Annotated in this window: 828 protein-coding genes, 18 tRNA genes, 6 rRNA genes, 1 other RNA gene, 22 pseudogenes and 2 riboswitches (1 of these 877 only partly in view); of the genes and pseudogenes, 371 read left to right on the top strand and 504 right to left on the bottom strand. The window is 60.5% G+C overall.

Features of this window, described 5'->3' with window-relative positions; genetic code table 11:
* Positions 1-180 carry the end of a TIGR04211 family SH3 domain-containing protein gene (locus ACYCFC_RS04920; protein ID WP_459653282.1) on the top strand. It extends 498 nt beyond the left edge of the window, so the window shows 180 of its 678 coding nt (coding positions 499-678); its start codon lies off the left edge, out of view; it ends in the stop codon at positions 178-180.
* A gap of 10 nt (positions 181-190) precedes the next feature.
* On the opposite strand, the gene ACYCFC_RS04915 is transcribed toward ACYCFC_RS04920, so the two are convergent.
* The 4 genes from ACYCFC_RS04915 to ACYCFC_RS04900 all read right to left on the bottom strand — a co-directional run bounded on the left by ACYCFC_RS04915 (position 191) and on the right by ACYCFC_RS04900 (position 6,060).
* The gene (locus tag ACYCFC_RS04915; protein WP_181086410.1) at positions 191-397 is read right to left on the bottom strand and encodes a DUF3079 domain-containing protein; all 207 of its coding nucleotides are present in this window, start codon (positions 395-397) and stop codon (positions 191-193) included.
* Between the two features lie 108 nt (positions 398-505).
* Complete coding sequence (locus ACYCFC_RS04910; protein WP_459653281.1) at positions 506-2,869, bottom strand: DNA polymerase II; 2,364 nt, start codon at positions 2,867-2,869, stop codon at positions 506-508.
* A gap of 64 nt (positions 2,870-2,933) precedes the next feature.
* Entirely contained in the window at positions 2,934-3,839 is a 906-nt protein-coding gene (locus tag ACYCFC_RS04905; RefSeq protein ID WP_459653280.1) for a chemotaxis protein CheW, read from the bottom strand.
* A gap of 106 nt (positions 3,840-3,945) precedes the next feature.
* On the bottom strand, positions 3,946-6,060 hold the full coding sequence (locus ACYCFC_RS04900; protein WP_459653279.1) for a 4Fe-4S binding protein: 2,115 nt from the start codon (positions 6,058-6,060) through the stop codon (positions 3,946-3,948).
* A 152-nt stretch (positions 6,061-6,212) separates the two neighbouring features.
* Between ACYCFC_RS04900 and ACYCFC_RS04895 the strand changes: the two genes are divergently transcribed.
* Positions 6,213-6,509 (top strand): GNAT family N-acetyltransferase, encoded by a 297-nt coding sequence (locus ACYCFC_RS04895; RefSeq protein WP_459653278.1) that lies wholly within the window; start codon positions 6,213-6,215, stop codon positions 6,507-6,509.
* Positions 6,510-6,559: 50 nt separating this feature from the next.
* Positions 6,560-6,913 (top strand): YkgJ family cysteine cluster protein, encoded by a 354-nt coding sequence (locus ACYCFC_RS04890; protein WP_181086415.1) that lies wholly within the window; start codon positions 6,560-6,562, stop codon positions 6,911-6,913.
* A gap of 77 nt (positions 6,914-6,990) precedes the next feature.
* On the opposite strand, the gene ACYCFC_RS04885 is transcribed toward ACYCFC_RS04890, so the two are convergent.
* Positions 6,991-8,265 (bottom strand): D-amino acid dehydrogenase, encoded by a 1,275-nt coding sequence (locus tag ACYCFC_RS04885; protein WP_459653277.1) that lies wholly within the window; start codon positions 8,263-8,265, stop codon positions 6,991-6,993.
* Between the two features lie 154 nt (positions 8,266-8,419).
* Positions 8,420-8,517, bottom strand: a riboswitch (glycine riboswitch).
* Between the two features lie 187 nt (positions 8,518-8,704).
* Positions 8,705-10,105 (bottom strand): DegQ family serine endoprotease, encoded by a 1,401-nt coding sequence (locus ACYCFC_RS04880; protein WP_459653276.1) that lies wholly within the window; start codon positions 10,103-10,105, stop codon positions 8,705-8,707.
* Positions 10,106-10,435: 330 nt separating this feature from the next.
* Here ACYCFC_RS04880 and ACYCFC_RS04875 point away from each other — a divergent pair, with 330 nt between their 5' ends.
* A complete protein-coding gene (locus ACYCFC_RS04875) occupies positions 10,436-10,612 on the top strand; it encodes a hypothetical protein (protein ID WP_459653275.1) in 177 nt (58 codons plus the stop codon).
* A 146-nt stretch (positions 10,613-10,758) separates the two neighbouring features.
* On the opposite strand, the gene ACYCFC_RS04870 is transcribed toward ACYCFC_RS04875, so the two are convergent.
* A tRNA-Ser gene (locus tag ACYCFC_RS04870) sits at positions 10,759-10,848 on the bottom strand.
* Between the two features lie 128 nt (positions 10,849-10,976).
* Here ACYCFC_RS04870 and ACYCFC_RS04865 point away from each other — a divergent pair.
* A complete protein-coding gene (locus ACYCFC_RS04865; RefSeq protein ID WP_181086419.1) occupies positions 10,977-11,642 on the top strand; it encodes a Bax inhibitor-1/YccA family protein in 666 nt (221 codons plus the stop codon).
* A 605-nt stretch (positions 11,643-12,247) separates the two neighbouring features.
* Here ACYCFC_RS04865 and ACYCFC_RS04860 read toward each other — a convergent pair.
* The 4 genes from ACYCFC_RS04860 to ACYCFC_RS04845 form a co-directional block, all read right to left on the bottom strand.
* Positions 12,248-12,913: a response regulator transcription factor gene (locus tag ACYCFC_RS04860; RefSeq protein ID WP_181086420.1), complete on the bottom strand. Its 666-nt coding sequence runs from the start codon at positions 12,911-12,913 to the stop codon at positions 12,248-12,250.
* Between the two features lie 352 nt (positions 12,914-13,265).
* Positions 13,266-14,216 carry a transporter gene (locus tag ACYCFC_RS04855; protein WP_181086421.1) on the bottom strand — a complete coding sequence of 317 codons (951 nt, stop codon included), beginning with the start codon at positions 14,214-14,216 and terminating at the stop codon, positions 13,266-13,268.
* A gap of 74 nt (positions 14,217-14,290) precedes the next feature.
* Positions 14,291-15,340: an alpha/beta fold hydrolase gene (locus tag ACYCFC_RS04850; RefSeq protein WP_181086422.1), complete on the bottom strand. Its 1,050-nt coding sequence runs from the start codon at positions 15,338-15,340 to the stop codon at positions 14,291-14,293.
* Positions 15,341-15,418: 78 nt separating this feature from the next.
* Positions 15,419-17,074, bottom strand: a complete 1,656-nt coding sequence (locus ACYCFC_RS04845; protein WP_181086423.1) for a flavin-containing monooxygenase — start codon at positions 17,072-17,074, stop codon at positions 15,419-15,421.
* A gap of 400 nt (positions 17,075-17,474) precedes the next feature.
* Between ACYCFC_RS04845 and ACYCFC_RS04840 the strand changes: the two genes are divergently transcribed.
* Positions 17,475-18,650: an IS4 family transposase gene (locus ACYCFC_RS04840; protein WP_459653274.1), complete on the top strand. Its 1,176-nt coding sequence runs from the start codon at positions 17,475-17,477 to the stop codon at positions 18,648-18,650.
* 83 nt (positions 18,651-18,733) lie between these two features.
* Positions 18,734-18,882, top strand: a pseudogene (locus tag ACYCFC_RS04835) (IS5/IS1182 family transposase); the annotation flags it as partial.
* A 132-nt stretch (positions 18,883-19,014) separates the two neighbouring features.
* Here the strand turns inward: ACYCFC_RS04835 and ACYCFC_RS04830 are convergent.
* Positions 19,015-19,932 carry a helix-turn-helix domain-containing protein gene (locus tag ACYCFC_RS04830; protein ID WP_459653273.1) on the bottom strand — a complete coding sequence of 306 codons (918 nt, stop codon included), beginning with the start codon at positions 19,930-19,932 and terminating at the stop codon, positions 19,015-19,017.
* A gap of 509 nt (positions 19,933-20,441) precedes the next feature.
* Positions 20,442-21,422 carry an IS5 family transposase gene (locus tag ACYCFC_RS04825; protein ID WP_459653272.1) on the bottom strand — a complete coding sequence of 327 codons (981 nt, stop codon included), beginning with the start codon at positions 21,420-21,422 and terminating at the stop codon, positions 20,442-20,444.
* Positions 21,423-21,803: 381 nt separating this feature from the next.
* On the opposite strand from ACYCFC_RS04825, the gene ACYCFC_RS04820 reads away from it, so the two are divergent.
* Positions 21,804-22,118 carry an EthD family reductase gene (locus ACYCFC_RS04820; protein WP_181086843.1) on the top strand — a complete coding sequence of 105 codons (315 nt, stop codon included), beginning with the start codon at positions 21,804-21,806 and terminating at the stop codon, positions 22,116-22,118.
* Between the two features lie 137 nt (positions 22,119-22,255).
* Here ACYCFC_RS04820 and ACYCFC_RS04815 read toward each other — a convergent pair.
* Positions 22,256-23,006 (bottom strand): IS5 family transposase gene (locus ACYCFC_RS04815; protein WP_459653271.1). Its coding sequence is split into 2 segments (ribosomal slippage): positions 22,256-22,954 and positions 22,956-23,006, totalling 750 coding nucleotides; the frame shifts between segments, so codons are not numbered across the junction.
* A 376-nt stretch (positions 23,007-23,382) separates the two neighbouring features.
* On the opposite strand from ACYCFC_RS04815, the gene tusD reads away from it, so the two are divergent.
* The 6 genes from tusD to ACYCFC_RS04785 all read left to right on the top strand — a co-directional run bounded on the left by tusD (position 23,383) and on the right by ACYCFC_RS04785 (position 26,829).
* Positions 23,383-23,775 (top strand): sulfurtransferase complex subunit TusD, encoded by a 393-nt coding sequence (tusD, locus tag ACYCFC_RS04810; RefSeq protein ID WP_459653270.1) that lies wholly within the window; start codon positions 23,383-23,385, stop codon positions 23,773-23,775.
* Complete coding sequence (tusC, locus tag ACYCFC_RS04805) at positions 23,775-24,134, top strand: sulfurtransferase complex subunit TusC (protein ID WP_459653269.1); 360 nt, start codon at positions 23,775-23,777, stop codon at positions 24,132-24,134. The genes tusD and tusC overlap by 1 nt, the downstream gene beginning before the upstream one ends.
* Positions 24,134-24,436 carry a sulfurtransferase complex subunit TusB gene (tusB, locus tag ACYCFC_RS04800; protein WP_459653268.1) on the top strand — a complete coding sequence of 101 codons (303 nt, stop codon included), beginning with the start codon at positions 24,134-24,136 and terminating at the stop codon, positions 24,434-24,436. The genes tusC and tusB overlap by 1 nt, the downstream gene beginning before the upstream one ends.
* Entirely contained in the window at positions 24,433-24,768 is a 336-nt protein-coding gene (locus ACYCFC_RS04795) for a TusE/DsrC/DsvC family sulfur relay protein (RefSeq protein WP_459653267.1), read from the top strand. Before tusB ends, ACYCFC_RS04795 begins: the two co-directional genes overlap by 4 nt.
* On the top strand, positions 24,765-25,745 hold the full coding sequence (locus tag ACYCFC_RS04790; protein WP_459653266.1) for a glycosyl transferase family protein: 981 nt from the start codon (positions 24,765-24,767) through the stop codon (positions 25,743-25,745). The genes ACYCFC_RS04795 and ACYCFC_RS04790 overlap by 4 nt, the downstream gene beginning before the upstream one ends.
* Before the next feature lie 85 nt (positions 25,746-25,830).
* Positions 25,831-26,829 (top strand): glutathione S-transferase family protein, encoded by a 999-nt coding sequence (locus tag ACYCFC_RS04785; RefSeq protein WP_459653265.1) that lies wholly within the window; start codon positions 25,831-25,833, stop codon positions 26,827-26,829.
* A 166-nt stretch (positions 26,830-26,995) separates the two neighbouring features.
* On the opposite strand, the gene cysG is transcribed toward ACYCFC_RS04785, so the two are convergent.
* The 6 genes from cysG to ACYCFC_RS04755 all read right to left on the bottom strand — a co-directional run bounded on the left by cysG (position 26,996) and on the right by ACYCFC_RS04755 (position 34,708).
* Complete coding sequence (gene cysG / locus ACYCFC_RS04780) at positions 26,996-28,390, bottom strand: siroheme synthase CysG (protein ID WP_459653264.1); 1,395 nt, start codon at positions 28,388-28,390, stop codon at positions 26,996-26,998.
* Positions 28,391-28,537: 147 nt separating this feature from the next.
* Positions 28,538-29,818, bottom strand: coding sequence for a serine--tRNA ligase (gene serS, locus ACYCFC_RS04775; protein ID WP_459653263.1), 1,281 nt, complete (start codon positions 29,816-29,818; stop codon positions 28,538-28,540).
* Positions 29,819-29,890: 72 nt separating this feature from the next.
* Positions 29,891-30,265, bottom strand: coding sequence for a fluoride efflux transporter CrcB (crcB, locus tag ACYCFC_RS04770; RefSeq protein ID WP_181086833.1), 375 nt, complete (start codon positions 30,263-30,265; stop codon positions 29,891-29,893).
* Positions 30,262-31,587 carry a replication-associated recombination protein A gene (locus ACYCFC_RS04765; protein WP_459653262.1) on the bottom strand — a complete coding sequence of 442 codons (1,326 nt, stop codon included), beginning with the start codon at positions 31,585-31,587 and terminating at the stop codon, positions 30,262-30,264. Before ACYCFC_RS04765 ends, crcB begins: the two co-directional genes overlap by 4 nt.
* A 75-nt stretch (positions 31,588-31,662) precedes the next feature.
* Entirely contained in the window at positions 31,663-32,289 is a 627-nt protein-coding gene (gene lolA / locus ACYCFC_RS04760; protein ID WP_181086831.1) for an outer membrane lipoprotein chaperone LolA, read from the bottom strand.
* 16 nt (positions 32,290-32,305) lie between these two features.
* Complete coding sequence (locus ACYCFC_RS04755) at positions 32,306-34,708, bottom strand: DNA translocase FtsK (protein ID WP_181086830.1); 2,403 nt, start codon at positions 34,706-34,708, stop codon at positions 32,306-32,308.
* Positions 34,709-34,967: 259 nt separating this feature from the next.
* Here ACYCFC_RS04755 and trxB point away from each other — a divergent pair, with 259 nt between their 5' ends.
* The 4 genes from trxB (at position 34,968) to infA (ending at position 37,835) form a co-directional block, all read left to right on the top strand.
* The gene (gene trxB / locus ACYCFC_RS04750; RefSeq protein ID WP_459653261.1) at positions 34,968-35,915 is read left to right on the top strand and encodes a thioredoxin-disulfide reductase; all 948 of its coding nucleotides are present in this window, start codon (positions 34,968-34,970) and stop codon (positions 35,913-35,915) included.
* 112 nt (positions 35,916-36,027) lie between these two features.
* The gene (gene aat / locus ACYCFC_RS04745; RefSeq protein WP_459653260.1) at positions 36,028-36,708 is read left to right on the top strand and encodes a leucyl/phenylalanyl-tRNA--protein transferase; all 681 of its coding nucleotides are present in this window, start codon (positions 36,028-36,030) and stop codon (positions 36,706-36,708) included.
* A gap of 52 nt (positions 36,709-36,760) precedes the next feature.
* Positions 36,761-37,468 carry an arginyltransferase gene (locus tag ACYCFC_RS04740; protein WP_459653259.1) on the top strand — a complete coding sequence of 236 codons (708 nt, stop codon included), beginning with the start codon at positions 36,761-36,763 and terminating at the stop codon, positions 37,466-37,468.
* A gap of 148 nt (positions 37,469-37,616) precedes the next feature.
* Complete coding sequence (infA, locus tag ACYCFC_RS04735; RefSeq protein WP_002553999.1) at positions 37,617-37,835, top strand: translation initiation factor IF-1; 219 nt, start codon at positions 37,617-37,619, stop codon at positions 37,833-37,835.
* 163 nt (positions 37,836-37,998) lie between these two features.
* Here the strand turns inward: infA and clpA are convergent, their stop codons facing one another.
* Both clpA and clpS read right to left on the bottom strand, forming a co-directional pair.
* Positions 37,999-40,266: an ATP-dependent Clp protease ATP-binding subunit ClpA gene (gene clpA, locus ACYCFC_RS04730; RefSeq protein WP_459653258.1), complete on the bottom strand. Its 2,268-nt coding sequence runs from the start codon at positions 40,264-40,266 to the stop codon at positions 37,999-38,001.
* Between the two features lie 29 nt (positions 40,267-40,295).
* Positions 40,296-40,658 (bottom strand): ATP-dependent Clp protease adapter ClpS, encoded by a 363-nt coding sequence (clpS, locus tag ACYCFC_RS04725; RefSeq protein WP_181086825.1) that lies wholly within the window; start codon positions 40,656-40,658, stop codon positions 40,296-40,298.
* 217 nt (positions 40,659-40,875) lie between these two features.
* Here clpS and cspD point away from each other — a divergent pair, with 217 nt between their 5' ends.
* A complete protein-coding gene (gene cspD / locus ACYCFC_RS04720; RefSeq protein ID WP_181086824.1) occupies positions 40,876-41,133 on the top strand; it encodes a cold shock domain-containing protein CspD in 258 nt (85 codons plus the stop codon).
* A 55-nt stretch (positions 41,134-41,188) separates the two neighbouring features.
* On the opposite strand, the gene icd is transcribed toward cspD, so the two are convergent.
* Positions 41,189-42,445, bottom strand: a complete 1,257-nt coding sequence (gene icd / locus ACYCFC_RS04715) for an NADP-dependent isocitrate dehydrogenase (protein ID WP_181086823.1) — start codon at positions 42,443-42,445, stop codon at positions 41,189-41,191.
* 353 nt (positions 42,446-42,798) lie between these two features.
* Here icd and ACYCFC_RS04710 point away from each other — a divergent pair, with 353 nt between their 5' ends.
* The 10 genes from ACYCFC_RS04710 to ACYCFC_RS04665 all read left to right on the top strand — a co-directional run bounded on the left by ACYCFC_RS04710 (position 42,799) and on the right by ACYCFC_RS04665 (position 54,066).
* The gene (locus tag ACYCFC_RS04710) at positions 42,799-45,024 is read left to right on the top strand and encodes an NADP-dependent isocitrate dehydrogenase (RefSeq protein WP_459653257.1); all 2,226 of its coding nucleotides are present in this window, start codon (positions 42,799-42,801) and stop codon (positions 45,022-45,024) included.
* A 121-nt stretch (positions 45,025-45,145) separates the two neighbouring features.
* Positions 45,146-45,595, top strand: a complete 450-nt coding sequence (locus tag ACYCFC_RS04705; RefSeq protein ID WP_459653256.1) for an NUDIX hydrolase — start codon at positions 45,146-45,148, stop codon at positions 45,593-45,595.
* Positions 45,596-45,654: 59 nt separating this feature from the next.
* Positions 45,655-46,785, top strand: a complete 1,131-nt coding sequence (gene mnmA, locus ACYCFC_RS04700) for a tRNA 2-thiouridine(34) synthase MnmA (RefSeq protein ID WP_459653255.1) — start codon at positions 45,655-45,657, stop codon at positions 46,783-46,785.
* Complete coding sequence (gene hflD, locus ACYCFC_RS04695) at positions 46,782-47,405, top strand: high frequency lysogenization protein HflD (protein WP_459653254.1); 624 nt, start codon at positions 46,782-46,784, stop codon at positions 47,403-47,405. The genes mnmA and hflD overlap by 4 nt, the downstream gene beginning before the upstream one ends.
* Before the next feature lie 98 nt (positions 47,406-47,503).
* On the top strand, positions 47,504-48,874 hold the full coding sequence (gene purB / locus ACYCFC_RS04690) for an adenylosuccinate lyase (RefSeq protein WP_459653253.1): 1,371 nt from the start codon (positions 47,504-47,506) through the stop codon (positions 48,872-48,874).
* Between the two features lie 76 nt (positions 48,875-48,950).
* Positions 48,951-50,117 (top strand): ribosomal protein uL16 3-hydroxylase, encoded by a 1,167-nt coding sequence (locus ACYCFC_RS04685; protein WP_459653252.1) that lies wholly within the window; start codon positions 48,951-48,953, stop codon positions 50,115-50,117.
* Positions 50,110-50,535, top strand: coding sequence for a GNAT family N-acetyltransferase (locus ACYCFC_RS04680; protein WP_181086816.1), 426 nt, complete (start codon positions 50,110-50,112; stop codon positions 50,533-50,535). Before ACYCFC_RS04685 ends, ACYCFC_RS04680 begins: the two co-directional genes overlap by 8 nt.
* Before the next feature lie 35 nt (positions 50,536-50,570).
* A complete protein-coding gene (locus ACYCFC_RS04675) occupies positions 50,571-51,164 on the top strand; it encodes a DUF7931 domain-containing protein (protein WP_459653251.1) in 594 nt (197 codons plus the stop codon).
* Entirely contained in the window at positions 51,161-51,967 is an 807-nt protein-coding gene (locus ACYCFC_RS04670; RefSeq protein ID WP_459653250.1) for a secretin N-terminal domain-containing protein, read from the top strand. Before ACYCFC_RS04675 ends, ACYCFC_RS04670 begins: the two co-directional genes overlap by 4 nt.
* A gap of 503 nt (positions 51,968-52,470) precedes the next feature.
* The gene (locus ACYCFC_RS04665) at positions 52,471-54,066 is read left to right on the top strand and encodes an isocitrate lyase (RefSeq protein WP_459653249.1); all 1,596 of its coding nucleotides are present in this window, start codon (positions 52,471-52,473) and stop codon (positions 54,064-54,066) included.
* Between the two features lie 102 nt (positions 54,067-54,168).
* Here ACYCFC_RS04665 and ACYCFC_RS04660 read toward each other — a convergent pair whose 3' ends face one another.
* Positions 54,169-55,218 carry an AI-2E family transporter gene (locus ACYCFC_RS04660; RefSeq protein WP_459653951.1) on the bottom strand — a complete coding sequence of 350 codons (1,050 nt, stop codon included), beginning with the start codon at positions 55,216-55,218 and terminating at the stop codon, positions 54,169-54,171.
* Between the two features lie 142 nt (positions 55,219-55,360).
* Positions 55,361-56,677, bottom strand: a complete 1,317-nt coding sequence (locus ACYCFC_RS04655; RefSeq protein ID WP_459653248.1) for a Na+/H+ antiporter family protein — start codon at positions 56,675-56,677, stop codon at positions 55,361-55,363.
* A 215-nt stretch (positions 56,678-56,892) separates the two neighbouring features.
* Between ACYCFC_RS04655 and queD the strand changes: the two genes are divergently transcribed.
* A complete protein-coding gene (queD, locus tag ACYCFC_RS04650; RefSeq protein ID WP_181086811.1) occupies positions 56,893-57,249 on the top strand; it encodes a 6-carboxytetrahydropterin synthase QueD in 357 nt (118 codons plus the stop codon).
* A 244-nt stretch (positions 57,250-57,493) separates the two neighbouring features.
* On the opposite strand, the gene rrf (ACYCFC_RS04645) is transcribed toward queD, so the two are convergent.
* The 5 genes from rrf (ACYCFC_RS04645) to ACYCFC_RS04625 all read right to left on the bottom strand — a co-directional run bounded on the left by rrf (ACYCFC_RS04645) (position 57,494) and on the right by ACYCFC_RS04625 (position 62,701).
* Positions 57,494-57,609, bottom strand: a 5S ribosomal RNA gene (gene rrf, locus ACYCFC_RS04645).
* 168 nt (positions 57,610-57,777) lie between these two features.
* A 23S ribosomal RNA gene (locus tag ACYCFC_RS04640) occupies positions 57,778-60,668 on the bottom strand.
* Between the two features lie 248 nt (positions 60,669-60,916).
* A tRNA-Ala gene (locus ACYCFC_RS04635) sits at positions 60,917-60,992 on the bottom strand.
* A gap of 31 nt (positions 60,993-61,023) precedes the next feature.
* Positions 61,024-61,100: transfer RNA gene (locus ACYCFC_RS04630), tRNA-Ile, on the bottom strand.
* 64 nt (positions 61,101-61,164) lie between these two features.
* Positions 61,165-62,701, bottom strand: a 16S ribosomal RNA gene (locus ACYCFC_RS04625).
* The 16S, 23S and 5S rRNA genes sit together here with 2 tRNA genes alongside, the layout of an rRNA operon.
* 164 nt (positions 62,702-62,865) lie before the next feature.
* On the opposite strand from ACYCFC_RS04625, the gene ACYCFC_RS04620 reads away from it, so the two are divergent.
* The 6 genes from ACYCFC_RS04620 (at position 62,866) to ACYCFC_RS04595 (ending at position 68,213) form a co-directional block, all read left to right on the top strand.
* On the top strand, positions 62,866-63,147 hold the full coding sequence (locus ACYCFC_RS04620; protein WP_459653247.1) for a hypothetical protein: 282 nt from the start codon (positions 62,866-62,868) through the stop codon (positions 63,145-63,147).
* Positions 63,148-63,422: 275 nt separating this feature from the next.
* Positions 63,423-64,754 (top strand): TRZ/ATZ family hydrolase, encoded by a 1,332-nt coding sequence (locus tag ACYCFC_RS04615; RefSeq protein WP_459653950.1) that lies wholly within the window; start codon positions 63,423-63,425, stop codon positions 64,752-64,754.
* Positions 64,755-64,896: 142 nt separating this feature from the next.
* Positions 64,897-65,595, top strand: a complete 699-nt coding sequence (gene ubiG, locus ACYCFC_RS04610) for a bifunctional 2-polyprenyl-6-hydroxyphenol methylase/3-demethylubiquinol 3-O-methyltransferase UbiG (RefSeq protein ID WP_181084362.1) — start codon at positions 64,897-64,899, stop codon at positions 65,593-65,595.
* The gene (mupP, locus tag ACYCFC_RS04605) at positions 65,595-66,266 is read left to right on the top strand and encodes an N-acetylmuramic acid 6-phosphate phosphatase MupP (RefSeq protein ID WP_181084365.1); all 672 of its coding nucleotides are present in this window, start codon (positions 65,595-65,597) and stop codon (positions 66,264-66,266) included. Before ubiG ends, mupP begins: the two co-directional genes overlap by 1 nt.
* 68 nt (positions 66,267-66,334) lie before the next feature.
* The gene (locus tag ACYCFC_RS04600) at positions 66,335-67,075 is read left to right on the top strand and encodes a YciK family oxidoreductase (RefSeq protein WP_181084367.1); all 741 of its coding nucleotides are present in this window, start codon (positions 66,335-66,337) and stop codon (positions 67,073-67,075) included.
* Between the two features lie 208 nt (positions 67,076-67,283).
* Positions 67,284-68,213 carry a GGDEF domain-containing protein gene (locus ACYCFC_RS04595; protein ID WP_181084369.1) on the top strand — a complete coding sequence of 310 codons (930 nt, stop codon included), beginning with the start codon at positions 67,284-67,286 and terminating at the stop codon, positions 68,211-68,213.
* Positions 68,214-68,282: 69 nt separating this feature from the next.
* Here the strand turns inward: ACYCFC_RS04595 and rluB are convergent, their stop codons facing one another.
* The 11 genes from rluB to ACYCFC_RS04540 form a co-directional block, all read right to left on the bottom strand.
* Positions 68,283-69,350 (bottom strand): 23S rRNA pseudouridine(2605) synthase RluB, encoded by a 1,068-nt coding sequence (gene rluB / locus ACYCFC_RS04590; protein WP_181084371.1) that lies wholly within the window; start codon positions 69,348-69,350, stop codon positions 68,283-68,285.
* A gap of 99 nt (positions 69,351-69,449) precedes the next feature.
* Positions 69,450-70,094, bottom strand: a complete 645-nt coding sequence (locus tag ACYCFC_RS04585; protein WP_459653246.1) for a bifunctional 4-hydroxy-2-oxoglutarate aldolase/2-dehydro-3-deoxy-phosphogluconate aldolase — start codon at positions 70,092-70,094, stop codon at positions 69,450-69,452.
* Between the two features lie 19 nt (positions 70,095-70,113).
* Positions 70,114-70,827: a 6-phosphogluconolactonase gene (pgl, locus tag ACYCFC_RS04580; protein ID WP_459653245.1), complete on the bottom strand. Its 714-nt coding sequence runs from the start codon at positions 70,825-70,827 to the stop codon at positions 70,114-70,116.
* Positions 70,814-72,283, bottom strand: coding sequence for a glucose-6-phosphate dehydrogenase (zwf, locus tag ACYCFC_RS04575; protein ID WP_459653244.1), 1,470 nt, complete (start codon positions 72,281-72,283; stop codon positions 70,814-70,816). Before zwf ends, pgl begins: the two co-directional genes overlap by 14 nt.
* Positions 72,284-72,334: 51 nt before the next feature.
* Positions 72,335-73,306, bottom strand: a complete 972-nt coding sequence (locus ACYCFC_RS04570; RefSeq protein WP_459653243.1) for a glucokinase — start codon at positions 73,304-73,306, stop codon at positions 72,335-72,337.
* The gene (gene edd / locus ACYCFC_RS04565; protein WP_459653242.1) at positions 73,303-75,132 is read right to left on the bottom strand and encodes a phosphogluconate dehydratase; all 1,830 of its coding nucleotides are present in this window, start codon (positions 75,130-75,132) and stop codon (positions 73,303-73,305) included. Before edd ends, ACYCFC_RS04570 begins: the two co-directional genes overlap by 4 nt.
* 4 nt (positions 75,133-75,136) lie before the next feature.
* Positions 75,137-75,877: an SMC-Scp complex subunit ScpB gene (gene scpB, locus ACYCFC_RS04560; protein WP_181084384.1), complete on the bottom strand. Its 741-nt coding sequence runs from the start codon at positions 75,875-75,877 to the stop codon at positions 75,137-75,139.
* Between the two features lie 25 nt (positions 75,878-75,902).
* Positions 75,903-76,721: a segregation and condensation protein A gene (locus tag ACYCFC_RS04555; RefSeq protein ID WP_258189309.1), complete on the bottom strand. Its 819-nt coding sequence runs from the start codon at positions 76,719-76,721 to the stop codon at positions 75,903-75,905.
* Positions 76,722-76,767: 46 nt separating this feature from the next.
* Positions 76,768-77,973, bottom strand: coding sequence for a tryptophan--tRNA ligase (locus ACYCFC_RS04550; protein WP_181084576.1), 1,206 nt, complete (start codon positions 77,971-77,973; stop codon positions 76,768-76,770).
* Positions 77,974-78,029: 56 nt separating this feature from the next.
* Positions 78,030-78,653, bottom strand: coding sequence for an L-threonylcarbamoyladenylate synthase (locus ACYCFC_RS04545; RefSeq protein WP_181084386.1), 624 nt, complete (start codon positions 78,651-78,653; stop codon positions 78,030-78,032).
* A gap of 13 nt (positions 78,654-78,666) precedes the next feature.
* A complete protein-coding gene (locus ACYCFC_RS04540) occupies positions 78,667-79,533 on the bottom strand; it encodes a PHP domain-containing protein (RefSeq protein WP_459653241.1) in 867 nt (288 codons plus the stop codon).
* A gap of 374 nt (positions 79,534-79,907) precedes the next feature.
* Between ACYCFC_RS04540 and ACYCFC_RS04535 the strand changes: the two genes are divergently transcribed.
* The 5 genes from ACYCFC_RS04535 (at position 79,908) to ACYCFC_RS04515 (ending at position 83,548) form a co-directional block, all read left to right on the top strand.
* Positions 79,908-80,207 carry a YciI family protein gene (locus ACYCFC_RS04535; protein ID WP_181084390.1) on the top strand — a complete coding sequence of 100 codons (300 nt, stop codon included), beginning with the start codon at positions 79,908-79,910 and terminating at the stop codon, positions 80,205-80,207.
* A gap of 79 nt (positions 80,208-80,286) precedes the next feature.
* Positions 80,287-80,673, top strand: coding sequence for a hypothetical protein (locus tag ACYCFC_RS04530; RefSeq protein WP_181084392.1), 387 nt, complete (start codon positions 80,287-80,289; stop codon positions 80,671-80,673).
* 20 nt (positions 80,674-80,693) lie between these two features.
* Positions 80,694-81,371 carry a response regulator transcription factor gene (locus ACYCFC_RS04525; RefSeq protein WP_181084394.1) on the top strand — a complete coding sequence of 226 codons (678 nt, stop codon included), beginning with the start codon at positions 80,694-80,696 and terminating at the stop codon, positions 81,369-81,371.
* A 131-nt stretch (positions 81,372-81,502) separates the two neighbouring features.
* The gene (locus ACYCFC_RS04520) at positions 81,503-81,913 is read left to right on the top strand and encodes a Spy/CpxP family protein refolding chaperone (protein ID WP_181084578.1); all 411 of its coding nucleotides are present in this window, start codon (positions 81,503-81,505) and stop codon (positions 81,911-81,913) included.
* 279 nt (positions 81,914-82,192) lie between these two features.
* Complete coding sequence (locus tag ACYCFC_RS04515) at positions 82,193-83,548, top strand: ATP-binding protein (RefSeq protein ID WP_181084395.1); 1,356 nt, start codon at positions 82,193-82,195, stop codon at positions 83,546-83,548.
* A gap of 54 nt (positions 83,549-83,602) precedes the next feature.
* On the opposite strand, the gene ACYCFC_RS04510 is transcribed toward ACYCFC_RS04515, so the two are convergent.
* Both ACYCFC_RS04510 and ACYCFC_RS04505 read right to left on the bottom strand, forming a co-directional pair.
* The gene (locus ACYCFC_RS04510; RefSeq protein ID WP_181084397.1) at positions 83,603-84,175 is read right to left on the bottom strand and encodes a nitroreductase family protein; all 573 of its coding nucleotides are present in this window, start codon (positions 84,173-84,175) and stop codon (positions 83,603-83,605) included.
* Between the two features lie 151 nt (positions 84,176-84,326).
* Complete coding sequence (locus ACYCFC_RS04505) at positions 84,327-84,698, bottom strand: YkgJ family cysteine cluster protein (RefSeq protein WP_181084398.1); 372 nt, start codon at positions 84,696-84,698, stop codon at positions 84,327-84,329.
* Between the two features lie 191 nt (positions 84,699-84,889).
* Between ACYCFC_RS04505 and ACYCFC_RS04500 the strand changes: the two genes are divergently transcribed.
* On the top strand, positions 84,890-86,341 hold the full coding sequence (locus ACYCFC_RS04500) for a TrkH family potassium uptake protein (protein WP_181084399.1): 1,452 nt from the start codon (positions 84,890-84,892) through the stop codon (positions 86,339-86,341).
* A gap of 7 nt (positions 86,342-86,348) precedes the next feature.
* Here ACYCFC_RS04500 and ACYCFC_RS04495 read toward each other — a convergent pair whose 3' ends face one another.
* Positions 86,349-86,789 carry a nucleoside deaminase gene (locus ACYCFC_RS04495; protein ID WP_181084401.1) on the bottom strand — a complete coding sequence of 147 codons (441 nt, stop codon included), beginning with the start codon at positions 86,787-86,789 and terminating at the stop codon, positions 86,349-86,351.
* 169 nt (positions 86,790-86,958) lie between these two features.
* On the opposite strand from ACYCFC_RS04495, the gene ACYCFC_RS04490 reads away from it, so the two are divergent.
* The 5 genes from ACYCFC_RS04490 (at position 86,959) to ACYCFC_RS04470 (ending at position 90,969) form a co-directional block, all read left to right on the top strand.
* Positions 86,959-88,347, top strand: coding sequence for an adenylate/guanylate cyclase domain-containing protein (locus tag ACYCFC_RS04490; protein WP_459653240.1), 1,389 nt, complete (start codon positions 86,959-86,961; stop codon positions 88,345-88,347).
* A 71-nt stretch (positions 88,348-88,418) separates the two neighbouring features.
* Positions 88,419-89,183: a helix-turn-helix domain-containing protein gene (locus ACYCFC_RS04485; RefSeq protein ID WP_459653239.1), complete on the top strand. Its 765-nt coding sequence runs from the start codon at positions 88,419-88,421 to the stop codon at positions 89,181-89,183.
* A gap of 127 nt (positions 89,184-89,310) precedes the next feature.
* Positions 89,311-90,189: a DMT family transporter gene (locus ACYCFC_RS04480; protein ID WP_459653238.1), complete on the top strand. Its 879-nt coding sequence runs from the start codon at positions 89,311-89,313 to the stop codon at positions 90,187-90,189.
* Between the two features lie 122 nt (positions 90,190-90,311).
* The gene (locus ACYCFC_RS04475) at positions 90,312-90,533 is read left to right on the top strand and encodes an AbrB/MazE/SpoVT family DNA-binding domain-containing protein (RefSeq protein WP_459653237.1); all 222 of its coding nucleotides are present in this window, start codon (positions 90,312-90,314) and stop codon (positions 90,531-90,533) included.
* Positions 90,534-90,543: 10 nt separating this feature from the next.
* The gene (locus tag ACYCFC_RS04470; protein WP_459653236.1) at positions 90,544-90,969 is read left to right on the top strand and encodes a type II toxin-antitoxin system death-on-curing family toxin; all 426 of its coding nucleotides are present in this window, start codon (positions 90,544-90,546) and stop codon (positions 90,967-90,969) included.
* Between the two features lie 219 nt (positions 90,970-91,188).
* Here the strand turns inward: ACYCFC_RS04470 and ACYCFC_RS04465 are convergent, their stop codons facing one another.
* From ACYCFC_RS04465 to ACYCFC_RS04450, 4 genes are all read right to left on the bottom strand, one after another.
* Positions 91,189-93,561: a TonB-dependent siderophore receptor gene (locus tag ACYCFC_RS04465; protein ID WP_459653235.1), complete on the bottom strand. Its 2,373-nt coding sequence runs from the start codon at positions 93,559-93,561 to the stop codon at positions 91,189-91,191.
* A 213-nt stretch (positions 93,562-93,774) separates the two neighbouring features.
* Complete coding sequence (locus ACYCFC_RS04460) at positions 93,775-94,761, bottom strand: FecR domain-containing protein (protein ID WP_459653234.1); 987 nt, start codon at positions 94,759-94,761, stop codon at positions 93,775-93,777.
* Positions 94,745-95,275 (bottom strand): sigma-70 family RNA polymerase sigma factor, encoded by a 531-nt coding sequence (locus tag ACYCFC_RS04455; RefSeq protein WP_459653233.1) that lies wholly within the window; start codon positions 95,273-95,275, stop codon positions 94,745-94,747. Before ACYCFC_RS04455 ends, ACYCFC_RS04460 begins: the two co-directional genes overlap by 17 nt.
* Before the next feature lie 153 nt (positions 95,276-95,428).
* Positions 95,429-95,710 carry an Rdx family protein gene (locus ACYCFC_RS04450; protein WP_459653232.1) on the bottom strand — a complete coding sequence of 94 codons (282 nt, stop codon included), beginning with the start codon at positions 95,708-95,710 and terminating at the stop codon, positions 95,429-95,431.
* 71 nt (positions 95,711-95,781) lie between these two features.
* On the opposite strand from ACYCFC_RS04450, the gene ACYCFC_RS04445 reads away from it, so the two are divergent.
* Positions 95,782-97,962, top strand: coding sequence for a patatin-like phospholipase family protein (locus ACYCFC_RS04445; RefSeq protein ID WP_459653231.1), 2,181 nt, complete (start codon positions 95,782-95,784; stop codon positions 97,960-97,962).
* Position 97,963: 1 nt separating this feature from the next.
* Here ACYCFC_RS04445 and ACYCFC_RS04440 read toward each other — a convergent pair whose 3' ends face one another.
* Positions 97,964-98,395 carry a MarR family transcriptional regulator gene (locus tag ACYCFC_RS04440; protein ID WP_181084416.1) on the bottom strand — a complete coding sequence of 144 codons (432 nt, stop codon included), beginning with the start codon at positions 98,393-98,395 and terminating at the stop codon, positions 97,964-97,966.
* Positions 98,396-98,531: 136 nt separating this feature from the next.
* Positions 98,532-100,655, bottom strand: a complete 2,124-nt coding sequence (gene recQ / locus ACYCFC_RS04435) for a DNA helicase RecQ (RefSeq protein ID WP_459653230.1) — start codon at positions 100,653-100,655, stop codon at positions 98,532-98,534.
* A 172-nt stretch (positions 100,656-100,827) separates the two neighbouring features.
* Between recQ and ACYCFC_RS04430 the strand changes: the two genes are divergently transcribed.
* A complete protein-coding gene (locus tag ACYCFC_RS04430; RefSeq protein ID WP_459653229.1) occupies positions 100,828-101,415 on the top strand; it encodes a UPF0149 family protein in 588 nt (195 codons plus the stop codon).
* 15 nt (positions 101,416-101,430) lie between these two features.
* Entirely contained in the window at positions 101,431-101,832 is a 402-nt protein-coding gene (locus ACYCFC_RS04425) for a YbaN family protein (protein ID WP_459653228.1), read from the top strand.
* On the opposite strand, the gene ACYCFC_RS04420 is transcribed toward ACYCFC_RS04425, so the two are convergent.
* The 4 genes from ACYCFC_RS04420 to cysK all read right to left on the bottom strand — a co-directional run bounded on the left by ACYCFC_RS04420 (position 101,829) and on the right by cysK (position 105,627).
* The gene (locus ACYCFC_RS04420; RefSeq protein WP_459653227.1) at positions 101,829-102,425 is read right to left on the bottom strand and encodes a tRNA-uridine aminocarboxypropyltransferase; all 597 of its coding nucleotides are present in this window, start codon (positions 102,423-102,425) and stop codon (positions 101,829-101,831) included. The genes ACYCFC_RS04425 and ACYCFC_RS04420 overlap by 4 nt on opposite strands.
* A gap of 180 nt (positions 102,426-102,605) precedes the next feature.
* Positions 102,606-102,728, bottom strand: coding sequence for a PA1414 family protein (locus ACYCFC_RS04415; RefSeq protein WP_258189310.1), 123 nt, complete (start codon positions 102,726-102,728; stop codon positions 102,606-102,608).
* 175 nt (positions 102,729-102,903) lie between these two features.
* On the bottom strand, positions 102,904-104,628 hold the full coding sequence (gene aceK, locus ACYCFC_RS04410; protein ID WP_459653226.1) for a bifunctional isocitrate dehydrogenase kinase/phosphatase: 1,725 nt from the start codon (positions 104,626-104,628) through the stop codon (positions 102,904-102,906).
* A gap of 24 nt (positions 104,629-104,652) precedes the next feature.
* A complete protein-coding gene (gene cysK, locus ACYCFC_RS04405; protein WP_459653225.1) occupies positions 104,653-105,627 on the bottom strand; it encodes a cysteine synthase A in 975 nt (324 codons plus the stop codon).
* A 125-nt stretch (positions 105,628-105,752) separates the two neighbouring features.
* Here cysK and ACYCFC_RS04400 point away from each other — a divergent pair, with 125 nt between their 5' ends.
* From ACYCFC_RS04400 to ACYCFC_RS04365, 8 genes are all read left to right on the top strand, one after another.
* Positions 105,753-106,829 (top strand): DUF748 domain-containing protein, encoded by a 1,077-nt coding sequence (locus ACYCFC_RS04400; protein WP_459653224.1) that lies wholly within the window; start codon positions 105,753-105,755, stop codon positions 106,827-106,829.
* Positions 106,830-106,968: 139 nt separating this feature from the next.
* Complete coding sequence (locus ACYCFC_RS04395; RefSeq protein ID WP_014852556.1) at positions 106,969-107,814, top strand: AAA family ATPase; 846 nt, start codon at positions 106,969-106,971, stop codon at positions 107,812-107,814.
* 55 nt (positions 107,815-107,869) lie between these two features.
* Entirely contained in the window at positions 107,870-108,274 is a 405-nt protein-coding gene (locus ACYCFC_RS04390; protein ID WP_014852555.1) for a GFA family protein, read from the top strand.
* Positions 108,275-108,297: 23 nt separating this feature from the next.
* Complete coding sequence (locus ACYCFC_RS04385) at positions 108,298-109,476, top strand: vWA domain-containing protein (RefSeq protein ID WP_122077738.1); 1,179 nt, start codon at positions 108,298-108,300, stop codon at positions 109,474-109,476.
* A gap of 89 nt (positions 109,477-109,565) precedes the next feature.
* Positions 109,566-110,111, top strand: a complete 546-nt coding sequence (locus tag ACYCFC_RS04380) for a hypothetical protein (protein WP_459653223.1) — start codon at positions 109,566-109,568, stop codon at positions 110,109-110,111.
* 345 nt (positions 110,112-110,456) lie between these two features.
* Positions 110,457-111,641: a PepSY-associated TM helix domain-containing protein gene (locus ACYCFC_RS04375; RefSeq protein WP_181084433.1), complete on the top strand. Its 1,185-nt coding sequence runs from the start codon at positions 110,457-110,459 to the stop codon at positions 111,639-111,641.
* Positions 111,638-112,171 carry a thiamine pyrophosphate-binding protein gene (locus ACYCFC_RS04370; protein ID WP_181084435.1) on the top strand — a complete coding sequence of 178 codons (534 nt, stop codon included), beginning with the start codon at positions 111,638-111,640 and terminating at the stop codon, positions 112,169-112,171. The genes ACYCFC_RS04375 and ACYCFC_RS04370 overlap by 4 nt, the downstream gene beginning before the upstream one ends.
* A complete protein-coding gene (locus tag ACYCFC_RS04365; RefSeq protein WP_181084580.1) occupies positions 112,171-112,491 on the top strand; it encodes a hypothetical protein in 321 nt (106 codons plus the stop codon). Before ACYCFC_RS04370 ends, ACYCFC_RS04365 begins: the two co-directional genes overlap by 1 nt.
* Positions 112,492-112,507: 16 nt before the next feature.
* Here ACYCFC_RS04365 and ACYCFC_RS04360 read toward each other — a convergent pair whose 3' ends face one another.
* The 9 genes from ACYCFC_RS04360 to ACYCFC_RS04320 all read right to left on the bottom strand — a co-directional run bounded on the left by ACYCFC_RS04360 (position 112,508) and on the right by ACYCFC_RS04320 (position 125,554).
* Entirely contained in the window at positions 112,508-113,881 is a 1,374-nt protein-coding gene (locus ACYCFC_RS04360; RefSeq protein WP_181084437.1) for an efflux transporter outer membrane subunit, read from the bottom strand.
* An 11-nt stretch (positions 113,882-113,892) separates the two neighbouring features.
* Positions 113,893-115,839, bottom strand: coding sequence for a MacB family efflux pump subunit (locus ACYCFC_RS04355; RefSeq protein ID WP_459653222.1), 1,947 nt, complete (start codon positions 115,837-115,839; stop codon positions 113,893-113,895).
* Positions 115,833-116,999, bottom strand: coding sequence for an efflux RND transporter periplasmic adaptor subunit (locus ACYCFC_RS04350; RefSeq protein WP_459653221.1), 1,167 nt, complete (start codon positions 116,997-116,999; stop codon positions 115,833-115,835). Before ACYCFC_RS04350 ends, ACYCFC_RS04355 begins: the two co-directional genes overlap by 7 nt.
* A gap of 148 nt (positions 117,000-117,147) precedes the next feature.
* Positions 117,148-119,544, bottom strand: a complete 2,397-nt coding sequence (locus ACYCFC_RS04345; protein ID WP_459653220.1) for a TonB-dependent siderophore receptor — start codon at positions 119,542-119,544, stop codon at positions 117,148-117,150.
* Positions 119,545-119,877: 333 nt separating this feature from the next.
* The gene (locus ACYCFC_RS04340) at positions 119,878-120,804 is read right to left on the bottom strand and encodes a FecR domain-containing protein (protein ID WP_459653219.1); all 927 of its coding nucleotides are present in this window, start codon (positions 120,802-120,804) and stop codon (positions 119,878-119,880) included.
* A complete protein-coding gene (locus tag ACYCFC_RS04335; protein WP_181084447.1) occupies positions 120,801-121,304 on the bottom strand; it encodes a sigma-70 family RNA polymerase sigma factor in 504 nt (167 codons plus the stop codon). The genes ACYCFC_RS04340 and ACYCFC_RS04335 overlap by 4 nt, the downstream gene beginning before the upstream one ends.
* Positions 121,305-121,492: 188 nt before the next feature.
* Positions 121,493-123,961, bottom strand: coding sequence for a TonB-dependent siderophore receptor (locus ACYCFC_RS04330; RefSeq protein ID WP_459653218.1), 2,469 nt, complete (start codon positions 123,959-123,961; stop codon positions 121,493-121,495).
* 148 nt (positions 123,962-124,109) lie between these two features.
* Complete coding sequence (locus ACYCFC_RS04325; RefSeq protein ID WP_459653217.1) at positions 124,110-125,066, bottom strand: FecR domain-containing protein; 957 nt, start codon at positions 125,064-125,066, stop codon at positions 124,110-124,112.
* Positions 125,063-125,554 (bottom strand): sigma-70 family RNA polymerase sigma factor, encoded by a 492-nt coding sequence (locus ACYCFC_RS04320; RefSeq protein WP_459653949.1) that lies wholly within the window; start codon positions 125,552-125,554, stop codon positions 125,063-125,065. The genes ACYCFC_RS04325 and ACYCFC_RS04320 overlap by 4 nt, the downstream gene beginning before the upstream one ends.
* 355 nt (positions 125,555-125,909) lie before the next feature.
* Here ACYCFC_RS04320 and ACYCFC_RS04315 point away from each other — a divergent pair, with 355 nt between their 5' ends.
* Complete coding sequence (locus tag ACYCFC_RS04315; RefSeq protein ID WP_459653216.1) at positions 125,910-126,725, top strand: hypothetical protein; 816 nt, start codon at positions 125,910-125,912, stop codon at positions 126,723-126,725.
* A gap of 24 nt (positions 126,726-126,749) precedes the next feature.
* Here the strand turns inward: ACYCFC_RS04315 and ACYCFC_RS04310 are convergent, their stop codons facing one another.
* From ACYCFC_RS04310 to ACYCFC_RS04300, 3 genes are read right to left on the bottom strand one after another with little or no spacing between them, the layout of a single operon-like run.
* A complete protein-coding gene (locus ACYCFC_RS04310; protein WP_459653215.1) occupies positions 126,750-127,262 on the bottom strand; it encodes a DUF2937 family protein in 513 nt (170 codons plus the stop codon).
* Positions 127,256-128,038: a class II glutamine amidotransferase gene (locus ACYCFC_RS04305; protein ID WP_181084456.1), complete on the bottom strand. Its 783-nt coding sequence runs from the start codon at positions 128,036-128,038 to the stop codon at positions 127,256-127,258. The genes ACYCFC_RS04310 and ACYCFC_RS04305 overlap by 7 nt, the downstream gene beginning before the upstream one ends.
* Positions 128,039-128,061: 23 nt before the next feature.
* Positions 128,062-128,535 carry an MFS transporter gene (locus ACYCFC_RS04300; protein WP_181084458.1) on the bottom strand — a complete coding sequence of 158 codons (474 nt, stop codon included), beginning with the start codon at positions 128,533-128,535 and terminating at the stop codon, positions 128,062-128,064.
* Positions 128,536-128,742: 207 nt separating this feature from the next.
* Here ACYCFC_RS04300 and ACYCFC_RS04295 point away from each other — a divergent pair, with 207 nt between their 5' ends.
* Complete coding sequence (locus ACYCFC_RS04295; protein WP_459653214.1) at positions 128,743-129,183, top strand: universal stress protein; 441 nt, start codon at positions 128,743-128,745, stop codon at positions 129,181-129,183.
* A 137-nt stretch (positions 129,184-129,320) separates the two neighbouring features.
* Here the strand turns inward: ACYCFC_RS04295 and ACYCFC_RS04290 are convergent, their stop codons facing one another.
* Both ACYCFC_RS04290 and ACYCFC_RS04285 read right to left on the bottom strand, forming a co-directional pair.
* Entirely contained in the window at positions 129,321-130,013 is a 693-nt protein-coding gene (locus ACYCFC_RS04290) for a DUF6901 family protein (RefSeq protein ID WP_181084462.1), read from the bottom strand.
* Positions 130,014-130,140: 127 nt separating this feature from the next.
* Positions 130,141-132,054 carry an ATP-binding cassette domain-containing protein gene (locus tag ACYCFC_RS04285; RefSeq protein WP_459653213.1) on the bottom strand — a complete coding sequence of 638 codons (1,914 nt, stop codon included), beginning with the start codon at positions 132,052-132,054 and terminating at the stop codon, positions 130,141-130,143.
* A 243-nt stretch (positions 132,055-132,297) separates the two neighbouring features.
* Between ACYCFC_RS04285 and ACYCFC_RS04280 the strand changes: the two genes are divergently transcribed.
* Positions 132,298-134,226, top strand: a complete 1,929-nt coding sequence (locus ACYCFC_RS04280; RefSeq protein WP_181084466.1) for a transglycosylase SLT domain-containing protein — start codon at positions 132,298-132,300, stop codon at positions 134,224-134,226.
* Between the two features lie 208 nt (positions 134,227-134,434).
* Here the strand turns inward: ACYCFC_RS04280 and ACYCFC_RS04275 are convergent, their stop codons facing one another.
* The 3 genes from ACYCFC_RS04275 to yegS all read right to left on the bottom strand — a co-directional run bounded on the left by ACYCFC_RS04275 (position 134,435) and on the right by yegS (position 137,267).
* The gene (locus ACYCFC_RS04275) at positions 134,435-135,238 is read right to left on the bottom strand and encodes an MOSC domain-containing protein (RefSeq protein ID WP_459653212.1); all 804 of its coding nucleotides are present in this window, start codon (positions 135,236-135,238) and stop codon (positions 134,435-134,437) included.
* A 22-nt stretch (positions 135,239-135,260) separates the two neighbouring features.
* The gene (locus tag ACYCFC_RS04270; protein ID WP_181084470.1) at positions 135,261-136,193 is read right to left on the bottom strand and encodes a chemotaxis protein CheV; all 933 of its coding nucleotides are present in this window, start codon (positions 136,191-136,193) and stop codon (positions 135,261-135,263) included.
* Positions 136,194-136,337: 144 nt separating this feature from the next.
* The gene (yegS, locus tag ACYCFC_RS04265) at positions 136,338-137,267 is read right to left on the bottom strand and encodes a lipid kinase YegS (RefSeq protein WP_181084472.1); all 930 of its coding nucleotides are present in this window, start codon (positions 137,265-137,267) and stop codon (positions 136,338-136,340) included.
* 366 nt (positions 137,268-137,633) lie between these two features.
* Here yegS and ACYCFC_RS04260 point away from each other — a divergent pair, with 366 nt between their 5' ends.
* From ACYCFC_RS04260 to ACYCFC_RS04220, 9 genes are all read left to right on the top strand, one after another.
* A complete protein-coding gene (locus ACYCFC_RS04260) occupies positions 137,634-139,058 on the top strand; it encodes an undecaprenyl-phosphate glucose phosphotransferase (protein WP_181084474.1) in 1,425 nt (474 codons plus the stop codon).
* 96 nt (positions 139,059-139,154) lie between these two features.
* Positions 139,155-139,592, top strand: coding sequence for a low molecular weight protein-tyrosine-phosphatase (locus ACYCFC_RS04255; RefSeq protein WP_459653211.1), 438 nt, complete (start codon positions 139,155-139,157; stop codon positions 139,590-139,592).
* A 15-nt stretch (positions 139,593-139,607) separates the two neighbouring features.
* Positions 139,608-141,818, top strand: a complete 2,211-nt coding sequence (locus ACYCFC_RS04250) for a polysaccharide biosynthesis tyrosine autokinase (RefSeq protein WP_459653210.1) — start codon at positions 139,608-139,610, stop codon at positions 141,816-141,818.
* Between the two features lie 102 nt (positions 141,819-141,920).
* On the top strand, positions 141,921-142,958 hold the full coding sequence (locus tag ACYCFC_RS04245) for a glycoside hydrolase family 5 protein (RefSeq protein WP_181084480.1): 1,038 nt from the start codon (positions 141,921-141,923) through the stop codon (positions 142,956-142,958).
* Between the two features lie 300 nt (positions 142,959-143,258).
* A complete protein-coding gene (locus ACYCFC_RS04240; protein ID WP_181084482.1) occupies positions 143,259-144,515 on the top strand; it encodes a hypothetical protein in 1,257 nt (418 codons plus the stop codon).
* A complete protein-coding gene (locus ACYCFC_RS04235) occupies positions 144,475-145,359 on the top strand; it encodes a glycosyltransferase family 2 protein (RefSeq protein ID WP_181084484.1) in 885 nt (294 codons plus the stop codon). The genes ACYCFC_RS04240 and ACYCFC_RS04235 overlap by 41 nt, the downstream gene beginning before the upstream one ends.
* Entirely contained in the window at positions 145,349-146,110 is a 762-nt protein-coding gene (locus ACYCFC_RS04230) for a WecB/TagA/CpsF family glycosyltransferase (RefSeq protein ID WP_181084486.1), read from the top strand. The genes ACYCFC_RS04235 and ACYCFC_RS04230 overlap by 11 nt, the downstream gene beginning before the upstream one ends.
* A 59-nt stretch (positions 146,111-146,169) precedes the next feature.
* Complete coding sequence (locus ACYCFC_RS04225; protein WP_181084488.1) at positions 146,170-147,081, top strand: GDP-mannose 4,6-dehydratase; 912 nt, start codon at positions 146,170-146,172, stop codon at positions 147,079-147,081.
* Positions 147,082-147,421: 340 nt separating this feature from the next.
* The gene (locus ACYCFC_RS04220; RefSeq protein ID WP_459653209.1) at positions 147,422-148,510 is read left to right on the top strand and encodes a polysaccharide biosynthesis/export family protein; all 1,089 of its coding nucleotides are present in this window, start codon (positions 147,422-147,424) and stop codon (positions 148,508-148,510) included.
* A gap of 72 nt (positions 148,511-148,582) precedes the next feature.
* Here ACYCFC_RS04220 and ACYCFC_RS04215 read toward each other — a convergent pair whose 3' ends face one another.
* Positions 148,583-148,834 carry a YkgJ family cysteine cluster protein gene (locus tag ACYCFC_RS04215; RefSeq protein WP_181084584.1) on the bottom strand — a complete coding sequence of 84 codons (252 nt, stop codon included), beginning with the start codon at positions 148,832-148,834 and terminating at the stop codon, positions 148,583-148,585.
* 254 nt (positions 148,835-149,088) lie between these two features.
* On the opposite strand from ACYCFC_RS04215, the gene ppnP reads away from it, so the two are divergent.
* Entirely contained in the window at positions 149,089-149,370 is a 282-nt protein-coding gene (gene ppnP / locus ACYCFC_RS04210) for a pyrimidine/purine nucleoside phosphorylase (protein WP_459653208.1), read from the top strand.
* Positions 149,371-149,396: 26 nt separating this feature from the next.
* Here ppnP and ACYCFC_RS04205 read toward each other — a convergent pair whose 3' ends face one another.
* The 6 genes from ACYCFC_RS04205 to ACYCFC_RS04180 are packed head-to-tail and all read right to left on the bottom strand — an operon-like array spanning position 149,397 to position 154,808.
* Positions 149,397-151,334, bottom strand: a complete 1,938-nt coding sequence (locus ACYCFC_RS04205) for a response regulator (protein WP_459653207.1) — start codon at positions 151,332-151,334, stop codon at positions 149,397-149,399.
* Positions 151,324-152,193, bottom strand: a complete 870-nt coding sequence (locus ACYCFC_RS04200; RefSeq protein ID WP_459653206.1) for a sensor histidine kinase — start codon at positions 152,191-152,193, stop codon at positions 151,324-151,326. Before ACYCFC_RS04200 ends, ACYCFC_RS04205 begins: the two co-directional genes overlap by 11 nt.
* Positions 152,190-153,197: an ATP-binding protein gene (locus tag ACYCFC_RS04195; protein ID WP_181084498.1), complete on the bottom strand. Its 1,008-nt coding sequence runs from the start codon at positions 153,195-153,197 to the stop codon at positions 152,190-152,192. Before ACYCFC_RS04195 ends, ACYCFC_RS04200 begins: the two co-directional genes overlap by 4 nt.
* Positions 153,194-153,598, bottom strand: a complete 405-nt coding sequence (locus ACYCFC_RS04190; RefSeq protein ID WP_181084500.1) for an anti-sigma regulatory factor — start codon at positions 153,596-153,598, stop codon at positions 153,194-153,196. Before ACYCFC_RS04190 ends, ACYCFC_RS04195 begins: the two co-directional genes overlap by 4 nt.
* Positions 153,595-153,957 carry an STAS domain-containing protein gene (locus ACYCFC_RS04185; RefSeq protein ID WP_181084502.1) on the bottom strand — a complete coding sequence of 121 codons (363 nt, stop codon included), beginning with the start codon at positions 153,955-153,957 and terminating at the stop codon, positions 153,595-153,597. The genes ACYCFC_RS04190 and ACYCFC_RS04185 overlap by 4 nt, the downstream gene beginning before the upstream one ends.
* Positions 153,957-154,808: an STAS domain-containing protein gene (locus ACYCFC_RS04180; RefSeq protein ID WP_459653205.1), complete on the bottom strand. Its 852-nt coding sequence runs from the start codon at positions 154,806-154,808 to the stop codon at positions 153,957-153,959. The genes ACYCFC_RS04185 and ACYCFC_RS04180 overlap by 1 nt, the downstream gene beginning before the upstream one ends.
* Before the next feature lie 538 nt (positions 154,809-155,346).
* Here ACYCFC_RS04180 and rimO point away from each other — a divergent pair.
* From rimO to tsaA, 8 genes are all read left to right on the top strand, one after another.
* On the top strand, positions 155,347-156,672 hold the full coding sequence (rimO, locus tag ACYCFC_RS04175; RefSeq protein WP_459653204.1) for a 30S ribosomal protein S12 methylthiotransferase RimO: 1,326 nt from the start codon (positions 155,347-155,349) through the stop codon (positions 156,670-156,672).
* Between the two features lie 128 nt (positions 156,673-156,800).
* A complete protein-coding gene (locus tag ACYCFC_RS04170) occupies positions 156,801-157,202 on the top strand; it encodes a GFA family protein (protein WP_459653203.1) in 402 nt (133 codons plus the stop codon).
* Between the two features lie 29 nt (positions 157,203-157,231).
* The gene (locus ACYCFC_RS04165) at positions 157,232-157,471 is read left to right on the top strand and encodes a helix-hairpin-helix domain-containing protein (RefSeq protein ID WP_459653202.1); all 240 of its coding nucleotides are present in this window, start codon (positions 157,232-157,234) and stop codon (positions 157,469-157,471) included.
* A gap of 69 nt (positions 157,472-157,540) precedes the next feature.
* Positions 157,541-158,338: an AadA family aminoglycoside 3''-O-nucleotidyltransferase gene (locus tag ACYCFC_RS04160; protein ID WP_459653201.1), complete on the top strand. Its 798-nt coding sequence runs from the start codon at positions 157,541-157,543 to the stop codon at positions 158,336-158,338.
* A 316-nt stretch (positions 158,339-158,654) separates the two neighbouring features.
* Entirely contained in the window at positions 158,655-159,062 is a 408-nt protein-coding gene (locus ACYCFC_RS04155; protein ID WP_181084513.1) for a GNAT family N-acetyltransferase, read from the top strand.
* Positions 159,063-159,125: 63 nt separating this feature from the next.
* A complete protein-coding gene (locus tag ACYCFC_RS04150) occupies positions 159,126-159,458 on the top strand; it encodes a hypothetical protein (protein WP_459653200.1) in 333 nt (110 codons plus the stop codon).
* Between the two features lie 195 nt (positions 159,459-159,653).
* The gene (trpB, locus tag ACYCFC_RS04145; RefSeq protein ID WP_459653199.1) at positions 159,654-160,862 is read left to right on the top strand and encodes a tryptophan synthase subunit beta; all 1,209 of its coding nucleotides are present in this window, start codon (positions 159,654-159,656) and stop codon (positions 160,860-160,862) included.
* A complete protein-coding gene (tsaA, locus tag ACYCFC_RS04140; RefSeq protein WP_459653198.1) occupies positions 160,862-161,554 on the top strand; it encodes a tRNA (N6-threonylcarbamoyladenosine(37)-N6)-methyltransferase TrmO in 693 nt (230 codons plus the stop codon). Before trpB ends, tsaA begins: the two co-directional genes overlap by 1 nt.
* A 97-nt stretch (positions 161,555-161,651) precedes the next feature.
* Here the strand turns inward: tsaA and ACYCFC_RS04135 are convergent, their stop codons facing one another.
* From ACYCFC_RS04135 to ACYCFC_RS04100, 8 genes are all read right to left on the bottom strand, one after another.
* Complete coding sequence (locus ACYCFC_RS04135) at positions 161,652-164,189, bottom strand: penicillin acylase family protein (RefSeq protein ID WP_459653197.1); 2,538 nt, start codon at positions 164,187-164,189, stop codon at positions 161,652-161,654.
* A 71-nt stretch (positions 164,190-164,260) separates the two neighbouring features.
* The gene (locus tag ACYCFC_RS04130; protein WP_459653196.1) at positions 164,261-164,716 is read right to left on the bottom strand and encodes a DUF2489 domain-containing protein; all 456 of its coding nucleotides are present in this window, start codon (positions 164,714-164,716) and stop codon (positions 164,261-164,263) included.
* Positions 164,717-164,723: 7 nt separating this feature from the next.
* Positions 164,724-164,912, bottom strand: a complete 189-nt coding sequence (locus ACYCFC_RS04125; protein ID WP_181084525.1) for an SEC-C metal-binding domain-containing protein — start codon at positions 164,910-164,912, stop codon at positions 164,724-164,726.
* Between the two features lie 7 nt (positions 164,913-164,919).
* Positions 164,920-165,417, bottom strand: coding sequence for an LEA/WHy family protein (locus ACYCFC_RS04120; protein WP_459653195.1), 498 nt, complete (start codon positions 165,415-165,417; stop codon positions 164,920-164,922).
* 103 nt (positions 165,418-165,520) lie between these two features.
* The gene (locus ACYCFC_RS04115; protein WP_459653194.1) at positions 165,521-166,258 is read right to left on the bottom strand and encodes an S-methyl-5'-thioinosine phosphorylase; all 738 of its coding nucleotides are present in this window, start codon (positions 166,256-166,258) and stop codon (positions 165,521-165,523) included.
* Positions 166,259-166,271: 13 nt separating this feature from the next.
* The gene (nagZ, locus tag ACYCFC_RS04110) at positions 166,272-167,270 is read right to left on the bottom strand and encodes a beta-N-acetylhexosaminidase (protein ID WP_459653193.1); all 999 of its coding nucleotides are present in this window, start codon (positions 167,268-167,270) and stop codon (positions 166,272-166,274) included.
* A gap of 16 nt (positions 167,271-167,286) precedes the next feature.
* The gene (locus ACYCFC_RS04105) at positions 167,287-167,811 is read right to left on the bottom strand and encodes a L,D-transpeptidase family protein (protein ID WP_459653192.1); all 525 of its coding nucleotides are present in this window, start codon (positions 167,809-167,811) and stop codon (positions 167,287-167,289) included.
* A gap of 67 nt (positions 167,812-167,878) precedes the next feature.
* Positions 167,879-168,586, bottom strand: a complete 708-nt coding sequence (locus ACYCFC_RS04100; RefSeq protein ID WP_181084534.1) for a TetR/AcrR family transcriptional regulator — start codon at positions 168,584-168,586, stop codon at positions 167,879-167,881.
* A gap of 190 nt (positions 168,587-168,776) precedes the next feature.
* Here ACYCFC_RS04100 and lexA point away from each other — a divergent pair, with 190 nt between their 5' ends.
* Together lexA and sulA are read left to right on the top strand one after the other, a co-directional pair.
* Positions 168,777-169,385, top strand: coding sequence for a transcriptional repressor LexA (lexA, locus tag ACYCFC_RS04095; protein ID WP_181084537.1), 609 nt, complete (start codon positions 168,777-168,779; stop codon positions 169,383-169,385).
* A gap of 10 nt (positions 169,386-169,395) precedes the next feature.
* On the top strand, positions 169,396-169,872 hold the full coding sequence (sulA, locus tag ACYCFC_RS04090; protein WP_459653191.1) for an SOS-induced cell division inhibitor SulA: 477 nt from the start codon (positions 169,396-169,398) through the stop codon (positions 169,870-169,872).
* A 73-nt stretch (positions 169,873-169,945) separates the two neighbouring features.
* Here sulA and ACYCFC_RS04085 read toward each other — a convergent pair whose 3' ends face one another.
* Positions 169,946-170,179 carry a hypothetical protein gene (locus ACYCFC_RS04085; protein ID WP_181084540.1) on the bottom strand — a complete coding sequence of 78 codons (234 nt, stop codon included), beginning with the start codon at positions 170,177-170,179 and terminating at the stop codon, positions 169,946-169,948.
* Positions 170,180-170,547: 368 nt separating this feature from the next.
* On the opposite strand from ACYCFC_RS04085, the gene ACYCFC_RS04080 reads away from it, so the two are divergent.
* Positions 170,548-171,387, top strand: coding sequence for a DMT family transporter (locus ACYCFC_RS04080; RefSeq protein ID WP_459653190.1), 840 nt, complete (start codon positions 170,548-170,550; stop codon positions 171,385-171,387).
* A gap of 8 nt (positions 171,388-171,395) precedes the next feature.
* Here the strand turns inward: ACYCFC_RS04080 and ACYCFC_RS04075 are convergent, their stop codons facing one another.
* The 5 genes from ACYCFC_RS04075 to fadB form a co-directional block, all read right to left on the bottom strand.
* Positions 171,396-171,914, bottom strand: a complete 519-nt coding sequence (locus ACYCFC_RS04075; protein WP_181084544.1) for a DUF6586 family protein — start codon at positions 171,912-171,914, stop codon at positions 171,396-171,398.
* 88 nt (positions 171,915-172,002) lie between these two features.
* Positions 172,003-174,612 carry a type I DNA topoisomerase gene (topA, locus tag ACYCFC_RS04070; RefSeq protein WP_459653189.1) on the bottom strand — a complete coding sequence of 870 codons (2,610 nt, stop codon included), beginning with the start codon at positions 174,610-174,612 and terminating at the stop codon, positions 172,003-172,005.
* Between the two features lie 278 nt (positions 174,613-174,890).
* Positions 174,891-175,124 carry a DUF1653 domain-containing protein gene (locus ACYCFC_RS04065; RefSeq protein WP_181084548.1) on the bottom strand — a complete coding sequence of 78 codons (234 nt, stop codon included), beginning with the start codon at positions 175,122-175,124 and terminating at the stop codon, positions 174,891-174,893.
* 225 nt (positions 175,125-175,349) lie between these two features.
* Positions 175,350-176,525 carry an acetyl-CoA C-acyltransferase FadA gene (gene fadA / locus ACYCFC_RS04060; RefSeq protein WP_459653188.1) on the bottom strand — a complete coding sequence of 392 codons (1,176 nt, stop codon included), beginning with the start codon at positions 176,523-176,525 and terminating at the stop codon, positions 175,350-175,352.
* An 18-nt stretch (positions 176,526-176,543) separates the two neighbouring features.
* Entirely contained in the window at positions 176,544-178,691 is a 2,148-nt protein-coding gene (gene fadB, locus ACYCFC_RS04055; RefSeq protein ID WP_459653187.1) for a fatty acid oxidation complex subunit alpha FadB, read from the bottom strand.
* Between the two features lie 405 nt (positions 178,692-179,096).
* On the opposite strand from fadB, the gene ACYCFC_RS04050 reads away from it, so the two are divergent.
* Complete coding sequence (locus tag ACYCFC_RS04050) at positions 179,097-181,130, top strand: S9 family peptidase (RefSeq protein ID WP_459653186.1); 2,034 nt, start codon at positions 179,097-179,099, stop codon at positions 181,128-181,130.
* An 82-nt stretch (positions 181,131-181,212) separates the two neighbouring features.
* Positions 181,213-181,569 carry a YgaP family membrane protein gene (locus ACYCFC_RS04045; RefSeq protein ID WP_459653185.1) on the top strand — a complete coding sequence of 119 codons (357 nt, stop codon included), beginning with the start codon at positions 181,213-181,215 and terminating at the stop codon, positions 181,567-181,569.
* Positions 181,570-181,627: 58 nt separating this feature from the next.
* On the opposite strand, the gene ACYCFC_RS04040 is transcribed toward ACYCFC_RS04045, so the two are convergent.
* From ACYCFC_RS04040 to ACYCFC_RS04030, 3 genes are all read right to left on the bottom strand, one after another.
* Positions 181,628-181,915, bottom strand: a complete 288-nt coding sequence (locus ACYCFC_RS04040; RefSeq protein WP_181084558.1) for a topoisomerase II — start codon at positions 181,913-181,915, stop codon at positions 181,628-181,630.
* A 56-nt stretch (positions 181,916-181,971) separates the two neighbouring features.
* On the bottom strand, positions 181,972-183,192 hold the full coding sequence (locus ACYCFC_RS04035) for an aspartate aminotransferase family protein (RefSeq protein WP_459653184.1): 1,221 nt from the start codon (positions 183,190-183,192) through the stop codon (positions 181,972-181,974).
* Between the two features lie 140 nt (positions 183,193-183,332).
* Positions 183,333-184,022: a crotonase/enoyl-CoA hydratase family protein gene (locus tag ACYCFC_RS04030; RefSeq protein WP_459653183.1), complete on the bottom strand. Its 690-nt coding sequence runs from the start codon at positions 184,020-184,022 to the stop codon at positions 183,333-183,335.
* Positions 184,023-184,242: 220 nt separating this feature from the next.
* Between ACYCFC_RS04030 and ACYCFC_RS04025 the strand changes: the two genes are divergently transcribed.
* Both ACYCFC_RS04025 and ACYCFC_RS04020 read left to right on the top strand, forming a co-directional pair.
* Positions 184,243-184,332 (top strand) — tRNA-Ser (locus ACYCFC_RS04025).
* Between the two features lie 235 nt (positions 184,333-184,567).
* A pseudogene (locus ACYCFC_RS04020) lies at positions 184,568-185,833 on the top strand (restriction endonuclease); the annotation flags it as partial.
* An 8-nt stretch (positions 185,834-185,841) separates the two neighbouring features.
* On the opposite strand, the gene ACYCFC_RS04015 reads toward ACYCFC_RS04020, so the two are convergent.
* Positions 185,842-187,004, bottom strand: a protein-coding gene (locus ACYCFC_RS04015) for an IS3 family transposase (protein ID WP_459652135.1) whose coding sequence is annotated in 2 segments (ribosomal slippage) — positions 185,842-186,749 and positions 186,749-187,004 — 1,164 coding nt in all. Because the reading frame shifts where the segments join, the coding sequence is not laid out codon by codon here.
* 64 nt (positions 187,005-187,068) lie between these two features.
* On the opposite strand from ACYCFC_RS04015, the pseudogene ACYCFC_RS04010 reads away from it, so the two are divergent.
* Positions 187,069-191,013 (top strand): annotated as a pseudogene (locus ACYCFC_RS04010) (type ISP restriction/modification enzyme); the annotation flags it as partial.
* Positions 191,014-191,066: 53 nt separating this feature from the next.
* Here the strand turns inward: ACYCFC_RS04010 and ACYCFC_RS04005 are convergent.
* Complete coding sequence (locus tag ACYCFC_RS04005; RefSeq protein WP_459653182.1) at positions 191,067-191,357, bottom strand: ribbon-helix-helix domain-containing protein; 291 nt, start codon at positions 191,355-191,357, stop codon at positions 191,067-191,069.
* Positions 191,358-191,683: 326 nt separating this feature from the next.
* Positions 191,684-192,772 (bottom strand): AraC-like transcriptional regulator QhpR, encoded by a 1,089-nt coding sequence (gene qhpR / locus ACYCFC_RS04000; protein WP_181084568.1) that lies wholly within the window; start codon positions 192,770-192,772, stop codon positions 191,684-191,686.
* Between the two features lie 329 nt (positions 192,773-193,101).
* Here qhpR (ACYCFC_RS04000) and exaC point away from each other — a divergent pair, with 329 nt between their 5' ends.
* The 6 genes from exaC (at position 193,102) to ACYCFC_RS03970 (ending at position 200,495) form a co-directional block, all read left to right on the top strand.
* The gene (gene exaC / locus ACYCFC_RS03995) at positions 193,102-194,622 is read left to right on the top strand and encodes an acetaldehyde dehydrogenase ExaC (RefSeq protein WP_459653181.1); all 1,521 of its coding nucleotides are present in this window, start codon (positions 193,102-193,104) and stop codon (positions 194,620-194,622) included.
* A gap of 192 nt (positions 194,623-194,814) precedes the next feature.
* Positions 194,815-196,098, top strand: coding sequence for an ethanolamine utilization protein EutH (eutH, locus tag ACYCFC_RS03990; protein WP_459653180.1), 1,284 nt, complete (start codon positions 194,815-194,817; stop codon positions 196,096-196,098).
* Between the two features lie 112 nt (positions 196,099-196,210).
* Entirely contained in the window at positions 196,211-197,605 is a 1,395-nt protein-coding gene (locus tag ACYCFC_RS03985) for an ethanolamine ammonia-lyase subunit EutB (RefSeq protein WP_459653179.1), read from the top strand.
* Between the two features lie 25 nt (positions 197,606-197,630).
* Entirely contained in the window at positions 197,631-198,440 is an 810-nt protein-coding gene (gene eutC / locus ACYCFC_RS03980) for an ethanolamine ammonia-lyase subunit EutC (protein WP_181083073.1), read from the top strand.
* Positions 198,441-198,882: 442 nt separating this feature from the next.
* Entirely contained in the window at positions 198,883-199,236 is a 354-nt protein-coding gene (locus ACYCFC_RS03975; protein ID WP_181083074.1) for a rhodanese-like domain-containing protein, read from the top strand.
* A gap of 146 nt (positions 199,237-199,382) precedes the next feature.
* Complete coding sequence (locus ACYCFC_RS03970; RefSeq protein ID WP_181083075.1) at positions 199,383-200,495, top strand: mechanosensitive ion channel family protein; 1,113 nt, start codon at positions 199,383-199,385, stop codon at positions 200,493-200,495.
* 48 nt (positions 200,496-200,543) lie between these two features.
* Here ACYCFC_RS03970 and acs read toward each other — a convergent pair whose 3' ends face one another.
* On the bottom strand, positions 200,544-202,499 hold the full coding sequence (gene acs, locus ACYCFC_RS03965; protein WP_459653178.1) for an acetate--CoA ligase: 1,956 nt from the start codon (positions 202,497-202,499) through the stop codon (positions 200,544-200,546).
* Between the two features lie 240 nt (positions 202,500-202,739).
* Between acs and ACYCFC_RS03960 the strand changes: the two genes are divergently transcribed.
* Complete coding sequence (locus ACYCFC_RS03960; RefSeq protein ID WP_459653177.1) at positions 202,740-203,939, top strand: CaiB/BaiF CoA transferase family protein; 1,200 nt, start codon at positions 202,740-202,742, stop codon at positions 203,937-203,939.
* Between the two features lie 13 nt (positions 203,940-203,952).
* On the opposite strand, the gene ACYCFC_RS03955 is transcribed toward ACYCFC_RS03960, so the two are convergent.
* The 5 genes from ACYCFC_RS03955 to ACYCFC_RS03935 form a co-directional block, all read right to left on the bottom strand.
* Positions 203,953-204,777: an HpcH/HpaI aldolase/citrate lyase family protein gene (locus tag ACYCFC_RS03955; RefSeq protein WP_459653176.1), complete on the bottom strand. Its 825-nt coding sequence runs from the start codon at positions 204,775-204,777 to the stop codon at positions 203,953-203,955.
* A 35-nt stretch (positions 204,778-204,812) separates the two neighbouring features.
* Positions 204,813-206,018 carry a CaiB/BaiF CoA transferase family protein gene (locus ACYCFC_RS03950; protein ID WP_459653175.1) on the bottom strand — a complete coding sequence of 402 codons (1,206 nt, stop codon included), beginning with the start codon at positions 206,016-206,018 and terminating at the stop codon, positions 204,813-204,815.
* A gap of 114 nt (positions 206,019-206,132) precedes the next feature.
* On the bottom strand, positions 206,133-207,485 hold the full coding sequence (locus ACYCFC_RS03945; protein ID WP_459653174.1) for an MmgE/PrpD family protein: 1,353 nt from the start codon (positions 207,483-207,485) through the stop codon (positions 206,133-206,135).
* A gap of 130 nt (positions 207,486-207,615) precedes the next feature.
* Positions 207,616-208,779 (bottom strand): acyl-CoA dehydrogenase family protein, encoded by a 1,164-nt coding sequence (locus ACYCFC_RS03940; RefSeq protein ID WP_459653173.1) that lies wholly within the window; start codon positions 208,777-208,779, stop codon positions 207,616-207,618.
* A gap of 57 nt (positions 208,780-208,836) precedes the next feature.
* Positions 208,837-209,664 carry an HTD2 family dehydratase gene (locus tag ACYCFC_RS03935; RefSeq protein ID WP_459653172.1) on the bottom strand — a complete coding sequence of 276 codons (828 nt, stop codon included), beginning with the start codon at positions 209,662-209,664 and terminating at the stop codon, positions 208,837-208,839.
* Positions 209,665-209,787: 123 nt separating this feature from the next.
* Here ACYCFC_RS03935 and ACYCFC_RS03930 point away from each other — a divergent pair, with 123 nt between their 5' ends.
* Both ACYCFC_RS03930 and ACYCFC_RS03925 read left to right on the top strand, forming a co-directional pair.
* The gene (locus ACYCFC_RS03930; RefSeq protein WP_459653171.1) at positions 209,788-210,678 is read left to right on the top strand and encodes a LysR family transcriptional regulator; all 891 of its coding nucleotides are present in this window, start codon (positions 209,788-209,790) and stop codon (positions 210,676-210,678) included.
* 206 nt (positions 210,679-210,884) lie between these two features.
* Positions 210,885-212,204: an MFS transporter gene (locus ACYCFC_RS03925; RefSeq protein ID WP_459653170.1), complete on the top strand. Its 1,320-nt coding sequence runs from the start codon at positions 210,885-210,887 to the stop codon at positions 212,202-212,204.
* 15 nt (positions 212,205-212,219) lie between these two features.
* Here ACYCFC_RS03925 and arfB read toward each other — a convergent pair whose 3' ends face one another.
* Entirely contained in the window at positions 212,220-212,633 is a 414-nt protein-coding gene (arfB, locus tag ACYCFC_RS03920; protein WP_459653169.1) for an alternative ribosome rescue aminoacyl-tRNA hydrolase ArfB, read from the bottom strand.
* A 262-nt stretch (positions 212,634-212,895) separates the two neighbouring features.
* Here arfB and ACYCFC_RS03915 point away from each other — a divergent pair, with 262 nt between their 5' ends.
* Entirely contained in the window at positions 212,896-213,936 is a 1,041-nt protein-coding gene (locus tag ACYCFC_RS03915; RefSeq protein ID WP_459653168.1) for a metal-dependent hydrolase, read from the top strand.
* A gap of 327 nt (positions 213,937-214,263) precedes the next feature.
* On the opposite strand, the gene ACYCFC_RS03910 is transcribed toward ACYCFC_RS03915, so the two are convergent.
* The 6 genes from ACYCFC_RS03910 to ACYCFC_RS03885 form a co-directional block, all read right to left on the bottom strand.
* A complete protein-coding gene (locus tag ACYCFC_RS03910; RefSeq protein WP_181083087.1) occupies positions 214,264-216,213 on the bottom strand; it encodes a HAMP domain-containing methyl-accepting chemotaxis protein in 1,950 nt (649 codons plus the stop codon).
* Positions 216,214-216,360: 147 nt separating this feature from the next.
* Positions 216,361-218,142 (bottom strand): ABC transporter ATP-binding protein, encoded by a 1,782-nt coding sequence (locus ACYCFC_RS03905; protein ID WP_181083088.1) that lies wholly within the window; start codon positions 218,140-218,142, stop codon positions 216,361-216,363.
* Positions 218,135-218,767 (bottom strand): DsbA family protein, encoded by a 633-nt coding sequence (locus ACYCFC_RS03900; protein WP_181083089.1) that lies wholly within the window; start codon positions 218,765-218,767, stop codon positions 218,135-218,137. Before ACYCFC_RS03900 ends, ACYCFC_RS03905 begins: the two co-directional genes overlap by 8 nt.
* A gap of 22 nt (positions 218,768-218,789) precedes the next feature.
* Positions 218,790-219,725, bottom strand: coding sequence for an oxygen-dependent tRNA uridine(34) hydroxylase TrhO (trhO, locus tag ACYCFC_RS03895; protein WP_181083090.1), 936 nt, complete (start codon positions 219,723-219,725; stop codon positions 218,790-218,792).
* A gap of 129 nt (positions 219,726-219,854) precedes the next feature.
* Positions 219,855-220,151, bottom strand: coding sequence for a BolA family protein (locus ACYCFC_RS03890; RefSeq protein WP_181083091.1), 297 nt, complete (start codon positions 220,149-220,151; stop codon positions 219,855-219,857).
* Positions 220,152-220,166: 15 nt separating this feature from the next.
* Positions 220,167-220,676 (bottom strand): DUF2059 domain-containing protein, encoded by a 510-nt coding sequence (locus ACYCFC_RS03885; protein WP_181083092.1) that lies wholly within the window; start codon positions 220,674-220,676, stop codon positions 220,167-220,169.
* A 138-nt stretch (positions 220,677-220,814) separates the two neighbouring features.
* Between ACYCFC_RS03885 and ACYCFC_RS03880 the strand changes: the two genes are divergently transcribed.
* Positions 220,815-222,200, top strand: a complete 1,386-nt coding sequence (locus ACYCFC_RS03880; RefSeq protein ID WP_459653167.1) for a class II fumarate hydratase — start codon at positions 220,815-220,817, stop codon at positions 222,198-222,200.
* A gap of 78 nt (positions 222,201-222,278) precedes the next feature.
* Here the strand turns inward: ACYCFC_RS03880 and pap are convergent, their stop codons facing one another.
* The gene (gene pap, locus ACYCFC_RS03875) at positions 222,279-223,772 is read right to left on the bottom strand and encodes a polyphosphate:AMP phosphotransferase (protein ID WP_459653166.1); all 1,494 of its coding nucleotides are present in this window, start codon (positions 223,770-223,772) and stop codon (positions 222,279-222,281) included.
* Between the two features lie 192 nt (positions 223,773-223,964).
* Between pap and mnmC the strand changes: the two genes are divergently transcribed.
* The 5 genes from mnmC to ACYCFC_RS03850 all read left to right on the top strand — a co-directional run bounded on the left by mnmC (position 223,965) and on the right by ACYCFC_RS03850 (position 231,245).
* On the top strand, positions 223,965-225,938 hold the full coding sequence (gene mnmC, locus ACYCFC_RS03870) for a bifunctional tRNA (5-methylaminomethyl-2-thiouridine)(34)-methyltransferase MnmD/FAD-dependent 5-carboxymethylaminomethyl-2-thiouridine(34) oxidoreductase MnmC (protein ID WP_459653165.1): 1,974 nt from the start codon (positions 223,965-223,967) through the stop codon (positions 225,936-225,938).
* Between the two features lie 235 nt (positions 225,939-226,173).
* Positions 226,174-227,946, top strand: coding sequence for an N-acetylglutaminylglutamine amidotransferase (locus ACYCFC_RS03865; RefSeq protein WP_459653164.1), 1,773 nt, complete (start codon positions 226,174-226,176; stop codon positions 227,944-227,946).
* A gap of 41 nt (positions 227,947-227,987) precedes the next feature.
* Positions 227,988-229,766, top strand: coding sequence for an N-acetylglutaminylglutamine synthetase (gene ngg / locus ACYCFC_RS03860; RefSeq protein WP_459653163.1), 1,779 nt, complete (start codon positions 227,988-227,990; stop codon positions 229,764-229,766).
* Positions 229,763-230,965: an osmoprotectant NAGGN system M42 family peptidase gene (locus ACYCFC_RS03855; RefSeq protein ID WP_459653162.1), complete on the top strand. Its 1,203-nt coding sequence runs from the start codon at positions 229,763-229,765 to the stop codon at positions 230,963-230,965. The genes ngg and ACYCFC_RS03855 overlap by 4 nt, the downstream gene beginning before the upstream one ends.
* A 49-nt stretch (positions 230,966-231,014) precedes the next feature.
* Complete coding sequence (locus tag ACYCFC_RS03850; protein WP_459653161.1) at positions 231,015-231,245, top strand: YheU family protein; 231 nt, start codon at positions 231,015-231,017, stop codon at positions 231,243-231,245.
* 23 nt (positions 231,246-231,268) lie between these two features.
* Here ACYCFC_RS03850 and ACYCFC_RS03845 read toward each other — a convergent pair whose 3' ends face one another.
* From ACYCFC_RS03845 to ACYCFC_RS03835, 3 genes are all read right to left on the bottom strand, one after another.
* A complete protein-coding gene (locus ACYCFC_RS03845; protein WP_459653160.1) occupies positions 231,269-231,691 on the bottom strand; it encodes a hypothetical protein in 423 nt (140 codons plus the stop codon).
* A 119-nt stretch (positions 231,692-231,810) separates the two neighbouring features.
* The gene (locus tag ACYCFC_RS03840; RefSeq protein ID WP_459653948.1) at positions 231,811-232,953 is read right to left on the bottom strand and encodes an MFS transporter; all 1,143 of its coding nucleotides are present in this window, start codon (positions 232,951-232,953) and stop codon (positions 231,811-231,813) included.
* Positions 232,954-233,058: 105 nt separating this feature from the next.
* A complete protein-coding gene (locus ACYCFC_RS03835; protein ID WP_459653159.1) occupies positions 233,059-233,868 on the bottom strand; it encodes an SDR family oxidoreductase in 810 nt (269 codons plus the stop codon).
* 216 nt (positions 233,869-234,084) lie between these two features.
* Between ACYCFC_RS03835 and ACYCFC_RS03830 the strand changes: the two genes are divergently transcribed.
* On the top strand, positions 234,085-235,416 hold the full coding sequence (locus ACYCFC_RS03830) for an IS4 family transposase (RefSeq protein WP_459652377.1): 1,332 nt from the start codon (positions 234,085-234,087) through the stop codon (positions 235,414-235,416).
* 51 nt (positions 235,417-235,467) lie between these two features.
* Here the strand turns inward: ACYCFC_RS03830 and ACYCFC_RS03825 are convergent, their stop codons facing one another.
* Both ACYCFC_RS03825 and ACYCFC_RS03820 read right to left on the bottom strand, forming a co-directional pair.
* A complete protein-coding gene (locus ACYCFC_RS03825; RefSeq protein WP_459653158.1) occupies positions 235,468-237,126 on the bottom strand; it encodes a cation acetate symporter in 1,659 nt (552 codons plus the stop codon).
* Positions 237,126-237,440, bottom strand: a complete 315-nt coding sequence (locus tag ACYCFC_RS03820; RefSeq protein WP_459653157.1) for a DUF485 domain-containing protein — start codon at positions 237,438-237,440, stop codon at positions 237,126-237,128. The genes ACYCFC_RS03825 and ACYCFC_RS03820 overlap by 1 nt, the downstream gene beginning before the upstream one ends.
* Positions 237,441-237,701: 261 nt before the next feature.
* On the opposite strand from ACYCFC_RS03820, the gene ACYCFC_RS03815 reads away from it, so the two are divergent.
* The 3 genes from ACYCFC_RS03815 (at position 237,702) to ACYCFC_RS03805 (ending at position 240,150) form a co-directional block, all read left to right on the top strand.
* Entirely contained in the window at positions 237,702-237,926 is a 225-nt protein-coding gene (locus ACYCFC_RS03815) for a DUF2061 domain-containing protein (RefSeq protein ID WP_181083104.1), read from the top strand.
* 195 nt (positions 237,927-238,121) lie between these two features.
* Positions 238,122-239,372 carry a serine/threonine protein kinase gene (locus ACYCFC_RS03810; RefSeq protein WP_459653947.1) on the top strand — a complete coding sequence of 417 codons (1,251 nt, stop codon included), beginning with the start codon at positions 238,122-238,124 and terminating at the stop codon, positions 239,370-239,372.
* A 7-nt stretch (positions 239,373-239,379) separates the two neighbouring features.
* Positions 239,380-240,150: an MlaA family lipoprotein gene (locus ACYCFC_RS03805; RefSeq protein ID WP_181083183.1), complete on the top strand. Its 771-nt coding sequence runs from the start codon at positions 239,380-239,382 to the stop codon at positions 240,148-240,150.
* Between the two features lie 34 nt (positions 240,151-240,184).
* On the opposite strand, the gene ACYCFC_RS03800 is transcribed toward ACYCFC_RS03805, so the two are convergent.
* On the bottom strand, positions 240,185-241,105 hold the full coding sequence (locus tag ACYCFC_RS03800) for a lipid A biosynthesis lauroyl acyltransferase (protein WP_181083106.1): 921 nt from the start codon (positions 241,103-241,105) through the stop codon (positions 240,185-240,187).
* A gap of 177 nt (positions 241,106-241,282) precedes the next feature.
* Here ACYCFC_RS03800 and minC point away from each other — a divergent pair, with 177 nt between their 5' ends.
* The 6 genes from minC (at position 241,283) to ACYCFC_RS03770 (ending at position 246,085) form a co-directional block, all read left to right on the top strand.
* Positions 241,283-242,014: a septum site-determining protein MinC gene (minC, locus tag ACYCFC_RS03795; protein WP_459653156.1), complete on the top strand. Its 732-nt coding sequence runs from the start codon at positions 241,283-241,285 to the stop codon at positions 242,012-242,014.
* 92 nt (positions 242,015-242,106) lie between these two features.
* Positions 242,107-242,922 carry a septum site-determining protein MinD gene (gene minD, locus ACYCFC_RS03790; RefSeq protein ID WP_181083108.1) on the top strand — a complete coding sequence of 272 codons (816 nt, stop codon included), beginning with the start codon at positions 242,107-242,109 and terminating at the stop codon, positions 242,920-242,922.
* The gene (gene minE / locus ACYCFC_RS03785) at positions 242,919-243,176 is read left to right on the top strand and encodes a cell division topological specificity factor MinE (protein ID WP_181083109.1); all 258 of its coding nucleotides are present in this window, start codon (positions 242,919-242,921) and stop codon (positions 243,174-243,176) included. The genes minD and minE overlap by 4 nt, the downstream gene beginning before the upstream one ends.
* A gap of 332 nt (positions 243,177-243,508) precedes the next feature.
* Positions 243,509-244,144, top strand: coding sequence for an RluA family pseudouridine synthase (locus ACYCFC_RS03780; RefSeq protein WP_459653155.1), 636 nt, complete (start codon positions 243,509-243,511; stop codon positions 244,142-244,144).
* Positions 244,144-244,716: a class I SAM-dependent methyltransferase gene (locus tag ACYCFC_RS03775; protein WP_459653154.1), complete on the top strand. Its 573-nt coding sequence runs from the start codon at positions 244,144-244,146 to the stop codon at positions 244,714-244,716. Before ACYCFC_RS03780 ends, ACYCFC_RS03775 begins: the two co-directional genes overlap by 1 nt.
* Positions 244,717-244,795: 79 nt before the next feature.
* Positions 244,796-246,085 (top strand): M18 family aminopeptidase, encoded by a 1,290-nt coding sequence (locus ACYCFC_RS03770; protein ID WP_459653153.1) that lies wholly within the window; start codon positions 244,796-244,798, stop codon positions 246,083-246,085.
* A gap of 30 nt (positions 246,086-246,115) precedes the next feature.
* On the opposite strand, the gene ACYCFC_RS03765 is transcribed toward ACYCFC_RS03770, so the two are convergent.
* The gene (locus ACYCFC_RS03765; protein WP_459653152.1) at positions 246,116-247,078 is read right to left on the bottom strand and encodes an NAD(P)H-quinone oxidoreductase; all 963 of its coding nucleotides are present in this window, start codon (positions 247,076-247,078) and stop codon (positions 246,116-246,118) included.
* A gap of 170 nt (positions 247,079-247,248) precedes the next feature.
* Between ACYCFC_RS03765 and ACYCFC_RS03760 the strand changes: the two genes are divergently transcribed.
* On the top strand, positions 247,249-249,342 hold the full coding sequence (locus ACYCFC_RS03760; protein WP_459653946.1) for a carboxy terminal-processing peptidase: 2,094 nt from the start codon (positions 247,249-247,251) through the stop codon (positions 249,340-249,342).
* Positions 249,343-249,436: 94 nt separating this feature from the next.
* A complete protein-coding gene (locus ACYCFC_RS03755) occupies positions 249,437-251,233 on the top strand; it encodes an EAL domain-containing protein (RefSeq protein ID WP_459653151.1) in 1,797 nt (598 codons plus the stop codon).
* Here ACYCFC_RS03755 and ACYCFC_RS03750 read toward each other — a convergent pair.
* The 18 genes from ACYCFC_RS03750 to ACYCFC_RS03665 form a co-directional block, all read right to left on the bottom strand.
* Positions 251,200-251,667: an SEL1-like repeat protein gene (locus ACYCFC_RS03750; RefSeq protein WP_181083184.1), complete on the bottom strand. Its 468-nt coding sequence runs from the start codon at positions 251,665-251,667 to the stop codon at positions 251,200-251,202. The genes ACYCFC_RS03755 and ACYCFC_RS03750 overlap by 34 nt on opposite strands.
* On the bottom strand, positions 251,667-252,062 hold the full coding sequence (locus tag ACYCFC_RS03745) for a hypothetical protein (protein ID WP_181083116.1): 396 nt from the start codon (positions 252,060-252,062) through the stop codon (positions 251,667-251,669). Before ACYCFC_RS03745 ends, ACYCFC_RS03750 begins: the two co-directional genes overlap by 1 nt.
* Entirely contained in the window at positions 252,044-252,367 is a 324-nt protein-coding gene (locus ACYCFC_RS03740; RefSeq protein ID WP_459653150.1) for a helix-turn-helix domain-containing protein, read from the bottom strand. Before ACYCFC_RS03740 ends, ACYCFC_RS03745 begins: the two co-directional genes overlap by 19 nt.
* 176 nt (positions 252,368-252,543) lie before the next feature.
* The gene (locus ACYCFC_RS03735; protein ID WP_181083118.1) at positions 252,544-252,981 is read right to left on the bottom strand and encodes a YkvA family protein; all 438 of its coding nucleotides are present in this window, start codon (positions 252,979-252,981) and stop codon (positions 252,544-252,546) included.
* A gap of 509 nt (positions 252,982-253,490) precedes the next feature.
* The gene (locus ACYCFC_RS03730) at positions 253,491-253,805 is read right to left on the bottom strand and encodes a ComEA family DNA-binding protein (RefSeq protein WP_181083119.1); all 315 of its coding nucleotides are present in this window, start codon (positions 253,803-253,805) and stop codon (positions 253,491-253,493) included.
* 134 nt (positions 253,806-253,939) lie between these two features.
* Complete coding sequence (gene flgL / locus ACYCFC_RS03725) at positions 253,940-255,202, bottom strand: flagellar hook-associated protein FlgL (protein WP_459653149.1); 1,263 nt, start codon at positions 255,200-255,202, stop codon at positions 253,940-253,942.
* Between the two features lie 11 nt (positions 255,203-255,213).
* Entirely contained in the window at positions 255,214-257,316 is a 2,103-nt protein-coding gene (gene flgK / locus ACYCFC_RS03720) for a flagellar hook-associated protein FlgK (protein ID WP_459653148.1), read from the bottom strand.
* A gap of 3 nt (positions 257,317-257,319) precedes the next feature.
* On the bottom strand, positions 257,320-258,501 hold the full coding sequence (gene flgJ / locus ACYCFC_RS03715) for a flagellar assembly peptidoglycan hydrolase FlgJ (protein ID WP_459653147.1): 1,182 nt from the start codon (positions 258,499-258,501) through the stop codon (positions 257,320-257,322).
* Between the two features lie 10 nt (positions 258,502-258,511).
* Entirely contained in the window at positions 258,512-259,612 is a 1,101-nt protein-coding gene (locus ACYCFC_RS03710; RefSeq protein WP_181083123.1) for a flagellar basal body P-ring protein FlgI, read from the bottom strand.
* 11 nt (positions 259,613-259,623) lie between these two features.
* Complete coding sequence (flgH, locus tag ACYCFC_RS03705) at positions 259,624-260,319, bottom strand: flagellar basal body L-ring protein FlgH (protein WP_181083124.1); 696 nt, start codon at positions 260,317-260,319, stop codon at positions 259,624-259,626.
* A 77-nt stretch (positions 260,320-260,396) separates the two neighbouring features.
* Positions 260,397-261,182: a flagellar basal-body rod protein FlgG gene (flgG, locus tag ACYCFC_RS03700; RefSeq protein WP_181083125.1), complete on the bottom strand. Its 786-nt coding sequence runs from the start codon at positions 261,180-261,182 to the stop codon at positions 260,397-260,399.
* A 45-nt stretch (positions 261,183-261,227) separates the two neighbouring features.
* Positions 261,228-261,968: a flagellar basal-body rod protein FlgF gene (gene flgF, locus ACYCFC_RS03695; protein ID WP_181083126.1), complete on the bottom strand. Its 741-nt coding sequence runs from the start codon at positions 261,966-261,968 to the stop codon at positions 261,228-261,230.
* Between the two features lie 174 nt (positions 261,969-262,142).
* Positions 262,143-263,555 carry a flagellar hook protein FlgE gene (gene flgE / locus ACYCFC_RS03690; RefSeq protein ID WP_459653146.1) on the bottom strand — a complete coding sequence of 471 codons (1,413 nt, stop codon included), beginning with the start codon at positions 263,553-263,555 and terminating at the stop codon, positions 262,143-262,145.
* Between the two features lie 56 nt (positions 263,556-263,611).
* The gene (gene flgD, locus ACYCFC_RS03685; protein ID WP_181083128.1) at positions 263,612-264,289 is read right to left on the bottom strand and encodes a flagellar hook assembly protein FlgD; all 678 of its coding nucleotides are present in this window, start codon (positions 264,287-264,289) and stop codon (positions 263,612-263,614) included.
* A gap of 18 nt (positions 264,290-264,307) precedes the next feature.
* Positions 264,308-264,751: a flagellar basal body rod protein FlgC gene (gene flgC, locus ACYCFC_RS03680; RefSeq protein ID WP_181083129.1), complete on the bottom strand. Its 444-nt coding sequence runs from the start codon at positions 264,749-264,751 to the stop codon at positions 264,308-264,310.
* Positions 264,752-264,765: 14 nt separating this feature from the next.
* Entirely contained in the window at positions 264,766-265,170 is a 405-nt protein-coding gene (gene flgB / locus ACYCFC_RS03675; RefSeq protein ID WP_181083185.1) for a flagellar basal body rod protein FlgB, read from the bottom strand.
* Positions 265,171-265,373: 203 nt separating this feature from the next.
* A complete protein-coding gene (gene cheR / locus ACYCFC_RS03670; protein WP_459653145.1) occupies positions 265,374-266,198 on the bottom strand; it encodes a protein-glutamate O-methyltransferase CheR in 825 nt (274 codons plus the stop codon).
* Between the two features lie 39 nt (positions 266,199-266,237).
* A complete protein-coding gene (locus tag ACYCFC_RS03665; protein WP_459653144.1) occupies positions 266,238-267,164 on the bottom strand; it encodes a chemotaxis protein CheV in 927 nt (308 codons plus the stop codon).
* A gap of 81 nt (positions 267,165-267,245) precedes the next feature.
* Between ACYCFC_RS03665 and flgA the strand changes: the two genes are divergently transcribed.
* The 4 genes from flgA to ACYCFC_RS03645 all read left to right on the top strand — a co-directional run bounded on the left by flgA (position 267,246) and on the right by ACYCFC_RS03645 (position 269,765).
* Entirely contained in the window at positions 267,246-267,998 is a 753-nt protein-coding gene (gene flgA / locus ACYCFC_RS03660; protein WP_258189264.1) for a flagellar basal body P-ring formation chaperone FlgA, read from the top strand.
* Between the two features lie 92 nt (positions 267,999-268,090).
* The gene (flgM, locus tag ACYCFC_RS03655) at positions 268,091-268,426 is read left to right on the top strand and encodes a flagellar biosynthesis anti-sigma factor FlgM (RefSeq protein ID WP_181083132.1); all 336 of its coding nucleotides are present in this window, start codon (positions 268,091-268,093) and stop codon (positions 268,424-268,426) included.
* A gap of 46 nt (positions 268,427-268,472) precedes the next feature.
* Entirely contained in the window at positions 268,473-268,943 is a 471-nt protein-coding gene (locus tag ACYCFC_RS03650; RefSeq protein ID WP_181083133.1) for a flagella synthesis protein FlgN, read from the top strand.
* Positions 268,944-269,015: 72 nt separating this feature from the next.
* The gene (locus tag ACYCFC_RS03645) at positions 269,016-269,765 is read left to right on the top strand and encodes a flagellar brake protein (protein WP_181083134.1); all 750 of its coding nucleotides are present in this window, start codon (positions 269,016-269,018) and stop codon (positions 269,763-269,765) included.
* A 127-nt stretch (positions 269,766-269,892) separates the two neighbouring features.
* Here ACYCFC_RS03645 and ACYCFC_RS03640 read toward each other — a convergent pair.
* Positions 269,893-269,969 (bottom strand) — tRNA-Arg (locus ACYCFC_RS03640).
* Positions 269,970-270,501: 532 nt separating this feature from the next.
* Between ACYCFC_RS03640 and ACYCFC_RS03635 the strand changes: the two genes are divergently transcribed.
* The gene (locus ACYCFC_RS03635) at positions 270,502-270,684 is read left to right on the top strand and encodes a PA3371 family protein (RefSeq protein WP_181083135.1); all 183 of its coding nucleotides are present in this window, start codon (positions 270,502-270,504) and stop codon (positions 270,682-270,684) included.
* Between the two features lie 200 nt (positions 270,685-270,884).
* Positions 270,885-271,211: an Arc family DNA-binding protein gene (locus tag ACYCFC_RS03630; protein WP_459653143.1), complete on the top strand. Its 327-nt coding sequence runs from the start codon at positions 270,885-270,887 to the stop codon at positions 271,209-271,211.
* A 67-nt stretch (positions 271,212-271,278) separates the two neighbouring features.
* Here the strand turns inward: ACYCFC_RS03630 and ACYCFC_RS03625 are convergent, their stop codons facing one another.
* The 4 genes from ACYCFC_RS03625 to mgtE all read right to left on the bottom strand — a co-directional run bounded on the left by ACYCFC_RS03625 (position 271,279) and on the right by mgtE (position 276,066).
* Positions 271,279-272,415 (bottom strand): sodium ion-translocating decarboxylase subunit beta, encoded by a 1,137-nt coding sequence (locus ACYCFC_RS03625; RefSeq protein ID WP_181083137.1) that lies wholly within the window; start codon positions 272,413-272,415, stop codon positions 271,279-271,281.
* 10 nt (positions 272,416-272,425) lie between these two features.
* Complete coding sequence (oadA, locus tag ACYCFC_RS03620; RefSeq protein ID WP_181083138.1) at positions 272,426-274,213, bottom strand: sodium-extruding oxaloacetate decarboxylase subunit alpha; 1,788 nt, start codon at positions 274,211-274,213, stop codon at positions 272,426-272,428.
* A gap of 21 nt (positions 274,214-274,234) precedes the next feature.
* Positions 274,235-274,480: an OadG family protein gene (locus ACYCFC_RS03615; RefSeq protein WP_459653142.1), complete on the bottom strand. Its 246-nt coding sequence runs from the start codon at positions 274,478-274,480 to the stop codon at positions 274,235-274,237.
* A gap of 140 nt (positions 274,481-274,620) precedes the next feature.
* On the bottom strand, positions 274,621-276,066 hold the full coding sequence (mgtE, locus tag ACYCFC_RS03610) for a magnesium transporter (RefSeq protein ID WP_181083140.1): 1,446 nt from the start codon (positions 276,064-276,066) through the stop codon (positions 274,621-274,623).
* Positions 276,067-276,390: 324 nt separating this feature from the next.
* Between mgtE and ACYCFC_RS03605 the strand changes: the two genes are divergently transcribed.
* The gene (locus ACYCFC_RS03605; protein ID WP_181083141.1) at positions 276,391-276,879 is read left to right on the top strand and encodes a DUF4124 domain-containing protein; all 489 of its coding nucleotides are present in this window, start codon (positions 276,391-276,393) and stop codon (positions 276,877-276,879) included.
* Positions 276,880-276,927: 48 nt separating this feature from the next.
* On the opposite strand, the gene ACYCFC_RS03600 is transcribed toward ACYCFC_RS03605, so the two are convergent.
* The 10 genes from ACYCFC_RS03600 to rnd all read right to left on the bottom strand — a co-directional run bounded on the left by ACYCFC_RS03600 (position 276,928) and on the right by rnd (position 285,351).
* A tRNA-Arg gene (locus ACYCFC_RS03600) sits at positions 276,928-277,004 on the bottom strand.
* A gap of 74 nt (positions 277,005-277,078) precedes the next feature.
* Positions 277,079-277,155: transfer RNA gene (locus ACYCFC_RS03595), tRNA-Arg, on the bottom strand.
* A 107-nt stretch (positions 277,156-277,262) separates the two neighbouring features.
* Positions 277,263-277,353: transfer RNA gene (locus ACYCFC_RS03590), tRNA-Ser, on the bottom strand.
* Positions 277,354-277,414: 61 nt separating this feature from the next.
* Positions 277,415-277,600 carry a carbon storage regulator CsrA gene (gene csrA / locus ACYCFC_RS03585; protein WP_003085981.1) on the bottom strand — a complete coding sequence of 62 codons (186 nt, stop codon included), beginning with the start codon at positions 277,598-277,600 and terminating at the stop codon, positions 277,415-277,417.
* 180 nt (positions 277,601-277,780) lie between these two features.
* The gene (locus ACYCFC_RS03580; RefSeq protein ID WP_181083142.1) at positions 277,781-279,016 is read right to left on the bottom strand and encodes an aspartate kinase; all 1,236 of its coding nucleotides are present in this window, start codon (positions 279,014-279,016) and stop codon (positions 277,781-277,783) included.
* A 108-nt stretch (positions 279,017-279,124) separates the two neighbouring features.
* Entirely contained in the window at positions 279,125-281,749 is a 2,625-nt protein-coding gene (gene alaS, locus ACYCFC_RS03575; protein ID WP_459653141.1) for an alanine--tRNA ligase, read from the bottom strand.
* A 427-nt stretch (positions 281,750-282,176) separates the two neighbouring features.
* Complete coding sequence (locus ACYCFC_RS03570) at positions 282,177-283,403, bottom strand: hypothetical protein (protein ID WP_459653140.1); 1,227 nt, start codon at positions 283,401-283,403, stop codon at positions 282,177-282,179.
* A gap of 52 nt (positions 283,404-283,455) precedes the next feature.
* On the bottom strand, positions 283,456-283,905 hold the full coding sequence (locus ACYCFC_RS03565; RefSeq protein WP_181083145.1) for a YcgN family cysteine cluster protein: 450 nt from the start codon (positions 283,903-283,905) through the stop codon (positions 283,456-283,458).
* Between the two features lie 31 nt (positions 283,906-283,936).
* Positions 283,937-284,230, bottom strand: a complete 294-nt coding sequence (locus ACYCFC_RS03560) for a YcgL domain-containing protein (protein ID WP_459653139.1) — start codon at positions 284,228-284,230, stop codon at positions 283,937-283,939.
* Positions 284,227-285,351 (bottom strand): ribonuclease D, encoded by a 1,125-nt coding sequence (gene rnd, locus ACYCFC_RS03555; RefSeq protein ID WP_459653138.1) that lies wholly within the window; start codon positions 285,349-285,351, stop codon positions 284,227-284,229. Before rnd ends, ACYCFC_RS03560 begins: the two co-directional genes overlap by 4 nt.
* 116 nt (positions 285,352-285,467) lie before the next feature.
* Here rnd and ACYCFC_RS03550 point away from each other — a divergent pair, with 116 nt between their 5' ends.
* On the top strand, positions 285,468-286,325 hold the full coding sequence (locus ACYCFC_RS03550) for a sulfurtransferase (RefSeq protein WP_459653137.1): 858 nt from the start codon (positions 285,468-285,470) through the stop codon (positions 286,323-286,325).
* A gap of 19 nt (positions 286,326-286,344) precedes the next feature.
* On the opposite strand, the gene ACYCFC_RS03545 is transcribed toward ACYCFC_RS03550, so the two are convergent.
* Positions 286,345-286,473, bottom strand: a complete 129-nt coding sequence (locus ACYCFC_RS03545; RefSeq protein ID WP_459653136.1) for a hypothetical protein — start codon at positions 286,471-286,473, stop codon at positions 286,345-286,347.
* Between the two features lie 240 nt (positions 286,474-286,713).
* Entirely contained in the window at positions 286,714-287,136 is a 423-nt protein-coding gene (locus ACYCFC_RS03540; RefSeq protein WP_181083149.1) for a transcriptional regulator, read from the bottom strand.
* A gap of 243 nt (positions 287,137-287,379) precedes the next feature.
* Here ACYCFC_RS03540 and ACYCFC_RS03535 point away from each other — a divergent pair, with 243 nt between their 5' ends.
* The gene (locus ACYCFC_RS03535) at positions 287,380-287,913 is read left to right on the top strand and encodes a BRO-N domain-containing protein (protein WP_459653135.1); all 534 of its coding nucleotides are present in this window, start codon (positions 287,380-287,382) and stop codon (positions 287,911-287,913) included.
* Between the two features lies 1 nt (position 287,914).
* On the opposite strand, the gene ACYCFC_RS03530 is transcribed toward ACYCFC_RS03535, so the two are convergent.
* The 7 genes and pseudogenes from ACYCFC_RS03530 to ACYCFC_RS03500 all read right to left on the bottom strand — a co-directional run.
* Entirely contained in the window at positions 287,915-288,766 is an 852-nt protein-coding gene (locus tag ACYCFC_RS03530) for a CAP domain-containing protein (RefSeq protein ID WP_459653134.1), read from the bottom strand.
* A gap of 92 nt (positions 288,767-288,858) precedes the next feature.
* Positions 288,859-289,830: pseudogene (locus tag ACYCFC_RS03525) on the bottom strand (metallophosphoesterase family protein); the annotation flags it as partial.
* A gap of 163 nt (positions 289,831-289,993) precedes the next feature.
* Positions 289,994-290,419, bottom strand: coding sequence for a hypothetical protein (locus ACYCFC_RS03520; RefSeq protein WP_459653133.1), 426 nt, complete (start codon positions 290,417-290,419; stop codon positions 289,994-289,996).
* On the bottom strand, positions 290,416-292,428 hold the full coding sequence (locus ACYCFC_RS03515; protein ID WP_459653132.1) for a hypothetical protein: 2,013 nt from the start codon (positions 292,426-292,428) through the stop codon (positions 290,416-290,418). The genes ACYCFC_RS03520 and ACYCFC_RS03515 overlap by 4 nt, the downstream gene beginning before the upstream one ends.
* Entirely contained in the window at positions 292,425-294,380 is a 1,956-nt protein-coding gene (locus ACYCFC_RS03510; protein ID WP_459653131.1) for a hypothetical protein, read from the bottom strand. Before ACYCFC_RS03510 ends, ACYCFC_RS03515 begins: the two co-directional genes overlap by 4 nt.
* On the bottom strand, positions 294,377-295,843 hold the full coding sequence (locus ACYCFC_RS03505) for a tyrosine-type recombinase/integrase (RefSeq protein WP_459653130.1): 1,467 nt from the start codon (positions 295,841-295,843) through the stop codon (positions 294,377-294,379). The genes ACYCFC_RS03510 and ACYCFC_RS03505 overlap by 4 nt, the downstream gene beginning before the upstream one ends.
* Before the next feature lie 80 nt (positions 295,844-295,923).
* Positions 295,924-296,865, bottom strand: a pseudogene (locus ACYCFC_RS03500) (alkaline phosphatase family protein); the annotation flags it as partial.
* 166 nt (positions 296,866-297,031) lie between these two features.
* Between ACYCFC_RS03500 and ACYCFC_RS03495 the strand changes: the two are divergent.
* The 8 genes from ACYCFC_RS03495 to ACYCFC_RS03460 all read left to right on the top strand — a co-directional run bounded on the left by ACYCFC_RS03495 (position 297,032) and on the right by ACYCFC_RS03460 (position 305,454).
* Positions 297,032-297,430, top strand: a complete 399-nt coding sequence (locus ACYCFC_RS03495) for a hypothetical protein (RefSeq protein ID WP_459653129.1) — start codon at positions 297,032-297,034, stop codon at positions 297,428-297,430.
* A gap of 117 nt (positions 297,431-297,547) precedes the next feature.
* A complete protein-coding gene (locus tag ACYCFC_RS03490) occupies positions 297,548-298,249 on the top strand; it encodes a response regulator transcription factor (protein WP_459653128.1) in 702 nt (233 codons plus the stop codon).
* Positions 298,250-299,581 carry a HAMP domain-containing sensor histidine kinase gene (locus ACYCFC_RS03485; RefSeq protein ID WP_459653127.1) on the top strand — a complete coding sequence of 444 codons (1,332 nt, stop codon included), beginning with the start codon at positions 298,250-298,252 and terminating at the stop codon, positions 299,579-299,581. It begins immediately after the preceding gene.
* A 143-nt stretch (positions 299,582-299,724) separates the two neighbouring features.
* Positions 299,725-301,785 (top strand): TonB-dependent receptor domain-containing protein, encoded by a 2,061-nt coding sequence (locus tag ACYCFC_RS03480; protein ID WP_459653126.1) that lies wholly within the window; start codon positions 299,725-299,727, stop codon positions 301,783-301,785.
* 119 nt (positions 301,786-301,904) lie between these two features.
* The gene (locus ACYCFC_RS03475) at positions 301,905-303,203 is read left to right on the top strand and encodes a class I SAM-dependent methyltransferase (RefSeq protein ID WP_459653125.1); all 1,299 of its coding nucleotides are present in this window, start codon (positions 301,905-301,907) and stop codon (positions 303,201-303,203) included.
* Between the two features lie 48 nt (positions 303,204-303,251).
* Positions 303,252-303,539 (top strand): iron transporter, encoded by a 288-nt coding sequence (locus ACYCFC_RS03470; RefSeq protein ID WP_181083156.1) that lies wholly within the window; start codon positions 303,252-303,254, stop codon positions 303,537-303,539.
* A gap of 20 nt (positions 303,540-303,559) precedes the next feature.
* On the top strand, positions 303,560-305,119 hold the full coding sequence (locus ACYCFC_RS03465; RefSeq protein ID WP_459653124.1) for a PepSY-associated TM helix domain-containing protein: 1,560 nt from the start codon (positions 303,560-303,562) through the stop codon (positions 305,117-305,119).
* Positions 305,116-305,454: a DUF3325 domain-containing protein gene (locus ACYCFC_RS03460; RefSeq protein ID WP_181083158.1), complete on the top strand. Its 339-nt coding sequence runs from the start codon at positions 305,116-305,118 to the stop codon at positions 305,452-305,454. The genes ACYCFC_RS03465 and ACYCFC_RS03460 overlap by 4 nt, the downstream gene beginning before the upstream one ends.
* Before the next feature lie 58 nt (positions 305,455-305,512).
* Here the strand turns inward: ACYCFC_RS03460 and ACYCFC_RS03455 are convergent, their stop codons facing one another.
* Positions 305,513-306,697 (bottom strand): sugar transporter, encoded by a 1,185-nt coding sequence (locus tag ACYCFC_RS03455; protein ID WP_459653123.1) that lies wholly within the window; start codon positions 306,695-306,697, stop codon positions 305,513-305,515.
* 204 nt (positions 306,698-306,901) lie between these two features.
* Here ACYCFC_RS03455 and ACYCFC_RS03450 point away from each other — a divergent pair, with 204 nt between their 5' ends.
* Both ACYCFC_RS03450 and ACYCFC_RS03445 read left to right on the top strand, forming a co-directional pair.
* Positions 306,902-308,902: a peptidase U32 family protein gene (locus tag ACYCFC_RS03450; RefSeq protein ID WP_459653122.1), complete on the top strand. Its 2,001-nt coding sequence runs from the start codon at positions 306,902-306,904 to the stop codon at positions 308,900-308,902.
* Between the two features lie 65 nt (positions 308,903-308,967).
* Positions 308,968-309,465 (top strand): copper chaperone PCu(A)C, encoded by a 498-nt coding sequence (locus tag ACYCFC_RS03445; protein ID WP_181083161.1) that lies wholly within the window; start codon positions 308,968-308,970, stop codon positions 309,463-309,465.
* 29 nt (positions 309,466-309,494) lie between these two features.
* Here the strand turns inward: ACYCFC_RS03445 and gorA are convergent, their stop codons facing one another.
* Together gorA and galU are read right to left on the bottom strand one after the other, a co-directional pair.
* The gene (gorA, locus tag ACYCFC_RS03440; RefSeq protein WP_181083162.1) at positions 309,495-310,853 is read right to left on the bottom strand and encodes a glutathione-disulfide reductase; all 1,359 of its coding nucleotides are present in this window, start codon (positions 310,851-310,853) and stop codon (positions 309,495-309,497) included.
* Positions 310,854-310,991: 138 nt separating this feature from the next.
* Positions 310,992-311,831, bottom strand: coding sequence for a UTP--glucose-1-phosphate uridylyltransferase GalU (gene galU, locus ACYCFC_RS03435; RefSeq protein WP_181083163.1), 840 nt, complete (start codon positions 311,829-311,831; stop codon positions 310,992-310,994).
* A gap of 590 nt (positions 311,832-312,421) precedes the next feature.
* Here galU and ACYCFC_RS03430 point away from each other — a divergent pair.
* The 3 genes from ACYCFC_RS03430 (at position 312,422) to ACYCFC_RS03420 (ending at position 316,867) form a co-directional block, all read left to right on the top strand.
* Positions 312,422-314,044 (top strand): methyl-accepting chemotaxis protein, encoded by a 1,623-nt coding sequence (locus ACYCFC_RS03430; RefSeq protein ID WP_459653121.1) that lies wholly within the window; start codon positions 312,422-312,424, stop codon positions 314,042-314,044.
* A 440-nt stretch (positions 314,045-314,484) separates the two neighbouring features.
* The gene (gene hemN, locus ACYCFC_RS03425) at positions 314,485-315,873 is read left to right on the top strand and encodes an oxygen-independent coproporphyrinogen III oxidase (protein ID WP_459653120.1); all 1,389 of its coding nucleotides are present in this window, start codon (positions 314,485-314,487) and stop codon (positions 315,871-315,873) included.
* Between the two features lie 82 nt (positions 315,874-315,955).
* Complete coding sequence (locus tag ACYCFC_RS03420; RefSeq protein WP_459653119.1) at positions 315,956-316,867, top strand: EamA family transporter; 912 nt, start codon at positions 315,956-315,958, stop codon at positions 316,865-316,867.
* A gap of 25 nt (positions 316,868-316,892) precedes the next feature.
* Here ACYCFC_RS03420 and ACYCFC_RS03415 read toward each other — a convergent pair.
* Together ACYCFC_RS03415 and ACYCFC_RS03410 are read right to left on the bottom strand one after the other, a co-directional pair.
* A tRNA-Leu gene (locus ACYCFC_RS03415) sits at positions 316,893-316,979 on the bottom strand.
* A 107-nt stretch (positions 316,980-317,086) separates the two neighbouring features.
* Positions 317,087-317,160, bottom strand: a tRNA-Cys gene (locus tag ACYCFC_RS03410).
* 481 nt (positions 317,161-317,641) lie between these two features.
* On the opposite strand from ACYCFC_RS03410, the gene ACYCFC_RS03405 reads away from it, so the two are divergent.
* The 18 genes from ACYCFC_RS03405 (at position 317,642) to ACYCFC_RS03320 (ending at position 336,710) form a co-directional block, all read left to right on the top strand.
* On the top strand, positions 317,642-318,541 hold the full coding sequence (locus ACYCFC_RS03405) for a LysR family transcriptional regulator (RefSeq protein ID WP_036997746.1): 900 nt from the start codon (positions 317,642-317,644) through the stop codon (positions 318,539-318,541).
* 473 nt (positions 318,542-319,014) lie between these two features.
* Positions 319,015-319,227 (top strand): AlpA family transcriptional regulator, encoded by a 213-nt coding sequence (locus tag ACYCFC_RS03400; protein ID WP_003289333.1) that lies wholly within the window; start codon positions 319,015-319,017, stop codon positions 319,225-319,227.
* A gap of 30 nt (positions 319,228-319,257) precedes the next feature.
* Positions 319,258-320,121, top strand: a complete 864-nt coding sequence (locus ACYCFC_RS03395) for a ParA family protein (RefSeq protein WP_003289334.1) — start codon at positions 319,258-319,260, stop codon at positions 320,119-320,121.
* On the top strand, positions 320,105-320,341 hold the full coding sequence (locus tag ACYCFC_RS03390; protein ID WP_102857160.1) for a type II toxin-antitoxin system HicA family toxin: 237 nt from the start codon (positions 320,105-320,107) through the stop codon (positions 320,339-320,341). The genes ACYCFC_RS03395 and ACYCFC_RS03390 overlap by 17 nt, the downstream gene beginning before the upstream one ends.
* Complete coding sequence (locus tag ACYCFC_RS03385; RefSeq protein WP_003289336.1) at positions 320,334-322,043, top strand: ParB family protein; 1,710 nt, start codon at positions 320,334-320,336, stop codon at positions 322,041-322,043. Before ACYCFC_RS03390 ends, ACYCFC_RS03385 begins: the two co-directional genes overlap by 8 nt.
* Positions 322,044-322,061: 18 nt before the next feature.
* A complete protein-coding gene (locus tag ACYCFC_RS03380) occupies positions 322,062-322,622 on the top strand; it encodes a DUF2857 domain-containing protein (RefSeq protein ID WP_003289339.1) in 561 nt (186 codons plus the stop codon).
* Between the two features lie 6 nt (positions 322,623-322,628).
* The gene (locus tag ACYCFC_RS03375; protein WP_080573135.1) at positions 322,629-323,816 is read left to right on the top strand and encodes an STY4528 family pathogenicity island replication protein; all 1,188 of its coding nucleotides are present in this window, start codon (positions 322,629-322,631) and stop codon (positions 323,814-323,816) included.
* A 167-nt stretch (positions 323,817-323,983) separates the two neighbouring features.
* Positions 323,984-324,763: a PFL_4669 family integrating conjugative element protein gene (locus tag ACYCFC_RS03370; protein ID WP_003289341.1), complete on the top strand. Its 780-nt coding sequence runs from the start codon at positions 323,984-323,986 to the stop codon at positions 324,761-324,763.
* Positions 324,760-325,311, top strand: a complete 552-nt coding sequence (locus ACYCFC_RS03365; RefSeq protein WP_003289342.1) for a DUF3158 family protein — start codon at positions 324,760-324,762, stop codon at positions 325,309-325,311. Before ACYCFC_RS03370 ends, ACYCFC_RS03365 begins: the two co-directional genes overlap by 4 nt.
* Positions 325,308-325,703 (top strand): single-stranded DNA-binding protein, encoded by a 396-nt coding sequence (locus ACYCFC_RS03360; protein ID WP_003289343.1) that lies wholly within the window; start codon positions 325,308-325,310, stop codon positions 325,701-325,703. The genes ACYCFC_RS03365 and ACYCFC_RS03360 overlap by 4 nt, the downstream gene beginning before the upstream one ends.
* A gap of 245 nt (positions 325,704-325,948) precedes the next feature.
* Positions 325,949-327,955 (top strand): DNA topoisomerase III, encoded by a 2,007-nt coding sequence (locus ACYCFC_RS03355; RefSeq protein ID WP_003289344.1) that lies wholly within the window; start codon positions 325,949-325,951, stop codon positions 327,953-327,955.
* Positions 327,956-328,727: 772 nt separating this feature from the next.
* Positions 328,728-328,976, top strand: coding sequence for a hypothetical protein (locus tag ACYCFC_RS03350; RefSeq protein ID WP_080573136.1), 249 nt, complete (start codon positions 328,728-328,730; stop codon positions 328,974-328,976).
* A gap of 23 nt (positions 328,977-328,999) precedes the next feature.
* Positions 329,000-329,392, top strand: a complete 393-nt coding sequence (locus tag ACYCFC_RS03345) for a hypothetical protein (protein WP_003289345.1) — start codon at positions 329,000-329,002, stop codon at positions 329,390-329,392.
* Between the two features lie 89 nt (positions 329,393-329,481).
* Positions 329,482-330,195 (top strand): DUF5983 family protein, encoded by a 714-nt coding sequence (locus ACYCFC_RS03340; protein WP_028238009.1) that lies wholly within the window; start codon positions 329,482-329,484, stop codon positions 330,193-330,195.
* A 279-nt stretch (positions 330,196-330,474) separates the two neighbouring features.
* Positions 330,475-331,272: a GTPase gene (locus tag ACYCFC_RS03335; protein ID WP_102857159.1), complete on the top strand. Its 798-nt coding sequence runs from the start codon at positions 330,475-330,477 to the stop codon at positions 331,270-331,272.
* 326 nt (positions 331,273-331,598) lie between these two features.
* Positions 331,599-332,225 (top strand): translesion DNA synthesis-associated protein ImuA, encoded by a 627-nt coding sequence (gene imuA / locus ACYCFC_RS03330; protein ID WP_003289349.1) that lies wholly within the window; start codon positions 331,599-331,601, stop codon positions 332,223-332,225.
* Between the two features lie 7 nt (positions 332,226-332,232).
* On the top strand, positions 332,233-333,639 hold the full coding sequence (locus ACYCFC_RS03325; RefSeq protein WP_003289350.1) for a Y-family DNA polymerase: 1,407 nt from the start codon (positions 332,233-332,235) through the stop codon (positions 333,637-333,639).
* Entirely contained in the window at positions 333,636-336,710 is a 3,075-nt protein-coding gene (locus tag ACYCFC_RS03320) for an error-prone DNA polymerase (protein WP_459653118.1), read from the top strand. The genes ACYCFC_RS03325 and ACYCFC_RS03320 overlap by 4 nt, the downstream gene beginning before the upstream one ends.
* 249 nt (positions 336,711-336,959) lie before the next feature.
* Here the strand turns inward: ACYCFC_RS03320 and ACYCFC_RS03315 are convergent, their stop codons facing one another.
* Together ACYCFC_RS03315 and cadR (ACYCFC_RS03310) are read right to left on the bottom strand one after the other, a co-directional pair.
* The gene (locus tag ACYCFC_RS03315; RefSeq protein WP_017246261.1) at positions 336,960-337,421 is read right to left on the bottom strand and encodes a methyltransferase family protein; all 462 of its coding nucleotides are present in this window, start codon (positions 337,419-337,421) and stop codon (positions 336,960-336,962) included.
* 265 nt (positions 337,422-337,686) lie between these two features.
* Positions 337,687-338,139, bottom strand: a complete 453-nt coding sequence (cadR, locus tag ACYCFC_RS03310) for a Cd(II)/Pb(II)-responsive transcriptional regulator (RefSeq protein WP_017246263.1) — start codon at positions 338,137-338,139, stop codon at positions 337,687-337,689.
* 235 nt (positions 338,140-338,374) lie between these two features.
* Here cadR (ACYCFC_RS03310) and ACYCFC_RS03305 point away from each other — a divergent pair, with 235 nt between their 5' ends.
* From ACYCFC_RS03305 to ACYCFC_RS03290, 4 genes are all read left to right on the top strand, one after another.
* The gene (locus ACYCFC_RS03305; RefSeq protein WP_017246264.1) at positions 338,375-340,657 is read left to right on the top strand and encodes a heavy metal translocating P-type ATPase; all 2,283 of its coding nucleotides are present in this window, start codon (positions 338,375-338,377) and stop codon (positions 340,655-340,657) included.
* A gap of 16 nt (positions 340,658-340,673) precedes the next feature.
* Complete coding sequence (locus ACYCFC_RS03300; protein WP_017246265.1) at positions 340,674-341,036, top strand: DUF3703 domain-containing protein; 363 nt, start codon at positions 340,674-340,676, stop codon at positions 341,034-341,036.
* Between the two features lie 8 nt (positions 341,037-341,044).
* Positions 341,045-341,503, top strand: coding sequence for a hypothetical protein (locus tag ACYCFC_RS03295; protein ID WP_017246266.1), 459 nt, complete (start codon positions 341,045-341,047; stop codon positions 341,501-341,503).
* Positions 341,504-341,728: 225 nt separating this feature from the next.
* Positions 341,729-342,289: a hypothetical protein gene (locus ACYCFC_RS03290; RefSeq protein ID WP_017246267.1), complete on the top strand. Its 561-nt coding sequence runs from the start codon at positions 341,729-341,731 to the stop codon at positions 342,287-342,289.
* 304 nt (positions 342,290-342,593) lie between these two features.
* On the opposite strand, the gene ACYCFC_RS03285 is transcribed toward ACYCFC_RS03290, so the two are convergent.
* From ACYCFC_RS03285 to ACYCFC_RS03275, 3 genes are all read right to left on the bottom strand, one after another.
* Positions 342,594-343,214 (bottom strand): tyrosine-type recombinase/integrase, encoded by a 621-nt coding sequence (locus tag ACYCFC_RS03285; RefSeq protein ID WP_102857158.1) that lies wholly within the window; start codon positions 343,212-343,214, stop codon positions 342,594-342,596.
* A gap of 231 nt (positions 343,215-343,445) precedes the next feature.
* Positions 343,446-347,144, bottom strand: a complete 3,699-nt coding sequence (locus ACYCFC_RS03280) for a YobI family P-loop NTPase (protein ID WP_102857157.1) — start codon at positions 347,142-347,144, stop codon at positions 343,446-343,448.
* A gap of 415 nt (positions 347,145-347,559) precedes the next feature.
* A complete protein-coding gene (locus ACYCFC_RS03275) occupies positions 347,560-348,990 on the bottom strand; it encodes an IS1182-like element ISPmo1 family transposase (RefSeq protein WP_459653117.1) in 1,431 nt (476 codons plus the stop codon).
* Between the two features lie 598 nt (positions 348,991-349,588).
* Here ACYCFC_RS03275 and ACYCFC_RS03270 point away from each other — a divergent pair.
* The 6 genes and pseudogenes from ACYCFC_RS03270 (at position 349,589) to ACYCFC_RS03245 (ending at position 354,784) form a co-directional block, all read left to right on the top strand.
* Positions 349,589-350,473, top strand: coding sequence for a DUF3577 domain-containing protein (locus ACYCFC_RS03270; RefSeq protein ID WP_459653116.1), 885 nt, complete (start codon positions 349,589-349,591; stop codon positions 350,471-350,473).
* Between the two features lie 182 nt (positions 350,474-350,655).
* Complete coding sequence (locus tag ACYCFC_RS03265; protein WP_003291505.1) at positions 350,656-351,483, top strand: DUF932 domain-containing protein; 828 nt, start codon at positions 350,656-350,658, stop codon at positions 351,481-351,483.
* 234 nt (positions 351,484-351,717) lie between these two features.
* A pseudogene (locus ACYCFC_RS03260) lies at positions 351,718-352,164 on the top strand (DDE-type integrase/transposase/recombinase); the annotation flags it as partial.
* Entirely contained in the window at positions 352,161-352,409 is a 249-nt protein-coding gene (gene merF / locus ACYCFC_RS03255; protein ID WP_003291507.1) for a mercury resistance system transport protein MerF, read from the top strand. The pseudogene ACYCFC_RS03260 and the gene merF, both read left to right, overlap by 4 nt.
* On the top strand, positions 352,409-354,079 hold the full coding sequence (merA, locus tag ACYCFC_RS03250) for a mercury(II) reductase (protein WP_003291508.1): 1,671 nt from the start codon (positions 352,409-352,411) through the stop codon (positions 354,077-354,079). Before merF ends, merA begins: the two co-directional genes overlap by 1 nt.
* 144 nt (positions 354,080-354,223) lie before the next feature.
* Positions 354,224-354,784, top strand: a complete 561-nt coding sequence (locus tag ACYCFC_RS03245; RefSeq protein ID WP_036998089.1) for an RNA polymerase sigma factor — start codon at positions 354,224-354,226, stop codon at positions 354,782-354,784.
* Between the two features lie 91 nt (positions 354,785-354,875).
* Here ACYCFC_RS03245 and ACYCFC_RS03240 read toward each other — a convergent pair whose 3' ends face one another.
* Positions 354,876-355,172, bottom strand: coding sequence for a hypothetical protein (locus ACYCFC_RS03240; RefSeq protein WP_003291510.1), 297 nt, complete (start codon positions 355,170-355,172; stop codon positions 354,876-354,878).
* A 50-nt stretch (positions 355,173-355,222) separates the two neighbouring features.
* Positions 355,223-356,116: a cation transporter gene (locus ACYCFC_RS03235; RefSeq protein ID WP_180983607.1), complete on the bottom strand. Its 894-nt coding sequence runs from the start codon at positions 356,114-356,116 to the stop codon at positions 355,223-355,225.
* 101 nt (positions 356,117-356,217) lie between these two features.
* Between ACYCFC_RS03235 and cadR (ACYCFC_RS03230) the strand changes: the two genes are divergently transcribed.
* The 6 genes from cadR (ACYCFC_RS03230) (at position 356,218) to ACYCFC_RS03205 (ending at position 360,592) form a co-directional block, all read left to right on the top strand.
* Positions 356,218-356,625, top strand: a complete 408-nt coding sequence (gene cadR, locus ACYCFC_RS03230) for a Cd(II)/Pb(II)-responsive transcriptional regulator (RefSeq protein ID WP_003291512.1) — start codon at positions 356,218-356,220, stop codon at positions 356,623-356,625.
* Between the two features lie 105 nt (positions 356,626-356,730).
* The gene (locus tag ACYCFC_RS03225; protein ID WP_003291514.1) at positions 356,731-357,078 is read left to right on the top strand and encodes a DUF3703 domain-containing protein; all 348 of its coding nucleotides are present in this window, start codon (positions 356,731-356,733) and stop codon (positions 357,076-357,078) included.
* The gene (gene lspA, locus ACYCFC_RS03220) at positions 357,075-357,587 is read left to right on the top strand and encodes a signal peptidase II (RefSeq protein WP_003291516.1); all 513 of its coding nucleotides are present in this window, start codon (positions 357,075-357,077) and stop codon (positions 357,585-357,587) included. Before ACYCFC_RS03225 ends, lspA begins: the two co-directional genes overlap by 4 nt.
* Positions 357,584-358,336: a helix-turn-helix transcriptional regulator gene (locus ACYCFC_RS03215; protein WP_169338845.1), complete on the top strand. Its 753-nt coding sequence runs from the start codon at positions 357,584-357,586 to the stop codon at positions 358,334-358,336. The genes lspA and ACYCFC_RS03215 overlap by 4 nt, the downstream gene beginning before the upstream one ends.
* Positions 358,337-358,404: 68 nt before the next feature.
* On the top strand, positions 358,405-359,316 hold the full coding sequence (locus ACYCFC_RS03210) for a sterol desaturase family protein (protein WP_003291227.1): 912 nt from the start codon (positions 358,405-358,407) through the stop codon (positions 359,314-359,316).
* A gap of 28 nt (positions 359,317-359,344) precedes the next feature.
* Positions 359,345-360,592 (top strand): cytochrome P450, encoded by a 1,248-nt coding sequence (locus ACYCFC_RS03205; RefSeq protein ID WP_100209453.1) that lies wholly within the window; start codon positions 359,345-359,347, stop codon positions 360,590-360,592.
* Positions 360,593-360,748: 156 nt separating this feature from the next.
* Here ACYCFC_RS03205 and ACYCFC_RS03200 read toward each other — a convergent pair whose 3' ends face one another.
* From ACYCFC_RS03200 to ACYCFC_RS03185, 4 genes and pseudogenes are all read right to left on the bottom strand, one after another.
* Positions 360,749-361,333 (bottom strand): protein-disulfide reductase DsbD domain-containing protein, encoded by a 585-nt coding sequence (locus ACYCFC_RS03200; protein WP_003291224.1) that lies wholly within the window; start codon positions 361,331-361,333, stop codon positions 360,749-360,751.
* 16 nt (positions 361,334-361,349) lie between these two features.
* Complete coding sequence (locus ACYCFC_RS03195; protein ID WP_036998033.1) at positions 361,350-362,540, bottom strand: protein-disulfide reductase DsbD family protein; 1,191 nt, start codon at positions 362,538-362,540, stop codon at positions 361,350-361,352.
* A gap of 391 nt (positions 362,541-362,931) precedes the next feature.
* The gene (gene lnt / locus ACYCFC_RS03190) at positions 362,932-364,395 is read right to left on the bottom strand and encodes an apolipoprotein N-acyltransferase (RefSeq protein ID WP_080573168.1); all 1,464 of its coding nucleotides are present in this window, start codon (positions 364,393-364,395) and stop codon (positions 362,932-362,934) included.
* Between the two features lie 369 nt (positions 364,396-364,764).
* Positions 364,765-364,964 (bottom strand): annotated as a pseudogene (locus ACYCFC_RS03185) (disulfide oxidoreductase); the annotation flags it as partial.
* Here ACYCFC_RS03185 and ACYCFC_RS03180 point away from each other — a divergent pair.
* A pseudogene (locus ACYCFC_RS03180) lies at positions 364,932-365,255 on the top strand (MFS transporter); the annotation flags it as partial. The pseudogenes ACYCFC_RS03185 and ACYCFC_RS03180 overlap by 33 nt on opposite strands.
* A gap of 78 nt (positions 365,256-365,333) precedes the next feature.
* Positions 365,334-365,573 (top strand): annotated as a pseudogene (locus ACYCFC_RS03175) (MerR family transcriptional regulator); the annotation flags it as partial.
* Positions 365,574-365,721: 148 nt separating this feature from the next.
* On the opposite strand, the pseudogene ACYCFC_RS03170 reads toward ACYCFC_RS03175, so the two are convergent.
* A pseudogene (locus ACYCFC_RS03170) lies at positions 365,722-366,625 on the bottom strand (IS5 family transposase).
* Positions 366,626-366,767: 142 nt separating this feature from the next.
* Between ACYCFC_RS03170 and ACYCFC_RS03165 the strand changes: the two are divergent.
* A pseudogene (locus ACYCFC_RS03165) lies at positions 366,768-366,934 on the top strand (Cd(II)/Pb(II)-responsive transcriptional regulator); the annotation flags it as partial.
* A 25-nt stretch (positions 366,935-366,959) separates the two neighbouring features.
* Here ACYCFC_RS03165 and ACYCFC_RS03160 read toward each other — a convergent pair.
* The 4 genes from ACYCFC_RS03160 to ACYCFC_RS03145 form a co-directional block, all read right to left on the bottom strand.
* A complete protein-coding gene (locus ACYCFC_RS03160; protein WP_003291217.1) occupies positions 366,960-367,277 on the bottom strand; it encodes a co-regulatory protein PtrA N-terminal domain-containing protein in 318 nt (105 codons plus the stop codon).
* Positions 367,278-367,796: 519 nt separating this feature from the next.
* Entirely contained in the window at positions 367,797-369,170 is a 1,374-nt protein-coding gene (locus ACYCFC_RS03155; RefSeq protein ID WP_003291215.1) for a heavy metal sensor histidine kinase, read from the bottom strand.
* Complete coding sequence (locus tag ACYCFC_RS03150) at positions 369,167-369,841, bottom strand: heavy metal response regulator transcription factor (RefSeq protein ID WP_003291214.1); 675 nt, start codon at positions 369,839-369,841, stop codon at positions 369,167-369,169. The genes ACYCFC_RS03155 and ACYCFC_RS03150 overlap by 4 nt, the downstream gene beginning before the upstream one ends.
* A gap of 321 nt (positions 369,842-370,162) precedes the next feature.
* Positions 370,163-371,485: an OprD family porin gene (locus ACYCFC_RS03145; RefSeq protein WP_003291213.1), complete on the bottom strand. Its 1,323-nt coding sequence runs from the start codon at positions 371,483-371,485 to the stop codon at positions 370,163-370,165.
* Between the two features lie 306 nt (positions 371,486-371,791).
* Between ACYCFC_RS03145 and ACYCFC_RS03140 the strand changes: the two genes are divergently transcribed.
* From ACYCFC_RS03140 to ACYCFC_RS03130, 3 genes are read left to right on the top strand one after another with little or no spacing between them, the layout of a single operon-like run.
* The gene (locus ACYCFC_RS03140) at positions 371,792-373,027 is read left to right on the top strand and encodes a TolC family protein (protein WP_003291211.1); all 1,236 of its coding nucleotides are present in this window, start codon (positions 371,792-371,794) and stop codon (positions 373,025-373,027) included.
* A gap of 41 nt (positions 373,028-373,068) precedes the next feature.
* Positions 373,069-374,376 (top strand): efflux RND transporter periplasmic adaptor subunit, encoded by a 1,308-nt coding sequence (locus tag ACYCFC_RS03135; RefSeq protein ID WP_003291209.1) that lies wholly within the window; start codon positions 373,069-373,071, stop codon positions 374,374-374,376.
* A 19-nt stretch (positions 374,377-374,395) separates the two neighbouring features.
* Positions 374,396-377,560, top strand: coding sequence for a CusA/CzcA family heavy metal efflux RND transporter (locus tag ACYCFC_RS03130; protein WP_003291207.1), 3,165 nt, complete (start codon positions 374,396-374,398; stop codon positions 377,558-377,560).
* A 227-nt stretch (positions 377,561-377,787) separates the two neighbouring features.
* Here ACYCFC_RS03130 and ACYCFC_RS03125 read toward each other — a convergent pair whose 3' ends face one another.
* A complete protein-coding gene (locus ACYCFC_RS03125; protein WP_080573167.1) occupies positions 377,788-378,018 on the bottom strand; it encodes a hypothetical protein in 231 nt (76 codons plus the stop codon).
* 400 nt (positions 378,019-378,418) lie between these two features.
* Between ACYCFC_RS03125 and ACYCFC_RS03120 the strand changes: the two genes are divergently transcribed.
* Positions 378,419-379,339 carry a cation diffusion facilitator family transporter gene (locus ACYCFC_RS03120; protein ID WP_102857155.1) on the top strand — a complete coding sequence of 307 codons (921 nt, stop codon included), beginning with the start codon at positions 378,419-378,421 and terminating at the stop codon, positions 379,337-379,339.
* Positions 379,340-379,554: 215 nt separating this feature from the next.
* Here ACYCFC_RS03120 and ACYCFC_RS03115 read toward each other — a convergent pair.
* The 4 genes and pseudogenes from ACYCFC_RS03115 to ACYCFC_RS03100 form a co-directional block, all read right to left on the bottom strand.
* A pseudogene (locus ACYCFC_RS03115) lies at positions 379,555-380,016 on the bottom strand (methyltransferase family protein).
* Between the two features lie 4 nt (positions 380,017-380,020).
* Positions 380,021-380,701, bottom strand: coding sequence for a DsbA family protein (locus ACYCFC_RS03110; protein WP_003291201.1), 681 nt, complete (start codon positions 380,699-380,701; stop codon positions 380,021-380,023).
* Positions 380,698-381,132 carry a disulfide bond formation protein B gene (locus ACYCFC_RS03105; RefSeq protein WP_180983606.1) on the bottom strand — a complete coding sequence of 145 codons (435 nt, stop codon included), beginning with the start codon at positions 381,130-381,132 and terminating at the stop codon, positions 380,698-380,700. The genes ACYCFC_RS03110 and ACYCFC_RS03105 overlap by 4 nt, the downstream gene beginning before the upstream one ends.
* A 111-nt stretch (positions 381,133-381,243) precedes the next feature.
* Positions 381,244-382,028: pseudogene (locus tag ACYCFC_RS03100) on the bottom strand (IS5 family transposase).
* 31 nt (positions 382,029-382,059) lie between these two features.
* Between ACYCFC_RS03100 and ACYCFC_RS03095 the strand changes: the two are divergent.
* From ACYCFC_RS03095 to ACYCFC_RS03025, 15 genes and pseudogenes are all read left to right on the top strand, one after another.
* A pseudogene (locus ACYCFC_RS03095) lies at positions 382,060-382,473 on the top strand (DsbA family protein); the annotation flags it as partial.
* A gap of 49 nt (positions 382,474-382,522) precedes the next feature.
* A complete protein-coding gene (locus ACYCFC_RS03090) occupies positions 382,523-382,984 on the top strand; it encodes a methyltransferase family protein (protein WP_003291010.1) in 462 nt (153 codons plus the stop codon).
* A 428-nt stretch (positions 382,985-383,412) separates the two neighbouring features.
* Entirely contained in the window at positions 383,413-383,934 is a 522-nt protein-coding gene (gene pilL2, locus ACYCFC_RS03085; protein WP_003291012.1) for a PFGI-1 class ICE element type IV pilus protein PilL2, read from the top strand.
* Positions 383,931-384,584 carry a hypothetical protein gene (locus ACYCFC_RS03080; RefSeq protein ID WP_003291014.1) on the top strand — a complete coding sequence of 218 codons (654 nt, stop codon included), beginning with the start codon at positions 383,931-383,933 and terminating at the stop codon, positions 384,582-384,584. The genes pilL2 and ACYCFC_RS03080 overlap by 4 nt, the downstream gene beginning before the upstream one ends.
* Positions 384,585-384,593: 9 nt before the next feature.
* A pseudogene (locus ACYCFC_RS03075) lies at positions 384,594-384,902 on the top strand (TIGR03759 family integrating conjugative element protein); the annotation flags it as partial.
* A 4-nt stretch (positions 384,903-384,906) separates the two neighbouring features.
* Positions 384,907-385,008: pseudogene (locus tag ACYCFC_RS03070) on the top strand (DUF4400 domain-containing protein); the annotation flags it as partial.
* A 131-nt stretch (positions 385,009-385,139) separates the two neighbouring features.
* Entirely contained in the window at positions 385,140-385,511 is a 372-nt protein-coding gene (locus tag ACYCFC_RS03065; RefSeq protein WP_256074306.1) for an integrative conjugative element protein, RAQPRD family, read from the top strand.
* Positions 385,508-385,741 (top strand): TIGR03758 family integrating conjugative element protein, encoded by a 234-nt coding sequence (locus tag ACYCFC_RS03060; RefSeq protein ID WP_237263105.1) that lies wholly within the window; start codon positions 385,508-385,510, stop codon positions 385,739-385,741. The genes ACYCFC_RS03065 and ACYCFC_RS03060 overlap by 4 nt, the downstream gene beginning before the upstream one ends.
* 12 nt (positions 385,742-385,753) lie before the next feature.
* Positions 385,754-386,116 carry a TIGR03745 family integrating conjugative element membrane protein gene (locus ACYCFC_RS03055; protein WP_376779346.1) on the top strand — a complete coding sequence of 121 codons (363 nt, stop codon included), beginning with the start codon at positions 385,754-385,756 and terminating at the stop codon, positions 386,114-386,116.
* Positions 386,117-386,133: 17 nt separating this feature from the next.
* Positions 386,134-386,529, top strand: coding sequence for a TIGR03750 family conjugal transfer protein (locus tag ACYCFC_RS03050; RefSeq protein WP_153375564.1), 396 nt, complete (start codon positions 386,134-386,136; stop codon positions 386,527-386,529).
* Entirely contained in the window at positions 386,526-387,197 is a 672-nt protein-coding gene (locus tag ACYCFC_RS03045; protein ID WP_181067687.1) for a PFL_4703 family integrating conjugative element protein, read from the top strand. The genes ACYCFC_RS03050 and ACYCFC_RS03045 overlap by 4 nt, the downstream gene beginning before the upstream one ends.
* Positions 387,194-388,054: a TIGR03749 family integrating conjugative element protein gene (locus tag ACYCFC_RS03040; RefSeq protein WP_301584446.1), complete on the top strand. Its 861-nt coding sequence runs from the start codon at positions 387,194-387,196 to the stop codon at positions 388,052-388,054. The genes ACYCFC_RS03045 and ACYCFC_RS03040 overlap by 4 nt, the downstream gene beginning before the upstream one ends.
* Positions 388,054-389,478 carry a TIGR03752 family integrating conjugative element protein gene (locus ACYCFC_RS03035; protein WP_301636675.1) on the top strand — a complete coding sequence of 475 codons (1,425 nt, stop codon included), beginning with the start codon at positions 388,054-388,056 and terminating at the stop codon, positions 389,476-389,478. Before ACYCFC_RS03040 ends, ACYCFC_RS03035 begins: the two co-directional genes overlap by 1 nt.
* Entirely contained in the window at positions 389,459-389,878 is a 420-nt protein-coding gene (locus ACYCFC_RS03030) for a TIGR03751 family conjugal transfer lipoprotein (RefSeq protein ID WP_181067684.1), read from the top strand. The genes ACYCFC_RS03035 and ACYCFC_RS03030 overlap by 20 nt, the downstream gene beginning before the upstream one ends.
* Positions 389,878-392,745 carry a conjugative transfer ATPase gene (locus tag ACYCFC_RS03025; RefSeq protein ID WP_301636674.1) on the top strand — a complete coding sequence of 956 codons (2,868 nt, stop codon included), beginning with the start codon at positions 389,878-389,880 and terminating at the stop codon, positions 392,743-392,745. Before ACYCFC_RS03030 ends, ACYCFC_RS03025 begins: the two co-directional genes overlap by 1 nt.
* Positions 392,746-393,113: 368 nt before the next feature.
* On the opposite strand, the gene ACYCFC_RS03020 is transcribed toward ACYCFC_RS03025, so the two are convergent.
* Genes ACYCFC_RS03020 through ACYCFC_RS02975 form a run of 10 tightly spaced genes read right to left on the bottom strand, consistent with a single transcriptional unit; the run spans position 393,114 to position 398,409 of the window.
* Positions 393,114-393,482 (bottom strand): Mor transcription activator family protein, encoded by a 369-nt coding sequence (locus tag ACYCFC_RS03020; RefSeq protein ID WP_459653115.1) that lies wholly within the window; start codon positions 393,480-393,482, stop codon positions 393,114-393,116.
* Positions 393,479-393,904, bottom strand: a complete 426-nt coding sequence (locus ACYCFC_RS03015; protein WP_459653114.1) for a gp16 family protein — start codon at positions 393,902-393,904, stop codon at positions 393,479-393,481. Before ACYCFC_RS03015 ends, ACYCFC_RS03020 begins: the two co-directional genes overlap by 4 nt.
* A complete protein-coding gene (locus ACYCFC_RS03010) occupies positions 393,901-394,458 on the bottom strand; it encodes a hypothetical protein (RefSeq protein ID WP_459653113.1) in 558 nt (185 codons plus the stop codon). Before ACYCFC_RS03010 ends, ACYCFC_RS03015 begins: the two co-directional genes overlap by 4 nt.
* A gap of 4 nt (positions 394,459-394,462) precedes the next feature.
* Positions 394,463-395,170: a DUF2786 domain-containing protein gene (locus ACYCFC_RS03005; RefSeq protein ID WP_459653112.1), complete on the bottom strand. Its 708-nt coding sequence runs from the start codon at positions 395,168-395,170 to the stop codon at positions 394,463-394,465.
* A 1-nt stretch (position 395,171) separates the two neighbouring features.
* Entirely contained in the window at positions 395,172-395,798 is a 627-nt protein-coding gene (locus ACYCFC_RS03000) for a DUF3164 family protein (protein WP_459653111.1), read from the bottom strand.
* A complete protein-coding gene (locus ACYCFC_RS02995) occupies positions 395,791-396,060 on the bottom strand; it encodes an Arc family DNA-binding protein (protein WP_459653110.1) in 270 nt (89 codons plus the stop codon). Before ACYCFC_RS02995 ends, ACYCFC_RS03000 begins: the two co-directional genes overlap by 8 nt.
* Positions 396,053-396,337: a hypothetical protein gene (locus tag ACYCFC_RS02990; protein WP_459653109.1), complete on the bottom strand. Its 285-nt coding sequence runs from the start codon at positions 396,335-396,337 to the stop codon at positions 396,053-396,055. The genes ACYCFC_RS02995 and ACYCFC_RS02990 overlap by 8 nt, the downstream gene beginning before the upstream one ends.
* Positions 396,337-396,492 carry a hypothetical protein gene (locus ACYCFC_RS02985; RefSeq protein ID WP_459653108.1) on the bottom strand — a complete coding sequence of 52 codons (156 nt, stop codon included), beginning with the start codon at positions 396,490-396,492 and terminating at the stop codon, positions 396,337-396,339. The genes ACYCFC_RS02990 and ACYCFC_RS02985 overlap by 1 nt, the downstream gene beginning before the upstream one ends.
* Positions 396,493-396,495: 3 nt before the next feature.
* Entirely contained in the window at positions 396,496-397,743 is a 1,248-nt protein-coding gene (locus tag ACYCFC_RS02980) for an ExeA family protein (protein ID WP_459653107.1), read from the bottom strand.
* 9 nt (positions 397,744-397,752) lie between these two features.
* Positions 397,753-398,409, bottom strand: coding sequence for a hypothetical protein (locus tag ACYCFC_RS02975; protein ID WP_459653106.1), 657 nt, complete (start codon positions 398,407-398,409; stop codon positions 397,753-397,755).
* Here ACYCFC_RS02975 and ACYCFC_RS02970 point away from each other — a divergent pair.
* The 12 genes from ACYCFC_RS02970 (at position 398,389) to ACYCFC_RS02915 (ending at position 407,119) form a co-directional block, all read left to right on the top strand.
* Positions 398,389-398,790 (top strand): hypothetical protein, encoded by a 402-nt coding sequence (locus ACYCFC_RS02970; protein ID WP_459653105.1) that lies wholly within the window; start codon positions 398,389-398,391, stop codon positions 398,788-398,790. The genes ACYCFC_RS02975 and ACYCFC_RS02970 overlap by 21 nt on opposite strands.
* A 71-nt stretch (positions 398,791-398,861) precedes the next feature.
* Positions 398,862-399,434, top strand: coding sequence for a hypothetical protein (locus ACYCFC_RS02965; protein WP_459653104.1), 573 nt, complete (start codon positions 398,862-398,864; stop codon positions 399,432-399,434).
* Positions 399,428-399,736 carry a hypothetical protein gene (locus tag ACYCFC_RS02960; RefSeq protein ID WP_459653103.1) on the top strand — a complete coding sequence of 103 codons (309 nt, stop codon included), beginning with the start codon at positions 399,428-399,430 and terminating at the stop codon, positions 399,734-399,736. The genes ACYCFC_RS02965 and ACYCFC_RS02960 overlap by 7 nt, the downstream gene beginning before the upstream one ends.
* Positions 399,733-400,086, top strand: a complete 354-nt coding sequence (avd, locus tag ACYCFC_RS02955) for a diversity-generating retroelement protein Avd (protein WP_459653102.1) — start codon at positions 399,733-399,735, stop codon at positions 400,084-400,086. Before ACYCFC_RS02960 ends, avd begins: the two co-directional genes overlap by 4 nt.
* 12 nt (positions 400,087-400,098) lie before the next feature.
* Positions 400,099-400,362, top strand: a complete 264-nt coding sequence (locus tag ACYCFC_RS02950) for a hypothetical protein (protein ID WP_459653101.1) — start codon at positions 400,099-400,101, stop codon at positions 400,360-400,362.
* A 15-nt stretch (positions 400,363-400,377) separates the two neighbouring features.
* The gene (locus tag ACYCFC_RS02945) at positions 400,378-401,433 is read left to right on the top strand and encodes a reverse transcriptase domain-containing protein (protein WP_459653100.1); all 1,056 of its coding nucleotides are present in this window, start codon (positions 400,378-400,380) and stop codon (positions 401,431-401,433) included.
* A gap of 312 nt (positions 401,434-401,745) precedes the next feature.
* Positions 401,746-402,246 carry a RadC family protein gene (radC, locus tag ACYCFC_RS02940; protein WP_373278838.1) on the top strand — a complete coding sequence of 167 codons (501 nt, stop codon included), beginning with the start codon at positions 401,746-401,748 and terminating at the stop codon, positions 402,244-402,246.
* Positions 402,247-402,505: 259 nt separating this feature from the next.
* The gene (locus ACYCFC_RS02935) at positions 402,506-402,907 is read left to right on the top strand and encodes a TIGR03757 family integrating conjugative element protein (protein ID WP_446686655.1); all 402 of its coding nucleotides are present in this window, start codon (positions 402,506-402,508) and stop codon (positions 402,905-402,907) included.
* On the top strand, positions 402,904-403,839 hold the full coding sequence (locus ACYCFC_RS02930) for a TIGR03756 family integrating conjugative element protein (RefSeq protein ID WP_180983605.1): 936 nt from the start codon (positions 402,904-402,906) through the stop codon (positions 403,837-403,839). The genes ACYCFC_RS02935 and ACYCFC_RS02930 overlap by 4 nt, the downstream gene beginning before the upstream one ends.
* A gap of 8 nt (positions 403,840-403,847) precedes the next feature.
* Positions 403,848-405,251, top strand: a complete 1,404-nt coding sequence (locus tag ACYCFC_RS02925; protein ID WP_373278837.1) for an integrating conjugative element protein — start codon at positions 403,848-403,850, stop codon at positions 405,249-405,251.
* Positions 405,248-405,589, top strand: coding sequence for a hypothetical protein (locus ACYCFC_RS02920; RefSeq protein WP_102857147.1), 342 nt, complete (start codon positions 405,248-405,250; stop codon positions 405,587-405,589). Before ACYCFC_RS02925 ends, ACYCFC_RS02920 begins: the two co-directional genes overlap by 4 nt.
* A 12-nt stretch (positions 405,590-405,601) precedes the next feature.
* Positions 405,602-407,119, top strand: a complete 1,518-nt coding sequence (locus ACYCFC_RS02915) for a conjugal transfer protein TraG N-terminal domain-containing protein (RefSeq protein ID WP_102857146.1) — start codon at positions 405,602-405,604, stop codon at positions 407,117-407,119.
* A gap of 28 nt (positions 407,120-407,147) precedes the next feature.
* On the opposite strand, the gene ACYCFC_RS02910 is transcribed toward ACYCFC_RS02915, so the two are convergent.
* The 3 genes from ACYCFC_RS02910 to ACYCFC_RS02900 form a co-directional block, all read right to left on the bottom strand.
* Positions 407,148-407,528 (bottom strand): DUF3742 family protein, encoded by a 381-nt coding sequence (locus ACYCFC_RS02910; RefSeq protein ID WP_102857145.1) that lies wholly within the window; start codon positions 407,526-407,528, stop codon positions 407,148-407,150.
* 113 nt (positions 407,529-407,641) lie between these two features.
* Positions 407,642-408,055, bottom strand: coding sequence for a putative toxin-antitoxin system toxin component, PIN family (locus ACYCFC_RS02905; RefSeq protein WP_102857144.1), 414 nt, complete (start codon positions 408,053-408,055; stop codon positions 407,642-407,644).
* Complete coding sequence (locus ACYCFC_RS02900) at positions 408,055-408,330, bottom strand: type II toxin-antitoxin system Phd/YefM family antitoxin (RefSeq protein WP_232244006.1); 276 nt, start codon at positions 408,328-408,330, stop codon at positions 408,055-408,057. Before ACYCFC_RS02900 ends, ACYCFC_RS02905 begins: the two co-directional genes overlap by 1 nt.
* Before the next feature lie 447 nt (positions 408,331-408,777).
* Here ACYCFC_RS02900 and mobH point away from each other — a divergent pair, with 447 nt between their 5' ends.
* Positions 408,778-410,601 carry a MobH family relaxase gene (gene mobH, locus ACYCFC_RS02895; protein WP_200587481.1) on the top strand — a complete coding sequence of 608 codons (1,824 nt, stop codon included), beginning with the start codon at positions 408,778-408,780 and terminating at the stop codon, positions 410,599-410,601.
* A gap of 189 nt (positions 410,602-410,790) precedes the next feature.
* Here mobH and ACYCFC_RS02890 read toward each other — a convergent pair whose 3' ends face one another.
* Genes ACYCFC_RS02890 through ACYCFC_RS02880 form a run of 3 tightly spaced genes read right to left on the bottom strand, consistent with a single transcriptional unit; the run spans position 410,791 to position 416,785 of the window.
* A complete protein-coding gene (locus ACYCFC_RS02890; protein WP_181067717.1) occupies positions 410,791-413,901 on the bottom strand; it encodes an efflux RND transporter permease subunit in 3,111 nt (1,036 codons plus the stop codon).
* 2 nt (positions 413,902-413,903) lie between these two features.
* Entirely contained in the window at positions 413,904-415,541 is a 1,638-nt protein-coding gene (locus ACYCFC_RS02885) for an efflux RND transporter periplasmic adaptor subunit (RefSeq protein ID WP_003280473.1), read from the bottom strand.
* Positions 415,538-416,785 carry a TolC family protein gene (locus ACYCFC_RS02880; RefSeq protein WP_313308951.1) on the bottom strand — a complete coding sequence of 416 codons (1,248 nt, stop codon included), beginning with the start codon at positions 416,783-416,785 and terminating at the stop codon, positions 415,538-415,540. Before ACYCFC_RS02880 ends, ACYCFC_RS02885 begins: the two co-directional genes overlap by 4 nt.
* Positions 416,786-417,323: 538 nt before the next feature.
* Between ACYCFC_RS02880 and ACYCFC_RS02875 the strand changes: the two genes are divergently transcribed.
* Positions 417,324-417,653, top strand: coding sequence for a DUF2790 domain-containing protein (locus ACYCFC_RS02875; protein ID WP_003280469.1), 330 nt, complete (start codon positions 417,324-417,326; stop codon positions 417,651-417,653).
* Positions 417,654-418,388: 735 nt separating this feature from the next.
* Here the strand turns inward: ACYCFC_RS02875 and ACYCFC_RS02870 are convergent.
* The 4 genes from ACYCFC_RS02870 to ACYCFC_RS02855 all read right to left on the bottom strand — a co-directional run bounded on the left by ACYCFC_RS02870 (position 418,389) and on the right by ACYCFC_RS02855 (position 422,282).
* The gene (locus tag ACYCFC_RS02870; protein ID WP_459653099.1) at positions 418,389-419,444 is read right to left on the bottom strand and encodes a copper resistance protein B; all 1,056 of its coding nucleotides are present in this window, start codon (positions 419,442-419,444) and stop codon (positions 418,389-418,391) included.
* A complete protein-coding gene (locus tag ACYCFC_RS02865) occupies positions 419,434-419,742 on the bottom strand; it encodes a hypothetical protein (RefSeq protein WP_003287672.1) in 309 nt (102 codons plus the stop codon). Before ACYCFC_RS02865 ends, ACYCFC_RS02870 begins: the two co-directional genes overlap by 11 nt.
* Before the next feature lie 12 nt (positions 419,743-419,754).
* Positions 419,755-421,572 (bottom strand): copper resistance system multicopper oxidase, encoded by a 1,818-nt coding sequence (locus ACYCFC_RS02860; protein WP_003280464.1) that lies wholly within the window; start codon positions 421,570-421,572, stop codon positions 419,755-419,757.
* A gap of 185 nt (positions 421,573-421,757) precedes the next feature.
* Entirely contained in the window at positions 421,758-422,282 is a 525-nt protein-coding gene (locus ACYCFC_RS02855) for a cupredoxin domain-containing protein (protein ID WP_003280462.1), read from the bottom strand.
* Positions 422,283-422,644: 362 nt separating this feature from the next.
* Between ACYCFC_RS02855 and ACYCFC_RS02850 the strand changes: the two genes are divergently transcribed.
* From ACYCFC_RS02850 to ACYCFC_RS02840, 3 genes are all read left to right on the top strand, one after another.
* A complete protein-coding gene (locus ACYCFC_RS02850) occupies positions 422,645-423,322 on the top strand; it encodes a heavy metal response regulator transcription factor (protein ID WP_003280460.1) in 678 nt (225 codons plus the stop codon).
* Positions 423,319-424,725, top strand: a complete 1,407-nt coding sequence (locus ACYCFC_RS02845) for a heavy metal sensor histidine kinase (RefSeq protein ID WP_459653098.1) — start codon at positions 423,319-423,321, stop codon at positions 424,723-424,725. The genes ACYCFC_RS02850 and ACYCFC_RS02845 overlap by 4 nt, the downstream gene beginning before the upstream one ends.
* Positions 424,726-424,879: 154 nt before the next feature.
* Positions 424,880-425,209, top strand: a complete 330-nt coding sequence (locus tag ACYCFC_RS02840; protein ID WP_102819551.1) for a four-helix bundle copper-binding protein — start codon at positions 424,880-424,882, stop codon at positions 425,207-425,209.
* Between the two features lie 66 nt (positions 425,210-425,275).
* Here ACYCFC_RS02840 and ACYCFC_RS02835 read toward each other — a convergent pair whose 3' ends face one another.
* Entirely contained in the window at positions 425,276-425,578 is a 303-nt protein-coding gene (locus tag ACYCFC_RS02835; RefSeq protein ID WP_080564989.1) for a hypothetical protein, read from the bottom strand.
* Positions 425,579-425,826: 248 nt separating this feature from the next.
* Between ACYCFC_RS02835 and ACYCFC_RS02830 the strand changes: the two genes are divergently transcribed.
* From ACYCFC_RS02830 to ACYCFC_RS02815, 4 genes are all read left to right on the top strand, one after another.
* The gene (locus ACYCFC_RS02830; RefSeq protein ID WP_301636663.1) at positions 425,827-428,148 is read left to right on the top strand and encodes a heavy metal translocating P-type ATPase; all 2,322 of its coding nucleotides are present in this window, start codon (positions 425,827-425,829) and stop codon (positions 428,146-428,148) included.
* Positions 428,149-428,222: 74 nt separating this feature from the next.
* On the top strand, positions 428,223-428,495 hold the full coding sequence (locus ACYCFC_RS02825) for a heavy-metal-associated domain-containing protein (RefSeq protein WP_003280450.1): 273 nt from the start codon (positions 428,223-428,225) through the stop codon (positions 428,493-428,495).
* Positions 428,496-428,520: 25 nt separating this feature from the next.
* Positions 428,521-428,979, top strand: a complete 459-nt coding sequence (locus tag ACYCFC_RS02820; protein ID WP_003280447.1) for a DUF411 domain-containing protein — start codon at positions 428,521-428,523, stop codon at positions 428,977-428,979.
* A 150-nt stretch (positions 428,980-429,129) separates the two neighbouring features.
* Positions 429,130-430,896: a protein-disulfide reductase DsbD gene (locus tag ACYCFC_RS02815; protein WP_003280442.1), complete on the top strand. Its 1,767-nt coding sequence runs from the start codon at positions 429,130-429,132 to the stop codon at positions 430,894-430,896.
* A 279-nt stretch (positions 430,897-431,175) separates the two neighbouring features.
* On the opposite strand, the pseudogene ACYCFC_RS02810 reads toward ACYCFC_RS02815, so the two are convergent.
* The 3 genes and pseudogenes from ACYCFC_RS02810 to ACYCFC_RS02800 all read right to left on the bottom strand — a co-directional run.
* Positions 431,176-432,442: pseudogene (locus tag ACYCFC_RS02810) on the bottom strand (tyrosine-type recombinase/integrase); the annotation flags it as partial.
* Positions 432,443-432,666: 224 nt separating this feature from the next.
* A tRNA-Gly gene (locus ACYCFC_RS02805) sits at positions 432,667-432,742 on the bottom strand.
* 19 nt (positions 432,743-432,761) lie between these two features.
* A tRNA-Glu gene (locus tag ACYCFC_RS02800) sits at positions 432,762-432,837 on the bottom strand.
* Between the two features lie 214 nt (positions 432,838-433,051).
* Between ACYCFC_RS02800 and ACYCFC_RS02795 the strand changes: the two genes are divergently transcribed.
* Positions 433,052-433,819: a hypothetical protein gene (locus ACYCFC_RS02795; protein ID WP_459653097.1), complete on the top strand. Its 768-nt coding sequence runs from the start codon at positions 433,052-433,054 to the stop codon at positions 433,817-433,819.
* Positions 433,820-433,840: 21 nt separating this feature from the next.
* Positions 433,841-434,524, top strand: coding sequence for a glutathione S-transferase family protein (locus ACYCFC_RS02790; protein ID WP_459653096.1), 684 nt, complete (start codon positions 433,841-433,843; stop codon positions 434,522-434,524).
* 128 nt (positions 434,525-434,652) lie between these two features.
* On the opposite strand, the gene ACYCFC_RS02785 is transcribed toward ACYCFC_RS02790, so the two are convergent.
* The 3 genes from ACYCFC_RS02785 to msrB all read right to left on the bottom strand — a co-directional run bounded on the left by ACYCFC_RS02785 (position 434,653) and on the right by msrB (position 436,547).
* Complete coding sequence (locus ACYCFC_RS02785) at positions 434,653-435,549, bottom strand: ATP-binding protein (protein WP_459653095.1); 897 nt, start codon at positions 435,547-435,549, stop codon at positions 434,653-434,655.
* An 84-nt stretch (positions 435,550-435,633) separates the two neighbouring features.
* On the bottom strand, positions 435,634-436,116 hold the full coding sequence (locus ACYCFC_RS02780) for a glutathione peroxidase (protein ID WP_459653094.1): 483 nt from the start codon (positions 436,114-436,116) through the stop codon (positions 435,634-435,636).
* Between the two features lie 32 nt (positions 436,117-436,148).
* Positions 436,149-436,547 carry a peptide-methionine (R)-S-oxide reductase MsrB gene (gene msrB, locus ACYCFC_RS02775; protein WP_459653093.1) on the bottom strand — a complete coding sequence of 133 codons (399 nt, stop codon included), beginning with the start codon at positions 436,545-436,547 and terminating at the stop codon, positions 436,149-436,151.
* A gap of 188 nt (positions 436,548-436,735) precedes the next feature.
* Here msrB and ACYCFC_RS02770 point away from each other — a divergent pair, with 188 nt between their 5' ends.
* Positions 436,736-437,947, top strand: a complete 1,212-nt coding sequence (locus ACYCFC_RS02770; RefSeq protein ID WP_181082439.1) for a pyridoxal phosphate-dependent aminotransferase — start codon at positions 436,736-436,738, stop codon at positions 437,945-437,947.
* A 128-nt stretch (positions 437,948-438,075) separates the two neighbouring features.
* Positions 438,076-438,948, top strand: a complete 873-nt coding sequence (htpX, locus tag ACYCFC_RS02765) for a protease HtpX (RefSeq protein WP_459653092.1) — start codon at positions 438,076-438,078, stop codon at positions 438,946-438,948.
* 78 nt (positions 438,949-439,026) lie between these two features.
* On the opposite strand, the gene ACYCFC_RS02760 is transcribed toward htpX, so the two are convergent.
* From ACYCFC_RS02760 to ccmA, 15 genes are all read right to left on the bottom strand, one after another.
* Entirely contained in the window at positions 439,027-439,677 is a 651-nt protein-coding gene (locus ACYCFC_RS02760) for a thiopurine S-methyltransferase (RefSeq protein WP_459653091.1), read from the bottom strand.
* A gap of 58 nt (positions 439,678-439,735) precedes the next feature.
* Positions 439,736-441,136, bottom strand: coding sequence for a sigma-54-dependent transcriptional regulator (locus ACYCFC_RS02755; protein WP_459653090.1), 1,401 nt, complete (start codon positions 441,134-441,136; stop codon positions 439,736-439,738).
* Positions 441,133-442,314 (bottom strand): sensor histidine kinase, encoded by a 1,182-nt coding sequence (locus tag ACYCFC_RS02750; protein WP_459653945.1) that lies wholly within the window; start codon positions 442,312-442,314, stop codon positions 441,133-441,135. The genes ACYCFC_RS02755 and ACYCFC_RS02750 overlap by 4 nt, the downstream gene beginning before the upstream one ends.
* Before the next feature lie 137 nt (positions 442,315-442,451).
* Entirely contained in the window at positions 442,452-443,921 is a 1,470-nt protein-coding gene (locus ACYCFC_RS02745; protein ID WP_181082297.1) for a sigma-54 dependent transcriptional regulator, read from the bottom strand.
* A gap of 402 nt (positions 443,922-444,323) precedes the next feature.
* Positions 444,324-444,620: a flagellar protein FliT gene (locus ACYCFC_RS02740; RefSeq protein WP_181082298.1), complete on the bottom strand. Its 297-nt coding sequence runs from the start codon at positions 444,618-444,620 to the stop codon at positions 444,324-444,326.
* Between the two features lie 207 nt (positions 444,621-444,827).
* Complete coding sequence (locus tag ACYCFC_RS02735; protein WP_459653089.1) at positions 444,828-445,256, bottom strand: hypothetical protein; 429 nt, start codon at positions 445,254-445,256, stop codon at positions 444,828-444,830.
* Positions 445,257-445,285: 29 nt separating this feature from the next.
* Positions 445,286-446,503, bottom strand: coding sequence for a c-type cytochrome biogenesis protein CcmI (ccmI, locus tag ACYCFC_RS02730; protein ID WP_459653088.1), 1,218 nt, complete (start codon positions 446,501-446,503; stop codon positions 445,286-445,288).
* Positions 446,500-446,973 carry a cytochrome c-type biogenesis protein gene (locus ACYCFC_RS02725; RefSeq protein WP_181082301.1) on the bottom strand — a complete coding sequence of 158 codons (474 nt, stop codon included), beginning with the start codon at positions 446,971-446,973 and terminating at the stop codon, positions 446,500-446,502. The genes ccmI and ACYCFC_RS02725 overlap by 4 nt, the downstream gene beginning before the upstream one ends.
* The gene (locus tag ACYCFC_RS02720) at positions 446,970-447,500 is read right to left on the bottom strand and encodes a DsbE family thiol:disulfide interchange protein (RefSeq protein WP_459653087.1); all 531 of its coding nucleotides are present in this window, start codon (positions 447,498-447,500) and stop codon (positions 446,970-446,972) included. The genes ACYCFC_RS02725 and ACYCFC_RS02720 overlap by 4 nt, the downstream gene beginning before the upstream one ends.
* 3 nt (positions 447,501-447,503) lie before the next feature.
* Positions 447,504-449,477 carry a heme lyase CcmF/NrfE family subunit gene (locus ACYCFC_RS02715; RefSeq protein WP_459653086.1) on the bottom strand — a complete coding sequence of 658 codons (1,974 nt, stop codon included), beginning with the start codon at positions 449,475-449,477 and terminating at the stop codon, positions 447,504-447,506.
* Entirely contained in the window at positions 449,474-449,941 is a 468-nt protein-coding gene (gene ccmE, locus ACYCFC_RS02710) for a cytochrome c maturation protein CcmE (protein ID WP_459653085.1), read from the bottom strand. The genes ACYCFC_RS02715 and ccmE overlap by 4 nt, the downstream gene beginning before the upstream one ends.
* Positions 449,938-450,114 (bottom strand): heme exporter protein CcmD, encoded by a 177-nt coding sequence (gene ccmD / locus ACYCFC_RS02705; protein ID WP_181082305.1) that lies wholly within the window; start codon positions 450,112-450,114, stop codon positions 449,938-449,940. The genes ccmE and ccmD overlap by 4 nt, the downstream gene beginning before the upstream one ends.
* The gene (locus tag ACYCFC_RS02700) at positions 450,111-450,866 is read right to left on the bottom strand and encodes a heme ABC transporter permease (protein ID WP_459653084.1); all 756 of its coding nucleotides are present in this window, start codon (positions 450,864-450,866) and stop codon (positions 450,111-450,113) included. The genes ccmD and ACYCFC_RS02700 overlap by 4 nt, the downstream gene beginning before the upstream one ends.
* 148 nt (positions 450,867-451,014) lie before the next feature.
* Positions 451,015-451,686 carry a heme exporter protein CcmB gene (gene ccmB, locus ACYCFC_RS02695; RefSeq protein WP_181082307.1) on the bottom strand — a complete coding sequence of 224 codons (672 nt, stop codon included), beginning with the start codon at positions 451,684-451,686 and terminating at the stop codon, positions 451,015-451,017.
* Positions 451,683-452,318, bottom strand: a complete 636-nt coding sequence (gene ccmA / locus ACYCFC_RS02690) for a cytochrome c biogenesis heme-transporting ATPase CcmA (RefSeq protein WP_181082308.1) — start codon at positions 452,316-452,318, stop codon at positions 451,683-451,685. The genes ccmB and ccmA overlap by 4 nt, the downstream gene beginning before the upstream one ends.
* 133 nt (positions 452,319-452,451) lie before the next feature.
* Between ccmA and fliK the strand changes: the two genes are divergently transcribed.
* Entirely contained in the window at positions 452,452-453,975 is a 1,524-nt protein-coding gene (gene fliK, locus ACYCFC_RS02685) for a flagellar hook-length control protein FliK (protein ID WP_459653083.1), read from the top strand.
* Complete coding sequence (locus ACYCFC_RS02680; RefSeq protein ID WP_459653082.1) at positions 453,972-454,289, top strand: EscU/YscU/HrcU family type III secretion system export apparatus switch protein; 318 nt, start codon at positions 453,972-453,974, stop codon at positions 454,287-454,289. Before fliK ends, ACYCFC_RS02680 begins: the two co-directional genes overlap by 4 nt.
* Positions 454,290-454,445: 156 nt before the next feature.
* Here ACYCFC_RS02680 and ACYCFC_RS02675 read toward each other — a convergent pair whose 3' ends face one another.
* From ACYCFC_RS02675 to flhA, 14 genes are all read right to left on the bottom strand, one after another.
* The gene (locus ACYCFC_RS02675; RefSeq protein ID WP_181082311.1) at positions 454,446-454,862 is read right to left on the bottom strand and encodes a DUF2802 domain-containing protein; all 417 of its coding nucleotides are present in this window, start codon (positions 454,860-454,862) and stop codon (positions 454,446-454,448) included.
* Between the two features lie 3 nt (positions 454,863-454,865).
* Positions 454,866-455,345 carry a chemotaxis protein CheW gene (locus ACYCFC_RS02670; protein ID WP_181082312.1) on the bottom strand — a complete coding sequence of 160 codons (480 nt, stop codon included), beginning with the start codon at positions 455,343-455,345 and terminating at the stop codon, positions 454,866-454,868.
* A gap of 84 nt (positions 455,346-455,429) precedes the next feature.
* Complete coding sequence (locus ACYCFC_RS02665) at positions 455,430-456,233, bottom strand: CheW domain-containing protein (RefSeq protein ID WP_181082313.1); 804 nt, start codon at positions 456,231-456,233, stop codon at positions 455,430-455,432.
* 79 nt (positions 456,234-456,312) lie between these two features.
* Entirely contained in the window at positions 456,313-457,101 is a 789-nt protein-coding gene (locus tag ACYCFC_RS02660) for a ParA family protein (protein ID WP_181082314.1), read from the bottom strand.
* Positions 457,102-457,213: 112 nt separating this feature from the next.
* Positions 457,214-458,008, bottom strand: coding sequence for a flagellar motor protein MotD (gene motD, locus ACYCFC_RS02655; RefSeq protein ID WP_459653081.1), 795 nt, complete (start codon positions 458,006-458,008; stop codon positions 457,214-457,216).
* 149 nt (positions 458,009-458,157) lie between these two features.
* Positions 458,158-458,898, bottom strand: a complete 741-nt coding sequence (locus ACYCFC_RS02650; RefSeq protein ID WP_459653080.1) for a flagellar motor protein — start codon at positions 458,896-458,898, stop codon at positions 458,158-458,160.
* A complete protein-coding gene (locus ACYCFC_RS02645; protein ID WP_459653079.1) occupies positions 458,898-459,998 on the bottom strand; it encodes a protein-glutamate methylesterase/protein-glutamine glutaminase in 1,101 nt (366 codons plus the stop codon). The genes ACYCFC_RS02650 and ACYCFC_RS02645 overlap by 1 nt, the downstream gene beginning before the upstream one ends.
* A gap of 48 nt (positions 459,999-460,046) precedes the next feature.
* On the bottom strand, positions 460,047-462,221 hold the full coding sequence (locus ACYCFC_RS02640) for a chemotaxis protein CheA (protein ID WP_459653078.1): 2,175 nt from the start codon (positions 462,219-462,221) through the stop codon (positions 460,047-460,049).
* 11 nt (positions 462,222-462,232) lie between these two features.
* The gene (locus tag ACYCFC_RS02635) at positions 462,233-463,027 is read right to left on the bottom strand and encodes a protein phosphatase CheZ (protein ID WP_459653077.1); all 795 of its coding nucleotides are present in this window, start codon (positions 463,025-463,027) and stop codon (positions 462,233-462,235) included.
* 20 nt (positions 463,028-463,047) lie between these two features.
* Complete coding sequence (locus tag ACYCFC_RS02630) at positions 463,048-463,422, bottom strand: chemotaxis response regulator CheY (RefSeq protein ID WP_171819274.1); 375 nt, start codon at positions 463,420-463,422, stop codon at positions 463,048-463,050.
* A 266-nt stretch (positions 463,423-463,688) separates the two neighbouring features.
* Complete coding sequence (fliA, locus tag ACYCFC_RS02625) at positions 463,689-464,414, bottom strand: RNA polymerase sigma factor FliA (RefSeq protein WP_181082320.1); 726 nt, start codon at positions 464,412-464,414, stop codon at positions 463,689-463,691.
* 17 nt (positions 464,415-464,431) lie between these two features.
* Complete coding sequence (gene fleN, locus ACYCFC_RS02620) at positions 464,432-465,259, bottom strand: flagellar synthesis regulator FleN (protein ID WP_181082321.1); 828 nt, start codon at positions 465,257-465,259, stop codon at positions 464,432-464,434.
* A gap of 91 nt (positions 465,260-465,350) precedes the next feature.
* Entirely contained in the window at positions 465,351-466,631 is a 1,281-nt protein-coding gene (gene flhF / locus ACYCFC_RS02615) for a flagellar biosynthesis protein FlhF (protein ID WP_459653076.1), read from the bottom strand.
* 15 nt (positions 466,632-466,646) lie between these two features.
* Positions 466,647-468,767 carry a flagellar biosynthesis protein FlhA gene (gene flhA, locus ACYCFC_RS02610; protein WP_459653075.1) on the bottom strand — a complete coding sequence of 707 codons (2,121 nt, stop codon included), beginning with the start codon at positions 468,765-468,767 and terminating at the stop codon, positions 466,647-466,649.
* 220 nt (positions 468,768-468,987) lie between these two features.
* Here flhA and sodC point away from each other — a divergent pair, with 220 nt between their 5' ends.
* Positions 468,988-469,509: a superoxide dismutase [Cu-Zn] SodC gene (sodC, locus tag ACYCFC_RS02605; RefSeq protein ID WP_459653074.1), complete on the top strand. Its 522-nt coding sequence runs from the start codon at positions 468,988-468,990 to the stop codon at positions 469,507-469,509.
* A 76-nt stretch (positions 469,510-469,585) separates the two neighbouring features.
* Here the strand turns inward: sodC and flhB are convergent, their stop codons facing one another.
* From flhB to fliE, 16 genes are all read right to left on the bottom strand, one after another.
* Positions 469,586-470,722 carry a flagellar biosynthesis protein FlhB gene (gene flhB / locus ACYCFC_RS02600; RefSeq protein ID WP_181082325.1) on the bottom strand — a complete coding sequence of 379 codons (1,137 nt, stop codon included), beginning with the start codon at positions 470,720-470,722 and terminating at the stop codon, positions 469,586-469,588.
* A gap of 91 nt (positions 470,723-470,813) precedes the next feature.
* Positions 470,814-471,593 carry a flagellar biosynthetic protein FliR gene (fliR, locus tag ACYCFC_RS02595; protein ID WP_459653073.1) on the bottom strand — a complete coding sequence of 260 codons (780 nt, stop codon included), beginning with the start codon at positions 471,591-471,593 and terminating at the stop codon, positions 470,814-470,816.
* Positions 471,593-471,862, bottom strand: a complete 270-nt coding sequence (gene fliQ, locus ACYCFC_RS02590; RefSeq protein ID WP_181082327.1) for a flagellar biosynthesis protein FliQ — start codon at positions 471,860-471,862, stop codon at positions 471,593-471,595. The genes fliR and fliQ overlap by 1 nt, the downstream gene beginning before the upstream one ends.
* A 169-nt stretch (positions 471,863-472,031) precedes the next feature.
* Positions 472,032-472,808: a flagellar type III secretion system pore protein FliP gene (gene fliP / locus ACYCFC_RS02585; protein WP_181082328.1), complete on the bottom strand. Its 777-nt coding sequence runs from the start codon at positions 472,806-472,808 to the stop codon at positions 472,032-472,034.
* Positions 472,808-473,227, bottom strand: a complete 420-nt coding sequence (gene fliO, locus ACYCFC_RS02580) for a flagellar biosynthetic protein FliO (RefSeq protein ID WP_459653072.1) — start codon at positions 473,225-473,227, stop codon at positions 472,808-472,810. The genes fliP and fliO overlap by 1 nt, the downstream gene beginning before the upstream one ends.
* A 1-nt stretch (position 473,228) precedes the next feature.
* The gene (gene fliN, locus ACYCFC_RS02575; protein WP_459653071.1) at positions 473,229-473,708 is read right to left on the bottom strand and encodes a flagellar motor switch protein FliN; all 480 of its coding nucleotides are present in this window, start codon (positions 473,706-473,708) and stop codon (positions 473,229-473,231) included.
* A gap of 39 nt (positions 473,709-473,747) precedes the next feature.
* Entirely contained in the window at positions 473,748-474,719 is a 972-nt protein-coding gene (fliM, locus tag ACYCFC_RS02570) for a flagellar motor switch protein FliM (RefSeq protein ID WP_181082331.1), read from the bottom strand.
* 11 nt (positions 474,720-474,730) lie between these two features.
* On the bottom strand, positions 474,731-475,264 hold the full coding sequence (locus tag ACYCFC_RS02565) for a flagellar basal body-associated FliL family protein (RefSeq protein WP_181082332.1): 534 nt from the start codon (positions 475,262-475,264) through the stop codon (positions 474,731-474,733).
* A 209-nt stretch (positions 475,265-475,473) separates the two neighbouring features.
* Positions 475,474-476,706 (bottom strand): flagellar hook-length control protein FliK, encoded by a 1,233-nt coding sequence (locus ACYCFC_RS02560; RefSeq protein WP_459653070.1) that lies wholly within the window; start codon positions 476,704-476,706, stop codon positions 475,474-475,476.
* A gap of 102 nt (positions 476,707-476,808) precedes the next feature.
* Positions 476,809-477,117, bottom strand: coding sequence for an Hpt domain-containing protein (locus ACYCFC_RS02555; protein ID WP_459653944.1), 309 nt, complete (start codon positions 477,115-477,117; stop codon positions 476,809-476,811).
* Between the two features lie 203 nt (positions 477,118-477,320).
* A complete protein-coding gene (gene fliJ / locus ACYCFC_RS02550) occupies positions 477,321-477,773 on the bottom strand; it encodes a flagellar export protein FliJ (RefSeq protein ID WP_459653069.1) in 453 nt (150 codons plus the stop codon).
* Between the two features lie 3 nt (positions 477,774-477,776).
* Positions 477,777-479,135, bottom strand: a complete 1,359-nt coding sequence (gene fliI, locus ACYCFC_RS02545) for a flagellar protein export ATPase FliI (protein WP_181082335.1) — start codon at positions 479,133-479,135, stop codon at positions 477,777-477,779.
* Positions 479,125-479,922, bottom strand: coding sequence for a flagellar assembly protein FliH (gene fliH / locus ACYCFC_RS02540; RefSeq protein WP_181082336.1), 798 nt, complete (start codon positions 479,920-479,922; stop codon positions 479,125-479,127). Before fliH ends, fliI begins: the two co-directional genes overlap by 11 nt.
* A 3-nt stretch (positions 479,923-479,925) precedes the next feature.
* Entirely contained in the window at positions 479,926-480,942 is a 1,017-nt protein-coding gene (gene fliG, locus ACYCFC_RS02535; protein WP_181082337.1) for a flagellar motor switch protein FliG, read from the bottom strand.
* Positions 480,935-482,716, bottom strand: coding sequence for a flagellar basal-body MS-ring/collar protein FliF (gene fliF, locus ACYCFC_RS02530; protein WP_181082338.1), 1,782 nt, complete (start codon positions 482,714-482,716; stop codon positions 480,935-480,937). The genes fliG and fliF overlap by 8 nt, the downstream gene beginning before the upstream one ends.
* A gap of 14 nt (positions 482,717-482,730) precedes the next feature.
* Entirely contained in the window at positions 482,731-483,060 is a 330-nt protein-coding gene (fliE, locus tag ACYCFC_RS02525; protein WP_181082339.1) for a flagellar hook-basal body complex protein FliE, read from the bottom strand.
* 535 nt (positions 483,061-483,595) lie between these two features.
* On the opposite strand from fliE, the gene ACYCFC_RS02520 reads away from it, so the two are divergent.
* Both ACYCFC_RS02520 and ACYCFC_RS02515 read left to right on the top strand, forming a co-directional pair.
* Positions 483,596-484,792 carry a benzoate/H(+) symporter BenE family transporter gene (locus ACYCFC_RS02520; RefSeq protein ID WP_459653068.1) on the top strand — a complete coding sequence of 399 codons (1,197 nt, stop codon included), beginning with the start codon at positions 483,596-483,598 and terminating at the stop codon, positions 484,790-484,792.
* Between the two features lie 115 nt (positions 484,793-484,907).
* On the top strand, positions 484,908-485,909 hold the full coding sequence (locus tag ACYCFC_RS02515; RefSeq protein ID WP_459653067.1) for an NADP-dependent oxidoreductase: 1,002 nt from the start codon (positions 484,908-484,910) through the stop codon (positions 485,907-485,909).
* 110 nt (positions 485,910-486,019) lie between these two features.
* Here the strand turns inward: ACYCFC_RS02515 and pyrF are convergent, their stop codons facing one another.
* Positions 486,020-486,730, bottom strand: a complete 711-nt coding sequence (gene pyrF, locus ACYCFC_RS02510) for an orotidine-5'-phosphate decarboxylase (RefSeq protein ID WP_459653066.1) — start codon at positions 486,728-486,730, stop codon at positions 486,020-486,022.
* 143 nt (positions 486,731-486,873) lie between these two features.
* Here pyrF and ACYCFC_RS02505 point away from each other — a divergent pair, with 143 nt between their 5' ends.
* On the top strand, positions 486,874-487,041 hold the full coding sequence (locus ACYCFC_RS02505) for a DUF2897 family protein (protein ID WP_181082343.1): 168 nt from the start codon (positions 486,874-486,876) through the stop codon (positions 487,039-487,041).
* Positions 487,042-487,044: 3 nt separating this feature from the next.
* On the opposite strand, the gene ACYCFC_RS02500 is transcribed toward ACYCFC_RS02505, so the two are convergent.
* From ACYCFC_RS02500 to ACYCFC_RS02475, 6 genes are all read right to left on the bottom strand, one after another.
* Positions 487,045-488,475 carry an aminotransferase-like domain-containing protein gene (locus ACYCFC_RS02500; protein ID WP_459653065.1) on the bottom strand — a complete coding sequence of 477 codons (1,431 nt, stop codon included), beginning with the start codon at positions 488,473-488,475 and terminating at the stop codon, positions 487,045-487,047.
* Between the two features lie 147 nt (positions 488,476-488,622).
* The gene (locus ACYCFC_RS02495) at positions 488,623-489,420 is read right to left on the bottom strand and encodes an OmpA family protein (RefSeq protein WP_459653064.1); all 798 of its coding nucleotides are present in this window, start codon (positions 489,418-489,420) and stop codon (positions 488,623-488,625) included.
* Positions 489,417-489,770: a DUF4398 domain-containing protein gene (locus ACYCFC_RS02490; RefSeq protein WP_459653063.1), complete on the bottom strand. Its 354-nt coding sequence runs from the start codon at positions 489,768-489,770 to the stop codon at positions 489,417-489,419. Before ACYCFC_RS02490 ends, ACYCFC_RS02495 begins: the two co-directional genes overlap by 4 nt.
* A gap of 22 nt (positions 489,771-489,792) precedes the next feature.
* Positions 489,793-490,608 carry a substrate-binding periplasmic protein gene (locus ACYCFC_RS02485; protein WP_459653062.1) on the bottom strand — a complete coding sequence of 272 codons (816 nt, stop codon included), beginning with the start codon at positions 490,606-490,608 and terminating at the stop codon, positions 489,793-489,795.
* Positions 490,609-490,737: 129 nt separating this feature from the next.
* Positions 490,738-491,667, bottom strand: coding sequence for an electron transfer flavoprotein subunit alpha/FixB family protein (locus ACYCFC_RS02480; protein WP_459653061.1), 930 nt, complete (start codon positions 491,665-491,667; stop codon positions 490,738-490,740).
* Positions 491,668-492,417, bottom strand: a complete 750-nt coding sequence (locus ACYCFC_RS02475; protein ID WP_181082349.1) for an electron transfer flavoprotein subunit beta/FixA family protein — start codon at positions 492,415-492,417, stop codon at positions 491,668-491,670.
* 330 nt (positions 492,418-492,747) lie between these two features.
* On the opposite strand from ACYCFC_RS02475, the gene ACYCFC_RS02470 reads away from it, so the two are divergent.
* Entirely contained in the window at positions 492,748-494,403 is a 1,656-nt protein-coding gene (locus ACYCFC_RS02470; protein WP_459653060.1) for an electron transfer flavoprotein-ubiquinone oxidoreductase, read from the top strand.
* A 408-nt stretch (positions 494,404-494,811) separates the two neighbouring features.
* On the opposite strand, the gene ACYCFC_RS02465 is transcribed toward ACYCFC_RS02470, so the two are convergent.
* From ACYCFC_RS02465 to ACYCFC_RS02455, 3 genes are all read right to left on the bottom strand, one after another.
* Positions 494,812-495,378 (bottom strand): DUF1285 domain-containing protein, encoded by a 567-nt coding sequence (locus ACYCFC_RS02465; RefSeq protein ID WP_459653059.1) that lies wholly within the window; start codon positions 495,376-495,378, stop codon positions 494,812-494,814.
* A 9-nt stretch (positions 495,379-495,387) separates the two neighbouring features.
* Positions 495,388-495,990 (bottom strand): DUF4823 domain-containing protein, encoded by a 603-nt coding sequence (locus ACYCFC_RS02460; protein WP_459653058.1) that lies wholly within the window; start codon positions 495,988-495,990, stop codon positions 495,388-495,390.
* Between the two features lie 339 nt (positions 495,991-496,329).
* Positions 496,330-496,950 (bottom strand): TetR/AcrR family transcriptional regulator, encoded by a 621-nt coding sequence (locus tag ACYCFC_RS02455; RefSeq protein WP_181082353.1) that lies wholly within the window; start codon positions 496,948-496,950, stop codon positions 496,330-496,332.
* 72 nt (positions 496,951-497,022) lie between these two features.
* On the opposite strand from ACYCFC_RS02455, the gene ACYCFC_RS02450 reads away from it, so the two are divergent.
* Positions 497,023-498,156: an aminotransferase class V-fold PLP-dependent enzyme gene (locus tag ACYCFC_RS02450; RefSeq protein ID WP_459653057.1), complete on the top strand. Its 1,134-nt coding sequence runs from the start codon at positions 497,023-497,025 to the stop codon at positions 498,154-498,156.
* Between the two features lie 204 nt (positions 498,157-498,360).
* On the opposite strand, the gene ACYCFC_RS02445 is transcribed toward ACYCFC_RS02450, so the two are convergent.
* From ACYCFC_RS02445 to ACYCFC_RS02380, 14 genes are all read right to left on the bottom strand, one after another.
* A complete protein-coding gene (locus ACYCFC_RS02445; RefSeq protein WP_459653056.1) occupies positions 498,361-499,770 on the bottom strand; it encodes an amino acid permease in 1,410 nt (469 codons plus the stop codon).
* Between the two features lie 177 nt (positions 499,771-499,947).
* On the bottom strand, positions 499,948-500,733 hold the full coding sequence (locus ACYCFC_RS02440; RefSeq protein WP_459653055.1) for a TatD family hydrolase: 786 nt from the start codon (positions 500,731-500,733) through the stop codon (positions 499,948-499,950).
* 248 nt (positions 500,734-500,981) lie between these two features.
* On the bottom strand, positions 500,982-501,338 hold the full coding sequence (locus ACYCFC_RS02435) for a PilZ domain-containing protein (protein ID WP_181082357.1): 357 nt from the start codon (positions 501,336-501,338) through the stop codon (positions 500,982-500,984).
* A gap of 31 nt (positions 501,339-501,369) precedes the next feature.
* Entirely contained in the window at positions 501,370-502,356 is a 987-nt protein-coding gene (locus ACYCFC_RS02430; protein ID WP_459653054.1) for a DNA polymerase III subunit delta', read from the bottom strand.
* Positions 502,349-502,981, bottom strand: coding sequence for a dTMP kinase (gene tmk, locus ACYCFC_RS02425; RefSeq protein ID WP_181082359.1), 633 nt, complete (start codon positions 502,979-502,981; stop codon positions 502,349-502,351). Before tmk ends, ACYCFC_RS02430 begins: the two co-directional genes overlap by 8 nt.
* Positions 502,978-504,045 (bottom strand): endolytic transglycosylase MltG, encoded by a 1,068-nt coding sequence (mltG, locus tag ACYCFC_RS02420; RefSeq protein ID WP_459653053.1) that lies wholly within the window; start codon positions 504,043-504,045, stop codon positions 502,978-502,980. The genes tmk and mltG overlap by 4 nt, the downstream gene beginning before the upstream one ends.
* On the bottom strand, positions 504,042-504,857 hold the full coding sequence (gene pabC / locus ACYCFC_RS02415; protein WP_459653943.1) for an aminodeoxychorismate lyase: 816 nt from the start codon (positions 504,855-504,857) through the stop codon (positions 504,042-504,044). Before pabC ends, mltG begins: the two co-directional genes overlap by 4 nt.
* 2 nt (positions 504,858-504,859) lie before the next feature.
* Entirely contained in the window at positions 504,860-506,104 is a 1,245-nt protein-coding gene (gene fabF / locus ACYCFC_RS02410; RefSeq protein ID WP_459653052.1) for a beta-ketoacyl-ACP synthase II, read from the bottom strand.
* 188 nt (positions 506,105-506,292) lie between these two features.
* Positions 506,293-506,529: an acyl carrier protein gene (gene acpP, locus ACYCFC_RS02405; protein WP_016493661.1), complete on the bottom strand. Its 237-nt coding sequence runs from the start codon at positions 506,527-506,529 to the stop codon at positions 506,293-506,295.
* A gap of 191 nt (positions 506,530-506,720) precedes the next feature.
* Positions 506,721-507,464, bottom strand: coding sequence for a 3-oxoacyl-ACP reductase FabG (fabG, locus tag ACYCFC_RS02400; RefSeq protein WP_459653051.1), 744 nt, complete (start codon positions 507,462-507,464; stop codon positions 506,721-506,723).
* Positions 507,465-507,478: 14 nt separating this feature from the next.
* Positions 507,479-508,414, bottom strand: coding sequence for an ACP S-malonyltransferase (gene fabD, locus ACYCFC_RS02395; protein WP_459653050.1), 936 nt, complete (start codon positions 508,412-508,414; stop codon positions 507,479-507,481).
* A 60-nt stretch (positions 508,415-508,474) separates the two neighbouring features.
* On the bottom strand, positions 508,475-509,545 hold the full coding sequence (plsX, locus tag ACYCFC_RS02390; protein ID WP_459653049.1) for a phosphate acyltransferase PlsX: 1,071 nt from the start codon (positions 509,543-509,545) through the stop codon (positions 508,475-508,477).
* A 3-nt stretch (positions 509,546-509,548) separates the two neighbouring features.
* The gene (gene rpmF, locus ACYCFC_RS02385; RefSeq protein WP_037021568.1) at positions 509,549-509,731 is read right to left on the bottom strand and encodes a 50S ribosomal protein L32; all 183 of its coding nucleotides are present in this window, start codon (positions 509,729-509,731) and stop codon (positions 509,549-509,551) included.
* A gap of 12 nt (positions 509,732-509,743) precedes the next feature.
* Positions 509,744-510,271, bottom strand: a complete 528-nt coding sequence (locus ACYCFC_RS02380; protein ID WP_459653048.1) for a YceD family protein — start codon at positions 510,269-510,271, stop codon at positions 509,744-509,746.
* Between the two features lie 101 nt (positions 510,272-510,372).
* Here ACYCFC_RS02380 and ACYCFC_RS02375 point away from each other — a divergent pair, with 101 nt between their 5' ends.
* Positions 510,373-510,951, top strand: coding sequence for a Maf family protein (locus ACYCFC_RS02375; protein WP_459653047.1), 579 nt, complete (start codon positions 510,373-510,375; stop codon positions 510,949-510,951).
* Positions 510,952-510,959: 8 nt separating this feature from the next.
* Here ACYCFC_RS02375 and sppA read toward each other — a convergent pair whose 3' ends face one another.
* The 3 genes from sppA to rluC are packed head-to-tail and all read right to left on the bottom strand — an operon-like array spanning position 510,960 to position 513,565.
* On the bottom strand, positions 510,960-511,943 hold the full coding sequence (gene sppA, locus ACYCFC_RS02370) for a signal peptide peptidase SppA (protein ID WP_459653046.1): 984 nt from the start codon (positions 511,941-511,943) through the stop codon (positions 510,960-510,962).
* Complete coding sequence (locus ACYCFC_RS02365) at positions 511,933-512,619, bottom strand: HAD-IA family hydrolase (protein ID WP_459653045.1); 687 nt, start codon at positions 512,617-512,619, stop codon at positions 511,933-511,935. Before ACYCFC_RS02365 ends, sppA begins: the two co-directional genes overlap by 11 nt.
* Positions 512,612-513,565 carry a 23S rRNA pseudouridine(955/2504/2580) synthase RluC gene (gene rluC, locus ACYCFC_RS02360; protein ID WP_459653044.1) on the bottom strand — a complete coding sequence of 318 codons (954 nt, stop codon included), beginning with the start codon at positions 513,563-513,565 and terminating at the stop codon, positions 512,612-512,614. The genes ACYCFC_RS02365 and rluC overlap by 8 nt, the downstream gene beginning before the upstream one ends.
* Positions 513,566-514,123: 558 nt before the next feature.
* Between rluC and rne the strand changes: the two genes are divergently transcribed.
* On the top strand, positions 514,124-517,195 hold the full coding sequence (rne, locus tag ACYCFC_RS02355) for a ribonuclease E (RefSeq protein WP_459653043.1): 3,072 nt from the start codon (positions 514,124-514,126) through the stop codon (positions 517,193-517,195).
* A gap of 208 nt (positions 517,196-517,403) precedes the next feature.
* On the top strand, positions 517,404-519,008 hold the full coding sequence (locus tag ACYCFC_RS02350) for an FMN-binding glutamate synthase family protein (protein ID WP_459653042.1): 1,605 nt from the start codon (positions 517,404-517,406) through the stop codon (positions 519,006-519,008).
* A gap of 9 nt (positions 519,009-519,017) precedes the next feature.
* Here ACYCFC_RS02350 and murB read toward each other — a convergent pair whose 3' ends face one another.
* From murB to ACYCFC_RS02310, 8 genes are all read right to left on the bottom strand, one after another.
* A complete protein-coding gene (murB, locus tag ACYCFC_RS02345) occupies positions 519,018-520,043 on the bottom strand; it encodes a UDP-N-acetylmuramate dehydrogenase (protein ID WP_459653041.1) in 1,026 nt (341 codons plus the stop codon).
* A complete protein-coding gene (locus tag ACYCFC_RS02340) occupies positions 520,040-520,504 on the bottom strand; it encodes a low molecular weight protein-tyrosine-phosphatase (RefSeq protein ID WP_459653040.1) in 465 nt (154 codons plus the stop codon). The genes murB and ACYCFC_RS02340 overlap by 4 nt, the downstream gene beginning before the upstream one ends.
* Positions 520,505-520,506: 2 nt before the next feature.
* Positions 520,507-521,271 carry a 3-deoxy-manno-octulosonate cytidylyltransferase gene (gene kdsB / locus ACYCFC_RS02335; protein WP_181082374.1) on the bottom strand — a complete coding sequence of 255 codons (765 nt, stop codon included), beginning with the start codon at positions 521,269-521,271 and terminating at the stop codon, positions 520,507-520,509.
* Positions 521,268-521,453 (bottom strand): Trm112 family protein, encoded by a 186-nt coding sequence (locus ACYCFC_RS02330; RefSeq protein ID WP_037021556.1) that lies wholly within the window; start codon positions 521,451-521,453, stop codon positions 521,268-521,270. The genes kdsB and ACYCFC_RS02330 overlap by 4 nt, the downstream gene beginning before the upstream one ends.
* Before the next feature lie 46 nt (positions 521,454-521,499).
* The gene (gene lpxK, locus ACYCFC_RS02325; RefSeq protein ID WP_459653039.1) at positions 521,500-522,504 is read right to left on the bottom strand and encodes a tetraacyldisaccharide 4'-kinase; all 1,005 of its coding nucleotides are present in this window, start codon (positions 522,502-522,504) and stop codon (positions 521,500-521,502) included.
* A complete protein-coding gene (locus ACYCFC_RS02320) occupies positions 522,504-522,932 on the bottom strand; it encodes a biopolymer transporter ExbD (protein WP_181082376.1) in 429 nt (142 codons plus the stop codon). Before ACYCFC_RS02320 ends, lpxK begins: the two co-directional genes overlap by 1 nt.
* Positions 522,929-523,561, bottom strand: a complete 633-nt coding sequence (locus tag ACYCFC_RS02315) for a MotA/TolQ/ExbB proton channel family protein (RefSeq protein ID WP_181082377.1) — start codon at positions 523,559-523,561, stop codon at positions 522,929-522,931. The genes ACYCFC_RS02320 and ACYCFC_RS02315 overlap by 4 nt, the downstream gene beginning before the upstream one ends.
* Positions 523,562-523,632: 71 nt before the next feature.
* A complete protein-coding gene (locus ACYCFC_RS02310; protein WP_459653038.1) occupies positions 523,633-525,858 on the bottom strand; it encodes a DNA internalization-related competence protein ComEC/Rec2 in 2,226 nt (741 codons plus the stop codon).
* Positions 525,859-526,040: 182 nt separating this feature from the next.
* On the opposite strand from ACYCFC_RS02310, the gene ACYCFC_RS02305 reads away from it, so the two are divergent.
* Complete coding sequence (locus ACYCFC_RS02305; RefSeq protein WP_181082379.1) at positions 526,041-526,556, top strand: DUF2062 domain-containing protein; 516 nt, start codon at positions 526,041-526,043, stop codon at positions 526,554-526,556.
* A 4-nt stretch (positions 526,557-526,560) separates the two neighbouring features.
* Here the strand turns inward: ACYCFC_RS02305 and ACYCFC_RS02300 are convergent, their stop codons facing one another.
* The 3 genes from ACYCFC_RS02300 to ACYCFC_RS02290 are packed head-to-tail and all read right to left on the bottom strand — an operon-like array spanning position 526,561 to position 529,761.
* Positions 526,561-527,808 (bottom strand): lipoprotein-releasing ABC transporter permease subunit, encoded by a 1,248-nt coding sequence (locus tag ACYCFC_RS02300; protein ID WP_459653037.1) that lies wholly within the window; start codon positions 527,806-527,808, stop codon positions 526,561-526,563.
* Positions 527,808-528,506 (bottom strand): lipoprotein-releasing ABC transporter ATP-binding protein LolD, encoded by a 699-nt coding sequence (gene lolD, locus ACYCFC_RS02295; RefSeq protein ID WP_459653036.1) that lies wholly within the window; start codon positions 528,504-528,506, stop codon positions 527,808-527,810. Before lolD ends, ACYCFC_RS02300 begins: the two co-directional genes overlap by 1 nt.
* A 7-nt stretch (positions 528,507-528,513) precedes the next feature.
* Complete coding sequence (locus tag ACYCFC_RS02290) at positions 528,514-529,761, bottom strand: lipoprotein-releasing ABC transporter permease subunit (protein WP_459653035.1); 1,248 nt, start codon at positions 529,759-529,761, stop codon at positions 528,514-528,516.
* 101 nt (positions 529,762-529,862) lie between these two features.
* Here ACYCFC_RS02290 and ACYCFC_RS02285 point away from each other — a divergent pair, with 101 nt between their 5' ends.
* From ACYCFC_RS02285 to ACYCFC_RS02275, 3 genes are read left to right on the top strand one after another with little or no spacing between them, the layout of a single operon-like run.
* Complete coding sequence (locus ACYCFC_RS02285) at positions 529,863-530,435, top strand: PilZ domain-containing protein (RefSeq protein ID WP_459653034.1); 573 nt, start codon at positions 529,863-529,865, stop codon at positions 530,433-530,435.
* A gap of 1 nt (position 530,436) precedes the next feature.
* Positions 530,437-530,742, top strand: a complete 306-nt coding sequence (locus tag ACYCFC_RS02280; RefSeq protein ID WP_459653033.1) for a phosphodiesterase — start codon at positions 530,437-530,439, stop codon at positions 530,740-530,742.
* Positions 530,739-531,461 (top strand): glycerophosphodiester phosphodiesterase family protein, encoded by a 723-nt coding sequence (locus ACYCFC_RS02275; protein ID WP_181082385.1) that lies wholly within the window; start codon positions 530,739-530,741, stop codon positions 531,459-531,461. The genes ACYCFC_RS02280 and ACYCFC_RS02275 overlap by 4 nt, the downstream gene beginning before the upstream one ends.
* A 204-nt stretch (positions 531,462-531,665) precedes the next feature.
* Here the strand turns inward: ACYCFC_RS02275 and sthA are convergent, their stop codons facing one another.
* From sthA to ACYCFC_RS02230, 9 genes are all read right to left on the bottom strand, one after another.
* Positions 531,666-533,060 (bottom strand): Si-specific NAD(P)(+) transhydrogenase, encoded by a 1,395-nt coding sequence (sthA, locus tag ACYCFC_RS02270; RefSeq protein WP_181082386.1) that lies wholly within the window; start codon positions 533,058-533,060, stop codon positions 531,666-531,668.
* A gap of 165 nt (positions 533,061-533,225) precedes the next feature.
* On the bottom strand, positions 533,226-533,450 hold the full coding sequence (gene nqrM, locus ACYCFC_RS02265; protein ID WP_181082387.1) for a (Na+)-NQR maturation NqrM: 225 nt from the start codon (positions 533,448-533,450) through the stop codon (positions 533,226-533,228).
* Positions 533,447-534,370, bottom strand: a complete 924-nt coding sequence (locus ACYCFC_RS02260) for an FAD:protein FMN transferase (RefSeq protein ID WP_258189230.1) — start codon at positions 534,368-534,370, stop codon at positions 533,447-533,449. The genes nqrM and ACYCFC_RS02260 overlap by 4 nt, the downstream gene beginning before the upstream one ends.
* A gap of 130 nt (positions 534,371-534,500) precedes the next feature.
* Positions 534,501-535,724: an NADH:ubiquinone reductase (Na(+)-transporting) subunit F gene (nqrF, locus tag ACYCFC_RS02255; protein ID WP_181082389.1), complete on the bottom strand. Its 1,224-nt coding sequence runs from the start codon at positions 535,722-535,724 to the stop codon at positions 534,501-534,503.
* Between the two features lie 15 nt (positions 535,725-535,739).
* On the bottom strand, positions 535,740-536,348 hold the full coding sequence (nqrE, locus tag ACYCFC_RS02250) for an NADH:ubiquinone reductase (Na(+)-transporting) subunit E (protein WP_181082390.1): 609 nt from the start codon (positions 536,346-536,348) through the stop codon (positions 535,740-535,742).
* Positions 536,348-537,022 (bottom strand): NADH:ubiquinone reductase (Na(+)-transporting) subunit D, encoded by a 675-nt coding sequence (locus ACYCFC_RS02245; protein ID WP_181082391.1) that lies wholly within the window; start codon positions 537,020-537,022, stop codon positions 536,348-536,350. Before ACYCFC_RS02245 ends, nqrE begins: the two co-directional genes overlap by 1 nt.
* Entirely contained in the window at positions 537,019-537,810 is a 792-nt protein-coding gene (locus ACYCFC_RS02240) for a Na(+)-translocating NADH-quinone reductase subunit C (protein WP_459653032.1), read from the bottom strand. The genes ACYCFC_RS02245 and ACYCFC_RS02240 overlap by 4 nt, the downstream gene beginning before the upstream one ends.
* Complete coding sequence (locus ACYCFC_RS02235) at positions 537,803-539,014, bottom strand: NADH:ubiquinone reductase (Na(+)-transporting) subunit B (RefSeq protein WP_181082393.1); 1,212 nt, start codon at positions 539,012-539,014, stop codon at positions 537,803-537,805. The genes ACYCFC_RS02240 and ACYCFC_RS02235 overlap by 8 nt, the downstream gene beginning before the upstream one ends.
* 3 nt (positions 539,015-539,017) lie before the next feature.
* Positions 539,018-540,355, bottom strand: coding sequence for a Na(+)-translocating NADH-quinone reductase subunit A (locus ACYCFC_RS02230; RefSeq protein WP_181082394.1), 1,338 nt, complete (start codon positions 540,353-540,355; stop codon positions 539,018-539,020).
* 307 nt (positions 540,356-540,662) lie between these two features.
* Here ACYCFC_RS02230 and ACYCFC_RS02225 point away from each other — a divergent pair, with 307 nt between their 5' ends.
* The 5 genes from ACYCFC_RS02225 to ACYCFC_RS02205 all read left to right on the top strand — a co-directional run bounded on the left by ACYCFC_RS02225 (position 540,663) and on the right by ACYCFC_RS02205 (position 544,223).
* Positions 540,663-541,004: a thioredoxin family protein gene (locus ACYCFC_RS02225; RefSeq protein WP_181082395.1), complete on the top strand. Its 342-nt coding sequence runs from the start codon at positions 540,663-540,665 to the stop codon at positions 541,002-541,004.
* A 37-nt stretch (positions 541,005-541,041) separates the two neighbouring features.
* Positions 541,042-541,413, top strand: coding sequence for an ArsC family reductase (locus ACYCFC_RS02220; protein ID WP_459653031.1), 372 nt, complete (start codon positions 541,042-541,044; stop codon positions 541,411-541,413).
* Between the two features lie 46 nt (positions 541,414-541,459).
* Positions 541,460-542,494 carry a 2,3,4,5-tetrahydropyridine-2,6-dicarboxylate N-succinyltransferase gene (dapD, locus tag ACYCFC_RS02215; protein WP_181082397.1) on the top strand — a complete coding sequence of 345 codons (1,035 nt, stop codon included), beginning with the start codon at positions 541,460-541,462 and terminating at the stop codon, positions 542,492-542,494.
* Between the two features lie 110 nt (positions 542,495-542,604).
* On the top strand, positions 542,605-543,810 hold the full coding sequence (locus ACYCFC_RS02210; protein ID WP_459653030.1) for an aminotransferase class V-fold PLP-dependent enzyme: 1,206 nt from the start codon (positions 542,605-542,607) through the stop codon (positions 543,808-543,810).
* Positions 543,807-544,223, top strand: a complete 417-nt coding sequence (locus tag ACYCFC_RS02205; protein WP_459653029.1) for a SufE family protein — start codon at positions 543,807-543,809, stop codon at positions 544,221-544,223. The genes ACYCFC_RS02210 and ACYCFC_RS02205 overlap by 4 nt, the downstream gene beginning before the upstream one ends.
* 219 nt (positions 544,224-544,442) lie before the next feature.
* On the opposite strand, the gene wrbA is transcribed toward ACYCFC_RS02205, so the two are convergent.
* The 4 genes from wrbA to ACYCFC_RS02185 all read right to left on the bottom strand — a co-directional run bounded on the left by wrbA (position 544,443) and on the right by ACYCFC_RS02185 (position 547,009).
* Positions 544,443-545,042, bottom strand: coding sequence for an NAD(P)H:quinone oxidoreductase (gene wrbA / locus ACYCFC_RS02200; RefSeq protein WP_181082400.1), 600 nt, complete (start codon positions 545,040-545,042; stop codon positions 544,443-544,445).
* A 44-nt stretch (positions 545,043-545,086) separates the two neighbouring features.
* A complete protein-coding gene (locus tag ACYCFC_RS02195) occupies positions 545,087-545,785 on the bottom strand; it encodes a pirin family protein (RefSeq protein WP_459653028.1) in 699 nt (232 codons plus the stop codon).
* A gap of 151 nt (positions 545,786-545,936) precedes the next feature.
* On the bottom strand, positions 545,937-546,647 hold the full coding sequence (locus ACYCFC_RS02190) for an LrgB family protein (protein WP_459653027.1): 711 nt from the start codon (positions 546,645-546,647) through the stop codon (positions 545,937-545,939).
* Positions 546,644-547,009 carry a CidA/LrgA family protein gene (locus tag ACYCFC_RS02185; RefSeq protein WP_181082403.1) on the bottom strand — a complete coding sequence of 122 codons (366 nt, stop codon included), beginning with the start codon at positions 547,007-547,009 and terminating at the stop codon, positions 546,644-546,646. The genes ACYCFC_RS02190 and ACYCFC_RS02185 overlap by 4 nt, the downstream gene beginning before the upstream one ends.
* Before the next feature lie 341 nt (positions 547,010-547,350).
* On the opposite strand from ACYCFC_RS02185, the gene ccoG reads away from it, so the two are divergent.
* Together ccoG and mapR are read left to right on the top strand one after the other, a co-directional pair.
* Positions 547,351-548,766 (top strand): cytochrome c oxidase accessory protein CcoG, encoded by a 1,416-nt coding sequence (gene ccoG, locus ACYCFC_RS02180; RefSeq protein WP_459653026.1) that lies wholly within the window; start codon positions 547,351-547,353, stop codon positions 548,764-548,766.
* A gap of 68 nt (positions 548,767-548,834) precedes the next feature.
* On the top strand, positions 548,835-550,244 hold the full coding sequence (gene mapR / locus ACYCFC_RS02175) for a GntR family transcriptional regulator MpaR (RefSeq protein ID WP_459653025.1): 1,410 nt from the start codon (positions 548,835-548,837) through the stop codon (positions 550,242-550,244).
* Between the two features lie 46 nt (positions 550,245-550,290).
* On the opposite strand, the gene ACYCFC_RS02170 is transcribed toward mapR, so the two are convergent.
* Both ACYCFC_RS02170 and ACYCFC_RS02165 read right to left on the bottom strand, forming a co-directional pair.
* Complete coding sequence (locus tag ACYCFC_RS02170; RefSeq protein WP_459653024.1) at positions 550,291-553,416, bottom strand: transglycosylase domain-containing protein; 3,126 nt, start codon at positions 553,414-553,416, stop codon at positions 550,291-550,293.
* Between the two features lie 166 nt (positions 553,417-553,582).
* Positions 553,583-554,362 carry a PhzF family phenazine biosynthesis protein gene (locus ACYCFC_RS02165; protein WP_459653942.1) on the bottom strand — a complete coding sequence of 260 codons (780 nt, stop codon included), beginning with the start codon at positions 554,360-554,362 and terminating at the stop codon, positions 553,583-553,585.
* Positions 554,363-554,656: 294 nt separating this feature from the next.
* On the opposite strand from ACYCFC_RS02165, the pseudogene ACYCFC_RS02160 reads away from it, so the two are divergent.
* Positions 554,657-554,893: pseudogene (locus tag ACYCFC_RS02160) on the top strand (TetR/AcrR family transcriptional regulator); the annotation flags it as partial.
* A 31-nt stretch (positions 554,894-554,924) separates the two neighbouring features.
* On the opposite strand, the gene ACYCFC_RS02155 reads toward ACYCFC_RS02160, so the two are convergent.
* Positions 554,925-558,005 carry an efflux RND transporter permease subunit gene (locus ACYCFC_RS02155; protein WP_459653023.1) on the bottom strand — a complete coding sequence of 1,027 codons (3,081 nt, stop codon included), beginning with the start codon at positions 558,003-558,005 and terminating at the stop codon, positions 554,925-554,927.
* A gap of 5 nt (positions 558,006-558,010) precedes the next feature.
* Complete coding sequence (locus ACYCFC_RS02150) at positions 558,011-559,108, bottom strand: efflux RND transporter periplasmic adaptor subunit (RefSeq protein ID WP_459653022.1); 1,098 nt, start codon at positions 559,106-559,108, stop codon at positions 558,011-558,013.
* Positions 559,109-559,413: 305 nt separating this feature from the next.
* On the opposite strand from ACYCFC_RS02150, the gene ACYCFC_RS02145 reads away from it, so the two are divergent.
* Together ACYCFC_RS02145 and ACYCFC_RS02140 are read left to right on the top strand one after the other, a co-directional pair.
* Entirely contained in the window at positions 559,414-559,653 is a 240-nt protein-coding gene (locus ACYCFC_RS02145) for a hypothetical protein (RefSeq protein ID WP_459653021.1), read from the top strand.
* The gene (locus ACYCFC_RS02140; protein ID WP_459653020.1) at positions 559,650-559,859 is read left to right on the top strand and encodes a hypothetical protein; all 210 of its coding nucleotides are present in this window, start codon (positions 559,650-559,652) and stop codon (positions 559,857-559,859) included. Before ACYCFC_RS02145 ends, ACYCFC_RS02140 begins: the two co-directional genes overlap by 4 nt.
* Here ACYCFC_RS02140 and ACYCFC_RS02135 read toward each other — a convergent pair.
* The 15 genes from ACYCFC_RS02135 to ACYCFC_RS02065 all read right to left on the bottom strand — a co-directional run bounded on the left by ACYCFC_RS02135 (position 559,804) and on the right by ACYCFC_RS02065 (position 572,787).
* Entirely contained in the window at positions 559,804-560,286 is a 483-nt protein-coding gene (locus ACYCFC_RS02135; protein WP_459653019.1) for a DUF1353 domain-containing protein, read from the bottom strand. The two genes, ACYCFC_RS02140 and ACYCFC_RS02135, sit on opposite strands and share 56 nt — an antisense overlap.
* Positions 560,279-560,443: a hypothetical protein gene (locus ACYCFC_RS02130; protein ID WP_459653018.1), complete on the bottom strand. Its 165-nt coding sequence runs from the start codon at positions 560,441-560,443 to the stop codon at positions 560,279-560,281. The genes ACYCFC_RS02135 and ACYCFC_RS02130 overlap by 8 nt, the downstream gene beginning before the upstream one ends.
* Complete coding sequence (locus tag ACYCFC_RS02125; protein WP_459653017.1) at positions 560,434-560,874, bottom strand: lysozyme; 441 nt, start codon at positions 560,872-560,874, stop codon at positions 560,434-560,436. The genes ACYCFC_RS02130 and ACYCFC_RS02125 overlap by 10 nt, the downstream gene beginning before the upstream one ends.
* 55 nt (positions 560,875-560,929) lie before the next feature.
* A complete protein-coding gene (locus tag ACYCFC_RS02120; RefSeq protein WP_459653016.1) occupies positions 560,930-561,325 on the bottom strand; it encodes a hypothetical protein in 396 nt (131 codons plus the stop codon).
* Positions 561,325-562,899, bottom strand: a complete 1,575-nt coding sequence (locus tag ACYCFC_RS02115) for a glycine-rich domain-containing protein (protein WP_459653015.1) — start codon at positions 562,897-562,899, stop codon at positions 561,325-561,327. Before ACYCFC_RS02115 ends, ACYCFC_RS02120 begins: the two co-directional genes overlap by 1 nt.
* On the bottom strand, positions 562,896-563,801 hold the full coding sequence (locus tag ACYCFC_RS02110; RefSeq protein WP_459653014.1) for a hypothetical protein: 906 nt from the start codon (positions 563,799-563,801) through the stop codon (positions 562,896-562,898). The genes ACYCFC_RS02115 and ACYCFC_RS02110 overlap by 4 nt, the downstream gene beginning before the upstream one ends.
* The gene (locus ACYCFC_RS02105) at positions 563,798-567,991 is read right to left on the bottom strand and encodes a tape measure protein (RefSeq protein ID WP_459653013.1); all 4,194 of its coding nucleotides are present in this window, start codon (positions 567,989-567,991) and stop codon (positions 563,798-563,800) included. Before ACYCFC_RS02105 ends, ACYCFC_RS02110 begins: the two co-directional genes overlap by 4 nt.
* A gap of 134 nt (positions 567,992-568,125) precedes the next feature.
* Entirely contained in the window at positions 568,126-569,082 is a 957-nt protein-coding gene (locus ACYCFC_RS02100) for a hypothetical protein (RefSeq protein ID WP_459653012.1), read from the bottom strand.
* Positions 569,083-569,168: 86 nt separating this feature from the next.
* On the bottom strand, positions 569,169-569,483 hold the full coding sequence (locus tag ACYCFC_RS02095) for a helix-turn-helix domain-containing protein (protein WP_459653011.1): 315 nt from the start codon (positions 569,481-569,483) through the stop codon (positions 569,169-569,171).
* Positions 569,480-569,824, bottom strand: a complete 345-nt coding sequence (locus ACYCFC_RS02090; RefSeq protein WP_459653010.1) for a toxin — start codon at positions 569,822-569,824, stop codon at positions 569,480-569,482. The genes ACYCFC_RS02095 and ACYCFC_RS02090 overlap by 4 nt, the downstream gene beginning before the upstream one ends.
* Positions 569,825-570,150: 326 nt before the next feature.
* The gene (locus ACYCFC_RS02085) at positions 570,151-570,513 is read right to left on the bottom strand and encodes a DUF2513 domain-containing protein (protein WP_459653009.1); all 363 of its coding nucleotides are present in this window, start codon (positions 570,511-570,513) and stop codon (positions 570,151-570,153) included.
* 51 nt (positions 570,514-570,564) lie between these two features.
* Positions 570,565-571,437, bottom strand: a complete 873-nt coding sequence (locus tag ACYCFC_RS02080) for a phage antirepressor N-terminal domain-containing protein (RefSeq protein WP_459653008.1) — start codon at positions 571,435-571,437, stop codon at positions 570,565-570,567.
* Complete coding sequence (locus tag ACYCFC_RS02075) at positions 571,434-571,643, bottom strand: hypothetical protein (RefSeq protein ID WP_459653007.1); 210 nt, start codon at positions 571,641-571,643, stop codon at positions 571,434-571,436. Before ACYCFC_RS02075 ends, ACYCFC_RS02080 begins: the two co-directional genes overlap by 4 nt.
* Positions 571,640-572,545 carry a phage antirepressor N-terminal domain-containing protein gene (locus tag ACYCFC_RS02070; RefSeq protein WP_459653006.1) on the bottom strand — a complete coding sequence of 302 codons (906 nt, stop codon included), beginning with the start codon at positions 572,543-572,545 and terminating at the stop codon, positions 571,640-571,642. Before ACYCFC_RS02070 ends, ACYCFC_RS02075 begins: the two co-directional genes overlap by 4 nt.
* A gap of 74 nt (positions 572,546-572,619) precedes the next feature.
* On the bottom strand, positions 572,620-572,787 hold the full coding sequence (locus ACYCFC_RS02065) for an Arc family DNA-binding protein (protein WP_459653005.1): 168 nt from the start codon (positions 572,785-572,787) through the stop codon (positions 572,620-572,622).
* Between the two features lie 133 nt (positions 572,788-572,920).
* Between ACYCFC_RS02065 and ACYCFC_RS02060 the strand changes: the two genes are divergently transcribed.
* Together ACYCFC_RS02060 and ACYCFC_RS02055 are read left to right on the top strand one after the other, a co-directional pair.
* Positions 572,921-573,388 carry a helix-turn-helix domain-containing protein gene (locus ACYCFC_RS02060; RefSeq protein ID WP_459653004.1) on the top strand — a complete coding sequence of 156 codons (468 nt, stop codon included), beginning with the start codon at positions 572,921-572,923 and terminating at the stop codon, positions 573,386-573,388.
* Between the two features lie 114 nt (positions 573,389-573,502).
* Positions 573,503-574,060, top strand: coding sequence for an ATP-dependent Clp protease proteolytic subunit (locus ACYCFC_RS02055; protein WP_459653003.1), 558 nt, complete (start codon positions 573,503-573,505; stop codon positions 574,058-574,060).
* 378 nt (positions 574,061-574,438) lie between these two features.
* Here the strand turns inward: ACYCFC_RS02055 and ACYCFC_RS02050 are convergent, their stop codons facing one another.
* The 5 genes from ACYCFC_RS02050 to ACYCFC_RS02030 form a co-directional block, all read right to left on the bottom strand.
* Positions 574,439-574,936 (bottom strand): hypothetical protein, encoded by a 498-nt coding sequence (locus ACYCFC_RS02050; protein ID WP_459653002.1) that lies wholly within the window; start codon positions 574,934-574,936, stop codon positions 574,439-574,441.
* A gap of 81 nt (positions 574,937-575,017) precedes the next feature.
* On the bottom strand, positions 575,018-575,944 hold the full coding sequence (locus tag ACYCFC_RS02045) for a phage tail tube protein (RefSeq protein ID WP_459653001.1): 927 nt from the start codon (positions 575,942-575,944) through the stop codon (positions 575,018-575,020).
* 75 nt (positions 575,945-576,019) lie between these two features.
* Positions 576,020-576,439, bottom strand: a complete 420-nt coding sequence (locus tag ACYCFC_RS02040) for a hypothetical protein (RefSeq protein WP_459653000.1) — start codon at positions 576,437-576,439, stop codon at positions 576,020-576,022.
* Positions 576,436-576,855: an HK97 gp10 family phage protein gene (locus tag ACYCFC_RS02035; RefSeq protein WP_459652999.1), complete on the bottom strand. Its 420-nt coding sequence runs from the start codon at positions 576,853-576,855 to the stop codon at positions 576,436-576,438. The genes ACYCFC_RS02040 and ACYCFC_RS02035 overlap by 4 nt, the downstream gene beginning before the upstream one ends.
* Before the next feature lies 1 nt (position 576,856).
* A complete protein-coding gene (locus tag ACYCFC_RS02030; protein WP_459652998.1) occupies positions 576,857-577,216 on the bottom strand; it encodes a hypothetical protein in 360 nt (119 codons plus the stop codon).
* A 19-nt stretch (positions 577,217-577,235) separates the two neighbouring features.
* Between ACYCFC_RS02030 and ACYCFC_RS02025 the strand changes: the two genes are divergently transcribed.
* Both ACYCFC_RS02025 and ACYCFC_RS02020 read left to right on the top strand, forming a co-directional pair.
* The gene (locus ACYCFC_RS02025; protein ID WP_459652997.1) at positions 577,236-578,036 is read left to right on the top strand and encodes a tyrosine-type recombinase/integrase; all 801 of its coding nucleotides are present in this window, start codon (positions 577,236-577,238) and stop codon (positions 578,034-578,036) included.
* A 76-nt stretch (positions 578,037-578,112) separates the two neighbouring features.
* Positions 578,113-578,754: a TetR/AcrR family transcriptional regulator gene (locus ACYCFC_RS02020; RefSeq protein ID WP_459652996.1), complete on the top strand. Its 642-nt coding sequence runs from the start codon at positions 578,113-578,115 to the stop codon at positions 578,752-578,754.
* 14 nt (positions 578,755-578,768) lie between these two features.
* Here ACYCFC_RS02020 and dgt read toward each other — a convergent pair whose 3' ends face one another.
* A complete protein-coding gene (gene dgt / locus ACYCFC_RS02015) occupies positions 578,769-580,265 on the bottom strand; it encodes a dGTPase (RefSeq protein WP_459652995.1) in 1,497 nt (498 codons plus the stop codon).
* A gap of 92 nt (positions 580,266-580,357) precedes the next feature.
* Positions 580,358-581,254, bottom strand: coding sequence for an EamA family transporter (locus ACYCFC_RS02010; protein ID WP_459652994.1), 897 nt, complete (start codon positions 581,252-581,254; stop codon positions 580,358-580,360).
* Between the two features lie 191 nt (positions 581,255-581,445).
* On the opposite strand from ACYCFC_RS02010, the gene ACYCFC_RS02005 reads away from it, so the two are divergent.
* Together ACYCFC_RS02005 and ACYCFC_RS02000 are read left to right on the top strand one after the other, a co-directional pair.
* Complete coding sequence (locus ACYCFC_RS02005) at positions 581,446-582,150, top strand: YebC/PmpR family DNA-binding transcriptional regulator (RefSeq protein WP_459652993.1); 705 nt, start codon at positions 581,446-581,448, stop codon at positions 582,148-582,150.
* A gap of 46 nt (positions 582,151-582,196) precedes the next feature.
* Positions 582,197-582,541: a YajD family HNH nuclease gene (locus ACYCFC_RS02000; protein ID WP_181082413.1), complete on the top strand. Its 345-nt coding sequence runs from the start codon at positions 582,197-582,199 to the stop codon at positions 582,539-582,541.
* Positions 582,542-582,576: 35 nt separating this feature from the next.
* Here ACYCFC_RS02000 and ACYCFC_RS01995 read toward each other — a convergent pair whose 3' ends face one another.
* Positions 582,577-583,008, bottom strand: coding sequence for a universal stress protein (locus ACYCFC_RS01995; RefSeq protein ID WP_459652992.1), 432 nt, complete (start codon positions 583,006-583,008; stop codon positions 582,577-582,579).
* 137 nt (positions 583,009-583,145) lie between these two features.
* Here ACYCFC_RS01995 and ACYCFC_RS01990 point away from each other — a divergent pair, with 137 nt between their 5' ends.
* Positions 583,146-583,580, top strand: coding sequence for a GNAT family N-acetyltransferase (locus tag ACYCFC_RS01990; RefSeq protein ID WP_459652991.1), 435 nt, complete (start codon positions 583,146-583,148; stop codon positions 583,578-583,580).
* A 36-nt stretch (positions 583,581-583,616) separates the two neighbouring features.
* Here the strand turns inward: ACYCFC_RS01990 and ACYCFC_RS01985 are convergent, their stop codons facing one another.
* From ACYCFC_RS01985 to ispF, 8 genes are all read right to left on the bottom strand, one after another.
* Positions 583,617-583,763 (bottom strand): hypothetical protein, encoded by a 147-nt coding sequence (locus ACYCFC_RS01985; protein ID WP_181082415.1) that lies wholly within the window; start codon positions 583,761-583,763, stop codon positions 583,617-583,619.
* A gap of 576 nt (positions 583,764-584,339) precedes the next feature.
* Positions 584,340-585,338, bottom strand: a complete 999-nt coding sequence (gene rpoS / locus ACYCFC_RS01980; protein ID WP_181082416.1) for an RNA polymerase sigma factor RpoS — start codon at positions 585,336-585,338, stop codon at positions 584,340-584,342.
* A gap of 97 nt (positions 585,339-585,435) precedes the next feature.
* Complete coding sequence (locus ACYCFC_RS01975) at positions 585,436-586,272, bottom strand: peptidoglycan DD-metalloendopeptidase family protein (RefSeq protein ID WP_459652990.1); 837 nt, start codon at positions 586,270-586,272, stop codon at positions 585,436-585,438.
* A gap of 25 nt (positions 586,273-586,297) precedes the next feature.
* Positions 586,298-587,233 carry a polyprenyl-phosphate transporter gene (locus ACYCFC_RS01970; protein ID WP_459652989.1) on the bottom strand — a complete coding sequence of 312 codons (936 nt, stop codon included), beginning with the start codon at positions 587,231-587,233 and terminating at the stop codon, positions 586,298-586,300.
* Positions 587,234-587,252: 19 nt separating this feature from the next.
* A complete protein-coding gene (locus ACYCFC_RS01965; protein WP_459653941.1) occupies positions 587,253-587,888 on the bottom strand; it encodes a protein-L-isoaspartate(D-aspartate) O-methyltransferase in 636 nt (211 codons plus the stop codon).
* A 41-nt stretch (positions 587,889-587,929) separates the two neighbouring features.
* Entirely contained in the window at positions 587,930-588,679 is a 750-nt protein-coding gene (surE, locus tag ACYCFC_RS01960) for a 5'/3'-nucleotidase SurE (protein ID WP_181082418.1), read from the bottom strand.
* Positions 588,679-589,719, bottom strand: coding sequence for a tRNA pseudouridine(13) synthase TruD (gene truD, locus ACYCFC_RS01955; RefSeq protein ID WP_459652988.1), 1,041 nt, complete (start codon positions 589,717-589,719; stop codon positions 588,679-588,681). The genes surE and truD overlap by 1 nt, the downstream gene beginning before the upstream one ends.
* The gene (ispF, locus tag ACYCFC_RS01950; protein WP_459652987.1) at positions 589,716-590,189 is read right to left on the bottom strand and encodes a 2-C-methyl-D-erythritol 2,4-cyclodiphosphate synthase; all 474 of its coding nucleotides are present in this window, start codon (positions 590,187-590,189) and stop codon (positions 589,716-589,718) included. The genes truD and ispF overlap by 4 nt, the downstream gene beginning before the upstream one ends.
* Before the next feature lie 183 nt (positions 590,190-590,372).
* On the opposite strand from ispF, the gene ACYCFC_RS01945 reads away from it, so the two are divergent.
* Together ACYCFC_RS01945 and ACYCFC_RS01940 are read left to right on the top strand one after the other, a co-directional pair.
* Positions 590,373-590,675 carry an ArsR/SmtB family transcription factor gene (locus tag ACYCFC_RS01945; protein ID WP_181082421.1) on the top strand — a complete coding sequence of 101 codons (303 nt, stop codon included), beginning with the start codon at positions 590,373-590,375 and terminating at the stop codon, positions 590,673-590,675.
* Positions 590,676-590,709: 34 nt separating this feature from the next.
* The gene (locus ACYCFC_RS01940; RefSeq protein ID WP_459652986.1) at positions 590,710-591,759 is read left to right on the top strand and encodes an alkene reductase; all 1,050 of its coding nucleotides are present in this window, start codon (positions 590,710-590,712) and stop codon (positions 591,757-591,759) included.
* Between the two features lie 420 nt (positions 591,760-592,179).
* Here the strand turns inward: ACYCFC_RS01940 and groL are convergent, their stop codons facing one another.
* From groL to ACYCFC_RS01920, 4 genes are all read right to left on the bottom strand, one after another.
* Positions 592,180-593,820, bottom strand: a complete 1,641-nt coding sequence (gene groL, locus ACYCFC_RS01935; RefSeq protein ID WP_181082423.1) for a chaperonin GroEL — start codon at positions 593,818-593,820, stop codon at positions 592,180-592,182.
* Between the two features lie 48 nt (positions 593,821-593,868).
* Complete coding sequence (locus ACYCFC_RS01930) at positions 593,869-594,162, bottom strand: co-chaperone GroES (protein WP_084304326.1); 294 nt, start codon at positions 594,160-594,162, stop codon at positions 593,869-593,871.
* A 244-nt stretch (positions 594,163-594,406) separates the two neighbouring features.
* Positions 594,407-594,871, bottom strand: coding sequence for an FxsA family protein (locus tag ACYCFC_RS01925; protein WP_459652985.1), 465 nt, complete (start codon positions 594,869-594,871; stop codon positions 594,407-594,409).
* A gap of 151 nt (positions 594,872-595,022) precedes the next feature.
* Positions 595,023-595,727 (bottom strand): DUF2470 domain-containing protein, encoded by a 705-nt coding sequence (locus ACYCFC_RS01920; RefSeq protein WP_181082425.1) that lies wholly within the window; start codon positions 595,725-595,727, stop codon positions 595,023-595,025.
* 93 nt (positions 595,728-595,820) lie between these two features.
* Between ACYCFC_RS01920 and ACYCFC_RS01915 the strand changes: the two genes are divergently transcribed.
* Positions 595,821-596,579: an SDR family oxidoreductase gene (locus tag ACYCFC_RS01915; protein ID WP_459652984.1), complete on the top strand. Its 759-nt coding sequence runs from the start codon at positions 595,821-595,823 to the stop codon at positions 596,577-596,579.
* Between the two features lie 87 nt (positions 596,580-596,666).
* Here ACYCFC_RS01915 and ACYCFC_RS01910 read toward each other — a convergent pair whose 3' ends face one another.
* Complete coding sequence (locus tag ACYCFC_RS01910; protein ID WP_459652983.1) at positions 596,667-597,671, bottom strand: DUF481 domain-containing protein; 1,005 nt, start codon at positions 597,669-597,671, stop codon at positions 596,667-596,669.
* A 379-nt stretch (positions 597,672-598,050) separates the two neighbouring features.
* On the opposite strand from ACYCFC_RS01910, the gene ACYCFC_RS01905 reads away from it, so the two are divergent.
* Together ACYCFC_RS01905 and ACYCFC_RS01900 are read left to right on the top strand one after the other, a co-directional pair.
* Complete coding sequence (locus ACYCFC_RS01905) at positions 598,051-598,410, top strand: MGMT family protein (protein WP_459652982.1); 360 nt, start codon at positions 598,051-598,053, stop codon at positions 598,408-598,410.
* Positions 598,411-598,448: 38 nt separating this feature from the next.
* Positions 598,449-600,149, top strand: a complete 1,701-nt coding sequence (locus ACYCFC_RS01900; RefSeq protein WP_459652981.1) for an AmpG family muropeptide MFS transporter — start codon at positions 598,449-598,451, stop codon at positions 600,147-600,149.
* 4 nt (positions 600,150-600,153) lie between these two features.
* Here ACYCFC_RS01900 and ACYCFC_RS01895 read toward each other — a convergent pair whose 3' ends face one another.
* Entirely contained in the window at positions 600,154-600,978 is an 825-nt protein-coding gene (locus tag ACYCFC_RS01895; RefSeq protein WP_181082430.1) for a mechanosensitive ion channel family protein, read from the bottom strand.
* A 75-nt stretch (positions 600,979-601,053) separates the two neighbouring features.
* On the bottom strand, positions 601,054-601,533 hold the full coding sequence (locus ACYCFC_RS01890; protein WP_181082431.1) for a YajQ family cyclic di-GMP-binding protein: 480 nt from the start codon (positions 601,531-601,533) through the stop codon (positions 601,054-601,056).
* A gap of 150 nt (positions 601,534-601,683) precedes the next feature.
* On the opposite strand from ACYCFC_RS01890, the gene ACYCFC_RS01885 reads away from it, so the two are divergent.
* From ACYCFC_RS01885 to ACYCFC_RS01870, 4 genes are read left to right on the top strand one after another with little or no spacing between them, the layout of a single operon-like run.
* Positions 601,684-602,652, top strand: a complete 969-nt coding sequence (locus ACYCFC_RS01885; RefSeq protein WP_181082432.1) for a GGDEF domain-containing response regulator — start codon at positions 601,684-601,686, stop codon at positions 602,650-602,652.
* Positions 602,649-603,566, top strand: coding sequence for a putative 2-dehydropantoate 2-reductase (locus tag ACYCFC_RS01880; protein ID WP_459652980.1), 918 nt, complete (start codon positions 602,649-602,651; stop codon positions 603,564-603,566). The genes ACYCFC_RS01885 and ACYCFC_RS01880 overlap by 4 nt, the downstream gene beginning before the upstream one ends.
* 42 nt (positions 603,567-603,608) lie before the next feature.
* The gene (locus ACYCFC_RS01875) at positions 603,609-605,624 is read left to right on the top strand and encodes a sensor histidine kinase (RefSeq protein ID WP_181082434.1); all 2,016 of its coding nucleotides are present in this window, start codon (positions 603,609-603,611) and stop codon (positions 605,622-605,624) included.
* A 13-nt stretch (positions 605,625-605,637) separates the two neighbouring features.
* Positions 605,638-606,216 carry a cob(I)yrinic acid a,c-diamide adenosyltransferase gene (locus ACYCFC_RS01870; protein WP_459652979.1) on the top strand — a complete coding sequence of 193 codons (579 nt, stop codon included), beginning with the start codon at positions 605,638-605,640 and terminating at the stop codon, positions 606,214-606,216.
* Between the two features lie 181 nt (positions 606,217-606,397).
* Here ACYCFC_RS01870 and ACYCFC_RS01865 read toward each other — a convergent pair whose 3' ends face one another.
* From ACYCFC_RS01865 to secA, 7 genes are all read right to left on the bottom strand, one after another.
* Positions 606,398-607,159 (bottom strand): alpha/beta hydrolase family protein, encoded by a 762-nt coding sequence (locus ACYCFC_RS01865; protein ID WP_181082436.1) that lies wholly within the window; start codon positions 607,157-607,159, stop codon positions 606,398-606,400.
* On the bottom strand, positions 607,146-608,273 hold the full coding sequence (locus ACYCFC_RS01860; protein WP_181082437.1) for a DUF3182 family protein: 1,128 nt from the start codon (positions 608,271-608,273) through the stop codon (positions 607,146-607,148). The genes ACYCFC_RS01865 and ACYCFC_RS01860 overlap by 14 nt, the downstream gene beginning before the upstream one ends.
* A 199-nt stretch (positions 608,274-608,472) precedes the next feature.
* The gene (ahpF, locus tag ACYCFC_RS01855) at positions 608,473-610,038 is read right to left on the bottom strand and encodes an alkyl hydroperoxide reductase subunit F (protein WP_459652978.1); all 1,566 of its coding nucleotides are present in this window, start codon (positions 610,036-610,038) and stop codon (positions 608,473-608,475) included.
* 167 nt (positions 610,039-610,205) lie between these two features.
* Positions 610,206-610,769 (bottom strand): alkyl hydroperoxide reductase subunit C, encoded by a 564-nt coding sequence (ahpC, locus tag ACYCFC_RS01850; protein WP_459652977.1) that lies wholly within the window; start codon positions 610,767-610,769, stop codon positions 610,206-610,208.
* 211 nt (positions 610,770-610,980) lie between these two features.
* Complete coding sequence (locus ACYCFC_RS01845) at positions 610,981-611,922, bottom strand: Nudix family hydrolase (RefSeq protein ID WP_181086778.1); 942 nt, start codon at positions 611,920-611,922, stop codon at positions 610,981-610,983.
* Between the two features lie 175 nt (positions 611,923-612,097).
* The gene (argJ, locus tag ACYCFC_RS01840; RefSeq protein WP_459652976.1) at positions 612,098-613,315 is read right to left on the bottom strand and encodes a bifunctional glutamate N-acetyltransferase/amino-acid acetyltransferase ArgJ; all 1,218 of its coding nucleotides are present in this window, start codon (positions 613,313-613,315) and stop codon (positions 612,098-612,100) included.
* Between the two features lie 111 nt (positions 613,316-613,426).
* The gene (secA, locus tag ACYCFC_RS01835; protein ID WP_459652975.1) at positions 613,427-616,165 is read right to left on the bottom strand and encodes a preprotein translocase subunit SecA; all 2,739 of its coding nucleotides are present in this window, start codon (positions 616,163-616,165) and stop codon (positions 613,427-613,429) included.
* Positions 616,166-616,395: 230 nt separating this feature from the next.
* On the opposite strand from secA, the gene ACYCFC_RS01830 reads away from it, so the two are divergent.
* The 10 genes from ACYCFC_RS01830 (at position 616,396) to ACYCFC_RS01785 (ending at position 624,674) form a co-directional block, all read left to right on the top strand.
* The gene (locus ACYCFC_RS01830; RefSeq protein WP_459652974.1) at positions 616,396-616,860 is read left to right on the top strand and encodes a DciA family protein; all 465 of its coding nucleotides are present in this window, start codon (positions 616,396-616,398) and stop codon (positions 616,858-616,860) included.
* 193 nt (positions 616,861-617,053) lie between these two features.
* On the top strand, positions 617,054-619,054 hold the full coding sequence (locus ACYCFC_RS01825; protein WP_459652973.1) for a TonB-dependent receptor plug domain-containing protein: 2,001 nt from the start codon (positions 617,054-617,056) through the stop codon (positions 619,052-619,054).
* 53 nt (positions 619,055-619,107) lie between these two features.
* Entirely contained in the window at positions 619,108-619,635 is a 528-nt protein-coding gene (locus tag ACYCFC_RS01820) for a DUF2478 domain-containing protein (RefSeq protein ID WP_459652972.1), read from the top strand.
* Positions 619,632-620,654 (top strand): ABC transporter substrate-binding protein, encoded by a 1,023-nt coding sequence (locus tag ACYCFC_RS01815; RefSeq protein WP_459652971.1) that lies wholly within the window; start codon positions 619,632-619,634, stop codon positions 620,652-620,654. The genes ACYCFC_RS01820 and ACYCFC_RS01815 overlap by 4 nt, the downstream gene beginning before the upstream one ends.
* A 124-nt stretch (positions 620,655-620,778) precedes the next feature.
* On the top strand, positions 620,779-621,759 hold the full coding sequence (locus tag ACYCFC_RS01810) for a FecCD family ABC transporter permease (RefSeq protein ID WP_459653940.1): 981 nt from the start codon (positions 620,779-620,781) through the stop codon (positions 621,757-621,759).
* On the top strand, positions 621,756-622,544 hold the full coding sequence (locus ACYCFC_RS01805; RefSeq protein ID WP_459652970.1) for an ABC transporter ATP-binding protein: 789 nt from the start codon (positions 621,756-621,758) through the stop codon (positions 622,542-622,544). Before ACYCFC_RS01810 ends, ACYCFC_RS01805 begins: the two co-directional genes overlap by 4 nt.
* Positions 622,531-623,325: a class I SAM-dependent methyltransferase gene (locus ACYCFC_RS01800; RefSeq protein WP_459652969.1), complete on the top strand. Its 795-nt coding sequence runs from the start codon at positions 622,531-622,533 to the stop codon at positions 623,323-623,325. The genes ACYCFC_RS01805 and ACYCFC_RS01800 overlap by 14 nt, the downstream gene beginning before the upstream one ends.
* Before the next feature lie 173 nt (positions 623,326-623,498).
* Complete coding sequence (locus ACYCFC_RS01795) at positions 623,499-623,963, top strand: multidrug transporter (protein WP_459652968.1); 465 nt, start codon at positions 623,499-623,501, stop codon at positions 623,961-623,963.
* Between the two features lie 79 nt (positions 623,964-624,042).
* A complete protein-coding gene (locus ACYCFC_RS01790; protein WP_459652967.1) occupies positions 624,043-624,306 on the top strand; it encodes a YebG family protein in 264 nt (87 codons plus the stop codon).
* A gap of 116 nt (positions 624,307-624,422) precedes the next feature.
* Complete coding sequence (locus tag ACYCFC_RS01785; protein ID WP_459652966.1) at positions 624,423-624,674, top strand: DUF3509 domain-containing protein; 252 nt, start codon at positions 624,423-624,425, stop codon at positions 624,672-624,674.
* Between the two features lie 10 nt (positions 624,675-624,684).
* Here the strand turns inward: ACYCFC_RS01785 and ACYCFC_RS01780 are convergent, their stop codons facing one another.
* The 4 genes from ACYCFC_RS01780 to ACYCFC_RS01765 all read right to left on the bottom strand — a co-directional run bounded on the left by ACYCFC_RS01780 (position 624,685) and on the right by ACYCFC_RS01765 (position 632,090).
* On the bottom strand, positions 624,685-627,306 hold the full coding sequence (locus ACYCFC_RS01780; protein WP_459652965.1) for a LuxR C-terminal-related transcriptional regulator: 2,622 nt from the start codon (positions 627,304-627,306) through the stop codon (positions 624,685-624,687).
* Positions 627,307-627,550: 244 nt separating this feature from the next.
* The gene (locus ACYCFC_RS01775) at positions 627,551-628,912 is read right to left on the bottom strand and encodes a DUF1329 domain-containing protein (RefSeq protein WP_459652964.1); all 1,362 of its coding nucleotides are present in this window, start codon (positions 628,910-628,912) and stop codon (positions 627,551-627,553) included.
* A 101-nt stretch (positions 628,913-629,013) separates the two neighbouring features.
* A complete protein-coding gene (locus tag ACYCFC_RS01770) occupies positions 629,014-630,981 on the bottom strand; it encodes a DUF1302 domain-containing protein (RefSeq protein ID WP_459652963.1) in 1,968 nt (655 codons plus the stop codon).
* A gap of 551 nt (positions 630,982-631,532) precedes the next feature.
* Positions 631,533-632,090 carry a hypoxanthine-guanine phosphoribosyltransferase gene (locus ACYCFC_RS01765; protein WP_181086793.1) on the bottom strand — a complete coding sequence of 186 codons (558 nt, stop codon included), beginning with the start codon at positions 632,088-632,090 and terminating at the stop codon, positions 631,533-631,535.
* Between the two features lie 173 nt (positions 632,091-632,263).
* On the opposite strand from ACYCFC_RS01765, the gene upp reads away from it, so the two are divergent.
* The 3 genes from upp (at position 632,264) to ACYCFC_RS01750 (ending at position 634,695) form a co-directional block, all read left to right on the top strand.
* Positions 632,264-632,902 (top strand): uracil phosphoribosyltransferase, encoded by a 639-nt coding sequence (upp, locus tag ACYCFC_RS01760; protein WP_181086794.1) that lies wholly within the window; start codon positions 632,264-632,266, stop codon positions 632,900-632,902.
* A gap of 2 nt (positions 632,903-632,904) precedes the next feature.
* Entirely contained in the window at positions 632,905-634,167 is a 1,263-nt protein-coding gene (locus ACYCFC_RS01755; protein WP_181086795.1) for a uracil-xanthine permease family protein, read from the top strand.
* 207 nt (positions 634,168-634,374) lie between these two features.
* Entirely contained in the window at positions 634,375-634,695 is a 321-nt protein-coding gene (locus ACYCFC_RS01750) for a YkgJ family cysteine cluster protein (RefSeq protein ID WP_459652962.1), read from the top strand.
* A 94-nt stretch (positions 634,696-634,789) separates the two neighbouring features.
* Here ACYCFC_RS01750 and ACYCFC_RS01745 read toward each other — a convergent pair whose 3' ends face one another.
* The 6 genes from ACYCFC_RS01745 to hemA all read right to left on the bottom strand — a co-directional run bounded on the left by ACYCFC_RS01745 (position 634,790) and on the right by hemA (position 640,203).
* Positions 634,790-635,308: an acyloxyacyl hydrolase gene (locus ACYCFC_RS01745; protein ID WP_459652961.1), complete on the bottom strand. Its 519-nt coding sequence runs from the start codon at positions 635,306-635,308 to the stop codon at positions 634,790-634,792.
* A gap of 88 nt (positions 635,309-635,396) precedes the next feature.
* Entirely contained in the window at positions 635,397-636,188 is a 792-nt protein-coding gene (gene murI / locus ACYCFC_RS01740) for a glutamate racemase (protein WP_181086798.1), read from the bottom strand.
* Positions 636,181-636,936: a molybdopterin-synthase adenylyltransferase MoeB gene (locus ACYCFC_RS01735; protein WP_181086799.1), complete on the bottom strand. Its 756-nt coding sequence runs from the start codon at positions 636,934-636,936 to the stop codon at positions 636,181-636,183. Before ACYCFC_RS01735 ends, murI begins: the two co-directional genes overlap by 8 nt.
* Entirely contained in the window at positions 636,923-637,777 is an 855-nt protein-coding gene (gene prmC / locus ACYCFC_RS01730) for a peptide chain release factor N(5)-glutamine methyltransferase (protein WP_459652960.1), read from the bottom strand. Before prmC ends, ACYCFC_RS01735 begins: the two co-directional genes overlap by 14 nt.
* A gap of 78 nt (positions 637,778-637,855) precedes the next feature.
* Positions 637,856-638,938, bottom strand: coding sequence for a peptide chain release factor 1 (gene prfA, locus ACYCFC_RS01725; RefSeq protein WP_459652959.1), 1,083 nt, complete (start codon positions 638,936-638,938; stop codon positions 637,856-637,858).
* Positions 638,935-640,203: a glutamyl-tRNA reductase gene (hemA, locus tag ACYCFC_RS01720; RefSeq protein WP_181086802.1), complete on the bottom strand. Its 1,269-nt coding sequence runs from the start codon at positions 640,201-640,203 to the stop codon at positions 638,935-638,937. The genes prfA and hemA overlap by 4 nt, the downstream gene beginning before the upstream one ends.
* Before the next feature lie 183 nt (positions 640,204-640,386).
* On the opposite strand from hemA, the gene ACYCFC_RS01715 reads away from it, so the two are divergent.
* From ACYCFC_RS01715 to ACYCFC_RS01670, 10 genes are all read left to right on the top strand, one after another.
* Positions 640,387-642,114, top strand: coding sequence for a tetratricopeptide repeat protein (locus tag ACYCFC_RS01715; RefSeq protein WP_459652958.1), 1,728 nt, complete (start codon positions 640,387-640,389; stop codon positions 642,112-642,114).
* Between the two features lie 3 nt (positions 642,115-642,117).
* Positions 642,118-642,738 carry a lipoprotein insertase outer membrane protein LolB gene (gene lolB, locus ACYCFC_RS01710; RefSeq protein WP_181086804.1) on the top strand — a complete coding sequence of 207 codons (621 nt, stop codon included), beginning with the start codon at positions 642,118-642,120 and terminating at the stop codon, positions 642,736-642,738.
* Positions 642,738-643,598 carry a 4-(cytidine 5'-diphospho)-2-C-methyl-D-erythritol kinase gene (gene ispE / locus ACYCFC_RS01705; RefSeq protein ID WP_459652957.1) on the top strand — a complete coding sequence of 287 codons (861 nt, stop codon included), beginning with the start codon at positions 642,738-642,740 and terminating at the stop codon, positions 643,596-643,598. Before lolB ends, ispE begins: the two co-directional genes overlap by 1 nt.
* Before the next feature lie 18 nt (positions 643,599-643,616).
* Positions 643,617-643,691: transfer RNA gene (locus ACYCFC_RS01700), tRNA-Gln, on the top strand.
* A gap of 47 nt (positions 643,692-643,738) precedes the next feature.
* Positions 643,739-643,813: transfer RNA gene (locus tag ACYCFC_RS01695), tRNA-Gln, on the top strand.
* A gap of 82 nt (positions 643,814-643,895) precedes the next feature.
* Positions 643,896-644,837 carry a ribose-phosphate diphosphokinase gene (locus tag ACYCFC_RS01690; RefSeq protein ID WP_181086806.1) on the top strand — a complete coding sequence of 314 codons (942 nt, stop codon included), beginning with the start codon at positions 643,896-643,898 and terminating at the stop codon, positions 644,835-644,837.
* A gap of 123 nt (positions 644,838-644,960) precedes the next feature.
* On the top strand, positions 644,961-645,578 hold the full coding sequence (locus ACYCFC_RS01685; RefSeq protein ID WP_181086807.1) for a 50S ribosomal protein L25/general stress protein Ctc: 618 nt from the start codon (positions 644,961-644,963) through the stop codon (positions 645,576-645,578).
* A 35-nt stretch (positions 645,579-645,613) separates the two neighbouring features.
* Complete coding sequence (pth, locus tag ACYCFC_RS01680) at positions 645,614-646,198, top strand: aminoacyl-tRNA hydrolase (protein ID WP_181086808.1); 585 nt, start codon at positions 645,614-645,616, stop codon at positions 646,196-646,198.
* A 48-nt stretch (positions 646,199-646,246) separates the two neighbouring features.
* Positions 646,247-647,347 carry a redox-regulated ATPase YchF gene (ychF, locus tag ACYCFC_RS01675; RefSeq protein ID WP_181086809.1) on the top strand — a complete coding sequence of 367 codons (1,101 nt, stop codon included), beginning with the start codon at positions 646,247-646,249 and terminating at the stop codon, positions 647,345-647,347.
* 168 nt (positions 647,348-647,515) lie between these two features.
* Positions 647,516-648,214, top strand: coding sequence for a DNA-3-methyladenine glycosylase (locus tag ACYCFC_RS01670; protein WP_459652956.1), 699 nt, complete (start codon positions 647,516-647,518; stop codon positions 648,212-648,214).
* A 97-nt stretch (positions 648,215-648,311) separates the two neighbouring features.
* Here ACYCFC_RS01670 and rrf (ACYCFC_RS01665) read toward each other — a convergent pair.
* From rrf (ACYCFC_RS01665) to ACYCFC_RS01645, 5 genes are all read right to left on the bottom strand, one after another.
* Positions 648,312-648,427 (bottom strand): 5S ribosomal RNA (rrf, locus tag ACYCFC_RS01665).
* Between the two features lie 168 nt (positions 648,428-648,595).
* Positions 648,596-651,486, bottom strand: a 23S ribosomal RNA gene (locus tag ACYCFC_RS01660).
* Positions 651,487-651,734: 248 nt separating this feature from the next.
* A tRNA-Ala gene (locus ACYCFC_RS01655) sits at positions 651,735-651,810 on the bottom strand.
* 31 nt (positions 651,811-651,841) lie between these two features.
* Positions 651,842-651,918 (bottom strand) — tRNA-Ile (locus ACYCFC_RS01650).
* A gap of 64 nt (positions 651,919-651,982) precedes the next feature.
* Positions 651,983-653,519: ribosomal RNA gene (locus ACYCFC_RS01645) — 16S ribosomal RNA — on the bottom strand.
* Positions 653,520-653,683: 164 nt separating this feature from the next.
* Here ACYCFC_RS01645 and ACYCFC_RS01640 point away from each other — a divergent pair.
* The gene (locus ACYCFC_RS01640; protein WP_459652955.1) at positions 653,684-653,965 is read left to right on the top strand and encodes a hypothetical protein; all 282 of its coding nucleotides are present in this window, start codon (positions 653,684-653,686) and stop codon (positions 653,963-653,965) included.
* A 232-nt stretch (positions 653,966-654,197) separates the two neighbouring features.
* Positions 654,198-654,761: pseudogene (locus ACYCFC_RS01635) on the top strand (acyl carrier protein phosphodiesterase); the annotation flags it as partial.
* 65 nt (positions 654,762-654,826) lie between these two features.
* Here the strand turns inward: ACYCFC_RS01635 and ACYCFC_RS01630 are convergent.
* Positions 654,827-655,279, bottom strand: coding sequence for a flavodoxin (locus ACYCFC_RS01630; RefSeq protein ID WP_459652954.1), 453 nt, complete (start codon positions 655,277-655,279; stop codon positions 654,827-654,829).
* A gap of 224 nt (positions 655,280-655,503) precedes the next feature.
* Here ACYCFC_RS01630 and ACYCFC_RS01625 point away from each other — a divergent pair, with 224 nt between their 5' ends.
* The 7 genes from ACYCFC_RS01625 to ACYCFC_RS01595 all read left to right on the top strand — a co-directional run bounded on the left by ACYCFC_RS01625 (position 655,504) and on the right by ACYCFC_RS01595 (position 659,604).
* Entirely contained in the window at positions 655,504-656,130 is a 627-nt protein-coding gene (locus tag ACYCFC_RS01625; protein WP_459652953.1) for a PilZ domain-containing protein, read from the top strand.
* An 84-nt stretch (positions 656,131-656,214) separates the two neighbouring features.
* Positions 656,215-656,925 (top strand): dihydromonapterin reductase, encoded by a 711-nt coding sequence (gene folM / locus ACYCFC_RS01620; protein ID WP_459652952.1) that lies wholly within the window; start codon positions 656,215-656,217, stop codon positions 656,923-656,925.
* 15 nt (positions 656,926-656,940) lie between these two features.
* Positions 656,941-657,315, top strand: a complete 375-nt coding sequence (folX, locus tag ACYCFC_RS01615) for a dihydroneopterin triphosphate 2'-epimerase (RefSeq protein WP_459652951.1) — start codon at positions 656,941-656,943, stop codon at positions 657,313-657,315.
* Positions 657,316-657,373: 58 nt separating this feature from the next.
* Positions 657,374-657,667: a DUF1244 domain-containing protein gene (locus ACYCFC_RS01610; RefSeq protein ID WP_459652950.1), complete on the top strand. Its 294-nt coding sequence runs from the start codon at positions 657,374-657,376 to the stop codon at positions 657,665-657,667.
* Positions 657,664-658,008, top strand: coding sequence for a HopJ type III effector protein (locus ACYCFC_RS01605; protein WP_181086169.1), 345 nt, complete (start codon positions 657,664-657,666; stop codon positions 658,006-658,008). Before ACYCFC_RS01610 ends, ACYCFC_RS01605 begins: the two co-directional genes overlap by 4 nt.
* Before the next feature lie 179 nt (positions 658,009-658,187).
* Complete coding sequence (gene cysZ / locus ACYCFC_RS01600; protein WP_181086167.1) at positions 658,188-658,940, top strand: sulfate transporter CysZ; 753 nt, start codon at positions 658,188-658,190, stop codon at positions 658,938-658,940.
* Positions 658,941-658,995: 55 nt separating this feature from the next.
* Complete coding sequence (locus ACYCFC_RS01595; protein ID WP_459652949.1) at positions 658,996-659,604, top strand: flavodoxin family protein; 609 nt, start codon at positions 658,996-658,998, stop codon at positions 659,602-659,604.
* A gap of 16 nt (positions 659,605-659,620) precedes the next feature.
* Here ACYCFC_RS01595 and ACYCFC_RS01590 read toward each other — a convergent pair whose 3' ends face one another.
* Positions 659,621-660,106 (bottom strand): glutathione peroxidase, encoded by a 486-nt coding sequence (locus ACYCFC_RS01590; protein WP_181086163.1) that lies wholly within the window; start codon positions 660,104-660,106, stop codon positions 659,621-659,623.
* A gap of 108 nt (positions 660,107-660,214) precedes the next feature.
* Entirely contained in the window at positions 660,215-660,700 is a 486-nt protein-coding gene (locus ACYCFC_RS01585; protein ID WP_181086161.1) for an FKBP-type peptidyl-prolyl cis-trans isomerase, read from the bottom strand.
* Positions 660,701-660,947: 247 nt separating this feature from the next.
* Here ACYCFC_RS01585 and ACYCFC_RS01580 point away from each other — a divergent pair, with 247 nt between their 5' ends.
* The 3 genes from ACYCFC_RS01580 to ACYCFC_RS01570 all read left to right on the top strand — a co-directional run bounded on the left by ACYCFC_RS01580 (position 660,948) and on the right by ACYCFC_RS01570 (position 665,392).
* Positions 660,948-662,135, top strand: a complete 1,188-nt coding sequence (locus ACYCFC_RS01580) for an acetate kinase (protein ID WP_459652948.1) — start codon at positions 660,948-660,950, stop codon at positions 662,133-662,135.
* 124 nt (positions 662,136-662,259) lie between these two features.
* Positions 662,260-664,356: a phosphate acetyltransferase gene (gene pta, locus ACYCFC_RS01575; RefSeq protein ID WP_459652947.1), complete on the top strand. Its 2,097-nt coding sequence runs from the start codon at positions 662,260-662,262 to the stop codon at positions 664,354-664,356.
* Between the two features lie 130 nt (positions 664,357-664,486).
* Complete coding sequence (locus ACYCFC_RS01570) at positions 664,487-665,392, top strand: acyltransferase (RefSeq protein ID WP_459652946.1); 906 nt, start codon at positions 664,487-664,489, stop codon at positions 665,390-665,392.
* Here ACYCFC_RS01570 and ACYCFC_RS01565 read toward each other — a convergent pair.
* The 4 genes from ACYCFC_RS01565 to ACYCFC_RS01550 form a co-directional block, all read right to left on the bottom strand.
* Positions 665,389-667,530: a putative bifunctional diguanylate cyclase/phosphodiesterase gene (locus tag ACYCFC_RS01565; protein WP_459652945.1), complete on the bottom strand. Its 2,142-nt coding sequence runs from the start codon at positions 667,528-667,530 to the stop codon at positions 665,389-665,391. The genes ACYCFC_RS01570 and ACYCFC_RS01565 overlap by 4 nt on opposite strands.
* Before the next feature lie 96 nt (positions 667,531-667,626).
* Positions 667,627-671,331: a CHASE domain-containing protein gene (locus ACYCFC_RS01560; protein ID WP_181086151.1), complete on the bottom strand. Its 3,705-nt coding sequence runs from the start codon at positions 671,329-671,331 to the stop codon at positions 667,627-667,629.
* A 149-nt stretch (positions 671,332-671,480) separates the two neighbouring features.
* The gene (locus ACYCFC_RS01555) at positions 671,481-672,134 is read right to left on the bottom strand and encodes an OmpA family protein (protein ID WP_181086149.1); all 654 of its coding nucleotides are present in this window, start codon (positions 672,132-672,134) and stop codon (positions 671,481-671,483) included.
* A gap of 191 nt (positions 672,135-672,325) precedes the next feature.
* Positions 672,326-672,955, bottom strand: coding sequence for a LysE family translocator (locus ACYCFC_RS01550; protein ID WP_459652944.1), 630 nt, complete (start codon positions 672,953-672,955; stop codon positions 672,326-672,328).
* 53 nt (positions 672,956-673,008) lie between these two features.
* Here ACYCFC_RS01550 and ACYCFC_RS01545 point away from each other — a divergent pair, with 53 nt between their 5' ends.
* From ACYCFC_RS01545 to ACYCFC_RS01530, 4 genes are all read left to right on the top strand, one after another.
* Positions 673,009-673,971 (top strand): 2-hydroxyacid dehydrogenase, encoded by a 963-nt coding sequence (locus ACYCFC_RS01545; protein WP_459652943.1) that lies wholly within the window; start codon positions 673,009-673,011, stop codon positions 673,969-673,971.
* 59 nt (positions 673,972-674,030) lie between these two features.
* On the top strand, positions 674,031-675,032 hold the full coding sequence (locus ACYCFC_RS01540) for a methyltransferase (protein WP_459652942.1): 1,002 nt from the start codon (positions 674,031-674,033) through the stop codon (positions 675,030-675,032).
* A gap of 28 nt (positions 675,033-675,060) precedes the next feature.
* Positions 675,061-675,193: riboswitch (yybP-ykoY riboswitch) on the top strand.
* 89 nt (positions 675,194-675,282) lie between these two features.
* The gene (locus ACYCFC_RS01535; RefSeq protein WP_181086142.1) at positions 675,283-675,870 is read left to right on the top strand and encodes a TMEM165/GDT1 family protein; all 588 of its coding nucleotides are present in this window, start codon (positions 675,283-675,285) and stop codon (positions 675,868-675,870) included.
* An 85-nt stretch (positions 675,871-675,955) separates the two neighbouring features.
* Complete coding sequence (locus ACYCFC_RS01530; RefSeq protein WP_181086140.1) at positions 675,956-676,399, top strand: ester cyclase; 444 nt, start codon at positions 675,956-675,958, stop codon at positions 676,397-676,399.
* A 28-nt stretch (positions 676,400-676,427) separates the two neighbouring features.
* Here the strand turns inward: ACYCFC_RS01530 and ACYCFC_RS01525 are convergent, their stop codons facing one another.
* Complete coding sequence (locus tag ACYCFC_RS01525) at positions 676,428-677,243, bottom strand: M48 family metallopeptidase (RefSeq protein ID WP_459652941.1); 816 nt, start codon at positions 677,241-677,243, stop codon at positions 676,428-676,430.
* A gap of 149 nt (positions 677,244-677,392) precedes the next feature.
* Here ACYCFC_RS01525 and ACYCFC_RS01520 point away from each other — a divergent pair, with 149 nt between their 5' ends.
* Positions 677,393-679,522 (top strand): methyl-accepting chemotaxis protein, encoded by a 2,130-nt coding sequence (locus ACYCFC_RS01520; RefSeq protein WP_459652940.1) that lies wholly within the window; start codon positions 677,393-677,395, stop codon positions 679,520-679,522.
* Between the two features lie 259 nt (positions 679,523-679,781).
* Here the strand turns inward: ACYCFC_RS01520 and ACYCFC_RS01515 are convergent, their stop codons facing one another.
* Positions 679,782-680,405 (bottom strand): SOS response-associated peptidase, encoded by a 624-nt coding sequence (locus tag ACYCFC_RS01515; RefSeq protein ID WP_459652939.1) that lies wholly within the window; start codon positions 680,403-680,405, stop codon positions 679,782-679,784.
* A 57-nt stretch (positions 680,406-680,462) separates the two neighbouring features.
* Positions 680,463-680,723 carry a putative signal transducing protein gene (locus ACYCFC_RS01510; protein ID WP_181086132.1) on the bottom strand — a complete coding sequence of 87 codons (261 nt, stop codon included), beginning with the start codon at positions 680,721-680,723 and terminating at the stop codon, positions 680,463-680,465.
* 212 nt (positions 680,724-680,935) lie between these two features.
* Here ACYCFC_RS01510 and ACYCFC_RS01505 point away from each other — a divergent pair, with 212 nt between their 5' ends.
* Complete coding sequence (locus tag ACYCFC_RS01505; RefSeq protein WP_459652938.1) at positions 680,936-682,099, top strand: 1-acyl-sn-glycerol-3-phosphate acyltransferase; 1,164 nt, start codon at positions 680,936-680,938, stop codon at positions 682,097-682,099.
* Positions 682,100-682,405: 306 nt separating this feature from the next.
* The gene (locus ACYCFC_RS01500; RefSeq protein WP_459652937.1) at positions 682,406-683,782 is read left to right on the top strand and encodes a DUF1329 domain-containing protein; all 1,377 of its coding nucleotides are present in this window, start codon (positions 682,406-682,408) and stop codon (positions 683,780-683,782) included.
* A gap of 87 nt (positions 683,783-683,869) precedes the next feature.
* On the opposite strand, the gene ACYCFC_RS01495 is transcribed toward ACYCFC_RS01500, so the two are convergent.
* Positions 683,870-684,454 (bottom strand): YajG family lipoprotein, encoded by a 585-nt coding sequence (locus ACYCFC_RS01495; protein WP_181086126.1) that lies wholly within the window; start codon positions 684,452-684,454, stop codon positions 683,870-683,872.
* Between ACYCFC_RS01495 and ACYCFC_RS01490 the strand changes: the two genes are divergently transcribed.
* On the top strand, positions 684,453-684,824 hold the full coding sequence (locus ACYCFC_RS01490; RefSeq protein WP_459652936.1) for a hypothetical protein: 372 nt from the start codon (positions 684,453-684,455) through the stop codon (positions 684,822-684,824). The genes ACYCFC_RS01495 and ACYCFC_RS01490 overlap by 2 nt on opposite strands.
* A 57-nt stretch (positions 684,825-684,881) precedes the next feature.
* On the opposite strand, the gene mqo is transcribed toward ACYCFC_RS01490, so the two are convergent.
* Together mqo and ACYCFC_RS01480 are read right to left on the bottom strand one after the other, a co-directional pair.
* Entirely contained in the window at positions 684,882-686,393 is a 1,512-nt protein-coding gene (mqo, locus tag ACYCFC_RS01485) for a malate dehydrogenase (quinone) (RefSeq protein ID WP_459652935.1), read from the bottom strand.
* A gap of 304 nt (positions 686,394-686,697) precedes the next feature.
* Entirely contained in the window at positions 686,698-686,985 is a 288-nt protein-coding gene (locus ACYCFC_RS01480; protein WP_459652934.1) for a PA4642 family protein, read from the bottom strand.
* A gap of 170 nt (positions 686,986-687,155) precedes the next feature.
* On the opposite strand from ACYCFC_RS01480, the gene dauA reads away from it, so the two are divergent.
* On the top strand, positions 687,156-688,880 hold the full coding sequence (gene dauA / locus ACYCFC_RS01475) for a C4-dicarboxylic acid transporter DauA (protein WP_181086118.1): 1,725 nt from the start codon (positions 687,156-687,158) through the stop codon (positions 688,878-688,880).
* A gap of 276 nt (positions 688,881-689,156) precedes the next feature.
* Positions 689,157-690,746 (top strand): methyl-accepting chemotaxis protein, encoded by a 1,590-nt coding sequence (locus tag ACYCFC_RS01470; protein WP_459652933.1) that lies wholly within the window; start codon positions 689,157-689,159, stop codon positions 690,744-690,746.
* Positions 690,747-690,823: 77 nt separating this feature from the next.
* Here ACYCFC_RS01470 and ACYCFC_RS01465 read toward each other — a convergent pair whose 3' ends face one another.
* Positions 690,824-691,732: an SDR family oxidoreductase gene (locus tag ACYCFC_RS01465; RefSeq protein WP_459652932.1), complete on the bottom strand. Its 909-nt coding sequence runs from the start codon at positions 691,730-691,732 to the stop codon at positions 690,824-690,826.
* A gap of 956 nt (positions 691,733-692,688) precedes the next feature.
* Between ACYCFC_RS01465 and ACYCFC_RS01460 the strand changes: the two genes are divergently transcribed.
* The 4 genes from ACYCFC_RS01460 (at position 692,689) to ACYCFC_RS01445 (ending at position 696,200) form a co-directional block, all read left to right on the top strand.
* Entirely contained in the window at positions 692,689-693,168 is a 480-nt protein-coding gene (locus ACYCFC_RS01460) for a DUF2726 domain-containing protein (protein ID WP_336509726.1), read from the top strand.
* Between the two features lie 71 nt (positions 693,169-693,239).
* A complete protein-coding gene (locus tag ACYCFC_RS01455) occupies positions 693,240-694,262 on the top strand; it encodes a DUF5924 family protein (protein WP_181086106.1) in 1,023 nt (340 codons plus the stop codon).
* Positions 694,263-694,328: 66 nt separating this feature from the next.
* Positions 694,329-694,856 carry an MgtC/SapB family protein gene (locus ACYCFC_RS01450; RefSeq protein WP_459652931.1) on the top strand — a complete coding sequence of 176 codons (528 nt, stop codon included), beginning with the start codon at positions 694,329-694,331 and terminating at the stop codon, positions 694,854-694,856.
* Between the two features lie 24 nt (positions 694,857-694,880).
* On the top strand, positions 694,881-696,200 hold the full coding sequence (locus tag ACYCFC_RS01445; RefSeq protein ID WP_459652930.1) for a PQQ-dependent sugar dehydrogenase: 1,320 nt from the start codon (positions 694,881-694,883) through the stop codon (positions 696,198-696,200).
* A gap of 6 nt (positions 696,201-696,206) precedes the next feature.
* On the opposite strand, the gene sfsA is transcribed toward ACYCFC_RS01445, so the two are convergent.
* Both sfsA and ACYCFC_RS01435 read right to left on the bottom strand, forming a co-directional pair.
* Positions 696,207-696,914, bottom strand: coding sequence for a DNA/RNA nuclease SfsA (gene sfsA / locus ACYCFC_RS01440; RefSeq protein ID WP_459652929.1), 708 nt, complete (start codon positions 696,912-696,914; stop codon positions 696,207-696,209).
* Positions 696,914-698,086, bottom strand: a complete 1,173-nt coding sequence (locus ACYCFC_RS01435; RefSeq protein WP_459652928.1) for a pyridoxal phosphate-dependent aminotransferase — start codon at positions 698,084-698,086, stop codon at positions 696,914-696,916. The genes sfsA and ACYCFC_RS01435 overlap by 1 nt, the downstream gene beginning before the upstream one ends.
* A gap of 192 nt (positions 698,087-698,278) precedes the next feature.
* On the opposite strand from ACYCFC_RS01435, the gene dksA reads away from it, so the two are divergent.
* The 3 genes from dksA (at position 698,279) to ACYCFC_RS01420 (ending at position 700,964) form a co-directional block, all read left to right on the top strand.
* Positions 698,279-698,722 carry an RNA polymerase-binding protein DksA gene (gene dksA, locus ACYCFC_RS01430; protein WP_181086096.1) on the top strand — a complete coding sequence of 148 codons (444 nt, stop codon included), beginning with the start codon at positions 698,279-698,281 and terminating at the stop codon, positions 698,720-698,722.
* A gap of 84 nt (positions 698,723-698,806) precedes the next feature.
* Entirely contained in the window at positions 698,807-699,709 is a 903-nt protein-coding gene (gene gluQRS / locus ACYCFC_RS01425) for a tRNA glutamyl-Q(34) synthetase GluQRS (protein WP_459652927.1), read from the top strand.
* A gap of 280 nt (positions 699,710-699,989) precedes the next feature.
* The gene (locus ACYCFC_RS01420; RefSeq protein WP_459652926.1) at positions 699,990-700,964 is read left to right on the top strand and encodes an IS110 family RNA-guided transposase; all 975 of its coding nucleotides are present in this window, start codon (positions 699,990-699,992) and stop codon (positions 700,962-700,964) included.
* Positions 700,965-701,089: 125 nt separating this feature from the next.
* Here the strand turns inward: ACYCFC_RS01420 and pdxR are convergent, their stop codons facing one another.
* Entirely contained in the window at positions 701,090-702,574 is a 1,485-nt protein-coding gene (gene pdxR / locus ACYCFC_RS01415; RefSeq protein ID WP_459652925.1) for a MocR-like pyridoxine biosynthesis transcription factor PdxR, read from the bottom strand.
* A gap of 111 nt (positions 702,575-702,685) precedes the next feature.
* Between pdxR and ACYCFC_RS01410 the strand changes: the two genes are divergently transcribed.
* Positions 702,686-703,945 carry a benzoate/H(+) symporter BenE family transporter gene (locus tag ACYCFC_RS01410; RefSeq protein ID WP_459652924.1) on the top strand — a complete coding sequence of 420 codons (1,260 nt, stop codon included), beginning with the start codon at positions 702,686-702,688 and terminating at the stop codon, positions 703,943-703,945.
* 61 nt (positions 703,946-704,006) lie between these two features.
* Complete coding sequence (locus tag ACYCFC_RS01405; protein WP_459652923.1) at positions 704,007-705,251, top strand: acetylornithine/succinylornithine family transaminase; 1,245 nt, start codon at positions 704,007-704,009, stop codon at positions 705,249-705,251.
* A 41-nt stretch (positions 705,252-705,292) separates the two neighbouring features.
* On the opposite strand, the gene ACYCFC_RS01400 is transcribed toward ACYCFC_RS01405, so the two are convergent.
* From ACYCFC_RS01400 to ACYCFC_RS01315, 18 genes are all read right to left on the bottom strand, one after another.
* Positions 705,293-706,993, bottom strand: a complete 1,701-nt coding sequence (locus ACYCFC_RS01400; protein ID WP_459652922.1) for a GspE/PulE family protein — start codon at positions 706,991-706,993, stop codon at positions 705,293-705,295.
* Positions 706,993-707,688, bottom strand: a complete 696-nt coding sequence (locus ACYCFC_RS01395; protein ID WP_459652921.1) for a type II secretion system protein — start codon at positions 707,686-707,688, stop codon at positions 706,993-706,995. The genes ACYCFC_RS01400 and ACYCFC_RS01395 overlap by 1 nt, the downstream gene beginning before the upstream one ends.
* A 12-nt stretch (positions 707,689-707,700) precedes the next feature.
* On the bottom strand, positions 707,701-708,873 hold the full coding sequence (locus ACYCFC_RS01390) for a prepilin-type N-terminal cleavage/methylation domain-containing protein (protein WP_459652920.1): 1,173 nt from the start codon (positions 708,871-708,873) through the stop codon (positions 707,701-707,703).
* Positions 708,870-710,012 carry a type II secretion system protein gene (locus ACYCFC_RS01385; RefSeq protein WP_459652919.1) on the bottom strand — a complete coding sequence of 381 codons (1,143 nt, stop codon included), beginning with the start codon at positions 710,010-710,012 and terminating at the stop codon, positions 708,870-708,872. The genes ACYCFC_RS01390 and ACYCFC_RS01385 overlap by 4 nt, the downstream gene beginning before the upstream one ends.
* Positions 710,009-712,066, bottom strand: coding sequence for a prepilin-type N-terminal cleavage/methylation domain-containing protein (locus ACYCFC_RS01380; protein ID WP_459652918.1), 2,058 nt, complete (start codon positions 712,064-712,066; stop codon positions 710,009-710,011). The genes ACYCFC_RS01385 and ACYCFC_RS01380 overlap by 4 nt, the downstream gene beginning before the upstream one ends.
* A gap of 12 nt (positions 712,067-712,078) precedes the next feature.
* Positions 712,079-713,335 (bottom strand): type II secretion system F family protein, encoded by a 1,257-nt coding sequence (locus ACYCFC_RS01375; protein ID WP_459652917.1) that lies wholly within the window; start codon positions 713,333-713,335, stop codon positions 712,079-712,081.
* Positions 713,332-714,786 carry an AAA family ATPase gene (locus ACYCFC_RS01370; RefSeq protein WP_459652916.1) on the bottom strand — a complete coding sequence of 485 codons (1,455 nt, stop codon included), beginning with the start codon at positions 714,784-714,786 and terminating at the stop codon, positions 713,332-713,334. The genes ACYCFC_RS01375 and ACYCFC_RS01370 overlap by 4 nt, the downstream gene beginning before the upstream one ends.
* A complete protein-coding gene (locus ACYCFC_RS01365; protein ID WP_459652915.1) occupies positions 714,783-715,631 on the bottom strand; it encodes a tetratricopeptide repeat protein in 849 nt (282 codons plus the stop codon). The genes ACYCFC_RS01370 and ACYCFC_RS01365 overlap by 4 nt, the downstream gene beginning before the upstream one ends.
* Positions 715,632-715,642: 11 nt before the next feature.
* Positions 715,643-717,349, bottom strand: coding sequence for a hypothetical protein (locus tag ACYCFC_RS01360; protein ID WP_459652914.1), 1,707 nt, complete (start codon positions 717,347-717,349; stop codon positions 715,643-715,645).
* Between the two features lie 55 nt (positions 717,350-717,404).
* Complete coding sequence (locus ACYCFC_RS01355) at positions 717,405-718,184, bottom strand: type II secretion system protein (RefSeq protein WP_181086066.1); 780 nt, start codon at positions 718,182-718,184, stop codon at positions 717,405-717,407.
* A complete protein-coding gene (locus ACYCFC_RS01350) occupies positions 718,181-718,849 on the bottom strand; it encodes a hypothetical protein (protein ID WP_459652913.1) in 669 nt (222 codons plus the stop codon). Before ACYCFC_RS01350 ends, ACYCFC_RS01355 begins: the two co-directional genes overlap by 4 nt.
* Positions 718,846-719,367 (bottom strand): general secretion pathway protein GspB, encoded by a 522-nt coding sequence (locus tag ACYCFC_RS01345; protein ID WP_459652912.1) that lies wholly within the window; start codon positions 719,365-719,367, stop codon positions 718,846-718,848. The genes ACYCFC_RS01350 and ACYCFC_RS01345 overlap by 4 nt, the downstream gene beginning before the upstream one ends.
* Positions 719,364-720,623 (bottom strand): hypothetical protein, encoded by a 1,260-nt coding sequence (locus ACYCFC_RS01340; RefSeq protein WP_459652911.1) that lies wholly within the window; start codon positions 720,621-720,623, stop codon positions 719,364-719,366. The genes ACYCFC_RS01345 and ACYCFC_RS01340 overlap by 4 nt, the downstream gene beginning before the upstream one ends.
* Positions 720,620-721,114, bottom strand: coding sequence for a hypothetical protein (locus ACYCFC_RS01335; RefSeq protein ID WP_459652910.1), 495 nt, complete (start codon positions 721,112-721,114; stop codon positions 720,620-720,622). Before ACYCFC_RS01335 ends, ACYCFC_RS01340 begins: the two co-directional genes overlap by 4 nt.
* Positions 721,114-721,920: a prepilin-type N-terminal cleavage/methylation domain-containing protein gene (locus ACYCFC_RS01330; RefSeq protein WP_459652909.1), complete on the bottom strand. Its 807-nt coding sequence runs from the start codon at positions 721,918-721,920 to the stop codon at positions 721,114-721,116. The genes ACYCFC_RS01335 and ACYCFC_RS01330 overlap by 1 nt, the downstream gene beginning before the upstream one ends.
* Before the next feature lie 38 nt (positions 721,921-721,958).
* Positions 721,959-722,750 carry a type II secretion system protein gene (locus ACYCFC_RS01325; protein ID WP_181086052.1) on the bottom strand — a complete coding sequence of 264 codons (792 nt, stop codon included), beginning with the start codon at positions 722,748-722,750 and terminating at the stop codon, positions 721,959-721,961.
* A gap of 306 nt (positions 722,751-723,056) precedes the next feature.
* Positions 723,057-723,800 (bottom strand): response regulator transcription factor, encoded by a 744-nt coding sequence (locus tag ACYCFC_RS01320; RefSeq protein WP_459652908.1) that lies wholly within the window; start codon positions 723,798-723,800, stop codon positions 723,057-723,059.
* Positions 723,800-725,722 (bottom strand): sensor histidine kinase, encoded by a 1,923-nt coding sequence (locus ACYCFC_RS01315; RefSeq protein WP_459652907.1) that lies wholly within the window; start codon positions 725,720-725,722, stop codon positions 723,800-723,802. Before ACYCFC_RS01315 ends, ACYCFC_RS01320 begins: the two co-directional genes overlap by 1 nt.
* Before the next feature lie 215 nt (positions 725,723-725,937).
* On the opposite strand from ACYCFC_RS01315, the gene ACYCFC_RS01310 reads away from it, so the two are divergent.
* From ACYCFC_RS01310 to ACYCFC_RS01250, 13 genes are all read left to right on the top strand, one after another.
* A complete protein-coding gene (locus tag ACYCFC_RS01310; protein ID WP_003095129.1) occupies positions 725,938-726,114 on the top strand; it encodes a hypothetical protein in 177 nt (58 codons plus the stop codon).
* Positions 726,098-729,052, top strand: a complete 2,955-nt coding sequence (locus ACYCFC_RS01305; RefSeq protein WP_459652906.1) for a sensor histidine kinase — start codon at positions 726,098-726,100, stop codon at positions 729,050-729,052. The genes ACYCFC_RS01310 and ACYCFC_RS01305 overlap by 17 nt, the downstream gene beginning before the upstream one ends.
* 313 nt (positions 729,053-729,365) lie before the next feature.
* On the top strand, positions 729,366-730,790 hold the full coding sequence (locus ACYCFC_RS01300; RefSeq protein WP_181086044.1) for a sigma-54-dependent transcriptional regulator: 1,425 nt from the start codon (positions 729,366-729,368) through the stop codon (positions 730,788-730,790).
* A gap of 798 nt (positions 730,791-731,588) precedes the next feature.
* Positions 731,589-732,992 carry a polynucleotide adenylyltransferase PcnB gene (locus tag ACYCFC_RS01295; RefSeq protein WP_459652905.1) on the top strand — a complete coding sequence of 468 codons (1,404 nt, stop codon included), beginning with the start codon at positions 731,589-731,591 and terminating at the stop codon, positions 732,990-732,992.
* A complete protein-coding gene (gene folK / locus ACYCFC_RS01290) occupies positions 732,992-733,501 on the top strand; it encodes a 2-amino-4-hydroxy-6-hydroxymethyldihydropteridine diphosphokinase (RefSeq protein WP_181086281.1) in 510 nt (169 codons plus the stop codon). Before ACYCFC_RS01295 ends, folK begins: the two co-directional genes overlap by 1 nt.
* 268 nt (positions 733,502-733,769) lie before the next feature.
* The gene (panB, locus tag ACYCFC_RS01285; protein ID WP_459652904.1) at positions 733,770-734,570 is read left to right on the top strand and encodes a 3-methyl-2-oxobutanoate hydroxymethyltransferase; all 801 of its coding nucleotides are present in this window, start codon (positions 733,770-733,772) and stop codon (positions 734,568-734,570) included.
* Positions 734,567-735,430, top strand: coding sequence for a pantoate--beta-alanine ligase (panC, locus tag ACYCFC_RS01280; protein ID WP_459652903.1), 864 nt, complete (start codon positions 734,567-734,569; stop codon positions 735,428-735,430). Before panB ends, panC begins: the two co-directional genes overlap by 4 nt.
* Before the next feature lie 102 nt (positions 735,431-735,532).
* Positions 735,533-735,913 carry an aspartate 1-decarboxylase gene (panD, locus tag ACYCFC_RS01275; RefSeq protein WP_025240609.1) on the top strand — a complete coding sequence of 127 codons (381 nt, stop codon included), beginning with the start codon at positions 735,533-735,535 and terminating at the stop codon, positions 735,911-735,913.
* A 351-nt stretch (positions 735,914-736,264) separates the two neighbouring features.
* A complete protein-coding gene (gene pgi / locus ACYCFC_RS01270; RefSeq protein ID WP_459652902.1) occupies positions 736,265-737,929 on the top strand; it encodes a glucose-6-phosphate isomerase in 1,665 nt (554 codons plus the stop codon).
* A gap of 111 nt (positions 737,930-738,040) precedes the next feature.
* Positions 738,041-738,916: an oxygenase MpaB family protein gene (locus tag ACYCFC_RS01265; RefSeq protein WP_459652901.1), complete on the top strand. Its 876-nt coding sequence runs from the start codon at positions 738,041-738,043 to the stop codon at positions 738,914-738,916.
* Positions 738,917-739,000: 84 nt separating this feature from the next.
* Positions 739,001-741,904, top strand: coding sequence for a DUF748 domain-containing protein (locus ACYCFC_RS01260; RefSeq protein ID WP_459652900.1), 2,904 nt, complete (start codon positions 739,001-739,003; stop codon positions 741,902-741,904).
* A gap of 1 nt (position 741,905) precedes the next feature.
* Positions 741,906-742,202, top strand: a complete 297-nt coding sequence (locus tag ACYCFC_RS01255) for a DUF2845 domain-containing protein (protein WP_181086228.1) — start codon at positions 741,906-741,908, stop codon at positions 742,200-742,202.
* Between the two features lie 17 nt (positions 742,203-742,219).
* Positions 742,220-742,525: a DUF2845 domain-containing protein gene (locus ACYCFC_RS01250; RefSeq protein WP_459652899.1), complete on the top strand. Its 306-nt coding sequence runs from the start codon at positions 742,220-742,222 to the stop codon at positions 742,523-742,525.
* Positions 742,526-742,605: 80 nt separating this feature from the next.
* Here ACYCFC_RS01250 and ACYCFC_RS01245 read toward each other — a convergent pair whose 3' ends face one another.
* The 16 genes from ACYCFC_RS01245 to rlmE all read right to left on the bottom strand — a co-directional run bounded on the left by ACYCFC_RS01245 (position 742,606) and on the right by rlmE (position 758,376).
* Complete coding sequence (locus ACYCFC_RS01245) at positions 742,606-742,980, bottom strand: BON domain-containing protein (protein ID WP_181086231.1); 375 nt, start codon at positions 742,978-742,980, stop codon at positions 742,606-742,608.
* A gap of 297 nt (positions 742,981-743,277) precedes the next feature.
* Positions 743,278-745,383: a polyribonucleotide nucleotidyltransferase gene (gene pnp / locus ACYCFC_RS01240; protein WP_181086233.1), complete on the bottom strand. Its 2,106-nt coding sequence runs from the start codon at positions 745,381-745,383 to the stop codon at positions 743,278-743,280.
* Between the two features lie 170 nt (positions 745,384-745,553).
* Positions 745,554-745,823: a 30S ribosomal protein S15 gene (rpsO, locus tag ACYCFC_RS01235; protein ID WP_003280896.1), complete on the bottom strand. Its 270-nt coding sequence runs from the start codon at positions 745,821-745,823 to the stop codon at positions 745,554-745,556.
* A gap of 117 nt (positions 745,824-745,940) precedes the next feature.
* A complete protein-coding gene (gene truB / locus ACYCFC_RS01230; RefSeq protein WP_459652898.1) occupies positions 745,941-746,858 on the bottom strand; it encodes a tRNA pseudouridine(55) synthase TruB in 918 nt (305 codons plus the stop codon).
* Between the two features lie 3 nt (positions 746,859-746,861).
* Positions 746,862-747,245 carry a 30S ribosome-binding factor RbfA gene (rbfA, locus tag ACYCFC_RS01225; protein ID WP_459652897.1) on the bottom strand — a complete coding sequence of 128 codons (384 nt, stop codon included), beginning with the start codon at positions 747,243-747,245 and terminating at the stop codon, positions 746,862-746,864.
* A 125-nt stretch (positions 747,246-747,370) separates the two neighbouring features.
* Entirely contained in the window at positions 747,371-749,857 is a 2,487-nt protein-coding gene (gene infB / locus ACYCFC_RS01220) for a translation initiation factor IF-2 (protein WP_459652896.1), read from the bottom strand.
* Positions 749,858-749,885: 28 nt separating this feature from the next.
* Positions 749,886-751,367, bottom strand: a complete 1,482-nt coding sequence (nusA, locus tag ACYCFC_RS01215; protein ID WP_181086239.1) for a transcription termination factor NusA — start codon at positions 751,365-751,367, stop codon at positions 749,886-749,888.
* A gap of 48 nt (positions 751,368-751,415) precedes the next feature.
* A complete protein-coding gene (rimP, locus tag ACYCFC_RS01210; RefSeq protein WP_181086240.1) occupies positions 751,416-751,874 on the bottom strand; it encodes a ribosome maturation factor RimP in 459 nt (152 codons plus the stop codon).
* A 127-nt stretch (positions 751,875-752,001) separates the two neighbouring features.
* A tRNA-Met gene (locus ACYCFC_RS01205) sits at positions 752,002-752,078 on the bottom strand.
* 90 nt (positions 752,079-752,168) lie between these two features.
* Positions 752,169-752,254, bottom strand: a tRNA-Leu gene (locus tag ACYCFC_RS01200).
* Between the two features lie 11 nt (positions 752,255-752,265).
* Complete coding sequence (gene secG, locus ACYCFC_RS01195) at positions 752,266-752,649, bottom strand: preprotein translocase subunit SecG (protein ID WP_459652895.1); 384 nt, start codon at positions 752,647-752,649, stop codon at positions 752,266-752,268.
* A gap of 4 nt (positions 752,650-752,653) precedes the next feature.
* Positions 752,654-753,409 carry a triose-phosphate isomerase gene (gene tpiA, locus ACYCFC_RS01190; protein WP_459652894.1) on the bottom strand — a complete coding sequence of 252 codons (756 nt, stop codon included), beginning with the start codon at positions 753,407-753,409 and terminating at the stop codon, positions 752,654-752,656.
* Between the two features lie 66 nt (positions 753,410-753,475).
* Entirely contained in the window at positions 753,476-754,813 is a 1,338-nt protein-coding gene (gene glmM, locus ACYCFC_RS01185) for a phosphoglucosamine mutase (RefSeq protein WP_181086243.1), read from the bottom strand.
* Between the two features lie 9 nt (positions 754,814-754,822).
* A complete protein-coding gene (gene folP / locus ACYCFC_RS01180) occupies positions 754,823-755,674 on the bottom strand; it encodes a dihydropteroate synthase (RefSeq protein WP_459652893.1) in 852 nt (283 codons plus the stop codon).
* Between the two features lie 15 nt (positions 755,675-755,689).
* A complete protein-coding gene (ftsH, locus tag ACYCFC_RS01175) occupies positions 755,690-757,600 on the bottom strand; it encodes an ATP-dependent zinc metalloprotease FtsH (protein WP_181086245.1) in 1,911 nt (636 codons plus the stop codon).
* Positions 757,601-757,737: 137 nt separating this feature from the next.
* Complete coding sequence (rlmE, locus tag ACYCFC_RS01170) at positions 757,738-758,376, bottom strand: 23S rRNA (uridine(2552)-2'-O)-methyltransferase RlmE (RefSeq protein WP_181086246.1); 639 nt, start codon at positions 758,374-758,376, stop codon at positions 757,738-757,740.
* An 82-nt stretch (positions 758,377-758,458) separates the two neighbouring features.
* On the opposite strand from rlmE, the gene ACYCFC_RS01165 reads away from it, so the two are divergent.
* Positions 758,459-758,770: a YhbY family RNA-binding protein gene (locus tag ACYCFC_RS01165; protein ID WP_459652892.1), complete on the top strand. Its 312-nt coding sequence runs from the start codon at positions 758,459-758,461 to the stop codon at positions 758,768-758,770.
* A gap of 17 nt (positions 758,771-758,787) precedes the next feature.
* Here ACYCFC_RS01165 and ACYCFC_RS01160 read toward each other — a convergent pair whose 3' ends face one another.
* From ACYCFC_RS01160 to grpE, 8 genes are all read right to left on the bottom strand, one after another.
* Positions 758,788-759,207, bottom strand: coding sequence for a DUF4149 domain-containing protein (locus ACYCFC_RS01160; protein ID WP_459652891.1), 420 nt, complete (start codon positions 759,205-759,207; stop codon positions 758,788-758,790).
* A gap of 10 nt (positions 759,208-759,217) precedes the next feature.
* Positions 759,218-759,694: a transcription elongation factor GreA gene (gene greA / locus ACYCFC_RS01155; protein WP_459652890.1), complete on the bottom strand. Its 477-nt coding sequence runs from the start codon at positions 759,692-759,694 to the stop codon at positions 759,218-759,220.
* Positions 759,691-762,912, bottom strand: coding sequence for a carbamoyl-phosphate synthase large subunit (gene carB, locus ACYCFC_RS01150; RefSeq protein WP_459652889.1), 3,222 nt, complete (start codon positions 762,910-762,912; stop codon positions 759,691-759,693). The genes greA and carB overlap by 4 nt, the downstream gene beginning before the upstream one ends.
* Positions 762,913-762,943: 31 nt before the next feature.
* Positions 762,944-764,092 carry a glutamine-hydrolyzing carbamoyl-phosphate synthase small subunit gene (gene carA, locus ACYCFC_RS01145; RefSeq protein WP_459652888.1) on the bottom strand — a complete coding sequence of 383 codons (1,149 nt, stop codon included), beginning with the start codon at positions 764,090-764,092 and terminating at the stop codon, positions 762,944-762,946.
* Between the two features lie 191 nt (positions 764,093-764,283).
* Positions 764,284-765,090, bottom strand: coding sequence for a 4-hydroxy-tetrahydrodipicolinate reductase (dapB, locus tag ACYCFC_RS01140; protein ID WP_459652887.1), 807 nt, complete (start codon positions 765,088-765,090; stop codon positions 764,284-764,286).
* Positions 765,091-765,178: 88 nt separating this feature from the next.
* Entirely contained in the window at positions 765,179-766,306 is a 1,128-nt protein-coding gene (gene dnaJ / locus ACYCFC_RS01135) for a molecular chaperone DnaJ (RefSeq protein WP_181086253.1), read from the bottom strand.
* Between the two features lie 170 nt (positions 766,307-766,476).
* On the bottom strand, positions 766,477-768,390 hold the full coding sequence (gene dnaK, locus ACYCFC_RS01130) for a molecular chaperone DnaK (protein ID WP_181086254.1): 1,914 nt from the start codon (positions 768,388-768,390) through the stop codon (positions 766,477-766,479).
* Between the two features lie 100 nt (positions 768,391-768,490).
* Positions 768,491-769,060 carry a nucleotide exchange factor GrpE gene (grpE, locus tag ACYCFC_RS01125; protein ID WP_459652886.1) on the bottom strand — a complete coding sequence of 190 codons (570 nt, stop codon included), beginning with the start codon at positions 769,058-769,060 and terminating at the stop codon, positions 768,491-768,493.
* A gap of 405 nt (positions 769,061-769,465) precedes the next feature.
* Between grpE and recN the strand changes: the two genes are divergently transcribed.
* Positions 769,466-771,139 (top strand): DNA repair protein RecN, encoded by a 1,674-nt coding sequence (recN, locus tag ACYCFC_RS01120; protein ID WP_459652885.1) that lies wholly within the window; start codon positions 769,466-769,468, stop codon positions 771,137-771,139.
* 54 nt (positions 771,140-771,193) lie between these two features.
* Here recN and fur read toward each other — a convergent pair whose 3' ends face one another.
* Entirely contained in the window at positions 771,194-771,601 is a 408-nt protein-coding gene (fur, locus tag ACYCFC_RS01115) for a ferric iron uptake transcriptional regulator (protein ID WP_181086257.1), read from the bottom strand.
* A 93-nt stretch (positions 771,602-771,694) separates the two neighbouring features.
* Between fur and ACYCFC_RS01110 the strand changes: the two genes are divergently transcribed.
* Positions 771,695-772,204: an outer membrane protein assembly factor BamE gene (locus ACYCFC_RS01110; protein ID WP_459652884.1), complete on the top strand. Its 510-nt coding sequence runs from the start codon at positions 771,695-771,697 to the stop codon at positions 772,202-772,204.
* A gap of 62 nt (positions 772,205-772,266) precedes the next feature.
* Here ACYCFC_RS01110 and ACYCFC_RS01105 read toward each other — a convergent pair whose 3' ends face one another.
* Together ACYCFC_RS01105 and ACYCFC_RS01100 are read right to left on the bottom strand one after the other, a co-directional pair.
* Positions 772,267-772,587 (bottom strand): RnfH family protein, encoded by a 321-nt coding sequence (locus ACYCFC_RS01105; RefSeq protein ID WP_181086259.1) that lies wholly within the window; start codon positions 772,585-772,587, stop codon positions 772,267-772,269.
* Positions 772,580-773,014 carry a type II toxin-antitoxin system RatA family toxin gene (locus ACYCFC_RS01100; protein WP_181086260.1) on the bottom strand — a complete coding sequence of 145 codons (435 nt, stop codon included), beginning with the start codon at positions 773,012-773,014 and terminating at the stop codon, positions 772,580-772,582. The genes ACYCFC_RS01105 and ACYCFC_RS01100 overlap by 8 nt, the downstream gene beginning before the upstream one ends.
* 231 nt (positions 773,015-773,245) lie before the next feature.
* On the opposite strand from ACYCFC_RS01100, the gene smpB reads away from it, so the two are divergent.
* The gene (gene smpB / locus ACYCFC_RS01095) at positions 773,246-773,728 is read left to right on the top strand and encodes an SsrA-binding protein SmpB (protein WP_181086261.1); all 483 of its coding nucleotides are present in this window, start codon (positions 773,246-773,248) and stop codon (positions 773,726-773,728) included.
* Positions 773,729-773,753: 25 nt separating this feature from the next.
* Here the strand turns inward: smpB and ACYCFC_RS01090 are convergent, their stop codons facing one another.
* Positions 773,754-774,560, bottom strand: coding sequence for a GntR family transcriptional regulator (locus ACYCFC_RS01090; RefSeq protein WP_181086262.1), 807 nt, complete (start codon positions 774,558-774,560; stop codon positions 773,754-773,756).
* Positions 774,561-774,837: 277 nt separating this feature from the next.
* Here ACYCFC_RS01090 and ACYCFC_RS01085 point away from each other — a divergent pair, with 277 nt between their 5' ends.
* The 9 genes from ACYCFC_RS01085 (at position 774,838) to ACYCFC_RS01045 (ending at position 787,351) form a co-directional block, all read left to right on the top strand.
* On the top strand, positions 774,838-776,532 hold the full coding sequence (locus ACYCFC_RS01085) for an L-lactate permease (RefSeq protein ID WP_181086263.1): 1,695 nt from the start codon (positions 774,838-774,840) through the stop codon (positions 776,530-776,532).
* A 90-nt stretch (positions 776,533-776,622) separates the two neighbouring features.
* Positions 776,623-777,444: a (Fe-S)-binding protein gene (locus tag ACYCFC_RS01080; RefSeq protein ID WP_459652883.1), complete on the top strand. Its 822-nt coding sequence runs from the start codon at positions 776,623-776,625 to the stop codon at positions 777,442-777,444.
* Positions 777,441-778,883, top strand: coding sequence for a LutB/LldF family L-lactate oxidation iron-sulfur protein (locus ACYCFC_RS01075; RefSeq protein WP_459652882.1), 1,443 nt, complete (start codon positions 777,441-777,443; stop codon positions 778,881-778,883). The genes ACYCFC_RS01080 and ACYCFC_RS01075 overlap by 4 nt, the downstream gene beginning before the upstream one ends.
* Complete coding sequence (locus ACYCFC_RS01070) at positions 778,880-779,551, top strand: LutC/YkgG family protein (RefSeq protein ID WP_459652881.1); 672 nt, start codon at positions 778,880-778,882, stop codon at positions 779,549-779,551. Before ACYCFC_RS01075 ends, ACYCFC_RS01070 begins: the two co-directional genes overlap by 4 nt.
* Complete coding sequence (locus tag ACYCFC_RS01065; RefSeq protein WP_459652880.1) at positions 779,548-782,397, top strand: FAD-binding and (Fe-S)-binding domain-containing protein; 2,850 nt, start codon at positions 779,548-779,550, stop codon at positions 782,395-782,397. The genes ACYCFC_RS01070 and ACYCFC_RS01065 overlap by 4 nt, the downstream gene beginning before the upstream one ends.
* A 163-nt stretch (positions 782,398-782,560) precedes the next feature.
* A complete protein-coding gene (locus tag ACYCFC_RS01060) occupies positions 782,561-782,869 on the top strand; it encodes a hypothetical protein (protein ID WP_181086279.1) in 309 nt (102 codons plus the stop codon).
* Between the two features lie 138 nt (positions 782,870-783,007).
* Positions 783,008-783,386, top strand: a transfer-messenger RNA (tmRNA) gene (gene ssrA / locus ACYCFC_RS01055).
* Between the two features lie 98 nt (positions 783,387-783,484).
* Complete coding sequence (locus ACYCFC_RS01050; RefSeq protein ID WP_256050238.1) at positions 783,485-785,926, top strand: site-specific integrase; 2,442 nt, start codon at positions 783,485-783,487, stop codon at positions 785,924-785,926.
* A 165-nt stretch (positions 785,927-786,091) separates the two neighbouring features.
* Positions 786,092-787,351 (top strand): site-specific integrase, encoded by a 1,260-nt coding sequence (locus tag ACYCFC_RS01045; RefSeq protein ID WP_256050239.1) that lies wholly within the window; start codon positions 786,092-786,094, stop codon positions 787,349-787,351.
* Positions 787,352-788,624: 1,273 nt separating this feature from the next.
* Here ACYCFC_RS01045 and ACYCFC_RS01040 read toward each other — a convergent pair.
* From ACYCFC_RS01040 to ACYCFC_RS00945, 20 genes are all read right to left on the bottom strand, one after another.
* Positions 788,625-789,251 carry a flavin reductase family protein gene (locus ACYCFC_RS01040; protein WP_256050240.1) on the bottom strand — a complete coding sequence of 209 codons (627 nt, stop codon included), beginning with the start codon at positions 789,249-789,251 and terminating at the stop codon, positions 788,625-788,627.
* 550 nt (positions 789,252-789,801) lie between these two features.
* Positions 789,802-790,188 carry a nuclear transport factor 2 family protein gene (locus ACYCFC_RS01035; RefSeq protein WP_064613883.1) on the bottom strand — a complete coding sequence of 129 codons (387 nt, stop codon included), beginning with the start codon at positions 790,186-790,188 and terminating at the stop codon, positions 789,802-789,804.
* Positions 790,189-790,411: 223 nt separating this feature from the next.
* Complete coding sequence (locus ACYCFC_RS01030) at positions 790,412-791,845, bottom strand: aldehyde dehydrogenase family protein (protein ID WP_064613884.1); 1,434 nt, start codon at positions 791,843-791,845, stop codon at positions 790,412-790,414.
* On the bottom strand, positions 791,838-793,328 hold the full coding sequence (locus ACYCFC_RS01025) for a flavin monoamine oxidase family protein (RefSeq protein WP_256050241.1): 1,491 nt from the start codon (positions 793,326-793,328) through the stop codon (positions 791,838-791,840). The genes ACYCFC_RS01030 and ACYCFC_RS01025 overlap by 8 nt, the downstream gene beginning before the upstream one ends.
* Before the next feature lie 49 nt (positions 793,329-793,377).
* Positions 793,378-793,779 (bottom strand): c-type cytochrome, encoded by a 402-nt coding sequence (locus tag ACYCFC_RS01020; RefSeq protein WP_082916852.1) that lies wholly within the window; start codon positions 793,777-793,779, stop codon positions 793,378-793,380.
* Between the two features lie 27 nt (positions 793,780-793,806).
* Complete coding sequence (locus ACYCFC_RS01015; RefSeq protein WP_256050242.1) at positions 793,807-795,243, bottom strand: flavin monoamine oxidase family protein; 1,437 nt, start codon at positions 795,241-795,243, stop codon at positions 793,807-793,809.
* Between the two features lie 58 nt (positions 795,244-795,301).
* Positions 795,302-795,874: a RidA family protein gene (locus ACYCFC_RS01010; RefSeq protein ID WP_256050243.1), complete on the bottom strand. Its 573-nt coding sequence runs from the start codon at positions 795,872-795,874 to the stop codon at positions 795,302-795,304.
* Between the two features lie 72 nt (positions 795,875-795,946).
* Positions 795,947-796,951, bottom strand: a complete 1,005-nt coding sequence (gene qhpR / locus ACYCFC_RS01005; protein WP_064613886.1) for an AraC-like transcriptional regulator QhpR — start codon at positions 796,949-796,951, stop codon at positions 795,947-795,949.
* Between the two features lie 685 nt (positions 796,952-797,636).
* Complete coding sequence (locus ACYCFC_RS01000; protein WP_256050247.1) at positions 797,637-799,526, bottom strand: methyl-accepting chemotaxis protein; 1,890 nt, start codon at positions 799,524-799,526, stop codon at positions 797,637-797,639.
* 377 nt (positions 799,527-799,903) lie between these two features.
* Positions 799,904-801,229: an OprD family outer membrane porin gene (locus ACYCFC_RS00995; protein WP_312224489.1), complete on the bottom strand. Its 1,326-nt coding sequence runs from the start codon at positions 801,227-801,229 to the stop codon at positions 799,904-799,906.
* A gap of 336 nt (positions 801,230-801,565) precedes the next feature.
* On the bottom strand, positions 801,566-802,210 hold the full coding sequence (locus ACYCFC_RS00990) for an isochorismatase family protein (protein ID WP_181086762.1): 645 nt from the start codon (positions 802,208-802,210) through the stop codon (positions 801,566-801,568).
* A 35-nt stretch (positions 802,211-802,245) separates the two neighbouring features.
* Positions 802,246-803,277 (bottom strand): M29 family metallopeptidase, encoded by a 1,032-nt coding sequence (locus ACYCFC_RS00985; RefSeq protein ID WP_181086763.1) that lies wholly within the window; start codon positions 803,275-803,277, stop codon positions 802,246-802,248.
* 1 nt (position 803,278) lies between these two features.
* Positions 803,279-804,061 carry an alpha/beta fold hydrolase gene (locus ACYCFC_RS00980; RefSeq protein ID WP_256050245.1) on the bottom strand — a complete coding sequence of 261 codons (783 nt, stop codon included), beginning with the start codon at positions 804,059-804,061 and terminating at the stop codon, positions 803,279-803,281.
* Positions 804,061-804,810 carry a maleate cis-trans isomerase family protein gene (locus ACYCFC_RS00975; protein WP_446678078.1) on the bottom strand — a complete coding sequence of 250 codons (750 nt, stop codon included), beginning with the start codon at positions 804,808-804,810 and terminating at the stop codon, positions 804,061-804,063. Before ACYCFC_RS00975 ends, ACYCFC_RS00980 begins: the two co-directional genes overlap by 1 nt.
* A gap of 179 nt (positions 804,811-804,989) precedes the next feature.
* Complete coding sequence (locus ACYCFC_RS00970) at positions 804,990-805,952, bottom strand: alpha/beta fold hydrolase (RefSeq protein WP_181086765.1); 963 nt, start codon at positions 805,950-805,952, stop codon at positions 804,990-804,992.
* A gap of 179 nt (positions 805,953-806,131) precedes the next feature.
* Complete coding sequence (gene hspB / locus ACYCFC_RS00965; RefSeq protein WP_064613869.1) at positions 806,132-807,313, bottom strand: 6-hydroxy-3-succinoylpyridine 3-monooxygenase HspB; 1,182 nt, start codon at positions 807,311-807,313, stop codon at positions 806,132-806,134.
* 206 nt (positions 807,314-807,519) lie between these two features.
* A complete protein-coding gene (locus tag ACYCFC_RS00960) occupies positions 807,520-808,857 on the bottom strand; it encodes an MFS transporter (protein WP_181086766.1) in 1,338 nt (445 codons plus the stop codon).
* Between the two features lie 108 nt (positions 808,858-808,965).
* The gene (locus ACYCFC_RS00955; RefSeq protein ID WP_256050246.1) at positions 808,966-810,144 is read right to left on the bottom strand and encodes a 2Fe-2S iron-sulfur cluster-binding protein; all 1,179 of its coding nucleotides are present in this window, start codon (positions 810,142-810,144) and stop codon (positions 808,966-808,968) included.
* Entirely contained in the window at positions 810,141-810,998 is an 858-nt protein-coding gene (locus ACYCFC_RS00950; protein ID WP_082916847.1) for an FAD binding domain-containing protein, read from the bottom strand. The genes ACYCFC_RS00955 and ACYCFC_RS00950 overlap by 4 nt, the downstream gene beginning before the upstream one ends.
* Positions 810,958-813,309 (bottom strand): xanthine dehydrogenase family protein molybdopterin-binding subunit, encoded by a 2,352-nt coding sequence (locus ACYCFC_RS00945; RefSeq protein ID WP_181086769.1) that lies wholly within the window; start codon positions 813,307-813,309, stop codon positions 810,958-810,960. Before ACYCFC_RS00945 ends, ACYCFC_RS00950 begins: the two co-directional genes overlap by 41 nt.
* 304 nt (positions 813,310-813,613) lie before the next feature.
* Here ACYCFC_RS00945 and ACYCFC_RS00940 point away from each other — a divergent pair, with 304 nt between their 5' ends.
* The 5 genes from ACYCFC_RS00940 to ACYCFC_RS00920 all read left to right on the top strand — a co-directional run bounded on the left by ACYCFC_RS00940 (position 813,614) and on the right by ACYCFC_RS00920 (position 819,996).
* Complete coding sequence (locus ACYCFC_RS00940) at positions 813,614-814,594, top strand: IS5-like element ISPst5 family transposase (protein ID WP_181086770.1); 981 nt, start codon at positions 813,614-813,616, stop codon at positions 814,592-814,594.
* A 203-nt stretch (positions 814,595-814,797) separates the two neighbouring features.
* A complete protein-coding gene (locus ACYCFC_RS00935) occupies positions 814,798-815,694 on the top strand; it encodes a LysR family transcriptional regulator (protein WP_064613876.1) in 897 nt (298 codons plus the stop codon).
* Between the two features lie 312 nt (positions 815,695-816,006).
* Positions 816,007-818,352, top strand: a complete 2,346-nt coding sequence (locus tag ACYCFC_RS00930) for an FdhF/YdeP family oxidoreductase (RefSeq protein WP_064613877.1) — start codon at positions 816,007-816,009, stop codon at positions 818,350-818,352.
* 3 nt (positions 818,353-818,355) lie between these two features.
* Positions 818,356-818,958: a nucleotidyltransferase family protein gene (locus tag ACYCFC_RS00925; protein ID WP_064613878.1), complete on the top strand. Its 603-nt coding sequence runs from the start codon at positions 818,356-818,358 to the stop codon at positions 818,956-818,958.
* A 6-nt stretch (positions 818,959-818,964) separates the two neighbouring features.
* Complete coding sequence (locus tag ACYCFC_RS00920) at positions 818,965-819,996, top strand: XdhC family protein (protein WP_256049162.1); 1,032 nt, start codon at positions 818,965-818,967, stop codon at positions 819,994-819,996.
* A gap of 471 nt (positions 819,997-820,467) precedes the next feature.
* Here the strand turns inward: ACYCFC_RS00920 and tatA are convergent, their stop codons facing one another.
* On the bottom strand, positions 820,468-820,695 hold the full coding sequence (gene tatA / locus ACYCFC_RS00915; RefSeq protein ID WP_064613864.1) for a twin-arginine translocase TatA/TatE family subunit: 228 nt from the start codon (positions 820,693-820,695) through the stop codon (positions 820,468-820,470).
* A gap of 567 nt (positions 820,696-821,262) precedes the next feature.
* Between tatA and ACYCFC_RS00910 the strand changes: the two genes are divergently transcribed.
* A complete protein-coding gene (locus tag ACYCFC_RS00910; RefSeq protein WP_064613865.1) occupies positions 821,263-821,955 on the top strand; it encodes a TetR/AcrR family transcriptional regulator in 693 nt (230 codons plus the stop codon).
* Positions 821,956-822,419: 464 nt separating this feature from the next.
* On the top strand, positions 822,420-822,779 hold the full coding sequence (locus ACYCFC_RS00905; RefSeq protein WP_096269038.1) for a histone-like nucleoid-structuring protein, MvaT/MvaU family: 360 nt from the start codon (positions 822,420-822,422) through the stop codon (positions 822,777-822,779).
* Positions 822,780-822,894: 115 nt separating this feature from the next.
* On the opposite strand, the gene umuC is transcribed toward ACYCFC_RS00905, so the two are convergent.
* Both umuC and ACYCFC_RS00895 read right to left on the bottom strand, forming a co-directional pair.
* Entirely contained in the window at positions 822,895-824,175 is a 1,281-nt protein-coding gene (umuC, locus tag ACYCFC_RS00900) for a translesion error-prone DNA polymerase V subunit UmuC (RefSeq protein WP_459652879.1), read from the bottom strand.
* A complete protein-coding gene (locus ACYCFC_RS00895) occupies positions 824,162-824,593 on the bottom strand; it encodes a LexA family protein (RefSeq protein WP_096269040.1) in 432 nt (143 codons plus the stop codon). Before ACYCFC_RS00895 ends, umuC begins: the two co-directional genes overlap by 14 nt.
* Before the next feature lie 82 nt (positions 824,594-824,675).
* On the opposite strand from ACYCFC_RS00895, the gene ACYCFC_RS00890 reads away from it, so the two are divergent.
* Positions 824,676-825,389, top strand: a complete 714-nt coding sequence (locus ACYCFC_RS00890) for an SOS response-associated peptidase family protein (RefSeq protein WP_181086775.1) — start codon at positions 824,676-824,678, stop codon at positions 825,387-825,389.
* 293 nt (positions 825,390-825,682) lie between these two features.
* Here ACYCFC_RS00890 and ACYCFC_RS00885 read toward each other — a convergent pair whose 3' ends face one another.
* From ACYCFC_RS00885 to ACYCFC_RS00860, 6 genes are all read right to left on the bottom strand, one after another.
* Positions 825,683-826,672, bottom strand: a complete 990-nt coding sequence (locus tag ACYCFC_RS00885) for an arsenic resistance protein (RefSeq protein WP_459652878.1) — start codon at positions 826,670-826,672, stop codon at positions 825,683-825,685.
* A 187-nt stretch (positions 826,673-826,859) separates the two neighbouring features.
* A complete protein-coding gene (locus ACYCFC_RS00880) occupies positions 826,860-827,324 on the bottom strand; it encodes a methyltransferase family protein (protein WP_459652877.1) in 465 nt (154 codons plus the stop codon).
* Between the two features lie 4 nt (positions 827,325-827,328).
* On the bottom strand, positions 827,329-828,003 hold the full coding sequence (locus ACYCFC_RS00875; protein ID WP_459652876.1) for a DsbA family protein: 675 nt from the start codon (positions 828,001-828,003) through the stop codon (positions 827,329-827,331).
* A complete protein-coding gene (locus ACYCFC_RS00870) occupies positions 828,000-828,434 on the bottom strand; it encodes a disulfide bond formation protein B (RefSeq protein WP_459652875.1) in 435 nt (144 codons plus the stop codon). The genes ACYCFC_RS00875 and ACYCFC_RS00870 overlap by 4 nt, the downstream gene beginning before the upstream one ends.
* A 10-nt stretch (positions 828,435-828,444) precedes the next feature.
* A complete protein-coding gene (locus ACYCFC_RS00865) occupies positions 828,445-828,759 on the bottom strand; it encodes a copper chaperone PCu(A)C (RefSeq protein ID WP_459652874.1) in 315 nt (104 codons plus the stop codon).
* A gap of 28 nt (positions 828,760-828,787) precedes the next feature.
* Positions 828,788-829,672: a cation transporter gene (locus ACYCFC_RS00860; protein ID WP_459652873.1), complete on the bottom strand. Its 885-nt coding sequence runs from the start codon at positions 829,670-829,672 to the stop codon at positions 828,788-828,790.
* A gap of 68 nt (positions 829,673-829,740) precedes the next feature.
* Between ACYCFC_RS00860 and ACYCFC_RS00855 the strand changes: the two genes are divergently transcribed.
* The gene (locus tag ACYCFC_RS00855; RefSeq protein ID WP_459652872.1) at positions 829,741-830,148 is read left to right on the top strand and encodes a MerR family transcriptional regulator; all 408 of its coding nucleotides are present in this window, start codon (positions 829,741-829,743) and stop codon (positions 830,146-830,148) included.
* A gap of 54 nt (positions 830,149-830,202) precedes the next feature.
* Positions 830,203-830,817, top strand: coding sequence for a class I SAM-dependent methyltransferase (locus ACYCFC_RS00850; RefSeq protein WP_459652871.1), 615 nt, complete (start codon positions 830,203-830,205; stop codon positions 830,815-830,817).
* Positions 830,818-831,019: 202 nt separating this feature from the next.
* Here ACYCFC_RS00850 and ACYCFC_RS00845 read toward each other — a convergent pair whose 3' ends face one another.
* The 3 genes from ACYCFC_RS00845 to ACYCFC_RS00835 all read right to left on the bottom strand — a co-directional run bounded on the left by ACYCFC_RS00845 (position 831,020) and on the right by ACYCFC_RS00835 (position 834,592).
* Positions 831,020-831,913, bottom strand: coding sequence for a site-specific integrase (locus tag ACYCFC_RS00845; RefSeq protein ID WP_096269046.1), 894 nt, complete (start codon positions 831,911-831,913; stop codon positions 831,020-831,022).
* A 485-nt stretch (positions 831,914-832,398) separates the two neighbouring features.
* Entirely contained in the window at positions 832,399-833,499 is a 1,101-nt protein-coding gene (locus ACYCFC_RS00840) for a ThiF family adenylyltransferase (RefSeq protein ID WP_459652870.1), read from the bottom strand.
* On the bottom strand, positions 833,483-834,592 hold the full coding sequence (locus ACYCFC_RS00835) for a HesA/MoeB/ThiF family protein (protein WP_459652869.1): 1,110 nt from the start codon (positions 834,590-834,592) through the stop codon (positions 833,483-833,485). Before ACYCFC_RS00835 ends, ACYCFC_RS00840 begins: the two co-directional genes overlap by 17 nt.
* Before the next feature lie 577 nt (positions 834,593-835,169).
* Between ACYCFC_RS00835 and ACYCFC_RS00830 the strand changes: the two genes are divergently transcribed.
* The gene (locus ACYCFC_RS00830) at positions 835,170-837,128 is read left to right on the top strand and encodes an ATP-binding cassette domain-containing protein (RefSeq protein WP_459652868.1); all 1,959 of its coding nucleotides are present in this window, start codon (positions 835,170-835,172) and stop codon (positions 837,126-837,128) included.
* Positions 837,129-837,714: 586 nt separating this feature from the next.
* Here the strand turns inward: ACYCFC_RS00830 and ACYCFC_RS00825 are convergent.
* Positions 837,715-837,930 carry a hypothetical protein gene (locus ACYCFC_RS00825; protein ID WP_459652867.1) on the bottom strand — a complete coding sequence of 72 codons (216 nt, stop codon included), beginning with the start codon at positions 837,928-837,930 and terminating at the stop codon, positions 837,715-837,717.
* A gap of 87 nt (positions 837,931-838,017) precedes the next feature.
* Between ACYCFC_RS00825 and ACYCFC_RS00820 the strand changes: the two genes are divergently transcribed.
* From ACYCFC_RS00820 to ACYCFC_RS00810, 3 genes and pseudogenes are all read left to right on the top strand, one after another.
* Entirely contained in the window at positions 838,018-839,004 is a 987-nt protein-coding gene (locus ACYCFC_RS00820) for a helix-turn-helix transcriptional regulator (RefSeq protein WP_459652866.1), read from the top strand.
* Between the two features lie 256 nt (positions 839,005-839,260).
* Positions 839,261-839,717: pseudogene (locus ACYCFC_RS00815) on the top strand (hypothetical protein).
* A 168-nt stretch (positions 839,718-839,885) separates the two neighbouring features.
* Positions 839,886-841,096 (top strand): IS3 family transposase gene (locus ACYCFC_RS00810; protein ID WP_459652865.1). Its coding sequence is split into 2 segments (ribosomal slippage): positions 839,886-840,231 and positions 840,231-841,096, totalling 1,212 coding nucleotides; the frame shifts between segments, so codons are not numbered across the junction.
* A gap of 402 nt (positions 841,097-841,498) precedes the next feature.
* Here the strand turns inward: ACYCFC_RS00810 and recD are convergent.
* The 6 genes from recD to ACYCFC_RS00780 form a co-directional block, all read right to left on the bottom strand.
* Positions 841,499-843,586, bottom strand: a complete 2,088-nt coding sequence (gene recD / locus ACYCFC_RS00805; RefSeq protein WP_459652864.1) for an exodeoxyribonuclease V subunit alpha — start codon at positions 843,584-843,586, stop codon at positions 841,499-841,501.
* Complete coding sequence (recB, locus tag ACYCFC_RS00800) at positions 843,583-847,266, bottom strand: exodeoxyribonuclease V subunit beta (RefSeq protein ID WP_459652863.1); 3,684 nt, start codon at positions 847,264-847,266, stop codon at positions 843,583-843,585. Before recB ends, recD begins: the two co-directional genes overlap by 4 nt.
* Positions 847,263-850,715: an exodeoxyribonuclease V subunit gamma gene (recC, locus tag ACYCFC_RS00795; protein ID WP_459652862.1), complete on the bottom strand. Its 3,453-nt coding sequence runs from the start codon at positions 850,713-850,715 to the stop codon at positions 847,263-847,265. The genes recB and recC overlap by 4 nt, the downstream gene beginning before the upstream one ends.
* Before the next feature lie 139 nt (positions 850,716-850,854).
* The gene (locus ACYCFC_RS00790; protein ID WP_459652861.1) at positions 850,855-851,448 is read right to left on the bottom strand and encodes a hypothetical protein; all 594 of its coding nucleotides are present in this window, start codon (positions 851,446-851,448) and stop codon (positions 850,855-850,857) included.
* A 10-nt stretch (positions 851,449-851,458) separates the two neighbouring features.
* Positions 851,459-852,373 (bottom strand): hypothetical protein, encoded by a 915-nt coding sequence (locus tag ACYCFC_RS00785; protein ID WP_459652860.1) that lies wholly within the window; start codon positions 852,371-852,373, stop codon positions 851,459-851,461.
* 88 nt (positions 852,374-852,461) lie between these two features.
* Positions 852,462-853,358, bottom strand: a complete 897-nt coding sequence (locus ACYCFC_RS00780; RefSeq protein ID WP_459652859.1) for a tetratricopeptide repeat protein — start codon at positions 853,356-853,358, stop codon at positions 852,462-852,464.
* 37 nt (positions 853,359-853,395) lie between these two features.
* Between ACYCFC_RS00780 and ACYCFC_RS00775 the strand changes: the two genes are divergently transcribed.
* From ACYCFC_RS00775 to ACYCFC_RS00755, 5 genes are all read left to right on the top strand, one after another.
* Complete coding sequence (locus tag ACYCFC_RS00775; RefSeq protein ID WP_459652858.1) at positions 853,396-854,388, top strand: helix-turn-helix transcriptional regulator; 993 nt, start codon at positions 853,396-853,398, stop codon at positions 854,386-854,388.
* A gap of 234 nt (positions 854,389-854,622) precedes the next feature.
* On the top strand, positions 854,623-855,456 hold the full coding sequence (locus ACYCFC_RS00770; RefSeq protein ID WP_459652857.1) for a hypothetical protein: 834 nt from the start codon (positions 854,623-854,625) through the stop codon (positions 855,454-855,456).
* Positions 855,457-855,474: 18 nt separating this feature from the next.
* Entirely contained in the window at positions 855,475-856,512 is a 1,038-nt protein-coding gene (locus ACYCFC_RS00765) for a restriction endonuclease-related protein (RefSeq protein ID WP_459652856.1), read from the top strand.
* Positions 856,496-859,567 carry a hypothetical protein gene (locus tag ACYCFC_RS00760; protein ID WP_459652855.1) on the top strand — a complete coding sequence of 1,024 codons (3,072 nt, stop codon included), beginning with the start codon at positions 856,496-856,498 and terminating at the stop codon, positions 859,565-859,567. Before ACYCFC_RS00765 ends, ACYCFC_RS00760 begins: the two co-directional genes overlap by 17 nt.
* Entirely contained in the window at positions 859,564-861,915 is a 2,352-nt protein-coding gene (locus tag ACYCFC_RS00755) for an RNaseH domain-containing protein (protein ID WP_237262513.1), read from the top strand. Before ACYCFC_RS00760 ends, ACYCFC_RS00755 begins: the two co-directional genes overlap by 4 nt.
* Positions 861,916-862,073: 158 nt before the next feature.
* Here the strand turns inward: ACYCFC_RS00755 and ACYCFC_RS00750 are convergent, their stop codons facing one another.
* From ACYCFC_RS00750 to ACYCFC_RS00720, 7 genes are all read right to left on the bottom strand, one after another.
* Positions 862,074-864,293, bottom strand: coding sequence for a DEAD/DEAH box helicase (locus ACYCFC_RS00750; protein ID WP_014597638.1), 2,220 nt, complete (start codon positions 864,291-864,293; stop codon positions 862,074-862,076).
* Positions 864,268-865,563 (bottom strand): ATP-binding protein, encoded by a 1,296-nt coding sequence (locus tag ACYCFC_RS00745; protein WP_014597639.1) that lies wholly within the window; start codon positions 865,561-865,563, stop codon positions 864,268-864,270. The genes ACYCFC_RS00750 and ACYCFC_RS00745 overlap by 26 nt, the downstream gene beginning before the upstream one ends.
* A complete protein-coding gene (locus ACYCFC_RS00740; protein WP_459652854.1) occupies positions 865,560-868,043 on the bottom strand; it encodes a tellurite resistance TerB family protein in 2,484 nt (827 codons plus the stop codon). The genes ACYCFC_RS00745 and ACYCFC_RS00740 overlap by 4 nt, the downstream gene beginning before the upstream one ends.
* A gap of 209 nt (positions 868,044-868,252) precedes the next feature.
* Entirely contained in the window at positions 868,253-868,906 is a 654-nt protein-coding gene (locus tag ACYCFC_RS00735) for a 3'-5' exonuclease (RefSeq protein WP_459652853.1), read from the bottom strand.
* A 94-nt stretch (positions 868,907-869,000) separates the two neighbouring features.
* Positions 869,001-869,375, bottom strand: coding sequence for a hypothetical protein (locus ACYCFC_RS00730; protein WP_459652852.1), 375 nt, complete (start codon positions 869,373-869,375; stop codon positions 869,001-869,003).
* A gap of 53 nt (positions 869,376-869,428) precedes the next feature.
* Entirely contained in the window at positions 869,429-869,743 is a 315-nt protein-coding gene (locus ACYCFC_RS00725; RefSeq protein ID WP_003291462.1) for a hypothetical protein, read from the bottom strand.
* Positions 869,743-870,147 carry a DUF6957 family protein gene (locus tag ACYCFC_RS00720; protein WP_011914493.1) on the bottom strand — a complete coding sequence of 135 codons (405 nt, stop codon included), beginning with the start codon at positions 870,145-870,147 and terminating at the stop codon, positions 869,743-869,745. Before ACYCFC_RS00720 ends, ACYCFC_RS00725 begins: the two co-directional genes overlap by 1 nt.
* Before the next feature lie 1,269 nt (positions 870,148-871,416).
* Here ACYCFC_RS00720 and ACYCFC_RS00715 point away from each other — a divergent pair.
* Positions 871,417-872,034: an HAD family hydrolase gene (locus ACYCFC_RS00715; protein ID WP_020306044.1), complete on the top strand. Its 618-nt coding sequence runs from the start codon at positions 871,417-871,419 to the stop codon at positions 872,032-872,034.
* 455 nt (positions 872,035-872,489) lie between these two features.
* Here ACYCFC_RS00715 and ACYCFC_RS00710 read toward each other — a convergent pair.
* A pseudogene (locus ACYCFC_RS00710) lies at positions 872,490-872,942 on the bottom strand (tyrosine-type recombinase/integrase); the annotation flags it as partial.
* 21 nt (positions 872,943-872,963) lie between these two features.
* Positions 872,964-873,944 (bottom strand): annotated as a pseudogene (locus ACYCFC_RS00705) (GlxA family transcriptional regulator).
* 403 nt (positions 873,945-874,347) lie between these two features.
* Between ACYCFC_RS00705 and ACYCFC_RS00700 the strand changes: the two are divergent.
* On the top strand, positions 874,348-875,241 hold the full coding sequence (locus ACYCFC_RS00700) for an MBL fold metallo-hydrolase (protein WP_181084806.1): 894 nt from the start codon (positions 874,348-874,350) through the stop codon (positions 875,239-875,241).
* A gap of 435 nt (positions 875,242-875,676) precedes the next feature.
* Here ACYCFC_RS00700 and ACYCFC_RS00695 read toward each other — a convergent pair whose 3' ends face one another.
* Positions 875,677-878,307, bottom strand: coding sequence for a mechanosensitive ion channel domain-containing protein (locus tag ACYCFC_RS00695; RefSeq protein WP_459652851.1), 2,631 nt, complete (start codon positions 878,305-878,307; stop codon positions 875,677-875,679).
* Between the two features lie 113 nt (positions 878,308-878,420).
* Here ACYCFC_RS00695 and cmoA point away from each other — a divergent pair, with 113 nt between their 5' ends.
* From cmoA to ACYCFC_RS00675, 4 genes are all read left to right on the top strand, one after another.
* Positions 878,421-879,164, top strand: a complete 744-nt coding sequence (gene cmoA / locus ACYCFC_RS00690) for a carboxy-S-adenosyl-L-methionine synthase CmoA (RefSeq protein ID WP_459652850.1) — start codon at positions 878,421-878,423, stop codon at positions 879,162-879,164.
* Complete coding sequence (gene cmoB, locus ACYCFC_RS00685; RefSeq protein ID WP_181084810.1) at positions 879,161-880,123, top strand: tRNA 5-methoxyuridine(34)/uridine 5-oxyacetic acid(34) synthase CmoB; 963 nt, start codon at positions 879,161-879,163, stop codon at positions 880,121-880,123. The genes cmoA and cmoB overlap by 4 nt, the downstream gene beginning before the upstream one ends.
* A gap of 176 nt (positions 880,124-880,299) precedes the next feature.
* Complete coding sequence (locus ACYCFC_RS00680; RefSeq protein WP_459652849.1) at positions 880,300-881,583, top strand: ABC transporter substrate-binding protein; 1,284 nt, start codon at positions 880,300-880,302, stop codon at positions 881,581-881,583.
* Complete coding sequence (locus tag ACYCFC_RS00675) at positions 881,580-884,363, top strand: hybrid sensor histidine kinase/response regulator (protein WP_459652848.1); 2,784 nt, start codon at positions 881,580-881,582, stop codon at positions 884,361-884,363. The genes ACYCFC_RS00680 and ACYCFC_RS00675 overlap by 4 nt, the downstream gene beginning before the upstream one ends.
* A gap of 69 nt (positions 884,364-884,432) precedes the next feature.
* On the opposite strand, the gene ACYCFC_RS00670 is transcribed toward ACYCFC_RS00675, so the two are convergent.
* Both ACYCFC_RS00670 and ACYCFC_RS00665 read right to left on the bottom strand, forming a co-directional pair.
* A complete protein-coding gene (locus ACYCFC_RS00670) occupies positions 884,433-886,826 on the bottom strand; it encodes a hybrid sensor histidine kinase/response regulator (RefSeq protein ID WP_459652847.1) in 2,394 nt (797 codons plus the stop codon).
* Positions 886,823-887,599 (bottom strand): response regulator transcription factor, encoded by a 777-nt coding sequence (locus ACYCFC_RS00665; protein ID WP_181084818.1) that lies wholly within the window; start codon positions 887,597-887,599, stop codon positions 886,823-886,825. Before ACYCFC_RS00665 ends, ACYCFC_RS00670 begins: the two co-directional genes overlap by 4 nt.
* A 131-nt stretch (positions 887,600-887,730) precedes the next feature.
* On the opposite strand from ACYCFC_RS00665, the gene ACYCFC_RS00660 reads away from it, so the two are divergent.
* A complete protein-coding gene (locus ACYCFC_RS00660; RefSeq protein ID WP_181084820.1) occupies positions 887,731-888,729 on the top strand; it encodes a LysR family transcriptional regulator in 999 nt (332 codons plus the stop codon).
* 148 nt (positions 888,730-888,877) lie between these two features.
* On the opposite strand, the gene pdxJ is transcribed toward ACYCFC_RS00660, so the two are convergent.
* The 12 genes from pdxJ to rpoE form a co-directional block, all read right to left on the bottom strand.
* Positions 888,878-889,624, bottom strand: coding sequence for a pyridoxine 5'-phosphate synthase (gene pdxJ / locus ACYCFC_RS00655; RefSeq protein WP_459652846.1), 747 nt, complete (start codon positions 889,622-889,624; stop codon positions 888,878-888,880).
* The gene (gene recO, locus ACYCFC_RS00650) at positions 889,617-890,318 is read right to left on the bottom strand and encodes a DNA repair protein RecO (protein ID WP_459652845.1); all 702 of its coding nucleotides are present in this window, start codon (positions 890,316-890,318) and stop codon (positions 889,617-889,619) included. Before recO ends, pdxJ begins: the two co-directional genes overlap by 8 nt.
* Positions 890,319-890,560: 242 nt before the next feature.
* A complete protein-coding gene (era, locus tag ACYCFC_RS00645) occupies positions 890,561-891,469 on the bottom strand; it encodes a GTPase Era (protein ID WP_181084826.1) in 909 nt (302 codons plus the stop codon).
* Complete coding sequence (gene rnc, locus ACYCFC_RS00640) at positions 891,462-892,151, bottom strand: ribonuclease III (RefSeq protein WP_181084828.1); 690 nt, start codon at positions 892,149-892,151, stop codon at positions 891,462-891,464. Before rnc ends, era begins: the two co-directional genes overlap by 8 nt.
* Entirely contained in the window at positions 892,148-892,525 is a 378-nt protein-coding gene (locus ACYCFC_RS00635) for a DUF4845 domain-containing protein (protein ID WP_181084830.1), read from the bottom strand. The genes rnc and ACYCFC_RS00635 overlap by 4 nt, the downstream gene beginning before the upstream one ends.
* A gap of 89 nt (positions 892,526-892,614) precedes the next feature.
* Positions 892,615-893,469: a signal peptidase I gene (gene lepB, locus ACYCFC_RS00630; protein ID WP_181084832.1), complete on the bottom strand. Its 855-nt coding sequence runs from the start codon at positions 893,467-893,469 to the stop codon at positions 892,615-892,617.
* A 1-nt stretch (position 893,470) separates the two neighbouring features.
* On the bottom strand, positions 893,471-895,270 hold the full coding sequence (gene lepA, locus ACYCFC_RS00625; protein ID WP_181084834.1) for a translation elongation factor 4: 1,800 nt from the start codon (positions 895,268-895,270) through the stop codon (positions 893,471-893,473).
* Between the two features lie 164 nt (positions 895,271-895,434).
* Positions 895,435-896,841 (bottom strand): DegQ family serine endoprotease, encoded by a 1,407-nt coding sequence (locus ACYCFC_RS00620; RefSeq protein ID WP_459652844.1) that lies wholly within the window; start codon positions 896,839-896,841, stop codon positions 895,435-895,437.
* On the bottom strand, positions 896,822-897,328 hold the full coding sequence (locus tag ACYCFC_RS00615; RefSeq protein WP_181084838.1) for a SoxR reducing system RseC family protein: 507 nt from the start codon (positions 897,326-897,328) through the stop codon (positions 896,822-896,824). Before ACYCFC_RS00615 ends, ACYCFC_RS00620 begins: the two co-directional genes overlap by 20 nt.
* Positions 897,325-898,269 (bottom strand): MucB/RseB C-terminal domain-containing protein, encoded by a 945-nt coding sequence (locus ACYCFC_RS00610; RefSeq protein WP_459652843.1) that lies wholly within the window; start codon positions 898,267-898,269, stop codon positions 897,325-897,327. The genes ACYCFC_RS00615 and ACYCFC_RS00610 overlap by 4 nt, the downstream gene beginning before the upstream one ends.
* An 8-nt stretch (positions 898,270-898,277) precedes the next feature.
* Positions 898,278-898,871 (bottom strand): sigma-E factor negative regulatory protein, encoded by a 594-nt coding sequence (locus tag ACYCFC_RS00605; RefSeq protein WP_181084841.1) that lies wholly within the window; start codon positions 898,869-898,871, stop codon positions 898,278-898,280.
* 31 nt (positions 898,872-898,902) lie between these two features.
* On the bottom strand, positions 898,903-899,484 hold the full coding sequence (gene rpoE / locus ACYCFC_RS00600) for an RNA polymerase sigma factor RpoE (RefSeq protein WP_014851841.1): 582 nt from the start codon (positions 899,482-899,484) through the stop codon (positions 898,903-898,905).
* Positions 899,485-899,837: 353 nt separating this feature from the next.
* Here rpoE and nadB point away from each other — a divergent pair, with 353 nt between their 5' ends.
* A complete protein-coding gene (gene nadB, locus ACYCFC_RS00595; RefSeq protein ID WP_181084843.1) occupies positions 899,838-901,451 on the top strand; it encodes an L-aspartate oxidase in 1,614 nt (537 codons plus the stop codon).
* Here nadB and ACYCFC_RS00590 read toward each other — a convergent pair.
* A complete protein-coding gene (locus tag ACYCFC_RS00590; protein WP_459652842.1) occupies positions 901,420-901,875 on the bottom strand; it encodes a protein YgfX in 456 nt (151 codons plus the stop codon). The two genes, nadB and ACYCFC_RS00590, sit on opposite strands and share 32 nt — an antisense overlap.
* Positions 901,859-902,113: an FAD assembly factor SdhE gene (locus ACYCFC_RS00585; protein WP_459652841.1), complete on the bottom strand. Its 255-nt coding sequence runs from the start codon at positions 902,111-902,113 to the stop codon at positions 901,859-901,861. Before ACYCFC_RS00585 ends, ACYCFC_RS00590 begins: the two co-directional genes overlap by 17 nt.
* A 159-nt stretch (positions 902,114-902,272) precedes the next feature.
* Between ACYCFC_RS00585 and ygfZ the strand changes: the two genes are divergently transcribed.
* From ygfZ to ACYCFC_RS00570, 3 genes are all read left to right on the top strand, one after another.
* Positions 902,273-903,220: a CAF17-like 4Fe-4S cluster assembly/insertion protein YgfZ gene (ygfZ, locus tag ACYCFC_RS00580; RefSeq protein ID WP_459652840.1), complete on the top strand. Its 948-nt coding sequence runs from the start codon at positions 902,273-902,275 to the stop codon at positions 903,218-903,220.
* A gap of 64 nt (positions 903,221-903,284) precedes the next feature.
* Entirely contained in the window at positions 903,285-904,121 is an 837-nt protein-coding gene (locus tag ACYCFC_RS00575) for an HDOD domain-containing protein (protein WP_459652839.1), read from the top strand.
* A 109-nt stretch (positions 904,122-904,230) separates the two neighbouring features.
* The gene (locus tag ACYCFC_RS00570; protein WP_336509719.1) at positions 904,231-904,749 is read left to right on the top strand and encodes a DUF4142 domain-containing protein; all 519 of its coding nucleotides are present in this window, start codon (positions 904,231-904,233) and stop codon (positions 904,747-904,749) included.
* Positions 904,750-904,781: 32 nt separating this feature from the next.
* Here ACYCFC_RS00570 and ung read toward each other — a convergent pair whose 3' ends face one another.
* The gene (gene ung, locus ACYCFC_RS00565) at positions 904,782-905,477 is read right to left on the bottom strand and encodes a uracil-DNA glycosylase (protein WP_181084853.1); all 696 of its coding nucleotides are present in this window, start codon (positions 905,475-905,477) and stop codon (positions 904,782-904,784) included.
* Positions 905,478-905,694: 217 nt separating this feature from the next.
* Here ung and ACYCFC_RS00560 point away from each other — a divergent pair, with 217 nt between their 5' ends.
* Both ACYCFC_RS00560 and ACYCFC_RS00555 read left to right on the top strand, forming a co-directional pair.
* A complete protein-coding gene (locus tag ACYCFC_RS00560; RefSeq protein ID WP_459652838.1) occupies positions 905,695-906,939 on the top strand; it encodes a substrate-binding protein in 1,245 nt (414 codons plus the stop codon).
* Positions 906,940-907,053: 114 nt separating this feature from the next.
* Positions 907,054-907,872 carry an enoyl-CoA hydratase gene (locus ACYCFC_RS00555; RefSeq protein WP_181084857.1) on the top strand — a complete coding sequence of 273 codons (819 nt, stop codon included), beginning with the start codon at positions 907,054-907,056 and terminating at the stop codon, positions 907,870-907,872.
* Positions 907,873-907,883: 11 nt separating this feature from the next.
* On the opposite strand, the gene ACYCFC_RS00550 is transcribed toward ACYCFC_RS00555, so the two are convergent.
* On the bottom strand, positions 907,884-908,297 hold the full coding sequence (locus ACYCFC_RS00550; protein ID WP_181084859.1) for a hypothetical protein: 414 nt from the start codon (positions 908,295-908,297) through the stop codon (positions 907,884-907,886).
* Between the last annotated feature and the right edge of the window lie 188 nt (positions 908,298-908,485).

Genomic DNA, 908,485 nt, shown 5'->3' with positions numbered 1-908,485 from the left:
GCGCTCACCGCCACCCAGTCAGAACTGCGCGACGCCCAGGCGCGGCTGGGTGACGAGAACAACCAGGTACTGATGCGCTACATGGTCTACGGTGGCAGCATCGCCGGTGCCGGCCTGCTGGTCGGACTGATCCTCCCGGCGCTGACCCGTGGCCGCAAGCGCAACAGCGGCTGGGTCTGAGGCTGAGGATTCAGGCGAGTTTTCTCTCGGGATTGTCACTGGCGATCAGATCGCCCCAGTCGCCGTGCAGATACCAGTCCTCACCGATCATCTCCGAGGGATGCTGGGTACGGTCGGCGCCGTTGCCGCAGGCCAGCGAATCCGCCGGGCAATAGCGGTCGCAGCCCCAGCAGATGCGCTCGGGATGCGGGGGATTCAGGGGAAACTTCTTGGCCATGCCGACCTCGGCCTGCAGCAGATGGACGACCTCAGGTTACCCAGCGATCCCAGGGTTGAACTTGATCATGCTCAAGAAACGGCGCACCCGGCGTCCGGGCCTCAATCTTCAGAACAGACCGAGCTGATCATCGATCAGCGCTGAAAAGCTGTCGTTCACGAACGGCAGGATGGCATCGGCGATTGGCTGCAGCTGGCGCGTCACGTAGTGGTCGTAGTCGATGGCCGCACGCCGCACCTCCAGCGGTTCCGGCCCGGCCAGGGTCATCAGGTAGCTGATCCAGCCGCCGCTCTGGTATTGCCGTGGCCGGCCCTGCCGCTGATTGTAGTCATCGGCGATGCGTGCGGCGCGTACATGGGGCGGCACGTTGCGCTGATAGTCGTCCAGCCGGCGCCGTAACCGCTTGCGAAACACCAGCAGCTCGTCCCGCTCGCCAGCCAGGGTGCTGCGCACGTAGTCGCGAACATAGTCCTGATAGGGCTCGCGCTTGAAAATGCGCCGGTACAGCTCCTGCTGGAACTGCTGGGCCAACGGCGACCAGTCGGAGCGAACGGTTTCCAGCCCCTTGAACACCAGGCCCTCGCTGCCATCGGCGTGAGTGACCAGCCCGGCATAGCGTTTCTTGCTGCCCTCCTCCGCGCCGCGAATGGTGGGCATCAGAAAGCGCTTGAAGTGGGTTTCGAACTGGATTTCCAGCGCGCTGCTCAGACCAGACTCGCGCTGCAGGTGTTCATGCCACCACTGGTTGATATGGCGCACCAGCGCCTGGCCGATCTGCGCGGCATCCTCGTCGCCGTGCGCGCGCTTGAGCCAGACGAAGGTGGAATCGGTATCGCCGTAGATCACGCGGTAGCCCTGGGCCTCGATCAGCTCGCGCGTCCTGCGCATGATCTCGTGCCCGCGCAGGGTAATGGAGGACGCCAGGCGCGGGTCGAAGAAACGACAGCCGCTGGAACCGAGCACGCCATAGAAGGCATTCATGATGATCTTCAGGGCCTGCGAAAGCGGCATGTTGCCCTCGCGCTTGGCCGCCTCGCGGCCCTGCCAGACACGCTCGACGATGGCCGGCAGGCAATGCCGCGTTCTGCAGAAGCGCGCCCCGAGAAAACCTGCCACCGAGTCGCTGTCCGCTGGCTGGCGCATGCCCTCGACGAGGCCCACCGGGTCGATGAGAAAGGTGCGGATGATCGACGGATACAGGCTCTTGTAGTCCAGCACCAGCACCGACTCGTAAAGACCGGGCCGGGAATTCATCACGAAACCGCCGGGGCTGGCCTGTGGCGGGCGCTCGCCCAGGTTCGGCGCGACGAAGCCCTTGCGGTGCATCAGCGGGATATACAGATGTTCGAACGCAGCCACCGAACCACCGCTGCGATCAGCCGGCAAGCCGGTGACGGTGGCGCGCTCCAGCAGGAAGGTCAGCAATTCGGTTCTGGCGAAGATGCGCGTGACCAGCTCGCAGTCCTTGAGGTTGTAGCGCGCCAGTGCCGGCTTGTCCTCGGCGAACATGCGGTTGATCTCGTCCATCCGCTGATAGGGCGTATCGATGGCCTTGCCTTCGCCAAGCAGGGTCTGGGCGACGTTCTCCAGGCTGTACGAAGGAAAACTCCAGGTCGCCGAACGCAGCGCCTCGATGCCGTCGATGATCAGCCGTCCTGCCGCCGCGGCGAAAAAGTGGTTGCGCCGGCTGCCGTGCTCGCGCCAGCCCATCTCCTCGCCAGCGCGCCCGAGACGCAGCGACACCTGATGACGCTGCGCCTGCTCGCGCAACACGCACAGATCGAACTGCACCAGATTCCAACCGATGATCGCATCGGGATCATGCTGCGCCAGCCAGTCGTTCAGCCGCTCGATCAGCTGCCTGCGGCTGTCGCAATACTCAAGCTGGAAATCCACCGCGCTGGCCTCGCCATTGGCCGGGCCGAGCATATACACCTGACGCTGCCCGCAGCCCTCCAGGGCAATGGAATACAGCTCGCCCGTGGCCGTGGTTTCGATGTCCAGGGAAACCAGTTGCAACCGCGGGCGGTACTGCGGCGCAGGCCGGATCTGCGCATCGACCAGCACGCCTTCGGCATCCGGCGTGCCGCTGAAGCTGACCGGCGCGGTGATGAAACGCTCCATCAGGTAACGTTCCGGCGGACGGATATCGGCCTCGTAGACATCCAGTCCAGCCTGGCGCAGGCGCTTGTCGAGGTTCATCAGTTGCCGGTGCTGCTTGCAGTACAGACCAACCACCGGGCGCTGATGGAAGTCGCTCAGATCGAGCGGACGCAGTTCGACGTCACGCTCGTCCTTGAGCAGTAACCGCGCCTGTTCGCATTGTTCGGCAGGAATGAAGGCAACCGAAGGCTGACAGGGCACGCGAATCCGCCGTGGCCCGGCATCGGTCGCCAGCCAGAACTCCACTTCGGTGCCTGCAGCCGTGTCGCGCCAATGCCGGGTCAGGACGAAACCCTGCTGTAGATCCACCGCTGACCACCTCAATGTTGCTCGAAGCGATCTATTCTACGCGGCATTGCATGAAGGCATCCGCTCAGGCCGACGCATCCTCACCCAGATGGATCACCCGCGCCGCACGCAACATGCATTTGGTGATTTCCGGCGGCGAGAATTTGGTGAGAATGGCGTTAGCCCCGGCAGCCTTGGCCTTGTCGGCGCTGATGGTGCTGTCCAGCGAGGTGTGCAGCAGCACATAGAGGTCGGCATAGTCCCGGTGGCTGCGCAGCGCCTGGGTAAAGGAATAGCCGTCCATTTCAGGCATTTCGATATCCGAGACCACCACATTGATCGCTTCGGCGGTGCCTTTCAGGCGGTCAAGCGTCGCAAAGCCTTCACGGGCGCTACGCACCGCGTGGCAGGTGATGCCCATCTTGCCGAGCGCCGCCAGCGACATGTGCAGGGCCACCTGGCTGTCATCGACGATCAGCGCCCGGGTTTCTCCGAGCAGCTGCGCATCCTGGTCATCGAGCTGGGACATATCGGCTTCGATCGGGGCCGGCACGATATTCAGAATCACCTTTTCCACGTCGAGAATCTGCACCAGCTGACCGTCGATTTCCGCCGCGCCGGTAATAAAGGAATTGGCACGTGTCCCGTAAGGCGGCGGCAGAATCTTCGATGAGGAAATATGCACGATCCTGACCACCGACTGCACGTGCAGCCCCTGCTTGAAGCGGCTGATTTCGGTAACGATCAGGCAACCACCCTGGGCATCCTGCAGGGGCGGCATGCCGATGGCCAGACTCAGGTCGATGACCGATAGCGGCTGGCCTCGCAGCGTGGCGACGCCGCGCACATGCGGGTGCGATTCGGGAAGGCGGATCAGCGAGGGGGTCGGAATGATCTCGCTGACCTTCAACAGATTGATCGCCATCTGTTTGCCGCTGCGAAGCGTGAACAGCAGAAGCGACAGAGAGCCGGTGGCCGATAAAGTATCCATGCATGGTCCTGTGGAGAAAGCCGGTTCGTCACCGGGAATCATCTCGATACAGGACACTATCGACCGGCCTGGCGGAATCTTCAGTCCGGCGGCGCGACTTTTCCCTTCATGAGGCGGGCACCGAAGCATCGGTAGCGATCAGGTCGACCTGCTTGCCGGCTTTCTGCATTTTCTTGCGGGCGCTGATGCTGGCCACGCATTGATCCTCGTTGTTGAGAATGACGATGCATTCCAGACACTGGATGCACTCATCGTAGTCGATGCGACCATCGCGCCGGATGGCGCCGATCTCGCAGTGATTCCGGCAATGCTGGCAGGGCTGACCGCAGGCATCGATGCGCCTGAGCCAGGAGAACAGCCGGAATCTGCCCAGTACCGCCAGCCCGGCTCCGAGCGGGCAGACGTAGCGGCAATAGAACTTGTGCACGAACAGCCCAAGCCCGAGCAGGATCAGCGCATAGAGCACGAACGGCCAGGAGCGCACGAAGAACAGCGTGATGCTGGTCTTGAACGGCTCCACCTCCGCCAGCCGCTCGGCCAGGGTCAGCGAATAGAAGGCCGCAGGCACCAGGCCGATGAGTATCAGGTACTTGAGCCACTGCAGACGCAGATGGAGGGGCTCGGAAATCTTCCACTGGCGAATGCGCAGCCGCTTGGCCACCCAGCCGAGCATTTCCTGCAGCGCACCGAAGGGGCACAACCAGCCACAGAATACGCCACGCCCCCAGATGAACAGCGTGACGAAGGTGAAGCTCCAGAGGATGAAGATCACCGGATCCATCAGGAACACGCGGATATCGAAGTCCTTCGCGAGCGCCAGCAAGAGGGTGAAGATATTCACCACCGACAGCTGGCCCTGCGCATACAGGCCGATGAATACCAGGGTAAACAGCAGGAAGCCCGCGCGGAACAGATGGAAGCCCCGACTCTGCTGGCTGATGCGATGTTGCCAGATGAACACCCCGCTCAGCACCATCAGCGACAGCCCCAGCAGGCCGACCTGCCACCAGCGCTCCTGCCAAATACGCAACCAGATCGGTACGGGCCTGGCCTCGGCCTTGGCTTCCTGGATATCGAACAGCTGCGCATCGAGCTGGAAATCACGGGTGAAATCGACCTTGGTTTCCACCAGATGATTACGCCGCAACTGCGCGATCAGACGCAAGCCGGACGCCTGCGCCGGGTTGAATGCCGCGTGCGACTTGATGCGGAAGATATGTGCCTCGCCATCGCTGATGGGCGAGTCGAGCGCATCCAGTACCGCGCCGTTATTGAAGTTCATGTCGTGCAGTTCGATGGCATGCTCGTTCTGCATCAGCACGATGCGACTGGGCGCCGTGGCCGGCACGAAGTCGTCCGGGACGTGGGGGTACATGCCCGAAGACATCACCAGCAAGGCCTGCTCGCCCGGCTTCAGTTCCTCGTTGAGCCGTGCAAAACCCGCCTCACCGAGCAGGTTGCGACCGATGAGGGGCGCATTCAGGTAGGCGAAATGCAGATCGGCGAAGGCTGGCTGGTCCAGGTCCAGTTCCGGATAGCCATCGAGCTCATGTCCAAGGCTTTTTTCCACCTCTTCACGAGTCAGGGTCCAGTGTTGAACGAGGCCGCGTTCAAGCAACTGATTCCAGTCGAGCGGCTCGTAAAGATCCATCTTCGGCGTTGCCAAGGGACTGCTGGCAAAGCCGTCCAGCAGCTTGCGCGCGACCGTCAGGGCCGACAGCAGAACCGTCTCGTTGAGAATGACCACCGAGACCGTAGCCTTGCTGACATTATCGATTCGCGTGACCGAGTCACCTTCGCTGGCACCCTGCCGACCGCCGACGATAATCGGCTTGCCAATGGGCTTGAGACGGTACTGATCGACGAAATCGTACAGCGACTGCTCGCCCAGCCCATGCAGGAACACCGGTTCGTGGTGCTCCAATACCTTCACCCCTGCCAGCACACCCTGGGGGTTCATGCCGATCAGCAAGCGTATCGGCTTGCCGGAAAAACCCTGCAGATTCGAGTAGTCACTGGATTCGAAGGCATAGCCGATCAACTCGTCGAGCTGGTAGACACTGTAGACCGGCGGCTCTTCCTGCTTCGGCTCGATGCGCGTGGCCTTGGGGAACAGCTGCATGATCCAGGCGTCCATTTCCTGGGCGTAGCCTGACGGGCTGGCGAGGATCAGCAGCATCAGCAGCGCACGGGCATACGACGAAAAGCGGCAGCCGGTCATGGGGGCCTCGAACCTTATTATTGTGCTCTCATGCTAGCGAGCACCCGCACCGGCACCATGCGACTTGCCGGTCGATCAGGCAGTACTTCAGTGCCGGACAGGGTCTATCCGAAAGGCAACCGCACGGGCAAACAGGCAGGAGGAAGTCCCCCATGAGCCATCAAGACGCACAGGTTCGGCACGATGAAAGTCGGCAGTGCTATGTCCTGGAAATAAACGGTCAGCCTCTGGGCTTTGCCCAGTATCAGGAAGAAGGCGACCGTCAGGTTTTCACCCACACCGAAATCGACGACAGCCTCGCCGGCCAAGGCATGGGCAGCATGCTGGCGCGCGCAGCGCTGGACGATGCCCGCCGGCGCGGCAAGCGCATCGTGCCGGTCTGTGCGTTCATCGCCGCCTATGTGAACAAGCACCCGGACTGGAACGACGTCCTAGACCAGCCCACCTGAAGCCGCGAAGGGCTAACATGGTGGCCGCGAAACCTGGAACAGGACACGTAATGGACCGCACCAACCGCAAGATCGATCAGCTGCGACGGCAGATTCCCGGCTTCGCCTGCGTGCCGGGCTGTCATGATTGCTGCGGGCCGGTCACGGCCTCATCCGAAGAAATGGCGCGGCTGCCGCATAAAAGCGACGCCGAACACGAGGCCGCGCTGGAGCACTGGAACTGCGTGCACCTCGGCCCGCAGGGCTGCGAAGCCTACGACGAGCGACCGCTCATCTGCCGCCTGTTCGGCACCACCGCCAGCCTGCCCTGCCCACACGGGCGCGGCCCGGCAACGGCCACCACGCCCCTGGTGGAAAAACAGGTGCATCAACTTATCGCCAGCACTCGCCAGGTACTGGTCTGACGCCCCTCACGAACAAAGGCCCATAATCACGAAACCCCGCTGACTAGGCGGGGTTTCGCTCAGGCTGACAGCGCCGGTCAGGCAGCAGTTGACTGCCGGGCTGCAGCGATGGGTACAACGACAGGCTCAGGCAAACCCAGGGTCTGCCCCACCACATCGCCGATCATGTCCGCAGTGATGGCGCTCAGCGTCCAGCCGAGATGGCCGTGGCCGGTGTTGTAGAACACGCAAGGTGACTTGCCGCGCCCGACCTTCGGCATCATGTTCGGCATCATCGGACGCAATCCAGCCCAGGGAACGACGCTCTGGGTACTGACGCCGGGGAAACACTCGTTCACCCACTCCACCAGCGGGCGAATGCGATCGGCGCGGATGTCGTGGTTGTAGCCATTGAACTCGGCAGTCCCCGCTACACGCAGGCGATGATCGCCAAGACGGCTGGTCACCAGCTTGGTTTCGTCATCCAGCAGGCTCACCGTCGGCGCGGCGGCGCGACTGGCTTCGTCATTGAGATTGACCGTGATCGAATACCCCTTGACCGGGTAAATATTCACCCGATCGCCCAACTGCGCGGCGAGCGCCCGACTGGCGGTGCCGGCGCAGACGACCATGCCATCGAAGTGCAGGGTTTCTTCACCATCTGCGGTGCCAAGGGTGACACTGGCCTGCCTGCCATCGGTGGCCACACGCTTCACATCCTGACCATAGCGGCAATCGACGCCTAGGCGGATCGCCGCCGCTGCCAGGCCATTGGTGAACAGATGAATATCGCCAGTGGAATCGCACTCGGTGTAATAGCCGCCGTAATACTGTCCTGCCAAAGTCGGCTCGATGACGCGCATCTCGTCCGGCGTTACGCTACGGCGCGGCAAACCACCGGCGGCCAACAATCTGGAGACCTCACCGGCATGCTCGAAGCCGGCCCGGTCCCGATAGATATGCAGGATGCCTGCCTTCTTCAGGTCGAAGTCGATGCCTTCTTCCTCGGCCCAGGCAAACAGATGTTCACGCGCGGCGATGGCCAGGCGTGCGGTTTCGGTGGTGTTGGCGCGGTACTGCGGGATGGATGCGATGAATTCCGCAAACCAGGAAAGCTTGTGCCAGCTGGGCTTTGGATTAACCAGCAATGGCGCATCGCTCTTGAGCATCCACTTCATGCCCTTGAGGATGGTCGACCAGTGGTTCCAGACCTCGGCGTTCGACGCAGAAAGCTGCCCACCGTTGGCGAAGGACGTTTCCATCGCGGCATAACGGTGCTTTTCGAAAAGAGTGACGTCGAATCCGCGCTTGGCCAGCGCATAGGCCGTGGTGATACCTGTGATACCACCACCGATGACAGCGATTGTTTTCATTGTGTCGCTCCAGGACGTCATAGGGATTGGAGCCCATCCGCACTATGCGGATCAGGCGCCCCCTCTGTCCTGGACCTGAGAGTTTTCACGAGCGGACTCGCTTGCTCCTTCGGTGCGCCCGGCTGACGATTGCCCGGCGGCTCTTCAGAGTTCAACAGCAGTATCGGTCCTTTTGCCTGAGAGTTTCCGGGGCGGTTGCTCCTTCGGCGCTGTCGACGGTCATGCCGTTACAGTCTCTCCCGATACCACATCATGCCGGCTGCACAAGGCACCGCGACAAAAGCAGCCGGCCCCGATTTAGGTAGCAGGGCTGGCTGTAATCATGTCCATGCGTTTCTACAGCAGGCTCGCGACAAAAGATAGTCCAGAAGGTAGCGATCCGACAGCCGACTTTCGACTATCGGACCACCTCAGCCACTGCTCCCTCCCGGAGCCGCAATTATCTCGGCAGCCTGAAGGTAATGAAGCTGGCCCGCCCCTGACGCAACACCCGCATCGACACCGAGCGATTGTGCGGCAGCTTTTCGACGACCTGACCGAACGTCTTCACCGAATCAATGGCCTGGTTGTTCAGATGGGTGATCACATCGCCCGGACGCAGGCCAATCATGGCCGCGGGGCCGTTGCCGACTTCGCTGATCACGACACCGCCCTCAAGATCGAGCGCCCGCTTCTGCTCGGCATTCAGCGCACTCACCGTCACCCCCAGGCGGTTGTCACTGAGCTTGCCCGAGCCACTGGCCGCAGCGAGTGCCTGCCCTTCATCCGGTAGTGCGCCAATCTTCAGCTTGAGATTCTTGCGGCTACCGTCGCGGATCACTTCGAACCTGACCGTGGTATCCGGCTTCAGCGCACCGACCTGATGCGGCAGATCACCGGAGCGGTCGATAGGCTTGCCGTTGAGGCTCAGGATCACATCGCCCACCCGCAGCCCGCCTTTGGCTGCCGGCCCGCCATCCATCACCTGCGCCACCAGGGCACCGGCAGGACGCTCCAGGCCAAAGGATTCGGCCAGGTCCTTGTTCACGTCCTGGATCACCACACCAAGCCAACCGCGACTGACCTTGCCGTCTTCACGCAACTGATTGGCGACATCCATCGCAACATCGATGGGGATCGCGAACGAAAGCCCCATAAATCCACCCGAACGCGTGAATATCTGCGAATTGATACCCACCACTTCGCCAGCCAGATTGAACAGCGGACCACCGGAGTTGCCCGGATTGATCGCCACGTCCGTCTGAATAAAAGGCACGTAACTCTCGTTGGGCAAGCTGCGACCAATGGCGCTGACCACACCGGCAGTCACCGTATGATCGAAGCCGAACGGCGAACCGATGGCGACGACCCACTCCCCCGCTTTCAGCTTTTCCGAATTGCCCAATTTCACCGTGGGCAGATTGGCGCCTTCGATCTTCAGCACCGCCACGTCACTACGCGGGTCGGCCCCCACCAGTTTGGCCTGCAGCTCGCTGCGGTCCGGCAGGCGCACGATGATTTCATCGGCATCGGCCACCACATGATTGTTGGTCAGGATGTAGCCATCTTTGGAAATGATGAAGCCGGAACCCAGCGACTGCCCTTCGCGGCGGCGATCCGGCTGCTGCGGCATCCGCCGCTCGAAGAATTCGCGAAACATCGGCGGTATGCCTTCAAGATCGGGCATTTGCGCAGGCGCACCGCGCACCGGCTGGTTCTGCCGGGTACTGATGTTCACCACTGCCGGCGAGGCATCCTCCACCAGCGGCGTGAAATCAGGCAACGCGGCCTGGGCAGCGAGCACCTGTCCAAACAAGGCGACACCCGCCACAACGGCCAGGAAATTACTGCGAAGAAACATGATCGATGATCTCCCGACGTCAACATTGATTACGATCCGCCCCGAACAGACCGGACGGACAAGCAAGAAACAGAATGGGCTGCTCGGGATGGTCGGCACGCGCCGACCACCCCAATGAAGCGCCTAGGAATGAATTTACGACAACCATGGTCAGCTTCGTGTGAAGCGGATGTAAAGGGAAAGTAAGGTCTGAACGCAGCTCGGCGGTCATATGCCATCGCTGTCAACAGGCTGTAACCCGATCCAGGCAATCTCTGCGGCATGGAAGGCCAGGAATGGCTGGCGCAGGGATGCGCGCTCAATACATTCGACAGCGCAACAGGAGGCCCCATGAACAGCAAAACATTGGAAAACCTGGTCAGGCAGTCCGACTCCAACACCCAGCCGCCGCTGGAATTGTGGAGACAGCGGCACAGAGGCAAACGCGATTATCGCCCGAGCGCCGCCGCGCTGGTCCGCCGCGTCACGCTGGATGTCAGCGTCCAGGCTGTCGAAGGCTGGAGATAGCAGCGACGCCCAAACGATCCCCATGCCGCTGAAGGCCAGCCAGACGCGCCCACACGCTTGGTACCAATCTGGGACCACCCTCGCAGCCGTTCCCGCATCCCAGAAACGCCGAAGGCCCCGGAATACGGGGCCTTCGGTTCGCGATATGGCGGAGGAGGTGAGATTCGAACTCACGGAAGAGTTTCCCCTTCGACGGTTTTCAAGACCGTTGCATTCAACCGCTCTGCCACTCCTCCGCAGAGAGCGGGCGCAATAGTACCGGAACGAAACACACTGTCAAACTCTGTTGTCAGCTGGTAACAAAAGCTCTGCTATGATCCGGGACAATTCGTCTCAGGCTGAATACATCTACAGGAGTGTCGCCATGCAGCAACAATACGCATCTACGCACACACAGGTTGAACAACGGGAAGTCAGCCGTGTCTTGCGCAATACCTATGGCCTGCTGGCCCTGACGCTGGGCTTCAGCGCGCTGGTCGCCTACATGGCCATGCAGGCCAACGCCGCTTATCCCAACATCTTCGTGGTGCTGATCGGTTTCTACGGTCTGTTCTTCCTCACCGCCAAGCTGCGCAATTCCGTCTGGGGCCTGGTATCCACCTTCGCCCTGACCGGCTTCATGGGTTATACCCTGGGACCGATCCTCAACATGTACCTGGGCTTGGCCAGCGGTGGTGAGCTTATCGCCTCAGCCCTGTCGATGACGGCACTGGTGTTCTTCGGCCTGTCCGCATTCGTGCTGATCACCCGCAAGGACATGAGCTTTCTCAGCGGCTTCATCACCGCCGGCTTCTTCGTCCTGCTGGGCGCCATGATCGCCAGCTTCTTCTTCCAGATCAGCGGTCTGCAACTGGCGATCAGCGCCGGCTTCGTGCTGTTCTCCTCGGTCTGCATCCTCTACCAGACCAGCGCCATCATCCATGGCGGCGAGCGCAACTACATCATGGCCACCATCGGCCTGTATGTTTCGCTGTACAACCTGTTTATCAGCCTGTTGCAGTTGATGGGCATTATGGGTGGCGACGACTGATAGCCGCCCGCTGAATCAGCCCGCTTCGGCGGGCTTTTTTGTTGATGCGCCAGGCATGGCGCGTTGCGCGCAAGCGCAACCAGCTTGGCTGTGGTGTGTCGTGAGTGTCTGCAAATCTGAAGGAAGCCCAAGGCAAAATGCTGGCCTGATGAACAGGAAGCCGGCAGAGGTAGCGTAGCGGAGTAAGGTGGCAATGATCACTAAAACCCAGTACTTGCGGCGTAAATCCGACAGGTATAACCAGGAAGGCCGCACGAATGACCCTGGGATATCTGCTCTGCCTGCCATCTGCTACCGACATCGTGAGATGACGGGATGGATGAACAGAAGTCAGCAGAGGTCGTAGTTGCTGCTCGAAACTGGAGTGGCGAAGGGCCGAGCTTGCCATGACTAGATAGTCAGGCGTGATCTCTGCTGGAGCGTAAAGCAGAAACCCTGCGAACTCTGTCTGTCAGCAGTCAGCAACCGCCGCATACGGAACCGTGCGTACGGTGGCGTAAGACGACGACGGGGCAACCCCACTCCTTAACTGCTATTTACTATGGTCCGCCCAATACCTTTCCCGTAGGGCGAGCTTATCGCAATGATAATATTGACCATATTTCTCAGCGACGCAAATAAATATTGAAGTCAATATCCCTAGTAGCCAGAATGGCTTGCACGCGATTATATACATTGAGCTTATTCAAAATCGTCGATACATGTGCTTTGACCGTTGACTCAGCGACACCGAGGTTGTGAGCGATCTGTTTGTTCGATTCCCCTTTGGTCATACGCTCCAGGACTAGTAGCTGTTTGCGCGTGAGCGCTTGCAGTATATGGGGTGGGATGCGGTTTTCATTATATTGAGCACCGTGAGTGCTGGCTCGCTGGTTGCGGATAATGTCCAAAGGTAGGTACACATGGCCATCGAGGATCTGCTTGATCGCTTCGGCCATTTGTGAACGCGCTGAGGTTTTGGTGATGAAACCACAGGCCCCATAAGTAATGGCCCGCAGGACGATCTGCCTATCCTGCTCGGCAGAGATAATTGCCACCGGAATAGTCGGTGCTTCGTTGCGTATAGTGATCAGACCGTTGAGCCCATGCATTCCGGGCATATTGAGGTCCAGCAGGATCAAGTCAAGGTCTTCATTTTCCAGTGCCAGTGCCAATGCGCCATCGAAGTCGGCGGTTTCAAGAATATCGCTGCCTGGAAAGCTATCTCGTATGACGTCATGGATGGCTTCGCGAAACAGTGGGTGGTCATCAGCAATCAGCATCTTGTACAAGGTCTGGGCACCTCATTGTTTGGTTGTGGTGGCGCAGATCCTGCGGGGCTTATACACGGACTTGTACTACTCTATGATTTGTATGGCTTCTTGCGAATACTGGGCAGACCGCTCTGCTTGATCAGCAGTGCTTAGTGGCGCTGGTACCCAAATAGCCTTGTCGGGAAGATTATCTATCTGGCTCATGGGAAGAGGTAATAGATTCAGCTATTACTGCGACGCTTCCTGATCAGTTAGATCAGAAAGCGTTTCGACATTGGTTTCCAATGTTTCCGGAAAAACCTTGCTAGCCTATCCTTAACTTGGACTGGGAAAGTCCAAGCTATCAGGTGGTTACTTGGCTATGTGAGTTTCAGAAAACGTGAAGCAAGCGAAGGTTTAGACGCGAATCTTCTTTGTAGCCGTTTTCAACTGAGACATCACGACCAAATGTTGCAAGCAGCTGGGTTCTAGGGCTGACAAAATAAGAGCCCCCGGCCATGAATTTTTCTTGTTTGCTTTCGTTGTTCTGGCTTATACCCTCGACCTCTGTTTCCCCACCCCATATACGGGAATAGCCAGTGTGGATGGAGAGGTTTTCGCCAATCTTATATCGAAGAAAACCTTGCATCTGATACTGAGGGTCTTGCTCAAGCTTCAGTCCAGCTGGTGTGTAGTCATCGTTATCACCGAAAAGGGTAGCGTCAGCAACAAGGTCGAGGCTGATTTTATCGGTAAGAGCACGCATGTGACCAACTTGAAAAACATACTTCCAGCGATTCTCTCCGATATTAAGTGGCCTGTTCTTGTCATATCTACCCAAAGGGAGATGAAGGTACTGAGTGACTGCCAGTGTTTTACTCGTGGTTGACCCCTTAGTGTATATGGCGCTGCCTAGGATTGGGTCGCCCATGCCGCTCTCGCTGCCGAACGCACCACTTTCACCACCTGTGGATATGTGGGCGAAGGGCAGGATTAGTTGGAAGTTTGTTAGATGCCCTCTGATATCCTTGTAGCGCACAGCCCTGAGCATTGCAATGTCGGTATCATATTTGTGCTTGTCGCTGACTTTATCTCCGCCTTGGTACAGGTTATTTCGTTCTGCGTGCTGCATATAAAGCAAACCCAGCGTTGTGTCTGGGGGTACCATGTCATAGTCGCCTGGGTCAACATCCAGGGCATAGCAAAGAATTGGAAATTGAAATAAGAAAACAACTGAAAGCGATCGAGATTTTAGCTTAATGTTGCGGACTTTCTTCTGTTGAGAGGCTGTTTTTAGAGACTCTTGAAGGCGTAGAGAATATGCTTTTATTATTGTTTTCATGATTTTTCCAAATATTCATAAGTTTAAACTGGAGGGTGAGTACAGGAAGCTGTTCTCAGTTTTCAAGCTTATTTTTATGGAGCAGGGTATGCCAACAGTTCGGATAGGTGAGAGTCCACCTGCTTTAACATTTCTGCATCAGTTCCGAAAAGCCCAAGGTGCCCATCTACTGAGTTCAGAGGTTTGAACTCGCTATTTGGAATCAACTCTTGTTCGGCCTGAGCATCATTACAGGTGAAAAACATGTCATGGGAGATTGGCATTACGTAGGTCTTGGCCTTAATGCGACCTAACGCTGCGGCGAGATCGCCGTTGGTATTTCGACTTACATCACCCCGTTGCCATTTCCAGGCCATGGACAGCAAGTTATTAGGGTCCATCTCCGCGAAATAGGTGGTCATGAAGTCCTCGACGAAGGCCGAAACTGATTCAAAGCCCAAGGCTTCATGCCGATTGGTGCGGAAAAATTCAGTACTCCAGCCCATCACCGTCCAGAGCTTTGCATGACGTTTAAGTCCTGCTGCTACTTGGTCTACCGAGACGTACCGGCCATCCCGATAGCCCGGATCAGTTGTGATGGTTTCAACGAGTGTTTCTGTGAATACAAAGTCATGTGCACTGTTGCATGCTGTTCCCGCCATGCAGGCGGCGCGCTTCACAAAGTCGGGGTAGCGTACAGCCCACTCATAGGACTGCTGGGCCCCCATCGATCCGCCGACGACGAGTGCCAGACTTTCAAGGCCAAAGTGCTCGGTTAGCAATCGGTGCTGGGCGCGTACGTCGTCAGCTATCCTTACCTTCGGGAATTTCGGGCCAGCCATGGCCGCTGTACTGTTGCTTGGCGAGGTAGAGAGGCCATTGCCGATTTGATTGACGATGATGATGCAGTATTTTGAAGGGTCTAGAGCGCGGCATTCGCCGATATAGGCTTGCTCCATGATCTTGCTTGTACCGGAGTACCAGGTTGGAACAAGAATTGCGTTCCTCTTGTCGGCGTTGAGTGTTCCGTGTACTGCTACTGCCAGGTGGCAGTCAGGGATACTCCCGCCTTCCTCAAGCTCAAGAGTTCCGATGTTTATCAGTTCGAAAGGACCGTGATTTTCTTGCGAGTAGTAATTTGCCACGTCAGTTATCCTCATATATATCTGTCACGGCATAAGTTATAATACCGTGACAGTTTTATCGGGCGAGTGAATGTGACACTAAATAATATTAAAGCCAGGATAACCCTCGGCGGCTATCTGGTCACAACGCTGGTGGTAGTTGCCTGCACCGCCGATATAGGATAGAAGGCGACGCGGTTTACCATCTACGTTTGACCCCATGTACCAAGAGTCAGTTTTTACAACCAAAGTAGCGGAAGCTACTTCATCGTGATGCCGCACCCACTGATCTTCAAACTCGGCGGTCGCTTCGATGGTTTTCTTGCCTAGCTTGCCTGCAAAGTCGATACAGCCGGTTATCCAGTCGACCTGCTGCTGCAGGCAAGTAGTCATATTGCAGAGCGCGGCGGACGGTGCGAGTGGCGCACCAGTGGTGAACAGGTTGGGGTAACCGTGTATCTGTAGCCCCATCGAGGTACGGATTTCCTGCTGCCACTGCTCTTTTAGTGAACGATCATCGCGACCGCGAATATCGATGCGATTGAGTGCGCCGGAGCCAGCGTCAAAGCCCACGGCCAGCACAATGATGTCAACTTCGTGCACCTTGCCATCTGCTGTTTGAATGCCTTCGGGAACGATTCGCTCAATAGGGGCTTTTTTGCAGTCGACTGCTTCGACATTATTTTGCAAATAGACTTCAAGGTACTTGTTTTCCAGCGGTACACGGTGAGTTCCGAAGCCATAGTCGGTGGAAGAAGGAATGAGCAGGTCGCAAAGTTCCGGCTTAAAGTGAAGGCGCTTTCGCATCTTTTCGCGCACGAACTCAGAAACCGCTTCACTTACCTGCTCATCAAAGAACATTTCAGGGAAAGAGGCGAGCCAGAGTGATAGAGAGCCATCTTCCCATAGGTTCTCCAGCACGGCACGGCGCTCGTCAGGAGTCTTCTCAGCCCAGGTTCCGGCACCGAAGTCGTAATCGAAGCCGGCAAAGGTTTCTCGCACGCGCTTCTTGAGCTGGTGGAACTGTGAACCCCACTTTTCCCAGTCTTCCTTGCCGTATTTGGGGTTCTTCATTGGAATTACGTACTGGGGGGTACGCACAAAGACCTTTAACGATCCAACCTCGGGTGCAATGGTCTGGATCACCTGGATGCCGGTGGCACCGGTACCCACCACAGCCACACGCTTGCCCTTGAAGTCCACTGGTTCTTTTGGCCATAGGCCGGTGTGGTAAATCTCACCCTTGAAGCTAGCTTGGCCGGAGAAGCGATTGGTCAGCGGAGCGGACAGCATGCCGCAGCAGGCGATCAGGTACTGGGTGTCGATTGTTTCGCCGGCCTCGGTTGTTACTTTCCAGCGGCCGCGCTCCTCGCAGTAGTGGGCTGAAACAATACGGGTGTTGAACTGAATATCTTTTTTGAGATCCAGACGGTCCGCCACGAAATTCAGCCACTCTTCGGTTTCGGGCTGCGCGGGGAAACGCTCGGTTGGCTGCCAGGATTTATATAATTCTTCCGAGAACCAGTACTGATATATCTCAGCTTGGGAGTCGAAGCGAGCTCCGGGATAGCGATTCCAGTACCAAGTACCGCCGACACCTGAGGCAGTGTCATATGCACGAACATTAAAGCCCATCTCGCGAAGGCGATGCAATTGATATAAGCCGGCCACGCCTGCGCCAATCACCATTGCATCCAGTTGCGTTACTTTATCACTGGTGGAAGACGCAGGACTAATTTTCGTTAGAGAACCCATTGTTAAACCTCATTTTATTATGTTTATTTAATTTTACTGTCGGACTTTTTAAAGCAGAGCGAAACGGCAAAGCACGGAGAGACCTTAACAACACAGCGGGTAGTTGTTCTTGAAGAAAACGGTGAAAATATTGAAGATTTGGCAGGGGCTTTGATTGATTGTTGAGGCCGCTGTCTGAGCGATCTGCTGGCGCTACGGAAGCCCTGAAAAAGCCTTGTGCCGTGGCTCCCGCCCCCGCGAAGATGTGGGGCAGAAGCCCAAGTACTGCAGCGCTTCTGGATTCCCGCCTGCGCGCACTACTGTCCGGCACGTATATTGCCGATGAAGCTGAAAGGCTTGTGAAACCTGGGAGTACGGCTTAAACCGTAGAGCGCCAACTCAATCTCACAGGTTTCACAAGATGTTCAGGATAAGCCGTTTCCACGATCTGCTCAAAGCCCTCCCTCGCGGCGTCTTCGAACGCCTGGTCAATCAACAAGGAACTGACCGTCACAGCCGGTGCTTCACCAGTTGGGATCACCTTGTTGCGATGCTTTACGCCCACCTGTCTGGGGCAGGCAGCCTGCGTGAGCTTGAGGCCAGTTTTAATAGTCAGTCCAATCACCACTATCACCTGGGGACGGCTGCGATCCGGCGCTCAACGTTGGCCGAGGCCAATGGCCGGCGTAGCTCCGAGGTCTTTGCTCAAGTGGCGCAATACTTGATGGGCGGCGCCAGTCGTCAGCAACGGCGGGAGGGACAAGAACTGCTGTACCTACTGGATTCGACGTCCATCACCCTGAAAGGCTCAGGGTTCGATGACTGGACATTATCGGATCGCACGCGTCGAACTCAGGGGATAAAAGTTCATGTGCAGTATGCCGAGCAGGCTGCTCAGCCCGTAGATTGCCGTTTCAGCGCTGCCAATATCAACGATGTCGAGGTGGGCCAATGCCTGGATATTGAACCTCACGCGACGTACGTCTTCGACAAAGGCTATTGCGACTACAACTGGTGGGCGCGTCTGAATGAGCAGCAGGCCCGCTTCGTCACCCGTTTCAAGTACAACGCAGCACTGACCGTGCTTGAGACAAAGGCCATTGCCGCAGCCGATCAGGGCGTGATTTTGCAAGACCAACACGTCCGCTTCACTCACCGCTACCCAGGCGGTAAGCGCCTCAATGACTACAACAAGCCTTTGCGTCAGATCATTGTCCACCGCCCAGAACATGAGCGACCGCTGATCCTGGCGACCAACGATCTGGAGAGTCCTGCGGCAAGCATTGCAGAGCTTTACCGCCGTCGCTGGCGAATCGAGCTGTTCTTCAAGTGGATCAAACAGCACCTGAAGATCAAGCGGTTCCTGGGGCGTAGTGAGAATGCGGTGCGTATCCAGATTCTCTGCGCCTTGATCAGTTACCTGTTGCTGAGCCTCCATCGGACGCTGACAGGTGAGAAGAAGAGCCTGTGGATGCACATGGTTGCGGTGCGTTCAACCTTGTTACAGCGCCCAGGGATAGAGGTTGAGTGTTATCGACAGCGACAGGCGCGAAAACAAGAAATCGAGCGACGACAGGGGCAGCTCTTTGCGGCATAAATCGTGCCGGACAGTAGTGCGCCTGCGCGGGAATGACGACTGTCTCAGAGCATCCTTACTGAATCGGCAGTACCTATTACGTACGGGTGATTACGCATCAGTTCGGTTATGTAAAGACGTGTTTCCGTGGCCTACGAAGGACATGGCATAACTGGTGACGCTGTTCGCGCCGTCGAACCTGTGGATAGTACGCAGGCATTTACTGACGAATGCAGGAGAGGTTCGCCCGTGAGTAATATGGGGCATAGCCGCCGCGAGGTGCTCGCGGTGGCTATAAACATAGAAATTAGCGGGGGGGGGCTGATCGTTTTTGCCGCTTTCAAAAATTAGCAGGGCTGAAGTCGGCCAAAAATTCGAGGCTACTTCAGGCCTTTCCAGAGGGGAGTAGTGTACGAATCCTATTTTCGGTGCGTCTTAGTTGTCCCGGAGTGATGCCGAGCTTGGTGCGCAATACTCGAGTCAAGTGCGCCTGGTCTGAAAAGCCACACAGGTAGGCGATCTCTTTAATGGCGAATTTTTCATCGTGCAGCATGCGCTTAGCTCTCTCGATACGCTGTTCAGTAATAAATGTATGTGGTGAGCAGTTAAAGGATTCACTGAATTTTCTGGAAAATGACCATGCCCCTAGCCCCACAGCATCAGCCATGTCATCTACGCGTAGAGTGCCCTGTAGGTGGGCGTCAATATACTCAAGCAAGCGCTGTTTTTGTAGAAGGGATAGACAGCCTGGAGCCTCCCTTTCTCTAAGGGTTACGTTGGCGTAATGTCGCAGAAGATGAATTGCCAGTTGGATTGATAGAGAGTCAACATATAAGGAGCAGCCGATTGCACGGTTCGTTGTTTCCTTGGTGATCGCATTAACGATGGATGTCAATGCTTCGTCTTGTGTGTGAAGCAAATCATAAAGCCGAACATCTTCGATTGTGCGCTCCAAGACATCCATGGCCACACGTGACATAAGTGCATTTGAAATATATATGTGTGAAACGTCAATTTCTTCTGTCCAGTGCCAATGAGATGGCTGAGAGTTTGTCAGTAGAGAAATATCTCCTGGGGTGCAGTAAGCGCGTTTCCATTTGTCATCTGTACGCCTGTCCATCGGCGTGTGGCCTGTGGAGTAACTGACGATCATAAAGTGATCAATTGGTGGTAGTAGAACATCCTGTTTCATGTACCGATACGATCGTTGCTCTATGTCTTTCCACCCACGATCTTCGCTGGTACTGAGAACCTCGCCAGGTAACCACTTAATAAGATCCTTTGGTGCAATGGGCTTTTGCATGCTCGGGCTCTCTTTTTAGAATCGCTTATAGCTTCTCGCAGCGCGATGGGCTAGTACGACGTGCATTTTTATTGTAGGTGGCACGTAGCCGATGCCGCCGGGCTTTTGTGGACAAAGCTGTGGCACTTTCTTGGCCCTCGAATTACAGTCCAGCGACGGTTGCTCTGTCGACTCAACCTTCGGGGGAGAAGTGAGACTAAAGTATTGATTCATCACGCGCTGTGCCATGGAGTGGCGTACTGAGGTTAAAACCGGACCTCAGGGAAACTCTTAAAAAGCCAATTTTACGAAATGTCAGGTCTGTAAACCGCACAGCTACTGGGCTGCGTTTCCGGAGTGAGGCTTTTTTCATACCTCCCTTAGGGATGGTCTGAAGTAGCCCTGTGTTTCCGGCCGACTTCTGCCCTTGCCAATTTTAGAAGCGGCGATTCGACCAAAATCGATCAAGTCATCCGCTCATTTCTGAGTTTTTAGCCGCCGCGAACACCTCTCAGCGGCCATTTCCCACATTACAGGCGCACCTCTCCTGTATTCGTCAGCAAATGCCGGCGCGCCATCCACAGGTTCGACAGGGCAAACAATGTCACCAGCTGCGCCGTGTTCTTCGCCAGGCCACGGAAGCGTGTCTTCACATAACCGAACTGGCGCTTGATCACCCGGAACGGGTGCTCGACCTTGGCGCGCACCTGGGCCTTGGCCTTCTCGATCTTGCGCTTGGCTTTGTACAGCGCGCTGCGCTTACTCAGCTTCTTGTACGTACTGCGGCGGGCCGCGATCTGCCAGATCACCTCCCGGCCTTCATGTTCCGGGCGCTTCTCGACGCCGGTGTAACCCGCGTCGGCACCCACCATGTTTTCCTCACCGTGCAGCAGCTTGTCGACCTGGGTAACGTCTGCAACGTTGGCTGCCGTCCCTACCACGCTGTGCACCAGGCCGGACTCGGCATCGGCGCCGATGTGGGCCTTCATGCCGAAGTAATACTGGTTTCCTTTCTTCGTCTGGTGCATTTCCGGGTCGCGCTTACCGTCCTGATTCTTGGTCGAACTCGGCGCATGGATCAGCGTGGCATCGACGATAGTGCCTTGGCGCAACGACAAACCGCGGCCGCCCAGATAACCATTGATCACCGCCAGAATCCCAGCCGCCAATTCGTGTTTCTCCAGCAAGCGACGGAAGTTGAGGATGGTGGTTTCGTCGGGAATGCGTTCCAGGCTCAGCCCGGCAAACTGGCGCAGGATCGTGATCTCGTACAACGCTTCCTCCATCGCCGGATCGCTGTAGCCGAACCAGTTCTGCATCAGGTGTACGCGTAGCATCGCCATCAGCGGATACGCCGGACGACCGCCTTCACCCTTGGGATAGTGCGGCTCGATCAGAGCAATCAAACCCGTCCACGGCACCACCTGATCCATCTCGATCAGGAACAACTCCTTACGGGTCTGCTTGCGCTTGCCGGCGTACTCGGCGTCGGCAAAGGTCATCTGCTTCATCGGAAAACCCAGGCAACAGGATCGGCGTATTTCACCAGAAACGGGAAGTCTTCTTCAGGATTTCCTTAGAAGACTGAGCAGCGGTATTGCTTGGGTTCAGGATGAATTGCTCAGCATCAGCCTGGATGGCAATTTTCATTTTCCAGCACATACCCCAAGTGCTGGTCACAGGTGACAACCTGACTGATGGGGCATGCTCACTGACACGTCGCGCTCATCGGACGACGTAGGGCTCAGCTTGGGTAAATCGCCTCGCCCCTACGCTATCCGACAGAAAGTACCAGTCGCGGTGTACCAAGGTAGCAAACAAGCGCCCTGCGACTCTCATAAGCTGTGGCCATCGGACCGCAATTTGCAGGTCCTATGAAGGAGTAGAAAGGCATGATCAAGGTCAGCGTGATGTATCCCAACACACCCGAGGCACGTTTCGATCAGGACTACTACCGCGACATACATATGCCGCTGGTGCAGGAACGTATGGGCAAAGCCTGTCTTTACTACACAGTAGACAGAGGCATTACGGCGGGGGCGGATGTGCCTGCGCCATATATAGCAATGTGCCATATCTTCTGTGATTCGCTTGAGACGTTTCAGGCAAGCTTCGGTCCTAATGCTGAAGAAATTCTTGCAGATATCCGCAACTACACCGATCTGGAGCCTGTGATGCAGTTTAGTGCTGTGGTCATCGGACACTAGCCGCTCGGAACAAATGGGAAGGCGGTTTTTAACCGTTTCCTTCCATTCCAAATGGTTTATCCGTCTTCTGTATGCTGCCTGGGCATCAGCGCCTTGCTCATTAGAGCGCCGCTTTGGCGCTAGGGTCTGTTGACGTTTCACATGGGTAGCCATAGGAGTCCGCAGGCCATGGCTACCATGCTCTCGTAATTGCGTTTCAGCTTGTCGTATCGGAACGCCACCGCGCGATACTGCTTCAGCCGCGCAAAAGCGTTCTCGACCAGATGCCGATAACGATACAGGCCCCTATCCAGGTCGGCATTGCCCCTGATCGAATTGCGCTTTCTGGGAATCACCGGTCGAGCGCCCAACACCTCGATCAGTTCACGGATGCGCTCACTGTCATAGCCTTTGTCCGCGACAATCACTTCGGCAGACGGCAACTGTGCAATCAGCTCGGGAGCCGCGGTGCAGTCGTTGATGTCGCCTCCGGTGATCTCGAAAGCCACAGGCAAACCATGCGCATCGACAGCTAGATGGATCTTGCTGGTCTGCCCGGCGCGGCTTTTGCCAATCGCTTCAGGCTGACCGCTGGCAGCACCGGCACTGTGCTTATGGGCCTTTACATAAGTGCCGTCGATGAACGCCCACTCAAAGTCAGGCTCCTCGAGCAAGGCGTTGAAAACCTTGAGCCACTTGCCGGCCGCCGACCAGGCGTTGAAGCGTTTGTAGACAGAATTCCAGCATCCGAAGGCGCTGGGCAGATCTCGCCAGGGGCAGCCCACGCGCATCCGGTAGAGCATTCCCTCAACCGTCATCCGCAGATCTGGCTTGTGGTAAATCGCTTGCTGAAGCAGAAATTTTTTCCAGCTTCGACCAAAGCTCGTCACTGAGCATTAATCGGGGCATTGCAAACCCGCAGGGTTATTGGTGTAGGAACCTCAATTCTGCGGGTTTGCTCTTCTTCCTCAATGCCCCACCGCAAAACGTCAACAGACCCTAGGCCAGAAGCCGCTTCACCCAGCGCGTACTGCCGTATTCATCCTCTCCGACATACCTAGACTTCGATGCGATTGATCAGCCGCGCCATATCGAAAGCCCCTGACCTCATCGAAATCCGGGGCTTTTCGTCGTGCGCTAGGCATGGTGCGTAGCGCTGTAACTGGCGCTGGCGCTCGCCGTGGTGGTGGTGGTGGATCGATGTCTTGGAGGACGGTGGGGGCAACCTCGCCCCTACTCGTTTCTGCAGCTGGCGTATCATGTCGTCCACTGAACAAGGTGCCTCATGAAATTCGCAATCGCCCTTTATGCCCCGGCCCACTCCCCCGCCTCGCGGCGCGCATTGCGCTTTGCCGAAGCGGTGCTTACCGGTGGGCACGAGATCGTCCGGCTGTTTTTGTATCAGGATGGCGTCCACAGCGCCTCGGGCAATGTCGTGGCCGCGCAGGATGAACTCGATATCGCCGGGCAATGGAGTCACTTTATCCAGGCTCACGGGCTCGACGGCGTGGTCTGCATCGCCGCCGGCCTGCGCCGTGGCGTGCTGGATGAGCAGGAAGCCAAACGCCATGGGCGACCTGCCGCCAATCTCGCGCCGGGCTGGGAGCTTTCCGGGCTGGGTCAGTTGCACGAAGCGGCGCAACAGGCCGACCGCCTTGTCTGCTTTGGAGGTCACTGATGGCCCGTTCGATGCTGATCATCAGCCGCCAGTCGCCCTGGTCCGGCCCCACGGCCCGCGAGGCGCTGGATATCGTGCTGGCCGGCGGTGCCTTCGAGCTGCCGCTGGGCCTGCTGTTTCTCGATGATGGCGTGTTCCAGCTGGCGCCGATGCAACAGGCGACATCCGTACAGCAGAAGGATCTGACCGCCAACCTGCAGGCGCTGCCGCTGTTCGGAATCGAAGCGCTGTTCGCGGCCAGACGCAGCCTCGACGAGCGCGGGCTGGACGAAGCCAGCCTGGGGCTTCCCGTCGAAGTGCTGGACGACGATGCGCTCGGCGCTCTTATCAATCGCTATGACCATGTGATCACGCTCTGATGGCCACCTTGCACCTGCTTTCACATTCCCCTTTCGCCGACAGTCGGCTCTCCAGCTGCCTGCGCCTGCTGACTGCCGGCGACGGGTTGCTGCTCAGCGGCGACGCCGTCTACGCGCTGCAGCACGGCACCGCCCAGCGCCAGGCGCTGGAGCTGCTGCCGGAGGGCATCGCCCTCTTCGCTCTGAACGAGGACATTGCCGCACGCGGGCTGGAGGATTTGCCCAGGCATCTGCAACAGGTCGATTACCCGGCTTTTGTCGAACTCTGCTGTCGCTACGCACGGACCAATGCCTGGTTATGAACGAACTCGTCGTGGATGACGCGAGAATTGCCGTCGATCAGGAAGGCTATCTGCTGGATCTGGGAGACTGGAGCGAACCTGTCGCCCAGGCATTGGCTCGGGCCGAAGGCCTCGATCTGCAAAACGAACACTGGGAAATCCTGCTGTTGCTGCGCGAGTTCTACCAGGAATTCCAGCTCTCGCCGGCGACACGCCCACTGATCCGGTATGTCGCATTCAAGCTCGGCCCCGACAAGGGCAACAGCATGCACCTGAACCGACTATTTCTAGGCACGCCCGCCAAGCTTGCAGCCAAACTGGCAGGCCTGCCCAAACCGAGCAATTGCATATGAATATCGTCACGCCTGCCGAACATCCCTTTGCCGTTTTCGTGCGCATTCTCGGCAAGGGCAAGCGCGGCGCCCGCGACCTGACCCGCGAAGAGGCACGTGAAGCCATGGGCATGCTGCTCGACGGCAAGGCCGAGGACACCCAGCTCGGTGCCTTCCTGATGCTGCTGCGACACAAGGAAGAAAGCGCCGCAGAGCTTGCCGGCTTCACCGAGGCCGTACGCGAGCGACTGCACGCACCGGCAATCGCGGCGGACATTGACTGGCCGACCTATGCCGGCAAGAAGCGCCATCTGCCCTGGTATCTGCTGGCAGCCAAATGCCTGGCGCAGAATGGTGTTCGGATTCTGATGCACGGCGGCGGCGCACATACCGCCGGGCGCCTGTATACCGAGCAGCTTCTCGGCCTGCTGGATATCGCCCGCTGCGACAACTGGGCTGCTGTTAATGCGGCTCTGGACAGCAGCAACCTGGCATTCATGCCACTGGGTGCCTGGATGCCCCGTCTGCAGCATATGATCGACCAGCGCAACATCCTCGGTCTGCGTTCGCCGATTCACTCGCTGGCACGCATCCTCAACCCACTGGGTGCGCGCTGCGGCCTGCAAAGCATTTTCCACCCCGGTTATCAGGCCAACCATCGCGAAGCCAGTCGTCTGCTCGGCGATACCAGCATCGTCATCAAGGGCGAAGGTGGTGAAATCGAAGTCAACCCGGACGGCATCGCCCACCTCTACGGCACTGAAGCCGGCACCAACTGGGACGAAGACTGGCCTGCTCTCTCTGCGCAACGCCATGTAAAACCCGCACAACTCGATCCTCAACACCTGCTTGCTGTATGGCGCGGCACCGAAGATGCCTATGGCGAACTGGCCGTCGTAGCGACCATGGCGCTGGCCCTTCGCGGTCTCGGGCAGCCCCGCGAGGCAGCTTTCGAGCAGGCCCGGCACTACTGGGAACAGCGAAACCCATCGGCTTGATCGATGGGTTTGATCCGCCATTGCGCCCCTTTGCTCGAACCTTGCCCCCTAAACTGTCTCCAAGATTCGAATTGAGGAGGCGATCATGGGACTTCTGGTTGAAGGGCAATGGCACGACCGCTGGTATGAAAGCAGCGATGGTGGAGAATTCCAGCGAGAACAGGCCCAGCGCCGCGGCTGGGTAAGCGCTGACGGCTCGCCTGGTCCGGACGGCCAGCGCGCCGTCAAGGCGGTAGCCGGGCGCTTTCACCTCTATGTTTCGCTCGCCTGTCCCTGGGCGCACCGCACACTGATCTATCGAAAACTCAAGCAACTCGATTCGCTGATCGACGTATCCGTGGTCAGTTGGCTGATGGCCGAACACGGCTGGACGTTCGACAAGAGCACCGGCTCCAGCGGCGATGCCCTCGACGGGCTGGAGTTTCTGCACCAGCGCTACACTGCCGATGATGCGAGCTACACGGGCCGGGTAACCGTCCCTGTGCTCTGGGACAAGCAGGAACAGCGTATCGTCAACAATGAATCCTCCGAGCTGATCCGCATCTTCAACAGCGCCTTCGACGCACTGACCGGCTCGAAGCTGGACCTGTATCCCGAGCCGCTACGCGCCGAGATCGACAGGCTCAACGAGCGGATCTATCCAGCCGTCAACAACGGCGTCTACCGTGCAGGCTTCGCCACCACGCAGCAGGCCTACGAAACCGCCTTCGACGAGGTTTTCAGCGAACTGGACTGGCTGGAACAACGCCTCGGACAACGGCGCTATCTGGCAGGTGAGTTTCTGACCGAAGCGGACTGGCGACTGTTCACCACCGTCGTACGCTTCGATACGGTTTACCACGGCCATTTCAAATGCAACCTGCGACGTATCGAGGACTACCCGAACCTGTCGAACTGGCTGCGCGAGCTGTATCAGTGGCCGGAAATCGCACAAACCGTGGATTTCACCCATATCAAGAGCCATTACTACGCGAGCCATCGCCAGATCAACGCCAATGGCATCATTCCCAAGGGGCCGCGACTGGCGCTGGAGCGCGCCCATGACCGTGAACGGCTGCCGGGCAAGGGCATCTGGTCGCGCTGAATGTCTAGATCTGGCAGCCTGTATTATCAGGCCCATACCAGACTGTTGAAAAACGTAGGCGAGGCAGGCAAGACAAGGCAAAAACAAGCGAGGACGCGGAGTTTAGTGGTCTAAATGAGCAGTCCGAGCCTGTTTTTAACGCAGTATTGCCAACGCAGGTAGTTTTTCAACAGTCTGGCGCGCTGCCCTCGAACCAGGCCAGCTTGTCCCGCAGCTGCACCACCTCGCCAACGATGATCAGGGTCGGCGCCTGCACCTGCTGGTTCGCAATGCGTTCGGGCAGATCAGCCAGCGTGCCGGTAAACACCCGCTGGTTGCTGGTGGTGCCCTGCTGAATCAGGGCGACAGGCGTACCGGCGGCGCGGCCATGAGCGATCAGCTGCTGGCAGATCAACGGCAAACCGACCAAGCCCATGTAGAACACCAGCGTCTGGCTTGAGGCCACCAGCTCCGACCAGGGCAGATCGCAACTGCCATCCTTCAGGTGCCCGGTGACGAAACGCACCGATTGCGCATGGTCGCGATGGGTCAAGGGAATGCCGGCATAGGCGGCACAGCCACTGGCGGCGGTAATGCCCGGCACCACCTGGAAGGGAATGCCATGGGTGGCCAGCTCTTCAATTTCCTCGCCGCCACGACCGAAGATGAACGGGTCTCCGCCCTTGAGGCGCAGCACCCGCTTGCCCTCTTGGGCCAGAGAGACCAACCGCTGGTTGATCTGCTCTTGGGGCAGAGCATGCTCGGCGCGCTGCTTGCCCACGTAGATGCGATCCGCATCGCGACGACACAGGTCGAGAATGGCCGGTGCCACCAAACGGTCGTAGAGCACCACATCGGCCTGCTGCATCAGGCGCAGGGCACGGAAGGTCAGCAGATCGGGATCACCCGGCCCGGCGCCGACCAGATACACCTCGCCCAACGCCTTGGGTGCCGCACCGGAGAGTTTGTCTGCCAGCAGCCGCTCGGCCTCTTCGACACGTCCAGCCAGCGCCTGTTCGGCGATATTGCCTTGGAAGACTTCCTCCCAGAACACCCGACGCTGCTGGACATCGGAAAATTTCGCTTTGACCTGGGCACGGAATGCCTTGGCCAGCCCGGCCAGTTGACCGTAAGCAGCGGGAATCCAGGTTTCGATCCGTGCGCGAATCAGCCGCGCCAGCACCGGCGCATCGCCACCACTGGATACCGCGATCACCAGCGGCGAACGATCGACGATGGCCGGGAAGATCACCGTGCACAGCTCTGGCGAATCCACCACGTTGACCGGGATGCCGAGCGCACGGGCATCCTGCGAAACGCGGGCGTTCAGGGGCTCGTCATCGGTGGCGGCGATGGCCAGCACGCAACCGGCCAGGTCGCCGTCGGCATAGCCGCGAAGTACTGTATGCCCGCCACCCTGCTCCACCAGCTCGGCCAGTTGCGAGCCGATGTCAGGGGCCACCACGCGCAGCAGCGCGCCCGCTTCGGACAGCAGCCGCGCCTTGCGCAGGGCAATATCGCCACCCCCCACGATCAGCACCCGGCGGCCCTTGAGGTTGTGAAACAGGGGAAGGTAATCCATGCGGCTCGATCCTGATTTCAGCAAAAAAAAGATAGGGGCATCACAGCCGATCAGCGCCGCCCTGCCCCTGTCGAAAATCAAGGATGGGCCTTTTGCCGCAACGCCGCGATCACGCGACATCCGCTCCCATCACTCTTGCAGCTAGCCTTAACCGATGACTTCGATACCGCCCATATAGGGTTTGAGCACTTCGGGCACGCGAACGCTGCCATCAGCCTGCTGGTAGTTTTCCAGCACCGCGACCAGGGTGCGCCCCACCGCCAGGCCGGAGCCATTGAGGGTATGCACCAGCTCGGGCTTGCCGGTTTCCGGGTTGCGGTAGCGCGCCTGCATGCGGCGCGCCTGGAAGTCGCCGCAGTTGGAGCAGGAAGAAATCTCGCGGTATTTCTCCTGGCTCGGCACCCAGACCTCCAGGTCATAGGTCTTGGTGGCGCTGAAACCCATATCGCCGGTGCACAGCGCCAGCAGCCGATATGGCAGTTCCAGCAATTGCAGCACCTTCTCGGCGTTGGCCGTCAGGCTTTCCAGCGCTTCGAAGGACTGGCTCGGCTCGACGATCTGCACCATCTCGACCTTGTCGAACTGATGCTGGCGAATCATCCCGCGGGTATCACGGCCGGACGCACCCGCCTCGCTGCGAAAGCATGGCGTGTGGGCAACGAACTTCAGCGGAAGCTGCCTGGCATCGAGAATTTCGCCGGCAACGATATTGGTCAGCGAGACTTCAGCGGTCGGGATCAGGTAAAAATCGGCCTCGCCTTCGCGGCTGATCTTGAACAGGTCTTCCTCGAACTTGGGCAACTGACCAGTACCCTGCAGCGCCGGCGCCTGGACCAGATAAGGCGTGTAGGCCTCTTCGTAGCCATGCTCGCGGGTGTGCAGGTCGATCATGAACTGCGCCAGCGCACGGTGCAGGCGGGCGATCGGCCCGCGCATCAGGGCGAAGCGCGCACCGGACAACTTGGCCGCGGTCTCGAAATCCAGCCAGCCATGCTGCTCGCCAAGGGCGACGTGATCCTGTACGGGGAAATCGAAGTTTTTCGCCGTGCCCCAGCGACGTACTTCGACATTCTCGTCTTCGTCCTTGCCCACCGGCACCGACTCGTGCGGCAGGTTCGGCAGATTCAGCATCAGCTGGTCCAGCTCGGCCTGGAGGCCCTCAAGCTCCTGTTTGCCGGCGTCCAGCGCGGCAGCCATGCGATCGACATCGGCCAGCAGCGGCGCAATGTCCTCACCGCGCTGCTTGGCCTGACCGATGGATTTGGAGCGGGCGTTGCGCTCGGCCTGGAGTTGCTCGGTGCGGGTCTGCACGGTCTTGCGCTGGGCTTCCAGCGCCTCGATACGCGCCACGTCCAGCTGATAACCGCGGGTAGCCAAGCGATCGGCAACGTCTTGCAGCTGTGTGCGTAGCAGTTTCGAATCAAGCATGGTGAGTCTCGTCTGTGAAAGCTTTGAGGAAAGGCGAAGAGGAAGCGGAGTTTACTGCGATAGCGGCCAGCTTCATAACCTGGCGAGCATTAGCCCGGCCCAGGTTGCCAGCAGCCCGCCCAGTACGCTGCTGCCGATGTAACCGAAGGCCGTCGCGACCTGGCCACTTTCCAGCAGCCGCAGAGCATCCAGGGAAAAGCTGGAAAAGGTCGTCAGCGCGCCAAGAAAACCGATGATCAGCGCCGCACGCAATTCCGGAGAGATTTCCGGGCGCGTCAGGAAGGTCGCGTACAGGTAGCCGATCAGCAGGCAACCGAGCAGGTTCACCGCCAGCGTGGCCAGGTAGAAATGCCGAGGCCATTGTGTGCTGACCCAGGTGGCGACGGCGAAGCGCAGCAAGGTGCCGACTACCCCGCCACAGATTACAGCGAGCAGCATGCGGATCACGGTTTTCTCCGCTGCTTCGGGCTTTCACGGTCCAGGCGCGCCAGGTATTCGAGCTTGTCGCGGATCTTGCCTTCCAGCCCGCGCGGCACCGGGTGGTAGTACTGGCGCGGCTCCAGGGCCTCGGGGAAGTAATCCTCGCCGGCGGCGTAGGCATCGGGCTCGTCATGGGCGTAACGGTACTGCTGGCCGTAGCCCAGCTCCTTCATCAGCTTGGTAGGCGCGTTGCGCAGATGCAGCGGCACTTCATGGGAGCCATTCTCCGCCACATCGCGCATGGCTGCCTTGAAAGCGGTATAGACCGCATTGCTTTTCGGCGCACAGGCCAGGTAGACAATGGCCTGGGCAACGGCCAGCTCACCCTCGGGACTGCCCAGACGCTCCTGAACATCCCACGCATTGAGACAGAGCGTCAGCGCGCGCGGATCGGCATTGCCAACCTCCTCGCTGGCCATGCGCACCACACGCCGGGCGATATAAAGCGGATCGCAGCCGCCATCGAGCATCCGTGCGAACCAGTAGAGCGAGGCATCGGGGTTGGAGCCGCGAACGGATTTGTGCAGGGCGGATATCTGGTCGTAGAAGGCTTCACCGCCCTTGTCGAAACGCCGACGACCGTCGCCGAGCAGGTCCTGCAGCAGCTCGACGCCGATCTCGCCGCCCTCCTCGGCCAGGTCCGCCGCATTTTCCAGCAGGTTCAGCAGGCGCCGGCCATCGCCATCGGCGGCGACCAGGAGCATCTGGAAGCTTTCTTCGGGCAGTGTGAGATGCAGGTCCCCCAGCCCCCGAGGCTCGTTCAGCGCACGGGCGACCAGTTTGCGCAGGGCCGTCTCGTCGAGGCTTTTCAGCACATAGACGCGCGCCCGCGAGAGCAGCGCGTTGTTGAGTTCGAACGAAGGATTTTCGGTGGTCGCGCCGATAAAGATCAGTGTGCCGTCCTCGACATAAGGAAGGAAGGCATCCTGCTGGGACTTGTTGAAGCGGTGCACTTCGTCGACGAACAGAATGGTGCGCCGACCGTACTGGGCCGCCTGCTGTTTGGCGACTTCCACGGCCTGGCGGATTTCCTTGACCCCGGCCAGCACCGCCGAAACCGTCTCGAAATGGGCATCGGACACCTTCGCCAGCAGCCGTGCCAGGGTCGTTTTGCCCACGCCTGGCGGCCCCCAGAAGACCATCGAGTGCAGCGCGCCCTGCTCCAGCGCCTCACGCAGCGGCTTGCCACGCGCCAGCAGATGCTCCTGTCCGACATACTCGTCCAGGCTGGCGGCACGCAGACGGGCGGCTAGCGGTTGAGCGACGGGATCGCGACTGAACAGGTCCATCGTGGCTGCAAAACCCTCATGCAAACGGCCTGCGGAAAAGCAGGCCGTATCGGTTGACTGAACTGCAGAGCGGCATCATTCGGAAATGACGTCGGTCCCTTCGGGAATCTCGAAACTGAACAGCCCGGCGGCCAGCGGGGCGTTCACCCGGACGCCGTGAAACAGGATATTGGTACGCTGCCCGACGCCATCGATCATCTGCATGTCATTGATCACGCCGCTGCGAAAGGACAGGCGCAGGTTGTCGAACAGGGTGTCCCTGGCCTTGGGCCTGAGGGTGAAATCGATCACCTCGCCTGCCTCCTTGTGGGACACCTCGAAGTTCTCGCTGATGGTCGAGACATCGCCGGAAAGCAGCAGCGCCGGCGTATGGGTCAGTCGCTGATCCAGGGTCTGGATGGTCACCTGTTCAAGGTCCGGGTCGTACAGCCAGACCTTGTTGCCGTCGGATACCAGCAATTGCTCCATTGGCTCATCGGTGTGCCAACGGAACTGCCCCGGACGCTTCAGGGCCAGTTCGCCGGAGGTTTCCTGCAGCTGGGTGCCGGAGCCATCGAGCGACAGCTGGGAGAAGCGCCCGGTCAGGGTTTCGGCCTTCTGCAGCAACCCGGTCAGGCGCTGCACGGAGGCGGTCTGGTCGGCCTGGACCGGCACCAGCGTGAACAGCAGAGCGGACGCGAACAGCAAGCGAATCAATTGCATAATCCCTCGGTGCGACTCAGTCGCGCATGGGCGGCGGCGCAAGCACTTCGCGCGAGCCATTGGTATTCATTGAAGTGACGACACCGGCCATTTCCATGGCTTCGATCATCCGGGCCGCACGGTTGTAGCCGATTTTTAGTTTGCGTTGCACGGAGGAAATCGATGCGCGTCGGGTTTCGGTGACGAAGCGTACGGCCTCGTCGTACAGCGGATCTTCCTCACTGCCTTCACCGCCGCCCTCACCACCCCCGCCGTCGAAGCCGCTGCCGGACTCCTCGACGCCAACCAGGATTTCCTCGATGTAATCGGGCGCGCCTCGTGCCTTCCAGGCTTCGACCACGCGGTGCACTTCGTCATCGGAAACGAAGGCGCCATGCACACGAATCGGCAGCCCGGTGCCCGGCGGCAGATAGAGCATGTCGCCGTGCCCCAGCAACTGCTCGGCGCCGCCCTGGTCGAGAATGGTACGCGAGTCGATCTTGCTCGACACCTGGAACGCCATGCGGGTCGGGATGTTGGCCTTGATCAGACCGGTGATCACGTCCACCGAAGGCCGCTGAGTGGCCAGGATCAGGTGAATCCCCGCAGCACGAGCCTTCTGCGCGATACGTGCGATCAGCTCTTCGACCTTCTTGCCGACGATCATCATCATGTCCGCGAATTCGTCCACTACCACGACGATGGTCGGCAGTTTCTTCAATAGCGGTGCTTCGTCTTCCATGCTTTCGCGGCGGTACAGCGGGTCGGTCAGCGGCGTACCAGCCTCCTCGGCGTCCTTCACCTTGCGGTTGAAGCCCGCCAGGTTCCGCACGCCCATGGCCGCCATCAGTTTGTAGCGTCGCTCCATCTCGGCGACGCTCCAGCGCAGCGCGTTGGCCGCCTCCTTCATGTCGGTCACGACCGGACACAGCAGGTGCGGGATGCCTTCGTAGATGGACAGTTCGAGCATCTTCGGATCGATCATGATCAGTCGCGCGTCTTCCGGTGGCGACTTGAACAGGATCGACAGGATCATCGCGTTGACGCCCACCGACTTGCCCGAGCCGGTGGTGCCCGCCACCAGCAGGTGCGGCATCTTGGCCAGGTCGGCGATCACCGGCTTGCCGCCGATATCGTGGCCCAGGGCGATAGTCACCGGCGACTTGGCATCGTCATAGGGCGCCGACGACAGCACCTCGGAGAAGCGCACGATCTGGCGGTCCTCGTTGGGAATCTCGATACCGACCGTGGTCTTGCCGGGAATCACCTCGACCACGCGCACACTGATCACCGCCAGCGAACGCGCCAGGTCCTTGGCCAGGTTGGAGATACGACTGACCTTGACGCCAGCTGCCGGCTGGATTTCGAAACGGGTGATCACCGGGCCGGGATGCACGGATTCGACGATCACCTCGACACCGAATTCCTTGAGCTTGATCTCCAGCAGCCGTGACATGGCCTCCAGCGATTCGGGCGAATACTGCTTCTGTTGTTTCTCGGCGGCATCCAACAGGGAAATCGGCGGCAGGCTGCCTTCAATCAGAGGATCGACGAACAGATTGGTTTGTTTTTCCTTCAGCACGCGCTTGCTCTGTTCCGCCGCCTTGGGCGGCGCAGGCGGCGTGATCACGGGTGCCACGCGCTTTTCGCGCTCGCTCATGTGCTTGCTCAGCGAGCCTTCACGTTCCAGCAGGCGCTCCTTTACCTTCGCCCGCTCACGGCGATCAGGCAGCGAACCCGCCACTTCGTTGACCACCTCATCGGCTTCTCGCAGCTGAGCGACCATCTGCCTGCGTTCGATACGGCCCGCCCACCAGCGGCTGAAGAAACTCTGGATCAGTTCGATCAGGTCCAGAGTGATCTTGCCGGTCAGGTCCATCACCTTGAACCAGGACAGGTCGGTGAACACGGTCAGGCCGAAGAGGAAAAGAGCGATACACAGGAGCGTACTGCCCTGAACGCCAAGAGCGCTCTCAGTCCACTGACCGAGGGCGGCGCCGAGCATGCCTCCGCCGGATCGCTGCATGCCCTCCTGCGCTACAAAGTGAATATCCGCCAGCACTGTCCCGGCAGCGATCAGGCACACCAGCCCCGTCAGATGCCAGACGAACAGCCAGCCATTCCATTGCCATTGCTGATTTCTGTTGCGGAAGATTCGCCAGGCACGAATGCCGAGCAACAGCGGAAAGAGATAGGCGAAATAGCCCAGGCTTCCCAGCAGAATGCTGGACAGCCAGGCCCCGATCATGCCACCGGCATTATCAAAGGAATGGACCTGGACACTGTTGTCCCATGCCGGGTCGTTGCTGCTGTAGCTGACCAGCGTCATCAGCAGGAACAGGCACGCGGCAACCGCCGCGATCAGGGCACCCTCTTTGAGACGATAATGCAACTGCTGCCGCCAGTCGGGAGCCGGCGCGGTAGAGGAGGTATTCTTCAAAACGCTTTATTTCCTGCGCCAACGGCGCGCTCTGTGGTCCGTAATCAGCCAGAACCTCGGTATTGTACGGCTTTGTCGACTCAATGGCATGCCGGTTCCATACCGGCTTGGGTTTTTCCCGATGCTTCGGTGTAGCATAAACGCCAGTTTTCGCAGCGTGACTCGACCAGCAGGCCACTTTCAGCGCGGCATTGCCAGTTTCAATGGTCTGTCAAACCACGTTTATCCTATTGATATCAAAGGCTTATGAGGGCTCTTTATGAGTGAAGTCAAGCATTCACGTCTGATCATCCTCGGCTCGGGCCCGGCCGGTTATACCGCTGCGGTATATGCCGCTCGCGCCAATCTGAAACCGCTGATGATCACCGGCATCCAGCCCGGCGGCCAGCTGACCACCACCACCGAAGTGGACAACTGGCCCGGCGACGTCGAGGGTCTCACAGGCCCGGCACTGATGGAGCGCATGCAGCGGCACGCCGAGCGCTTCGACACCGAGGTGGTGTTCGACCATATCCATACCGCCGAACTGCAGCAACGTCCTTTCATCCTCAAGGGCGATAGTGCCACCTACAGTTGCGATGCACTGATCATTGCCACTGGCGCTTCGGCGCAATACCTTGGCCTGCCTTCCGAAGATGCATTCGCCGGACGCGGCGTCTCGGCCTGTGCCACCTGCGACGGCTTCTTCTATCGCAATCAGGTGGTCGCCGTGATCGGCGGCGGCAACACCGCAGTCGAAGAAGCGCTGTACCTCTCCAATATCGCCAGGGAAGTCCATCTGGTTCACCGCCGCGACAAGCTGCGCTCGGAGAAGATCCTGCAGGACAAGATCATGGATAAAGCGACCAACGGCAATATCCACTTGCACTGGAACCATACGCTGGAAGAAGTCCTTGGCGACGCCAGCGGCGTGACCGGGGTGCGTCTGAAAAGCACCCTGTCCGGCGAAGAGCAGAAGCTCGACCTGGCCGGCGTTTTCATCGCCATCGGTCATAAACCCAACACCGATCTGTTCCAGGGCCAGCTGGAGATGAAGGACGGCTACCTGAAGGTCAAGGGCGGTAGCGAGGGCGATGCCACCTGCACCAGCATCCCCGGCGTGTTCGCCGCTGGCGATGTGGCCGATCACGTCTATCGCCAGGCCATCACCTCGGCAGGCGCCGGCTGCATGGCCGCGCTGGATGCCGAGAAGTACCTCGACCAGTAACAGGCCGTTGAAAACTACCTCCCTTGTCTTGCCTGTCTCGACTACGTTTTTCAAAGTCTGATATGTCCCTTTCGGCGGTTGCCTGCAACCGCCGCCTTTCCGGCCTATCGATATGCTGACCTGGCTGCAGCGCGACAATCTCTCGTTTCCCTCTCTGGACAAGGCCATGCGCGAGCCGAACGGCCTGCTCGCCGCTGGTGGCGACCTGTCGCCCGAACGCCTTCTGGCCGCCTACCGCCACGGCTGCTTCCCCTGGTATCAGGAGGGGCAGCCGCTGCTCTGGTGGTCGCCGGACCCGCGCACGGTGCTCTATCCCGAAGAGCTGCATATCTCACGCAGCCTGCGTAAAACCCTGCGTCAGGGGATATTCCAGATAACCTTCGACCAGGCATTCAAGGCAGTCATCGAGGGCTGCGCCGCACCGCGCAGCTACGCCAACGGCACCTGGATCACGCCCGCCATGCAGGACGCCTACCTGCAACTGCATCGAATGGGCATCGCCCACTCCGTTGAAGTCTGGCAGGACGGACATCTGGTCGGCGGCCTTTACGGTCTGGCCATGGGGCAGTTGTTTTTCGGCGAATCCATGTTCAGCCGCGTCACCGATGCCTCCAAGGCGGGCTTCGTCACATGGGTGGAACATCTGCGAGAGCGGGACTTCAAATTGATTGATTGCCAGATGCCGACGCAGCATCTGGCCAGTCTCGGCGCCCGGACAATACCCCGAAAAACCTTTGCCGAAGCGCTTGCCAGATATCTCGGTGAACCCGACACAACCCGATGGGAGTCCTAGTCGACCAAGCCAGGCTGACCTACACTGACTTCATGATTTGCGAGAGTTGACCATGACTTCACTGGCTCGTCTCAAGTTCTACGCCACCCAGCCGCACGCGTGCAGTTATCTGCCCGAAGAGCAGGCGACCACGCTGTTTCTCGATCCCAGCCAGCCAATGGACGTACAGATCTATGCCGAGCTGTCGGAGATGGGCTTCCGTCGCAGTGGCGATCATCTTTATCGCCCCCATTGCCAACGCTGCAACGCCTGTATTCCGGCACGCATTCCAGCCGAAGGCCTGCAACTCAACCGGCAGCAGAAACGCATTCTCAAACGAAACGCAGACCTGACCGTCAAGGATGTACGCCCCGCTTTCACCGAGGAATATTACGGGCTGTATGCAAACTATATCGAACAGCGTCACGCCGATGGCGACATGTATCCGCCGAGCCGTGAACAGTTCCATACCTTTCTGGTGCGCGACCTGCCGTTCTCCCGCTTCTACGAATTCCGCCTCGATGGCCGCCTGCTCGCCCTGGCCGTGACCGACGTGCTGCCTAACGGCCTGTCGGCGGTATACACCTTCTATGACCCCACTGAGGAGCGCCGCAGCCTAGGCCGTTTCGCCATCCTGTGGCAGGCCGGCGAGGTAGCCCGGCTGGGGCTCAAGGGGTTGTATCTGGGTTACTGGATCAAGAATTGCCGCAAGATGAACTACAAGACCGAGTACCGGCCTATCGAGCTGCTGGTCAACCAGCGCTGGATCAGCCTCAACTAGGGTCTTTTCCTATTTTGTACGCGGATGCGTGGAAACGGGAACAGCCCCAACCCCTTGGCTCCCGGAGCCCTTTCAGGCACAATGCTTGCCGCTTTTACCCGCGCATTTTTGCGCAGGGTCAATCATTGGTTATCGAGGGCTTTACTGAATGTCGAAAGAAGACAGCTTCGAAATGGAAGGTACTGTCGTCGACACCCTGCCCAACACCATGTTTCGCGTGGAGTTGGAAAATGGGCACGTCGTTACTGCGCACATCTCTGGAAAGATGCGCAAGAACTACATCCGGATTCTGACCGGTGACAAGGTTCGTGTAGAACTGACACCGTACGATTTGAGCAAAGGTCGCATCACCTACCGCGCTCGTTGATACGAGACGCGAGAAAGAATGCCCGGCCAGAGCCGGGCTTTTTTGTTTGTACTTCCATGCCCCCAGCGCCTGTCCTGTCATTGCACGCGAATAGCGGATAGCAAAACGCCCGGCAACTGCCAGGCGTTCTGATTTCACCCGTGGTAGATACCTCGCCCGCTCCTCAGGCGAGTTCGACGCTGGTTTCGAATTCGAAGACCAGCTCCCCATCACGCACATCGACGTGAACCACGCCACCATGTTCGGCCAGTTCGCCAAAGAGAATCTCTTCTGCCAACGGTCGCTTGATCTTGTCCTGGATCAGCCGCGCCATTGGCCTTGCACCCATCTGCACGTCGTAACCACCCTCGGCCAGCCAGCCGCGCGCCGCATCCGAGACCTCCAGCGTGACGTGCTTGTCCTCGAGCTGCGCCTGCAACTCGATGAGGAACTTGTCCACGATGCTCTTGATCACCTCATGGCTCAGGCGACCGAACTGGATGATGGTATCCAGGCGGTTGCGGAATTCGGGCGTGAAGCTCTTCTTGATCACTTCCATCGCATCGGACGCATGGTCCTGATGCGTGAAGCCGATCGAAGCCCTGGCCGCCGTTTCCGCCCCGGCATTGGTGGTCATGATGAGGATGACGTTGCGGAAGTCCGCCTTGCGCCCGTTGTTATCCGTCAGCGTCCCGTGGTCCATGACCTGCAGCAGCAGGTTGAAGACTTCAGGATGAGCCTTCTCGATCTCGTCGAGCAGCAGTACGCAATGCGGCTGCTTGGTAATCGCCTCGGTCAGCAGGCCACCCTGATCGAACCCCACATAGCCGGGAGGCGCGCCGATCAGGCGTGATACCGTGTGCCGCTCCATGTACTCGGACATGTCGAAGCGCACCAGCTCGATACCCAGCGCACGGGCCAGCTGTCTGGCGGCTTCGGTCTTGCCGACGCCGGTGGGGCCGGCAAAGAGGAACGAGCCTACCGGCTTGTCCGGCGCTTTCAGCCCGGCACGGGAAAGCTTGATCGCGGTGGACAGCGAGTCGATCGCATCATCCTGGCCAAAGACCGTCAGTTTCAGGTCGCGCTCCAGGTTGCGCAGCAGCTCCTTGTCGGAGGTGCTGACGTGCTTGGGCGGAATCCGCGCGATCTTGGCGACGATGTCCTCGACCTGTTCCACATCGATGCGCTTGGCGCGCTTTTCTTCCGGCTGCAGGCGCTGGAAGGCGCCCGCCTCGTCGATCACGTCAATCGCCTTGTCGGGCATATGGCGGTCGTTGATATAGCGCGACGCCAGCTCGGCGGCCGCGCGCAACGATTCGTCGCTGTACTCGATGCTGTGGTGCTGCTCGAAACGCCCTTTCAGGCCGCGCAGAATGCCGATGGTGTCCTCGACGGACGGCTCGCTGACATCGACTTTCTGAAAGCGCCGCGCCAGTGCCCTGTCCTTCTCGAAGATGCCGCGAAACTCCTGAAAGGTCGTCGAGCCGATGCAGCGGATCTCACCCGAGGAGAGCAGCGGCTTGAGCAGGTTGGAAGCGTCCATCACGCCACCCGACGCAGCACCCGCCCCGATGATGGTATGGATTTCGTCAATGAACAGAACCGCTTGGGGCCGCTTGCGCAGTTCGTTCAACAGCGCCTTGAAACGCTTCTCGAAGTCGCCCCGGTACTTGGTGCCCGCAAGCAAGGCACCCAGGTCCAGCGAATAGACGACGCTGTCGGCCAGCAGCTCCGGCACCTGGTTATCGACGATGCGCTTGGCCAGGCCTTCGGCGATCGCCGTCTTGCCTACCCCGGCCTCACCCACCAGCAATGGATTGTTCTTGCGGCGGCGCGCCAGGATCTGCGCGACGCGCTCGACTTCGTGTTCGCGCCCGACCAGCGGATCGATTCGCCCCTGGCGCGCCAGCTCGTTGAGATTGCTGGCATAGGCGTCCAGCGGATTGCCGGAAGCAGAAGCCTCCCCACCGTCTTCATCCTGCATATCCGAGTCGCTTTCGGCATTGCCGCCGCCCTGCACCTTGGAAATACCATGAGCGATGTAGTTGACGACATCTATGCGCGCGACGTTCTGTTGCTTGAGCAGATAAACAGCCTGGCTTTCCTGCTCGCTGAATATCGCCACCAGCACATTGGCGCCCGTGACTTCGCGCTTGCCGGAACTCTGCACATGAAAAACCGCACGCTGCAGCACTCGCTGGAAGCCCAGGGTTGGCTGAGTTTCACGCTCTTCGTCATGCTGAGGAATCAGCGGAGTGGTGGAATCAATGAATTCCTGCAGATCATGCCGCAGCTTGTCGAGGCTGGCTCCGCAGGCGCGCAAAACGGTTGCGGCGGCCTCGTTGTCCAGCAGGGCTAACAGGAGATGCTCCACCGTCATGAATTCATGACGCTTGGTACGAGCCTCCTTGAAGGCCAGATTCAGAGTGACTTCGAGCTCACGGTTCAACATAGCTTTCACCTCTTACCCAGCAGTCGGGGTTAACCGTCCTTCTCGATCTCACAAAGCAACGGGTGCTGGCACTCCCTTGCATATTGATTGACCTGCATCGCTTTGGTTTCAGCAACATCCCGAGTGTAAACACCACAAACGGCTCGTCCTTCGGTATGAACCGTCAGCATGATCCTGGTGGAGACCTCCCGGTTGTGATTGAAAATCCCCTCCAGTACCTCCACGACAAAGTCCATTGGCGTGTAGTCGTCATTGAACATGACAACTTTGAACATGGGTGGTGCCTTCAGTTGCGGTCTGGCTTCTTCGATCGCCACCCCGGAGGCATCGTCGCCCTCGCTCTCTGGTCGATCCTGATTGAATATTAGTCGAATCACTGGTGATGCACGCATGCGAATAAACGGTCTACGTCGGGGCACCAAGGCCGGGTAAATTGAAGGGCTTCACAGCCACCTGACGAGTCGCCTTGACTATCGGCAAAACGATGATACAAACAGTATGTGCCACAAAGGCAACAGGTTGCGCGCACGGTGTCATGCAGTGCTGCACCCGCGCGGAATGAAATGGATGTTACTCCAGTGATGGACTCCTTTGCAGAGGGATAAGAGCATGCTAAGCGGTAAGGTCAAGTGGTTCAACAACGCCAAGGGCTATGGTTTCATCGTAGCAGACGGTGACGATGAGGACCTGTTCGCCCACTACTCTGCCATTCAGATGGAAGGGTATAGAACTCTCAAGGCTGGGCAGGCGGTCAGGTTTGAAATTCTGCAGGGACCCAAGGGCCTGCATGCAACCAATATCAGGTCGTTGCAGGCAACCGAGGATGCAGTCGCGCCCATCTCCCAACATTCGGCTGTAGAAGCCTGATCCAGCAACAGAAAAGGCCGATCGGTGATCGGCCTTTTCTGTTCTTACCCGCTTTTTACATGTGGGAGATCATGGCATCGCCGAAGCCGGAGCAGGACACCAGCTTCGCGCCCTCCATCTGGCGCTCGAAGTCGTAGGTCACCGTCTTGGCGGCGATGGCGTCTTCGGTTGATTTGATCAGCAGATCGGCTGCTTCGACCCAGCCCATGTGGCGCAACATCATCTCGGCAGAGAGAATCAGCGAGCCGGGATTGACCTTGTCCTGACCGGCGTATTTCGGCGCAGTGCCGTGGGTCGCCTCGAACATGGCCACCGTATCGGACAGGTTGGCACCCGGCGCGATACCGATACCACCAACCTCGGCCGCCAGCGCATCGGAAAGGTAGTCGCCATTGAGGTTCAGGGTGGCGATGACGTCATATTCGGCAGGACGCAGCAGGATCTGCTGCAGCATGGCATCGGCGATGGCATCCTTCACGACAATGGTCTTGCCGGTGTTCGGATTGTTGAACTGCATCCAGGGACCACCGTCCAGCAGCTCGGCACCGAACTCGTCACGCGCCACCTCGTAGCCCCACTCCTTGAAAGCACCCTCGGTGAACTTCATGATGTTGCCCTTGTGCACCAGGGTCACTGAGCTGCGATCATTGTCCACCGCGTATTGCAGGGCCTTGCGCACCAGACGCTTGGTACCTTCAAGAGACACTGGCTTGATGCCGATGCCGCAATTTTCGGTAAAGCGGATTTTCGTGACGCCCATTTCCTCGGTGAGGAACTTGATCACTTTTTCACATTCGGGCGAGCCGGCCTTCCACTCGACGCCGGCATAGATATCCTCCGAGTTTTCGCGAAAGATCACCATGTCGACATCGGCAGGCTTCTTGACCGGGCTGGGCACCCCGGTAAACCAGCGAACCGGGCGCTGGCAGACGTACAGGTCCAGCTCCTGACGCAGTGCGACGTTCAGCGAACGAATCCCGCCCCCCACCGGCGTGGTCAGCGGCCCCTTGATGGAAACCACATAGTCACGCACGACGTCCAGCGTCTCCTTCGGCAGCCAGGTGTCCTGATCGTAAACCTGGGTAGCCTTTTCACCGGCGTAGATTTCCATCCAGGCAATCTTGCGCTCGCCGCCGTAGGCTTTTTCCACGGCGGCATCGACGACCTTGATCATTACCGGGCTGATATCGACACCAATTCCGTCACCCTCTATATAAGGAATGATCGGGTTGTTCGGGACATTCAGAGTGTTGTCGGCATTGACAGTGATTTTGTCACCGCTGGCTGGCACCTGGATCTTTTGGTATCCCATGCTGGACTCCGTTTTGGTGGGTAAAAACAGTGGTCATCCTTGAGAGTACCCCAGTTGAATCGACCGAAACCATCTCTGCCATCGTCTTATGGTCTAGGCATTCTGGGAAAGTGACGTGCGGTGATATACTACTTAGGTGACTAACGAGTCATGAGGAGCCAGCCGGTCTCTAACGAGTCCTCCTCTCCTGAAACCATCCGACTGCCAACCGCAGCCGTATGGAGCCAACACTCTAGTGGTGTACCCAACATCATCGCGGCGAACCTCGATTTCTGGCTCAACAAACGCAGCCAGAGCGTCTACCCACGCACTTCGGGATTCTGTGCACGCACAGCAAGAGAGAGCCAACATCAATGTCCACCCGCTCGAAGATCATCTACACCTTCACCGACGAAGCCCCGGCGCTGGCCACTTATTCGCTTCTGCCCATCGTGGAAACCTTTGCGGCCTCAGCCGACATAGCCGTCGAAACCAGTGACATCTCTCTTGCAGGACGCATTCTTGCAAGCTTTGCCGACCAATTGGACGCCGACAAGCGAATCGAGGATGACCTCGCCAAACTGGCGGTTCTGGCTACCAATCCGGAAGCCAACATCATCAAGCTGCCCAACATCAGCGCATCGGTTCCCCAGCTGCGCACGGCCATCGCCGAACTGCAGGCCCTGGGCTACGACATTCCGGATTACCCGGAAGACCCGCAGACCGACGCTGAAAAAGACGCACGCGCACGCTACAGCAAGGTGCTGGGAAGCGCAGTGAACCCCGTCCTGCGTGAAGGCAACTCGGATCGCCGTGCACCTGCTGCCGTCAAGGCCTACGCACGCAAGCACCCGCACTCGATGGGCAAGTGGAGCATGGCTTCGCAGTCCCACGCCGACTACATGCGCGGCGGCGACTTCTTCTCCAGCGAACAGTCCGTCACCATGGACAAGGCTGCTGAAGTACGCCTCGAATTCGTCGGCAAGGACGGTCAGGTCGAAGTCAAGAAACAGCTCGCGCTACAGGAAGGCGAAGTCCTCGACAGCATGTTCATGAGCTGCAAGAAGCTGCGCGAGTTCTTCGAGAAGACCCTGCAGGAGTGCAAGGAAACCGGCGTGATGTGGTCCCTGCACGTCAAGGCCACCATGATGAAGATCTCCCACCCGATCGTCTTCGGTCATGCCGTCAGCGTTTACTATAAGGAAGTGTTCGACAAGTACGGCAAGCTCTTCGAGGAGCTGGGCGTCAATCCGAACAACGGCATCAGCAGCGTCTACGACAAGATCAAGTCCCTGCCCGCCTCGCAGCAGGAAGAAATCCTCGACGACATTCACGCCTGCTACAGCCATCGTCCGGAAATGGCCATGGTCGATTCGGTCAAGGGCATTACCAACCTGCACATTCCCAGCGACGTCATCGTCGATGCCTCGATGCCTGCGATGATCCGCAGCTCCGGGCAGATGTGGGGCAAGGACGGCAAGCTCAAGGACACCAAGGCAGTAATGCCGGAAAGCACCTACGCCCGCATCTATCAGGAGATGATCAACTTCTGCAAGACCAACGGCGCTTTCGACCCGGTCACCATGGGCAGCGTGCCCAACGTCGGCCTGATGGCGCAGAAAGCAGAAGAATACGGTTCCCACGACAAGACCTTCGAGATGACTGCTGACGGCACCATGCGTGTCGTCCTCGCCGATGGCACCGTGCTGATGCAGCACGAAGTGGAGAAAGGCGACATCTGGCGCGCCTGCCAGACCAAGGACGCGCCGATCCGCGACTGGGTCAAGCTGGCCGTCACCCGGGCACGCCAATCCGACACCCCGGCGATCTTCTGGCTCGATCCGGAACGCGCTCATGATCGCGAACTGCAGAAGAAGGTCGAAACCTACCTGCAGGAGCATGATCTGAGCGGCCTGGACATCCGCATCATGGGCTACAACGAAGCCATCCGCGTCAGCATGGAACGCATGATCCGTGGCCTGGACACCATTTCGGTGACCGGCAACGTACTGCGCGACTACCTGACCGACCTGTTCCCGATCATGGAACTGGGCACTTCGGCCAAAATGCTTTCCATCGTCCCGCTGATGGCCGGCGGCGGCATGTACGAAACCGGCGCCGGCGGTTCGGCACCCAAGCACGTCCAGCAGCTGATCGAAGAAAACCACCTGCGCTGGGATTCGCTCGGCGAGTTCCTGGCCCTGGCCGTTTCCCTGGAAGAGACCGGGATCAAGACGGACAACCCCAAGGCCAAACTGCTCGGCAAGACCCTCGATGCCGCCACCGGAAAACTGCTCGACACCAACAAGTCGCCTTCACGTCGTACCGGCGAACTGGACAACCGTGGCAGCCACTTCTACTTGGCACTCTACTGGGCACAGGAGCTGGCAGCCCAGACCGAAGATCCGGAGTTGCAGGCACATTTCGCTCCCCTGGCGAAAACACTGGCTGAAAACGAGCAAACCATCGTCGCCGAACTCGCCGCCGTACAGGGCAAGCCGGTGGATATCGGTGGCTACTACCGCTCCAACCCGAAACTGACCAGTGAAGCCATGCGTCCCAGCGCAACCTTCAATGCCGCACTCGCCGCATTGGTCTAACCTGTCGTCTGACGCCTGAAGGCGTTACGGCAAACGAAACCCCAGCCCTGCGCTGGGGTTTCGCGTTTTCAGGCCAGGCTCCACTGTTACCATGAACCACCACTGCCCCGAAGATATTCATATGACCTGGCACCCCCACATCACCGTCGCCACCATCGTCGAGCGCAATGGTCGCTTTCTCATGGTCGAAGAATCCCAGGCGGGACAGCGGGTACTGAACCAGCCCGCCGGACACCTGGAACCCAATGAAAGCCTGCAACAGGCGGCAATACGCGAAACACTGGAGGAAACCGGCTGGGAGGTAGAGCTGAGCGCTGTCGTCGGCATCTACCTCTACACTGCGCCCGCCAACGGCGTGACCTACCAGCGCGTCTGTTTTGCCGCCCGGCCCGTCCTGCATCATCCACAGCGACCGCTCGACAGCGATATCATCGCCGCCCACTGGCTGAGCCGGGACGAGCTGGCGGCCCGGCCCGAACACTGGCGCAGTGAACTGGTGCCGCGCTGTATCGATGACTATCTGGCCGGTTCGCTGTACAGCCTGGACATACTGCGTGATCCACGCCCTTAGCCTTTGTCTTCGTCAGCCTGTAGAATTTCGTGTTTTTGGCAGCCTGCTACCGAGATCCCATGTCCGATCCAGCCCTCCAAGCCCCTGAAACCCTGCGCGTCATCGTCGGCATGTCCGGTGGCGTCGACTCTTCGGTTTCCGCCCTGCTCCTGCTCGAACAGGGTTATCAGGTCGAAGGCCTGTTCATGAAGAACTGGGAAGAAGACGACGGCACCGAGTACTGCACCGCCCGGGAAGACCTGGCGGACGCCCAGGCTGTCTGCGACAGAATCGGGATCAGACTGCACACGGCCAACTTCGCCGCCGAATACTGGGATAACGTCTTCGAGCATTTTCTCGCCGAGTACAAGGCGGGCCGTACACCGAATCCTGACATCCTCTGCAACCGGGAAATCAAGTTCAAGGCCTTCCTCGATTATGCCCTGTCGCTCGGGGCCGACCTGATCGCCACCGGCCACTACGTGCGCCGCCGCGATGTCGACGGGCACTGCGAACTGCTCAAGGGCCTGGACCCGAACAAGGACCAGAGCTATTTCCTCCACGCCGTCGGCGGCGAGCAGTTGAGCAAGACCCTGTTTCCCGTCGGCGAGCTGGAAAAGCCGGAGGTACGCACCATCGCCGAGAAATACGGCCTGGCCACGGCGAAGAAGAAGGATTCCACCGGCATCTGCTTTATCGGCGAGCGTCGCTTCAGTGACTTCCTCAAACAGTACCTGCCGGCCCAGCCCGGCGACATCGAGACCATCGACGGCGAGGTCATCGGGCGGCACCACGGCCTTATGTACCACACCATCGGGCAGCGTCAGGGGCTGGGGATCGGTGGTCTGAGAGACGCTGGCGATGAGCCCTGGTACGTCTTGAGCAAGGACCTGGAGCGCAACGTACTGCTGGTCGGCCAGGGCAATGACCATCCCTGGCTGTTCGCACGCGCCCTGCGTGTATCGGACATCTACTGGGTCAACCCTGTCGAACTGTCCGCGCCGCTGCGCATCGCGGCCAAGGTGCGCTACCGCCAGGCCGATCAGGCCTGCAGGCTGGAAAAGACCGATGCTGGCTACCGGGTCGAATTCGACGAGCCTCAACGCGCCGTAACACCCGGCCAATCGGTGGTGTTCTATGACGGTGAAATCTGCCTGGGCGGCGGCGTGATCGAAAGCGCCGAACCCTGGTTCGACGGAGATCGCCCATGACCCCTTTGCAGGAACAGCTGATCGCACTCGGCGCGGTATTCGAGGCCGCAACCCTGGTTGACCGGATCGCCCGCACCGGCCAGGTGCCCAACGCCTCGCTGGCCTGCATGTTCGAGAGCCTGCTGGTGCGCGAGAACAAGCCGGTGGTGGAAATCTACGGCGGCGACGACCTCGATTTGCGCGACGGCTATCGGGCGCTCGCCAGCGCCCTGGAGCGCAACACCAACAGCCTGCAGCGCGAACCGCTGCGCTATGCGCTGGCGATGATCGGCCTGGAGCGGCAACTGGACAAGCGCGGCGACCTGCTGCAGGTGATCGGCAGTCGCCTGGACCAGATCCAGCAGCAGGTCGAGCACTTCGGGCTGACCCATGAAAATGTCGTCGCGTCCTTCGGCGGCCTGTATCAGGACACCATCAGCACCTTTCGGCAGCGTATTCAGGTGCAGGGCGACATGCGTCATCTCCAGCAGACCGACAACGCCGCGAAAATCCGTGCGCTGCTGCTCGCCGGTATCCGCTCGGCGCGGCTCTGGCGCCAGCTTGGCGGGCATCGCTGGCAGCTGGTTTTCAGCCGCCGCAAGATGCTCGACACGCTCTACCCAATGCTACGGTCCGAGTAGCCGGGCGCACTCGAACCGACAGCCTTCGGTCGGTCGAGTCGCTTTCATGTATAATCTGCGCCCTCTTTTCGTTGCTCGACTGCCTGAGAATGCCTCCTATGCAGCTTTCCTCGCTCACCGCGGTTTCCCCCGTCGATGGCCGCTATGCCGGCAAAACCAGCGCCCTGCGCCCGATTTTCAGCGAATTCGGCCTGATTCGCTGCCGTGTTCAGGTCGAAGTCCGCTGGCTGCAGCGCCTCGCCGCTCACAGCGGTATTCCGGAAGTTGCGCCCTTCTCCAACGAAGCCAATGCGCTGCTCGACCAGTTGGCAGAGAACTTCCAGCTCGAGCACGCCGAGCGCGTCAAGGAATTCGAGCGCACCACCAACCACGACGTCAAAGCCGTGGAATACCTGCTCAAGGAGCAGGCCAAACAGCTGCCTGAGCTGGCCAAGGTCAACGAATTCATCCACTTCGCCTGCACCAGCGAAGACATCAACAACCTGTCCCACGCGCTGATGCTGCGCGAAGGCCGCGACAGCGTGCTGCTGCCGCTGATGCGCCAACTGGCCGAATCCATTCGCGCCCTGGCCGTGCAATTCGCCGATGTGCCGATGCTGTCGCGCACCCACGGCCAGCCGGCATCGCCGACCACCTTGGGCAAGGAACTGGCCAACGTGGTTTACCGCCTCGAACGCCAGATCACGCAGATTGCAAGCGTACCGCTGCTGGGCAAGATCAATGGCGCCGTCGGCAACTACAACGCCCACTTGTCCGCCTACCCCGACGTGGACTGGGAAGCCAACGCCCGTGAATTCATCGAGGGAGATCTGGGCCTGCAGTTCAACCCCTACACCACGCAGATCGAGCCGCATGACTACATCGCCGAACTGTTCGATGCCGTGGCGCGGTTCAACACCATCCTGATCGATTTCGACCGCGACATCTGGGGCTATATCTCCCTCGGCTATTTCAAGCAGAAGACCGTCGCCGGCGAAATCGGCTCCTCGACCATGCCGCACAAGGTCAACCCCATCGACTTCGAGAACTCCGAAGGTAACCTGGGGATCGCCAACGCCATCCTGCAGCACCTAGCCAGCAAGCTGCCGATCTCCCGCTGGCAACGCGACCTGACCGATTCCACCGTCCTGCGCAACCTGGGCGTCGGTTTCGCCCACAGCGTCATCGCCTACGAAGCCAGCCTCAAGGGCATCGGCAAGCTGGAGCTGAACGCTGCACGCATCGCCGAAGATCTCGACAACTGCTGGGAAGTGCTGGCCGAACCGGTGCAGACCGTCATGCGTCGCTACGCCATCGAAAACCCCTACGAGAAACTCAAGGAATTGACGCGCGGCAAGGGCATCAGCCCTGAAGCGCTGCAATCTTTCATCGCCAGCCTCGAGATGCCCGAAGCGGCCAAGGAAGAATTGCGCGCACTCACGCCGGCGAACTACATCGGCAACGCCGTGGCCCAGGCCAAGCGGGTCTGAGCGAATTCCCCTTTTGCACGCCCGGCAGTGCCGGGCGTTTTTATTACGGCTCTATCCACAGAGCAAGGTACACGGCATGACTTCCGATATTCCCCTGCAAATCCTCGGCGGTATCAGTGCGCGCGAATTCCTGCGTGATTACTGGCAAAAGAAACCGCTGCTTATCCGTCAGGCCATTCCGTCATTCGAAAGCCCGATTTCGCCCGATGAGCTGGCCGGGCTGTCCCTGGAGGAAGAAGTCGAATCACGCCTGGTCGTGGAGCATGGCGACAGCCCCTGGGAGCTTCGGCGCGGCCCGTTCACGGAAGACACCTACCAGAACCTGCCCGAGCGGGATTGGACGCTGCTGGTCCAGGCGGTGGACCAACTGGTTCCTGAAGTCGCCGAACTCACCGAGCACTTCCGCTTTTTGCCTAACTGGCGCATCGATGACGTGATGGTCAGCTTCGCCGCCCCCGGTGGTGGCGTCGGCCCCCACTTCGACAACTATGACGTCTTCTTGCTCCAGGCTCACGGCCAGCGCCGTTGGCGCATCGGCCAGATGTGCGACAGCGAAAGCCCTCTGCTGGAACATGGCGACCTGCGCATTCTCGCCGACTTCCAGGGTACCGATGAATGGGTGCTGGAACCCGGCGACATGCTCTACCTGCCACCCCGCCTGGCGCATTTCGGCACCGCCGAGGATGCCTGCATGACCTACTCGGTAGGCTTCCGGGCACCCAGCGCGGCGGAAGTACTGACGCATTTCACCGATTTTCTCGCACAGTTCCTGCCCGATGAAGAACGCTACGGCGATGCCGACCAGCTACCCGTCGAGGACCCGCACCAGATCCAGAGCGATGCGCTGGATCGCCTGCGAGCCATGCTCAACGAACACATGGGTGACGAGCGTCTGCTGCTGACCTGGTTCGGCCAGTTCATGACCGAACCCCGCTATCCGGAACGCGTACAGGGACCGGAGATCGATGAGCAGCAACTGTCCGAGGCCCTCGCCAATGGCGCCATCCTGGTGCGCAATCTCAGCGCCCGCCTAGCCTGGAGCGAAATCGACATCGGTCTTCTGCTGTTCGCCAGCGGCCAGAGCCGCCTGCTCCCACCCCATCTGAAGGAACTGCTGAAGCTGCTCTGCTCCGCCGATGCACTGCACAGCGAAAACCTTGGCCAATGGCTGAACGATGAAGATGGGCGTAATCTTGTGCTGCAACTGGTAAAACAGGGAAGTCTGGAGTTTGCTGATGACTGAAATAGCCGTTCGAATCGCTGACTGGCAACAGGACAATGCAGACCTGCGTCGGATCAGGGAAACCGTATTCGTTGCCGAGCAGTCGGTCCCGCCGGAACTCGAATGGGACGGTGATGATGAAGAGGCCATCCATTTCCTGGCTCTGGAAAATGGCTACCCCATCGGCACCGCACGCCTGCTGAGCGATGGCCAGATCGGTCGCGTTTCGGTACTGCGCGACTGGCGCGGCATGAACATCGGCGACGCCCTGATGCGTGCGGTCATTGCCGAAGCCGAACGTCGCGGTCTCAGGGAGCAAAGACTGACCGCCCAAGTTCACGCTACAAGGTTCTACGAACGACTCGGTTTCGAGGTCGTGAGCGAGGAATTTCTGGAAGCCGGACTGCCTCACGTCGACATGCTGCGCACAAGCGGCTGATTCCCGACATGAGTACGGATGACTCGAATCCCCCGATGGCCGCAAGCGAACCGGCAGCCATCGACTTCGAGTCTCCTGGGCGTTACCGCATCAACAATCCGCTACAGCCGCAGCGGAGAAATCGTCCCGAAGCCTTTGCAGCGGATGGCAGTGACACGCTCCAATCGTTCGAAACACGGGAAGACGCACGCCGGCATACGCTGGCGCTGTTCGAGCAGGCACGGCACTCGCTGTGCCTGTACAGTCCCGATCTGGAGCCCTGGCTCTACAATCAGGACGATATCGTGCAGGCAGCCACGCATTTTCTTCTGGCGCACCCACGCAATCGCCTGCGCATTCTGCTTGCAGATCCGACCCTTGCCATCAGGCAAGGCCACCGCCTGCTGACGCTGGCGCGCCGATTGACCAGCAGCATGCAGATCCGCACACTCAATCACGACTATCCGGCGCAAACCTCTGCCTTTCTGGTCGTCGATGAACGCTGCCTGCTGATACGTCCCGAACCGGAGCGCATTGCAGGCTATGCGCTCTACCAGAACCCCGGTCGAGCCCGCGCCCTGCGCCGCCAATTCGACAGTGCCTGGGAGCACAGCCTGTCCCATCCGGATCTGCGGAGTTTCCTGCTATGACGTGCCGTCTGCTTCTTCTCGCCTCGCTCCTGCTCAGCACGACCCTCCAGGCCGCGACCGAAGTGATTCCGCTCAACTTCCGCATGGCCCAGGACATGCTTCCCATCGCGGAGTCGGTAGTCGGCGATCAGGGCAAGGTGAACGCCTACGGCAATCAGCTGATCGTCAATGCGCCGGCGGCAGTGATCGCCGAGCTGCGCGAAGTCCTGTCACAACTGGACAACGAGCCCAAACGCCTGCTCATCAGCGTAGACACCCAGAATTCGGCAGCGAGCAGCGATAGCGGCTACCGCATCGATGGCTCCGTCGTCATCGGCGACACCGAGGTGCGCGCCGGACGTGGCGAAGCAGGCGGTCGCGACCAGGTTCGCATCATTCGCCGCAACACAACCGGCCAAGGCGATGGCATTCAGCAGGTGCAGACAACCGAGGGCTACCCCGCCCTGATTCAAGTCGGGCAAAGCGTACCCCTCACCACCAGCGCCACCGACGAGTATGGCCGACTCTATCAGCAGACCCACTATCGCAACGTCACGCGCGGCTTTTATGCCACCGCAACGGTCCACGGGGATCGCGTGCAGATCACCATCAGCAGCCAACAGGATCGAATGAGCGCGTCCCGGGCAGACGTCATTGATATCCAGGAAACCGATACCCGGGTCAGCGGGCGCCTCGGCGAGTGGATTTCACTCGGCGGCATCGACGAAAGCGCCAGCTCCAACCAGAATGGAACCCTTCGTCGCCATTCGACCCAAGGACGCCAGGACCTTTCCCTTAGACTGAAAGTAGACCGACTGGAATAGCCCGACCCAGGCGCCTGGCTCACAGACGCAAAAATGTAGTGACCTGAAAAAAGCACTACAAAACATTTGACGAACCTATTCTGACAGCGCATCATTGCCCCGCTCCCGCTAACCAGAGGCCTCGCAAGGGCCTCCGGATCAGACTCAGCCAACCAGCAGAGAGGATCCGTGACTGTACTGCCCACAAGGCGGACTGACGAGGTTGCGACTGGAACGAGTCGTCCCGAGGGACGGGGAAGCAATTAACCCATCAGCTCGAAGCTGCCAGCCTGTTCACGCAACGGCCACGCGTCCGCTGCGTATCGGAATGCCACGATCATTCCACGGCTTGAAGACTTCCCTGATGAGCGTGACTGCACACCCTCCCCCAGGTTCAATCCTCGCTCTGGTCGGTATTTCGACGCTCTGCCGCGTGTTGCCTCGCATCATCAGCGTAAGCACGCAGGTTCCGGTGGGAAAAGTCGGTGCTCAACCAAACACGAATTTCTTTTGAAGGATTGACCATGTCCGCTTATCAAAACGACATCAAGGCCGTTGCCGCTCTGAAAGAAGTAGCTGGAAGCAGCTGGAGCGCTATCAACCCTGAGTCCGTCGCTCGCATGCGTGCTCAGAACCGCTTCAAGACCGGTCTGGAAATCGCTCAGTACACCGCCGACATCATGCGCAAGGACATGGCCGAGTACGACGCCGACTCGTCCGTTTACACCCAGTCGCTGGGTTGCTGGCATGGTTTCATCGGCCAGCAGAAGCTGATCTCCATCAAGAAGCACCTGAAGACCACCAACAAGCGTTACCTCTACCTGTCCGGCTGGATGGTCGCGGCCCTGCGTTCCGACTTCGGCCCGCTGCCGGACCAGTCGATGCACGAGAAAACTGCCGTTTCCGACCTGATTGAAGAGCTGTACACCTTCCTGCGTCAGGCTGACAGCCGTGAACTGGACCTGCTGTTCACCGCTCTGGACGCTGCCCGCGAAGCCGGCGACAGCGCCAAGGCCGCTGAAATCCAGTCGCAGATCGACAACTACGAGACCCACATCGTACCGATCATCGCCGACATCGATGCCGGCTTCGGTAACCCGGAAGCCACCTACCTGCTGGCCAAGCGCATGATCGAAGCAGGCGCCTGCTGCATCCAGATCGAGAACCAGGTTTCCGACGAGAAGCAGTGCGGCCACCAGGACGGTAAAGTGACCGTTCCACACGCCGACTTCCTCGCCAAGATCGCCGCTGTTCGCTACGCGTTCCTGGAACTGGGCATCGACAACGGCGTAATCGTTGCGCGTACCGACTCCCTGGGTGCCGGCCTGACCAAGCAGATCGCCGTGACCAAAGAGCCGGGCGACCTGGGCGACCAGTACAACGCGTTCCTGGATTGCGAAGAAATCACCGAAGCCGAACTGGGCAATGGCGACGTCGTGATCAAGCGCGAAGGCAAGCTGCTGCGTCCCAAGCGCCTGCCGTCCAACCTCTTCCAGTTCCGCAAGGGCACTGGCGAAGCACGTTGCGTACTGGACTGCATCACCTCGCTGCAGAACGGCGCCGACCTGCTGTGGATCGAAACCGAGAAGCCACACGTTGGCCAGATCGCGGCCATGGTCAATGAAATCCGCAAGACCATCCCGGACGCCAAGCTGGTCTACAACAACAGCCCGTCCTTCAACTGGACCCTGAACTTCCGCCAGCAGGTATTCGACGCGTTCGTCGCCGAAGGCAAGGACGTTTCCGCCTACGACCGCGCCAAGCTGATGAGCGTCGAGTACGACGAAACCGAACTGGCCCAGGTTGCCGACGAGAAGATCCGCACCTTCCAGAAGGACGGCTCCGCTCATGCCGGTATCTTCCACCACCTGATCACTCTGCCGACTTACCACACCGCCGCGCTGTCCACCGACAACCTGGCCAAAGGGTACTTCGCAGAAGAAGGCATGCTGGCCTACGTCAAGGGCGTTCAGCGTCAGGAACTGCGTCAGGGCATCGCCTGCGTCAAGCACCAGAACATGGCTGGCTCCGACATCGGCGACAACCATAAAGAGTACTTCGCTGGCGAAGCGGCTCTGAAGGCAAGCGGTAAAGACAACACCATGAACCAGTTCCACTAACAGGAAGGTTCGCGGCTCGGCCCCAAGCTGAGCCAGCGTGTTGAATGGAAAGCCCCGGCAAATGCCGGGGCTTTCTGCTTTCAGGCTACTTGCTTCAACTCGTCACTCACTCTCGGGAGAGGTGAACAGTCCCCACGATGAAATGAACAAAGCAGCAATCAGGGGGCCAATGACGAAACCATTCAATCCAAACAGACTCAGCCCGCCCAGCGTGGAGATCAGTACGACATAGTCCGGCATCTTCGTGTCCTTACCCACCAGAATAGGGCGCAGAATATTGTCGACCAGACCGATCACCAGCACGCCGTACAAAATGAGAATCACGCCCTGCATGATCAGGCCTTTCATCAGGAAATAGATCGCCACGGGCGTCCAGATCAAGCCGGCACCAACCGCAGGCAATAACGAAAGAAAGGCCATCAGCACACCCCAGAGCACCGCGCTGGGAATCCCCAGTACCGCAAAAATGATTCCGCCCAGGGCACCCTGAGTCACAGCCACGACAATGTTGCCTTTCACTGTCGCTCGCACCACACGGGTGAATTTGCTGAACAACCGCCTCTTCTGGTTCTCACTCAACGGCACCGCCTGTCTGATACGGGCAACCAGCTCACGTCCGTCACGGATCAGGAAGAACAGCAGATAGAGCATCAGAAAGAAGCTCAATACGAACTGGAAAGTACCCTGGCCAAAGCTGAATGCTTTGGTCGCCAGATACTGGCTACCTTGCAACGCACCGGAAGAGAGGCGCTCCCGCATCTGCTCCCAGTCATCAAAACCGAAGCGCTGCAACTGCGCCTGCACCGAAGCAGGCAGCAGGTCTTTCGCCGCACTTACAAAGCTCCCAATATCGATTTCACCACTTTCTATCCGTCCATAGAGTGTCGAGCCTTCCTGCACAAGCACCCCGGTGATGAGGATGACCGGCAGCACGGCAACCAGCAGGCAGATGGTCAAGGTGATCAGAGCCGCCAGATTGCCGCGAGGCTTGAAGCGGTTATAAAGGCGACGCTGTACCGGCGCAAAGATGATCGCCAGGATGACGGCCCAGAACACCGCACCGTAGAAGGGAAAAAGTATCCAGCCGAAGGCCAGCGATACGACAAGCAACAGAGCGAGGAAGACTTTCTGTTCGAGCGTCGAGTTGACCATCATGCACCCTGTCGCGGTAGTTGTTCCTTTTAGTCAACGTTCGCGGGAAGGAGTGCAGGCGGTGAGCAGGGATGTTGCCTTGTGGCCAGGCAACATCCTGCTCCCGATGAGCCATGCAGACGGTTATTCGTCAATGGCCGTATCAGAGCACCATGGCCGCAACCCAACCGAATGCCAGCAGGGGCAGGTTGTAGTGGAGGAAGGTCGGCACCACCGTATCCCAGATATGGTTATGCTGACCATCCACGTTCAACCCCGCCGTCGGGCCCAGCGTCGAATCGGAAGCGGGCGACCCTGCATCGCCCAGGGCGCCGGCGGTTCCGACCAGACTGACGATGGCCAGAGTGCTGAAACCCAGCTCCATGCTGAGGGGCACGAAAATCGCGGCGATGATCGGAACGGTCGAAAACGACGAACCTATGCCCATGGTCACCAGCAGGCCGACCAACAGCATCAATAGCGCACCTACCGCCTTGCTGTTGCCAATCAATTGCGCCGAAGCATCGACCAGCGTTTTCACCTGGCCGGTCTCGCGCATGACTTCGGCGAAACCCGAAGCGGCGATCATGATGAAGCCGATCATCGCCATCATCTTCATACCTTCGGTGAACAGATCGTCAGCTTCGCGCCAACGCACTACCCGCGAGACCGAGAAAATAACGAAGCCTGCCAGCGCACCGATGATCATCGAGTCGAGCCACAACTGAATGGCGAAAGCGACCGCAATCGCGACGCCTGCTACGATCAGCGTCAACGGGCTGTACTGGACGCCGACCTGCACCGAAGCATCGACTTTCTGCAGCTCATAGGCACGCGGTTTACGATAGCTGAACAGTGCGACCAACAGACCGGTGAGCATTCCCAGCGCTGGAATCAGCATGGCCTGAGTAACAGCGACGCCCGTTACATACGCCCCGCTTCTGGCGACGTTGGCGAGCAGGATTTCCTTGAGGAAGATATTGCCAAACCCGACCGGCAGGAACATGTACGGCGTAATCAAACCAAAAGCGAGGACGCAGGCGATCAGCCGGCGATCGATCTGAAGCCTGGTCAGCACATAAAGCAGTGGCGGAACCAGCAGCGGAATGAAGGCGATATGAATCGGCAGGATGTTCTGGGACGAAATCGCCACAGTTAGCAGCAGGCCGACCAGTATCCACTTGACCGCCCCGCCACCGTTCACATCTTTCCGACCGAGCATTGCCAGCACCTTGTCTGCCAATGCATGAGCCAATCCGCTCTTGCCGATCGCCACGGCAAAAGCGCCGAGCAATGCATAGGAAAGCGCGACCGTGGCACCGCCACCCAAGCCCTTGTTGAAAGCTGCCAGGCTGCCTTCAATTCCCAGCCCCCCCAACAGTCCACCCGCAATAGCTCCCGCAATCAACGCCACAACCACATGGACTCGACACAAACTGAGAACCAGCATGATCGCCACTGCTGCAACTACAGCATTCATTTCGTCCCCTTTAGCCGCTTGGCTGCACTGATAAAAAGCTGCGTACTTTGCATTACGCAGACAGGAGAGTCAAAAGAACATGCTGTACCCTCACGAATACAACCGGCAACAAAGTCACGGAAAACGCCGAAGCTTGCCTGACGACACCGGCATGAAGAAAAGAAGATAAAATGAACGCCTTCGGCCCCTGAGGCCCGTCCAAGTGAGCCAGCGACGTGGAAATATTCAAAGAGTTTACATTCGAGTCTGCACACCGTTTACCGCATGTGCCTGAAGGACACAAATGCGGGCGCCTTCATGGTCACTCATTCCGAGTAGCACTTTACATCGAAGGGCAAGTCGATCCACACACCGGCTGGATACGCGACTTCGGCGAGATCAAAAGCATATTCAAGCCACTTCTTGAACGGCTTGATCATAATTACTTGAATGATCTGCCTGGCCTGGAAAACCCGACCAGCGAAAACCTGGCAAAATGGATTTGGCGTGAACTCAAGCCGCTGCTACCTGAACTATCGCGAATTCGCATCCATGAAACCTGCACAAGCGGTTGCGAATATCGCGGAGATTGAGCAAAGCCGAGCCGCCACCACTCCACAGTCAATGGCGACTCACGCAGCACATTCAAAGATTCTGCCCCAGCCGCTTCGCACGTAATTGTTCTGACGAAGCGCCCTGGGAGCCCTCTCTCGCTTGAAATAAGCAGCCAAACACCACTCTACTTTCAAAGCCTGACATGCAGGCAAAGCAGGAAATTTCTTTTGCGCAAAGACAAACCCCCGATCATCTTTCGATGGTCGGGGGTTTGGTGTAGAAGCTTGACGATGACCTACTCTCACATGGGGAGACCCCACACTACCATCGGCGATGCGTCGTTTCACTGCTGAGTTCGGGATGGGATCAGGTGGTTCCAACGCTCTATGGTCGTCAAGCAATTCGGTTGGGGAGTCGGTGTTGAGTCGCTTCCCCTAATTGGGCATGTGATGTGTTGTGTTGCGCTGTTGCTTTGTCTTGGTTCGCTTTGCGAGCGATGCGTCTTTTCGGTTTGTTTGTCGACTTCAACCGTCTGACACGCAAACATCAAATTGTTTGGGTGTTATATGGTCAAGCCTCACGGGCAATTAGTATGGGTTAGCTCAACGCCTCACAGCGCTTACACACCCCACCTATCAACGTCGTAGTCTTCGACGGCCCTTCAGGGAGCTCAAGGCTCCAGTGAGATCTCATCTTGAGGCAAGTTTCCCGCTTAGATGCTTTCAGCGGTTATCTCTTCCGAACATAGCTACCCGGCAATGCCACTGGCGTGACAACCGGAACACCAGAGGTTCGTCCACTCCGGTCCTCTCGTACTAGGAGCAGCCCCTCTCAAATCTCAAACGTCCACGGCAGATAGGGACCGAACTGTCTCACGACGTTCTAAACCCAGCTCGCGTACCACTTTAAATGGCGAACAGCCATACCCTTGGGACCGGCTTCAGCCCCAGGATGTGATGAGCCGACATCGAGGTGCCAAACACCGCCGTCGATATGAACTCTTGGGCGGTATCAGCCTGTTATCCCCGGAGTACCTTTTATCCGTTGAGCGATGGCCCTTCCATACAGAACCACCGGATCACTAAGACCTACTTTCGTACCTGCTCGACGTGTCTGTCTCGCAGTCAAGCGCGCTTTTGCCTTTATACTCTACGACCGATTTCCGACCGGTCTGAGCGCACCTTCGTACTCCTCCGTTACTCTTTAGGAGGAGACCGCCCCAGTCAAACTACCCACCATACACTGTCCTCGATCCGGATAACGGACCAGAGTTAGAACCTCAAAGTTGCCAGGGTGGTATTTCAAGGATGGCTCCACGCGAACTGGCGTCCACGCTTCAAAGCCTCCCACCTATCCTACACAAGCAAATTCAAAGTCCAGTGCAAAGCTATAGTAAAGGTTCACGGGGTCTTTCCGTCTAGCCGCGGATACACTGCATCTTCACAGCGATTTCAATTTCACTGAGTCTCGGGTGGAGACAGCGCCGCCATCGTTACGCCATTCGTGCAGGTCGGAACTTACCCGACAAGGAATTTCGCTACCTTAGGACCGTTATAGTTACGGCCGCCGTTTACCGGGGCTTCGATCAAGAGCTTCGCTTGCGCTAACCCCATCAATTAACCTTCCGGCACCGGGCAGGCGTCACACCCTATACGTCCACTTTCGTGTTTGCAGAGTGCTGTGTTTTTAATAAACAGTCGCAGCGGCCTGGTATCTTCGACCGGCATGGGCTTACGCAGTAAATGCTTCACCCTCACCGGCGCACCTTCTCCCGAAGTTACGGTGCCATTTTGCCTAGTTCCTTCACCCGAGTTCTCTCAAGCGCCTTGGTATTCTCTACCCAACCACCTGTGTCGGTTTGGGGTACGGTTCCTGATTACCTGAAGCTTAGAGGCTTTTCCTGGAAGCATGGCATCAACCACTTCGCTTTCTAAAAGAAAGCTCGTCATCAGTTCTCGGCATTAAGATCCCGGATTTACCTAAGATCTCTGCCTACCACCTTAAACTTGGACAACCAACGCCAAGCTGGCCTAGCCTTCTCCGTCCCCCCATCGCAGTAACCAGAAGTACGGGAATATTAACCCGTTTCCCATCGACTACGCTCTTCAGCCTCGCCTTAGGGACCGACTCACCCTGCGTCGATTAACGTTGCGCAGGAACCCTTGGTCTTTCGGCGTGCGAGTTTTTCACTCGCATTGTCGTTACTCATGTCAGCATTCGCACTTCTGATACCTCCAGCCAACTTCTCAATTGACCTTCACAGGCTTACAGAACGCTCCTCTACCGCTCATCCTAAGATGAACCCGTAGCTTCGGTACCTGGTTTGAGCCCCGTTACATCTTCCGCGCAGGCCGACTCGACTAGTGAGCTATTACGCTTTCTTTAAAGGGTGGCTGCTTCTAAGCCAACCTCCTAGCTGTCTGAGCCTTCCCACATCGTTTCCCACTTAACCAGGATTTTGGGACCTTAGCTGACGGTCTGGGTTGTTTCCCTTTTCACGACGGACGTTAGCACCCGCCGTGTGTCTCCCGTGCTGACACTTGCTGGTATTCGGAGTTTGCATCGGTTTGGTAAGTCGGGATGACCCCCTAGCCGAAACAGTGCTCTACCCCCAGCAGTGATACACGAGGCGCTACCTAAATAGCTTTCGAGGAGAACCAGCTATCTCCGAGCTTGATTAGCCTTTCACTCCGATCCACAGGTCATCCGCTAACTTTTCAACGGTAGTCGGTTCGGTCCTCCAGTCAGTGTTACCTAACCTTCAACCTGCCCATGGATAGATCGCCCGGTTTCGGGTCTATTCCCAGCGACTAGACGCCCTATTAAGACTCGCTTTCGCTACGCCTCCCCTATTCGGTTAAGCTCGCCACTGAAAATAAGTCGCTGACCCATTATACAAAAGGTACGCAGTCACCTAACAAAGTAGGCTCCCACTGCTTGTACGCATACGGTTTCAGGTTCTATTTCACTCCCCTCTCCGGGGTTCTTTTCGCCTTTCCCTCACGGTACTGGTTCACTATCGGTCAGTCAGTAGTATTTAGCCTTGGAGGATGGTCCCCCCATATTCAGACAAAGTTTCTCGTGCTCCGTCCTACTCGATTTCATGACTAAGAGATTTTCGCGTACAGGGCTATCACCCACTATGGCCGCACTTTCCAGAGCGTTCCGCTAATCTCAAAGCCACTTAAGGGCTAGTCCCCGTTCGCTCGCCACTACTAAGGGAATCTCGGTTGATTTCTTTTCCTCAGGGTACTTAGATGTTTCAGTTCCCCTGGTTCGCCTCACACACCTATGGATTCAGTGTGTGATAACCATCTTATGATGGCTGGGTTCCCCCATTCAGAGATCTCCGGATCAAAGTCTGTTTGCCGACTCCCCGAAGCTTTTCGCAGGCTACCACGTCTTTCATCGCCTCTGACTGCCAAGGCATCCACCGTATGCGCTTCTTCACTTGACCATATAACCCCAAGCAATCTGGTTACTGTCTATAACGTGAAGACGACATTCGCCGAAAATCCGCATTTCGCTCTCTCGAGCAACTCGCAAATTTTACCTTAGCCTGAACAACCACCAGTGAAAATGATCACTCAGTCTATTTCTATCACATACCCAAATTTTTAAAGAACGATACTGGTAAAGACCAGAAATCAACATTCAACTGCCTACGCAGAAATGTTCATTTCTGAACTCTATCCCGACGAGTGGTGGTGGAGCCAAGCGGGATCGAACCGCTGACCTCCTGCGTGCAAGGCAGGCGCTCTCCCAGCTGAGCTATGGCCCCAATGTCTTGAAGCCTGCGCCCCACACAACATTGGTGGGTCTGGGCAGATTCGAACTGCCGACCTCACCCTTATCAGGGGTGCGCTCTAACCAACTGAGCTACAGACCCAATCGTCTTCGCAATGAATCAAGCAATTCGTGTGGGTACTTATGAAGAAGCTGATGTCTTCGATTAAGGAGGTGATCCAGCCGCAGGTTCCCCTACGGCTACCTTGTTACGACTTCACCCCAGTCATGAATCACTCCGTGGTAACCGTCCCCCCGAAGGTTAGACTAGCTACTTCTGGAGCAACCCACTCCCATGGTGTGACGGGCGGTGTGTACAAGGCCCGGGAACGTATTCACCGTGACATTCTGATTCACGATTACTAGCGATTCCGACTTCACGCAGTCGAGTTGCAGACTGCGATCCGGACTACGATCGGTTTTATGGGATTAGCTCCACCTCGCGGCTTGGCAACCCTTTGTACCGACCATTGTAGCACGTGTGTAGCCCAGGCCGTAAGGGCCATGATGACTTGACGTCATCCCCACCTTCCTCCGGTTTGTCACCGGCAGTCTCCTTAGAGTGCCCACCTTAACGTGCTGGTAACTAAGGACAAGGGTTGCGCTCGTTACGGGACTTAACCCAACATCTCACGACACGAGCTGACGACAGCCATGCAGCACCTGTGTCAGAGTTCCCGAAGGCACCTATCCATCTCTGGAAAGTTCTCTGCATGTCAAGGCCTGGTAAGGTTCTTCGCGTTGCTTCGAATTAAACCACATGCTCCACCGCTTGTGCGGGCCCCCGTCAATTCATTTGAGTTTTAACCTTGCGGCCGTACTCCCCAGGCGGTCAACTTAATGCGTTAGCTGCGCCACTAAGCTCTCAAGGAGCCCAACGGCTAGTTGACATCGTTTACGGCGTGGACTACCAGGGTATCTAATCCTGTTTGCTCCCCACGCTTTCGCACCTCAGTGTCAGTATTAGCCCAGGTGGTCGCCTTCGCCACTGGTGTTCCTTCCTATATCTACGCATTTCACCGCTACACAGGAAATTCCACCACCCTCTGCCATACTCTAGCTTGCCAGTTTTGAAAGCAGTTCCCAGGTTGAGCCCGGGGCTTTCACTTCCAACTTAACAAACCACCTACGCGCGCTTTACGCCCAGTAATTCCGATTAACGCTTGCACCCTTCGTATTACCGCGGCTGCTGGCACGAAGTTAGCCGGTGCTTATTCTGTCGGTAACGTCAAAACAGCAAGGTATTAACTTACTGCCCTTCCTCCCAACTTAAAGTGCTTTACAATCCGAAGACCTTCTTCACACACGCGGCATGGCTGGATCAGGCTTTCGCCCATTGTCCAATATTCCCCACTGCTGCCTCCCGTAGGAGTCTGGACCGTGTCTCAGTTCCAGTGTGACTGATCATCCTCTCAGACCAGTTACGGATCGCAGCCTTGGTGAGCCTTTACCTCACCAACAAGCTAATCCGACCTAGGCTCATCTGATAGCGCAAGGCCCGAAGGTCCCCTGCTTTCTCCCGTAGGACGTATGCGGTATTAGCGCCCGTTTCCGGACGTTATCCCCCACTACCAGGCAGATTCCTAGGCATTACTCACCCGTCCGCCGCTAAATCAGGGAGCAAGCTCCCCTCATCCGCTCGACTTGCATGTGTTAGGCCTGCCGCCAGCGTTCAATCTGAGCCATGATCAAACTCTTCAGTTCAATACTGCTTGGGTTTTGAGAAAACCCTAAACTTGGCTCAGCAATCGCAATCTCTTCTTAAGCAAACTCAAGAAGAGCACTCAATGATTTCTCGTTGAGTACATTGTGATGCTGATAATCTTGCTGACTACCAGTCTTACCTCACAAGCACCCACACGAATTGCTTGATTCAGTTGTTAAAGAGCGTTTCGATCAAGCCTTTCGTCTCAACCGAGGCCGCGCATTCTACAGCAGCCTTGTATCTCGTCAAGCTGTTTTTGAAGAATCTTTCTTTCTTCTCAACCGCTTATGCTGTCGATCGACTCAGCGTCTCTCGTCAGCGGGAGGCGAATTCTACAGCGTTCAAAACCGCTGTCAACCACCTCTTTCAACCGCTTGCGATCGAACCGACCGAAGCACCAACAGGACTCAACCACCGCCCTGTCAGCCCGGCGCATTCTACTTGAATTTGCCGTCCGTGCAAGCCCTTATTTTTAGCTAACTTCTTGATTTACAAGAGGTTTTACCAAGGGCCTGCGCCGGAGAAGGTGCGCATTATAGGCCCACAGAACGAGCCGTCAACGAGTTTTTGAAGATTTATTCCGCCAGCAGCGAAATGCAGCTGAAGCCTTCGCTTCTTGATATAGCACAACGCTTATTCGTTACCGCTTTTCCTGCTTTCTTCAAACTGCCTTGCGCAGGCTTTACACTGGCGGCCATACCGATCAGTCCGATGACCTCTATGTCGCATACCCCCTCAGAACCTCTCGACCTGCTTCTATTACCTACCTGGCTGGTACCGGTAGAGCCAGCCGGTGTTGTGTTGAAGAATCATGCACTTGGCATCCGCGATGGACGAATCGCCCTGATTGCTCCTCGCGAGGAAATCGGCAAGTACGTTGCCAGGGAAGCCCTCGATCTCAGCGGGATGCTGCTCACGCCCGGCCTTGTGAATGCGCACGGGCATGCGGCGATGACCTTGTTCCGGGGTCTTGCCGATGATCTGCCATTGATGACCTGGCTACGCGAGCACATCTGGCCGGCAGAAAACACATGGGTCGATGAGCACTTCGTTCGCGCAGGCAGCGAACTCGCCATCGCCGAACAGCTACAAAGTGGCGTCACCTGTTTTTCCGACATGTATTTCTTCCCTGAAATCGTCAGCGAGCTCGTTCACAAGCACGGTGTCAGGGCACAGATAGCCGTCACGATTTTTGACGGCGCAACGCCCGACTCACGGGATGCCGGCGAAGCGCTGCGCAAGGCCGTAGCAATGTTCGACGATCTCAAGCATCACCCCAGGCTGAGCATAGCCTTTGGTCCGCACGCGCCTTATTCCCTCTCGGACGGAAAACTCGAAAGCATCCGCACACTCGCAGCAGAGATGGATGCCGGCATTCAGATGCACGTTCACGAAACGGCCCATGAGGTGCAGGAAGCCATTCGTACACAAAGGGAACGCCCGCTGGCCCGCCTCGCTCGCCTGCAACTTCTGGGGCCTCGCTTTCAGGCAGTGCACATGACCCAGGTAAATGATGAAGACATGGCCCTGCTGGTCGAGCACAACTGCAGTGTCATCCACTGCCCCGAATCGAACCTGAAACTGGCCAGCGGCTTCTGCCCGGTCGAGCGGTTATGGGAGGCCGGCGTCAACGTCGCCATCGGTACGGACGGCGCCGCCAGCAACAACGATCTTGACCTGCTGGGCGAAACGCGCACGGCAGCGCTGCTGGCAAAGGCCGTTGCGGGATCGGCCACGGCACTGGATGCACACCGTGCATTGCGCATGGCCACACTCAATGGAGCAAGGGCGCTCGGCCTCGACGATCACACCGGCTCGCTGGAAATCGGCAAATTCGCCGACATGGTGGCATTCGACCTGTCCCGCCTCGCCCAGCAGCCCGTTTATGATCCCGTATCGCAGCTGATCTACTCAGGCGGGCGGGATTGCGTGCGGCACCTATGGGTGGGTGGCAAACAGCTGCTCAGGGATCGCCAATTGTTGCGCATGGACGAACAACGCATCATCGCAACCGCCCAGGAATGGGGACGCAGGATAGGCGCCAAACACTGAGCGACACCCATAACGCCATGCAATACCGCGACAAACTGACATGCAGAAGACGCTTCGCCGAAGCCCCTTCGTCTGATGGAAGCTGGCAACATGAGCGTTTGCAGCTCAAGCTTCCCCTTCACGCTTTCATACGGAACAGATTATGAGCAACGTCGATCACGCCGAAATCGCCAAATTCGAAGCGCTCGCACACCGTTGGTGGGACCGCGAAAGCGAGTTCAAGCCCCTGCACGAAATCAATCCGCTACGCGTGAACTGGATTGACGAGCACATTTCGCTGGCCGGCAAAAAGGTGCTGGATGTTGGCTGTGGCGGTGGCATCCTCAGTGAAGCCATGGCCCAGCGCGGCGCGACGGTTACCGGCATAGACATGGGCGAGGCGCCTCTCTCGGTCGCACGCCTGCACCTGCTGGAGTCGGGCCTGGAAGTCGATTATCGACAGATCACCGCTGAGGCCCTTGCCCAGGAGTGCCCCGGGCAGTTCGATGTGGTGACCTGCCTGGAGATGCTTGAGCATGTCCCAGACCCGGCGTCGATCATCCGCGCCTGCTACAAGATGGTGAAACCGGGTGGCCAGGTATTCTTCTCGACGATCAACCGCAATCCCAAAGCCTATGCCCTGGCCATCATCGGCGCGGAATATGTGCTGAAGATGCTGCCACGCGGCACACACGACTACCGCAAGTTCATCCGCCCTTCCGAACTCGGCGCTTGGAGCCGCGAAGCGGGCCTGGCCGTCAAGGACATCATCGGCCTGACCTACAACCCGCTGACCAAGGACTACAAACTGTCACCGGACGTCGATGTGAACTACATGGTTCAGACACTGCGGGAGGCCTGATGCACCTTCGTGCCGTTTTATTCGACATGGACGGAACCCTGCTCGATACCGCGCCCGACTTCATCGCCGTGGCCCAGGCCATGCGTCTGGCCCGCGGGCTTTCGCGTATTCCCGATCAGCAGGTTCGTGACGTCGTCTCCGGCGGGGCGCGGGCCATGGTGCTCAGCGCGTTCGATGTCGACCCACTGTCCGACGAATTCGAAACCCTGCGACTGGAATTTCTGGAGCGCTATCAGGAGCATTGCGCGGTTGAAAGCCGGCTGTATGACGGCATGGCACAGCTGCTGAGCGACATCGAAGAGGCGGACCTGCTCTGGGGCGTCGTGACCAACAAGCCCCTGCGCTTTGCCGAGCCCATCATGCAGCAACTGGGGCTCAGTACTCGCTCTGCGGTGCTGGTCTGCCCCGATCATGTCAGCAAGAGCAAACCCGACCCGGAACCCATGCTACTGGCCTGCAGCCAGTTGAGGCTCGCGCCCTCGACCACTCTGTTCGTGGGCGATGATCTGCGCGACATAGAATCCGGGCGCGCAGCGGGCAGTCGAACGGCGGCTGTGCGCTATGGCTATATTCACCCCCAGGACAACCCGGACCAGTGGGGGGCGGATCTGGTCATCGATCACCCACTGGAGCTGCGCGCAATACTCAATCGCGCGGCAGACAACCACTAACCCTGCCACACGGGCTCCAACAACATTCATGGGCGACCTGCCCACATCCTGACTGTACGAGGCTTCAGATGTTCGAGTATTCAGCCCGACCCAACCTGCTGGAAGGTCGGATCATCATGGTGACCGGCGCGGGCCGTGGAATTGGTGAAGCCGCTGCAAAGGCCTATGCGGCGCATGGCGCGACCGTGCTGCTGCTGGGCAAGAATGAAGAGAACCTGAACAGGGTCTATGACGAGATCGAAGCCGTCGGCTGGCCCCAGCCCGTGGTGATTCCGCTCAATCTGGAAACCGCCCTGCCACATCAGTACGACGAACTGGCAGCCACCATCGAGCGCGAGTTCGGTCGACTGGACGGCCTGCTGCACAACGCCGGAATCATCGGCCCACGCACGCCGATCGAACAGCTGACCGGTGAAAACTTCATGCGCGTCATGCAGGTCAACGTGAACGCCGCTTTCATGCTTACCAGCACGCTGCTACCGCTGCTCAAACTCTCCAGCGACGCTTCGGTCGTTTTCACCTCCAGCAGCGTAGGGCGAAAAGGCCGCGCCTACTGGGGCGGTTATGCGGTGTCCAAGTTCGCCCTCGAAGGCCTGATGCAGGTTCTGGCCGATGAACTGGACGATATCACCACGGTACGCAGCAACAGCGTCAACCCAGGCGCAACGCGTACCGATATGCGCGTCAAGGCCTATCCAGGCGAGAATCCGGCGGTCAATCCGCTGCCTGCGGACATCATGCCGGTCTACCTCTATCTCATGGGGCCGGACAGTAAGGGCGTCAATGGACAGGCACTGAACGCTCAGTAATCCACCGCACACATAAAACGTCGACTTTATGACACCTTCAAGGTGGCGGATCGCACAAAGCGGCAGCGATCTGCCACCTAAATGGCGAAAAGCCACCAAAGCGCTCGATCATAATCTCTAACTTATTGATAACAAAAGAAAAAGTTAACTTGGCATCGAATTCGCTATAGAGCCCTCATTAACGCCATTGCGTTTCGGGGGTTCCACCATGCTGCCGCAGCAGAACAATAGTGCCATCGATATCAATACCGCAGTCGTCACCCGGCTGAATCCAGGACCGCTCGGACAATCATCGGTCCGCACGCCCAGCCTCACCGATCTGCTGCGCAACCTTACGCTACGCCTGCAGACCAGCCTGGAACTGGACAGGCTGTTGGGATTCTTCTTCAGCGAAATCCGCCCCCTGATCCCGCTGGATGCACTGGTCTACCGTCATGCCGGCACGGATTTCCATCTGCAACTGGGCGAAGTCGAGCCGTGCTGCATCAGCTACCAGCTGTCCCATCATGGCGAGAGCCTTGGCGAACTCAGCCTGTACAGCCGCACGGCCCTTTCCGAGGCGACACTGGAGCAGCTGGAAAAAACCATCGGCTGTCTGCTCTTTCCGCTCTGCAATGCACTGCTGTACCGGCGCGCCGTACAGGCCTCGTTGAAAGACTCCCTGACCGGAGCCGGCAACCGCGTGGCGCTTGAACAGGCTCTGAACCGGGAAATCGAGATGTCGCGGCGCTACGGCCAGGCACTCTCGGTGATCATGCTGGACATGGATCACTTCAAGCACCTCAACGATACCCATGGCCATCACGCCGGAGATGCGGCCCTGCGTGCCGTAGCCCTGTTGCTCAGGGAACAGCTGCGCAATATCGACATGGTCTTCCGCTTCGGTGGCGAGGAATTCGTTCTGCTGCTGGCCAATACAGACGCGCAAGCGGCCACCCGCGTCGGCGAGCGCATCCGTCTGGCCATCGAGAAGCTGCCATTGCTGATTGGGGAGAAAACCATACAGCTGTCAGCCAGCCTCGGCTGTGCCACATACCACCCGAGCGAGTCCCAGCACGCATTGTTGCAACGCGCTGATCAGGCGCTGTATGAAGCCAAGCGCAGCGGTCGCAACCGCCTGTGTTTCGCCGCAGCCTGAGCGCCGCGCTGCAGTCATAAAAAAGAGCGAGACCGTCACCGGCTCGCTCTTTTTATTTCACGACAGACGTTACGGACGCTTGGGGCCCGGTCGTCCCGAAGGCTTGCCGCGACCTCGACCGCCCGCATTCGGACGCTCCGCCACCGGCGTACCCCGACTCGGATTGCTGCGCTCATCCGTATCACGCGGCTTGCGCACGGGCCGCTCGGCACGTGGCTCGCGCCCCTTCTCAGCGGCGCCACCCTCGGCAGGACGCAGCACACGCGGACGCCGCTCACCCCGCCCGACGGGCTTGCTCGCCTTGCGCTGCATGCGCTCGATCTTCTCTTTCGCCTTGGCCTTCATTTCCGGCAGGGCCACCGGCTTGAGACCGACTTCCTCGCTGAGAATATTGACTTCGCTCTGGGTCATCTCGCGCCAACGCCCCATCGGCAGGTCCGAGGTCATGAACACCGGACCAAAGCGCACCCGCTTCAGACGGCTGACCACCAGCCCCTGGGACTCCCACAGACGGCGCACTTCGCGGTTGCGGCCCTCCATTACCACGCAGTGATACCAGTGGTTGAAACCTTCACCACCCGGCGCCTGCTGGATATCGGTAAAGCGTGCCGGCCCGTCTTCGAGCATGACCCCCGTCTTCAGGCGCTCGATCATCTCGTCATCGACCTCGCCACGCACCCGCACCGCGTACTCGCGGTCCATCTCGTAGGAAGGATGCATCAGGCGGTTGGCCAGCTCACCATCGGTGGTGAACAGCAGCAGGCCGGTGGTGTTGATATCGAGGCGCCCGATATTGATCCAGCGGCCTTCCTTCGGCCGCGGCAGCCGGTCGAATACGGTCGGCCTGCCTTCCGGGTCGTCGCGGGTGCAGATCTCGCCATCGGGCTTGTTGTAGATCAGCACGCGGCGGACCACTTCAGCCGTTTCTTCGCGCTTGAGCAGACGCCCGTCGACGGCGATGGCGTCGTGCAGATCGACTCGCTGACCGAGCGTCGCGACAGCGCCGTTGACCTTGACCCGGCCAGCGGCAATCCAGCTTTCCACGTCGCGCCGAGAAGCCAGGCCGATACGGGCCAGAACCTTCTGCAGCTTTTCGCCGTGGGCAATATGAGGGGTTGAATCTTCGTGTTCGGTCATCTGGGCACCTCCCGGTGTGGCAGTTCCGATAGAAAGGCCGCGCACTATACGCGCTGCCTCACTCAAGCACTATCGGGCCAATAAAAAAATCAGCCTAGTTCAGCCCAGCGCCGCCAGCGCTTCGGCTGTTGCACGCTCGATGGCTGCCCAGTCGCCGCTCTTCAGCGTCGCGCCATCGATCATCCAGGTGCCGCCAACGCACATGACATTGTGCAACGCCAGATACTGCGCCGCATTGCCCGCATTGACGCCGCCAGTCGGGCAGAAACGCACATCGGCAAAGGGGCCGCCCAGCGCCTTGAGCGCCACAATGCCGCCACAGACTTCCGCGGGAAACAGTTTGAAGCGGCGATAACCAAGCCCATAGCCACGCATGATATCCGAGGCGCTACTGATCCCGGCTAGCAGCGGCACTGAGCAATACACACCGGCCTGGAGCAGTTCGTCGGTGCATCCCGGCGAGACGATGAACTGCGCCCCAGCGGCCTCGACCTCATCCATCATGCGCTTGTCGAGCACCGTACCGGCACCGATGCACAGCTCGGGGCGTTCTTCGCGCAAGCGACGGATAGCGGTCAAGCCATGTGCCGAGCGCAGGGTGATTTCAAGGGTCCTCAGGCCACCGGCAGCCAGGGCATCGGCCAGCGGCAGGATCTGCGCCTCGCTGCCGATGGTGATGACGGGCAGAATGCGCGCTTCGGTGCAGATGGAATCCAGCAAGGCATTTTTCTGGTCCATGTTCATGGGCTGTTCCTCGGGGCCGTCATGGGCACCAGTAGATTTCCAGTGGGGCGTGCAGGAACGCACGGATGGGCATTTGCGCGGGCTCCACCTGCATGGCCTGACGCAGGGTTTCCAGTTTTTCCGCACCCTGGAGCGACAGGCACTGAACCCGCGCGGAGGCCAGCAATGCATACGTCATGCTGATGCGCTGCCGGGGCTCCACCGGAGCCAGCATCGGCAGGCAGGCTTGCGTGCCCTCGGCATCGAGCCCCTGCACCAGCAGCGGGCTGTCGGGAAACAGCGAAGCCGTATGGCCGTCGTTGCCCATGCCCAGCACCAGCACATCGATGGGCCGTTTGAGCCGCTCCAGCGTCCCGCCTGCCAGGCGGGCGGTTTCTTCCAGGCTGTCGGCAGGCTGGTAGAGCCCGAGCAACTCGGCTTCAGCCGCCGCATGGCACAGCAGATGCCGGCGCAGCAGACCTTCATTGCTGTCAGGGTCATCGCCCTCGACCCAGCGCTCGTCCGCCAGGCTGATCTGGACTTTCTTCCAGTCCAGCTCACGCACGGACAAGGCCTCGAAGAAGGCGATCGGGCTGCGCCCGCCGGACACCACCAGACTGGCGCTGCCGTGGGTGGTAACCGCGTAATCCAGCGCCCCGGCCACCCGCTCGGCCAGTGTTTGTGCCAGCTGCTCGGGGCTCGCCAGACTGTGCGCCAGCACGCCGGAGGGCAGTTCGAGTTCAGAGATCGCCATACCAGGACCTTCCGTCACGAGTGATCAATGCAATGGATGCCACCGGCCCCCAGGAGCCGGCGGGATAGGCTTTCGGCGCATCGCCGATGCGCGACCAGCCCTCGATGAGCTGGTCGCACCATTTCCAGGCGTATTCGACTTCATCCTTGCGCACGAAGAGATTCTGGTTGCCCTGCATCACTTCCAGCAGCAGGCGCTCATAGGCATCGGGAATACGCGAGCTTTTATAGGTTTCAGAGAAGTTGAGCTGCAAGGGGCCGCTGCGCAGGTGCATGCCCTTGTCGAGGCCCTGCTCCTTGGTCATCACCTGCAGCGAGATGCCTTCATCCGGTTGCAGGCGGATGATCAGCCGGTTGCTGATCAGCGAGCGCTGTTCCGGCGCGAAGATATAGAACGGCGGCTCCTTGAAGTGGATGACGATCTGCGAAACCTTCTCCCCCATGCGCTTGCCGGTGCGCAGATAGAAAGGCACGCCGGACCAGCGCCAGTTGCAGATATCGGCGCGTAGCGCGACGAAGGTTTCGGTGCCGCTCCGGGCGTTGGAGTTTTCTTCCTCCAGATAGCCGGGCACGGCCTTGCCCGCCACGGAGCCGGCCACATACTGGCCGCGCACCACCTGCTGGCCCAGGCGCTCCACGGGAATCGGCGCCAGCGCCTTGAGCACCTTGACCTTCTCGTCGCGAATGCTGTCGGCGGTGAGGTCGCTGGGCGGGTCCATGGCGATCAGGCAGAGCAGTTGCAGCAGGTGGTTCTGGATCATGTCGCGCAACTGGCCGGCCTGGTCGAAATAGCCCCAGCGCCCCTCGATGCCGACCGTCTCGGCGACGCTGATCTCGACGTGGGAGATATGGTGCTGATTCCACTGCGTCTCGAACAGGCTGTTGGCGAAGCGCAGTGCGATCAGGTTCTGCACCGTTTCCTTGCCGAGGTAGTGGTCGATGCGGTAGATGCGCGTCTCGGGAAAATGCCGGGCGACGGCCTCGTTGATCACCCGCGAGGATTCGAGATCATGACCGATGGGTTTTTCCAGCACCACCCGGGTCTGCCCGGCCAGCCCCGCCGTGGCGAGATGCTCGCAGATCGCCCCATAGACCGCCGCGGGCGTCGCGAAATAGGCGATCAGCGGCATGTCGGGCGAGACGCTGGCGGCCAGCGTCGCATAATCCTCGGCATTGCGAAAATCCATGGTCAGGCATGCGCAGCGTGCCTGAAAGCGTTCCAGGGCCTGTTCGTCCAGCTGCGCCGCAGGAACGTGGCGACGCAGGGCCTGGGTGATGCGCTCCAGGTACGCCGCCGGTTCGCCCGGCTCGCGGGAGAGCGCCAGGATGCGCGTGCCGTCATTGAGCAAACCCGCCCGATCCAGCTGGTAGAGCGCCGGGAACAGCTTGCGCAACGCCAGATCGCCCAGCGCGCCGAACAAGGCAAAGGTCGTGGCTTCAACGGTAATGGCAGGCATGACTTCCTTCTGAGCAATTGACGGATCGCGGGCGGGCTGCGCCTGCCGGATTCAGCGGCGTCGCTTCGCACACCGCGACTGCTGCAGCGCGACGCCCGCGCCTTGCAGGCCCGGATAGTCGGCAGTCACCAGCCAGACAGGCACCTCGTCAAAGTACCGGCTCATGCAGCCCTTGTCGCGCAGCCCCTGACGAAAGCCACTGTTCAGGAAGAACTCGACGAAACGCGGCACCACGCCACCCGCGATATACAGCCCGCCGCGCGCGCCGGTGGTGAGCAGCTTGTCACCGGCTATCCGACCCAGCCAGACGCAGAACTGTTCCAGCACCGCAGCCGCATAGGCATCACCGGCCCGCGCGGCGGCGGTCACTTCGGCGGGCGAAGTCAGTTCCGGCACCCGTTCATCCAGTTCGCAACTGATTCGATACAGCTGCAGCAGGCCGCCGCCACTGAGCACGGCCTCGGCATTCACATGCCCGAGCCTTTCATGCAGGCGCGCCCAGATGGCGGCCTCGCGGATACTGCCCACGGACAGGCAGGCGTGCCCGCCCTCGCTCGGCAAGGCCCGCCAGCTGCCATCCTCCAGAGGCACCAGGGTGGCGACGCCCAGGCCGGTGCCGGGGCCGATCACCAGACGCGGCAGGCTGAAGTCCGACTGCCCCGCGCAGACCTCCACCAGCGCCTCACCGCCCAGCCGGGTCACACCCAGCGCCATGGCGGTGAAATCGTTGATCAGCAGCAGCTCATCAAGGCCGAAGGTTTCACTGAAGGCCTTGCGGCTGAAGCGCCAATGATTGTTGGTGAAGCGGAACTCATCCCCGGTCACCGGCCCGGCGCACGCCAGGCAAACCGCCTCAAGGGCTTCAACGCCCAGCCCGATGTTGCCTAGATAGGCATGAATGGCGTCCTCCGGTCGCGCGTAGTCGAGGGTCGACAGCACCCCCACCGATTCCACGCGCTGCTCACGCCACAAGGCGAAGCGGGCGTTGGTGCCGCCGATATCGCCGACCAGCGCCACCTTCACTTGAGCATCTCCAGCCCTTCTGTGAAGACACTGGCGCCCTGCTCCGCCGGGCTGAAGGAGGTCCGCAGAAAACCGAACAACTCGCGGCCACAGCCGATACCGAGGTCAGCGGGTGGCAAGACCCGCTCGCGGCTGTCGAACTCGGCCTGATCGACCAGCACCTGCAACTGCCCCGTGACGCCATCGACCCGGATGATATCGCCGTCGCGCACCCGGCTCAGCGGGCCGCCATCGAGCGCCTCGGGGCTGAGGTGAATCGCCGCCGGCACCTTGCCCGACGCACCGGACATGCGCCCATCGGTGACCAGCGCCACCTTGTAGCCGCGATCCTGCAGCACACCGAGAAAAGGCGTCAGCTTGTGCAGCTCCGGCATGCCGTTGGCCTTCGGCCCCTGAAAGCGCACCACCGCGACGAAATCCCGCTCCAGCTCGCCCACCTGGAAAGCCTGGGCCAGCTCACCCTGGTCGCTGAAGACTCGGGCCGGCGCCTCGACCACCAGATGCTCCGGCGCCACGGCGGAAATCTTGGTCACGCCGCGCCCCAGGTTGCCTTCCAGTACCCGCAATCCGCCTTCCACTGAGAAAGGCTGCTGTACCGGACGCAGGATCGCTTCATCGAGGCTCTGCTGCGGCCCTTCACGCCAGACCAGCCGGCCCTCGTCGAGGAACGGCTCCTGTGTGTAGCGTCTGAGGCCCTGGCCAGCCACCGTCTGCACGTCTTCATGCAGCAGCCCCGCATCCAGCAGGCTGCGTACCATGAAGGGCACGCCACCGGCGGCATGGAAATGGTTCACATCAGCCTGGCCATTGGGATAGACCTTGGCCAGCAGCGGCGTGACCGCCGAGATATCCGCCATGTCCCGCCAGGTCAGCTGAATGCCCGCCGCCTGGGCGAATGCCGGAATATGCAGCGTGTGGTTGGTCGAGCCGCCGGTGGCACTCAGCGCCACCACCGCATTGACGATGGCCTTCTCGTCGACGATCCGGCACAGCGGCACATAGTTGCCGGCCTGCGCCGTCATGCGCGTGATCTGCCGTGCGGCTTCGCGGGTCAGCTCGTCGCGCAGCGGCGTATAGGGATTGACGAACGAAGAGCCTGGCAGGTGCAGCCCCATGATTTCCATCACCACCTGGTTGGTGTTGGCGGTGCCATAGAAGGTGCAGGTGCCGGGGCTGTGATAGGAGAGCATTTCCGATTCCAGCAGCTCATCGCGGCTGGCCTTGCCTTCGGCGTAGAGCTGGCGCACTTCGGCTTTCTGCTTGTTGGGAATGCCCGACGACATCGGCCCGCCCGGCACGAACACTGCCGGCAGATGGCCGAAGCGCAGGGCGCCGATCATCAGCCCCGGAATGATCTTGTCGCAGATACCCAGGTACAGCGCCGCATCGAACATGTTGTGCGACAGGGCGATGGCCGTCGCCATGGCGATCACCTCGCGGCTGGCAAGGCTCAGCTCCATGCCCGCCTCGCCCTGGGTGACGCCGTCGCACATGGCCGGCACACCGCCGGCGAACTGCCCCACCGAACCGACCTCGCGCAGCGCCTGCTTGATGATCTCGGGAAAGTGTTCGTACGGCTGGTGCGCCGAGAGCATGTCGTTGTAGGCCGAGACGATGGCCACGTTGGCCTCGTTCATCAGGCGCAGGCGCTGCTTGTCTTCCACCGAGGCACAACCGGCCACGCCGTGGGCGAAGTTGGCGCATTGCAGCTTGCCGCGCTGCGGCCCTTCGCTGGCCGCCGCGGCCATCATCGCCAGATAGCGCTGTCGCGTGGGCCGGCTGCGCTCGATCAAACGCTCGGTAACCTGTTGAATCTGCGCGTGCATGGCGTTACTCCCGGTCTGTGGCTTGAGCCTCGTCAGGCAAATCGTCGAAGTCAGTCTTCAGGCCACTTTCCATGTTGTCCAGTTCCATCAGCAGGCTGCGGAAGCTGGGCTTCTCATCTGGCGTCTGCATTTGTGCGGCAAGGTCGGCGCGCGCCTGCAGCCCATCGGGTACCGGCGCCTCGTCCTCATCCAGCGGCAACGGCGCGGGCTCCATCTCGCGCAGCACCGCCAGCGGCGGCAACTCATCGAGATTCTTCAGGTTGAAGTGGTCGAGAAACTGCCGGGTGGTGGCGAACATCGCCGGTCGCCCCGGCACCTCGCGATGGCCGACAACGCGCACCCATTCGCGCTCCAGCAGCGTCTTGACGATCTGGCTGTTGACCGCCACGCCGCGCACGTCCTCGATCTCTCCACGGGTAATCGGCTGGCGATAGGCAATCAGCGCCAGGGTTTCCAGCAACGCCCGCGAATAACGCTGTGGCCGCTCTTCCCAGAGCCGACCGACCCAGGGCGAGAAGCGCTCGCGCACCTGCAGACGGTAGCCGCTGGCGACTTCCCTGAGCTCGAATGCACGGCCCTTGCAGGACTTGTCGAGCACCTCCAGCGCCTTGCGCAACTGCGCCGTCGAGGGGCGTTCGGCGTCCTCGAAGAGTTCGCCCATGCGCTCGATGGTCATGGGCTTGCCGGAGGCCAACAGCAGGGCTTCCAGCAGCGCGGCAAGGTCCTTGGGTTCGGAAAGATTCACAGCCTGACTCCTTCTTCGGTTGCCGTCATTCGGTGCGAAGCCGGACATGGATCGGCGCAAAAGCCTCGTTCTGCACCAGCTCGACCAGCGATTCCTTGATCAGCTCCAGCACCGCAATGAAGGTGACCACCACCCCAGCCCGCCCCTCTTCGGCGCTGAACAATGCGACGAAGGGCACGAACGCGCCACCCTTGAGGCGCTCCAGCACCTGGCTCATGCGTTCGCGGGTGGAGAGCGCTTCACGGCTGATCTGATGGCTCTCGAACATGTCGGCGCGGCGCAGCACCTCGGCCATGGAAACCAGCAACTCCTCCAGGCTGACGTCGGGCAGCAGCTTGCGCGCCCGCGCCTCGGGGGCTTCCAGGCGTGGCACATGCAGTTCGCGACCGACACGCGGCAACCCATCGAGATCCTCGGACGCGGCCTTGAAACGCTCGTATTCCTGCAAACGGCGGATCAGCTCGGCGCGCGGATCGAGCCCATCCTCCTCGACCTCCACCGAACGCGGCAGCAGCATGCGCGACTTGATCTCGGCCAGCATGGCAGCCATCACCAGATACTCGGCGGCCAACTCCAGGCGCACGCTTTTCATCAGCTCGACATAGCCCATGTACTGCCGGGTAATCTCCGCCACGGGAATGTCGAGAATGTCGATGTTCTGCTTGCGGATCAGGTACAGCAGCAGGTCCAGCGGCCCCTCGAAGGCTTCGAGAAACACCTCGAGGGCATCGGGCGGAATGTAGAGATCCTGCGGCAGTTCATTGAACGCCTCGCCGTAGACCAGCGCCAGCCGCAACTGCTCACCGGGCAGGGTGTCGACGGCCTCGGCCTGGGTTTGCTGCATGCTCTCTCCTGACAGCGATGGTGGCGTTGCTGCTGTCGAACTGTTGCTATCGATAGTTCAGCCCCATGGCCTGGCGCACCACCAGCAGCGTCTCGCGCGCTTCATCACGGGCTTGTTCGGCGCCCTCGGCGAGAATGCTGCGCACCAGGTCCGGGTTCTGCTCGTAATCCAGCGCGCGCTCCTGCAAAGGCGCGAGTTCAAGCCTGATCGCCTCGATCAGCGGCGCCTTGCATTCCAGGCAGCCAATCCCGGCGCTGCGGCAACCCTGCTCCGCCCACTGGCAGACATCCTCGCCTGAATGGACAAGATGCATCTGCCACACCGGACAACGGGTCGGCTCGCCCGGATCGTGGCGATGCACCCGTGCTGGATCGGTGGGCATGCGCTTGATCTTTTCTTCGATCTCGACCGGCGTATCGCGCAGGAAAATGGAGTTGTTGCTGGACTTGGACATCTTGCCACCATCGAGACCCGACAGCTTCGGCGTATCACCGAGCAGCGCCTGCGGCTCGGGCAGCAGCACCTTGCCCTCACCTTCCAGATAGCCGAACAGGCGTTCGCGGTCGCCAATGGTGATGGTCTGCTGATCCTTGAGCAGCGCGCGGGCCGTCTCCAGCGCCTCCAGATCGCCCTGTTCCTGATAGCTTTTGCGCAGGCTGGCGTAGAGCCTGGAGCTTTTCTTGCCAAGCTTGCGCACCGCCGCTTCCGCCTTCGCCTGAAAATCCTCTTCACCACCGTACAGATGGTTGAAGCGCCGCGCCACATCACGGGCGAACTCGATATGCGGCAGTTGGTCCGCACCCACCGGCACCAGGCCTGCGCGATAGGCGAGGATATCGGCGGCTTGCAACAGCGGATAACCCAGGAAACCGTAAGTGGCGTGCTCCCGGTGCTGCGCATCGAGCTGCTGATCCTTGTAGGACGGTACCCGTTCAAGCCAGCCCTGCGGGCAGATCATCGACAGCAACAGATGCAACTCGGCATGCTCGGGCACCTGGGACTGGACGAACAGTGTCGCCGAACTCGGGCTGACGCCGGCGGCGAGCCAGTCGATGGCCATGTCATATGTATGCCGGGAAATATCACTGCCCGTGGTGGCATCGGTGGTCAGCGCATGCCAATCCACGATGCAGAAAAAGCACTGGTACTCATGCTGCAACCTGACCCAGTTCTTCAATACGCCGTAATAGTGGCCCAGGTGAAGCCGGCCATTGGGGCGCATCCCCGAAACCACACGTCGCTGCGAATCCATGAAGCTCAAAAGGGTTTCCTTCGTTGTATCTGCAAGGGCAAGTGAAAGGAGCGATATCAGGAGGAGAAAGGCGCGGGGTCGCCGCACCCGACACGCACCACTTCGGGATCGCCGTCGACCAGGCTGATGACGGTCGAGGCCTCGGCGCCACCGTAGCCTCCGTCGATGATCAGATCCACCTGACGTTCGAGCACATCGCGCATTTCATAGGGATCGCTCATCGGTTCGGTTTCACCCGGCAGGATCAGGCTGACGCTCATCAGCGGCTCGCCCAGTTCGGTGAGCAGGGCCTGGGCAATGGGCAGCTGCGGTACCCGCAGGCCGATGGTGCGGCGCTTGGGATGCAGCAGCATGCGCGGCACTTCACGGGTCGCGCTGAGGATGATGGTGTAGGGACCGGGCAGATGCGCCTTGAGCAGGCGGAAAGCTGCCGTATCGACCTTGGCGAACAGGCCGAGCTGGGACAGATCGCTGCAGACCAGGGTGAAATTGTGCTTGTCGTCCAGCTGGCGCAGGCGACGGATGCGCTCGATACCCGCCTTGTTGCCCATGGCGCAGCCGATGGCATACGAAGAATCGGTCGGGTAGATCACCACGCCGCCCTGGCGAATGATCTCCACAGCCTGCTTGATCAGCCTGACCTGGGGATTTTCCGGATGGATCTGAAAGAACTGGCTCACGACGACTCCCTGTTCAGCGGGCAAAAGACTTGTCTGGTTCATGATCGAAATGCCTCCAGATGGGCTGCAGATCGTCCGGCAACGCGCGATACATCCCCAGTTCCGACCAGTCCCCAGGCGCATGAAAATCACTGCCGATACTGGCCATCAGACCGAACTCCCGCGCCAGAATCGACAGCCCGCCCACCTGTTCCAGCGGTTGCATGCCGTTGACCACTTCCAGCGCATGGCCACCGCCCTGGGCGAAATCGATCACCAGCCGACGCCGCTTGCTGCGGGTGAAATCGTATTGCCAGGGATGTGCCAGACTGATCCAGGCACCCGCCTCATGCAAGGTCTTCAGCGTTTCGTCGAGGCTCGGCCAGTGCTGCTTCACATCGCCGAGCTTGCCCGATCCGAGCCATTTGCGAAACGCCTCGGCATGATCACGCACATGCCCGGCACGCACCAGAAATTCCGCAAAGTGCGGGCGCGCCGGCGCGTTGCCACTGTCGCCCAGTTCCTGCTGCACGGCCCGCGCGCCTTCGAGCGCGCCCGGCATGCCCTTGGCCGCCAGGCGCTGGGCAATCGATTCGGCCCGCTGCCAGCGGCCATCACGCAAGCGGGCAATGGCTTGCTTCAGCGCATTCGCCTCACGATCGAAGGCATAGCCGAGAATATGAACGGTCGCGCCATTCCACAAGCAGGACAGCTCAATCCCGTTGACCAGGCGAATACCCAGCGAGTCGGCAGCGGCACGGGCCGCATCGAGCCCTTCGAGGGTGTCGTGATCGGTCAGCGCGAGCAGCTCGACCCCGCGCGCATGCGCCCGTTCGACCAGTACCTCAGGCGCCAGAACACCATCGGAGGCGGTGCTGTGGCAATGCAGATCGACAATCATTCGGGTGCTCATTCTCCAGAGAGGTGGCGGTAGGCAATATTCGACCACCACTGCCTGCGCGCGTGCCGTAGCCGTCGCTGACACTCGCAGGCAACGCGGACATCGCCACCGAAAACGCTGAGCGCTCAACGGCTCAATAATGTTCCGCCAAAAACACAGTTTCCGTATTATGCCGCCAGTCCATGCCTGTGGCTCTCTCCATGAACGAATCAGCGCTTCATGAGCCGCATTTGCAAAGCCAGCTGGAAGGCGAACAAGACGGGCCCATGCCATTTCATTGGCAAAAAGCCTCATGTTCGGCACATCATGGACACCGCTGTCCAACTGCCATCAGCAGTACATACAATCGAACCTGAACGATCACAGGAGATACCATGCTCTACGCCATCATCGCCACCGACCTGCCCGACTCGCTGCAACAGCGCCTGGCCTCACGCCCGGCCCACCTTGCGCGCCTCGACCAGCTCAAGAGCGAAGGCCGCCTGGTTCTGGCCGGTCCGCACCCGGCCATCGACAGCAATGATCCCGGCGCCGCCGGTTTCACCGGCAGCCTGGTGGTTGCCGAATTCGAATCGCTGCAGGCCGCCGAGCAATGGGCCGAGGCCGACCCCTACAAGGCCGCCGGCGTTTATGGTCCGGTCATCGTAAAGCCGTTCAAGCAGGTTTATCCCTGAGTATCACCTGAGGTCGTCATGTATCTGTCAGGCCGTGGCTTTCCACGGCCCATAAAAAGAAAAGGAAAGAGGAGTTCCGATGCGCCAAGGTTCGCTGTCCCTGCTGCTTGTTCTGTGTCTTGCCTCACCCCTGCTGCATGCCCAGGAAGAAACTGCCGCTCCCACCGAGCCTCAGCTCGAACCAGGACAGCCCTCGACCGAAAACGAACCGCAGCGTGCCGAGCCTGGCAGCCGCGACCCGGCCATCAACGTCGATCAGATGCAGCTGGCGCAACTGCGTCAGGAAAACCGACGCCTGCGCATGCAGTTGCATGAGGAACAGGCGAAGATACAGTCACAATCGCAGCCACAACTGCTGAACGAGCAGCAGCAATGGTTTGCCATTGGCGGCGGTGTCGGAGTGCTGGGGTTCCTGCTGGGCGTACTGACCACGCGCAGCCGTCGCCGCCGGCAATGGTTGAACTGAAAACCCATACGAGCGGATGCATGAGCGAACTGCTGCTGATAGACGATGACCAGGAACTCTGCGAGCTACTGGTCAGCTGGCTGGCCCAGGAAGGTTTCGTCGCCCACGCCTGCCATGACGGCCAAAGTGCCAGGGTGGCGTTGACCGAGCACCAGCCCAGCGCGGTGGTGCTCGACGTGATGCTGCCCGACGGCAGCGGGCTGGAACTGCTCAAGCAGTTGCGCAGCGAATATCCCGAACTGCCGGTGCTGATGCTCTCCGGTCGTGGCGAGCCACTGGATCGCATCCTCGGGCTGGAACTGGGCGCCGACGACTACCTGGCCAAGCCCTGCGATCCACGCGAACTCACCGCGCGCCTGCGGGCCGTCCTGCGTCGCAGCCAGCCGGCCAGCACGCCGAGCCAGCTGGAACTGGGCGATCTGTGCTACAGCCCGGCGCGCGGCGTGGCCAACGTCGGTGAACATGAAGTGACGCTGACGCTGTCCGAGGGTCGCATCCTCGAAGCGCTGCTCGGCCAGCCTGGTGAACCCATGGACAAACAGGCGCTGGCGCAACTGGCCCTCGGGCGCAAACTGACCCTCTACGACCGCAGTCTGGACATGCATGTCAGCAACCTGCGGCGCAAGCTCGGACCGCACCCGGACGGGCGCCAGCGCATCGTCGCCCTGCGCAGCCGCGGTTACCTTTACGCTTCCTGAGCGGCTTTACCGAGCCTTTACCCTGCCCTGACCGCCCTTGACCTTGCGCTGCCTAAACTGAGCTCATCCGGTCAAGGGCAGACACACCGCTCGCATACAGGCCGGCATCCATACACAGGAGAGTTCTCATGATGCGCAAAACCCTTATCGCACTCGCTTTCGCTTCCGCCCTCCCTGCCGTCGCCCTGGCGATGCCCGGCGCCGGTCATGACCATCACGGCGGCAAGCGCGCGCCCCACATGTTCGAGCAACTCGACCTCAGCAAGGAACAGAAGCGCGACATGCGCAAGCTGATGGGCGAACAGATGAAGAGCCGCCACGACATTACCCAGCGCTACCTGGACAAACTGCCCGAAGCCGAGCGCAAGGCCATGCAGGATGAACTGAAGAACAGCAAGCAGGAAACCCACAAGAAGATTCGCGACCTGCTCAAGCCCGAACAGCAGAAGCAGTTCGACGAAATGCACGAGAAAATGGAAGCCAAACGCGCCGAACGTGCTGAATTCAAGCAGTGGAAAGCCGAGCGCGACAGCAAGAACTGAAGAACGGGAAGAAGCAAGCGCCTTCGGCGATTCCACTCTACGAAGCTCCAACTTGCGTAGGTCGAATTAGCCGAAGGCGTAATCCGACGGGCATGCTTGCAGACAACCACAGAGCCACGACAGATAAAGCGCTTACCTCGGTGGTGTTCGATCATTCGCTCGTCGGGTTGGTGAAGCGTAACCCGGCCTACAAAGCGCCAGCATTTCCGCGGCCCTGATTTTCATAACCCGACGCTCCAATGGTAATTTCATCAACCCCTGACCTGGAGTATCTACCCGGTGCGATCCCTGTTCTGGCGCATTCTTGCGACATTCTGGCTGGCCATTGCCCTGGTCGCCGGCCTGGCCATGCTGTTGGGGCATGCGCTGAATCAGGACACCTGGATCATCAACCGCCACCCCGGCGTCAAGCAGCTCTCGCAAATCTGGACTCAGGTCTATGAACGCCAGGGGCCGATCGCCGCGCAATTCATGCTCGAACGGCACCGGCATCGCTTTCATATCGACGTCCAGGTCCTCGCCGAAAACGGCCAGCCGGTCATACGCGGCACCTTTCCGGCACGCGCCGCCGCCTTCGAGGCCCGCCAGCAAAACCAGGCCGGCCGCCTGCCCTGGCGTCGCCTGACTACCGACTACACCAGCCCGCTTTCCGGCGAAACCTACCTGTTCATCTACCGCATTCCCAACGCCGAACTGCAGGCCTGGCATCGCGACAGTCTGTTCTGGCCGCTGAGCGCGCTGGGCATCGCGCTGATCGTGCTGACCGGCTTCAGCCTGCTGCTGACCCTTTCCATCACCCGCCCGCTGGATCGCCTGCGCGGCGCGGTGCATGACCTCGGGCAGACCACGTATCAGCAGAACTCCCTGGCCCGACTGGCCAAGCGCCGTGACGAACTGGGCGTGCTGGCCAAGGATTTCAACCGCATGGGCGCCCGCCTGCAGCGCCTGATCGGCAGCCAGCGACAACTGCTGCGCGACGTTTCCCATGAACTACGCTCGCCTCTGGCACGGCTGCGCATCGCCCTGGCCCTTGCCGAACGCGCTACCCCGGTCGAACGGGAAGTTATCTGGCCACGCCTGGCCAAGGAATGCGATCGCCTGGAAGCACTGATCAGCGAAATTCTCGAACTGGCGCGACTCGACGCCGAACCCGGCGCAGCGAGCGCGGTCAGCCTGCAGCCGATCTTCCAGCAACTGGTAGAGAATGCACGCATCGTGGCACCGAACCAGCTTATAGACAGCCAGGTGCAGAGCGGCATTCCGCTGCGCGGCTGGCCCGACATGCTCGAACGGGCACTGGACAACCTGCTGCGCAATGCCTTGCGCTTCAACCCTGAAGGCATGCCCATCGAATTGCGCGCCCAGGTTGAAGCCGACTGGCTGACCCTGAGCATTCGCGATCACGGCCCCGGCGTGGACGCTGAGCACTTGACGCGCCTGAGCGAACCCTTCTTCCGCGCACCCGGCCAGACCACCGCCGGGCACGGCCTGGGCCTGGCCATCGCCCGCCGCGCCGCCGAGCGCCACGGCGGCGAACTGCTGCTGAGCAATCACCCCCAGGGCGGCTTTGTCGCCAGCCTGAAGCTGCCGCTCAATGCCTCGCCGGAATCAGTCAGGCTGCCCGAGCAAGCATGACTGCAGGGCCGAATTCCTTCGGCCTTTTGCATCTGTGGCCGAACAAGTTCGGCCCTACAGAATAATTTTCCCGTTCCACTGACTGACAAAATCCTTCGGCTCCAGCACCGGCGGCTTGCGCAAGCCGCCTTCCGGCGTGCCCAGATAGATAAATCCCAGCAACTGTTCGCCCGCCGACAGCCCCAGCCCTTCGGCGACATACCGGTCATAGGCGAACTCCCCCGTGCGCCACACCGCGCCCAGCCCCTGCGCATGAGCCGCCAGCAGCAAACCGTGGGCCGCACAGCCCACAGCGAGCAGTTGTTCGACTTCGGGCACCTTAGGATGCGTTACCGGGCAGGCAATCACCGCCACCAGCAGCGGCGCGCGTAGAGGCATCTTGCGCGGCTTGTGCAGCACTTCATCCGAGGCATCCGGCTGGCGCTGGCGCAGGGCTTCGGCCAGTAGCTCGCCCAGGTGCTCGCGCGCCTCACCCTCAATGGTGAGAAAACGCCAGGGTCGCAACTGCCCATGATCAGGCGCCCGCAGCGCAGCACGGAACATCAGCTCCAGCTGCGCAGCCGTCGGCGCCGGATCGACCAGCCGGGTGACCGAAACACGATTGAGCAACAGGTCGAACGCATCCATCCACCATCTCCTCATTCAGATTCACAGGTCGTTTTTCAACGACCTGTCAGCCCCGACGATTGATATCGAGACCTGTATAAGGAAGACAGCTTACCGGTGATGACTCCAACTCCGAAGCCCGCCAGGCACCAGGCACGGAATCGTCTCGCCCTCACGCCACCCGATCAGGCGATACCTGCGGTGCCAGAGGGGGTGTCAGCGGTGGCAGACCATGAGCTGCGCGGGCCGCATCGCAGTGGGCATTGTGCTGGCCGTCGACCCAGGAAGCCTCGAATTCGCGGCATGTGCTCGAGCGCTGCTCATAAAGGGTGCAGCGCACGCCGCAGCCCACATCGCCCATCAGCCCGACGCAACGCGCCGGCTTGGCCTCGGTGCCCTGCATCGCAACGTGAAAGGGACTGATCTGCACGGTGGCGCCATCCGGTACCGTACCGCCGGACGAGGCGCATTCGCCCCAGAAGAAAGACACGCGAAAATACGCGCAGCAGGCACCGCACGTGAGGCAGGGATTGTCGATCGACATGGATGATGAACACCAGAAAGCCGGCAAAGGGCCGGCGCCAGAGCGGCTATTTTATTCACCGCCACGCGCCCGAGAAAAGCCTCCCGGCAGGGCACCGCGAAAGTTTTTTCAACCATTCGATCAGCGGTTTACTGCCGTTGCCACACGGGTAGAATGTCGGCCTTCCTCATAGTGCCGAGCCCTCCACACACATGGCCTTGCCGACGCTGCGCATCATCGGTTTCATTCTCGGCATTTTCCTGATTACCCTGGCCGTCAGCATGGTGGTGCCGATGCTGGCGCTGCTCGCGTTCGAGCGCACCGACGACCTGCACGCATTCATCTGGGCCAGCCTGATCACTTTCGGCTGTGGCTTCGCCCTGGTCCTGCCCGGCAGGCCGGCCAATACCAATCTGCGCCCGCGCGACATGTATTTCCTGACCACGGTGAGCTGGCTGAGTGTGTGCTGCTTCGCCGCCCTGCCGATGATGCTGATCCATCACATCAGCTACACCGATGCCTTTTTCGAAACCATGTCAGGCATCACCACCACGGGCGCGACGGTGATCTCCGGCCTGGATAGTGCCTCTCCCGGCCTGCTCATGTGGCGCTCCCTGCTGCACTGGCTCGGCGGCATCGGCTTTATCGGCATGGCGGTGGCGATCCTGCCGCTGTTGCGCGTGGGTGGCATGCGCCTGTTCCAGACCGAATCCTCGGACTGGTCGGAGAAGGTCATGCCGCGCTCGCACATGGCAGGCAAGTACCTGCTCGTCATCTACGTGATCTTCACTCTGGCGGCTTACGTGGCTTTCCGGATGGCCGGCATGGGTGCCTTCGATGCCATCAATCACGCCATGTCCACCGTGGCGACCGGTGGCTACTCGACCTCCGACGCCTCGCTGGGCAAGTTCAGCCCGGCGGCGCACTGGGTGGCTATCGTGTTCATGATTCTGGGCAGCCTGCCCTTCACCCTCTATGTCGCCACGGCGCGAGGCAATCACGGCGCGCTACTGCGTGATCAGCAGGTACGCGGCTTCCTGATCCTGCTGGCGATCACCAGCCTGCTCTTCAGCGGCTGGTACTGGATCAACCATGACGACAGCCTGCTCGATTCGCTGCGAATCGTGACCTTCAGCGTGGTCTCGGTGGTCACCACCACCGGCTTCGCGGTAAATGATTACACCCAGTGGGGCGGCTTCGCGGTGATGGTCTTCTTCTACCTGACCTTTATCGGCGGCTGTTCGGGCTCGACCTCCGGCGGCTTGAAGATGTTCCGCTTCCAGGTCGCCTATGCGCTGTTGCGCGCCAACCTGCAGCAACTCGTGCACCCGCGCGCGGTCATCCGCCAGCAATACAACGGGCACAATCTCGATGAGGAAATCGTCCGGTCCATCCTGACCTTCTCGTTCTTCTTCACCATGACCATCGGCGTGCTGGCCCTGTGCCTGGCGATGCTCGGGCTCGATCCGCTCACCGCGCTCACGGGCGCGGCATCGGCAGTGTGCAACGTCGGCCCCGGCCTGGGTTCGGTCATCGGCCCGGCGGGTAATTTCTCGCCGCTGCCGGATGCCGCGAAATGGCTGCTTTCCGCCGGCATGCTGCTCGGACGACTGGAAATCATCACCGTGCTGGTGCTATTGACCCCGGCCTTCTGGCGCCATTGAGCATTGGTTATGGTTCGCCGATGTCTTCGTTCCACAGTTCGGGACTGCTTTCGATAAAACCCCGCATCATCGCCACACAGCCCGGGTCCTGCAGCACTTCGACCTTCACCCCGCGTTCGCGCAGCAAATTCTCCTCGCCCAGGAAGGTCTGGTTCTCGCCGATCACGATCCTGGGAATGCCATAGAGCAGGATGGCGCCGCTGCACATCGCACACGGCGACAGGGTGGTGTAAAGAACCGACTCGGCATACACGCCAGCCGATTGCCGCCCGGCATTCTCGAAAGCATCCATCTCGCCGTGCAACACCGCACTGCCTTGCTGAACCCGGCGATTATGCCCACGCCCGATGATCTTCCCGCGATGGACGATCACCGAACCAATGGGAATGCCGCCTTCAGCCAGCCCCTGCCGCGCCTCTTCGATTGCCGCCTGCATGTATATGTCCATCCGCTGCTTCCTCGTATCCAAGAGTCATTTCGGGTGCTGCCTGGCCAAATCACTGGTTTGGCGCAACCTCGGCGACTTGTTATGATCGCCCCACTTACACTGGCGATGCGCAGCAACTTACAACGGGCGCATGCCAGAGCGCAGGCCTTTCCAGGGATAGCCATCATAGATGCCAACCGTGACCGGTGAACGGCGTAACGGCCTTGCGACCCGACCGCTGCGAGAGTACTACGCCAGGGTACTTGCCTATCTGACCTGCGCGGCCACGCTGGCCGCCGGCGTTTATACCCAGTACTTTGCCATCGAACTCCTGTGGATGGTGCCGTACACCCTTCTCTACCCGCATTTCGCCTATCACCTGAGCTATCGATTCAAGCGTGAGCACCCGGAGCGGACTTCACAAGTGCTGCTCTGCCTCGACGCCTTGAATGCCGGTGCGGGCATCGTGCTGTTCGGTGGTGCGCTGGTGCCCAGCCTGATGTTCCTGCTGACGCTGAGCTTCAGCGCCCTGGTGATCGGCAGCCTGCGGCATTGGCTGATGACACTGCTGCTGGTCCTCGCCGGCATTGGCATGACCAGCCTGCTGGTACCTCTGCAGTTCAGCGGCACGACCCCGGTGCTGGTCTCGGCGGTAAGCATTTTGTTCACCACGCTGTACATCTGCATCACCGCCTATTACGTGCACCAGCAGGGCGTACATCTGGCGCAAGTGCGTCACGAAGTGGAAGCGGAACAGGCCAAGGCCGCGCGGCTGGCCCGCAACCTGGCCAAATACCTCTCGCCGCAGGTGTGGGAATCGATCTTCTCCGGCAAGCGCAGCGTGCGCCTGGAAACCCAGCGCAAGAAGCTCACGGTGTTCTTTTCGGATATCAAGGGTTTCACCGAACTGTCAGAAGAACTCGAAGCCGAAGCCCTGACCGACCTGCTCAACAACTACCTCAACGAGATGTCGAAGATCACCCTCAAGTACGGCGGCACCATCGACAAGTTCGTCGGGGACTGCGTGATGGTGTTCTTCGGCGACCCCACCAGCCAGGGGGCCAAGAAGGATGCGGTGGCGGCCGTCTCGATGGCCATCGCCATGCGCAAGCACATGAAGGTGCTGCGCCAGCAGTGGCGCGCCCAGGGCATCACCAAGCCCATGGAAATCCGCATGGGCATCAATACCGGCTACTGCACGGTCGGCAACTTCGGCGCCGATACGCGCATGGACTACACCATCATCGGTCGCGAAGTGAACCTGGCCAGCCGCCTGGAAAGCTCCGCCGAAGCCGGCGAGATCCTCATCTCCCACGAGACCTATTCGCTGGTCAAGGACGTGATCATGTGCCGCGACAAGGGTCAGATCGCCGTCAAGGGCTTTTCCCGTCCGGTGCAGATCTACCAGGTAGTGGATTTCCGCCGCGACCTGGGCGCGACCAGCAGCTTCGTCGAACACGAACTGCCTGGCTTCTCCATGTACCTGGATACCAATGGCGTACAGAACTTCGACAAGGAACGCGTGATCCAGGCGCTCAACCAGGCGGCGGACAAGCTGCGCGACAAGGTCATCATGTAATTCGACGATGTCGCTGGTTGCGGTTCCGGACTGCCGAGCGAGCCACCGTCCCGATGTCGTCGAGGTCACCGATGCCACCCATCCTTTCGCTGCGCCATTACAACCAGGACCAGATCGTCCACAGTCATCAGCACACCCAATTGGTGTTCGGCCTGCGTGGGCAACTGGATTTCGAAATGAATGGTCGTGGCAGCCGCATCCAGCAGCAATCAATGGCAATCGTACCGAGCGATGTACGCCATGCCTGCGGCAGCGCGGTGGGTAGCCAGTGCCTGATTCTGGACATTCCTGACAATGGCTGGCTGCAGCGGCGACTTGGCCACCACTCCGAACCTGGACGACGACTGCTGGCGCAGCCTGCGGCGCTGCATCTGAACCCGGCACAAAGCCAACTGGTCGGTTGGCTGGCAGCCAGCCCGATCAACGATCCGGTCATCAGCGAACAAGGCGCCGCACTGCTCCTGGCCAGCCTTGCCGGTGGTTGCGAGCCAGTCATGCAGAGCAGCCCGCTTCCTCTGGCAGCGATTCATGCCCATGTCGACCGTCACCTGGCGCATCCCCTTGCCGTCAGGGATCTGGCCCGCTTAGCCGGCCTTTCGGTGCCGCGCTTTCATGCCCGCTTCGTCAGCGAGACCGGCATGACGCCCATGGAGTTCGTCCGACGCCGGCGCGTGCAACAGGGTCGCGAACTGTTGATCAGCACTCGGCTTGCCGTTGGGGAAATTGCTGCTCGGGTCGGATATGCCTCGCAAAGCGCCTTTACCGCCGCCCTCAACCGTGAGTTCGGTCGTACCCCGAGAGCGCTGCGCCGCGAGTCGCTCGACAATTGCCGATAGGGCTGCGACAGACGGCCCACACGGCGGGCCTTACCATGGGCCAATAGAAATCATGGCAGCGCCAGGCGCGCCCGTACCGAGGTTGCATGATCGGCTTCAGATTTTCTCCCGCACCGGGCAACCACCCATGACCCGCCGCAACGCCCTGCTGGCGATCCACTTCGGCGCGCTGATGTTCGGCCTCTCCGGGGTATTCGGCAAACTGGCTGAAAGCGCCCCGCTCACCATCACCTTCGGTCGTGCCCTGTTCGCGGTCCTCGCGCTGCTGCTGGCGGCCCGGTTTCTGCGCAGCAGCGGCGCACGCCCCAGCTGGCGTCAACGTGGCGGCCTGTTGTTCGGCGGCTTACTGCTGGGCGGTCACTGGCTCACCTTCTTTATCGCAGTGAAAATCGCCGGAGTAGGCATCGCCACCCTGGGCTTCGCCAGCTTCCCGGCCTTTACCCTGCTGCTGGAGGGGCTCCTGTTCCGCGAACGCACACGCCCGATCGAATTCGCCATGGTGGGCCTGGTCTGCGCGGGCCTGCTGCTGGTCACGCCGGCGTTCGATCTGGCCAGCGAAAACACGGTCGGCCTGCTCTACGGCATTCTCTCCGGCCTGCTGTTCGCCCTGCTGTCGTTGCTCAACCGCGCGGTTACCCGCGGTATCGATCCGGTGCAGGCCGCGCTCTGGCAGAACGGCATCATCCTGCTGTGCCTGCTGCCTCTGAGCTGGAACTCGCTACCCGAGGTTCCGCCACTGGACTGGCTCTGGCTGGTGCTGCTCGGTGTGTTCTGCACCGGCCTTGCGCACAGCCTGTTCGTCGCCAGCCTGAAGGTGCTGAAAGCGCGAACCACCTCGGTGATCTTCGCCCTGGAACCGGTATACGGCATCGCCTTTGCCTGGTGGCTGTTCAACGAACGGCCCACCCTGGGCATGGCGGCGGGCGGCGCCCTGATCATTCTCGCGACGGTGATCACCAGCCGCCTGAAAAGCGCAGCGCCGCCCAGGGCAGCCAACGCGGACTGAATCAGAGTCGGCGGTCGTTTTGCCTGAAGCAGGCCTCGACGCACCGTCCGTTCATGTTCCGTTGCATACTGCCGGCATCAGGTTATACCATCCGTACTAACACCATTTCAGAGGCTCTCACCATGAAGCTCAAGATCACCTCCATCGGCAATTCCGCCGGTGTCATCCTGCCGAAGGAAATACTGGCGCGCCTGCGCCTGGAGAAGGGAGACGAGCTGTACGCCCTGGAAACGCCGGACGGCCTCAAACTCAGCGTATTCGACCCCACGCTGGCCGAGCAGATGGAAGTGGCCGAGCAAGTCATGCGCGAAGACCGGCAGGTTCTGCACAAACTGGCACAGTGAGGATCGCAGCATGATCGTCTGGATCGGTAAGGCACTGGCCCTGGCCATTCACGACCGCCAACTGGCCGAGCATGGCGGTGGCAGCGGTGTACGCGACGAAGGCCTGCTCGACTCGGCCCTGGCCCGACCGCAGCAGCTCCATACCTATGGCGAACCCGCGCCGGATCTGGCCGATCTCGCCGCCAGCCTGGCCTTCGGTCTGGCCCGCAATCACCCCTTCGTCGATGGCAACAAGCGCACGGCGCATGTCTGCTATCGCGTGTTCCTTCAGCTCAACGACTGCAAGCTGGTTGCCAGCGACGAAGAAAAATATGCCGCCATGATCGGCCTGGCCGAAGGCTCCATCGACGAAGCCGAATTCGCCCGCTGGCTGCGCAGCCGAATCGTTATCGACAGACCGGGTGAGATGCAGGAAACGGCGAGCCGGTATCGCTGATCGCGTATGGCGTTCCGGCGTGTTGACTGAGTCCGTAGGCGTATTAGCCGAAAGCGTAAGCCGACCTACAAAGTTTGATCTGCCTTACCGCATTGGAGTGCTCTCAGTGAAGAGCTCCGTGCTGCAATCTAGTTCGTCATGAAGTAGAAACAGCCTCTCTGTGACGACCGTTCGGCGGCTTAAGCAAGGGCAGCATCGCTGCCCTTGCTCATCCCCTGGTCAGAAACTGTACTTCATCGACGCCGTAAGGTTTCGCGGGGCGCCGAATATGCCGTAGTTGCTGGCGACTGTAGAGTAGTGCTCTTTGTCCAGAGCATTGTTCAAATTGAATGATATGGACAAGTTCTCATCTACCTCATAGCGCGTCATCAAGTTGACCAGTGCCACGCTGCCTTGTCGGTAGTTGATACTCTCATCGCTATGAATCGCACTTTGCCAGTTAACCCCACCACCCACTGTGACCTTGTTCCAGGCGCCATGCAGGCGATAGGTTGTGAACATCTTCAGGCTGTGGCTCGGCAGTCGTCTGAGGGTGCGTTCCCCGTTCTCGTCTTCCGATCGTGCATAAGCGTAACCGGCACCAGCCTGCCAGCCTGTGGCTAACTCTCCATTAATTTCAAGTTCCACTCCGCGAGTTCGAGTCTCGCCGTACGTTTGATATTGGCGGTCATCGCGGTTCCAGAACGCCAGGTTTTCAACGTCCATCTGAAATAGTGCGAGGCTGGAGGTCAACCGTCCATCGTAAAAGCCTGCCTTGACACCCACTTCATAGCCTTCGCCTTGTTCAGGGTCTGGAGTAGCCCCAGGAGCGCCATACAGGTACACGACTCCATCTTGCGGCTGGAAGATTCTTGTATAGCTGCCATACACCGACCAAGTGTCGTCCAGCGCATGGACAAGTCCCACGTAGGGGACAAACACCTCTTCTTTACGCTGGCTCGATTCTTCATCCAGTTTCCAGTCTGCGCTCCGACCGCCGAGCAGCAGGCTGGTAGCATCGCTGAGTTGGAAGCGGGCGTTAAGGTAGGCACTGTACAGACGCTCTCGAGAGCTCCAATCACCCGTATTGATGAAGGTGGGCTTGGGTACTGTGTCCACCCAATCGTAGATGTTGAAATCAGTGGGGTAATTGGACAAGTCCTGATCATAGTTGTCGCTCTCTAAGCGGCTACGCGTCAGAGTGATGCCGGTGATCAACTCGTGGTCTCGCCCGAACAGGGAAAAAATACCGCTCGTATAGGCGTCCAGATTGTTCTGACGGGTTTTCCCTTTCGAATGCCATGGCCATAGCTCCATGCCATCTCCAGTCGCTGCATCGACATTGCTCCCAATCCCCAGCTCGAGGAGATCTTTCCGATATTGCGTATGACTATATTCTACCTTGCCTACCCAGCCCGCTCCGAAACGCTGCTCAAGCGAGGCGAAGAAGCTGTTTGAGTCTTGATCGTAGTAGCTCCATTTAGGTGTTGCGTTGTCTGAAGGAGAAAGCTTGATGCGTTGGCCATTGGAGAAGAAAAAGGGACGTCCCTGTATCGGCGAGTCAGTCTTCTGGGTCATATGACTGAAGCCAATGGTAAGCAGTGTTTGGTCGCTCAAGTCGAATTCACTGATACCGTAGAGCGCCAGATTCTTCTGGTCAAAATGATCGACCCAGGCGCCATGCTGGTTGGAGTCCACGACGAAGCGGGCACGAACCGTGCCGCCCTCGTTGAGTGCATCGGAAACGTCCATACCAAGCCCATAACGATCCCAACTACCGACTTGGGCGGTGAGTGATTTCTGCGACGTGTAGGTCGGCCGCTTGCGAAGAAGATTGATCGTTGCGGCAGGCGTGCCCAGCCCATTTATGATGCCTGTCGCGCCGCGGATTACTTCGATGCGGTCATAAGCCGCTGTGTTCGTCAGAAAGGGGGCAATGGTGGCCGATGTTGGTACCCCGTCGATCTGGTAATTGCGCAGGCGGGAGCCACGCGCATAGAAGTCAATGCTGTCTTCCCCTTTCCCGATGGAATTCCTTTGGACGAAAATGCCTGGAGTAGCCTCCAGTGCATCGACCAAGATATCCAGCTTCTGGTCATCCAATCGCTGTCGCGTCAGCACAGTGATGGCTTGTGGCGTTTCCTGCGGCGTCAGGTTCAGGCGTGTAGAACTGCTGGTTGAATAGGTGGTGTAGGAGCCGGTTCCCTCGGTGATCGAGCCAGGTGCCTTGCCGGAAATAGTCATCGACGGCAGTTCCAGAGTGCTCGTCGCCAGCAATCGGCGCAATTCGTAGCGTTCGGTATCAATTTGCACCGCTTCGAGCCCGCTGCCGGACAGCAGGATGACCAGCGCCTCCCCCACCCCGTAGCTGCCCCGCAGCGCCTGACTGTGCTTGTCGTCGGCCAGGTCGGCAGCGCCGGCCAGGTAGATACCGGCCTCGGCGGCGAACTGGCTGAGGCGGCTGGCCAGCGGGCCGGCGGGAATGTCGTAGTGCTGCTGGATCTGCTCGCTCGCCGCGCTGGCCGGGAGTGGCAGCACGCCGAGTGCTGCAAAAGCCAGGGGCACGGCCAGTGCGAGGGGACGCAGGACAAAGCTGAAAGAACCTGATGACATGCGGGTTTTCCTTGCTGTTCGAGTTGGCGGAACGCGGTTGTCATCAGCTAATTCGGATGAGCGCGGAAAACCGGAAGTACGAATGCGAATTTTTCTCGAAAAACCTACCCGTGCAGAAGCGACAACGTTCACAGCCAAGTGATTTGCCACCAAGCCGGCTCCTACTAGGTATCGCGCTGGCGCTGTAGCCGGTCGCTCGCTGGCCAGGGCTCTTCAGGGCTGGCGCGCTTCCAGGATCGTCCACCAGGGCAGTGGGCGTCGCACGCGGATCGGCAGGACGCGCTCCAGCATGGCCAGGGCCTGCTCGCTGTCGTTCAGGGGATAGGTGCCCATCACCCGCAGCCCGGCGATGTCCGGCGCCACACCGAGATAGCCGCGATGATGCCCCTGCAACTCGCCGACGAGTTCGCCCAGGGTGATGTCGTCCGCCAGCAGGATGCCCTTGCGCCAGCTCTGACGCTGGCTGGACGCTGGCCGTGAAGTGCCGATATGGGCATGGTCGAAGGCCACCTGCCGTCCAGCCGGTAGCACCTGCTGCTGGCCGCCATCGCGCGGGTGCACCTGCACGGCGCCTTCGAATACGTTGAGCAGTGTGTGTTCGTCATGCATCCGCACGCTGAAACGCGTACCCAGGGCAAGAAGCCGGCCCTGGGCGGTTTCGACGACGAAGGGACGATTGTCCCGCGCCGTTTCGATCAGCACTTCGCCGTCCAGTAAATACAGCTGGCGAATGTCGTTGCGATAGCCGACGTTCAGTACGCTGGCCCCGTTGAGCCAGAGCCGTGTGCCGTCGACCAGGGTGATTTCGCGAATCTCGCCGGTGGTGCCGCGGTAATCGGCGCGCCAGGCCATCAACAGGCCGGGCAATGGCGTGGCACGCCAGGTCGCCCAGCCCAGCAGAGCGCCGCCACACAATACGGACAGGCTGCGCAGGACCTGGCGCCGCGAGCGCTCCGCACGGCGGGCCGACTCCAGCGTTTGCCGGGCGTCGTCGCCCTCCTGGCGCAATGTGGCGAAACGCTGGCTGACGCGCTCGACGTAATGCCAGGCCTGGCGTTGCATGTCGCCCTGCGCGTGCCAATCACGCCAGGCGGCCAGGGTGCCAGCATCGGCATCCGGCGCCTGCAACCGGGCATACCAGTCGGCGGCCTGCTGCAATGTGGCGTGGTCGGGCTTCATGCGGTCAGTCGAGCGCTTCATCCAGTTCCTGCTCCAGCAGCAGGCACCGGTACATGGCCTGTGCCATGTAGCTGGTCACGCTGCGCTCGGATACCCCCAGGCGTTCGCCGATGGCCTTGTAGGTCAATCCCTCGAACTGGGCCAGGAGGAAGGCCTGGGCGACCTTTTCCGGCAGGCTGGCGAGCATCGCATGGACTTGCTGCAAGGCTTCCAGCACCAGGGCCCGGTGTTCCTCGGAGGGAGCGTATGCCTCGGGACGGCTGGCCAGTACCTCCAGCCAGGCCTGCTCGACCTGGCGACGGCGCCAGAAGTCGACGCAGACGTGCCGGGACATGGCGCCGAGGTAAGCGCGGGCATGGCTGTCGCTCTCGAACTGACGCGGCCTGGCCAGCAGACGCAAGAACACGTCATGAGCCAGGTCGGCCGCATCGCTGGCGTTGCCTAGTTTTCGCTGCAGCCAGGCGCGGACCCAGCCATGGTGGTCGTTGTAGTAGCTATGGACCTGCTGTTGATAGGTCTTGTCCAGGCTCGGCATTGTCTGCTGCAAATTGCATGTGAGAATTGTTCGCATCTTATGCGAACCGACACAAGCCAGGCAAATCGACCGATACGCCTCAATCAACGCAACCTGTGGGAGCCTCGGCGCGCTTGCTGGTCTTTCACGACCGGCTTTCGCACCGATGGCCTGCTAATGATCGTTATGCCCCAGCGAGCGCTGCGGATCGATGCGATCACGCACGCGCTGCTTCAATACCTTGGCTTCGGGAAACCCGCCGTCCAGCTTGCGCTCCCAGATCTGCATGCCATCGCAGGTGATGTGGAAGGTGCCACCTGTAGCAGGCACCAACGAGACTTTCCCGAGATCATCGGCAAAGGTGGACAACAGCTCCTGAGCCAGCCAGGCCGCACGCAGCAACCACTGGCATTGGGTGCAATAAGTAATGACGATTTCCGGTTTGGTAGCGGACATGAGCGTGCCTTCGGTGGCTGACGGAGCGCCTATAATAGCTGCCCTTTCTCGCACCCAAGCCCGGTATGGTCATGTCCCGTTTAGTGTTTTTGCTGATGCTGTTGCTGCCGATGGCAGGATTTGCCGACTCCCAGCCGAAAACCGGCCTGGTCCTGTCCGGCGGGGCGGCACGCGGGTTGGCCCATATCGGCGTGCTGAAAGCCTTGGAAGAACGCGGCATCCGCATCGACGCCGTCGCCGGCACCAGCATGGGCGCGGTGATCGGCGGGCTTTATGCCTCGGGCTACAGCATCGATGAACTGGAGAAGCTGGCCCTCGAACTCGACTGGCAGCAGGTGCTCTCCGACGATCCGCCACGCCAGGATGTGCCCTTCCGTCGCAAGCAGGACGACCGCGACTTTCTGGTCAAGCGCAAGCTCAGCTTTCGCGACGATGGCAGCCTCGGCCTGCCGCTCGGGGTGATCCAGGGGCAGAACCTGGCGGTGCTGCTCGAACGGCTGCTGGTGCATACCAGCGATACCCGTGATTTCGATCGCCTGCCGATCCCCTTTCGCGCCGTGGCCACCGATATCGCCAACGACAAGAAGGTGATCTTCCGCAGCGGCCACCTGCCCCAGGCGATTCGCGCCAGCATGTCGATTCCCGCCGTGTTCGCGCCGGTCGAGATCGAGGGTCGGTTGCTGGTCGACGGCGGCATGGTCGACAACATCCCCATGGATGTCGCTCGCGGCATGGGCGTCGAGCGCCTGATCGTGGTGGATATCGGCTCACCCCTGCATACACGCGAGGAGCTACTGACGGTCGTCGATGTACTCAACCAGTCGATCACCATGATGACCCGACGCAACTCCGAAGCGCAGCTGGCGACGCTGCGCCCGGAGGATCTGCTGATCCAGCCGGCGCTGGCCGGCTTCGGCTCGACCGATTTCGGTCGCGCCGAGCAGCTCATCGATGCCGGCTACCGTGCGGCCAGCGCGCTGGATGCCCGCCTGCTCACGATGCGCAGCGAAAGCGGCGGCAACCCGGCGCTGAGCCTGGCCCGCAGCACCGAACCGCGCACGCCGCTGATCAGCGAAGTACGCATCGAGAACGACTCGAAAGTCGGCGATGCGGTCATCCGCCGGCATATCCGCCAGCAGATCGGTGAGCCGCTGGATCTGCAAGACCTGCAAAAAGACATGGGCACCCTGTATGGCCTGGACTACTTCGAGCAGGTCGAATACCGCGTGGTGCATGGCAAACCCGGCAACACCCTGGTCATCACCACCCGTGAAAAACGCTCCGGCACCGACTATCTGCGCCTGGGCATCAACCTCTCGGACGACTTTCGCGGCGACAGCGCGTTCAACATTGGCGCCAGCTATCGCAAGAACGGCATCAACGAGCTGGGTGCCGAATGGCTGACCCGCCTGCAACTGGGCGATCATCAGGAGCTTTTCAGCGAGTTCTATCAGCCGCTGGACGCGGGATCACGCTGGTTCGTGGCGCCCAGCCTGTTCGCCGAAAACCAGAACGTCGAGGCGATCATGGATAACGACCCCATCGCCGAATACCGCCTGCAACGCTATGGCTACGGCCTGCATCTGGGCCGGCAGATCGCCAACAATGGCGAAATCCGCTTCGGCATCGGCCAGGCCTGGGGCGAGGCGGATGTGCGTATCGGCGACCCGCAGCTGCCGGATTTCAGTTTCGAGGAAGGCTATTACCAGCTGCAGTATTCGTTCGATACGGTGGACAACGTCGATTTCCCCCGCGAAGGCGAGGATATCGGCCTGAGGCTGCGCCAGTACGACAAGGGCCTGGGCTCCGACGAGCGCTACCGACAGTGGGAATTCAAGCTGGACAAGGCTGTCAGCCACGGCCCCAGCACCCTGGTGTTCGGGGCTCGCTACGGACGCACGCTGGATGATGCGGAAGTCGTCACCTCAAGCTTCATGCTCGGCGGCGCGCGGCAACTGTCCGGCTTTCGTCAGGACGCCTTGCCCGGACAGAACATCAGCTTGGCACGGCTGATCTATTTCCGCCGAATGACGCCGCGCTCCTTCCTGCCACTCGATTTCCCGCTGTACCTGGGCGCATCCCTGGAACGCGGACGCGCCTGGAACAACGACAACGAGTTCGACAGCGGCTACATCAATGCCGGCAGCATCTTCATCGGTTACGAAACGCCGTTGGGCCCGCTGAACTTCAGCTACGGCCTGAATGATGAAGCCGAGCGGGCGCTGTACATGAATCTTGGGCGCAGCTTCTGAGCTAGCGTTTGACTAGATTGGCCAGAATTCGCGCATGTACCTGCTGACACTTGCGCAGATCCTCTTCATCGATACCGTTGAAGAGTTCATGGCGGACCTGGGTGGAAATCGCTTCGATCTTTTCGATCATGGGCCGCGCCGCAGCCCGGAGCGTGATCAGCTTGGCCCGCCGATCCTCCGGGGCGGCCTTGCGCTGTACCAGCCCCTGCGCTTCGAGGCCATCCAGCAACCGGGCCAGCGTCGGCCCTTCGACCGCCACGCTTTGCGCCAGCTCGCGCTGGGTCGGCTCATGGTCGAAACGCGCGAGGTGTAGCAGAACCAGCCAGCGAGCCTGGGAAAGGCCGAGATCGGCCAGCCGGCGATCCAGCTCGGCGCGCCAGCCACGCGAAAGTTGCGCCAACTGCATGGCGAATCGGTGTTGATCGGGGTACATGACGCGGGCTTTCCTGCAAAACTAATTATTAGCCAGCTAACCACAGCGGCCATGGGCTGGCAATAGCTCATAGGTCGGACTCGCAACCATATGTGTCTCGTCTATTGGAACGTTTTACGGCTGAGTCACGCTGCGTTCAGAGATCGAACTCGGCTTGGAGCGAGGCGCGCACGCAGAACAGCACGGCTTCCGGCACGCGCCCGGCAAACGTCTCCGCCACCGAGGCGACGCTGGGCAATTCGCCTTCCGCATCAAGAAATGTATCCTGAATCTCGCCCAGCAGGTCCTCCGGCAGATCCAGGGCCTGCTCCAGGCTGAGCAGGCCCTGGCCGATGGCCTCGGCAAGCATGGCGTAGACATTTTTCTCGCTGCAGTCGAGCTGACGGGCGATCTGCATGGGGGTCATGCCGGCGCGCGCCAGGGTAATCAGTTCATGCCGCACATCGGCTGGCGACCTGGCTGCCGCGGCAGTGCCCTGCAGCACGTCGAGGAAAGCCTGCCCATAGCGTTCCAGCTTGCGCGCCCCGACCCCACTGATACGCGCCATGTCGCCAAGCGTACCGGGCTGGCTGCGCAGCATCTCCAGCAGGGTCGCGTCGGGAAAGATGACGTAGGGCGGCACGCCATGCTCTTCGGCCAGCTTGCGGCGCAAAGCCCGCAGCGCTTCCCAGGTTTCACGCTCTTCGCTGCGCACCAGCTGGCTGGCGGCGCTGCCTGCCGGTTTCACGGCCTTGCTGGCCACTTCACGCCGCAACTCCAGCGACACCTCGCCACGCAACAGGCTACGGCAGCTGTCACTGAGGCGCAGACCGCCAAAACCGTCCAGATCGACATCGGCCAGCCCACGCGCAACCAGTTGGCGAAACAGCGAGCGCCACTCTCCGTCCGACAGCGCCTTGCCGACGCCGAACACCGACAGATGCTGATGACCCAGGCTGCGGACCTTCTCGTTGTCACGCCCCAGCAGCACATCCACCAGATGTCCGACGCCATAACGCTGGCCGCTGCGATAGATCGCCGACAGCGCCTGGCGCGCCGGCTCGGTGGCGTCCCAGGTCTGCACGCCGTCGACGCAGTTGTCGCAGTGCCCGCATGGCTCGGGCAGCACCTCGTCGAAATAGGCCAGCAGCGCCTGACGCCGGCAGCGGGTTTCCTCGCACAGCGCCAGCATGGCGTCGAGCTTGTGCTGCTCGACACGCTTGTGGCGCTCGTCGCCTTCGGAGTTGTTGAGCATCTGCTTGAGGAAGATCACATCCTGCAGGCCGTAGGCCATCCAGGCATCGGCGGGCAGACCATCACGCCCGGCGCGCCCGGTTTCCTGGTAGTAGGCTTCCAGCGATTTGGGCAGATCCAGATGCGCGACGAAGCGCACGTTGGGCTTGTCGATGCCCATGCCGAAGGCGATGGTGGCGACCATGATCAGGCCTTCCTCGTTGAGAAAGCGCTTCTGATGGAAGGCGCGCAGCTCATTGGGCAGACCCGCGTGGTACGGCAACGCCGGAAAGCCCTGTTCGCTGAGGAAGGCAGCCATATCGTCGACCTTCTTGCGCGACAGGCAATAGACGATGCCGGCATCGCCACGACGCTCGGCGAGAAAGCCCAGCAGTTGCTTGCGCGGCTGATCCTTGGGCACGATGCGGTAGAAGATGTTGGGCCGGTCGAAGCTGGAGAGAAAGCGCTCGGCATTCTCCAGCTTCAGGCGCTGGACGATTTCCTCGCGGGTGCGCTTGTCCGCCGTGGCGGTCAGGGCGATACGTGGCACCGCCGGGAAGAATTCGGCCAGTTGCCCCAGCTGCAGGTATTCGGGGCGGAAATCATGCCCCCACTGCGATACGCAATGGGCTTCGTCGATGGCGAACAGGCCGATCTGCAGGCGCTGCAGAAAGGCCAGCATGCGCGGCTGGACCAGCCGTTCCGGTGCCAGGTAGAGCATCTTGATTTCGTTGCGGCGCAGGCGCTCGGCGATATCCCGCTGATCATCGGGGCTCAGCGTGGAGTTCAGCGCCACAGCCGCAATGCCCAGCTCATCGAGGGTCGCAACCTGATCGTCCATCAGCGCGATCAGTGGCGAAACCACCACCGTCAGGCCGTCACGCAGCAGCCCCGGCACCTGGAAGCAGAGCGATTTGCCACCGCCGGTGGGCATCAGCACCAGCGCATCGCCGCCACCGGCCACCTGCTCGATGATCGCGCGCTGGTTGCCACGAAAGGCGTCATAACCGAATACGTCTTTGAGTATGCGCTGTGCCTGGTCGAGCATGCCGGTCTCCGAAACAAGGCGCGCAGTATACGCGAGGCGACCGTCAAGTTCAGGCGCAACCGGACTGCACGAGCGGGTTCATCGCATATGATCGTTGTCAGCCCCCTGCGGTAGCTTGCAGCACACGGCTCGTCTAGAATCAGCGCTAATTGTCCATTCAAGGTAGCCTCCCATGTCCTTTGCCGAGCAACTCGCCCGCCTGCAAGTGTTTCTGGATGCAGACGATCTGCATGAAGAGGCGCTGGATTACATTGCCGCGCATGGCTATATGACGGCGCTGAGCATCTGTTCCGAGCAGGTGCCCGACCGTGAATGGATCGATGCGCTGTTCGCCGAGCCGCCGCAGTACGCCGACGACACCGAGCGCGAGGCCATCGAAGCGACGCTGGTGCAGCTCAAGGCACATATCGCCCGACAGTTGGCCAGCGACGAAGACATGGAGCTGCCCTGCGAGCTGGACCTGGGCGAAGAGCCGGACGAATCCGATTTGCGCGGCTGGTGCATCGGCTTCATGGAAGGCGTGTTCATGCGCGAAGCCATCTGGTTCGAGGACTCCGAGGAAGAAGTCAGCGAGTTGCTGCTGCCGATCATGGTCGGTTCGGGGCTCTTCGACGAGCAACCCGAGTTCAGCGATATCGCCGCCGATCCCGAACTGGCGGACGAAATGGTCTCGCAGATCCCGGAGATCCTGACCGCGCTGTATCTGCTCTGCCATGCCCCCGAAGAGAAGCCGGCCCTGCTCAAGCCCCGCCGGCACTGATGGCCGGTTAACCTCTTGGCCCACCGCGACATACAGGCCTATCGCAACCCGCTGGTACGCTATGTGCTGCTGACGGTGGGCTGGCTGAGTGTCGCGCTGGGCTTCATCGGCATCTTCGTGCCGGTACTGCCCACCACACCGTTTCTGCTGCTGGCCGCCGCCTGCTTCGTTCGCAGCTCGCGGCGCTTTTACGACTGGCTGGTGATGCATCCCCGCCTTGGCCCCTGGTTTCGGGATTACCTGGACGGTAACGGGATTCCACTCAAGGGCAAGGTCTACGCCATCGGCACCATGTGGCTGAGCATCGGCGTATCCTGCTGGCTGGTACCTCTCCCGTGGGCACGGATCGGCATGCTGATCAGCGCGACGCTGGTGACGCTGTATATCCTGCGCCTGAAGACCCTTCCGGCCCGCTAGACGGGCTGCTGAAGCCCCGCATGATTGCGCTGGTAAACTCCCACGCCCATGGCTTCGATCTGTGCCTCGATCATCGCCTCGAAGGGCCGCAGCAGTGCGTCGTAGCGCCCTTCTCCCTCCAGCGCATTGAGTGCGACCACCACCGCCTCCAGCGTCGAGAGCGCACCCGGCTGCGGCGCCTTGCGCAAGCGGTAGCGTGAAGCCAGCCCCTCGGGCAGCGCCACCCGTGGCAGGCTGGCGAGACCAGGATTGAGATGCAGCAGTTTGCGCGCCTTGCGCCAGGTGCCATCCGGCACGACCAGGCGGATCGGTTCGACACTGGCCGCCAGGGTTGCCAGCGGAACGGCGTCTTCTCCGGGAAACAGCAGATAACTTCGAACGCCATCGTCAGGCAGGTCATCGAACCGCTCACCCACACGCAACTGCGCCGTGCTTAGGCCAAGCGCAACCAGCCGGGCGGTATTGAGCGCATGAGCGCTTTCACTGGGATGCTGCAGGATCAGCACCTGTGTTCGACTGGCAAGCGAGGGAAGCAACGGACACAGACAATGGCTCAGCGGACGCTGGCAACTCGGACATTGCGGACGGGACATTCACACTCCTATGGTCCCGCGCAGGTCGGGTCAGCCGAAGGCGTAACCCGACGGAGCAGCCATCGACACCTATGCCGCTCGCATACTGCCGACAGCCCGGTAGGGAATAACGTTCTTCTCACCATGCGTCCGCTCGGTGGATCGATAAAGCGCGATCCACCCTACGGAAAGCCGATGACGTCAGCGCCGCGACGCGGGCTTCTTTCGCTCGGCACGCACGGGAACAGGCTGCAGCCGAGGCGGCTCGATGAAGCCAAGCGCCACTGCGAGGTTCCAGAACATACTGTTGAGCCACGCTTTCATGGTCTAACCCTCCTGCTTGTGACGGGTACTGATGGAGCCATGGGGCCTGGATGTCAGCATAACCCAGGAAGCGCTCAACCGCCTGCGGCAGGTGTTGCAGATTATGCAGGCGGAGCCTTCCATGCAGGCTCTACAAATGTGACCGACAGCTGATCGAGGCGTTCAGAAGCAGCGCCTATTGAGCGCTTGCCAGCCGGCGCCGATAAGGGAACACATCGATCACCTTGCCCTCGCCTATCGCCTGTTGCAGCCCTTTCCAGTAGTTGGCGTCGTAAAGCTCGCCATGCAGCCCGGCGAACAGCCGGCGCAACCTGAGATCGGCGAAGAGGAAACGCGGAAACTCTTCGGGGAAGACATCGTTGGGGCCAACCGAATACCAGGGCTCGGATGACATTTCATCTTCCGGATAGCGGGCCTCTGGGATGTAGCGGAAATTCAATTCCGTGAGAAAGCAGATCTCGTCGTAGTCGTAGAACACCACTCGTCCGTGGCGGGTCACGCCGAAGTTCTTCAGCAGCATGTCACCGGGGAAGATATTGGCGGCGGCGAGCTGCTTGATCGCCAGGCCATAATCCTCCAGTGCCTCCTCAACCTGCTGCTCGCTGGCCTGCTCGACATAGAGGTTCAAGGGCGTCATACGCCGCTCCGTCCAGCAGTGACGTACCAGCACCGTATCGCCCTGCACCTCGACCGTCGAAGGGGCGACCTCCAGCAGTTCGGCCAGGCATTCGGGCTCGAAGCGGGAAACGGGGAAGCGAAAGTCGGCGAACTCCTGGGTATCGGCCATGCGCCCTACCCGGTCGACGCTTTTCACCAGCCGGTATTTCTCGATGACCGTGGCGCGGTTGACGCTCTTGGTATGCGAGAAGCGGTCCTTGATGATCTTGAACACCGTATTGAAGCCGGGCAGCGTGAATACGCTCATGACCATGCCACGCACGCCTGGCGCCATAATGAAGCGATCATCGCTGGTCGCCAGATGATCGATCAGCGCCCGGTAGAACTCCGATTTGCCATGCTTGTAAAAGCCGATGGAGGTATAGAGTTCGGCAATGTGCTTGCCCGGCAGGATGCGCTTGAGAAACTCGATGAACTCGGCCGGTATCGGCACCTCGACCATGAAGTAGGAGCGGGTGAAGGAAAAGATGATCGAGACCGCCGCCTCATCGGTAATCAACGCATCGGCGACGATGCCCACGCCCTCGTGGTGCAACAGTGGAATCGCCAGAGGCCATTGCTCGTCGCGGGTGAATATCCGCCCAACCAGATAGGCGCCCTTGTTGCGGTAGAGCACCGAGGCGAACAGCTCGAGGGTCAGGTGCGGGTCCTTGCGCACCCAGTCCGGCAGCGACCCATGCAACTGGGCATCGAGACGCTGGAGATCGCCGTCGAAATCCGCGTAAGGCACCTCGAAGGCGAAGTCTTCGAGAATCTGCGCAAGCACCCCGCGAAGATCACCCTCTGGTCGATAGCAACGGGTCTGCGCCAGGCGCGTATCGAAACGGTTGGTTGGCCGGGTGCTGTGGATGAACATGGTGTCATCGCTGATGCAGTCATGGCTGAACAGCGTGCAGAAGATCGAGTTGTACCAGGTCTCGGACAGCTCATCGTCGAAGCGCGGGTCGATCAGCCCGATATAGGCACGCTTGATCCCTGGCCAGCGCTGCACGTCCAGCAATATCTCGCGCTCGAACACGGACCGCAGGTGCCGCGCCGTTTCAGCGACTTTTTCTTCGTACAGGACGATGCGCGCAGCCGAGGCGCGCTGCGTCTCCTGCCACTGCGCCTGCTCGAAGCGCGACCGCGCACCTTCGGTGATCAGCCGGAAGTGCTCACGGTAATCGTCGAAGCCCAGCAATATCTGCCGGGCGATGTCGGTATCCGGCGTAGTCTGCGTCATGTCGACTCTCTCGCAGCCCACCTGTTACTGCTGCAACTCCTGCTCGCCGAAGATATCGGCAAAGAGCATCGTCGACAGATAGCGCTCACCGGAGTCCGGCAGAATCACCACGATGGTGCGCCCATTCATTTCAGGGCGTTCGGCCAGGCGCACCGCAGCGGCCATCGCGGCGCCACCGGAGATACCGCAGAGAATGCCCTCCTCGCGCATCAGGCGCAGGGCCATGGCCTTGGCTTCTTCGTCATCGACCAGCTCGACCCGGTCGACCAGCGACAGGTCCAGGTTCTTCGGCACGAAACCGGCACCGATGCCCTGAATCTTGTGCGGGCTGGGCTTGACCTCATCGCCCGCCAGCGTCTGGCTGATGACCGGCGAACCGGCCGGCTCGACCGCCACGCTGATGATCTGCTTGCCCTTGGTCTGCTTGATATAGCGCGACACGCCGGTCAGGGTGCCGCCGGTGCCCACGCCCGAGACCAGCACGTCGATGCTGCCATCGGTGTCGTTCCAGATTTCCGGACCGGTGGTCTTCTCGTGGATCGCCGGGTTGGACGGGTTCTCGAACTGCTGCGGCATGTAGTACAGGCTCGGGTCCGAAGCCGCGATCTCGCTGGCCTTCTCGATCGCGCCCTTCATGCCCTTGGCCGGCTCGGTCAGTACCAGCTCGGCGCCCAGCGCCTTCAATACCTTGCGGCGCTCCAGGCTCATGGACGACGGCATGGTCAGGATCAGCTTGTAACCCCGCGCCGCCGCCACGAATGCCAGGCCGATACCGGTATTGCCGGAGGTGGGTTCGACCAGCGTCATGCCCGGCTTGAGGGAACCGTTCTCCTCGGCATCCCAGATCATGCCGGCGCCGATCCGGCATTTCACCGAATGCGACGGGTTGCGGCCTTCGATCTTGGCCAGGATGGTCACGCCCTTCGGCCCTAGGCGGTTGATCATCACCAGCGGCGTATTGCCGATGGAGCGTGCGTTGTCTGCAAAGATGCGGCTCATGATGTGTCCTTGCGATGAGAAAAAAAACAGAGTCTGAGCCTATGCGCTGCTGCGTGCGTAGTCCAGCCGAACTCCTGCACAGGGGTTCGGGTCCATCCAATAAGCCATGAACGGACCGGAACGAGATGAAAAGCCGCTACCGACTGCCCCTGTGGATTGTGCTTGCGCTTGCCGTACTGCTCATCGTGCTGCATGCAGCGCTGCCCGGACTGGTGCGCGACTACCTGAACAGGCAGATGGCCGAGATGGGCGATTACCAGGGTCATGTCGAAGATGTCGATCTGGCCTGGTGGCGTGGCGCCTACCGGATCGACGGACTGCTCATCGAGAAGAAGGATGCGCAGGTCCAGGCGCCCCTGTTCAAGTCGCCAGTCATCGACATCGCGATCAGTTGGCGCGAATTGTGGCGACATCGGGCAATCGTCGCCGAGGTGATTTTCGAGCAGCCGCAGCTCAACTTCGTCGACGGTGGCGACACGGGCGAATCGCAGACAGGCGATGGCGTGGACTGGCGCGACCAGCTCGAAGCCCTGCTGCCCATCACGCTCAATGAAATCCGCGTGGTGAACGGCCAGGTGTCGTTTCGCAATTTCACCGCCGACCCACCGGTGCACGTCTATGCCAGTGCCATCGAGGCCAGCCTGTACAACCTGACCAACAGCACCGACGCCCAGGGCGAGCGGGTCGCCACCTTCGAGGGGACGGCGAAGCTGTTCAACCAGGCGCCCATGGAGGCCGGCGCCCGGTTCGATCCCTTTACCGACTGGGAGGATTTCGAGGTGAGCCTGCGCGTGACCGGCGTCGAACTGACGAAACTGAATGATTTCAGCAATGCCTACGGCAACTTCGACTTCGCCAGGGGCACCGGCGATCTGGTTCTGGAAATCGAGGCCAACGACAGCCAGCTCGACGGCTACATCAAGCCGTTGTTGCACAATGTCGAGGTCTTCAACTTCCGCCAGGATATCCAGGCGGAGGACAAGGGATTCTTCAGAGGCATCTGGGAAGCCCTGGTCGGCGGCGGCCAGGAGCTGCTGCAGAATCAGCGCAAGGATCAGTTCGCCACCCGTATCGAGCTGTCCGGCAGCACACGCAGCGCCGATATCAGCCCCTTCCAGGCGTTCATTGCGATCCTGCGCAATGCCTTCGTCGAGGCCTTCTCGACCCGCTTCGAGCGCTCGCTGAGCGAAGACGACGAATGAGCGCGAACATCAGGCTTGCCTGCGCTCACTGAGTGACTAAATGAGCCTCCCACGTTCACAGCGGCCCGCCCTTCACTTATAGTCGGAGCCGAAACCAAACATGCAGCGCCTGCCTGCCAGGCCAACGAAGGAACCCCTGATGAAGTTCGAAGGCACCCAGTCCTACGTCGCCACCGACGACCTCAAGCTCGCGGTCAATGCGGCGATCACCCTGCAGCGCCCGCTGCTGGTCAAGGGCGAACCCGGCACCGGCAAGACCATGCTTGCCGAACAACTGGCGGAATCCTTCGGCGCCAAGCTGATCACCTGGCACATCAAGTCCACCACCAAGGCCCACCAGGGACTCTACGAATACGATGCGGTGAGCCGCCTGCGCGACTCGCAGCTGGGCGTGGACAAGGTCCACGACGTGAAGAACTACATCAAGAAGGGCAAGCTCTGGGAGGCTTTCGAGGCCGAGGAGCGCGTCATCCTGCTGATCGACGAGATCGACAAGGCCGACATCGAGTTCCCCAACGACCTGCTGCAGGAACTCGACAAGATGGAGTTCTACGTCTACGAGACCAACGAAACCATCAAGGCCAGGCAGCGCCCGATCATCATCATCACCTCCAACAACGAGAAGGAGCTGCCGGACGCCTTCCTGCGCCGCTGCTTCTTCCACTACATCGCCTTCCCCGATCGCGAGACGCTGCAGCGCATCGTCGATGTGCACTACCCGAACATTAAGCCCTCGCTGGTCAGCGAAGCGCTCGACGTCTTTTTCGACGTGCGCAAGGTTCCGGGCCTCAAGAAGAAACCCTCCACCTCGGAATTGGTCGACTGGTTGAAGCTGCTGATGGCGGACGACATCGGCGAAGCGGTACTCCGCGAGCGCGACCCGACGCGAGCGATTCCGCCGCTGGCCGGAGCCCTGGTGAAGAACGAGCAGGACGTGATGCTGCTCGAACGCCTGGCCTTCATGAGTCGCCGCGCCAGCCGCTGATTGCAGCCGGTTCCGCCTGGAGAGTCGGTTGCTTCATTCTTCGGAGGGAAGAACCATGCAAACCTATACCGGCAAGTGCCTGTGTGGTGTCGTGCGCTACCGTATCGACGCCCCCATCGACGGACTGACCCATTGCCATTGCAGCATGTGCCGCAAGGCCCACGGCGCCGCGTTCGCCAGTTACGCGAGCGTGCCGCTGGAGGCCTTCCACTTCATGTCCGGCAAGGACCAGCTCGGCGTCTACCACTCCTCCGAACACGTGACGCGCACCTTCTGTATCCGCTGCGGCTCGAACCTGCAGTTCGTCGACAACCGCGAGCATGAGCTCGGCGTCGCCGTGGGCACGCTCGACTCACCCTTGCCCGTACCGCCGCAATCGCACATCTTCGTCGGCTCCAAGGCCGACTGGTACGCGATTCGCGACGGGCTTCCCGAACACCAGGGCGACAGCAGCAGCTGATCGCCGCGCCCAGAGGTTCTGCAATGCTGCTTGGCCTGTTCAATGAAATGCGCGCCGCCAAGGTACCGGTGTCGGTGCGCGAACTGCTCGACCTGATCGATGCGCTGAAGCACCGCGTGGTATTCGCCGACATGGACGAGTTCTACTATCTGGCGCGCACCGTGATGGTCAAGGACGAACGCCACTTCGACAAGTTCGACCGGGCCTTCGGCGCCTACTTCAATGGCCTGCAGAGCCTCGATCAGCACCTGGAGGCGCTGATTCCCGAGGAATGGCTGCGCAAGGAATTCGAGCGCAGCCTGAGCGACGAGGAACGCGCGCAGATCCAGTCCCTGGGCGGCCTCGACAAGCTGATCGAGGAATTCAAGAAACGCCTGGAGGAACAGAAGGAACGCCACGCCGGCGGCAACAAGTGGATCGGCACCGGCGGCACCAGCCCGTTCGGTTCCGGCGGCTACAACCCCGAAGGCATTCGCATCGGCGATGCCGGCAAGCGCCAGGGCCGCGCGGTGAAGGTCTGGGACCAGCGCGAATACAAGAACCTCGATGACCAGGTCGAATTGGGCACGCGCAACATCAAAGTCGCCCTGCGCCGCCTGCGCAAATTCGCCCGCCAGGGCGCCGCGGACGAGCTGGACATCGACGGCACCATCGACCACACCGCCCGCGATGCCGGCCTGCTCAACATCCAGATGCGCCCCGAGCGGCGCAACGCGGTGAAGCTGCTGATCCTGTTCGACATCGGCGGCTCGATGGACGCCCACGTCAAGGTCTGCGAGGAACTGTTCTCGGCCTGCAAGACCGAGTTCAAGCACCTGGAATACTTCTACTTCCACAACTTCATCTACGAATCGGTGTGGAAGAACAATTTCCGCCGCACCTCCGAGCGCACCTCGACCCTGGACCTGCTGCACAAGTACGGCCCGGACTACAAGGTGGTGTTCGTCGGCGACGCGGCGATGGCGCCCTATGAAGTCACCCAGCCGGGCGGCAGCGTCGAGCACTGGAACGAGGAAGCCGGCTACGTCTGGATGCAACGCTTCATGGAGAAGTACAAGAAGCTCATCTGGATCAACCCCTATCCCAAGGACACCTGGGGCTATACGACTTCCACCGGCATCATCCGCGAACTGGTGGAAGACCGCATGTATCCGCTGACCCTGAGCGGGCTGGAAGAAGGCATGCGATTCCTGGCGAAATAACCGGACGAGTCGACGCAGGCCTGATTCGCCAGTGCCTTGGAGATGGGCTACTCCTTACGACTCCGATCACACGTCGCAGGAGAACGCCCGTGAACGACGAAGAACCACGCCAGTTGCCCACTGCCCTCTTTGTCGAGGCCCTGACCCTGGCCACATCGGTGCTGGGCGGCGCGAAGGATGGCAAGGAACTGCTGGAAAGCCTCGGCAGCCGGATCGACCCTGCCAGGCCGCTGCGCTATGCCGTGCAGACCTGCGAACGACGCGACGACCATATTCTCATTCGGGCTCAGGTTCGCAACAGCGGCGAGCACGGTGTCCATGTGCAGTCCCTCGAAACCGAAGAGACGCTCAAGGCCGACATCCTCGAAGTCCGCGACATCACGGGGCGCAACGCTCGGGTGGGATTCCAGAGTTCATCGGACAGCGGCGCCGCGCCCTCGGACGACCCGCTGTTCCTCGACGCTGGAACCGCGCGATTGCTGGAGATCAGACTTCAGGCCTTCGACGAGCGACGCCTGCGCAACGCGCCGTACGGCAAACTGGTGTTCGGCTACGTGGTGAATGGCGTGGCGAGAAGCAACCTGAGCGACGAGGTGGAATTCGCCTTTCCCACCCGGACCCGGCTTCTCTCCTAGAGATGCCGCGAGGGGCGCTCCGTAGGTCGGTACGCCCCCACATCCTTGCGGGGCATGCCGCTCCCGAAACGATGCTTTTGCGTGCCGCCCCTGAGCGGACGACCGGTAACGACTAGCGAAAACCCCGGACCGGCATGCCGGTAACATTTTTTTTCATTTGCAGTTGCGGGTTTTCGCCCTCTCATCCGTCTTGTTCATTGAGACATCCAAAAAACCGCACCACGCCCTGCATGCGCAATGACATGCGGGGCGCTCGGCTTGTCCCGACCGAGCCCAGCACATTGACGTGCTTGCGCAGCTCCATCGCTACCGAATCCACCGCCCTCAGCCATAGACCTTGCCCTCATGTCCAAGAAGTCCCGCTCCAGACTCTGGTTTCTCGTTCACAGCTGGCTGGCCCTGCCGATCTGGTTCTTCCTGCTGATCATCTGCGTGACCGGCACCCTCGCCACGGTCAGCCAGGAGATCGTCTGGCTGGCCAACCCGGACGTGCGTGCCAGCAAGCCGTCGACCGATGCCGAACGGCTCGATTACGAGCAGATCCTGCAGGCCGTGCAGACGCAGGAGCCGAGGCTCGCCGTGCTCGGCCTGTCGCGCCCGCAGGAGGATCATTTCGCCCTGACGGTGCGGGTCGCCTACCCTGACGCCACCACCGCGACCCTTTACGTGAACCCCTATTCGGGGGCCATCCAGGGCGTCAGCCCGCTGTTCGACTTCCGCCAGTTCACCCGCGCCCTGCACGGCTGGTGGCTGGCGCCCTGGACCGACGGCTACAGCTGGGGCTGGTATCTGGTCTGCAGCCTCGGCCCGCTGATGCTGGCCTCGCTGATCACCGGCCTGGTGGTCTACAAGCGCTTCTGGCGCGCCTTCTTCAAGCCGCGGCTGCGCCTGAACCAGGGCGCACGGGTGTTCTGGGGGGACTTCCACCGGCTGTCGGGCATCTGGTCGATCTGGTTCATCGCCATCATCTCGATCACCGGTACCTGGTTCCTGCTGCAGGCGATCCTCTCGGACTTCGACATTCCCTACGTCGAGAGCCGCCCGCCCGCAGTGATCCAGCGTGACGCGGTGACCAGCACCGCCGGCCAGGCTCCGTCGACCCTGGGGCTCGACGAGATCACGCGGATCGCCCAGGCGCGGGTGCCGGGCTTCGAGCCCAGCTTCATCCGTCTGCCGGAAAGCACCTATGGCCCGGTCACCATCGGCGGGCGTGGCTGGTATCCGCTGATGAACCAGTCGCTGTCCATCAGCCCCTACGACGGCAGCATCGTCGGCACCAACCTGCTCGACGACCGCCCTGCCCTGTCCTTCGTCACCGAATCCATGTACCCGCTGCATTTCGGCGACTTCGGCGGGCTCTGGCTGAAGCTGGTGTGGTTCCTGTTCGGCCTGCTGCTGACCTTCATGGTGTTGAGTGGCCTGCTGATCTGGAGCAAACGCACGGTCAAGGCCACCGCCCAGCAACTACGTCGCCCACCCCGCGCGGCGCGCGGCACCTCCCTCGAAACCGCCGTGGAGAACACCCCATGAGCTCTGCTTCCACCACCTCCGGTCGGCTTCGCGCAGCCTGGCTGCGCTGGCGCTTCCACCTCAACGTGCTGCTGCTGATCGTGCCGCTGGCGCTCATGTCGCAGTACTTCCAGAACCAGGCCAAGTTTCGCGGCCTGATGGGGCTGGGCGAGCGCGAGATCGGCGAAATCCAGGTCGGCCCCTGGAGCGCGCGACTGGCCGAGCACGAACTGGGCGGCCCTCACGACGAGGGCATCTACGGCTTCCACAAACCGTTCGTGGTCGCCTTCTGCGAAACCTGCCTGCCACAGATCAAGGCCGCCTACCTGCGCATCGGCGAGCCGCGAAGCCTGCGGGCCGCCGGAGCCCTGCTGATGGGCAACCCCTACGCGCTGGAGGGCGAAGTGGTGGTGCCGCCGCGCGCCTCGCCGGACAGCGAACTCTGGCTGACCGTCGAAGGCTGGGACGGCAGCGTCCACCAGGCTTCCATTCCCCTGGCCCAGGCCTCGCCCGATACCCGGGCCTGGCTCGAACAACGAGGCAACCTTTGATGATCATTCGCCGGATCGAACTCACCCTGGGCGCCTTGCTGCTCGTCGGCGTCGTCCAGATCGCCGCGGCGCACCAGGCGCCTTTCTGCCAGTGCAAGGCCGTCGACGAACGCAATATCCGCTGCGTCGGCGGCTTCAGCGGCGGCGTGCCCGCCGTCGGTGTGACGCTCGACGTGATCGGCTACGACCAGCGCACCCTGGTGGCCGGCAAACTGGACGAGCAGGCATCCTTCACCTTCGAGCGGCCCGACGCGCCCTTCTACATCCTCTTCGACGCCGGCCCCGGCTACACCGTCGAGATCGACCACCAGGACCTGTGACCGCAAACAAGTGATTTCAGCGGGCGTCTGCCTGACGCCAGCCACCACCGAGCGCCCTGGCCAGCGCCACGCGGCTCTGCAGGCGAGCCAGGCGTAGCTGGACGCTCCGGTCTTCGGCCTCGTACAGGATGCGCTGGGCATCGAGCAGATTGAGCAAGTCGTCGGCGCCAGCCTGGTAGCGCCGTTCAGCCAGTTGGAAGGCGCGTTCGGCCTGGGCCTGAACCGCTTGCTGGGCCTGCCATTGAGCTTCCACGCCAGTGCCGGCATTCAGCGCCACCTGCACATCGGCGAAGGCTTCGATGATGCGTTGGCGGTAGCTGGCCAGCAGTTCTTCACGGCGGGCCGTGCTGCGCTCGCGTGCGGCGGCCAGGGCGCCGCCGTCGAAAATCGGCGCGGCCAGCGCGGCAGTCAGCGAATACAGCGGACCGGCGAGAACGCGGCTCAGACTTCCGGCTGTGCCGCTGGCACCAGCGGACAGGTCCAGACGCGGCAACAGCGCGGCACGCGCCGCACGCAGGTCGGCATCGGCTGCGCGCAGTTGCGCCTCGGCGCGGGCCAGATCCGGGCGGCGCAGCAGCAGGTCGCTGGGCAGTCCGGAGACAAACGAGGGTGCTTGCAGCGCCCCGAGTGAGGCCGAGGAGACCGTCGCCGGCTCGCCCTGCCCCAGCAATACAGCCAGCTCGCTGCGCACGTCGTCGGCCTGCTGGCGCAGGGCTTCGCGGTTGCGCCGCTGCTCGGCCACCAGGCCACGTTGCTGGGCCAGTTCCAACGGCGTGGCGGCGCCCGCCGCCTGACGCGCCTGCACGGCAGCCAGTACCCGTTCGGCATTGTTCAGGTTGAGTTCGGCCAGGCGCAGGCGCTCGGCCAGGGCGACCTGACGCAGCCAGGTATCGACCAGGCTGGCGGTCAGGCTCAAACGCAGGGCCTCGCGGTCGAAGCGACTGGCGGCCAGCTCGGCGCGGGCCGCGTCACGATCGGCGGCCAGGCGGCCCCACAGATCCACTTCGTAGCGGGCGACGAGGCCGCCGCCGTAGCGGTTGCCGGCATTTTCGCCATTGCCACCCAAGCGGCCTTCGCGGCTGGCACCGAGGTTGCCGTCCAGGCGCGGCAGCAGCGCGGCGCCGGCGGCACGGGCGCTGGCTTCGGCCTGGCGCAGGCGCGCAGCGGCGGCGGCCAGGTCCTGGTTGTCGTTCAGGGCCTGCTCAACCAGGGCGTCCAGTTCGTCGCTGGCGAAGCCGCGCCACCAGGTATCGGTCGGCGTTTCTCCACTGTCCCGGGAATGGCGCCATTCGTCGGGGACAGCAGGCAGGCTGGTCGGCGTTTCGGCGGTATGGCTGCAACCGCCCAGCAGCAGCGCGCCGCACAACGTCGGCAGAAGGTATCGGGTCATGGAAAGTCCTGTCATTGCACGGCCAGCGCCACCACCGGGTCGAGCCGCGCCGCAGTCCTGGCCGGCAGGTAGCCGAACACCAGGCCGGTGCCCACCGCGCAGGCGAAGGCCAGCAGCATCGCCGACAGCGAGAACACCAGCGGCACCTCCCAGAGGATCAGCAAAGCGCCGAACAGCAACCCGCTGGCCACGCCGACGCTGCCGCCGACCAGGGTGACCAGCACCGATTCGGTGAGGAACTGGCGCATGATGTCGCGCTGGCGTGCGCCGGTCGCCATGCGGATGCCGATCTCGCGGGTGCGTTCGCGCACGGTCATCAGCATCACGTTCATCACGCCGATGCCGCCGACCAGCAGCGACACGGCGGCGATCAGGCCGAGCATCAGGGTCATGCTCTGCCGCGTCTTGGCCTCGGCCTGCAGCTTGGCGGCGGAGTTGTACACGCGAAAATCCTCGCGACCGTGGCGCTGCAGCATGAGTTCTTCCACTGCGCGTTGCGCCGGCAATACCAGCTCGCTGCGCCTCACCTCGATCGCCCCATAGCTCTCGTCGCGCAGCTTGGGGAAGACCCGCACCACGCCCGTGCTGTGCGGCACCAGCACCTGCTCGTCCGGGTAGTTGCCACCGGCTTCGCTACCCTTCTCGCTCATCACCCCGATCACCTCGAAGGGCGAGCTGTTGATCAGGATGATGCTGCCTAGCGGATCGCCGCCATCCGGGAAAACGCTGGTGTATACCTCATGGCCGAGCACCGCCACCGGGGCGATCTCGCGGTTCTCCGCGGCGCTGAAAAAGCGCCCGCGCGCCACCGGCCAGTGATGGATCTGCGGCAGCTCTTCGCCCACGCCGAGCACCTCGGTCTGCAGCGCCTGCTGGCCATGACGGATCAGCGCCGGATCGCGCAGCACCGGCATCACCCGCGTCACCTCGCGCAGCTCGCCGATAGCCGCGAAGTCGTCCAGGGTCAGCACGCCGACAGGGCCGCCGGTGCGTGGCACGTCGCTGCCGATGTACATCATGTTGGCGCCCATCACGCCCATTTCGGCGACCACCTTCTGCCGCGCGCCTTCGCCGACGGCGAGCATGACGATCACCGAGGCCACGCCGATGACGATGCCGAGCAGGGTCAGCGCCGTGCGGAAACGATGGATCAGCAGCACGCGCCAGGCGCCGCGCAGCATCTCGCCCAGCTCGCAGAGAAAGGATGCGCCGCCGTCACGGCCGGCCTGGCGCATATCCGGCGCGGGCAGCGCATTAGCCGGGGCGGTGGCACCGCTGTCGCCGATCACTTCGCCGTCGCGGATCTCGATCACCCGCCGCGCCTGGGCGGCGACGTCGCGGTCATGGGTGATGAGGATGATGGTGTGGCCGGCATCGGCCAGTTCGTGCAGCAGCGCCATGACCTCCTTGCCGCTACGGCTGTCCAGCGCGCCGGTGGGTTCGTCCGCAAGGATGATGCGTCCGCCGTTCATCAGCGCTCGGGCGATCGATACACGTTGCTGCTGACCGCCGGAGAGCTGGTTGGGGCGATGTTCCAGGCGCTCCTCCAGGCCCAGGCGCCGCAGCAAGGCCGAAGCGCGCTCGCGGCGCTGCTCGCTCGGCATGCCGGCATAGATGGCCGGTATCTCGACGTTCTCGCGCGCCGATTCGGTGGCGATCAGGTGGTAGCCCTGAAAGACGAAACCGAAAGCCTCGCGGCGCAGCCAGGCCAGTTGGTCGGCATCGAAGGCGGCCACGTCCTCGCCGGCGAAGCGGTAGCTTCCGGCACTGGGGCGATCCAGGCAGCCGAGAATGTTCATCAGCGTCGACTTGCCGGAACCGGAAGTGCCGACGACGGCGACGAACTCGCCCGCCAGGATCGACAGGTCGATGCCGCGCAGCACGTCCACCGCCGGTGCGCCGTCATCGCCGCCGTAGGTGCGGCGGATGCCCTGCAGCTCGATCAGCGGCGCTACCACTGGAACCTCGACATGCCGGCCTCGGCCTGCACTTCGCCGATCACCAGGCGTTCGCCTTCGTGCAGGCCATCGAGGATTTCCGCCACCTGGCGATCCCGCGCGCCGACTTTCACCGCGCGCAGCTCGGGTTGCTCGTCGTCGCCGAGAATGCGCACCTGGTAACGGCCCGGCTTGCCCTGCAAGGCATCCAGTGGCGCGGTGAGCACGTCCTTGGCCGAGGCGGTGACGAATACCACCTGGGCGGTCATTTGCGGCATCAGCTCGCCGTCATCGTTGTCCACCTCGAACAGCACGGTGTACTGCACCACCTTCTCCGGTTCGGCGGCGCCGCTCGATTCGCCCTGGCCAGCGTTGGTCACCGGTGGCGCCGGCAACACCTGGCGCACCGAGCTGTGCCAGCGCCGTTCGTCGCCGCCCAGGGTGGTGAAGTACAGCGGCAGGCCGGCCTTGACCCGGCGGATATCGGCCTCGGAGACACGCGTCCAGCCGGTCATGCTGGACAGATCGGCGATGCGCATCACCGTCGGCGTCTGGTAGGTGGCGTTGAGGGTCTGGCCCTGCTTCACGTCGACACCCAGCACCGAGCCGGCGATCGGTGCGTAGATGCGCGTGTAGCTGAGCTGCGCCTCGTTACCGCGCAGCCGCGCCTGAGCTTCGGCGATCTGCGCGCGCAACTGCCGCAGGCGCGCTTGGGCCGAGCGCAGAGTGGCGACGGCGATCTGCACGTCTTCCTCGCGGGTCGCCTCGTCGACCAGAAGGCGCTGCTGGCGACGATGTTGCTGCCGCGCCAGGTCGAGCTGCGCCTGCTGCTCGGCCAGTTGCGCGCGCAGGCCGTCCAGCGCGGCGCGATCGGCCTCCACCGTGGCTTCGTGCAGGCTGGCGTCGATTTCGGCGAGCAACTGGCCCTTGTCGACGCGGTCGCCCGGCTCCACGTGCAGACGCATGATCTGCCCGGACACCTGGGCGCCGACCTCCACCGAATGGCGTGGTTGCAGGGTGCCGATGGCAACCACCGTGGCCTCCACATCGCCGCGCGCGACCGTGACGGTTTCATAGGCGATGGCCGGCCTGTGGCTGAACCAGCCTGCAAGACATAGCAGTATCAGGAGCGATGCGATGAACAGCCAGCGACGCCGGCTGGCGAGAAGGGAAAACGACATGCTTGGGCTCGACCTCTGTCTGAGCGTTGGATAAGCATCCCTGATCACCGGGCCGAGCCGGTTCGACAGTGCTGGGGTGCCACCGTCGAACCGGCTCGGAGGTGATGAGCTGCTTGCGTGCCGACAGGACGCGTTTTCCGCCCGTTGGCTAGAACGCGTGCGCCAGTGTGGCCGTGAAGCTGCGCGGCGTGCCGTACCAGCCGCGCGAGCCGATCGCGGTGTAGTAGGTCTCGTCGAACAGGTTGTTGAGGTTCAGCGACACGCTGGTTTCCGGCGTGAACGCGTACTGCGCCATCAGGTCCGTCACGCTGTAGGCGCTCTGGTGGAAGGTCTCGCCGTTAGGGCCGGCGCCCTTGTAGTACTCCGCACCCTGCCAGCGCACGCCTCCACCCACCTTCAGCTGCGGCATGGATTGCAGGCGGTAGCTGGTGAACAGTTTGAAGGTGTCGCGCGGGACCTCGGTGAGCAGCCTTTCGTCATCCGAGTTCTCAATCACGGCATAGGCGTAGCTGGCGGCAACCTGCCAGTCCGGCAGGATCTCGCCCGCCATCTCGACTTCGAAGCCGCGGGTTTTCGTGCCGGACTCGGGGATGGAATAGCCGGGATTGTCGGGGTCTGCCACAGGCAGGTTGTCCTGGCGTATCTCGAAAACGCTGAGGCCAGCGGTCAGGCGCTTGTCCCAGAATTCGCTCTTGAGACCCAGCTCGTAGTTCTCACCTTCCTTCGGCTCGAGATAGGTCCCGTCAAACCGCTGCCGGTCCTGAGGTTTGAAGATGGTGGTGTAACTGGCATAAGCCGACCAGTTTTCATTGAGGTCGTAGATAAGGCCAAGGTAGGGCGTGACGATGCCGTTTTCCTGCTCCTTGGTCGGCCTGACGATACCTGTCGTCAGGTTGCGCGATGACTTGTCACGCTGCCAGTCGATCACCCGTGCCCCGGTGATCAGCGAGAGGCTGTCGGACAGGCTCCAGCGGGCCGCGGCGACCAGTCCCGTCTGTTTTTCATCCAGCGCGCCTTCCGTGGACCTGGTATGGATGGCTTCTGGCACTGCCAATGAACCATCCCAGGTGTGGATATTGTCGATGCTCTGGAAGGTCCACAGCGGATAACCGTAGCTGCGGTAGTAGGACTTGGTGTGGCTTGCGCCCAGGTGCAGTTCATGTTCGCGGGCGAACAGTTCGAAGGGGCCGGATGCGGACAGGTCGAACGAGGTCTGACGCGGCTCGCCCGCCCAGCGCCCGGTCCAGGTACTGATACCACTGCCATCAGGATTGACGGTGCCACTGGCCGCGGTGGCGAAGGCGTCGTCATAGCTGCGGCGGCTATGCTCGGCGTTGAATTTCACCTGCCAGCCGTTGCCGAGCGCATGTTCCAGGGTGGTGAACAGCGTCTTGGTCTCACGCTTGTGGTAGCTCCAGTCGGCGCCGGAGTTGAACGAGCGCGACGGCTTGAAATGGCTGCCATTGGCGTTGTACATCGGAAAACCATGGTTGCCCGCGCCGTCGTTATCCATGTCCTGATATTCAGCGCCCACGGTCAGCATGGTGGCATCGCTGATGTCCCACTCCAGCACCCCATAGGCCACCTGTTTCTCCAGCGCCTGGCGGTCGACATGGCTCTTGCTGTCGGTCTTCGCGGCGACGAAACGGCCGCGTACATGACCGCTTTCCGACAGTTTTCCGGAGACGTCCAGCTCGGTGCGGTAACTGTCCCAGGAGCCGGCCTGTACGGTCAGCTTGCGCTGCGTCTCCAAGGTCGGCTTCTTGCGGATCAGGTTCACGGTGGCACTGGGGTCACCCGTGCCCGACATCAGCCCGGTGGCGCCGCGCACCACCTCGACCCGGTCATAGATGGCCATGTCGGCGAGGTCGTCGCGAAAGCCGTAGCTGTCGGTACGGTTGACCCCGTCGACCTGAATGTTGCCAATCTCCGTGCCCCGCACGTAGATGTTGTTGGCGTCGCTGCCGGCCGGCCCCATGCTGTCGACGACCACACCTGGAGTCTGCTCGAGCACCTGGGCGATGTCGGTGAGGTTCTGGTCCTCGATCTGCTGGCGGGTGACCACGCTGATCGCCTGCGGCGTTTCGCGCATCGACAGGTTCAGGCCGGTCGCCGTGCTGGTCGAACCGGTGGTGTAGCTGCCGGTGCCTTCGGTGGTGCCGCCAGTCTGCGTACCGATCACGGTAGTCTCATCCAGCTCCAGCGCGGCGCCCTCGCTACGGCGAACCAGCACGTAGCGCTTGTCAGCGGCGCGTTGCACCTGCAGACCACTGCCTTGCAGCAGTTGGGCAAAACCCTGCTCCACCTCGTATTCGCCTTGCAGGCCATTGCTGTGCAGGCCAGCGGTTTCCTCGCTACCGAAGCTGATGGTCACACCGCTGGCGGCGGCAAACCGGCTGAGGGTGGCGGCCAGGCTGTCGGCGGGTATGTCATAGCCAATGGGCGCGGCTGAAATCGTTGCGCTGGTCAGTAGCGAGCCGGCAAGGCTTAGTGCCAGTGCCGCGTGGCGAATGCTGCGAGCGAGGGGCGAAGGGTGTTGGGGCATGGTGGAATCCTGTTCGGGTTGGCATGAGCGGCGTCTGCTGCACGCGTGAACATGGAGCCGAAGCAGGAATGAAAATCTGTTACCCCTCGGATGAAAAATTTATCCGGTCTCGTATCGAATCGAGCTAGCAGGTCGTTGAAAAAAAAAGGAGGCGACGACTGCATGGATGCAGGAGGTAGGGCGAAGCAGGAAGCCCGAGCCGAGGCAGGCAAGACAAGACAAGACAAGACAAGGCAAAAATGACCGAAAAAGCGGAGTTTACAATTGTAAATGAGCATTTTGAGTTCGTTTTTAACGCAGGATTGCCAACGCAGGTAGTTTTTCAACAACCTGCTAGGCGCTGCCTCGCCCAGCTTCGACGTGAACCCAGTAACGGGTCAGCCGGCGTATATGAATCGGCAATGCATCCTGCAAGCTGGCCAGGGCGGCTTCGCTATCGTCCAGGTCGAAAGCACCGGAAAGGCGCATGCCGCCGATGTCCGTCGCGCAGCCCAGGTAGCCGGGGCGGTAGCGCGACAGTTCGGCGAGCAGATCGTCCAGCCGCCAGTCCACGGCCACCAGCATGCCTTGCGTCCAGGCCTGGATATCGGTCGGCATCGGTTGCAACGGACCGGCGCCCTGGGCGGAGAAGCTCAGGCCCTGCCCCGCTGCCACGCGCACGGCCTGCCGAGAGGCCAGGGCCGGGCGAACCTCGACCGCGTCGGCGGCGACCATGACCTGGCTGAGCCCTTCGCCCTGGCGCACGCTGAAGCGGGTGCCGAGCGCGAGCACCTGGCCCTGCGCGGTCTGTACGCTCAGTGGGCGCGAGTCCTTGGCGGTTTCCACAAGGATTTCGCCCTGGTGCAGCTGGATCAGGCGTCGTCCAGCATCGAAGCGGACATCCACGCGGGTATCGGTGTTGAGGTCGAGGCAGCTGCCATCGGCCAGGATCAGCTGTCGGCGCTGGCCGACACGGGTGACGTAATCGGCGCTCCACGGCGAGACCTGGTAGCCCTGCCAGCCAATCACCCCAACACCCAGCAACAGCGCGAGGGTTTTCAGCGCATTGCGTCGATCCCGACGCGCACTTTCCAGGGCACTGGCGGCGCCGGCGGGCGCCTGGCCGAGTTGCCGCTGCAGCAACTCGATGCGCGCCCAGGCTTCGGCATGACGGCTATCGGCGGCCAGCCAGGCCTGCCAGTCGGCACGCGTGGTATCGCTGGCGGCGCTGTCGTGCAGGCGCACATACCAGTCCACCGCCTTGGCGAGAGCGGCCCTCACGCCTCCTCCAGTTGCAGGCAATGCAGCAGGCCGATGGTCAGGTGCTTGCGCACCGTGCTGACCGAAACCCCGACCCGCTCGGCAGCTCGTTCATAAGTCAGGCCATCCAGTTGCACGGCGAGGAAAATGGCTCGGGTACGGGCGCCGAGGCCATCGAGCAGGCGGTCGATGGCCATCAGGCTATCGAGGATCGCGACGCGCTCCTCGGCCGACGGCGCATATTGTTCGGGACGCAGGGCGAGTGCTTCCAGATAGGCCTGCTCCAGGGATCGGCGCCGGTATAGATCGATCACCAGACCGCGGGCAACGGTGGAAAGATAGTGGCGCGGCTCGCGCAGATTGTCAGCGGTACGCGCGACCAACACCCGGACGAAGGTGTCCTGCGCCAGGTCCGCAGCATCGGCGCAATTGTTCAGACGCTGGCGCAACCAGCCATTGAGCCAGCTGTGATGGTCACGATAAAGCACGTGCAAAGCCGTGTCGGTGGATGCCGTGGACATCCCGCCCTCCAGTCGAATCATTGATGCAAATGGGAATGCTTCGCAATTCTACGGATTAGGCGGGCTGTTGGGAATGGGCGCTGGGGTGATTACGAAGACAGCCCGGAGGGTGAAGTCGAGCGTAGGGTGGAAACGTTTCGCGGTTTCCGCCCTACTTGCTGATCAGTCGAGGCCTGGGTGTAGCTCGGTCAGAACCTGTACTTGACCGATAGCATCAGGTTGCGCGGATCACCGTAGACGTTGCTGGGCACAGTGACCGAGGAACTGAGGGAGTTGTAGTACTTTTTGTCAAACGCGTTGTTCAGGTTGAGGCGAGCGTCGATGCGCTCGGTCGGTTTGAAGCCCAGCATGAAGTCCATCAGGGTGTAGCCATCCTGCTCGATCATGTAGGTGGTGTTCTTGTTGTAGATGCGGTTCTGGTGGTACAGGGAGGCACCTACACGCCACTGGTTGAATTGCCCAGGCAGAGTGTAGGACGTGCTCATCTTGAACAGGTGCCGTGGAATATCGGTGTCGAACAGGCGGCCCTCGTTCTCCGGTTTTGTATCCTTGCGATACTTGGCCTCGGCAAAGGTGTAACCGGCTGCCAATTGCCAGTTTCGTGTCAGCTGGCCCTGCACTTCCAATTCGATACCCTTGCTGCGCACTTTCCCCGCAGCCTCATAGCACAGAGTGGTCGGATAGCTAGGGCAAAGATCCGTGTCGGTAATGGACTTGGCGCGGTTTTCCTGGTCGATCTGGAAGATGGCAGCCGATGCGTTCAAGGCGCCATCGAAGTATTCGCCCTTGATGCCCAGCTCATAGTTCTTGCCGGTGATGGGGGCAATGACATTGCGGGAGGCATCCACGTAGCTCTGCGGTTTGAAGATATCGGTATAGCTGGCATAGACGCTGTGATGCTCATCCAGATCGTAGATCAGGCCTGCGTACTTGGTGACATGCCGGGTGACCTTCAGCTCCGGGCTGTCGCCCGCGGCGCCTTTGTAAGGCGCGCTGGTGTTGTTTTCATACCAGTCCAGGCGGCTGCCCAGGATCAGCTTCAACGGGTCGGCCAAGCTCAGGCGGGTGGTGGCGTAGAAGCTGTTGAGCCTGGCATCGGTATTCTGCCAGCGGTGCTTCTCCTGGCTCTCCGGTTTCGGTGTGGCGCCCGAGTCCCAGTCGTAGATGTCGATGTTGCTGTTCAGCAAGATGTTGTTGGGCACGTCACCGCGGAACAGCACGCGCCGGTGACTGGCGCCGACGACCAGTTCATGGTCACGATCCATCAGGCGGAACGGTCCACTGGCGTAGGCGTCAAAGCTGTTCTGGGTCTCCCGATAATGTCCGGCACCGACGAATTGGTCATGGGTTTTGGTGGCGGTGCGGCCGAGAATATAGGTGCCCAGCATGTCCAGGTCGGCCCAGGTCCTGGTGGCCGAGAGATTGAGCTTCCACCCGTTGTCCAGGACGTGCTCCAGCGCGGCATAGGCCGAGGTGCTGGTCTTGTCCCAGTATTCCCAGTCATTGCTCAGCGAGGTCGAGCGCGACAGATGCAGGTCGCTGCCGTCGAAACCTACCGGAATGCCAGTCCAGCCGTTGCCGTTGTTGTTGTCCTGCTGGCGGGAGGCGCTCAGCGTCAAGGTGGTGCTGTCGCTGAGGTCGGCCTCCATGATTCCATAAAAAAGGCTGCGCTCGTTGTTCAGCGTATCCCGGAAGCTATTGCCGGTCTGATACGCCGTCACCATCCTGCCTCGAACGGTCCCGGTATCGTTCAGGGGACCGGCCACATCGACCTCGGTGCGGTATCTATCCCAGGTGCCCATGCTACCTTCGATGCTGGCCTGGAACTCGCGAGTCGGCCGCTTGCGGATCAGGTTGATGGCCGCAGAGGGATTCCCTGCACCTTGCATCAGGCCAGTAGCGCCGCGCACGACTTCCACCCGGTCATACATGGCCATGTCGGCGGACAGCAGGTCCTGGGACACCTGGGAACTGTCCAGGCTGGTGGGAAGGCCGTCGTACATGATGTTGTCGAGGGAGAATCCGCGGGCATAGTACGAGGAGCGCTCGGGGCCGGTACGGCGCAGGGTCAGGCCAGGGGTGTTCTGCACCACATCATTAAGGTTGGCCAGGTTTTGGTCTTCGATCCGTTGGCGGGTAATGACGCTCACCGACTGCGGCGTTTCGCGTAGTGACAGGTTCATCTTGGTCGCAGTATTGGTCGAGCCGGTGGTGTAACTGCCGGTCCCTTCGGTAGTAGCGCCGAGCTGGGCACCAGTCACGGTAACCGCCTCCAGCTCCAGCGCATCACCACTATCCACCGCCACTTCCAGCGCATAGTTACCATCGTTGCTGGACGCCCGCAGTCCGGTGCCGGCTAGCAGGCGGGCCAGGCCTTCGTTCACCGCGTAGCTACCATTCAGTCCCTGGCTACGCTTGCCGGCGGTGAGCTGAGCATTCACCGACAGCAGGATGCCCGCCTCGCTGGCGAAGCGGTTGAGCGCCTGGTCAAGCGGGCCGGCGGGAATGGCATAGGCTCGGGCTTGCTGGCTGGCGGCGGGCTGGGCCTGAGCGGCCGGTGCGAGCAGTAATGGGCTGGTTATCAGCAGGCTGGCAAACAGGGCTCGGCGAACCGCCAGGGTCAGTCGGGAAGGGTTGGTTGCGGGCAGGTACGGCATTCTGGATCGTCCCCCTGAGAATGCTTCTTGATTGGTTTCAAGAGGTATCCCGAGCGAGGCGACGAAATCGACAATGGGCCGATAGAAATATTTTCTGATTACTCCACGCTCAGGCTGAACGGTGGAAAAGGCTGCGCCGTTTTCCACCCTACGCGGGCATGACCGTCACCCAGTAGCGGGTCAGGCTGTGAACCTGGATCGGTAGCGTCTGTTGCAGCGCCGTCAGCACGCGGTCGGTGTCGGCCAGCGGAAATACGCCGGTCAGCTCCAGGGCGGCGACGGCCGGATCGCAGCGCAGCACGCCGGGACGGTGGCGCGAGAGCTCGGCGAGGAAGCGGCCGAGCGGCATGCGTTCGGCCACCAGCCGGCCCTCATTCCAGGCGGCCGCATTGACGTCGGCCCGTTCGACTTCGCCGAGGCGCGCCACGCTGAACCAACGGCGCTGCCCGGCCTGCAAACGGCTGGCGGCGGCATGCCGGGGGCGCAGCTCCAGTTCACCTTCGAACAGATCGACGCGGCTGCCGCCGTCCGTTTCGAGAACCGCGAAGCGCGTGCCCAGGGCCTGGATGTCACCAGCGGCGGTCTCGACGATCAGTGGACGGTCGGCCATGTCATGGCCGCTGTCGAGCAGCAGCTCACCGGTCAACAGACGGATGCGACGTTCATGGGCGCTGAACAGGATATCCACCGCGCTACCGCTGTTCAGGCTCAGCCGGCTGCCATCGGCCAAGGTGCGTTGCAGGCGCTCGCCAGTGGCGCTGCGCAGGTCGGCCATGGCCTCGCGCCAGGGCAGCTGCGAGTGGGCGACGTAGCCGCTACCGCCGGCGACCATGAGCAAGCCGAGCAGTTTCAGCGTCTGGCGCCGATGGGCGTCTGGCAGTTCACGCAGCACCTGGCGGGCGGTACTGGCCGGCACTACCGCCAGTGTGCCCTGCAGCTGCTCCAGGCGCTGCCAGGCCCGTCGATGCTCGGTGTCGGCAGACTGCCAGGCCTCGAATGCGCTGCGCTGGGACTCATCCAACCCACCATCCCAGTGCAGCATCAACCAGTGGCTGGCCTGCTCGACGATGGCGGGCGCGATGGGCGCTTCGGCAGAACGGTTCATTCGGCGTAGAGCACCTGATAGCAGGCCTGGATGGCGCGCAGCATGTACTTCTGCACCGAGCTGACGCTGACCTGCAGGCGTTCGGCGATCTGCACATAGGTAAGCCCCTCGAACTGCGAAAGCAGGAAGGCTTCACGCACTTTCCCGGGCATGCTGTCGAGCATCGCATCGATCTGCATGAGGGTCTCGATGATCATGGCGCGGGTCTCCAGCGAGGGGGTTTCCGGCTCGGGCAGCGCGGCGAGGCTGTCGAGGTAGGCCTGCTCGATGCGTTGACGGCGCCACTGGTCGATCACCAGGTTGCGCGCGATCTGGACCAGATAACTGCGCCCTTCCCCGCCTGCCGGCAAGCGGCCGGTGGTCAGCAGGCGCAGAAAGGTGTCCTGAGCGATATCGGCTGCTCGTTCGCGATCGCCCAGGCGACGGCGCAGCCAGCTCTGCAACCAGCCGTGGTGATCGAGGTAAAGGCCATGCACCCGCCGGTGCATCAAGGCTGGATCAGGAAACGTGATGGACACCCGGAACTCCCAGAAGAGGCGATGCAGATAAGAATCGATCGCATCTTAATGGAGGCGTGATACCTTGGGAATGGCAAATGTCCGGATCAGCGCCGGCACCGCCGAACGCCCCGCCGCTTCTGGACCTGGCTGCACCAATACGGCCCGGATTGAAGGGTAGCCATGTGCTGTGCCTTTCCCTGCCCACATGTTCGACGACACATGACACTGCGGGCGACAGTGGTACGCTGCATCAAACCGTCCTACCCTCATCATCATGACCACGAGCACGTCGTATACCACCCCCTATGGTTCGCCCACACCAGTCCGTACCTGCAGGCGACTGGTGCGGTTGATCATTTCTTGTCTGGCCCTCTATTGGCTGATAACCGTGGCTGCCAGTGCCCAGGCAAGCCCTCCGCTGACCCTGAAACTGGGAGGTTCACCAGACGCTATCGCCTATGCCCGGCTGCTGCTGGGAGGTGCGTTGGAAGCCATCGGCCATCAAGTGACAATCGAGGAAACGACCGCCCAAGGCGACATTCCCATGACCCGCCTGGAAGTCATGCTCAAGCGTGGCGAAATCAGTGCCTTGATTCTCGGCCGGACGGCTGAGCGTGACCACAAGTTCCTTCAGGTGCCTGTCGGCATGACCGACAACCTGGTCAACCAGCGCATCCTCTTCATCTCCAAGGGCAGCCAGCCGGACTATGATTTGGTGCGCAGCCTTGAGGATTTCCAGCAACTGGGCAAGATCGCTGCCATGGGCGAAGCATGGGCCGACCGGGCAGTCTGGGAAAGCAACGAGCTGCCGCTGAAATCCATCAGCGGTGACTGGCGACGGCTCTACCGGATGGTAGCCTCAGCGTCACGCGGGCTCGACTACCTGCCCCGTGGCGTGCATGAAATGAGCGAAGAGTGGCGTTTGCACCCCGAGCTGGATATGGAGCGCAATCTGGTATTCGTTTACGAGCAGGATCATATTCTCTACGTCTCACCCACTCTGCCCGAAGTGCATCGGCTACTGCATGAAGCAATGCTGGCAGCCAGGGATGCCGGACTCATCCGGCAGCTGGCCAGGGAACATTACGCGCAGGTATTCGAGCCACCGGTGAGCCTGCAGAAACGACACCCCATCCACCTGCGCTCGGCTGTGCCGTAATAGGACAACAGCACCCTGCTCGCCTCAGCGAAACAGCCGCTGCCGACGGCGCGGAAACAACAGTCCACGCAGCAGCAGGAAGAGACTTTCGCCAATCCAGGCCGCAAGCAGTGCCCAGCTCAGCCCCCAGGCAATCGCTTCCGGCGCCAGCATTACCTGAAAGCGATAACTGTTCCAGACCTGGCCGCGAATGCTCTGATCCGCCCCGAACAGCACATGCCAGGCCTGGGTATACCAGGGCCCCTGCATGAAGCGCCATTCACGCTCCAGCAATCGCGCCCGCTCCACCAGCCCGGCAACGCTCTGCGCATCGCTTTGAATCACCGGGTCTTCGCTGGCCTGATAGTGTTCGACCAGTGCATTCAGATCACCTTGAAAGAAGCGCCCCGCCGTCGACTCGAACCCCTGCAGCCCCTGCTGCGCCTCCAGTCGGCGAGCCTCGACGTGATTGGCATAGGCCTGGATAAAGCCCGGCACCTGCACGCCGATCAGCAGGCCGAGGGCAAACAGGCTCAGACGCAGATAGCTTCTCAGCATGACGACACCTGCCCGCGTGCGATGCACTCGCCCAGCCGCCAGAGCGTCCACTCGCCCGGCTGGTGGATGTCCCATTGCTCGTTGTCGGTCAGCGCTTCGGTCGCCAGCACCGTGACCACATCGTCAGGCGTGGTTTCGGCGGTGAAGTCCACGGTCAGCTCGGCGTCCTTCAATTGCGCCGGGCCGAAAGGCGCACGACGGGTGACCTGCGCCAGCTTGGTGGTACAGAAACTGAACAGCCACTCGCCATTGCTCAGCAGGCAATTGAACACGCCCCTGGCGCGGTAACCGGCGCAGGCGTCGAGCAGATGCGGCAGCAGGTCCCGGGCTTCGACACGCTCGGGGAAATCGCTGCGCACGCGGTTGAGCAGGTCGCAGAAGGCTGCTTCGCTGTCGGTATCGCCAACCGGACGGTAGAAACCCTTCGGCGGCTGGAAATCGGCCAACTGGCCGTTGTGCGCGAAACACCAGTGCTGCCCCCAGAGTTCGCGCACGAAAGGATGGGTATTGACCAGCGCCACCTTGCCGACATTGGCATGACGGATATGGCCGATCACCACTTCGCTCTTGATCGGGTAGCGCTGGACCATCTTCGCCACTTCCGACTCGCAACTGGCCACCGGGTCCTGGAACAGGCGCAGGCCGCGCCCTTCGTAGAAGGCGATGCCCCAGCCATCGCGGTGCGGGCCGGTACGCCCGCCACGCTGCATCAGCCCGGTAAAGCTGAAATGAATATCGGTAGGCACATTGGCGCTCATGCCGAGCAGTTCACACATCGCGATCTCCGAACGATTTCAGGTCACAGGCGGGGTTCGGTTCTGGTCTGGTAGCGGTTCGCGGGACTGTAGGCCTCGTCCTCGTCTTCGGCTTCATCGAGCCGTTCACGCAGAGTGCGCGGGTCCTCGTCGGCAGCGGCGGCTTCGCGGCGGCGTCTGAGGCTACGTTCGATCGGCCAGCGCAGCGCCACCAGCACAGCATACAGGGCAAATGCGATCAGCCCGTAGAGCGCCAGATCGGCGACTGCACGCCAGGCGTTGGCGCCGACACCGAACAGCAGATCGAGCGCGGTAATGGCCACCGCAGGGGCGAAAAGCTCCTGCTCCGGATCGACGATGGTCGGCGTCAGCAACAGTACGGCGACGATCAGTCGCAAGGGTTCACGCAGCCAGCGCCACAGGGGACGGGTCATCCGGAACCACACCAGCAGGCAGCCCAGCGCAGCCACTCCGTAGGCCGTCCAGGCAAGCAGATATTCATTGGCGATCAGGAACATGGAAGTCTCTTGTATGAGTCGGAGCGCGCACCGGCATTGACGCCGCGCATGATAACAGCCAGAAGCCTTTCTGGCCGTCAACCACGCGATGCAATGTCACTGGCCACGCTGCTTGCAACGCCGTATAAACGCTGAAAACAAAAGCTGCACCCCCCATGCGCAGCAAGAGCCATACTTGCCACAATCAGCACAGCCAGGAGAGTCCTCATGACCTACCAGCACATTCTGGTCGCTATCGACCTCACCGACGAATGCCATCCGGTCGTTGCACGGGCCCAGGCTCTGGCGACGGCGAGCAACGCCAGCCTGGCGCTGGTGCATGTCATCGAACCCATGGCCATGGCGTTCGGCGGCGATGTTCCGATGGACCTGTCGATGCTCCAGCAACAGCAGTTCGATCAGGCGCGCGAGCGCATCGCAGGCTTCGCCGACCGCTACCCAGCTCTGGCCGCCGAACAGCAACACCTGGCGTATGGGCAACCTCGTCAGGAAGTCCACCGCCTGGCCAAGGAAAACAATTGCGACCTGATCGTGGTGGGCAGCCATGGTCGCCATGGTTTGGCGCTGCTGCTTGGTTCAACCGCCAACGACATTCTTCATGGCGCGCCTTGCGACGTGCTCGCGGTGCGCCTGAAAAAAGCCGAGTGAGCCCCGGCAGGCCACTGAAAACGTAGGCGACGACTGCATGGATGCAGAGGCGAAGCAGGAAGCCCGAGCCGAGGCAGGCAAGACGAGGCTGTTTTTAACGACGTATTGCCAACGCAGCCAGTTTTTCAGCACCTGCCTCAGGCGACTTCCACCCCCTCACCGGCACTCATCACCAGCGGCCTGATCTTCTGCAACTGGGTTTCCAGGGAGTAGGTCAGGCTGGTTGCCATGGAAAAGAACGTGAGAAAGGCTTTCAGGTTGGAGTCGCCATGGCAGGTGGCGTGGATGCGCTGCCAGAACGCCTGATTGACCAGTTGCAGTTGCTGAAATGAATGCACCAGGCCGCGTAATTCCCAGTCGGCATGCCGGCCTTCGCGCAGATTGAAATATTGCCTGGCCAGATACAGGGATACGGCTCGCAGCACGAACTCATGGTTGCTGGCAAAGGGCAGATGCTGCTGCGCCATAGGTTTGAGTTTCGCCAGAACCGGGCAGGCGCTGGTCGCCATGATCACGCCCAGAAGCGCACGTAACCCTTCATCCAGCCCAACCAGCTTGTTGTATTCACGCTCCGGCGTACGCACCCAGACCGATGCTTTCTGCACCGCCGGCAGCCCCTGGAAATCCTCGACCACCCGATGCAGATCCACCGCCGCCGGGCAATGGCTGAAATCATCCCGGCTCAACGGGCAATTGACGCAGCGCTGATGTTCGAGACGCGTCCATTTCGGCGCCTGGGCAGCCATTGCCCTGTCGTACTCACGATCCAGTTCGATCCGATAACTGAAGGTGTGTTCATCATCCAGGGTGATGCGATATTCAATAGCCATTTATGCTCCATCATGATGGCAAAAACGAATCATCACTTAACTACGGCCTGGCTGACATTGATCCATCTCATGAAGTCGACCTTGTATGTTGACTGATAGACGCTGCCGCAGCCCTCGAACGCTCCGCTTATTCTTCCAGCTCGGCCCAGCGCTCCAGCAATCCGTCCAGTTCCTGCTGCAGGGTCTCCAGGCGGGCCAGGACCGCAGCCGTCGTTTCGGCTGGCTGCTGATAGAAAGCCGCGCCCGAGATTTCCACCTGCAAAGCCTCGATGGCTTTTTCCACCTCATCGATTTTGCCGGGAAGCGCTTCCAGCTCACGCTGCAATTTGTAGCTGAGTTTCTTCTTTGCCGGCGCCGTCTCTACAACAGCCGGCGCAACTGCAGCGGGCTCGGCACTGGCCTTGGCTTCTTTCGCTTCGGCCAGGGCTTCGGCAACGCCCAGCAAGCGTGGCGAACCACCCTGGCGCAGCCAGTCCTCATAACCACCGACGTATTCGCGCACCACGCCATTGCCCTCGAACACCAGGGTGCTGGTGACCACGTTGTCGAGAAAGGCACGGTCGTGGCTGACCATCAGCACGGTACCCTGGAAGCTCAGCAGCACTTCCTCCAGCAGTTCAAGGGTTTCCACATCAAGGTCGTTGGTCGGCTCGTCGAGTACCAGCAGGTTGGCCGGCTTGCTGAACAGCCTGGCGAGCAAGAGTCGTGCCCGCTCACCGCCAGACAGCGCTTTCACCGGTGTACGCGCGCGTTGCGGACTGAACAGGAAGTCGCCGAGATAGCTCAGTACGTGCCGGCTCTGGCCATCGATGTTGATGAAGTCGCGGCCCTCGGCGACGTTGTCGATGACGGTCTTTTCCAGATCCAGCTGGTGACGCAACTGGTCGAAATACGCCACTTCCAGCTTGGTGCCGGCCTCCACCTTGCCACTGGTCGGCTGCAGATCGCCCAGCAGCAGCTTGAGCAGCGTGGTCTTGCCGGTGCCGTTGGCGCCGAGCAGACCGATACGGTCGCCACGCTGCAGCACCATGGAAAAGTCACGGATCAGCGGTTCGCCGCCCGGATGGGCAAAGCTCGCATGCTCGACGACGATGACCTGCTTGCCGGACTTTTCCGCCGTTTCGATCTGGATATTGGCCCTGCCCTGCTTTTCGCGACGTTCGCTGCGTTCGACGCGCAATGCCTTGAGCGCACGCACGCGCCCCTCGTTGCGGGTACGGCGGGCCTTGATGCCCTGGCGAATCCAGACCTCTTCCTGGGCCAGCTTCTTGTCGAACAGCGCGTTGGCGGTTTCTTCCGCCGCCATCTGCTGCTCCTTGTGCACCAGGAAGCTGGCGTAGTCGCCGTTCCAGTCGATCATGCGCCCACGGTCGAGTTCGAGAATGCGCGTGGCCAGGTTCTGCAGGAAGGCACGGTCGTGGGTAATGAACAGCACCGCGCCATTGAAGCCGAGCAGCGCCTCTTCCAGCCAGGCGATGGCGCCGATATCCAGGTGGTTGGTGGGCTCGTCCAGCAGCAGCAGGTCGGGCTCGGACACCAGCGCCTGGGCCAGCAGCACACGTCGACGCCAGCCACCGGACAGCTCGGCCAGGGTCTTGTCGGCAGGCAGCTGCAGGCGGCTCAGGGTGCTGTCGACCAGTTGCTGCAGACGCCAGCCATCCTTCGCTTCGAGCGCTTGCTGAACGTGCATGAGCTTGTCCAGATCCGCGTCATCGCGAATGTTCTGGCTCAGGTGATGGTACTCGGCGAGCAACTGGCCCACGCCGGACAAGCCCTCGGCCACCACGTCGAACACCGTACGTTCGTCGGCCAGCGGCAATTCCTGCGGCAATTCGCCGATCTTCAGCCCCGGCGCACGCCAGATTTCGCCGTCGTCCGGCAGCTGGGTGCCCTTGACCAGGCTCAGCATGCTGGATTTGCCCGTGCCGTTGCGGCCGATGATGCACACCCGCTCACCCCGCGCAATCTGCCAGGACACGCCATCGAGCAGGGGATGGGTGCCATAGGCGAGGGACACATCGGTCAACTTGAGCAGGGTCATGGCTACCTCCGGAAAACAGGGCGCGCAGTCTAACAGACCGCCAGGAAACTACCCGCGTTGCCAACGTCCAGGTTTTTCAATGACCAGCCAGCGGAGCGCAGCCATAAACCTCGACAAACGCGAAGCCCCCCTTTGTCGGAAGTCCGGCCCTGTTTGTTTCAAGAGCTTAATCCCGCATTTAACTGGGAGGTTGGCCACGCTAAGCTAGCCGCAGAACATCCCTGCCCCGTTTCCGGAAGTATCATGCGCGGTCGCCTCTCCAGTTTCTGTCTTTGCCTGCTGCTCGCTGCCGTCACCTTTCAGACCACCCACGCCGCCACTCTTGAGCAGCAACGTCGTTATTACGACGAGGCCAAGCAGGCGCTGGCCAAGGGTAACAGCGGGCCTTATCGGCGTTACGCCAGTGCGTTGCGGGACTATCCGCTCGAACCCTACCTGGCCTATGACGACCTGACTGCGCGACTCAAATCGGCCAGCAATGATGAGGTCGAAAAATTCCTCGCCGAGCACGGCGACCTGCCCCAGATCAGCTGGATGAAGCTGCGCTGGCTGCGACTGCTGGCCGCTCGCGGTGACTGGCAGCCCTTCGTCAGCCACTACGATCCCAAGATGAATTTCACCGAGCTGGACTGCCTGTTCGGCCAGTACCAGCTTGCCAATGGCCATACGCAGCAGGGTTATGCCACCGCCCAGCGGCTCTGGCTGGTCGGCAAGTCGCAGCACAATGCCTGCGACCCGCTGTTCGAGCGCTGGAGCGCTGCCGGGCAACTCACCGAGGACCTGCGCTGGCAGCGCCTCAAGCTGGCCGTCGAGAGCGGCAACAACGGCCTGGCCGCTTTCCTGGCGAAAAACCTGCCGACGCTCAAATCCCAGGGCGAACGCCTGATCGAGATCGCGCAGAAACCGCAACTGCTGAATCAACCTGAACGCTTTTCCCCGGCCAGCCGGACCACGGGCGATATCGTCTCGATCGGCCTGCGCCGCCTGGCACGGCAGAACCCGGAACAGGCACTCGCCCTGCTCGATGGCTACGCCCGACGCCTGTCGTTCTCAGAGGAAGAAAAGGTCGCCATCGCCCGGCAGATCGGCCTGACCCTCGCCAAGCGCTTCGATGCTCGTGCGCTAGCGGTCATGGCCGACTATGACCCGCACCTGCGCGACAACACGGTCAGCGAATGGCGCGCGCGCCTGCTGCTGCGCCTGGGCCGCTGGGATGAGGCGCATGCCCTGACCCGACGCTTCCCCGAAGAGCTGGCCAGCAGCAACCGCTGGCGCTACTGGCAGGCGCGCAGCCTGGAACTGGCGCAGCCCAACGACAAGCAGGCCGCCCTGCTCTACCAGCCCGTCGCCACCGAGCGGGATTTCTACGGATTCCTTTCCGCCGACCGCATCCAGGCGCCTTACACCTTCAATCACCAGCCGCTGAAGCTGGACCCGAAGGTGGTGCGCAAGGTGCGCAACACCGCCGGCATTCGTCGCGCCCTGGAATTCCATGCGCGCGGGCAGATCGTCGATGGTCGCCGCGAGTGGTATCACGTCAGCCGCCTGTTCAGCCGCGACGAACTGGTGGCCCAGGCGCGCCTGGCCTACGAAATGGAATGGTATTTCCCGGCGATCCGCACCATCAGCCAGGCGCAGTACTGGGATGATCTGGATATCCGCTTCCCCATGGCCCATCGCAGCAGCCTGCTCAACGCCGCAAAGGCACGGGACATCCATCCAAGCTGGGTCTTCGCCATCACCCGCCAGGAAAGCGCCTTCATGGCCGATGCCCGCTCCCACGTCGGCGCCACGGGGCTGATGCAGCTGATGCCGGCCACCGCGCAGGAAACCGCCAAGCGCTTCAACATTCCCCTTTCATCGCCCCAACAGGTCCTCAACCCCAACACCAATATCCAGCTGGGCACGGCCTATCTCAGCCAGATCTACGGTCAGTTCAAAGGCAACCGGGTGCTCGCCTCGGCGGCCTACAACGCCGGGCCGGGCCGGGTGCGCCAATGGCTGAAAAACGCCGAGCATCTGCCCTTCGACGTCTGGGTCGAAAACATCCCCTTCGATGAAACACGCCAGTACGTGCAGAACGTGCTGACCTATTCGGTCATCTACGGGCAAAAGCTCAATTCACCGCAGCCGCTGATCGAGTGGCACGAGCGCTATTTCGATACGCAGTGACGCGCGCCGCTTAGAACCTATTCAAAGTCTCGCGAGCTAGAGCAATGCAAGGCAAAAACAGGCGAGGACGCGGAGTTTACAGCTGTAAATGAGTAGTACTTACTTCGTTCGCCCTGCGGGCCGCGCTAAAGCGCGTTAGCCGCAAGCGGCTTTCCGAGCCTGTTTTTAACGCAGCAGTGCCGGCGCGCAGCAGACTTTGAACAGGTTCTTACGCCAGGACTTCCACCGGCATCCCCTCGATCAGCTCTCCGGTTCCCTCGGCGATCAGGTTCTGGCCGAAAAGCACGCCGTCACGACTCTTGCGATAGGTCAGCAACGTGGCCATGGGCTCCAGATCAGGGCTGCGCTGCGCCGTGGCGGGATCGATGAGAGGAATCGCGCAGCGCGTGCAGGGCTTGACCACGCGAAACTCGATGGCGCCGATGCGGATGCGTTTCCAGTCATCCTCGGCATAGGGCGCGGCATCGGCGATCACCAGGCTGGGCCGGAAGCGCAGCATGTCCAGCGGCCTGCCGATCCTCGCACACAGGTCATCCAGCGATGCCTGGCCGATCAGCAGGAAGGGAAAGCCATCGGTGAAGGCGGTGAGCTCGCCGTCTTCGGCGAAGTTCCGGTCGATCTGGATGGCGTCATTTTCAGGCAGATACACCAGGCGCACCGCGCGACCGAGGAAGCGGCTCAGCCATTCGGCCACGTGATCGCCGCTATCCGGTACGCGCCGCACTTCGCCCCAGATGAAGGCGCCACGCAGGGGCGCCGAGGCTGACGGCACCGGGACGTCCAGCGCGGGCATACCGGGCGCATCCAGCCGCACGCCCGCCTCACCCTGCCAGCGCAGTTGCAGCAGCGCCATGGCCGGCAGTGAACGCTGGGTGAGAAAACGCCCATTGCTTGCGTCGATCAGCATCCAGCGCCGGTCGCCATGCAACCCGAGCGATCCGCACCATGCCTGATCGAGCATTTCACCCGCACCGGACTTGAGGGGGTAGCGATAGAGTGCGGACAGATGCATGGCGCTCTCGACTTTTATCAGCTCAGTTGGGTTCGTCCTGCAGCAGACGCTCACGAACGACGTCGACCAGTTTCTCCGGCTGGAACTTGGAGAGGAAATTGTCGCAACCGACCTTCTTCACCATCGCCAGGTTGAAGCTGCCCGACAGCGAGGTGTGCAGGACCACGTACAGATCGCGCAGACGCGGGTCGTTGCGAATCTCGGTGGTGAGGCGGTAGCCGTCCATTTCCGGCATTTCCGCATCGGTGAAGACCATCAGCAGCTTGTCGGTCAATACCTCGCCGGCATCGGCCCAGGCCTTGAGCTTGCCCAGCCCTTTCAAACCGTCACTGGCGGAATGCACAGCGATACCGAGCTGACCGAGGGTTTCGCGCAACTGCGCCAGTGCGACGTTCGAATCATCGACGCAGAGCACTTCACGGCCTCTGGCGCGTTCGAGTACCGGATCGGCGAGGCGCTCGGGCGAGATGCTGGTGTCATAGGGCACGATTTCCGCAAGCACTTTTTCGACGTCGATCACTTCGACCAGCTGGTCTTCCACCTTGGTAATGGCTGTCAGGTAATGCTGGCGCCCCGCCGTCGTCGGCGGCGGCAGCACCTCTTCCCAGTTGAGGTTTAGAATGCGATCCACGCCTCCGACCAGAAAAGCCTGCACCGAGCGGTTGTATTCAGTGACGATGATGGTGCTGTTCTCGTCGGGCACCAGGGGACGCAAACCAATGGCGCGCGACAGGTCGATGACCGGCAGCGTTTGTCCGCGCAGGTTGACCACGCCGCAGACCGAACCATGACGATGCGGCATCAGCGTCATCTTCGGCAGTTGCATCACCTCCTGCACTTTGAACACGTTGATGGCGAACTTCTGCCGGCCCGAAAGCCTGAACATGAGGATTTCCAGGCGATTCTGGCCTACCAACCGGGTGCGTTGATCGACTGAATCGAGAATGCCGGCCATGAAGGACTCCTTGTTGAATACGGGACATGAAGGGCTATCGGCAGCAAGGCTCGACGCTTTATGTGGCCCAGCACCAATTTGTCCTGCCCATCATCGGCCCCGCCAGCCAATAGCGCAATGCCATCACACCGCTCTCTGGATGCTTCAACGAGGCAGATTGCGCATTTCGTACAGCGTGGCATCGCTCAGCAGGGGGCAATCGACGGGCAGATGCATCCGCAAGGCCCTGGCCTTTACGGAGAAACGCATGTGCTTCGCCGCCGCCGGTTCGCCGTCGAGGTTGATATCGATCTCTTCCGGCGCCTCGATTTCAAGCCAGGGCAGACGCGCGTTCACCGAGACGCTGTCGATCCCCCGCAAGCCTCCGCTCAACAAGGTACCCAGAGTACCCACCGCGTCGACCGGCGCCGGGACGATGCACAGGTCGAGCAAGCCATCATCGGCCAGCGCCTGCGGACAGAGCAATTGCCCACCACCCGACTGGCGCCCATTACCGATGCCCATTGCGAGAAAATCCCCTTCCCAGGTGAAATCCGGCCCGCTAAAGCGTCCCCAGGCCGAACGTATTTCACTGAAGCGCGACAGGCCGGTCAGCAGGTAGGCGCCGCCGCCCAGCACCTTTTTCAGTTCCTCGGAGGTGCTGGCCGTCACCTTCGAACCAAAGCCGCCCGTGGCCATGTTGATGAACGGCTCGCCGTTCATCTCGCCGACATCGATCCGCACCGGCGGACGCTCCAGCAACGCCAGGGCATCGAAGGGCTCCAGCGGGATGCCGGCAGCATGGGCGAAATCATTGGCCGTGCCCAACGGCAGCAGCGCCAGGCTCGCATCCACACCCGACTCCAGTAACGCCTGAGCGACTTCACACAGCATGCCGTCGCCGCCGCCGGCAACCAGTGTCCGATAGCCTTCATCCAGCGCTTGCTGAACCAGGCGCTGAGCATCGCCGGGCTCCCAGGTCACGCGTACCGCCAGATGTCGATCAAGCTGTCGCCAGGCATTGACCGCCGTGCGCACCTCGTCATTGAGCGCCTGCTTTCCATGAAGAATCAGCAACGCCCCGGATACGTTCATGACCATGAATTCCTGTAGTTGACCGAGAGCTAGGACCCGCCTGCGCGTAATAAGTTGTGAGCGCTGCGGTGTTCGCTCAAACCGCGCCCCAACACCTTGACCGATGGTCAGAAACGCTCAGCCGAATCCCTTAATGGGTTCCGTTACAAATAATTATTCCTTTTATTTCAATCGCTTGGGCTACCCGCTTAATTCCTGCCAACAAATCGCCACTTTGTACGCCTGCGCTGAACTCATTTCACGGGGGGTGGTCGGAGCAGTTGTCCGGTTGAAAGCTTGCAACAGCGGCCTGTCATTCAGAACCGCGGATCGCGGCGATCTAAACGAGAACATTGAGCTGACAATAGCCGAAGGAAGGAGCCTTGTATGCGCTTACAGTCCGTTGGAACCCTTGAGTACGCCCACCCCAGTTTCATCGATTACTTTCTTGCCAGCATTCGCCTGATCCACGGACTCACAGCGGTATTGCCAGGTATCCTGCTCCTGCTGTTTCTGCCCATCGCCGGCGGTACTTTCAGCACCTTCCTGATGTTCTTCGGCGTGATCAGCGTCGTGATCTTTCAATCGGTGGGCATCTACAGCGAAGAGGTGTTCAGCACTCTGTTGCGCTTTCGCACCATGCTGGTGGCCTGGGCGGCGGCGTTCAGCCTGCTGATCTTCATGCACCAGGGGCTCGGCATGTTCAGCTACCTGGAAACCGGGCACCTGGTGTTCTGGTTCATGACCAGTGCCGTCCTGTTTGGCGCTGAGCGCATGCTGATGCTCGCCCTGTTCCGCCGCCTCATGGCCAAGGGCGTGTACCTGCAGAATGCGGTGATTCTCGGCGGCACCGACAACGGTGTGCGCGTGGCTGAGTACCTGGCCCATCATCGTGATATTCGCACCGGCGTGCTCGGCTTCATCGACGACCGCCTGGAGCGCCTGCCAAAGCAGCTCGCCAATCTGCCGCTGCTGGGTAATACCCGCGACCTTGAGCAAATGATCCGCGAGGAGAAAGTCACCCAGGTGCTGGTCGCCCTGCCCTGGTTCGCCGACAGCCGCATCGGCCAGGTGATCAACGAACTGCGCAAGCTGCCGGTCAATGTGCTGCTGGTCCCCGACATGGTTGCCTTCCGCCACGCCAACAAGCGCATCACCGAGGTTGCCGGTCTGCCCACGCTGATCGCCTCGGACCTGCCGTTGCGCGGCTGGTCGCCGATGTTCAAACGCATCGAGGACATCATTCTCTCCAGCCTGGCCCTGCTGGCCGCCGCTCCGGTGATGCTGCTGCTCGCCCTGGCGATCAAGCTCGACTCTCCAGGCCCGGTGCTGTTCAAGCAGAAGCGCTACGGCTACAACAACCGGCTGATCGAGGTCTACAAATTCCGCTCGATGTACCACGCCCGCTCGGATGCCAATGCCGAGCGCCAGACCACCCGTGACGACGACCGCATCACCCGCGTTGGTCGTTTTATCCGCAAGACCAGCCTGGACGAGTTGCCACAGTTGCTGAACGTGTTCCTGGGCAGCATGTCGATGGTCGGTCCGCGCCCCCATGCAACGGCGACAAAGGCCGCTGGCGTGCTTTTCGAAGACGCCGTATCCGAGTATTCCGCACGCCATCGGGTCAAGCCGGGCATCACCGGCTGGGCGCAGATCAACGGCTATCGCGGCGAAACCGACACCCTGGAAAAGATCGAGAAGCGCGTCGAGTACGACCTGGACTACATCGAACGCTGGTCGGTCTGGTTCGACCTCTACATTCTGGCCCGAACCATTCCCGCCCTGCTGTTCAACCGGGACGTCTACTGACGAACCACCGTGCGCAAAGGAATGAACCCATGAAACGAGCCACTATGGAATGTGTGTTCCGCGCACTCCCAGCCTCCCATGTCGTGAGAGGGTGAGATGTTCCAGAACATATTGATCGTCTGCGTCGGCAACGTCTGCAGAAGCCCCGCAGCCGAAGCGCTGCTGCTGCACCGACTCCAGGGCAGAGGCCCCTCGGTCAGCTCCGCCGGCATAGGCGCCCTGGTAGGCAATCCGATGGACAAGCTCGCCCAGCAGGTGCTGCAGGAGCATGGGCTGGAACATGCGACCCACCGTGCCCGGCAGGTCGATAGCGAACTGCTGCACCAGGCCGACCTGATCCTGGCCATGGAGCAGAGCCATATCCAGCACCTGCGCCAGATCGCCCCCGAAGTACATGGCAAGACCTTCCTGATGGGCAAATGGCTGGACGACATGGAAATACCCGATCCCTTTCGTCAATCCAAACCCGCTTTCAACCACGTTCACAGCCTTCTGACGCAAACCGTCGAGAGCTGGCTTCCTTACCTTGAATAAGAAGAAGGAACTTCAATGACCACCATGCCACGCCCTATCTATGAAACCAAAGAGGACAAGGACATTGACCTGGCCCACCTCTTCGATACCTTCCTCAACAACCGAGGCACCATCGCAGCGATAACCGGCTTTTTCGCGGCGCTGGGCATCGCCTATGCACTGCTCAGCACACCGGTGTATCTGGCTACCGCGATGATCCAGATCGAGGCCAAGAGCGGCCTGCCGAGCCTGACCGATGTCGTCGGCAACGCGCCGGCGGTGTCGCCCGCCCAGACGGAAATCGCCCTGCTCAAATCACGCTCCGTAGTAGGCGGCGCAGTCGAAGCGCTGAATCTCGACATCATCATCGAACCGCGCCATTTCCCGCTGATCGGCGGTTTCATGGCGCGCAACTTCGAGCCGACCGAAGAAGGCGAGCTGGGCTGGTATCCAGCCGGCTTCGAATCCTATGCCTGGGGTGGTGAAACCTTGCGCATCTCCCAGCTCATCGTGCCGGACAAGATCCATGGCGAAGAGCTGACCCTGGAAGCCGCCGAAGACAATGGCTTCATCCTGCGCGACCCGGATGGCGAAGTGGTCGCCCAGGGCGTGGTGGGCGAGCCGGTGGAAACGCCCGATTACGGCATCACCGTCGCCGAACTCAACGCCCGTCCCGGCACCACCTTCAACGTGACCCGCAACCGTACCTACGCGACTACCGAGGATTACCAGAACCGTCTGTCCGCTGGCGAGCGCGGCAAGCAGTCCGGCATTCTCAACGTGACCCTGGAAGACACCGATCCGGACAAGGCCATCGAGGTTCTGGAGGAAGTCGCCAAACGTTATGTGGAACAGAACATCGCACGAAATGCCGCCGAAGCGACCCAGAGCCTGGAGTTTCTCAGCGAGCAGGTACCCGAGGTTCGCAAGAAGCTCGACGCCGCCCAGACCGCGCTGAATCAATACCAGACCGGCAATCGCTCCGTGGATATCTCGGCTGAAACCCAGTCGGTGCTCGACCGCATCGTCGACCTGGAAAAGCAGATTTCCGAACAGAACCTCAAGCGTACCGAGATGGAGCGGCGCTTTACCCGCCAGCATCCGAACTTCCAGGCGCTGATGAACCAGATCAACCAGTTGCAGAACCAGAAGAGCGAGCTGGAAAAGCAGATCAGCACCCTGCCATCGACCCAGCAGGAGCTGCTGCGCCTGACCCGTGACGTCGAAGTCTCGTCCGAAACCTACGCAATGCTGCTGAACAAGACCCAGGAGCTGGACATCATCCGCGCCGGCACCGTGGGCAATGTGCGCATCGTCGACCACGCCGCCGCCGACATCGACACACCTCTCAAGCCGAACAAGCCGCTGGTCGTCATCGTTGCCACCCTGCTCGGCGGGCTACTTGCCGTTGCCTTCGTCTACGTGCGCGAAGCACTCAAGCGGGGCGTGGAGAACCCGGAAGAAATCGAGCGGGCCGGGATTCCCGTGTATGCCGCCATTCCATTCAGTGACAAGCAGGGCCTGCTGGAAAAGCGTCTGGCCAATTTCAAGCGTGACAAGAGCAACGCCTCCTATCTGCTGTCGATCAACGACCCTGCCGACCTGGCTACCGAGGCCATGCGCAGCCTGCGCACCAGCCTGCACTTCGCCATGATCGAAGCCAAGAACAATATCCTGATGATCACCGGCCCGAGTCCTGCGGTGGGCAAGTCCTTCGTCACCAGCAACCTCGCCGCCGTGATCGCACAATCGGGCAAGAAAGTGCTACTGGTCGATGCGGACATGCGCAAGGGCTACCTGCACAAGGTCATGCGCTGCCAGGGCGACAAGGGCCTCTCGGATATCCTTTCAGGCCGCATCACGCTGTTCGATGCCATCCAGAAGACCCCGCTGCATAACCTGCACGTGATCGCCCACGGCCAGTTGCCGCCGAACCCGTCGGAGTTGCTGATGCACGAGAACTTCTCTCGCTTCGTCAGGGAAATCAGCAGCATGTACGACCTGGTGATTTTCGATACGCCGCCCATCCTTGCCGTCACCGATGCCGCACTGGTCGGCAGCCAGGCCGGCACCACTTTGATGGTGACCCGCTACGGCCTCAACGGTATCAAGGAGATCGAGCATGCCAAGCGGCGCCTGGAACAGAACGGCCTGCTGGTCAAGGGCGTGATCTTCAACGCCGTGCTGCGCAAGGCATCCAATTACAGCGATTACGGTTACTACCAGTACGAATACAAGAACAAGTGAGGCATTGGCCACGTGCCGTCCGCCTGCCCTGCCGAACTGCCCGCACAGCGGGCAGGCGCTCGCATCCAGCAACCATCGGCAGGCCAAATACAGGTAAAAATCATGCTCTCGTCTTTTAAACGCGCGCTGCGCTTCATCGCGGCACTCTCGCTGGCCGCCTGCGCATCAGGCGCGCTGGCTGATTCCAACCCGACCGGGATCGACCTGATCGGCATCAACCTGTCCGGCGCCAACTTCGCCCCGCATATCACACCGGGGAAAGTCGGCACCAATTATTTCTATCCCGAAAAGAAACATTTCAGCTATTACGCCGACAAGAACATCCGTCTGGTCCGCTTCCCCTTTATCTGGGAGCGTCTGCAGCACGATCTGAACAAAGGCATCAACTTCGACCAGATGCGCCTGCTCAGGAAAACCCTCGACCTGGCAGCACGGCATGGGCAGAAAGTCATCCTGGACATGCACAACTACGGTCGCTACAAGGGACAGCTGATCGGCTCGCCCGAGGTCCCCTACTCGGCCTATGCGAATGCCTGGCGCCATCTTGCCGAAGCCTTCAAGGGCCATCCCGGCCTGCTCGGCTACGACATCATGAACGAGCCCCATTCCACCGAAGGCTTGTGGCCCGGCGCCGCCCAGGCCGCAGTCGATGCCATCCGTGAAGTCGACATGCAGACGCCGATATTCGTGGAGGGTGACCGCTGGGCCAGCAGTTTCCACTGGCGCCTGGTAAACGAGGATTTCCTGATCGAGGATCCCGCGGACAACCTCATCTATTCGGCGCATATCTACTTCGACAAGGATTTCTCGGGGCGCTATGCCGAGGATGAAGTCGTCGATCCGATGCTGGGCGTCGAGCGGGCCCGGCCTTTCGTGGAGTGGCTCAAGGAACACGGCCAGAAGGGCTTCCTCGGCGAATACGGCGTGCCCGGCCATTCCGAATCGATGCTCGTCGCCATGGACAACATGCTCGCCTACCTTAATGAAAACTGCATTCCCAGCGCTTATTGGGCCGGCGGACCCGGTTGGGGCAAATACGTGCTGGCGGTCGAGCCCATCGACGGCCAGGACCGTCCACAAATGCGCATTCTGCAAAAACATATTTCCAATGACTGCGCCGATATCGGCCCCAATCCATGATGCTTTGCAGTTCATGGCGAAACAATATCATTGAGCTGATACGGAGTTTTCTGAGATTCGACAATCCAGAAAAAATCATCGGATTTCACGCAACCCCCACAGGAACCGGCGGTCAAACCTTGCGATCAGTCAATAACGGACTTAATCACTGGCGTTTCGTTATGGATACACCGGTACGCTTCGTATAAGCCCGATCCATGAGCATATCGAGCAGATACTCGTACCAGGCCGACACTGACAAAAGTGCATTTGCTGCAAATATTCGCATTCAAAAGGAAAAGGCACCCAAGGACTCAGGTGATGACAAACATCAGCTCAAGATTATTTTATGTGCCACTGATCATTGCACTGTTCATCCTCCACTTTTCCGTGCTGGGCGACAGTACACACAACCCCATTGGCTTCAAATTTCTCAACGAAGCCTATCTGGCGATTTGCCTCGGTTTATCTCTGCTGCTGATTCTCGCATCCACGGAGGAATCAGCCCGAGAATACCGGGTGCTCATGTATTATGCATTTTACAGCGCTTTCGTATTCATTCTGCTGCCCGCCATCTTTGCCTACCATACGTTCGGCCAGCCTATTGTTTACGGTCTTATCGAAGAGCGGCGGATACTTTTCGCTTTCGGCTTCGTGCCCCTGCTGCTGCTTGCCAAACGGGTGACCACCCTTCAATTCGAACGTGCACTGGTTTATGCGGCACTCATTGCTGCCATCCTTTCTTGGCTGTTCAAATTCGGTCTGATACCTGATTTGCGCACGGAACAAACATCCTGGGATCGCCCGGACCGTTCCTCGATCGGTCCGTTCCTGCTGTGCTTCACCTATTTCTACTGCATTCAGATCTGGGCAAAAGGTCAATCGCCCATCACGGGTGAGAAGCGCCAGAAGTTTTTTTACCTGATCGTCGCCGCCCTTATTCTGCTGACACTGGTTTTCGCAACTCAGACACGCCAGCTCATCGTCCTGTGCCTAGCCTTTACCCTGTTCTGTCTCAGAGCCAAAGCTCTGATATGGGCTGCTTCGCTCTGCATTCTCTTATCTCCATTTTTCTTTTACCCGGCACTTCTTGAAACTCTCGGCTTGAATCTTGAATTTTATACAAGCAACTTCGAGGAAGGCGTTGAAGATGGCGTACGCCCCAATACCATTGCATCCATATTCAATCATCTGGCGCTGGTCAAATGGTTACCCAGTGGCTCCCTGTCACTGATGTGGCAGGACGGCTTCATTCCCTATTTCGGCGAACACTTCTTCCTCTCCGACGTCGGCATCATTGGCACACTGTTCCGCTTTGGCTTTCTGACCTTCATCTTGGTCCCTCTGACGCTCTACATCTATCAGCGCATCGCTCGCAATATCAATTCAGACATGAGCTTCAGCTACGCGGCAATTCTCGCATTCATGGTGATCTGGCCTCTCAATGGCATGTTCGAATATGTCCAGCCGGTTATTGTCATGCTTTTCGTTATACACGCTCTAAGAGCACGCCATCTCCGCAGCAAGGAACGAGCACATGAACGTCGCACTTATTCTCAACTACAAAGCTGCTACTGAGACCATCAGTTGCGCTGAGAGCATGCTTGAGCACTGCGGAACACTCGATCATGTCGTGATAATCGACAATGATTCACAGGATGGTTCTGCAATAGCCCTGCAACAATGGCTGGAGGAAAAGCAGTATTCGAACGTCACCCTGCTCAATAATCCTCAAAACAGCGGTTATGCAGGCGGCAACAACTATGGCCTGCGCTGGGCTATGGAGAACCTGCAGCCGACGCATTTCTGGGTCGTCAATAACGACACCTATGTAGACAGTGATGCCTTTTCGCCTCTACTGGAAGCACTTCGGCAGAATGATCGGCAATTCGTCGGCTCATTGGTCCTGAGTGCCGATACCGGACGGCTGGAATGCTATGGCGGTGGGAAACTCTACCCGATACTTGGAAAGGCGCGTTTGCTGGGTAAAGATCAAAGCATCGAAACCATGCAACAGCAGGGCCTTTTGCACAGCCCCGATTACCTGATGGGCTGCAGCCTTGCCTTTTCCGCAGCGCTGACAAAAGAAATCGGGCTGATGGATGAAAAGTACTTCATGTATTTCGAGGAAGTGGACTGGCAATATCGCGCCAGAGAGTTTGGCGTCTCGATAAAAGTAGTACCCGCCAGCCGCCTCTTTCACTATGGCTCGCTCAGCCTGGGCAGTCGCTCGGCGTTCTACCACTACTATCGAAACCGTGCCGCCACACGCTTCAACAAGCGTTTCTACGGATCAGGTTTCGCACTCGTCTCCGCTTTTCTTCTATCGGCCGTCACCACCATCAAGGAGTTCAAGAATCCGACTCTCGCATGGTCGGGCATCAAAGGCGCTTTCAAGGGAGTAGCAATGAGTGTCAAGTGATACTAGAGCCTTCGGCATAAATTTTTATTCCGGCAACAAGAAAACGTTGCTGGCCAGTATTCGCGAGGGCGTCAAACAGCCCTACTCATTCGTGGTTACGCCAAATGTCGATCATCTGGTTCAACTGGAACACGACAATGCCCTGCGTGATGCTTATGCAAAAGCGCGCTGGAGGCTCTGTGACAGTCGCGTTCTGCTATCGCTGCTGGATCGACTGGGTATCCATATCGAAGAAGCCATTCCGGGAAGTGATCTGACGCTCGATCTTCTGCAATGGGCAAACGACGACTGCCTGCGCGTGGTATTGATCGGCTGTTCGACTACCGAAACGCAGAAACTCCGTGCCCTGTATCCCGGCATTCATCTTTATCACTACAACCCGCCCATGGGCTTTATCGAAAAACCGGAAGAAGTGCAGCGCTGCCTGCAATTCATCCGTGACACCCCGTCGGAGCTGGTGCTGTACGCCGTCGGCACCCCTCGCGGAGAGATATTGGCCGCAGCCACCCATGCCCATGAGCGCTCGGGAATGGGCTTCAGCATTGGCGCCTCCATTGCCTTCGCCACCGGCACCATCAAACGAGCTCCGCTGTGGATGCGCGAATGCAAGCTCGAATGGCTGCACCGCATGTGCCTGGAGCCACGGCGACTGGCAAGGCGCTATTTCAATGACGCGCTGTTTATCGTGCCGGCGTATCTGCGGGAAAAGCATTCAAGGCACAAGGCCAGCCCCGCGAAGCAGGAGTCCTGAAGTGTTGGCTTTGCGACTTGACTAACCACCGCCCCCTTCAAACCGATGCAGGGAAGTAAATGAAAGCGCTGATTACGGGCATTACCGGCTTTACTGGTCGCTATATGGCGGAGGAACTCGCGGCGCACGGCTACGAAGTTCACGGCCTCAGCTATCGCCCTCCACAAGGCGAACTGCCTGCGAGTATTACCGCGATACACAGCTGCTCGCTGGATGATGCACAAACACTGCGGGACCTGCTGCTGGAACTGCGCCCGACTCACGTAGTGCATCTGGCGGCGGTATCTTTTGTAGCGCATACCGACGCAGACGCCATCTACCAGGCCAATCTCATCGGGACTCGGCACCTTCTCGAAGCATTGCGCTCGATTACAACGGATCTTGCCGCGGTGATTCTGGCCAGCAGCGCGAACGTATACGGAAATACCGAAGGTGTACTGGAAGAATCCTCCACCCTGGCGCCCGCCAACGATTATGCGGTCAGCAAAACGGCAATGGAGTATCTGGCACGGCTCTATGAACGGCATTTGCCACTGATCATTACCCGCCCGTTCAATTACACGGGCATTGGTCAGCCTGAGCAGTTTCTGATTCCCAAAATAGTCGCACACACACGCCGCCGTGCCGAAATCATCGAACTGGGAAACCTGGATATCGCCCGGGATTTCTGCGATGTACGCCACGTGGTGCGAGCCTATCGACGACTTCTCGAAACACCCGAGGCGATTGGCCAGACCATCAATATCTGCTCGGGTACTGCCCACACTTTGCAGTACGTTCTCCAGCAGGCCGCGCTGATATCCGGGCATCGAATGGAAGTCAGGGTCAACCCCGCCTTCATACGCAGTGCCGATGTAAAAAACCTGTTCGGCTGCAGCGCCAAACTGACCCGTCTGATAGGCGAACTGAAGCCGATAGAACTGCGTGAAACCCTGCGCTGGATGATTGAAGCACCTGAGACAAGGGCTTGAAGAGAGTTCATGACAACCGGAATGGCGCTTGAACAAGCAAGGCTAGGCGCCGCATTGCGCCTATTTCCGTTGCGCAACTCATCGCAAGCAATTTGTCCCATTGCCCCTGAACCCCGCCGAAACACAACGGTCTATGACTTCTGTGAACGGCAACGCCACATGCAGCAAGGCTGTCGGCACACCGACCCCATAACCATCGAGCCACTCCGCATACATCACGCAGCACTGGTCGAATGAATATGGAGAGCCGGTTCCATCTGATTCTTTCAAGTGACAAGCGACAAGTGAATCCAGCCGTTTCACTCCGAAAAACAACTATTCCGTCAAGGATGAAGACCCCATGAAACCACTATTTGCGCTCGCGTTCTCTTCCGTTCTGGTACTCCAGGGATGTGTGTTTTCACCTGGCCAATACCTTGACCCGGATGAGTTCAAGGAAGGAGCAGAATCGGAAAACGGCAGCGTACAGTTGCTGCGTATCACGCCGGAAATGCTCAAGGGCGAGCTGTCTTCCGACAAAGGCACCTCCAGCAAGCAGGAGCTGATCGATTACAAGCCTGAAGCCTATCGCATCGGTGCGAACGACCTGCTCTATATCACCGTCTGGGATCACCCCGAACTGACTGCGCCGTCCGGCCCGCAACAGCAACTCGACGCCAACGGTCGCCTGGTTCGCCCGGATGGCACACTCTTCTACCCCTATATCGGCAACGTCAACGCCGCAGGCCGTACCATCGAAGAGCTGCGGGCCGAGATCGCACGCCGCCTTGCCAACTACATCGACAGCCCGCAGGTCGATGTCAGCCTGCTGCGCTACGGCAGTCAGCGCGTCGTCCTCTCGGGCGCCTTCAATACCGCCGGTGAAGTGCCCGTGACCACCGCACCGATGACCATCGTGCAAGCCATCGGCCAGGCCAGCATCGATACCGAAAATGCCGACCTTTCCAGCCTGATGCTCAAGCGCGGCGGTCGCGAATACATGCTCAACCTCGATGACCTGAACCGCCCGGACTCCTGGCTGCATCAGGTCTACCTGAGGGACGGCGACCAGCTGCACCTGCCCTATAACGATCAGAAGAAGATCTACGTTCTTGGCGAGGTCACCCAGCCACAGGCGCTGAACTTCAAGACGTCGAGCTACAACCTGATGGATGCAATCGGGACAGCCGGCGGCATTCGCCAGGAAACGGCCGATGGCGAAGCGGTCTACGTCATTCGCGGCGCAGAAAACATCGCGACCGAGCAGGCCAAGGTCTTCCAGCTGAACGCCAAATCGCCCACCGCTTTTGCCCTGGCCAAGAGCTTCCCGCTCCAGCCCCAGGACGTGGTTTTTGTCGGTCCGGCAGGCATCACACGCTGGAACCGCTTCATCAGCCAACTGCTGCCATCGGCTACGGTCGTGGGCACCGGAGCAGCATTCAGTCGTTAAATCGGCTTTCACCATTCGCGGCTGAAGCCGCTCCCGCAGTGGGAGCAGCTTCAGCCGCGAAGTTTTTTTACATCAAGCCGTGGCCTGCTCCAGCCATCCCAACAGCCGAATGGCATCCTCCTGGCTCTCACCGCAAACACTTTGGTCCGCACTGAACGCCGCGCACACCGCAGGCCGGGTCGGCTGAGCAAACAGCTCGCAGAGATTCGTATCCGAAAGATGCAGACAACGCACACCTGCCGGCTTGCCGAGTGGCATGCCGGGAAGCGGACTGCTGATCGAAGGGGCAATGCAACAGGCACCGCAACCAGGGCGACACTCCATCCCTGTCATCCGAGAAAAAAACGGGCGCCGATAATAATCACTGCCGAGGCAAAACGCAGCATGCGAGGCGCCCCGCGCATCGGCTACTTGCAGGTACCGGAGGCTTGCGATGCAGCAGCCCGCTGAAACCTGGCTATCTCTGGGCCGGGCTGTGTCTGATGGATGTCTTCCGACTGAACTGAAAGCTGCGCTGATGACGCCACCACAGCGCTTGGGCATACTTGCCAGCCTTTTCCCCACTTCAGGTAATCCACATGTTCAAGGTCAACGAATACTTCGACGGCACCGTCAAATCCATCGCCTTCGACATGGACGACGGCCCTGCCACCATCGGTGTCATGGCGCCAGGCGAATACGAATTCGGCACCGCTCAACTGGAAGTCATGCATGTGGTCGCCGGCAGCCTGGACGTCAAACTACCCGGTAGCGACTCCTTTGAAACCTTCACCAGCGGCACCCGCTTCACCGTGCCGACCAACAGCAAGTTCCAGTTGAAGGTCGCAACCGATACCGCGTACTTGTGTGAATACCGATAAGCAGCCTGGGACGAACCCGCAGGCCGTCATCTCAATATCCGAAAAACCTTGTTGAGCAGTTCGGCTGTCTGGAAAGGCTTGGTGATAACGCCCATGCGCGTGCCAAGGAAGCTTTTCTGGTCAGCCGTGCCTTCGGCGTAGCCGGTCATGAACAGGATCGGCAATTGCGGGCGAGCGACACGCGCTGCGTCGGCCAGCTGGATGCCGCTAAGGCCGGGAAGGCCCACGTCGGTCAGCAGCAACTGGATGGAGTCATCCTGCTTCAGCAGCGACAGTGCCGCCTTGGCATCGCCGGCCTGGCTACAGCGATAGCCGGCTTCGACCAGCATCTCGGTGATCAGGAGTTGTACCAGGGGCATGTCTTCGACGATAAGGATGTGCTCCCCGTCTCCCTGAGCCTCGATTTCCGAGGCCTCTGCAACCGGGCTCACCGCACCTTCAGTTGCCGGTAGCAGCAGCGTGACTTCAGTGCCCTGGCCAACGACGCTGCGGATACGTATTTCGCCGCCGGACTGACGCGCAAAACCATAAACCGTCGACAGCCCCAGACCGGTCCCCTGCCCTAGTGGTTTGGTGGTGAAGAAAGGGTCGAAGACCTTGTTGATATTCTTCGGGTCGATGCCGGCGCCATCGTCGCGCACGCTGATGGCTACGTAGTTTCCGTCCGCAAGCTCAGTATTACCGTGCGAACGCGCGGCGAAGGTGGTGATGTGGATATTGCCACCCTCGGCCAGCGCGTCGCGCGCATTGACCACGAGGTTGATCAGGGCGTTGTCCAGCTGGCTGGCGTCGACATGGGCTACCGCTTCCTTCAGGTTCAGGTGAAGCGTGAGGGTGATGTCCTCGCCGATGGTTCGGCGCAGCAGATCCTCCAGCGAGCGCACCTGCTCATTGATGTCGACCGGATTCGCATTCAGCGGCTGCTGCCGGGCAAAGGCCAGCAGGCGATTGGTAAGCGCAGCAGCCCTGATCGCCGAATGCTGGGCAGCATCGGCAAAACGCAGCGCATCGGCACTACGGCCTTCGGCTACGCGCTTTTTCATCAGGTCGATGCCAGTGATGATTCCGGTGAGCAGGTTGTTGAAATCATGCGCGATTCCGCCGGTCAGCTTACCCAGGGCATCCATCTTCTGCGCCTGGAAAAGCTGGGCTTCGGTGCGCGCACGCTCTACCACTTCCTGCGCCAGTTGCGCTTGGGCATTGTCCAGCAGCTTGAGTTGTACGCGCTCACGCTGCCGCTGCTCAGTGACGTCTTCGACGAGGATCAGCCCAATATCCGGTGGCTGATAAGGCGACAGTTGCCACTCGGTTTCGCGCAACGTCCCATCTACGAACAGATCCAGCGAGGTTTGCCAGCGCTCGCCAGCTGCCAGATGCGCCCGCAACTGCTCCAGGACCTGTTCCTGGTTTGGCGCAAAGCAGCCCTCCAACGGGCCGTTGCTGCCCTCATTGCCGATCAGCTTGATGAATGCCTGATTGCACTGATGAATGTTCAGCCCGGCATCGATTACCGCGATAGGCGCGGAGATGTTGGTGAATATTTCGCGAAAACGCTTCTCGCTTTTGCGTAGAGCCTCTTCGGTAATTCTCACTCGCAACAGTGTACGCAACGTCGCGAGCAGCACATCGTGGTCCACGGGATGGATCAGGTAGGCGTCCGCTCCGGCATCGAGGCCGGTGATCATATCCCCTGTTTCGATGGAAGCAGCCGACACGTGAATCACGGGCAGCAGCGCAGTGGATGCATCGATGCGCAGTTGCCGGGCAACGTCGAAACCGCTCATGTCCGGCAGATTGACATCCAGCAGCAGTGCATCGACCTGTTCCGCTGCGATCAGCGCCAGGCCTTCGGCACCTGTCCCCGCCTCCAGCACAGCGTAGCCGTGACGTTCGAGAACGCGCCGCATGGCATAGCGAGTCGCGACGTTGTCATCGACAATCAGCAGCTGGCTGTCACGCTTCATCGGCGCCCTCCGGTTGTAACGCAAGTGGAATGACCACGAAAAATGTCGAACCCTTGCCCGGCTCGCTCTCGACCCCAACCCGGCCACCGAGCAGATCGGCGAAACGCTTGCACAGCGACAGCCCCAATCCGGTGCCACGCAGCCTTTTCTGCAAGGGGCTGTCGACCTGGCTGAAATCCTCGAATAGTGCCTTGTGCAGCTCTTGCGGAATGCCTATGCCGGTGTCGCACACTGCGAAACGGACTTCGCTGCCATCGATCACCTGCGCGGATATGCGCACCTCGCCCTGCAGCGTGAATTTGAGTGCGTTCGAAATGAAATTACGCAGAATCTGTGCAAGCTTCTTGTCGTCGGTATACAAGCGCAGCACGGTTTCAGGTTCTTCGAAAATAAGGTCGACTTCCGAGCCCTCCACGATCGGTCGGAACATTCCGCGCAACGCTGAAAACAGGTCGAGCATATCGAACCATGCCGGAGAAATGGTCACTCGCCCGGCCTCGATCTTGGCCAGGTCGAGCAGGTCGCTGACCATTTCGCTCAGTTCAGTGGCGGAGGATCGGATAAAGCGCACCTGCTTGTGTTGCTCTTCACTCAGCGGTCCGTCCAGCTCATCACTCAGTAGCCTGGCAATGCTCAGGATGGAGCCGAGCGGCGTGCGGAACTCATGGCTCATGTAATGCAGGAAGCGGCTCTTCAGATCGGAAGCCTGGCGGAGTTCTTCTGCCTGGGTATCGAGTTCGGCATAGAGCGCCAGAACACCCTGATTGGTCTCCTCCAGCTCGGCGCGCAACGACTCGTTCTCAAGGCACAACGTTTCGATCCGGGACAGCTCACCCGCATCGGGTATTGAATCGCTCACTCAGTGTCTCCCAAGGCAATCACCAGAACGGTCACGTCGTCACGCCCCCGGCAGAAATCCCGATGCAGCAGCGCAGCGATTACAGCGGGATGACGGTTCGCGAGCCCAGGATAGTCGCCAAGGCTCCAGCGCGACTGCAGCCCGTCGCTGTGCATGATCAACAATTGACCAGCGGCATCGGTATAGTCGAATACCTTGGCCTTGCGGTACTGCACCCCGACAATACCTGGATGCGAGGCCAGCCCACGTGACTGTTCAAGACTCAGCAGGCGAGCGCCGATATTGCCGATGCCGGCGAATTTCAGGCCTCGCGTATGCGGATCGAACTGCGCCACCGCGACGGCGCCGCCGCGACTGGAGGTCATCGCCTGGTGCATGTCGCTCAGCAGTTCTTCCGGAGCCGCAAAGGGCTGCGCGGCGAACGCCAGGGCACCCGCTTCCGCAGCCTGCTGTGCTTCCTCGCCATGCCCCAGGCCATCGATGACCAATGCACTGACACGGCCATCCCGGATAGCGAGATGCCAGGCGTCACCACAGGCCGGAAGGTTGTGCAACGCATGTTGGGTGATGCCGAAGCGGTAATCATCGACCGTGCCGCCTTGAGAATAAAGCCGCGCCATCACCACGGCACCGCGTGCATCGGCATAGGCGTCGAAGACCGTCGCCTGGCGTGATAGCGAGCCGAGCCCCGTGCCTTGGGTACCGCGTGTGGAAAAGCCGTCCGACAGACAGGCCCGAAGGTCGAAGCCCGGCCCGCGATCAACCGCGATGATCTCGATTCCATCGGCATTCTTGCCAGGCAGGGTGCGCACATGCATCACGCCGTGCCCGGCATGTTTGAGAATGTTGGTAGACAGCTCGGTGGCCACCAAGGCAACGCGGCCTGCATCGGTGGTATCGAAGCCGATCTCCTCGGCCAGCCGCTGTGCCAGCCGGCGGGCGTGGCCAACCTGGCTTACTTCCTCCATGGCGACCACTTGAGTAACGCTTCCCCGCAGATTCATGTCCATCGGGTAATGGTCACTCGTGTACCGGCTCCCGGTGCGCTATCGAGCTCGAACTCATCGACGAGACGCTTGGCACCGGTCAAGCCCAGACCGAGGCCACTACCGGAAGTCCACCCATCTGTCATGGCGAGCTTGAGATCAGGTATGCCGGGCCCCTCATCGCGAAACGTCAGGCGAATGCCGACCCGCGGCCCATCTTCCAGAATGACCCAGTCCATATCGCCACCACCGCCATATACCACTGTGTTGCGTGCCAGTTCGCTGACTGCGGTGACCAGCTTGGTCAGGTCGATCAGGCGCAGGCCACAAGCCTGCGCGAGCTTGCGTACTTCCTGGCGGGCTTGCACAACGTCCTGTTCGACGCGTACCGGTTGGCTGCCGCTGCTGCGGATGTTCATCGAGTATTCACACGGCTACGCAATAACTGCATACCGCGCTCGACATTGAGGGCCGTACTGACGCCCGGCAGCATCAGCCCGAGTTCCACCAGCGTAATGGCTACCGCCGGCTGCATGCCGACCACGACGGTTTCGGCGTCCATGATCTTCGACACACCGGAGATGGTGCTGATCATCCGTCCGATGAACGAATCCACCATATCCAGCGCGGAAATATCAATGAGCACGGCCCGCGCCGAGGTCGCACTGATGCGCTCGGCCAAGTCATCCTGAAGGGTGATGGCGAGTTGGTCGTGCATGTCGACCTGGATGGTAACGAGCAGAAACTCACCCATCTGCAAAATCGGAATACGTTCCATCAGACCGCCTTGGTGACGCGAAGGCCAGAACGGCTCAGCGCGAGCGCAAGGGCATCGGCGAGGTTGGCTTTGGTGACGATGCCTTGCAAGTCCAGGCCCAGGTGCACGATGGTCTGAGCGATTTGCGGGCGCACACCGCTAATGATGCAGTCGGCGCCCATCAGGCGAATGGCAGTAACCGTCTTGAGCAGGTGCTGGGCGACCAGCGTGTCGACGGTCGGTACCCCAGTGATATCGATGATGGCGATTTCCGAACCGGTATCGACGATACGCTGCAACAACGACTCCATCACCACCTGAGTGCGCTGTGAATCGAGGGTGCCGATCATCGGCAGCGCAAGCACGCCTTCCCACAGTTTCACCACCGGTGTCGACAACTCCAGCAGTTCTTCCTGCTGACGCTTGATCACCGCCTCGCGGGATTTCTGGAAGGTACGAACGGTATGCAGGCCGAGCGTGTCGACGATTTCCGACAGGGTCCAGAGCTGCTCGGCGAACTGCTCCGCGCTGTCGGAATATTCGTGCTGAAGTACCATCATCAACGGACGCTTGATGGAGAAGACGAAGCTGGCCGTCTGTTGGGAGTCGAAGCCCGCAAGGACGCGGCTATGCGACAGTTTTTCCAGGAACAGGCGCATCTCGGCCCATGCAGCCCCTCCCAGATCGTTATCGCTACCTGCGCTCAGACTCGAAGTCAACAGCCCCAGAAACTCGCCTGTTTGCTGAGCGAGGTTGCCAGCCTTCATGCCGCGCTGCGACCCATCGGCCTCAAGATTCTCGGTCCAGGCAGTTTGCAGTTCCGCATGATTCGCCTGTATAGCAGTGACGGTGCGTTGATGTAGCGTTGCCATGTATCCCGCTCCTTGTAATGGAAACCGTACTTACGGTCCGATGTGTTGAATAGAAAGCGCTTCGGCCAAGGCGTTCCACTGAGCAGCCAGGCGGCGCTCCTGAGCCTCGGCGACCCGACAGTGTATGGATTTGCCTGTGCTTGAAATGGCTCGCCATAGCCGCCAGTTCGGCACAGCGACCTGACACCCGGATAGCTGTTTACCTGCGCACCGTTCTTTTCACGCTGGATGCATCGAGGCGGCCTGCGATGTTGAAAAATAGCCCGGAGTATAGGATTTATGTTCCAAGGAGGCCCAAGATAAATTTTCTGGGAAGGGTGACAAATGAGCATGCGCCGCGCGCCCTAACGGCTACTGACCAGGTTGGTCACGCAAGGTGTTTCTGCGTCCGAGTTATGGCAAGCCGTGCGGGGCGGCTTCGGTGTGCTGCATCAGGGATTCAGTTACAGCGGCGGGGATAAGGGCGCGCTCGACAAGCCAAATAACTGTATACTCGCGCGCCATTTTTTCCTGCTGCATCACCGAGGCCCGGCCCGTCATGTCGAAAAAAGTCCCAAGCGTAGGGTTCGTTTCACTCGGCTGCCCGAAGGCAACCGTGGATTCGGAGCGAATCCTGACCCAGCTGCGCATGGAGGGTTACCAGATCGTGCCGTCCTACGAGGACGCCGATGTGGTGGTCGTCAACACCTGCGGCTTTATCGACAGCGCCAAGGCCGAATCGCTGGATGCCATTGGCGAGGCCATCGCCGAGAACGGCAAGGTGATCGTCACCGGCTGCATGGGCGTGGACGAGAACAATATCCGTGGTGTGCATCCCAGCGTGCTGGCGGTCACCGGCCCGCAGCAGTACGAGCAGGTGGTCAATGCGGTCCATGAAGTGATCCCGCCGAGCATCGAGCACGACCCCTTCGTCGATCTGGTTCCGCCCCAGGGCATCAAGCTCACCCCGCGTCATTACGCCTACCTGAAGATTTCCGAAGGCTGCAACCACAGCTGCAGCTTCTGCATCATCCCCTCCATGCGCGGCAAGCTGGTCAGTCGTCCGGTGGGCAGTGTGCTGAGCGAGGCCGAGCGCCTGATCAAGGCTGACGTCAAGGAGATCCTGGTGATCAGCCAGGACACCAGCGCCTACGGCGTCGACCTCAAATACAAACTGGACTTCTGGAACGGCCAGCCAGTCAAGACGCGCATGCTGGAGCTGTGCGAGGAACTGGGCCGGATGGGCGTCTGGGTGCGCCTGCACTACGTCTACCCCTACCCCAACGTGGACGACGTGATTCCGCTGATGGCGGCTGGCAAAATCCTGCCCTACCTGGATATCCCCTTCCAGCACGCCAGCCCCAAGGTGCTCAAGGCCATGAAGCGTCCGGCCTTCGAGGACAGGACCCTGGCGCGCATCAAGCAATGGCGCGAGATCTGCCCCGAGCTGACCATCCGCTCCACCTTTATCGTCGGCTTCCCCGGCGAGACCGAAGAAGACTTCCAGTACCTGCTCGATTGGCTCACCGAAGCGCAACTGGATCGCGTCGGCTGCTTCCAGTACTCCCCGGTCGAAGGCGCACCGGCTGAAGAAATGGAACTGGAAGCCGTGCCGGACGAGGTCAAGCAGGAGCGCTGGGATCGCTTCATGGCCCACCAGCAGGCCATCAGCGCCGCGCGCCTGCAGCTGAAGATCGGGCGCGAGATGGACGTCCTTATCGACGAAGTGGACGAAGACGGCGCCATCGGTCGCTCCTGGGCCGACGCCCCGGAAATCGACGGCATGGTCTACGTCGACAGCGAGCACCCGCTGCAACCCGGCGACAAGGTGCGCGTGCGGGTGACCCACGCTGACGAATACGACCTCTGGGCCGAAGTGATCTGACCGCCCCACCGCTCGAAAGCAGCCCCGCCCATGCGGGGCTTTTTCATGCGTGCGCCATGCCTGGCGCACGCATGACTGGAACGGGCTAAAGTCCGCTCCTTAACCTAACGCTAGCTACAGGAGTAAATATGTATCGTGGTAGCTGTCTGTGTGGCGCAGTTTCGTTTCGCTTGCGTTCTGAACCCAAGGCTGTATCGAACTGCCATTGCAGAATGTGCCAAAAGCAGCATGGTGCTGCATTTGCCACATATGCAAGTTTGCCTAGATCTGATTTAGAGTATCTATCCGGGCAAGAACTGCTGACCTCCTACAACTCATCCGGGAGCATTGACAGAAAATTTTGTAGCGTCTGTGGCTCCAATATCGAATGGAGTGGCAGTGAAAAATTTCCTGGCTGGGTATCTATAGTCATAGCATCGCTTGATACTTACTTTGAGCCGAGGAGCACCAAAGATATTAATCTTGAGTCTAGAGCGTGCTGGCTAGCTAACCATTCATTCAACCCGGACGCGCCAGAGCCTTCCCCTTAACCAAACGTCAGGCACCATGGAGAATACCCATGCCATTCCCACCGGAAGAACGCAAGGCATTACTGGCTGTGAAAGGTGTTGGTCCTACGGTAGTGGTGCGCCTTGAACAAATGGGATTTGAAACACTGGCCCATCTAAGCAAAGCCAGTGCACTGGATATCGTCTCTCAAGCCTCGGCTATCGTCGGCTCCACGTATTGGAAGAACAGTCCGCAAGCTCGCGCGGCCATCCAAGCTGCAATTGCATTGGCACAATCGCGCCATGCATAACAAGTTCGTCAACCGGATCGCCCAAAAGCTACGCTTTTTACCGCCCGGTTACACCCAGCGTCAAACCTCATGACTGACTCCGTACCCACTGAAATATCAGCACAATTGTCGCAGGCGCTAGATGTTAGTGAACGTCATCTGGCATCAACGCTATTGCCGGTACATTTGTACGGCTCTGCCTTGAGCGGCGGTCTGAAGCCATACAGTGACATCGATTTGCTGGTCACAGTGGCGACAAAGCCTGATGAAACCACACGGCAAGCTTTGATGCTTGATCTACTCAAGATTTCGGCACCGCCTGGTCAAAGCAAAGATCTCCGCGCACTGGAAGTGACTGTTGTCGTGCACGACGACATCGTGCCGTGGCGTTATCCGGCCAGGCGGGAACTGCAATTCGGAGAATGGCTGCGAAAAGATATCCTTGAGGGTATCGTCGAACCCGCTGTCGTTGATGCTGATCTGGCGATTCTTCTGACGCAAGCTAGACAACACAGCAACGCCTTGACAGGTCCACCGGCAACGGAACTCTTCGACCCGGTACCAGAGAGCGATATTTTCAAGGCGTTGGCCGACACGCTGAAATTATGGAGCACACCGTCGGACAGGGCTGGGGATGAAAGGAATGTGATGCTTACTTTAGCCCGTGTCTGGTACAGCGCAGCAACCGGCAAGATTGCATCAAAGGACGTCGCCGCTGATTGGGCGATGGAACGTTTGCCAGAGAAGCATCAGCCCGCACTATATGAAGCTCGACAGGCCTACCTTGGACATTGCGAAGATCGCTTGGCCCTGCGTGGAGAGCAACTGAAAGATATCATTGAGCTGATCAAGCACGAAGTCACTTGCCTGCCTGGCCAGTGCCAATGATGGCTAACAAGCCGACTCGACCTAGGTTCTGTACGAAAAGTGTCTGCGCTCGGTGATGCTTCGTTAAAAATCGGTTCGGCAAGCCGCTTGCGGCTAACGCGCTTCAGCGCGGCCCGAAGGGCGAACGAAGTGAGTCATGCTCATTTACAGCTCGTAAACTCCGCTTGATTCGCTACGCTCACCCTGCGGGCCAGCCTGCGGCTGTTACTTCGCTACGCTACGTATCTCACCGATTTTTGCCTCGCCTGACCTTCGCTCGACGACTTTTCGTACAGAACCTAACACCAATGCTATGCATCAGAAGCAAGGAGGCACCATGCCGTTCGAAATATCCATGCATGACACCATAACGACGGAAGAAGTTCTTGAAATCTACAAGGCCAACCACTGGTCATCAGCCGGAAAACCAGATGAACTCATGGCAGCCTTGCGCAACTCGCATAGCCTTGTCACTGCGCGTGTCGCGGGAAAACTAGTCGGACTTGGTAACGCAATTTCTGACGGGCACCTCGTCGTATACTTTCCACACATGCTGGTGCATCCCGATTTTCAAGGCAAAGGTATTGGCCGGAAAATGATGTCGGCAATGCTGATAAAATACGCCAGCTTTCACCAGCAAATGCTTACCGCGGATGGCAAGGCAATTGAGTTCTATGAGTCGCTTGGTTTTGTACGTGCAGGCAACACCGAGCCTATGTGGATCTACGCCGGAACTGAGCACTGAAGTAGCTCACTGGAGCTGGCTAACGCTGACCTTCGGCCTAATCGCTAATAAACAAGAACAACCATGCTTAAGAAAATATTAATTTCCATATCATTCTTAGCGTTAACCTTGGTCATACTCTCACAATATGGCTATGTAAAATATCAGCAAAAGAGATACAGGGAATTGCAAGTGGAGTTCGGCCATGCTCGCGCCATCGATGCCTATCAAAGAACCTTGGAGCAAATTGACGAAAAAGGCTCTGACTACGCACGGCGAGCAGTGACAATCGGTCGAACCTACGAAACAGTCAAACTGGAAGAGTGGCAGAAAGAGAACAATATAAAGCTTTCAGAACACACCAAAACATTGCTAGAAAAAATCAACAACTACATAAAAGTCAAAGATCCCAAATAGCGCTCTCTGGTACATACCAAGGCACGCTAGAGCATGAATTCACTCATTGAAGTACAAAAGCTATCGCAAGCTCGCCAGTAACGCTACCTGACGAGCATGGACGCTTTTGAGGCTGCGACTCTTTACCACATGATTCCTGACTCCCGCGCTGACGAGTAAGATGCCGCATCGCCCGCAAACCGATGGATCGACACCATGAGCAATACCCTCGAATTCGCCCCTATGCCCGACGCCCAGGGCTACTTCGGCCCTTACGGCGGCCAACTGGTGCCGCCGCACCTGAAGCAGGCGATGGACGACATCAATCTGGCCTATGAGGAAATCCGCCAGCGCGAGGATTTCCAGCAGGAGCTGGCCAGCCTGTTCGCAGACTACGTCGGTCGCCCCAGCCCGATCTTCCATGCCCGGCGCCTGTCGGAAAAGCTCGGCGGCGCGCAGATCCATCTCAAGCGCGAGGACCTGAACCACACCGGCGCGCACAAGATCAATCACTGCCTGGGTGAGGCGTTGCTGGCCAGGTTCATGGGCAAGAAGAAGGTCATCGCCGAGACCGGCGCCGGCCAGCACGGCGTGGCGCTGGCCACCGCCTGCGCGCTGGTGGGCATTCCCTGCGAAATCCACATGGGCCAGGTGGATATCGAGAAGGAACACCCCAACGTCACCAAGATGAAAATCCTCGGCTGCAAACTGGTGCCGGTGACCCGTGGCGCGGCGACGCTCAAGGAAGCGGTGGACAGTGCCTTCGAGGAATACCTCAAGGACCCGCAGGATTTCATCTACGCCATCGGCTCGGTGGTCGGCCCGCATCCCTTCCCGAAGATGGTGCGTGACTTCCAGTCCATCATCGGTCGCGAGGCCCGCGAGCAGTTCCTGAGCAAACATGGCCGCCTGCCCGATCAGGTGGCCGCCTGCGTCGGTGGCGGCTCCAATGCCATGGGTATCTTCAGCGCCTTTCTCGCTGACGCCAGCGTGCGTCTGGTCGGCGTCGAGCCTGCCGGCGAAGGCATCGACAAGCCAGGCCGCCACGCCGCGACCATGACGGCGGGCAAGCCCGGCGAGTTGCACGGCATGGCCTGCTACGTGCTGGAAGACGAACAGGGCAATCCGGCGGCGGTGCATTCCATTGCCTCGGGGCTTGATTATCCCGGCGTCGGCCCGCAGCACAGCTACCTGAAGGATGCCGGGCGAGTGGACTACCAGTCCGTCACCGACCAGCAATGCCTGGACGCCTTCATGACCCTGTCGCGCACCGAAGGCATCATCCCCGCGCTGGAAAGCGCCCACGCCGTGGCCTGGGCCATGGCGACCGCACCGACACTGGACAGGGACCAGCATATCCTGGTCAACCTCTCCGGTCGCGGCGACAAGGATGCCGACTACGTGGCGCAGCTGCTGGGGTTGTAATGCGCCACGGCATCGAACCCATCGGCTATCTGCGTTCCTGCTTCCGGGAAAAGTTCGCCATCCCGCGCCAGCCACGTCTGGCGCCTGCGGCGCGTGGCGTGCTGGAGCTGCTGCCGCCGTTCGACACGGGCGAGGCAGTGGCGGGCCTGGAGCAGGTCAGCCATGTCTGGCTGCTGTTTCTCTTCCATCAGGCGCTGGAGGAAAAACCGCGCCTGAAGGTGCGGCCACCGCGCCTGGGCGGCAACCGCATGGTCGGGGTCTTCGCCACCCGCGCCACGCATCGTCCCAACGGTATCGGACAGTCGGTGGTCAGGCTCGATCAGGTTGAGCCGGGACGCCTGCTGGTGTCCGGCATCGATCTGCTGGACGGTACGCCGATCATCGACATCAAACCCTATGTGCCCTACGCCGACGCCCTGCCCGAGGCTCGCAACGACATGGCGGCAGAAGCACCCGTGCTGATCGAGGTGCACTGGAGCGAAAGCGCCCTCGCCCAGGCCCGTGGAGAAGCGCTGCGGCTGGGCGAGCCGGTGGTGGAACTGATCGAGCAGTGCTTGGCGCAGGACCCGCGTCCGGCCTATCAGAAGCCCGACCCCGAACGCCGCTACGGCGCGCAGTTCTGGGATCTGGACGTTCGCTGGCATTACCCCGACGGCGCCAGCATTCGCGTGCTCGAAGTGGTGCCTGCCTGACACAACCCTAAGGTGGAAAGCTCGCACAGCGATTTTCCACCGACCACTGCCCATCTGCTGGTGGAAAAGCCTGCGGCGTTTTCCACCCTACCCGGCTTCAGCGCTCCGCCGGAATCAGCCACAGGCGCTGGCTGCCATACACCGCATCGATATTCTGTGGCTTGAACGGAAAGCTCATGTAGCGACCCTTCATCCACGCCTCGATGCCATCGGCGTAATGCGGGCTGGCCGGATTGCCGGATTGCCCCGAGCTGTTCAGGCCGATCAGTGGCTCGTCGCGCCCGAAATCGACGACGATGCGCATGGCCGGGATCAGCCAGGTATCGAAATTCTGCCCCCAGCGGTAGGCGGAAACGTTCAGCGTGCTGTGATCGCCGCCCGCCGGATAAGGGCCGCGATCCAGATAGCCACGAATGGCATTGATCCCGCTGCGCTTGCTGGCCGGCATATAGGGCGCCAGTTGGGTGGTGCCCGTGGCCCAGGTGTAGTGGTGCAGCTTGCCCCACTGCCAGGCGCTGCTGTCGCTGCCCAGCTTCGCGGTCAGGTGATCGACCGCCGCCGCCAGGCTGCGCGCGAGGATGGCCGGCTTGTCTTCCCGCTGCGGCGTGTTCACATCGTCCCAGTAGGGGCTGTCGTCACGACCCAGCAGGTGATCGGCCTGGGCCGAATAGGAAATGTTGGCGGCCTGCAGCAACGCCTGCCAGGCAGGACTGTCGTCAGGGCCGAGCTCGTCGAGGAAGGTCTGCCGCGCACTTTCATGCAGGAATGCAGAATACAGGGCGGCATCGGCGGAGGCGGCGTCCAGCACGCCGTCGAATTTCAGCAGGCGCGAAAGAGCCATGCGGGCCTTGTCGCGTTCGCTGGCTGGCAGTGCCGCGATGGCCTGCTGCAAGGGCTCGCGCATGGACGGCTCCTCGAACATGGCGGCCAGCTTGGCGGCGAACGGGGTCGTGCGGTCGTACTGCATGGCGATCATGCTGGCAGTGTCGTGGCGGCCCTGCCCGGCCAGCTCTGCCAGGCGCTCGGCGCGTTCGGGATAGTGCCAGGAGTTGGACAGTTGCATGCCGTAGCCGCGCGGCACCGTGCGATGGTTGGCGGTGCCAAGCCAGCCCTGGGCCGGGTCCTGATCATAGGGATGCAACATGGGATCGGCGAAACCGTCCCAGTCGTAAAGCCCGTCCCAGCCCGGCGAAGGCAGCAACCCCAGGCCGCCACGGCGGTTGGGATAACGCCCGCTGACCTGCCAGCCGATGCCCTGCTCGTCGGCAAATACCATGTTCAGCGCCATGGCGCGGATGTCCCGGCTGGCCTCGAAAGCCTCATCGACATTTTTTGCCCGCGTGAGATCGAAGAAGGCATCGAGCGATTTGTCCGCCTCGAACTGAGTGGTCTTCAGCGCCAGGCCATAGCCGCTGCTCAGTTGCAGAGGCTGCAACGGATGCTTGCGCTCGCCCAGCACGCTGTTGAGCAGCGGACCGTTGCGCGTCTCGTAGATCGTCTCGCGAATGGGCCGCTGGCCCTTGACGATGAACGTCTCGTGGCGCTCGCGTGCCGCGACCCACTTGCCATCGGCCAGATACTGCAGACGCCCGCTCTCACGGCGGATCTTTTCCAGGAACAGGTCCTGGTTGTCGCCCATGACCATGGTCATGCCCCAGCCAAGCTTGCCGTTGAAGCCTGCCACCACCGCCGGAACACCCGCGACCGTCACCCCCGCCGCCTGGAATTTCGGCGAGCGGATCTGCACGAAATTCCAGTACGACGGCATCGACAGCGGCAGATGGGTATCGTTGGCCATCAGCGGCTTGCCGCTGCGCGTGCGGCTGCCGGCAATGGCCCAGTTGTTGGACGCCGCCACACTGAGCATATTCAGCTCGGCGACCTGCGCGGCTGCGCGGTCGAGCGCGGCCAGGCCGGGAATCTGTCCGCTCAGTTGCAAGCCTTCGAGCTTCGCCGCCTCCTCGAAGGGCAGCGGCTCGTCGGGATAGGTTGGCAACAGCCAGGCGAGCTTGTCGCTGCCGACGCGCTGCGCCAGCACCAGGGCGGCGATTTCCTCCTGCAGATTCACCGACAGGCCGAAGTTCAGCAGGCAGAACACCAGCACCGAATCCTCGGGCTTCCAGTATTCGGGCGTGTAATCGGCAGCGGCCAGGTCCATCGGCAGCTTGTCGCGGTGCCTGTACAGGTAGGCGTTGACGCCACGCGCATAGACCTCGAAGAAGCGCTTCATCCGTGGCGAGCTTTCACGATAGAGCACCTCGGCACTCTTGCGCAGGTTGACGGCGCGCATGAAGCGGTCGATTTCCAGCACACCCGGCCCAGCCATCTCGGCCAGTCGCCCCTGCGCCATCAGCCGCAGGCTGACCATCTGGCTCAGGCGGTCGGTGGCGTGGATGTAGCCCAGGCCGAACAATGCATCGTGGAAGGTGCTGGTTTCGATCAGCGGCATGCCCAGGGCGTTGCGCCGAATGCTGACACGCTCTGCCAGCCCGGTCAGCGGCTGCACGCCCTGCTTCGGCGGCAGGCTGTCGCTGTAGCGGCTGTCCAGATAGGCCTGACAGCCCATCAGGCTGACGGCGGCGACGGTGGCGCCGAGAATCAGGCGAACCAGATTAAATGGCGGACGCAGTGACATCGACGGCTCCTTTGAGCTGAGCGCAACAGGGACAGTATTCAGGATAGAAGCAAAGGTGTGATGCGACGGAATCAGGCGGTAGCCGGCGTCAGCGCCTCGTCCAGCAGCCAGCGTGCCGAACGGCGTGCGGCTGCCTTGTGCTGCAATTCAAGGGCGCTGAAATGGGCCTCGTGACGGCGACGCTCGGCCTTGTCCAGGGCCTTCCAGGCCGCGTGGGTCGGCACCTGCGCGGTCGCCTCGTACAACGCCTGGAATACCTCGCAATGTGGGTCCTGACTCAGTTTCGCGTCGTAGTTGTCGAGCAACACCTTGATGCGAATGGCCCCCTCGATCAGGGGTAGCTGCTCGTCGAGCAGACTGCTGGCCAGAATCCGCAGGTCAGCCGCAAGCTCGGCATGCTGTCGAGCCTGCTGCGCCGCCTGCTGTCGCTCGTTACGCCAGACCCTGCGCCACAGATACAGCGCATAGCCGGCCAATGCGGCGATCAGCAGAGCGCCGATGAGCAGTACTGCAGCGAACGGCGTCATCAGCGACTCAGGCTCCGTGGCACTTCTTGAATTTCTTCTGGCTGCCGCATGGGCAGGGATCGTTGCGACCGACATCCTTCAACGGATTGCGTACCGGATCATGGCTGTGGTTGCAGTGCGGACCATGAACATGCCCGTGGTGATGGTCGTGGTCGTGATCACAGTCGGGGCCATGCACATGAGGTTCGTGATTCATCGAGTCGCTACTCCGGAATGAGGGTGCCGGGAATTATCTCGCCATTGCGGGAAATATGCACCCTGCGTCCACCCCACATGCCAAGCTTCAAGTCACCGTCCAGCCGGTAGGCAATGGGCCGATCCGGCTTTTCCAGCAGGCGCACGATGTACTTCATATGTCGCCAGAGGTTGGTGTGCACCGGAACCTCGTAATAGTCGAAGCTGTTCGCCGGCACGGTCAGCCAGCCGCTGGATTCGCCACTGGCCAACTGGATGTCATTGAGATGAACGTTATAGCGCAGGCCACGCACAGGCAGGCTGTGATCGTTGGGGTTGTCGATGCGAAAACGCAGCAAGAACTGCTGTTCCAGCAAACGCGCCTTGATGATCTCGACCTTGGCCAGCTGAACCTGCGGGTCATCGAAATTGCTGCCCAGCCAGGTCGAACAACCCGACAGGCCGGTCAGAAGGCTAAGCAACGCCATCGTTCTAAGTATTTTTATCGTGCGTTCCTGGCAAAGCATTCCGGTACTCCAAAGGACGGCCAAGTGTAACAAGCGTCAAACTGTCTGCAACGGCTTGGCACACGAATTTCGCACACCCGCGTTACACCTTGCCGACAGGCCTTCATTCGGCCAATACACGTGCCAGTACCGCTCGCACCTTGACTATGCCCTCGACCAGGGCGGCTTCGATCTCGGCCATGGTGATGATCCCGGTACTTTTGCCCGCCGCCGGATTGACCACCAGCGCCAGACACGCATAGGGCAGCTCCAGCTCACGTGCCAGCACAGCTTCCGGCATGCCGGTCATGCCCACGATATCGCAGCCGTCGCGCTCCATTCGCGCGATCTCGGCCACCGTTTCCAGCCGTGGGCCCTGGGTACAGCCATAGACACCATGGCTGCTGAACGGATAGCCCTCAGCCATCAGGCCGGCAATCAGGCGCTGGCGCAGCGCTTCGTCATAGGGGTAGCTGAAATCGACATGGGTAACCTGCTCGATATCGCCCTCGAAGAAGGTCTGCTCGCGGCCATGGGTGTAATCGATGATCTGGTGCGCCACGCATAGATGGCCGGTGCCCATGGCCGGGTGAATGCCGCCTACCGCATTCACCGCGACTATCGCCTGCGCACCGGCCTGCTTCAGCGCCCAGAGGTTGGCGCGATAGTTGACCTGGTGCGGGGGTATCCGGTGCGGATGGCCGTGACGGGCGAGGAACAGCACCTCGCGCCCGGCATATTCGCCCCGCATGATCTCTGCTGATGGCGCCCCGTAAGGCGTCTGCATGACCAGCCTTTGCTGCAGGACGAAGCCGCTCAACTCGGTCAGGCCGGTACCGCCGATGAAGGCATGGACAGTCATGGAGCCTTCCTTCTCAGTCGATCAGTTCTGCCGCTTTCAGCGCAGCTACGGACGCACGCCAGCGAGGATTCTGTTTGTATTCGGGGGCGACATCGAAGCGGCCACGCATCTTGCCCAGACTCGCCGAAGGCGTCATCTTCAACTGCTGCACGGCGACCAGCGCCAGCTCGGCTGCGGCCCGGTCATTGCACACCAGGCCCATGTCGCAACCCGCCGAGAGCGCCACCCGAATGCGTTCGCCCGCATCGCCCGCCACATGGGCGCCGGCCATGGACAGGTCGTCGCTGAAGATGACGCCGCCAAACCCCAGTTCGCCGCGCAGGATGTCCTGCAGCCAGCGCCGCGAAAAACCCGCCGGTTGCGCATCGACGCTCGGATAGATGACGTGGGCCGGCATGACGGCATCGAGCTGACCACTCAAACGCTGGAACGGGATCAGATCGACCGCACGTAGCTGATCCAGGCTGCGCTCGTCCACCGGGATCGCCACATGAGAATCGGCCTCTGCCCAGCCGTGCCCCGGAAAGTGCTTGCCCGTGCTGGCCATTCCCGCCTCGCGCATGCCCTTCATAAAGGCAGCCGCGAGGTCCGCAGCGCGCAGCGGATCACCTTCGAATGCCCGCGTGCCGACCACGGCGCTGCGCTGATGATCCAGGTCCAGCACCGGTGCAAAACTGAAGTCCAGCCCCACTGCCCGCACTTCGGTGGCCATCACCCAGCCACAGCTTTCAGCCAGCTGCAGCGCATCGGCACGCCGGGCGAACTCGCGCATTGCCGGCAAACGGACGAAATCGCGCCGCAGCCGCTGAACCCGACCGCCCTCCTGATCGACCGCCAGCAACAGCCCGGGGCGTATCGCGCGAATCGCCCGGCACAGCTCACGCACCTGGCGCGGGTGCTCGATATTGCGCGCGAACAGAATCAGCCCGCCGACTTCCGGCTGACGCAGCAGGTGGCGATCCTCGGCAGTCAGCCAGGTGCCGGCGATGTCCAGCATCAATGAGCCTTGCATGATAGTGAGCAGATCCTTAATTGAGTGTGGCGCCTGACCAGCTCGGGCAGGCTTCTTCCCCTATCTGTACCGCGCAGCCCGCCGGCACCAGGGGGAAAAGATCGAGCAGGTCGGCATTGCGCAGCCTGATGCAGCCATGGGAAAGCGGTACGCCCATGGGCTCCGTATCGGGCGTGCCATGCAGATAGATGTAGCGACGAAAGGTATCGACCGCGCCCAGACGGTTGTAGCCGGGTTCGCAGCCACTGAGCCAGAGAATGCGGGTCAGGATCCAGTCGCGGCCCGGAAATTGCGCATGCAGCTCGGGGCTCCAGACCTCACCGGTCCAGCGCCGCCCGCGCAGCACGGCGCCAACAGGCAGGCCGTCACCAATCCGCGCACGTACCTGGTGACGACCGCGCGGCGTGCAACCGGAACCGTTGGGTTCACCCGCGCCATTCAACGCAGTGGATACGGGCAAGCGGACGCGCAGCCTGCCGGCGCTGAAGCCGTAGAGCATCTGGTCGGCGATGGAGATATGCAGCAGATCGAGATCGGACATGGCCGCTAGCTTACCGGTCAATCCGTGATCGCGCATCCGGACAGGCTGTTGAAAGCGCTGGCGAGATTCACCCCTTGGGCGTCATCGCCAGGGCATTGCGCCGCACAATGGGATGCGCCTGGGCCAGAGTCGAATCGTCCACGCCCGAGTCGGCACGCATACCCGCTGCCAGGAACGGCACCATCATCCGCATGACCTGTTCGATGGAAGTCCTCGCCCCGAAATCGTTTTCGGCGATGGCGCGCAACGCCTTGATGCCGGACATGCTGAAGGCCGCCGCACCCAGCATGAAATGCACACGCCAGAAGAGTTCGATCGGCGGTATCGAAGGCGCCGCTTCATGCACCCGCAGCATATAGCGCCGGAACACCTTGCCGTACATATCATCCAGATAGCGGCGCAGGTGGCCCTGGCTCTGGCTGAACGACAGGCCCAGCAGACGCATGAAGATCGACAGATCGTCGCCGCTGCGCGGCTTCACCGCCAGCGCCTGCTCAACGAGGATTTCCAGCAGCTCTTCGAGGCTTTCCTTGCGGTCTGACTGTGCTTCGCGCCTGTCCAACTCACGTTCGAGGCTGACACAGAAAGGGCCGAGAAAACGGGAGAAGACCGCCTGGATAAGCGCCTTCTTGGAGCCGAAGTGATAGTTGACCGCCGCCAGATTGACTCCAGCCTTGCTGGTGATCAGGCGAAGCGAAGTCTCGGCGAAGCCCTTTTCCGCAAACAGCTGTTCCGCTGCATCAAGAATCCGCTCCACTGTTTCCGACTGCGCCATGCCCCCTCCAAAACGACAAACACGTGTTTGAAACTTACGTTTCACGCGAGAACAAGTCAACCGCGACCATCTGCCCATCATACGCAACAGGCTCTCGCCCGGGGCTTGCCGCCGATGATCGAAACAACGATTGCCAAGCCACCGACACTGTATATAATCCCAGTCACTGTATAAAAGAACAGAGACCGCCATGATCAAGCTGACCCCTCGCCAGTCGGAAATCCTTGCCTTCATCAAGCGCTGCCTGGAAGAAAACGGCTACCCGCCGACGCGTGCGGAGATCGCTCAGGAACTGGGTTTCAAATCCCCCAACGCCGCCGAGGAGCATCTGAAAGCGCTGAGAAACAAAGGTGCTATCGAAATGACGCCCGGCGCATCGCGCGGGATACGTATTCCCGGCTTCGAACCCGCCGCCGATGAAAGCGGCCTGCCGATCATTGGCCGTGTCGCCGCCGGGGCACCCATCCTGGCCCAGCAACATATAGAAGAGTCCTGCCAGATCAACCCCACGTTCTTCCATCCCCCTGCCGATTATCTGCTGCGGGTACATGGCATGAGCATGAAGGATGTCGGCATTTTCGATGGCGATCTGCTCGCCGTCCACACTGCCCGTGAAGCACGCAACGGGCAGATCGTCGTGGCCCGCATCGACGATGAAGTGACGGTAAAGCGCTTCAAGCGCGAGGGGAAGAAGGTCTGGCTGCTGGCGGAAAATCCCGAGTTCGCCCCTATCGAAGTCGATCTGGAACAACAGGAACTGGTTATCGAAGGCTTGAGCGTCGGCGTCATTCGCCGCTAAGGAGAGGTCCATGCAGTACCAAACCACCGCCAGTAAACCACCACAGCTTTCCCTGTTCGAAGGGCTCATCGCTCACAGCCTGACGCCTTTCGCGAACATCACGCGCGTCCCGACACAGACTGCTGAGGAGCGTCTCAGCGAAATGACCCTGAGCGGCAGCGACGGCCATTGCCGCCTGTTGCTCGCGCCCATTTTGCGTGAACTCAGCGAAGCGGCGGATACCCGCTGGCTGACACTGATCGCACCACCGACCTCGCTCTCCCAGAGCTGGCTGCGGGAAAGCAGCCTCAATCGCGACCGCATCCTGCTGCTGCCGGCCCGCGAGACCCAGGACACGCTGGAACTGGCCTGCAAGGCATTGATGTCAGGCTGCAGCCATACGGTGATCACCTGGTTCCCTCGCATCGACCGGGCCAGCCGACTGAGACTGCGCGCCGCCGCCGAGCTTGGGCGCACGCAAAGCCTGAACATACGCTTGGGCAACTGAAACGCGCGGCACATGGATGTGCCTTTCCCCCGCAGAATCCGTCCTTCCAGCAATCACGCTCGCGCCACGGCAATCAATGCAGTACGTGCGCAACCTCTTCCTGCACGAACTCTCCTTCCGCCATCTGCCCGGCCATTTGCACACCTACGCTGAACATCGCCTTGGCGATTTCGACGTGCTGCCCTTGCAGAAACACCTTCGCGTCGTCGGAGAAATCCAGCGTGACCAGCACCCCTTCGTCCTCCGCACGACGCAGCACTATGCTGCCGTCGGGTAGCTCGACGATTTCCAGAAAAGACGTTGGCATGAGTCTGCTCCCCGTGAAAGGCGCGCATTGTAGCAGCCGACCAGCCAGCCGGCAGCCCTCTGGTCGAACGAGCCAGGGCAATCGCGCTATGCGCTCAAAAAGCCGAAAACAGCGCTGGAAAGCTGGAGGCTGAACGACAAGCGATCCAGGTTCGAGCGCACATGGCGTTTTTTTTCGTCCAGCCTCCAGCGCTTTTATCGAACGACCATCGCAGAATGACGCCATAGCGCGATCGCCCTGTCGAACGAGCCGGGAAGGCTCAGCTTCGTCGGGGGATGCGCTGCAGCCTGATCGCGCATAGCATGGGCAAACATGACAACAGACCCGACCTTCAGCCGGGCGATCTTCGACAAAGGGAACTTGCCCGCGTGACCACCAGAACCCTGCTACTCACCGCCTTGGCCATGCTCGCTTTCGCTGGCAACTCGCTGCTCTGCCGCGTTGCGCTGCGCGATACGGACATCGATCCGGCAAGTTTCACCGCGCTGCGCCTGCTGGCTGGCGCGCTGGTGCTGTGGTTGCTGCTTCGCTTGCGCCAGGGGACTGGTGCCCCGGCAGGCAGTTGGTCGGGCGCAGTGACACTGTTCCTGTACGCGGCTGCCTTTTCCTACGCCTATGTGAAGCTCGATGCGGGCGCCGGTGCGCTCATGCTGTTCGCTGCGGTGCAGCTGAGCATGATCGCCTGGGGACTGTTCAAGGGCGAGTGGCTCTCACCCATGCAGACCCTGGGCTCAGCCCTGGCGCTGGCTGGCCTGATTGGCTTGTTGCTGCCCGACGCCAGCGCGCCGGCGATGGGCGCCGCGCTGCTGATGATTCTGTCCGGGGTCGCCTGGGGCGCCTATTCGCTGCTGGGGCGTGGCACCCGCGATCCGCTGGCGGCAACCGCCGGCAACTTCATCCGCGCGCTGCCGATAGCGGCGGTACTGTGCCTGCTGGCGTTGCCTGGCCTGGAATGGGATCGCGCCGGGGTGATCTATGCGCTGCTTTCCGGCGGTCTGACGTCGGGCATCGGCTATGCCCTCTGGTATGCAGTGCTACCGCGCCTGGCGGCAACCCAGGCCGCCAGCATCCAGCTCAGCGTGCCACTGCTGACCGTCCTCGCGGGAAGCCTGCTACTGGGTGAGGCATTGACTGGCCGGCTGGTGATTACCGGCCTTGCGATACTCGGTGGCATCGTGCTGGTGCTCTGGGCTGGGAAGAAGGCCTGAGCCGCGTTTCACCACTCCGTGAGGGATTCGCGGTAGCGCAGGGTCAGCTCCTTCAGTTGCTGTCGCCAGGTCGCCACCTCATCAGCCGACAGCGGCGCCACCTCATCGTCCACACCGACCGCCTCGATCAAGGGCAGACTGGGATCGGTCTTGGCCTTGGCCGGCGCACGAGGCGGCTCGAACAGCGCCGCATGGGCAGCCAGCAACTGCGCCAGCCAGCTCTGCGGCTGCCCGGCGAGCTCCATGAGTTCGGCAAGCTCGGGACTCGGTGACGAATCCTGCGGCGAGCGGGTGAGCAGCAGCTCCACCCGCGCCGCATTGGCGCCCGGCAGACGGTAGTAGCCGGCAATCTCGTGACAGAGCCCCAGCAACGCCCCATAGAGATGGAACAGGCAAGCCTCGCGCTCGGCCTGCACGGGACCTTGCGCACCGACGCCGCCCTGCTCCTCGGCCCGCCGCCAGTTGTTCAGCGCCAGCCCGGCGAAGTAGAGCTTCTGATTGGTTCGGGTGTAGCGCTCATGTGCCATGGGCGGCAGCCTCATTTCAAGAAAAGTTCCGAGGCTGTAGCCAGCGTCCCTCCAGCCTCCAGCCTCAAGCGCCGTTATCGGCTTGAAGCTATTTTGCGCTCTTGTCCTCGACCTTCCACTTGCCGCCGTCGAAGAAGGCTTTCCAGCCCGTCGGCTTGCCGTTCACCTCGGTCTGCACGTACTGCTCCTTGGTCTTGCGGCTGTAGCGGATGACCGCTGGCCGGCCTTCCGGATCCTTCTTCGGCGCATCCAGCAGGAAGTGATACTTCGGATCGATCTCATCTTTGTGCGGGATCAGCTCCAGCACCAGCGGTGCGCGGGTCTCGCGGTTCTTCGGGAACTGACTGGCAGCCAGGAACAGCCCGGACGCGCCGTCGCGCAGCACGTAGGTGTCATCGACCTTCTCGCACTTGAGCTCGGGCATCTTCACCGCGTCCATCTTCGGCGGCGCCGCCTCGCCGCTCTTGAGCAGCTTGCGGGTGTTCTTGCATTCGGCATTGGTGCAGCCGAAGAACTTGCCGAAACGACCGGTCTTGAGTTGCATTTCGCTGCCGCACTTGTCGCATTCCAGGCTCGGACCTTCGTAGCCCTTGATGCGGTATTGCCCCTCTTCGATCTCGTAGCCGGTGCAATCCGGGTTGTTGCCGCAGATATGCAACTTGTGCGTCTCGTCCAGCAGATAGGCATCCATGGCGGTGCTGCAGATCGAGCAGCGGCGCTTGCCCAGCAACACCCGCGATTCGGACTCGCCCTCGTCGTCGGCGGCGATCTCGTCGCCCGGAATCAGGTTGACCGTGGATTTGCAGCGCTCCTTCGGCGGCAGGCTGTAGCCGGAGCAGCCGAGGAACACGCCAGTGGAGGCGGTGCGGATCATCATCGGTCGGCCACAGACCTTGCACGGGATATCGGTCAGGGTCGGCTGGTTGGCGCGCATGCCATTTTCGCCGGCTTCGGCGATTTCCAGCTTCTTGCGGAAGTCACCGTAGAACTCGTCCAGCACGGCCTTCCACTCGCGTTCGCCCTGGGCGACGTCGTCGAGGTGTTCTTCCATGCCGGCGGTAAAGCCGTAGTCCATCAGGTTGTTGAAACTCTCCGAAAGGCGCTCGGTGACGATGTCGCCCATCTTCTCGGAGTAGAAACGACGGTTGTGCAGCGACACGTAGCCGCGATCCTGGATGGTGGAAATGATCGCCGCATAGGTGGATGGACGACCGATGCCGCGCTTTTCCATTTCCTTGACCAGGCTCGCTTCCGAGAAACGCGCCGGCGGTTTGGTGAAATGCTGGCTCGGGTCGAGCTTGAGCAGCGCCATGGCATCGCCCTTGTTCATCTCCGGCAGCACATCGTCTTCGCCGCCCTTGCTCTGCTGCGGCATGACCTTGGTGTAACCGTCGAACTTGAGAATACGGCCCTTGGCGCGCAGCTCGAAATTGCCTGCCACCACCGTGACGCTGGTGGACAGATACTGTGCTGGCGGCATCTGGCAGGCAACGAACTGGCGCCAGATCAGCTCATACAGACGCTCGGCATCGCGCTCCATGCCAGACAGCTGGGTCGGACGCAGGTTGACATCGGAGGGGCGGATCGCTTCGTGCGCTTCCTGGGCGCCCTCCTTGCTGGAATAAACGCTGGGCTTCTCCGGCAGATACTTGTCGCCGAACTCGTCCTGGATGAAGCCGCGCACCATATCGATGGCATCCGCCGACAGGTTGGTGGAGTCGGTACGCATGTAGGTGATGTAGCCGGCTTCATACAGACGTTGCGCCATCATCATGGTTTTCTTCACGCCGAAGCCGAGGCGGTTGCTCGCTGCCTGCTGCAGGGTCGACGTGATGAAGGGCGCGGACGGCTTGCTGCTGGTCGGCTTGTCTTCGCGCTTGCTGACGCTGTAGCTCGCGCCCTGCAGCTGCTCCAGTGCGGCCATGGCATGGCCTTCATTCAGCGGCTTGAACGCCTGGCCATTTTCCCGCGCGACCTCGAAGCGAACCTTGGCCTTGTCAGCCGTGGCGAGGTCGGCGTGGACTTCCCAGTACTCTTCCGGAACGAAGGCGCGGATCTCGCGCTCACGCTCGACCACCAGCTTCACCGCCACCGACTGCACGCGACCCGCTGACAAGCCCCGGGCAATCTTCGACCACAGTAGCGGCGAAACCATGTAGCCCACCACACGGTCGAGGAAGCGCCGCGCCTGTTGCGCATTGACACGGTTGATATCCAGCTCGCCTGGCTTGGAGAAGGCCTCCTGGATCGCCTTCTTGGTGATCTCGTTGAATACCACGCGCTTGAAGCGGCTGTCGTCACCGCCAATGGATTCGCGCAGGTGCCAGGCGATCGCCTCCCCCTCTCTATCCAAGTCGGTCGCGAGATAAATGGTGTCGGCTTCCTTGGCCAGACGGCGCAGTTCCTCGATCACCTTTTCCTTGCCGGGCAGGATTTCGTATTTGGCTTTCCAGCCGTGCTCCGGATCGACACCCATGCGGGTGAAGAGCTGGCGCTTGGCCTTTTCCTTGGGCGACAGCGCAGGCGCTTCGGCGACCGCAGCCTTGCCACGCTTGACCGGCTCGCGGGAAGCGGAACCGCTGGTGGGAAGGTCGCGGATGTGGCCGATACTCGATTTCACCACGTACTGGCTGCCCAGATACTTGTTGATGGTCTTGGCCTTGGCCGGTGATTCCACGATGACCAGCGATTTACCCATGGAGAGGAGAGTTCCTGAATCGAGAGGTGAACTGAGAAGATTTGCTCCGCAGTGCGAAAAAACTGCACTGTCGGAAAGGTGCGAAGCGGCGTTTCATCCGCCGCACAGGACACTCCATGCCCGAAAATAGTTCTTCATCCGCAGTCAGCATGGCTGTCCAGCGGGTCTTGCATCAAGCCGGATCGGGTCACAGCGCCTTCGCTCTGCCCCAAAAGCACCGCTATATATAGTGGCGAGCGAGCCAAGGTCAAGCGCAAGGACCAAGCCCGTCGGCAGGTTCAGCCGCCAAAGAGGCTGGATTCTTCCTCGATCAATGCGAAGCGAGGCAGCGTTTCGCCATCGACCTCGACCGTTTCGGTGAACATCGACAGCGGCCGGACCCAGAGCCCGAAATCCCCGTACAACGCCTGGTAGAACACCATGAACTCTTCCGTTTCGGAATGCTGGGCCACCGCGAATACCCGGTACTCGGGTCCCTTGTAATGACGGTAACGCCCTGGGGTGATCTGCATTTCGGCTGCCTCTGCAAAATAATGACGGTCCTGAAATGAAAACCGGGGCACAAGGCCCCGGCTTCCTTCCGTGCTCGAACAGCTTAGCAGCCAGTTGAAAAACGTAGGCGAGGCAGGCAAGACAAGGCGAGAACAGGCGAGAGCGCGGAGTTTAGTGATCTAAATGAGCAGCTCGAGCCTGTTTTCAACGCAGTATTGCCAACGCAGCCAGTTTTTCAACACCTGTTAGACGCGTTCGAACACCGTGGTGATACCTTGTCCCAGCCCGATACACATCGTGGACACGCCAAGGGTACCGCCATTCTGCTTCATGACGTTCAGCAGCGTGCCGGAGATACGCGCTCCGGAGCAACCGAACGGATGGCCCAGTGCGATGGCGCCGCCATGCAGGTTGACCTTCTCGTCCATCTTGTCGAGCAGCTTGAGATCCTTGAGCACCGGCAGCGCCTGCGCAGCGAAGGCCTCGTTCAGTTCGACGTGGCTGATGTCGTCCATGGTCAGGCCGGCGCGCTTGAGCGCCTTCTGCGTAGCCGGCACCGGACCGTAGCCCATGATCGCCGGATCGACCCCGGCCAGCGCCATGGAACGGATCACCGCCAACGGCTCGATGCCCAGGTCCTTGGCCCGCTGAGCGCTCATCACGATCATGCAGGACGCGCCGTCGGTGATCTGCGAGGACGTACCCGCCGTCACGGTGCCGCCCTTGGGGTTGAACGCAGGCTTGAGGGTGGCCAGGCTTTCCAGGGTGGTTTCCGGGCGAATGGTTTCGTCGTAGTCGAAGACCTTGAGGAAGCCGTTCTCGTCGTGACCCTGCATCGGGATGATTTCATCCTTGAACAGGCCTTCGACGGTCGCCTTGTGCGCCAGGCGGTGCGAGCGCTCACCGAAGGCGTCCTGCTGCTCGCGGGTGATGCCGTGCATCTTGCCGAGCATTTCGGCGGTCAGGCCCATCATGCCGGACGCCTTGGCGGCGTGCAGCGACAGCTGCGGGTTCGGATCGACGCCATGCATCATGCTGACGTGGCCCATGTGCTCGACACCACCGATGACGAACACGTCACCGTTGCCGGTCATGATCGCCTGGGCGGCGGTGTGCAGCGCGCTCATCGAAGAACCGCACAGGCGGCTGACGGTCTGTGCCGCGCTGGTGTGGGGAATGCGGGTCAGCAGCGAAGCCATGCGGGCGATGTTCCAGCCCTGCTCCAGGGTCTGGTTGACGCAGCCCCAGATCACATCTTCCACTTCTGCCGGATCGATCTTCGGGTTGCGCGCGAGCACACCGTCGATCAGTTGCGCAGACATGGTCTCGGCGCGGGTGTTGCGGTGCATGCCGCCCTTGGAACGACCCATCGGGGTACGGCCGAAGTCGACAATGACGACGTCTCTCGGATTAAGGCTCATATCTTCACTCTCGCTCGATTAACCGTAGAAGCGCTGGCCGTTGGCAGCCATTTCACGCAGCTTCGCAGTCGGGTGGTACAGCGGGCCCAGGTCGGCGTACTTGTTGGCCAGCGCCACGAACTCGGCGACACCGATCGAATCGATGTAGCGCAGTGCACCCCCACGGAAGGGAGGGAAACCGATGCCATAGATCAGGCCCATGTCGGCTTCGGCGGCGGTCTCGACGATCTTGTCTTCCAGGCAGCGAACGGTTTCCAGGCACAGCGGGATCATCATGTAGTTGATGATGTCCTCGTCGGACAGCTCGCGGGTCTCGCTGACGATCGGCTTGAGCAGCTCGTAGGATTGCGGGTCGACGACCTTCTTCGGCTTGCCCTTCTTGTCCACTTCATAGACGTAGAAGCCCTTGCCGTTCTTCTGGCCCAGGCGGTTGGCCTCGTACATGACATCGATTGCGGTTCTGCCATCGTCCTTCATGCGATCCGGGAAGCCTTCGGCCATCACGTCACGGCCGTGGTGGCCGGTATCCATGCCGACGACGTCCATCAGGTAAGCCGGGCCCATGGGCCAGCCGAACTTCTCCATCACCTTGTCGGCGCGCACGAAGTCGACACCGTGGGCGATGGCGCGGGCGAAGCCGCCGAAGTACGGGAACAGCACGCGGTTGACCAAAAAGCCCGGGCAATCGTTGACCACGACCGGGCTCTTGCCCATCTTCTTGGCGTAGGCGACGGTGGTGGCGATGGCGGTTTCACTGGTCTTCTCGCCACGGATGACTTCCACCAGCGGCATCATGTGCACCGGGTTGAAGAAGTGCATGCCGCAGAAGTTTTCCGGACGCTTGAGCGCCTGGGCCAGCAGGCTGATGGAGATGGTGGAGGTGTTGGAGGCGATGATCGCGTCCTCGCGCACCAGGCCTTCGACTTCGGCCAGTACCGCCTGCTTGACCTTGGGGTTCTCGACCACGGCCTCGACGACGATGTCGACGTTGCCGAAATCACCATAGGAGGTGGTCGGGCGAATCGCATTGAGGGCTTCGGCCATCTTCGCCGGGGTCATGCGACCCTTCTCGACGCGCTTGCCGAGCAGCTTGGACGCCTCGTCCAGGCCCATCTGGATGCCTTCCTCGCGGATATCCTTCATCAGGATCGGCGTACCCTTGATGGCTGACTGGTAAGCGATGCCGCCACCCATGATGCCAGCGCCGAGTACGGCAGCCAGTTTCACCTCGCGGGCCTGCTTGTCGTAGTTCTTGGCCTTCTTCTTCAGCTCCTGGTCGCTTAGGAACAGACCGACCAGGCTCTCGGCGACCGAGGTCTTGGCCAGCTTGGCGAAGCCGGCGGCCTCGACTTCGATGGCCTTGTCACGCCCGAAGTTGGCTGCTTTCTGAATGGACTTGATGGCTTCGACCGGCGCCGGGTAGTTCGGACCCGCCTGACCGGCAACGAAGGCCTTGGAGGTCTCGAACGACATCATCTGCTCGATGGCGTTGAGCTTGAGCTTTTCCAGCTTCGGCTGACGCTTGGCCTTGTAGTCCAGCTCACCGGAAATGGCGCGCTTGACCAGATCCAGCGCCGCAGCCTGCAGTTGCTCGGGCGCGACCACGGCATCGACGGCATGTACTTTCAGCGCGTCTTCGGCGCGGTTTTCCTTGCCAGAGGCGATCCACTCGACGGCATTGTCGACACCGATCAGGCGCGGCAGACGCACGGTGCCGCCGAAGCCCGGGTAGATGCCCAGCTTGACTTCCGGCAAACCGATCTTGGCCGCACTGGACATGACGCGGTAGTCAGCCGCCAGGCACATCTCGAAACCGCCACCCAGGGCGATGCCGTTGATGGCGACGACGGTAGGCACGCCCAGGTCTTCGAAATCGCTGAAGATCTTGTTCGCTTCGAGGTTGCCGGCGACCAGTTCCTCGTCCGGGAGCTTGAAGTTATCGACGAATTCGGTGATGTCGGCGCCGACGATGAAGACGTCCTTGCCGCTGCTGACGATAACGCCCTTGACCGAAGCGTCGGCCTTGATGGCGTCGACGGCCTGGCGCAGTTCGTTGAGGGTGAGGCGATTGAACTTGTTGACGGACTCACCCTTGAGGTCGAAATTCAATTCGACGATGCCACTCTCAAGAGCCTTAACCGTGATGGCTTTACCTTCGTAAATCATCAACTGATCTCCAGATATGGAAGCTGAACGTTACGTGTCGCACGTCGTCGGTCTTCATGACCGTCATCGAAACCGATGACCCGACACCCACCGACACGATAATCAGGGTAGACGGCATTTGCATGGCAAACGCTCGATTCATACGCCCGTTTGATTGGGTGGACACACCTTCATGGAAAAGCACCCGCTTGTCAATCGGCGATCAAGCCAGAAGCTCACTCGGGCCATCGTTCTGCAGATCAATGACCGCAGGACCGTAGGGCCGAACTTGTTCGGCCAGCAAGCCCCGCAAAAGGCCGAACAAGTATTCCGCGCATCGCCATGGACGGATGCCCCCTCACAAGCACACGAACGCCTTGTACACTGCAAACCCTTCCAGCCGCCCCGTCTCGTCAGGAGTTTCCCATGCCCGCCCCCATTGCCCGCATCGATCACGGTCAGGACCCTTACAAGTGGCTGGAGAACCGCGACGCACCCGAGGTGCTCGACTACCTCAAGGCGGAAAATGCCTGGCTGGAGGAACAGCTGCTCGATCAGAGCACATTGCGCGAAACGCTGTTCCAGGAGATCAAGGGCCGCATCCGCGAGACCGACCTGTCACTACCCTCGCCTTGGGGGCCATGGCTGTATTACCAGCGCACCACAGCCGGCGATGAGTACCCGCGCCATTACCGCTGCCCGCGCCCTATCGACGGCTCGTTCAGCGTAGACGAAAACACCGAACAGCTATTGCTCGATCCCAATGAGCTGGCCGGCGGGGGCTTCCTGTCGCTGGGCGCCTTCAGCATCAGCCAGGATCACAGCAAGCTGGCCTACAGCCTCGACACCCAGGGCGACGAGATCTACCGGCTGTTCGTCAAGGATCTGGCCAGCGGCGAAGTCAGCGCCCTGCCCTTCGACAATTGCGACGGCAGCATGGTCTGGGCCAACGACAACCAGACACTGTTCTTCGGCGAACTCGACGACACCCATCGCCCGCACAAGATCCATCGCCACCGCCTGGGCAGCGAAGGCCGCAGCGAGGTCTATCACGATCCGGATGGTCGCTATTTCGTGCATTGCTACCGCGCCAGTTCCGAACGCCAGCTGGTGATCCTCTCCAACAGCAAGACCACCAGCGAAGCCTGGGTACTGCCAGCCGACGAGCCCGAAGGCCGCTGGACCTGTCTCGCCCCACGCGAGGAAAACCATGAGTACTACCCCGACCACGGCCTGCAGAATGGCCAGTGGCACTGGTTCGTGCGCAGCAACCAGGCCGGGATCAACTTCGCCCTGTACCTGGCAGCGGAAAGTGCACCGCAGCGCGAGCACTGGCAGGAGCTGGTCGCCCACCGCGACGAGGTGATGCTCGAGGACATCAGCCTGAATGCCGGCGCCCTCACCCTCAGCCTGCGCGAAGCCGGCCTGCCGATCATCGAAGTACGACCTCAGGACAGCACACCCTATCGCCTGCAACTGCCGGACGCGGCCTACAGCCTGCACGTGCAGAACACCCTGGAGTTCGACAGCCCGGTGATCCGCCTGCGCTACGAGGCGCTGAATCGTCCCGCGCAGATTCGTCAGCTGCAACTGGCCGATGGTGAACAGAAGGTCTTGAAGGAAACCCCTGTGGAAGGTCCCTTCGACGCCGACGCCTACGAGAGCCGGCGCATCTGGGCCACAGCCCCGGACGGCACCCAGGTGCCCATCAGCCTGGTCGGGCGCCGCGAAACCTTCGGCAAGGCCGCACCGCTCTATCTGTACGGCTACGGCGCCTACGGCCACAGCCTCGACCCCTGGTTCTCCCACGCGCGGCTGTCGCTGCTCGAGCGTGGCTTCATCTTCGCCATCGCCCACGTGCGCGGCGGCGGCGATCTGGGTGAGGCCTGGTATCGCGCCGGCAAGCTGGAACACAAGACCAACACTTTCAACGACTTCATCGCCTGCGCGGAAAAGCTGATCGCCGACAGCTACACCACGCCGCAACGCCTGGCCATCAGCGGCGGCAGTGCCGGCGGCCTGCTGATCGGTGCGGTGCTGAACATGCGCCCGGCCCTGTTCGGTGCCGCCATCGCCGAGGTACCTTTCGTCGATGTGCTGAACACCATGCTCGATGAAGACCTGCCATTGACAGTCACCGAGTACGACGAATGGGGCAACCCCAACGAACCGGACGTGCATGCCCGGATCAAGGCCTATGCGCCCTACGAAAACGTGCAGACGCAGGCCTACCCGGCAATCCTGGCCGTGGCCGGCTACAACGACAGTCGCGTCCAGTACTGGGAGGCGGCGAAATGGGTCGCCAGGCTGCGCGCCCGCAAGACCGATGACAATCTGCTGCTGCTCAAGACCGAACTCGGCGCCGGCCATGGCGGCATGAGTGGCCGTTACCAGGCGCTCAAGGATGCCGCGCTGGAATACGCGTTCGTGCTGAAGGTGTTCGCTCTCGCAGATGTCTGAATTTGCGCTTCCGACCTGTGGCTGGAACGCTCCAGAGCCGCAGCAGTCATCTCATTCAGACCATCGAGCTGGAGCGAGCATCATGAAACAGAATTCTTCACATTCGACCCCCAACGTGCATGGCTGGGAGCGCGCGGCTTCCATTGCCGGCGGGCTTTATTTCATGGGCAAGGGCCTTGGCCGCGGCGGCCTGGGAGGAATCGTGCAGCTGGCCATGGGTGGCATGGCACTGGCTCGGGGCATCAGCGGCCACTGCGAGGCCAAGCGGGTGCTCTGCGAACTGAACGAGCATGCACCGAAGGCCGAAGGCACCTCGCGCGGCATGCCCCTGCATGGCGATACCAATCGGCAGCAACTGGAAGCCAATGCCGAGGCTGCAACCGCCACTGCGACGGTAACCGGAAACGATTCGCTGAAGAGTCCGCCGGCAGGCGTTTGAACCTGCCCTGCGAGAAAAATGCGCGGCGGCGCCAGCATGGCCGCCGCCAAACCATCAGTCAGTGATCGTGGCCACAATCAGGCCCGTGCACATGCTCTTCGTCGCCCGCCTCGATGGGCTCCATTTCCAGCTCCAGGCTGACCAGGTTGGTCGCCAGCGGACGCAGCAGCAGGTTGGCATATTCGGTGTCGCTCTCTTCTACGTCGACACCAATCATCAGTTGATTGTTGCCGACCTGCTGAATCCACACCTCACGGCCCTGCCACATCACGGCAAAACGGGTGCAGGACGTTTCCAGCTGGGTGCCGTCCACATCTTCGAGAATAAGTTGCAAGGCATCGCTCATATCGGTTCTCTCTGTCTGGGAAATGCAGGGCGGCGCAACCGCCCCGCGAAGGAAAATCAGGCCCGGGTCAGCTTTGCCAGGGCACACTCGAAACGCGCCAGCCCCTCGACGATGTCCGCCTCCTCGATCACCAGGCTCGGTGCCAGGCGGATCACGTCCGGGCCGGCCTGCAACAGCATCAGCGCCTCCTGCTCGGCGGCATCGAAAATCTCCCGGGCGCGGCCCTTCCAGGCGTCGTTCAGCACGCAGCCGATCAGCAGGCCCATGCCGCGCACCTGGCTGAACACACCGTAGCGCTCGCCCAGTTCCAGCAGCCCACTCTTCAGGCGCTCGTGCCGATCCCGAACGCCCTGCAACACTTCCGGCGTATTGACGATATCGACCACCGTCTCCGCCACCGCACAGGCCAGCGGGTTGCCGCCGAAGGTGGTGCCGTGGGTGCCGACGCTGAAGTGCTGGGCGACCTTGTCGGTGGTCAGCATCATACCGATGGGAAAACCGCCACCGAGGCTTTTGGCGTTAGTCAGGATGTCCGGCGTGACGCCGTAATGCATGTAGGCGAACAGCTCGCCGGTGCGTCCCAGACCGGTCTGCACTTCGTCGAAGATCAGCAGCGCGCCGTGCTCGTCGCAGAGTTTGCGCGCGCCCTCAAGGTAAGCCTGGTCCGCCGGCAGCACGCCGCTCTCGCCCTGGATCGGCTCCAGCACCACGGCACAGGTTTTGTCGGAGATGGCGGCCTTCAGCGCCTCCAGATCGTTGTAAGGCACATGCTTGATGCCCTCGATCTTCGGGCCGAAGCCATCGGAATACTTCGGTTGCCCGCCAACCGTCACGGTGAACAACGTGCGGCCATGGAAGCTGTTGATCGCCGAAATGATCTCGTACTTCTCCGCGCCGAAGTTGTCGTGGGCATAACGGCGTGCCAGCTTGAACGCCGCCTCGTTGGCCTCGGCGCCGGAGTTGCAGAAGAAGGCGCGGTCGGCAAAGGTTGCGTCCACCAGCTTTTTCGCCAGACGCAGGGCCGGCTCGTTGGTGAAGATATTCGAAATGTGCCAGAGCTTGCCGGCTTGCTCGGTGAGCGTCTGCACCAACGCGGGATGTGCGTGCCCGAGCACATTCACGGCGATGCCGCCGGTGAGGTCGATCAGTTCTCGCCCGCTTTGATCCCATACTCGCGAGCCCTGACCGCGCACCGGAATGAAGGCGGCTGGAGCGAAAGTGGGGACGATGACCTGGTCGAAATCGGAACGTTCTACCGGGGTGTGCGGGGCGGACATCAGGACTCTCCTGCGAAGCAACACGAATAGGAAATGAAACGCCCCAACAGTGTCGGGGCGTTGCAGGCGCAGTTTAAACGCAGGAATGACCGGAATGAGCGTCGGCTGGAAAATTCTCTTCCAGCCTGGCCAATGCCGTCTCAGCCGAAGTGCTGCTGGTCCAGCGCGATCGCCTGGTCCAGGGTTTCCAGCAGCGCCTTGCGTACCTTGCGCTTGGTGTTCTTATGCGCCGTCATGTTGATCTTCTGCAATTGCGCGGCGGCGGCTCGGGCCGTCGTCATCAGCTCTTCAGGTGCGACCACCTTGTCGAGGAAGCCTGCGTCCAGCGCGCCCTGCGGATCGAACATCTCGCCGTTGATCACCGAACGATGGAAGGCGGACTTGCGCAGGCGATCACGCGCCAGCTCGATACCGGCGTGGTGCATGGTCATGCCGATCTGCACTTCGTTGAGGCCGATATTGAATGCGCCCTCGACGCCGATGCGGTAATCGACCGACAGCAGCAGGAAGGCACCCTTGGCGATGGCATGGCCCGGGCAGGCAGCGATGATGGGGAAAGGATGCGCGAGCATCCGGCGTGACAGCGTGGAACCCGTGGCCACCAGCGCCATGGCGTTTTCGGGACCGGAGGTCATCACCTTGAGGTCGTAACCGCCGGACAGAATGCCCGGCTGCCCGGTAATAATCACCACGGCACGGTCCTGCTCGGCACGGTCCAGCGCCGCATTGAGCGCCTCGAAAACCGCCGGTGACAACGCATTGACCTTGCCATTATTCAGCGTCAGCGTGGCAATGCCGTCTTCAAGTTGGTAGGCAACCAGATCGCTCATGACTCGATTCCTTGTGTAGAAGTGGGCCGACGTTACCCAGCGCATTCCGCCACGTAAAGCGCCGTGACTGACTGGCAAGTCACGAAACCACGGGGTTCGCGCGGCCAGAAGAAAGCCGGCAGCAGCCCCTAAGCGCATGAAAAACCAAAAAACTTTTGCCATCCGGAAAGTGTTCGGCTACATTAGCGCGCCTCGACGGACAGCACGCCCGTCGAGATCCGGTGAGGTGTCCGAGCGGTTGAAGGAGCACGCCTGGAAAGTGTGTATACGAGAAATCGTATCGTGGGTTCGAATCCCACCCTCACCGCCACTTTCGCAATACTAAAACCCTGAAAACCAAGAAGTTTTCAGGGTTTTTTGCTTTCTAGCCCTGCCTCATCTGTCGAAGAACCGTTAAGAGAGGATTAAGCGTCACAGCGTCCTGCCGGCGACAGCTACACCCAGTTCGCGGCCTGCCAACTGCTCGAAGCAGCATCCACAGTGATAAACTCGGCACCATTTTGCGCAAGCATTGCGCCTGCTGTTTATCGAAAGGATCTTCGCGCATGACCGCCCTCTCCGCTCTGCTCGACACCTACCGCGCCGCCTCCGCCACCGAGCGCGAAAAAGGCACCTACTTTGAAGAGCTGATCTGCACCTACCTGCGCAACGAAGCCACTTACCGCGATCTATACGAGCAGGTGTGGACCTATGCCGACTGGGCCAAGGAACAGGGGTTGAGCGGGAAGGACGCAGGCATCGACCTGGTAGCCAAAACCCAGGGCACCGGCGAATACCACGCCATCCAGTGCAAGCTCTACGCCGAAGATTACAAAGTCCAGAAGAAGGACATCGACAGCTTCTTCACCGCCTCCGGCAAGGCGCCGTTCTCGCACCGCATCATCGTCACCACTACCAACAATTGGAGCGAGCACGCCGAAGATGCCTTGCAGGGTCAGCAGCCTCCGGTCAGCAAGATCGACCTGCGAGCCCTGGCAGATAGCCAGATTGATTGGGCCAAGTACCAACCCAGACAAACCGTTGCGCTCAAGGCCAAAAAGCAACTGCGCGAGCACCAGCAGACCGCGCTAAATGCCGTATCAGCCGGTCTCCAGGATGCCGAGCGAGGCAAGTTGATCATGGCCTGCGGCACCGGCAAGACCTTCACCAGCCTGAAGATCGCCGAGCGCTTGGCCGGAAAAGGCAAACGCGTGCTGTTCCTCGTGCCCAGCCTCTCGCTGCTGTCGCAGATCCTCACCGAATGGACCCAGGAAAGCGAAACCCCGTTGCACAGCTTCGCCGTGTGTTCCGACAGCGACGTAGGCAAGAAACGCAAGGTCGAGGATGACGCCGTACAGATTTTCACCCATGAGTTGCGCTACCCGGCTACCACCAAGGCGGATCGCCTGGCGGCGGAAATGCTCAAGCGCCACGATGACGACAACATGAGCGTGGTGTTTTCCACCTACCACTCCATCGACGTCATCAGCCGCGCCCAGCATGAGCATGATCTGGCCAACTTTGATCTGGTCATTTGCGACGAAGCCCATCGCACTACTGGCGCCACCTTCGGCGGCGACGACGAAAGCAGCTTCGTGCGTATCCACGATGCCGACTACATCCGTGCCACTAGACGTCTGTACATGACCGCCACTCCGCGCATCTATGGCGACAATGCCAAGGTCAAGGCCGAGTCCGGCGAAGTCACCCTCTGCTCGATGGACGACCCGGCGCTTTACGGCAAGGAGCTGTTCGTCATCAACTTCTCCGAGGCGGTCAACCGAAAGCTGCTGGTCGACTACAAGGTGCTGGTGCTGGCCGTCGAGGAAAATTGTAGTGGTCAACCCATCCCGGACAGTGGGTTAAGTTTTTCTTCGGCCACCGCAGGCGGTAACCCGTCGTTGAATTGATGCGGCCTGACCCAGTTGTAGCGGTGCATCAGGTAGTGGCTGATATCCCGCTGAGCTTCCTGTGCCGTCAGGTAACCGGTCTGCGGTATCCACTCCGACTTCAGGCTGCGGAATAGGCGTTCCATCGGCGAATTGTCCCAACAATTACCCCGGCGGCTCATGCTCTGCTGCATTCGGTAGCGCCACAGCCGCTGCCGGAACAAGCGGCTGGCGTACTGGCTACCCTGATCCGAATGGAACAGCACCTGCTGTGGCTTGCCGCGCTGCTCATAGGCCATATCGAGGGCTTTGATTACCAGCTCGGCATCCGGTTTGGCGGAGAACGCCCAGCCAACCACCCGACGCGTGTGCAGATCCAGCACCGCGGCCAGGTAATGCCAACGACCTTGCGCCCAGACGTAGGTGATGTCGCCGCACCACACTTGGTTCGGGCGCTGGACTGCGAACTCACGGTTCAGTCGATTCGGGATATCCGGGCGCTCAACCGTGGCCTGCTTGTAGGCGTGCGAGCCCGGCTGCTTGCTGACCAGCCCCAACTCACGCATCAGTCGACGCACACGGAAATGGCCGATCTCCACGCCGTCCTCGCGCAGCATACCCAGGATGCTTCGGCTGCCAGCCGAGCCCCGGCTTTGGTTAAACAACTCGTTGACCCGGCTACGTAGCGCGACGCGACGAGCATCTACACGGCGACGTCGAAGGCGATGGGCGTAGTAGCAAGATCGCGTCACATCGAAGGCTGAACAGACCACTTCTACCGGTTCCCGCTCACTCAACTGGTCTATCAGCGCGTACGATCGAGTTCGTCCGACATCAAGAGAGCGGTAGCCTTTTTTAATATCGCTTTCTCCCGCTCCAGCCGGTTGATCCTAGCCTCTAGCTCCTGGATCTTCTGCTGCTCGGGTGTCAGCGCTTTGCTTTTTGGGGTAACGCCCTGGCGCTCGTCTTGGAGTTGTTTCACCCATCGCCGCAAAGCCGAGTCCACGACGCCCAGCGAACGGCAGGCCTCGATATGGCTGTAGCCCTGATCTAGTACCAAGGCAGCTGCCTCTCGTTTGAACTCGGCGGAAAACGTACGTCGTTGCTTGCTCATCGAACACCTCTTAATGGCGAGGATTTTCGCCTAAATCGGTGTCCGGGATCAGTAGACCACTACAAATGCCATCAACCGCCACCTTCAGGAATTACTGAAAGACGAGAACAACCAGCTCAAGGTCGATGATGCCGCCAAGATCGTCGGTTGCTGGAAAGCCCTGGCCAAGCAGGGGCTGACCGAACAGCTGGACGGGGACGAACAGCCAATGCAGCGTGCCGTCGCCTTCTGCCAGGTCATCTCTCCGAACTACAAGGGCAGCAAACACAAGGTCAGCTCCGTCAATATTGCCAGCATGTTCAAGGCGGTAGTCGAGGCCTATCAGGCATCGGAGGAAATCGACGAAAGTGCCCGGCTGATTTGCGAAGCCGAACATGTCGATGGCGGCATGAACGCCGGCCAGAAGGAAGCCAAGCTGGCCTGGTTGAAGGAGGAAGCACCCGCCAACACCTGCCGCATCCTCAGCAACGTGCGCTGCTTGTCCGAAGGCGTAGACGTACCAGCCCTGGATGCGGTGCTGTTCCTCACGCCACGCAATTCCCAGGTGGACGTGGTGCAGTCGGTGGGCCGGGTGATGCGCAACGCGCCCGGCAAGAAGCGCGGCTACGTCGTGCTACCGGTGGTGATCCCCTCCAACATGACACCGCACGAAGCCCTGAACGATAACCAGATCTACCGGGTCGTCTGGCAGGTGCTGCAGGCCCTGCGCTCTCACGACGACAGCTTCGACGCCACCATCAACAAGCTCGACCTCAATGGCCCCGACCGACGCAAGATGGAAGTCATCGCCATCACCGACAAGGTGGAGAAAAAGGCCAAACGCAGCAGCGACACAGCGAACGGCCAGGCCGGCAAGGGCCAGTACGGTATCGGCGAAAATCGCAGCCGCTACGAAGCCGAAGGGCAGATGACGCTGCAAGCGGAAATGGTCTATGAGGTCGGAGAGATCGAGCGCGCCATCTACGCCAAGATCGTCGACAAGGTTGGCAACCGCCACCACTGGGAAGACTGGGCAGGCGACATCGCCAAGATCGCCAATACCCATATCGGTCGCATCCAAGGCATTCTCGACACACCGAGCAATACCCAGGAAACCGCTGCCTTCAATCATTTCGCCGAAGAGCTGCGCGACGGCCTAAACGACAGCATCAGCGACGGCGAAATCGTCGAGATGCTGGCCCAGCACCTGATAACCAAGCCAGTGTTCGACGCCCTGTTCGAGCAATACAGCTTCGCCCGCCACAACCCCATGTCCCAGGCTATGCAGAAAGTACTGGACGCCCTGCACGAACACCGCCTGGAGAAAGAAGCCGACACCCTGCAAAGCTTCTACGACAGCGTCAAGCTGCGTGCCGAAGGCATCGACAACGCGGCGGGCAAACAGAAGATCGTGGTCGAGCTGTACGACAAGTTCTTCCGCAACGCATTCCCACGCATGACTGAACGACTTGGCATCGTTTATACGCCGGTGGAAGTGGTGGACTTCATTATCCACAGCGTCAATGACGTATTGAAAAATAAGTTCGGCCAGTCACTGGGCAGCGATGGCGTCCATATAATCGATCCTTTCACGGGCACAGGCACGTTCATTACCCGCCTGCTTCAATCCGGCCTGATGACGCCCGAGCAGATCAAAAAGAAATACAACAAGGAAATCCACGCTAACGAACTGGTACTGCTGGCCTACTACATTGCAGCTATCAATATCGAAACCATCTATCATGATATCGTTGGCGGTGATTATGTGCCTTTCGAAGGTATCTGCCTGACCGATACTTTCCAGATGTACGAGAAGGATGACTTGATCAATGAAGTCTTGGTTGAAAACAGCGAGCGCCGGACACGACAGAAGAATCTGGATATTCGGGTAATCATCGGCAACCCGCCCTACTCCGTTGGCCAGGGCGACGCCAATGCCAATAATCAGAATATCGCCTACCCCTATCTCGACCGCCGGATTCGCGATACCTACGCAGCACGCTCCAGAGCCACCAACAAGAATGCCCTGTACGACAGCTACATTCGCGCCATCCGCTGGGCCAGCGACCGCCTACAAAATAGCGGCGTAATCGGCTTCGTGACCAATGCCGGCTTTATCGAAGCTAATACAGCAGCCGGCCTGCGGCACTGCCTGGCAGAAGAGTTCTCCAGCCTCTACGTCTTTCACCTACGCGGTAACCAGCGGACGTCGGGGGAGCTGTCCCGCAAGGAAGGCGGAAAGATTTTCGGCAGCGGCAGTCGTGCTCCTATTGCCATTTCGATATTGGTCAAGAATCCCGACGCCAAGGAACATGGTCGGATTTTCTTTCACGATATCGGTGACTACCTCAGTCGCGAAGAAAAGCTTGAGAAAATCAGCACTTATCTCAGCATTACTAGTATAGACAAAATACAAGGCTGGCAGTCCATCATCCCAAATGAACATGGTGATTGGTTGAAGCAACGCGATAACAGCTTCAATGAATTTATGACGCTGGGCGATAAAAATGGCGATAAACAAGGAGTATTTGCAAATTACTCATCTGGTGTAAAAACACAAAGAGACGCATGGGCTTACAACTCATCGAAATCAGCCCTAAGCGCAAACATGAAAAATATGATTGATTTCTATAATTCAGAAGTCACTCGTTTCTCACAAACCCATGGCTCGCTGGAAAGAAAAGAGCGAGAAAGAAAGGTGAATGACTTCATCAACACCAATGCCACCAAAATCAGTTGGAGCGACACATTAAAACAAGAGTTGATCAAAGAGAATAATTTTCCTTTCGAGGAAAGCTGCCTGACACCTAGCATATATCGGCCCTTTTCCAAGCAATGGCTCTATTACAACCGCCGTTTCAATGAAAGGGTGTATCAGATGACTGCCATTTACCCACCGGAAGGTAGCAACAACATCGCCATATGCCTACCTGGCCCTGGCGAAGATCGTCCATTTTCTGCGCTGGCGACACGCCATTTGCCAGACCTACACCTATTGCATGGAGGGCAGTGCTTTCCGGTGAATCTTTATGAGGCGAATATAGCCAGCCAGCCAGCCAGCCAGCCAGCCAGCCAGCCAGCCAGCCAGCCAGCCAGCCAGCCAGCCAGCCAGCCAGCCAGCCAGCCAGCCAGCCAGCCAGGATGTGGCGCCGAGCCGCCTAGTCAAGACCGTTCGTCCGAAAAATCTCACAATTTGTATCACTCAGATGGGCGGTCGCAGCGGCTTCTCCGTACTGATGACGGACACTCTGCCGAACCTTCATGTGCTGGACACGGTGCAGTGCTTCCCGATGTTCCTCTACGAAGAGGAGGAAGCGAAATGAACGAACCGACTACCGGCGATCTGTTCGAGACTGCACAACCCGAACAATCTCAAAACCAGGCTCGTACCCTGACCCGCCGCGACGGCATCACAGACGAGGGCCTGGCGCATTTCCAGTCGGCCTATCCCGGTGAAACCCTGACCAAGGAAGACCTGTTCTATTACATCTACGGCATCCTGCATTCGCCCGATTATCGCGAGCGATATGCCGACAACCTGAATAAAGAACTACCGCGTATTCCCCGCGTAAAGACCTTCGCCGACTTCCAGGCATTCAGCCAGGCCGGGCGCGAATTGGGCGAACTGCACGTCAACTACGAAAGCGCAGCCATGTACGCCGGCGTAAAGATCGACACCGGCAACAAACCTCTGACCGACGCGGACTATCGCGTCGAGAAGATGAAGTACGGTAAGAAGGGCAAAGAGAAAGACCTGACTACCCTGCACTACAACCCGCGTATCACCATTACCGGCATCCCGCTGGAAGCCTACGACTACGTGGTCAACGGCAAGCCAGCGCTGGATTGGGTGGTGGAAAGGCAAAGCGTGCGGGTGGACAAGGCCAGCGGCATCGTCAGCGACGCCAACGACTGGGCCATCGAGACGATGGGCAATCCGAAATATCCGTTGGAGCTGTTCCTGCGCGTGATCACCGTCAGCCTGGAAACCCAGAAGCTCGTAAACAACCTGCCGCCTCTGGATATCTGACCAAATAAAGGAAGCGCTGATAAAACCACTTCTCGTCAGCAATAGCCCAGCTTTTACGGGCTATATGAATTGGCTATCCCAATAGCCTGTTGCGCGAAGCAGGCGCTTTTGTGGGAGCGGGCTTGCCCGCGAGCACGGAGGGATTCGAAGTAGTCTGCATCGGCAAGAGCGACGGGAACGGATGCCGCACTAGCAAGCAGCAGACCACGAAGGTGTTGGCGATCCTGATCCTTGCGAATCAATTCGCGGACGTATTCGCTGCTCGTGCTGTAACCGCGCTGGTTCACTTGCTCATCAACAAAGCTTTTGAGGGCATCCGGCAGGGAGATGTTCATAGTGCTCATCGTGAATGCCTCTTGGCAATTTTTGCCAAAGTCTACATCCGTTGACTCGCTTCATGGAGTGATAGCGACTCATAAGGCAGGGGTTCCAATGGAGTGTCCTGTTTGCAGTAGCCCAAATCTGGTACGAGAAAAGCGAGACATGTCCTCCTGAAACGAAACGAGCCGCCGCGGGGAGCGGAAAGCCCTGTTGAACGGGTTCGGCACGAAGCCACCGGCAAAAGCTTCGCGGGCAAGCCCGCTCCCACAAAAGCACCTGCCTCGTGCAACAGGTTACCGGCGCATGGCCTTTTCACTTGTGCGCCACACCAGCGCCAAGGGCGGCGGAGTCAGTGCTGCCTGGTATTGACCAGGTCGCTGTGCTGGCGCCACTGGCGAGGACTCACTCCGAACCACCGACGAAACGCACGCGAGAACGCGCTGGTTTCGGAGTAGCCAAGCAACGGAGCCAACTCCGAGATGGGCAACTGCTGCTGGCGCATGTAGTAGGTCGCCAGTTCCTGACGTTGCTTGTCCACCAGCGTCGAGAAGCTCAGCCCCTGCTCGCGCAGGCGGCGCTGCAATGACCAACTGCTCATGCCCATCTGCTCGGCGATATCCTCCAGCACCGGCTCGCCCAATAACAGCCGCTGACGAATCTGCGCGCGCGCATCGTCGACGATGTCCGGCTCCGTGCGCCCGGCCATGCTGAGCTGGCGCAGGGAATCCTGCATGACCATCAACAGCACCGGATCGCTTCCCGGCATCGCCCGTGTCAAGCCGACCTTGGGAATCAGTAGCGAATTGCAGGGTTGTTCGAAATAAACCGGCGCATCGAAAACCTTGCTGTGCTCGTGCCAGTCCACCGGACGCGGGTGTTCGAAGTGCACCGCACGCGGAGCCCATTGGCTTCCGAGCACATGTCGGATCAGGTTGCGTGCCATGCCCAGGGTCAGTTCGGCATCCTGTCGTCGACAGAGGATGGCGCCGTGCCGAACCTGATAATCGAAGCGATAGCATTCCCCATCGTCGACCAGGCGAATCAGACTGTTGCGCTGGTGCAGCGGGAATGCGCGAGCGAAGTTGATCAGCGCCTGCTCCACCGTCGCCGAACACAGACCGATGTAACCCAGCAGCCCCAGTGCCTGCGGCTTGAACTGCTGACCATAGTACAGGCCGAAGTTGTCGCAACCCGATTGCCGCGCCGCTTCTTCCAGCACCTGGCAGTAATTCGGCAGCGCCAGGCTGAGGGTGGGATGCTGCAGCAAGTCCGGATCAATTCCGGACACTCCGAGCACACGTTCGGCATCCCCGCCCTGCCGCTCGATGAAACCGCACAGGCCGCTGGCGGCTGCGGCCAGCACGCCGGCATGTTTTTGCCCGCCAGTGACAAGGGCCAGACCAGCCGACGTATCCGTCTGATCGAACAGGGAACTCATCTGCGCCTCCATCGTAACCATCCGCGTCTTGAAGCAAGAACCACGCCGCGCTCCGCGAGCCCCGCCAAACCACTCAAATAGACAGTGATGGCCCAGCCATCACGCCCCAGCATGGCCCAGAAACGAGTAAACGGGAAACACGGGCACCAGAACCGTGCGCCCGAACTGACACTTCGCGAAACACTCACCAAGTTGACTCTGGACGACAGCGGCGCCCTGTGCGGGTCAAGTCTGCCCCATGAATCTGTCTCATGATCAACCTGAGCCGCCTTTGAGAACCGGCCACGTGCAGCAACAACTACAACAACAGTCGTTCGGAGGATTTCCCCATGATTTACGCCCAACCCGGTACCGAAGGCGCCATCGTTTCCCTCAAGCCTCGCTACGGCAACTACATCGCAGGTGAGTTCGTGCCACCCGTGAAGGGTGAGTACTTCGCCAACACCAGCCCGGTGGATGGCTCCTTGATCGGCGAATTCCCGCGTTCCGGCGCCGAGGATATCGACAAGGCCCTGGATGCCGCCCACGCCGCCGCCGATGCCTGGGGCAAGACGTCCGTTCAGGAGCGTTCGCTGATCCTGCTGAAGATCGCCGACCGCATCGAAGCCAACCTGGAAAAGCTCGCCGTTACCGAGACCTGGGACAACGGCAAGGCCGTGCGTGAAACCCTCAATGCCGACATCCCGCTGGCCGCCGACCATTTCCGCTACTTCGCCGGCTGCCTGCGCGCCCAGGAGGGCAGCGCCGCCGAGATCAACGAGCACACCGCCGCGTACCACTTCCACGAGCCGCTGGGCGTGGTCGGGCAGATCATTCCGTGGAACTTCCCCTTCCTGATGGCCGCCTGGAAGCTGGCCCCGGCGCTGGCCGCAGGCAACTGCGTGGTATTGAAGCCCGCCGAGCAAACCCCGCTGTCGATCACCGTCTTCGCGGAAATCATCGGCGACCTGCTGCCCGCTGGCGTGCTGAACATCGTCCAGGGCTTCGGTCGTGAAGCGGGCCAGGCGCTGGCCACCAGCACCCGTATCGCCAAGATCGCCTTCACCGGCTCGACCCCGGTCGGTTCGCACATCATGAAGTGCGCCGCCGAGAACATCATCCCGAGCACCGTGGAGCTGGGCGGCAAGAGCCCGAACATCTTCTTCGAAGACATCATGAAGGCCGAGCCGGAGTTCATCGAGAAAGCCGCAGAAGGCATGGTGCTGGCGTTCTTCAACCAAGGCGAGGTGTGCACCTGCCCGTCGCGCGCGGTGATCCAGGAGTCGATCTTCGAGCCCTTCATGGAAGTGGTGATGAAGAAGATCCTGCAGATCAAGCGTGGCAACCCGCTGGACACCGAGACCATGGTCGGCGCCCAGGCGTCCGAGCAGCAGTTCGACAAGATCCTCTCCTACATGGACATCGCCCGTGGCGAAGGCGCCGAGATTCTTACCGGCGGCGCCGCCGAGAAGCTCGAAGGCGGCCTGGCGACCGGTTACTACGTGCAGCCGACCCTGATCAAGGGCCACAACAAGATGCGCGTGTTCCAGGAAGAGATCTTCGGGCCGGTGGTCGCCGTGACCACCTTCAAGGACGAGGCCGAAGCCCTGGCCATCGCCAACGACAGTGAGTTCGGCCTGGGCGCCGGCGTCTGGACCCGCGACATCAACCGTGCCTACCGCATGGGCCGCGGAATCAAGGCCGGTCGCGTCTGGACCAACTGCTACCACCTGTACCCGGCGCACGCCGCGTTCGGTGGCTACAAGAAGTCCGGTGTCGGTCGCGAAACCCACAAGATGATGCTCGACCATTACCAGCAGACCAAGAACCTGCTGGTCAGCTACGACATCAATCCGTTGGGCTTCTTCTGACAGGCCTCGGAGAGCAGCGGGGGCTGGCCTTGCGTGTGTCCGGCCCCCGCACATACACCACCGTGATCCTTCGGGAGCGAAACCTTCCGTAAAGAACACCGCGACACTGTTCAAAGCCAGTTTCAGGCCTGCCTGGCGCAGCCTCCGATTGGCTTCTGACGCCTGGCAAAACCATAACAAAAGGGCAAAGCAATGGATCAGATCGGCAATTACGTCCTCTACGTCATCATGTTCTGCGCGGTCCTGGGAGCCTTCGCAGCCATTCGTGACAGTGAAAAAGGCCTCGGCAAGGAATTCATGGAGGGTATCCATGCCACGGGGCACATCTTCGTTCCGGCAGCCGGGATCATGGCCTCCATCCCCTACCTGACGGTGATGATCGAGAGTGTCTTCGGGCCGTTCTTCGACGCCCTGGGCGCCGATCCGGCACTGGCGGCCACAATGATCATCGCCTCGGACATGGGCGGCTATCACCTTGCCTCAGCCCTGGCAGCCAGCAAGGAAGCGCTGATCATGGCGCTGATCACCGGTTTCATGGGCGGTGCGACTATCGTCTTCTCGATTCCCATGGGCCTGGCCATGCTCGACAAGCGTGACCACAAGTACATGGCGCTGGGCATCATGTCCGGCATCCTGACCATCCCCATCGGTGTAATGATCGCCAGCGCCATCCTGGTGATCAGCAACCCCATGGTGCGCGAAGTGGTCGCCACCAACGGAGAAGCCACTTACCAGCTGGCCATGGGGCTGGGCGGCGTGTTCGCCAACCTGCTGCCGATCATCATCTTCGTGGTGGCGCTTGCCGCCGGCCTGCGCTTCCTGCCGGACCTGATGATCAAGGGCTTCATTGCCTTCGGTCGTGGCATGGATGCACTGATCAAGCTGGTGCTGGTGTTCTCCATCGTCGAATACTTCACCGGCGTGTTCACCATCGTACTGGGCGGCTGGGGCTTCGACCCGATCATCGCCGATGCCGAGGACCAGACCCGCGCCCTGGAAACCGCCGGCTATATCGGCATCATGCTGGCCGGCGCCTTCCCGATGGTCTACCTGCTGCGCAAGTACCTCGGCGGCCCGCTGGAAGCGCTGGGCGGCAAGGTCGGCCTGAGCGCCGTCGGCAGCGCCGGCATGCTGGCGACCATCGCCAATATCCTCGCGATGTTCCGCCTGGTGCGCTTCATGCCGCCGAAGGACAAGGTGCTCAACATCGCCTTCGGCGTGTGTGCGGCCTTCCTGCTCGGCGATCACCTGTCCTTCACCGCCAACTTCCAGCCGACCATCATCCTGCCGGTGCTGATCGGCAAGATACTCGCCGGTTTCTCCGCCGTGGGGCTTGCCTACTGGCTATCGGTACCCAAGGCGCTGCAACTGGAGCAGCAGGACCGGGCCGCCGGCATCATCGAAGCGGATGAGTATCCGGGATCGACGCTGCACGGCAGCCCCCTGCCGATCCCGAAAGAAGCCGCCCGGGCCTGAAACGCCCCAGGCACTCCCGGAAACGAGCCACAGCTGCCGCAAGAGGCTTAACTACCTCTATCGGCAGCCATACTCGCCGGGTTGTCTTCCACCCCGAGACAGGAGCCTGATCATGGCAACCTATTCCCACAGCATCGGCGGCCAGACCTGGCGCTTCGACAGCCTGCGCGAGTTGCTGGCCAAGGCCAGCCCACTGCGCTCGGGCGACTGCCTGGCCGGCGTCGCCGCCGCCAGCGACGCCGAACGCGCCGCGGCCCAGATGACCCTGGCCGACGTGCCGCTCAAGCAGTTTCTGAGCGAGGCGGTGATTGCGTATGAAAGCGACGAAGTCACCCGGCTGATCATCGACAGCCACGACGCCGCCGCCTTCGCCCCGGTCAGCCACCTGACGGTGGGCGGCCTGCGCGACTGGCTGCTCGGCGATGCCGCCGACGAGGCCAGTCTGCGCGCCTTGGCCCCCGGCCTGACGCCGGAGATGGCCGCCGCGGTGTCGAAGATCATGCGCGTGCAGGACCTGATCCTGGTGGCGCAGAAGATCCGCGTGGTCACCCGCTTTCGCAACACCATGGGCCTGCGCGGACACATGTCCACCCGCCTGCAACCCAACCACCCCACCGACGACCCCGCCGGCATCGCCGCCAGCACCCTCGACGGCCTGCTCTACGGCAACGGCGACGCGATGATCGGCATCAACCCGGCCACCGACAGCATGGGTTCGATCTGCACCCTGCTGGAGATGCTCGATGCCGTCATCCAGCGCTACGAGATCCCCACCCAGTCCTGCGTGCTGACCCACGTCACCAGCTCCATCGCCGCCATCGAGCGCGGCGCGCCGCTGGACCTGGTGTTCCAGTCGATCGCCGGCACCGAAGCGGCCAACGCCAGCTTCGGCATCAGCCTCAAGGTGCTCCAGGAAGGTTACGAAGCCGGCCTGAGCCTCAAGCGCGGTACGCTGGGCAACAACCTGATGTACTTCGAGACCGGCCAGGGCAGCGCGTTGTCGGCCAATGCCCATCACGCTGTCGACCAGCAGACCTGCGAGGCTCGCGCCTATGCGGTGGCGCGCCATTTCAATCCGTTCCTGGTCAACACCGTGGTCGGCTTCATCGGCCCGGAGTACCTCTACAACGGCAAGCAGATCATCCGCGCCGGGCTGGAGGACCACTTCTGCGGCAAGCTGCTGGGCGTGCCGATGGGCTGCGACATCTGCTACACCAACCACGCCGAAGCCGACCAGGACGACATGGACATGCTGCTGACCCTGCTCGGCGCCGCCGGCATCAACTTCATCATGGGCATTCCCGGCTCCGACGACGTGATGCTCAACTACCAGACCACCTCCTTCCACGACGCACTCTACGCCCGCCAGGTACTCGGCTTGCGAGCTGCGCCGGAGTTCGAGCAGTGGCTGGCGCGCATGGGCATCTTCAGTCATCGGGACGGCCAGCTGCGCCTCGGTGACGAGCTGCCACCCGCCTTCCGCCAGGCCCTGGCGCAACTTTCCTGATTCGCGCATTCATGCAGAGGTACGCATGTCCGACCACGCCCCCACCACCGAGAACCCCTGGCAGCAGCTGCGCCAGCTGACCCCGGCGCGCATCGCCCTGGGTCGTGCCGGCACCAGCCTGCCGACTCGCGCCCAGCTCGACTTCCAGTTCGCCCATGCCCAGGCCCGCGACGCCGTGCACCTGCCGTTCGACCCTGCCGGTCTGCGCGAAGAACTGCACAACCTCGGTCACCACTCGCTGCTGCTGCACAGCGCCGCCAGCGACCGCCATACCTACCTGCAGCGTCCTGATCTGGGACGGCGCCTGGATGATGAATCCGCCGCCCAACTGGATGAATACGTCAAGCAGCACGGCGGCGGCCATGACCTGGCCCTCGTCATCGCCGACGGCCTCTCGTCACTGGCAGTCAGCCGCCACAGCCTGCCCTTTCTCAAACGTCTGCTCGAACAGGTGACCGCCGAAGGCTGGTCACTGGCCCCGATCACGCTGGTGGAACAGGGCCGGGTGGCGGTGGCCGACGAAGTGGGCGAGCGGCTGGGGGCGAAGATGACGGTGATCCTGATCGGCGAGCGTCCCGGCCTCAGTTCGCCCGACAGCCTCGGCCTGTACTTCACCTGGGCGCCCCGCGTCGGCCTCAACGATGCCTATCGCAACTGCATTTCCAATGTGCGCCTGGAAGGCCTTAGCTACGGCATGGCCACCTTCCGCCTGATGTACCTGATGCGCGAAGCCTGCCGGCGGCAGCTCTCCGGGGTCGACCTCAAGGACGACGCCCAGGTGCCGACCCTGGAAAACCAGGGGCCTGGCAACTTCCTGCTACCGAACAAGGATTGATGGCCTGAGGAGCCACCGATGCCTCCCTCGTCCCGGCATGCACGCCGCTTCGCCGTTACCCTCATTGTTCCGTTTCCACCCGCCGCCCGGCGAATCGCGGCGGCGGCGCTCCCGAGGCAATCCCAAGTCGTCGCCGGCAAGGCATATAGCCTGCGGGCTACCGGTAGGCCTGACGCATTACTGGCTGCTTCGCGTGCACTGGTCTGCAAATTGCTTGCTTTCTGAAGTCAGGGCGTTTCGCGAGGCCCAGCCGCTTTGACAGGAAAGGCTGATCGAAGACCACCGCTGCAATAACAATAAAAAGGGCGCCAGCATGTTCAAGCAGAAGAAATTCAAACAGGCGACGCTGATCCTGATTGCCATTACTATCATTCTGATCCTGCCGAACCTGAACCGCCTGGTCAGTTGAGCGCCAGCCACGAGGCGAACCGAGAGGAACCCCATGTACAGATTGTTCGCACTGCTCATGACTTTGGCCGGCGCCACGATGGCTGGTGAAATCGACCGTCCGGCGGCGCTTGCCGCCTTGCAGAATCCCGACACCCTTCTGATCGATGTGCGCACGGCACCGGAATACGCCCAGGGTGCCCTCCCCGGCTCATTGCGGATCGAAACCCCGGAACTTGCCGAGCGCATCGCCCGTGTAGCGCCCGACAAGAATGCCTCCATCGTGCTCTACTGCCGTAGCGGTCGACGCTCGTCAGCCGCCCAAGATCTGCTGCAGGAGCTGGGCTACACCCAGGTCATCAATGCCGGCGGTTATGAGCAATTGCGCGAACTCGTCCCCTCCCGCTGAAAGCGTCCTGAAAAGCGGACATCCACGCCACTTCCTGCGTCTCCCTGCCAGCACGGAGCCATCGGCACGGAACTAATGCGTGGCAAAGGCTACTGAAAAAGTAGCCTTTGCCTGGCGCCTGGCCGCGTCGTCGTAGGAGTTGAGTGATGAATTGGGATGCGATGCTGAACGAAACCCTGTGGATCAACATTGCCATAGTCGCGGTTGCCACCTTCGTCAGCTATCTGGTGCTGCAAACCGCCCTCAAGATTGTCACCAATCGCCTGCGCAAATTGAGCAAGGGATCGCCCAGCGGCTTCGCCGGCATGGTCGCGGAAATGCTCAGCCGCACCAGCCAACTGCTGCTCATCGCGATGTCGCTGCTGATCGGCCTGAAGTTCGCGGAGCTGCCCGACCGTTGGGAATCGGCCATGTCCCATGGCTGGTTCATCGCACTGGCGTTCCAGATCGCGCTCTGGCTCGACACGGCTGTCCATCTGTGGATGGACAGCCTGACGCGCGATGGCAAGGCGCGCAATCCGGTAACCACCACCATCATCGGCATCATGTTGCGCCTCGTCGTCTGGACGATGATGCTGCTGTCGGTCCTCGCCAACCTCGGCGTGGACATCACCGCGATGGTGGCCAGCCTGGGCGTGGGTGGTATCGCCATTGCGCTGGCGGTGCAGACATTGCTCAGCGACGTCTTCGCCTCGCTCTCCATCGGCATCGACAAGCCGTTCGAGATCGGCGACTTCGTGGTCTTCGGCGATATCGCCGGTAACATCGAGCACATCGGCCTGAAGACCACCCGCATCCGCAGCCTGAGTGGCGAGCAGGTGGTGTGCTCCAACGCCGACCTGCTTGCGCAGACGATCCACAACTACAAGCGCATGGATACGCGGCGGATCGTCTTCAAGTTCGGCATCAGCTACAAGACGACCGCGAGCAAGCTGCGCGAAGTCAGCCAACTGGTTCGCCGGATCATCGAGGGCATCGAGCTGGCCAAGTTCGATCGGGCGCATTTCTTCTCATTCGACAACAGCCAGCTGACCTTCGAGGTCGTCTACATCATGCAGACTGCCGACTACAACAAGTACATGGATGTTCAGGAAGCGATCAATCTCGGTCTGCTCGAAGGTATACACGAGCTGGAAGTGGACTTCGCCTTCCCCATCCGCCAGGTGGAGTTCATCGGCGGCAATCTGCCGGAAATGCTGGTTGCCCGAGCACCAGAGGAGCAGACGGCAACCCCACAGCCATCAGCGCCAGCCCCCTGATCGGAACCTGCGGGGCGGCGACCGAAACAGGTCGCCGCCCCGCCCTGATCAGTTTTTCCGCATCGCCACGTGGGTATCGATCAATTGCTGCACCACGCCCGGATCGGCCAGCGTGGACAAGTCGCCCAGGGTGTCGAATTCATCCGTGGCGATCTTGCGCAGGATGCGCCGCATGATCTTTCCCGAGCGCGTCTTGGGCAATCCGCTCGCCCACTGGAGGGTATCCGGCACGGCGATCGGGCCGATCTCCTTGCGCACCCATTGCTGCAGTTCCTGACGCAACTGATCGCTCGGCTCCTCGCCGTGGACGAGGGTGACGTAGACATGGATACCCTGCCCCTTCACCGGATGCGGCACGCCGACCACCGCCGCCTCGGCGACCTTGCGGTGGGCGACCAGCGCGCTTTCGATTTCCGCCGTGCCCATGCGGTGCCCGGAGACATTGAGCACATCATCCACGCGCCCGGTGATCCAGTAGTAGCCGTCCTCGTCGCGGCGCGCGCCATCGCCGGTGAAATACATGCCGCGAAAGGTCTTGAAGTAGGTATCGACGAAGCGGTCGTGGTCGCGATAGAGGCTGCGCATCTGCCCCGGCCAGGAATCGAGAATCACCAGATTGCCTTCGATGGCGCCTTCGAGCAGGTTGCCGAGGTTGTCCACCAGGCCAGGCACCACGCCGAAGAAGGGTCGCGTCGCCGAGCCCGGTTTCAGCGCGGTGGCGCCGGGCAAGGGGCTGATCAGGATGCCGCCCGTCTCGGTCTGCCACCAGGTATCGACGATGGGGCAGCGTGACTTGCCCACCGTCTCGTAGTACCAGTGCCAGGCCTCGGGATTGATCGGCTCGCCCACGCTGCCGAGCAGGCGCAGGCTTGAGCCATCCGCGCCCGCCACCGCCGCGGCGCCTTCGGCCATCATCGCGCGAATCGCCGTGGGTGCGGTGTAGAGGATGTTCACCTGATGCTTGTCGATGATCCGGGCAATGCGCGCCACATCGGGATGATTCGGCACGCCCTCGTACATCAGCGTGGTCGCGCCGTTGGCCAGCGGACCATAGATGATATAGCTGTGCCCGGTGATCCAGCCGACGTCGGCGGTACACCAGTAGATTTCACCGGGGCGATAATCGAAGACCCGTTCATGGGTCAGCGCGGCGTACAGCAGATAACCGCCCGAGGTGTGCAGCACGCCTTTCGGTCTGCCGGTGGAGCCGGAGGTATAGAGGATGAACAGCGGCTCCTCGGCGCCCATTTCCTTCGGCGCGCAGACATCGCCGGCCACATGCATCAGTTCGTGATACCAGACGTCGCGATGCGGGTTCCACTTGATCTCGCCACCGGTGCGCCGCACCACGATGATCTTCTGCACGCAGCGGGTTCTGGGGTTGGTCAGCGCATCGTCGACATTGGCCTTCAACGGCACGGCCTTGCCGCCGCGCATGCCTTCGTCGGCGGTGATCACCACCTTGGAGTCGCCATCGATGATGCGCCCCGCCAGCGCCTCGGGCGAAAAGCCGCCGAACACCACCGAATGGATCGCGCCGATGCGCGCGCAGGCCAGCATGGCCACCGCCGCTTCGGGAATCATCGGCATGTAAATGGTCACCACGTCGCCGCGATGCACATCCTGACCACGCAGGGCGTTGGCGAACTTGCTGACTTCCCGGTGCAGTTCGCGGTAGGTGATCTGCCGGCATTCGGAGGGATCATCACCTTCCCAGATGATCGCCACGGCATCGCCGCGCGCCTCCAGGTGGCGGTCCAGGCAGTTGGCCGATACGTTCAACGTGCCGTCGGCGAACCACTTGATGTCCACATGATGATCGTCGAAGGAGGTCTGCTTGACCCTGGTGAAAGGTCTGATCCAGTCCAGACGCGCCGCCTGTTCGCGCCAGAAGCCATCCGGGTTCACCACCGATTGCTGGTACAGGGCCTTGTATTCGGCCTCGTCGGTCAGCGACCGCGCCGCCACTTCGGGCCGCACGGGATACAGGGACGCAGCGCTCATGGGCAATTACCTCATGTGTGTCATGGCATCAGTTGTCACTCCTGTCTCGCAGGCGAAACCCTGTTCCCATCCACGCGCCTGGCAGACATTGGGTTTGATCCCTACCGGGGTGGATGCGTTCCATCACGGCCACCCTGCGTTTCCCCAAGCATAGACCGCTGCCTGAGCACGGTTGAGTTGCCCTGCCCGGTGGCGCTCGGTCATGCTCGCCCCGAACGACGGCACACAGGTATCGCAAGCATGGAACAACGCGGCAACGCCCTGCCCCTGCACGGCATCAGGGTCATTGAAATGGGCCAGCTGATCGCCGGTCCCTTCGCCAGCAAGCTGCTGGGCGAATTCGGTGCCGAGGTGATCAAGATCGAACCGCCGGGCGGCGGCGACCCGCTACGCAAATGGCGCAAGCTCAAGGACGGCACCTCGCTCTGGTGGCATGTGCAGTCGCGCAACAAACACTCGCTCACCCTCGATCTCAGAGAGTCCGAAGCCCAGGACATCGTGCGCAAGCTGGTAGCCGAGGCCGACGTGGTGGTGGAAAACTTCCGCCCCGGCACGCTGGAGGAATGGGGCCTGGGCTGGGACGCACTGTCGCAGCTCAACCCGCGCCTGATCATGCTGCGCATCTCCGGCTACGGCCAGACCGGCCCCTACCGCGACCTGCCAGGCTTCGGCGTGATCGGCGAAGCCATGGGCGGCCTGCGACACCTCTCCGGTTATCCGGGCCAGCCACCGGTGCGCGTCGGCGTCAGCATCGGCGATTCGCTGTCCTCACTGTACGGCGTGATCGGCGTGCTGCTCGCCCTGCAGGAGCGCAACCGCAGCGGCCTGGGCCAGGAGATCGACGTGGCGCTGTACGAATCGGTATTCGCCATGATGGAAAGCCTGGTGCCCGAATACGACGCCTTCGGCTACGTGCGCGAACCGGCGGGCAGCGCCCTGCCGGGTATCACGCCATCCAATTCCTACCCGTGCAATGACGGCACCTGGGTACTGATCGCCGGCAATGGCGACAGCATCTACAAACGCCTGATGACGCTGATGGGCCGCCAGGACCTGGCCGACGATCCGCGCTTCGCGCATAACGATGGCCGCGCACGGCACGCCGAGCTGATCGACGCCGCCATCGGCGAGTGGACGGCGCGGCACAGCCGCGACGAAGTGATCGAGGCGCTCAAGGGTGCCCGCGTGCCGGCGGGTTATCCCTATACCGCCGCCGATATCGTCGCGGACCCGCACTATCTGGCGCGGCGGATGATCGAGCAGGTCGAGACCTTCGCCGGCCCGCTGAAAGTACCCGGCGTGCTGCCCAAGCTCTCGCGCACGCCGGGACGCATCGGCCAGGGTGGCCCGCAGCTGGGCGAGCACACCGACGACATCCTCGCCGGCCTCGGCCTCAGCGACGAACAACGCCAGGGCCTGCGCGCGCGGGGGATCATCTGACGAGCCAGCTACTTCAGGTTGCCTGCCCGGCGCGCTGCAACAGACGACGGGCACGACCGACGACAGGCGCGTCGACCATCTGTCCATCCACCACGAAGACTCCATCACCGGACGCGCCGGCAGCGAGGATACGTTGCGCCCAGGCCAGCTCTTCAGCGCTGGGCATCAGCGTTTCATGCACCACGGCGACCTGGCTGGGATGAATGCACAGCAGGCCGCCAAAGCCCATGTCACGCGCATTCGCCGTGGCTTCGGCGAGGCCGTGCAGGTCCTTGATATCGGGGAAAATACTTTCCAGCGGCGGCGCCAGCCCGGCCAGTCGTGACTGCAGCAGCAGTGCATAGCGCGCCTGATCGAGCATGCGCTCGGCTGCCGCGCTGCCGCTGGAAAGTCCCAGGTCGAGGCCCAGGTCCAGCACGCCGAAGGACAACCGCTCGACACCTTCAGCCGCCGCGATCTCGCCCAGCGCGGCAAGCCCGCGCGCGCTTTCGACGATGGGCCACAGCGGCTTTCCGCAAGCCGCGACGGCCTTCACCTGAGCCACGCTTTCAACCTTGGGCAGCAGAACGCCGATCACCCCGGCATGCTGCGCGCAGAGGGCGATATCCGCCGCCTGCTGTTCATGGCCGGGGGCGTTGATGCGCACCAGCACACGAGCCTCGGGATGGCTTGCAAGGAAAGCATCGAGGTTGTCCCGCGCCTCGGCCTTGAGGTCCTGCGCCACGGCGTCTTCCAGATCGACGATCACCGCGTCGGCGCCGCTGGCCAGTGCCTTGGGAATCCGCTCCGGGCGGGTGGCGGGAACGAAGAGTGCGCTGCGGAGGGTGCCTGGATTCATATAAGTGTCCTTCCATTGTTCGTTTGTCAGGCAGGTTACACCGCGCCCTGCTCGTGCATCCGCTGAATATCGCCCGAGGTATAGCCCAGCTCCGCCAGCAGCGCATCGGTATGCTGGCCCAGTGCGGGAATCGGCTCCATGCGCGGCGTGAAAGCGCTGTTGCCAGCCGGCGGCAGCAACGCGGGCAGTTTGCCGGACGGGCTGTCCACCTCGCTCCAGCGCTGGCGTGCCCGAAGCTGCGGATGCGCCCAGACGCCGGCCATGTCGTTGACGTGGGCGTTGGCGATCGATGCGTTATCCAGGCGGACGATCACCTCTTCGGCGCTCAGCCTGGAGAAGGATTCGACGATGATCGCCCGCAATTCAGCACGGTTTTCCGAGCGCTTGAAGTTCGCCGAGAAGCGTTCGTCCTGCGCCAGCTCCGGCTGTAGCAGCACTTTTTCGCAGAACAGCAGCCATTCGCGCTCGTTCTGCAGGCCGAGCATCACCGTGCCGCCGTCACCGGTGGGGAACGGCCCGTAGGGATAGATGGTGGCGTGAGCGGCGCCGGCGCGCGGCGGCGGCGTGGCGCCCTGGTAGGCGTAGTACAGCGGGTAGCCCATCCATTCCACCAGACTCTCCAGCATGGACACGTCGATACGGCTGCCGACGCCGGTCTTGCCCCGCAGCATCAGCGCCGAGAGCACGCCGGTGTAGGCGTACATACCGGCGGCGATATCGGCGATGGAGCAACCGGCCTTGGCCATTTCGCTCTCGCCCGGCCCGCCGGTGACGGAGAGAAAGCCGCCCTCGGACTGGATCAGCAGGTCGTAGGCCTTCTGCTGCTCGTAAGGCCCGCCTTCGCCGTAACCGGAGATGTCGCAGACGATCAGCCGCGGGAAGCGTTCGTGCAACACCTCGAAGGACAACCCCATGCGCGCGGCAGCGCCGGGCGCGAGGTTCTGCACCAGCACGTCGGCCCTGGCCAGCAACTGGTCGAGCACCTGCGCGGCGGCGTCCTGCTTGACGTCCAGGGTCAGGCTTTCCTTGGAGCGGTTGGTCCAGACGAAATGCGAGGCCAGGCCATCGACGCGCTCGTCATAGCCCCGGGCGAAATCGCCGGAGCCAGGCCGCTCGACCTTGATCACGCGGGCGCCGAGATCGGCCAGCTGCCGGGTGCAGAACGGCGCGGCGATGGCGTGTTCGAGGCTGACCACGGTGATGCCGTCCAGCGGGCGGGGCTTGGCGGTCGTGTCATTCATATCCGGCTCCTGCAAATTCGTAGGGTGGAAATCGGCGAAGCCATTTCCACGCGTTTGTTCAATTCCCTGCGGCGCCCGTGCATAACGATGGATGAGGCTTCGCCGTCATCCACCCTACGCCAGGTCGTTCAATTGGCTCATCTCGCGCAGCCGCCAGACCTTGTCGATCAACACGCCCGCCTCATCCGCGCCGCGCGCCCCGGAGAACTGCAGCAGCCGGCGAAACTTGTCTTCCAGCTCGGCGCGGCTCAGGGTGTTGCCCGGATCGCCCTTGGGTTCGTCGATGGCACCGTGCAGGATGCGTCCATCCGTGGTGGTCACTTCTACCCTGCCCAGCCAGCGCGCCGGATAGGCGCCGTCGACCTCGGGATCGAGCAGCATGCTCACCTTCTCGCGAAACAGCCCGACACGTGGATCGCTCAGCGCATGGCTATGGAATTCGCTCAGCCCGGCCTTGCCGTAGAGGGCGATCAGGCCCAGCACCGTACCCATGGAAAACTTCGCCTGGTGCACGGTCTGCGGCACCACCACGCGGCCCAGCACGTCGATGGCGCCCTGATGCACGCGGGTGGTGACGCTGACGATCTCATCAGCCTTGAGCCCTTCACGCTGCATCAGCCCCAGCAGCGCATCGGCAGCCGGATGGGTGTGGCGACAGGAAGCATGGAACTTGAACGAGGTCTCGGCCAGCGCCCAGCGGCTGCCGAGACGGTCGGAAAGCCTGGTCGGATCGGCATCATTGGACATCCCGGCAGCCATGCCCTGCTCGCCTTCGAGAATGTTCTGCGCGCCACTCAGGCCGTCTGCGGTCAGGTAGGCCGCGAGCAGGCCGTCGGCGGCGGCCTTGGCGGTGTGCAGCTGCTTGGAGTCGGCGGCGTCGCGGAGGAATTCCCAGAGCCCGGCGGCCTGGGTGCCGGCACTGCCCAATAGATGGGTGAACTGCTGCTGGTCGAAATCCATCAGCTTGCCCACCGCCACGGCGGCGGCCAGGGTGCCGACGGTCGCGGTGGTGTGGAAGATGCGGTAATGCGAACGACCGAGGAATTCGCCGATGCGAATGCCCGCCTCATAACCGGCGACCGCAGCGACGAGCAGGTCGCGACCGGACTTGCCCAGATCCTGCGCCGCCGCCAGCGCCGCCGGAAAAACCACGGTGGCCGGGTGCAGCACCGAGCTGTTGTGCAGGTCGTCCTGCTCCACCAGATGCGAGCTGGCGCCGTTCACCAGCGCGGCGAAATAGGCACTGCTGCTCTTGCCATTGACGAAGATGCGCGCCGACCCTTCTGCCGGCCCCATGCGCTGCGCATAGCGTTCGAACAACGGGATCGGGTGCGAGCCGGCGCTGGCCAGCGCGGAGCCGAGCCAGTCGAGAAACAGGTCTTCGGTGCGGGCGAGCACCGCGTCGGGAATCTGCTCGTAAGCGAGCCCGGCGAGAAATCCGGTCAGCGCCTGGGTGTGCTGGCTCATGCGGTCGGCTCCAGTATCGAATGATTTTCGTAGGAGTGGGCCTTGCCCGCGAAATATTCCCGCTCGGAGGGACGAGCCTCCTTCGCAGGCAAGGCCCGCTCCTACAGGATGGATTTCAGCCCACCGATGATTAAAAAGAACGCGGCAGCTCCAACAGATGCTCGGCCACGTAGGACAGGATCAGGTTGGTGGAGATCGGCGCCACCTGGTACAGCCGCGTCTCGCGGAATTTGCGCTCGACGTCGTATTCGTTGGCAAAACCGAAGCCGCCGTGGGTCTGCAGGCAGGCGTTGGCCGCCTCCCAGGACGCCTTGGCCGCCAGGTACTTGGCCATGTTGGCCGCCGCCCCGGCGTTGCGACCGGCGTCGTATTCCTCGCAGGCGCGCCAGCGCATGAGATCCGCCGCTTCCAGCTCTATATGCGACTCGGCGATGGGGAACTGCACGCCCTGGTTCTGCCCGATGGGACGCCCGAACACCACGCGGTCGCGGGCGTACTGGGCGGATTTTTCCGTGAACCAGCGGCCATCGCCGATGCACTCGGCGGCGATCAGGGTACGCTCGGCATTCAGGCCGTCGAGGATGTAACGGAACCCCTTGCCCTCTTCGCCGATCAGGCTGCTGGCCGGAATCTCCAGGTTGTCGAAGAACAGCTCGTTGGTTTCGTGGTTGACCATGTTGGCGATCGGCTGCACGGTCAGGCCGTTGCCGATGGCCTCGCGCAGATCGATCAGGAAGATCGACATGCCGTCGGCCTTGCGCTGCACCTCGGCCAGCGGCGTGGTGCGCGCCAGCAGGATCATCAGGTCCGAATGCTGGATACGCGAGATCCACACCTTCTGGCCATTGATGATGTACTTGTCGCCCTGCTTCACCGCCGTGGTCTTGATCCTGGTGGTGTCGGTGCCGGTGGTCGGCTCGGTCACGCCCATCGATTGCAGGCGCAACTCGCCGCTGGCCAGTTTCGGCAGGTAGTAGCGCTTCTGCTCCTCGCTGCCGTTACGCAGCAGGGTGAACATGTTGTACATCTGCCCGTGCACGGTGCCGGAATTGCCGCCGCAGCGGTTGACCTCTTCGAGGATGATCGAGGCTTCGGCCAGACCCAGGCCCGAGCCGCCGTATTCTTCCGGGATCATCGCCGACAGCCAGCCAGCTGCGGTCAGCGCGCTGACGAAGGCTTCGGGAAAGCCCTTCTCCTCGTCGATCCTGCGCCAGTATTCGGCGGGGAACTCGACGCAGAGGCCGCGCACGCCTTCACGGATGGCGTTGTATTCGTCGTTCTGGTACGGGTTCATCCAGATTCCTCGATGCGTGTCGGTGTTGTGCGCTCACGCGCCACAACTAGTGATGTGTCAGGCGAATTCCACTTCGGCCTGCTGCGCGATGCCGTCGGCATTGCCGGCCCAGAGTTCGGCCTTGCCGGGCGTGACGATGCGCCCGCCAACCTCGAACGGCTGCGGCGCGATCAGCGGGCGCACGCCGCGATAGGCGAAACGCCTGAGGCGCGCGTCGGGGTTGGCGCGGCAGAAGGCGCGCAGGCTGAGCGTGGCGATCAGCGGGCCATGCACCACCAGCCCCGGATAGCCTTCGGTTCCGGTGGCGTAGGGCCAGTCGTAATGGATGCGGTGACCATTGAAGGTGACCGCCGAGTAACGGAACAGCAGCGTCGCGGTAGGCTCCACCGCCTCACGCCAGTCGCCGGTCGGCAACGGCTCGCTGCCGGACAGCTTTGGCGGGCTCGGCTCGCGGTAGACGATGTCCTGCTCCTCGCGGATGGCCAGGCGACCGTCCTGGGAGTAGTCGTGGCGCAAGGTGACGAACAGCAGCGCCCCCGTGCGACCGGTCTTCTCCTCGACATTGAGAATGGTGGTGGTGCGGCTGGCTTCGCCGCCGACTTTCAGCGGCTCGTGGAATTCCAGACGCCCGCCGGCCCACATGCGGTTGCGCTCGCCAGCCGGTGGCAGGAAGCCGCCCCGCGCCGGATGCCCGTCCTGACCGAGACCGGCCTCGGCCACCGTGTCCTGGAAGAAGCACCACTGCCACAGCGGTGGCAGTGGTTCGCCATGCCCCGGATTAGGCTCGCCGAAAGTAGCGGCGATACGCTGGATCAGGTTGCGGCTCAGTTGATCGTGAACATCCTGGGTACGCCCGATCCAGGCAGTCAAAGCAGAGTCGGTCATTGCTTGGGTCCGCGCTGTGTTGTTTTACCGCAGGATGCAACGAAGCCGGCGTTCCGTGAATTTGTATTTACCGACACCAGCGTTCGGCTATCCTGAACGCCATTTCTTCCTGCGAGCGCCACCATGCATTTCGATCTGGCCGATCTGCGCCTGTTCATCCATATCGCCGAATCCCCCAGCCTGACCCAGGGCGCGCGGCGCGCGCACCTTTCGCCAGCCGCCGCCAGCGCCCGGATCAAGGCGCTGGAGGGCCAGCTCGACAGCCGCCTGCTGTACCGCGACAGTCGCGGCGTGGAACTGACGCCCGCAGGCAGCCGGTTGTTGCAGCACGCGCGGCTGATCATGCGCCAGGTCGATTACCTGAAAAGCGAGTTCACCGAATACGGTGCCGACAATGCCGGGCATATCCGCATCTTCGCCAACACCACGGCGGTCACCGAATTCCTCCCCGAGGTGCTGGCCGGCTTCCTCGCCCAGCGCCCCGGCGTCACGGTGGACCTGCAGGAAAAGCTCAGCCGCGACATCGTCCGTGGCGTGCTGGATGGCTCCACGGACATGGGCATCATCGCCGGCCCGGTGCAGGCCGAAGGCCTGCAGGTCCTGCACTTCAGCACCGACCGCCTGCTGCTGGCGCTGCCCGTAGGGCATCCGCTGGCGACGGAAAAGAAGGTGACCCTGCGCCAGACCCTGTCTTACCAGCACATCGGCCTGCACGAAGGCAGCACACTGTTGAGCTTCCTGCGCGATCAGGTCGAGCGGTTGGGTGGCAATCTGTCGTTGCGCATCCAGGTTTCCAGCTTCGAAGCCGTGTGCCGGATGATCGAGGCCGGCGTCGGCATCGGCGTGATCCCCGAATCCGCCGCCCTGCGCCACAGCCGCACCATGCAGCTGGTCACGGTGGCGCTGGACGAGCCCTGGGCCGTGCGTGAACGCAGCATCCTGGTGCGCGATCTGGAGGCGCTGCCCGGAACGGTGCGCGCGCTGATCGCCACCCTGACTTGCGCGTCGCACTGAGCCATCCACACATCGGAGCGAATTGGTTGGAATCCTCCGGCGCCTGAGTTGCCCAACCGAAGACACCAGCGAAACGCCGGAGCGCAACATGCCGGCCAATCTTCCGATTTTCCCCTTTTAATTCAACAGGCTGCACACGCAAGGCACTGGTCGTCGCGGCACTCTCAGCTTGCCATCATCGTTTCACTTGCCTAGGGTTGTTCGTCATGAGGACTTTAATCGCGCCCATCGCTTCACTACTCGCTGGTGTCGCCCTTCTTCTGCTCGGCCACGGCCTGCTCAATACCCTGCTGACCCTGCGCGGGGTCGCCGAAGGCTATTCCACGGGCATGATCGGCCTGCTGATGTCGGCCTATTTCGCCGGTTTCCTCATCGGTACCTGGCTGGCGCCTTCACTGATTCGCCGCATCGGGCATATCCGCACCTTCGCCTTCTATGCGGGCGTGGCGACGGTGGTGGTGCTGCTGCACGTACTGATCGTCAACCCCTGGGTGTGGCTGGCGCTGCGACTGCTCTATGGCGTTGCGCTGGTCACGCTGTACATGGTCATCGAGAGCTGGCTCAACGCGCAGGTCAGCGGCGAGAAGCGCGGCCAGGTGTTCGCCCTGTACATGGCCGTCAACCTCGGCGCGCTGGCCGCCGCGCAGCAGCTGCTGAGCCTCGACAACCCCATGGCGTTCACCCTGTTCGCACTGTCATCCATCCTGATCTGTGCCGCGCTGATGCCCATCACCCTGACCCGCCAGGCACAACCGGTACAGCCGGAAATGCCGCCCACCGACCTGCTGCAACTGGCCCGTATCGCGCCCTTGCCCCTGATGGGCGCCGGGATTTCAGGGCTGGCCCTGGGCGGTTTCTGGGGCCTGGCGCCGGTCTACGCCAGCCAGGTGGGCTTCGATGCAGCCGGGGTCGGCCTGCTGATGAGCGTGACGATTCTTGGCGGCGCGCTGCTGCAATGGCCCATCGGGCTGTTTTCCGACAAGCATGAACGGCGCGTGGTGATGCTCTGGGTGGTCGCCATCGCCGCGTTGCTCGCCCTAGTCATTGCCCCGCTGACGGCCAGCCCGCTGCTGCTGGGGCTGATGTTCATCTGGGGTGGCCTGGCCTTCTCGATCTATTCGATAGCCGTCGCACAGATGGTCGACCAGCTGCACCCGGACGAAATTCTCTCGGGCTCCAGCGGCCTTTTGCTGGCCAACGGCTTCGGCGCCGCCATTGGCCCGGTGGCAGCCGGTGGCCTGATGCACCTGGCCGGCCCCATTGCATTGCCGCTGTTCTTTGCCGTAAGCCTGGGCGTGCTGGCGTTGTACTCGTTCTGGCGACCGCGTCGGGTCATGGATCTGGTGACCGAACCCCACGGCCATTTCACGCCGATGCTACGCACCAGCCCCACGGTGATGGAACTGATGCCCGACGCGCCCGAAGTGCTGCCCACGGTGGAGCCGGCCAGCGAAGAAGGGCTGGACGACATGCCGCTTCCAGAGCCTGCACCTGACCTCGAGTCCGAGCAACGCAGCGGCTCGTAAGAGGCTGCGGGCAACTCAGAAATCCACCTTGCCCCGCCCTGCCTTGATCGCGCCCCGTTTGTTCTTGCCCTCCAGCCGGCGCTTTTTCGAGGCAAGGGTCGGGCGTGTCGGGCGTCGCGCCTTCTCGACCTTCGCTGCGCTGCGAATCAGCTCGACCAGGCGCTCCAGCGCATCGGCGCGGTTCTGCTCCTGGGTCCGATACTGCTGCGCCTTGAGGATAATCACGCCATCGGCGGTGATACGGCTGTCGCGCAATGCCAGCAGCCGTTCCTTGTAGAAGTCTGGCAGCGACGAGCCCTTGATATCGAAGCGCAGGTGCACCGCGCTGGAGACCTTGTTGACATTCTGCCCACCGGCACCTTGCGCGCGGATCGCGGTCAGTTCGACCTCGCTGTCGGACAGATTCACGGTATTGGATATCTCGATCATCGAAGCCTTCATAAATCATCATCGCCGCAGCAACCCGGACACCTTTCTAAATGAATTGGCGCTGCTTGCCCGCGCGGCCTTCGGTTAACAGACCGTGGAAAAACGTAGGCGAGGCAGGCAAGACGAGGCAAAAACAGCCGAAGAAGCGGAGTTTAGGTGTTCTATATGAGCATTCTGAGGCTGTTTTTAACGACGTATTGCCAACGCAGCTAGTTTTTCAACAGCCTGTTAAGGTTACCTTCCCGCTGCAACGGACAGTCCCATGGATTCGATTACTCAGGCCCTGCTGGGCGCCAGTGTACAGGCCTCCCTGCTCGGTCGCTGGCAGGGTCGCAAGGCGCTGCTGTATGGCGCCATGCTCGGCACCCTGCCCGATCTCGATGTGGTGATCGACTTTGGCGATGCCGTGGCCAACATGACCTATCACCGTGGCTTCAGCCATTCGCTGTTCGTCCTCAGCCTGGTGGCCGTGGGGCTGACCTGGCTGGTAAGACGATTCCGGCCCAACCCGGACTATTCGGGCATGCGCCTGTTCTTCACCCTCTGGCTGGTGCTGATCACCCATGTGACGCTGGACGCCTTCACCAGCTACGGCACCCAGCTCTTCTGGCCCTTGCAGACGGCGCCCGTTGCCTGGTCCAGCGTGTTCATCATCGACCCGCTGTATAGCGTGCCCCTTCTTTTGGCGGTACTGGCCGGGACGATCCTCGGCTTGCAGGGACGCACCCCGCGCTGGCCGGCGCTCGCCCTGCTGCTGTCATCTCTGTACCTGGCCTTTACCCTGGCCGGCAAACAGATGACGGAGAATCGGCTGGAAACGGCCCTGTCCGGCACGAGCATCCAGGCTGAACGGATATTCATCACGCCGACACCCTTCAACAGCCTGCTGTGGCGCGCCATCGTGGTGGACGGTGACGACTACTACGAAACCCTGGTGAGCTGGTTCGACTACAGCCCGCCGCAGCTGGTACGCCTGCCCCGTGGAGCGGGACTCACCAGCCTGCTTGCCGACTCGCCGCAGCATGCCCGCCTGCACTGGTTCAGCGATGGCGTGCTGCGTTACGACGAAGTGAATGATCAGATTCTGGTGACGGATCTGCGGCTGGGCATGACCGGCTTCCATCCCTTCCGCTTCGCATTGGCCGAGCGCAACGGCGATGGCTGGCGGCTGATCCCCCATGTCGAAAGACTGCCAGCCGCGCGCGGCGACCTCGACCGTCTTGAACAGATCTGGCAACGCATCTGGCAGCAGCACCCCGGCCTGCCACTGGCCGAGTGGGCGGCAGACCTGAACAGGCGGTAGGTGGGGTCACGCTTCACCGCCCCGACGAGCGGAGTGGCGGATGATGCCGGCAGGTTCCGGCTTGCACCTCCGAAACCCGGATTACGCCTTCGGAAACCCGGATTACGCCTTCGGCTAATCCAGGCTACAGCCTACGAACGTGACGCGGCGCTGTTGTAGGTCGGGTTAAGCTTCACCAACCCGACGAGCGGAGTGCCGGATGATGCCGGCAGGTTCCGGCTTGCACCTCCGAAACCCGATTACGCCTTCGGAAACCCGGATTACGCCTTCGGCTAATCCAGGCTACGACTGAGCAGAGTGTAGGGCCGAACGAGTTCGGCCCTACGATCAGGTACGAAAATGCCTGACCAGCCCTTGCAGCTCGACACCCAGACGCGCCAGTTCGGCGCTGGCGGCGGCGGTCTGCTCACTGGCGCTGGCGCTCTGCTCGCCGATGTCATGCACCCGCGTCACGCTTTCGGAGATGTTTTCCGCCACGGCGCTCTGCTCCTCGGCGGCGGCGGCGATCTGCTGGTTCATCTGTTCGATGGTGGACACCGACTCGGTGATGCGCCCCAGCGCCATGCCGGCCTCGTTGGCCAGCTCGACGGTGCGTTGGGTCAGATCACGGCTGCTCTGCATCTGCTCCACCGCCTGCTTGGCGACGCGCTGCAGATTGCCGATCAGGCCTTCGATTTCCTCGGTGGAATCATGGGTGCGCCGTGCCAGGGCACGCACTTCATCGGCGACCACGGCAAAGCCGCGGCCCTGTTCCCCGGCCCGTGCGGCTTCGATGGCCGCGTTGAGCGCCAGCAGGTTGGTCTGCTCGGCGACGGCACGGATGACTTCCAGCACGCTGCCGATGCGCCCGCTTTCGGCATGCAGCGCCTCGATGGCATGGGCCGACTGCTCGACCTCACCGGCAAGATGGCCGACCTGCACAGCGGCATCCTGCACCACCAGATCGCCCTGACACGCCTGCCGGTCAGCTTCGCGTGCAGCCAGCGAGGCCTGCTCGGCATTCTGCGCCACTTCCTGCACGGTGGCCGACATTTCGTGAATGGCAGTCACTACCTGTTCGGTCTCGATACGCTGTTTCTGCACACCGGCACTGGTCTGGGCGGTGACCGCCGACAGCTGTTCGGCGGCGGTGGCTAACTGTCCGACCCCGCCGCCGATGCGCCCGATCAGCGTGCGCAGGCTCTGGGTCATGTTGGCCATGGCCTGCTGCAACTGACCGAGCTCATCCTGCCGGGTAACCGTCTGCGTCTGGGTCAGATCCCCGCCCGCAACCTGCTGGGCCAGTTGTACGGTGTAGCGCAGCGGCACCACGATCATGCGCGAGATCAGCGTGGCGGCCACCAGACCGATAAGTACGGCAAGCACAGTGATGCCGCCCAGCAGCCAGTGGGCATTGCTGCGCTGGGCCTGCATGGCGGCGGTCGACCGATCCAGCGCCTGGTCGGCGGCATCGAGAATGTGCCGCGCCTGGGTTTCCATAGCCTGCTCCAGCGCAATCCGTGTGCCGCGATTGCCACGAAACTCGGTAAAAGCCTGCTCATAGTTGCTGATGGCCGCCAGCGCGCCGTCCATCGTGGCCTGCTGGTCTTCACTGAGCCAGACCTTGAGGCTGCTGCCGATGGTGTTCACGTCACCGTAGGCCTCGACCCAGCTATCGACCGCCGCCTGGGCGTTGGTGCCGATAAACATGCTCTCGAAGGTGCGCAGATCGAGGATGCGCTTGGTCAGACCGGATGCCGCTTCAGCGATGGTCAGTGGATCACTGCCCTTCAGGCGATCACCTTCGAGCCGCAACACCCGTACCGCATCGTACATATCCAGCTCGATATACTCGAATTCCTCACGGCTCCGCTGCGCGGCCTCGCCCATGTGCTGGCGCAGCTCCGCACCCCGGTCGATCAGCGTGCCGTATTCGCTGAACTGCTTGGCGTAGATCTCGACATCGCTGCGAATCCGCTGCAATTGCGCCTGCTCTTCAGCAATGGATCGGGCCGCCAGTTCATTCAGCTCCTGATTGAGCCTCTCCAGCGTGCTGCGCAGCGCCTCGGCGGACGTCGCCTGGCGGGTCAGCGCGTAGTCACGCTCCTGGCCACGCGCCTCGAGAATCGCGGCATTGATCCGCGAAAGCTGGTTCATCTGCGAGGAGCGGGTGAGAATCGAATCCACCGCGTAGAAACCGGTGCCAGCCACACCCAGGGTCAGCAAAAGGACCATGGCAAAGCCGAACAGCAGCTTTTTGCCTACGGAAAGGTTGGCGAAAATATCGGCAGACTGCATCGGAAAAACCCTACAAATGGCGTATTACGAAGTCGCCGGTGGTGCGACTGGAGCGAAGGGCTAAATCATAGCCTTTTAGTCAGCCATTGGCAGCAAAACGTCAACAATCCATCGCCATAAATCAGACGAAGTGCAGACCAAATACGCTCAATGCTGTTGCAGATGGCCGTATAGCCGCGCATAGAGCCCGCCTTCGGCGATCAGTTGCAGATGCTCACCCTGCTCGGCGATCCGCCCGCCATCGAATACAAGGACCCGATCGGCCTGTTTCACCGCCGACAGCCGGTGGGCGATGATCAGGGTCGTGCGGCCCTGGAGAAAGCGGCTCAGGCCTTGATGCAGGGCGTATTCGGTGGCGCTGTCGAGGGCCGAAGTCGCCTCGTCGAGAATCACCACGCTCGGCTCGGCAAGGATCATCCGCGCCACGGCCAGGCGCTGCCGCTGGCCACCCGACAGGCGCACCCCGGAACGTCCGACGATACTGTCCAGGCCCTCGGGCAACTGCCGGATGGTGTCCGCCAGCTGGGCGATTTCCAGCGCCTGCCAGCAGGCCTGATCGTCGCGTTCGCGGCCCATCAGCAGATTGGCGCGCACCGTATCGTTGAACAGCGCCGGATGCTGCAACACCACCGCCACATGCTCGCGCACGCAGTCCAGGCCGATCTGTTCGAGCGTGGCATCGCCATAGCGAATCTCCCCGGCCTGGGCGCGATACAGGCCCAGCAGCAGCTGCACCAGGGTGCTCTTACCGCCACCGCTGGCGCCGACGATGGCGACCTTCTCGCCGGGCGCGATCTTCAGATCCAGGCCTTCGAGCACCGGCTCGTCCTGATAGGAGAAATACAGCCCGCGCACCTCGATGCCCACCGTGCGACCCGCCGTGAAGGGGTTGCGCCCACCTTCGTACTGCGGCTCGTCAGCCCGCGCCAGCAGCTGGTTGATCCGCGTCAGCGCGCCGCCTGCGGCATAAAATGCGTATTGCAGGCTGAGCAACTGCTCCACCGGGCCGATCATGAACCACAGGTAGCTGAACACCGCCAGCATCTGGCCGATGGACAGATCCGAGAGCAGCACCGTGAGCATCGCCGCCGCGCGAAAGACATCGATGCCGAACTGGAACAGCAGACCGCTGGCGCGATTGGAGGCATCGGTCTTCCACTGCGAAGCCACGGCATGGTCACGCACCTCGCGGGCCTTGAACCCCAGCCGCCCGAGGAAAAAACCCTGACGGTTGCCGGCGCGCACTTCCTGGATCGCATCCAGGGTTTCGGTGAGCGCCTGGGTGAAACGCGAAGTGCTGTCGTTCTCCAGCTTCTTCAGGTGCTTGACGCGCTTGCCCAGCTGCACCGTGGCGTAGATCACCAGCGGATTGAACAGCAGAATCAGCAGCGCCAGTTGCCAGTGCATCCACAACAGGATCGCCGCCGTGCCGGCAATCGACAGCAGCGCCACCAACAGGCGACTGAGGGTTTCGCCGACGAATTTGTCGATGGTTTCCAGATCGGTGACCAGATGCGCCGCCACCGTACCGCCGCCGAGGCTTTCGTATTCAGCCAGGGCGATGCGCTTGAGGCGTTCGATCAGGCGGATGCGGATACGGTAGACGATATCCTTGGACAACCGCGCGAACAGCCGTGCCTGCAGCACGTTGAACACCAGCGCAGAGCCGCGCAGCAGCAGCGTCACGCCGAGCATCAGGCCGATATAGCCGACCGCCGTCTGCCAACCTGTCGGCAGGAAGCGGTCCATGATCTGCAGCGCCGTGTTGCCGTCACCGAGCAGCACCTCATCGACCAGCAGCGGCAGCAACAGGGGAATCGGCACGCTGCTCAGGGTCGCCAGCACGGCGACCAGGTTGGCCAGGATCAGCGCCTTGCGGTGATGCAACGCGAGACGGCGAATCTCCGCCCAGCTGAGCCGGTCAGGCATGCGCGTTGCGCTCCAGCCAGCGCGCCAGCAACGGCTCCAGTGCCGCCAGCGGCTGGTAGCCGTTGGTCAGCAGCGCCAGCTGACCATCGTGCTCGGCGAGCAGGGTTGGAAACCCGGCGATGCCGAGGTTGCGCGCCCAGTCGAAATCACTGGCGGTGGTGTCGCGAATAGCCTGGGAATCGAAACGGTCGGCGAATTCGCCTCGCCCCAGCCCGACGGCTTCGGCCAGTTCCACCAGCCGTTGCGGCTGGGTAACGTCGCAGCGCTGCACGTAGAACGCCTGCTGGATACGCAACGCCAACGGCCAGACGCTGCGCTCATCGAGGCCACGCGCCGCCACCAGCGCACGGCAGGCCGGCTCGGTGTCGTAGATCAACCCGTCGGGCAAGCCCTGTTCGAGGTCGAAGGGTTGCGCGCTGGCTTCATGCACCGCGCGCCAATAGGACAGGGTGCGTTCGCGTCCGGCGCTGTCCATGACCATCCGTTCGCGGCGCAGGCCGCCGACCACCAGCCGCATCCCGACGTCACAGGCGCGCGCCTGCTCCGCCAATGCCTGGGCCACCGGCGCAAAGCCCCAGCACCAGGAACACATGGGGTCCATCACGTAGATCAGTCGGGTGCTCATCAGTACTCCTGAACCCGTGCCTTCACGCACCCTGTTTGCGGTAGTTGTGACCGATGGGATGCGGCTGGTTGCGCTTGAGCGCCAGTTCGATCTGCTTCTGCCGTTCACGGGCGCTGGTGCGGGTTTTCTCGCTCAGCGTATTCCAGCAATGCGGGCAGCTGATGCCGGGCACGTAATGCTCCGACTGTCGATCCTGAGCCGAAATCGGCGTGCGGCAGGCATGACATTGATCGAAGTCGCCCTCACTGAGATCGTGGCGCACGGTCACCCGGTTGTCGAACACATAGCAGTCGCCGCGCCAGCGAGTCTCTTGCTCGGGCACTTCCTCCAGGTATTTGAGGATGCCGCCCTTGAGGTGATAGACCTCCTCGAACCCCTCACCCAGCATGTAGCTCGACGCCTTCTCGCAACGAATGCCGCCGGTGCAGAACATCGCGACCTTCTTGTGCCTGGCCGGGTCGTAATGCGCCTTGATGTACTCGGGGAACTCGCGAAAGGATTTGGTCTGCGGATCGATCGCACCGTCGAAGGTGCCGATGGCCACTTCGTAGTCGTTGCGGGTGTCGATCAGCAGTACCTCGGGGTCGTCGATCAATGCGTTCCAGTCCTTCGGCTCGACGTAGGTGCCGACACGCTGGTTGGGATCGACGCCCGGCACGCCAAGGGTGACGATTTCCTTCTTCAGCTTGACCTTGGTGCGATAGAACGGCGGTTCCTCACAGCGGGATTCCTTGTGGTCGATATCGGCCAGACGCGGATCGTTGTCGAACCAGGCCAGCAGTGCATCGATACCTTCGCGGCTGCCGGCAACGGTGCCATTGATGCCTTCCTCGGCGAGCAGCAACGTGCCCTTGATACCGTTGGCTTCGAGGACGGCGAGCAGCGGCTCACGCAACGCGACGTAGTCCGGCAGGGAGACGAACTTGTACAGCGCCGCGACGACGATCTTTTGAGTCATGAAGGTTCTCCAGTGGTCACCCTCGCAAAGGGCGGACCGGGAATGCGAAAACGACAGCGCCGGCGTGAGCCGGCGCGGCGCGCATTCTAACAACAAACGCGCGACTGTCCTCTGGTGACAGCCAAACGGCTATTTATGTCCGCCCGCACAGACGGGCGAAGCCGGCGCAACGCCCTGCTGTTGCCATTCTTGCGGTGTATAGGTGTGCAGCGCCAGGGCGTGGATCTGCTGCATCAGTTCGCCCATGGCGGCATAGGCCTTCTGGTGGCGCTTGACGGCGTTGAGGCCGGCGAACTGCTCGCTGACGATCACCGCCTTGTAATGGGTTTCCTGCCCCCGGCTGTGCATGTGGCTTTCATCGAGCACCTGCAGGTGCTCGGGTTGCAGCACCCGCAGGGCGTTTTCAATCACGTTCAGTTTGCTCATGCCTGGCTAACTCCGTCAGGGCTTCTTCTGGGTATCGAGTTCGGCGGTCATTTCCGCCAGCAGCTTGTTCACCTGGGGCACGGCGCCTTCCAGCCTGGCCTGGGTCAGCTGCGCCGAGCGCGCATTGAGTTGCGGCAACCGGGCCAGCACCTTGCGGCCCAGTTCGGATGCGTAGAATTCATTCAGTTCGGCCAGCTCCTGCTCACTGAACACTTCGCTGTAGAGCGCAATCAGTTCGGGCTTGAGCTTGTCCCAGCCGATCTCCCGGTCCAGCACGGCATCGGCCTTGGACTGGTAGCTTTCCAGCAGGGCGCGCTTGCTTTCCGGCGCCTGCGTCTGGGCGAAGCGCTCGGCGAACATCTGCTGGACCTGGGCATAGATCGGTACGGTCAGGCGGTTGGCGCTGGCCAGTTCGAGAAAGCGCTCGGCCCGTGCGGCGTGGCTGGCCTCATCGGCGCTGACCTGAACGCTGAAGACTGCCAGCGACAAGACACTGCAAAGGCCGGCCATACGAAAAAGGTGCATTGAGTGATCCTTGGTGGGCGATAGTTGAGCCTCAGTGGACACATTCTGCGCGCGGAGTTCCAATCTCTCAAGGAAGGGGGAACCCGCACCCTCCCCCGGCAGCCTAAACTCAATCGTCCAGCAACGGAGCAAAATGGCATGACCCGCACCGAAACCGACAGCCTAGGCCCCGTGGAAGTACCGGAACAGGCCTACTGGGGCGCGCAGACCCAGCGCTCGTTGAGCAACTTCGCCATCGGCGACCAGCGCATGCCCCTCGCCGTCTGCCACGCACTGGCGCTGATCAAGAAGGCGGCGGCGCGGGTCAATGACCGTATCGGCGACCTGCCGCCCGATATCGCCCGGCTCATCGAACAGGCCGCCGACGAGATTCTCCACGGCCAGCACGACGAGCAGTTTCCGCTGGTGGTCTGGCAGACCGGCAGCGGCACCCAGAGCAACATGAACGTCAACGAAGTGATCGCCGGTCGCGCCAACGAACTGGCCGACGGCACCCGCGGCGGCAAGAGCCCGGTGCACCCGAACGATCACGTCAATCGTGCACAGAGCTCCAACGACTGCTTTCCCACCGCCATGCACATCGCCACCGCCAGGGCGATCCATGACCAGTTGCTGCCGGCCATTGCCGAGCTGTCCGGCGGCCTGGCCGAGCAGGCGGCGCGCCATGGCAGGCTGGTCAAGACCGGGCGCACGCACATGATGGATGCCACGCCCGTCACCTTCGGCCAGGAGCTGTCCGCATTCGTCGCGCAACTGGACATCGCCGAGCATGCCATTCGCCAGGCGCTGCCAGCGGTCTACGAACTGGCCCAGGGTGGCACCGCGGTCGGCACCGGCCTCAACGCGCCCCATGGTTTCGCCGATGCCATCGCGGCGGAACTGGCGGCGCTGTCCGGGCTGCCCTTCGTCTCGGCGCCGAACAAGTTCGCCGCGCTGTCCGGCCATGAGCCGCTGGTGGCCCTGTCCGGGGCGCTGAAAACCCTGGCCGTGGCGCTGATGAAGATCGCCAATGACCTGCGCCTGCTCGGCTCCGGCCCGCGCGGCGGCTTTGCCGAAGTGCGCCTGCCGGCCAACGAACCGGGCAGCTCGATCATGCCCGGCAAGGTCAACCCGACCCAGTGCGAGGCGCTGTCGATGCTCGCCTGCCAGGTCATGGGCAATGACGTGACCATCGGCTTCGCCGCGAGCCAGGGGCACCTGCAGTTGAACGTGTTCAAGCCGGTGATCATCCACAACCTGCTGGAATCGATCCGCCTGCTGGCCGATGGCTGCCGCAACTTCAACAGCCACTGCATCATCGGCATGGAGCCGGACGCCGAGCGCATGGCCGAACACCTGGAACGCGGCCTGATGCTGGTAACGGCGCTGAATCCGCATATTGGCTACGACAAGGCTGCCGAAATCGCCAAGAAGGCCTACGCCGAAGGCAGCACCCTGCGCGAAGCGGCGCTGCAACTCGGCTATCTCAGCGATGAGGAATTCGATCAGTGGGTGCGCCCGGAAACCATGCTGGAACCGGGGTAGCGGAGCGTCGGATTACGCCTACGGCTAATCCGACCTACATCTGGCGGAACATCGGCGGCAACGCGGGTTGGTTTTTTCCTAATCCTTTGCGATGGCCGCCTCCAGTGCCTCGTTCAGCGTGCGCAGGACCTTGATCCGGGCGAAGCGCTTGTCGTTGGCTTCCACCAGCGTCCAGGGCGCGATTTCGGTGCTGGTGCGGTCGACCATGTCCGTTACCGCATTGCCGTAATCGTCCCACTTTTCACGGTTGCGCCAGTCTTCCTCGGTGATCTTGAAGCGCTTGTGCGGCGTGTTCTCGCGCTCCTTGAAACGCTCCAGCTGGGTCTGTTTGTCGATGGACAGCCAGAACTTGACCACCACCACGCCGGCATCGATCAGCTGCTCCTCGAAATCGTTGATCTCGTTGTAGGCTCGCAGCCACTCATCCGGTGAACAGAACCCCTCGACGCGCTCGACCAGCACACGGCCATACCAGGAACGGTCGAAGATGGTGAACATTCCACGGCCCGGTACATTGCGCCAGAAACGCCAGAGCCAGGGTTTGGCCCGCTCGTCCTCGCTGGGCGCCGACACCTGTACGGTGCGATACAGGCGCGGATCCAGTGCGCCGGTGATACGGCGGATGGCACTGCCCTTGCCGGCGGCGTCATGTCCTTCGAACAGCGCCAGCACGCCGCGCTTGCGCAGGCGACGATCACGCAGCAAGTGGGAAAGCCGCGCCTGCTCGTCGGCCAGTTGGCGTTTGTAAGTGTCCTTGTCCAGCTTCTGCGAGAGATCCAGGCTGCCGAGCAGACTCAGCTGATTCATGCTCATGTCCGCTTCGACCGGTGCGGAATGCGGCGCCACGGCAGGTCCATCGTTGCTATCGAGTGCCGCATTCAGGCCACCGAGCAACAGGCGCCCGGCGATCAGGCTGCGGTAACGCTCGTCAGCCCCCTCGATCACGTACCAGGGGGCGAAACTTCGGCTGCTGCGGCGCAGGATCAGCTCGCCATGGCGCACGAACCTGTCGTAGGTCTTGGACTGCTGCCAGTCCAGCGGGCTGATGCGCCAGCTGTGCAGCGGGTCGTCCTTGAGCGCTTCGAGGCGACGGTGCATACGGTCCTTGGACAGGTGAAACCAGAACTTGAAGATCAGCACGCCTTCATCGCAGAGCATGCGTTCCAGGCGTTGCGCCCGGCTGATGGCCAGCTCCAGGTCAACCTTGCGCGTGCGCCCATGCACACGGTCTTCGAGCATCTTGCTGTACCAGTTGCCGAAAAAAATGCCGGTCTGCCCCTTCGCAGGCATACGCCGCCAGTAGCGCCAGGCAAGCGGATGCGAAAGCTCCTCGTCGCTGGGCACATCGAAGCTGTCCACACGAATCAGGCGCGGGTCCATCCATTCGTTGAGCAGCTTGATGGTCTCGCCCTTGCCCGCACCTTCGATGCCGTTGATCAGGATAAGCACCGGAAAACGTGCCTGTTCCCGAAGCCGGTTCTGGGCATTGAGCAAGGCTTCGCGCAGGATCGGTACTTCGGCGTCGTAGGTGGCCTTGTCGATGCTGTGGCCGATTTCCGCAGACTCGAACATCGTGTTCTCCAGAGACTTGTCGCGTTCATTGATGGTTAGCAGGCCTGTCCAAGTATCGCGCAAAAACACTACCCGAAATTGACTGATGGCAGTTGGCCTCCAACTTCTCTGCTTTTCTGATGCGACAAAGCGTGCCCGCAGCGGCTTTGCGGTGGCTGCTAGAATCGCGCACCTTGATTCAGGATATAGACCATGCCTGCCGATACCCCGACGCCTCTGCAGCACGCTGAACTCGACTGGGACGAAAACGGCCAGCCGCAATCACGCCGCTATGGCGATGTGTATTTTTCGCGCGCCTCGGGGCTTGCCGAAACGGCTCATGTATTTCTGCAGCCGAACCGGCTGGCCGAGCGCTTCGCCGCCCTGGCGAAAGGCCAGCGACTGGTGATCGGCGAGACGGGGTTCGGCACCGGTCTGAACTTCCTCTGTGCCTGGCGGCTCTTCGAGCAGCAGGCGCAGGCTGACACTTTCCTGCATTTCGTCAGCGTGGAAAAGCATCCACTGAGCCGTGAGGACCTGCAGCGGGCGCTGGCCCTGTGGCCGGAACTGCAGGGGCTGGCGCAACAGCTGCTGGATCGGTACGTGGCGGTGAATCCGGGCTTCCAGCAATTTCGCTTCGGCCGGATAACCCTGACGCTGATGGTGGGCGACGCATTGGAATGCCTGGGCAGCCTGGACGCAGGGGTCGATGCCTGGTTCCTCGACGGCTTCGCCCCGGCGAAGAACCCGGACATGTGGCAGCCGGAGCTGTTCGCGCAGCTGGCGCGCCTGTCCGCACCGGGCGCGACCCTGGCCACCTTCACCAGCGCAGGCATCGTGCGCCGTGGATTGCTGACGGCAGGCTTCGAAGTCGAACGTATCCCCGGCTTCGGACAGAAACGTGAAAGCCTGCAGGGGCGCTTCGACAGTCGGGTTTCACAGCCCGGCAAACCCTGGTTTTCCCGGCCCACCTTCACCCCGAAGCAGCGCAAGGCGCTGGTGATCGGTGCAGGCCTGGCCGGTTGCGCCAGCGCCGCCAGCCTGGCCGCGCGGGGCTGGCAGGTGACGCTGCTGGAGCGCCACGCAGAGATTGCCGAGGAAGGCTCCGGCAATCCCCAGGGCGTGCTCTACCTCAAGCTTTCGGCGCATGGCACGGCGCTTTCACAACTGGTGCTCAGCGGCTTCGGCTACACCCGCAGGCTGCTGCGCAATCTGCAACAGGGCCGGGACTGGGACGCCTGCGGCGTATTGCAGATCGCCTTCGATGACAAGGAAGCCGCGCGTCAGGCCGAGCTGGCCGGCGTCTTCCCGACAAGGTTGCTGCATGCGCTGGATCGCACCCAGGCCGAACGACTGGCCGGTGTCGAGCTGCGCGATGGCGGCCTGTTTTACCCGGATGCCGGCTGGGCGCATCCACCAGCCCTGTGTCGCTGGCTGATCGACAACCCGGCCATCGAAGTGCGCACGCATCGCCACCCCGTCGAACTGCGGCGCAACGGCGAACAATGGCAGGCCGTCGAGAACGGCGCGGTACTGGCCGAAGCGCCGGTGGTCGTCCTCGCCGGCGCGGCGGATGTGGCCCGCTTCGAGCAGAGCGCCTGGCTGCCGCTCAAGCGCATTCGCGGGCAGATCACCGGCCTGCCGATGACCGAGCAGAGCACGGCCTTGCGCACCGTACTCTGCGCCAAAGGCTATGTCGCACCGGCACGCAACGGTCAGCACACGCTGGGCGCAAGCTTCAATTTCGCCGACACCGACCCGGCGCCCAGCGCAGCCGAACACCGCGCCAATCTGGACATGCTGGAGGAAATCTCCGCCGACCTGCATCGAAAGCTGCGGGCCGACAGCCTGCCCGTCGAGCATTTGCAGGGGCGCGTCGCCATGCGCTGCACCAGTCCCGACTACCTGCCGATCATCGGCCCGCTGACCGATTCCGCGTCATTTGCCGAGGCCTATGCGGTACTCGCTCGCGATGCGCGGCAAGTGCCGCAAACGCCCTGCCCCTGGCTGGACGGGCTTTATGTCAATACCGCCCACGGCTCGCGCGGCATGATCAGCGCACCGCTGTCCGGCGAGCTGCTGGCCGCCTGGATCGACGGCGATCCGCTGCCGGTGCCACATGCCATTGCCGAGGCCTGCCATCCCAGCCGCTTTCTGCTGCGCAAGCTGATCCGCGGCGCGTCCTGACGCTGCGATTCAGCGATTCTCTGCAGCGGTATTCCCGCCGCGCGGTAGCCACTGTTCAGCGAAAGCGACAGACAGTTTTACGAATTCTGGTTTGACCCCCAATCCCGAATTTGTTTGGGTATACCCCTGACTGGTACGCAATGGCTGCCGCAGGCAGCGCGCTGGTCCGGAAACCTGAACTTCAGGATCCGGGCATCAGTCACACTCCCCAACGGCAAAACCGGTAAGGACTTTCATGTGTGGCATAGCTGGAGAACTTCGTTTCGATAATCGCCCCGCCGATCTGGCGGCGATTGAACGCATCACTCAACACCTCACCGCCCGCGGCCCCGATGCCAGCGGCTTTCATAGTGCCGGCCCGATGGCCATGGGGCATCGGCGGCTGAAGATCATGGACCTGTGCGAGGCCTCGGGTCAGCCGATGATCGATTCGGCGCTGGGCCTGTCGATGGTCTTCAACGGCGCCATCTACAACTACCCGGAACTGCGCGCCGAGCTCGAAGGCCTTGGCTACCGCTTCTTTTCCGAAGGCGACACCGAGGTCCTGCTCAAGGGTTTTCATGCATGGGGCGAGGCCCTGCTGCCGCGCCTGAACGGCATGTTCGCCTTCGCCATCTGGCAGCGCGATGTGCAGGAACTGTTCATCGCCCGCGACCGGCTCGGCATCAAGCCGCTGTACCTGTCGCAAACCGGCGACCGTCTGCGCTTCGCCTCCAGCCTGCCGGCGCTGCTCAAGGGCGGCGATATCGCCGGCGTGCTGAACCCGGTGGCGCTCAATCACTACATGAGCTTCCACGCCGTGGTGCCGGCCCCGGATACACTGATCGCAGGGATCGAGAAACTGCCGCCGGGCACCTTCATGCGGGTCGATGCCAGCGGCAAGACCCACCAGCAGCGCTGGTGGCAACTGACGTTCGGCGCGCGGGAAGACGAGCAGCACTACACCTTCGAGGACTGGCAGGAACGCACCCTGGCGGCGCTGCGTGAATCCGTCGCGTTGCGCCAGCGTGCGGCGGTGGACGTCGGCGTGCTGCTGTCCGGCGGCGTCGACTCCAGTCTGCTGGTCGGGCTGCTGCGCGAGGCCGGAGCGGCGAACAATCTGCTGACCTTCTCCATCGGTTTCGAGGACGCTGGCGGCGAGCGCGGCGACGAATTCAAGTATTCGGACCTGATCGCCAATCACTACCAGACCCGCCATCACCAGCTGCGCATCCAGGAAAAGGAAATCCTCGAACAGTTGCCCGCCGCCTTCCAGGCGATGAGCGAACCGATGGTCAGCCACGACTGCATCGCCTTCTATCTCCTGTCGCGCGAGGTTTCCAAACACTGCAAGGTGGTGCAGAGCGGCCAGGGCGCGGACGAACTGTTCGCCGGCTATCACTGGTATCCCCAGGTCGATGGCGCCGAGGACCCGGCTGCAGCCTACCTCGCCGCCTTCCGCGACCGCAGCTACGAGGAGTACGCCGAAACCATGCAGGCGCAATGGGCCAGGGGCGATTTCTCCGGCGACTTCGTGCGCCAGCACTTCGCCCAGCCCGGCGCCGAAACCGCGGTGGACAAGGCGTTGCGTATCGACAGCACCGTGATGCTGGTGGAAGACCCGGTCAAGCGCGTGGACAACATGACCATGGCCTGGGGCCTGGAAGCGCGCGTGCCTTTCCTTGATCACAATGTCGCCGAGCTTTCAGCACGCATACCGGCACAATACAAGCTGCCCGGCGGCGGCAAATATGTCCTCAAGGAAGCCTCACGCAAGGTCATTCCCGCCGAGGTCATCGACCGGCCCAAAGGCTATTTCCCGGTGCCCGGCCTCAAGCATCTGCAAGGTGTCACCCTGAACTGGGTGCGCGAACTGCTGACCGATCCCAGCCAGGATCGCGGCCTCTACGACCCGGCCATGCTCGACAGGCTGCTCAACGATCCCGATGGCCAGCTGACGCCGCTACGCGGCTCCAAGCTCTGGCAACTGGCGGCGCTCAACCTGTGGCTGAGCGAACAGGGGCTTTGACTCGCGTTGCAAGCGAGTCCACCACACACAAGGAAAGCCACATGCAGAAGTCTCAAGCATACGGACAGCGACTGTTGCGCGGCCAGGCACCGACCTACGAACGTCTCCAGGCGCGCCTGGCTGGCGACGGCCAGGCCGAACAGCCCGGGCCGGTCACCTTGCATTGCGGCTGGGGGCGGATTCTGGTCGGCCATACCTATGCCGAGCCAGCGGAGCTGGCGGCGGACCTGCTGGGCGAACAGGCCGGCGAACGCGACATCGCCCTCTATGTCGCCGCGCCGCATCAGGTGCTGGCCCATGCGCCGCAGCAGCTCTTCCTCGACCCCTCCGACACGCTGCGTATCTGGTTCACCGATTACCGTCCGGCGCGCCGCAGCTTTCGCGGTTTCAGCATTCGCCGGGCGCAGAGCGAGGCGGACTGGAAGGCCATCAATTGCCTCTACCAGTCGCGAGGCATGCTGCCGGTCAATCCGGAACTGTGCACACCGCGCGAGGAAGGCGGGCCGGTCTACTGGCTGGCCGAGGACGAGGACTCCGGGCAGGTCATCGGCAGCGTGATGGGCATCAATCACCAGAAGGCCTTCAACGATCCGGAAAACGGTTCCAGCCTCTGGTGCCTGGCGGTTGCACCCAGTTGCACGCGCCCCGGTGTCGGCGAGGCGCTGGTGCGGCACCTGATCGAGCAGTGCATGGGCCGCGGCCTGGCCTATCTGGACCTCTCGGTGCTGCACGACAACCGCCAGGCCAAGGCGCTTTACGCCAAGCTCGGCTTCCGCGACCTGCAGACCTTTACCGTCAAGCGCAAGAACAGTTTCAACCAGCCGCTGTTTCTCGGCCCCGGCCCGGAAGCCACGCTCAACCCCTACGCCCGGATCATCGTCGACGAAGCGCGCCGGCGCGGCATCGAGATCGCCATTGATGACGCCGAAGCCGGCCTGTTCACCCTCACCCAGGGCGGTCGGCGCGTGCGCTGCCGCGAATCGCTGTCGGACCTGACTTCCGCCGTGAGCATGACGCTGTGCCAGGACAAGTGCCTGACCCACCGCACTCTTGCCCGCGCGGGCCTGCACCTGCCGGCCCAGCGCCTGGCGGGCTCTGCCGAGGACAACGCCGCCTTTCTGCGCGAGCACGGCAGTCTTGTCGTCAAGCCCGTCGATGGCGAGCAGGGCCACGGTGTCTCGGTGGACCTGCGCAGCAGCGAGGACGTGGAAGACGCCATCATCCGTGCGCGCCAGTTCGACCAGCGCGTACTGCTGGAAAGCTTCCATCCGGGGCTGGATCTGCGCATCGTGGTGATCGGCTATGACATGGTGGCCGCCGCGATCCGTCGTCCTGCGCAAGTCGTCGGCGATGGCAGCCACACCATCGGTGAACTGATCGAAGCCCAGAGCCGCCGGCGCCAGGCGGCCACGGGCGGCGAAAGCTGTATTCCCATGGATGAAGAAACCCGGCGCTGCCTGCACGATGCCGGCCTGGACTACGACAGCGTCCTGCCCGGCGGCCAGCATCTGGTAGTCAGGCGCACCGCCAACCTGCACACCGGCGGCACCCTCGAGGACGTCACCGAGCAGTTGCATCCCGAGCTGGTCGAAGCTGCCGTTCACGCAGCGCGGGCACTGGATATCCCGGTGGTCGGGCTGGACCTGCTGGTCACGGCGCCTGACCAGCCTGAATACGTCTTCATCGAAGCCAACGAGCGCGTCGGCCTGGCCAACCATCATCCGCGCCCCACTGCCGAGCGCTTTATCGACCTGCTGTTTCCCCTGAGCCACAGCGCCAGCCTGGCGCAAGCTCAGCAACCTGAACAGGAGCGCAAGTGACCACCCGCATTCCCGAGCCTGACCTCAACTACCTGCAGCGCGTGCTGCTGGAAACACTCGCAATCCCCAGCCCCACCGGCTTTACCGACACCATCGTGCGCTACGTGGCCGAGCGCCTGAAGGAACTGGGCATCCCCTTCGAGCTGACCCGGCGCGGCACCATCCGCGCCACGCTCAAGGGCCGCCTCGACAGCCCCGACCGCGCCATCGCCGCGCACCTGGACACCATTGGCGCCAGCGTGCGCGAAATCCATGACAGCGGTCGCCTGGGCCTGTCACCGGTGGGCTGCTGGTCGAGCCGCTTCGCCGAAGGCAGCCGTGTCAGTGTTTTCACCGACGAGGGTGTGATTCGTGGCAGCGTCCTGCCGCTGCTCGCCTCGGGCCATGCCTTCAATACCGAAGTCGACACCATGCCCATCAGCTGGGACCACGTCGAACTGCGCCTGGATGCCCATACCGCCAACCGCGCCGACACCCTGGCACTGGGCGTCAACGTGGGCGACTTCGTCGCCTTCGATCCGATGCCGGAGTTCACCGACAGCGGCTATATCAGCGCCCGCCACCTGGACGACAAGGCCGGCGTGGCCGCCCTGCTGACTGCGCTGAAGGCACTGGTCGAGAGCGGACACGAACTGCCCATCGATTGCCACCCGCTGTTCACCATCACCGAGGAAACCGGCTCCGGTGCGGCGGGCGCGCTGCCCTGGGACGTCAGCGAATTCGTCGGTATCGATATCGCCCCCACGGCCAAGGGCCAGGCCTCCAGCGAACATGCCGTCACGGTCGCCATGCAGGATTCGGGCGGTCCCTACGACTATCACCTGTCGCGACACCTGCTCAAGCTGGCGAGCGCCCAGGATATCGCGGTACGCCGCGACCTGTTCCGCTACTACCACAGCGATGCCCAGTCGGCGATTGCCGCCGGCCACGATATCCGCACGGCATTGCTGGCGTTCGGCTGCGACGCCACCCACGGCTACGAGCGCACCCATATCGACAGCCTGACGGCCCTGAGCCGGCTGATCTGCGCCTACCTGCTCAGTCCGCCGGTATTCTCCAGCGACGCCCAGGCCTGCCAGGACTCGCTGGAAAGCTTCAGCCACCAGCTCGAACACGACACGCAGATGGAAAACGACACCCGGGTGCCGGCGGTCGATGCGATTCTCGACAGACCTACAGAGGGCAGGAAGGACACCTGAGCCCAGCTGACGGTATGCTTGCCGACCCGTCACCAGGCACCCCGGAACCATGCTTATTCCTTACGACCAGCTCGAACCCGACACCCTCACCCGCCTTATCGAAGACTTCGTGACACGCGACGGCACCGACAATGGCGACGAGACCCCGCTGCAGACCCGTGTCGAGCGGGTGCGCGGGGCGCTGGCCAAGGGGACGGCGGTGATCGTTTTCGACGTGGAACACCAGCAATGCCAACTGGCGCTCAGGCACGACGTGCCGAAGGAGTGGCTGGAGGATTGAGGAAAACTCGTAGGGCCGAAGAATCAGCCCAGCACGCCGCCATCCCGCTCCCAGGCACAGCGCATGCGCAGATCGCGCTGGTGCGGGCTGTGCGAGCCGCTTTCGGTTTCCCAGCGGAAGGTGTGGGTGCCGTTGAGTTCGGTTTCGAGGTGGACCACCGCGCTGGTCCAGTAGAGCTCGTCGAGCAGTGCCTCGAAGTTGCGCACCCACAGCGCCCACTCGTATTCCACCGCCCGATAGCTGGCGCCGAAGTGAATCACCTGGGTCTGATACAGGCCTTCGTCCTGGCAGCAGGAAAACATTTCCCGCCCGATAAAGGGCCAGCCCTCCCCCTGCGGAAGGCTGTCCAGCGCACGGCGATTGACGGCACGGCGCACGCGGCACTGCTCGGCGTCGGCTGATGGCCAGTCGCGGATACTGCCGTAGACGATGGATTCGGGCTCCACAGGCTCACTCCAGAGGAAAGCCCGGCATATTCAACCAATTTCCGCCGGCATTCCAGAGTCACGAACGCTCACGCCGAACCTCTCATCGCCCGAGGTGATGCAGGCCACAGTTGCACAGCTCAGCCCGACGTCGCGGACTGGTCGCGGCGCGGCGCCAGGCCCAGCGCCAGTATGGACATCAGCGCCGACATACTCGCAAGCACCAGAAAAGGCCAGCGGTAATCGCCGGCAAGATCCCGTCCCAGACCGGTCAGCACTGGCGACAGGCACGCCAGACAATAACCCGTGCAGAGCATCATCGCGGTCAGGCGGCTCACCGCCAGCGGCGTGCTCGCTTCGTACATCGGCAACAGCATCGACAGAGAGAAGGTCCCGTTCAGGGCGACTCCCAGCAGCATGCAGATCGCCAGCGGCTGAACCTGCGGAACCCAGGCGATCAGTAGCAGGCACACCGTGGCCAGCACACCGCAACTCGACATCAGCAAGTGCCGCTTGCCAAAACGCTGAGCCAGCCAGGGCAAGGCGAAAGCGCTCGGCAAGCCGATCAGCATGAAACCACTGAAGAACGCGTTGCTTTGCGGCAGGCTGAAGCCGACCTCGTGATAGCGCGCCACCAGCCAGGTCGCCAGTGCGTAGAACAGACCGGCCTGCAGCGCGAAATAACAGCTCACCAGCCAGGCCCTCGGCTCACCCCAGGGCAGACCGGTGCGACTCTCGCTGGCTGGCTCCGGCTGGTTCGGCAAACGCCACCAGACCGCCAGCGCCAGTACCGCCGGAATCGCCCAGAGCGCCAGCGCCCAGGTCCAGCGCTGCCCCAGCCACTGCACCGCCGGTGCTGTCAGCACCACGCCGAGGGTTCCGCCCACCGCCATGCTCAGCGAATAGAACGCCGCCGTCTGCCCCATGCGGTCGAGAAAATAGCGCTTGATGAAGCCCGACAGCAGCGGCCCGGCGACCGCAATACCGGCGCCGACCATGGCCGCGGTGGCGATCAGCAGTACCGCGTTGTCGCCCAGCAGGCGCAGCGCCAATGCCACGCCGATCAGCCCCAGGCACAGCGCGATGGTCCGTTCCAGGCCGAAACGTACCGCCAGGCGAGGCGCCAGAGGGGCCAGCAGGCCCATCAACAGGACCGGCAAGGCGGTGGTCAGGCTGATCAGGCCGCGACTGAGGTCGAGCACCGCGGCGATATGCTCGATCAGGGGCGCAAAGGAGGTGATACCAGGGCGAAGATTGATGGCGGCGAGCACCAGAGCCAGCATGAGCAGCCAGCGGGATGGGTTGTTCACAGTGCATCCTGAAGCGGACCGGGAGCGGGTCGGTCACCCTACCCCCGCCCCTCCGTTCGATCAAGCCTTTTGGACTCGTCAGTCAGGTTTATGCTTGCTGAGCATCTTCTCCGTCATCGTGATCATCTCGTCGTAGATCGACTGGGGGTCGTGCCGCTTGGCTTTCCAGGCCATGCGCCCCTGCTCGTGGGGCAGGATCATGAACACGCCTTCGGCGACCTGCCGATGAATATGCTCGGCAATATCGGCAGCGGTGATCGGCGAGGCTTCCAGCAGCTTGCTGACCTGGGCCTTCATGCCGGGTGTCGGACCCCGGAAGGAATCCATCAGGTTGGTCTGGAAGAATGACGGGCAGACTACATGGACGCCAACGCCCTGCGGCTTGAGCTCCACCAGCAGGCTTTCCGACAGGGCCACCACACCGGCCTTGGCCACGTTGTAGTTGCTCATGCCCGGCGCCTGCATCAGCGCCGCCATGGAAGCGATGTTGATGATCGTGCCACGACTTTCCCGAAGCAGCGGCAGGAAGGCCTTGCAGCCTTTGACCACGCCCATCAGGTTGATCGCGATCTGCCAGTCCCAGTCTTCCAGCGAGAGCTCGTCGAAGAAACCGCCCGAAGCGACTCCGGCGTTGTTCACGACCACGTCGATGCCGCCCAGCTTGACCTCACACGCCTGCGCCAGTGCCGTCAGCTGGCTGTAGTCGCGCACGTCGCAGCGCTGGGTGAAACCGTCGCCGCCGGCTTCGCGAACCCTTTCCAGCGTTTCGGCCAGGCCGGTTTCATTGACGTCCGAGAGCGCCAGGCGCCAGCCTTCACGCGCCCAGCACAGGGCGATCTCACGCCCAAGACCGGAACCGGCACCCGTAACCATCATGCGATTTTGCATCGTTCGCCGCCTTTCGTTCGTTGAGTCGCAGCGAGTCTAGCGAAAGCCAATGTCCGCCCTGACCTTCATTCAAGCACTGAATGACGGGTGCTTTGCCTGGGCGCTGAAATGCAAAAGGGCAGCCCCTGGGCTAATGCCAGTCAGTTAAGCGCTACAGCTTGACCTTCTGCGCGCTGAAACGAAAATCCGATGCTTGTTTTGAGCATCGGATTTTTTATGCGACTTTCCCGCGCTTTGGCACTGACTCACGAAGTGGCATCTGCTACTTACTCCCTTGACGAACTAGGGGCGCTGCTTGATCCAGACCTAGTTAGCACCGCACTGGAAACGGCGGGAGTGGCGACCCTGCGTAAGCGACGTCTCCCTCTTGAAGCCATGATCTGGTGCGTGATCGCCATGGCGTTGTTTCGCCGGATGTCGGCCTGGGATGCCGCGAGCCGTATGGGCATCATGCTGCCTGGGCAGAAGCCATTGGTAGCACCCAGTGCAATCGTGCAAGGTCGCCAGCGTTTGGGCAGCGCTGCGGTGCGAGAGGTCTTTTCCCTGACTCAACAACGCTGGCATGCCAGCGCCAATCACCCCACTTGGGCCGGTTTGCGCCTGCTCAGTGTCGATGGCGTGGTCTGGCGCACACCGGATACGGCCGACAACCGCAAGCACTATGGCAGCGCCAGTAATCAGCATGGCGATACCGGCTATCCCCAAGTTCGCATGGTCTGCCAGATGGAGCTGACCAGCCACATGCTGGTGAATAGTGCTTTTGCCGGCTACCACAGCAACGAGATGAAACTGGCCGAACAACTGATCGACAGCACACCCGATCACTCGCTGACCTTGTTCGACCGTGGCTTCTATTCACTGGGGTTACTTCATCGCTGGCAACAGACAGGCACTCAGCGCCATTGGTTACTGCCGCTGCGAAAGGATGCTCAATACGAGGTGCTGCGTAAGTTAGGGCGCCACGATGCCATCGTCTCACTAAAGACCTCGCCGCAGGCGCGTAAACAATGGCCCGACCTGCCAGACACGCTACAGGCTCGGTTATTAAGCAAGACCATCAAGGGCAAAGTGCGGCAGGTACTGACCTCAATGATCGATCCTCTGCGCTTCCCTCCAGACGAAATCGTGGATCTGTACAGCCAGCGTTGGGAAATCGAACTGGGCTATCGAGAAATGAAGCAAGGCATGCTCGCGGGTCACTACACACTGCGTAGTAAAACGCCGGAGATGATTGAACAAGAACTGTGGGGCGTACTACTGGGGTACAACCTGCTGCGTTATCAAATGCTGGAAATGAGTCGCCACTGCCCTGGCATCTACCCCTGCGAAATGAGTTTCACCGCTTGCACCTGGGCGATTCTGGGCTTCTTGAACGGGGTCTCTTTGAATCATCCAGGCAACATCCCTCGCTACCTGGCTGAACTACAGGCCTCAGCCATGCACTACGTCCTACCTCATCGTCGTGAGGATCGCAGTTATCCGCGAGCGGTCAAACCCAAGCCGTCCAAGTATCCGACCAGAAATAAAAATGCCAGTCAGCTTAACTGACTGGCATTAGCCCCTGGGCTGCCCTTTTACGTGTACCGCTCTAGCCGATCATCAGTGAGCGACGGCGCCAGTGGCCCCCAGCCCGGTCTGCGAACGCACGAACTGCGGGAAGAACCGCGCGCGCTCTTCGCCGGCACTGCGGCTCTTGTCGGTGATCGAGAAGAACCAGATGCCGATGAAGGCCACGGTGACCGAGAACAGCGCCGGGTAGGAGTACGGGAAAATCGCCTCGGCGTTGCCCAGTACCTGCACCCATACGGTCGGGCTGAGGATGGTCAGGACCAGCGCGGTGAACAGGCCCAGCGAGCCACCGAACAGTGCACCACGGGTGGTCAGATCCTTCCAGTACATGGAAAGGAACAGCACCGGGAAGTTGCAGCTGGCGGCGATGGAGAAGGCCAGACCGACCATGAAGGCGATGTTCTGCTTCTCGAAGGCGATACCCAGCAGGATCGCGATCACACCCAGCGAGAGCGTGGTGATCTTGGTCACACGCATCTCCTCGGCTTCCTTGGCCTTGTCCTTCTTGATCACGCAGGCGTACAGGTCATGGGACACCGCCGAGGCGCCGGCCAGCGTCAGACCGGCGACCACCGCCAGGATGGTGGCGAAGGCGACCGCGGAGATGAAGCCCAGGAACAGGTTGCCGCCGACCGCTTCGGCCAGGTGCACCGCCACCATGTTGGTGCCGCCGATGATGGCGCCAGTGGCGTCCTTGTACTCGGGATTGGTGCTGACCAGCAGGATCGCGCCGAAGCCGATGATGAAGGTCAGAATGTAGAAGTAGCCGATGAAGCCGGTGGCGTAGAACACGCTCTTGCGCGCTTCCTTGGCATCCGACACGGTGAAGAAGCGCATCAGGATATGCGGCAGGCCGGCAGTACCGAACATCAGCGCCAGGCCCAGGGAAATCGCCGAAATCGGATCGGTCACCAGACCACCGGGGCTCATGATGGCCGCGCCCTTGTCATGCAGCTTGACCGCCTCGGTGAACAGCGCGCCAAAATCGAAGCCCACGCTCTTCATCACCATGATGGCCATGAAGCTGGCGCCGGACAGCAGCAGCACCGCCTTGATGATCTGTACCCAGGTGGTGGCCAGCATGCCGCCGAACAGCACGTACATGACCATCAGCACGCCGACCAGGATCACCGCGATCATGTAGTCCAGGCCGAACAGCAACTGGATCAGCTTGCCGGCACCGACCATCTGCGCGATCAGGTAGAAGGCCACCACGGTCAGCGAGCCGAAGGCCGAGAGGATGCGGATCTGGGATTGGCCGAGGCGATAGGAGGCCACGTCGGAGAAGGTGAACTTGCCCAGGTTACGCAGGCGTTCGGCCATCAGGAACAGGATCAGCGGCCAGCCGACCAGAAAGCCGATGGAGTAGATCAGCCCGTCGTAGCCACTGGTGAATACCAGTGCGGAAATCCCCAGGAAGGACGCCGCGGACATGTAGTCGCCGGCAATCGCCAGGCCGTTCTGGAAGCCGGTGATGCTGCCGCCGGCGGTGTAGTAATCAGCGGTGGAGGTGTTGCGCTTGGCCGCCCATTTGGTGATCCCCATCGTGAACGCGATGAAGACCACGAACATGATGATGGCGGTCCAGTTGGTCGCCTGCTTCTGAACTTCGCCTGTCAGGGCTTCGCCGGCCAGCAGCAAGGGAGAGGCTGCCAGCAGGGCGGCAGCGATCAGGAAACGGGATTTCATTACTTCTGGGCCTCGTCGAGGATTTCCTGGTTGAGTCGGTCGAACTCGCCGTTGGCTCGCTGTACGTAGATACCGGTCAGGATAAAGGCCATGAAGATCACGCCGATACCCACCGGAATACCCCAGGTGGTGACGCTGCCGGCAGCGAGCGGAATGCCAAGAACCGCTGGCTCGAACGCGATAATCAGAATGAAGGCCAGGTAGGCGCCAAGCATCAGGCTCGACAGCAGCCAGGCAAAGCGACCACGCTTTGTGACCAACTCCTGGAAACGCGGATTGTCATAGATCTGCTGGTAAAGATTTTCGTTGCTCATTGAGTGTTCTCCGCACATTCCTCGCCCTCCAATGAGAGCAGGGGGCGGTACTTTAGGGCCGAGCCAGCCGAACGCCACTCGACGATGGTCTTGTTTTTATTTTCCTGAAACCTGCGTTCTAGACGCATGCGTGGCATATTGCCGCGCACATAGAAGACGACTATTCCGCTCATCATGTTTCGTGATTTCCCGATCACACCGGGCTGACGCAGACTCCACCCAACAGAGAATAATTCTCGACTGCAATGTCAGGAGTCGGCCATGACCAAGACCATCACTTTCACCCTGATGCACTTCTGCATCGCCTTCTCGGTGACCTATGCCTTGACCGGAAGCCTCGCTGCTGGTGGCCTGGTAGCTGCAATCGAACCCCTGTGCAATTCCGTGGGTTTTTATTTTCACGAGAAGATCTGGCAGCGACTGGACAAGCGTCAGCCCGCGCAAACTGCGATCCCGGCCCATGCCTGGTTGCATCACCAGGCCTGACCCCCTTCTTTAAATCCCGGTATGGCTTTCAATCAGGCTGATTGCCATCGCGTGCAACCAGAAAGCTGCGCGGCGGTCAATGTAGGAGTACAAGGAGTCCGAAGCGGAGCGTGACGGCTAACTCAGGCTCTCACCCCGTCCATGGAGATGTTCCCGATGCGATTGCCGTTGTTATCCGCCCTGCTCGCGCTGGTCATGACGCCTGTTCATGCAGCGGATATCAGTATCGAAGAATATGGTTACCCCTTGAACAACCCCTTCGAGGCGACTATCGCCTCGACCCCTGTGGAGTTGCGCGTCGAAGTCCCCGCCAATGAGGATATCGATCAGGCCGACTACAGCCTGCGCTTGCGCCCCGAACGCGAGTTCATCCTGCCGGACAATTTCTGGGCGGTGAAAAGACTAACCTATCGCCTGGCCCGCCAGCCCGGACCTGCGCCGTTGATATTCATCATCTCGGGTACGGGCGCAAGCTATGCCGCAGGCAAGACCGAGTCGCTGAAACGCCTCTTCTACGGCGCCGGCTATCACGTCGTACAACTGTCATCGCCGACCAGCTTCGACTTCATCGCCGCCGCCTCGCGCCATGCCACGCCGGGCTACAGCCCCGAGGACGCCAAGGACCTGTACCGGGTCATGCAGGCGGTCCGGGCGCAGCAGCGCGACCTGCCGGTCACCGAATTCCACCTCACCGGCTACAGCCTGGGCGCGCTCAACGCGGCTTTCGTCAGCCAGCTGGACGAGACACGACAGAGCTTCAACTTCAAGCGCGTCCTGCTGCTCAACCCGCCGGTGAACCTCTACACCTCGATCAGCAACCTGAACAGGCTGGTGCAGACCCGCGTGGAAGGCATCGACAGCAGTACCACCTTTTACGAACTCATCTTCGACAAGCTCACCCGCTACTATCGCCGGCAAGCCGTGATCGACCTCGATGCGGCCATGCTCTTCGACTTCCAGCAATCCCCCATGCGGTTGACCGATGAGCAGATGGCGATGCTGATCGGCTCGTCCTTTCGCTTCTCCTCCGCCGACATCGCCTTCACCTCCGACCTGATCAACCGCCGTGGCCTGATCGTGCCGCCCGGCTACCCCATCGACGAAGGCACCAGCCTCGAACCCTTCTTCCGGCGTGCACTGCTGTGTGACTTCGATTGCTACCTGACCGAGCAGCTGATTCCCATGTGGCGCGCCCGACAGGGTGGCGGTGGCCTGCAGCAGCTGATCCAGCAGGTGAGCCTTTACGCGCTGGAAGACTACCTGCGAGACAACCCCAGAATCGGCGTGATGCACAATGCCGACGACCTGATCCTGGGCCCTGGCGACTTGGGCTTTCTGCGCCGCACCTTCGGCGAACGCATGACCCTGTACCCGCGCGGCGGGCATTGCGGCAACCTCGACTACCGGGTCAACGCCCGCCATATGCTGGAGTTCTTCCGTGGCTAGGACGCTGATGAGAAAACTGGGCGCGACCACCCTGCTCGTGCTGCTGGCCGGCATCGCCCATGCACAGACAACCATTGCCGACGAAGATGGCTTCACCCATCCGCTGCGTACATTGAACTTCAATCCGGGGCTGAATCAGCGTGAATTCGAGCGCGCCACCTTCGATGCGCTGGACATCCACGACCCCTGGGAATCACTGAACCGACGCATGTATTACTTCAATTACCGCCTGGACCAGTGGGTGATGCTGCCGGCGGTGCGCGGCTACCGCTATGTCACGCCCCGGATCGTGCGCACGGGCGTGAGTAACTTCTTCAACAACCTGGGCAATATTCCCACGCTCTTCAACAGCCTCGCTCAATTCAAGGGCGAGCGGGCGATGAACACCACGGCCAGGTTGCTGTTCAATACGGTAATTGGCATTGGCGGCATCTGGGACCCGGCCACTCGCATGGGCCTGCCTCGCCACCGTGAGGATTTCGGACAGACGCTGGGGTTTTACGGAGCGCCCCACGGGCCGTACCTGATTCTGCCGGCGCTGGGGCCGTCCAATCTGCGCGACACCACAGGGCTGGTGATGGATTTTACCGTCGAGAGGCAGGTCGATTATTTCCGCTACTCCGAGGCCAGCGGCGGCGAGTCCGGCCTGACCGCACTGCGCCTGATCGACCTTCGCCACGGCACCAGCCTGAGATATGGCCAGCTCAATTCGCCCTTCGAGTACGAGAAGGTCCGCTACATCTACACCAGGGCGCGGGAACTGCAGATCGAGGAATAGCAGAGTCTGTTCCCGTTTCGTTCGCGGTCGCGACCTAGTACAGCTTCGCCTCGCCCTCAGGCCGCGTCTTGAAGCGGCGATGGGCCCACAGGTACTGCTCGGGACACTGGCCAACCGCCTCTTCGATCCAGGCATTGACCCGCCGGCAATCGGCCTCCTCGCTTTCCCCCGGAAAGTCCGCCAGCGGCGGATGGATCACCAGCCGGTAACCGCCGCCATCAGCCAGGCGTTCCTGGGTATAAGGGAGCACCCGCGCACGTCCCAGCCTGGCGAACTTGGTGGTGGCTGTGACGGTCGCCGCCGGGATGCCGAACAGCGGCACGAAAATGCTTTGCTTGCGCCCGTAGTCCTGATCCGGCGCGTACCAGATCGCACGCCCCGCACGCAGCACCTTGAGCATGGCGCGCACATCCTCGCGCTCGATGGCCGTGGCATCGTCATTGTGCCGCTCGCGCCCGCGCCGCTGTACGAAGTCGAACACCGGGTTCTTGTGCTCGCGGTACATGCCGTCGATGGTGTGGTGCTGACCGAGCAGCGCCGCGCCGATTTCCAGGGTGGTGAAATGCAGCGCCATCAGGATCACGCCCTGCCCTTCGGCCTGCGCCTGCTGCAGATGCTCCAGCCCCTCGACATGCGCCAGCCGCTGCAAGCGCGCCCTGGGCCACCACCAGCTCATGGCCATCTCGAAAAAGGCGATACCGGTGGAGGCGAAGTTCTCGCGCAACAGACGCTCGCGCTCACGGGCGCTCAGTTGTGGGAAACACAGTTCGAGATTGCGCCCGGCAATGTGTCGCCGCGAACGGGCAGTCCGGTACATCAGCGCGCCCAGGCCGCGCCCCAGCAGCAGCAGAACCTTGTAGGGCAGCTGGACCACCAGCCACAGCAAGCCCAGGCCCAGCCAGAGCGGCCAGAAACGCGGATGAACAAAGGATGCGCGAAAGCGGGGACGATCCATCGGCAAGCTCGAACCGGTAAAACGGCGCATTCTAAGCCCTCAGAAGAAAAAATGCCGACGCCGCTGGCTTCATGCGGCTGCTTTTGCCTTTGTTTTTCCTGCCGTTTGCTGCTTGCGACTTGCAGCTCCCCGTCTGCCCCGTTATAAGTTCACGCCATTTACCGCAGCAGACAGACCATGAGCCAAGCCGACCTTCTCGACCAAGTTCCCGTGTTCCAGCTCAAGGGCAGCATGCTGGCCATCACCGTGCTGGAGCTGGCGCAGAACGATCTGGAACGTCTCGACCGGCAACTGGCCATGAAGGTCGAGCAGGCGCCCGACTTCTTCAACAACACGCCCCTGGTGCTGGCACTGGACAAGCTGCCAGCCGACAGCCAGCCCGACCTTCCCGCGCTGATCGCCCTGTGCCGCAAGCACGGCCTGCGCACCCTGGCGCTACGTGCCGCTGATCCGCAAATCATCGAAGCGGCGAATACGCTCGATCTGGCCGTATTGCCACCCTCCGGGGCACGCGAGCGCAAGCTCGACCTGTCCGCCAAGGCAGCCGCCGAACCCGCCAAGCCAGCCGAACCGGTCTATCGCCCCACCCGTATCGTCACCACACCGGTACGTGGCGGCCAGCAGATCTATGCCCAAGGTGGCGATCTGATTGTGCTGGCCCCCGTCAGCCCCGGTGCGGAACTTCTCGCCGATGGCAACATCCATGTCTACGGTCCGTTGCGTGGTCGTGCCCTGGCCGGCATCAAGGGCGATGCCAATGCACGGATCTTCTGCCAGCAGCTCGGCGCCGAAATGGTTTCCATCGCCGGGCAATACAAGGTGGCCGAAGACCTGCGGCGCGATCCCTTGTGGGCCGAGGCGGTACAAATGAAGCTGTCCGGCGACGTGTTGAACATCACCCGCCTTTAACGGATACTTCCGCGAATTTTTCAAGACCAACGGGCACCTGGACGCCGACTCGGCTGAAGGTCCCGATTTCCATATTCTTAGGGTGAATCACCTTGGCCAAGATCCTCGTAGTCACTTCCGGCAAAGGTGGCGTCGGCAAGACCACTTCCAGCGCCGCCATCGGTACCGGCCTCGCCCTGCGTGGCCACAAGACCGCCATCGTCGACTTCGACGTCGGTCTGCGTAACCTGGACCTGATCATGGGCTGCGAGCGCCGCGTGGTGTATGACTTCGTCAACGTCATCAATGGCGACGCCACCTTGACCCAGGCCCTGATCAAGGACAAGCGCCTGGAAAACCTCTACGTGCTGGCCGCCAGCCAGACCCGCGACAAGGACGCGCTGACCCTCGAAGGCGTCGGCAAGGTCATCGACGAACTGGCGCAGAACTTCGAATACGTGATCTGCGATTCGCCGGCCGGTATCGAGAAGGGTGCGCACCTGGCGATGTACTACGCCGATGAGGCCATCGTGGTGACCAACCCGGAAGTTTCCTCGGTGCGTGACTCCGACCGCATGCTCGGCCTGCTGGCAAGCAAGTCGCGCCGTGCCGAGAACGGCCAGGAGCCTATCAAGGAGCACCTGCTGCTGACCCGCTACAACCCCGAGCGCGTGGTCAAGGGCGAAATGCTCGGTGTCGAGGACGTCGAGGAAATCCTCTCCATCCGCCTGCTGGGTGTCATCCCCGAATCCCAGGCGGTGCTCAAGGCCTCGAACCAGGGCGTGCCGGTCATCCTCGACGACCAGAGCGACGCTGGCCAGGCCTACAGCGACGCGGTGGACCGGCTGCTGGGCAAGGAAGTCAGCCACCGTTTCCTCGATGTCAAGAAGCAGGGCTTCCTGGCGCGTCTGTTTGGAGGTCGAGAATGAACCTGCTGGACTTCTTCCGCGAGCGCAAAAAGAAGGAAACGCCCGCCTCAATCGCCAAGGAACGCCTGCAGATCATCGTCGCCCACGAGCGTGGCCAGCGTAACGAGCCGGACTACCTGCCGGCGCTGCAGAAGGAGCTGGTCGAGGTGATCCGCAAGTACGTCAACATCGACCAGGACCAGGTTCAGGTCGCACTCGAAGACCAGGGCAGCTGCTCGATCCTGGAGCTGAACATCACTCTGCCGGACCGCTGAAAATCAGCACTGGATCTGCTGCGCGTCGGCCCTGCGGCGTTAAAAACAGGCTCGGCAAGCCGCTTGCGGCTAACGCACTTCAGCGCGGCCCGAAGGGCGAACGGAGTGAGTCATGCTCATTCAGGCCACTAAACTCGTACGCGAGCCCGGTCCGTTCCTCGCCTGTTTGATTCGCTGGCGCTCACCCTTCGGGCCAGCCTTCGGCTGTTACTCCCGTTGGTCGTAGCGCCTTGCAGGGCTCTAGCTCGCGAGACCCAGAGCAGATTTTTGCATAGTGATACTGCTGACGAACGGCGGCTCAAAGGCCGCCGTTTCCGTTTATGGAATTCGTAATGCCCCTGAACAATATCCAGATCGTCCACCAGGACGCCGCCCTGCTGGTGATCAACAAGCCCACCCTGCTGCTCTCGGTGCCCGGTCGCGCCGAGGACAACCGCGATTGCCTGGTGACCCGCCTGCAGGAGAACGGCTTTCCCGAAGCGCGCATCGTGCATCGGCTGGACTGGGAGACGTCCGGGCTGATCGTGCTGGCCCGCGACGCCGACAGCCACCGCGAACTGTCGCGCCAGTTTCACGACCGCGAGACGGAAAAGGCCTATACCGCGCTGTGCTGGGGTTTGCCTGCACAGGACAGCGGCAGCATCGACCTGCCCCTGCGCTACGACCCGCCGACCAAGCCCCGGCACGTGGTCGATCACGAACTGGGCAAGCACGCCCTGACCTACTGGCGCGTGATCGAACGCTACGCAAACCACAGCCGCGTCGAACTGACGCCCATCACCGGGCGTTCCCACCAGTTGCGCGTACACATGCTGTCCATCGGTCATCCGCTGCTGGGCGACCGCCTCTATGCCCACGAACAGGCGCTCAACGCCCATGAACGGCTGTGCCTGCACGCCAGCATGCTCGCCCTGACTCATCCACAGACCGGCGAACGGATGCGCTTCGACTGCCCGGCACCGTTCTGATGAACGACTTTCTGCAGGCGACCCGTGGCGCACCTGCGCACCCCAGCCTTCACAAAGCCCTTGCCCTGTGGTCCCGTGAACCCGCCCAGGCACTGGACCTGGGCTGCGGCGCCGGACGCGATAGCCTGGCGCTGCTCGCCGCGGGCTGGGAAGTCGTCGCGCTCGACCGCGACCCGCAAGCGCTGGCTCTTCTGCGAGAACAGGCAGCCATGCATGCGCCTGGCAGGCTGTCCACGCTATGCCGAACGTTCGAAGATACGACCGCCTTGCCGGCAGCGGACCTCATCAATGCCAGCTTCGCACTGCCATTCTGCCAACCGGACGCATTCAACGATCTATGGCTGCGGATAACCCGGAGTTTGCGTGAAGACGGTCTGTTTACCGGACACTTCTTTGGCCCACGCGACGATTGGGCGAGAAAAGACTTCAGTATTCACAGCCGGGATCAGCTGCTGCAGCAGCTCGAAGGCTGGACGCTGCTTGAACTCAGCGAATTCGAATACGACGGCAAGACAGCGCTTGGGCGGGCCAAGCATTGGCATTTATTTGAAGTGATCGCACGAAAGGACTGAAACCGGCTTCAGCCACGGCAGACTGCAGTCTCACCAGCCGATGGGATAGACTTTCCCGTCCTGCCGTCCGGAGCCCCCCATGCGCGAAGAACTCAACCAGGGCCTGATCGATTTTCTCCAGGCCTCCCCCACGCCGTTCCATGCCACCGCCAGCCTTGCCCAGGCCTTGCAGGCCGCCGGTTTCAAGGCGCTGAACGAAAGCGAGACCTGGCACACCGAGCCTGGCGGGCGTTACTACGTCACCCGCAACGACTCCGCGATCATCGCCTTCCAGCTCGGCAGCAAATCCCCCGTCGAACACGGCATGCGCCTGGTCGGCGCCCATACCGACAGCCCCTGTCTGCGGGTCAAGCCGCAGCCGGAACTGCAGCGCCAGGGCTTCTGGCAGCTGGGGGTGGAAGTCTATGGCGGCGCCCTGCTGGCGCCCTGGTTCGACCGCGACCTGTCCCTGGCTGGGCGCGTCACCTACAGCCGCGACGGTCGCATCGAAAGCCAGCTGGTCGACTTCAAGCTGCCGATTGCCGTGATCCCCAGCCTCGCCATCCACCTCAACCGGGAGGCCAACCAGGGCTGGGCCATCAATCCGCAAACCGAACTGCCACCGATCCTGGCCCAGATCGCCAGCGAAGAAAGCCCGGATTTCCGCGCCCTGCTGGCCGACCAGCTCAGCCGTGAACACGGCCTGCTCGCCGACGTGGTGCTGGATTTCGAGTTGAGTTTCTACGACACCCAGGGCGCCGCCGTCATCGGTCTGCACGGCGACTTTATTGCCGGCGCGCGGCTGGATAACCTGCTGTCCTGTTTCGCCGGGCTGCAAGCCCTGCTCCGGGCCACGCCGGATGAAAGCTGCGTACTGGTCTGCACCGATCACGAAGAAGTCGGCTCGGCCTCCATGTGCGGCGCGGACGGTCCCTTCCTGGAGCAGGTGCTGCGTCGCCTGTTGCCCGATGAGGAAGGATTTCAGCGCTGCATCAACCGTTCGCTGCTGATCTCCGCAGACAACGCCCATGCGGTACATCCCAATTACAGCGACAAGCACGACGGCAATCACGGGCCGAAACTCAACGCCGGCCCGGTGATCAAGATCAACAACAACCAGCGCTATGCCACCAGCAGCGAAACCGCAGGCTTCTTCCGCCATCTCTGCCTGGAAAACGAAGTATCGGTGCAGAGCTTCGTCACCCGCAGCGACATGGGCTGCGGGTCCACCATCGGTCCCATCACCGCCAGCCAGCTGGGCGTGCGCACCGTCGACATCGGCCTGCCAACCTTCGGCATGCACTCGATTCGCGAGCTGGCCGGCAGCCAGGATCTGGCGCAACTGGTCAAGGTGCTCAGCGCCTTCTATTCGAGCCCGACGCTGCCCTGAAGCAGACCGGGCGAGCACCCGTCTGGCACCTCACTGCAGGCCGGGGTCGATCACCAGCGCCAGCTTGCCGGACACGCTGTTGCTGGCCAGCAGCTCGAACGCGGCCTCCACGTCGCCAATCGGGAAGGTCCGCTCCAGACGCGGTGACAGCTGCCCGCTGGCCAGGAGCGGCCAGACTTTATCTTTCAGCTCGGCCATCAGCCCGGCCTTGTCGTCGGCGTCGCGGCTGCGCAGGGTCGAGCCGATCAACTGCACGCGCTTGGCCAGCAACGCGCCAAAATCCAGCTCGCCCTTGCGCCCGCCCATCAGCCCGATCATCACCCAGCGCGCATCCCTGCCGAGCAGTTGCAGGTTGAGTGCGGCATATTTGGCGCCCACCGGATCGAGAATCAGATCGAAGGGGGCGAAATCACGCAACGCTTCCAGCGTCTCGCCGCGCAGCACACCGCCTTCGGCGCCCAGGGATTCGCAGTAGGCCAGACGCTCGGTCGAACCGACACTGACCCAGCAGGGATTACCGAATGCCTTGCACAGCTGGATCGCCGCCGACCCGACGCCGCTGGCACCGGCGTGCAGCAGCACCTTTTCACCCGGTCGCAAGGCGCCGAGGCGGTACAGGTTGAGCCAGGCGGTGGCGTACACCTCGGGAATCACCGCGGCCTCATGCAGCGACAGCCCCTCGGGAACCGGTAGCGCATGCCGCCCATCGACGACCACCTCTTCCGCCATGCCGCCACCGGCCAACAGTGCGCAGACGCGATCACCCACCTGCCAGTCGCTGCCCGCACCCACCTCGCTGATCACGCCCGAGCACTCCAGGCCAAGGATATCGGTCACCCCGGCTGGCGGCGGATAATGCCCGGCACGCTGCAGCAGATCGGCCCGGTTCAGCCCCGCTGCGGCTACCCGGATACGCACCTGTCCCGGAGCGCATTGCGGCGCGTCTCGTTGCGCCCACTCCAGTTGTCCCTCGATACCTTGCAAAGCCTTCATGCTGCCTCCATATTGTTGAAACTTGCGTTCGTCCAACATCACTCGCTGACGTTCGCAACCGCCTGTTACCATCGGGCTATTATTTTTCACCGTCGACCAGTGACTGCGGCCGGCGCCCAACATGATGGCCTAATATGCGTTATTACCCAGCCTCACGTCGCCCCTCCCGCATTAAACGGTCCCTGACCTTCGGCGTATTCGCCCTGTTCATCGGCCTGCAGACCTCGTCTGTGCTGGCCAAACCAAGCGCAAGCGCCTGGGATTACCTGCAGCCCGACCGCGATCAGGTGATTGCCAGCCTCAATGTGGTCGAGCTGCTCAAGCGCCACCATTACAACAAACCTCCGCTCAATGATGCCCGCTCGGCAAAAATCTTCGACAGCTATATCGAGATGCTCGATCCGTCGCGCAGCTATTTCACTGCCGGCGACATCGCCAGATTCAAGGCCTGGCGCAACGATTTCGACAACTACCTGAAGAACGGCAATCTCGAGCCCGGCTTCGCCATCTACAGGCTGCACCTGGAGCGCTTGCAGGGTCGCCTGCAATACGCCCTGAGCCTGCTGGAAAAAGGCGTGGACCACTTCGACTTCACCCTTGACGAGGAATTGCTGGTCGACCGCAAGAGTGCCGCCTGGTCGAAGGACATGGCGGAACTCGACGACCTCTGGCGCAAACGCGTGAAGGACGAAGTACTGCGGCTGAAGATCGCCGGCAAGGACTCCAAAGCCATCGAGGAACTGCTCACCAAGCGCTACCGGAACCAGCTCTCGCGCCTGGACCAGACCCGTGGCGAAGACGTCTTCCAGACCTATATCAATGCCTTCGCGCAGTCCTACGATCCGCACACGCAATACCTGTCGCCGGACAACGCGGAAAACTTCGACATCAACATGAGCCTCTCCCTGGAAGGCATCGGCGCCGTCCTGCAGAGCGACAACGAACACGTCAAGGTGGTGCGCCTGGTGCCGGCCGGCCCCGCCGAGAAGAGCAAGCAGATCGCCCCCGCCGACAGGATCATCGGCGTCGCCCAGAGCGACGAGGAAATGGTCGACGTGATCGGCTGGCGGCTCGATGAGGTGGTCAAACTGATCCGCGGCCCCAAGGGTTCGGTCGTTCGCCTCGAAGTGATCCCGGCCAGCAATGCGCCCAACGATCAGAACAGCAAGATCGTCGCCATCACGCGTGAAGCCGTGAAGCTCGAAGAGCAGGCCGCCAAGAAGTCGGTCCTCAACCTCCAGCATGAGGGCCGCGACTACAAACTCGGCGTCATCGAAATCCCGGCCTTCTACCTCGATTTCAAGGCCCTGCGTTCCGGCGACAAGAACTACAAGAGCACCACTCGCGATGTGAAGAAGCTGCTGACCGAACTGCAGCAGGAACAGGTCGATGGCGTGGTGATCGACCTGCGCAACAACGGTGGCGGCTCGCTGCAGGAAGCGACCGAACTGACGGGGCTGTTTATCGAGCAGGGGCCGACCGTGCTGGTGCGCAACAGTGACGGTCGTGTGGATATCCTGGCCGACGAACAGCCCGGCGCCTTCTATACGGGACCGCTGGCAGTACTGGTCAATCGCCTGTCCGCCTCGGCCTCGGAAATCTTCGCCGGTGCGATGCAGGACTATCATCGGGCGCTGATTCTTGGCGGCCAGACGTTCGGCAAGGGCACGGTACAGACCGTGCAGCCGCTCAACCACGGCGAACTGAAACTGACGCTCGCCAAGTTCTACCGGGTTTCGGGGCAAAGCACGCAACATCAGGGCGTGATCCCGGACATTTCCTATCCAGCTGAAGTCGATACCAGCGAGATCGGCGAAAGCGCCCTGCCCGAAGCCCTGCCTTGGGACAGCATTCGCGCCGTGCACAATGAAGACATGAATCCGTTCAAACCCTTCCTTGCCGAACTCAAGGCCCGTCACGAAACACGGACCGGCGAAAACCCCGACTTCGTTTTCACCCGCAACCGCCTTGCCCTCGCCCAAGAGTTGAGCCACGAAACCACGGTCAGCCTCAACGAAGAAAAACGTCGGGCGCAGCAGGACAGTATCGAGAAGCGCCAGTTGACGCTGGAAAATGCCCTGCGCGAGGCCAAGGGCGAGGAGCCCCTGGCCAAGCTGGAGCGCGAAGACGAAACGACACCGCATGTCGAAGACAAGAAAGGCAAACCCGAAGACGACGCCTACCTCGCGGAAAGCGGAAGAATCCTGCTCGACTGGCTGGGACTGAATGAGGCCGTGGCCAAAAACAGCCTGCCAAGGGAATAGCATTCCACCGGATGTCATCAAAATGACATCACCGTATCGTGAAATGAGAAGAGCCGCCTGAGCGGCTCTTCTCATTTCACGATACGGAACCATCATGACCGTCACCGAGCAGTTGAGCACTCTCGATCACATCCTTGCTCACGGCGGCATCAGCAGTCTTTTCCAGCCCATCATTTCACTGTCCGAACGCCGCATAGTCGGCCATGAAGCACTGACGCGAGGCCCGTCGGATAGCTCGCTGCATTCGCCCATCAACCTGCTCGCAGCAGCACGTCACGGCGACCGCCTCAACGAGCTGGAAATGCTCTGTCGCGAAAACGCCTGCCGCCGCTACAGCCAGCTACACCTGCAGGGGCGGTTGTTCCTCAACGCTTCGCCGGAAACCCTGCTCGATGCGAGCCACAAGCCTGGCCGCACGCTCGAGTTGCTGCAGCGATACGGCATTCCTGCGGACAAAGTCGTCATCGAACTGACCGAACAGATGCCGACCGATGACTTCGAGCTGCTCAATACGGCCTTGCACCACTACCGCAACATGGGTTTCTCCATCGCCCTGGACGATCTGGGCGCCGGCTATTCCAGCCTGCGCATGTGGTCGGAGCTGCGCCCGGATTACGTCAAGATCGATCGCTACTTCATCGATGGCATTCACCGGGACGCCGTCAAGCGCAGGTTCGTCGAATCGATCCTGAAGATAGCCAGAGCCGCCCAGGCACAGGTCATTGCAGAAGGCATCGAACTGCCTGAAGAGCTGAGCGTGCTCGCGGATATGGGTATTGACCTGGTTCAGGGATACCTGCTGGGTCGGCCAGAAGAAAAGCCCTGCGTTGACATAGCCAGCGCACTGCCAAACACGCCCGTGTGTGACGGGCCATTCAATGAGCAAAGCGAGGATCTGTCCGCCCTGGTGCTGAAACAGTCGGCGGTCTCCGTCACGCAGCCCATTGCCGAAGTGCTGGAGCTGTTTCGCCGGCAGGCCAACCTGAATTCAGTTGCGGTCCTGGACGCAATGAACGCCCCTGTCGGTATCGTTCATCGCAGCCTGCTCTCCGATGCCTTGCTCAAGCCCTTCGCGACCGAGCTGCTGGCGCGAAAAGCCATCAGCAGACTGATGAGCGATGACTTTCTCGCCGTGGAAGTCGGTCAGTCGCTGCAACAGGTCAGCCGCCTACTGACCAGCCGCGCCCGGCAGCGTATCGAGGAAGACTTCGTGATTACTCTCAACGGCAAGTATTACGGGCTGGGACGGGTGATCGATGTACTGAAGCTGATTACCGAAATGAAAGTCCAGCAGGCCCGCCATGCCAATCCGCTGACCCTGCTGCCAGGCAACGTGCCCATTCAGCAATGCCTGACACGCCTTCTGCACGAAGGCCGCGAAGCCGTTATCTGCTACGTGGATATCGATCACTTCAAGCCTTTCAACGACATTTACGGCTACGCCAAGGGTGACGAAGCCCTGCTCTGTCTTGCCCGTTGCCTTGATGAGCAGATCGATTCGAGCTGTGACTTCATCGGCCACATCGGTGGCGATGACTTCATGCTGGTCATGGGACCACAGGACTGGTCAGGAAAAATCAGCCGTCTATTCGCTGCGTTCGAGCAGCGTTGCCAATCGTTCTACCATGACGAACACCTTGCGGCAGGTTGCTTCATCGCCGAGGGGCGTCAAGGCAGCATGGAGCGCTATCCACTGCTTTCACTTTCCATCGGTGCCGTTCATGTGAAACCCGATACCGCAGCCGAACTCGATGCGGCGCATCTGGCCAAACTCGCTTCGCAAGCCAAACGCCTGGCCAAGCACACTTCCGGTTTCAGCCTGCACGTCGTTGATACTGCACAGCAGGCTTCCCAAGATCAGAGCCCCAACCCGGCGGCCCTGGCCTTGTAATGCTCGGCCTGCTGTTTATCGCACGCCAGGCCGTGGCCACCCGCCGTGTAGAGCTGCGACAGACGAGTCGCAGCCAATGGGTGGCCAGCCTCGACCGCACGCTTCCACCAGTACGCTGCCTGGGTGCCATCGGGGCCGTGGGTAGCGTCTTCACTGAGGCTGACGACACCCATCTGATAGGCGGCCTTGGCATCGCCCGCCTCGGCCGCCAGACGCAGCAAACGTATGCCTTCCCTTTTCGCACCATAGCCCTGGCCGCGAAAAAGCAGGATATGACCGTAGAAACTCTGTGCTTGCGTATCACCAATACCGGCCATGCGGGAAAACTGGCCCTCCATCCAGCGCCACAGCTTCGGCTGCTGCACAGCCCAGCGTGACCCCATCAGCCTGCGTGCAATCCAGTAACCTGCGCGTGCGCGAACCTTGAGCAGTATCACGGTGCCTCCGGATAGTCGAATTCAAACACTCGCGCCACTTCTCCTGCGTGCCAGGAGGCGGCAGCCGTGCCATCAACGGGGCCGCAAAAACGTCCCAGGCGAGCGGCGCACTCGAAAAACCCGGTCCTTGGCAAGCGACTGGCGCTCTGGCTGATCACCAGCACGCTGCGCAGCGGTCGTCCCGCCTGAGCATCGAGCATCGCCAGATGCTCCAGCGCAGCCGTCAGGGTCTGCATGGCGGGAGTCGGCAGTTGAAGTCGTTCGAGCAGGGAACGATAGGTCACCAGATGACGCTGCAGCCGGGCATCATTCAGCTCATCGAGCAGCGCATGCCAGTGTGGCCGGCTGATACGAATCGGCGCCGCTCCGTCTCTCACACTTGCGGGTCCCATTGTGCAACCTCCAGGGCACGTGCCAGCGCACGGCGTATGGGCTCGCCCGGATCACGCTCGCCCTGCTCGATCAGGGCCAGATAAGCCGGGCTGATACCCACCGAACGTGCCAGCACTTCCTGGCTCATACCCCTGGCTTCCCGCAAGGCCGACAGTTCACTGAACCTGGGCGAGGCAACCGGGGCGGGCTTGACGCCCGCATCGATGGAAGGCCGGCCAAGCGCATTCAGCAGAGCCTGATAGTCGGCCCAGGGCAACACTGCATACTCCGGCTCGCCATCCCGCATGATGGTTTGAACATTCATCCGCTACCTACCTGCTGTTCGATTCCGTAGAAGCGAATCTTAACAGCCCGGAGACAGCTTTTTAGCCAAAGGGGCCGCATCACTGAATGAAACGCAAGCATGAATTGACTTTTTAAAGACAATTAAGCGCACAAAAGGATTAATCCCTGCCATTTCGCGTCTATTCAGTCATTCAGCTATTCCACCTTGGGCTCATCGGCAGCAGGCAAACGCATCAGTCCTGCGCGCGTCTCTGCCGACTGGCTGTCTCGCCAGGTGCGGAAGGCCTCCAACTCACCAGACCATTTGCGCATCACCCAGCCCAGCACGGCAAGGTCGTCGATGAAGCCAAGCCCCGGAATCCAGTCCGGAATGGCATCCAGTGGCGCCAGAAAATACAGAAGGCCGGCCACCACTGCGATCAGTGCGGGTTTGCTGACGGCCCGGTATTCACCTCGCCACCAGGCGACGCACAAGGCCTGAAGCAGCCCGAGCTCCTCACGCAGGCCCTTGATCAGCCCGCCTCGCGAGGAGCTCTTGCGAGCGACGGCGAGAAGAACCGCCGGCAGCCTTCCACGGGCCAGAACCCGTTGCGCTATCGGTAGATATTTCATCAATCGCCAAGGTACTTTCATCGCCGCACTCCAAAGCCAGCCCTCAAAGCCCATCCTGTTTGGGCTCCAGCCGCTTATCCACAAAAGCTGTGGATAACACTGTGAACAGATTATGGATGACTGCCTCAAACGCCCGTCTGATGCGGTCTCCAAACAGATCGACGAGTTTTTGCGCAGTCTTCAAAAAAGCTTATAAATCAATAGGTTATGTGATTCAGAGAAAAACCGTAAATCCGCTTTCACAAGCGAGGCAGCTTGCATTCAAGAATGTGCATAACCGTAACATGTCAATGCTTTTTTCACGCGCTTTCAGCTTTTCCTGACAAAGAAGGTTGTTCCAGCAGAGACAATGACGCGCAGCCTGGCGTTCACGGCCAATCACAGCTTTGCTGTCTGCCATGAGAAGACGCCAGCCAAGCATTTTTCACGGCAGCTCACAACGGGCCACATTGCTATAGGCAGGGTATATACCTGAAGCACGACGAAAAAAGCCGGTCGAAAGACCGGCTTCAGGGCGATTAAATACCTGTTCAGTTCAGGCTGAGTTTGGCCCGGTTTCTGTCCAGGATTGACGTACCGATCCCCTTGACCTCCAGCAACTCGTCAACGGAGCTGAACGGGCCATGCGCTTCGCGGTATTCGACAATCGCCTTGGCTTTTGCCGCACCTATTCCCTTGAGTTCACGGGTCAGGGTTTCGGCGTCGGCGGTGTTGAGATTCACTTGTGCAATCGCCGCCAGCGCAACGCTGGTGGATTCGACAGGCTTTGTCTCGGCGGCGTGGCCGCCCACGGAAAAACCAGTGAGCAGGGCCAGCAATGTTGCGCAGATAAACGACTTGTTCATTGTTCACATCCTTTTGAGTGTCGGAATGATCCGGCGCGGTACTCCATGCGCCGCGACAACCACTTTAAGATGCAATCACCACAAGTCAAACAGGGGGCCACCCGTTTTGTGACCCAGATCGCTCGAACGCTCTATCACATCTTGTTGAACAGATTCAGGCCCGCAATCTTCACGTAGCTCTGCTGGGCCGCTTCGAGAATGATGGTCTGGAATGACAACCGCGACAGTGCTTCGGCGTAATCCAGCTCGCGCAGTTCGGCCTGCACCGACTTGTTGACCAGCGCCACATCTTCGTTGTCGGTCAGGGTGGTCTCGATCACGTTCCGTCGCGCGCCGATGTTGCCCCGGGTGGCATCCACACTGACCATGCCGTGATCGAGATTGGTCAGGCTCACGGCCACCGCATCGCGTATGTCGGCATTGCAGGAGGACGGATCTTCCAGGGTCATGCGCAGGCTGGCGATGGTGTCGAGAATACCCTGCTTCTGTGCGCTGGGATCCAGCCGGATTTCTACCGATTCACCTTGGATCGGCACACCATCGAACTTGATCATCACGCCGCGAAAAACTAGCTCGTCGGCAGTTTTCTCATCACCATCGACCACTCCCGAACCGATCACCTGAGACGGGTCGGCATAGGGATCGGAGAAATCGCCAGGTGGATTGGCCAGATCGTAGACGATGTAATCGGTATCGGACGTGAAGTGGATACCAATGCCCGCCGCCGGAAATGCCGGATTCCCCGCAACAGCCACTTCATCCTGCACCAGGGGCGCGGAAACGCTCCACGTCGAGCCTGGTGGGGGTGGAGTCGATACGGTATATCGCCCTGCGTTGGTCACATTCTCGAATACCGCCTTGCCGTTGTCGCTGATGGCGATGTTCAACGAACTGGCGATCTGCAGCTTGCGCTGGCCTTCATCCCCCTGATAGCTGTAACTGCCATCCGCGCCACGCACGAAAGGCTGGGTCTTGCCCTGGAAGCCGGAGAACAGGTACTCGCCGCGCGCATTGCGGGTATTCATCAGCGACAGCAGCTCGTCTTCACGCTCACGCAGCTCGGCAGCGATGGATTTGCGATCCTCAGCATCGAGAGAACCGTTGCCGGCCCGCAGAGCCAGTTCGCGCACGCGAAGCAGCACGGTATTCACCGAGCTGAGTGTCACTTCTTCCTGGGTCAGGCTGTTGTCCGCCGCCGTCAGGTTGGCGTTGTACTGGCCGAGCACGTTCTGTTGCTGTTCGAGCTGCAACAGGCGCACCGAGGCGACGGGGTCGTCGGCTGGTGTAAGAATACGATTGCCGGTACTGATCTGTTCCTGGGTCCGGGTCGCGTTGGCGTAGTTGCGCTGCAGCCCGGCGACGCCGTTGTTGAATGCTTGCAAGGTGGAAATGCGCATGGTCGGGCCTATTAACGGAAGGTGCTGATCAATGTATCGAACAGGGAGCGCGCAACTTGAATGATCTGTGCCGAGGCGTTGTAGTACTGCTCGAACTTGATCAGGTTGGCGGCTTCTTCGTCGAGGTTTACCGCCGACAGCGAGTCGCGGTTGTCCTGGGCCTGTTTGAGGATCGCGCCGGTGGCATCGCTGTCCATCCGCGCCTGGGCGGTCAGGGTACCGACGCGCTCAACCAGTTCGCCGTAGCCGTCGGTGAAACTGGTGCCCGATGTAACTTTCCCATCAGCCCCGGCGGATACGTCGAGGGTCTGCTTGCTCTGTAGATCAACCAGCTTCAGTGCGTTGCGGTTGTCGGAAACGCCGCTCTGATTGAACTTGAGCGAAAAGCTGTCGTTCGTCTGCGGTCGTCCGCTGATACTCAGCTCAAACTGGTAGACCTCGTCTGGAGCCGCCGTGTAGGCGAGCCGGACGGTGTTGCTGTTGCCTGACTTGAACTCAGGCGTAACTGGATCGCCGGTCGTTTCATCGACCAGTGGATCCCCATTTTTGTCCACATAGGCCCAGCCGGCTGGTAACGCATTGGCGGCGGTCAGGGTATAGGTATCGCCGCTGACGCTTGCCCTTAGCTCCAAGCCGCCGCTAGGGAAGGCAGTGTTCAGTTGATCCAGCTTGATCGGCGAAGGCCCAGAAACCATATCCGGCTGGCCAATAACCCCAGTGCCCGCATTCTGCGGAGCACTTTCTGCCCGCACTGGTGCGGCAAAGGCAAGCTGGTCCGCCTGATCAAGCACAGTTGCGATATCCGTCGCGCCGCGTCGCGTGGGCTGCAGGGTGAACTTGTCGCCAGCCAGCGGTGTTCCAGTTACCTGCACGGTGAAGCCCTGATCACGACCATTCTGGTCGGTGAAGGTCAGGACGCCGCCATTGCTCTCGACTTTCATCGGCTGGTTGTCGCTCAGCCGACGGGCCTTGTAGCCGCTCGGGGAGCTCCCGTCATACTCCATCAAATAATCGCTAGTGGTGAGCAGGCTGGTTTCGCTGATCTTCAATGACGCATCAGCAGGAGTTGCCGTGTCCAAAGAGGGATTACCGCTGAACGCTAAAGCCCGCAGTCCTGCCAGAGCCTCGTCGTTATAGTCACCAAACAGCGCCGACCCCACCTGCCCCTTCAGATCCAGGCCTTGCCCCAGCTGACTATTGACCTGATCACTGACCGCCAGCGCCAGTCGGCCCAGCGAGTTCATGGTCGAATCCAGCACTTCTTCGCGATAACGGATCAGCCCGCCCAGCTCGCCGCCGGTGATCTGCGAGGTGATGCCCTGCCGCGAGCCGCCGCTGACGAACTGCACCTCATGGCGGTTGGGATCGCCCTGACCCGGCACGACTTCCAGCCGCGCTGCACTACCGCCCACCACCAGTGGCTGGCCGCTGCCGATGAAGATATTGAAGCTGCTGTCGTCCTGCGGAACCACGGTGACCCCGATATAGGTCGACAGCTCGCGCACCGCCTCATCCCGCGCATCGAGCAGGTCATTGGGTTGCTTGCCGTTGGCGGCAGCGACGGCGATGGCCTCGTTCAGGCTGCCGATACTCCCCGCCAGCCGGTTGACCTGGTCAGTTACGGCGGACATCTGCTTGTTGGTGAAGCTGTTCTGCTCCGAAAGCCGGTCATAAACGGTATTGAAGCGACGCGACAGCCCTTCGGCTTCCGCCAGCACCAGCTGCCTGGCCGGGATATTGGCCGGATCTTCGGCAGCCGTCTGCAGCGCCGAGAAGAATTTCTGCAAGGATGGGGTGATGCCCGTGGTAGTACCGGCCAGCAACGAATCAAGTTGATTGATCTGGCTCTTGTAAGCCTCGACATCGCTGCTCAACGCGGTGCTGCTGCGCAACTGGTTGGTGAGGAATTCACTGTAGGTCCGGCGAATCTCCACCAGCGTGGTGCCGGAGCCGATATAACCAGCGCCGCTGAACTGCGGCGAACGCGTCGCCTGGGTCGCATCCTGGCGGCTATAGCCCGGCGTGTTGACGTTGGTGATGTTGTGGCCGGTGATGGACAGCTGGGTCTTGCTGGCGGAGAGGCCCGACAGGCCAATGCTCAGTAGGTCAGACATGTTTTAGCCTCTGGTCCGCATGGCGGACGCCGTGCTGGCGTCGGCAATGGTTTGATAGGTCTGTACCTTGCGCGCGATCTGGTTGATCTTGCGCGCGTACTGCGGGTCGGTGGCATAACCGGCCCGCTGCAATTCGTTGACGAAGCCTTCCGAGTCGCCGGACGTGCTCGCCACCTGGATCGCCTTCTGATAGCGACCGTTGTTCTCCAGCAGTCTCACGTAGTCATTGAAGCTCTGCTCGAAGGAGTCATAGGCGCGAAATCCCGCCTTTTCGCGAGTGGCCTTGCCGTTGACATATTCGGTGGTCGTGACGGTCGCCGATGCGCCTTTCCAGCCGGTGGCCTTGATGCCGAACAGGTTGTGACTGTTACTGCCGTCCTGCTGACGGATCATGGACTTGCCCCAGCCGGTCTCCAAGGCAGCCTGGGCGACCAGGAAACGTGGTTCAACCCCAAGCCGCGCAGCGGCTTTTTCGGCCATGGGCAGCATGGTGGCGATGAATTCTGCCGGCGAGTCGAAACGGGTCTTGCTCGGAGAACTGGCTGCCGTCGCTTCGACGCCGTTGACGGTCAACGGCTTGTCCTGCGGCGCGGCGAAAGCCGTAGCCGGCTGCCAGTCGGTATTCACTAATGACTGCGGCTTGCCCGACTGCTGGCTTTCAGGATTGTTTTTAGCGATCTCGACAGAGGTCGCGGCCATTGCGGCAAGCTTGCCCGGCAATGCCAGACGCCGCTGATTGAGCAGCCGGGAATCATCCCTGGCGGGTTCTGCTACGGCGTTCGGATTGCTTGCCCATTTGGCGCCTGTCGTTTGCGCAACCTGATTGAACGGATTGGGCTTTTCAGCAGGCTCCTGCCGCTTGTTCAACTGCCGCATCAGCACATCAGCCAGACCGATGCCACCGCCTTCTCTGGCCAGGGTGACCGAAAGCTGCTGGTCATGCATATCCTGGTACTGCTTGCTGGCCTGGCTGTTGAGCGGATTGTCCTGGGACAGCACCTCGGTAGCCGAACGCATCGACTTGAGCATTTCATTGAGGAACAGCGACTCGAACTCCTGCGCCACCTTGCGCACGTTCTCTTCGCCATCCCGATCCTTGCCCACCTTGAGCTGGTTCAGGCGATTCAGGTCGGAGTAGCTGCCACTGTCAAGCGTGCGCTGGCCGAGCCCCAGTCGATTTTCCATATCCTCGTCCTCAGATCACGATCAGGTCGGCCTGCAGCGCACCTGCCTGCTTGAGCGCTTCGAGAATGGCCATCAGATCACTGGGCGCAGCGCCTACCTGATTCACCGCCCGAACGATTTCGTCCAGCGTGGTGCCAGGGCCGAACTTGAACATCGGCTTGGCTTCTTCCTCGGCCCGAACCCTGGAGTTGGGCACGACCACCGTCTGCCCATCGGAAAACGGATTGGGCTGGCTGACCTGCGGGTCTTCGGAAATGGTCACGGTCAGGCTGCCATGGGTCACCGCCGCCGGCTGCACACGCACGTTCTGGCCAATGACGATGGTGCCGGTGCGCGAGTTGATGATGACCTTGGCCATTGCCTGGCCGACATCGACCTCAAGATTCTCCAGAATCGACAGGTAATCGACCCGCTGACTGGGGTCCAGCGGCGCAGTGATACTGACCGAGCCGCCATCGAGCGCCTGCGCCACACCCGGCCCGAGCAGGTCATTGATCTGATCGACAATATTCTTCGCCGTGGTGAAATCCGGACGATTGAGGTTCAGCGTCAGCGTGTTGCCCTGGTTGAAGGCAGTCGGCACCGGCCGCTCGACCGTCGCGCCGCCGGGAATGCGTCCGGCCGAAGGCACATTGACGGTAATCCGCGAGCCATCGGCACCACCGGCATCGAAACCGCCCACGACCAGGTTGCCCTGGGCGATGGCATAGACGTTACCGTCGATCCCCTTGAGCGGCGACATCAGCAGGCTGCCGCCGCGCAGGCTCTTGGCGTTGCCGATGGAGGAGACCGTGATGTCGATGGTCTGGCCAGGCTTGGCGAAAGGCGGCAGGTCGGCATGGATGGAAACCGCGGCGACGTTCTTCAACTGGACGTTGCCGCCCGCTGGCACCTTGATGCCGAACTGCGCCAGCATGTTGTTGAAGGTCTGTACGGTAAACGGCGTCTGCGTGGTCTGGTCGCCGCTGCCGTTGAGGCCGACGACCAGGCCGTAGCCGATCAGCTGGTTGCTGCGCACGCCCTGGATGGTGGCGATATCCTTGAGGCGCTCGGCGTGGGCCGATGCGCCGATGGCGAGCAGGCCGAGAAGCACGATGGCTTTTCTGAACATGACGATGACCCTCAGAACGGCCACAGCGGGCTGACGAAGAAGCGGCTCAGCCAACCTGGCTGACTCGCATCGGCGAAAGCGCCCGTGCCTGAATAGGTGATACGCGCATCCGCCACGCGCATGGACGAAACAGTGTTATCGGTGGCGATATCGTCCGCACGCACCAGGCCGGCGATACGCACCAGTTCATCACCGGTATTGAGCGTCAGCCACTTCTCGCCACGAATCGCCAGAATTCCGTTGGGCAACACCTCGGACACGGTAACGGTGATCGAGCCGGACAGGCTGTTGCTCTGCCCCGCCTGGCCTGCGCCGGAGGCTTCGCGCGAAGCGTCGAACTGAGCGTCAAGCGACATCGTGTTGCCAGTCAGCGGGTTAGCCATCGATACCGCGCCACCAAACAATGAGCCGAGCCCGATGTTCGCGTTGCTGTCCTTGGAAATCTGCGAATTGGCGTTCTTGCTGGCCTGGGTCCGCTCGTTGAGCGTGATGGTAATGATGTCCCCGACCCGGAAAGCCTTGCGGTCATCGAACAGGCTGGTCTCGAAACCGGCCTGATAGATAGCGCCATTGTTCTGCGCCGCCGGCAGCGGCGTGCGTGGCAATACCGGGGCGTAATAGGGATCGTCAGGCTTGGGTGCGGGGGCGACGCAACCGCTCAGCGCAACAGCCGAAACCAGCGAGAAAGCAATCAATACGCGACTCATGAAGCACCTCAGCCCAGTCAGGGCCATTGAAACGGCGACAGGCGCCTCAGCCACCTGCCTACAACGGCCAGCACACGTCAGAGCTGCTGGGTTACGAAAGACAGCATCTGATCGGCGGTGGAAATCACCTTGGAATTCATCTCGTAGGCGCGCTGGGTGGTGATCATGTTCACCAGCTCCTCAACGACACTGACGTTGGAGTTTTCCAGCGTGTACTGCGCCACGGTCCCCAGACCGTTGAGGCCCGGCGTGCTGACCTGGGGCGCGCCGCTGGCGGCGGTTTCCAGGAACAGGTTGCTGCCCATGGCTTGCAGTCCGGCCGGGTTGACGAAGTCGGCCGTCTGCAGGTTGCCGATGATCTGTGGGGCCGGGTTGCCAAGCGTAGTGACCGAGACCGTACCGTCTTCACCGACAGTGAATGTCTGGGTTTCCGGCGGCACGACGATTGCCGGTTCCAGGGCGTAGCCATTGGATGTCACGACCTGGCCGTCGGCATTCAGATGAAAACTGCCGTCGCGGGAATAGGAAACCGTACCATCGGGCAGCAGTACCTGAAAAAAGCCACGACCATTGATAGCCATGTCCAGCGGCTGCTCGGTGGTTTGCAGGCTGCCGCTGGTGAACTGCTTCTGGGTGCCGACGATGCGCACGCCCGTGCCGAGCTGAAGACCGGAAGGAAGCTCGCTGTCCTGGGTCGATTGCCCGCCCGGCTGGCGACGGATCTGATAGAGCAGATCCTGAAATTCGGCACGGTCCTTCTTGAATCCGGTGGTGGAAACGTTGGCCAGGTTGTTGGAAATGGTGGTCAGGTTCATGTCCTGTGCGGACAGACCCGTCTTGCTCACCCAAAGTGCTGGAAGCATATTCTTCTCCTCATGCGCCGGTATTCGGGCGCCACGCGCTGTTTACTAGCTGATTTGCAATACTCGGGCCGCAGCGGCGCCATCTTCTTCGGCGGTACGCATCATCTTCACGTGCAGCTCGAACTGTCGGGCCAGCGACAGCATCGAGGTCATCTCGGCCACCGCATTGACGTTGCTCGCCTCGAGAAAGCCGGACGTCACACGCACCGCCGCATCCGCTTCCAGAGGCTGGCCGTCCTTCATGCGAATCATGCCGTCGGTGCCCTTCTCCAGCTGCCGGGAATCGGGATTGACCAGCTTGAGGCGGTCGACCATCACCACCACGTTGGGGTCTTCGCCCAGGGCACGAATGCTGATGGAGCCATCGTGGCCGATCTCGACCTTCTCTTCCGGCGGAATGGCAATCGGCCCGGCATTGCCGAGTACCGGCAAACCGTCGCCGGTGCGCAGCATGCCCAGGGTGTCGATGTTGAAGCTGCCGGTACGCACATAAGCCTCGCTGCCGTCGGGCGCCTGGACCGCGATCCAGCCATCCCCCTCTACGGCAACGTCCAGATCCCGCCCGGTCTCCTGCAGGGTGCCAGAGGTGAAATCAGTGCCGGGGCGCTCGGTCATGGCATAGACACGCGCCGGAAAACTGTCGCCGAACACCTGCATCGACCGCGCCTGCTCGAAATCGCGACGAAACCCCGTTGTGGACAGGTTGGCCAGATTGTTGGCGTGGGCCTGCTGGGCGCGCGCGTTCTGGCTGGCGCCGGTCATGGCCACGTAGAGCATCTTGTCCATCGAAACCTCCGAGACGCGGGCTTGACGCCCAGGGTTCTATTGGCGAGATAAAATGCAAGCAGCGTGCCACGCTCACAGACAAGCTGTAATAGATTGATTTAAAAGGTCTTTAAAAGAAAGAAGGCCCCAAACGGGGCCTTCAGCACAGAAACTACGGCGGAATACTGCCGGCCTTTAACGCAGATTGATGATGGTCTGGGTAATGGCGCTTTCGGTTTCGATGGTTTTCGCATTCGCCTGGTAGTTGCGCTGTGCGACGATCAGGTTGACCAGCTGGTCCGACAGCTCGACGTTCGAGTCCTCCAGCGCACCGGCCTGCAACGCACCCAGGGTGCCAGACATCGGCGTGCCGATCACCGGCTCGCCGGACTCGTAGGATTGCACCCACTGTGTCTTGCCGACAGGCGTCAGGCCCTGAACGTTGGCGAAATTGGCCAGGATGATCTGCCCTTGCACTTTGGACTGGCCGTTGGTGTAGCGGGCAAAGATCACCCCGCTGTCATCGATCTCCAGCCCGGCGAGCTCGCCAGTGGTGTAACCATCCTGACTGACCTTGTTGACGGCGAAGGCACTGGCGTACTGGCTGGATTTACTGAAATCCATGACGATGCCCTCGGGATTGGCAAGCGCACCGTTCGGCGACCAGGTGGCCGGCGTACCGCCATCGGAGATCGCCGGCATCCACCCGCCATTGGGGTTCGCAGCCGTGGCGCTATTGAGCGTGACCTTCAGATCCGGGGTCACAGTGAAGAAAGCCGATCCGCCCTTATCAATATCGGTCAGGGCGCCGGAAGAGTTGAATGTCAGCCCCATATTGTATGGCTGCGGCGGCTCCTCGGCAGGATCGGCCGGATTGCGCCCGTCGATCAGCACTTTCATATCCCAGCTGTTGGCGCCGGTCTTGATGAAATATTGCGTCATGACGTGGGCGTTACCCTGGGAATCATAGATATTCAGGGAAGTGGAACTGTTGTAGGTGGTCGGGTCAGCCGGATTGAAGGTGGCATTGGCCGCCGCCAGCGCTGCAGCTGCATCTCCCGAACTATCGAACTCGGCGTCATAGGTCGTCTGCCAGGTCACCGGCGACTTCTGCGTCGAGTTCAGGTTGAAGGCGGTATCGATCCGGGTAGTGGACTTCGGTTCCTGGTTGGTGGTCTGGATCTGCAGGTCACCAACCACACCATTCTGCAGGTTGCCATTGCCATCCACCGGGAAGCCCTGCAACTTGTAGCCGAAGTTATCCACCAGAAAGCCTTCGCGGTCGGTTCCGAAGTAACCGGCACGGGTATAACTCACCGCACCATTGTTACTGACCTGGAAAAAGCCATTGCCATTGATGGCCAGGTCAAGCGCATTCTGGGTGTAGTTGATATTGCCCTGGTTGAACTGCTGGGACACATTGGACATCAGCACGCCGCTGCCCTGCGGGTTCTTGCCGGTCCCCATCACCGAGGCGGCATAGACGTCGGAAAATTCCGCCCGTGACTGCTTGAAACCGACAGTGCCGGCGTTGGCGATATTGTTACCGGTGACGTTGAGGTCTTTGCTGGCAGCACGCAAGCCGCTGAGGCCGATATTGAACGACATGAAGAGCTCCTTTGCCGGAACTGCCGGCAGTTACAGCCGATAGTTGCGGCCTATGGTTATTGGCCGATGACCTGCACATGGGAAAGCGGAACACTGCCGAGCCCGGCAAGGTTGAGCAGCAGTTCGTTACCACCCAGCGTCACACTGTCGACGTTTGCTGGCAGCAGCGTATAAAGACCCTTGGTTTCACCGCCGTAGGTGGCCTGCGCTTCGAACTTGTAGGTACCGGGCGGCACGGTATTGCCGCTGGCATCCTTGCCGTCCCACATGAAGGAGACATTGCCTGCTTCCTGTGAGCCCATATTGATCCGATTGACCACCGAGCCAGCCTCGTCATAAATATTGACATAGACGTTGCTGCTGCTGGTGGGCAGGATCAGGCTGGCCTTGAAGGTCTCGCTGGTATCCACCACTGCTTTCTCGGTCGGCACGATCACCTTGCGACCGACCAGCGAAGACGCTTGAAGCGCCTGCGAAGACTGATAGCCGGAAAGAATGGTTTCCATGCTTGAATTCAGCTTCTCGACACCCTCGACCGTACTGAACTGTGCCAACTGGCCGATGAATTCGCCATTTTCCTGGGGTTCCAGCGGGTTCTGGTTGTTCAACTGGGCTACCAGCAGCTCGAGAAACTCGTTCTTGCCAAGGTCGTTGCCCTTGACCTCGCGATCCTTGCCGAACTGGTATTGATCGAGTACCGAACCGGTACCGTCGACGCCGCCTGTAGTGCTCATGGCAATCTCTCGTAAGGGTTACTGGCCCAGGGTCAGAACTTTCTGCAGCATGGTCTTGGCCGTGTTCATCAACTCGGCATTGGTCTGGAACGAGCGACTGGCCGAAATCATGTCGGCCATCTCTTCCACCACATTGACGTTCGGGTAATACACATACCCCTCTTCGTTCGCAGCGGGATGGTTGGGCTCGTAACGCGCCTGCAGCTCGCTCTGGTCCTCCACCACACCCAGCACCTGAACGCCGGCGCCGGCCTGATCCTGACCGGCGAACAGCGATTCGTTCGGTGCGCCATTGGCCTGCTGCAGGACGGTGGCGAACACCGGGTGGCGCGCACGATAGGTCTGGTCAACGCTGGAGGACACGGTCTCGGCGTTGGCGATGTTGCTGGAGATGGTATTCAGGCGCGTGCTCTGGGCACTCATGCCGCTACCGGCGATATTGAAGACACTGCTAAGTGACATGGCGCTGCTCCTTGTTATTCGCCGCGCAGGGCGCTGATCAGCCCTTTGAATTTACTGTTGAGCAGAGTAAAGCTCGCCTGGAAATCGATGGCATTTTCGGCATAGGTCGCCTGCTCCACCTGCATGTCGACCGTGTTCTGATCCAGCGATGCATGCGTGGGGGTACGAAAGCGCAAGCCGGGATCGGCAATTTCCATCCCCTCGGCGGCGATGTGCCTGCTGCTGGTCACGGCCACGCCAAAACCGCTCTGATTCTTGCTGTTCTGCTCAGCCAGAACGGCGCTGAAGTCCAGATCCCGCGCCTTGTAATTGGGCGTGTCTGCGTTGGCGATATTGTTGGCCAGCACTTCAGCGCGCTGCGCACGAAAGCCGAGCGCTTTTTCATGAATGCCAAGCGCCTTGTCGAAACTGATGCTCATGATCTGGCCCTCTGCCGGATACAAGTCTGCCTGGGCAAACACCAGCAAAGGCCGTGCCATTACGTCAAAGCATTGATATACAAGGGTTTTTAAAAGAAAGGCGGGGCAAAGGTGTCAAAAGCGGCAAGGCTTTTCCAGTGTTTTGCCGCCCTCAGTCCGGAAGGCGACATTTTTTTGCCGCTATTGCAGGACAAGCCGGAGACTCACTTGGCCTTGTAGATGATGCCAGGACTGCACTGAACCATCTGATACAACTCGGGCAGGCCGTTGAGCGCCTCGGAAGCACCCAGAAACAGATAGCCGCCTGGTTTCAGGGTGGCATGGATGCGCTTGAGAATGTCCTTCTTCACATCCGCAGAGAAGTAGATGAGCACATTCCGGCAGAACACCACGTCGAACTTGCCCAGCACGGCATAGCTGTCGAGAAGATTCTGCACGCGAAACTCCACGCGGCTGCGGATGGCCGGCTTGACGACCCAGCGCCCAGGCGCCTTGACATCGAAGTAACGCTGCAACCGCTCACTCGACAGCCCGCGCGCAATGGCCAGGCTGTCGTACTCGGCGGCCTTGCATGCCGCGAGCATGGTGCCCGACAGCTCGGTCGCGACGATCTGCACCGACGGCTTGGGCTGGCCCGGATTGCTTCGCTCGTACTCATCGATGGTCATCGACAGCGAATAGGGCTCCTGTCCCGACGAGCAGGCTGCCGACCATATGCGCAGGCGCTGACCGGAAGCAGTCTTGAGCAATTCCGGCAGCACGCGGCTTCTGAGCACCTCGAAGGGATAGGCGTCACGAAACCAGAGCGTTTCGTTGGTCGTCATCGCATCGATGACCTGCTCGCGCAATCCCCGGTGTGGTTGCGCCTGGATTTGTCGAACCAGTTCGCCGAGGCTCTTCAGCCCGTGCTGTTCCATCAGTTTGTTGAGACGGCTAGACACGAGATATTGCTTGTTGCTGCCCAGAAGAATGCCGCAACTCTTTTCCAGGAACACCCGAAACTGATCGAAATCCAGATCACCTGACACTAATAACGCCTCACCATTCAAGAGGACATTGCCTCGACATCAATCCGTAGTCCGGATTCGCTCAATCACTCGACTAGCCAGGTCGTCCGGCTGGAACTTGGCGAGGAAATCATCTGCTCCGACACGCTTGACCATGCTCTGGTTGAACACACCGGAGAGCGAAGTATGCAGCAGAATATGCATATCACCCATAGCCGGATCCTGACGGACCTCGGTGGTGAGCGTATAACCGTCCATTTCCGGCATCTCGATGTCGGAAATCATCATCACGAACTCCTCGGATGGCTTCTTGCCCTCGGCGATAAGCCCCTTCAGATAGTCCAGCGCCTGCCGACCGTCGTTTTTCGCGATCACCTCGATACCCAATCCCTGCAGGCAGCGAATGATCTGCTTTCGCGCCACCGAAGAATCATCGACGATCAGCACGCGACTGGAAGATGCACGGCTGTGCGTCTCGTCATCCGTGATACCGACCGAGACCAGCTCGGAAACGGGCGCAACCTCGGCCAAGACCTTTTCAACGTCGATGATTTCGACCATCTGGCCATCCACATGAGTCACAGCCGTCAGGTAATGATCAGCCCCCACGCCCTGAGGCGGCGGAAGGATATCCTCCCAGTTCATGTTGACGATCCGCTCGACCGAATGCACCAGAAAACCGAGAACCCTGGTGTTGTATTCGACGATGATGGCGAAGCTGTTGGTCAGATCATCCAGCCCCGGCTTGCCGGTTGCCAGCGAGAGATCGAGGATGGAAAGCGTGCTACCCCGTATGTTCGCAACGCCACGAACAACCGGGCTCGACTTGGGCATGTGGGTCAGCCTGGGGCATTGCAGCACTTCCCTGACCTTGAACACATTGATTCCGTAGAGCTGCTTGCCTTCCAGCCTGAACAACAGCAACTCCAGGCGGTTTTGCCCTACCAGCTGAGTACGCTGATTAACCGAATCCAATACACCGGCCATGCCAGTTTCCTCTTGCTTGCGCGATGGGCATATAGACGCTTCGACTGAGCTTGACGGCACGCACCTTGCTTCGTGTGAGCCATGAGCGAACAGATGACTTTTTTCCGGCGTCCCTGCAGGGTTCTTTTCAGAACTATCCTTTTGCCGCTTTTTTGCGGCCTGGGCCAGTTTGCCGAATCGGCAACGGTAACGCGACCCGAACAGCTTATCGGCGCCACCCGTGATTTTCTTGAGCACGAGGTAGCACAATACTTGCAGCGTAGCCAAATCCAGGCGCGCCACCAGATCGAGATCAACCGCCTGGACCCGCGCCTGCGTCTGGCCCTGTGCGATCAGCCCTTGACGACAAAACTCGAAAGTCCTGCCCAGCCGGTCGGCCGGGCCACCGTCCGGGTGAGCTGTGAAGGCTCGGCACCCTGGTCCGTTTTCGTGCCCGCACAGATTCATCTGTTTCGCGAGGTCGTCGTGGCCAGGCGCCCCCTGCAACGCAACAGCACCCTCGAAGCCGCCGACATAATGCTTGCCGAACGGGATGTCGGCCTGCTGAATCAGGGCTACCTGACTTCGCTCGACCAGGCGCTCGGCAACAAGCTGACCCGCGCCGCACAGCCGGATCAGGTGTTGCCCCCCAGCTATGTTTCGCCAGCGGAAATTGTACGCAAGGGCGATCAGGTAGTAATCAGCGCGAAAAATTCGACGATAAATGTGAGAATGCCGGGCGAAGCGCTGTCAGATGGAGCACTGGGCAGCCAGATCAGGGTCAAGAACCAGCGATCCGGACGGGTGATCAGGGCAAGGGTCACAGGCCCTGGTCAGGTAGAGGTTCTGATGTAAGCGCAATCTGCTGCGAGCTGAAATAAAGCTAAAGTTTTGCAGTGCACTGCCGAAAAGTTGGCAAGCGTACTGATTTCTTCGAGGTTTCGATCATGGTTATCGATTTCAACCGGCCAAATGGTGCCGCCAACCTGCCAAACGGTGGGCGCAGCAATGGCGTTCAAAGTACCGACCGGCCTGCCACCCAGCAGGGCCCTGCAGCCGATGCTGCCAAAAGCACGAACAACAGCGCTGTGGCATCGGGCGAGAACGTCCAGCTCAGCCCCGAAGCACAGCGCCTGCAGCAGGCTGCGGAAAAACTCAATCAACAGCCTTCTGTCGACCAGGAGCGCGTTTCCCGCATCCGCCAGGCCATCGCCGACGGCAGCTATCAGGTCGACAGCCAGCGCGTGGCATCGAAACTGCTGTCCTTCGAAAGCCAGCGCTGAATCCAGGCGCCAACGCTAGCCGGGGCATCAACGCACGGAGGTCAACATGCAGGATACTGAAGTGCTTCAACAGCTCACTGAAGATGTCGGCACAGCACAGAAGCTTCTTGAACTCATGGATGCCGAGTATCTGGCACTCGCCGAGCGCAACCTGACAGGCCTGGAAACACTGCTTACGCAAAAGCAGGCACTGCTGGCACTGCTGGGGCAACACGGCACCCTGCGCAGCCAGACACTGACCAAGGCACAATTGAGCATCGATCGAAACGGCCTCGCAGCCTTTGCCGCCGCATCGGCAGTGGGCCCGAGCATTCTGGCGCAAGCGGAGCAGCTCGATGAGGTACTCGAAGCCTGCCGGATCGCCAACGAACGCAACGGCCAGCAAATTCGCACCAACCAGAGCGCAGTCAGCAGCATGCTGAACGTATTGCAGGGCGGCAGCCAGGCCCCGGACCTCTATGATCGACGCGGCAGCGCGGCCAAAAGCTCATACAACCGTCCGCTCAGCCAAGCCTGAACCCCGCAAACCAATAAAGGCACAATGCTACTATACGGTTGATAATCGTTAAGTGCCGGAGAGCAATACAAAGTGTCAAACCCTTTTGCGAAGGAAGAAGGCCCTCAGCCGCCTCAGATCCTCAAGACGCCCGTTGAAGTCTATTCCAGCCTGCGCCCTCTCCTCGACAACCACACGCCTCTTCTGCTCCGCTTTACCGAGCGCAGCCAGCGCTATCAGACCTTTCTGGTTGACATAAACCGGGAAAAAGGCTGGATCGCTCTCGACGAACTGGTTCCCAGCGACGGTGAGCGACTGCTCAAGGCCGGTGAAGCATTCCAGGTCGAAGGCTTCTACGAAGGCGTACGCATCGCCTGGAACAATGATCACCCAGCCCACGCTGGCGAACTGAACGATGCGCCCTGCTACTGGATTCCGCTGCCCGCCGAGATTCTTTACCACCAGCGCCGCAACGCTTACCGCGCGCAACTGACGGGACAGCCCATTGGCGCCGTGCTCGGTGGGCGAACGATCAAGAAGCCCCTGGAAGGCAAGGTGCTGGACATGTCGGCAACCGGTTGCAAGCTGAGCTTCAAGGGTGACGTTCAGAGCCGCTTGCAGACCGGCCAGGTTTACGAGCAGTTTTCCGCCAAACTGCCTTTTGGCACCATCACGACCGAGGTAGAGCTACGACACCTCGCCTTCGATGAAAGAATCGACACCACCTTCTGTGGAATGCGCTTTCACCGCATCAGCGGCCTGACACAGCGCCAGATCGAGCGATTCGTCTATCAGTTGCAGCGCGAAGCACGACGCGACCAGGTTGCCGATCGCCTCGACTAGCGGGCGTACTGCTCGCCTCTTACCAACGGTCGACAGGCATAGTCCGTCATGACTCTCCAGCATGCCGCACGGGCAGGCGAGCAGCGACCCTACGGGTTCAGCAAGCTTGAACAATGATGACTGAAGATGGCGTCCCAGGCGAGGTTCGAACTCACAACCTTCCCCTTAGGAGGGGGATGCTCTATCCAATTGAGCTACTGGGACATCTGCGGGGGCGACATATTAGCGAGCCGCGGAATATTTGTCATGCCCGTGGGCACTTGCATAACCCTTGAAGCTCCCTGCGGAAGCATCCACCCCGCCGATGCAAACAGAGCCAATTGCATTTTGCACGAAAAAAACCAGCCGAACCTTGCAAAACGCACCGCGGCGCTTGTGGAACGCAAACCTAACTTATTGATTTAATTAGCTTTTTATAGAAAATAAAATTGGCATAGCGAATGCTTACTAGCTAGTAATCATAAACGCGAAGGAGACGCCTATGCCCCATTCAGCTTATTTGCTCAGCACTGTCGTGCTGGCAGCCGCAGCTGCGATCCACTTGCAAGACATGAGGTCAGGCATGGATCGTCCACATACGGCCACTTCTTCGGAAGAAAGCCGTTCAATGGCTCCTTCTTACAGGTCACCCTCCCCCCTCCAGACCATTGGCAATGCCGAAGTGAGATCAGCCCAGCAACCTCAGCGCTGGGTTTTCTAGATCCTCACCATCGTTGAATCAACCGAGGAAACAACCATGTCCATCCTTGCTTTTTTCTTCTTGGCGCTCTGTATCGGTTGTACGGCACTGGGACTGAGCGTCGAGCTGGCCGAAACCTGGGCAACCTTGGCGAACGTCGGCGCAGTACTGTTCGGATCGCTCTTTGCAGGCTCACTGGTGATCGGAAAACGGATCAAATTCGACCCCGTTCTGCGCTAGAAAAAGGGCAGCAGATCACAGTGGAGGCACTCTGATACTATTATGCCTTTACTCGGCTTATCATCGACGTATAATTGGCGTCATTAAGTCGTCTGTCATCTTTTCCTTAGGTTACGGAACAGCCGAAGGCTTTGGCTGTCAGACCGATGACTAGAACGGCAATAAGCCACCATCGCCCACCTGACTAACCGGTTTAAAGTATGCGCCCTATGAAGCAGGCAGTTTATTCCAGCCGCACGGCTGACAAGTTCGTGGTTCGGCTACCAGACGGAATGCGTGAGCGTATTGCGGAAGTTGCACGTAACCATCATCGCAGCATGAATTCGGAAATCATTGCCCGCCTCGAGCAAAGCCTTCTTCAGGAAGGTGCGCTGGGTGACGACCTGAACATGCGTCTCGACAGTCCGGAACTTTCGCTTCATGAGCGTGAGCTGCTACAACGTTTCCGCCACCTGGCACACCGCCAGCAGAACGCCCTGATCGCCCTGATCGCGCAAGATAGCGAAGCCACCAAAGACGAAGAGTGACACGCCAACCTGACAGCTGCACCGTACAGACAAAAACGCCTCGACTGATCGAGGCGTTTTTGTGTGGCTAACCGACGAAACTGAGCAGAATCCCCGCCGCCACAGCCGAGCCGATGACCCCCGCCACGTTAGGGCCCATCGCATGCATGAGCAGGAAGTTTTGCGGATTCGCCTCAAGCCCAACCTTGTTGGAAACCCGCGCCGCCATCGGTACGGCCGAAACACCCGCAGAACCGATAAGAGGGTTGATCTTGTTCGTACTGAACATATTCATAACCCTCGCCATCAGCACACCAGCAGCCGTGCCGGCACAGAACGCAACCAGACCAAGTACCAAGATCCCCAGCGTTTTCATCTGCAGAAAGGCGTCAGCTGACAACTTCGAGCCCACCGTCAGCCCCAGCAGAATGGTCACGATATTGATCAGCGCATTGCGTGTCGTATCCGCCAGCCGATCAACGACACCGCACTCACGCAGCAGGTTGCCGAATGCGAACATCCCCACGAGCGGAGCAGCATCGGGCAGCAACAGACCAATCAGCAAAGCCAGCATCAGCGGGAAGATGATCTTTTCGACATGACCAACAGGACGCAGCTGTTTCATGACAATGGCGCGCTCCTCCTTGGTCGTCAGCGCCCGCATGATCGGCGGCTGGATCAATGGAACCAGCGCCATGTACGAATAGGCCGCTACGGCAATCGGTCCCAATAGATGAGGCGCAAGCTTCGCCGTCACGAAAATGGAAGTGGGTCCGTCAGCACCACCAATGATCGCGATCGATGCCGCTTCGCGCATGGTGAATTCCATTCCCGGAATACCCATGGCTGCCAGCCCCAGGGCGCCCAGCAGCGTCGCGAAAATACCGAATTGGGCCGCAGCGCCCAACAGCAGCGTTTTCGGGTTCGCCAACATAGGGCCGAAGTCCGTCATCGCCCCGACACCCATAAAGATGAGCAAGGGGAACACACTGGTCGGCAATCCCACCTGATAGAACAGATGCAGAATGCCTTCACCCTCGGCCATGTTCGCTACGGGAATATTGGCCAGCAGCCCGCCGAAGCCAATGGGAATCAGCAACAGGGGCTCGAAGCCCTTGCGAATGGCCAGGTAGATCAGCGCCAGACACACGACGATCATCAGCAGCTGGCCGGGCTCCAGGTGATACAGGCCGGTGCTTTGCCACAGTTTGAGCAACTTGTCCATGCCGCTCTCCTTAAGCGATGGTCAGCAGGCAATCGCCTACAGACACAGCATCACCGACCTTGACGCTGACGGCGGAAACCGTACCGGCCTTGAAGGCACGTATTTCGGTTTCCATCTTCATCGCTTCAAGAATGATGACCAGATCACCTTCCTGCACGGACTGACCCGGCTGCACCAGAACCTTGAAGATATTGCCAGCGAGCGGCGCCGTCTGAGGTTCACCGCCATCCGCCGCGGGAAGCGTACCGGCTGACACTGCCGGAGCAGCACCGGCGGTCGCGCCGAGCGGCTTGATACCCTCGATATCGCCTCCCTCGTCGACCTGCACCACGAATGACTGGCCATTGACCTGAACGGTATACACCTCTGGCTTGCCCGCTTCCCGTGGCGCCTGCTCGTTGCCGGTCGGCGCCGGCTCGAAGGCCGCCGCATTGCCGCGGTTTTCCAGAAACTTCAGGCCGATCTGCGGGAACAGCGCATAGGTCAGTACATCGTCTATCGCCTCCGCTGCCAGGCTGATGCCTTTTTCCTGCGCCAACGCCTTGAGCTCACTCGCCAGCTTGTCCATTTCCGGCGCCAGCAGATCCGCCGGGCGGCACGTGATGGCTTCGGCCCCCTCCAGAACCCGCTGCTGCAGTTCAATATTGAATGGTGCAGGCGCCGCGCCATATTCGCCTTTGAGAATACCGGCGGTTTCCTTGGTGATGGATTTGTAGCGCTCGCCGGTGAGCACGTTGATCACGGCCTGGGTGCCCACGATCTGCGAGGTTGGCGTGACCAGCGGGATGAAACCAAGGTCTTCGCGCACGCGAGGAATTTCGGCGAGCACTTCATCGAACTTGTCGAGAGCGCCCTGCTCTTTCAATTGCCCTTCCATGTTCGTCAGCATGCCGCCCGGCACCTGGGCTACGAGGATGCGTGAGTCGACGCCCTTGAGCGTACCCTCGAACTTTGCATACTTCTTGCGCACTTCGCGGAAATAGGCTGCGATTTCTTCCAGCAACTCCAGATCCAGGCCGGTATCGCGCTCGGTTCCCTGGAATATCGCGACCACCGATTCGGTCGGAGAATGGCCGTAGGTCATCGAAAGCGAGGACACCGCCGTATCGACATTGTCGATACCGGCTTCGACCGCCTTGAGAATCGCTGCAGTCGACAGCCCCGCCGTGGCATGGCACTGCATGTGAATCGGAATCGAAAGGCTCGCCTTCAGCCGTGAAACCAGCTCGAATGCGATGTAAGGCGTGAGAATACCTGCCATGTCCTTGATCGCAACCGAATCGGCGCCCATGTCCTCGATCTGCTTGGCCAGATCGACCCACATCTCCAGGGTATGTACCGGGCTCGTGGTATAGGAAATGGTGCCCTGAGCATGTTTGCCCTGACGCTTGACGGCACGCAATGCGGTATCCAGGTTGCGCGGATCGTTCATCGCATCGAATACGCGGAAAACATCGACCCCGTTGATTGCGGCACGCTCGACGAATTTCTCCACCACATCATCGGCGTAATGCCGATAACCAAGCAGGTTCTGCCCACGCAGCAGCATCTGCTGACGCGTATTGGGCATCGCCTTCTTCAACTCGCGAATGCGCTCCCAGGGATCTTCACCGAGGTAGCGAATGCAGGAGTCGAAGGTCGCGCCACCCCAGGATTCCACCGACCAGAAACCGACCCGATCCAGCTTGCCGGCAATCGGCAGCATGTCTTCGAGACGAACACGGGTGGCAAGGATGGATTGGTGGGCATCACGCAACACCACATCGGTGATACCGAGCGGTTGTTTTACTGAAGTCATGCAGGGAACTCCCTTTCGGAATCAACCACGGCGAGCGCGGTGCTGATGAATAGCGGCCTGAATGGCTGCGATGAGGTCGGCATCCGTCTCTGCTGCGACGCCCGGCCTGTCACATGCCGGCAGGCTTGCCGGCACACTCTCGAAGCGACCGACCAGTAACGACATCAGGCGAATGCAGCCAATCAACAAGATGAGAAACAAAAAGACAGCACCCACGCCGAATAGCATCAATTCGAAGCCTTCGAGCAGGAGTTCGCTTGAGGTCATTGGGGCCTCCTTCCTTTCGGCGGCTCATGCCGCCTGTTATTCGCATTGAGCGTTGAGGCTTCGCCAATTGGCGAAGCCCGCGAACATTAGCCTGAACGGCAAATGCGAGGCAAACGCCAAATAGCCGCAGCAGGAAAGAATCAGAGGAGAAAAAGCGTCGCCAGACCGAGAAAGATGAAAAAACCGCCGCTGTCGGTAACAGCCGTGATCATCACACTGGAACCCAGCGCCGGATCGCGTCCCATGCGCGCCAGGGTTACCGGAATCAGCACACCCATCAGCGCAGCCAGCAGCAGATTGAGCGTCATGGCAGCCGTCATGACGAGGCCGAGCGACCAGCTGCCATAGAGCCAGTAGACCACCAGGCCAATCACGCCACCCCAGATCAGGCCGTTCAGCAGACCCACGCCGGCCTCCTTGCGCAGCAGCCGGACGCCATTGCCGGTGCCCATCTGGTCCAGGGCCATTGCCCGGACGATCATGGTAATCGTCTGGTTACCCGAGTTGCCGCCAATCCCCGCCACGATCGGCATCAACGCCGCCAGCGCCACCAGCTTCTCGATCGATCCATCGAACAGGCCGATCACCCGCGAAGCAATGAACGCCGTGATCAGGTTCAGGGCCAGCCAGGCCCAGCGGTTGCGCAGCGATTTCCAGACCGAGGCGAAGATATCTTCCTCTTCACGCAGACCGGCCATGTTGAGCACTTCGCTCTCGCTCTCCTCACGAATCAGGTCGACCATTTCATCGATGGTCAGACGACCGATGAGCTTGCCGCTCTTGTCCACCACGGGCGTGGACACCAGGTCGTAGCGCTCGAACGCCTGCGCCGCCTCGTAGGCATCCTCATCCGGGTGGAAAGTCACCGGATCGCTGGCCATCACCTCGGCCACCTGCTTGTCCGGATCATTGACCAGCAGCCGCTTGATGGGCAGGACACCCTTGAGCACGCCGTCGTAGTCGACCACGAACAGCTTGTCGGTATGCCCGGGCAGTTCTTTCAGACGCCGCAGATAGCGCAGGACGACTTCCAGGCTCACGTCCTCGCGGATCGTGACCATCTCGAAGTCCATCAATGCGCCGACCTGGTCCTCCTCGTAGGACAACGCCGAACGGACGCGCTCACGCTGCTGCGCGTCCAGGGTTTCCATCAGCTCATGAACGACGTCACGGGGCAGTTCAGCGGCAAGGTCGGCCAGCTCGTCGGCATCCATTTCCTTGGCGGCCGCCAGCAGCTCGTGATCGTCCATGTCGGCGATCAGCGTCTCGCGCACCGCATCGGACACTTCGAGCAGGATGTCGCCGTCACGCTCGGACTTGACCAGTTGCCAAACCGTCAGCCGGTCATCGAGCGGCAACGCTTCGAGGATGTGCGCGACGTCCGCCGGGTGCAGCGCCTCCAGCTTGCGCTGCAGCTCGACGAGATTCTGGCGATGCACCAGATTGTCGATCAGCTCCTGCTGCTGGCCGCTGCCCTGGCGATGCGCGAGATCCTCAACGAGCTTCTGACGATGGAGCAGCTCGACAACTTGCGCCAGACGATCCTGGAGACTTTCCTGCGGCTTTTTTGCTTCTACTTCAGTCATGGCGCACTCCACCCCCAACGGACGGAGCGCGCCAGGGGATCAATCATTCAATACGTGATTGGCCAACAAAAATCGTGTACGACTACAGGGCAAATCCATGAGGGGGATCCAGAAGCCCGAAAGGGCGGACCGCGCAATAATACACTGCAGCCACCCTCACAGACCATGAAAATACAGGCAATACAACCGCTTGCGCGGCGCATCACGGCGAGCAACACGTCTCGCCATCCTGTCGACGCATTCACGTTGCGAGAAGACACCGCTGCAACGAATGCAATTATTGGCTAGGGTCTGCTGGCTTGAAGATCGTCAAGGAGGACGACCATGAAAAAACTGCTTGCTTCGGGCTGTTATGCACTTCTGCTCACCACCACGCCCGCACTTGCCACAAGCGTTTACCGCTGCGTCGATGAAGCGGGGCATCCGACCTTCACCCACCAGGGCTGCCCGACTCACCAGACCATCGAAAGGCAGCAGGCGTTCAACCCGACGCCTGGCTCCAGCAAGGCCGTGCCCATGGCGAAGCCGCAAAAGCAACGCGCCGAGCGCCGCAACAAGGACCAACCACTGACCATCGTCGGCGAGCAGGACGACGGCTGCGGCAACCGCATAACCGGCAGCGCAAGGCGCAACGCCATGATCAACCAGCAAAGCCGGCCCGGCATGACCCGCGCCGACATTGAAAGCACTTTCGGCAAGCCAGACAGTATCACCAGCCGCAACGGGCAGACGCAGTACCGTTACACCGCCAGCAAGGGCCGAAGCCACAGCATCAGCTTCGATGAAAACGGCTGTGTGCTCGGCAAGCGCTGAAGCCGTAGAACGAAAAAAGGGCCTGCATCGCTGCAGGCCCTTCTTGTGTGGCGGACTCAGGAGGATTCGAACCTCCGACCGCTCGGTTCGTAGCCGAGTACTCTATCCAGCTGAGCTATGAGTCCGTTTTTTGCGCTTTTAGACCAGATCACCCCTGGTTGAAGCAGTGAAACACATTGCTGTGATCCACTTTGAATAGTGGCGGACTCAGGAGGATTCGAACCTCCGACCGCTCGGTTCGTAGCCGAGTACTCTATCCAGCTGAGCTATGAGTCCACTAAGGGTGCGCATTATAGGTTCATGATTTTGCTGGTCAAGCTCTTTGATTCAATGATTTTCATTAAACCGAACGCTGAAACCACTCACGACCCCAGGATGCAAAATGGCGGAGAGGGGGGGATTCGAACCCCCGACACCCTTTTGAGATGTACTCCCTTAGCAGGGGAGCGCCTTCGGCCACTCGGCCACCTCTCCGCAACACGGGGCGCATAATACCCGCCTTTACCCCGCTTGCAAAGCGAAAAATCGAGAAAAATTAATGGTTTGGTTCCTGATCTTTCTCTTTCTGGATCCGTTGATAAATTTCCTCGCGATGCACCGCAACCTCTTTGGGGGCATTCACTCCTATACGCACTTGGTTTCCCTTTACACCCAGCACAGTGACGGTCACATCGTCACCCACCATCAGGGTCTCTCCGACCCGGCGAGTCAGAATCAGCATTCCTTTCTCCTTAAAACGGATTCAGTTCAGTAAACAGCCTGCAAAGATAAAGGCGGATAATGCTCCGCAAGACATGGAACCTAGAGCTTTTCACCAGCTATTGACCAGCAACGGCAAGCCTAAAGTTCCTTTCACAGCCTTCCAAACGACGGAAGGTTCCAGGCTCGCATAAAATCAGGATCACTCCCCTTTTCCAGCCGGTGCATCCAGCTCGAACGCGGTGTGCAACGCACGCACCGCCAGCTCCAGATATTTCTCCTCTATGACCACCGACACCTTGATTTCCGAGGTGGAAATCATCTGGATATTGATATTTTCCTTGGCCAACGCTTCAAACATGCGACTGGCGACTCCGGCATGCGAACGCATGCCGACGCCCACAATGGACACCTTGGCAATATCGACATCCCCGATGACTTCGCGCGCGCCCATCTCCTGCGCGATATGCTCCAGCACATGCAGCGCATTCTGGTAATCGTTGCGGTGAACGGTGAAGGTGAAATCGGTGGTGTTATCGTGCGCGACGTTCTGCACGATCATGTCCACTTCGACATTCGCCGCACTGATCGGACCAAGGATCTTGAACGCCACGCCGGGCGTATCCGGCACACCACGGATCGTCAGCTTGGCCTCGTCACGGTTGAAAGCGATGCCGGAAATGATGGGCTGTTCCATGGAGTCCTCTTCGTCAAGGGTAATGAGGGTTCCCGGACCCTCTTTGAAACTGTGCAGCACACGCAGAGGCACGCCGTACTTGCCGGCAAACTCAACGGCACGGATCTGCAGCACCTTGGAGCCGAGGCTGGCCATTTCCAGCATCTCCTCGAAGGTTATCTTCTCCAGGCGCTGTGCCTTGGCTACTACTCGGGGATCGGTTGTGTAAACGCCATCCACATCGGTGTAGATCTGGCATTCGTCAGCCTTGAGCGCCGCCGCCAGCGCAACGCCGGTGGTATCCGAACCGCCACGCCCGAGAGTGGTGATATTGCCCGCCTCATCCACGCCCTGGAAACCGGCAACCACCACCACACGCCCGGCCTTGAGCTCCTTGCGAATGTTCTGCGCATCGATCTGCAGAATGCGCGCCTTGGTGTGCGAGCCGTCGGTAAGGATACGCACCTGGCTGCCTGTATAGGAAACCGCCGGCACACCGATCTTGATCAGCGCCATGGCCAGCAAGGCAATGGTCACCTGCTCGCCGGTAGAGACCATCACATCCAGTTCGCGGGCAACGGGCCGTTCACTGATCTGCCGGGCCAGGTCAATCAGACGATTGGTTTCACCACTCATGGCCGAAACCACCACGACGATATCGTCGCCGTTGTCACGGAACTTCTTGACCTTCGCCGCCACCTGCTCGATGCGCTCGACGGAGCCCACCGAGGTCCCTCCAAACTTCTGTACGATCAACGCCATTTCATCGCCGCCTAAGCCATTCGTTAAACAACCCGACTTTCACCATGCCCATCTTCTGCAGGACGACTCGCATATCGCTCTCGCCCTGCCGGAACCAGCCTGAGCGCCTTAAAGCCCCTGCTCAACGAATGAGCGGGTCAGTGCCAGCGCGTCGTCGAGCTTTTGCGGCTCAGCGCCGCCGCCCTGCGCCATGTCCGGACGACCGCCGCCCTTGCCGCCCACAGCGGCAGCAGCCTGCTTCATCAGGTCACCGGCCTTGAATTTGCCGGTCAGGTCCTGGGTCACGCCAGCCACCAGCACGACCTTGTCGTCCAGAACGCCGCCCAGCAGGATCACCGCGCTGCCCAGCTTGTTTTTCAACTGATCCACCAGTGCCAGCAGCGCCTTGCCATCCAGCCCGTCGATCCGCGCCGCCAGGGTCTTGACCCCCTTCACCTCGACCGCTGAGCCGGCAAGATCATTACCCGTAGCGCTGGCGGCCTTGGCCTTGAGCTGTTCCAGCTCCTTCTCCAGCTGGCGGTTGCGTTCGAGCACGCCACCGAGCTTGTCCAGCAGGTTCTCGCGGTTGCCCTTGATCAGCGCCGCGGCTTCTTTCAACTGCTCCTCGGCGCCGTTCAAATAGCCCAGCGCCTGCTCGCCGGTGAGCGCTTCGATACGACGAACACCCGCTGCAACGCCGCCTTCGCTGACAATCTTGAACAGGCCGATATCGCCGGTACGCGTGACGTGCGTACCACCACACAACTCGACCGAAAAACCGCCACCCATGCTCAGCACACGCACCTGATCGCCGTATTTTTCGCCGAACAGCGCCATGGCGCCCTTGTGCTTGGCGGTCTCGATATCGGTTTCCTCTATTTCCACCACGGAGTTGCCACGGATCTCGGCGTTGACCTTGTCCTCCAGCGCCTTGAGCTGCTCGGGCTTGATGGCCTCGAAGTGGCTGAAGTCAAAGCGTAGACGCTGGCTGTCGACCAGCGAGCCTTTTTGCGTGACATGTTCACCGAGGATCTGACGCAACGCCGCGTGCAGCAGGTGCGTCGCCGAGTGGTTCAGCGCGGTCGCCTGGCGTACCGAGGCATCGACCACCGCCTCGACACTGCCACCCACCCGCAGGCTGCCGCTGTCGAGAATGCCGTGGTGCAGGAAAGCGCCGCCTGCCTTGCTGGTGTCGCGCACATCGAAACGCAGACCTTCGCTGGCCAGATAGCCACAGTCTCCGATCTGCCCGCCAGACTCGGCGTAGAACGGCGTCTGGTCGAGCACCACCACGCCCTCTTCGCCCGCGCTCAGCGCCTCGACGCTCATGCCCTCACGGAACAACGCGACGACCTTGCCCGCGCCTGTGGTGCCCGCGTAGCCGGTAAAGCGGGTTTCGCCCTCGACCTTGACCAGGCTGTTGTAGTCCATGCCGAAGGCGCTGGCCGAACGTGCGCGCTCGCGCTGGGCCTGCATCTCGCGCTCGAAGCCCTCCTCGTCCAGCGTCAGTTCGCGTTCGCGGGCGATGTCGCCGGTCAGGTCCACCGGGAAACCGTAGGTGTCGTACAGCTTGAAGATCACCTCGCCGGGAATGACGCTGCCCGAGAGCTCGGCCAGATCCTGTTCGAGAATTTTCAGGCCCTGCTCCAGGGTCTTGGCGAACTGCTCTTCCTCGGTCTTCAGCACGCGCTCGATATGCGCCTGTTGCTGCTTGAGCTCGGGGAAGGCTTCTCCCATCTCGGCGACCAGCGCCGCGACGATCCTGTAGAAGAAACTGCCCTTGGCACCCAGCTTGTTACCGTGGCGGCAGGCACGGCGAACGATGCGGCGCAGCACATAGCCGCGGCCCTCGTTGGACGGCGTTACGCCATCGGCGATGAGGAAGCCGCAGGAACGGATATGATCGGCGACTACCTTCAGCGAGGCTTGGCCATCATTGGTGCAGCCGATGGCCTGCGCCGCGGCGTTCAGCAGACTCTGGAACAGATCGATCTCGTAGTTGGAATTGACGTGCTGCAGCACCGCGCTGACGCGCTCCAGGCCCATGCCGGTGTCGACGCTCGGCGCCGGCAGCGGATGCATGACGCCATCGGCGGTGCGGTTGAACTGCATGAACACGTTGTTCCAGATTTCGATGTAGCGATCGCCATCTTCCTCAGGCGAGCCGGGCGGGCCGCCCCAGATGTGTTCGCCGTGGTCGAAGAAAATCTCGGTGCACGGACCGCACGGGCCGGTATCGCCCATCGCCCAGAAGTTGTCCGAAGCATAGGGCGCGCCCTTGTTGTCGCCGATGCGCACCATGCGCTCGGCTGGCACGCCGACCTCTTTGGTCCAGATGTCGTAGGCCTCGTCATCGCTGGCGTAGACGGTAACCCAGAGTTTCTCCCTGGGCAGGTTCAGCCACTTGTCCGAGGTGAGGAATTCCCAGGCGTAGGTGATGGCGTCGCGCTTGAAATAGTCGCCGAAACTGAAGTTGCCCAGCATTTCGAAGAAGGTGTGATGGCGCGCGGTGTAGCCGACGTTTTCCAGGTCGTTGTGCTTGCCACCGGCGCGCACGCATTTCTGGCTGGTGGTGGCGCGGGTGTAGGCACGCTTTTCCAGGCCGAGGAAACAGTCCTTGAACTGATTCATCCCGGCGTTGGTGAACAGCAGGGTCGGATCGTTCGCAGGAATCAGCGAACTGGAGGCCACACGCGTATGCCCCTTCTCTTCGAAGAAGCGGAGGAAGGCTTCACGGATTTCTGCGCTTTTCATAGATCTCTTCCAGAAGACTGCGACCGAGTGGCTGCAAAACGACACGCCAGGACAAGGAGTCGAATTGCAACTATCCAAATGGATAATCGGCAAAAGGCAGCATTATATCGGGCCTGCGCCCCGCGCATAGGGGATAGACCCGATTGAATCAAGCTATTTGACTGCTAAAAAACTACCTGCGTTGGCAATACGTCGTTAAAAACAAGCTCGGAAAGCCGCTTGCGGCTAACGCGCTTCAGCGCGGCCCGAAGGGCGAACGAAGTGAGTAATGCTCATTTACTCCGCTTGATTCGCTGCGCTCACCCTGCGGGCCGGCCTGCGGCTGTTACTTCGCTGCGCTACGTTTCTCGCCTGTTTTTTCCTCGTCTTGCCTGCCTCGGCTACGTTTTTGCGGCTAGTCTTTGAAACAAATGCCCGCTACGTCACCTCAACGCAGCAGACGGGTATCCAGAACCGCTGAGCCGCCACCGAGCAGGGTTTCGGTGATATTGACGAAATCTTCCGTGGTGACCTTGTCCAGGCGCATCAACCCGCGCGCTACATCATCGAGCGAATGGCGGTTCTTGCTGCGCTGGCGGATTTCCCGGTCGAGCTCCTGCAGCAGCAACACCGCACGCGCGGTCACGGGGCCGGTGGAATGCTCGGTGCGCAGGGATTTGACCTTGCTGCTCCATGTGCTCAGATGCTTACGGACGGCCTGATAGCGATCCTCGCTCATGCCTCCGGCACGGCGCATCAGCTCGATGGCGTAGTACTCGGCCAGCCCTTCGCTGATCCAGTCGCTGCGATCGGCATCGCTGATGCGGCTGAACACATGAACCAGCTCGTGAACCAGCGAGCTGGTGCCATTCTCGCTGACCAACGGGCGATCGGCGTGCATGAACAGGGAGTTGGGGCCGGAGAGACCGCCACGCCACATCGGATCACCGGCGCCGACGATCAGCAGCTTTTTCGGATCACGGGGAAAGACGTTCTGCATCTCGGGCCAGACGAAGGTCAGCAGCGTCAGGATATCCATCCGTCGCACCCCCTCGCCTACCGGAGCTGCAACCGTTACGTCGGTTTCACCGAGCCTGGCCCGGCGACTGCCGAGCTTGCCGGCGAGCATCCAGCCGGTCGGCCTGTCGAACTGTCGCTCGGGGTTGTTGATGCGAAAGCGATTCTTGCCGATACGCGGCCAACCCGTTTCGACGCTCTTCCAGCCTTCAGGCAATTCAAATGACAGTCGCGACACCAGTCTCACGCCATCGCGCACATCGACCCGCCCGGCCGGCACCAGGTCATCGCCTCGCAACAGCGCCCAGTCGGGAGTCATGCGCGCGTCGAAACGACCATTGTCACGCTGATGGCTGATCCGCACCCGATAACCCAACCGCGCCTTGCCCGCAGCCGGTCGCCAGAGACCACGCTCACCCTCTTGCTGCCAATCGCCTTTGGCATCGGTTTCGAAATCGCTGTAAAGCCCTTCATCACCGAGGTTGAAATCGATGTAGGCAAGGGCGCTGCCGTCCTCGAGCACCAGCTCGACCTCGGCCACATCCTCTTCGGGCAGGAATTTGACGTTGAAGTCCAGATCGACGCGCTTGGCCGCCTGCGCCGGGGCGACGACCAGGCACAACAGAACGGCGAACAGCGGTAGCAGGCGGAGGAACATTGGGCGGCTCCAGACAGGGTTCAGTGCTATGACGATGCGCTCCGACGTGAATTCAACCGGCACGGAAAATCAGATGTTCCTCCCAGTCCTCCTCGGCCACCGCACCCTCGGCGAGCATTCGGCCTGACTGGGAAATACGCTCGGCATGCACCGCCTGCGGATCACCGCACACCAGATGATGCCAGAGCGGCAAGTCCTTGCCTTCGGCAACCAGGCGATAGGCACAGGTGGGCGGCAACCATTTGAACCGCGCCGCATCGGCAGCCGTAAGCTGGATGCAATCAGGCACGCTGGCACGGCGATTGGGATAATCCGTACAACGGCAGCTGTGCAGGTCGAGCAGCTTGCAGGCGATACGGGTGTAATAGACGCCGCCATCCTCTTCGTCTTCAAGCTTCTGCAGGCAACACAGACCACAGCCATCGCAAAGCGACTCCCATTCTTCTGCATCCAGCGCGGCAAGGGGCTTGCGCCTCCAGAAGGGCTCGACTTTCGCCGCCATCAATAATCACCTCGAATAAGCAATGCTGTCGTCAGATCGCGTCGTTGCGGCGCAGCAACTCTTCCGGGAGATGCTCGATATACTCGTCCTGAGGCGGCGGCATCTGCAAGTGGAAGCCCTGCTTCTCCAGGTTCTCCAGGACGGTCGCGATATTCTCGCGCGCCAGGGTGCGCTCGGGCGTCAGCACGATGTCGAAGGCATGCTGCGGCGTGCCGAACACGGCGAGCAGCGCTTCCGGCACGCGCGCCAGTGCTTCACTGCGATCGACGTAGAGGTACATCTCGTCCTTGCGCGGACTTTTGTAGATGGAGCAGAGACGTTTCATCGGGTTTCATCCAGTGCATCGAGAAGGGCCTGCCCCAGCCGCTCGCGGCGCCAGCCCCGTAGCGAATCGGGCAGCTGATAGGGGCCATCGGGATAGCCGGTTTTCAACAGTGATTCGAGTACTTTCTTGCGCAACACCAGCTCGGGCGCGATATCCAGAGCGGTCGCCGCACGCTGCCCGACCGCGCGCAGCTTCTTCAGCAACGCCGACGCTTCCAGCGGCAAGGGTTCGGGCAATGGCGCGGGCCAGTCCTGCTCGGGCGTGGCAGCCGCGCTGCGAATCAGTTCGAGCAGGGTTTCACCGTCCTGGCGCACGGTGCGCGGATGCATGTCGTCTATGCGCGCCAGGCTGACCAGATCGCCGGGTTGGGTACGTGCCAGCGGCCATAGGCTGTGTTCGCGCAGCACGCGGTTGCGTGGCTGATTGCGCGCCCGTGCCTGCGTCTCGCGCCAGGCGGCCAGCACCCGCAACACGGCGAGCTGGCGCGGCTTGAGGCGCCAGGCCTGCTTGACCTCGCGATAGGCCTCGTGCGGGTCGGTTTCGCGGCGCTGGTTGTCCACCCATTCGGCGCCATCTTCCAGAATCCACGCGAGCTTTTCCTCGGACAGCCTCGGCAACAGCGCCTGATAAAGCTCGGCCAGATGTTGCGCATCTTCGGCAGCGTATTGAACCTGCATCTCGCTGAGCGGGCGCTGCAACCAGTCGGAGCGCGTCTCACCCTTGGGCAGCTCGATGTTCAGCACCGTCTGCACCAGACGTGAATACCCCATCGAAAAGCCGATATTCAGGTAGCCGGCAGCCAGTTGCGTGTCGAACAGCGGCGCGGGCAGGCTGCCGGTCAGGCGCAGGAATACCTCAAGGTCTTCACCGCAGGCATGCAGCACTTTGACCACGGCCTCATCTTCGAGCAGGCCGCTGAAAGCCGTCCAATCGGTAATCAGCAAGGGGTCGATCAGGTAGGCACAGCGCCCGTCGCCCACCTGCAGCAGGGCTGCGATGGGGTAGAAGGTGTCGACCCGCATGAACTCGGTATCCAGCGCGACAAATGGCAGCTGCCGCCACTCGGCGCACAGGCGGGCCAGATGCGCATCATCCAGAACCCATTGAGTGTTGATGGCCACTATGGCCTCCTTTATTGTCGGCTGACGACCGAAGAGCGCCGCAGTATATAGGTGCGTTCAGTAATTCGCCGCGCAAACATCAGCCGCGCGGTGCTCACGACCCACGGAGCGCCACCATGCCGCTTGCCCAACTGATCACGCCCCAGCAACTGGCCGAACGCCTGCAACAACCGGACCTGATCATCCTCGATTGCCGCTTCGCTCTGGATGATCCCCAGTACGGCCAGCGCAGCTACGACCAGGCCCATATCCCCGGCGCCCGCTTCGCCGATCTGGAAAAAGACTTGTCCGGCCCGGTGACTCCCGGCAAGACCGGTCGCCACCCGCTGCCGGAGCCCAGGCAACTGCTCGCCAGATTCCAGGCCTGGGGGCTGAATGGCGAGAGCCAGGTGGTGCTCTACGACGACGGCCCCGGCGCCTTCGCCGCCCACGCCTGGTGGCTGCTGGTCTGGCTGGGCAAGCGCGATGGCCTCCATCTGCTCGACGGCGGACTGCAGGCCTGGCGCGAGGCCGGACTGCCGCTCGACGACAAGCGCCCCGTCCTCACACCGGGCACGCTGCAGGGCGCTCCGGACACCCGCCTGACCATCGACGCGGCAACGCTCTCGAACCAGCTTGCAACGCCTGAACTGACGCTGCTCGACGCCCGTGCCCTGCCACGCTTTCTCGGCGAGGTAGAGCCCATCGACCCTGTTGGGGGGCACATTCCCGGCGCCCATTGCCTGCCCTTCAGCGACAATCTCGATACCGACGGACGCTTCCTGCCACCCGAGCAGTTGCGTATGCGCTTCGAGCAGCACTTGGACGCGAAATCACCCGATACCCTGGTGGCGTACTGCGGCTCCGGCGTAACAGCCTGCCACAACCTGTTCGCCCTCTGCCTGGCCGGTTATCCACTGGCCAGGCTGTATCCGGGTTCGTGGAGTGAATGGATCACCGATCCACAGCGCCCGGTCGCTCGCTCGCAGGATTAGCGGATTAGCGATACCAGCCCTACCCCGGCTTCAACGCCAACAGGGCAAAGCCGCAGATGATGCCCGCCAGGGCGATCAGCCAGCCGATCCGGTGCGCGCGGTTCTTCTGCGCCTGACGAACCGGGTCCACGGGTTTCTTTTTTCTCACGCATCCACCTCGAAAATACAAAGCCCATCCGGGCAGCAGGCAATTGAGCGCCGCCCGCGCAAAGCGGCACGCAAGCTACGACGCTCCGCGCTTGCGTGCAAGCCTTCAGGCGCCACCATGGCCGCTCTTTCAAAAGGATATAGGCGTCGGAACATCGGCGTTCAACGAGTCAATCCCCGTGCCCGGGTTCGTCAACGTCGCTACGGCGAGTTCCTGCTTCGCGAGGACTCAGGCCCGCCCTCAGGACGTCTTCTTGTCGCCCTTGCCCAAGGATGTGCCGCCCGCCTTGGCGAAGGCCTTGATCACGTCGCGCACCACCTTGCGCTGCTCGGCTGGCAATGCCAGAAAGGCGTCGATGGCTTCGCGCTCGCGGTAGAAGTTCGGATCTTCCCACTGCGCCCGCTGCTCGCGAATCGCCGATACCGCGCGGTCGCCAAAGCGCAGGGCCTGAGGCTCGACCTTCAGCCATTGGGCGATGACCTGGAGCTTGTCCTGCGACGGAATGGATTTTCCACCCAGCCAGCGCGACACCGCCTGGAAAGTGACTGAGCGCCCCCAATAACGGGAATTGAACTCCCTTTCAAGAACGGCAGGACGATCAGGGTAACCGGCAGCAAGCATGGCGCTGCGCAGGCGTTCGGCGAATTCCATTTTTTCATTCATGGAGGCGGACGTTAAGTGCCCGCCCCAGGACAGACTGAACATTCAGTTGTATTAAAAATTGAATTCATGCTTTCATTCACCCACAGGAAAGCCAGGAAGGAGCGCCGGCACGTGATTCGACCATGCGCGGCTCGTTTCGTCTGCGTCCATGCGCTCCGCGAGCCATACAAATCCGTCACGACACACAACGTCTGAAACCGAGGCCGTGGCCCAAGCACGAAGCGGGCAACGAGAGGAAAAGGAATGCCTACCCTTCATCATGTGACGTTCGAGAACCACACCCTTTGCGTCCTGCATCGGCCCGATGGTGTCCTGCTGCTGGACGGCCCTCCGCTGGCGCAGCTGCTCGGTTATTCCGACGATTTCGGCGCACTGCATGCTCATTGCCGCACCGAAGGTTTCGCATTCGGCAACCAGCCGCGACCGACGATCTGGATCGACATGCACAATGCCTATCGTCTGATATTCCACAGCGAACTGCCGATGGCCGAGCGCCTCGCGCACTGGCTCAGTCATTGGTTGCTGCCGCACTTCAGCAGGCGCTGGCAGCCTCAGAACTTGCGCGCCTACATTGGCGGGCAGCATCTACGGGTACTGAGCTGGCAAGGCGAATGCTGGATTACCTATAACGATGCGCTCGGCACACTGGACCAGAACCTGCTGAAGACCCTGGCGCAGTGCGTGGCGCCCTCCACCGACCCGGTAACGACGAGCGCGCCCGTGGAGCCACTCTGGGCTGCGGACGCAACGGGCCGGAACTCGCCATCCGAGCCATGATTCAGGGCGTGCCGAACAGCGCCGTCCAGTAGATGCCCGCATCGCTCTGCGGATCGACCGCATAAGCCGCGCCCAGCTCGCCGAATTGCGGATTCATCAGGTTCGCACAATGACCGGGGCTGGCCAGCCAGCCGTCGACCACCTTGTCCGGCGCATCCAGCGCGGCGGCGATATTTTCACCGATCAGCCGCCCGTCATAGCCCGCCAGCTCCGCACGGTCGCCCGGCGTGCGCCCATCATTGCCGAGATGGCTGAAGAAATTGCCGTTGGCCATGGCCCGGCTGTGCCCCTCGGCAGCCTCGCCCAGCCTGGCGTTCCATACCAGCGGCGGTGCCGCAACGAAGGACTGCTCGCCACACCGGCGCGCCTGGCTGCGCGCGACGTTGATCCCCTCCAGCAGTTTCTGCCCTTCCACCAGCCAGTCGCCCAGGCCGCCGCTCAGCAGAGGCCGCGCCAGCACGATGCGCCAGTCACGGCCTTCACGGCTTACGCCGATATCGATGAACTGCGGGTCCAGCAGGATCTTGCAGAAGCTTTCGCGCAAGGCGGTCATGGCCGCCTGGCTGTCGCGCGGCCCGGACAGGCTGATCGCGCTCGCATTGCTGAAGGGATAGGCCTTGGCGTTCAACGCTGGCTGCAAATCGACCTGTCCTTGTACAGACAAGACCAGGCGCAAATCGGGTAGCAGCGGCGGCAACGCCTCGAACGCCTGTCCCGCGCAACTGCGCACTTCGCTGCGATAGTGATTGATCGACTCGACGAGCCGCAGCTCTTCGGTCGCACTGGCGGCACCAGCACCTATCAGCCCCAGCGCCGACAAGGCGAAACGTACAAGCGATGACTTAATGCGCATGAAGTGCTCCCTGACCTGGCTGCCCCAATGATCGTGCAGCGCGCCGCAAAGCACCAGCCATCCGCTACGCGGCTCCTGAGCGGCGTTCCGGCTCAGCGCGGATTGATCACTCCATCGCGCTCGGCGAGGAACGACGTCGGTGGCGAGCCGTCGGCATTGAGCTGGTAGATCTCGACCGGCCTGCCGCCGGGGTCGAGCACCAGCAGGCCGATGCCGCTGCCGTTCCACAGCCGCTCGCCAGCCTGGCTGCGATCCGGCACGCGCGGCACGACTTCCAGTCGGCGGCGCTTGGTCAGCCAGTTCAGCGGTGACCAGGGCGCGTAAAGCCAGCGATTGAGACGGTCGAACCAGTCCAGCAGGCTCCGAGGAAATTCGTTCTTCACGCCGCTGCTGGTGATCTGCCAGAGCTGCGGGCCGGCGTCACGATCACGGATGTGCAGCTCGTAGACGAACGAGTAATGCACGTCACCGGAGAGAATCACGTAGTTACCGGGCGTTCGCGAGTGGCGGAAGATGTTCATCATCACGTGGGCGGCGCCGCGGTGCGCCATCCAGTTTTCCGCATCGACCAGCAGCGGCTGCCCCGCCCAGCTAAAGATGCGCTGGATCACTTCGATCAGTTTCACGCCGAACATCGGCGCCGGCGAGACGATCAGCACCGACGGCTTGTCGAGGATGTTCTGCTGGAATTCGCTCAGCGCCTCCCAGTCCATCAGGCCCGAAGGTCGGCTGAGGTTGCGCTCGCTGCGCCAGCGGCGGGTGCGCGTGTCCAGCACCACCAGCGGCGGCTCGGTGGCCAGCTCGTAACCCCAGCCATGGAACTGGCGAAGGTCTTCGATCAGGTGGTCCTGCGGTTCGCTGTCCAGCCAGGCGTCGCGGGCCGAATCCATCAGCTGCTGGGTCTGCGCCAGCAGCTCGGCGAAGCGCTCGGGCTGGTTGCCCCAGGCCTGGCACAGCAGGTAGGCGATCAGCGCATTGCCGATGATCCGCCGCGACAGGGGATGGCCGTAGGCGGTCTGCTCCCAGCGCGCCGAGAGGTTCCAGTCATCGGTGATGTCGTGGCGCAGGTAATCGAATGCCACTGAGGCATGGACACCACCTCCAAGCTCCGCTCTGTGGGGGTTCTAGCGGCTTTCGCAGAAATCCGTATGGACACTGGTTTTGTGTGGACAACCAAACGATTCTTGTCCATATCGTAACGCCACGAAATTCATCGTAAAACTGAGATCACGGCCTCCCTGGCCGTTCGATTGAAACGACCCGATTTGCTCGATCCCTGCCTGCCTCAAGCTCCTTTACTCTCTGCTTGAGCATGTGATTCTCATGCACCAACGAAACGATTTTCGTAAGGGCTAATTCATAATCGTCTTTGAGGTTCCCAAGTTGCGCCTGAGCAGCCTTCTTGAGCGCCTTTTGCTTTTCGGCATCCTGGGCAGCAGTCGGCCCTGATTCCTCTTGCTGTGCCGCTGCGGCAGCTTCTATGGCCTCAATAAGTTCGGCATGTTCCTCGCGGCTTTTCTTGATTGAGCCGCGCTTACGGCCCGCTTCCAAGGCGACGGTATCTTTATTGATCGCAGAGCCTTTCGGGACGTTTTGAGGTTTGCCTGAAATCAACCTCTGCAACGCCGCCATGTAATTCTCAAGAGCACTCATGCCATGGCCTCCATCTTCTCACGCAGGCCGCGCTTCTCCAGCTTTTCGTATATCTCACTGATTTCGGATTCTAGTTGCTTGTACTGCGGGTTCCCCGAGACAAACAGTGCTTGTTCGCGCTTAAGGTTATTCAGGCCGCGCTTGATATTCTTCAGGCTGCGGTCATCATCGAGAATGGATTTCTCGCAGTCGAGGCAGGCAAAGATGCTGGTGAACGCGATCTTGTCGCAATGATCGAGATTCGTGCAACCGCCAATCGGGCCCAGCTTGTAAGTCAACTCGCCCTTGAGGAATTTCTTTTCAGTCATTTCTCTATCAGTGGTGATAATGAGCGGCTGGCCTTTATCCCTGGCCACTTGTATGCGATTGCCTTCACCACCCCACAAGCGACTTGTTGTGTTGATAACATTGGCTTCGTAGTCGATGTACTGAGCCTTATGACGCTCGTACTCCATCGCATCAGTGAGATTCTGAGCATCGTCTGTATTCAGGAAGTTAACCGCAAAGGCGCTTCCCTTCCGGTAATACGAGGTCATCACTTCCGTCAGGTGTTTGAATTGCAACCCCAGCGAGCCAACAGAAACCAGACCTGAGCGCGCACAATAGACCGCCAGGGAACGTCTGCATTGATGAGTAAGCAGCGGCCAAACCTTTCCGACTTTAACGTCTGGATCATTGCGCCAATCACGAAAGCCGTCGAATTGCTCAAGTTCGCGTATATCCGCCTCCTGAACAATAAGGTCAGGCCAGCGAGCGAACAGCCGTCTCTTACTTTCCGTGTGCCCGCCCTGGCTGATGACAGGTGCGCCTGCAAATGAGTTTATATCCGCCTTTTTGCCCGTCTTTAATGAAGTAAACAGCGGGTACTGAGAGATATTGCTATCGTCATAATCATTAATAAGGGCGGTGATTTTTCCGATATGCAGGGCGGCGGCAACCCCTTTCTCAATAATCTCGGCAGTCATCCAGAATGTTTCTGTCTGGTTCTGGCCTGCAATCTTTGATGTGTAGCCACGCAAGATATGAAAATCATTGCCCCCCGCATTTATCGTCATATAAGCGTCGGCAGGCAGATGCCTCGCTTCATTTGCCCGCATACCCGTGAACAAATGAATCCAGTATTTCGCAGAAAATTGAACTTCGCCAAGATAGTCTCGCAAATCAAGCCAATTCTTAATGGAGCGGCTTTCAAACCGCAAACTCAGCCCGTACTTTGCGATGCCAGCCTCCCAGGCAACAGAATCTTTATAACTTGGAGCGTGACATTTAGGGAGTCCAAATCGTGGATTTGCTTTTCGCTCCCTGAAAAGTCCGACTATGGCATCGGCGTTAGTGTTGAAGTCATCCAGCTCTGCATTAAGCGCGGCAATAAGCGCCGCGTACAGGCGGGACGGAATGAGTTTGGTTTGCTGTGGGTCATTTGCTTGCTTCTTGGGATGCTTGTCGTAGAAGGCCTGAATGCGCTCAATGATCGCGTAACCTGTCGGTGCAAACGTAAACTCAGGATGTTTTACCCGGAGATCAAATAGCTCTTTGAGTAATTGGAGCATGAATTTCATCTGATTTGCGGCTAGCTCCGCAAAGCTCGGCAGCAGCAAACGATTGAAATTCGCATCATCAAATAGATCACTCAGGGACAGATTGTTGTTGAGTGCTAGACGGGCCAGCTTCCTAAGTTCAATTAACTTAATAGAGGTGGACTTTCGAGGCCCGTGATAGAAATACATTCGCGCCAGTTGAATCTTCTTCATTTCTCCGATAATGACTGTCACCAGCGGTTTGTCAGAACCCTCGGCCCAACTAACGAAGTTGTAGACGCAGCTGCCTCGCGCGTCATACATCTTCATATTCCACTCATCATCCTTATAGATGGAAGCAATCACCCCTTGCGCCGTGCGGGAGATAACAAAGTCATCGTCAACATCCAGATACTGCGATGCACTGGCGCAACGATCTGGAAGTTGATGTTCTTGCCACTTGTTGATTTGGAGATCGGCAATAATGCTCACGACACGGCTCCTACAGTTACCAATGTGTCGAAGTGGATAGACCAGAACGCATCGAGCGCACCGGATTCGACTTCATCACACACGCGATTGATAGTTGCTTCGATGCTGCCGTCAGCGTCCTGCATGGCCGACAGCACTTCATCAATGCGATGCAGGCTCGGGCCAAATTTGCTTTGCCAATGGTCAACAGGCTGCTTGTGCCTAATCGCTTGGATTAGATAACGCAACGACAGCAGACGACGAATATCCTGTTCGTCGGCATGGACGGCATAGAACTCACAGAACAGGCACGTTTCCGGGTCGCCGCAAGCCGGCGCGGGGGCCTGAGCGGTAAAGCCCTGGGCGCGCTTAGGATCGGTTTCAGCCGCTTTTTCGCACGACCCTATACCTGTGGTTGCCTCGGGCCTTTTTACATCCACAATACGCACTGGAATGCGCTCTACAGAGCGCGTGCGATCAATCGCAGCCTGATGCATCGACTCGAAGAAAACCGTCATCTCCGCTGCGAAGTCTTCCAGGGCTGGTCGGCTGTAGCTTTGCCGCAGAGTCGCTTCGGTATTGCCCAACTTTTCCGCTGCCAGCGCCATGTCGCCGCTGCTGAGCCTGACGTACTGGTAGCTGACGTTTTTACGCCATTGGGTCGGTGTAACCCAGCCTGTATTCGGAAGCGCTTTGGTGAGTAGTTTACTAAGCGCTTTTATCTGGTTACTGCCTACTGAAACGAAGCCGTATAGCTCGTTGAATAGCGGAAAGACCAACGGACTCTCTGCATCGCTCAATACCCACTTTCGCAACTCAAGGTATTTTTTGAACACGGGTGAGAACTGCGCACCAAACTCCGGGTAAACCGTCTTTCCGTTCGCCCGTCCCTTGGTTCCCGAGAAACGGTTGCCTTGCGAAGTTGGCACAATCTCAAGCGTATCGACTTCAAGGTTTTGAGCGACACTGAGATTGCAGGAAGTCGCAGCGATGAACGCGAGCATCCCAGCCGTTATGGCATGAGCGCCAATCCGCTGTCTTAGATCACTTCGCATGTCGTCGTTATTGCGGCAATACCTTTTTCTAGCCTTACCATAAATTGCGTTTTTGACTTTGGTAGATGCGCTATCTCCCACAAAATCAAAGTGCGATTTAACCTCGGCCCAAGTCGGAAACGCAGGCGATCTGGCCAAAAAAGGCAGAAGGCTAAAATCCGCACTTTTTGCTTTTTCTGTGCCCACTCGGTCTGAGTACAGATATATCGAGTCCCCGCTTGGCGAAACGAGACGCAGTGGAAACGCCCCGCCTTGAACCAATAAGCGATGTGCTTCATCAATAAACATGACCAATACGGAAAACGTCCGGGCTTGCACATCGGAATTTGGCAGTTTTAGGTTTACATGACCCGCCTGGCCATCCTTTCGGGGTATATAGGTGGCGAGTCCTTTAGCCTCGGGGTCGCTCAGGCCGGATACCAGCATTACAACTTCTCGGGCGCCCATTTGGTATCTCGACGCGGTGCCCTGTTTTAATGGCTGCCCATTGATGCCCGAGATATTCATCCGATGCAACAAGTGCTGCGAGTAGTCGCCATAGGCTTTCTTTATGGCAGCCAAATCATCAAAAGCGCAGGACTGCTCTTGAGCATCAATCCAATCAATAAATTGGTTGATGTGCTGAAAACTACTATCTGCGGTCGCATCATTGCCAATAGCTCTCAGATGCTCAATTACGCCTTGCACGACAGGGATTCGCGCATGATCGAGCGAAGACAGGTCAACCGGACAGCCGATTTGATGAGCACTTTGCCTATCCCGACGCCTATAGCACCAAGCACCCACATCCAAATATCTAACTCCAGCGTTAACTTTATTAACAACCATCAAAACAGCCAGTTGCGGATGAATGACCTCAATCATTGCATCCTTCGTGTCGATGACCACGACTGTTCGCTGGACAAGTTCAGTATTCATACAAGCCTGCCAGCGTTCGCTGAAGTATTTACATGCTCGAATAGCTGCGTTTCAAATTCGTGCTGGACGCTATTTTTCCACTGCAAGCGCGACTTGTAATTCAAATACTGCATGGTCGTTGCTTTATTGTTGTGCCCCATGCGCTGCTGAACGTACTCCAGGGCGGCGGTGATGCTCTGGTCGCCCATGTGCTGCAACTGACTTTCAAGCAAATTCATGCCGAATGTTGCCCGAAGGTCATGGAAGGTAAACTCTTGGAAGTTATGGCTGTTGCGGTGAATGCGGGGCAAAAGTATCTGTTGAATATGAGTTCGCACAGCCGCTCCATCCTGAATGCTAACGTCCCGCGCCCTATCCACCATCCCCGCACTTACACTAATACGGCTATCGCGCCTATCGAGAATTTCTTTTTTGCTGGTGTAATACGGCACACCGTTCTTACTGAGGAACACATAGTTATCTTCAGTGTCTCCATAGTAAGAGCGTGTGCGGCGCTTTTTAGCCTCGGCGCTGCGACTGTAAATCAGCATGTCCCTCACGACCCAACCAGGGACAAGCAGCGTCATGCGCTTACCGCGCTTGGTATCAATCAGTGTGCCGGCACCGATGGGGAGTCGAAGATTGCCATTGCTGTCCAGTTCGCCTTGAAGGTGCTTTATACGCAGAGTCCCGACTGTCTGAACTCGCGCGCCTGTGAACAAGGCAAAATAGAACATGAGTTGGTATTCGCGGGCGGATTCGAGCAGCGCCTGCAACACACAGGTTTGCTCGCTTACGGTCAGCGGGCGCAGATCGCCGCCATCACTGATATATTCGGCCTGGCGCTGCTTTTTCGTGTTGGCAATAGCCAGATCGTGCGAATTGACTTTGAGGTTCTTTGAAATGCCGTAGTCCGAAGTTACGCTGATGTATTTCTTAATCTCTGTGAATGCGACACCCTCGATGTTCGCATCATCAGCCAAGTTCCAGGTGATGATTCCGCGATAGAAGTTCACCACTGCATTGATTCGGGCGCTGGCTGTACTCGCAGAAAGCTGCCCATCAGTCACAAAGTCGATCAAGCGCTGCCTGTAGCGGTAAGTAACTTTCAGGCGGTCATTCTTCGGGAAGTGTAAATAATCCATGCCTTCATCTTCCAGAAAGCGCAGATAGTCCAGCAGATGATCGGCAATTCCCCGAAATGTTCTCGACTCATACCCGACCTCACGCTGTAGCTTGGTGGTCAAGTAAAGGTTTCCGATGGCCCAAGGATCGCCATCGCCTTGAATGAGTACCGGGAAGTTCGGCAAATAACCATCTTCGACGGATGAGAACTCATAGTGAGGTAACCCTTTCGGGTTGGCACCATTATGTGTTTCGAGGAAGGTGAGGCTTAGTAAACTGAACTCAGGAATGAGGACTCGCCGCGCCTTCGACTCGTAGCGGTCTTGCCCGGTCTTGCTCTTTAACTGATTTCTGGCCATGACAGCCCGCCCTAATCCGACCTATTTGTCCATACTGTATAACCTTCGGATTGTGACGTCTATATAGCTACACACGGACTATCGTCGAAGATCATCAGCGACGGCACGTGCGCCAGCGCCCGCGCAACCCGTGGCAGGCCCTGGACGAACGCTCGCAGGCAGTCCTCTTCGCGGCGGTAGCGCTCGGCCTGCTCGGCGGTGAGCGAACCCGGCATGGCCGGCGCGATCAGCGACCAGGGCAGCGGCGACCAGACCAGCAGGTACATGGCCATGACTTCGCCGAAGGTGATCAGGTGGTTGTGCCCGTTGGCGGTGGTGAACACCGGCTTTTCCACGCCGCCGAAGAAGCGCTCGCGCAGCGCCTCGTTGGACTTGAACGCCGGCAGCAGGTCCTCGCGCCGGTAATAGGTGGCCGGATGGCGGAACAACTCCTCGCTGTCGTCCACCACCGCGCCTTCCAGTCGCTCGCCATACAGCCCGAGCCGGCGCACCAGCGCATGGATGGCTACCAGCATCGGGCCGGCGACATCGTCGGCGTACACCTGGTCACCGCTCATCAGCAACAGCGCCGGTCGGCCCTGGGGGTTGTCACGCCCGTTGGAGAGCAGCTCGTCGACGCACAGCAGGCCGTCCCTGGCCGGGTGGTGCGGTTTGCGGCAGGAGCCATGCAGTACACGGTCGAGCCGGGATTTGATGACGAAGCTGGGCCGCGCCGCGCCGTCGTACAGCAAATGCGGCGCCCAGTCGGCGGTGCCCTGTTCTTCTTGGCCGCCGATGCGCAGGTCGTATTCGATCAGGCAATCGGTCGGCAGCGGCTCGTCCAGCGACACGTCGATCAGGTGCAGCACGGCATCGCGACCGAACGGCAGCTGCTGGCATGTCGTCCCGTCCAGCGCTACGACGCGACGCAGCTGATGCGCTTGGCTTTCGACAATCAGCGAAAGCTGCAACGGACGCGAGCCCACCAGCCAGAGCACCAGCCGAGTGGGCTCGACGCGACGCAGTAGCGGGCCGGCAAGCACCGGGGGGAGTGTTTCGGCGGTGAAATTTGCTTCGATCAAGACGGATTCGCAGTGGGTGACCGGGGTCGCATTGTGACAGCAGCGGCGATGCCTGTGTCGCCTGGCAACCCCGTTCGCCTCGCCGGCGATGGCCAAGCAACGATCCGGCTGGCTATGATCACCCGTCATGACGACCCTTGCGCTCCGCCCGCCCTGCCCGCCCGGCACCTGCGACTGCAGGCGCGACGAGCTGCTGGAAAATCCCGAGGCGGACTGGCGCATCCTGCGCCTGACCCTGCATGAAGAAAAGCGCCTGCTCGACCGTCTGGAGCATATCCAGAGCCTGGCGGATCTCGAACGCATACAGCAAAAAATGCAGGAGCAGCTCGGCATCCGCCTGAGCGTAACCCCCGGCCACGGCGAAGTACGCAGCATGCGCGGCATCGCCATCGAGTTCACCGAACAGCCGGGGCTGTGCCGCAAGACCCGCCGCTCGATTCCCGCCGCGATCCGCCGCGCCCTGACACAGCATCCCCAGATCGCCTGGCGCCTGCTCGACGCCCACGACCTGTTGGGCGGCAGCTAGCAGGCCGGTGCAAACCACCCTGGAAGCGAATTTTCTGCAACCCTCTTACAAGGCCGGCACCGGCTTGCCGCCATGACCGGAAACTAAACTATAATAATTCCTATTTGAGCCGGAATCATGAATCAGGCCCTGCAACGACAGATTCTCGCCATCGAGGACGACCCCATTCTCGGCTCGCACCTCAAGAGTTCCCTCGAAGCTCGCGGCTTCGAAGTCACCCTCGTCGATGAAGGAACCTGTGGCCTGTCTCTGGCGAGCCATACAAACTACGACCTCATCCTGCTCGATGTCCTGCTGCCGGAACTGAACGGCCTGGAATTGCTCGCCAGGCTGCGACGCAGCCGCAATACACCGGTGCTGATGATGTCTGCACTGGGCTCCGAGACCGACCGTATCCAAGGGTTCCACAGCGGCGCCGACGATTACCTGCCCAAGCCGTTCAGCATCGAGGAGCTGCAGGTAAGGATTGCAGCGATCCTGCGGCGCGTGGACTACGAGAAAACGCCTCCGGCAGCCGCCGAGGACGATGTACTGCTGTTCGATGACCAGAGCAGCGACCTGCGCCATGAAGGTCGCCGAATCGGCCTGACCTCGACCGAATACCGCCTGCTCAAATTGCTGCACGAATCGATCGGCGAGGTGCTCAGCAAGCCGTTTCTTTATCAGCAGGTGCTGCACCGGGGATTTTCCCAGCATGATCGCAGCCTGGACATGCACATCAGCAATATCCGCCGCAAGCTGTCGCGCGAAGGCGTGAATCGGGTTCGGCTCGAATCGGTCTGGGGCAAGGGTTATCTCCTGAGCAGGCAGGACAGCTGAATGCCTGGCCGCCACTCGATATTCTGGAAGCTCGTCATCCTGGTCGCCAGCTTCTGCTTGTCGATGATCTGGGCGGCCGATCATATCGGCCACCAGATCGACCATCACACCTCTTATCTTTCGAAGGAAGCGCGTAGCGTCCTCGAAGACTATGCCGCCGAAGCGGACGTAGCGCTGCGCCAGGGGCCGGCAGCCTTGAGCCAATGGCTGGCTGAACTGCGCCAGCGAGAAAATGGCTGGGCGGCTGTGGTGGATCGCCAACTGCTTTCTCGAAGCGACCAGGAGCTGACCGAAGACGAGTACCAGTTACTCACCTTCGTGCGCCACTATGACTGGCCCATGAGTCGCCGAAGCAAGCACCTGCCGCTGGTCAGCATTCCACTCGCAGAGGCGGACGACCAACTGATCATGCGCCTGCCCGAGCGCATGCGCCCCTGGCGCAACCACACACTGCTGACCCTGCTGGCGGTATACCTGCTGCCAGTGCTCTTCTCCGTACTGTTCTGCGGATTGCTTTATGCCCTGCTGATCTCGCCACTGGAACGCCTGCGCCGACAGGCCAACGCGCTGCGTGGTAATCATCTCGACGTGCTGCCGCCACCGGAGATTGCGCTTCGGCGCGACGAACTGGGTGAACTGGGGCGTTCATTGGTCTATCTGACCCAGCGCCTGCGCAATGCCATTACCCAGCAACAGCAGCTGCTGCGCGATCTGTCTCACGAATTACGCACACCTTTGAGTCGCCTGCGAGTGGCCTGCGAAAGCGAGCTACAGGCCGACGAGTTACGCCAGCGCACCGAGCGTGAAGTCGGCAGCATGCAACAACTGGTGGACAACACACTGGAACTGGCCTGGCTGGACAGCGAGCGACCCCGCTTCGAGTGCCAACCGGTGGACATCGAGGCCCTGTGGGAGGTGCTTTGCGAGGATGCCTGCTTCGAGTCGGGCTGGCCGCGCGAACGCATCCGTTCGGAGCTGCCGGAGGGCTGCCTGGTACTCGGCAACCTCAACGCGCTGGCCCAGGCCATGGAAAACGTCCTGCGCAACGCCATCCGCCACTCCCCCGAACAGGGCATCGTCTGCCTGACGGCCAAGCGCATGGAGGGCTGGTGGAACCTGAGTATCGAAGACCAGGGGAGCGGCGTGTCGGAGAGCGACCTGAAGGTGATCTTTCGCCCCTTCTCCCGCCTCAGCGCCGCACGACCGGGTGGCGACGGTTTCGGCCTGGGACTGGCCATCGCACACGGCATGGTGCGCATGCAGGGCGGTCGGATCTGGGCGGAGAACGGACAGACCGGCCTGCGGGTGACGATTCGGTTACAAGATGTATAGTTTGTAAATGATCTTTACTAGCAAATGAGAATACATAGCATTCACGCCAGATCAGCGTAGCCGTGCCTGTGCCTCGACCGGGCGCCGGCATCCGGGCCGCTGAAAACAATGATGCGTGGATGATTCTCAGGGAGTTGCTGGTAATGGTCATTTTCAAACGAAACAGACTGGCTTGTGCAGTAGCCGTAGCCGCATCCATGAGCGGCCTGGCCCATGCCCAGGATGCGATCGAGCTGCAGCCGACCACCGTGGTCAGTGCCTCAGGCTTCGAGCAGAACATCAAGGATGCGCCGGCGACGATCTCCGTCATTACCGCCGAGGAGTTGAAGAAGCGCTCCTACACGGACATCACCGACGCACTGAAGAACGTTGCCGGCGTGCAGATTTCCGGCGGTGGCGTCGAGCAATCGATCATGGTCCGTGGCATGACTTCAGCCTACACCCTCTTCCTTATCGATGGCCGCCCGGCGCAAGGCAACGATGCCTTTTCCGAGAGGGGATCGCAGGCGGGCACGCCCATCAATTTCCTGCCTCCGCTCGAGTCCATCGAGCGCATCGAGGTCATCCGTGGCCCGGCATCCGCGCTTTATGGCTCCGATGCGATGGGCGGCGTGATCAACATCATCACCAAGAAGGTCAGCAACGAGCTGAGCGGCAGCATCACCACCGAATATACGCTGCCCTCCAAGTCCAACGAACTCAATGAAGATACCTGGCAAACCAGCGCCTACCTCAACGTACCGCTGATCGAGGATGTCCTCGGTCTGCAACTGACGGGCGCTTACCACGATCAGGACGAGAGCCGTTTCGTCGGTGGCAGCGACAGTGCGGCCACCGACCCCGAATACGAAAAGCGTAATGCCGGCGGGAAACTGTCCTGGAATATCGACGAGCAGAACAATCTGACGCTCGGCCATAGCTATACCAAGCAGGAACGCTGGAAAACCCCGGGCAGAAGCCTGCTCGAGACCGACACCCCGACCTACAACGAGTCCATCAAGAAGAACTACTTCATCGAGCATGAAGGCAACTACGACAGCCTTCTGCTGAAGTCCTACGTCAATTACGACCATTCCGAAAATGCCACCACGCTGAACCCCGTGACTGGCAAGGGCATCGAATACGAGGTGATCACCGCCAATACCCAGGCAACCTACTTCATCGGCTCCCATGCCATCACCGGCGGCCTGACCCACAAGTACGAGAACCTGGAACACAACACCAATGGCCTGCGCGAGCCCGTCGTTGCGGACGCCAACGCCACCGTCGAGATGAACCGTTACCAGAACTCGATCTTCCTCGAAGACAACTGGAACCTGACCGACAGCTTCATCCTGACCCTGAGCGGGCGTCTCGACGACAACCAGGCCTTTGGCAGCCAGTTCAGCCCCAAGGTCTATGGCGTCTATCACCTGAACGACAACTTCACCATCAAGGGCGGCGTCACCACGGGCTACAAGGCACCTGACCTGCACTCCAGCGCCACGGACTTCGGCTCCACCTCCATGGGTGGTGTGATCATCGGCAACCCCGACCTGACGCCTGAAACCAGTGTTAACCGCGAGATCGGCATCGCCTACGAAGAACAGGATCTGGGGCTGCTCACCACCCTGACCGCCTACGTGATCGATTACGAGGACAAGATCAACCGTACCGGCCGGGTTTGCCCTCAGGACCCCACCGAGAGCGTTCCATGCGTTTACAACGGTACGACGTACCCAGGTCATCGCTTCGGCTACACCGCCTACGAGAACGTGGACGAGGCGGAGCTGCGCGGCATCGAGTGGACCCTGGACTACCGCCTGCTCGACAACCTGACCTATCGCCACAGCTACACCTACACCGAGACCGAGCAGAAGTCGGGCGACTTCAAGGGCAAGCCGCTCAACGATATAGCCAAGCACATGTTCAACGCCTCGCTTGACTGGCAGGCCACCGACCGGATCAACGTCTGGACCCAGTACAACTACCGCGGCAAGACCTCCGGCCGCTGGCAGACCGGCACCAGCGGTTCCGGCACCAACGGTTTCCGCTATCCGGCATACAGCTTCGTCGACGCTGGCGTAGCGTTCAGAGCGACGAACGACCTGACCTTGAAGGCGGGCGTCTACAACCTTGGCAACAAGGAAGTGACCACGGATGGCGAGTACGCCTACAACCTGGACGGCCGACGCTTCATCTTCTCGCTGACCCAGGCGTTCTGATTGGCGCCAGACGATGCTCCCTGACGGCTCCATCCGTCAGGGAGCATTCGTCTGTATGGAATTCGCACCGCATGCGCAATCGGCACCCGCCCGATCGGTCGCTCAGGAGGCCAGGCAACATGAGCAGCAATGACGGCTACGTGATGGACGTGGCCTATCCGCCACACTTCCACAAGGAACTCCAGCCCGTCTGGCTGGCCAGCCTGGCGCAGTTCCTCGGCTCGACCGCCCCCGACCTCGCCAGACCCTACTCCTATTGCGAACTGGGTTGCGGCATGGGCATCAACCTGCTGGTCGCCGCGGCCACCAATCCCCAGGGGCAGTTCGTGGGCGTGGACGCCAACGAACAGGCATTGGCCATCGCCACGGCAGGCGCAAAGGCCATTGGCCTGGATAACCTGCGCTTCATCCATGCCGACTTCGCCCGCTTCGCCCAGGACAACACGCTGTTCTTCGACTTCGTCGTCAGCCATGGCGTCTGGTCGTGGATAGCACCTGCCCAACAGAAGAACATCCTCCAGTTGGTGACCAAGTCACTCAAGCCCAAGGGGCTGTTCTACCTGCACTACATGTGTCATCCCGGCGCGACCCGGATGATCCCGGTGCAAAAACTGCTGAACGACCTGGCACGGCAGTTGCCCGGCACATCCCAGGAAAAGCTCGCTGCCGCACTGGAGTTCGTCGGCAAGCTGGACGCGGCCGGTGCCTTTGCCGACCAGCCCGACCTCAGCAGCAAGATCAGTGCGCTCAAGCAACAGCATCCCGCCTACCTTGCCCACGATTTTCTCACCGACCGCTGGGCGCCCCAGCACTCGGTGGACGTGCATCAATTCGTGGCACAGGCCGGCGTGACCTACATAGGCAGCGCGAATGCCTTCGACAATCTGGAAACCCTCTGCGTACCCGGTGCGATCCAGCCGCTATTGACCAGGCTCGGCTCGCCGGCGCTTCGCGAAACGGTCAAGGACCTGGCCGCCAACCGGCACCAGCGTACCGACCTGTTCCAGCGCGCCCCAGAGCGTCTGAGTCAGCAACAGGTACTGGACCAGGTCGATGCACTTCGCTTCCGGGCATTGCCGGGCACGCCCCGCACGGGCGCCCTGACCTTCCGCACGCCCATCGGCGAAATCCAGGGACCAGCCGAGGCGCTTTCTCCGCTTCTGGAGCGCCTGCACCAAGGCCCTGCGACCTTTGCCGAACTCAGGCAGTTGCCGGCCTTCGCCTCGCACATCGCCACGCTTTCGCAGTCCCTGCAGATGCTGCTCTGGCAAGGCCACGCTCACCCCCAGCGCCCGGAAAGCCTCGCCACGGAAAAGGCGAGCAAGCTGCAGGCCTGGATCGAGCGCAACCAGTTGCGACTGAAGATCGTGTCCGAATGCGGAACGGCGATGCACTGGCAACCTGATACCGAACACTAGGCAAACTCATTTCTGCATCAGAGAACAACAAATGCGAGAGACGCATCCATGACAACCTCCTCCCGTCCTTGGCCGGTGATCTCACGGCTGCTGGCCGCCGTGCTGGGCGGCTACCTGTTCACCTACTGCTTTACCGCAGCCCTGGCCCGCCTTCTGCCCATCGAGCGCCCTGACGCAGCACTGATCTCGACTCTACTGTCGTTCGCGCTCTACACGGCGTTCATTCTCTGGGCGTTCGCGGTGCATTCGCTGCGCAAGCTGACCCTCGGCGTAGCGCTGAGCCTGCCACTGGCCCTCATCGGCTTCTGGCCGCAACTGCTGGAGCGTCTCGGATGAAATCTTGGATGACATCTCGGATGAAGCAGAAGACTTTCACCCAATCCATGTCCTGGCTGCATACCTGGTGCGGGCTGCTGCTCGGCTGGGTGCTGTTCGCCATCTTCCTTACCGGCACACTGGCGGTGTTCGATAGGGAACTGAACTGGTGGATGCAGCCGGAAATCGAGCGTTCGCCGCTGGACCAGGCCGGCGCCACCGCCACGGCGCAGCAGTGGCTGGAGAACCATCATCCGCAGGAGCAGAACTGGAACATCGGTCTGCCCACCGAACGTTCACCGGTGCTGTCGGTTTCCGTCGGCGAGCAGCGCCGTGGCGGTGGCACCCTGCTGCATCCGCAAACCGGCGAAACGGTCCAGGCGCGCCAGACCGCAGGCGGCAACTTCTTCTTCCGTTTCCACTACACCCTGCACATGCCGCGCAATATCGGCATCTGGGCGGTGGGTTTCGCCGCCATGGCGATGCTGGTGGCGCTGATCAGCGGCATCGTCATCCACAAGAAGATCTTCAAGGAGTTCTTCACCTTCCGCCCGGCCAAGGGCCAGCGCTCCTGGCTGGACGGGCACAACGCCAGCGCCGTCCTGCTGCTGCCGTTCCACCTGATGATCACCTACACGGGGCTGGTGATCTTCTTTCTCATCTATATGCCGGCGGCGCTCGATGCGCTGTACGACGGCGACCGCCAGGCCCTGCAGCGCGACCTGCGTGGCGCGGCGCAAACACAGGGCGCGCCTGAGCGTGGCGGACGCCAGGGTGGCCGCGAGCGCAGCGAACAGCCGGTGCAAGCCGCTCCACTGCTGCCGCTGGCCGAGTTCATCAGCAAGGGCGAGGCCCATTACGGAGCGGGCATGCTGGCGGGTCTGGCGGTCAGCAACCCCGGCAGGGCCGATGCCCGTGTCACCGTCCGCCCGCTGCTGGGCAGCCGCATCGAACTGACCAAGGGCGAGTCGTTGGTATTCGACGGCGTCAGCGGCAGGGTCGTGCAGGCGCCGCCGCCTTCGCGTGCCAGCCAGCTCACCCAGCGGGTCATGGCCGGCCTGCATTTTGCCCAGTTCGGCGGCTACCCGATGCGCTGGCTGTATTTCGTCTGCGGGCTGGTCAGCTGCGTGATGATCGCCACTGGGCTGGTGCTCTATACCGTCAAGCAGCGCAAGCAGGCCAAGGGTTCGCGGCATTTCCTGAATGTCGTGGAACGGCTCAATGTGGCCAGCGTCGCCGGCCTCAGCCTGGCCTGCGTCGCCATGCTCTGGAGCAACCGCCTGCTGCCAACGGACCTTGCCGGGCGCAGCGGCTGGGAAATCCGCATGTTCTTCGTCATCTGGCTGGCAAGCCTGGCGCATGCCGCACTGCGTCCGGTGCTGCGCGCCTGGCGTGAGCAGCTGGCTGCAGCGGCCTTGCTGTGCATCGGTCTGCCGCTGCTTGATCTGGCGAGCGGGCTCACCAGCGACGGTTTGCGTCTGGGTGTGGATGGTACGGCCCTGGCACTCGGCCTGCTGCTGGTCTGGGCCGCTCGCAAGATCCCTGCGACCGCCGCTTCTCCTGCGCGCAAGAACCCTCGTCTGATGGAAGCTGCAACATGAACATCACCGCCTTGCTGCTTTCCCTGAGCCTGGCCTACGCCGGCATGCTCGGTTTCTGCCTGGGTATGCAGCGCCACTGGAAACAGCTGGCCAGCGCACGCCTGCCCGCCGTGGCACGACGTATTTGCACGCCGGTCGGCGGGGCGTTGCTGGGCCTGTCCGGCTGGGTCGCAACGGACGTCTGGTCATCCGCAATGGCTGCCGTCGCCTGGTTCGGCCTGATCTCGCTGACCGGCCTGGCGCTTGTAATGCTGATGCCCTACAAGCCGCGCCTGGCGCTTTCGATACCGCTGCTCGGTGCGCTGCTCACAGCGATGAGTACCGTCCTCGGGTAGCCCGGGCTCCGCCATGCCAAGCTCGCCCGATGATCAGCCTTGATCGGGCGGCTTGCCTTCAACGGGCGGTAATCGACGGATAGCGTTTCATCATCAGCCCACACAGCAGCAATGCCGCCAGCGCCAGTGCGCCGCCGAAGAAGCCGATTGTCTCCAACCCCACCTGCTGGCTGACCACGCTACCCAGCAAGGCACCGGCACCGATACCGACGTTGAACAGACCGGAAAAAAGCGCCATGGCGACGTCGGTGGCATCCGAGGCGAAGTGCAGCACCCTGGACTGCAGCACCAGCAGGAAACACAGGACCACCGTTCCCCAGATCACGCTCATCACGCAGAACGCCACCGGCAACCCCGCCAGTGGCCGCAGCGCCAGCAGGCACAGCGCCAGGACCACCAGAGTGCAAACCAGGAACGGTCGCGTGTATCGCGCGCCGTAGCGACTGAACAGCAACGAACCGAAAATCCCGGCGCCACCGAACAGCAGCAGCACCAGGGTGGTCATGTTGTCGCTCATCTGCGCGACTTCCCGGGTGAACGGCTCGATGTAGCTATAGGCCGTGAACTGGGCGGTGACCACCAGCACCGTCAGCGCATAGACGGTGACCAGCAGAGGCCGCTTGAACAGCACGGGCAGGCTGCGCAACGAACCGGAGTTCTGACTCGGCAACAGCGGCAGCGTGCGCGCCAGACAAAGCAGGCTCAGGCCGGCCAGCACCGCGATCACCAGAAAGGTCGTGCGCCAACCCATCATCCCGCCGATCACTCGGCCCAATGGAACGCCCAGCACCATCGCCATGGTGGTGCCGGTGGCGAGCAAACCCAGCGCCTGCGCGGCCTTGCCGGGCGGTGCCACACGTACCGCCAGCGACGCGGTAATCGACCAGAACACCGCATGCGAGAAAGCGATGCCGGTGCGACTGACCAGCAACACCTCGAAGCTCCAGGCAATGCCGGAAAGCAGGTGACTGCCGATGAACAGCAGGAACAGCCAGATCAGCAACTTGCGGCGCTCGATATTGCGCGTCAGCAACATCAGCGGCAGCGAAGCCAGCGCGACGATCCAGGCATAGACCGTCAGCATCAGCCCCACATGCGCGGTGGGCATGTCGAAGCTGCGACCGATATCGCTGAGCAGCCCGACGGGCACGAACTCGGTGGTGTTGAAAATGAACGCAGCCAGCGCCAGCGCGACGACGCTGAGCCAGCGACCGCCGGGAGCGGTCGTTTCCGTATGAGTCATGAGAGAAATGAACCGGGATGCAGGCAAAGAAGACCCCAGCTCCTATACTGCGCAGGAAGCTGGTCGGAGCTGTAAACAACGAATCTTATGCCTCATAACGCGCCACGACAACGCTACCCCTGCCCCATATGCCCGGCGGCGGACCCCAAACCCATCCCGAGCCATTACAATGCGTGACTTTCGATTCACATCCGGTCTGCGCTCATGTCTCTGCCCAAGCACCACCTCGAACTGCTCGCCCCCGCCCGCGACGTCACCATCGCCCGCGAAGCCATCCTGCATGGCGCCGATGCCGTGTACATCGGCGGGCCGAGTTTCGGCGCGCGGCACAATGCCGAGAACAGCGTCGAGGATATCGCCGGGCTGGTGGAATTCGCCCATCTGTTCCATGCGCGGGTATTCGTCACGCTCAACACCATCCTCCACGACGACGAGCTGGAAGCCGCGCGCACGCTGATCCACCAGTTGCACGAGATCGGCGTCGACGCGCTGATCATCCAGGACATGGGCATCATGGAAATGGACCTGCCGCCCATCGAGATTCACGCCAGCACCCAGACCGACATCCGCACTCTGGAGCGGGCTAAGTTCCTCGACCAGGCCGGTTTCTCCCAGCTGGTCCTGGCGCGCGAGCTGAACCTGACGGAAATCCGCGCCATCCACGAGCAGGTGGATTCGACCCTGGAATTCTTCATTCACGGCGCGCTGTGCGTGGCGTTTTCCGGGCAGTGCAACATCAGCCATGCGCAGACCGGGCGCAGCGCCAACCGCGGCGACTGCTCCCAGGCCTGCCGCCTGCCCTACACCCTGAAGGACGACCAGGGCCGCGTGGTGGCCTTCGACAAGCACCTGCTGTCGATGAAGGACAACAACCAGAGCGCCAATCTGCGCGCGCTGGTGGAGGCCGGCGTGCGCTCGTTCAAGATCGAAGGCCGCTACAAGGATGTGAGCTACGTGAAGAACATCACCGCTTACTACCGCCAGCGCCTCGACGACATCCTCGAAGACCGCACCGACCTGGCCCGCGCCTCCAGTGGCCGCACCGAGCATTTCTTCGTGCCGGACCCGGACAAGACCTTCCATCGCGGCAGCACCGACTACTTCGTCACCGACCGCAAGATCGACATCGGCGCCTTCGATTCGCCGACCTTTACCGGCCTGCCGGTAGGCGAAGTGCTGAAGGTCGGCAAGCATGACTTCATCGCCCAGACCAGGGAACCGCTGAGCAATGGCGATGGCCTCAACGTGCTGGTCAAGCGCGAGGTGGTGGGCTTTCGCGCCAGCGTGGTCGAGCCGTTGAAGGAGATCGAAGAAGACGGCGAAACCCGCTGGCAATACCGTGTCGAGCCCAACGAGATGCCGGCGGCGCTCAAGCAGCTGCGACCGAACCATCCGCTCAATCGCAACCTGGACCACAACTGGCAACAGGCGCTGCTGAAGACCTCCGCCGAACGTCGCGTGGGCGTGCGCTGGCTGGCGAAGTTGCGCGCGGACGAACTGGAGCTGCACGTCACCAGCGAAGAAGGCGCCCATGCCACGGTGGCCCTGCCCGGCCCCTTCGGCGAGGCGAAGAAGCCCGAGCAGGTACCCGCTCAGATCACCGACCTGCTGCGCCAGCTGGGCACGACGATCTACCACGCCGAAGAGGTGGCAATCGACGCACCCCAGGCGTTCTTCATTCCCAATTCACAACTCAAGGCCCTGCGCCGCGAAGCCATCGAGGCGCTGACCGTCGCCCGCGAAGCCATGCGCCCACTCAGCAGCCGCAAGCCGGTCAGCGTGCCGCCGCCGGTCTACCCCGAGTCGCATCTGTCGTTCCTCGCCAACGTCTACAACGAGAAGGCCCGCGCCTTCTACCACCGTTACGGCGTGCAGCTGATCGATGCGGCCTACGAGGCCCACGAGGAAACCGGCGAAGTGCCGGTGATGATCACCAAGCACTGCCTGCGCTTCTCCTTCAACCTCTGCCCCAAGCAGGCCAAGGGCGTCACCGGCGTGCGCACCAAGGTCGCACCGATGCAGCTGGTGCACGGCGACGAGGTGCTGACGCTGAAGTTCGATTGCAAGCCCTGCGAGATGCATGTGATCGGCAAGATCAAGGGCAACATCCTCAACCTGCCGCAGCCGGGCAGCGCGGCCAGCGTGGTCGGGCAGATCAGCCCCGAGGACCTTATGAAGACCATTCGCAGCAGGCCACAGAGCTGACACGTCGTTGAAAAACCTCCTGCGTGCTAAGGTTCGAGCACACTGAAATCACTCTGGAGACGCCCATGTTGCTTCGCCTGGTAACGGCTTTTGTATTCAGCACGACCGCCCTTAGCGCCCTGGCCCATGATGCCCATTCGCATCATCAGCAGATGGCCGAGATGCCCACCGTCAGCGGCGCCTGGTCCCGCGCGATGCCGCCGAGCGCGCCCACCGGCGCGGTGTACTTCACCCTGAACAATCCGGGTGATCGGCAGGAGCGTCTGATCGGCGCGCAGACCCCGCGCGCAGGCAAGACCGAACTGCATACCCATGTACATGAAGGCGACATCATGCGCATGGAGCAAATCGATTCGGTCGAGATTCCCGCTGGCGGGCAGGCGGAGTTCAAGCCTGGCGGCCATCACGTCATGCTGTTCCAGCTGAACGAACCGCTTGTTGCAGGCGAGCATTTTCCGTTGACGCTGATCTTCGAGCATGCCGGCGAGGTCGTCGTCGATGTCGCCATTCAGGAGAACGCGCCGCAAGCCGCTGACGACGCGCACAACCATCATCACCACTGAAACCTGGGCCGGAGCCCAGGCTCCGGCGCTCAGCTACCGGTCGGCGTGCGCATGGTGACGAACTCTTCAGCCGCCGTCGGGTGAATGCCGATGGTTTCATCGAACACACGCTTGGTGGCGCCAGCCTTCAAAGCCACGGCCAGCCCCTGCATGATCTCTCCCGCTTCGGGACCCGCCATGTGGCAGCCGAGCACCCTGTCGGTCTCGGCATCGACCACCAGCTTCATCAGGCTGCGTTCCAGGCTTTCGGTCATGGTCAGCTTCATGGGCCGGAAACGGCTTTCGAACAGCACGAGCTTGTAACCCTGCTCGCGCGCCTGCTCTTCGGTCAGGCCGACGGTGGCCAGATTCGGCAGGCTGAACACCGCCGTGGCGATGGTGTTGTAATCCACCGCTCGATATTCCTCCGGCTTGAACAACTGCCGCGCCACGGCCATGCCCTCGGCCAGCGCCACGGGCGTGAGCTGCACGCGACCGATCACGTCACCGATGGCGAGGATCGATGGCACCGAGGTGCAGAAGCTGTCGTTCACCTTGATGAAACCGCGTTCATCCAGGGCGATATCGACCTGGTCGAGGCCAAGATTGTCCAGCATCGGCCTGCGCCCGGTGGCGTAGAACACGCAATCGGCTTCCAGGCTGCGGCCATCCTTCAGGGTCGCCAGCAGGCTGCCGTCCGGCTGCTTGTCGATACGCGCGATGTCGGCGTTGAACTGCAGGTCGACACCCTTCTTGATCATTTCGTCCTTGAGATGATCACGCAGCGAACCGTCGAAGCCGCGCATGAACAGGTCGCCGCGATAGAGCAGCTTGGTATCGGCACCGCAACCATGGAAGATGGACGCGAACTCCACGGCGATATAGCCACCGCCCACCACCAGGACGCGGCGTGGCAAGGCCTCCAGGTAGAAGGCTTCGTTGGAGGTGATCACATGCTCGCTGCCGGGGAACTCCGGCACATGCGGCCAGCCGCCGGTCGCGATCAGGATATGCCCGGCGCTGTAGCGCTGCCCCTCAACCTCGACGGTATGGCCATCGACCAGCCGCGCGTGGGCCTGCAACAGGGTCACGCCGCTGTCGACCAGCAGATTCTTGTAGATGCCGTTCAGGCGCTGGATTTCCTGATCCTTGTTGGCGATCAGGGTTTTCCAGTCGAAGGTCGCGCCGTCGATGCTCCAGCCGTAGCCCTGGGCTTGAGCGAGGTCATCGGCATAGTGAGCGCCGTAGACCAGCAGTTTTTTCGGGACGCATCCCACGTTGACACAGGTGCCACCCAGATAGCGGCTCTCAGCCACCGCCACCCGCGCACCATAACTCGCCGCGAAGCGCGCGGCCCGAACACCGCCCGAGCCGGCGCCGATGACGAATAGATCGAAGTCGTAAGCCATTGACCGTTATCTCCCTTCAGGAAGGCGCAGCATAACCCAGGCTTTTCGCCTGCTCATCACAGGCGTTTGCATGTGCCCTGGCCTTGCCTTCGTCTGTAGGTTACCGAACGCGATCCTGTCTGGCCCACAGGAGCAGAATCAGAATGCCTTGCCGGTGAGATAGAAGTTTTCGTAGCAGAAGTTTGTCGCGGCGATGTAGCCCTCTGCGCTACCGCAATCGAACCGCTGCCCCTTGAACTTGTATGCCAGCACGCAGCCGTCTTTCGCCTGGCGCATCAGTGCATCGGTGATCTGGATTTCGCCACCCTTGCCCGGTTCGGTCTGCTCGATCAGTTCGAAGATGTCCGGCGTCAGGATGTAGCGACCGATGATGGCCAGGTTGGAAGGCGCTTCTTCCGGCTTGGGTTTCTCGACCATATGGCTGACGCGGAAGATATCATCGCGAATCATCTCGCCAGCGATCACACCGTACTTGCTGGTTTCCTCCGGCGGCACTTCCTGGATGGCGACGATGGAGCAGCGGAACTGGTTGTACAGCTTGACCATCTGCGCCAGCACAGGATCACCGTCCAGGTTGATACACAGGTCATCGGCCAGTACCACTGCGAACGGCTCATCGCCGATCAGGGGACGACCGCTGAGGATCGCATGGCCGAGGCCTTTCATTTCCACCTGACGGGTATAGGAAAAACTGCACTCGTCGATGAGGCGGCGGATGCCGACAAGGTATTTTTCCTTGTCGGTATTGCGAATCTGGTGTTCGAGTTCGTAACTGATATCGAAGTGGTCTTCCAGCGAGCGCTTGCCACGACCGGTAACGACGGCAATCTGGTTGAGCCCTGCCGCCAATGCCTCTTCAACCCCGTACTGAATCAGGGGCTTGTTCACGACCGGCAGCATTTCCTTGGGCATCGCCTTGGTCGCAGGAAGGAATCGCGTGCCGTAACCGGCCGCAGGAAAAAGGCATTTCTTGATCATGTGAGTCCTTGAAGAAATAGGTTCCGGTTGTTGCGCAGCCCCGACGTCGATAGCCGTTGCCCTGCCGCCTCGTCGGCAGCCCGACGCAGAGGCTACGACCATCGAATTCGAGCGGGGTTCGCGCCTCGGTCACTGCACCAAATGAAAAGTGCATGAAAGAAATGACGGGCGGTAGTTGACCCGCATGGCGATGCATAGCGTGACGCGTGGCACCAGGAATGCCAAGCCCCCTCCTGCTCGTTTTTCTCGCCTTCGACCTGCATTCGGCAGCAAGCCTTCGAACAAGGTCAAAACGTCGCACCGGAAAGCCAAACGACTGATCCAGATCATTGAACTGGCGAATAGTCACCCCAGGCGCAGGCTGACGAGCGTCCGGCAAGACGACCCACTCATACTATGTGAGTATTCACACAAATAGCCTTTGGCCATCAGTCTGGCCGAATGCCGATACCCTTCAAGAAAACCGTTACCGAGCCGATAGAGATGTCTGTCGGGGCCGCCTGACAGGGCGACTCGCGAGATATGCAGCCCTCAGCGAGCCGGTAACAACGGCGACTTGGCCACACCAGCAGCAAATACCAAGGAAAACGATGAACAGCACTCCCGCTACTCGACAAATGTCTGTCCAGGCGAAGATCAACCTGGCCCTGCTGGTGGTATTCGCGCTGGTGCTTTCCGCATCCCTGTTCTATGCGGCCATCACCGAGAAACGGCTGGTACTGCAGGTGGTCGAGCAACAGACCAAGGATGCCGCCGACTCCTATTTCGACAGCATCAACACCATGATGCTGACCGGTACCATGGCCCAGCGCGATGTACTGCGAAACAAGATCCTGGCTCGCCCCGGCGTGATCGATGCACGCATCATTCGCGGCGAGTCGGTCAGCTCGGTCTTCGGTCCCGGATACGCGCACCAGGCACCCGCCGATGCACTGGATCAACGGGCACTGGCTGGCGAGTCCATCATCGAAGTGGTCCGCGGCCAGAATGGCCGTGTCCTCACCGTCGTCAATCCGATTCTCGGCCACAAGGACTATCGCGGCACCAACTGCCTGACCTGCCACCAGGTGCCGGAAGACTCGGTCATGGGCGCGGTGCGCATCAGCTACGACCTGTCCGCGCTGGATAGCGAGGTCGACCGCAACATCATGATTTCCGCCGGCATTCAATTGCTGCTGCTGCTGGCCGGCCTGCTGGTGATGGGCTACATCATTCGTCGCGTGATCATCAGCCGCATCAACGACATGCGCCACACGATGGAAGCGATGACCGAGAATGAAGACCTCAGTCGTGCCGTCGCCATCCATGCCGAAGACGAAGTCGGTGCCATGGGCCATGCCTTCAACCGCATGATCGGCAAGTTCCGTCACAGTCTCGAAGCGGTTGCGGGGGTTACGCGCAACCTGGGTGAAGTGTCGAAACGTGTCTCCAACGTGGCCGAGAAGACCCATTCGGCGGTCATGGAACAGCGCAACGAAACCGACATGGTCGCCTCGGCCATGAACGAAATGAGCGCCACCGTACAGGAAGTGGCGCGCCACGCAACCCAGACGGCTTCAGCCTCGAGCGGCGCGGACGATGAATCCAGGCTGGGCGTTCGGGTCGCCACCGAAGCGCTGGACGGTATCGAAGTGCTGATACGTGACATCGAAAATGCCGCCCAGGTGATCAAGCAGGTGGAAGCCGATAGTGTCAGCATCGGCATGGTGCTGGGTGTGATCAACGGCATCGCCGAACAGACCAACCTGCTGGCCCTCAACGCCGCCATCGAAGCGGCACGGGCAGGCGAACAGGGGCGCGGGTTCGCCGTGGTCGCCGACGAAGTGCGTACCCTCGCCTCGCGCACGCAAAAATCCACCGAGGAAATCCAGGCCACCATCGAACAGCTGCAAAACGGCGTGCGCAACGCGGTCAAGGCCATGGAAGAAGCTCAGGTCAAGGCTCATGATGGCTCGGACAGCGTCGCCAAGGTTGCCCAGAGCCTCAACGTGATCGCCGGTGAAGTCGGCACCATCAACGACATGAACACCCAGATCGCCACCGCCGCCGAGGAACAAAGCGCGGTAGCCGAAGAGATCAACCGCAACATCACCACCATCAGCGTCATCGCCGATACCACCTCGACCGATGCCGAGCAGACTTCGCAGATCAGCGAAGAACTGGTGCGCCTGGCCGCCGAGCTGAATCGGCTGGTCAGCCAGTTCAAGCTGTAAGGTCGCGCTGCCACCGAAGCCGGGCCTCTGGCCCGGCTTTTGCGTTACAGCGTTGCCGTACCATTCTTGATCTGGGACAGCCGGCCAATAGGCTAGAATCGTCGATAATTCACATCAGATGCTGTCGGCTGGTCGGTGAGCACCCGGCCAGCCAGAATCCTCTCAGAGGGTGTTTACAAAAGTAGCGAGCGAAGATCAGGCAAGGCGCAACGACCAGCGGGAGCAACAGCCGAAGGCTGGCCCGAAGGGTGAGCGTAGCGAGACAATCAGCCGGAAAAGCGGAGTGTACGAGGAGTACATGAGCATTTGATTCGCTTCGCTCACCCCTTTGGGGCCGCGCTAAAGCGCGTTCAGCCTGTGGCTGTGAGGCTGGTTTCAACGCAGCATGGTCGAGCACAGTAATTTGTAAACAGCCTCTCAACCGCAAGGTGAAATTAAATATGGACCAAACGCCGAGCTTCAACCGCGCCCTGGTCGAGAAATATGACCGTCCAGGTCCCCGCTATACCTCCTATCCCACCGCGCCTCAGTTCCATCAGGCCTTCGCCATCGATGACTACCGCAGCGCTGCCCAGGAGACCAACGAGGCCGATGCGCCAAAACCTCTGTCGGTGTACATCCATATCCCCTTCTGCAAAAGCCTCTGCTACTACTGCGCCTGCAACAAGATCATCACCCACAAGACCGAACGTGCCGTTGAGTACCTGGAATACCTCAAGCGTGAAATCCAGATGCAGGGCGCGCTGTTCGACCGCTCGCGCAAGCTGACCCAGCTGCACCTGGGCGGCGGCACCCCGACCTACTTCACCAGCGAACAGCTGGCGGACCTGATGACGACACTGCATCAGGCGTTCAACATGGACGACAGCGACAATCACGAATTCTCGCTTGAAGTCGACCCGCGCACCGTGACGCCCGAGCAGATTCACGGGTTGCGCAAGCTGGGCTTCAACCGTTTGAGCTTCGGCGTGCAGGACTTCGACGAACAGGTTCAGATCGCAGTCAATCGTATCCAGACCGAAGAGCAGACCCGCGAACTGGTCGAGGCTGCCCGCGCCGCCAGATTCAAGTCCATCAGTGTCGACCTGATCTACGGCCTGCCACTGCAGACCGTCGACAGCTTCAACACCACGCTGGACAAGATCATCGACATCCGTCCGGATCGCATCGCCGCCTACAGCTACGCGCACCTGCCGGAGCTGGTGCGCGCGCAGAAGCTGATCCGCCCCGAAGACATGCCGCCGCCCGAGCGCAAACTGGAACTGCTGGAGCTGACCATCAGGCGCCTGACCGACGCCGGTTACGTCTATATCGGCATGGATCACTTCTCCCTGCCCGAGGACGAGCTGACCCTGGCCCGCGCCAACGGCACCCTGCAGCGTAACTTCCAGGGCTATTCCACCCATGCCGATTGCGACCTGATCGGCCTGGGCATTTCCTCCATCGGCAAGGTCGGCAACAGCTACAGCCAGAACGTGAAGGAACTGTCGCAATATTACGCACGCCTGAACGAAGGCATGCTGCCGGTGCAGCGCGGCTACAAGCTCAGCGAGGACGACCGCCTGCGTCGCGACGTGATCATCTCGCTGATGTGTCATGGCCGTATCGATTTCGCCGAGATGGAACGGCGTTATGGCATCGTCTTCAAGGACTACTTCGCCGAATCGCTGGCACAACTGAGTGAACACGTGGCCGATGGTCTGGTGGAGATCCGCGACGATGCCCTGCTGCTGCAGCCCCAGGGGCATCTGATGATGCGCAACGTGGCCATGGCCTTCGATGCCTATCTGGGTGGCGAGCAGCGGGGGCGGTTCTCGCGCACCGTCTGACCGGACGCGAAAAGACAGACGCAGACAGACGAACGGGGCAGGATTTCGTATCCTGCCCCGTTTTCGTTCCCGAGAAGCGTTCATGCCTGCCAATCCCGCCCCTTTTGCCCGCCATATCGCCGTGTTGATGCTGCTGTGCCTGGGCTGCGCGTTCGCAGGCAATCATATCGCCGCCCGTGTCGCCTTCGATGATGGCGCCGGCGTGCTGCTGGCCATCCTGACGCGCTCCGGCGGCACCCTGCTGGCCCTGACGACACTGGTGTTCTGGCAGCGCCAGACCATTCGCTTACCCACCGCAAGCGTCCGCTGGCAACTGCTGCTGGGCCTGCTTATCGCCACCCAGAGCCTGTTTCTATATTCCGCCGTAGCGCGGATTCCCGTGGCGCTGGCGCTGCTGGTGGCCAATGTCTTCCCCATTATTCTGGCGCTACTGACCTGGGGCCTGGGCGGCCCGAGACCCACCGCGCGCAACGCCGTACTCATGGGAGTGATACTGCTCGGGTTATTGCTGGTGCTCGACATTCCGGGCCAGTTGCGCGGCGGCGCAGACCTCGACGCGCAGTGGATGGTCGGCGTGGCGTTGGCCTTCGGCGCCGCCTGCGCATTCGCCAGCGCGCTATGGGTCACCGATCACAGACTGTCCCAGGTACGTGGTTCGGTGCGCAGCCTGCTGACCATGCTGGTGGTGTTCTGCAGCGCAGCAATTGCTGGCGCCAGCGATGCGCTGCCCGGCGCGCTGAATACGCCGGCCACAGCCAGTGGCTGGTTCGCCCTGCTGATCCTGATGGTGCTCTATGGCACTGGCTTCATCACACTGTTCATCTCCATCCCGCGGCTGGATATGCCGCGCAATGCGCCGGTCATGAACATCGAGCCGTTGGCGACGCTGGTGATGGGCTGGCTGGTACTGGGACAGATGCTGTCTGCGATACAGATTCTCGGCGGCGCCGTCGTGGTCGCGGGAATCGTCCTGCTGACCTATCGACGAGCCTGAACGGAGAAACCTGAAATGATGACAATGGTGCCCGAAGCCGGACTTGAACCGGCATGACCTTGCGGTCGAGAGATTTTAAGTCTCCTGCGTCTACCGATTTCGCCATTCGGGCGGTAGTGCATTCAAGAGGTCGGACTATATACAGCCCGGGTCACCCTCGCAAGTTAAGCTGGAAATAGAAAAAGCCCCGTAAATCAAAGATCTACGGGGCTTTCAATATGGAGGCCGATGTCGGAATCGAACCGGCGTACACGGATTTGCAATCCGCTGCATAACCACTCTGCCAACCGGCCTCAAAACGAAAGCGCCGCACGTTGATGCGGCGCAATCTTTACAAACTGGAGCGGGAAACGAGACTAGAGCCTAGCCTTCAACCTTTTGATTTAAAAGGGGTTTCCGCTTCCGCTGTTTGATTAGCGGACACAAGTATGGACTTATCTGGACAGGCAGGCAACCCCCACGCCAATTTTATTCCAAGATAGTTCACAGACAGCTACTGGCTTCCTGCAGCCTGGCACCTTCGCCCGGGCATGATGGGCTACAGGCACAGGTCCGATCCTTTATCCCTCTTCAACCCCATCGCCACTACTCCATTTGGGACGTAGTGCTCAATCCTGACAATGCTACTCCCATCGACGGAGACCCCGTGCGAATTGTCTACGCCTGTTCCTGTCTGGTTCACTATCTGACTTTTAAGAACAAAAACTGACCAATGTCCGATTGTTGCGCTCTGTACCTTTGGACAAACTCACAACACGGTAAGGCAGCTACGGTATGAGAATACGTCACCTGCGCTACTTCCTGGTTGTGGCCGAAGAACTGAGCTTTTCGCGGGCTGCAACCAGAGTCCATATTGAGCCTTCCCCCCTCTCGCGGGCGATCAAAGAACTGGAATCAGAGCTAGGAACCCGCCTGTTCCATCGCATCCAAGGGCGTATTCGCCTGACCTGGGCTGGAGAGGTATTTCAGGAGGAAGCACGCCATGTGCTTATGCGCATGGATGGAGCACGAGCACGAGTACATGCTGCAGCAAGAGGATTTCGTGGTCGGTTGCGTATCGGCTTAGCCGATAACCTTGCACAGCCAAGACTGACCAGGTTATTGGCGTGTTGTCGTGAGGAGGAGCCCCTCACAGAGATAAAGATCGTAGAAATGACTGTCAGCGAAATGGTCAAAGCCCTAGACCACGACCAGATTGATGCTGGTTTCACTGTGCATACTGAGCCCGGTAGTAGGCTCATCAAGGAAGTGGTCTGGACAGATCGTCCTGCTATCGCGATCCCTCGGAACCACCCACTTCTTTCTCTCGATAAAATACCGCTTCGCGAGGTTGCCCGACATCCGTTGATTCTCTGCCATCCTGAACGGTGCTCGGGCGGGCACGATGTCATTCGCAATTGGTTCTGCGCCCCCACATTGCCATCACTTAACGTCGCCGAATACGTTTCAGGTCACGAACCCATGATGATGCTTGTGGCCGCAGGCTACGGTATTGGCGTAGGGCTGTCGTCGCAGGCCACCCTGTACAAGCACTCCGACGTCATCATACGCCCTGTCACCGACGACGTACCCAGCACAGCGACCGTCATTGCCATGCTGGACAAGCCTCCATCGGATGAGCTGGCTAGGTTCATCGCGCGAGCCCTGCAAGTTGGTGCAGCACCAACTATTTGATAAACCTTTCTCAAAATGAGATGTATGGCTCCGTGCCAGCAACCAGAGCCCTACTGTTTTCGTCAGATCCCTGACTGTAAAAGTCAGCTGAGTCCAGACTAAACACCAGCCACAACGCACTACGAGTGCGGCACCGCACCACTCAGCTCTAACCACAACAAAGCTTATTTTGCACATGACACTTTCTGTCACCGGCATGACAAAAAATACTGGGGCTTCCGCTCGTCGGTCTTCCAGAGGTTAGGTGTGCCTTTTACTCTTGATCGCTCCAAAGACTTTACCAATATGGAACGCATACGGGTCAGCTTGACGTTGTATGTCCTCAGATTAGTAGAAATCGGATCAGCGAACGCAGTCGCTCTCCGATGAATCCGGTGGTCAGCAAGATCCGATTCTTTGGTGCACACATGCAGTGTGGCTCATCTACTCGAGTCACGCCTACGAGTGCTACCAAGCATAAAGGAGTGACCACCATGTCCACCGAGCACACCTTCTCAATCGCGGATCGACGCATTCTGCGTCGCGCAGAAGTTGAAGCCAAAACTGGATTCAAACGCGCACATATTTACAATCTGATGAAGGACGGAAAATTTCCCAAGGCCTTACGTCTAGGTATCCGCGCTGTCGGCTGGGATTCAGCTGAAATCGACCAATGGATTACCGAACGTCTCCAAGAGCGCGCTTGACATCGCTCCACTGCCCAAGAGGAGCGAGTCATGCAAGTGATCGCCATCATTTCGACCAAGGGCGGCGTTGGCAAGACGACCGTCGCCGCCAACCTGGGAGGCTTCCTCGCTGACGCAGGCAAGCGCGTGCTCCTGCTCGATCTGGATGGTCAGCCCACGCTGTCGTCCTACTACGAGCTAGCAAGCCGTGCCCCGAACGGCATCTACGAGCTGCTGGCATTCAACGAGAGAACACTGCCGCACCTGGTTTCGCACACCATCATCGAGGGACTTGATGTGGTGCTATCCAATGACGAGCACCAGCAACTGGGAACATTGCTGCTGCACGCAGCGGATGGACGCTTGCGGCTACGCAACCTGCTGTCATTGTTCCAGCCACATTACGACGTGATGCTGATCGACACACAAGGTGCCCGCAGCGTTTTACTTGAGATGGCCATGCTCGCCGCTGACTTCGCCGTGTCACCGATCACTCCGGAAATTCTGGCAGCCCGCGAACTTCGGCGCGGCACGCTCCAACTTGTCGACGCAATCGCCGCTTACCGCTACCTGGGCATCCAACCGCCACCGCTGCATTTGCTGATCAACCGCGTTCCGGCCGTTTCGTCGAGCGCCAGGTTGGTCCAGCAAACGCTGCGCCTCATCTTCCGTGAACATAACGAGATCCAGATTCTGCGTACTGAAGTACCGGCCATCGAGGCATTTTCTCGTGCTGCAACAGCAGGCCAGCCGGTACATCGCATCGAACACCGGCGTCCGTCCGGGCGTCAGGCACCCGCGGCGCTGGAGACCATGCGTACCCTGGCAACCGAACTCTGCCCGCATTGGCAGGAGCAGTTTGCCCAGGTGACCGGCCGGATCGACAGGAGGCGAAGCCATGTCGAGCGTCCATGACCTGTGCCGTGGCCACAATCGGCTGTTAACGCTGATCGAGTTTGCCTTGGAGGATGGCTGGGAGGTCAGTCGCACATCCGGAGGCCACCTGAAATTCGTGAAGACGGGCCTGCCACCGATATTCACCAGCTCGACGGCAAGCGATCGCCGTGCAAGCCAGAATGCCTGGGCACAACTGCGCCGGGCAGAGCGGGGCCTATCGGGAGGTCAAGATGGCTGACGTCACGCCTCAGGAAATGGCCGGCAAGCTGATGGCCGATGCGTTCTCTCGCAGCGGTCCCACTGCACAGGGACTGAGCGATCCCGCCGTGGAAACGCCGATGGTTGTCACGCTAGACGATCTGCGCCCCTACGAGCTTGATCCACGTATTACGCGCAATCCTCTCTACGATGAAATCAAGGCCTCAATCCGGGAGCGGGGTCTGGATGCACCGCCATCGATCACTCGGCGGCCCGGTGCCGATCATTACATCATCCGCAATGGCGGCAACACCCGACTGGCGATTCTGCGCGAGCTCTGGGCGGAGACTAAGGATCAAAGATTTTTCCGTATCCCGAGCCTGTTCCGCCCTTGGCCAGAGCGCGGTGAAATCATTGCGCTGACCGGACACCTGGCCGAAAACGAACTGCATGGTGGACTGACCTTCATCGAGCGAGCGCTGGGTGTCGAAAAAGCGCGTGAGCTGTACGAGCAGGAGATCGGCAAGACGCTCTCTCAGTCGGAACTCGCTCGCCGCCTCACCGCTGACGGCTACCCGATCCCGCAGCCTCACATCAGCCGTATGCAGGACACGGTGCGCTACCTCCTGCCCACCATCCCAAACGTCTTGTACAACGGACTGGGAAGGCACCAAGTCGAAAGGCTGGCGGTACTGCGCAAAGCCGCCGAGTTCACCTGGGAAAAACAGGCAAGCGGCAAGCCATTGGGTGTCGACTTCGAAACGCTGTTCCACGACGTCCTAGCACCGTTCGACACACAGCCCGCAGTCTTTTCGACCAGGCGAGTCCAAGACGAACTGATCGGGCAAATGGCAGAGCTGCTCGAAGCCGACTACAACGCGCTGGAACTGGACATCGACAACACCGAGCACCGTCAGCGTGCAGTAAACACCCCGCCACCTTCAGTCGAAGCTACGCCCGCTATCGCCATCCCCGAAACCGGCGCTGTGCCTCCCCCAAAATCGACTTCGACTCGGCACGATGATGCTGCGGTACATTCACCAAGCACTGCAGCTACGGACACGGCAACACCGCCAACGCCAGTACAGCCGCATGAGCCGCATGAGCCGGATGCTGCCCTGAGTAACCCTGATCGCGAGGACATTACAGACGCGCAACTTCAGGGCCATATCGTTTCACCTGTCGCCAGCACCGAACGTCTGCAAGCGATCCAGCATCTGGTGGCCGAGCAAACCGGCGAACCCATGCCGGGGTTTGCAGAAAATGTATTGCAAGCCATCCCCGTCCAGGCCGGCAGTGGGCTCTTTCCGATCAGCGATGTCTGGTACATCGATCCAGGGCTGGACTCACCGGATCGGCTACGTATCCACATCGCACAATTTGCACGGGAAATCGCAGAGGAAGCCGACCTGACCGACTGCATCGAACCACTCAATGCCGACATCGGCTTCACCTGCAGGGCTTCCACACAGGGCACTAGCGCACTTTCGGTGTTTGAGCGAACGGTATTGGCCCTGCTGCGCGCATTGAGTACCCATTACGACGCAGAGTCATCCGTATTCGATCACGACGACTTCATGCTGGACGATGGTTTGGGATCACTGATGCATGGGACCGACATCAGTGACACAGCAACTCGCTCCCGCCTGAGCGACGACGGCTTGGTCAAGTTCTTCCGCCTGGTCCGGCTGGCACGCCGACTTCGTGACCTGGATACCAATCCCGATGAGACCGGCCACTGACAAGGTCAGGAGAGAACCATGTTGGCACCCCACCCACTGAATCAAGCTGTCGTGGCTCAAGCATTGCACGACCTACGCAACGGTCAACTGCGTCGCTGCCTGGCGATGGGATTCAGTGAGCGGGAGCTGGACGTCCTGAAGCAACCGACACTGGTGAACCTCTTAGTCGATGCCAAAGTGCCCTGGTGTTCGGTGACGGTCAATCGTGAGGTGCTGTGGCGACTCCTGAGCCAGATGCACGACATCGAGCAAGAGATTGCCACGATTGATCGCATGCTGCGCTTGGGAGCCAGTACAGAAATGGTCAGCAAGTTCTATGGTTTGACCCATCAAGAGGTGGCACTGCGTCGCGACATCATCGGCTTGCCCAAACGCAAAGGCCGGCACCACGTCTTGAATGAAGACCAGGAGATGACCCTGTGGAAGCACTGGAAGTCTGCTGTTGAAGAACGAAGCATCGCACTGGACGACGACAGCGCGATGCTGGAATTGGTGATGGACCTGGCCGAAGATTTGGCGTTGCCCATATCCGTGATCTGGGCCGCGATACGGAGCTGGATCGACCAAGGTCTGGTGTAGCCAGCCATGGTGCCGCCAAACCCTCGACCTGCAAGCGCTGCCTCTCTTTCAGCCCTGCTCGACGACGCCCTGCGGCACCTGACACCACCCAAGAGTACTGTGGCTGTCAGCAGCGACGGATTTATTTATAGCGGCAACCATCATGAAAGCGTGCCACGCACACTGTTTCTCGACAAACGCCTGACACCACTGGAGCGCAACGCCTGGCAGGTTTTCCGGCTCTTGCTCAACAAGGATGGAGTGACGGCATTTCCCACCTACGATCAATTACGTCCCTACTTAGCCTCAACGCCCTGCGCGGAACAGGCCTCGCATGAAACCGTGGCACGTGCGCTAACACTGCTGCGCCTGACACGCTGGCTCAGCCTCGTGCGCCGCCGGCGCGATCCCAAGACCGGGCGCATCAAAGGCAACCTCTACGTCCTGCACGACGAACCGCTTACACCCTTTGAGGCCATGCAGCTCGACCCTGAGTACCTTGGGCTGGTCAGCCACGCACTCAATCACGCCAGCAAGGCAATCCAACGAGTGGGCTACCACGCAATACAAGAGCTTTCCGAAGACCCCATGCTCAGCGGTCGTGTATTGCCAACGCGGCTGCAGGTGCTGGCGCAGCGCATGGCCCAGGGCAGCACACCCGCATTAAATAGTTATCCACAGGAGCAGCCCAGCCACGAATCCGAAGAAGGCAGCGACGCCTTTCTTCGGAATGGTGAACCACTGCTTTCGGATTCCGAAGCAGGCTCGAAAGCCAGCAAAACCAACCCTCTTCGGATTCCGAAGCAGGACCGTACTGAAGTACTTAGTAATCGTATAAATAAAATACGTACAGTACCGCGCGCGCAAGAACTCCAGGATCTGCAACTGCCCGAGCGTTTTCTGTCGCTGAAAGAAGAACAGCAGGCCGGTGCTCTGGTGGCTCTGCAACAGGTCGAGGCCGAACAGCGGCAAGCGGTGCTCGACGAATGGGCGGCACGCTGTCGCAGCAGCGAGGTGCGCAAACCTGCAGGCTACCTGTTCGGCATCATCCAGGCGGCCATTCGAGGTGAGTTCAAGGCATGGGCTGGACAAGGACAGAGCAATACCGTCACAGCCGATCCGACACCCACAGCCAATCCTAGGCCTGCGCGCCCCGAAGTCGTCCAGGCCCACCTGGAAAGCCTGCATGCACTCTTGAACCGCAACCGATGCTGAGTGGGATACGGCTGTGGACCTCCTTAGCGCTATCCCCAAGGGATAGTTGGAACAGACTGCCTTCCCTCGCCCACAAACCGGGCTGCATGCAGCTGCGTTTTGTTGACTGATCGCCTTCCGCTCAGTGCCCATGCTGACGACTCGTCTTTCTACCGCGAGTCGCCCTCATGACCACCGACAACACCTTGCAACTGAATCTCGGATCGCTGCGCAGCGTGATGTCGCTGACGCTGCACACCCACCACGCCTCGCGCATCTGGCACGGTCGAGCGGCAAGCGACGGGAAGCCCGGCATTGTTGGCTTGAACGGCTTCATTGCCATCGCCAACAAGATCAAGCGCGGGGCCGAGCAGGACGACCCTTACTCAGACTGGTGGATGCTGAGGATTGAGGAAAAGCTGACGCAGACCAAGGACACGTTGCAGGCCCTGCGCGAACAGGTCGACCAAGCCCTGACCGACGTGCCACCTGCGCTGTCGCTGGGCGAGAACATGAATGTACAACCGGTGAAGCTACCGCTGTTCGTGAATGCCCAGCTCGGCTTCCTGGCGGTGTATCTGCTGGCCGATTACGACGATCTGGCGCGCAAGCTGATCCTCGCCCACCACACCGCATTGATTGACCGCAGCACACTCGAACGCTGGCTCAACGAAGGAGCCCACTCCTTGCGCAGTCTGTTCTCGCTGGCCCAGCAGTACCGCTTCTCGGGCTGCATCAGGGATGACTTCGCCGCCAACAACGCCGTGGCCAGAGCGGCTATCGAGAAATTTGGCGAACTGCCGCAGGACGTGCTCGAAGGCACCCGGCGCTCTCGCTATGCGCCGCCCATCATCCGGCGCTCGGCATTGGCCGCCTCTCTGGCCCCAGCGGTGGGCGACAACTTTCCGGCTGAAGGCGCTGACGACCCGGTGACGACGGCAGAAGACAGCGGGGATGCACCGGCATGACGACGACCTCGGCATCTGCGGCAGACCGCCGTTTCCACCCCCTGGAACGGACTGACTTCCAGCGCCTGGAACACGCAGCCTCTTTAAAAGGCCTTTTAAAGCCTTTTAAAGGTAAGGGGACTCTCACCGAGTGGGCCAGCCAGTGCCATGCGCTACGCGACGATCTTATCGAACTGGCGCAGCGGCGCATCCTGGCACAGGCGGACGCTTACCCCTTCCGCCTGCTACCCGTTGAACTGGCCCAGCAGACCACTGGCGCAGGCACCGTTTTCTTGCGCTGGCGCAGGCCCGACCGCTCCGCCATGGGCGTGGCATTGTGGCAAGCGCTGATCACCAGCCCCGCCACGCCCGACACGCTGATCAACGACCTCTACGCGATGGAGCTACAGCGGGTCGTCATCAACATGCAAATCAGCTTGCTGCACACCTTGGGCCGCCAGGCCCAGGAGTGCGCCAGCAAGGTAGCCCAGGCCGAATCGACTTACCTGCAGCGTGTCCGCGGAAACGCTGCGTCCACCCGCACCACATGGTCCAAGGAGTCACTATGAGCACGCACTTTGTTGGCGAAGGCAACATCGGTTCTGCGCCAGAATTCAGGGAGTTCCAGAACGGCAACGACGAGCCACGGCGGTTGTTGCGCTTGAACATCTATTTCGACAATCCGGTTCCAACCAAAGATGGCTACGAAGATCGCGGTGGATACTGGGCACCCGTGGAGCTGTGGCATCGCGAGGCTGAGCACTGGCAAACGCTGTATCAGAAAGGCATGCGCGTACTGGTGGAGGGCCGCACGGTGCGCGATGAATGGGAGGATGCCGACGAGAATGAGCGCGTGACGTTCAAGATCGAGGCCCGGCGCGTAGGTATCCTGCCGTACCGTCTTGATGCAGTAACGCTGAGCCAGAAACAAGCTAGCGAGCCAGCCCAGTCTGCGGAGTAATGCCCACAAAAGACCTCGGTGGAACTATCCCCTGGGGATAGTTCCACCGAGTTCCACTGAATTCCAGCGCCGCTGTGAACGAAGCTGCTGGTAACTGCACAACGCCAGCCTTGTTCGCACATCACTGGAAGGACGTGTACAGCCGCACAACTGGGACTCTGTTGCTGCCACGTTGTTTGCTGCGGCCCATGCGGCTGACGGGAATGCTGATGGTCATTCGGTGACCATCACACCCCGGAGGCTGTATGCGCGTGTTCCTCTGCGAGAAACCCTCACAAGGCAAAGACATTGCCCGTGTGCTGGGTGCCGGCCAACGCGGCAACGGCTGCTACAGCGGAGCGGGCACCGTCGTAACCTGGTGCATTGGTCACCTGATCGAAGCTGCCCAACCGGAGGCCTACGGTGAGCAGTACAAGCGTTGGTCGATAGAGCAGCTCCCCATCATTCCCGAGTGCTGGCGCGTCGAGCCAAAAGCCGCAACCGCCACGCAACTCAATATCGTCAAACAACTCGTCGGCCAAGCCAACGAGCTGGTGATCGCAACCGATGCGGACCGCGAAGGCGAGATGATCGCCCGCGAGATCATCGACCTGTGCGGCTACCGAGGGCCGGTCCAACGACTGTGGCTGTCGGCGCTCAACGACGCGAGTATTCACAAGGCACTGGGCGCGCTGAAGCCGGCGAGCGAGACGCTGCCGCTGTACTACTCGGCACTCGCACGCTCCAGAGCGGACTGGCTGATCGGCATAAACCTCAGCCGCCTGTTCACGCTGCTTGGGCGTCAGGCTGGCTACGACGGCGTACTATCGGTCGGCCGGGTGCAAACGCCGACGCTGGCATTGGTGGTAGCCCGCGATCGCGAGATTGCACGCTTCGTTTCGATGCCATTCTGGAACGTCGAGATCGCGCTATCCGCAGGCGGGCAATCCTTTCTCTCCAGTTGGATCGCGCCGGACAGCTGCATCGATGCCGAAGGCCGCTGCCTGCAGCAGGCAGTAGCGCAACAAGCCGCCGATCGTATGCGCATTGCCGGCAGCGCCCAGGTGGTGTCGGTCGAAACGGAGCGCGTGCGTGAAGGTCCGCCGCTGCCATTCGATCTGGGCACGCTGCAGGAGGTGTGCTCTCGGCAAATCGCTCTGGACGTGCAGGAGACGCTGGACATCGCACAGTCGTTGTACGAGACACACAAAGCAACGACCTATCCGCGCTCGGATTCAGGCTACCTGCCCGAAAGCATGTCCGCCGAGGTGCCGACAGTTCTCGCTGCGGTGCTCGCCACCGATCCCAGCCTGCGTCCGCTGCTCGACCAGCTCGACCATACTCAGCGCTCACGCGCCTGGAACGACAGCAAAGTATCGGCCCACCACGGCATCATCCCGACGCTCGAACCGGCCAACCTGTCGGCTATGAGCGACAAGGAGTTATCGGTCTACAAGCTGATCCGCGCTCACTATCTCGCACAGTTCCTGCCGCATCACGAGTTCGACCGCACGACCGCCCACTTGCTGTGCGGCGGCCAGAACCTGCACGCCATCGGCAAGCAGGTGATCATCCCCGGCTGGCACCAGGTGTTGGCCGTACCGGCAGCGGATGATGCGAACGACGAATCGACACCGCGCAGCCAGGTATTGCCAGCCTTGCGCGAAGGCGTGTCCTGCCAGGTCGGCCAGGTTGATCTGAAGGCACTTAAGACGCAGCCGCCAAAACCTTACACCCAAGGCCATCTGATCAAGGCCATGAAAGGTGTCGCCAAACTGGTCACTGATCCGCGATTGAAGCAGAAGCTAAAAGAGACCACAGGCATCGGCACCGAGGCCACACGCGCCAGCATCATCAACGGCCTGCTCGACCGCAATTACCTGGTCAAGCAAGGTCGTACCGTTCGCGCCTCCGAAGCGGCTTGTACGCTCATTGATGCGGTGCCAGAAGCCATCACCGATCCCGGTACCACCGCCGTCTGGGAACAGGCCCTGGACATGATCGAGGCCGGCGACATGACGCTGGATGACTTCGTCGAGAAGCAATCCATGTGGATCACGCAGCTCGTGCAGCAGTATCGCGGTGCCACCCTGCCCATCAAAGTCCCTGCGGGACCCGCCTGCCCGCTGTGCGGCGGTGCCACATGGCAACGTACAGGCAAGACCGGCCCCTTCTGGTCCTGCCGTAGCTATCCCAATTGCAAAGGCACCCTTCCCATCCAGAACGGCCGGAAGGCCAGCGCAAAGCGCAGCGCGACACGCAAGTCGCAATAAATCTCGAAGTAAGGTCCCAGGCCCCGTTTCCTCATCGTATCGGCCATGGTCGATACGCATACCTCGCGCCCGCGGGGAACCCAGCACACGCCATCCTTCTGCAATGTGTGCCCGTTGCCAGCATTTCGCTGGTTCAACGAGAAGGCGAACTCATCCGCAGTTCATATCTCACGGACATCCTGATCTGTCGATTTTCGTTCCGAAGGGTCCCCTGGGGTCTTGTCTCGATAGTGGGACGAGCCTCCAGGAGACCCTTCGGGTCGAACCGTATTCAGTGCCGGTGCCCGCCGGCGAAACAACGGGTTCTTTTTGTACGCAGATGCGTGCCAAAGGATTTCGACCCCAGCCACGACACGGGTCGGGTGCAATCGCTGCAACAGCAGATGGCTTTGACGACGGCCACTCACTGCATCAGTTCACAGGTGGTTTCTTCCTCGGCAGCCGAAGGCCCAAGCCTTCGGCACCTTTCTCCTTCCTGTTCGAAACAGTCGGCTCGACGAAGCCTCGACGACCCCGCAAACAAATGCACCTTGACCTTCTCCTCGCTCAATCGGGAGCAAGCTGGTTTCCCATTTCCCACTGACGCACTCCCCACGCCACTCGATGCTGCTGCGCATGTGTCGCCGACCTCGGTCATACATGCCGCAGCACGGGTCCTCGGCTGCAGCGCGGAAGCCTCCGCGTCGACCCACCAGTCCGCTTCGCACCACCGCGCGGATGAGCGCCAGCAAGGCGTCGGTGCCTTGTTCCATTCCAGTCAGGAGACTCCTCCATGTTCCATGCACCTTCCGCGTCACTCAACGCCGCCCAAGCCCGAGCCGAGTCCATTGGTTATCTGGCTCTTACCTACGCAGGGAAGCGCCTACCTCTACAGGTACGCCACAGCGCCGCCGGCTACTTCATCGGAACCACCGAAGAAGGAGGCCCAGCCTCGCGCGAGTCCATTGAGTACTTCCGTTCGTACCAGGCAGCCGATCAAGCTCTAACCATTGGATGCTGGCAACAACGCCTCCATCCTTGAATTCCGTCCATCGGAAGAACGTCGTGAACCAGTCTTTACCCCAAGACGTACTAGAACAGATCGCGCAGGAGATCCTGCACTTCGACAATGCGCCAGCAGCATTCTTGGAAGTCTGGAAACGGGGCATCCAAATTGCCGGCGTCGAATGGTTTGGCGATGGCACCCACGGAGGGCTGCAGCAAGCCACAAGCAAGTGGGAGCTACGGCCGAATGTGTCTAGGATCAACGACGCCCTGGGCGTTCTGAGCAGCGGCCAGCGGATGTTCCTTGCCGCTATGGTCAGCTTTTACAACGCTGATGAAGGCGGCGCGATGCTCAACCGCTGCCAGTTCGAGGGGCTTGCCGATCTCGGCAGTCTTGACTTGGAACGCCGCAAGGTCATCGCCGACTTGCTACTTCACTACCACGGCTGGTGAGACGGCCACCTCCGCCACTCTTCCCACAATCCCCGAGGGACATGCTGTCCCTCGGGGGCATGTCCCTTCTTTTCAACAGGAGCGTCAACATGCCCAGCCATCCCAATCCCTTCCTCCGCGGTTACCAGAATCTGCGCATCAGTCGCAGCCTATTCATCACCTACGAAAGCGACTGCCCTCCGGCCTGGCGTCCACTACATCCTAGCCAGGCACATCTGTCAGACGATCAGGTCGCACGTTTCCCCTGCATCTTCAACGACGACTTCACGCTGATCACCGAAGGTCAGGAAATACCTGACGACCTGGGGGCTCGGTGCCAGAGCGAAGGGCTGGTCCGGGCCGTTGTCTATGCCGTCCACGGCGACGACTTTGGCCAACCTGTCCATATCGGTGATACCTACTCCGAAGAGGCCGCGCGTGAAGTCGTGCAGCGGTTTCGCTTCGAGACCGGTCACTACAGTCGCTGCTGGGAGATCAGTACCGCGCATATCACGCAGGATGCGAATCGCTACCTGGAAGGTCTGGCAGACATCACCACGCCAACTGGACTCCTGTTTGTCGCCTTTCGCATACCATGCAGCCACGCAATTGGCGTAAAGCTGATCGCCACGCCTTGGACGAACACCAACCTGGAATACGTCGAAGGCATTTCCACCGAGCAGCTGTGGCAGGAACACCTGAGCAAGGGCGTGCCGGAGTCCCTCGTCGAGGTTCTGTACCTTGCTGCGCTAGCCGATGTGCGATTGCTCGTGTTCGATGCCGACGCACCGGAGCTGGATGGACTGAAACTCTACGGCGAATAGCCCTTTCGAGCCCCACGCGGGGCTCTTCTTCTTTTTGGAACACGGTAGTGGCGCGTTACCGATTCCCGGACGACTGACACCGAAGCGTACTCCACGCTGGCCTCATGTTCGCTGGCGTTGCCGGCAACATCCCAGGCAGTCGAGACCTTCAAGGCTGCGGGTGCGGTTCATCGCACTGGTTTCTCTGTCGCTCCGGTGCATATCGCGCCATCCACCCAACCCAAAAGGGACATCTTCCCTTGCGGGCAGGAGTCCCTTGTTTTCACCAAGGAGTCTCCAATGGATACCCAAGCCATCCGCGCACAAATGCCCGTTCTGGTCGCCGGCCATGTTCCCCGCAATATCCGCAGGTTCAAATTCAGCATCTTCGACGGGCAACCCAAGGTTTCGGTGTTGGGTTTCCACATCGATCCCAAACCCTTCGAGGGCAAGGTAATCGCCGACACCGGCGAGGCCATCGTTGTAAAAACCGGTCGTGCCGAATTTGCCGTGCTTGATCGCGAGTTGGTGACCGAAGTGCCTGATGAGGGCACCAAGGTGCAGATCCAGCCATATGCCCGACGCCGTTTCGACGGCCTGCGCGCAGACACACCGGAGGAACGCACCGAGCACGCTGCAGACGGCACGCCCTTTACGGTGCAAACGCACATCCTCGGTTCGGCACCAGCCAAGCTACCGCTTCCGCAGCCACGCTGCCCAGAGTTGCAGGAACTCATCAACCAGCTTGAACAGTTGCTCGCTCCCGACGGGTTCCGTCACATAACCCATCTGCTGGTGGATGCCGGAGCACGGGACTTCTCCGTCGTCGATCCACTACCCGACGACATCATCAAAACGCCTCCGGCAATCAGCTTCACCGTTGCGACAGTCAAGTTCCAAGGTCGGGTCACCGTGCTGTATGACCGTGCCGATGATCTCTATGTGATCGAGCTGAAACGCGACGGGGTACTCGTCGAACGTATCGATCAAGTGTTCTTCGACTCGCTCGGGGAAATGCTGGAGCATCTGATCGACGATGGTAGTTGGCGGCACATCCGCGTGCAGTGTCTGTCGGCAAGTAAGCCAAGTCGGCACTGACTGCCCCGCTTCGAAGACGATCTGGAGTTGTCCGCCACCGCCACACACCTGTTCCTCACGCCAGCACCAGATGGCAACTGTCCTCCCCCAAAGCCCCCGTACGCGGGGGCTTCTTCTTTTCGCAACGCCCTTTTGCGCATTTCCCGTCTCCAGGCCGACGCTGGCTGACGCTGGCCTGCCTCAGGAGACGTCCACATACGCGACCCATTCAAGATCGGATACCCAAGCGGGCGACCCGCTGATCGCAAGCACACATGATTCGGCTTGACCGAACACAGAGCCGAACCGGATACTGTTCATCCATACAGCTAAATAAGAATCTTCCTATGTCTGCCGTGGTCGCTCTCGACCGCCTGCTCGATTCGCGGCATGTCTGGCGCGGCCAGGCAATCAGCTCCCCCTCTTCTACCCAATCGACCGGGCACACCGAATTGGACTCAGCCTTGCCGGGTGGCGGTTGGCCGGGCTCGGCGCTGAGCGAGATTCTTGTTGCCACCAGCGGCATTGGTGAGCTGCGCCTGCTGTGGCCGACGCTGGCACGCTTGACCTCAGCCGGTGAACGGGTGGTGCTGGTAGGGACTCCCCATATCCCCTGCCCTCAGGCGTGGCTCGCTGCTGGCGTCGACCTGCGCCAGTTGATGATCGTCCGGGCGACGGGTCGTGATGCGCTGTGGGCCACCGAGCAATGCCTGCGTTCCGGCAGTTGTGGTGCGGTGGTGTGCTGGCCAATGCAGGCGGACGACCGTGCTCTGCGTCGCCTGCAGGTGGCTGCCGAAACGGGGAAAACGCTGGCCTTTGCCTACCGCCCTCTGGACGAGGCCGTGAACGCCTCACCCGCAGCCTTGCGCCTGACCCTCGATGCCCGCGAGCTGCGCATTCTTAAGTGCCGTGGCGGCCTGGCTCCGGCACGGCCCATCGCAACACCCGCGCTTGTAGCCGGCGGCGGGCATTGAGGTGGCAATGCTCTGGGCCTGCATCCTGTTCCCGCAACTGGCCATGGATGGTGTACTGCGTCACCGTGCCGATGCCGATTCACCACTGGCATTGCTCGCCGGACCTGCGCAGCGGCGCGTACTGCAGGCAGTCAATCCAGCGGCGCGGGCGATCGGGCTCCGCCCCGGCCAGTCCCTGATCGCCGCCCAAGCCTTGAGCCAGGACTTCGCTACTGCAGACTACAATCCGGTTGAAATCGAGCACTGGCAGCAGTTGCTCGCCGCCTGTGCCTACGGTTTCAGCTCTCAAGTCAGCCTGCACTACCCGCGCTGTTTGCTGATGGAGGTGCACTCATGCCTCAGCCTGTTCGGCCCTTGGCCGCGTTTTGAGGCACGACTGCGCGAGGAGCTCAGCGCACTGGGCTTTCGCCATCGCATTACCGTCGCGCCCAATCCCGCCGCTGCGCGGATACTGGCCAACGTTCATAATGGCCTGGTAATCACCGATGCTGACGCACTGCGCCAGGCCCTTGATCGGCTGCCCGTGCAACATCTGGGATTTTCCCGCGAGGCAGCCACGGCCTTTTCTCGCATGGGTTTGCGCAATCTGGCGCGAATACTCGCTCAGCCCCGCGACAGCCTGAGTCGGCGATTCCCCGCCGAGGTCCTGGTGCAGCTGGATCGTCTGCTCGGCATCCGCCCGCTGGCCCTGGACTTCCACCGCCCGCCCGATGTGTTCGAGCAGCGCATCGAGCTGAACTTTGATGTCAAATCGCATCAGGCGCTGCTGTTTCCCCTGCGTCGGCTGACGGCGGACCTCGCCGCTTACCTGGCCGGACGCGACAGCGGCGTGCAGCGCTTTGTCCTGCATCTGGAGCATCGCGCCATGGCCGACAGCCAGGTGCAGGTCGGGCTCTTGAGAGCCGAGCGAGACGCCAGCATGCTCTTTGAATTGACGCGTGACCGCCTCGAACAGCTGCAGCTACCCGCCCCAGTGCTGGCCGTGCGCCTGGCCGCCCGCGATCTGCCGCGTTTTGCCCCTGAACGCCGCCAGCTGTTCGATGAACGTCCGCAGCAGTCCCTGCCCTGGGAGCAACTGCGTGAACGCCTGCGCGCACGCCTGGGTGATGAGGCCGTACATGGCCTTAGTGCCTGTGCCGATCACCGGCCCGAGCGTGCCTGGTCCACTCAATCGTCCATCCCGCAACCGATCTCGCCGCTTCGTCCCGGCTGGCTATTGGCGCAGCCTCAACCACTGCGCGAGGCCTCCCTGCACATCCTTGCCGGCCCCGAACGCATCGAATCCGGCTGGTGGGATGGCGACGATGTCCGCCGCGACTACTACGTTATCCAGACGCGCAGCGGCCAGCGCGGCTGGGCCTTTCGCGAGCTCGGCAGCCAAGGCCCTCTGATGCTGCACGGCTGGTTCGCATGACGGGCTATGCCGAGCTGCACTGCCTGTCGAACTTCAGCTTCCAGCGCGGAGCCTCCAGCGCAAAGGAGCTGTTCGAGCGCGCCGCGCGCCTGGGCTATCGCGCCTTGGCCATCACCGATGAGTGCACCCTGGCCGGCACCGTGCGCGCCTGGCAGGCCTCGAAGGACGCCGGCATGCCGCTCATCGTCGGTAGCGAGATGCGTGTCGAGGATGGGCCCAAGCTGGTCCTTCTGGCTGAAGCCCGCACTGGCTACCAGGCACTCTCCCAGCTGATCACCCTGGCCCGGCGTCGGACCGATAAAGGCTGCTATCGACTGCTGGTCGAGGATTTTCCAGCTTCGACCGAAGGCCTGCTGGCGATCTGGCTGGCGGACGATGACGCCCAGCACGCCCCCTGGCTACAGAAGCTATTTGCCGGGCGCTTGTGGCTTGGCATCGAGCTGCACCGAGGTACCGATGACGCCGGCAAGTTGCGCAAGCAGCTCCAGTTGGCCCAAGCCTGCGACCTGCCAGCCTTAGCCTGCGGTGGTGTGCACATGCATGCCCGTGGACGGCGCGCCCTGCAGGACTGTATGACCGCCATCCGCCACCACCTGCCGGTGGCCGAGGCCGGTGCATACCTATTTCCCAACGGCGAACGCCACCTGCGCCGGCACGAGGAGTTGGCGGAGCTCTACCCGCCCCGGCTGCTTGCGGAAACCCTGCGCATTGCCGAGCGCTGCACCTTTGATCTGGGTCAGCTGCGCTACCAGTACCCGCATGAAGTGGTGCCGGCAGGCCATAGCGCCACATCCTGGCTGCGCCGACTGGTCGAGGACGGTGCGCGCTGGCGTTGGCCGGACGGCGTACCCGTCAGTGCCCGGAGTCTGATCGAGCATGAGCTGAGCCTGATCGCCGAGCTGCAATACGAAAGCTACTTTCTGACCGTGCATGACATCGTGCGGTGGGCGCGCGAGCAGCACATTCTGTGTCAGGGGCGCGGCTCGGCGGCCAACTCCACGGTGTGTTTTGCCTTAAGCATTACAGAGCTGGACCCGACTCGGACAGGCACGCGGATGCTGTTCGAGCGCTTTCTGTCCCGCGAGCGCAACGAGCCACCCGATATCGATGTAGATTTCGAGCACGAACGCCGTGAAGAAGTCATCCAGTACATCTTTCGCCGCTATGGGCGCGAGCGCGCCGCCCTCACCGCTGTGGTCTGCAGCTACCACGCAGCCGGCGCCGTGGGCGATGTGGCCAAAGCCCTCGGCCTGCCACCCGACCAGGTCACTGCGCTGGCCGACTGCTGCGGGCGCTGGAGTGACAAGCCGCCCAGCGCCGAGCGTCTGGCCGAAGCCGGTTTCGACCCGAACAACCCACTATTGCGGCGCGTCTTGGTGCTGACGGGCGAACTGATCGGCTTTCCTCGTCACCTGTCACAGCATCCGGGCGGCTTCGTTATCTCCGAGCAGCCTCTGAGCATGCTGGTCCCGGTGGAAAACGCCGCCATGGCCGGGCGCACCGTGATCCAGTGGGACAAGGATGACCTCGACCTGCTGGGTCTGATGAAGGTCGACGTACTCTCTTTGGGGATGCTCAGCGCGCTGCACCGCTGTTTCGATCTGATCGAGCGTTATCGCGGCACCCGCTGGACCCTGGCGAGCCTGCCAGCGGAGGACCCGGCTACTTACGCCATGATCAGCCGTGCCGACACCATCGGCGTGTTCCAGATCGAGTCGCGGGCACAGATGGTCATGCTCCCCCGCCTGCGCCCGAAAACCTTCTACGACCTCGTGATCCAGGTGGCCATCATTCGCCCTGGGCCGATTCAGGGTGACATGGTCCATCCCTACCTGCGCCGTCGCAACGGCACAGAGCCGGTGAACTACCCCTCCGAAGAGCTTGTGCCCGTGTTCGAGCGCACCTTGGGCGTGCCGCTGTTTCAGGAACAGGTCATGGAACTGGCCATCATCGCCGCCGAGTACACACCCGGCGAAGCGGACGAGCTGCGGCGCAGTATGGCCGCCTGGAAGCGCCACGGTGGCCTGGAACATCACCGCCAGCGGCTGACTACGCGCATGCTGGAAAAGGGCTATGAGCCCGCCTTTATCGAGCGCATCTTCGAGCAGATCAAGGGCTTTGGCAGTTACGGCTTTCCCGAGTCACATGCGGCCAGCTTCGCCCTGCTCACCTACGCCAGTTCCTGGCTCAAGTGCCACGAGCCGGCGGCCTTCGCCTGCGCGCTGATCAACAGCTGGCCGATGGGTTTCTACAGTCCCGACCAAGTGCTGCAGGATGTCCGTCGCCATGACATCGAGGTACGTCCAGTGGACGTCCGTTACAGCGACTGGGATTGCAGCCTGGAGCCTGGCGGCGCAGTGCAACCGGCGATCCGTATGGGATTGCGGATGATTCGCGGGATGCGTGAAGGCGATGCGAGGCGTATCGAAACGGCTCGCCGGCAGCGGACCTTTGTGCATGTCGAAGACCTGATCCTCCGCGCCGAACTGGACGCACGAGCCCGGGAGCGGTTGGCCGACGCCGGCGCCCTGCAGGGGCTTGCTGGCAATCGCCATCAGGCACGCTGGACGGTGGCCGGTATCGAGCCACAACTGCCGCTGTTTGCAGGCCAAGCCCCGATACAGGAGGCACCGCCCGCCTTGCCAGCCCCCTCGTTTGGTGAGGAACTGCACACCGATTACGCCACCCTCGGCACCACCCTGGGGCCGCATCCATTGACCCTGCTGCGCGAGCAACTGAGCACCCTGCGCTGCCGCAGCTCACGGCAGCTGCTCCATATCGAGCCGGATCGCCTGGTCAGCGTTGCCGGCCTGGTAGTGGGTCGCCAACGCCCACAGACCGCCAGCGGAGTGACCTTCGTAACGCTTGAAGATGAGTTCGGGATGATCAACGTGGTGGTCTGGCGCGACGTGGCCGAACGGCAGCGGCAGGTATTCCTGCAGTCTCAGTTGCTGCGCATTGATGGCCATCTGGAAATTGCCGATGGCATACGCCACGTGATTGCCGGGCGGCTCACAGATCTCTCTGCGCTGTTGGCTGGCCTGGATGTGCGCAGTCGGGATTTTCAATAAACAGTGGAGGACACAAGTGCTACCCCTGCCCTACATACTCCCATACGGACAATCACAAGGCGGTAAGTCCACCAGAGATCGACAAGCAATAGGAAGCGTCGGGATAGCTTGAGGGCACGAGCCTGCCGGTGATGAGGGGCAGAGATCGGCCAAAAGCGGCCATTCAACTTCTAGGCCGTTGCCACGAACTATTGCTTTGGAAGACCGCTGTCTTCCAGATGGCGACTCTAAACGATGGACAAACTAATGTTAAAGCCAGCGGCGAACCTGGGTTTGATAAGCCGAATACTCGCTGCCGAACAGAGTTATCAGAGCACGCTCCTCGGGCCTGATCTGGAAGCGATTCATATACAGCACAAACCCCAGTACCCCAAACAAGGCAATTGGTGAGGCCAAGTAGCAGGCCCAGGCCAGCAGCAACAGGGCAAAGCCGACGTACATCGGGTTGCGTGAGTATTGATAGATACCCGAGCGCACCAGTGCCGATGCGGTTTCAGGCTTCAGCGGATTGACGGTGGTCTGCGCCTGCCGAAACGACAGTACGCCGGCCACGCTGAAGCAAACGCCAACGGCCACCACTAGCAGCGCCACCAGTACCCGCACTGAATGCGCCAGGTCGAGGCCCGGCACATAGCGGGCGGCCAGCCACATCAACAGCCCAAACAGAGCGGTCACAACCGGCGGGGGTATCTTGTTTTCCAGTGCTCGCATAAAAACTCCCGATTAAGCAGCCATGACTTTTGCGCCAGTCGCTATGTTTAGCGCACTTTTTGCAGTTCGCTCTGCACCAGTTCTAGCAGCGGCTCAGGGCCGAACTTTGTCAGCAGCTTGGCGTTGCAACCAGTATGCACAGCAGCTATCGAGCTGGGCGGTTCATCTTGATGACGAAGCTCCCATTAAGGCCGGGGGTGGCCACTACAACGTGAATCGCGCCGGGGGCTTGTAACTACTTTTCCGCGCTCTTCTAAGGCGATGGTCAATGACGGTGGCTTTTCCCAACATGGGTGTGCCCGTCATCCGGAAGCGCACTGACTCCGCCAGTGGTGTTCAGGCGCTGGAGAATTCCACACTCGTCTACGCCCCGCTCAGAGGCGCAACGGTGTCGTAACTCAACCAGCTGTTGTTGCAGGGCCAGCAGGCTGGTCACGCGCGCTTGCACATGCGCAATGTGCTCATCCACTAAGCTATTCACACCTTCACAGTTTCCCTCTGGCCGATCCATCAGCGCCAACAAACTTCTGATCTCGTCCAGGGTCATGTCCAGTGTTCGGCAGTTACGGATGAACGTAAGCCGCTCAAGGTGCTCACTGCTGTAAAGGCGGTAGTTGCCCTCACTGCGAGCCGGAGCCGGCAACAGCCCCTCACGCTCGTAATAGCGAACCGTTTCAACCTGGCAATCGGCAAGCTTGGCCAGCTCTCCAATTTTCATGAAGCACCTCTTCGACAAACGCTTGACCCTGAAGTGGCTTCAGGGTGTTCACTCTGCACAACTGATCAATGAGGATACCTTCATGGCTGGCTGCTGCGGTGACGAATACAAACCTGAAGCGGTTTCAAAGGATGTCTGCTGTGACGCCAACGAAGCAAGCAACTGCTCTGCCACAGTGGCTACAGCGGTAAATACCGTAACCGGCTCCAGGCTCAGTAGCTTCCGCATTGCGCAAATGGACTGCCCTACCGAGCGGACGCTGATTCAGGACAAACTGAGCAAGCTCGCAGGCATCGATAAGCTCGACTTCAACCTGATCAATCGGATTCTTGGGGTATGGCACAGCTTGCCGTCGACCGCGCCTATCGAAGCGGCGATCTCGTCCCTGGGCATGCAAGCAGAGCCGCTATCTGCTGAAGGGCAAGCCCGCATCAAAATCGAACAGATGGACTGCCCAACGGAAGAAAAGTTAATCCGCGACAAGCTGACCTCACTACCCGGTATCAGTGCGCTGGAGTTCAACCTGCTTCAACGTGTACTGACGCTCAGCCACTCAGCAGAAGCCCTGCCAGTAGCACTGGCAGCTATTCGCGAGCTTGGTTTCACGCCAGTGGTTGAGGGTTCCGCAGCAGCAAACGAAGAAGCGCAAGGCACCCCGCGCAAGAAGGCCTGGTGGCCCTTGGCGCTATCGGGGGTGGCCGCCGTATCGGCGGAAGTGATCCACTTTGCCGAGCTTGCGCCAGATTGGGCTGTGGCTGGCATGGCGCTGCTCGCCATTCTGCTTTGCGGCCTGACGACCTATAAAAAGGGCTGGATCGCGCTGAAGAACCGCAACCTGAACATCAATGCGCTGATGAGTATCGCGGTGACCGGTGCGGTGCTGATTGGGCAATGGCCAGAAGCGGCCATGGTCATGTTCCTCTTTTCTGTCGCCGAGTTGATCGAAGCGAAGTCGCTGGATCGGGCTCGCAATGCCATCCGTGGCCTGATGGATCTGACGCCAGAGCGCGCCACGGTGCAGCAGATTGATGGCACATGGCTGGAAGTTGACGTTAAAACCATCGCCGTAGGCGCATTGGTTAGGGTTCGACCGGGCGAGCGAATCGGCCTCGATGGCGAGGTTACTGCCGGCAACTCCACCATCAACCAAGCGCCGATCACAGGGGAAAGCTTGCCTGTAGAGAAAACCATTGGCGATCCGGTTTTTGCTGGAACCATCAATGAAGCCGGCTCCTTGGAATACCGCGTCCTGGCCGCCGCTGCCAACACCACGCTGGCACGTATCATTCACGCGGTCGAGGAGGCGCAGGGTTCACGCGCGCCGACCCAGCGCTTTGTCGATCAATTCGCCAAGGTATACACCCCTGTCGTATTCCTATTCGCCCTGGCTGTCGCCATCGTGCCGCCACTCTTCATGGCCGAGCCCTGGTACGACTGGATCTACCGTGCCCTGGTACTGCTGGTGGTTGCCTGCCCTTGCGCCTTGGTCATCTCGACACCTGTCACCATTGTCAGTGGTTTAGCTGCGGCTGCACGCAAAGGCATCCTGATCAAAGGCGGCGTTTATCTGGAAACTGGCGGCAAGCTTGGCTTCCTGGCCCTCGACAAGACCGGAACCATTACCCATGGCAAACCCGTGCAAACCGACTACATGCCGCTGGTTGAACAGGACTCAGAACTCAATCGCACCCATGCTGCCAGCCTCGCCAGTCGCTCTGACCACCCGGTTTCGCAAGCGATAGCCAAGCATGCCACTGAGAATGGCCTGACGTTCGCTACCGTTGAGGGATTCGAAGCCCTGCCGGGTCGAGGTGTACGGGGCACCATTGATGGCATGGATTTCCACCTGGGTAACCACCGTCTGGTGGAAGAGCTTGGCCTCTGCTCACCCGAGCTGGAGGCGACGCTGGAACGTCTCGAACGCCAAGGCAAAACAGTGGTGGTGTTGTGCAATCCGCAGCGTGCCATTGCCCTGTTCGCGGTTGCCGATACCGTCAAAGACTCCAGCCGCCAGGCAATCGAGGAGCTTCATGCGCTGGGTGTGAAGACCACGATGCTGACCGGCGATAACCCGCACACCGCAGAAGCCATCGCACAGCAAGTGGGCATCGACGAAGCACGCGGTAATCTCCTGCCAGTCGACAAATTGCAGGCCGTTGAAGCATTGCAGGCGCGTGGCTACGTTGTTGGGATGGTCGGCGATGGCATCAACGATGCGCCGGCGCTGGCGAAGTCCGAAATCGGGTTCGCCATGGCCGCTGCCGGCACGGACACGGCTATCGAAACTGCGGATGTAGCCTTGATGGATGATGACCTGCGCAAGATCCCGGCCTTTATCCGCCTGTCCCAACAGACCGCCGTCATCCTCAAGCAGAACATCGTGCTGGCGTTAGGGATCAAGGCTCTGTTTCTCGCCATTACTCTAACGGGACAGGCGACGATGTGGATGGCAGTCTTTGCAGACATGGGTGTCAGTCTGCTGGTGGTGTTCAACGGCCTGCGCCTGCTTAAAAAGTAGGAACGGAGGATTGAAGATGAAAGCAGCATTGCAACTTGCAATTGAACAAGCCTTTCAACAGGCCGAGCACGCCATGCAGCAGAGGCGTAATACCGAGGCCTTTCAATGGCTGGAGCGTGCGCACATCCTGACTCAACGCCAGCCCTTGCCGCACGCCAGATCACACTGGCTGATGCTCACGCTCGGTTGGCAGATTGGCGATTATCGCGAGGTGGCCGGGCAAATACCGCGCATTTTCGCGGCCTTGTTGTTCTCCAGAATCTGGGTGCCCCTCGGCAATACAGGCCGCTCCAGAGTCAGTGCTTTCAAGCCCATGCCGGTTCCTGAAGAACTCCAGACCTTGCTTGCGAGTGACGAGCAAAACCTATCCAGCCGGTGATTGCGCCCATGCAAGTCGATCTCGCCACCCAACTGCCGTGCCCACTTGCAGAGGTGATCGCCCAGGTGCGCACACCACGCCTGCTGCGTCAGGTTGCTTCACCCTTATTGAGTTTCAGCCCGCTGGCTCCGGCTGAGTTTCCTGATACCTGGAGCGAGGGCACCTACTGGGTCAAGCTGAAGTTATTCGGCGTACTTCCCATTGGCCGTCAGGCGATTGTGATTACCTACCCGCAGATGGAAAACGCTCAGACCTTCATGCTTAGAGACAACGGCTATAGCCCGCTGATCACCAAGTGGGATCACGTCATTACGGCTCAAGAAGTGAGTGGCGGAACGCTTTACCGAGATCGCGTGACTATCGAGGCCGGCATCCTCACCCCGTTCGTGTGGCTTTTTGCGCGTCAGTTTTACGCCCACCGTCAGCGCCGCTGGGCAGCTTTGGCGGCAAATGGCTTTAGCTACTGAAGCACGCCATGCCCAGACAGGGCTGCTCACCTAGAGAGCAATACCTCTTGGCCACTGAAAATTCGCTCCCCCAGGCAACCTCCTTGGTCGGGGCAGCTTTAATACAACCTGTAGCAGGTACGGGGTCAACTTTTGACCTGCATCAGGCTACACCCGTCTTCGAGGTCTATATTGACTACTGGTGACTCACCCCACGACCCACTTTCACCTGCAAGGAACTGAGCAATGAAAGCACCAAAACTCGCCGCCTTCGCTTTGGCGGCTGCGCTTTTTCCGGCCTTAACCTTTGCGCAGCAGGACTCCAGCGCCACCAGCCAGGCTCAACAGCAGCCAATGAGCGTTGAGCAATTTGATCAAGAGATGGCGAAGGCACAAGAAAACCTGAAGAAAATGCAGGAGCAAATGAGCCAAATTCAGAAAGCTAGCGACCCTGCACAGCGTCAGAAACTGATGCAAGAGCACCAAACCATGATGCAGCAAGGAATGCACATGATGAACGGAATGCGTGGTGGCGGAATGATGGGGTGCTGCGGAGGGGGCATGAAGGGCGGTCACATGATGGGTGACGGTCAGATGATGGGCGGTGGCCACATGATGGGTAACGGTAAGATGATGGGTGGGGGTCACATGATGGGCTGGGATCAAATGGGCAGCCACTACTCCCAGATGACGCCTGAGCAGATGAAGCAGCATCAATACATGATGGACAGGTACATGGGTATGCAGCAGATGATGATGGATCAGATGATGCAGCATCAGCAGCATATGGGCATGCCACAGCGCTGAGACTTCACACTTATTCCACGGACAGCATGCTGTTCCCGTACGGTATGAATACTTTCATGCGCCAGCCCAACTCACACTAAGGGGCGTTGGGCTGGCGCCCACCGATTCAATTTTTGGCTCACCTGAAGATTCAGCGCTAAAGCACCTGTAAATGGTGACTCTTGTGTGCGCGCCGTCGACGCATCAACCAATAGGCGGCACGAATACGTCAACTCTGTATCAGCGGACACCTGCATGTATGGCTGGCTAATGGCTGCTTTTGGCCGGTTAGCGACGGCCTGACTTCGACCGTCGCTATACATGGTCAAACCTCGGTCTGCTCCGCCATTTCCAAGGCGTCATCGACCTCAATCCCAAGATATCGAACGGTGCTCTCCAGCTTCGTATGGCCGAGCAGCAGTTGAACCGCCCGCAGGTTCTTCGTTCTGCGATAGATCAGTGATGCCTTAGTACGTCTCATTGTGTGAGTGCCATACATGGCCGGATCAAGGCCAATGGCTTTCACCCAGCCTTTGACGATACGAGCGTATTGACGAGTGGATAGATGGTCTGAGGTATGCAGCTGGCTCGGAAAAAGGCAGTCCTCGCTGCGGAGCTGTGCTTGATGTATCCAGGCCGCGAGAGCAGACCGTGTTTGCTCAGTGATCTCGAACTGCACTGGCCGCTGCGTTTTCTGCTGCATCACCATGGCCCGTGATGGCACGTGTTCGCCATGGGCAACGTCGCGCACACGCAGCTTGGTTAAGTCGCATGCTCGAAGCTTGCTGTCGATGGCCAGATCGCAGAGGGTCAGATCACGGGTTCTTTCTGCAATTTGAAGCCTTACTCGGATCGCCCAGATATCTCTCAGTCGGAGCGGGGTTTTCTGCCCGACCAATTTCCCTTTGTTCCAGAGCTGACGGCTGCAGGTAGCGATGATGTTCATGGCAAGTCCTCCACGTGTGAGAGGACAAGGATGGTTAGCCAGAGCAATGGTCGCTAACCGGCCAAAAGCGGCCATAGGTGGAAGGTAGCGAACGAATTAAAGCAGGCTCAACAGGTGTGCAGCGATAGTCGATCTAATGGGCTGCTTTCTAGGATACACAGAGGCCACTCGCTGCGCGGAAGGTTTACAGCGCCAGCCATCCTCGTGCTGGCGTAATTCGAATAGCCCGTCTCACTTACGCTTCCTATTTATCTCGATCATTGCCTTCCGCTCGTCATAGGTGCTGACAGTATTTTCTCGTTTGAGACGTTCAAGGAGCGCACGGTCAGCAGGCGTATTCGACACTCGTAATTTATTGCGGCCCACCTCAGTGAGCTCCGGGTAGTCACCGTCAAGTGCTTGCAGGATCGTGAAGAGCTGGTCACGATTGATCACATCTAGGTGTGGCTCAAGTAGCAGTAAGATCTGCTGCGCAGAGACATCCCCTTGGGCCATCTTCTGCACGACATCGGGCGAGAGTTCGCGCCCGGATTGCGTAGCGAATCGTGCCAGTTCGTTCAGCCCTCGAAGGCCGGCCACCTCCGCATACTTTTTGGCTTGCTCGACAACCACACCCTTGATTGTCGAATCGATCTCATCGCTTGTCAGGAGCACCGCTAGATCCGCCCCTACCAACGCCGGAGTCATGTAGCTCGAAAACTTCCTCGACTCTCGGATAAACGCCTTGCGCGTCGGCCAATCAGTAGCCACAAGGTGCTCGTAGGACTTCGTATCGTCCTCAATGATGTTGTGCTTGAGCAGCAACGCGAAGAGCTCGCCGACTTCCGCCGCGATATCGTCAATATCGAGGTAATCCTCCAGGTTCAAGCTTGCGACCAGCTCCACACGTAGCCCAGCGGATGGCAGCTGATCTGTTGCTGCCAGGATTGCCACCGCCAACGCAGTCTTCGACTCATCGTCAGCGGTGCCGATATCTGTGATTTTACTAGCGGCAATCAGAACCTTCGCCAGCGGCGCATCGACCAATCCGACAGTCAGGAAGTAGCGGTTGACGTTGCTGAATGTTGCCGGGAAGCGTCTATGTTCAGCCAGCGCGGGCCACGCTTCCTCAGACACCTCTGCGAGGTCCGCGACCTCACAATCTGGCGCAGCACGCTCGATCACATCGCCAAGGCGTGGCGTTTCTTGCCCGAGCACATCTTCGATCACAGAGAGGAAGTACCCGTTTGAATCGATCGTCGCGGACATACCATCGACGGCGTCCAAGTATGTACTCAAATTCCCGAGCACATAGTCGTACACCGTCTCATTAGATGCCCGGATGACATCGAGCGCAAAAGTGGTCGTGTTGTCGATAGCAATCGAAAGGTTGTCGTGTGTGACTTTGTACAGGTTACGTGACACGAACGACGGGCGAACCTGTCGAGCCAGCGGCTCCAGACGTGGCAGGATGATGCTCGCATTAGCAAAGAGCGCGCCAGTACGTTCTGCCCGGACCGACTCAGTCGCGTCAGACGTAAGCACCGAGAGTTCAGCATAGTGCGTAGACAGATAGCTAGACACTGCAGCATCTGTCCGCTGTTTCGATGAGGGAAGGTGCGCCAACGCGACGTTAATCAAATCCAGTCGTGAAGCATCGTCCAAGTCAGCGTGGCTGACGAGATAGACGAGCACTCGGGAAGACGCAGCCGTAAAGCGTTCGATGAACTTAGCGCGCTCACTACCAGCGCTCAAATACGCTTGTATAAAGCGTGTCTGGCGCTCCCCGAGGCTCACGAGGGAACAGATCATGATCTCTGCCGCACCGACGTCGACTGCTAAAAGACGGTCGAGGATGGCAATGTTATAAAGCGCCGGCTCCGTCAGCGCGTTCTTGCCTTGCTCGCGAACCACCGCGTCCACGTCCTCTGGAGTAAGCTCGAATTGCTCGTCCATCAGGTCTCTCTCAACATGATGGATGATGAAATTCGTAGCAGCTGGAGTCACCCGATCGCCATGGAACGTTGACGTGTATAGCGTGAAGTTGCGGTTGATGTATCCGGCGCGGACAAGCTGGTAGGCCAAGCCCTCCTTCAGAAGCTCCTTCGCAATCGCCTCGAATGACTGCCTGACCTGATTAAACTCGACAAGGAACATCGGTCGTTTGACAAGAACGCCGAGATCAGCACTTCGCAGGAACTTGATGTCCTCAGCTTTCCCATCGAGCTGCTCATTTAGCACTTCATAATCTGCTTTGTTCCAGCTCTCCGCGTCTAGCGGATCGCCGAGTGCTGCTGCGAGATTATCCCGGCTGAACGACAAATAGACCTCGTTGTACCTCACCGTGTTGCTCCATTTCAGCACCAGGTCATCGGCCTCGACCGCAGCGAAGTCTGTCCAGAAACTCGCTCCCTTAAGGTCATCTGATGAGAGGGCGACCCGGTTGAATTCGAACTTCGCGTTCTGCGACCGGTAACCTGCTGCCTCTGCCGTCCGCTGCATGTGCGCAATCAGGCGCTCACCCAACTGCGCGCTGCGCTTGGCCGCCCCTTCGATCCGTTGGAGTCGCTGTCGAAGCACCCGGCGCTCGCCCTCGATTTGCTTGATGCTCTCAGTCACAAGCTCGCGGCTGACCTTGTAAAGGATGTCCAGTTTGCTGGTGCCGAGCCGGATCGTTTCGAAGTCCGTCAGATGCGTGCTCTTGTAGAGCATCATCGCGAACAGGTCGGTCTCGCTTAGGTTGAGCTGTTCGCCATCGCCGGAGAAGATCCGGTCGCGGAAGACGATGAACTCGTTACGTACGTTCTTGAGCAGCCGCATATCGGGGACGTACTGCGCCGCTAAATCGAGTAGCTCCGGAGCTACCTTGTGCTCAATCTGACCAAGCAGCCGTACGGCTAAGTTGCGAGCGCTCCGGTGCGTGATAAAGGGCACCACCGGGATGACCAGATCGAAGAATTTTGTGCGGTTGGCGCGCATAGCCTCGGCCTGCGCCGGATCATCGTTCTCGAGTACGTTCGGCTCAAGCTTGCGGCCTTCCTTCTCTAGACCGATACGGTCGAAGATACTGTCCTTGATGGCATAGATGAATCGAATTGGCTTCTTGATCTGAGGTGAAACGTTGAGCAGCGTGTTCAGCGCTCGAAGTGTCTCGAAGATGTGTGAGTCGTTGAAGCGGTCGATGTCCTCGAAGATCACGACATCGCGGCCTGATACCTCAAAGAAGTAGACGATCTCGTCGAGGTACTGATCGAAGTACGACACCGAACTGTCGGCGAGCGTGACGGTTGCGGTGCCGGTCGAGAGTTGCCTAATTTGTAGCTTTCCATAGAACAGCCAATTTATCACCAGAGCAACTAGGGCCGCTGCGCTCCAGATGGCTGGGTGAGCCCAAATACCGCTATCCACATATGGCGTGAACACGGAAGCAATCTGTACCGTCCATCCAGCCAGCAGGAAAATTACAGCAACGACAAATCCCAGCAGGACTGAAGTTCCGATCGCCCGCCACCATCGAAAACGCTCAATTCGCCGGAACCGCGAGCCAGGGGTTCTGCTCGGATATTCTCGGTAGAGCAGCTGCTTGACAATCTCCTGCTGGATGCGGTTGGTCGGGGTTGTCGCCTGGATAGGCACCGATTCATCGAGCAGGGTCACCTCGATAGGCGCAAGCGTCGAGAGCGATAGTTCTACAACACGATCGTCCTGCCGCCGCGCGACTTCCCGTAAGATGCTGCTCTTACCAACTCCGTAGTTGCCGGACAACGCGATGTTGCGGATTTGATCGTCCTTGAGGGCAGCTTCGATAGCGGTGGCATAGCCGCCATGCTCCTCTACTAAGTACTTTGGGATAAGCGGGACCAGATCCCACGATTCCTTGGTAGGCTCCTGTTGAGAACAGAAGATGCCCCGAACACGTTTACAGATACCGCGCAAAAAATGACAGACCACATGTCCTCCTGACGATCTCTCCCAGATTGCAGCAATATCGCACATCTTGACAAATACGCTGGCTCTAATACTCGCGCGCCTGTTGCTCAGGCTCCTACCTTTACATGCGGGGCCAGCTGTAGTGTTAATGCTGGAGTCCGGAAGGTGACTTGGCTGGACGCTTACAGCAAGCGGCTGAAATTCAAGCTCAGTGTCTAGTAGTCTGTAGGACTGGCAACTATCTGCCTGCTGCGGACCGATGCCATAGTCAGCTTCTGGCCCAGAGTGTGTAAAAACACTTTCTTATCTTGCGTGCTTCAGCCCATTGCTCCTATGCGTGGCGATTTCCCGATTATTTACCACGATCAGCGCCGGTAACGCTTCAGAGCGCGTATGAAGCGCTTTGGCACCTCTTGGGGCAGTAAAAGCTGGGCTTTTACGCCGCCATCGCCTTCAACAAGCCTTCGGTGCCGATGATTTTCATCACCCGCTTCAAGTTGTAGGCGAGCACATTCAAGCTCATTTCTGCGCTCACCCCATTCAGTTTTCGAGTCAGGAAGTGCGTTGCTCCCATCCATTGTTTGAGCGTCCCGAAGGGATGCTCAACAGTCCGCTTCCGAACCCGCATCATCTCCGGTGCTTGGTTCAGCCGGTGTTGCATTTCCTCCAGCACCGCTTCATGTTCCCAGCGCCTTACTCGACGATTTGTGCTTGGCGTGCACTGGGTTTTCAGCGCGCAACTCTGGCACTTTGAACTCCAGTAACAGTGCATATTCATGCCTTTCTCAACGCTGGAGAATCGCCAAATCAGTGCCTCTCCAGCCGGGCATGTATATTCGTTTTTCGTCGCGTCATAAACGAAGGCATCTTTGTTGAACCGGCCATCAGCCTTGACGCTTGAAGTCATCGGCTTTGGCACATAAGCGGTGATGTTTGCATCGCGACAGGCGAGGATTTCTTCACCCTTGAAGTAGCCTCGGTCGGCGACTACCGACAATGTTTCTGCGCCAATGGCTTCCCTAGCTTGCTTGGCCATCGAGCTGAGTTGGTCGCGGTCAGAACCTCTGTTGGTGACCTCATGAGCAACAATCAAATGGTGCTGCGTATCGACCGCCGTCTGCACGTTGTAGCCGACGATACCGCTGCCGCGCGTCATCATCGAACGGGCATCCGGGTCGGTCAGCGAAACCTGTTTGTCAGGGGAATCGTTGAGCTGAGTTTCGATCCCTTGAAGCTCTTTCATCTGCGATTTGAGCTTGGCGATTTTATCTTCCAGGCTGGCAATGTCTGGCGCGGAGGCGCTAGGAATCTGTCGATCAGCCGCATCGAGCGCAGCCAAATAACGGCCGATGCTCGCCTCGATTTCTTCCATGCGCCGCTTCAGTTTGGCGCTGGTGAAATTGCGGTCACGGTTGTTCACTGCCTTGAATTTGCTGCCGTCGATGGCAACCAGGTTTTCGTCAAACAACCCCAACTGCTGGCAGAGCAAAACGAACTGGCGGCAGACGCCGCGAATGGCCTTGCTGTTGTCTTTTCGGAAGTTGGCGATGGTCTTGAAATCGGGCATCAAACGCCCGGTTAGCCACATGAGTTCGACGTTGCGCTGGGCTTCTCGCTCCAGACGTCGGCTCGATTGAATTCGGTTTAGGTAACCGTAGATGTAGATCTTCAGCAGGATCGCCGGGTGGTAGGCAGGTCTGCCGGTTTCGGCTGGAATGACGCCATCAAAACCTAGATTGGCCAAATCGAGTTCATCGACGAAAACGTCAACCACCCGAACCGGATTGGTATCGCTGACGTAGTCGTCGAGGCTTTCGGGAAGTAAGGTGCTTTGACCTCGATGTTCACCCTGGATAAACCGTTTCATGGGCGTCCCTTGCGATGAGATTCTCGGAAATCATAGCAAGGGTTTACCGGGATGTTTTTACACACTCTGGGCCGATTTCTGCCTTTAGATATAGTCTGTAGATTCAGCCTACCAAACGACAGCTGCGGGTCGGCTGTTACCGATCCCTACTGGTGGGAAGACCTCTCCTCAAAATCGATTCACGTAACGCTCTCTAATCGATTCCCGAGACGCTGAACGCCAGACGACTTCAGCTACGCCTGCTTGGCCAAGTTTATCTATGCAACGATACCAGCCCCATCACCAGCTATTGCGGCGACTGACCAATGCGGTCGCGCGCGATTACCGATTCCCCCTGGCCGAGAGATTCGCGTAGCGCCAGGCTCACCCCATGTTCCGCTGACGTTGTCAGCGACATGCCAGGCAGCTTCGGTCTTCAAGGCTGCTCATGGTTTCCCCGTGTGACCGACCCCGTTCGCACCGCATCCCTCGCGCGAACGCCTACTGGCTTGCCGGTAGCGGATGCATATGTTCCTCAACCCACCGCGGGGTTACGCACCTCCCCGCATTGGGCCGGTGTGTCTTCGCTTTCTTGTTCCCAAGTCAATGGAGATCCGCCATGACCAGCACTACTTCCAATCCAAAGTCGTACTTCGACATCCACACCTCGGGCATCGGCTACATCCAGCGTGTCCGCGAAGTACAGGTGAAGGGTGGCCGCAAGGCTATGCCATTTCTCGCGTGCACTGTAGCGGCGCTCTTCGGGCCTGCAAATAACCCGGTCCGACGCTACTTCGACGTGCGGGTTTCAGGTGCCGAAGCCAAGAAACTCCTCCAACCCTACATCGGTACCGATGATCCCCAGCAACGGCCACTGGTCCGCTTTCGTCTCGGTGATCTGTGGATCGATCCGTTCCGTCGGCTCTCGGGCGATCCAGCTGCCAGCATGAAGGCCCGGCTACTCAAGGCCGAGGTACTGGAGCGCAGCGCCTTGGACGAAATCGAGCATCACGAGCTGCATACCCGCGGTATCGGCTACTTGAACAATCCCAGGATGATCCCGAACGGCGGTGATCCGTTCCTCTCGTGCTCAATTGCAGCCTTGGCCGGCCCGGTTGGCGATCCCGAGTATCGCTATATCGAGGCCACCGTAGCTGACGACGGCGCCCAACACCTGGTGCAGCGCTGCATTCAGGCCGTTGAAGCGAAGAAGAAGGTGCTGCTTGCCTTCACGCTCAACGACATGAAGGCGGATGCCTACGTCCGTACCAAAGGCGAGCATGCTGGTGAAGTGAGCGGAAGCCTGAAGTCGAAGCTGGTTCGCGTCAGCCTGATCAAAGTCGACGGCGAAAAGGTCTATCCGCTAGAGCCCGAAGCCCCCGCTCCCGAAGACGTTCACGCGTCCGACAAGACGGTTCTCGCCGAGGTCGACAACGGTGGCCCACAACCCACTGCCCTCATTTTGGCCCCTGTCGAGGAGCCCGCGCGGGTGGCTTCGTTCTGACCCACTGGGCCTAACCTAGGGCACGCGTCCCGCACCTTCCATGCCCCGGCACCTCGGTGTCGGCGGCATGCGCAGCTTACCTCCCGTTATCGCCCATCTTGGGGCTTTCTTTATCCCATGCAATCAGACGTGCCGGCCTTCCAACCCGCATGTGATTGCCGCATTTCTCAAGGAGAACGGCCATGCAACTCGCCTCTCGTTTCGCTTCGCGCTCGCCAATACTGCGCTCTGACCATCCACTTTCCGATGATCAGATTCGCGCAGTGGTACCGTCGATCTTCGCGGAAAACCCGCATGAAAGCCGATCCGAGCGATACAGCTACATTCCCACCGCCTCGGTGCTCACCGAACTGCGCGGAGAGGGTTTCCAACCTTTCATGGTGTGCCAAACCCGCGTGCGCCACGAGGACCGCCGCGAATTCACTAAGCACATGGTTCGCCTTCGCCACGCCAGCCAGATCAACGGCAACGAAGCGAATGAAATCATCCTCCTAAACTCGCACGACGGCACCAGCAGTTACCAGATGCTGGCCGGTATGTTCAGGTTCGTCTGCCACAACGGCTTGGTCTGCGGTAACACCCTCGCCGATGTCCGCGTACATCACAAAGGCAATGTCGCCGAGCACGTAATCGAAGGTGCCTATGAGGTCTTACACAGCTTCGAACAAGTGCAGGAGTCTCGCGACGCGATGCGCCTCATCACCCTGGACGAAGGCGAGCAGGAACTACTGGCCCGCTCTGCATTGGCGCTCAAGTACGACGCGCCGAACAAGGCGACGCCAGTCACCGAGGCTCAGATACTGATGCCTCGCCGCTTCGGCGACGGTGGCAGTGACCTGTGGTCCACGTTCAATCGTATTCAGGAAAACCTCCTCAAAGGCGGTTTGAACGGGCGCAGCGCCCATGGCCGCCGCCAGAGCACCCGGCCAGTCCAAGGCATCGATCAGAACCTGCGGCTCAACCGAGCACTGTGGATGCTGGCCGAAGGCATGCAACAACTGAAGGCCTAAGTGCCACGCGGACCTCGCCCTCAGGCGTGGTCCGCCATTCTCTATTCAATGCGTGCTCAGCACCCCGGGGACCGAGGAATCTCACACCCATCGCAAGGAGAGCAGCCATGCAGCCGCACGCCCTAAAACACAGATGCTGGAACATCGGTTTGCATTGGCCATGGCGTGCGGCATGTGATTGCTGGTCGCCTCACTCTCCACACTGCTGACCGGTCTGGATGCGCGCAGCGGGGATTTTCAATAGACCGCTTCGCCCGACGGATCGTTGGCTAGCGGGTCTCCAGTTCGGCCCGTACCGACTTCGTTCTCGATGCGCTGGAGCAGGCCTTGTATGCCCGTCGCCCAGTCGATCAAGGTGGCCTCATCCATCACAGCGGACGCGGCGCCCAGTATGTTTCCCGCTACACCGAGCGCCTGGCTGAAGCGGGCGTTGAGCCGTCAGTGGGCAGCGTCGGCGACTCCTATGACAATGCCTTGACTGAGACCGTCAGCGGGCTGTACAAGGCCGAAGTGATCCACCGGCGGTCATGGCAGAGCCGCGAGACGGTGGAACTGGCAACGCTGGAATGGGTGGACTGGTTCAACCATCGACGATTGCTGGCGCCCATCGGGAACATACCGCCCGCGGGAGCCGAAGCGATCTACTATCGGCAATTTATCGAGTCTGCCCAAGCGGTATGACTCACACCAAAGAGCCTCCGGAGAATGCGGGGCGGTTCAGGTCGGTAGTGGCGGCAGTCTGTTGTTTCACGCCGGTGCTGGTGGTTCTGTTTGGAGCAATCGGCCTATCCGCCTGGGTAGGCTACCTGGACTACGTACTGTTTCCGGCGCTCGGCGCCTTCATTGCGCTGACCCTTTATGCCCTGCACAAGAAGCGTAAAGCCGAGGCCTGCTGCACAGTCGATTCGAATACGGGAGAAAAGTGATGATCGAACTCCAGGTGGAGGGCATGACCTGCGGATCGTGCACGGAGCACGTCAAACAGGCATTGGAGCAGGTGGCGGGTGTGCGCTCGGCGAGTGTTTCCTATCCGCAGGGGCTGGCAGCGATCGCGACCGATGGCCATGTGGGCTTGGAGCCGCTTATCGCGGTGGTCACCGCACTCGGTTATCGCGCGCGGGGCGCCGACGGCTCTGCCGGTCCATTCGACCAGGCGTCGGGCTGGTCGGGTCGGGAAACTACACAGGCGGGCGATGAGCAATCGCTGCACGTTGCCGTCATTGGCAGCGGCGGCGCCGCCATGGCGGCCGCGCTCAAGGCGGCGGAAGGTGGTGCCCGCGTCACGCTGATCGAGCGCGGCATCATCGGCGGCACCTGCGTCAACGTGGGGTGCGTGCCCTCCAAGATCATGATTCGCGCCGCCCATGTAGCCCAGCTGAGGCGCGAGAGTCCGTTCGACGCCGGGCTGTCGGCCACCACGCCGGTCGTCCTGCGCGAACGGCTGCTCGCCCAGCAACAAGGTCGCGTCGACGAGCTGCGCCATGCCAAATACGAAAGCATCCTGGAGTGTACCCCGGCCATCACCGTGCTGCGCGGCACCGCCCGCTTCAGGGATGGCCGCACGCTCAGCGTGGAACTGGCCGAGGGCGGCGAGCGCATCCTTGCCTTCGACCGCTGCCTGATTGCCACCGGCGCGAGCCCGGCGATTCCGCCGATTCCAGGCCTTAAGAACACGCCCTACTGGACCTCGGACGAGGCGCTGGTGAGCGACAGCACTCCCAAACGTTTGGCCGTGATCGGTTCCTCGGTGGTGGCGCTGGAACTGGCGCAGGCATTCGCCCGCCTGAGCAGCAAGGTCAGCATCTTGGCGCGCCACACGCTGTTCTTCCGCGAAGACCCAGCCATCGGCGCAGCGCTGACGGCGGCCTTCCGTATGGAGGGCATCGAAGTGCTGGAGCACACGCAAGCCAGCCAGGTGGTCTACGCCGACGGCGAGTTCGTATTGAGCACCAACCACGGCGAACTGCGCGCCGACCAACTGCTCGTCGCCACCGGCCGCACGCCCAATACCCAAGGCATGAATCTGCAAGGCGCCGGCGTGAACCTGGATCAGCGCGGTGGCATCCAGATCGACACGGGCATGCGCAGCAGCGCCCCCGATATCTATGCGGCAGGTGACTGCACCAACCAGCCGCAGTTCGTCTATGTCGCGGCGGCGGCCGGCACTCGGGCGGCGATCAACATGCTTGGCGGCGAGGCGACACTCAATCTTGGTACGATGCCGGCCGTGGTATTCACCGATCCGCAGGTGGCCACCGTCGGTTACAGCGAGGTGGAAGCGCACCACGCGGGCCTCGAAACCGACAGTCGCACGCTGAGCCTGGACAACGTGCCACGCGCGCTGGCCAACTTCGACACCCGTGGTTTCATCAAGCTGGTCGCCGAAGCGGGCTCCGGCCGGCTGCTGGGCGTGCAAGCGGTGACTCCAGAAGCAGGCGAGATCATCCAGACCGCTGCCATCGCCATCCGGGCGCGGATGACGGTGCAGGAACTGGCCGACCAACTATTCCCCTACCTGACCATGGTCGAGGGATTGAAGCTGGCGGCGCAGACCTTCACCAAGGACGTGAAGCAACTGTCCTGCTGCGCGGGTTAAGGGAAGACCGGACCGTGCCAGGAGACGAGAGCCAAGGCTGTTGCATCAGTGAGATCGCAACAGCCGAGGAGGTGGAGAGTGGACACCCGCATCACCACAGCTTGCGGCGCCGGGACGCAGACCGAAGGGGCCAGCGCGGAGCGATTGCGTAGTGGCGACCGAGAGGCATTCACGGCCCTGGTGCGTGAGCATCATCAAGCACTACGGACGCTGGCTGCCTGCATCGTCGGCGAAGCCTGGGCCGACGATGCGTTGCAAGAGGCCTGGCTCGCCGCCTATCGGACGCTGCCCTGGTCCGAAGGGCGGGCCAACCTCAAGACATGGCTCTGGGCAATAGTGCGTAACCAGGCACTGGCCCGGCTGCGGCGGGAGCGGCGCTACGTGCCCTGGGCGGCGATGTTCCCGGAAGCAGACAGCGGCAAGAGCCTGCGCTTCGACGCGGCCGATCCCTGGCCGACGACTCCGGGCCCCTGGCATCAGGAGCGGCCGGAAGCGCTGTTGTGCTCCGCCGAGTCGGCCCAGTGTCTGGGCCGCGCCATCGCCGCGCTGCCGGGTGCGCAACAGCGCGCCTATCGGCTGCGCGAGATGGAGGGCCTGGAACTCGACAATATCGCCGAGGGCATGGCGACCTCCAGCGGCAACGTGCGCGTGCTGCTGCACCGGGCCCGCTCCGCGTTGAGGCGTGTGCAGTTCGATGCTGCATAGTGGAAACCTCATTCATGGCGCGATGGATTCGTTTAGGCTAGGTTTTACCCGTGACCCATTCGCCGCTTTCTCATCTTTCAAGAAAGAATTTCTAAGCGTCTTCGTAGCTGCGGCTGCTCGCCCATTCCAAGTCATACTGCACTTCAAGGTGAAAGGCCTCATAGAGTCGCCAGGCCTTCTGGCTGGCTTGCTCCAAGGCCTTCTCCACCCCGGCTTCTGTGAGGGGTTTACTGACATCAGGCTGGGCTGGGAGCTGTTCACGAAGCGACGCGAGCTTCACATAGACGGCATAAGCAGCATCGCGACTCTGGGCGGCATGCCCTTCGGCAATTTTGCCGTCCAATCTAGACATCAACTGTTCTATCTCTGTTGTCTCAACGTCAGTCACAAGCTACGCGTCTCCGTTTGGGAAATGAGGGGCGTTGTCGATTCGGCTGGTCAGGCTTTCAATGCCAGAATTCGGCGCGCACCGTTCAGCACGATGAGACCAACGACCGTACCAATCACCAAATCTGGATAGGGAGAACCGGTCCACGCAACCAAAGCACCTGCGGCAATAACGCCAATATTCGCGATCACATCGTTGGCCGAAAAAATCCAACTCGCTTTCATGTGTGCACCGCCTTCGCGATGGCCATAGATCATCAACAGACAGCTGACGTTCGCGACGAGTGCAAATAAGCCAATCCCCATCATCAGCATCGACTCAGGTTCGCTGCCATACATGAAGCGTCTAACCACCTCCACGAGTACCCCCAGAGCCAATACGATCTGGACGATACCCGCCAGGTGCGCAGCGCGAACCTGCAGCTGCGCAGCTCGACCGACCGCAAAGAGAGCCAGGCCATAGACGGCTGCATCAGCAAACATGTCCAGCGAGTCGGCGATCAGGCCCGTCGACTGAGCGATCAAGCCCGCGCCCAACTCGATGACAAACATCGCGGCATTGATACCGAGCAGGATTTTGAGCGTGCCGGCCTCCTTGGAAGCAGTCAGCTCTTCACTGGCGCTATTGGTCGAAGCTGCTTCCTGGCTGGCCGGTTGAGTGCCGAGAAGCGTTGCCCCTAAACCAAGCGACTCCAGCTTGGTCGCGATTTGGTCAACCGGACCGTCATGGAAAGCGCGTACCTGTCTGCTGCTCAGATCAAAGGACAACGAATTGAGCTCAGGCAAGCCATTGAGCGCGAGCCGAATCATTCGCTCTTCTGAAGGGCAATCCATCTTGGGCACAGAAAAACTGCTGACCCAGGTTCCTTCCTTCGAAGGCGCGGTTGCCGCTTCAGTGGTTGCCGCCTCAGGGCCACAGCCACGGGATGTATCACAAGAACTCATGATTCGCCTCTCCTATAGGACTTAATGCTACCGATTAAAAACCATGTAGTAGCTATAGGGTCAAGCCTGGATATACTGGCCCTTTTACCAAGGGACAGACCATGCGCATCGGCCAACTTGCACAGCAGGCTGGGGTGGACATTCAGACGATTCGTTTTTATGAACGTCAGGGGCTGCTTCCACCGCCTAATCGTGAGGACAATGGCTATCGAACCTATAAAGCAGACCATGCGGACAAACTGCTGTTCATTCGTCGATGCCGCTCTTTTGGCATGTCACTGGAAGAAATTGGTGTTTTGCAGAGCTACCAAGAACAGCCGCAGCAACCCTGCGTTGCGGTCAATGAGCTCCTTGATAGACATATCACCCAGGTCAGGAACCAGATTGCGTCCTTGCAGGTCTTGGAAAGCCAACTGGTGACGTTGCGGGGCTGCTGCGATAACGGACGACAAAGCCTGGACTGCGGGATACTTTCGGGCCTGCTGGGGGGCGACAAACCTCTTTTATGATTTCGGCTTCAAGTCATTTTTCGCGTCGCCTCAATCCATAGCGCTTGACCCTATAGCGGCTATAGGGTGTTCACTTAGGCCATCTGCTGCGTAAGTGAGATCCAGATGAATACCGCTCTCCGCATTGCCATCGATGAGGCCTTCTACCAAGCGAGGAAAGCACTCAAAGAACAGACGCCAACCGAGGCTTTCTCCTGGCTGGAGCGAGCCCACATATTGAACCAGCGAATGCCTATTCTTCATGCTCAGAGCCATTGGCTGATGCTAAGGGCTGGCTGGCAGTTGCGCGACTTTCGGGAGGTGCTCAGCCAAGTACCGCGAATCATAGCGGCCCTGCTGTTCTCGAAGATCTGGGTGCCGCTCGGAAACAGCGGACGCGCCAGGGTCAGTGCTTTTGCGCCGATGCCCATCTCACCGGAGCTGCAGAGACTTCTTCAAGGAGAAACGCGATGAGCTCGTCTCCTAGAAGGTTACTTTTTGTTGCTCCCTGGTTCTGGTGGATGCTATCGCTGACCATTGCCTCGGCCGACCAAGCGTTGAAGAGCGCAATCACGGGTTCGCTCCCGGTCGGCACCGTGACTCCTCTCACCCCGTTTTTCAATCTGGTTCATTTCTGGAATACCGGTGCAGCGTTCAGCTTCCTGGCTGACGCGGGCGGTTGGCAGCGTTACTTCTTCATCGTTATAGCTCTGGTCGTTTCGATGGTGCTGGCTCTGGTATTGCGTAAAACCAGAGCCAACAGCGAAGCCTTAGGCTATAGCCTTATCTTGGGCGGGGCAGTTGGGAATCTGATTGATCGCGCATTTCGAGGCCATGTAATCGACTACTTGGATTTTTACTGGCAGTCCTGGCATTGGCCTGCGTTTAACCTGGCAGATACTAGTATCGTCGGTGGTGCCGCCATGTTGATCCTGAGCAGTTTGCTGAGCCCAAATGCGGAAGCTGGCCGAGTCAAAGAATGAAAGGCTCGCCCTCAACGGATACGGTGCGCTGGACAGGCAAGGCCTGGGTAGGGCCCGGCATCGGCATCTTTCATGGCCGTGCCGGCCCCCAGGAGTGGCACCACCATCAGGCGCATCAGATTTCAGTGGGCCTCGACTCACCTGTATCGGTTGAAACCCCGTTGGGCATTCAAACAGGGGCAGCCATCTTCATAGCCGCGGGCCTGAAACACCGACTTAGTGCTGGACGAGTTCTGTCGATCTATCTGGATGCACTATCCGATGAAGCCCCAACTATGCGTATGCGGGGTACCGAAGAAGCGAGAGTGATTGTGATCGCCCCGACGGACGTATTGGCGATTATCGACGTGCTGCGCGAGACAGGACACACCGCACTCCAGGTTAGGGCGGGGGTGCGTCAGGCACTGCGGCTACCCGATCCACCGATTCCAGATCCTCGCTTGACCAAGGTGATAGAGGCGCTGCGTAGAGGTCAAATGGGACGCGACGGAATGGCCGAGTTGGTGCATTTGTCTCCTACACGATTTTCCCATTGGTTCGTGGAACAGACAGGCTTGCCGCTGCGCAGCTATGCGAAATGGTTACGTCTCACACAAGCCCTACAGCATCTAGCCAAAGGGGGGCTGCTCATCGAAGCGGCCCATGAGGCGGGCTTTTCTGACTCGTCGCATTTCTCCCGGACATTTAAGGCGCTACTGGGCATCGATCCTTCCTCCGCCCTGGCTGAAGTCGATCTTCAGGAATCGTAGCTCTTTCGTTCAAGCTGAAAACGGACCATCCCACATACAGTCATGGCTCCCTCTTCAGGAGCTGAGCGATGTCTATCTCCCTGCGATTCGCCATCCGGTGGCTGAGCTATCCACTAGTGTTTGGCAGTTGTACCGCCTTCATGGTCTGGGCACTGTATGCAGGAATACCGTATTGGCCCACCACCCTCATAGTCTCCGCGGCGGGGATGCTACTCATTGCTGGCTTGGAGCGCATCCAGCCTTTTCGGCGAGCCTGGCTGGAAGATCATCAGGACACCCTGACGGATCTGCTGCACATGCTGGTGAACCTGTCTGTCATTCAATTCACTGCGGAGTTCCTGGCCGAGTTAGGCGATGCGGTACCGGCTTCGATTCGGCTCTTCCCGATCGAGAGCCCATTGTGGTTGCAATTGCTACTAGTCGCCGCCGTGCTCGATTTGAGCCTGTATGTGATGCACCGCATCAGCCACCGCGTGCATTGGTTGTGGCGCTTTCACAAGATCCATCACAGCGCTGAGCGGCTCTACTGGATGAACGGAGAACGCCGACATCCTCTGCATGCGGCGTTGATGGCCGGGCCGGGGCTGGTGGTTTTGCTCATATCTGGAGCTCCGCCTGCCGTAGTCGCAACGTGGTTCGGCATCCTAACCGTCCATCTGGCCTTTCAGCATGCGAACCTGGACTACAGCGTGGGTTGGCTGCGGCATGTGCTCGGGGTTGCTGAGGTCCATCGTTGGCACCATAAGCGCGACTTCGAAGATGCCCAGGTCAACTTCGGTGAGTTTTCAACCCTGTGGGATCGGATGTTCGGAACCTTCTACGACAGCGCCGGGAAGCTGGGCGACGCTGACGTTGGGTTGCATGAAAAGGACTACCCCAGAAATTATTTCGGGCAATTTATTGATCCTCTTCGTCCAACATCTGCTTACCCGGCCGGTCACAAATCTTCACAGCAGGATGAAAGCGCAACACGTAGCTAGAACGGGTGGAATCTCAACGGAGAAAGCGATGCCAAATATACCGCGTGACACCGGATTGGATAGTACTTGTGCATTCTTGCGAGATCCCTATCGATTTATCTCCGCGCGCAGTCAGTTTCATCAATCGCCTGTGTTTCAAACTCGCTTGATGTTACAGAAAACTCTGTGCCTAACAGGTGCCAAAGCGGCTCGTTTGATCTGCGATCCTGACCGATTTGTTCGCCAGAACGCTGCGCCCAAGCGACTGCAAAAGACCTTATTCGGTCAAGGCGGAGTTCAAGGTTTGGACGGTGATGCGCATCGTCACCGAAAGGCCCTCTTCATGGGAGTGCTCACAGCCGGTAGCGTGCAGAAATTAGCTGAGTTGAGCGAGGTTCGTTGGCGAGAGTATGCGCAAACTTGGCGTCCCGGTGAGTCAATCGTCCTCTACGATATTGCTCGCGAAATTTTGTGCCGCACCGTGTGCGAATGGGCCGGTACTCCACTCGCTGAAAGAGATGTTCAGCAATGGACTCAAGATCTTGCAGCACTTTATGAGCACGCCGGCGCGATCGGTCTCCAGCACTGGCAGGCACGACGGGCGCGTCGCCGATTGGAACAGTGGGCGGCAGAGCTCATTGAACCCACTCGTGCTGCTCTCCCTACACCAGAGCAATCGCCTCTTGAGCGCATCGCCCATTACAAGGATCAGCAGGGACAGCCGTTGGACCTACATACCGCATCAGTGGAACTGCTGAATTTGCTACGGCCGACGGTAGCCGTCTCGGTATTCATAACCTTTGCAGCGCTAGCGCTGCACAAACATCCGGGTTGTCTGAAGAACCTGCAATCGGGGAATGAAAATTATGTTCGTTGCTTTGTGCAGGAAGTGCGGCGCTTTTATCCGTTCTTCCCAGCGGTCAGCGCTCGCGTGAGAGAAGATTTTCTATGGGAAGGATATGCCTTCGGAAAGGACACTCTGGTTCTATTGGATTTATACGGAACCAATCATGATTCCCGCCTCTGGGAGGACGCAGATGACTTCAAGCCTGAGCGTTTTCGGTCCGACTTTCCGTCGCTATACTGCTTCATCCCGCAAGGACCAGGCGACCCGCATGTTAACCATCGCTGTCCAGGAGAAGGCGTTGCCGTCGCATTGATGAGCGTTGCGGCCCGCTTTCTGGCTCGCTCGCTCCAATACGAGATTCCCGAACAAGATTTATCGATTACCTGGGACAGAATGCCGGCACTTCCCCGAAGCCACTTCGTCATGCGGAATGTGCAAATTACAACATAAGTTTGCCGTTTAACGAAGCGAGTCTCGCCCATCCCCAGATATGAATGGTGGGGCATGGCGTTAAGCTGCACAGAGCAACCTCGGCAATCGGGATACTCAGAATAAACTGTTCACAGTCACTCCCCCAGTTGCGTCACTTCCGAAGGGCGTTATGACTTATTGTCGGCTGGTATCGTCCAGATTCAGCGCAACAGGCAGGTCAGTCGGCGCCAGGCAAACGCCCTCGTCACTGCAGGCTTGCACCCGTACAATCATTTCGAGCCTGCCTACCTTTTCCAGCACGGCGGTCTGTTTTTCGTCGGGCCGCAGCCGAATACTTGCACCGTCGTCATACACCTCAAGGGCGGTGTCACCCAGCACAATGTCGCTGAGCCGGCCGCGCGGGTACTGCGTCGGGATTTCAAGCGCCTGGCCGTTGACTGAAGAACTGACGACGGTGGGAATCAGGAACTCTATGGAGGCCGGGTTTGCATTCACGTGCCAGCCCGGTTCAATGTTCAGTGTTAAAACGAAATCACCCGTCTTTCCCGCCATTGCTGCGTCGCCGTTCGAAAGAGTGAGGCGGACCTTATCAGCTGAATTTGCCAACCCTGTTCGGGCCGGAACCGGGGCTTCAAGACCGGCACGTTCAGTCTGGGCAGCGTCGAGGTTGTTTCCGTTGGTGTCGATAAACATGAACGCAGCGATCGCGATCAGAAAAACCACTACTCCAGCCAGCAATCCTTTGTGTCGAATCACCATAATTGGTCTCCAGTATCTAAGGTTGTGGGTTTCCGGTGCGATTGATAGCTTCGACCAAGCTGTCGGTGTCAAAAAGCCCCGTGAAACGGGCGATAACGGTGCCGTCACGGTCAACGACCACTGCGAAGGGTAAGGCCTGCCCGCCGATCGCAGTTAATAGCGCATCTTTTTCAGGATTGCTCGCTGTCACGTCAACTTGTATAGGCACCATCTGGGTGCGCCGCACGGCTTTGGCCACGGTGGGCTCCTGGTAGACCGTGCGCTCAAGTATCTTGCAGTTGATGCACCAGTCGGCGGTGAACTCCAGCAAATAGGGTGTGCCCCGGGCTTTTGTCTCCGTCAGTAGTTTTGCGGAGTAGGGTTGCCAGACGAATTTATCTTCGCTGCTGCCCAGCGGGGATGCGAATTCCACAGTCATCGCAAGGGCAAGGCCTGCCGCCGTTGTGGTAATCACACGCACGGTACCATTACCCTGGACGAAACGGCGGGCTCCCCACGCCAGCACCAGTGCCAGCCAAGACCACCATAGCCAGGGATAAACCGCTTTGGGCACCAGGCTCGCGCTGAAGAAGACGGCTGCGGCCAGCAAGACCAACGCGAGCACTTCTCGAATGGCCAGGGTCCAGGGCCCCGCCTTGGGCAACCGGCTCAGCCACTCGGGTTTGAGCATCAATGCTGCGTAGGGCAGCGACAACCCCAGCCCGATACTGCCGAATATCCCCATAATTACCGGCGCCGGCTGGGTGACGGCAAAGGCTAGGACTCCGCCTAGGAAAGGACCCGCGCAGGGAGCGGCCAAAATTGCACTCAATAACCCCGACACGAATGCCTCAAAGTAACGCCGGCCATGGGCCGAGGCGGCGAACGCTGGGATCGGGATGGGCAGATCCAGCCAGGTGACCACCGCAAACCCGACCAACAAGGCAACAAGGACACCAACGAACACTGCGGACTGAAACAAAGTGCCCCAGCTCCACTGCAGAAGTGCGGTTAGTCCGCCCAGCGTCAAGAAAAATGCGAGTGTTCCTGCAGTGAACGCCAATGCGGCCAGCACGCGGTGCGATCGTTGGCTGCCCGCCTCTCGTAAGATTGTCCGGACCTTAATAGGAATCGCGGGCAAAACGCAGGGCGTCAGGTTGAGCAGCAAACCTGCCACGGTCGCCATTAATAGCTGGCCGGCGATGAGTAGAGAGGACATTTGATCCATCACTCAGCTATTCCCAGCCCCTTCCCACGCCTCCTGACTGGAAACTCCGGTCTGCCCCCGCCATTGGCCGCTTGCATCCTTAAACAGCAGATTTTTTGAGTGCTCATATCTCATCTCCATATAGACGCCGCCCTCTGAGTTGCTGGCAAACGTCAGCTATCGGAACCATTATCGCATCGGCTTCAGGCTTCAGGCATCACGCAGAGCTAAAATGACATTAAAGAATTTACACAGGCGAGGCAGAAGCTTGGTTAGCCACTCTGGGTACGCTAAAAATCTAACGGTTTCCCGTTTTCATACGACGAGGCAATAATTAAATGTAAGTCCGTTCACGTTGAGGCCCACAGTCGCTCAACGAGCAGCTGCACGCACCGAGATAGAGTGGCGAGCTTCATGTACCCAACCGATGATATTGGCGAATTCGACGAAGCAGGAGCAAGCCGAGTCCGAGAGAGATCACGCCAAGGACAGGCCAATCCCGCCAGCGCACATAAGGGGTCGCGCCAGTTCTGGGGGTCACTTCGGCACTGAGGGTGGCTACGCGGAATTGAGGAGCACGCGTAAGGACCTTTCCTTCGTAGCTGACAGCTGCTGTGATGCCGGTGTTCGTGGCTCGCAGTAGGTCACGTCCGGTTTCGATGGCACGCATGCGAACCATCTGGAAGTGCTGGAAAGGGCCCATCGAGCTGCCGAACCAGGCATCATTGCTGACATTCACCAGCAATTGCGCTTCGGGCAGAAGTTCCGTGACTTCAGCACCAAAGACCGCCTCGTAGCAGATGAGTGCCCCGACGGGCACACCCGCTGCGTTAAGGACGTGCGCTTCCCGTCCTGGTGTGAAATCGGACATGGGCGCCCCAAGCACATCGAGGGCCGAACCCAAGAAGTCCCGGAGCGGAACATATTCACCGAATGGCACCAGGTGGCGTTTGTAGTAGGGCCTTGCGGGATCTGAGAGGCTTATCACCGCATTGTAGGTGCGACCGTCCGCCTCGCGTATCGGGACGCCAATCATTAACGAGGTGCCGGCCTGATCGGCTAACGCCTCGAGCTCAGCAAGATATTCTCTAGCCTGGTCATGCCACATAGGGATTGCCGCTTCTGGCCAAATCACAATGTCGGCCCCGAGATGCTGCTTCGTAAGCGCCTGATAACGGTCAAGCGTGATTCCGCGGGAATCCGGGTCCCATTTTCTGTCTTGCGCGATGTTTCCTTGCAAGAGGGCAATATTGATAGGGTCAGCGACTGGCTGCGTCCACTCACGATCCAGGAACTGCAAGCTGGCGAGAGTAGCGGTTAACACGGCACCGGCTACCGCTGCACGGCGCAGGCTTGGACCTAAAATAACCCACGCCAGCCCGCCAGCGAGCAAGGCCACCAGAAAACTCACGCCAAGCACACCAAAGACAGGCGCGATAGTTGCGAGTGTGGTGTCTGTCTGGCTGTAGCCGATAAAGAGCCAGGGAAAGCCGGTTAAGAACCAAGTGCGCATCCATTCACTCAAAACCCATGCCGCTGGTAGCCCTAGCCAGAGCGCCGTCGCACCCATCTCAGGGTGCAGGCGGCGTACGAGATACGCGACGCCCCATGGAAAGAGGGCGAGCAGCGAGACAAAGGCTGCTGTAGCTAACATCCCCACCACGGGGCCATTGCCGTACTGGCTAATGCTGACGAAGACCCAGGAGACACCTACGCCGAAGTAACCAATGCCAAAGAGGTAGGCCGACCATAGCGCCTGACGCCTTGAAGGTTGCGCGGTCAGGGCAAACAATGCGGCCAGAGCGACCACCGCAAGCCATGCCCAGCCCACAGGGGCAAAGGCAAGCGGCATGGTGCCTCCGGCAAGCAAAGCCATCACCCTCGTTAGAAGAGTCTTGTAGCGCATTCCCGTGGATAGGTCGAAGGGTAGCGCGCACTTATCACCCAATGCTCTCGCCTCCGAAATCAAGATCAACCCTGTGGCTCATGCTTTCTTGCTCCGCTCAATTCAATTCCATCACTCCATTCCGCGGGCTGACCAGGGTGGCAAACTGAATGCTTCTGGACTCGACTCGGTGCGCCGTAAGCTGGGAGCTGCTGCTTCGTATTCAGCAGCAAGACAATGATTATGAGAAACAGCCTTGCAATACCGCCCTCCAAGCTCGCTGATACCAAATGAACAGGACGAAGCTGCCATGAAAACCAAAGGCGCGACGTGCCAGCGCCGCACCGATAGCGGTTAGCGTGTTAGCGGTAGGGCATGATGCCACGCTCTAAAACCGAGCGGCTACAGGCGATGGCAGGATTAGTTGACCACTACACCCCCAGCGAAAACATGAAGGCGCGCTGGAACCAGCACAACACCACTAGATGCCTCGCTATTACCTCGCCGATGAACAGCACCGAGAGGGCCGAAACCAGTGGCACAAGCCAGGCACCCATCATTTTCGCTCGCCTATCCGCCTCAGCTCCCTGAGACAGTTTTCAACAGCGCATTGGTGGGTCGCGGGGATAGGCGCAATACTCACGCTGGCACGTTTCAGCGAGGCATTTCTTGTATTGCGCGCGCAACAATTAGGATTCTCCGCCACCTGGGTGCCCTTGGTTATGGTCGTAATGGCGGGGTTCTACATGCTGTCTGTCTATCCAGTAGGAAAATGGTCCGATCGCGTCAGTCGCACCGCATTGCTGAGTGTCGGTCTGCTGCTGTTGATTCTGGCCGATTTGGTGTTGGCTTGAAATCGAAGATGGGATCATTAAAAGCCTTATAGACACTATAAGGTCAATAACGCAGAGCCGATGAGGATTCACACGATGCGCATTGGTCAGTTAGCAAGGCTAATAGAGATTGATACACAGACGATCCGCTTCTATGAGCAGCAGGGCTTGCTGCCACCGCCTGATCGCCAGGCGAACGGCTATCGTGTCTACACCGAGAAGCATGGCGAGCGGCTAGCCTTCATCCGGCGCTGCCGCATCCTGAATCTGTAACTCCCAGAGATTCACGCACTCCAAAGCTACCAGGATGACCCTCGCCAGCCTTGTACGGCCGTTAAGGATGGTCTGAAGTAGCCATGCATTTCTGGCTGAATTCAGCGCCTACCGATTTTGAAAGTGGCCACTCGATCCAAAACACTCAAGTCAGTCGCACTTTTCTATCTTTTTCGCTACCGCGAGCGCTTCGCAGCAGTCATTTTCCGCATTACAGGCGTACCTCTCCTGCGCTGGCCAGCAAATGTCGGCGGGCCATCCACAGATTCGACAGGGCAAACAGCGTCACCATCTGCGCAGTATTCTTGGCCAATCCGCGGAAGCGCACCTTGGTGTAGCCGAACTGCCGCTTGATCACGCGGAATGGATGCTCAACCTTCGCCCGCACCTGAGCCTTGGCTTTCTCAATCTTGCGGATCGCTTTGTACAAGGCACTGCGCTTGCCATGCTTCTTACTAGGTGCTGCGTCGGGCCGCGACCTGCCAGATGACTCGGCGGCCTTCATGTTCAGGGCGTTTTTCGACTCCGGTATAACCAGCGTCGGCACACACTACGTTTTCCTCGCCGTGCAGCAGTTTGTCGACCTGGGTGATGTCCGCGACATTGGCGGCGGTCACCACCACGCTGTGCACCAAGCCCGATTCTTCGTCGGCACCGATGTGCGCTTTAGCGCCGAAGTAATACTGGTTGCCCTTCTTCGTTTGATGCATCTCCGGGTCACGCTTACCGTCCTTGTTCTTGGTCGAACTGGGTGCGTGGATCAGCGTGGCATCGACGATGGTGCCCTGGCGCAGCGACAGACCCCGGTCACCCAGGTAGCCATTGATCACCGCCAGAATCCCAGCCGCCAACTCGTGTTTCTCCAGCAGGCGGCGGAAGTTGAGGGTGGTGGTTTCGTCGGGAATGCGCTCCAGGCTCAGGCCGGCGAACTGGCGCAGGATGGTGGTCTCGTACAACGCTTCCTCCATCGCTGGATCGCTGTAGCCGAACCAGTTCTGCATCAGGTGCACACGCAGCATCGCCAGCAGCGGGTAGGCCGGACGACCACCTTCGCCCTTCGGGTAGTGCGGCTCGATCAAGGCAATCAAGCCCTTCCACGGCACCACCTGGTCCATCTCGATCAGGAACAATTCCTTGCGGGTCTGCTTGCGCTTGCCGGCGTACTCGGCGTCGGCGAAGGTCATCTGCTTCATCGGGAAACTCGGGCAACGGGATCGGCGTATTTCACCAGATTCAGGAAGTCTTCTTCAGGGTTTCCTTAATGCCTTGCTCGATGAACACATTTCTCAAGTCAGGTCGCAGATAACCGCCCGGCAGTCACTCGAACGACACTCGTTTCACTGCGGGCTAATTGCAACGATGGGCGGGAAGTTGAGGCTTGCGGCATTCTCGCCGGCATTAGCGAGAACGCATGCACTAAATGAATGGTGTTGGGAACTTACTGGCCCGTTAGCCGTTGTTTACACCAACCGGGGCGCTCAAAAACTCGACCGTATGGATATTCCCATCAGGAGACTTAATCTTCATCTCGTACGTTTGAACTTTTCCGTTAGCTCCATAGTTCTGAATCATTCCGGTCGTACCGGTCATTCCTGCGGGTGCTATACTCAGCACTTTACCTTCTTTTAAAAGCATTTTTAGAGTGGGCTTTGTTACTGACGCACTGTCAACGCGCTGCATTGTTAGTTCCCCCCCGCCTTCTGCCACTGCGAGCGAAGAAGCAAAAGCGAAAAAGAACGGTAGAATTACTTTAGCAGGGCGGCTCATTATTACACCTCTTGGTTAGTTGATAATTTATATTATAGGTTTGACCCTTACCAGAAGATGATCTTTGCATTACAAAGGCGTAATTAACCCTCGCTTTTTGCTGATCCGACCCTATTTGAAAACTCATCATTATTGTAGACCACCCTACGCTTCGATTAGGCCTGACCGTGAGCAGGTGACGGTCGCGCTTATAATCATACTTGACCATGCTGGTGGCATTAACGGTCTGGCCCGCCAACTTCTGGTCCATGGCCATGTTCACCTTTTGCGACCCAGTCGGGATGCCGTTCATAGTCTGTGCATCGACGACATGTCGGTCAGCGCAACTCCCCCGTCGGCAACTTGCACGATAGGCGGAAGTTGAGGCTGTGAATTCTCGCCAGACGCATGCATTACATGTATGGCGTTGGGCTCGTGGGAGTGGATACCAAGCCGAGATCCACTTTAGATAGTCGCTCGTCGCGTAGTTTGACAGTACCTTTCGCAGTGACGTTCGTCTCCATGCCGTATCACTTTGAATCAGGCGTACCGAGGAAAGGTGAGTTCGAATGTGGTCTGACCGTCTTTGCTGGCGACGGCCACGTGGCCTTTGTGGAGGTTCATCACTGAACGGACAATCGCTAGCCCCAAGCCTGCTCCACGAGGTTGTATGCCGTTCACGCGGTAAAAGCGGTCGAACAGGTGTGGGAGATGATCCGATTCGATAGTCGCGCCATGATTGGTGACAGTCAGCGAGACAATGTCTACGTTCTCCTCAAGGATCTTAAGTTCGACCGTGCTGCCAGTATTCGAATGCCGCAACGCGTTGGATAACAGGTTGGAAATCGCCCGCTGGACCATAAGCCGATTTCCTAAAACCACGGCATCGCCCGTTACTGTCGTTGCAACTCCCGCTTCTTCGGCGAGGACTTCGAAGTATTCACATACGCGCCTCGCCTCACTTCCTAAGGATAATTTTTCGAGCTTCAGTGCCGGGCTGGAGTGGCTGGCCTGGGCAAGAAACAGCATGTCTGACACGATTCGATCCATGCGTTCGAGCTCTTCGACCGACGATTCGAGCACTTCGCGATACTGCTCTTTGCTTCGCTCTCGTACCAAAGTCACCTGCGCCTTGCCTATTAGGTTGTTCAACGGAGTTTTCAACTCATGAGCCACATCGTCCGAGAACTGTGTCAGTTGCTGAACGCCGTCATCGAGTCGATGAAGCATTACGTTGAGGCTGTGCGCCAATGCCTGGAGTTCTTGTGGGAGCCGATCGCTACTGATTCGGGGTGATAGGTCCTGTGTCGATACCTTAGTCGCCAAGGCCCGGAACTTGCGCAGCGGTCGCAAACCATTTTGGGCGATTAGCCACCCAGCCAATCCGATCAATATCAGTAGCATCGGCACGGTCACTAAGGCCGAGCGCAGGAACGCAGCCACCAGCTGTTGATCGGCACTGCGGTCTTGCGAAAGTAAAAGCGTCATTGGAGCCAGTCCCGGGACTTGAATTCGCTTGCGCCCGCTTAGCATCTGCACGCCATCTTTCGTTGTCCAGCCAAGATAGTCGCCGTCCCTGCTCACGAGATCCAGCTGCTGCGGCTCATTGGCGAAGCGGCCGATACTGAAAATGTGTGATTTCACTGTATCGCCGATGACTGTAATCGAAAGGTTGTCATGGCCGCGTACCGTATCGCTCAGTACGTGTTGCCAGGAAAGGCCCATACGGGTTTTGGTGTCTTCGAGGAGTCCATGATCGATCTGCGAGAGCTTGGCAGTCACTTCCTCCTGGGCGCGCAGTTCCAGTTGGCGCACCAGTACCCAGTAGCTCAGTGCAATCAGCAGCGCGACCAAAGCGGCGCCGGTAAGTGTGATTTGAAGCGCGAGGCGCGATGCGAGGCTGAGTGGCTTCAAGGCCGCGCCTCCAGCACGTAGCCCACACCCCGGATGGTGTGTATCAGGCGATCGCCGAAGGGTTCGTCCACTTTCATCCGCAGGCGACGAATTGCAACATCCACCACATTGGTGTCGCAGTCGAAGTTGATGTCCCACACCAGGGCAGTTATTTCGGTACGCGTGAGGACTTCGCCAGTCCGGCGCATGAGCAGATGCAGTAACGCAAATTCTTTGCTGGTGAGATCAATACGCTGACCATTCCGGTAGGCCCGATGCCGGCCCGGGTCCAGTTCGAGGTCGGCTACGCGCAGGTTGCTTGGAAGTGCGACTGCCTCGCCTCGCCGCAACAGTGTCCGGATACGAGCGAGCAGCTCAGGGAACTGAAACGGCTTGACCAGATAGTCATCAGCACCCAGCTCCAAACCGCGGATTTTTTGCTCTAGGCGGGCGTTGGCTGTCAGCATGATGACGCGTGTCTGTTTACGCCGCCTAATAAGTTCGAGCACCTCCCACCCATCCATGGTTGGCAGATTCACATCCAGTAGCACGATGTCATAGTCGTTCTGCAGTGCCAGGTGAAATCCATCGAGCCCATCACTTGCGCAATCGACGATGTACCCACATTCGATAAGACCCTGCTGCAGGTAGTCCGCAGCTTTGATTTCGTCTTCTACAACCAGGATGCGCATGTTTTCAGGTAACTCGGCAAGGGGGTGCGTGGTAAGCGGAACCAAAAATAATCCATGTAGTAACTATAAGGTCAAGACGAAAGAGGTTTGGCTCTAGCGTGAAAGGCAGAGGCGAAATGATCTGCACAGGGAAGCGGGAAGCACTTTAACGCGGTAAAAGTCCTGCGGGGCTGTCTTGCAAATTTGTAATCTACCGGTCATTTGGTTGACCCGCAGCCCAAGGAGGTGCACTTAAGCAAAAAAAGGCGCCCTACGGGCGCCTGAAACACATCTTCAAACCAAGGGAGCACAAAAAGAAGATGTGGTGTTGCTCGTAGTGCTTCACAGGATCGAGAGCGGGTACTCGGCGATGAATCGAACCTCATTGAGGTCGGACTCGAAAGCAGTCGCCCGTGTTGTAGCCTGGCGCACCCGCAGAGAGAGGTCCTTGAACGAGCCTGTCTGTACAACGTAGCGTGCTTCGACGTCGCGTTCCCAGCGCTTCTGTCCGGTCAGAGGCGCGCCGTTATCGTCTTGGCGCATGTATACCTCATTTGCGTTGCTGTAATCGGCGCCCCAGCCGCGGGCGTAGCGAGTCATGAACGTAAGCCCAGGTATGCCGTAACCCGCCATGTTTAGGTCATAACGCAGCATCCAGGACTGCTCTTTAGGTGAGTTGAAATCACTGTACTGGATGGAGTTGTTCAGGTAGATCGAGTCAGCCTGGCGCAAGTAGTCAAAGTCGTTGTTACCGTTGTTTCGCTGATACGACGCCGTGACGGTGTGCGCGCCGAAGGCGACACCCAGGCTGGAACTCCAGATGCTGTTATTAAACTCGCCCAGCAGTTTCCGACCTTCGTCGGTTGCCTTGTAGTAGTTGAAGCTGCCCAGCAGCACGACGGCATCGGAAAGCGGATAGGTGGCCGATAGACCGAAGTAATGTTGGTTCCAGGCTTCCTTGAGGCGGCTGGTATACAAGCTGAAACTGAGATTTTCGTTCACGCTATAGTCACCGCCCGCGTAGCCGAGCCAAGGGGCGTCGACGCCGCCGCCATAAAACGTGACGAAGTCATCGTTCGTGTTGCTGGTATTGGGCTGGCTCATCGCGTGCAGGCGGCCGCCCTGGAGGGTGAGGTCGTCCAGCGAGTTGTTCACAACGGTGACACCCTTGAAAGACTCCGGCAGCAGCCGTGCGTCACCAAAGTGCACGACGGGAGTAGCGGGAAATACATCGCCTGCCTTGATCTCGGTGTCCAAGAACCGTGCTTTCACGGCCCCCCCCACTCGAGAAAAGTCATCCTCGGCATCGCCGGCGCTATTGTAGGGGAGAAGATCGACGGTTCCGCCAGCACCGGAACGTCCTGATCCAGAATCGAGCTTGAGGCCGAGCATGGCGAAGGCGTCGACGCCGATCCCCACCGAGCCTTGGGTATATCCGGACTCGAAGAAGGCCATCAGCCCGTGAGCCCATTCCTCAGAGTAGCCATTGCCGGTTGCGCTCTCACCGTCGCGGAAATCTCGATTGAAATAGAAGTTGCGATTGATCAGCGATAGCGTGCTGCCTTCGATGAAGCCCTCCGCTGCTGTTTCCGATTGGGCAAAAACCGGGGCGCTGCCCAGTGCCAGTGAAAGGGCTGTCAGTGAAAGGGCGGCCTTTTTGCTCATGATGATGCTCCTGATATACCGCATGTCAGCGTTCGAACGACGCCTCTTGCCTTTTTGTTTTTAGCGCTTGGCCATGATCTCCCCCTACAAATGACCGCAGGATTAGCGGCAAATGACGATCTCGTAATCTGCAGCGGCGCAACCGCAAGCATTTCGTGGATTACAAATTTGTAATGTTGCGGTCACCCGGTCGATATCCGCCCTTATATAAAGTCACCGCCGTTTAGCCATCAGCTATCTGGCCGGTTTAGCGCGGCTGGAGAAACGCGATCGACAATAAGGGGGCACTGCCCGGCAGTGTTGCGTATGTACCAAAAGAAACGCTTGTATCTGCTTGCCAGCGGCCTGCTTGGGCTGGCACTGATGTCGCTTGAGGTGGGCGCGCAAGACGGCCTGACACTGGAGCGAGCCGTGTCCCTTGCGTATGAACGCAACCCAGAATTCTCCGCCGCGCGGGCGGAGATCGGTATCGCGAGCGGCCTCCGCCGCCAGGCTGCGGCCATTCCAAATCCGGAATTAGGATTCGAGGTGGAAGACACTCAGTCCGATCGCCAGACTCGCTCAATCACGATCACACAGCCAATCGAGTTAGGTGGCAAGCGCGGCGCTCGAATCGGTGTGGCGGACGCAAATCGATCGATGGTGGATGCCGACCTCGACGTTCGGCGTCAGGGGTTGCGTGCAGATGTGATCCAGGCATTCTTCGCGGCCTTGCGTGCGCAAGAAGGCATGCGACTGGCCGAGGCCTCTCTGTCATTGGCCGAACGGGCTGCTAAGGTCGCCGACGCACAGGTCGATGCCGGAAAAGTTTCGCCAGTGGAGGCGACGCGCGCCGACATGCAGCTGGCGACCGTACAACTGGACCTGCGGCGAGCACGACAAGAATGGGACAACGCTCGCCAGATGTTAGCGCGCATGCTCGGGACCGACGCACCGGATTTTGGCGATTTGATGGGCAGTTTCGAACACCTGCCAGAGGTGCCTAGCGAATCTGCACTCCTGGCGCGCGTGCGTGAGAGTGCCGATATGCGTAGAGCTCTGCGCCAAGTGGCCTTGAGTGAAGCCGAGCTGGGGCTTGAACGCAGCCAGCGCTACCCGAACATAAGCGTCAGTATCGGTAGCCAGTACGACGAAATCGAGCGTGAACGCATCAACCTCGTCGGCCTCTCTGTTCCGCTGCCTTTGTTTGATCGTAACCAAGGCAATGTTCTGGCGGCCGCACGGCGGGCGGAACAGGCGCGTGATCTTCGCAATGCGGCCGAGCTGCGTGTGCGTGCGGAGATCCAACAGGCCCTGCGCGACTGGCGCACCGCACTTGGGGACGTCGAGGAGATACGCAACCGGATTCTGCCGGCAGGACAGCGAACCGTGGAAGCGGCTACACGTGGCTTCAGCCTGGGCCGCTTCGCGTTCCTCGACGTGCTCGATGCACAGCGTGCGCTGATCGATGCACGCACGCGCTATCTGCAGTCATTGCAAGCCGTGGTCGACGCCTGGGCGCGTATCGAGCGGCTGTACGGACCTACTACTACCTTCGAATGACCGAAACGCCGCCATTACGTATTGGCGGTGGGGGAGCTTGCATGAAAAAACAGACGGGAATCGCTCTGGCGGTCACTTTGATACTGCTGACAGGCATTGGCGTAAGACAAGGCTTCGTTCTTGACGCACAGGCCAGCGATAACAAGGCTGAGCACGCCGAGGATGGCCATGCGCATGAGGATGGAGAAAGCGGTCAAGAGAAATCCAAGGACGACCATGGGGACGAAGATGGTCATGGCGCTGAAGGCGATGACCACGGCCATGGTGACGAAAGCGGTCATGGCGGTGAGGAGGACAAGCACGGCAACGAAGAGCACGCCGAAGGTGAGATTGAGCTATCTGAGGAGCAAATACGTGCCGCAGGCATTCAGCTAAGCAAGGTCGGACCAGCCGAGATCGGCTCGTCCGTTTCCCTGCCGGGCGAGCTGCGTTTCGACGAAGACCGCACGGCGCATGTCGTGCCCCGTGTGGCAGGCGTTGTCGAATCTGTTTCGGTCAACCTGGGTGACCAGGTGAAGAAGGGCCAGTTGCTGGCGGTTATCGCCAGCCAGCAGCTGTCCGAACAGCGTAGTGAGCTGGCTGCCGCCGAGCAGCGCCTCCGACTGGCTCGCATCTTGTTCGAGCGTGAGCGCACTCTGTGGCAGGAGCGTATCTCTGCAGAACAGGACTATTTGCAGGCCCAGCAGAGCCTGCGCGTAGCAGAAATCGACTTGCGTAATGCCCAGGAAAAAACACGGGCGCTGGGCGGCGGAAGTGACTCCGGTGTGGGCAATCGCTACGAGCTCCGTGCACCTTTCGATGCAGTCGTCGTCGAGAAGCATATTGTGCTGGGCGAACGTGCAGATGAAACGACCAGCGTCTTCACGCTGACTGATTTGTCGCGGGTTTGGGCTACGTTCAGCGTACCTGCCCGTGATTTGATGCGCGTAACCGTCGGCCGAGAAGTCGAAGTTGTTGCCGGCGAGCTAGGGGTGCGAACAATGGGTAAGGTCGCCCATGTGGGCAGCCTGCTGGGCGAGCAGACGCGTGCCGCAACAGCCCGCGTGACCCTGGCCAACCCCGATGGGGCTTGGCGTCCCGGTCTTTTCGTGACGGTCCGAGTTAGCGCCGACGGACGTAGTGTTCCGGTCACGGTTCCAGTCGAGGCGGTCCAGACCGTCGAAAACGCGCCGACGGTTTTCGTTCGCACGCCGCACGGCTTCCAGGCGCACTCGGTCTCGCTGGGCCAGCGCGACGAAAATCGCGTGGAAATTCGTGACGGATTGCAGGCCGGCCAACAGATCGCGACCGCTGGCAGCTTCATCCTGAAATCCGAACTCGGCAAAGGCTCCGCCGAGCACGTTCACTGATCCTCCGGATACCTAACTCATGTTCGAACGTATTCTTCGCTTCGCCATCGAGCAGCGCTGGCTAGTGCTGCTCGCGGTCTTGGGCATGGCCGGCGTCGGGGTTTATAGCTACCAGCACTTGCCCATCGACGCTGTGCCCGACATCACCAATGTACAGGTTCAAATTAACGTCGCAGTCCCAGGCGCGTCGCCGCTTGAAACCGAGCAACGCGTTACCTTCCCCATCGAGACGGCGATGGCCGGCTTGCCCCACCTGCGCCAGACACGTTCATTGTCGCGCTCCGGGTTCGCTCAGATCACCGTGATCTTTGACGATGGCACCGATCTCTATTTCGCTCGGCAACTTGTGAGTGAACGGCTGCAGGCCGCGAGTAATGAGCTTCCGCAGGGCGTGGAGGTCACCCTCGGTCCCATCTCCACGGGCCTGGGGGAAATTTTCCTCTGGACGGTCGAGGCAGAGCCCGAGGCGCGCCGTGCTGATGGTCAGCCCTACACGCCGACGGACCTGCGCGAAATCCAGGACTGGATCATCAAGCCGCAGCTGCGAAACGTTCGAGGGGTTGCCGAGATCAACACAATCGGTGGCTTCGCCAAAGAGTATCAGGTCGCGCCCGACCCGAAGCTCATGGCCGCTTACCGAATCACTCTGGAACAGCTCGTCGTTGCGCTTGAGCGCAACAATGCCAACGTCGGCGCCGGCTTCATTGAGCGTAACGGCGAACAGTTGTCGATCCGCACACCTGGCCAGCTCGACTCCCCCGCGGACATTGGCAATATCGTCCTGAGCAACGCAGGCGGCGCGCCCGTGCGGGTTCGCGATATTGCCGAAGTGGGGATCGGCCGTGAGCTGCGTTCAGGGGCGGCCACCGACAATGGACGCGAGGTGGTCCTTGGGACCGCCTTCATGCTGGTAGGAGAAAATAGCCGTAGCGTGTCGCAGGCCGTCGCGCAGCGCTTGGAGAGTATCAACCAGAACCTGCCAAAAGGCGTAAGCGCGATAACGGTCTATGACCGGACCGACCTCGTGGACAAGGCCATCGCCACGGTTCGCAAGAACCTGATCGAAGGCGCGATCCTGGTTATCGCCGTGCTGTTTCTCTTCCTCGGCAACCTGCGTGCAGCCCTGATCACAGCAATGGTCATCCCGTTGTCCATGCTGTTCACCTTCACCGGCATGGCCACCAACAAAGTCAGTGCCAACCTCATGAGCCTAGGGGCTCTCGACTTCGGCATCATCGTCGACGGTGCGGTGGTCATCGTCGAAAACGCCATCCGCCGGCTTGCCCACGCCCAGGAAAAACATGGCAGGATTCTGACCCGTAGCGAGCGTTTCCACGAAGTATTCGCGGCGGCCAAGGAGGCACGGCGTCCGCTCATCTACGGCCAGCTGATCATCATGGTGGTCTACCTGCCCATCTTTGCGCTCACCGGTGTCGAGGGGAAGATGTTCCACCCCATGGCATTCACCGTGGTAATCGCACTGTTGGGTGCCATGATTCTATCGGTCACCTTCGTGCCCGCTGCTGTTGCGCTTTTTGTCACTGGTAAGGTGCAAGAGAAGGACAACCGCCTGATGCGCGCAGCGCGCAATGGCTATGCGCCCGTGCTCGACTGGGTCATGCGTCACCGCACATTGGTATTCAGTGGCGCCGTCGCTAGCGTGCTGCTGTCTGCCCTGCTGGTGATGCGAATGGGTAGCGAGTTCATTCCGAGCCTTAGCGAGGGTGATTTTGCGCTTCAAGCTCTGCGCGTTCCAGGGACCAGCCTCTCCCAATCCGTGGATATGCAGCAGCGGCTGGAAAAGGCAATTGCCAAGCAGGTCCCGGAGGTCAAGCGTACATTTGCCCGAACCGGCACCGCCGAGATCGCGGCTGACCCGATGCCGCCGAATATTTCGGACAGCTATGTGATGCTCAAGCCCAAGGAAGAATGGCCAGATCCGGACAAATCCCGCGAGCAGCTCATTGAGGACATCCAAAAGGCGGCCGCATCTGTGCCGGGCAGCAACTATGAGATGTCTCAGCCGATCCAGTTACGCTTTAACGAGCTAATTTCCGGAGTTCGCAGCGATGTGGCCGTTAAGGTGTTCGGGGACGATATGGATGTTCTCAACAAAACAGCTGATGACATCGCGGCGATATTGCAAGACGTACCAGGCGCTTCCGAAGTTAAAGTGGAGCAGACGACGGGCCTCCCATTGCTGAGCGTCAATGTGGATCGTGACAAGGCGGCACGCTTCGGGCTCAACATCGGCGATGTGCAGGATACCGTCGCCGCCGCGATTGGCGGACGGGAAGCCGGAACCTTTTTTGAGGGTGACCGTCGTTTCGACATCGTTGTTCGTCTTTCCGATACGCTGCGTGCCGATCCGGATGTGCTGGCTCGCCTGCCGATTCCGGTGCCAGCGGTAGCGGGTGCTGCCAACGACCGAATCGACTTTATCCCGCTGGCTGAGGTTGCCACGCTGGAATTCGTGCTGGGCCCGAATCAGATCAGCCGTGAGGATGGCAAGCGTCTGGTGGTGGTAAGCGCCAACGTTCGAGGGCGTGACATTGGCAGTTTCGTCCAAGATGCGTCTGCAGCAATCGCTGAACGAAACCCGGTACCGCCCGGTTACTGGACGACGTGGGGTGGGCAGTTCGAGCAGCTGCAGGCTGCCGCCAAGCGCCTGCAGCTGGTCGTCCCAGTCGCCTTACTGCTGGTCTTCGTGCTGCTGTTCATGATGTTCAACACACTGCGCGATGGGCTGGTCGTCTTCACTGGCATTCCGTTCGCGCTTACTGGGGGAATTCTTGCACTCTGGCTCCGGGACATTCCCCTCTCAATTTCCGCTGGCGTCGGGTTCATCGCGTTGTCGGGTGTGGCAGTACTCAACGGACTGGTGATGATTGCTTTCATTAAAGGATTGCTAGAGGAAGGCCGGCCTTTATCCGAGGCTGTGCGTGAGGGCGCACTGGTGCGATTGCGCCCAGTCCTGATGACAGCGCTGGTGGCGTCGCTCGGCTTCGTCCCAATGGCGTTGGCCACCGGGACCGGTGCGGAAGTCCAGCGGCCCCTGGCAACCGTAGTCATTGGCGGCATCCTCTCCTCGACGGCACTGACGCTGCTGGTATTGCCAGCGCTCTATTACACGGTCCTGCAGGGCCGCAGGAGACGCAACGAAGAGAATGAGGACGCGACCTGATATTGGTTTTCGCACAAAAAGGCCAGGCTCGATGCCTGGCCTTTTTTATGAACATCAAAATCGAAGCTTTAAAGGGTTCACTGAGCGATTTGTGGGCCCCCAATGCGCTGGTAACGATGACGGGCACGTTATTGGAAGAAAAAAAAGCGCCTCGAAAGGCGCTTAATACAGCTTTACCAACGGGACTCGGAAGCTATCGGAGGCGGAGATTGTTCGGGATGAAGCGGTTAGTCAGTTTTGGTTTCTTTCTTGATTAGCATATTGCTCTGATCTGGTCGCGTATTCTTAGCTTCTAGGACGTCTAATTTTTTTCCAGCTGACTCGGATCCGTGAATTCGTTTTTGATCTGCACGGAATTTTTCATTAAATTTCATTGAACGGTCATAGCCATCTCCTGCATAAGACAATGCGGAGCCGAAGATGACCGATCCAACAACAATAGCTTTCAACAGGTTCATAATGCAGTCCTCGCGAAATTCAAGTGGCTTATTGAGCTTTCCCGGTGAGCTCTACAGGTGCGAATGAATTTTGCGCGACCGAAGATAACGGCAGTGTGAGCCAAGCATTACATTATTGAAATGTAATATTTCGCAGTGCAGCTTGAGCCCCCGGAAAATTATCGAAAGATTACAGGTCTGTCATGTTCAGACCATGACAAGGGTCGGCCAGTTATCGGCATATTGTAGGCAATGACGCACGAACGCGGGCGGTGGTGGTCAGATTTCTGTCAATGGTTTGGAAGCTGTTTCCGTGCAAGACGATATAAATGGCTATTATTGTCTATTTGCCGTTATGGGCGGCTGTTTGGCTTCTTGGCCTTAGTCTAATGGTGGTTTTTTAATAGGCGGTTATAAACCAATGGTCCACGAACATAACCATAACACCGAAGCCATAGGCGATAAGCGTCTAATGGTTGCTATTGGCGTTAATACAGCATTAACACTGGGGCAAATAGTCGGCGGAATACTTTCTGGTAGCTTATCGCTCATAGCTGACGCGCTACATAATTTGAGCGATGCCGCATCACTGGTTATTGCGCTGATCGCACGTAAGATCGGTCGCAGGCCGCCAGATGCTTTTAAAACCTTTGGCTACCGGCGCAGTGAAACCATAGCGGCTTTGATCAACTTGGTCACGCTGATTATCGTCGGCCTCTATCTTATCTATGAGGCTGTAGGCCGGTTGTTTTCCCCGCAGCCCATTGAAGGTTGGACGGTGGTCGTGGTCGCGGGAGTAGCCTTGATTGTAGATATCGTCACTGCCTTGCTCACATACACGATGTCTAAGGACAGCATGAACATAAAGGCGGCATTCTTGCACAATGTGTCGGATGCACTGGCGTCCGTCGGCGTGATTATCGCCGGGACATTGATACTTCTATATGGCTGGTACTGGACGGATACTGTACTGACACTGATGATTGCTGGTTACGTGCTCTGGCAAGGCTTTAGCATGCTACCTAAAACCATTCACTTGTTGATGGAGGGCGCGCCAGAAGGAGTTTCCATCGCCGACATAATCAATATCATGGAACATGTAAACGACGTTGTGAGTGTTCACCACGTACACGTATGGGAAATCGCTGAGCATACAATCGCACTGGAAGCACATGTTGTCATCAAGAAGGCTAGCCTGCCCGATATTGAACGAGTAAAGACTGATTTAAAACGAGTACTTCATGAGCAATTCAAAGTCAGCCACTCGACACTTGAAATGGAGCTAGACGGCAGTGTTTGTATCGACACCAGGCAGGCCGACAGTCATCGCAGCGAAGCATAAGCCTGCTTTGCGCTCAACGCTGTTGCTAGACAGTTAGCTCGATATCAACGGAGTGAACTTGTGACATCACTCGTTGCCGCTATGTCATCGACCAGAGACATGCTAGCGGCATGTGGCCAAAGCAGTTCTTCACAAGGAGATCAGGCTAGGTCGTGGGCATCTTCGGCATGCTGATGTGACGAGTAAGCCCCGGCAGACGCTAACGCCGCCGAGGCTCAGAGCCAGCGGCGGACTTGTGCGCGGTAGCGGACGAATGATTCGCCGAACAGTGCTTCCAGCGCCCACTCTTCGGGTGCTACTTGGAAACGGTTCATGTACAGCACGAAAGCAACCACGCCCAGCAGGGTCAGAGGCGAGGCCAAGGCCAGCGCCCAAGCCGCAAGGATAATGGCGAAGCCTAAGTACATGGGATTGCGGCTGTATTGCTAGATGCCAGCCTCCACTAATGCCGAAGCCTGCTGCGGCATTAGTGGATTGACCGTAGTGCGAGCGCGGCGAAACGACAGTACGCCGGCGAGGCACACGCCGAGCCCCAGGAGCAGTACCGGCAAAGCGAAGGTCAGGCGCGCGGTCCATGCCAGTTCGAAGCCCGGCAATTTGGTTCCCGACAAACCCATCAGCACAGCCATCAGGCCCGCCACGAGCAGCGGTGGCACGCGGTTTTCCAGCGCGCTCATAGTGTTATTCCCGTGCCTTGGCCACTTCGCTGTTCACCAACTGGCGCAGCGGCTCCGGGCCAAACTCGCTGAGCGCACGACCATTGACAAAAAAGGTCGGCGTGCCACGAACCCCAACGGCCTTAACGTCCTGCATGTCCGTTTCCAGCACGGCGTTGACGCCAGGCGTATGCATCTCCTGGCGGGCCTGCTCCAAGTTCAAACCGACGCGCTCTGCGGCAGCCCATGCCTGCGTTACCTTGGGATCATCGTGCCAACCGGGTTGGGCCTCCAGCACAGCCTCCAACACTTGTTCATGGAGATTTTGCTTACGCGCCGCCTCCAGCATTCGCGCCACCTCTTCGGAGCCTTGATGGAACAGTACATAGCGCAGCACCAAACGCACGTCTTCCGGGTTCTCGGCGAGGATCTGCTTCACATAGGGGTGAAAGGCGCGACATGCCTCGCAGGAAGGATCAAAGAATTCGACGATGGTTACTGGAGCCTGCGCCGGGCCGAACACCGGTGAGTGGAAGCGAACCAACTGGCCGCCGCCTTGTTTGGTTTGTGTCGCGGCCTCTTGGGCGGTCGAACCGGGAGCCTGGGCCTGTTGAGGCGACTGGGAGGGGGAATAGAAGAATGCAGCGGCAGCAAAGACGGCCAGGATCACGACACTGACGATCAGGACCACGGAACGGCGATTCATGGAGTTGTTCTCCGACGGATGAGAATGAGCAGGATGGCGATCAGGATAAAGCTGAACAAGGCGAGTGCCGGCAGGGGCACCACGCCGAAGAGGGTCATTCCGGCGCCTGAGCAGGATGGACCAGTGGCCGTGCAGGGCTGGATCGGCTGCGGAATCAGCCCTGCATAGAGCAGCGTGTGAACAAATGCCAGCGCCGCACCGATAACGGTCAGCGGTAGGGCATAACGCCAGACTGTAAAATCCGAGCGGTAGCAGGCTATGGCCAGGATCACCGCCAGCGGAAACATGAAGGCACGCTGGAACCAGCACAACACGCAGGGTGCCTGGCCCATCACCTCACCAATGAACAGCGCGGACAGCGTCGATACCAGTGCGACCAGCCAGGTTAGCAGCAGCAGATTCCAGGTCATGCTTGGAGGTTGAGGATTCATTTCGGTTAACTCGTGGGGATGTAAGCACTTGCGGTAGAACGGCCATCCAGTTGATTCGGAACATCATACTTCCTTTTATCGGCAAGGCTTGGTTCTGTACGAAAAGTACTGTCATAGGCATCGCAGCGTGCGAGCCAACGTGACCATGGCGGCAAAACTGCCAGCTTGTCATAGCGAGTCCCGATCCTGCGGCTTTCCTTCAGCCAGCTGAACATCCGCTCGATGATGTTACGTTGCCGGTATGTCGGGCGATCAAACAGCCGGGGTAAGCCCGGCTTGGTCTTGTGCTTCATGCTCCGCAGCGGAATCACAGGTTGCATCCGTAACGGTCACAGTAGTGGCGCAGGTGTTCAGCATCGTAGCCCTTGTCCGCCAGCAATCAGCGACAGCGCTTTCGAGGCCGGCCTTGCTTGCCGGGAATCCGGACCTGATCCAGGAGTAGTGCCTGAGCATGTGAGATGTCGCTGGCTTGACACGGCGACAGCAAAAAGCGCAGAGGCACACCGTTGGCATCGCAGAGCATGTGGATCTTGGTGGTCAGGCCGCCTCGGCTACGCCCCAATGTATGGTCTACCGGTTCTTCTGGCCCCCCTTTTTCCCGGCGCCAGAAGAAGCTCGGGTTGCTCGCACTGCTGTTGAGTCAATCATCCAGGTATAGGTAGATCAGGCCTTCTTGACTCAGGCGAATGTGCAAGCGTTCAAGCACCCGGTCGAACGTGCCGTCGTCACTCCTGTCACGAAAGCGCTGATATACCGTCGACCATGGGCCGAGCCGCTCTGGCAAGTCGCGCCATCAGCCGGTCGTCACTGCGAGGCCGCCCCATCTTCTGTTTGGGGGAAACCAGATCTGCGATCAGCTCCCAGGCGGCATCCGGGAGTTCGTAGCGCTTTGCCATGCGGGCCTGCAGCCTGTCATGGCGCCGATTCTACGTGAAGCAAATCATGGCGCAGTACCCGCAGGACGTACGCCTGGTCGTGCGCTATGTGCTGTTCCACCGGGGCTCGGAAGAGGCCGTGCGCTTACTGGAGACGGCGCGCATGCAGGGGCTTTACGAGCCGGTGCTGGCCGCCGTGCTGGAAGCACAGCCGCTGTGGCATGACGACGCGCAAGCACAGAAAGCCTGGGAAGCGGCCGCCGCAGTGGGTCTGGATGTCGAGAAGGCCCGCGCCACAATGAACTCGCCGGCCATCGACGAGATACTGGCCAAAGATGCTGCGGACGTGAAGAAAGTCGGCATTCAAGGTACGCCCACCTTTTTCGTCAACGGAAAGCTTCTGACTAAATTCGGCCCAGAGCCTCTGTTGGAGTTGGTGCAAAGCGAATTGCAGAAAGTGCGCTAAAACACCAAGACTGGCGCAAACGCCGTGACTGCTTTAATCGGGAGTTTTTATGCGAGCACTGGAAAACAAGATACCTCCGCCGATTGTGACTGCTCTGTTCGGGCTGCTGATGTGGCTGGTCGCCCGATATGTGCCGAGCCTCGACCTGGCGCTCTCTGTGCGTGTGCTGTTGGCGCTGCTCGTGTCGGCCATTGGCGTTTGCTTCAGTGTGGCCGGAGTGCTGTCGTTTCGGCAGGCGCAGACCACCGTCAATCCGCTTAAACCTGAAACTGCATCAGCGCTGGTGCGCTCGGGTATCTATCGGTACTCACGCAACCCGATGTACGTCGGCTTTGCTCTGTTATTGCTGGCCTGGGCCTGCTACCTGGCCTCACCGTTAGCATTGCTCGGGGTGCTGGGGTTCGTCCTGTATATGAATCGCTTCCAGATCAACCCTGAGGAGCGCGCCCTGACAACCCTGTTCGGCAGCGAATTCCAGGTCTATCAGGCGCAGGTGCGTCGCTGGCTCTAAGTTGGCTAGTCCACCGTGTTAGAACGGCCATCTGGAAGCCAGCGGTCTTCCAAAGCAATAATTTGTGGCAACGACCTAGAGGTTGAATGCCCGCTTTCGCCGATTTCTGCCAATTGATGCCCCAGGTAGTACCGTCCTAGCTCGTCTGCCTGTTTGATGATCCAAGCTGTATCGAACCTCTGTGGTCGAGGCAGGCATCAGAGGCGCCAGCCTTTGTTTTATCCACAAAACCTGTGGATAACCCTTTCGATAACTCCTGAATGCACACAACCGAGGGCGTCTTATTCACCTGACGATTTTTTGACCACTCCTGAGATTGGCTCAGCACAGGAGCTCATAAAACCGGCAACACAGCAGTTCCCTTTGTTTGCTGATCCGGTTCCACAGAACGCCGATGGTCTCGCCTCGACCTTGCCGAGAGCCGAGCCATGCACACCGCCCTTCCCTATCACAGTTGCCTGCTGCTGGCCGCTCTGGCGACCGGCTGCGCAACGCCTCCACCGCTCTCTCCCCCGCCCGATGAGGTGGCGGCTCCGGCACCGGAGAACATCCCGGTTGTCCGCTACGGCCGCTACACCCTTGTCGAGCTAATCCCGACGGCCGCTCAGCAGGATCTGCTGTTGCAGATCGTCGACGTGTCCATTCCCGACACTCTCAACGCCAACGTCGCTGACGCACTGCGCCATGTATTGCAACGCTCCGGCTACCAGCTCTGCAGCGGAAGTGAAACTGATGCGCTGGGCAGACTCCCGCTGCCGGCGGCCCACTACCACCTTGGCCCGCTGCAACTGCGCGATGCCCTGCTGACCCTAGCCGGGACAGCGCGGACGCTGCACGTCGATCACACTGCACGCCGCGTCTGCTTCACCCAGCCTCCCCATACGCCAGCCGAAGCCCCACCCGCCACTGCGGATACCGCTCCCGGTGCCGCTAGGGAGTCACAGCCATGACGACGATGCTAGGTAGCGAGCAACACCGGCACGGCACGCTGATGCGCACCGCCATCATCACTTGGCTGTTGCTCATCAGCGCCGCCGTCGTGATCGATCACGTCGCGCTGTCGGGTCTGGCGACACAGGTCGAAACCAGCGCCACCGGCCTGCAGGTCGCCGTGCTGGAAAAGCGCTTGGCCGACCTAGTCCAGCAGGTCGAACAAGCCCAACAGCAACCTGACGCACTGCCCCAGGCGCGCTACGACGTCGAGCATCAGGCCTTGGAGCGGCGACTGAACGTCATCGAGCAGGCCCTCGGCAGCCGCCCGACCGCGGAGAGTCTACTGCCGCTGGTGGCCCGCATTGAGCAGTTGGAAATACAGCTCAACGAACCTCGCCCAGCACCACCGCCGGTGCCCCGCCCGCGAGCTTCCGTCCCCGCTAAACCAAAGTCCATCGAGCCGCCATTCCGGGTGATCGGTGTCGAGCTACGTGCCGGCGAGCGGTTCCTTTCGATTATGTCAGCCACCTCGGGCACGCTCTCGCAGGTTCACCTGCTGCGCCCCGGCGAGACGGAAGCCGGTTGGCACCTCGAAACCATCGAACGGAGCGCTGCCGTGTTCCGACACGGCGACGACACTCGTCGCCTGCCCATTCCCGCGCAGTAGGACAAGCAGATGAAGCTGCACCATATCGTCCCCGTACTGATCGCCCTGCTGATCAGCAGCCTTGTCCAAGGAGCGGAAACCCTCACCGCCAACAACCTGCCCACGCGCGAGCGACTGATGACCACCGAGCGCGCCGACGAGCAGCACACGCGAGGTTGGGGGCTGAGCGCCGAGGAATGGGCGCGCTACCGGACGCTGATGCGAGGGCCGCTGGGTATCTATTCTCCCAACCTCGACCCACTTACCGCGCTAGGCATTGAGGCGCGCTCCGACCAAGAACGGCGACGCTATGCAGAGTTGCAGGTCGAAGCAGAAGCCCACCCTACCCGTCAGCGTACATCCGTTGCTGGTGCTGCTGCCGAGCGCGGCGCTGCTCGGCCTGGCGGTGAACATCACCGCAGCCAGCTTCAAGAAATACTTGTGATTCGCTAGCCAGTGGGTAGTGACGCTTGAGTCCGCCTGTAATAGGGGCACACCCAGGTTCCCATTGTTTAAGGCAGCTCCTCAGGCATACCGAGAGCATTTAGCCACTTCTCGCAAATTGCGGATTGGCCAATGTCGAAGCGACTTCCCCCACCAGCCGACAGGCATCACGCGCCCGGTCTGACCCTGGCGCTGCTGCTCGGCCTATGCGTTTCCGGCCACGCCAGCGCGGACGATGCCACGCCCGAACACGCCAGGCTCGCCGCCGCGCTGCGCCAGCTCGACAGCATCGAACGGCTCGTCGCACAACAAGCCGCGCAGCAACAGGACGAACGCACCCGCTACCACTTCGACTACGCCCGTCTCACCGCTGACCTTGAGCGCGTGCGCGCCGGCATCCACGACTACCTCACCCCAACGCGTGCGCAACCGCGCGACTCCGCCCTGCTGTTTGGCGACTACCGCCAGCCTGTCGCCGCCCTCGAACCGCAGGTCGCGCCATGAACGCCGCGCAGACCGCCGCGTTCCAGGCCAACAGCGGCATCCCTCCTTCCGACATGGCGACCGTGCTGCTCGGTGCGGTATTTGCCGTCCTGCTCGTTTGGGGCACTTGGGCGATGCGCAGCGCCTACGTCGGCTGGGCAGAAGAACAACTTTCCCAACGTCAGTTCCTGGTCGTCGTGGTGCGCTTTGCCGTGCTGTACCTGGTCTTGACCTTTTTTCTGCTCTCGTAAGAGGTAGCCATGATGAAGCCGTTCACCCGCATTTCCCGACCCCTCCACTTCGCTAGCCTGGCTGCATTGCCGATGTTCAGCATGCTGACACCTCTCGCCCACGCCGAGCTGCCCACTCTGGAAAACCCTTCGCGCGGCACGGGCGGCGGCATCATGGAAACGCTGCAAAATTACGGCTACGACATCGTGATGCTCATCGCACTGCTCGTGGTCGCCTCGATGTTCGTCGGCGTCTGCTACCACGCCTACACCCGTTATGCGGAAATCCACATTGGCCGCTCAACCTGGGGCCAGTTTGGCCTGACCGTGGCGGTCGGTGCGGTCCTGCTCGTGGTTGGCATCTGGCTGCTGACCGAAGCCATCGGCGTTCTCTGAACCAAAGGAATGCCGACATGGCTGAAGACATCCGTCCGGACGGGACGGTGGCGTTCCTGCCCCACCGCCTCAACCGTCACCCCGTGGTGGTGCGAGGGCTGACGGCGAATGAACTGTGGGTCTGCGCGGGATCATCGGGGATGATCGGACTCGGGAGCGGTATCCCGCTGGCCTTCATGTTCGCGACGATTGCCATCGTCCCTACGGCCATCTTGCTGGCGGTCGCCGCTGGCATTTTCATCGGTGGCGGCACGCTGCGCCGGCTCAAACGCGGCCGCCCCGAAACCTGGTTGTACCGGCAGTTGCAGTGGTGGATCGCGGTCAATCTGCCGCAGCTCGCGCCTTTCACCGATGGCCACGCACTGGTAATACGATCCGGTTACTGGACGACACGCCGGAGCAAGGCGCTGTGAGCCGGTTCAAGAACGAAGTGCTGCGGCTCGAAGCACACATCAAGACCCTGCGCATCGGGGCCAGCGCACTGGTCGTACTGGCGCTGGTTATGGGCGTCGGCTGGTGGAGCGCGCCACGCGACCTGACCATCCATGTACCGCCAGACCTGCGCTCAGGCAGTACTCGTAAATGGTGGGACGTGCCGCCTGAGAGCGTTTACGCCTTCACCTTCTACGTCTGGCAGCAGCTCCAGCGCTGGCCCACCAATGGCGACGAGGACTACCCGCGCAACCTGCATGCGCTGTCGTCCTACCTAACGCCCGCCTGCCAGGCGTTCCTGCAGCAGGACTACGAGTACCGCCGCAATGCTGGAGAGCTGCGGCAGCGCGTGCGCGGCATCTACGAGATTCCGGGCCGCGGCTACGGCGACAACCCGACGCTGCGCGTGCGCACCGTCTCCACCCGCGAGTGGGTCGTGAGCCTCGACGTCACGGCAGACGAATACTACGCCTCGGAGCAAGTCAAACGCGCGCTGGTGCGCTATCCGCTCAAGGTCCTGCGGATCGACGTCGACCCTCAGCGCAACCCGTTCGGGCTTGCCATTGACTGCTACGAGGGCGCGCCGCAGCGCATTGCCACCCCTGTCGATTCGGCGGCGCCCGCCCCCTCCCTGGAAAACATGCAATGAACCGCTTATTGCCACTCGCTCTTGCGGCGCTCGCCCTGGTTCTGTTCAGCGCCGTCCATGCCACCGAACTCCTGAGATGGGAAAGACTGCCGCTGGCCGTACCACTCGTGGTTGGCCAGGAGCGCATCGTCTTCGTCGAGCGCAATGTCCGCGTCGGCGTACCCGCATCGGTCGGTAGCCGCCTGCGCGTGCAGAGCGCCGCCGGGGCCATCTACCTGCTGGCGAGCGAGCCAATCGAACCGACCCGGCTGCAACTGCAGGACGCCGATACCGGTACCGTCATTCTGCTCGACATCGCCGCCGAACCCGAGCAGGAGGGCCAGCCACCTCTGGAGGTGGTTCGCATCATCGAGGCCGCATCATCCGACACTCAAACCGATGCAGATGACGGCAGTGCCACAGCGACCCCGCCCGTGCGGGCTACACCGCAGCCCGTCATCCTCACCCGTTACGCGGCACAGAACCTTTACGCACCGCTGCGAACCGTCGAACCCGTGCCGGGCGTCACACGCGCAACCCTGCGCCGCGACCTGCCGCTGGACAGCCTGTTGCCAACACTGCCGATACAGGCCCAGGCGCTCGCGGCATGGCGTCTGGACGACCTGTGGGTCAGTGCCGTGCGCCTGCGCAACAGCGCCTCGCACTGGCTCGACCTGGACCCGCGCGCGCTGCATGGCCAGTTCCTCACCGCAACCTTCCAGCATTCGACGCTGGGGCCGAGCGGCACACCGGACGACACCACCGTCGTCTACCTCGTCACCCGTGGACACGGGCTGGCGCAGGCCCTGCTGCCAACCATCGCGCCCGTCGATGCCTCCCTCAACCTGCCCGTGCCGCAAGATGACGGAGGTCGCTGATGCACAGCAATGGCCTGCTCAAATGGTTGATGATCCCTCTGGCGCTGCTGTTGGTGTTCCTCGGCATCAAGCTGTTCTCTGGCGGCAACGACGTTCCCGGTGCACTGGAAGAAGCTACCCGGCTCACGCCCGATGAAGCCAAAGCGCTTGGTATCGAAGGCGACACCCCACGTGACACCGTGGCAACGTTAGTCGCCCAGGTCCGTCAACTACGCACCGAGTTGCAGACAGCACTGAGCGATAACAAGGTCCAGCGCGAAGAGAACCAACGGCTGCGGCAACGCGAAGGCACCATCGACCGTCGCATCCAGAGCGCGCTCGACAGCGAACGCAATCAGTTGCATCAGGATCGGCAGCAGGTCAGCAGCGAACGGCAGAAAACCCAGGGCCTGCTCCAACAACTGCAGCAGCGGCTCGATGGCATCGACAAGGATAACCCCGCCGATCTACCGGTCGGCCTAGGCCTTGAGACGAGCGACGGCCTGGCTGGCGATACCCTGCGCTGGATCGAGCCGGAGGACCGACTCGACGACGGCAAGCAGCGCAACACCGGCAATGCCAGCAGCCCCGGCTTCCCGACCCACTTCGGGCCGGCACAGAAGACGCTGGAAACCACTGCCAGCTCCGCCGTCGACGCCGGACGCCGCGCGGCGGGTGTGCCCGAGACGACAGCCGTCTACACCGTGCCGACCAATTCGACCCTGATGGGCTCGATCTCCATGACAGCACTGATCGGCCGCGTACCGATCGACGGCACCGTCAGCGACCCGTATCCATTCAAAGTTCTGATCGGGCGGGACAACCTCACCGCGAACGGCATTGATATTCCGGATGTTGCCGGTGCTGTGGTCAGCGGCACCGCCTCGGGCGACTGGACCCTCTCCTGCGTGCGCGGGCAGATCCGTTCGGTCACGTTCGTCTTCGAGGACGGCACTATCCGCACCCTCCCGAAAGACGACGAGCGCGGCGGCCACCGCCAACAAGGCAACAACGGCAACGACCCACAGGACGGCATAGGCTGGATCAGCGACCCGCACGGCATTCCTTGCGTCAGCGGCCAACGCCGCAGCAACGCGCAGCAGTACCTGGGCACGCAAGCCCTGATCACCGCAGCCGGTGCGGGCGTCGCCTCGCTGATCGACTCCGACAGCGGTCAGGTCTCCTACATGAGCAACGACGGCTCCATCGGCACCGTAGGCATCGGCGCGAACGAGGCCATGGGCCGCATCCTTGCTGGTGGCGTGCAAGACATGTCCGCCTGGGTCAACAAGCTCTATGGTCAGGCGTTCGCAGCGGTCTACGTCAAGCCCGGCGCACGCGTCGCAGTGCATCTCGATGAACCCCTGACCATCGACTACGACCCGAAAGGACGCCGCGTCGATCACCGCCTTGGAGGCAGCTCACATGCGCAAGATCTGGATTAACAGCCTAACGCTGTTGGCCGTCGTGCTCACACTCGGCGGCTGCGCGACAAGCAAGGACGAACTACTGCCGCACGACGACAGCACCATGCTCGATATCTGGAACGTCGAGACCGGCGGCGGAACCGCTCGGCAACTGCTCGACGCGCGCCAGGCCCTGCGCCGGCCGTTGACCGAGGCCGATGTACACGCTGCGCCCATTGTGCAGGCCCGCTACACACGCACGGCCGCCAACGAGATTTACCGGCAGTTCCATCGGCTGCCGAACCCCGATCTGCTGATGTACGTGTTCCCGCACTTGGCTGGCAGCGACCCGGTGCCGGTGCCCGGCTACACCACGCTGTTCCCCCTGTACCAGCGTGTGCAGTACGCACTGCCTGGCGAACGGGTTGAGGATTACTGATGGCCTGGTCCCTGTTCAAGCACCGGCGCCAGGCCGAGGAACCCGCGCCACCTGCGGACGCCTGGGCTCGCCACGTCGCCGAGTTGCACACCCACGGCATTGCCGAACCTGGCACCGCACACGCCTCGCGTCGGCCAGCCACTCAGACCGACGAGAAGGCGCTCTACGATGTTGCGCCCTCGTTCACCGACCTGCTGCCGTGGGCCGAGTACCTGCCCCAGTCACAATGCATGCTGCTTGATGACGGCACCTCGGTGGCGGCCTTCTACGAGCTGCTCCCGGTCGGCACGGAGGGACGCGAACCCACCTGGCTGCTGCAGGTCCGTGACACGCTGGAAAACGTGCTGCAGGATGCCTTCGACGAGCTGGAGGACAACCCCTGGGTCGTGCAGCTCTACGCGCAGGACGACACCAACTGGGATCGCTACCTCGATGAGCTGCGCCACTACGTCCAGCCCCGCGCCCAAGGCAGCGCCTTCACCGAGTTCTACCTGCGCTTCTTCAGCCACCACCTGCAGGCCATCGCCAAGCCTGGCGGGCTGTTCGAGGACAACACCGTCACCCAATTGCCCTGGCGCGGGCAGACTCGGCGCACGCGGCTGGTCGTCTATCGCCGTGTCGGCCAGGCACCGCAGCGTCGTGGACAATCGCCCGAGCAGGCGCTCAATCGGGTCTGCGACCGCCTCGTCGGCGGCCTGGCCCATGCTGGCGTGCGCGCCCGGCGTCTCGGCGCGGCGGATATCCACGGCTGGCTGTTGCGCTGGTTCAATCCCCATCCAACCCAGCTCGGTAACAGCGCCGAAAACCGGGAGCGCTTCTATGCCCTGACCCGCTACCCGGACGAACAGGAGCCTGGCGAGATCGAGCTGGCCAGCGGCACCGATTTCGCACAACGGCTGTTCTTCGGCCAGCCGCGCTCGGATGCCGCCCTGGGCCAGTGGTACTTCGATGGCATGCCACACCGCGCCATCGCCGTCGACCGCCTGCGCAGCCCACCCACCACAGGGCATATCACCGGCGAAACCCGCAAGGGTGACGCGATCAACGCGCTGTTCGACCAACTGCCGGAAGACACCATCCAGTGCCTGACGCTGGTCATCACCCCGCAGGATGTGCTCGAAGCGCACCTCAACCACCTCGGTCGCAAGGCCGTGGGCGACACCTTGGCCTCGGAACAGGCCCGTGCCGATGTGCAACAGGCCCGCAGCCTGATCGGCAGCGCCCATAAGCTGTACCGAAGCGCACTCACCTTTTACCTGCGCGGCCGCGACGAGGCGGAACTGGACGCACGCGGCCTGCAACTTGGCAACGTGCTGCTCGGTGCCGGGCTGCAACCGGTACGCGAAGAAGATGAGGTCGCACCGCTCAACACCTATCTGCGCTGGCTGCCCTGCGTCTACGACCCTGCGCTGGACAAGCGCCAGTGGTACACCCAGCTGATGTTCGCCCAACACGCCGCCAACCTGGCACCGCTGTGGGGGCGCAGCCAGGGCACCGGCCACCCCGGTCTCACATTGTTCAACCGCGGCGGCGGCACCATCACCTTCGATCCGCTCAATCGCCTCGACCGGCAAATGAATGCGCACCTATTTCTTGCCGGCCCTACCGGCTCCGGCAAGTCCGCCACGCTCAACAATCTGCTCAACCAAGTTACCGCGATCTACCGACCAAGACTGTTCATCGTCGAAGCCGGCAACTCCTTTGGCCTGTACGGCGATTTCGCCGCGCGGCTGGGTCTCACCGTGCATCGTGTGAAACTCGCGCCCGCCTCGGGCGTCAGCCTCGCCCCGTTCGCCGATGCGCACCGGCTGGTGGAAACGCCCTGTCAGGTGCAAACGCTCGACGCCGATGCCTTGGATGAAGACGACGCGGCTAACGATGGCGATGAGCAGCGCGACGTCCTGGGTGAGCTGGAGATCACCGCCCGCCTAATGATCACAGGAGGAGAAGAACGCGAGGAAGCGCGCATGACGCGTGCTGATCGCAGCCTGGTTCGCCAATGCATCCTCGACGCGGCAGAGCGCTGTGTCGCCGAGCAACGCGCGGTGCTCACGCGGGACGTTCGCGATGCCCTGCGCGAGCGCAGCCGCGACACGACTTTACCCGAGGTTCGCCGTGCACGGCTGATGGAAATGGCCGATGCCATGGACATGTTCACCCAGGGCAGCGATGGCGATATGTTCGACCGCCCCGGCACGCCCTGGCCGGAAGCCGACATCACCATCGTCGACCTGGCTACCTATGCCAGGGAGGGCTACAACGCTCAGCTTTCCATCGCCTATATCTCGCTGATCAACACCGTCAACAACATCGCCGAGCGCGACCAGTTCCTGGGCCGCCCGATCATCAACGTCACCGACGAGGGGCATATCATCACCAAGAACCCATTGCTCGCCCCCTATATCGTCAAGATCACCAAGATGTGGCGCAAACTAGGGGCCTGGTTCTGGTTGGCAACGCAGAACCTGGACGATCTGCCCAAAGCCGCCGAGCCAATGCTGAACATGATGGAGTGGTGGTTGTGTATGGGCATGCCACCGGACGAGGTGGAGAAAATCGCCAAATTCCGCGAACTCACCCCGGCGCAGAAAGCCCTGATGCTCTCTGCCAGAAAGGAGATCGGCAAGTTCTCGGAAGGCGTTATCCTGTCGCGCAGCATGGAGCTATTGTTTCGCGCGGTGCCCCCCAGCCTCTATCTCGCGCTCGCCCAAACCGAGCCGGAGGAAAAGGCCGAGCGCTACCAGCTCATGCAACAGCATGGCATCAGCGAACTCGACGCCGCGCTCGAGATTGCCGAGAACATTGACCGGGCGCGCGGTATCGCCCCGCTGTCGATGGACTGGAGCATCCTGAGCAAGGTCCGTTGAAGAACTCTAAAATTAGACCAAATGTACAGGTGTAATCGGCGTTTCGCCGACTATTGAGCGATGGGAACCAAATCCTCCCGCACACCCGAACTCACGGCCAGGCGCTATCCTGGGAGCGGAACCGCCTTGGCCCAAACGCCGAATCCCGCCATTCCTACGTGCTCTGCGACGCATCAGTTAAAGCGACACTTAAACCGGACGAATCAGTTTCCGATTCTTTGTCGTGCTTGAGTTAGAACCCGATAATCCCAGAGGGAAAAGTCAGATAAATATGGGATTGGTCGAAATTGGCCGGGATTTGATGGGATGGAATATGCAAAGGGATTGCGAAAGACGCAAGGGGGATCGAGGCGTCCCTGCCTCGGTGGTTAGCAGTCTTCGTTGCCGTCCTCGGGCGGGGCGAACAGGTCGTGTTGGTTGCGGGCGATGGTGGCCAGGCGCATCCGTTTGACGACCCGGTAGACGTACTGCACAGACACGCCGTGCTTGGCCGCCACCTCGCTATGGTTGCGCCCGGTCCAGTCATCGTAGATCTGTTGATGCAGCTTCGACGCCTGGACGCTCACCCCCTTCGGTATGTACACCACCTGCCCGCCCCACAGATGGGCGAAGAGCATCGTGATCTCCACGCTCGCCGCCTCAGCCAGCTCGGCGGTTACCCCCAGGCTTTCCTGCAGCGCTTTCGCGATAGGCTCAACGGCCTCGGTTAGCAAGTCGCCACCACGCATAGTGCTCATTTTTCAGTCCTCCCCACCCACTTTTTAAGATGCTCGATCACCCGGCTGGCCTGATCGACATTCAACCATTGCAGCGCCGCGACCTTGGTTCGGTTTTTGACGAAGGTCGCCAGCGCCGCCTCAGACGGGTCGCGCACTTCGCCTTGGTCGTGCAGCTGCAGCCAGAGAGAGCGGATTTTCTTGGCCTGCTCGCTGTCGGCCAGCGGGCGAGATTGCTTGTTTGGACGAACCGTGAAGCCGCGCTTCTTTAGGTGTTCCAAAACCCGCTCCAGATTTGGAATGCTCAGGTCGGCAGTGGATGTGGTGCCACCCAAGCCCTTCATGCCTGCCAGCATCAGACGATAGGTCTCGTCGTCCATGCCCAGATCCCGGCGGCCAACGTGGATCAGCTTGATCAGGCGCAGTCGGTTTGCAGTTGTCACGCGCGATCTCCCATAAGTGCGGCGAGGCGGCGCTCGCCTTCTTCCTTCGTGATGATCTTGAGCATTACATCGCCCTCGATTCGCCCGATCTGCTCCTGGATGATTTGCTGCGGGGTTTGCCCCTTGTGTGCCTTCGCTGGCGCAACATGCTGTGCCTGGCGCGCCAGCTGCGGATCGCTGGCAATCCCGAACACCACAGCCCGGAGGTAGTGGTGGTTGTCGAGAGGCAGTGTCAGCCGATCACGTTGAGCCAGCATCTGGTCGATGCCAGCAACCCACAGCGCCGGGCTGGCCGGCTTGCGTTCGCTGGTGCGTGCATCACGGGTGACGCTGCCTTCTTTTATAAGCACCGTCAGCTCTTCGATCAGCTTGATTGCCCGCGATGTGCGCAGCCCTCGCTTGGCCGGGCTGAACAGGCGCAGGTACGCCAGCACAGCCCGGCCAAGCTTCGGCTCCATTTCCGCAAACTGAGCGGCCAGGCGCTTGCCTTCGTCATCCGCGAAACCCGACTCCAGAGGGTACTGCTCTCCGCAGCAAGGGCACTGAATTCGCACGGTTTCAGGCCTCCGCAGTCAGCAGCGCGCGCGGCTTATGGCCAACCGCCTGATGAAGCTGCGCGGACTTCCCGGCCAGGTAGCCGGCCTCGGCAGCGCCTTCGTCGCGGGCCTTGAGCTTGCGGCGTTTGAGTTCCGCTTTGCCCAGGTTGGGATAGTGCTTCGCCATATAGGCTTCGATGGCCTCGGCGATGTTGTCCTCTACGCCGGCAAACTCATCGACCTTGTGGTACACCGCATCAATCCAGCCATTGGCGAAGTGGTCGCCACGGGCCACCTTCGTCGAGCGCTTGCAGCGTTTGTTATTCGGAGACTTCAGGAAGTCGCGGCGAGCCTTCTGCAACTGCCGCTCCAGCACCTGGTAGGCATAGCCAGACAACTCTGGGGCTGCCGCGCAGCCTACGAAGATGAAAGCTCCGACGACCTCCAGGTGCTGTGTAACAGTCGAGGAAATGATGAGCCGGGTGCCAAAAGCGTGAGCGCAGACCTGAGCCAGGCGCACGCGCCAAGCAGGCGGCTTTCCGTCTGATCCGGCCTCGATGGTCACCTTGCCGGCCATCGAGGCCAGCACGTCCCCCATCTCCAGGCTGTAGACATCCATCAGCTTGCGTGCCTGACGAAGCGCGATCTCCGCTTCGTTGGCATTGGCGGTCTTCGACTTTGCCATCTCCAGGCATTTCTTGATCTTTTCGAGAATCCGATCCTGGCTCATCTCAAACCCCCGCCACATCAAGGCTGATGGCCTTGTATTCGTCCGTTTCGCCGACCCGCTCATAGAGGCGGATGTAGCTCTTCGAGCCGATCACCTGGCATGCCTCGCCGATGGCCAGCATTGCGCGCTGCCAGCGCTCGTCCTGAATTTCCAGACGGCGCAGCGCCAAGACCCTGGCGGTGCGAATCTCGCCTTTGATATCCGTGCGGAACGCATCGTTGACAAGGGTGACCACTTCAGGGCGCGCGCCCTCGGTCCATTCACGAAGGCATTCATCAATCAAGGCGCGCGCAGCCTGCAGGCGCTCATCGAGCACAATGCTCTCCTGGACGGCCAGTTGGATCTTGTAACGACCATCGAACGAAAACAGCGTGACGTTGCCTTTCTTGCCGCCGAGCTTGGCGCCGTACTGCTCGAAGGACATTTCGATGAAAGCCTTGATGTCGCCGAACGCAACCGCCTTGAATTCGGCTAGCTCACTGCTCAACTCACTGGCCCGGTCAACCAGATGTAGCACGAGACTGTCGCGCTCCAGGTCGATGGGCTTGATCATGCTTTCAGGGATCAAGCGTCCCTGGGCGTCCTGGCGGTAACCAGCTGGAATTTGGGCTTGCTGGGTCTCAGCCATGGCTCTGCTCCCCGTGTTGCTCTGCATTGCGGTCGGCGAGGATCTGGTTGCTCAGTTGCGCGGCGCGGCGCAGCAGCTCGTCGAGTTGCTCCTCCAAGGACTGCGAACTGTTTTCGGCAACGAAGGATTGCTCCAGTCGCTGGATGATCTCGCTGTTCATGCTGCGGCGGCTCACCAGCGCCATGTCGGCGATGCGGCTGCGCATACCGTCTGGCAGGCGGATAACAAACTTCTCGGCGGTGCGGGATTTGTAATCAGCCATGAGCCACCTCCACGGCACGCGACACGAGCGGCTGCCGATTGCGCAGGTAGTCCTGCGCCAACTGATCGACGCACTGGGTAACCAGTTGGCTATCGCCCGCCAGGTGGGCCTCCACGATCACCAGGCAGCGCTCGGTGAGCTGGCTGGAAACGTGGGTGAGCGAGTCCAGGCGCTGGGCCATGTTGATCAGCTGGGAATTGACGTCTCCCAGAGCGGCGCGCAACTCGGCGGCGCTGGCCTGTGGGTCGGGATTGATGAGCGTAAAACCGATGATCATCACGCAGCCCTCACCAGATTGTTGGGAAGCGCCTCCAGCTCGGCGGCGCGGATACGGGCAAAGCGGTAGCTGCGGGCAAAGGCCAGGACGCACTCGCCCTGGCATACCCGCCACATCCCGCCGACTCGACGAATCTGCAAAGAAGTGATGCTCATGACTCACACCTCCTCAGCGCGCAGAGAAGCTGCGACCAGCTCGCCGCTGATCTTGGCTTCGTGGATCTTCACGGCCAGGTTCATCGCACCGGAAACCAGGTTGTTCACTGCCAGCGGATAGCACAGCGATTTGACCTTCACCTCGCGCGCCGCACCGCGCCCCGTCGTCTCGCTCATGCGCAGGCGGTTGCGAATTTCATCGAATGCGCTGGGCTCGAAAACGGCTGAGCTGTCCACGCCTGCGCGGGCGAACTTGAGCTTGAGGTAGGCCTCGATGTGGTTGTCCAGCGGCTTAAGCCTGACCAGCTCGCAGCGCTGCACGACCTCGCGGACGGTGGGGTTGTACTCGGAGAGCTTGTCGCCCAGCTCGGTCTGGCCGATCAGGATGAAGGCCAGCAGCTTCTTGAAGCCGGCCTGCAGCTCATAGAAGCGCTTCAAATGCTTGAGCGTGGTGATCGGCAGATCATGCGCCTCCTCGATAATCACCACGTGGCGGCGCCCGGCCTGGGCGCTGGCCAGCAGCAGCTCGTGCATCTGGCGCGAGCGATCTTCCTGCGACCGGCGCGGCTTAACGCTGGGGTCGATGCAGCGGATGATGGCCGAGGTGATATCCAGGCTCTTCAGCGGCTTGCCCTTCACGTTGTCATCCGAGCTGGCCAGCACATACGGCTCAATCACCGTGATCGGCTCGCGGTTGGCCATGATCCACTCCGCCAGATCCTGCCGCAGGGTGGATTTACCGGCACCGGACTCCCCAACCACCGCCAACATCCCTCCATGCTTGGCGGTCTGCCGGATGGCCTGGCGCACATAGCGAATGTCGTCCGAGAGAAAAACGTCTTCCTCACTCTGCATTTCGTCGGTGAATGGGTCACAGGGAAGGCGGAAGTGCTCCTTGGCCTGGCGTGTCAGCGTGTTTTTTCGTAGTAGCATGTGCTTGCTCTCTTTGCTGTTGGCATCGTTGAGTACCGATGCGGCGCGATCCGCCAAGACTGTTGCTGCATCGGTTTCTTCCATATCGAACAGGTCCAGGACCTGCTCATCATTCGCCCCGCGAGCCTGCAGCAACGCCTTGATCTGACGCTCCAGCGCTGCCCGCTCCAGGGTTTTTGGCCACAGGTCGTGATTGACCAGTTGAGCCATGGCCGATTGGCTGATTGGCTGCCCATCGGCCTTTGTAATTGCCTCAGCCATCTCCTTCTGAGAAATGGCCAGCTGCAACATCACCCCCTTCAGCTTCATCACCCGCATGACGCCCCCCTACACAGCCCGCAGGCCGCTTGTCCCCGTTGCGGCAGGCACGGCTGCCGGCCGGTTGAATTGCTCAATCAATGCGCAGACCTGGTCCTCCGGCACGCCATCCTTGAAGGTGTTGCGCAGCCAGGTGTTCTCCTGCGCGGTCAGGTCGCGGCCAATGGCCTCCGCGATCCGCAGCATGGCCTGCATGCCCGAGAGCTTCGGCGCATCGTTGCGCAGGTGTTCCGGCGTCTCGATGGCGCTGCCTTCGCGCTGCAGGTAGGTCGGATGCTCGACCTGCTTGAGGTGCCCGTGCGCATCCAGCGCGCCACCGAATGGCGTAACGCTTCTCGCCCGTGCCGCCTTTGCGTCCTGCTCGGGATAGGCCAGCTCGTCCATCGCCTTCGCCGCCTGCTCGATAGCCGTCTCCGGCAGCGCCTTGTATTCCTGGCCGGGTATGGCGGCATCCAGGCGTTGGCCAAACTGGTCGTAGCCGCGCACCGGCTCCACGCGGTAGGTCAGCATCTCGCCGTCATAGCGCGGCGCCTCGATCTGGATCGCGCAGTCGCCGTACACCAGGGCGCGCACGCTGACCTTGGATTTCACCGTGATGCCATCCAGCCCGCGCAGGTCGTACTGCATCGAGCGCTCGGCATCGACATGCTTGAAGCTGATGCACATATCCGCGCCGACCGTCCGCTCCACCTCGCGGCTGATGGGCTGCGCACCGATGCGTCGAAGCGCTACGAGATCTGGGACAAGCACGGCAACAAGAGCTACATCAACACCGGCGCCACCGCCCCGGCCAACGGCTGGACTGTCAGCCTGTCGGCCAATGCCGGTACTGATCACGACCTCGGCCCGCTGTTCGTGCCAGCCACCACCGACACCACCGAGGCCAACGGCACCACCGCTGACTACAGCTACGCGAACCCCAGCTGCGTGGCGTATCACGGTGGCTACTACGGCTACGGCTCGAACGCCGGCCTGTTCTATCTGTACGTCAGCCACGCCGCGTCGCACGCGTACGCGAGCATCGGCGGCCGCCTCGCAAAGGTGTGATGAATCCTGTCACCTGGGTCATGTAACGGGGCCAGCCCGCCGAGCGGGCGCCCCTTTAGGAGTTTTGCAAAATGATGAAGATCGAAAACGCCGTGCTGATCGTGGGCGCTGTCAGCGTCAACCTGCCGCTGCTGGGCACCGATGCGGCGGTGCGCGCCTGGCGCGTGCCTGCCGAGTACCGCGAAAACGGCCTGTTCGTTGCGATTGATCAGCCGGGCCAGCCCGGCGAGATCCCCGCCTGCGATCCGCAGCAGGCCGAATACTTGGGCGCCCTGGAATACCCCGCCGCCGAGACCGAAGCGCTGCGCGACGCCAAGGCCCGCAAGCTAGCTGAGATCAACCAGCACTGCGAGGCCTCGCTCGCCGCCCTGGCGGCGCCGTACCCCGAGGGCGAGGTCAAGAGCTGGCCGCAGCAAGTCAAGGAAGCCGAAGCCCTGGCGCTCGATGCCGATACCCCCGTGCCGCTGCTCGATGCCATCGCCGCCGCCCGTGGGCTGACCGTCATCGACCTGGCTGGCCGCGTCACGGCCAAGATGCAGGCCTACGCCGAGCACAGCGGCGCACTGATCGGCCGCCGCCAGGCCGCAGAAGATCAGATCGAGGCCGCCACTACGCTGCCCGAACTGGAGGCCATCACATGGTGAAGCGCCTGCGCATGATCGGCCTCTGGCTGCTCTGCGCCCTGGCGGGCATCGTCGCCAGCGCCTGGATGCTGCTGGCCGTACTGGCCGGCAGCGACCGCGCCTGGAAACTCGCCATCGCGCACGACCAGCTGGCCAACGCCGCGTTCGGCGGCGACGAGGACGAGACCATCAGCTCGCGCGCCGCCAAGGCCGCGAAAGGCGGCGAGCGGTGGGGCTGCGTGCTCTGCAAGCTGCTCGACAAGCTCGACCCTGGCCACTGCGAACGAAGCATCGAGCACGACGAGGGGAAGCCGCTGCCGTGAGTGATGCGCACCTGGTCCTGCTGACCAAGCTCGAGGAGCTGGACGCCTACACGCACACCGTGCTGCACCAGTTCCCGAAACTGGAGCGGCACCTGCTCTGCGCCGACCTGCGCGCCACCACCAACCGTCTGCTGCGGCTGACGGTGGTCGCCTGGAAGCGCAAGCAGAAGACCGCCGCGCTGTTCGACTTGGACGTCGAACTGGAGGTTTGCCGCGGGCTTGTCCGAAAGGCGCACCGCCTGAGCTACATCAACACCCGCCGGCTGGATATCTGGATGCGCCACATCAACGAGATCGGCCGCATCGTCGGCGCCTGGATCAAGCACGAGGGCGCCGCAACACGCAAATAGCAACATTGGGCAATGGCTTATTACGGTGGCAACTACGGCAACGGCTCGAACGCCGGCCTGTTCTATCTGAACGTCAACAACGCCGCGTCGAACGCGAACGCGAACATCGGCGGCCGCCTCGCAAACGACTATCGCCAGCAGGCGCCAGGCTCACGGGCCAGCGTCCAGCGCGTTTCCTTTGGGGCCATTGTCCAGACCATGTTGTCAAAGATTTACAGGGCGTCGCGGCTAGTAGCCCCGGCCAACGTGGCGGCGCCCGCCCTATCCCTCGCATGAGGTAAGGTTTCTGCTGTGCCTGTTACAACCGCTGGCCTATGGGGCCAGATCACCAGTTTCGAGAATCTTTACGCCGCCTACCTGGAAGCCCGGCGCGGCAAGCGCGAGCGCGGCTCGGTGCTGCGCTTCTCTGCCAACGTTGAGGAGAATCTGGTCAACCTGCAGAATCACCTGCTGTGGAAGAGCTGGCGACCCGGCAAACAGCGCGAATTCGTTGTAAAGGAGCCTAAGCTGCGGCTGATTCAGGCGCCGCCCTTCGCCGATCGCGTCATTCATCACGCCCTTGTTCGCGTGGTCGAGCCGCTGTTCGAGCGCAAATTCATCCATGACTCCTACGCCTGTCGCGTCGGCAAAGGCACCCAAGCGGCTGTCGCCCGCGCGCAACACTTCCTGCGCGTAGCCAAGCGCAACCACGGCCCCGGCTGCTACGTGCTCAAGGCCGATATCAGCAAGTTCTTCGCCAGCATCCGCCACGCCGCGCTGCTGCGCGAGATCGAGCGCACCGTGCGCGACCCCGACGCCCTCTGGCTATGGCGCCAGATCATCGCAGGCTACGGCCACGAAGCTGGCATCGGCTTGCCGGTCGGCGCACTGACCAGCCAGCTCGGCGCCAACGTCCTGCTGAACCACCTCGATCACGTCGCCAAGGATCAACTGGGCATCAAGTACTACGTGCGCTACATGGATGACTTCATCGCCGTGCTGCCGAACAAGGCTGCTGCCGCCGAGGCCATGCGCGCGCTGTCCGCTACGGCCAACAGCCTATGCCTGGCGATGAACCCCAAGACCGCGATCCATCCCTGGCAGCGCGGTCTCGACTTCTGCGGCTACCGCATCTGGCCCACCCACATCCTGCCGCGCAAACGCAACATCAAACGCGCTAAAGCATCGTTCCGGCAGCTGGCTGCGCAGTACGCCAGGGGTGATGTTGATCAGGAGCATGTCCGGCAGCGGGTGAGCAGCTTCCTGGCATACAGCAAGCACTGCCAGGCGAGAAGGACGGTGGAAGGAGTATTGGGCGACTTGCGTCTAGTGAGGTCGGAGTCGGCGCGGCAGACTATCGCCCCTTGAGATATCGTTGCATCCGTTGCAACGTGCGCTGATCTGAGTTATTGCACTCGGTCAGCGCGAATTTTCGCGCGCGGCGTCACGTGCTCAGAGCCATGCTGCGCTCAACTGACGTTGCAAGTCGGTAGCCACGGTCCTCAAGGCTACGGCGCCGCGTTGCCGCGCTGACCACTCCCGTTCGCCTTGCATCCCTGTGCGAACAGCCACCGCCAAGGCGTTGGCGGATGCCATGCTCATCCAGACACCACAACCATCGTCCCCGGAGGGAAAACCCTCCATGGGCGCACCTCCGAACTCTCCCGCGGAGGTCATCCCATGCTCACATCCTTAGTCCGCCTCGACTCTATGGCAAAATCCTGTCCGCCAACGGCTCTCGACTACGAAAACCGCATCATCGCGCAGGCTATTGAGCTACTGGAGCGCCGCTTATTCGCCGATGGCCCCCTACTGCTCAACCCGGAGGCTGTCAGCGACTATCTGCGTTTGAAGCTGATGCCAGAACCCAGCGAAGTGTTCGTCGCAGTATTCCTGTCCTCAAAACATCAGGTCATCGCCTGTGAAACGCTGTTTAGGGGCACAATAGACGCAGCTCAAATTCATCCCCGCGTGCTTGTTCAGCGAGCGCTTGCCCACAATGCCGCCGCCCTGATCGTCGCGCACCAGCACCCGTCCGGCTGCTCAGACCCCTCATCCTCGGACGAACGACTGACCCAGCGCGTGAAAAATGCGCTGGACTGCGTGGAAGTACGGTTGCTGGATCATTTCATCGTCGGCAAGGGCGAACCGTTCTCGTTCGCCTCGAATGGCCTGCTGTAGTCCTCGTCGCTGCGCGGCGCAATCTTTTCCCTACCTGCACGGAGTCGGCCGCCCACTCGGGCGCGCCGCCCTGCGCCTGCTTATCTCCGCACAGAAACCTTTTGGCTCCGCGTTGTTCTCCGGCTCGCGATTAAATCGGAAGGCCGTGATTCCCGTTTGTTTGTCGCCGTGTCCCTTTCCGTCGAGTCAACTGCCGACACAATCCACTTCACGGTAGCTTGACATGCCAGCCCCGCTTCCTTGCCCATCCAAACTGCGCATGTACGTACTTGCCACAGCGCTTTGCACAGCGCTGCTCGGCCCACTGGCGCAGGCCAAGAACATTCTCGTTGTTACCGATAGCCAGCACCCGGTACCGGCTACCCACGGCGTTCGGGTTATCGAGCTGGATCAGCCAGCCCGAATCAAGGCCGAGTTGGGTGCCCATCTGCCTGCCGACCCCACGCGCAGTACCGCCCTCGTGCAACGGCGACTAAAAGACGGCGGCAACTTTCTACAGACGCGCCTTGGTATGGCTTACCAAGGCGTGGTGGATGCCTGGAGCCTGGGCATTACCACGATCCCCGCTGTAGTGGTTGATCAACGCTATGTGGTTTATGGCGAGCCGGACGTCGCCAAGGCGGTTGCGCTCATCAAAGCGCATCAGAGAACGCAGCCATGATGTGTTCTCACCGCCTGCGCGCCGGCATCGCCGCCATTCTGCTGACGACGGGGACCCCGTCGTTCGCGCTTGACACCTCCACCATCGCATCCTCGACGCTCTCACCGGACTGTCTGGAATATCGCGTTGCCGGTATCTGTTTCTGGCTGCTCTGCACGTATTTCAGCTGCTCCGTGGAGACCTCGGTCAAGGTCAGGCATTACGTGCCCGACGCGGTTGTGTCCAGCTACTCGAACACTGGCGCGAATCCATGGGTGGATGTGCAGTCGATGAGCCAACCCAACGCCACGGCACAAGCCGGCGGCGATGGTACGACCAACGAGAACCACGAAAACAACCTGGCGAAGTTCAAGAACGCCGACGTGATCGGCCACCCCGGCGGCTATGTATTCAGCCAGTTCGCCTCCGGCTTCGGCTATATCTGCGAAGGTGCCGGCACCGCCTTCATGCCTTACCTGTTAAGCACCCTCGACACCATCGCGTGGCGCTACAACATCCCCGAGATGGTGTACCCCGAAGCGCTGACTCCAGGCGAACGCGAGATCGGCACCCGCACTGACCGCAACCTCTGGGGCAACGTCTATCCACGCGGCGGCTTCCTGCACCAAAGCGATGACTACATGGCCGGCGCGGTGGTGGCCCAACGTGCCGGGGATGTCGTCACCCGCCGCGGCCAAATCCACCTCTACCAGCCTCTGCTCGCCGATGCCGCGGACGGCTACTGGCCAGCCGGAGATCTGATCGAGAGCGACGCCACGACAGGCAAGTGGCAGGAATTGACACCGACGCTCTCCCGCACGTGCGCGGTCTTCCCTCACTCCGAAAACCGCGTGCAGGCGCAGCAGGGTGATTACGCCTGGGCGCTGTGGCGACCCTATAGCTGCTGCGAACGCGAAGGTCAGGTCTTTCTTGGCAGCGTCGATTTCAACTGAGGCAGGCCATGATGACCCGTTGCACTTCTTCTCCTGCTGTAACGCCGCGCCCTCTCCTTCTAACCGCTGTTTTGATGATGGCATGCACCAATGCATCTGCTCAGACCAGAGTCAACCAACATGGTGTGCAACACCAGGGCTCCGTGATCGGTGACGATGTGCTGTATTCGATCGGCGGCGGCCAGGCCGTGTCGATGACACCTGCGTCCAATATGCGCTCCATTGGCGTCGGCGTCGGCTGGGACAGCAATCTGATCTGCGGCGATATGTCTATCTCGACCACGATCCAGAACCAGTTGAACGGCGTGACCAACGGGTTCCAGACCATCATGTCCTCAGTCATTCAGAACGCTACGGCCGCCGTGGCGTCGTTGCCAGCACTGATCATTCAGAGGGCGGACCCCGGGCTATACAACCTGCTGACCAACGGCGTGCTGCAGGCTCGGCTGGATTTTGACCGTTCCAAACTGACCTGTCGCGCAATGGCGGAGAAAATGGGCGACATGGCCGGCGGCCAGATCGGATGGAGCCAGCTCGCCGATGGCATGGTACTTAGGCAAGCCGTTTCAAGTACCGACGCCGTATCAGCCATCGAGCAGACCGAATCTAGCCGCGGCAACGAAGGGGTGACCTGGGTCGGTGGTGAAAATGCGGGAGGCATGGGGCAGCGCCCGATTCGCGTCGTCAGTGATGTCACCCGCGCCGGTTACAACCTGGTTAACGGGCGCGATGTCGACGACACCAGCACAATCGATCCGAGCAGTTGCGGTGGCAACCTGACCTGCCAGACCTGGAACTCGCCCACCGCAGCCTCAGCCTGGGCCGTACGGGTGCTGGGCGAGCAAGAGCAGCGCACGTGCGAAGCATGCACCAAGACTATGACGATGCCCGGAGTCGGCCTGACGCCGCTGATCCAGGAGGAATACGAGGAGAGGCTCGAAGTACTCCAGGGGCTGATCGCCGGCAGCCAGCCCCTAAGCTTCGACAATTTACAGACGGCCGGCAGCGCCTCGCTGCCAATCACGCGCGGCGTGATTGAAGCACTGCGCGACGAACCCGATCAAGACATCCTGGCGCGGCGCCTCGCTTCGGAAATCGCCTTGTCTAGCGTGCTCGAAAAAGCATTGCTGATGCAACGTACCCTGCTGACTGGACGCAAAGAACCGAACGTTGCAGCCAACGAATTGGCGCAAAAAGCAGTTTCACGCGAAAGCAATCTACTCGACCGCGAAATCCATAACCTGAAAACCGAGCTGGAGCTGCGCCGCGAGCTGGCGAGCAATTCGCCCACTGCCATCATCCAGCGTCACAGCGCACGCTCTGCGGGCTCGCGAGGCATCTATCAAGGTGATCCGACCCGCGACCGGCTCGATCAGTTGCAGCGCCCACCAAGCAGCGGGAGCACTCCATGAGCATGGCGTGGCGGCGCCACTGGCTACGTCGCGCAAGTTTGACGCTGCTGTGGGTCCTTCTGCTACTGGTCGCGACAATCACTGCCAATGTCGTCGGCATCCACTTGGCCGGCGGCATCGAGGGTTGGCAGCAATGGCTGGATGATCATAGCGGCCATTTCCTGGCCTGGCGGCTACTGCTCTATGCCGGCACCACTTGGGGCTGGTGCTGGATGCGGCGCCGTGTACTGGCTCGCGAGGGGGAAACCGGCACTCACCGGCGCCTGCGGACGGCCGAAATCGCTGCCGTCATCGCAATAGCGGCACTGGAAATCAGCCAGTTCGTACAAGGCGGATAACCGGAGGCTGCAATGACCCTCTACACCACCGATTACCTTGAGTATTACCTGACGCTTGTCTCCTGGATCGTCCACAACGGCATTTGGGCAGTTCTCGTCGCCAGTGGCGTATTCGCCGTACCCTTTTTAGCGATCATCATTCAGGAATGGCTAAAGGCTCGCGCCGAAGGTGCCGACGAAGGCAACAAGGGCGCGTTGTCGGCCGTGCGCATCGAGAGCCGCGTCTATGTATCCATCGTGGTTATCCTGTTCGCGGGCATGCCGTTCATCGACGTGGATTTCAACACGCTCCAGTTCGATCGCACCCGCTCAGCTCAATGCCAGGTGAGTGTCCCAGTGCCTGCTGAGACAGGCTGGTCCCAGTCCTTCAGCACCCTCAACAACCAGTCGGCCAAAGTGCCGGTGTGGTGGGCCTTCATGCACACCGTCTCGCGGGCGCTCACCGGCGCTGCGGTGGCGGCGATCCCCTGCGGCACCGATCTGCGGCAGATGCGCATGGAGGTCGACGCCACCCGCATCGATGATCCAGTCCTCGCCCAAGAGGTGAGCGATTTCACTCACGACTGCTATGGACCTGCACGCGCCAAGCTCTTCATGAATCGCCCGACCCTGGACGAGGAACAGATGTACGACGTGACCTGGATCGGTTCGCGCTTCTTCCTCAACACTGCGGGTTACTACGACATCTACCGGGCAATGACGCCACGCGAGGGCTGGGCCTACGACAGTGCCCGCGATGCTGGGTTGACTGAGGTGCCCAGCGGCGCGGGTTATCCAACCTGCAGTCAATGGTGGTCCGGCAGCACGAACGGACTGCGTGCGCGCCTGCTCGGCCAGGTCGACCCCAGCTTGCTGACGCGGATCGGCGGCTGGGCCGGTTTCCTGTCACAGGATCAAGTCAACGATTCGGTGATTCGCGCCATCGCGTCGCCCCGGCAGCAGAAGCTCAACCAGGGTGCGGTCTACAGCGACTACGGCGGCCAGATCGAAATGACCATCCCCAATGTCGCCACCCGCGCCGTCAGTGACGCCGGGCTGACCATCGGCTCCATTGGGTTCTTCCCCGCGATGGATGCGATGCGGCAGGCGCTGCCGATGGTTCTGGCACTGCTAAAGATGGCACTGGTGATCTGCATCCCGTTGGTGCTGGTTATCGGCACCTACGATCTCAAAACCGTAGTCACGATCAGCATCGTGCAGTTCGCGTTGTTTTTCGTCGATTTCTGGTTCCAGCTCGCGCGCTGGGTCGACTCGACGATCCTCGACGCTCTCTATGGCTGGGGCTGGGGGTGGAACCGGCCGCATGCGAACTTCGATCCGCTGATCGGCTTGAACAACACTTTCGGCGATATGGTCGTCAACTTCGTGATGGCCACGATGTTTATCACGCTGCCCGCGTTTTGGGTTGCTGCCTTATCTTGGGTCGGTGTACGCACCGGCGGACTGCTACAAGGGCTCTCGGATGGCACACGACCGGTAAGTCAAGCAGGAGGAAAAGCGCCGGGAATGCTCTCAGGCAAACTCAGGTAGGCAGCGAACCCGACACCTAATGATGGCGTTAGTCATCATGCTGCGGGTCTGCATAACGCGAATCGGGAGCGTCGTTGTAAAGAGCCGGATGGTAGCCAGGATTGATCTTGTGTTCAGCTTGCTCACCGACCGCCCACTCTTCTGACGCACCATCATCGGAGTCGCGGGCCATCCATGCCGCAATCACTGCCACAAGAAGCACAAGCACCAACCAGAAGGCGGCGTATAGCAGCACACCAACCACCATCAGCTTGGCAATCCAGAGCAAGGCAGTAGCTCCACCAGCAGGTAAACCGTGCTCTACGAGCCAACCACTCATCTTCCGCTCTAGACGCAGGCATCCACACCACATCCGGCCGAATACTTGGCCAAGGTGCTCTGCGAATGAAGTCTGCGCAAAAGTTTTCATGGTGGTTACCTCATGGTCGTCCCGCTACGTCCTCTCAACATCGGGTCTGCCGTGCCTTTGATCGAAGCTCACATGGTTATTCAAGCGTAACGGGCATTTCTGCACGTCATCCATCAGACACCGTGGCGCGACCAAAACTCCGCAGGCGTTACGATGGGATACCGATTTGCCAGCGCTAGCAAGTCCTTGTCGCCGGTAATCAGATAATCGGCCTGCGCCGCCATCAGCGTGAGCAATACGAGCTGGTCAGCCGGGTCACGCAGGTCTGCCGCATGTTCGCCCTCCGGCTCGACGATATCGACCAGGAACATGAGGCTGTCGACCAGATCGCGGATCTCCACGGGGGTCATGCCGATTCGGGGCAAGCGCGGCAACACACGGGCCAGCTCGTCCAGGATGAAGTGCGAAAGCGCGACATCCAGACCGCCTTGGCGCCAGGCCGCCACAATGCGCCCCGGCACGCTGCCCGGATACGCCAAGCCCGACACCAGCACGTTGGTATCGAGCACGACGCGCAGCCCTGCCATCAGCCCCGCTTCCGCTCAGCCGCAACCGCAGCCTCGATCTCGGCCAGACCGTCCTCGACCGATACGCTGGCGTAGGCCTCGCCGATCCGGCCGCTCAACGCATCGAAGCGCTCCTGCATGCGTCGAATGCGGGCGAACAGCTCGGCGTCTACAAGGGCCGCAACCGGTTTGCCGTCCTTCTTGATGACGATGCTGTCGTTGCGGTATTGCACCTGGTTGAGCATCTCGCCCAGGTTCTGCCGGAAGCTCACGGCGCTGACTTCGGTAATCATCATCCACCTCGGACCATATCGGTCAATATGATTGATATGATCATTATGGTATAGGTTCGGCATGGTGTCCATCCGGCTGGCCTGTGTGGGTCACCACGGTAGAGGGGAAACAGCCTGCCTTCTCTAAACAATCCGGTTTGGATCATCACCGCATTGTCTGGTGCCAGCAAAGGAGCAACTGCCCGCACCAAAAGTCTGGAAAAGGGCAAGAGACTAGAAGTCACGAGGAAAGGCCCTGCCTGAACTGAGCAAAGCGCACGGCCAAACGTGCTCCTTCTAGGGGCGCCCTCAAAGAGCAATCACCCACACCGCATAGACGCTCGCGGATGGCCGTTCGCGCCTGCTATATCAAAGGATTCCAGCAAGGGCGCAAGGGAATGGGACTCAAGGGAAACGGGCTTACCCGGAAAGGGAAAAGGCCCTCGCCTGCCTCAACTCCAGGTGCCATCGATGCTCTCGCTATTCCAACGAAAACGCCCACCAGTAACGGCCTCGCTTTCCTCCACCGGAGACATGGAAAAAGGGCTGATGCGACCGGAGTCGGTCGCCGCCCTGCTGTCCACAGCGCGCCGGCAGAAACTGCTGGAGCACATCTGGCAACGCACCTCGCTCTCGCGCAAGCATTTCGCTTCACTCTACTTGGCTCCGCTGCAACGCTATGCCGAGCTGGTCCAGCAGTTTCCTGCGTCGGAAGCGCATCACCATGCGTATCAAGGGGGGATGCTGGACCACGGCCTGGAAATCGTCGCGTATGCGCTCAAACTGCGGCAGTCGTACCTGCTACCCAGTGGCACCACACCCGAGGACCAGGTCGTGCAGGCAGAAGCCTGGACCGCCGCCATAGCCTACGCCGCGCTGCTGCATGACATCGGCAAGATCGCTGTCGATCTGCACGTCGAACATGCCGACGGCAGCATTTGGCACCCCTGGCACGGCCCGCTGGCACGCCCCTACCGATTCCGCTACCGGCAGGATCGCGAATACCGCTTACACAACGCGGCCACGGGCTTGCTGTATCGCCAGGTGCTCGATGGCGAGATTCTCGACTGGCTCAGCACCTTCCCGCCACTCTGGTCCGCACTGCTGTACGTTCTGGCCGGCCAGTACGAACACGCCGGCGTCCTCGGTGAGCTGGTCATTCAGGCCGACCGTGCTTCGGTTGCCCAGGCCCTGGGCGGCGATCCTGCACGGGCTATGGCGGCCCCGAAGCAAGCGCTGCAGCGCAAGCTGCTCAATGGCCTGCGCTACCTGCTGAAGGAGGAGCTGAAACTCAACCAACCCCAGGCGTCGGACGGCTGGCTGACGCAGGATTCTCTGTGGTTGGTCAGCAAGACTGTTTCGGACAAGTTGCGCGCGCACTTGCTGGCACAGGGCATCGAAGGTATCCCTGCGAACAACACTGCCGTGTTCAACGTGCTGCAGGATCACGGCATGCTCCAGCCCACCACTGACGGCAAGGCAATCTGGCGAGCAACGGTCACGAGCGACGCAGGCTGGTCGCACACGTTCACACTGCTGCGATTGGCGCCGGCTCTGATCTGGGAGGGAGATGGTCGGCCGGAGCCGTTCACTGGCACTGTCGTGATTGAGGTAGAGCGCAACGATGCGACCACAGAATCATTCATCGATAGCGGTGAAACCTCACCCGTGGCGACCGCCGCACGTGCGGCCTCTGCTGCACCCGCTGCCGATAGCGTCGACGCCCTGCTGGCATTGCTCGGCACCTCAGATACCGAACCGCACCCACAGAGGCCGGAGGTTGAACCACCCCCAGCAACGGGCATCAATGACCCGGCCGCACCTTCCCAGGCGAACGATTCAATGCTGCCCCCTGCCGCTGTACTTCCGCCCATCGAAAACGGTGGAAACTCACCGGAGTCACCTTCCGGCGAACATTTCCTGGCTTGGCTGCGGCAGCGTGTACAGAGCCGCAAACTCATCATCAATGACGCCAGGGCCCTGGTGCACACCGTGGCCGACACGGCATTTCTGGTTAGCCCCGGTGTGTTTCAGCGCTACGCACAAGAGCACCCGAACACGGCCACGCTCGCCAAGCAGGATCAGGTTGCAGATTGGCAGTGGGTGCAAAAGCGCTTCGAAAAGTTGCAACTGCACCGCAAGCAGGTCAATGGTCTGAACATCTGGACCTGCGAGGTGACAGGACCACGCAAGTCACGACGACTGCATGGTTACCTGCTGGCAGATCCGAGGCATCTGTTCGAGGAAGTGCCGCTCAACAACCCGTTCTTACAACTTGGCGTTGATCGCAGCTGACCCGACTTGAGCAAGAGAATGTCGCTAGTGTGGACTACGAAAGTGCCGAAGCCTCGCTCGTTGCAACATACAACCATCTCTGGTCTCAGCAGCTACTCGGGCTTTTGTTGTCTGCTTATTTGCTCCCGGAGGCCTGGGTGGCGCCTCCAAACCTCCGGGTAAGCTGCGAATGAACACGCTACCGAGCGATCACCGCAGACTGCGCTGCTTGACCAGCATGTAGATCGCCGGAATGACCACAAGCGTCAGTACGGTGGAAGAAATCATCCCACCCACCATCGGCGCGGCAATGCGTCGCATCACCTCCGAGCCGGTACCGGTGCCCCACATGATCGGCAGCAGGCCGGCCATGATGGCCACTACCGTCATCATCTTCGGCCGTACTCGCTCGACTGCACCAGTTATGACTGCCTGGTAGAGATCAGCCACCGTTAACTGCTCGCCGGCTGCTTCCCGTTCGGCTCGGCGCTCGGCGAGCGCATGGTCAAGGTAGATGAGCATGATCACACCGGTCTCGGCAGCCACGCCAGCCAGGGCGATGAAGCCCACCACCACGGCCACCGAGAAGTTGTAGCCCAGCGCCCACATGAGCCAGATACCACCCACCAGCGAGAACGGCACCGAGAGCATGACGATCAGCGTCTCGGTAAGCCGGCGGAAATTCAGGTACAGCAGCAGGAAGATCAACACCAGGGTCAGCGGCACGACGATTTTTAGCCTCTCCGCCGCCCGCTCCATGTATTCGAACTGGCCGCTCCAGGTCACGTAGTAACCGGGTGGAAAGGTCACCTGATCATTGACCGCCTGCTGTGCCTCTCGCACATAGCTGCCGATGTCGCGGCCGCGAATATCGACATAGATATATGCTGAGAGCAGCGCGTTTTCGGTACGAATGCTGGGCGCGCCCTTGGAAACGCTGATATCGGTGAGCTGCCCGAGCGGAATTTGTGCGCCGCCCGGCGTGGGCACCAGCACCTCGGTGGCAATACGCTGCGGGTCGGAGCGCAGCTCCCGTGGGTAGCGAACGCTGACGCCGAATCGCTCGCGCCCTTCCACGGTCGTGGTCACAAGCTCGCCGCCCAACGCAGTGGCTATGACCATCTGCACCTCCCCCACCGTCAGGCCGTAGCGGGCCAGGGCATCGTAGTCGGGGGCAATATCAAGATAGAAGCCACCCGTGATGCGCTCGGCAAACGCGCTGGTTGTCCCGGGCACCGCCTGCACAACCGTCTCGATCTGGGTGGCCAGCCGCTCGATCCCGGCGAGGTCCATGCCGAACACCTTGATGCCAATGGGCGTTCGTATGCCGGTAGATAGCATGTCCAGGCGCCCCTGAATGGGCATGGTCCAGCTGTTGGCCACACCCGGAAACCGGAGCGCTTCATCCATCTCGGCGATGAGCTTATCCATCGTCATTCCCGGCCGCCAGTGCTCTTCCGGCTTGAGGTTGACCACCGTCTCGAACATTTCGATCGGGGCCGGGTCGGTGGCCGTGGCCGCGCGGCCCGCCTTGCCGAATACCGAGGCTACCTCGGGAAAGCTCTTGATGATCCGGTCCTGCACCTGCATGAGTTCCGCAGCCTTGGTGATGGACATGCCCGGGAGCGAGGCCGGCATGTACAGCAGCGTGCCTTCGTTGAGGCGCGGCATGAATTCGCTGCCAAGCTGGCGCGCCGGCAGGATGCTCACGCCCAAAACCACGAGCGCCACCACGATGGTTGTCACCTTCCATCGCAGCACGATATGGATGATCGGGCGATAAATCCAGATCAGGAAACGGTTCACCGGGTTCTTGTGCTCGGGGATGATCCGCCCGCGCACGAACAACAGCATCAGCACCGGCACCAGCGTCACCGAGAGTAACGCCGCACCCGCCATGGCGAAGGTCTTGGTGAAGGCGAGCGGCGAGAACATCCGTCCTTCCTGGGACTCCAGCGTGAACACCGGTAGGAAGGAAACGGTAATGATCAGCAGCGAGAAGAACAGCGCCGGCCCCACCTCGCGGCAGGCCTCGATGATGACCTGCGCCCTCGGCTTGTCCGCTGGCGCCCGCTCCAGGTGCTTGTGCGCGTTCTCGATCATCACGATGGCCGCGTCCACCATTGCGCCGATAGCGATGGCGATGCCGCCCAGGCTCATGATGTTGGAATTGAGCCCCAGCCAGCGCATGACGATGAAGGCGATCAGGATGCCCACCGGCAGCATGAGGATGGCCACCAGCGCACTGCGTACATGCAGAAGAAACACAATGCACACCAGCGCGACGATGATCGACTCTTCCAGCAGCGTGACCTTGAGATTGTCCACGGCGCGCTGGATAAGATCCGAACGGTCGTATACCGGCTCGATCTCGACACCTTCCGGCAGGCCGGGACGAATCTCCTCTATCTTGGCCTTCAGGTTGTCGATCACGTTCATGGCATTTTCGCCGTAGCGGGCGACGGCGATGCCGCCGACCACCTCGCCCTCCCCGTTGAGCTCGACCACGCCGCGACGCTCATCAGGGCCGAGCTCGACGCGCGCCACATCGCGCAGCAGAACCGGCACCCCGCCCGCGGCCTTGAGCACCAGTTTCTCGATGTCCGCTGCACCACGCAAATAGCCGCGACCGCGCACCATGTACTCGGTCTCGCTCATTTCCACGATGCGACCGCCCACGTCGGCATTGCTGGTCCGAATGACGTCGGAAATGCGGCTCAACGGGATGTCGTAGGCCTGCAGCTTCTGCGGATCGACGGTGACTTGGTACTGCTGGACGAATCCGCCGATGCTGGCGATTTCGGACACACCCTCGGCCTTGGTGAGTTGATAGCGCACAAACCAGTCCTGCAGCGTGCGCAGCTCCGCAAGGGTATGCCGCGCACTGGTCAGCGCGTATTGGTAGACCCAGCCAACGCCGGTGGCGTCCGGCCCCAGCGCCGGTGTCACTCCAGCTGGAAGGCTCTTGGAGGCGAAGTTCAAGTACTCAAGCACCCGCGAGCGTGCCCAGTAGATATCGGTGCCGTCCTCAAAAATCACATAAACGAAGGAGGCGCCAAAGAACGAGAAGCCCCGTACCACCTTGGAATTGGGTACCGAAAGCAGTGCCGTGGTGAGCGGGTAGGTAACCTGGTCCTCTACCACCTGCGGCGCTTGCCCCGGAAACTCGGTGTAGACGATCACCTGCACGTCGGACAGGTCCGGCAGCGCGTCCAACGGGGTTTTCACCACGGCGTAGACGCCGGCGCCGATAATGATCAGCGTGGCGAGCAACACCAGGAAGACGTTGCGAACCGACCATTCAATGATTCTGGAGAGCATATTCAATGCCCCCCATGGGAGTTGTCGTGGTCATCCGGCATGACATGACCGGAATGTGCTCCTGGCTTAGTGTGGCTTTCGTGGTCATGCACATCATCCGGCGAAGCATGAGTCTCGCTGCTCCCGTGACTGCCCCCATGATTGTCGTCGCTGCTTTCAGTGTGGCCAGCATGGCCGCTGTGTGCGTCGTCATCGGTCGGGGTGGCGGCATGGCCAGGACTTTCGTGGCTCCCATGATCATGGGCATCGGCTGCCGCCGACTTCGGGCTCATGCCGCTCAGCGCTGCCTTGAGGTTGCTCTCGGCATCGATCAGGAAGTTGGCCCGCGTGACCACGGACTCTCCCTCGCCCAGCCCTTCAAGCACTTCAAGAAAGCCGTCTGCCAGTCTGCCGGTGAGCAGTTCGCGCGGCTCGAAGCGACCCTCACCCAGGGCGACCAGTGCGACCTGCCGAGTGCCGCTGTCGATCACCGCCGAGTCGGGAACCGCGAGCACGGGTGTGCGCTCCCCAGCAGCCAGCTGGGCAGTGCCAAACATGGCCGGCTTGAGCAGGCCGTCGGGATTGGACAGCTCGATACGAACCTTTACAGTGCGGGTCTGCGGCGAGAGATCGGGGTAGATGAAGGTCACCTCGCCAGTGAAATGGCGGCCTGGATAGGCGCTGACCGTGAGCTGTACCGCTTGCCCCGGTTTTACCAACGCCAGGTCCTGCTCGAATACCTCAGCGATAAGCCAGACGGTATCGAGGTCCGCAATTCGGTAGAGAGCGTCCCCGGCCTGGAAGCGCATGCCTTCCAACGCCGGTTTGTCCAGTACGACCCCATCCACCGGAGCGGTGATCGTCAAGGTACGGCTGGTTTTGCCGGTACGGCGCAAGCGCTCAAGCTGTGCTTCGCCAATATCCCAGTTGCGTAGCCGCTGCATGGCAGATTCTGAGAGTGAGGCGACCCCCTGCCTGGCATTCGCACTGCCAGCCGCTAGGCGCTGTCGTCCAGCATTGGCGATCAAGAACTCCTGCTGCGCCGAGACCAACTCGGGGCTATAGACGTCTATCAACGGCTGGCCCTTACGGACCGGCTCACCGGTGGTGTTCACATGGAGCTTCTCAATCCATCCGTCGAACTTCGGCGCCAGGGTGTACTGGCCACGCTCGTCCACCTGCACCGTACCGACGGCACGCACCGTGCGCGTGAGCACGCGGCGCTCGACCGGCGAGGTCAACACACCCAGTAGCTGGATCTTCTCGGGACTGATGGTTACGGTACTTCCGGATTCCTCACCCTCGTAGACGGCGATGTAGTCCATGCCCATGGAGTCCTTCTTCGGCACTGGCGAGGTGTCCGGCAGGCCCATGGGATTACGGTAGTAGAGAACCTTGCGCTCGCCCCGCGCGCCAGCGGGCGCCTCGTTGGCATACACCGGGATGTAGTCCATCCCCATCGGGTCCTTCTTCGGCACCGGCGAGGTATCGGCCAGGCCCATGGGATTGCGGTAGTAGAGAGCCTTGCGCTCCTGTGGCGCGCTGCTACCGACGGCCGCTGAAGGTGCGGGCTTTTGCGCCATCATGTAACCGCCTGCAAACCCGGCGATTGCGGTGGCGAGGGCAAATGCGCCGGCGCCCAGAATCATGCTGCGTTTCATAGCTCTGCTCCGACAAGACGCTCCAGTTCCACCACCCGTACGCGCTGCTCCAGTTCATACGAAAGGAGCGACAGCCGCAGTTGACGGATCTGTCGCTGGGCATCGAGCAAGGTGGCGAAATCGACGTTGCCGGTCTGATAGCTGGCGAGCGCCGATTGATAGGTGAGTTCCGCCTGCGGCAAGAGCGTTCTTTCGGTTAGCGCGTGCTGCCGAAAGGCTGTCTCCAACGCCGACCATGCTTCACCGACGCTACCGGCGAGGCGACTGTTGACCGCTTCGCGCCGCGCCTCTGCGGCATAGCGCATTGAGACGGCCTCGCGCTGCTCGGCGCTGCGGCGCCTGCCCCACAGTGGAACGTTCATCTCCAGCATCAATTCGAATTCTTCTGCGCGGTTGCCCATCTGCACAACGGCGGTGCCGACGGTGATATCCGGAATCCAGTTTCGATTCGCGAGCTCCTCGGCGCGCCGGGCTTCCTGAATCCGTGCATTGAGCTCGGCCACTTGAGGATTGCCGCCAAGGATTCTCGCCTGCAGCTCCGCCAGGGTAGGCACCGCGGCAGGCAGCGCGGACCAACCGGCAGGCGTCGCCAGCGGCGCGTTCGCCGGGCGGGCCAGAATACCGTTGAGCCGCGCCGCAGTACCGCGCCGGTCACGCTCCAGCGTTAGCAGCTCGCTCTGCAGGCTGCTGTGCTCGGTCTGCGCCTTGATCACGTCTTGTTGCGGTGCAAGCCCGACCCGGTAGCGCGCCTCGGCGATGCTCTCAAGCTCATCCACCAGGCTCCGCAACTCCTCGGTCACCTGGGTGGCGGCATGGGCGTACTGGTATTCGTTGAAGGCGAGTTTGACCAGGCTTCTGAGCTCGACCCGGCTCAGGCGCTCGCGCGCCACCGCCTGCTCTGCGCCCGCCTCGGCGATCTCGCGGGCAAGCCCTCGCTTGCCGCCCAGCGGAAAGGTCTGACGGAACGCGTAGCGTGTGCTGCCGACGCCGCTCGGCGAGAGGCTCGGGTCGTCACGGGCGATACCCATTTCTTCGAACGTGAGCATCGGATCAGGAAGCGAGCCGGCCACGTCGGGCCGCTCCCAGGCGGCCTGTCTCTCATACCCTGCAGCCCGCAGCTCAGGGCTCTGGCGTTCGAGCAGGTCGAGCAGCGGAGGCAAGGTGGCGCCAAATTCGGCTGACTCTGGTGCGGCTTGAACACTGCCGCTCAGAACAAGGCCCAGGGTGACAGCAGCCAGCAGCACTCGTTGGCTGCCAGGCAACGGTTGAACGATCCAGTTCATAGCTTCCCCTTTCTGCTATGCCGGCCCCTTTGATCGCAGCGCCGAAAGCCAAAACCTTTCCCAGCTTCGGCTAGGTCCACCAGGCTCTCTCTCATCGCGCAGAGCGAAAGGTGCACCAATGAGCCACTTCCTTTTCTCAAAATATTCATCAGATCTAGCTCCGTAGCACGCGGAGTCGGCACAAGGAAAAGCATGGGCTCGTTAGTGATCCGAGCCTCGAATTAAGAAGCGTTTTTTATTGCCTGGCTTTATTGCAGATCAGGCCTGTCATGCAGATGACCTGGACATTACATCGATGTCAGCTTTTTCAAAGCAATACTGATATGCCGAAAATCCAACACGGAGATCTGGCGCAACGAGACTTGCGTTCTTAAATATTAACTTTTTAAAAAACATTAGCCGGACAAACCAATCAATTACAACAATATAATCCTGAAGTCATCCACCTGAAATCCCGCCAAGCTTATAATGCCAGCGACATTTTAATCAGGAGTTGAACATGAACACTGGCAGAATCATGGCCGCATTATCATTGATGACGGTAACTTCGCTGACCATGGCTGGAGGTAGTTCGGATAGCACTTATGGAGAAATGATTCGCGCAAACGAAAAGGCGATGCAGGAATACGCCATCTCCACCGGAAAGAATCCACCAAAAGTAGTGCACTATCGTTATGGAATGGAGCTAGACATTGCCAAAGTCATCCAAACCACACGAACTGACATAACTTGCAATGAGGTGATACCAGCACAGATGACTTACGAGGACTCCAAGGGCAACTTAAATATTCTTGAATATCATGTAGCTGGAACTAACTGCCCGGGATAACACAAGGAGCGTTCAACTGTCGAGCGGCATGAAGGCCGCTCGCATATGATTACGCTATATACCAGAGAGATAACCCACCTATCGCTGAGCTTTCAGCCGACTTTATGTATCGCGTCCAACAATGCGGGTCAGGGGCATTGAAAGCTGTGATACCACTACCGGCTAGTGGTAACACGGCAGCTACCTGACCAGCGTCACGCTGTATACATGCCAATCACCTTGCAGACATGCAAAACTCCGCCTACATCCATATCTAGCGTGCCAGACAGCGGCGATCCCGATGAAGTCAGTGCGCTTGGTGAGCCAGTGACCGATAACGGTAGAGCCTGATCTTGCTCAGCGCCCATTTCGACAGCTTGCAGGAAAGCAACCATGCCTCAAATTTACTCGTCACTCATGCCTCAAACAGACATACCGGTGGCTTTGATCTGGTCAAGGCTGCCGGGTATAGCGTTTGGCACAGTTCAGTATCGACGAGCCTTGGTGCTAAGCGGCATCTAACGCATCTGAAGATGCGTTTACCAATGCGAACACGGATAAGCGATTTACTACTCAACTCCGGCACGTGGATGTTCCATGGGGGGCATCAATGGAACATTCGTGCGCCTTCGCGGGCGAAGCATGCACTACGGGGAATGGGCATCAAGAGCACCGACGTCGCCTCCGGCTAAAACTTCAGCGTTACCGACAGTGCCCTCTGCCTCCTAGCTTATAACTGTCTTCGTCCTCTCTGACTCAAAACCATACCCGGATGCCAGCGACAAAGCGCGCCTCTGAAACATCCCCGTCCTCCTCACGCACCAGGTCTGCAGTGTTGCCATAGGAGCGGCTCCAGGAAACACCGATATAGGGCGCGAACTGCCGGACGATTTCATAGCGCAGACGCAAACCAAGTTCGGTATTGGCCAGCCCCGACCCTACGCCTCGTTCTGGGTCGTTCTTACCGTAGAAGTTCACCTCGGCTGTCGGCTGAAGAATCAGCCGGTTGGTAAGCAAAATATCGTACTCACCCTCGAGGCGAGCTGCGGTCTGGCCATTCTCACCAATAAATGCGGTAGCTTCTGCTTCGAAAGCATAGAGCGCCAACCCCTGCGCGCCAAACGCCGCCCACGTCTGTGGTGAGTCCGGCTTAAAATCCTGGCGGACGCCAGCAACCACATCCCACCAGGGTCCGATCGAGCGCCCGTAAAGTAGCTGCAGTTCGGCATCCTCAGTAACGCCGTTGGTGCGCTCCCCCTCCGAGCGAAACCAGACCCGGTTGATATCGCCGCCAAGCCAGCCGGAGGCGTCCCAAGCCAGGGCGCTACCGTCATTCGCATCCTGATACTCAAGCTGATCAAGAAGAAAAAAGCCATTGATGGCGCTGTCATGTACCTGATGGCCGGGCAGCGGCGGAAACGCCGCCTTCCGGTCGGCGTCCGTAAGAACCGGAATGGGCGTACGACTGGTCGCTCTCGCAACGTCAGCGGAGCCATGGTTCATCTTGGAATGATCCATGGCGCTATGATCCATCTCACCCATTTGCCCTTGCATGGCGCCGTGATCCATCTTGCTGTGATCAGCCGCAGGAGTCTGGTTCTGCGACGTTCGCACCCTGGTTGGCTGGCTATGATCCATGCCTCCCATTGCGCTCGGTGCAGAGCCATGATTCATCTGGCTATGGTCCATGGGCATGGAGCCATGGACCATCGCGGAATGGTCCATTTCAGCAGCTACGGTGAAACCACCGCTGAGGGCGCTCAGCGATACAGCCAGCGCTATGAACGAAGGACGCGTGATCCTAGTGGTCATGGTTCGAACCTGCCTCGGCTTTGCCGCCATGCCCACCCATCATTTTTTTATGATCCATCCCATCATGATTCATGGAACCGTGATCCATAGCGCCATGGTCCATTTGCTTCATCTGGGATGTCTTTTCTTGCGACGCAGGAGCCGCTTTGCCACCAGCACCCTTGTGCGTTTCAGCCGAGTGCTGGGCATGCTCGTTGTGATCTTGATTTGCCATCGAGGTAGGGACGTACAAGGTGGCTATCAGGCTCAGCACGGCGACACCACCAAACAGCGCTTTTCGTTTCAGCAAATTGCTCATTGAATCTCTCCTCTACTCGTCCACACGAACTTCACGGAACATGCCCATTTCCATGTGAAGCAACAGGTGGCAGTGGTAAGCCCAACGCCCCAATGCATCGGCCGTCACGCGATAACTACGTTTCGAGCCCGGCGGGATGTCGATGGTGTGTTTGCGCACCAGAAAGTTGCCGTTCTCGTCTTCAAGATCACTCCACATGCCATGCAGGTGAATTGGGTGGGTCATCATCGTGTCGTTGACCAAAGTGATACGAACACGCTCGCCATACTTGAGTCGCAGCGGTTCAGCATCAGAGAACTTGATACCGTCGAACGACCAAGAAAACTTCTCCATGTGCCCGGTGAGGTGCAGTTCAATGGTGCGGCTCGGATCGCGGCCGTCCGGATCGAGGAAGGTGCTGCGAAGATCAGAGTAAGTGAGGACTTGACGCCCGTTGTCACGCAGGCCGATTCCCGGGTCGCTCAGATTTGGCGCCGGCGTCATGGTCTGCATGTCAACTAAAGGGTTATTGGTTTCGGAAGCCGGGTGCGACTGCATCGTGCCATGGTCCATCCCCGCCATTTGACTGTGATCCATACCGGACATGCTGCCATGGCTCATGCCTGCCATTTGGCTGTGGTCCATGCCTGCCATCTTGCTGTGATCCATACCGGCCATAGAGGCCATCCCGCTCTGCATAGAGCCATGCTCCATGCCATCCATGCTGCCGTGATCCATGCCCATGTCGGCCATTGAGATCAGCGGACGAGGGTCGACCTCTGGGACAGGCGCGCTCAGCCCTTCGCGAACCGCCAAGGTGCCCCTGGAATAGCCGGTACGATCCATGGATTGCGCGAAGATGGTGTAAGCCTGCTCGTTTTCGGGTTCGACGATGACGTCGTAGGTTTCGGCCACGGCGATGCGGAACTCATCGACACTGACCGGTTTGACGTACTGTCCATCAGCCGCAACCACCGTCATCTTCAGACCAGGAATACGAACATCGAAGTAGGTCATGGCTGCAGCATTAATGAAACGCAGCCGAATTTTTTCGCCCGGCTTGAAGATGCCCGTCCAGTTGCCGTCCGGCGCCTGGCCGTTCATGAGGTAGGTGTATGTGTAGCCACTGACGTCGGCGAGATCCGTAGGGCTCATCTTCATCTCGGCCCACATCTTGCGGTCGGCAATAGCAGCGGACCATCCCATCTCGCTCACGTCATCAATGAAGTCACCGACGGTGCGTTTGTGATAGTTGTAATAGTCCGATTGCTTCTTCAACTTTGCCAGGACCCGATCCGGATTCTCGTCGGTCCAGTCGCTCAACAGCACCACGTAGTCACGATCGTAGCTGAAAGGTTCGGGATCTTTCGCATCGATCACCAAGGCACCATAGACTCCGGCCTGCTCTTGGAGGCCCGAATGGCTGTGGTACCAATAGGTACCATTCTGGTTGACATCAAATTTGTACTCGTACATGCCGTCCGGAGCGATGCCATGGAAGCTCAAGCCAGGCACACCGTCCATGTTGGCCGGCAGGATAATGCCGTGCCAGTGAATGGACGTATCCTCATGCAAACGATTGCGAACCCGAAGAGTGACCGTATCTCCTTCCCGCCAGCGCAGGATCGGCCCTGGAAGTGAACCATTGATAGTCATTGCGGTGCGGGCCGCGCCCGTTATGTTTACTGGAATCTCACCAATGAACAGATCAAAGTCGTTACCGGTCAGCACGTTAGCTTGTCCTGGGCTAGTGACCGCCCAAACCGGCACGCGCCACATGCCCAGGCCACCAAGTATTCCAGTTGCGGCTAACCCTTTGATGAAAGTTCGCCTTGTGGGTTTTCTATGCATATTTCTTCATCCAATTATTAGATGAGCTGGTAGTTCATAATCCAGCCTCGGGCTTGTAGCGCCCTGATGGACATTTAAAGCACGCAGTAACTCAAACAACTTGCTGATCAGTCCTGATAAGCGAAATTACAAGATAGCAACCATGCTCCACTCATTAAGCGGGGCAGTACTTTTACGTTAGGCGCTTAACGTATCTCTACCTTGCCGACCATTCCCGCTTGATAGTGTCCCGGAATATTGCAAGCAAACTCCAGATTCTTGGTTTTCGAGAACGTCCAGATCAACTCTTCGCGGGCGCCGGGTTCGATCAGAACACTGTTCGGATCATCGTGTGTCATCCCGCCATCCATTTCACCTTCCATATGGCTCATATCATGAGCACCAGTCGGGGTAAGCATGCCGCTGCGAAACATCGCAATCATTTCTTGCTCGTGCGCGGCATGGGTGGCCGAGTAGCCGAGGTTGAATTCATGAAGCAGGGCTCCATCGTTATGCAACACAAAACGGACAGTCTCACCTGCCTTTACTTCAATCGTCTCAAGCGCAAAGACGTTATCGCTCATTCGTACCTCAATGGTGCGATCTACCGCCTGCGCGTCTCCTGGTTGCCCAAAGTCGAGCGCATGACTATGGCCGGGGGCGGCCATTGCAGCAGTAGCGCTGAAGACCAAACCAAGTGCGGAAAAAAGGGAAAGAGAATAAATTTTCATTGGCTGGAGCTCATTCAAGTTATTGAGGAGTACCCAAGAGTAGGACGACTGACCTGCCGGCTGGCTTACCCTGAAATTACATTTGTGTAACCTTCAGCATGCCTCTTCGCCAAAAGCCGCAGGCAGAAAAAAGGCGCCCGAAGGCGCCAATAGGCCAAGGAGCAATGTGGAGGCCTGGAAAAATTTACTCGCCATAAAGCCGTTCGGAGCCCCACTGCATCGAGAGCACAACAGATACCCTGCAAACTCTAGACACCCAGTTCTGTCAGCCACCTGAAGCGGACGTTACATTTTTGTAAGCTTCTGGTTGAGGGTCCTAATTGCCTGCACACTCAGGCTGTCGAGTTTCGGAGTCTGTACGCATGAAATTACTGGTAGCTGAAGACGAACCCAAAACCGGGGCGTATCTGCAACAAGGCCTGACTGAAGCCGGATTCAACGTTGACCGGGTCATGACGGGTACAGATGCGCTTCAGTACGCGCTGAGTGAAACCTACGACCTTCTGATCCTGGACGTGATGATGCCCGGGTTGGATGGGTGGGAGGTGCTGCGTATGGTCAGAGCAGCAGGGAAAGACGTACCGGTATTGTTCCTGACAGCACGTGATGGTGTGGAAGACCGCGTCAAGGGTCTTGAGCTCGGCGCGGACGACTACTTGATCAAGCCGTTTGCTTTCTCCGAGCTTCTGGCAAGAGTAAGGACCTTGCTTCGCAGGGGCAGTGGCTCCCCTACCCAGACCACCCTGAAAATTTCGGATCTCCAAGTGGACCTGCTGAAGCGCCGTGCCATCCGTGCCGGAAAGCGTATCGATCTGACCGCAAAGGAATTTGCGCTGCTGGAATTATTGATGCGCCGCCGCGGCGAAGTACTGCCGAAATCCCTGATTGCCTCTCAGGTATGGGATATGAACTTCGACAGCGACACCAATGTCATCGAGGTCGCGGTACGCCGTCTGCGCGCAAAAATAGACGACGACTTCGAGCCCAAGCTGATTCAGACCGTGCGCGGCATGGGCTATATGATGGATGCGCCGGAATGAGCGTGCGCCACCTTTCGCTGACGGCCCGCATGAGCCTGATGTTCATGTCTGTAGTGGTGGTGGTTCTGACGATGGCCGGCCTGAGTTTTAACGTGCTCAGCCAGCATCACTTCGAAGTGCTGGATCGACAGGCCCTGGTCGAGAAGCTCGAATCGACCCGACACATCCTTAATAACGCACGCAGCGACGCAAGCCTCACCGAGGAACTGCCGCAGTTACGAGCACTGCTCGGTGCCCATCATGATCTGGCGGCGACCATCCTGAGCGGTGATGGCAGGGTACTTTTTTCCGACCCCAAGGCGGCCGATGTCCCGGAAAGCTTCAGGCATGCGGAAGAGCAAAACATGTGGGAATGGCAGAATGCAGGACTCCTGTATCGAGGGATGACTGCGCAAATTTCAGTGGCAGATAAGTCCGAACCCCTCACAGCTCTGTTGATTCTCGATGTCACGAGCCATGCGCACTTCTTCGAGACCCTGCAGCGATGGTTCATTGCCGGGCTAGTAATCAGCGCCCTGATCAGTGCGGCTTTAGGCTGGGTGGTTGTTCGAAGCGGGTTAAGACCTCTTCGGCAAGTGACCCACCTCGCAACATCGATGTCAGCCCGGTCGTTACAGGAGCGAATCCCGCTAGAGCCAGTACCACTGGAGCTGCAGCAGCTCGTTCTTTCCTTCAATGCGATGCTGGGCCGCCTGGAAGATGCCTTCATCCGGCTGTCCAATTTCTCGGCTGATATCGCGCATGAACTGCGAACCCCTGTCAGCAATCTCATGACCCATACCGAGGTAGTGCTCACCCGGAAGCGGGACCTCGATGCTTACGAGGAAAATCTCTATTCCAACCTGGAAGAGCTGAAGCGGATGTCACGCATGATTGACGACATGCTCTTCCTGGCAAAATCTGACAACGGACTAATAGTTCCCGAACAAGGCTCAATCGAACTTTCCAGTCTGACTTCCAAACTTCTTGATTATTACTACCTACTGGCTGAAGAACGCGGCATACACCTCTCAGCCACAGGCAGAGGCGAGATACTGGGCGACAAGTTGATGCTCAATAGAGCGCTTTCCAACTTGTTATCCAATGCGCTGCGTTATACCCCGGTCGGGGAAAGCATCTCGGTAACGATTAGCGGGACGGAAGAGACGGTCATCGTCAGCGTCGAGAATCCCGGTGAGACGATCAAGCCAGAACACCTGGACAAACTTTTCCATCGTTTCTATCGGGTCGACCCAGCGCGGCGCGAGGGCAGCCCAAGCAATGCCGGCCTCGGTTTGGCAATCACAAAATCCATCGTTGAGGCCCATAAAGGCAGAATCTGGTGTACCTCGAAAGATGACGTGACTGGCTTCCATATGCAATTCCCCGCTAAACCGTATAGTAGCAAAGAAAAACATATTTAATATCAGATAGCTGCAGCGCACGAACAACCTTACAACATTGTAATGTAAGTCATCGAAACAGACGGACTCCAGACCGGTCTATCGAGTGGGCTTAGCTGATGAAAGCCTCTGCCCGCTTAAGGCTCAAAGCTAACCACGAAGTTCTGGAGGATATATGGACAACAAAATGTTTTATAACTGCATCCAAGCTTGCTCTAACTGCGCCCTTGTGTGTGAAAGCTGCGCGTCTGCTTGCCTACGCGAAGAGAACGTCCGAGCCATGGCACGCTGCATTGAACTCGACAGAGATTGCGCTGACGTTTGTGCTCTAGCCGCTAGACTCATGAGTCGACAGAGTGAGTTATCGAAAGACTTCTGCGCACTGTGTGCAAAGATTTGCCGGGCCTGCGGCGAAGAGTGTGCCAAGCATCAGATGGATCACTGCCAAGAGTGCGCGAAGGCTTGTATGGAATGTGCTGAGGAATGTGAACGCATGGCTGCGTAGTCGAACTCGCTGCCTTTGCCAAGGCAATATCAGGCCTTGGCAGAGCAGCAATTATCCTTTAAAAAATCAGCCGTTATTGATGCCAACCGGCACGCCTCGGTATTCTACAGTATGAATGACGCCATCGGGGGTGCGGATCTTTATTTCATATGGCCGTACGCGACCATCAGAGCGGCCCATAACTCTCTTGCCCTTATAATTTACGCTTAAAACCTTACCGTCCTTAAGAAGTTGCTTTAGAACCTGCTTGCCATCAGCCGCCGAATAATCATGTCGCATCTGCGATTCTTGGCCAGTTTCAGTCGCCACCGCCAAAGAGGCGGCCATTGTTAGAGCGAGAACAGTGAGTGCTTTCCGCAGGATCTTCATGATTAACACCTCTGGGTAATTGATGCCTAAATCTTAAAGGCACCACCCTTACGGCATGCTGTTTCGCTTGTTACAAATTCGTAAGTTAACTAATTATCGATATAGGAACCATTTCTTGGCGGAATGCCCAGGTGTCTGCCGCAAGCTTACAATAATGTAATTCTTGGGTCAGGCGGCTGTCAGCCCGTCAGGGATACCCTATATAAAATACCCCCGCGTGTGCGTAGACAGGTTTAACAGGAGCGGTAATGTCTCAGGCCAATCAGCCACATCCCACACTTCAGACCCCATCGGATCGTGACCCTGTTTGTGGCATGACGGTCAAATCCGACAGTCCGCACCAGACCAGCCACGCCGGCCAACAACTGCTCTTCTGCAGCCAACGCTGTCTGGAAAAATTCAATGCCGAGCCAAGCAGATATTTGGATGCTGGGGATGCTCACGGCGAGACGCCGACCGTCGATCACGGCGCCGAATACACCTGCCCGATGCACCCGGAAATACTGCAGATCGGCCCAGGCACATGCCCCAAATGCGGCATGGCCCTGGAGCCGGTCATGCCCGAACTGGAAGAAGAGGACAACCCGGAGCTCAGAGACTTTTCTCGACGCTTCTGGTGGACGTTGCCGTTGACCGTGATTGTCACTGTATTGGCAATGGGTGAGCACGCTATCTCGCTGTTTCACGGCGCCACGCAGAACTGGGTCGAACTGGCGCTAGCCACCCCGGTGGCGCTCTGGGCCGGCTGGCCCTTCTACGTGCGCTGCGTGCAATCGTTCATCAACCGCAGCCCGAACATGTGGACGCTGATCGGCCTCGGAACCTCCGCCGCCTACCTGTACAGCCTGATCGCCACCCTGGCGCCCGGCGTATTCCCCGACCACTTCATGCAGGGTGAACGCATCGGCGTGTACTTCGAGGCGGCAGCGGTAATCATCTCGCTGACTCTGCTCGGCCAAATCCTGGAACTCAAGGCGCGCTCGCAGACCTCGGCGGCGATCAGATCGCTGCTCGGTCTGGCGCCCAAGACCGCCCGGCGCATCAACGCCGATGGCAGCGAAGAGGACATTCCCCTCACCCACGTGCACAGCGGCGACAAGCTGCGGGTGCGCCCAGGCGAAAAAGTGCCGGTTGATGGCATGGTGGTGGAAGGCGAAAGCGCGGTGGACGAGTCGATGCTGACCGGCGAGCCGGTGCCGATCATGAAACGCGCCGGTGATAGCCTGATCGGCGCTACCCTCAACAGCCACGGCAGCTTGGTGATGCAGGCACAAAAGGTCGGCAGCTCGACCGTGCTTGCGCAGATCGTGCAGATGGTAGCCCAAGCGCAGCGCTCCAAGGCGCCAATGCAGCGGCTGGCCGACGTCATTGCCGGGCGTTTCGTGCTGGCGGTCATCGCCATCGCTGCTCTGACCTTTGTCGTATGGGGCCTGTGGGGGCCGGAACCGAGCTGGGTGTTCGGTCTGATCAACGCAGTCGCGGTACTGATCATTGCCTGCCCCTGCGCCCTGGGCCTGGCCACGCCGATGTCGGTGATGGTCGCCACCGGCAAAGCGGCCGGCAGCGGCGTGCTGTTCCGCGATGCTGCCGCGATAGAAAACCTGCGCAAGATCGACACTCTGATCGTCGATAAGACCGGCACCCTCACCGAAGGCCGCCCTGCTTTCCACAGCGTCGAGGCGGCGCCCGGCTTCACGCGGGACGAGGTGCTGCGACTGGCCGCCAGCCTGGATCAGGGCAGCGAACATCCCCTGGCACACGCCATCGTCGATCATGCCCGTGCCCAGGGCCTTGCGCTGAGCACGCCTGAAACCTTCGAATCGGCCTCCGGCATCGGCGTGCGTGGCAAGGTTGACGGCCGCGACTTGCAGTTGGGCAACACCGCGCTGATGAATGATGCCGGCGTGGATGCCAGCCCGCTCAAGGGGCATGCCGAACAGCTGCGCGGCGAAGGCGTGAGCATCATGTTCCTGGCCGTGGACAACGTACTGGCCGGTCTGCTGGCGGTTTCCGACCCGATCAAACCGACCTCAAAACTGGCGATCCAGCGCCTGCAGGCAGACGGCATACGGGTGATCATGGCCACCGGCGATGGCCTGACGACTGCCCGTGCCGTAGCCCGCGAACTGGGTATCGAGGAGGTGCACGGCGAGGTCAAGCCGCAGGACAAGGAACGCCTGACCGCCTCGCTGCAACAGCAAGGGCACCGCGTGGCCATGGCCGGCGACGGCATCAACGACGCCCCGGCCCTGGCGCGCGCCGATATCGGCATTGCCATGGGCACCGGCACCGATGTGGCGATGAACAGCGCCCAGGTCACGCTGGTCAAGGGCGACCTGCTCGGCATCCTGCGCGCGCGCAGCCTGTCGGTGGCCACCGTGCGCAACATGCACCAGAACCTGACCTTCGCCTTTCTTTACAACGCTCTGGGCATTCCTTTGGCAGCCGGCCTGCTCTACCCGCTGACCGGCCTCCTGCTGTCACCAATAATCGCAGCGCTGGCGATGAGCATGAGCTCCGCTTCGGTGGTGTTCAACGCCTTGAGACTGCGCAAGGTATCAATCGACTGAAACTCTTGACCTTGCCACCTTGGCAAGGTTGAGAATTGCCTCAACCCCAGCAGCAACCTCGCAAGGAGATTGTCATGAGCACCGTTGAATTGAGTGTCAAAGGCATGAGCTGCGGCTCATGCGTCCTGCATGTCACCGAGGCGCTCAACGCAGTTGAAGGCGTCACCGAGGTCGACGTCGATCTGCAAGCGGCCAGTGTGCGGGTCAGCGCTGAGTGCGACAGCGATGTGCTTGTCGCCGCCCTAGGTGATGCTGGATACCCCGCCCAACTGAGCAGTCCGGCGGCCTCATCGAGCCCCGCCAGGAAAACCGGATGCGGTGGCAGCGGTGGCTGCTGTTGCAAGTGAGCAAACCATTGGAAACAGGTTTTTTATGTCCAGAACACTGACTACCGCGGCGCTCGCCGCCCTGCTGCTAAGTGGCGCCGCCCAGGCCGCGCAACCCCTGATCATTGATGTGCACCGCGACGCCAACTGTGGGTGCTGCAAGGACTGGATTACCTACCTGGAGAACAACGGCTTCGAAGTCCGCGATCACGTCGAACGCAACATGAACACGGTCAAGCAAGACCTCGGCGTGAAACCGCGTCTGGCTTCCTGCCATACAGGCGTGATCGATGGAAAGTTCGTTGAAGGCCACGTGCCCGTTGCGCAGATTTTGGAGCTTCGCAAGCGCCCTGACCTGCTGGGCATCGCCGTGCCAGGCATGCCGGCTGGCTCACCAGGCATGGAGTATGGCGACGTCAAACATCCCTACCAGGTGATCGGGATAACTCGCACTGGCCGAGAAAAGGTCATTGCCAATTATCCGCTGGAACAAGCCCCGAATTAATAGCAGCTCGCCGGGCGGGCTGGTACTGGCTGGCATCCTGCGATGCACTGAATCGCAGCGGAGACCATCCCCAGCCCGCACTTCAAAAAGCCCGGCTCCGTTAACAAGCTGAAATTCACCTCCTTTTCGTTATTAGCCCGCGAGATGGTCATGTCCCGCCTCCTGCTGTGTCTGCTGCTGCTACTGCTTACCTTGCCAGCCAACGCCGAGATATTTGATTCTTCGCGTCCTCAGTCGGCTCTGTTCGGCACTCCGCTGAATAACAGCCAGGATTTCCTTCCGGTAGACAGGGCCTTCCGCCTCGACCTGTTGGAAGCCGGTAAGGACAGCGTCCGCCTGCGCTTCATAAATGCCGAGGGTTATTACCTCTATAAACATCGCTTCGCATTCACCAGCGACCACCCGCAAGTGTCAATCGGCACCCCGCAATGGCCCGCGGCCGAACCGAAAACCGATGAATTTTTTGGCGATGTCGAGGTGTTCTACGGCGTTACCGACTTGCTGCTACCCGTTAATAACCCTCAGAACACACCGTTCACCTTACAGGTGAGCTATCAGGGCTGCGCTGATCTGGGGCTGTGCTATCCGCCAGAGATTCGCAGCTTCGAGGTAGGTGATCCCCCCCTCATTGCAGCCCTGCAACAAGGGGTCGCCATTGACTGGCGTAGTCTGGCGCTGTTCTTCCTGGCGGGCTTGGGCCTGACTTTCACACCCTGCGTGCTACCGATGCTGCCAATTCTGTCTGGCGTGGTATTACGCGGACAACTCGGCGGAACGCGTGGATTACGCCTATCGCTTGCCTACGTACTCCCCATGGCTGCCAGCTTCGCCCTGCTTGGTGCGCTAATGGGCATGTTCGGCGCTGGCCTCAACCTACAAGCGCGCCTGCAGTCACCGTGGCTGTTGGTGCCCTTTGCGATGTTCTTCACTGTTTTCGCTCTGGCCATGTTCGGCGTATTCGAGTTGCGCATGCCGCGCTTTATCACCGAACGACTAGATCTCCTAGCCGGCCAGGCCCGCGGGGGTTCAATGTTGGGCGCCGCCACGCTCGGCGTACTGTCGAGCCTGCTGGTTTCGCCCTGTGTGACTGCCCCTCTGGTCGGCGCACTGCTCTACATAAGCACCACCGGCGACGCACTGGGTGGCGGCCTTAAGCTGTTTGCCCTCGGGTTGGGCATGGGCGCGCCGTTGGTATTGTTCGCCATCGGCGGCGGAGCATTGCTACCCAAGTCTGGCACCTGGATGGTCGGTGTGCGCAAAGCTTTCGGCGTGATGCTGCTGGCTGTCTCTGTATGGCTGCTAGAACGCGTGCTACCCGCTCCAGTGACTTTGGCCTTGTGGGGCCTTTTGGCAGTTGGCAGCGCGATTTGGCTCGGTGCCTTGGAGTTCACCCTCAAGTCCGGCCGGCAAAGGCTCGCCCAACTACTCGGTGTGGCACTACTGGTCTACGGTGTCAGCGCCTGGCTCGGCGCTTTGCAAGGTCAATCCGATCCGCTGCGACCGCTGGGTCAGCTGGACGCCAAAGCCGTACTTCCGAGCGGCGCTAACGCCGGCTGGCAGACCGTGGATACACCAGCTGCTCTGGATGCCGCTCTGCTGTCAGCAAAAAATGCCGACCAACCACTGCTATTGGATTGGTACGCCGACTGGTGCATCAGTTGCAAAGTAATTGAACGAGAAGTGCTGGCAGCACCCGCCGTGCGTGAGCAACTGACCGGTTACCGACTGGTGCGCTTCGACATAACGCGTAGCGATGCCGAGCAACGCGCCCTGCTCGACCGCTACCAGCTGTTCGGCCCACCGGCACTGCAGTTATTCGCTCCCAATGGCGAAGAATGGCAAGATCTCCGTACTGTTGGCGAAACCGACGCTGAGAGTTTCGTCAAACGCCTGCACCAAGCCAACGGCCGAATCTAGATTAGCCCCTCCACTTCTGGAGGGGCGTGTTCTACCCCTGGCTGGCCAGCAGGCTAACGGAAATGCAATCGCCGCTACAGCCTACTGTCATCAGAGCAGCCGGCGGTGCCGGCCCAACATTCCACACCGCAACAACTGAAATCTAAGCTCTAGCCACCATCGACAGGCGCTCAATAGGCCCACCAACTGACGACACCAGAACTAGCGACTTACCATCATCAACAGGCTCGACGGACATTTCCGCACCTTGGTCCAGCAGCCGCATACCATCGAAGCGGATAGTAAGGTGCGTACTGGCCGTTTCTACCTTGTTCTGCTCTAACAAATCGAGCCGATCGGCCCAGTCTTGCATCATTTTCCGGCGGGGCTCCACATACAATGCGTGATTGTAAGTGGCGCTGACCTTGTTGGGATCAGCGTGCGAGAGTTGGGCATCCACCCAATTCTTGGGGTAACCGAACTCGTTGAGGGCCGTGGAGAGCGTGGCACGGATGCCGTGACCGGTGAGCAAATCCTTATAGCCCATACGCTTGATCGCGCCGTTCAGCGTGTTCTCGCTAATGCGCATTCTCAGCTCGCTTCGGTGTGCAAGCAGATAGCGCTGGGCTGGCTTGGTCTGCTCCAGCAGATAGCGAACGATCTCGATGGCCTGGACCGATAACGGCACGACATAGGGCGGAATATCCTGCGGCCGCTGCCCCCGCTTGCGCATGCCATTCTGCAGTTGCTTGACTACCTCGGGAGGAATGATCCACAAGCCGCGCTCAAGATCGAATTGATCAGGGGTCGCCAGTCGCAGCTCACCAGTACGCACACCCGTCAGCAACAGCAGGCGAATACCAAGTTGTGTGGTGATCCTGCCTCTATAACTGCGTAGCTTGTTCAGCAGACTGGGCAGTTCAGGCAGCCGCAGGAAGGGATTATTGACCACCGGTGGTTTGGGGACAGCCACGACATCCAGATCCGATGCGGGATTGCTTTGCAGCCCCGCGACTTTCACCATCGCAAAGCGGAACAACTGCCTGAGCCAGGTGCGCACTTTCTCGGCGGTGGTAAATGCCCTGCGCTGCTCGATACTAGCAAGCACGTCCAACAGGTCGGGACGGCAAATGTCGAAGATGGATACGGCGCCTAACGCGGGCAACACGTCCTTATCGAAGATACGCTGGATCTGCGAGAGGGTACTTTGCCTGCCCTCCTTGAGTTCCAGCTTGCGGTGCCCAAGCCACTGCAGATAAACCACCTTGAAGCTGTTCTCCGTCGCGAAACGGACAGCTCGAAGTTTTTGCTTACGATCAATCTTGGGATTGACGCCTTTCGCTACTAGGGCGCGGGCCTCATCGCGTAACGCACGCGCTTCCCGAAGGCTGACCTTCGGATAGGTGCCCAGCGACATTCGTTTCTGTTTGGTAGCCCAGTAATATCTGAAGTGCCAAGACTTACCGCCAGCGGCAGATACCGCCAGAGAAAGGCCGTCGAAGTCTGTGAGGGTATAGTCTTTGCCAGTCGCCCGAGCCTGCCGGACAGTGACGTCTGTGAGCGCCATGGTATAGCTCCTGAACATAGGTCAGGGCTAGATGCTTGTCTCGCAGGCCACGCTCCTCCAGCAACAATCCGGAAACCACGCACCCCGCAAAGATGGACTTAAAAATGGACTTAAAAGCCCTGGCTGGGGACGGATTCCAGTAGATTTCGCTGGAACGAAAAAAGGGCCCTAAGGCCCTTTTTCAATGACTTACAGACTTCAATAGACGTCTATAGATCATAATTTGGAGCGGGAAACGAGACTCGAACTCGCGACCCCGACCTTGGCAAGGTCGTGCTCTACCAACTGAGCTATTCCCGCAATACATTTACAACAATAATGGCGTCCCCTAGGGGACTCGAACCCCTGTTACCGCCGTGAAAGGGCGGTGTCCTAGGCCACTAGACGAAGGGGACGTTGCCCGGAAACTACAACTTCTTTCCGACTTGCAGCTTTCACGCTGTGCTTCACGCTGCAAGTGGCGCGCATTCTAGGGAGGACTTGGATGGTCGTCAAGCACCAACTAAAACTTTTTCAATCAATGACTTTCATCGCCCGCATTGCGCTATCAGCTTGCCATCCAACCCACTACACTCAGGAAAAAACCACCACCCCCAAGAGGTGCGCCCAGTGTCCCCGGTTCTGATTGCAGGATTGGTCCTCGCAGGCTTGTTCATGCTGATCCTGATTGGCTTCATCAATCAGATCGTGGAGAAGAACAATCTGGAGAAGGCGCGCGCACGGGCCGAGCTCAACAATCGCATGCGACGTTGCGCTGACCTTTCCGACTCCTTTCCCGGCCAGATGATGAGCCCTGCACTCAAGCTGATGCTGACTCGGCTTGAACTGCATGCAGGCGAGCGCCTGCTTGCGCTGGAGAAGAAAAACCAGAACCTGGCCACTCGCGTCGATTCGCTGCGTGACACGGTCGCCATGGGCGATGCGATCCCCGTGCCGAACACGCCCGTGAAGATTCTTGCCGAAGCCCAGGCCAAAGCTGTTCGCCTCCTGCTGGAAGACCTGCACGCGCAAGTGATCTGGGCCAACAAACAGGGCCAGCTGGACACGGCTTCCGCCAAACGCTGGGTGGGGGAAATCCAGCGCATGATGGTGTTCCTGCATATCGAATACTTCAATAACCTCGGCAGGCAGGCACTGCAGCAAGGCAATGCGCACAAGGCGCGCCTGGCTTTCGAACGGGGCATCCAGCATGTGCGCAAGCAGCCGGACAAGGCCAGTTTCCAGCCGCAGCTCAAACAGCTCGAAGCCCACTACGCCCACGCCAGCCAGCTCGAACAAACGCAACAGAAACCCCGCCTTGAAGAAACCAGCGAGCTGGTCGAAGGTCTGAAGGACCTCGAAAGCGAAGACGACTGGAAGAAAAACAATATCTACTGAGCCACACCCCCGGAGAAAGCCATGTCCCTAACCCTGTTTGGCGCTCAGCTGTCGCCCTTCGTCCGCAAGGTACGCCTGTGCCTGCTGGAAAAATCGCTGGATTATCGGCTCGAAGTGGTCATGCCGTTCACACCCCCCGAGTGGTATCTGCAACTCAATCCCCTCGGGCGCATTCCGGCGCTCAAGGATGGCGAGCTTTCCCTCGCCGATTCCAGCGTGATCTGTCAGTACCTGGAGGAAGCCTACGCAGACACCACTCGGCTGTATGGCAATGATGCGCCGCAGCGCGCACAGATACGCTGGCTGGAGAAATATGCCGACTACGAACTCGCGCCACTGACGACCTTCGGCATCTTTCGCAATCGCATCCTCAAGCCCAGCATGGGCCACACCTGCAATGAAGACGGCGTGCAGGCAGCCCTGAATGAAAAGCTGCCACCACACTTCGACTACCTTGAGCGGCAATTGGGACAGAACGACTATTTCGTCGGCTCACAGCTGTCGCTGGCCGATATCGCCATCACCTGCCAGCTGATCAACCTGGAACACGGCGCAGAGCAGGTCGATGCCAGCCGCTGGCCGGCCCTGGCAGCGCATTTCGCCCGCATGAAGACACTCGCCTCGGTTGCCAGCCTGCTGCCCGAAGAGCAGCGCATGAATGCCAAACTCATCGAGATGGGCAAGCGCGTGCAACAGCCGGGCTAGGGCCTGTTGACGCTACAGGCTGAGCATTTGATCTGTCTGGACATGTCATGACGCTGCTGCGCCTGCGGATCGCCGGATTACGCCTTCGGCTAATTCGACCTACGGGGAACAGCGTCCGGCGCCTGCCCCTACGGCTCGTGACGGAACGGCAACAGACGAACGCCTACCCACTGCCGCGCAAACTGGTAGGCGCAGCGTCCGTTGCGGTTGCCGCGTGCGGTGGCCCAGCGGATCGCATCCTTCTCCAGCGCCTCATTCCAGTCCCAGTCGAGCCCGGCCTGCCCGGCCAGCGAATCGATCCAGTGACGCACCACGTTCAGGTAATGCTCCTGACTGAAGGGATAGAACGAAAGCCAGAGACCGAAGCGATCGGACAGGGCGATCTTGTCTTCCACCGCTTCGTTGGGATGCAGCTCACCATCGATCATTTGCCAGTTTTCGTTATCGCTCTGGCGTTCCGGCACCAGATGCCGGCGATTGGAGGTTGCATACAGCAGTACGTTTTCCGGCGCCCGCTCCAGGGAGCCATCCAGCACGCTCTTCAGCACGCGGTAGTCGCCCTCGCCCGCCTCGAATGACAGGTCGTCACAGAACACCACAAAATACTGCGGCTGCCCGGCCAGCAGCTCGACCACTTTCGGCAGATCGGCCAGATGGTCGCGCTCGATCTCGATCAGGCGCAGACCCGCCGGCGCATGCTCAGCCAGCAAGGCGCGGATCAACGATGACTTGCCGGTACCGCGCGCGCCCCAGAGCAGAACGTGATTGGCCGGCAACCCGGATACGAATTGCCGCGTGTTGTTCGACAGAAGCTCACGTTGCCGGTCGATGCCGATCAGATCGTCCAGAGCCAGATCCAGCGTCACTTCCAGCGGCTGCAGGTAGCCACTCTGCCCTTCCCTGTGCCAGCGCGCAGCCAGGCTTTGGCTCCAGTCCACCGGCGTGCGCAGCGCAGGCAACAAGGGCTCCAGCCGGCTCATCAGCATGTCGGCACGCTGCAAAAAGGCCTTCAGTTCGACATCCATTCAAGCACTCCAGAACTTCTCGACTACAAACAAGAGCGGCAAAAAACCTCGAACGAGGCACCGCGACGACCATGGTACGCAGGCTTACAGATGGGCCTCTATGGATTTCGCCAGGGTTTCCGGCGCTGTTCGCGAAGCGAAACGCTCGATGGAGCGCCCTTCATCGGCGATCAGAAACTTGGTGAAATTCCATTTGATCGCCTTGCTGCCCAGCACTCCCGGTGCGCGCTTCTTCAGCTGCACGAACAGGGGATGGGCATCACCGCCATTGACCTGGACCTTGGCGAACAGCGGAAAGCTGACACCGTAGTTGCGCTCGCAGAAGGCGGCAATCTGCTGCTCATCACCGGGTTCCTGCCCGCCAAACTGATCGCAGGGAAAGCCCAGCACCACCAGCCCCTGCGATCCATAGCGTTTCCACAGTGCTTCCAGCCCCTTGTATTGCGGGGTAAAACCGCACTGGCTGGCGGTGTTGACCACCAGCAGCACCCTGGCGTCGAATTCGGCCAGTGTCTTTTCCTGGCCATCGATGGCCAGGCAGGGAATATCGAACAGTGGATCGCGCATCGGTGATGCCCCTTTGATGCCGCGCAGGCCGTTCAGGCGTCGCGCGGCTTGTGGTTTAGGGAAGCCGAATTGATGCAGTAGCGCAGGCCGGTAGGTGCCGGACCATCGGGAAAGACATGCCCCAGATGTGCGTCGCAGCGCGAACATTTGACTTCGATCCGATGCATGCCATGACTGAAGTCATCCACGCTGGCAATGGCACTCTCGCTCACCGGCTGAAAATAGCTCGGCCAGCCACAGCCGGAGCTGAACTTGGCATCCGAGTCGAACAATGGCTCGTCGCAGCAGGCGCAATGATAAAGACCGGGTGCCTTGGTGTCGTTGTACTTGCCGCTAAACGGGCGCTCGGTCGCACCCAGCCGGCAGACTTGAAACTGCTCATCCGACAGCTCGGCACGCCAGGCTTCGAGGGGTTTCTCAAGCTTTTCCATCGGTACACCTCATGAACTCAAAAAAGGCGGATCTGTACCTTTTCCGGTGATCGGGCCGCACGTATCATGCCTCGTTCTCAGACGCCTAGTCTGGCAGTGGAGTTTCAGGCTGCCAAGGCGGCAGATTCACGTCAAACGTTGCCAGCCTTCTGGCCATGGCACGTCCTTACTTCGGGACACTCAGGATCATGCAGGTCAGCAAATCGAACAAGCTCGCCAATGTCTGCTACGACATTCGCGGGCCGGTGCTCAAGCACGCCAAACGCCTGGAAGAGGAAGGCCATCGCATCCTCAAGCTGAATATCGGCAACCCGGCGCCGTTCGGTTTCGAGGCCCCGGAGGAAATCCTCCAGGACGTGATCCGCAACCTGCCGACCGCCCAGGGCTACAGCGACTCCAAGGGTCTGTTCAGCGCCCGCAAGGCCATCATGCAGTACTACCAGCAGAAGCAGGTGGAAGGCGTGACCATCGAGGACATCTATCTCGGCAACGGCGTGTCCGAGCTGATCGTGATGTCCATGCAGGCGCTGCTCAACAATGGCGACGAGGTGCTGATTCCCGCGCCGGACTATCCCCTGTGGACCGCCGCCGTGAGCCTGTCCGGCGGCAAGCCGGTGCACTACCTGTGCGACGAACAGGCCAACTGGTGGCCCGATCTGGACGACATCAGGGCCAAGATCACGCCGAACACCAAGGCGCTGGTGCTGATCAACCCGAACAATCCTACCGGCGCGGTCTATTCCAAAGAAGTGCTGGAGGGCATGGTCGAACTGGCGCGCCAGCACAAGCTGGTACTGTTCTCCGACGAGATCTACGACAAGATTCTCTACGACGACGCCGTGCACATCTGCACCGCTTCCCTGGCGCCGGACGTGCTTTGCCTGACCTTCAACGGCCTGTCCAAATCCTACCGGGTCGCCGGTTTCCGCTCCGGCTGGGTCGTCATTACCGGGCCGAAGCACAAGGCCAAAAGCTATATCGAAGGCCTGGATATCCTGGCCAACATGCGCCTGTGCGCCAACGTGCCGGCACAGCATGCGATCCAGACCGCGCTGGGCGGCTATCAGAGCATCAACGACCTGGTGCTGCCGCCGGGGCGCCTGCTCGAACAGCGCAACCGCACCTGGGAGCTGCTCAACGACATTCCGGGCGTCAGTTGCGTGAAGCCGATGGGGGCGCTCTATGCCTTCCCGCGCATCGACCCGAAGGTCTGCCCGATCCACAACGACGAGAAGTTCGTACTGGACCTGCTGCTCTCCGAGAAGCTGCTGATCGTTCAGGGCACCGCCTTCAACTGGCCCTGGCCCGACCATTTCCGCGTCGTCACCTTGCCGCGCGTGGATGATCTGGAGCAGGCCATCGGCCGCATCGGCAACTTCCTTGGCTCTTACAGTCAGTAACAGGCAGCAGGATCTGCGGGTCGATGACACAGGCGACATAGCTTGAAATAGTCGCCTGGTTGAATAGCGCCGACCCGCACCTTATATAGCCTAACGTTCTTTACTGTTCCCTTGGAGTTTGCCGCAACATGATGCGCATTTTCTTGTTCCTGGCCACCAACCTCGCCGTGCTGGTCGTCGCAGGTATTACCCTGAAGCTGCTCGGGGTGGACCGCTTCACAGGCCAGAACCACGGCAGCCTGCTGGTCTTCTGCGCCGTGTTCGGCTTCGCCGGCTCACTGATATCGCTGTTCATCTCCAAATGGATGGCGAAGATGAGCACCCGCACCGAGATCATCAGCCAGCCACGCACGCGCCATGAACAGTGGCTGCTGCAGACCGTCGAACAGCTTTCCCGCGATGCCGGCATCAAGATGCCGGAAGTGGGCATCTTCCCCGCCCACGAGGCCAACGCCTTCGCCACCGGCTGGAACAAGAACGATGCCCTGGTCGCCGTGAGCCAGGGCCTGCTTGAGCGCTTCTCCCCGGATGAAGTCAAAGCCGTACTGGCCCATGAAATTGGTCACGTAGCCAACGGTGACATGGTCACCCTGGCGCTGATCCAGGGCGTGGTGAACACCTTCGTGATGTTCTTCGCGCGCATCTTCGGCAACTTCGTCGACAAGGCGATCCTGAAGAACGAAGGCGGCCACGGCATCGGCTATTTCGTCGCCACCATCTTTGCCGAACTGGTACTGGGCATTCTCGCCAGCATCGTGGTCATGTGGTTCTCGCGCAAACGCGAATTCCGTGCCGACGAAGCCGGCGCACAACTGGCTGGTACCAGCGCGATGATTGCCGCATTGCAGCGCCTACGCGCCGAGCAGGGCGTACCGTCAGAGATGCCGGACACCCTCACCGCCTTCGGCATCAAGGGCAGCCTGAAGAATGGCCTGGCCGGCCTGCTGATGACCCACCCGCCGCTGGAAGACCGCATCGAGGCCCTGCGCCAGCGCGGCTGATCAGCGAAAGCCGGACACGAAAAGCCCAGCCATCAGGCTGGGCTTTTTCATAGCTCACACAACCTACGGAGCGAGGTACTAGCGCCGCATCAGCCGATAGCAGTTCTGGTCCATTCGCGTCAGGCCGCGCTGCAGGAACTTCTCATCGAGGGCGCTCGCCCGCTCAAGTAGCGAGATATCCCAGCAACTCCCCATGGATGCCTGGATCTCCGCGTCGCTTACCGCAAAAGGCGGGCCTTCCATCTGCGCCTGCAGGTAATCCAGCACGACCAGCAAGCCCGTACAGCCCGGCGCAAGGATAGTCGACAGATGCTCGGTATAACGCTGGCGCATCGACACCGGTAAGGCGATCAGCGCCGCCCGGTCATAAAGCCCCTGGCAACCGGCGACGTCCTCAGTGGTGAGCGCGAAGAAATCGCCGCAACGGAGTTCCAACGAGCCGGAACGATAGACCTTGAACGCACCCTGTTGCTCGATCCGGACAGCCAGATCCTGCTCAGCGAAGAAATCCTCGACTGCCTTTTCGCTCAATTCGACGCCCAGCACCTCGAAACCCTGCTCGACCAGCCAGGCCATATCCAGGCTTTTACCACAGAGCGGCACCAGCACTTTCGTGCCAGCTGCCAGCTGCAATCCCGGCCAGTGGTGGCGCAGCAGCGGGTTGACCTCCCCCAGATGAAAGCCGATTTCGTTTCGTGCCCAACGCTGGTGCCAGAACGCTTCGTGCACTCTTCAGATCCTCATAGCCATGCCTGCCGAAGCGTATCAGAACCCGCCGGCACCCTGCTCACTCGCCCTGTAGCATGGCCTCGATATCCATGCCCGCATCGCGCATCTGAGCCAGTTTGTAGCGCAGGGTGCGCGCACTGATACCCAGGCGATCAGCCGTCTCCTTGCGGCGCCCACGCTCGCTGCGCAAGGTTTCCAGAATCAGCTCGAACTCGCGTCGGCGAAGATCATCGCCCAGCGCACCGCCACCATCGGAGTGTGTCGGCGCGATGGTTTCCGGCTCCGCCGAGGACTCAGATGTAGCGCTGCCGCCTGCTGGCGAAGCAAAACCAGCCGTTGCGTTCAAACATAGGTCCTCTGGGCGGATCAATCCGCCTTGCTGCAGGATCAGGGCTCGCTGAATGGCGTTATCCAGCTCGCGGACATTGCCGGGCCAAGCATGCCTGAGCAGGTATTGACGCGCCTCGCCGGATAGTCTTGCGGCAGGTTGGCGCATCTTGGTCGCGTGGCTTGCCAATAGCCGTTCGGCCAGCGGCACGATATCCGCCGGGCGATCACGCAGGGGCGCCCAGGCGAGCGGGAACACCGAGACACGGTAGAAAAGATCTTCACGAAAGCGCCCACCACGCACCTCCTCGGCCAGGTCGCGGTTGGTGGTGGCAATGATGCGGATATCCAGCGCCACCGGCTTGCGCGCACCGACACGCTCAACCTCGCGCTCCTGCAAGACACGCAACAGCTTGGCCTGCAGTGCCAGCGGCATTTCGGAAATCTCGTCGAGCAGCAGGGTGCCCCCTTCGGCCAGCTCGAACTTGCCCGGCTGGCTGGCGATGGCGCCGGTAAATGCTCCTTTTTCATGACCGAAGAGTGTGGCTTCAAGCATGTTGTCCGGGATCGCCGCGCAGTTGATTGCCACGAAGGGCTTGCTGGCGCGGGGCGACTGCTGGTGGATATAACGCGCCAACACTTCCTTGCCGGTACCCGATTCGCCAGAAATCAACACCGTGGAATCGCTTTGCGCCACGCGCGCCGCCAGCGCCAGCAGCTGCTGGCTGGTCGCCTCCTGGGCCACCGGACCTTCACCCGGCGCGCCGGGCTGGCCGCAGGCATGCCGTGCGATCAGCTCAAGCAGCACCTTCGGCTCGAACGGCTTGACCAGATAGTCCACCGCTCCCTGGCGCATCGCTTCGACAGCCCGCTCGACCGCACCGTAGGCCGTCATCAGCAAGACCGGCAGCTGTGGGTAGCGCTGACGTATGAGTACCTGCAACGCATGGCCATCCATGCCTGGCATGTTCACATCGCTGATCACCAGCCCGAAGGTATCGGCCTGCAATGCCAGCACCGCCGACTCCGCGCTATCGACCGCCTGGTAGGCAAAGCCTGCAAGCTCCAGGGTATCGCTCAGGGCTTCGCGCAGGGCAAGGTCATCTTCGACCAGCAGGATCTTCACAGTCATCGACTCTGCTCCGCAAGCAGCGGCAAGCGCAGGGTGGCGCAGGTACCCCGGCCTGGCCGGGAGCGCAGTGTCAGGGTGCCCGAATGGGCGCGGGCAATGGATTTGACCACTGCCAGGCCCAGTCCGGTGCCGGTCGCCCTGGTGGTGAAGAAGGGTTCACCGAGGCGCGTCAGGGTCGTGGCCTCGATGCCAACGCCGTTGTCGCTGACGCTGATATGCATGACCGAATCCCGTGCATAAACATGTATTTTCAAACGCGGCTCATCAGCACTGGCCTGCAATGCATTCTCGATCAGATTGAGCAGCGCCCCGACCAGCATGTCGCGATTGCACAGCAATGCGCCGCCCCGCACGTCGCACTGCCAGCGAACCACAACACCCTGCAAGCGGGTCTCAGCCGCCGCACGCAATGCAGCCAGGAGCTGCGCCGGTGTCAGGCGATTCTCAATAGGCAGGTCGCCGCGAGCGAACACCAGCATATCGCGCACCTGATGTTCCAGCTCATTCAGACGATCCTTCAGGCGGCCAGCAAAACGCTGCTGCTGCTCGTCGCTCAACCCACCCTGCTCCAGATGGCTGGCATACAGCAGGGCCGAGGACAAAGGCGTGCGGATCTGATGCGCCAGCGAGGCCACCATGCGCCCCAGTGACGACAGGCGCTCATGACGCGCCAATTGCTCCTGCAGACGTCGTGTTTCGGTCAGGTCAGTCAGCAGGACCAGCTGTCCCGGTTCGCCATTCAGTGAGCGCGTGGCAATCGACACGCGGCGCCCATCCTTCAGGGAAACCTCATGCCCATCATCCTTGCGCGGAGCGAAGCTGCGAGCGATCACCTCACGCCAGAGCCGCCCTTCAAGGGGCTCGCCGAGCAAGTCCAGGGCCACCGGATTGGCTTCGCGAACCACACCCTGACCATCGATGACGATGACACCACCCGGCAGCAGGTCCAGCAGGCTCTGCAGCCGATTGGCCAGGCGCTCCTTCTCGTCGAACTCGCGCAGGCGCTGCGCGCTGGCTTCGGCGAGCTGCCCTTTCAATTCGGACATACGCGCCTGCAGCAGCTCCTGCGAGTCTTCCAGGCGCCCCGACAGATGAGAGAAACGTTCGAGCGACTGCTCAAGCTCGGCGCTGGCACAAGGCTCGGCAGAATGCGAAATGACAGCGGAGGGAGAAAACACTGAAGTCACTGGCACATGTCCGTCAAAAGATGGTCGGTCAAGTGGTTGTTCAGTGACAGCGAGCAAGGATCATGCCCGGCAATGCATGCGCGGGAACGGGCTGAAACCGCACCGCCTTGCAGCAGCGCGGCGGCGCATCAGTCGTCGGCGTCTTCGTCGCGACGGTTCATACCGTACTTGCGCATCTTCTCGACGAGGGTCGTCCGGCGAATGCGCAGGCGTTCGGCAGCCCGTGCGACAACGCCACCGGCATCGTCCAGCGCCTGCTGGATCAGGCCCTGCTCAAGGTTGGCCAGATAATCCTTCAGATCGAGCCCCTCGATAGGCAGCATGGCCTGCGCATCGCTGATAACCACAGGCGCATTGATGGCCGCACGCTCTTCCATTTCGGTGTGCAGGCTGGCGGCGTACTGTTCGTCATCGTCATCGACATGGCGGAATTTCTTTGGCAGCTCCATCACGCCGATGACCCCGTAGGGGTGCATGATGGCCATGCGCTCGACGAGATTGGCCAGTTCCCGCACGTTACCCGGCCAGTCATGGCGACACAGAGACATGATGGCGGCGGAATTGAAACGGATCGAACCGCGTTTTTCGTGCTCCATGCGCGAAATGAGCTCGTTCATCAACAGCGGTATATCTTCTATACGCTCGCGCAGCGGGGCCATTTCAATGGGAAAGACATTGAGCCGGTAGTAAAGATCTTCGCGGAAACTGCCTTCCACGATCATCTTTTCCAGGTTTTTATGGGTTGCCGCGATAATCCGTACGTCAGCGTTCTGTGTACGATTGCTGCCTATCCGTTCGAAGGTACGCTCCTGCAATACGCGCAACAGCTTGACCTGCATCGGCAAGGGCATGTCGCCGATTTCATCGAGGAACAGCGTACCGCCCTCAGCCAGCTCGAAGCGGCCGGCGCGGGAAGTGATCGCCCCGGTAAAGGCACCCTTCTCGTGACCGAACAGCTCGCTTTCCAGCAGCTCAGCCGGGATCGCGCCGCAATTGACGGGAACGAAGGGGCCGCTGCGCCGCTTGGAATGGTAATGGAGGTTTCGTGCGACCACTTCCTTGCCGGTACCGGACTCGCCAAGGATCAGCACGCTCGCCTCGGTATCGGCGACCTGCTGCATCATCTGCCGGACATGCTGCACGGCGCGACTAGTGCCTACCAGGCTGCGAAACAGGTTGGTCTCGCGCTGACGCCCGCGCGCCCGGGCCTGGTCATACACCTCGCGATAGACCTGGGCACGGTGCAGGGAATCGAGCAACTTGTTGTAACTGGGTGGCATTTCCAGGCTGGCCAGCACTTGCCGACGGATATCTTCCGGCCACTCCGCCGGGACAGGCTCACCGATCAGAAGAAGCGGCAGGTTCTCATCCCATTTTCCGAGCTGCTTGAGCAGCTCCGCCACACCACCCTTTGTCGAAACAGCACCGAGCATGACCCCAAGTACACTTCGGCTCGACTCAAGCGAATCCACCACTTTTCGCCAATCATCGCTGGTACAAGCCAGATGATCTTCGCCCAGAAAATTGAGGATGACCGCCAAATCACGCCGACGATCCTTATCGTCGTCTATCAACAAAATTTTGGTTTCACGCCACATCTTGTTTATAGGCTCTAGAGGCTGGGAAGAAATACTGAATGCGCATCGAGAGAAACGAGGCGTCACCGGCAGATAGCCACTAGTTAATTAAAAAAATCGCGCGGAGTCAAATTTATGACGTGATTTAACGACTAAAGAACAACCTTCTTTTCCTGCCCCCTGCTTCATGCACTGCGACAGGCCGGAAGCAAGTAATAGGCAACTAAACGACCCTGTATCGAAGATAAAGGAAGTTAAATGCTTTTCAGCGAAAAAAGCTGCCTGATTGCCAAAGATTCCAGATAGCAGATTGCATAAGCGTTAAGCGAAAATGACGAGATGCAGGCTCAGGAGGAAGGAAAATTTTCAGGGCCTGCTTAAACTGACGAGCGGTGCTGCTTTGAAACAGAATGCGTCATGGCATCAACCGAAAAGTTTATAAACTTTTGCACCATGCCGAGAATGATTGAGCTGGATCAACTCTCCCGTCGCACGATTCTGCTCTGCCTGGCAGGCACCCACCAACTCGCGATAGATAATGGTCAGTTCTTGCAAGTGCCGACGGATCGCCGATTCGTCTTCGCGGGGCTCACTCATCGCAGCTTCGACAACCTGACGACACTGGGTATCCAGAACGCTGATCGCTGTCCAGTCCTGCTGCACCATCGCATCGCGCAGCGCGTGACCGGTTTCCTCGAGACGTTTGACTGATGCATTCATGAATCCGCTCCCCGTACGCAGCCGAGCCCTTACAGTCTGTTGATGGCACTCTTGTGCACCTGAAGTCTGTATCGGCAATTGCTGGCAGGCCTTTAGCGGACCATTGCAAAACTGGCTGCGTTTTTCAACGACCTCCGGTTTCAACCGACTGGACAAACAGAGCCGGACTTCCCGAATGGGGCTACGAATGGGCCGCCTGCAAGGATCTCAATGCAGTTGCCGAAGCCCGGTCGGAACGCTGGGTGTGGCAACCGGTTCCCACGGTCCTTCCGGACGACCTGCGCTATACCAGTCACCCTCCCAGCGGTAATACAGGCGTTCGCGGTAGTACAGGTTCCGCCCTTCCACGACATAGACACTCAGACGGTTGTCCCAGTGCGCGGCGGCATGCGGCGGCGGCGCGTAACGTGGATGGCTTTTTTGCGTGGCAGGAGGCTTCGGTGCGGAGGGCGTGCGCACCGGAGGCGGCTTGGCGGCAGGCTCACGAGGCACATCCGTTGCAGGCGGGGCCGGTCTGGGGGCCGGCTCGGAGCGCTGATAGGGGCTACCGGCACAGGCCGCCAGCAGCAGCGCCAGCGTCATTGCAGCACCCACTTTGAGCAGGCTTTCAGCCTGCCTGTAAACCGAATGCGTCATCGCTCGCCTCTCGCTCGCCCCGCCAGCGATCAGGACGAGGGCGTTTCAGGTTGATCAATGGTCAGCCGGACCACATCCCCGCTTCCCAGCTCCAGGGGTTCGCTGCTGCCTTGCCACTCGCCACGCGTGGCATCGCCCTCCCTGGAGATACGTGCGAACAGCCTGACCTGCTCGAAGTTGGACAACCGAAGCTGAGGCGTCATTGCATCGGCATCGCTCAAACTGACGGTAGCCGGAAGATCGCTGACGCTGAGGCGCTTGACCGCCAACGGCATGGCCGGCCCTGAGGCCGCACGAGCGAATACGAATACCGCATCACCGGGCTGTACCTTGTCGGCCAGTTCATCCCCGAGACGGACTTCGACGCTAAGGCTCGCGGCACCGACAGCGGCCTCTTCAGCAGGCTTGTCATCAGCGCCGAGCGGCTGTCCAAGACGCTCACGCGCCTGAGCAATGCCGCCCTGAATGGCCTCACGTGAAGGATCTTCGGGCGGCAGCGCGGCCACCAGGCGCTCCCAGAAGCCGGCGGCCTCCTCGAAACGTCCGTCTTCGAAAGCTGCAATACCCAACAGACCAAGACTCGTCACTTCATGCGGGTCCGCCTGCAACGCTTCGTCGGTGAGTTGCCGTATCTGCTCGGTCCACTGGCGACCCCCGGCAAAATACAGTGCTTGCGCCCATTGGCCGAGCAGCTCCGGCGCGCGCCCAGCCAGTTCGACGAGCTGCGCATAGGCGCCGGCGGCATCAGCCGGACGCTCCTGGTTCATGTAGGTCCGGGCCAGGAAATACCAGGCCTCGGTGGATTCGGGCTGCGCCTTGACCGCACGCTCGAGCCGCGCCGTCATCTCTTCCATGGTTTTGGGCTGCTCAATGAATTCGCGCGTCAGTTCCAGCTTGTCGCTGGCCCCCCAGTGCAGGTACATGCCATAACCGAACAGTGGCACCAGGATCGCGGCAATCAGCGGAATCGTGCGGCCCAGGCTGCTGCTACGTCGTACGTCATCACCTTCAGTGTCGTCGAGCAGCTCGCGCGCGGCATCGGCACGCCCTTCCTCGAACTGCTCCGCTGTCAGCGTGCCGGCAGCCTGCTGGCTGGCCAGCTCGCCGAGCCTTTCTTCATACAGCGCAACATTGAGCGCTGTCCGGTCTTCTTCTGCCTGTGCCCGGCGGCCCCGCAGTACGGGAAGCAGCAGGATGGCCAGAGCGGCCAGCAGCAGCAGCGCGGCCCCTATCCAGAAATCGATCATGGTTCTTTTTTATCCAGCAACGTGGCGAGGCGTTCACGTTCGGCCTCGGAAAGAGTGTTCTGCGCATCGTCGTCCGTAGCACGACGCCGCCGCATCAGGATCAGCGCCAACACGCCGAAGCCCAATACCAGCAAGCCTATCGGGCCGTACCAGAGCAGCAGCGTCTTCATGTTGAGCGGCGGTTTGTAGCGCACGAAATCGCCATAACGCGCGACCAGGTAGTCAACGATCTGCTCGTTGCTCTGCCCTTCTTCGAGCATGCGGAAGATTTCACGGCGCAAGTCCATGGCGATGGGCGCATTGGAGTCGGCAATGTTCTGGTTCTGGCATTTCGGGCAACGCAGCTCTTCAACCAGGGTCCGGTAGCGTTCGCGCTCGGTCTCGTCCCTGAACTCGTAGGCATCGATCGCCGCCTGCGCGCCACCAATCATGCACAGCGCCAGCAGAAAGCCTTGGATCAGCTGTTTCATTGGTCCACCAGTTCCTGATAGAGCGCAGCGAGCTGTTCACGCCATACGCGCGGGTCGATGGCGCCGACATACTTGTGGCGAATGATCCCGTCCTTGTCGATCAGGAAGGTCTCCGGCGCACCGTAGACGCCGAGGTTGATCCCCAGACTGCCCTCTGGATCCTCGACGTTGAGGCGATAGGGGTTGCCCAGCTCGTTCAGCCAGCGACGCGCGGCCTCGCTGTCATCCTTGTAGTTAACCCCATAGACCACCACGCCCTGACTGGCCAACTGGTTGAGCATCTCGTGCTCGGCGCGGCAGGTCGGGCACCAGGTCGCCCATACATTCACCAGCGCCGCCTCGCCCTTGAAGTCGGCAGCACTCAGCATGCGCTCCGGGTCTTCCAGCGATGGCAGGGAGAATGCGGGCAGCGGCTTGTCGATCAGCGCCGACGGCAGCTCGGACGGGTCCAGGAACAGGCCGCGATAGAGAAACACCGCGACCGCCAGGAAGATCACCAGCGGCAGCAGCATCAACAGTCTTTTCATCACTCAGGCTCCTTGCTGGGCCAGGCCCAGGGCCTCACGGACACGGGTCTTGACCTTCACGCGATAACGCCGGTCACAGGCGGACAGAACACCACCGACGGACATCAGCAACGCCCCCAGCCAGATCCAGCGCACGAAGGGCTTGATATGCACCCTCACCGCCCAGGCGCCGTCCTCCAGCGGCTCACCCAGAGCCACGTAAAGGTCGCGGGTGAAGCCCGCATCGATACCGGCCTCGGTCATGGGCATCTGCTGGACGGTATACAGGCGCTTCTCGGGATGCAGGAGAGCAATCTGCTTGTCACCGTCGAAGACCCGGATGGTACCCTTGTCCGAGGTGAAGTTCGGTCCGTCGAAATGCGTGGCGCCTTCGAAGACGAAGGTGTAGCCACCCAGTTCCAGCGACTCGCCCGGCGCCAGGCGCAGGTCGCGCTCGGAACTGTGCTGGCTGACCAGCACCACGCCGATAGCGCATACCGCCAGGCCCAGGTGCGCCGTCTGCATGCCCCAGTAGCTCGGCGCCAGGCTGCGAATGCCCTTGAACAGACCCTTGTGGCGAGTCTTGTCGAGCACGTCGCGCACACCGGCCACCACGACCCAGGCCGCCAGCAGGCATACGGCAAGCACCGCCCAGTGGAAATCACCGAGCAGCATCGAGCCCAGCCCAGCCAGCACGGCGCTGGTGATCAGTACCGGGGTCAGCATGCCCAGCAGCCATTTCACCGGCGTGTCTTTCCAGCGCACCAGGATGCCCACGCCCAGGGCGAGCATCAGCGCGGCCATCAGCGGCAGGAACATCGCATTGAAATAGGGCGGCCCAACGGACAGCTTGGTGTCGGACAAAGCATCGAGCAGCAGCGGATACAGCGTGCCCAGCAGGATCATCGCGGTTGCGACCACCAGCAGCAGGTTGTTGACCAGCAGCAGGGTTTCGCGGGACCAGAGACTGAAGCCAATCCGGCTTTTCACTACCGGCGCGCGCAAGGCGAACAGGGTCAGCGAGCCACCGACGACCAGCAGCAGGAAAGCCAGAATGAAGACGCCGCGCTCCGGATCGGTGGCGAAGGCATGCACCGAGGTCAGCACACCGGAGCGGACCAGGAAGGTGCCCAGCAGGCTGAGCGAGAATGCGGCAATCGCCAGCAATACCGTCCAGCTCTTGAAGACGCCACGCTTCTCCGTCACCGCCAGCGAATGGATCAGCGCCGTGCCGACCAGCCAGGGCATGAAGGAGGCGTTCTCCACCGGGTCCCAGAACCACCAGCCGCCCCAGCCCAGCTCGTAATAGGCCCACCAGGAACCCAGCGCGATACCGGCACCGAGAAAGGCCCAGGCGACCAGTGTCCAGGGCCGCGACCAGCGTGCCCAGGCGGCATCCAGGCGGCCACCCAGCAAGGCGGCGATGGCGAAGGCGAAGGCCACCGAGAAACCGACATAACCCATGTAGAGCATCGGTGGATGCACGATCAGGCCGAAGTCCTGCAGCAGCGGATTGAGGTCGCGCCCGTCCATCGGCGCCTGCGGCAGGTAGCGCTCGAAAGGGTTGGAGGTGATGATCAGGAACAGCAGGAAGCCGATGCTGATCAGGCCCATGACCCCCAGCACCCGCGCCAGCATGTCCTCGGGCAGCTGGCGGGAGAAAATCGCCACGGCGAAGGTCCAGCCGGCCAGGATGAAGGCCCAGAGCAGCAGGGAGCCTTCGTGGGCACCCCATACGGCGCTGAACTTGTAGTACCAGGGCAGCGCGCTGTTGGAGTTGTGCGCGACGTAGGCGACGGAGAAGTCATCGACCATGAACGCGTAGGTCAGGCAGGCGAAGGAGAATCCCAGGAAGGCGAACTGCCCCCAGGCAGCCGGCTGCGCCAGGCTCATCCACTGATGATCACTGCGCCAGGCACCGATCAGCGGCAGCGTGCCCTGCACCACGGCCAGGCACAGCGCCAGAATCATGGCCAGATGGCCGAGCTCGGGAATCATTTTGCATACTCCTGCTTGTCGCCTTCGTAATGCCTCATCATGCCGCTCTGCTCCAGCGCCTGAGTGACTTCCGGCGGCATGTAGTTCTCATCGTGCTTGGCCAACACTTCGTCGGCGACCAGGACGCCTTCGCCATTGACGCGCCCCAGAGCGACGATGCCCTGCCCCTCGCGAAACAGGTCCGGCAGGATGCCCTGGTACTGGATGGCGATGCTGGCGTTGTTATCCGTGACGCGGAAAGTCACGGTGAGCGAATCCTTGCTACGTGTCACCGAACCCTCTTCCACCAGCCCACCGGCGCGAATCCGAGTGCCTTCCGGCGCTTCGCCGGCGGCGATCTGGGTCGGCGTGTAGAAGAGGTTGATGTTCTCTCGCAAGGCAGACAGAGCCAGCGTTATCGCGATGCCCACGCCGGCCAGAATGGCCAGAATGATGAACAAACGCTTCTTGCGCACAGGATTCACTTCATTTCCTCCCGGCGCAAACGACGCGCCTCATCTTGCAGATATCGCCGGCGTGCCAGCATTGGCAGCGCCACGTTCAGAACCAGGACGGCCAGGCTGATGCCATAGGATGTCCAGACGTACAGGCCATGGTTGCCCATGGCGATGAATTCGGAAAACGATGAGAAATTCATGATGCCTTACCTACCAGCGCCTGCACCTCGGCCTTGACCCAGCTGCTGCGTGATTCGCGACGCAGCACTTCCAGGCGCATGCGCATCAGCAGTACCCATGTGAAGAAACAGTAGAAGCCCAGGACCATGACCAGCAGCGGCAACCACATTTCGATCGGCATCGCGGGCTTTTCGGTGACCGTGAAGGTCGCGGGCTGATGAAGGGTGTTCCACCACTCCACCGAGTACTTGATGATCGGGATGTTCACCACCCCGACGATGGAAAGCACCGCGCAGGCTTTCGCCGCGCTGTCGCGGTTGCTGATGGCCTGCCCCAGCGCGATGATGCCGAAGTACAGGAACAGCAGGATCAGCATGGAGGTCAGGCGAGCATCCCAGACCCACCAGGCGCCCCAGGTCGGCTTGCCCCATACCGCCCCGGTCAGCAGCGCGATGAAGGTCATCCAGGCACCGATGGGCGCGGCCTGCTGCAAGGCGACATCCGCCAGTTTCATTTTCCACACCAGACCGACCAGGCCCGCGACGGCCAGCATCACATAGATCGATTGCGCCAGGAATGCGGCGGGCACATGGATATAGATGATCCGGAAGCTGTTGCCCTGCTGGTAGTCCTGGGGCGCAAACGCCAGCCCCCAGATCGTGCCTACCGTGACCAGCACGAAGGTTGCCCAGCCAAGCCAGGGCATCCAGCGGCTACTGATTCCGTAGAACCATTTGGGCGAACCCAGCTTGTGGAACCATGTCCAGTTCATAGCACCTGCCTCACATCCGCTACGCATTCCGATACTGCCCCGAAACCGCACGGGCGCCACTTGTTCGCGATCAGTAAAGTCGTCGGTGCCAGGGGCCGCCTGTCGAGGAAAGCCGTAGCGCTATCGAATAAATCCATCGTGCAATCCATCACTCGCCAACACTGATTTTCAGGCCAGCCGCTATCGCAAAGGGTGTAAGGGTGACAGCCAGGGCTGTCAGACTGGAGAGCCATAACAGATGACCGACCGCCGGCAGCCCCTGCAGCGCTGCCTGCAGCGCCCCACTACCCAGAATGAGCACCGGGATATACAACGGCAGAATCAGCAATGCCAGCAACAGGCCGCCGCGCTTGAGGCCGACGGTCAGCGCCGCGCCGACCGCGCCGAGCAGGCTGAGCACGGGCGTTCCCAGCAGCAACGAGATCAGCAGCACCGGTAGCGCGCTCATCGGCATGCCCAGCATCAACGCCAGCAACGGCGCCAGCAACACCAGCGCCAGGCCGGAAAAGGCCCAGTGTGCCAGCACCTTGGCGAGTACCAGAAGCGCCAGCGGGTGCGGCGAAACGACCCACTGTTCGAGCGAGCCATCTTCGAAATCGCTGCGAAACAGCCCGTCCAGCGAGAGCAGAACGGCCAACAGCGCCGCGACCCAGATCAGCCCCGGCGAGATGGTTTGCAGCAGTTGCGACTCCGGCCCGACCGCCAGCGGGAACAGGGCGATGACGATGGCGAAGAACACCAGCGGGTTGGCCAGCTCGGCAGGACGGCGAAACAGCAGACGGGTTTCGCGGGCCAGCAGCAGAGTGAAGACGTTGCTCATGCGGCGCGCTGTCCCAGATCGATTTCACGAAAGCCGGCCGGTTTTTCAGCGAGCGAGTGATGGGTGGTCAGCACGACCATGCCACCCTGCTCGCAATGCACGGCCAGGTGTCGTTCCAGTTGCGCCACGCCATGCTTGTCGAGCGCGGTGAAGGGCTCATCGAGAATCCACAGCGGCGGGGGCGAAAGATAGAGCCGGGCCAGACCGACGCGGCGTTGCTGGCCGGCAGACAGCGTGTGACAGGGGACATCCTCGAAACCGCGCAGGCCCACCGCATCCAGCGCCTGCCAGATGGCCTCACGAGTCGCCGGATGATGCAGGGCGCATAGCCAGGTGAGGTTTTCCTCAGGCGTGAGCAGGCCCTTGATGCCCGCCGCATGACCAATCCAGAGAAGATTGCGCGCCAGTTCGTCGCGCTGGCTTTCAAGATTGCGGCCATTGAGCCGCACTTCCCCTGCGGTCGGTTGCATCAACCCTGACAACAGGCGTAGCAGACTGGTCTTGCCACTGCCATTGGGGCCGGCGATCTGCACCATTTCACCGTTGGCGATCTGCAGATCCAGCCTCTCGAACAACAGACGCCAGTCCCGTTCGCAGGAAAGCGCCACAGCTTCTAGAAAAGGACAGGACACGCTATGGACACCTCAAGATGAAAAGGGCGTAGCCGCTACAATGACAGACAAGCCGGGCGCGCCGAATTATACATGCCGCGCCTTGGGGCCGCAGACCACAAAGTCGAAAGGTTGTAAGAGCATTTAAGTAAAAATGACCGAGATCAAAAGCACCCAGGCTATTCCCCCCGCCAACCCGCCCCGCTCGACGGCAGGCTCCGCCGAGCTGGCGTTGAAACTGCTGCAGCCCATGCAGGGGCTGCTGGCCGCCGGGGAAAGTGCCGAGGCCGAGGTCGTCAGGATCAAGGAAGCCCTCCAGGCCTTTCAGCTGACGCTGCGCCTGACACTTGGCAGCGGGCGCCAGGCAACGGTCGAAACCACCAGCAACAAAGCCGTCGCACCAGGCGCAGCCCTGTTCGTTACCGCTGCATCCGATACCCGCCTGATGGCTGTGCTGCAACCCGGCAGCCGGCAACCCATGAGCAGCATCGACCTCGGCCAGCTGCCCGTAGGCACCCTGATCCAGGGCAAGGTCACCGCCAGCCAGCAGACCCAGCAGGCCGGGCAGAGCGTATTCAAACTGGTGATCAGCCTGCTCAATTCTCCACTGGCCGGGCAGAAGCTGAATATCGAATCGAGCCTGCCGCTGGCACCGGGCAGCCTGATCACCGCCCGGGTCCAGGGCGACCAGTCACTGGCATTCATGCCGCTGAGCGGTCGTCTCGATCAACTGGTACTGGGCCAGCACCTCGGTGCACAGAACAGCCGTCAGGGCTCGCTTGAAGGTCTGTTCAGCGCATTGACGGCCGGGGCGGTCCTGCCCGACGGCTTGCGCGGCGCAGCCGAACGCCTGCTCGGCCTGATCCCTGAAATGCAGCAGCTGGGCGATGCCAAGACCCTGGCCCAGGCGCTGGCCAAGAGCGGTATCTTCCTTGAAGCGCGCCTGCTCAATGGCAATACCGACAGCCTGCCCACGGATATGAAGGCCGCCCTGCTGCGTCTGGTCGCGCAATTGCCGGGGCTGCCTGGCAGCGGACCACTGACAGCCGCCCAGACGGCGGCAACCCTTGGCCAGGCGCTGCCGGCCTTCGCCCGCAGCGCACTCGGCGCGCTTGGACAGCCGAATGCGCGCCAGCTCGCACAGAACTTTCCCCTGCCGGGGCGACTGCTGCTCGATGCCGACGGCGAAGCCGATCTGGAACTCATGTTGAAACTGGCGGCGGCGGCGGTATCACGGCTGCAGACCCACCAGTTGTCCAGCCTCGCGCAGACTCAGACCGGCCCCGACGGCACGCAGGTCACGACCTGGCAGATCGAAGTGCCGATGCGCGATACGCGCGACATCGTTCCGCTGCAGGTCAAGCTGCGGCGCGAGGAGGAACCCCGGCAAAACGGCAAGGAAAAAGGCGAAACCCTGTGGAAGGTCGAACTGGCATTCGATGTCGCCCCCCTGGGGCCACTGCAGGTTCAGGCACAGCTGGTCAGTGGTAGCCTGTCGAGCCAGATCTGGGCCGAACGCAGCCATACTGCCCAGCTGATTTCCACCGAACTCGACTACCTGCGCCAGCGACTGCTCGATGCCGGGCTGACCGTGGGTGAGCTGGCCTGCCGTCAGGGTACGCCGCCGCAAGGCCCCCGCACCGCTGTCGATCAACGCTTCGTGGATGAAACCGCATGACTGCCAAGACCCCGCGCCAGGCCATCGCGCTCACCTATGACGGCATCAACGCGCCCAACCTTTCGGCCAAGGGCGACGATGAACTGGCCGAGGCGATACTGGCCATTGCCCGCGAGCATGAAGTGCCGATCTACGAAAACGCCGAACTGGTCAGGCTGCTGGCACGCCTGGAGCTTGGCGATGCCATCCCCGAAGCGCTATATCGCACCATCGCCGAAATCATCGCCTTCGCCTGGTATCTGAAAGGCAAATGCCCGCCGGGCTTTGCCGAGCAACAGCCCGCGCCGTCGCTGCCCCTGCTCAACGGCCCCTAGCAGGCCGTTGAAAAACTACCTGCGTTGACAATACTTCGTTAAAAACAGCCTCAGACTACTCATTTAGACTACTAAACTCCGCGTCTTCGGCTGTTTTTGCCTCGTCTTGCCTGCCTCGCCTACGTTTTTCAACAGTCTGCAAGTCCTGAACCGTATTCAGTCAGTCTTGCGCCGCGCCTGATGCAGCTTGCTCATCAATTCGGCTTCGGACTGGGACAGCCCGCAGGATTGCGTCAGATCATCGACGCTGGCCCCCATACCGACCAGCTTGGCGGCCTGGGAAAAGGAAAAGTTGTTCGGATCACGCTGTTCGAGCTGGGTGATCCGGTCGGGCAGCGGTGAGACCATGCGCGAAAGCTCGTGCAACTCCTGGCCCATATGCACGCTGCCGTCCAGATAGGTATCCAGTTGAGCGCTCAACTCCTTGATTCGCCGGTCCCGAATGGCATCGTTGCGCGCCTGCAGCTGAGCCTGCTGGCGCTGGCGCCGGAACAGCCAGACGCATAACCCCAGCAGCGCAACGCAACACAGGGCAAGCGCGACGACCGACGCGACCAGCGAGGCAATCAGCATGTATCAGATGCTCTCAAGTTCCGCCCATTCTTCTTCGTTCATCAGTTTTTCGAGCTCGACCAGAATCAGCAGCTCATTGTTCTTGTTGCACACGCCCTGGATGAATTTCGCCGATTCGTCGTTACCGACATTGGGCGCGGTTTCGATCTCCGACTGCCGCAGATAGACCACTTCAGCAACGCTATCGACCAGAATGCCGATCACCTGCCGATCCGCCTCGATGATGACGACGCGCGTATTGTCCGTAATCGGCGCGGTCTGCAGCCCGAAGCGCTGGCGCGTATCGATCACCGTCACCACGTTGCCGCGCAGGTTGATGATGCCCAGCACGTAGCTTGGCGCACCCGGCACGGGCGCAATTTCGGTATAGCGCAACACTTCCTGGACCTGCATCACGTTGATGCCGTAGGTTTCGTTATCCAGACGGAAGGTCACCCATTGCAGGACCGGATCATCGGAACCCTGCGCGGAAGTCATCTTCATAGCCCCACCTCTTGTTGTACCGCTGTGGCGGTCGATTCTATCGATTGCTCGGGCCGCGTGTGCGCACCCTGCTTGTTCAATTGATTACGAAGGTACGCCTTTCAGGCGGCGTGTTGCACCACTGGCAATCAGCTCCGCAAGCGCGGCCACGTCCAGCAGGGCGCACATGTGATCGATCACCGTCCCGGCCAGCCAGGGTCGCTGGGTACGTTGCGAGCGCCACTTGACCTCACGTGGATCCAGGCGAATCGAGCGGCTGACTTGATGCACGGCCAACCCCCATTCGTAGCCCTGTACCGATATCACATACTGCAAGCCCTGGCGAAAATCGTCGCGGTAGCGATCAGCCATCACCCAGCGCGCCGTATCCAGCACCTTCAGGTTGCCCGCCTGGCTTGGCAGGATACCGAGAAACCAGTCGGGCTGGCCGAACAGCGGCGTCAGTTCCTGCCCTGCGAGCGGGTAGATCGAGCCGAGACTGATCAGCGGCACCGCCAGCGTCAGGCCGGCGACATCGAACAGAAGACACTCGAACGGCGCCTCGCCCCATTCCGGCTGGCCACCTTTGTATTGCGGCGGCCCACCCACTCGCCCCGCCGTCTCCAGCGTGGCGACAGGTTCGATCAGGGCCTGTTGTGGCGCCACTGGCGCAAGCTCGGGTTCAAGCGTCAGCGGGGCAACGGACTCGGTCACCTCGACGATCGGCTGGACCTGCGCAGGCGCGATCACCCGCTGCCTGTCGCGCAGCTGTTCTTCGAGCACTGCCGCCTGGAACTCGTCCTGACTGACCGTCTCGGTCAATTCCAGGCTGGCATCCTGCAACAGCTCATCGAGATACGACTGCAGTGTCTGTTGCGACCGGCTTTCTTTAAGAAGGGTACGACTCATGAAACCCACTCGCGCGAACCAACTGGGTAGACTATCGGCTGCCCATGGACTGAACTTGAACCTGTCTCATGGCGCGTCATCAGGCCACCTGCGGAGAGCTTTGTGCCGCCAGCAGCGCCTTGAGCAACGAGCGGTAGGCAAGTACCGCACGGCTGCTGGGATCATGCTGTGAAGGCGTGACACCCGCAAGGCTGGCATCACGCAGGCGTGTATCGATGGGGATGAAAGCCTGCCACAGATTGGCCTGATAGCCATTGCGCAGCACCTTCAGGGTATTCATCGAAGCCTGGGTGCGGCGGTCGAACATGGTCGGCACGATCGTGTAGGGCAATGCCTGCTTGCGTGAACGGTTGATCATGGCGATGGTGCTGACCATTCGCTCCAGGCCCTTTATCGCCAGGAATTCGGTCTGCACCGGGATGATCAGCTGCTGGCTGGCGGCCAGCGCGTTGACCATCAGGACGCCGAGCAATGGCGGACTGTCGATGATGGCGTAATCGAAATCCTGCCAGAGCTGCGAAAGGCTCTTGGCAATGACCAGCCCCAGACCGCTCTGCCCCGGCGCCTGGCGCTCCAGGGTGGCCAGTACGGTGCTGGACGGCAGCAGCGAAATCCGCTCGTGACTGGTCGGCAGCAGCAATTGCCAGGGCAGCCCTTCGGGCACCGTGCCCTGGTGCTGAAACAGGTCGAACACGCTGTGATCGAGATTGTCGGGATCATGGCCGAAATAGCTGGTCATCGAACCATGGGGATCGAGATCCAGCACCACGACACGCTTGCCGGAATCGGCCAGCAATCCGGCAAGGGCGATGGAGGTGGTGGTCTTACCCACTCCGCCTTTTTGGTTGGCGACAGCCCAGACTCTCATAACTCTCTTTCCATCCGGCTCGAATCAGAGCGTGAATATGCCACGACGACATGGGCGACGAAGATTTGACGACATCTCCCCCTGCCTCTGTTTGACTCGAAGCAAAAGCACTTTATGTGCCAGGCTGCCGACCTGCTTCGGCAGGACGCGCGGCCCCGCCGTGAGAGCCGCTTTCGCCGCGTCGCACATCGAGATTGCGTGAAATGACCAGCACCACCCGCCGATTGCGCGCCCTGCCCTCCAGGGTTGCGTTGTCCGCTATCGGCTGGAACTCGCCGTAGCCCACCGCCGCCAGCCGTGACGGCGCCACCCCGTCAGCCGCCAGCATCCGTACCACACTGCCGGCGCGGGCAGCGGACAATTCCCAGTTGGTCGGGTACTTGTCCGTACTGATCGGCAGATTGTCGGTAAAGCCTTCGACCCGAATCGGATTGTCGAAAGGCGCCAGAATCCTGGCAACCTTTTCCACCAGCTCGAAGGCATGATCGTTGGGCAAGGCGTCGCCGCTGGGAAACAGCAGGCTCGAATTCAGCTCGATCTCGACCCACAGCTCGTTACCGCGCAGGGTCAGCTGGTTCGAGCCGATGAGATCGGCAAACGCTTCGCGCATGCTGCGCATGATGCTTTCCAGCGGATCGATGGGCTGCGACGGCTCATCGGTCTGGGAAGGATTTGGCTGAGTGGTACGAGGCCGCTCTTCACCGATGGGTATCGGTTTGAGGGCTCGGTCCGGCTGATTGAAGACGCCGACAAGCGAATCGGAAAGAATCTTGTACTTGCCCTCGTTGAGCGAGGAAATCGAATACATGACCACGAAGAAGGCGAACAGCAGCGTGATGAAGTCCGCGTAGGAAACCAGCCAGCGCTCGTGGTTGTCCGGTTCTTCCTGGAATCTGCGGCGAGCCATCGTTCAGGACCCTGACGATGCGATCAGGGAAACAGGCGCAACATCGAGCAGGCGCACGTACAGGAAACCAGCCCCAGGCTCCATGGTCGATGTGCTTTCAGCGGTCGCCATCTGTGTTCCCCCTGTCCACGCCGCCGGCCCTGAACCGTTCAATCGATGAAGCCCTGCAGTTTCATTTCTATCGAGCGGGGGTTTTCGCCCTCGGCAATCGACAGGACTCCTTCGAGCAGCAATTCACGGTAGGTGGTCTGTTTCTGCACGATGCTCTTGAGCTTGTAGCCAATCGGCAGCACCAGCAGGTTGGCAAAGCCCACACCGTAGATGGTCGCCACGAATGCCACCGCAATGCCGCTACCCAGCTGGCTGGGATCGGCAAGATTGCCCATCACATGAATCAGCCCCATGACGGCGCCGATGATGCCGATGGTGGGTGAATAGCCGCCCATGCTCTCGAACACCTTCGCCGCACGGATATCGCGGGTTTCCTGGGTATACATGTCCACTTCGAGGATGCTGCGGATCACCTCGGGCTCGGCGCCATCGACCAACAGCTGCAAACCCTTGCGGGCATAGGGATCAGGCTCGGTTTCGGCAACCGGCTCAAGGCCCAGCAGGCCTTCCTTGCGGGCGGTCGTGCTCCAGCCGGTGACCAGGCTGATGCCCTTCAGCATGTCGACGCGAGGCGGAAAGAAGATCCAGCCGATGATCGACATCGCCCGCATGAAGACCGCCATGGGCGTCTGCAACAGTACCGCCCCGAGGGTTCCACCCAGTACGATCAGCGCCGCCGGCCCATTGAGCAGCGCGGAAATATGCCCACCCTCGAGAAAATTTCCCCCGACGATGGCGACGAACGCAAGAACCAGCCCGATAAGGCTGAGCACATCCATCAGATGCAGGCCTCGCTCAGGTGCCGACCGATGTCATCGAGCGCGTAGACGGCGTCGCTGAGGTTCGCCTTGGCCACGGCCATGGGCATGCCATAGATCACGCAGCTGGCCTCGTCCTGGGTCCAGACCTGGCTGCCGCATTGCTTGAGCATGCGTGCGCCCTCACGACCATCGGCGCCCATGCCGGTGAGGACCACCGCCAGAACCTTGTCATTGAACGCCTTGGCGGCAGAGCCGAAAGTCACGTCGACACAGGGGCGATAGTTGAGCCGCTCGTCACCGGGCAGAATGCGTACCGCGCCGCGCCCGTCGACCATCATCTGCTTGCCACCGGGCGCCAGCAACGCCAGGCCGGGACGCAGCAGATCGCCATCTTCGGCTTCCTTGACACGGATGTTGCAGAGCTTGTCCAGACGTTCGGCGAAGGCCTTGGTGAACGCGGCGGGCATGTGCTGGATCAGCACGATGGGCGCCGGGAAGCCGGCCGGAAGCTGGGTCAGCACCCGCTGCAGCGCCACGGGACCACCTGTGGACGTGCCGATGGCGACCAGCCGGTAGGCCTTGCGCCGTGGCGCCGGCGAAACCGGGCTCGGCGCCGGTGCTGGCGTACTGCGCGGCGCGGTGAAAGCGGGCACTGCCGGCGCTGCCGCCGTGCGGCCAACCGGAGCCGCCGACGGCGTGCGAGGACTGACGTAATGCCGATTGCTGCGCGAGATGGTGTGCACTTTCTCGCAGAGCAGCTGCTTGACCTTGTCCGGGTTGCGCGAAATATCCTCGAAATTCTTCGGCAGGAAATCCACCGCCCCGGCATCCAGCGCATCCAGCGTGACGCGCGCGCCTTCATGAGTCAGCGAGGAGAACATCAGTACCGGCGTCGGACAACGCTGCATGATCTGCCGCACCGCGGAAATGCCATCCATTGTCGGCATTTCATAATCCATGGTGATGACGTCGGGCTTGAGCGCCAGCGTCTGGTCAATCGCCTCTCGTCCGTTGGTGGCGGTGCCGATCACCTGGATATTCGGGTCTGAAGAGAGGATTTCCGATACACGGCGCCGAAAGAAGCCGGAATCGTCCACTACCAGGACCTTGACTGCCATAAAACACTCCTAGCGACAGCGCTCCCCCAGGGAGCGCTGTCCAACTGATCAGATCCTGCGTGCGTAACGCTTGAGCATGCTCGGCACATCGAGGATCAGAGCTATCCGACCGTCGCCCGTGATGGTCGCACCGGACATGCCTGGTGTGCCTTGCAGCATCTTGCCCAGCGGCTTGATCACCACCTCTTCCTGGCCCACCAGCTGATCGACGACGAAGCCGATGCTCTGGTTACCGACACTCAGGATCACCACATGACCTTCGCGCTGCTCCTCCTGCTGCGCGTCCTTCACCAGCCAGCGCTTGAGATAGAATAGCGGCAGCGCCTTGTCACGCACGATCACCACTTCCTGACCATCGACGACATTGGTGCGGGACAGATCGAGATGGAAAATCTCGTTGACGTTGACCAGCGGAAAAGCGAATGCCTGGTTGCCCAGCATCACCATCAGGGTCGGCATGATCGCCAATGTCAGCGGCACTTTGATCACCACGCGCGAGCCCTGGCCCTTGGCGGAGAAGACATTGACCGTACCGTTGAGCTGGGAAATCTTGGTCTTGACCACATCCATGCCGACGCCACGACCGGAGACGTCGGAGATCTCCGTCTTGGTCGAGAAACCCGCCGCGAAGATCAGGTTGTAGCACTCCAGATCACTCAGTCGCTCGGCTGCATCCTTGTCCAGCATGCCCTTCTCGATAGCCTTGGCACGCAGGATGTTGGCATCCATGCCTTTGCCGTCGTCACTGATGATCAGCAGGATGTGATCACCCTCCTGCTCGGCGGACAACACCACCTTGCCGGTGCGCGGCTTGCCTGCGGCTTCGCGCTCATCCGGCATCTCGATGCCATGATCGACCGCGTTACGCACCAAGTGCACCAGCGGATCGGCCAGAGCCTCGACGAGGTTCTTGTCCAGATCGGTTTCCTCACCGATCAGCTCAAGATTGATTTCTTTCTTCAGGTTGCGCGCCATGTCCCGGATCAGACGCGGGAACCGACCGAAGGCCTTCTTGATCGGCTGCATGCGCGTTTTCATCACCGCGCTTTGCAGGTCGCCAGTGACCACGTCGAGATTGGACACTGCCTTGGACATGGCCTCGTCGCCGCTGTCGGCACCCAGCCGCACCAACCGGTTACGCACCAGCACCAGCTCGCCGACCATGTTCATGATCTCGTCGAGCCGCGCCGTATCGACGCGTACCGTGGTTTCGGCTTCACTGGCCGGTTTTTCCGCCGCGGCCCTGGCAGGCGCGGCGGCAGCCTTGGCGGGTGCGGCTACGGGTTTCGCTGCAGCAGCTTTCGGCGCGGCGCCCGGCTTGGCTGAAGCGGGCGCAGATGCTGGTGCGACCACTTCCGCTTCGAACTTGCCTTTGCCATGCAACTGATCGAGCAAGGCCTCGAATTCATCATCGGTGATGTGATCGCCGCCTGCAGCGGGAGCAGAAGCGGAAACAGTCGTGGTATCGGCGCTTGCCTGCTGCGGCTCAGCGGCGGCAGGTACTTCGGCGAACTGTCCCTTTCCGTGCAACTGATCGAGCAGCGCCTCGAACTCATCGTCGGTGATCTCATCGCTGACAGGCGCCTCGCTAGCCCTGGGCGCAGAAGCAATCTGTGCGGCGCCGGAATCGATCTTGAACTGTCCCTGGCCATGCAGCTGATCGAGCAGCGATTCGAATTCAGCGTCAGTAATCTCATCGTCAGCGACGGCAGCAGAGGCGTTGCCCGCCGCATCGTCCAGCGCACCGAGCAACTGCTCGAACTCGTTATCCGCAGTCGCGGCTTCAGGCTCTGGCGCAACAGCGACAGGCTCGGCAGCCGGGGCATCCATGCTGGCCGGCTCGGCCAGGCGCGCCAATGCGGCCAGCAGTTCAGGTGTAGCCGGGGTCACTTCAGTGCGTTCACGCACCTGATTGAACATGGCATTGACGGCGTCCAGTGCCTGCAGCACGACATCCATCAGTTCCGGTTCAACGCGACGCTCACCCTTGCGCAGGATGTCGAAAACGTTTTCGGCGATATGGCAGCACTCGACCAGCTCATGCAGCTGGAGAAAGCCGGCACCGCCTTTTACCGTGTGAAAACCGCGAAAAATCGCATTGAGCAAGGCGGTATCGTCGGGGCTGCTTTCCAGCTCCACCAACTGCTCTGACAATAGTTCGAGAATCTCGCCGGCCTCTACCAGGAAGTCCTGGAGAATCTCCTCATCGGCGTCGAAGCTCATATTCACATCCCCTAAAAGCCCAGGCTCGAAAGCAGGTCGTCGACATCATCCTGACCGGACACGACATCCTCTCGTATATCGGCATGCATCTGCGGACCTTCACCATTGGAAGATTCTTTTTCTCGTTTTTGTCTTTCCTGCTCCAGGCGTATCGACTCGCAGTCGTGCCGGATACCCGCCATGCGATCGACCTGACCGGCCATCAGCACAAGATTGAGCAGGTTGCTTTCGAGCTCGCTGACCAGTCGGGTGACCCGCTTGATCACCTGCCCGGTCAGATCCTGAAAGTCCTGAGCCAGCATGATTTCGCTGAGATTCTGCGAGAGCTGACTGCCATCGTTCATGGAGCGCTGAAGAAACGAATCGACCCGGCGGACAAGATCCCTGAACTCTTCAGCATTCATGTCCCGGCGCATGAAGCGCTGCCAGTCAGCCGTCAGGCTCTGGGCTTCGTAGCTGACGTAGTTCACCAGTGGCGTCGACTCTTCCACCAGATCCATGGTGCGATTGGCCGCCTTTTCGGTCATCGTCACCACATAGGAAAGGCGATCGGTCGCATCGGTGATCGGCGATGGATCGCCGCCCGTGGCGCTGGTATCCATCTCGAGCTTGACGATGGCGTTGTGCAGTTCGCGCGTGAGCTTGCCGACCTCATGATAGAGGCTGTTGTTGCGAATCTGATTAAGCTCATTGAGCATCTGCGCAGTATCATCCAGGCGGCCTTGCTGCAGACTTTCGAGCAGCTGAGGCGCACGGGCTCGCAGAGTCGCTTCAAACTCCACAAGACTTTGTTCTGCTTGCGTCATAGTACCCTCGCGGCGCTACTTCAGCCGTTGACGCGCTCGAAGATCTTCTCGATCTTTTCCTTGAGCACCTGGGCCGTGAATGGCTTGACCACGTAGCCGTTAACACCGGCCTGTGCGGCTTCGATGATCTGGTCGCGCTTGGCTTCAGCGGTGACCATCAGGACCGGCAGGTGCTTGAGGCGCTCATCGGCGCGCACATGACGCAACAGGTCGATGCCGCTCATGCCGGGCATGTTCCAGTCAGTCACGAGGAAGTCGAAACTGCCACTCTTGAGCATGGGCAACGCGGTGGTGCCGTCGTCCGCTTCGGCGGTATTGGTGAAACCCAGATCGCGCAAGAGGTTCTTGATGATCCGTCTCATCGTCGAGAAGTCGTCAACGATGAGGATTTTCATGTTCTTGTCCAAGTACACCTCCGTAAATCCCGAAATCCCCAAAGCCCTGCTCACGGCTTTTCTGCGGGCTTCATCGATAAAGCCTGTAGGGCACCTCTAAAAACTACCTGCGTTGTCATCGCTGCGTTAAAAACAGGCTCAAAATGCTCATTTACAACTCGTAAACTGCGCTTTTTCGCCTGTTTTTGCCTTGCGCTGACTGCCTCGCCTACGTTTCTAGAGGCGCCCTGTAGAAAGCGGCCTCGAATGCTTTTTGCAAACCGGCGTCAGCGCGCGCGCCACTCACCGAGGCGGGCACGCAAACGTGCCGCGCATTGACTGTGCAACTGACTCACCCGCGACTCGCTGACCCCCAGAACCTGGCCGATCTCCTTCAAGTTCAACTCTTCGTCGTAGTACAGCGAAAGCACCAGCTTTTCACGTTCCGGCAGGTTGCTGATGGCCTCGGCCAGCGCCTGCTGAAAACGCTCGTCTTCGAGATCACGAAACGGCTCGGGATGCGCGCTGGCGGCATCTTCACCGAACTCTCCGTGCTCGCCTTCCTGAAGCAGATCATCAAAACTGAACAGGCGGCTGCCCAGAGTGTCACCCAGAATGCCGTAGTACTCATCCAGACTCAATTCAAGTTCGGCTGCAACCTCGTGATCTTTAGCGTCGCGACCGGTTTTCGCCTCGATGGCCCGAATCGCCTCGCTGACCATGCGCGAGTTGCGGTGCACCGAGCGCGGCGCCCAGTCGCCCTTGCGTACCTCATCGAGCATGGCCCCGCGAATGCGAATACCGGCATAGGTTTCGAAGCTCGCGCCTTTTCCCGAATCGTATTTCTTCGATGCCTCGAGCAGCCCGATCATGCCGGCCTGCAGCAGATCATCCACCTGCACGCTCGCCGGCAAGCGCGCCAACAGGTGATAGGCGATGCGCTTGACCAACGGCGCGTACTGGTCGATGAGCTGGTATTGCGAGTCTTTTGCCTGAGCCTTGCTGTAATACATACCCAATCCAGCCGGTGTCATTCGTGAGTGTCTGCGGCGGGCCTGACAAGGCGCTCCACAAAGAACTCCAGATGGCCGCGCGGAGTTGCCGGCAGCGGCCAGGTATCCACTTTCTGTGCGATGGCCTTGAACGCCAGCGAAGACTTGGCGCGCGGGTACGCCTCATAGACGGCACGCTGCTTCTGTACGGCCTTGCGCACAGATTCGTCGTAGGGCACCGCCCCCACATACTGTAGCGCCACATCGAGGAAGCGCTCGGTCACCTTGGCCAGTTTGGCGAACAGATTGCGCCCTTCCTGCGGTGCGTGTGCCATGTTGGCCAGCACGCGGAAACGGCTGATGCCGTAGTCACGGTTGAGCAACTTGATCAGGGCATAGGCGTCGGTAATCGACGTCGGCTCGTCCGTCACCACCAGCAGGACTTCCTGTGCGGCGCGGACGAAACTCACCACACCATCACCGATACCGGCGGCGGTGTCGATGATCAGCACGTCGATATCATCGCCAATGTCGCTGAATGCCTGGATCAGCCCAGAGTGCTGCAGACTGGACAGCTGCACCATGCTCTGGGTCCCGGAAGCCGCGGGCACGATGCGTATGCCGCCCGGCCCCTGGATCAGCACATCGCGCAGATCACATTCGCCGGCGATGACATCGGCCAGGGTACGCTTGGTGGTCAAACCCAGCAGCACATCGACGTTGGCCAGGCCAAGGTCGGCGTCGAGCAGCACCACCCTGCGACCGAGATCGGCCAACGCCAGCGCCAGATTGACCGACACGTTGGTCTTGCCGACGCCACCCTTGCCGCCAGTCACTGCAATCACCTGTACGGGATGAGTACCCATTTTCACACGCCTATATCTTGCTGGGGCCACAGGGCCATCGATGCGTTCAGCCGGAACGCGTCTTCATTGTCTGTATCACGGGACCAAGCCTTCATCCGACCTTCCGTGATGATCCGTTGTACAACCCGGTAAACATGTCTGCCATGGTCTCCTCGCTGGGAGACTCGTCCAATTGCAGGCTTACCGCCCGACTGACCAATTGATGACTGCGAGGCAACTGCAGGTCATCAGGGATGCGCGGTCCATCGGCCAGATAGGCTATCGGCAGATGCTGGCTAATCGTTAGCCCAAGCACGTCACCCAGGCTACCGGCCTCATCCAGCTTAGTCAGGATGCAGCCCGCCAGCCCGCAACGGCGATAGTTGTGCCAGGCTGCCTTCAATACCTGGCTCTGGCTGGTTGCCGCCAGCACCAGGTAGTTTTTCGATTTGATGCCACGATCGGCCAGGGTTTCGAGCTGCATGCGCATCATCGCATCACCTGCCGGAAGCCCGGCGGTATCGACGAGAATCAGGCGTTTGCGCGCCAGGGGCTGCAGCGTCTTGCCCAGCGGCTGGGCAGGGTCGATCTGAACGACTGGCACATCGAGGATACGACCCAGCGTTCTCAGTTGCTCCTGAGCGCCGATACGGTAGTTGTCCATGCTCGCCAGGGCGATACTCTGCGGCCCGTACTTGAGCACGTAGCGCGCCGCCAGCTTGGCCAGCGTGGTGGTCTTGCCGGCACCGGCCGGGCCGACCAGAGCGATGACGCCGCCCTCTTCCAGCGGCTCGACCTTGCTGACCTTGATCGATTGCGCCAGATGCGCCAGCAGCATGCGCCATGCCTGACGCGGCTCGGCCACGGTGGACACCTTCTCCAGCAGGCTGCGCGACAGATCAGCCGGCAGGCCGATACGCTGCAGACGGCGCCAGAGGCCAGCCTGCTGCGGGCGGCGGCTTTGCTCCTGGCCCCAGGCAATGGAGCCCAGCTGCACTTCGATCAACTCGCGCAGGCCTTGCAACTCACTGTGCATGGCCTCGACCGCACGGGAATCGAGCGAAGCCGTCGGTGCGGAAGGTGTCGCCTGGGCGACCGCAGCCGGCTTATCGTCAAGCAGTTGACGGTCCTTGCCGGCCTGCGCGCGTGACGGCGCACTCAGCTCGGCGTGGGCGCTGGCGATTCGCGCCTGGGTCTTGCGCAGTTCGGCCTCGAGCGCCGCATTCGGTTGCTTCGAGACGACCGGTTCCATCGGGTAATCGAGCACAGCGGTCAGCTCGACGCCGCCGGCGACACGGCGATTGCCCGTAATCACGGCATCGGCGCCCAGCTCGTCACGAATCATCTTCATGGCGATGCGCATGTCGGCTGCGAAGAAACGTTTGACCTGCATGGCCTGTACCCTCGGTTAATTCTGACCCACCGTCGCAACGATGGTGACCTGCTTGTTATCCGGTATTTCCTGGTAGGCCAGGACATGAATGCTGGGGACCGACAGGCGGGCGAATCGCGACAGCATCGCGCGAACCGGGCCAGCTACCAGCAGAATCGCCGGTTTGCCCAACATTTCTTGACGCTGTGCGGCATCTACCAGTGACCGTTGCAACTTTTCGGCCATTCCCGGCTCCAGGAGAATACCATCGTCGGCCCCCTGGCCAGCCTTCTGCAGACTGTTGAGCAATATCTGTTCCAATCTGGGTTCCAGAGTAATCACAGGCAGCTGCGGCTCTAGTCCCACAACGTTTTGCACGATTGCACGGGAAAGCGCGACCCGCACCGCCGCCACCATCGCGGCGGGATCTTGACTCTTGGCCGCGACATTGGCGATGGCCTCGGCGATGGTGCGGATATCACGCACCGGCACCTGCTCCTGCAGCAACGCCTGCAGCACCTTGAGCAGCGTCGAGAGGGAAATCATCCCCGGCACCAGCTCCTCGGCCAGCTTGGGCGAACTCTTGGCCAGCAACTGCATCAGTTGCTGGACTTCCTCGTGCCCCAACAGCTCATGGGCATGCTTGTGCAGGACCTGATTGAGGTGAGTCGCGATCACGGTGCTGGCATCGACCACCGTGTAGCCGAGCGACTGCGCCTGATCGCGCTGGCCGGCCTCGATCCACACCGCCTCCAGACCGAACGCCGGGTCCTTGGCCGCGATGCCGTTGAGCGGGCCGAACACCTGCCCCGGATTGATCGCCAGCTCGCGATCGGGATAGACCTCGGCCTCGGCCAGGCTCACGCCCATCAGCGTCAGCCGATAGGCATTGGGCAGCAGGTCGAGGTTGTCGCGGATGTGCACCGATGGCATCAGGAAGCCCAGGTCCTGGGAAAGCTTCTTGCGCACGCCCTTGATCCTGGCCAGCAGTTGCCCGCCCTGGTTGCGGTCGACCAGCGGGATCAGCCGGTAACCGACTTCCAGGCCGACCATATCCACCGGCGTGACGTCGTCCCAGCCCAGTTCCCGGGTTTCCGCCGCACGCTGTGCCGGGAGCATTTCCTGCTGCGTCTGGACTTCCTGCTCAGCCTTCAGCTTGACCTGCTTCTGGCGATGCCAGATCCAGTAGGCGCCGGCTGCGGCCACGGCACCGAGCCCGAGAAACGACATATGCGGCATGCCGGGAACCAGGCCCATGGCAATCATCAGCCCCGCGGATACGGCGAGCGCCTTGGGCGAGGCGAACATCTGCCGGTTGACCTGCTGGCCCATATCCTCGGAGCTGGTGACGCGAGTGACCATGATCGCCGCCGCAGTGGACAGCAGCAGCGACGGAATCTGCGCCACCAGGCCATCACCGATGGTCAGCAACGCATAGATCTGCCCGGCTTCGGAGAAGCTCAGGCCATGCTGGAGCATGCCGATGCCCATCCCGCCAAGCAGGTTGATGAACAGGATCAGCAGGCCGGCAATGGCGTCACCGCGAACGAACTTGCTGGCACCGTCCATGGAACCGTAGAAATCGGCTTCCGAAGAAACCTCGGTGCGGCGCTTTTTCGCTTCCTCCTGATCGATCAGGCCCGAGTTCAGGTCGGCGTCGATGGCCATCTGCTTGCCCGGCATGGCGTCGAGGGTGAAGCGCGCGCTCACTTCGGAAATACGCCCCGCACCCTTGGTCACCACGACGAAGTTGATGATCATCAGAATCGCGAAGACCACGATACCCACGACGTAATTGCCGCCGATCACCACATTGCCGAAGGCTTCGATCACATGACCGGCGGCGGTGCCCCCCTCATGACCGTGAATCAGCACGACCCGGGTAGAGGCGACGTTCAGCGCCAGACGCAGCAGCGTGGCGACCAGCAGCACGGTTGGAAAGACGGCGAAATCCAGCGGTCGCAAGGCATACACGCTGACCAGCAGCACGACGATGGACAGTGCGATATTGAAGGTGAACAGCACGTCCAGCAGGAACGGCGGCACCGGCAACATCATCATGCCGAGCATCACCAACAGCAGCAGCGGCACGCCGAGATTGCCTCGGCCAGCGCTCGCCAGGCCATTGCCTATCTGGATGATTTGCGTGCGATCCAATTTGAACCCCGGTAGAGCAGAACAAAGAATTGACGCAAACGCGCCCTGCCTCGGCTATAGCAAGAAGGGGTCCAACTTGCCGAGCCGCCATCTGCCCGGCCCGACCGCCATCGAACCGAGCCAGTCCCTGACAGTCTCAAATCCAGGGCCGTCGACAGACAGAAACGCCGATGCCCTTTCCGGCAGCAGTTGCCTCACCTCACTTAACAGGAGTCTTGCCATGAAACAGTGGTTTATCGCGGCACTCGCCAGCTGCACGGCGCTGGGCCTGCAGGCCGAAACCCTCAGCGTGCCGATCAATGCCGTATCGGCCCAGGGTGTCGGCGAATCCCTCGGCAACGTCAGGATCGAAACCAGCCAGTACGGCCTGGTATTTCGTCCCGAACTGTCCGGCCTCGACGCCGGCACCCATGGCTTCCATCTGCATGCCAAGGGCAGCTGCGAGCCCGCCGAAATCGACGGCAAAACCACCTCTGCAGGTGCAGCAGGCGGGCATTGGGACCCGAAGAACAGCGGCAAGCACGGCGAACCCTGGGGCGATGGCCACCAGGGCGATCTGCCGGCGCTGATGGTCGATTCCCAGGGCAAGGCCAACCAGCCGGTTCTCGCGCCCCGGCTGCAGAGCCTCGGCGATATCAAGGGCCTGGCGCTGATGGTGCACAAGGGCGGCGACAACCACGCCGACCATCCCGAGCCACTCGGCGGAGGCGGCGCCCGGGTCGCTTGCGGGGTGATCAATTAAAAGCCGAAAAAGAGCGCTGGAAGCTGAACGATATTGAAATCATCCCGCTTTCCAGCCTCCAGCGCTCTTGTCGGCTTTATGCGTCCCGACGCAAATCCGGCGGAATCGGCAGGTCGTTCAGGGGCTCGGGCCGCTTGCCCTTGCCCGAGCGGTACTGGCGCAGCTGGTAGACATAGGCCAGCACCTGCGCCACTGCCAGGTAGAGGCCAGCCGGGATTTCCTGTTCCAGCTCGGTGGAGTAATACACCGCCCGCGCCAGCGCGGGCGATTCGAGCACGGTCACCTGATGCTCCTGAGCGATCTCGCGAATCTTCAGGGCCACGAAGTCGCCACCCTTGGCCACCAGTATCGGCGCACCGCCCTTGCCGCCGTCATATTTCAGCGCCACGGCAAAGTGGGTCGGGTTGGTGATCACCACATCGGCCTCCGGCACGGCCTGCATCATCCGCCGCTGGGCTGCCTCGCGCTGCAGCTGGCGAATCCGCGACTTGACCTCGGGCTTGCCCTCGGCGTCCTTGTATTCGTCCTTGACCTCCTGCTTGGTCATCATCAGCTTCTGCTTGTTGTCCCAGAGCTGGAAAGGCACGTCCACCAAGGCGATCAGAATCAGCCCACAGGCCATCCACAACGCACACCAGCCGACGACTTCCACGCTATGGGCAATGGCCAGCTCCAGCGGCTGCTTGGCGATGGACAGCAGATCGTCCTGATAGGCATTGAGCACCAACAGCGCCACCGTCAGCACCACCAGGAACTTGCCGAGCGCCTTGAGCAGCTCCACCAGCGCCTTGGCCGAGAACATCCGCTTGAGGCCCGCGCCCGGATTCATTCGGCTGAACTTCGGTGCCATCGCCTTGGCTGAAAACAGCCAGCCCCCCAGCGAGATCGGACCGACGATGGAGACGATCAGCAACACGATCAGCAGCGGCATGATCGCTTCCAGCGCAAGCAAGCCGCTGTTCACCAGCAGCCTGACCATGGAGCTCTCATCCAGCAAGGCTTCACGGCTGAGGTCGAAACTGCCCTGCATCATCATCATCAGGCTACCGGCCAGACCCGCACCGGAGGCCAGCAGGCCGCCGATGCCACCCAGGGTAACGGCCACCGTATTCAGTTCACGGGAACGCGCAAGCTGTCCTTTCTCACGGGATTCACGTAGCCGTTTGGCCGTGGGTTCCTCGCTTTTTTCGGCGCCGTTTTCGTTCTCAGCCATACAGGGCCTCCCGACGAATCGAAGAACACAGTCGCATCAGAGGCTGATTTCAACGCAGCCTGGTCGAGCGTAGTAATTTGTAAACACCCTCTCAGCGTACGCCTATCAGTTCACGCAACATCGCCAGCGCCTCGCTGGCAAAACCCTGATATTGCGCCAGGATATCGCCCATGCCGAGCCAGACGATGACCAGGCCCAGCACCAGCGTCAGCGGAAAACCAATGGAGAAGATATTCAACTGCGGCGCGGCCCTGGTCATCAGGCCGAAGGCGAGGTTGATCACCAGCAGCGCGGTGATGGCCGGCAGTACCAGCAGCAAGCCGGCGCCCAGCACCCAGCCGAGCTTGCCGGCCACTTCCCACAGGTGATTGGTGCCGACCAGCCAGCCGCCGATGGGCAGGGTGACGAAGCTTTCCGTGAGAATCTCCAGCACCACCAGGTGCCCATTCATGGCCAGGAACAGCAGGATCACCAGCATGTTGAAGAACTGGCCGAGCACCGGCACCGAAACACCATTGGCCGGATCGACCATGGAGGCGAAACCAAGGCCCATCTGCATGGCCAGCATCTGCCCGGAGACGATGAAGACCTGAAAGAACAGCTGCAGCACGAAACCCAGCATCACGCCGATCAGAATCTGCTCGGCGATCAGCACCAGCGCCTGCCCACTCAGCGCCTCCACCACCGGCCCGGCAGGCAGCCCCGGCACCAGCACCACGGTAATGGCCAGGGCCAGATACAGCCGCACCCGCATCGGCACCAGCTGGGTGCCGATGATCGGCATGCTCATCAGCAGCGCCGCGATGCGAAACAGCGGCAGCAGAAACTGCCCTACCCAGGCGCCGATCTGCGCATCGCTCAGGGCAAACATCAGCCGATGATCAACGGAATGTTCTGGATCAGGTTCTCGGTGTACTCCATCAACTTGCGCACCAGCCATGGCCCCGTCCAGATCAGCGTCATCAGCATGACCAGCAGACGCGGCAGGAAGCTCAGGGTCTGTTCGTTGATCTGCGTGGCGGCCTGGAACATCGCCACCAGCAGGCCCACCAGAAGGCTCGGCATCACCAGCACACCGACGATGGTGGCGGTCATCCACAGACCGCCACGAAACAGATCGACCGCAACTTCGGGTGTCATCGGCGTACTCCCAAGCAGGCCGTTGAAAAATGTAGGCGAGGCAGGCAAGACAAGGCGAAAACAGGCGAGGAACGGACCGGGCTCGCGTACGAGTTTAGTGGCCTAAATGAGCAGGCCGAGCCTGTTTTCAACGCAGTATTGCCAACGCAGGTAGTTTTTCAACGGCCTGCTAAAGTGTTCCGAAACTTCCAGCAAGCGTGCCAATGATCAACCCCCAGCCATCGACCAGCACGAACAGCATGATCTTGAACGGCAACGAGATGATCAGCGGCGACAGCATCATCATGCCCATCGCCATCAGCACGCTGGCCACCACCATGTCGATGATCAGGAACGGGATGAAGATCATGAAGCCGATCTGGAACGCCGTCTTCAGCTCGGAGGTGACGAAGGCCGGCACCAGAATGGTCAGCGGCGTGGCTTCAGGCGTCTGGATATCGGTGCGCCGGGACATCCGCACGAACAGCGCCAGATCGCTCTCGCGGGTTTGCGCCAGCATGAAACCCTTGAGCGGCACTTCGGCGCGGGCAATCGCCTCCTGGGCCGACAACTGTTCATTCAGATAAGGCTGCACCGCCTCGTTATTTATCCGCTCGAATACCGGCGCCATGATGAACAGCGTGAGGAAGATCGTCAGGCCCACGAGGATCTGGTTCGATGGCGTCTGCTGCAGGCCCAGCGCCTGACGCAGGATGGAGAAGACGATGATGATGCGGGTGAAGCTGGTCATCAGCATGACGAATGCCGGGATGAAGCTCAGCGCCGTCATGATCAGCAGAATCTGCAGACTGACCGAATATTCCTGCTGCCCCTCGGCATCTGTGCTCAGGGTGATCGCCGGGATCGACAGGGGGTTGTTGCCCTGGGTGATCAGTGCGCCGGCATCCTGGCCCACAGCGAACGGGGCGGCCAGCACCAGCATGACCGCCAGCAACAATCGAAGCATCAGGGCTTGTCCTTTTGATCCCGACCCAGCAGCTCCATGAGACGCTGGGCGAATTCCGGGTTGGCGGGTTCGGCATCCGGCAGGTGCACCGGCTCTTCAAGTACATGCAAAGGCGTAATACGACCGGCGCTCAGGCCAAGCAGTATCTGCTCGCTGCCCACCTGCACCAGCAACAGACGCTCACGCGGGCCGAGGGCATGGCTGGAGATCAACTTGATGGCCTGGTTGCCGCGCGGGTTGAGCCGCTGCATCCGTCGCAGCACCCAGGCCAGCAGAAAGATCAGACCGATCACCAGCAACAGACCCAGCAGCAGCTTGCTCAACTGCCCGCCCACGTCGACGCCACTCATGTTCGCCGAAGATTCGGCGGCCATGACCGGCAAGGCCAGCAGCAGCGCAAGGAAGGCCAGGATTCGCATGTCAGCGCAACTTCTTGATGCGTTCGCTCGGGCTGATCACGTCGGTGAGGCGGATGCCGAACTTCTCGTTCACCACCACCACTTCACCGTGGGCGATCAGGGTGCCGTTGACCAGCACATCCAGCGGCTCACCGGCCAGCCGGTCGAGTTCGACCACCGAGCCCTGGTTGAGCTGCAGCAGGTTGCGGATGCTGATCTCGGTACTGCCGACTTCCATGGAGATCGATACCGGAATATCGAGGATCACATCCAGATTCGGCCCCTCGAGCCCGACCGAAGCCGAGCTCACTTTCGGGCTGCTGCCGAACTCCTCCAGCGGAGCCCGCGGCGGTGCCGCAGCCGCCGGAGCCGCTGCCGGCCCCTGATTCAACAACGCATCGATATCGTCCTGGTTGGCATCACCCGCCTCGGCCAGCGCCGAAGCCCATTCATCGGCAAGCGCCTGCTCATCGGTAGATGTGTGTTCCTGTTCGTCTGCCATCGCAAATCCTCGACCGGCTAATAAATGATAAGGCCCGAATCAGCGTGAACGCATCACGGATTCCAGCACCTGCAGGGAGAGGTTGCCCTTGTGCGCGCCGAGCTTGACCTTGAAGGTTGGCATACCATTGGCGCGCAGGATCATGTCTTCGGGCATTTCCACCGGAATGACATCGCCCGGCTGCATGTTGAGGATGTCGCGCAGCTTGAGCTGACGCCGCACGACAGTGGCGCCAAGCGGTACGTTGACGTCAAGGATATCCTCGCGCAGAGCCTTGGACCAACGCTCGTCCTGGTCGCTGACATCCGACTGGAAACCGGCATCGAGCATCTCGCGGATCGGCTCGATCATCGAATACGGCATGGTTACATGAAGATCGCCACCACCGCTGTCGAGTTCGATATGGAACGTCGAAACGACCACTACCTCGCTGGGGCTGACGATATTGGCCAGGGCCGGATTCACTTCCGAATGCACGTATTCGAAATTGACATCCAGCACCGCATGCCAGGCCTCCTTCAGGTCGAGGAAAGCCTGTTCCAGCACCATGCGCACCACGCGCAATTCGGTAGGAGTGAATTCACGGCCCTCGATCTTGGCATGGCGACCATCACCGCCAAAGAAATTGTCCACCAGCTTGAACACCAGCTTGGCGTCGAGAATGAACAGCGACGTCCCGCGTAGCGGCTTGATCTTCACCAGATTGAGGCTGGTGGGCACGTACAGCGAATGGATGTACTCGCCGAATTTCATCACCTGTACGCCACCCACCGAAACGTCCGCCGAGCGGCGCAGCAGGTTGAACATGCTGATGCGTGTGTAGCGGGCGAAGCGCTCGTTGATCATTTCCAGGGTGGGCATGCGGCCACGGACGATGCGGTCCTGGCTGGTCAGGTCATAGCTCTTGATGCTGCCCGGTTCGGAATCGCCTTCGGTATCGACCAGGCCGTCGTCGACCCCATGCAGGAGCGCGTCGATCTCGTCTTGCGAGAGCAGGTCTTGAACAGCCATCTGCGAGGCCCCTATTGAAGTACGAAGTTGGTAAACAGCACTTGCTCGATGGCCAGTTTGCCGATTTCCTTCTGGGCCAGCTCCTGAACGCTGGCGGTGGCCTGCTGGCGCAACATCTCCTGCCCCACGGGGGTAGCCAGTGAAGCGAACTCCTGGCTGGAGAAGAGCATGACCAGTTGATTGCGCAACAGGGGCATGTGTTCCTTCAGCGCATCCAGCGCCGCCTGATCGCGCGACATCAGGGCGACGCTCACCTGCATGTAACGCTGGCGACCGCCGGTGTTGCTGAAATTGACCACGAATGCCGGCGCCAGCACTTCATAGATGGCAGCCTGACGCTGAGGCGCCGCCTGGCTGCCTTGCGCCGCATCCGGACTTTTCGGCTCGCCCTTGTTCATGAAATACAGCGTGCTGCCCACCGACACTCCAACGGCCAGCAACAGACCGAGTACGACCAGAACGATCAGCTTGAGTTTACGCTTGCCGTCCGCCGGAGCCGCAGCAGCGGGACTCGCTATATCCGGGGGACCCTGTGTTTTAGCCATGCCAAATATCCGTCATCACGCGTGATTTCATGTCGTTCAATGAGTTGGGAGCAACTGCTGTGCCAAAGTATCGGCCAGTGAGGGAGCACAGTAAATGACCAGCGGCCTGAGGGATTTCCGAATAAAGAGCTGCGCATTATCCCCGGAAAGCAAAAACCGGGCACCAACAGCCTGTTGGCACCCGGTTCTTTGAACCCACGTGAAAGGCGTCAGGCGTAGTAATCCACCAGCCCGCGCGCATCACCAGCCCTTGCACCGCTGATTTCCATCGAGCCCTGAACCACCTCCCCCTCATCACCGGCCAACCCGGCAATGGCACCGCCACGCCCCTCACGCGACTCGGCGTCGCCTTCGCCCTGGCGACCGTGCGCGGACTGATCCGATACGTTCACATCCATGCTCATGCCCTGCTGCGAGAACATGTCGCGCAAGCGCTGCATCTGCCCTTCCAGCGTTTCACGAACGCCGGCGTGAGGGCTGAGGAAGGTCACCTGACTGTGCTCCTTGCTCATGTCGATGCGAATTTCCATGCGGCCCAGTTCGGCCGGGTCGAGCTGTATTTCCGCCGACTTGAGGTTCTGGCTCGACAGCCACATCACCCGATCAACCACCGCCTCGCTCAGTCCGGGCTGCTGCATTTGCAGCGGCTGTCCCGGGACCAGTACGGGGCGCTGTGCCTGCTGGGCCTGATTTTGCTGGGAAATCGCCTGCGTCAGGGTATTGAGCCGGTCAGGCGCGGCATCAACGGCACTGCTGCGGCCCTCCTTCGGCGCGATCTGCTGATCGAGCAGCTCGGCAAAATCCTCCTCAAGCGAAAACGTCTCGCCATCCTCGCTGGCCATCTCGTCTGGAAGCAGCTTCGCGGAAAGGTACGCTTTCGCTTCGGTAACAGCCTCACCTTCAGCCAAGCCTTGCGCGGGCAACATTTTCTGCGCTGTCGCCTGGGTCTCGACCAGCGAATGCTGCGCCATCAACGAATCCTCGGCCTCCGGCGCGGCGTCGGAGGCTGTCATGGGCACTTGCCCCTGCGGCCAACCTGTCAGGAGTTCGCCATCTGGTGTTTGCAGTGCCTCATCCGCACCTTCGGCTTGCCCACCCATACCCAGTAACAGCAACGGATCGAGCTCGACTTCAGCCCCCTGCTCCGCCCCCTCGGTTACCGGCAAGTCGTTGCCAGCCTCGGCAAGGCCCGGCGTTTGCGTGCCGCTTTTCTCGGCGGTTTCATCTGCGGACTTGTCTTTGCCGGACGTGTTGCGCGCGGCAGTGGCAGCGCCATCCTGACGCTCGACAGGTTTGCCTTGGCGCTCCCTGGCATAGACGTCGGCAAAGCTGGAAGCATTGTCCCGGCCGGCTTGCGAAGCATTCCTGGAAGAGGTGCTCGCGGTCTTGGCGACTGTCGCCGGCGCCTTGGTGTTGAGCAATAAATCAGGAGAAACGGCCATGAATAGTTCCGCTTGAAGTAATGAGTTGTGTAGCCCCTGAGTCAATCTCAAGCAAACTCCGGGCCAGTAACAAGCTCAGGATATCGATTCCGTAGCGCCGTCTCAGCCAGGCCCACAAAAACGCTGGCGCTCGGCACGATAGAGAATCCGCACAATGGCAAACTCGCGTTCGATTCGCTCGATCAGTTCGCACGCCTCTTCAAGCTGTCCGCGCTGCGCGGTCTCTTCCAGGGCATGGCAATGTTCGGCCAGCAGGGCGGCGCCCATGTTGCTGCAACTGCCCTTGAAGCTGTGCGCCGCCTGGCGAAGGCGCTCTGCGTCAGCACTTCGGCAGGTCGTCTGCAGCAGGCGCAGCCTTTCCTCGGAATCGCCAAGAAAGGTATCCAGCAACTGCGGGTATTCAGCCTCCATTACCTGCTGGAGTTTCAGCAGGACACTCGCGTCCAGATGATCGGCCACGGCACTGCTCCCGGTTCTCAATCAAGCCTATCCAGTCGGCCCCAGTCCCTACGCTGAGCATGCGCTGCAAACTGCTCTGCCACCGTCATGGTCACCGTGGCCTTACGCATTTCGTCAACAATTTGACCAGAGCCCATAATCTGTCACCGCAAAATTCAATCCTGCCTCGGGCGGCCCGCCAGACGCTGTGAAAACTCGTCGAGCAGCTTCTGCTCGCGCTTGTCGGCAGCGGTTCGCGCTTCCTGCAGATAACGCTCGACCAGCTTGCGCAGGCCGTCCAGCCGGGCACGGCGCTGCTGCCATTGCTCGCGCAGCTTGTTCAGGTTGGCCTGGTGCCAGTCTACGCTGCGCTGCTGCTGGCCGATGGCCGATTCGAGCTGTGAAAGGAAACGCTGATAGTTGACCAGCCACTGACCGGACACGCCCTGACTGCCCTGCGTCATCCATTGCTGCTGGTAATCACTGAAATACTGGCGCAACTCGCCCAGCTTGGCTTCGGCCTGGGAAAGCTGGGTCTGGCCCTGGCCGAACAGACGTGCGGCCTCGCGCTCGGCACGCTCGGCCATATCGATCACCGGGGCCAGGCGGGCCGCTCGACTCGCAGGCAAGGGTTAGCCGCCGGGCCGGGGATTGAACACGGTGGCCAGCAAGGCTTCGCTCTGCGCCAGGTGCTCGGACTCGTTCAACCCCTGGCGCAGGTAGCCAACCATCTCGGCCTGTCGGGCGATAGCCAGGTCGGTCTCCGGATCGCCACCCGGCACATAGGCGCCGACGCTGATCAGATCGCGGCTCTGCTGGTAACGCGACCAGAGCTGCTTGAAGCGCTGCGAATGGCGCACATGCTCGGCGCTGACCACTTGCGGCATCACCCGGCTGATGGAGGCTTCGATATCGATGGCCGGGTAGTGACCTTCCTCGGCCAGGCGCCGGGACAGCACGATATGGCCATCGAGCACACCCCGCGCGGCATCGGCGATGGGGTCCTGCTGGTCGTCACCTTCCGACAGCACCGTGTAGAAAGCCGTGATCGAACCACCGCCCTCCTCGGCATTGCCGGCGCGCTCCACCAGGCTCGGCAGCTTGGCGAACACCGAGGGTGGATAACCCTTGGTCGCCGGCGGTTCGCCAATGGCCAGGGCAATTTCGCGCTGGGCCTGGGCGAAACGCGTCAGCGAATCCATCAGCAGCAGCACGTTCTTGCCCTTGTCGCGAAAATACTCGGCGATACGGGTGCAGTACATGGCCGCGCGCAGGCGCATCAACGGCGCTTCGTCAGCTGGCGAGGCGACCACCACGGAGCGCTTGATGCTCTCTTCGGTGAGGATGTTCTCGATGAATTCCTTGACCTCGCGGCCCCGCTCGCCGATCAGCCCGACGACAATGATGTCGGCCTCGGTGAAGCGGGTCATCATGCCCAGCAACACCGACTTGCCCACGCCGGTGCCGGCGAAAAGCCCCAGACGCTGGCCGCGACCGACCGTCAGCAGGCCGTTGATGCTGCGAATGCCGACGTCCAGCGGTTCGCTGATGGGGTGGCGCTTGAGCGGGTTGATCACCGGGCCGTCCATTGGCACCCAGTCCTCGGCCTTCATCCCGCCCTTGCCATCCAGCGCCCGCCCGGCGCCGTCGAGCACCCGACCGAGCATCGACATGCCCATCGGCAGCCGCCCGGTATTGGGTAATGGCACCACACGGGCACCCGGCGCGATGCCGGCCAGGCTGCCGACCGGCATCAGGTAGAGCTTGCCGCTGGAAAAGCCCATCACCTCGGCCTCGACCTGGGAGGGATGGTAGCTGTCCTCGTTGATCACCAGGCAGCGGCTGCCAACGGCGGCGCGCAGCCCTTCGGCCTCCAGTGTCAGGCCGACCATACGCAACAGCCGACCCTCGAGGATCGGCTGGCTGGGTAGTTTGATCGCCTCGCCGTAAACCTCTAGGCGCCTGGCGAAACTGGTCCGGTCAAGGCGCATCGGAGCTCTCTATATCCGTGCCCTTGCCTGGATGCAGATCCAGATGCAGATCCGCTTCGGGCGGGCTGGTGGCATTCTCGCGCTGTTGCTCGAACAGCTGCTTGATCGCCTGCGCCAGCCGCGTTTCGATGCTGGCGTCGATACGGCTGTGTTCGGTTTCGATCCGGCAACCGCCGGGCAGCAGGTCTGCGTCCTCGACGATCTTCCAGCTTTCCTCGTGACGCTCGCGCAGCCCCTTGACCAGCTCGAAGTCCTGCGGATTGATATGGATGCGCACGTTGCCGGCGCCCATGGGCAGCAGCTTCAGGGCTTCGCGCAGCACCTGGTGTATCTGGCTGGAATCGGTCAGCAGGTCGCGCTGGATGACCTCCCGGGCCAATTGGCTGACCAGCGTGACCATGGCGTGTTCAAGGTTGCGATCCTGTTCGGCGATAGGGTCGAGCAGTTGCGTCATCAGCCGCTCCAGGCTGTCGAGCCGGGGCGCCAGGGCCGCCTCGGCTTCCTGCCGGGCCTTGAGCTGACCGGCATGGAAGCCGTCCTTTTCGCCGGTGCTGAAACCTTCGTTGTAGGCCTCCTGGCGAATCGCCTCCAGCTCATCGAGGGTCAGCGGCTTGACCTCCTCGACGGGCACATCTTCGCTATGGGAAAGCTCTTCGGCATCAGCCGGCCCGATTTCGTCGGACGCCGGCGGCTCTTCGCCCGGCTCGTCGAAACTCGGCAAGGCCCAGCGATCGAAGACATTGATGTCCTTCGCGCGGATGACATCGCTGGGGTTTTCCCTGGACATGGTTTAGATCATCTCTTCGCCGCCCTTGCCGCCGAGCACGATTTCTCCGGCTTCGGCCATGCGACGGGCAATGGTGAGGATTTCCTTCTGGGCGCTCTCGACTTCGCTGATGCGTACCGGCCCCTTGGCTTCCAGGTCGTCACGCAGCAATTCGCCGGCGCGCTTGGACATGTTCTTGAAGACCTTTTCCTTGATCGCCTCGTCGGCACCCTTGAGCGCCATCACCAGCACCTCGGAGGATACTTCACGCAGCAACGTCTGGATGCCCCGGTCATCGACATCGGCCAGGTTGTCGAAGACGAACATCAGGTCTTCGATCTGCGCCGACAGGTCTTCGTCGATGTCGCGGATGGCGTCCATCAACTGGCCTTCGACCGAGCTGTCGAGGAAGTTCATGATGTCGGCGGCGCGCTTCACGCCCCCCAGGGTCGCCCGGCTGGTGTTGGAGTTGCCGGAGAACTGCTTCTCGAGAATCTGGTTGAGCTCCTTCAGGGCCGCCGGCTGCACGGTATTGAGCGAGGACACACGCAGGACGATGTCCAGCCGCGCCTTGTGGTCGAAATGCGACAGCACCTCACCGGCCTGATCCGGGTCGAGGTAGGCCACGACGATGGCCTGGATCTGCGGGTGCTCATAGCGAATCACGTCGGCAACCGCGCGCGGCTCCATCCACTTGAGGCTGTCCAGACCGCTGGTGTTGCCGCCCAGCAGGATGCGGTCGATCAGGCCGCCGGCCTTGTCTTCGCCCAGCGCCTGGGTAAGCATCTTGCGGATATAGCCGTCGGAACCCACACCCAGGCTGGTCTGATCGCCGACGATCTCGACGAATTCGCTCATCACCCGCTCGACCTGGTCGCGATGGATGTTTCGCATCTGCGCCATGGCCGTGCCCACGCGCTGCACTTCCTTGGGACCGAGATGGCGCAGCACCTGCGCGGCATCGGCCTCGCCAAGGGACAACAGCAGGATCGCGGCCTTGTCGACCTTGTTCAGCTTGGTGGCAATACGGGCATCACTCATCGGCGTTGATCCACTCTTTGACGACCTGGGCCACCCGGCCCGGGTCTTCAGCTACCAGATTCTTGATGGCATTCAGTTGCGCATCGTATCCCTCGGTCGGGCTCGGCAGCATGATGCTCTGCGGCCCGCTCAGGCTGACCCGATCACTGGCCAGCGCACCCTCGGCATCCACGTCGCCCAACTCGGCGTCACCGCCGACCGGCTGCAGCTCCTTGCCCTTGCCGGCATGGGTCAGGTTATTGAGTACCGGGCGCAGCACGCCGAACACCAGCACCAGGATGAACAGCACGCCGAGCACCTGCTTGACGACGTCCCAGAACCACGGCTGCGAATAGAACGCCGGCTCTTCGAAGGCTTCATCGAAGGAGTCAGGCGCAAAGGGCGCATTGATCACGCTGACACTGTCGCCACGGCTGGCATCGAAGCCCACGGCGTCCTGCACCAGGCGGGTGAAGCGCGCCAATTCTTCGGCGGTTCGCGGCACCCGCGTGGCTTGTCCGTCGGCGTCAATCGCGACCTGATCGTCCAGCACCACGGCAACCGACAGGCGGCGCAGGCGTCCCTGTTGCTGCTTGGTGTAGCTGATGGAGCGATCCAGTTCATAATTGCGCGTCGATTGCTCGCGTTTGTCTGCCGGATACGGTGCCAGCATCGGCTGGCCGGTCACCGGGTCCATGATCTGCTGGCCGTTGGCGTCCAGCAGGGGCTGACCAGGTGCGACGGCACCGGCGGCGGCCTGTCCGGCCAGGGCATTTTCCGGTGCCGTGGCCGGGCCTGGCGGCTGGTTGCTCAGCGCGCCCGGGACGCCTTGCGGACCGAGGCTGCTCTGGCGCTGTTCGTTGACGCTCTGTTCGCTGCGCAGCGCCGGCTGATCGGGGTTGAAGGTTTCCGAGGTGGATTCGACGGCGCTGAAATCGACATCGGCGGACACTTCGGCCTTGTAGCGGCCACTGCCCAGCACCGGCTGCAGGATGTTATGCACGCGCTGGGTATAGAGGCTTTCCATGCGGCGGCTGTAGTCGAACTGCTTGCCGGCCATGCTCAGCTCGGTCAGCTCCTGCTGGTCGGACAGCAGATTACCCTTCTGGTCCACCACGGTGATCTGCGACTTGTTCAGCTCCGGCACGCTGGTCGCCACCAGGTTGATGATCGCCATTACCTGGCTCGGCTCGAGGCTGCGCCCCGGGTAGAGTTCCACCAGTACCGAGGCGCTGGGCTTGCGCTCGTCGCGAACGAATACCGAACTTTTCGGAATCGCCAGGTGCACGCGCGCGGCCTTGACATTGTTCAGGCTGGAGACGGTACGCCCCAGCTCACCCTCCAGACCACGGCGATAGCGGGTGGCCTCCATGAACTGGCTGGTGCCAAGCCCCTGCTCCCGGTCGAGGATTTCAAAGCCGATATTACTGTCAGCCGGCGCGATGCCGGCACTGGCGAGCCGCAGCCGCGCCCGGGCGAGATCGCCCGCCTTGACCAGCAAGGCGCCGGAAGTGGGCTCCACGGTGTAGGCGATATCGGCAGCCGCGAGGGTTTCCATGACCTGATTGGCGTCCATGCCGGCAAGGCTGCCGAGCAGCGGACGGTAGTCCGGCTGCTGCGACCAGAGCACCACGGCAAAACCTATGGCGACACTCGCAGCCAGCCCGACAAGCAGGCCGATCTGCCGCAGCATCGACATTTCGGAAAGATTTTCCAGGAAGGACAGGCCAAGCAGAGGCTTCTTCGGCTCACCCGAATCAACCGTCACTGGAACCTTGCCAAGTGCGTCAGCCATCGTTCAACCCTGCCTCAAACCGGCATCTGCATGATGTCTTGATAGGCCTGAACCAGCTTGTTGCGTACCTGGGTCATGGCCTGAAAGGAAACGCTGGCCTTCTGCGAAGCGATCATGACATCGGTCAGATCGATACCGCCCTGCCCCATCTCGAAGGCAGTGGCCAGCTGGTTGGAGGCTTGCTGGGTTTCATTCACCTTGTTGACCGCTTGCCCGAGCATCTCGGAAAAGCTCGGCGCGCCGACCTCGGGAACGGCAGGCTCCGGCTTGGAACGTGCCATGGCATCGGTCTGCATGGCCCGCATTTCCAGCATCAAGCGATTGAATTCAACACCTTGGCTCATCTTGTCCTCCAACAGCTGCGGTTTTTTTGACGCTTCGCAGCGAGCACGTTCGTAATAGCAACATCGGTGCCAGTCTGGGAGCGCGCCCGAGTGGAGGCTGCCGAGGAAGTACAACCAAGCGTTTCTGTCTTCCTTGCAGGCTGTGGTTTACGTCTTTTCGCTGCTTTTACTCCGCTCGTCGGGTCGGTGAAGCGTGACCCGACCTACAAACCCCAACCATGCGTAGGTCGGATTAGCCGAAGGCGTAATCCGACGATGCGCGATATAATCCGGCGAACGACCTCGACCCCGCCCGTCGGGTCGGTGAAGCATGACCCGACCTACAAAACCCCAACCATGCGTAGGTCGGATTAGCCGAAGGCGTAATCCGACGATGCGCGATATAACCCGGCGAACGACCTCGCCCCCGCCCGTCGGGTCGGTGAAGCGTGACCTGACCTACGAGGCTGTAACGCTCATCATGCCGCTGGCTGTATGGTGACGCGCGCAAGCGGGGCGCTTAGGCTTGGGCGCAAACAATCCAACAAGGACAACCATGCCGGCCCCCTCCCGCCTGCTCTCTCGCCCACTCGCCGACAGTTCGCCATCGACCATAGTCGCCGGCTTCATCGCCATGCTCACCGGCTATACCAGCTCGCTGGTCTTGATGTTTCAGGCGGGTCAGGCCGCCGGACTCAGTAGCGGCGAAATTTCATCATGGATCTGGTCACTGTCGATCGGCATGGCGATCTGCAGTGTCGGGCTTTCGCTACGCTACCGCACCCCGGTGGTAATCGCCTGGTCCACGCCTGGCGCGGCGCTGCTGATCAGCAGCCTGCCCGGTGTTCCCTATGGCGAGGCCATCGGCGCCTTTATCTTCGCCTCCGCACTGATTGCCCTGTGCGGCCTGACAGGCAGCTTCGAACGCCTGATGCGCAGAGTGCCGGCTTCGCTCGCGGCGGCGCTGCTGGCCGGCGTGCTGTTCAACATCGGCATCGAAATCTTCCGGGCAGTGGAGGTAGAGCCCTTGTTGGTGCTGGGGATGTGCTTCGGCTACCTGCTGGCCAAACGCCTGCTGCCGCGCTACGCGGTGCTCACGGCCCTGATCGTCGGCTGCGCGCTGGCCGCTGGCCTGGGCCTGCTGGACTTCCGGCAGCTGAGTCTGGAAATCGCGGTGCCGGTCTGGACCACGCCGGCGCTGTCGTTCGCGGCCATTTTCAGTATCGGCATCCCGCTGTTCGTGATCGCCATGGCCTCGCAGAACATGCCGGGATTGGCGGTACTGCGCGCGGAGGGCTATCAGGTGCCAGCCTCGCCACTGATTTCCATCACCGGCATCGCCTCGGTGCTGCTGGCCCCGTTCGGCTCCCATGGTATTCATCTGGCAGCCATTACCATGGCCATCTGCAGCGGACCGGAGGCGCATCCCGATCCCTCCCGGCGCTATACCGCTGCGGTCTGGTGCGGGCTGTTCTACGGCATTGCCGGTATTTTCGGGGCGACACTGGCAGCCCTGTTCGCCGCCTTTCCGGCGGCGCTGGTGCTGTCCATCGCAGCGCTGGCCCTGCTGGGCTCGATCGGCAGCGGCCTGACCCAGGCCATGCAGCTGCCACGCGAGCGCGAGGCGGCGCTGATCACCTTCATGGTCACCGCATCCGGGCTGACGCTGTTCGGCATCGGCTCGGCGCTGTGGGGGCTGGTCGCCGGCGTGCTGACGCTATGGATCCTCAATGGGCATAAAGCCGCGAACTGAGCCAGATACCGATATCACTCGGACAGATACCCCTGCATTCCAGCCTGCCGGCTTTGCTTGCGCGGCTGCTATCGGACGGCTAAACCAAGGGTTTTGCAAACACGCAGAGGTTTCCATGAATCAGATCAACCGCCAGTTCCTGCTGGCCAGGCGTCCCGTCGGCACGCCCGGTCGTGACACCTTCGAATTCGTCGAGAAGCCTCTGGGCGAGCCCGGCCCGGGCCAGATTCTGGTCCAGGTGCAATACCTGTCGCTGGACCCGGCGATGCGCGGCTGGATGAACGACGCCAAGTCCTATATCCCGCCAGTCGGCATCGGTGAAGTCATGCGCGCACTGGGCGTCGGCAAGGTGATCGCCTCCCGGCATCCGGGGTTTGCCGAAGGCGACTACGTGAACGGCGCGCTGGGCGTGCAGGCGTACTTCCTCGGCGAGCCGAAGGGCTTCTACAAGGTCGATCCGAACCAGGCGCCGCTGCCACGCTACCTTTCCGCACTGGGCATGACCGGCATGACCGCCTACTTCGCCCTGCTCGCCGTGGGCGAACCCAAGGCCGGCGAAACCGTAGTGCTCTCGGGGGCTGCGGGCGCGGTGGGCAGCGTTGCCGGGCAGATCGCGAAAATCAAGGGCTGCCGCGTGGTGGGCATCGCCGGTGGCGCCGACAAGTGCCGCTTCCTCACCGAGGAGCTCGGCTTCGACGCAGCCATCGACTACAAGAGCGAAGACGTGGCCGCGGGCCTCAAGCGCGAGTGCCCCAAGGGTGTCGACGTCTATTTCGACAATGTCGGCGGCGACATACTCGACGCCGTGCTGACACGCCTCAGTGTGGGTGCCCGCGTAGTGATCTGCGGCGCAATCAGCCAGTACAACAACAAGGAAGCGGTCAAGGGGCCGGCGAACTACCTGTCGCTGCTGGTCAACCGCGCACGCATGCAGGGCATGGTGGTCACCGATTACGTTTCACGCTACCCGGAAGCCATGCAGGACATGGCCGGTTGGCTGCAAAGCGGCGAGCTGAAGAGCAAGGAGGACATCGTCGAAGGGCTGGAAACCTTCCCCGAGACGCTGATGAAACTCTTCACCGGCGGCAATTTCGGCAAGCTGGTGCTGAAGGTCTGACCCGCTCCCAGGCGCTTCTCGCGTTTCAGCCATCACGCCGTAGGGCTGAGTTTATTCATGAATGTGCAAGGCCGAATACATTCGGCCCTACGAGCCTTGCGGCATGAAGGTTATGCCAGGGAAGCAGAACCCAGTTCGGCCACCACGGCGGCCAGCGCCTGGGCCGGATCGGCGGCTTGGGCGATGGGACGCCCGATGACCAGATAATCCGAACCCGCCGCCATCGCCTCGGACGGCGTCAGGATGCGCCGCTGGTCATCGGCGGCGCTGCCGGCAGGGCGAATGCCCGGCGTCACCAGTTGCAGCTGCGCGAACTGCTCCTTCAGGGGTTGGGCTTCCTGCGCCGAACACACCAGTCCGTCCAGGCCGGCCTGCGCCGCCAGCCCGGCCAGGCGCAGGACCTGCTCCTGCGGCGGCAGATCCAGGCCGATACCGGCCAGGTCCGCCTGTTCCATGCTGGTCAGCACCGTCACGCCGATCAGCAGCGGCTGCGCCCCGTTCACCTTGTCCAGCGTCTCGCGACAGGCCGCCATCATCCGCAGGCCGCCCGAGCAATGCACATTGACCATCCACACACCCAGTTGCGCCGCGGCCTTGACGGCCATCGCGGTGGTGTTGGGAATGTCATGGAATTTCAGATCCAGGAACACCTCGAAGCCCTTGGCCTGCAAGGCTTCGACCACCTGCGGCCCGCAACGGGTGAACAGCTCCTTGCCGACCTTGACCCGACACAGCGTCGGATCGAGTTGCCCAGCCAGTGCCAGCGCGGCCTCATGGGAAGGAAAATCGAGCGCAACAATGATGGGCGTCTGGCAGGTCATGGCGAAGTCCTTGGCAAAATTCGGCGCGTATTGTCGCAGAAAACACCGAATGAAGCGCCGTCGAAACCCGCTACAGGTGACGCTGCCCTGCCCCCCGGCGTAAGGTGACAGACATCACCCTCCACATGGTTCAGGAGAAAAACATGCCTTGGTATATCTGGTTACTACTGGCCGTGGTGCTCGGCAGTATCGTCGGCGGCCTGCTGATGCTGCGCGCCGGCGCCCGCAAGATTCCGCTGACCGAAGAGCAGAAACAGCGCATCGCCCAGCGCAACGCCGAAGCGGATGCCGAGGATGCGCGCAACAGATAACACTCAAGCAGCCTGACGGCAGAGCTGCCCGGCGAGTTCGCCCAACGTCTTCAGCGCCCGCTCCGCTTCGACCGTCCAGGGCAATCCACAATTGAGCCGCACACAGTGGTTGAACTGCTCGGTATTGCTGAAGATGAGCCCCGGCGCAATGCTGATCCCCTGCTGCAAGGCCAGGGTATGCAGGTCCTTGGTATTGATCCGCGCCGGCAGGCTGACCCAGAGGATGAAGCCGCCGGTGGGACGGGTCATCTGGGTGCCTTCGGGAAAATAGCGCTGCACCGCCAGCTGGAAGGCGCTGAGATTCTTGCGGTATTCCTGCCGGATGAAGCGCAGATGCCGGTCATAGCCACCATTTTCCAGGTAGGCGGCAACGCCCATCTGGGTGACGCTACAGGCTGAGTGGGTGCTGAAGGTCTGTAGTCGCTGGATCTCTTCGCGATAGCGACCAGGCACGATCCAGCCAATGCGCACGCCCGGAGACAGGGTCTTGGAGAAGCTCGAGCAATAGATCACCCGGCCCTCTCGATCATTGGACTTGAGCGCCCTGATCGGGCCTGACTCGAACATCAGCTCGCCATAGATATCGTCCTCGACGATCTGGATGTCGAACCGTGCCGCCAGCTTCAGCAGCTGCTTCTGCCGCACGTCAGGCATGCTGCCGCCCAGCGGATTGCTCAGACGCGCGGTCAGCACCAGCGCCTTGATCGGCCACTGACTGGCAGCCAGCTGCAAGGCTTCGAGGCTCAAGCCGGTATCCGGATCGCAGGGAATCTCGATGACCTTCAGCCCGAGCAGATCGGCCAGTTGCAGCAGGCCGTAGTAGCTGGGCGATTCGGCGGCGATCAGGTCTCCGGGACGGGTCAGCACGCGCAGCGACATCTGCAGCGCATCGACACAGCCGTGGGTGATCACCACCTCATCCGGCCCGACCACCACGCCGGCGTCACGCATGCGAATCGCCACCTGGCGGCGCAGTGGCTCGTAGCCAGGGCTGAACATATAGCTAAAGGCCCGCGGGCTCTGGAAACGGGTGACCTTGGCCAGTTGCTGGTGCAATGCCCGCACCGGCAGGTAATCGACGTGAGGCACCGCCGCACCGAAGGGAATCAGGCCATCACGGCGCGACTCGCTGAGCACCAGGTTGATGATGCTGCTGCGGGTGACCAGTGCGGGGCGCTCGACCTGGGCGATATCCGGCGTCGGCGCCGTCAGGGCCGGGGTATGGTGCACATAGAAGCCGGACTGCGGTCGGGCCCGGATCATCCCCTGGTCTTCGAGATTGGCGTAGGCCTGCAACACGGTAGCGTGACTGACGTTCAGTTGCTGACTCAGCTTGCGTACCGAGGGCACACGCTCGCCCGGCAGGTAGACACCGCGGCGGATGTCCTCCGCGAGCTGATGTGCGATGCGCTGATAAAGCAACAGACTGGTCATTTCGTCGATCCCTGCCAACTGGACCATAACAGTAGTACAGCCCTGCCAAGCATGACCAGTACAGTTAAACAGCAACTCACCGACACAGTCGGTTACAGATCACTGAAAAGCCAGCCGAGCTGGTAGTACTTCGTTAAAAACAACCTGTCAGCGTGGGTTGCCCAGGCGCCCCTTGGCATCGGAAAAGACGATCTCGACCCGGCGATTCTGCGCACGCCCTCGCGCCGATGCATTCTCGCTGATACGAAAGGCCTCGCCGTAACCCACGACTTCCATGCGCCCGGCCTCTATGCCCAGCTCCTCCAGGAAGTTGGCGACCACCTGGGCGCGGGAACGGGACAGCGCCAGGTTTTCCGCCGCACTGCCGCGATTGTCGGTGTAGCCTTCGATACGCACCCTGCGCGCAGGGTTGAGCTGGAGAAAATGTGCCAGCTTGAGCAGCCGATGGTTGGTTGCCGCCCCCAGTTCGGCGCTGGAGGGTTTGAACAGCACATCCCCCAGGGTCATCACCAGGCCACGACCGGTTTCGGCTGCGGCGAGGCCGGCCATCTGATCTTCCAGCCACTGCCCCTGCTGGCGCATATCCAGCAAGCGGGCCTGCTGCAGGGTCTGGCGCAACCGCTCATGCTCCATTTCCAACTGGGTGGCGCGGCGCTGGTTCTGCAACTGTTCGCCGTGCTGGCTGGCGATCTGACTGTAACGCTGACTGAGATAGGCGTAATGCAGGGCATCCTCGGCGTTGCCCGAATAATCGGCAAAGCGCTGGGCACGCTCCAGTGATTCCTCGGCACGCCGCACATCCATGGGCACATCGCCCACTACCTGCGGGTTTTCGCTGACGGCCTGGTACGCCAGGCGCGCCTCTCCCAGCGCCTGTCTCACTTCAGGACTCGTGCACCCCTGGAGCAAGCCCAGCGACAGCAACCCGACGACAAAAGGCTTCATTGCACCGCCCCCAACTGCTCACGTAGCTGGGCGATACGTCGATTCAGCTCCAGCAGTTGCAGCTGGCTCTTCTCGTTCAGCACCCTCGCCTCGGCCAGCCGCGCATCCAGTTCCGCCTGTTCGGCCCGCAGGCGCGCCTCACGGTAGCGCTCCCTTGCCATCGCGGCCTGGGCTTTGCCGAGTTTTTCTTCAGCCATGAGCAGTTCCGGCGTTTGCTCTGGAACGCCGACCGCATGCGCCTGAGCCACGGCCTGCTCACTGAGCTTCAACTGTTCATTCGGTGCCGGATCGCTGGCGCAGCCGCCGACCATGGCCAGCGACACGAGGATGCAGGAAAGGGGTGTTCTCACGCGCGTGTTCCCGAATAACAGGTTAGGGTTTCGGCTTTATCGACTGCTGCTTCCAGCGTTCGAGATTTTCCGCCAGCAATTGCTCCTCGACGCCAGCGGCGCGCAATTCTGTCATTTTTACCGCCAGCTGTCCGCGCAACCAGGGGCTGTTGCAGGCCGAGTCGTGGGCGACGGCGAAATGCATGCCACGCTCGGACACCGGCGGCTCCAGGCGCTGTACAGCGTCGAGAAGCCCCAGCGCACTCATCCGGGCCACGGCGTTGTAGCGTTCATGCAGCACATAATCTGCCTTTCCCGCCAGCAACTGCTGCACGGCCTCGGCCAGGCCAGGCGTCGAACGCAGGTGCAGGTTTTCCTTGGCGTACTGCTCGAAATCACCAGCAAATTTCGTCATGGCGCCATGAACCCCGGGACGCCCGTGCAGATCCTCGCGGCTGGCATAGAGAAAGCTCGGCTCGTTGCGAACCCAGGCCACCAGTTGCAGGGAAGTAATCGGCGGATGGACGACATCCATGTGCTCAAGCGCCTGTCGGCTCAAGTCCGCATCGAGCAGCAGGTCCATCCTGCCACTGCGCACTTCCTCGAAGGCCTTGTCGGCATTGCCCGCGTAGAGCACTTCAAGTTTCAGGTCGAGTGAGTCGGTGATTTTTTTCAGCAGATCGGCATTGGCGCCCATCAGCCGCTTGGGGTTCTGCGGATCTCGCCAGAGAAACGGCGGGTTGTCCGCATTACCGGTGGCTATCAGCCGCTCGCACTTTCCTGCCGCCGCGCTGGCAGCTAGCGGAGCCGCCAGTGACAGCACAATCAAAGCGGATTTCAGCAGCAAAGCACAGCGCATGGAAAGCCTCGTCATGGATCGATGGAACCGGACGGCGATCTTAGCATTGCAACCGAGCGCCCAAGAAAAACCCGCTACGCGAGCGGGTTTTTCTGCAGCGCATTAGGGTCTGATCAACAGACCCTAATCTCAGACGAGCTTTTCCAGCTCCGGCACGATCTCGAACAGATCGCCCACCAGGCCGTAGTCGGCCACCTGGAAGATCGGCGCATCTTCGTCCTTGTTGATCGCGACGATCACCTTGGAGTCCTTCATGCCGGCCAGGTGCTGGATCGCACCGGAGATGCCGACCGCGATGTACAGCTGCGGCGCAACGATCTTGCCGGTCTGGCCGACCTGCATGTCGTTGGGCACGAAGCCGGCATCGACTGCGGCGCGCGAAGCACCTACCGCGGCGCCAAGCTTGTCGGCCAGCGAGTACAGGTGCTTGAAGTTCTCGCCGTTGCCCATGCCGCGACCACCGGAGATGACGACCTTGGCGGCGGTCAGCTCAGGACGGTCGGACTTGGCCAGTTCTTCACCGGCGAAGGAGGAAATACCCTTGTCGCCAGTACCGGACACCTGCTCGACAGCAGCGGAACCGCCTTCGGCATTGACCGGATCGAAACCGGTTGCACGCACAGTGATGACCTTGATGGCCGCCGAGGACTGCACGGTGGCAATGGCGTTGCCGGCGTAGATCGGGCGCTTGAAGGTATCGGGGCTCTCGACCGCAACGATCTCGGAGATCTGGTCGACATCCAGCTGTGCAGCCACGCGCGGCAGGAAGTTCTTACCATTGGTGGTGGCGGCAGCCAGGACGTGGCTGTAGTTGGCGGCCAGATCGGCGATCAGCGGCGCGACGTTTTCCGGCAGCTGGTTGGCGTAGGCTGCGTCGTCGGCGACCAGCACCTTGGATACGCCCTCGATCTTGGCAGCCGCTTCGCCGATGGCGCCGCAGCCACTGCCGGCTACCAGTACATGGATGTCGCCACCGATGGCTTTGGCCGCGGCGACGGTATTCAGGGTCGCGGCAGCCAGAACGGCGTTGTTGTGTTCAGCGATAACCAGGATAGTCATTTAGATTACCTTCGCCTCGTTCTTCAGTTTCTCGACCAGTTCAGCCACGGACTTGACCTTGACGCCAGCGCTGCGCGCAGCGGGCGCTTCGACCTTGAGGGTCTTCAGGGTGGAGCTGGTGGTAACGCCCAGCGCATCTGGCGTCAGGGTTTCCAGCGGCTTCTTCTTGGCCTTCATGATGTTCGGCAGCGAGGCGTAGCGCGGCTCGTTCAGGCGCAGGTCGGTGGTGACGATCGCCGGCAGGTTCAGCGCGACGGTCTGCAGGCCGCCGTCGATTTCACGGGTGACATTGACCTTGTCGCCGGCGACTTCCACCTTGGAGGCGAAGGTGCCCTGGGCATAGCCAGTCAGCGCGCCGAGCATCTGCCCGGTCTGGTTGTTGTCGCTGTCGATGGCCTGCTTGCCGAGGATGATCAGCTGCGGCTGCTCCTTGTCGACCACGGCCTTGAGCAGCTTGGCCACGGCCAGGGAGTTGAGCTCTTCAGTCGACTCGATCAGCACGCCGCGATCAGCACCCAGCGCCAGCGCGGTACGCAGCTGCTCCTGGGCAGCGGTCGGGCCGATGGTGACGACCACGATTTCATTCGCCACGCCCTTCTCTTTCAGGCGCACGGCTTCTTCCACGGCGATTTCGCAGAAGGGGTTCATCGACATCTTGACGTTGGCGAGGTCGACGCCGGAGTTGTCCGCCTTGACGCGAACCTTGACGTTGTAATCGACCACTCGTTTGACAGCTACGAGAATCTTCATGGATTCCTCTTACTCTCCGGTGATGGGGATTTCGCCGAGGCGAACCGAACTCGATTCGTGATACTGGCTGCAACCTGGCCGCCAGGCCTGTACGGCGAACGCAAAACTGCCCGTATCTTGAACGCTGGGCATTGGGCCGGTCAACAAAACATACAGCCCGTCACGGGGTACGGCAGGCCGATTCTAACAGGCTTCGGAAAAATTCAAACAAACGTTTGTATTGGACCCGTTCGGGCGGCTATATATAATGCCAGCCCGGCTGGGTCAGGGAACCGATCACAGCCTCCTCCACCCTCTATAGAACAAACAAGCCTGAGTAGGAGAAAGCCAATGGAACGCGAATACATGGAATTCGACGTCGTCATCGTCGGTGCCGGCCCCGCGGGCCTGTCCGCTGCCTGCCGGCTGAAACAGAAAGCCGCCGACGCCGGCCAGGAAATCAGCGTCTGCGTCGTCGAGAAAGGCTCCGAAGTCGGCGCGCACATTCTATCCGGCGCGGTGTTCGAGCCGCGCGCGCTCAACGAGCTGTTCCCCAACTGGAAGGAACTCGAAGCACCGCTGAACACCGCGGTCAAGCGCGACGACATCTACCTGCTCAAGAATGCCGAATCGGCCAGCAAGCTGCCCAATGCATTCGTGCCCAAGACCATGCACAACGAGGGCAACTACATCATTTCCCTGGGCAACCTGTGCCGCTGGCTGGCGCAGCAGGCGGAAAACCTCGGCGTGGAAATCTACCCCGGCTTCGCCGCCCAGGAAGCGCTCGTCGATGAACAGGGCGTGGTCAGGGGTATTCTGACCGGCGATCTGGGCGTCGATCGCGAAGGCAATCCCAAGGAGGGCATGTACACGCCGGGCATGGAGCTGCGCGCCAAGTACACCCTGTTCGCCGAAGGCTGCCGCGGGCACATCGGCAAGCAACTGATCAGCCGCTTTCAGCTCAATGCCAACGTCGACCCGCAGCACTACGGCATCGGCATCAAGGAACTCTGGGACATCGATCCGGCCAAGCACGAACAGGGCCTGGTGGTGCATACCGCCGGCTGGCCGCTGGACGACGAGAACACCGGCGGCTCCTTCCTCTACCACATGGAGAACAACCAGGTCGTGGTCGGACTGATCGTCGACCTGTCCTACAGCAACCCGCACCTGTCGCCGTTCGACGAGTTCCAGCGCTACAAGCACCATCCGCTGATCAAGCAGTACCTGGAAGGCGGCAAGCGCGTCGCCTATGGCGCCCGCGCCATTTCCAAGGGCGGCCTGAATTCGCTGCCGAAGATGGTCTTCAAGGGCGGCGCGCTGATCGGCTGCGATGCCGGCACGCTGAACTTCGCCAAGATCAAGGGCAACCACACCGCGATGAAATCCGGCATGCTCGCAGCCGAGGCTGTCGCCGATGCGCTGTTGGCGGGCAACGACGGTGGCGACGAGCTGACCGCCTACGAAGAAGGCTTCAAGAACAGCTGGCTGTACGACGAGCTGTACAAGAGCCGCAACTTCGGCGCCGCGATTCACAAGTGGGGCGCGATCAAGGGCGGCGCATTCAACTTCATCGACCAGAACATCTTCGGCGGCAAGATTCCCTTCACGCTGCACGATACCAAGCCGGATCATGCCTGCCTGAAACTGGCCGACGAAGCGAAGAAGATCGATTATCCCAAGCCCGACGGCAAGCTCAGCTTCGACAAACTGAGCTCGGTGTTCCTCTCCAACACCAACCATGAGGAAGAGCAACCCGTTCACCTCAAGCTGACCGACCCGAGCATCCCGATCGACAAGAACCTGCCGATGTACGACGAACCGGCCCAGCGCTACTGCCCTGCGGGCGTCTACGAAGTGGTGGCCAACGACGACGGCAGCAAGCGCTTCCAGATCAACGCGCAGAACTGTGTGCACTGCAAGACCTGCGATATCAAGGACCCGGCCCAGAACATCACCTGGGTGGCGCCGGAAGGTGCTGGCGGCCCGAACTATCCCAATATGTAAAACGCAAAAAGGCTCCTTCGGGAGCCTTACTTTTGACTATGTCCCAGCTCTGTGTTGCGAGCACTCGAGGCGTGAGGAATCCCTTCGAATATCCGAGATGCAGGCTGTTGTAGGTCGAATTAGCCGAAGGCGTAATCCGACGATCCGACGGTGCAATGTGACCATCCATGCCTGACAGCTCAGCATTTAACGCGCCTGGCCGCTCGCTTGTCGGGTCGGTGAAGCGTGACCCGACCTACCCGATGTAACGAACCGCCTGTGGGAGCGGTCGGGCGACGTTCCGCTTCAGCCGCGAATTTCGCGGAGTGCTCTGGTCTAAAAAACCGCTCCCACAAAGCAATGTTGCTCCACCAACACGTAACCGGGACAGAGCCTTTCCTTTATCTGATCAACTATTCAACCAGGCCGCTATTGCTGAGGCCCGATAGGGAAGCATCGCCCGTTGCTCCAGACACCCAGCCATTTCTCCCCCTCGATCTCGCACGGCACCGCCAGCTCCACCAGCTGGTAGAAGACGTTGCGATGGATCAGCGCTTCGAGGTTGGCGCGCACATGCACATAGGGCGCAGGCTCCTGGGTCGCCAGATCGATTTCGAAACGCAGCGGATGTTCCGGTCCGGCCTCGACCTCCTCCTCGACATTGGTGAAAAAGCGCAGCAACTGCGCCTCGCCCTGCCCCTCGGCTTCGAGCCGGACCGCCACGAAAGGCGCATCCTCGACCTGAATGCCGACCTTCTCGACCGGCGTCACCAGGAAATAGTCATCGCCGTCGCGGCGAATCACGCTGGAAAACAGCTGCACCATGGCCGGTCGGCCAATGGGCGTGCCCATGTAATACCAGCGACCGTCGCGGGCGATACGCATGTCCAGATCACCGCAGAATGGCGGGTTCCACAGATGCACGGGCGCCGGTCCTTTTTTCTCGCTCCGTGGAATCTGCCCCAGCAGGTTTGCAGCCTTGTCTGAATCAGTCATGGCAAGCCCTCAGCGAGCGATACCCAGCAAACGCCGTGCATAATCGCGCAACGGCGGCCCCAGCAATTCTTCAGGCTGATGATCGTACAGCCCCAGCAGCCCGCCCCGACTGCGGATACGCGCGGTATCCACCAGATAGCGCGTTCCGGTTTCGACCAGCATCAGCTGCACCACGCTGCTGTCCACGCCAAGGCGATCCAGTGCGCGCTGGTCGTTCAGTTCGTCGAAACTGCCGATGCGATCATCCGCTGCGGCGAAACGCATGTACAGCAGGTAGTGGGCACCGACGGCTGCCGTCTGGGCCATCGCCTCTTCGAAGCCGAGCGGCTGGGCAGAACGACGCACCATGGGAAAATACTCGACGAAGCCCTTGAAGGCCTCCTCGGCGACCACGTTCGGGCGCGGGTAGACATCCCCCGGCGGGACGAAATGGCCCTGGGCAATATAGATGAAGGAGTCCGGCTGCAACCGCCAGGAGGCCGAGCGCCGGGTCTCGCTATGGTCGAGAATGCCGGCATCGCGCAGGTGATAGCGCGTGCCTTCGGCCATGTCGCTGACCTTCATGCAGCCACCCAACGCCAGCATGACCAGTACAACGCTCAACAATCGCATGTCACAGCCTCCTCAAGCGATGCCGGAATTCCGACGAGAGGCTCGTGCAATGCAGCAACCGAGCCATCTGGTCCGTAGCCTGCCGGCAGGCTGTTGAAAAACGTAGGCGAGGCAGGCAAGACAAGGCGAAAACAGGCGAGAAACGTAGCGCAGCGAAGTAACAGCCGCAGGCTGGCCCGCAGGGTGAGCGCAGCGAATCACGCGGAATTTAGTGGCCTAAATGAGCAGTACTCACTTCGTTCGCCCTTCGGGCCGCGCTGAAGCGCGTTAGCCGCAAGCGGCTTGCCGAGCCTGTTTTCAACGCAGTATTGCCAACGCAGGTAGTTTTTCAATGGCCTGCTAGTCCCGCTTGCGCTTGTTACCCATCCGCACGCCAATATCCATCAGGAACTGGAAGAAGCCCTCCTGATCCTCCAGCACGTTGCTCCAGAACGGCGAGTGATACAGCGCCACGGCGCCATGCACCAGTGCCCAGGCGGCGCAGTAATGGAAGTATGGCGGTACGTCTTCCAGTTTGCCTTCGGCGATGCGGCCCTTGATCAGTTGGGTCAGGTGCTCGAAGTTCGAGGCACGGATGCGGTGCAGCTCCTCGATCATCTCGGGCTCCTGATTGCCCTTGACCACTTTTTCTTCGAGACGGTCGAACAGGCGATAGCGTTGCGGGTCGCCCATGCGGAACTCGAAGTAGGCACGCGACAGCGCTTCCTTGTCCTGATCGAGACTCGGCGAATGCAGCAACTCGTTGAGGTCGCGCTCATAGTCGAGCATCAGCCGCAGATAGATTTCGGCCTTGGACTTGAAATGCTTGTAGATAGTGCCTTTGCCGATGCCGACCTTGTCGGCGATCATCTCGACAGTAACGCTGTCTTCGCCCTGCTCAAGAAAGAGCTGAAGAGCGATATCGAGAATCTCTTGCTCGCGACGGCGGAATTCGCGGACTTTGCGCGGTTCAATTTGCATAAGAGGCTGCAACGTGAAAATCGAGGCAGAACATTATGCCTATCCAGTCAGAAAATGCACGGAACAACGCCAATGAGCACATTGAATGACGAATTTCCCCAAATTGAAGGCCTGCGTTACCTGAATCATGCCGCGGTCGCGCCCTGGCCACGCCGGGCAAGCGAAGCCGTGTCGCGCTTCGCTCAGGAGAACATGACGCTTGGCGCACGGGACTACCCACAATGGCTGAAAGTCGAGACCAGCCTGCGCGGACGCTTGGCCAGACTGCTCAATGCGCCATCCACGGCGGACATCGCACTGGTCAAGAACACCTCCGAAGCGCTGTCATTCGTCGCCTTCGGGCTGGACTGGAAGGCCAGCGACCAGATCGTCATCAGCGATGAGGAATTCCCCTCCAACCGGGTCGTCTGGGAGGCTTTGCGACCGCAAGGCGTCGAGGTGATACGTGTCAGCCTCAAGGGCGCAGACCCCGAAGCCGCGCTGCTTGCCGCCTGCAGCCCGAAGGTGCGCCTGATGGCCATCAGCGCCGTACAGTACGCCAGCGGCCTGCGCCTGGACCTGCCGCGTCTTGGCGAAGGCTGCGAGCAACGCGGCGTGCTGCTGTGTATCGATGCGATTCAGCAACTGGGCGCCCTGCCCTTCGACGTCCGCCAGAACCGCTGCGCCTTCGCCATGGCCGATGGTCATAAATGGATGCTGGGTCCCGAGGGGCTCGGGGTCTTCTATTGTCGCAGCGATCTGCGCGCCCGCCTGAAACTGCATGAGTACGGTTGGCACATGCTCGAACACGCCGGCGATTACGACCGCGAGGAGTGGGAGCCGGCACGCAGCGCACGCCGCTTCGAATGCGGCAGCCCGAACATGCTCGCCAGCATGGCGCTGGAGGCGAGTCTTTCACTGCTGGAAGAGATGGGCATGGAGAAGGTGGAGCAGGGACTGTCCAAGCGGATCGATCATTTGCAACGCGAATTGTCGGCCATGTCGGGAGTCGAGCTGCTGAGCCCCGCCGATCCTCGCCGACGCGCCGGCATCCTGACCTTCAGAATCGACGGATGGGACAATCAAGCCCTGTTCGAGCGACTGAAATCGGAACAGATCGTCTGTGCGCAGCGCGGCGGCGGCATACGCTTTTCACCGCACTTCTATACCCGAACCGAAGTTATCGAACAGGCCCTGGCAATCATTCACGGCCTGAAAGCGATATGAGCTATCAAAGGCAGCGATCAATAGTCCCGGTGGCTATTCCAAATCCGTTTTAAAAACACGCCAATTGCCCTGCAAACTCGTCGATAGCGACCAATACTTCCCTTACTGGTCGTGCCCTCCCCCCAAAGCACGACCAGTTGAGGGAGCGAGGAACGTGACCTCAAACTCCTAATGGTCTTGACCCGGCTCTGCGCCGGGTTCTTTTTATCCGCTGAACGAGCGACTCGTCCCGGCACGCCGGGCAAGACGCAGGCGGAAGCAGAACCAGATGAACAGCACCCAGAACGGGATCGCCATTATCGAGACGCGCAACCCCGGCATCGACAGCATGATCAGCGCGATCAGCACCACGAAAGCCAGGCACAGGTAGTTGCTGAAGGGGTAGCAGAACGACTTGAAAGATGGCTCGACGCCCTGCGTCATCATCGCCTTGCGGAACTTCAGGTGCGCGAGGCTGATCATGGCCCAGTTGATCAGCAATGCCGCCACCACCAGCGACATCAGCAGTTCCAGCGCGCCCTGCGGCAGCAGGTAATTGACCACTACGCAGAGCAGGGTCATCAGCCCCGAAAAGGCAATCGCCAGCACCGGTACGCCGCGACGATTCACCCGCATCAGCGCCCGCGGCGCATCACCCTGCTCAGCCAGTCCGTAAAGCATCCGGCTGTTGCAATACACACCGCTGTTGTAGACCGAAAGCGCCGCCGTCAGCACCACGAAATTGAGGATATGCGCCGCAGTATCGCTGCCGATCAGGGAAAAGATCTGTACGAAGGGACTGCTGCTGTAGGGATCGCCCGCCGCCCCCAGGGTTTGCAGCAGACTATCCCAGGGGTACAGGGCCAGCAGCACGCTCAAGGCCCCGATATAGAAAATCAGAATCCGGTAGACGACCTGATTGATGGCCTTGGGTATCACGGTCCTGGGATCGGACGCCTCGGCGGCGGTGATGCCCACCAGCTCCAGCCCACCGAAGGAAAACATGATGATCGCCAGCGCCATCACCATTCCGCTGATGCCGTTGGGGAAGAACCCACCGTGCGTCCAGAGGTTGCTGAAGCTGGCCTGATCGCCACCCCGACCACTCAGAAGCAGATACAACCCCAGCACGATCATGCCGACAATCGCCCCGACCTTGATGATCGCGAACCAGAACTCGGCTTCGCCGAACGCCTTGACGTTGGCCAGATTGATCAGGTTGATCAGAATGAAAAATGCCGCAGCCGTGGCCCAGGTCGGCACTTCCGGCCACCAGAACTGCACATATTTGCCGACCGCCGTCAGTTCGGCCATGCCCACCAACACGTAGAGCACCCAGTAGTTCCAGCCCGAGAGAAAGCCTGCATAGGGCGTCCAGTACTTGTGCGCAAAGTGACTGAAGGAGCCGGCGACGGGCTCTTCAACGATCATCTCGCCCAACTGGCGCATGATCAGAAAGGCGATCAGGCCACCAATGGCGTAGCCTAGGATCATCGAAGGTCCGGCACTGCGCAGCACGCCTGCCGACCCCAGGAACAGCCCCGTGCCGATGGCGCCACCCAGCGCAATCAGCTGGATATGCCGGTTTTTGAGGCCCCGCTGCAGAGTGCCGGGAAGCGGCGTGTCGCTGGACATGGCACAACCTATTTCTGAAAAAGTAGCGTCCCGCCTTGCCAGGCAGGAGAAAGACTGGAACTGCACACCGGTCCTGAAACGATCTACCAGGCGATATGAGTACCAAAGCGGCGCGAATTGTACAGGCTGCCGGCCAGGACGGCCTGCGTCATGACGTTGCGTTTTGTCGGAGCCTGGTCAGACAGCAACCCGCGCCAGAGGAAACAGCCGCCGGAAATTATCGGTGGTCTGCTCACTCAGCTGCTCGAAATCGACACCTCGAAGCTCGGCCAGGAACTGCGCCACCTCGCGCACGTACTGCGGCAGGTTCGGCTTGCCCCGGTGCGGGATCGGCGCCAGATAGGGCGAATCGGTTTCCACCAGCAGACGATCAGCCGGCACCCGCCGTGCAACGTCACGCAGGGCATCGGCGTTGCGAAAGGTGACGATACCCGAGAATGAAATGTAGTAGCCCAGATCGAGCGCAGCCCTGGCCATGTCCCAGTCCTCGGTGAAACAGTGCATCACGCCTGCCTGGGGCAACGCCGCTGCGCGCAGCAGCTCCAGCGTATCGCCACGCGCGGCGCGGGTATGCACGATCACCGGTTTGCCACAGACGCTGGCCGCCTGCAGATGGAGCCTGAACGAACGCTGCTGCAGCTCGGCGGCTTCCGGCTCGTAGTGGTAATCGAGCCCCGTCTCGCCGATGGCCACCACATGCGGATGCTCCAGTTCGGCCAGCAGCCAGTCGAGCGCAGGCTCGGCGTTCGGCGCCAGATCCAGAGGATGCACACCCACCGAGCAATCGACATCCGCATAACGCTCCGCCAGCGCTTTTACGGCTGCCGCATTGTCGGCACTGACACCGATGCAGAGAAAATGCCCGACGCCACGCTGCCGCGCAGCCTCCAGCGCGGCATCAAGAGAGCCCTCGTGCGCGGTGAGATCGAGTCGATCAAGATGACAGTGGGAGTCGATGAGCATTCGTCGTCACAGCCTGGCAGGGAAGCCGGGGAGTATAGCGGAAAGCTGGAGGCTGGAGGCTGGAGGCTGGAGGCTGGAGGCTGGAGGCTGGAGGCTGGAGGCTGGAGGCTGGAGAGCGTGCGGTCTAATGTCAAAACTCCGTCAAGCTTTTTCGTCCAGCCTTCCAGCTTCAAGCGCTCTTATCGGCTTTTCTCGTCCAGCCTCAAGCACTTCTATCGGTTTTTCTCGGCTTTTCCCGGCTTTACGCCTTACATCGTATGCGTCGGACGGTCGGACTTCATCGCGCCGGCCAGGTAGGTTTCGATCTTGTTGCGGGCGGTGGTGTCGCCCTCGCTGAACTGCACGCCGACGCCTGCAGCGCGGTTGCCCTGGGCGCCTTTCGGGGTGATCCAGACGACCTTGCCGGCGACGGGAATCTTCTCCGGCTCGTCCATCAGGCTCAGCAGCATGAAGACTTCATCGCCGAGGTTGTAGCTCTTGTTGGTAGGAATGAACAACCCGCCATGCTTGATGAACGGCATGAAGGCGGCATAGAGCACCGACTTGTCCTTGATGGTCAGGGACAGGATGCCGTTACGCGGACCGAGATTTGCAGGCAGGCTCATGGAATGTTCCTAGCAAAAGACCGGATGGAGTCTAACGCGCCCCAGGCAGGCTTGCCCACTGCACCAGCAACGCTTCGAGAAGCAAGACACGGTTGAGGTTGGCTTTGCCCAATACCTTCTGTCGATGGGCCAGCAACCAGTCCTGCAACGCCAGCAGCTTTGCCGGTGTGGTTTTCTGCGCCAGGTACTGGATCACCTTGGCCATATCGGGCGCACCAAGCCCTGATTCATCCTCGCTCATCTGGTAACGCAGGATCAGGTGCGCCCACTCGCAGAACCAGTCGAACAACAGGATCAGCGATAGCGGGTTCCAGGCTTCCGCCAGCTGGCTGGGCGATTGCTGCTGCTTGAGCAGCTTCTTTATCCCCTCCACGACCTGCGCGCGCATGTCGAGCACGCCCAGGCCATGCAGTCGGCACGCCGCCAGGGGCGAGCCCGCCGCCAGCGTCAGCAGCTCCTCGCGTTGTTCGACGGGCAGCTCGGGCAACTGCCGAGCGAGCCAGTCGAGGCTTTGCCCACGCGCCGGCAAGGGGCAGGCCTGCTGCACGCAACGACTCCTGATGGTCGGCAGCAGTCGGCTCGGCTGGTGAGTGATCAGCAGCAGCACGGTATCGCCAGCGGGCTCTTCGAGACTCTTGAGCAGCGCATTGGCCGCGTTGAGGTTCATCGCCTCGGCCGGTTCGAGCAGCACCACCTTGCGCCCGCCAAGCTGCGCGGTCTGGGTCACGAAAGCAACCAGCTGGCGCACCTGATCGACACGAATCGCCTTGTCGACTTCTTCCGGTTCGAGGATGTAATGATCGGGATGGGTCTGTGCGGCGAGCAACTGGCAACTCCGGCAATTACCGCAGGCGCCGGCTGCCGATGGCTGTCGACACAGCAACAGCGCCATCAATTGCTCGGCCAGGGCGCGCTTGCCGATACCCGCCGGCCCATGCAGCAGGTAGGCATGGGCGTGTTGCTGACGGCCCGCCAACAGTTGCCACAGACCGGCCTGCCAGGGAAGGATGTCAGCCACCGATGCGCTCCAGAATCTGTGGCAGCAGTGCTTGCAGATCGCGCTGCACCGCCGCCAGCGGTTGTCCGGCATCGATCACCCGATAGCGCGCCGGCGCCTGGCGAGCACGTTCGAGATAGGCATTGCGCACGGCTTCGAAGAAGCCCAGCCCCTCCTGCTCGAAACGATCGAGACGCCCGCGTGCCGCCGCACGGCTCAGGCCGATTTCGACCGGCAGGTCGAAAATCAGCGTCAGGTCCGGGCGCAACTCGCCCTGCACGAAGTTTTCCAGCTGCTCGATGCGCTGCAGGGGCAGGCCGCGACCGCCCCCCTGATAGGCATAGGTCGCATCGGTGAAACGATCACACAGCACCACTGCGCCCCGTGCCAGAGCCGGGCGAATGACCTGTTGGATATGCTGCGCGCGCGCGGCGAACACCAGCAGCAGTTCCGTATCACTGGCCATCGGCTCATCGGCCGGCACCAGCAGAATCTCGCGAATACGTTCGGCCAGTGGCGTACCGCCCGGTTCACGGGTCAGCACGACATCGATGCCGCGCTCACGCAGATATTCGGCGATGAATTCGCGATTGGTGCTCTTGCCCGCGCCCTCTGGCCCCTCCAGGGTGATGAAGCATCCTGTCACTGGCTATTCTCGCTTGGCGCCGGCACTTGCCGGGGTGGTGGACTGGACCGGTAATCGGCACGACGCTTGAGCTGGTATTCGCGCACCGCCCGATTGTGCTCGGCCAGCGTATTGCTGAACACATGGCTGCCGTCGCCACGCGCCACGAAGTACAGACTGGTGCCATCCATCGGATGCAGGGCAGCGTGAATCGCCTCGCGACCGACCATGGCGATGGGCGTGGGCGGCAGGCCGGCATTGGTGTAGGTGTTGTAAGGCGTCGGCTTGCGCAGGTCGGCACGGGTAATGCGCCCGCGATAGCTTTCACCCATGCCGTAGATCACCGTCGGGTCGGTCTGCAACAGCATGCCGCGCGCGAGACGGCGCACGAACACACCGGCAATCTCGCCGCGTTCGGAAGGTACGCCGGTTTCCTTTTCGATGATCGAGGCCATGGTCAGGGCTTGGTAGGGGTCTTTATAAGGCAAGCCCTCGCTGCGCCCCTGCCATTCCTCGGCCAGTACGCTTTCGAGTCGGCTAAAGGCCCGCCGCAGCAATTCGATATCGGCCACGCCACGGGTGAAGCTGTAGGTGTCGGGAAAGAAGCGCCCTTCCGGGTGCAGCTCGGCATGACCGAGTCGTGCCATGACCTCGCGGTCGGACAGGCCGGCGAGAGTCTGCTCAATCAGGGACGAAGCCTGCAGCGCCGCACGCAGCTGGCGGAAATTCCAGCCCTCGACAATGGTCAAGGTGTGCTGAACGACCTCGCCACGCTGCCACAGCCCGATCATCTCGCCCACGGTCATGGCCGGAAGCAGGCGGTATTCTCCGCTGTGCAGATTCTGCCCAGACAGATTCAGCCGCCAGTGCAGGCGCAGCCAGAACGCATCCCGCAAAACACCTTCGCGCTCCAGTCGCTGAAACACACCACTGGGCGTATCCCCGGTTTTGACTTCCAGCAGACGCACATCGTCGAGCTGAAGCGGCTGCTCCAGCGCGGCGTGAAGTTTCCAGGCAACCAGGCCGAACGCCAGCGCCGCGAGCAGCACCACGCCCAGCAGCGCCAAAGACAGTTTTCGAATCACGTACCACTCGACAGATCGGTAATCAGGCCCTGCAGTTTACGTGTGAGCGCACCTACCGGCCAGACATGGGTGTGCAGCTGGCGCACGGGCCAGATACCGTAAAGGCTGTTGCAGACGAAGATTTCCTCGGCCCCGAGCAGCCGTTCAAGCGTGATATCGCAGACCTGGGTTCGTATTCCCGTACGCTGTGCGCGCTCGAGTATTTCAGCGCGCATGACACCCGCGACACCGCAACGCTCAAGCGATGGCGTTTGCAGCACGCCTTGCGAACCCAGGAAAATATTGCTGAACACCCCCTCGATGACGCGCCCCGACATATCGCACATCAACCCTTCGGCACAGGCCGAATCCTGCCATTCAGCACGGGCCAGCACCTGCTCCAGGCGATTGAGATGCTTCAAGCCCGCCAGCGCCGGCTGCTCGGCCAGACGCGTGGCACAGGGATACAGGCGCACGCCATGCGCGGCATGTTCGCGAGGGTAGTCAGGGGCTGGCGAGCCCAGCAGCACCGTGCGCGGCTGGCCGGGTTGCGGTGGCGCATAGCCGCGCTGGCCATCGCCCCGAGTGAGCACGAGCTTGGCGACGCCGTCGCCGAGCGCGGAACTGAATGCGAGGATCTGCGTGCGCAGGTTCGCCAGGTCGCAAGGAATACCCAGGCGCTGGCAGCCGTTGTCGAGTCGCTGAAGGTGCCGATCCAGCAATTGCGGTTGCCGGGCGATGACCCTGATGGTTTCGAACAGGCCATCGCCGTAGGCGAAGCCACGATCATGGACGGGCACTCCGCCAGCGGGTTGCCCGTCCACCCAGGTCAATGTCACTCGGTGAACCGACTGAACACCAGCGAACCGTTGGTGCCGCCAAAACCGAAGGAGTTCGACAGCGCGACGTCGATCTGCCTTGGCTTGGCCTCGTGCGGGACGAAGTCCAGGTCGCAGCCTTCATCCGGTTCGTTGAGGTTGATGGTCGGCGGCGCCACCTGATCACGAATGGCCAGGATACTGAAGATCGCCTCGACCGCACCCGCGGCACCCAGCAGGTGCCCTACCATGGACTTGGTCGAACTGACCGACAGCTCATAGGCATGGCTGCCGAAGACCGTCTTGATCGCCGCCGCTTCGGCCTTGTCGCCGGCTGGCGTCGAGGTACCGTGGGCGTTGATGTAGTGCACCTGTTCAGGATCGATCCGGGCATCCTGAATGGCATTGCGGATGCAGCGCGCGGCGCCGGCGCCGTCTTCCGGCGGCGAGGTCATGTGGAAGGCATCGGCGCTCATGCCGAAACCGATCAGTTCGGCATAGATCTTCGCACCGCGAGCCCGCGCATGTTCCAGTTCTTCCAGAACCAGGGAGCCTGCGCCATCGGACAGGACGAAACCATCACGCCCCTTGTCCCAGGGCCTGCTGGCCGTTGTCGGGTCGTCGTTGCGCGTGGACAAGGCCCGGGCAGCGGCAAAGCCACCGATGCCCAGTCCGCAGGCGGCCATTTCCGAGCCACCGGCGATCATCACGTCAGCTTCGCCATAGGCAATGTTGCGCGCCGCCATGCCGATACAGTGCGTACCTGTGGTACAGGCCGTGGCAATGGCATAGTTGGGGCCTTGCAAGCCCAGATGGATCGAGAGGAAGCCCGAGACCATATTGATGATCGAGCCCGGCACGAAAAAGGGTGAAATGCGCCGCGGCCCTTGTTCGATCAGAGCCTTGCAGCTGTTTTCGATATTGGTCAGGCCGCCGATACCGGAGCCCATGGCAACCCCGATGCGCTCGCGATTGGCATCGGTGATCTCCAGCCCGGAATCGCGTACTGCCTGGAAACTGGCAGCCAGGCCGTACTGGATGAAGAGATCGAGCTTGCGCGCCTCTTTGGCCGGCAAGTACTGCTCGACATCGAAATTCTTGATCGATCCACCAAAACGGGTGGCATAAGTGGAAAGATCCATGTGTTCTATCAGGCCGATGCCACTGCGACCGGCGAGAATCCCCTGCCAGCTGCTTGGCACATCGTTACCCAGTGGCGATAACATGCCCATCCCGGTGATGACGACGCGTCTACGCGACACAGCAATTCTCCTTACGTTTGCTTGTTGCCCGACCTGCTCCGCTGGCAATCGCAACGGACGAGAGAGCATCCTTCACAGAGGCCGCTCGCATGGGCGCGATCCGCTGCATTTAATCTGATTTTCAAACAAAAGCCGCACTACCCGTTCAAAGGCAGTGCGGCTTTACTGACTCGAAGCAGGATTACAACTTACTGCGCGTGCGCGTTGATGTAATCGATGGCTTCTTGAACAGTGGTGATCTTCTCGGCTTGCTCGTCCGGGATTTCGGTCTCGAATTCCTCTTCCAGAGCCATCACCAGCTCAACGGTGTCAAGGGAGTCGGCACCCAGGTCTTCGACGAAGGAAGCGCTGTTGGTGACTTCATCTTCCTTGACGCCAAGTTGCTCGGCAACGATTTTCTTGACGCGTTCTTCGATGGTGCTCATACCTTGTTTTCACTCCTATGGAAAAATCCAGGCAGCTGGTCTGCGCGGTAGTGTATAGAAAGCGTTTTCCGCATTTCAAGCTGAAAGCGGGCAAGCATGAGCCTGCTTTCAACCTTATGTCTATAAACACACCGCAGTTTTATAACGAATCAATCAGCCGTTATGGCTGTATACATGCGTTGGGCGACGCATCAGCTCATGTACATGCCGCCATTCACCGGAACCGTGGCCCCGGTAACATAGGCAGCACCATCAGAAGCCAGAAAAGCGACGACCTTGGCAATTTCTTCCGCCTGTCCGAGACGACCCAGAGGAATCTGTCCCAGTAGCGCGTCACGCTGAGCCTCAGGCAGCTCACGCGTCATGTCGGTATCGATGAAACCCGGCGCCACGGCATTGACCGTGATACCGCGCGAGCCCACTTCACGAGCCAGCGCACGACTGAAACCTTCGAGGCCAGCCTTGGCTGCGGCGTAGTTTACCTGTCCCGCGTTGCCCATGGCACCCACTACGGAACCAATGCTGATGATCCGCCCCCAGCGCGCCTTGGTCATGCCGCGCAGTACACCCTTGGTCAGGCGATAGAGGCTGTTGAGATTGGTATCGATCACATCGTTCCATTCGTCGTCTTTCATGCGCAGCATCAGATTGTCACGGGTGATGCCGGCGTTGTTGACCAGAATGGCGGGCTGGCCCAGGTGCTGCTGAATATGTTCAAGGGTACTCGCCACGGACTCATCGTTAGTCACGTCCAGCACCAGACCGGCACCCTCGATACCGTTATCCCGAAGGGTTTCAGCGATGCGCTCGGCCCCGGAAGGAGAGGTCGCGGTGCCAATCACGATGGCGCCTTGGCGACCGAGCTCCAGCGCCACAGCCTGGCCGATGCCTCGACTGGCGCCTGTCACCAGCGCAATCTTGCCTTGCAGATTCATAGTGTTCTCCTTGTTCATGCCAGCGCGCCACGGGTGGCGGCAAAGGCATCGGGGGTGTCGAGATTGTAGGTGTTGATGCCCTTGACGCAACGCTTGTTGAGCCCCGACAGCACCTTGCCCGGACCACATTCGACCAGCTCGGTCACGCCACGCTCACCCAGGGCCACAATGGTTTCGACCCAGCGCACCGGGCTGTAGAGCTGAGCCAGCAGATCGCGCTTGAGGGTATCGAGATCCTCGACGATCGCCGCGCTGACGTTCTGCACCAGCGCAATCTCGGGAGCCTGCCAGGCCGCCGCAATCAGCGAGTCGGCAAAGCGCTCCGCCGCCGGGCGCATCAGGTCGCAATGCGACGGCACACTGACCGGCAACGGCATGGCGCGCTTGGCGCCCCTGGCCTTGCAGGCTTCGATGGCGCGCTCGACCGCAACAGCGGAACCGGCGATCACCACCTGCCCGGGGGCATTGAAATTGACTGCGCTGACCACCTCACCCTGCGCCGCCTCGGCACAAGCAGCCAGCACGTCGGCATCTTCCAGGCCCAGGATCGCCGCCATGCCGCCCGTACCCGCAGGCACCGCCTGCTGCATCAGTTGGCCACGCAGCTCGACCAGCTTCACCGCATCGGCGAACGGCAGACTGCCGGAAGCGACCAATGCGCTGTACTCGCCAAGGCTGTGGCCGGCGACGAATACCGGACGCGCGCCGCCCTCGGCCAACCAGAGACGCCACAGCGCAATGGAGGCCGCAAGAATGGCCGGCTGGGTCTTGTCGGTCTGGTTCAGTTGCTCCTGCGGGCCTTGCTGGGCAAGCGCCCACAGGTCGTAGCCCAGCGCGGAAGAGGCTTCGGCAAAGGTTTCCAGTACCAGCGCCTGGGTACCGTACTCGGCGAGCATACCCACGGACTGGGAGCCCTGTCCCGGAAAGACGAATGCAAGTGATGCGGACATGAAACAGCTCTCTTGTTGTGGTTTCGTCAAAAGAATGCGCCATGCCGGCGCGTCGAATTCTCAGTTGGATGGCAAGCCATCGTCTGTGGTCACATCAATGCCGCCAGCAAACGACTGATTGGTCACAAGAAGACGCCCCAGTCTACTGCGCAATTGCTCCGGCAGATTATGTCGAACATCTTCCGTCGCACGCCGGATGGCCGACTGAAAACCCACCCTGCTGGCACTGCCATGGCTTTTCACGACGGTGCCCTGCAGCCCCAGAAAGCTCGCTCCGTTGTATTGCGCCGGGCTCATGTCGGCGCGCAGCTGACGCAGCAGCGGCAGCGCAAGCACGCCCAGCAGGCGAGAAAACAACGAGCGCCGACACGACGCTTCGACACGTGAGGAAACCAGTTGCGCCAGACCTTCGGTGGACTTGAGCAGAATATTGCCGACAAAGCCATCGCAGACGACCACATCCGCTTCCCCCCGAAAGAGTCCGTCACCCTCGATAAAGCCGCTGTAGTCGAGATCAACAGCCTGCTGCAGCAGCACCGCCGCCGCCTTGACCTGCTGATTGCCCTTGATCGCCTCGGTCCCCACGTTGAGCAGCGCCACCCGTGGTCGCTCAACCCCCAGAGTCTGCGCCGCGACCGAGCCCATCACGCCAAACTGGTAGAGTTGCTCGGCACTGCAGTCCACGTTCGCCCCCAGATCGAGCAACAGGCAGGAGCCATCGCGCGTCGGAATGGCGGTCGCCATGGCCGGGCGATCGATGCCCGGCAGGGTCTTCAGCACATGCCGGGCCAGCGCCATCAGGGCGCCGGTGTTGCCGGCACTGACGCAGGCCTGGGCCTGGCCGTCACGCACCAGTTCAAGGGCCACGCGCATGGATGATCGAGGCTTGCCACGCAACGCCTGGGTCGGTCGCTCATCCATCCCGATGACCTCATCGGCCTCGACGATTTTCAGACGCGCAGCATCCACCCGCCCATATCGGGAAACGATTTCTTCAAGGATGGAGGTTTGGCCGACAAGGACCAGGTGCAGCGAGGGCGTTTCAGCCAGACAGTCGAGACTGGCCGGAACAATGCGGTGAGGACCGAAGTCCCCACCCATTGCATCGATCGCGATGATCGGAGCGGACAAGGTTTACTCGTCAGCGCCCTTGTCGATCACCTTGCGACCGCGGTAGAAACCTTCCGGGGAAACGTGGTGGCGCAGGTGAACTTCACCGGTGCTCTTTTCCACGGACAGGGCGTTCGGCACCAGTGCGTCGTGGGAACGGCGCATATCGCGGGCGGAACGGGATTTTTTGTTCTGCTGAACAGCCATTGGGATCAACTCCTAAACGTTTGGGTCACGCTTTAACTGCGCCAGTACGCTGAACGGGTTGGACCGCGTTACCTCGTCCTCACTCGGCTCGGGCTCATCAGGCCCTGCCGGCGGCTGGCAAATTTCAAGGTCATGGAGTGGAACAATCGGAAGAGCGAGCAGGAGCTCCTCTTCAACCAGCGCCAGCAGATCCAGAGGATCCTCTCCCACTTCCAGCACGTCATAGCCCTTGGGCAGGTGCTGGCTGCTCGAACCCTCATTCACAACGGCATAATCGCATTCGCTGTGGATAGGCAGAACAACCGGCTCCAGACAACGCTGGCAAATCATCGTGACCTCAACGTCCAGCTCACTGTGGATGACCACGGTTCGCTGCTCGTCGCGCCCAAAGTCGAAGCTGGCGCGCACCACACCTTTATCGTCCTCTAGAGGATCGACAAGCCGCTTGAGCTCCGACAACTGCAGCTCGCCCTTGAGGGAGGCCGCTCGGTCAGCGAGCTTGCGCGGGTCAACGTGCGGGGGTATTGGTCCTTTCAACATAAGCGCGGCATTCTAGGGATGCGCCCCACGACTGTCAAAGGAATTCAGCTTCTCAGTCCCGCTCAGTCGAAGACCACTCAGCACCTATATAAGGAAGGAAAATGCGCCACCTGCTTCTCGCCTCCAGCTCCCCCTACCGACGCGAACTGCTTTCACGACTGCGCCTGCCATTCGACTGCCGCGCCCCGCATATCGACGAAACCGCCCATCCTGATGAATCCCCGGAACAGCTGGTGCGCCGACTTTCCCGCGAGAAGACCCGGGCACTGGCCGAAACCCACCCGGACCACCTGATCATCGGCTCCGACCAGGTGGCCGTGCTGGGCGACAGAATCATCGGCAAGCCGCATACGTTCGAGCGCGCCAGGGAGCAGTTGCTGTCATGCAGCGGCAAACGCCTGGATTTTCTGACCGGCCTGACGCTGCTCGACAGCCGCAACGCAAGCGAACAGGTGGACTGTGTGCGCTTCAGCGTACTTTTTCGCGACCTCGGCGAGGCGCAGATCGAGCGCTACCTCAGGGCCGAACAACCCTTCGATTGCGCCGGCAGCTTCAAGGCCGAAGGCCTGGGCATCAGCCTGTTCCGCGCCACCGAAGGCGAAGATGCCACCAGCCTGATCGGCTTGCCGCTGATCCGGCTGGTGGACATGCTTAACAACGCGGGAATCGAGGTTCCTTGAAGCCCAGGTCAGCGCAGCGTTGGCCCCTGGAGCCCCATCCACATTGCCAGCTGCGCGCCCACGCTGGCACCGAGTTTCTTGGTGAAGCGATCCAGCGGAGATTCCTTGACGGTGAAATCCACCAGTTTTTCCTCACCGATCACTTCCCGCGCCACATAGCCGGTGCTGCCCAGGGCGTCGATCAGCCCCAGCTCCAGAGCCTGCTCACCGGACCAGATCAGGCCGGAGAACAGCTCGGGATGTGCGTCCACCTGCAGTCGGTCGCCACGCCCTTGCTTGACGCTATCGATGAACTGGCGATGAGTGGTCGTCAGCACACTCCGCCAGAATTCGGTTTCTTCCTGCTTCTGCGGCTGGAACGGGTCGAGGAATGCCTTGTGCTCGCCGGAGGTATACACCCGCCGCTCGACGCCCAGCTTGTCCAGCGCCTCGACAAAGCCGAAGGTTGCAGCCGTCACCCCGATGGAACCCACCAGACTCGACTTGTCGGCATAGATTTCATCGGCGGCGCTGGCGATGTAATAAGCACCCGAAGCGCCCAAGTCGGTAATCACCGCGTAGACCTTGACCTGCGAATACTCGCCCCGCAGCCGGCGAATTTCATCGTAGATATAGCCCGACTGCACCGGACTGCCACCGGGACTGTTGATGCGCAGCACTACCGCCCGGGTGCCCGCATCCTCGAATGCCGCGCGCAACGCTCCGACTATGTTGTCGGCACTGGCCTGCTCCTGGTCGGCGATCATCCCGCGCACATTGATCACCGCGGTATGGCTGTCGCCGCCCTTCTTGTCGCCACCCAGTTGCAGCAGTGGCGAGAAAAGCGCCAGCGCCACGAACAGGTACAAAAAGGTCAGCGACTTGAAGAAGATCCCCCAGCGCCTGGCCCTGCGCTGCTCCTGCACACCCGCCAGCAGCGTCTTCTCCAGCAGTTTCCAGCTGTTTCGCTCTTCCTTGCTCCCCTCGACCGGGGCCTTCCATTCATCCGACATATCCACCTGCCTCAGCCGTACCTGCAGAGCGCAGCCACTGGCCGAGCTCCGAAAAACCATTGATCGCAAAACGCGGCGAACAGGCCTGCAGCACCTCGAAAGGCTGCGCACCGTAGCCGACCGCGACACTATCCACCCCGGCGCGCCTGGCCATCTCCAGGTCGAACACCGAATCGCCAATCATCAGCGCCTGCTCGGGCCTTGCCCCGCAGTGCGCCAGGATTTCCTGAATCATCAGAGGATGAGGCTTGCTGGCGGTTTCATCCGCGCAGCGCGTGACGTCGAAGAAATCCGTCAGCCCCTGCCCCGCGAGCACCCGGTCCAGCCCCTGCCGACCCTTGCCGGTCGCCACCGCGAGCAGATGCCCCTGCTCGCGAAACTGCCGCAAGCCCTCGGCAACGCCGGGATACAGCGCCGCAGGCTCGGCATCGAGCGCCAGGTAATGCTCGACATAGGCGTCTCTGAAGGCCGTCACCCTCGTCGCATCCGCCACCTGCGGATAGAGCACGGCAATGGCCTCAGGCAAGGCAAGCCCGATGATGCCCTTGATGGCGACCTCATCGAGCACCGGCAGGTCACAGGCCGTAGCCGCCGCGCAAACCGATTCGACGATGCGCCCGATGGAATCCATCAGGGTTCCGTCCCAATCGAAGATCAGCAGGCTGTAGTCACTCACCCAGGCGCTCCAGCGTGCGCGACCAGACCTCGTCCACCGGCGCTTCCAGGCTCAGCTCGCCGCCCTCGGGCAAGGGCACCCGCAATGCATGGGCGTGCAGAAACAGACGCTTGCCACCCAGTTCGCGAATCAACCCGGAAAACTCCTCATCGCCGTACTTGCTGTCGCCGGCAATGGCATGTCCGGCATGACGCGCATGCACACGGATCTGATGGGTGCGCCCGGTAATCGGCCTGGCCTCGACCAGCGTGGCGAAATCGCCGAAGCGACGCAGCACCCGGAACAGCGTCAGCGCCTCCTTGCCTTCCTCGGCGACCTCGACCATACGCTCGCCGGAACGCAGGGTATTTTTCAGCAGGGGCGCGCTGACCTGCTTCGTGCCTGTTTCCCAGCGACCACGCACCAGCGCCATATAGCGCTTGTCGACACCATCGCCACGCAGCGCCTGATGCAGATGGCGGAGCATGCTGCGCTTCTTGGCGATCATCAGCAGACCCGAGGTATCGCGATCCAGGCGATGCACCAGCTCCAGCTCCTTGGCATCGGGACGCAGCTGGCGCAGCGCTTCGATGACGCCGAAGCTGAGCCCGCTGCCGCCATGCACGGCGATGCCCGCCGGCTTGTTGAGCACGATCAGCGCCTTGTCTTCATAGACGATGGCCGCTTCCAGGCGTTCGAGCAGGCCCTGCGCCAACGGCACCGGCTCATCGCGCTCGGCCAGCCGCAATGGCGGCACACGCACCATATCGCCGGCCTGGAGCTTGTATTCAGGCTTGATCCGGCCTTTGTTGACCCGCACCTCACCCTTGCGCAGGATGCGGTAGATCAACGTCTTGGGCACGCCCTTGAGTTGAGTGCGGAGGAAGTTATCGATGCGCTGGCCGGCAAGTTCCGGCGAGACCTCGAGCATTTGCACGCCCGTGGTCTGAAGAGGGGTATTGGTCATCGGCGAATGGTATCAATTTTCATGCAATTGAAGCACTTAAACATTACTGTTATAGTCCCGTGCGCCGCCAAAAGCGGCCAGGTCCGAGGAAGCATGCGAAACAGCCATCCCCGACCGGAAACATGTTCGAGGACGTGAGGCCGTCCGACGCACCCTCTCTCAAGTAGCGACGAGGTTGCGAAACAAGCCTTGAAGACATGATGCGTGCCCCCTCTTTTGGGCAATCGCGATAATCGAAAACCCGCTCCCCGGATTCTGCGAGCGGCACCCGATTTTCAACGTATGCGTGTTGGGTCGAGATGCACAGCATCGGATTGCGTAGCAAAGGCTTACACAGACGTTTCATTCCGTCCGCTACCGATGCCTGATTCCTCCTCCCGAACCATTGCTGCTGTTTCGACAGCAAGCAGGAGACGTCGTCGCGACGCCGGCCCAACTGGCCTCACATCGCTGGACACTGGAGTGCCTTACAACCATTCCTGACGCACCTGACACCGACTGCGAGAGTCGTGTGTGCCGAACGCCGTTTCCGGATGCCACGGAAACCGACGGTACTACATGAAAAGAATGCTGATTAACGCAACCCAGCCCGAAGAGTTGCGCGTTGCACTGGTCGATGGCCAGCGACTGTTCGACCTGGATATCGAATCCGGTGCTCGCGAACAGAAGAAGGCCAACATCTACAAAGGCAAGATCACCCGCGTCGAAGCCAGCCTCGAAGCCGCTTTCGTCGATTTTGGCGCAGACCGCCACGGCTTCCTGCCGCTCAAGGAAATCTCCCGCGAATATTTCTCCAAGGCCCCCGAAGGCCGCGTCAACATCAAGGACGTCCTGAAGGAAGGCCAGGAAGTCATCGTCCAGGTCGAGAAGGAAGAGCGCGGCAACAAGGGCGCCGCCCTCACCACCTTCATCAGCCTGGCCGGTCGCTACCTCGTACTGATGCCGAACAACCCGCGTGCCGGTGGCATTTCGCGGCGCATCGAAGGCGAGGAACGCAACGAACTGCGTGAAGCGCTGAACGGCATCAATGTCCCCGCCGACATGGGCCTGATCGTGCGCACCGCCGGCCTCGGTCGCTCCAGCGAAGAGCTGCAGTGGGACCTCGACTACTTGGTGCAACTGTGGAGCGCCGTCAAGGAAGCCTCCCAGGACCGCCCCGCGCCCTTCCTGATCTATCAGGAATCCAACGTCATCATCCGCGCCATCCGCGACTACCTGCGCCAGGACATCGGCGAAGTGCTGATCGACAGCATCGATGCCCAGGAAGAGGCCCTGAGCTTCATCCAGCAGGTGATGCCGCAGTACGCCAGCAAGATCAAGCTGTACGAAGACAGCGTGCCGCTGTTCAACCGCTTCCAGATCGAAAGCCAGATCGAAACCGCCTTCCAGCGTGAAGTGAAACTGCCGTCCGGCGGCTCCATCGTCATCGACCCCACCGAAGCGCTGGTGTCCATCGACATCAACTCGGCGCGCGCCACCAAGGGCGGCGACATCGAGGAAACCGCGCTGCAGACCAACCTGGAAGCGGCCGAGGAAATCGCCCGCCAGCTGCGCCTACGCGATATCGGCGGCCTGATCGTCATCGACTTCATCGACATGACCCCGGCCAAGAACCAGCGCGCCGTGGAAGAGAAGGTCCGCGAAGCACTCGAAGCCGACCGTGCGCGCATCCAGGTCGGGCGCATCTCGCGCTTCGGCCTGCTGGAAATGTCCCGTCAGCGCCTGCGCCCCTCGCTGGGCGAAACCAGTGGCATCGTCTGCCCGCGCTGCAATGGCCAGGGCATCATCCGCGACGTCGAGTCGCTGTCGCTGGCCATCCTGCGCCTGATCGAGGAAGAGGCGCTGAAGGACCGCACCGCCGAGATTCGTGCTCGCGTGCCCTTCCAGGTGGCGGCTTTCCTGCTCAATGAAAAGCGCAACGCCATCACCAAGATCGAGCTGCGCACCCGCGCGCGTATCTTCATCCTGCCGGACGACCATCTGGAAACGCCGCATTTCGAAGTCCAGCGTCTGCGCGACGACAGCCCGGAAATCATGGCTGGCCAGGCCAGCTACGAGATGAGCCCGACTGAAGTCGAAGAGGCCCAGCCGGTCAGTTCGACCCGAACCCTGGTACGCCAGGAAGCGGCAGTCAAAACCGCACCACAACGCACGGCCCCTGCGCCCACAGCCAATCCGGCACCTGTCGCCGCTGCCGCGTCCGCCGCACCTGCCGCGCAGGAACCCAGCCTGTTCAAGGGACTGGTCAAATCCCTGGTTGGCCTGTTTGCCGGCAAGCAGGAAGAACCGGTCGTCGAAGTCGAGAAGAAACCTGCAACCAGCAATCGCCCGCAGCGCAACGATGAGCGTCGCAGCGGTCGCCAGCAGAACCGTCGCCGTGACTCGCGTGGCAACCGTGACGAAGAGCGCAAGCCTCGGGAAGAGCGCGCCCCACGTGAAGAGCGTCAGCCTCGCGAAGAGCGCCAGCCACGTCCGCCACGCGAAGAGCGCAAGCCCCGCGAGCCGCGCGAAGCGCTGGAAACCGGCGAAAGCACTGCGCAGCCGCAGCCACGTCGCGAGCGCGCACCCCGCGAGGAGCGCCAGCCGCGTGAAGAACGCAAGCGCGAGCTGCGTGCGCCGATCGACGAGATCGATCAGTCCACCACGACCGTGAGCGAAGGGACCACCGAGCGCAAGCCGCGCCCGCCACGTGAAGAGCGCAAGCCTCGCGTCGAACAGGTTGCGAGCGAGGAAGCCCTGCAGCAGGACGAAGAAACACTGGAAGGCGCCATCGACGAGCAGGATTCCACCGAGGGCGGCGACCGTCCGCGTCGCCGCTCCCGTGGCCAGCGTCGCCGCAGCAACCGTCGCGATCGCCAGCGTGATGCCAATGGCAACGAGATCGACAGCGAAAACGAAACCGAGACCGGCAACGTCAGCGAAAGCAATGCCCCGGTGAAATCCGAGCAGGTAGCCATCGCCGCAACCGCCGCCGCTCTGGTGGCCAACACTGCCGATACCGAGCCCGCACCGTCGGCGCCTGCGATCGAGACTGAAACAGCTGCGCAGCAAGCCCCCGTTGCGCCTGTACCTGTAGAAGCCGAACAGGCACAGCCGGAAGCCGTGGTCGAAGCGCCGGTCAACGTCGTTGCAGAAGCAGAACCGGTCGAAGCCCAGCCGTCCGCGCCAGAGCCGGTCGCAAGCACGCCCGCCCCTGCTGTCGAAGAGCCCGCAGCGGTTGTCGTCGCCGAACCTGTCCCAGCCGTTGAAGCCCAGCCTGCCGCTCCGGCGCCGGTGCTGACGCCTTCGGGTCGCGCACCCAACGACCCGCGTGAAGTACGTCGCCGTCGTCGCGAGGAAGAACGCCTGGCCAAGGAAGCCGCTGAAGCCCAAGCCAGAGCCGCCAGCGAGGCACAGACCGCCGCCGAGCAGCCTCTGGCCAGCCCGGAAATCGTTGCCGCCGACCCTGTCGCCGAGCAAGCGCCCACCGAGCAAGCCGCGGAAACGCCGGTCGCCCTTGTGGAAGATGCCCCTGTCGCACCGGTCGAACAACCGGCTGTCGATAGCCAGGCGCCTGCCAGCGAGCCTTCCCCGGCAAGCGAAGTGGAAAAAGGCAACGAGTCTGACGACGATGAAAATCGCCAACGCTGAAACATCGCGTTGACAGGGATGCTCCGGCATCCCGAGTGAAAACCAAACCCCGCCTCAGTGCGGGGTTTTGTTTTTGAGCGCCAGGCGCAGCGATGCAAGCCTGGTTTCGGGTATTGGCAACCGACCAAAGCCGCGATTGCCATCTTATTGCCAGCAGCCGAACATTGCGCCCGCTCACCTAACGAAAGCACCTTTCCAAGGACGCCGGATGAACCTGTCGCTGACCAATCGCTACGCATTCTTCGTCTGCTGCATCCTGATCACGCTGCTGAGCCTGCCCTGGCTCGCCAGCCTGTGGCCGCTGACCCTGATTGCCGCCCTGCTCAGCCTCATCGGCATCAATGACCTGCGCCAAACACGGCAGGCCGTTCGCCGCAACTACCCCATCCTCGGCAACCTGCGCTACCTGATCGAAACCATCCGACCGGAGATTCGCCAATACCTGCTTGAAAATGACAACGATCCGCTGCCCTTCTCCCGCGCGCAGCGCTCGCTGGTCTATGCCCGCGCGAAGAACCAGGTCGCCGACAAAGCCTTCGGCACCCTCACCGATGTCTATGGCTCAGGTTTCGAATTCATCAGCCATTCGATCCGCACCGCTGCCCACAGCGACCCACAGACCTTCCGGGTAACCATCGGCGGCCCGCAATGCACACAACCCTACAACGCCTCGATATTCAACATCTCGGCCATGAGCTTCGGCTCGCTCAGCGCCAACGCCATCCGCGCACTGAATCGCGGCGCAAAGATGGGCGGCTTCGCCCACGACACAGGGGAAGGCAGCATCAGCCCCTACCATCGTGAACATGGCGGCGATCTGATCTGGGAACTGGGCAGCGGCTACTTCGGCTGTCGCGACGAACAGGGCGCCTTCGACCCGCAGCGCTTCGCCGAACAGGCACGCCAGCCGCAGGTGAAGATGATCGAAATAAAGCTCAGCCAGGGCGCCAAACCCGGACACGGCGGCATTCTGCCGAAACACAAGATCAGCGCGGAAATCGCCGCCACCCGTGGCGTGCCCATGGACCGCGACTGCATATCGCCCGCCAGCCACAGCAGCTTCTCGACACCGCTGGAATTGCTCGCCTTCATTGCCCAGTTACGCGAGCTCAGTGGCGGCAAGCCCGTTGGGTTCAAGCTTTGCCTGGGTCACCCCTGGGAGTTCATGGCCATCGCCAAGGCCATGCTGCAGAGCGGCATTCTGCCGGACTTCATCGTCATCGACGGCAAGGAAGGCGGCACCGGCGCCGCGCCCCTGGAGTTTTCCAACCACATCGGCGTACCCATGCGCGAGGGTCTGCTGTTCGCACACAACACCCTGGTGGGGCTGAACCTGCGCGAACACATCAAGCTCGGCGCCAGCGGCAAGATCATCAGCGCCTTTGATATCCTCAGCGTACTGGCCATCGGCGCCGACTGGGCCAACTCGGCACGTGGCTTCATGTTCGCCATCGGCTGCATCCAGTCGCAGAGCTGCCACACCAACAAATGCCCGACCGGCGTGGCCACCCAGGATCCGCTGCGCCAACGCGCCCTGGTGGTGCCTGACAAGGCCGAACGCGTCTACAACTATCACCGCAACACGCTCAAGGCGCTGTCGGAAATGCTCGCCGCAGCCGGCCTCGAACATCCCGGACAACTGGAGCCCAGGCATCTGGTGCGACGCATCTCCGCGACGCAGATCAGCCTGTTTTCCCAGTTGCACGTCTTTCTCGAACCCGGCGCCCTGCTGCGCGAGGATCTGGAAGGCGATTTCTATCCGAAGATGTGGAAGATGGCCCAGGCGGAAAGCTTCGAGGCGCGCATCGAGTGAGGCGCCTGATCAGCCTTCGATGACGTTCGGCTCGATTTCCAGCGCTACCCCGAAGCGCGTTGCGATATCCGCCTGGATGCGCCGCGCCAGCGCCAGGATCTGCTGGCCACTGGCCTGACCATGGTTGACCAGCACCAGCGCCTGCAAGCCGTGTACCCCGGCGTCGCCGTCGCGAAAGCCCTTCCAGCCAGCCTGCTCGATCAGCCAGCCGGCGGCGAGCTTGACCTGGCCATCGGCCTGGGGAAACGCCACCAGATCCGGATAGCGCTTGCGCAGCCCGTCGGCCAGCGCCTGCGGCACCAGGGGATTCTTGAAGAAACTGCCGGCATTGCCCAGCACCTGCGGATCGGGCAGCTTTTCCCGGCGAATGGCGCAGACCGCCTCACTGACGTCCCGTGCTGTCGGCTGCTCCACGCCCATCTGCCGCAGCCGTTGGCGCAGCGGGCCGTAGTCCAGTTGCAGCCGCGCGCTGCGCTGCAGGGCGAAGCGCACCCGCAGGATGATGTAGCGCCCCGCCTGCTGCTTGAACAGGCTGTCGCGATACCCGAAGGCACAGGCCTTCGCATCGAACTCGCACAGCTCGCCGCTCGTGCGGTCGAGCGCGGTCAGGCCGGCGAAAACATCGCTGATCTCCACGCCGTAGGCGCCGACGTTCTGGATCGGCGCGGCGCCCACGGTGCCGGGAATCAGGCTCAGGTTCTCCAGGCCGGCCAGGCCCAGCGCCAGACTGTGCAGCACGAAGGGATGCCAGGGCTCGCCCGCCTCCGCCTCCAGCACGACCCGGTCACCATCGTCAGACAGCACGCGAATGCCGCGACTGACCAGGCGCAGCACCAGCGCCTCCACATCCGTGGCGAGCAACAGGTTGCTGCCGCCCCCGAGCACGCGCAGGGGCAAACCCAGACGCTGCGCCGCGGCCAGCGCCTCGCGCACCTCATGGTCATCACGGGCTTCGGCGAAGCAACGCGCGCGGGCCTCCAACGCAAAGGTATTGAATGGCTTGAGCGAACGGTTCTCCTCGACAAGCAGGCTCACAGACGCGTCCTGATTTCATTCAGCAGCGCGGCACTGGCCTGCTCAACCAGATCCAGCACATGTTCGAAGCCGTCATCGCCACCGTAATAGGGGTCCGGCACCGCATCGCAGCCCAGCTCGTAACGCCTGAGAAAAAGATCCAGTTCGGCGCGACCATTGGCCGGCTGCATCTGCCGCAGGTAGGCCAGGTTGTCGTGATCCATGGCCAGGATCAGGTCGAACTGCTGGAAATCCTCGGCACAGACCTGGCGCGCCCGCAACGGCGCGAGATCGTAGCCACGGCGACCAGCGAACTGGCAGCTGCGGCCATCCGGCGCCTTGCCCCGGTGCCAGTCAGCCGTGCCGGCGGAATCGATATGGATTCGCTCCGCCAGGCCAGCCGCCTGCACCTGATGACGAAACACCGCTTCGGCGGTGGGCGAGCGGCAGATATTGCCCAGGCAGACGAACAGAACCTTCACGCTCAGGCTCCCAGCAGATGGCGAACGCGCTGCAGGTCTTCCGGCGTATCGACCCCGGTCGGCGGCGCTTCGATGGCATCGGCGACGTGAATACGCTGGCCATGCCAGAGCGCACGCAATTGTTCCAGGCACTCGGTGCTTTCCAGCCAGCAGGGTCCCCAGGCGACGAAGTCGGCAAGAAAACCGGCGCGATAGGCGTAGATGCCGATATGGCGGCGATAGGGTACGCCATGCGGCAGCACGCTACGATCCTGCGCGAAGTCATCACGCGCCCAGGGCAAGGGCGCACGGCTGAACGTCAGCGCCAGGCCATTGATATCGCTGAGCACCTTGACCACGTTGGGGTTGAACAGCGCCTGGGCATCGGCGAGCGGCTCGGCCAGGGTGGCGATGGCCGCCTCCGGGTGCGCCGCCAGATTGGCCGCCACCTGATCGATGACCGCCGGTGGAATCATCGGCTCGTCACCCTGCACGTTGACCACGATGGCATCCGCCGCCAGCCCCAGGGTCGCCGCCACCTCGGCCAGGCGGTCGGTGCCGGATTCGTGATCGGGCCGGGTCAGCAGCACTTCGGCACCGAATGCGCGGCAGGCGTCGACGATGCGCGCATCATCGGTCGCCACCACCACCCGCTGCGCCGCACTCTTGCGCGCCTGTTCCCAGACATGACGAATCATCGGCTGGCCGGCGATCTCCTGCAGGGGTTTGCCCGGCAGGCGGCTGGAGGCATAGCGCGCCGGAATCACCACGGTGAAGGCAGGTTTCATTTATCGAGCCGCTCGTCCACGTCCAGGGTGCGGGCCTCGCCTTCGAGCATCACCGGAATGCCGTCACGCACCGGAAAGGCCATGGCATCGACCTTGCAGATCAGTTCGGACTTGTCGTCGGCCAGCTTCAACGGGCCTTTGCACAGCGGGCAGGCGAGAATATCGAGCAGTTTGGTATCCATGGGCGGTCCTTGGATGCAGCCGGGCGCAACGGACGGCGCGAGCGGCTCAGGAAGATTGGGGCAGCAAGCGGTCCAGCCGGGTATCGAACCAGGACACGAAGGCCGCTGAAGGCTCGGCCTGGACCTGCAGATAACTCCAGCCCGGCAACGCGAATGCCCGGCATTTGACCGCATCCTTCTCGGTCATCACCAGCGGTAGCGCGGGGCTGAAACTCAGCTGCTCAGGGCTATAGCAGGCATGATCGGCGAAGGGGTGCGGAATCGGTCGCCAGTGTAGCGCCTCGAGCGTGGTGAAGAAACGCTGCGGATTGCCGATGCCGGCCACCGCATGCAGCTGCTGATCAGGCGGGAAGTGATCCAGTGGCCAGGCATCGCCGCTGGCCAGTTCGATCAGCCGCGAGGGACGCAGGGTGAAGCCATAGCCCTCGGCGCTGTCGGCTTCGGCACCGTTGAGCAGCACCGCATCGACGCTCTGCAATCTGTCGGCAGGCTCGCGCAACGGACCGGCAGGCAGGCAGCGCCGGTTGCCCAGCCCGCGCACGGCGTCGATCAGCACCAGCTCCAGATCACGGGCGAGCCGATAGTGCTGCAGACCGTCATCGGACAGGATCAGGTCCAGCGGCTCGCTTTCGAGCAGCGCGCGAACGGCGCGTGAACGGTCCGGGTCGATCATCAGCGGCACCCCGGTGCGCTGCACGATCAGCAACGGCTCGTCGCCCACCTCCGCCGCCGAATGTTCGGGCAGCACGCGCCAGGGATAGGAAGGCGGCCGTGCGCCGTAACCCCGGCTGACCACGCCGACCTTCAGTCCGCGCCGGCGGCAATGTTCGATCAACCAGAGAATCAGCGGCGTCTTGCCGGTGCCACCCACCGTGATGTTGCCCACCACGATGACCGGCACCGGCGCCCGGTAACTGTCGGCGCTGCCGGCGAGGAATTTCCTGCGCCTGGTGGTGACCACCCGCCGATACAGCGCCTCCAGTGGAGAGAGCAGAGACAGGGCCGGATGCCCCTTATACCAGGCGCGCTGCAGGCGATCGACGAATGACATCAGGGCTCCGGCTGGGCCTCGACCGTGGTGATGCGCAGGTGCGAAAAACCGAGCTTGCCGGCTGCATCCATGGCCGTCACCACCGCCTGATGCGGTGCCTTGCCGTCAGCGCTGATGATCATCGGCAGGCTGGTGTCGCCCCCCGATTCCTTGCTGAGCGCAGCCATCAGGGTGCTCAGGTCATGTCTGATCAGCGGGTTGCCATTGAGGCTGAAATGGCCCTCGACATCGATCAGCACTTCCAGCTGCCTGCTTTCGGCTGCCTGCGGCGGTGTGCCGCTGGCCGCTTCCGGCAGATCCACCTGGAGCTGGGTTTCACGGGTAAAAGTGGTGGTGACCACGAAGAACAGCAGCAGAATGAATACCACGTCGATCAGCGGCGCCAGACCGATATCGACATTCTCCCGCGCCTTGCGCCTGAACTTCACGCCTTGCCCTCACCGAGATCGACATCACGGTCGCCCTGCACCACCTCGACCAGCTTGATGGCTTCCTGCTCCATGCCGACCACCAGTTCCTCGACGCGGCGCATCAGGAAACGATGGAAGAACAGCGCCGGAATACCCACCATCAATCCCGCCGCCGTGGTGATCAGCGCCTTGGAGATGCCGGAGGCGAGCAACGAGGCATTGGCCATGCCCGAGCCCATGAAGGCGCTGAAGATTTCGATCATGCCGAGCACCGTGCCGAGCAGGCCGAGCAACGGTGCGATGCCGGCGATGGTACCGAGCGCGTTGAGGTAGCGCTCGAGATCATGAATCACCCGCGCCGCCGCTTCCTCGATGCACTCCTTCATGATTTCACGACCATGTTTCGAGTTGGCCAGCCCCGCCGCCAGGATTTCACCCAGCGGCGAATCGGCGCGCAGCTCCTTGAGTTTCTGGTTGCTGAGCTTCTTGTCCTTGATCCATTTCCATACTTGCCCCAGCAGGTGGGGTGGCGTCACGCGGCTCGGTCGCAGGGTCCACAACCGCTCGGCAACGATGCCTGCCGCAGCGATGGAACACAGAATGATGGGCAGCATGATCCAGCCACCCGCTTTGACAAGCTCCCACACGAGATGAATCCCCCTCGAAAAAGTGGCGCAACTCTAGCATAGGAGCGACACCCCGCCGACGGCCCCGGTTCTCATTTTTCCCGCCAGAAGCGCCGCTCGCCACGCAAGCCCAGAGCCGGTTCGAAGCTGCCGAGGCGAATCCTGATGGCGCCCAGCTCGGCGGTATCGTGGAGCGCCACGCCCGATGCCTGCAGACGCCGGAGCACATCCGGATGCGGATGACCGAATGCGTTGTGCAGACTGCGGGAAACCAGCGCATCACTGGCACCGACCGCCTCGATGAAAGCCGCCGAAGAGGAACTGCGACTGCCATGGTGCGGCAGCAACAGCCAGTGCGCCGCGATGTCCATGTCGCTTGCCTGCAGCGCACGCTCGGCGGACACATCGATATCGCCGGTAAGCAGCAGGCGTTCGCCACCGGCCTCGACCAGCAGTACACAGGACGCCTGGTTGCCGTTGCGCGCCCCGGACCATTGCCAGAGCACAAAGCGCACGCCATCCCACTCCCAGCGCTCGCCGGACCGACAGCTTTCGGCGTCCAGCGTGGCCGGCAGTCTTTGCGGCTCGCCACTGATGACCCGTGGCGCCGGCATATGCCGCTGGATCGCCATGGCACCACCGGCATGATCGCTGTCGGCATGGCTGAGAATCAGCAGATCCAGGCTCTGCAACCCAAGCGCGCGCAACGAGGGAAACACCACGCGCTCACCCATATCGAAATCGCCATAACGCGGCCCGGCATCGTAGAGCAGCGCATGCTCTCGGGTACGCACCAGCACTGCCAACCCCTGGCCCACATCCAGCACCCAGACCTGCGCCTGTCCCGCTGGCCGCTCCTCTGCCGGAGGAAACAGCAGCGGCGCCAGCAACACCAGCCCCAAAGCCCTGAAAGGTACGCCGGCAGGCAGCAGAAGCAGCAGCATGCCCAACGCCACCAGCAGCCAGCACCACAGCGGCAGCGCGCTGGAAAACCAGGCGGGCTGCCATCCGGCCAGCACTTCCAGCACGGCAAACAGCGCCACCAGCAAGCCACCGGCCAGCCACAGCAACCCTTCGCCGACACCCGGCAGCCACAGCAACGCCGTCCCCAGCAGGGACAACGGCACGATCAGCACACCCACCAACGGCACCGCGAACAGATTGGCCAACGGCCCGCTGATACTCACCGGCAGGCCCAGCGCCAGCAGCGCCGGCAACAACCCCAGAGCCATGCACCATTGCGCGCGCCCCAGGGCGTACCACCAGTTCCAGATGCCGAGCCGGCCACGAAAGATCAGGATCAGCAACGCCACCGCCGCGAACGACAGCCAGAAACCGGACTGGAGACTGACCAGCGGCTCGATCAGCAGCACTGCATCGAAGACCGCCAGCAACGGCAACCAGATGCCCAGATGCCGAAAGCGCAGGCGCCAGATGAGTACCAGCGCGACCATCATGCAGGCGCGCTGGACCGGCACCTCGAAGCCCGCCAGCCAGCCGTAGCCGAGAGCACCGAACAGCGCCAACCCGCATGCGCAAGGCAACCAGGGCAGCCGTGCCGGCCACAGGCCCCAGCGCACCAGCAACACCACCAGGCCATAGAGCAGGCCGGCGAGCATGCTCACATGCTGTCCGGAGATCACCATCAGGTGGATGGTTCCCGTGTCCTGCAGGGTGCGCCAGTCAGCGGTTGCCAGCCCGCTGGCATCACCCACCACCAGTGCCGCGATGGCGCCAGCGCGCCCCTGCGCCTCGGTATCCAACAGGCGCTGGCGCAGCCGGTCACGCCAGGCCTGGTATCCCGTCGCGGAATCTATCCGCTCACCGGCCTTGATCGTACCGTTGGCGCCGATCCGGCCTGCCAGCAACCAGGCTTCGTAATCGAATGAATGGGGATTGACCAGGCCTCGCGGTCGTTTCAGTTTGGCTGCCAGCCGCCAGCGCTCCCCGGCCTGCAGCGCCGGCCCACCGTGCCAGGCCAGGCGCACCCGCGAAGGCAGGCCGGCATGCCGCGAGGTGATATCCACCAGCTCGAAGCGCACCACGCCATCACGCACGTCCGGCAGGCCGACCACTCGCCCTTCCAGCCAGAAGGTGCGTCCATCGAGTTCAGTCGGGAGGCGATCATCCAGCGCCCACTGGGCGCTCAGGCAGGCCCAGCCAAGCCCGAAGAAGAAGAAAGCCAGCGCCCGGCAGCGCGTCGGCAGTAATGCCAGACCGGCCACAAGCATGACAGGCAGCGCCCACATCGGTGGCAGCTGCGGTAGAAAACGCAGCAGTAGCAGGCCTGCCGCCAGCGCCAGCATCGCTGTACGCATTGCATCTCCCGGAATCCTTTCCACAGGGATGGACACGCCCCGAAGTCACTCAGGCGGTCCGTTACGACGGTTTCGACATCCTGTCGAACGCAGCGCAGTTATACCTAATGTCACAAACTCCTGGCAGGAGCAGGTCTCGTTTCAGGCATAATCACGAAGCTTAAGCCTGCCAGAGAAACACCATGCCGCGTCGTTTTTTCAAACGCTACATGCCGCATCCGGATCGTATAAAGGAGAACAAGTCCCTGCGGTTTCTGGGCGCGCTGATCCATGACCCCAACCTCTGGCATCTCAACCGTCATTCAGTATCACGCGCCATGGCCATCGGTCTGTTCTGGGCGATGATCCCGATGCCCATGCAGATGCTCGCGGCAGCAATTTGCGCACTGCCCGCCCGCGCCAACCTGCCAATCGCAGTCGGTCTGGTCTGGCTGACCAATCCACTGACGATGCCGCCGGTGTTTTATTGCAACTACAAGATCGGCACCTGGCTGATGGACACACCCGCCGTGAGCATGCCGGATGAACTGACCCTGGCCTGGGTTACCCAGCTACTGCGGAGCCATTGGCAACCGTTGTATCTGGGCTCCTTCGTGGCGGCCGTGACGCTCGCCGTGCTGGGCTATGTCGCAACCCAGGCCTACTGGCGCTGGTGGGTGGGGCGTAGCTGGCGCAAGCGCCAGCAGGACCGCCGCTGAACCTTTACTCGTAGCGCAACGCTTCAGCAGGCTGCGTCTGCGCAGCACGCCAGGCGGGATAGAGCGTGGCGAGAAAGCTCAGCGCAAGGGCGGCGAGCGTCACCAGAAGAACGTCTTCCAGGCGCAGCTCGGACGGCAGGGTACTGATGAAGTACACATCGGAGCTGAAGATATGCTGCCCCGATACCTTTTCCAGCCACCCCACAAGCGCGCTGACATTCAAGGCGCCCAGCACGCCCAGCACGGTGCCGATCAGCGTGCCGGTCAGGCCGATGATGCTGCCCTGCACCATGAAGATCGTCATGATCTGCCGCGGCGTGGCGCCCAGCGTGCGCAGGATGGCGATATCGGCGCGCTTGTCGGCCACCACCATGATCAGGGTGGCGATGATGTTGAAAGCCGCCACCGCCACGATCAGCAACAGCAGCAGGCCGATCATGGTCTTCTCCATCTTCATCGCACTGAACAGGCTGCCCTGGGTCAGCGACCAGTCCTCGGCCCGGTAGCCCTCGCCCAGTTGCGCCGCAAGCTCGGCGGCGACTTCCGGCGCCCGGTAAAGGTCGGCCAGACGAACCCGCACGCCCTCCACCTGTTCCGGCTGCCAGCGCAGAATGCTGGCCGCATCGGCGCGATGGATGATCGTCAGGCTGCCATCGAGCTCCGCGCCCACCTTGAACACCCCGACCACGTTCAGGCGCTGCATGCGCGGCGTGACACCGCCCGGTGTGTCGCTGATCTCGGGCACGATCAGGGTCAGCTTGTCACCCAGCGTCAGACCGAACCGGCGCGCCGTCATCAGGCCGATGATCACCCCGGCTTCACCCGGCCTGAGGTCTTCGAGACGACCAGCGACCATCTTCGAGGCGAGGGTCGAAACCCCGGCTTCAGCCTGGGGATCGATGCCGTTGATTGCCACCGGCTGCATGCTGCCCCTGAAGGACAGCATGCCTTCGAGCTGGGTGATGGGCGCGGCGCCGAGCACCGCCGGATGCGCCATGAGGCCATCGGCGACCGCAGCCCAGTCATCGAGCGGCTGTCCGTCGCCCTTGATCACGGCGTGGGGAACCATGCCCAGAATCCGCTCGCTCATTTCGCGCTGGAAACCGTTCATGACCGACAGCACCATGATCATCGCCAGCACGCCCAGCGACAGGCCGATCATCGAGGTCAGCGATATGAACGAGATGAAATGGTTGCGGCGCTTGGCCCGCGTGTAGCGGCTGCCGATGAAGAGGCTCAGGGGTCTGAACATCAGCCAGCCACCAGCCGGCCATCTTCCAGGCGCAGGATGTGGTCCATCTGTCCGGCCAGTTGCGGGTCGTGGGTCACCACGAGAAAGGCCGTGCGCAACGAGGTGCTCAGCTCCAGCATCAGGTCCTGAATGCCCTGCGCGGTGTGATGGTCGAGGTTGCCCGTGGGCTCGTCGAGCAGCACCAGCGCCGGACGATTGGCCAGCGCGCGCGCGATCGCCACACGCTGACGCTCGCCGCCGGACAGTTCGGCAGGCTTGTGCGCCAGCCGGTGGCCCAGGCCGACCCGCTGCAGCAGCTCGGTGGCGCGCGCACGGGCTTCGGCAATCGGCATCTTGCCGATCAGCAACGGCATGCAGACGTTCTCCAGCGCGGTGAATTCGGCCAGCAGATGGTGGAACTGGTAGACGAAACCGAGCGCGCGGTTGCGCAGCAGGCCACGGTCTTTCTCGCTCAGCGCGGACAGTTCCTCGCCCGCCAGCCAGACACTGCCCTCGCTGGGCGTATCGAGCCCGCCCAGCAGATTGAGCAGTGTACTCTTGCCCGAACCGGAGCTGCCGACGATGGCCACGCGCTGGCCGGGGTACAGCTCCAGTTGCAGGCCGGACAGCACGTTCACCGATTCCGGCCCCTGCTCGTAGCGCTTGCCCAGATCACGGCAACTCAGCACCGCGGCGTCCAGCGACGACCTCTCATTCATAACCTGCTCACTCATAACGTAGCGCCTCGGCCGGCTGGGTACGGGCCGCGCGCCATGCCGGGTAAAGGGTGGCGAGAAAACTCAGGACGAGCGCCGCGACACAGACCTGCACCACATCGACGGCCATCAGCCGCGACGGCAGGTAATCGATGAAATACACATCGGCGTTGAGAAACTTGTGCCCGAGCAGCCGCTCCAGCGCGGCAATCCAGCCGCTCACATTGAGCGCGGCGAAAATTCCGAGCAAGGCGCCCACCAGTGTGCCGACGACGCCGATGACCGTGCCCTGGACCATGAAGATCGCCATGATCTGCCGTGGGGTTGCGCCAAGGGTACGCAGGATCGCGATGTCCCCGCGCTTGTCGGTCACCACCATGACCAGCGTCGAGATGATATTGAAAGCCGCCACCGCGACGATCAGCAGCAGCAACAGGCCGATCATGGCCTTTTCCATGCGGATCGCCTGGTAGAGATTGCCGTGGGTGCGGGTCCAGTCGCGCGAATAGAAGTCAGCGCCCAGCTGCCTGGCCAGCGAGGCGGCAATGGCGGGCGCCTGGAACAGATCGTCGAAGCGCAGTCGCAGGCCCTGTACCTGCTCGGGCTTCCAGCGATGCAGGCGAGCCATGTCGGTGATATTGGCCATGGCCACGTAACCGTCGATCTCGCCGGCGCCGACATGGAAGATGCCCTGCACCGTAAAGCGCTTCATGCGCGGAAACACACCCGCTGGCGTCACCGTTACCTCGGGCGCGACAAAGGTGATCTTGTCACCGACACCGACACCGAGCTTGCTCGCGGCCCGGTCGCCGATGACGATACCGAACTCGCCAGGCGCAAGGCTCGCCAGCGATCCCTCACGGAAAAATTGGTCGATGATCGACACCTGCGGCTCAAGCCCGGGCTCCACGGCGTTGATCAGAATCTTGCTGACCTGTCCGCGATGGGTCAGCAACCCCTGCATCTGAATGAAGGGCGCCACCGCCACGACCTGCGGATGCTCAGTCAGTTGCTGCCCCAGGGTTTGCCAGTCGTCGATGGGCACCGGGCTTTCGACCGTCGCGTGCGGCACCATGCCCAGCACGCGGGTGCGCATTTCGTGATCGAAACCGTTCATCACCGACAGCACGACGATCATCACCAGCACACCCAGTGCGAGCCCGATCATGGACGTGAAGGAAATGAAGGAGACGAAGAGGCCACGACGCCTGGCGCCGGTGTAGCGCGCTCCGATATAAACGGGCAGCGGTCTGAACATAAATCGATGGGTTCGCTTTCGCTGGCGGGAAAATAACAAGCTGAATGACGTTCTCAGGCGGCCTGATACACTCAAGCCATTACTGCAGCCCAGGGACCGACATGTCTACAGAAGACACTGAAGATCGCCGCGAATACTATCGTATCGAGGATATGATCGCACTGGAAATCCTCCCGCCCGAAGGCCCGGCGACAATCACCGGCGACGGTGCGGCCCGTCTGTTCGACCTGCTTGGCGAACTGCATCAGATGGACTTCGAAGCGCAGTACCTGCTGCGCCAGATCAGCGAGCAGAACCGCACGCTGGCCAACTACCTGAAGGTGCAGAACCGGCGTATCGAGCTGCTGGGGCAGGCGCTGGCCCAGGGCCTGCTGAAGGACATCGGTCCCGCGCGCGAAGTCGGCCTGTCCGAAGGCGGGATCAACTTCATCCACGACCAGCCGCTTGCGCAAGACTCCCTCTGGACCCTCAAGATGGTACTGATGCCCCAGGGGCTCGGCATGCTGCTGACGGCGCGCGTGGTGAGTTGCCAGGTACGCGATGACGGGCAGTTTGCAATCAGCACCTCCTTCGAAGCGTTGACTGATGCACAACGGCAACTGCTTGCCCGGCATATCCTGCAGAAACAGGCGACAGAACGGCGCCTGGCTCGTGAAAGCCTGCAAGGAACCTGACATGCGCCCTCTGCTTCTCCCCTTCCTCGTGTTCGCCCTCAGCCTCCCCGCTCACGCGGACATCATCCGCATCCCGGTCGGCCAGCAAGGCACGAGCGATATCGCCCTGCCCACCCGCGGGGAGTCGAAGATACAAGTGCTCGACCGCTTCGGCCTTGCCGACGAAGAACACCCCGCCGTCGGCCAGCCACCGATTACCCGCTGGGATTACCGGACGTTTTCCGTGTATTTCGAAGGCAATCGCGTGATCAACAGCGTTCTGCACCATCAGCGCGCCAGCCCATTGGAAAGAGAAGCACAACCGTGACCCTGATATACGGCCATCGCGGCGCAAAGGGCGAAGCCCCGGAAAATACCCTGGTCAGCTTCCAGCAATGCCTCGCACACGGCGTGCGCCGCTGCGAGCTGGACCTGCATCTGTCCAAAGACGGCGAGCTGATGGTCATCCACGACCCGACCCTCAAGCGCACTACCGGACGGCGTGGCAAGGTGGTGGAGCACGATGCCGCCGATCTGGTGCATTACGATGCCCGCTACGGCGGACCGGACTGGAAACACCCCTGCCCCATTCCACGGCTGTCGGAGCTGTTCGAGAAATGCGATTTCGAGCACTGGCAACTGGAAGTCAAAAGCGCTTCGCGGGTGCGCGCGGCACGCACGGTGCTGGCGATCAAGGCATTGGCCGAGCATCACGGCCTGCTGGACCGCATCACCATCACCTCCGGCTCACGGGAAGTGCTGCGGGCGCTGAAACGCCTGACACCGGAAATCGCCTGCGGCCTGGTCGCCGAATACGCCTGGCTCGACCCGTTGAAAGTGGCCAGGCAATACGACTGCCAGTTGCTGGCATTGAAATGGACGCTGTGCACCCCCGAGCGCATCGCCAAGGCCCGGGCGCTGGGGCTGCATGTCTCCGTCTGGACGGTGAACGACCCCGCCCTGATGCGCCGCCTCGCCGATTTCGGGGTCGACAGCATCATCACCGACTTCCCCGGATTGGCCGTGGAAACGCTTAGCCAGCGGTAAGGCTGGAGGCTGAGTTTTTTTTGCCAGATTCAAGCTTTTTCTTCTGGTCTCACCTTCGCTTGTCGAGTCGATGAAGCGCGACCCGACCTACAGCTTGTGGCTTGAAGCTTGCCGCTGTTTTTCCTGATCAAAAGCTCTCCCGGTTTGGCCAGCGCCAGTTCCGGGAGTCCTCTCCGACCGTCTCAGGCCACCGGTCGGAGCCGCTCAAAAAAGCCGGTTGAGCCCGTCGAATGCTGCGACGCGATAGGCTTCAGCCATGGTCGGGTAGTTGAAGGTGGTATTGATGAAATACTTGATGGTATTGGCTTCGCCCGGCTGATTCATGATCGCCTGGCCAATATGCACGATCTCCGAAGCCTGATAGCCGAAGCAGTGCACGCCCAGCACCTGCAGCGTTTCGCGGTGGAAGAGGATCTTCAGCATGCCGGCCTTTTCCGAGGAGATCTGTGCACGCGCCATGCCCTTGAAGAACGCTTTGCCCACTTCATAGGGCACTTTCGCCTGGGTCAGTTCGCGCTCGGTCTTGCCGATGGAGCTGATCTCCGGAATCGTGTAGATGCCGGTGGGCACGTCATCGACGAAACGCCAGCTGTCGTTGTCGACGATGCTGCCGGCAGCGGAGCGCCCCTGGTCATAGGCGGCACTGGCCAGTGAAGGCCAGCCGATCACGTCACCGGCGGCGTAGATGTTGCCGACGTCAGTTCGGTAATACTCATCGACGTGGATCTGGCCACGGCTGTTGACCTTCAGGCCGATGTTCTCCAGCCCCAGCCTGTCGGTGTTGCCCGTGCGCCCGTTGCACCAGAGGAAGGCATCGGCCTTGATCTTCTTGCCCGACTTCAGGTGCAGGATCACACCGTTGTCCAACCCCTCCACACGCTCGTATTCCTCGTTGTGGCGCACCAGCACGTTGTTGTTGCGCAGGTGATAGCTGAGGGCGTCGGAAATCTCGTCGTCGAGGAAGCTGAGCAGCTGGTCGCGGTTGTCGATCAGGTCGACCAGCACGCCCAGGCCACTGAAAATGGATGCGTATTCGCAGCCGATCACGCCCGCTCCGTAGATGATCAGGCGGCGTGGCGTATGGCTCAGAGTGAGGATGGTGTCGCTGTCATAGATTCTGGAGTGCGAGAAATCGATATCGACCGGACGATAGGGGCGCGAGCCCGTGGCGATGATGAACTGAGGTGCGACCAGCCGCTCGACCATACCATTGGCGCTGACCACTTCGACCGATTGTTCATCGGAAAAGCTGGCAACACCAAAAAAGATATCGATGCGATTGCGTGCGTAATAGCCGGTACGTGAAGTGACCTGCTTTTCGATGACATCTTCGGCACTTTTCAGCACATCGGGGAAGGAGAACCAGCGCGGTTCGCCAATCTGGCGGAACAACGGGTTGTTGTTGTACTGCATGATCTGCCGTACCGAGTGGCGCAATGCCTTGGACGGAATGGTTCCCAGGTGGGTCGAGTTGCCGCCTACTTTAGGGCGGCTATCCACCACGGCCACCTTGCGCCCAGCCTTGACCGCGTTCATTGCGGCGCCTTCACCGGCGGGGCCTGAGCCCAGAATCACCACATCGTAATTGTAGACAGCCATATTCCCCCCTGGACACGCAGCAGGCAGCCCTGCTGCTTTAACGAGATTCGCTTGATGGAATGACGGGGCCATTGGCTAGCGCCTCATCGTCTGCTTCCTGGCGCCAACGACAAGTCAATGCCGTCCGGACTTCTGCCTACAGCCGGCCCCAATCACCGGCCAGCGTCAGCCTTTGCTCGCATCGTATGCGAGATCGGTCCGGTCATCCTTTCCGGCATTGACCTCTTCACATTTCTCACGACTGCCGCCACAGATCGAGCACTCCTTTTCGATGCCCAGATTGGCGATACCGCCACAGGAACCGGCGATGGGCTTGCGACCCATGATGACGCCGATGGACATGCCGAAAACGACCAGCAACATGACAAGAAAAACAGTCAACCAGATCATTGCTCTACTCCCGCACCGAACAGTTCATCGAAGGCTGCGGTGCTTGTAGTGACGAATTCCTGCTCTTCATGAACCACGAAGAGCGCTGCGATCCTGTGCTCGGCGGCAAACGCCAGGCCGCGCTCCGGCCCCAGCACCATCAGAACGGTAGACAACCCATCTGCGCGCAGTGTCGATGGATCGACGACCGTCACTGCAGCCAGAGGATGCTCGATGGGCGCGCCGGTTTGCGGGTCCAGCGTATGCGAGTAGCGTTTGCCGTCGCGCTCAAAATAATTGCGGTAGTCGCCCGAGGTGGACACACCGTAGCCATCCAGCTCAAGCACCCGCTGCGCGATGCGCTCATGGTCCTGTGGCGCTTCGATGGCAATGCGCCAGGGCACATCACCTGGCTTGCGCCCCTGGGCCTTGAGTTCACCAGTGATTTCCACCAGATAGCTTTCGACGCCCAAAGCTTCAAGCCGCTGCGCTACCAGATCCACCGCATAGCCCGCTGCAATGCTGTTGAAATCGACCTGGACGGCTGCATCCTTGCACAGCCGCTCATCCTCGACCCGCAAATGCTGATGACCAACATCCTGCCGAACCCTGGCGATGTCCTCGGCTGAGGGAACCTGTTCCTGGCGTCCCTGCGGACCGAAGCCCCAGAGATCGAGCAGCGGCTCGATGGTCAGGTCCAGCGCACCCTCGCTTTCCAGCGACAGTTGCTGCCCGGCCAGGACAAGCTCACGCGCGGCCAGCGGCATCTCCATGCACTGACCGGCGGGCAAGGCATTGAAGGTTGCGATATCCGAATCGGCACGATAGGTCGACAGCTGCTGGTCGAGCTGGGCAAGAATCGTTTCCGTTTCGCCTTGCAGCTGTTCTTTTGCAGCCGCACCGCTGCTCGCCACGTACTTCACCGAATAGGTGCTGCCCATGGTCGGACCGGCAAACTCCTCCACCCGCTCCTGAAACAGACAGCCCGTCAGGGCTGCCGCAAAAGCGACAGTCGTGACGGACCTGAGCAGAGCGACAGCGATGAGGGGCCGACGTAACGCTTGGGTCATGCTAGCCGCCGAAGTCGTCGAGCAGGATGTTCTCCGGCTCGACGCCCAGATCGGTGAGCAGCTTGATCACCGAGGCGTTCATCATCGGCGGGCCGCACATGTAGAACTCGCAATCTTCCGGCGCCGGATGATCTTTCAGGTAGTTCTCGTACAGCACGTTATGAATGAACCCGGTCGGGCCGTCCCAGTTGTCTTCAGGCTGTGGATCAGACAACGCCAGATGCCACTGGAAATTGGGGTTCTCCGCCTGCAGTTGATCATATTCCTCGACATAGAAGGCTTCGCGCATGGAACGCGCACCGTACCAGAAGCTCATCTTGCGCTTGGACTTCAGACGCTTGAGCTGGTCGAAGATATGCGAACGCATTGGTGCCATACCGGCACCACCACCGATGAAGACCATCTCGGCATCGGTGTCCTTGGCGAAGAACTCGCCGAAGGGACCGTAGACCGTGACCTTGTCGCCCGGCTTGAGGCTGAACACCCAAGACGACATCTGACCCGGCGGCAGGTGGTCCTTGCCTGGCGGCGGCGAGGCGATGCGGATATTGAACTTCACCAGACCGACTTCTTCAGGATAGTTCGCCATGGAGTAGGCGCGCACCACGGTCTCATCGACCTTGGAGACATACTTCCACTGATTGAACTTGTCCCAGTCGCCGCGATATTCCTCTTGTATATCGAAGTCCTTGTAGTGAACTTCATGCGGCGGGCATTCGAGCTGCACATAACCGCCAGCGCGGAAGTCGACGTTCTCGCCTTCCGGCAGTTTCAGCGTCAGTTCCTTGATGAAGGTGGCCACGTTGGGGTTTGATTCCACCGTGCATTCCCACTTCTTCACGCCGAAGACTTCTTCCGGCACCTCGATCTTCATGTCCGCCTTGACCGGGGTCTGGCAGGACAGGCGCCAGCCCTCACCTGCTTCGCGACGGGTGAAGTGCGATTCTTCGGTAGGCAGCATTTCACCGCCCCCGCTCTCGACGATGCACTTGCACTGCGCGCAGGTACCGCCGCCGCCACAGGCGGACGAGAGGAAGATGTTGTTGGAGGCGAGTGTCTGCAGCAACTTGCCACCGGCAGGCACGGTAATGGTGCGTTCGCCGTTGATCTCGATGCTGATGTCGCCGCTGGAAACCAGCTTGGCGCGTGCCGCCAGGATGATCACCACCAGCGCAAGCACGATGGCGGTGAACATGCCGATGGCGAGGAAAATTTCGTAACTCATCTGTTCATCCCGTCCTTAGAGCTGTACGCCAGAGAATGACATGAAGCCCAGCGACATCAGGCCGATGGTGATGAAGGTGATGCCCAGACCCTGCAGGCCATCCGGTACATCGCTGTACTTCAGCTTCTCGCGGATACCCGCCAGCAAGGCAATGGCCAGCGCCCAGGACAGACCCGAGCCCACGCCATATACCACGCTCTCGCCGAGGTTGTAGTCGCGTTCGACCATGAACAGCGTGCCACCCATGATGGCGCAGTTCACGGTAATCAGCGGCAGGAAGACCCCGAGAGCGTTGTAAAGGCTGGGAACATACTTATCGAGCAGCATTTCAAGAATCTGCACGATTGCCGCGATCACGCCGATGTAGCTCAGCAGACCGAGGAAGCTCAGATCGACGTCCGGCAAACCGGCCCAGGACAAAGCCCCGGCCTTGAGCAGGTAGACGTAGATCAGGTTGTTGGCCGGTACGGTAATGGCTTGCACCACGATGACCGCGATGCCCAGACCGATGGCCGTCTCAACCTTCTTCGAGATGGCGATGAAGGTACACATGCCGAGGAAGAACGCCAGGGCCATGTTCTCGATGAACACGGCGCGGACGAACAGGCTGATGTAATGCTCCATTAGTAAGCCTCCTTGTTAGAGACTTGCGGGGCCATCTTGAAGGAAGGCTTCTCAACCTGATCCTTCTTCCAGGCGCGAATGGCCCAGATGAACAGGCCGATGAGGAAGAATGCCGAAGGTGGCAGCAGCATCATGCCGTTAGGCAGGTACCAGCCACCGTCATTGACGGTCGGCAGAATGGTGTAGCCCATCAGCTTGCCGGCACCTGTCAGCTCGCGAATGATACCCAGCGCGATCAGCATGGCGCTGTAGCCCAGCCCGTTGCCGATGCCGTCGAAGAACGACAGTACCGGCGGGTTCTGCATGGCAAAAGCTTCAGCACGGCCCATCACGATACAGTTGGTGATGATCAGACCGACGAACACCGACAGCTGCTTGGACAGCGAGAAGGCATAAGCCTTCAGCAGCTGATCCACCACAATCACCAGCGAGGCGATGATCACCATCTGCACGATCATTCGGATCGAGCTGGGGATCTGGCTGCGAATCATCGAGATGAACAGGTTTGAAAAGCCCGTCACCAGCGTCAACGCTACCGACATCACCAATGCCGTGTTCAGGTTGGAGGTAACCGCCAGGGCCGAACAGATCCCGAGAATCTGCAGACCGATGGGGTTGTTGTTGAAGATCGGATCGAACAGAACTTGCTTGATAGTGGGTTGCGACATGCTCATGCCTCCCCTGTGCGCAGATTGGCGATAAAGGTGCCGAAGCCGTTTTCACCCAACCAGAATTGCAGCAGATTGTTTACGCCGTTGGTCGTGAGGGTCGCACCGGCCAGACCATCGACCTGATGTTGAGCCCTCGGGCTCTGCGGATCGACGTTGCCCTTGACGATCTGCACAGCCAACTTGTTGCTGTCATCGAACAATTCCTTGCCCGGCCACAGGCCGCGCCACTTCGGATTGTCGATTTCGCCTCCGAGGCCGGGCGTTTCACCGTGCTGGTAGAAGCCGAAGCCGGCAACGGTATCCAGGTCGCCCTGTACCGCCATGAAGCCATAAAGCGTCGACCACAAACCGTAGCCGCGAACCGGCAGGATCAGCGTGTCGATATCACCATCCTGGCCCTCAACGATATAAACGGTGCTGTAACGCTCACGGCGCTTGATCGAAGCGATATCCTGGTTGCCAGGCAGCGCCTTGGACAACGCCGGATCCTTCGCCGCCACCAGCGGATCGAATGTCTGGGCATCGAACTCGTCGCTGAACCTGCCGGTTTCCAGATCGACCAGTCGGGCCACGATACGCTCGTCGAACAGCGACTTGATCTGATTACCGGACATGCCTGGCTGGCCCAGGCCGGCGATAGCGAGGATGCTGCGCTGCTTGTCCAGCAGACGGTTTTCTTCCTGGGTCGGGCGCAGCGCCACGGCGGCGCCCGCCACGAAGATGGAGCACACCAGGCAGACCAACAGGGCTACCGTCAGCGTGCGGACGGTGGATTCTTTCTGACTAGACATTACGTGCCAGCCTCCGCTTGATATTGGCCTGGATGACGAAATGGTCGATCAGCGGCGCGCACAGGTTGGCGAACAGGATCGCCAGCATCATGCCTTCCGGGAAGGCCGGGTTGACCACGCGGATCAGCACCACCATCACACCGATGAGAATGCCGAACACCCATTTGCCGGTATTGGTCATGGAGGCCGAAACCGGGTCGGTTGCCATGAAGATCAGACCGAAGGCGAATCCACCCACCACCATATGCCAGTACCACGGCATGCCGAATAGTGGATTGGTGTCGGAGCCGATCAGGTTGAACAGGTAGCTCAGGGCGATCATGCCGATCATCACACCGGCGACGATGCGCCAGGAGGCAATCTTGGTCAGCAGCAGGATTGCACCGCCGATGAAGATCGCCAGCGTGCTGGTTTCACCTATGGAGCCATGCATGGTGCCGATGAAGGCATCCATCCAGCTGATGCCGTTGTCGATCACGTTCTCGATGCCGCCGACGAAGCCGAGGCTCAGCGCGGTCGCGCCGGAGAAACCATCCACAGCGGTCCACACCGCATCCCCGGACATCTGCGCCGGATAGGCGAAGAACAGGAAGGCACGCGCGGTCAGCGCCGGGTTGAGGAAGTTCTTGCCGGTACCGCCGAAGATTTCCTTGCCGATCACCACACCGAAGCTGATACCCAGCGCAACCTGCCACAGCGGGATGGTCGGCGGCAGGATCAGTGCGAACAGTACGGAGGTGACGAAGAAGCCCTCGTTGACTTCATGCTTGCGGATGGAAGCAAACAGCACTTCCCAGAAACCGCCAGCAATGAAGGCCACCGCGTAGATTGGCAGGAAGTAAGCCGCGCCCTGGATGAAGTTGTCCCACAGGCTGTTCGGATCGAAGCCGGCAAACATGCCGATCAGGCCGAAGCGCCAGCCGTCCTGCGCAGCCAGAAGATCCGGGTTCTGCGCAAAAATCAGGTTGGCCTGGTAGCCGGTGTTCCACATGCCGAAGAACATCGCCGGGAACGTACACAGCCAGACGGTGATCATCATGCGCTTGAGGTCGATACCGTCGCGCACGTGAGCGGTGGTCTTGGTGACGCTGCCCGGGCGATAGAGGAAGGTATCGGCAGCTTCGTACAGTGCGTACCACTTCTCGTACTTGCCGCCTTTTTCGAAATGATGCTCGATCTTGTCGAGGAATGCGCGAATGCCCATGCCTTACCCCTCCTTCTCGATGCGGGTCAGATTGTCCCGCAGGATCGGGCCGTATTCGTATTTGCCGGCGCAGACATAGCTGCACAGCGCCAGGTCCTCCTCATCGAGCTCCAGGCAGCCAAGCTTCTGCGCCACCTCGGTATCACCGACGATCAGCGCACGCAGCAGTTGGGTCGGCAGAACGTCCAGCGGCATGACCTCTTCGTAGTTGCCCACCGGCACCATGGCGCGCGGGCTGCCATTGGTGGAGGTGGAAAACGCGAACTTCTTGCCGGCACTCAGCTTGGAAATGAAGATATTCAGCACCGAGTGCTTTTCGACACCCGCACGCATGTAATGCAGCATCTCGCGCTCCTTGCCTTCACGCAGGCAGGAGACTTGCTGGTGGTAACGCCCCAGATAGGCAAAGGCGCCATGAGCGGTACGCCCGCCCAGCACCGAACCGGAAATCACGCGATTGGCCCCAGGCTGCAGCTCGCCAGCACTCAGCTCATCCAGGTTGGCACCCAGTCGAGTGCGCAGCAGACGCGGATTTTCCACCACCGGACCGGCCAGCGACACGACGCGCTCAACCGAAATGCGCCCCGTCGTGAACAGCTTGCCGATGGCGATCACGTCCTGATAGCCGATGCTCCAGACGCTCTTGCTGGCGCTTACCGGATCGAGGAAATGAATGTGGGTGCCGGCCAGCCCCGCCGGATGCGGCCCCGCGAAGGCTGCAGTCTGCACCTTGGCCAGGCTCTCGCCCGGCAGCGCGCTTTCCGGCGCCTTGCACAGAAATATCTTGGCCAGGTTGCCGAGCACCTTGAGCCCCGCCTCGAAATCGCCCGCCTGCTCGCCGATGACCACCGACGGATCGGCCGCCAGCGGATGCGTGTCGATGGCCGTCACGAAGATCGAACTGGGCGTTGCGTCGATGGCCGGCACCTTGCTGTAAGGGCGGGTGCGCAGAGCTGCCCAGAGACCGGACTGCTGCAGGTTCTCACGAACCTGAGCGTCACTGAGCGCCTCCAGCTCCGTGGCAGCATACTGACTGAACGTCAGCTCATCCGTGCCGTCGAGGTCGATGACCACCGACTGCAGGACACGCTTTTCGCCACGATGAATGGCGCTGACGACACCCGCGCCAGGCGCGGTGAAATGAACCCCCGGAGACTTCTTGTCGGAAAAGAGGATCTGCCCCAGTTTGACGCGATCACCGACCTGAACCTCCATGGTCGGCTTCATGCCTGGGTAATCGAACCCTATTACGGCGACGCTTCGCACGGGCCTTGCGGCCTCGATACGCTGCGTCGGCGCACCTGTAATGGGCAAATCAAGCCCACGTTTTATATTGATCATCGGCCCGCCTAACCACTGATTTTCAGAACCTGGGAACCCCGACGACTAGCGAAAAGTCCAATTGCTCAACACGCGCCATTAAGTTAATGGCGCGACGCTATGTCGCGGAATGTAGAAATCTGCACGATTATAAGGGCCGTCAGCCTTGAGTGGCCACCCAAGTGCTTTCAAATTTTGACTGACGACAAGCGCGCCTTGCCAAATAAGCAATAAAGGTCGGCAATCCACAGCAAGCCGGTCATTTCAGGCCTCGACATTTGCGCCGCAGCACTAACAACTGCAACGAATAAGCCACAGGAGCTCGGCCATGCCTTTCAATGCAAACTACGCCACCGATGTACCCACACGCGCCGAAGTGGATGCGCTGACGGGTTTCACTTTGCTGGAATTTGGCACCGGATGGTGCGGCCATTGCCAGGCAGTGCAACCCCTGCTGGCCACCGCAATGACCGACCGGGACATTCATCACTTGAAGATAGAGGATGGGCCGGGCCGCCCGCTGGGCCGTTCGTTTCGGGTCAAGCTCTGGCCGACACTGATCCTCCTGCGCCAGGGAGAGGAACTGGCCCGTCTGGTTCGCCCGACGAGGGCGGAGGATATCGCCCAGGCGCTGGACCTGGCAGGCAGCAGGGGCGCCAACATGGCATAATTCGCAACCCTGTCTGGCCCACAAGCGAAATTCGTTTATGCCTCACGAAAACAAAAGACTCCATCTGTATGGCATCAAGGCCTGCGACACCATGAAGAAGGCCCGTACCTGGCTTGACCAGCAGGGGCTGGATTACACCTTCCATGATTACAAGAGCGCCGGCATCGACCACGCTCATCTGCAGGCCTGGTGCGACGAACATGGCTGGCAGACCATCCTCAACCGTGCCGGCACTACCTTTCGCAAGCTCGACGAGACGCAGAAGGCCAACCTTGACCAGGCCAAAGCTATCGCCTTGATGCTGGCGCAGCCCTCGATGATCAAGCGCCCGGTGCTCGACCTTGGCGACAGAACACTGGTCGGCTTCAAGCCCGATCTCTATGCCGCCGCGCTGACCGAGACGAACTGAGCGCGCTCGCCGCAAGCGCCTGCACCCGACAAATTCAGGATTACTCATGAACAACACGCTTTTCAGCCTCGCCTTCGGTGTCGGCACCCAGAACCGCCAGGGCAGCTGGCTCGAAGTCTTCTACGCACAACCCCTGCGGCAACCCGCCCCCGAGCTGGTCGCCGCCATCGCGCCGCTGCTGGCTTACGAAGGCGGCAACCAGGCCATCGCCATTACCATTGCCCAAGCCGCACAACTGGCCGATGCGATCAAACCGCTGGATGCCGCTCAACATGCGCTGCTGACTCGCCTGGCCGAAAGCCAGCGTCCACTGGTGGTCACCCTACTGGCAGAAGATGCCGCACCGACCTCCACACCCGAGGCCTACCTCAAGCTGCACCTGCTGTCTCACCGCCTGGCCAGACCGCATGAACTGAGCCTGGCCGGTATCTTCGCCCTGCTGCCCAATGTCGCCTGGACCAACCAGGGCGCCGTGGACCTGGCCGAACTGGCCGAACGTCAACTGGAGGCACGGCTGAAGGGCAACCTGCTGGCAGTCACCTCAGTCGACAAGTTTCCGAAGATGAGCGACTACGTGATTCCCACCGGCGTGCGCATCGCCGATACCGCGCGCATCCGTCTGGGTGCCTACATCGGCGAAGGCACCACGGTGATGCATGAAGGTTTCGTCAACTTCAATGCCGGTACCGAAGGCCCTGGCATGATCGAAGGCCGTGTCTCGGCAGGTGTCTTCGTTGGCAAGGGTTCGGATCTCGGCGGCGGCTGCTCTACCATGGGCACCCTCTCCGGCGGCGGCAATATCGTCATTTCCGTGGGCGAAGGCTGCCTGATCGGCGCCAATGCCGGCATCGGCATTCCCTTGGGTGACCGCAACACCGTGGAGTCAGGCCTGTACATCACCGCAGGGACCAAGGTGAACCTGCTCGACGAACAGGGCGAACTGGTCAAGGTGGTCAAGGCGCGCGAACTGGCTGGCCAGACCGACCTGCTGTTCCGTCGCAACTCCCTGAGCGGCGCCGTGGAGTGCAAAACCCACAAATCCGCCATCGAACTGAACGAGGCGCTGCACGCGCATAACTAAGCCGATCAGAGGCGCTGGAAGCTGGAGGCGAAACGGAGAGCGTGCTGTGGCGTTCTCGTCCAGCCTTCAGCCTCCAGCGGCTTTCAAACTCCGAGCCGAAGGGTCGAACGATGTCTCTGGTATCTCCCTGGCGTTCCGACTTTCCTGCCCTGGCCATTCTCGAAGCCCAGGGGCAGACCTATCTTGACAGTGCTGCGACCTCGCAAAAGCCCCAGGCGCTGATCGATGCGCTGACCGGTTACTACACCAGCGGCACCGCCAATGTGCATCGCGCCCAGCACCAGACCGCCGAACGGGCGACACGGGCCTTCGAGAATGCGCGGATCAAGGTAGCGCACTGGTTGAACGCCCGCAGCCCCACCGAAATCGTCTTTACTCACGGCGCCACCGAAGCGCTGAACCTGCTGGCCTATGGCCTGGAACATCTGCTGCGACCGGACGACGAGATCGTTGTCAGCGCTCTCGAACACCACGCCAACCTGCTGCCCTGGCAACAGCTGGCCAGGCGGCGCGGCGTCAAGTTGGTGGTTTTGCCGCTGGATGCACACGGCCTGATCGATCTGGAAATGGCCGCAAAACTGATCGGGCCGCGCACACGCCTGCTCGCCGTCAGCCAGCTGTCCAATGTCCTGGGTGCCTGGCAACCTCTGGCGCAGCTGTTGCCACTGGCCAAGGCCCAGGGCGCGCTGACCATCGTCGACGGCGCCCAGGGCGTGGTGCATGGGCGGCATGACATGCAGACACTGGCCTGCGACTTCTACGTACTGTCCAGCCACAAGCTCTATGGCCCGGAAGGGGTCGGCGCGCTTTATGGTCGCGGCGAATCCCTGCTCAAGCTCGACCACTGGCAGTTCGGTGGCGAGATGGTCCGGGTGGCCGACTTCCAGAGTGCCGAATTCCACGCCGCGCCACTGGGTTTCGAGGCCGGCACCCCGCCCATCGGAGCGGTGATCGGCCTCGGCGCAACCCTGGATTACCTGTCGAAACTGGACGCCACAGCCGTAGCCGCTCACGAGCAGAAACTGCACAACCAGTTGCTGAGCGGATTGGCCGCCTGCCCAGGCGTGCAGCTGCTGGGCAACCCCCAGGTGGCGCTGGCCAGCTTTACCGTCAACGGCATTCATCATGGCGATCTGGCGCATCTGCTGACCGAACAGGGCATCGCCGTGCGCAGCGGAACCCACTGCACACAACCGCTGATGAAGACTCTGGGCATCGATGGCGCCATTCGCGTATCGCTCGGGCTGTACAGCGACGGCAGCGATTTGCAGCGTTTCTTCACCGCGCTGGAGCGTGCACTGGAGCTGCTGCAATGAACGACCTGCCGACTGCCGCTCGCGAGGTACTGGTTGAATTCCAACAGGCAGCCGGCTGGGAGCAGCGCGCGCGCCTGCTGATGCAATGGGGCGATCGGCTGGAGCCGGTCAACGCGGACGAGCGCAGCGAAACCAATCTGGTCAGCGGTTGCGAAAGCCGAGTGTGGCTGATCGGTGACAGACCGGGCCATCACTGGCATTTCCGCGCCACCAGCGAAGCACGCCTGCTGCGCGGCCTGCTCGCCGTGCTGCTGGCGCGCGTCAATGGGCTCGACAGCTACCAGCTGTTGCAGCTCGACGTCACGCACTGGTTCGAACAGCTCGGCCTGTCCCGGCAGCTGTCGCCCTCACGCAGCAACGGCATGAATGCGGTACTCGAACGCATGCGCGGCATCAGCCAGCACGCCGATTAACTCGTATCGCAACAAACTACTTGAGGTGTCATGCCCCCTGTGGGAGTGGACCTGTCCACGAGCTGTTGGGGAGGCTCCGTGCGGGGCCGCCAGAAAAGCAAAAGCTCGCGGCCAAGGCCCCTCCCACTGAGACCGTAGCCTGGATTAGCCGAAGGCGTAATCCGGGTTTCCGAAGGCGTAATCCAGATATTGAAGACGTAATCCTTCTACGCCTTCAGATCAACCCTTGAGCTTGATTGCGGTCTTGGCCACCAGCTCGCCCTGGTAGCGGGCGATGGTCAGTTCCTTGGTGGAAGGCTGGCGCGAGCCGTCGCCACCGGCAATGGTCGAGGCGCCGTAGGGCGTGCCGCCGTTGGTTTCGGAAATATCGAAGAATTCGCCGATACCATAACCGGTCGGCACGATGATCATTCCGTGGTGCGCCAGGGTGGTCCAGGTGGAGGTGATGGTCATCTCCTGGCCACCGCCGGTGCCCGTGGAGGTAAAGACGCTGGCGACCTTGCCGTGCAGCGCGCCCTTGGCCCAGAGCCCGCCGGTCTGGTCGAGGAAGTTGCGCATCTGCCCGGACATGTTGCCGAAGCGGGTGGGTGTGCCGAAGATGATCGCATCGTAGTCGGGCAGTTCGCTCGGGCTGGCCACCGGCGCAGCCTGGTCGGCCTTGCCGCCAGCGTTTTTGAACACCTCTTCAGGCATCGTCTCCGGCACCCGCTTGATGGTCACCTCGGCACCCGAAACGCCGCGCGCGCCTTCGGCGATGGCGTTGGCCATGGTTTCAATATGGCCGTACATGGAATGGTAGAGCACAAGAATCTTCGCCATTATTTCTTCCTCTTTGATCAGATCAGGTTGAATTGCCAGCCCGCTCAGCGGACATCCACCAGCACCACTTCGCTATCTTCCAAGGCTTTCACGCTCAGCAGAACCTCATCACGCACCGCCACGCCGTCGCCACTGCTGGCAATGACATCACCGACCTCGATCCGTCCGCTGGCCGGGACCAGATAGACCTTTCGGCCTTCTTCAATCGGGTATTGGGCAACCTGTCCGGCAGAAAGTGTCGCCGCCACCAGCCGCGCATCGGCGCGAATCGACAGGACGTCGGTGTCGTCCTCGATACCGCTGGCCAGGGTCACGAAGACGCCGGCGCGCTCACCTCGCGGAAAAGGCTGCGTACCCCAACTCGGCGGCAGCCCGCTACGATCAGGGTAGATCCATATCTGGAAGAGTTCGCAGGTTTCGTCTTCCCGGTTGAATTCGCTGTGGGCGATACCGGTACCGGCGCTCATTACCTGTACGTCGCCGGCCTCGGTTCGACCGCGATTGCCGAGGCTGTCCTCGTGCGTGATGGCGCCCTTGCGCACGTAGGTGATGATTTCCATATCGCGGTGGGGATGGGTCGGGAAGCCCGAGTGAGGCGCGATTCTGTCGTCGTTCCAGACGCGCAGCCGTCCCCAGTGCATGCGCGACGGGTCGTGGTAGTCGGCAAAGGAAAAATGGTGATGGGTGTCGAGCCAGCCGTGACTGGCCCGACCCAGTTCGCTACGTGGACGTAATTCGATCATTGATTGCAGCCTCGCTCACTGGATGCCAACCCCGCGTTTCAGCAGGGCCATGGCCTTGATTGAGACCATCTTCTATCGAATACACTCCCTTATGGTTGGAATTTACTGCGCAAAGCTATCGATAAACTTGATATATCGATAGCTTTTACTGTCAGCCAAGCGTCAGCGGCACGAACAAGGCGATCAGAATCCCCAGCAGACTCATACCCAGCGCCGCGAAAGCGCCGCATTCCTCACCCTCTTCCAGAGCACGCGCCGTGCCGATGGCGTGGGCATTGATGCCATAGCTCAAACCACGTGCAGCCGGATGATCGACGCCGGCCCAACCCAGCAGCAGCGGCCCCAGTGCCGTGCCTATCACCCCGGTGAGCATTACGAAGACCGCCGCCAGCGAGGCAAGACCGCCGATCTGCTCGGCCACCAGCATCGCGATCGGCATGGTCGCCGCCTTCGGCGCCAGGCTCATCAGCACCGTCATGTCCGCGCCCATGGCCCCCGAGATCACCAGAGTCAGCCCTACGCAGAGCACGCCTCCCACCCCCAGCGTGATCAGGATCGGCCAGAACAACTGCCGAATGCGCCGCAGATGACGATACAGCGGTATCGCCAGCGCCACGGTGGCCGGACCGACCAATATGGCGATCATCGACGCGCCTTCGCGATAGGTCTGGTAATCCAGCCCGCTCAGATGCAGCACGCTCACCACCAGCAGCATGCCGATCATCACCGGCTGCAGCACCAGCCAGCCACTGCGGCGGTACAGCGCCAAGGCCAGCTGAAAAGCGATCAGGGTCAGGCCCGCCGAGAACAGCGGATGCGCCAGGGTCAGCGTCCAGACCGTGGCCAGGTCGAGATTGCTCATGCCTTGTCCTCCTGCCGGCGATCCATGCGCCGGATCAGCACCTGCATCAGCCAGCCGCAGAACGGCACGGTGATGATCAGCGACAGCACCAGGCCAGCGGCGATGGCCGGCAGGTCACCCAGCAGCGCATCACTGCTGGTCATGATGCCTGCCGCCGGAACGATCAGCAGCAGCGGCAGATATTGCAGCAGCAACGCAGCGGTTTTCTCCAGCGGCTCGGGAATGCCCCGGCGCAGCAGCAACGCAATGAACAGCAGCACCATGCCGATGATGGGACCGGGCAGCGCCGGCAGCAGCAGGAGATTTATGACGCTGCCGAGCAGCTGCAGCAATATCAGCCAGGTCAGGCCTTTGAGAATCATGGTGGTTCCTTGGACGTCAGGCAGAACGGAGAAAGCCCGCCAATCGCAGCCAGCACGGCAAGCGGCTCTGCGAGCTTGCGCAGAATGGCGTCTTCGTACGGCGAAACAGGCGACTATCGCCCAAATAGGCACTCGCTAACAGAGTCAGATGCACCCTAATAATACGGATCAGTTGCCAGCACACCAAACCAGCTGACATAGATCAGTACAGATTCATCCACTTCCTGAAAGCCATCCTTTCACACCAACTGATCCGTATTTTTGAAAAACATCTGAGTCTGTTACTCAAACAGTATCCCATCGATCATCCACCCCGCCTGAAAGCCTGAGGGGGCAATGCCATGACCGAACGAATTACAGCCAGGATCATCGACACCGTTGACCCGGACAAGCCCATACGCCTGACACCAGCCCAGGCCGGCGGGCCTATTCATACCCGCAGTTTCAGCGGCCTTTTTCGCAACCTGCGACTGTTTGGCACAGGCATTCTGTTTCTGCTCTATTTCGGTACGGTATGGCTGAACTGGAATGGCCGGCAGGCGGTGCTCTGGGATATCGGCAAACAGCAGTTCCATATCTTCGGCGCCACCTTCTGGCCGCAGGATTTCATTCTGCTTTCGGCGCTGTTGATCATTGCCGCCTTCGGCCTGTTCTTCATCACCGTCCTGGCAGGCCGCATCTGGTGTGGCTATACCTGCCCGCAAAGCACCTGGACCTGGATCTTCATGTGGGCCGAGAAGGTCACCGAAGGCGACCGCAGCCAGCGCATCAGGCTCGACGCCGCGCCCTGGTCGACCGGGAAAATCCTGCGTCGCACAGCCAAGCACGTACTCTGGCTTGCTGTGAGCCTGGCCACCGCGCTGGCCTTCGTCGGCTACTTCACGCCGGTCCGCGAGCTGGTGCGTGATGTGTTCACACTGCAAGTGGGGGTGACGACCGGCTTCTGGCTGTTCTTCTTCACCGCCGCCACCTACATCAATGCCGGCTGGCTGCGCGAGAAGGTCTGCCTGCACATGTGCCCCTATTCGCGCTTCCAGAGCGTGATGTTCGATGCCGACACCCTGGTGGTTTCCTACGACACAAGCCGCGGTGAGCAGCGCGGCGCACGGCGCAAGGACAGCGACCCGCGTGCGCAGGGCCTCGGCGATTGCATCGATTGCACGCTGTGCGTGCAGGTCTGCCCCACCGGCATCGACATTCGCGACGGCCTGCAGCTCGATTGCATCAGTTGCGGCGCCTGCATCGATGCCTGCAACGAGGTCATGGACAAGATGGGCTATGACCGAGGTCTTGTGCGCTATACCTCCGAACACGCCCTGCAGGGTGGCAAAACCCGGCTGCTGCGCCCCCGCCTGATTGGCTATGCGGCGGCGCTGCTGCTGATGTTCGGCGCCTTCGGCTGGGCGCTGGCCGAACGCCCCCTGCTCTCGCTGGATGTCACCAAGGACCGCACCCTGTTCCGCGAGAACGGCCAGGGCCAGGTCGAGAACATGTACAGCCTCAAGGTCATCAACAAGACCCAGCAGCATCGTCAGTACGCCGTATCGCTTGGTGACGGGCCGTTCCAGTTGCAAGGCTCGCGTGAACTCAGCCTGGCGCCGGGAGAAATCTTCAGCCTGCCGCTGAGCGTGGCGCTGGTCGATGCCGGAAAGGCCCAGGGCCTGAGTCGCCGGTTGCAATTCGAGGTACGCGACCTAAACGATCCAGCCAGCGTGGCGCGCGCCGACAGTACCTTTGTAGCACCGGCCAACCGCTGATAACGCATGCGCCTAGCCATCCTGGTGCAGTATCGTCCCCAGGCAATGCCGCACCGAGCCCGGACACGATGAAACGCTACGAGAAATTCGCTGACGAGATTGCCGAACTGATCCGCACCGGCGCGCTGGAACCGGGGGAAAAGGTACCCTCGGTACGCCACGCCAGCCGTACCTGGGGCATCAGTCCGTCCACGGTGTTCCAGGCCTATTACCTGCTGGAGGATCGCGGGCTGATCCAGGCGCGAGCGCGCTCGGGCTATTTCGTACGCGAGCATGCCAAGCGCCCGCTGCATGAACCGGATGTCAGCCCGCGCCCAGCCGAAACCACCGAGGTTGACGTCAGCGAACTGGTGTTCTCGGTACTCGGCTCGCTGCGTGATCCCGATACGGTGCCATTCGGTTCGGCCTTTCCCAGCGCCGACCTGTTTCCACTGCAGCGGCTGGCGCGCTCGATGGCGCAGAGCGTGCGCGACATGCCGGCGCGCGAGGTGATCAGCGAGATGACCAGCGGCAATCCCGACCTGCTCCGGCAGATCGCCCTGCGCTACATGGTCGGCGGCGTGAGGCTGCCGATGGAAGAACTGGTGATCACCACCGGCGCCATGGAAGCGCTGAATCTTTGTCTGCAAGTGGTGACCGAACCGGGCGATCTGGTCGCCATCGAAGCGCCGGCCTTTTATGCCACGCTGCAGGTGCTGGAGCGCCTCAAGCTCAAGGCCGTGGAAATCCCGGTACATCCACGCGAAGGCATCGACCTGGATGTTCTTGCCGACAGCCTCGCCAGCCTGCCGATCAAGGCGTGCTGGTTCATGAGCAGCCTGCAGAACCCCTTGGGCGCCAGCATGAGCGAAACTCGCAAGCAGAAGCTCTACGCGCTGTTGCAACGTCATCAGGTGCCGTTGATCGAAGATGATGTCTACGCCGAGCTGTATTTCACCCGCGAGCCGCCGAAGCCGGTCAAGAGCCATGATCGCGATGGCCTGGTGATGCACTGCGGCTCATTCTCCAAGAGCCTGGCACCGGGCTACCGGGTCGGCTGGGTCGCCGGTGGACGCTATGCCGAGCAGATCAGTCGGCTCAAGCTGATGACCACCATTTCACCTTCAGTGCCGGCGCAGGCGGCCATCGCCGACTACCTGCAGCATGGTGGCTACGACCGCCACCTGCGCAAGCTGCGCCACGCGCTGGAAATGCAGCAGGGCGCCATGCTCGCCTCCGCCGCCCGGCATTTTCCCGCCAGCACGCGGGTGACTCGCCCGAGCGGTGGCTACTTTCTCTGGTTCGAATTCCCTGAGCAGGTCGATTCGCTGCAACTGCTGCAGCTGGCGCTGGCCCAGGGCATCAGCCTGGCGCCCGGCCCGATCTTCTCCGCCACCCGGCGCTTCAGAAACTGCGCGCGGCTGAACCACGGCCATCCCTGGGATGCCCGCAGTGAAAAGGCCATGGAGCTGCTGGGACGGATGATCAAATCGTTCTGAATGAACCATAGAACCGAACTCGTTCGGCCTTTGCGAGGACCTGCATTCAGGGTTTCGCGTCCGCACCGGCGGTCAGGGTGGGCTTTATCGGCTGCGCCGCAGGCTGGCACTGCGCCTGCTCACCGCCCTGCAGATAAGGTTGGAGAATCGGCGCCATGCCCTTGAGCACCTGCACCGGCAAGGCCGAAGTGAAGCGGAAGCTGTCCGCCTTGTGCCCCGGCACGTAGGCCGTCAGGGTGCCGAAGTGATTCGGGCCGAGGAAGAAGACGAAGGTGGCGGTGCGATTCATCGCGGCGGAGCTGATCAGCCGGCCACCGGCACCGATGGTCTGGATTCGGTTGTCGCCCGTACCGGTCTTGCCGCCCACACGCATGGGTTCGCCATCAGCCTGCAGGAAACTGCCTCGCAGGCGACGGCCAGTGCCCTCCTCGACCACACTGTGCAGCGCTGCGCGCAAGGCGGCTGCCACTTCGCTCGGCAGTACCCGCTCACCGGTATCCGGGCTGATGCCCAGACGCGTCTCGTAGGGTGTGTCGCGGGCAAAATGCAGGCTGTCGATGCGCACGCTCGGCAGCCGCACGCCGTCGTTGACGATGATGCCCATCAGTTCCGCCAGCGCCGCCGGGCGATCGCCGGAGCTGCCCAGCGCGGTGGCCAGCGAGGGCACCAGATGCTCGAAGGGATAGCCCAGGCGCTGCCAGCGGCGATGAATGTCGGTAAAGGCTTCCACTTCGAGCATGATCCGGATGCGGCTGTCGCGAGCGCTCTTGTGACGACTGCGGAACAGCCAGCCATAGACTTCCTGGCGCTCGTCGGCGCTGGCGGCAATGGCCTCGACGATACCCGCCTCGGGATACCTGATCAGATAACCGAGCAGCCACAGATCCAGCGGATGCACACGGGCGATATAACCCTGATCCGGCAGACTGTAGGCGCCGGGGCCGTAGCGTTCATACAGCGAGGCGAGCGCGGCATCACCCAGCGCGGCATCGGGCAGGCGCGCCGTGAGAAAACGGTCGAAGTCCGCGCGGCCAGCATCCGGCATCAGATAGCGATGGACGGCAGCCAGGCGTGACGGCGTGGGCCGCATGCCATCGAGCAACACTTCGATACGCTCATCGGCGCTCTTGCCCCGGTATTTTTTCCAGAACCGCAGCAGGAACACAGAACCTTCACGATCGGCAAAACGCTTCAGGTATTCACTGCGCTGCGGATTGTCGTCATCCTTCAGCAGCTCGGCGCCATTGGCCGTCTGGTAGGTGCTGTAGCTCACCAGATCACGCATCAGGCGCACGAACGGCAGGTTGATCGACTCCCGCAGCGCTTCGCGCATGGTGGGCAGGCGACTGTCATCCTCGCGACGGAAGTTGCCGAAGCTGTGCATGCCGGCACCGGTGAAGAAGCGCTCGCCGGGGCTGGCCGAATAGCGCCGTTCGAGCGCCGCATCGAGCATCGCCGGCAGGCTGGGCTCAGGCGTCCGGATCAGATATCCCAAAGCCCAGCGCGTCAGCGGATCATGCGCCTCGACCTGGCGCAACTCATCACGGCTCAGCCAGGCATGACGCTCATACAGCTCGGCGATGATTTCGAGATAGGTGGTCAGCACGCGCAACTTCGCCGTGGAGCCCAGCTCCAGCTTGCTGCCCTCGTTGATGTCGAACGGCTGGTTGGTGTTGTCGGTCTGCACCCTTACGCGAAAGCCCTGCTCACCGCGCTCGAACAGGGTGAAGCTGTAGCGAACGTCGGCGGTGCGCTCCGGCGACAACATCCGTTCGCCAAACAACCCGACCTCGCCAGCGAACCCAGGGTCGGCCAGGCGCTCGAGATAGGCGCTGATCTGACTCTGCAGCTCGCCATGCAACGGTGTGGTTGCCGCCAGATCAAGGCGATCGAGCTCATACAGCGACACGCCCAGCAGGTTGCTCAGGCGCATCCGTGCGGCGCTGATGCCCTTGTTCGCAGCCACTTCGCGGATGCCCGGCTCGCGGCGCAGATCACGGAACACCACCTGCTGTTGCAGGGCCGCATCGCGCAGCCGGGTGTCGATCACGCCGCCGTTGGCCAGCAGGCGCAGATGGCTGTCGGTGAGTTCCGCCAGCTCCTTGTGCCCGGAGACGAGGTAATAGGACGGGCGACGCTGGGCGATCAGCAGAGACAGCACCTGGCGCAGCGCCAGACCTTGGGCATCGAGGGGCGTATCGGCATTGCGGCGCGAGTCGAGCAGGCGGTTGACCTCGGCGAAGTCAGCGCCGAGCCAGAGCCGCAAGCCATCGGCGATGCCATGCACCTCGCCATGCCCGTAAGCGGCGGACAGGGGCACGCTGTTAAGGTAGTCACGCACGATGTGCTGGCGCGCGTCTATCGTCAGTTGTCCCTGGCTATAAGCCCGCACGCTGGCGGAAACCATCTGCCGGAGCTTCTCCTCGGCGCTGCCGGTCCGGCCTTCCGGCGAATGCCGGTATTTTTCCACCTGAGTCGCCAGCGTACTGCCGCCAGCCGTCTGTCCCGTCAGCCCAAGCTGCCTTTCCACCTGGGTGATGACCGCTCGGGTGAAACGCGGCCAGTCCACCGCCGGATTGGCCAGCGGACGCCCGGCATCGAGCAGCCCGCGATCCTCGATGAACAGCAGGCTCATAGCCACCAGGGGCGGCACCTCCTCGAAGGTTTCGTAGTACTGGTGCGGGTAACTGTTGGCGTACAGCGGCTCACCGCGACAATCATCGATGCTCAGCCCGGCCTGGAACTTTTCCAAGTAGGGTACGAAGAAACCCCGGCTGACGTAGCGCTGCAACGCCGGCGAAAAGCGCACCTGTTGCTCGATGGCGAAGCCATTGGCCTTCAGCCGTTCAAGAAAATCCGGCAGTTGCGAGTAACCCAGGCGACGGTCGAAAGGCCCGGCCTCGGGAAACAGGATGCTGGGGCTGGCGCCGGGCTTGAGCTGGTAATCGAGATTGTCGGCGTAACGGCTCAGCCATAGCGCCTGCAGCTTGGAGCTGTGCATTTCATGCCAGGCCGCGTAGCCGCCACCAGCCAACAGGGAAACGATCAGCAGCCAGCCCATACGGCGTGCCAGTCGGCGACCGTTGCTGGTTTTCTTTCCCGCCTCGCCGGGTATTGGCGCACGCTTGCCGCTACCCGCACGGGATCTGTCGGACCGCCATACTGCGCCCATTGTTTTCGGCCTGGCTTCCTGGGGAGTCATGACCTGAGCGTAGCTTATGGCGGTTCGTCAGTCAGCCCCTTCGCGCCCCCTGAACCAGGCCGTATAGAGCCCCGGCAGAAACAGCAGCGTGAACGATCAGCCCGCTCATGATGGCTACCGCCATGAGGCAAGTGGACTAAATCTCGACACTACCCTGCAGGTACTTCACCACGCCGCCAGCAACGAATACACGCTCACCCTCAACGCGGCAGTGCAGCAAACCACTGCGCCTCGAAGCTTGCAGCGCGACGAGCGACGACTTGCCCAGACGCGCGGCCCAATAGGGCGCCAGGCCGGCATGGATGGAACCGGTGACCGGATCTTCATCACCGCCATTTGCGGGCCAGAAATAACGCGAGGCGAAATCCTGCCGATCGCCAGACGCCGTCACCACCACATCCAGCGGCGCCAGCGCCTTGAGCGCTTCGAGATCAGGCGATGCGGCACGCACCTGCGCCTCGTCTGCATAGACGACGAACCAGGCCTGAGGATTCTTCAGCACCGCCTCAGGGACGATATCAAGAGCATCCAGCAAGGCTTGCGGCGGCTCGGCGACCGGCTCCGGCGCACGATTGGGAAAGCTCATTTCCAGCAGCCCATCGTCGCGTCGGGTAAGCGGGATATCCCCTACAGCAGCGGCACGAAAGGTCAGCGGAGCCTTGGCAATCCCCTGCTCGAGGATCACGAACGCGCTGGCCAGCGTCGCGTGACCGCAGAAGTCGATTTCAGTCAGCGGCGAAAACCAGCGGATATGGAAGGCGCCATCGGGTTCACGGACGAAGAAGGCTGTTTCCGAAAGGTTGTTTTCCGCAGCGATGGCCTGCATCTGCGCATCACTCAGCCACTGTTCCAGCGGCACCACGGCGGCCGGATTGCCCTTGAAACGTTCATTCGTGAAGGCATCGACCTGGAAAATTGGCAACTGCATCTCAAACATCCTCGCGGGCTAACCATCGGCTGCCGATCAGCCTATTCGTCTTTGATCATTTCCGAAACTGAGCCTCGTTGGCTATTTCACTTATGGCGGCATGGCCGCGCCAAGCCACCAAATGCGAGCCAGACGTCGCTTCAGCTCGGTTCACATAGGACTGCACCCAGCCGGGATAGAACCCCCAGGCCGTGAGCTCCCGCCGATCCACCGGTTGAATATCTCCAGCTTTGGCATTTGGCTTTTCGGGTTGGCCGAGCGTGTCTCCCCTGAAAAAGTAGCGGGTATCACACCACGGGTATTGGCCGGATCCTGGCGGAACCCGGCGTAGCCAAGATGACTTTGTACAAGCACTTCAATTCAAGGAAGAGTTGATCCTTGCAGTGCTGGAAACTCGCACGCCAACTGCAATATCTGCTCGAAGGCGCGCTCAGCATGGCCCACATCGAAGGCCCCGGCGAACAGGCGCGGGATGCCAAGGATGCCGCACAGCTGCTACTCAGCGCCGCCGGTATCTGAGCCGGCGGCTATGACACGCCCCAAAAGTCGCTCAGTTTCTGGCGACTTCCTTCTCATGGACGCGAAACCACGTCGCATAAAGCGCCGGCAGAAACAGCAACGTGAGCACCGTGGCGACGATCAGCCCGCCCATGATGGCCACCGCCATGGGACCGAAGAACACGCTGCGTGACAGCGGGATCATCGCCAGCACCGCCGCCAGCGCGGTCAGCACGATGGGCCGGAAGCGGCGCACGGTGGCATCGATGATGGCGCTGAAACGATCATGGCCGGCGCCGATGTCCTGCTCGATCTGATCGACCAGGATGACCGAGTTGCGCATGATCATCCCCGACAGCGCGATGGTGCCGAGCATGGCGACGAAGCCGAACGGCTGGCCGAACAAGAGCAGGAACAGCGTGACGCCAATCAGCCCCAGAGGCGCCGTGAGAAAGACCATGGCCGTGCGCGAGAGGCTCCTGAGCTGAATCATCAGCAGGCTCAGCACGACGATGATGAACAACGGTATACCGGCATTCACCGAAGCCTGACCACGGCTGGAATCCTCCACGGCCCCGCCGACTTCCAGCAGGTAGCCGCTGGGCAACGCCTCGCGCACCTCGTTCAGCGTGGGCTCGATCTCCCTCACCAGCGTGGCCGGCTGCTGCTCACCGTAGATATCGGCGCGCACCGTGACCGTCGGCAGGCGGTTGCGGTGCCAGATCACCCCTTCCTCGAAGCCGTATTCCAGGGTCGCGACCTGTGCCAGCGGCACGCTGCGCCCGCTGGCGGTGGGAATCGCCAGGCTGGGCAGCATCGACAGGGTTTCACGCTCGCGTGCGGTGCCGCGCAGGAGGATTTCGATCAGTTCGTTGTCTTCGCGAAAGCGGCTCGCCGTGGCTCCGGTGAAGGTGCGCTGGAGAAAACCCGACAGCTCCAGCGTGCTCACGCCGAGGGCGCGGGCACGGTCCTGATCGATATTCAGCCAGACCACCTTGCTCGGCTCCTGCCAGTCGAGGTGGACGTTGACCACATGCGGATTCGCCCTCACCTTCGCGGCCACCTGGCGGGCCAGGTCGCGCACCACATCGATATGCTCGCCGGTCACCCGGAACTGCACCGGATAGCCCACGGGCGGGCCGTTTTCCAGGCGGCTGACGCGACCGCGCAGGTTCGGGAAGTCATGTTCCAGGCGCTCGATCAGCCAGCTGCGCAGGGCTTCACGCTGCTCGATGCTGTCGGCCAGCACCACGAACTGGGCAAAGCTGGTCGCTGGCAGCTGCTGGTCCAGCGGCAGATAGAAACGGGGCGAACCGTTGCCGACATAGGCGACGTAGTTGTCGATCCCGGCGCGCGCCTTGAGCATCTCCTCCAGGCGCCGCACCTCGGCTTCGGTGGCCTTGAGCGAGGCGCCTTCGGCCAGTTTCAGGTCGACCATCAGCTCCAGGCGACTCGACGCCGGGAAGAACTGCTGCGGAACGATGCGAAACAGCCCAATGGAGGCGACGAAGAGCAGCAGCGTCAGCACGATCACCGTCTTGCGCCAACGCACGCAGAAGTGGATCAGCCGTCTCACCCGTAGGTAGAAAGGCGTCGCATAGGGGTCGTGGCCACGGTCGCTGCCGCCATGTTTCTGCGCATGGCGCCGGGCCAGATCCGGCAGCAGTTTCTCACCCAGTAGCGGCACGAACATCACCGCCGCGATCCAGGAGGCGATCAGCGCGATGGTCACCACTTGGAAGATCGAGCGCGTGTACTCGCCCGTGCTGGACTGCGCGGTGGCAATCGGCAGGAACCCGGCGGCGGTGATCAGGGTGCCGGTGAGCATCGGAAAGGCCGTGCTGGTCCAGGCGAAACTGGCGGCCTTGAGCCGGTCGAAGCCCTGTTCCATCTTGATCGCCATCATCTCCACCGCGATGATCGCATCGTCCACCATCAGCCCCAGCGCCAGCACCAGGGCGCCGAGGGAAATCTTGTGCAGGCCGATATCGAAGTAGTGCATCGAGGCGAAGGTCATCGCCAGCACCAGCGGAATCGACAACGCCACCACCAGGCCAGTGCGCACACCGAGGGAAAAGAAGCTCACCAGCAGGACGATGACCAGCGCCTCGATCAGCACCTTGACGAACTCGCCGACACCGGTTTTCACCGCCGCCGGCTGGTCGGAAACCTTGCGCAGCTCCATGCCCGCAGGCAGTTCCTGCTGCAGGCGGGCGAACTCGCTCTGCAGCGCCTCGCCGAGCAGGAGGATATCGCCGCCGTCCTTCATGGACACCGCCAGGCCGATCGCCGGCTCGCCCATGAAGCGCATGCGCGGCGCCGGCGGATCGTTGAAGCCGCGATAGACCTGCGCCACATCGCCGATGCGGAAGGTCCGCCCCGCTACCCGGATGGGGAAATCACGAATCTGCTCGACCGTCTCGAAGCTGCCCGTCACGCGCAACTGCACGCGGTCGCTGGGCGTCTCGACGAAGCCCGCCGACATCAGCGTATTCTGCGCTTCGAGCGCCTGCTTCACCGCTTCGAGCGGCACGCCGAGGGTGGCCAGCTTGACGTTGGACAGCTCGATCCAGATCTTCTCGTCCTGCAGGCCGATCAGCTCGACCTTGCCGACACTCTTGACCCGTTGCAGCTGCAACTGGATGCGGTCGGCGTAATCCTTGAGCACCGCGTAATCGAAACCCTTGCCGGTCAGCGCGTAGATATTGCCGAAGGTGGTACCGAACTCGTCATTGAAGAACGGCCCCTGTACGCCAGCGGGCAAGGTATGCCGGATATCGCCGATTTTCTTCCGTATTTCGTACCAGAGATCGGGAATCTGCCGGGAGCGCAACGAATCGAGCGCCATGAAGGTCACGTTGGATTCGCCCGGTCGCGAGAAGGAGACGATACGTTCGTATGCGCCGGTCTCCATCAGCTTCTTCTCGATGCGCTCGGTGACCTGGCGGGACACTTCCTCGGCGGTGGCGCCGGGCCAGTGGGTCTGGATCACCATCGCCTTGAAGGTGAACGGCGGGTCCTCGCTCTGGCCGAGCTTGCCGTAGGAGAGCACGCCCACGGCGGCCACCAGCAGCATGAGAAAGACCACGATCTGCCGATTGCCCAGCGCCCAGGCGGAGAGGTTGAAGCGCATCGCGATTACTCCTGGCCAGCCAGCGCAACCGGACGATTGTCGCGGTCGATGGGCCGGACCGCCTGGCCTTCATGCAGCAGCTGCACACCGGCCATGACGACCCAGTCATCGGCCCGCAGCCCCGCCAGCACCGGCACCTGGGTTTCGCCGAAGGCGCCGATGCGCACGGCGACGCGCTCCAGGGTGGCCTCTTCCGTTACTCGCCAGACATACGCCTTGCCCTGCTCGGCGGTGACGGCGGACAACGGCACCGCGAGCGATACTTCCTCGGCGCTGCGAATCGATACCAGTGCGCTCTGGCCCAGCTCGACCGGCACATCGGCCTGGGCAAAGGCCACCCGCGCCGAATAGGTCCGGGACTGTTCATCAGCCGCCGGCGACAGTTCGCGAATTCGTCCCGGATACTGCTTGCCCGGCTGTGACCAGAGTTCCACCGCCACTTCCTGGCCTACCGAATACCGCTCCAGCGCCTGTTCGGACAAATTGATCGCCACCTCGCGCTCGCCGTCGGCGGCCAGGACGAAGGCCGTCTGGCCGGCGGCAATCACTTGGCCGACCTCGACACGGCGCTGGGCAATCACCCCGTCACGGCTGGCGCGCAACACGGCGTAATCGACCTGATTGCTGGCCACGTCGAACTCGGCACGCGCCTGCTGCAAGCGTGCCTGGGCGGAACGGTAGGCATTTTCCGAGGCGTCGAACTGCGAACGGCTGACCAGTTGCCGCTGCATCAGGGTCTTGTAGCGCTCATGCTCGGCCTGCGCGACCCGCAGATTCGCCTCGGCAGCCGCCACCTGGGCGCGAATGCCTTCGAGCTGCAGGCGCACGTCCTGCGGATCGAGGCTGGCCAGCGGCTGATCCTTGCGCACGCGCTCACCGGCCTCGACCAGGCGCTCGACCACCTTGCCGCCGATACGAAACGCCAGCTCGGGCTCGTAACGGGCGTGGATCTCGCCCGGATAGCTTGCGAAGGCTTCGCTCGCCGGTTGCGGCTGGACCACCATCACCGGGCGCACCGAGATGGATTCGGGCTCACCGTTGCCACAGCCGGCCAGCAAGGCGAAACCAAGGGCACCGATGAAAAGCAGGGCAGGTCTGGGCACGCGGGTTCTCTCTCGCAAAACGAACGTGAATACTTATACTGCCGGGTATAGTAAAGCAGGGTGCTATGGGGTGTGAAGGAGGCATTCTTTCGCTTGCACAGTGGCGGCGAAAGGCCCATTCGCACCCTGTATCACCCATGATTGGTACAAAATTTGGTACGGGATTCCTCGGCCAACCTCAGCCCGTCCGGGCAACCCAATCCCCTTCCGTAAAAATATCGTCTCGCCCTATTGCATAGGAACAATGTTCCTACTACATTAGACACATGCCAGCCAATAAGGCGAGGCGAAACAGGAGAGACACCATGAGCGCATACTACGTACAGAAAGCCGGCGAAATCTTCCCGATCTACGGTGTAACTTCCATTGAAGAAGCCCGCGAGTATGTTGCGGCTGAAGACCATGGCCGCATCGTTGAGACTGCCGAAGACGTATATATGAACGCCGCGACCGGCTCCGTTGACTTTGAAAGCGGCTGGGATGACCTGAGCGAAGTGGTAAGGGTCGAGTACAGCGCAGAAGACGAGCGGTGGGTCGAAGCGTGAAGCCTGATGCCTCCAAGCATAACCCCGACCCGCGCTACCTGCGCGGGCTGGTTGATCGCAGCGGGGTTAGCCAGCGCAATGCGGCCGAGCTTCTCGGCATTACCGACCGCTCCATTCGCTACTACCTGAGCGACGAGGATAGCCCGACCTTTAGGCCGGCGCCCTACCCGGTTCAGTTCGCGCTGGAATGCCTAGCCCAAACCTAATCCGGTACGCCTCACGCTCTGCTGCGGACATGAACTCCCATGCGAAGTCTTCCTCGCGCGGCCCACCGTCGCACGCCCGGTATCGCGGATAGCTGCCGATCGCCAGACCAGCCGATGCCGCGCCGCGCTTGATCCTGCCCCAATGCAGAACGTCCAGCATCTCGCTATAGAGGTCGTTGGCGTCTGCCCACGGCACGCACTGCGAACAGAAAAGCCAGTCATGCACGACGCCGGCCATTCGATCCTCGCCGCTCAGCAGCGGCTTGACGAGCCACGGCGTGGAGGCGAGGTCAGTCACGAACCAGCGCGGCACCGTGAACTCTCGGCCATCACGAGCGTGATACCGGAACGGCTCCAGTAGCACCCACTCGCCCGGCTTGTATGCGCGAAGATCCAGCGCGCCGGAGAACCATGCATTTTCACTCATAGCATTCAACCCTCACCTTGTGCGGGGCTGTCCGGGTGTCCATCACGGCACGATAGGCCGCACGGTCTACGGCAGGCTTGCCGCAGTAGTAGGACGCGAGCGAGGCGGCGCAGCCTTGGAGTGTGAGCAGCAGGCAGGCGGCAGCGATCAGGCGCATGGTGATTTCCCTTCGAACAGTGCCCGCTCAGCGGCGCGGCGTTTGACGAGCCCGGACAGCTTCTTGCCCGAGGCGTAGACCCAACGGTCAAACTGAGCCGCAGCGCCGGAGTAGTCGCCCGCGTTAAGCAGGCGCAGCAGCGTCGATTGCTCCAACGACTTAGCGCCGAGGTTGAACGCGAACGAGGTCAGCGAATCGAACTGGCCTTGGTTCAGCGGCATCTTTACCAGCCGAGATACAGCCGCCTCGAACTGGCGCACGTCCTCTCGCAGCAGCTCCTCGGCACGCTCGGCGGTGATGGTCTGGCCCATCTGCACGCCAGCGGTCGAGCCGTAGCCGATGGTCGCGATTCCTGCGGGACAGCGGTACGCGGACAGGCGCAGCCCCTCGAACTGGCGGATCAGCGCCAGGCCGGTTTCTGAAATGTGCATGGCTTCTCCAGGCAAAGAAAAACCCGCCGAAGCGGGTCTGTGTGTCGCGGATGGGTCAGATCGCAGAGGCAGCCATGAACAGGCCGTCAACTTGCTCATCCGTCAGACCAAGATCGCCGGCCATGTACCCGATCAGCGGCCAGTCGCGGCGAACCTCCTGCGCGTATTCCCAGTCAATACGGGCGCGTTCGCCTTCTGTACCGGGCATGGTGGCGATAGACGACTTCACGGCGTCGAGCAGGCCGACATCGAGCAGGGCAATGCGGCACTGGCGCATGGTGACTGACTCGGGGATATTCGGTGCCGGGGGCTGTGGCTTGACGAACTGACCGTCGATGTAGAGGTCGCCTATCGAGCCTTCGGTGGCTTCGACAAGCCCCGGCATGAAGTCGAGGCTTTCGACCTCAATAGTGTTCGTGATGACGCCGTTTTCAATGATGTGCGCTCGCATTAGATGATCCCCCAGATGCGGAGTTCGCCGCGAGCGCCGTTGCCGCCATTATAATTGGCTGACCCGCCCCCACCCCCACCGCCGGGGATAACTCCGGCACCGGGCGGTAGTCCCGTGGTGCACCCAGCGCCACCCGCCCCGCCGTAGCGTGAAGTTCCCCCGGCACGAACCGTAGCGGAAGTAGACCCGCCTCCGCCACCCCCACCGCCATACATCGATAAACCACCTCCCCCGGCGCCCCCGCCATATTCAGCGGAAGCACCAGTAAGGCCTCCGCCGGCACTAGCGGCGCCTCCCAGCCCAGCGCTACCTGGGGTTGACCCGACAGAAGTAATCCCGGCGGAGAACGTCCCGCCTCCGCCACCCCCGCCGCCATTGACGTTGAGCGCGCCACCCCCGCCGCCACCGCCATAGGCGAGAACGAAAGAACCAATAGAACTGTCCCCCCCGCCAGCGGCGCTTTCGGAGTTAGTGGTTGGGATGTTGGTCTGCCCAGCGCCACCAGCCCCGATCACAAAGCCCTGAGTCTCGCTGAACGCTGATGCCGGAATCTCGAAGGGAGCGCAAGCGCCCCCGCCGCCCCCGCCACCCACATACGCGCTGATAGGAGCGCCCGCTCTTCCGCCACCGCCACCCCCCGCCCAGAGGAAGCCCCTAAACGCAGCATATCCCGGCGGCCTCATGAAGTTGCCACTTGCCGCGAACACCTTGTAGAAAGCATTCAGCACAACCGACCGCAGCGCCACCCCATCACACTGAATCAGCCGGCACTCACCGGGGTACATGATGTAGCTGGTCAGACTGTCAATCAGTTCGGACCCTGCCGGCTTGAGCGTAATATCGCCGCCACCCGCGTTGCGCAGATAGAGCCACCATCCATCTCCGAGCGTGGCAGCAGGGGCAAAGGTCTGTGTAAACGTCCCGCTGGTGATGTCAATGAGTTTGCCCATGTCGCCATAGCCAAGCTCACTACCACTGGCGCGAGTCTCTCTGATGAGCGCAGCAGCATTGGCGGGCACACCCCACTCCACCCCCGCGCCGTCCTCACTAACCACAAGAGGCCGCCTTGCATTTCCGGCAATCGGCGGTAGCACGTCCGTAGGGTCCAGCGTTACGATGCCACTCTTCCCCTGCACCGACACAACCGGGCCATCTGAGATTACGTCGAGCATGTCCGCAACAGCCTGCCGGTCAGTTGCAACTTGATCTTTATCGGCGGCGACTTGCAGAGTGTTTGCTGCTACCTCACCTGCCAGCCCCGCGACCGTTATGCGGTCGGATTCCGCAGTCGATGCAGCAGATTGGGCAGCATCTTTATGCTCACCTGCCATGACCGCCGATGCTGCTGAGCTTGCGGCGCTTGCGGACGAGGCGTCGGCGCTAGCGGCTGACGCAATAGCCCTGGCATCGGCGTCGATGGCGCGCTGGTTGATGAACGTCGCCAGCTCATTCGCCTGCCCGGTGAAACGGTTTTCCTCCGCCATGCGTGCGTCAGCCTTGATGGTGAACTGCTCGCGCGAGTCAGTTTGCCGGTTTGGCGCCGGCGAAAAATGGTCGATTTGTGGAACTGTCATTGGATGCTCCTAACTTCGATAGCTGATTTTGAAAGTGCTGGATTGCTGAGGACGACGCGGAAATTGCCGCTGATGCCGATGACGACTGTTATCTCAACCCCGGCCGCACCAACGTAGAGAGTTGGGATATCGCGCAGCTCGGCAATTCGGCGCCTCACATAACCCGTTCGCTGCGTCTCGATATCAACGTCGAAGTCAACGAAGTCGCGTGCACCGCCTGGCGTAATTGTGAGGTTGCCCCAGGCATCCAACTTCTGGACCGAGTAGCTTTCGAAGCCTGCGGACGTGCCGAACACTGAAATGCCTAGGGTCTCTTGGTAGCCGAATACGAGGCTGCCGATCTTCGCTACGCCGCCAGGGGCAGAGGCGATGACGCGGATCTGCGCGTTACCGTAGGGCGGCAGATCGAGCAAGGCAGCACTGTCGCGGCGCTCAAGCGGGGCGAAAAAGTAGTCGTACCAACTGTCGACGCCGTAGTCGGTCATCTCGGTTGTCTTGTCGTACACGACGCCGTCGCCGGGCACAGTCATCACGACGCGAACAGACGCAGCGTCAACTCCGACGAGGCCGACCGCATTAATCACCTCGGCTGCCTGAAAAACCACATCGATTGATTCGGGGTTTTCGGTAAAGGTGCCGATCTGCCAAGTCTGCCCTCGCCGCTTGTCGAACATGCGCCATGCGTTGATCGGTCCTTCGTCAATCCACGCAAGCGGCAGCGTCGTCTCTTCGCCCGGAACCGCCGCGTTATCGGCTTTTGCCGAGTACCAGACGTGACGATCTTTCATCGCCATGGCACCGACCTCATACGTGCCGGCGACCCATGCCGGATGGTCATTTTCCGGCACGTTGGTTTCGATCAGGCGAGCCGGCGTTACCTGCACTGCTCTAGCGACAATCATCCGTTCACCACCTGTTTTTCCGATTCAAGGATCACCATGGTTGCCGTCTGCTGGCGGACCTCACTGCGTGTGTCCATCGTGTTTTTTGCGATCTGGCGCAGATCATCCCGGACTCCGGCCAGTTCGCGGCGCATGGCTCGTACCTCTGCCGCGCTTTCACCGCCGCCATTGAGCATCGCTGCCGTTTGGCCTGCGCTGTAGATGCGGCTCGGGCCGGTGACCTCCAGTTCCGGGCCAGACTGGCGCATCGAGTCAACCAGCCCCGCGCCACCCCATCGAGCCACGTCGGCCTGTGACCAGACCACCTCCCCCTTGTGGACGATGCCGGCTGGCTCCCATTTGCCGCCGGGGCCGGTGTAGCCGCCCGAAGCAAAGGCTGGCACCTCGCCCGCCTGAATCGCAGCCTCCCGGATCGCGTCTGCGAGACCGCCAACGCTCACAGCCCCGCTGGCCAGCTGATCCTGCCAATACGACATACCGGCATCGTCTGCCTCGCGCCCCAGCACGCTCTGATAGATCGTGTCGAGGAGCGTGCCGCCCTGCGACGGGGAAGGAATACCACCACCCCCTGCCGGACTGGCAGGCAGGGCGTTTACGATGGAGATATTCAGCCCCTTGACTGCCTGCTCTACCGTCTTAATCGACGCATCCACGCCGTTAAGCGCGTTGAGCTGCTGCTGGGCAAACGACAGATGCGAGTCCAGCCGCGACATCTCCGAATCAAACTGCACCTGCGCCTGCCTGATCTGGTCGTTGGCAGCCTGGAGCAGCCGCTGCTCAACAGTCAGCTGCTTGCCATTGACCGCCTCCAGCTCTGCGATGAGGTTTGCCGTCCGCCCCTGCTCCCGCTCGAAGTCTTGCATCGTCGCGTAGGTGGATTTGTCCATCTGTGTCGCAATATCAAGCGCATCCTGCAGCCCGTCGACGCCAGCCAGCGACTCCCCTCCCCGCGCCTGCACCAGCGCGCTATTGAGCGTCATCACTGCCTGCGCACGCAGCGCCCGAACAGAATCGTCTGACGTGCCGCGCAGTCGCTTGAGCGCAGCATCCAGATTGCCGCTGATCGCCGTGAGCGCCGAAATGCTGGACGCTGCTGATGCTGCCGATGCATTCAGCGCACTGACGTGCTCCGCGTGCGCGCCCTGCAAGCTCTTGCGCTCAGCGTCGACGGCCTGCTGCAGCGCTGCAAAGCTCGCATCCACCGCGCCCATTAGTTGCCGTTCCAGCGTGCTGTAGTACGTCGCAGCCTGGCCGCTCAGGGCCATGAGCGTGGCGAACATTTCCCGACCGGCTTCCGTCGTCAGGTCGATATCCTCGACCATCGCCCGGTACGCGCCGCGCGACTCCGCCAAAACGATGTCCGCACCCTCAAATGCCCGAGCTACAGCATCGAGAGTGTGTGCGGCTTTCTCCGCATCGGTGAAAAACTGGTCGTAGTAGGTCGAGGTCAGGCTCGTCAGGCTGGCGATTTTGTCCGCAGCTGTCGGATCTTCCAGACCGGCGATGGCCGCGCTCAGGTCCAGCAGCGCATCGGCACCACGAAGACCTGCGTCGGTCATCTCGAATACGCGGAAATTAAGCGTCTCGATAGTGGTGTTAACGCCATCGAAGCGGGCGAAAAGGCCACCTACCGCCTCGCTGACTTCCGCCGCCTTTGTCAGCCCGGCAGTTAGCTCTTTGAGGTATTCAGGTAGTTGCGACTGGCCGATAGCCTGGGACAAACCGCGACCCATGACGTCATCGAACCACGCCTGCATTGACTGTTCGATCCGGGCCTTCTTGCCGTACTGCTCCATCAGGGTGATGGTCTGATCGTCAAACGACGCTGTGAACGTCGCAGCCAGCTTGCCCGACGTGCGGCGCAGGCGGGCTTCGGCGGTGGTCATGATGTCCGAGTCGATATCGAACATCTCGAACAGCCCGCCCAGGCTGCTGGAGAACGCCTCGTTCAGGTCATGCAGCGACCTGTCGAAGTCATCGCCAAAGCGCTTCGATCCGCTGTACATGGACTCGACCGCGCCGAGGCCGGTGTACTCGCCGGCTGAGTAGGTGCCTTGTGCGGAGCCTACGGTGCGCTTGTACTTCTCGCCTCCGCCGAACAGGCGGGCAAGCGCCAGGTTAACTGCCTGCGTTACCGGAGAGCCTGTAATGACGGCAGTGAACTTATCAGCTGCGTCTCCGAAGAGGTTTAAAGGGTCAACGAAGATGTGGGTGAGCGCTTTATCCATGAGTCTGATTGCGGAGGACGCCCCTCCGAGCACGTCCCCAAGGACATCAGCAGCGCCGCTTGACCCGGACTCTTTGAATGTGTCCCTTACTTCGCTCCCGTCAGCCTTTACGCCCTGGCCGTACAGCTTGTAACTGGCGATCATCCCCGCAATAGCCCAGGTGTACGGGTTAGATAGCATCCCTGAAATGGACGACAGCACCCCTCCGCTGCCCGCGCCACCTGCCACCGCATTTGCGCCTGCGGTGGTAGCCGTGTTGACGATCTGCCCTGTAGTCACGTCCAGCATGTAGCCGGCAGTGCCCTTTGCAGCCGCTGCTAGAGCCGCCTCAGTGGCCGCAGTGGTGGCCGCTGAGGTTGCAGTGCCACCGAACCATTGCGCGATTGTGCTATAGGCATTGCTCAGCATCGAGCCGTAGTAGTTCGCCCCGCCGCCAAGCGCGCCGGTCAGACCGCCCGACTGGTAGCCGGTGTACATTGCCGAGCCGACGCCAGTGAGAGCGTCGTACACCGAATAGATGTTTTTGCCGATATCTACAAGGCTGCCCCAGTTCATACCGCCACCACCCGAACTAGAACCGGAGCCGCCGCCCAGCAGCGAGCCCCAGACCTGACCAATGCCGCCGCTGTTGAGCGTCAAGTCATCCAGCGCTTTTTGCGCCTGGATGCTCGACAGATCCTTGATGGCCTTGGCAGCCTCCTCGGATGACTGGGCAAGAAGGTCCACGCTTTCCGTGGCTGCGTCTGCGCCATCGCTGAACAGATACAGGCCAGCAGCAGCCGACGCAGCGAGGCCAATCCAACCAGCCGGCCCCATGGCAAGGTTGAGCGCCCGCATTGCGACGGTAGCGCGCGCAGCGGCCACGCTTGTGCCGTTGACCTGCGCCGTCAGGACTGCCTGCTGCATTGAGGCAGATAGTGAAGCCTTGCCCTGGGCGAGGGTAGCAATCGTGGCGACGCCCATGCGGGCCGTATATAGGGCAATAGCGCCGGCAGCGGCCACGCCAACGGTCTTTATGTATGGCGACCAGTCGGTGTCTCGGATCGCATCCGATACGCTGACCAAGCTCGCGGCCATCTCCTCGGAAACCTTCGCCTGCTGGTCGAAAACCCCTATTGACTGCAGCGCAGCGTTTCGCATGAGCAAGAAGCCGTCCGCGATGGTGGCCGGCATCTTGGCCGCTTCATCTTTCAGCGTCTCGTTGATCTTGGTCAGTGCGGTGAAGACCACCTCGCCAGTGATCTTGCCCTCAGCGGCCAGCCGGCGAAGCTGCGTGATATCTGTGCCAAGCTCCTCTGCCAGTGCCTCAGCTACGCGACTGCCTGAGTTCAGAACGTTGTTCAGGTCCTCGCCGCGCAGCGCGCCCTCTGCCATTGCGCGCGACAAGCTGTTCTGCACCATTTGCGCCCGCTCGCCCTTCGCGCCAGAAACAACCAGGGCATTATTAAGCGCTTCGGTGTAGTTCAGCTGCTCAAGCGTTGATTTCCCCAGGGCGCGCAACGTTACGGAGTTCTGCGCGAACGCCTCGGCGGTAGACTCAAGACTGGAGTAAGTGCCGCGCGCAATATCCGACAGGCGCGACATAACAGCCGTAACGTCCTGATGGGCGCCAATAGACAGGCGAACTCGGGAGGTCAGATCGGACCAGGTGTCGGCAGCGCCAACCACGCTCATTGCGCCGATACCAGCAGTTGCAGTAGCAAACAGGCGCTTCAGCGAGACCATCGCGGTATTAGCGGCTTTGTCAGTGGAAGACAGCGAGCTGTTCATCTGGTCCACGCCGCGCGCGCCAGTAGCTGCATCCCTTCCTGTGCCGACGAATGATTTGCCTGCGCTGCCGGCCGATCCCGAGGCGCCAAGGCCCACGCGCTCCAAGGCCTCCAGGGCTTTCGCCAGATCCCTTGCCTGCTGCTCCGCAGAGCGCGTCTCAAGGACGATTGATAGCCTTGACTCTTGGCTCATGATTTTCTCCAGGCGAAAAAAAACCGCCAGCGGCGGTCGGTGTTTTGTTGTTGGGGCTACGCTGTTGCGAATGTCCGGTGCTTTGCTTTGGGTATTAAAAAACCCGCCGAAGCGGGTTTGGCGAGCCAGGGGCCTTACCTTTCTGTAATAGTTAACTCTCCGGCTAAATCGCCCGGCTCGAAAATACATATTGCCCGATGGCCAATCTTCTGACCGAGGCCATTCTGCGCCTCAAAATCCAGAGTCAGGCGAACGTTTCCTGTCACCGGGGCTTTGTAATAGCTAGAGCCTAGCAACTCGCTAAAACGAACAGTGTTTTTATGGTTAGCCTTTCCTAGCACCAGCTCTTTGCACCTAGCCATTGCGTCAGCCTGGCTTACAGCCCTCTCAGAATTTGTCCTTATCTCGCCCCCCGACAAAAGATCACCACTTGTAATTTCAAGTCTTTTATCTTCTTCGCAGTCAACCATGTATTTCATATTGCTCAGGACGCTTTCGCGCCTCATAAACAGAACGCTAGACACATGCTGGCACTTGCCGGAATCAATAGCCTTCTTTGCAGCGGCGATCTTTTGCTCATTAATTTCCTTTGTCTTTTTTGTGAATCTTTTATATGCCGGATCTGAGCTGTCTCCCCCATCAATCAGGGAGCTGTCAGAATAATCTTCTAGAATCCATTCTGATATTTTTCCCTCATACGGGTCGTCAGGATCATTCTTGAACCGCAACTCTTTCGTGCTGACCCATCCACCAATACCTTTAAGCCACTCAGGCTCTGTCCTGGCAACATGCGAGAAATCACCTTGCGTGCAGCTCACATAGACCAACCCTTCAGACCCAATATTATGGTAGTGAGTCTCCTTTAGAACCTGGGTCGCCTTTTCGTTGATGACATAAGGGGCGGCGGCAGATGGGGCGGATCTCAAAGTAATACTTCTTACAGGGCGAACCACCTCACCAACATCCGCCGCGCCAGATCTGCAGGCTGACCTGTCAATGGAAAGCTCTGGGGCAGCCACCTTCTTACCACCAGAATCCCCGCACCCCGCCAGCGCCAGCGCCATGCCCGTCACTATCAAAATCCGCTTCATGCCCTGCCCTCCCTGAAAAAACCTAGGGTAGCAAAGCGACAGCACAAACACCCAGCGCTAGGCTGGGTGGTCGTTTCGCGGCTGGGTTAAACGGTCGCCAGGCGATCCACCATGTCGGGGTATTCCTCGACGAGCTTGATCAGCAGTGCCGCCTGTGCGTTGGGCTTGGCCTTATCCTGCTCCCAGTTACGGAGAGTGGCCGGGCTTGTCCGGATGCGCCGGGCGAATACTTCTTGCGACATACGCAGGCGCTTTCGGAGACCGACAATTTCTTCAGGACTCACTTCCGGCGCGGGCTTGGCATCAACCGTGTACTGGCGAAGGGTGATTTTGCCCTCACGCTGGGCGGCCATTTCACCGACGCCCTGCATCATTTCGGCAAACAGATCGCGCTTTTTCATTTGGCACCTCGCAGCTTCAGCTCATCACCGATGGCTTTCTTGAGCGCCCTCTCCTGATCTGGAGTGAGGCTCTCAAGCTCATCTTTGTCGTAGATGGCGAACATCCAGAACTGACCATCACCAGATAACCAGTAATAGATGACTCGCAAGCCGCCCCGCTTACCCTTCCCTCTTCGTCCATCGGCCCAGCGCACCTTTCGGAAGCCTCCGGTTCTGGGCATTACAGCGCCAAGCTCCGGGCTGGCCACAAGGTCGTTTTGCAGCTGCCGATACTCGTCATCCGTAAGGTACTCACCAACGGTTGCGGTAAAGCTGGTGGTCTCGAAGAAGACGGCTTTCATGGGTGGAACTATACGCAAGTTGCTCATATTTGAGCAAGGCTTGCCTGCAAGATACTGCCGCCGAACTCTGCGCCAAAGCCTGGCATTAGCCTGAAGCCGACGAATCAGTCTCCGTACAATCGCCAGAAGTGAGGAGTTCGATAGCGCTCTCATAGGCGCGGCGCTCCTCATCGGACCATTCGTGGCCGTGGTGAGCGAGCGCTACACCCAGAAGATCCAGGCAGTTGCGAATTTTGTTGCGGGACTCAGTGGTGTGCATTGTTGCTTCCTCTTCTTCGGTGAACGCAAAAACCCAGCGCGGGGCTGGGTTGAGATATTGAATTTCGTTACATTCTCAGAATACTTGCGGCTACAGCTGCTGCTGCGGTCTTGATTGTCTCAAACGACAACTCAAGCCCCTTTTCTCGAATTATTCCTACGGTCTTGTTCCAGACGCCCTGCGTCCTGATCTGGTCAAGGAACTCATGGCCTGCCCATGTCAGCTCAAAGGCGTGGCATTCGCGCCCGCTGCCAAACCCACTGGAGCATGTGGCATCGAGCAGCCCCGCCTCTTTCATCAGGAATATGTGGTATGAAACCAAGGCGTGGTCATATCCCGGCACGTCTCTGCCTGTCACTGCCTGGGCTCCAGACTGCAGCCCTTCCACGGCCATTAGTATTTTCCTGACCAGCTCCCAGTCTCTTTTCATTTACCTCTCCAGAAAACCCAGCACTAGGCTGGGTTAGGGCAAAGCGGGTTTTTAGTGCCTGACGCCGCCGGCGACCACTACTGGCAACCCTGACTTGAGCTGATCAGCAAGGCGCTTGAGCAGATCAAGCACCGACTCCTTCCATAGGATCTGCTGTACCGGCTTGCCATCGCTGTGCTTCTTGGCGGTATCAGTGATGACTGCGAAGGCTTTGCCGTCTGGCAGTAGCTCCCATCGCTTCTTGCCCTTCGCATACTCAGTGCTGCGCTGGAGCCCGCAGTCAGCCAGCAGCTTGTTCATCTCCCGCGCCGTCATGCGGAACTTGGCGCCAAGCTCGGTAGGCGTGTAGTTCAGCTCTTGGGCCTCGTTGACCAAGCGCCTCACCCCGGCCATCTCCATCAGGTCGATGCCGATGGCAGAGCGGACCATGCTGTTCGCGCTCAAGACCGCCTGGTTGCCTTCCAGGCCAAAGCCCTCTGCGATCCGCTTGGCTGCATCGAAGCTGTCAGCGGCTACCGGCAATCGGCGTTCGACCGGGATTACTGAGTCGTTGGCTGCGGCTCTTGGATTCACTGCACGGCCTTCATTCCAGTACTGCCAGAGCGTGTCATCGCATTCGTTCTGGTACTCAACAACCTTTTCCCGAACTCGCTCGCTTCTGATCCGGCTAGCCTGAACTGTAGCCATCCACCCAGCAAGCTTGCGAAGCGGAAGACAGGTGGTCATCTGCGGGCCGCTGGCTGAGGGTATCTCCATAAGCACCACGCCCCAGCGATCCGAGTTATTTGTTATGCGCTTGTGCTGCCCTCCCCAATCCAGCCCAATTCCTTCAACAACTGGCTTCATGGGTACGTAGGGCTGACCCTGGTGGTCGACCAAGTAAAGGCTGGCTCCATGGAATGGAACGGTTATCAGCGCGCTCATGCCATCGCCCTCCCCTGAAATTGATTGAACCCCTTGCGCGGCTCCAGCGGCATCAGCTCCCGCATTTCCACGGTGAAGGTGCGATTGCCGATCTTGACCAGCCACCAGCGGCCGATCAGGTAGACGAGTTCGACGGAGCGGCCAATCAGTGATTCCTGTCCGCCGATGACCATTGCGGTTGCGCCTTGCTTGAGAGTGAAGTTCATGCTGCTGCCCTCGCGTAGTGATTGGCGCCCAGGCGCTTTTGCACCGCTTCGAACTCAGGGGCCAGCGCCTGCAGCTTATGGAACCCTGCGTAGCCATCTCGGAAATGGTCAATCATCTGTGCGCCTACAGGGCTTCCGATGCCGCTAAAGTGCGAGTAGAGCTTGTAGCGGTCGAAGATGTCGTACAGCTGCTTAAAGTGGCAGCACATGAAGTAGACGTCGTACAGCTGTGAATCAGTCAGCAGGGTTCCGGGCGTGGCTCGCGGCTTTGGCAGCCACTCTCCCTCCTGCACCTGGTACGCAGCGATGAAGTTCCGAGCGCTGTCCAGCTGGGCCGCCGGAATGTCCTCGGCGCTCACCACGCTGAACGCTTTGTGCACCTGCGACCAGATGTGGTTCTTCGCGCCGCGGCGAGCAGCTGCCGGAAGATGACGGACCTTGCCATCTACGACGGCAGCCAGGCAGTGGAAGCCGTCGGTGCCGATAGTAGTGCTGAGCACGCTGGCGGCCGTGCGATCATCATGACGAACGGCGACCCCATCGTTCCAATACGACCAGAGCACGTCGTCGCACTCGTTCTGGTAAGCGATAACGCCTTCGCGCAACTCAGGGCGTACCTTGCTGGCATGAATCGACATCAGCCAGCCGGCGAGCTTGCGCAGCGGCAGGCATGCCATATCGCGGCGCTTCCCATCACCAGCAACTGTGGTGATCATCACCATAGTTGAGTTGAATCGGCCGCCCTGCAGCTTTGCGTACTGGCTTTTCCAGTCCAGCCCCATGCCTTCCACAACCGGCTTCATCGGCACGAAGGGTTCGCCTGCATTGTCGATCAGCAGCAGTTCCTTCTGGCGAAACGGGATAATCTTGGCTGAAACGTTGGTTGTGCTATGATTCGTCATGACGCTTGATTCCTCGCTGGTCTCATCGTTATTCGAAGCCCTGACGAATCTCACCTCGTCGGGGCTTCTTCGTTTCAGGCTGCTGCCTGCTTGCTTTGCATTTCCCGCCATTTGAAACCCTCCTCGATCAATAAGCCCAATTCAGAATTGAGGCTGCGACGATTACGTTTGGCCGCCTCAGCAGCCCGCTCCTTGATCTCACCCTCCAAGCTCAATGGATAGCGCGATTTAGCTTCCTTCATATAACCTCCTTACTCATCACTTGACATCATTAGGCATCACTCAGGACATCAAGTCAACATCATTTCACATCGTTTACTTGCGCAGATATACATCCGGCTAGATCATTGCCACGTTGATCAAATTGGAGTTGCCATGCGTCACCCAAAGGGTTTTGCATCTAGATTGGTGCGCCTCAGAGCCGATGCTGAAATGACTCAGCGCGACCTAGCTAAGGCCAGCGGGATCAGCGTTCCTCAAATAGGGCGTTATGAAACGGGCATTTCAAAGCCGCGCATGACTGCACTGGTCAAGCTGGCCAAAGCGCTTGCAGTCGACGTTTCAACCCTCCAAGACGCCGACGACGAGCCTGAAGTATTTGAACTGGCCATGATCTCTACGGACGGCTCGTCGAGCCCTATCACCTTGCCTCAATCGACCATTGATTGGCTGCAGGCTGATGCTGATCGGCATGGCGTTACGCTTGAAGCAACATTGGCCGCAATGCTTACGTTTGCGAAGGCGAAAGAAGAGGGCTCAGACACAACCTATGAAGCAGTTCTGGCTGAGACAGTGAACGTACTTGCCAATTGGCCTACGCCAAATCAACCCGACAAGACGTAGCCCACAGCAAAAGGCCAGCGGTTCGGCTTAATGCTGCGATGGGTGGATGGATGCTCAGTTCCGCCGATGGTGGCGCGGTGATAGCGTGCAGGCTTTTGCTAGGGAGGGTTTCCAATGCTTCACGTTATTCACTTCGCCGGGCCCATAAATCAGGGAACAGCCAGCCAGCTGCAGAACGCAACTCTTAGCGCTATAGCGCAAGGCGCCACCCAGCTCCGATATCACGTATCCACAGATGGCGGCAGCACGCTGTATGGTTTCACGCTCTACAACCTCATCAGATCTCTGTCAGTTCCGGTGACGATGCACAACATAGGCAGCGTCGAGTCGATGGGCAATATCCTGTTTCTAGCTGCAGATCGTCGAGTCGCGGCGCCCCAAAGTCGGTTCCTGCTGCACCCGCTCAATTGGGGTTTCAGTGGGGGAAACGTTGACCACGCCAGGCTGGCGGAGCACGCCGCCTGCCTCGATAATGACTTTGATCGCTACGTCGAGATTTTCCACGAGCGCACCAAGGACGCTGGCGAGCCGCTCGACATCCGCAGCTGCCTGAAGAATACGGCTAGGGTCCTGACCCCCAGCGAAGCCACCGCCTCCGGGCTGGTTCATGCCGTGGAGGCACCTGTAATGCCCGGGCCCACTGAAGCAGTGAGCTGGTGGATAAACGCGTGAGCAGCCGCACATAACGCTCTCCTATTTGTTTAAATGAGAAGCGGGGCTGGAATAAAGCGCAGCCTCACTTCGACCGCATCGCCGCAAGGGCGCCCACCGCCGCCTTGCGCCCCATAGCCGCAGCCTACGCATCAGGCGCCCGATCAATCTCATCCAGCGCGAACAGCACCGGATCAACGATGCCGCGAGGTAGTGGCGAAGGGTGCGCCTCCAGCCAGTCCGAAATCTCCCTGGCAGAAAGTGGCAGTGGGATAGCGCCAGACATGCCAGCTATGTAGCGCCTGCCGCGCGATGCGTAATGGTATGTCTCCAGCAGGTGGCCAGTGACGGCGCACCGCTCGGGAACGTCCGGCACCGCCATCCGCAGGCGCTCATAGATCAGGCGTTGCTTTTCGGCTCGGCCTTCTTGGCCTGCCCACTCCCTTTCCCACTGGTAGCGGGCAATGACTTTCCCTTTACCGCGTCCAGCTGCTCGGTTGCGCTCTTGGTGATTTCGCCTGCCTGAGCGACGGCCCATACGAGCAGCGGCGAGCCCTCTTCGCTCGACAGAACAGCCTTGGCGGTATCGACGCTGTACGGCAGCTCAGCGCCATCTTCGTCTTGGAAGCCTTCCCAGTCGGCAATGACCAGCTCGGCGAGCATGCGCACGCTCTGCTCCTGCTGCGGCGCTGCGTCATTCAGAGCGCTGATGTCGCCGGCATCGTACCGGGCCAGCACGCTCTGATTGCGCCCCTGATGGATCTCCAGGCCGACGCGCACGATCCGATGGCCGAGGCCGCGAATCAGCAGCTTCACGCCCGGTTGATATTCGCGCCACTCTTCGCCGTGCTCGACGGGTTTAGCGGCTAGTACTGATTTTTTAACGATGAAAGCCATGTTGTGTTTCCTCGACGCCACGCCAAAAAAGGACCGGCCTGGGTGGCGTAATGCCCAGGTCGGCCAAAAGCTGCGGTTTGTTTACGGGATGGCTGGGGCGCGAGTGATCGTCGGAGCGACCTTCGCCACGGTCCAGTTGAGCGTCACTTGGATCAGGTCGCGCTTGCCGCCGTTGGGCAGCTCGCCGTCAACCTCGATGCTCGGGAAGTTGAACTGGTAGCTGTTGCCCAGGCTGTCGGTGACCGGGAAGGTCACTGCGAAGGCCTTGCGGGTCAGCTGCTCTTTCCAGATTTCCCACGCCGCCTTGGACCAGGCCAGCACGATGGTGCCGGTGATGGCTGCCTCGGTCGCGATGATCGCGCCAGGGCCGAGCTTGCTGTTGCCAAGGCAGCGCTGCAGCTGGACGGTGTTGTCAACGTTCATGGTCAGCGCAGAGACGCACGCCTGGCCCACTAGCGACACGCCATCGACGGTGATATCGCCCACGGCCAGCGAGGACATGAACGGCGTAGTGGTGGGCACCGCAGGATCAGTGACGAATGACGCTTCGGCATCTTCGTAGTCCAGCGCCTGGCCGCCGATGGTGATCGTGATCTTGCCCTGCTCAGGGATATCGATGCTGCCGGTGGCGGCGTGGACGCCCTTGAACAGTGAGTAGACGCCGATGTCTTCGAAGCCCTTCTGCACACTGAAGGTGTGGCGGGTATCGCCAACGGTCAGCACGTCGGCTGCCCAGTTGCCGTAGAACAGAGCTTCCAGCAGGTCGTCGAAGGTGCCGAACGACAGCTCACCGGTAAGATCGCCGCCAATTGTCAGTCCGGTGACGACACTGCCCTGGCTGATGCGGCTGGAAGTGATTTCGTCGCTGACCTCGGTGTCCGGGGTCGGCGACATGGTGTTGCCGGTAAGTCGAGCGGTTTTCCATTCGCCTGCTGCCGGAGTTGCCGGCGTGACACCGGGCGTGACCTCTTTAATGATGTGGGTGACTACTCTTGCGCCACTGGACATGTGTATCTCCTATCTGCGGGCATAAAAAAACCCGCTCGTGGCGGGCAGGGTTGGGATGCCTTGCGGCGGTTAGCGTCAGCCGGCGGTGAACCGGATAACGATGTTGATCTGGTAGAAGCCGGTGCCGGCCGCGTTGCCAGCTCGGTCGCCAACCCCTACATCCACCTGGCTGACCTCCCAGCACTCAAGGTTTCCGGTGCGCCAGTATTCGAACTGCTCGCAGAGATCATCGGTGAGCTTGGTCAGCCCCTTGATCCCGGCGTCCTTGCGGTCGAAGCACTGAATAACGATCTGGCCGGGGCGGCGCGTGCACGGCACGTCTGCCATGCCAGCAATGAAGCTGCGGCCGTACTGCAGGTTGATGCGGCACCACAGGCCAGCCTCAGGCGGCTCGAACACGCCAGGTTGATTCGGGTAGTCGATTCGATCCTGGCTTAACCCCTGAAACGAGGCCATTCGGGCAATGATCGCCACTCGGATCTGTTCATAGGTCATTGGCTGCCACCGTATTTGGCGACTACAGCGCCGAAGGCTAGGCGGTAAACGCCGTCCGAAGCCTGGTCGGAATGACCGTCTTCGATCTCAGATGCATAAGGAAGATTATTCTGTATGACGATCTCGCCATACGGCTGATCAGCACTGGCGATGATTTCGATTCCTTCCTGAAAGGACGGAATGCCAGCGGATGCCCCGCGTGGCGGCTCGGCATCCTTGCCACGGCCAGCGGCTAGGTCGTACCCAAGATCAACGCCGTCAACGCTGACGCGGTGATTCATGCGGTAAGTGCCCTCATCTACCGGCGAGCCAGATACCACGGCCTGCAGCGCCTCTAGGGCGATCTGGTTTCGCTTGATGCGCAGCTCGTTTTCCACGAGCCCAATGAATGCCGTCGGCGGGATAGTCCAAGCCATGTCACACCTTCCTGAGCTGCAGGCTCCACGTGGCGCTTGCCGGGTCTTGGCCGACCGGCCCGACAACGTCATATCCGCTGATCTTGTCGCCGACTTTTGGCGTGCCAGTCACCTCGGCCTGCAGCGCCGTGAGCTTTATGTCGGTACGCAAGATGTTGATGCCATCGACCATCTGCATGGAGTAGCTGCCGAACACGCCCCGACCGGTGTAGGTCTCGGTGATGCTCGGTCGCGTCTCGGTGATCGGGTCGTACGGGCCTTGACCAACGACGCGCGAGCCGGTGAATTCGGTCACGGCGTCGGCCAGGTCGGTATCGAATGCGTCCGCAATATCAGCGGCCAGATCGTCTCTGAGGCCCATGTCAGATTCTCTTGAGCATTTGAATGGCCTGACCAAGCTGGACTGGTGCTCGATCACAGACCGCAACGCAGCAGCGCAAGCCGCTCGAGCGATCTTCGCCGCGGCGGTGATGGACGGGATCATTACCGAGAATCCGATGCGCTCGGTTGAGCGGGCCCGCGCACCTGAGCGGGACATTGACCCATTCACACCGGCAGAGCGTGACGCGATCCTGGCCGACCTGTACGCGCACCAGACGGGTTCGCGCCTGACCTATGCCTCGTTCTTCAAGCTCGCGTTCTACACCGGCCTGCGTACCGGCGAGCAGCTGTCGCTCCGCTGGGCTGATGTGGATCTACCGGGGCGCTCGATTCGGGTCCGAGCTACCCTGGAGAAAGGCGAGGTCCGCGAGAACACCAAGACCAAGCGCGTGCGCAAGGTGCTGCTGGTCGATCAGGCAGTTGAGGCGCTGGAGGAAATGAAGCAGCTGACCCAGGGCGGCGAGTTCGTCTTCGCGCCTACCAGCGGCAAGGGAGGCCATATCACCAACGTGGTCAGCACGGCCTACCACCTCAAGCAGAGCATGAAGCGACTGGGCATTCGTCCTCGTCGGCAGTACGATACCCGGCACACCTACGCGACGGTTTGCCTGTCTGCAGGGATGGCGCCGGCCTTCATCGCGCAGCAGCTCGGCAACAGCATCCAGACGCTGCTCAAGCACTACGCGAAATGGATCAACTCAAGCGCTGACTGGGCCGAATTGGAAAAGCTGAAAAAGCCAAATCGGTACGGAATTGGTACGACTGAGCCAATCGAAGCGACAGAGGCCTTGCGGCAGTAGACGCACAGCGCTTCTTTTGGACTTCCGGGTATAGTAAAAATAACCAAACCAGCCAGTCCAGTATTAAACGTATCCCATGATTGAAGACCTGCCCGCTCCATCCGGCCCTGGCCGACCGAAGGACCCCGCCAAGCGCGAGGCGATACTTGCCGCCGCGCAGACACTGTTCCTCGGCAACGGCTACGAGGGCAGCAGCATGGAGGCCATCGCCGCCGAGGCCGGGGTTTCCAAACTCACGCTGTATAGCCATTTCAAGGACAAGGAAGCGCTGTTCGCCGCTGCGGTGAAGACCACCTGCGAAACGCGCCTGCCGCGCAAACTGTTCGTGCTGGCAGAGGATTGCTCGATCCGGCAGGCATTGCTCGATCTCGGCCATGCGTTTCAGGATCTGGCCAACAGTCCCGAATCCATTGGCCTGCACCGCGTCATGGTGGCGCTGGCGACGCAGAATCCGGGGCTGTCACGGATGTTCTACGACGCCGGTCCGCAGCGGCTGCTGCAAGATCTCGAACAGCTGCTGGCCCAGGCCCACGCACGCGGCCTGCTGGCCGTGCCGGTCCCCAAGCACGCCGCCGAGCACTTCTGCGCACTACTCAAGGGCGGCACACATTTCCGTCTGCTGATCGGCTACGACACTGCGCCGGATGCCGCCGAGGCGCGCAGGCATGTGGAGGATGTGGTCACCCTGTTCCTGCGCGCCTATGCGGCTGGAGATTAACTGCGCTGGCTGAACTACAGCGCCGACAGGGTGCGAAATTCATCTTGGGCGAGCTGATCGGTCATGCCGCTGACGAAGTCCTGCAGCATCCGGCAGCGGTAGTAGAACGCCCACAACGGCTGGTCGGGCGAACCTTCGGGGTGGTTCTTCAGCGCTTCGTGATAGGCCTTGATCAGTTGGCTGGGCAAGCGCCTGGCCAGCATCTGCAGGTGCGGTTCGCTGCGGCAGACGCCTTCGGTCAGAGCATGGAACACCGGCACGGGAACACCCAGCAGCGGCGCGTAGCTATCCAGCAATCCCTGCAGAATCCGGTAGCCCTGAAGTTGCAGCGTATCCACCTCGCGATGACAGAAGACATGCTCCGTCGCCACGTCCTTGAAGGTCTGCACGATGGCATTCTCCAGGCTGGCATCCTCCAGCAGGGCACGGTCCAGGGTGCCGTGGTACACCACCTCGATATGCTCGATGAACTGCCGGGCCGCGTGCTGCACCAGCGGATGCACCATGTTCACCCGCAGCCAGATGAAGAACTCGCCAACTTTGTTGATCGTCTCCTTCTGCGCCCGCGCTTCGGCATAGGCGACCATGCTGCGAAAGCTGCGTCCGGTCGTGCCGATCGGCTCATCCGGCGAGCCGTGCTCGGCGAACTTGTCCACCAGCAACCGGGCCAGTTGCTCGATGCTGAAGATGCCCTTCTCCACCGAATCCTCGATATCGGCCAGGCAATAGGCGATATCGTCCGCCGCCTCCATGATGTAGGCGAGCGGATGGCGCGTGCCGGGCACCAGCCCCAGGGCCGCCTGCAACTCGCTGACGAAAGGTTCCTCGGACAGATAGAAGCCCGGCTTCTTCAGCAGATAGGCCCCTGGCGAGTCTTTCGCCGGTTTCGGCGCATAGGCGGCACGCACGTACTTGAGCAGCCCGGCGGTCTGGGTATAGGTCAGGTTCAGCCGCTGCAGGCTGACCACCAGGCGGATCGCCTGGGCATTACCTTCGAACGCCCGCAGATCGTTCAGCATCCGCGCACGCAAGGCCGCGTTGCCCTGCCCGCCCGGCACGGCAGCGTCGAACAGTGCCTCCAGATGACGCGTGAACCACTCGCCAATGGCGAATTCACCGAAATGGCCAAAGGGCGGATTGCCGATGTCGTGCATCAGGCAGGTCATTTCCACCAGGCTTTCCAGCGCACCTTCCAGGCCGTCCAGCCCATAGTCGCGGGCCTTGTCGCCGAGCTGCTTGTACAGCGTGCGCACGATGAAGCGACCGGTCTGCTGCACTTCCAGCGAATGCGTCAGGCGGCTGCGTACTGCGGCATTGCGCTCCAGCGGAAAGACCTGGGTCTTCTGCTGCAGACGGCGCACGCCGGCGGAATTGATGATGCGTCCACGGTCGCTTTCAAGCTGATCGACGATCAGCGTCAGGTCGCATTCCGATGCCTTGAGTTCTCCTTCCACCCGGCCATAGGGTCGCTGGCGGGAAATCTTGTTCTTGAAGTTCACAGGCACCGGCATGGATCGCACTCGCAAAACGAAGAAGAGACGAGCCTAACGCGGCACGCCGGGTTTACCAAGGCGGCCTGAACGCCGGAAGCCCAAACATCACCTCAGGTCGAAGACTGTCTCAGGGCCGTGCGCATCCGACCGAGCAACCAGCCGCCGCTCACGTTGATCACCAGCCCCAGCATCACCAGCAGCGCGCCGAGGGTCTGCAGCAATCCCAGGTGCTCATCGAGCAGCCAGGCCGCCGAAGTGAGACCGACTACCGGCACCAGCAACGAGAACGGCGCCACAGTGCCGGCCGGATAGCGCGACAGCAGTCGGCTCCACAGGCCGTAGCCGAGAATGGTCGCGCCAAAGGAGAGATAAGCCAGCACCAGGAGCGAATCCAGCCCGATGCCACTCAGGGCCGTCTCGATGCGTACCGGGCCTTCCAGCAGCCAGGAAAGCGCGAAAAACGGCAGCGGTGGAATCAGGCTGCCCCAGACCACCAAGCCCACCAGATTCACCTTGCCCACCTTGCGCGTGACGATATTGCCCAGCGCCCACATCGAGGCCGCGCAGATGGTCAGCACGAAGCCGGCCAGGGTCATGCTGCGATCACCCTGCAGGCCGATCAACAGCAGGCCGCCCGCGGCGACCAGCAGGCCGATCAGGTTGGCCACGCGCAGGCGCTCGCCCAGGAACAGCGCCGCGAAGAACAGCGTGAAGAAGGCCTGGGATTGCAGCACCAACGAGGCCAACCCGGCGGGCATGCCGACGTTCATCGCGTAGAAGAGAAAAGCGAACTGACCCAGGGAAATCGTCGCGCCGTAGGCGAACAGCCAGCGCAGCGGCAACTGCGGGCGCTTGATGAAGAATACCGCCGGAAAGGCCGCCAGCAGGAAACGCAACGCGCCCAGCAGCATCGGCGGAATATCTTCCAGGCCAACCTTGATCACCACGAAGTTCATGCCCCAGACGACGATCACCACCAGGGCCAGCAACAGGTCTTTGGGCGACATGGCACAGCGTTCCGGGTAAAGAACTCATTAAAGCCGGGTTCTGCGAACTTGCCCTCGTACAGCCAGCAACGGTTTTGGCCATACAGTTGGCCTGATCGCGCTCACATCCTCACCCGTCACATATCGCGGCCCGTGCCAGCGTTGCCCGCAACGGCTAGAATCGACGCCTGAACGAAACCAGAGAAGCAGCCATGGGCGCACAGTGGAAAGCAAAGCATAAAGAAGCGGCAGCCAACGCCAAGGGACGTACCTTCGGCAAGCTGTCGAAAGAGATCATGATCGCCGCGCGTAGCGGTGCCGATCCGGACATGAACCCGCGCCTGCGCCTGGTGGTGGAACAGGCGAAAAAAGCCTCGATGCCGCGCGAAACCCTGGAACGCGCCATCAAGAAAGGCGCCGGCCTGCTTGGCGAAAGCGTGCATTACGAGCGCACCACCTACGAAGGCTTCGCGCCGCATCAGGTGCCGGTGATCGTCGAGTGCCTGACCGACAACGTCAACCGCACCGTGGCCGAGATTCGCGTACTGTTCCGCAAGGGTCAGCTGGGTGCTTCGGGGTCGGTCGCCTGGGATTTCGACCATTGCGGCCTGATCGAAGCGGCGCCCGCCAGCGCCGATGCCGATCCGGAACTCGCCGCAATCGAAGCCGGCGCCCAGGACTTCGAAGAAGCCGACGAAGGCGCCTGGCTGTTCATCAGCGACACCACGGACCTGGATACGGTCTGCCGCGCCCTGCCCGAACATGGTTTCAGCGTGCAGTCGGCACAGCTCGGCTATCGCCCGAAGAACCCGGTAACCACACTGTCCGCGGAAGAACTCGAAGAAGTCGAAGCCTTCCTCGCCGCCATCGATGCTCACGACGACGTGCAGAACATCTACGTCGGGCTGGCAGGCTGACGGCTGCACGATACCGATTGATCGCCTTTGTCAGCAGGATATGCCCATGAGTACCAACAAACCGAACACACCTTACGCCCAGCGCGAACAGGGGTATCGTGAAAAAGCCCTGAAGATGTACCCCTGGGTGTGCGGGCGTTGCGCCCGTGAGTTTTCAGGCAAGCGTTTGAGTGAACTGACGGTCCATCACAAGGACCACAACCACGACAACAACCCTGAAGACGGCTCGAACTGGGAACTGCTCTGCCTGTATTGCCACGACAACGAACATTCACGCTATACGGATAATCAGTACCAGGCCGAAGCCCGGCCCGGCAGTGACCTGGGCCCGAAGGAAACCTTCAAGGCCTTCGCCAACCTGGCCGACCTGCTCAAGAAAAAGCCGGACTGAAACCAGCCCGGCTTTTTCGCTGCAATCTATTTCTTTTATTTCACCAGCAGGACCGGCACCGACACCTCATGAATCACCCGGTTGGCGACCGAGCCCAGCAGCATGCCGGTGAAACTGCCCAGGCCGCGCGTGCCCATCACCACGGTATCGCAACCCAGGCGCTTGACGGCCTCATTCACTTGCTCGGCCACGTTGCCCAGAGCGGCATGGCCTTCATGGGCAATACCCGCCGCCTGCAACACCGTCGTCGCCTCGGCAATGATGGCGCGCGACTTGGCCAGAAGACTGTTGTTGAGATCCTCGATCATATTGGAGGTGACGTATTCGCCATAGATCACTGGCTCATGCTGGGCATTGAGCACATGCACTTCGAGCGGTTTGGGTGCATCGGTGGCGAGATTGACGATGTATTGCAGCGCCCGTCTGGAATTGTCCGAGCCATCGAAAGCGAGAAGAATATTGCGCATGTCGAACCCTCCATGAAATATGTGAAATCAGCATAACCCAATGCACGGACGCTTCGACCATACACATAGCCATTCATTGATCTGCAGCATGCCCGCCAAACCACGGAGCAGAAGCGCGGCAGAAATCGACCGCCAACATGACCAGAACCACCATGCTCGATGACCGGCTGCGCCTGCTGCCAGACGAACACAGGCCACTTCTGGAGAAATTCTACCGTGCCCATCGCAGCCATATGCGCGTTCCGGGCGGAGCACACTGCTGGGTCGCTGGCGCCACTGAAATCATGGCGGCACTCTGCCTGACCAGTATCGAGAGCGGGCACTGGCTGACCGGATTACTGGTGGCACCGGAGCAGCGCAAAAAAGGGCTGGGCGCACGCCTGGTAACCAAGGCAATGAGTGAAAGCACGGGACCAGTCTGGTTGTTCTGCGTTCCGGAGTTGATACCCTTCTATCGGCGACTCGGCTTCAGCGAAAGCACGCTGCTGCCCGAATCACTGGCCTCGCGCCTGCTGCGTTACAACCGCAACAGAACGCTGACGGCGCTACAGCATGATAATGGAGGCAGATAGGCTGAGAGCAGCCGCTCGGCTGCTCCTGATGCTCAGTTACGGAGAAATGGGGTCGCTGGCGGGGAAGGTTTCTTCCAGTGCTTCATCGAGCTGGTCTTCGTCCGCCTCGTCCGGACCGCGGTCGACATGATCGTCTTGCGGCTGTTCCGGCTGTGAAGGTTCGTGCGAGGGTTTGCCGTTCATGATGAGCTCCTGCGAGTTGGTCATGAGTTTAGTCTGCCAATCGCGGAAGTCGTTCCGAGAAGCCGGCTGGCGGTCAGTTACCACTCACCTGCCACGTCACTTTATTGCACACAAAAAAAAGGGGCGGGGTTTAAGCCCCGCCCGCCTCCTTCCATGCTTCCTTCTATTTCCTGCTCATCGTCCTGATGAAGCCACTTCTTGCGGCTGTTCCTGACCGACATCCTTGCCGGCTGTGCCTTGTCCCTGAGCACGGCTGTGATATTAAGCATCTGGTCGCCCACGGCAACTCGCAGAAAATTTATGCCGAATCAGAAAAACTCAACGGTATTGAATTTTTTTACTTTTAAATCAATTGCTTAAGTTATACATAAGCTTGGTGACAGAGGGCTTTTCCGTTTTTTGCTTACACCTCGCGTAAGCGAATGCTTACACACAATACAGCCTTGGAAAGGCTTCAGAGCACGGAGGGATTAACCTGACAGGTGCTCTTCTCGCACACAGAAGCATGCACTCGCACTGGAAGAGCGCACAGCCCCTTGCCAGTATCTGGCAAGGGGCTGGCAGATCAGCCGTTCGTTAACCGAACAGCGCTTCGCTGGACAATCCATTGCGCTCGAAAATCTCGCGCATGCGCTTGAGTGCCTCGACCTGGATCTGACGCACCCGCTCGCGGGTCAGGCCGATTTCCTTGCCGACTTCCTCAAGCGTACAGCTCTCATGGCCGCGTAAACCGAACCGCCGAATGACTACTTCCCGCTGCTTTTCGGTCAGGTCGGACAACCACTGATCGATGCTGGCCGAGAGATCATCATCGAGCAGCAGCTCACAGGGATCGTTCGGCTTGTCATCGCTGAGGGTATCGAGCAGCGTCTTGTCGGTGTCCGGGCCGAGCGACACATCCACGGAGCTCACCCGCTCGTTCAGCCCGAGCATGCGCTTGACGTCGGCAACCGGCCTTTCCAGCAGGCTGGCGATTTCCTCGGGGCTGGGTTCGTGATCGAGCTTCTGAGTCAGTTCGCGAGCTGCGCGCAGATAGACGTTCAGCTCCTTGACCACGTGAATCGGCAGGCGAATGGTGCGGGTCTGGTTCATGATCGCCCGCTCGACAGTCTGCCGAATCCACCAGGTGGCATAGGTGGAAAAACGGAAGCCGCGCTCGGGGTCGAATTTCTCTACGGCCCGGATCAGCCCGAGGTTGCCCTCTTCGACCAGATCCAGCAGTGACAGCCCGCGATTGACGTAACGCCGGGCGATCTTCACCACCAGCCGCAGGTTGCTTTCGATCATGCGCTTGCGTCCCGCCGGATCGCCCTTTCGGGCCAGACGAGCGAAATGCACTTCTTCTTCGGGGGTCAGGAGGGGGGAAAAGCCGATTTCATTGAGGTACAGCTGGGTCGCGTCGAGCGCCCGGTTGTAATCGATGAATTTGTGTTGCCTGGCGGTTGTAGCCCCCGAGCGGGAGCCGATCGAGCGAACGCGGGTGGTGTCGCTGGAGCGTTTCGATCCAGCAGTCTGGTCCATAAGTAGAACGCTATCGTCTACGTCAAACTCCGGCACTTCTTTTTTGAGAGCCATTATTGTTGTCCTGTTCTGAGTTCGACAACAGGCTCGGGTGGCACGCAATCCTTGGCAACACACGAGCCCCCTGTGACCGGAACAGGCAGGCCTCAGCTCAAGGTTTGGGCAGGTATTGCAGAGGATCTACAGGCTTGCCCTGGCGGCGAATCTCAAAGTGCAGCTTCACCCGGTCGGTTCCAGTCGATCCCATCTCGGCAATTGTCTGCCCAGCTTTGACTTGTTGGCCTTCCTGAACCAGCAGCCTGCGGTTGTGGCCGTAGGCACTTACATAGGTATCGCTGTGCTTGATGATCACAAGTTCGCCGTAACCCCGTAAACCACTACCGGCGTACACAACAGCCCCATCAGAAGCAGCTAAAACAGGCTGTCCTAATTCCCCGGCGATATCAATGCCTTTATTCAAACTACCGTTTGAGGAAAAACGACCGATGATCTGCCCTTTCGCCGGCCATGCCCAGCCGCTTGCCGAACGGGACACCGGCGTGACCGGGGTGGTGGCTTGCGGGCTCGCCTGGGGTGCCCTGGTGATGGGTGGCGGCGCAGGCACTGGCGTTGCGACCACTGGCGCATTGGCGCGAGGTGCCGGTACAGGTGATGGGCTTGCAGGCCGTGTGGCGACACTGCGCGGCGCACTGCCGCTGAACTGGATGCGCTGGCCAGGATGGATCACATGCGGCGGGCCAATACCGTTAAGCTGAGCCAGTGCCTTCCAGTCCCAGCCGAAGCGAAAGGCGATGGACCAGAGGGTATCGCCACGCTGAACGATGTAATGGCCACTGGTCACGCGATCACGAGTGTTGCGATCAACTACCTGCACGCCCCCCGTAGGCGAGCTCGCACAACCGGCCAGCAAAACACCGGCCAGCACCATGACCAGCGCAGCATGGGCCGAAGGCTTGCGAATCCACTGCACAACTGCTGTGAGCCTCAACGAACACTCCCTGGACTTAGTCTGCTCAGACGTTCTGAGCCATAGGCTGACGCCGACCGGCAAACCATTCAAGCCCCACTACCAGCACAATGCCTGCAACAGCCATCAGCACGGCCAGCATGAGTTGCGGGTCCTGCCCGGTGAGGCTGGCATAACTGTCCGGTGAAATATTCTGCTCCAGCAAGGGCGTACGCTCACCCTGGGAGTTGGTGCGCCAGGTGAGTGTTTCCTTCCAGGGCCAGACCTTGTTCAGCGAGCCCAGCATCAATCCGGTGAGAAAGGCCAGGGTAAGGTCGCGCCAGCGCTCGAGCATCCAGCTGAGCACACGCGCGAAGCTCAGAATACCGACCAGGCAGCCTGCTGCGAAAATTGCCAGTATGCCGATATCGAGTGTTTTCACCGCTGCCAATACAACCGGGTACAAGCCCAGCAATACCAGAATGAAACTGCCGGAAATGCCCGGCAGGATCATCGCGCAGATCGCGATGGCGCCTGCGAAGAACAGGCTCAGACCGCTGCTGCTCCACTGTACCGGAGCGGCCACGGTGATCACGTAGGCGAAGGCTACGCCGAGCACCAGCCCGACGACACGCGACAGGTCCCAGCGCTGGATTTGCTTGCCGACCAGATGCACCGATACCAGGATCAGACCGAAGAAGAACGACCAGATCAGGATCGGATGCTCCTCCAGCAGGTAGCTGATCAGCTTGGCCAGGCTGAACACGCTGGTGAAGATCCCGCCCAGCAGAATCAACAGGAAATTGGCATTGGCCGCCTTCCATGCGTCTTGAACACGCCCACGCAGCAACAGCAACGCCGCGCTTGGAATTGCGCCAATCGAGCGAAGCAACTCGTCATAGATTCCGGTAATAAAGGCAATGGTGCCACCGGACACCCCTGGAACCACATCGGCGGCGCCCATGGCGATGCCCTTGATGTACAGCATTAAAGCGCTCTTCATGCTTCCTTCCGCTGAGTCTTCAAACTACAGGTCCATTGAGCAGCGGTACGAAGCGCACGGTATCCAGCAGATGCCGGGAAAAACCGTCTTCCTCACGAACGATCAACATCAGTTGCTGAATCTCACCCGCCCCGACCGGAATCACCAGACGCCCACCGGGTGCCAGTTGATCGAGCAGGGCTTGCGGCACGTCCGCTGCCGCCGCAGTCACGATGATGCCGTTGTAAGGCGCCAATGCCGGCCACCCTTCCCAGCCATCACCCCAGCGAAAGACCACATTGCGCAACTTCAGTTCGACCAGCCGCTCCTTGGCCCGCTCCTGCAGCACCTGGATTCGCTCGACCGAGAACACCCGCTCCACCAGTTGCGCCAGCACAGCGGTCTGATAACCGGAGCCAGTGCCGATCTCCAGCACCTTGTCCAGCGGGCCGTCGGCCAGCAGCAGTTCGCTCATGCGCGCAACCATGAATGGCTGCGAGATGGTCTGATTGTGGCCAATGGGCAGCGCGGTGTCCTCATAGGCACGGTGCGACAGGGCCTCGTCGACGAACAGATGACGTGGCGTGCGTCGAATGACTTCCAGCACGTGTGCGTTCGACAAGCCCTCATCATAGAGGCGCTGAATCAGACGATCACGGGTACGTTGCGAGGTCATCCCGGTTCCGTGGCGCATCAGATTCTCCTGTCCAAGATGATTCACAGCACCCCCTCCAGCCAACGGTCCAATCCCTGGAATGCTTCGCGAAAGGTGCGATCGAGTTGCAATGGCGTGATCGAGACATAACCCTGCATCACTGCATGGAAATCGGTTCCCGGCCCGCCGTCCTCGACATCGCCGGCCACGGAAATCCAGTAGCCATCCTTGCCGCGCGGATTGGCCTGTTTCACCGGCGGTTTGGCCCGGCTGCGATGGCCGAGACGGGTCAGCTGGATACCACGGATATGGTCCAGCGGCAGGTTGGGCACATTGATGCTCAGCACGGTGCGCGGCGGCAGATCGAGCTGGTCATGCTTCTCCACCAGCTTGCGCGCGATATAAGCCGCCGTTGGCAGGTTGTCCGGCGAACGCGAGACCAACGAAAAGGCGAATGCCGGCTTGCCGGTGAAGCGCCCCTCGATGGCCGCCGCTACGGTGCCCGAGTAGAGCACGTCATCGCCCAGGTTGGCGCCCAGGTTGATACCCGAAACCACCATGTCGGGCGCCTCGTCGAGCAGGCCGTTGATCCCCAGGTGCACGCAATCGGTGGGTGTGCCGTTCACGCCGATGAAACCGTTCGGCATGGTCGTCGGGTGCAGCGGGCGATCCAGCGTCAGCGCGCTGCTGGCGCCACTCATGTCCTGGATGGGGGCGACCACCCGGCACTCGGCATAATCCGCCAGCGCGTCATAAAGCGCGGCGAGCCCAGGTGCATACACCCCGTCGTCGTTGGCGATCAGAATACGCATCAGATGTCCGTCTGCCCTGCCAGGCTGACCAGCTCGCGCACCACAGCGGTGGCGAAGCATCCGGTCGGCAGGACGAATTCAAGTTGCAGAATGTCAGGCCCCGGATAATGCCACGACAAGCCGCCAATGGGGAGGCGAAGAATGCGCCGCTCATGCTTCATTCCGGCTTCTGCGAGCCACTTGGCGATTGCCGGCTCAAGCGCCGCGATATCCGCCTCCAGCGCCTGCGTCGCGCCACCCGCAGGCGATTCGCCCTCCCCCCACAAGGGGCCGGTAGGGTGCAGATCAAGGATCGCCAGGCGCGGGTCAGCGCATTCGGCTTCGCCAGCGGGAAAGAAGCTGCGGCTGTCGGTAAAGGCCAGCAGGTCGCCGACTTGCGCCTGGCGCCAGGTTCCGGCGGCGACACGTTCGGCCAATACCCGATTGAACAGGTAACTGCGCCCCGCCGAAAGCAGCCGCGAGCGCAGGTTGCGCTGTACCGGCAACTCCTGTCGCTCGGCATATTCGCGCGCACCAAGCACATTGCCGCCCTCGAAGCCGAAGCGCTGCAGGCCGAAGTAGTTGGGCACGCCGTGCGCCTTGATGCGCGCCAGACGCGCCTCCAGTTCGGCGCGATCGGCTTCCAGTTGAGTCAGGCGCAGGATGAAGCCGTTGGCCGTATGGGCACCGCGCTGCAGCTTGCGCTGATGGCGACTGCGCTTGAGGATGCGCAGCGTCTCGTCCTCGGCCTTGTCCAGCACAGGATCGGCCTTGCCCGGCAGGTGCAGGCTGAACCACTGGCGGGTCAGCGCCTGGCGGTCCTTGAGGCCGGCATAGCTGATGCTGCGCACCGGCACGCCAGCGGCGCGGGCTAGGCGGCGGGCCGCTTCCTCGGTATTGAGATTGCGCTTCTCGACCCAGAGCCAGAGATGCTCGCCCTCGCCGGACAACGGAATATCCAGCACCTCATCGACCTGGAAATCCTCGGCCACCGCCTTGAGCACGGCGCTGCCACACGAACCGCCATGCGCCCGTGGCCCCAGCAACTGGTCTTCAGTCATGCGCGGACCAGCAGCGCGACCGCATGCACGGCGATGCCTTCTTCGCGCCCGACGAAACCCAGCTTCTCGGTGGTGGTGGCCTTGACATTGACCTGATCCAGCTCGACCTGCAGATCCTCGGCGATCAGGCCACGCATGGCCTCGATATGCGGGGCCATCTTCGGTGCCTGGGCGATGATGGTGGCGTCGACATTGCCGACCTTCCAGCCCTTGGCCTGCACCAGCTTGAGCACATGACGCAACAGCACCCGGCTGTCGGCGCCCTTGAACTGCGGGTCGGTATCGGGGAAATGCTTGCCGATATCGCCCAGCGCCACCGCGCCGAGCAGCGCATCGCTGAGCGCGTGCAGCAGCACGTCGCCATCGGAATGCGCCAGCAGCCCGAGCCTGTGAGGAATCCGCACGCCGCCCAGCGTGATGAAATCGCCCTCGCCGAAGCGATGCACGTCGTAACCGTGGCCGATACGCATAGATAGAATCCTTGGAAAACTCAGCCGGCGATTCTACAGGAGCCGGCACGCCTTGAGCCGATAGAGAGCGACAGCGCTCTGCAATCGATGGCGGCGATATCCACCATCAGCCGAATCGATCCTGTATCGCCCCTAACCGATATATAGTTCGCTCCATTCCGATATACGGTCCGAGAACACCCCATGCCCGACGATTTCGACGACATCATCAAGGCACTCGCCCACCCACTTCGCCGGGAAATCCTGCAGTGGTTGAAAGAGCCGCAGCTGTACTTTCCCCAGCAGTACCACCCGCTGGAAAACGGCGTTTGCGCCGGACAGATCGACCAGCGCGCCGGGCTGTCGCAGTCCACGGTTTCGGCCCACCTGGCCACCCTGCAGAAAGCCGGGCTGATCAGCAGCCAGAAAATTGGCCAGTGGCATTTCTTCAAGCGCAACGAGCCGGCCATCCAGGCGTTCATCGAGCGCATCGGCCAGCAACTCTGAATTCCTTCGCATCCCAAACAGGAGCGGTATCGCTATGCCCACACTTTTCGACCCCATCAGAATCGGCGACCTGGAACTGCCCAACCGCGTCATCATGGCGCCCCTGACCCGCTGCCGCGCAGAGCCGGGGCGCGTGCCGGGCGAGCTGATGGTCGCGTATTACGCCCAGCGCGCCAGCGCCGGCCTGATCATCAGCGAAGCCACCTCGGTAACCCCCATGGGCGTCGGTTACCCGGATACCCCTGGTATCTGGTCCGCCGAACAGGTGCAGGGCTGGAAGAAGATCACCGATGCCGTACATGCCAAAGGCGGCAAGATCGTGCTGCAGCTCTGGCATGTCGGGCGCATCTCCGACCCGATCTACCTTGACGGCCAGCTGCCGGTCGCACCCAGCGCCATCCAACCCGCCGGCCATGTCAGCCTGGTGCGCCCGAAGAAACCTTACGAAACCCCGCGTGCGCTAGAAACCAGCGAGATCGCCGGTATCGTAGAGGCCTATCGCAAAGGTGCCGAAAATGCCCGGGAAGCCGGTTTCGACGGCGTGGAAATCCACGGCGCCAACGGCTATCTGCTCGACCAGTTCCTGCAGGACAGCACCAACCAACGTACCGACCTGTATGGTGGCTCACTGGAAAATCGCGCACGGCTGATGCTGGAAGTCACCGATGCCGTGATCGGCGTATGGGGCGCCGGGCGCGTCGGCATGCACCTGGCCCCCCGCGCCGACGAGCATGACATGGGCGATTCCAACCGCGCCGAAACCTTCGGCTACACCGCCCGCGAGCTGGGCAAGCGCGGCGTGGCGTTTATCTGCACCCGCGAGAAAGTTGGCGCAGACAGTCTCGGCCCGCAACTCAAGCAGATCTTCGGCGGCGTCTATATCGCAAACCAAGGCTTCGACAAGGAACAGGGCAATGCCTGGCTGGCCGAAGGCAAGGCCGACGCGGTGGCCTTCGGTGTTCCCTTCATTGCCAACCCCGATCTGGTCGAGCGCCTGCGCCAGGACGCGCCCCTCAACGAACCGCGCCCGCAGCTGTTCTACGCCCAGGGTCCCGAGGGTTATACCGACTATCCGGCGCTCTGAGCCCTTAGAACCTGCTGGCCATCGTGGGAGCGGGCCATGCCCGCGAACCATGCTCAGCACCCGCGCGAGCCCGTTCGCGGCCAAGAGCCGCTCCTACAGTGTGCAGTGCGAGAGCCTTTGTGGGAGCGGCCTTGGCCGCGAAGCGATGCGCAGGCCTGACGGAAACCAACCTCGTCACGCCCGCGAATGCGGGAGCCCAGTGTGGTTGCGGGGTTACCCGACGGCACGGGTCCCCGCGTTCGCGGGGATGACGGGGCGTGCGGGGATGATAGGGCCGCGCGGATGGTTCGGGCATTGGTTCGCGGACAAGTCCGCTCCTACAGGATCGGCGTGACAACTGGGACACATAGTCTTTTCATTTGTCGCCACGCATAAAAAACCCCGGGCAAGCCCGGGGTTTTTTATGGTGCGGGGGTCGGCTTACATCATGCCGCCCATACCACCCATGCCGCCCATGTCCGGCATGGCCGGGGCAGCCTTGTCGTCGACCACTTCGGCGACCATGGCTTCGGTGGTGACCATCAGACCGCCGATGGAGGCTGCAGCCTGCAGTGCGGAACGGGTGACCTTGGCCGGATCGAGGATGCCCATCTCGATCATGTCGCCATAGGTGTCGGACGCGGCGTTGAAGCCGTAGTTGCCTTCACCCTGCTTGACCTTGTCGACCACCACGCTCGGCTCGCCACCGGCGTTGGCGACGATCTGGCGCAGCGGAGCCTCGACGGCGCGACGCAGCAGCGCGATACCGACGTTCTGGTCTTCGTTGTCACCCTTGAGCTCGGAGATCGCCTGCAGCGCGCGCACCAGCGCGACACCGCCGCCAGGCACCACGCCTTCTTCGACGGCTGCACGGGTGGCGTGCAGGGCGTCTTCGACGCGGGCCTTCTTCTCTTTCATCTCGACTTCGGTACCGGCGCCGACCTTGATCACGGCAACACCGCCGGCCAGCTTGGCCAGACGCTCTTGCAGCTTTTCCTTGTCGTAGTCGGAGGTGGTTTCTTCGACCTGCTTGCGAATCTGCGCAACGCGGGCTTCGATGTCGGTCTGCTGGCCGGCACCGTCGATGATGGTGGTGTTTTCCTTGTTCAGCACGACGCGCTTGGCGTTACCCAGATGCTCCAGGGTAGCGGTTTCCAGGCTCAGGCCGACTTCTTCGGAAATCACGGTAGCGCCGGTGAGGATGGCGATGTCCTGCAGCATGGCCTTGCGGCGATCGCCGAAGCCTGGCGCCTTGACCGCGGCGACCTTGACGATGCCACGCATGTTGTTGACCACCAGAGTGGCCAGCGCTTCGCCTTCGACGTCCTCGGCAACGATCAGCAGCGGACGACCGGCCTTGGCAACGGCTTCGAGCACCGGCAGCAGTTCGCGGATGTTGCTGATCTTCTTGTCGACCAGCAGCAGCAGCGGGCTGTCCAGCTCGGCCACCATGGTGTCCGGCTTGTTGATGAAGTAGGGGGACAGGTAGCCACGGTCGAACTGCATGCCTTCGACGACGGACAGCTCGTTCTCCAGGCCCGAACCTTCCTCGACGGTGATCACGCCTTCCTTGCCTACGCGCTCCATGGCTTCGGCGATAATGTCACCGATGGAGTTGTCGGAGTTGGCGGAGATGGTGCCGACCTGAGCGATGGCCTTGGAGTCGGCGCACGGCTTGGCCAGGTTCTTCAGCTCGGCGACGATGGCGATGGTGGCCTTGTCGATGCCGCGCTTCAGATCCATCGGGTTCATGCCGGCAGCGACGGCCTTCAGGCCTTCGTTGACGATGGCCTGGGCCAGGACGGTAGCGGTGGTGGTACCGTCACCGGCTTCGTCGTTGGCCTTGGAGGCAACGTCCTTGACCAGCTGCGCGCCCATGTTCTCGAAGCGGTCCTTGAGCTCGATTTCCTTGGCGACGGAAACGCCGTCCTTGGTGATCAGGGGTGCGCCGAAGCTCTTTTCCAGAACCACGTTGCGGCCTTTCGGGCCGAGGGTCGCTTTTACCGCGTCAGCCAGGACGTTTACGCCTGTCAGCATCTTCTTGCGTGCGGAATCGCCGAACTTGACTTCTTTAGCAGCCATTTTGATTGATCCTCAATACTTGAATATGGATGGAGATTCGCGAGGGAATCAGGCTTCAACGACAGCGAGGATTTCGTTCTCGCTCATCACCAGCAGATCTTCGCCGTCGACCTTGACGGTATTGCTGCCGGAGTAAGGACCGAATACCACCTTGTCACCGACCTTGACGGCCAGCGCACGCACTTCACCGTTGTCCAGCACACGGCCAGTGCCCACAGCAACGATTTCGCCCTGGTTCGGCTTCTCGGCAGCGGAGCCCGGCAGGACGATGCCGCCTGCGGTCTTGGTTTCTTCTTCGCTGCGACGGATTACGACGCGGTCATGCAGAGGACGAAGCTTCATTGTCGATCTCTCCTAACAGAGTGGTTCCATGCCGATGCATCTCATCGGCGGGTTGGCAAATCCGGCGGTGCCGGTTGCGGCCCGCAGCGCGGGCCGCAGAAGACGGACTGTCAAAATGCGACAGCGACCTTGCGGTGACCGCTACATGCGGGCGAGGAAAATGATTTCAAGGGTCAGTCACCATTTTTTTGCAGCTGGAGAGTGCCGGACATGCCTGCGCATGCCCCGCGAATCGAAGGGCACGTCATTTGTCGCGACGTTCCCATTCACCTTCGATCACGTTCGGGCGCTGGGCGCCGGTGGGCTGCTCATGCTGCCGGCGAAGCTCATCGGCAAAGGCGCGGCGACGTTGCGCCTGGGCTTCGGCACGGCGCCCGAGCACGCCCAGAAACAGCTTGCGCGAGGGCGGGAACAGCAACAGCAGGGCGACGAAGTCACTGATAAAACCCGGCAGGAACAACAGGCCGCCGGCGACGACCATCAGCATGCCCTGGAGCATTTCACGCTCCGGCAATTCACCCCGCGCCAGCCGCTCACGGGCACGCCAGGCGGTGGCAAAGCCGGCAAAGCGCATCAGCAGAATCCCGGCCATGCCGCTGAGCACCAGCACGAGAAGGGTCGCCAGCACCCCGATGGAGCTGCCGACCTGGATCAGCAGCGCCAGCTCGGCCAACGGGAACAGGAGAAAAAGCAGCAAGAAAATTCGCATCAATAATCCTTGGCGGAAGAACGGCTTCCGATTCTGTGTAGATGACGGCACCGGGTAACGAATTCAAGCCGGGTGACGGGCAGGCTGTAACCGGATTATTCGCCTTGGCTTGTCGTTGAAAACTACCGGATAAAGCTGAAGTCAGGCTGAATCAGGCGCGGGCCATGCTCACCAGTGCCTGCCGCACCTCGATGGCGGTCGAGCAGGCGGACGGAAACGGCAACCAGTGGACCGCCTGCCCGATACGCAGGTGAAAGCCCTCGGCATCGATCCCCACCATTCGCGCTTCGGGCGTGGCCGGCAGCCCCGCCTGCCCGACGTAATGGGCGATCGCCGCGGCATGGTCGGCGTTCATGTGTTCGAGCATGCCGCCCTCATCGCCCTCGGCACCGGCAAAGGGATTGGCCAGTGCGACCTGTTCCAGCCAGTGAATGGCGCCGAAGCCGCCGATGAAACGCCAGCGCACCGGCTGCAGGACCCAGAAATCGAAATCATGCACGCGATGGTAGTCGCGCGACTCGGGGAAGTAACGGTAATAGCGCTCAGCCGCCGTCTCGACCGACAGCGGCTCACTCAGCTGTCGCGCTTGGGCCATGAGCGTCAGGCGCCCGTTGAGCTGCACATCTTCAACGTCACGTTCGGCAACCAGCAACGAGCAGCGCGGATCGGCCTGAAGATTCCGGGTGTGCTGGGCAATCCGGCTGATCAATATCAGCGGCCAGCCCTCCTCGCTCAGGCAATAGGGAACGACCGAGCCGAAGGGAAAGCCCGGCATCGCCAGGGAGTGCGTGGAGAGCACGCCCCGGTATTCCTTGAGCAGTAATAGTCGGGCATTCTTGACGGCTTCTACGCTCACCTTGGGCTCCTCGGACGGCTGACTGTCGCGTCAGCATAACCTGCCCTCTGAAGGCGTCGCGATACGCATCGACTATAAAAACGGGAGATTGGCATGCAGCTCAAAGACAAGGTCATCATCATTACCGGCGGCGGGCAGGGCCTGGGACGCGCGATGGGCGAATACCTCGCCGGCAAGGGTGCCCGCCTGGCGCTGGTCGACCTCAACCAGGAACGCCTCGATGAAGCGGTCCAGGCCTGCAAGCATGCTGGCGGCGATGCGCGCGCCTACCTGTGCAACGTCGTCGACGAGGAGCAGGTCAGCGGCATGGTGAATCAGGTCAGCGAGGACTTCGGCGGGCTCGATGGGCTGGTCAACAATGCCGGCATCCTGCGCGATGGCCTGACGATCAAGGTCAAGGATGGCGAGCTGTCGAAGATGAGCCTGGCGCAGTGGCAGTCGGTGATCGACGTCAACCTGACCGGCGTCTTCCTCTGCACCCGTGAAGTCGCGGCCAGGATGATCGAGTTGAAGCGCCAGGGCGCGATCGTCAATATTTCCTCGATTTCCCGCGCCGGCAACATGGGCCAGGCCAACTACTCCGCCGCCAAGGCCGGCGTCGCCGCCGATACCGTGGTCTGGGCCAGGGAACTGGCGCGCTACGGGATCCGTGTGGCGGGCGTCGCACCCGGCTTCATCGAGACCGAGATGGTCGCCAGCATGAAGCCAGAAGCACTGGAGAGAATGACTGCCGGAATTCCCCTGAGACGCCTGGGCACCCCGCTGGAAATCGCCCATTCGGTGGCCTACATCTTCGAGAACGATTACTACACCGGGCGGATTCTGGAGCTCGATGGCGGGCTGCGGCTCTAAAGGGCGGCTGGAGGCTGGAGGCTGCCCAGCATGTGGGCTTTTCCGTACGGCCTTCAGCGTTCCAGCGCTTTTATCGGCTTTACGCCCTTACCAGCCTACGCCAAAGCCGATGGTGTAGCGGGTTTCGTCGGTTTCGTTCTCGGCGCCGCTGACGATGTCCCGCTCGGCCTTCATGTTCAGCGAAGCCCAGTCGGTCACCTTGTAGCGCAGCCCGATTTCGGCATCCAGCGCGTAATCAGCCACGTTTTCCAGCGGCTTGCCGATTTCGCCGGTGCTGAACAGTTCGAATGTCTTGCCCACCAGATAGCGGTTGTAATCCCACTTCATCGCGGCCAGGAAGAATTCATCCTTGCTGCCGTCGGCATATTCGTAATCGCTGCGGTTGATCAGCGAAGCCAGCGAGAAGGCTCCCAGCTCGTTGTCCCAGAACTGGTAACCGGGACCGGTACCTATGGTGCGCTGGCGACGAACATCCTCGATCTGATCGCGCTTGTAGCTCAGGCGACCCTGCCAGAACCAGTGCTCGTCGAGGAAACGGTCGAGCGCGTATTCGGCATCCCAGTTGTCGGTGACGGTCACGCCGTCGCGATATTCGCGGTTGTAGCTGCCGGTACCGTTGTGCCGCCACAGACCATGCCGCGCCTTGGTGTCGAAGGACACATCGTAGTCATCGGTATCGGTTTCGGCGCGCTTGTAGTCCATCGCCACGTCGATGTTGCCCTTCCAGGAAAAATCCTGAATCAGCGGCTTGGGATGGATGATCTGCGAGATGCTCGCCAGCTCCACCGTGCGTGGCGCGGCGCCATTGGCGAGAATAACCTTGCCATCCTCGCTCGCCTGTAGCGACTGGATCACTTCGCCAGTAACCTGATCCTGCTTGATCAGCAGTTTCTGGTTGCTTTCCAGCGTGGCGATACTGCTCCACTTCAGTGGAATCGAACCGCCATAGTCGGTCTCCAGGAGCAGCTTGCCGCCGTCCAGGACACTGATCTTGCCGGTCAGGCGATCACCATTCTTCAGCCATACGGTATCGGCGAGCAATGGCAGGGGGAGCGTGACCAGGGCCACGCACAACAGGGTTCTGGGAAGCATATAGATGTACTGGATATCTGATCGAGTGGATTAACAAGCCATTGAAGGGCCGCATTATCCTTATGCTGGTGGTCACAGCAAGCACTGACCGCCAGGCGGAAGACGAGTTCATCAGGACCTGTTCAAAGTCTCGCGAGCTAGAGCAATGCAAGGCGCAACGACCAACGGGAGTAACAGCCGGAAGGCTGGCCCGAAGGGCGAGCGTAGCGAGTCAAAACAGGCGAGGATGCGGAGTTTACAGCTGTAAATGAGCAGTACTCACTTCGTTCGCCCTCCGGGCCGCGCTAAAGCGCGTTAGCCGCAAGCGGCTTTCCGAGCCTGTTTTTAACGCAGCAGTGCCGACGCGCAGCAGACTTTGAACAGGTTCTAAGGAAGCCCCATGCCCGAACAGCCACCCCTGTTACCACCCGGCGCCGATGCCGAAGCACGCCGTGCCGCCGTCTATCTGGTGATGGCGCAGATTCCCGAAGGCAAGGTGGTGAGCTATGGCGAGCTGGCGGCCATGGCCGGCCTTGGCCGTGCCGCGCGCTGGGTCGGGCGGTTGATGTCGCAGCTGCCGGACGACACCCGTCTGCCCTGGCATAGGGTGATCGCCGCCGGCGGTCGCCTGAGCCTGCCAGCGGGCAGCGCGGCAGGCCATGAGCAGCGAGAACGCCTGCGCGCCGAGGGCCTGACCATCATCAATGACCGGGTGAACATACGTCGGCACGGCTGGCATTCATTCGAGCACAGCGAGTAGAGTGCGCCTTTTGTCTTTTTCAGCCGACAGATCATTCCATGTCCCGTGAAACCTGGCGCGATGCACTCGCCGCCTATGCCAGCCCCGCCTCGCTGACGCTGCTGATCCTCGGCTTCGCCGCCGGACTGCCGGCGATCCTGGTGTTTTCGACGCTGTCGGTGTGGCTGCGCGAAGCCGGCGTCTCGCGGGAAACCATCGGCTTCGCCAGCTGGATCAGCCTGGCCTACGCTTTCAAGTGGGTCTGGTCACCGATGCTCGACCAGTGGCGCCTGCCGTGGATCGGCGCACTTGGGCGTAGGCGCTCCTGGCTGGTGCTGTCGCAGGCGCTGATCGCCATCGGCCTGGTGGGCATGGCGCTGTGCAACCCGCAAACCAACCTGACCATGCTGATCGCCCTGGCGGTGATGGTGGCGTTTTCCTCGGCGACCCAGGACATCGCCATCGACGCCTACCGCCTGGAGATCGCCGAAGACAAACTGCAGGCGACCCTGGCCGCGAGCTACATGACCGGCTATCGCGTCGCCATGCTGCTGGCCAGTGCCGGCGCCCTGTTTCTCGCCGAATGGCTGGGATCGAGCAGCCTGGAATACGACCAGGCCGCCTGGACCCTGACCTATCTGGTGTTCGCCTTGCTGATCGTGCCGGGCTTCATCACCAGCCTGCTGATTCCCGAGCCCGAAGCCGCCGCCCCGCTGCCCAACGAGCCATCGCGCTATACCTTCAACCATCAACTGGCCGCCGTTGGCCTGCTGCTGGTGCTGCTGATTTCCGTCCCGGCGATGATCAATGCGCTGATCGCCCAGGCCTGGCCGCGAGCACTGCTCTATGCGCTGTTCATCCTCGGCAGCATTTCGCCCGTGGGCCGCTCGCTGCTGGTGCCGGTTCGGCACATTCTCGGCCAGGCCGGGCAGAGGCAACGCCCGCCACGTTTCGACTTCGCGCACCAGGCGGTATCGGTGATCGTGCTGATCATCCTCATCGTCTCCACCACCGGCATGTTCCAGTCCTACTGGGGCGGCTACTGGCCACGCGGCACCATGTACCTGCTGATCTGCTGGGGCTGCCTGTCGGCCCCTGGCCGCATCCTGATGGGGCCGGTGCTGACGCCGATCACCGACTTCATCGTCCGCTACCGCTGGCAGGCACTGCTGTTGCTGGGGCTGATCGCCACCTACCGGATGTCCGACACGGTGATGGGCGTGATGGCCAACGTGTTCTACATCGACCAGGGCTTTTCCAAGGACGAGATCGCCAGCGTCAGCAAGGTGTTCGGGCTGATCATGACACTGCTCGGCGCCGCGTTCGGTGGCCTGCTGATCGTGCGTTTCAGCATCCTGCCGATCCTCTTCATCGGCGGCGTCGCCTCGGCGGCGACCAACCTGATGTTCATGGTGCTGGTGGAAATGGGCGCGAATCTGCAGATGCTGATCGTCACCATTTCCTGCGACAACTTCAGTGGCGGGCTGGCCTCAACAGCCTTCGTCGCCTACCTGTCGAGCCTGACCAACCTCAAGTTCTCGGCCACCCAGTACGCGCTGCTCAGCTCGCTGATGCTGCTGTTGCCGCGCCTGCTGGGGGGCTATTCGGGCGTGATGGTAGAAAGTCTCGGCTACAGCAACTTCTTTCTGGTCACCGCCCTGCTCGGGGTGCCGACGCTGGTGCTGATCGCCTGGCAATGGACGCGCAACCGCCAGCACCCCGAAGCGGCGCGGAACACGCCGTCTTCGGAGCACGGCTGACGGCTCAGCCCTGAACGACATGCAGCTCGCGACGCGGCAGCGGAACGCCAATGCCGGCCTCGGCGAAACGCTCCTTGAGCTGTTCGGTGAACGCGAACGTCACCGGCCAGAAGTCACCCGTGGCGACCCAGACGCGCAGCGACAGGTTCACCGCACTTTCCCCCAGCCCGGTCACGAACACCACGGGCTCGGGGTCACGCAGCACGCGCGCATCCTCGGCGATCTCCAGCAGAATCTTGCGGGCCAGCCTGATATCCGCGCTGTAGGCAATGCCGACGTTGATGTCCGCACGCCGGCGCTGTTCGCGTGAATAGTTGGTGATATGGCCGTTGGACAGGCTGCCGTTGGGCACCACGATGGTCTTGTTGTCGGCGCTCTTGAGTACCGTATGGAAAATCTGGATGGAATGGACGGTGCCCGCCACGCCCTGGGCCTCGATCCATTCACCGACCCGAAACGGACGAAACAGCAGGATCAGCACACCACCGGCGAAGTTGGCCAGGCTGCCCTGCAGGGCCAGGCCCACCGCCAATCCGGCCGCACCGATCATGGCGATGAACGATGTGGTTTCCACACCGACCATCGAAGCCACGCTTATCAGCAGCAGGATCTTGAGCGCTACCCCGACGAGGCTTTCGATGAAGCCATGCAGCGAGGGGTCGACCTGACGGCGACGCAGCAGCGCGCCAAGCCTGCCCGTCAGTTTGTTGATCAGCCACCAGCCGATCAGGAAGGTGATCAGCGCCAGCAGCAGCTGGGCCGAGTACTGCAGCACTATGGGCAGCCATGCCTCGGACAGGCCGACCAGATATTCGATATTGACATCCATGATGTACGGACTCCTGAGAGCAGAGCACACCGATCGTGCGGTGTGCTGGGGCAAGGCGGGAGAAAAGCGGCGGGATCAGTCGCGGAAGTTGTTGAACTGCAGGGGCATGCCGAAATCCTTGGCTCGCAGCAGGGCGATGGCCTCCTGAAGATCGTCGCGCTTCTTGCCGGTCACACGGACCTGCTCGCCCTGGATGGCCGCCTGTACCTTGAGCTTGGCATCCTTGATATGGGCGACGATCTTCTTCGCCAACTCCTTGTCGATGCCTTCACGCAACGTTACTTCCTGCTTGACCGTCTTGCCTGAGGGATAGGCGTCCTTGATCTCCAGGCACTGAACATCGATCTTGCGCTTGACCAGGCTCAACTTGAGGATTTCCAGCATCTGTTCCAATTGAAAATCCGCTTCAGCGGTCAGGTGAACGGTCAACTCCTTGAACTCAAATGTGCCTTTACCGCGCAAATCGTAACGTCGGTCCAGTTCCTTGACCGCGTTGTCGACGGCATTGGTGACTTCATGTTTGTCCAGTTCGGACACTACGTCGAATGAGGGCATGGGCTTGCTCCATTAATATGAAACGGCACGATGGTGTGATCCAACGCGCTTAGCTTGTCGGTTAAAATGGGCCATCATTATAGCCGCTCGATCCGTAAACGCCCGGCCACACGACCTGTTGCTGACTCCCTCCTCCAACCGAGTCCATGAATGCCCAACCCACACCTCAGCATCCTGGTAGTCGACGACGCCAAGTTTTCCAGCGTCATGATTGGTCGCGCCCTGGCCAGGGCCGGTTATGAGGACATACGCTTCGCCAGCAGCGCCAATGCAGCGCTGGCGCTGATCGAACAGCGCCCGGCCAGCGTGCTGCTCGCCGACTGGCTGATGCCGGAGATGGACGGCCTGGAACTGACCGCCCAGGTGCGTCAGCAGGACGAAATGTCCAATCACTACACCTACATCATCCTGCTCACCGGGCGCGACGGCGACGACGTGCTGAACATCGCCTTCGATCGTGGCGTGGATGATTTCATCAGCAAGTCGGCGATGAGTGAGCAACTGGTCCCGCGGGTCTATGCTGCCGACCGGCTGTGCGGCTCGCTGCAACGGCTCATGCAGGAAAATCGCCTGCTCACCGAAAACATCGCCAGCCTGGAAAAGCGTAACCAGATCGACCCGATCACCGGGCTGGGCAATATGCGCTACCTGCGACAGAAGCTCGGCGACAGCCTGCGCCAGGTCGAAAGCCGTGGCGGCGCGCTCTGTTACCTTCTGATCGGCCTGCCGGAAATCACCAGTCAGCGGCAGCGCTATGGCGAGCAGTTCTATCAGGAACTGTTGCGCGGTGTGGCGCGACGCCTGCAACAACTGGTGCGCCCTCTGGATACGCTCACGCGCCTGGACGACAGCCATTTCGGCCTGCTGGCACTGGTCGACAACCCGCAGGAATGCTCCCCCAGCAGCTTCAAACGCCTGCACGAAGGCCTGAATATCAAGGCCTTCAAGACCAGCGAAGGCTTTATCTCGCTCAAGGCCGGCATCGGCCTGGTCAGTCTCGACACCAACAGCCTGCCCGTCGATCCCCGGCTGGTCATCGAGCGCGCCGAGGCGTTGCTTGCGGACGCCTACAGCACGGGCCGCATCGTACCATTGCGCCTGAAAAAAACCGAGCAATGAGCACCCCCTGGCACGTTCTCGGCGCAGGCAGTCTCGGCTGCCTGTGGGCAACGCGCTTGAGCCGTGCCGCAATACCGGTACGCATTATTCTGCGCAACACCCGAAGGCTTGCCGACTACCGCACCGCCGGCGGTCTCGGCCTGACCGAGGAAGGCCGGACCAGTCTGCATCCGATCACCGCCGAACTGCCCGAAGCGGCTGCTCCCATCCAGCGATTGCTGGTTGCCTGCAAGGCCTATGACGCCGAAGCCGCCATTGCCGAGGTAGCGACACGCCTGCAGCCAGACGCTGAAATTCTCCTGCTGCAGAATGGTCTCGGCAGCCAGCAGGCCGTGGCGGCACGCTGGCCGGACAGCCGCTGCATCTTCATCTCCAGCACCGAAGGCGCCTGGCGTTCAGCGGACTTTCAGGTAGTACACGCCGGCCACGGCCAGAACTGGCTTGGCGATCCCCTCGACCGGAACCCGCCGCCCTGGCTAGCCGAGCTGGCAGCGACAGGCATTCCCTGCGACTGGACAACCGATATCGAAGCCAGGCTGTGGCGCAAGCTCGCCCTCAATTGCGCCATCAACCCCCTCACCGTTCTGCATGACTGCCGCAACGGAGAGCTACTGGCGCACCGCGAACAGGTGCACCGGCTGTGCGACGAACTGAGCCGGATCCTTCAGGCCTGCGGCCAGGCCGAGGCGGCCCGCTCGCTCGAAGAGGAGGTGCTGCGCGTCATCGTGGCCACCGCAAACAACTACTCATCCATGTACCAGGATGTGCACAACGGACGCCGTACGGAAATCAGTTTCCTGCTCGGCTACGCCTGTCAGGCGGCACGACAGCATGGGCTGGAAGCTATCGAGCTGAACGCACTGCTCAAGCAACTGCAAACATTCCTCGTGCAGCACGGATTGCCGCAGGACTGAGGCCCCGCTACCCTGCGCAGACGCCCTTCGCCCGTGCCCGCCATGACTCTGCGCCAGCGTCTCGAAAATCTTCCGGTCGGTCGCAAGCTGTTGATCGCCCCGCTCGTCCTGCTTGCCGCCGTGCTGCTGGTCTCCAATCTGACCTTCATCAGCGCGGCCTACTGGATCTCGCGCCAGAGCGTCGCCCCCCAGGCAATGCACACCCTCGGCGCGCTGTTCGCCACGCCCGAACTGAGCCAGCAAGCCCTCGAATCGGAAGCGACCGCCAATGCACTGCTGGGCAAACTTGACGACTATGCGCCGCTGCGCGCGGCGGTAATCTATGACGCTGCGGGCCAGCGCTTCGCGCAGCTGCATCGGGGCGAACCACTGGCCCTGCCTGAGCAGACCAGCCAGCTTGAGCATTGGCAGAAAACCGAAATGCGCGCCAACCTGCTGGTCGAACTGCCCCAGGCCGCAGGCCCGCCAGGGCATTTGCTGATCGTTGCCAGCAGCGAACTGCCGGGCGCCTTCTACACCGGCACCCTGACGGCCAGCCTGGCTATCCTGCTGGCCAGCCTGCTGCTGTGGATACTGGTCGCGCGACAGATTCGTCAGTTGATTACCCGCCCGATCCGCGACCTTGAAGCCCTCACCCGCCAGGTCACCCGCGAGGAAAACTATTCGCTGCGCGCCAAACCTCGCAACCAGGACGAAATCGGTCGCCTCGCCGATGCCTTCAACACCATGCTGTCGCGCATGGACGCACGTGAACAGCAACTCAAGCGCGCCCGCGACGACGCTCAGGAGGCCTTCGACCATGCACAGGGTCTGGCCGAAGAAACCCGGCGCTCCAACCGCAAGCTAGAACTCGAAGTCCAGATCCGCAGCAAGATCGAACTCAAGCTCACCGGTTTCCAGAACTACCTCAACAGCATCATCGACTCCATGCCCTCGGTGCTTATCGCGCTGGATGAACAACTCCACGTGACTCAGTGGAACCAGCAGGCCAGTGCGCTTTCCGGCACGTCCCTGGTCGATGCGCTGAACCAGCCGGTGTTCATTGCCTTCGAGCCGCTGCGCCCCTTTCTCAGCCAGATTCGCCGAACCTGCGAGCATCATGAGGTACAGAAGATCGAACGTGTCACCTGGGCCTTCCACGAAGAACCCCGGCAGTATGCGCTGACGCTTTACCCGCTGATGGGCGGTGCGGGGCGGGGCGTGGTGATCCGCATCGACGACATCACCGAGCGCATCAACATGGAAGAGCTCATGGTGCAGTCGGAAAAGATGCTCTCGGTCGGCAGCCTGGCCGCCGGCATGGCCCATGAAATCAACAACCCGCTCGGCGCCATCCTGCATAACGCGCAGAACATCCGTCGACGACTGTCACCCGATCTGGAACGCAACCGCGAAGCCGCTGAAGAAATCGGGCTGCGCCTGGAAGCGGTCAACCAGTACCTGCAGCGACGCGAAGTGCCACAGCTGCTGGACGGCATCCAGCAGGCCGGCTCACGCGCCGCCCGGATCGTCAGCCACATGCTCAGTTTCAGCCGCCTGAGCAATCGCCAGCTGGCCGAGTGCCAACTGAGCGAGCTGATCGACCAGGCGCTGGAAATTGCCGGTAACGACTTTGCCCTGACGGACAATTTCGATTTTCGCGCCATCGAGATTCAGCGCAACTTCGATCCGAAGGTCAGCCGGGTTCCCTGCATCGGCAACGAGCTCGAACAGGTGCTGCTCAACCTGCTGAAGAATGCCGCTCAGGCCATCCATCAGGGCCCGCACAGAAGTCACGGGCAGATTATCCTGCGCACGCGCCTGAACCCGCCGTGGGCCGAAATCCAGGTGGAAGACAACGGCGGCGGGATTCCCGAACATATTCGCAAGCGGATCTTCGAGCCCTTCTTCACCACCAAGGAAGTGGGCCAGGGGACCGGCCTGGGACTGTCAGTGTCCTATTTCATCATTACCAACAACCACAAGGGCCAGATGGAGGTGCATTGCAGACCGGGCCAGGGCACCACTTTCACCCTGCGCCTGCCGTTGGCATCGGGCTCGGAAATCACCAGTAACTGAACAGGACACATTCATGGGCAATCGACTTTCAAAAATCTACACGCGCACCGGCGACAGCGGCGAAACCGGCCTGGCCGATGGACGCCGGGTGCCCAAGGATCACCCACGCGTCGAAGCCATGGGCGAGATCGATACCCTCAACAGCCAACTGGGCCTGCTGCTCGCCGAACTTGCCGAAAAGCAGGGGCACTGGCCAGGCCTGGCTGAGTTGATCGAGGTACTGGGGCCATGCCAGCATCGCCTGTTCGACCTGGGCGGCGAACTGGCAATGCCCGAATATCAGGCACTCACCGAAGACGAAGTGGCGCGTCTGGAGGCAGCCATCGACCGCTGGAACGAAGAGCTGGGACCGCTCAAGGACTTCATCATGCCCGGCGGCTCGCGCCTGATCGCTCTTGCCCACCTGTGCCGTAGCATGGCGCGTACCAGCGAAAGACGCTGCCAGCAGCTTAACGCCAGCGAGCCCTTGCGTCCGGTGGTCCTCGCCTACCTCAACCGCCTGTCGGACCTGCTCTTCGTCGCCGCCCGGCTGATAGCGCGCCGCCAGGGCTGCGCGGAAATCCTCTGGCAGGCCGCCCGCGCGCCGGCTTGAGGCGAAGTGTTGGATTACGCCTGCGGAAACCCGGATTACGCCTGCGGCTAATCCAGGCTACGGGGCTGAACCGGCACGCCGCATCTTCAAACGTAGGTCCAGGGCGTAGGTCGGGTCACGCTTCATCGACCCGACGAGCGGAGCTTCGGACAGGGTGAGGGGCGAGCCAATACGCGAGGCTTCAGAAACCAGGGCTGTGCAACCTGCCCAGACGCCCGCCGACCACCATCTCGGTCGCCCAGCCGACCAGAATATCGGTATAGGTTTTCTGGCAGCTTTCACTGGTCAGGCCATGATCGGCGCCAAGGATGATGCGATGGGTAAGCGAGTGCGTCTGATGAAACGCCGCGCGATAGCTCATGATGGTCGCGTGCGGAACCAGATGGTCGAATTCGGATTCGACCAGCAGCACATCGCCGCGAAAATCAGCGCAGGCCGCCAGAGCGCGATTCTCTTCGGGCATCACACGCCGCCCTCGTAGCTGGTTGAGAATGTCCCGATCCAGTTGCCGTTTGGGCACCATCCAGTCGTCATCCCGATACAACGCCGGCACTCGCATGGCGAGCCATCTGACAGGTCGCAATGCAGTCAGAAGCGCTGCCAGATAACCGCCATAACTGGTCCCCACCACGGCAATCGCCGAAGAATCGATATGCGGATGCTGCGCCAGCAGGTCGTAGGCGGCGAGCAGGTCGTTTAGATTCTGCTCGCGCGTCACCGTCTGCTGCTGCGCCAGCGTCAGGGCATGGCCGCGCAGGTCGAACGACAGGCAGATGCAGCCCAGCCCGGCAATGCCTCGGGCGCGTGTCAGGTCACGCTCCTGGCTGCCACCCCAGCCATGTACGAAAAGCACACCGGGCAACTTCGTCGGTGGCGTCAGGAAGGTGCCGGCGATGTGCTCGTCATCGACCAGGATGTCCACAGGTTCGCTATGGGTTGCCATATTCCTCCAGGGTGACGTACTTGGTGATGAAACCGACCTCTTCGTCCTCGCCGCTAAAAAGCACCGTTGCGCTCTCGGGCACCGGCTTCGCCTCTCCGTAGAGTTCCACGGTCGACGCCTGCACCACACGCCTCTGACCGCCCTGGGCAAAGGCTTCGAGCGCGGCGATCTCGGCACCGCTGGCGCCTCCGATTCGCCAGGACTGCTCCAGCACACCGGAGCAGGCACGGCCTCTGCCATCCACGCCCTGGGCGATGTCGTAGTTACGCCGTGAGGCATGGAAATCCCGGAAACAGACCGAGGCAGCGACGTCATACACCTGCGCCTGGGCGATGGCCAGGCGGGTCTTGTCGGACAGGTCGAGCTTGAGCAAGGCGTCGAAATCACCCTCGACAACCACCAGGTCCGAGCCGCCATAGACGGTCTCGCCGGCATTATCCTGAGTCAGGCGTTGTGTGCCGTAGTAACTCAGCACCTGCGTGGCCACACGAACCTGCCCGACGCTGAAGGTCGTCACGCGATCCAGATTGCTTTCGAGGACCAGCCCATACTGCGAAAGCTCGGTCTCGTCGATATGCTCCAGCGCCTGGTCGAGCGCCTGAACACCGTCCACCCGCTCCTGCCCGCGACCACCGGTGGCGCGCACCGGCTTGAGCCGTAGCGGCCCTTCATGCAGCAAGCGCCTTCCGGCCTCGCGGGCATCGTGCAGGGAGAATACGCTGTAGCCAGCCAGCACACTGCCCTTGACCCGGCTCGCAAAACCGCGCGACCAGCCCATGGGCGAATCGGCATTGGGCCGCAGCAGGGGGTGCGAGATAGCCTTGGTCTCGACGAAGGCATAGGGCACGACGCCACCAAAGAGGTCCTGCTCATCTTCGATGCCCAACTCGCGCGCCGACTCGACGCCCACAAGCGTACCGGATGGCACAAAGTACAGCTGCTGGGAGTAATGGGCGGCAGGGTCATATTCACCGAGAAAAACCAGGCCCTGCAGCGCGGCCAGGCGTCTGGCCAGTTGCTCGTGCACGGCTTTTTCGTGCAGGGGTTCACGGGAACGGTTGGCCAGGGTCACCACGGCCCCGCGGGAATTTTGCGGCGCATCCGCACTCGTCATAGATGGACTCGCTCCATGGACTGCTGGTACATGCAAAGAAGCGGCGTCTGAGCCCTTCCTCGCTCGTTGCCACCCGAGCCAAAGCGGAACCGGTGTAGTCAATAGACCGCTGATCTCGGCCATCTATCCGTCAGGGACATATGACGCAAAAGGGGGAGCAGACCGAAATCTGCTCCCCCTTTTGCGTTGCAGCGCTGCGTTAGGCAACCGGCGACGTGCTGCGGATCAGGTGATCGAAGGCGCTCAACGAAGCCTTGGCGCCTTCGCCCAAGGCGATGACGATCTGCTTGTAGGGCACCGTGGTCACGTCGCCGGCGGCGAACACGCCAGGGATGTTGGTCTGGCCCTTGGCATCGACGGTGATCTCGCCGAAGCGGTTCAGCTCGACACTGCCCTTGAGCCAGTCGCTGTTGGGCAGCAGGCCGATCTGCACGAAGATGCCTTCCAGCTCGACGTTGTGCAGTTCGTCAGTGTTGCGGTCCTTGTAGACCAGGCCGGTGACCTTCTGGCCATCGCCCAGCACTTCGGTGGTCTGCGCCATGGTCAGGATGGTGACGTTGGGCAGGCTGCGCAGCTTGTTCTGCAGTACGGCGTCGGCACGCATGCTCTCGCCGAACTCCAGCAGGGTGACATGAGCGACGAGGCCGGCCAGGTCGATGGCCGCTTCCACGCCGGAGTTGCCGCCGCCGATCACCGCCACGCGCTTGCCCTTGAACAGCGGGCCGTCGCAGTGCGGGCAGTAAGCGACGCCACGCCCGCGGTATTCCTGCTCGCCGGGCACGTTCATCTCACGCCAGCGCGCACCGGTGGAGAGAATCACTGTCTTGGACTGCAACCGTGCGCCGTTCTCGAACTCGACGGTGTGCAGGCCTTCGGCGCCCGCCGGGATCAGCTTGCTGGCGCGCTGCAGGTTCATGATGTCGACCTCGTATTCGCGCACATGCTCTTCCAGGGCGCGGGCCAGTTGCGGGCCTTCGGTGGCCTTGACCGAGATGAAGTTCTCGATGGCCATGGTGTCCAGCACCTGACCGCCGAAACGCTCGGCGGCAACGCCGGTGCGGATGCCCTTGCGCGCGGCGTAGACGGCAGCGGCGGCACCGGCCGGGCCACCGCCGATGACCAGCACGTCGAAGGCGGCCTTGGCGCTCATTTTCCCGGCGTCACGGGCGGCGGCGCCGGTGTCGAGCTTGGCGAGGATTTCCTCTTCGCCCATACGACCCTGGCCGAACAGTTCGCCGTTGAGGTAGATACTCGGCACCGACATGACCTGACGCGCTTCCACTTCATCCTGGAACAGCGCGCCGTCGATGGCGACGTGACGGATGTTGGGGTTGAGCACGGCCATCAGGTTCAGCGCCTGGACCACGTCCGGGCAGTTCTGGCAGGACAGCGAGAAGTAGGTCTCGAAGTTGTATTCGCCTTCGATGCCTTTGATCTGCTCGATGACGTCCGCCGCGGTCTTCGACGGATGCCCGCCGACCTGCAGCAGCGCCAGCACCAGCGAGGTGAATTCGTGGCCCATGGGCAGACCGGCAAAGCGCAGGCTGATATCGCCACCGATGCGGTTCAGCGCGAAGGACGGCTTGCGCGCATCCTGGCCGTCGGTCTTCAAGGTGATCTTGTCGCTGAGGCTGGCGATGTCCTGCAGCAGGCTCAGCATTTCCCGGGATTTCTCGCCGTCATCGAGGGACGCGACGATCTCGAACGGCTGAGTGACCTTTTCCAGATAGGCTTTCAACTGGGTCTTGAGATTGGTGTCCAACATGCGCAGCGGTGCCTCCCAAAAAATTCAGAAAATAAAACGCCTGGATAAACCGCATCCAGGCGTCTGGCCTTCAGGATTGACGGGCAATCCCTATGGCATGCAAGGCAAATGGGCGAAACCTTTAGAGCCTGTTCTACGATCTTGCGAGCAAATCGTAGCCAGGGTCTTTAGATCTTGCCGACCAGATCCAGCGACGGAGCCAGGGTCTTCTCGCCCTCTTTCCACTTGGCCGGGCAGACTTCACCCGGATGGGCAGCGGTGTACTGGGCAGCTTTCAGCTTGCGCAGGGTTTCGCTGACGTCACGGGCGATTTCGTTGGAGTGGATTTCCACGGTCTTGATCACGCCTTCCGGGTTGATCAGGAAGGTGCCGCGCAGCGCCAGACCTTCTTCAGCGATGTGTACGCCGAAAGCGTTGGTCAGCTGATGAGTCGGGTCGCCGATCAGCGGGAACTGAGCCTTGCCGACAGCAGGGGAAGTTTCGTGCCAGACCTTGTGGGAGAAGTGGGTATCGGTGGTGATGATGTACACCTCGGTACCGGCCTTCTGGAATTCGGCGTAGCTGTTTGCAGCGTCTTCGATCTCGGTCGGGCAGTTGAAGGTGAAAGCTGCCGGCATGAAGATCAGCACCGACCACTTGCCCTTGAGGGACTCTTCGGTGACTTCGATGAACTTGCCATTGTGGAAAGCGTTGACTTTGAACGGTTGGACTTGGGTGTTGATCAGAGACATCTGCTAACTCCTTTGGGGTTCACTTTAGGGTTCAGAAAACTTAACGAGGCCTACGATAGCGCAGTCCGCCGCATGGGGTTAATTGATTAAGGGAATAATGACGATAAATTCCAACTATCGACCATTATCTCTTTAATCTGCACCGCATCTACGACCACGCTATCGACCGGCAATTCGGCTCATGAGTTATCGGTGCAAAAGCCGCCAGGCTTCACGCAGGCCAGAGCGTCCGAATGGCCGCAATGCCCTGAGCGCCAGCACGCAACGCCTGCGCCCTATCGTCAGGTCCAAGGCCACCCAGAAGGTAAGCCGGCTGGTTGAAGCCTGACAGCAATTCAGCGGCATGAGACCATCCCAGCGCCTGTGCCTCGGGATGTGTAGCGGTACGAAGCACGGGCGACAGCGTGACGAAATCTACCCCCATCGCCGTAGCCAGGTCCAGCTCGCGAACATCATGGCAGGACGCCGCCAACCATTGTTCGTTCGGAACCGGCCTGCCTCGCCCGGCATGCTGTTGCAGTTGCTGCGCCGTCAGATGCCAGCCGGCTGCCGGAAACTCGGCTGCCCATTCCACAGGACCTTTGAGCATCAGCTGCGCACGCCCGGCACAGAGGGCCAGGGCATCGACCGCCAGTGCCCGGTAATCGGTATGCGACAAGGCTGGCGCACGCAGCTGGATCAGCCGAATACCGGCATCCAGCGCCCGTGTCATCCCGCTCAGCAGGTGTTCCGGTGAGAGGCCTTCGGGCGTGATCAGGTAGCGATCCGGCAGGCGCGCGGCAGCAACGATCGGCCTGTTCGCCGCCGGAAAGCTGTAGCCCGACAACTGCGCAGGCTCCACCCAGGCCAGCGGCTGACCCTCTACGCCGTGGGGCTTGCCGTCGAATGCCGTGACCTGCCAGACATCCAGCAGCACCTGCTTGTCCGGGTAATCATGGCGCACCTGGATCAGCGGCTGCGCCGCCGTCACCGCGATGCCCAGCTCCTCGGCCAGCTCGCGAGCCAGCGCAGCTTCGACCGTCTCACCGGCCTCGACCTTGCCGCCGGGAAACTCCCACAGCCCGCCCTGGTGCTTGTCCAGCGGGCGCTTGGCGATCAGTACCTTGCCATCCGCAGCACGAATGACTGCGGCGGCGACGTGGATTCGTTTCATAAAATTCGCTGGAGGCTGGAGGCTGGAGGCTGGAGGCTGGAGGCTGGAGGCTGGAGGCTGGACAGCATCGTTCCGAGACAATGCCGGTCAAGCTTTTCGCCCAGCCTTCCAGCCTCAAGCGCTCTTTTCGGCTTTTCTCGTCCAGCCTTCCCGCCTCAAGCACTGTTATCGGCTTTCAGGTCCGATATTCGGCATTGATACGCACGTACTCATGGGAGAGGTCGGTGGTCCAGATGGTCTCGCTGCAGTTGCCGCGCCCCAATTCGATGCGAATGGTGATTTCCTCGCGGGCCATCACCGCCGCGCCCTGCTCTTCGGTATAGCTGGCCGAGCGTCCGCCCTGGCTGGCGATGCAGACGTCGCCAAGGAACACGTCGATCAGGCTGACATCCAGATTCGGCACACCGGCATAACCGACGGCGGCGAGGATGCGCCCCCAGTTCGGGTCGGAAGCGAACAGCGCGGTCTTGATCAGCGGCGAGTGGGCAACGGCGTATCCCACGTCCAGGCATTCCTGATGGGTCATGCCGCCATTGACCATGACCGTGACGAATTTGGTGGCCCCTTCACCATCGCGCACGATGGCCTGGGCCACGTCCATGAATACCTCGAACACCGCCTGCTTCAGCTTGGCGAACAGCTCGCCGCTGGCCTCGGTGATTTCCGGCAGGTTCGCCTGGCCGGTGGCGATCAGCATGCAGCAGTCGTTGGTGGAGGTGTCGCCGTCGATGGTGATGCGGTTGAAGGACTTGTTGGCCGCATCGCGGACCAGATCCTGCAGCACGTCGCGCGCCACCCTGGCGTTGGTGGCGATGTAGCCGAGCATGGTCGCCATGTTCGGGCGGATCATGCCCGCGCCCTTGGAAATGCCGGTGACGGTGACGGTGACGCCCTCGTGCTGGAACTGCCGGCTGGCGCCCTTGGGCAGGGTATCGGTGGTCATGATGCCGGTGGCGGCTTCGGCCCAGTGATCCTCGGACAGATCATCGAGAGCGGCCTGCAACGCGGCTTCGATCTTCTCCACCGGCAACGGCTCGCCGATCACCCCGGTGGAAAACGGCAGCACGGCATTTTCTTCGACGCAGGTCAACGCAGCCAGCGCGGCACAGGTGCGGCGGGCGTTGAGCATGCCCGGTTCGCCGGTGCCGGCGTTGGCATTGCCGGTGTTGGTCAGCAGGTAACGCACATCACCCTGCATGCGCTCGCGGGTGACCAGCACCGGCGCCGCGCAGAAGGCATTGGTGGTGGTGACGCCCGCCACACGCGAGCCTTCGGCGCAGCGCATAACCACCACATCCTTGCGACCGGGTCGCTTGATACCCGCCGAAGCGATGCCGAGCTCGAAACCGGGAACCGGATGCAGTACAGGTAAAGGACCAAGACCGACAGCCATGGATACGCTCCTTCAAAATTTGACGGCCCGCTGGCCGCGACGAAAACAGGGATAAAAACGCCGCGAGCGGCAGAACCGGTCGCGGCGTGGGTCAAAAACAGGCAATGCGCTTTATTGGATCTGCCCGTGGCAATGCTTGTACTTCTTGCCCGAGCCGCAGGGGCATGGCTCGTTGCGACCGACCTTCGGCTCGGTGCGCACCGGCGTCATCACTGGCGCTGCTGCGGCGCCCTGGGCCTCAGGCTCTTCCGGCTCGGCCAGCGCTGAAACTTCTTCATGCTGGAACTGCATGCGCTGCGCCAGTTGCTCGGCCTCGCGGCGCAGACGCGCCTCTTCCTCTGCCGGGTCTTCGCGGCGGACCTGAACATGGGAGAGCACACGAATCGCGTCGCGCTTGATGGATTCGAGCAGGTCCTTGAACAGGGCGAAGGATTCGCGCTTGTATTCCTGCTTGGGGTTCTTCTGTGCATAACCACGCAGGTGAATGCCGTGGCGCAGGTGATCCATGGTCGACAGGTGATCCTTCCACAGGTCGTCCAGCACGCGCAGCACGATCTGCTTCTCGAAGGTGCGCAGCGCTTCGGCGCCAGCCATTTCTTCCTTCTCGTTGTAGGCCTCGATCAAGGCCTGCAGGATGCGCTCACGCAGGGCTTCCTCATGGAACTTGTCGTCCTCGTCGAGCCACTGCTGCACCGGCAGACGGGTGCCGAAATCGCTGTAGAGCACCTCTTCAAGCCCGGCGATGTCCCACTGTTCCGGCAAAGACTGCGGCGGAATGTGCTGGTTGACGGCATTGTCGAGCGCTTCGCGGCGGAACTCGGCAACGGTCTCGCCAATCTCATCGGCGGCCAGCAGGCTGTTGCGCATATGGTAGATGACCTTGCGCTGCTCGTTGGCCACATCGTCGTATTCGAGCAGTTGCTTGCGCATGTCGAAGTTGCGTCCCTCGACCTTGCGCTGGGCTTTCTCGATGGCGTTGGTGACCATCCGATGCTCGATGGCCTCACCGGATTCCATGCCCAGCGCCTTCATGAAGTTCTTCACCCGGTCGGAGGCGAAGATGCGCATCAGGCTGTCTTCCAGCGACAGATAGAAACGGCTGGAGCCGGCGTCGCCCTGACGTCCGGCACGACCACGCAGCTGATTGTCGATACGCCGCGATTCGTGACGCTCGGAAGCGATCACATGCAGGCCGCCGGCTTCGAGTACGGCCTGGTGGCGCTTCTGCCATTCGGCCTTGAGTTGCGCGACCTGCTCGTCGGTAGGGTTCTCGAGCGCCGCAACTTCCACTTCCCAGTTGCCGCCCAGCAGGATGTCGGTACCGCGACCGGCCATGTTGGTGGCGATGGTCACCGCACCCGGACGACCGGCCTGGGCGATGATCTCGGCTTCCTTGTCGTGATGCTTGGCGTTGAGCACCTTGTGCTCGATGCCTTCCTTGTCGAGCAGCTTCGACACGTACTCGGAGGTCTCGATGGTGGCGGTGCCGACCAGCACCGGGCGGCCCTTGTTCTGGCAATCCTTGATGTCGGCGATGATCGCCGCGTACTTCTCTTCCTGGGTCAGGTAGACCAGGTCGTTGTAGTCCTTGCGCGCCAGCGGCTTGTTGGTCGGGATGACCATCACCGGCAGGCTGTAGATCTGCATGAACTCGAAGGCTTCGGTGTCGGCGGTGCCGGTCATCCCCGAGAGCTTCTTGTACAGGCGGAAGTAGTTCTGGAAGGTGGTCGAGGCCAGCGTCTGGCTCTCGGGCTGGATCGGCAGCCCTTCCTTGGCCTCGATGGCCTGGTGCAGGCCTTCGGACAGGCGACGCCCCGGCATGGTACGTCCGGTGTGCTCGTCGATCAGCAGCACCTGGTTGTTCTGCACGATGTATTCGACGTTGCGATGGAACAGCTTGTGCGCACGCAGGCTGGAATAGACGTGAGTCAACAGCCCCAGGTTGTGCGCCGAGTAGAGGGTTTCGCCTTCGGCCAGCAGCCCGGCCTCGGTCAGCATTTCCTCGACGAACTGGTGGCCCTGCTCGTTGAGCTCGACCTGGCGGGTCTTCTCGTCGATGCTGAAATGCCCTTCCTGGGTGACGACGCCCTCTTCTTCCTCGATGTGCTGCCTGAGCGTGGGGATCAGTTGGTTGATCTGCTGATAGAGCTTGGAGCTGTCCTCGGCCTGGCCGGAGATGATCAGCGGCGTGCGCGCCTCGTCGATGAGGATGGAGTCCACTTCGTCGATCACGGCGAAATTCAGTTCGCGCTGGTTCTTGTCTTCGAGGCTGAACGCCATGTTGTCGCGCAGGTAGTCGAAGCCGAATTCGTTGTTGGTGCCGTAGGTGATGTCGGCGGCGTAGGCGGCGCGCTTTTCTTCCGGCGGCTGGAAGGGGGTGACGATGCCAACCGAGAGACCGAGGAATTCGTACAGCGGACGCATCCAGTTGGCGTCGCGGCGGGCCAGGTAGTCGTTCACCGTGACCACATGGACGCCCTTGCCGGCCAGCGCGTTGAGGTAGACCGCCAGGGTCGCCACCAGGGTCTTGCCCTCACCGGTGCGCATTTCGGCGATCTTGCCTTCGTGCAGGGTCATGCCGCCGATCAGCTGTACGTCGAAGTGGCGCATGCCCATGACGCGCTTGCCCGCCTCACGGCAGACGGCGAAGGCTTCGGGAAGGAGTCGGTCGAGCGTCTCGCCCTGGGCGATGCGGGCCTTGAACTCTTCGGTCTTGTCTCGCAGTTGCTCATCGGACAGCGACAGCATCTGCTCTTCGAGTGCATTGACGGACTGAACCGCCTTGAGCATGCGCTTGACCTCACGCTCATTCTTGCTTCCAAAGAGTTTCTTCATTAAAGGCGCAAACATATCGACAAGGACTTCCATGCTGGGGATGGAGACACGACCGCGGGGCCACCACGATTGCGTGCAAAGGGGGCATTCTACTCGCAAATGCCGGTGAGAAAAGGTGCTGCTGCGCACCGGCGAAAGCCCGTCATACTGCAAAGCAATCGGCCCGGCAGTCAACCTGTACTGCCTGAATGCCACGGGCCTTCTGCTAAGCTTGTGGTCCGCTACCACCACTGCCGGATACCCCCATGTCGCTGCGCCCCCCGCCAGCCCGAGCGCCCGCCGCGCTGCTGCGCGAAGCAAAGCCGCTGCAAGCCTTGTTCAGCGAGGCAAGACGGCTCGATCGCCTGCAACATCTGGTTGAAAGCCAGTTGCAACCCGCTGCGCGCGAGCACTGCCACGTCGCCTCCTGGCGCGAAGGCACACTGCTGCTCATCGTCACCGATGGGCACTGGGCCACCCGCCTGCGCTACCAGCAGCGCCGTCTGCAACGCCAGTTGCAGGCCATGGAGGCATTCGCAGGCCTGAACCGCATCCTGTTCAAGGTCCAGCCCCCCGAAGCTCCCAGGCACACACCCGGCCCGGCGCCAGAGTTGTCCACCCAGGCTGCGGACAATCTCCAGGAGACCGCGCGCGGCATCAGGGACCCCCGACTGAAGGCCGCGCTCGAACGCCTGGCCAACCATGGCCGCTCCACCACAGAGCAGAACTGAATCAAGCGATTCGTCCTGACAAATTGATGACAATCAATTTCTATCGCTGTATACAGAAATATATTGCGATCACAGGACTCTCCTGTCACCACAGGCAAGACACGCACCGCTGCCCATTTCCCTGACCAGACAGTTGCAACCAGCGGCAGCTTTTCATTACTCGCTATATAACAACGTATATTACGGAGTGACCATGCCCGCCAAACCCAGGAATCGCGCCTGTCCTCTGCGCGCCACCATTCGCTTCGCCAGTCTTCTCGGTTCAGTTGCAGGGCTAACCGCCCTTTCGGTGCCCCATGCGCTGGCGCAAGGCAACGTCTTCGACCTCGGCAATATCGTCGTTCACAGCACGGCCCTGCACACCAGTGAAGTCGGCGAGCAAGCGTTGAGCGGCGCCGACATTCGCGCCTTCAATCGCGAAACGGTGGGCAGCGCGATCAACACCCTGCCGGGGGTCAATCTCTCGCGTAACAGTCGCAACGAGGAAACCGTCTTCGTGCGCGGCTTCGATTCGCGCCAGGTGCCGCTGTTCCTCGATGGCATTCCGCAGTACGTGCCGTATGACGGCTACGTGGACTTCGGTCGCTTCACCACCTTCGACCTCGCCGAAATCCGCGTGGCCAAGGGCGCCGCATCGCTGCTCTACGGCCCCAACATCATGGGTGGCGCCATCAACCTGATCACCCGCAAACCGCTACGCGAGCTGGAAGGCGACGTGCGTATCGGCTTCGCCACCGGCGGCGAGCGCAAGGTCGCCGCCAATGTCGGCTCCAACCAGGGCCTGTGGTACTTCCAGGCCGGCGCCTCCTATCTGGACGCGGACAGCTTTGCCCTGGGCCGCGGCTTCGAGGACCACAAGGCCTCGTCGACCGACAGTGGCGACCGCCGGCAGAACGCCTATCGCACCGACCGCAAGGCCTCGCTGAAGATCGGCTTCACCCCCAACGCCAGCGATGAATACGCCCTGGCCTACAGCAAGCAGGAAGGCGAAAAGGGCAATCCGGTGTACACCGGCAAATCCACCCAGGGCAGCATGCGTTACTGGCAGTGGCCCTTCTGGGACAAGGAAAGCCTGTACTTCCTCAGCTCGACCGAATTGAGCGACGCGCTGACCCTGAAGACCCGCCTGTACGCCGACAAGTACCAGAACGGCCTGGACATGTTCACCGATGCCAGCTACAGCCAGCGCACCGAACGCAGCCTCTACGACGACAAGACCTACGGCGCGGCGGTGGAACTGGTCAGCCGCCATCTCGCTGGCCACGAGCTGCATCTGGCACTGCACTACAAGGACGACCGCCACGAGGAGGACGACAAGAACTTCCGCGACGTAACCCGCTCGATTGCGATTGAGGACCTTATCGAGCTGAGCAGCGCCTGGCGCCTGCGGCTGGGTCTCAGCCATGAGGAACGCGAAGCGCACGAGGCCCACCTGCTGCCCACCGGCACGACCCGCGCCACCAATGGCCTGATCGAACTGGCCCACGGCCTGACGCCGGACATCGAGGCCTATGCCAGCCTGGCGCGCAAATCCCGCCTGCCGACCATCAAGGATCGCTACTCGTACCGCATGGGCCGCGCCATACCCAACCCGGACCTGGACCCCGAAGTGGCGCGGCACGGCGAAATAGGCCTGCGTGGCACGCCCTGGAGCGGCGCCAGCGGCGAAGCGTCACTGTTCTACAGCCACATTCGCGACTATATCCAGACCGCAGTCGTGCCCAGCACCGCGTGTGGCGGACTGACCTGCGACCAGGCACAGAATATTTCCAGGGCGCGCCACCGCGGCCTGGAACTGTCCCTGCAGCAGAAGCTCGGCGAGCAATGGCGACTCGGCGCCGCCTACACCTACCTGGACCGCGACAACATGAGCGATCGCCAGATACCCCTCACCGATTCCCCACGCCACAAGCTGTTCGCCCACGCCACCTGGAGCCCCTTGCAGCAATGGGCGTTCCAGACCAGCCTGGATGCCGAGGAAGGCCGTCAGGTGAGCAGCGGCAACGCCACGGCATCCGGCTACCGCCACGTGGGCAGTTTTGCCACCGTCAATGCCAAGGGCGTCTGGAAACCACGCCCTGACCTGGCGCTCGAGGCCGGCGTGAACAACCTGGGCGACAAGCACTACGAACTCGCCGACGGCTACCCGATGCCCGGTCGCACCCTGTTCACCAACGCCACCTTCAGCTTCTGAACGGCCTTGGGCGCGAACCTGCCGCGCCCTGCGCACCTGCAATGGAGAGCCACATGAATCACTTCCCTTTCGCGGCCGTACTGCATGCCGGAAACAGTGAGGGCGATGCGCTGATCCGCCAGTTCTGCGCACAGTTGCAGGCCTCCGGCTGGAAGGTACGCGGGCTGCTGCCCCTGCGTGGCAAGGACCCGCAAGGACGCCTGCCGATGCTGATCAGCGATATACGTGACGGTCGCAGCTTCGCCATCTCCCAGGCACTCGGCCCCGGCTCCCATGCCTGCTCCCTCGACCCCGGCGCGCTTGCCCAGGCCACCAGCGTGCTGCGCGAGGCATTGGATGAGCGCCCGGATCTGGTCATCGTCAATCGCTTCGGCGCCGTGGAGGCCGCAGGGCGAGGGTTCGCCAGCGAAATGCTCGCGCTGATGAGCGAAGGCATCCCGCTGCTGACCCTGGTCAGCCCGCAATACCAGGCCGACTGGCAACGTTTCGTCGGCACTGAGGACTGCCTTTTGCCCCTGAGCGAAGAGGCCCTGCTGAGTTGGGCCGACGCCCTGCCCCGCAGCATGGAACAGAACGCATGAAGCGACGGCAGCTGCTCCAGGCCATGGCTGTCGGCCCCTGGCTGCTACCCGCGCTGGCCAGCGCCAGCGACTCACTGGTTTTCACGTTCGGCCCGACGCCGCCAGCGACGCAGGTTCGCAAGGTGTTCGCCGCCGGCGCTCCGGCTGCCGTACTGCTCTGCTGCCTGGCGCCGGAAAAGATGCTGGGCTGGCCCTGGCCACTGGACGAGGACAAGCGCAGCCTGCTCAGCCCCGTGGTCCGTGACCTGCCGATGATCGGTCGCCTGGCCGGACGTGGCAGCACCGTGCCCCTGGAGACCCTGGTGGCCCTGGCGCCGGACCTGATCCTCGATGTCGGTGAAGCCGACGCCACCTACCAGTCCCTGGCCCTGCGCACCAGCGAACAGACGGGCCTGCCCTGGCTGCTCGTCGATGGCCGGCTGGAGGAATCGCCCCGTCAGTTGCGCGAAGCCGCCGCTCGGCTGGGTGTCCAGGTCCGTGGCGAGCGCCTGGCGCAATATGCCGAAGCCATTCTGATGCGTGCCAGGAGCCATGGCGCAGCACTGGGTCCGGTCTATTTGGCCCGTGGCCACGACGGCCTGGAAACCGGGCTGGGCGGCTCCATTCACGCCGAAGCCGTGGAGCTGGCCGGGCTGGAGAACGTCGCCGCGCGACTCGGCCCCGGCGGACTGACGCGGATTTCCCTGGAGCAGCTCCTGGACTGGCAACCCCACAGCCTGCTGTGCCAGGACGCCAGCCTTTACCGGCACATCCGCCAGTCCTCGCTCTGGCAGGCGCTGCCGGCAGTGCGCGAGGGACGTGTCTACAGCGTGCCGCAATCGCCTTTCGGCTGGCTGGACGGACCACCCGGCCTCAATCGACTGCTGGGCCTGGAATGGCTGGCGGCGTTCGACCCACAACATGCCGGCGCCTTGCCGCAGCGGGTGCGGGAATTCTTCGCACTGTTCTACGGCATGCAGCTGGACGAGGCACAACTGCAGCGGTTGCTGGTAGGGCATCCGGGGCACACACATGGCTGACAAGTCGGGTCTTGACCGGCCATTGCCCAGCAACCGGCTTGCAGAAGCGCTCAGCCAGCCAGATTGCCGGCCCCGGCGGGAAATCCTGCCAACGAGCCGGCGTGCACCAGGGCTCGCCTGGACCTTGCTGATCGTCGCCTTGCTCGCCAGCCTGCTGATCGCCTTGCTCGCCGGCAAGTACCCGCTGCGCCTGGCCGATCTGCTCGACTCCCTGGCCAGCCACCTGGGTGGCACAAGCCAGCCGCCGGCGCAACAGATCGAGACCGTGCTCTGGCAATTGCGCCTGCCGCGCATTCTCACCGCCCTGCTGGTAGGCGGCGCCCTGGCTGCGGCGGGCGCCGCCTACCAAGGCATGTTTCGCAACCCGCTGGTGTCACCGGATATTCTCGGCGTCTCTGCCGGTGCCGGGCTGGGCGCGGTGCTGGGCATTTTCCTCGGCCTGCCGTTGCCCTGGGTACAACTGCTGGCGTTCGTCGGAGGCCTGCTGGCGGTCAGCCTGGTCTACCTGCTGGCCAGCCGGATCAGGCGCCACGACCCGGTGCTGGTTCTGGTGCTGGCCGGCGTGGCGCTGGGCACCCTGCTGGGCGCCGGCATTTCGCTGCTGAAAATCCTCGCCGATCCCTACAGCCAGCTGCCCAGCATCACCTTCTGGCTGCTCGGCGGCCTCAACGGCGTCAGTTTCGCGGACCTGGCCAGCGCCGCGCCGCTGATGCTGGCCGGCCTGTTGCCCCTGGCGCTGCTGCGCTGGCGCATCAACCTGCTCAGCCTGAGCGACGAGGAAGCCGCCGCCCTGGGCCTGAACATCAGCCGTATCCGCCTGCTGCTGATTCTCAGCGCCACGCTGATGACCGCCAGCGCCGTGGCCATCACCGGCATCATCGGCTGGATCGGCCTGGTCGTGCCGCACATGGCGCGGCTGCTGGTCGGTCCCGAATTCTCCCGGCTGCTGCCGGCCAGCCTGTTGCTGGGCGCCAGCTTCCTGCTGCTCACCGACACCCTGGCACGCACCTTGGCCGGCATCGAGTTGCCGCTGGGCATCCTCACGGCGTTGATCGGCGCGCCCTTCTTCCTGCTGCTCCTGGCGCGTGGAGGGCGCAGCGCATGAACTGCCTGGAAGCCCGCGCACTGGCAATCGGCTATGCCGGCCAGCCCCTGGGGCAGAATCTGGACCTGCGCCTGAACAGCGGCGAAGTTCTCTGCCTGCTCGGCCCCAACGGCAGTGGCAAATCGACCCTGTTCAAGACCTTGCTCGGCCTGCTGCGGCCCCTGGCGGGCAGCGTCCTGCTCGATGGCCAGCCCTTGTCCGAATGGTCCCGGCGGCGATTGGCGCAATGCCTCGGTTACGTGCCCCAGGCGCAGAGCCTGAGCTTCCCGTTCAGCGTCGAGGACATGGTGCTGCTTGGCCGCAGCGCGCATCTCAAAGCCTTCGCCCAGCCCTCGGCACACGACCGACAGGTGGCACGCGATTGCCTGCGACACCTGAACATTCTCGACCTTGCACCACGTATCTACACCCACCTCAGCGGCGGTGAGCGGCAACTGGTGCTGATCGCCCGCGCCCTGGCCCAGGAACCGGCGCTGCTGATCCTCGACGAACCGACCGCCAGCCTGGACTTCGGCAACCAGGTGCGTGTACTCGAACAGCTGCGGGCATTGCGCGACCAGGGCCTGGGGATTCTCCTGTGCACCCACCAGCCGGAACACGCGCTGCGCGTCGCCGACCGGATCGCCCTCTACAAGCAGGGGCGCATCGCCCACTGCGGCTCGCGTACGGATACCCTTACCCTGCAGCGCCTGGCCTGGCTGTATGACCTGCCGGCGGAGCAGATCGCCCGTCAAGTGCAGCTGCTGACCACCCTGACCTCCGGGAGCCACCATGAGCCTCGCTGACATCGACTTCGCAGAACGCTATCGCCAACACCTGCAGCTCGCCTCCTATCGGCCCAAACCGGCCAGAGAGTGGGACAAGCGCGCCCTGACGATGGACCGCAAGCCGCTCGGCGGCCACTACGCCGACGCCTTCATCGCCCGCATGAACCTCGACGGCGCCCGCAGCCTGCTGGACATCGGCTGCGGCCCCGGCACCCTCTGCCTGTCCCTGGCCCCGCGCCTGGAAGAGATCTACGCCCTCGACTACAGCCCGGCGATGCTCGCCCTGCTCAACGACAACGCCGAAGCGCTCGAGCTGGACAACGTGCATCCCGTGCTGTGCGCCTGGGAAGACGACTGGAGCGAGGTGCCGATCTGCGACATCCTGATCGCCTCGCGTTCGGGCCTGGTCGAGGATCTGGACGCCGCGCTGGAAAAGATCCACCGCCACACCCGCCTGCGGGCCTACATGACCCAGCTGGCCGGTGGACACTTCATCGACCCGACCATCGCCAGCCTGCTCGGACGCGAACAACCGGCCTTGCCGGACTACATCTACACGCTCAACCTGCTGCACCGGCGCGGCATCCATCCACACCTGGACTATATAGAGATACCCAGCCGACTGGCCGGCTGCGCCACCTTCGAAGAGTTCGCCGACAAGGTCACCTGGTCACTCGGTCCGCTCGACGATGCGCAGCGCGAGGCACTCGCCGACTGGTATCGAGCCGATCCGGAACGCGCCCGGCAGGGCGGCGCGCCGATGCGCTGGGCGTTTATCGGCTGGTCCGTACCGTCCTAGAGCCATTGAAGTCATGGTCGAAGTGATGCAAAGGTCATGCGTATGTCGCATGATGTTCCGGGTTCGACTCAATGACTGTGTTGCACAGGGTTCCCCTGCCAACACCCCCGGTTAATCAAGAGCGAGGTCTCGATGTCCGATTCGACAGGCACACCGGCATCAGGCGCATCAGCATGCTGATCGGCGCGCTGCTCATCGTCACCTGGCTGATCCTGCTGATCCGCTACCCCCTGCGCGCACTGCCTATATCACTGGGCGCACTGCTGGGCCTGGGCCTCGTCGCCGCCTGGGTCATCTGGCAGGAACAGCGCGAGGCCCAACTGCTGGCGCAACTCGAACTGCGCCTGGTCTATGCACCCGATACCTGCCCGGCAACCCGCCCCCTGCAGGTCACCCTCGACAACCACAGCCCGAAACCCCTGCGCAGCCTGCGCTGGAACGTGACGGCTCATTCACCCGGTTCGGCGCTGAATCTGGTCGGCTCCAATTACGATGCGCCGCAATACGGCGGAGCAGGCGATTTGCAGCCTGGCGCGCGCTGGCAGTCCTGCCTGCCGCTGCCCATGCTGCGTGCGGGATACCGCGCCAGCGCCCTGGAATTCCGCGCCGAACGACTGCAAGGGCACTTCGCCCACTGACTCAAGCGCTTTCCAATTCGGGCCAGCCGATTTATGCTGTATAAAAAACCAGTATCAATACATTGAGCCGAGGTAGTGGATGGCCGTTGAAGTGGTGTACCGCAGCAGCCGGGATCTGGAGCGTTTGTTCATGGATAAAGCAGAAGCCGACCGTCACGACAAGATGCTCGAACTCGCCGAAGCACTGGCGACCGTTCTGCAGCAGGCGTCGCCTTCGCTGAGCGAGCAGCAGGCCGAGGACATCGGCATCTATATGGCCAGGCACCGGGAACTGTTCGCCAAGGCGTTCAGAAACAATCCCGAGGCCCTGGCCGAGCTTCCCGCATCGGAAGGCACGTCCTGAACCTCGAGGAGCTTACTCAGCGCCTGCTTCCCTTTGTCACGGCGGCACCCGTCCGCCGGGCGAAACTAGTCATTACCGCCCCTGTCCATTGAACGCAGCCTTCAATCGGATACCCCATGGAAAGCCCATTCAAGCAAATCAGTGACGTATTCCAACCGGACTACTGCGTCAATTTCAGCATCGAGAAGCCCGACGGCAGCATCCTGCTGACGCTCACTGATACAGCTGGGGTGGCGGTCAAGCGCTTCATCAGCACCCGGCAGTGGCGTGATCAGCAGCAGCTCGAACGCCTGATCACCAGCCTGCAGTTCAGTCTCGCCATCGAACGCAGCCAGGATATACCTCTGCCGCGCTCCGTCGCTTTTTGATTGCCCCGCCTCAGAGCCAGCCCAGCGCCTTGGCCCGCGCCACCGCCTGGGTACGGCGCGCCACGCCCAGCTTGGTGTTGATGCGCCGCGCATGGGTCTTGACCGTATGCAGTGAAATGAACAGCTGCTCGGCAATCTCCTGGTTCGAGCAGCCTTGGGCAATAAGCCGCAACACGGCAAGTTCACGATTGCTCAGCATCACCTCATCACCGACCGCCAGGGGGTCTTCCGGCTCGCGCTCGAACTGTAGAAGCCGATCACGCAGGCGCTCGCCTTTTCCGGCAGGCAATATCTTGGCGAGCCACTGCGGCTGGCGATGCTGGAGCTCGTACAGCGGCTTGACCATCTGCTGTTTTGCCGCCTCGCCCAGGGCCTTGCGCAACTCCAGCTCCGCCTCTTCATGCCGGCCATCGAGCTGCAGCGCTTCGGCAAGGGTGAAACGACATTCACAGGCAAGGCCCAGCCGCTGCACGCGAAGGTTCTGCTCGATCAGCTCGCACAATGTTTCGATGGCCAGCGAGCAACGACCAGCCAGCATATCGATGATCGCCAGATAGCGCTGCACCCGTGGCAACAGCTCGTAAAAGCCTGAAGGCGCGAGGTAGGCATGGCCCTCGTAGAGTTCCAGCACCTGGTTCAGCACGCTACGGGCCTTTCTCAACTGCCCCTGATGCAGCCATGTCAGCCCTGTGATCAACAGGAGAATGCCACGAAAGCGGGCTTCCGGTACGTGCCGCCATTGCGTCAGCCGTTCCGCCTCGCGCAGCCAATGATAGGCGCTGGGAAATTCCTGATTGCGCGCAGCCAGCTCGGCCAACCCTGCATAGCCGAAGAACACGTAGGAATCGCCGCAGGTTTCGGTCTCGATCCGTCCTTGCTGGAAAGCTTCCCGAGCCGGCTCATCCAGCCCCTGATAGGCCAGCAGATGCCCTTGCAGCAACTTCAGGCGGCCAATGATCGGGCTGTGTCCGACACTGTCACGCAGCACCATCAGTGACTCATCGAGCACACCTACAGCGCGCTCGAACTCACCGGTCAGCTCCAGCAACTGAATGCGATCAACGCTGAGCATCATCTCGTACAGCACACTGCCCTTGAGCCGCGCGAGTTTCACGCCCTCGCTGTTGTACTGCTGCGCCAGCTCGAGCTGGCCTTCGGCCATCGCCTGCTGGCACAGCACCTGATAGCACAGCACACGTTGCGCCCAGGCATGATCCGACAGGACCTCCAGCGCCTGCAGACAATAACCCCGAGCTTGGGGCTCACCCCGCAGGCGCGCCAGGAAGCCGCGTAGCGCCTGCCACTGCGCCAGCAACTGGGCCTGGCGCCGGGCGTCAGGCTGCGGGAAGAACTTGGCCAGATCGGCCAGACAATCGTCCACTTCGTCGAGCCGAGCCGAAATGAGCAAGGCCCATCCCTGCAGCACGATCAGCCGTGTGGTGCTGGCGAACAGGTCCTGCGGCAACTCGCTGCGCCACTTCAAAAAGTGCGAAACGTTGTCGCCGATGAGCAGTTGCTCCTGCCCGTAGCGCTGCAGAAAATTGGCAGCCACCTCCGGCTGTCCGGCCCACAGGGCATGCTCGACCGCTTCGCGCATCTCTCCACGGTTGGCAAACCACTGGCAGGCGCGCAGATGGGTCTGGGTGGGCGATAGCGACTCCGGCATGCGCTGCAGTATCAGCGCCAACGGACGCCACAGACGAAACCATTCGCCACAGTTGTCGATCTGGCGAATGAACAGCTGAAAGGTTTTCAACACATCGAGAATGTTGCTGCCGGCCCCGTCAAGCACATGCTCGCACAGCTGCGGGGAAAAACGCGGCAGGCGTGCCAGCGCATACAGTGCCCGACAGATCTCCTCGCTCTGCCCCTCCAGTACTTCACGCTGTACGTAATCCCTGAGCAATGGCGTTCCGGCCAGCAGGCGCTCGCGCACTGCCTGCTCGTCGGCATTGAACAGCAACAGGCTGACCCCCGCCAACCAGCCTTCACTACCTGCCAGCAATTGCTTGAAGGTATCTTCGGTAAGATCCAGACGATGCGCCTTGAGTATCTGCCTCAGTTCGCTGGCGGTCAGCGCCAGCGCTTCGCCCTGCAATTCGAAGAGATCGCCTTGGAGCAACAGCCGAGGCAATTTCCATGCAGGCTGACGACGACTGCTGACCCACCAGCTGACGGATTCGGGTCCTTGTTCGAGCAACATGTCAAGACAGGCATCGAACGCCGGCGCCACTTGCCTCGGATAGTCATCGAGCATGATCCACAACGGTTGCCGAGACGCACTCAACAGGCTGACCAGGTCTTGCTGGATATCCACTGTCGGCGTTGGCGAGCCGCCCAGGTACCGGCTGAGCTGCGAATACAGCGCCTCGGCGGAAAAAGGTCGGCCACCCAGGTCGAGCCAGATCAGATGCGTATCGGCGGGCACCCGGCGAGCACATTCGCTCAACAGCACACTTTTGCCAAACCCCGCTGGCGCGCAGATCAGACGCAGTCGGCAACGGGCTTCCAGCAGGACGCCCATCAGGCGGGGCCTGGGAATATGCGCTGGTGGCAGGCGTGGAATAGTCGCGACCTGAACCTGCGCGGCGGCTTCCGTGCTGATCGCACCGGGATTGAAGCGGACGGACATGGTGAGGCTCTCTTGTTCTATCGATCCATGAGAAAGCAGTGAGCACAGCCGCATTGGCTCCCATTGGAGCCTGCCGCCGCGCTTTTGCGCTCACAACGCTGCACGATTCCGAACCTTTTGTCGACTCACAGAGGTGGCGCGAGACCATCCGCCCTGCTTAATGGCCAAAAACCATCATCTTTCGTTGCGAAAATAAAAAAGGCGGCCATTTTGGCCGCCTTCGTTCAACGCAGGATGTTCTCGATCAACGCACCCCCGCATTACGCAGCGCAGCAGGTGTGAAGTCCCGTGCCGAAGCGCGATGGCCGTAGGCATGGGGCTTCTCTTCGTTGCTCATGCCGATGGCGATATAGCGACCGGAAATGATGTCGTACAAGGCTTCGAGGGCGTATGCCTGCGCCTTGTGCTGGTAGTACTGCAGCATGTGGGCCTCGCCTACACGCCACAGCTGACCGCGTCCGTCATACAGTTCCGACTGGACGATGCTCCAGCTGTCTTCATCGATGAAGAAGCGACGCTTGCCGTAGATATTACGCTCGCCATTCTTGAGCGTGGCCTCGACTTCCCAGACGCGGTGCAGCTCATAGCGCGCCAGATCCTGGTTGACGTGACCTGCCTTGATGATGTCGCTGTACTTGATATCGCTGGAAGCGATCTCGTAGCTGTTGTACGGGATGTACAGCTCCTTCTTGCCAATGAGCTTCCAGTCGTAGCGATCCGGCGCGCCGCTGAACATATCGAAGTTATCGGTGGTGCGCATGCCGTCGGAGGCGGTACCCGGACCATCGTAGGCGACCTGCGGAGCGCGGCGGACGCGGCGCTGCCCGGCGTTGTAGATCCACGCCTGGCGCGGCTCCTTCACCTGATCCAGCGAGTCATGCACCAGCAGGACGTTACCGGCCAGACGCGACGGAGCGGTCACGCGCTGCTTGAAGAACAGCAAGGCGTTCTTGGCGCGCTCGGGATCCAGATCGCTCATCTCCGACGGGAAAGCCACCTCATCCTCGAAATGCACCATCGTGTAGCTGCCATTGGTCTGCGGAGTGGCCTGCGCGATGTTGCGACGGACGTTTCCGCCACGGTAACGGGTGATGTGGTTCCACATCACCTCAAGACCGTCCTTGGGAATCGGGAAGGCGTAGTAACGGCTGTCGGTGAAATTGCTCACCCCATTGCCGCCCTCGACCAACTCGGTATTGGCCGCGCTCTTCTTGGCTGCCTCGTAAACCGCGTCAGGCACCGCCGAGGTCCGGTGGGTCGGGAAGACGCGGATCTTGTAGGTATCCGGATAGCGCTGGAACATCGCCATCTGGCCTGCAGTGAGGTTGGCCTTGTACTGCTCAGCATTCTGCGCGGTGATGACGAACTTCGGCTGCTCGTCCTTGAACGGGTTGGTCAGGTGGCCGTTCTTGAGCGGTGCGGCATCGGTTTTCAGACCGCCGGTCCACTCCGGGATGCTGCCATCGGCGTTACCGGCTCTCTCGGCGCCCAGCGGAGTCAGAGTCGTGCCCAGCTTGGCGACTTCCTCCGGTGAAACGGCAGCCATCACGCTGCTTGCAAGCAGCGAGAAGGCCAGGACGCTGAACAGTTTTCTTGTTGTTTTCATAAATTTCCAGTTCCTCTAGATCTTGTTTGGCCGCAGCCTTGCTTGTACCTGATCTGCCGAGCGCCGTCAGGGCGCCTCGGCAGGTCTAGAGCAAAGGCTCCTTAGAAGTTCACGCCTACGCTGAAGGCGAGGAAGTCACGGTCAACCAGCGTGTTGTAATCCCCGCCGAAGAAGTCGGTGTAGGACAGGCTGGCGGTGTAGGTGTTCTGGTAGACGGCATCCAGCCCGATGCTGACCGCCTTGGCACCTTCGTTGAACAGGCCGTTGGGGCCGTAGCCATCGACGTCATGAGAGAAGGAGATATTCGGCGTCAGGTTCACGCCGGCGAATACGTTGTTGTAGTCAGCCAGTGCGCGCAGGCGATAGCCCCAGGAGTTGGCAGTGGTGAAACCATGGTCGCCATAACGTGCCAGCGAGGTTTCATTCGGGTCCACGGCACTTCCAGTAATGCCGTAAATCGGATCGCGTCCATAACGGTTTTTGCTCTTGCTCTCCAGACCGCCGACGTGGGCAAAACCAACCTCACCTACCAGCGTCAGGCGCGAAGCCCCCAGAACCTGATCGAAGAAGTGGGTGAAGGTGGTCTGAATCTGAGTGACTTCCTTACGGTCATAACCGCTCTGTATGGCGCCCGGTGCCGACCCTCCCGTCACCACATTGGCCAGAGCCAGGGTCATTTGCTGGGTATTGATCTGTACCGGAGCGTTCGGCCTGTAGCTGAGCTCGCCCTGCCACGCAGTGCCGGTAGGCAGTACGGTGGAGAAACTCAGACCATACAGGCGGATGTCCTCAGGATAGTCCATGAAGTAACGACCGTTGCCGACCGCCACGGCTGCAGCAGCCAGGGTTTGGGCTTGCGCACCCAATGCGGCGTTGTAGCCCGCTCCCCCCGGATTGCCAGTACCCCCTGCCCCCCAATAGGCGCCCGTACCCAACCAGCCAGCCGGCCCACCGAAAAGGCTCGCGCCAAGAGTGTTATAGATGCTCTGCATGGCACCCGGAATACCCGCCAGCGCCGACGCATCCGCATTCTGCATGCTAAGGAAGGGCGTACGGCTGTGGTAGTTCATGAAGTAGCCGCCGTACTCGGTATTGTCACCCTGCCAGCGCAGGGCCAAACCCCACTGACCATCGTCGCGCGCCGTGTTGTCCTTGCCGCGACGAACCAACATGCCTTCCTGGCTATAGTTCAGACCGACGTCAGACGTACTGACAGGAGCCAGCGTTACAGGCAGCACCGCAGACGCGGCATTCAGCGCATCTACCCCCCCCAGCAGGCTGATCAGCTCGCTGTTGAGAATATGATAATTGTCATTGCAGCCATTGGCCGCTACATCAGCCGAGGAGAAGAACGTGCCGCAGTTATCGACGACGGTTTGCTTCCAGCTCAACTGGTAGAAGGTCTCCATGCTCAACCGATCACTCAGGCTTTGAGAGAGGTACAGCATATTGACCGGAATCAGGCCTTCCTTGATTTCCGCACCAGGGCGGCGGAAAGCGGCGGCATCGACCGGGTTGATCGAATTGATCGAGTTGCCGATAAAGGTGCTCTCGCCCCAGCTCACCACCTGCCGACCGACCCGCACGGTGCCCGGCAAATCGCTGATGGAGTAGTTGTGATAAAGGAAGGCATCGAGAATCTCGGCGCCGGAAGCTTTTGCAGCCACCTTGCGACCGTCGTCACTGATGTCCTTGTGCAGACGACTTTCATCCTTCAGCTCGAAGTCGTACCAATACTTGCCACGCACGAAGGCACCGCTGTCGCGGTAACGCAGTTCAAGGTCGTGTACGCCCTTGAAGATCTTCGAGAAGGTTTCGCCTTTCTTGAAATTCAACCGGCCATCATCGCCAGTCTGGGTATAACCAGTACCTCCATTCGCCTCACCCACCAGGTCCATATCCCGATCAGTCATGGACCAGCTTGCGCCGATGGACATGGAAGAGTCGAACTGCCCCTCGATTTCCCCGATATTGAAATTGACTGCATAAGCCGGTGCAGCAGTGCCCAGCGCAACGGCAAGGGCCAGTGTTTTGGGCTGGAAGTATCCTTGCCTTGTTGTTTTTGTCATGAGGCGCTCCTGGTTGGTTCAAAGTACGCTCCACCCTAACCACACGCCGGCAGTGGGTTAAGCGCACTAAGGTTTGATTTGCTTTGTAGTCCTTAAGTATTAACAGCCTTGCCAGCTCTGGGCTTCGGCAGCATTTTGCATGGCATGGCCAGATTCGTTGCCGCCAGGCTATGCAACAGATTAGTCGCCAGCACCGCCCATGCAAGCCCCGGAATAGAGCTGTTGCGACCCTGTATACAGAAAAACGGAGAATCGCGCCCTCGTCAGCCCTGCCCAAGCGCCCGCGGCGCGTGACGTCAGCAAGGGAGAATCGACCAAGCAATACTTTGGCAGGAGAGCATGAGCACCGAAACGTTACCGCGGCGCAATGCTTGAGGTGAAAGGAAACAATCGTAGGATGGAATCGCCGCAGGCGCTTCCGTCGCCAACCGCGAACGGGGCCGGGTGCATGGCCGGCAGATGGCGCCTGCATCGGCAGCGTCGGATTACGCCTTTGGCTAATCCAACCTACTCCATCCCCTAATAGCGGCTCAGCTGCAAGATTTTACTGGTTACAGGCCCTTCACCGCATAGATGCCGGGCGCGTTGCGCCAGTAGCCCTTGTAGTCCATGCCGTAGCCGAACACGTAGCGATCCGCACAATTCAGCCCCACGTAGTCGGCCTTGAGGTCCGGACGGGCCTTGCGCTGGTGATCCTTGTCCACCAACACGGCAGTATGGACGGCGGTGGCACCGGCGTGGCGACAGAAGTCGATGATCGCGCTCAGGGTGTGCCCTTCGTCGAGGATGTCATCGATGATCAAGACGTCACGGTCGATAAAGGAAATTTCCGGCTTGGCCTTCCAGAACAGGTCGCCGCCACTGGTCTCGTTGCGATAGCGCGTGGCGTGCAGATAGGACAGCTCCAGCGGAAAGTTCAGTTTGGTCAGCAGTTTGCCGGAAAAGATCAGGCCGCCGTTCATCACGCAGAACACCACGGGGTTACGCTCGGCCAGATCAGCATTGATTCTGCCCGCGACGGCCTCGATGGCGGCCTCGACCTCGGCTTCGGCGTGCAGGCAATCAGCTTCAGCCATGACTTGGCGGATATGTGCGAGATCGACGGACACTGGTGATGCTCCAGAACAGTAATGGGCGGACACAGCCCGGTCGGCTGCACTTTCAAGGGGCGCGACGATACCGATGCCAATGCAGGCAGAGCAAGTGCCGTTCGACACATAAATAGCCGCTATCCCTGCGATGCATTAATCTACGCCGGTTTATTCGCCTGCCGGAGTCAGCCATGTCCATTAGAGAAATTCGCCACCCGCTTATTCGCCACAAACTTGGGCTGATGCGCCGAGCCGATATCAGCACCAAGAACTTCCGCGAACTGGCACAGGAGGTTGGATCGATCCTGACGTACGAGGCAACCCGCGATCTGCCACTGGAAAACTACAGCATCGATGGCTGGTGCGGCCCGGTTCAGGTAGAGAAGATTTCCGGCAAGAAGATCACGGTAGTGCCTATTCTGCGCGCCGGTATCGGTATGCTCGACGGCGTGCTCAGCCTGATTCCCGGCGCGAAGGTCAGCGCTGTCGGCATCGCACGCAACGAAGAAACCCTGCAGGCACATACTTATCTTGAGCGACTGGTAGATAATCTCGACCAGCGCCTGGCGATGATCATCGACCCGATGCTGGCCACCGGCGGTTCCATGGTCGCGACCATCGACATGCTGAAGAAAGCCGGCTGCAAGGAAATCCGCGCACTGGTGCTGGTCGCCGCACCCGAAGGCATCAAGGCTGTGGAGCAGGCTCATCCGGACGTTCTCATCTATACCGCCTCGATAGATGAACGGCTGGACGAAAACGGTTATATCGTGCCCGGCCTGGGTGATGCTGGCGATAAGCTTTTTGGCACCAAGCAGAAGGACGTCTGAGCATGTCGCAAGCCATGGAAGAGCCCATCGGTCGGCAGGTGCTGGCCGGCGCGCAGATGCTGTTTGTCGCCTTCGGCGCGCTCGTACTGATGCCACTGATCACCGGGATGGATCCCAACGTGGCGCTGTTTACCGCCGGGATCGGCACGCTGCTGTTTCAGCTCGTCACCAAGCGCCAGGTGCCGGTTTTCCTGGCATCGAGTTTCGCCTTTATCGCACCGATCATCGCTGCCAAGGCCGACTTCGGCCTGCCCGCCGTGCTCGGCGGGGTGGTCGCGGCCGGCATCGTCTATATCTTTCTCGGCTTCGCGGTGCAGCTCAAGGGTCCCGGTTTCATTGACCGCCTGTTGCCGCCGGTAGTCATCGCGCCGGTCATCATCTCCATTGGTCTGGCCCTTTCTCCGGTTGCGGTGAATATGGCGATGGGCAAGGCCGGCGATGGCAGCGCACAGCTGATACCTTACGAAACAGCCATGCTGATCTCGATGCCAGCGCTGCTGACCACCCTGCTGGTCGCCGTGCTGGGACGCGGTCTGTTTCGCCTGGTGCCAATCCTGGCGGGCGTCGCGGTGGGCTACAGCCTTTGCTTCGCGTTCGACGTGGTCGATACCAGCGGCATCGCCGCAGCGCCCTGGCTGGCACTGCCAAACTTCGTCGCTCCGGAGTTTCACTGGGGGGCGATCCTGTTCATGGTCCCGGTGGCGCTGGCGCCCGCTATCGAACACATCGGTGGCGTGGTGGCGATTGGCGGCGTGACGGGCAAGAACTTCATCAAGAAGCCGGGCCTGCACCGCACGCTGCTGGGCGATGGCCTGGCGACGTCAGCGGCGGGTCTGTTCGGCGGCCCGCCCAATACCACCTATGCGGAAGTCACTGGCGCGGTGATGCTGACGAAAAACTACAACCCGAAGGTCATGACCTGGGCTGCCGTTTTCGCCATCGTGCTGGCCTTTATCGGCAAGTTCGGCGCGGCACTGCTGAGCATTCCGGTACCGGTGATGGGCGGCATCCTCTGCCTGCTGTTCGGCTCGATTGCGGTGGTCGGCCTGAGCACCCTGATCCGCCATCAGGTGGACCTGTCCGAAGCGCGCAACCTGATCATCGTGTCGGTGACGCTGGTATTCGGCATCGGCGGCATGGTGATCGGTTATGGCGAGTTCGCCCTTTCCGGCATCTCGCTGTGCGCCATCATCGCGCTGGTGCTCAACCTGCTGCTGCCAGGCGGCGAAGGCTGGAAGAACAAGCAGCTCGAAGAGAACAGTTGAGTGCGCAGGGCCTTTGCTTTATGGCCCCGCGCGGAGGTTTTCCTGCTTACTTGACACGCAACCGTCCTTCGGCCAACCCAACCTACGGCTCGCGGACAAGACCGTAGCCTGGATTAGCCGAAGGCGTAATCCGGGTCTCCGAAGGCGTAACCGACGGCTCTGCTGCATTCACGGCTCAATCCGCTCCCACAGGTTTACACTGGCCGCATGTCCAATCCTCTCATTCCCCATCGGCAGCTGAGCGACAACCGCCTCAGTTGCAGCACATGCGCGGCCTGCTGCTGCCGGCTGGAAGTCATGCTGATCAGCGATACCGGCGTACCGCAGCGCTTCATCGATGTGGACGCATGGGGTGGTCAGGTCATGCGCCGCCTGGATGATGGCTGGTGCGCCGCGCTCGACCGAGACAGCATGCGCTGCACCATCTACGCGCGACGCCCGCTGATCTGTCGGGAATTTGAATTGGGTTCGGAAGACTGCCTGGATGAGCGCAAGGGCTCTGCGTCTGCCTATCGGGAAGATCGCTGAGCCTGTCCCGACCCTTTGTAGGTCGGATTAGCCGAAGGCGTAACCGACGATCAGAAGGCATAACCCGACGCACAAGGCGCCGGGCTCCGCGTTATCAGAACGACATCCGATAGTGCAGCGAGTAACTCTCTATCCCATCGTTGGGATTCTTGATGCCGGCATTGGAATAGTGAATCGCACGCACGCCCACTTCATGCCCACCTGCGAAGCGCAAGCCTGCGCCGATGCGGTCCTCGAACTGGAATGAAGAGCCCAGGTCGTTGTTTTCCAACTTGGTATTCTCGAACGCCGCAACACCGATGCCCAGTTCCAGGTAGGGCTTGACCGCATCACCTGCGAATTCGTAAACGAACACCGGCGTCAGCGATATGCTGTGGTTGCTCGATGTCTTGTCACCTTCCCAATAGGTGTAGCCGGCATCCCAGTAGCCGGTGAGCCGCCCTACACTGCTCTGGAACCAGCTACGATTGAAATCGAACTGCGCCCCGAGCCGATAGGTCGTCGTCGACTCGCCAGTGCGGCCAACAGCAGCGGTTAGATCCAACGCGTGAACGGCAGCCACCTGACCCAACGAAACAGCTGCAATCGCAGCGAGGGAGATCAGCTTCTTCATCAGATTTTCCTTATCAAAAAGTAGGCATCACTTTTGTTGTTTATTGGATGTCACCCCAAATACAGAAAGCAGGCGCAGCGGGGAGTTCCTAATCAGGATAGTAGCTAACTGCCGCGCCTTCACCCCAAAGTGTCGGCAGCACATCCGCGAGTCGCTGAGGCTCGCCACTGCTCCAGAAATGTGCGCCCGGCTCGCCCTCAGCCAACTGATGGCGAGCTGCGAGCACCGTTTCGAGCTGGCGCGCCACTGCCGCCCCAGTGTCCACCAGGGTAACGGTCGATGGCACCATTTCGGCCAGCAGCGGCTTGATGAAGGGGTAGTGCGTACAACCGAGAATCAGCGTATCGCAGCCCTGCTCAAGCAGAGGCTGGACGAAAGTATCGAGCAATGCGCGGGTGGCCGGCGAATTCAGCTCACCGGTCTCGATGCATTCGACCAGGCCGGGACAGGGCTGGGTAATGACCCGCACATCGCTGGCGAAACGATCCAGCAGGGCCGCAAAGCGGGCGCTTTTAAGCGTGCCGGTCGTGGCCAGCACGCCCACCACGCCACTGCGGGTCGCCCGCGCTGCCGGTTTGACCGCCGGCTCCATGCCCACCAGAGGAATCTGCGGATAGCGCTCACGCAATTCAGCGATACCGGCGGCGGTTGCGGTATTGCAGGCCAGTACCAACGCCTTGGCGCCCTGCTCCAGCAGAAAGGCGGCAATCGAACGGCAGCGCTCGCGGATGAACTCGGGGCTTTTCTCGCCATAAGGCACATGGCCGCTGTCGGCCAGGTACAGCAATGATTCATGCGGCAGGCGCAGGCGAATTTCGCGCAGCACCGAAAGTCCGCCGACACCGGAGTCGAAGACGCCGATCGGCGCATTGTCAGCCATGCTGTGGCCCACAGACCGCGCAGGCCGGATCGCGCTTGACCTTCAGCTCACGGAAGCGACTGCCCAGCGCATCCACCAGCAACAACCGGCCCACCAGCGGCTCACCGAAACCGGCCAGCAGCTTCAGCGCTTCGAGCGCCTGCAGGCTACCGATCACACCGACCACCGGCCCCAGCACGCCGGCCTCGCTGCAGGTCAGCTCGGCTTCGCTGCCATGCCCGTACAGGCAGTGGTAGCACGGACTGCTCTCGATACGCGGATCGAAAACCGACAGCTGCCCTTCCAGGCGGATGGCGGCACCACTGACCAGCGGCTTCTTCGCGGCCACGCAGGCGACATTGAGCACCTCGCGAATGTTGAAGTTGTCGGTGCAGTCCAGCACCAGATCGACCTCGTCGACAACCTCTCCGATACAGTCGGCATCCAGCGCAACGCGATGCGGCACCAGCTTCACCTGCGGGTTGAGCGCCGACAGGCGCGCGATGGCGGAGTCCACCTTGGGCAGGCCGACCGAGGCCGTTTCATGCACGATCTGCCGCTGCAGGTTGGTCAGATCGAGGCTGTCGAAATCGGCCAGATGCAATTCGCCAACGCCGGCGGCAGCCAGATACAGCGCCACGGGCGAGCCCAGGCCGCCCAGCCCGACGATCAGCACGCGGCTTTGCTTGAGCTTCAGTTGGCCGTCGATATCGACCTGTTTCAACAGTATCTGGCGGCTGTAACGCAGCAGCTCGTCATCGCTCAACATGCACAGCTTCTCCCCTATTCAATCGCCCCAGGCTGATACGTTCATGTCCGCCGTAGTCGCGCCGACTTTGCACCGAGACGAAGCCGCCTTCGGTGAGTAGTCCTCGCACCGCCCCGGCCTGGTCATAGCCATGCTCCAGTAACAGCCAGCCAGCATCGTGCAGATAAGCAGGCGCCTGGGCGATGATCTGACGAATGTCGTCCAGGCCGTCCTCGCCGGCCACCAGGGCACTGCCCGGTTCGAAGCGCACGTCGCCCTGGGACAAATGCGGATCGCCAGCGGGAATATAGGGTGGGTTGCTCACGATCAGCTCATGGCGCTGCCCCGTCAGCGCGGAAAACCAGTGGCTTTCATGAAAGCGCACATTGTCCAGTCGCAACTGCCGGGCGTTGCGTGTCGCCAGGGCAACGGCCTCGGCGACGCGGTCCACCCCTGTCACCCGCCACACCGGGCGCTCACTGGCCAACGCCAGGGCAATCGCACCGGTGCCTGTGCCCAGGTCCAGAACCTGAGCGGCAGTCGCCGGGAGCAGCTGCAGTGCGGTTTCGACCAGCAGTTCGGTGTCCGGTCGGGGGATCAGCGTATGTGGCGCGACTTCCAGTTCGAGGCTCCAGAAACCCTGGCGCCCGAGGATATAGGCCACCGGCTCGCCACGGCGGCGGCGTTCCAGGTATTCCGCGAAGGCCTTGCACTGCTCGGCGCCGGGCTCCCGCTCCGGCCAGGTGTGCAGATAGCTGCGCGACTTGCCCAGTACATGGGCGAGCAGCAGCTCGGCATCCAGCCGGGCGCTCGGCGAATCGGGCAGGTCGCTGTCGTTCAGCAGGGATTCGATGGTGGCCATACGTTAAGCCTCAAGCTACAAGTCTCAAGCTACAAGACGCCACGTAATCAGCTTGTGGCTTGAAGCTTGCTGCTGTCGTTAATCGCCCAGAGCCGCCAGCTGGTCGGCCTGGTATTCCTGCAGCAGCGGTTCGATGACCTGTTCCACCGCACCACCGACGACTTCGCCGAGCGAGTACAGGGTCAGGTTGATACGGTGATCGGTCACGCGACCCTGGGGGAAATTGTAGGTACGGATGCGCTCGGAACGATCACCGGAGCCGACCAGCAGCTTGCGCGTATCGGAGATTTCCTTGTGCGCGGCGCTGTCCTGTACATCCTGCAGCTTGGCGGCCAGCCAGGACATGGCGCGCGCGCGGTTCTTGTGCTGTGAGCGCTCCTCCTGGCATTCGACTACGATGCCGCTGGGCAGGTGGGTAATGCGCACGGCCGAGTCGGTTTTGTTGATGTGCTGACCACCGGCGCCCGACGCGCGATAGGTATCTACCCGCAGATCAGCCGGATTGATCTCGATGGCGATCTGCTCGTCCGGCTCCGGCAGCACCGCTACCGTACAGGCCGAGGTATGGATACGGCCCTGGGATTCGGTTTCCGGCACGCGCTGAACACGGTGTGCGCCGGACTCGAACTTCAGCTTGGCATAGACGTTGTCGCCTTCGACCCGCGAGATCACTTCCTTGTAGCCGCCATGTTCGCCGGGACTTTCCGAAAGGATTTCGACGCGCCAGCCTTGGCGTTCGGCATAGCGCGAGTACATGCGAAACAGGTCGCCGGAGAAGATCGCCGCCTCGTCGCCACCGGTGCCGGCGCGGATTTCCAGAAAGACGTTGCGACCGTCCTTCGGGTCCTTGGGCAGCAACATGCGCTGCAGCCGCGCCTCGATTTCCTCCAACTGGCCGCGGGCCTGCTCAACCTCCTCCTCGGCCATCTCGCGCACGTCTGGATCGCTGTCCTTGAGCAGCGCCTGGGCGCCTTCGAGGTCGGACTGCAACTTGAGGAATTCGCGGTAGGCGTCGATGACCGGTTCGACCTCGGCGTATTCGCGCGAATAGGCGCGGAAGCGGGTCTGATCGCTGATCACTTCGGCATCGCCCAGCAGCGCCGTCAGTTCTTCGAAGCGGTCGTGCAAGATGTCGAGTTTGTTGAGCAACGACGCTTTCATGGTTTGTCCGTGTGTTCTTGCAGGGCGAAAAGCTCCTGAACGATGCCCAGTGCCTCCACTCGCCCTTCGGCGGAAAGTTTTTTCAACTGCACGCTGGGTGCGTGCAGCAGCTTGTTGGTCAGGCCGCGCGCCAGCTGGACCAGCACCTCCTCCGCGCTGCTGCCGTTGGCGAGCAGCCGCTGCGCCTTGCTCAACTCGTCGTCACGAATCCGCTCTGCCTGTTGCCGATAGGCCTTGAGCACGTCCACCGCGGCCAGTTCGCGCAGCCGCACCATGAAATCATCAGTACCGGCGGCAACCAGTTCCTCGGCGGCCATGGCAGCGCCCTGGCGACTCTTGAGGTTCTCCGCCACCACTTCATGGAGATCGTCGACGGTGTAAAGATAGACATCTTCCAGCTCGCCTACCTGCGGCTCGATATCCCGCGGTACGGCAATATCAACCATGAACATGGGCTTGTGCTTGCGCTTTTTCAGCGCCTGTTCCACCGCGCCCTTGCCAAGAATGGGCAGTTGACTGGCGGTGGAACTGATGACGATGTCGCTGTTGTACAGCTCCTGCGGGATATCGGCGAGCAGGATGGCATGAGCCCCGAACTGCTCGGCCAGCGCACTGGCCCGTTCGAGAGTCCGGTTGGCGACGACGATGCGCTTGACGCCCTGTTCGTGCAAATGACGCGCAACCAGGGTGATGGTCTCGCCGGCACCGATCAGCAGAGCCTGGCTGCGATCCAGATTGGCGAAGATCTGCTTGGCCAGGCTGACGGCGGCAAAGGCGACTGATACCGGGTTCTCACCGATGGCCGTGTCGGTGCGCACGGTCTTGGCGGTACTGAACGTGGCCTGGAACAGGCGACCCAGCAAAGGACCCAGACTGCCCGCCTCGCGGGCAACGGCATAGGCGGATTTCATCTGACCGAGAATCTGCGGCTCGCCAAGTACCATTGAGTCGAGACCGGATGCGACGCGCATCATGTGCCGCACCGCCTGATCATCGACGTGAACGTAGGCGCAAGCCTTGAGGTCATCAAGGTTCAGGCTGTGGTAGCCGGCCAGCCAGGCCAGCACCTGTTCGGCTTCAGCCTGATCCTGCTGCAGATACAACTCGCTGCGATTGCAGGTCGAAAGGATGGCAGCCTCACGCGTCGGGGTCACCCGGCACAGTTGCTGCAACGCTTCGACCATTTGCTCAGGCGTGAACGCCACACGCTCGCGCACATCCACCGATGCGGTCTTGTGATTGATGCCAAGCGCGATGAAAGCCATGCGGGATCGCTGATTCCAGAACAGAGCGCGAGATTCTCCTACTTCGCCTGCTTCAGAACAACCGTTGACCTTCATTGTCTGTACAGGGATTGAGTCAACCAAATCGCCTCGTGAGCCGCCCATGTGCTTGCCTGACGGCTTGTGTCATCATGCCGCGACCGCAGATCAGCCCTTGTATTTCCTATGAACAAGCTCCTCGTCCTCAGCGCCGCCCTGTTTCTCGGTGGTTGCCAAAGCCTTTTGCAAAGCGCTCCCGAAAGCAGCCCGCCGGTCGAAGAGTCGCTGCCGGAGCCTGCGACAATCAGCCCCGACGAATACGCGTCGTTCAGCAAGGACACGCTGTATTCCTTGCTGGTGGCCGAACTGGCCGGGCAGCGCAATCGTTTCGACATTGCCCTGAACAATTACGTCATCCAGGCCAGTGCGACCCAGGATGCAGCCGTTGCCGAACGCGGCTTCCGCATCGCCGAATATCTGGGCGCCGAGCAGGCAGCACTCAATACCGCGATGATCTGGGCCGACAACGCTCCGAACAACCTCGACGCCCAGCGCGCCGCCGCCGTGCAGCTGGCGCGCACCGGGCGTTACGAGGAATCCCTGGAATTCATGGAGAAGGTCTTGCAAGGCCAGGGCGACACCCACTTCGACTTCCTCGCCCTGTCAGCCGCCCAGACCGATCCCGATACGCGCGCCGGCCTGCTGCAAAGTTTCGATCAGCTGTTGGCCCGGCATCCCGACAATCCGCAGCTGACCTTCGGCAAAGCCGTGCTGCTGCAACAGGACGAGCGCCCCGAAGAAGCCTTGACCCTGCTCGAAGCACAGCCCGCCAGCCAGCAGCAGATTCCCTCGACACTCCTGCAGGCACGCCTGCTGCAGATTCTCGACCGCGGCAACGAAGCCCTGCCCATCCTGGAAAGAAGCCTGCACCGCCATCCCGAAGACAAGCGCCTGCGCCTGACCTACGCGCGACTGCTGGTGGAGCAGGAGCGCCTCGACGATGCCATGGGCGAATTCGCCACCCTGGTCCAGCAATACCCCGGTGACGACGACCTGCGCTTCTCGATGGCGCTGGTCTGTCTCGAAGCCCAGGCCTGGCGCGAAGCCATCGTCTATCTGGAGGAGCTTATCGAGCGCGGCAGCCATGTCGATGCCGCCCAGTTCAACCTCGGTCGCGCCTGGCGCGAACTCGGCGAGCCGGAGCAGGCACTGGCCGCGTTCGCCGCCGTTGGCCCCGGCAACGAGTACCTGCCGGCGCAGCTGATGCAGGCCGAGCTGCTGTTTTCCCTGGGTCGTCATCAGGAGGCCTCGCAACTGCTGGCCCGCGCCCGCGAGCAGCAGCCCGACTACGCCATCCAGCTGTACCTCATCGAGATCGAAGCACTCTCCGGCCAACAGCAGACCGAACAGGCCTGGCAACTGACCGAACAGGCGCTGCAGCAGTTTCCCGATGACCTCAGCCTGCTCTACACCCGCGCCATGGTCGCCGAGAAGCGGGGTGATCTGAAGCAGCTGGAACAGGATCTGCGCTTTATCATCGAACGCGAACCGGACAACGCCATGGCCCTCAACGCACTGGGCTACACCCTGGCCGACCGCACGGGTCGCTACAGCGAAGCCCTGGCGCTTATCGAGCAGGCCTACGCACTCAACCCAGACGATGCGGCGATTCTCGACAGCCTCGGCTGGGTGAATTACCGCCTGGGCAATCTGGAGCAGGCCGAAGCTCAACTGCGCCAGGCGCACGAGCGCCTCCCCGACCACGAAGTCGCCGCTCACCTGGGCGAGGTGCTCTGGAGCGCAGGCAAACGGCGCGAAGCACGCGCCATCTGGACTGAAGCCCTGAAGCTGCAACCGGACAGCAGGATTCTGCGTGAAACCCTGAAACGCCTGACCGGTTCGGAGAAACCCTGACCCATGCTGACCATGCGTAACCTGCTGCTCCCACTATTTGCCCTGCTGCTCGCCGGCTGCGCCGGCCTCGGCCCGCAGGAATCGGTCGAAGGTCCCGGCAGTGCCGAAGACTGGAAAACCCACAAGGCGCGGATCGGCCATATCGACGGCTGGCAGATCAGCGGCAAAATCGGCATTCGCGCGCCACAGGACTCTGGCAGCGGCACCCTGTTCTGGCTGCAGCGTCAGGACTATTTCGACATCCGCCTCTCCGGCCCGCTGGGCCGCGGCGCGACCCGCCTCACGGGCCGACCGGACGCCGTAATACTGGAAGTCGCCGGACAGGGCCGCTTCGAGGCAAAATCGCCTGAAGCGCTGGTCGAAAGCCAACTCGGCTGGCAATTGCCGGTCTCCAACCTGCTCTGGTGGGTTCGCGGGCTGCCCGCGCCGGACAGTCGCAGCCGCGTCACCCTCGACAGTACTGGACGGCTGGCCACGCTTCAGCAGGACGACTGGGACGTTCAGTACCTGGGTTACGTGGAAGAAAACGGCCTCACCCTTCCTTCGCGCATCAAGCTGGAAGGCCGGAACCTGCAGATCACCCTGGTCATCAAGGACTGGCAGCCACGCCAGCTTGGCCGCTGATGCGCGCACTCACCCTGCCCGCTCCGGCCAAACTCAACCTGATGCTGCATATCACCGGCCGGCGCGCCGATGGCTATCATGAACTGCAAACGCTATTCCAGTTTCTCGACCATGGCGACGAACTGACCTTCACGTCCCGCGCCGACGGAGAAATCCATCTACATACCGAACTACCCGGCGTACACCACGACAGCAACCTGATCGTGCGCGCTGCCCGCCTGCTGCAATCGCGCAGTGGTTGCAGTCAGGGCGCCGACATCCAGTTGCTCAAGCGCCTGCCCATGGGCGGTGGAATCGGCGGCGGCAGTTCCGATGCGGCCACTACCCTGCTGGGGCTCGACCACCTCTGGCAGACCCGCATGGGCGAGGAGTGCCTTGCGCAGATCGGACTGGAGCTGGGCGCCGACGTCCCCGTATTCGTCCGGGGTCGCGCGGCCTTTGCCGAGGGTGTAGGCGAACGCCTGCAGCCGGTCGAATTGAGCGAGCCGTGGTATCTGGTCATCGCCCCGCAAGTCTCTGTTAGTACAGCGGAAATATTTTCCGACCCGGAGTTGACACGCAATACCCCGGCCATTACAGTTCGCAGCCTTCTTGCAGAGGGCGGTCATAACGACTGCCAGCCGGTTGTTGAAAAGCGCTATCCGGAAGTCCGTAACGCTTTGAACTTGTTGGGTAAATTTGTTCCAGCAAGAATGACCGGCACTGGAGCTTGTGTGTTTGGAAGCTTTCCAAACAAGGCCGAGGCTGATAAAGTCTGCCGCCAGCTTCCAGCCGACATGCCCGGTTTCGTAGCCCAAGGGCGCAATGTTTCGATATTGCACCGCACGCTCGAAAAACTGGCGCAGGAAGTGAATGCCTAGCATTCGGTTGTACGATACAGGGGCGTCGCCAAGCGGTAAGGCACCAGGTTTTGATCCTGGCATGCGTTGGTTCGAATCCAGCCGCCCCTGCCACAACCCTCACGGGGTACGTACGATCAGGCATCTAGATGTTTTTCCACAGGGGCGTCGCCAAGCGGTAAGGCACCAGGTTTTGATCCTGGCATGCGTTGGTTCGAATCCAGCCGCCCCTGCCATACACTTGAGAGCTGTTCAAAAAGCCCGGCCTTTTGAACAGCTTTTTGTTTCATCGGACCCACCCTCAGGCAGGTACTGCGCGTGTCCAAGATGATGGTCTTCACGGGGAACGCCAACCCCGACCTGGCCCGGCGTGTCGTACGTCAGCTGCATATCCCCCTCGGTGACGCCTATGTCGGAAAGTTTTCCGATGGCGAAATCAGTGTCGAAATCAACGAAAATGTTCGCGGCAAGGACGTCTTCCTGATCCAGCCGACCTGCGCACCGACCAATGACAACCTGATGGAACTGGTGGTGATGGCCGATGCCTTCCGCCGCTCCTCCGCCACGCGCATCACGGCCGTCATTCCCTACTTTGGTTACGCTCGCCAGGACCGTCGTCCGCGCTCCGCTCGCGTCCCCATCAGCGCCAAGGTCGTGGCCGACATGCTCGATGTGGTGGGCGTCAATCGCGTTCTCACCGTCGACCTGCACGCCGATCAGATCCAGGGCTTCTTCGACATGCCGGTAGACAATATCTACGGCTCGCCAGTCCTGGTCGATGACATCCAGGCGCAGCGCTTCGAGAACCTGATGATCGTCTCCCCCGATATTGGCGGCGTTGTGCGTGCTCGCGCCGTAGCCAAATCGCTGGGTGTGGACCTGGCGATCATCGACAAGCGCCGGCCCAAGGCCAACCAGTCGGAAGTGATGCACATCATTGGCGATATCGAAGGCCGTACCTGCATCCTCGTCGATGACATGGTCGATACCGCCGGCACCCTGTGCCACGCCGCTACTGCACTGAAGGATCACGGCGCTGAAAAGGTCTATGCCTATTGCACCCACCCGATCCTGTCCGGTCGCGCCATCGAGAACATCGACGGCTCGGTACTCGACGAACTGGTGGTGACCAATACCATTCCGCTGTCAGCTGCCGCCCAATCCTGTACCCGTATTCGCCAGCTGGACATTGCACCAATGGTGGCTGAGGCGGTTCGCCGCATCAGCAATGCTGAATCGATCAGCGCGATGTTCCGCTAGGCTACGAGCCTAGTCCTTCGCGCCGAACGAAAATGTGCCCCGCGATATGCGAGGCTTCTATCCAACCGCCCGATAGTGCTGGTCGCAAGCACATCGGGCGCGTTGCTATCCTGGAGAAACACAATGACTGACTTCAATCTGAATGCCCAAGAGCGTTCCGACCTGGGGAAAGGTGCGAGCCGCCGCCTGCGTCGTAACGCCAACCTCGTACCGGCCGTGATCTACGGTGGCGAAGCTGCGCCGCAATCGATCAGCATTCTGGCCAAAGACCTGGCCAAAATGCTGGAAAACGAAATCGCCTTCAGCAACATCATCAAGCTGAACGTCGACGGCAAGAACCAGGAGGTCGTGATCAAGGCACTGCAGCGTCATCCGGCCAAGGGCTTCGTGCTGCACGCTGACTTCCAGCGCGTCGTCGCCGGCCAGAAGCTGACCGCTACCGTTCCGGTGCACCTGATCAACCAGGACACCTCCATTGGCGTCAAGCAGCAGGGTGGCGAGATCTACCTGAACCTGCCGGATGCCGAAGTGACCTGCCTGCCACAGGATCTGCCGGACTTCATCGAAGTCGACATCGCCAATATGGAAGTCGGCCAGGTGCTGCACATGAGCGATCTGAAGCTGCCGCAAGGCGTTGCTTTCGTCGCACTGCAGCATGGCAGTGACCTGCCGGTCGTCAACATTCACGCGCCGCGCGTGAACAAGGATGACGCCGAGAAAGAAGAAGGCGCTGCCGAGTAACCCACTCGCAGCCAGCTGAAGGAAGGGCCTCTGTCGTGACTGCCGTACAACTGATCGTCGGCCTGGGAAATCCAGGCCCCGAATACGACCAGACCCGGCATAACGCAGGGGCCCTTTTCGTTGAGCGTCTGGCCGCCCACAAGGGCGTCAACCTCAGCGTCGATCGCAAGTATTTCGGCCTGGTCGGCAAGTTTCGCCATCAGGACGAAGACGTCCGCCTGTTGATTCCCACCACCTACATGAACCGCAGCGGTCAGGCGGTGGTGGCACTGGCCGGATTTTTCCGAATTCCTCCCGAGGCTATCCTGGTTGCCCACGATGAACTCGACATGCCTCCCGGCGTCGCCAAACTCAAGCAGGGTGGCGGACACGGCGGGCACAACGGGCTGCGCGACATCATCGCCAGGCTCGGCAATCAGAACAACTTTCACCGCCTGCGCCTGGGCATCGGCCATCCCGGACACAGCAGCCTGGTAACCGGCTATGTACTGGGTCGGGCACCACAGTCAGAACGTGAGAAGCTGGACGCCAGCATCGACTTCACCTTCGACGTGCTGCCGGAAATCCTGACCGGCGACTGGACCGGCGCAATGCGACGCCTGCACAGCCAGAAGGCCTGACAGCTCTCCCCTTTTTTTCGATTTCATCTGCGCGAGGGTTCAACACTCATGGGATTCAATTGCGGCATCGTCGGCCTGCCCAACGTCGGCAAGTCCACCCTGTTCAACGCCCTGACCAAATCCGGTATCGCTGCAGAGAACTTCCCCTTCTGCACCATCGAGCCGAACAGCGGCATCGTGCCGATGCCCGACGCGCGCCTGGCTGCGCTGGCCGAGATCGTCAAGCCTGAGCGCGTACTGCCGACCACCATGGAGTTCGTCGACATCGCCGGCCTGGTCGCTGGCGCCTCCAAGGGTGAAGGCTTGGGCAACAAATTCCTCGCCAATATCCGCGAAACCGACGCCATCGCCCACGTGGTGCGCTGCTTCGAGGACGAAAACGTTATTCATGTCTCCAACAGCGTCGACCCCAGGCGCGATATCGAAATCATCGATCTGGAACTGATCTTCGCCGACCTCGACAGTTGCGAGAAGCAATTGCAGAAAGTCGCCCGCAATGCCAAGGGCGGCGACAAGGACGCCGTGGCACAAAAGGCCTTGCTGGAAAAGCTGATTCCGCACTTTACTGAAGGCAAGCCGGCGCGCTCATTGCTGAAAAACCTCGGTGACGAGGAGAAGCGCCTGGTACGCAGCTTCCACCTGCTGACCAGCAAGCCGGTGATGTATATCGCCAACGTCGCCGAGGACGGTTTCGAAAACAACCCGCACCTCGACGTAGTGAAAGCCATCGCCGAGGAAGAAGGCGCCATCGTGGTGCCGGTATGCAACAAAATCGAAGCGGAAATCGCCGAACTGGATGACGGCGAAGAAAAAGACATGTTCCTCGAAGCCATCGGCATGAGCGAACCGGGTCTGAACCGCGTCATCCGCGCCGGCTACGAGCTACTCAACCTGCAGACCTACTTCACCGCCGGCGTGAAGGAAGTCCGTGCCTGGACCGTCAAGGTCGGTGCCACCGCACCGCAAGCCGCCGCCGTAATCCACACCGACTTCGAAAAAGGCTTCATCCGCGCCGAAGTCATCGCCTACAACGACTTCATCCAGTACAAGGGCGAAGCCGGGGCCAAGGAAGCCGGAAAATGGCGCCTGGAAGGCAAGGAATACATCGTCAAGGATGGAGACGTGATGCATTTCAGATTCAACGTCTGATCGATATCCTCGAAGCCCTGGAAAGCCCCGCACTGCGGGGCTTTCTGCGTTCTGGAGTAGGGAAAGCTCAGCCCATCCATCAGACCAGTGTCGGTTCCCGACGCCAAGTACGGACATTCGTCTCGCTCACGTGGTCGGAAAAGGGACACCTGCCGAAACGGAGTAGCGATGCACAGCCTTGCCGAACTACCCCAGAAAAATCTTGACGACACCTTTTTCGATCGGGACGCCCAGCTCGTCGCACGCGAGCTGCTGGGAACAGTGATTCGCCATTGCGTCGACGGCCTATGGCTATCGGCACGCATCATCGGGACCGAGGCCTATTACATTGACGAGAAGGCCAGCCACTCCTCGCTTGGTAACAGTCCGTCACGGCGGGCCATGTTCATGCCCGCCGGGCACCTCTACCTTTATTACTCCCGCGGCGGAGACTCGCTGAACTTTAGCGTTCAGGGCGATGGAAACGCCGTCTGCATCAAGGCCGGTTACCCCTGGGTCGACTCGCTTTCCTGCGAGGCATCCATCGAACGCATGCGAGCCAACAGCCCTGCTGCCGCTGGAGGGGCTCGCGCACTCACCCGCCTCTGCTCCGGCCAGACGCTGCTGTGCAAGTCGCTGGGGTTGAGCGTCACGGAATGGAACGCGCGACGCATGGATCCCAGGCGGTTGCGCGTCGATGACATCGGAGCGCGACCCGACATCATCCAGACTATCCGCCTCGGCATCCCACGAGGTCGCGATGAGCACCTACCTTACCGCTTTGTCGATGCCGGCTTCGCCCCGCATTGCACCCGCAACCCGCTACGCCGAAGCCAATGTGAAGGCAAGGACTACGTTTTGCTGCAGCGCGACAAGCTATCGAGCTAGCGCTGTTGCTGCTGGGACTTTGGCGAAACTGACCTTTTTCTTTTGCGCAAAGACAAACCCCCGATCATCTTTCGATGGTCGGGGGTTTGGTGTAGAAGCTTGACGATGACCTACTCTCACATGGGGAGACCCCACACTACCATCGGCGATGCGTCGTTTCACTTCTGAGTTCGGGATGGGATCAGGTGGTTCCAACGCTCTATGGTCGTCAAGCAATTCGGTTGGGGAGTCGGTGTTGAGTCGCTTCCCCTAATTGGGCATGTGATGTGTTGTGTTGCGTTGTTGCTTTGTCTTGGTTCGCTTTGCGAGCGATGCGTCTTTTCGGTTTGTTTGTCGACTTCAACCGTCTGACACGCAAACATCAAATTGTTTGGGTGTTATATGGTCAAGCCTCACGGGCAATTAGTATGGGTTAGCTCAACGCCTCACAGCGCTTACACACCCCACCTATCAACGTCGTAGTCTTCGACGGCCCTTCAGGGAGCTCAAGGCTCCAGTGAGATCTCATCTTGAGGCAAGTTTCCCGCTTAGATGCTTTCAGCGGTTATCTCTTCCGAACATAGCTACCCGGCAATGCCACTGGCGTGACAACCGGAACACCAGAGGTTCGTCCACTCCGGTCCTCTCGTACTAGGAGCAGCCCCTCTCAAATCTCAAACGTCCACGGCAGATAGGGACCGAACTGTCTCACGACGTTCTAAACCCAGCTCGCGTACCACTTTAAATGGCGAACAGCCATACCCTTGGGACCGGCTTCAGCCCCAGGATGTGATGAGCCGACATCGAGGTGCCAAACACCGCCGTCGATATGAACTCTTGGGCGGTATCAGCCTGTTATCCCCGGAGTACCTTTTATCCGTTGAGCGATGGCCCTTCCATACAGAACCACCGGATCACTAAGACCTACTTTCGTACCTGCTCGACGTGTCTGTCTCGCAGTCAAGCGCGCTTTTGCCTTTATACTCTACGACCGATTTCCGACCGGTCTGAGCGCACCTTCGTACTCCTCCGTTACTCTTTAGGAGGAGACCGCCCCAGTCAAACTACCCACCATACACTGTCCTCGATCCGGATAACGGACCAGAGTTAGAACCTCAAAGTTGCCAGGGTGGTATTTCAAGGATGGCTCCACGCGAACTGGCGTCCACGCTTCAAAGCCTCCCACCTATCCTACACAAGCAAATTCAAAGTCCAGTGCAAAGCTATAGTAAAGGTTCACGGGGTCTTTCCGTCTAGCCGCGGATACACTGCATCTTCACAGCGATTTCAATTTCACTGAGTCTCGGGTGGAGACAGCGCCGCCATCGTTACGCCATTCGTGCAGGTCGGAACTTACCCGACAAGGAATTTCGCTACCTTAGGACCGTTATAGTTACGGCCGCCGTTTACCGGGGCTTCGATCAAGAGCTTCGCTTGCGCTAACCCCATCAATTAACCTTCCGGCACCGGGCAGGCGTCACACCCTATACGTCCACTTTCGTGTTTGCAGAGTGCTGTGTTTTTAATAAACAGTCGCAGCGGCCTGGTATCTTCGACCGGCATGGGCTTACGCAGTAAATGCTTCACCCTCACCGGCGCACCTTCTCCCGAAGTTACGGTGCCATTTTGCCTAGTTCCTTCACCCGAGTTCTCTCAAGCGCCTTGGTATTCTCTACCCAACCACCTGTGTCGGTTTGGGGTACGGTTCCTGATTACCTGAAGCTTAGAGGCTTTTCCTGGAAGCATGGCATCAACCACTTCGCTTTCTAAAAGAAAGCTCGTCATCAGTTCTCGGCATTAAGATCCCGGATTTACCTAAGATCTCTGCCTACCACCTTAAACTTGGACAACCAACGCCAAGCTGGCCTAGCCTTCTCCGTCCCCCCATCGCAGTAACCAGAAGTACGGGAATATTAACCCGTTTCCCATCGACTACGCTCTTCAGCCTCGCCTTAGGGACCGACTCACCCTGCGTCGATTAACGTTGCGCAGGAACCCTTGGTCTTTCGGCGTGCGAGTTTTTCACTCGCATTGTCGTTACTCATGTCAGCATTCGCACTTCTGATACCTCCAGCCAACTTCTCAATTGACCTTCACAGGCTTACAGAACGCTCCTCTACCGCTCATCTTACGATGAACCCGTAGCTTCGGTACCTGGTTTGAGCCCCGTTACATCTTCCGCGCAGGCCGACTCGACTAGTGAGCTATTACGCTTTCTTTAAAGGATGGCTGCTTCTAAGCCAACCTCCTAGCTGTCTGAGCCTTCCCACATCGTTTCCCACTTAACCAGGATTTTGGGACCTTAGCTGACGGTCTGGGTTGTTTCCCTTTTCACGACGGACGTTAGCACCCGCCGTGTGTCTCCCGTGCTGACACTTGCTGGTATTCGGAGTTTGCATCGGTTTGGTAAGTCGGGATGACCCCCTAGCCGAAACAGTGCTCTACCCCCAGCAGTGATACACGAGGCGCTACCTAAATAGCTTTCGAGGAGAACCAGCTATCTCCGAGCTTGATTAGCCTTTCACTCCGATCCACAGGTCATCCGCTAACTTTTCAACGGTAGTCGGTTCGGTCCTCCAGTCAGTGTTACCTAACCTTCAACCTGCCCATGGATAGATCGCCCGGTTTCGGGTCTATTCCCAGCGACTAGACGCCCTATTAAGACTCGCTTTCGCTACGCCTCCCCTATTCGGTTAAGCTCGCCACTGAAAATAAGTCGCTGACCCATTATACAAAAGGTACGCAGTCACCTAACAAAGTAGGCTCCCACTGCTTGTACGCATACGGTTTCAGGTTCTATTTCACTCCCCTCTCCGGGGTTCTTTTCGCCTTTCCCTCACGGTACTGGTTCACTATCGGTCAGTCAGTAGTATTTAGCCTTGGAGGATGGTCCCCCCATATTCAGACAAAGTTTCTCGTGCTCCGTCCTACTCGATTTCATGACTAAGAGATTTTCGCGTACAGGGCTATCACCCACTATGGCCGCACTTTCCAGAGCGTTCCGCTAATCTCAAAGCCACTTAAGGGCTAGTCCCCGTTCGCTCGCCACTACTAAGGGAATCTCGGTTGATTTCTTTTCCTCAGGGTACTTAGATGTTTCAGTTCCCCTGGTTCGCCTCACACACCTATGGATTCAGTGTGTGATAACCATCTTATGATGGCTGGGTTCCCCCATTCAGAGATCTCCGGATCAAAGTCTGTTTGCCGACTCCCCGAAGCTTTTCGCAGGCTACCACGTCTTTCATCGCCTCTGACTGCCAAGGCATCCACCGTATGCGCTTCTTCACTTGACCATATAACCCCAAGCAATCTGGTTACTGTCTATAACGTGAAGACGACATTCGCCGAAAATCCGCATTTCGCTCTCTCGAGCAACTCGCAAATTTTACCTTAGCCTGAACAACCACCAGTGAAAATGATCACTCAGTCTATTTCTATCACATACCCAAATTTTTAAAGAACGATACTGGTAAAGACCAGAAATCAACATTCAACTGCCTACGCAGAAATGTTCATTTCTGAACTCTATCCCGACGAGTGGTGGTGGAGCCAAGCGGGATCGAACCGCTGACCTCCTGCGTGCAAGGCAGGCGCTCTCCCAGCTGAGCTATGGCCCCAATGTCTTGAAGCCTGCGCCCCACACAACATTGGTGGGTCTGGGCAGATTCGAACTGCCGACCTCACCCTTATCAGGGGTGCGCTCTAACCAACTGAGCTACAGACCCAATCGTCTTCGCAATGAATCAAGCAATTCGTGTGGGTACTTATGAAGAAGCTGATGTCTTCGATTAAGGAGGTGATCCAGCCGCAGGTTCCCCTACGGCTACCTTGTTACGACTTCACCCCAGTCATGAATCACTCCGTGGTAACCGTCCCCCCGAAGGTTAGACTAGCTACTTCTGGAGCAACCCACTCCCATGGTGTGACGGGCGGTGTGTACAAGGCCCGGGAACGTATTCACCGTGACATTCTGATTCACGATTACTAGCGATTCCGACTTCACGCAGTCGAGTTGCAGACTGCGATCCGGACTACGATCGGTTTTATGGGATTAGCTCCACCTCGCGGCTTGGCAACCCTTTGTACCGACCATTGTAGCACGTGTGTAGCCCAGGCCGTAAGGGCCATGATGACTTGACGTCATCCCCACCTTCCTCCGGTTTGTCACCGGCAGTCTCCTTAGAGTGCCCACCTTAACGTGCTGGTAACTAAGGACAAGGGTTGCGCTCGTTACGGGACTTAACCCAACATCTCACGACACGAGCTGACGACAGCCATGCAGCACCTGTGTCAGAGTTCCCGAAGGCACCTATCCATCTCTGGAAAGTTCTCTGCATGTCAAGGCCTGGTAAGGTTCTTCGCGTTGCTTCGAATTAAACCACATGCTCCACCGCTTGTGCGGGCCCCCGTCAATTCATTTGAGTTTTAACCTTGCGGCCGTACTCCCCAGGCGGTCAACTTAATGCGTTAGCTGCGCCACTAAGCTCTCAAGGAGCCCAACGGCTAGTTGACATCGTTTACGGCGTGGACTACCAGGGTATCTAATCCTGTTTGCTCCCCACGCTTTCGCACCTCAGTGTCAGTATTAGCCCAGGTGGTCGCCTTCGCCACTGGTGTTCCTTCCTATATCTACGCATTTCACCGCTACACAGGAAATTCCACCACCCTCTGCCATACTCTAGCTTGCCAGTTTTGAAAGCAGTTCCCAGGTTGAGCCCGGGGCTTTCACTTCCAACTTAACAAACCACCTACGCGCGCTTTACGCCCAGTAATTCCGATTAACGCTTGCACCCTTCGTATTACCGCGGCTGCTGGCACGAAGTTAGCCGGTGCTTATTCTGTCGGTAACGTCAAAACAGCAAGGTATTAACTTACTGCCCTTCCTCCCAACTTAAAGTGCTTTACAATCCGAAGACCTTCTTCACACACGCGGCATGGCTGGATCAGGCTTTCGCCCATTGTCCAATATTCCCCACTGCTGCCTCCCGTAGGAGTCTGGACCGTGTCTCAGTTCCAGTGTGACTGATCATCCTCTCAGACCAGTTACGGATCGCAGCCTTGGTGAGCCTTTACCTCACCAACAAGCTAATCCGACCTAGGCTCATCTGATAGCGCAAGGCCCGAAGGTCCCCTGCTTTCTCCCGTAGGACGTATGCGGTATTAGCGCCCGTTTCCGGACGTTATCCCCCACTACCAGGCAGATTCCTAGGCATTACTCACCCGTCCGCCGCTAAATCAGGGAGCAAGCTCCCCTCATCCGCTCGACTTGCATGTGTTAGGCCTGCCGCCAGCGTTCAATCTGAGCCATGATCAAACTCTTCAGTTCAATACTGCTTGGGTTTTGAGAAAACCCTAAACTTGGCTCAGCAATCGCAATCTCTTCTTAAGCAAACTCAAGAAGAGCACTCAATGATTTCTCGTTGAGTACATTGTGATGCTGATAATCTTGCTGACTACCAGTCTTATCTCACAAGCACCCACACGAATTGCTTGATTCAGTTGTTAAAGAGCGTTTCGATCAAGCCTTTCGTCTCAACCGAGGCCGCGCATTCTACAGCAGCCTTGTATCTCGTCAAGCTGTTTTTGAAGAATTTTTCTTTCTTCTCAACCGCTTATGCTGTCGATCAACCTAGCGCCTCTCGTCAGCGGGAGGCGAATTCTACAGCGTTCAAAACCGCTGTCAACCACCTCTTTCAACCGCTTGCGATCGAACCGACCGAAGCACCAACAGGACTCAACCACCGCCCTGTCAGCCCGGCGCATTCTACTTGAATTTGCCGTCCGTGCAAGCCCTTATTTTTAGCTAACTTCTTGATTTACAAGAGGTTTTACCAAGGGCCTGCGCCGGAGAAGGTGCGCATTATAGGCCCACAGAACGAGCCGTCAACGAGTTTTTGAGGATTTATTCCGCCAGCAGCGAAATGCAGCTGAAGCCTCGCCATATCAAGACATTCAGACGCGCTTCATCACTGTCGCACATTGTGCATTGCGCTAAGCTCGGTATATGAACTACCTCGCGCATCTTCATCTGGGCGGTCCTCAGCCCGCCGACATGCTCGGCAGCCTTTACGGGGACTTCGTCAAAGGCCCACTGGATGGCCGCTGGCCCGCCGGCATTGAAGCCGGCATTCGGCTACATCGCCAGATCGACGCCTATACCGACAGCCATCCACTGGTGCTCCAGGCGAAGCAGCGCTTTCCCAAAGAGCGGCGGCGCTATGCAGGGATACTGATCGACCTGTTCTTCGACCACTGCCTGGCAACGCACTGGCATGAATATGCTGACGAACCATTGCAGCACTTCACTGCTCGCGTCTATCAGGCGCTGCACGAAGAAGAAACCAGGCTGCCCGGCAAGCTCGCGTTGATAGCGCCGCGCATGGCAGCCCAGGACTGGCTGGGCAGCTACCGAAACTTCTCGGTGATGGAGCAGGTTGTAGCGGCCATGAGTCGCCGACTGTCCCGCCCGGAAGGCCTTGCCGGAGGGGCCATTGAGCTGGAGCGTCTGTACGCCCCCCTCCAGCAGGATTTCCACGATTTCTATCCGCAGCTGCAGGCCTTCGCCAAGCGCAGCAACGCCGCCCCCCCCCTGATGCCTCCAACCGACCCGAGCACTATATATAAAGGAAACCCTCAGCCACGCAGCGCCGCTACGAAGCGCTCCAGCCAGGGCTCGGCGTCGTTTTCAGGGGTCACCGTTTCACTCGCATCAAGACGCAGCATTTCCACCACTTCTCGCACTCCGAGCTCAGCATAGAGCTCGCGAATCAACTCACCACCACCGCAGAAAGTAGCGCCGTAGCTGGCATCACCCAAGGCGATGACGCCGCCAGGCAAGCCTTGCCAGGCAGGGAATACATCGCGAATCGCCGAATACAGCGGCATGAAATTGTCCGGTAGCTCACCCATACCCGTAGTCGCCATCACCACCAACAATGCTTGCGGGGCGAATTCAATAATCTGCGACAGCTGCGCGCGCGGGTCATGCCAAGCCTCGAAGCCCTCAGCCTGCAGGCGGCTGGCGGCATGCCTGGCGACTTCTTCAGCCGTGCCGTAGACCGTACCGGAAAGAATGGCCACTTTCATAATCGACTCCATCGCAAATTGAAGCTGAACATTATGCCCCATTCGGCCACTCGTCCCCGAGCAGCCTGCCTACACCCGAGGTCGCGCCTTACAACAAGCACGACAACTGCGGAACCAACCTATGCAGAGGATGTCGCACTTGCATCCTGCTCATGGTTCCTGTCATTCGAGTCATCTGGCCAGGATAAGCAGACTCAACCTACCGCCTTGAAAAGGACTGAAAAATGGCGGAAAAGACCACCCTTACCCGCACGGAACTAGCCTACATCAATAGGCTTATCAGTAATTCTCGTGCCGAATCGGAGGACACCCAATCAGGTTTCCGTATCGACGGCGGCGAGCACGCCAATGGCTTGTTGCTGCAACTGGCAGCGAAAGCCAGCTTGACGCTGGAAGCGGAACTGGATGAATACAGCATGACCTTCCCGCTACGACTGGATGAAGACGAGCTTCACGGCATCCAGTTACAGCTGGCACCACCGACCATCTACGAGCGCGGCCCCGTACTGAGAGCCTGGCGTCTGCAGCTGGAGGAGCCCCTTGCGCTACTCTCTGATGACGGCAACGAAACTGCACTGAGCGTACATGAGCTATCCCCCCACGGCCTGCTGGTCGATACCGGCTCGCAAAAGAAAGCACCCAAGCATCTTCACTTGCACCTGGCACTACCAGGCGAAGACCCGCTCAAGATCGACGCTCATCAGGTCCGCAACGCCGCAGACGGGATGACTGTCTACGAGGTCGAATATGAGAACAAGGATGCCGAGCGCATTCGCTCCTATTTATATGAACAGCACCAGCGCCTGCATCCCGAACTACAGCAGGAACTCCCAGTTGAAAGCTCCGACTAAAAAACGACAGTGCAGGCTGGTGTAAGCTGACCAGCATTCGCGCCGTGTTGCGAGCGCGCCTTAGCCATCAGCCCAGTCGTGAACATGTCCCAGACCAAGCCCCCAATCCTGATTACTGGAGCCAGCCAGCGTATAGGCCTGCATTGCGCCGAACGCCTGCTCGATGAAGGTCAACCGGTAATCGTCAGTTATCGCACTCATCGCCCAAGCCTGGAGCGACTACAGGAACGCGGTGCCGTGACGCTACAGGCGGATTTTTCCGGCACCGACCACATCCATGCCTTTATCGCCACACTGAAGCAACAAACCTCCTCGTTGCGCGCCATCATCCACAACGCTTCCGAGTGGCACGCCGAAACACCGGGACGAGAAGCCGAAGTGTTTCAGCGAATGTTCGAAGTACACATGCTTGCGCCTTACCTGATCAACCTGCACTGCGCCGAGCTGCTACAACAGGGCGGCCCGGCGGACATCATCCACATCGGTGACGATGTCACACGCCGCGGCAGCAAAAAGCACATCGCCTACGCCGCCAGCAAAGCCGGGCTGGACAACCTCACCCTGTCCTTCGCGAGCAGCCTGGCGCCTGCTATAAAGGTCAACGCAATAGCGCCGGCGCTGATACAGTTCAACCCCGACGATGACGAGGAGTATCGACGCAAGGCATTGGCCAAATCCACGCTGGGCATTGAACCCGGCGCTGAAGTGATCTACCAGAGCCTGCGCTATCTGTTGGACAACCCCTACGTCACCGGCACGACACTAAGCGTCAACGGTGGACGCCACCTGATCTGATCTCAAAGGACAACCATGGCCCGACTGGAACCTTCGATGGCGCGCATTCGCGTCAAGGACCTGAGACTGCGCACCTTCATCGGTATCAAGGAAGAGGAAATCCTCAACAAGCAGGATGTACTGATCAACCTGACGATGCTCTACCCGGCGGCCAATGCCGTGCGCGACAACGACATCGAACATGCCCTGAACTACCGCACCATCACCAAGGCTGTCATCCAGCACGTCGAAGACAATCGCTTCGCCCTGCTCGAACGGCTCACCCAGGAAATTCTCAACCTGATCATGCAGCATCAGCAGGTGCGCTACGCCGAAGTCGAAGTCGACAAGCCGCACGCCCTGCGCTTCGCCGAATCGGTATCGATCACCCTGGCGGCGCACCGCGACTGAGCGATGGTTGCCCGCGACTCATGATTCCGTCCCCACTCGCAACACCGAGACCCAAGACATGACTGAACAAGAACGCACCGAACTCGAAGCCGCTGCCTTCCGCCGCCTGGTCCAGCACCTGCGCAGCCGTCCGGATGCGCAGAATATAGAATTGATGAACCTGGCCGGTTTCTGCCGCAACTGCCTGTCGAAATGGTACAAGGCCGCCGCAGACGATCTGGACATCGACGTCAGCATGGATCAGGCGCGTGAAGAGATATACGGAATGCCCTACGCCGAATGGAAACAGCGCTACCAGAGGGAAGCGACACCCGAGCAACAGGCCGCATTCGACAAAGGCCAGAAACCATGAGCGATCTTCGCGAATTTCGCGCCAGTCTGGGCAGGCCCGTTCACGCCTTCAGTGACACACTGGCTTTCATCGCCGACACCTACGATTACCGGCCATGCCGCTTCTCCAACGGCAACCTGGAAAATGCTGCTGGCGAGAATGAAGGCTCGTGCAGGGTTCTGGGCCTGGCTGTGCTGGAAGGCTTCACTACCGAGGAAGCACTGCTGGCGTTTGGCGAGCATTACCGGACAGTGCTGGCCAACCCTGACGGAACGGATCACCGCAATATTCGTGCGCTGATGCAAACCGGCCTGTCAGGCGTGCGCTTTGAACAGCAACCGCTGACGCACAAGGCAGAATAAAAAAGGGCCATCCAGCACTTTGGGGGAAGGCTTGGAAGCGGATGGCCCTGGGAAATCTTCGCACCAGTCTGCCGACTACTGCCAATAAAGGCCATTGAGCAATCGGCATGGATATCATAGCCAAAAACTATGAGTGATGATTTTTACGCTTCCCGCCTCTTCACATTCGGAGCTTCACAATGCCCATCGCTGCCCTGTCCGGCCCGCAGTACCTGCGCGAGGGCCTGAAACTGATCCTCAGCCCAGGACTGCGACTGTTCGTGATCCTGCCGCTGACAGTGAATCTGCTTGTGTTCATCGGCCTCATCTACCTGGCCGTGCGCCAGTTCGGCAACTGGGTGGATGCCTTCATGCCCAGCCTGCCCGAGTGGCTGATGTTTCTCGAATACATTCTCTGGCCGCTGTTCGTGGCTCTGGTCGTGCTGATGGTGTTCTTTACCTTCACCCTGCTGGCCAACATCATTGCCGCGCCATTCAACGGTTTTCTCGCCGAGAAGGTCGAAATGGTCGCACGCGGTGAGGACAGCTCGCCGCCCTTCAGTTGGTCCGAGCTGCTGGCCATGCTGCCACGCACCATCGGTCGCGAAGCGCGCAAACTGGCTTACTTCGCACCACGGGCGCTGGCGCTGCTGGTCCTGTCCTTCATCCCGCTCGCCAATCTGGCTGCCGCGCCACTGTGGCTGCTGTTCGGCATATGGATGATGGCGGTGCAGTACATCGACTACCCGGCGGACAATAACAAGATGAGCTGGAGCGAGATGATGACCTGGCTGCGTGGGCGGCGCTGGAAAAGCCTGAGTTTCGGCGCGGCAACCTATGCCGCTCTGCTGGTACCGGTGCTCAATCTGCTGATCATGCCGGCAGCCGTGGCCGGCGCGACGCTGTTCTGGGTGCGCGAAGGGGGCAAGGGCCAGCCTGTCGTACGCCCATGAACTGCTGGCGGGGCAGGTGTCTAGATCAGGACACCCCAAGCTCAGGAGACTCGCAATGACGCTTTCTGCCCTGGCCATCAACTGCACACTCAAGGCATCCCCGGAAGAATCCTCCTGCGATCTACTGCTATCCCAGGTCCTGCACGAGCTAAAGGCGTTCGGCGTAGGCTGTGAACAGTTGCGAGCGGTGGACTTCGATATCAAACCGGGCGTGACATCCGACGAAGGCCCCGGCGACGACTGGCCCATGATTCGTCAGAAGATACTGGCCGCAGACATTCTTGTACTGGGTACTCCCATCTGGCTGGGCCATCCATCCAGTATCTGCCAGCGCGTGCTGGAGCGCCTCGATGCGTTCCTCAGCGAAACGGACGACCAGCAGCGGATGGTTTCCTATGGTCGAGTCGCCTGTGTCGCTGTCGTGGGCAACGAGGATGGCGCCCATCACGTGGTCGCCGAGCTGTATCAAGGCCTGAACGACGTAGGCTTCAGCATCCCCGCCAATGGCTGCACCTACTGGGTAGGTCAGGCGATGGGTTCAACGGACTACAAGGATGCCGAGCCCAGCGAGAAGACTGCCAACGCCACGGCGATGCTCACTCGCAACGCCGTGCATCTGGCAAAGCTGCTCAAGCGGTCCGGCTATCCCGGCACCCCGGGGTAAGCGCCGGGACGCGCACTTAACCCGCGAGCGCGCCTTCAATGGCCTGGATCAGCTGCGGATCTTCTGGCGTGGTACGTGGCGAAAAGCGGGCCAGTACACGACCGTCCTTGCCGACGAGAAATTTCTCAAAATTCCAGCTGATATCACCCGGAAAATCCGCACCCTCGCCTGCCAGCAGGCGATACAACGGATGACGTTGCGGCCCGTTGACCTCAAGCTTGCCGCTCAGGGGAAAGCTGATGCCATAGGTCTCGGAGCAGAACTGCAGAATCGCAGCATCACTGCCCGGCTCCTGCGCGCCAAACTGATTGCAGGGAATGCCAAGCACGCCGAAACCACGCTCCTGATAGCGCTCATGCAGCTCCTGCAATCCCGCATATTGCGGAGTCAGTCCGCACTCGGAGGCTACATTGACCACCAGAGTCAACTGCTCTTTCAGCGGGGCAAGAGGCAGCTCTTGACCATCGAGGCCAGGCAGAACCAGTTCGTGGAACGCGCTCATTTTTTCTCTTCTCCAGAAGATACAAAAGCGCTCCGACAAAACCGAAGCGCTTTCAGGGTCCGGTCGAACTTCAGCAGAACTCCGACCGCTCACCTCGCTGGGTGCGGATCAGTGTTGATGGCCACCTTCGCCGTGGATGTGACCGTGGGCGACTTCTTCTTCGCTGGCATCACGCACGCTAACGATCTTGACCTCGAAATTGAGGCGCTGACCGGCGAGCGGGTGGTTGCCATCGACGATCACGTCATCGCCTTCCACATCGCGAATGGTGACGATCTGCATGCCGCCGTCCGGGCCGGATGCATGGAACTGCATGCCGACTTCCAATTCATCGACACCTTCGAACATGGCGCGGTTGAGGGTGGCAACCAGCTCCGGGCTGTATTCGCCGTAGGCATCTTGCGGCTCGATGGCGACCTTGACCTCATCACCACCCTGTTTGCCTTCGAGGGCTTTTTCCAGACCGGCAATGATGTTGCCTGCACCGTGCAGGTAGACCAGCGGCGCGCCGCCGGCCGAGCTGTCGATCACCTCACCGGCGTCATTGGTGAGGGTGTAGTCGATTGACACAGCCTTGTTAGCGGCAATCTGCATGAGGCGAAACCTTTTGCTGGGGAATGTGGGTCGAAAGTTTAACCGCGGGCGCTGACGATTGCGAATCAGCCCCTGATAAACGGACCAGTCCAAAGCTTCGAATGAAGCGATGTAGTCCTGCCTCGGACGGTGCTACATACAACCTTTGGAGAGCATCCATTTCCACACCAGCTGTGCAAGAATCAGGGGTGAAATGATAGGCGACCCCCTATTCCAACAATTACTAAGCATAAAAAAAGGAGCACCGATGTCGGCTCGTAACATCCTTGTGATCAACTGTGGCAGCTCGTCGATGAAGTTTGCGCTGGTCAACGAAGAGCAAGCCACATTCCCTCTGCAAGGCCTGGCCGAGCGACTCGGCAGCCCCGAAGCGGTGCTTCACTGGCAACTGGGTGACAACAAGCAGAGTCTGCAAATTGCCGGTACCGATCATCACGCGGCACTGCAGCATGTTCTGCCGATGGCGCAGGATGCCGCGGGCGGCAGGCTCGACGCCATCGGCCACCGTGTAGTGCATGGCGGCGAGCACTTCACCGGTTCCTGCCTGATCAACGAGGAAGTCCTGCAGGCCATCCGCGACAACGCACAATTGGCCCCGCTGCACAATCCGGCCAACCTCGTCGGCATCAACGCCACCCTCGACCTGTTCCCTGAACTGCCGCAGATCGCCGTTTTCGACACGGCCTTCCACCAGACCATGCCCGAACACGCCTACCGTTATGCCGTACCCGAGTTCCTCTACAAGGAACACAGCGTACGTCGCTACGGTTTCCACGGCACCAGCCACAACTACGTCAGCAAGCGCGCCGCCGAAATGACCCACCTACCGGTCGAAGACAGCTGCTGGCTGACCGCGCACCTGGGCAACGGCTGTTCCACCTGCGCCATCGTCAATGGCGAAAGCCGCGACACCAGCATGGGCATGACGCCGCTGGAAGGTCTGGTCATGGGTACACGCAGCGGTGATGTCGACCCGAACCTGCACAGCTACCTGAACCGTACCCTGGGCTGGAGCCTGGAGCAGATCGACCGCGCCCTCAACCACGACAGCGGCCTCAAGGGCCTGTCCGGTCTTTCCAACGACATGCGTACCCTTTACGAAGCGCGCGTTGCCGGTCACCCGGGCGCCAACCTGGCTTTTGAAGTGTTCTGCTACCGCCTGGCCAAGTCCCTGGCGGCCATGGCCTGCGCCCTGCCGAAGCTCGACGGCCTGATCTTCACCGGTGGCATTGGCGAAAACTCGGTCGCTGTGCGCGAACGCACCCTGGAACACCTCAAACTGTTCAACTTCAAGCTCGACAAGGCCGCCAACGAGCGCTGCACCCGTGGTGTCGGCGGCGAAATCCAGGCTGAAGGCAGCCCGCGCGTGCTGGTAGTACCGACCAACGAGGAGCGCCAGATCGCCCTGGAGTCACTCGAACTGCTCGACGTCTGACTGCTCGACGCCTGAAGAACCGTGTAGGCACGCGTGACGCAAACCCGACGCTCATCAAGGACGTCGGGTTTTGTTCTGTTCACCCTGGCCATCGCCCGAACCCTCTGTTTGACAGGAGACTCCCATGCATACGCTATTTCTCGCCCCCTGCGGTTTCGGCGGCGGCCTCAACTCCATCAGCCTTGGCCTGATTCGCGCCCTTGAGCGCGCAGGACTGAAAGTCGGCTTCTTCAAGCCGATTGCCCAGCCCTTCCCCGGCGACCAGGACCGCGAGCGTTCCTGCCTGCTGGTCGAAAGCACACTGAACATCACCTCGCCCGCCCCTCTGCCGCTGGCGCAACTGGAGCGCCAACTGGCCAATGGCGAACTCGACCTGCTGCTCGAAGACGTGGTCAGCCGTTACCAGCAAGTCGCCGCCGGCAAGGACGTAGTGATCGTCGAAGGCATGGTGCCGACCCGCGATTCGGATTACACCGCACGCATCAACACCCAACTGGCCAAAAGCCTGGATGCTGAAGTGATCCTGGTCGCCGCCCAGGGCGGTGACGACCTCAAGCAACTGGCCGAACGCATCGAGATTCAGGCACAGATGTTCGGTGGCGCCAAGGACCCCAAGGTACTCGGCACCATCCTCAACAAGGTCAACAGCGAAGACGGCGTGCCCGCGTTCGTCGAGCGCATCAAGGCCCAGCTGCCACTGCTCGGCAGCGAGATTTTCCAGCTGCTCGGCGCCGTACCGTTCAATGCGGAGCTCAACGCCCTGCGTACCTGCGACATCGCCGCTGCCCTCGGTGCCCGCGTGCTGAGCGCTGGCGAGGCTGATCAGCGCCGTGTGCAGCAGATCATCCTGGCCGCCCGCACCGTCCCGAACATGGCGCACCTGCTGCAACCCGGCGTACTGGTGGTGACACCCGGCGACCGCGACGACGTCATTCTTGCCACCTGCCTGGCTTCGCTCAATGGCGTCAAGCTGGCCGGCCTGCTGCTGACTGGCGACCTCGGCCCGGACCAGCGCATTCTCGACCTGTGCAAGGCCGCGCTGGACAGTGGACTGCCGGTGTTGACCGTACAGACCGGCTCCTACGAGACCGCATCCAACCTGAACGGCCTGAACCGCGAAACGCCCGCCGACGATATCGAGCGCGCCACCCAGGTCACCGAGTTCATCGCCTCGCACCTGCAACCCGAGCTGCTCCACCCTCGCCTCAGCGTACCGCGTAGCGAACTGCGCCTGTCACCACCGGCGTTCCGCTACCAGCTGGTCAAGCGCGCCCAGGATGCCAACAAGCGCATCGTCCTGCCGGAAGGCAACGAGCCGCGCACCATCCGCGCCGCCGCCATCTGCCAGGAGCGTGGCATCGCCCGCTGCGTGCTGCTGGCCAAGCCGGAAGAAGTGCAGGCCGTGGCCCGCGAACAAGGCATTACCCTGCCGGGCGGCCTGGAAATTCTCGATCCGGAGGTGATCACCGAGCGCTATGTCGAGCCCATGTGCGAGATGCGCAAGGCCAAGGGCCTGACCCCGAACGACGCCCGTGAGCAACTCAAGGACACCGTGGTCCTCGGCACCATGATGCTCGCCCTGGATGAAGTGGACGGCCTGGTTTCCGGCGCCGTGCACACCACCGCCAACACCATCCGCCCGGCACTGCAGCTGATCAAGACCGCACCGGGTTACAGCCTGGTATCCTCGGTGTTCTTCATGCTGCTGCCCGATCAGGTACTGGTCTACGGTGACTGCGCGGTGAACCCGAACCCGAGTGCCTCCGAGCTGGCAGAAATTGCCCTGCAGAGTGCCGAGTCCGCCGTTGCCCTGGGCGTCAACCCGCGCGTGGCGATGATCAGCTACTCTACCGGCAGCTCCGGCGCTGGCGCCGAGGTGGAGAAGGTCACCGAAGCCACCCGCATCGCCCAGGAACGCGCGCCCGACCTGCCCATCGACGGTCCCCTGCAATACGACGCAGCCTCCGTGCTCAGCGTCGGCCAGCAAAAGGCCCCGAACAGCAAGGTTGCCGGCCAGGCCACCGTGTTCATCTTCCCCGACCTGAACACCGGCAACACCACCTACAAGGCCGTGCAGCGCAACGCCAATTGCCTCAGCGTCGGGCCGATGCTGCAAGGACTGGCCAAGCCGGTCAACGACCTCTCCCGTGGCGCCCTGGTCGATGACATCGTCTTCACCATCGCCCTCACCGCACTGCAGGCCGCCAACCAGAACGCCTGATCACCTCGCCATAACGCGCTCCCGGCCCGCCGTGACCGGGAGCGCGTGGCGCCCACCGCCTGATTCCCCGCTTGCAGTTCACCCGCCAATCATTACTCTTGCCGAAATTGAAGCACTGGCGAGCCAATCGATGCTGAGTTTTCTTCCTGCCCCGCTGCGAGGCGTTCTGGCCGGCCTACTGCTGGCGCTTAACACATTGTTCTGGTGCTGGCCGCTGTTCGCACTTTCGCTGCTCAAGCTGGCGCTGCCGATTCCCGGCATCCAGCGCGCACTGCGTTTCGGCATGCACTGGATCGCTGAATCCTGGATGGCGGTAAACGCCTTCTGGATGAACCTGGTACGGCTCACGCAATGGCACGTGCAGGGCCTGGAAAAGGTCGATATGCGTCATTCCTACCTGGTCACCAGCAATCATCAGAGCTGGGCCGACATCCTGATACTCCAGTACCAGCTCAACCGGCGCATGCCGATTCTCAAGTTCTTCCTCAAGCAGGAGCTGATCTGGGTGCCGGTGATCGGCCTGTGCTGGTGGGCGCTGGAGTTTCCCTTCATGAAGCGTTTCAGCAAAGAGTACCTGGCCAAATACCCGGAGAAGCGCGGCGAAGACCTGGCCACGACGCGCAAGGCCTGCGAGCGCTACCGGAGCAACCCGGTGTCGGTGTTCAACTTCCTGGAAGGCACGCGCTTCACGCCGGGCAAGCACGCCGAACAGGCTTCACCCTACCGCTATCTGCTCAAGCCCAGGGCCGGTGGCATAGCCTTCGTCATCGATGCGATGGGTGAGCAATTGAGTGCACTGATCGACATCACCATCCATTACCCGAACGGCAACCCCAGCTTCTGGGATCTGCTGTGCGGACGAGTCGACCAAGTGGTCCTGTGCATCGACTCGCGCCCCATACCGGTTGAATTCCTGCGCCACAGTTACGATCAGGACGAAGCGTATCGCTTGAGCTTTCAGCTGTGGGTCAATCAGCTCTGGAGCGAGAAGGATGCGCAGCTCGACAGGCTGCATCAGCAGTTTCCGCCGAGCTAGCCGCCCGGCTCTGCGTCCAGCCGCAACCAGTCGACTGTTCTCGGAAAGGCCTGTGCATCCTCGATCGCCAACCCTGGCGCCACCAGGAAGCCCTGCATGACCTGGCAGCCATGCGCAACCAGCCAGTCGCGCTGTGCCAGGGTTTCGACGCCTTCGGCGATCACTTCAAGTTCCAGGTTACGCCCCAGGTCGATGATGGTGCTGACCACTGCTGCGTCGCGCGGCGAATCGAGCATGTTGGCGATGAACAGTCGGTCGATCTTCAGCGTATCCAGCTCGAAATGACGCAGATAGGCCAGCGACGAATAGCCCGTGCCGAAATCGTCCACAGCCACTCGCACCCCCAGGTCCCGCAATTTGCGCAGCTTCTCGCAACTCTGATCAAGGTCCTGCATCAGTGCGCCCTCGGTGACTTCCAGCTCCAGCTGGCGTGGATCGAGCTGATACTCATCCAGCAGGCGACGCAGCTCATCGAGCAATCCGGCGCGTCCGAACTGCACCGGGCTGACATTGAAACTGAGCACCAGCTTCTGACCGAACCGCTCTCGCCAGTCACGGCAATGGGCCATACCTTCGCGCAGCGCCCATTGACCGACACGATCGATCAGCCGGGTTTCTTCCAGCAGCGGGATGAAAACATTCGGATCGACTTCCCCGCGCCCGGCGAAATCCCAGCGCAGCAAAGCCTCGAAACCACGCAGCTCACCCGTTTCGAGCACTACCTGTGGCTGATAGACCAGATCGAAACCATTGCGCTCGATGGTGCTGCGCAGGTTTTCCTCCATCATCAGACGCGCATGGGCACGCCCGTTCATCTCTGTGGAGAAGAAACGGTACTGCTGCCGCCCGGCACGCTTGGCCTCGTACATGGCCATATCCGCCGAGCGCAGCAACTCCTCCACGCTCTGCCCGCAATCGGGAAAATGAGCAATGCCGATGCTGGCGCCCAAGGTGACTTCAGTGCCATCGATGGTGTGCCGAACCGAAATGAGCTCGATGAGCTTTTCTGCCACCCTGGCGGCATCTTCCGGATGATCGAGCGAATCCAGCAACGCCGTGAACTCGTCACCACCCATGCGCGCGATGATGTCGTAGGGACGCATGCAGGTTTCCAGCAGCCGCGCCACACGGCAGAGAATCTCGTCGCCTGCGTCGTGCCCCAGGGAATCATTGATACGCTTGAAGCCATCGAGATCGATATAGAGGATGGCCATGCGTTTGCCGTTGCGGTCGACCCGCGCCAGCGCCGAATCCAGTGCCTGATGGAAACCGCGGCGGTTGAGCAGGCCGGTCAGTGAGTCGGTCACCGCCTGGGTTTCCAGCTGCACATGCAGATTGCGCACCACCGACATGTCCAAGGCGATCACTACCATCGAACGCTGCTGGCGTGGCAACGGCGACGTCGACAGCGCCACCGGCAAGGTGCCGCCACGGGCGGTATACAGTTGGGCTTCATGCAGACGATAGGTTTCGCCGTTGCGCCAATGCTTGTAGAAATCGCTGTCGCGCCAGGCATCGGGTATCTGCGGGGTGGCAAGGTGGTCCGCCAGCGCAGTGCCCTGCAAGCGCTCGACCTCCGTATGCAGCATCTGCGCGATAGCCGGGTTGGCGAAACTGATGTAACCATCCTCGCCGACCACGAGAATGCCTTCGGCGGCATTGTTCAGCACCGAGGCATTGAACGCGCGGGCGCTGTCGAGCTGCTGGCTCAGCAACTGCAGATTACGCCGATTGTGCTCGTGACTGAGCAGCGTGTTGATCTTGTGCTTGAGCACCTGGGGATCGAAGGGCTTGAGGATGAAATCCACCGCACCGGTCGCATAACCACGCAGGACCGACTCCCGGGTATGCGCGATGGCCGAAACGAAAATGATCGGCGTGTAGCGCGTATGCGGGTTACCGCGCATCAGGCGCGCCACCTCGAAACCGTCCATGCCCGGCATCTGCACGTCCAGCAGCACCAGCTCGACATCCAGATCGAGCAGGGCCTGCAGGGCCGCCTCGCCGGAATTGACTGTATGGACGGTCCAGTCGCCATCGCCCAGCAGGGCTTCCATCGCAACCAGATTCGCCTCGCGATCATCCACTACCAGCAGCGTGCGGGCCTCTGATTGCACCTTGGCTTGCGCCCACGGCATCACTTGTACTCCCGGCACGGCATGCGCCTGCTTCCAGCTTCAGCAACATGGGCAACCACACCAGACAGACTTGAGGGATGCATTGGACGACTCTCCTTATTGTGAGCCTGGCAAGGCTGCGGCGCTTCCCAGGCAGCGCCGCAGCAGCATGGCCAGCGCAGCACCTTCGACCGGCTTGCACAGCCAGTCGTCCGCGCCCGCGGCAAGACCCGACTCGCGCTCGGCGGGCGCGGCACTGGCCGTCAGCGCGACAATAGGCACCTGACAACCATAGTCGTTTCTCAGCTGTCGAATCAGCGCGACACCATCATCATTCGGCAATTGCAGGTCCACCAGCGCCAGGTCGAAGGCATCTTCATCGAAACGTTTGAGCGCCTCGGTTGCCGTCGTGGCTGGCACCACCTGCAGCCCCTGCTCATCGAGCAGGGCACTGATGGCGTAGATGGATCGTACCTCGGGCACCACCAGCAATACCCGCTGGCCCAGCATCGGGTGTTCCTGTTCGTTTATCGTTACCACCGCAGAGGGGGCTGCAACAGGTTTCAATGCATCATCCATGTGCTCAAGTCCTTCCGTTTTTGACAACGCAACCGATGTATAGCGCCGGAGTCGTTGGAGGTTTTTTTGCGAGAGAGGTTCATCGCTGGTCAGCACCACGCGCACCTCATCGAGTGAGCGCAAGCGGTCGAGCGCCTCAAGCAGATCCAGCCCATTTTCATTGGGCAGGTCGAAATCAATGACCAGTACAACGAAGGAATGTTCGGCATAGGCCAGCCGTGCCTCTTCGCTGCGCCGGCACTCGATCACGCGATAGCCCAGACTCTCGAAATGATTGCGCAGTTGCCGGCGCCGTTCAGTATCGGTCTCGAGCAGCAACAGCCGCGCTGGATTGACCTCCTGCAGCGCCAGTTCGATGAATAGCCGCTCCAGCTCCGACTGCACCACCGGCTTGAGTAGCCAGCGTGAGTCGTCATCCATCCACTCCAGCGGCTGCGCCACGGAGGAAATGATGTAAACCGGCATGCCCTGATGGCGGCCATCGGCACGCAGCATGCGGTGGACCTGCCAACCACTCATGTCTGGCAGCAGCATGTCGAGGATGACTGCCGCGAACCGATCCCGTTCGAGCGCCGCCAGGCCGTCCTTTCCCGTCGCGCAACTGACGCTGGAAAAGCCGTGGGCCAACCCGACTTCGGAGATTGTAGAGGCAAGCTCGACATCATCCTCGATGATCAGCACATTGGCACCCCGTCCGCGACCGGACGATGTCGGCAGTGTCCGGGGTTCGCTCGCAGCCGCCGGCCCTGCCGGTAAATCTACGGTGAAACAGGCGCCGTTGCCCTGGGTGCTTTCAAGCCTGATTTCCCCCCCAAGCACTTCGGTCAACTGGCGTGCGATGGCCAACCCCAGCCCCGTTCCGCCATATTGCCGACTGATGGAACCATCGATCTGCTGAAAGGCCATGAAGATGCGTTCATGCTGATCCTCGGCGATGCCGATACCGGTATCCCGGACCTGAATACGCAACACTTCGCCCCTGGTATCCGCGGCCCTGTAGCTGACGTGAATCTCGACCGAACCCTGCTCGGTGAACTTCAGGGCATTGGTGACCAGATTGCGCAGGATCTGCTGCAGGCGCTGACGGTCACTGATCACCGAAGCCGGCACATCCGCATCGATGCGCGTACTCAGGAGCAGGTTCTTCTGCTCCGCCATGGGCGCAAGCGCGCTGGTCAGCTCCGTCAGCAGCCCGGCCAGATCCAGCGGTTCCTGCCTGATCTGCATGTGCCCGCTCTCGATCCTGGCCAGATCGAGCACATCATTGATCAGTTGCAGCAGATCCTGCCCGGCGCGATGAATGATGTCGGCATGCCGAACCTGCTTTTCCGTAAGGTTGTTGGCCGCGTTCTGCCTGAGCTGGTCGCTGAGGATCAGGATGCTATTGAGCGGCGTACGCAACTCATGGGACATGTTGGCGAGGAATTCGGACTTGTAACGGTTGGCCACCATCAACTCATCGGCCTGATCACGCAAACGCCGCTCAGCCGCCTTGCGCCGGCTGATATCAGTCACCACGGCCTGCACCAGCAACTCTTCACCACTGCGCAGAGGCGACAGGCCCACTTCCACAGGCACCAGATGGCCGTCGCGGTGACAGCCGAACAGTTCACGGTTGTCACCCAATCGGAGCGATTCGGGCTCCTGCATGAAGCGGTGACGCACCTCCAGATAGGTTTTCTGCATCGACTCGGGGATCAGCACCTCGACGGGCTGCCCGACCAGTTCCTGCCGGTCGTAACCGAACAGCAGTTCGGTCTGGCGATTGACCATGACGATCCTGCCCTCGTGATCGAACAGCAGAAAGGCATTCGGCGAGGCTTCGACCACATTGCGGAAGCGCTCCTCATCACGCTTGCGTGGCTGCAGATCGACCAGATTGAGCAGATGGTGGATGCCATCGTCACGGCTGAAGCTGGTCAGGCTCAGGGAAACCGGAATCGTGCTGCCATCTTCGCGCAACGCCGGACTTTCCTGCTGACTGCCTTCGAGCCGCTGCTCGCGTGACGGTTCTTCCAGCGCGCCAGGCACGTAACGGTTGAGCCGCTCGCCGGCAAGCAGGCCCACTGTACTGCCCAGCAGCGTCGCGGCACTCTGGTTGGCCAGCTCGATGCGCCCCCGGGAATTGCACAGCAGGGTTGCCACCGGCAACTGCTCGATAAGCTGGCGAAACCGCGCCTCGCGCTCCTGCAGTTGCGCACCGAGCGCCTGACTGCTGCGCAGCGCGCGCTCGCGCAGAAAGAGATAACCACCGACCAGCAGCGAGAACAGCACCGCAGCCGTCAAGGCGGTCGCCAGACTGAAAGCCCGCCCCGTGCGACTCAGGATCGCCTCGTACTCCGGCGTACTGGCGGCCTCCAGCTGCCAGCTGCGACCGTACATATAGAGGTTGCGGGTGCGATGAAAGCCCGCATCGGCACTGACCGGTGCGCGTCCCACCAGCAAGGGCACCTCCGGCTCCGCGGCATCGAACAGCTGGAGCTGGAACAAGCGGCTGCGCGAGCCCAGCACGCCTTCCATCAGGTCCGTAAGCCTGAAGGCGCCGTGCAAGGTACCGGCAAAGGCGCTTTGGCGCTCATCGAGCGTGGTGACGGGCGCTCCCGCCCGGTACAGCGGCAGGTACAGGAGGATTCCCACCTGGGTGTTCTGCTCGGTTTCCTGTTTGAGACGCAGAGGCCCGGTCATCATGGGCGTGCCGATATTGCGCGCGGCCAGGATAGCCTCCCGCCGCGTCTCTTCGCTGAGCATGTCATAGCCCAGCACGCGGCGATTGCGCCAGTCGAGCGGGTGTATGTAATCGGTGATCAGGTATTCGTCGCGCTCGCCGGGCGGGTACATGCGAAAATCGCTACGACCATTGGCGATTATCCGCGCGAGAACGCCGTCCAATTCGGTAGCACGCGCATAGCGTGCGAGTGCGACCGCCTGGATACCGGGATAGAAATCCTGCAACTGCAACTGGTCCGAGGCACGGTTCCAGTCGGCCAGAGACACCTCCTCGCTGCCCACGAAAAGGCCTGCCAGCCCACGCAGCACCATCTCATAGGCCCGCATGCGCTCGCGCAAGGTGCTCTCGATATCATTGACAGCCAGGTTGAATCGCTGTGCCTGCTCGGCATGTATGCGCGCTTCCTGAACATGCCATTGCCAGCCGATCCATCCGCCCAGCCCGGCCATCAGCGCGGACGTCACCAACAACGGCAACCAAGGCTTGCGAGAATGGAGAGCGGACCGACTATCCATTCGACCTCCTCAGTGCCATGGCTCGCTGTCACGAGCTTCAGAGTCACGGGGAGTCGATAGGTTCCATGCCCGAAAGGAAAAGCTGGAAAAATGACGCCAGTTTATCGGCGCAGGCGAGCCCGTTGTGGGCCACGCCTGCTATCACAGCCTCAGAGCGGTCGCAGATTGATCTCGACGCGACGATTCTGTGCACGTCCGGCAGCGCTGTCGTTGCTGGCGACCGGCTGGCTCGGACCCGCCCCCCAGGAGGAGATACGCGAAGGCGCAACACCGTTGCCTTCAAGGTAGGCGGCGACACTGCGCGCACGGCGGTTCGACAGGTCCTGGTTGAGCTGCAGCGAGCCGGTGCTGTCGGTATGCCCCACGATATCGATGCCGTTCTTGTTGAACTCCTTGAATACCAGCACCAGCGAATTTAGCGTCGGATAGAAGCTGCTGGAGATATCCGCCGAGCTGCTGGCGAAGGTGATGTTGCCGGGCATGATCAGGGTCAGGTTGTCGCCCTCGCGCTGAACCTGAACGCCGGTGCCCTGCAGGGTCTGGCGCAGCTTGGCCTCCTGGGTATCGACGTAATAACCGTAGCCGCCGCCGGCTGCGCCACCGACTGCCGCACCGATCAGCGCGCCCTTGGCGCGGTCCTTCTTGCTCGACGTGGCAGCACCGATCACGGCACCGCTGACTGCACCTACACCACCGTAGATGCCAGCCTTGCCCGCTTCGCGCTCGCCCGTATAGGGATTGTTCGTACAGCCGGCCAGCAGTGCAAGGGAGGCGGCGAATGCGGTCAATTTCAGCATTTTCATGGGAGTACTTCCTTCATCTCGTCAATGACCCGATGGCCACCCGGCCTTGCGCAGGCAGCCTTGAACAGGCCGTAGATTAGCATCGACCAGGCACAGAAATGGGAGCGGAAGGGCAAAAGCCTGCCAACACAAGCCACAGATCCAGCGCAAACCCTTGCTTAGCCTTGACGGCTCTTGGAAGAGGTTTGCCATCAGCCCATCTCACTGACCACCAGTCGCACGCCGAGGCCGATCAGTACCGCACCCGTCAACCAGTCGAACCAATGTCCCATCCGGCCAAACCCTGCCCGCACGCGCTCACGGCTGAACAACCAGGCCAGCAGACAGAACCACGCGCCGGTGGCGAATGCCAGATAGAGCCCATACCCAGCCTGAACGGCGAGCGGGGTATGGGGGTCGATAACCACAGTGAACAAGGATAGAAAGAACAGCGTCGCCTTGGGATTCAGGCCATTGGTGACAAAACCGATGGTAAAGGCACGCCTGCGCGACAGCGGCTCGCCCGGCCCGGTCACCGAAATATCGCCGACCTTCGCCGGGCGCGTACGCAGCGCCTGAAACCCGAGGTAAAACAGATAGCCCGCCGCCAACCACTTGAAGAGGTTGAACAGCAGGATCGACTGCGAGACGATCAGGCCTATCCCGAGCAGCGAATAGCTTACGTGCAGCCCAATACCGCAGCCCACACCGAGGGCCGTCCAGCTGCCGCTACGCTGGCCACGGGTTACGCTTTCACGCACCACCACCGCAAAATCCGGCCCGGGGCTGGCCACGGCAAGCAAATGCACCAGGGCCACAGTGAGAAATTCCATCCAGTACATGCATTGACTCCATCATTCGAACATCAGCTGCTGATTAATTCAGGTACGACCCCATGAGCAACCGCCGCGCCGTATTCCTCGACCTCGCCCCGCTCGATCAGGGCGATCTTGATCTGAGCCCATTGCAATCGTCCGTCGATGAGCTGATCTGCCATACCCGGACCGACGAGACGCAGATCATCGAGCGTCTGCAGGGCGCACAGGTCGCCATCGTCAACAAACTCGCGCTGGGCGATGCCGTCTTCAGCGCCTGCCCGGAGCTGAAGCTGATCCTGGTGGCCGCCACCGGCCTCAACAATATCGACCTCGCCGCCGCCCGGCAGCATGGCATCGCCGTCTGCAACTGCCAGGCCTATGGTACCGCCACCGTCGCCCAGCACACTCTGATGCTGCTGCTGGCTCTGGCCACGCGCCTGCCGGACTACCAGGGCGCGGTAGCCCGTGGTCGCTGGCAGGAAAGTGGGCAATTCTGCCTGCTGGACTTCCCCATCGTCGAGCTGGCCGGCAAGACGCTCGGCATTCTCGGTCATGGCGAGCTGGGCAGCGCAGTGGCCAGGCTGGCCGAATCCTTCGGCATGCAGGTGCTGACCGGCAACCTGCCTGGCCGCCCGCCTCGCCCCGAACGCCTCGCGCTGGACGAACTGCTGCCGCAGGTCGATGCGCTGACCCTGCACTGCCCGCTGACCGAACAGACACAAAACCTGATCGGCGCCCGCGAGCTGCAGCTGATGAAACCTTCGGCATTCATCATCAACACCGCACGCGGCGGCCTGATCGACGAACAGGCGCTGGCCGACACCTTGCGCCAGGGCCATCTGGGCGGCGCGGCCACCGACGTGCTGACCAGCGAGCCACCGAGCTACGACAATCCATTGCTGGCCGCCGACGTGCCGCGCCTGATCGTCACCCCGCACAGCGCCTGGGGCAGCCGTGAAGCCCGGCAGCGTATCGTCGGCCAGATGAGCGAGAACGCCGGGGCGTTCTTTGCCGGCGCGCCCAAGCGTCTGGTCAACTGACGACGCTTCTACAGTCCACCACAAGGCTGCTAAGCTCACCGGCTTTTCCCGGAGTCTTCATGGATCCCCGAAGCGAAGTACTGCTGCGCCAGGCCGAACTCTTCACTGGCGACCTGCTGCTGGCCGGGCTGCCGGCGGACGATCTGCTCGGCCAGCTCTCCGGAGCCAGCGGCTGGAGCTGGCACGCCGGCGATCATCAGGCGCTGCAGGCCCGCTTCGCCGGACGCTGCGCATTCGGCGTGCAGCCCCCGGCAGACAGCTTCGATACGGCGGTGCTGTTCCTGCCCAAGTCCCGCGAACTGACCGATTACCTTCTTAACGCGCTGGCCTCCAGGCTCGCCGGGCGCCTGCTGTATCTGGTCGGCGAGAAGCGCGCCGGCATCGAGCGCGCGGCAAAACAGCTGGCGCCGTTCGGCAAAGCACGCAAACTCGACAGCGCGCGGCATTGCCAGCTCTGGCAGGTTCGGGTGGAGCACAGCCCGCACCCCCCCGAACTCTCGACACTGGCCCAGCGTTTCAGCCTGGAACTGGCGGATGGCCCGCTGCAGGTCGTCAGCCTGCCCGGCGTGTTCAGCCATGGCCGGCTCGACCGCGGCACGCAGCTGCTGCTGGAGCATCTCGACGGTTTGCCGAGCGGTCGCCTGCTGGATTTCGGCTGCGGTGCCGGCGTCATCGGCGCATCACTGAAACGTCGTTACCCGGACAGCGAGGTACATCTGCTGGATGTCGATGCCTTCGCCGCCGAGAGCAGCCGTATGACCCTCGCCGCCAACGGACTGGAAGCTACCGTCATCAGCGGCGACGGCATCGATGCCGCCCCCCATGAATGCGCCGCGATCATCAGCAACCCGCCCTTCCATCAGGGTGTACACACCCATTACGCCGCCAGTGAAAACCTGCTGCAGCGCGCCGCCAGCCATCTGCGCCCCGGCGGCGAGCTGCGCCTGGTGGCCAACGCCTTCCTCAAGTACCCACCGCTGATCGAAGCGCACCTGGGCCGTTGCGAAACCCTGGCCTGCACCGACGGCTTTCGCATCTATCGCGCACAACGCAGCGGCTGAGCGACTTGCACAACGCGCTGCGCTTGTGCAAACTCGCGTCCGTCCTGGGGGAGTAGTCTCCGGCGAGCGCCCTGCTCGCCTGGCATGCGTCAACATACTTGGTCCACAGACCATGGCGCATGCGACCTGCGCGGCCTGCCTCGGCAGCCGATGCCCGGTTTGACAAGACCCATGACACGTAACTCTGACCCTGGGCGGGCGGATGTTGCGTGTCATGGTGATTTCGTCGACCCGCCCTCAAGGAACCTGCTTGGAATCGTTCTACATCTCCACCCTGATCGTCGCGCTCGCCGAAATCGGTGACAAGACCCAGTTGCTCGCCCTGCTGCTGGCGGCACGCTATCGACGTCCAGCGCCCATCATCTGGGGCATCCTCATCGCCACTCTGATCAACCATGCGCTGGCCGGCGCCGTGGGCAACTGGGTTTCCACGCTGGTTTCACCCGCCGTCCTCAGCTGGATTCTCGCCGCCTCCTTCGCCGCGGTCGCCCTGTGGACGCTGGTGCCGGACAAGCTGGAGGATGAGGAAGCCGCACGCGGTCGCTACTTCGGCCCCTTCATGGCCACGCTGGTCGCGTTTTTCCTGGCGGAGATGGGCGACAAGACCCAAGTGGCGACGGTGATGCTCGCCGCGCAGTACCCGGACTTCCTCATGGTCATCGTCGGCACCACGCTGGGCATGCTGATCGCCAACGTACCCGTGGTGCTGGCCGGCAACTTCGCCGCCGACCGCCTGCCACTGACGCTGATCCGCCGGATTGCGGCCATCGGCTTCGCCGCCCTGGCCCTGTATGCCACCTACCAGGCACTGAGTCTGAACGGCATGCTTCCAGTCTGATACGCAGCGCAACTTGCCGGCTTCCCGGTGCTGCTAGAGTGCCGGCGTACCGCGCTTCTGGCGGCCAAACGGGGGAGCAGGCTGCATGTCACCAGAGGAACGCAAACGTCGGGTTCGCCAGCACATCGACCTGAGCTGGGGCAAGGGTCGCCTGGCGCTGGCCGAGCAGCTGCAGAGCCGCTACTTCAGCTACAAGAGTTCGTTCATCGCGCAACCGGTCAACAGCGCAGGATTCGGCCTGATCGTGCGGGAAATCCGCCTGGCCATGGCGGATATTGAAGTGGTGGTGGACGAATGCCTCAGTGAAGGCAACCGAGTGGTCACCTCCAGCACACTGTTCGGCACCCTGACGAAGCCGGTGTTCGGCTATCCACCGAGCGGCAAGATACTCACTGTGGCGGTCATGTCGCTGTGGACCCTCAACCCCAACGGCGATATCGAGGAAATCAACAGCCTGTTCGATCTGGAAAGCGCCCGGCAACAACTAGGCAGCGACAACCCTCTGCCGATCATCCTGCCACCGATCTAAGCCAGTGGCAGCTCGCCTTCGACCGTAGTTAACGCTTGCGATTCTGCTCGTACAGCGGCATCACCTTGGGGATATTGCTCTGCAAGGCCTGCGTGCGACTGCTCGAAGACGGGTGCGTGCTGAGGAACTCCGGCGGCGCCGAACCACCGGCGGCGCCCATCTTCTGCCACAGGCTGACCGCCGCGTTGGGGTTGTAGCCAGCGCGTGCGGCCAGTTCCAGGCCGATCAGGTCGGCTTCGTTTTCGTTGCTGCGGCTGTTGGGCAGCGTCATCAGGTATTCGACGCCCATGTTGGCCAGTTGCAGGCTGCCATCGCCGACGCCAAAGGCCGAGCCCAGCTGCGTCGCCATCTGCACGCCATAGGCCTTGGACATCGCCTCGCGCCCATGCTCGCGCAGCGCATGGGCGATTTCATGGCCCATCACCGCGGCGATTTCATCATCGGTCAACTTCAACTGTTCGATCAGGCCGCTGTAAAAGATGATCTTGCCGCCCGGCCCGCAGTTGGCATTCAGCTCCGGGCTGTCGATCACATTGACCTCCCAGTCCCACTGGGCGGCGTCCGGGCGGAACGCCGGCACCTCGGCAATCAGGCGTCGGGCGATGCCATCGACGCGTTTGCCAAGCGCGCTGTTTTTCGCCAGGACGCCCTTCTGCGACGCTTCGCTCAGGGTTTGCTGGTAGGACTGCGCATACATCTGGTTGACCTGCTCGGTGGACAACATGCTGAACATGTACTGCTTGCGCTCGACGCCGACGGCACCGCCACTGGTGGTGTTGACGGCCTGGCAACCGACGAGCAGGGAAGCGGCCAGGGCCAGGGTGAAAGAATGCGGCTTTGACATGTCGCGTCTCCGGTGAGTTCTGCGCCGTATGCTAGAGCGAGCCCTCTTGCCGAGCAACAGCGGCGCACGCAACGCTCATCGGGGCGCACTACAGTCCTGCCCCGCATGGCCGATATCAATGGACCAGAATAAAAATTCGGGAAGCTGCCATGTTCAAATCGATCCAGACCTCCTTTGCCGCCTTCGCCGGCGCCGGCATTCTTGCGGTAACGGCGGCCTTGCTGCTCTACGTCATGTGGAGTGGTACGCAGACCCAGCAGATGGTGGAATCGCGCACGCGCACGCTGATCGAGGGCATGGTGGAGCAGCGCGTCAGTGCGCTTGCCCAGCATCAGGTCAGCCGCATTCAGGCGCAGTTGCAACTGCCGCTGCTGATCGCAACGAACGTGGCGCGGGTCAATGCGCTGTCAGGCAAGACCGGCGAAGACGGCATGCCGATGGCCAACCTCACCCGTGAAGAGCTGATCAACCTGGGCCGGGAAACGCTGGAACAGAATCCGACGCTCAACAGCCTGTATATCGCCTGGGAGCCCAACGGCGTCGATGCCAACGACATCATGTACGGTGGCGATACGCCCGGCATGCTCAATGGCCGCTTCGCCAGCTGGCTGTACCGCGACGGCAGCGGCAGCCTGAAACTCGACACCCTTGGCGACATCGAAGACACCACGCTGCTACCGACCGGCGTGCGCGCCGGCGAGTACTACCTGTGCCCGCGCGAAACCCTCAAACCCTGCGTGGGCAACCCGGCGCCCTATGAAATGAACGGCAAGATGGCGCTGCTTTCCTCGTTCAGCGCACCGATCATCATCGACGGCAAATTCCAGGGTATCGTTGGCGCCGACCTCGAGATCGATTTCATCCAGCAGCTCCTGACCCAGGTGAACAGCCAGCTCTACAACGGAGCCGGCGAGATTGCCCTGATCACCACTAACGGTCGCCTGGCCGCCTATACCGGCGACGTTTCCCAGCTGGGCGCTTCGGCCAGCGCGGTTCTCGATGGGGACAGTTTCTCCCGCCTGCAGCAACTGCCTCTGGATACGCCTTCGCTGCAGATGAACAAGGCCCAGCAGCAGGTCGAAGTGTCCTTGCCGTTCACCTTTCCAGGCACCGACGCGCGCTGGACGATCAGGCTCGAGCTGCCGCTCGCCGTGGTGATGCAGGACCTCGACCAGCTGCTGGCCGAACTCGATGCCGAGCACCAGAGCGGCCTGCTGACCATGCTGGCGATCGGGCTTGGCATCGCCCTGCTCGGTATCCTCGCCATCTGGCTGGCCAGCGCCGGCATCACCCGCCCCCTGCGCCGCATGGTGTCGATGCTCGAAGACATCGCCCAGGGCGAGGGCGACCTGACCCAGCGTTTGAATGTCGACAGCAAGAACGAGCTGGGCCAGATCGCACGCGGCTTCAATGCTTTCCTGGCGCGCCTGCAAGGCATGATCGGCGAGGTGGTCGGCTCCGTGCAGAAAGTCAGCGATGCCTCGGAAGAAACCGCCGATATCGCCAATCGCACCGATCAGGGCGTACAGCGCCAGCTCGCCGAGATCGAACTGGTAGCCACCGCCGTGCATGAGATGACCGCCACCGCCCAGGATGTCGCACGCAATGCCACACAGGCAGCCGAAGCCGCGAACAGCGCCGACCACGCCGCCAATCAGGGCAAGCGGATCGTCGCAGCCACCGGTGCGTCCATCGCCGAACTGGCCGACGAGATCGGTCGTGCGGTGGAGGTGGTGCAGACCCTGGCGCGGGACAGCGAGAATATCGACGCGATTCTGATCACCATTCGCAGCATCGCCGAACAGACCAACCTGCTGGCCCTCAACGCCGCCATCGAAGCTGCACGAGCCGGCGAACAGGGCCGCGGCTTCGCCGTGGTCGCTGACGAGGTGCGCAACCTGGCGCAGAAGACCCAACAGGCCACCGGCGAAATCCAGAGCATGATCCAGCAACTGCAAAGCGGTACCCGAGACGCAGTAGACGTCATGGAAAGCAGCCAGAGCCGCACCCTGGACAGCGTCGCACAGGCTGACGAGGCGGCACAGGCGCTGGAAACCATCACCCAGGCGGTGTCGCAGATCAACGACATGAACAATCAGATCGCCAGCGCCGCCGAAGAGCAGAGCGCGGTAGCCGAAGACATCAATCGCAACGTGGTCAGTATCGGCCAGGTCGCCCACGAAGTCGCCGGTGGCGCCGAGGAAGCCAGCCAGGCCAGCGCCGGCCTGACCCGCCTGGCCGAGCAGCAGCGGCGGTTGATCAATCAGTTCAAGGTCTGACAGGCCGTTGAAAACCATCTGCCCCATCTGTAGGGTCGAATTTATTCGACCGCAAATTCGCAGCGAACTTCAAAGCCGAACAAGTTCGGCCCTACGCAAAGAGAGGCCCCGGCGCGGTAAGCACCGCCCTGCTCCGCCTGTAGGGTCGAATTTATTCGACCGCGAATCCGCAGCGAACGGCAAAGCCGAACAAGTTCGGCCCTACGAAGAGCAGGCTACGGCGCGGTAAAAAGGTATCAGGCAATGCAGGAGCACACGGCTAGTTCGCCGGCGTCAGGCACTCCGGCGCATCCAGCTTCGGGTCGTTGACGAAGGTCGCCAGTGGCCGTTCACGCAGTACCGGTTGCGGCGCGGCGAGCAAGACCTGCAAGGCATCGAGGGGCGTCTCGGGATCGAGCCAGGCACGCATGCCCGCCTCGTCGAGCATCACGGGCCGGCGCTGATTCGCCGCCGGCAGGGTCACCACTGCCGCACTGAGGTAGGTGTGGCCCTGTACCGGATAGGCTTCCCAGACCGCCGCGAAATACACCAGCGAGGCTTCGCCCGTCATCCAGTAGGGGCGCTTGCGCGCCGTGCCGCGCCATTCATAGAAGCCATTGGCCGGCAATACACCACGGCGCAGGCGGAAGGCGTCACGGAACATCGGTTGCTCGGCCAGGGTTTCCGCTCGCGCCTGAGCCGGCGTGCGGGTGAAGTCGCTCAGCCAGGCGGGCGTCAGCCCCCAGCGCACACGATCGAGCTGCACATCCCCTCCCTCGCTCCGGCGCAACAACAGTACCGAAGCGCCAGGCGCCAGGCTCCAGTGCGGCGACTGATCGGCGGGAAAACCGGGTAGCGCGGCAAAGGCCGGACTCCAGCGAAACAGGGCATAACGGCCACACATGGACGGGGACTCACAGAACTGAAAAGCGAGGGCACCGCCCGCATCTGGCAGCGGTGGCTAACAGAGAAGCTCGCCCGGATAACTCTCAGGCTCATCAGCGGGCAGCAGCTCGGCGTCATTGTACTCGGCGATCAGCTGTCGCGCGCGCTCGGCCTGTTCATCGCCGACCATCAGGCCGAGCAGCCCGGCAGCCGGCAGCTCCCCAACCGCACCGATCAGATGACGCCCGGTCAGGAATGCCTCGACCCCCTCGCCGGCCAGCATGCCGATCAGCATTTCGGCCTCCAGCAGGTCCCGCGCTTCGTATATGCGTTGCATCGCAGCTTCCTTCTCGCAAACGACTGACAACTGTTCCCGTTCCGCACGGACCCAATCACGGCTGGAGCCTGCGGATTCATTACTAGCCACACGGTAATTGTGGCCCAGTTTCGCTTTCAGCGTCTCCCGCGTGACTTGTCGTTATAATCGCCGTCCAGTTACGACCCCGAAACAATTGGGGTTATTCAGTGGTTTCCCTTACAGAGAGCATGATGGACGAATTCGAAGCCATCCGACCCTATACCGACGCCGAAGTCCCTGCCGTGATGGCGCGGCTGTTCGCCGACCGGGAGTTCCTCGACATTCTGGCGCGTTTTCGCTTTCCGCGACTGGCCGGCCCTCTGGGCTGGCTGCTCAAACCGCTTATCGCGCAACGCCTGCGGAGCGAGTTTGCCACCATTCACTCGGTCGATACGCTGCAGGCCCGGATCGAAATGTACCTGGACCGCACCATCGAACGTGCCACCGACGGCATCACCTATTCCGGCCTGGACAGCCTGCAGCACGGCTGCGCCTATCTGTTCATGGCCAACCATCGCGATATCGTGATGGACCCCGCTTTCGTCAATTACGCGGTGTTCCAGGCGAAGCTGCGCACGCCGCGTATCGCCATTGGCGACAATCTCCTGCAGCGGCCTTTCGTCAGCGACCTGATGCGGCTGAACAAGAGTTTTATCGTGCGTCGCTCGATCACCGGTCGGCGCGAGAAACTCGCGGCCTATCAGCTGCTGTCGGCATATATCAACCACTCGATTCGCACCGATGGCGAGTCGATCTGGATCGCCCAGGCCGAAGGCCGGGCCAAGGATGGCGACGACCGCACCGACACCGCAATCCTGAAAATGCTGCACATGAGCCGCAAGGACGAGCCCTTCGCCGAGGTCCTGTCCGCCCTGCGGCCCACGCCGGTGTCGATCAGCTATGAATACGACCCCTGCGACCTGGCCAAGGCCCGCGAGCTGTATATCCGCGACACCACCGGCAGCTACACCAAGGCGCCCGGCGAAGATGACGCCAGCATCGCCCTGGGCATCACCGGCTACAAGGGCCGCGTGCATATCGGCTTCGGCACGCCCATCAGCGAAGTCCCGGAAGACGCCAGGCAGCTGGCCGCCGAGATCGACCGGCAGATCCTCTGCGATTATCGCCTGTTCCCGGTGCATTACCTGGCCTACCGGATCTGGGACGACTGCGACCCCGAGCTGGCGATCCCCAGTCTCGCCGAGCTGTTCAGCAACGAGGAAATCGCCCGTGCCGAAGCCGAGTGGAAGCGCCGCCTGAGCGCCTGCCCGAGTGAGCATCAACCCTACCTGATCCAGCAGTACGCCACGCCCGTGCGCAACCAGTATCGCCTCAAGGCCGGCCTGCCGCTGTAGCAGCCCACGGCAAACCCTCTGCTGACCATAGCCCCGTTTCGCCGCTACAGCGAAACGGGCGAATCCGCTCGCACGCCTGACTGAAAGCCGGCAATTGACCGGCTATTTGTGCCATTTATGCCGATAGTCCCTGGGCTATTCATTGACTTGCAATCCTTTTCGGCTTAACCCTCGTCTCGCTTCAAAGGTCCGAAATAGAGCACGCGCCGGTATGGGCAACCAGGCGAACTGCCCGGCACGAGCGAAGCGATGAGCGTGCGGTAGCGCTCGAGGGATTCAGCCACTCAGGATCAACAGGACCAAACAATGAATAAGAATATTAGGAAAAAGGGGGCACTCTCACTCATCCTGCTGGCAAGCGCCATGCTGACCAGTGGGACCATGGCCGCGGTATCCGAAACGGAAGCGGCAAGGCTGGGCGACAGCCTGACGCCTATCGGCGCGGAACAAGCCGGCAACGCCGCCGGCACCATCCCCGCCTGGACCGGCGGGCTGGCGACCGACGCCGCGCCGATCAGTACCGACGGTTTCGTCAGCGATCCTTATCCGAGCGACACAGCCAAATTCACCATCACCGCGCAGAATTACGAGCAGTATCAGGAGAACCTGAGCCCCGGCCAGATCGCCATGCTCACGCGCTATCCCGAGACCTATCGGCTGCCGGTCTTCGAAACCCGGCGCAGCGCCGCCATGCCGCAGCGCATCTACGACGCGGCACAGCGCAACGCCACCCGGACCGCGCTGGTACGCGGCGGTAACGGCCTGGAAAACCTCGATACGGCCATCGCCTTTCCCATCCCGCAGGATGGCCTGGAAACGATCTGGAACCATATCACCCGCTACCGTGGCGGTTCGGCCCGCCGCGTCGTGGCGCAGGCGACCCCCCAGGTCAACGGCAACTACAGCCTGGTGAAGTTCGTCGACGAGGTCGTCTATACCGAAAGCCTGAGCGACTACAGCCCGGACAAGCACGGCAACGTGCTGTTCTACTTCAAGCAGCAGGTCACCGAACCCTCCCGCCTGGCGGGCAACGTGCTGCTGGTGCATGAAACCCTGGACCAGGTGCAGGAACCGCGCATGGCCTGGATCTACAACGCCGGCCAGCGCCGTGTGCGGCGCGCCCCGCAGGTGGCCTATGACGGGCCAGGCACCGCCGCCGACGGCCTGCGCACCTCCGACAACCTGGATATGTTCAACGGCGCGCCGGATCGCTACGAGTGGAAACTGGTGGGCAAGAAGGAGTTGTACATTCCCTACAACGCCTACCGCCTGGACTCACCGCAGCTCAAGTATGGCGACATCATCAAGGCCGGCCATATCAACCAGGACCTGACCCGTTACGAACTGCACCGCGTATGGGAAGTCGAGGCCACGCTGAAAAGCGGCGAGCGGCATATCTATGCCAAGCGCAACTTCTTTATCGACGAGGACACCTGGCAGGCCTCGATCATCGACCACTACGATGGCCGCAATTCGCTATGGCGGGTAGCCGAGGCGCATAGCGCCTACTACTACAACGAGCAGGTTCCGCTGTATGCCATGGAAACCCTCTACGATCTGATCTCAGGCCGCTATCTGGTCATGGGCATGAAGAACGAAGAAAAGAACCCCTACCGCTACAACTACGAAACCAGCTCGCATCAGTACACACCGGCGGCATTGCGCAATTCCGGGGTGCGCTGAATCCCGATCGATATCCACCCGTTCACCAGAAAAAAGAAACCCGCAGCAGATGCGGGTTTCTTTTTTACGGCCTGCCTGGGCTGCCAGCTACTGCGAAAGCACCTGACCGATATTCTGGTCCTTGAACACCCTGGTCAGGGCATCGCTCAATACGTCGCTGACCAGCTTGGTATTGGTCTGCTCGTTGGGCGCCATGCCGAAGCGCTGGTTGAGCGTCGCACCATAACGACCGGTATAGCGCCGCCCGGCGTTCTGCACCTCGATGCGGAAGGTAGCGCCGATGGTCGCCTCGGTCACGTAGAGCCCTTCCTTGGGTGACTGGTACTTCAGCTCGGCCAGGGTCAGGGTCAACTGCGGTGCGTTGTAGGCGTTGGCCGACGGGGTGAATCCGAGCAGGCGAACGGCTGCCTCGGCCTCGGCCTGCAGCTTGGGCAGGATTTTTTCCTTCGGCACGCTGACGGCGCTGGTTTCGGGATACAGGCCACCGCGGGTGCCGAGGGTCGGCGAAGGACGGCCATCGACGATCCGCACCGCGACCGGCTGGCCCTGGCCGACGGGATTGATGGTGCCGGTGAGTTTCGGGGTCGGATCGAGCTGTTGCGGGCTGTGTGCACAACCGGCGAGCGCCAGCGCGGACACAGTGAAAAGGCTGAACAACAGACGTTGCAGCATGCCGTTTTCTCCAGATTGGGTGAGCGATGGCGTGCAGTATAACCAGCACTGCAAGCGCCCGACAGCAATGCGCGCAAGCCTCGCCGCGATAAGCTCCGCCGTTCATCAAGCGGTCATGAAAAGCTGCGATAAAGCGGCAAACGCATTCGGAGCCCGCTTTATGCTCATGTCTCTCGCCGTGCTTCGCCGCCCCATGCGTCGCCACTATGCCTTCGTCGATGACGAGGATAGCTGCCGCATGCTGCTGACCGCCGCCAGCAGGCCGCATGGTGAGCGCTGGGTGGAGGTTCGCGAAATACGCCTCGACTGGATCGGCAAACCCATACCGTCCTCAGGTGTTGCGCATACTGAAGTACAGCCCAACACATGAAAAAGCCGCCCTGCTCATGCTGAACAGGGCGGCTTTGGACTTAGCGCGCAGGCGACCTTAGTCGGCCAGCCCCAGGCGCTTGTCGATCATCGCGACCACTTCACGGTAGGCGACGGCATCGCTTTCGAGCACATTTTCACGAGCCGGGAATATCTCACCGAGCTTCGTGGTCCACGCCTCGCTTCCGAGCTGCTCGGGGAAGCAGCGCTGGATCAGGTCGAGCATGATCGAAACGGTCACCGAGGCACCCGGCGACGCGCCCAGCAACGCGGCGATGGAACCGTCCGCAGCCGATACCAGTTCGGTCCCGAACTGCAGAACGCCACCTTTTTTCGGGTCTTTCTTGATGATCTGCACACGCTGGCCCGCCACTTCCAGGCGCCAGTCCTCGGCCTTGAGCTGCGGATAGAAACCGCGCAAGGTGTCCAGACGATCTTCCATGGACTGCCGCACTTCCTTGATCAGGTAACGGGTCAGGTCCATGTTGTCACGCGCAACGGCCAGCATCGGCTTGAGGTTGCTCGGACGGATCGACATCGGCAGGTCGAGCGACGAACCGTATTTCAGGAACTTGGTGGTAAAGCCCGCGTAGGGCCCGAACAGCAGCGACTTCTTGCCGTCCACCACGCGCGTATCCAGGTGCGGCACGGACATCGGCGGCGCGCCGACGGCTGCCAGGCTGTAGACCTTGGCCTGATGCTGGCTGACGATTTCCGGGTTGTCGCAACGCAGCCACTGACCACTGACCGGAAAGCCACCGTAACCCTTGCCTTCCTCGATGCCGGACATCTGCAGCAACGGCAGTGCCGCACCGCCCGCACCAAGGAAGACGAAACCGGCATCGATTTCACGACTGCTGCCATCCTGGCTGTTCTTGATCTCTACACGCCAACCCTTGCCGTTGCGCGCAAGTCCGGTGACCTTCTGCAGATAGGACATCTTGACACCCGGCTTGGTCGCCAGGTAGTCCAGCATCTGGCGGGTCAGCTTGCCGAAATTGACATCGGTGCCGTTCATTGCGCGGGTCGCGGCGATGGGCTCGTCAGCCGGGCGACCGGGCATCATCAGCGGCATCCATTCCTGCATGGTGGCGCGGTCTTCACTGTAGACCATGTCCTCGAAAGCATGGTGCTGCTTCAGCGCCTCGAAACGACGCTTGAGGTAGTCGATGTTCTTTTCGCCACGCACGAAGCTCAGATGCGGCACTACATTGAGGAAGTCCCTGGGGCTGCCGAAACCTTCACGATCACTCAGGTAGGCCCAGAACTGCTTCGAGACCTCGAACTGGGTATTGATGGTGACGGCCTTCTTGATATCGATCGAGCCATCCTTGCTGTCCGGCGTGTAGTTCAGCTCACACAGTCCCGCATGGCCGGTGCCGGCGTTGTTCCAGGGGTTCGAGCTCTCGACGGCTCCGGACTCCTGCAGTTCGACAATCTCAAGACGTATGTTGGGATCGAGTTCCTTGAGCAGTACTGCCAGAGTGGCACTCATGATACCGGCGCCCACCAGTACCATATCTACCGCTTCGCTATCGTGTTGCGCCATTAACGCGTTCTCCAGAAACACAGCATTAAACTGTCACGACCGCAGTACGCAATCGCGTAAAACCACCAGCCAGACGGTCGAAAACGGAGGAAGTCTTCATACCGCTGTCCGGGCTTGTGCCCGAAAACAGTCCGCCACAAAAGGGAACTGTCCGCTTTCAGGAGAACGGCTTTTGGCCTACTCCCTCCCGCACCGCATTTTCCGGAGCAAGGCGACAGACCTGGGCTCTACGGGAAACGCGCGGCGGGAAAATCATGTGTGGCTGCCAGCCGCTCAGCCCTTGTCCTGTGCTGCCGCAAGCAATTGCGGCGGAATCTTGCCCGGCTCAGCCGCGAGCGGCCCGGATCACTTCGATATAAGGCGCTGCCAGACGCTGATCGCCAATCAGGGCGACGATATCCCGACCCTCGGCATCCTGCGCCTGCAGGTCATATCCCGCTTCGGTGAAAAAGCCGATGAAGCGCTCGAAATCATCGATGCGCAGACCGCGATAGGCCTTGATCAGCTTGTGCAGCGACGGCGGCGTATCGTCGGCCGGCTCGGGCTCGAGAAACAGCTTGATCGACTCGTCGGTAATCTCTTCACCCACCACCTTCTGCTTGTCTTTGCGCATCTTCACTCCAGTCGACGAGCCTCACGGGGGCGGCAGTTTACTCCTGGAGACCTGCTCACTCAACGCACCAGAGGCCGTTGCGACCAAGGTCGTACAGGGTCGCAAGCGGATTTGCAGGTGCGCTTTACTCTCGACATATACTCGACCTTTGCGCACATGGAGTGTCCTGGATGACTTTTCCGCCCCTGTTCGCCGCTTGGCGTCAAGCCTTGCGTTCGGGCTACAACGGTCGTGCCTTGCGTGGCGACATCAGTGCCGGCCTGACGGTCGGTATCATCGCCATACCGCTGGCGATGGCGCTGGCCATCGCAGTGGGCGCCCCGCCGCAACATGGCCTGTATACTGTACTGGTTGCGGCTCCGCTGATCGCCCTGACTGGCGGCTCACGCTTCAACGTGTCAGGCCCGACGGCGGCCTTCGTGGTCATCCTGCTGCCGATCACCCAGCAATTCGGCCTCGGCGGGCTGCTGCTGTGCACCATGCTCGCCGGTCTGATCCTGATCGCCATGGGCCTGCTGCGCGCCGGCAGGCTGATCGCCTTCGTGCCTTACCCGGTGATTCTCGGGTTCACTGCGGGCATCGGCATCGTCATCGCTACCCTGCAGCTCAAGGACGTGTTCGGCCTGAGCGTCACCGAACAACCGCAGCATTACCTCGAACAGATCGGCTTGCTGGTCAGCGCCCTGCCCAGCGCGCAGCCGGGCGACGCCCTGGTCGCGGCACTCTGCCTGGCGGTCCTGATCCTCTGGCCACGCTGGGTGCCCAAGGTGCCCGGACATCTGGCCGCGCTCACGGTCGGTGCCCTGGCCGGACTCGCCCTGGAAGCCTCGGGGCTGCCGGTGGCCACGCTGGGCGAGCGCTTCAGCTACAGCGTCGATGGCGTGAGCCACCCCGGCATTCCGCCGTTTCTTCCGGACTTCGCCTGGCCCTGGACACTGCCCGGCCCCGATGGACAGCCGCTGGTACTGAGCTTCGAGCTGTTCCATCAGTTGCTGGCACCGGCATTCGCCATCGCCATGCTCGGCGCCATCGAATCGCTGCTGTGCGCGGTGGTCGCCGACGGCATGACCGGCAGCAGCCACGACCCCAATGCCGAGCTGCTCGGTCAGGGCCTGGGCAATCTGGTGGCGCCGCTGTTCGGTGGCATCACCGCCACGGCCGCCATCGCCCGCAGTGCCGCCAACGTGCGCGCCGGCGCTTTCTCGCCACTGGCGGCGATCATCCATGCCGGCGTGGTGCTGGTGGCTATTCTCTGGCTGGCGCCCCTGTTCAGCCACCTGCCGATGGCGGCCCTGGCGGCGCTGCTGCTGATGGTGGCCTGGAACATGAGTGAAGTCCCTCATGTGCTGAAGACGCTGCGTATCGCGCCGCGCAGCGACGTCCTGGTGCTGCTCACCTGCCTGGTGCTGACGGTGCTGTTCGACATGGTCCTGGCCGTGGGCGTGGGTCTATTGCTGGCAGCGGGCCTGTTCATCAAGCGCATGAGCGACCTGACCGACACCACCAGCCTGCGCGATAGCCAGAAGCGCCTGTTCGCTGACCTGCCCGCGCATGTCGCCGCCTACACCATTCGCGGGCCGCTGTTCTTCGGCGCAGCCGAGAAGGCCCTGGGTGTGTTGCGCCGCTTCAACCCGGACGTGAAAGTGGTGATCGTCGACATCAGTGGCGTACCGATGCTGGACATGACGGCCCTGGCGGCCCTGGAAAACGTGCTGCTGGATTACCGCAAGCAGGGAATCACGCTGATCCTGGCAGGCAGCAGCCCAAGCGTGCGCCTCAAACTGCGCCGCGCCGGCATTCATCGCCTGCCGGGGCGCCTGCATTACGTACCCGATCTGGCCCACGCCAAGCTGAAGGCTCAGCACCTGCTGCAGGAGAGCGAGCCGATTCATTGATCGACAAGGCAACCGGCGCAACCATGGATGTTGCGCCAGCCCTCAAGACGGCAATTTGCCCTCTATCAAAGAAAACCCTTCCCGCGAATAAAGGTTTTATCCCTGCAGAATGAGAAAATCCCTGCAGTCCACATGAAAAGTGCGGACAAGTACCCGCCAGCGCAATGCAGGAATTCGTTCAGGCGTAACCCGAATATCCCGACATGCATTTTTGCCCGATAACCCTCCAGGGTTCGGTGTGCGGCGCCATAGACTCAGACCCTCAGGGCCTATTTCATGCGGCTCAACACACCTGTCACGCAACGCAACATTCCCGTAGACCCTGCCGCCAACATTCTTTCCACGACCAATGCCAAAGGTCATATCACCCATATCAATGACGAGTTCATTCGCATCAGTGGCTTCGCCAGCGAAGAACTGATCGGACAGCCGCACAACATCGTTCGCCATCCCGACATGCCGCGCGCGGCCTACGAACAGATGTGGCAACGGTTGAAATCCGGCAAGAGCTGGCTGGGTGCGGTCAAGAACCGCTGCAGGAACGGCGATCATTACTGGGTGCGCGCCTACGCCATCCCGATTATCGATGACAACGGCAACATCGTTGAGCTGCAGTCGATACGCTCGAACCTCGATCCCGGCGTGCAGAAGCGCACCGAAGAGATTTACGCAAACCTGAGCGAAGCCCAGCCCGCCAAGGGACCTGTCCCCCTGCCCCGCCCACGTCGCACTCCCGCATACCACACGTCAGTGGCACTGACGACAATCCTGCTGCTCGCACTCTGCAGCATCAGCCAGTCATTCACTGCTTCTCTTCTGCAGGCCGCCGGCGTCTGGCTGCTGTTCAGCCTGTTCGCATACAGTGCCGTCTGGTACATGACAGAGCCCCTGAGAAAAACCGTCAAGCGTGCCAGAACGCTGATTGACGATCCCCTGACCGAAAAGATCTTTACTGGCAGAACGGACGACATCGGCAGTATCGAACTTGCCATGATCTCCCAGCAGGCAGAGCTGGACGCAGTGCTCAAACGTTTTTCGGACCTGGTTGCAGCCCTGGACCAAGGCGTGAACATTGCCAGCGACAACAGCCACAAGGCGGCTGAAAGCGTAGGCCGGCAGTCCATGGCAACCGATACCATTGCCGCGGCAACCGAGGAAATGTCGGCCACCGCCAGTGAAGTCGCGAGCCAGGCCAATGCCATGCTGAGCCAGGTACAACAGGCGACTCAGCGGGTATTCGAGGGCCAGAGGCTGGCACATGACACCCGCGCCAGCATGGATCAACTGTCTTCTGAGCTGCACAAGGCAAGCACCGCCATTGCTCAACTGAGCGATGCCAGCAAGGGCGTCGCCAGCTCACTGGCCGTCATTGGAGAAATTACCGAGCAGACCAACCTGCTGGCGCTCAACGCCTCGATCGAGGCCGCCCGTGCCGGAGAAGCAGGTCGCGGATTCGCAGTGGTAGCCGATGAAGTGCGCAACCTGGCCAAGCGTACCCTGGCCTCGACCGAACAGATCGGCCAGACACTCAACGCCTTCAGCCAGACGGTCTCCGAGAGTTCCCAGGCCATGGCACGCTGCGATGGGCTGGCCTTGACCACTGTCAGCAATGCAAGCCTATCCGATCAAGCCCTGGCCGCAACGGTCAACTCCTTCGAGCAGATCACCCAGGCCTGCAGCCGGACCTCGGGCGTCGTGGAGCAGCAATATATGGCAGCCACGGAAATCTCGGAAAAGCTCAGCTGGATCAACCAGTCGGCCAATGAAACGAGTGCCCTCAGTAGCGCAGCCAAACATGCCGTCACTGATTTGAATACGCAAATACAGCAGGTGCGCGCCCTGATCGGCAGGCTGCAAAGAACGTGAAAACCACGCAAGACGACCGTATCGCAACGACTGAGCAGAGGCTGACGACGCCCTTGCGACCCTAATCGCTGGTGCGGTCAGCCGTACTTGCGCAGGTTGGCCATCATCTCCTGCAACGCCTGCATGTTGTCGGCTGGATGCGTGGCATCGTCGAAGCTGCAGATATCCTCCCAGCGCGCGGCGACCTCTTCGGCATCGAAGCCCGCCGCCGGGTCGAAACCTGCGCCGCGGCTGCGCTCCCAGCGCACCTTGCCCATCCAGCCGCCACCCACCTCGAACAGGCCGGCGGTTTCCTGGCAACACTCGCTGGCCAGGTACACCACCAGCGGGCTGACCAGCTCGGGCTTGAGCTGCTCGAAGATCTGCGGCGGAATCAGCCCTTCGGTCATCCGCGTGGCGCCGGTGGGAGCAATGGCGTTGACCAGGATATTGCTCTTGCGGCCTTCCAGCGCCAGGGTACGGGTCAGGCCATAGAGGCCGAGCTTGGCCATGCCGTAGTTGGATTGACCGAAGTTGCCGTAGATGCCGGAGGTGGATGAGGTGAAGATCACCCGGCCATAGCCCTGTTCGCGCAGGTATGGCCATGCGGCCCGCGTGACCTTGTAGGCACCCTCGACATGCACCCGGTAGACCGCGTCCCAGTCGGCGTCTTCCATCTTGTGGAAGGAGTTGTCGCGGAGGATACCGGCATTGTTGACCACCACGTCGAGGCGCCCGAAGCTGTCCAGCGCCTGCTGCACGATCTTCCCGCCATCGGTGACCGAATCGTGACTGGCGACCGCGCTACCGCCGGCCTGGCGGATTTCCTCCACGACCTGGTCGGCTGCCGAGCGATTGGCGCCTTCGCCCTGAGCGCTGCCGCCCAGATCATTGACCACGACGCGCGCGCCATGGCGGGCGAACAGCAGCGCATGGGCACGCCCGAGGCCGCCCCCGGCGCCCGTGACTATGACCACCTTGTCGTCGAAGCGGATGCTCTCACTCATCTGGCTCTCCATTGGAATGTGGGATGTGTTTTGACGTCGGGCAGGCAGTGTCCGACGCGACCCAGCGGCTGGCAATCACGCGCACGCCGGATGAATGCCCAGACATAAGGCTGCGGGATGATGAATCGCGCAAAACGCCTGAATATCAATGAATTACAACGCCGGGCGACGGTTGATCAATAAAGCACCAACAGCCGCTACGCCACGCCCGGTGGGCTTTGTGCAAGTCTGCAAAGAGGTTATCCACAAGGCCGTGCACAAGGATCGTGGATAACCTGCGTATACAAGGCTATCGAGGTCATTGACACAAGCGAAGAGCAGCTCATCGTCATTGCGCCTACGCTATTACCACAGCACTGAAGGAGATTCGTCATGCCCAGCTTCCGTTTTTTCGAAAACCTGTTTGCCGACTACGCCCTGGCCGCCTAGTGACGCCTGCACGCATGAAAGGTTGCTGATGCCGAACGCATGGGCATGACAGCAGATTAACAGCGGCTGCACAGGGTAAAAAACGTACACTTGCGCCCAGCCCAGTGGGCACGTGGGTTGCAGAGAGTTCACCCGTTGTTATCCACAAGCTGCTCCACAGCAATCGTGGATAAGTGCCAAAAGAATCCTTTGCCTTGTAAAAACTCCTTGGAAATCAAGGATAAAAGACTTGCCATCACAACCCCCATATGCACCGATGCCGCTTGTGCGTTGTTTGAACAAAAACTGTACAACCCTCTGAAACACTGATCCTGAGCGAGCTTGAACGGTTGGCCCCAAGGTTACCCACAGAACGCCTCACAGGTATTCGGGATAACTCACAGGCCAGTCGCAGCACGAACTTCCCTGTCCTTCTCCAGCTCCAATAGCCATCACTCTCGCAGGAACCCAGCCATGTCCGCACCGCGCTACTTCGGCAAAGACCTGTCTCGCGTGCCGTTCTTCTTCAGTCGGCGGGCAGGTGTTCGATGATGGCTTTTCTGGGGTTGGTGCTGGTTGCCTTCATCTGCTTTGCGCTGGTGTTCTATATCAAGCAGCGGCAATACCGGCACCCGGCGCTACGCATGCCTTATCAGCTCAGACGACCTGTCCTGCAGGCCGAGGAGCGCGAGCTGCTGGCACTGCTGCAACAGGCCGTGGCCAATGACTACCTGATTCTGTGCAAGATACGTGTCGCCGAGGTGGTCGAAGTGACGGCCATCCCCCGACGAGCGCCCTGGTATCAGGCGACCAACAGAATCTCGGCGGGCTGTTTCGATTTCCTCCTGTGCGACCGGCAGACGCTCGACCCCGTCTGCGCCATCGAGATGGAGCCGGCGAGCGAAGACAATGCCTTTCTCGATGAACTGTGCGAAACCATCGCGCTGCCGCTGGTGCGCCTGCCAGCGGAAAAGGCACGCGCCTACAGCGAGGTGCGCGCCGCCATCGAGCGGGCGACCGCCGCCTGAATTCGCGGGCGGTAACCGCTCCCATGGCCGCCGGGCGCCCCTCTCAACCGGCAACACCTTCGAGGTCCGGCATGACGCTGAAACCCTGGCTCACCGCCCTCTTCAACCGGGTTTCGCGCCTGATCAGCCGCTACCCCGGCAGCATCGCGCTGTTCGGCTTCTGCTCGGGCATCGCCAGCTTCGTGCTGGTGGAGCGCCAGGCCGGACTGGCCAAGGTCATCGCCGCCGTGATGCTGTTCAGCTGGCTCTGGCTGATGCTGGAAAACACCCTGCGTCGCGGTCTGGAGCGCCGGTTCGGCTGGAAGGTGCCGCCGCCGCTGCTGCGCTATGTCACCCAGATGGTGCATCAGGAAAGCCTGTTCTTCATCATCCCGTTCTTCTTCGTCACCACCACCTGGAACAGCGGCCAGTCGGTGTTCACGGTGATCCTGGGAATGGCCGCGCTGGTCTCGCTGATCGACCCGCTGTACTACAAATGGCTGGCGCCGAAGCGCTGGCTCTACCTGGCATTCCATGCACTGACACTGTTCGCGGTGCTGCTCACGGCGCTGCCGATCATCTTCCATCTGTCGACCCCGCAGAGCTATCTCTGGGCACTGGGCATCGCCGTCCTGCTGGCCCTGCCGAGCCTGCGCGGGCTGTTTGCGCAGTGGAGCTGGAAAAACCTGATCGCGATTCCATTACTGGCCATCGTTGTTGCAATGGCCGGCTGGCTGGGGCGCACCTGGGTGCCGCCGGCAACCCTGTGGCTGACGGACGTCGCCGTGACCATGAGCATGGACAATGCCTCGCGCAAGCCCGGCAATCGCCTCAATCAAGTGAGCCTGGCCGAGCTGCACGCCGAGGGGCTGTTCGCCTTCACCGCGATCAATGCGCCACGCGGCCTGAAGGAGCGCATCTATCACGAATGGGTGCACAACGGTCGAAGGGTGGACCGCATCCCGCTCGACATCAGCGGCGGACGCAAGGCGGGGTATCGCGCCTGGACCCACAAGCGCAACTTCCCCACTGCCGCCGCAGGCAAGTGGCGCGTGCAGGTCATGACCGAAGCGGGGCAGATGATCGGCATGTTGCGCTTCGAGGTCATCGAGTGAACCGCGCACAGGCAGCAGACTCGAACAGCAGAACAGCAGCCGTCGCACGGTCGAAAGGAGAAACGCATGGAATGGTGGGAAGTGGTGAGCCGCACCGTTGCAGCAGAATTTTCCGACCTTCCCGATCTCGAACACGCCACCCGCGTCTCGGTACGGCTGCTGCTGGCTGCGGCGCTCGGCGGCGTGCTCGGCTACGAACGCGAGCACAAGGGCAAGGCGGCAGGCCTGCGCACCCATATGCTGGTGGCGCTGGGCGCCGCGCTGTTCGTGCTGGTGCCAATGGAAGCCGGCATGCCGCTCAACGATGTATCGCGGGTCATGCAGGGCATCATTGCCGGTATTGGCTTTCTGGGCGCCGGGACCATACTCAAGGGCAACTCGGCTCAGGACGTGAAAGGCCTGACCACGGCGGCGGGTATCTGGCTGACGGCGGCCATCGGCGTTGCCTGCGGGCTGGGGCACGAGGCTACGGCGGTGCTGACCACCGGCTTTGCGCTGGCGATCTTCGTCCTGATGCCGCGCCTGGAGCAGCATGCGGCCAATACGGTCGAGGATTGCGACCAGCAGGGCCGCGACAGTGAACAGAATCCCTGAATCATCCCTATGCAGGAACACGCCATGCACAACCGTCCCGCCTTGCTGGCGACAGCAGCACTCATGCTCGGCCTTGCCGGCTGCGGCGAAACCGCAAAACTGACTGTGGGTTCCGGTTACGGGCCGCACCCGATCTTGCCCGAGCCCAACAAGACGCTGATTCCCACCGTCAATATCGCCAAGGCGACCGGCTGGCCCGAGGGCACAAAGCCGCACGCGGCACCCGGCCTGCGCGTCGAGGCATTCGCCGGCGACCTCGACCATCCGCGTTGGCTCCATGTCCTGCCCAATGGCGACGTGCTGGTAGCCGAAAGCGACGCGCCGCCCAAGCCGGAAGGCAACCAGGGCCTGCGCGGCTGGGTCATGAAGAAGGCCATGGCACGTGCCGGTTCCGGCGGCGAAAGCACCAATCGCATCACCCTGCTGCGCGACAGCGATGGCGACGGAGTAGCGGAACAGCGCACGGTATTGCTTGAAGGCCTGAACTCGCCCTTCGGCATGGCGCTGCTCGACGACTGGCTCTACGTCGCCAACACCGACGCCCTGCTGCGCTTCCCCTATGAGCAAGGCGCCACCCGGATCGACGCGCCGGGCGAGAAGGTGGTCGACCTGCCGGGCGGCCCCATCAATCACCACTGGACCAAGAACGTGATCGCCAGCCGCGACGGCGCGCGGCTGTACGTTACCAGCGGCTCCAACAGCAACGTCGGCGAAAACGGCATGGCCGCCGAGGAGAACCGCGCCGCCATCCTCGAAGTCGATCCGCAGAACAAGACCCTGCGCCTGTTCGCCTCGGGCCTGCGCAACCCCAACGGGCTGGCCTGGCAACCGGACAGTGGCCAGCTGTGGACCACCGTCAACGAGCGCGACGAAATCGGCAGCGATCTGGTGCCCGACTACATGACCTCGGTGCAGGACGGCGGCTTCTATGGCTGGCCCTACAGTTATTTCGGCCAGCACCTCGACAAGCGCGCCGAGCCTCCACGACCGGATCTGGTGGCCAAGGCCATCGTTCCCGATTATGCCCTGGGCGCGCATACCTCCTCGATGGGGCTGGCCTTCTATGAGGGCGAACTGCTGCCGGAGCGTTACCGCAACGGTGCATTCATCGGCCAGCATGGCTCCTGGAACCGCAAGCCGCGCAGTGGCTACAAGGTGGTTTTCGTGCCGTTCAGGGATGGCAGACCGGACGGCGCCCCCGAGGACATCCTCACCGGCTTCGTCAGCGCCGACGAGAAAGCCCTGGGCCGCCCCGTAGGTGTCGCCGTCGACAGGACCGGCGCCCTGCTGGTGGCCGACGACGTCGGCGACATCATCTGGCGCGTAACGCCGAACACTGACTGAAAGGCCTCAGAGCATCACTGGCAACCTATGGGTCAGGCGGATTTCCTCGGGTGAAATCTCCACACCGTAGGCCAGCACCTCGACACCCGCCGCCACTGCATCACGCAAGGCGGCGGCATACAGCGGGTCGATCTCGCTGGCCGGGCGCACCGCCTCGATGCCGCTCAGGTTCACGCAATACAACTGCACGGCACGCACGCCGTCACGCGCCAGCGCCGCCAGCTCACGCAGATGGCGCGCGCCACGGCTGGTGACCGCATCGGGGAAGGCCGCCACCGCCGTATCGCCGAAGCCGAGAGTGACGCTCTTGACCTCGACGAAAGCCGGCCCCGCCGGGTAATCCAGGCGAAAGTCCACCCGGCTGTTTTCCGTGCCGTAGGCGACTTCCCGCCTGAGAGTGGTAAAACCCGTCAGCTCCTCGATCACCCCGGCCAACAGTGCTTCCTCCACCAGACGATTGGCACGCGCGGTATTCACGCAGGCCAGTCGTCCCTGCGGCGTTTCCACCAGTTCCCAGGTGCCGGGCAGCTTGCGCCTGGGATCGTCGTTGCGCTGGAACCAGATTTGCGCACCCTCGCCCATGCAGTTGAGCATCGAGCCGGTGTTCGGACAGTGGATGCACAACGACTCACCGTCATCGCTGACGATATCGGCGAGAAAGCGCTTGTAGCGGCGTACCAGTCGTCCCGCTTCCAGCGGGCTGGAAAAGCGCATCAGCCTTGCCAGCTCTGCAGACCGCGAGCAATGCGCTCGACCGCCGCTTCGAGCTGCGACAAATCCTGGGTGTAGGCGAAGCGCACATGATGAGCAGCCTGATACCGACCGAAATCCAGCCCTGGGGTAATGGCGACGAACTGGGTCTCCAGCATGTGCTGACAGAAGGCAAAGGCATCACCGCCAAAGGCACTGATATCGGCATATAGATAGAAGGCGCCTTCGGGCTCCACCGCGATGCCGAAGCCCAGCTCACGCAAGGCCGGGAGCAGGAAGTCGCGACGGCGGGCGAACTCGGCGCGGCGTGTTTCGAGAAGCTCCAGCGTGGCCGGCTCGAAACAGGCCAGTGCCGCATGCTGAGCCATGGTCGGCGCGCTGATGTAGAGGTTCTGCGCCAGTTTTTCCAGCTCCGCTACCGCATCGGGCGGCGCAACCAGCCAGCCCAGACGCCAGCCGGTCATGCCGAAATACTTGGAGAAACTGTTGAGTACGAAAGCCTCGTCGTCCACCTCCAGCACGCTGGCGGCGTCCACGCCGTAGGTCAGGCCGTGATAGATCTCGTCCACCACCAGATGCCCACCACGCGCCCTCAGTGCGCTGGATAACCCGGCCAGTTCATCGCGGTTCAGCAGCGTTCCAGTGGGGTTGGCCGGCGATGCGACCAGGGCGCCGACGCTGTCCGCATCCCAGTGCCGGGCGACCAGTTCCGGCGTCAGCTGGTAACGCACTTCCGGCCCCACCGGCACTAGTTGCGCGGCGCCTTCGATCAGCCGCAGGAAGTGCCGGTTGCAGGGATAACCGGGGTCCGCCAGCAGCCAATGCTTGCCCGGATCGACCAGCAGACTGCTGGCGAGCAACAAAGCACCGGAACCGCCGGGAGTAATCAGTACCCGTTCGGGGTCAATAGACAGCTGATAACGCCGCGCATAGAACCCGGCGATGGCTTCACGCAGCTGCGGCAACCCTCGGGCAGCCGTATAGCGGGTGTGGCCGGCGGCCAGCGCAGCCTGGCCCGCCGCAACAATGGGCGCAGCGGTAGTGAAGTCCGGCTCACCGATTTCCAGGTGGATGACATCACGCCCCAGCGCCTGCAGTTCATTGGCACGCGCCAGCAGCGCCATGACATGAAAGGGTTCGATTGCGCGGCTGCGTGCACTGTAAGACGAGGTCATATGACCTTCCTGATGAGAACAAAAAACCGATTCTACCCAAGGTCCCCCTGACGCCGCAGCCACCGTGATACTCGGGAGTAGCGCACCCCGATACGATCTGGTAAGTTCGCCCGCTTGTAGCCGCAGGGCCGGCACGGGCCGGCAGAGGGATCCATCATCCTGCGCAATGGACATAGCGAGAGGCGTTCATCCATGCCCATTACCAAAACGAAAAACAGCACCCAACTGATTCGCGCCTTCGAGCCATACAAGGAATCCAAAGGTGAGGAATACATGAGCGACAAGATGCGCGCTCATTTCACCGGCATCCTCAACAAGTGGAAACTGGAACTGATGGAGGAAGTCGATCGCACCGTGCATCACATGCAGGACGAGGCGGCCAACTTCCCTGATCCGGCCGACCGCGCCAGCCAGGAAGAAGAGTTCAGCCTGGAACTGCGCGCCCGCGACCGCGAGCGCAAGCTGATCAAGAAGATCGACGAAACCCTGCAGCTGATCGAGGACAACGAATACGGCTGGTGCGATTCCTGTGGCGTCGAGATCGGCATCCGCCGCCTGGAAGCCCGCCCCACCGCCACACTCTGCATCGACTGCAAGACGCTGGCGGAGATCAAGGAAAAGCAGATCGGTTCCTGATCCCGGAACGGGGCGCTACGGCGCCCCGCTTCATTTGTGCATCCTGCCACCTTCCGCCTCGCCGATCAGCACCCGAGCCGGTCCATGTCTTCATCCCCTTCCCTGACATCCGCCTACGTGGGACGCTTCGCGCCGACACCCAGCGGCTATCTGCATTTCGGCTCGCTGGTCGCGGCCCTCGCTTCCTATCTTGACGCCCGCGCCGTCGGTGGCCGCTGGCTGCTGCGCATGGAAGACCTCGACCCGCCACGGGAGATGCCCGGTGCTCAGGCCGCCATTGTCGAAAGCCTGCAGCGCTACGGCTTCGAGTGGGATGGCCAGATGCAGCGCCAGAGCGCGCGCCATGACGCCTACGAACAGGTCATCGAACGCCTGCTGCACGAAGGTCTGGCCTACCCCTGCCAATGCTCGCGCAAACAGCTCGAAGCCTGGCCGGGCGCTTACCCCGGTTTCTGTCGCGACGCCAACCAGCCGCTGGAAAACGCCGCGATCCGCCTGCGTGTGCCGAATCTGGAATACCGCTTCAGCGACCGCGTTCAGGGCGAATTCGGCCAGCACCTGGGGCGCGACGTCGGCGATTTCGTGATCCGCCGCCGCGACGGCCTGTTCGCCTATCAGTTGGCCGTGGTGCTGGATGACGCCTGGCAGGGCGTAACCGACGTGGTGCGCGGCGCCGACCTGCTTGACTCGACCCCGCGCCAGCTCTATCTGCAGGAACTGCTCGGGCTGCCGCAACCGCGTTACCTGCACGTGCCGCTGATCATCCAGCCGGACGGGCACAAACTGGGCAAGAGCTACCGCTCGCCGCCGCTGCGCCCGGACGAAGCCGTACCGCTGCTGCTGCGCGCCTTGCGCGCCCTCGGCCAACCCACCGCCCCGGAACTGGGCGACGCCCTGCCCGGCGAACTCCTGGCCTGGGCCATCCCGCGCTGGGATGCCGAGCGCATCCCGCGCACACTGACGCTGGCCGAGGCGCAGTTGCGCTGAAGCTGCTGGAAGCGAATCCTGTCCGCTTGTCGGGTCGATGAAGCGTGACCCGACCTTGTATCTCGACTGCAGCCTTTCAGGAGGCGATAGTCCCCGGCTGATCATCGGGGGAGAGAGTGCAAGTAGTACCCGCCCTTAAGCTTCGAGCTTGTGACGTAGATAACGCTGCACTCCTCCGCACTCATCCAGCAAGTCCGAACGGTATCTTGAGCCACGAGCTCGCATTAGCAAGGTAGGACGGATGCAGTGACGATCTACCCGTTCACTGAGGAGGAAAACCATGGCCATAGTCGTTGGCGTCGACATCGCCAAACACACATTCGACATCGCGGCCCTGCAGAGCAACGGCAAGCACCGCACCAAAGGCAAGCTGACCAATGACTCAGCAGGCTTTGAGGTGTTCCAGCAATGGCTGCTCAAGTACGCCGAGCCGCAGGCATGGGTCGTCATGGAGGCGACTGGCATCTACTACGAAGCCCTGGCCGAATGGCTGCTCGCGCGAGGTTACCGGGTGTGCGTCCTCAACCCGGCCCAAGTTACCTGTTACGCCCGCAGCCAATTGCAGCGGGTGAAGACCGACAAGGTCGACGCCAAGCTCATTGCCGATTATGGCAGCCTGCATCAGGCCAAGCTGCGTGCCTGGCAGCCTGATCCACCGTCCATTCGCCGCCTCAAGGCCCTGGTGCATCGCCTGAAGGATCTTCAGGAGCTGGAGCAGATGGAACAGAACCGCCTGGACGTGACCCGCGAGACCAAGGTCAAGGCGTCGATCGAGTCGGTTCTTGAACATTTACGCCAGCAAATCGCCGAGACGCTGGAAGCGATCAAGCAGCATTTCGACGACAACGATGACTTGCGCGGCCAGCGTGACCTGCTCTCGAGCATCGACGGCATTGCTGAGCGGACGGCAGCACTTGTGCTGGCTGAACTGGGGGACATTCAACGCTTCGGCAGCAGCCGAGCGGTCACCGCCTTTGCAGGGCTCAATCCCAAGCTACAGGACTCGGGGATACTCAAAGGGCATGTGCGGATTTCCCGCATGAGGTCGGCCAGCTTGCGCGCAGGGCTCTACATGCCAGCCATTACGTCCATGAGCCGTAACCCTGCCATTCGGGCAATGGTCGAGCGGATGAAAGCCAGAGGTAAAGCCGGCAAACAGATCGTCTGCGCGGCGATGCGTAAATTGCTCTGTATCGCCTATGGCGTGTTGAAATCCGGCGAACCGTTCAACCCCGAACTCGCTATTGCGAAGTGAGGGGCAAGACGGTATCTACAAGCTGGAAGCGAATCCAGTGTGGATCTTGGCCAAGCGTTATCCAGGCGCGGGCGGCAACATTCATCCAGCAGTCAAAGAGAGGCTGGACGTGTGCTTCATGGACCTCAGCGACTCAGCGCCCGCAGCACATCCGCGAGCTTCTTGACGGCGATTTCCAGCTCCGCCGGCGCATGGGCGGCAAACCCCATGAGAAAACCGCCCCTGTGCTCGTGCGAGGCATGCAGCGCCGTCAGCCCGAGCAGGTCGATGCCGGCACGGCGCGCGCTATCCACGGCTTCACGCTCGGCAATGTCACGGATGAAGACGCAGGGCATCTGCATCCCGCCTGCCGGAACCCGTGCTTCCACGAAATCGGCAAGGTGTGTGCGCACCAGATGTGCCAGCACATCGCGTCGCTCGGCGTAAACGGCGCGCATGCTGCGCACATGCGCACCGAAATGCCCGCCCTCGATGAAGCGTGCCAGCGTCAGTTGCGGAATCGGCGCGCTGTGCCCGTCCAGCAGGGTGCGCGCCACGGTCATCGGCGCCACGAGCGGTGAGGGCAAGATCATGTAGCCAATGCGCAGGCCGGGAAACAGCGACTTGGTGAAAGTGCCGATGTAGATCGTCCGCTCGTGCGGGTCCAGCCCCTGCACGCATGCCGTGGGCTTGCCGGCGTAGTGGAACTCGCTGTCGTAGTCGTCCTCGATGATCCAGGCCTGGTGCTGCCGCGCCCATTCGATGACGGCCAGTCGCCTGTCCAGCGCCAGCGTTGCCCCGGTCGGGAACTGGTGCGAAGGGGTGAGAAATACCGCCTTGGCCGGTTGTATGGCATCACGCAGATGCTCCACACGCATGCCGTCGGCATCCAGCGGTACGGGCACACACGCCAGGCCAGCCGCATCGAACGCCTTGCGCGCACCGTGGTAGACGGGGTCTTCGATGAATATCCGCTCACCGGCATCGAGCAGCACGGTGGCGCACAGGGTCAGGGCCTGCTGGGAACTGGTCAGCACCAGCACCCGCTCGGGCGTGGCATGCGCGCCGCGTTCGAGATTGACGTAGTCCGAGATGGCCCGGCGCAGCGGTTCCATGCCCTGCGGCGGGCTGTGCAACAGCGCCAGGGTGCCGTATTCCTTCAATACCTGCCGCTCCAGCCGCTCCCAGATCTGCAGGGGAAAACCGCGCGTTTCCGGTACGCCAGGAACAAAGGGCCGCGGCGTCAGGAAGTCGCGCACGCCACCGCCCTGGAATATCGCGCTGCCGCGTTGGCTGAGACGCAAGGCCTCCCTGGAACCCCCTCGTTCGCGCCGCCGCCCCACGCCAGGCAGGCGTTGCACACGTTGCGACACGAAGCTGCCGCTGCCTACGCGCCGCTCGATGAAGCCTTCCAGGTGCAACTGGCCATACGCCGACTCGACGGTGTCGCGCGAAACACCCAGCGATTTCGCCAGCGTGCGCGTGGCGGGCAACGGCTTACCGACATCGAGCGCACCGTCGAGAATCAGTTGCCGGATGGCCCGCTGGATACGCGCATGCAGGGGCAAGGCGGCATGGGCGGGGTCACCGAGCCAGGCTTTGACGGATTCAAGTTGGGCGTATCTGAACAATTGGTCTGCATCCCTTGAAAAAAGTGGCGGGGAATATCCAGCCATTTTAGCGCTATAAAACAGCTGCTCAAGCCGGTCAATCACAGCGTCTTCAGGAGTCGTATTCGAGCCATGCCAACTGCCAAGCCATCCTCGTCCGTTCGTTTGAACGATCTTCCCCATCCTGTCGTGGCCGGTCTGGTTTCGGTCATCGTCAACTACGGCGGCACCTTCATCCTGGTGTTCCAGGCGGCTCAGGTGGCCGGCCTCAGTCCGGAGCTGACGGCTTCGTGGGTGTGGTCGATTTCGATCGGCGTGGGGGTGACGGGAATCCTCCTCAGCTGGATTTCACGTGAGCCGATCATTACGGCCTGGTCCACACCGGCCGCCGCGTTCCTCGTCACTGCGCTGGCCACCACCTCCTATGCCGAAGCGGTCGGTGCCTACCTGATTTGCGCCGCTGCCTTCGTCGTACTCGGTCTGTCGGGCTGGTTCGAGAGGCTGATCAGGCTGATTCCACCTGGCGTGGCGGCCGGGCTGCTGGCAGGCATCCTGCTGCAATTCGGGATCAGGGCCTTTGGCGGCATGAGCATCGACCCGCTGCTGGCCGGGTTGCTGTTCGTCACCTATGTGGTGCTCAAGCGCTTTACGGCGCGCTATGCCGTGGTGGGCATCCTGGTGCTGGGGCTGGCTTTCCTGCTCATGCAGGAGCGTGTCGATCTGACCGGGCTGGAGTTGAAGCTGGCGGCCCCCGTCTTCACCCTGCCGGTGTTCTCGCTCAACGCCTTGCTGAGCGTGGCGCTGCCGCTGTTCCTGATCACGCTGACCGGCCAGTACATGCCCGGCATGCTGGTGCTGCGGGGAGATGGTTTCAGGACCAGCGCCAACCCCATCGTCACCGTCACGGGGCTCGGTTCGCTGCTGATGGCGCCTTTCGGCTCGCACGCCTTCAACATCGCCGCAATCACGGCTGCCATCTGTACTGGCCGGGAGGCGCACGAAAACCCGGACAAGCGCTGGATCGCCGGTATCGCCGCAGGCGTCTTCTACATCCTCGTCGGCATATTCGGCGTGACGCTGGCCGCCGTATTCATGGCCTTCCCGGCCACCTTCATCACCACGCTGGCGGGCCTGGCCCTGCTCGGCACCATTGGCGGCAGCCTCGCCAGCGCCATGGCCGACGCCAGGACGCGCGAAGCCTCGCTGATCACCTTTCTGGCCGCTGCCGCCAACATCACGATGTTCGGCATCGGAGGCGCGTTCTGGGGGCTGCTGATCGGCCTGCTGGCCCATGCCGTACTCAACGGGCGCCTGCCACGGCGGGCGCGGGCACCGCTGCAGACCATTCAGCCGGGCACCGAGGCGGCAGCGGGTAAGGAAGCCCCCAACTGATGCCCCTCGTAGCGAGACGAAACGCCTGCCTGCTCCATCCATCTGACTTGAGGACCGATCCATGCAACACGCCACTTCCCACCTGATGCGGGCCTATGCCCGCCAGCCCGTTTCCTTCGTGCGTGGCAGCGGCGCACGCCTCTGGGACGAGCAAGGCGTGGAGTACCTGGATGCCATTGCCGGCGTCGCAGTCACCAGCCTGGGACACGCCCATCCGGAAATCGCCGCGGTCATCGCCGAACAGGCCGGGCTGCTGCTGCATACTTCCAACGTCTTTCGCATCGACTGGCAGGAGCGACTGGGCGAACGCCTGTGCGCACTGACAGACATGCAGAAGGCCTTTTTCTGCAACTCGGGCGCGGAGGCCAACGAAACCGCCCTCAAGCTGGCAAGGCTGCACGGCCATCGCAAACAGGTGGCCCAGCCGCAAATCCTGGTGATGGAGAACGGCTTTCATGGCCGCAGCTTTGCGACACTCGCGGCCACCGGCAACCCCGCGAATCAGCGCGGGTTCGAGCCATTGATGCCAGGCTTCCTGCGTGTGCCCTACAACGACATCGACGCGGTGCGCAGAATGGCCGAGCAGTCGCCCAACATCGTTGCCGTTCTGATCGAACCTGTGCAAGGAGAAGGCGGTATTCGTGTCGCCAGCGCCGACTACCTGCGGGAACTGCGCGCCCTGTGCGACCAGCACGACTGGCTGTTGATGCTCGACGAGATCCAGGCCGGAATGGGCCGTACCGGCGCCTGGTTCGGCTATCAGCACGCGGGCATCGCGCCCGATGTCCTGACGCTGGCCAAGGCCTTGGGCAACGGCTTTCCCATCGGCGCCTGCCTGGCGCGCGGCCAGGCCGCCAACCTGTTCTCGCCCGGCCAGCACGGCTCGACTTTCGGCGGCAATCCGCTGGCCTGCCGGGTGGCCTGTTCAGTGCTCGACATCATGGCGCGCGACAACCTGCCGGCACGAGCCGCCGTACTCGGAGACCGCCTGCTTGCCGGCTTGCAGAAGACGCTTGGCGATCACCCGGATGTCATCGCCATCCGTGGCCAGGGCCTGATGGCGGGAATCGAGCTGAACAGGCCTTGCCAGGAGCTGGTCGTTCGCGCCCTGGCAGAACAGCGCCTGCTCATCACGGTAACCCGCGACACCATCATCCGCTTGCTGCCGCCGCTGATCTGCGACGAAGCGCAGATCGACGAGATCGTGACGCGCCTCTCTCGCCTCCTGCCCTTTACAGCTACAGGGGAGAGATCGCTCAGCGCCAATTGCGATCACGTCCAGAAAACCTGCGAAGTACCGGCCTGATTTTTTTGAACTTAAGGAAAGTCTTCATATGTCTATCAGGGTCAGCGCACGGCTGGAGCCAGAGCCTCGCGACTACCCAAAACGCGCGTAAGCTCGTCTACCGTTGTGAGCCCTTCACGCAAGAGGCGTGCACCCGTTTCCCAGAGGGGTACATGGTTGCTCGCCGTGAGCAGCCCGAGCAACTGAGCGCGACGCCCGCCATCCTCGACCCAGCGTGCCAACGGTGCGTCCACGATCAGCATTTCGTAGACAGGTAACCGGCCATAAAAGCCAGTCTGACGACAGTGCTCGCAACCCTCGCCTCGAAAGTGCTGAACGCCCCTCAGCAGAGCTTCGAGGTCTGAAGGCATATTTTCAGGCGCAGCTACTGGCACCTTGCAGTGCGAACAAAGGCAACGCGCCAAGCGCTGATTGATGCAGCCGATCAGTGTCTCGGCCAACGCCTGGGGCGCGATCCCCAGCGCCATAAGACGACCGACCACACCCGACACGCTGTTGACGTGCAACGTCGACAGCACAAGGTGGCCGGTTTCCGCAGCGCGGATCGCAGCGTCTGCCGTTTCTCCGTCGCGTATCTCGCCCACCAGCATGATGTCCGGGTCGTGCCGCAGAAAATGGCGAATGGCGGTTTCGAAGGTGTAGTTGGCCTTGCGGTTTACCTGGGTTTGAGCAGCGACCGGCAGCTCGTACTCAATGGGGTCCTCGACGGTCAGAATACTCTTGCCGGTCATGCCCAGCGGGCGCAATCCTGCATGCAGGGTGGTGGTCTTGCCGGAGCCGGTGGGCCCGGTCATCAGAAAGATACCGTGCGGTTGTTGGAACAGTGCCTGTAAACGCTGCAGATGCTCGGGTGCGAACCCCAGCTCTTCCAACCCTGCCACCGAGACTCCTTTGGGTAGCAGACGCATAACGACGCTCTCCCCTTGTGGCGTGATGCTGGTGGAAACACGGACGTCGTAGGCCTGGTTTTCGATGGTGACGGAGAAGCGACCATCCTGTGGCCTCAGGTTATCGGAAATGTCCATGGCCGAGATAACCTTGATCGCCGATACCAGACGCATCATTCCCCGCCCTAGCGCCATGATAGGTACCAGCACGCCGTCAATGCGAAAGGCCATATGCACCGACTGGGACTCGGGCTGCAGATGGATATCGGTTGCACGCTCGCTGACAGCCAAGGCCAGCATCTGGTTGATCAGCTCATCGACGGGGAAGGAGCCCTGAACGTCCAGGGACAGCTGGCGATACTCCCGCTCGAAGACAGACAGCACCGACCCTCGTCGTGGCGAATAGACCTCCTCGATCCGGCGCGCTACAGCAATGAAGTCGCCTTGCCAAAGCCGCGCAGCCAGCCCGGTCCTGCGCTGAATCAGGCTGGCGGCGCGCTGCGGATCGGCATTGCCGAGTACCGCCTCAAGACTTCCGGCGTGTACGCGAAGCGGCAACAGCACGTGTGCCAGACACGCCTCCCGGCTGAACAGCTGCAGAACGTCCGCAGCGGGTTCGGGCCATTCGGTCTGGCTGAAGTACGGCAACCCGTGATGCTCGGCCAATACACGCGCCAGATCACTGGCAGCAACCAGTCCGAGGCGAACCAGTATCTGGCTTAGCGACTCACCAGTTACCGCTTGCTTTTGTTGTGCGTAGGCCAACTGAATCGGCTCGACGATGCCCAGGCGAATCAGCGTGCTGCCCAACTCAGGCGCGTCAGCCAGAACCAGGCCAGGTTCGACTCTTTTCATTACCGGTCCATCAGGTAGTAAGCGGTCAGGGTGACCACCTGGGATTCGTCGAGGTTGGTGGCACTGGTTTCGCCGTACGCTACGCTGCTGTCCAGGCTCCACTCGATGCTGGCGGCGGAGGTAAGCGCTGCCTGTCCTGCTTCACGGAAGCTGCCAAACCGCGCGTCGGCATTGCCATCGACCAGGTTGTCGAGCATGCGTGCCAGATCGGGCGTCAGTCCGCGCAGGATCAGCACATTCTTGCGCTGCACCACGTACACCCCGGCGCTGCTGCCCGGTACGCTCCAGGCGACGTTTGCAAAACAGGCGCTGACGTCCTGCGGGTTGCCGTTGCTGTCGAGGTAGCCGTAGTGAGTCTCAAAGCCTTCTGCGCGCCCCTGGGGCATGGTTACCCCGGCTGCGTACATGGCGTTGCGCAGGGCAATACCGCACAGCTCGCTATCGTCAGCCGCATTGACCTTGCCAGTCGGTGTCGTCTGGCTATCGCCGGGCGCCACGCCCACACGATCCGCATGGCTGAGATACGACAGTTGCCATCCCCTGACGAAACTGGACGCCAGATGCTGGTAGACGGTGTTGCGCTGCAAGTCACTGCCCAGCGTCAATGCACTGACGATCAGCGCGACGATGATCAGGACAATGGACATTTCCAATAATGTGAAACCGCGTTGGCGCGAACAGGTATGGCTAGTCATGGGAATCTCTAATTACTGGGCCGAAAGCGCGTCGTTATCGGCGCGGACAACATTGATGCGGACGCCGTCATGTAACTCGTCCAGTTCTTTGATCAGAAGATCGAGCTCCTTCAACTGATCACGAACCTTATTCAGGTTCTTGATGGCCGTTACCTGGGCGGCCGTTGCCGTAGCCACCAGCGCAGCGTTGCCTGTAATTGCGCCAAACGAGGCGCCAACGGCAGCAGCTGTGGCTCCCATAGTGTTGATGGCCGAAGCCGTCGCAGTCGGCGCGGAGGCAGCAGCAGCCGCGACCGACGCTGTAGCCGAGGCAATGGATGCGCCCGTCTGGAAGTTGTCGGCAAACGCCATCTCTTCGACCAGTTCAAGCTGCGTTTTATAGTCGCGAATGGTCTGGCGGAACATCGCCAGCGTGGACAGCACATTAGGGTGCGCATGACCGGCGGTTGCGAGCAGTGCCGAACAGCCCAGCTGTTCCCATAACTGGTTGAAGCGCACGGCACTGACACGGTCGTCATACTCCCGGCTGCTGTTACGCACCGGGTGCTCGAAGCCCAGCCCGGCAGCATTCAGCCCGTCGAACAGCGAGCCATTACCGTCACGATCTGCCTGCCCAGGGTCAGCCAGCACATAGGCCACTGCTTCATGTGCGCCTGAATGCTCCAGGTACAGATACTGGTTATCGGCAGCGCTGGTTTGTGCCACGCCGAGCGCACGACAAAGATCCAGCGGTGTGCTGCTGTCAAACGCCTCCAGTGCTAAGGCCGGTGGCAAACCAGACACCAAGGTGGGCTGCCAGCGGTCGATCGCGCTGACAAGATTGGCATCGTTCATCGGCGCGCCGTCGCTGCGCACATAGACGGCATACCGATAGTCATACCCATAGGCATTTCGCAGCGGCTCACCGAGCCCCACCGTCAGGTAGGGAAAACCGCCGGCTACCGCAGGACAATCCTCTTTACCGTCCTGATCGATATCGGCACAGGGCAGCCGACCGGTCGCCAGTGCAAAGCCGGCTATCGCGTTCTGTGTGCCGCTTACGTCATCGATGGCTGATTCCACACTGGCCAGGCGAGTCAGCGAGGGCAGCAGCGAAAGCAGCACGGCCGTCATCAGGCCCAACACGACCAGCACCACGGAAAGCTCGATCAGCGTCATACCCTGCTGCCTGCATCGCGCGCTCATTGGAACCACCCCCTTGCATCGCGATTCAGCGCCGTGGCGATCGCCTGTTGCTGGTAGGCCAAGGCGTCGGAATGAGCGACCTTCGCAGCCTCATGCTGTTGCTTGGCGGTTGCTAGCTGATCCTTTTTATCGGAGACGTCTTCTGCGGTGCTGCTGAGCTCGTCCTGTATGGCGTAAATTGCCGCTGCCGCATTGATTGCAGCCACCCCAACGGCGATAGCGCCTGAGGCACTGCTGAGCCCAGTGGCGAGATCATTGAGCCCCATCGCTATGCTCGCAGCCGAGTTGAACAAAGCGATGGTTCGCTTGAGCTCAGCGATATCCAGGTTGGTTTCACGGACCTCCACACCAAATTTGCGAAAGTCCAGATAGAACTTGAAAGCGCGCTGGGCATCGTAGGCCGCATTGGCATCACGGGTAGCCGCGCTGACGCGCGCCAAAATGCTCGGGCAACCGAGCCGGGTGGCCAGCTCGGCGAAACTCATCGCCATTACCTGATCGTCGTAGTCATCACTCTGGCTGCGCCCGCCCGATTCGAACACCAATCCTTTGGCGTTTATACCGTCGAATGGTCTGCCGTCGCGGTCGGCGTCAAGCGGGCCAGGGTCCACGAGCAGAAAGGCCGGATTCACCCCCGCACTCCCAATATGCGCCTGCACGCTGGCTTCACCCTGCTGCTGCCCACCGGACACACCCAACCTGAGGCCTTGGCAGAAATCCAATGCGTTTCTCTGCAACGAAGGCCCGCCATTGAGCAGCGACGGCTGGTAGCTGCTCTGCAGCGTAACCAGGTTGGCGTTGGCATGCTGGTAAACCGCGTACTGGAAAGGGAACCCGCGGTCGTTGACCAGCGGCTGGCCGAGGCCTGCCGTGCGCCAGGGAAAACGCCCGCTGCGGGCGCCATTGCAGTCCTCGTTACCGTCGCCATTGGCATCCGGACACGGCAGGCGGTCATGCTGGACGATAAAGCCAACCGCCGAGTTGACTGCAAGTTTCTTCCGATCAAGTGAAGGAGAAGCGCTTTGTGCGCCGCCCAGCACGCTCAGGATCATCGGTACCATCGCGAACAGAAATCCCAGCACCGCAAGGGTCAGGGCCATTTCCAGCAGGCTGAAACCGGATTGCTGCGACCTGTTCATTGCACGGTTCCTTTGCTGTCCAGCGTTCGCACCAGATCATCCATGCCACTGAAGATCGTCAGCGGGTCGGGATTCGTCGAGTCAGGGTTGGCTTTCACCGCGGCACAGGACACTGCATCGTATGCCTCGCTGGAAGGATCACAGAGGGCTTTGATACCGTCATTCAGGGCGCCGCTCCCCGGCGCGCCGGCCTTGCAGCTACTGGTGCTGGCGTCATAGTCCATATTGAAATTGAAGGCGCAATTAAGCGCGCCGTATGCGTCCCTGTCCCCTTTGGCCTTCTTGGCGGCGGTCTCAGCCGCAACGCGCAGCTTATCGACCTCATTCCAGGCTTCGCGCGCGGCCTTGTAGCGTTCGACATGCGTATCGTACGCGGTAGCCAATGGGCAAGGCGTGGAGCCGCCACAGCCAGCACTGACCAAGCTCTGGCGAACCGCGGCGATACGTTGTTCAGCCGTTTCCTTGGCCGCACCCGCACTGGCGCCGAGATCGACTGGATTACCGTCTTCGTCCCTGATGGGCTTACCGTCGCCATCGACTAGTTCAAAGCCTTGTGCCCCAGCCATCTGTTTCGCTATGGCTTCGCTCTCAAACCAGGCATCGATGGAGGGCTCAACCCCCAGGATGATGCTGGATTCGTCCGGCGGGTTCTCTGGATCAAGATCCGCCGGTCGAGGGAAGCCGTAAAGGTCATCGAGCGCCTTATCTCTTTGGCCGCCGGACAAATTGCCGATTTCAGTTTCCAGGGCGTCGCGGCTGTTTTGCGCCTCGGCCTGCGGGCCAGCAATATACGCGGCTAACGCCGCCATATAGGCGTCTTGAGCAGCTTGGGCGCTAAGCTGTGATTGATCAGAGGCGATGAACGCACTATCGACCCTCTCCGGCGTAATGCCCGAGCCGCCACTGGCGGTTTCCGGCACTCCGGCCTTTTTTGCAATATCCGAATAAAACACCGTGGACGTGATCTGCAGCCCCAGTGCCGTTCCCGACAGCCCAACGGCCGTGCCGGCCAGGCCCACGCCAGTGCCGGCAGCGGATACGGCTGCGGTGTAAACCGGCACCAGCGCGCAACCGGCAAAGGGCGGTATCGCACAGGTGGCGGTGGCCGTGGCAAGCAGCCCGGCCGAGATGCTTTGCACTTCCATCGCGCCGCTCAGCTCGGCTACCGCCTGCGCCATGGACCAGGCAGTCAGGGCGCTGCCCACGGCATTCATGAACACGCCCTCATCGGCGCTGTCCTTGTTGGATTGGGCGAAGGCGATGTTCTCCTCCTCCAGCGCGATGGCATTGGCCGCCAGATTCAACGAGCGCTGACTCACCTGGCAATGCAGCAGTTCATGCAGCTCGGTCAGGCCACGCCCCCAGGTGGTGTCGTCGTAGGTCGTGGACACTGGCGTTTGTGGAGCATTGAATCCTGTTGCGCTCGTGCTATTGAGGCCGTCGTAGCGATCGCCATCGCTGTCTGCGTCGGCCACTCCGGGGCTGGCCAGCATGTACGCCATCCCCGCGCGGTCACCGTTGGTGTAGGCGATGTGCAGGTAGGCATTGTTTTGCGTACGTTTCGAGGCGCTCGCCAGAGCAGTACAAAGGTCCAGGCTGTTTTCATTGCCGAGCTCGTAGGCAGTTCCGTCGGCATTGGTCGGTTTGAAGCGTTCGTCCTTGACCGCCAGGTCGGCTTCCGCCGCCGCGTTGCGATAGACCCCGTAGCGCAGCGCACGCCCCCCCTGCTCACCCACTTCATAGCCGATGGCCGCCAGCTTCAGGGTGCGATACGGCAGGTCGCCCTTCTGCGTACTGCCATCACAGTTCTCAAGGCCATCACCATCGGTATCCGGACAGGGCAGGCGCCCGTTCCAGGCGGCGAACTGACGCAATTGCTCATCGGCTGCCTTCAGTGCCGAATCCGTACTTTGCAGTGCCGTCTGAATGCTGACGTCAGAGGTCTTGTATAACAGTGCAAAGACCAACCCCGACAGCAACGCCAGCACGGCGGCCAGCTCCAGCAGGGAAAAACCTCGGCAGTGACGTGTTTGAGCAAGAGTGCTGTGCGGCATGACGAGTCCTGTTCAGCGAAGCTGAGTGCTTTGCGCAATGAGTTCGTATACCGGCAGCAGAAACACCACCACGACGAAGATGAACAGCGCGCCAGCCAGCAGCAGCACGGCGGGCTTGATGACCTCGGCCAGGGTTGCCACCAGATGGTTGAGCCGCCGGCGATACTCGTCGGCCAGGGTGCGCAGCTGACCGTCCAGATTGCCGCTCTGCTCGCCCACGTTGATCAGGCGGATCATCAGCGGCGAAAACACCCCGCTGCGCTCCAGCTCCCGTGACAGTGTGTTGCCCCGCTGCACACCCTCACGCGCCTGGCGGATCGCATTTCGATACACCTCATTGCGGATCGCGGCCTCCAGGATGGCCAGGCCGTCCAGCAGATTGATGCCGGCCGCCACCAGCAGCGCCAGGTACTCGCTGATGAAGGCCATGGCGGAGGTGCGCACCAGCGTGCGGCTGATCGGCAGGCGGTACGCCAGCCAGTAGAACCCCGCCCGCACCCGCTGGCTGCGGCTCAGTATCACCGGCACCAGCAACACGGCAGCCAATATCCAGTAGCCGTAGGCAGCAAGCAGCTCGCGCATCCAGTACACGCCGCTCATCACGCTCTGGGTCAGAGGGGGGAGATGGGCACCCATCTGGCGGAACATGTCGGCCAGATCAGGCAGTACGTAATACACCCAGAACAACGCGGCAACGACGATGGTTGCCACGACGAAAAACGGATAGATCAGCGCACGGGAAACGTCCTGGCGCAGCGCCGTGATGCGCCCAAGGTGCTCGGAGGCATCCATCAGAACGCGGTCCAGATTGCCGGAACGCTCGCCGATATCGACGAGGTGACGCACTGTCGCCGGAACCTGGTGAGGATAGAACGACAGCCGTGACGAAAGGCTGTTGCCAGCCCTTACGCCGTTGAGCAAGTCCGCAGTCAAGGCCTTGAGTGCCGGATGTGTGGCATCTTCGCGCAGGTCCTTCAGCGCCATGTCCACCGGCAGCCCGCTGCGCAACATCAGGCCCAGGCTGTGCAGGAATTCCGCCAGCAGCGTCAGGGGAATGCTGCGGCGCAGGAACAGCGCCAGGCCGTCGAACAACGGCACAAGCAGCATCGGCAAAACATAAAGCCTCAGCACCACTGCCTGCTCGCGCCGCTCTACCAGCGGGTGGGCATTGCTGAAGTCGGTAACCGGCAGTTTCGACAACCCAATACGTACGCGGCCCTGCTCGGTGAGCACGCGATAGTACACGTAGCGCAAGGACACTTCGCTCATACGCCACCTCCGCCGAGGCAGCCCAGTAGATACGCTGTATCCGCATCCGGCTGTCCGCTCGCCAGCAGGCCACTCTGCCTTTGAAACTGGGCCAGGGCAGCTGCGGTGTGCGGTCCCATCACGCCATCGACCGCCTCGGGGGTCAGGAATCCTTGCGCGACAAGCACCTGCTGCAGCGCAACGAGCATTTCGCCCCGGCCCCCAAAGGGCTGGGGTGCGACCGGAAGCGCTGAGCGAAACAGTGCCAACTGACCGTCATCGAGGCGATAAAGGGGTCGGTCATCACAACCCCGCTGCCACTCTCGGGGCAGCAGCACCGGCACCCAGGACTGGACGTCGCTGCGCGCTGGCAGCCATTCGATGACTTCGTCCCAGCGCGTGGGGGATGCCCCGTCTACCGGCAACGGGGCGTGCGCTGCGGTGAACGCCTGCCAGGTAGCATCAAGTGCCGGAACAGACGCTTGAGGAGTCGCAGCAGCCAAGGGCGGCGGTGTCTCTGCAGCCGGCACAGGTAGCGTCACGGCGGGCCCCGGCCTGAACGTCACAGCAGCCGCAATAACGCCTGCGCCAGCCAGCGCACCGACAAGCACAGAGCCGTAAGCCAGTCGTCGCGATGGCGGTGTCAGACTCAACTCACGCGCCGCGGTATCAACCAACGATGCGTTCACCCGGCTGGAACCGTTTATCGCCAAACCATAAAGGCAGCGGTCGAGCAGGATGTGTACGCGGCGGATATAGCCGAGGCTGTAACGATGCAGACGCCGCAAGGCACGGCGATCGAGGGTCAGCGCAGCCGGACAGCCCGCCCATCGAAGCCGGTGATGCAGGTATACATCCAACTCGCTCAGCGTGAGGGGAAACAGTTCGAGGCGCAGCGCAATACGGCTGGCTAACTGGCGCATGTCGTGGCGGTCCAGTGTGCGGCGAATTTCCGGCTGGGCCACCATGACGATTTGCAGCAACTTGGCCTGGCTGGCTTCCAGATTGCTCAATTGGCGAACCAGTTCAAGACTGGACACATCCAGACCCTGTGCGTCGTCCAGTATCAATACGCAGTTGCGACCCTGCTCATGCTGTCGCAACAACCAGGTATTGAGGGCCTGCAGCAAGGCCTCGAGACTGTCACCTTCGGCCACGATGCCGAAGTCTCGGTTGATTGCCCGTAACAGATCCGGGCCCTGAAGAAAGGTATTGAAGATCAATGCGGTACACGCGCCCTGCTCTGCCAGGCGAGTGAGCAGCGCACGTGAAAGCGTACTCTTGCCAACACCTACGTCACCGGTAACCAGCATGAATCCCTTGCGCTGCTCAATAAAGTGCAGCAACTCGGTAAACTGCTCTGCCAGTCTTGAAGAAAAGAAGATGCCATGCTCATCCGGTGTAACCGGAAATGGATTGCGCACGAACCCAAGGTTCTGCAGGTAAGCCGACAGTGGGAAGCCTGCGCTCATCGGCTCGCCCCCATCAGCCGCTGCAATGCCCGCAGGGCTTCATCTCCAGGATGCTGAGCCAACAACGTACGGACCCGTTTGCGCGCCTCGGTGTGCTGGCCACCCTGCCAATCCAGAACGGCAAGATTGTAGCCTGCCTCATGGTCGCGCGGCAGACGGGAGAGGATCGCTCTGTATGCCTGACGAGCTCGCTCGGGGCAGTCGGCACGCATGCAGTAATAGCCCTGCATGCGAGAGACCATCAGATGAGAATCGCCGAGCGTCCGCCGAGCACGCTCGATGACCGCTTCGGCCTGCGGTAGCCGTTCAGCGGCCAGTTCCGCGTGGAACGCTGCGAAGAGAACCGCTGGATCGACAGCTGGAGGTGATACCTCGACCATAACCGGCGGTGGCGCAGGCTCTGGCAGGACCGTTTCGGCCTGTCCGACAGGCATCCGAGCCACAGCTGCGGGCGCCGCTACCACCACCGGAGCACTACGCGCAGGCAATGTCGCTGGCGGCTTGACCCTGACGGCGGTCGAGGCCTGCGCCGACTCGGCGAGCCGAGCCAGGGCATCGCCGGGCAACCGGGAAACGTGCAACGGTACAGGTGAGAGGGTAACGAGGTCCGCTTGCTCCGCCTCCGCCTCCGGCACTGCGACCTCGGCAGGCGGTGCAAGCGGTACCACGCGCTTGTCGTCAAGCCCCAGGTAAACCGCCAGCAGGAGGACCGCCAGACATAGCAATACCCAGGCGATTCCCCACTGCAAGCGCCAGCCGCCAGGGGTAATTACGCTGCCGAGCGCAGTAGGCTCCTGCGTCGTCTGCGTACCCTGTTGACGCAAGGCGTCGAAGACCATGCTCATGATAAGTGGACTTAAAGGATCTTGACGCGAAGTACGAGCACCAGCTCGCGGGCGTTGGTCGACTCCGCCAGGCCACCCAGCATCTCGCCGAACAGCGGTATATCGGTGATACCTGGAATGCCATTCTTGGAGCGGCTACCGTTCTCGCCGATCAGACCACCGATGATGACCATGTCACCGTCGTTAAGCGACAGCGAGGTGGTCATTCCTTTGAAATCCACGCGGGGCAGAGAGATCTTCAGCGGGTTCTGTGTGCTACCGACATCAACCAGCGCCATGGAGGCTTCCTGCACGGACGTCTGCATCGGGTTGATGGTGAGGTGAATCGAGCCGTCTTCCGACACGAACGGAATCACCCCCAGCATGACCCCGTCAAAAACGTTGGAGGTAATCACACTGGCGGTTGTTGCCAGCAGGCCACCACCGCCGCTCTGCGTATTGGAGCTGGACTGAGCGATGTAGCGCATGTTGCTGCCGACACTGACCACCGCTGGCTGCGTGTTCCGTACCCGGATCGACGGGTTGGACAGAATGTGGATGGTGCCGAACGTCTTCATCAGGTCGAGCCCGATGTTGTGGTTGCTACCCGACTGAGCGAGGCCCAGCGATGGCGTACCCGCATTGCCCAGCACAGTGGCTGGTATCAGCACGCTACGTCCGGCATTTGCCGCATCAGGAACAACCGAGTTGATAGCGCCCAGGGTCATGGGATTGGCGGAGTATGACAAGGCCACCTGGTTGCGTAGAAAGTTCCAGTCAACGCCGTAGCTGAACCGGTCGTTGAGTTCGACATCAAGGATTTGCGCCTCGATCAGCACCTGCCGGTTCAACACCGATTTGTAGTGTTCAACGAGACGCCCGACCGCAGCCAGCTGAGACGGTCGTGCACGTACGAACAGCGTACCGGTGGAGCGGTTGAGCATATAGGTTGGCATCTGGCTGTCGGATTCCTGCCCGAAAACGCTGTCCTCGCTGCGCTGCCCACCAATCAGGGATACCAGCATGCGATCGATCTGCTCGTACGGATTCACATCATTGGTGTTCCGCCCGGATACGGAAAAGCTGCTGCGCAGGCCGCTGCTACCGGAACCGGCGTTGGCAACTGACATGCCATCGCCCCCGGTGCTGCTCGCACCGAATACGTCTCCACCCGCATTAAAGTCGGCTGTACTCATGGTGAGCAGAAAGTCCAGGTCGAAGACTCGCTCTTCAAACGCACGAACCACCAGCATGTTGTCGCGAACCTCGCCGGAGAGGTCCAGCGCCTTGGTAATTTCCTCGAAGGCCTGGCTGGCTGGCACCGATTTGAGCGATAGCGACAGAGTACGCGGCTGGCTAGACAACGACGCCGGCAATACCAGGTTCAGGCCTGCCTGATCGGCAATGGCCTGGAGCAGGTTCCGCACATCAACATCGTTAGCCTGTAGCGTAACGTTCACGGCATCGAGCGGGTTGAAGCGAGGCGCCACCGGCTCCAGCACGATTGCCCGCTTCTGCTCCAGCTTCCGGCTTAGCTCGTCCTGCAGGGTGCGCAGTTTTTCCGACTCGTCTACCAGACGGTCCTGCAACAACTGCTGCGAGCGATCGTCGACCGCCTGAACCTTCTTGGCATCCACCTTGGACGGACCAACTGTGCAGCCAGCTAACGATGTCGCTAGCAAAGCGCCTAGCCAGAGGCCCTGCTTGGAGCGAAGAACAATGCGTGAGTCGAGTTTCATGAAGGCTGCTCCTGGTGCGCCTGATTTCATTTTCAATGTGTTGGTTTTTTTCGAATTACTGAGTCAGGTAGCCGAGCAGCTCGGCAAAGCCCACCGCGATGGTGGCATCGTCATACTGCTTGCCTTGCCCAGTTAGCGGGCCGGAGACGCAAAGCCCACCGCCCGATGGCCAGTTGAAATTTTTGTTAACGCCATCGAATGAATTTCCATCGCCATCGGCGTCACGCGCTCCGGCGTAGGCAACGAAGAACGCCAGGTTGGCTACAGGGTTGGCTCCGCAATCAGCTGCTCCCGCCTGCTGCTCATCACCGGTGACATGGATGCGAGCGGCATCGAATGCCCGGGTGCCCAGGCTGCGTAAGGCAAAACGCAGATCATCGAGGCTGAGATAGCCGCTTGTGCCAGGCGCATCGCCGGTTCGCTCGGCCAGCGTGGCCAGATCCGTATCAGGCGTGGTATCGCGAAAGACGCCGTAGATGTAACGCTGCCGGACCGCCTCACTGAAGCCTTGCGCCTCGTTCATGCCGAGCGTCAGAAAGGGCACTCCGCCGACCATGTGAGTAATCATCCCAGGCGTGCAAATACCGTCGCTGCCGCCCTCAAGCCCGTTACCACTGGTATCGGCACACGGCAGCCGGTAGTGACGCTCGGCATAGCGATAGAGCGCAGCGGCAATCTGATCGTGGTAGCCCTTGGCAATTGCATCGTCCTGGCTCAGCGTCTGGGCACGGTAATGCATGGCGACCAGTAGCACGCCGCCCATGACCACTATCACCAGCGCCAGCTCCAGCAGGCTGAAGCCCTGCTGCCGGTGGGGAAATGCACGGTCGGTCATGGCGATTCGGCCCCATCACCGGAGCGCCCGGAGAAACTGCCGGTAATGTCCTTTTGTAGCTGGCTCAACTCGCGACTGAGCGCTTGCAGACGCTGAGGATTGGCTTTCGCACCCTTCAGCGCCTCGTCCAGCAGGGCCTGGTTTACCTCGGCCAGCTTCTGACTCGCGAGCAGCTGCTGGCGAATACCCTTGAGATCGATCTGCTCCTCAATGCCGTTTTCCTTCAAGCGCCGGTTGAAGCTCTGAAGCACATCGACAAGCCCATTGACGTTACCTGGCTTCAGCTTCTGTATCTGCTTCAGCGCATCATCACGTGCGGCAAGCATCGCCTCGCGGCGCTGCTTGATACGTTCGCGCGCCACCTGGCGCTCGCGCATAGACTCGGATACCGCCGGCTCCGTCGAATTATTCGGGGCTGACTGACTGTCGATGTCGCCCGCATAGGGCGAAGAAGGCGCCTGGCTCAACGCCTCGTAGCGTTTCCACAGACCGTCTATGTCCGTCGTGCGTGCCGCCGTTGCAGATGAGGAGACCTCTGGCCTCACGCCCGCCGGGACGTGGGAAGCCGGGCTGACCGGTGCCGGACTTTGCCCGGCCCACCAGAACCCCGCCGCCAACACGACAAACGCCGAAAGGCCCCAGGCCAGCGGTCGCTGCAGTTTCACTTTGCCGCTCCGATGGCCAGCCGCGCGGTTTCGCCGGCGCGCGCCAGAGTGACCTGGCCTGGTGCAATTCGCTGCACAACCACCCCCGGAGCCAGTGCATCGCCAACGCGTACATAACGGCCATTGATCACGGCAGAGCGAGAGCCGTCCGAAGCCACCACCATGCTCAGCTTGTAGCGACTCCACCAGGGTACCGGCCTGGACGGACGAGCAACTTTTTTGGCATTTTCGGTCCTGATCGGCTTCGGCGCAGCCTCAAGGCCTGTCAGCAAGGGCATGTCCCGCTGCCCATCGCGCGTTAACTGCCCAGTCTCCAGCTGTCTGCTCAGCAGTTCGTTCAACTCGAGAAACTCCCGCACCTTCTCACCCAGCCGGGCATCAAGGCCTTGCAGTTGCATATCCTGACTGGGTCGCCATTGCTGCACCTGTCGCTCCTGGGCGCTGGCGAGTTGGTAAGCGAGTGCGCAGGAGACCGCAGCGCCCACGAGCAGGCCCGCTGCGAGGTATTTCCTTTTCATGTTTCACTCCAGGTCAGCGCCAGACGGAACAGGCTATTGCCGAGGCCACTGGTAATTTCACGCCGAACCACCTCGTAACCGAGGCCATTCAGTGCCTTGACGAACCGCTCTTCGGCGGCGAAGGGCGCGGCAACGCTAGCACTGCGTCCCGCAACAATGATCAGCACACTCGCCTCGTCCGAAACGATGCCCACCTCAGTCAGCTCGATACCGGCTGGAATGGTTTGTCGCAGATGACGGATGAGGTTGGCCGGGTCAGGTGTGGTGCGAACTCGTTCGGCAAGGTGTACGAAATCGGCACGTTCCCGCTGGGGCAGGGCCAGGCTCTCGACGCCGCGCAAGGCACCTTCCATTTCCGCGACGGTTGCATGGACGCTTTGTACCTGCACGTCGCTCAGGGAGGCCCGCAGCGTATGCGCCTCCTGTTTCCAGTACAGGCCGCCAACAACACTGGACAGGCACAGGGCGAGCATTCCAGCCGCTACCCATGGCAACGCCCGGTTAGCGAGATACAACGTCCGGCTGGTGCCGTCGAGGTCTGAATGCTTGACGCGCAGATGCTCGAACAGACGGGCCGCCGACACCACAGCTCTGACGTTATCGAGGCCACTGGACGCCAGAGCCTCGATTAGTGATTGTCCTTCGCCAGCACTACGCTCTAGCAGCAGGCAATCCATTTTCCCTTCGCGATCGGCAAACAGGCTCTGCTGAGCGGCGATAAAAGCCGCTATGCGTGTCTGATCGCCGCTGTCACTGCCATACAGGCGCTGCCGACTTGCATGCAGAGCCAAGCCATCCTGTAGCACCAGCACATCGACGCTGTCGTCACTGACGAACGCCAGCACGCCGTTATCAAGTTCCAGCCGTCGCGCCAGGATGAGCAGCGCTTCGAGAAGCGAAACGAACAGCAGATGGTCATCGTACTGACCGACCCAGCGCCGATAGCGCATGGAAACGGCTAACGGGACAGCCGTGTAACATACCCGCGCCAGATCACCCTGCCGCTCACGCGCATGGATGATGACTCGCGCCAGGCCGTCAATATCACCCTCATCGCGCAGTCGCTTGTCCAGTAGGGGCGCAAGGTTGTGGTGATGGGCAGGAAGGGACTCCACGCCAAACGGGGCGCCATGATAGTCGCTGATGACAATGGCTGGTCCGCGCAGCGCGTCCAGGCTTTCCACCTCCCCGGTTGTTTCGGGATTTGCCAGCCATACCTTGCCTTTAAGATCCAGCAGCCACTGCATCTGGCTCATTGCGCTCTCCGCGAGTAATAGTCACCCGAGAGCGATAGCTGAATTACACCCGCCTGATCCTCGACCGGCGAAGCAATGAACAGCGAGCCGTAATTGCTCATCAGCTTCATCGAGAACGCCTTCGCCAGCATGAAGCCGTCGCGGTTGGATTCCAGGCTGCTGATAAGCGTATCTGCCTCGCGTCGCGAAAATCGTTTGCTGTCCACGTCTATCGAGCGCACGTTCCACAGACTCGTACGCCAGCCGAGTGCATCAGCGTGCCCGGCCAAGGCATCCCATTGGCTACGCACATCCTGCCAACGTACCAACTGCCGCTGCGCGCTTTCCTGCTGTCCAAGCTGTAACCGATTATCCGCCAGCTGCCGCTCGGCCACTCCCGCCGCCGCCTTGTAACTGAATGCGGTTTTGGCCAGATAGGGCAGTGCAAGAGTGCAGAGCAAAATCAGCACCATGCCTGCACGCCCCCCAGCAAATTGGTTCCAGGCGTCCATCACTGATCCATGACCCAATGCGCCGTGACCAGCACCACACGATCCTGTTCGCTCGAAGTGCCCCGCCCGTAGGCGCTGGGATGTGAGTCACCGCTGCTGTAGGTGTTATTGGCGTCCCACTCATACCCAGGAATCTGGCGACTAGGCTGAAGCACGTTGGCGTTGGCGTTCTGCTGCCGGAAGCGGCCCTCATGAGCATCGGCCTTGCCATCGACCATCTGGTCGAGCTTGCGCGCCAGGTCTGGAGTCAGCCCGCGGATGACCATGACGTTACCGGCACCACTGATGGTGCCTTCAGGATTCCACTGAAAGCAGATCTGCAGCTCGACCGGATTGCCGTTATTGTCCTTGTAGGCATAGCGATCCTCCGCTCCCTCTGCGCGCCCCGCAGGCATGCGGATACCAACGCGATCAAACAGCTCGTGCAAATCGAGGCTTGACAGCGGAGGATCACCGGCCCCTACTGAATTGGCCGGGTAACCAGCGCCATGGCATAGCCTACGACCGGTGTTACGGTAATTGGCCGGAACACCGGCAACCCCACCGCTGATGTGATCGAATACGGTTTCATAGCCATTGACCATCAGGGTTGGTGCCACCTGACTGTCTCCTATGGCCACACCGGTGCGCTGATAGTAAAGATCGTAGTTTTGCTTCCAGGGCAGTAGAAACTTGCTCTGGATACGGTTGTATTCAGCCTCGCGAAGGACTTCGCGACCAATACTCAGACCGCCCATGATCAGGCCGATTACGGCCATCACCAAGACAATCTCCATCAAGGTGTAGCCACCCTGTCGAGCGCTCATCGACCTTAACTCTGCCGGCCTCATCGCCATCTCCCGACTCACTGATTCATCTTGTAGGTGGCGACGACCGTGATGACTTGGTCTTCATCCAGATTCTGGTCGGTATCGAGCGCAGACCCCGTGGTGATCCCATAGGCCTGCGTATTGTTCGCAGCCCACTCCACGCCGGGTTCGCCGTCAGAGTCGTTGGCGATGTCATATTTGCGGAAAAGGCCCTCGCGGGAATCCGCCTTGCCATCGATCATTTGATCGAGTGCACGTGCCAGGTCAGGTGTCAGTCCGGAAATCACCATGACGTTGCCGGAGCTGGCGGGGTTCCCTGGGTTGTTCCACTGAAAGCACACCTGCAGCTCCTGGGGGTTGCCGTTGGTGTCCAGGTAGGCGTAACGGTCCTCAAAGCCTTCGGCACGGCCCGGCGGCATGCGAATCCCGTGACGATCCATCTCGCGATGCAGGATCAGCTCCGCTTCGCGACTCATACCCGGTGCCTTGCCACCCTGGCAAATCGCATCTGGCGGCGTCACGCTGGTCATGTCCTGTCCGGAAACCAGGTCAGCGACAACGGCATAGGTATTGCCATTGACCATCAGTCGCGGCTGGATCTGGCTGTCGCCGACCACAGCGCCGGTCCGCAGATAGAGGCCGTTGTAGGCACTGGCCCACTGGTCGACAAACTTCTGCTTGATCTTGGTGTACTCAGCGTTTCGCTGGATGTCCTTGCCGATCGAGACCGCACCAAGGATCAGCCCGATCACAACCAGGACGAGCGAGATCTCCACCAGGGTGAAGCCCTGCTGGCGGCGGGGCGAAACATGTTTGAATGAACGCATGTTTTTTTCCATCGATGAGTGATATGGGTGTCGGACCGGCAAACTTGAAATCACTGGAGCGGAACTAATCGCCGCAGGACTTGTCCAAGTCGCGTTTGCACTTTGACATGGCGTTTGTGAGCCATGTCAGTCTCGAATCTCTCATACCTCTCAGCGGCAGGCGCACGGCGGCATGCCCGGAATAGAGCATCCCTTGGAAAGTTGACAGGCAGGCGCCCTCCCACCGGCATGCGCTGATGATCGGGTTGGAAAAGCAGGCTAGGAGGATGACGGTCGGTCGCCGCCGCCCCATGCAAAGGATTGTCGCTAGCGCGACGCTGGTGTGTCAGAGGTCTTTTGTACGGCCCCGGTGAACACGATGCCCTTGCCGAATATCGAACGAATCGGAAGGCTCATACCTTGAGCCCTTGCCTTGCTGCGCAGACGACTGAGGATGACATCGACCCGGTGAAGCTCCGTCGCGTCGGCGTACTCGAACAATAGATCATGCAGAGCTTCCTTGCTGAAGACCTGGTTAGCCGAGTGCACCAGGATTTTGAGCAGTTCGAACTCCTGAGGCGACAGCGCGAGACGTTTATCCGAGGGCCCCATCAGGCAGACGCCCTCGACGTCAAGCTGCCATTGCCCGCGCGGATCATCGAGCCTGATCCGGTCTGATTGCTGTCCGCCCTCCCCGCCGTGCAGACGCAGCCCCAATGTGTGTAGCGCAGTACCGAGCCGCGCGAGGTTGACCGGTTTGACCAGAAACAGATCAGCACCCAGGTTAAGCCCCCGCAGCCGCTCCTGTTCCCCGCCACGCGCGGTAAGGATAATCACTCCGTAGCTGCCCATGCTGTGCAGGTATTGCACGACACTGAAGCCATCCTCGCCGGGCAATCCCAAATCAACCAGAACGATATCCACGGGGTTGCGGTGCAGCTCTTTCCAGAACGCCTCGGCACTGGCGACCCCCCAGGCGCTATACCCCCGATGACGCAGGAAGAACAGCAGTTCATCACGTAGATCTTCGTTATCCTCGATGAGAGCGAGTCGCAGACGGGGCAGATTCATCAGGCGGGACAGAGCTCACGATAGTCAGGGAAAGTGAAAGCGAAACGGCAACCCGAGGTCGTATTCCTGGCAAGGCGCAGGTCGCCGCTGTGCGCCCTGAGGATCTGCCTGCTGACATACAAGCCGAGCCCTACGCCCTGTTCAGGCTGGTCCAAGTCATTGGCCTGCCGGTAACGCTCAAAGATGATACCCATCAGCGACTCATCGATCCCTTTTCCGGAGTCGGTTACGGCAATCGACCAACCGTTGCCGTCACGAGCAAGCTCAATAAGGATGGTGCCTCCTGAAGAGTATTTCACTGCATTGTCGATGACGTTCGATAGCGCGATGCGCATCAGGGCTGGATCCACATTCGCCATTGCCTTGATAGCCGGCACATCCGACACGACCTCACCCTCCATCATCAATTTCCAGCAATGGTGATCGGAGAGCCGAACCAGCGATGCCGCCGAGGCGAGCAGCTCGACCAGGCAGGTCATCTTACGGGCGATGAACAGCTCGCCGGCATCCAAGCGGGCATCGGCCAGGCAGTTGTCAGTCAGTTGCACAAGTCGCTCGCTGGCACGCCCGATCCGGTTGTAGCGCAGTGCCTGCTCATGCGAGGCTGGCAACAATCGCAAGTTCTCCAGGCTGGCGGAAATCACCGCCAGCGGGGTCCGGAACTCATGAGCGACCATGCCCATGAATTGGCGCTGGTGAAACCTCGCTTCGCGCTCCACGCGGAGCTCGCGGGCCAATTGAGTCTTCTCAACCTTCTGCAGGCGTCTATCTCGAACTTGGAAGACGGCAATCGCGGTAATGAGCAGCATGTTTATCACCAAGGCGATCTGCCAGATCACATAGATCTCTTCGCGGAATGGCAACCATCCGAATACCGAGAACAGGCCGAACAGGCTGACGGCAATGCAGAACAACGGGCTGGCACCCAGTAGCAGAACGGCAAACGAAGGTCGGTCACTCATCCATAGGTAGAGCCCCGTACCGATACACAGAGAGCCCGCCGGCAGGTACAACACAGCCAGAACACGGACAGCCTCACCGTATAAGCCCAGCGGAATACTCAACAGCAACAGCACGATCAGGCCGCTGCTCCCAAGCACCAGCCGGTACACCCAAGGCAGGCGTCTACGCAATCCCAGCGCTTCGACCGCCATCCACAGCACGGCGGCATAAGAAAGCAGCGTCAGGCTGCCAGTAAGGTAATGCTGCAACAGCCGGCCAATATCCGGCACTACCCACGCTACGTACCCTTGAATGCAGGCCACCAACCCATAGGATACAGACATCGCCGTGACCGACCAGAGCAGCCGCTTCTTGAGCACAATAGCCAGAGCCAGCGCCATCAGGCTGGACAGGGCTGCCAAACCGAAATAGGCACTCCAGAGACCGGTTGCCCGCATCGCCTGCGGGGTGAACTCGGTGGGGACCCAAACCACCAGCTGCAGCAGCATCGCGCTACTGCTAACGACCCTCAGCACCACCTCGTAACCCACCTCGCTCTCCGGTATGACGAATAACGCAAAGCGATCGTCCACGTCGCCTATTACCCCGCGCTGGGTATCGCCGGCACGGCGCTCTTGCCAGGTGCCGTTAGCTGCGAGCGGACGATAGAAAATTCGAACATCGTCGAGGAAGTTCGGACGCACCTGCATCCAGCGCTCACCCGCAGCGGATGCGGTCGCTGGCAACTCGAAGCGAAGCCAGTAGGCAGAGCGCGTATAGCCTCTGGAAAAAGCGCCCAGTCGGTCCACCTCCGAGCCAGCCTGTAAAATCGGCAGGACCTCGTCTCGCGTCAGCTCGCCGGAGACATCTTCGTGAACGGTATACGGAAGGTCGCTACCGAGTTTCAGTGGTGCTGCCTGAGTTGGCAGGGCGCACAGCAAGAGGGCTGCGAACAGAAACGGAATCACAATGGCCTTCACTACACAAATCCTCAAGCTCATTGCAAATTCAGGGCAGCGGCCCTCCGAGATCAGTCGCAAAGTTTCGCACATTACGGGCGCACCGCGAGAAGGCGGCTCGGTACGGATACAGCCCAACTAGCAACACACTCGCAGGTGGAGCGTGTCAGCTGCTTTTTATGGCCTGCCGCTTCCCGCTGCTCTACCATCGCCCTACTTCCGACACGAGACCCGGCATGTACATCTACCGACTGGTGCTGCTCCTGGTGGTGGGGATCTATCTGTTCTCACCAGCGATCATGGACTGGTGGATCGATCCCAACGGCGCCTGGTACCGGCCTTACCTGTTGTGGCTGATCCTGATCGTGGTGACCTTCATTCTCCAGAGCCAGCGCGATGCCGACGAGCTTTAGCCTCAGCCACCTGATCCTGATCAGCGTCGCCTACCTGCTGCTGCTGTTCGGGGTGGCCTGGGTCAGCGAGCGCGGGCTGATTCCGCGCTGGATCATTCGCCATCCGCTGACCTACACCCTGTCGCTCGGCGTCTATGCCAGCGCCTGGGCCTTCTACGGCACCGTCGGCCTGGCCTATCAATACGGTTACGGATTTCTCGCGACCTATCTGGGCGTCTGCGGCGCCTTCCTGTTGGCGCCGGTGCTGCTCTATCCGATCCTGCGCGTCACCCGCACGTATCAGTTGGCGTCCCTGGCGGACCTGTTCGCCTTTCGCTTTCGCAGCACCTGGGCCGGTGCGCTGACGACCATCGTCATGCTGGTCGGCATGCTGCCGTTGCTGGCACTGCAGATCCAGGCGGTCGCCGACGCCATCGGCATCCTGACCCTTGAGCCGTTGCAGGAGCGGGTGGCGCTGGGCTATTGCGTGATGATCATGCTCTTCACCATTCTCTTCGGCGCCCGGCATATCGCCACCCGCGAGAAACATGAGGGACTGGTCTTCGCGATTGCCTTCGAGTCGCTGGTCAAGCTGCTGACCTTCGGCGCCATCGGCCTGTATGCGCTCTATGTGGTGTTCGGCGGCCCGCACCAGCTGGAAATCTGGCTGCTGCAGAACCAGTCCGCCCTCCAGGCGCTGCACACGCCATTGCAGGAAGGCCCCTGGCGCACGCTGTTGCTGGTGTTCTTCGCCTCGGCCATCGTCATGCCGCACATGTACCACATGACCTTCACCGAGAACCTCAACCCGCGCGCGCTGGTCAGCGCCAGCTGGGGATTGCCGCTGTACCTGCTGCTGATGAGCCTGGCGGTGCCGCTGATTCTCTGGGCCGGGCTCAAGCTGGGCGTGAGCACCAACCCCGAATACTTCACCCTGGGCCTGGGCATCACGGCGCAAAGCGAAGTCCTGACACTGCTGGCGTTCGTCGGCGGCCTGTCGGCTTCCAGCGGGCTGATCATCGTCTGCACCCTGGCGCTGTCGGGCATGGCCCTCAACCATCTGGTGCTGCCGCTCTACCAGCCGCCCACCGAAGGCAACATCTATCGCTGGCTGAAATGGACCCGCCGCAGCCTGATCCTGACCATCATCATGGCCGGCTATGGTTTCTACCTGCTGCTGGGTGCCGAGCAGGACCTGTCCAACCTCGGCATCGTCGCCTTCGTCGCAACCCTGCAATTCCTGCCGGGCGTGCTGTCGGTCCTCTACTGGCCCACCGCCAATCGGCGTGGCTACATCGTCGGCCTGCTGGCGGGGATCAGCGTCTGGGTGGTCACCATGCTGCTGCCGCTGGTGGGCAACCTGAACGGCTTCTATATACCGTTGCTCAACCTCGTCTATGTGCTCGACGACACCAGCTGGCACCTGGCGGCAATCGCCTCGCTGGCGGTCAACGTGCTGGCCTTCTCGCTGTTCTCGCTGTTCACCGAGACCAGCCCGGAGGAGCAGAGCGCCGCCGAGGCCTGCGCCGTGGAGAACATCCGCCGCCCGCAGCGCCGCGAACTGTCGGCCACTTCGCCGCAGGAGTTCGCCGTGCAACTGGCCAAGCCGCTGGGCGGAAAAACCGCGCAGCGCGAGGTGGAACAGGCGCTGCGCGACCTGCAACTGCCCTTCGACGAGCACCGCCCCTACGCCCTGCGCCGCCTGCGCGACCGCATCGAGGCGAACCTGTCCGGCCTGATGGGGCCGAGCGTAGCGCAGGATATCGTCGAGAACTTCCTGCCCTACAAGGACGGCGCCGAGGGCTATGTCACCGAAGATATCCACTTCATCGAGAATCGCCTGGAGGAATACCACTCGCGCCTGACCGGCCTGGCGGCAGAGCTCGATGCCCTGCGCCGCTACCACCGGCAGACCCTGCAGGACCTGCCCATGGGCGTCTGCTCGCTGGCCAAGGATCAGGAAGTGCTGATGTGGAACCGCGCCCTGGAAGAGCTGACCGGGATTCCCGCGCTGCAGGTGGTCGGCTCGCGCCTGACCACCTGCAGCGAGCCCTGGCGCAGCCTGCTGGTGGACTTCATCCGGCAGCCCGACGAGCACCTGCACAAGCAGCGCCTCTCGCTGGACGGCGACACCCGCTGGCTGAACCTGCACAAGGCCGCCATCGACGAACCCCTGGCGCCGGGCAACAGCGGGCTGGTCCTGTTGATCGAGGACCTCACCGAGACTCAGGTGCTGGAAGATCGATTGGTGCATTCCGAGCGCCTGGCCAGCATTGGTCGCCTCGCCGCCGGCGTCGCCCATGAGATCGGCAATCCCATCACCGGCATCGCCTGTCTGGCGCAGAACCTGCGCGAAGAACGTGAGAACGATGGCGAAATCACCGAAGTCAGCAACCAGATCATCGAACAGACCAAGCGGGTTTCGCGCATCGTCCAGTCGCTGATGAGCTTCGCCCATGCCGGCGGGCGCCAGCACAGCCTGTATCCGGTGTCCCTCGCCGAGATCACCCAGGACGCCATCGGTCTGCTGTCGCTCAACCGCAACACCACCGAAGTGCAGTATTTCAACCTCTGCGACCCGCAGCATCTGGCCGAAGGCGATCCCCAGCGCCTGGCCCAGGTGCTGATCAACCTGCTTGCCAACGCACGCGATGCCTCGCAACCGGGCGGCGTCATCCGCATCCATAGCGAAGTCTCCGAGCAGACCGTGTATCTGCTCGTCGAGGACGAAGGCAGCGGCATTCCCAAGTCGGTTCAGGACCGGTTGTTCGAACCGTTCTACACCACCAAGGACCCTGGCGAGGGGACTGGCCTGGGCCTTGCGCTGGTCTATTCGATCGTGGAAGAGCATTATGGCCAGATCAATATCGACAGCCCGACTGACCCTGTAACCCAACGCGGCACCCGTTTCCGGATTACGTTACCCAGGTTTAGCGAAGCAACAAACGCTGCAAGTTGAAGAGGCGATCACAGAAATCTGCCCATAGCAGGCCGTCACGCAGCGACGAGCCATAGCAGGCCGCCGCATAACGACGGGCCGTAGCAGGCTTTTGAAAAACGTAGGCGAGGCAGGCAAGACGAGGCGCAACGACCAACGGGAGTAACAGCCGTAGGCTGACCCGAAGGGCGAGCGCAGCGAGTCAAAACAGCCGAAGAAGCGGAGTTTACGTGTTGTAAATGAGCATTCTGAGGCTGTTTTTAACGACGTATTGCCAACGCAGGTAGTTTTTCAAAAGCCTGCGAGCCGCCTCCAGACCGTCGAGAGAGTACTGATGTCACACATTCTGATCGTCGAAGACGAAACCATCATCCGCTCCGCCTTGCGCCGATTGCTCGAACGCAACCAGTACGAGGTGAGCGAAGCGGGCTCGGTACAGGAAGCCCAGGAGCGCTTTGACATTCGGGGCTTCGACCTCATCATCAGCGACCTGCGCCTGCCTGGCGCGCCCGGCACCGAACTGATCAGGCTCGCCGAAGGCGTACCCGTGCTGATCATGACCAGCTACGCCAGCCTGCGCTCAGCCGTCGACTCGATGAAGATGGGCGCCGTGGATTACATCGCCAAGCCCTTCGACCACGATGAAATGCTGCAAACCGCCGCGCGTATTCTTGGCGATCGCGAGCGGGCGCGCAGCGCCCCGGCACAGAGCGGCGGCGGACAGCCTGCGGCTGCTGCGCAGGACGCCGCCAACGGGGAAATCGGCATCATTGGCCACTGCGCGCCCATGCAGGATCTTTTCGGCAAGATCCGCAAGGTGGCTCCAACAGATTCAAACGTGCTGATCCAGGGTGAATCCGGAACCGGCAAGGAGCTGGTCGCACGCGCCCTGCACAACCTTTCGCAGCGCGCCAAGGCGCCGATGATTTCGGTCAACTGCGCGGCGATTCCGGAGACGCTGATCGAGTCCGAGCTCTTCGGTCACGAAAAAGGCGCCTTTACCGGCGCCAGCGCCGGTCGCGCCGGGCTGGTGGAAGCAGCCGATGGCGGCACGCTGTTTCTCGACGAAATCGGCGAACTGCCGCTGGAAGCCCAGGCCCGGCTGCTGCGGGTCTTGCAGGAAGGCGAGATCCGCCGCGTCGGCTCGACCCAGTCGCAGAAAGTCAACGTGCGCCTGGTGGCTGCGACGCACCGCGACCTGAAAAACCTGGCCAAACTCGGCGAGTTCCGCGAAGACCTCTATTACCGCCTGCACGTCATCGCGCTCAAGCTGCCACCGCTGCGTGAACGCGGCAGCGATATCCTGGAAATTGCCGTGGCCTTTCTCGCCCGTCAGGGCGCGCGCATGGGCGGCGATGAGATGCACTTTTCACACGAAGCCGAGCAGGCCATCCGTCACTATCCCTGGCCCGGCAATGTGCGCGAACTGGAAAACGCCATCGAGCGGGCGGCCATCCTCAGCGAGAGTCCGGAGATCAGCGCCGAGCTGCTGGGTATCGACATCGAACTCGACGGCCTCGATGACGACTACGACGCCCCCTGCTCCTCAATCGGTGGCGGCAACACCGGCGCCACCAGTAACGAGCCGACCGAGGATCTGTCACTGGAAGACTACTTCCAGCATTTCGTGCTCGAACACCAGGATCACATGACCGAAACCGAGCTGGCGCGCAAACTGGGCATCAGCCGCAAATGTCTGTGGGAACGCCGCCAGCGCCTGGGCATCCCACGGCGCAAATCCAGCACTGCGGCAGAGTAGCGTTTGTTACCCACTGCCCCCGAGGCGTAACAGCGAACCGGGTTCATCGGTAACGAAACCCGGTTTTTTATGCCTTCATGCCGGCAGCACTAAACACCAAGCGCTTGATTTACAAAGACTTTTCAAAACTGGCACGACAACTGCTTTATATCTGGCACAACAACAATAACAAGCAGACCCACAATAAGAACAAGACGTACCGGCTCCAGCAAAACAATGACAAGAAGGCGGAGGCGTAGCTAACTGATTCTTTTGGAGAGGACTTGCCGCATGGGGTTCAGCCCCACGACCAGGCCGAGAACAACAAAAACTGCATGAAGCAGTGCCTGAACTGGTTGGATCATGTGATCGATGGCAAATCAGCGACCAAAGCAATCCGTTTGCTCTTTGCTCCCAATGTAGGAGCGATTCCCGAAAGCGATAGCCGAAGGGAACGGACGATCAAACAAAAACAACACGTCCGAAATACCAATAACAACAAAGCACGCAACATCTTTTAAAGGGGAGCTTCGGCTCCCCTTGTGCTTTCCAGCTCCTGGTCGAATTTTGACACCTCCCCACGCTTCGTTCACCATCCCTGCTCCCGGTGCTAGAATTCACGCCTGTTTCGTGCTTGTTTTCTAGGGTCTGTACGAAAAGTGTCCGAGCGAAGGTCAGGCGAGGCAAAAATTGGTGAGGAAGCGGAGTGTACGAGCTGTACATGAGCATTCCGAACCGATTTTTAACGAAGCATCACCGAGCGCAGGTACTTTTCGTACAGAGCCTGGTCACCCGTCCTTTCGCCACACAGTGCCTCCCATGCTGAAAAAGCTGTTCCAGTCTTTTCGTTCTCCCCTGCGCCGCTTTCCGCGCCCTCGACACACACCCGAAATTTTGTCCGGCAGGCAGCATTCACTGCACAGCGAGGACATCAGCCGACACGCCGTCAGCGTCGTCGAGCGGCTCCAGCAGGCCGGCTATCAGGCTTATGTGGTGGGCGGCTGCGTGCGCGACCTGCTGCTGCAGCTGTCGCCCAAGGACTATGACGTGGCCACCAGCGCCACACCCGAGCAGGTTCGGGCCGAATTCCGCAATGCACGCATCATCGGTCGGCGCTTCAAGCTGGTGCATGTGCACTACGGTCGCGAGATCATCGAAGTCGCCACCTTCCGCGCCAATCATCCCGAATCCGATGACGAGGAAGATGCCAGCCATCTGGCCTCACGCAACGAAAGCGGGCGCATCCTGCGTGACAACGTCTACGGGACGCTGGAGGACGATGCCCAGCGTCGCGACTTCACCATCAACGCGCTGTATTACGACCCGACCACCGAGCGCATTCTCGACCATACCCACGGCGTCCACGATATCCGCAACCGGCTGATCCGCCTGATCGGCGACCCGGAACAGCGCTATCTCGAAGATCCGGTGCGCATGCTGCGGGCGATCCGCTTCGCCGCCAAGCTGGATTTCGAGATCGAGAAACACAGCGCCGACCCCATCGCCGAACTGGCCGACATGCTCTGTGACGTGCCTTCGGCACGGCTGTTCGATGAAATCCTCAAGCTGTTCCTGGGCGGCAAAGCCTTGCGCACCTTTGAACTGCTCTTGGAGTACGACCTGTTCGCCCCGCTGTTCCCCGCCAGCGCCGAAGCGCTTGAGGACAACCCGGAATACGCCGGCACGCTGATTCGCAACGCCCTGACCAATACCGACCAGCGCATTGCCCAGGGCAAGCCGGTCACGCCGGCCTTTCTGTTTGCCGCACTGCTCTGGCCAGCGCTGCCGGCGCGTGTACTGCAAGCGCAAGAGCGCGGCCTGCCGCCGATACCGGCAATGCAGGAAGCGGCCCACGACCTCGTCTGGGAACAATGCCAGCGCACCGCCATTCCCAAGCGCTTCACCCTGCCGATGCGCGAAATCTGGGACATGCAGGAACGCCTGCCGCGTCGCCAGGGGCGCCGCGCCGACCAGTTGCTGGACAACCCACGTTTCCGCGCCGGTTACGACTTCCTGCTGTTGCGCGAAAGTGCCGGCGAGCAGACCAATGGCCTTGGCGACTGGTGGACCGAGTATCAGGAAGTCAGCGACAGCGAGCGCCGCAACATGATTCGCGACCTCAGCAAGCGGGACGATGACGGCAGTGCGCCGCGCAAGCGCCGACGCAGCGGCGGACGACGCAAACGCGGGCCGACCGAAGGCACGCCGACCGCTAACGAATGATGGAGCGCGTCTATATAGGCCTCGGCAGCAATCTCGCCGAACCGGGGGAGCAGTTGCGCTGCGCGCTCATGGCGCTGGATGCCCTGCCCGACTGCCATCTCGCCGCCGTTTCCTCCCTGTATGCCAGCGACCCGCTCGGCCCGGCGGACCAGCCACGCTACAACAATGCCGTCGCGGCGCTGGATACCCGCCTGTCGCCCCTGCAACTGCTCGACGCGCTGCAGGCCATCGAGCAGGCTCAGGGCCGTGAGCGCAAAGCCGAACGCTGGGGGCCGCGTACGCTGGACCTGGACATCCTGTTGTTCGGTGAACGCCTGCTCGACGAACCCAGGCTGACCGTTCCGCATTATCACCTGCACGCCAGAGCCTTCGTGCTCTACCCGCTGGCCGAGATCGCCCCGCCAGACCTGCAATTGCCCGATGGCCGCCTGCTGGCCGAACTGCTTGCGGCCTGCCCTTTCGAGGGGATCGAGCGACTGGATGCCCTCCTGGTATCAACAGGCCGTTGAAAACGTAGGCGACGACTGCATGGATGCAGGAGGTAGGGCGAAGCAGGAAGCCCGAGCCGAGGCAGGCAAGACGAGGCTGTTTTTAACGACGTATTGCCAACGCAGGTAGTTTTTCAACGGTCTGTTGCCAGGTAACAGGCGTAACGCCTCCGGTAACACTCACGATTGACTTGGCACGCCGCCATCGAGACTATAAGCGCCCTCTGCCGGCACGCGCCTATTTGACGCAGCAACGCGGCTCGCGATGAACCCTAGGAGGACGGCATTCATGCCTGACGTAACCCTGACCACCCTGCAAGGCCTCAAACAGAAAGGCGAAAAGATCGTCATGCTTACCTGCTATGACGCCACGTTCGCCAAGACCGCCAGCGAAGCCGGGGTCGAAATGCTGCTGATCGGCGACTCCCTGGGCATGGTCCTGCAAGGGCATGACAGCACGCTGCCCGTCTCCGTCGAAGAGATGGCCTACCACACCGCCTGCGTCAAACGCGGCAACCGTGGCGCGATGATCGTCGCCGACCTGCCGTTCATGGCCAATGCCACCCTTGAGCAGACGCTGAACAACTCGGCCACGCTGATGAAGGCCGGCGCGCACATGATCAAGGTCGAGGGCGCGGCCTGGCTGGCCGAATCCATCCGGTTGCTGGCCGAGCGCGGCATTCCCGTCTGCGCCCACATGGGCCTCACGCCACAGGCGGTGAATATCTTCGGCGGCTACAAGGTCCAGGGCCGCCAGGAAGCCCAGGCGCAGCAGATGATCGCCGACGCACAAGCCCTGGAAGCCGCTGGCGCAGCCCTGTTGCTGCTCGAATGCGTGCCCAGCGAACTGGCCGCACGTATCACCCAGGCCGTCGACATACCCGTCATCGGTATCGGCGCCGGCAGCGACACCGACGGCCAGGTGCTGGTCCTGCATGACATGCTGGGCCTGTCGCTCAGCGGGCGCGTACCGAAGTTCGTGAAGAACTTCATGGCCGAGCATGGCGACATCGCCAGGGCCATCGAAGCCTATGCGGCAGCCGTCAAGGCCGTGGAATTCCCCGCAGCCGAACACGGGTTCTCCGCATGAACATTGTCAGAACGGTCGCCGACCTGCGCGCGGCGATCAACCGCGCGCGCGGCGAAGGCAAGCGTATCGGCTTCGTACCGACCATGGGCAACCTGCACGACGGCCATATCGCGCTGATCAGAAAGGCCGGGCAGCGGGCGGATTTCGTCGTCGCCAGCATCTTCGTCAACCCGCTGCAGTTCGGCCCGAACGAAGACCTGGCCAGCTACCCGCGCACCCTCGCCGCCGACCAGGACAAGCTGTTCGAGGCCGGTTGCCACCTGCTGTTCACACCCAATGTGGAAGAGATGTATCCCAGCGGCCAGGCCCTGCAGACCATCGTCAGCGTTCCCGGCGTTTCCGAAGGGCTCTGTGGCGGCAGCCGTCCAGGTCACTTCGACGGCGTCTCGACGGTCGTCAGCAAGCTGTTCAACATGGTGCAGCCTGATCTTGCGGTATTCGGTGAAAAGGACTTCCAGCAACTGGCAGTGATCCGCACCATGGTGCGCGACCTGAACATGCCGGTGCAGATCATCGGCGAGCCCATCATGCGTGCCGAAGACGGCCTGGCACTGTCCTCGCGCAACGGCTACCTCAGCCCGGAAGAACGCGCCAGCGCTCCGGCGCTGTATCGTACCCTATGCCAGATGGCCGACGCCCTGCGCAACGACGATCAGGATCATGCCGCACTGCTGCTCAAGGGTCGGGAAGCCTTGCAGGCCGCCGGCATGCGCCCTGACTATCTGGAGATTCGCAGCGCCACCGACCTGCAACCCGCCACCACCGAGACACGCGAGCGAGTCATCCTCGCCGCGGCCTTCCTTGGCAAGACCCGCCTGATCGACAACCTGCAGGTCGATATCGGCTCACCCGTGCAGTAAGGCCCTGCCGCAACCAGAAATATCCCTCGAATCCTCGGCCTTGATCACACCCGAGGGTTCGGGCACACTCTGCGCCGCTTGCGCACCCGGAGGACCCCCGCCATGCACGCCATCATGCTCAAGGCCAAACTGCACCGCGCCCAGGTGACCCACTCGGTACTGGATTACGAAGGTTCCTGCGCCATCGACGGCGACTGGCTGGACCTGGCCGGCATCCGCGAATACGAACAGATCCAGATCTACAACGTCGACAACGGCGAGCGCTTCACCACCTACGCCATTCGTGGCGAGGAAGGCTCGAAGATCATTTCCGTCAACGGCGCGGCAGCGCACAAGGCGGGTGTCGGCCATCGACTGATCATCTGTGCCTACGCCCACTACAGCGAAGCCGAACTGGCCAGCTTCAAGCCGCACGTCCTTTATATGGGCGCCGATGGCGATCTCAGCCATACCAGCAACGCCATTCCGGTTCAGGTTGCCTGAGGCGTCAGCCGAAAGTTCGAAGCCCGCAACGCTCAGCGCTTCGCGGGCTTTTTATTGTTTCGGGGTTTCGCTCGGCAAGTGAATCTGCAATGGTTTCGCCGTTGTGCCCGATGGCAGCGAAGCGGCAAAGTTGTTTCGGAACGCAGCGCGATTTTTCCAGTCAGACCAGTCTGCGACACCGGATGTGTCGCCGCCGCTTCGACTGTCCCGGAGCGGTCCGCACTTACAGGATTCAGGAAGAATGCCCGTGCACCCGCATGATCGAGCGCCCCTCGGGGACGACCCTGTCACTGCCGGCGCACGCAACCGCAACCGTGCAGACAGTCCGCCACGCAAAGGAAGCCGCACCCCATGAGCTACTACCAGCACCCTCTCGACGCCACTGCCCTGCCCTCCTGGAAGGCCCTGGAAGACCATCGCCTGGCCATGCAGCACTTCAGCATGCGCGAGGCGTTCAAGGCCGATCCGACACGCTTCGAGGACCTCTCGGCTTCCTGCTGCGGCCTGTTTCTCGACTACTCGAAGAACCTGATCACGCCCGAAACCCGCGCACTGCTGGTCAACCTCGCACGCGAGGCTGGCGTCGAGCAGGCGGCGCGCGCCATGTTCGAAGGCGAGCGGATCAATGCCTCGGAGGGACGCCCGGCGCTGCACACCGCACTGCGCCGCCCGATGGGTGACAGCGTGATGGTCGACGGGCAGAACATCATGCGCGAGGTGCACACGGCCCTGGCGCAGATGACCGATTTCGTCACGCGCATTCACAACAATCTCTGGCGCGGCTTCAGCGACAAGACCATCACCGACGTGGTGAACATCGGCATCGGCGGCTCCTTCCTCGGTCCGCAGCTGGTCTCCGAGGCGCTGCTGCCCTTCACCCAGCACGGCGTGCGCACCCATTACCTGGCCAATATCGACGGCAGCGAATTTCGCGAAGTGACCGCCAAGCTGAACGTCGAAACCACCCTGTTCATCATCTCCAGCAAGACCTTCAGCACCCTGGAAACCCTGAAGAACGCCCAGGCCGCGCGCAACTGGTACCTGGGCAAGGGCGGCACCGAAGAGAAGCTCTACCGCCACTTCATCGCGGTGACCAGCAATCGCCAGGCCGCCGTCGAGTTCGGCATTCACGAGAAGAACATCTTCCCCATGTGGGACTGGGTCGGCGGGCGCTATTCGCTGTGGTCGGCCATCGGCCTGCCCATCGCGCTGGCCATCGGCATGTCCAACTTCAAGGACCTGCTCTCCGGCGCCTACAGCATGGACCAGCATTTCCTCAGCGAACCTTTCGAGCGCAACATGCCGGTGCTGCTGGCCATGCTCGGCATCTGGTATCACAACTTCTGGGGCGCGCAGAGCTACGCCTTCCTGCCCTACGACCATTACCTGCGCAACTTCGTCAAACACCTGCAGCAGATGGACATGGAGTCCAACGGCAAGAGCGTGCGCCAGGACGGCAGCGCGGTTGCCTGCGGCACCGGGCCGGTGATCTGGGGCGGCGTCGGCGCCAACGGCCAGCACGCCTATCACCAGTTGCTGCACCAGGGCACACCGCTGATCCCGGCGGACTTCATCGTCCCGGTGGTCAGCCACAATCCGGTGTCCGACCACCATGAATGGCTCTATGCCAACTGCCTGTCGCAGAGCCAGGCGCTGATGCTCGGCAAGACCCGTGAAGAAGCCGAAGCCGAATTGCGCGCCAGGGGGCTGGGCGAAGCCGAGATCGAGCGACTGGCGCCGCACAAGGTCATTCCTGGCAACCGACCGAGCAATACCGTGGTGATGGAGACCATCAGCCCCGGTCGTCTCGGCGCGCTGATCGCCCTCTACGAGCACAAGGTATTCGTGCAGGGCGTGATCTGGGGGATCAACTCCTTCGACCAGTGGGGCGTCGAACTCGGCAAGGACCTGGGCAAGACCGTTTATGGCCAGATGACCCGCTTCGACGCGCCACCCGCCGAGGACGCCTCGACCCAGGGCCTGATCGACTTCTTCCGCAGCCGTCATCGCGGCTGAGCCTGTGCGCCGCAACCGGATGGCGCGGCGCTCGCTGTCCGGTTCCTTGCTCCACGCAACGCAGAGGGTTCAGGTAACATTCGCCCTCTTCCGCCACCGCCGCCGTCCGCCATGGAATTTCTCCGCCGCCCTATCGAAACCCAGGTACTGAGTCTCACCGGCCTGGCCATCGGCGGTGTGGACTATGAAAACCCGCCGGGCGATCCAGGCCTGTTCGGCCCCGATTCGGTGTGCTGGAAGGTGCATGGCGATTTCACCTCGATGCTGATCGGCGGCATTTCGGCCCTGCTGCTGCAGGCGCTGCATCCGCTGGCGCTGGCCGGCGTCTGGGATCACTCGAACTTCCGCCAAGACCTGCTGGGACGCCTGCGCCGCACCGGGCAGTTCATCTCGGCCACCACCTTCGGCAGCCATGCCGATGCCGAGCGCCTGATCGAGCGGGTCCGCGCGATACACCTGAACGTCACCGGCCATGCAGCGGATGGTCGCCCCTATGCCGCCAGCGACCCGGAGCTGCTGACCTGGGTTCACGTGGCCGAAGTCAGCAGCTTTCTCAAGGCGCACCTGCGCTACCTGAGCCCATCCCTGCCCGGCAGCGAGCAGGATCGCTATTACGCCGAAGTCGCACGGATCGCCGAAGCCCTCGGCGCGCGCGACGTACCACGCTCCAGAGAGCAGATCGCACGCTATCTCGACACGATACGACCACAATTGCACTGCAATGAACGCTCACGGGAAGTTCTGCGCATCCTGTTCAACGCACCGGCACCCAGCGCACTGGCCAGGCCCTTCGGCGCCCTGATGATGCAGGCCGGCGTCGAGCTGCTGCCGGACTGGGCCGGCGATATGCTCGGGCTGCAGCAAGGCCCACGCCAGCGCCAGGCGATACGCCTCGGCGTCAGGAGCACCGCGCTGCTGCTGCGCTGGGCGGTGCGCAATGGCTCCGTACATCGCGCCAGACGCCGCATGGGCCTGCCGATTCGCTAGGGCCCTCTTTGCCCTGGGCCACACCCCTGAACCCGGCTCCCATGCCATACTCCAAAGCAGTCAATCGCCTGGAATCAATGTCGCATGCCCAACGGAATGAAGCGCGCGCTCATCGGCCTGATGACCGCACTGACCTGCTATTGCCTGATCGGCTTTCTGATCCTGCCGGGTGTGGCCCAGCGGATCGTCAACCAGCAACTGATCCAGTACGCCACGGTCCCGGCGCGCCTGGAGCGGATCGAATTCAATCCCTTCACGCTCGAACTGACGCTGTTCAACCTGCATCTGGGCGAAGAAGGTCAGCAGCAGCTCGGGTTCGAGCGCCTCTATCTGGATCTCGAATGGAGCAGCCTGTGGCGCCGCGAGCTGCAGATCGCCGACCTCGAACTGGTCCGTCTGCAGACCCAGGTGCTGTTCGACGAGCAGGGCATCCTCAACCTGAGCCAGCTCTTCAACCTGCCGCCGGGCAGCGAAGAGCAGGCTGACGAGGCCGATCAGGAGCCTTTTGCCCTGAGCATCGGTCGACTGCAACTGGTGGAGGGCTCGATTCGATTCGCCGACCAGCGTCCCACCGAGCCTATCGATTTCCTGCTCGACTCGCTCAACTTCGAGCTGCTCAACTTCGCCACCCGCTCGGATGATTCCGCCGAGGCGGTTCTGGTCGCCAGCGGCCCCAGCGGCGCGCGCGTGGACTGGACAGGGCAGCTCAGCCTCTCGCCCGTGGCCTCATCCGGTCAGCTGAAGATCAGCAACCTGCAGCTGAAGGATTTCTGGGCCTACGCCCAGGACGCCCTCCCCTTGCGGCTCGTCGAGGGCCGGGCCAGTTTCGCCAGTGATTACCGGCTCGACCTTGGCGAAGGCACCGAACTGCAACTGAGCGATCTGAGCCTGCAGCTTTCGCCCTTCCAGCTCGACACGCCGGATGGCCAGCCGCTGCTGCGCCTGGAGCAGCTCGACATCAGCCAGACCTCGGTGGACCTGGCCGGACAACAGGTCGTCATCGGCGCGCTGCGCAGCCAGAAACTCGAAACCTGGGCGGCCCGCGAAGCCGACGGCGAACTGAACTGGCAGAAGCTGCTCGCCAGCGCCAATAGGGAAGAGAGTGCAGCCGAAAGCCCCGACGCAGCGGATGATGCCGACACGACGCCAGGCTGGCAGGTGCTCTTGCAGAGCGCGCAATTACGCGACTATCAGCTGCACCTCAGCGACCGAGTGCCGGAACAGGAAGTCGCTCTGGAACTCGGTCCGCTGAATCTCGACCTGTCCGATTTCGACAGCCGGGGCACCTCACCTTTCACCATTGAACTCGACACCGGCATCGGCAACCGGGGCTCGCTACAGGCGCAGGGACGGCTGCAGCTGACGCCACTGACGGGCACGCTGGCAATCGACAGCCAGGACATCGACCTGCGCGTCGCCCAGGCCTACCTGACGCCTTTCGTGCATCTGGAACTGCGCAGCGGCTTTCTCGCCAGCCAGCTGAAGCTCGAACTGCTCGAAGCCGAACCGCTGGCCTTCAACCTGGGCGGGGCGGTCGAGATCACCCAGCTGCATACGTTGGACACCATCAAGAACCGCGACTTCCTCAAATGGCAGCGGCTGCAGCTCAAGGGCCTGGATTACCGCCACCCCCAGCAACTGCAGATGCAAAGCATCGATCTGGCGCAGCCCTACGCCCGCTTCATCATCAATCCCGATCTCACCACCAATATCAACGACCTGCTGGTGGACAAGCCTTCACCTGATGCCACTGCACCGGAGGCAACGGAGGCAACGGAGCAGGAAGCGCTGGCCATCCGCATCGGCGGCATCAATATCGCCGAGGGTTCGGCCAACTTCTCCGACCTCAGCCTGCGCCCGCCCTTCATCACCGCCGTGCAGGAGCTCAATGGCGCGGTCGGCACGCTGGACAATCGCCAGCAGCAACCGGCTTCGGTGGACGTCGCGGGCAAGGTCGATCGCTATGCGCCGGTCAGCATCAAGGGCACACTCACCCCCTTCGAACCGCTGCAGAGCCTGGATATCGCGACCAGTTTCAAACAGGTCGAACTGACCACGCTGTCGCCCTACTCCAGCAAATTCGCCGGTTATCGCATCCAGAAGGGCCGCATGGATCTGGACCTGCACTATCGCATCCAGCAGGGACAGCTCAACGCCGACAACAAGGTCGTGCTGCAACAGCTGCAGCTCGGCGAACAGGTCGACAGTCCCGAAGCGGTCGATCTGCCCGTTCGGCTGGCCGTGGCGCTACTCAAGGACAGCAAGGGCACCATCTCCCTCGAACTGCCGGTACAGGGCGACCTCAACAACCCGCAGTTCGATGTCATGCCCATCGTCTGGCAAACGCTGCGCAACCTGATCACCCGCGCCGTCCAGGCGCCCTTCAAGTTTCTTGCCGGGCTGGTGGACGGCAACCAGGTCGACCTCAGCCAGGTACTGTTCGCGCCCGGCAGCAGCGAACTCGACCCGCAGGCACGCGGCAACCTGGACACCCTGGCCCGTGCGCTGAACGAACGTCCGGTGTTGCGCCTTGAAATCGAAGGTCAGAGTTCGTCGCAAGCAGACGGCCCCTTGCTCGCCGAACAGTGGCTGCAGCGCGAATACCAGCAGACCCTGTACAGCATGCTGCAGCGGCGCGGCGACAAGGTGCCAGCCGATGCGGCGCAACTGGACGTCAGCGAAGAGGACAAGGCGGCCTTGCTCGAAGGCATCTACCGTAGCCGCCTGAAGCAGCAGCCGCCCGAGGAATGGAAAGAACTCGACGATGCACAGCGCCGGCAGAACATGCATGACGCGGTGATCGCCAGCCGTGCGGAGAGTACCGCGCTGCTGCGCAGCCTGAGTCGTGCCCGTGCCAACGCGATCAAGGATTACCTGGTCGATCAGGCTGGCCTCGATGCCTCACGGGCCTACCTGCTCGATACAGGCACCAGCGAAACCGCAGAGAACGGGCAGGTCCCGACCTCTCTGCATCTGGGAAGCGAATGATATGCGCACGGCTTTTCATCTCCTGCTACTCGGCCTGATGGGCGCCAGCCCGATGTCACAGGCCGACACCCTGCGCTGCGGCAGCCAACTGGTCAGCACCGGCGACCGGACTTTCGAGGTGGAACGCAAGTGCGGCCCCCCTATGCAACGCGACCTTGTCGGCTATACCCTCGGCCCGCATGCCAGGCAGGAAATGATCATCGAGGAGTGGCTCTATGGCCCCACCAACGGCAAGCTCAGTATCCTGACCTTCGAAGGCAATCGCCTGATACGCATCGAATCGCGCCGCGCCCGCTGAACCAGGATTAAGTGAACATGCCTCTCTTGCTACCCCTTACCGTACTGCTACTCACAGCTATCGGTACCGCCCAGGCTTCTTCCACCTATCGCTGCGGCAGTGCCCTGGTCAGCCTGGATGCCTCTACGGCTGAAGTCAGAACAAAATGCGGCGAGCCCACCAGCGCAGCGCAGGTAGGCTTCAAGGACATCATTGACAGGTATGGGTATCACCAGGAAGTACAGGTCGAAGAGTGGACCTATGGTCCTACCCATGGCATGTACCATTTCCTGCGTTTCGAGGGGAACCGCCTGCGGCGTATAGACAGCAAACGGGGCCGCTGAAATCGGATAGCCCTGACAGCCCTGCTGGCGAGGCATCCATGCCTGTCGCCAGAGGCGTGTCAATCAATCAGCGCAGCGGATCAGTCAGCCGCTTTCAGGCCGTCTGCCGAAACGTCCCGCACACCCTTGATGCCTTTGGCCTTGTTGATGGCCACTTCACGCTCGGCCTCGGTGGCCACGGTACCGGACAGCGAAACAACGCCGTCCTTGGTTTCCACTTCGATATCCATACCGGGTGTGGCATCGTCGGCCAGCAAGGTTGATTTCACCTTGGTGGTAATCCAGGTATCAGAAACGGCGTCACCGGCCTTTTCCACGCGGTCATTGGTGGCCAGCATCAGCGTATCGGTCTTCTGCGTCGCTGGGGTGACATCGGCAAATGCAACACCTGCCACGGGCAGGCTCAGGGCGGCGGCAATGGCGGTAGCTGTAAGAGACTTCTGGATTGTATTCATAGTGGCACTCCTGTTCTTTAAATGACTGCGGTATCACTCCGACCGCAGGTCCACAGGAGATATCGCAAGCGGCATGCCAGTTTTTACCACTTTTCAAAGCCCTATAAATCAACAACTTAGCTATATGCAGTAGCTTAACGCCACTAGCACACTGCATGTTTTGCCTCAGCAGGGCGTGCAAGTTGCAACAACCGGCGCCAGCAGAAAAACAAACGCCCCGAACAGTCGGGGCGTTTGTTCAAGCCGCAGACCTGAAGCGTTCAGGCCCTGCGAAGTGCTTGTCTCACATCAGGCCAATCAGGCTTCGGAAGCCTTCGCCGCCGCTACATCCTTGATCGACAGCTTGATGCGACCGCGGTTGTCCACGTCCAGCACCAGCACTTCGACTTCCTGGCCTTCCTTGAGAATATCGGTGACTTTCTCCACGCGCTGATCACTCAGCATCGAGATGTGCACCAGACCATCCTTGCCCGGCAGGATGTTGACGAAAGCGCCGAAATCGACGATGCGCTCCACCTTGCCAACGTAGATCTTGCCGATCTCGGCTTCTGCGGTGATGCCCAGCACGCGCTGACGGGCAGCCTCGGCCGCTTCCTTGGTTTCGCCGAAGATCTTGATCGAACCGTCGTCCTCGATATCGATGGACGCCTTGGTCTCTTCACAGATACCACGGATGGTCGCGCCACCCTTGCCGATGACGTCGCGGATCTTGTCCTGGTCGATCTTCATCGCAATCATGGTCGGTGCGTTGGCCGACAGCTCGGTACGCGACTGAGCAATGACCTGGTTCATCTGACCGAGAATGTTCAGGCGCGCTTCCAGTGCCTGGCCCAGCGCGATTTCCATGATCTCTTCGGTAATGCCCTGGATCTTGATGTCCATCTGCAGCGCGGTGACGCCCTTGGCGGTACCGGCCACTTTGAAGTCCATGTCGCCCAGGTGATCTTCGTCGCCGAGGATGTCGGTCAGTACGGCGAATTTCTCGCCTTCCTTGACCAGGCCCATGGCGATACCGGCCACCGGTGCCTTCATCGGCACGCCGGCGTCCATCAGAGCCAGGGAAGCGCCGCAGACCGAAGCCATCGAACTGGAACCGTTGGATTCGGTGATTTCCGACACCACGCGAATGGTGTACGGGAACTCGTCGGCGCTCGGCAGCATGGCGGCCACGGAGCGGCGGGCCAGACGACCGTGACCGATTTCGCGGCGGCCAGTGGCGCCCATGCGACCACACTCGCCCACCGAATACGGCGGGAAGTTGTAGTGCAGCATGAAGGGGTCTTTCTTCTCGCCTTCCAGGGTGTCGAGCAACTGTGCGTCACGCGCGGTACCGAGGGTAGCGACCACCAGCGCCTGGGTTTCGCCACGGGTGAACAGGGCCGAGCCGTGGGTCTTGTCGAGCACGCCGACTTCGATGTTCAGGCCACGTACGGTGCGGGTATCGCGACCGTCGATACGCGGCTTGCCGTTGACGATGTTCTCGCGCACGGTGCGGTATTCGATTTCGCCGAAGGCTTCCTTCACTTCGCCGGCGGAAGGCTGACCTTCTTCGCCGGAGAAGCGGGCGACGACCTGCTCGCGCAGCTCGCCCAGGCGCGCATAGCGGTCCTGCTTGATGATGATGGTGTAAGCCTGGGAAATCGCTTCGCCGAACTCGCTGCGAATCGCATTGAGCAACTCGGTGCTTTCCGCTTTCGGCTGCCAGTCCCAGGTCGGCTTCGCGGCTTCAGCTGCCAGCTCGGTCACAGCCTGGATCACAGCCTGGAATTCGTCGTGGGCGAACAGCACGGCGCCCAGCATCTGGTCTTCGGTCAGTTCCTTGGCCTCGGACTCGACCATCAGTACGGCGTCCTTGGTGCCGGCCACGACCATGTCCAGGCTGGAGGCCTTGAGCTGCTCGTAGGTCGGGTTCAGCAGGTAGCCGGTTTCCGGGTGGAAGGCTACGCGTGCGGCACCGATAGGACCATTGAACGGAATGCCGGAAATGGCCAGCGCAGCAGAGGTACCGATCATCGCAGCGATATCCGGATCGGTCTTCTTGCTGGTGGAAATCACGGTGCAGATGACCTGCACTTCGTTCTGGAAACCTTCCGGGAACAGCGGGCGGATCGGGCGGTCGATCAGGCGCGAAGTTAGGGTTTCCTTCTCGGAGGGACGTGCCTCGCGCTTGAAGAAACCGCCGGGGATCTTGCCAGCCGCGTAGGTTTTTTCCTGATAGTGCACGGACAGCGGGAAAAAGCCTTTGCTCGGATCAGCCGTCTTCGCGCCAGTGACGGCGACCAGTACTGCGACATCATCGTCAACGGTGACCAGCACAGCGCCGGAGGCTTGACGGGCGATACGACCCGTCTCGAGGGTTACGGTCGACTCACCGAACTGAAATTTCTTGATTACCGGGTTCACGGTGTTTTCCTTCTCTGTGTTGCCTTTGGGGGAAATTGGCGGAAAGCACGGGAGTCGGACCCGTTCTCTCCTGCAAAAGCCAAAAAGCTGGAAGCTCGAAGCCGCAAGCGGAGGGTTGCTCCGACTTTCGACTTCAAGCTTCCAGCTCCAGGCTTCCAGCTCGCTACGTCTTAACGACGCAGACCCAGACGACCGATCAGGGTGCTGTAACGAGTAGTGTCCTTGCCCTTCAGGTAATCCAGCAGCTTACGACGCTGGTTGACCATACGGATCAGGCCACGACGCGAGTGGTGGTCCTTGCCGTTGGCCTTGAAGTGACCTTGCAGCTTGTTGATGTTGGCGGTCAGCAGGGCAACCTGCACTTCCGGGCTACCGGTATCGCCTTCAGCTTGCTTGTACTCGTTAACGATCTGGGCTTTTTCTTCAACGCTAAGTGCCATGATGGGCTCCTTACAGTGAACAGGCCGGGAAAGTCCCGTGTTTTAAAAGAGGGCTGACCGTGCCTGCCAACAGCCATCCTCGTGATGCAACGCGCCATCAGGCGCAGTGCATATCGGTCATTCCGACCGAATCAGTCGACGCGGCGCAATGCGCCCGTCATCGCTCATTTCACCGATACCGATAAAGCGTCCGGTATGATCCTGCACCCGCATCATGCCGAACTGCGGGGCCTGCGGTGCGCGCACCGGCTGCCCGTGCAGCCAGTAAAATGCGCTGTGCTCCGAAAGCTGCACCAACGGCCAGTGCTCCAACCCGCTGTCGACCGGCAGGAGAAAGGTATCGAGCGCCTCTGCTCCACCACTGGCATGAGCCTGTTCCAGCGCTTCGAGCGTGACCGTCCGGGACAGGTCGAAGGGGCCTGCCTGGGTTCGCCGCAGCTCCGCCACGTGTGCCCCGCAGCCCAGTTCATACCCGATATCCTCGACCAGCGTGCGGATATAGGTGCCTTTGCTGCACGACACCGCAAGTCTCGCCCGATCAGCGTCCAGCGACAGCAGATCCAGGCGTGCAATGGTAACAGAACGCGGCTCGCGCTCCACTACCTCTCCGGCGCGCGCCAGCTTGTAAAGTGGCTGGCCGTCACGCTTGAGCGCCGAGTACATCGGTGGAATCTGCTGAAGATCACCGCGAAACTGCGGCAGTATGGCTTCGAGCTGAGCCTGGCTGACATTGACCGGCTTGCGCTCGATAACCTCGCCCTCGGCATCTGCCGTAGTGGTGGTCACACCGAGCTGGGCGACCGTCTCGTAGGCCTTGTCGGCATCGAGCAGGTACTGGGAAAACTTGGTGGCCTCACCGAAGCACAGGGGCAGCACCCCGGTGGCCAGCGGGTCGAGGCTGCCGGTGTGCCCGGCCTTCTCGGCATTGAGCAGCCAGCGAACCTTCTGCAGCGCCGCGTTGGAAGTGAACCCGCGCGGCTTGTCGAGAAGAATGATGCCGCTGACTGCGCGGCGAATGCGTTTTACCTGTGCCACGCCTTAGTCCCCATCGCTGTGCTTGCGGTCTTCTGCGACCGCCCGCTCGATCAGCGACGTCAACTCGACTCCGCGACGAACACTGGCGTCATAGCTGAAATGCAGCTGCGGCACCGTGCGCAGCTTCATCGCCTTGCCCAGCTGCATGCGCAGGAAGCCGCCCGCATCGTTGAGTATCCGCAGATTGCTCTTGACCGCATCCTCGTCATCGTCCTTGCCCATGATGGTGATGAACACCTTGGCATGGGAAAGATCACGACTGACCTCGACGGCGGTGATGGTCACCAGACCGAGACGCGGATCCTTGATTTCACGCTGGATCAAGGATGCCAGCTCGCGCTGCATCTGGTCGCCTATGCGCTGGGTACGACTGAATTCTTTGGCCATATAAAGCTGCCTCAAGCTTCAAGCGCTAAGCTTCAAGCTAAAAAATACCAAAAAGCCAAACGGCAAGCTCAATCGGTGGACCAGGCCACTTCTTGAAACTTGCCGCTTGTAGCTTGCTGCTCGGATTACAGCGACCGCGCCACTTCGACTTTTTCGAAGACTTCGATCTTGTCGCCAGCCTTCACATCGTTGTAGCTCTTCACCGCGATACCGCACTCCATGCCGGCACGCACTTCGGCCACGTCATCCTTGAAGCGACGCAGCGATTCCAGCTCGCCTTCGAAGATGACCACGTCGTCGCGCAACACGCGGATCGGACGGTTGCGGTGCACCATGCCCTCGAGGACCATGCAGCCGGCGACGGCGCCGAACTTCGGCGAACGGAACACGTCACGAACCTCGGCGATACCGAGAATATTCTCGCGGACATCACTGCCGAGCATGCCGGTCAGGGCTTTCTTGACGTCCTCGATGATGTCGTAGATCACGTTGTAGTAACGCAGATCCAGACCTTCCTGCTCGACGATCTTGCGCGCGCCCGCATCGGCCCGCACGTTGAAGCCGAACAGCACCGCGTTGGACGCCAGCGCCAGGTTGGCATCGCTCTCGGTGATACCACCGACACCGCCACCGATGACGCGCACCTGCACTTCATCGTTGCCCAGGCCGCTGAGCGAGCCCTGCAGCGCTTCGAGGGAACCACGGACATCGGATTTGAGGACGATATTGAGCGTCTTCTTCTCTTCCTGCCCCATGTTCTCGAAGATATTTTCCAGCTTGCCGGCATGGGCGCGGGCGAGTTTGACTTCACGGAACTTGCCCTGACGGAACAGCGCCACTTCACGCGCCTTCTTCTCGTCGCTCAGCACGCTGAGCTCGTCGCCGGCTTCAGGCGTACCGTCCAGACCGAGAATCTCCACAGGAATCGACGGACCGGCTTCCTTGATGCTGTTGCCGTTCTCGTCGAGCATCGCACGGATGCGTCCATAGGTGGAGCCGACCAGCGCCATGTCGCCCTGACGCAGCGTGCCTTCCTGAACCAGAACGGTCGCGACCGGGCCACGACCCTTGTCCAGACGCGACTCGACCACCACGCCACGGCCAGGCGCCGAAGGCGTGGCTGTGAGCTCCAGCAGCTCGGCCTGCAGCAGTACCGCTTCGAGCAGCTCGTCGACACCGGTGCCCACCTTCGCCGATACCGGCACGAATGGGGTGTCGCCGCCCCAATCCTCGGGGATCACATCCAGCGCGGCCAGGCCGTTCTTGATGTTGTCCGGGTTGGCGTCCGGCTTGTCGATCTTGTTCACCGCAACCACGATCGGCACACCAGCGGCCTTCGCATGCTGGACGGCTTCCTGGGTCTGAGGCATCACACCATCGTCGGCGGCAACCACCAGGATCACGATATCGGTCGCCTTGGCACCACGGGCACGCATTGCGGTAAAGGCCGCGTGACCGGGGGTATCGAGGAAAGTGACCATTCCGCGCTCGGTTTCCACATGGTAGGCACCGATATGCTGGGTGATTCCGCCAGCTTCGCCGGTAGCGACCTTGGCGCGACGAATATAGTCGAGCAGCGAGGTCTTGCCATGGTCGACGTGCCCCATCACCGTCACCACTGGTGCACGTGTGATGGCTTCGCCTTCGAACCTCAGCAGTTCCGCGAGTTGCTCTTCCAGGGCGTTATCGCTGACCAGGCGGACCTTGTGGCCCAGTTCTTCGGCGATCAGCTGGGCAGTTTCCTGATCCAGCACCTGGTTGATGGTCACCGGAGTACCCATCTTGAACATGAACTTGATGACTTCCGCAGCCTTGACCGACATCTGCTGCGCCAGATCGGCGACCGAGATGGTCTCGCCAATGGCCACGTCGCGAACGATAGGGCCGCTCGGGCTCTGGAAGCCGTGCGCATTACGCTTCTTCAGCTTGGATTTGCCACGACCGCCACGACGGAAGCCGTCGGCATCGTCATCGCCGCTACGCACGGTACGCGACAATGGCGCCTTGGACTTGGGCGCAGGACGTTGCTGAGCCTGCTTGCGATCACGACGTTCGTCGTCATCGCTGCGTGCCTTCTCGGTACGACGAGGCTCTTCCTTCTTGCGCTCATCAACCGGCGCTACGGGCTCGACCGGAGTCTCCTGGGCAGGAGCCGGAGCAACAACCGGCGAACCGACACGCGCCTCCACTTCAGCCTGCGCCTTGCGCCGCGCCTCTTCCTCGGCACGCTGACGCGCTTCCTCTTCGCTCTTCAGGCGCGCGGCTTCTTCAGCGGCACGCTGCTCTTCCAGCTCGCGCTGCTTCTCGGCCTCGATCTCGTCCGGGGTGCGCTTGACGAAGGTTTTCTTCTTGCGAACCTCGACACTGATGGTCTTGCTGCCACCCACCTTCAGTTTGGTCGTGGTCTTGCGCTGCAAGGTAATCTTGCGCGGCTCATCCACCTTGGCGCCGTGGCTGCTCTTGAGGTGCGCCAACAGGGCCTGCTTTTCGTTATCGGTCACTACTTGCTCGGCGCTGGTGTGCGGCAGTCCTGCCTCACGCATCTGCTGCAGCAGTCGCTCGACCGGTGTATCGACCACCTGGGCCAGTTCTTTCACCGTGACTTGCGTCATGCATCTCTCTCCTCAGGCCGCTAATTACTTACTCGAACCAATGGGCTCGGGCGGCCATGATCAGCTTGCCGGCACGTTCTTCATCGATGCCGTCTATGTCGAGCAGGTCGTCAATCGACTGCTCGGCCAGGTCTTCACGGGTGATGACACCCCGCACGGCCAACTCGACCGCCAGTTCCTTGTCCATGCCTTCCAGCGCGAGCAAATCCTCGGCCGGCTGAGCATCTGCCAGTTTTTCTTCCGTCGCGATCGCCTTGGTCAGCAGGCGATCCTTGGCACGGGTCCGTAGCTCATTGACGATATCTTCGTCGAAGCCTTCAATACCGAGCATTTCCTCCATGGGGACGTAGGCAACTTCTTCGAGGGAAGTGAAACCCTCCTCGACCAGTACTTGCGCCAGCTCTTCATCGACATCCAGCTCTTCAATGAAATTGCGCAGAATGTCGCCGGTTTCCTCCTGCTGCTTGGCCTGGATGTCGTCCTCGGTCATCACATTCAGCGTCCAGCCGGTCAGCTGGCTGGCCAGACGCACGTTCTGGCCGCCGCGACCGATGGCCTGGGCCAGATTGTCTTCGCCGACGGCGATGTCCATGGCGTGGGCATCTTCATCGACGATGATGGCAGCGACTTCTGCGGGCGCCATCGCATTGATGACGAACTGGGCCGGGTTCTCGTCCCACAGGACGATATCGACGCGCTCGCCACCGATTTCACCCGAAACCGCCTGCACGCGCGAACCGCGCATACCGATGCAGGCACCTTGCGGGTCGATGCGCTTGTCCTTGGAGCGGACCGCGATCTTGGCCCGCGAACCAGGGTCACGCGAGGCGCCCATCACCTCGATCAGCTCCTCGGCGATTTCCGGCACCTCGATGCGGAACAGCTCGATCAACATCTGCGGCGCGGTACGCGAAAGAATCAATTGCGGACCGCGGTTCTCGGTGCGGATCTCCTTGAGCAACGCACGCACGCGGGCGCCGACGCGGAAGGTTTCGCGGGCGATGATGTCCTCGCGCGCCAGCAGCGCCTCGGCATTGTTGCCCAGATCGACGATGACGCTGTCGCGCGTCACCTTCTTCACCGTGCCGGAAATGATCTCGCCCAGGCGATCGCGATAGGCCTCGACAACCTGCGCACGCTCGGCTTCGCGCACTTTCTGCACGATGACCTGCTTGGCGGTCTGGGCGGCGATACGACCGAACTCGATGGACTCGACCTTGACTTCGAGCACGTCGCCAACCTTGGCGTTGGCTTCGCGAGCCTGCTCCATATCGGTCGTCAACTGATGCGCCGGATCGTCGAAGTCTTCTTCCTCGACGACCGTCCAGCGACGGAACGTTTCGTAACTGCCGTTCTGTCGATTGATTTCCACACGCAGGTCAACTTCATCTTCGAAGCGCTTCTTGGTAGCCGTGGCCAAAGCCAGCTCCAGCGCCTCGAAAATCACACCGGCCGGTACGCCTTTTTCATTGGATACCGACTCCACAACCAGCAGTACTTCTTTGCTCATCGTACGCCTCGCCTTTCGCAATCCATTGGGGTCCGCGGGAACCGCGTTTCACTCAAAACGGGGAACAATATTGGTCTTGTCGATCATGTCGATCGGCAACAGATACTCGTGATCATCAACCAGCACCACCACATCCTGCTCTTCCACCCCGCGGAGAAGACCCTGGAAATTGCGCCTGCCCTCGAAGGGCGAGCGCAGCTTTATTTTTACCTGTTCGCCCACATTCGCGACGTACTGTTCAAGCGTGAACAGTGGCCGATCCATCCCGGGCGAAGACACTTCAAGGGTGTAATCGCTGCTGATGGGATCTTCGACGTCGAGGACACCACTGAGTTGACGACTGACCTTTTCGCAGTCGTCGATAAGAATCCCGTTGGCATGATCGATATAGACCCTCAACAGGGAATGTCTACCCTGCGAAAGGAATTCGATCCCCCAGCACTGATAGCCAAGCGCCTCGACCACCGGGGCCAGCAAGGCGTGCAACTGTTCTAGCTTGCTCGACATCGAAGTCCCTCGCGCATGCTGTACAAATGAAAAATGGGCGAAACGCCCATCCCTATTGATCGCCTGTAGATGCCGGCGACCTGGCTAGAAGCTAATAAAAAGCCCCTCTGTAGGGGCCTTTATCAACTGGTTGCGGGGGCTGGATTTGAACCAACGACCTTCGGGTTATGAGCCCGACGAGCTACCAGACTGCTCCACCCCGCGACAAACTGGGCACGAATTATACGATCGCACCACCCACAGGTCAACCAAAACGCAGAAACAAGAAAGCCCGCATCTGCGGGCCTGCTTGTTTGGTACCGAGGAGGGGACTCGAACCCCTACAGCCTATGGCCACTACCACCTCAAGGTAGCGTGTCTACCAATTCCACCACCTCGGCAAAAACCCTTGCTACTGCCCTTCCTCTACCTCAGGAACATCGCCAGTAGCGCCTGCGGACGGAGCGGACTCCAGAACAGGCACATCTTCAACAGCCGGCTTGCTGACTGGAATCTCCAGAACCGCCGGATCCGGCAAGCCCGCCCGGGACAGCTGACCCGCCTGCTGCGTTGCGAAGTACGCCAACCCCAGACTTGTAACGAAAAAAACGCCGGCGAGTATAGCAGTAAAACGACTAAGAAAGGTAGTAGAACCTTGGCTTCCGAAGACGGTTGCCGAAGCACCCGAACCGAACGAAGCGCCAGCATCCGCACCCTTGCCCTGCTGCAGCAGCACCAGTACAACCAAAGCAAGGGCAACCAGCAGATGCACCACGATCACAACAGTCTGCAACATCTGATCAGTTCCCTGCGGCACGACAGATCGCACCGAAATCATTCGCTTTCAGAGAGGCGCCACCGATAAGCCCCCCATCGATATCCGCCATTCCAAAAAGCTCGGCGGCATTTTCCGCCTTTACACTGCCGCCATACAGAATACGCACGCCATCGGCGATACGCTTATCCTCACGCGACAGCTGCTCACGAATGGCAGCATGTATTTCCTGCGCCTGCTCCGGCGTTGCCGTCAATCCGGAACCAATCGCCCAGACCGGCTCATACGCCACAACCGCCCTCTCGAAAGAGGCAATTCCGGCAGTCGCCAGCACACAGGCCAATTGACGCCCGACCACATCCAGCGTCTGCCCTGCCTGACGCTGCTCCAGCGTTTCGCCAAGGCACAGCACCGGCGTCATTCCGCACGCCAATGCCGCTTCGAACTTCTGGCTCGTCACCTCGTCGCTTTCGCCCAGAATCAGGCGCCGCTCGGAGTGACCAACCAATACCCATCCGCATCCGGCATCGGCCAACTGGGAAGCGGACACTTCACCTGTAAAGGCACCGAAACCGGAGTCTGCCGCACAGTCCTGAGCGCCAACGGCAATCGAACCATCCGTCAACCCGCTCACGACCTGCTCGACATGGACACAGGATGGAAAAACCACGACCTCGACCGCTGCAGGAAACTCCTGCTGGCGGAGCGCTTGGATCAGCTCTGCGACGCTGGCGCGGGTACCGTTCATCTTCCAGTTACCAGCTACCAGGGGGCGACGCATGCTTTACCTCGTCGATCAAAGTGGGCGCAGATGGTACTCAACGAAAACCAACCTGGCAAGCGAGAATCACGCACAAACTTCGCTAACCACTGCCGCCAGCTCTTCGGCATGGCTGCGCACCTGTCTTTCATCGTCACCTTCGACCATCACCCGCACCAGCGGCTCGGTTCCCGACTTGCGCAACAGCACGCGACCACGTCCCGCCATGCGTTCGGTGACGCTGTCACAGACGGCTTGCACCTGCGGATCGGCAATCGGATCACGATCACCGGCAAAGCGCACATTGATCAGCACCTGCGGACATTTTTTCCAGGCCAGACGCTCCTGCGCCAGGCTTTGTCCACGCCGCCTGAGCGCAAGCAGAACCTGCAGCGCGGCAATGATCGCATCACCCGTGGTCACATGCTGCGAGCAGACGATATGCCCCGAATTCTCGCCACCCAGCACCCAGTTACGCTCCAGCATTTCCGCCATCACATACCTGTCACCCACATTGGCGCGAACGAAGGGAATCTCACGCTCCCTGAGCGCCAGCTCCAGTCCCAGGTTGCTCATCAGGGTGCCGACAACGCCGCCTTCGAGACGACCACGCTCCTGCAGGTCGGTCGCGATCACATAGAGCAGCTCGTCACCATCGACCAGAGCCCCGGTGTGATCGACCATCATCACACGGTCGCCATCACCGTCGAAGGCGATACCGAGATCGGCGCCATGCTCGACCACAGCCTTCTGCAACTGCCCGACATGGGTCGAACCGACATCGGCGTTGATATTGAGGCCATCAGGCTGCGCTGCGATGACCACCACCTCGGCACCCAATTCGCGGAATACGCTGGGCGCCACCTTGTAAGTCGCGCCGTGGGCGCAATCGACCACCAGCTTGAGGCCGGAGAAATCGGTACTGGTCGGTACGCTGCTCTTGCAGAACTCGATATAGCGCCCAGCCGCATCGTTGATGCGCGAAGCCTTGCCCAACTGAGCGGACTCGACCACCGTCATCGGCGTATCGAGCAGTTCCTCGATCATCAGCTCGACCTCGTCGGGCAGCTTGCTACCGCTTCCGGAAAAGAACTTGATGCCATTGTCATGATGCGGGTTGTGCGATGCACTGATGACAATCCCCGCCTCGGCGTGGAAGGTGCGGGTCAGATAGGCCACCGCGGGGGTCGGCATCGGGCCGAGCAGCGCCACATCGGCACCCGCGGCGGACAGGCCGGCCTGCAGCGCGGACTCGAACATATAGCCGGAAATGCGCGTGTCCTTGCCAACCAGGATGCGGCATTTGCCCTGCTTGCGAAATGCCATCCCGGCCGCCCAGCCAAGCTTGAGCATAAAGTCCGGGGTAATCGGAAACTGCCCTACGTGGCCGCGAATGCCATCGGTCCCAAAATATTTTCTGCTCATGCTGATTTCCTATTCTGCAGCCTGTACTGCGGCGACCATTCGGACGACATCAACCGTTTCAGCCACATCGTGCACGCGCACGATACGGGCACCCTTGGTAACAGCCAGTGCCGCCAGCCCCAGGCTGCCGTACAGACGTTGTGCGACCTCCCGTCCCAGCGCCTGCCCGATCATGCTTTTGCGTGAAACACCGACCAGCAGCGGACGCCCCAATTCGTGCAGGCGCTCCATATGCTTGAACAGACTGAGATTGTGCGAAAGATTCTTGGCAAAGCCGAAACCCGGATCGAGCACGACCCGTTCGCCGGAAATGCCCGCAGCGGCACACGCCGCCATGCGCTCGGCAAGAAACCCGTAAACCGCCTCGGTCACGTCGTCGTAGCGCGGATCGTCCTGCATGTCACCCGGCTCGCCACGCATGTGCATCAGGCATACGGGTAGACCGCTGTCGGCAGCGGCATCCAGCGCCCCATCGCGCGTGAGCGAACGGACATCATTGATCAGACCGGCCCCCAGCCGTGCGCACTCGCGCATCACCGATGGCGTCGAGGTATCCACTGAAATGATCACATCGAGTTCGCACGCGATGGCATCCACCACGGGCGCGACACGCTCCAGCTCTTCGGTCGGCGAGACCGCCCGTGCACCTGGCCGTGTCGACTCCCCGCCCACATCCACCAGCGTCGCACCCGCTGCCACCATCGCGGCGGCATGGCGCAACGCGGCATCGATGCCGGCATGCCTGCCACCGTCAGAAAACGAGTCGGGAGTCACGTTGAGAATGCCCATGACATGCGGGCGTGACAAATCAAGAACCCGACTGCCGCAAGGCAGTCGGGTCGGGTGCATCGTTTCAGTCATCGTTGAAGCCTTGGCTCAGTGTTCGCCCGCCGGACCGCCGATGGGCGTCTGCGGAAGATCACCTTCCGGCTGCACGGGCGTGCCTGCCGAGCCGGAGCCGCCCTGCCAGTCACGCGGTTCACGTGGAGTACGACCGGCCATGATGTCGTCAATCTGCTCGGCATCGATGGTTTCGTACTTCATCAAAGTCTCGGCCATGAGGTCGAGCTTGTCGCGATTATCGGCCAGGATCTGCTTCGCCGTGTCGTAGCACTGATCGATGATGCTGCGTACTTCAAGGTCGATCAGCTTGGCGGTGTCACCGGAGACGTTGGTGTGCTGACTGCCCGCACTGCGACCGAGAAACACTTCGCCCTCTTCCTCGGCATACATCAACGGACCGAGCTTCTCGGACAGACCCCACTTGGTCACCATGTTCCGCGCCAGCTGGGTCGCACGCATGATGTCGTTGGAAGCGCCGGTGGTGACACCATCAAAGCCCAGGGTCATCTCTTCGGCGATACGGCCACCGAACAGCGAGCAGATCTGGCTGATCAGGGCACGCTTGGACAGGCTGTAACGGTCTTCCTCGGGAAGGAACATGGTCACACCCAGCGCCCTGCCACGCGGAATGATGGAAACCTTGTAGACCGGATCATGCTCGGGCACGAGACGACCGACGATGGCGTGGCCCGCTTCGTGATAGGCGGTATTCAGCCGCTCCTTTTCGGACATGACCATGGATTTGCGCTCGGCGCCCATCATGATCTTGTCCTTGGCCAGCTCGAACTCCTTCATCTCCACCACGCGCTTGCCGGCACGCGCCGCAAAAAGGGAAGCCTCGTTGACCAGGTTGGCCAGATCGGCACCGGAGAAGCCCGGCGTACCGCGCGCAATCAGCGCCGGCTCTACGCTGTCACCCAGCGGCACCTTGCGCATGTGCACATTGAGAATCTGCTCACGACCGCGGATATCCGGCAGGCCAACCACCACCTGGCGATCGAAGCGCCCCGGACGCAGCAGTGCCGGGTCAAGCACATCGGGACGGTTGGTGGCGGCGATGACGATGATGCCATCGTTCATTTCGAAACCATCCATCTCCACCAGCAACTGGTTGAGGGTCTGCTCGCGCTCGTCGTGACCGCCACCCAGACCGGCGCCACGATGGCGACCGACGGCATCGATCTCGTCGATGAAGATGATGCAGGGAGCGTGCTTCTTGGCCTGCTCGAACATGTCACGCACACGGCTGGCGCCGACCCCGACGAACATCTCGACGAAGTCCGAACCGGAGATGGTGAAGAACGGCACCTTGGCCTCGCCCGCCACCGCTTTGGCCAGCAGCGTCTTGCCGGTCCCCGGCGAACCGACCATCAGCACACCGCGCGGAATCCGACCGCCGAGACGCTGGAACTTGCCAGGGTCACGCAGGAATTCGACCAGCTCGGTCACCTCTTCCTTTGCTTCGTCGCAGCCAGCGACATCGGCAAAAGTGGTCTTGACCTGATCTTCGGACAACAGGCGTGCCTTGGACTTGCCGAAACTCATCGGCCCGCCCTTGCCGCCTGCGCCACCCTGCATCTGGCGCATGAAGAACATGAACACCGCGATGATCACCAGGATCGGGAAGCTGGCCACCAGCAACTGGGTCCAGATGCTCTGCTGCTCGGGCTGTTTGCCTTCGATCAGGACATTGTTGTTGATCAGGTCACCGATCAGGCCATTGTCCTGGATTGCCGGGCGGATCGTCTTGAAGCTTTCGCCATCGCTGCGCTTGCCGATGATCACGTAGCCGTCGACGGTTACGCGCTCGACACGACCTTCCCTGACCTGTTCAAGGAATTGCGAATAGTTGAGCGTCTGCGGCTCGGTCGGGCTGGAAAAGTTGTTCATCACGGTCACCAGGACGGCAGCGATGATCAACCACAGAATCAGGTTTTTTGCCATGTCATTCAAATTCATTACCCTCTGGAACAGACCCGCTGTCGTTGGCCCGCTTGACGGCGCCTGTTGGCTGCTCTGGCTAACTTACTACACAACCCGCCCAAACACGCAGGTCGCTCTGTAACCCCATATGAAACATATTAGTCCGTCTGCGCCGGATCGCCGCGAAAACCTCGCGCCAGCAGGTACTGCTCACGAGAACGGTCCCTGGACGACAACGGCTTGCGCATCTGCACCTTGTCGAAATTCTGCCGTATGTCCTTCAGATAGGCATCGAAGCCATCGCCCTGAAAGATCTTGATCAGGAAATCTCCCCCTGGACGCAGTACGCGCATGGCCAGATCAAGCGCCAGCTCGCAGAGAAACATCGCACGGGCCTGATCGGCCACCTTCACCCCACTCATATTGGGGGCCATATCGGAAACTACAAGGTCGACCTGCTTATCACCTACCGCATCAAGAATCTGCGCGAATACTTCGTCTTCGGTGAAATCACCCTGGATAAAGGTGACATCGGCAATGCTGTCCATAGGCAGGATGTCGGAGGCAATCAGCCGCCCCTTGTCCCCGATCAGACGGCTGGTCACCTGCGACCAGCCGCCCGGCGCCGCGCCCAGATCGATCACGGTCATGCCGGGACGCAGAATGCGGTCCTTCTCCTGGATCTCCAGCAGCTTGTAGCTGGCGCGCGAGCGATAGCCGTCGCGCTGCGCCATCTTCACGTAGGGATCGTCGAAATGTTCTTTCAGCCAGCGCGAGCTGGTCTTGGAGCGTGCCAAGCTGTTACCTCATCTGTGCGGCCCGGAACCTCTCGGTTACACTAGCGGACGTTTTTCAGGGTTCTGACGCAAGGGTCGAATTATGCCGCTCACCAACGAGCAGAAGAAACACTACAAATCCATCGGCCATCATCTGAAGCCGGTACTGATCGTATCCGAAAACGGCCTGACCGAAGGTGTGCAGGCCGAACTGGAGCGCGCACTGAGCGATCATGAGCTGATCAAGGTACAGCTACGCATCACCGAACGCGATGATCGCCGCGCTCTGATCGACGAACTATGCCAGATCGGACGCTGCGAACTGGTGCAATCCATCGGCAAGATGGTGCTGGTGTATCGCAAGAACCCCAAGGTCAACAAGCAACTGTCCAACGTGCACCGCTATCAGGCCTGACCCGACCAGCCTGAGCATCAGGCTGGGGGAAACTCAGCGGAGCCCGTCGCGCGCGGCGGCTCCTGCAATACCAGCATCAACCCGCACAGCCCCATGATCAGATAGCTGAACAGCGACCAGCGAGCCGATTCGAGCCATGGCGTCCCAGCGGCGAAAAAGCTGGCGGCCAGCAGCAAAACCGTCAACAGCAACTGCCCGCGCACATCCCGCCATAGACTGCGAAACCCTGCCGCCTGCATCAGCACGACGGCCTGCAGCACGGCACAGAAAGCAGCGAAACCCACCAGCAGCGGCCTCAGGGTGCCGGCGATTTCTGCCACCAGCAACGGTGCCAGGCCGATCTTGTCCAGCGCCGGCAACATCACGAACTGCAACAGCCAGAGGCCACCGACCCAGAATGTCTGGGCCAGCTGCCAGCTGATGACACCTGCGCGCATGGGCTGCGACTCAGAGATGGCGAACCTCGACGATCTCGAATTCGACCAGCCCGCTGGGCGTCTTGACCACGGCAACATCGCCTTCCAGCTTGCCGATCAGCGCACGCGCAATGGGTGAACTCACCGAAATCTTGCCCAGCTTGATCTCCGCCTCGTCCTCACCCACGATCTGGTAGGTCACGCGCTCGTCGGTCTCGACATTGGCGATCTCGACCGTCGTGCCGAAGATCACCTTGCCCGTGTGCGCAATCGCCGTGACGTCGATGATCTGCGCGTTCTGCAGACGGCCTTCGATATCGCGAATCCGCGCCTCGACCATGCCCTGCTGCTCGCGGGCGGCGTGGTATTCGGCGTTCTCCTTGAGGTCACCGAGTTCACGCGCCACGCCGATGTCATGGCTCAGCTTGGGACGCAGCACCTTGGTCAGGTGCTGATGTTCTTCTTCCAGGGCGCGCGCACCCTGGACGGTCATGGGATATTTGGTCATGCCTCGATTCCTGCATGGAGATCCTGCAGACGGCGCACGGTCTTCTCGGGACCGAACTTGAGCGCCTCACAGATCGCCTGGCCACCGGCAATGGTGGTGGTGATGCAGATCTTGTGCTGCAGAGCGTTGCGACGAATGGAGTAGGAGTCCGCGATGGACTGGCGCCCCTCGGTGGTATTGATGATCAGGGTGACTTCGTCGTTCTTGATCATGTCGACCACATGCGGACGACCTTCGGTCACCTTGTTCACGCGACGTACCGGCAAGCCAGCCGCCTCGATGATACGCGCGGTACCGGCGGTGGCAACGACCTCGAAGCCGAGATCGACCAGATCGCGGGCAACCTGCTCGACGTAGGGCTTGTCGTCCTCGCGCACGCTGATGAAGGCGCAACCGGAGGTCGGCAGGATTTCACTGGCGCCCAGCTGAGCCTTGGCGAAGGCTTCGGCGAAGCTGTCGCCGACGCCCATCACTTCGCCGGTGGATTTCATTTCCGGGCCGAGGATGGTGTCGACACCGGGGAACTTGGCGAAGGGGAACACCGCTTCCTTGACGCTGAAGAACGGCGGAATGATTTCCTGGGTGAAGCCGATTTCGGTCAGTGTCTTGCCCGCCATGACGCGCGCCGCGACCTTGGCCAGCGACTCGCCGATGCACTTGGAGACGAACGGCACGGTGCGCGATGCACGCGGATTCACCTCCAGCACGTAGATATCCTCGCCCTGCACGGCCATCTGCACGTTCATCAGGCCGATCACGTCGAGCTCCAGGGCCATCTTGCGCACCTGCTCGCGAATCTCGTCCTGAATGTGCGCAGGCAGCGAATAGGCCGGCAGCGAACAGGCGGAGTCACCAGAGTGAACGCCGGCCTGCTCGATGTGTTGCATGATCGCTCCGATCACCACGATCTCGCCGTCGCACACCGCATCCACGTCCACCTCAATGGCGCAGTTGAGGAAGTGGTCGAGCAGCACCGGACTATCGTTCGAGACCTTTACCGCTTCGCGCATGTAGCGCTTGAGCTCGTCTTCCTCATAGACGATTTCCATCGCCCGACCGCCCAATACGTAGGACGGACGCACCACCAGCGGATAGCCGATGGCCTTGGACGCGGCGATGGCTTCTTCCTCGCTACGCGCGGTGGCGTTCTGCGGCTGGCGCAGGTTCAGGCGCTGGACCATCTGCTGGAAGCGTTCGCGGTCTTCGGCACGGTCGATAGCGTCCGGGCTGGTGCCGATGATCGGCACGCCGGCCTCCTCCAGGGCGCGGCAGATCTTCAGCGGGGTCTGGCCGCCGTACTGCACGATCACGCCCTTGGGCTGCTCGACACGGACGATTTCCAGCACGTCTTCCAGGGTCACCGGCTCGAAATACAGACGATCGGAAGTGTCGTAGTCGGTGGAGACGGTTTCCGGGTTGCAGTTGACCATGATGGTCTCGTAACCGTCTTCACGCATGGCCAGCGCCGCGTGTACGCAGCAGTAGTCGAACTCGATACCCTGGCCGATACGGTTCGGCCCGCCACCGAGGATCATGATCTTGTCGCGGCTCGACGCATTGGCCTCGCACTCTTCCTCGTAGGTCGAATACATGTAGGCGGTGTCGGTGGCGAACTCGGCGGCACAGGTGTCGACGCGCTTGTAGACCGGCAGCACCTTGAGTTTGTGGCGATGGCTGCGCAGGTTCTTCTCGGTGACGCCGAGCAGCTTGGCCAGGCGCGCATCGGAGAAACCCTTGCGCTTGAGCCTGAACATCAGATCGCGATCGATGCTGGACAGGCCGAGGGTCTTGACCTGCTCCTCCTCCTTGACCAGATCCTCGATCTGCACCAGGAACCAGGGATCGATCTTGGTCAGGGCAAAGATATCCTCGATGCTCTTGCCGGCACGGAAGGCATCGGCGACGTACCAGATACGGTCGGCACCGGGCACGGTCAGCTCGCGGGTCAGTGTGCTTTCGGCCTCGGCGGACTCCAGGTTCAGCTTGGGATCGAACCCGGTGGCGCCGACTTCCAGGCCGCGCAGGGCCTTCTGCATCGACTCCTGGAAGGTCCGACCGATGGCCATGACTTCACCGACCGACTTCATCTGGGTGGTCAGACGGGCGTCGGCCTTGGGGAATTTCTCGAAGGCGAAACGCGGGATCTTGGTGACCACATAGTCGATGGCCGGCTCGAAGGACGCCGGGGTGCGACCGCCGGTGATGTCGTTGGACAGCTCGTCGAGGGTGTAGCCCACGGCCAGCTTGGCGGCGATCTTGGCAATCGGGAAACCGGTGGCCTTGGAGGCCAGCGCCGAGGAGCGCGACACACGCGGGTTCATCTCGATCACCACCATGCGCCCAGTGTTCGGACAGATGCCGAACTGCACGTTGGAGCCGCCGGTTTCCACGCCGATCTCACGCAGCACCGCCAGCGAGGCGTTGCGCATGATCTGGTATTCCTTGTCGGTCAGGGTCTGCGCCGGGGCGACGGTGATGGAGTCGCCGGTGTGCACGCCCATCGGGTCGAAGTTCTCGATGGAGCAGACGATGATGCAGTTGTCCTTCTTGTCGCGGACCACCTCCATCTCGTATTCCTTCCAGCCGATCAGCGATTCGTCGATCAGCAGCTCCTTGGTCGGCGACAGGTCCAGACCGCGGGTGCAGATTTCCTCGAACTCTTCACGGTTGTAGGCGATGCCGCCACCGGTGCCGCCCATGGTGAAGGAAGGCCGGATGATGCAGGGGAAGCCGACCTTGTCGAGCACGCCGTAGGCTTCCTCCATGCTGTGGGCGATGCCCGAAACCGGGCAGGCCAGGCCGATATCCTTCATCGCCTTGTCGAAGCGCGAGCGGTCCTCGGCCTTGTCGATGGTATCGGCATTGGCGCCGATCATCTCGACGCCGAACTTCTCCAGCACGCCGTGCTTTTCCAGGTCCAGCGCGCAGTTCAGCGCGGTCTGGCCGCCCATGGTCGGCAGCAGCGCGTCAGGACGCTCTTTCTCGATGATCTTGGCCACGGTGGCCCATTTGATCGGTTCGATGTAGGTGGCGTCGGCCATGGCCGGGTCGGTCATGATGGTGGCCGGGTTGGAGTTCACCAGGATGACACGGAAGCCTTCCTCACGCAGGGCCTTGCAGGCCTGGGCGCCGGAGTAGTCGAACTCGCAGGCCTGGCCGATGACGATGGGGCCGGCGCCGAGGATCAGGATGCTTTTGATATCTGTACGTTTTGGCATGGAGTAACTCTCGAATTCCTGATTTCAGCGATCAGCGACGGGCCGCCATGGCGGAGATGAAGCGGTCGAACAGCGGCGCGACGTCGCAAGGACCAGGGCTCGCTTCCGGGTGCCCCTGGAAACCAAAGGCCATCTTGTCGGTACGCTCGATACCCTGCAGGGTGCCATCGAACAGCGACTTATGAGTGGCACGCAGATTGGCCGGCAGAGTCGTCTCATCGGCGCAGAAGCCGTGGTTCTGGCTGGTGATCATCACTACGCCGGTTTCCAGATCCTGCACCGGATGGTTGGCGCCGTGATGGCCGCTGGACATCTTCACCGTGGTCGCACCGGACGCCAGCGCCAGCAGCTGATGACCGAGGCAGATGCCGAAGACGGGGATATCGGTCTCCAGCACTTCCTGGATCGCCCGGATCGCGTAATCGCACGGCTCGGGATCGCCCGGGCCGTTGGCCAGGAAGATGCCGTCCGGATTCAGCGCCAGCGCCTCGCTGGCCGGCGTCTGCGCCGGCAGCACGGTAACCCGGCAGCCACGCGCGACCAGCATGCGCAGGATGTTGTACTTGACGCCATAGTCGTAGGCGACCACGTGGTACGGCAGCTCACTGGCCGGAATCTCCGGATGGCTGTCGGTTTCCAGGCTCCAGAGGCTGGAACGCCATTCGTAGCGTTCCTTGACGCTGACTTCCTTGGCCAGGTCCATGCCCTTGAGGCCGGGGAAGCTGCGCGCCAGCTCCAGCGCCTTCTCTTCGGTCACATCAGTTCCAGCCAGGATGCAACCATTCTGCGCACCCTTCTCACGCAGAATGCGGGTCAGGCGACGGGTATCGATACCGGCGATGGCGACGGTGCCGTTTTCCTTCAGATAGGCATCCAGCGGCTGCTTGTTGCGCCAGTTGCTGGCCAGCAGCGGCAGGTCGCGGATGACCAGACCGGCCGCCCAGACTTTCCAGGACTCGGCATCTTCCGGCGTGGTGCCGGTATTACCGATGTGCGGATAGGTAAGCGTGACGATCTGCTTGGCATAGGACGGGTCGGTAAGGATTTCCTGATAGCCGGTCATGGCGGTGTTGAACACCACCTCGCCGATTGTCTGGCCGTCGGCACCGATGGATTCGCCGCGAAAGATGCTGCCATCGGCAAGGGCCAGAATGGCTGGCGTAGGAGCTGGCTTAGTCAAGAGACCTCCCAAAGATCAAGGCTGGAGCAGGCGCAGATTGTAAAAAAGCGGGATGACGTGTGAAGGTCATCCCGCTTTTTATTGGAGTCATTCTGCGCAACTTTTAGTGGACACACTAAAGCGGGAAGCTTACAGAAAACCCCTTTTGCGGTCCAGCCGAAATCCACCCGAATTGCAGTGCAGCGGCGAACTCAGCGCAAACCCAGCACATCCTGGATGTCGTACAACCCGGCTGGCTTCTCATCCAGCCAGAGCGCCGCGCGCACCGCCCCCTTGGCGAAGGTCATACGACTCGAAGCCTTGTGCGTAATTTCCACCCGCTCGCCATCGGCGGCGAACAGCACGGTGTGGTCACCCACCACATCACCGGCACGCACCGTGGCGAAGCCGATGGTGTCGCGCTCACGCGCACCGGTCTGGCCTTCACGCCCATAGACCGCAACCTTCTGCAGATCGCGCCCCAGGGCTTCGGCAACTACCTCGCCCATGCGTAGCGCGGTACCGGACGGCGCATCGACCTTGTGCCTGTGGTGCGCTTCGATGATCTCGATATCCACCTCGTCGCCCAGCACCCTGGCGGCTGTATCCAGCAGCTTCAGGCAGAGATTGACGCCGACACTGTAATTGGCCGCGAAAACGATGGGGATGTCCTTCGCTGCGGTGGCGAGACGCTCTTTCTCTTCAACCGAAAAACCGGTGGTGCCGATCACCATTGCCTTGCCTGCGCGACGACAGACATCCAGATTCTTCAGCGTCACCGAGGGATGAGTGAAATCGATCAGCACATCGAACTCATCCACGGCCCTGGCGAGATCGCCGGACAGCGGCACACCGAGACGACCGATGCCGGCCAGTTCGCCAGCATCGGCACCGACCAGCGTACTGTCCGGGCGATCCACTGCGGCGGTCAGCCCGGCGGCGCCAGCACTCTGCTGCACCGCTTCGATCAGAATCTTGCCCATGCGCCCAGCGGCGCCCATCACTGCAATACGTCGCATATAAAGTCAGCTCCAAGCTGCAAGCCTCAAGCTGCAAGCCAAGCGCAACACCCTCTTGCGGCTTGAAGCTTGCTGCTTAAAGCTTCTTTCAAACATCACCGAAAAAGCGCTTCACACCCTCGAACCAACCGCTGGCCTTGGGTGAGTGGGAGGTGTCGCCCTGCAGGGTGCCGCGAAACTCTTCAAGCATCTCGCGCTGGCGCTTGCTCAGGTTGACCGGCGTTTCCACCGCCACCCGGCACAGCAGGTCGCCTGCCGCACCACCACGCACCGGCGCCACGCCCTTGCCGCGCAGACGGAACTGCTTGCCGGTCTGGGTGCCCTCGGGAATCTTCAGCTTGACCCGTCCATCCAGGGTCGGCACTTCCAGCTCGCCACCCAGCGCCGCGTCGGCGAAGCTGATCGGCACTTCGCAATACAGATGCTTGCCGTCGCGCTGGAAGATCGCGTGCTCACGCACGTTGACCACCACGTACAGGTCGCCCGCCGGACCACCCTGGGTTCCGGCCTCGCCTTCGCCGGTCAGGCGAATGCGGTCGCCGGTGTCGACGCCTGCCGGCACCTTGACCGAGAGCGTCTTCTGCTCTTCCACACGACCCTGGCCATGGCAGCTGCCACAGGGATCGGAGATCATCTTGCCGCTGCCATGGCAGCGCGGGCAGGTTTGCTGCACCGAAAAGAAGCCCTGCTGCATACGTACCTGGCCGATGCCACCGCAGGTGGTACAGGTAACGGGGCTGGTGCCTTTCTTCGCGCCCGAGCCATCGCAGGTCTTGCATTCGGCAAGCGTCGGCACGCGAATGGTCACCGTCGTACCACGCACGGCCTCTTCCAGATCCAGCTCCAGCGTGTAACGCAGATCGCTGCCGCGCTGAGCGCCACCGCGTGAGCTACCGCGCGCGCCGGTAAAGAAATCGCTGAATACGTCGCCGAAGATATCGGAGAAATTAGCGTTGCCATACGCCGCGCCCGCGCCAGCCCCCATCTGCGGGTCGACGCCGGCGTGGCCATACTGGTCGTACGCCTGCCGCTTGCTGGCATCGGAGAGCACTTCGTAAGCCTCGTTGGCCTCCTTGAAGGCTTCCTCAGCCGCCTTGTCATCCGGGTTGCGATCGGGATGATGCTTCATGGCGAGGCGGCGGTAAGCCTTTTTCAGCTCCGCCTCGCTGGCGCCACGCTCGACGCCCAGCACTTCGTAATAATCACGTTTGGCCATAAATTTCCTGAACCTTCAAATTCATACCCTCCAGACACGCCGACGCGGGAGCAAGCCCCCGCGCAGCGGTCACGCCTGTCGCGAACGCGTCGCGGCAGACCGGAAGGAAAGGCAGCCCGCACTGACAGCGACAGGCTGCGCGCCCTTCCATGTGGGTCACAAGTGGCGGATTACTTGTTGTCCTTGACCTCTTCGAACTCCGCATCGACCACGTCGTCGCCCGGCTGCGCGCCGTCATCAGCCGGCTGGCCTTCACCACCCTGGGGCTGTTCGGCATACATCTTCTGCGCCAACGGCGTGGACGCCTGGGATACTGCCGCGATCTTGGCTTCGATCTCGGCCTTGTCGTCGCCCTTGATGGCTACTTCCAGCTCGCCAATGGCCTTTTCGATAGCGGTCTTGTCGTCCTCGCTGGCCTTGTCGCCTGCCTCGGTCAGCATCTTGCGCGTGGCATGGACCAGCTGGTCGCCCTGGTTACGGGCGCCGGCCAGCTCTTCGAACTTGCGGTCTTCCTCGGCGTTGGCCTCGGCGTCGCGCACCATCTGTTCGATCTCCTCCTCGGACAGACCGGAGTTGGCCTTGATCACGATGGACTGATGCTTGCCGGTGGCCTTGTCTTTTGCCGAGACATGCAGGATGCCGTTGGCATCGATATCGAAGGTGACCTCGATCTGCGGCATGCCACGCGGCGCTGGCGGAATCTCGGCCAGATCGAAACGACCCAGCGACTTGTTGCCGCTGGCCTGCTTGCGCTCACCCTGCAGCACGTGAATGGTCACGGCGCTCTGGTTATCGTCGGCGGTGGAGAACACCTGGGACTTCTTGGTCGGGATGGTGGTGTTCTTCTCGATCAGCGCGGTCATCACGCCACCCATGGTTTCAATGCCCAGAGTCAGCGGAGAAACGTCGAGCAGCAGCACGTCCTTGACGTCACCGGCCAGTACCGCGCCCTGGATCGCAGCACCCATGGCCACGGCTTCATCCGGGTTGACGTCCTTGCGTGCTTCCTTGCCGAAGAACTCGGCAACCTTCTGCTGCACCAGCGGCATGCGGGTCTGACCACCGACCAGGATCACATCATCGATCTTGCCGGTGTCGATACCGGCGTCCTTCAGGGCGATGCGGCACGGTTCGAGAGTACGCTGCACCAGGTCTTCCACCAGCGCTTCCAGTTTGGCACGGGAGATCTTCACGTTCAGGTGCTTGGGACCGGTGGCATCGGCGGTGATGTACGGCAGGTTGACGTCGGTCTGCTGGCTGGACGACAGCTCGATCTTGGCCTTCTCGGCGGCTTCTTTCAGGCGCTGCATGGCCAGCGGGTCGCCTTTGAGGTTCATGCCGGTTTCTTTCTTGAATTCGTCGACGAGGTAGTCGATCAGGCGGATGTCGAAGTCCTCACCACCCAGGAAGGTATCGCCATTGGTGGCCAATACTTCGAACTGGTGCTCGCCGTCGACTTCGGCAATCTCGATCACCGACACGTCGAAGGTACCGCCACCCAGGTCATAGACGATCACGGTGTGGTCACCCTTGGCCTTGTCCATGCCATAGGCCAGCGCAGCCGCGGTCGGCTCGTTGATGATGCGCTTGACGTCGAGCCCTGCAATGCGACCGGCATCCTTGGTGGCCTGGCGCTGGCTGTCGTTGAAGTAGGCCGGCACGGTGATGACCGCTTCGGTGACCGGCTCGCCGAGGTAGTCTTCGGCGGTCTTCTTCATCTTCTTGAGAATTTCCGCGGAAATCTGCGGCGGCGCCATCTTCTGGCCGTTCACTTCCACCCAGGCATCGGCGTTGTCGGCCTTGACGATCTTGTAGGGGACCATCTGGATGTCTTTCTGCACGACCTCTTCTTCGAAACGACGACCGATCAGTCGCTTCACCGCGTAGAGGGTGTTGTGGGGGTTGGTCACTGCCTGACGCTTGGCCGACTGGCCAACCAGAATTTCGCCATCATTGGCGTACGCAATGATCGACGGCGTGGTGCGACCGCCTTCGGCGTTCTCGATGACCTTGGCCTTGCCGTTTTCCAGAATGGAGACGCAGGAGTTGGTAGTCCCCAGGTCGATACCGATAATTTTGCCCATTTGTCTATCTCCGAAAATCTTGGATGAAATCCGCGCCTGTTTACCGGCTGCGGGTAACACAAAAACGCTTGGCTACCAGATGGGGGTCAGCCGTGAGAATTCAAGCCTTCTCGTCGATCGAAGGCGGAGTCTGCGCAGGCGCCTTGCTGACCACCACCATCGCGGGGCGCAGCAGACGACCGTTGAGCAGGTAACCCTTCTGGAACACCTTGAGCACGCTGCCCGGCTCGGCGTGGGTGCTTTCCTCCATCGCCATGGCCTGATGATGCTCGGGATTGAAGGGCTCACCCTGGGGATCGAGCTGTGCCAGTTGATGGCGCGCCAACGTATCGAGCAGAAGCTTGAGCGTCAGTTCGAGTCCTTCGCGCACAGCCTTGACGGCTTCATCGTCAGGGCTAGACAACTCAAGGCCACGCTCCAGGCTATCAGCCACCGCCAGCAGGTCACCGGCGAACTTTTCCAGGGCGAACTTGTGCGCCTTCTCGACATCCTGCTCGGCACGGCGACGGATGTTCTGCAGCTCGGCAGCAACCCTCAAGGACTGATCCTGCGCAGCGGCCAGCTGTTCTTCCAGAGAGGCTACGCGCCCAGCCAGATCCTCACTCGCCTCGGCGTGCAGGTCTTCATTTTCTTCAAGGGTCTGGTTGTCCAGGTTCTGCTCGTCGGCCATGCGGTCCTCCTCATCAAGTCTTCAGCGGACTGTCAGGTCCGCGCTTGTGCGGCTATATGGGGGCGCGAAATCGTGGTTCAAGGGGAGGACAGCAGCTGCAAGCTGCAAGCTGCAAGCTGCAAGCTGCAAGCTGCAAGCCAGCGTAGGGTGGATGTCGCTTTTACATTCACCGAGGTTCCGCTCGTCGGGTCGATGAAGCGTGACCCGACCTACAGCTGCAGCGAATCAGTGTGCGGGCCGGCGCTCAAAGCCCGTCAAGCTTTCCTCTTCCAGCCTCAGGCTTCCGGCTTCAGGCCGCTTTTACTTGAAGCTTGCGGCTTGCAGCTTGCCGCCGCTTTTTTACCACTTGTAGCCGCCCGAAAAACTACTGTATAAATAGCCAGCCACAGCTTTCGGAGCCCTGACATGCTGGTTCATCTGTCCGTTCACAATTTCGCCATCGTCGAACACCTCGATCTCGAACTGCAGCGCGGCATGAGCGTGATCAGCGGCGAAACCGGCGCCGGCAAATCAATCATGCTCGACGCCCTCGGGCTCGCCCTGGGGGATCGCGCCGACAGCAGCGCGGTGCGCATCGGCGCGGACAAGGCCGATATTCTCGCCAGCTTCGACCTGGACGACATTCCCGATGCCCGCGCCTGGCTCGCCGAGCGCGACCTGGACAACGACGGGCCGTGCATTCTGCGCCGCGTCATTACGGCCGAGGGTCGCTCACGCGGCTACATCAACGGCACGCCCTGTCCCCAGGGCGATCTCAAGGCGCTGGGTGAGCTGCTGATCGATATCCACAACCAGCACGAACACCAGTCCCTGCTCAAGACCGATACCCATCGGCGCCTGCTCGACGAGTACAGCGGCAGTCAGGAGCTGGCACGCCAGGTGCAGCTGGCCGCGCAACGCTGGCGCCAGACCCGACAGACACTGGAGCGACTGAGCAACAGCAGCGACGAACAGCGCGCACGTCACCAGTTGCTCAGCTACCAGCTGGAAGAACTGGAGAATCTGGCACTCGGCGAGAACGAACAGGAACAACTGGAGCACGAACACCGTAACCTGGCCAACGCCGAACAGCTGCTCGGCGCCTGCCGCCAGGTCATGGACATGTGCAGCGAGAGCGATGCCGGCAACGTACTGTCGGCACTGACCGGCAGCCTGCAGCGGCTTTCCGCTTTCCAGAATCAGCCCGGCGCACTGGCCGAAGCGGTGAACCTGCTGGCCAGCGCACAGATTCAGGTCGAGGAGGCCATGGGCGAGTTGAATCGCTTCGTCGATCACTTCGATGCCGACCCCGAGCGCCAGCAAACGCTGGAAGAACGACTGGACGCCATCTACACCCTGGCCCGCAAACACCGCATACAGCCTGCCGAACTGCCGCTGCTGCAGCAGCGCCTGCTTGAGGAGCTTGAAAGCCTCAACGCCGATGACGAGGCCCTTGCACGCCTGGGCGAAGAATTGGCCGCCTACGGTCGCCACTATGAGGAAAAAGCGTCCGAACTGAGCAGGACTCGCCGAAATGCAGCCGAGACACTCGCCGCCTCGGTCGAAAGCGAAATCCAGCGCCTGGGCATGCCGGGCGGCAGATTCAGCGTGCAACTCAAGCCCGCCGCCGAAGGCGACTACATGCCCTTCGGCCTGGAACAGGTGGAGTTTCTGGTCAGCGCCAACCCCGGCCAGCCACTGCGCCCTCTGGCGAAGGTCGCCTCCGGCGGCGAGCTGTCGCGCATCAGCCTCGCGATTCAGGTGATTACCGCACAGACCTCGCGCGTACCGACCCTGGTATTCGACGAAGTCGACGTGGGCATCGGTGGCCCGACCGCCGAAGTGGTTGGCCAGCTACTGCGGCGCATTGGCGAACAGGGGCAGGTATTGACCGTCACCCACCTGCCCCAGGTGGCCGCACAGGGGCATAATCACCTGTTCGTGCACAAGGCACGCGGGCAGGATGAAACCCATACGGCGGTCGCGACTCTGCAGGAGGACGAACGCATCGAAGAGATCGCACGAATGCTCGGCGGTGTCGACCTGACCGAACAGGCGCTGGCGCATGCGCGTCAGATGATCGATTCAGCCCAGGCATGACCGAGCGCGCACCAGAAAGGCGACCCGCAGGTCGCCTTTCTGATATTCCCGTGACTATTCGGGCTTCTTGCGTACGTAGAGCACCAGATTGTGGTCTACCAGCTCGTAGCCATGGCGTGTGACGATCTCTTTCTGCAACATTTCGATCTCATGGTCGAAAAACTCGATGACCTCGCCACTATCGACGCAGACCATATGATCGTGGTGACCGCCGTCGGCGAGTTCGAATACCGCATGACCGCCATCGAAGTTGTGGCGGACAACCAGCCCTGCCGCCTCGAATTGCGTGAGCACACGATAGACAGTGGCCAGGCCGACATCTTCGCCCGCCTCCATCAGCGCCTTGTAGACATCCTCGGCGCTCATATGGCGCTGATCGGCGGTATCCAGCATCTGCAGGATCTTGACCCGTGGCAGGGTCACCTTGAGGCCAGCTTTGCGTAGTTCGCTATTTTCAACCATGGTTGGCTTTCTCACTGCTGCTGTTTCGCAGCCTCCTTCAATACGGGTATGATCCGGGCTTTGCCCAGCCAAGATAGTGGAAGTCATCTACCGATGCAAAACACCAAGCTCATGCTGTCCAGCCTCACGCTTGTGGGCCTGTTCGCACTCGCCGGTTGTTCATTCCCCGGGGTTTACAAGGTGGACATTCAACAGGGCAATGTCGTTACACAGGACATGATAGACCAGTTGCGCCCTGGAATGACCCGGTCTCAAGTGCGGTTTATCATGGGCAACCCCCTGATTACCGACACCTTCCATGCCAGCCGCTGGGATTACCTGTACAGCATCCAGCCGGGCGGCAGCCAGCGCCAGCAGGAGCGCGTGAGCCTGGTCTTCAACGCCAATGACCAGCTGGCAGGTCTTGCCGGCGACTTCAAACCCGGCGTCAGTCGCGATGAGGCGATCCTCGGTACCGGCCAGCCTGCAGGGCAGATCCCGCAGCGCACCGAAGCGCAAGACGAGGCCATCGAGCCCGGCTCCCTGCTCGAACAGATCCAGCGCGAAGTCGATGCCGCAGAGCCAGTGCCTGTGCCGTCGCCGACACCTATCGATACAAACTGATTTCAGTAAAACGTCGGATTACCGCCTGCGGAACGCCGGATCACGCCTTCGGCCAATCCGACCTACGCCTCGCCAGCCTCGGCCTTGCTCTTCGCAGCCTTGGCAGCGCGTTGCTTGCGCACTTCCTTGGGGTCGGCAATCAGCGGGCGGTAGATCTCGACCCGCTCGCCCTCTTCCAGCACGCGCTCATCCGGCTTGGGCACTGCCCTGCCGAAAATCCCCAGCGGGGCAGTTGCCAGATCCAGTCCCGGAAAGAAGCCATCCATTCCCGAAAGCAACACCGCCTGACGCACGCTCGTTCCGGCAGGCACGGTCAGGCTCAATAGTTTCTGCTTGTCAGCCAGCGCGTAGACGACCTCGATCGCAATGACGGCCTTATCCATAGAGCTGCTTCGCGCGGTCACAAAAGGCATCGACCAGGGTGTTGGCCGCCTGGTTGAACAGCGGTCCGAGGGTGGCCTTGACCAGCGGCCCGGCGTAATCGAAGGTCAGGTCCAGGCTGATCTTGCAGGCCTTTTCTCCCAGCGCCTTGAACTCCCAGATGCCGTGCAGATGACTGAAGGGGCCTTCTTCCAGCTTCATCTCGATACGCTTGCCCGGCTGCAGCTCATTGCGCGTCAGAAAGCGTTGGCTCAGCCCAGCCTTCGCCACGGTCATGCTGGCCTGCATCTGCGTCTCGCTGGTGGACAGTACTTCGGTCGCGGAACACCAGGGCAGGAACTGGGGGTAGCTGGCCACGTCGTTGACCATCTCGAACAGCGCGTGCGCCGGGTACGGCAGCAAGGCCGAGCGTTGAATATGTGTCGTCATGCAGACCTTCTACTTCAGTCGACAGCCAAAGACCGCCACAACCCACAGACGCCACTGGCGTCGATGGCAGGAATCGGAGCACCCGTACAGCTATCCGCACACAGCTCAACCGGCACGAGTGAATCAAAAGATGGCACATTGTCGGGGATAAGACCGCCCCTCTCAAGTTTCATGCCGTCGCAGTCCGCAGGTTCTCGCCAGCCGCAACCGGACTCCCTATAATGCGCGGCTATGGCCAAACAGAAGAAACAGTCCCCAGGGACAATCGCGCTGAACAAGAAAGCGCTACACGACTACTTCATCGAACAGAAATTCGAGGCGGGCCTCGTTCTGGCCGGCTGGGAAGTCAAAAGCCTGCGCGCCGGCAAGGCCCAACTTGTCGACAGCTACGTGCTGCTGAAAGATGGCGAGGCCTGGCTGATGGGTTGCCATATCACCCCTCTGAGCACCGCCAGCACACACGTCATCGCCGATCCGACACGCACTCGCAAGCTGCTGCTCAACAAGCGTGAGCTGGGCAAGCTGTTCGGTGCCGTCCAGCAGAAGGGCTACGCCTGTGTTGCCCTTTCGCTGTACTGGAAAAAGCACATGATCAAGTGCGAGATCGCGCTGGCCAAGGGCAAAAAGGAATTCGACAAGCGTCACACCGAGAAGGAACGCGACTCGGCACGCGAGATCCAGCGTGTCATGCGCACAAAGGGCAAGGAAGACTAAGCTTCAGGCAACAGCCCCCTCTTCCTTAAACAGCACTTTCTCGCAAGCCTTTCGCCTTGCCATCTTTACTGCCTTGCCGCCGTTGCGCCCTGGCCAGGCGCTGTGCTTCCTGCTGGCCCTCGGCGAGAACCTCCTGCACGTAATTGATATGGCGGTGAATCACGTCGCGTGCGTCTGTCGCCCGCCGCTCGATGATCGCGTCGTAGAGTTCCTGATGCTGTTTCATCAGCATATTGCGCGTCTCGTCACGTAGCGCATACATGCCACCGATATTGGTCACGACATTGCGCTTGAGCAGGTCGAACAGGCCCCGGATCGTATGCAGCAACACCGTGTTGTGGCTGGCCTCAGCGATGGCCAGATGAAAGCGTGCATCAGCGGCCCCCTCCTCCGCTCGACTGACGTTACCTTCGCGCGAATAACAGTCCTGCAGTGCCGCAAAGGCCTCGCCAAGGCGCCGCTGATCGAGTTCGGTGGCACGCAGCGCCGCGTAGTAGGCACAACTGCCTTCCAGTGTATGCCGGAATTCCAGCAGGTCACGCTGGGCGTCCGGGTTGTTTTCCAGCAGGTGCAACAGCGGATCACTGAAGGTCGAGCCCAGGGACTCGACTACAAAATTCCCACCGCCATGGCGGCTGATCAGCAAGCCCTTTGCTGCAAGCTTCTGAATGGCCTCGCGCAGTGACGGGCGGGACACCCCGAACTGCTCAGCCAACACTCGCTCTGCCGGAAGCCGCTCCCCCGCCTTGAGCGTTCCCTCAAGAATCATGGTTTCAAGCTGTTCCACAATTCTGTCGGCCAGCCTCCGCTGACGAACCATTCCGACTTCCATGACACCTCTCGACTGGTTTGACCACTAACAGGTCCAGCGTAACCACGCGACACCCTTGCCGCAAGACAAGCCTTTGCGACGAAAGTATATAGCTAGCTAATTGACGTAGTTGCCGGAGAGCTCTTACGCTGGCCAAACTCTGTTGAGAATTGGTATTACCAATTGACAAAACCAGAGCGCCAACAAAAAGAGGACTATTAATGCGGTCTCCAGACATCTGCTACGCAACGGTCCATTCGGGCCCCCACCCGCACTTCATGACTACGGGAGCCTGAACATGTCCAATGGACTGCTTGCCCTATTCGCTTTCGCTCCCATCCTGCTGGCGGCCATTCTACTGATTGGCCTGCGCTGGCCCGCCAGCCGCTCCATGCCGCTGGTATTCCTGTTTACTGCCGCAATCGGTCTTTTCGTCTGGGACATGAGCGTAACCCGGATCATCGCTTCCAGCCTGCAAGGTCTGGTCATCACCCTCGGTCTGCTGTGGATCATCTTCGGCGCCATTCTGCTTCTCAACACCCTCAAGCACTCGGGCGGTATCACCGCCATTCGTGCCGGTTTCACCACCATCAGCCCTGACCGCCGTATCCAGGCCATCATCATCGCCTGGCTGTTCGGCTGCTTTATCGAAGGCGCTTCGGGCTTCGGTACGCCCGCCGCCATCGCAGCACCGCTGTTGGTCGCCGTAGGCTTCCCCGCCATGGCCGCCGTACTGCTGGGAATGCTGGTGCAAAGCACGCCAGTGTCTTTCGGTGCAGTCGGCACGCCTATAGTGGTCGGCATCAACAGTGGTCTGGACACAGCCACCATCGGCGCTCAACTGGTTGCCCAAGGCTCCAGCTGGGATATTTTCCTGCAGCAGATCACCAGCAGCGTGGCGATCACTCACGCCACCATCGGCACCGTGATGCCGCTGATCATGGTGGTGATGCTGACGCGCTTCTTCGGCAAGGAAAAAAGCTGGAAGGCTGGCTTCGAAGTCCTGCCGTTCGCGATCTTCGCCGGCCTGGCCTTCACCCTGCCCTACGTTGCCACGGGCATTTTCCTCGGCCCGGAATTCCCCTCGCTGCTGGGCGGTCTGGTGGGTCTGGCCATCGTCACCACAGCGGCTCGCTTCAACTTCCTGACGCCGAAGAATACCTGGGACTTCGCCGATGCCCGCGAATGGCCTGCCGAGTGGGTCGGCACCATCGAGATGAAGCTCGACGAACTTGCGGCACGCCCGATGAGCGCCTTCCGCGCCTGGCTGCCCTACGTGCTGGTGGGCGCGATTCTGGTGATCAGCCGGGTTTTCCCAGAGGTTTCCGCTGCGCTGAAATCAGTCTCCATCGCCTTCAGCAACATCCTCGGTGAGACAGGCATCAGCGCAAGCATCGAGCCATTGTTCCTGCCTGGTGGCATCCTCGTTGCCGTGGTGCTGATCACCTTCTTCCTGCATGGCATGCGCGCCTCGGAACTCAAGGCCGCCGTGAAAGAATCCAGTGGTGTTCTGCTCAGCGCCGGCTTCGTGCTGCTGTTCACCGTGCCGATGGTGCGCATCCTGATCAACTCGGGCGTCAACGGCGCTGAGCTGGCCAGCATGCCAATCCTCATGGCGCGCTACGTCGCGGACAGCGTGGGCGGCATTTATCCACTGCTGGCTCCAGCCGTAGGTGCCCTGGGAGCCTTCCTGGCTGGCTCCAATACCGTCAGCAATATGATGTTCAGCCAGTTCCAGTTCGGCGTTGCGCAGTCACTGGGCATCTCCGGTGCAATGGTGGTTGCCACCCAGGCCGTCGGTGCCGCTGCGGGCAACATGGTCGCCATTCACAACGTGGTTGCCGCTTCCGCCACGGTCGGGCTGCTCGGCCGCGAGGGTCTCACACTACGCAAGACCGTATGGCCTACGCTGTACTATGTGCTTTTCACGGGCATCATTGGCCTGATTGCCATCTATGTATTGGGCGTCACCGACCCTCTGGTCGGCGTGTAAAAAAGCAATGGTTGCCTTGCCCTGCCGGGCAAGGCTGCATTCCAGAAACCGCGTATAGCGGATAACCGGGCCCACCCGGAGACCAAGCCGATGAGCGAACTCTTCTACGACGCCGCGCCCAACGCTACCCGCGTTGCGCCACCGCTGCCGAAACCACGCCTGTACCCCGCCAAGCCGAGCCAGGTCTACCTGTTCGGCACCTGCGTGGTGGACCTGTTCTATCCCGAGGCCGGTCTGGATGCCATACAGCTGCTGGAACGCGAAGGCCTGACCGTGCATTTCCCGCAAGGGCAGACCTGCTGCGGCCAGCCGGCCTACACCACCGGTTACACCGACGAAGCGCGCAAGGTGGCCCGTGCACAACTGGCGCTGTTCGCCAACGACTGGCCGGTGGTGGTGCCCTCGGGTTCCTGCGCCGGCATGCTGCGCCACCATTATCTGGAACTGTTCAAGGACGAGCCGGAAAGCCTGAAGAAGGCCCAGGCGCTGGCCGAGCGCACCTTCGAGCTGGCCGAGTTCCTGCTTTATGTCTGCAAGGCCGAGCTCCGCGACCAGGGCACTCAGGTCAAGGTCGCCCTGCATACCTCCTGTTCCGCGCGGCGCGAGATGAATACGCACCTGCACGTGCGCGAACTGCTGGCTCAGTTGGGCAATGTCGAGCGCGTCGAGCACGACCACGAGAGCGAATGCTGCGGCTTCGGCGGCACCTTCTCGGTGCGCATGCCGGACATCTCCGGCGCCATGGTGCTGGACAAGACCCGCGCGCTGAAGGAATCCGGCGCCCACCAGGTAGTCAGCGCCGACTGCGGCTGCCTGATGAACATCAACGGTTCGCTGGAAAAACAGCGCGAAGCACTTCGCGGCCAGCATCTGGCGTCCTTCCTCTGGCAACGCACGGGAGGTGCCCGATGAACGCTCCGCAACGGATTCCCGCAATCGAGCTGGACTTCAAGGGCCGCGCCCACAACGCCTTGGGCGACGATCAGCTGCGGCGCAACTTCCGCACGGCGATGGATTCGCTGATGACCAAGCGCGCCGCCTCCTTCAGCGATGCCGACGAACGCGAGCGCCTGCGTGAGATGGGCAACCATATCCGCGCTCGCGCCCTGTCCAAGCTGCCGGAACTGCTGGAACGCCTGGAAGCCAACCTGACCCGCAACGGCGTCAAGGTGCACTGGGCCGAAACGGTGGAAGAAGCCAACCAGATCGTGCTGCAGATCGCCCAGGTGCGTCAGGCGAAGCAGGTGATCAAGGGCAAATCCATGGTCAGCGAAGAAATGGAGATGAACCATTTCCTCGAAGGCCACGGCATCGAGAGCCTGGAATCGGACATGGGCGAGTACATCGTCCAGCTCGATAACGAAAAGCCCTCGCACATCATCATGCCGGCCATCCACAAGAACGCCGGCCAGGTCGCCTCCCTGTTCACCGACAAGCTCGGCGTGGAATACACCAAGGATGTCGACCAGCTCATCCAGATCGGTCGCCGCACTCTGCGGCAGAAGTTCTTCGAGGCCGATATCGGCGTCTCCGGCGTTAACTTCGCGGTGGCCGAGACCGGCACCCTGCTGCTGGTGGAGAACGAGGGCAACGGGCGCATGTCGACCACGGTGCCGCCGGTGCATATCGCCGTGACCGGCATCGAGAAGGTGGTGGAGAACCTGCGCGACGTGGTGCCGCTGCTCTCCTTGCTGACGCGCTCGGCGCTGGGCCAGCCGATCACCACCTACGTCAACATGATCTCCGGCCCGCGCAAGGCGCATGAGCTGGACGGCCCGCAGGAAGTGCACCTGATCCTGCTGGACAACGGTCGCAGCCAGGCCTTCGCCGACAGCGAGCTGCGCCAGACGCTCAACTGCATCCGCTGCGGCGCCTGCATGAACCATTGCCCGGTGTACACCCGCGTCGGCGGCCACACCTACGGCGAGGTCTACCCCGGCCCGATCGGCAAGATCATCACCCCGCACATGGTCGGCCTGCACAAAGTGCCGGATCACCCCAGCGCCTCATCGCTGTGCGGCGCTTGTGGCGAAGTCTGCCCGGTGAAGATCCCGATCCCGTCGCTCTTGCGCCGCCTGCGCGAGGAAAACGTCAAGGCGCCGGACGATCCGCACAGGGTCATGCGCGGCCAGGGCAGCAAGTATTCGAAGAAGGAACGGATGATCTGGAGCGGCTGGCGCCTGCTCAACACCAGCCCTGCGCTGTACCGGGCCTTCAGCTTCTTCGCCACCCGTCTGCGCAGCCTGACGCCATCGAACGTCGGCCCCTGGACGCAGAACCACAGCGCACCGAAACCGGCTGCCCGCTCGCTGCACGAGTTGGCGAAAGACCACCTGGAGGGCAAGCGATGAGCGCCAAGGCCAATATCCTCGCCAAGCTGAAGAAGAGCCTGGAAGGCACCACCCCGGTGATCGATGACTACGACGAGTCGCTGGTGACCCAGCCCTGGAGCTATCCTCTGGAGCAGCGTCTCGCCCGTCTACGCCAGCTGATGGAAGCGGTGCACACCGAGATCCACCTGACCAGCGACGCCGCCTGGCCCGCCCTGCTGGAGCAGCTCCTGCACGACCGCCAGCTGCCCAGCCTGCTGATCGCCCCGACCACGCCTTACGGCCAGCGTTTCGCCGAGCATTGCGCCGGTCGCGAAGGGTTACCGACGCTCAAGGCCTACGACCGCCCCGTCGAGGAATGGAAGGACGAACTGTTCAACGACACGCCGGCCAGCCTCACCGGCACCCTCGGCGCCATCGCCTCCACCGGCAGCCTGATCATGTGGCCGACCCGCGAAGAGCCGCGCCTGATGAGCCTGGTGCCGCCGGTGCATTTTGCCATCCTCAAGGCCAGCGAAATCCACGACAACTTCTACGAGATCCAGCAGAAGTTCCAGTGGGCCGCCGGCATGCCGACCAACGCGTTGCTGGTATCCGGCCCCTCGAAGACCGCCGACATCGAGCAGGTGCTGGCCTACGGTGCCCACGGACCGAAGGATCTGATCGTGATGATCCTGGAGGACGCATGAACGCCGCCATATCGCTCGAACGCGCGCCGTTGCCGGCAGCTTTCCTCGCGGCGATCGAACGGCTGATCCCAGCCGAGCGCCGCTTCGACGACCCGCTCTCGACCCTGGCCTTCGGCACCGACGCCAGCTTCTACCGGCTGATCCCCAAGCTGGTGGTGCGCGTCGAGTCCGAGACCGAAGTGGTCCAGCTGCTCAAGCTGGCCCACGCCGAAAACGTACCGGTAACCTTCCGCGCCGCCGGCACCAGCCTGTCCGGCCAGGCGATTTCCGACTCGGTGCTGATCGTGCTCGGCGACAACTGGAACGGCCGCGAGATTCGCCACGGCGGCGCGCAGATCCGCCTGCAGCCGGGCGTGATCGGCGCCAATGCCAACGCCGTGCTGGCGCCGCTGGGGCGCAAGATCGGCCCCGACCCGGCCTCGATCAACGCGGCGAAGATCGGCGGCATCGTCGCCAACAACTCCAGCGGCATGTGCTGCGGCACCGCGCAGAACAGCTACAAGACCCTCGCCGGCCTGCGCATCGTGCTGGCCGACGGCACCCTGGTCGACAGCGAGGATGCCGCCAGCGTCAGCGCCTTCCGCCAGAGCCACGCCGCGCTGCTCGACGAGCTGGCCGAACTGAGCCGGCAGACCCGCGCCAACAGCGAGCTGGCGGCGAGGATTCGCCACAAGTACCGGCTGAAGAACACCACCGGCTTCTCGCTCAACGCCCTGGTCGACTACGACGAGCCGCTGGACATCCTCAACCACCTGATGGTCGGTTCGGAAGGTACGTTGGGCTTTATCAGCGCGGTGACCTACGACACCGTGCCCGATCACCCGCACAAGGCCAGCGCGCTGATCGTCTTCCCCGGCGTGGAAAGCTGCTGCCTGGCCGTGCCGGTGCTCAAGCAGCAGCCGGTCTCGGCGGTGGAACTGCTGGACCGGCGCAGCATGCGCTCGGTGGAGAACATGCAAGGCCTGCCGGAGTGGGTCAAGGCGCTCTCCGCCAATGCCTGCGCGCTGCTGATCGAGTCCCGCGCGGCGACCCAGTCGCTGCTGCACGAGCAGATCAACCTGATCATGGCGTCCATCGCCCACTTCCCGGTGGAGAAGCAGGTCGACTTCAGCGAAGACCCGGTCGTCTACAACCAGCTCTGGCGCATCCGCAAGGACACCTTCCCCGCCGTCGGCGCCGTGCGCCAGACCGGCACCACGGTGATCATCGAGGACGTCACCTTTCCCATCGAACGCCTGGCCGAGGGCGTCAACCGCCTGATCCAGCTGTTCGAGACGCACGCCTACAGCGAGGCGATCCTGTTCGGCCACGCGCTGGAAGGCAACCTGCACTTCGTCTTCACTCAGGGCTTCGACGACCCGGCCCAGGTCGCCCGTTACGAAGCCTTCATGCACGACGTCACCCAGCTGGTGGCCGTGGAGTTCGGTGGCGCCCTGAAGGCCGAGCACGGCACCGGGCGCAACATGGCGCCCTTCGTCGAGCTGGAATGGGGCAGCGAAGCCTACGCGCTGATGTGGAAGATCAAGCGCCTGCTCGACCCCACCGGCATCCTCAACCCGGACGTGGTGCTCTCCGAAGACCCGCAGATCCACCTGAAGAATCTCAAGCCGATGCCCGCCGCCGACGAGATCGTCGACAAGTGCATCGAGTGCGGCTTCTGCGAGCCGGTCTGCCCCTCCAACGGCCTGACCCTGACGCCGCGCCAGCGCATCGTCATCTGGCGCGACATCCAGGCCAGAAAACGCGCCGGCGTCGATACCACCGAGATCGAGCGGCTCTATCACTATCACGGCGTGGAAACCTGCGCGGCCACCGGCCTCTGCGCCCAGCGCTGCCCGGTGGGCATCAACACCGGCGACCTGGTGCGCAAACTGCGCGGCAAGGAAGCCAACAAGACCGGCACCGCCAACTGGCTGGCCGACCACTTCGCCACCGCCGTGCAGGGCACGCGCTTCATGCTGCACGTGGCCAATGGCGCGCACCTGATCATGGGCAGCAAGGCCCTCGGCAAGACCTCGGCGGCGTTCTCCAGGCTCAGCAAGGGCCGTGTGCCGCAGTGGACACCGGCCATGCCGCAGCCGCTGCAACGCCTGCACCTACCCAAGCCGGCAGCGCAGGACGAGCGTCCGCGCGTGGTCTACCTGGCCGCCTGCGTCTCTCGCGCCATGGGGCCGGCGGCGCGCGACCAGGAGCAGCAGCCGCTGCTCGATACCACCCGTTCGCTGCTGGAAAAAGCCGGCTACCAGGTGATCTTCCCGGACAACCTCAACGATCTCTGCTGCGGCCAGCCCTTCGCCTCCAAAGGCTACGCCGAACAGGCCGAGCGCAAGCGCCAGGAAGCCCTCGATACTTTGCTCAAGGCCAGCCGTGGCGGGCTCGACCCGATTTACTGCGATACCAGCCCCTGTACCCTGCGCATGGTCCAAGGCCTGACTGACCAGCGTCTGGACTTCTACGACCCGGTGCGCTTCATCCGCACCCATCTGCTGGACAAGCTGGTCTTCATCCCACAGGAGGCGCCCATCGCCGTGCACGTCACCTGCAGTACCCAGCACCTGGGCGAGGCGCAGGCGCTGATCGACATCGCCCGGCGTTGCGCGAAGGAGGTGGTGATTCCCGAAGGCATCCACTGCTGCGGTTTCGCCGGCGACAAGGGCTTCACCACGCCGGAGCTGAACGCCCACGCCCTGCGCAGCCTGAAGGACGCGGTGCAGGTCTGCGAGGAAGGCATCTCCACCAGCCGCACCTGCGAGATCGGTCTGTCGCAGCATGGTGGCATCGACTATCACGGCCTGGTCTATCTGGTCGACCGGGTGACTCGCAGCAAGGTCACCGCACCCGCCTGAACACCCGAGGGACAAGGACGTCCATCATAAAAATGAAACGCTTGAGCACAGCCGCAGTCCGAAATTCAGAGCCCAGCAGTCCGAGGGCTCCACTTCGCCTCGGCGCTGCCACCATAGACTGACTCAGGCAGGCCCGCCGGGAAGACAACCCTGGAGGACGCTCATGAAACGATTCGCCCTATACGCCGCAGCCGCCCTGCTCGCCAGCCCCGCCGCTTTCGCTGCCGACAAGGACCTCTGCGAAATCAACATGCAGGAAATCGACGACAACATGGCTACCACCATGACCACACTCGGCGAGCCCGCCAAGAGTCAGGTCGAGGAACTTCTCGAACAGGCCCGGCAGGCGCAACAGGCAGGCGACACCGAAGCCTGCATCGCCCACTCGACCAAGGCATTGCAAGAGCTCAAGGGTCCGGGCAGCTCCGGCAGTGGCGGCAGCAGCGGAAGTGGATCGGGCTCAGGCAACTGATCCATCCAATACGGGCAGGCCACCCTGCCCGTTTCACAGCCAGCCCTTGAAATCCGACAGGGCGGACTTATCTATGATTCGACGCAGCCTCCGCTTTGGCGTAGACTGCACAGCACATGAAGCTGAAAACCGCTTCATGGGGCCGATTAGGATTCGACGCCGGTAACGAAACTCTAGGTGCATGCCGAGTTGGTAACAGAACTCGTAAATCCACTGTTGCAAACTTATAGTTGCCAACGACGACAACTACGAAGGGTACGCGCTAGCCGCCTAACCTTCATCTGGTCGCTTCGGCGCCAGCGGTCATGAGGGGATGCCTGTAAACCCAAAATGACTGTCAGACAGAACAGGATCGCCGCCAAGTTCGCTGTAGACGTAACGGTTAAAACTCATACAGCTCGCTCCAAGCACCCTGCCAATCGGGCGGCGCGGAGTTAACTCAGTAGATCTGGCTAAGCATGTAGTACCGACAGCGGAGAACTGGCGGACGGGGGTTCAAATCCCCCCGGCTCCACCATTTCAACACTGAAACCCGTCTAGAATGCGGGTTTCAGACCAGATTTGATGGCATTGGATTACTCACAGTCCGTCTGTGAATCCAAAAGGTATGCCATCATGTCCAAGCGTCAAAGCAAAACAGGTGTCCCTCACCTGGTCTATCAAGCCAACACTGGCTTTCAGTACTACCTCACATTCCCGAAGCACTTCGCGGCCAACCCGAAACTGCCTGCGCAAATCCGGTGGTCGCTCAGCCACGACGAAGCACTTGCCCGCGACCTTGCGAGGTATCTGAACACGGCTTTCGAGCAGTTCCTTGCCAAGGCGACCGAGCACTACGTTGAGCTCTTTTCTGACCGCCTGCTGGCTGACCTCCAAAGGTTTCACTTGGCGGTAGCCGAGGCACTCAAATTCGCCGACCGAGTTTGGAAAGTCCGCCCGTCGCCAATGAAGCTCGCGAACCAAGACCTTTCGGTCGCCCACGCTCGCATGATGAAAGAGAGTGCCGAGCGTGTAGTGCTCTATAGCCACGAGCCAGGGGGCGAAATTTTCTTCGCACTCACACCAACACCCGCACTGGTAAAAGCGCTTGGGGTCGGGTTCGTACGCTTTGACTGGCCGCTCGGAACCAGCAACCAGAACGTGGCGAGCGACGCTGCCCGGTACATTTACGCCGCCCTTGATGTACTCGAGAACGTTCCACCCTCTCCAGGGCGCTATTCGAAAGAATCTCCTGCATTTGCAGCGATGACGCTTTATGAATACTTGTGCCATGCCCGCCCAGACCAGGGTCGGAATCTCATGCACATTCCCCCAGCACTACCGCAATCTCGACAAGCTTTGCATTTTCATCTTCAGCAAGCCAACGCGATGCATCTGAAGCTCCGCATCATTGATCGAGCGCTCTTGGTGCAGGAGGAATCGGGGCTTTATGTGATGCTTATCGAACTTGATCCGCTGTGCATGAAAGCGCATCTGAGAGAAAAGAAAAGCTTTCGGATTGAGCTGCTCACTAGCTCGATCATCATTGCGGTCCTCATGCTGACGTATACGCTGCAGAAGGTTGATAAGGTGCTGTTGCGTTACTTTCAGGAAGACGATCACGAAGATCCTTACGCCCAGGCGATGCAGGAGATCGGTGACCTCGTTCGGCGGATGTTGGGCTCTGCTGCAACCACCGAGCCTATGCAGACGATTCCGGAGCTGAACTCGCCGACAGATGCTGTGGCACCGCCGCAGGATCCTGGCACGCTCGCGTTGCTGAATGCGCTCGGGAGCGTTCTGCCCGACTCGCAGAAAGCCAGGCTTGAAACCCTCTTTACGCAACCGTCGGTCAACGAACGCATTGTCTCGCCGACGAGCAGTCCAAACGCAGGGTTGAGCCTCGCAGCTTTAGTAAAGGAATACGAAGAACGGCAAATTCGTGAAGGAGCCTGGGCTAACCCCCGGACTCGCATTACCGCAAAGGCCCGCCTGGAAGGCCTGTGCGAGCTGCTTGGCGGGCACCGGCAAGTCGAGACGCTGACTCGCGCTGAATTCAACACGCTACGCGATCATCTGCGTAGCTATCCGAAGAACCGGCATCGCCTCCGTGCCATGCGTAACCAGCCGCTAAGTAAGATCATTAGCGACGGTAAATTCGAGCCAATCAACCCTCGCACTGCGAAGAAGTTTTTCGAATTGGCGAGGGCGCTTGTCACCTACGCCCATGATCAAGGTTACATCACCGAAAACATCGCGGCCGGATTGGCGTTCAGCACGAAAGGTGCCGAGGCGCCTAGGAAGCGCACATATAGCCCAAGCCAAATCGAGAAGCTGCTTCACGGCCCGGCCTACACGTTAACCAAGCCGCCGCGCTGGCGTCTGGATGACTACAAGTTTTGGCTTCCGCTGCTCGGTCTCTATACCGGCGCACGGCTTAGCGAACTCTGCCAGCTGCGGCTGGAAGACATTCGGCAGGAGCTCGGCGTTTGGATCATCAGCATCAATCGGACAGGGTCGAAGCAACTCAAAACGTTCGACTCTGAACGGCTAGTGCCCATTCACAAGCAGCTGATCGAGACAGGCTTCCTCGACTATCACCAGGCTCGCCTGGACATAGTTAAGCAGGATATGAAAGCTCCTCTTTTCGAAAATATCCGTGTCTACGGTGATCTTTCTCCTGGGCACGTTGCGAGTCGTTGGTACCTGGGCTCAAGCCAGAGCAGTCATGGCTACTTGGGGCTCTGCGGCCTCGGAGAGGAGGGCCTGACGTATCACGGCCTACGGCATACTTTTATCAACCAATTCCGCCGACAGAACCTCGACCTCGCGAAAGCTAAAGCACTCGTGGGTCACGCTGATAAAAGTACAACTGGCGGCTATGGCGACTGCTATCCGGCAGGCGTCCTCAAGGACGAGCTCGACAAAATCGATTTCGGCATTGGCTTGGATCATATCCATTACCGGCACTATCAGAAGCTACAAAAAGCACAAGGTGACTTCAAAGTTGGGCGGCCGGTTGGCACGCCATTCCCGAACGTGCGAGCTCCTAAGCGCCACTGGAAATCGTACGCATAAGGCCTAGCCAAACAGAGGCGGGAGCCTTGCTCCCGCCCTTTTTACACATCCCTTAATTATTGACAAAGTGTCAATAAAAGCTATCGAAGCTAAGCTTCCAATAGATTACCTTGACTGTTCATTTATACAGTAATAATCTGAAGCCTCACCCACTGTGAGGTATATATGAATGTAACGTCCCCTGTCTCCATTCCTTTTTATAAGGGCCTGAGTCTGATCGTAGAGCCTGGCCATGAAGAGCACTTGCGAATCGCCTTGGCGAACATCTCCGCGGTGACGGACGCGATAAACCGCTTCCACTCTTCACCGTTACTTACCGAGTTCATGGACACTACGCTGTCCCGCTTCCTGCGAGAAAACACTTACGCAGGAAAGTCCGAGCATATGCTGCGGGCTCGAATGGAAAAGCTGAAGGTCGTCCTGACCCGAGATAACCCTACACGCCGAGTCGCTGAGCTTGATCGAGCTGATGTGCAGCGTCTAAAGGATCAGTTGCCATTGTTACTGAAGCAGAACTCGGCTTCGGGAAGTAAAGGCGCAAACCTGATGACCTATTACCAGCTGTTCAATCGCATGCTGGACGAGGCGCTGGAGAGCAAGCTGATTACCGATGCGATCAAGGTTGCTACTTGCAGTACAAAAAAGGCCGAGGTCACAAAGCCATTTCTAGATAGCAACCTGATTCAGATGCTCTCCGGCTGGCCTTACCAAAAGTACCTCGCGGGCACACTGCCCAAGGTCTACCAGGATGCCAAGCCGTATCGGTTCTGGTTGCTTCCTCTCGGGCTCTACACCGGCGCGCGGCTCAATGAACTCTGCCAGCTTCGTGTGCATGATGTCATCCAGGATGTCCACGGCGTAGACCTTATCGACATTAACGATAACGGCTACAACAAGTCGCTGAAAACGGGGACATCGGCACGGCAGATTCCGATCTGCACGAAGCTTGTGGAGATGGGTTTTATAAATTTCGTAGAGGAACGACGTCAGACCGATGGCAACGATGCATTGCTTTTCGGCGAGCTGAGCTTTGACCCGAAGCACTTATACTCCCGCGATCCGAGTCGTTTTTTCTGCGGGCCGTGTACGGGAACGGGATACATCGGTCAGCATTGTCCGCCGGCCGTTAATGGCGGGCTCAATTTTAAAAGTCTCCGTCGTTCGTTTGCCGTCCGGCTGGAACGGTCAGGCATATCTCCGTCCACGATCGCCTATCTGCTTGGCCATGAAGGCAGCGCTCCGGAGGTCACAGCAGACCACTACTTGGAAAAGCCGCTGAGTTTGAGACTGCTGGAGCAGATGGAGCGCGGCCTGACTTACAACATCCAGACCGACGAGATTCGCTGGGAACATTTTAAAATGCTGCTCCATAGCCAGGCGGGACGCGGAAAGCGCGGGAGGAAAAGTAAGCTGCAGCTTCACTAACGCATAGAGCGCGAACGATCATCGCTTGGAGATGGTTATGAGACAGGATGAATAAAAGGCCGCAGCTAATCTGCGGCCTTTTTGGTTCTGAACACAACAGGAAAGAAACCGTATATTTACGCGACTGCGGGTATCACTTGCGGCGACCGTTGGAACACCCAATCGCTGAGCGCTCTTCCACCGAAGAATTTGCACCCGCTGCGACGCGAATTCCGTGACAGTCGGCTGCTGCCACACAAATAGCACTTGAAGCATGGCCCCTTTGGCATCAGACCGGACACCGCGTCATACCTCTCTGCGACAGACACGCGGCATGGTCACCCGCCGCATCATCGACACTCACTAGCTGCCGCAAGCCCTACGAGTGACAAGGCGAGACTGCAGCACTCGAGTCATGTGACATGGCGGTCGTAAGACAAGTGTGCCGCGGTGATCGGGCTTATGATTGAGGCCGGGGCGGCAGCGCCCGCGAATGCCACAGCTCACGTCTGTGCACAATCGCCATTTCGGCCAGGCAACGCCTGGCGGCTATGATTTGACAACAAAATTGCGGGGGCATACTTGAAGCAGCGAAGCGTTCCTTCAAGTATGCCCCCGCGCCCCATACTTGAAACCTTCAAGTATGGGGCAGTTGAGCATTTTGGGCGTTTGCAGGTAAGCGAAACGAATGTGGAGCGAGACCGAGCAATAAGACCAAAATGATCAACTGCCTTCGCGAAGCGGCTGCCATTGTTGTCAAAAAAGGCAGCTTTCTTCATTTGCCGCAGGTAAATGGCTAGCTCTAATTTCGATGCTATGCATGGCTACCTCTGGCAAAGCGGAAGAAGCCTGCTCACGTCCGCTTCCTCTGCGGGATGCGCGACGTTTCTATGCAACGGCCGCCGCTTGGTCACCTCCCATTCTGCGAACCCACCACTTCATATGTCAGGAAAGTACACACCTCTCTGACTGACAAACACTCCGCAGCGCCATCCCTGTACCAGCCTCTCGATGACTGGATTACTCGCGAAATCGGTCGGTCCTTAGTTTTCTCCCTCCGTGCCCAAGCGGTAGAGGTAACGCCCACAGGTCGCAAAGTCTTCATGCTTCAATACCACAGGAACTCCGGTGTACGCCGCAAGCCTGCGCTCGGCCAGTTCGGCGAGCTGCAATGTCCGGGATTAGTTGACCACTACACTTCTCACCGCTAGGAACAAAAAAGTAGAAGCAAGCAGCACAGCACTGCCTGGTAGAACCGGCCTGCTCCGCTCTGGATTGCATAGCATTGCTTGCACTAACCGATCTTAGGTCGCCGCATCTTGAACAAGGTTTCTGGCCCTAGCTGGAAGTAATCCGCCGAGCCGCCGCCGCGCAGGATGGGCTCGGCCGCCACGGTGTCATAAATGCCATCCTTTAACAAAGATTGCTCAATGTGTACGCCAATTACCTCGCCAAGGACCAGCCAGCTTTGCACTAATACGTTATCTGCTCGCTGCAGCTGTACGATTTGGCAAACCCGACATTCGAAAGAAACAGGGCTTTCCAGCACCCGGGGCGCTGAAATCAGTCGGGAGGACGTTGGTGTGAGCCCGCTTAGAACGAACTCGTCAACATCGGGCGCCACGGCTACGCAGCTCTGATTCATGGCCTCCGCCAGCGGACGGGTCGCCAAATTCCAAGCGAACTCGCCAGTTTCTTCGATGTTCGCGAGGCTGTCCTTACGTCCAATGCTTGAAAAGCCAATAATCGGCGGGACGTAATTGAATGCATTGAAAAAGCTATAGGGGGCCAGGTTAAGCCGCCCTTCGTCATCTTTCGATGAGATCCATCCTATGGGCCGCGGCCCCACAATAGCACTGAACGGATCATGACGCAGACCATGGCCCCGGGCAGGCTCGTAGTAGTACATTTCATCCTGCATTTAGCCTCCAGTTCCGGTTTCGCCAGGCTCGCCTGCCCTCGCAACTAGGGATTTCGAGCAAATCGTCAACTAAACAATCCGTCGGCGTATCCCCCCGACAGCCGGTTTGCTGGTGTTGCTATTCTCCCACCACGGCGCGCAGGGACACGCCTAGTGGGTAAGGGGCAGGCAAACCGAACCGCTACAGTACAAGCCATCGAGGCTTCTGTTACAGACGATGCAACTAGGCAGCACATTTCCGTCGCGGTAGCCATGCCTAGTCTGTTCAATCGCTAGCAGACTCATCAGTAGCGCGCGAGCGGGGATGCGCTTAAGCTCGAAGCGGCTTTGGTTGTTATGTTGTCGAGTATCAGGCTACTGGGGGCGAAACACATCCTCCTGTTGCTACGGAGTAGCATGACTCATTATGGGTATCATCAGCGGAGCCGACGAGTGTCCAAGATTAACAGACGCCAATGCTAAGACGGCGCAAACACTTGAGCATATACCGTAGCCAAGAGTATCGATAGTTAGCGAGGGCCACGATAGGCTCAGGGCAAGCCTGCCCGAATTAATGCTCGAACAGAGCTTCGCTGGCCTTCCCGTAAGCCAGCTTCGCAACAAGTTTACCGTTGTTAAAATGAAGCAGATCCAAACCCCGGAGATACGCTGGCTTGCCGCCTAATTCAAGGTTGCAGCGCCAACTAACCATTACTTTACCTGCTTGTTCGTCAATGAATAGGTCTTCGCCAACGTATTGCACCCTGCCAAATGTTCCATCAAAAAATGGTTGGAGCGCATTGCGGATAGCCGTAACCCCAGAGTGGCGCCCACCATAGATATCTTCGAAAACCGCATCATCGGTAAAAAAATTCATGGCTGCGTCCAAATCAGCTTTGTTGTTCGCATCAACAAACCTAGAAGTCGCTTGCTCTAAGTTTCGCTTTTCAGATGACATTACGTTTTCCTCTTGGTGTGTGGATTCATCGTGCCGAAATCAACCCAAAAGCAACGGAGCTGATTTAACCCTAGTTAATAAAGTGCGCAAACTTGAGCTATAATCTATCTGTTGTTAGGCGACAATCTATTATCAACCATGTAGCCAAGCGCTAGCCGAGACGGAACAGAGGGGCGAATAACCCTGGGTGACGCTCGATAAGGAAAGCCTGTAAAGATGATTTCTACGACCCCTCATAACCCATCACTGCCTTTATCTCAAGGAACTCCTCAAAACCGTACTTCCCCCACTCTCGGCCATTACCAGACTGCTTATAACCGCCAAACGGTGCGGTGAAGTCGAGTGCCGCCCCATTGAGATGTACGGCGCCGGTGCGTAGTTGTTTAGCGACCTTCCGAGCGCGCTCCAGGCTTCCGGAACTAACATAGCCAGAAAGCCCGTAGCAGCTGTCATTAGCTATCTTGATCGCCTCATCATCATCGCGGTAAGGCATGATGCATAAGACGGGCCCAAAGATCTCTTCTTTAGCGATCTGCATCTGATTGTTAACCGCACTGAAAATAGTGGGCTGCGCAAAAAAGCCAGACTCGATCCCCTCTGGACGTCCCAAGCCCCCACAAATCAACTTGGCTCCTTCGGCCACGCCCTGCCGAATACATTCCTGCACTTTTTCATACTGCATTGCGCTAGCCAGAGGCCCCAAGTTGGTATCCGCATTCATCGGATCACCGACCATGATTTCCTTGCAGAACTGTTCGGCTAATCGTTCGACCTCATCTATCCTCGAAAGCGGAACCAACATACGAGATGGAGCGTTACAGCTCTGCCCGGTGTTAAGCATCATTGTGCTCACACCGTGCTTAACTGCAGTCTCCAAATCAGCGTCATCTAAGATAATGTTGGCGGATTTACCACCCAATTCGAGGGCGACACGCTTAACAGTCGGTGCCGCAGCTATCGAAACGAGGGTACCTGCTCGGGTGGAGCCGGTGAAGGAAACCAGGTCCACGTCTGGATGGGCAGCTAGGGGAGCGCCCACGCCAGGGCCGTCGCCATTGATTAGGTTGAACACCCCAGGCGGAACTCCAACTTCATCGAAGATTTTAGCAAGCAAATAAGCAGAAAACGGAGCGATCTCACTTGGCTTCAATACCATCGTGCATCCGGCCGCCAACGCGGGCGCCACTTTCGCAGCGATTTGGTTCAATGGCCAATTCCAAGGTGTTATCAAACCACAAACGCCAGCTGGTTCCCGTATCACACGAGTCGTTCCGAGGGACTCCTCAAAATCATAATCGCGCAATATGGAAGTTGCCGTGAGGAAGTGCCCCAGACCGGCCGGCGCCTGTAGCGGACGGGATAGCTGGGCCAGCGGAGCACCCATTTCCTCAGTGATAGCCTTGGCGATCTCATCAAGTTTGGACTCAAATGCTCGGCATACCTGGTCTAGCAGATCAAGACGCTGATCTCTGGTTGTACGGGACCAGCCGTCGAAAGCTTGCCGCGCAGCCTGCACTGCCAGATCAACGTGCTCCTCGGTGCCCAGCGAGATGACCCCGACAATCTCTTCATTCGCAGGATTTATGACTTCGGCTTCACGAGCGCCTTTCGGCATCACCCATTGCCCGTCTATATAAAACTCTCGGTAATCACGCATTGCCATTTTTTCCCTTGAGATAGCTAGCAACCTGATACCCAACCTCCCGACCGCTCTCTATCGCGCCGTCTATAAAACCACGCCAGCCGTTTGCCATGTCGGAACCAGCGAAGAAGAGTCGTCCTTCGCGCTTCTGCAACTCGGTTAAATAGCGAGTTGTCTGACCCGGTCGATAAGTGCACCAAGTGCCCTTAGAGAATGGATCGAGATTCCAATCGTAGCCATAGCTGGACGTGACCTCCACGCCTGGGAGAAGGGGTTGCAGGGCCTTTTCGACCGCTTTGCTATCATTAATGTCGACCAGTTTCGGATCGGCGGAAAAAGCGATAAGCAATGTACCGTTCTCACCGACGTGGTCCGTAAACACCGAAGTGAAAGGCGTTACATCGTTTCTAGCGGGCGCATAGGTCATTACGTTACCTACATCTTGCTTTATACGAATGTAACCCTTAACACCCTTACCCGCATGGCCTTGGGAGGCAATTTCTGACTTTGCATCAGAGAGACGCGGACTGTACTCAACGTCACCCATCGTGTTTAAAGGCACTGCCATGACAACTGCCGATGCCGCAATTGTGCCCTCTTCAGTGGTGATAAGTACCCTATGACTGTCTTGCTTAACTTTTAGCACAGGCGTTGAAAGCTGAATTTCCATATCACTTTCAGCAACCATGGCCTCCAGAAGACTCACGGTACCTGATTTAATTTTATATCTGGCAATTGAGTCGAACATAGTGGGCATGTTGAAGTTGCTGAGTGCAAACCAGCGCATAATCTCGCTATAAGCGATCGTCTCTGGGTAGTTATGTCCATTACCGCTAAGCCATGAATCCATCATGTCTTTTTGCTCGCGGGTTAGGGACAGTTTATTTAAGTACTCAGAAGCTGACAACCCATCCATCTCCTGGAGCGCTTTTTTTGCAAAGAAAGGATCGAAGGGACGTGGGTAGATGTTGTGCGCTTCTTTGTAATATTCAGTACAAGCGGCGCCAAATATTTCGAACGCCTCTGCCGCCGGCGCTCGCTTCACCTGATTATCAGTAACCCAAATAACAGTTTCAGGACTAGCGAGACCGACGGTTTCCTCGATTTCTAATCCATAATGCATGACCTCAGTCCACACATTAGGCTGGGTCCAGTGTACCCAAGTACCTCCAAGCTCCACCTTCTCACCATCGAGCTTAGACGTAAACGTGCGGCCACCTAGGCGACTCCGGCCCTCAAGCACTAATGTTTTCAAGCCGGATCGGCTCAACTCCCTTGCAGCCGTTACCCCCGCAAACCCACCTCCGATCACGACGGCATCGTAATCTACGTTGCTTTGCAGCGGACCAACTCTTTCTTTATCCGCCCCCTGTGCCGTAGCGGACAGTGATAGGATCTGAGAGCCAACGCCTGCAGCAGCAGCACCAATAACGGCACCGCCAAGAAATTTGCGTCGCGATACACCGTCCTTGCTTATATCACCCTTATCGTTAGCCATGTTATCTTTACCCCTTTCTTATTTTACAAGCCGTCGCTTGGACGACCGGCTAGTTGGACGTCTGATTCAGCATGCATATTACGTCGCGCCGATCTTGCTCATTCTTCAGGCCGGAAAACGCCATTCGGGTAAGCGGATAGACCCCCATTGGACTGTTAAGAAACGCATCAAGATGTTCTACGGTCCAGGTGTCGCCCGACTTACGCAGTGCGGAAGAAAACTTATAACCCGGCACTTTGCCAACCTCCCGGCCAACCACACCGTGAAGATTCGGCGCCGCAGGTCCGTGTTTCCCTGTATTGTCATTGCTGTGACAAACCGCGCATGTCTGAAAGATCTTTTTACCATTATCTGGATTGCAATTTTCACTGGCTGTAGCGACAGAAGAAGTAGCCCCAAAAAACAGCGCCCCCAGGCACAACAACACGGCTTGAAACTTTTGTTTTATCATGATCACTTAATCCAGTTATAACGTTGGCTAACCTAATATTTCTTTCGCTTCGCGTCCGGCGCGGAGACCACTCTCCACCGCGCCATCGATGTTGGCGTGCCAGCCGTTACTTGTTTCCGCGCCCGCGAATAAAATGCGCCCTTCAGGTTGCTGCAAGTCTGTCAATCGACTCAGTTGGCCGACACCATAGGCGGCCCATGCGCCCAATGAAAACGGATCCGCAGTCCAATCGTAGGCAGCTATTCCTAGAACTTCCACGCCGGGAAACAGTTTCCGGATTTCCCTAGTAACAGCATCACGATCATTCACGTCGATTGTTTCTGCGCGCGCGATGGTAATCGACAGTATTGTCCCCAACTCATCGCCGTAGTCGTGAGTCTGGACCCAGTTAAGCGGCTGTTGTTCATCAGCGAAAGCAAAAACTCGGCCGAGATTTTCTTTAACATGAACATAAAGCTTAGCGCCTTTACTGAGCTGCCCTTCTTGAATAAAGCGCTGTTTACCCTGCGATAGGGCCGGAGTGAATTGAATGTGGCGATAGGTATTGAGCGGAACCGTCATGATAACTGTTGCGGCGGTAATCGTTTCACCATCGTCAGTTTCGATGCGAACCCCGCCGGCTATTTGCTCCGCTGAGATAACCGGCACGTTTAATCGGACCTCGGCACCGCTATCGTCCAACATGGCCTCGATTAAACCAATAGTGCCTCCCTCTATCCGATAGTGAGTCTGCGTGTCCATAAAAGCGCTGTAGCTCCACCCGCCACAGGCAAATAACTTGAGAACTCCAGGGAGACCATATTTATCTGTGGTCTCACCAGCATAAAGCGCCATGAAGCTATTAAGCTCTGCTCGCTGGGCGCGACTCAGCTCCAGCTCATTTATACGATCCAAGACGGACAGCTTATCTAGCTTACGGGCTCGCTCGGTAAACATGGGCTCATGTGGCCGCGGAAATGCTTCCCAGGCGTCATGGCACATCTTTTCGAAAGCGACTTTGATGTTCGTTCCAAATACTTCAGGCGAAAGCTCTTCAACGTTTCCGTCGTTATACATAACTAGAGTCTTGTCTAGGCTTGCTAGAGGGTCTTCCACTACCCCTCGACCGTAGCGTTGCATTTCCGCCCAAATGTGAGGCTGCAACCAATGGACCCACGCTCCGCCAAACTCGATTTCCTGGCCGGCAAAATGGGAAGTGAACGTGCGCCCACCCAGGCGCGATCGTGCCTCAAGCAGAAGAGTTCGGTAGCCTTGATGGCCACATTCACGCGCAGCCGTCGCGCCAGCGAAGCCGCCACCAACCACGATCACGTCATAATCAAACTTGGTCGCCCGCTTGGAAGTGCTGTTCTCGGAAGCGGTTGCAGATGCAATGAGCCCAAGCCCCGCAGCACCGGCCGTTGCTGCCGCCGCGCCTCCAATAAAAGATCTACGACTAAGGCCTTTGTTTAGTTTGTCATCCATTAACTGACACCTTTAGTATCGTTGTAATTCTACTGAACCGATCAAACTAGCAAGCCGCTTATTCACCGAGATACGCCACAGCTGTTATTTCTATAAGGGTCTTATCGCTCACGAAGTCGGCCACTTTCACACCGGCTGCGCTAGGCGCCACTACCCCTTTATACGCGGCAGTTCTAACGTCTAGAGCTTTGATATAGGTTTCGTTATCGGTCTTGTAGTAGATAGTTTCACTGACAACGCTACTAAAGTCTGCATCATGAGCGGCCAGGATCGCACCCAGACGCTCATAAATAAGCTGCATTTGCTTGTTAGCATCATTGGCGTATACTTCATTTCCCTCTTCATCAACGGCTGTTACGCCACCGATATGAAGAAACCCGCCCGCCTTGACTGCAATTGAAAAACCGTATTGCTGCTCGAATTCAGGATTGAGGTGAAAAGCTTGCTTGGGCTCTGCCGCAAGCAGTTGTGTTGAAGCTAAAGACATAAGGGCGATCAGGCAAACCTTGCTACCTGTGCCGAATTTTTGAAAGAAAGATAACTGCCGCAGGCGTTGATTGGTGACGGTCATTACACATACCCCTTTTGTTTTGTTGTTTTGTGTTTCAAAGCCTATCTCATCGATGGGCATCGACGTTTGACCTAGCGCGCCATTTCACTTAACCGCACACGCCATTATTACCGGATTTTGACACCGCAACCGCTAGCGCAGCTCTTCAGAGTACACATCCCGGTACTGCTTTGGCGTCAATCCTGTCCAGCGACGGAACGCGCGACTAAAAGCACTGAGCTGCGAATAACCTAGCTCCGACGCTATATCGGTAAGCGAGCTGTTATTTTTCCTAAGGAGATCGACTGCTGCTTGGTGACGGACCTGATCCACTAGATGAAGGAAATCGACACCTTCGTTATTGCAACGTCGTTGCAGGGTACGCTCACTCATATGCATAGCGCTGGCAACTTGGGCCAGGGACGGCACACCAGCCTGAAGTTGACGACCCACAATCTGGCTGATTTTTACCGCAACGCTATGTTCGACTCGCCGCTCCACCAGGCGCTCACTGAGGTAACGGAGAGAAAGCATGTACAGCCTCTGATCGGCATTCACGACTGGCTTGGCCAAGACAGAGCGGCAAAACATTACTGCATTGATTGGTTGCTTGAATTTTGGGGCAGTACCGAAAAAATCTTCATGCTCGCGAGTGAATCTTGGCGCAGCGTGTTCGAAGTGAACCAATCGCGGTTTGATATCCGTCCCAGTCGCCTCGCGAATCATGGAGGTAATCGCAGCGAGTGAAAACTCTGAATCCTGACGACGATGTGTGATCCCAGAATCATTCAGACGATACGAGAGGCCGATAGCATCTTCAGTTTGAACAAGTTGCTCTTCTACTGCTTGGGAAAAAACGTTGACGAAGCCTGCCATGACGTTGAGTGCGGACAGTACATTTGGCGCATTGCGCACTGCATGGCCGAAAACCCCCCAATTACTGCACTTGAGCCTCATTGCCATGTGCAGCCCGATATACTGATCTTCCTCAATAGAGATAAGCTCAAGAAGCTCAACGAATTTACGATCCGTTATTTCGGCGTCCGGGTCGTCTAGTACCAGCCGGTCAATACCAAGGCGCTCCAAATAAGGCTCTACAACCTCACGAAACGGGCTAAGGACTGTCTCAGATATTTGTGTTGAATCTTTCGTGCTCATTTAATCGCCCTCGCCATCAGCCTCTCAAATATGTGACGCCGCATCAGCGTGCGTGAGCGATCTACAGCAAGCGCACGCTCGGCCCAACCGTCAGTTTACGAGACAGCCAAGCGAGACTGAAATGCATGCAGGTATCGACCCGCTCAGACTGTCCGATAGGTTAACCGTGTTCCCGGTTAGCACATGCATACAGGCCTCGCTAGGTAAGCGCTTTGAGGTTAGAGACGCTCGATCACTATTGATGTTATTTAGCGTTAACAAGGCATCAACATCCCCCGCACAACCGAGGCCGCAACTGCTTGGGCACCTAGAGACGATCCAGCATGGCCGTTCGACCAAGGATGATGAGATTAGATGGGAACGGTCCGCTCGCACGTCGCCCCTGCAAGGACCTGTCTCTTCTGACAGCGGGGTTGCGGCGTCTTGATTGGTAAGGATTATGTTTATCGACCGCATGAGTGAGCCATGTCTCTTTCGCTGCGGCGGAATCGCGAATACGCGCCTGGAGCGGCTTTAGCCGCAGTTATAAGCAGGCGGCCTTACTTGCGTTCGTTGAACTAGACGGCACCCCAGCGTTCAAGCGGCAGCATCGGTGCGTTGTCGCGCACGCTTCAATAACCTGGCCAAGGTTACATCGAGCCAGAGGCGAGCCATATCGGGCCTAGTTCATCGTATTGCGGCAAGGCTAAATCCGGAAGCCACCCACGAGCTCTTTGAGCCGAGTGGATTGCTGCCTTAAATCAGCGCAGGCGCCCAGGGTCGACTGCAGATTTTGGACGCCTACTTGGTTGAGCGTGTTTATCTCCGTAATGTCTTGATTTAGCGATTCGATTACTGAGGTCTGCTCCTCGGTGGCCGCCGCCACCGACTGGTTCATCGCGTCGATCTCGGCAATGCTCTGGGTCACGCTGGCTAGTCGCTCGCCGGCCTGATCGGCGATGTACGCGCTTTCGTCGCTCTGACGCCGGCTCTCAGTCATTAGGTATACCGAATCCCGTGCCCCGACCTGAAGTTTCTCGATCATTACATGGATTTCGTGAGCGGAGGCCTGGGTACGATGCGCCAAGCTGCGCACCTCATCGGCCACGACTGCAAAGCCACGCCCAGCTTCACCGGCACGGGCCGCTTCGATGGCAGCATTGAGCGCGAGCAAATTAGTCTGAGCTGAGATTCCCTGGATTACATCAAGAATATGACCTATCTCGGCAGTTTGACTATTGAGGGCCTCAAGCTGGGCGCAAGACGCGCTGATATTGGTAGAGAGCAGCTTCATCGCGTCGATATTTTGCTGAACAACTTTGCGGCTCTCCTTGGCTTGATGGCTGGCAGCACCGGCCCGCTGCGAAGCGTCAGCTGCGTTACGGGCGATTTCCTGGGCAGTTGCGCCGAGCTGGTTGACTGCTGCCGCGACGCTGTTTACCCGGCTCGCCTGCTCGTCAGAGTTGGCCATCGATGAGTTAGAGGCATCCAGTACTCGCTGTGCCACTTCGTTTACCTGCAACGTTGTGGAGGAGACTTCGTGAATCGATTCGTGTATACGTCCGACGAAGCGGTTAAAGTCCAACGCCAGCTTTCCGAACTCGTCCCGTGAATGTACGGCGAGGCGGCGAGTGAGGTCGCCCTCCCCTTCGGCAATGCTAGCCATCGCCTGGCTCATGTCCGTGAGGGGACGCATCAACATTTTTATCAGCATGCCTAGCAGCGTTATGACGAGCACCACTGCAATCAGGGCAGCTAGGAATGCGGATATACGGAAATCTGAAAGCGCCGCGTAAGCTTTTTCCTTACTCACAGATATGCCTACGTACCAAGTCACAGAAGGCAAGCCCTGGACGGGGCTGAAGCTGAGGATGCGCTGCTGTCCATCGAGCTCCGCCTCGATAAATCCACTTGTCACCGAAGGCGTATTGTTAGGATACAGCTCGGCCAAGGTTTTCATAACTTTGGTCTGATCCGGGTGCACAAGTACCTTGCCTTCGCTGCTAACTAGGAATGCATAGCCCATTCCGTCGAAGTTCAGTGTGTTGATGATATCCACCAGCACCTTAAGATTAATGTCGCCGCCCACCACGCCGAGGCTCTCGGCTCCGCTTTGCGCAGGCGTTGACGCAGCAATGACCAGCTCTCCAGTCGAGCCATCACGATATGGTCCGGTCAGAGTAGTCGTTCCAGACTCGAGCGCATGCTTGTACCAAGGCTCTAATCGATAATCAGAGCCAGCCTCCATGCTGAAGGAAGGAAAAATAATCAGCTCTCCATCACTCCTACCAAGGTACGTGAAAGCGAAAGCCGAGTTGAGCGCTGGCTGTTTAACGAGCGCTTGAACTTCTATACTCGAACTATCGCGGGCAACGGTCTGGGCTGTGCTTTCTAGCAAAACCAGACGCCCAGCAAGCCAGTTGGCAATGTTGCTAGCGGCTACGCCCCCCATCTCATCTAGGTAGCTCTCGAGCTTCGCCTGAATAACCATGCGTTGCGAAAAATCGTTGTAGAGAGTAAACAAAGTGAAAGCGGCGATGACCACCGATGACGCGGCCACCAATATTTTACGGCTAAACTTTAGTCGACTAAGTATGGCGCGTGTCCGAGGGATTTTCTGGGTCATATGCAAGCTACGTCCTTATTATTTCTTATCTGAGACACTTTCTTCAAATAGCCACTTAGGCGCAGGATCAAGCTAACTCATCCAAGCCTACATATGCCCAAGCGTTGATAATTATACCGGTTTGGTTGGGATAGCTCGCGCTTTGCTACCGGCTTCCTTATTCTCAGGAAGCCACTTAATCGTTAAAGAGCCTCGTCGCCTGCAAGCCAAATAAAATGACCCGAAGGCAACGTTTAAATAAGCGCTCCACAGCAGCTGGTATTTAACTTATCACCTGCTGAATAACAAAACATCTTTACATCCGAAAAACGGAACGTTTTCTAAGGAAAACGCCCGCATTCATGTGCTCAGAAAAGCTCAAGCGGGTAGGAGATAACAAGGCGGGTTTGGGTAAGATCACCGCCAGTGCTACCGTCACCCGAATGCCAAGATTGGACCAGCCTAGCGGTAAGATCTTTGACCGGCCCGCTTTCGGCAACATACTGAGCGCTTAAATTAGTCTCACGCTCCTTCTCAGACTCCCCATAAAGACCGAAGTAGGCCGAATCGGAGCTGACACTGCTACCATCGATGCCATGGCCACGTATATGCCTAGCCATTAACGTCAAACCTGAAACTCCAAAGCTTTGCATGTTTAGCTCGTAGCGAACCTGAACTGAGCGCTCATTCGGAGCATTGAAGTCCGACAGTTCAGCAGCGTTCGCCCAGTATAGCCCGTCGCTATATACTCCTGCTCCAACACCAGATTGTCTGCTGCCTATCGCAGCATAGTCAAGAGGTTGGTCACCATCATTACGCTGTAACGCGACGACAAACGTGTGCGCCCCTGTCGTAAATGCGGAGGAGAGCGATGCAGCTGTCACGTTGATTTCGCCTGCTTTCTCCCGACCTGAGTCGAGGCTACGATATATATTAAAATCGAAAGTCAACGCCTGAGTATCAGAAAACACATGTACATAGTTAACGCCTGCATAGTACTGCGCCATCACGTCCTCATACCGAGAACCATACAGAGACAGTGATAGATTATCTTTAAGACCGTACGTACCTCCAACATAGTCAACTTGGGTGGTACTAACTCCAGCGAAAGCCAATCCAAGCTCACCATTTCGATTTGTGGAAAGGTAACCAGTTCCAGACGTAAAGTGGCCCGCAGAAATAATCGAACCTTCGACGTCAGCGCTTTCTATCATCCAGCCCACTGCGGTTTGGTTAAGCTGATAATAGCTTCCAGTAGCAAAGACCGGGACCTGCGGCTGCAGGTCTCCATACCTTAGTGTAGTATTTGAAAGGCGAACCTTTACACTTCCGCCTGCTTTACCGTAATTGTCAGCAGGCTGGCCGTTACCTCGATAAGGCAGAGTCATTGAGCCCGTACGACTGCCGCTTCCATCAAGCTTCACTGCACCATAAGCAAAAGCATCGATGCCCAAGCCAACAGCACCCTTGGTGAAACCAGACGTGAAATCTAACATTTCACCTTGCGTCCAATCGCGTTGCGCCCCTAAGTCTCCCGTCTGGTGCCAATAATAGTTGCGAGAGAGCAAGGTGAGGCGACTATCTTCAACGAACCCAGCAGATTCGGACTGACTATTTGCATAGCTAAAGCCTACCGGAATTATCAGGAGTGCGGCTCCGGCGAGCTGACTATACAGGGAGGTATTCTTATTCATTTGTTGCTCCCAAGATTCTACAGATTAGAGGTTATAGATTTTGGTGGCGAATTCGGGGAATCCTAATAGAGACCAGGCGGGATTATTAGGCCCCCGATCTGACCAGCAGCCTGTCACAGACGCCAACCGCTCGATCACTTTCGCTGCGTAGTGACAATTCTTAAATGGCGCACGGTGCTACGCTCAACTCAGCTAATCAATAAGTCAATTTTTAATCTCACCTCCTAGCCTCTAACATCAAACCATAATCACCGTGTTTCGTTGGCATCTATTTGCTTTTAGACAAATAACAGAACAACGTGGAGGATGATTTGATATCATCACTGGGCAGCATTTTCAGCCTAAAAGAGAAGTTGACGCTTGCAACGAGCTCAGCCATCTCAAGATATCGCCGGAATCAGTCACATCGCCATACTTCTGGTGTATGTCATATAAAGCTGCATCGTGCGGAGGTGAGGCGCGGTCAGCACAGCAATCAGCTGGCACAAGAACATTAAAGCCAGATTGAACGGCATCCACGGCAGTCGCGCGTACGCAGCCTGAAGTTGTGGCCCCGGTTATCACAACAGTATCCGTGCCGGATCCGGCTAGGAGAGTGGCTAAGGTGGACCCAAAGAAAGACGAGGCGCCCTTTTTAACAACGACCATATCCGATGGCTGAATCCCTGTAGCTTCATCAATTTCCACCAAGCGCGTTCCCAAAACCAAATTGGCCATGCCCGACGCTTTTTTCAGCCAAGGAAGTACCGCCACTTCTGCCGGATGGTAAGCGATGGTAGTGAAAATAACTGGAAAGCCCAGCTGTCGGGCGTAATCACATATTTCTTTCGTGCGCGCAATTTGGCCGGCGGCGTTAAACGCCGTGGGATATTGCTCGTCAGTGAACCCATACGAGAAATCTACTACAATTATTGCTGGTCGAGACCCTCTAGGTACGGGCCGCCCGAATCCTGCAGTATCATATATATTAGCCTGAGACATTTTCTCTCCTTAATACAAGGGCCGCTCTGTAGCGTTCATCTTGCGTCGAGTTGGATTTCCTTAACTACGATATCGCCAGCGATGACAACAGGCGCGTCATCAAGGAACAGCGAGCAATTTCGCAATGGAATATCGAGATGACAGGCTGTGTCATTTAACCCGCCAAGTTCATTATTTGGACCAGTAGAGAACATGACATTGCCGTAGAAACTTCTCGCCTCCATCCCCATGCCGCCAGGGAACTGGCCGGGCACAAAGTTATGCCACCTTGCATAAGGATTCATGCCCCAACCAACATGACTCATTCCCCTTCCCTGTGGGTCATTGAATGAATCCATGTACGCGCTGACTATATCCGCCTCGAGACCGCCGCGAATATCGGTAATCCACCCCTTCTCGATCGTATATGTAATCGGCTCCCTAACCATAAGCAGCTGCGGCAAAAGGATATCGCCTGGCGCGACGACAATTGTTCCGTCTACTCCATCGTCGTCGCCGCCCGTAAACACGAAACCTGAGGGCCAGTGATCCCAGCGTCCAGGTGTATCCGTACATGCGTATTCCGCAACGGTGGGATATGTGTTTAATTTATAAGTTACATCCGTACCATAAGGCGATGTGATTCGCATCACCTTAGCTCGGTCTAGCAACTCCGCAGCAATAGTCACCTTCTCGCGGAGTTCTGGAAATGGTTGCAATCGCGCTAGTAGTTCAGGTGGCTCCACGGCAGTGAGAATGCGAGTTCCCGCTGCTTGAATTGCCATTTGCTCAGGCGAGAAAAGAAGAAATATGCAATCAATGAGCATGTCGCAGTTTTTCAAAGCTTCGACAGCGCCAGGCATATCCGCCAAACCAGTGACACCTACGGCCCACCCTTCTGAAGGTAAAGGCGCCGGCAGTCGCATATGAAACATCTCGGCACCAAGCTGCCGCCCCGCAGACATAAACGCATCCGCATAAGCTAGACGGTCGTTTCCTTGGGTTAGAACGATAAGACGCTCGCCGTTCCTAACTCCCGACATCCTGAGTTGGTGTAGGCATATTTCTGTGAAGCTTAGGTGATCCATCCTAGGCCCCCTTTGCGTCATCGGTGACAGCGCCGAGGAATCCTTCCAAATCGTCCCAAGGAATCATGTGTCCGGCATTTTGAACAGTATAGGTCTTGGTCTGTGGTGCGAGACTCTCGAACTCAGCGATATCTTCCGCGCGGATAACATCCGCTCCGCCAGCTACAATCAGTCGGATAGGAAGCGTCAACTCTAACAAGTCAGCGTGTATATCATCTGTATGAAAACCATCGAAGGCTGTTTTGATGGCCGTATATTGGCAAGTGTGTAGCCACTCCGCGCGGAGTTGGATCTGTTGATCTGTCCAAGTTGGGCAGAAGACTCGCATCTCGTCAACAGAGCAGCCTTTTTGGGCTAAGCGTATGGAGTCGGCATACCATGGCCACTTTGCTGGATATTGCCGTCTCCCTGGCCCAGAGACAGGCGGATCTACAAGAATTAGCTTCGAGAATAACTGCGAATTCTTGCGTGCTGCACGGATCGCGATACGTGCTCCCATAGAGTGCCCTAACACAACAACAGTACCCCCCATCCGTTGGACCAGGGCTACAACATCATCCGACATCGCGTCCAAGGAGTAATCGAGGTCGCCTGCTTCACTCAATCCTCGGCCTCGAATGTCGAGAACATGCACGTCGTAGAACTTTGACAGCCGTTCTGCCACGAATCCCCAAGTGATCGCGGGCGAAGTGATTCCAGGAACCAAAAGAAGCGGCTCACCATTTCCCGGAAAATGAAGGATGTGTTGCCGAATCCCATTGGCATGTACGTTGTAACCTTCCATTAGTACGCCCCCGACAAAAGGGCGCCACCGCCTGGAACTCGTGTGGGCAAGTTCAATGCTTTCAACATTGCCCACGTCGTAGCGACTGCAGCTGAAACAACTGGCTTTCTGGTCTGGGCCTCAACCATAGTTATTGCTGACAGTGACGGCATTTGAACGCATGCGGAAAGAACGATCGCGTCAACGTCATCCGTTCTCATCTTGGCCACGATGTCTGGAAGATTCATTGGATCGTGTGCGGCTACTGCAAGATTGTCGGAGATTTCTAGCGCCCGATAATCTCCAACTTCGATGCCCTCGTTCCGAATATAGTCAACGACTAGCTCAGTTAGCGGCTTCATATATGGCGTTACAACTGCTACGCGCTTGGCACCAAGCGCACGAATACCATCCACAAGCGCTCCCGCCGAGGTAATAACCGGCGTTTTAGCATCGTTCTGCGCAGTGACTGTTTGGAGACGTTCGGCCGAAGCGCGATGATAACCGTGCCCCATGGACATGATGGCGACTAAACAGGCATAACCCATCACATCGACACGCGCGTCAGATAGCTCGAGCGCGCAACGGTCGCTGTCCCCATCCATCCGCGCCAATTCTTCTTTCGTTACATGTTTCATTCGCATGCGAGAGGAGTGAAACGTGAACCGCTCAGGAGCTATTAATTCCCTTGCCTTCAGCAAAGCAGGTATCTCCGTCTCCATAGTGATGTTGGAGCTAGGTACGATCTGCCCGACACGAATGATAGTCATTATCGAAACCCTCTTTTATATAAAACATTTAATTTAGTCGCCAATAACCCAGCACGTGTTATAGGCATGACCGGCGAGTTAGAATGAGCCCGTTCGTTTTGTAGCTGCTAGCTAATCCGGTATACCGACCGGCAGCGCTAAACAGCTAAAGTATCGCTCTCGTACTTGGCAGCGACTGTCTATTGAGCTGTCATTACCGACCCTTCAAACCATGAAACAAGTAAGCGCGCGATGTCACTGCTGTTTTTTTCTGACATAAGCATGTGATTGTTCCCTAAAATCCCATGCTCCTCTAAAAGGAAATGAGTGACATCGTAATTTAGATCTTTTAGATAACTAACAGCTTTACTATTAGCTTCCCTCATCCAAGTCGCCTGCCCTGTCACAAAGCAGATCGGCCTATCAAAAGGATCATGGGAACCGGACAGCTCCGCCGCGCAAAGTCCGTTATCAAATACTCCAAACGAATGCTCTAATCCCGGATATCCAAGCGGCTCTACCGCAGCAACGGCTTTGACTCGATGCCCACCGATAGCCGCCAGCGCCCAACCACACGGCCCGCCTGCTGAATGCGAAACCAAAATCGTATCACCGGTGACTTCAAACAATTTCGGGGCAATCGCTTCTACATGTTGTTGAGCTGCGGTTAAGGTTGTGGCCATTACACCTTGGCTCGCCATGAACCTATCACCGGCAAGCGGCTCGTGATCAGGCCATTGATCGTGACTTTCTGCTTGTGCCCATAGACCCAAAGTTTTGGGATCGACGAATCTTTGATAAAGAGTTTCGTAATCTGGATGAGGTGTATGGGGCCCTAAAACATCAGTATTCCAGCCACTACGGCCGTGACCCGGCCTGTCTAGAACAAAAACCGAAAAGCCAGCTTTCAAAAAGTCATGTACCCACCCAGGGCGCCCGTCAGGGGTGGTCAGAAATTCCGATCCTTGCCCACCACCACCATGTACAAGCGTAATAGACAATGGATGAGGGTTGACAGGTTTGAACCATTGCACGTAAGCATTTATACCTGGAAAACTCCGACCATTGCACGACAGCGGGGCACTGGTAAGAAACATTCCACCAAAGTCGGCCAGTTCAAGATTGGTCGACGGCGCGGTTCTGAATGCCTGCTCGTCTAGCATTATATCTAGCACTCCTACTCACTATTACTTGATTTAGTTTAGCTAAGCTAAGCTAAGCCTAGGTTCATTTCCGTCTGTCACCCTCAGCCAACGAACTGTGCGACGCTAAACCCAAAACGAACGATAGCGCCGGACCGGGTTCCGCAAAGCACTAATCCGGCACGATCAACTTTCGCGTATTACAGGAACGTCTCCATGTGTTCTGGGAATCGGAGTGCGTCGCGCATTCTGTCTACATCTTTCGAGATAGCCCTAGTGTTGTCCACCCACTCGTCTTTGCCTACACCTTGCTTCTGGTGATACAAATTACGAAGGTTATCGCTGGCTCTCGGGGAAACTAACTCAATAAATTTTCTACGACGGTCGGCTTCAAAAACATCCAGGACTTCTTCGCTACGACCTTCATGGATAATTTGATTTAGCGCAGCTGTTAACGCAAACGCATCAAACATACCACCCGTTAGGCCAAGCCCTCCCGTCGGATTAGTCAAATGGGCTGCATCGCCAATTAACAGAACACGACCCAAGCGCATGGTATCTGCAACCCGCTGGTGCATACGGTACGGCGAATAGGCAACCACCTCATATGGATCGTCAGTCGGCAAAAGCTTGTTGAACATCTGACCGATACGGTCTGAAATACCATCCATGGGTAAGTTCGGATCCTCCATGAAAGTGACCCGCCATAGCGAATCACTATCAATACAGCATATAACTGACCCGTAGACGTCATCCACCTGCATGGTGGTTTTACCAAAACCTAGACTGTCGAAATCAAACTTTGTATTTGTTGCAACGTATCGCTGCGGCCATGTTATGCCAAAGAAGTTTTGCTTCATGACCTGTTGCCGAACAAAACTGTTAGCGCCATCGGCACCAACCAGCCATCCACCCTCAATAACTTGTCCAGCGAACTGACCACCAAGTACAACCTGAACCGAATGGGAACTAATCTTATAATCAACAACGGGCGATGAATACCGAACTTCCACATTTGGGAGGGCTTTAAGATGGTTAATCAATATCTTAGAAAGCTTGTCCTGTCCTAAATGAAGCGCATATGGCAACTCGACCTCAGATTCGAGGCATTTAAGATCCCAGAAAATCATTTCGCCAGTTGAGTGCACACGCCATGCAAAGTTCTGCCTCATTAACCCTGCTGCTATGCAGTCGTCGAGCACTCCTAGACGTTTAAGATGAGGCAAAACCGGGAAGTGGTAAACAAGCGCGCGTGGGCTATCACTGGGCTGACTCTCAGCTTCTAGTACCGTTACATTCGCACCCGCCTTGCCTAATCCCAAGGCAGTTAGCAGCCCTACCGGGCCGCCGCCGACAATAATGACGCGCTTATCAATACTCATCACTTACCCTCTTATTAATTTGATTTCCGATCCCTACCGGGATGAACGAAACGCATTGCACGAATCCGGCCTCCCCCATATGACGTAAGCCGGCCGTTAGCGTAATTATATGGCCGTATATATATGTGTGTCAAACCAAGGTTGGCTGGCTTATTTTTCATTCAGTTCAGAAAATGCGTGGTTGAAAAGTTATCTGGTTTGATTATTTAACCGACATAACGGAGATCAATGCCCTTGGTCTCTTTCCAGCATGCCACCACAGCAGCCCCTACTAAGACCATGGCCACTACGTATAAATGATATACCCACCCGTAGCTTAATTCCGTTAACCATGAGTTGAGGTAGGGAGCCGTGCCTCCGAAGACTGCAACGCCAATTGACAATGAAACGCCCATTACCCGTGCTCGGTATTTCGTGGGGATTTGCTCAGTGATAGTCGCTGGCATTGTCCCGCCTATACATGCGACCAAAGCGAGCATACCGCCCTGTGCCACAAATAACGTCCAAGCCTGATCCGTTATCATAGCCATAGCCGGATAGTTCAAGAGGGCAACGGAAAGGAAGTAAAATATCGTTACAGGTTTGCGGCCAATTTTGTCGGACACGTATCCCCAACACGGTACTGCAATCAAATATACAAGCTGAGCTAGGACAGTTGCCGTAAATGCATCACTTGGATTCATTCCCCTCTGGGTTATTGCAATCACGAGCGCATACCCAGTCCAGATATAGAATGGTATCCCTACCCCGGCTTGGTAGAAGAAAATACCCACCGACCGCAGAAAAATTTTCTTGCTAGTCCATTCCCTAGGTGTTTCTGCTGCTAACCGTGAGCTGTTAGCTTTGGTTGCAAAATCCTCAAGCACTTCGCTCTCCATCATGTTTCTCCTTAAAAAAAGGACAACAATGGTAAGGAACGCGCCCAATGCGAAAGGAATCCGCCAGCCCCACGCATTCATATCTTCAGCGGATATAGCATTTGTAAGGAATGCGCCTACGAGGGACGCTAGAAGACTTCCCAGCCCAGCGCTGAAGTACATGCTGCTTGACCACAAGCCGCGTCGCTCTTTAGGTGCAATTTCCGCTAAATATGTGTACGAAGCCGTGGCCTCTCCCCCGTGAGCGAAACCTTGGAGCAATCGGGCCGCCAGGATAATCAAAGATGCCACGCCTCCAATTGATTCATATGACGGCGCGAGGGTAATAATAAGACTCCCGATACCCATCAGCACCATAGATATCAGCAGTACGCTTTTGCGACCGTATGAATCCGCGAGAGTACCGAAAACGATCCCGCCGAGGGGGCGAGAAATAAATCCAACTGCAAATATAGCCAATGTTAAAAGGAGCGCGGAGCTTGGGTCGCTCGGATCGAACATCGCCTTCGCAATATATGATGCAAAAATTGCGTAAATGGTCCAGTCGAACCACTCAAGTATGTTGCCAAGACCAGTAGCGATCATCGAGCGCGTACGCAGCACACCACCCAGTGCTTGGGTGCGTGCAGGTTCGCTAGGAGTTGTTGTTGTTGTAATATTTAACATTTAACTAGTCTTCCTATGGACTCAGCCATGACAGTCGTGGCTACAGCTCGGCCCACCCCGTCACTTTTAAATTGAGAGTTCGGCCACACGTTAAGGACCAGCATTGCATCATTCTGATGGGTTTCGTCTGAAAAGTCCGGCTACCCAAGATTTTATGACCGGCCAGATAAGCGACCGAAGTCCGACAGGCGCGTTTTTTCGCTCAGTTAACGCTCCTTCGCGCAACAGTTGCTCTAGATTTTCTCCAAACATAGAAGCAAGACGTCGAACCGTTTCGATGACAATTCCGCCGCGCCCAAATTGAGCCAACGCTCCGGTGAGCTTCCATGCTAAACCTACATCTATGACTGAGCCCGACTCACCGTTTTGTCTTACCGTCCAAATGATCCGACCCGTAGCGGTGGAACCAGTCAACGCATCCCGACCCCCTACCGTCATCCAGCCTTCCCGGCGTTCATCATTCATTTCGTAAGTTCCATCGCCATTGAAATGGGCCCTAATTGGGCCTAGAGCCATGTGCATTTTTCCAGTTACTTCGTGTTCAGTTAAGCTCACAACCTCTGCCCCAGGAATACAGCTAGCGGCAGTCTTAAGGTCCCGCATAACTGCCCATGCTTCATCTGGCGGGAGGTCGATTTCCACACTCTGTGAAATTGAGTTTGGAAAGTCGTCGGCCTTAGCATCTCGCTTCAAGCTAGGTTCAGGCTTCGAAGATTCGTCAGTTTCATTGGCAACGGACTGAATAGCCTCGCGTTCCTGATGAACCACGACCGGACTTGCACTACCGGTCGGCACCTTTCCACAACTTACTGAACGAATCGCATCAACTATTCCTACATAGCCGGTGCACCGACATAGATTCCCCGCTAATTCGCGCCGAATGCGATTTTCATCAACGTCTCCCAGTCGCAACACAATATCGCGTGCCGTTATAAGCATGCCGGGGGTGCAGAACCCACATTGCAAAGCGTGCTTTTCACGGAAAGCTTTCCTCACATAGGACATCGTAGGGTCATCTTGAAACCCTTCAATGGTGGTGATATTTGAGTCATCGCAATCAACAGCAAAAGCAATACATGAGCGCTGAGGTTTGCCATCGATAAGAATCGTGCATGCGCCACAGACTCCTTGATCGCACCCGAGGTGTGTGCCGGTAAGGCGAAACTGCTCTCTTAGAACGTCCGCAAGCACATCTCTCGACGTGACTGTTGCGGCAATCTTTTCACCATTTACCGTGAGCGTGATAGAGCACGCGGACTGGTCTGGAATAACCTGGTTAATCATCATTTGTAACCCTCAATCCGCCTTATAGCTCTTTCGACCATTGTCAGGTGGATAGCTAGACGATCAGCCTCAACCTCCCGCAGCTTGCTTCGAATTTCCTTTTTCGCAACTTTCAACATCGTTTCTGGGTCGGCTGAGCCTAACTGATTTGATGTTTCCTTGAGGAATAAGGGCGGTCCATCCATTCCTCCGAGAAATGCGCGCGATACCCCTGTTGATGGATCAAAAACTACCGCACATATGGACTTGGCGAATTCGCCGGTTTTTTGGCAAAACTTCACATAAGCCCATCGAGCCGTCGCTGATAGCTTCGGAACCTCAATGCTCGCAAGGATTTCATTACGCTCAAGAGCATTTACGAAAGGAGCGATCATGAGCTCTTCCACTGGGACTTGGCGCTTCCCTTTAGCACCCTGAATGTTGCAAACCGCACCGATTGCGCTCAATGATGTTAACCAGTCCGCTGCAGGATCGGCATGGCACAAAGAGCCTCCTATGGTTCCACGGTTTCGAACGGCGCGGTACGCAATCCCTTTCGCGACATAAGAGAGGTACCGGCCAGTAACGTCTGCAGAATTCTGATCTTCTAGTACGGCATGTGTCACCGCTGCGCCGATGCGGATAGTTTTTTTCGCCTCTTGAATGTCCTGCAGCTCTGGTAAACGGCGAATCGAAACTAAATTATTTGGCCTCGCCAATCGAAGATTCATCATGGGCACTAAGGACTGTCCTCCTGCCATTGGCTTCGCCATGCCCTCTGAAACGGATAACATTTCAACAGCGCTTGAGAGTGAGTCGGCTCGCTCATAGTCAAATTTAGACGGCCTCATAATTTTCTCCCGCAGCTGCAATTGCATTTAGTATCCGTGGAGGCGTCATTGGGAGAGTGCGGACTTTGGCCCCCAACGGTAAAAGTGCATCGTTTATTGCGTTAGCAATCGCAGCTGCGGCAGGGATCGTGCCGGACTCACCGGCACCCTTCACGCCAAAGCTTGTATGCGGAGATGGACTCACGAGGTGATCGAGCCGGAAGCGGGGCACCTCCGCTGCGCCAGGAAGCAGGTAATCTAGTAGCGTCGATGCAAGTGGTTGGCCGTTCTCGTCGTACGGACTTTCTTCGAAAAGCGCTGTACCAATCCCTTGAGCGGCGCCACCGATGGTCTGGCCTTCCACGATCATAGGGTTAATACGCTCTCCGCAGTCCTCGACAATTACGTAGTCGACAATATTAACTTGACCTGTTTCTGTATCGACTTGAACCTTAACTGCGTGTGTACCATAAGCGAAGATTCCGCTATCAACCGGTACTTTGTAGCCTTCGGTAACCTCAAGGCTTTTGATATTCTGCGCACACGTTGGAAGCAAATGCGGTTTCAAATAGAACATGTGGGCGATTTCTTCAAAACTGACGCTTTGATCGCCGATGTAAGCAGCCCCTTCGTCAATCTCCACGTCATCGGGATTGACTTCACCTAGCAGTCCCGCAGCGACAGTCCGAATCCTATGATTCAGAACTTTGGATGCCGCCTCTATCGCGCCTGCGCCAATTACTGCAGATCGGGATGTGAAAGATCCGACAGAATGAGGTGTTAGCTCGGTATCCCCTAAACGAACCTGAATCTTGCTTAGTTCAAACCCGGTCGCAGTGGCCGCAACTTGAGCAAGGGAGGTCTCAAGCCCTTGACCGAAACCTTGGAGGCCCAGCTTCACTTGCAGGGTTCCATCAGCGTTAACTTTAAGAGTTGCTTGATCTAACCCGGGGACAACTGGCATACCCCAAGATGAAAAGAAGCTCGCGCCGTTAGCCGTCTGCTCGTAAAACGTTGCAAAGCCAATTCCTGTTAAGGTTCGTGGCGAAGCCAAACAAGAGGATTGCTCTGATCGGAACTTGTCGAAATCTATCAATTCTCGGGCGCGTTGAAGGCTTTTTCCGTAATCACCAACGTCGAACATTTTTCCCGTAACATCGTGAAACGGCATAGACTCAGGCGGAACCAAGTTAAGCGCACGAACATCGCACGGCTCACGGCCAACGGCGTGAGCTACCGCGTCAATCACTGACTCAATCGCAAAGCATGTACCTACCCGCGCGATACCTCTGTACGGGCAAAAGCTGGGCTTATTGGTAGCCACGACATTCACCCGTGATTGGTAATGGGTGATTTGATACGGGCCAGGTAAGTTGCTTCGCGCGGAGTAGCCTTCCAGAACGGCCGTGAATGGCCAGGTGGAATAAGCGCCATTATCGATGCATATGTCGGCATCCAAACCAACAAGCCGCCCTTCGGGGGTCGCGTAGCCAGTCAGCTTGTACTTGGCTTGTCGAGTACATGCCCCAGCCACCAAATGCTCACGCCTATCCTCTACCCAACGGAAAGGCGTCCTATGCTTAAGCGCGAGCCAAGCAACAACAATTTCTTCGGGAAGGAGCTGAAGCTTATATCCGAACCCACCACCAATGTCTGGTGGAGTGACCCTTATCTTTGATTCAGGAATTCCGAGGAACTGGGCCATTCCGCTACGTACCGGATGGGGGATCTGTGTCGACATTGCGAGCACCAGCTGGTCCGCTTCGAAATCCCAATGCGCCACGATCCCCCTTCCCTCGAGTGGATGGATCGTTTGACGTGAAAGCTCGACCTCGACGTCAACAACAACTGGCGCTTCTTGTGCGAGTGAAGCTAGATCCACCTCAGTTATCATTTCTACAAAGCTGTTATTTGTCCAGCCTTCATGAAGTAGCGGCGCATTGGGTGCAAGTGCCTGGCTAACCGTGGAGAGCGCCGACATCTCTTCGATATCAAGCTGCACTTCATCCGCTAAATCTTCCGCTTGAGCGCGGTCGAGAGCCACGCAAGCGGCGATCGGCTCGCCGACAAACCTTACGCGGCCGGAGGCGAGAACCGGGCACTCGCTGTGTTGGTAACCGGGCGTGGTAACTGGCGTGGTGATTGGCTGAACCCCGACAAGATCAGCATTCGTAAAAACCCGGTTTTCCAAATATCTGGGCTTAATGATTTGGCGAATAACGCCATGCGCGACGGGACTTCTAACAAAAACGACTTCCAGCATACCCGGGAGCCTGATGTCTCCTACGAAGCGCCCGCGCCCTTGAAGATGTCGCTCATCCTCGCGCCTTTCGACTCTCAACCCGATTGAATTTGTCATAGGGGCTGTATCTCCCATTTGCGCAAGACTCAAAGCCAATCCCCGAACTGGGACAGCCAATTTATTATATGTATGACGGTATAATTACTGCCTAATGGTGTCAAGCACAGCCGATAGGATTTTCAGCTTCGCAATGCGATACCCGGCCTGTCACGTTTGCTGGCCGACAGCGCAGGTAGTTAGCACACGCGAATAGGGCGAGATCTCGGCACAGATCGCACGGACCTGAAGCTCGTTAGGGATGGTCTGAAAAAGACTTCCCGAATCTGGTGAAATACGCCGATCCCGTTGCCCGAGTTTCCCGATGAAGCAAATGACCTTCGCCGACGCCGAGTACGCCGGCAAGCGCAAGCAGACCCGCAAAGAGTTGTTCCTGATCGAGATGGATCAGGTGGTGCCGTGGAAGGGTTTGATTGCCCTGATCGAGCCGCACTACCCCAAGGGTGAAGGTGGTCGTCCGGCGTATCAGCTGATGGCGATGCTGCGCGTACATTTGATGCAGAACTGGTTCGGCTACAGCGATCCGGCGATGGAGGAGGCGCTGTACGAAACCACAATCTTGCGCCAGTTTGCCGGGCTGAACCTAGAGCGTATTCCCGACGAAACCACCATCCTCAATTTCCGTCGCCTGCTGGAGAAGCACGAGTTGGCGGCCGGGATTCAGGCGGTGATCAATGGTTACCTGGGCGATCGGGGCCTGTCGCTGCGCCAGGGCACCATCGTCGATGCCACGCTGATCCATGCGCCGAGTTCGACCAAGAACAAGGACGGTAAGCGTGACCCGCAAATGCACCAGACCAAGAAGGGCAACCAGTATTACTTCGGCATGAAGGCTCACATCGGCGCGGATGCCGAGTCAGGTCTGGTGCACAGCGTGGTGGGGACGGCAGCCAACGTTGCTGACGTTACCCAGGTCGACAAACTGCTGCATGGAAAGGAAAACATGGTCGGCGCCGACGCGGGTTACACCGGCGTAGAGAAACGCCCGGAACATGAAGGCCGGGAGGTGATCTGGCAGATTGCGGCCCGCCGCAGTATGTACAAGAAGCTGAGTAAGCGCAGTGCGCTGTACAAAGCCAAGCGCAAGATCGAGAAATCCAAGGCCCAGGTGCGCGCCAAAGTCGAGCACCCGTTCCGTGTGATCAAGCGCCAATTCGGCTACGTGAAGACACGCTTCCGTGGCCTGGCGAAGAACACCGCGCAGTTGGTGACACTGTTCGCGCTGTCGAACCTGTGGATGGCGCGCCGACATTTGCTGACGAATGCAGGAGAGGTGCGTCTGTAATGCGGGAAATGGCCGGCGCGAGGTGCTCGCGCCGGCTATAAATCCGGAAAGAGGGGATGATTTGATCGTTTTTTAGCCGAATCACCGTTTTGAAATCGGCAAGGGTTGGAGTCAGCCAGAAATACCTGACTACTTCAGACCATCCCTAACTCGTTCCTGGCGTTGAATACAATGAGCTTTGGTAAGACGGTATTGTTCTTTTAATGGATATTAAGCAGCTTAAATTTCTTGTGGCCCTCGACGAGGCCCGCCATTTCGGACAGGCGGCTTCGCTCTGTCATATCACTCAGCCTACGCTTTCCATGAGGCTGCGCAGCCTAGAACAGGAGCTGGGGTTGTCCCTAGTGGACCGAGGACAGCGCTTCGAGGGTTTTACTCCCGAGGGCAAACGTATCCTTGCGTGGGCCCGCACGCTTCTCGCAGCGCACGATGGATTACAGGCGGAGGCCTCCGCCTGCCGTGGGCAATTGGTAGGCACCTTGCGTCTAGGGGTCGTACCGTTGTGCGGGTTCGATCCGATGCGGTTAATCTCAATCTTTACTGCAAAATACCCGCATCTCCGTTTCCAGCTTTTCGCGTTGAGTAGCGAACAGATTCTTGAACGTCTCAGCAGCAACCAGCTAGAGCTGGGTCTGTCGTACCTCACCTCACTTGACCGGACCCATTTCACCAGTCTAGAGCTGGCTGAAACGCGTATGGGATTGCTCTATGACGACCGTTATTTCACTTTCGAAACGACTGAGCTCGGCTGGGAAGCGCTCGTCCGGTTACCGTTGGGGCTGCTATCGGGCGGCATGCATTTTCGCCAATCGATTGATCACGGCTTTCGTAGCCGCGGTCTTGCGGTCAGTCCACTACTGGAAACCGACGCTGTGCACATCCTCCTACAGTCTGTTCAGGCTGGCTTATTCTGCGCAGTGATACCGCTGAACAGCGGCTTGGAAGGTCATCATCAGCATCTTCGCCTGGTTACCATTGAAGATGCTCAGACTTTGGCCCCGCTAGGCCTTATTCTCCGGCGAACCGCACCTCGCTCGGCGCTTGGCGACGCTTGTTTCGCTGAAGCCCAGGCGCTGCTAGGCAGGAGTCAGATCCCATGACCCGTAACCCATGGTTTGGCTGCTGATCTTAATAGATATGCTCGATCAAGGGATCAAGCGTAACGATTAGACGCCGTTCAAGCAGCCGCATAGGCTAGGGGTTCGGTCGCCAGCAGCTAATCGGTATGGTTTATCGATTTGGAGCGAATACTTCGAAAGGCAGCCTGGGCCCCGCGATCGTGTTTCCTATCGATCACGTTCGATGGGCCGTTGGACTTTGCGTCGCTTTTGTTGGCCTCATTGGAATCCCCGGCGCGGCAGGGCGTACTTTGATAATCCGACAGACAAACCCTGGTTACGACGGAGTGCGCCATGAGCCTACAACCTGAAGGACCTCGTTATCGACCGTATGCTGGCGCAGCCGCTGGTTGGGGGGCGTTGCGCAGCGTCGGTCGCGCCTGGCTCGAAAGCAAACAACCGTTCAAGAATCTCCGTGCGTTGCTCAAGACAAACCAGCATGGCGGTTTCGACTGTCCTGGCTGCGCCTGGGGTGATTCGCCTGAAGACGGCCGCATAAAGTTCTGCGAGAACGGCGCCAAAGCGGTGAACTGGGAAGCCACCAAGCGTCGTGTCGATGCGGGTTTCTTTGCCCGCTATAGCGTCAGCCAGTTACGCGCGCAGAGCGATTACTGGCTCGAATACCAGGGCCGCCTGACCGAACCGATGCGCTACGACCGGGCCAGCGACCACTACGTGCCGGTGAGCTGGGACGCCGCGTTCAACCTGATCGGCGAACAGCTGAAGCGTCTCGACAGTCCGCAACAGGCGGAGTTTTATACGTCAGGCCGGGCCAGCAACGAGGCGGCGTTTCTCTACCAGCTGTTCGTTCGCGCCTACGGCAGCAATAATTTTCCCGATTGCTCGAATATGTGCCACGAAGCCAGCGGCGTCGCCCTTGGCCAGAGCGTGGGCGTCGGTAAAGGCACCGTAACCTTTGCCGATTTCGAACACGCCGACGCCATTTTCGTGCTCGGTCAGAACCCCGGCACCAACCATCCGCGAATGCTCGAACCGCTACGCGAAGCGGTTAAACGCGGCGCGCAGGTGGCCTGCTTCAACCCGCTCAAGGAACGTGGTCTGGAGCGCTTCCAGCATCCACAGCACGCGCTGGAAATGCTCAGCAACGGCTCCGCACCGCTCAATACCGCATTTTTCCGACCGGCCCTGGGCGGCGACATGGCCGCCTTGCGCGGGATCGCGAAATTTCTCCTGCAATGGGAGCGTGAGGCGCAGGACCAGGGAGAGCCAGCGGTCTTCGATCATGCGTTCATCAACGAACATACCGATGGCCTCGACGCCTATCTGGCGGTGCTGGACGCAACACCTTGGGCGCAGCTCGAAGCACAGTCGGGACTGAGCCTGGCTGACATCCAACAGGCTGCACAACTGTATCGGCAGGCCGAGCGGGTGATCATCTGCTGGGCCATGGGCATCACCCAGCATCATCACTCCGTGGCGACCATCCAGGAGATCGCCAACCTGCAGCTGCTACGTGGCAACCTCGGTCGCCGAGGCGCTGGGCTCTGTCCGGTGCGCGGGCACAGCAACGTGCAAGGCGACCGCACCATGGGCATCAACGAACGGCCGCCGGCCGCGCTGCTGGACGCACTGGAGAAACGCTTTGCTTTCAAGGTGCCCCGCGAGAACGGCCACAACACCGTCGAGGCGATCCAGGCCATGCTCGAAAGTCGCGCCAAGGTCTTCATTGGCCTGGGCGGCAATTTCGCCCAGGCCACGCCCGACAGCCGACGCACCCACCTGGCGTTGCAGAATTGCGATCTGACCGTCCAGATCAGCACCAAGCTCAACCGCAGCCACCTGACCATCGGGCGCGATGCGCTGATCCTGCCGTGCCTTGGCCGTACCGATATTGATTGGCAGGCCAACGGCCCACAGAGCGTCACCGTGGAAGATTCCTTCAGCATGATCCACGCCTCCTTCGGCCAGCTGCAGCCGCTGTCGGCGTTGATGCGCTCGGAGCCAGCGATCGTCGCCGGCATCGCCAAGGCGACAATCGGTAATCATCCGGTGGACTGGGAGGCGCTGATCACCGATTACGACCGCATCCGCGACCTGATCGCCGATACCATTCCCGGCTTTGCCGACTTCAGCCAGCGCCTCCAACATCCGGGCGGCTTCTATCTGGGCAACATGGCCGGCGCACGACGCTGGAATACTCCGACCGGCAAGGCGCGTTTCAAAGCCAATCCGATCCCGACGGATCTGCTACCGGAGCAGGTTCGCCTGAGCGGTCAGCAGCCCGATCTGATCCTGCAGACGCTGCGTTCGCATGACCAGTACAACACCACCATTTATGGTCTCGATGATCGTTACCGCGGCGTCAAAGGCCAGCGCCGCGTCATCTTCGCCAACGAGGCCGACATACTTCGCCTGGGCTACACATCAGGGCAAAAAGTCGACTTGCTGTCCCTCTGGAGCGACGGTGTTGAACGGCGTGTGAACGACTTCGCTCTGCTCGCCTTCGACATCCCGGCAGGGCAGGCAGCCGCTTACTACCCCGAAACCAACCCATTGGTACCTCTTGAGAGCATTGGTATCGGCAGTCACACCCCTACATCGAAGTTCATAGCCATCAAACTTATGCCTAGTACGGCTTCGAATCATAACCGGCGTATCGAAGCCATTGCTCAAGGATGATGCATGAACGCATTGACTGCTTCATCTCGGTTCGATTTCAGTACGGTCACGGTGCTTGTACTTGCGGCTGGTAAAGGAGAGAGATTCAGGGCCTCTGGGGGCACTTGCCACAAACTCGAAGCGCTTATAGCTGCTAAGCCAATGCTGTGGCATGTAATGAAGGCTGTGGATGAGTCCGGGTTACGAGCACTACTGGTACGTCCTCATGGTGGGACTGGCGGTATGGGCGAAAGCATAGCGCTAGGTGTCCGGTCGACACCTGATGCGGCTGGCTGGTTGATACTCCCAGCAGATCTGCCGCTAATTCAGGCCGGCACGTTACACCTCGTCGCGAATAGTCTGAGCCAGAACTTAATTGTTGCCCCTCACTGCGATGGGCGACGTGGTCATCCTGTGGCGTTTAGGCGTGAGCTTTACCACGATCTTGCAGCGCTCTCAGCTGATTATGGCGCCAGTTCTATCGTGCGTGCCAATCAGTCGCTTGGTCATGTCCTCGACTTGGCGGTCGAGGACATAGGCATTGCTGAAGACGTAGACACAATCACAGACCTTGTTCGCGTTGAGAAGATTCTTCGTCTCCGCGAGCATGCCGAACAAACACAATGAGGCGCTATGGAAAGTATTGACGTCATGGTGCTTCGCACCGCGCGGGACTGGCTGGCAGAAGGGCACAGAGTGCTGCTAGCCACGGTAGTTAGAACATGGGGATCATCTCCTCGTCCCGTTGGCTCCATGATGATCCTACGCGATGATGGTCGTGCAGTCGGAAGCGTATCCGGCGGTTGCATTGAGGATGACCTAATTCACTGCTACACGAAGGCATTCGGCGGACGAGGCATTCCGAATTCGATCCCTCAGGTAGTTCGATACGGTGTCAGTGCTGACGAGGCGCACAGATTTGGATTGCCGTGCGGAGGAACTCTCGAACTAGTTTTGGAGTTCATACCACCGCTCAGCTCGTTAGGCGACTCGTTAGACGAGTTGGTCAGCAGACTGGAAACTGGTCAGTTGGTGAAGCGAATTGTCCAGCTCACTGATGGCTCCGTTAGGCTTGTGAATACGGCGGAGCCTGAGTCTCTGAAATTCAATGATGCCCAGCTAATAAATACATTAGGCCCAGGTTATCGAATGCTTATTATCGGAGCTGGTGCCTTGGCGGAGTACCTCTCCACAATGGCTCTGTTCAATGGATTCAAAATAACTATTTGCGATCCACGAAGCGAGTACATCGATACTTGGTCAGTCGCGGGCGTGGAGATTAGCACCGCTATGCCTGACGATGCTGTTTATGCGTTTCGACCAGATATTAGGACTTGCATTGTGGCGCTGAGCCATGATCCGAAGCTAGATGACTTGGCACTGCTACAAGCACTTCAGAGCCCAGCATTTTACATTGGCGCAATCGGCTCTAGGCGCAACAACCGAAGCCGTCGTGACCGGCTCATAACCCATTTTGGCGAGACGGAGCATTCGCTGAAGCGGCTTCGAGGTCCCGTGGGTATCTACATTGGTAGCAAAACCCCTGCAGAAATTGCGGTCAGCGTCATGGCTGAAATAATAGCAGTCAAAAATGGCGTTGCGCTGCCCGTAGAAATGTCAATTCATCAGGCCAAGCTTGCCCAAGAGGCCGCCGCAACTGAGTAAAAATTAATGACATTTGTATATCGGCATCGACGGGTGCGGCGGGCGATAACTTTGTTTGAATCTGGGCCGCACGCTACGTGCTTTAAGATCATTGCTTCGCCCACTTTCACATACTTAGCATAGTTACCGCGTCCTGCTTCGCCACTTTCCACATGCGCGTAACTATGTTTAGGCCGTTAATTTTTGTACCCGCTCAGGCGGCTCAGCAGAAGACAAGCCCACATTGATACGGCGAGCAAAGCTGTGGCGATTGCACCCGGCGCGGTAGGCTAAATGCCAACAAAAAAGCAGTTGATAGCTGTGGCGTAAGAAACACCGATAAAGACTCAGCCGAGACAGCAGCGCGAGCGGGACCTTCATGTCCCGCCAAAGGCGCGCGGCCTACCACAAGCATATGTAAAGCTGTGCCGATACTAATTTACGCTTGGCTGTTCAGCCAGATTTAGCTCAGGCGTAACTGAGGTCGACACCTCAACTCTTCTTTGCCGGTTCTTCGGCCTTCTGCCCTTCCACGTTATAGGTAAAGCTCTGCTTTTCCACGCTTGGCTTATCCTCACTCGCTCCCATTGAATTGCGAAATCCTTTTATCGCCTCCCCCATGTCTGAGCCTAGCCCTTTCAAACGTTTACTGCCAAAAAGCATAACCACGATGAGCAATACGATGAGAAGCTGCCAGACGCTAATTCCACCAAGACCCATGCTGTGTTTCTCCGAAATGCGATGTCATAAACTTGGGCAGGCGACTCGGACGCTGACCCTAAGCTTCGCTGTTTTCGACTATGAGGTGTTACGCACTGCTAGCGGTAGTCGAACCCTTACGGTACAGGCTCGCTACAGTGAATGCCATCCGCAGCAGCCTTTTTTTTCACTTATTTCGGCCGGATGGCGAAGTCTCGTTGCCGCGGGCTTAACGGGCCGTCACACTGATCAATACAGGCGGGGTTGTTCAGTGGTCCGGTGTTTCTAAACGCAACTTTTTTGTTATGTCTATGCAGTATTAAACGCCAGCACGAACGTGGTTCTGTATATCGAGTTACTAAACTTGCTAAACCAAAAAATTAAATGAGCAAATTGTGGCTATGCGCAATTTAACTAGTGCGTATGGAGTAACTTGTTGAAATTTGAATTTTTAATTGCAATCTCTGTTGGTTTATTAACCCGGCCTCTGCTCGGGTCGTAGTGGTTGCTGGAAGAAAAATATTCAGTTTTTCATTTGTCGGAGGTATAATGAACGATTAAAGGTTAAGTGTTCAGCTAGGGTGCAGTATGTCCGGATTGAAGGCGGGTGCAGAAAAAAAACAGGTTAGCCGGCTCGGTAGGAGAAGGTTCTCAGAGCTCGGTGAAGTCGAAAATAAAGAGCTTATTCTAAACGAGGCCGAAAAGCTTTTTGCTATGCAAGGGTACTTGGGGACTAGCCTCAAACAAATAGCTCAGCAAGCTAACGTAACTCAAGCGCTTATCACATATTATTATGGAACGAAGCAGAATCTTTTTTTAGAAATTTATAGGAGGGGCCTGGCGGATATCGCTAGAAATCGTCAGCAATACCTCGATGATTTGAAAGCGGGGGGATCCGATTATGAGATTTCGGATATAATTAGAACTTACCTTAAGCCGCAATTCGAACACAGAGATGGGGGGGAGGCATGGAAGTACTTTGCGCGGTTGCAGTCCCGTTTAGTAAGTGAGCCTGACGAGGTTACTGTGCCGTTAAGGAAGGAGTTATATGATGAAGCCATTAAGGCTTATATAAAAGAGATGATGGCTTGCGAAGGTAAGGAGCATCGCGTCGCTATTAGCTGGGGGGCTGTGTTCATGATCTCAATGATTCTTTATATGCTAAGAGGTGTCGATCGTATCGGTGAGCTTACGGACGGAAGCGTCCACGCAGAATCAGAAGATGACATGATTGAAAAAATGACGTTGTTTATAGCCGGTGGAATCAACGCGCTCAAGTAAAGCGCGCCTGAGGTACCGATATGGTGGAGAATTCCCGTGATCGATGGTGTCAGGCAATTCTCTGAAGAAGCTACTTTTATAATCTGTAGCGGCGACTACATGCAATGCACTTTTTTGGCTCGCCGACCGGGTCGGCGATGAACGCTGTCACCCGGTTTTCGGTGTCGCTCGGCCGCCGTTGGACCTGTAAAAGCGCCGCGTTAGTGTTAAGCCATATTGAATTTGTAGGTGCGCTGCAAAAAAGCATCTAAACGGCGCATGGCGGAGCGATTGACTAGTTGCAGCGGCTTTTGGGCTTGCGGTTTTGTTAGGCCTGGATCAGCCGTTGACTGATTGTTGCGGGTGTGTAAGGCAGCGGCGCACAAACTCAAAGATCAGCTCGACTTTGAAAGACAGATGTTTCCTTCATGTCCAAACGGTAGACTGAGACACAACACAGCAGCGTCGTTCTCAGAAGGGTACTCATGTCCAAACTCGCCGAATTCAAAGCTCTAGAAGCCCAGCTCGCAGCCCAGCTCAAGCAGCTTGATGCTCTTAGGAATGACGACAAACTCAAGCGCGAAATAGAGTTCGAGGAAAAACTCCGCAATTTGATGGGGAAATATGACGTAGGCCTGCGCGAAATTATTTCAATACTGGATCCGCAGTCCAGCCGCACCAGCACCACGCTGGTGTCTCAAGCACCTCGCCGGCAGCGTCAACTCAAGGTTTACAAGAACCCAGAAACTGGAGAAGTCGTAGAAACGAAAGGTGGCAACCATAAGATTTTGAAAGCCTGGAAAGAAAAGCACGGCGCCGACAAGGTGGAGGGTTGGCTTCAGTAAGCTATCCCGTCCAACACAAGAGGCAATGCCTGGCTTTTATCTATCCGCTTTCAGCGCCAAGCAAATCGCACTACAACCGACACTTGGAAATTCACCGGCCGTCGCATCCACTCGGCTAGTTGCAACGCACCACCCATAACTGATCCAGCCTGGTTGTGAAACTTTGGCTCATCATCTCCCGTCGCATGCCCCAGTCCGGCGCGGTGGTTACACGGCCTGGCCGGAGGGTGTTGCGGCCCCACTTGGCGTTGATTGCATCGAGCACCCCCATAACGCGCTCCGAGGCAGCAGGTTGAGTTTGGGAGAATAGATCACCGGTGTACTCGCCACGCTGGCACAGGTCCATTAGCAGGACCTCGGCCTTGCTGAACGAAAATCCCTCGCGATAGATGTGCTCCAAACCGGCGATCGCCGCTCGGACGATGTATCGGGTGTCGTCGGTGGGATACGGCAGCTCACACACCACGCCTTTCGCAAACTTAGGCTCGTCGGGATTGAACATGCCGGTCCGGATGCTGATTCGGACACGCTTGCACAGTGACTGCTGGCCCCTCAGCTTCTCGCTGGCCCTAGCAGCGTATGCCGCCACTGCCTCCTTGATTGGCTCCAGCTCGCGCAAGCGCTTGCCGAACATCCGCGAGGAGCAGATTTCCTGTTTGGATGGCGCGAAGTCCTCCAGATCGAGGCACGGCGTCCCGCGCAGTTCGCGTGCGGTTTTCTCGATGACCACGCTGAATTTTTTGCGCAGGGTCCAGGCATCCGCGCTGGCTAGATCCCAAGCAGTACGTATGCCCAACCTGTTCAGGTGCTCGGTCATCCGGCGACCGACACCCCATACATCGCCGACGTCAGTCACGCGCAGCACCTTGTCGCGCCGCACCGGGTCGAGAAGGTCCACTACCCCACCCGTCTGCTTCTGCCAGCGCTTCGCTGAATGGTTCGCCAACTTGGCGAGCGTCTTGGTCCCCCCAATGCCCACCCCGACCGGGATACCCGTGCTGCGCAGTACCTCAGCGCGGATCCGCCTGCCGAGCACTTCGACGTCTGGCACACCGGTAAGGTCGGCAAACGACTCGTCGATTGAGTACACCTCAACCGCAGGCACCAGGCTCTCGATGACCGTCATGACGCGCTCGCTCATATCGCCGTACAGTGCGTAGTTGCTGGAAAACACCACAACGCCCAAACGCTCCAGGTCGCGCCGGATCTGAAAATACGGCACGCCCATCTTGATACCGAGCTGCTTTGCCTCGGTTGAGCGCGCGATTACGCAGCCGTCATTGTTCGAAAGCACGACGATAGGCGTACGGCGCAAGTCTGGTCGGAAGACACGCTCGCAGCTGGCGTAGAACGAGTTGCAATCGATGAGGGCGATTGCCCGCTCAGTACTTGCCATGGATTCGGATGCTGTATGACACCACGCCCCATACGTAGAGTTCTTCGCTTTCGAGGAGGTACCGCGGCGGGAACTTCGGATTGGCCGAGCGCAGAATGACCTGGCTGCCGGCTCGGTCGAAAATCTTGACCAGAGGCTCGTTATTCAGCGCCGCGATGATCACCTCCCCTTTCTCGGCCTCTCGTCCCCGGTCGATGATCAGAATGTCTCGGTCGAAAATGCCGACCTGGATCATGCTCTCCCCGTCTGCACGCGCCAGGTAGGTATGCGGAGCTCGGATGTTCATCAGCTCGTCGAGCGAGATGCTCCCCTCCATGTGGTCCTGCGCTGGGCTCGGGAATCCCGCGGGCACGCAGAAACTGAAAAACGGCAGTGCAATTGTGGTGGGAGCAGCAGGTCCCAATATGTGGACGGGCATGGTACAGACCTCATAACTGTATGCGCATACAGTATTCTGAGGCTAGAGCCCGGTCAATTGAACCAGATGTGCGGGGGCACCCATGTGTGGACGTTTCGCTCAGTACCGAATCGCTTATGAATATCTGGACAAGATCGCGGTGCAGCTACCTTTGCCCTTGCGTGGCGGCGTGAATCCTGAGCCGATCGGACGCTACAACGTGTGTCCGCAATCAATGGTTCAGCTCCTGCACCAGGACGATGATGGGCTGCGCATGGAGCCAGTCAAGTGGGGTTATGCCCCGTCGTGGGCACAGGGGAAACGACCATCAGCGATAAATGCCAGGGTGGAAACGGCCGCAACTAGCAGGTTTTTTCGCGACATCTGGCAAACCGGTCGCGCAATAGTGCCCGCTGATGGTTGGTACGAGTGGAAGAAGGACGCGGCCAACCCGAAGATCAAGCAGCCCTACTACATCACGCTGCGTAGCGGCGAGCCGATGTTCTTCGCAGCGCTTGGGCGGTTTCAACGAGGCGGCTCGCTGGTACCGCGAGACGGCGACGGCTTTGTTGTCATTACGTCATTCAGCGGTGCCGGCATGCTCGACATTCACGATCGGCGTCCTTTGGTTTTATCGCCGCAGTACGCCGCGCGATGGATAGACCCGCATTTGCCGCCGCGCGAAGCAGAAAAGCTCGCGCTAGAGCATGGTTTGTGCGCGGAGGAGTTCGAGTGGCATCCGGTGGGCAAGGCCGTCGGGAACGTGCTGAATGAGGGGCCCGAACTTATCGATAGGATCGACCAGCCACTGGTATAAATTAGCCAGGACGCTTTTCGGCGAGATGAAAGGCGTTTCGCTCCGATGGCCGTTAGTGACGACCAAATCAAATGCCAGCTTTTTTCTAGCTCGCCACTGCATGGGCTAAAGCTACGGTGAGGCGCCATAGCTTAGAAAAGTGAGCTAGGGAATTCGCTAAATTCCGAACAGCGAACTTGAACCCACCGCTCTAGGGGCAGATAGCCCAGCTTCCGCTTACGGCCAAAAGCGGTCATCAGCAATTAGGCTTTGCCTCACCAGCCACGAGTAACAGCTGACTTACTAGATTGATTTCAACTGCTAGCCGGTTCGATAGCCTTCCCGTTATCACGGCAGAGGAATGCCGGCACTGCTCGGACATAGACCAGTTCGGCCACCAGTTCGACAAGGGTCTGAGTGATCACAGCTGCGGCGGCAAGTCCCCGCAACTCTTCCGGCAGGGCTAACGCTAGAGGCAGAACAACCAGCGAGTTTCGAGTCGAGGTGCTGAAGGTCACAGCCCTTGCGGCACCAACAGGCAGTTTGAATGCTTTGGAGACCAAGGCGCCGATCACAGGCGCTACTAGAGCGAAGGCAAGGTAGATCGGCAGTACTGGTGCAAGCCTGTCGATCTCCTTCACTACAGGCGCGAACTGCGAGCCAACCACTACAAACAGCACCGCGGCCATCGCCGGCACCGGCAGCCAGGCCCAGGCATCAGCCCATGTCCTCACCGCCGAGGAGCGCAGGACCAAGGCTTCGGTCAGCAACGCCAGGATCAGCGGGGCAACGATAAGGGCCAGAAAGGCTTCAACGAATGGGCCTATCGACACGACCACTTCAGAAGTACCACTCAACATAAGTCCTAGGTAGAGCGGTAGAAGAGCGAGCTGAAACAGTAGCAGAATCGGGGTCGCCGAAAGGATCAAGCGTGAGTCACCCCGGCCAATGTGAGTGAAAACGACCACGTAATCGATACAGGGAGTCAGTAATACCAGTAGCACGCCGACCAAGATGGCGGGATGCCCTTCCAGGAAGCGGGTCAGCCCCCAAACCAGCATGGGAATCAACACGAAGTTGGCGGCCAGAAGCGCGGCCATAAATGACTTGTTGCGTAAGCCGTCCTTGATGTTCAGGAACGGAATCTGGAGAAACATCGCGTACATCAGAACCGCGATGGTGGGTGTCACCAAGGCCGACAATCCCTGGGCGGTACTTGGAGCAAGCAGACCACCAATCGCCGCGACAATCACTGCAATGAAGTAGATCGGTACTTGGTTCTGCTCTAGTGCATCTCTAGTCATGGTTCTCTCAAGGTCAAATGGCAAAAGGTCTGGAGGGACCTTGAACTCCTCTGGGGCTCCTCCAACGGAACCGGAGGCCATCCCAGGGCCTCAATCTTGCACCATTGATCTGGACGCCGAGGTCGCATGGCTGTGTGTCTGTCAATCACCAGCAAGTGCTTTCGACCGGACTCGGACTGCCCCTGTCCTAAATCCAACGTCTCACCTGAGTGCAATATTGCGCGAAGTCGTTTCCGAACAGTTTGGCGAGGGCCTGCTCCTCCGTCCCGATCTGGAAGCGGTTCATGTACAACACGAAGCCCAATACACCCAACAGTGCAGGCGGCCAGGCGAGAAAGATCGACCAGGCGACCAGGGCGGTGGCGAAGCCCAGGTACATGGGGTTGCGCGTATAGCGGTAGACGCCGGAGCTGACCAATGCCGAAGCCGTTTCCGGCTTCAGTGGGTTGACCGTGGTACGGGCGTAGCGGAAGGACAGTACGCCGGCCAGGCAGATGATGGCGCCTATCAGCAATACCGCCAGCGCGAGGCCGGCACGCCATTCGATGGCCAGCCCCAGAGCGCCAGGCAGGTAACGAGCGGCGAGCCACATCAATAGGCCGAACAGGGTGGCGTCCAGGGGCGGCGGAATGCGAGTTTCCAGTACGCCCATGGCATCACTTCCCGACTTTGGCGGCTTCGTTGCTGACCAACTGGCGCAGCGGCTCGATGCCGAACTTGTCCAGCGGCCGGCCGTTTACGAAGAATGTCGGGGTGCCTCGGATATCCACCGCCTTCACATCCTGCATGTCCAGCTTAAGAACTGCATCGACGGCAGGCGTGTACATATCTGCGCGGGCCTTTTCCACATCCAGTCCGACTCGCTCGGCGGCGTTCCAGGCTTCCTTCACTTCGGGGTCGTCATGCCAACCCGGCTGAACTTCAAGCACGGCATCCAGAACTTGCGTATAGAGGTTCTGCTTGCGCGACGCCTCCAGCAGACGCGCCACTTCTTCAGACCCTTGATGGAACAGCACATAACGCAGCACCAGGCGCACATTGTCCGGGTTCTCGGCGAGGATCTTCTTCACATGTGGGTAGAAGGCGCGGCAAGCCTCACAAGAGGGATCGAAGAACTCGACGATGGTGACCGGCGCCTGGGCTGGGCCGAAGATCGGCGAGTGGAAACGAACCAGGTTTGCCTTACTGGCCGTCGCCTGCTCGGCTGGGGGCTGTGCCTGGGCACGCTGCTCAGTGGGAGCCGGCGATGACGAGGAGTACAGATAAGCGGCTGCAGCGAAGGCGATCAGGATCACGACGCTGATGATCAGGACCAGGATGCGGCGGTTCATGGGGTGGTTCTCCGACGAATGATAACGAGCAGAATGGCGATCAGAGCGAAGGCGAACAGCGCCAACCCCGGCAGCGGTATGCCGCCGAAGATGGTCATGCCGTCTCCCGAGCAAGACGGCCCTGTGGCCGTGCAAGGCTGGATCGGCTGGGGAATCAGGCCGACATAGAGCAGTACATGCGCGAACGCCAGTAACGCGCCGATGCCGGCCAGCGGTAGCGCATAGCGCCACACGGAGAGGTCCGAGCGATAGCAGGCAATGGCCAGGATTACCGCTAGGGGGAACATGAAGGCGCGCTGGAACCAGCACAGGACGCAGGGCGCCTGCCCCATCACCTCGCCGATGAACAGCGCCGAAAGCGTCGACACCAATGCTACCAGCCAGGCCAGGAGCAGCAGCCCCCATAGGGTAGAGGGATTCTGATTGGTCATCAGGTGCCCCTCAATCTGCGCCGGGCGGCACTGCTGTGAAGGTCGCTGGCAGGCTCTGGCCGTCAGCGAAAAGCAGGCTCGCTTCGACCTGATCATCCAGCGCCAGCTCGCGCTGACCTTGCATCATCACCTGGGCAAAAGCCTGGCTCTGTGCGCCCGCCAGAATCACTGGCTGCTTGCCGGTATTGGTTAGGGTGAAGTAACCGGCCGCCGGAAGATTCCCCGGCGGCAGGCGTAGCTTCGCTTCACTCACCTGCAGGTCGGCCAAGGCCGTGGTCGAGACTGCCAGCAGCAAAAATGTGGCCAGTCGTTCGAGTCTCCGCATCGCAGTACTCCTTGTTGTTAGCGATTTTCTAGCTTTCCCGTTTCGGTGAGCAGCAGCCCTTTGCCGATGGGCTTTCGGTTGGCTCCGTGGCGCCCTGTGATGGCGGAGCGCAGCATGCGTCCGAAGTGGTCTGCGGCTCACCGGCACAGCAACTCTGCGCAGGCGTGAACTGGGCTTTGGACGAGGACGGCTCGGCAATGCCCACCAAACCCTGGGGACCGGGGGCGCAGCACGAGCTCGACTTACCTTGCGCTTCGCCATTGCAAGCGGCGGTTGGTTCGGGCTGTTGCGGTTGAGGGACGTTGGCTCGCCACTCCGCCCAGGCCTCGCGAAGGACCTGCCCGGCTGAATGCAGGAACAGCGCAGCGATGGCCATCCCGACGAGGATGTCCGGCCACAGGCTGTTTGTCAGTGCAACCAGGCCGGCGGCCGCGATCACGCTGCTGTTGGCCACCAGATCGTTGCGCGAGCAGAGCCAAGTCGAACGCATGTTCAGGTCGTCGGAACGGTGGCGATAGAGCAGCATGAAGCAGTAGCCATTGGCGAGTAGCGCGAGTGCACCGATGATGCCCATCCAGTCGGCGGCCGGCACCTCCTGCAGCACCAGCTTGCGCAGCGCATCGGCTACCACCAGCATGCCGAACAGCAGCATGAAGCCGCCCTTGAACAGCGCCGCCCCCGCACGGGCACGCGCGTTGCGGTGCAGGACGAACAGCGTGAGGGCGTAGACGGAGGCATCGCCGAACATATCCAGCGAGTCGCCGAGCAGTGCCGTGGAGTTAGCTATCCAGCCGGCGATGAATTCAACCAGGAACATGGCCGCATTGACGGCCAGGACGATGTAGAGCACCCGGCTCTGCTTGGCGCGCAGCTGGGCCAGCTCACCGGCCTTGTTTTCACAGCAGCTGTCCATGATTAGTACCTCACTCACTCGATCTTGTCGTTAGAATGAGGGTTATAGCGACTATAAGGTCAAGAGCCATGAACGCAACGAACTTCACCGTGGGCCAGTTGGCCCGTATCACCGGGACCAAGGCGGTGACCATTCGCTACTACGAAAAGCTCGGCCTGCTACCCACGGCTTCGCGCAATGCTTCCGGTTACCGCCAGTACACGGAAGAGGAACGCGATAGGCTGCTGTTCATTCGTCGCAGCCGCGCGCTGGGGTTCAGCCTCGACGATATTCGCCAACTCCTAGGCTTCTCCGACCATCGTCAGGCGTCGTGCGCCGCAGTAGACGCCAAGGTGGCCGACCAGTTGGAGCAGGTCAGGCTGCGAATCCGGGATCTGCAGGGGCTGGAACAAGAGCTGCAGCGTCTGCTGTCCTGCTGTCATGGCGGTGTGATTGAGGAGTGCAGGATTATCGAGTCGCTGAGCCAACAGCGTTGAACGACAACGGCAGTGATCCGTTGCTGACAGATCGATAGGGAAGGAGGAGCTTACATGCATTCGAAAGAACATTGGCAGCAGGTCTACACCAGCAAGGCCGCAGACAGCGTCAGCTGGTACCAGCCGCATGTCTCGGTCTCGCTGGAATTGATTCGTCAGACCGGTATGTCGGCCCATGCCTCGCTGATCGACGTCGGTGGTGGAGCCTCGACGCTGGTTGACGACTTGTTGGCGGCGGGCTTTCACAATCCAACGGTATTGGACATTTCCGATGCGGCGCTGGAAGTGGCGCGACAGCGCCTGGGTGAGCGGGCAGCCAGGGTGAGCTGGATCGAGGCCGACATCACCACCGCCCGGTTGTCCGAGCAGGCATACGATGTCTGGCACGACCGGGCAGTATTTCATTTCCTGACGACCGAGCAGGAACGCCGACAATATCTGCAGGCGGTGCGGCGCGCGGTGAAGCCTGGCGGCTTCGTCATCGTCGGTACATTCGCCGAAGACGGCCCGGAGCGCTGCAGCGGTCTACCCGTCCAGCGCTACAGCGCTGAATCCCTGCATGCAGAGTTTGGCGCGAGCTTCGAGCTGCTTGGGCGTGTGGCGGAAGATCATCGGACGCCTGGTGGAAGCATTCAGAAATTTCTCTATTGCTATTGCCGGAAGCTCTGAAAGCAGTTTCGTAATGTCCGCTTCTGGCCGGAAGCTGCCCGTGGGCCTCCACTTTCGTAGCCCAGCCACCCAACAGGTACGCAAGAATTCCGGCGTGAGCGCGGCAAAGCGCTCAAACTATAGGTAGCTACAAGACCACTCCTATTGCCTCACAGGCCATCAGCCGAGCTGCATCTGAACGGTCAAACCAACAGGAGGTACCTCAGCCGTCGGCTATTTCAGACCTACGCTCTCTGTCTCGCTTAACACTAAGGGCCAGCTCAACCGCACGCATTCGCGTGGGCACTGTATCTCTCACCTTTGAGAAATCAGCATCGCTTGCGGGCTTCACCTTAACAGCCTCTGCTCGTCCGGTTCGTTTATCGCCGTACCGGCTAATCGAATCGGTCGCCTGGTGACCCATGACATACGCCATCTCAACCGCAGACATGCCTGAAGCTTTCAAATTTGCTCCGAACTGGTGACGAAGCGTGTACATGCTCGGCACCTTCCTCCTACCGAATAGCTCAGTAGCGACTTGGTGAAGCGCAACGCGTATTGAATCCATACTGCGCGGCTGACATTTAAAAGCAGCGAGAGCATCTCTCAAGATGTTACAGACACCATCGTCAGCCTCGAGCGCTCGGCTAGCGCCGCGTAAACCGTTGTGGCTAAGCTTTGCACCGGATATATGGACGCGCCGGCCATCGATGGAAATGCCGTTAAGCTCGCATGGTCGCGCTCCGGTAAGAGATATCACCATTAAAGCTCCCGCTTCGACAGGCATATCTCGTTCAGCCAGACACCGTAGCCACGCCTCGAAATCAGCGGTAGAAAGCTTCTGCGGACGTCGCTGCTTTTTCTTTCGCGGCAGATTTAACACAGTGACCGGATTGAGCGTCCGATTGATTTCTTGGGCAGCCCAGAAATTTCCTCGACGCTTTTGATCAAACGCCAAAGCGTTACGTAGGCGCCGGTAATAATCCGGGCGGTAATCAGGGGCCGCCCGTAGCAAAGCACCAATAATATTGAGCTCATCAAGCTCAACGCCCTGCATTCGAGTCGCATAGAAATTACTGGCCAAACTAATGTAGGCGCTTTGAGTCTCTGCATTCATACTACTCTTCTTATTATTATTTGCGTGACACATGCCACACAATCAATTATTGCAAATACGAAAACAAAAAAACAACAGCCAGAACATTATTTTTTATATAACCCCAAAAGCCAAATATTGCAAAAATGCAAAAATGCAAAAATGCAAAAATGCAAAAATGCAAAAATGCAAAAATGCAAAAATTCTATTCTTTCTATATTGCATTCCGGACTTTGGTTCGTTGGCCAAGGACGCACCATGTTACCTGATCCCACAAGACGACCCGCCGGGAGCAGCACATAGACCGACTGGATAGCGCTGAGCATGAGTGGATGCTTCCACTCTTTCAGCCGATTTACATTTTTAAATGTCAGAACCAGGTGGAGTAATTTCAATCTAGATCGGACAATCCACGGTCCGCTATCGGCCCCAAAGCAGCCTGTCGAATCCTGCTGCACTCAAGTCTAAGCAGCCGTCAGAAATTAAAATGGCAGCGCCCGTGAGAGTCAAATAATTTGGCCTGCGTTATTGCAATGGCTGCAATTAGGGTCTCGCTCAACAGCGAAGCTTCCGAAGTCTAAGTTTGCCAGACTGAACTCCAGTCGCTTATTTGCTACGGCTAAATGCTCAACTGGAGCCCCGAATACGATTTTTATTGCCTCCGTAGCGGTGATTGAGGCAGAAGCGGCACATACCGGCCCAAGACTGCCAATCTTGCGACTCTTTCTATTCAGTTTCTTGACGCCGAATAAATCCGCCGCATTAGCAATTGATAGTTTTTTGTCGAAGCAGTGAATGCAAGCGGTTACGCCCGGCACGATTACCTGGCCGACCAGCGTAAGATGCAAATTATAACCGCCACCGATTATATGAGGTATCCCGCGCTTTAAAGAGAAATCAGAAACCAGCCTTGAAGTGTAGTCAACACTGGGATAGTCCGCGCAATTAATGATCAGGTCCGGGCGCACGTCAAGCGACGTCAAATCTTCGACCGAATCCATTCGCTTACAGGCAGTCTTTATTCGCACGCCGTAGGCGTTTCTTATATTATGTCGAGCAGCTTCAACTTTTGAGCATCCAATATTGTCCTCAAAGAATAGATCCTGCCGGTGAAGGTTGGAAATCTCTACATTATCATTATCCATTACGGTAATATTTTGCACGCCCGCTTTGATAAGACAATGCAAAACCCATGAGCCTACAGCCCCCAACCCAATAATAAGAACATTTTTCTGCAGTCCAAAAGAGATGGATCTTCTCACCTCTGAAGTGGATCCAAAATAAGCCTCAAGCGTACTTATTAGTCTTGGACGAGAATCCACATAAAGGTCGGGATAAGTTTCATCAACTTCGATTAAAACCCGCTTGCCATGCAGGAACTGCGCGAGGTCAATAAGCTCCTCAATTGCAACGTCAGCATGAAGACACCCAATTTCTGACGTCGTCAGCGAGCCATCAAATCTATGCAGAAGCTCAGTCAGCCTGGGGTAGGCTAATCGAATTACAAACCCGGCGCGGGTATTGCTATCGAAAAACTCTACGAGCTGCTCATGCCTTACGATACCAATGCAGCTCCTTAGTCGGTACTTCTTACTTCCCGCAGACACTGCAGTCCTCCCTGCCTTTAATGTTCACCCACTCTATCTCGCCTTTTCCAACGATGTACTCCCCACGGCGAGATAGCCGTGACTTGTAAACATCGCCGCCTGCAATATAGTTTAAGATTTGGATAGCTGCATATGAGGCCGAGAAAAGTGACATACTGAAGGTGCCACCACTACCGCCGACCACATGTGTTTTAGATTCGTTAGTTTTGTGAATCTTGTAAGATGGTTTCCAATCTGCCAGTGCTGCACTAAAAAAGTTGCTACAGCAGTCTACGCAGACTGACTCGCCGGGCACGTAGAAATCTCCTGTACTCATAAGATGGGCATCGAAACCACCAGCGACATACAGTGGGATTTTCCTTCCCCACAAATAGCGTCCGAGTTTGATAGACGTATGACCTATATAAGGCTCATCGGCCGTATTAACAACCACTGACGCTCTATCAACAAGCCTAGAAAGCTCTGTGTGTGGTAAAAGCTTTTCACGGACACAAGTAACATGTATGTCGTAGTTTATTTTTTCAAGGTGTCGCTTAAGTGCATCCACCTTGAATTCTCCAATCGCCTCAGTCGAAAAGTATGGATGGCGCTCAGAGGACTGTTGGGAGAGCAGCTTATTGTCTACCAATGTAAACTTTGAAACGCCGGCACGCGCTAGCTGGATCGCGATTGATGAGCCAATCGCACCCACGCCGAAAACAACCACATCACTGGCGACGATCTGCTTATGAGCTTCATGAGCGGGAGTGCCAGATATCCAGTCTGACAGGAAGTTAATCTGCCTTGAATATCGAGAGTCTGGGTCTGTGAAGGAGGGCTTCTCAAGAATCCCCCGAGCAAGCAAATACTCTATGATTTCTTTCAACTCTTCATGGTCTATTACGAAACCAAGGCTGTTCATTAGCTCTGTGATTGGGCTTACGCCGTCAAGCGCGGCCAATACTTCACCGAACTCGGGAGCTATGCGAATTGATAGCTTTTCCCTAGTATTGATGTGATAAAACTGGATTGTACAAATATCCGGCTCGCCGGTAGATATATATACGTCAACACTATCCTTGATCTTAAGAACAGCATCATAGATAACATCCATTGCTCACCCTAAAATGGCACCGCTTTCGCGGCACCATTTCTCCATCAATACTGCAAAACGCCCGCGTTGGCCTCGAGATAGCTATCCCAAGAATCCAAGCTCCCATCATCCGAACCGATATCAACCCGGGTGCAGACTCGAGTACAGCAATCGCTCCTGTTTCCTGAGCAAGTTGCGGTGTACTTAGTGCTCTCGGGATGCGCATCAACCTCGGTAAACTTGAGGCTAACCTTTACCTTATTCATTTCTTTAGCTCCATTTGTGCTGTAGACGCAGCTGTGCGATCCTACCATAATGGCTCCATGATGTCACCAATCTTAAATTTAATATAAATCCGGTGAACCGATGAACTTCAAATATTTTTTCACAGTTAACGGCGCCCGAACAAACAATCTAAAAAGTCTAAATGTTGCAATAAGAAAAAAATTCGATTATTGCGATAACCGGCATAAGCGGGGGCGGTAAATCGTCTCTTGCTTACGGGACTCTCTATGCTATCTGCAGGCAGCAATTCAAGCAGCTTGAATCAGGGTCCTTTGACCAAGTAAATTACCGTGTAGACTCATTCGATGGCTCATTGCCAGCCATCGCTGTCGCGCAGCATAACTTCAACTCGAATCCCAAATCCACAGTCTATTCATATATAGACATTCCAAGCTATCTTTACTCCGTTTCGCCTGACCAAAACAATCGGATTTTTCACCCTTCACTAAAGCTAAATAAACCTGGCAACGAGTGCCCGAGCTGTCAGGGGGCTAGGCAGTCCTGGTGCTTATCTGAGGAGCTTATATTCGACAGATTCACAGCCTTAAAGAATAATCCTTTTAAGTGCTGGTCCGGCGCTAATTCAGAAAGAAACGCGGCCCTACTTCGTGCTTTCTGCGACGATGAGGGAATCAATCTTCAGCAGCCAATTTCGGAACTGTCCGCCGAGCATAAGCACAAAGTGCTGAATGGGGAGTCGCTTAAAAAGTTTAGGATAAGCTATTCGGTTGGCGGTAAGAGACGATCTCGAGAGGAACGCTATACGGGCCCAGTAAAGGAGCTAAGTAGCTACGCTAAAAGCGAAAAAATCTCGCTACGTGATGCATTTAGGAAGTTTTCAAAAACATCAGCGTGCATCGTTTGTGATTCAACTGGGGTAAACCCATCCATATACCAAGAAAGCTTGATTTCTGGGATAAACCTTTTTGATTTCCTCAGAACTCCTATCTCGGAGATCATTTTCCAAATCAAAGCTCGCGCCCAGGCACAGTCGGCAGCAATTGACGCTTTAGTTTCCCAGCTAATTACCCTAAACGATCTAGGCCTAGGGCATATTACGTTAAGCAGGCAGATCCCCACTCTATCCGGCGGCGAGCTCCAACGGCTGAGGTTTGGCAAAATATGCAATACGTCAATTTCTGGAGTTATGTTCGTACTTGATGAGATATCTTCACAGGTTTCGCCGGACGCCCATCCAAAAATAATTAAAAATATAAAAAACATTTGCGCAAATGGCAACACCGTCGTAATGATCGAACATAACGATCATTTCATACGTTCAGCTGACCAAGTGATTTGTATTGGCCCATCTGCGGGAGATCAGGGTGGCTACATAATTCCCTACGTAGCTCCTGCAGACTGTGCTCTGCCAGAAATGCGAAAGCTTGGTGAATTCGAAATGTTTGATTTGCCGGCCGTAAGCAAGAATAACGTTTCAGGCGTCAGTGCGGCTATCCCGCTACGCTCGGTCACGGGAATATGCGGTATTTCCGGATCAGGAAAGTCTTCGTTCGCAACAGCGTTAAGCGAGGCTATGCAAAATGTGCACTATGTGTCTCAGAAACAGATTCGAGGAAATGTTAGATCGACGGTTGCAACAGCTCTTGATTTGACTGCTAGCGTTGCAGCAATCTTCTCAAAAGAAACAGGCTTCGGTATTGAGCTATTTCTTCCTCAGCCCGGCAAACCTGGTTGCTGTGAATTGTGCGGCGGCACAGGCGTGATTGATTACGCCAAAACTTTCGAAAGAAATATCAAGATTACATGCACTGAATGTGAAGGCGAGCTATTTTCAAAGGCTGTCGACTCGCTGCTAATACGAAAGCCCAACCTTAACGTCAAGCGATTCTATGCTCTGCCATTTCACTCCTTGCCTAAGGAGGTGGTTGGGCTAAGCAGGAAACTTCAAACAGTTATTAAAATAGCTGACGCTCTTGGGGTTGGTCACCTGAGCTTGAACAGGAAGGTCGGAAGCCTGTCCGGAGGTGAGTCGCGACGCATCAAGTTATTGCAGGCACTCACCTCTCCACATAAAGATAGAATTCTTATTGTTGATGAGCCTGGCTCTGGGCTTGATAGGATTTCTGCGGCGAGAGTCATCAACTACATAAATCAATGCGCCAAGAATTTCAGGGCAGTATTAATCATTGAGCACAAGCAGGAGATGCTTGAATGCTGCGACCATCTTATAGAGTTTGGCCCTGGAGCAGGACCAAACGGAGGTAAAATTACATTCACAGGCAGCCCATCAAAGGAAAAATATTTTCAATAATCATGGAGCTTCCTCTCTCAATACGTCGCTCATATCGGCGCTGGCATATAATAGATTTCTGGAGAACAATCGCGAGAGTCTGCTCATGACCGAAAGCTGCCGCAGACACGGGGCACTTGGAAGCAACAAGCATTCTGCCCGATTAGGACGGCTCACTTAGCTCTTAGACAAATGAATCAAGCAGGAAAGCTGTTTCGCAACGCTGCTTCAGCGTGCATCGTTCGCATGTCCTGAGCGGATAAATTACGACCGAGGAGAAAACAAAGAATAAAAAACTAACTGGCCCAACCGGATGCATTTGACAATGTGACATTCAAGCTACTCGCTTCGTTCTAGCGGCAACAGCTTGCTGTAAGTTAAGCGTACCTATTGCCGATCATGCCTATTATAAACGAGCCCATATTTCGTTTTCATCACCTCCTGCCAATCCTCAACGACAGGATTACGGTTCAACTACAGCAGACGAACCGGCAGGCGCAGGGTTGGGCTTCAGCCTCAGACCATTTAGCCAAAACCACCCTATCATTGATCGCATCCGCATCGCCCAACAGAGCGTGTTCACGCAGCTCCACATAGCGATTTCGAATTATGATCGGATCAACCAATCCAAGAAGCGGATTTGCTTCCTGATCTCGTGGCAGTTGACACCCCGCGCCTGCCCGCTCAGCTCCATCACTCTCAGCGATGGCGTACCGATTCCAGCATAAAGGCGTTGCAACTCTTCAGGCTCAGCTAGATCGACGTCTTCAGCCAGCGGAAGAAGGTTATCCATGAGATTGAAGACTTCCGCAGATTTGCTCATGCTGCTGCCTCATTGATGATCGTGTCTGACCATTTTCAACAGACATGCGACAACCTACCTGTGTCGCACACAAACAAGGACGTAACTGTGGAACAGCTGCTTCGCCATGAACTCATTCTTGGCCTTCTTCCGAACAAGGAAAGCGCTCTCGATAGCAATGCCATTCACCAACGAGTAGCCAACCAGGGTGTCCAGGTTGATAAGCGCACCATTCAGCGTGACCTAAGCGAGCTAGAACAGAAATTCCCCCATGTGCATAGCAGGCCAAAGGGAAAAGCCAAGTTGTGGTGGGCAGAAAAGTCGCTGTCGCGACTGAGCATGCTGCCAACAGATGCAATGAACCTCGTCATGATCATGGATCACGCGGCTAGATTCGGAATGGCGGCACAGGTTGAGAATCTGGCGCCCCTTCGGAACTACGCAACATCACTGTTGAAAGGAAACCGGCCCAGCCAGGACTGTTCAGGCAAGATCATCAGCAATACCCGCTTCGTTGTTCTGGAACCAGGCCAAGTGAAGCAGGAGGTCCTAGAGGCTGTCCAACAGGCACTTCTGGATGATGCCTCTATCGAAGCGCTCTACCTGAAGCGCGGTACCCGTGAGCCACGAACACTACATATCAAGCCACTAGGTCTTTCCTATCAAGATTCCAATATCTACCTCGTATGTGTTTTCAAAGGCTTGCCCGAAGGCAAACTGGCCTCCCTTCCCCTGCATCGTTTTCAGTCTGCCAAGGCTACATGGGAAGACCTAAGAACTCCTGACGGTTTTGAGATGAACTCGTTCGAGGTCAAGCGCAGCCTGATATCCCAGAAATCTGAGCACCCAACTCAACTGAAGCTCCGCATTTCTCAGACGCTCTACGAACGCCTGGACGAGAACGCGCTCACTGCCGATCAACAGCTACAGCCCACCGCTGATGGCTGGTGGTTGATGACAGGCAGTCTGCCTCTTAGCCAAGGTCTCGAGTTATGGCTTTTGAGCCAAGGGGAGGAGCTGGAGGTTCTAGAGCCGGCTGAACTGAGGCAGCAAATCGCCTCGTCGGCACGTCGGATGGCCAGACTGTACGGTTGAATGCGACACAGGCTGTCGCATGCTGGGAGCATTCTGTCTCCGATTACCTGACCATGGAGACTCAGCTATGAAGACCTATTCCGCTTTCCTTCAGCGCGTAATCCCTAATGCGGGACCTCGCTCCAATTTCAAGACCACAGTGCAGGCCGTGAGTTCCGAAATGGCTCGCATCACAGCCGAAGCCCAATACCCGGGCTACAAATGCGCCAACGCCCCCGTGCCGGTACGCTGAAGTGTCCAAGCCACACTTCGGCACATTGGGGCCTGGAGACCATCTTTATTACCAGTACCATTTGGTAAAGACGACCCCAACGATCAACATCATCCCAAACTCAGCCTACGACTACACCGAGCACTCAGTTAGCTGAACCCACCGAGCAAAACAAGCCGAAGACACTAAATGGCCGTTTCTTTTTTCTGTGGATCGCATTCAACGCTGCCTACGCCACCGATATCGTCGAGCAGCAGCGATTATCCGAGCGGGAAACCTTCAAAGCCTTTCTCGAAAAACCGTGTTCCTTGGTAGCAACAAAAACATCGAGACTTCGTCTGGCCGGAGTTTCCCGGCAGCACTCGCGTACTACAGGACAACCCGTACACCCTGCGCAACCCAGCTCATTCATGGTGGAGCAACCTGGAATGGCAGAGTGAGTAGGGATTAGCTACGAGACTGCTGCTACCTGCTAGGAAAACTGATGCCCTTGATCATCTAGATCACGCTGGACAGCCCGGACACCTTATGGGGCGATGCCAAATACCCAGTGGCTGGCTGAGGATGGACACAGGTTCATGTGATTGAGATGAACATCAATGAACGAGCCCCCTGAAACACCGGACACCGTTTCCCCCTTACCATAAGGGATAGGCAAACGGTCGTGTTTATGACTACCAGTAAAGACAGACATATCGAAGTGCTCGGCCAAGAGCGGCGTCGCCGCTGGAGCGTCGAGGAGAAGCTCGCCATGGTTCGCGAGAGCCTGGAGCCGGGACAAAGCGTCTCGGTGGTGGCCAGGCGCAACGGCATCAACCCCAACCAGCTATTTCATTGGCGCAAGCTGTATCAGGACGGCAGCCTATCGGCGGTCAGCGCTGGTGAAGCGGTGGTGCCAGCCTCGGAGCTGGCTGACGCGATGAAGCAGATCCGCGAGCTTCAACGCATGCTGGGTAAGAAGACGATGGAAGCCGAAGTCCTCAAGGAAGCTGTGGAGATAGCCCGTTCGCGAAAATGGATTGCGCACTCACCCTTGTTGCCGGGGGACGACCAGTGAAGCTGGTCAGCAAAAGTCTCGGTGTGTCGCGCTCGCAACTGACGGCTCGAATCAAACAGATCCCAGAAGCACAGAAAGCTCGACGGCAGCGTGTGCTCAACGATGCAGCGCTGGTGGAGCGGATCAAAGCCTCGATCTGCGACTTGCCCAGCTATGGCTACCGCCGGGTCTGGGCGCTTCTGCGTAGGCAGGCCGAGCCGGCGGTCAACGTGAAACGGGTTTATCGGGTCATGCGCGACCATGACTTACTGCTGGAGCGGCGCCGCAAGCAACCCGGTGTGGCGCGTCGTCATGAAGGCCGAGTAGCAGTGGATACGAGCAATACCCGCTGGTGCTCGGACGGTTTTGAATTTCGTTGCGAAGATGGCGCCAAGCTGCGTGTGACCTTTGCCTTGGACTGCTGCGACCGCGAAGCTATCAGCTGGGTAGCCAGCCCAAGCGGCTACAGCGGTGACGACGTCCGTGACGTCATGCTCGAAGCTGTCGAGAAACGTTTCGGAACGGCCCTTCCTGCTACGCCGATCCAATGGCTGAGTGATAACGGCTCGGCGTACACCGCTGAACAGACGCGCAACTTCGCTCGGGGAATCGGTTTGATACCGCTGACTACGCCGGTGTGCAGCCCGCAGAGCAACGGCATGGCGGAAAGCTTCGTCAAGACGATGAAGCGTGATTACATCGCTCACATGCCTCGCCCAGACCGACTGACAGCGCTACGCAACCTGGCGATTGCATTTGAGCATTACAACGAAGAGCATCCTCACAGCGCACTGAAGTACCGCTCACCTCGGGAGTTCAGGCGGCTGACCGCAACACCAACTTAACGGGGTTGCGGTGTCCGGTTTGGGAGGGGCAAGTCCAATCAATATGATGTGCAGCATGGGCACGGCTGCCAAAGGCTCGCATGCTGGCTCGTCGACTTACCTCTTGATTTTGTCTACCCCCTCTTAAGCAGGCGTCCACTGATGCAGCAAACCGGTTCCTACAGGTTGGACTTGCCTGGGAGCTGGCTTGTCGGAGCGACGAACCGCAACGATTGTGTCTATTCAGGCCCTAGCGGCGGTATTCGCCATCCACCAGCCGCGATACCCCCAGCGGGTTGGCCTCCTGCAGCGCCGCCGGCCCTCAGGTCAACTTCACCATCACCGTCCAGGCCGTAAGCTCTGACATGGCAAAGGTCACGGCCCAGGCCAGTAACCCGGCTACAAATGCCTGAATTCGCCCACTCAGATGCGTTGAGCCAGCGCCTCATGCAGTTGCAACGCCAAGCCGCTGGTGCGCTGCACGTTGCGGCCCACCGCGCCTTCGAACACACCCGGGTGAGTCTCGGCCAGGCTGAACCATTCCCTGGCGCGGGTGATGGCGGTGTACAGCAGCTCCTTGGTCAACACCGGGTTCAGCGCATCAGGCAACACCAGCGCGGTGTGGTTGAACTCCGAGCCCTGGGACTTGTGCACCGTCATGGCGAACACCGTCTCCACCTCCACCAACCGGCTCGGCATCACGAAGCGCACGCCGCCACTGCCGTCGTTGCGCGGGAAGGCCACGCGCAGGGCCAGCGCACCGTCCGGCCCCGGCACCCATAGCGCGATGCCAATATCGCCGTTCATCAGGTTCAAGCTGTAGTCATTGCGCGTCACCAGCACCGGACGCCCTTCGTACCAGCCGTGGTCGCTGTCCAGCAAGCCGCGGCGACGCAATTGCGTAGCCACACGCTGGTTAAGCCCTTCGACGCCCCAAGGCCCCCGGCGCAATGCGCAGAGCAGGCGGAACTGGTCGAATGCAGACAACACCTTGCCTGCCCAACCGGCCCATAGCTCGCTGTCCCACTGTGTATCAGCCACAGGGCGCAAGTCGCGCAGTTGCACCAGGTAATGCCGGTAGCCGGGCGCATTGCGGTTGCCATCGATGGCCAGGTCGCTAAGCGCCGCATCCTGCTCGCCACGCACCAGCAGGTTGAAAAGTTGCTCCGAGGACTGTTCGAGCGCACGCCGTGCTTCGCCCGCCTGCTTGTTGTTGATCAGCTTGGCCAGGCGCCCGATACCCTTCTGCGGGTCGAAACGCCAAGAGCGGCGCAACATCACGGTCTGCTGCGCCAGCGGGGCACCCGCGCCTTCGGCCATCTGCAACTCAGGGTCAACCAGCGCCTCACCGCTGTGGGTGCTCAGCCACTGGGCGGTTTGCGCGTTGTAGTCGCCTTTTTCAGCCTCGCGGCACAAGTCGCCCATCACCGAACCGGCTTCCACCGAGGCCAACTGGTCCTTGTCGCCTAGCAGAATCAAGCGCGCTGCCTGGGGCAAGGCATCCAGCACGCAGGCCATCATTTCCAGGTCGATCATCGAGGCTTCATCGACCACCAGTACATCCAGCTCCAGCGGTTTATCGCGCTGGTGAATGAAGTTGCGCGAGTTCGGTCGGCTGCCCAGCAAGCGGTGCAAGGTGGACACATCCGTCGGGATCTCGGCGCGCACCGCATCACTCACCGGCAACACCCGAACCTCCTTGCCAATGGACTCGGACAACCGCGCCGCCGCCTTGCCGGTCGGCGCCGCCAGGCGGATGCGCAGCGGCTTGCCGCTCTCGACCGCCGGGGTTTGCAGCAACCCCAGCAGGCGCACCACCGAGGTGGTCTTGCCGGTGCCCGGGCCGCCAGTGATGACGCTGAAGTTGCCACGGGCCGCCAGCGCGCAGGCAATTTTCTGCCAATTGCTGCCTTGCGCGCGCTCGGCTTCGGAACGGGCGGGAAACAGTTCATCGAGACGGCTAGCGAAGTTGTCTGGTGTGACCGGCGCCACGCTCAAGCGTGCGCTTAAGGCTTGGGCGATGCTGCACTCGTAGTTCCAGTAGCGGCGCAAGTAAAGGCGCAGCCCCACCAGCACCAAGGGCCGCTCGGGGGCGTCCTGGCGGGCGTCACGGTCCTCGACCAGGGTGCTGGCGGCCAGAGCCTGGCGCCACTGCGTAGCGTCCAGGCCCTGCAACCATTGCGACGGCAGCGTACTGCCCTCCTCGCCTTCTGGTGGCAACGACAGCACGAAATCCGGCGCTGCCAGGGTGGCGGTAAGGTCCAGGCAGGCATGGCCACGGCCCAGTTGGTGGCTGGTCATCGCGGCGGCCAGCAGCACGCTGGCCTGGGCCTGAGGGTCTTGTTCAAGAATGAATTTCGCCAAGGCACGATCCAGCGCGCGCAACCAGCCACGCGCCACCCAGGTATCGACTTGCTGCAAGAGCTCGCTGCTGCTGGCGGCGCCAATGAACACCGCCACCTGCTCGGTATCGCCCTGGCTGCTGCTCAGTTGCTTGAGGGTCTGGCTCATGCGCTGGCCTCCTCGAACTGGCCCATGAAGAGTTGGTCAAGCTGCTCGATCAGTTGCTGCGGTGGCCGCTCGAAGTGCAGGCCATGGGTGGGCGCCTGGTGCCCACGAATGAACAGGTACAGCGCCCCGCCCATGTGCTGCTCGTAGTCGTAGCCGGGCAGGCGCAGCTTGAGCTGGCGATGCAGGGCCAACAGGTACAGGCACAGCTGCAGATCGTAGCGTTTGTCCAGCATGGTTTCGGCCATGGCCTCAGCGACATAGGCGCTATCGGTGCTGCCCAGCCAGTTGGATTTGTAGTCCGCCACGTAGTAGCGGCCCTCGTGCTCGAAGGTCAGGTCGATGAAGCCTTTGAACATGCCGTTCAACTGGTTGGGCGCTAGTATCAGTCGCGGCGTACCGCCGAGGGTGTGTTCGCGTACCAAGGCATCGAGGCGTTCGACGTTCACGTTGCGGCTGGAGAACCAGAACTCCATCTCGACCTGATAGGTGCTCAACCCGGCTAGCGTGCACTGGGTGCCGTTGAAGCGCAGTGGGGCCTTGAGATAATGGCTCAACCAAGCCGACAGCGGGTCGATCCAGCGCTCCCAGCCGCGCAGGTTGCAGCGCCGGGCCACGGCGTCGTGCAGGGCTTGCTCGTCGCTGGCAGCGTTGCCGAAGCCCTCATCGCCGGCCCACTCGAACAGCCCGTGCAGGAAAGTGCCCGGCCCCGCCCCTCGGGGGAAGGCGTGAATACCAACGCCGGCAGGCGGGTTCTGCTCGTCGTCCTGCTCTTGCAGGTTGGCTTCCAGCGCGGTGGCAGGCTCAGGGGCAACCGGCGACTCGGCGCCCATCCGCGCACGGTCGTCGGCGATGGCCAAGGCAGAGTAGCTGGCGATCCACCAGTTGGTCGCCAGCGCATGCAGCGGGCGCAAGGCCTCGCTTACCGTCGGGCGCGCAGGTGCCACATGGACACCCTCGGTTTGCGCAGGGGCCTTGCACACCGCGATGTCGTCGCAGCCCTTCGCGAAGGCGTCCACCACTTCAGCCAACCAATCAGGGGCAACCGTGCCTTCGCCTGCCAGCAAGTAGCCCAAGCCCGACTTGTGCAGGTCTATCGACGAGCCTCCGGTCTTGAACCCCTGGGGCGCCACGCAGATCCAGGTGGCGTAGCGGGCGCGGGTCAGGGCGACATACAGCAGGCGCATTTCCTCGCCCATGCGCTCATCGTCAGCGCGTTTCTGCGCAGGCTTTGCCGGGTCGCCCTTGGCCAGTTCAAGCACCAGGCCGTAATGCTCATCCTGTCGTTCATGGAACATCGGCGGCGCCTTGCTACGGCCATCCACCGCCCTGGCGCTGCACGCGAACGGCAACATCACCAAGGGGTACTCCAGGCCCTTGGACTTGTGCACGGTCACCACTTTGATCAGGTCCGAGTCGCTTTCCAGGCGCAGAATTTCTTCCTCGCTCTGCTCCTTGATCTGCTCGGCCAGATGGCGAATCAGCGCGTGCTCGCCATCGAGTTCGGCGGCGCTGCGCTGCAGCCATTCGGCCAGGTGCAGCAGGTTGGTCAGGCGGCGCTCGCCCTGTTCTTCAGCCAGCAAACGGGCCGGCACCTTGAAGGTTGCAAGCAGCCTGCGCAGCATGGGCAGCACGCCTTGTTGCTGCCACAGCACGCGGAAGTCGCGGAACCACTGCACATGCGCTTCCCAGCACAGCTCGTTCTGGTTCAACTGCTCCAGGTCCTGCCAGGAAATGCCCACGCTGCGGGTGGCCAATGCCGCACGCAGCAAGCGGTCGCTGGTGGGCTGGGCGCAGGCCCGCAGGATGCACAGCAGGTCGGTGGCTTCTTCGCTTTCGAATACTGAGTCGCGGTCAGACAGATAAACGCTGGCCAGTTTGCGACGCGCAAGGGCCTTGCGAATAGCTTCGGCTTCCTTGCGGCTGCGTACCAGAATGGCGATATCGGCAGGCTTGAGTGCAGTGAGTTGGCCATCGCTGTTGCGCAGGCCCGAGGGTTTTTCTGCACTGCGGTCGAGCCAGGCCTGAATCGCCGAGGCGCATACCTCGGAGGCCTCGCGCAGGTAAGTGGCGTTGTTGATTACTCCGTTGGTTTGCAGCTGCCAGAGGGTCAGGGCCTTCTGCTTTTCACCCTCGATCTCCAACGTATCGCTGCGGCCTTTGGCATCAACACCTTCGAACGGCACCGGGTTCTCCTTCCCCTCCTCGGCAAACCGGAACGCTGCTCGGGGGTGGGCTTCGGCGAACTTGAAACAATGGTTGGCGGCATCGACCATCGCTTGGGTGGAGCGGTAGTTGGTGCCCAGGGTGTAATGCCGGCCCTTGGTAGCCTCACGCGCCTTGAGGTAGGTGTAGATGTCGGCGCCACGGAACGAATAGATTGCCTGTTTCGGGTCGCCGATCATGAACAGGCCGCAGTCGGGCAGGTTTTCTCCAATGCAGTAGATTTTGCCGAAGATGCCGTACTGAACCGGGTCGGTGTCCTGGAACTCGTCGATCAGGGCCACCGGGTACTGCTGGCGAATGGTCTGCGCCAGGCGCGGGCCAGACGGGCCTTCCAGGGCACGGCCAAGGCGGTTGAGCAAGTCGTCGAAACCGATCTGCGCCCGGCGCAGCTTTTCTTCCTCGAAGGCGCCCTGCACTTCACGCAGAGCATGCAGCAGCAACTGCGCGCGGATGTCCTGCTTCGACTCCTCATGGTCGACCCAAGCATCGATGGCTCGAAACGCTGGGTGCGTACCGATGGCACCGCCTTTGTTCAGCTTGAAGCGGGCTTGCCCGCATTTGCGAACGTGGCTACTGGCTTCGCCTCCCTGGCTCCAGGCGGCGATATCGCCAAGCATTTGATCAAAAGTTTCGGGGGTTTTGGTGGGGTAGGACTTGCCGTTCAGTGCGCTGCGCGCGCTGTGCAGCAACGCCTCCAGAGCCACGATGTCGTTGGCCCAGGCCGCCCTTGCCTGCGCTTCGAGCGCGACGCACTGCGCAGCCCAGTCAGCAGGCCCCTGAAGCAAAGCATCCAGGCGCGCGGGCGCTGTGATCGACATCCCTGCCTGCTGAAACTCGGCATCGCTACGCGACAGCAGCGGCGTCAGCGCTTCGCGTAGCTCGGTGGGGCTTTTGAAGCTATCCGTCACCACCCTGGCAACCTCAGGCGGCAGGCCATAGAACTGCTGGCGCCAGTAGTCCCTGACCACTTCATCGAGCAACTCGCGCTGGTCGGTTTCCAGTGTCTGGGTAAACAGGCTGCCGCTGTCGAAGGCGTGCTCGCGCAGCATCCGGTAGCACCAGCCATGAATGGTCGAAACCGCGGCTTCGTCCATCCACTCGCTGGCCAACTGCAACCGACGAGCACAGGCCGGCCACTGATCGGCGGGGTAACCGTTGCGCAGTTTCACCAGCAGCGGGTCGTGACGCTCATCAGGTGCCTGAAAGCACTGGGCAGCCTCGTTCAACCGTGCGCGAATGCGGTCGCGCAGCTCTTGGGTGGCGGCGTCGGTGAAGGTCACCACCAGAATTTGCGGCGGCGTCAGCGCTTGCTTGAACGCAGCATCGCCCCCATGGCCCAGTACCAGCCGCACGTACAGCAAGGCGATGGTGAAGGTTTTGCCGGTGCCGGCACTCGCTTCGATCAAGCGGCTGCCATGCAGTGGGAAATCGAGGGGGTTGAGGTTAACCGCTGTCATTGGTCGCTTCCTGCGTCGGTCGAGGTGAAGTGGCCGAACAAGCCGCCATACAGGCGCTGGGCCCAGGCCACGAACTGGCCGCTCGCGCACAGTTGGTCGAAGTCCTCGTAGGCACGCCGTTGGGCGAACGAGCGCTCCACTTCACCCTTTTTCATGTAGCCGCCTTCATAGATATCGCGCGCTTTGTCGTAGGCCGAATCGCTGCTTTCCCCACCCGCTGCCAACCAGGCGAAGGCGCTTTCGCAGGCCACCGGCAGCGGCTCTTGCATGCCCGCCACCCAGGCCTGGAGCAGCGCTTGCAGCTGCTCCCGGGCCTGGGTTTCAGGCACTGGCCGGAACACCACATCGCCATTCAAACCCACCAGAATGGTCGTGCAGGCAGGCCCGTTCAACTGCAACGCCAAGTGCCGCAACCAAGGCCGCACCAGGTGCTGCCAACGCAGGCTGTCGTCGCTGCACAGCTTCTTGCTGTCCAGTTGCAGGTAGGCTCGCTCATCCAACGCGTTGCGGCGAATGCCACCCAGCCAATCCTTGAGGCCGGGACGCTCGTCAGTGGCTTCGATGGTTGCGGCGCTCTGGCCCTCTTCAAGCTCAGGCCAGGCTTGCAGTTGGGCGTGGTAGCGCGCCAGCAGGCCCGGCATCGGCTCCACCAGCGCCGAGGCGCTCAAGGTGCCGAAGCCGCCCAGTGGCAAGGCGCCCTCGCGTTGCAGGCGTTGCACTTGCAGGCCCAGTTCGGTCACGGCCTGTTCGGGATCGTAAGCCTCCTCGACCCAGCGCTTCAGCGCCTGGGTAAGCCTGTCCTGGTGCTGCCAGTTTTCCAGGCCATCGAGCTGGAAGGCTTCGTCATCGCGGTTTACCAACTCGTCGTCGTCGAATTTGACCTTCAATCGCTGGCTGAAGAAAGCGCCCACCGGGTCGCGCACGAACTCGGAAAGTTGCCGCAGGCTCAATGGCGTGTCCTGCACCAGCGCGGGCAGGCGCTCCCCTGCTGGCTGCGAGCTGTGTTCGTCATGCACCTCGCGCCACTCGCTGGAGTAGGTGAACAAGCCATCAGGCCCCGGCTCGTTGGCGAAGTAGGCGGCGCTGAAGGGTTGCAGCGGGTGCTCCTGGGTCAGCGCTGGCAGCAATGGCTGGCCGTTGGCCGAGCGCCAGCCGCTGGCCAGGTGGTCGCGCAATTGGCCAATCAGCACCGAGGGCACACGCTCGCTGTTGTCGCGGATGTTGCGGCCCACCCAGCTCACATACAGTTGTTTTCGCGCCGACAGCACGGCCTCCAGCAACAGGTAGCGGTCATCTTCACGTCGCGACCTATCGCCAGGGCGGTAGTCGTTGCGCATCAGGTCGAAATCGACCGGTGATTGCTGGCGCGGGTAATCGCCATCATTCATGCCCAGCAGGCACACCACCTTGAACGGAATCGCCCGCATAGGCATCAGGGTGCAGAAGTTCACCGCGCCGGCCAGGAAGCGCCGCGACAGGCCGCCATCTTCGATACCGCTGAGCCAGGCCTCGTGCACCACGCTCAGCGGCAATGGCTGCGCGAACTGCGCCTCCTCGCAGGTGCGCAACCAACCTTCGAGCAGCTTGAGCAATTGGTTGACCAGCAGCTCCTCGGCGTCGCTTACCGGGCGGAAGAACACCTTCAACAAGGCTTGCAGGCGCTCGGCCCATTGCACCGGCGTGGCCGGTTGCTGGAGCTCCTGAAGGGCCACTTCTAGGTGGTCGAGCAAGGTCAGCAGCGGCCCGGCCAGGGCAGCCTCCAGCCCCGACACTTCGTCGTAGGGTTCGATGCCGTTGAGCTGAGGCGCTCGCCCAGCAGCGTAGCCCAGCAGCATGCGTCGCATGCCGAAGCGCCAGGTGTTCTGCTCGAGGCCCGCCGGCATGCCCAGGCTTTCGCGCTGCTCGGCATCGAGCCCCCAGCGCACACCGGCACCGTCGATCCAGCGTTGCAGGGTGGGTACGTCGGCTTCTTTGATCGCGAAACGCGCGCGCAAGGCCGGTACGTCCAGCAGGTCGAGAATGTCGCTGGCAGCGAAGCGGCTGTGGGGCAGCTTGAGCAGGTGTTCCAGGGCGATCAGCAGCGGCCGGCGGCCGCGCTGGCCTTGGTCGGCCACGGTAAACGGCAGGTAGCGCGAATCACTCCTTGGCACCTGGCCGAACACTGCCTCGATGTGAGGGGTGTAGGCGTTGATGTCCGGCACCATCACGATCACATCCCGTGGGCTCAACTGCTTATCGGCGCTGAAGCGGGCGAGCAGTTGGTCGTGCAGCACTTCCACTTCGCGCTGCATGCTGTGCACCACATGAAAACGCAGCGAGCGGTCACCGGTAGCGTCTACCGGCCCCCAGGCTTCGCGGGTTTCCGGCAACGGGCGCAGCTCAAGAATGTCGCTTTGCAGCTGGCCCAGCAGGGTTGCCGTATCCGGTTCGGTAAACAGGTCGATACGCCCGCCATTGAGGCCGTCGAGTAGGTGGCGATAGCTGCCCGGCTCGTCGTGGTGGTCGAGCAGGTTGATGTAGTCGCGCCCCTGCTTACCCCAGGCGGCGAGCAAGGGTTGGCCGTGCTCGTTCGCAGCTGCGGCAACCTCACGGGCAGGTTGGCGGCGGTAGTGGTGCGCCAGCAAGTCTTTGTCGGCGACGATATCGCCCCAGTGGTACCGGCAAGGGTTGTGCACGCACAGCAGCACCTGGCTGTAGCGGGAAAGCTCTTTCAGGGCTTCGAGCACCTGCGCAGGCATCGAGGAAATGCCGAACACCACAACCCTGCGTGGCAGCCCCTTTGGCGCCTGGGCAGCGCTGCGCAGGTGGGCGACGAAGCGTTTGTGAACCCCGGCGCGGCTTTGCTCGAGCGCGCCCTCGCCAACGTCGGCCAGCACCTCGCGCCATAGCTGCGCCTGCCACAGGTTCGGCGCCTCCAGCGGCTGCGCAGTGCCCTTGATGTGTTGAAGTTGATCCCGCCCGGCAGCCCAGTCTTCCAGCCAATCGGCGCGGTACACCTGGTATTGGTCGAACAAGTCCGCCAGACGCTCGCACAGTTGGTGCAGCTTGCGCTGTTCATCGTCCTTTTCCAGAAAGCGTTGCAGACTTGCGAAAACCGGGTTATCGAGCAAGCTGGGCAGCAGGCGCATCAGCCGCCAGCTCAGCGCGGCCTTGTCCAGCGGCGAGGACTGCGGCGTGGTCTGCGCCCCCAACACCCCGCGATACACCTGCCACAGAAAGCGCGCCGGCAACTGCACATCCAACGCCGCGGCAATGCCGCAGCCGCCGTTGTGCGGGTCTTCAGCCAGCGCCAGTTTCAGCCACTGGGCGATACCGTTGCTCTGCACCAGCAGCACTTCGTTCTCCAGTGGTCGCAGCGGGTGACTGCGCATCCACTGCACCGCGAGGGCTCGCAGTTCTTCTAGATGATTGCCATGGATGACAACAAGACCAGGCTGAAGCTCCTGCATAGACACACATCCCTCTAGGTACGCTGGAGTGAAAGCTAATCAACACATGCGACACCCTGTGTCGCACGGGATCGATCACGGAAGAAGCAAAGTGACGTCGTTGAACTGAGGCAGCGATTGGAGAACCGCTCCGGCAACCTCAAATGACTTCAAGCCGGTAGGTATCGGCATCACCGACCAATTCAAAGAACAGCTCACCATCCGAAGACCGAGGGCTGTCAGATGCGAAGGACCAGAACGAAGAGTGCTGCCTCGCATAGGTGCAAAGCGCGGCCACCAGCGGATGGGCCTTCCACAGCTCGGTCATCTCACGTCGATGCAGGCCCGGCATAAAGAGCGGTGCAAGCTTCTGCTTTTGATCCAACGAAAGCTCAGCCAACTCCTGCCCATGCTGACTGATCCACTTGCCAATCAAACGAATGTCGCTGTGGTAGCGCGCATCGGTCACTTGAAGCTGAGCAATACGGATTTTCTGCGGTTCTACAACAACCCGGCAGGCAACGTATTCATCGCCATCCACCAGCGGAGCACTGGCATTCTGCAAAGCGAGCTCAGGAGTGGGGCTGGCATAAATGGCATGCCGGCGGGACGGCATATTCTTCGGCCGAAGAGACTCCCAGAGGTTGTCGACAACATAGGGAACATTGCTCGGAATCCGCATCGTCGCGTGGCGACGAAGACCTTTTTCTGCACCTGCCAACTGGCTGGACGGAATCGCCCGGAACAGCTTCATGTGAATCTCCTTATGGGGAAACCCGGGGAAGCGGCAGAGGGGGTAGATCTGGATCCACGTTGTAACCGATCATGAAGAGGGCTTTCTCGAGCTCTGCAAGGGAACCAATGCTTGGGTTGCAAACCATCACCTGTTGCAGCAGCTTTCCTGCAAGCAACACCTGACTTGCCCAAAGCTGGCATTGAGCGGAGCTGAGCTTGAAAAACTTATACCCGCCCAGAGATGGGTCTCTATTGGTTTTACCCTTGCCAGCCCCCCATCTAAAAGCCAAATCGGAAGGCACACTTGGCAGGCCAACACGCATGAGCCAAGAACGGGCAAGCAGCCCGAGCGCAGCACCAACACGTCCGTCGTAGATGATGATGTGATTAGGGTCTGCCGCTGCATAGATCTTTGTCATAGCGGAGTTCATCAGAAACTCTTTGCCATCGAATGCAGCAAACCCTTGAGCAAATCCAGGCTGAAGCATTTGAACTGCCCGCATAATCGATTGGCACAGCGTCTTATGCTGGTACTGATTATCGACCCAAACTCGGGATTTATCATCAGGGTCTTGCGCAACGTTTCCCCAGTCGAAAATATCCAAACAGGCTTGGTAAGCAGCCGCTTGATCCCGCACAGCGAGCGCTTGCCTTAAACGAGCGGCAATGCACTGGAATGAGCGAGGTTTAGGAGCATCAGGCCAAGAGTAGTGAGACGATGCTTCCCAAAGTGAATGGCACCACCAGTATTGCACCGAAGAGTTAATACGCCCTTTCCAAGGCTTCCAGCTCGGATGTTTGCTAGTGCGATAGCTATGCAGCAGCCCTGCCCCCGAAGCATCTCCCACTGGGAGCAAACCACGCATTTCGTCCGGCACCTCTGGCTTGCCCCATAAATCAGCCAGGTACTGAGCAAAGGCTTTTTGATTTCCAGTCAGACTCATTCCCTTTCCCTTAATCATCTAACCCCAGCACCTTTTGATATCCCTGGTGGGGAATACAGCCGGCATGCTATGAGCTTTTGCATACCTGTTAAATAGCGCCATCCGATGCACACAACTCTCTAGCCCAAAAGCTTCCCTGGCAGACCGCCAGATTTCTCCAGAAACGAAACAGTAGCCCATCAGGATCCGGCGGGGACTCAAAGGTAGAAAAGTAAAAATCGGTAAGCCGTTCAGTAGCCAGTACCTGCCCTTTCATGGCCGCCCACTGCAACCAGTAGAGGCCAAGCGTGGGATCATACTCAGTTGATGCTTCATCCAGAGCCAGTCTGCCGAGTGAGAAGCACGCCATCGCGTCATGCTCAGCCGCACCTCGCTTGTACCAACTGATGGCTTTACCATGATCGACGATGACACCCTCATCCCCACGCTCATACAAACTCCCTAATGCTTGCGCAGCACAGGGAATCCCAGCTTCGAAAGCCTGCTCGTAATAGCCGATGGCCAAGCCCGGATTGACCGGCAAGCCCTTGCCGTAATAGGCCAGCTCGGCGAGATTGAATAGAGCCTCAGGGGCTCCCATCACTGCCGCAATCTTGAATAACCGCCTGGCCAGCGCAGGGTTCGGCTTCAGCCTCAGACCATTAAGCCAAAACCACCCTAGATCATTGATCGCATCCGCATCGCCCAACAGAGCCTGTTCACGCAGCTCCACATAGCGATTTCGAATTATGATCGGATCAACCAATCCAAGAAGCGGATTTGCTTCCTTGATCTCGTGATAGTTAACACCCGCCTGCCCGCTCAGCTCCATCGCTCTCAGCGATGGCATACCGACTCCAACATAAAGACGTTGCAACTCGTCAGGCTCAGCCAGCTCGACGTAGTCAGCCCGGGGAAGAAGGTTGTCCATAAGATTGAAGATGTCTGCAGATTTGCTCATGCTGCTGCCCATCGATGATCGTGTCTGACCATTTTCAACGGCCATGCGACAACCTGTGTCGCACACAAACAAGGACGGAAGTGTGGAACAGCTGCTTCGCCATGAACTCATTCTTGGCCTTCTCCCGAACAAGGAAAGCGCTCTCGATAGCAATGCCATTCACCAACGTGTAGCCAACCAGGGTGTCCAGGTTGATAAGCGCACCATTCAGCGTGACCTGAGCGAGCTAGAACAGAAATTCCCCCATGTGCATAGCAGGCCAATGGGAAAAGCCAAGTTGTGGTGGGCAGAAAAGTCGCTGTCGCGACTGAGCATGCTGCCAACAGATGCAATGAACCTCGTCATGATCATGGATCACGCGGCTAGATTCGGAATGGCGGTGCAGGTTGAAAACCTGGCCCCCTTACGGGATTACGCGATATCTCTGTTGAAAGGAAACCGACCCAGCCGGGACTGCTCAGGCAAAATCATCAGCAATACCCGCTTCATTGTCCTGGAGCCAGGGCAGGTAAAATCAGAGGTATTAGAGGTTATTCAGCAAGCACTTCTAGATGATTCATCTATCGAAGCGCTCTACCTCAAGCGCGGCGCCAGTGAGCCACGAACACTACATCTCAAGCCACTGGGTCTTTCCTACCAAGACTCCAATATCTACCTCGTTTGTATTTTCAAAGGCTTGCCCGAAGGCAAACTGGCCTCCCTTCCCCTGCATCGCTTTCAATCTGCCAAGGCTACATGGGAAGACCTGAGAACTCCTGACGGTTTTGAGATGAACTTGTTCGAGGTCAAGCGCAGCCTGATATCCCAGAAATCTGAGTACCCGACTCAACTGAAGCTGCGCATTTCTCAGACGCTCTATGAACGCCTAGACGAGAACGCGCTCACTGCCGATCAACAGCTACAGCCCACCGCTGATGGCTGGTGGCTGATGATGGGCAGCCTGCCTCTTAGCCAGGGGCTGGAACTATGGCTATTGAGCCAGGGCGAACACCTGGAGGTTCTTGAGCCGGTTGAGCTAAGGCAACAAATGGCCTTATCGGCGCATCGGATGGCGGCACTGTACGAACAAGGTTGAATGCGACACAGGCTGTCGCATACCCGAACCACTCTGTCTCCTGTCATCTGACCATGGAGACCCAGCAATGAAGACCTACTCTGCCTTCCTACAGCGTGTGACACCTAATGCGGGACCACGAGCTAACTTTACAATCACGGTACAGGCCGTCAGCTCCGAGATGGCTCGCGTCACGGCTGAAGCCCAATACCCCGGTTACAAGTGCGCAAACGGCCCCGTGCAGGTGCGCTAAAGATGAACGACGCGCATCGCAAGCGCATTCAGCCTAGCGACTATCTGTACCACCTTTTAAACCAAGGTGACGATACCGAAAGCGCTAAGACAGAAACGCACCAGAAAGCTCTCAATCTACGGGGACAATACTCGGTAAGCTTCGATATCGCCTTGATCGCAGAAACACAAGCCGAAGCTCAGCGACTAGCAGACCAAATACTTGAACTGCCCAGGGCTTATTTCCCCGAAAGCATCAACTGTCTCGACAGGCATCGTTTTTCTGCTCACGGACTAGACAAACCTTGGCCTGAACAGCAATTTGATGAGCTTCATTTTTTCTGCTCATCTCCAGACCAGCTACCTCCCGCGAGTCACCTAGATCGACTAGCAGCCATCATCCACATCCATCATTTAGCCCCATGCATGGCACAAGCATATCCGAGTTATCGCAGCTATCTATGGTGCACTGAACAAGCTCTGTGTGACTTCTGGGCAAGCCTGTACTTAGCAAGAGAGATGCAAAGCATCCCAGGGTTGAACTGGAATAGTTACCCCACATGGCAGTTGCCTGAACACTGCATTGGTCAAGCAGCAACTAGCTGGGGCTCAACACCAAATGCAGCTATAGATTCATTACTAGCGCAGGCTGGGCATACAAGACTCACTACTGCGGTCGATGCAATCCTCGTAATAGAAGGCAATTTCGATATGTCGATAAGCGACTATTTCGACTTATTGATCCTGCTAGAGGCCGAAATCAAATGCGATATCGCACCCACTGGCTGGGTAGCCCCTGAATACTCAGGTTATGGCCTAAAGCTGCTCACATTCGGCCCACTTAAAGACCAAAGTTGACGCAGTGGAGAACAGTGCATGGATAAACAACAACCTAGGCATTTGCTGCAACTCCTTGCTCAAGGCGCATCACTCAGCAGTAAGAATAGGGCACTGGCGTTTCCCTTGCTGCAGCGGGCTTGCGCCCTGCTCTGGCGTCTTAAGCCTGTTGGCTACCCAGTGTCAGTCTTTGAATTGGAGCGCAAGCTGAGCATTCCCCTTGAGGACTGGCTGCCTTCGACTATCAGGGCCGACTACTCAGGCCCCTTACTGTATTCCAACATCGCCACGCAAACCTGCAATGAGATGCTGCTTGAGCTCGACGTAAGGGAGCTGTGGGAGCAAGTCCAGGCCAGCGTAAACCGGGTCAAGCAAGCGTGCCGCCTTCGGGCTGACGGTGAGACACACTATCGAAACTTCCGGTTGTTTCTGATTGAGCATGGCGTGATCGTGCCCTTCCAGGCCCAAGAATCCTTCGTTCCACTCAATCTTTCTCTAAGCGAGTTCTACGAGCCCATCCCCCGCCACCTGCACCATAACGGGCTTCTGTATCTATGCCCCGAATGCAAATGGCCGATGAATGCTCAGCGGCACCAGGTCAGTTGCGACTCCGCTTGGTGCCAGGACAAAAAGAGTCTTTTTGTTCGTGATGGTTCGAGACTGATCAACCGTGTAGACAACAGCATTCTTCTGGGACACCCCGTCGAAGACCGACTGATGCTCAAACCGCCATTATGGAAATTCACGCTCCAACCTGGACTGCTTGAGGTTGCGCTCGCAAGCGCGCTCGTGGCGAAAGGGTTGGAGGTGCAGCTGTGGCCTGATGTGGATCGAACGGATCTGCGTATCCGTCTTGGCCACACTTACCAGGATATTGATGCCAAGGTCTGGATATCGTCCTACGAGCTGGCCAAACACATCGAATCAATCCCCTCGAGCAAGCCTCGCTGGATCGTAATCCCAGATTACCAGATGCAGAACATTCCCCTGCTCCGCCAACGCTGCCCTGCAGGGGTTGCGGTCTTCACGCAGAGCCAGTGCGTAAGGGAGGCACAAAAACATGCAGCCCCTTTCTGACATTAGTACAACGCTTTTCCTCGCCCTGGCTGCGCGATATGTGGGCAGTGAACCCATGCTGGCCGATGCAGCAGCTCTCTGCGCGGGCCGAACACGCGGCTGGAGCACCTGGTGCGCGCTTCAGGACGCTGATCAGCTGCTGATAGCCGAGAGCTTGCGGCTCAGGCCTTCACTTGTAGCCCAACCCAAGCGTTTCCTGATGAGCGCCGAGGCGATTATCAAAGGTGAACGCAGCCCCTTTGAGTTGATCGACGCGAGCAGGCTGAGTGACGAGCTCCACGAACAGGATTGCTATCGCATATCGCCGCACCTGAATGCCGACCAGCTCATCAGGGAATACTTCGAGGCACTCAAGTATGGGCGGGCGACACCGGTCTATGCCCAGCTCCCAGAGTCTGGGGACGTAGTCCTCAAGCATATCGCTGGAGATCAGGTCAGGGTTTTCGTTGTACCTGAAAGCGAGCGGAGCGTCCTCGAAGTCGCTGACTGCCACATCCATATCCCCTCATCGCCCGCTGTGCAGGAAATCGAGTGGGAGCTTGGCTCACTACGCGAACTCGCCCAGCAACTCGATGCAACGCCCAATCTCCACAGCCAACACGAAGCCTCCCTGACCAACATTTGGGGATCAGAACCCAGACGCGCAGCAGACTCGGGCAATTTTTACCGCGTGAATGCCCCCACTGGAACCGGCAAAAGCGTTGCCATGGTGATGATGTCGATTGACGCGGCTCGCCGAGGTCACAGAGTCGTGATTGCGGTACCGACGCTAGTCGAACTGGAAAACACCGTACGTATTCTCAAGCAGTCGCTAGCTGTGGCAGCGGCTGATCTGAAGGTTGCACCATTGCACTCAGCGACGCGGGTCTATGAGCGTGCACAGATCCAGTTCGCGCAGAGCAATACTGCGTCCGCGTACGACTATGCCTGCCTGCTGGATGCTTACGCGTCCGACCTCCTCGACGTCGAACCCGGTAAAGAGCCTTGCTTCAACGTTCGGGTATCGACCCAGGAGGAAGGCCGACTTAAGCATTCAAAACGGCTTAACCACTGTCCTTTTCTCTTCAAATGCGGTCGGACCAGAATGTTGTCAGAAGCTCTTGAAGCCGACATCGTGGTGATCAACCATCATGCCCTATTGTCGGGCACTACGCGCATTCCGCTGTCCGACGCCGACCAGTTTCCTGGACCGCGCAGCCTGATCGAGTTGCTGCTCCGGACTGCCCCGGTGTTTCTCGTCGACGAAATCGACGGTCTGCTGAAGTCTGCCATAGACAGCAGTGTCATCGAGCTGAAGCTTGGCAACCAGGGTGACAATAGCCCTCTCTTGCGCCTGTTCAATACCGTTGTTGGCCGGTCAAACATACTTGGGATTGATCGAAGCAGTCTGTACCGGGTGAACTGGGCGCTAACCTATTGCACGCTCAGTGTGAGCCAGCTCATGAACCTTCAGCAGGAAAAATATTTCGAGTGGCCAAAGAAGGAAACAACCTGGTCAGATGCCGACGACACCTTCATTACCGAAAAGCTGGGAATCAATCGCGAGGAGCTGGAACAGCTGTTCAACAACACGAACCGCATACCACCCCACCTGGAAAGGCTAAGTCACCACCTTGCCTGCTGGCGCTCAAACGATGGCGAACACAAGCTTGAAACCCTGGCGGTCAACCTTGGTCGTCTCATCAAGGCATTGTCCGACAGTGGTCTGCTTCCTGCACCGCTGAAAGAGCATGACCAGATCCGCCTAAAAGCATCGTTGATCTTGCGTGGCACGCTGCTGGTCATCGAAACACACCTGCGAAACCTCCAGGTTGAGCTTTCTGGCTTCGTCAACGCCGAGGTCCCAAACGCTTATGAGGTTCGAAGGAGCATTGCAGGGCCAGAGCCGTTGAGCCCTACCCCCAACGGCCCCTTGCAGCGGGCCGTGTTTGGTTTCAAGCGGAAAGACAGTAGCGACAATGACTCGACCCTGAACGTCGTCGCCATGCGCGGTGATCCGCACAGCACCCTACTTTCACTTCCGGATGTCAGCGCTCTGGGCTATGCCGGTGTGAAACGGTTGTTCATAGGGTTCTCTGCCACTGCATATTTTCCCGGAGCCAGTGCTTACGACCTTCGAGCCAAAGACTTCATCGACGTTCCGGATGCAGCTGGTCAGATCACCTTCGAGAATGTCAACCAAACGACCGCCATCTCTGGTGCCGCCTTTGCGGAGCGCAAGTTCCTGGTATCGAAATTTGCCAAAGAAATATGGCCCTGGGCGAAAGCCCGTCTCCAGAGTCTGGCAAACGACCCAAAGACCCAAGAGCGCGCTCGCCTGCTCTTGGTCACCAACAGCGACACGGATGCTGAAGTGCTGGCCATGACCCTCGCGAAAATGCAGGGTGGCCCAGGCCAATTGGTAGGCTGGGTGCGAGGACGACAGAGCGAGTACAAGCCATCCTCACTCGAAGCACAGCAAACACTTGTCTACGACGACCTGGCGGAATTCACCAGCGGCCGGCATAAGGACAAGACGTTGCTGGTCAGTGCGCTTGGCCCTATGGCGCGCGGCCACAACATCGTAAACGCCGATGGTCTTTCGGCGATTGGCGCCGTAGTGATCTGCGTCCGTCCACTGCCCTCTTCGGACAGCCCAAACAACAACCTTGCCCATATCTGCTACGAGACGGGGAAAGCGGTTGCCTTCTACAGCAGCCCTGGCTTGCTGATGATGCAGGAGCGAAAGCATTCCAATGCTCTCCTACAAAGTATTCGTACCGCACGCCCGGCGTTTAGCCAGCAACCGGATAACATCCGTCATTACACCATCATGAACATCCTGGTGAGCCTCACTCAACTCATCGGACGGGGGCGTCGAGGAGGTACTCCGGTAACTTGTTACTTCGCTGATGCCGCGTTTCTGAATGGCCTCAAGCCTTGGCACGAGATGCTCAACGAGAGCGTCCATCAACTCAAGAAAGATGGGGATTGGGATCAGTTCGAACGTCACCATGCCGGCGTCGCATCAGCACTTCTGAAATACATCAATGAATCAAGAAAGGACGCGAGATGAAGGCCCTTGAGCTACGCACCAGCCTATTCAAATTTGATGCGACCCAATTGGGGCAAGCCTACCGTGTGGTAATCGGCCCCCAGTATCTCGACGCGTGGCAAGCGCTTCAGGGGCTGGTTAAAAAGCCACATCCGGGCCTGCCTACGACAGGATTGGAGGAGATGCTTGCGGTTCTTTCCCGGGGCCCCGTAAAGGTGGACCTATTCCCCCAAAAAGAGGGCGGTGTCTCGGCGATTATCATGCTCTATCCGCTGTCAGTCGACACTATCAACGAGGTGCTCCACCTATGGTCGATGGACGTCCTTAGGATTTGGAACGAGCAACTGGTCGGCATTGAAGGAAAGTTGATCGTCACCGACGTGGTGCCGCTGGATACAAGTCACCTAGTCACGCCTGGAGACATTTCATCGCTCGCATATACGGTCATTCCTTGGCTGGTGGGGCAAGCCCTCATACAAAAGCCCATGCAGGCGGCGATGCCCATCAAGCTGTACCAGGCAGCTGATTCCAGCTTGCTTGCATGGGATGACCCTATCGTTTCCGAAAATGATGTCCGATATGCCAGTGCACTGCATGCTATCGAGCCGACTCTTGTCTTGCTGCACGGTCGGCCGCAGCCTTACATCCAGCTACGTGTGAAACTGACCCAGGTGATGCCCAACCTTGTAGGCAAGAAAAAACATGCCTGGGTCAAAACCGGCGACCTGATCGTCAAAGCGAAGCTCAAAACCAAGAAGACGGTCGAAGGCTGGGAAACTACGTACGAGCACCCTGTCGAGAAGCTGCTGACCTTCATGGGCGTACAGTCGTTTCCTCCAATGGTCGACGGCGACATCCCCGTCGACAGCGACGTGAGACCCATCTACGCCATCCCACCGTCGAATCCAATGATTGCGTCAGGCCCTGGCCCGCTGTTCCTCGACCAAGCCGGCTTTCACCTCCTTGCAAGTCTGCCTGGAACGGCTCCGCTTCTGGTCAAGAAGGCGGTGGCTAGCTTACGAGAGGAGAAGGTTGTCAACACGGGAGAGGCCGCCAATCTGAACGCGATGGTACTCGCAGCACACGCTGACGTGATGCTGCGGCTACATGCAGCCAGTACCACCCTGGCCCAGGACAGCAAGTTCTTCGATAAGGTGATGCCTCCTCTCGTGGCACTGACACGCCTGGATGTACCAGACGCGCAGCGAATGCTTGAAGGAAAACATGACAGCAACAGCCTAAACGACTGGCTAATGAACCATGTGGTGCCCGCTAGCAAGCAGGCTTCTGAAAATGGCGCAAAGGTAATGATCGTTGAGACCAGTACGTCCGCTGCCTCTCAGGAAGCAGGGCTAGACCCCAAGCACGTCATTCGAAGGGTACTGGCAAAGCACGGCATCGCGACCCAGTTCATCATGCATATCGACCCTGATGCACAAGCTAAGAGGCGGAAGACCAAAGCGGATGATCGTGATTTCAAAGCTACCAACTCGATCATCGAAGCGATTCGACTAAGCGGGCACCTCCCCGTTCCGACGCCCAAAGTAAAATCGATGCCGGCGAGCACAACGGTGCTGTCGATTTTGCTGGATAGAATTCAGGATAAAGGCCCGGCCATCTATCTGCCGGTTATCACCCGGACGGTGTTGGGCGGGAATAAACCAGAGGTTTTCTGGTTCGAATCTTGCTTGGACTCCAATGGCAAATGGTTCAGCTACGGCGAGGGCTTGGCCGCCATCCACGGGACGGACACTCTGCTCAAGCCTGACCAATTGAAGACATTGGTCACCCAATCCTTGCTGGACTGCAAGATCAATTCGAACGACTCGTTGATCGTCTGCCTCGATGCCAATCTAAGAACCTTCTATGGAGCATTGAAAGATGGCCCCGGGGAGGGTCTTCCTCCCGTCCCATCAGATGCCGCTGTCGTCCGCATTCGAGCCGATCACCAGGTAGCACAGATCAGCGGCAACCACACCTTGTCTCCCAACTCGGCTCACTACATCGGGACGAAGGTGGGAGCTTTTCAATCTTGCGAGAGCGCCTCGGTATTTTATTTCGTGTCACCGTCTAAGCAGTACGGCAGCGTTCGCTCACAGCGCGAGAACACAAGATACGACGTATCAGAACGAGACCTGCGAGATCCATGGCAGCAGTTGGGCGTAACAGAAATCACGATCATAACGCCCGGGGCATTTAGCACTGCGACAGTGATCGCTGAACAGGTCGCCTTGCTGTGCAGGAACCCTTCACTGTGGGACGGCTACCTGCGTCTGCCTGGGCCCATGCACTTGGGCAAACAAGTAGCGGCAGACCATCCAATTTTGGAAATGCGACGCAAGTCTGAAGCGAACCGGTATGGAAATTAGGGAATCTAATGTGTGGAGGCACTGAAGCCGGTCAAATAGTCACTTGTTAGCACTCGGTCTTAAGTTGTGCTCCATATGCACTGGATTTTGGTTCATATTGACCAGATGAACCAAAGTCGGCTTTCAACAAAGCAGGCACCACACGAATAAGCTAGATATCAGGCCGTCTCCGCAGGCTGGCTCACTAGAGCCAATGCCAAGGCCTTTGCTCCACCCAAGTCCAAATGCATCGTGGCGTAAGACTGCATGAGTAATGCTGGCGGAAGCACCCAATCCCATTTTTCTTGAGCCATGTTCTGTACGTCCGCTAGAACAGCGGATTCATCAATACCGTCCCACTCGGCGATCTCACGCAGCTTGCGTTCAAGCGACGTCCGATCTCCCTCAACCTCGATGACCAACCCGCTGTTCTCACTGGCTAGTCCGGTGTGCGTCAACAAGATGGCTAGGGCATCGTTTGTCCAATCGCCTCGCCAGCTGAAAAGGTAAGTCTTACCTCCGCTTTCGGTCATGCTCGAATGTACCAATCCAAGGTCCGAGAAAGCGCTACGTGCCTGAGCTAGTAGCTCTTGTGCCGTAGTATCAAGATAGGGGTAGACGTCCGCCTCCAACAAGACGCTCCTCATCTCTTGCCGAACCCGATCATGTACACGGGCTCCAAGCCCGTCAAAGGACGGGGGAGCACCACCGGGATCGGATCTCACGACAACGACCCTGGCCTCAGTGTCCACGCTCGTTACCCGCCAGCGGCGCCCAGCAAAGATAATTCGCTGATCGACGGTCAATGGCCTGGAGACGGGCAATGCGCCAAGTAGTTTGCCATCGCATACCAGGCGGAACTCTTCATTACTGACAAATGCACTGTAGAAGTCGTAGTGGTTGATCAGGCGTTCCCCCACTACGCCGGGCAGCAGGAGCCCCGATGTTTCCTGGGTTATCAAATCGCGCTCACCGAGGGCACGAAGCAAACTGAGGAAGCTGCCCTGCTCCACCCCAGTGAACGGACCACTGCGTATCAAGGTGCTCCACAGCTCTGCAGCTGTAGCTCCTCCCCGCTGGGCTATCACCGAGAGGCACTGCTGTACCAGCGTCGATAAATGAAGGCCATGAACACGAGGAGGCTCGAACCAGCCCTGCATCAACAACCGGATCATCGCGATGCTTTGCAGCAAACCCTGGCGAAGTCGATCTGACAGGGGCGAGCCATCGTCTAGCTGACGCTCCTTGCAGTAACTTCGGAGAATGGCTGCCTCTCCCGGACGGCGTCCGGATCGCCCCAAGCGTTGACGCAAGCTAGCTACCGATGGCGGAGCCCCGATCTGCACTACCGTCTTGATGCTGCCGATATCGACCCCAAGCTCCAGCGTGGTAGTGCAGACTGCGGTGGCAGGCCGGTCACCGTCTTTCAGCGCTTTCTCAGTTTCCTCTCGAATGTCCTTCGCCAAACTGCCGTGATGCGGCCAGAACTCGTTCGGTACACCATCCTGCTCGCAACGGCGCCGCAGATTGTCAGCGAACCACTCAACCTGAGTTCGACTGTTGGGGAAGATCAGGTTATTGCTGCCGCGTAGCACCTGAAAGAGATGCTCTGCGATGGCATGGTCCGGAGAAAAAACATCGTCACCTTCAGGCTGTACCGGGAGCGCCTTCTTGGACTCCACATACCCTCTGATCTGAACCTTAAGTATCTGGCCACTACCCTTGGATTCGATCACCGACACATGATGAGGGGCATTGGGACGCAAGAAGGCAGCAGCCAACGTCATGTCGCCCAACGTGGCGGAAAGACCAACCCTGGGCAGGGGGCGATCAATGATTGTTTCAACACGATGCATGAGTGACTGCAGCTGCTTGCCTCGCTCACTGCCGATAAAGGCATGGAGCTCATCCACCACCAGGTACCGCAGGTTGGCAAACAATCCCGCCAGGCTGGTTCCCTTGTTCACGAACAGAGCTTCGAGCGACTCCGGCGTGATCAGCAGAATGCCTTCCGGTGACTTGAGGAAGCGATGCTTGCGGCTCGCTGAGATATCCCCATGCCAAGCAATGACAGGAAGCTCAAGCTCATCGCAAAGCCTCGCCAAACGATCCCACTGGTCATTGATGAGAGCCTTCAGCGGGCTGATGTAAAGCACCGCCCCAGGCTTTTCCGTGTCCTGCAGGAGATTGGTAAGGATGGGCAGAAACGCGGCTTCGGTTTTGCCTGCAGCTGTAGCCGCCGCGATGATGACATCCTGGTCGGCCCCCAAGAGCGCAGGGATAGCACGCTCCTGGGCATCGCGTAGGGAGGTCCAGCCCTCGGCCCATATCCAGCGCTGGATTCGCGGTTCAAGGAGATCGAAGCCAACCGATTCAGAGCTGGAAGGTGGCAAGCTCATCGTCCGCATCCACTTGGGTATCGGCCTCACCGCCTCGATCCGGTGCAATCTCCACGGCACCCAACAGCGTCCGCCAATCAGCGTCAGGATTCTGCTCCAACACCGCTAGCAGGCTGATGAATGCGGTAATGGTCGTCCGCGGGGTACGGAAGTAGGCCTCACCCATCCGCTGGTTGCAGTGGGCCATAAACAGCGGCAATGCTTCGTCGGGTAGCAGATAGCGCTCGCTCACGCCTGCCGCGTATACATGACGCAGTTTCTGCAGCAGCACGTAGAAATCCTCAGGCGTCAGACTAGTGAGGCGTATGACAGGGCCGGACAGATCTACCAGCCCGGACTTGGCGAAGTTATTTTCAGCCAGACGCGACTGCAGCGCCGGATAGCTGTAGAGGCCGCGGCGAGTATCCATGAGAAATTCGGGTGTACCGCCCAACACAAAACCAAGCCCCTCAGCAGAGCCCTGCAGGGAGTCATTGAGGATACGAAGAATCTGCTCGTAGTTAGCGTTACGAGCTTGGGTGTTGGAAAGTTTGTACAGGTTCACCAGCTCATCGAGACATACCATCAACCCGCTAAAGCCGGCCAACCGAACGAATCGCGCAAGCAGCTTGAGCTGATCGTAGACCGAAGCATCGTCGACGATGGTTCGCACCCCCAGTGCGGTGCGGGCATCTGTCTTGGTAGTGAACTCGCCACGCAACCAGCGGATAGCATCAGCCTTGAGCTGCTCGTTACCCTCTTCGAAGCCTTTGCAATAGGCCGCGATTACATCAGCAAAGTCATAGCCGTTGACCATCTCTGCCAGTTGGTCGAGATGCTCGCGAATCACGGCCTCACTGTCTTTGCCGGACGCTTTGGCTTCCGTTTTGGCCTGCGCCACGAATTTCTCGACTATTCCTTGCAGAGCGCCGCCATCAGGCTTAGTTCGGGTGGACATATTCTTGGCCAATTCGGCATACAGCGAGCGAGCCTGGCCACCAGTAGCATGGAGACGACGATCCGGGTTCAGATCGGCATGCATGGTGACGAGCTTGCGCTCCATCGCGATAGAGCGAACCAGGTTGAGGAAGAATGTCTTGCCTGCACCATACTCACCGATCACTACGCGGAACGCGGAACCGCTTTCCGCGAGGCGCTCCACATCACGGATGAGTGCTTCCAGCTCCCCGACACGCCCCACTTGAATCAGGTGCTGGCCTGCACGGGGGACGACGCCGGCGCGCAGGGACTGGATGACCGCATCGCGGTCCTTGGCTCTGATGCTGCTCATAGCGGTAGTTTGTCCATAATGTCAGGGTTAACTTCGAAGGGGTCTTCCCCTTCGGTGACTGGCATATCGAAATGCTCAAATGCCATGTCGTTGATCTGCTCCAATGCTCCGTCGAGCATGAGTTCCATATCGCTTGCTACGGCCCCCAACTCGTCACGAGACCACTCGGTACGGGATACGAGTACACGCAGGAAGGCTGAGTGATCGGCGTCTAAGCCACAAACGGAGGAAGTATCCTCAACAGTCTCTTCCACAACTACGTCATCTGGCTCAGCAGTCTTGTCGTCAACGAAAACCTGAGCCAGCAGCGCAGATACCTGTTCCGTTTCACGCTGCAACTGAGCGATGCGCTCTTTGTCCAGAGCAAATTCGCCAACAGGCTTGGACGGAGTTGCTCCGGGAATGGAAGGCGTTGTCTGCGATGAGCCTACGGCGCTGCCACTGGCGGCCACATGAAGGTCGCTGTAGAGCGATTGCGGATCCAGCTGCAGGGTCTTGTAGACGCGCTCCAGCAACTTCACCTCTGCGGGGCTAACCTCGCCGTCGACCTGCGCCAAGTGAGCGAGAAAAGCCGCCACAACCCTCTTCGCCGGCTCGGCCAGGGGTTCCAGTTTCTTCTTCAGGCTTTGCAGGGTTGGTGGCTGGTTAAGCTGCAGACGCAGGTGGGCCTTCAGGCGTTTCCGATGAGCACCGCTCAGGTGACACCAGGAGTCGATATGCTGGGATAGCAGCATAATTTCCTGCGGCGACGTGTCACCATCGGCCGCCGCCACAGCACAAGCAAGGTCCAACGTAACAGAGGCGGCGCTATACGCCGGCGAAGAACGCAGATCACCATCTTCAGCCTGGGTCGCAAAGAGCGCCACATTGTCCTCTGCCTTGGGTGTTCGGCTGCCTGTCAGCACATCCGGCTCGATACCGATGTGTAAAGACTCCAGAGCGCGGGCGAGCGTCAGAACCTTGTCTCGCGACAGGCTACCTGCACTCTGCAGTCGCCCTGCCAGCTCACCGAAGCTCATGACCACCATGCCATCGCCGATGCGTTGCTTTAGCTCGGCGAGCGCTGTTCGAGCTGCTGGCGGCCACAGGTTTACGGGCAGCTGTAACAGCCCTTCTAGTGCATCAGGAGTGCCGGGGTTGCGGCCGAGATAACGACTGTAGGGCTCCAACTGCACTGTGCATTCGTCAACCAACTGCTGCAGCTTCTTCCGAGCTGCGCTAGTCGCAGTGACATCAGGGATACCGGATAGGCCATCCAGCTCTTGGGGTGGTAGACCCGCAGAAGCGGTGTTGTATTGGAGTCTCAGACGGGTCTTGTTCTGAGGGAGCACCATACCGGCGCCATAACGTTCCTCGTAGCGCATGCAGAACAACTGGGCGAACGCTTCTTTACAGCGGGTTACGGGTGTCCGCTTCCCGATGCTGTGATCAGACAGCACCCAGGCCAACGCCCAGTCAGCCGGCATTGGTTGCTTGTCAGCCGCCAACTGACCCAGGCCAATACGCAGCTCTACAGGCATTTCGTAGCCGTAAGGTAACGGTGCCGGCGGCGCCTTTTGATAGCGCCTGGCGAGTATTTGGCCTTGGCGGAGGAAGTCTACGAAGCGACTGGCGTAGTTATTGAAGGAGTTATTCTTGCCATAGATCGAGAGCAACCGCTCCACCTCGGCAATTATGATAGGTATGTCGGCCGCCGCAGCCTGATCCGTCTTGGCGTCGACAAAAACCCTACGCTCAAGACCGTAGAAGAATAAGAACACGTAGCCGATGTTGGCATGCGGAGCCTTTCGACCACTGGATAGCCATTGCAAATATGCGCGGCGGGCCTCAGGAGAGATGCTGTCGTAACTGGGCCAGTAAGGGGTGAGACGCTCAGATATATCGACGATGCCCCGTGCGACCTTCAGTTTCGGGTTGATCAGTGACGGTTCCGAAGGTCCATTGCGCCTGTTTTTATCTTCGCCGACGTAGATCAGACCAATAGTGATATTTTCGCCCGCCACTTCGATGGTTTCGCCAGCAGAAAGCCACCGCACGTTGGCACTATTCAGGTTCGCCGGCGCGCTCGGAATTCGGTGGGAAGGCCGCTCAGTGGCCTCTAAAGTTACGGTAAAAAAGCCAGAGTCGTCTCGCTTTGCCGAAACCTGCCGGGGCGACGCCGAGACTTGCGCAGGAGCAGAGGGCTCACTTAGTGGCGAGACCTCATCCAATGAAAACGTCAGGCCGGTGCTTATGCCGAGGTCCGAGGAACTTGAACGAGCTCCCCCTTGGGGTGGCCGCATAGTTGTTGCCGAAGACATGACTGACGGTTTGCTGAAGGCCTTTATTACTAGCCACCCGCCTATGCCGACAATAAGTGCTCCGCCCAAGAAAACCCATACACCCTTGGGAACGGAAGCAAGCCCCCCAATCACTAGGACACACAGAACCATCGCTCCAGATACACCAGACTTGCTGCTGCGCTTACGCTTCCCTGCCATCGCTTCGACTCCCTATACAAGCATGCTGGCCATTTAGCAGTATCGGCAATTCGGGTGCATCAGCCAATACCTCGCGCCAAGCTATGTGTTGAATCTCTTTATGATGTTATCCAGATGTGTTCCGTATGCACTGGTGAGATGGCGGCCAGATGCGAGCCGGGCGGTCACGGGGTTGAATTGATGAGCAGGCACAGCGCCGTCCGCCCCTACTACGTCGGTTGCCTCGCGCTGAGCAGTAACTGCGCTAACCGTGCCAGATTACGCGCATCGTCGATGGCCCTGTGATGCGCACCCTCCCACAAAAGGCCCATGCTTTCCACTGCACACTTCAGCCCTAGCGCACGGCAAGCGAAAATCTTCCAAAAGCACTTCTTTAGATTGATATGACGGGCCGGATCCAGCAATACATCTACCCCTGCTCTGAAAGCGTCCTCCTTCAGCTGGTTTCGGTCGTAATCGCCCCAAGAGCACCAGCGCCAGCCTTCTGTATTTCGCGGCCTCAGCCATTCACCAAGCTGATCTTGTACCTCCGCGAAACGCTTTGCAGTATCGACGTCAGATTGAGATATGCCGGTCAGCCCCGTGCAAAACTCAGTTAGCGTGGGGCGAAGTAGCGGCCGGACAAACTGTCCGAAATGATCGACAGTCCTGTACTCCAACTGAACATCCAACAGCCCGATGCCAATTTCGATCGTCTCCATCTCGTCGCGCTGGACCTCCAATACGTGAGCGTTCCGGGCCGCCTCGTTTAGGTCGGCAGGGTAGTCATCGCAAGTCGCTTCCAGATCCACGCAAAGTAACCAGCGACTTTCGCCAAGTTGTTGACGAAGCGCATCAAGTTGTCCCCAACGCTTTACCTGCATGACACCCCGCCCTTCTTTTCCTCAGAGGATATAAACCTACGAGCATCAGCACGGACCGTGGGCTCCGTTTTATAGTAGTGACACGAGAAACGGATCACTGAATCGTTACCGGGGTTGCGTGTAAGCCTTTTGCCCCCTGTGCCAACAGCCAATCCAGTGACAGACGCCCGCCGTCTTCTTTGAAAGTCACAATAACGTACAAGCTGCCCGTGGCGGTAAACAGCGCCCAAAACCCGCCTTGCTCATGAGCTTTCAGTACATCGGAGGTCCGAACCCGGTGACCGTCCTGAAACCTTCCATACACATCCGCCCGCACGTGACGATGAACCACGCCGATACAACAGCCTGCGATTAAATAAGCGTCCGTGAGATACGCCGTAACTTCCCTACCAAAAGACATATCCATTGCTCGCGACAACGCGCCAGATACATCACGTGCTTGGTTGATACTTCGTTTAGTTGAACCCATCACGTCAGCACCCAAATTCGGATCAAAACTCGTTGCCTCCCCCCCACTAACGGCTAGCTGTCCAACCAATAATCGTCTCGAGCAATACGCCCAAACTTGTAGTCTTCATGCTGCGGGGCGTCGCCAAACAAATGATGTATGCGTCGCTCCTGTCGCAAATACGCCAAGGTCATGAAGAAGCAGGTTTCACACATCCGTACGCGATAACGCTCACCGTCATGTCGCGCGCCGTATCCCCAGTGCGCTTGCAGCACACCGAACTGTTCGCCGTACCCAGGCACTCGCATGGAGGTACCACAGACGTCGCAAGGCACATCGGGGTGTCGGTTGTCTGGTACGTCCATGCCCGCCAATATCTGTCTACGCATCAAAAAATCTTCAACACAGTAGTGAGCTCGGCGCTTTTGCGAGCCCCTGGGCCAGCAAGCACATATCGCGTATTGCGCGTTCTGAAAATGCACCCATCGGCAAACTCAATCAGTTGTGTTGTACGCACCCAGTCACCCTCTTGGAAACGGTTGGCACTGTCGTACAACACGCGGCCGGCATACACCATCGCGGGCTGTTGCCCGGACGCCTGTAACGTTTCTCGTATCGCGTCAGGCACGATGAGATCGATCCAGATCCAGTCACGCACAACACAGAAAGGCACCTCGTCATGCAACGCAGCCGCTGAACCACGCGCGCACGCTTCTGCTAACGACATCTCGATACCAGGCATTACCTCACCCGGGGCGTATAACAAATGAGATATTTTCTTTAAATCGTCCATACCGTCTCTCTATCTGAACCATAGATGTCTAGAGGCAGAATCTGGGCAAAACTTCCCTACCTTGACAAAACTACCAAGTATGAAAAGCTTGCTTCCCAATGAGCGTCAGTTCTGACTTTTGATATATGGCCTGAGTCTAAAAGGCGAACAGCGCAACCCCATCAACCTCCATTATTAAACTAAGTACTTTATTCATCAATGCAAGCCTATGGCGTCGCCCCACTACGCTCAGTATTGGACAAAAAAACAGCAACCTGAAACCAATGCAATAAAATAATCCAGCTCCAACGACCGCCCGTCAAGCACTTTTAGAAAAGAAAAAGCCAACCACTGACCATCGGTATTTGTAATACGTATATATTGACAAGGATTGCCAGAACTCATGCACCAGAAGAGCAAGAAGATAATCCTTATCGGACTTACCCTGGGCGCGGTCAATGACTATTTGAGATCAAGACATATCTCCACGGACGATGCGAGGCTGATCCAACCGGCTCGGAGTCTTCTTTTCGAATTTTGAAATTTCGCACCGTTGGTAATCACCACAAGCGAGGCGCGTCGGTGACGCGGAAGGGTACCGCGACTCCTCGCGACTGCTTAAATTGCAAACGAAAGCGGATGATCTGAGTAATTTGTAGCGAGGGGCAGGTTCGAGAAAGTCTGCGTACGCTGAGATCTGCTCACTAACACCTAGCTACCCATCTAGTGCACGCACGAAGCGCGCCACGCGTCGAGCTGTACGGCGAGGCCACAAAATGATGAAAATTATGGCTCAGCAATAATTATGGCTGAGCCATAATTTCATATAACCGCAGCGTCACGGAAAAACCGCAATTATTTACAGCCTGCAATTGACCATGACAGCTGCCCCTCCAACGAGGGGATAGACTAAGTAGGTTAGCTAACTCGGGGCTGTGGAGATGATCGAGGATCGCGCCAATGAGCTGTTCATCAGCGCCGCTAGCAGCTGGAAAATCGGCCAAAAACGCGATGAGCAAAGCCAGCTTTCAGTTCGATTCAGGAGTACTAAGAAGGTCTCTTCTGGACGGCGACTACAAGGAGCTGTCCATGACCAGCCGACACGCCATTAAGGCTGCGGCCTCGCCTCTCCTTCACAGCGCCCATTTGATCGGATGCTCATTGGACAAGCAGCTTCGGAAGGCTTCATCCTAGTAACCAATAATCATGCTATAGCGAAGTATTCGGGGCCAATCAAGCACGTCGGTTGAATGCGCCAGCCTTCGATACCCTGTCGTGACGGGATGTCTAATGACCATACAAGCCGTCATTTTTGATGCTTTCGGGACACTGATAAAGATTCAAGATGGGTCGCATCCGTACCGACAGTTGATGAAGATCGGAAAGGCGCATGGGCGGCGCCCCCGCCCGGACGACGCGTCTTTCCTGATGAAATCTGCGATAACGTTGACGCAAGCCGCAGCGCATTTGGGGATCACTGCAAGCCCTGAACAATTGAGCACTCTGGAAACTGTCCTGGCAGAAGAGATCGCAGCCGTTGAGGCATATCCTGACGGGCTCGAAGCGGTGAAACTGCTCCAAGAGCAAGGCATTCGAATCGGTGTTTGCTCGAATTTGGCTTTCCCGTACCGGCAAGCCGTCCTGCGTTGCTACCCCATGCTAGACGCATATGCATTTAGCTGTGATTTAGGCGTAATGAAGCCCGAACCCACCATCTACAGTTGGATTTGCGATCAGCTTGGGGCGTCCCCGACCGCATCGTGGATGATCGGTGACTCCCAACGTTGCGACCGAGATGGGCCAACGGCAGTAGGCATCCGAGGCTTTTTTGTTGACCGAAACAGCACCAACGGTGACTGCCCTGAATTGGTTACGTTCGCTCGTAAGGTATTGGCAACCGCGCCTTGAGCGAGCGATGTCAGCCCCATCCATTTTCGCACTTCGCGATTGAAACCTGGAATCACACCAAGCAATCCTGCTCCATGAACCTCGAACCGCAGTCAAGATAAGACCGTAAATTGAGTTGAGGTGATTATGATCGGGGGCCAACGGGAACACCTTAGAAACCCAAGACGCCTCCCTAGATCATTGGTAACTTCAAACTCAGGAGCGTTTGGCTTCAACGCAGCCTAAACCCAACCGACTGCGGGCAGCTCTACTCGCCAACGCACGCAAAGCCACTCTCACAGATGGGGGAATGCGATGCTTGACAAGGCTCGAAAGGTTCATATACTCGCGCTCACTGTGAGCAATCCAACAAATCAAGGTTTCTTGCATAATGCGCTGAAGCCTTGATTTGGCCGGGATATTGAAGTTTGGGATTCAAATCCCCCCGGCTCCACCATCACAAGCCCTTGAAAAGCTTAGAGTTTTTCAGGGGCTTTTTCATTGGGTGTCGAAAAAGTGTCGAAACTGGCAAGCGGACCGAGACGCACAGCATCCCCCAAATGATCCGGTGCCAAGTGGGCATAGCGCATGGTCATAACCAAACTGGAATGACCAAGAATCTTTTGAAGCGTGAGAATGTTGCCGCCGTTTTGTATGAAGTGGCTGGCGAACGTATGCCGCAGCGCATGACTGGCCTGCCCGCGTGGCAGGACGATTGAAGTCCGACCCAACGCACGCCGAAACGATGTTATCGACCCGGTGAACGGTCCGAACTGGTCCCAATGCTTGCGCAGTTGCCGCTCCAGGGCAGCAGATATTGGAACAGACCGGACACGCCCGCTTTTGGTACCACTGAACGTAACGACCCCACCGCGCACGGAAGACGGCTTGAGCCGCTCAGCTTCAGACCACCGCGCCCCTGTCGCCAAGCCCTTGCCTGACACCCTTTCTTAGCGCCTATGCGCGCGTGAGGTTATTTCCTTGCAGAAGATCTGCCGGTATGCCGACGGCGTCGTGCCCAAATGGGCCGCGAACTGCTGACGCAGCGACAGCGCTGTTCCGAAACCGACCTCGGAGGCAACGCAGTCGATCGGCATTTGAGTAGTCTCCAGAAGCTGCTGCGCCCGGGCGACCCGCTCGGCGTTGATCCACTTGATGAACGTGGTACCCGTGGTTTCACGAAAACGCCGAGTAAAGGTGCGACGGCTCATCTTGGCGATATCGGCCAGGGTATCGAGCGACAACGGATCGGCCAGGTGCTCTCTCGCCCACTCCAGAACCCCGGGTAGTCGGCTCTCGCTTGCCAGTTGCGGAACGGGTTGCTCGATGTACTGAGCCTGACCGCCCTGGCGATGCGGCGGAGTGACCAGCAGCCTGGCCATTCGGTTCGCGACATCGGCGCCGTGTCGCTGCCTCAACAAGTGCAGGCAGCAATCGATGGCCGCGACCGTTCCGGCCGACGTGACGATGTTGTCGTCGGCGATATACAGCACATCGGGGCGGAAATGACTCTTCGGAAAGCGCTGGGCGAACAGATCGCGGGCGACCCAGTGCGTGGTCGCTTCCCGACTATCCAGCAACCCCGCGTCGCCCAACACGAACGCGCCAAGGCACAGGCCGACTATCAGGGATCCACGTTCATGACTGCGGCGCAGACCGTCAATCAGCTCGGCCGAGGCTGGCTGACTGGGATCGCTCCACGCCGGCACAATGACGATGTCCGCCCGATCCAACGCCTCGAGGCCGTCGGGAACCTCGATCACTACGCCTTGGTCGCTGCGAACCTTTCCAGGGGTCGTGGCGCAGTACCGAACCTAGTATCGGGGAAGATCCGGTGCGTCTTTGGCGGCGCCAAAGACCATGCCCGGTACGGAGAGATGAAACAGGCTCACACCTTCGAAGGCAAGGACGGCGACACGCAGAGAGGTCATAGGAGTGTTTTTCGGCACGCTCAAGATGGCCTAAAAACTAGCCTACATGTCTATTCAGGTCAATCGCTTGTCGTCAAGCCTCTTCGCCAACGCAGAACGGCAAGCGGGGTCAGGCGTCAGGACGACGCGGCTGTGGAGTTGGACATGAGTGATAGGGGCGTGATGGACATGTCACAGATAGCCGTCATCGAGATCGGGTACTGCTTTACCGCCGCCGTTTCAGCGCAGCAACGTCTAGCTAGCGAGCAGTGGAACCGGGTTGCGTAATTGGCATCGGCCCTAAGTTTGATGAAAAGCGGAACATTGGCCCGATATTTTCGGAGATTGTCCTCCGGGCCGATGTTGCCGCCATCGTATCGCCCTCACAATGCGCTCCGTTCAACAATGACTTAGGAGTCGCAACATGCAATTCGCGAAAATCGCTAGTTCACTTGCCTTGGCGGTTAGCCTTTCCATTACCGGGGTGTTCGCAGCCGAGCTGCCGGCCAAGCAGGCTTCCCAGCAAGATGCGCAAATCCAGCTGCAGCAGATCCGTAACGCGACCGTGAAAATCACCTTCGCGGGCACGACTTTCCTGATCGACCCGATGCTTGCCAAGAAAGGCGCTTACCCTGGCTTCGAGGGGACCTATCGCAGTGAGCTGCGCAACCCGCTCGTTGACCTACCGATGTCGGAAGCCGACGTAATGGCCGGGGTCGATGCGATCATCGTCACTCACACCCACCTCGACCATTGGGACGATGCTGCGCAGAAACTGCTGCCCAAGAACATCCCACTGTACGTACAGAACGAGTCGGATGCGGAAATCATTCGCGACCAGGGCTTCGACGACGTACGGATCCTGAAGGATCAGGCCGAGTTCCAGGGCGTGACGTTGACCAAGACCGGCGGCCAGCACGGCACCGACAAGATGTACCAGGTCCCTCAGTTGGCCGAGTTCCTGGGTGTCGCGATGGGCGTGGTATTCCAGGCGCCGGGCCAAAAGACGCTGTATCTGGTAGGCGACACGATCTGGCGTAACGAGGTGGATCAAGCGCTGACTAAGTACAGCCCCGAAGTGATCCTGATCAACGCCGGTTATGCACGCGTAACGGGCTATGACGGCGCCATCATCATGGGTAAGGACGATGTGGTTCGAGCCAGCAAAGCCGTGCCGGACGCGACTCTAGTTGCGACCCACATGGACGCAATCAACCATATGGGGCAAACCCGCAGCGAGCTCAAAGAGTACGTCGAGCAGCAAGGCATCGCGGAACGTGTCGAAATCCCGGAAGACGGCGCAGTCGTAAAGCTCTGATCAAGCTGAGGCCGCCTATCATGGCGGCCCTCGACCAGGTTGAAACGATCATAACCTGCCAGGCATTCACTGCCCGGCAGGTCTTTTATATTGGCCAGATTCTATCTCGCCAAGTCCCATTTCCCCATATCGCCTGCGCTGCGCCCTTGGAAAATAGAGGTTATCGCATCGCTATCTTCAGCCACCTGGGTGTGAGCCGGTGGCATGGTTCCGATTGGCCCTAACCCAGAATAATCACAGAACGGGTTCTACACGTTACAAGGACACTTTCAGTAAGCTCACGTCGAGAAGTGTTCAAGCACAAGAAATACAGCCTCGAGTACAAAGGGAAATTTTCGAGCTGGTTCGCCGTTTAAAAGAGCATAGCTTTTGGCGGCGTCCCGGTATTGGAGGATATTTCCTCCAACGAACTGCTCCCGACCGATACCTGGCCCATCAGGTATCAGCCATGCCCTGGGGCACGACCAGGCGCTCGCGCGGATCGGCGATCTGGATGCCCAGCTCGCGGAAGTGTTCGAAGATGCGCCGGTTGAACTCGCGCTGCACGCCCCAGCGGCCCTTGTCGACACAACGCATCTGCCCGGCCAGCGTCACCATCGAGCCATCCACCGAGTCGACACCCCAGACGGCCAGGTCGTCGATGATCAGGTTGGCGAACGCCGGGTTCGCGCGCAACTCCGCGCCGATCTTCTTCAGTTCTGCGATCGCCTGGTCGATGTCGGTGTCGTAGCCGACACTGATCCGCACCGCCGCGTTGCCGATACCGCGGTTGGTGTTATTGACCGTGGACACCGAGCTGAACGGAACGATGTGCAGCGAGCCGTCGCCCGCGCGCAAGCGCACGGTGCGAATCGACAGATTTTCCACCGTCCCGGAAACGCCCGCGACCGTCACCCAGTCGCCCACCTGCATGGCGTTTTCCATCAGCAGGAAGATGCCGGTGATGAAGTCCTGGACCAGCTTCTGCGAACCAAAGCCCAGCGCGACGCCGATGATGCTCGCGCCCGCCAGCAGGGGCGTCGTATTGATGCCGACCTCGCTGAGTGCGGTCAGGCCGACGACCAGCATGATCATGATCATCAGCCCCGTACGCAGCATCGGCAGCAGCGTGCGCAGCCGCGCGGCCCGCATCACTTCCCCACTTTCGCTCCAGCGGGCGATACGCCGCTCGAGCACGGCATTGGTCAGTTGCCAGACCACCAGCGCCAGGATCACCGCAATCGTGATCGTCATCACGGCGCTGGCCAGGCTGCGACCGATGGTTCCCGCCGCGAACCAGCTGATCGCATCGAAGCCCCAGGCCTGGAAGAGCGCGACCAGCACGCAGACTGCGATCAACAATGACATGAGCCAGCGTACCAACGGATACAACTGCTCGACCAACCGGCTGCGTACGCCATCTGACGTTTGTGCCGCATCGGTACCGCTATCTCCATCCTGATCGCCGACGAACGCCCGCTCCAGGGCACCGAGTATCAGCACCGCAGCCAGGCGGCCGAGCACCACGATGCCACCGGTCATCCCGATGAACTCGATCAGCCTCGGGAAGCCGTTCTCGACGCCAAGCGCCCAGACCACCCACATGCCCATGACGAACACGGCGGCAGCGATGGCCCAGATCTGTGCGGCCCAGTGACGAAGGATCGCGATAGGCCCGCTGCTGCCCGCCTTGGGCGCGATGGCATCGCGCACCGGTCGCCGCAGCCTGAAGATGAGCATGACGATCATCAGGTGAGCGAGCAGCGAGACGAACTTCAGGATCGCGGTGCGCCCCGCCGACCCGCCGCCGAGCGTCTGCAGCGCATCCGCCACGGCGATCCCGAAGGCTGCCAGCGCCACGAAGTACAGCGCCCAGTGATTCAGCAGTCGCGATGTCTCGCCGCCTAACCGGAAAACCCGAAGGCCATAGCCACCCGGCGATATCAACAAGCGCACCACCGCCATGCTCAGGCGGGTGAACAGGTAGGCGAGAACGAATACGCCAGCGACCTCACGGGTCCGCTCGTCAAGGCTGGGATACAGATGCATGACCAGTGCGGCGACGCAGAAAAACAGGGCCAGCGGCAGCAGGTCCAGAAGAAAGATGCCAAGCGCGAACGGCAGGTGCCTTAGCGCACCGCGATGTTCGCCGATCCTGCCGTCACGCCGTGCCTTAACCTTGCGCTCCGTCGTGGCCGGCTCCGCCACCGCGCTTTTATCCGGCTCGGCGACTTTCTGCTCAGGAGCGTTTATCGGAATGGCCTCGACCCTCTCGACACCGTCTCGGATGGTCTGCACCAGCGCGACGCCGGGCTGCTCGGGCTGGGTGGCGGCGGCTACCGCCGCGCGCTCGGCATCGATCTGTCCGGCCTGCTGCTGGCCAGGCAGTGAGCCCTCGACCACCTCGGCGACGCGCGCACGCTCCTCAACTTGCCGCGCATGCTCCTGCAAGGCCAGGCAAGGTCTGCGCAGCATTCGCCGCAGCGCCCACTCCACCAGCAGGCCGAGAACAAAGACCACGGCCAAGGCTATCAGCGCATCGACAAGCAACGCCCGCCCCGCCTGTGACCGGAAAATCGAATCGAACCATGCGGGAAGCTCCAGCAAGGCCCCCCTGACCTGCCCCACCTGCTGGCCAAGGCCATCGGCCCAACGCGCGACCTGACCCAGCATCCGTGCAATCAGACCGCCCTCTTCCAGCGGCGTTATCACCGGCTCCGGTTCAGTCGCAAGCGGAGCCTCGGCTGGCGCCACTTCACCCTCAGCATCGCCCGCTGCCGGCACCGCGGCAGCGTCGTCCGCGATCACTCTGAGCGTCGTCAGCACGTCGGCACGCCGCACCTCGTCCTGAAGCACCTCGGCAGCACGCCGTGCATCCTGAGGTGATACCCGCGACGAATCACTCTGAGCCTGCACCGGCCCAGCCAGTTGCAACAGAACGGCAATGAACGGAACACAAAGAAATCTATACATGAGTCGAATAAGACCTTGAGGCATGCTGAAACAAGGAGCGGCATTCCCAACAGAACTGGCGGCAAGCCTGGTGGCCGTTTCGAATTGGGCATCGATGGAGGCACTGAGTTTCAAGCAATGTGCAACCTCATCGCGCGCTCCGTTTTCTTCAGCTTCTTTCCCCCTCGGACTACCTCCAGGCTTTCCGCTACAATGCCGCCCTGTTTTTTACCTGCCCAGACGCCGCCGTGAGCCACGATCCAGATCGCCTGTTCGCCCAGCCCCTCGCCCAGCCCCAGGATTTCGTTTTCAACGAGGACGTGGTGCGGGTTTTTCCCGACATGATCAAGCGTTCGGTGCCCGGCTACCCCACCATTGTCGAAAATATCGGCGTGCTGGCAGCGCAGTTCGCCCAGCCCAATACGCAGCTGTACGATCTCGGCTGCTCGCTGGGCGCCGTGACGCAGGCGTTACGCCGGCACGTCAAGGCTGACAATTGCCAGGTGATCGCCGTGGACAACTCCGCCGCCATGGTCGAACGCTGTCGCGAATACCTGCATGGTCAGGATTCGATGTTTCAGGAGCTGCTGCCGGTCGAGGTGATCGAGGCGGACGTCCTCGCGCTGCAGTTTCAACCCGCTTCGCTGGTGGCGCTGAACTTCACCCTGCAGTTCATTCCGCCCGAGCAACGCCCCACCCTGCTGGCCAACATTCGCCAGGCACTGGTTCCGGGTGGCGCGCTGATCCTTTCGGAGAAGCTGCGCTTCGAGGACGAACAGGAGCATGAGCTGCTCACCGACCTGCACGTCGCCTTCAAGCGCGCCAACGGCTACAGCGAACTGGAAATCGCCCAGAAACGCAGCGCCATCGAGAACGTGATGAAGCCCGACAGCCTGGAAACTCACCGCCAGCGTCTGCTGGATGCCGGCTTTTCCAAGGTGGTGCCCTGGTTCCAATGCCTGAATTTCGCCTCGCTGATCGCCCTGCCATGAATCTCGACCTGACACCCCTCGCCTGGCGCCTGGCCGGCACTCCGCTGGCCGCCTGGGCCAACGGCCTGCAGCAGCAACTGGAGGCCAAGCTTGCCATCGGCCACGGCGACCTGCCGCGCTGGCGCCGTGCGGTCGATGCGCTGCCGGATATCCAGCCCGTTTCCGTCGAGCTGCGCGAGGCCTTCCGCCTGGAAGGCGATTGCAACGAGGCGACGCGCGCCGCCACCCATGACGCACTGTTCGGCCTGTCGCCGTGGCGCAAGGGGCCTTTCGACGTCTTCGGCGTGCACGTGGATACCGAATGGCGTTCGGACTGGAAGTGGGAGCGCGTGTCGCCGCACCTCAACCTTGCCGGCAAGCGCATCCTCGACGTCGGCTGCGGCAACGGCTACTACATGTGGCGGATGCTCGGAGCCGGCGCCGATTCGGTGGTGGGCATCGACCCGAACTGGCTGTTCTTCTGTCAGTTCCACGCCATGAAGCGCTACCTCCATAACTTGCCTGCATGGCACCTGCCGATGGCGCTGGAAGAGCTGCCGGCAAAACTCGAAGGCTTCGACACGGTGTTTTCCATGGGCGTGCTCTATCACCGCCGCTCACCGGTCGACCACCTGCTGGAGCTGAAGGATTGCCTGCTCAGGGGCGGTGAGCTGGTGCTGGAAACCTTGGTGGTCGAAGGTGACGAACACACCGCTCTGGTCCCGGAAGATCGCTACGCGCAAATGCGCAACGTCTGGTTCCTGCCTTCGGTGGCGGCGCTGGAGTGCTGGCTGCGCCGCGCGGGTTTCGCCGACGTGCGCTGTGTCGATGTCAGCGTCACCAGCACCGACGAGCAGCGCAGCACGGACTGGATGCGCTATCAGTCGCTGTCTGATTTTCTCGACCCGCAGGACCACGGCAAGACCATCGAGGGCCTGCCTGCGCCGATGCGTGCGGTATTGATTGCACGCAAGCCCTGAGCCTGCCTCAGCCCCTACTGCCGCAGGTCAACTGCTTCATTTCGCTGACGGCCTGCTTGAAGCCGACGAACAGCCCCCCTCACGAACGCGCGCAAAACCGCACGACGATTGTCGTGCGCGCTTGTGGAGGCAAGAATCAGCCTCAGAAAAACCTGCACTCCACCCGAGGAAAACTGATGCCCACGCACCGTTCGCTACTGCTCGCCTGCCTGCTTTGCTGCGCCCCGCTCTGGTCGGCGCTGGCCAAGCAGCCAAGTGTGGTCGAGGTGTCCCACTGGTGGGTGTCAGAGGGAGAGCGCGCCAGCATCGACGTGATCCGCCATCACACCGAAGCAAAAGGGCTGGCCTGGTATGAGACAGTCTTCGCCGGCAGCGGCACCAGCCGCTATATGGATATGCTCAAACAACGTGCCGCCAACGGCCAGCCACCCATGGCGGCGCAGGTGATCGGTTACGACATCCATGACTGGGCCAGCCAGGGCAAACTGGTGATCCTCGACGACATCGCCGCCGCCGAAGAATGGGATGAGGTGGTGCCCTACGGCATCCAGCATCTTTCCAAATACCAGGGCCACTGGGTCGCCGCGCCGATCAACGCCCATTCGACCAACTGGCTGTGGATCAACCACGCACAGTTCGCCCGCCTCGGCCTGGAAGCACCCGACACCTGGGCCGACCTGCTCGGCATGCTCGACAAGGCCAAGGCCGCCGGCCTGATCCCCCTGGCCATCGGTCACGAGGCCTGGGAGCACACCCTTCTGTTCGAATCGGTGGCAGTCGGCGCCGGCGGCGCGGAGTTCTACCGCCGCGCCTTCCTTGAACTGGACCCGAGTGCCCTCGACGAGGACCTGCTACGTCTCATCTTCCAGCGCATGAGCCAGTTGCGCGGCTACCTCGACCCCGGCTTCGCCAGGCGCAGCTGGGATCAGGCCACCGACCTGGTACGCAACGGCCAGGCCCTGCTCCAAGTACAGGGCAGCTGGGTCGATGGCGAATTCCACTTCCATGGCCTGCAGCCGGGGCGCGACTACGAGTGCCTGCGCTTCCCCGATACCCAAGGCGTGTTTCTCTTCAACAGCGACCAATACATGCTGCTGAGCGTCCACCCGGCGGACCCAGACACCCGCCGCACCTTCGTCAGCACGCTGATGACCATTGCACTGCAACGCGATCTGAACCTCGCCACCGGCGCCGCACCAGCGCGAGTCGACGTACCGCGTGACAGGTTTGACGTCTGCGGTCGCCAGGCCATCAGCGACCTGCGCGGAGCCAACATGCGTCGCACTCTGATGGGCTCCATCGCCATGGGTAATGCCAATCCAGGCCCGGTCAAGAATGATATCTACCAAGTGGTCAGCGACCACCTCTACAGCCGTATCGACGATGCCGAGGCCAGTCGGCGCCTACGCGCCGTCATTGCCGCCGCGCGCGCCAACGCCACTCAGGAAATCCAGCCATGAAATTCCTCGACTGCCTGAGCGTCACCAGCAAGAGCGTGCTTCCAGTGATCCTGCTGGGCACCCTGTCGGCAATCATCACCTTCTATTCGATGCTCAACCTGCGCGCGGTGAACCGCGACTACAGCGCCCTGCTGGAGCGCGACGCCCGCGCAGCCATGCTGATCGACGCCTCATTGCTCGACCTAAGCGACGCCAGCCGTCTGGTATTCAGCGTGCTGACCGAGCAGGAAGTGGCCCGCATGCGCGCCACCCAGGAACGCCTGGCGCAGCAGCAGGCGGCCTTCCGCGACAAGATCGATGCCATCGTACCGCTGATCGACGAGCCCACGCTGCGGCTGGCGAAAATCCGCGAACAGGAGCGCGAAGTGTTCGCTCTCGCCACGGACATCATCGAGGCGGCAACGCGCTGGCGCGGTGATCGCGCCCTGAACATCATCCACACCCGCTTCGACCCCGGACTGCAAGCACTGCGCAGCGAAATGGACACGCTGCGCAGCGCCATCGCCAATCACTTTCAGCAGTCCTCGGAGCGCATCGGTGCCACCTCCCGCGCCACCTTGCGAAATACCGCGCAGGCCTTCGGCCTGGCTCTGGCGACCTTCATCGGTCTGTCCGCCTGGCTGGCACTGACGCAGATCTCGCGACCGATCAACCAGCTGACCCAGGCCATGAGCCGCCTGAGCCAGCGCGACTACCAGCACCCCATCGCCCATACTGCGCGGCGCGACGAACTCGGTCGCATGGCGCGCACGCTGCTGGGGTTCCGCGACGACATGCAACGCGCCGACCGCCTGGAGCTGGAAGTGGCCGCCAGCGCCGAGGTACGCCGCCTGTCACAGCAATTGATGGATCTCACCGACGCCATGCCCGGCGCGCTATTCCAGCTGCTGGTACGCGCCGACGGCAGCCAGCACTTCGTCTTCCTCAGCGGCAAGGCCGCCGGCTTCATCGGCCCCCAGCGGCTCGGCCCAACGCCCTCGGGCCTGCTGCTGGACGAGGTACGCGCACCACTCGCCGCCGAGACACTGGTGGCTATCGAACAGCTCATAGCCCACAGCCGCGCCAGTCTGGAACCGCTCGACTTCGACCTGCTGGTGGCCCTGGACGGGCGGCATTTCTGGCTTAAAACCCTGGCCAGCGCTCGTCGCACGGAAGATGGCGGCACCCTGTTCAATGGGGTGTGGCTGGACGTCAGCGAGAGCAAGGCACAAGCCAGTGCTCTGGAACATGCCAAGGAGCAGGCCGAGCAGGCAGCCCAGGCCAAGACCGCCTTCCTCGCGACCATGAGTCACGAGATCCGTACGCCGATGAACGCCATCATCGGCCTCACGCAACTGAGTCTGCGCCACCCTCTGGAGCCTGAACTGTGTGGGCGCCTGGAAAATATTCTGCGCGCCGGCCAGCACCTGCTCGGCATCATCAACGACATTCTTGATTTCTCGAAAAGCGACAGCGGCCACCTGCAAGCCGAACGGATCGCCTTCGTGCCCCAGCATATTCTTGACGGCGTGCAGCAGATGGTCGCCGAGCACGCCGGTGAAAAGGGCCTGGAGCTGCGAATCGAACCGGCCGGGCACCTGCCAACGCTGCTCGGCGACCCGCTGCGCATCAGCCAGATCCTGCTCAACTACGCCAACAACGCCGTCAAGTTCAGCACGCATGGCGTGGTTCACCTCAGCCTCGACCTGCGGCACAGCGCGCAGGGATCGGCCTACCTGTATGGCGAGGTCAAGGATCAGGGGATCGGCCTCAGCGAGGAACAGCAGATCCATCTATTCCAGCCTTTCCAGCAAGCCGACAGCAGTATCACTCGACGCTTCGGTGGCACCGGTCTGGGTCTGGCCATCTCGCGTAATCTGGCGCAACTGCTGGGCGGCGAGGTAGGCATGTGCAGTCAGCCTGGCGAGGGCAGCACCTTCTGGTTCCGCGTGCGGGTCGAAGAGATACCGCCAGTCACCGTCGAAGCCCCGCAGGAACCAGCCCCGATCTCGCCACAAAACCTGCAAGGTCTGCGCCTGCTGCTGGTGGACGACAATGAGCTCAACCGACTGGTGGCCAGCGAACTGCTACGCGAGGCCGGCATCCAGCTCGACCAGGCCCAGGGTGGCCGGCACGCGCTCGACCTGCTGCGTCAGTCTCCGGACAACACCTACGCAGCCGTGCTGATGGACATGATGATGCCCGAACTGGATGGTCTAAGCGCCACCCGCCAGCTACGCCGCGAGCCGCGCTTCGCCCAGCTGCCAGTGATTGCCATGACAGCCAATGCCAGCCAGGAGGACGTCGAGCAATGCCTGGCCGCCGGTATGAACGCCCACGTAGCCAAGCCCATCGACGAACAACTGCTGTGGAAGGCGCTGATCCGCCATTGCCTGACGCCGCAAGAGGTTTCCGAATGGGTGCCGCCGCCCCCGCCGGTACGTCCTGCAACCCCCGTCGTCGACTTCGACCCAAGGCCACTGGAACATCTGCGCCAGCTGATCAGCAACGAGCGTTTCAGCCGCATGCTGGAAATGCTGGTCGAGGACTGCGAGCGACGCGGCGAGCTGTTCGGTGCCATTGCCATCGGCCAGGCCTGCGATCCGGCAACACTACGGCAGAACGCCCACGACCTGATCGGTACCGCCGGACACGCCGGCCTCCAGCACCTGGGCCAGCTGGGCCGCGCCCTGCACGAGGCACTACGCGACGCCGATCAGGACGAGGTGCGCCGCCAGGCACTGGCGATTCAGCAAGCCGCGAATGACGCTGCCGAAGCCCTGCGGCGGCACTTCACCTAGTGGCGCGCGGCCTGTCATTCGCGTACCTACACCTCGAGGGGTCAGGAAACTACGCACTCGAACCCAGCCTCAGCCCAGTTTCATCTCCCTCGCAATAGGGCCGGGCTGAGAGTCACCGGACTGACCACACAGTCGCTCGATACAGGACAACAACTCCTCGGCGCTGACCGGCTTGAGCAGCTCGGCGTCGAAACGCAGCCGCTCGCCGTTGTTCTCGGCGCGTGCCGGCGAGGCCGAGTAGAGCAGCACCGGCAGGCCCGGTCGATGGCGGCGCACCTCACGCAGCAGCGCCCAGCCGTCCATGCCCGACATGAACTGATCGGTGATCACCAGATCGACGTCCGCCCAGGCGATGGACGCCAGCGCCTCTTCGCCGCTGCCCGCCAGGGTCACGTCATAGCCGTGGCCGGCGATCAGGTCGCCAAGAAACTCCCGTGTCAGCTCGACGTCTTCCACCAGCAGGATGCGCCGCCCCGCACCATCACTGGCCGTTGCGTGAGCGTCGTGAAAGACCTGCTCCACCGCTTCCTCGGAAGCGCTCTGCACCCGCAGCACGAAGCTGAACAGCGTGCCGCCGCCGGGCCTGTCCTCGAAGGCCAGCGTGCTGTCCATCTGTCGCAGCAAGTCGTCGACTATCGCCAGGCCAAGACCGAACCCCTCGACACCGTGGACGTTGCCGCCGCGCTGGAACGGTCGCAGCAACTGCTCGCGAACGTCCTCCGTCAGCCCGATGCCATTGTCCGCCACGCTGAAACGCAGGGAGAAACCTTGTGTCTCGGCCCCGAGATTCTCCACCCGCAGCACGATCAGCCCCTCGCGGGTGAACTTGCTGGCATTTCCCAGCAGGTTGACCAGCACCCGGCGCAACTGCCGGAAGTCGGCCTGTACCAGCAGCGGCAGATCGGTCGCGAACTGGCAATCCAGGCGATTACCCTGGCGCTGGGCAAGAAAATGCGCCTCGCTGCCGATCTCGTGCAGGAAGCCGTAGAGGTAACCCGGCGCCAGTACCAGCTCCTCCTGTGACAACTCGCCCCGTGAAAACTCCAGCAGCTCGTCGATCAGCTCCAGTTGCAGACGCGCGTTGCGCTCGATGCGCTGCGGGTAGTCCTGGATACCCTCATCGTTGATCAGGCGGGTATAGTTGATAATGCCGCTCAACGGCGAACGCAGGTCATGGCTGATCCGCGCCAACAGCGCGCTGCGCGCCTTCAGCGATTCGCGCAACTGCTCGGTTCGCCGCGCCACCGTGCTTTCCAGATGCTGCTGCTCGGCTGCCCGCAACGCTTCCAACTCGGCGCTGACGAGCCGGGCATCACGCCGGGTACGGGTGAATTCCGAGATCAGGGTAAAGAACAACAGCACCGCCCCCATCAGCCCCGAAGCCAGATCAAGCTGATCCTCGCCATACGACCAGGGCGCAGGCTGGCCATCTAGGAACAGCAGTGGCATGAGTCCCTGGACCACCAGCAAGGCAGTCAGCGCCCAGCCCAGCCAACTCAGCCGCAGCCCGTGCCACCAGACGCCCAGGCACAGCAGCGGCACCAGCATGTAGAAACCCCAGCGCAACGTACTGAACAGGTTGCGGCTGCCGACAAAGTCGAACACCGTGCCGCCCAGCAACAGTACGCCCACCGCCACCGAGTAGAGAATCAGCGGCGCGCGCCAGAGCGGCGGCAAACGAGGCACCTGGAACAGGATGCCTATGTAGAGCATGAACAGTAGCGCGGCGCAGCCGGACAGCACGCCCACCAGCTCGCGCGACCAGGGCAACAGCGCCGGCAGGTAGAACAGGTAGCCGTTGACCACACCGGTCAGCAACAGGTAGGCCAGGCTCGACAGCGCATTGGCCAGCAGCAGCATGGAACGTATCTGCACGCCGACGATCAGGCCGAACGGCACGATCAGCAACATGATCCCCAGCACCACACCATCGATCAGGCTGGCACGCTCGCCGCTGCGCAAGCGTTGCTCCTCACTGTGCAGGCGTGGCGCCACGGCCAACAGGCTGCGGCTGGCGACTCTCACCATTACCTCGCGCTCTTCCCCGGCCATGACCAGTAGCGGGAACAACGGTTGGCGCTGCTGCACGCTCCATTCCGGCAACGGATAAACACTGCCGGCGCGCATCTCATGCCATTGCCCGTCCTGGTGCTGGAAGACCTGCACCTGCTCCAGACGCGGCTCGCCGACCTGCAGCCAGGCATGACAGAACTCCGTGCCCGGATTGCGCACCTGCAGGCGCAACCAGAAGGCCGAATAGCTGAAGCTGTACGGGAAGGCACCCCGATGCAGCGCCTGGAAGCGCTCCGCAGGAAGCCGGCTCACGACGTCCACCGTCAGTGCGCCGCCGGGGTCCTCGAACAGTAGCACTGTCTCTTGCAGCGCCAACCGGCAATCGCTATCCCCCGCCTGTGACGGCAGCGACGCGGACAACAGCAGCAACAGCAACAACAGTCGGCTCATGTATGGCTTCGCAGCCGCTCGCGGAACTGACTCGGCGTCACACCGTGGCGCGCACGGAATGCCGTCGTGAAGTTACAGGCACTGCGAAAACCGATCTGCTCGGAGATGTCTTGCACACTCATGCCGCTGTCGGCCAGCAGCTCTTGACCTCGGCGCATTCGCAGCTCGCGCACATAGGCGAACACCGAGGTTCCCAGATGACTGCGGAAGATGGTCGACAGGCGCTTGTCGTGAGTACCGACCTTGCGCGCGATATCCGCCAACTGCGGCAAGTCCGCAAGTTCCTGAGCGATCAGACGTAGCGCCGCTTGCAGAATCAACTGTTCTGCATCCACCACATCCGACTGCTCTTGCGCGGGCTGAGCCGGTCGGGCGCGACGTGCCAGTTGCAAGTGCACGCGCATGCGAGCCAGCACCTCGGCTGGCTCGAACGGCTTGAGTACGTAATCCACGCCACCCAGCTCAAGCCCTTCCAGGCGCTCCTCAAGCGAGCCGGCCGAGGTCAGGAAGATCACCGGCACATCGCGAGAGGTCGGCGACTCGCGCAACAGACGACACAGGGTGAAACCGTTCATCTGCGGCATATGCACGTCGAGCAGGATCAGGTCGGGGCGCAGCGCCAGAGCCCGTTGCAGTCCCTGGCGGGCCTCACTGGCCAGCGACAGCCGCCAACCCTGGGCGCGAATCTGCTGCAGCAGCAGTTTCAACCCCTCTGGCGTGTCGTCGATTACCAGGATCAGCGGGGTATGGCCAATATCTTTGCTCGCGAACATGACAACTTGTTCTCTCAAGTCGAAGGGCAGGTTCTTCGGCGATGTCCTCCTCTGGCAAAGGTCACGCCCTCTTATTCAAAAGCCCAGATGCAAAGCGGCAAATAAGATAGCGCAATAATACGGAGGGAATAATGAGCGAACGTTCTCCCAGGGCGAACAGAGCGTCCCAAAAACAACAACCAAAAACCTCGACTACAGCAAGAACCCTGGGCGATCTCTACTGGTACGCCCAAGTCGTCGAAGCCGGGAGCTTTTCTGGCGCAGCCGAACGCACCGGGATCGCCAAATCCAGCCTCAGCCGGCGCATCGCCCAGCTCGAACAGGTACTCAAGGTGCAGTTGCTCAACCGCAGCACCCGCCTGTTTGCCATGACCACGGTCGGTGAGCAGATCTATCGGCACGCACTGGAGATGATCTCAGCCCTGGAGGCTGCACTTCAGTGCGCAGTGGAAACCAACAACACGCCATCCGGCTTGATTCGGCTGGCGGCTCCCAGCGCACTAGCGGATTGGGTTCTGGGCGCTATGGCTGAATTCCAGCGTAGCCACCCGAGAGTACAGTTCGCGCTGATCCTGGAAGACCGGCCAGTGGATCTCGCCACCCAACGCCTCGATCTGGCACTGAACCTGAACGAGGTACCCGAAGACAGTAATATCGTAGCCCGCCCACTCGCCGAATTATCCATGGTGATCGTGGGCAGCCCCGCATTGCTGACGAGCCTGGGCAACCCATCAACGCTGGACGGCATCGCTGACAACAACCTCTTGACGCTCGGAGCCAACACTCAGCCCCAAGCCTGGCGACTACAGAGTGGGCCACGAGAAATCCATCAGCCAGCATTGCTCGCCGAAAATACCCAGACACTACTCAAAGCCGCCCGTGCCGGGCTGGGTCTGGCCTGCTTGCCACTTTATGCCTGCAGTACAGACTTGGCCGCACAGAACCTGAAACTGGCCTGCCCCAGTGAGCATTTACCACCTGCCACTCTTTACGCCCTGACACCACCATACAAAGGCATTACTTCTACGGCCCGACAACTGATTGAGAGTATGCGTCACGCTCTTACCAACGATCTTCAGGGTATCGAATTCAACTCCAGAGGCAGTGATCAACCGACCTGCTGGAGCTGAAAGACTGCCTGCTCAGGAGCGATGAGCTGATGCAGAAACTCCGGGTGACCGAGGCAACGAAAGCACCACGCTGGCACCGGAAGATCACCGCGCACAGATACGTGCGGTGCTGATTGCGCGCAAGGCCTGAGCCTGCGCGCCAAAAGCATCAAGCCCGCGGCGCAGCGGCCAGGATCAGCTGCTTCATCTCCATAACGGCCTGTTTGAAGCCGACGAACAGCGCATGAGCAACGATCGCATGGCCGATGTTCAGCTCGTTGATGCCCTCAATCGCAGCGATGGCTTCGGCATTGTGGTAATGCAGCCCGTGGCCGGCATTGACGATCAGGCCATGGCCCAGCCCCGCTTCCACGCCCTCGCGAATGCGCGCCAGCTCGACGGCACGTTCGGCGACACCCTGGGCATCGGCATAGCGCCCGGTATGCAGCTCGATGGCCGGCGCGCCCAGACGGGCGGCGGCTTCGATCTGGCGCGGATCGGCGTCGATGAACAGCGATACCTGCGCACCACAGGCAGTCATGCGGTCGATGGCGTCACGGATGCGCGACTCCTGCCCCGCCACGTCCAGCCCACCTTCGGTGGTGAGCTCCTGCCGGGTTTCCGGGACCAGGCAGACATGCTCCGGTCGCAGCTGCTCGGCGAAGGCGAGCATGGCCTCGGTGACGCCCATCTCGAAGTTCATCCGCGTCTGCAACGCGTCCTTCATCATCAGAACGTCGCGCTCCTGGATATGTCGGCGATCCTCGCGCAGATGCACGGTAATGCCGTCCGCGCCGGCCTCCTCGGCATCCAGTGCGGCCTTGAGCGGATCGGGATAGCGGGTGCCGCGCGCCTGGCGCAGTGTCGCGACGTGATCGACGTTGACACCGAGCAGAATTCGATTGGCTTCAGTCACGCGGGGACTCCTTCATGTTCATGAACAATTCACGGCTGACCAGGGGTCGACCGCCCAGATGGGGCGCCAGCGCCTGACGCATCAGCCGCTTGGCCGCCGCCAGTGCGCCGGGAACGTCCCAGTCAGCCTCGGCCATCGCCAGTAGCTCCGCACCGTTGAACAGCCCCGGCTGAAAATGACCGACGGGCTCCAGTCCGGTATCCGGCACAAGCCGATACAGCCCGGCGCTGGCGATAGGCTGCCCGCAGACGTCCCGATCAAGCGCGAAACCATAGCCCAGTTCACTTAGCAAACGCCATTCGAATGAGCGCAGCAGGGGTTCCAGCGGACGTTTCGCCGCCAGCGCCGGCAAGGTTTGCAGGTAGTGCTCGAACAGATCAGGGTGGGCATCTTCAGCCGGCAGCAGCCGAATCAGCAATTCGTTGAGATACATGCCGGCGAACAGCGCACTGCCTTCGAGCCAGTGCGCCAGCCCATTGGCCTCCAGTCGCCCGACGTTCTTCAGCTCGCCACGCCCCCGAAACTCCACCTCCAGCGGCACGAAGGGCCGCGCCAGCGTACCGGCCTTGCCTCGCGCGCCCCGCAACACGGCCCGCAGCCGCCCCTGAGGCGTAAAAAAATCCACCAGCGCACTGCTCTCACGATAGGGGCGACTGTGCAGGACAAAGGCGGATTGGGAGGGGATGGAATCCATATGGGCGGGACTATGGGGGCTGTGCGGGGTTTATGCATTCACATGGCAGGTTTTCTCTGGCCCCACCGGCGCTCGTCGGGTCGATGAAGCGTGACCCGACCTACAAAGCGTCGTAGGTCGGATTAGCCGAAGGCGTAATCCGACAATCCGAAGGCGCCCTCACAGCGCCTGACCATCCGCACGATGAAGACTCACCCATCAGCTTTTTCGTCCAGCCTCCAGCGCCCTTCTCGCCTTCTCGCTTACTGGTAGCCCAGCGAATGCAGCGCACGTTCGTCATCGGACCAGCCGCTCTTGACCTTCACCCACAGGTTCAGCATGACCTTGGAGTCGAACAGCACTTCCATGTCCTTGCGGGCTTCCTGGCCGATGCGTTTGATGCGCTCGCCCTTGTCGCCGATGATGATTTTCTTCTGCCCGTCGCGCTCGACCAGAATCAGCGCATGGATATGCAGAACATGCCCTTGCTGTTTGAAGTCCTCGATCTCGACGGTGATCTGATAAGGCACTTCCGCCCCCAGCTGGCGCATGATCTTTTCGCGCACCAGTTCGGCGGCAAGGAAACGGCTGCTACGATCGGTGATCTGGTCTTCAGGGAAAAAGTGCTCGCCTTCAGGCAGATGCGAGGCCACCAGTTTCTCGAACACATCGAGATTCTGCCCGTGCTGGGCGGAAATCGGCACGATCTCGGCATTGGGCAACTGCTGCGCCAGCCACTCGAAGTGCGGCAGCAGCTCACTCTTGTCTTCGACGCGATCGGTCTTGTTCACCGCGATGATCACAGGCCCCTCGACATACTGAACACGTTCGAGTACCAGCTGGTCTTCCTCGGTCCAACGCGTGCGATCGACGACGAACACCACGACATCGACATCCTTGAACGCCGATGAGGCCGTGCGGTTCATATAGCGGTTGAGTGCTGTCTCGCCATTCTTGTGCATGCCGGGGGTGTCGACATAGACGGCCTGAACGGCGCCTTCGGTCTTGATTCCGAGCATGTTGTGGCGGGTGGTCTGCGGTTTGCGCGAAGTGATGGCGAGCTTCTGCCCGAGGACGTGGTTGAGCAGCGTCGACTTGCCAACATTGGGGCGACCCACGATGGCCACATAACCGCAGCGGCTTACCGCATCTTCTGTCTGTTGTTCAATCATGTCCATTCTCCACGCCCAGCGCGATGAGTGCCGAAGCAGCGGCAACCTGTTCGGCAATGCGCCGACTGGCACCCTGCCCCTGTGTCTTCTCGTTGAGCAGCGCTACCTGGCACTCGACGAAGAAGGTCCGGCAATGCGGCTCACCCTCGATAGCCACCACTTCATAGCGCGGCAGCTCACAGGCACGCGATTGCAGAAACTCCTGCAGACGGGTCTTCGGGTCCTTGTTGGTGTCGACCAGCGTCAGCCCCTGCAGTTCGTTGGCCAGCCAGGCCAGCACACGATCACGCGCGGTTTCCATGCCGGCATCCAGGTAGATCGCGCCGATCAGGGCCTCCAGCGTGTCGGCCAGGATCGATTCGCGGCGAAACCCGCCGCTCTTCAGTTCGCCCGAGCCCAGGCGCAGGTATTCGCCCAGCTCGAAGCCACGGGCCAGTACCGCCAGCGTCTCGCCCTTGACCAGGCGCGCGCGCAGACGGGACAGCTGCCCTTCCTTCGCCTGGGGGAAGTGTGTGAACAACGCCTCCCCGGCGATGAAGTTGAGAATGGCATCGCCAAGGAATTCCAGACGCTCATTGTTGCGTCCGGCATAACTGCGATGAGTGAGAGCCAGGAGCATCAGCTCCTGATCCTTGAATTGATAACCGAGCTTGCGCTCGAGACGGGCTAACGAAGTGCTCACGGCATCCTTAGGCGATATTCTTTGTCGAAGTTCGCCACCAGATCCAGATTGCGGATCAGGGGCTCGCGCTTTTCGTAATTCAGGTGAACCCTGAATTCATTGTTTTCAATCACGACCTTCAGCGCCTCTTCCAGATTCAGGTCGCGAATGCCATTGACGTCCATGCCCCGGCGAACGTGACTGTAGAAGTCACGCACGCTGCGCACTTCCGTAGTTTGGTCACTTTCTACCCCGGAAATGATCTTGTCCATGGACATATAGTCGAAGTAATGCGGCAGCATCTTGAATGCCGTGCTGGCGAAAAACGCCACCAGCGCCAGCACCATGATCCAGCTCAGCATGGACAGCCCTTTTTGCGAACGAGCGAAACTCATGTCGACCTCTACGTCGTGCATTACCCACCGATCGGGGCTGGATAAATATAGCGGGACGGGCCGCAGGAACCGGGCCGTGATTCACAGACTCAGTGAATCAGGCCGACTCGGGAAAAGTGTGGCAGGTTGCTGAGCTTCGGATCGGACCAACTCATCCATATCGCAAAGGCCTTGCCGACGATATTGCGGTCAGGAACCATGCCGGCGAGCTCAGCGGGAATCGCCGCACCCTGCCAGTAGCGGCTGTCGTTGGAGTTGTCGCGGTTGTCACCCATCATGAAATAGTGACCCTGCGGCACGCGCCACTCGCGATCAGGCTCTACCTGATACCGCCGCATTTCCTTGCGAATCATGTGCTCGGCTTCGCCCAGTTTTTCCCGATACAGCCTGGCGCTGCCCAGGCTGCCAGGCTCGTCACCCACCAGCATTTCGGGCACCGACTGACCATTGATGGTCAGGCGCCTGTCGCTGCCATAGCGAATCACATCGCCCGGCAGGCCAATGACACGCTTGATGTAGTTGATATTCGGATCGTTGGGATAGCGAAACACCATGACATCGCCACGTTTCGGATCGCTGACGTCGATGATCTTGGTATCGACCACCGGCAGCCGAATCCCGTAGGCGAATTTGTTGACCAGGATGAAATCGCCCACTTCCAGGGTCGGGATCATCGACCCGGACGGAATCTGGAACGGCTCGATCAGAAAGGAACGCAACACCAACACGATGGCCAGCACGGGAAAGAAGGATTTGCCATATTCGATCAGTACCGGCTCCCGGCTCAAGGCCTCCAGCGTGCTCTGATCGAGCTCGCCGGCACTGCGCTCGTAGCTGGCTATCGCCGCCCGCCGACGCGGTGCAAAAAACACCAGATCGAGAAGCGCGAGAAAACCGCATAGCGCAACGGCAATCACCAGCAACAGCGGGAAATTGATCGACATATCAACTATCTACCTTGAGCACCGCGAGGAATGCTTCCTGCGGGATTTCCACGTTACCCACCTGCTTCATGCGTTTCTTGCCCGCCTTCTGCTTCTCCAGCAGCTTGCGCTTGCGGCTCACGTCGCCGCCGTAACACTTGGCCAGAACGTTCTTGCGCAAGGCTTTCACGGTGCTTCGAGCAACGATCTGACCGCCAATGGCAGCCTGAATCGCGACGTCGAACATCTGTCGGGGGATCAGCTCCTTCATCTTCTCGACGAGCATGCGACCCTTGTAGTGCGCATTGTCGCGATGCACGATCAGTGCCAGCGCATCGACTTTCTCGCCGTTGATGAGGATATCCAGACGGGTCAGGTTGGCCGATTGGAAGCACTCGAAGCTGTAGTCCAGAGAGGCGTAACCACGGCTGACCGACTTCAGGCGATCGAAGAAGTCCAGCACCACTTCGCTCATCGGCAGGTCGTAGCGAACCTGTACCTGAGAGCCGAGGAACTGCAGATCGCGCTGCACGCCACGCTTCTCGATACAGAGGGTGATGACACTGCCCAGATGCTCCTGCGGTACCAGGATATTGGCACGCACGATCGGCTCGCGCATGTCTTCGATGGCGGACAGGTCCGGCAATTTCGACGGACTGTCGACGTAGATGGTTTCGCCGTTCTTCAGTGCCAGTTCGTAGACCACGGTCGGCGCGGTGGTGATCAGATCCAGGTCGTATTCGCGTTCGAGGCGTTCCTGGATGATCTCCATGTGCAGCATGCCGAGGAAGCCGATACGGAAGCCGAAACCGAGGGCATCGGAGCTTTCCGGCTCGTACTGCAGGGCGGCATCGTTGAGGGTCAGCTTCTGCAGCGCGTCGCGGAAGTCTTCGAAATCATCCGAACTGACCGGGAACAGGCCGGCATAGACCTGCGGCTTGACCCGTTTGAAGCCGGGCAGCATCTCGACGTCCGGGGTGTTGGCCAGCGTCAGGGTATCGCCTACCGGTGCCCCTAGAATGTCCTTGATGCCGGCGATGATGAAGCCCACTTCGCCGGCTTTGAGGTCGGTCGTACTGGTGTGTTTCGGATTGAACACGCCAACGCTGTCGACCTGGTGCGTCTTGCCGGTGGATTTGACCAGCACCTTGTCGCCTTTCTTGATTCGACCGTGACGGACACGGACCAGCGAGACGACGCCCAGGTAGTTGTCGAACCAGGAGTCGATGATCAACGCCTGCAATGGCGCATCGACTTCACCGGTGGGCGGCGGAATGGTCGCGACCAGGCGCTCCAGCACCTCATCGACGCCCATGCCGCTCTTGGCGCTGCAGGCAACGGCATCGGTCGCATCGATACCGATGATGTGCTCGATCTCGTCCTTGACCTTGTCCGGGTCGGCCTGGGGCAGATCCATCTTGTTCAGGACGGGCATGACTTCCAGGCCCTGCTCGATGGCCGTGTAGCAGTTGGCAACCGACTGCGCCTCGACACCCTGCCCGGCATCGACCACCAGCAGCGCACCTTCGCAGGCCGCCAGCGAGCGGCTCACCTCGTAGGTGAAGTCCACGTGGCCGGGGGTGTCGATGAAGTTGAGCTGATAGGTCTTGCCGTCACGCGCCTTGTAATGAAGGGTCACGCTGTGGGCCTTGATGGTGATGCCGCGCTCGCGTTCGAGGTCCATGGAGTCGAGGACCTGGGAAGCCATTTCACGCTCTGTCAGGCCACCGCACATCTGAATGAAGCGGTCGGCCAGGGTCGACTTGCCATGATCAATGTGCGCGATGATGGAAAAATTGCGGATATGACTCAGGTCACTCACAGCTAAACACTCGAATATGCCGCAGGCCGATTGCCCGCCGAAAAATAGCCGCGGATTGTACCTGATCGGTTTTTTCAGCGCCACGCCGAGTCAGGACCTCCTGGCTGGCGCGGCGGCAGCGCCGACAAGGGCGACCGAGTCGCCCCGATATCGGATGCAGCGCTCTACTCGGCAAGCTTGAAGGTGATGAAGCTGGCGCGCCCCTGACGCAGCACGCGCATGGACACCGAGCGGTTTTTCGGTAACTGCTCGGCAACACGAGCAAATGTGGAAGCGGAGTCGATGGCCTGGTTGTTCAGATGAGTGATCACATCACCGGGCCGCAGACCGATCATCGCCGCCGGGCCATTGAGCACTTCGGTGATCACGACACCACCGGAGAGGTCGAGACTGCGCTTCTGTTCGTCAGTGAGTTCCGACACCTTCACGCCCAACCGGTTGTTGCTCTTTTCCGCACGACTGCTCGCCGTCGCGACCTCCTCACCCTCTTCCGGCAATGCGCCAACGGTGATCGTCAGCGTCTCGCGACTGCCCTCGCGCACGATGCCCAAGCGAGCCTCGGTATCAGGCTTTATAGTGCCGATCAGGTGCGGCAGATCGGCAGACATGTCGATGGCGTTGTCATTGACACTGAGAATCACATCACCCACCCGCAAGCCGCCCTTCGCCGCCGGCCCGCCATCCATGACCTGGGCAACCAGCGCGCCTGTCGGACGCTCGAGCCCGAAGGACTCGGCCAGATCCCGGTTCACTTCCTGGATGACCACGCCCAGCCAGCCTCGGCTGACCTTGCCATCGGTGCGCAGCTGCTCGGAGATATCCATCGCGACATCGATGGGGATGGCGAACGACAATCCCATGAAGCCACCCGAGCGGGTAAATATCTGCGAGTTGATGCCAATGACTTCACCCTGCAGATTGAACAGTGGCCCACCGGAGTTGCCCGGATTGATCGCGACATCGGTCTGGATGAAGGGCACATAGCTTTCATTGGGCAGGTTACGCCCCGTAGCGCTGACGATACCCGCCGTCACCGTATGGTCGAAGCCGAACGGTGAGCCAATGGCCAGAACCCATTCACCCGCCTTGAGCGTGCTGGATTTGCCCAGCTTGACGGTCGGCAGGTTCTCGCCGTCGATCTTGAGCAGCGCCACATCGGTACGGGGGTCGGCGCCCACAAGCGTGGCTTCCAGTTCACTGCGATCCGGCAGACGCACGATGATCTCGTCGGCATCAGCCACCACATGATTGTTGGTCAGCACATAACCATCAGCCGAGATGATGAAACCGGAACCCAGCGACTGTGCTTCACGCCGCTGCCCCCCGCCTGGCAGGCCCGGAATGCTGTGTTCGAAAAATTCGCGAAAGATGGGCGGCAGGCCTTCCAGGTCAGGCAGTTGCGGATGGGCGCGAGCCGGCACTTTCTGCTTGGTGCTGATATTGACTACCGCCGGCGAGGCGCTTTCGACCAGGGGCGTGAAATCAGGCAGCTGAGCCTGTGCCAGCGTCGCCTGCCCCAGAAAAAGCAGCGCAGCGACGAACGCGAAGCAGCTAGTGCGTTGAACCTTCAAGATCATTCCCCCTTGGCGAAAACGAACCGACCGCCGCATCAGCGCCGGCCACGGCCAGCATGACGCGCAGTACAACCGGTTGCAGTGCGCAGTCTCCTGCCGCTCGCCGGCTGCGCGCACGCACGACCAGCCATGAAACCAGGAAACCGCCAAGCCCGGCCAGTATCACGTATGGCTCCGGCGCCGACAGCCCGGAGGCCGCCAGCGCGGAAGCGAACAGTACGATGAGCGGGAAAAGATAAACAAGGACCGCACCGCGCAGCAACACATCTTCGCGGATGCCGATAACGACCGAATCACCCACCTGCAGGCGCTGATCACAGAGGGCGCGGATCAGCCCGCGCCGCTCACGGACGCCCAGCCGGTCCATCAGCCCCTGACCGCAACCATTCCTGGCGGAGCAACCGGAGCAGGTGCTCTTGCGCTGCGTCTCGACCCAGACGGCGCCGGACTCCACGGCAATCACACGCCCAGGCTCTTCTATCATCGCGACGCCTGGTCTGCCCCGGCGCGCATCGACAGCGCGACCCGTTCGGCGGTTCCGAGCGGAACCTCGCCGACAACCGTCACCATCACGTCGCCATCAGCGGTCGTGAGACGTTTCGACACCGCGACAGTAGGCCCCATCTGGTTGCGCGCATCCTCGACGACCGCGCCCCGCAATGGCTCAAGAAACACCGAGAAGCGCGCCAGACCGTCCCCATAGGACAGCCATGTCACGCGCTCGTCCGAAGCGGGGCTGGGACGTACATTGGAGTCGAGCAGCTGAAAGCCTTCCGGCAGCCAGTCGGAGCGCCACTGCGGCGCAACCGCTTCGCCTTCGGCAGCCAGGGAAACGGGCTGGCATGCCGCACCTGCCTCGACATCAGCAGGCTGAACGGCATCGGGTGAAAAATGAACGAACTGGAAGCGTTCAAGCAACTGCCCGCTTTCACTGAGTAGCAACGATTTGAGCGGCAGCGCCGTTTCGCGGTCGAGATGCAATTCGAATCCGTAGCGGTGCTGATCCTTTGGCCGTACGGCAAGCGCCACGGTTGGCCTTCCGGCTACTCGTGACTCACCAAGCAACTGGAAGTCATACCACTGGCCGAGCGCCTTGGGATCGAGCTGCGCTTGCTGCCACGGCTGCACATCCCTGACCTGGGAGGCCAGCTGCTCGCTGGCGCACTGCACCCGACCATCCACCAGCAGAACTTCCGCCGCAGGTCCGTCAAGCTGCAACAGGCGCTCATGACGCCTGTCCTTTTCGATCAATTGCCAGACGGCATGACTGGAAAAGCTGCCGTTGCGTTCATACATGAAGGTGCCATGGTAGCTCTGCTTCTTTTCAGACGTCGCAAAACGCTGCAACCAGGCATCGGCATCAGCAGCAAAGGCCGGCATCGACAGCCAGCCTCCGAGCACCACACAAAGCGGTATTACACGCATGTTGTTCCTTAACGATCTTCCATACTGGCGGCGCGCGCATAGGGCAACGCACTTTCAGACTCGCTACCAAAGGCAGCCTGTTGCGCATGCTGGCGTACATACGCAGGCAGACGCTGTTCATGCCAGCCTTCGGCAGCGGAAGCCTCGGCGTCCATCGCTCCGGCATTGTCACTGCCGCTATAGCCAGCCAATACCGCCGGCCCCTGAGCAGCTTGCGGCACGGCAATGCTCGGCTGGGCAGCCTGTTGCGCCATCTGCGGCCCGGCGACTTCGCTCTGATTGTACAGACGAACACCCGCCAGTACAGCCACGGTCACCGAGGCGGCAACCGCCAGGCGACCCATATTGCGCCAGGCGGACTTCTGCGGCTTGACGACACTGATGGTCGGCTCATCGGCCAGGGCAGCGGATACCGCCGAAGCAATATCCATGCGGGGCTCGATCAACTCCCTGTGCATGGCGGCACGCGCAATCTGATAACGCGACCAGGTTGCACGCATCTCGCTATCGCCATCCGCTGCGAGCACTCGACGTAATTCTAACTCGTCCGCTTCGTTATCCATCACTGCGGACAGCGATTCATGCAGGGCTTCACGACTCATGGCGGTTCCTCTCTTGGCTGTCGCCGCTGTCTCAGGACTCATGCAACAAGGGTTGCAACGATTTATCTATGGCTTCCCGCGCCCGGAATATCCGAGAGCGGACTGTACCCACCGGACACTGCATGACGTTTGCAATGTCCTCATAACTGAGACCATCGAATTCGCGCAGTGTTAGAGCCGTGCGCAAATCTTCCGGAAGCTGCTGTATGGTTCGGTGGACCGTATCTTCGATTTCATCCCTGAGAAGCGCTCGCTCCGGCGACTCGATGTCCTTGAGGGCGTGATCGCCGTCATAGAACTCCGCATCTTCGGAACTGACATCACTGTCCGGTGGCCGTCTCCCTCTGGCCACCAAATGATTCTTCGCCGTATTGATTGCAATACGATACAGCCAGGTATAAAAGGCACTGTCGCCGCGAAAATTCGCCAGCGCCCGATAGGCCTTGATGAAGGCTTCCTGCGCAACATCCTGCGCCTCATGGGAGTCATGCACGAAACGCACGATCAGCCCAAGGATCTTGTGCTGGTATTTCAATACCAGCAAATCGAAAGCCCGCTTGTCTCCTCGCTGTACTCGTTCGACCAGTTGCTGGTCCTGCTCCTGGGTTAGCATAAACACTCCTTCATGACCCGGAAGGGGTGCTGCTCCTGCCAGCGAGCTGACCTGCCAGAATAGACCCGGGCTTTGCGCAAAAGTTCTCCCCCTTCCTAGCAAGCTGTACTGCACACGCCTGACGGCATTGGCAGGCAACGCGGAAAACCTGATCGGTTGACGCTGCCTCCCGGTATTTCACAGCAAAAGCCTTCCGCCCACTTTCTTCGGTGAGCACCCGGCTTGTATCCACAACTATCTATAGAAAGGGCCTGGCATGAAAAGTTCCTGAGCAACCTAAGAAAATGCGCGAGCGCTTTTTTGCCGCCACAGACACTCTATATACTGCCCGCGCCTCCAAAGCGAGATCTCAAATGAGCCAGCATCATCAATACGACGTTCTTGTCATCGGCAGCGGCGCCGCTGGCCTTACGCTGGCACTGAACCTGCCAACGACGCTACGCGTCGCCATACTCAGCAAGGGCGACCTGGCCAACGGATCGACTTACTGGGCCCAGGGTGGTGTCGCTGCCGTGCTGGACACCACCGACACGGTGGAATCCCATGTCGCCGATACCCTCGTCGCCGGCGCCGGCCTTTGCGATGAAGACGCCGTGCGCTTCACCGTCGAACACAGCCGCGAAGCCATCCAGTGGCTGATCGAACAGGGCGTGCCGTTCACCCGCGACGAGGCCGACCGCGAGGACGGCAGTTTCGAATATCACCTGACGCGCGAAGGCGGCCATAGCCATCGCCGCATCATTCATGCGGCTGACGCCACGGGCGCGGCAATCTTCAACACCCTGCTCGCCCGCGCCCAGGACAGAACCAATATCGACCTGCTGCAACAACGCGTCGCGGTCGATCTGATCACCGAGTACAAGCTCGGTCTGCCCGGCAGGCGCTGCCTGGGTGCCTATGTGCTGAACCGCGCCACGGGTGAAGTGGATACCTTCCGGGCCAAGTTCGTCGTGCTGGCAACCGGCGGGGCGGCAAAGGTCTACCTGTATACGAGCAACCCTGACGGCGCCTGTGGCGATGGCATCGCCATGGCCTGGCGCGCCGGCTGCCGGGTCGGCAACCTGGAGTTCAACCAGTTCCACCCGACCTGCCTCTATCACCCCAGGGCCAAGAGCTTCCTGATCACCGAGGCGCTACGAGGCGAAGGTGCCCTGCTCAAGCTACCCAACGGCGAACGCTTCATGCCGCGCTTCGACGAGCGCGCCGAGCTGGCCCCGCGCGACATCGTCGCACGCGCCATCGACCATGAGATGAAGCGGCTCGGTATCGATTGCGTCTACCTGGACATCAGCCACAAGCCATCCACCTTCATCCGTGAACACTTTCCCACCGTCTACGAGCGCTGCCTGGAATTCGGCATCGACATCACCCGTGAACCCATCCCGGTAGTGCCCGCCGCGCACTATACCTGCGGTGGCATTGTCGTCGACCAGGCCGGCAGGACCGACATTCCGGGCCTCTACGCCATCGGCGAAACCAGCTTTACCGGCCTGCACGGGGCCAATCGCATGGCCAGCAATTCGCTGCTGGAGTGTTTCGTCTACGCCCGCTCCGCCGCGCAGGACATGCTCCGCGAGTTGCCGAGCATCGAAGAGCAAGGCGCACTGCCGAGCTGGGACGCGAGCCAGGTAACCGATTCGGATGAAGACGTGATCATCGCGCACAACTGGGACGAACTGCGGCGCTTCATGTGGGATTACGTCGGCATCGTCCGCACCAACAAGCGCCTGATGCGCGCCCAGCACCGGGTACGCATGCTGCAGGGTGAGATCGACGAGTTCTATTCCAACTACAAGGTCAGCCGCGACCTCATCGAACTACGCAACCTGGCTCTTGTAGCCGACCTGATGATTCGCTCGGCGATGCAGCGCAAGGAAAGCCGCGGCCTGCACTACACCCTGGATTACCCCGAGGCGCTGCCCGAAGCCGTCGACACTATTCTGGTGCCGCCCACCTACGTCGACTGAACTTCAGCCGTACCCGCAGGCGTCGATGCTGCTCCGGCGGCATCGCGTCCCGCGCGACGCAGAGGCCACGGGCAAACCACTGCCCCGGCGCCCTGAAACGCAGGATAACCATCGATGGCAGCGCAAGGCTGTCGGGCCGCAACTGCACGGGCTGCCAGCCGCCGCGCCGGTTCCACAGGGACCAGCCCTGCTGATCCTGACGCAGGCCACGCCAGGACGCATCACGCGCAAGCAGAATGCGCGACGGGATCACCCAGCCGGCATGCAGCAGGCACAGCAACAGGCCGGACGTTCGCAGCCACGGCGGGACCGGCAGCACCAGCAGGGTGACAACCGCCAGTGCCAGCACCGTCAGATAAAGCGCCAGCAACAGGCGCGACGCCCGCCAGTGGCACTCGAACGGCTGACTATTTGGGCTGGACACGATCGAGGATCATGCGAACGATGAGGCGCAAGTCCTCGTCATCCGGTTCGGAGCGCTCCATGAACCAGCCGAACATGTCCTGGTCTTCGCAGCTCAACAACTCGCGATAGCGGCGCTGATTCTCTTCATCCAGCTGCGGATAAACCTCCTGGGTGAAAGGCACCAGCAGGACATCCAGTTCAAGCATGCCGCGACGGCTCTGCCAGAACAGACGATTGAGTTCGGATTGTTCGACCATGCCCATGTTCCTCGTTTGAAGCCCGGCATTATAGCCACAGGCGCAGCGCCCGACACGCTCTTGCGCGAAGGTCTGGCTGAGCGCAGTGCCAGCTGGCGCACGCTGTGTTTTCAAGCGGTCCTGCTATGATGCTCGCCTGATTCAGCACGGCGACCGATCATGACCGACACTGCTTTTTTCTGCGTCCTGTCGCACGAAGGCATCCTGGCCGTACGCGGCCCGGATGCCGGCAAATTCCTGCAGGGGCAGCTGACCTGTAACCTCAACTACCTCGACGCCCGACATTCGAGCCTGGGCGCACGTTGCACACCCAAGGGGCGTATGCAGTCGAGCTTCCGCATTGTTCCGGAAGGCGACGGCTACCTGCTGGCGATGGCCAGCGAACTGGTGGAACCGCAGCGTGCCGATCTCGCCCGTTTCGCGGTATTTTCCAAGTCGAAACTGCATGACGAAAGCACGGAGTGGGTGCGCTTCGGCCTGCGCGGGGGCGACGGCGCCCTGGTCAGTCTAGGCCTCGATCTGTCGCAAACAGCCGACGAGGTGACGACCGCGCACAACCTGATCGCCATCCGCCTGCCTGATGGCCGCGCGGAGCTCTGGGCGCCTGCGGCAGAGGCCGAAACCATCCGGCAGCGGCTCGCCGCCCAACTGGCCGAAGCCTCGCTCGATCACTGGCGACTGGCGCAGATTCGCGCCGGTATCGGCCAGGTGTTCGGCGAAACCCGCGAGCTGTTCATCCCGCAGATGATCAATCTGCAAGCACTGGGTGGCGTCAGTTTCAAGAAAGGCTGTTACACCGGTCAGGAAATCGTCGCACGCATGCAGTACCTCGGCAAACTCAAGCGCCGCCTGCATCGTCTGGCCTTTCAGAATAGCGAGGCGTCAATGCCTGCGGCAGGACAGGAACTCTTTTCACCGGTTCATAACTCCAGTGTCGGCGAGGTGGTCATGGCGGCCCGAGCCGACGGAGCACTGGAACTGCTCGCCGTGCTGCAGCAAGACGCGGCCATCGATGGGCGCATATTCCTCGGCTCGGTCGATGGCGAGCCTCTGGACCTGCTCGATCTGCCGTACACCCTGGATGCGGACCGGGAAATCCAGCGCTGACAGGCCGTTCAAAAACGCCTGTCAGCCATCGGCGACCACCTTATATGGAATCAGAAGGAATCACATGAGCACCCTCGCCGACAAAGTCCAGCAGGAACTGATCAAGGCCATCGAAAATGACGAACTGGTCCTGCCGACCCTTCCGGAAGTCGCCTTGCGCGTACGCGAGGCGGCGGAGGATCCCAGCGTCAGCATTCCCACGCTGTCCAGGGTGATCGGCAACGATACCGCGCTCACGGCCCGCATCATCAAAGTGGTAAACAGCCCCCTGCTGCGTACCCATCAGGAAATCAACGACCTGCAGACGGCGATCAGCCGTCTCGGCATCAATTACACGGCCAACCTGGCAACCGGCCTGGCCATGGAACAGATGTTCCAGGCGACTACCGACGCCGTGGATCGCAAGATGCGCGAGGTCTGGAACAAAAGTACCGAGATTGCGGCAATCAGCCATGTGCTGTGTCGCAACTTTACCCGCCTGCCGGCGGACCAGGCGACCCTTGCCGGCCTGGTCCACCAGATCGGCATCCTGCCGATCCTGACCTATGCCGAAGAACACGGCACACTGCTCGGCGATTCCATCAGCCTCAACCACGTGATCGAGCGGATTCACCCGATCATCGGCGAGAAGATCCTGCGCACCTGGGAATTCCCGGACCCGATCGCCGCGGTCCCCGGTCAGTACCTGGACTTTTCACGGGTATCGGACAAGGCCGACTACGTCGATATCGTCCAGGTCGCCACTCTGCAAAGCCATATCGGCAGTACCCACCCCTACACACAGCTCGACTGGAACCGGATTCCGGCATTCGCCAGGCTGGGACTGGAGCCCAGCGCCCTGCTGCAGGAAGACGAAGACCTGTCAGCGGCAATGGACGCCGCCATGAGCATGCTGCAGTAGGAAAGCCACTGGTCTCGCTCGCCCTCGCACCTGGAAGGAACCGCTACCGTGCACCCCAGTCTTAAAAGGGGACGGCATCCTGCCGCTCAGGTGATTGAAGGAGAGCATCGTGAACAGCACAACCAAAGCGTTCCTATCGGGCACTACCGCACTGTTCTTCGGCATGGCTGCAAACCTTGCCCTGGCTGTCGAAGGTGAGAACTTCGTTGACGAAGCCTCTGCCAAAGGCATCGCGGAAATCGAAACCGCCAAGCTGGCGCTGGACAAGAGCAACTCCGAAGACGTCAAGACCTTCGCTCAGAAAATGATCGACGACCATACCCAGGCCAACCAGAAACTCGCTGAACTTGCCGGACAACATGACGACCTGGAGCTTTCCGACGAGGCCACGCTGATGGACAAGGCGAAAGCCATGATCCTCAAGTTCCGCGAGGGCGACAATTTCGACAAAGCCTATGCGAACAACCAGGTCGTGGCCCACGAGCAGACCATCGAGCTGTTTCGTGAGTACGCCCGGAACGGCGAAAACGCCGAGTTGAAGCAGTTCGCCGAATCGACACTGCCGAAACTTGAGCAGCATCTCCAGCACGCCCAGGAACTGGCCTCGAAGCATGGCGCCAATCCGTAATTCCCCTCGGCGGCGTCAAGCCTGACGCCGCCTCATACCTCTACCGGCAACTGCCAGTCGATAGGCTCCAGGCCGTGTTGCCTGAGAAACTGATTGGCACGGCTGAAGTGTCCGTTGCCGATAAAGCCTCGATGCGCCGACAGCGGCGATGGATGAACGGACTTGAGCAGTAGATGCCGAGTCGGGTCGATCAGCTTCGCCTTGCTTTGCGCATGGGCGCCCCAGAGCATGAAGACGACATTCGAGCGCTGCTCGCTGACAAGCTCGATAATCCTGTCGGTCAGTCGCTGCCAGCCCATTTTCGCATGCGATCCGGCCAGCCCCTGCTCCACCGTGAGCGAGGTGTTGAGCATCAGTACGCCCTGATCCGCCCAGTGCTGCAAATAGCCGTGACGGGGAATCTCCAGATTCAGATCGCGCTTGAGTTCCTTGTAGATGTTCTGCAGCGACGGCGGTGGTGCGACGCCCGGCTGGACCGAAAAACACAGGCCATGGGCCTGGCCGGGACCGTGATAGGGGTCCTGACCGAGAATGACCACCCGCACCTGCTCCAGCGGCGTGGAATCCAGCGCGTTGAAGATCAGCGGGCCGGGGGGATATATGACCTTGCCGGCGGCCTTTTCCCGACGAAGAAAGTCGCCCAGTTCGCGCATGTACGGCTGTGCAAACTCATCTTTCAAGGCCGCTTTCCAACTCGCTTCGAGCTTGACGGGATGATCCTGACTCATAGTCGCTCCTGCAGCAGTGACGATACAAAATGTCGAGTTTCAAAGTGAGCCGGCCGGCAGAGAGCTTGATCCAGCGCACTACCGCTCACCAGCAGGCTTCGATAATGTTGCCCACCGCACGCCTGTGAGTTCTACGACCATTGAAAGGGTGACGGAGTGGCGCAGGCCGCTGTACAACAGCGTCTCTGCCGACAAAAAAACAAAAAAGGATCCTGCGATGAAACGGATTACCCTCTTGGCTCTGGGGCTGGGTTTCTGTCTTGCTGCCCAAGCTGCGGACCCGATCACACTTGGCCTGAATTATCCCCGCACTGGCAGCTATAAAGAAGAAGGACTGTCGCAAATGCGCGGCGCCTTGCTTGCCATCGACGAAATCAATGCACGTGGCGGCGTACTCGGTCGTCCCCTGCAGCTCATCAGCCGCAACACGGCTTCTCGCCCGGAAAAGGCGGTGGTCAACGTCGACAGGATGGCCGATGAAGGCGTAGCCATGCTCTTCGGCGGTGTCTCCAGCGCTGTGGCAATCGCCGCCAGCAAGCGCGCCAAGGAACGAGGCCTGCTCTACTTTGGCACCATTACCTATTCCAACGACACCACCGGCAAGGACGGCCACAGGTACATGTTCCGCGAATGCAACAACGCCTGGATGAGTGCGCGGGTGCTGGGGCAATACCTGAACGAAACCATGCCGAACAAGCGTTATTTCTACCTCACCGCCGATTACACCTGGGGCCATACCAGCGAAAGCTCGCTGCGTCAGGCAACCGGGACCACCGATCAGTCCCAGCATCCGGGCACCAAGACCCCCTTCCCCGGCGCGCGCCTTTCCGATTTCCGCAAGGCATTGCAGCAGGCCGAGCAGAGCGGCGCCGACGTGCTGGCGCTGGTGCTCTACGGCGAAGACATGGTGCGCGCGATGCGCATCGCCGACGAACTGGGCCTGAACAAGAAAATGCAGATTGCGGTACCCAACCTGAGCATGACCATGGTCGAGTCCGCTGGCCCCGATATCATGCGCGGCGTACTGGGTACCGAACCCTGGACCTGGCGCGTCCCGGAGATTGAAGGGTCCGAGCATGGCAAGGCCTTCGTGAAGAACTTCGGTGAGCGCTATCAGTCCCACCCCTCCAGCTCTGCAGCCATCGCCTACACCATCGTTTACCAATGGGCCGATGCAGTCACCCGCGCCAGGAGCCTCGACAGCGAAAAGCTGATCGCGGCTCTCGAAGGCCATCGCTACACGCTGCTCAAGGATGAACAGTACTGGCGCCCCTTCGATCACCAGAGCGTACAGACAGTCTATGCTGTGAGAGTGAAACAGCGCGAAGAGGTATTGAAGGACAAATACAGGCAAGACTACTTTGAAATCGTCCACCGCCTGTCCGGCGAAGAGGCGGCGCCGACCCTGGCCGAATGGCAGGAAGAACGGCGCTCAGCCAACCAGCCGCTGCAACTGCAATAACAGGCACAGCGGGAATGGCAGAACCCGCCATTCCCGCTTCCGCCATCAAGGGAACTGCAACCCCGACGCCTCGACGGACTCTGAGTCCTGACCACCCTGCGAGGATTCCCGCCCATGAGCAACGCACTCGAACCCTACAAGCCCGGCATCTTCGACCTGACCCACAAGCTGACCGTCGAAAAGCACGGCCATACCGCACTGATCACCATCAACCATCCACCGGCCAATACCTGGGACCGGGAGTCGCTGATCGGCCTCAAGCTGGTGATCGAACACCTCAACCACGACGACGATATATATGCGCTGGTGATCTGCGGCCAGGGCGAAAAGTTCTTCAGCGCCGGCGCCGACCTGAAACTCTTCGCCGATGGCGACCGGCTGCGCGCGCGGGAAATGGCACGTCGCTTCGGCGAAGCCTTCGAGGCCCTGCGCGATTTTCGTGGCGTTTCCATCGCCGCCATCAACGGCTTCGCCCTGGGCGGCGGGCTGGAGTGCGCGCTGGCCTGTGACATCCGCATTGCCGAGCGCCAGGCCCAGCTGGGCTTGCCGGAAGCCTCGGTGGGCCTGCTGCCCTGCGCCGGCGGCACCCAGGCGCTGGCCTGGCTGGTAGGCGAAGGCTGGGCCAAGCGCATGATTCTCTGCGGTGAGCGTCTCGACAGCGAAACCGCATTGCGCATCGGCCTGATCGAGCAGATCGTCGAGCCCGGAGAGTCCCGCGGACACGCGCTGTTGCTGGCCTCACGAGTCGCACGACAAAGCCCGGTGGCAGTCCGCGCCATCAAACCCCTGATCGACAGCGTGCGCAGTCGCGGCCCCAATACCCTCGCAGCCGCCGAGCGGGAAGCCTTCCTCGGCCTGTTCGAAGCCCAGGACACCCTTGAGGGCGTCAACGCCTTCCTGGAGAAACGTGAACCACACTGGCGAAACCGCTGAATCAGCCGGCCTCAGTTGCGCCGGTAACCTCGCTGATTGAAGTCGCGCCGCTGCGGTGGTCGGTAATCAAGCCCCTGCCGCGGGCCGTGGTCTCGACGATAGCCCTCTGTCCGCCGCTCATGCTGCCAGCGCGACGGATGATCCATGCGGGGCTGACGCCCCTTGTTCCAGCGCTGTGGGCGATCGACACCGCGATGCCGCTCGTAATACTGCGGCGGCAACTGCCCCTGAAAGCGCGGCGGCAGATTCTGCTGATACTGGCGATGCTGCGGGTAAGGACTGCGTGGGTCGTACCGATACGGACCACTGCCGATGCGATAGCTGTTGCCGTCCGGCTGATAGACCCAGACGCGTCCCGGCGCATCGGCCTGCACCGGCAACGCCAGGCTCAGGCCCAGCAGCAGTAAAAGGGCTCTGACATTCATCGGGAACCTCCGCAAACGAAGCCGCGACAATCGTCCACGGCACTTTCAATCAGACCACAGCCTGAGCACATACGAGCAGCCAACAGACAGCCGGCGCAGCCTGCGACAGCCAGTCGCGACTTGTATGGCCGCGACCGCTTGCCGATAATGGCGGCCTTTTAGCCTCGGGCTCATACAGAGCACCACAG

It is taken from the genome of Stutzerimonas sp. NM35, assembly GCF_054604355.1.
This window is presented reverse-complemented; position numbering and strand designations above follow the sequence as displayed.

Excerpts from the sequence above, each read along its gene's own strand:
- ACYCFC_RS04915 (WP_181086410.1), bottom strand. The coding sequence starts at position 397 with ATGGCCAAGAAGTTTCCCCTGAATCCCCCGCATCCCGAGCGCATCTGC.
- ACYCFC_RS04905 (WP_459653280.1), bottom strand. The coding sequence starts at position 3,839 with ATGGATACTTTATCGGCCACCGGCTCTCTGTCGCTTCTGCTGTTCACG.
- ACYCFC_RS04900 (WP_459653279.1), bottom strand. The coding sequence starts at position 6,060 with ATGACCGGCTGCCGCTTTTCGTCGTATGCCCGTGCGCTGCTGATGCTG.
- ACYCFC_RS04895 (WP_459653278.1), top strand. The coding sequence starts at position 6,213 with ATGAGCCATCAAGACGCACAGGTTCGGCACGATGAAAGTCGGCAGTGC.
- ACYCFC_RS04890 (WP_181086415.1), top strand. The coding sequence starts at position 6,560 with ATGGACCGCACCAACCGCAAGATCGATCAGCTGCGACGGCAGATTCCC.
- ACYCFC_RS04885 (WP_459653277.1), bottom strand. The coding sequence starts at position 8,265 with ATGAAAACAATCGCTGTCATCGGTGGTGGTATCACAGGTATCACCACG.
- ACYCFC_RS04880 (WP_459653276.1), bottom strand. The coding sequence starts at position 10,105 with ATGTTTCTTCGCAGTAATTTCCTGGCCGTTGTGGCGGGTGTCGCCTTG.
- ACYCFC_RS04875 (WP_459653275.1), top strand. The coding sequence starts at position 10,436 with ATGAACAGCAAAACATTGGAAAACCTGGTCAGGCAGTCCGACTCCAAC.
- ACYCFC_RS04865 (WP_181086419.1), top strand. The coding sequence starts at position 10,977 with ATGCAGCAACAATACGCATCTACGCACACACAGGTTGAACAACGGGAA.
- ACYCFC_RS04855 (WP_181086421.1), bottom strand. The coding sequence starts at position 14,216 with ATGAAAACAATAATAAAAGCATATTCTCTACGCCTTCAAGAGTCTCTA.
- ACYCFC_RS04845 (WP_181086423.1), bottom strand. The coding sequence starts at position 17,074 with ATGGGTTCTCTAACGAAAATTAGTCCTGCGTCTTCCACCAGTGATAAA.
- ACYCFC_RS04840 (WP_459653274.1), top strand. The coding sequence starts at position 17,475 with ATGTTCAGGATAAGCCGTTTCCACGATCTGCTCAAAGCCCTCCCTCGC.
- ACYCFC_RS04830 (WP_459653273.1), bottom strand. The coding sequence starts at position 19,932 with ATGCAAAAGCCCATTGCACCAAAGGATCTTATTAAGTGGTTACCTGGC.
- ACYCFC_RS04825 (WP_459653272.1), bottom strand. The coding sequence starts at position 21,422 with ATGAAGCAGATGACCTTTGCCGACGCCGAGTACGCCGGCAAGCGCAAG.
- ACYCFC_RS04820 (WP_181086843.1), top strand. The coding sequence starts at position 21,804 with ATGATCAAGGTCAGCGTGATGTATCCCAACACACCCGAGGCACGTTTC.
- tusD (WP_459653270.1), top strand. The coding sequence starts at position 23,383 with ATGAAATTCGCAATCGCCCTTTATGCCCCGGCCCACTCCCCCGCCTCG.
- tusC (WP_459653269.1), top strand. The coding sequence starts at position 23,775 with ATGGCCCGTTCGATGCTGATCATCAGCCGCCAGTCGCCCTGGTCCGGC.
- tusB (WP_459653268.1), top strand. The coding sequence starts at position 24,134 with ATGGCCACCTTGCACCTGCTTTCACATTCCCCTTTCGCCGACAGTCGG.
- ACYCFC_RS04795 (WP_459653267.1), top strand. The coding sequence starts at position 24,433 with ATGAACGAACTCGTCGTGGATGACGCGAGAATTGCCGTCGATCAGGAA.
- ACYCFC_RS04790 (WP_459653266.1), top strand. The coding sequence starts at position 24,765 with ATGAATATCGTCACGCCTGCCGAACATCCCTTTGCCGTTTTCGTGCGC.
- ACYCFC_RS04785 (WP_459653265.1), top strand. The coding sequence starts at position 25,831 with ATGGGACTTCTGGTTGAAGGGCAATGGCACGACCGCTGGTATGAAAGC.
- cysG (WP_459653264.1), bottom strand. The coding sequence starts at position 28,390 with ATGGATTACCTTCCCCTGTTTCACAACCTCAAGGGCCGCCGGGTGCTG.
- serS (WP_459653263.1), bottom strand. The coding sequence starts at position 29,818 with ATGCTTGATTCGAAACTGCTACGCACACAGCTGCAAGACGTTGCCGAT.
- ACYCFC_RS04765 (WP_459653262.1), bottom strand. The coding sequence starts at position 31,587 with ATGGACCTGTTCAGTCGCGATCCCGTCGCTCAACCGCTAGCCGCCCGT.
- lolA (WP_181086831.1), bottom strand. The coding sequence starts at position 32,289 with ATGCAATTGATTCGCTTGCTGTTCGCGTCCGCTCTGCTGTTCACGCTG.
- trxB (WP_459653261.1), top strand. The coding sequence starts at position 34,968 with ATGAGTGAAGTCAAGCATTCACGTCTGATCATCCTCGGCTCGGGCCCG.
- aat (WP_459653260.1), top strand. The coding sequence starts at position 36,028 with ATGCTGACCTGGCTGCAGCGCGACAATCTCTCGTTTCCCTCTCTGGAC.
- ACYCFC_RS04740 (WP_459653259.1), top strand. The coding sequence starts at position 36,761 with ATGACTTCACTGGCTCGTCTCAAGTTCTACGCCACCCAGCCGCACGCG.
- infA (WP_002553999.1), top strand. The coding sequence starts at position 37,617 with ATGTCGAAAGAAGACAGCTTCGAAATGGAAGGTACTGTCGTCGACACC.
- clpA (WP_459653258.1), bottom strand. The coding sequence starts at position 40,266 with ATGTTGAACCGTGAGCTCGAAGTCACTCTGAATCTGGCCTTCAAGGAG.
- clpS (WP_181086825.1), bottom strand. The coding sequence starts at position 40,658 with ATGCGTGCATCACCAGTGATTCGACTAATATTCAATCAGGATCGACCA.
- cspD (WP_181086824.1), top strand. The coding sequence starts at position 40,876 with ATGCTAAGCGGTAAGGTCAAGTGGTTCAACAACGCCAAGGGCTATGGT.
- icd (WP_181086823.1), bottom strand. The coding sequence starts at position 42,445 with ATGGGATACCAAAAGATCCAGGTGCCAGCCAGCGGTGACAAAATCACT.
- ACYCFC_RS04710 (WP_459653257.1), top strand. The coding sequence starts at position 42,799 with ATGTCCACCCGCTCGAAGATCATCTACACCTTCACCGACGAAGCCCCG.
- ACYCFC_RS04705 (WP_459653256.1), top strand. The coding sequence starts at position 45,146 with ATGACCTGGCACCCCCACATCACCGTCGCCACCATCGTCGAGCGCAAT.
- mnmA (WP_459653255.1), top strand. The coding sequence starts at position 45,655 with ATGTCCGATCCAGCCCTCCAAGCCCCTGAAACCCTGCGCGTCATCGTC.
- hflD (WP_459653254.1), top strand. The coding sequence starts at position 46,782 with ATGACCCCTTTGCAGGAACAGCTGATCGCACTCGGCGCGGTATTCGAG.
- purB (WP_459653253.1), top strand. The coding sequence starts at position 47,504 with ATGCAGCTTTCCTCGCTCACCGCGGTTTCCCCCGTCGATGGCCGCTAT.
- ACYCFC_RS04685 (WP_459653252.1), top strand. The coding sequence starts at position 48,951 with ATGACTTCCGATATTCCCCTGCAAATCCTCGGCGGTATCAGTGCGCGC.
- ACYCFC_RS04680 (WP_181086816.1), top strand. The coding sequence starts at position 50,110 with ATGACTGAAATAGCCGTTCGAATCGCTGACTGGCAACAGGACAATGCA.
- ACYCFC_RS04675 (WP_459653251.1), top strand. The coding sequence starts at position 50,571 with ATGGCCGCAAGCGAACCGGCAGCCATCGACTTCGAGTCTCCTGGGCGT.
- ACYCFC_RS04670 (WP_459653250.1), top strand. The coding sequence starts at position 51,161 with ATGACGTGCCGTCTGCTTCTTCTCGCCTCGCTCCTGCTCAGCACGACC.
- ACYCFC_RS04665 (WP_459653249.1), top strand. The coding sequence starts at position 52,471 with ATGTCCGCTTATCAAAACGACATCAAGGCCGTTGCCGCTCTGAAAGAA.
- ACYCFC_RS04660 (WP_459653951.1), bottom strand. The coding sequence starts at position 55,218 with ATGGTCAACTCGACGCTCGAACAGAAAGTCTTCCTCGCTCTGTTGCTT.
- ACYCFC_RS04655 (WP_459653248.1), bottom strand. The coding sequence starts at position 56,677 with ATGAATGCTGTAGTTGCAGCAGTGGCGATCATGCTGGTTCTCAGTTTG.
- ACYCFC_RS04615 (WP_459653950.1), top strand. The coding sequence starts at position 63,423 with ATGTCGCATACCCCCTCAGAACCTCTCGACCTGCTTCTATTACCTACC.
- ubiG (WP_181084362.1), top strand. The coding sequence starts at position 64,897 with ATGAGCAACGTCGATCACGCCGAAATCGCCAAATTCGAAGCGCTCGCA.
- mupP (WP_181084365.1), top strand. The coding sequence starts at position 65,595 with ATGCACCTTCGTGCCGTTTTATTCGACATGGACGGAACCCTGCTCGAT.
- ACYCFC_RS04600 (WP_181084367.1), top strand. The coding sequence starts at position 66,335 with ATGTTCGAGTATTCAGCCCGACCCAACCTGCTGGAAGGTCGGATCATC.
- ACYCFC_RS04595 (WP_181084369.1), top strand. The coding sequence starts at position 67,284 with ATGCTGCCGCAGCAGAACAATAGTGCCATCGATATCAATACCGCAGTC.
- rluB (WP_181084371.1), bottom strand. The coding sequence starts at position 69,350 with ATGACCGAACACGAAGATTCAACCCCTCATATTGCCCACGGCGAAAAG.
- ACYCFC_RS04585 (WP_459653246.1), bottom strand. The coding sequence starts at position 70,094 with ATGAACATGGACCAGAAAAATGCCTTGCTGGATTCCATCTGCACCGAA.
- pgl (WP_459653245.1), bottom strand. The coding sequence starts at position 70,827 with ATGGCGATCTCTGAACTCGAACTGCCCTCCGGCGTGCTGGCGCACAGT.
- zwf (WP_459653244.1), bottom strand. The coding sequence starts at position 72,283 with ATGCCTGCCATTACCGTTGAAGCCACGACCTTTGCCTTGTTCGGCGCG.
- edd (WP_459653242.1), bottom strand. The coding sequence starts at position 75,132 with ATGCACGCGCAGATTCAACAGGTTACCGAGCGTTTGATCGAGCGCAGC.
- ACYCFC_RS04555 (WP_258189309.1), bottom strand. The coding sequence starts at position 76,721 with ATGCAGCAAACCCAGGCCGAGGCCGTCGACACCCTGCCCGGTGAGCAG.
- ACYCFC_RS04550 (WP_181084576.1), bottom strand. The coding sequence starts at position 77,973 with ATGGATTCGCAGCGACGTGTGGTTTCGGGGATGCGCCCCAATGGCCGG.
- ACYCFC_RS04540 (WP_459653241.1), bottom strand. The coding sequence starts at position 79,533 with ATGATTGTCGATCTGCATTGCCACAGCACCGCCTCCGATGGTGTTCTG.
- ACYCFC_RS04535 (WP_181084390.1), top strand. The coding sequence starts at position 79,908 with ATGCTCTACGCCATCATCGCCACCGACCTGCCCGACTCGCTGCAACAG.
- ACYCFC_RS04530 (WP_181084392.1), top strand. The coding sequence starts at position 80,287 with ATGCGCCAAGGTTCGCTGTCCCTGCTGCTTGTTCTGTGTCTTGCCTCA.
- ACYCFC_RS04525 (WP_181084394.1), top strand. The coding sequence starts at position 80,694 with ATGAGCGAACTGCTGCTGATAGACGATGACCAGGAACTCTGCGAGCTA.
- ACYCFC_RS04520 (WP_181084578.1), top strand. The coding sequence starts at position 81,503 with ATGCGCAAAACCCTTATCGCACTCGCTTTCGCTTCCGCCCTCCCTGCC.
- ACYCFC_RS04510 (WP_181084397.1), bottom strand. The coding sequence starts at position 84,175 with ATGGATGCGTTCGACCTGTTGCTCAATCGTGTTTCGGTCACCCGGCTG.
- ACYCFC_RS04505 (WP_181084398.1), bottom strand. The coding sequence starts at position 84,698 with ATGTCGATCGACAATCCCTGCCTCACGTGCGGTGCCTGCTGCGCGTAT.
- ACYCFC_RS04500 (WP_181084399.1), top strand. The coding sequence starts at position 84,890 with ATGGCCTTGCCGACGCTGCGCATCATCGGTTTCATTCTCGGCATTTTC.
- ACYCFC_RS04495 (WP_181084401.1), bottom strand. The coding sequence starts at position 86,789 with ATGGACATATACATGCAGGCGGCAATCGAAGAGGCGCGGCAGGGGCTG.
- ACYCFC_RS04490 (WP_459653240.1), top strand. The coding sequence starts at position 86,959 with ATGCCAACCGTGACCGGTGAACGGCGTAACGGCCTTGCGACCCGACCG.
- ACYCFC_RS04485 (WP_459653239.1), top strand. The coding sequence starts at position 88,419 with ATGCCACCCATCCTTTCGCTGCGCCATTACAACCAGGACCAGATCGTC.
- ACYCFC_RS04480 (WP_459653238.1), top strand. The coding sequence starts at position 89,311 with ATGACCCGCCGCAACGCCCTGCTGGCGATCCACTTCGGCGCGCTGATG.
- ACYCFC_RS04475 (WP_459653237.1), top strand. The coding sequence starts at position 90,312 with ATGAAGCTCAAGATCACCTCCATCGGCAATTCCGCCGGTGTCATCCTG.
- ACYCFC_RS04470 (WP_459653236.1), top strand. The coding sequence starts at position 90,544 with ATGATCGTCTGGATCGGTAAGGCACTGGCCCTGGCCATTCACGACCGC.
- ACYCFC_RS04465 (WP_459653235.1), bottom strand. The coding sequence starts at position 93,561 with ATGTCATCAGGTTCTTTCAGCTTTGTCCTGCGTCCCCTCGCACTGGCC.
- ACYCFC_RS04460 (WP_459653234.1), bottom strand. The coding sequence starts at position 94,761 with ATGAAGCGCTCGACTGACCGCATGAAGCCCGACCACGCCACATTGCAG.
- ACYCFC_RS04455 (WP_459653233.1), bottom strand. The coding sequence starts at position 95,275 with ATGCCGAGCCTGGACAAGACCTATCAACAGCAGGTCCATAGCTACTAC.
- ACYCFC_RS04450 (WP_459653232.1), bottom strand. The coding sequence starts at position 95,710 with ATGTCCGCTACCAAACCGGAAATCGTCATTACTTATTGCACCCAATGC.
- ACYCFC_RS04445 (WP_459653231.1), top strand. The coding sequence starts at position 95,782 with ATGTCCCGTTTAGTGTTTTTGCTGATGCTGTTGCTGCCGATGGCAGGA.
- ACYCFC_RS04440 (WP_181084416.1), bottom strand. The coding sequence starts at position 98,395 with ATGTACCCCGATCAACACCGATTCGCCATGCAGTTGGCGCAACTTTCG.
- recQ (WP_459653230.1), bottom strand. The coding sequence starts at position 100,655 with ATGCTCGACCAGGCACAGCGCATACTCAAAGACGTATTCGGTTATGAC.
- ACYCFC_RS04430 (WP_459653229.1), top strand. The coding sequence starts at position 100,828 with ATGTCCTTTGCCGAGCAACTCGCCCGCCTGCAAGTGTTTCTGGATGCA.
- ACYCFC_RS04420 (WP_459653227.1), bottom strand. The coding sequence starts at position 102,425 with ATGTCCCGTCCGCAATGTCCGAGTTGCCAGCGTCCGCTGAGCCATTGT.
- ACYCFC_RS04415 (WP_258189310.1), bottom strand. The coding sequence starts at position 102,728 with ATGAAAGCGTGGCTCAACAGTATGTTCTGGAACCTCGCAGTGGCGCTT.
- aceK (WP_459653226.1), bottom strand. The coding sequence starts at position 104,628 with ATGACGCAGACTACGCCGGATACCGACATCGCCCGGCAGATATTGCTG.
- cysK (WP_459653225.1), bottom strand. The coding sequence starts at position 105,627 with ATGAGCCGCATCTTTGCAGACAACGCACGCTCCATCGGCAATACGCCG.
- ACYCFC_RS04400 (WP_459653224.1), top strand. The coding sequence starts at position 105,753 with ATGAAAAGCCGCTACCGACTGCCCCTGTGGATTGTGCTTGCGCTTGCC.
- ACYCFC_RS04395 (WP_014852556.1), top strand. The coding sequence starts at position 106,969 with ATGAAGTTCGAAGGCACCCAGTCCTACGTCGCCACCGACGACCTCAAG.
- ACYCFC_RS04390 (WP_014852555.1), top strand. The coding sequence starts at position 107,870 with ATGCAAACCTATACCGGCAAGTGCCTGTGTGGTGTCGTGCGCTACCGT.
- ACYCFC_RS04385 (WP_122077738.1), top strand. The coding sequence starts at position 108,298 with ATGCTGCTTGGCCTGTTCAATGAAATGCGCGCCGCCAAGGTACCGGTG.
- ACYCFC_RS04375 (WP_181084433.1), top strand. The coding sequence starts at position 110,457 with ATGTCCAAGAAGTCCCGCTCCAGACTCTGGTTTCTCGTTCACAGCTGG.
- ACYCFC_RS04370 (WP_181084435.1), top strand. The coding sequence starts at position 111,638 with ATGAGCTCTGCTTCCACCACCTCCGGTCGGCTTCGCGCAGCCTGGCTG.
- ACYCFC_RS04365 (WP_181084580.1), top strand. The coding sequence starts at position 112,171 with ATGATCATTCGCCGGATCGAACTCACCCTGGGCGCCTTGCTGCTCGTC.
- ACYCFC_RS04360 (WP_181084437.1), bottom strand. The coding sequence starts at position 113,881 with ATGACCCGATACCTTCTGCCGACGTTGTGCGGCGCGCTGCTGCTGGGC.
- ACYCFC_RS04350 (WP_459653221.1), bottom strand. The coding sequence starts at position 116,999 with ATGTCGTTTTCCCTTCTCGCCAGCCGGCGTCGCTGGCTGTTCATCGCA.
- ACYCFC_RS04345 (WP_459653220.1), bottom strand. The coding sequence starts at position 119,544 with ATGCCCCAACACCCTTCGCCCCTCGCTCGCAGCATTCGCCACGCGGCA.
- ACYCFC_RS04335 (WP_181084447.1), bottom strand. The coding sequence starts at position 121,304 with ATGTCCACGGCATCCACCGACACGGCTTTGCACGTGCTTTATCGTGAC.
- ACYCFC_RS04330 (WP_459653218.1), bottom strand. The coding sequence starts at position 123,961 with ATGCCGTACCTGCCCGCAACCAACCCTTCCCGACTGACCCTGGCGGTT.
- ACYCFC_RS04325 (WP_459653217.1), bottom strand. The coding sequence starts at position 125,066 with ATGAACCGTTCTGCCGAAGCGCCCATCGCGCCCGCCATCGTCGAGCAG.
- ACYCFC_RS04320 (WP_459653949.1), bottom strand. The coding sequence starts at position 125,554 with ATGCACCGGCGGGTGCATGGCCTTTACCTCGATCACCACGGCTGGTTG.
- ACYCFC_RS04310 (WP_459653215.1), bottom strand. The coding sequence starts at position 127,262 with ATGCTGAGAAGCTATCTGCGTCTGAGCCTGTTTGCCCTCGGCCTGCTG.
- ACYCFC_RS04305 (WP_181084456.1), bottom strand. The coding sequence starts at position 128,038 with ATGTGTGAACTGCTCGGCATGAGCGCCAATGTGCCTACCGATATTCAT.
- ACYCFC_RS04300 (WP_181084458.1), bottom strand. The coding sequence starts at position 128,535 with ATGTTCCTGATCGCCAATGAATATCTGCTTGCCTGGACGGCCTACGGA.
- ACYCFC_RS04295 (WP_459653214.1), top strand. The coding sequence starts at position 128,743 with ATGACCTACCAGCACATTCTGGTCGCTATCGACCTCACCGACGAATGC.
- ACYCFC_RS04290 (WP_181084462.1), bottom strand. The coding sequence starts at position 130,013 with ATGGCTATTGAATATCGCATCACCCTGGATGATGAACACACCTTCAGT.
- ACYCFC_RS04285 (WP_459653213.1), bottom strand. The coding sequence starts at position 132,054 with ATGACCCTGCTCAAGTTGACCGATGTGTCCCTCGCCTATGGCACCCAT.
- ACYCFC_RS04280 (WP_181084466.1), top strand. The coding sequence starts at position 132,298 with ATGCGCGGTCGCCTCTCCAGTTTCTGTCTTTGCCTGCTGCTCGCTGCC.
- ACYCFC_RS04275 (WP_459653212.1), bottom strand. The coding sequence starts at position 135,238 with ATGCATCTGTCCGCACTCTATCGCTACCCCCTCAAGTCCGGTGCGGGT.
- ACYCFC_RS04270 (WP_181084470.1), bottom strand. The coding sequence starts at position 136,193 with ATGGCCGGCATTCTCGATTCAGTCGATCAACGCACCCGGTTGGTAGGC.
- yegS (WP_181084472.1), bottom strand. The coding sequence starts at position 137,267 with ATGAACGTATCCGGGGCGTTGCTGATTCTTCATGGAAAGCAGGCGCTC.
- ACYCFC_RS04260 (WP_181084474.1), top strand. The coding sequence starts at position 137,634 with ATGCGCTTACAGTCCGTTGGAACCCTTGAGTACGCCCACCCCAGTTTC.
- ACYCFC_RS04255 (WP_459653211.1), top strand. The coding sequence starts at position 139,155 with ATGTTCCAGAACATATTGATCGTCTGCGTCGGCAACGTCTGCAGAAGC.
- ACYCFC_RS04250 (WP_459653210.1), top strand. The coding sequence starts at position 139,608 with ATGACCACCATGCCACGCCCTATCTATGAAACCAAAGAGGACAAGGAC.
- ACYCFC_RS04245 (WP_181084480.1), top strand. The coding sequence starts at position 141,921 with ATGCTCTCGTCTTTTAAACGCGCGCTGCGCTTCATCGCGGCACTCTCG.
- ACYCFC_RS04240 (WP_181084482.1), top strand. The coding sequence starts at position 143,259 with ATGACAAACATCAGCTCAAGATTATTTTATGTGCCACTGATCATTGCA.
- ACYCFC_RS04235 (WP_181084484.1), top strand. The coding sequence starts at position 144,475 with ATGAACGTCGCACTTATTCTCAACTACAAAGCTGCTACTGAGACCATC.
- ACYCFC_RS04225 (WP_181084488.1), top strand. The coding sequence starts at position 146,170 with ATGAAAGCGCTGATTACGGGCATTACCGGCTTTACTGGTCGCTATATG.
- ACYCFC_RS04220 (WP_459653209.1), top strand. The coding sequence starts at position 147,422 with ATGAAACCACTATTTGCGCTCGCGTTCTCTTCCGTTCTGGTACTCCAG.
- ACYCFC_RS04215 (WP_181084584.1), bottom strand. The coding sequence starts at position 148,834 with ATGGAGTGTCGCCCTGGTTGCGGTGCCTGTTGCATTGCCCCTTCGATC.
- ppnP (WP_459653208.1), top strand. The coding sequence starts at position 149,089 with ATGTTCAAGGTCAACGAATACTTCGACGGCACCGTCAAATCCATCGCC.
- ACYCFC_RS04205 (WP_459653207.1), bottom strand. The coding sequence starts at position 151,334 with ATGAAGCGTGACAGCCAGCTGCTGATTGTCGATGACAACGTCGCGACT.
- ACYCFC_RS04195 (WP_181084498.1), bottom strand. The coding sequence starts at position 153,197 with ATGAATCTGCGGGGAAGCGTTACTCAAGTGGTCGCCATGGAGGAAGTA.
- ACYCFC_RS04190 (WP_181084500.1), bottom strand. The coding sequence starts at position 153,598 with ATGAACATCCGCAGCAGCGGCAGCCAACCGGTACGCGTCGAACAGGAC.
- ACYCFC_RS04185 (WP_181084502.1), bottom strand. The coding sequence starts at position 153,957 with ATGGAACGTATTCCGATTTTGCAGATGGGTGAGTTTCTGCTCGTTACC.
- ACYCFC_RS04180 (WP_459653205.1), bottom strand. The coding sequence starts at position 154,808 with ATGGCAACGCTACATCAACGCACCGTCACTGCTATACAGGCGAATCAT.
- rimO (WP_459653204.1), top strand. The coding sequence starts at position 155,347 with ATGTCGAAAAAAGTCCCAAGCGTAGGGTTCGTTTCACTCGGCTGCCCG.
- ACYCFC_RS04170 (WP_459653203.1), top strand. The coding sequence starts at position 156,801 with ATGTATCGTGGTAGCTGTCTGTGTGGCGCAGTTTCGTTTCGCTTGCGT.
- ACYCFC_RS04165 (WP_459653202.1), top strand. The coding sequence starts at position 157,232 with ATGCCATTCCCACCGGAAGAACGCAAGGCATTACTGGCTGTGAAAGGT.
- ACYCFC_RS04160 (WP_459653201.1), top strand. The coding sequence starts at position 157,541 with ATGACTGACTCCGTACCCACTGAAATATCAGCACAATTGTCGCAGGCG.
- ACYCFC_RS04155 (WP_181084513.1), top strand. The coding sequence starts at position 158,655 with ATGCCGTTCGAAATATCCATGCATGACACCATAACGACGGAAGAAGTT.
- ACYCFC_RS04150 (WP_459653200.1), top strand. The coding sequence starts at position 159,126 with ATGCTTAAGAAAATATTAATTTCCATATCATTCTTAGCGTTAACCTTG.
- trpB (WP_459653199.1), top strand. The coding sequence starts at position 159,654 with ATGAGCAATACCCTCGAATTCGCCCCTATGCCCGACGCCCAGGGCTAC.
- tsaA (WP_459653198.1), top strand. The coding sequence starts at position 160,862 with ATGCGCCACGGCATCGAACCCATCGGCTATCTGCGTTCCTGCTTCCGG.
- ACYCFC_RS04135 (WP_459653197.1), bottom strand. The coding sequence starts at position 164,189 with ATGTCACTGCGTCCGCCATTTAATCTGGTTCGCCTGATTCTCGGCGCC.
- ACYCFC_RS04130 (WP_459653196.1), bottom strand. The coding sequence starts at position 164,716 with ATGACGCCGTTCGCTGCAGTACTGCTCATCGGCGCTCTGCTGATCGCC.
- ACYCFC_RS04125 (WP_181084525.1), bottom strand. The coding sequence starts at position 164,912 with ATGAATCACGAACCTCATGTGCATGGCCCCGACTGTGATCACGACCAC.
- ACYCFC_RS04120 (WP_459653195.1), bottom strand. The coding sequence starts at position 165,417 with ATGCTTTGCCAGGAACGCACGATAAAAATACTTAGAACGATGGCGTTG.
- ACYCFC_RS04115 (WP_459653194.1), bottom strand. The coding sequence starts at position 166,258 with ATGACTGTCCATGCCTTCATCGGCGGTACCGGCCTGACCGAGTTGAGC.
- nagZ (WP_459653193.1), bottom strand. The coding sequence starts at position 167,270 with ATGCAAGGCTCATTGATGCTGGACATCGCCGGCACCTGGCTGACTGCC.
- ACYCFC_RS04105 (WP_459653192.1), bottom strand. The coding sequence starts at position 167,811 with ATGTCCGATCTCGATCTGCTGCATATCTCCATCGCCGACCAGATGCTC.
- ACYCFC_RS04100 (WP_181084534.1), bottom strand. The coding sequence starts at position 168,586 with ATGGCGCAGTCGGAAACAGTGGAGCGGATTCTTGATGCAGCGGAACAG.
- lexA (WP_181084537.1), top strand. The coding sequence starts at position 168,777 with ATGATCAAGCTGACCCCTCGCCAGTCGGAAATCCTTGCCTTCATCAAG.
- sulA (WP_459653191.1), top strand. The coding sequence starts at position 169,396 with ATGCAGTACCAAACCACCGCCAGTAAACCACCACAGCTTTCCCTGTTC.
- ACYCFC_RS04085 (WP_181084540.1), bottom strand. The coding sequence starts at position 170,179 with ATGCCAACGTCTTTTCTGGAAATCGTCGAGCTACCCGACGGCAGCATA.
- ACYCFC_RS04075 (WP_181084544.1), bottom strand. The coding sequence starts at position 171,914 with ATGGCACATGAGCGCTACACCCGAACCAATCAGAAGCTCTACTTCGCC.
- topA (WP_459653189.1), bottom strand. The coding sequence starts at position 174,612 with ATGGGTAAATCGCTGGTCATCGTGGAATCACCGGCCAAGGCCAAGACC.
- ACYCFC_RS04065 (WP_181084548.1), bottom strand. The coding sequence starts at position 175,124 with ATGCAGATCACCCCAGGGCGTTACCGTCATTACAAGGGACCCGAGTAC.
- fadA (WP_459653188.1), bottom strand. The coding sequence starts at position 176,525 with ATGAGCCTTAATCCGAGAGACGTCGTCATTGTCGACTTCGGCCGTACC.
- fadB (WP_459653187.1), bottom strand. The coding sequence starts at position 178,691 with ATGATTTACGAAGGTAAAGCCATCACGGTTAAGGCTCTTGAGAGTGGC.
- ACYCFC_RS04050 (WP_459653186.1), top strand. The coding sequence starts at position 179,097 with ATGCCCGCCCCCATTGCCCGCATCGATCACGGTCAGGACCCTTACAAG.
- ACYCFC_RS04045 (WP_459653185.1), top strand. The coding sequence starts at position 181,213 with ATGAAACAGAATTCTTCACATTCGACCCCCAACGTGCATGGCTGGGAG.
- ACYCFC_RS04040 (WP_181084558.1), bottom strand. The coding sequence starts at position 181,915 with ATGAGCGATGCCTTGCAACTTATTCTCGAAGATGTGGACGGCACCCAG.
- ACYCFC_RS04035 (WP_459653184.1), bottom strand. The coding sequence starts at position 183,192 with ATGTCCGCCCCGCACACCCCGGTAGAACGTTCCGATTTCGACCAGGTC.
- ACYCFC_RS04030 (WP_459653183.1), bottom strand. The coding sequence starts at position 184,022 with ATGAGCGATCTGGTTGCCTACCAACTTGAAGACGGCATTGCCACGCTG.
- ACYCFC_RS04005 (WP_459653182.1), bottom strand. The coding sequence starts at position 191,357 with ATGAGCACTATGAACATCTCCCTGCCGGATGCCCTCAAAAGCTTTGTT.
- qhpR (WP_181084568.1), bottom strand. The coding sequence starts at position 192,772 with ATGAGTTCCCTGTTCGATCAGACGGATACGTCGGCTGGTCTGGCCCTT.
- exaC (WP_459653181.1), top strand. The coding sequence starts at position 193,102 with ATGATTTACGCCCAACCCGGTACCGAAGGCGCCATCGTTTCCCTCAAG.
- eutH (WP_459653180.1), top strand. The coding sequence starts at position 194,815 with ATGGATCAGATCGGCAATTACGTCCTCTACGTCATCATGTTCTGCGCG.
- ACYCFC_RS03985 (WP_459653179.1), top strand. The coding sequence starts at position 196,211 with ATGGCAACCTATTCCCACAGCATCGGCGGCCAGACCTGGCGCTTCGAC.
- eutC (WP_181083073.1), top strand. The coding sequence starts at position 197,631 with ATGTCCGACCACGCCCCCACCACCGAGAACCCCTGGCAGCAGCTGCGC.
- ACYCFC_RS03975 (WP_181083074.1), top strand. The coding sequence starts at position 198,883 with ATGTACAGATTGTTCGCACTGCTCATGACTTTGGCCGGCGCCACGATG.
- ACYCFC_RS03970 (WP_181083075.1), top strand. The coding sequence starts at position 199,383 with ATGAATTGGGATGCGATGCTGAACGAAACCCTGTGGATCAACATTGCC.
- acs (WP_459653178.1), bottom strand. The coding sequence starts at position 202,499 with ATGAGCGCTGCGTCCCTGTATCCCGTGCGGCCCGAAGTGGCGGCGCGG.
- ACYCFC_RS03960 (WP_459653177.1), top strand. The coding sequence starts at position 202,740 with ATGGAACAACGCGGCAACGCCCTGCCCCTGCACGGCATCAGGGTCATT.
- ACYCFC_RS03955 (WP_459653176.1), bottom strand. The coding sequence starts at position 204,777 with ATGAATCCAGGCACCCTCCGCAGCGCACTCTTCGTTCCCGCCACCCGC.
- ACYCFC_RS03950 (WP_459653175.1), bottom strand. The coding sequence starts at position 206,018 with ATGAATGACACGACCGCCAAGCCCCGCCCGCTGGACGGCATCACCGTG.
- ACYCFC_RS03945 (WP_459653174.1), bottom strand. The coding sequence starts at position 207,485 with ATGAGCCAGCACACCCAGGCGCTGACCGGATTTCTCGCCGGGCTCGCT.
- ACYCFC_RS03940 (WP_459653173.1), bottom strand. The coding sequence starts at position 208,779 with ATGAACCCGTACCAGAACGACGAATACAACGCCATCCGTGAAGGCGTG.
- ACYCFC_RS03935 (WP_459653172.1), bottom strand. The coding sequence starts at position 209,664 with ATGACCGACTCTGCTTTGACTGCCTGGATCGGGCGTACCCAGGATGTT.
- ACYCFC_RS03930 (WP_459653171.1), top strand. The coding sequence starts at position 209,788 with ATGCATTTCGATCTGGCCGATCTGCGCCTGTTCATCCATATCGCCGAA.
- ACYCFC_RS03925 (WP_459653170.1), top strand. The coding sequence starts at position 210,885 with ATGAGGACTTTAATCGCGCCCATCGCTTCACTACTCGCTGGTGTCGCC.
- arfB (WP_459653169.1), bottom strand. The coding sequence starts at position 212,633 with ATGATCGAGATATCCAATACCGTGAATCTGTCCGACAGCGAGGTCGAA.
- ACYCFC_RS03915 (WP_459653168.1), top strand. The coding sequence starts at position 212,896 with ATGGATTCGATTACTCAGGCCCTGCTGGGCGCCAGTGTACAGGCCTCC.
- ACYCFC_RS03910 (WP_181083087.1), bottom strand. The coding sequence starts at position 216,213 with ATGCAGTCTGCCGATATTTTCGCCAACCTTTCCGTAGGCAAAAAGCTG.
- ACYCFC_RS03905 (WP_181083088.1), bottom strand. The coding sequence starts at position 218,142 with ATGCCTGACCGGCTCAGCTGGGCGGAGATTCGCCGTCTCGCGTTGCAT.
- ACYCFC_RS03900 (WP_181083089.1), bottom strand. The coding sequence starts at position 218,767 with ATGAGCACCCGACTGATCTACGTGATGGACCCCATGTGTTCCTGGTGC.
- trhO (WP_181083090.1), bottom strand. The coding sequence starts at position 219,725 with ATGACTCAAAAGATCGTCGTCGCGGCGCTGTACAAGTTCGTCTCCCTG.
- ACYCFC_RS03890 (WP_181083091.1), bottom strand. The coding sequence starts at position 220,151 with ATGAGCAAACTGAACGTGATTGAAAACGCCCTGCGGGTGCTGCAACCC.
- ACYCFC_RS03885 (WP_181083092.1), bottom strand. The coding sequence starts at position 220,676 with ATGCACCTTTTTCGTATGGCCGGCCTTTGCAGTGTCTTGTCGCTGGCA.
- ACYCFC_RS03880 (WP_459653167.1), top strand. The coding sequence starts at position 220,815 with ATGACCCGCACCGAAACCGACAGCCTAGGCCCCGTGGAAGTACCGGAA.
- pap (WP_459653166.1), bottom strand. The coding sequence starts at position 223,772 with ATGTTCGAGTCTGCGGAAATCGGCCACAGCATCGACAAGGCCACCTAC.
- mnmC (WP_459653165.1), top strand. The coding sequence starts at position 223,965 with ATGCCTGCCGATACCCCGACGCCTCTGCAGCACGCTGAACTCGACTGG.
- ACYCFC_RS03865 (WP_459653164.1), top strand. The coding sequence starts at position 226,174 with ATGTGTGGCATAGCTGGAGAACTTCGTTTCGATAATCGCCCCGCCGAT.
- ngg (WP_459653163.1), top strand. The coding sequence starts at position 227,988 with ATGCAGAAGTCTCAAGCATACGGACAGCGACTGTTGCGCGGCCAGGCA.
- ACYCFC_RS03850 (WP_459653161.1), top strand. The coding sequence starts at position 231,015 with ATGCTTATTCCTTACGACCAGCTCGAACCCGACACCCTCACCCGCCTT.
- ACYCFC_RS03840 (WP_459653948.1), bottom strand. The coding sequence starts at position 232,953 with ATGCTGGCTCTGGTGCTCGCCGCCATCAATCTTCGCCCTGGTATCACC.
- ACYCFC_RS03835 (WP_459653159.1), bottom strand. The coding sequence starts at position 233,868 with ATGCAAAATCGCATGATGGTTACGGGTGCCGGTTCCGGTCTTGGGCGT.
- ACYCFC_RS03830 (WP_459652377.1), top strand. The coding sequence starts at position 234,085 with ATGCGACTTTCCCGCGCTTTGGCACTGACTCACGAAGTGGCATCTGCT.
- ACYCFC_RS03825 (WP_459653158.1), bottom strand. The coding sequence starts at position 237,126 with ATGAAATCCCGTTTCCTGATCGCTGCCGCCCTGCTGGCAGCCTCTCCC.
- ACYCFC_RS03820 (WP_459653157.1), bottom strand. The coding sequence starts at position 237,440 with ATGAGCAACGAAAATCTTTACCAGCAGATCTATGACAATCCGCGTTTC.
- ACYCFC_RS03815 (WP_181083104.1), top strand. The coding sequence starts at position 237,702 with ATGACCAAGACCATCACTTTCACCCTGATGCACTTCTGCATCGCCTTC.
- ACYCFC_RS03810 (WP_459653947.1), top strand. The coding sequence starts at position 238,122 with ATGACGCCTGTTCATGCAGCGGATATCAGTATCGAAGAATATGGTTAC.
- ACYCFC_RS03805 (WP_181083183.1), top strand. The coding sequence starts at position 239,380 with ATGAGAAAACTGGGCGCGACCACCCTGCTCGTGCTGCTGGCCGGCATC.
- ACYCFC_RS03800 (WP_181083106.1), bottom strand. The coding sequence starts at position 241,105 with ATGGATCGTCCCCGCTTTCGCGCATCCTTTGTTCATCCGCGTTTCTGG.
- minC (WP_459653156.1), top strand. The coding sequence starts at position 241,283 with ATGAGCCAAGCCGACCTTCTCGACCAAGTTCCCGTGTTCCAGCTCAAG.
- minE (WP_181083109.1), top strand. The coding sequence starts at position 242,919 with ATGAACCTGCTGGACTTCTTCCGCGAGCGCAAAAAGAAGGAAACGCCC.
- ACYCFC_RS03780 (WP_459653155.1), top strand. The coding sequence starts at position 243,509 with ATGCCCCTGAACAATATCCAGATCGTCCACCAGGACGCCGCCCTGCTG.
- ACYCFC_RS03775 (WP_459653154.1), top strand. The coding sequence starts at position 244,144 with ATGAACGACTTTCTGCAGGCGACCCGTGGCGCACCTGCGCACCCCAGC.
- ACYCFC_RS03770 (WP_459653153.1), top strand. The coding sequence starts at position 244,796 with ATGCGCGAAGAACTCAACCAGGGCCTGATCGATTTTCTCCAGGCCTCC.
- ACYCFC_RS03765 (WP_459653152.1), bottom strand. The coding sequence starts at position 247,078 with ATGAAGGCTTTGCAAGGTATCGAGGGACAACTGGAGTGGGCGCAACGA.
- ACYCFC_RS03755 (WP_459653151.1), top strand. The coding sequence starts at position 249,437 with ATGACCGTCACCGAGCAGTTGAGCACTCTCGATCACATCCTTGCTCAC.
- ACYCFC_RS03745 (WP_181083116.1), bottom strand. The coding sequence starts at position 252,062 with ATGGGACCCGCAAGTGTGAGAGACGGAGCGGCGCCGATTCGTATCAGC.
- ACYCFC_RS03740 (WP_459653150.1), bottom strand. The coding sequence starts at position 252,367 with ATGAATGTTCAAACCATCATGCGGGATGGCGAGCCGGAGTATGCAGTG.
- ACYCFC_RS03735 (WP_181083118.1), bottom strand. The coding sequence starts at position 252,981 with ATGAAAGTACCTTGGCGATTGATGAAATATCTACCGATAGCGCAACGG.
- ACYCFC_RS03730 (WP_181083119.1), bottom strand. The coding sequence starts at position 253,805 with ATGAACAAGTCGTTTATCTGCGCAACATTGCTGGCCCTGCTCACTGGT.
- flgL (WP_459653149.1), bottom strand. The coding sequence starts at position 255,202 with ATGCGCATTTCCACCTTGCAAGCATTCAACAACGGCGTCGCCGGGCTG.
- flgK (WP_459653148.1), bottom strand. The coding sequence starts at position 257,316 with ATGTCTGACCTACTGAGCATTGGCCTGTCGGGCCTCTCCGCCAGCAAG.
- flgJ (WP_459653147.1), bottom strand. The coding sequence starts at position 258,501 with ATGGAAAATCGACTGGGGCTCGGCCAGCGCACGCTTGACAGTGGCAGC.
- ACYCFC_RS03710 (WP_181083123.1), bottom strand. The coding sequence starts at position 259,612 with ATGTTCAGAAAAGCCATCGTGCTTCTCGGCCTGCTCGCCATCGGCGCA.
- flgH (WP_181083124.1), bottom strand. The coding sequence starts at position 260,319 with ATGAGTCGCGTATTGATTGCTTTCTCGCTGGTTTCGGCTGTTGCGCTG.
- flgG (WP_181083125.1), bottom strand. The coding sequence starts at position 261,182 with ATGCTTCCAGCACTTTGGGTGAGCAAGACGGGTCTGTCCGCACAGGAC.
- flgF (WP_181083126.1), bottom strand. The coding sequence starts at position 261,968 with ATGGACAAGATGCTCTACGTGGCCATGACCGGCGCCAGCCAGAACGCG.
- flgE (WP_459653146.1), bottom strand. The coding sequence starts at position 263,555 with ATGTCGTTCAATATCGGCCTCAGCGGCTTGCGTGCTGCCAGCAAAGAC.
- flgD (WP_181083128.1), bottom strand. The coding sequence starts at position 264,289 with ATGAGCACTACAGGCGGCGTCGACGGTACCGGTTCGGTACTCGATCAA.
- flgC (WP_181083129.1), bottom strand. The coding sequence starts at position 264,751 with ATGTCACTTAGCAGTGTCTTCAATATCGCCGGTAGCGGCATGAGTGCC.
- flgB (WP_181083185.1), bottom strand. The coding sequence starts at position 265,170 with ATGAGCATCAGTTTCGACAAGGCGCTTGGCATTCATGAAAAAGCGCTC.
- ACYCFC_RS03665 (WP_459653144.1), bottom strand. The coding sequence starts at position 267,164 with ATGGCCGGTGTATTGGATTCGGTTAATCAGCGTACTCAGCTGGTAGGG.
- flgA (WP_258189264.1), top strand. The coding sequence starts at position 267,246 with ATGAGCGAACAGATGACTTTTTTCCGGCGTCCCTGCAGGGTTCTTTTC.
- flgM (WP_181083132.1), top strand. The coding sequence starts at position 268,091 with ATGGTTATCGATTTCAACCGGCCAAATGGTGCCGCCAACCTGCCAAAC.
- ACYCFC_RS03650 (WP_181083133.1), top strand. The coding sequence starts at position 268,473 with ATGCAGGATACTGAAGTGCTTCAACAGCTCACTGAAGATGTCGGCACA.
- ACYCFC_RS03635 (WP_181083135.1), top strand. The coding sequence starts at position 270,502 with ATGTCCATCCTTGCTTTTTTCTTCTTGGCGCTCTGTATCGGTTGTACG.
- ACYCFC_RS03630 (WP_459653143.1), top strand. The coding sequence starts at position 270,885 with ATGCGCCCTATGAAGCAGGCAGTTTATTCCAGCCGCACGGCTGACAAG.
- ACYCFC_RS03625 (WP_181083137.1), bottom strand. The coding sequence starts at position 272,415 with ATGGACAAGTTGCTCAAACTGTGGCAAAGCACCGGCCTGTATCACCTG.
- oadA (WP_181083138.1), bottom strand. The coding sequence starts at position 274,213 with ATGACTTCAGTAAAACAACCGCTCGGTATCACCGATGTGGTGTTGCGT.
- ACYCFC_RS03615 (WP_459653142.1), bottom strand. The coding sequence starts at position 274,480 with ATGACCTCAAGCGAACTCCTGCTCGAAGGCTTCGAATTGATGCTATTC.
- mgtE (WP_181083140.1), bottom strand. The coding sequence starts at position 276,066 with ATGACTGAAGTAGAAGCAAAAAAGCCGCAGGAAAGTCTCCAGGATCGT.
- ACYCFC_RS03605 (WP_181083141.1), top strand. The coding sequence starts at position 276,391 with ATGAAAAAACTGCTTGCTTCGGGCTGTTATGCACTTCTGCTCACCACC.
- csrA (WP_003085981.1), bottom strand. The coding sequence starts at position 277,600 with ATGCTGATTCTGACTCGCCGGGTCGGAGAGACCCTGATGGTGGGTGAC.
- ACYCFC_RS03580 (WP_181083142.1), bottom strand. The coding sequence starts at position 279,016 with ATGGCGTTGATCGTACAGAAGTTTGGAGGGACCTCGGTGGGCTCCGTC.
- alaS (WP_459653141.1), bottom strand. The coding sequence starts at position 281,749 with ATGAAAAGCGCAGAAATCCGTGAAGCCTTCCTCCGCTTCTTCGAAGAG.
- ACYCFC_RS03570 (WP_459653140.1), bottom strand. The coding sequence starts at position 283,403 with ATGTTCCTCCGCCTGCTACCGCTGTTCGCCGTTCTGTTGTGCCTGGTC.
- ACYCFC_RS03565 (WP_181083145.1), bottom strand. The coding sequence starts at position 283,905 with ATGGCGGCGAAAGTCGAGCCCTTCTGGAGGCGCAAGCCCCTTGCCGCG.
- ACYCFC_RS03560 (WP_459653139.1), bottom strand. The coding sequence starts at position 284,230 with ATGAAACGTCTCTGCTCCATCTACAAAAGTCCGCGCAAGGACGAGATG.
- ACYCFC_RS03550 (WP_459653137.1), top strand. The coding sequence starts at position 285,468 with ATGCCGCTTGCCCAACTGATCACGCCCCAGCAACTGGCCGAACGCCTG.
- ACYCFC_RS03540 (WP_181083149.1), bottom strand. The coding sequence starts at position 287,136 with ATGAATGAAAAAATGGAATTCGCCGAACGCCTGCGCAGCGCCATGCTT.
- ACYCFC_RS03535 (WP_459653135.1), top strand. The coding sequence starts at position 287,380 with ATGCCTACCCTTCATCATGTGACGTTCGAGAACCACACCCTTTGCGTC.
- ACYCFC_RS03530 (WP_459653134.1), bottom strand. The coding sequence starts at position 288,766 with ATGCGCATTAAGTCATCGCTTGTACGTTTCGCCTTGTCGGCGCTGGGG.
- ACYCFC_RS03520 (WP_459653133.1), bottom strand. The coding sequence starts at position 290,419 with ATGAGTGCTCTTGAGAATTACATGGCGGCGTTGCAGAGGTTGATTTCA.
- ACYCFC_RS03510 (WP_459653131.1), bottom strand. The coding sequence starts at position 294,380 with ATGAATACTGAACTTGTCCAGCGAACAGTCGTGGTCATCGACACGAAG.
- ACYCFC_RS03505 (WP_459653130.1), bottom strand. The coding sequence starts at position 295,843 with ATGGCCAGAAATCAGTTAAAGAGCAAGACCGGGCAAGACCGCTACGAG.
- ACYCFC_RS03495 (WP_459653129.1), top strand. The coding sequence starts at position 297,032 with ATGACGACCCTTGCGCTCCGCCCGCCCTGCCCGCCCGGCACCTGCGAC.
- ACYCFC_RS03490 (WP_459653128.1), top strand. The coding sequence starts at position 297,548 with ATGAATCAGGCCCTGCAACGACAGATTCTCGCCATCGAGGACGACCCC.
- ACYCFC_RS03485 (WP_459653127.1), top strand. The coding sequence starts at position 298,250 with ATGCCTGGCCGCCACTCGATATTCTGGAAGCTCGTCATCCTGGTCGCC.
- ACYCFC_RS03480 (WP_459653126.1), top strand. The coding sequence starts at position 299,725 with ATGGTCATTTTCAAACGAAACAGACTGGCTTGTGCAGTAGCCGTAGCC.
- ACYCFC_RS03475 (WP_459653125.1), top strand. The coding sequence starts at position 301,905 with ATGAGCAGCAATGACGGCTACGTGATGGACGTGGCCTATCCGCCACAC.
- ACYCFC_RS03470 (WP_181083156.1), top strand. The coding sequence starts at position 303,252 with ATGACAACCTCCTCCCGTCCTTGGCCGGTGATCTCACGGCTGCTGGCC.
- ACYCFC_RS03465 (WP_459653124.1), top strand. The coding sequence starts at position 303,560 with ATGAAGCAGAAGACTTTCACCCAATCCATGTCCTGGCTGCATACCTGG.
- ACYCFC_RS03460 (WP_181083158.1), top strand. The coding sequence starts at position 305,116 with ATGAACATCACCGCCTTGCTGCTTTCCCTGAGCCTGGCCTACGCCGGC.
- ACYCFC_RS03455 (WP_459653123.1), bottom strand. The coding sequence starts at position 306,697 with ATGACTCATACGGAAACGACCGCTCCCGGCGGTCGCTGGCTCAGCGTC.
- ACYCFC_RS03450 (WP_459653122.1), top strand. The coding sequence starts at position 306,902 with ATGTCTCTGCCCAAGCACCACCTCGAACTGCTCGCCCCCGCCCGCGAC.
- ACYCFC_RS03445 (WP_181083161.1), top strand. The coding sequence starts at position 308,968 with ATGTTGCTTCGCCTGGTAACGGCTTTTGTATTCAGCACGACCGCCCTT.
- gorA (WP_181083162.1), bottom strand. The coding sequence starts at position 310,853 with ATGGCTTACGACTTCGATCTATTCGTCATCGGCGCCGGCTCGGGCGGT.
- galU (WP_181083163.1), bottom strand. The coding sequence starts at position 311,831 with ATGATCAAGAAATGCCTTTTTCCTGCGGCCGGTTACGGCACGCGATTC.
- ACYCFC_RS03430 (WP_459653121.1), top strand. The coding sequence starts at position 312,422 with ATGAACAGCACTCCCGCTACTCGACAAATGTCTGTCCAGGCGAAGATC.
- hemN (WP_459653120.1), top strand. The coding sequence starts at position 314,485 with ATGGACCAAACGCCGAGCTTCAACCGCGCCCTGGTCGAGAAATATGAC.
- ACYCFC_RS03420 (WP_459653119.1), top strand. The coding sequence starts at position 315,956 with ATGCCTGCCAATCCCGCCCCTTTTGCCCGCCATATCGCCGTGTTGATG.
- ACYCFC_RS03405 (WP_036997746.1), top strand. The coding sequence starts at position 317,642 with ATGAGAATACGTCACCTGCGCTACTTCCTGGTTGTGGCCGAAGAACTG.
- ACYCFC_RS03400 (WP_003289333.1), top strand. The coding sequence starts at position 319,015 with ATGTCCACCGAGCACACCTTCTCAATCGCGGATCGACGCATTCTGCGT.
- ACYCFC_RS03395 (WP_003289334.1), top strand. The coding sequence starts at position 319,258 with ATGCAAGTGATCGCCATCATTTCGACCAAGGGCGGCGTTGGCAAGACG.
- ACYCFC_RS03390 (WP_102857160.1), top strand. The coding sequence starts at position 320,105 with ATGTCGAGCGTCCATGACCTGTGCCGTGGCCACAATCGGCTGTTAACG.
- ACYCFC_RS03385 (WP_003289336.1), top strand. The coding sequence starts at position 320,334 with ATGGCTGACGTCACGCCTCAGGAAATGGCCGGCAAGCTGATGGCCGAT.
- ACYCFC_RS03380 (WP_003289339.1), top strand. The coding sequence starts at position 322,062 with ATGTTGGCACCCCACCCACTGAATCAAGCTGTCGTGGCTCAAGCATTG.
- ACYCFC_RS03375 (WP_080573135.1), top strand. The coding sequence starts at position 322,629 with ATGGTGCCGCCAAACCCTCGACCTGCAAGCGCTGCCTCTCTTTCAGCC.
- ACYCFC_RS03370 (WP_003289341.1), top strand. The coding sequence starts at position 323,984 with ATGACCACCGACAACACCTTGCAACTGAATCTCGGATCGCTGCGCAGC.
- ACYCFC_RS03365 (WP_003289342.1), top strand. The coding sequence starts at position 324,760 with ATGACGACGACCTCGGCATCTGCGGCAGACCGCCGTTTCCACCCCCTG.
- ACYCFC_RS03360 (WP_003289343.1), top strand. The coding sequence starts at position 325,308 with ATGAGCACGCACTTTGTTGGCGAAGGCAACATCGGTTCTGCGCCAGAA.
- ACYCFC_RS03355 (WP_003289344.1), top strand. The coding sequence starts at position 325,949 with ATGCGCGTGTTCCTCTGCGAGAAACCCTCACAAGGCAAAGACATTGCC.
- ACYCFC_RS03350 (WP_080573136.1), top strand. The coding sequence starts at position 328,728 with ATGTTCCATGCACCTTCCGCGTCACTCAACGCCGCCCAAGCCCGAGCC.
- ACYCFC_RS03340 (WP_028238009.1), top strand. The coding sequence starts at position 329,482 with ATGCCCAGCCATCCCAATCCCTTCCTCCGCGGTTACCAGAATCTGCGC.
- ACYCFC_RS03335 (WP_102857159.1), top strand. The coding sequence starts at position 330,475 with ATGGATACCCAAGCCATCCGCGCACAAATGCCCGTTCTGGTCGCCGGC.
- imuA (WP_003289349.1), top strand. The coding sequence starts at position 331,599 with ATGTCTGCCGTGGTCGCTCTCGACCGCCTGCTCGATTCGCGGCATGTC.
- ACYCFC_RS03325 (WP_003289350.1), top strand. The coding sequence starts at position 332,233 with ATGCTCTGGGCCTGCATCCTGTTCCCGCAACTGGCCATGGATGGTGTA.
- ACYCFC_RS03320 (WP_459653118.1), top strand. The coding sequence starts at position 333,636 with ATGACGGGCTATGCCGAGCTGCACTGCCTGTCGAACTTCAGCTTCCAG.
- ACYCFC_RS03315 (WP_017246261.1), bottom strand. The coding sequence starts at position 337,421 with ATGCGAGCACTGGAAAACAAGATACCCCCGCCGGTTGTGACCGCTCTG.
- cadR (WP_017246263.1), bottom strand. The coding sequence starts at position 338,139 with ATGAAAATTGGAGAGCTGGCCAAGCTTGCCGATTGCCAGGTTGAAACG.
- ACYCFC_RS03305 (WP_017246264.1), top strand. The coding sequence starts at position 338,375 with ATGGACTGCCCTACCGAGCGGACGCTGATTCAGGACAAACTGAGCAAG.
- ACYCFC_RS03300 (WP_017246265.1), top strand. The coding sequence starts at position 340,674 with ATGAAAGCAGCATTGCAACTTGCAATTGAACAAGCCTTTCAACAGGCC.
- ACYCFC_RS03295 (WP_017246266.1), top strand. The coding sequence starts at position 341,045 with ATGCAAGTCGATCTCGCCACCCAACTGCCGTGCCCACTTGCAGAGGTG.
- ACYCFC_RS03290 (WP_017246267.1), top strand. The coding sequence starts at position 341,729 with ATGAAAGCACCAAAACTCGCCGCCTTCGCTTTGGCGGCTGCGCTTTTT.
- ACYCFC_RS03285 (WP_102857158.1), bottom strand. The coding sequence starts at position 343,214 with ATGAACATCATCGCTACCTGCAGCCGTCAGCTCTGGAACAAAGGGAAA.
- ACYCFC_RS03275 (WP_459653117.1), bottom strand. The coding sequence starts at position 348,990 with ATGAAACGGTTTATCCAGGGTGAACATCGAGGTCAAAGCACCTTACTT.
- ACYCFC_RS03270 (WP_459653116.1), top strand. The coding sequence starts at position 349,589 with ATGACCAGCACTACTTCCAATCCAAAGTCGTACTTCGACATCCACACC.
- ACYCFC_RS03265 (WP_003291505.1), top strand. The coding sequence starts at position 350,656 with ATGCAACTCGCCTCTCGTTTCGCTTCGCGCTCGCCAATACTGCGCTCT.
- merF (WP_003291507.1), top strand. The coding sequence starts at position 352,161 with ATGACTCACACCAAAGAGCCTCCGGAGAATGCGGGGCGGTTCAGGTCG.
- merA (WP_003291508.1), top strand. The coding sequence starts at position 352,409 with ATGATCGAACTCCAGGTGGAGGGCATGACCTGCGGATCGTGCACGGAG.
- ACYCFC_RS03235 (WP_180983607.1), bottom strand. The coding sequence starts at position 356,116 with ATGAGTTCTTGTGATACATCCCGTGGCTGTGGCCCTGAGGCGGCAACC.
- cadR (WP_003291512.1), top strand. The coding sequence starts at position 356,218 with ATGCGCATCGGCCAACTTGCACAGCAGGCTGGGGTGGACATTCAGACG.
- ACYCFC_RS03225 (WP_003291514.1), top strand. The coding sequence starts at position 356,731 with ATGAATACCGCTCTCCGCATTGCCATCGATGAGGCCTTCTACCAAGCG.
- lspA (WP_003291516.1), top strand. The coding sequence starts at position 357,075 with ATGAGCTCGTCTCCTAGAAGGTTACTTTTTGTTGCTCCCTGGTTCTGG.
- ACYCFC_RS03215 (WP_169338845.1), top strand. The coding sequence starts at position 357,584 with ATGAAAGGCTCGCCCTCAACGGATACGGTGCGCTGGACAGGCAAGGCC.
- ACYCFC_RS03210 (WP_003291227.1), top strand. The coding sequence starts at position 358,405 with ATGTCTATCTCCCTGCGATTCGCCATCCGGTGGCTGAGCTATCCACTA.
- ACYCFC_RS03205 (WP_100209453.1), top strand. The coding sequence starts at position 359,345 with ATGCCAAATATACCGCGTGACACCGGATTGGATAGTACTTGTGCATTC.
- ACYCFC_RS03200 (WP_003291224.1), bottom strand. The coding sequence starts at position 361,333 with ATGGTGATTCGACACAAAGGATTGCTGGCTGGAGTAGTGGTTTTTCTG.
- ACYCFC_RS03195 (WP_036998033.1), bottom strand. The coding sequence starts at position 362,540 with ATGGATCAAATGTCCTCTCTACTCATCGCCGGCCAGCTATTAATGGCG.
- lnt (WP_080573168.1), bottom strand. The coding sequence starts at position 364,395 with ATGGCTTTGCTTGCCGGAGGCACCATGCCGCTTGCCTTTGCCCCTGTG.
- ACYCFC_RS03160 (WP_003291217.1), bottom strand. The coding sequence starts at position 367,277 with ATGAGCCGCCCTGCTAAAGTAATTCTACCGTTCTTTTTCGCTTTTGCT.
- ACYCFC_RS03150 (WP_003291214.1), bottom strand. The coding sequence starts at position 369,841 with ATGCGCATCCTGGTTGTAGAAGACGAAATCAAAGCTGCGGACTACCTG.
- ACYCFC_RS03145 (WP_003291213.1), bottom strand. The coding sequence starts at position 371,485 with ATGAGCAAAAAGGCCGCCCTTTCACTGACAGCCCTTTCACTGGCACTG.
- ACYCFC_RS03140 (WP_003291211.1), top strand. The coding sequence starts at position 371,792 with ATGTACCAAAAGAAACGCTTGTATCTGCTTGCCAGCGGCCTGCTTGGG.
- ACYCFC_RS03135 (WP_003291209.1), top strand. The coding sequence starts at position 373,069 with ATGAAAAAACAGACGGGAATCGCTCTGGCGGTCACTTTGATACTGCTG.
- ACYCFC_RS03130 (WP_003291207.1), top strand. The coding sequence starts at position 374,396 with ATGTTCGAACGTATTCTTCGCTTCGCCATCGAGCAGCGCTGGCTAGTG.
- ACYCFC_RS03125 (WP_080573167.1), bottom strand. The coding sequence starts at position 378,018 with ATGAACCTGTTGAAAGCTATTGTTGTTGGATCGGTCATCTTCGGCTCC.
- ACYCFC_RS03120 (WP_102857155.1), top strand. The coding sequence starts at position 378,419 with ATGGTCCACGAACATAACCATAACACCGAAGCCATAGGCGATAAGCGT.
- ACYCFC_RS03110 (WP_003291201.1), bottom strand. The coding sequence starts at position 380,701 with ATGAATCGCCGTTCCGTGGTCCTGATCGTCAGTGTCGTGATCCTGGCC.
- ACYCFC_RS03105 (WP_180983606.1), bottom strand. The coding sequence starts at position 381,132 with ATGAATCCTCAACCTCCAAGCATGACCTGGAATCTGCTGCTGCTAACC.
- ACYCFC_RS03090 (WP_003291010.1), top strand. The coding sequence starts at position 382,523 with ATGCGAGCACTGGAAAACAAGATACCTCCGCCGATTGTGACTGCTCTG.
- pilL2 (WP_003291012.1), top strand. The coding sequence starts at position 383,413 with ATGCACACCGCCCTTCCCTATCACAGTTGCCTGCTGCTGGCCGCTCTG.
- ACYCFC_RS03080 (WP_003291014.1), top strand. The coding sequence starts at position 383,931 with ATGACGACGATGCTAGGTAGCGAGCAACACCGGCACGGCACGCTGATG.
- ACYCFC_RS03065 (WP_256074306.1), top strand. The coding sequence starts at position 385,140 with ATGTCGAAGCGACTTCCCCCACCAGCCGACAGGCATCACGCGCCCGGT.
- ACYCFC_RS03060 (WP_237263105.1), top strand. The coding sequence starts at position 385,508 with ATGAACGCCGCGCAGACCGCCGCGTTCCAGGCCAACAGCGGCATCCCT.
- ACYCFC_RS03055 (WP_376779346.1), top strand. The coding sequence starts at position 385,754 with ATGAAGCCGTTCACCCGCATTTCCCGACCCCTCCACTTCGCTAGCCTG.
- ACYCFC_RS03050 (WP_153375564.1), top strand. The coding sequence starts at position 386,134 with ATGGCTGAAGACATCCGTCCGGACGGGACGGTGGCGTTCCTGCCCCAC.
- ACYCFC_RS03040 (WP_301584446.1), top strand. The coding sequence starts at position 387,194 with ATGAACCGCTTATTGCCACTCGCTCTTGCGGCGCTCGCCCTGGTTCTG.
- ACYCFC_RS03035 (WP_301636675.1), top strand. The coding sequence starts at position 388,054 with ATGCACAGCAATGGCCTGCTCAAATGGTTGATGATCCCTCTGGCGCTG.
- ACYCFC_RS03030 (WP_181067684.1), top strand. The coding sequence starts at position 389,459 with ATGCGCAAGATCTGGATTAACAGCCTAACGCTGTTGGCCGTCGTGCTC.
- ACYCFC_RS03025 (WP_301636674.1), top strand. The coding sequence starts at position 389,878 with ATGGCCTGGTCCCTGTTCAAGCACCGGCGCCAGGCCGAGGAACCCGCG.
- ACYCFC_RS03020 (WP_459653115.1), bottom strand. The coding sequence starts at position 393,482 with ATGAGCACTATGCGTGGTGGCGACTTGCTAACCGAGGCCGTTGAGCCT.
- ACYCFC_RS03005 (WP_459653112.1), bottom strand. The coding sequence starts at position 395,170 with ATGAGCCAGGATCGGATTCTCGAAAAGATCAAGAAATGCCTGGAGATG.
- ACYCFC_RS03000 (WP_459653111.1), bottom strand. The coding sequence starts at position 395,798 with ATGGCTGAGACCCAGCAAGCCCAAATTCCAGCTGGTTACCGCCAGGAC.
- ACYCFC_RS02995 (WP_459653110.1), bottom strand. The coding sequence starts at position 396,060 with ATGGCTGATTACAAATCCCGCACCGCCGAGAAGTTTGTTATCCGCCTG.
- ACYCFC_RS02990 (WP_459653109.1), bottom strand. The coding sequence starts at position 396,337 with ATGATCATCGGTTTTACGCTCATCAATCCCGACCCACAGGCCAGCGCC.
- ACYCFC_RS02985 (WP_459653108.1), bottom strand. The coding sequence starts at position 396,492 with ATGAGCATCACTTCTTTGCAGATTCGTCGAGTCGGCGGGATGTGGCGG.
- ACYCFC_RS02980 (WP_459653107.1), bottom strand. The coding sequence starts at position 397,743 with ATGCGGGTGATGAAGCTGAAGGGGGTGATGTTGCAGCTGGCCATTTCT.
- ACYCFC_RS02970 (WP_459653105.1), top strand. The coding sequence starts at position 398,389 with ATGCTTGAAGCTGATGCACATATCCGCGCCGACCGTCCGCTCCACCTC.
- ACYCFC_RS02975 (WP_459653106.1), bottom strand. The coding sequence starts at position 398,409 with ATGTGCATCAGCTTCAAGCATGTCGATGCCGAGCGCTCGATGCAGTAC.
- ACYCFC_RS02965 (WP_459653104.1), top strand. The coding sequence starts at position 398,862 with ATGATGAAGATCGAAAACGCCGTGCTGATCGTGGGCGCTGTCAGCGTC.
- ACYCFC_RS02960 (WP_459653103.1), top strand. The coding sequence starts at position 399,428 with ATGGTGAAGCGCCTGCGCATGATCGGCCTCTGGCTGCTCTGCGCCCTG.
- ACYCFC_RS02950 (WP_459653101.1), top strand. The coding sequence starts at position 400,099 with ATGGCTTATTACGGTGGCAACTACGGCAACGGCTCGAACGCCGGCCTG.
- radC (WP_373278838.1), top strand. The coding sequence starts at position 401,746 with ATGCTCACATCCTTAGTCCGCCTCGACTCTATGGCAAAATCCTGTCCG.
- ACYCFC_RS02935 (WP_446686655.1), top strand. The coding sequence starts at position 402,506 with ATGTACGTACTTGCCACAGCGCTTTGCACAGCGCTGCTCGGCCCACTG.
- ACYCFC_RS02930 (WP_180983605.1), top strand. The coding sequence starts at position 402,904 with ATGATGTGTTCTCACCGCCTGCGCGCCGGCATCGCCGCCATTCTGCTG.
- ACYCFC_RS02925 (WP_373278837.1), top strand. The coding sequence starts at position 403,848 with ATGATGACCCGTTGCACTTCTTCTCCTGCTGTAACGCCGCGCCCTCTC.
- ACYCFC_RS02920 (WP_102857147.1), top strand. The coding sequence starts at position 405,248 with ATGAGCATGGCGTGGCGGCGCCACTGGCTACGTCGCGCAAGTTTGACG.
- ACYCFC_RS02915 (WP_102857146.1), top strand. The coding sequence starts at position 405,602 with ATGACCCTCTACACCACCGATTACCTTGAGTATTACCTGACGCTTGTC.
- ACYCFC_RS02910 (WP_102857145.1), bottom strand. The coding sequence starts at position 407,528 with ATGAAAACTTTTGCGCAGACTTCATTCGCAGAGCACCTTGGCCAAGTA.
- ACYCFC_RS02905 (WP_102857144.1), bottom strand. The coding sequence starts at position 408,055 with ATGGCAGGGCTGCGCGTCGTGCTCGATACCAACGTGCTGGTGTCGGGC.
- ACYCFC_RS02900 (WP_232244006.1), bottom strand. The coding sequence starts at position 408,330 with ATGATGATTACCGAAGTCAGCGCCGTGAGCTTCCGGCAGAACCTGGGC.
- mobH (WP_200587481.1), top strand. The coding sequence starts at position 408,778 with ATGCTCTCGCTATTCCAACGAAAACGCCCACCAGTAACGGCCTCGCTT.
- ACYCFC_RS02890 (WP_181067717.1), bottom strand. The coding sequence starts at position 413,901 with ATGCTCTCCAGAATCATTGAATGGTCGGTTCGCAACGTCTTCCTGGTG.
- ACYCFC_RS02885 (WP_003280473.1), bottom strand. The coding sequence starts at position 415,541 with ATGAAACGCAGCATGATTCTGGGCGCCGGCGCATTTGCCCTCGCCACC.
- ACYCFC_RS02875 (WP_003280469.1), top strand. The coding sequence starts at position 417,324 with ATGAACACTGGCAGAATCATGGCCGCATTATCATTGATGACGGTAACT.
- ACYCFC_RS02870 (WP_459653099.1), bottom strand. The coding sequence starts at position 419,444 with ATGACCACTAGGATCACGCGTCCTTCGTTCATAGCGCTGGCTGTATCG.
- ACYCFC_RS02865 (WP_003287672.1), bottom strand. The coding sequence starts at position 419,742 with ATGAGCAATTTGCTGAAACGAAAAGCGCTGTTTGGTGGTGTCGCCGTG.
- ACYCFC_RS02860 (WP_003280464.1), bottom strand. The coding sequence starts at position 421,572 with ATGCATAGAAAACCCACAAGGCGAACTTTCATCAAAGGGTTAGCCGCA.
- ACYCFC_RS02855 (WP_003280462.1), bottom strand. The coding sequence starts at position 422,282 with ATGAAAATTTATTCTCTTTCCCTTTTTTCCGCACTTGGTTTGGTCTTC.
- ACYCFC_RS02850 (WP_003280460.1), top strand. The coding sequence starts at position 422,645 with ATGAAATTACTGGTAGCTGAAGACGAACCCAAAACCGGGGCGTATCTG.
- ACYCFC_RS02845 (WP_459653098.1), top strand. The coding sequence starts at position 423,319 with ATGAGCGTGCGCCACCTTTCGCTGACGGCCCGCATGAGCCTGATGTTC.
- ACYCFC_RS02840 (WP_102819551.1), top strand. The coding sequence starts at position 424,880 with ATGGACAACAAAATGTTTTATAACTGCATCCAAGCTTGCTCTAACTGC.
- ACYCFC_RS02835 (WP_080564989.1), bottom strand. The coding sequence starts at position 425,578 with ATGAAGATCCTGCGGAAAGCACTCACTGTTCTCGCTCTAACAATGGCC.
- ACYCFC_RS02830 (WP_301636663.1), top strand. The coding sequence starts at position 425,827 with ATGTCTCAGGCCAATCAGCCACATCCCACACTTCAGACCCCATCGGAT.
- ACYCFC_RS02825 (WP_003280450.1), top strand. The coding sequence starts at position 428,223 with ATGAGCACCGTTGAATTGAGTGTCAAAGGCATGAGCTGCGGCTCATGC.
- ACYCFC_RS02820 (WP_003280447.1), top strand. The coding sequence starts at position 428,521 with ATGTCCAGAACACTGACTACCGCGGCGCTCGCCGCCCTGCTGCTAAGT.
- ACYCFC_RS02815 (WP_003280442.1), top strand. The coding sequence starts at position 429,130 with ATGTCCCGCCTCCTGCTGTGTCTGCTGCTGCTACTGCTTACCTTGCCA.
- ACYCFC_RS02790 (WP_459653096.1), top strand. The coding sequence starts at position 433,841 with ATGTCCCTAACCCTGTTTGGCGCTCAGCTGTCGCCCTTCGTCCGCAAG.
- ACYCFC_RS02785 (WP_459653095.1), bottom strand. The coding sequence starts at position 435,549 with ATGGATGTCGAACTGAAGGCCTTTTTGCAGCGTGCCGACATGCTGATG.
- ACYCFC_RS02780 (WP_459653094.1), bottom strand. The coding sequence starts at position 436,116 with ATGCGCGATCCACTGTTCGATATTCCCTGCCTGGCCATCGATGGCCAG.
- msrB (WP_459653093.1), bottom strand. The coding sequence starts at position 436,547 with ATGGAAAAGCTTGAGAAACCCCTCGAAGCCTGGCGTGCCGAGCTGTCG.
- ACYCFC_RS02770 (WP_181082439.1), top strand. The coding sequence starts at position 436,736 with ATGCAGGTCAGCAAATCGAACAAGCTCGCCAATGTCTGCTACGACATT.
- htpX (WP_459653092.1), top strand. The coding sequence starts at position 438,076 with ATGATGCGCATTTTCTTGTTCCTGGCCACCAACCTCGCCGTGCTGGTC.
- ACYCFC_RS02755 (WP_459653090.1), bottom strand. The coding sequence starts at position 441,136 with ATGACTGTGAAGATCCTGCTGGTCGAAGATGACCTTGCCCTGCGCGAA.
- ACYCFC_RS02745 (WP_181082297.1), bottom strand. The coding sequence starts at position 443,921 with ATGTGGCGTGAAACCAAAATTTTGTTGATAGACGACGATAAGGATCGT.
- ACYCFC_RS02740 (WP_181082298.1), bottom strand. The coding sequence starts at position 444,620 with ATGAATGCATCAGTCAAACGTCTCGAGGAAACCGGTCACGCGCTGCGC.
- ACYCFC_RS02735 (WP_459653089.1), bottom strand. The coding sequence starts at position 445,256 with ATGACGCATTCGGTTTACAGGCAGGCTGAAAGCCTGCTCAAAGTGGGT.
- ccmI (WP_459653088.1), bottom strand. The coding sequence starts at position 446,503 with ATGATCGATTTCTGGATAGGGGCCGCGCTGCTGCTGCTGGCCGCTCTG.
- ACYCFC_RS02725 (WP_181082301.1), bottom strand. The coding sequence starts at position 446,973 with ATGAAACAGCTGATCCAAGGCTTTCTGCTGGCGCTGTGCATGATTGGT.
- ACYCFC_RS02720 (WP_459653087.1), bottom strand. The coding sequence starts at position 447,500 with ATGAAAAGACTGTTGATGCTGCTGCCGCTGGTGATCTTCCTGGCGGTC.
- ACYCFC_RS02715 (WP_459653086.1), bottom strand. The coding sequence starts at position 449,477 with ATGATTCCCGAGCTCGGCCATCTGGCCATGATTCTGGCGCTGTGCCTG.
- ccmD (WP_181082305.1), bottom strand. The coding sequence starts at position 450,114 with ATGAATTTCTCATCGTTTTCCGAATTCATCGCCATGGGCAACCATGGC.
- ACYCFC_RS02700 (WP_459653084.1), bottom strand. The coding sequence starts at position 450,866 with ATGAACTGGACATGGTTCCACAAGCTGGGTTCGCCCAAATGGTTCTAC.
- ccmB (WP_181082307.1), bottom strand. The coding sequence starts at position 451,686 with ATGAGCAACGTCTTCACTCTGCTGCTGGCCCGCGAAACCCGTCTGCTG.
- fliK (WP_459653083.1), top strand. The coding sequence starts at position 452,452 with ATGACCGAGATCAAAAGCACCCAGGCTATTCCCCCCGCCAACCCGCCC.
- ACYCFC_RS02680 (WP_459653082.1), top strand. The coding sequence starts at position 453,972 with ATGACTGCCAAGACCCCGCGCCAGGCCATCGCGCTCACCTATGACGGC.
- ACYCFC_RS02675 (WP_181082311.1), bottom strand. The coding sequence starts at position 454,862 with ATGCTGATTGCCTCGCTGGTCGCGTCGGTCGTCGCGCTTGCCCTGTGT.
- ACYCFC_RS02670 (WP_181082312.1), bottom strand. The coding sequence starts at position 455,345 with ATGAAGATGACTTCCGCGCAGGGTTCCGATGATCCGGTCCTGCAATGG.
- ACYCFC_RS02665 (WP_181082313.1), bottom strand. The coding sequence starts at position 456,233 with ATGAGTCGTACCCTTCTTAAAGAAAGCCGGTCGCAACAGACACTGCAG.
- ACYCFC_RS02660 (WP_181082314.1), bottom strand. The coding sequence starts at position 457,101 with ATGAGAGTCTGGGCTGTCGCCAACCAAAAAGGCGGAGTGGGTAAGACC.
- motD (WP_459653081.1), bottom strand. The coding sequence starts at position 458,008 with ATGGCTCGCCGCAGATTCCAGGAAGAACCGGACAACCACGAGCGCTGG.
- ACYCFC_RS02650 (WP_459653080.1), bottom strand. The coding sequence starts at position 458,898 with ATGGATGTGCTCAGCCTTATCGGGCTGGTTCTTGCGTTCGTCGCCATC.
- ACYCFC_RS02645 (WP_459653079.1), bottom strand. The coding sequence starts at position 459,998 with ATGGCAGTCAAGGTCCTGGTAGTGGACGATTCCGGCTTCTTTCGGCGC.
- ACYCFC_RS02640 (WP_459653078.1), bottom strand. The coding sequence starts at position 462,221 with ATGAGCTTCGACGCCGATGAGGAGATTCTCCAGGACTTCCTGGTAGAG.
- ACYCFC_RS02635 (WP_459653077.1), bottom strand. The coding sequence starts at position 463,027 with ATGACGCAAGCAGAACAAAGTCTTGTGGAGTTTGAAGCGACTCTGCGA.
- ACYCFC_RS02630 (WP_171819274.1), bottom strand. The coding sequence starts at position 463,422 with ATGAAAATCCTCATCGTTGACGACTTCTCGACGATGAGACGGATCATC.
- fliA (WP_181082320.1), bottom strand. The coding sequence starts at position 464,414 with ATGTATTACAGCAAGGCTCAGGCAAAAGACTCGCAATACCAGCTCATC.
- fleN (WP_181082321.1), bottom strand. The coding sequence starts at position 465,259 with ATGGGTACTCATCCCGTACAGGTGATTGCAGTGACTGGCGGCAAGGGT.
- flhF (WP_459653076.1), bottom strand. The coding sequence starts at position 466,631 with ATGCAGGTCAAACGTTTCTTCGCAGCCGACATGCGCATCGCCATGAAG.
- sodC (WP_459653074.1), top strand. The coding sequence starts at position 468,988 with ATGAAACAGTGGTTTATCGCGGCACTCGCCAGCTGCACGGCGCTGGGC.
- flhB (WP_181082325.1), bottom strand. The coding sequence starts at position 470,722 with ATGGCTGAGAACGAAAACGGCGCCGAAAAAAGCGAGGAACCCACGGCC.
- fliR (WP_459653073.1), bottom strand. The coding sequence starts at position 471,593 with ATGTTTGCCCTGAGCGATGCGCAGATCGGCGCCTGGGTAGGGCAGTTT.
- fliQ (WP_181082327.1), bottom strand. The coding sequence starts at position 471,862 with ATGACACCCGAAGTTGCGGTCGATCTGTTTCGTGGCGGTCTGTGGATG.
- fliP (WP_181082328.1), bottom strand. The coding sequence starts at position 472,808 with ATGCTTCGATTGTTGCTGGCGGTCATGCTGGTGCTGGCCGCCCCGTTC.
- fliO (WP_459653072.1), bottom strand. The coding sequence starts at position 473,227 with ATGCGAATCCTGGCCTTCCTTGCGCTGCTGCTGGCCTTGCCGGTCATG.
- fliN (WP_459653071.1), bottom strand. The coding sequence starts at position 473,708 with ATGGCAGACGAACAGGAACACACATCTACCGATGAGCAGGCGCTTGCC.
- fliM (WP_181082331.1), bottom strand. The coding sequence starts at position 474,719 with ATGGCTGTTCAAGACCTGCTCTCGCAAGACGAGATCGACGCGCTCCTG.
- ACYCFC_RS02565 (WP_181082332.1), bottom strand. The coding sequence starts at position 475,264 with ATGGCTAAAACACAGGGTCCCCCGGATATAGCGAGTCCCGCTGCTGCG.
- ACYCFC_RS02560 (WP_459653070.1), bottom strand. The coding sequence starts at position 476,706 with ATGGCCGTTTCTCCTGATTTATTGCTCAACACCAAGGCGCCGGCGACA.
- ACYCFC_RS02555 (WP_459653944.1), bottom strand. The coding sequence starts at position 477,117 with ATGGAGGCTGAATACCCGCAGTTGCTGGATACCTTTCTTGGCGATTCC.
- fliI (WP_181082335.1), bottom strand. The coding sequence starts at position 479,135 with ATGCGCCTTGACCGGACCAGTTTCGCCAGGCGCCTAGAGGTTTACGGC.
- fliH (WP_181082336.1), bottom strand. The coding sequence starts at position 479,922 with ATGTCCAGGGAAAACCCCAGCGATGTCATCCGCGCGAAGGACATCAAT.
- fliG (WP_181082337.1), bottom strand. The coding sequence starts at position 480,942 with ATGAGTGATGCCCGTATTGCCACCAAGCTGAACAAGGTCGACAAGGCC.
- fliF (WP_181082338.1), bottom strand. The coding sequence starts at position 482,716 with ATGGCTGACGCACTTGGCAAGGTTCCAGTGACGGTTGATTCGGGTGAG.
- fliE (WP_181082339.1), bottom strand. The coding sequence starts at position 483,060 with ATGAGCCAAGGTGTTGAATTCAATCGCTTGATGCTGGAAATGCGGGCC.
- ACYCFC_RS02520 (WP_459653068.1), top strand. The coding sequence starts at position 483,596 with ATGCCGGCCCCCTCCCGCCTGCTCTCTCGCCCACTCGCCGACAGTTCG.
- ACYCFC_RS02515 (WP_459653067.1), top strand. The coding sequence starts at position 484,908 with ATGAATCAGATCAACCGCCAGTTCCTGCTGGCCAGGCGTCCCGTCGGC.
- pyrF (WP_459653066.1), bottom strand. The coding sequence starts at position 486,730 with ATGACCTGCCAGACGCCCATCATTGTTGCGCTCGATTTTCCTTCCCAT.
- ACYCFC_RS02505 (WP_181082343.1), top strand. The coding sequence starts at position 486,874 with ATGCCTTGGTATATCTGGTTACTACTGGCCGTGGTGCTCGGCAGTATC.
- ACYCFC_RS02500 (WP_459653065.1), bottom strand. The coding sequence starts at position 488,475 with ATGACCAGTCTGTTGCTTTATCAGCGCATCGCACATCAGCTCGCGGAG.
- ACYCFC_RS02495 (WP_459653064.1), bottom strand. The coding sequence starts at position 489,420 with ATGAAGCCTTTTGTCGTCGGGTTGCTGTCGCTGGGCTTGCTCCAGGGG.
- ACYCFC_RS02485 (WP_459653062.1), bottom strand. The coding sequence starts at position 490,608 with ATGCGCTGTGCTTTGCTGCTGAAATCCGCTTTGATTGTGCTGTCACTG.
- ACYCFC_RS02480 (WP_459653061.1), bottom strand. The coding sequence starts at position 491,667 with ATGACTATCCTGGTTATCGCTGAACACAACAACGCCGTTCTGGCTGCC.
- ACYCFC_RS02475 (WP_181082349.1), bottom strand. The coding sequence starts at position 492,417 with ATGAAGATTCTCGTAGCTGTCAAACGAGTGGTCGATTACAACGTCAAG.
- ACYCFC_RS02470 (WP_459653060.1), top strand. The coding sequence starts at position 492,748 with ATGGAACGCGAATACATGGAATTCGACGTCGTCATCGTCGGTGCCGGC.
- ACYCFC_RS02465 (WP_459653059.1), bottom strand. The coding sequence starts at position 495,378 with ATGACTGATTCAGACAAGGCTGCAAACCTGCTGGGGCAGATTCCACGG.
- ACYCFC_RS02460 (WP_459653058.1), bottom strand. The coding sequence starts at position 495,990 with ATGCGATTGTTGAGCGTTGTACTGGTCATGCTGGCGTTGGGTGGCTGC.
- ACYCFC_RS02455 (WP_181082353.1), bottom strand. The coding sequence starts at position 496,950 with ATGCAAATTGAACCGCGCAAAGTCCGCGAATTCCGCCGTCGCGAGCAA.
- ACYCFC_RS02450 (WP_459653057.1), top strand. The coding sequence starts at position 497,023 with ATGAGCACATTGAATGACGAATTTCCCCAAATTGAAGGCCTGCGTTAC.
- ACYCFC_RS02445 (WP_459653056.1), bottom strand. The coding sequence starts at position 499,770 with ATGTCCAGCGACACGCCGCTTCCCGGCACTCTGCAGCGGGGCCTCAAA.
- ACYCFC_RS02440 (WP_459653055.1), bottom strand. The coding sequence starts at position 500,733 with ATGCTCATCGACTCCCACTGTCATCTTGATCGACTCGATCTCACCGCG.
- ACYCFC_RS02435 (WP_181082357.1), bottom strand. The coding sequence starts at position 501,338 with ATGAGCCTGCCTGCAAATCTCGGTCCGCGTAACGGCATCCTGTCCCTG.
- acpP (WP_016493661.1), bottom strand. The coding sequence starts at position 506,529 with ATGAGCACCATCGAAGAACGCGTCAAGAAAATCGTTGCCGAGCAACTT.
- fabG (WP_459653051.1), bottom strand. The coding sequence starts at position 507,464 with ATGAATCTGCAAGGCAAGATTGCGCTGGTGACAGGCGCCAGTCGAGGC.
- fabD (WP_459653050.1), bottom strand. The coding sequence starts at position 508,414 with ATGTCCGCATCACTTGCATTCGTCTTTCCGGGACAGGGCTCCCAGTCC.
- rpmF (WP_037021568.1), bottom strand. The coding sequence starts at position 509,731 with ATGGCTGTTCAGCAGAACAAAAAATCCCGTTCCGCCCGCGATATGCGC.
- ACYCFC_RS02380 (WP_459653048.1), bottom strand. The coding sequence starts at position 510,271 with ATGTTGAAAGGACCAATACCCCCGCACGTTGACCCGCGCAAGCTCGCT.
- ACYCFC_RS02375 (WP_459653047.1), top strand. The coding sequence starts at position 510,373 with ATGCGCCACCTGCTTCTCGCCTCCAGCTCCCCCTACCGACGCGAACTG.
- sppA (WP_459653046.1), bottom strand. The coding sequence starts at position 511,943 with ATGTCGGATGAATGGAAGGCCCCGGTCGAGGGGAGCAAGGAAGAGCGA.
- rluC (WP_459653044.1), bottom strand. The coding sequence starts at position 513,565 with ATGACCAATACCCCTCTTCAGACCACGGGCGTGCAAATGCTCGAGGTC.
- rne (WP_459653043.1), top strand. The coding sequence starts at position 514,124 with ATGAAAAGAATGCTGATTAACGCAACCCAGCCCGAAGAGTTGCGCGTT.
- ACYCFC_RS02350 (WP_459653042.1), top strand. The coding sequence starts at position 517,404 with ATGAACCTGTCGCTGACCAATCGCTACGCATTCTTCGTCTGCTGCATC.
- kdsB (WP_181082374.1), bottom strand. The coding sequence starts at position 521,271 with ATGAAACCTGCCTTCACCGTGGTGATTCCGGCGCGCTATGCCTCCAGC.
- ACYCFC_RS02330 (WP_037021556.1), bottom strand. The coding sequence starts at position 521,453 with ATGGATACCAAACTGCTCGATATTCTCGCCTGCCCGCTGTGCAAAGGC.
- lpxK (WP_459653039.1), bottom strand. The coding sequence starts at position 522,504 with ATGTCATTCGTCGATCGCCTGCAGCGCGCCTGGTATAAGGGGCATCCG.
- ACYCFC_RS02310 (WP_459653038.1), bottom strand. The coding sequence starts at position 525,858 with ATGCGTACAGCGATGCTGGCGCTGGCGGCAGGCCTGCTACTGCTGCGT.
- ACYCFC_RS02305 (WP_181082379.1), top strand. The coding sequence starts at position 526,041 with ATGCCGCGTCGTTTTTTCAAACGCTACATGCCGCATCCGGATCGTATA.
- ACYCFC_RS02300 (WP_459653037.1), bottom strand. The coding sequence starts at position 527,808 with ATGTTCAGACCCCTGAGCCTCTTCATCGGCAGCCGCTACACGCGGGCC.
- lolD (WP_459653036.1), bottom strand. The coding sequence starts at position 528,506 with ATGAATGAGAGGTCGTCGCTGGACGCCGCGGTGCTGAGTTGCCGTGAT.
- ACYCFC_RS02290 (WP_459653035.1), bottom strand. The coding sequence starts at position 529,761 with ATGTTCAGACCGCTGCCCGTTTATATCGGAGCGCGCTACACCGGCGCC.
- ACYCFC_RS02285 (WP_459653034.1), top strand. The coding sequence starts at position 529,863 with ATGTCTACAGAAGACACTGAAGATCGCCGCGAATACTATCGTATCGAG.
- ACYCFC_RS02280 (WP_459653033.1), top strand. The coding sequence starts at position 530,437 with ATGCGCCCTCTGCTTCTCCCCTTCCTCGTGTTCGCCCTCAGCCTCCCC.
- sthA (WP_181082386.1), bottom strand. The coding sequence starts at position 533,060 with ATGGCTGTCTACAATTACGATGTGGTGATTCTGGGCTCAGGCCCCGCC.
- nqrM (WP_181082387.1), bottom strand. The coding sequence starts at position 533,450 with ATGATCTGGTTGACTGTTTTTCTTGTCATGTTGCTGGTCGTTTTCGGC.
- ACYCFC_RS02260 (WP_258189230.1), bottom strand. The coding sequence starts at position 534,370 with ATGGGCAGCACCTATTCGGTGAAGTACGTGGCGAGCAGCGGTGCGGCT.
- nqrF (WP_181082389.1), bottom strand. The coding sequence starts at position 535,724 with ATGAGTTACGAAATTTTCCTCGCCATCGGCATGTTCACCGCCATCGTG.
- nqrE (WP_181082390.1), bottom strand. The coding sequence starts at position 536,348 with ATGGAGCATTACATCAGCCTGTTCGTCCGCGCCGTGTTCATCGAGAAC.
- ACYCFC_RS02245 (WP_181082391.1), bottom strand. The coding sequence starts at position 537,022 with ATGAGCATGTCGCAACCCACTATCAAGCAAGTTCTGTTCGATCCGATC.
- ACYCFC_RS02240 (WP_459653032.1), bottom strand. The coding sequence starts at position 537,810 with ATGTCTAGTCAGAAAGAATCCACCGTCCGCACGCTGACGGTAGCCCTG.
- ACYCFC_RS02235 (WP_181082393.1), bottom strand. The coding sequence starts at position 539,014 with ATGGGCATTCGCGCATTCCTCGACAAGATCGAGCATCATTTCGAAAAA.
- ACYCFC_RS02230 (WP_181082394.1), bottom strand. The coding sequence starts at position 540,355 with ATGATCAATATAAAACGTGGGCTTGATTTGCCCATTACAGGTGCGCCG.
- ACYCFC_RS02225 (WP_181082395.1), top strand. The coding sequence starts at position 540,663 with ATGCCTTTCAATGCAAACTACGCCACCGATGTACCCACACGCGCCGAA.
- ACYCFC_RS02220 (WP_459653031.1), top strand. The coding sequence starts at position 541,042 with ATGCCTCACGAAAACAAAAGACTCCATCTGTATGGCATCAAGGCCTGC.
- dapD (WP_181082397.1), top strand. The coding sequence starts at position 541,460 with ATGAACAACACGCTTTTCAGCCTCGCCTTCGGTGTCGGCACCCAGAAC.
- ACYCFC_RS02210 (WP_459653030.1), top strand. The coding sequence starts at position 542,605 with ATGTCTCTGGTATCTCCCTGGCGTTCCGACTTTCCTGCCCTGGCCATT.
- ACYCFC_RS02205 (WP_459653029.1), top strand. The coding sequence starts at position 543,807 with ATGAACGACCTGCCGACTGCCGCTCGCGAGGTACTGGTTGAATTCCAA.
- wrbA (WP_181082400.1), bottom strand. The coding sequence starts at position 545,042 with ATGGCGAAGATTCTTGTGCTCTACCATTCCATGTACGGCCATATTGAA.
- ACYCFC_RS02195 (WP_459653028.1), bottom strand. The coding sequence starts at position 545,785 with ATGATCGAATTACGTCCACGTAGCGAACTGGGTCGGGCCAGTCACGGC.
- ACYCFC_RS02190 (WP_459653027.1), bottom strand. The coding sequence starts at position 546,647 with ATGAGCAATCTCGACCTGGCCACGGTCTGGACGCTGACCCTGGCGCAT.
- ACYCFC_RS02185 (WP_181082403.1), bottom strand. The coding sequence starts at position 547,009 with ATGATTCTCAAAGGCCTGACCTGGCTGATATTGCTGCAGCTGCTCGGC.
- ccoG (WP_459653026.1), top strand. The coding sequence starts at position 547,351 with ATGACCGAACGAATTACAGCCAGGATCATCGACACCGTTGACCCGGAC.
- mapR (WP_459653025.1), top strand. The coding sequence starts at position 548,835 with ATGAAACGCTACGAGAAATTCGCTGACGAGATTGCCGAACTGATCCGC.
- ACYCFC_RS02170 (WP_459653024.1), bottom strand. The coding sequence starts at position 553,416 with ATGGGCGCAGTATGGCGGTCCGACAGATCCCGTGCGGGTAGCGGCAAG.
- ACYCFC_RS02155 (WP_459653023.1), bottom strand. The coding sequence starts at position 558,005 with ATGCGCTTCAACCTCTCCGCCTGGGCGCTGGGCAATCGGCAGATCGTG.
- ACYCFC_RS02145 (WP_459653021.1), top strand. The coding sequence starts at position 559,414 with ATGAGCGCATACTACGTACAGAAAGCCGGCGAAATCTTCCCGATCTAC.
- ACYCFC_RS02135 (WP_459653019.1), bottom strand. The coding sequence starts at position 560,286 with ATGAGTGAAAATGCATGGTTCTCCGGCGCGCTGGATCTTCGCGCATAC.
- ACYCFC_RS02130 (WP_459653018.1), bottom strand. The coding sequence starts at position 560,443 with ATGCGCCTGATCGCTGCCGCCTGCCTGCTGCTCACACTCCAAGGCTGC.
- ACYCFC_RS02125 (WP_459653017.1), bottom strand. The coding sequence starts at position 560,874 with ATGCACATTTCAGAAACCGGCCTGGCGCTGATCCGCCAGTTCGAGGGG.
- ACYCFC_RS02120 (WP_459653016.1), bottom strand. The coding sequence starts at position 561,325 with ATGCGAGCGCACATCATTGAAAACGGCGTCATCACGAACACTATTGAG.
- ACYCFC_RS02115 (WP_459653015.1), bottom strand. The coding sequence starts at position 562,899 with ATGACAGTTCCACAAATCGACCATTTTTCGCCGGCGCCAAACCGGCAA.
- ACYCFC_RS02110 (WP_459653014.1), bottom strand. The coding sequence starts at position 563,801 with ATGATTGTCGCTAGAGCAGTGCAGGTAACGCCGGCTCGCCTGATCGAA.
- ACYCFC_RS02105 (WP_459653013.1), bottom strand. The coding sequence starts at position 567,991 with ATGAGCCAAGAGTCAAGGCTATCAATCGTCCTTGAGACGCGCTCTGCG.
- ACYCFC_RS02100 (WP_459653012.1), bottom strand. The coding sequence starts at position 569,082 with ATGAAGCGGATTTTGATAGTGACGGGCATGGCGCTGGCGCTGGCGGGG.
- ACYCFC_RS02095 (WP_459653011.1), bottom strand. The coding sequence starts at position 569,483 with ATGAAAAAGCGCGATCTGTTTGCCGAAATGATGCAGGGCGTCGGTGAA.
- ACYCFC_RS02090 (WP_459653010.1), bottom strand. The coding sequence starts at position 569,824 with ATGAAAGCCGTCTTCTTCGAGACCACCAGCTTTACCGCAACCGTTGGT.
- ACYCFC_RS02085 (WP_459653009.1), bottom strand. The coding sequence starts at position 570,513 with ATGAAAAGAGACTGGGAGCTGGTCAGGAAAATACTAATGGCCGTGGAA.
- ACYCFC_RS02080 (WP_459653008.1), bottom strand. The coding sequence starts at position 571,437 with ATGAGCGCGCTGATAACCGTTCCATTCCATGGAGCCAGCCTTTACTTG.
- ACYCFC_RS02075 (WP_459653007.1), bottom strand. The coding sequence starts at position 571,643 with ATGAACTTCACTCTCAAGCAAGGCGCAACCGCAATGGTCATCGGCGGA.
- ACYCFC_RS02070 (WP_459653006.1), bottom strand. The coding sequence starts at position 572,545 with ATGACGAATCATAGCACAACCAACGTTTCAGCCAAGATTATCCCGTTT.
- ACYCFC_RS02065 (WP_459653005.1), bottom strand. The coding sequence starts at position 572,787 with ATGAAGGAAGCTAAATCGCGCTATCCATTGAGCTTGGAGGGTGAGATC.
- ACYCFC_RS02060 (WP_459653004.1), top strand. The coding sequence starts at position 572,921 with ATGCGTCACCCAAAGGGTTTTGCATCTAGATTGGTGCGCCTCAGAGCC.
- ACYCFC_RS02055 (WP_459653003.1), top strand. The coding sequence starts at position 573,503 with ATGCTTCACGTTATTCACTTCGCCGGGCCCATAAATCAGGGAACAGCC.
- ACYCFC_RS02050 (WP_459653002.1), bottom strand. The coding sequence starts at position 574,936 with ATGGCTTTCATCGTTAAAAAATCAGTACTAGCCGCTAAACCCGTCGAG.
- ACYCFC_RS02045 (WP_459653001.1), bottom strand. The coding sequence starts at position 575,944 with ATGTCCAGTGGCGCAAGAGTAGTCACCCACATCATTAAAGAGGTCACG.
- ACYCFC_RS02040 (WP_459653000.1), bottom strand. The coding sequence starts at position 576,439 with ATGACCTATGAACAGATCCGAGTGGCGATCATTGCCCGAATGGCCTCG.
- ACYCFC_RS02035 (WP_459652999.1), bottom strand. The coding sequence starts at position 576,855 with ATGGCTTGGACTATCCCGCCGACGGCATTCATTGGGCTCGTGGAAAAC.
- ACYCFC_RS02030 (WP_459652998.1), bottom strand. The coding sequence starts at position 577,216 with ATGGGCCTCAGAGACGATCTGGCCGCTGATATTGCGGACGCATTCGAT.
- ACYCFC_RS02020 (WP_459652996.1), top strand. The coding sequence starts at position 578,113 with ATGATTGAAGACCTGCCCGCTCCATCCGGCCCTGGCCGACCGAAGGAC.
- dgt (WP_459652995.1), bottom strand. The coding sequence starts at position 580,265 with ATGCCGGTGCCTGTGAACTTCAAGAACAAGATTTCCCGCCAGCGACCC.
- ACYCFC_RS02010 (WP_459652994.1), bottom strand. The coding sequence starts at position 581,254 with ATGTCGCCCAAAGACCTGTTGCTGGCCCTGGTGGTGATCGTCGTCTGG.
- ACYCFC_RS02005 (WP_459652993.1), top strand. The coding sequence starts at position 581,446 with ATGGGCGCACAGTGGAAAGCAAAGCATAAAGAAGCGGCAGCCAACGCC.
- ACYCFC_RS02000 (WP_181082413.1), top strand. The coding sequence starts at position 582,197 with ATGAGTACCAACAAACCGAACACACCTTACGCCCAGCGCGAACAGGGG.
- ACYCFC_RS01995 (WP_459652992.1), bottom strand. The coding sequence starts at position 583,008 with ATGCGCAATATTCTTCTCGCTTTCGATGGCTCGGACAATTCCAGACGG.
- ACYCFC_RS01990 (WP_459652991.1), top strand. The coding sequence starts at position 583,146 with ATGACCAGAACCACCATGCTCGATGACCGGCTGCGCCTGCTGCCAGAC.
- ACYCFC_RS01985 (WP_181082415.1), bottom strand. The coding sequence starts at position 583,763 with ATGAACGGCAAACCCTCGCACGAACCTTCACAGCCGGAACAGCCGCAA.
- rpoS (WP_181082416.1), bottom strand. The coding sequence starts at position 585,338 with ATGGCTCTCAAAAAAGAAGTGCCGGAGTTTGACGTAGACGATAGCGTT.
- ACYCFC_RS01970 (WP_459652989.1), bottom strand. The coding sequence starts at position 587,233 with ATGAAGAGCGCTTTAATGCTGTACATCAAGGGCATCGCCATGGGCGCC.
- ACYCFC_RS01965 (WP_459653941.1), bottom strand. The coding sequence starts at position 587,888 with ATGACCTCGCAACGTACCCGTGATCGTCTGATTCAGCGCCTCTATGAT.
- surE (WP_181082418.1), bottom strand. The coding sequence starts at position 588,679 with ATGCGTATTCTGATCGCCAACGACGACGGGGTGTATGCACCTGGGCTC.
- truD (WP_459652988.1), bottom strand. The coding sequence starts at position 589,719 with ATGACTGAAGACCAGTTGCTGGGGCCACGGGCGCATGGCGGTTCGTGT.
- ispF (WP_459652987.1), bottom strand. The coding sequence starts at position 590,189 with ATGCGTATCGGCCACGGTTACGACGTGCATCGCTTCGGCGAGGGCGAT.
- ACYCFC_RS01945 (WP_181082421.1), top strand. The coding sequence starts at position 590,373 with ATGCCCGACGATTTCGACGACATCATCAAGGCACTCGCCCACCCACTT.
- ACYCFC_RS01940 (WP_459652986.1), top strand. The coding sequence starts at position 590,710 with ATGCCCACACTTTTCGACCCCATCAGAATCGGCGACCTGGAACTGCCC.
- groL (WP_181082423.1), bottom strand. The coding sequence starts at position 593,820 with ATGGCTGCTAAAGAAGTCAAGTTCGGCGATTCCGCACGCAAGAAGATG.
- ACYCFC_RS01930 (WP_084304326.1), bottom strand. The coding sequence starts at position 594,162 with ATGAAGCTTCGTCCTCTGCATGACCGCGTCGTAATCCGTCGCAGCGAA.
- ACYCFC_RS01925 (WP_459652985.1), bottom strand. The coding sequence starts at position 594,871 with ATGCGAATTTTCTTGCTGCTTTTTCTCCTGTTCCCGTTGGCCGAGCTG.
- ACYCFC_RS01915 (WP_459652984.1), top strand. The coding sequence starts at position 595,821 with ATGCAGCTCAAAGACAAGGTCATCATCATTACCGGCGGCGGGCAGGGC.
- ACYCFC_RS01910 (WP_459652983.1), bottom strand. The coding sequence starts at position 597,671 with ATGCTTCCCAGAACCCTGTTGTGCGTGGCCCTGGTCACGCTCCCCCTG.
- ACYCFC_RS01905 (WP_459652982.1), top strand. The coding sequence starts at position 598,051 with ATGCCCGAACAGCCACCCCTGTTACCACCCGGCGCCGATGCCGAAGCA.
- ACYCFC_RS01900 (WP_459652981.1), top strand. The coding sequence starts at position 598,449 with ATGTCCCGTGAAACCTGGCGCGATGCACTCGCCGCCTATGCCAGCCCC.
- ACYCFC_RS01895 (WP_181082430.1), bottom strand. The coding sequence starts at position 600,978 with ATGGATGTCAATATCGAATATCTGGTCGGCCTGTCCGAGGCATGGCTG.
- ACYCFC_RS01890 (WP_181082431.1), bottom strand. The coding sequence starts at position 601,533 with ATGCCCTCATTCGACGTAGTGTCCGAACTGGACAAACATGAAGTCACC.
- ACYCFC_RS01885 (WP_181082432.1), top strand. The coding sequence starts at position 601,684 with ATGCCCAACCCACACCTCAGCATCCTGGTAGTCGACGACGCCAAGTTT.
- ACYCFC_RS01880 (WP_459652980.1), top strand. The coding sequence starts at position 602,649 with ATGAGCACCCCCTGGCACGTTCTCGGCGCAGGCAGTCTCGGCTGCCTG.
- ACYCFC_RS01875 (WP_181082434.1), top strand. The coding sequence starts at position 603,609 with ATGACTCTGCGCCAGCGTCTCGAAAATCTTCCGGTCGGTCGCAAGCTG.
- ACYCFC_RS01870 (WP_459652979.1), top strand. The coding sequence starts at position 605,638 with ATGGGCAATCGACTTTCAAAAATCTACACGCGCACCGGCGACAGCGGC.
- ACYCFC_RS01865 (WP_181082436.1), bottom strand. The coding sequence starts at position 607,159 with ATGGCAACCCATAGCGAACCTGTGGACATCCTGGTCGATGACGAGCAC.
- ACYCFC_RS01860 (WP_181082437.1), bottom strand. The coding sequence starts at position 608,273 with ATGACGAGTGCGGATGCGCCGCAAAATTCCCGCGGGGCCGTGGTGACC.
- ahpF (WP_459652978.1), bottom strand. The coding sequence starts at position 610,038 with ATGTTGGACACCAATCTCAAGACCCAGTTGAAAGCCTATCTGGAAAAG.
- ahpC (WP_459652977.1), bottom strand. The coding sequence starts at position 610,769 with ATGTCTCTGATCAACACCCAAGTCCAACCGTTCAAAGTCAACGCTTTC.
- ACYCFC_RS01845 (WP_181086778.1), bottom strand. The coding sequence starts at position 611,922 with ATGAAACGAATCCACGTCGCCGCCGCAGTCATTCGTGCTGCGGATGGC.
- argJ (WP_459652976.1), bottom strand. The coding sequence starts at position 613,315 with ATGGCTGTCGGTCTTGGTCCTTTACCTGTACTGCATCCGGTTCCCGGT.
- secA (WP_459652975.1), bottom strand. The coding sequence starts at position 616,165 with ATGTTTGCGCCTTTAATGAAGAAACTCTTTGGAAGCAAGAATGAGCGT.
- ACYCFC_RS01830 (WP_459652974.1), top strand. The coding sequence starts at position 616,396 with ATGTCGCTGCGCCCCCCGCCAGCCCGAGCGCCCGCCGCGCTGCTGCGC.
- ACYCFC_RS01825 (WP_459652973.1), top strand. The coding sequence starts at position 617,054 with ATGCCCGCCAAACCCAGGAATCGCGCCTGTCCTCTGCGCGCCACCATT.
- ACYCFC_RS01820 (WP_459652972.1), top strand. The coding sequence starts at position 619,108 with ATGAATCACTTCCCTTTCGCGGCCGTACTGCATGCCGGAAACAGTGAG.
- ACYCFC_RS01815 (WP_459652971.1), top strand. The coding sequence starts at position 619,632 with ATGAAGCGACGGCAGCTGCTCCAGGCCATGGCTGTCGGCCCCTGGCTG.
- ACYCFC_RS01805 (WP_459652970.1), top strand. The coding sequence starts at position 621,756 with ATGAACTGCCTGGAAGCCCGCGCACTGGCAATCGGCTATGCCGGCCAG.
- ACYCFC_RS01800 (WP_459652969.1), top strand. The coding sequence starts at position 622,531 with ATGAGCCTCGCTGACATCGACTTCGCAGAACGCTATCGCCAACACCTG.
- ACYCFC_RS01795 (WP_459652968.1), top strand. The coding sequence starts at position 623,499 with ATGCTGATCGGCGCGCTGCTCATCGTCACCTGGCTGATCCTGCTGATC.
- ACYCFC_RS01790 (WP_459652967.1), top strand. The coding sequence starts at position 624,043 with ATGGCCGTTGAAGTGGTGTACCGCAGCAGCCGGGATCTGGAGCGTTTG.
- ACYCFC_RS01785 (WP_459652966.1), top strand. The coding sequence starts at position 624,423 with ATGGAAAGCCCATTCAAGCAAATCAGTGACGTATTCCAACCGGACTAC.
- ACYCFC_RS01780 (WP_459652965.1), bottom strand. The coding sequence starts at position 627,306 with ATGTCCGTCCGCTTCAATCCCGGTGCGATCAGCACGGAAGCCGCCGCG.
- ACYCFC_RS01775 (WP_459652964.1), bottom strand. The coding sequence starts at position 628,912 with ATGAAAACAACAAGAAAACTGTTCAGCGTCCTGGCCTTCTCGCTGCTT.
- ACYCFC_RS01770 (WP_459652963.1), bottom strand. The coding sequence starts at position 630,981 with ATGACAAAAACAACAAGGCAAGGATACTTCCAGCCCAAAACACTGGCC.
- upp (WP_181086794.1), top strand. The coding sequence starts at position 632,264 with ATGTCCATTAGAGAAATTCGCCACCCGCTTATTCGCCACAAACTTGGG.
- ACYCFC_RS01755 (WP_181086795.1), top strand. The coding sequence starts at position 632,905 with ATGTCGCAAGCCATGGAAGAGCCCATCGGTCGGCAGGTGCTGGCCGGC.
- ACYCFC_RS01750 (WP_459652962.1), top strand. The coding sequence starts at position 634,375 with ATGTCCAATCCTCTCATTCCCCATCGGCAGCTGAGCGACAACCGCCTC.
- ACYCFC_RS01745 (WP_459652961.1), bottom strand. The coding sequence starts at position 635,308 with ATGAAGAAGCTGATCTCCCTCGCTGCGATTGCAGCTGTTTCGTTGGGT.
- murI (WP_181086798.1), bottom strand. The coding sequence starts at position 636,188 with ATGGCTGACAATGCGCCGATCGGCGTCTTCGACTCCGGTGTCGGCGGA.
- ACYCFC_RS01735 (WP_181086799.1), bottom strand. The coding sequence starts at position 636,936 with ATGTTGAGCGATGACGAGCTGCTGCGTTACAGCCGCCAGATACTGTTG.
- prmC (WP_459652960.1), bottom strand. The coding sequence starts at position 637,777 with ATGGCCACCATCGAATCCCTGCTGAACGACAGCGACCTGCCCGATTCG.
- prfA (WP_459652959.1), bottom strand. The coding sequence starts at position 638,938 with ATGAAAGCGTCGTTGCTCAACAAACTCGACATCTTGCACGACCGCTTC.
- hemA (WP_181086802.1), bottom strand. The coding sequence starts at position 640,203 with ATGGCTTTCATCGCGCTTGGCATCAATCACAAGACCGCATCGGTGGAT.
- ACYCFC_RS01715 (WP_459652958.1), top strand. The coding sequence starts at position 640,387 with ATGAACAAGCTCCTCGTCCTCAGCGCCGCCCTGTTTCTCGGTGGTTGC.
- lolB (WP_181086804.1), top strand. The coding sequence starts at position 642,118 with ATGCTGACCATGCGTAACCTGCTGCTCCCACTATTTGCCCTGCTGCTC.
- ispE (WP_459652957.1), top strand. The coding sequence starts at position 642,738 with ATGCGCGCACTCACCCTGCCCGCTCCGGCCAAACTCAACCTGATGCTG.
- ACYCFC_RS01685 (WP_181086807.1), top strand. The coding sequence starts at position 644,961 with ATGACTGACTTCAATCTGAATGCCCAAGAGCGTTCCGACCTGGGGAAA.
- ychF (WP_181086809.1), top strand. The coding sequence starts at position 646,247 with ATGGGATTCAATTGCGGCATCGTCGGCCTGCCCAACGTCGGCAAGTCC.
- ACYCFC_RS01670 (WP_459652956.1), top strand. The coding sequence starts at position 647,516 with ATGCACAGCCTTGCCGAACTACCCCAGAAAAATCTTGACGACACCTTT.
- ACYCFC_RS01630 (WP_459652954.1), bottom strand. The coding sequence starts at position 655,279 with ATGAAAGTGGCCATTCTTTCCGGTACGGTCTACGGCACGGCTGAAGAA.
- ACYCFC_RS01625 (WP_459652953.1), top strand. The coding sequence starts at position 655,504 with ATGGCGGAAAAGACCACCCTTACCCGCACGGAACTAGCCTACATCAAT.
- folM (WP_459652952.1), top strand. The coding sequence starts at position 656,215 with ATGTCCCAGACCAAGCCCCCAATCCTGATTACTGGAGCCAGCCAGCGT.
- folX (WP_459652951.1), top strand. The coding sequence starts at position 656,941 with ATGGCCCGACTGGAACCTTCGATGGCGCGCATTCGCGTCAAGGACCTG.
- ACYCFC_RS01610 (WP_459652950.1), top strand. The coding sequence starts at position 657,374 with ATGACTGAACAAGAACGCACCGAACTCGAAGCCGCTGCCTTCCGCCGC.
- ACYCFC_RS01605 (WP_181086169.1), top strand. The coding sequence starts at position 657,664 with ATGAGCGATCTTCGCGAATTTCGCGCCAGTCTGGGCAGGCCCGTTCAC.
- cysZ (WP_181086167.1), top strand. The coding sequence starts at position 658,188 with ATGCCCATCGCTGCCCTGTCCGGCCCGCAGTACCTGCGCGAGGGCCTG.
- ACYCFC_RS01595 (WP_459652949.1), top strand. The coding sequence starts at position 658,996 with ATGACGCTTTCTGCCCTGGCCATCAACTGCACACTCAAGGCATCCCCG.
- ACYCFC_RS01590 (WP_181086163.1), bottom strand. The coding sequence starts at position 660,106 with ATGAGCGCGTTCCACGAACTGGTTCTGCCTGGCCTCGATGGTCAAGAG.
- ACYCFC_RS01585 (WP_181086161.1), bottom strand. The coding sequence starts at position 660,700 with ATGCAGATTGCCGCTAACAAGGCTGTGTCAATCGACTACACCCTCACC.
- ACYCFC_RS01580 (WP_459652948.1), top strand. The coding sequence starts at position 660,948 with ATGTCGGCTCGTAACATCCTTGTGATCAACTGTGGCAGCTCGTCGATG.
- pta (WP_459652947.1), top strand. The coding sequence starts at position 662,260 with ATGCATACGCTATTTCTCGCCCCCTGCGGTTTCGGCGGCGGCCTCAAC.
- ACYCFC_RS01570 (WP_459652946.1), top strand. The coding sequence starts at position 664,487 with ATGCTGAGTTTTCTTCCTGCCCCGCTGCGAGGCGTTCTGGCCGGCCTA.
- ACYCFC_RS01565 (WP_459652945.1), bottom strand. The coding sequence starts at position 667,530 with ATGCCGTGGGCGCAAGCCAAGGTGCAATCAGAGGCCCGCACGCTGCTG.
- ACYCFC_RS01560 (WP_181086151.1), bottom strand. The coding sequence starts at position 671,331 with ATGGATAGTCGGTCCGCTCTCCATTCTCGCAAGCCTTGGTTGCCGTTG.
- ACYCFC_RS01555 (WP_181086149.1), bottom strand. The coding sequence starts at position 672,134 with ATGAAAATGCTGAAATTGACCGCATTCGCCGCCTCCCTTGCACTGCTG.
- ACYCFC_RS01550 (WP_459652944.1), bottom strand. The coding sequence starts at position 672,955 with ATGTACTGGATGGAATTTCTCACTGTGGCCCTGGTGCATTTGCTTGCC.
- ACYCFC_RS01545 (WP_459652943.1), top strand. The coding sequence starts at position 673,009 with ATGAGCAACCGCCGCGCCGTATTCCTCGACCTCGCCCCGCTCGATCAG.
- ACYCFC_RS01540 (WP_459652942.1), top strand. The coding sequence starts at position 674,031 with ATGGATCCCCGAAGCGAAGTACTGCTGCGCCAGGCCGAACTCTTCACT.
- ACYCFC_RS01530 (WP_181086140.1), top strand. The coding sequence starts at position 675,956 with ATGTCACCAGAGGAACGCAAACGTCGGGTTCGCCAGCACATCGACCTG.
- ACYCFC_RS01525 (WP_459652941.1), bottom strand. The coding sequence starts at position 677,243 with ATGTCAAAGCCGCATTCTTTCACCCTGGCCCTGGCCGCTTCCCTGCTC.
- ACYCFC_RS01520 (WP_459652940.1), top strand. The coding sequence starts at position 677,393 with ATGTTCAAATCGATCCAGACCTCCTTTGCCGCCTTCGCCGGCGCCGGC.
- ACYCFC_RS01515 (WP_459652939.1), bottom strand. The coding sequence starts at position 680,405 with ATGTGTGGCCGTTATGCCCTGTTTCGCTGGAGTCCGGCCTTTGCCGCG.
- ACYCFC_RS01510 (WP_181086132.1), bottom strand. The coding sequence starts at position 680,723 with ATGCAACGCATATACGAAGCGCGGGACCTGCTGGAGGCCGAAATGCTG.
- ACYCFC_RS01505 (WP_459652938.1), top strand. The coding sequence starts at position 680,936 with ATGGACGAATTCGAAGCCATCCGACCCTATACCGACGCCGAAGTCCCT.
- ACYCFC_RS01500 (WP_459652937.1), top strand. The coding sequence starts at position 682,406 with ATGAATAAGAATATTAGGAAAAAGGGGGCACTCTCACTCATCCTGCTG.
- ACYCFC_RS01490 (WP_459652936.1), top strand. The coding sequence starts at position 684,453 with ATGCCGTTTTCTCCAGATTGGGTGAGCGATGGCGTGCAGTATAACCAG.
- ACYCFC_RS01495 (WP_181086126.1), bottom strand. The coding sequence starts at position 684,454 with ATGCTGCAACGTCTGTTGTTCAGCCTTTTCACTGTGTCCGCGCTGGCG.
- ACYCFC_RS01480 (WP_459652934.1), bottom strand. The coding sequence starts at position 686,985 with ATGCGCAAAGACAAGCAGAAGGTGGTGGGTGAAGAGATTACCGACGAG.
- dauA (WP_181086118.1), top strand. The coding sequence starts at position 687,156 with ATGACTTTTCCGCCCCTGTTCGCCGCTTGGCGTCAAGCCTTGCGTTCG.
- ACYCFC_RS01470 (WP_459652933.1), top strand. The coding sequence starts at position 689,157 with ATGCGGCTCAACACACCTGTCACGCAACGCAACATTCCCGTAGACCCT.
- ACYCFC_RS01465 (WP_459652932.1), bottom strand. The coding sequence starts at position 691,732 with ATGAGTGAGAGCATCCGCTTCGACGACAAGGTGGTCATAGTCACGGGC.
- ACYCFC_RS01460 (WP_336509726.1), top strand. The coding sequence starts at position 692,689 with ATGATGGCTTTTCTGGGGTTGGTGCTGGTTGCCTTCATCTGCTTTGCG.
- ACYCFC_RS01455 (WP_181086106.1), top strand. The coding sequence starts at position 693,240 with ATGACGCTGAAACCCTGGCTCACCGCCCTCTTCAACCGGGTTTCGCGC.
- ACYCFC_RS01450 (WP_459652931.1), top strand. The coding sequence starts at position 694,329 with ATGGAATGGTGGGAAGTGGTGAGCCGCACCGTTGCAGCAGAATTTTCC.
- ACYCFC_RS01445 (WP_459652930.1), top strand. The coding sequence starts at position 694,881 with ATGCACAACCGTCCCGCCTTGCTGGCGACAGCAGCACTCATGCTCGGC.
- sfsA (WP_459652929.1), bottom strand. The coding sequence starts at position 696,914 with ATGCGCTTTTCCAGCCCGCTGGAAGCGGGACGACTGGTACGCCGCTAC.
- ACYCFC_RS01435 (WP_459652928.1), bottom strand. The coding sequence starts at position 698,086 with ATGACCTCGTCTTACAGTGCACGCAGCCGCGCAATCGAACCCTTTCAT.
- dksA (WP_181086096.1), top strand. The coding sequence starts at position 698,279 with ATGCCCATTACCAAAACGAAAAACAGCACCCAACTGATTCGCGCCTTC.
- gluQRS (WP_459652927.1), top strand. The coding sequence starts at position 698,807 with ATGTCTTCATCCCCTTCCCTGACATCCGCCTACGTGGGACGCTTCGCG.
- ACYCFC_RS01420 (WP_459652926.1), top strand. The coding sequence starts at position 699,990 with ATGGCCATAGTCGTTGGCGTCGACATCGCCAAACACACATTCGACATC.
- ACYCFC_RS01410 (WP_459652924.1), top strand. The coding sequence starts at position 702,686 with ATGCCAACTGCCAAGCCATCCTCGTCCGTTCGTTTGAACGATCTTCCC.
- ACYCFC_RS01405 (WP_459652923.1), top strand. The coding sequence starts at position 704,007 with ATGCAACACGCCACTTCCCACCTGATGCGGGCCTATGCCCGCCAGCCC.
- ACYCFC_RS01400 (WP_459652922.1), bottom strand. The coding sequence starts at position 706,993 with ATGAAAAGAGTCGAACCTGGCCTGGTTCTGGCTGACGCGCCTGAGTTG.
- ACYCFC_RS01395 (WP_459652921.1), bottom strand. The coding sequence starts at position 707,688 with ATGACTAGCCATACCTGTTCGCGCCAACGCGGTTTCACATTATTGGAA.
- ACYCFC_RS01390 (WP_459652920.1), bottom strand. The coding sequence starts at position 708,873 with ATGAGCGCGCGATGCAGGCAGCAGGGTATGACGCTGATCGAGCTTTCC.
- ACYCFC_RS01385 (WP_459652919.1), bottom strand. The coding sequence starts at position 710,012 with ATGAACAGGTCGCAGCAATCCGGTTTCAGCCTGCTGGAAATGGCCCTG.
- ACYCFC_RS01380 (WP_459652918.1), bottom strand. The coding sequence starts at position 712,066 with ATGCCGCACAGCACTCTTGCTCAAACACGTCACTGCCGAGGTTTTTCC.
- ACYCFC_RS01375 (WP_459652917.1), bottom strand. The coding sequence starts at position 713,335 with ATGAGCGAAGTGTCCTTGCGCTACGTGTACTATCGCGTGCTCACCGAG.
- ACYCFC_RS01370 (WP_459652916.1), bottom strand. The coding sequence starts at position 714,786 with ATGAGCGCAGGCTTCCCACTGTCGGCTTACCTGCAGAACCTTGGGTTC.
- ACYCFC_RS01365 (WP_459652915.1), bottom strand. The coding sequence starts at position 715,631 with ATGAGCATGGTCTTCGACGCCTTGCGTCAACAGGGTACGCAGACGACG.
- ACYCFC_RS01360 (WP_459652914.1), bottom strand. The coding sequence starts at position 717,349 with ATGAAACTCGACTCACGCATTGTTCTTCGCTCCAAGCAGGGCCTCTGG.
- ACYCFC_RS01355 (WP_181086066.1), bottom strand. The coding sequence starts at position 718,184 with ATGACCGACCGTGCATTTCCCCACCGGCAGCAGGGCTTCAGCCTGCTG.
- ACYCFC_RS01345 (WP_459652912.1), bottom strand. The coding sequence starts at position 719,367 with ATGAAAAGGAAATACCTCGCAGCGGGCCTGCTCGTGGGCGCTGCGGTC.
- ACYCFC_RS01340 (WP_459652911.1), bottom strand. The coding sequence starts at position 720,623 with ATGAGCCAGATGCAGTGGCTGCTGGATCTTAAAGGCAAGGTATGGCTG.
- ACYCFC_RS01335 (WP_459652910.1), bottom strand. The coding sequence starts at position 721,114 with ATGGACGCCTGGAACCAATTTGCTGGGGGGCGTGCAGGCATGGTGCTG.
- ACYCFC_RS01330 (WP_459652909.1), bottom strand. The coding sequence starts at position 721,920 with ATGAGCGCTCGACAGGGTGGCTACACCTTGATGGAGATTGTCTTGGTG.
- ACYCFC_RS01325 (WP_181086052.1), bottom strand. The coding sequence starts at position 722,750 with ATGCGTTCATTCAAACATGTTTCGCCCCGCCGCCAGCAGGGCTTCACC.
- ACYCFC_RS01320 (WP_459652908.1), bottom strand. The coding sequence starts at position 723,800 with ATGAATCTGCCCCGTCTGCGACTCGCTCTCATCGAGGATAACGAAGAT.
- ACYCFC_RS01310 (WP_003095129.1), top strand. The coding sequence starts at position 725,938 with ATGTACATCTACCGACTGGTGCTGCTCCTGGTGGTGGGGATCTATCTG.
- ACYCFC_RS01305 (WP_459652906.1), top strand. The coding sequence starts at position 726,098 with ATGCCGACGAGCTTTAGCCTCAGCCACCTGATCCTGATCAGCGTCGCC.
- ACYCFC_RS01300 (WP_181086044.1), top strand. The coding sequence starts at position 729,366 with ATGTCACACATTCTGATCGTCGAAGACGAAACCATCATCCGCTCCGCC.
- ACYCFC_RS01295 (WP_459652905.1), top strand. The coding sequence starts at position 731,589 with ATGCTGAAAAAGCTGTTCCAGTCTTTTCGTTCTCCCCTGCGCCGCTTT.
- folK (WP_181086281.1), top strand. The coding sequence starts at position 732,992 with ATGGAGCGCGTCTATATAGGCCTCGGCAGCAATCTCGCCGAACCGGGG.
- panB (WP_459652904.1), top strand. The coding sequence starts at position 733,770 with ATGCCTGACGTAACCCTGACCACCCTGCAAGGCCTCAAACAGAAAGGC.
- panC (WP_459652903.1), top strand. The coding sequence starts at position 734,567 with ATGAACATTGTCAGAACGGTCGCCGACCTGCGCGCGGCGATCAACCGC.
- panD (WP_025240609.1), top strand. The coding sequence starts at position 735,533 with ATGCACGCCATCATGCTCAAGGCCAAACTGCACCGCGCCCAGGTGACC.
- pgi (WP_459652902.1), top strand. The coding sequence starts at position 736,265 with ATGAGCTACTACCAGCACCCTCTCGACGCCACTGCCCTGCCCTCCTGG.
- ACYCFC_RS01265 (WP_459652901.1), top strand. The coding sequence starts at position 738,041 with ATGGAATTTCTCCGCCGCCCTATCGAAACCCAGGTACTGAGTCTCACC.
- ACYCFC_RS01260 (WP_459652900.1), top strand. The coding sequence starts at position 739,001 with ATGCCCAACGGAATGAAGCGCGCGCTCATCGGCCTGATGACCGCACTG.
- ACYCFC_RS01255 (WP_181086228.1), top strand. The coding sequence starts at position 741,906 with ATGCGCACGGCTTTTCATCTCCTGCTACTCGGCCTGATGGGCGCCAGC.
- ACYCFC_RS01250 (WP_459652899.1), top strand. The coding sequence starts at position 742,220 with ATGCCTCTCTTGCTACCCCTTACCGTACTGCTACTCACAGCTATCGGT.
- ACYCFC_RS01245 (WP_181086231.1), bottom strand. The coding sequence starts at position 742,980 with ATGAATACAATCCAGAAGTCTCTTACAGCTACCGCCATTGCCGCCGCC.
- rpsO (WP_003280896.1), bottom strand. The coding sequence starts at position 745,823 with ATGGCACTTAGCGTTGAAGAAAAAGCCCAGATCGTTAACGAGTACAAG.
- rbfA (WP_459652897.1), bottom strand. The coding sequence starts at position 747,245 with ATGGCCAAAGAATTCAGTCGTACCCAGCGCATAGGCGACCAGATGCAG.
- infB (WP_459652896.1), bottom strand. The coding sequence starts at position 749,857 with ATGACGCAAGTCACGGTGAAAGAACTGGCCCAGGTGGTCGATACACCG.
- nusA (WP_181086239.1), bottom strand. The coding sequence starts at position 751,367 with ATGAGCAAAGAAGTACTGCTGGTTGTGGAGTCGGTATCCAATGAAAAA.
- rimP (WP_181086240.1), bottom strand. The coding sequence starts at position 751,874 with ATGTCGAGCAAGCTAGAACAGTTGCACGCCTTGCTGGCCCCGGTGGTC.
- secG (WP_459652895.1), bottom strand. The coding sequence starts at position 752,649 with ATGTTGCAGACTGTTGTGATCGTGGTGCATCTGCTGGTTGCCCTTGCT.
- tpiA (WP_459652894.1), bottom strand. The coding sequence starts at position 753,409 with ATGCGTCGCCCCCTGGTAGCTGGTAACTGGAAGATGAACGGTACCCGC.
- glmM (WP_181086243.1), bottom strand. The coding sequence starts at position 754,813 with ATGAGCAGAAAATATTTTGGGACCGATGGCATTCGCGGCCACGTAGGG.
- folP (WP_459652893.1), bottom strand. The coding sequence starts at position 755,674 with ATGACTGAAACGATGCACCCGACCCGACTGCCTTGCGGCAGTCGGGTT.
- ftsH (WP_181086245.1), bottom strand. The coding sequence starts at position 757,600 with ATGGCAAAAAACCTGATTCTGTGGTTGATCATCGCTGCCGTCCTGGTG.
- ACYCFC_RS01165 (WP_459652892.1), top strand. The coding sequence starts at position 758,459 with ATGCCGCTCACCAACGAGCAGAAGAAACACTACAAATCCATCGGCCAT.
- ACYCFC_RS01160 (WP_459652891.1), bottom strand. The coding sequence starts at position 759,207 with ATGCGCGCAGGTGTCATCAGCTGGCAGCTGGCCCAGACATTCTGGGTC.
- greA (WP_459652890.1), bottom strand. The coding sequence starts at position 759,694 with ATGACCAAATATCCCATGACCGTCCAGGGTGCGCGCGCCCTGGAAGAA.
- carB (WP_459652889.1), bottom strand. The coding sequence starts at position 762,912 with ATGCCAAAACGTACAGATATCAAAAGCATCCTGATCCTCGGCGCCGGC.
- dapB (WP_459652887.1), bottom strand. The coding sequence starts at position 765,090 with ATGCGACGTATTGCAGTGATGGGCGCCGCTGGGCGCATGGGCAAGATT.
- dnaJ (WP_181086253.1), bottom strand. The coding sequence starts at position 766,306 with ATGGCCAAACGTGATTATTACGAAGTGCTGGGCGTCGAGCGTGGCGCC.
- dnaK (WP_181086254.1), bottom strand. The coding sequence starts at position 768,390 with ATGGGCAAAATTATCGGTATCGACCTGGGGACTACCAACTCCTGCGTC.
- grpE (WP_459652886.1), bottom strand. The coding sequence starts at position 769,060 with ATGGCCGACGAGCAGAACCTGGACAACCAGACCCTTGAAGAAAATGAA.
- recN (WP_459652885.1), top strand. The coding sequence starts at position 769,466 with ATGCTGGTTCATCTGTCCGTTCACAATTTCGCCATCGTCGAACACCTC.
- fur (WP_181086257.1), bottom strand. The coding sequence starts at position 771,601 with ATGGTTGAAAATAGCGAACTACGCAAAGCTGGCCTCAAGGTGACCCTG.
- ACYCFC_RS01110 (WP_459652884.1), top strand. The coding sequence starts at position 771,695 with ATGCAAAACACCAAGCTCATGCTGTCCAGCCTCACGCTTGTGGGCCTG.
- ACYCFC_RS01105 (WP_181086259.1), bottom strand. The coding sequence starts at position 772,587 with ATGGATAAGGCCGTCATTGCGATCGAGGTCGTCTACGCGCTGGCTGAC.
- ACYCFC_RS01100 (WP_181086260.1), bottom strand. The coding sequence starts at position 773,014 with ATGACGACACATATTCAACGCTCGGCCTTGCTGCCGTACCCGGCGCAC.
- smpB (WP_181086261.1), top strand. The coding sequence starts at position 773,246 with ATGGCCAAACAGAAGAAACAGTCCCCAGGGACAATCGCGCTGAACAAG.
- ACYCFC_RS01090 (WP_181086262.1), bottom strand. The coding sequence starts at position 774,560 with ATGGAAGTCGGAATGGTTCGTCAGCGGAGGCTGGCCGACAGAATTGTG.
- ACYCFC_RS01085 (WP_181086263.1), top strand. The coding sequence starts at position 774,838 with ATGTCCAATGGACTGCTTGCCCTATTCGCTTTCGCTCCCATCCTGCTG.
- ACYCFC_RS01080 (WP_459652883.1), top strand. The coding sequence starts at position 776,623 with ATGAGCGAACTCTTCTACGACGCCGCGCCCAACGCTACCCGCGTTGCG.
- ACYCFC_RS01075 (WP_459652882.1), top strand. The coding sequence starts at position 777,441 with ATGAACGCTCCGCAACGGATTCCCGCAATCGAGCTGGACTTCAAGGGC.
- ACYCFC_RS01070 (WP_459652881.1), top strand. The coding sequence starts at position 778,880 with ATGAGCGCCAAGGCCAATATCCTCGCCAAGCTGAAGAAGAGCCTGGAA.
- ACYCFC_RS01065 (WP_459652880.1), top strand. The coding sequence starts at position 779,548 with ATGAACGCCGCCATATCGCTCGAACGCGCGCCGTTGCCGGCAGCTTTC.
- ACYCFC_RS01060 (WP_181086279.1), top strand. The coding sequence starts at position 782,561 with ATGAAACGATTCGCCCTATACGCCGCAGCCGCCCTGCTCGCCAGCCCC.
- ACYCFC_RS01050 (WP_256050238.1), top strand. The coding sequence starts at position 783,485 with ATGTCCAAGCGTCAAAGCAAAACAGGTGTCCCTCACCTGGTCTATCAA.
- ACYCFC_RS01045 (WP_256050239.1), top strand. The coding sequence starts at position 786,092 with ATGAATGTAACGTCCCCTGTCTCCATTCCTTTTTATAAGGGCCTGAGT.
- ACYCFC_RS01040 (WP_256050240.1), bottom strand. The coding sequence starts at position 789,251 with ATGCAGGATGAAATGTACTACTACGAGCCTGCCCGGGGCCATGGTCTG.
- ACYCFC_RS01035 (WP_064613883.1), bottom strand. The coding sequence starts at position 790,188 with ATGTCATCTGAAAAGCGAAACTTAGAGCAAGCGACTTCTAGGTTTGTT.
- ACYCFC_RS01030 (WP_064613884.1), bottom strand. The coding sequence starts at position 791,845 with ATGCGTGATTACCGAGAGTTTTATATAGACGGGCAATGGGTGATGCCG.
- ACYCFC_RS01025 (WP_256050241.1), bottom strand. The coding sequence starts at position 793,328 with ATGGCTAACGATAAGGGTGATATAAGCAAGGACGGTGTATCGCGACGC.
- ACYCFC_RS01020 (WP_082916852.1), bottom strand. The coding sequence starts at position 793,779 with ATGATAAAACAAAAGTTTCAAGCCGTGTTGTTGTGCCTGGGGGCGCTG.
- ACYCFC_RS01015 (WP_256050242.1), bottom strand. The coding sequence starts at position 795,243 with ATGGATGACAAACTAAACAAAGGCCTTAGTCGTAGATCTTTTATTGGA.
- ACYCFC_RS01010 (WP_256050243.1), bottom strand. The coding sequence starts at position 795,874 with ATGCCCATCGATGAGATAGGCTTTGAAACACAAAACAACAAAACAAAA.
- qhpR (WP_064613886.1), bottom strand. The coding sequence starts at position 796,951 with ATGAGCACGAAAGATTCAACACAAATATCTGAGACAGTCCTTAGCCCG.
- ACYCFC_RS00995 (WP_312224489.1), bottom strand. The coding sequence starts at position 801,229 with ATGAATAAGAATACCTCCCTGTATAGTCAGCTCGCCGGAGCCGCACTC.
- ACYCFC_RS00990 (WP_181086762.1), bottom strand. The coding sequence starts at position 802,210 with ATGTCTCAGGCTAATATATATGATACTGCAGGATTCGGGCGGCCCGTA.
- ACYCFC_RS00985 (WP_181086763.1), bottom strand. The coding sequence starts at position 803,277 with ATGGATCACCTAAGCTTCACAGAAATATGCCTACACCAACTCAGGATG.
- ACYCFC_RS00980 (WP_256050245.1), bottom strand. The coding sequence starts at position 804,061 with ATGGAAGGTTACAACGTACATGCCAATGGGATTCGGCAACACATCCTT.
- ACYCFC_RS00975 (WP_446678078.1), bottom strand. The coding sequence starts at position 804,810 with ATGACTATCATTCGTGTCGGGCAGATCGTACCTAGCTCCAACATCACT.
- ACYCFC_RS00970 (WP_181086765.1), bottom strand. The coding sequence starts at position 805,952 with ATGCTAGACGAGCAGGCATTCAGAACCGCGCCGTCGACCAATCTTGAA.
- hspB (WP_064613869.1), bottom strand. The coding sequence starts at position 807,313 with ATGAGTATTGATAAGCGCGTCATTATTGTCGGCGGCGGCCCGGTAGGG.
- ACYCFC_RS00960 (WP_181086766.1), bottom strand. The coding sequence starts at position 808,857 with ATGTTAAATATTACAACAACAACAACTCCTAGCGAACCTGCACGCACC.
- ACYCFC_RS00955 (WP_256050246.1), bottom strand. The coding sequence starts at position 810,144 with ATGATGATTAACCAGGTTATTCCAGACCAGTCCGCGTGCTCTATCACG.
- ACYCFC_RS00950 (WP_082916847.1), bottom strand. The coding sequence starts at position 810,998 with ATGCAATTGCAGCTGCGGGAGAAAATTATGAGGCCGTCTAAATTTGAC.
- ACYCFC_RS00945 (WP_181086769.1), bottom strand. The coding sequence starts at position 813,309 with ATGACAAATTCAATCGGGTTGAGAGTCGAAAGGCGCGAGGATGAGCGA.
- ACYCFC_RS00940 (WP_181086770.1), top strand. The coding sequence starts at position 813,614 with ATGAAGCAAATGACCTTCGCCGACGCCGAGTACGCCGGCAAGCGCAAG.
- ACYCFC_RS00935 (WP_064613876.1), top strand. The coding sequence starts at position 814,798 with ATGGATATTAAGCAGCTTAAATTTCTTGTGGCCCTCGACGAGGCCCGC.
- ACYCFC_RS00930 (WP_064613877.1), top strand. The coding sequence starts at position 816,007 with ATGAGCCTACAACCTGAAGGACCTCGTTATCGACCGTATGCTGGCGCA.
- ACYCFC_RS00925 (WP_064613878.1), top strand. The coding sequence starts at position 818,356 with ATGAACGCATTGACTGCTTCATCTCGGTTCGATTTCAGTACGGTCACG.
- ACYCFC_RS00920 (WP_256049162.1), top strand. The coding sequence starts at position 818,965 with ATGGAAAGTATTGACGTCATGGTGCTTCGCACCGCGCGGGACTGGCTG.
- tatA (WP_064613864.1), bottom strand. The coding sequence starts at position 820,695 with ATGGGTCTTGGTGGAATTAGCGTCTGGCAGCTTCTCATCGTATTGCTC.
- ACYCFC_RS00910 (WP_064613865.1), top strand. The coding sequence starts at position 821,263 with ATGTCCGGATTGAAGGCGGGTGCAGAAAAAAAACAGGTTAGCCGGCTC.
- ACYCFC_RS00905 (WP_096269038.1), top strand. The coding sequence starts at position 822,420 with ATGTCCAAACTCGCCGAATTCAAAGCTCTAGAAGCCCAGCTCGCAGCC.
- umuC (WP_459652879.1), bottom strand. The coding sequence starts at position 824,175 with ATGGCAAGTACTGAGCGGGCAATCGCCCTCATCGATTGCAACTCGTTC.
- ACYCFC_RS00895 (WP_096269040.1), bottom strand. The coding sequence starts at position 824,593 with ATGCCCGTCCACATATTGGGACCTGCTGCTCCCACCACAATTGCACTG.
- ACYCFC_RS00890 (WP_181086775.1), top strand. The coding sequence starts at position 824,676 with ATGTGTGGACGTTTCGCTCAGTACCGAATCGCTTATGAATATCTGGAC.
- ACYCFC_RS00885 (WP_459652878.1), bottom strand. The coding sequence starts at position 826,672 with ATGACTAGAGATGCACTAGAGCAGAACCAAGTACCGATCTACTTCATT.
- ACYCFC_RS00880 (WP_459652877.1), bottom strand. The coding sequence starts at position 827,324 with ATGGGCGTACTGGAAACTCGCATTCCGCCGCCCCTGGACGCCACCCTG.
- ACYCFC_RS00875 (WP_459652876.1), bottom strand. The coding sequence starts at position 828,003 with ATGAACCGCCGCATCCTGGTCCTGATCATCAGCGTCGTGATCCTGATC.
- ACYCFC_RS00870 (WP_459652875.1), bottom strand. The coding sequence starts at position 828,434 with ATGACCAATCAGAATCCCTCTACCCTATGGGGGCTGCTGCTCCTGGCC.
- ACYCFC_RS00865 (WP_459652874.1), bottom strand. The coding sequence starts at position 828,759 with ATGCGGAGACTCGAACGACTGGCCACATTTTTGCTGCTGGCAGTCTCG.
- ACYCFC_RS00860 (WP_459652873.1), bottom strand. The coding sequence starts at position 829,672 with ATGGACAGCTGCTGTGAAAACAAGGCCGGTGAGCTGGCCCAGCTGCGC.
- ACYCFC_RS00855 (WP_459652872.1), top strand. The coding sequence starts at position 829,741 with ATGAACGCAACGAACTTCACCGTGGGCCAGTTGGCCCGTATCACCGGG.
- ACYCFC_RS00850 (WP_459652871.1), top strand. The coding sequence starts at position 830,203 with ATGCATTCGAAAGAACATTGGCAGCAGGTCTACACCAGCAAGGCCGCA.
- ACYCFC_RS00845 (WP_096269046.1), bottom strand. The coding sequence starts at position 831,913 with ATGAATGCAGAGACTCAAAGCGCCTACATTAGTTTGGCCAGTAATTTC.
- ACYCFC_RS00835 (WP_459652869.1), bottom strand. The coding sequence starts at position 834,592 with ATGGATGTTATCTATGATGCTGTTCTTAAGATCAAGGATAGTGTTGAC.
- ACYCFC_RS00825 (WP_459652867.1), bottom strand. The coding sequence starts at position 837,930 with ATGAGCAAATCTGCGGAAGTCTTCAATCTCATGGATAACCTTCTTCCG.
- recD (WP_459652864.1), bottom strand. The coding sequence starts at position 843,586 with ATGAGCCAGACCCTCAAGCAACTGAGCAGCAGCCAGGGCGATACCGAG.
- recB (WP_459652863.1), bottom strand. The coding sequence starts at position 847,266 with ATGACAGCGGTTAACCTCAACCCCCTCGATTTCCCACTGCATGGCAGC.
- recC (WP_459652862.1), bottom strand. The coding sequence starts at position 850,715 with ATGCAGGAGCTTCAGCCTGGTCTTGTTGTCATCCATGGCAATCATCTA.
- ACYCFC_RS00790 (WP_459652861.1), bottom strand. The coding sequence starts at position 851,448 with ATGAAGCTGTTCCGGGCGATTCCGTCCAGCCAGTTGGCAGGTGCAGAA.
- ACYCFC_RS00785 (WP_459652860.1), bottom strand. The coding sequence starts at position 852,373 with ATGAGTCTGACTGGAAATCAAAAAGCCTTTGCTCAGTACCTGGCTGAT.
- ACYCFC_RS00780 (WP_459652859.1), bottom strand. The coding sequence starts at position 853,358 with ATGGCCGTTGAAAATGGTCAGACACGATCATCGATGGGCAGCAGCATG.
- ACYCFC_RS00770 (WP_459652857.1), top strand. The coding sequence starts at position 854,623 with ATGAACGACGCGCATCGCAAGCGCATTCAGCCTAGCGACTATCTGTAC.
- ACYCFC_RS00765 (WP_459652856.1), top strand. The coding sequence starts at position 855,475 with ATGGATAAACAACAACCTAGGCATTTGCTGCAACTCCTTGCTCAAGGC.
- ACYCFC_RS00760 (WP_459652855.1), top strand. The coding sequence starts at position 856,496 with ATGCAGCCCCTTTCTGACATTAGTACAACGCTTTTCCTCGCCCTGGCT.
- ACYCFC_RS00755 (WP_237262513.1), top strand. The coding sequence starts at position 859,564 with ATGAAGGCCCTTGAGCTACGCACCAGCCTATTCAAATTTGATGCGACC.
- ACYCFC_RS00750 (WP_014597638.1), bottom strand. The coding sequence starts at position 864,293 with ATGAGCTTGCCACCTTCCAGCTCTGAATCGGTTGGCTTCGATCTCCTT.
- ACYCFC_RS00745 (WP_014597639.1), bottom strand. The coding sequence starts at position 865,563 with ATGAGCAGCATCAGAGCCAAGGACCGCGATGCGGTCATCCAGTCCCTG.
- ACYCFC_RS00740 (WP_459652854.1), bottom strand. The coding sequence starts at position 868,043 with ATGGCAGGGAAGCGTAAGCGCAGCAGCAAGTCTGGTGTATCTGGAGCG.
- ACYCFC_RS00735 (WP_459652853.1), bottom strand. The coding sequence starts at position 868,906 with ATGCAGGTAAAGCGTTGGGGACAACTTGATGCGCTTCGTCAACAACTT.
- ACYCFC_RS00730 (WP_459652852.1), bottom strand. The coding sequence starts at position 869,375 with ATGGGTTCAACTAAACGAAGTATCAACCAAGCACGTGATGTATCTGGC.
- ACYCFC_RS00725 (WP_003291462.1), bottom strand. The coding sequence starts at position 869,743 with ATGCGTAGACAGATATTGGCGGGCATGGACGTACCAGACAACCGACAC.
- ACYCFC_RS00720 (WP_011914493.1), bottom strand. The coding sequence starts at position 870,147 with ATGGACGATTTAAAGAAAATATCTCATTTGTTATACGCCCCGGGTGAG.
- ACYCFC_RS00715 (WP_020306044.1), top strand. The coding sequence starts at position 871,417 with ATGACCATACAAGCCGTCATTTTTGATGCTTTCGGGACACTGATAAAG.
- ACYCFC_RS00700 (WP_181084806.1), top strand. The coding sequence starts at position 874,348 with ATGCAATTCGCGAAAATCGCTAGTTCACTTGCCTTGGCGGTTAGCCTT.
- cmoB (WP_181084810.1), top strand. The coding sequence starts at position 879,161 with ATGAATCTCGACCTGACACCCCTCGCCTGGCGCCTGGCCGGCACTCCG.
- ACYCFC_RS00680 (WP_459652849.1), top strand. The coding sequence starts at position 880,300 with ATGCCCACGCACCGTTCGCTACTGCTCGCCTGCCTGCTTTGCTGCGCC.
- ACYCFC_RS00675 (WP_459652848.1), top strand. The coding sequence starts at position 881,580 with ATGAAATTCCTCGACTGCCTGAGCGTCACCAGCAAGAGCGTGCTTCCA.
- ACYCFC_RS00670 (WP_459652847.1), bottom strand. The coding sequence starts at position 886,826 with ATGAGCCGACTGTTGTTGCTGTTGCTGCTGTTGTCCGCGTCGCTGCCG.
- ACYCFC_RS00665 (WP_181084818.1), bottom strand. The coding sequence starts at position 887,599 with ATGTTCGCGAGCAAAGATATTGGCCATACCCCGCTGATCCTGGTAATC.
- ACYCFC_RS00660 (WP_181084820.1), top strand. The coding sequence starts at position 887,731 with ATGAGCGAACGTTCTCCCAGGGCGAACAGAGCGTCCCAAAAACAACAA.
- recO (WP_459652845.1), bottom strand. The coding sequence starts at position 890,318 with ATGGATTCCATCCCCTCCCAATCCGCCTTTGTCCTGCACAGTCGCCCC.
- era (WP_181084826.1), bottom strand. The coding sequence starts at position 891,469 with ATGATTGAACAACAGACAGAAGATGCGGTAAGCCGCTGCGGTTATGTG.
- ACYCFC_RS00635 (WP_181084830.1), bottom strand. The coding sequence starts at position 892,525 with ATGAGTTTCGCTCGTTCGCAAAAAGGGCTGTCCATGCTGAGCTGGATC.
- lepB (WP_181084832.1), bottom strand. The coding sequence starts at position 893,469 with ATGTCGATCAATTTCCCGCTGTTGCTGGTGATTGCCGTTGCGCTATGC.
- ACYCFC_RS00615 (WP_181084838.1), bottom strand. The coding sequence starts at position 897,328 with ATGATAGAAGAGCCTGGGCGTGTGATTGCCGTGGAGTCCGGCGCCGTC.
- ACYCFC_RS00610 (WP_459652843.1), bottom strand. The coding sequence starts at position 898,269 with ATGCGTGTAATACCGCTTTGTGTGGTGCTCGGAGGCTGGCTGTCGATG.
- ACYCFC_RS00605 (WP_181084841.1), bottom strand. The coding sequence starts at position 898,871 with ATGAGTCGTGAAGCCCTGCATGAATCGCTGTCCGCAGTGATGGATAAC.
- rpoE (WP_014851841.1), bottom strand. The coding sequence starts at position 899,484 with ATGCTAACCCAGGAGCAGGACCAGCAACTGGTCGAACGAGTACAGCGA.
- nadB (WP_181084843.1), top strand. The coding sequence starts at position 899,838 with ATGAGCCAGCATCATCAATACGACGTTCTTGTCATCGGCAGCGGCGCC.
- ACYCFC_RS00585 (WP_459652841.1), bottom strand. The coding sequence starts at position 902,113 with ATGGTCGAACAATCCGAACTCAATCGTCTGTTCTGGCAGAGCCGTCGC.
- ygfZ (WP_459652840.1), top strand. The coding sequence starts at position 902,273 with ATGACCGACACTGCTTTTTTCTGCGTCCTGTCGCACGAAGGCATCCTG.
- ACYCFC_RS00575 (WP_459652839.1), top strand. The coding sequence starts at position 903,285 with ATGAGCACCCTCGCCGACAAAGTCCAGCAGGAACTGATCAAGGCCATC.
- ung (WP_181084853.1), bottom strand. The coding sequence starts at position 905,477 with ATGAGTCAGGATCATCCCGTCAAGCTCGAAGCGAGTTGGAAAGCGGCC.
- ACYCFC_RS00560 (WP_459652838.1), top strand. The coding sequence starts at position 905,695 with ATGAAACGGATTACCCTCTTGGCTCTGGGGCTGGGTTTCTGTCTTGCT.
- ACYCFC_RS00555 (WP_181084857.1), top strand. The coding sequence starts at position 907,054 with ATGAGCAACGCACTCGAACCCTACAAGCCCGGCATCTTCGACCTGACC.
- ACYCFC_RS00550 (WP_181084859.1), bottom strand. The coding sequence starts at position 908,297 with ATGAATGTCAGAGCCCTTTTACTGCTGCTGGGCCTGAGCCTGGCGTTG.